Source organism: Buttiauxella gaviniae, from assembly GCF_040786275.1.
GTDB classification, from domain to species: domain Bacteria; phylum Pseudomonadota; class Gammaproteobacteria; order Enterobacterales; family Enterobacteriaceae; genus Buttiauxella; species Buttiauxella gaviniae_A.
Window position 1 is genome coordinate 1 of sequence record NZ_JBFMVT010000002.1, and the last position, 922,746, is coordinate 922,746.

The 922,746-nt window shown below is 51.1% G+C and carries 833 protein-coding genes, 25 tRNA genes, 3 rRNA genes, 4 other RNA genes, 4 pseudogenes, 2 CRISPR repeat arrays and 2 other annotated features; of the genes and pseudogenes, 330 read left to right on the forward strand and 539 right to left on the reverse strand.

Annotated features, from left to right (window positions below):
- Nucleotides 1–138: 138 nt before the first annotated feature.
- The 4 genes from AB1E22_RS00655 to AB1E22_RS00670 all read right to left on the reverse strand — a co-directional run bounded on the left by AB1E22_RS00655 (nucleotide 139) and on the right by AB1E22_RS00670 (nucleotide 3,020).
- A complete protein-coding gene (locus AB1E22_RS00655; protein ID WP_367593603.1) occupies nucleotides 139–300 on the reverse strand; it encodes a hypothetical protein in 162 nt (53 codons plus the stop codon).
- 181 nt (nucleotides 301–481) lie between these two features.
- Nucleotides 482–982: a GlcG/HbpS family heme-binding protein gene (locus tag AB1E22_RS00660; protein WP_367593604.1), complete on the reverse strand. Its 501-nt coding sequence runs from the start codon at nucleotides 980–982 to the stop codon at nucleotides 482–484.
- Between the two features lie 101 nt (nucleotides 983–1,083).
- On the reverse strand, nucleotides 1,084–1,698 hold the full coding sequence (locus AB1E22_RS00665; RefSeq protein ID WP_367593605.1) for a response regulator transcription factor: 615 nt from the start codon (nucleotides 1,696–1,698) through the stop codon (nucleotides 1,084–1,086).
- On the reverse strand, nucleotides 1,698–3,020 hold the full coding sequence (locus AB1E22_RS00670; RefSeq protein WP_367593606.1) for a sensor histidine kinase: 1,323 nt from the start codon (nucleotides 3,018–3,020) through the stop codon (nucleotides 1,698–1,700). The genes AB1E22_RS00665 and AB1E22_RS00670 overlap by 1 nt, the downstream gene beginning before the upstream one ends.
- 313 nt (nucleotides 3,021–3,333) lie before the next feature.
- Between AB1E22_RS00670 and AB1E22_RS00675 the strand changes: the two genes are divergently transcribed.
- From AB1E22_RS00675 to AB1E22_RS00685, 3 genes are all read left to right on the forward strand, one after another.
- Nucleotides 3,334–3,699 carry a type II toxin-antitoxin system RelE/ParE family toxin gene (locus tag AB1E22_RS00675; protein ID WP_367597291.1) on the forward strand — a complete coding sequence of 122 codons (366 nt, stop codon included), beginning with the start codon at nucleotides 3,334–3,336 and terminating at the stop codon, nucleotides 3,697–3,699.
- Nucleotides 3,699–3,989, forward strand: coding sequence for a NadS family protein (nadS, locus tag AB1E22_RS00680; RefSeq protein ID WP_367593607.1), 291 nt, complete (start codon nucleotides 3,699–3,701; stop codon nucleotides 3,987–3,989). Before AB1E22_RS00675 ends, nadS begins: the two co-directional genes overlap by 1 nt.
- 424 nt (nucleotides 3,990–4,413) lie before the next feature.
- Nucleotides 4,414–4,845 (forward strand): hypothetical protein, encoded by a 432-nt coding sequence (locus AB1E22_RS00685; protein WP_367593608.1) that lies wholly within the window; start codon nucleotides 4,414–4,416, stop codon nucleotides 4,843–4,845.
- A 49-nt stretch (nucleotides 4,846–4,894) separates the two neighbouring features.
- On the opposite strand, the gene AB1E22_RS00690 is transcribed toward AB1E22_RS00685, so the two are convergent.
- From AB1E22_RS00690 to ydiJ, 5 genes are all read right to left on the reverse strand, one after another.
- Nucleotides 4,895–6,319, reverse strand: a complete 1,425-nt coding sequence (locus AB1E22_RS00690; RefSeq protein ID WP_367593609.1) for a restriction endonuclease subunit S — start codon at nucleotides 6,317–6,319, stop codon at nucleotides 4,895–4,897.
- On the reverse strand, nucleotides 6,319–7,923 hold the full coding sequence (locus AB1E22_RS00695; RefSeq protein WP_367593610.1) for an N-6 DNA methylase: 1,605 nt from the start codon (nucleotides 7,921–7,923) through the stop codon (nucleotides 6,319–6,321). The genes AB1E22_RS00690 and AB1E22_RS00695 overlap by 1 nt, the downstream gene beginning before the upstream one ends.
- A gap of 78 nt (nucleotides 7,924–8,001) precedes the next feature.
- Entirely contained in the window at nucleotides 8,002–11,526 is a 3,525-nt protein-coding gene (hsdR, locus tag AB1E22_RS00700) for a type I restriction-modification system endonuclease (RefSeq protein WP_367593611.1), read from the reverse strand.
- A gap of 161 nt (nucleotides 11,527–11,687) precedes the next feature.
- Entirely contained in the window at nucleotides 11,688–12,098 is a 411-nt protein-coding gene (menI, locus tag AB1E22_RS00705) for a 1,4-dihydroxy-2-naphthoyl-CoA hydrolase (protein WP_367593612.1), read from the reverse strand.
- Nucleotides 12,095–15,151 carry a D-2-hydroxyglutarate dehydrogenase YdiJ gene (ydiJ, locus tag AB1E22_RS00710; protein WP_367593613.1) on the reverse strand — a complete coding sequence of 1,019 codons (3,057 nt, stop codon included), beginning with the start codon at nucleotides 15,149–15,151 and terminating at the stop codon, nucleotides 12,095–12,097. The genes menI and ydiJ overlap by 4 nt, the downstream gene beginning before the upstream one ends.
- A gap of 266 nt (nucleotides 15,152–15,417) precedes the next feature.
- Here ydiJ and ydiK point away from each other — a divergent pair, with 266 nt between their 5' ends.
- Nucleotides 15,418–16,518, forward strand: coding sequence for an AI-2E family transporter YdiK (gene ydiK / locus AB1E22_RS00715; RefSeq protein ID WP_367593614.1), 1,101 nt, complete (start codon nucleotides 15,418–15,420; stop codon nucleotides 16,516–16,518).
- A gap of 199 nt (nucleotides 16,519–16,717) precedes the next feature.
- Nucleotides 16,718–16,822, forward strand: an RNA gene (rprA, locus tag AB1E22_RS00720) — antisense sRNA RprA.
- Between the two features lie 67 nt (nucleotides 16,823–16,889).
- On the opposite strand, the gene AB1E22_RS00725 is transcribed toward rprA, so the two are convergent.
- Entirely contained in the window at nucleotides 16,890–19,268 is a 2,379-nt protein-coding gene (locus tag AB1E22_RS00725) for a glycoside hydrolase family 3 N-terminal domain-containing protein (protein ID WP_367593615.1), read from the reverse strand.
- Nucleotides 19,269–19,589: 321 nt separating this feature from the next.
- On the opposite strand from AB1E22_RS00725, the gene AB1E22_RS00730 reads away from it, so the two are divergent.
- The gene (locus AB1E22_RS00730; RefSeq protein WP_367593616.1) at nucleotides 19,590–20,990 is read left to right on the forward strand and encodes a glycoside-pentoside-hexuronide (GPH):cation symporter; all 1,401 of its coding nucleotides are present in this window, start codon (nucleotides 19,590–19,592) and stop codon (nucleotides 20,988–20,990) included.
- A gap of 85 nt (nucleotides 20,991–21,075) precedes the next feature.
- On the opposite strand, the gene ppsA is transcribed toward AB1E22_RS00730, so the two are convergent.
- A complete protein-coding gene (ppsA, locus tag AB1E22_RS00735; RefSeq protein ID WP_367593617.1) occupies nucleotides 21,076–23,487 on the reverse strand; it encodes a phosphoenolpyruvate synthase in 2,412 nt (803 codons plus the stop codon).
- Nucleotides 23,488–23,772: 285 nt separating this feature from the next.
- On the opposite strand from ppsA, the gene ppsR reads away from it, so the two are divergent.
- The 8 genes from ppsR to AB1E22_RS00775 all read left to right on the forward strand — a co-directional run bounded on the left by ppsR (nucleotide 23,773) and on the right by AB1E22_RS00775 (nucleotide 31,915).
- A complete protein-coding gene (gene ppsR / locus AB1E22_RS00740; protein ID WP_367593618.1) occupies nucleotides 23,773–24,606 on the forward strand; it encodes a posphoenolpyruvate synthetase regulatory kinase/phosphorylase PpsR in 834 nt (277 codons plus the stop codon).
- Between the two features lie 159 nt (nucleotides 24,607–24,765).
- Nucleotides 24,766–25,812, forward strand: a complete 1,047-nt coding sequence (gene aroH, locus AB1E22_RS00745) for a 3-deoxy-7-phosphoheptulonate synthase AroH (protein WP_367593619.1) — start codon at nucleotides 24,766–24,768, stop codon at nucleotides 25,810–25,812.
- A 180-nt stretch (nucleotides 25,813–25,992) separates the two neighbouring features.
- Complete coding sequence (hemP, locus tag AB1E22_RS00750) at nucleotides 25,993–26,157, forward strand: hemin uptake protein HemP (RefSeq protein WP_367593620.1); 165 nt, start codon at nucleotides 25,993–25,995, stop codon at nucleotides 26,155–26,157.
- 158 nt (nucleotides 26,158–26,315) lie between these two features.
- A complete protein-coding gene (locus AB1E22_RS00755) occupies nucleotides 26,316–28,292 on the forward strand; it encodes a TonB-dependent hemoglobin/transferrin/lactoferrin family receptor (protein WP_367593621.1) in 1,977 nt (658 codons plus the stop codon).
- A 9-nt stretch (nucleotides 28,293–28,301) separates the two neighbouring features.
- Nucleotides 28,302–29,333, forward strand: coding sequence for a hemin-degrading factor (locus tag AB1E22_RS00760; RefSeq protein ID WP_367593622.1), 1,032 nt, complete (start codon nucleotides 28,302–28,304; stop codon nucleotides 29,331–29,333).
- Nucleotides 29,330–30,145, forward strand: coding sequence for a heme/hemin ABC transporter substrate-binding protein (locus tag AB1E22_RS00765; RefSeq protein WP_367593623.1), 816 nt, complete (start codon nucleotides 29,330–29,332; stop codon nucleotides 30,143–30,145). The genes AB1E22_RS00760 and AB1E22_RS00765 overlap by 4 nt, the downstream gene beginning before the upstream one ends.
- A 35-nt stretch (nucleotides 30,146–30,180) precedes the next feature.
- Nucleotides 30,181–31,143, forward strand: a complete 963-nt coding sequence (locus AB1E22_RS00770) for a FecCD family ABC transporter permease (protein WP_437178401.1) — start codon at nucleotides 30,181–30,183, stop codon at nucleotides 31,141–31,143.
- Complete coding sequence (locus tag AB1E22_RS00775) at nucleotides 31,136–31,915, forward strand: heme ABC transporter ATP-binding protein (protein ID WP_367593624.1); 780 nt, start codon at nucleotides 31,136–31,138, stop codon at nucleotides 31,913–31,915. Before AB1E22_RS00770 ends, AB1E22_RS00775 begins: the two co-directional genes overlap by 8 nt.
- Before the next feature lie 30 nt (nucleotides 31,916–31,945).
- Here the strand turns inward: AB1E22_RS00775 and selO are convergent, their stop codons facing one another.
- The 15 genes from selO to thrS all read right to left on the reverse strand — a co-directional run bounded on the left by selO (nucleotide 31,946) and on the right by thrS (nucleotide 45,605).
- On the reverse strand, nucleotides 31,946–33,391 hold the full coding sequence (selO, locus tag AB1E22_RS00780) for a protein adenylyltransferase SelO (protein ID WP_367593625.1): 1,446 nt from the start codon (nucleotides 33,389–33,391) through the stop codon (nucleotides 31,946–31,948).
- Nucleotides 33,392–33,455: 64 nt separating this feature from the next.
- Nucleotides 33,456–34,187: an EAL domain-containing protein gene (locus AB1E22_RS00785; protein WP_367593626.1), complete on the reverse strand. Its 732-nt coding sequence runs from the start codon at nucleotides 34,185–34,187 to the stop codon at nucleotides 33,456–33,458.
- A 167-nt stretch (nucleotides 34,188–34,354) separates the two neighbouring features.
- Nucleotides 34,355–35,329, reverse strand: coding sequence for a LacI family DNA-binding transcriptional regulator (locus AB1E22_RS00790; protein ID WP_367593627.1), 975 nt, complete (start codon nucleotides 35,327–35,329; stop codon nucleotides 34,355–34,357).
- A 139-nt stretch (nucleotides 35,330–35,468) separates the two neighbouring features.
- Entirely contained in the window at nucleotides 35,469–35,930 is a 462-nt protein-coding gene (locus tag AB1E22_RS00795) for an NlpC/P60 family protein (RefSeq protein ID WP_367593628.1), read from the reverse strand.
- An 81-nt stretch (nucleotides 35,931–36,011) separates the two neighbouring features.
- Nucleotides 36,012–36,761: a vitamin B12 ABC transporter ATP-binding protein BtuD gene (gene btuD, locus AB1E22_RS00800; protein WP_367597293.1), complete on the reverse strand. Its 750-nt coding sequence runs from the start codon at nucleotides 36,759–36,761 to the stop codon at nucleotides 36,012–36,014.
- Nucleotides 36,758–37,306, reverse strand: a complete 549-nt coding sequence (locus AB1E22_RS00805) for a glutathione peroxidase (protein WP_367593629.1) — start codon at nucleotides 37,304–37,306, stop codon at nucleotides 36,758–36,760. Before AB1E22_RS00805 ends, btuD begins: the two co-directional genes overlap by 4 nt.
- 28 nt (nucleotides 37,307–37,334) lie before the next feature.
- Nucleotides 37,335–38,315, reverse strand: coding sequence for a vitamin B12 ABC transporter permease BtuC (gene btuC, locus AB1E22_RS00810; RefSeq protein ID WP_367593630.1), 981 nt, complete (start codon nucleotides 38,313–38,315; stop codon nucleotides 37,335–37,337).
- Between the two features lie 118 nt (nucleotides 38,316–38,433).
- Nucleotides 38,434–38,733, reverse strand: a complete 300-nt coding sequence (gene ihfA / locus AB1E22_RS00815) for an integration host factor subunit alpha (protein WP_001229265.1) — start codon at nucleotides 38,731–38,733, stop codon at nucleotides 38,434–38,436.
- A gap of 4 nt (nucleotides 38,734–38,737) precedes the next feature.
- Nucleotides 38,738–41,125 carry a phenylalanine--tRNA ligase subunit beta gene (gene pheT / locus AB1E22_RS00820; RefSeq protein ID WP_367593631.1) on the reverse strand — a complete coding sequence of 796 codons (2,388 nt, stop codon included), beginning with the start codon at nucleotides 41,123–41,125 and terminating at the stop codon, nucleotides 38,738–38,740.
- Between the two features lie 14 nt (nucleotides 41,126–41,139).
- Nucleotides 41,140–42,123 carry a phenylalanine--tRNA ligase subunit alpha gene (gene pheS / locus AB1E22_RS00825; RefSeq protein ID WP_367593632.1) on the reverse strand — a complete coding sequence of 328 codons (984 nt, stop codon included), beginning with the start codon at nucleotides 42,121–42,123 and terminating at the stop codon, nucleotides 41,140–41,142.
- Between the two features lie 69 nt (nucleotides 42,124–42,192).
- Nucleotides 42,193–42,316: a sequence feature (Phe leader region), on the reverse strand.
- Nucleotides 42,267–42,311 carry a pheST operon leader peptide PheM gene (gene pheM / locus AB1E22_RS00830; RefSeq protein WP_106120997.1) on the reverse strand — a complete coding sequence of 15 codons (45 nt, stop codon included), beginning with the start codon at nucleotides 42,309–42,311 and terminating at the stop codon, nucleotides 42,267–42,269. It overlaps the preceding feature by 45 nt.
- A gap of 117 nt (nucleotides 42,317–42,433) precedes the next feature.
- On the reverse strand, nucleotides 42,434–42,790 hold the full coding sequence (rplT, locus tag AB1E22_RS00835; RefSeq protein ID WP_000124850.1) for a 50S ribosomal protein L20: 357 nt from the start codon (nucleotides 42,788–42,790) through the stop codon (nucleotides 42,434–42,436).
- A 45-nt stretch (nucleotides 42,791–42,835) separates the two neighbouring features.
- A complete protein-coding gene (gene rpmI, locus AB1E22_RS00840; protein WP_004263702.1) occupies nucleotides 42,836–43,033 on the reverse strand; it encodes a 50S ribosomal protein L35 in 198 nt (65 codons plus the stop codon).
- Nucleotides 43,034–43,129: 96 nt separating this feature from the next.
- The gene (gene infC, locus AB1E22_RS00845) at nucleotides 43,130–43,672 is read right to left on the reverse strand and encodes a translation initiation factor IF-3 (RefSeq protein ID WP_139877844.1); all 543 of its coding nucleotides are present in this window, start codon (nucleotides 43,670–43,672) and stop codon (nucleotides 43,130–43,132) included.
- 4 nt (nucleotides 43,673–43,676) lie between these two features.
- Nucleotides 43,677–45,605: a threonine--tRNA ligase gene (thrS, locus tag AB1E22_RS00850; protein ID WP_367593633.1), complete on the reverse strand. Its 1,929-nt coding sequence runs from the start codon at nucleotides 45,603–45,605 to the stop codon at nucleotides 43,677–43,679.
- A 358-nt stretch (nucleotides 45,606–45,963) separates the two neighbouring features.
- On the opposite strand from thrS, the gene AB1E22_RS00855 reads away from it, so the two are divergent.
- On the forward strand, nucleotides 45,964–46,119 hold the full coding sequence (locus AB1E22_RS00855; protein WP_367593634.1) for a hypothetical protein: 156 nt from the start codon (nucleotides 45,964–45,966) through the stop codon (nucleotides 46,117–46,119).
- A gap of 83 nt (nucleotides 46,120–46,202) precedes the next feature.
- Complete coding sequence (locus tag AB1E22_RS00860; protein ID WP_367593635.1) at nucleotides 46,203–47,126, forward strand: LysR family transcriptional regulator; 924 nt, start codon at nucleotides 46,203–46,205, stop codon at nucleotides 47,124–47,126.
- 9 nt (nucleotides 47,127–47,135) lie between these two features.
- On the opposite strand, the gene AB1E22_RS00865 is transcribed toward AB1E22_RS00860, so the two are convergent.
- The 3 genes from AB1E22_RS00865 to AB1E22_RS00875 all read right to left on the reverse strand — a co-directional run bounded on the left by AB1E22_RS00865 (nucleotide 47,136) and on the right by AB1E22_RS00875 (nucleotide 49,863).
- The gene (locus AB1E22_RS00865; protein WP_367593636.1) at nucleotides 47,136–48,236 is read right to left on the reverse strand and encodes an MFS transporter; all 1,101 of its coding nucleotides are present in this window, start codon (nucleotides 48,234–48,236) and stop codon (nucleotides 47,136–47,138) included.
- Between the two features lie 370 nt (nucleotides 48,237–48,606).
- Nucleotides 48,607–48,837: a hypothetical protein gene (locus tag AB1E22_RS00870; RefSeq protein WP_367593637.1), complete on the reverse strand. Its 231-nt coding sequence runs from the start codon at nucleotides 48,835–48,837 to the stop codon at nucleotides 48,607–48,609.
- Between the two features lie 267 nt (nucleotides 48,838–49,104).
- Nucleotides 49,105–49,863: a DUF481 domain-containing protein gene (locus AB1E22_RS00875; RefSeq protein ID WP_367593638.1), complete on the reverse strand. Its 759-nt coding sequence runs from the start codon at nucleotides 49,861–49,863 to the stop codon at nucleotides 49,105–49,107.
- A 446-nt stretch (nucleotides 49,864–50,309) separates the two neighbouring features.
- Here AB1E22_RS00875 and ghoS point away from each other — a divergent pair, with 446 nt between their 5' ends.
- Nucleotides 50,310–50,600: a type V toxin-antitoxin system endoribonuclease antitoxin GhoS gene (gene ghoS / locus AB1E22_RS00880; RefSeq protein ID WP_367593639.1), complete on the forward strand. Its 291-nt coding sequence runs from the start codon at nucleotides 50,310–50,312 to the stop codon at nucleotides 50,598–50,600.
- Nucleotides 50,601–50,704: 104 nt separating this feature from the next.
- Nucleotides 50,705–51,565, forward strand: coding sequence for a fructosamine kinase family protein (locus tag AB1E22_RS00885; protein WP_367593640.1), 861 nt, complete (start codon nucleotides 50,705–50,707; stop codon nucleotides 51,563–51,565).
- Between the two features lie 34 nt (nucleotides 51,566–51,599).
- Here the strand turns inward: AB1E22_RS00885 and AB1E22_RS00890 are convergent, their stop codons facing one another.
- Nucleotides 51,600–52,136 carry a YniB family protein gene (locus AB1E22_RS00890; RefSeq protein WP_367593641.1) on the reverse strand — a complete coding sequence of 179 codons (537 nt, stop codon included), beginning with the start codon at nucleotides 52,134–52,136 and terminating at the stop codon, nucleotides 51,600–51,602.
- Nucleotides 52,137–52,329: 193 nt separating this feature from the next.
- Between AB1E22_RS00890 and hxpB the strand changes: the two genes are divergently transcribed.
- The 5 genes from hxpB to AB1E22_RS00915 all read left to right on the forward strand — a co-directional run bounded on the left by hxpB (nucleotide 52,330) and on the right by AB1E22_RS00915 (nucleotide 56,962).
- On the forward strand, nucleotides 52,330–52,998 hold the full coding sequence (hxpB, locus tag AB1E22_RS00895) for a hexitol phosphatase HxpB (RefSeq protein WP_367593642.1): 669 nt from the start codon (nucleotides 52,330–52,332) through the stop codon (nucleotides 52,996–52,998).
- A gap of 153 nt (nucleotides 52,999–53,151) precedes the next feature.
- Nucleotides 53,152–53,913 carry a 2-dehydro-3-deoxy-D-gluconate 5-dehydrogenase KduD gene (gene kduD, locus AB1E22_RS00900; protein WP_367593643.1) on the forward strand — a complete coding sequence of 254 codons (762 nt, stop codon included), beginning with the start codon at nucleotides 53,152–53,154 and terminating at the stop codon, nucleotides 53,911–53,913.
- A 113-nt stretch (nucleotides 53,914–54,026) separates the two neighbouring features.
- On the forward strand, nucleotides 54,027–54,617 hold the full coding sequence (locus AB1E22_RS00905; protein WP_367593644.1) for a metal-dependent hydrolase: 591 nt from the start codon (nucleotides 54,027–54,029) through the stop codon (nucleotides 54,615–54,617).
- A gap of 133 nt (nucleotides 54,618–54,750) precedes the next feature.
- The gene (locus AB1E22_RS00910; protein WP_367593645.1) at nucleotides 54,751–56,142 is read left to right on the forward strand and encodes an L-cystine transporter; all 1,392 of its coding nucleotides are present in this window, start codon (nucleotides 54,751–54,753) and stop codon (nucleotides 56,140–56,142) included.
- A gap of 166 nt (nucleotides 56,143–56,308) precedes the next feature.
- Nucleotides 56,309–56,962: a tetratricopeptide repeat protein gene (locus AB1E22_RS00915; protein WP_437178402.1), complete on the forward strand. Its 654-nt coding sequence runs from the start codon at nucleotides 56,309–56,311 to the stop codon at nucleotides 56,960–56,962.
- Nucleotides 56,963–57,013: 51 nt separating this feature from the next.
- Here the strand turns inward: AB1E22_RS00915 and cedA are convergent, their stop codons facing one another.
- The gene (cedA, locus tag AB1E22_RS00920) at nucleotides 57,014–57,250 is read right to left on the reverse strand and encodes a cell division activator CedA (RefSeq protein ID WP_367593647.1); all 237 of its coding nucleotides are present in this window, start codon (nucleotides 57,248–57,250) and stop codon (nucleotides 57,014–57,016) included.
- Nucleotides 57,251–57,406: 156 nt separating this feature from the next.
- Here cedA and katE point away from each other — a divergent pair, with 156 nt between their 5' ends.
- Nucleotides 57,407–59,665 (forward strand): catalase HPII, encoded by a 2,259-nt coding sequence (gene katE, locus AB1E22_RS00925; protein ID WP_367593648.1) that lies wholly within the window; start codon nucleotides 57,407–57,409, stop codon nucleotides 59,663–59,665.
- A gap of 50 nt (nucleotides 59,666–59,715) precedes the next feature.
- On the opposite strand, the gene osmE is transcribed toward katE, so the two are convergent.
- Nucleotides 59,716–60,057, reverse strand: coding sequence for an osmotically-inducible lipoprotein OsmE (gene osmE, locus AB1E22_RS00930; RefSeq protein ID WP_367593649.1), 342 nt, complete (start codon nucleotides 60,055–60,057; stop codon nucleotides 59,716–59,718).
- Nucleotides 60,058–60,321: 264 nt separating this feature from the next.
- Here osmE and nadE point away from each other — a divergent pair, with 264 nt between their 5' ends.
- The gene (gene nadE, locus AB1E22_RS00935; protein ID WP_367593650.1) at nucleotides 60,322–61,149 is read left to right on the forward strand and encodes an ammonia-dependent NAD(+) synthetase; all 828 of its coding nucleotides are present in this window, start codon (nucleotides 60,322–60,324) and stop codon (nucleotides 61,147–61,149) included.
- A 118-nt stretch (nucleotides 61,150–61,267) separates the two neighbouring features.
- Entirely contained in the window at nucleotides 61,268–62,158 is an 891-nt protein-coding gene (gene yddG / locus AB1E22_RS00940) for an aromatic amino acid DMT transporter YddG (RefSeq protein ID WP_367593651.1), read from the forward strand.
- Nucleotides 62,159–62,162: 4 nt separating this feature from the next.
- Here the strand turns inward: yddG and hutU are convergent, their stop codons facing one another.
- Both hutU and hutH read right to left on the reverse strand, forming a co-directional pair.
- Entirely contained in the window at nucleotides 62,163–63,848 is a 1,686-nt protein-coding gene (gene hutU, locus AB1E22_RS00945) for a urocanate hydratase (protein WP_367593652.1), read from the reverse strand.
- A gap of 17 nt (nucleotides 63,849–63,865) precedes the next feature.
- Nucleotides 63,866–65,410 carry a histidine ammonia-lyase gene (hutH, locus tag AB1E22_RS00950; protein WP_367593653.1) on the reverse strand — a complete coding sequence of 515 codons (1,545 nt, stop codon included), beginning with the start codon at nucleotides 65,408–65,410 and terminating at the stop codon, nucleotides 63,866–63,868.
- 156 nt (nucleotides 65,411–65,566) lie between these two features.
- Between hutH and hutC the strand changes: the two genes are divergently transcribed.
- The gene (gene hutC, locus AB1E22_RS00955) at nucleotides 65,567–66,319 is read left to right on the forward strand and encodes a histidine utilization repressor (protein WP_367593654.1); all 753 of its coding nucleotides are present in this window, start codon (nucleotides 65,567–65,569) and stop codon (nucleotides 66,317–66,319) included.
- Here hutC and ves read toward each other — a convergent pair.
- Both ves and AB1E22_RS00965 read right to left on the reverse strand, forming a co-directional pair.
- Entirely contained in the window at nucleotides 66,314–66,859 is a 546-nt protein-coding gene (ves, locus tag AB1E22_RS00960) for an environmental stress-induced protein Ves (RefSeq protein ID WP_367593655.1), read from the reverse strand. The genes hutC and ves overlap by 6 nt on opposite strands.
- Nucleotides 66,859–68,223, reverse strand: a complete 1,365-nt coding sequence (locus tag AB1E22_RS00965; RefSeq protein WP_367593656.1) for a formimidoylglutamate deiminase — start codon at nucleotides 68,221–68,223, stop codon at nucleotides 66,859–66,861. The genes ves and AB1E22_RS00965 overlap by 1 nt, the downstream gene beginning before the upstream one ends.
- A gap of 144 nt (nucleotides 68,224–68,367) precedes the next feature.
- Between AB1E22_RS00965 and hutI the strand changes: the two genes are divergently transcribed.
- A complete protein-coding gene (gene hutI, locus AB1E22_RS00970) occupies nucleotides 68,368–69,597 on the forward strand; it encodes an imidazolonepropionase (protein WP_367593657.1) in 1,230 nt (409 codons plus the stop codon).
- Nucleotides 69,581–70,378: an N-formylglutamate deformylase gene (hutG, locus tag AB1E22_RS00975; RefSeq protein WP_367593658.1), complete on the forward strand. Its 798-nt coding sequence runs from the start codon at nucleotides 69,581–69,583 to the stop codon at nucleotides 70,376–70,378. The genes hutI and hutG overlap by 17 nt, the downstream gene beginning before the upstream one ends.
- A gap of 104 nt (nucleotides 70,379–70,482) precedes the next feature.
- Here hutG and spy read toward each other — a convergent pair whose 3' ends face one another.
- The 9 genes from spy to astC form a co-directional block, all read right to left on the reverse strand.
- The gene (gene spy / locus AB1E22_RS00980; protein ID WP_367593659.1) at nucleotides 70,483–70,965 is read right to left on the reverse strand and encodes an ATP-independent periplasmic protein-refolding chaperone Spy; all 483 of its coding nucleotides are present in this window, start codon (nucleotides 70,963–70,965) and stop codon (nucleotides 70,483–70,485) included.
- Nucleotides 70,966–71,310: 345 nt separating this feature from the next.
- On the reverse strand, nucleotides 71,311–71,643 hold the full coding sequence (locus tag AB1E22_RS00985) for a DUF2645 family protein (protein ID WP_367593660.1): 333 nt from the start codon (nucleotides 71,641–71,643) through the stop codon (nucleotides 71,311–71,313).
- The gene (locus AB1E22_RS00990; protein WP_367593661.1) at nucleotides 71,643–72,350 is read right to left on the reverse strand and encodes a hypothetical protein; all 708 of its coding nucleotides are present in this window, start codon (nucleotides 72,348–72,350) and stop codon (nucleotides 71,643–71,645) included. Before AB1E22_RS00990 ends, AB1E22_RS00985 begins: the two co-directional genes overlap by 1 nt.
- A gap of 43 nt (nucleotides 72,351–72,393) precedes the next feature.
- Nucleotides 72,394–72,873, reverse strand: coding sequence for an Hcp family type VI secretion system effector (locus AB1E22_RS00995; RefSeq protein WP_367593662.1), 480 nt, complete (start codon nucleotides 72,871–72,873; stop codon nucleotides 72,394–72,396).
- A gap of 297 nt (nucleotides 72,874–73,170) precedes the next feature.
- Entirely contained in the window at nucleotides 73,171–74,136 is a 966-nt protein-coding gene (gene astE / locus AB1E22_RS01000) for a succinylglutamate desuccinylase (protein WP_367593663.1), read from the reverse strand.
- Nucleotides 74,137–74,170: 34 nt separating this feature from the next.
- Entirely contained in the window at nucleotides 74,171–75,499 is a 1,329-nt protein-coding gene (gene astB / locus AB1E22_RS01005) for an N-succinylarginine dihydrolase (protein ID WP_367593664.1), read from the reverse strand.
- Entirely contained in the window at nucleotides 75,496–76,974 is a 1,479-nt protein-coding gene (gene astD / locus AB1E22_RS01010; RefSeq protein WP_367593665.1) for a succinylglutamate-semialdehyde dehydrogenase, read from the reverse strand. The genes astB and astD overlap by 4 nt, the downstream gene beginning before the upstream one ends.
- Nucleotides 76,971–78,005 (reverse strand): arginine N-succinyltransferase, encoded by a 1,035-nt coding sequence (gene astA, locus AB1E22_RS01015; RefSeq protein ID WP_367593666.1) that lies wholly within the window; start codon nucleotides 78,003–78,005, stop codon nucleotides 76,971–76,973. Before astA ends, astD begins: the two co-directional genes overlap by 4 nt.
- Nucleotides 78,002–79,222 (reverse strand): succinylornithine/acetylornithine transaminase, encoded by a 1,221-nt coding sequence (astC, locus tag AB1E22_RS01020; RefSeq protein WP_367593667.1) that lies wholly within the window; start codon nucleotides 79,220–79,222, stop codon nucleotides 78,002–78,004. Before astC ends, astA begins: the two co-directional genes overlap by 4 nt.
- 263 nt (nucleotides 79,223–79,485) lie before the next feature.
- On the opposite strand from astC, the gene AB1E22_RS21790 reads away from it, so the two are divergent.
- From AB1E22_RS21790 to AB1E22_RS01050, 7 genes are all read left to right on the forward strand, one after another.
- Nucleotides 79,486–79,641: a 4Fe-4S binding protein gene (locus AB1E22_RS21790; RefSeq protein ID WP_437178403.1), complete on the forward strand. Its 156-nt coding sequence runs from the start codon at nucleotides 79,486–79,488 to the stop codon at nucleotides 79,639–79,641.
- A 15-nt stretch (nucleotides 79,642–79,656) separates the two neighbouring features.
- The gene (xthA, locus tag AB1E22_RS01025; RefSeq protein ID WP_367593668.1) at nucleotides 79,657–80,463 is read left to right on the forward strand and encodes an exodeoxyribonuclease III; all 807 of its coding nucleotides are present in this window, start codon (nucleotides 79,657–79,659) and stop codon (nucleotides 80,461–80,463) included.
- A gap of 20 nt (nucleotides 80,464–80,483) precedes the next feature.
- Nucleotides 80,484–81,143, forward strand: a complete 660-nt coding sequence (locus AB1E22_RS01030) for a TVP38/TMEM64 family protein (protein WP_367593669.1) — start codon at nucleotides 80,484–80,486, stop codon at nucleotides 81,141–81,143.
- Between the two features lie 36 nt (nucleotides 81,144–81,179).
- Nucleotides 81,180–82,349 (forward strand): ABC transporter substrate-binding protein, encoded by a 1,170-nt coding sequence (locus tag AB1E22_RS01035; protein WP_367597294.1) that lies wholly within the window; start codon nucleotides 81,180–81,182, stop codon nucleotides 82,347–82,349.
- 77 nt (nucleotides 82,350–82,426) lie between these two features.
- The gene (locus tag AB1E22_RS01040) at nucleotides 82,427–83,926 is read left to right on the forward strand and encodes an ABC transporter permease (protein ID WP_367593670.1); all 1,500 of its coding nucleotides are present in this window, start codon (nucleotides 82,427–82,429) and stop codon (nucleotides 83,924–83,926) included.
- The gene (locus AB1E22_RS01045; RefSeq protein WP_367593671.1) at nucleotides 83,926–84,564 is read left to right on the forward strand and encodes an ATP-binding cassette domain-containing protein; all 639 of its coding nucleotides are present in this window, start codon (nucleotides 83,926–83,928) and stop codon (nucleotides 84,562–84,564) included. The genes AB1E22_RS01040 and AB1E22_RS01045 overlap by 1 nt, the downstream gene beginning before the upstream one ends.
- A gap of 92 nt (nucleotides 84,565–84,656) precedes the next feature.
- Nucleotides 84,657–85,952 (forward strand): rhodanese-like domain-containing protein, encoded by a 1,296-nt coding sequence (locus AB1E22_RS01050; RefSeq protein WP_367593672.1) that lies wholly within the window; start codon nucleotides 84,657–84,659, stop codon nucleotides 85,950–85,952.
- Between the two features lie 86 nt (nucleotides 85,953–86,038).
- Here the strand turns inward: AB1E22_RS01050 and AB1E22_RS01055 are convergent, their stop codons facing one another.
- Nucleotides 86,039–86,665 carry a CDP-alcohol phosphatidyltransferase family protein gene (locus AB1E22_RS01055; protein ID WP_367593673.1) on the reverse strand — a complete coding sequence of 209 codons (627 nt, stop codon included), beginning with the start codon at nucleotides 86,663–86,665 and terminating at the stop codon, nucleotides 86,039–86,041.
- The gene (locus AB1E22_RS01060; protein WP_367593674.1) at nucleotides 86,658–87,236 is read right to left on the reverse strand and encodes a carboxymuconolactone decarboxylase family protein; all 579 of its coding nucleotides are present in this window, start codon (nucleotides 87,234–87,236) and stop codon (nucleotides 86,658–86,660) included. Before AB1E22_RS01060 ends, AB1E22_RS01055 begins: the two co-directional genes overlap by 8 nt.
- A gap of 73 nt (nucleotides 87,237–87,309) precedes the next feature.
- Here AB1E22_RS01060 and AB1E22_RS01065 point away from each other — a divergent pair, with 73 nt between their 5' ends.
- Nucleotides 87,310–87,723, forward strand: a complete 414-nt coding sequence (locus tag AB1E22_RS01065) for a pyrimidine (deoxy)nucleoside triphosphate diphosphatase (RefSeq protein ID WP_367593675.1) — start codon at nucleotides 87,310–87,312, stop codon at nucleotides 87,721–87,723.
- Here the strand turns inward: AB1E22_RS01065 and AB1E22_RS01070 are convergent.
- The 4 genes from AB1E22_RS01070 to AB1E22_RS01085 form a co-directional block, all read right to left on the reverse strand.
- A complete protein-coding gene (locus tag AB1E22_RS01070) occupies nucleotides 87,683–87,925 on the reverse strand; it encodes a DUF1496 domain-containing protein (protein WP_367593676.1) in 243 nt (80 codons plus the stop codon). The genes AB1E22_RS01065 and AB1E22_RS01070 overlap by 41 nt on opposite strands.
- Complete coding sequence (locus AB1E22_RS01075; protein WP_367597295.1) at nucleotides 87,891–89,882, reverse strand: DNA topoisomerase III; 1,992 nt, start codon at nucleotides 89,880–89,882, stop codon at nucleotides 87,891–87,893. Before AB1E22_RS01075 ends, AB1E22_RS01070 begins: the two co-directional genes overlap by 35 nt.
- Nucleotides 89,883–89,886: 4 nt before the next feature.
- Nucleotides 89,887–90,930, reverse strand: a complete 1,044-nt coding sequence (gene selD / locus AB1E22_RS01080) for a selenide, water dikinase SelD (protein ID WP_367593677.1) — start codon at nucleotides 90,928–90,930, stop codon at nucleotides 89,887–89,889.
- A 118-nt stretch (nucleotides 90,931–91,048) separates the two neighbouring features.
- Complete coding sequence (locus AB1E22_RS01085; RefSeq protein WP_367593678.1) at nucleotides 91,049–91,600, reverse strand: NAD(P)H nitroreductase; 552 nt, start codon at nucleotides 91,598–91,600, stop codon at nucleotides 91,049–91,051.
- 170 nt (nucleotides 91,601–91,770) lie between these two features.
- Here AB1E22_RS01085 and sppA point away from each other — a divergent pair, with 170 nt between their 5' ends.
- The 4 genes from sppA (at nucleotide 91,771) to AB1E22_RS01105 (ending at nucleotide 96,795) form a co-directional block, all read left to right on the forward strand.
- Nucleotides 91,771–93,621: a signal peptide peptidase SppA gene (gene sppA / locus AB1E22_RS01090; RefSeq protein ID WP_367593679.1), complete on the forward strand. Its 1,851-nt coding sequence runs from the start codon at nucleotides 91,771–91,773 to the stop codon at nucleotides 93,619–93,621.
- A 90-nt stretch (nucleotides 93,622–93,711) separates the two neighbouring features.
- Nucleotides 93,712–94,728, forward strand: coding sequence for an asparaginase (gene ansA / locus AB1E22_RS01095; RefSeq protein ID WP_367593680.1), 1,017 nt, complete (start codon nucleotides 93,712–93,714; stop codon nucleotides 94,726–94,728).
- Between the two features lie 9 nt (nucleotides 94,729–94,737).
- A complete protein-coding gene (pncA, locus tag AB1E22_RS01100; RefSeq protein WP_367593681.1) occupies nucleotides 94,738–95,367 on the forward strand; it encodes a bifunctional nicotinamidase/pyrazinamidase in 630 nt (209 codons plus the stop codon).
- Between the two features lie 156 nt (nucleotides 95,368–95,523).
- Nucleotides 95,524–96,795 (forward strand): glycoside hydrolase family 18 protein, encoded by a 1,272-nt coding sequence (locus AB1E22_RS01105; RefSeq protein WP_367593682.1) that lies wholly within the window; start codon nucleotides 95,524–95,526, stop codon nucleotides 96,793–96,795.
- Between the two features lie 47 nt (nucleotides 96,796–96,842).
- Here the strand turns inward: AB1E22_RS01105 and AB1E22_RS01110 are convergent, their stop codons facing one another.
- Together AB1E22_RS01110 and msrB are read right to left on the reverse strand one after the other, a co-directional pair.
- Nucleotides 96,843–97,118, reverse strand: a complete 276-nt coding sequence (locus tag AB1E22_RS01110; protein ID WP_367597296.1) for a YeaC family protein — start codon at nucleotides 97,116–97,118, stop codon at nucleotides 96,843–96,845.
- Between the two features lie 42 nt (nucleotides 97,119–97,160).
- A complete protein-coding gene (msrB, locus tag AB1E22_RS01115; protein ID WP_367593683.1) occupies nucleotides 97,161–97,574 on the reverse strand; it encodes a peptide-methionine (R)-S-oxide reductase MsrB in 414 nt (137 codons plus the stop codon).
- A 346-nt stretch (nucleotides 97,575–97,920) separates the two neighbouring features.
- Here msrB and gapA point away from each other — a divergent pair, with 346 nt between their 5' ends.
- Together gapA and AB1E22_RS01125 are read left to right on the forward strand one after the other, a co-directional pair.
- Nucleotides 97,921–98,916 carry a glyceraldehyde-3-phosphate dehydrogenase gene (gene gapA, locus AB1E22_RS01120; RefSeq protein ID WP_367593684.1) on the forward strand — a complete coding sequence of 332 codons (996 nt, stop codon included), beginning with the start codon at nucleotides 97,921–97,923 and terminating at the stop codon, nucleotides 98,914–98,916.
- A gap of 78 nt (nucleotides 98,917–98,994) precedes the next feature.
- Complete coding sequence (locus AB1E22_RS01125; RefSeq protein ID WP_367593685.1) at nucleotides 98,995–99,882, forward strand: D-hexose-6-phosphate mutarotase; 888 nt, start codon at nucleotides 98,995–98,997, stop codon at nucleotides 99,880–99,882.
- A gap of 302 nt (nucleotides 99,883–100,184) precedes the next feature.
- Here AB1E22_RS01125 and AB1E22_RS01130 read toward each other — a convergent pair whose 3' ends face one another.
- From AB1E22_RS01130 to AB1E22_RS01150, 5 genes are all read right to left on the reverse strand, one after another.
- Nucleotides 100,185–100,559, reverse strand: coding sequence for a hypothetical protein (locus tag AB1E22_RS01130; protein ID WP_367593686.1), 375 nt, complete (start codon nucleotides 100,557–100,559; stop codon nucleotides 100,185–100,187).
- On the reverse strand, nucleotides 100,559–101,791 hold the full coding sequence (locus AB1E22_RS01135) for a polymorphic toxin type 30 domain-containing protein (protein WP_367593687.1): 1,233 nt from the start codon (nucleotides 101,789–101,791) through the stop codon (nucleotides 100,559–100,561). Before AB1E22_RS01135 ends, AB1E22_RS01130 begins: the two co-directional genes overlap by 1 nt.
- Entirely contained in the window at nucleotides 101,784–102,716 is a 933-nt protein-coding gene (locus AB1E22_RS01140; protein WP_367593688.1) for a DUF2169 family type VI secretion system accessory protein, read from the reverse strand. Before AB1E22_RS01140 ends, AB1E22_RS01135 begins: the two co-directional genes overlap by 8 nt.
- Nucleotides 102,717–102,731: 15 nt before the next feature.
- On the reverse strand, nucleotides 102,732–104,744 hold the full coding sequence (tssI, locus tag AB1E22_RS01145; RefSeq protein ID WP_367593689.1) for a type VI secretion system Vgr family protein: 2,013 nt from the start codon (nucleotides 104,742–104,744) through the stop codon (nucleotides 102,732–102,734).
- A gap of 68 nt (nucleotides 104,745–104,812) precedes the next feature.
- On the reverse strand, nucleotides 104,813–105,331 hold the full coding sequence (locus AB1E22_RS01150) for an Hcp family type VI secretion system effector (protein WP_367593690.1): 519 nt from the start codon (nucleotides 105,329–105,331) through the stop codon (nucleotides 104,813–104,815).
- Between the two features lie 508 nt (nucleotides 105,332–105,839).
- On the opposite strand from AB1E22_RS01150, the gene tssB reads away from it, so the two are divergent.
- From tssB to AB1E22_RS01225, 15 genes are read left to right on the forward strand one after another with little or no spacing between them, the layout of a single operon-like run.
- Nucleotides 105,840–106,337, forward strand: coding sequence for a type VI secretion system contractile sheath small subunit (tssB, locus tag AB1E22_RS01155; protein WP_367593691.1), 498 nt, complete (start codon nucleotides 105,840–105,842; stop codon nucleotides 106,335–106,337).
- Nucleotides 106,338–106,358: 21 nt separating this feature from the next.
- The gene (tssC, locus tag AB1E22_RS01160; protein WP_367593692.1) at nucleotides 106,359–107,843 is read left to right on the forward strand and encodes a type VI secretion system contractile sheath large subunit; all 1,485 of its coding nucleotides are present in this window, start codon (nucleotides 106,359–106,361) and stop codon (nucleotides 107,841–107,843) included.
- 2 nt (nucleotides 107,844–107,845) lie between these two features.
- Complete coding sequence (gene tssE, locus AB1E22_RS01165) at nucleotides 107,846–108,277, forward strand: type VI secretion system baseplate subunit TssE (protein ID WP_367593693.1); 432 nt, start codon at nucleotides 107,846–107,848, stop codon at nucleotides 108,275–108,277.
- A 5-nt stretch (nucleotides 108,278–108,282) separates the two neighbouring features.
- Nucleotides 108,283–110,121 carry a type VI secretion system baseplate subunit TssF gene (gene tssF / locus AB1E22_RS01170; RefSeq protein WP_367593694.1) on the forward strand — a complete coding sequence of 613 codons (1,839 nt, stop codon included), beginning with the start codon at nucleotides 108,283–108,285 and terminating at the stop codon, nucleotides 110,119–110,121.
- Entirely contained in the window at nucleotides 110,085–111,122 is a 1,038-nt protein-coding gene (gene tssG / locus AB1E22_RS01175) for a type VI secretion system baseplate subunit TssG (protein WP_367593695.1), read from the forward strand. The genes tssF and tssG overlap by 37 nt, the downstream gene beginning before the upstream one ends.
- A 27-nt stretch (nucleotides 111,123–111,149) precedes the next feature.
- A complete protein-coding gene (gene tagH, locus AB1E22_RS01180) occupies nucleotides 111,150–112,478 on the forward strand; it encodes a type VI secretion system-associated FHA domain protein TagH (protein WP_367593696.1) in 1,329 nt (442 codons plus the stop codon).
- Nucleotides 112,475–113,008, forward strand: coding sequence for a type VI secretion system lipoprotein TssJ (gene tssJ / locus AB1E22_RS01185; protein ID WP_367593697.1), 534 nt, complete (start codon nucleotides 112,475–112,477; stop codon nucleotides 113,006–113,008). Before tagH ends, tssJ begins: the two co-directional genes overlap by 4 nt.
- A gap of 2 nt (nucleotides 113,009–113,010) precedes the next feature.
- On the forward strand, nucleotides 113,011–114,354 hold the full coding sequence (gene tssK, locus AB1E22_RS01190; RefSeq protein WP_367597297.1) for a type VI secretion system baseplate subunit TssK: 1,344 nt from the start codon (nucleotides 113,011–113,013) through the stop codon (nucleotides 114,352–114,354).
- A 3-nt stretch (nucleotides 114,355–114,357) separates the two neighbouring features.
- Nucleotides 114,358–115,113 (forward strand): type IVB secretion system protein IcmH/DotU, encoded by a 756-nt coding sequence (gene icmH / locus AB1E22_RS01195; RefSeq protein ID WP_367593698.1) that lies wholly within the window; start codon nucleotides 114,358–114,360, stop codon nucleotides 115,111–115,113.
- Between the two features lie 16 nt (nucleotides 115,114–115,129).
- Complete coding sequence (gene tssH / locus AB1E22_RS01200) at nucleotides 115,130–117,772, forward strand: type VI secretion system ATPase TssH (RefSeq protein ID WP_367593699.1); 2,643 nt, start codon at nucleotides 115,130–115,132, stop codon at nucleotides 117,770–117,772.
- Complete coding sequence (gene vasI / locus AB1E22_RS01205; protein ID WP_367593700.1) at nucleotides 117,772–118,446, forward strand: type VI secretion system-associated protein VasI; 675 nt, start codon at nucleotides 117,772–117,774, stop codon at nucleotides 118,444–118,446. Before tssH ends, vasI begins: the two co-directional genes overlap by 1 nt.
- 10 nt (nucleotides 118,447–118,456) lie before the next feature.
- On the forward strand, nucleotides 118,457–119,869 hold the full coding sequence (gene tssA, locus AB1E22_RS01210; protein ID WP_367593701.1) for a type VI secretion system protein TssA: 1,413 nt from the start codon (nucleotides 118,457–118,459) through the stop codon (nucleotides 119,867–119,869).
- A 20-nt stretch (nucleotides 119,870–119,889) separates the two neighbouring features.
- Nucleotides 119,890–123,432: a type VI secretion system membrane subunit TssM gene (gene tssM / locus AB1E22_RS01215; RefSeq protein WP_367593702.1), complete on the forward strand. Its 3,543-nt coding sequence runs from the start codon at nucleotides 119,890–119,892 to the stop codon at nucleotides 123,430–123,432.
- Between the two features lie 46 nt (nucleotides 123,433–123,478).
- On the forward strand, nucleotides 123,479–124,837 hold the full coding sequence (locus tag AB1E22_RS01220; RefSeq protein ID WP_367593703.1) for a VasL domain-containing protein: 1,359 nt from the start codon (nucleotides 123,479–123,481) through the stop codon (nucleotides 124,835–124,837).
- Nucleotides 124,838–124,849: 12 nt separating this feature from the next.
- Nucleotides 124,850–125,329, forward strand: coding sequence for an Hcp family type VI secretion system effector (locus tag AB1E22_RS01225; protein WP_367593704.1), 480 nt, complete (start codon nucleotides 124,850–124,852; stop codon nucleotides 125,327–125,329).
- A 55-nt stretch (nucleotides 125,330–125,384) separates the two neighbouring features.
- On the opposite strand, the gene AB1E22_RS01230 is transcribed toward AB1E22_RS01225, so the two are convergent.
- From AB1E22_RS01230 to AB1E22_RS01250, 5 genes are all read right to left on the reverse strand, one after another.
- On the reverse strand, nucleotides 125,385–125,825 hold the full coding sequence (locus AB1E22_RS01230) for a DUF1240 domain-containing protein (protein ID WP_367593705.1): 441 nt from the start codon (nucleotides 125,823–125,825) through the stop codon (nucleotides 125,385–125,387).
- Between the two features lies 1 nt (nucleotide 125,826).
- Nucleotides 125,827–126,717: a hypothetical protein gene (locus AB1E22_RS01235; RefSeq protein ID WP_367593706.1), complete on the reverse strand. Its 891-nt coding sequence runs from the start codon at nucleotides 126,715–126,717 to the stop codon at nucleotides 125,827–125,829.
- Between the two features lie 693 nt (nucleotides 126,718–127,410).
- Nucleotides 127,411–127,851: a hypothetical protein gene (locus tag AB1E22_RS01240; protein ID WP_367593707.1), complete on the reverse strand. Its 441-nt coding sequence runs from the start codon at nucleotides 127,849–127,851 to the stop codon at nucleotides 127,411–127,413.
- Between the two features lie 1,439 nt (nucleotides 127,852–129,290).
- Nucleotides 129,291–129,539 carry a hypothetical protein gene (locus AB1E22_RS01245; RefSeq protein ID WP_367593708.1) on the reverse strand — a complete coding sequence of 83 codons (249 nt, stop codon included), beginning with the start codon at nucleotides 129,537–129,539 and terminating at the stop codon, nucleotides 129,291–129,293.
- Between the two features lie 1,218 nt (nucleotides 129,540–130,757).
- Nucleotides 130,758–131,504: a MipA/OmpV family protein gene (locus tag AB1E22_RS01250; protein WP_367593709.1), complete on the reverse strand. Its 747-nt coding sequence runs from the start codon at nucleotides 131,502–131,504 to the stop codon at nucleotides 130,758–130,760.
- A gap of 441 nt (nucleotides 131,505–131,945) precedes the next feature.
- On the opposite strand from AB1E22_RS01250, the gene yeaG reads away from it, so the two are divergent.
- Both yeaG and AB1E22_RS01260 read left to right on the forward strand, forming a co-directional pair.
- Complete coding sequence (yeaG, locus tag AB1E22_RS01255; protein WP_367593710.1) at nucleotides 131,946–133,880, forward strand: protein kinase YeaG; 1,935 nt, start codon at nucleotides 131,946–131,948, stop codon at nucleotides 133,878–133,880.
- Nucleotides 133,881–133,952: 72 nt separating this feature from the next.
- Nucleotides 133,953–135,236: a YeaH/YhbH family protein gene (locus AB1E22_RS01260; protein ID WP_367593711.1), complete on the forward strand. Its 1,284-nt coding sequence runs from the start codon at nucleotides 133,953–133,955 to the stop codon at nucleotides 135,234–135,236.
- A 34-nt stretch (nucleotides 135,237–135,270) separates the two neighbouring features.
- Here AB1E22_RS01260 and AB1E22_RS01265 read toward each other — a convergent pair whose 3' ends face one another.
- Nucleotides 135,271–135,627 (reverse strand): D-Ala-D-Ala carboxypeptidase family metallohydrolase, encoded by a 357-nt coding sequence (locus AB1E22_RS01265; RefSeq protein ID WP_367593712.1) that lies wholly within the window; start codon nucleotides 135,625–135,627, stop codon nucleotides 135,271–135,273.
- Nucleotides 135,628–135,935: 308 nt separating this feature from the next.
- Between AB1E22_RS01265 and AB1E22_RS01270 the strand changes: the two genes are divergently transcribed.
- On the forward strand, nucleotides 135,936–136,382 hold the full coding sequence (locus tag AB1E22_RS01270) for a DUF441 domain-containing protein (protein ID WP_367597298.1): 447 nt from the start codon (nucleotides 135,936–135,938) through the stop codon (nucleotides 136,380–136,382).
- A 5-nt stretch (nucleotides 136,383–136,387) separates the two neighbouring features.
- Here the strand turns inward: AB1E22_RS01270 and AB1E22_RS01275 are convergent, their stop codons facing one another.
- A complete protein-coding gene (locus tag AB1E22_RS01275; protein WP_367593713.1) occupies nucleotides 136,388–137,170 on the reverse strand; it encodes an AraC family transcriptional regulator in 783 nt (260 codons plus the stop codon).
- Nucleotides 137,171–137,268: 98 nt separating this feature from the next.
- On the opposite strand from AB1E22_RS01275, the gene AB1E22_RS01280 reads away from it, so the two are divergent.
- Nucleotides 137,269–138,465: a CynX/NimT family MFS transporter gene (locus tag AB1E22_RS01280; protein ID WP_367593714.1), complete on the forward strand. Its 1,197-nt coding sequence runs from the start codon at nucleotides 137,269–137,271 to the stop codon at nucleotides 138,463–138,465.
- A gap of 43 nt (nucleotides 138,466–138,508) precedes the next feature.
- Here AB1E22_RS01280 and AB1E22_RS01285 read toward each other — a convergent pair whose 3' ends face one another.
- A complete protein-coding gene (locus tag AB1E22_RS01285) occupies nucleotides 138,509–139,213 on the reverse strand; it encodes a CTP synthase C-terminal region-related (seleno)protein (RefSeq protein ID WP_367593715.1) in 705 nt (234 codons plus the stop codon).
- Nucleotides 139,214–139,367: 154 nt separating this feature from the next.
- Between AB1E22_RS01285 and AB1E22_RS01290 the strand changes: the two genes are divergently transcribed.
- Nucleotides 139,368–139,862 (forward strand): DUF523 domain-containing protein, encoded by a 495-nt coding sequence (locus tag AB1E22_RS01290; protein WP_367593716.1) that lies wholly within the window; start codon nucleotides 139,368–139,370, stop codon nucleotides 139,860–139,862.
- Nucleotides 139,863–139,890: 28 nt separating this feature from the next.
- Here AB1E22_RS01290 and AB1E22_RS01295 read toward each other — a convergent pair whose 3' ends face one another.
- From AB1E22_RS01295 to cspE, 3 genes are all read right to left on the reverse strand, one after another.
- Nucleotides 139,891–140,196, reverse strand: coding sequence for a hypothetical protein (locus AB1E22_RS01295; RefSeq protein ID WP_367593717.1), 306 nt, complete (start codon nucleotides 140,194–140,196; stop codon nucleotides 139,891–139,893).
- A gap of 180 nt (nucleotides 140,197–140,376) precedes the next feature.
- Entirely contained in the window at nucleotides 140,377–140,535 is a 159-nt protein-coding gene (locus AB1E22_RS01300; protein WP_367593718.1) for a YqaE/Pmp3 family membrane protein, read from the reverse strand.
- A 281-nt stretch (nucleotides 140,536–140,816) separates the two neighbouring features.
- On the reverse strand, nucleotides 140,817–141,026 hold the full coding sequence (gene cspE / locus AB1E22_RS01305; RefSeq protein WP_034456078.1) for a transcription antiterminator/RNA stability regulator CspE: 210 nt from the start codon (nucleotides 141,024–141,026) through the stop codon (nucleotides 140,817–140,819).
- A 333-nt stretch (nucleotides 141,027–141,359) separates the two neighbouring features.
- Here cspE and AB1E22_RS01310 point away from each other — a divergent pair, with 333 nt between their 5' ends.
- Nucleotides 141,360–142,802 (forward strand): transporter substrate-binding domain-containing protein, encoded by a 1,443-nt coding sequence (locus AB1E22_RS01310; protein ID WP_367593719.1) that lies wholly within the window; start codon nucleotides 141,360–141,362, stop codon nucleotides 142,800–142,802.
- An 82-nt stretch (nucleotides 142,803–142,884) separates the two neighbouring features.
- On the opposite strand, the gene AB1E22_RS01315 is transcribed toward AB1E22_RS01310, so the two are convergent.
- A tRNA-Thr gene (locus tag AB1E22_RS01315) sits at nucleotides 142,885–142,960 on the reverse strand.
- Nucleotides 142,961–143,182: 222 nt separating this feature from the next.
- On the opposite strand from AB1E22_RS01315, the gene AB1E22_RS01320 reads away from it, so the two are divergent.
- On the forward strand, nucleotides 143,183–143,425 hold the full coding sequence (locus AB1E22_RS01320) for a DinI family protein (protein WP_367593720.1): 243 nt from the start codon (nucleotides 143,183–143,185) through the stop codon (nucleotides 143,423–143,425).
- Nucleotides 143,426–143,668: 243 nt separating this feature from the next.
- On the opposite strand, the gene AB1E22_RS01325 is transcribed toward AB1E22_RS01320, so the two are convergent.
- Together AB1E22_RS01325 and icd are read right to left on the reverse strand one after the other, a co-directional pair.
- Complete coding sequence (locus tag AB1E22_RS01325; RefSeq protein ID WP_367593721.1) at nucleotides 143,669–143,806, reverse strand: hypothetical protein; 138 nt, start codon at nucleotides 143,804–143,806, stop codon at nucleotides 143,669–143,671.
- A gap of 311 nt (nucleotides 143,807–144,117) precedes the next feature.
- A complete protein-coding gene (icd, locus tag AB1E22_RS01330) occupies nucleotides 144,118–145,368 on the reverse strand; it encodes an NADP-dependent isocitrate dehydrogenase (protein ID WP_367593722.1) in 1,251 nt (416 codons plus the stop codon).
- A gap of 108 nt (nucleotides 145,369–145,476) precedes the next feature.
- On the opposite strand from icd, the gene rluE reads away from it, so the two are divergent.
- Nucleotides 145,477–146,139 (forward strand): 23S rRNA pseudouridine(2457) synthase RluE, encoded by a 663-nt coding sequence (rluE, locus tag AB1E22_RS01335; protein ID WP_367593723.1) that lies wholly within the window; start codon nucleotides 145,477–145,479, stop codon nucleotides 146,137–146,139.
- Here the strand turns inward: rluE and AB1E22_RS01340 are convergent.
- Entirely contained in the window at nucleotides 146,134–146,631 is a 498-nt protein-coding gene (locus AB1E22_RS01340) for a methylglyoxal synthase (protein ID WP_367593724.1), read from the reverse strand. The two genes, rluE and AB1E22_RS01340, sit on opposite strands and share 6 nt — an antisense overlap.
- Nucleotides 146,632–146,748: 117 nt before the next feature.
- Between AB1E22_RS01340 and AB1E22_RS01345 the strand changes: the two genes are divergently transcribed.
- The 8 genes from AB1E22_RS01345 to AB1E22_RS01380 all read left to right on the forward strand — a co-directional run bounded on the left by AB1E22_RS01345 (nucleotide 146,749) and on the right by AB1E22_RS01380 (nucleotide 154,720).
- Nucleotides 146,749–147,198, forward strand: coding sequence for an NUDIX hydrolase (locus AB1E22_RS01345; RefSeq protein WP_367593725.1), 450 nt, complete (start codon nucleotides 146,749–146,751; stop codon nucleotides 147,196–147,198).
- Between the two features lie 67 nt (nucleotides 147,199–147,265).
- On the forward strand, nucleotides 147,266–148,372 hold the full coding sequence (gene mnmA, locus AB1E22_RS01350; protein WP_367593726.1) for a tRNA 2-thiouridine(34) synthase MnmA: 1,107 nt from the start codon (nucleotides 147,266–147,268) through the stop codon (nucleotides 148,370–148,372).
- A 23-nt stretch (nucleotides 148,373–148,395) separates the two neighbouring features.
- The gene (hflD, locus tag AB1E22_RS01355) at nucleotides 148,396–149,025 is read left to right on the forward strand and encodes a high frequency lysogenization protein HflD (RefSeq protein ID WP_367593727.1); all 630 of its coding nucleotides are present in this window, start codon (nucleotides 148,396–148,398) and stop codon (nucleotides 149,023–149,025) included.
- 20 nt (nucleotides 149,026–149,045) lie between these two features.
- The gene (gene purB, locus AB1E22_RS01360) at nucleotides 149,046–150,416 is read left to right on the forward strand and encodes an adenylosuccinate lyase (protein ID WP_367593728.1); all 1,371 of its coding nucleotides are present in this window, start codon (nucleotides 149,046–149,048) and stop codon (nucleotides 150,414–150,416) included.
- A gap of 118 nt (nucleotides 150,417–150,534) precedes the next feature.
- On the forward strand, nucleotides 150,535–151,206 hold the full coding sequence (gene phoP, locus AB1E22_RS01365; protein WP_367593729.1) for a two-component system response regulator PhoP: 672 nt from the start codon (nucleotides 150,535–150,537) through the stop codon (nucleotides 151,204–151,206).
- A 2-nt stretch (nucleotides 151,207–151,208) separates the two neighbouring features.
- Complete coding sequence (gene phoQ / locus AB1E22_RS01370) at nucleotides 151,209–152,669, forward strand: two-component system sensor histidine kinase PhoQ (RefSeq protein ID WP_437178364.1); 1,461 nt, start codon at nucleotides 151,209–151,211, stop codon at nucleotides 152,667–152,669.
- 71 nt (nucleotides 152,670–152,740) lie between these two features.
- On the forward strand, nucleotides 152,741–153,862 hold the full coding sequence (locus tag AB1E22_RS01375; protein ID WP_367593731.1) for a ribosomal protein uL16 3-hydroxylase: 1,122 nt from the start codon (nucleotides 152,741–152,743) through the stop codon (nucleotides 153,860–153,862).
- Between the two features lie 66 nt (nucleotides 153,863–153,928).
- On the forward strand, nucleotides 153,929–154,720 hold the full coding sequence (locus AB1E22_RS01380; protein WP_367593732.1) for an MBL fold metallo-hydrolase: 792 nt from the start codon (nucleotides 153,929–153,931) through the stop codon (nucleotides 154,718–154,720).
- Between the two features lie 122 nt (nucleotides 154,721–154,842).
- Here the strand turns inward: AB1E22_RS01380 and AB1E22_RS01385 are convergent, their stop codons facing one another.
- The 3 genes from AB1E22_RS01385 to pepT all read right to left on the reverse strand — a co-directional run bounded on the left by AB1E22_RS01385 (nucleotide 154,843) and on the right by pepT (nucleotide 159,135).
- The gene (locus tag AB1E22_RS01385; RefSeq protein WP_367593733.1) at nucleotides 154,843–156,396 is read right to left on the reverse strand and encodes a peptide MFS transporter; all 1,554 of its coding nucleotides are present in this window, start codon (nucleotides 156,394–156,396) and stop codon (nucleotides 154,843–154,845) included.
- Nucleotides 156,397–156,805: 409 nt separating this feature from the next.
- Nucleotides 156,806–157,336: a hypothetical protein gene (locus AB1E22_RS01390; RefSeq protein ID WP_367593734.1), complete on the reverse strand. Its 531-nt coding sequence runs from the start codon at nucleotides 157,334–157,336 to the stop codon at nucleotides 156,806–156,808.
- Nucleotides 157,337–157,908: 572 nt separating this feature from the next.
- Entirely contained in the window at nucleotides 157,909–159,135 is a 1,227-nt protein-coding gene (gene pepT, locus AB1E22_RS01395; protein ID WP_367593735.1) for a peptidase T, read from the reverse strand.
- Nucleotides 159,136–159,423: 288 nt separating this feature from the next.
- Here pepT and potA point away from each other — a divergent pair, with 288 nt between their 5' ends.
- Genes potA through potD form a run of 4 tightly spaced genes read left to right on the forward strand, consistent with a single transcriptional unit; the run spans nucleotide 159,424 to nucleotide 163,247 of the window.
- Nucleotides 159,424–160,560 (forward strand): spermidine/putrescine ABC transporter ATP-binding protein PotA, encoded by a 1,137-nt coding sequence (gene potA / locus AB1E22_RS01400; protein WP_367597299.1) that lies wholly within the window; start codon nucleotides 159,424–159,426, stop codon nucleotides 160,558–160,560.
- The gene (gene potB, locus AB1E22_RS01405) at nucleotides 160,544–161,401 is read left to right on the forward strand and encodes a spermidine/putrescine ABC transporter permease PotB (protein ID WP_367593736.1); all 858 of its coding nucleotides are present in this window, start codon (nucleotides 160,544–160,546) and stop codon (nucleotides 161,399–161,401) included. Before potA ends, potB begins: the two co-directional genes overlap by 17 nt.
- Nucleotides 161,398–162,189 carry a spermidine/putrescine ABC transporter permease PotC gene (potC, locus tag AB1E22_RS01410; RefSeq protein WP_367593737.1) on the forward strand — a complete coding sequence of 264 codons (792 nt, stop codon included), beginning with the start codon at nucleotides 161,398–161,400 and terminating at the stop codon, nucleotides 162,187–162,189. Before potB ends, potC begins: the two co-directional genes overlap by 4 nt.
- On the forward strand, nucleotides 162,186–163,247 hold the full coding sequence (potD, locus tag AB1E22_RS01415; RefSeq protein WP_367593738.1) for a spermidine/putrescine ABC transporter substrate-binding protein PotD: 1,062 nt from the start codon (nucleotides 162,186–162,188) through the stop codon (nucleotides 163,245–163,247). The genes potC and potD overlap by 4 nt, the downstream gene beginning before the upstream one ends.
- 128 nt (nucleotides 163,248–163,375) lie before the next feature.
- On the opposite strand, the gene cobB is transcribed toward potD, so the two are convergent.
- The 5 genes from cobB to lolC all read right to left on the reverse strand — a co-directional run bounded on the left by cobB (nucleotide 163,376) and on the right by lolC (nucleotide 168,335).
- The gene (cobB, locus tag AB1E22_RS01420; RefSeq protein ID WP_367593739.1) at nucleotides 163,376–164,200 is read right to left on the reverse strand and encodes a Sir2 family NAD+-dependent deacetylase; all 825 of its coding nucleotides are present in this window, start codon (nucleotides 164,198–164,200) and stop codon (nucleotides 163,376–163,378) included.
- Between the two features lie 3 nt (nucleotides 164,201–164,203).
- Complete coding sequence (gene nagK, locus AB1E22_RS01425; protein WP_367593740.1) at nucleotides 164,204–165,115, reverse strand: N-acetylglucosamine kinase; 912 nt, start codon at nucleotides 165,113–165,115, stop codon at nucleotides 164,204–164,206.
- Between the two features lie 79 nt (nucleotides 165,116–165,194).
- The gene (gene lolE / locus AB1E22_RS01430) at nucleotides 165,195–166,439 is read right to left on the reverse strand and encodes a lipoprotein-releasing ABC transporter permease subunit LolE (RefSeq protein WP_367593741.1); all 1,245 of its coding nucleotides are present in this window, start codon (nucleotides 166,437–166,439) and stop codon (nucleotides 165,195–165,197) included.
- Entirely contained in the window at nucleotides 166,439–167,143 is a 705-nt protein-coding gene (gene lolD, locus AB1E22_RS01435; RefSeq protein WP_367593742.1) for a lipoprotein-releasing ABC transporter ATP-binding protein LolD, read from the reverse strand. The genes lolE and lolD overlap by 1 nt, the downstream gene beginning before the upstream one ends.
- Nucleotides 167,136–168,335 carry a lipoprotein-releasing ABC transporter permease subunit LolC gene (lolC, locus tag AB1E22_RS01440; RefSeq protein WP_367593743.1) on the reverse strand — a complete coding sequence of 400 codons (1,200 nt, stop codon included), beginning with the start codon at nucleotides 168,333–168,335 and terminating at the stop codon, nucleotides 167,136–167,138. The genes lolD and lolC overlap by 8 nt, the downstream gene beginning before the upstream one ends.
- A 301-nt stretch (nucleotides 168,336–168,636) precedes the next feature.
- Between lolC and AB1E22_RS01445 the strand changes: the two genes are divergently transcribed.
- From AB1E22_RS01445 to ldtC, 3 genes are all read left to right on the forward strand, one after another.
- Nucleotides 168,637–169,743 carry an acyltransferase family protein gene (locus AB1E22_RS01445; protein ID WP_367593744.1) on the forward strand — a complete coding sequence of 369 codons (1,107 nt, stop codon included), beginning with the start codon at nucleotides 168,637–168,639 and terminating at the stop codon, nucleotides 169,741–169,743.
- A gap of 139 nt (nucleotides 169,744–169,882) precedes the next feature.
- Nucleotides 169,883–173,329, forward strand: coding sequence for a transcription-repair coupling factor (gene mfd, locus AB1E22_RS01450; RefSeq protein WP_367593745.1), 3,447 nt, complete (start codon nucleotides 169,883–169,885; stop codon nucleotides 173,327–173,329).
- Nucleotides 173,330–173,537: 208 nt separating this feature from the next.
- Nucleotides 173,538–174,458: a L,D-transpeptidase LdtC gene (ldtC, locus tag AB1E22_RS01455; protein WP_367597300.1), complete on the forward strand. Its 921-nt coding sequence runs from the start codon at nucleotides 173,538–173,540 to the stop codon at nucleotides 174,456–174,458.
- A gap of 94 nt (nucleotides 174,459–174,552) precedes the next feature.
- Here ldtC and bhsA read toward each other — a convergent pair whose 3' ends face one another.
- Complete coding sequence (gene bhsA, locus AB1E22_RS01460) at nucleotides 174,553–174,810, reverse strand: multiple stress resistance protein BhsA (protein WP_367593746.1); 258 nt, start codon at nucleotides 174,808–174,810, stop codon at nucleotides 174,553–174,555.
- A gap of 247 nt (nucleotides 174,811–175,057) precedes the next feature.
- On the opposite strand from bhsA, the gene AB1E22_RS01465 reads away from it, so the two are divergent.
- On the forward strand, nucleotides 175,058–175,690 hold the full coding sequence (locus AB1E22_RS01465; protein WP_367593747.1) for a TetR/AcrR family transcriptional regulator: 633 nt from the start codon (nucleotides 175,058–175,060) through the stop codon (nucleotides 175,688–175,690).
- A 223-nt stretch (nucleotides 175,691–175,913) separates the two neighbouring features.
- Here AB1E22_RS01465 and AB1E22_RS01470 read toward each other — a convergent pair.
- Both AB1E22_RS01470 and AB1E22_RS01475 read right to left on the reverse strand, forming a co-directional pair.
- Nucleotides 175,914–177,050, reverse strand: a pseudogene (locus tag AB1E22_RS01470) (IS481 family transposase); the annotation flags it as partial.
- A gap of 127 nt (nucleotides 177,051–177,177) precedes the next feature.
- Complete coding sequence (locus AB1E22_RS01475; protein WP_367593748.1) at nucleotides 177,178–178,071, reverse strand: siderophore-interacting protein; 894 nt, start codon at nucleotides 178,069–178,071, stop codon at nucleotides 177,178–177,180.
- Between the two features lie 192 nt (nucleotides 178,072–178,263).
- Between AB1E22_RS01475 and AB1E22_RS01480 the strand changes: the two genes are divergently transcribed.
- Nucleotides 178,264–180,456, forward strand: a complete 2,193-nt coding sequence (locus tag AB1E22_RS01480; protein WP_367593749.1) for a TonB-dependent siderophore receptor — start codon at nucleotides 178,264–178,266, stop codon at nucleotides 180,454–180,456.
- Between the two features lie 140 nt (nucleotides 180,457–180,596).
- The gene (locus AB1E22_RS01485; RefSeq protein WP_367593750.1) at nucleotides 180,597–181,625 is read left to right on the forward strand and encodes a Gfo/Idh/MocA family oxidoreductase; all 1,029 of its coding nucleotides are present in this window, start codon (nucleotides 180,597–180,599) and stop codon (nucleotides 181,623–181,625) included.
- Nucleotides 181,626–181,678: 53 nt separating this feature from the next.
- Here the strand turns inward: AB1E22_RS01485 and AB1E22_RS01490 are convergent, their stop codons facing one another.
- The 8 genes from AB1E22_RS01490 to hinT form a co-directional block, all read right to left on the reverse strand.
- The gene (locus tag AB1E22_RS01490; RefSeq protein WP_367593751.1) at nucleotides 181,679–182,215 is read right to left on the reverse strand and encodes a glycine zipper 2TM domain-containing protein; all 537 of its coding nucleotides are present in this window, start codon (nucleotides 182,213–182,215) and stop codon (nucleotides 181,679–181,681) included.
- A 175-nt stretch (nucleotides 182,216–182,390) separates the two neighbouring features.
- Nucleotides 182,391–183,695: an NAD(P)/FAD-dependent oxidoreductase gene (locus AB1E22_RS01495; RefSeq protein WP_367593752.1), complete on the reverse strand. Its 1,305-nt coding sequence runs from the start codon at nucleotides 183,693–183,695 to the stop codon at nucleotides 182,391–182,393.
- A gap of 224 nt (nucleotides 183,696–183,919) precedes the next feature.
- A complete protein-coding gene (gene ycfP, locus AB1E22_RS01500; RefSeq protein WP_367593753.1) occupies nucleotides 183,920–184,462 on the reverse strand; it encodes an alpha/beta hydrolase YcfP in 543 nt (180 codons plus the stop codon).
- A 42-nt stretch (nucleotides 184,463–184,504) separates the two neighbouring features.
- Complete coding sequence (gene nagZ, locus AB1E22_RS01505; protein WP_367597301.1) at nucleotides 184,505–185,530, reverse strand: beta-N-acetylhexosaminidase; 1,026 nt, start codon at nucleotides 185,528–185,530, stop codon at nucleotides 184,505–184,507.
- Between the two features lie 11 nt (nucleotides 185,531–185,541).
- Nucleotides 185,542–186,399 carry a thiamine kinase gene (gene thiK / locus AB1E22_RS01510; protein ID WP_367593754.1) on the reverse strand — a complete coding sequence of 286 codons (858 nt, stop codon included), beginning with the start codon at nucleotides 186,397–186,399 and terminating at the stop codon, nucleotides 185,542–185,544.
- Nucleotides 186,353–186,949, reverse strand: a complete 597-nt coding sequence (gene lpoB / locus AB1E22_RS01515; protein WP_437178404.1) for a penicillin-binding protein activator LpoB — start codon at nucleotides 186,947–186,949, stop codon at nucleotides 186,353–186,355. The genes thiK and lpoB overlap by 47 nt, the downstream gene beginning before the upstream one ends.
- A 55-nt stretch (nucleotides 186,950–187,004) precedes the next feature.
- Entirely contained in the window at nucleotides 187,005–187,379 is a 375-nt protein-coding gene (locus AB1E22_RS01520) for a YcfL family protein (RefSeq protein WP_367593756.1), read from the reverse strand.
- A gap of 4 nt (nucleotides 187,380–187,383) precedes the next feature.
- Nucleotides 187,384–187,740 (reverse strand): purine nucleoside phosphoramidase, encoded by a 357-nt coding sequence (gene hinT / locus AB1E22_RS01525; RefSeq protein ID WP_367593757.1) that lies wholly within the window; start codon nucleotides 187,738–187,740, stop codon nucleotides 187,384–187,386.
- 362 nt (nucleotides 187,741–188,102) lie between these two features.
- On the opposite strand from hinT, the gene fhuE reads away from it, so the two are divergent.
- Nucleotides 188,103–190,292, forward strand: a complete 2,190-nt coding sequence (gene fhuE, locus AB1E22_RS01530; protein ID WP_367593758.1) for a ferric-rhodotorulic acid/ferric-coprogen receptor FhuE — start codon at nucleotides 188,103–188,105, stop codon at nucleotides 190,290–190,292.
- Between the two features lie 114 nt (nucleotides 190,293–190,406).
- Here the strand turns inward: fhuE and ptsG are convergent, their stop codons facing one another.
- From ptsG to yceD, 14 genes are all read right to left on the reverse strand, one after another.
- Nucleotides 190,407–191,840: a PTS glucose transporter subunit IIBC gene (ptsG, locus tag AB1E22_RS01535; protein ID WP_367593759.1), complete on the reverse strand. Its 1,434-nt coding sequence runs from the start codon at nucleotides 191,838–191,840 to the stop codon at nucleotides 190,407–190,409.
- A gap of 301 nt (nucleotides 191,841–192,141) precedes the next feature.
- Nucleotides 192,142–192,936 carry a metal-dependent hydrolase gene (locus AB1E22_RS01540; protein WP_367593760.1) on the reverse strand — a complete coding sequence of 265 codons (795 nt, stop codon included), beginning with the start codon at nucleotides 192,934–192,936 and terminating at the stop codon, nucleotides 192,142–192,144.
- A 10-nt stretch (nucleotides 192,937–192,946) separates the two neighbouring features.
- Nucleotides 192,947–193,954, reverse strand: coding sequence for a DNA polymerase III subunit delta' (gene holB / locus AB1E22_RS01545; protein WP_367593761.1), 1,008 nt, complete (start codon nucleotides 193,952–193,954; stop codon nucleotides 192,947–192,949).
- Complete coding sequence (gene tmk / locus AB1E22_RS01550; protein WP_367593762.1) at nucleotides 193,954–194,592, reverse strand: dTMP kinase; 639 nt, start codon at nucleotides 194,590–194,592, stop codon at nucleotides 193,954–193,956. The genes holB and tmk overlap by 1 nt, the downstream gene beginning before the upstream one ends.
- Nucleotides 194,582–195,604, reverse strand: a complete 1,023-nt coding sequence (gene yceG / locus AB1E22_RS01555; protein WP_367593763.1) for a cell division protein YceG — start codon at nucleotides 195,602–195,604, stop codon at nucleotides 194,582–194,584. The genes tmk and yceG overlap by 11 nt, the downstream gene beginning before the upstream one ends.
- A 10-nt stretch (nucleotides 195,605–195,614) precedes the next feature.
- On the reverse strand, nucleotides 195,615–196,415 hold the full coding sequence (pabC, locus tag AB1E22_RS01560) for an aminodeoxychorismate lyase (protein ID WP_367593764.1): 801 nt from the start codon (nucleotides 196,413–196,415) through the stop codon (nucleotides 195,615–195,617).
- A gap of 115 nt (nucleotides 196,416–196,530) precedes the next feature.
- Complete coding sequence (gene fabF, locus AB1E22_RS01565) at nucleotides 196,531–197,772, reverse strand: beta-ketoacyl-ACP synthase II (RefSeq protein ID WP_367593765.1); 1,242 nt, start codon at nucleotides 197,770–197,772, stop codon at nucleotides 196,531–196,533.
- Nucleotides 197,773–197,859: 87 nt separating this feature from the next.
- Nucleotides 197,860–198,096, reverse strand: a complete 237-nt coding sequence (acpP, locus tag AB1E22_RS01570; RefSeq protein WP_034456161.1) for an acyl carrier protein — start codon at nucleotides 198,094–198,096, stop codon at nucleotides 197,860–197,862.
- Between the two features lie 155 nt (nucleotides 198,097–198,251).
- Nucleotides 198,252–198,986: a 3-oxoacyl-ACP reductase FabG gene (gene fabG / locus AB1E22_RS01575; RefSeq protein ID WP_367593766.1), complete on the reverse strand. Its 735-nt coding sequence runs from the start codon at nucleotides 198,984–198,986 to the stop codon at nucleotides 198,252–198,254.
- Nucleotides 198,987–199,000: 14 nt separating this feature from the next.
- Nucleotides 199,001–199,930 carry an ACP S-malonyltransferase gene (gene fabD, locus AB1E22_RS01580; RefSeq protein WP_367593767.1) on the reverse strand — a complete coding sequence of 310 codons (930 nt, stop codon included), beginning with the start codon at nucleotides 199,928–199,930 and terminating at the stop codon, nucleotides 199,001–199,003.
- Nucleotides 199,931–199,947: 17 nt separating this feature from the next.
- Complete coding sequence (locus AB1E22_RS01585; RefSeq protein ID WP_367593768.1) at nucleotides 199,948–200,901, reverse strand: beta-ketoacyl-ACP synthase III; 954 nt, start codon at nucleotides 200,899–200,901, stop codon at nucleotides 199,948–199,950.
- Nucleotides 200,902–200,906: 5 nt separating this feature from the next.
- On the reverse strand, nucleotides 200,907–201,941 hold the full coding sequence (gene plsX, locus AB1E22_RS01590; RefSeq protein ID WP_367593769.1) for a phosphate acyltransferase PlsX: 1,035 nt from the start codon (nucleotides 201,939–201,941) through the stop codon (nucleotides 200,907–200,909).
- Nucleotides 201,942–201,953: 12 nt separating this feature from the next.
- Nucleotides 201,954–202,124 carry a 50S ribosomal protein L32 gene (rpmF, locus tag AB1E22_RS01595; protein WP_073980962.1) on the reverse strand — a complete coding sequence of 57 codons (171 nt, stop codon included), beginning with the start codon at nucleotides 202,122–202,124 and terminating at the stop codon, nucleotides 201,954–201,956.
- Between the two features lie 16 nt (nucleotides 202,125–202,140).
- Nucleotides 202,141–202,662, reverse strand: a complete 522-nt coding sequence (gene yceD, locus AB1E22_RS01600; protein WP_367593770.1) for a 23S rRNA accumulation protein YceD — start codon at nucleotides 202,660–202,662, stop codon at nucleotides 202,141–202,143.
- A gap of 140 nt (nucleotides 202,663–202,802) precedes the next feature.
- Between yceD and AB1E22_RS01605 the strand changes: the two genes are divergently transcribed.
- Entirely contained in the window at nucleotides 202,803–203,435 is a 633-nt protein-coding gene (locus AB1E22_RS01605) for a Maf family protein (protein ID WP_367593771.1), read from the forward strand.
- Between the two features lie 51 nt (nucleotides 203,436–203,486).
- Here AB1E22_RS01605 and rluC read toward each other — a convergent pair whose 3' ends face one another.
- Nucleotides 203,487–204,440, reverse strand: coding sequence for a 23S rRNA pseudouridine(955/2504/2580) synthase RluC (rluC, locus tag AB1E22_RS01610; protein WP_367593772.1), 954 nt, complete (start codon nucleotides 204,438–204,440; stop codon nucleotides 203,487–203,489).
- 571 nt (nucleotides 204,441–205,011) lie between these two features.
- Between rluC and rne the strand changes: the two genes are divergently transcribed.
- A complete protein-coding gene (gene rne / locus AB1E22_RS01615) occupies nucleotides 205,012–208,362 on the forward strand; it encodes a ribonuclease E (RefSeq protein WP_367593773.1) in 3,351 nt (1,116 codons plus the stop codon).
- Between the two features lie 160 nt (nucleotides 208,363–208,522).
- On the opposite strand, the gene flgL (AB1E22_RS01620) is transcribed toward rne, so the two are convergent.
- The 11 genes from flgL (AB1E22_RS01620) to flgB (AB1E22_RS01670) form a co-directional block, all read right to left on the reverse strand.
- Nucleotides 208,523–209,473 (reverse strand): flagellar hook-associated protein FlgL, encoded by a 951-nt coding sequence (gene flgL, locus AB1E22_RS01620; RefSeq protein ID WP_367593774.1) that lies wholly within the window; start codon nucleotides 209,471–209,473, stop codon nucleotides 208,523–208,525.
- Nucleotides 209,474–209,489: 16 nt separating this feature from the next.
- Nucleotides 209,490–211,157: a flagellar hook-associated protein FlgK gene (gene flgK / locus AB1E22_RS01625; protein ID WP_367593775.1), complete on the reverse strand. Its 1,668-nt coding sequence runs from the start codon at nucleotides 211,155–211,157 to the stop codon at nucleotides 209,490–209,492.
- A gap of 180 nt (nucleotides 211,158–211,337) precedes the next feature.
- Complete coding sequence (gene flgJ / locus AB1E22_RS01630; RefSeq protein WP_367593776.1) at nucleotides 211,338–212,279, reverse strand: flagellar assembly peptidoglycan hydrolase FlgJ; 942 nt, start codon at nucleotides 212,277–212,279, stop codon at nucleotides 211,338–211,340.
- The gene (locus AB1E22_RS01635) at nucleotides 212,279–213,373 is read right to left on the reverse strand and encodes a flagellar basal body P-ring protein FlgI (protein ID WP_367593777.1); all 1,095 of its coding nucleotides are present in this window, start codon (nucleotides 213,371–213,373) and stop codon (nucleotides 212,279–212,281) included. Before AB1E22_RS01635 ends, flgJ begins: the two co-directional genes overlap by 1 nt.
- Nucleotides 213,374–213,384: 11 nt before the next feature.
- Nucleotides 213,385–214,080 (reverse strand): flagellar basal body L-ring protein FlgH, encoded by a 696-nt coding sequence (flgH, locus tag AB1E22_RS01640; protein WP_367593778.1) that lies wholly within the window; start codon nucleotides 214,078–214,080, stop codon nucleotides 213,385–213,387.
- A gap of 63 nt (nucleotides 214,081–214,143) precedes the next feature.
- A complete protein-coding gene (gene flgG / locus AB1E22_RS01645; RefSeq protein WP_064517889.1) occupies nucleotides 214,144–214,926 on the reverse strand; it encodes a flagellar basal-body rod protein FlgG in 783 nt (260 codons plus the stop codon).
- A 135-nt stretch (nucleotides 214,927–215,061) separates the two neighbouring features.
- On the reverse strand, nucleotides 215,062–215,817 hold the full coding sequence (locus tag AB1E22_RS01650) for a flagellar basal body rod protein FlgF (protein ID WP_367593779.1): 756 nt from the start codon (nucleotides 215,815–215,817) through the stop codon (nucleotides 215,062–215,064).
- 19 nt (nucleotides 215,818–215,836) lie between these two features.
- On the reverse strand, nucleotides 215,837–217,099 hold the full coding sequence (gene flgE, locus AB1E22_RS01655) for a flagellar hook protein FlgE (protein WP_367593780.1): 1,263 nt from the start codon (nucleotides 217,097–217,099) through the stop codon (nucleotides 215,837–215,839).
- 27 nt (nucleotides 217,100–217,126) lie between these two features.
- Nucleotides 217,127–217,804, reverse strand: coding sequence for a flagellar hook assembly protein FlgD (gene flgD, locus AB1E22_RS01660; protein WP_367593781.1), 678 nt, complete (start codon nucleotides 217,802–217,804; stop codon nucleotides 217,127–217,129).
- Nucleotides 217,805–217,815: 11 nt separating this feature from the next.
- Entirely contained in the window at nucleotides 217,816–218,220 is a 405-nt protein-coding gene (gene flgC, locus AB1E22_RS01665; RefSeq protein ID WP_367593782.1) for a flagellar basal body rod protein FlgC, read from the reverse strand.
- Between the two features lie 3 nt (nucleotides 218,221–218,223).
- On the reverse strand, nucleotides 218,224–218,640 hold the full coding sequence (gene flgB, locus AB1E22_RS01670) for a flagellar basal body rod protein FlgB (protein WP_064557739.1): 417 nt from the start codon (nucleotides 218,638–218,640) through the stop codon (nucleotides 218,224–218,226).
- Between the two features lie 152 nt (nucleotides 218,641–218,792).
- Here flgB (AB1E22_RS01670) and flgA (AB1E22_RS01675) point away from each other — a divergent pair, with 152 nt between their 5' ends.
- The 3 genes from flgA (AB1E22_RS01675) (at nucleotide 218,793) to flgN (AB1E22_RS01685) (ending at nucleotide 220,393) form a co-directional block, all read left to right on the forward strand.
- Nucleotides 218,793–219,452, forward strand: coding sequence for a flagellar basal body P-ring formation chaperone FlgA (flgA, locus tag AB1E22_RS01675; protein ID WP_367593783.1), 660 nt, complete (start codon nucleotides 218,793–218,795; stop codon nucleotides 219,450–219,452).
- A 97-nt stretch (nucleotides 219,453–219,549) separates the two neighbouring features.
- Nucleotides 219,550–219,855: a flagellar biosynthesis anti-sigma factor FlgM gene (gene flgM, locus AB1E22_RS01680; RefSeq protein ID WP_367593784.1), complete on the forward strand. Its 306-nt coding sequence runs from the start codon at nucleotides 219,550–219,552 to the stop codon at nucleotides 219,853–219,855.
- Between the two features lie 115 nt (nucleotides 219,856–219,970).
- Entirely contained in the window at nucleotides 219,971–220,393 is a 423-nt protein-coding gene (gene flgN, locus AB1E22_RS01685) for a flagella biosynthesis chaperone FlgN (protein ID WP_367593785.1), read from the forward strand.
- Nucleotides 220,394–220,452: 59 nt separating this feature from the next.
- On the opposite strand, the gene AB1E22_RS01690 is transcribed toward flgN (AB1E22_RS01685), so the two are convergent.
- From AB1E22_RS01690 to rimJ, 5 genes are all read right to left on the reverse strand, one after another.
- On the reverse strand, nucleotides 220,453–220,938 hold the full coding sequence (locus tag AB1E22_RS01690; protein WP_367597302.1) for a cold shock domain-containing protein: 486 nt from the start codon (nucleotides 220,936–220,938) through the stop codon (nucleotides 220,453–220,455).
- An 84-nt stretch (nucleotides 220,939–221,022) separates the two neighbouring features.
- Nucleotides 221,023–222,558, reverse strand: coding sequence for a murein biosynthesis integral membrane protein MurJ (gene murJ, locus AB1E22_RS01695; RefSeq protein ID WP_367593786.1), 1,536 nt, complete (start codon nucleotides 222,556–222,558; stop codon nucleotides 221,023–221,025).
- 238 nt (nucleotides 222,559–222,796) lie between these two features.
- On the reverse strand, nucleotides 222,797–223,720 hold the full coding sequence (locus tag AB1E22_RS01700) for a Gfo/Idh/MocA family protein (protein WP_367593787.1): 924 nt from the start codon (nucleotides 223,718–223,720) through the stop codon (nucleotides 222,797–222,799).
- A 3-nt stretch (nucleotides 223,721–223,723) separates the two neighbouring features.
- On the reverse strand, nucleotides 223,724–224,374 hold the full coding sequence (locus AB1E22_RS01705) for a YceH family protein (RefSeq protein WP_367593788.1): 651 nt from the start codon (nucleotides 224,372–224,374) through the stop codon (nucleotides 223,724–223,726).
- A 9-nt stretch (nucleotides 224,375–224,383) separates the two neighbouring features.
- Entirely contained in the window at nucleotides 224,384–224,968 is a 585-nt protein-coding gene (gene rimJ, locus AB1E22_RS01710; RefSeq protein WP_367593789.1) for a ribosomal protein S5-alanine N-acetyltransferase, read from the reverse strand.
- Between the two features lie 241 nt (nucleotides 224,969–225,209).
- On the opposite strand from rimJ, the gene mdtH reads away from it, so the two are divergent.
- The 7 genes from mdtH (at nucleotide 225,210) to solA (ending at nucleotide 231,199) form a co-directional block, all read left to right on the forward strand.
- Entirely contained in the window at nucleotides 225,210–226,418 is a 1,209-nt protein-coding gene (mdtH, locus tag AB1E22_RS01715; protein ID WP_367593790.1) for a multidrug efflux MFS transporter MdtH, read from the forward strand.
- Nucleotides 226,419–226,496: 78 nt separating this feature from the next.
- Nucleotides 226,497–227,144 (forward strand): glutaredoxin 2, encoded by a 648-nt coding sequence (gene grxB / locus AB1E22_RS01720; protein ID WP_367593791.1) that lies wholly within the window; start codon nucleotides 226,497–226,499, stop codon nucleotides 227,142–227,144.
- Between the two features lie 154 nt (nucleotides 227,145–227,298).
- Nucleotides 227,299–227,859: a lipoprotein gene (locus AB1E22_RS01725; protein WP_367593792.1), complete on the forward strand. Its 561-nt coding sequence runs from the start codon at nucleotides 227,299–227,301 to the stop codon at nucleotides 227,857–227,859.
- Between the two features lie 101 nt (nucleotides 227,860–227,960).
- Nucleotides 227,961–229,004, forward strand: a complete 1,044-nt coding sequence (gene pyrC / locus AB1E22_RS01730) for a dihydroorotase (RefSeq protein ID WP_367593793.1) — start codon at nucleotides 227,961–227,963, stop codon at nucleotides 229,002–229,004.
- 76 nt (nucleotides 229,005–229,080) lie between these two features.
- A complete protein-coding gene (gene dinI, locus AB1E22_RS01735) occupies nucleotides 229,081–229,326 on the forward strand; it encodes a DNA damage-inducible protein I (RefSeq protein ID WP_367593794.1) in 246 nt (81 codons plus the stop codon).
- A gap of 360 nt (nucleotides 229,327–229,686) precedes the next feature.
- Nucleotides 229,687–229,941 carry a biofilm formation regulator BssS gene (bssS, locus tag AB1E22_RS01740; RefSeq protein WP_034456211.1) on the forward strand — a complete coding sequence of 85 codons (255 nt, stop codon included), beginning with the start codon at nucleotides 229,687–229,689 and terminating at the stop codon, nucleotides 229,939–229,941.
- 139 nt (nucleotides 229,942–230,080) lie between these two features.
- The gene (gene solA, locus AB1E22_RS01745) at nucleotides 230,081–231,199 is read left to right on the forward strand and encodes an N-methyl-L-tryptophan oxidase (RefSeq protein ID WP_367593795.1); all 1,119 of its coding nucleotides are present in this window, start codon (nucleotides 230,081–230,083) and stop codon (nucleotides 231,197–231,199) included.
- A 113-nt stretch (nucleotides 231,200–231,312) separates the two neighbouring features.
- Here solA and trhO read toward each other — a convergent pair whose 3' ends face one another.
- Nucleotides 231,313–232,362 (reverse strand): oxygen-dependent tRNA uridine(34) hydroxylase TrhO, encoded by a 1,050-nt coding sequence (gene trhO / locus AB1E22_RS01750; protein ID WP_367593796.1) that lies wholly within the window; start codon nucleotides 232,360–232,362, stop codon nucleotides 231,313–231,315.
- Nucleotides 232,363–232,594: 232 nt separating this feature from the next.
- Between trhO and AB1E22_RS01755 the strand changes: the two genes are divergently transcribed.
- From AB1E22_RS01755 to AB1E22_RS01765, 3 genes are all read left to right on the forward strand, one after another.
- Complete coding sequence (locus AB1E22_RS01755) at nucleotides 232,595–233,515, forward strand: Kdo(2)-lipid IV(A) acyltransferase (RefSeq protein WP_367593797.1); 921 nt, start codon at nucleotides 232,595–232,597, stop codon at nucleotides 233,513–233,515.
- A gap of 154 nt (nucleotides 233,516–233,669) precedes the next feature.
- Nucleotides 233,670–234,896: a multidrug efflux MFS transporter MdtG gene (gene mdtG, locus AB1E22_RS01760; RefSeq protein WP_367593798.1), complete on the forward strand. Its 1,227-nt coding sequence runs from the start codon at nucleotides 233,670–233,672 to the stop codon at nucleotides 234,894–234,896.
- Between the two features lie 92 nt (nucleotides 234,897–234,988).
- Entirely contained in the window at nucleotides 234,989–235,363 is a 375-nt protein-coding gene (locus AB1E22_RS01765) for a MysB family protein (protein ID WP_367593799.1), read from the forward strand.
- 3 nt (nucleotides 235,364–235,366) lie between these two features.
- On the opposite strand, the gene AB1E22_RS01770 is transcribed toward AB1E22_RS01765, so the two are convergent.
- The 3 genes from AB1E22_RS01770 to mdoG all read right to left on the reverse strand — a co-directional run bounded on the left by AB1E22_RS01770 (nucleotide 235,367) and on the right by mdoG (nucleotide 239,825).
- Nucleotides 235,367–235,585, reverse strand: a complete 219-nt coding sequence (locus AB1E22_RS01770) for a YceK/YidQ family lipoprotein (RefSeq protein ID WP_437178405.1) — start codon at nucleotides 235,583–235,585, stop codon at nucleotides 235,367–235,369.
- A 174-nt stretch (nucleotides 235,586–235,759) separates the two neighbouring features.
- Nucleotides 235,760–238,297, reverse strand: coding sequence for a glucans biosynthesis glucosyltransferase MdoH (gene mdoH, locus AB1E22_RS01775; protein ID WP_367593801.1), 2,538 nt, complete (start codon nucleotides 238,295–238,297; stop codon nucleotides 235,760–235,762).
- Nucleotides 238,290–239,825 (reverse strand): glucans biosynthesis protein MdoG, encoded by a 1,536-nt coding sequence (gene mdoG / locus AB1E22_RS01780; protein WP_367597303.1) that lies wholly within the window; start codon nucleotides 239,823–239,825, stop codon nucleotides 238,290–238,292. The genes mdoH and mdoG overlap by 8 nt, the downstream gene beginning before the upstream one ends.
- A 294-nt stretch (nucleotides 239,826–240,119) precedes the next feature.
- Here mdoG and mdoC point away from each other — a divergent pair, with 294 nt between their 5' ends.
- The gene (gene mdoC, locus AB1E22_RS01785) at nucleotides 240,120–241,271 is read left to right on the forward strand and encodes a glucans biosynthesis protein MdoC (RefSeq protein WP_367593802.1); all 1,152 of its coding nucleotides are present in this window, start codon (nucleotides 240,120–240,122) and stop codon (nucleotides 241,269–241,271) included.
- 96 nt (nucleotides 241,272–241,367) lie between these two features.
- Here the strand turns inward: mdoC and AB1E22_RS01790 are convergent, their stop codons facing one another.
- On the reverse strand, nucleotides 241,368–242,852 hold the full coding sequence (locus tag AB1E22_RS01790; RefSeq protein WP_367593803.1) for a phospholipase D family protein: 1,485 nt from the start codon (nucleotides 242,850–242,852) through the stop codon (nucleotides 241,368–241,370).
- Nucleotides 242,806–243,330: an O-acetyl-ADP-ribose deacetylase gene (ymdB, locus tag AB1E22_RS01795; RefSeq protein WP_367593804.1), complete on the reverse strand. Its 525-nt coding sequence runs from the start codon at nucleotides 243,328–243,330 to the stop codon at nucleotides 242,806–242,808. The genes AB1E22_RS01790 and ymdB overlap by 47 nt, the downstream gene beginning before the upstream one ends.
- A gap of 249 nt (nucleotides 243,331–243,579) precedes the next feature.
- Between ymdB and adiC the strand changes: the two genes are divergently transcribed.
- Together adiC and AB1E22_RS01805 are read left to right on the forward strand one after the other, a co-directional pair.
- Nucleotides 243,580–244,911 carry an arginine/agmatine antiporter gene (gene adiC, locus AB1E22_RS01800; RefSeq protein WP_367593805.1) on the forward strand — a complete coding sequence of 444 codons (1,332 nt, stop codon included), beginning with the start codon at nucleotides 243,580–243,582 and terminating at the stop codon, nucleotides 244,909–244,911.
- A gap of 12 nt (nucleotides 244,912–244,923) precedes the next feature.
- The gene (locus AB1E22_RS01805) at nucleotides 244,924–247,227 is read left to right on the forward strand and encodes an Orn/Lys/Arg decarboxylase N-terminal domain-containing protein (RefSeq protein WP_367593806.1); all 2,304 of its coding nucleotides are present in this window, start codon (nucleotides 244,924–244,926) and stop codon (nucleotides 247,225–247,227) included.
- Between the two features lie 97 nt (nucleotides 247,228–247,324).
- On the opposite strand, the gene AB1E22_RS01810 is transcribed toward AB1E22_RS01805, so the two are convergent.
- The 21 genes from AB1E22_RS01810 to csgB all read right to left on the reverse strand — a co-directional run bounded on the left by AB1E22_RS01810 (nucleotide 247,325) and on the right by csgB (nucleotide 263,392).
- Nucleotides 247,325–247,930, reverse strand: coding sequence for a 4'-phosphopantetheinyl transferase superfamily protein (locus tag AB1E22_RS01810; RefSeq protein WP_367593807.1), 606 nt, complete (start codon nucleotides 247,928–247,930; stop codon nucleotides 247,325–247,327).
- Nucleotides 247,930–249,159 carry a beta-ketoacyl-ACP synthase gene (locus AB1E22_RS01815; RefSeq protein WP_367593808.1) on the reverse strand — a complete coding sequence of 410 codons (1,230 nt, stop codon included), beginning with the start codon at nucleotides 249,157–249,159 and terminating at the stop codon, nucleotides 247,930–247,932. Before AB1E22_RS01815 ends, AB1E22_RS01810 begins: the two co-directional genes overlap by 1 nt.
- A complete protein-coding gene (locus AB1E22_RS01820; RefSeq protein ID WP_367593809.1) occupies nucleotides 249,156–249,887 on the reverse strand; it encodes a 3-ketoacyl-ACP reductase FabG2 in 732 nt (243 codons plus the stop codon). Before AB1E22_RS01820 ends, AB1E22_RS01815 begins: the two co-directional genes overlap by 4 nt.
- Before the next feature lie 15 nt (nucleotides 249,888–249,902).
- Nucleotides 249,903–250,361, reverse strand: a complete 459-nt coding sequence (locus AB1E22_RS01825; protein ID WP_367593810.1) for an ApeP family dehydratase — start codon at nucleotides 250,359–250,361, stop codon at nucleotides 249,903–249,905.
- Nucleotides 250,354–251,526, reverse strand: coding sequence for a beta-ketoacyl-[acyl-carrier-protein] synthase family protein (locus tag AB1E22_RS01830; RefSeq protein ID WP_367593811.1), 1,173 nt, complete (start codon nucleotides 251,524–251,526; stop codon nucleotides 250,354–250,356). The genes AB1E22_RS01825 and AB1E22_RS01830 overlap by 8 nt, the downstream gene beginning before the upstream one ends.
- 2 nt (nucleotides 251,527–251,528) lie before the next feature.
- Nucleotides 251,529–252,104, reverse strand: a complete 576-nt coding sequence (locus AB1E22_RS01835; RefSeq protein WP_367593812.1) for a DUF3261 domain-containing protein — start codon at nucleotides 252,102–252,104, stop codon at nucleotides 251,529–251,531.
- Nucleotides 252,101–254,434, reverse strand: a complete 2,334-nt coding sequence (locus tag AB1E22_RS01840; protein ID WP_367593813.1) for an MMPL family transporter — start codon at nucleotides 254,432–254,434, stop codon at nucleotides 252,101–252,103. Before AB1E22_RS01840 ends, AB1E22_RS01835 begins: the two co-directional genes overlap by 4 nt.
- Nucleotides 254,406–255,011: an outer membrane lipoprotein carrier protein LolA gene (locus tag AB1E22_RS01845; protein ID WP_367593814.1), complete on the reverse strand. Its 606-nt coding sequence runs from the start codon at nucleotides 255,009–255,011 to the stop codon at nucleotides 254,406–254,408. The genes AB1E22_RS01840 and AB1E22_RS01845 overlap by 29 nt, the downstream gene beginning before the upstream one ends.
- Nucleotides 255,004–255,429, reverse strand: coding sequence for an acyl-CoA thioesterase (locus AB1E22_RS01850; RefSeq protein ID WP_367593815.1), 426 nt, complete (start codon nucleotides 255,427–255,429; stop codon nucleotides 255,004–255,006). The genes AB1E22_RS01845 and AB1E22_RS01850 overlap by 8 nt, the downstream gene beginning before the upstream one ends.
- On the reverse strand, nucleotides 255,423–257,117 hold the full coding sequence (locus AB1E22_RS01855; protein WP_367593816.1) for a glycosyltransferase family 2 protein: 1,695 nt from the start codon (nucleotides 257,115–257,117) through the stop codon (nucleotides 255,423–255,425). Before AB1E22_RS01855 ends, AB1E22_RS01850 begins: the two co-directional genes overlap by 7 nt.
- On the reverse strand, nucleotides 257,108–257,458 hold the full coding sequence (locus AB1E22_RS01860; RefSeq protein WP_367593817.1) for an ApeI family dehydratase: 351 nt from the start codon (nucleotides 257,456–257,458) through the stop codon (nucleotides 257,108–257,110). Before AB1E22_RS01860 ends, AB1E22_RS01855 begins: the two co-directional genes overlap by 10 nt.
- Nucleotides 257,445–258,767 (reverse strand): AMP-binding protein, encoded by a 1,323-nt coding sequence (locus tag AB1E22_RS01865; protein WP_367593818.1) that lies wholly within the window; start codon nucleotides 258,765–258,767, stop codon nucleotides 257,445–257,447. The genes AB1E22_RS01860 and AB1E22_RS01865 overlap by 14 nt, the downstream gene beginning before the upstream one ends.
- Nucleotides 258,760–259,329 carry a hypothetical protein gene (locus tag AB1E22_RS01870; protein WP_367593819.1) on the reverse strand — a complete coding sequence of 190 codons (570 nt, stop codon included), beginning with the start codon at nucleotides 259,327–259,329 and terminating at the stop codon, nucleotides 258,760–258,762. The genes AB1E22_RS01865 and AB1E22_RS01870 overlap by 8 nt, the downstream gene beginning before the upstream one ends.
- A 3-nt stretch (nucleotides 259,330–259,332) precedes the next feature.
- Nucleotides 259,333–259,581, reverse strand: a complete 249-nt coding sequence (locus AB1E22_RS01875) for an acyl carrier protein (protein WP_367593820.1) — start codon at nucleotides 259,579–259,581, stop codon at nucleotides 259,333–259,335.
- Nucleotides 259,582–259,600: 19 nt separating this feature from the next.
- Nucleotides 259,601–259,873, reverse strand: a complete 273-nt coding sequence (locus AB1E22_RS01880) for a phosphopantetheine-binding protein (protein WP_367593821.1) — start codon at nucleotides 259,871–259,873, stop codon at nucleotides 259,601–259,603.
- Between the two features lie 15 nt (nucleotides 259,874–259,888).
- Nucleotides 259,889–260,659: a lysophospholipid acyltransferase family protein gene (locus AB1E22_RS01885; RefSeq protein WP_367593822.1), complete on the reverse strand. Its 771-nt coding sequence runs from the start codon at nucleotides 260,657–260,659 to the stop codon at nucleotides 259,889–259,891.
- Complete coding sequence (locus tag AB1E22_RS01890) at nucleotides 260,659–261,381, reverse strand: beta-ketoacyl synthase chain length factor (RefSeq protein WP_367593823.1); 723 nt, start codon at nucleotides 261,379–261,381, stop codon at nucleotides 260,659–260,661. The genes AB1E22_RS01885 and AB1E22_RS01890 overlap by 1 nt, the downstream gene beginning before the upstream one ends.
- 214 nt (nucleotides 261,382–261,595) lie before the next feature.
- Entirely contained in the window at nucleotides 261,596–261,907 is a 312-nt protein-coding gene (locus AB1E22_RS01895; RefSeq protein WP_367593824.1) for a hypothetical protein, read from the reverse strand.
- Between the two features lie 111 nt (nucleotides 261,908–262,018).
- On the reverse strand, nucleotides 262,019–262,348 hold the full coding sequence (gene csgC, locus AB1E22_RS01900) for a curli assembly chaperone CsgC (RefSeq protein WP_367593825.1): 330 nt from the start codon (nucleotides 262,346–262,348) through the stop codon (nucleotides 262,019–262,021).
- Between the two features lie 73 nt (nucleotides 262,349–262,421).
- On the reverse strand, nucleotides 262,422–262,889 hold the full coding sequence (gene csgA / locus AB1E22_RS01905) for a curli major subunit CsgA (protein WP_367593826.1): 468 nt from the start codon (nucleotides 262,887–262,889) through the stop codon (nucleotides 262,422–262,424).
- Between the two features lie 47 nt (nucleotides 262,890–262,936).
- Nucleotides 262,937–263,392 (reverse strand): curli minor subunit CsgB, encoded by a 456-nt coding sequence (gene csgB / locus AB1E22_RS01910; RefSeq protein WP_367593827.1) that lies wholly within the window; start codon nucleotides 263,390–263,392, stop codon nucleotides 262,937–262,939.
- Between the two features lie 869 nt (nucleotides 263,393–264,261).
- On the opposite strand from csgB, the gene csgD reads away from it, so the two are divergent.
- From csgD to csgG, 4 genes are read left to right on the forward strand one after another with little or no spacing between them, the layout of a single operon-like run.
- Entirely contained in the window at nucleotides 264,262–264,927 is a 666-nt protein-coding gene (gene csgD, locus AB1E22_RS01915) for a biofilm master transcriptional regulator CsgD (RefSeq protein WP_367593828.1), read from the forward strand.
- A gap of 4 nt (nucleotides 264,928–264,931) precedes the next feature.
- A complete protein-coding gene (gene csgE / locus AB1E22_RS01920; RefSeq protein ID WP_367593829.1) occupies nucleotides 264,932–265,321 on the forward strand; it encodes a curli production assembly/transport protein CsgE in 390 nt (129 codons plus the stop codon).
- 9 nt (nucleotides 265,322–265,330) lie between these two features.
- On the forward strand, nucleotides 265,331–265,747 hold the full coding sequence (gene csgF, locus AB1E22_RS01925) for a curli production assembly/transport protein CsgF (protein ID WP_367593830.1): 417 nt from the start codon (nucleotides 265,331–265,333) through the stop codon (nucleotides 265,745–265,747).
- A gap of 40 nt (nucleotides 265,748–265,787) precedes the next feature.
- Nucleotides 265,788–266,621, forward strand: a complete 834-nt coding sequence (gene csgG / locus AB1E22_RS01930) for a curli production assembly/transport protein CsgG (RefSeq protein ID WP_367593831.1) — start codon at nucleotides 265,788–265,790, stop codon at nucleotides 266,619–266,621.
- 52 nt (nucleotides 266,622–266,673) lie between these two features.
- Here csgG and AB1E22_RS01935 read toward each other — a convergent pair whose 3' ends face one another.
- The 4 genes from AB1E22_RS01935 to ghrA all read right to left on the reverse strand — a co-directional run bounded on the left by AB1E22_RS01935 (nucleotide 266,674) and on the right by ghrA (nucleotide 269,612).
- On the reverse strand, nucleotides 266,674–267,168 hold the full coding sequence (locus AB1E22_RS01935; RefSeq protein ID WP_367593832.1) for a DUF1097 domain-containing protein: 495 nt from the start codon (nucleotides 267,166–267,168) through the stop codon (nucleotides 266,674–266,676).
- Between the two features lie 102 nt (nucleotides 267,169–267,270).
- A complete protein-coding gene (locus tag AB1E22_RS01940) occupies nucleotides 267,271–267,825 on the reverse strand; it encodes a TorD/DmsD family molecular chaperone (protein WP_367593833.1) in 555 nt (184 codons plus the stop codon).
- A 26-nt stretch (nucleotides 267,826–267,851) separates the two neighbouring features.
- Nucleotides 267,852–268,589, reverse strand: a complete 738-nt coding sequence (locus AB1E22_RS01945) for a phosphatase (protein WP_367593834.1) — start codon at nucleotides 268,587–268,589, stop codon at nucleotides 267,852–267,854.
- 81 nt (nucleotides 268,590–268,670) lie between these two features.
- Entirely contained in the window at nucleotides 268,671–269,612 is a 942-nt protein-coding gene (gene ghrA, locus AB1E22_RS01950; protein WP_367593835.1) for a glyoxylate/hydroxypyruvate reductase GhrA, read from the reverse strand.
- A 206-nt stretch (nucleotides 269,613–269,818) separates the two neighbouring features.
- On the opposite strand from ghrA, the gene AB1E22_RS01955 reads away from it, so the two are divergent.
- Together AB1E22_RS01955 and AB1E22_RS01960 are read left to right on the forward strand one after the other, a co-directional pair.
- Nucleotides 269,819–269,906: transfer RNA gene (locus tag AB1E22_RS01955), tRNA-Ser, on the forward strand.
- 535 nt (nucleotides 269,907–270,441) lie between these two features.
- Nucleotides 270,442–270,529, forward strand: a tRNA-Ser gene (locus tag AB1E22_RS01960).
- 291 nt (nucleotides 270,530–270,820) lie between these two features.
- Here AB1E22_RS01960 and AB1E22_RS01965 read toward each other — a convergent pair.
- From AB1E22_RS01965 to AB1E22_RS01975, 3 genes are all read right to left on the reverse strand, one after another.
- Nucleotides 270,821–273,934: an efflux RND transporter permease subunit gene (locus AB1E22_RS01965; protein ID WP_367593836.1), complete on the reverse strand. Its 3,114-nt coding sequence runs from the start codon at nucleotides 273,932–273,934 to the stop codon at nucleotides 270,821–270,823.
- An 11-nt stretch (nucleotides 273,935–273,945) separates the two neighbouring features.
- Complete coding sequence (locus AB1E22_RS01970) at nucleotides 273,946–275,100, reverse strand: efflux RND transporter periplasmic adaptor subunit (protein ID WP_367593837.1); 1,155 nt, start codon at nucleotides 275,098–275,100, stop codon at nucleotides 273,946–273,948.
- An 81-nt stretch (nucleotides 275,101–275,181) separates the two neighbouring features.
- On the reverse strand, nucleotides 275,182–278,292 hold the full coding sequence (locus AB1E22_RS01975) for an efflux RND transporter permease subunit (RefSeq protein ID WP_367593838.1): 3,111 nt from the start codon (nucleotides 278,290–278,292) through the stop codon (nucleotides 275,182–275,184).
- A 240-nt stretch (nucleotides 278,293–278,532) separates the two neighbouring features.
- On the opposite strand from AB1E22_RS01975, the gene envR reads away from it, so the two are divergent.
- Nucleotides 278,533–279,150: an acrEF/envCD operon transcriptional regulator gene (gene envR, locus AB1E22_RS01980; RefSeq protein ID WP_367593839.1), complete on the forward strand. Its 618-nt coding sequence runs from the start codon at nucleotides 278,533–278,535 to the stop codon at nucleotides 279,148–279,150.
- 52 nt (nucleotides 279,151–279,202) lie between these two features.
- Here envR and chbG read toward each other — a convergent pair whose 3' ends face one another.
- The 7 genes from chbG to phoH all read right to left on the reverse strand — a co-directional run bounded on the left by chbG (nucleotide 279,203) and on the right by phoH (nucleotide 285,622).
- The gene (gene chbG / locus AB1E22_RS01985; protein WP_367593840.1) at nucleotides 279,203–279,964 is read right to left on the reverse strand and encodes a chitin disaccharide deacetylase; all 762 of its coding nucleotides are present in this window, start codon (nucleotides 279,962–279,964) and stop codon (nucleotides 279,203–279,205) included.
- Nucleotides 279,965–280,009: 45 nt separating this feature from the next.
- Nucleotides 280,010–281,353, reverse strand: a complete 1,344-nt coding sequence (locus tag AB1E22_RS01990) for a 6-phospho-beta-glucosidase (RefSeq protein ID WP_367593841.1) — start codon at nucleotides 281,351–281,353, stop codon at nucleotides 280,010–280,012.
- A 177-nt stretch (nucleotides 281,354–281,530) separates the two neighbouring features.
- The gene (gene chbR, locus AB1E22_RS01995; RefSeq protein WP_367593842.1) at nucleotides 281,531–282,367 is read right to left on the reverse strand and encodes a transcriptional regulator ChbR; all 837 of its coding nucleotides are present in this window, start codon (nucleotides 282,365–282,367) and stop codon (nucleotides 281,531–281,533) included.
- 14 nt (nucleotides 282,368–282,381) lie between these two features.
- Nucleotides 282,382–282,729, reverse strand: coding sequence for a PTS N,N'-diacetylchitobiose transporter subunit IIA (gene chbA / locus AB1E22_RS02000; protein WP_367593843.1), 348 nt, complete (start codon nucleotides 282,727–282,729; stop codon nucleotides 282,382–282,384).
- Nucleotides 282,730–282,786: 57 nt separating this feature from the next.
- Nucleotides 282,787–284,145, reverse strand: coding sequence for a PTS N,N'-diacetylchitobiose transporter subunit IIC (gene chbC, locus AB1E22_RS02005; RefSeq protein ID WP_367593844.1), 1,359 nt, complete (start codon nucleotides 284,143–284,145; stop codon nucleotides 282,787–282,789).
- A gap of 100 nt (nucleotides 284,146–284,245) precedes the next feature.
- Nucleotides 284,246–284,569, reverse strand: coding sequence for a PTS sugar transporter subunit IIB (locus AB1E22_RS02010; protein WP_367593845.1), 324 nt, complete (start codon nucleotides 284,567–284,569; stop codon nucleotides 284,246–284,248).
- A gap of 264 nt (nucleotides 284,570–284,833) precedes the next feature.
- Nucleotides 284,834–285,622, reverse strand: a complete 789-nt coding sequence (gene phoH, locus AB1E22_RS02015; protein WP_367593846.1) for a phosphate starvation-inducible protein PhoH — start codon at nucleotides 285,620–285,622, stop codon at nucleotides 284,834–284,836.
- 796 nt (nucleotides 285,623–286,418) lie between these two features.
- On the opposite strand from phoH, the gene tssI (AB1E22_RS02020) reads away from it, so the two are divergent.
- The 4 genes from tssI (AB1E22_RS02020) to AB1E22_RS02035 are packed head-to-tail and all read left to right on the forward strand — an operon-like array spanning nucleotide 286,419 to nucleotide 291,462.
- A complete protein-coding gene (gene tssI, locus AB1E22_RS02020; RefSeq protein WP_367593847.1) occupies nucleotides 286,419–288,665 on the forward strand; it encodes a type VI secretion system Vgr family protein in 2,247 nt (748 codons plus the stop codon).
- Between the two features lie 12 nt (nucleotides 288,666–288,677).
- Nucleotides 288,678–290,309, forward strand: a complete 1,632-nt coding sequence (locus tag AB1E22_RS02025; RefSeq protein WP_367593848.1) for a LysM peptidoglycan-binding domain-containing protein — start codon at nucleotides 288,678–288,680, stop codon at nucleotides 290,307–290,309.
- A 14-nt stretch (nucleotides 290,310–290,323) separates the two neighbouring features.
- Nucleotides 290,324–290,866, forward strand: coding sequence for a hypothetical protein (locus AB1E22_RS02030; RefSeq protein ID WP_367593849.1), 543 nt, complete (start codon nucleotides 290,324–290,326; stop codon nucleotides 290,864–290,866).
- Between the two features lie 50 nt (nucleotides 290,867–290,916).
- Nucleotides 290,917–291,462 (forward strand): hypothetical protein, encoded by a 546-nt coding sequence (locus AB1E22_RS02035; RefSeq protein ID WP_367593850.1) that lies wholly within the window; start codon nucleotides 290,917–290,919, stop codon nucleotides 291,460–291,462.
- 158 nt (nucleotides 291,463–291,620) lie between these two features.
- Here the strand turns inward: AB1E22_RS02035 and efeB are convergent, their stop codons facing one another.
- The 4 genes from efeB to putP all read right to left on the reverse strand — a co-directional run bounded on the left by efeB (nucleotide 291,621) and on the right by putP (nucleotide 296,612).
- Nucleotides 291,621–292,904 (reverse strand): iron uptake transporter deferrochelatase/peroxidase subunit, encoded by a 1,284-nt coding sequence (efeB, locus tag AB1E22_RS02040; RefSeq protein WP_367593851.1) that lies wholly within the window; start codon nucleotides 292,902–292,904, stop codon nucleotides 291,621–291,623.
- Between the two features lie 5 nt (nucleotides 292,905–292,909).
- A complete protein-coding gene (gene efeO, locus AB1E22_RS02045; RefSeq protein ID WP_367593852.1) occupies nucleotides 292,910–294,034 on the reverse strand; it encodes an iron uptake system protein EfeO in 1,125 nt (374 codons plus the stop codon).
- Between the two features lie 62 nt (nucleotides 294,035–294,096).
- Nucleotides 294,097–294,930, reverse strand: coding sequence for an iron uptake transporter permease EfeU (gene efeU, locus AB1E22_RS02050; RefSeq protein ID WP_367593853.1), 834 nt, complete (start codon nucleotides 294,928–294,930; stop codon nucleotides 294,097–294,099).
- Between the two features lie 173 nt (nucleotides 294,931–295,103).
- Nucleotides 295,104–296,612, reverse strand: a complete 1,509-nt coding sequence (putP, locus tag AB1E22_RS02055) for a sodium/proline symporter PutP (RefSeq protein ID WP_367593854.1) — start codon at nucleotides 296,610–296,612, stop codon at nucleotides 295,104–295,106.
- 416 nt (nucleotides 296,613–297,028) lie between these two features.
- Between putP and putA the strand changes: the two genes are divergently transcribed.
- Both putA and AB1E22_RS02065 read left to right on the forward strand, forming a co-directional pair.
- Nucleotides 297,029–300,988, forward strand: coding sequence for a trifunctional transcriptional regulator/proline dehydrogenase/L-glutamate gamma-semialdehyde dehydrogenase (gene putA, locus AB1E22_RS02060; RefSeq protein ID WP_367593855.1), 3,960 nt, complete (start codon nucleotides 297,029–297,031; stop codon nucleotides 300,986–300,988).
- A gap of 110 nt (nucleotides 300,989–301,098) precedes the next feature.
- The gene (locus tag AB1E22_RS02065; protein ID WP_367593856.1) at nucleotides 301,099–301,491 is read left to right on the forward strand and encodes a lysozyme inhibitor LprI family protein; all 393 of its coding nucleotides are present in this window, start codon (nucleotides 301,099–301,101) and stop codon (nucleotides 301,489–301,491) included.
- On the opposite strand, the gene rutR is transcribed toward AB1E22_RS02065, so the two are convergent.
- The 3 genes from rutR to AB1E22_RS02080 all read right to left on the reverse strand — a co-directional run bounded on the left by rutR (nucleotide 301,488) and on the right by AB1E22_RS02080 (nucleotide 303,481).
- Nucleotides 301,488–302,132: an HTH-type transcriptional regulator RutR gene (gene rutR, locus AB1E22_RS02070; protein WP_367593857.1), complete on the reverse strand. Its 645-nt coding sequence runs from the start codon at nucleotides 302,130–302,132 to the stop codon at nucleotides 301,488–301,490. The genes AB1E22_RS02065 and rutR overlap by 4 nt on opposite strands.
- 71 nt (nucleotides 302,133–302,203) lie before the next feature.
- Entirely contained in the window at nucleotides 302,204–303,133 is a 930-nt protein-coding gene (locus tag AB1E22_RS02075) for a DMT family transporter (protein WP_367593858.1), read from the reverse strand.
- 171 nt (nucleotides 303,134–303,304) lie between these two features.
- Nucleotides 303,305–303,481, reverse strand: a complete 177-nt coding sequence (locus AB1E22_RS02080) for a general stress protein (RefSeq protein ID WP_034456279.1) — start codon at nucleotides 303,479–303,481, stop codon at nucleotides 303,305–303,307.
- 463 nt (nucleotides 303,482–303,944) lie between these two features.
- Here AB1E22_RS02080 and wrbA point away from each other — a divergent pair, with 463 nt between their 5' ends.
- Nucleotides 303,945–304,541, forward strand: coding sequence for an NAD(P)H:quinone oxidoreductase (wrbA, locus tag AB1E22_RS02085; protein WP_367593859.1), 597 nt, complete (start codon nucleotides 303,945–303,947; stop codon nucleotides 304,539–304,541).
- Between the two features lie 20 nt (nucleotides 304,542–304,561).
- Nucleotides 304,562–304,789, forward strand: a complete 228-nt coding sequence (locus tag AB1E22_RS02090; RefSeq protein WP_367593860.1) for a YccJ family protein — start codon at nucleotides 304,562–304,564, stop codon at nucleotides 304,787–304,789.
- Nucleotides 304,790–304,851: 62 nt separating this feature from the next.
- Here the strand turns inward: AB1E22_RS02090 and agp are convergent, their stop codons facing one another.
- The 15 genes from agp to AB1E22_RS02165 all read right to left on the reverse strand — a co-directional run bounded on the left by agp (nucleotide 304,852) and on the right by AB1E22_RS02165 (nucleotide 318,835).
- Entirely contained in the window at nucleotides 304,852–306,093 is a 1,242-nt protein-coding gene (gene agp, locus AB1E22_RS02095) for a bifunctional glucose-1-phosphatase/inositol phosphatase (RefSeq protein WP_367593861.1), read from the reverse strand.
- 172 nt (nucleotides 306,094–306,265) lie between these two features.
- Nucleotides 306,266–307,402, reverse strand: a complete 1,137-nt coding sequence (locus tag AB1E22_RS02100; RefSeq protein ID WP_367593862.1) for a hypothetical protein — start codon at nucleotides 307,400–307,402, stop codon at nucleotides 306,266–306,268.
- Between the two features lie 65 nt (nucleotides 307,403–307,467).
- Nucleotides 307,468–308,394: a putative lateral flagellar export/assembly protein LafU gene (gene lafU, locus AB1E22_RS02105; RefSeq protein ID WP_367593863.1), complete on the reverse strand. Its 927-nt coding sequence runs from the start codon at nucleotides 308,392–308,394 to the stop codon at nucleotides 307,468–307,470.
- Entirely contained in the window at nucleotides 308,394–309,257 is an 864-nt protein-coding gene (motA, locus tag AB1E22_RS02110; RefSeq protein WP_367593864.1) for a flagellar motor stator protein MotA, read from the reverse strand. Before motA ends, lafU begins: the two co-directional genes overlap by 1 nt.
- A 7-nt stretch (nucleotides 309,258–309,264) precedes the next feature.
- On the reverse strand, nucleotides 309,265–309,963 hold the full coding sequence (locus AB1E22_RS02115) for a FliA/WhiG family RNA polymerase sigma factor (protein WP_367593865.1): 699 nt from the start codon (nucleotides 309,961–309,963) through the stop codon (nucleotides 309,265–309,267).
- Nucleotides 309,964–309,983: 20 nt separating this feature from the next.
- Nucleotides 309,984–310,475, reverse strand: coding sequence for a flagellar basal body-associated FliL family protein (locus AB1E22_RS02120; protein ID WP_367593866.1), 492 nt, complete (start codon nucleotides 310,473–310,475; stop codon nucleotides 309,984–309,986).
- A 16-nt stretch (nucleotides 310,476–310,491) separates the two neighbouring features.
- The gene (locus AB1E22_RS02125) at nucleotides 310,492–311,550 is read right to left on the reverse strand and encodes a flagellar hook-length control protein FliK (protein WP_367593867.1); all 1,059 of its coding nucleotides are present in this window, start codon (nucleotides 311,548–311,550) and stop codon (nucleotides 310,492–310,494) included.
- On the reverse strand, nucleotides 311,543–311,860 hold the full coding sequence (locus tag AB1E22_RS02130; protein WP_367593868.1) for a hypothetical protein: 318 nt from the start codon (nucleotides 311,858–311,860) through the stop codon (nucleotides 311,543–311,545). Before AB1E22_RS02130 ends, AB1E22_RS02125 begins: the two co-directional genes overlap by 8 nt.
- On the reverse strand, nucleotides 311,853–312,248 hold the full coding sequence (gene fliS, locus AB1E22_RS02135; RefSeq protein ID WP_367593869.1) for a flagellar export chaperone FliS: 396 nt from the start codon (nucleotides 312,246–312,248) through the stop codon (nucleotides 311,853–311,855). Before fliS ends, AB1E22_RS02130 begins: the two co-directional genes overlap by 8 nt.
- A gap of 13 nt (nucleotides 312,249–312,261) precedes the next feature.
- Nucleotides 312,262–313,563: a flagellar filament capping protein FliD gene (gene fliD / locus AB1E22_RS02140; protein ID WP_367593870.1), complete on the reverse strand. Its 1,302-nt coding sequence runs from the start codon at nucleotides 313,561–313,563 to the stop codon at nucleotides 312,262–312,264.
- 160 nt (nucleotides 313,564–313,723) lie between these two features.
- The gene (locus AB1E22_RS02145; RefSeq protein ID WP_367593871.1) at nucleotides 313,724–314,632 is read right to left on the reverse strand and encodes a flagellin; all 909 of its coding nucleotides are present in this window, start codon (nucleotides 314,630–314,632) and stop codon (nucleotides 313,724–313,726) included.
- A gap of 168 nt (nucleotides 314,633–314,800) precedes the next feature.
- Nucleotides 314,801–315,682 carry a flagellin gene (locus AB1E22_RS02150; RefSeq protein ID WP_367593872.1) on the reverse strand — a complete coding sequence of 294 codons (882 nt, stop codon included), beginning with the start codon at nucleotides 315,680–315,682 and terminating at the stop codon, nucleotides 314,801–314,803.
- A 168-nt stretch (nucleotides 315,683–315,850) separates the two neighbouring features.
- Nucleotides 315,851–316,729, reverse strand: a complete 879-nt coding sequence (locus tag AB1E22_RS02155; protein WP_367593873.1) for a flagellin — start codon at nucleotides 316,727–316,729, stop codon at nucleotides 315,851–315,853.
- A 168-nt stretch (nucleotides 316,730–316,897) separates the two neighbouring features.
- A complete protein-coding gene (locus AB1E22_RS02160) occupies nucleotides 316,898–317,785 on the reverse strand; it encodes a flagellin (protein WP_367593874.1) in 888 nt (295 codons plus the stop codon).
- Between the two features lie 168 nt (nucleotides 317,786–317,953).
- Nucleotides 317,954–318,835, reverse strand: coding sequence for a flagellin (locus tag AB1E22_RS02165; RefSeq protein WP_367593875.1), 882 nt, complete (start codon nucleotides 318,833–318,835; stop codon nucleotides 317,954–317,956).
- A 542-nt stretch (nucleotides 318,836–319,377) separates the two neighbouring features.
- On the opposite strand from AB1E22_RS02165, the gene AB1E22_RS02170 reads away from it, so the two are divergent.
- Both AB1E22_RS02170 and AB1E22_RS02175 read left to right on the forward strand, forming a co-directional pair.
- Nucleotides 319,378–320,292 (forward strand): transcriptional regulator, encoded by a 915-nt coding sequence (locus AB1E22_RS02170; RefSeq protein ID WP_367593876.1) that lies wholly within the window; start codon nucleotides 319,378–319,380, stop codon nucleotides 320,290–320,292.
- Nucleotides 320,264–320,725 carry a hypothetical protein gene (locus AB1E22_RS02175; RefSeq protein ID WP_367593877.1) on the forward strand — a complete coding sequence of 154 codons (462 nt, stop codon included), beginning with the start codon at nucleotides 320,264–320,266 and terminating at the stop codon, nucleotides 320,723–320,725. The genes AB1E22_RS02170 and AB1E22_RS02175 overlap by 29 nt, the downstream gene beginning before the upstream one ends.
- 6 nt (nucleotides 320,726–320,731) lie before the next feature.
- Here AB1E22_RS02175 and AB1E22_RS02180 read toward each other — a convergent pair whose 3' ends face one another.
- From AB1E22_RS02180 to flgB (AB1E22_RS02235), 12 genes and pseudogenes are all read right to left on the reverse strand, one after another.
- Nucleotides 320,732–321,694, reverse strand: coding sequence for a hypothetical protein (locus tag AB1E22_RS02180; protein ID WP_367593878.1), 963 nt, complete (start codon nucleotides 321,692–321,694; stop codon nucleotides 320,732–320,734).
- A gap of 65 nt (nucleotides 321,695–321,759) precedes the next feature.
- Nucleotides 321,760–322,668 carry a flagellar hook-associated protein FlgL gene (gene flgL, locus AB1E22_RS02185; protein ID WP_367593879.1) on the reverse strand — a complete coding sequence of 303 codons (909 nt, stop codon included), beginning with the start codon at nucleotides 322,666–322,668 and terminating at the stop codon, nucleotides 321,760–321,762.
- 21 nt (nucleotides 322,669–322,689) lie between these two features.
- A complete protein-coding gene (flgK, locus tag AB1E22_RS02190; protein WP_367593880.1) occupies nucleotides 322,690–324,057 on the reverse strand; it encodes a flagellar hook-associated protein FlgK in 1,368 nt (455 codons plus the stop codon).
- Nucleotides 324,058–324,171: 114 nt separating this feature from the next.
- Nucleotides 324,172–324,456: pseudogene (locus tag AB1E22_RS02195) on the reverse strand (rod-binding protein); the annotation flags it as partial.
- Between the two features lie 9 nt (nucleotides 324,457–324,465).
- The gene (locus tag AB1E22_RS02200) at nucleotides 324,466–325,560 is read right to left on the reverse strand and encodes a flagellar basal body P-ring protein FlgI (protein WP_367593881.1); all 1,095 of its coding nucleotides are present in this window, start codon (nucleotides 325,558–325,560) and stop codon (nucleotides 324,466–324,468) included.
- A gap of 13 nt (nucleotides 325,561–325,573) precedes the next feature.
- The gene (gene flgH, locus AB1E22_RS02205) at nucleotides 325,574–326,239 is read right to left on the reverse strand and encodes a flagellar basal body L-ring protein FlgH (RefSeq protein ID WP_367597304.1); all 666 of its coding nucleotides are present in this window, start codon (nucleotides 326,237–326,239) and stop codon (nucleotides 325,574–325,576) included.
- Nucleotides 326,240–326,272: 33 nt separating this feature from the next.
- Nucleotides 326,273–327,058 carry a flagellar basal-body rod protein FlgG gene (gene flgG, locus AB1E22_RS02210; protein WP_367593882.1) on the reverse strand — a complete coding sequence of 262 codons (786 nt, stop codon included), beginning with the start codon at nucleotides 327,056–327,058 and terminating at the stop codon, nucleotides 326,273–326,275.
- 23 nt (nucleotides 327,059–327,081) lie between these two features.
- Nucleotides 327,082–327,813, reverse strand: coding sequence for a flagellar basal body rod protein FlgF (locus tag AB1E22_RS02215; RefSeq protein WP_367593883.1), 732 nt, complete (start codon nucleotides 327,811–327,813; stop codon nucleotides 327,082–327,084).
- Nucleotides 327,813–329,033, reverse strand: coding sequence for a flagellar hook protein FlgE (flgE, locus tag AB1E22_RS02220; protein WP_367593884.1), 1,221 nt, complete (start codon nucleotides 329,031–329,033; stop codon nucleotides 327,813–327,815). The genes AB1E22_RS02215 and flgE (AB1E22_RS02220) overlap by 1 nt, the downstream gene beginning before the upstream one ends.
- 25 nt (nucleotides 329,034–329,058) lie before the next feature.
- Nucleotides 329,059–329,739, reverse strand: coding sequence for a flagellar hook assembly protein FlgD (gene flgD / locus AB1E22_RS02225; RefSeq protein WP_367593885.1), 681 nt, complete (start codon nucleotides 329,737–329,739; stop codon nucleotides 329,059–329,061).
- A gap of 3 nt (nucleotides 329,740–329,742) precedes the next feature.
- Nucleotides 329,743–330,168, reverse strand: coding sequence for a flagellar basal body rod protein FlgC (gene flgC / locus AB1E22_RS02230; protein WP_367593886.1), 426 nt, complete (start codon nucleotides 330,166–330,168; stop codon nucleotides 329,743–329,745).
- An 18-nt stretch (nucleotides 330,169–330,186) separates the two neighbouring features.
- Entirely contained in the window at nucleotides 330,187–330,537 is a 351-nt protein-coding gene (flgB, locus tag AB1E22_RS02235) for a flagellar basal body rod protein FlgB (protein WP_367593887.1), read from the reverse strand.
- A gap of 149 nt (nucleotides 330,538–330,686) precedes the next feature.
- Here flgB (AB1E22_RS02235) and flgA (AB1E22_RS02240) point away from each other — a divergent pair, with 149 nt between their 5' ends.
- From flgA (AB1E22_RS02240) to flgN (AB1E22_RS02250), 3 genes are all read left to right on the forward strand, one after another.
- Complete coding sequence (gene flgA / locus AB1E22_RS02240; protein WP_367593888.1) at nucleotides 330,687–331,418, forward strand: flagellar basal body P-ring formation chaperone FlgA; 732 nt, start codon at nucleotides 330,687–330,689, stop codon at nucleotides 331,416–331,418.
- A 92-nt stretch (nucleotides 331,419–331,510) separates the two neighbouring features.
- A complete protein-coding gene (gene flgM, locus AB1E22_RS02245) occupies nucleotides 331,511–331,786 on the forward strand; it encodes a flagellar biosynthesis anti-sigma factor FlgM (protein WP_367593889.1) in 276 nt (91 codons plus the stop codon).
- A gap of 5 nt (nucleotides 331,787–331,791) precedes the next feature.
- A complete protein-coding gene (gene flgN / locus AB1E22_RS02250) occupies nucleotides 331,792–332,220 on the forward strand; it encodes a flagellar export chaperone FlgN (RefSeq protein ID WP_367593890.1) in 429 nt (142 codons plus the stop codon).
- 2 nt (nucleotides 332,221–332,222) lie between these two features.
- Here the strand turns inward: flgN (AB1E22_RS02250) and fliJ are convergent, their stop codons facing one another.
- Genes fliJ through AB1E22_RS02285 form a run of 7 tightly spaced genes read right to left on the reverse strand, consistent with a single transcriptional unit; the run spans nucleotide 332,223 to nucleotide 338,884 of the window.
- Entirely contained in the window at nucleotides 332,223–332,657 is a 435-nt protein-coding gene (gene fliJ / locus AB1E22_RS02255) for a flagellar export protein FliJ (RefSeq protein WP_367593891.1), read from the reverse strand.
- 17 nt (nucleotides 332,658–332,674) lie between these two features.
- On the reverse strand, nucleotides 332,675–333,991 hold the full coding sequence (fliI, locus tag AB1E22_RS02260; RefSeq protein WP_367593892.1) for a flagellar protein export ATPase FliI: 1,317 nt from the start codon (nucleotides 333,989–333,991) through the stop codon (nucleotides 332,675–332,677).
- Nucleotides 333,984–334,739, reverse strand: coding sequence for a flagellar assembly protein FliH (fliH, locus tag AB1E22_RS02265; protein ID WP_367593893.1), 756 nt, complete (start codon nucleotides 334,737–334,739; stop codon nucleotides 333,984–333,986). The genes fliI and fliH overlap by 8 nt, the downstream gene beginning before the upstream one ends.
- 3 nt (nucleotides 334,740–334,742) lie before the next feature.
- Entirely contained in the window at nucleotides 334,743–335,801 is a 1,059-nt protein-coding gene (locus AB1E22_RS02270) for a flagellar motor switch protein FliG (RefSeq protein WP_367593894.1), read from the reverse strand.
- Nucleotides 335,758–337,452, reverse strand: a complete 1,695-nt coding sequence (gene fliF / locus AB1E22_RS02275; RefSeq protein ID WP_367593895.1) for a flagellar basal-body MS-ring/collar protein FliF — start codon at nucleotides 337,450–337,452, stop codon at nucleotides 335,758–335,760. Before fliF ends, AB1E22_RS02270 begins: the two co-directional genes overlap by 44 nt.
- A gap of 9 nt (nucleotides 337,453–337,461) precedes the next feature.
- Complete coding sequence (locus AB1E22_RS02280; RefSeq protein WP_367593896.1) at nucleotides 337,462–337,824, reverse strand: flagellar hook-basal body complex protein FliE; 363 nt, start codon at nucleotides 337,822–337,824, stop codon at nucleotides 337,462–337,464.
- 31 nt (nucleotides 337,825–337,855) lie between these two features.
- A complete protein-coding gene (locus tag AB1E22_RS02285; protein ID WP_367593897.1) occupies nucleotides 337,856–338,884 on the reverse strand; it encodes a sigma-54 interaction domain-containing protein in 1,029 nt (342 codons plus the stop codon).
- 471 nt (nucleotides 338,885–339,355) lie between these two features.
- Here AB1E22_RS02285 and AB1E22_RS02290 point away from each other — a divergent pair, with 471 nt between their 5' ends.
- From AB1E22_RS02290 to AB1E22_RS02320, 7 genes are read left to right on the forward strand one after another with little or no spacing between them, the layout of a single operon-like run.
- Complete coding sequence (locus tag AB1E22_RS02290) at nucleotides 339,356–340,234, forward strand: flagellar motor switch protein FliM (protein WP_367593898.1); 879 nt, start codon at nucleotides 339,356–339,358, stop codon at nucleotides 340,232–340,234.
- Nucleotides 340,227–340,619 (forward strand): FliM/FliN family flagellar motor switch protein, encoded by a 393-nt coding sequence (locus AB1E22_RS02295; RefSeq protein ID WP_367593899.1) that lies wholly within the window; start codon nucleotides 340,227–340,229, stop codon nucleotides 340,617–340,619. Before AB1E22_RS02290 ends, AB1E22_RS02295 begins: the two co-directional genes overlap by 8 nt.
- Nucleotides 340,616–341,377: a flagellar type III secretion system pore protein FliP gene (gene fliP, locus AB1E22_RS02300; protein ID WP_367593900.1), complete on the forward strand. Its 762-nt coding sequence runs from the start codon at nucleotides 340,616–340,618 to the stop codon at nucleotides 341,375–341,377. Before AB1E22_RS02295 ends, fliP begins: the two co-directional genes overlap by 4 nt.
- The gene (gene fliQ / locus AB1E22_RS02305) at nucleotides 341,374–341,646 is read left to right on the forward strand and encodes a flagellar biosynthesis protein FliQ (protein ID WP_367593901.1); all 273 of its coding nucleotides are present in this window, start codon (nucleotides 341,374–341,376) and stop codon (nucleotides 341,644–341,646) included. The genes fliP and fliQ overlap by 4 nt, the downstream gene beginning before the upstream one ends.
- 5 nt (nucleotides 341,647–341,651) lie before the next feature.
- A complete protein-coding gene (fliR, locus tag AB1E22_RS02310; RefSeq protein WP_367593902.1) occupies nucleotides 341,652–342,425 on the forward strand; it encodes a flagellar biosynthetic protein FliR in 774 nt (257 codons plus the stop codon).
- Nucleotides 342,422–343,558, forward strand: coding sequence for a flagellar biosynthesis protein FlhB (gene flhB / locus AB1E22_RS02315; RefSeq protein WP_367597305.1), 1,137 nt, complete (start codon nucleotides 342,422–342,424; stop codon nucleotides 343,556–343,558). The genes fliR and flhB overlap by 4 nt, the downstream gene beginning before the upstream one ends.
- Nucleotides 343,545–345,641 (forward strand): flagellar biosynthesis protein FlhA, encoded by a 2,097-nt coding sequence (locus AB1E22_RS02320; protein ID WP_367593903.1) that lies wholly within the window; start codon nucleotides 343,545–343,547, stop codon nucleotides 345,639–345,641. The genes flhB and AB1E22_RS02320 overlap by 14 nt, the downstream gene beginning before the upstream one ends.
- A gap of 39 nt (nucleotides 345,642–345,680) precedes the next feature.
- Here the strand turns inward: AB1E22_RS02320 and AB1E22_RS02325 are convergent, their stop codons facing one another.
- From AB1E22_RS02325 to AB1E22_RS02335, 3 genes are all read right to left on the reverse strand, one after another.
- Entirely contained in the window at nucleotides 345,681–346,427 is a 747-nt protein-coding gene (locus AB1E22_RS02325; RefSeq protein WP_367593904.1) for an EAL domain-containing protein, read from the reverse strand.
- Nucleotides 346,428–346,486: 59 nt separating this feature from the next.
- On the reverse strand, nucleotides 346,487–347,269 hold the full coding sequence (locus AB1E22_RS02330; RefSeq protein ID WP_367593905.1) for an EAL domain-containing protein: 783 nt from the start codon (nucleotides 347,267–347,269) through the stop codon (nucleotides 346,487–346,489).
- A 64-nt stretch (nucleotides 347,270–347,333) separates the two neighbouring features.
- Nucleotides 347,334–348,875 carry a sensor domain-containing diguanylate cyclase gene (locus tag AB1E22_RS02335; RefSeq protein ID WP_367593906.1) on the reverse strand — a complete coding sequence of 514 codons (1,542 nt, stop codon included), beginning with the start codon at nucleotides 348,873–348,875 and terminating at the stop codon, nucleotides 347,334–347,336.
- 397 nt (nucleotides 348,876–349,272) lie between these two features.
- Here AB1E22_RS02335 and AB1E22_RS02340 point away from each other — a divergent pair, with 397 nt between their 5' ends.
- Nucleotides 349,273–350,550: a PTS ascorbate transporter subunit IIC gene (locus AB1E22_RS02340; protein WP_367593907.1), complete on the forward strand. Its 1,278-nt coding sequence runs from the start codon at nucleotides 349,273–349,275 to the stop codon at nucleotides 350,548–350,550.
- A gap of 212 nt (nucleotides 350,551–350,762) precedes the next feature.
- On the opposite strand, the gene AB1E22_RS02345 is transcribed toward AB1E22_RS02340, so the two are convergent.
- The 3 genes from AB1E22_RS02345 to AB1E22_RS02355 form a co-directional block, all read right to left on the reverse strand.
- Nucleotides 350,763–350,850 (reverse strand) — tRNA-Ser (locus AB1E22_RS02345).
- 153 nt (nucleotides 350,851–351,003) lie between these two features.
- Nucleotides 351,004–351,091, reverse strand: a tRNA-Ser gene (locus tag AB1E22_RS02350).
- 161 nt (nucleotides 351,092–351,252) lie between these two features.
- Complete coding sequence (locus AB1E22_RS02355) at nucleotides 351,253–352,881, reverse strand: ABC transporter substrate-binding protein (protein WP_367593908.1); 1,629 nt, start codon at nucleotides 352,879–352,881, stop codon at nucleotides 351,253–351,255.
- Between the two features lie 228 nt (nucleotides 352,882–353,109).
- Here AB1E22_RS02355 and yccA point away from each other — a divergent pair, with 228 nt between their 5' ends.
- The gene (gene yccA / locus AB1E22_RS02360) at nucleotides 353,110–353,769 is read left to right on the forward strand and encodes an FtsH protease modulator YccA (RefSeq protein ID WP_367593909.1); all 660 of its coding nucleotides are present in this window, start codon (nucleotides 353,110–353,112) and stop codon (nucleotides 353,767–353,769) included.
- 108 nt (nucleotides 353,770–353,877) lie between these two features.
- Complete coding sequence (tusE, locus tag AB1E22_RS02365; protein ID WP_367597306.1) at nucleotides 353,878–354,207, forward strand: sulfurtransferase TusE; 330 nt, start codon at nucleotides 353,878–353,880, stop codon at nucleotides 354,205–354,207.
- Here tusE and yccX read toward each other — a convergent pair.
- The gene (yccX, locus tag AB1E22_RS02370; RefSeq protein ID WP_367593910.1) at nucleotides 354,204–354,485 is read right to left on the reverse strand and encodes an acylphosphatase; all 282 of its coding nucleotides are present in this window, start codon (nucleotides 354,483–354,485) and stop codon (nucleotides 354,204–354,206) included. The two genes, tusE and yccX, sit on opposite strands and share 4 nt — an antisense overlap.
- A gap of 90 nt (nucleotides 354,486–354,575) precedes the next feature.
- Here yccX and rlmI point away from each other — a divergent pair, with 90 nt between their 5' ends.
- Nucleotides 354,576–355,766 carry a 23S rRNA (cytosine(1962)-C(5))-methyltransferase RlmI gene (gene rlmI, locus AB1E22_RS02375; protein ID WP_367593911.1) on the forward strand — a complete coding sequence of 397 codons (1,191 nt, stop codon included), beginning with the start codon at nucleotides 354,576–354,578 and terminating at the stop codon, nucleotides 355,764–355,766.
- A 59-nt stretch (nucleotides 355,767–355,825) separates the two neighbouring features.
- Nucleotides 355,826–356,143 carry a heat shock protein HspQ gene (gene hspQ, locus AB1E22_RS02380; protein ID WP_367593912.1) on the forward strand — a complete coding sequence of 106 codons (318 nt, stop codon included), beginning with the start codon at nucleotides 355,826–355,828 and terminating at the stop codon, nucleotides 356,141–356,143.
- 28 nt (nucleotides 356,144–356,171) lie between these two features.
- Here the strand turns inward: hspQ and AB1E22_RS02385 are convergent, their stop codons facing one another.
- Nucleotides 356,172–356,585 carry a CoA-binding protein gene (locus AB1E22_RS02385; protein WP_367593913.1) on the reverse strand — a complete coding sequence of 138 codons (414 nt, stop codon included), beginning with the start codon at nucleotides 356,583–356,585 and terminating at the stop codon, nucleotides 356,172–356,174.
- Nucleotides 356,586–356,771: 186 nt separating this feature from the next.
- Between AB1E22_RS02385 and csgI the strand changes: the two genes are divergently transcribed.
- Nucleotides 356,772–357,437 (forward strand): curli synthesis inhibitor, encoded by a 666-nt coding sequence (gene csgI, locus AB1E22_RS02390; RefSeq protein WP_367593914.1) that lies wholly within the window; start codon nucleotides 356,772–356,774, stop codon nucleotides 357,435–357,437.
- Nucleotides 357,438–357,532: 95 nt separating this feature from the next.
- A complete protein-coding gene (mgsA, locus tag AB1E22_RS02395; RefSeq protein ID WP_367593915.1) occupies nucleotides 357,533–357,991 on the forward strand; it encodes a methylglyoxal synthase in 459 nt (152 codons plus the stop codon).
- Here mgsA and helD read toward each other — a convergent pair whose 3' ends face one another.
- Nucleotides 357,992–360,046, reverse strand: coding sequence for a DNA helicase IV (helD, locus tag AB1E22_RS02400; protein WP_367593916.1), 2,055 nt, complete (start codon nucleotides 360,044–360,046; stop codon nucleotides 357,992–357,994). It abuts the gene before it with no gap.
- A gap of 132 nt (nucleotides 360,047–360,178) precedes the next feature.
- Between helD and AB1E22_RS02405 the strand changes: the two genes are divergently transcribed.
- Entirely contained in the window at nucleotides 360,179–360,625 is a 447-nt protein-coding gene (locus tag AB1E22_RS02405) for a YccF domain-containing protein (protein WP_367593917.1), read from the forward strand.
- 24 nt (nucleotides 360,626–360,649) lie between these two features.
- Complete coding sequence (gene yccS / locus AB1E22_RS02410; protein ID WP_367593918.1) at nucleotides 360,650–362,785, forward strand: YccS family putative transporter; 2,136 nt, start codon at nucleotides 360,650–360,652, stop codon at nucleotides 362,783–362,785.
- Here yccS and AB1E22_RS02415 read toward each other — a convergent pair.
- Nucleotides 362,782–363,396, reverse strand: a complete 615-nt coding sequence (locus tag AB1E22_RS02415) for a TfoX/Sxy family DNA transformation protein (RefSeq protein ID WP_367593919.1) — start codon at nucleotides 363,394–363,396, stop codon at nucleotides 362,782–362,784. The two genes, yccS and AB1E22_RS02415, sit on opposite strands and share 4 nt — an antisense overlap.
- A 220-nt stretch (nucleotides 363,397–363,616) precedes the next feature.
- Here AB1E22_RS02415 and sulA point away from each other — a divergent pair, with 220 nt between their 5' ends.
- Nucleotides 363,617–364,117, forward strand: coding sequence for an SOS-induced cell division inhibitor SulA (sulA, locus tag AB1E22_RS02420; RefSeq protein ID WP_367593920.1), 501 nt, complete (start codon nucleotides 363,617–363,619; stop codon nucleotides 364,115–364,117).
- 360 nt (nucleotides 364,118–364,477) lie between these two features.
- A complete protein-coding gene (gene ompA, locus AB1E22_RS02425; protein WP_367593921.1) occupies nucleotides 364,478–365,557 on the forward strand; it encodes a porin OmpA in 1,080 nt (359 codons plus the stop codon).
- A 91-nt stretch (nucleotides 365,558–365,648) separates the two neighbouring features.
- On the opposite strand, the gene matP is transcribed toward ompA, so the two are convergent.
- Nucleotides 365,649–366,101 carry a macrodomain Ter protein MatP gene (gene matP, locus AB1E22_RS02430; RefSeq protein WP_367593922.1) on the reverse strand — a complete coding sequence of 151 codons (453 nt, stop codon included), beginning with the start codon at nucleotides 366,099–366,101 and terminating at the stop codon, nucleotides 365,649–365,651.
- Nucleotides 366,102–366,276: 175 nt separating this feature from the next.
- Between matP and AB1E22_RS02435 the strand changes: the two genes are divergently transcribed.
- Both AB1E22_RS02435 and fabA read left to right on the forward strand, forming a co-directional pair.
- Entirely contained in the window at nucleotides 366,277–368,031 is a 1,755-nt protein-coding gene (locus AB1E22_RS02435; protein WP_367593923.1) for an AAA family ATPase, read from the forward strand.
- 68 nt (nucleotides 368,032–368,099) lie between these two features.
- Nucleotides 368,100–368,618, forward strand: coding sequence for a bifunctional 3-hydroxydecanoyl-ACP dehydratase/trans-2-decenoyl-ACP isomerase (fabA, locus tag AB1E22_RS02440; protein WP_367593924.1), 519 nt, complete (start codon nucleotides 368,100–368,102; stop codon nucleotides 368,616–368,618).
- Nucleotides 368,619–368,676: 58 nt separating this feature from the next.
- Here fabA and rmf read toward each other — a convergent pair whose 3' ends face one another.
- The 6 genes from rmf to rlmKL form a co-directional block, all read right to left on the reverse strand.
- Nucleotides 368,677–368,844, reverse strand: a complete 168-nt coding sequence (gene rmf, locus AB1E22_RS02445; protein ID WP_034456319.1) for a ribosome modulation factor — start codon at nucleotides 368,842–368,844, stop codon at nucleotides 368,677–368,679.
- Nucleotides 368,845–369,112: 268 nt separating this feature from the next.
- Nucleotides 369,113–369,679, reverse strand: coding sequence for a membrane integrity-associated transporter subunit PqiC (gene pqiC / locus AB1E22_RS02450; RefSeq protein ID WP_367593925.1), 567 nt, complete (start codon nucleotides 369,677–369,679; stop codon nucleotides 369,113–369,115).
- On the reverse strand, nucleotides 369,676–371,316 hold the full coding sequence (gene pqiB, locus AB1E22_RS02455; protein ID WP_367593926.1) for an intermembrane transport protein PqiB: 1,641 nt from the start codon (nucleotides 371,314–371,316) through the stop codon (nucleotides 369,676–369,678). Before pqiB ends, pqiC begins: the two co-directional genes overlap by 4 nt.
- Nucleotides 371,306–372,574, reverse strand: a complete 1,269-nt coding sequence (gene pqiA, locus AB1E22_RS02460; protein WP_367593927.1) for a membrane integrity-associated transporter subunit PqiA — start codon at nucleotides 372,572–372,574, stop codon at nucleotides 371,306–371,308. Before pqiA ends, pqiB begins: the two co-directional genes overlap by 11 nt.
- Nucleotides 372,575–372,590: 16 nt before the next feature.
- Nucleotides 372,591–374,498, reverse strand: coding sequence for an ABC transporter ATP-binding protein (locus AB1E22_RS02465; RefSeq protein WP_367593928.1), 1,908 nt, complete (start codon nucleotides 374,496–374,498; stop codon nucleotides 372,591–372,593).
- Between the two features lie 4 nt (nucleotides 374,499–374,502).
- Nucleotides 374,503–376,620 (reverse strand): bifunctional 23S rRNA (guanine(2069)-N(7))-methyltransferase RlmK/23S rRNA (guanine(2445)-N(2))-methyltransferase RlmL, encoded by a 2,118-nt coding sequence (rlmKL, locus tag AB1E22_RS02470; protein ID WP_367593929.1) that lies wholly within the window; start codon nucleotides 376,618–376,620, stop codon nucleotides 374,503–374,505.
- 111 nt (nucleotides 376,621–376,731) lie between these two features.
- Between rlmKL and AB1E22_RS02475 the strand changes: the two genes are divergently transcribed.
- Nucleotides 376,732–377,844 carry a YcbX family protein gene (locus tag AB1E22_RS02475; RefSeq protein ID WP_367593930.1) on the forward strand — a complete coding sequence of 371 codons (1,113 nt, stop codon included), beginning with the start codon at nucleotides 376,732–376,734 and terminating at the stop codon, nucleotides 377,842–377,844.
- Here the strand turns inward: AB1E22_RS02475 and zapC are convergent.
- Complete coding sequence (gene zapC / locus AB1E22_RS02480; protein WP_367593931.1) at nucleotides 377,841–378,383, reverse strand: cell division protein ZapC; 543 nt, start codon at nucleotides 378,381–378,383, stop codon at nucleotides 377,841–377,843. The genes AB1E22_RS02475 and zapC overlap by 4 nt on opposite strands.
- Nucleotides 378,384–378,546: 163 nt before the next feature.
- Entirely contained in the window at nucleotides 378,547–379,557 is a 1,011-nt protein-coding gene (gene pyrD / locus AB1E22_RS02485) for a quinone-dependent dihydroorotate dehydrogenase (protein WP_367593932.1), read from the reverse strand.
- A gap of 269 nt (nucleotides 379,558–379,826) precedes the next feature.
- Here pyrD and ssuE point away from each other — a divergent pair, with 269 nt between their 5' ends.
- The 5 genes from ssuE to ssuB are packed head-to-tail and all read left to right on the forward strand — an operon-like array spanning nucleotide 379,827 to nucleotide 384,077.
- Nucleotides 379,827–380,402: an NADPH-dependent FMN reductase gene (gene ssuE / locus AB1E22_RS02490; RefSeq protein WP_367593933.1), complete on the forward strand. Its 576-nt coding sequence runs from the start codon at nucleotides 379,827–379,829 to the stop codon at nucleotides 380,400–380,402.
- A complete protein-coding gene (locus AB1E22_RS02495) occupies nucleotides 380,395–381,363 on the forward strand; it encodes a sulfonate ABC transporter substrate-binding protein (protein ID WP_367593934.1) in 969 nt (322 codons plus the stop codon). Before ssuE ends, AB1E22_RS02495 begins: the two co-directional genes overlap by 8 nt.
- Nucleotides 381,360–382,505 carry an FMNH2-dependent alkanesulfonate monooxygenase gene (ssuD, locus tag AB1E22_RS02500; protein ID WP_367593935.1) on the forward strand — a complete coding sequence of 382 codons (1,146 nt, stop codon included), beginning with the start codon at nucleotides 381,360–381,362 and terminating at the stop codon, nucleotides 382,503–382,505. The genes AB1E22_RS02495 and ssuD overlap by 4 nt, the downstream gene beginning before the upstream one ends.
- A gap of 10 nt (nucleotides 382,506–382,515) precedes the next feature.
- Complete coding sequence (gene ssuC, locus AB1E22_RS02505; RefSeq protein WP_367593936.1) at nucleotides 382,516–383,307, forward strand: aliphatic sulfonate ABC transporter permease SsuC; 792 nt, start codon at nucleotides 382,516–382,518, stop codon at nucleotides 383,305–383,307.
- On the forward strand, nucleotides 383,304–384,077 hold the full coding sequence (gene ssuB, locus AB1E22_RS02510) for an aliphatic sulfonates ABC transporter ATP-binding protein (RefSeq protein WP_367593937.1): 774 nt from the start codon (nucleotides 383,304–383,306) through the stop codon (nucleotides 384,075–384,077). Before ssuC ends, ssuB begins: the two co-directional genes overlap by 4 nt.
- 89 nt (nucleotides 384,078–384,166) lie before the next feature.
- Here ssuB and pepN read toward each other — a convergent pair whose 3' ends face one another.
- Nucleotides 384,167–386,779 (reverse strand): aminopeptidase N, encoded by a 2,613-nt coding sequence (gene pepN / locus AB1E22_RS02515; RefSeq protein ID WP_367593938.1) that lies wholly within the window; start codon nucleotides 386,777–386,779, stop codon nucleotides 384,167–384,169.
- Nucleotides 386,780–387,128: 349 nt separating this feature from the next.
- Between pepN and pncB the strand changes: the two genes are divergently transcribed.
- The 4 genes from pncB (at nucleotide 387,129) to AB1E22_RS02535 (ending at nucleotide 393,041) form a co-directional block, all read left to right on the forward strand.
- Entirely contained in the window at nucleotides 387,129–388,331 is a 1,203-nt protein-coding gene (gene pncB / locus AB1E22_RS02520) for a nicotinate phosphoribosyltransferase (RefSeq protein ID WP_367593939.1), read from the forward strand.
- Between the two features lie 174 nt (nucleotides 388,332–388,505).
- On the forward strand, nucleotides 388,506–389,906 hold the full coding sequence (asnS, locus tag AB1E22_RS02525; RefSeq protein WP_367593940.1) for an asparagine--tRNA ligase: 1,401 nt from the start codon (nucleotides 388,506–388,508) through the stop codon (nucleotides 389,904–389,906).
- Nucleotides 389,907–390,501: 595 nt separating this feature from the next.
- Complete coding sequence (locus tag AB1E22_RS02530; RefSeq protein WP_367593941.1) at nucleotides 390,502–391,662, forward strand: porin; 1,161 nt, start codon at nucleotides 390,502–390,504, stop codon at nucleotides 391,660–391,662.
- Between the two features lie 188 nt (nucleotides 391,663–391,850).
- Nucleotides 391,851–393,041 (forward strand): amino acid aminotransferase, encoded by a 1,191-nt coding sequence (locus AB1E22_RS02535; protein ID WP_367593942.1) that lies wholly within the window; start codon nucleotides 391,851–391,853, stop codon nucleotides 393,039–393,041.
- A gap of 81 nt (nucleotides 393,042–393,122) precedes the next feature.
- On the opposite strand, the gene AB1E22_RS02540 is transcribed toward AB1E22_RS02535, so the two are convergent.
- The 4 genes from AB1E22_RS02540 to AB1E22_RS02555 form a co-directional block, all read right to left on the reverse strand.
- The gene (locus AB1E22_RS02540; RefSeq protein ID WP_367593943.1) at nucleotides 393,123–393,770 is read right to left on the reverse strand and encodes an MBL fold metallo-hydrolase; all 648 of its coding nucleotides are present in this window, start codon (nucleotides 393,768–393,770) and stop codon (nucleotides 393,123–393,125) included.
- A 40-nt stretch (nucleotides 393,771–393,810) separates the two neighbouring features.
- The gene (locus tag AB1E22_RS02545; RefSeq protein ID WP_367593944.1) at nucleotides 393,811–394,359 is read right to left on the reverse strand and encodes a DUF882 domain-containing protein; all 549 of its coding nucleotides are present in this window, start codon (nucleotides 394,357–394,359) and stop codon (nucleotides 393,811–393,813) included.
- A 181-nt stretch (nucleotides 394,360–394,540) separates the two neighbouring features.
- Nucleotides 394,541–396,421: a L,D-transpeptidase gene (ldtD, locus tag AB1E22_RS02550; RefSeq protein WP_367593945.1), complete on the reverse strand. Its 1,881-nt coding sequence runs from the start codon at nucleotides 396,419–396,421 to the stop codon at nucleotides 394,541–394,543.
- Between the two features lie 211 nt (nucleotides 396,422–396,632).
- Nucleotides 396,633–397,853 (reverse strand): MFS transporter, encoded by a 1,221-nt coding sequence (locus AB1E22_RS02555; RefSeq protein WP_367593946.1) that lies wholly within the window; start codon nucleotides 397,851–397,853, stop codon nucleotides 396,633–396,635.
- A 163-nt stretch (nucleotides 397,854–398,016) separates the two neighbouring features.
- On the opposite strand from AB1E22_RS02555, the gene AB1E22_RS02560 reads away from it, so the two are divergent.
- From AB1E22_RS02560 to deoR, 3 genes are all read left to right on the forward strand, one after another.
- Nucleotides 398,017–398,718: a phosphatase PAP2 family protein gene (locus tag AB1E22_RS02560; RefSeq protein ID WP_367593947.1), complete on the forward strand. Its 702-nt coding sequence runs from the start codon at nucleotides 398,017–398,019 to the stop codon at nucleotides 398,716–398,718.
- On the forward strand, nucleotides 398,715–399,323 hold the full coding sequence (gene ybjG, locus AB1E22_RS02565; protein WP_367593948.1) for an undecaprenyl-diphosphate phosphatase: 609 nt from the start codon (nucleotides 398,715–398,717) through the stop codon (nucleotides 399,321–399,323). Before AB1E22_RS02560 ends, ybjG begins: the two co-directional genes overlap by 4 nt.
- Before the next feature lie 89 nt (nucleotides 399,324–399,412).
- Complete coding sequence (gene deoR, locus AB1E22_RS02570) at nucleotides 399,413–400,177, forward strand: DNA-binding transcriptional repressor DeoR (RefSeq protein WP_367593949.1); 765 nt, start codon at nucleotides 399,413–399,415, stop codon at nucleotides 400,175–400,177.
- Nucleotides 400,178–400,180: 3 nt separating this feature from the next.
- Here deoR and dacC read toward each other — a convergent pair whose 3' ends face one another.
- Complete coding sequence (gene dacC / locus AB1E22_RS02575; protein ID WP_367593950.1) at nucleotides 400,181–401,383, reverse strand: serine-type D-Ala-D-Ala carboxypeptidase; 1,203 nt, start codon at nucleotides 401,381–401,383, stop codon at nucleotides 400,181–400,183.
- 249 nt (nucleotides 401,384–401,632) lie between these two features.
- On the opposite strand from dacC, the gene AB1E22_RS02580 reads away from it, so the two are divergent.
- Nucleotides 401,633–402,259, forward strand: coding sequence for a glutathione S-transferase family protein (locus AB1E22_RS02580; protein ID WP_367593951.1), 627 nt, complete (start codon nucleotides 401,633–401,635; stop codon nucleotides 402,257–402,259).
- Between the two features lie 129 nt (nucleotides 402,260–402,388).
- On the opposite strand, the gene AB1E22_RS02585 is transcribed toward AB1E22_RS02580, so the two are convergent.
- From AB1E22_RS02585 to AB1E22_RS02600, 4 genes are all read right to left on the reverse strand, one after another.
- A complete protein-coding gene (locus AB1E22_RS02585) occupies nucleotides 402,389–403,507 on the reverse strand; it encodes a PQQ-dependent sugar dehydrogenase (RefSeq protein WP_367593952.1) in 1,119 nt (372 codons plus the stop codon).
- Between the two features lie 106 nt (nucleotides 403,508–403,613).
- On the reverse strand, nucleotides 403,614–403,997 hold the full coding sequence (locus AB1E22_RS02590) for a biofilm formation regulator BssR (protein ID WP_367593953.1): 384 nt from the start codon (nucleotides 403,995–403,997) through the stop codon (nucleotides 403,614–403,616).
- A 142-nt stretch (nucleotides 403,998–404,139) separates the two neighbouring features.
- Nucleotides 404,140–405,357 (reverse strand): serine hydrolase domain-containing protein, encoded by a 1,218-nt coding sequence (locus AB1E22_RS02595; protein ID WP_367593954.1) that lies wholly within the window; start codon nucleotides 405,355–405,357, stop codon nucleotides 404,140–404,142.
- 3 nt (nucleotides 405,358–405,360) lie between these two features.
- Nucleotides 405,361–405,669, reverse strand: coding sequence for a hypothetical protein (locus AB1E22_RS02600; protein WP_367593955.1), 309 nt, complete (start codon nucleotides 405,667–405,669; stop codon nucleotides 405,361–405,363).
- 209 nt (nucleotides 405,670–405,878) lie between these two features.
- Between AB1E22_RS02600 and rimO the strand changes: the two genes are divergently transcribed.
- Nucleotides 405,879–407,192 carry a 30S ribosomal protein S12 methylthiotransferase RimO gene (gene rimO / locus AB1E22_RS02605; RefSeq protein ID WP_367593956.1) on the forward strand — a complete coding sequence of 438 codons (1,314 nt, stop codon included), beginning with the start codon at nucleotides 405,879–405,881 and terminating at the stop codon, nucleotides 407,190–407,192.
- Between the two features lie 138 nt (nucleotides 407,193–407,330).
- On the opposite strand, the gene gsiD is transcribed toward rimO, so the two are convergent.
- The 5 genes from gsiD to AB1E22_RS02630 form a co-directional block, all read right to left on the reverse strand.
- Nucleotides 407,331–408,242: a glutathione ABC transporter permease GsiD gene (gene gsiD, locus AB1E22_RS02610; RefSeq protein WP_367593957.1), complete on the reverse strand. Its 912-nt coding sequence runs from the start codon at nucleotides 408,240–408,242 to the stop codon at nucleotides 407,331–407,333.
- A gap of 2 nt (nucleotides 408,243–408,244) precedes the next feature.
- On the reverse strand, nucleotides 408,245–409,165 hold the full coding sequence (gene gsiC, locus AB1E22_RS02615; RefSeq protein ID WP_367593958.1) for a glutathione ABC transporter permease GsiC: 921 nt from the start codon (nucleotides 409,163–409,165) through the stop codon (nucleotides 408,245–408,247).
- A gap of 101 nt (nucleotides 409,166–409,266) precedes the next feature.
- On the reverse strand, nucleotides 409,267–410,805 hold the full coding sequence (gene gsiB / locus AB1E22_RS02620; RefSeq protein ID WP_367593959.1) for a glutathione ABC transporter substrate-binding protein GsiB: 1,539 nt from the start codon (nucleotides 410,803–410,805) through the stop codon (nucleotides 409,267–409,269).
- Nucleotides 410,806–410,821: 16 nt separating this feature from the next.
- On the reverse strand, nucleotides 410,822–412,672 hold the full coding sequence (gsiA, locus tag AB1E22_RS02625; protein ID WP_367593960.1) for a glutathione ABC transporter ATP-binding protein GsiA: 1,851 nt from the start codon (nucleotides 412,670–412,672) through the stop codon (nucleotides 410,822–410,824).
- Nucleotides 412,672–413,625 carry an isoaspartyl peptidase/L-asparaginase gene (locus AB1E22_RS02630; RefSeq protein WP_367593961.1) on the reverse strand — a complete coding sequence of 318 codons (954 nt, stop codon included), beginning with the start codon at nucleotides 413,623–413,625 and terminating at the stop codon, nucleotides 412,672–412,674. Before AB1E22_RS02630 ends, gsiA begins: the two co-directional genes overlap by 1 nt.
- A 210-nt stretch (nucleotides 413,626–413,835) precedes the next feature.
- On the opposite strand from AB1E22_RS02630, the gene moeA reads away from it, so the two are divergent.
- Both moeA and moeB read left to right on the forward strand, forming a co-directional pair.
- Nucleotides 413,836–415,068 (forward strand): molybdopterin molybdotransferase MoeA, encoded by a 1,233-nt coding sequence (gene moeA / locus AB1E22_RS02635; protein ID WP_367593962.1) that lies wholly within the window; start codon nucleotides 413,836–413,838, stop codon nucleotides 415,066–415,068.
- Between the two features lie 2 nt (nucleotides 415,069–415,070).
- Complete coding sequence (gene moeB / locus AB1E22_RS02640) at nucleotides 415,071–415,823, forward strand: molybdopterin-synthase adenylyltransferase MoeB (RefSeq protein WP_367593963.1); 753 nt, start codon at nucleotides 415,071–415,073, stop codon at nucleotides 415,821–415,823.
- 156 nt (nucleotides 415,824–415,979) lie between these two features.
- Here the strand turns inward: moeB and AB1E22_RS02645 are convergent, their stop codons facing one another.
- The 3 genes from AB1E22_RS02645 to AB1E22_RS02655 form a co-directional block, all read right to left on the reverse strand.
- Nucleotides 415,980–416,660, reverse strand: coding sequence for a DUF2931 family protein (locus AB1E22_RS02645; RefSeq protein ID WP_367593964.1), 681 nt, complete (start codon nucleotides 416,658–416,660; stop codon nucleotides 415,980–415,982).
- A complete protein-coding gene (locus AB1E22_RS02650) occupies nucleotides 416,657–418,585 on the reverse strand; it encodes a PAAR domain-containing protein (RefSeq protein WP_367593965.1) in 1,929 nt (642 codons plus the stop codon). Before AB1E22_RS02650 ends, AB1E22_RS02645 begins: the two co-directional genes overlap by 4 nt.
- A 105-nt stretch (nucleotides 418,586–418,690) precedes the next feature.
- A complete protein-coding gene (locus AB1E22_RS02655; RefSeq protein ID WP_367593966.1) occupies nucleotides 418,691–419,764 on the reverse strand; it encodes a LacI family DNA-binding transcriptional regulator in 1,074 nt (357 codons plus the stop codon).
- 296 nt (nucleotides 419,765–420,060) lie between these two features.
- Between AB1E22_RS02655 and AB1E22_RS02660 the strand changes: the two genes are divergently transcribed.
- Together AB1E22_RS02660 and AB1E22_RS02665 are read left to right on the forward strand one after the other, a co-directional pair.
- Nucleotides 420,061–421,362 (forward strand): MFS transporter, encoded by a 1,302-nt coding sequence (locus tag AB1E22_RS02660; protein WP_367593967.1) that lies wholly within the window; start codon nucleotides 420,061–420,063, stop codon nucleotides 421,360–421,362.
- A 15-nt stretch (nucleotides 421,363–421,377) separates the two neighbouring features.
- Nucleotides 421,378–423,741 carry a glycoside hydrolase family 31 protein gene (locus AB1E22_RS02665; RefSeq protein WP_367593968.1) on the forward strand — a complete coding sequence of 788 codons (2,364 nt, stop codon included), beginning with the start codon at nucleotides 421,378–421,380 and terminating at the stop codon, nucleotides 423,739–423,741.
- Nucleotides 423,742–423,858: 117 nt separating this feature from the next.
- On the opposite strand, the gene AB1E22_RS02670 is transcribed toward AB1E22_RS02665, so the two are convergent.
- Nucleotides 423,859–425,454, reverse strand: coding sequence for an ABC-F family ATPase (locus tag AB1E22_RS02670; RefSeq protein WP_367593969.1), 1,596 nt, complete (start codon nucleotides 425,452–425,454; stop codon nucleotides 423,859–423,861).
- A gap of 229 nt (nucleotides 425,455–425,683) precedes the next feature.
- Here AB1E22_RS02670 and ldtB point away from each other — a divergent pair, with 229 nt between their 5' ends.
- The 5 genes from ldtB to sanA all read left to right on the forward strand — a co-directional run bounded on the left by ldtB (nucleotide 425,684) and on the right by sanA (nucleotide 429,774).
- The gene (ldtB, locus tag AB1E22_RS02675; protein ID WP_367597307.1) at nucleotides 425,684–426,604 is read left to right on the forward strand and encodes a L,D-transpeptidase; all 921 of its coding nucleotides are present in this window, start codon (nucleotides 425,684–425,686) and stop codon (nucleotides 426,602–426,604) included.
- Nucleotides 426,605–426,812: 208 nt separating this feature from the next.
- Nucleotides 426,813–427,214, forward strand: a complete 402-nt coding sequence (locus AB1E22_RS02680) for a CidA/LrgA family protein (protein ID WP_367593970.1) — start codon at nucleotides 426,813–426,815, stop codon at nucleotides 427,212–427,214.
- The gene (locus tag AB1E22_RS02685; protein WP_367593971.1) at nucleotides 427,211–427,906 is read left to right on the forward strand and encodes a CidB/LrgB family autolysis modulator; all 696 of its coding nucleotides are present in this window, start codon (nucleotides 427,211–427,213) and stop codon (nucleotides 427,904–427,906) included. Before AB1E22_RS02680 ends, AB1E22_RS02685 begins: the two co-directional genes overlap by 4 nt.
- Nucleotides 427,907–428,036: 130 nt before the next feature.
- A complete protein-coding gene (cdd, locus tag AB1E22_RS02690) occupies nucleotides 428,037–428,921 on the forward strand; it encodes a cytidine deaminase (protein ID WP_367593972.1) in 885 nt (294 codons plus the stop codon).
- Between the two features lie 133 nt (nucleotides 428,922–429,054).
- Nucleotides 429,055–429,774 carry an outer membrane permeability protein SanA gene (sanA, locus tag AB1E22_RS02695; RefSeq protein WP_367593973.1) on the forward strand — a complete coding sequence of 240 codons (720 nt, stop codon included), beginning with the start codon at nucleotides 429,055–429,057 and terminating at the stop codon, nucleotides 429,772–429,774.
- A gap of 56 nt (nucleotides 429,775–429,830) precedes the next feature.
- On the opposite strand, the gene mglC is transcribed toward sanA, so the two are convergent.
- The 7 genes from mglC to AB1E22_RS02730 form a co-directional block, all read right to left on the reverse strand.
- Complete coding sequence (mglC, locus tag AB1E22_RS02700; protein ID WP_367593974.1) at nucleotides 429,831–430,841, reverse strand: galactose/methyl galactoside ABC transporter permease MglC; 1,011 nt, start codon at nucleotides 430,839–430,841, stop codon at nucleotides 429,831–429,833.
- 19 nt (nucleotides 430,842–430,860) lie between these two features.
- Nucleotides 430,861–432,381 (reverse strand): galactose/methyl galactoside ABC transporter ATP-binding protein MglA, encoded by a 1,521-nt coding sequence (mglA, locus tag AB1E22_RS02705; RefSeq protein WP_367593975.1) that lies wholly within the window; start codon nucleotides 432,379–432,381, stop codon nucleotides 430,861–430,863.
- 80 nt (nucleotides 432,382–432,461) lie between these two features.
- On the reverse strand, nucleotides 432,462–433,460 hold the full coding sequence (gene mglB, locus AB1E22_RS02710; RefSeq protein ID WP_367593976.1) for a galactose/glucose ABC transporter substrate-binding protein MglB: 999 nt from the start codon (nucleotides 433,458–433,460) through the stop codon (nucleotides 432,462–432,464).
- A gap of 287 nt (nucleotides 433,461–433,747) precedes the next feature.
- Nucleotides 433,748–434,770, reverse strand: coding sequence for an HTH-type transcriptional regulator GalS (galS, locus tag AB1E22_RS02715; protein ID WP_367593977.1), 1,023 nt, complete (start codon nucleotides 434,768–434,770; stop codon nucleotides 433,748–433,750).
- A gap of 155 nt (nucleotides 434,771–434,925) precedes the next feature.
- Complete coding sequence (yeiB, locus tag AB1E22_RS02720) at nucleotides 434,926–436,083, reverse strand: DUF418 domain-containing protein YeiB (RefSeq protein WP_367593978.1); 1,158 nt, start codon at nucleotides 436,081–436,083, stop codon at nucleotides 434,926–434,928.
- Between the two features lie 20 nt (nucleotides 436,084–436,103).
- Nucleotides 436,104–436,769, reverse strand: coding sequence for a GTP cyclohydrolase I FolE (gene folE, locus AB1E22_RS02725; protein ID WP_367593979.1), 666 nt, complete (start codon nucleotides 436,767–436,769; stop codon nucleotides 436,104–436,106).
- 128 nt (nucleotides 436,770–436,897) lie between these two features.
- Nucleotides 436,898–438,019, reverse strand: a complete 1,122-nt coding sequence (locus AB1E22_RS02730; RefSeq protein WP_367593980.1) for a YbfB/YjiJ family MFS transporter — start codon at nucleotides 438,017–438,019, stop codon at nucleotides 436,898–436,900.
- Nucleotides 438,020–438,126: 107 nt separating this feature from the next.
- Here AB1E22_RS02730 and fghA point away from each other — a divergent pair, with 107 nt between their 5' ends.
- The gene (fghA, locus tag AB1E22_RS02735) at nucleotides 438,127–438,957 is read left to right on the forward strand and encodes an S-formylglutathione hydrolase (RefSeq protein WP_367593981.1); all 831 of its coding nucleotides are present in this window, start codon (nucleotides 438,127–438,129) and stop codon (nucleotides 438,955–438,957) included.
- A gap of 179 nt (nucleotides 438,958–439,136) precedes the next feature.
- On the opposite strand, the gene cirA is transcribed toward fghA, so the two are convergent.
- From cirA to yieE, 3 genes are all read right to left on the reverse strand, one after another.
- Nucleotides 439,137–441,107, reverse strand: a complete 1,971-nt coding sequence (cirA, locus tag AB1E22_RS02740; protein WP_367593982.1) for a catecholate siderophore receptor CirA — start codon at nucleotides 441,105–441,107, stop codon at nucleotides 439,137–439,139.
- Between the two features lie 360 nt (nucleotides 441,108–441,467).
- On the reverse strand, nucleotides 441,468–442,937 hold the full coding sequence (locus AB1E22_RS02745) for an amino acid permease (protein ID WP_367593983.1): 1,470 nt from the start codon (nucleotides 442,935–442,937) through the stop codon (nucleotides 441,468–441,470).
- 152 nt (nucleotides 442,938–443,089) lie between these two features.
- Entirely contained in the window at nucleotides 443,090–443,956 is an 867-nt protein-coding gene (gene yieE, locus AB1E22_RS02750; protein WP_367593984.1) for a DNA-binding transcriptional regulator YeiE, read from the reverse strand.
- Nucleotides 443,957–444,060: 104 nt separating this feature from the next.
- On the opposite strand from yieE, the gene AB1E22_RS02755 reads away from it, so the two are divergent.
- Nucleotides 444,061–445,110 (forward strand): YeiH family protein, encoded by a 1,050-nt coding sequence (locus AB1E22_RS02755; protein ID WP_367593985.1) that lies wholly within the window; start codon nucleotides 444,061–444,063, stop codon nucleotides 445,108–445,110.
- Between the two features lie 66 nt (nucleotides 445,111–445,176).
- Complete coding sequence (nfo, locus tag AB1E22_RS02760; protein ID WP_367593986.1) at nucleotides 445,177–446,034, forward strand: deoxyribonuclease IV; 858 nt, start codon at nucleotides 445,177–445,179, stop codon at nucleotides 446,032–446,034.
- A 60-nt stretch (nucleotides 446,035–446,094) separates the two neighbouring features.
- Here nfo and fruA read toward each other — a convergent pair whose 3' ends face one another.
- The 3 genes from fruA to fruB are packed head-to-tail and all read right to left on the reverse strand — an operon-like array spanning nucleotide 446,095 to nucleotide 449,871.
- On the reverse strand, nucleotides 446,095–447,786 hold the full coding sequence (fruA, locus tag AB1E22_RS02765; RefSeq protein WP_367593987.1) for a PTS fructose transporter subunit IIBC: 1,692 nt from the start codon (nucleotides 447,784–447,786) through the stop codon (nucleotides 446,095–446,097).
- Between the two features lie 16 nt (nucleotides 447,787–447,802).
- Nucleotides 447,803–448,741 (reverse strand): 1-phosphofructokinase, encoded by a 939-nt coding sequence (gene fruK / locus AB1E22_RS02770; RefSeq protein WP_367593988.1) that lies wholly within the window; start codon nucleotides 448,739–448,741, stop codon nucleotides 447,803–447,805.
- Nucleotides 448,738–449,871 carry a fused PTS fructose transporter subunit IIA/HPr protein gene (gene fruB / locus AB1E22_RS02775; RefSeq protein ID WP_367593989.1) on the reverse strand — a complete coding sequence of 378 codons (1,134 nt, stop codon included), beginning with the start codon at nucleotides 449,869–449,871 and terminating at the stop codon, nucleotides 448,738–448,740. Before fruB ends, fruK begins: the two co-directional genes overlap by 4 nt.
- A gap of 370 nt (nucleotides 449,872–450,241) precedes the next feature.
- Between fruB and setB the strand changes: the two genes are divergently transcribed.
- Entirely contained in the window at nucleotides 450,242–451,423 is a 1,182-nt protein-coding gene (gene setB, locus AB1E22_RS02780; RefSeq protein ID WP_367593990.1) for a sugar efflux transporter SetB, read from the forward strand.
- On the opposite strand, the gene AB1E22_RS02785 is transcribed toward setB, so the two are convergent.
- Entirely contained in the window at nucleotides 451,420–451,674 is a 255-nt protein-coding gene (locus tag AB1E22_RS02785) for a YkgJ family cysteine cluster protein (protein ID WP_367597308.1), read from the reverse strand. The genes setB and AB1E22_RS02785 overlap by 4 nt on opposite strands.
- A 157-nt stretch (nucleotides 451,675–451,831) precedes the next feature.
- On the opposite strand from AB1E22_RS02785, the gene yeiP reads away from it, so the two are divergent.
- On the forward strand, nucleotides 451,832–452,404 hold the full coding sequence (gene yeiP, locus AB1E22_RS02790) for an elongation factor P-like protein YeiP (protein WP_367593991.1): 573 nt from the start codon (nucleotides 451,832–451,834) through the stop codon (nucleotides 452,402–452,404).
- A gap of 395 nt (nucleotides 452,405–452,799) precedes the next feature.
- A complete protein-coding gene (locus AB1E22_RS02795; RefSeq protein WP_367593992.1) occupies nucleotides 452,800–453,480 on the forward strand; it encodes an oligogalacturonate-specific porin KdgM family protein in 681 nt (226 codons plus the stop codon).
- 81 nt (nucleotides 453,481–453,561) lie between these two features.
- Here the strand turns inward: AB1E22_RS02795 and uxuA are convergent, their stop codons facing one another.
- On the reverse strand, nucleotides 453,562–454,755 hold the full coding sequence (gene uxuA, locus AB1E22_RS02800; protein WP_367593993.1) for a mannonate dehydratase: 1,194 nt from the start codon (nucleotides 454,753–454,755) through the stop codon (nucleotides 453,562–453,564).
- Between the two features lie 209 nt (nucleotides 454,756–454,964).
- On the opposite strand from uxuA, the gene AB1E22_RS02805 reads away from it, so the two are divergent.
- The 9 genes from AB1E22_RS02805 to yejF all read left to right on the forward strand — a co-directional run bounded on the left by AB1E22_RS02805 (nucleotide 454,965) and on the right by yejF (nucleotide 466,715).
- Complete coding sequence (locus AB1E22_RS02805) at nucleotides 454,965–456,428, forward strand: mannitol dehydrogenase family protein (RefSeq protein ID WP_367593994.1); 1,464 nt, start codon at nucleotides 454,965–454,967, stop codon at nucleotides 456,426–456,428.
- A gap of 124 nt (nucleotides 456,429–456,552) precedes the next feature.
- Nucleotides 456,553–457,533: a CobW family GTP-binding protein gene (locus AB1E22_RS02810; protein ID WP_367593995.1), complete on the forward strand. Its 981-nt coding sequence runs from the start codon at nucleotides 456,553–456,555 to the stop codon at nucleotides 457,531–457,533.
- A 41-nt stretch (nucleotides 457,534–457,574) separates the two neighbouring features.
- The gene (locus AB1E22_RS02815) at nucleotides 457,575–458,291 is read left to right on the forward strand and encodes a phosphatase PAP2 family protein (RefSeq protein ID WP_367593996.1); all 717 of its coding nucleotides are present in this window, start codon (nucleotides 457,575–457,577) and stop codon (nucleotides 458,289–458,291) included.
- Between the two features lie 412 nt (nucleotides 458,292–458,703).
- Nucleotides 458,704–459,270 carry a bifunctional murein DD-endopeptidase/murein LD-carboxypeptidase gene (mepS, locus tag AB1E22_RS02820; RefSeq protein WP_367593997.1) on the forward strand — a complete coding sequence of 189 codons (567 nt, stop codon included), beginning with the start codon at nucleotides 458,704–458,706 and terminating at the stop codon, nucleotides 459,268–459,270.
- Nucleotides 459,271–459,513: 243 nt separating this feature from the next.
- Nucleotides 459,514–461,112, forward strand: a complete 1,599-nt coding sequence (locus tag AB1E22_RS02825) for a cyclic di-GMP phosphodiesterase (RefSeq protein ID WP_367593998.1) — start codon at nucleotides 459,514–459,516, stop codon at nucleotides 461,110–461,112.
- A 75-nt stretch (nucleotides 461,113–461,187) separates the two neighbouring features.
- Complete coding sequence (locus AB1E22_RS02830) at nucleotides 461,188–462,996, forward strand: extracellular solute-binding protein (RefSeq protein WP_367597309.1); 1,809 nt, start codon at nucleotides 461,188–461,190, stop codon at nucleotides 462,994–462,996.
- An 8-nt stretch (nucleotides 462,997–463,004) separates the two neighbouring features.
- Entirely contained in the window at nucleotides 463,005–464,102 is a 1,098-nt protein-coding gene (locus tag AB1E22_RS02835; protein ID WP_367593999.1) for a microcin C ABC transporter permease YejB, read from the forward strand.
- Nucleotides 464,099–465,124 (forward strand): microcin C ABC transporter permease, encoded by a 1,026-nt coding sequence (locus AB1E22_RS02840; RefSeq protein ID WP_367594000.1) that lies wholly within the window; start codon nucleotides 464,099–464,101, stop codon nucleotides 465,122–465,124. Before AB1E22_RS02835 ends, AB1E22_RS02840 begins: the two co-directional genes overlap by 4 nt.
- A 1-nt stretch (nucleotide 465,125) precedes the next feature.
- A complete protein-coding gene (gene yejF, locus AB1E22_RS02845; protein WP_367594001.1) occupies nucleotides 465,126–466,715 on the forward strand; it encodes a microcin C ABC transporter ATP-binding protein YejF in 1,590 nt (529 codons plus the stop codon).
- A gap of 31 nt (nucleotides 466,716–466,746) precedes the next feature.
- Here the strand turns inward: yejF and AB1E22_RS02850 are convergent, their stop codons facing one another.
- From AB1E22_RS02850 to rsuA, 3 genes are all read right to left on the reverse strand, one after another.
- Complete coding sequence (locus AB1E22_RS02850) at nucleotides 466,747–467,094, reverse strand: YejG family protein (RefSeq protein ID WP_367594002.1); 348 nt, start codon at nucleotides 467,092–467,094, stop codon at nucleotides 466,747–466,749.
- A gap of 338 nt (nucleotides 467,095–467,432) precedes the next feature.
- Nucleotides 467,433–468,632 carry a Bcr/CflA family multidrug efflux MFS transporter gene (locus tag AB1E22_RS02855; protein ID WP_367594003.1) on the reverse strand — a complete coding sequence of 400 codons (1,200 nt, stop codon included), beginning with the start codon at nucleotides 468,630–468,632 and terminating at the stop codon, nucleotides 467,433–467,435.
- 14 nt (nucleotides 468,633–468,646) lie between these two features.
- The gene (rsuA, locus tag AB1E22_RS02860) at nucleotides 468,647–469,354 is read right to left on the reverse strand and encodes a 16S rRNA pseudouridine(516) synthase RsuA (protein ID WP_367594004.1); all 708 of its coding nucleotides are present in this window, start codon (nucleotides 469,352–469,354) and stop codon (nucleotides 468,647–468,649) included.
- Nucleotides 469,355–469,668: 314 nt separating this feature from the next.
- On the opposite strand from rsuA, the gene AB1E22_RS02865 reads away from it, so the two are divergent.
- Both AB1E22_RS02865 and rplY read left to right on the forward strand, forming a co-directional pair.
- A complete protein-coding gene (locus tag AB1E22_RS02865; protein ID WP_367594005.1) occupies nucleotides 469,669–471,429 on the forward strand; it encodes a DEAD/DEAH box helicase in 1,761 nt (586 codons plus the stop codon).
- Nucleotides 471,430–471,556: 127 nt separating this feature from the next.
- Nucleotides 471,557–471,841, forward strand: coding sequence for a 50S ribosomal protein L25 (gene rplY / locus AB1E22_RS02870; RefSeq protein WP_367594006.1), 285 nt, complete (start codon nucleotides 471,557–471,559; stop codon nucleotides 471,839–471,841).
- Between the two features lie 126 nt (nucleotides 471,842–471,967).
- Here rplY and yejK read toward each other — a convergent pair whose 3' ends face one another.
- On the reverse strand, nucleotides 471,968–472,975 hold the full coding sequence (gene yejK, locus AB1E22_RS02875; RefSeq protein ID WP_367594007.1) for a nucleoid-associated protein YejK: 1,008 nt from the start codon (nucleotides 472,973–472,975) through the stop codon (nucleotides 471,968–471,970).
- 187 nt (nucleotides 472,976–473,162) lie between these two features.
- On the opposite strand from yejK, the gene AB1E22_RS02880 reads away from it, so the two are divergent.
- The 3 genes from AB1E22_RS02880 (at nucleotide 473,163) to AB1E22_RS02890 (ending at nucleotide 475,327) form a co-directional block, all read left to right on the forward strand.
- Nucleotides 473,163–473,390 carry a YejL family protein gene (locus tag AB1E22_RS02880; RefSeq protein WP_154154966.1) on the forward strand — a complete coding sequence of 76 codons (228 nt, stop codon included), beginning with the start codon at nucleotides 473,163–473,165 and terminating at the stop codon, nucleotides 473,388–473,390.
- A gap of 19 nt (nucleotides 473,391–473,409) precedes the next feature.
- Nucleotides 473,410–475,173, forward strand: coding sequence for an LPS biosynthesis-modulating metalloenzyme YejM (yejM, locus tag AB1E22_RS02885; protein ID WP_367594008.1), 1,764 nt, complete (start codon nucleotides 473,410–473,412; stop codon nucleotides 475,171–475,173).
- A gap of 77 nt (nucleotides 475,174–475,250) precedes the next feature.
- Nucleotides 475,251–475,327, forward strand: a tRNA-Pro gene (locus tag AB1E22_RS02890).
- A 51-nt stretch (nucleotides 475,328–475,378) separates the two neighbouring features.
- Here AB1E22_RS02890 and AB1E22_RS02895 read toward each other — a convergent pair.
- Together AB1E22_RS02895 and umuD are read right to left on the reverse strand one after the other, a co-directional pair.
- Complete coding sequence (locus AB1E22_RS02895; protein ID WP_367594009.1) at nucleotides 475,379–476,677, reverse strand: Y-family DNA polymerase; 1,299 nt, start codon at nucleotides 476,675–476,677, stop codon at nucleotides 475,379–475,381.
- 2 nt (nucleotides 476,678–476,679) lie between these two features.
- The gene (gene umuD / locus AB1E22_RS02900; protein ID WP_437178365.1) at nucleotides 476,680–477,039 is read right to left on the reverse strand and encodes a translesion error-prone DNA polymerase V autoproteolytic subunit; all 360 of its coding nucleotides are present in this window, start codon (nucleotides 477,037–477,039) and stop codon (nucleotides 476,680–476,682) included.
- 212 nt (nucleotides 477,040–477,251) lie between these two features.
- On the opposite strand from umuD, the gene AB1E22_RS02905 reads away from it, so the two are divergent.
- Complete coding sequence (locus AB1E22_RS02905) at nucleotides 477,252–478,529, forward strand: DUF445 domain-containing protein (RefSeq protein ID WP_367594010.1); 1,278 nt, start codon at nucleotides 477,252–477,254, stop codon at nucleotides 478,527–478,529.
- Nucleotides 478,530–478,697: 168 nt separating this feature from the next.
- On the opposite strand, the gene AB1E22_RS02910 is transcribed toward AB1E22_RS02905, so the two are convergent.
- Nucleotides 478,698–478,847, reverse strand: a complete 150-nt coding sequence (locus tag AB1E22_RS02910; protein WP_367594011.1) for an AcrZ family multidrug efflux pump-associated protein — start codon at nucleotides 478,845–478,847, stop codon at nucleotides 478,698–478,700.
- Nucleotides 478,848–478,975: 128 nt separating this feature from the next.
- On the opposite strand from AB1E22_RS02910, the gene modE reads away from it, so the two are divergent.
- The 7 genes from modE to gpmA all read left to right on the forward strand — a co-directional run bounded on the left by modE (nucleotide 478,976) and on the right by gpmA (nucleotide 486,777).
- Nucleotides 478,976–479,767: a molybdenum-dependent transcriptional regulator gene (gene modE / locus AB1E22_RS02915; protein WP_367594012.1), complete on the forward strand. Its 792-nt coding sequence runs from the start codon at nucleotides 478,976–478,978 to the stop codon at nucleotides 479,765–479,767.
- A gap of 76 nt (nucleotides 479,768–479,843) precedes the next feature.
- Complete coding sequence (modF, locus tag AB1E22_RS02920; protein ID WP_367594013.1) at nucleotides 479,844–481,313, forward strand: molybdate ABC transporter ATP-binding protein ModF; 1,470 nt, start codon at nucleotides 479,844–479,846, stop codon at nucleotides 481,311–481,313.
- 245 nt (nucleotides 481,314–481,558) lie between these two features.
- A complete protein-coding gene (gene galE / locus AB1E22_RS02925) occupies nucleotides 481,559–482,575 on the forward strand; it encodes a UDP-glucose 4-epimerase GalE (protein WP_183269972.1) in 1,017 nt (338 codons plus the stop codon).
- Nucleotides 482,576–482,584: 9 nt separating this feature from the next.
- Complete coding sequence (gene galT, locus AB1E22_RS02930; protein WP_367594014.1) at nucleotides 482,585–483,631, forward strand: galactose-1-phosphate uridylyltransferase; 1,047 nt, start codon at nucleotides 482,585–482,587, stop codon at nucleotides 483,629–483,631.
- A 2-nt stretch (nucleotides 483,632–483,633) separates the two neighbouring features.
- The gene (galK, locus tag AB1E22_RS02935; protein WP_367594015.1) at nucleotides 483,634–484,782 is read left to right on the forward strand and encodes a galactokinase; all 1,149 of its coding nucleotides are present in this window, start codon (nucleotides 483,634–483,636) and stop codon (nucleotides 484,780–484,782) included.
- Complete coding sequence (gene galM / locus AB1E22_RS02940; RefSeq protein ID WP_367594016.1) at nucleotides 484,776–485,816, forward strand: galactose-1-epimerase; 1,041 nt, start codon at nucleotides 484,776–484,778, stop codon at nucleotides 485,814–485,816. The genes galK and galM overlap by 7 nt, the downstream gene beginning before the upstream one ends.
- Nucleotides 485,817–486,024: 208 nt before the next feature.
- On the forward strand, nucleotides 486,025–486,777 hold the full coding sequence (gene gpmA, locus AB1E22_RS02945) for a 2,3-diphosphoglycerate-dependent phosphoglycerate mutase (RefSeq protein WP_064512586.1): 753 nt from the start codon (nucleotides 486,025–486,027) through the stop codon (nucleotides 486,775–486,777).
- Nucleotides 486,778–486,838: 61 nt separating this feature from the next.
- On the opposite strand, the gene aroG is transcribed toward gpmA, so the two are convergent.
- Entirely contained in the window at nucleotides 486,839–487,891 is a 1,053-nt protein-coding gene (gene aroG / locus AB1E22_RS02950; protein ID WP_367594017.1) for a 3-deoxy-7-phosphoheptulonate synthase AroG, read from the reverse strand.
- A 319-nt stretch (nucleotides 487,892–488,210) separates the two neighbouring features.
- On the opposite strand from aroG, the gene AB1E22_RS02955 reads away from it, so the two are divergent.
- A complete protein-coding gene (locus AB1E22_RS02955; RefSeq protein WP_367597310.1) occupies nucleotides 488,211–488,588 on the forward strand; it encodes a YbgS-like family protein in 378 nt (125 codons plus the stop codon).
- A 118-nt stretch (nucleotides 488,589–488,706) separates the two neighbouring features.
- On the forward strand, nucleotides 488,707–489,639 hold the full coding sequence (zitB, locus tag AB1E22_RS02960; RefSeq protein WP_367594018.1) for a CDF family zinc transporter ZitB: 933 nt from the start codon (nucleotides 488,707–488,709) through the stop codon (nucleotides 489,637–489,639).
- Here the strand turns inward: zitB and pnuC are convergent, their stop codons facing one another.
- The 22 genes from pnuC to mngA form a co-directional block, all read right to left on the reverse strand.
- The gene (pnuC, locus tag AB1E22_RS02965; protein ID WP_367594019.1) at nucleotides 489,640–490,356 is read right to left on the reverse strand and encodes a nicotinamide riboside transporter PnuC; all 717 of its coding nucleotides are present in this window, start codon (nucleotides 490,354–490,356) and stop codon (nucleotides 489,640–489,642) included.
- Nucleotides 490,357–490,379: 23 nt separating this feature from the next.
- Nucleotides 490,380–491,441 carry a quinolinate synthase NadA gene (nadA, locus tag AB1E22_RS02970; protein WP_367594020.1) on the reverse strand — a complete coding sequence of 354 codons (1,062 nt, stop codon included), beginning with the start codon at nucleotides 491,439–491,441 and terminating at the stop codon, nucleotides 490,380–490,382.
- Between the two features lie 247 nt (nucleotides 491,442–491,688).
- A non-coding RNA gene (locus tag AB1E22_RS02975) (RtT sRNA) lies at nucleotides 491,689–491,814 on the reverse strand.
- A gap of 15 nt (nucleotides 491,815–491,829) precedes the next feature.
- Nucleotides 491,830–491,905 (reverse strand) — tRNA-Lys (locus tag AB1E22_RS02980).
- A 51-nt stretch (nucleotides 491,906–491,956) separates the two neighbouring features.
- Nucleotides 491,957–492,032: transfer RNA gene (locus AB1E22_RS02985), tRNA-Lys, on the reverse strand.
- Nucleotides 492,033–492,127: 95 nt separating this feature from the next.
- Nucleotides 492,128–492,203: transfer RNA gene (locus tag AB1E22_RS02990), tRNA-Lys, on the reverse strand.
- A gap of 2 nt (nucleotides 492,204–492,205) precedes the next feature.
- A tRNA-Val gene (locus AB1E22_RS02995) sits at nucleotides 492,206–492,281 on the reverse strand.
- A 27-nt stretch (nucleotides 492,282–492,308) separates the two neighbouring features.
- Nucleotides 492,309–492,434: non-coding RNA, RtT sRNA (locus tag AB1E22_RS03000), on the reverse strand.
- Between the two features lie 15 nt (nucleotides 492,435–492,449).
- A tRNA-Lys gene (locus AB1E22_RS03005) sits at nucleotides 492,450–492,525 on the reverse strand.
- 164 nt (nucleotides 492,526–492,689) lie between these two features.
- On the reverse strand, nucleotides 492,690–493,487 hold the full coding sequence (gene cpoB, locus AB1E22_RS03010) for a cell division protein CpoB (protein ID WP_367594021.1): 798 nt from the start codon (nucleotides 493,485–493,487) through the stop codon (nucleotides 492,690–492,692).
- Nucleotides 493,488–493,496: 9 nt separating this feature from the next.
- Nucleotides 493,497–494,018 (reverse strand): peptidoglycan-associated lipoprotein Pal, encoded by a 522-nt coding sequence (gene pal / locus AB1E22_RS03015; RefSeq protein ID WP_367594022.1) that lies wholly within the window; start codon nucleotides 494,016–494,018, stop codon nucleotides 493,497–493,499.
- 26 nt (nucleotides 494,019–494,044) lie between these two features.
- On the reverse strand, nucleotides 494,045–495,337 hold the full coding sequence (tolB, locus tag AB1E22_RS03020; protein WP_367594023.1) for a Tol-Pal system beta propeller repeat protein TolB: 1,293 nt from the start codon (nucleotides 495,335–495,337) through the stop codon (nucleotides 494,045–494,047).
- 130 nt (nucleotides 495,338–495,467) lie between these two features.
- Nucleotides 495,468–496,742, reverse strand: coding sequence for a cell envelope integrity protein TolA (gene tolA / locus AB1E22_RS03025; protein ID WP_367594024.1), 1,275 nt, complete (start codon nucleotides 496,740–496,742; stop codon nucleotides 495,468–495,470).
- Nucleotides 496,743–496,770: 28 nt separating this feature from the next.
- The gene (gene tolR, locus AB1E22_RS03030; protein WP_034458750.1) at nucleotides 496,771–497,196 is read right to left on the reverse strand and encodes a colicin uptake protein TolR; all 426 of its coding nucleotides are present in this window, start codon (nucleotides 497,194–497,196) and stop codon (nucleotides 496,771–496,773) included.
- Between the two features lie 10 nt (nucleotides 497,197–497,206).
- Nucleotides 497,207–497,893: a Tol-Pal system protein TolQ gene (tolQ, locus tag AB1E22_RS03035; RefSeq protein ID WP_367594025.1), complete on the reverse strand. Its 687-nt coding sequence runs from the start codon at nucleotides 497,891–497,893 to the stop codon at nucleotides 497,207–497,209.
- Entirely contained in the window at nucleotides 497,890–498,294 is a 405-nt protein-coding gene (ybgC, locus tag AB1E22_RS03040) for a tol-pal system-associated acyl-CoA thioesterase (protein WP_367594026.1), read from the reverse strand. The genes tolQ and ybgC overlap by 4 nt, the downstream gene beginning before the upstream one ends.
- A gap of 147 nt (nucleotides 498,295–498,441) precedes the next feature.
- Entirely contained in the window at nucleotides 498,442–498,735 is a 294-nt protein-coding gene (ybgE, locus tag AB1E22_RS03045; RefSeq protein WP_367594027.1) for a cyd operon protein YbgE, read from the reverse strand.
- Complete coding sequence (cydX, locus tag AB1E22_RS03050; protein WP_367594028.1) at nucleotides 498,735–498,848, reverse strand: cytochrome bd-I oxidase subunit CydX; 114 nt, start codon at nucleotides 498,846–498,848, stop codon at nucleotides 498,735–498,737. Before cydX ends, ybgE begins: the two co-directional genes overlap by 1 nt.
- Before the next feature lie 14 nt (nucleotides 498,849–498,862).
- Complete coding sequence (gene cydB / locus AB1E22_RS03055; RefSeq protein ID WP_367594029.1) at nucleotides 498,863–500,002, reverse strand: cytochrome d ubiquinol oxidase subunit II; 1,140 nt, start codon at nucleotides 500,000–500,002, stop codon at nucleotides 498,863–498,865.
- 15 nt (nucleotides 500,003–500,017) lie between these two features.
- Entirely contained in the window at nucleotides 500,018–501,586 is a 1,569-nt protein-coding gene (gene cydA, locus AB1E22_RS03060; RefSeq protein WP_367594030.1) for a cytochrome ubiquinol oxidase subunit I, read from the reverse strand.
- Nucleotides 501,587–502,295: 709 nt separating this feature from the next.
- Nucleotides 502,296–504,938, reverse strand: a complete 2,643-nt coding sequence (gene mngB, locus AB1E22_RS03065) for a mannosylglycerate hydrolase (RefSeq protein ID WP_367594031.1) — start codon at nucleotides 504,936–504,938, stop codon at nucleotides 502,296–502,298.
- 16 nt (nucleotides 504,939–504,954) lie between these two features.
- Nucleotides 504,955–506,916 carry a PTS 2-O-a-mannosyl-D-glycerate transporter subunit IIABC gene (gene mngA, locus AB1E22_RS03070; protein WP_437178366.1) on the reverse strand — a complete coding sequence of 654 codons (1,962 nt, stop codon included), beginning with the start codon at nucleotides 506,914–506,916 and terminating at the stop codon, nucleotides 504,955–504,957.
- A gap of 151 nt (nucleotides 506,917–507,067) precedes the next feature.
- Between mngA and AB1E22_RS03075 the strand changes: the two genes are divergently transcribed.
- Nucleotides 507,068–507,784 carry a GntR family transcriptional regulator gene (locus tag AB1E22_RS03075; RefSeq protein ID WP_367597312.1) on the forward strand — a complete coding sequence of 239 codons (717 nt, stop codon included), beginning with the start codon at nucleotides 507,068–507,070 and terminating at the stop codon, nucleotides 507,782–507,784.
- Nucleotides 507,785–507,924: 140 nt separating this feature from the next.
- Here AB1E22_RS03075 and sucD read toward each other — a convergent pair whose 3' ends face one another.
- From sucD to sdhC, 8 genes are all read right to left on the reverse strand, one after another.
- Complete coding sequence (gene sucD, locus AB1E22_RS03080) at nucleotides 507,925–508,797, reverse strand: succinate--CoA ligase subunit alpha (RefSeq protein WP_367594032.1); 873 nt, start codon at nucleotides 508,795–508,797, stop codon at nucleotides 507,925–507,927.
- Nucleotides 508,797–509,963: an ADP-forming succinate--CoA ligase subunit beta gene (gene sucC / locus AB1E22_RS03085; RefSeq protein ID WP_367594033.1), complete on the reverse strand. Its 1,167-nt coding sequence runs from the start codon at nucleotides 509,961–509,963 to the stop codon at nucleotides 508,797–508,799. Before sucC ends, sucD begins: the two co-directional genes overlap by 1 nt.
- Before the next feature lie 142 nt (nucleotides 509,964–510,105).
- Nucleotides 510,106–511,332, reverse strand: a complete 1,227-nt coding sequence (gene odhB / locus AB1E22_RS03090) for a 2-oxoglutarate dehydrogenase complex dihydrolipoyllysine-residue succinyltransferase (RefSeq protein ID WP_367594034.1) — start codon at nucleotides 511,330–511,332, stop codon at nucleotides 510,106–510,108.
- 14 nt (nucleotides 511,333–511,346) lie between these two features.
- Nucleotides 511,347–514,154 carry a 2-oxoglutarate dehydrogenase E1 component gene (gene sucA, locus AB1E22_RS03095; RefSeq protein ID WP_367594035.1) on the reverse strand — a complete coding sequence of 936 codons (2,808 nt, stop codon included), beginning with the start codon at nucleotides 514,152–514,154 and terminating at the stop codon, nucleotides 511,347–511,349.
- A 273-nt stretch (nucleotides 514,155–514,427) separates the two neighbouring features.
- Nucleotides 514,428–515,144 carry a succinate dehydrogenase iron-sulfur subunit gene (locus AB1E22_RS03100; RefSeq protein WP_367594036.1) on the reverse strand — a complete coding sequence of 239 codons (717 nt, stop codon included), beginning with the start codon at nucleotides 515,142–515,144 and terminating at the stop codon, nucleotides 514,428–514,430.
- Between the two features lie 15 nt (nucleotides 515,145–515,159).
- On the reverse strand, nucleotides 515,160–516,926 hold the full coding sequence (sdhA, locus tag AB1E22_RS03105) for a succinate dehydrogenase flavoprotein subunit (RefSeq protein WP_367594037.1): 1,767 nt from the start codon (nucleotides 516,924–516,926) through the stop codon (nucleotides 515,160–515,162).
- Nucleotides 516,926–517,273 (reverse strand): succinate dehydrogenase membrane anchor subunit, encoded by a 348-nt coding sequence (gene sdhD / locus AB1E22_RS03110; protein WP_367594038.1) that lies wholly within the window; start codon nucleotides 517,271–517,273, stop codon nucleotides 516,926–516,928. Before sdhD ends, sdhA begins: the two co-directional genes overlap by 1 nt.
- Nucleotides 517,267–517,671 (reverse strand): succinate dehydrogenase cytochrome b556 subunit, encoded by a 405-nt coding sequence (sdhC, locus tag AB1E22_RS03115; protein WP_367594039.1) that lies wholly within the window; start codon nucleotides 517,669–517,671, stop codon nucleotides 517,267–517,269. The genes sdhD and sdhC overlap by 7 nt, the downstream gene beginning before the upstream one ends.
- Nucleotides 517,672–517,949: 278 nt before the next feature.
- Between sdhC and AB1E22_RS21795 the strand changes: the two genes are divergently transcribed.
- Both AB1E22_RS21795 and AB1E22_RS03120 read left to right on the forward strand, forming a co-directional pair.
- On the forward strand, nucleotides 517,950–518,108 hold the full coding sequence (locus tag AB1E22_RS21795) for a hypothetical protein (protein WP_437178367.1): 159 nt from the start codon (nucleotides 517,950–517,952) through the stop codon (nucleotides 518,106–518,108).
- 341 nt (nucleotides 518,109–518,449) lie between these two features.
- Nucleotides 518,450–519,736: a citrate synthase gene (locus AB1E22_RS03120; protein WP_367594040.1), complete on the forward strand. Its 1,287-nt coding sequence runs from the start codon at nucleotides 518,450–518,452 to the stop codon at nucleotides 519,734–519,736.
- Between the two features lie 129 nt (nucleotides 519,737–519,865).
- Here the strand turns inward: AB1E22_RS03120 and AB1E22_RS03125 are convergent, their stop codons facing one another.
- The 21 genes from AB1E22_RS03125 to lrhA form a co-directional block, all read right to left on the reverse strand.
- Entirely contained in the window at nucleotides 519,866–520,495 is a 630-nt protein-coding gene (locus AB1E22_RS03125) for a hypothetical protein (protein WP_367594041.1), read from the reverse strand.
- A gap of 127 nt (nucleotides 520,496–520,622) precedes the next feature.
- Complete coding sequence (gene nei, locus AB1E22_RS03130) at nucleotides 520,623–521,414, reverse strand: endonuclease VIII (RefSeq protein WP_367594042.1); 792 nt, start codon at nucleotides 521,412–521,414, stop codon at nucleotides 520,623–520,625.
- An 18-nt stretch (nucleotides 521,415–521,432) separates the two neighbouring features.
- The gene (gene pxpC, locus AB1E22_RS03135) at nucleotides 521,433–522,365 is read right to left on the reverse strand and encodes a 5-oxoprolinase subunit PxpC (protein WP_367594043.1); all 933 of its coding nucleotides are present in this window, start codon (nucleotides 522,363–522,365) and stop codon (nucleotides 521,433–521,435) included.
- Nucleotides 522,359–523,015: a 5-oxoprolinase subunit PxpB gene (gene pxpB / locus AB1E22_RS03140; protein ID WP_367594044.1), complete on the reverse strand. Its 657-nt coding sequence runs from the start codon at nucleotides 523,013–523,015 to the stop codon at nucleotides 522,359–522,361. The genes pxpC and pxpB overlap by 7 nt, the downstream gene beginning before the upstream one ends.
- Before the next feature lie 20 nt (nucleotides 523,016–523,035).
- Complete coding sequence (locus AB1E22_RS03145) at nucleotides 523,036–523,779, reverse strand: type 2 GTP cyclohydrolase I (protein ID WP_367594045.1); 744 nt, start codon at nucleotides 523,777–523,779, stop codon at nucleotides 523,036–523,038.
- The gene (gene phrB / locus AB1E22_RS03150) at nucleotides 523,776–525,206 is read right to left on the reverse strand and encodes a deoxyribodipyrimidine photo-lyase (protein WP_367594046.1); all 1,431 of its coding nucleotides are present in this window, start codon (nucleotides 525,204–525,206) and stop codon (nucleotides 523,776–523,778) included. Before phrB ends, AB1E22_RS03145 begins: the two co-directional genes overlap by 4 nt.
- Before the next feature lie 12 nt (nucleotides 525,207–525,218).
- Nucleotides 525,219–526,175: a YbgA family protein gene (locus AB1E22_RS03155; protein WP_367594047.1), complete on the reverse strand. Its 957-nt coding sequence runs from the start codon at nucleotides 526,173–526,175 to the stop codon at nucleotides 525,219–525,221.
- Between the two features lie 99 nt (nucleotides 526,176–526,274).
- Complete coding sequence (nuoN, locus tag AB1E22_RS03160; RefSeq protein WP_367594048.1) at nucleotides 526,275–527,732, reverse strand: NADH-quinone oxidoreductase subunit NuoN; 1,458 nt, start codon at nucleotides 527,730–527,732, stop codon at nucleotides 526,275–526,277.
- A gap of 6 nt (nucleotides 527,733–527,738) precedes the next feature.
- Nucleotides 527,739–529,268 (reverse strand): NADH-quinone oxidoreductase subunit M, encoded by a 1,530-nt coding sequence (gene nuoM, locus AB1E22_RS03165; protein ID WP_367594049.1) that lies wholly within the window; start codon nucleotides 529,266–529,268, stop codon nucleotides 527,739–527,741.
- 140 nt (nucleotides 529,269–529,408) lie between these two features.
- Complete coding sequence (nuoL, locus tag AB1E22_RS03170) at nucleotides 529,409–531,250, reverse strand: NADH-quinone oxidoreductase subunit L (RefSeq protein WP_367594050.1); 1,842 nt, start codon at nucleotides 531,248–531,250, stop codon at nucleotides 529,409–529,411.
- Entirely contained in the window at nucleotides 531,247–531,549 is a 303-nt protein-coding gene (nuoK, locus tag AB1E22_RS03175; RefSeq protein ID WP_139881795.1) for an NADH-quinone oxidoreductase subunit NuoK, read from the reverse strand. The genes nuoL and nuoK overlap by 4 nt, the downstream gene beginning before the upstream one ends.
- The gene (gene nuoJ / locus AB1E22_RS03180) at nucleotides 531,546–532,103 is read right to left on the reverse strand and encodes an NADH-quinone oxidoreductase subunit J (protein ID WP_367594051.1); all 558 of its coding nucleotides are present in this window, start codon (nucleotides 532,101–532,103) and stop codon (nucleotides 531,546–531,548) included. Before nuoJ ends, nuoK begins: the two co-directional genes overlap by 4 nt.
- Before the next feature lie 12 nt (nucleotides 532,104–532,115).
- Nucleotides 532,116–532,658 (reverse strand): NADH-quinone oxidoreductase subunit NuoI, encoded by a 543-nt coding sequence (gene nuoI, locus AB1E22_RS03185; protein WP_367594052.1) that lies wholly within the window; start codon nucleotides 532,656–532,658, stop codon nucleotides 532,116–532,118.
- Nucleotides 532,659–532,672: 14 nt separating this feature from the next.
- On the reverse strand, nucleotides 532,673–533,650 hold the full coding sequence (gene nuoH / locus AB1E22_RS03190) for an NADH-quinone oxidoreductase subunit NuoH (RefSeq protein WP_367594053.1): 978 nt from the start codon (nucleotides 533,648–533,650) through the stop codon (nucleotides 532,673–532,675).
- Nucleotides 533,647–536,370 (reverse strand): NADH-quinone oxidoreductase subunit NuoG, encoded by a 2,724-nt coding sequence (gene nuoG / locus AB1E22_RS03195; protein ID WP_367594054.1) that lies wholly within the window; start codon nucleotides 536,368–536,370, stop codon nucleotides 533,647–533,649. The genes nuoH and nuoG overlap by 4 nt, the downstream gene beginning before the upstream one ends.
- Before the next feature lie 59 nt (nucleotides 536,371–536,429).
- Nucleotides 536,430–537,770 carry an NADH-quinone oxidoreductase subunit NuoF gene (nuoF, locus tag AB1E22_RS03200; protein WP_367594055.1) on the reverse strand — a complete coding sequence of 447 codons (1,341 nt, stop codon included), beginning with the start codon at nucleotides 537,768–537,770 and terminating at the stop codon, nucleotides 536,430–536,432.
- Complete coding sequence (gene nuoE / locus AB1E22_RS03205) at nucleotides 537,767–538,267, reverse strand: NADH-quinone oxidoreductase subunit NuoE (RefSeq protein WP_367594056.1); 501 nt, start codon at nucleotides 538,265–538,267, stop codon at nucleotides 537,767–537,769. The genes nuoF and nuoE overlap by 4 nt, the downstream gene beginning before the upstream one ends.
- A 2-nt stretch (nucleotides 538,268–538,269) precedes the next feature.
- On the reverse strand, nucleotides 538,270–540,081 hold the full coding sequence (nuoC, locus tag AB1E22_RS03210; protein ID WP_367594057.1) for an NADH-quinone oxidoreductase subunit C/D: 1,812 nt from the start codon (nucleotides 540,079–540,081) through the stop codon (nucleotides 538,270–538,272).
- 89 nt (nucleotides 540,082–540,170) lie between these two features.
- Nucleotides 540,171–540,845, reverse strand: coding sequence for an NADH-quinone oxidoreductase subunit NuoB (gene nuoB / locus AB1E22_RS03215; RefSeq protein WP_124022690.1), 675 nt, complete (start codon nucleotides 540,843–540,845; stop codon nucleotides 540,171–540,173).
- A gap of 15 nt (nucleotides 540,846–540,860) precedes the next feature.
- Nucleotides 540,861–541,307 carry an NADH-quinone oxidoreductase subunit NuoA gene (gene nuoA / locus AB1E22_RS03220; protein ID WP_367594058.1) on the reverse strand — a complete coding sequence of 149 codons (447 nt, stop codon included), beginning with the start codon at nucleotides 541,305–541,307 and terminating at the stop codon, nucleotides 540,861–540,863.
- A 628-nt stretch (nucleotides 541,308–541,935) separates the two neighbouring features.
- Complete coding sequence (lrhA, locus tag AB1E22_RS03225; protein WP_367594059.1) at nucleotides 541,936–542,871, reverse strand: transcriptional regulator LrhA; 936 nt, start codon at nucleotides 542,869–542,871, stop codon at nucleotides 541,936–541,938.
- A gap of 1,013 nt (nucleotides 542,872–543,884) precedes the next feature.
- Here lrhA and alaA point away from each other — a divergent pair.
- The gene (gene alaA, locus AB1E22_RS03230; protein ID WP_367594060.1) at nucleotides 543,885–545,099 is read left to right on the forward strand and encodes an alanine transaminase AlaA; all 1,215 of its coding nucleotides are present in this window, start codon (nucleotides 543,885–543,887) and stop codon (nucleotides 545,097–545,099) included.
- Nucleotides 545,100–545,176: 77 nt separating this feature from the next.
- Nucleotides 545,177–545,776: a 5'-deoxynucleotidase gene (yfbR, locus tag AB1E22_RS03235; protein ID WP_367594061.1), complete on the forward strand. Its 600-nt coding sequence runs from the start codon at nucleotides 545,177–545,179 to the stop codon at nucleotides 545,774–545,776.
- Nucleotides 545,777–545,858: 82 nt separating this feature from the next.
- Here the strand turns inward: yfbR and AB1E22_RS03240 are convergent, their stop codons facing one another.
- The 5 genes from AB1E22_RS03240 to AB1E22_RS03260 all read right to left on the reverse strand — a co-directional run bounded on the left by AB1E22_RS03240 (nucleotide 545,859) and on the right by AB1E22_RS03260 (nucleotide 549,742).
- Entirely contained in the window at nucleotides 545,859–547,691 is a 1,833-nt protein-coding gene (locus AB1E22_RS03240; RefSeq protein WP_367594062.1) for an SLC13 family permease, read from the reverse strand.
- Nucleotides 547,692–547,771: 80 nt separating this feature from the next.
- Entirely contained in the window at nucleotides 547,772–548,452 is a 681-nt protein-coding gene (locus AB1E22_RS03245) for a sugar phosphatase (RefSeq protein WP_367594063.1), read from the reverse strand.
- Nucleotides 548,445–548,939, reverse strand: a complete 495-nt coding sequence (locus tag AB1E22_RS03250) for a YfbU family protein (protein WP_034458818.1) — start codon at nucleotides 548,937–548,939, stop codon at nucleotides 548,445–548,447. Before AB1E22_RS03250 ends, AB1E22_RS03245 begins: the two co-directional genes overlap by 8 nt.
- A gap of 71 nt (nucleotides 548,940–549,010) precedes the next feature.
- Entirely contained in the window at nucleotides 549,011–549,466 is a 456-nt protein-coding gene (yfbV, locus tag AB1E22_RS03255) for a terminus macrodomain insulation protein YfbV (RefSeq protein ID WP_367594064.1), read from the reverse strand.
- A gap of 69 nt (nucleotides 549,467–549,535) precedes the next feature.
- Nucleotides 549,536–549,742, reverse strand: coding sequence for a hypothetical protein (locus tag AB1E22_RS03260; protein ID WP_367594065.1), 207 nt, complete (start codon nucleotides 549,740–549,742; stop codon nucleotides 549,536–549,538).
- A 59-nt stretch (nucleotides 549,743–549,801) separates the two neighbouring features.
- Between AB1E22_RS03260 and ackA the strand changes: the two genes are divergently transcribed.
- Together ackA and pta are read left to right on the forward strand one after the other, a co-directional pair.
- A complete protein-coding gene (gene ackA / locus AB1E22_RS03265) occupies nucleotides 549,802–551,004 on the forward strand; it encodes an acetate kinase (protein WP_367594066.1) in 1,203 nt (400 codons plus the stop codon).
- An 80-nt stretch (nucleotides 551,005–551,084) separates the two neighbouring features.
- A complete protein-coding gene (gene pta / locus AB1E22_RS03270; protein ID WP_367594067.1) occupies nucleotides 551,085–553,226 on the forward strand; it encodes a phosphate acetyltransferase in 2,142 nt (713 codons plus the stop codon).
- Nucleotides 553,227–553,319: 93 nt separating this feature from the next.
- On the opposite strand, the gene yfcD is transcribed toward pta, so the two are convergent.
- Genes yfcD through yfcF form a run of 3 tightly spaced genes read right to left on the reverse strand, consistent with a single transcriptional unit; the run spans nucleotide 553,320 to nucleotide 555,176 of the window.
- On the reverse strand, nucleotides 553,320–553,865 hold the full coding sequence (yfcD, locus tag AB1E22_RS03275) for an NUDIX hydrolase YfcD (RefSeq protein ID WP_367594068.1): 546 nt from the start codon (nucleotides 553,863–553,865) through the stop codon (nucleotides 553,320–553,322).
- 58 nt (nucleotides 553,866–553,923) lie between these two features.
- Complete coding sequence (gene yfcE, locus AB1E22_RS03280; RefSeq protein ID WP_367594069.1) at nucleotides 553,924–554,475, reverse strand: phosphodiesterase; 552 nt, start codon at nucleotides 554,473–554,475, stop codon at nucleotides 553,924–553,926.
- 56 nt (nucleotides 554,476–554,531) lie between these two features.
- Nucleotides 554,532–555,176, reverse strand: a complete 645-nt coding sequence (yfcF, locus tag AB1E22_RS03285) for a glutathione transferase (RefSeq protein ID WP_367594070.1) — start codon at nucleotides 555,174–555,176, stop codon at nucleotides 554,532–554,534.
- 141 nt (nucleotides 555,177–555,317) lie between these two features.
- On the opposite strand from yfcF, the gene yfcG reads away from it, so the two are divergent.
- The 3 genes from yfcG (at nucleotide 555,318) to AB1E22_RS03300 (ending at nucleotide 557,322) form a co-directional block, all read left to right on the forward strand.
- Entirely contained in the window at nucleotides 555,318–555,947 is a 630-nt protein-coding gene (gene yfcG / locus AB1E22_RS03290) for a GSH-dependent disulfide bond oxidoreductase (RefSeq protein WP_367594071.1), read from the forward strand.
- A 93-nt stretch (nucleotides 555,948–556,040) separates the two neighbouring features.
- The gene (gene folX / locus AB1E22_RS03295) at nucleotides 556,041–556,409 is read left to right on the forward strand and encodes a dihydroneopterin triphosphate 2'-epimerase (protein ID WP_367594072.1); all 369 of its coding nucleotides are present in this window, start codon (nucleotides 556,041–556,043) and stop codon (nucleotides 556,407–556,409) included.
- A 19-nt stretch (nucleotides 556,410–556,428) separates the two neighbouring features.
- Nucleotides 556,429–557,322 (forward strand): TIGR01777 family oxidoreductase, encoded by an 894-nt coding sequence (locus AB1E22_RS03300; RefSeq protein WP_367594073.1) that lies wholly within the window; start codon nucleotides 556,429–556,431, stop codon nucleotides 557,320–557,322.
- Nucleotides 557,323–557,501: 179 nt separating this feature from the next.
- Here the strand turns inward: AB1E22_RS03300 and hisP are convergent, their stop codons facing one another.
- The 15 genes from hisP to pdxB form a co-directional block, all read right to left on the reverse strand.
- Nucleotides 557,502–558,275, reverse strand: a complete 774-nt coding sequence (hisP, locus tag AB1E22_RS03305) for a histidine ABC transporter ATP-binding protein HisP (protein ID WP_367597313.1) — start codon at nucleotides 558,273–558,275, stop codon at nucleotides 557,502–557,504.
- 10 nt (nucleotides 558,276–558,285) lie between these two features.
- Nucleotides 558,286–559,002, reverse strand: a complete 717-nt coding sequence (locus AB1E22_RS03310) for an ABC transporter permease (RefSeq protein WP_367594074.1) — start codon at nucleotides 559,000–559,002, stop codon at nucleotides 558,286–558,288.
- Complete coding sequence (locus AB1E22_RS03315; protein WP_367597314.1) at nucleotides 558,999–559,685, reverse strand: histidine ABC transporter permease HisQ; 687 nt, start codon at nucleotides 559,683–559,685, stop codon at nucleotides 558,999–559,001. The genes AB1E22_RS03310 and AB1E22_RS03315 overlap by 4 nt, the downstream gene beginning before the upstream one ends.
- Nucleotides 559,686–559,809: 124 nt before the next feature.
- Nucleotides 559,810–560,592 (reverse strand): histidine ABC transporter substrate-binding protein HisJ, encoded by a 783-nt coding sequence (gene hisJ / locus AB1E22_RS03320; protein ID WP_367594075.1) that lies wholly within the window; start codon nucleotides 560,590–560,592, stop codon nucleotides 559,810–559,812.
- 295 nt (nucleotides 560,593–560,887) lie between these two features.
- Complete coding sequence (gene argT / locus AB1E22_RS03325; RefSeq protein WP_367594076.1) at nucleotides 560,888–561,664, reverse strand: lysine/arginine/ornithine ABC transporter substrate-binding protein ArgT; 777 nt, start codon at nucleotides 561,662–561,664, stop codon at nucleotides 560,888–560,890.
- A gap of 296 nt (nucleotides 561,665–561,960) precedes the next feature.
- Nucleotides 561,961–562,530: a UbiX family flavin prenyltransferase gene (locus tag AB1E22_RS03330; RefSeq protein WP_367594077.1), complete on the reverse strand. Its 570-nt coding sequence runs from the start codon at nucleotides 562,528–562,530 to the stop codon at nucleotides 561,961–561,963.
- Nucleotides 562,531–562,711: 181 nt separating this feature from the next.
- Nucleotides 562,712–564,229, reverse strand: coding sequence for an amidophosphoribosyltransferase (purF, locus tag AB1E22_RS03335; RefSeq protein WP_367594078.1), 1,518 nt, complete (start codon nucleotides 564,227–564,229; stop codon nucleotides 562,712–562,714).
- Between the two features lie 35 nt (nucleotides 564,230–564,264).
- Nucleotides 564,265–564,753, reverse strand: a complete 489-nt coding sequence (gene cvpA / locus AB1E22_RS03340; protein WP_034458856.1) for a colicin V production protein — start codon at nucleotides 564,751–564,753, stop codon at nucleotides 564,265–564,267.
- A gap of 268 nt (nucleotides 564,754–565,021) precedes the next feature.
- A complete protein-coding gene (gene dedD, locus AB1E22_RS03345) occupies nucleotides 565,022–565,750 on the reverse strand; it encodes a cell division protein DedD (RefSeq protein WP_367594079.1) in 729 nt (242 codons plus the stop codon).
- Nucleotides 565,740–567,008: a bifunctional tetrahydrofolate synthase/dihydrofolate synthase gene (folC, locus tag AB1E22_RS03350; protein WP_367594080.1), complete on the reverse strand. Its 1,269-nt coding sequence runs from the start codon at nucleotides 567,006–567,008 to the stop codon at nucleotides 565,740–565,742. Before folC ends, dedD begins: the two co-directional genes overlap by 11 nt.
- Nucleotides 567,009–567,085: 77 nt before the next feature.
- A complete protein-coding gene (gene accD, locus AB1E22_RS03355) occupies nucleotides 567,086–568,006 on the reverse strand; it encodes an acetyl-CoA carboxylase, carboxyltransferase subunit beta (RefSeq protein ID WP_367594081.1) in 921 nt (306 codons plus the stop codon).
- 138 nt (nucleotides 568,007–568,144) lie between these two features.
- A complete protein-coding gene (locus tag AB1E22_RS03360; protein WP_139881865.1) occupies nucleotides 568,145–568,804 on the reverse strand; it encodes a DedA family protein in 660 nt (219 codons plus the stop codon).
- A gap of 25 nt (nucleotides 568,805–568,829) precedes the next feature.
- Nucleotides 568,830–569,645 carry a tRNA pseudouridine(38-40) synthase TruA gene (gene truA, locus AB1E22_RS03365; RefSeq protein ID WP_367594082.1) on the reverse strand — a complete coding sequence of 272 codons (816 nt, stop codon included), beginning with the start codon at nucleotides 569,643–569,645 and terminating at the stop codon, nucleotides 568,830–568,832.
- On the reverse strand, nucleotides 569,645–570,658 hold the full coding sequence (locus AB1E22_RS03370; RefSeq protein WP_367594083.1) for an aspartate-semialdehyde dehydrogenase: 1,014 nt from the start codon (nucleotides 570,656–570,658) through the stop codon (nucleotides 569,645–569,647). The genes truA and AB1E22_RS03370 overlap by 1 nt, the downstream gene beginning before the upstream one ends.
- A gap of 68 nt (nucleotides 570,659–570,726) precedes the next feature.
- Nucleotides 570,727–571,863: a 4-phosphoerythronate dehydrogenase PdxB gene (gene pdxB / locus AB1E22_RS03375; protein ID WP_367597315.1), complete on the reverse strand. Its 1,137-nt coding sequence runs from the start codon at nucleotides 571,861–571,863 to the stop codon at nucleotides 570,727–570,729.
- Nucleotides 571,864–571,966: 103 nt separating this feature from the next.
- On the opposite strand from pdxB, the gene flk reads away from it, so the two are divergent.
- Complete coding sequence (gene flk / locus AB1E22_RS03380) at nucleotides 571,967–572,971, forward strand: flagella biosynthesis regulator Flk (protein WP_367594084.1); 1,005 nt, start codon at nucleotides 571,967–571,969, stop codon at nucleotides 572,969–572,971.
- A 31-nt stretch (nucleotides 572,972–573,002) separates the two neighbouring features.
- On the opposite strand, the gene AB1E22_RS03385 is transcribed toward flk, so the two are convergent.
- Both AB1E22_RS03385 and fabB read right to left on the reverse strand, forming a co-directional pair.
- Nucleotides 573,003–574,184, reverse strand: coding sequence for an MFS transporter (locus AB1E22_RS03385; RefSeq protein ID WP_367594085.1), 1,182 nt, complete (start codon nucleotides 574,182–574,184; stop codon nucleotides 573,003–573,005).
- A gap of 232 nt (nucleotides 574,185–574,416) precedes the next feature.
- Entirely contained in the window at nucleotides 574,417–575,634 is a 1,218-nt protein-coding gene (fabB, locus tag AB1E22_RS03390; RefSeq protein WP_367594086.1) for a beta-ketoacyl-ACP synthase I, read from the reverse strand.
- Nucleotides 575,635–575,791: 157 nt separating this feature from the next.
- Between fabB and mnmC the strand changes: the two genes are divergently transcribed.
- Nucleotides 575,792–577,792 (forward strand): bifunctional tRNA (5-methylaminomethyl-2-thiouridine)(34)-methyltransferase MnmD/FAD-dependent 5-carboxymethylaminomethyl-2-thiouridine(34) oxidoreductase MnmC, encoded by a 2,001-nt coding sequence (gene mnmC / locus AB1E22_RS03395; protein ID WP_367594087.1) that lies wholly within the window; start codon nucleotides 575,792–575,794, stop codon nucleotides 577,790–577,792.
- A gap of 148 nt (nucleotides 577,793–577,940) precedes the next feature.
- Here the strand turns inward: mnmC and AB1E22_RS03400 are convergent, their stop codons facing one another.
- From AB1E22_RS03400 to prmB, 6 genes are all read right to left on the reverse strand, one after another.
- On the reverse strand, nucleotides 577,941–578,219 hold the full coding sequence (locus tag AB1E22_RS03400; RefSeq protein ID WP_367594088.1) for a YfcL family protein: 279 nt from the start codon (nucleotides 578,217–578,219) through the stop codon (nucleotides 577,941–577,943).
- A gap of 26 nt (nucleotides 578,220–578,245) precedes the next feature.
- Complete coding sequence (locus tag AB1E22_RS03405; RefSeq protein WP_367597316.1) at nucleotides 578,246–578,794, reverse strand: elongation factor P hydroxylase; 549 nt, start codon at nucleotides 578,792–578,794, stop codon at nucleotides 578,246–578,248.
- 16 nt (nucleotides 578,795–578,810) lie between these two features.
- Nucleotides 578,811–579,608 carry a sulfite exporter TauE/SafE family protein gene (locus AB1E22_RS03410; protein ID WP_367594089.1) on the reverse strand — a complete coding sequence of 266 codons (798 nt, stop codon included), beginning with the start codon at nucleotides 579,606–579,608 and terminating at the stop codon, nucleotides 578,811–578,813.
- A gap of 11 nt (nucleotides 579,609–579,619) precedes the next feature.
- Nucleotides 579,620–580,444: a penicillin-insensitive murein endopeptidase gene (mepA, locus tag AB1E22_RS03415; RefSeq protein ID WP_367594090.1), complete on the reverse strand. Its 825-nt coding sequence runs from the start codon at nucleotides 580,442–580,444 to the stop codon at nucleotides 579,620–579,622.
- Nucleotides 580,445–580,448: 4 nt separating this feature from the next.
- Nucleotides 580,449–581,534, reverse strand: a complete 1,086-nt coding sequence (gene aroC / locus AB1E22_RS03420) for a chorismate synthase (RefSeq protein ID WP_367594091.1) — start codon at nucleotides 581,532–581,534, stop codon at nucleotides 580,449–580,451.
- 83 nt (nucleotides 581,535–581,617) lie between these two features.
- Entirely contained in the window at nucleotides 581,618–582,550 is a 933-nt protein-coding gene (prmB, locus tag AB1E22_RS03425; RefSeq protein WP_367594092.1) for a 50S ribosomal protein L3 N(5)-glutamine methyltransferase, read from the reverse strand.
- A gap of 171 nt (nucleotides 582,551–582,721) precedes the next feature.
- Here prmB and smrB point away from each other — a divergent pair, with 171 nt between their 5' ends.
- Nucleotides 582,722–583,273, forward strand: coding sequence for an endonuclease SmrB (smrB, locus tag AB1E22_RS03430; protein ID WP_367594093.1), 552 nt, complete (start codon nucleotides 582,722–582,724; stop codon nucleotides 583,271–583,273).
- Between the two features lie 262 nt (nucleotides 583,274–583,535).
- Here smrB and sixA read toward each other — a convergent pair whose 3' ends face one another.
- The 4 genes from sixA to AB1E22_RS03450 all read right to left on the reverse strand — a co-directional run bounded on the left by sixA (nucleotide 583,536) and on the right by AB1E22_RS03450 (nucleotide 588,254).
- Nucleotides 583,536–584,024, reverse strand: a complete 489-nt coding sequence (gene sixA / locus AB1E22_RS03435) for a phosphohistidine phosphatase SixA (protein ID WP_367594094.1) — start codon at nucleotides 584,022–584,024, stop codon at nucleotides 583,536–583,538.
- 222 nt (nucleotides 584,025–584,246) lie between these two features.
- Nucleotides 584,247–586,370 (reverse strand): fatty acid oxidation complex subunit alpha FadJ, encoded by a 2,124-nt coding sequence (fadJ, locus tag AB1E22_RS03440; protein WP_367594095.1) that lies wholly within the window; start codon nucleotides 586,368–586,370, stop codon nucleotides 584,247–584,249.
- The gene (gene fadI / locus AB1E22_RS03445; RefSeq protein WP_367594096.1) at nucleotides 586,370–587,680 is read right to left on the reverse strand and encodes an acetyl-CoA C-acyltransferase FadI; all 1,311 of its coding nucleotides are present in this window, start codon (nucleotides 587,678–587,680) and stop codon (nucleotides 586,370–586,372) included. The genes fadJ and fadI overlap by 1 nt, the downstream gene beginning before the upstream one ends.
- 289 nt (nucleotides 587,681–587,969) lie before the next feature.
- Nucleotides 587,970–588,254 carry a YfcZ/YiiS family protein gene (locus AB1E22_RS03450; RefSeq protein ID WP_367594097.1) on the reverse strand — a complete coding sequence of 95 codons (285 nt, stop codon included), beginning with the start codon at nucleotides 588,252–588,254 and terminating at the stop codon, nucleotides 587,970–587,972.
- A 374-nt stretch (nucleotides 588,255–588,628) separates the two neighbouring features.
- On the opposite strand from AB1E22_RS03450, the gene fadL reads away from it, so the two are divergent.
- Nucleotides 588,629–589,957 (forward strand): long-chain fatty acid transporter FadL, encoded by a 1,329-nt coding sequence (gene fadL, locus AB1E22_RS03455; protein WP_367594098.1) that lies wholly within the window; start codon nucleotides 588,629–588,631, stop codon nucleotides 589,955–589,957.
- Nucleotides 589,958–590,019: 62 nt separating this feature from the next.
- Here the strand turns inward: fadL and mlaA are convergent, their stop codons facing one another.
- From mlaA to ccmA, 9 genes are all read right to left on the reverse strand, one after another.
- On the reverse strand, nucleotides 590,020–590,778 hold the full coding sequence (gene mlaA, locus AB1E22_RS03460) for a phospholipid-binding lipoprotein MlaA (RefSeq protein WP_367594099.1): 759 nt from the start codon (nucleotides 590,776–590,778) through the stop codon (nucleotides 590,020–590,022).
- A 16-nt stretch (nucleotides 590,779–590,794) separates the two neighbouring features.
- Nucleotides 590,795–591,877, reverse strand: coding sequence for a cytochrome c-type biogenesis protein CcmH (locus tag AB1E22_RS03465; RefSeq protein WP_367594100.1), 1,083 nt, complete (start codon nucleotides 591,875–591,877; stop codon nucleotides 590,795–590,797).
- On the reverse strand, nucleotides 591,874–592,431 hold the full coding sequence (gene dsbE / locus AB1E22_RS03470; RefSeq protein ID WP_367594101.1) for a thiol:disulfide interchange protein DsbE: 558 nt from the start codon (nucleotides 592,429–592,431) through the stop codon (nucleotides 591,874–591,876). The genes AB1E22_RS03465 and dsbE overlap by 4 nt, the downstream gene beginning before the upstream one ends.
- A complete protein-coding gene (locus AB1E22_RS03475) occupies nucleotides 592,428–594,380 on the reverse strand; it encodes a heme lyase CcmF/NrfE family subunit (RefSeq protein ID WP_367594102.1) in 1,953 nt (650 codons plus the stop codon). Before AB1E22_RS03475 ends, dsbE begins: the two co-directional genes overlap by 4 nt.
- Nucleotides 594,377–594,856 carry a cytochrome c maturation protein CcmE gene (gene ccmE, locus AB1E22_RS03480; RefSeq protein WP_367594103.1) on the reverse strand — a complete coding sequence of 160 codons (480 nt, stop codon included), beginning with the start codon at nucleotides 594,854–594,856 and terminating at the stop codon, nucleotides 594,377–594,379. The genes AB1E22_RS03475 and ccmE overlap by 4 nt, the downstream gene beginning before the upstream one ends.
- Nucleotides 594,853–595,065 (reverse strand): heme exporter protein CcmD, encoded by a 213-nt coding sequence (gene ccmD / locus AB1E22_RS03485; protein WP_367594104.1) that lies wholly within the window; start codon nucleotides 595,063–595,065, stop codon nucleotides 594,853–594,855. The genes ccmE and ccmD overlap by 4 nt, the downstream gene beginning before the upstream one ends.
- The gene (locus AB1E22_RS03490) at nucleotides 595,062–595,799 is read right to left on the reverse strand and encodes a heme ABC transporter permease (protein WP_367594105.1); all 738 of its coding nucleotides are present in this window, start codon (nucleotides 595,797–595,799) and stop codon (nucleotides 595,062–595,064) included. The genes ccmD and AB1E22_RS03490 overlap by 4 nt, the downstream gene beginning before the upstream one ends.
- A 124-nt stretch (nucleotides 595,800–595,923) precedes the next feature.
- Nucleotides 595,924–596,583, reverse strand: a complete 660-nt coding sequence (gene ccmB, locus AB1E22_RS03495; RefSeq protein ID WP_367594106.1) for a heme exporter protein CcmB — start codon at nucleotides 596,581–596,583, stop codon at nucleotides 595,924–595,926.
- Nucleotides 596,580–597,188, reverse strand: coding sequence for a cytochrome c biogenesis heme-transporting ATPase CcmA (gene ccmA / locus AB1E22_RS03500; protein ID WP_367594107.1), 609 nt, complete (start codon nucleotides 597,186–597,188; stop codon nucleotides 596,580–596,582). Before ccmA ends, ccmB begins: the two co-directional genes overlap by 4 nt.
- Before the next feature lie 205 nt (nucleotides 597,189–597,393).
- Here ccmA and AB1E22_RS03505 point away from each other — a divergent pair, with 205 nt between their 5' ends.
- From AB1E22_RS03505 to AB1E22_RS03525, 5 genes are all read left to right on the forward strand, one after another.
- Entirely contained in the window at nucleotides 597,394–598,359 is a 966-nt protein-coding gene (locus tag AB1E22_RS03505) for a formate/nitrite transporter family protein (RefSeq protein ID WP_367594108.1), read from the forward strand.
- Between the two features lie 106 nt (nucleotides 598,360–598,465).
- A tRNA-Arg gene (locus tag AB1E22_RS03510) sits at nucleotides 598,466–598,540 on the forward strand.
- A 470-nt stretch (nucleotides 598,541–599,010) separates the two neighbouring features.
- The gene (locus AB1E22_RS03515; RefSeq protein ID WP_367594109.1) at nucleotides 599,011–599,442 is read left to right on the forward strand and encodes a hypothetical protein; all 432 of its coding nucleotides are present in this window, start codon (nucleotides 599,011–599,013) and stop codon (nucleotides 599,440–599,442) included.
- Between the two features lie 111 nt (nucleotides 599,443–599,553).
- Entirely contained in the window at nucleotides 599,554–600,093 is a 540-nt protein-coding gene (locus tag AB1E22_RS03520; protein ID WP_367594110.1) for a DUF2058 domain-containing protein, read from the forward strand.
- A gap of 137 nt (nucleotides 600,094–600,230) precedes the next feature.
- Nucleotides 600,231–601,295 carry an FUSC family protein gene (locus tag AB1E22_RS03525; RefSeq protein WP_437178406.1) on the forward strand — a complete coding sequence of 355 codons (1,065 nt, stop codon included), beginning with the start codon at nucleotides 600,231–600,233 and terminating at the stop codon, nucleotides 601,293–601,295.
- Between the two features lie 78 nt (nucleotides 601,296–601,373).
- Here the strand turns inward: AB1E22_RS03525 and AB1E22_RS03530 are convergent, their stop codons facing one another.
- The 3 genes from AB1E22_RS03530 to AB1E22_RS03540 all read right to left on the reverse strand — a co-directional run bounded on the left by AB1E22_RS03530 (nucleotide 601,374) and on the right by AB1E22_RS03540 (nucleotide 606,917).
- Entirely contained in the window at nucleotides 601,374–604,043 is a 2,670-nt protein-coding gene (locus AB1E22_RS03530; RefSeq protein ID WP_367594112.1) for an autotransporter domain-containing protein, read from the reverse strand.
- A gap of 160 nt (nucleotides 604,044–604,203) precedes the next feature.
- Nucleotides 604,204–605,589 carry a GGDEF domain-containing protein gene (locus tag AB1E22_RS03535; protein WP_367594113.1) on the reverse strand — a complete coding sequence of 462 codons (1,386 nt, stop codon included), beginning with the start codon at nucleotides 605,587–605,589 and terminating at the stop codon, nucleotides 604,204–604,206.
- 119 nt (nucleotides 605,590–605,708) lie between these two features.
- A complete protein-coding gene (locus AB1E22_RS03540; RefSeq protein ID WP_367594114.1) occupies nucleotides 605,709–606,917 on the reverse strand; it encodes a multidrug effflux MFS transporter in 1,209 nt (402 codons plus the stop codon).
- Nucleotides 606,918–607,080: 163 nt separating this feature from the next.
- Between AB1E22_RS03540 and AB1E22_RS03545 the strand changes: the two genes are divergently transcribed.
- The gene (locus AB1E22_RS03545; protein WP_367594115.1) at nucleotides 607,081–607,989 is read left to right on the forward strand and encodes an SDR family oxidoreductase; all 909 of its coding nucleotides are present in this window, start codon (nucleotides 607,081–607,083) and stop codon (nucleotides 607,987–607,989) included.
- A 35-nt stretch (nucleotides 607,990–608,024) separates the two neighbouring features.
- Here the strand turns inward: AB1E22_RS03545 and AB1E22_RS03550 are convergent, their stop codons facing one another.
- From AB1E22_RS03550 to AB1E22_RS03560, 3 genes are all read right to left on the reverse strand, one after another.
- Entirely contained in the window at nucleotides 608,025–608,471 is a 447-nt protein-coding gene (locus AB1E22_RS03550; RefSeq protein WP_367594116.1) for a DUF421 domain-containing protein, read from the reverse strand.
- Nucleotides 608,472–608,483: 12 nt separating this feature from the next.
- Nucleotides 608,484–608,990, reverse strand: coding sequence for a hypothetical protein (locus tag AB1E22_RS03555; protein ID WP_367594117.1), 507 nt, complete (start codon nucleotides 608,988–608,990; stop codon nucleotides 608,484–608,486).
- Between the two features lie 120 nt (nucleotides 608,991–609,110).
- A complete protein-coding gene (locus AB1E22_RS03560; RefSeq protein ID WP_367594118.1) occupies nucleotides 609,111–609,878 on the reverse strand; it encodes a LamB/YcsF family protein in 768 nt (255 codons plus the stop codon).
- A 202-nt stretch (nucleotides 609,879–610,080) separates the two neighbouring features.
- Here AB1E22_RS03560 and AB1E22_RS03565 point away from each other — a divergent pair.
- Together AB1E22_RS03565 and ypdK are read left to right on the forward strand one after the other, a co-directional pair.
- Nucleotides 610,081–610,260 (forward strand): annotated as a pseudogene (locus AB1E22_RS03565) (hypothetical protein); the annotation flags it as partial.
- Between the two features lie 293 nt (nucleotides 610,261–610,553).
- Nucleotides 610,554–610,658, forward strand: coding sequence for a membrane protein YpdK (gene ypdK / locus AB1E22_RS03570; RefSeq protein WP_367594120.1), 105 nt, complete (start codon nucleotides 610,554–610,556; stop codon nucleotides 610,656–610,658).
- Between the two features lie 57 nt (nucleotides 610,659–610,715).
- Here the strand turns inward: ypdK and alaC are convergent, their stop codons facing one another.
- Complete coding sequence (alaC, locus tag AB1E22_RS03575; protein WP_367594121.1) at nucleotides 610,716–611,954, reverse strand: alanine transaminase; 1,239 nt, start codon at nucleotides 611,952–611,954, stop codon at nucleotides 610,716–610,718.
- Between the two features lie 241 nt (nucleotides 611,955–612,195).
- Here alaC and AB1E22_RS03580 point away from each other — a divergent pair, with 241 nt between their 5' ends.
- The 3 genes from AB1E22_RS03580 to AB1E22_RS03590 all read left to right on the forward strand — a co-directional run bounded on the left by AB1E22_RS03580 (nucleotide 612,196) and on the right by AB1E22_RS03590 (nucleotide 616,049).
- Complete coding sequence (locus AB1E22_RS03580) at nucleotides 612,196–613,437, forward strand: DUF1479 domain-containing protein (RefSeq protein ID WP_367594122.1); 1,242 nt, start codon at nucleotides 612,196–612,198, stop codon at nucleotides 613,435–613,437.
- Between the two features lie 177 nt (nucleotides 613,438–613,614).
- Complete coding sequence (locus AB1E22_RS03585; protein WP_367594123.1) at nucleotides 613,615–615,321, forward strand: LytS/YhcK type 5TM receptor domain-containing protein; 1,707 nt, start codon at nucleotides 613,615–613,617, stop codon at nucleotides 615,319–615,321.
- On the forward strand, nucleotides 615,318–616,049 hold the full coding sequence (locus AB1E22_RS03590) for a LytR/AlgR family response regulator transcription factor (protein WP_367597317.1): 732 nt from the start codon (nucleotides 615,318–615,320) through the stop codon (nucleotides 616,047–616,049). The genes AB1E22_RS03585 and AB1E22_RS03590 overlap by 4 nt, the downstream gene beginning before the upstream one ends.
- Nucleotides 616,050–616,115: 66 nt before the next feature.
- Here AB1E22_RS03590 and glk read toward each other — a convergent pair whose 3' ends face one another.
- Nucleotides 616,116–617,081 (reverse strand): glucokinase, encoded by a 966-nt coding sequence (gene glk, locus AB1E22_RS03595; protein ID WP_367594124.1) that lies wholly within the window; start codon nucleotides 617,079–617,081, stop codon nucleotides 616,116–616,118.
- Nucleotides 617,082–617,302: 221 nt separating this feature from the next.
- On the opposite strand from glk, the gene AB1E22_RS03600 reads away from it, so the two are divergent.
- The gene (locus AB1E22_RS03600; RefSeq protein WP_367594125.1) at nucleotides 617,303–618,538 is read left to right on the forward strand and encodes an ion channel protein; all 1,236 of its coding nucleotides are present in this window, start codon (nucleotides 617,303–617,305) and stop codon (nucleotides 618,536–618,538) included.
- Here AB1E22_RS03600 and AB1E22_RS03605 read toward each other — a convergent pair.
- On the reverse strand, nucleotides 618,535–620,193 hold the full coding sequence (locus tag AB1E22_RS03605) for an alpha-keto acid decarboxylase family protein (protein ID WP_367594126.1): 1,659 nt from the start codon (nucleotides 620,191–620,193) through the stop codon (nucleotides 618,535–618,537). The genes AB1E22_RS03600 and AB1E22_RS03605 overlap by 4 nt on opposite strands.
- Before the next feature lie 183 nt (nucleotides 620,194–620,376).
- Here AB1E22_RS03605 and mgrA point away from each other — a divergent pair, with 183 nt between their 5' ends.
- Together mgrA and AB1E22_RS03615 are read left to right on the forward strand one after the other, a co-directional pair.
- On the forward strand, nucleotides 620,377–621,366 hold the full coding sequence (gene mgrA / locus AB1E22_RS03610) for an L-glyceraldehyde 3-phosphate reductase (protein WP_367594127.1): 990 nt from the start codon (nucleotides 620,377–620,379) through the stop codon (nucleotides 621,364–621,366).
- A gap of 152 nt (nucleotides 621,367–621,518) precedes the next feature.
- Nucleotides 621,519–621,869 carry a DUF2502 domain-containing protein gene (locus AB1E22_RS03615; protein ID WP_367594128.1) on the forward strand — a complete coding sequence of 117 codons (351 nt, stop codon included), beginning with the start codon at nucleotides 621,519–621,521 and terminating at the stop codon, nucleotides 621,867–621,869.
- 60 nt (nucleotides 621,870–621,929) lie between these two features.
- Here AB1E22_RS03615 and AB1E22_RS03620 read toward each other — a convergent pair whose 3' ends face one another.
- From AB1E22_RS03620 to AB1E22_RS21800, 5 genes are all read right to left on the reverse strand, one after another.
- On the reverse strand, nucleotides 621,930–622,829 hold the full coding sequence (locus AB1E22_RS03620; protein WP_367594129.1) for a bestrophin family protein: 900 nt from the start codon (nucleotides 622,827–622,829) through the stop codon (nucleotides 621,930–621,932).
- Entirely contained in the window at nucleotides 622,829–623,245 is a 417-nt protein-coding gene (locus AB1E22_RS03625; RefSeq protein WP_367594130.1) for a hypothetical protein, read from the reverse strand. Before AB1E22_RS03625 ends, AB1E22_RS03620 begins: the two co-directional genes overlap by 1 nt.
- 66 nt (nucleotides 623,246–623,311) lie before the next feature.
- Nucleotides 623,312–624,217: a LysR family transcriptional regulator gene (locus tag AB1E22_RS03630; protein WP_367594131.1), complete on the reverse strand. Its 906-nt coding sequence runs from the start codon at nucleotides 624,215–624,217 to the stop codon at nucleotides 623,312–623,314.
- Between the two features lie 421 nt (nucleotides 624,218–624,638).
- A complete protein-coding gene (locus AB1E22_RS03635) occupies nucleotides 624,639–625,877 on the reverse strand; it encodes an Nramp family divalent metal transporter (protein ID WP_367594132.1) in 1,239 nt (412 codons plus the stop codon).
- Nucleotides 625,858–625,947 (reverse strand): hypothetical protein, encoded by a 90-nt coding sequence (locus tag AB1E22_RS21800; protein WP_437178368.1) that lies wholly within the window; start codon nucleotides 625,945–625,947, stop codon nucleotides 625,858–625,860. Before AB1E22_RS21800 ends, AB1E22_RS03635 begins: the two co-directional genes overlap by 20 nt.
- A gap of 288 nt (nucleotides 625,948–626,235) precedes the next feature.
- Here AB1E22_RS21800 and AB1E22_RS03640 point away from each other — a divergent pair, with 288 nt between their 5' ends.
- Nucleotides 626,236–627,423 carry a NupC/NupG family nucleoside CNT transporter gene (locus AB1E22_RS03640; protein WP_367594133.1) on the forward strand — a complete coding sequence of 396 codons (1,188 nt, stop codon included), beginning with the start codon at nucleotides 626,236–626,238 and terminating at the stop codon, nucleotides 627,421–627,423.
- Between the two features lie 39 nt (nucleotides 627,424–627,462).
- Here the strand turns inward: AB1E22_RS03640 and AB1E22_RS03645 are convergent, their stop codons facing one another.
- From AB1E22_RS03645 to AB1E22_RS03660, 4 genes are all read right to left on the reverse strand, one after another.
- Nucleotides 627,463–629,100 (reverse strand): diguanylate cyclase, encoded by a 1,638-nt coding sequence (locus AB1E22_RS03645; protein WP_367594134.1) that lies wholly within the window; start codon nucleotides 629,098–629,100, stop codon nucleotides 627,463–627,465.
- Nucleotides 629,101–629,136: 36 nt separating this feature from the next.
- Nucleotides 629,137–631,332, reverse strand: a complete 2,196-nt coding sequence (locus tag AB1E22_RS03650; RefSeq protein ID WP_367594135.1) for an EAL domain-containing protein — start codon at nucleotides 631,330–631,332, stop codon at nucleotides 629,137–629,139.
- 247 nt (nucleotides 631,333–631,579) lie between these two features.
- A tRNA-Ala gene (locus AB1E22_RS03655) sits at nucleotides 631,580–631,655 on the reverse strand.
- A 46-nt stretch (nucleotides 631,656–631,701) separates the two neighbouring features.
- Nucleotides 631,702–631,777: transfer RNA gene (locus tag AB1E22_RS03660), tRNA-Ala, on the reverse strand.
- 222 nt (nucleotides 631,778–631,999) lie between these two features.
- Here AB1E22_RS03660 and AB1E22_RS03665 point away from each other — a divergent pair.
- Complete coding sequence (locus AB1E22_RS03665) at nucleotides 632,000–632,353, forward strand: YfeC-like transcriptional regulator (protein WP_367594136.1); 354 nt, start codon at nucleotides 632,000–632,002, stop codon at nucleotides 632,351–632,353.
- Between the two features lie 66 nt (nucleotides 632,354–632,419).
- On the opposite strand, the gene gltX is transcribed toward AB1E22_RS03665, so the two are convergent.
- Nucleotides 632,420–633,835, reverse strand: coding sequence for a glutamate--tRNA ligase (gene gltX / locus AB1E22_RS03670; RefSeq protein WP_367594137.1), 1,416 nt, complete (start codon nucleotides 633,833–633,835; stop codon nucleotides 632,420–632,422).
- Between the two features lie 260 nt (nucleotides 633,836–634,095).
- On the opposite strand from gltX, the gene AB1E22_RS03675 reads away from it, so the two are divergent.
- From AB1E22_RS03675 to AB1E22_RS03695, 5 genes are all read left to right on the forward strand, one after another.
- A tRNA-Val gene (locus AB1E22_RS03675) sits at nucleotides 634,096–634,171 on the forward strand.
- Nucleotides 634,172–634,214: 43 nt separating this feature from the next.
- A tRNA-Val gene (locus AB1E22_RS03680) sits at nucleotides 634,215–634,290 on the forward strand.
- Nucleotides 634,291–634,323: 33 nt separating this feature from the next.
- Nucleotides 634,324–634,399 (forward strand) — tRNA-Val (locus tag AB1E22_RS03685).
- A 3-nt stretch (nucleotides 634,400–634,402) separates the two neighbouring features.
- Nucleotides 634,403–634,478 (forward strand) — tRNA-Lys (locus AB1E22_RS03690).
- 118 nt (nucleotides 634,479–634,596) lie between these two features.
- Nucleotides 634,597–634,941: a FlxA-like family protein gene (locus AB1E22_RS03695; protein WP_367594138.1), complete on the forward strand. Its 345-nt coding sequence runs from the start codon at nucleotides 634,597–634,599 to the stop codon at nucleotides 634,939–634,941.
- On the opposite strand, the gene AB1E22_RS03700 is transcribed toward AB1E22_RS03695, so the two are convergent.
- On the reverse strand, nucleotides 634,932–635,867 hold the full coding sequence (locus AB1E22_RS03700; RefSeq protein ID WP_367594139.1) for a LysR family transcriptional regulator: 936 nt from the start codon (nucleotides 635,865–635,867) through the stop codon (nucleotides 634,932–634,934). The genes AB1E22_RS03695 and AB1E22_RS03700 overlap by 10 nt on opposite strands.
- 90 nt (nucleotides 635,868–635,957) lie before the next feature.
- On the opposite strand from AB1E22_RS03700, the gene AB1E22_RS03705 reads away from it, so the two are divergent.
- A complete protein-coding gene (locus AB1E22_RS03705) occupies nucleotides 635,958–636,947 on the forward strand; it encodes a bile acid:sodium symporter family protein (RefSeq protein WP_367594140.1) in 990 nt (329 codons plus the stop codon).
- A 7-nt stretch (nucleotides 636,948–636,954) separates the two neighbouring features.
- On the opposite strand, the gene AB1E22_RS03710 is transcribed toward AB1E22_RS03705, so the two are convergent.
- From AB1E22_RS03710 to zipA, 3 genes are all read right to left on the reverse strand, one after another.
- Nucleotides 636,955–637,170, reverse strand: coding sequence for a DUF3820 family protein (locus tag AB1E22_RS03710; RefSeq protein WP_034459012.1), 216 nt, complete (start codon nucleotides 637,168–637,170; stop codon nucleotides 636,955–636,957).
- A 1-nt stretch (nucleotide 637,171) separates the two neighbouring features.
- On the reverse strand, nucleotides 637,172–639,190 hold the full coding sequence (gene ligA / locus AB1E22_RS03715) for an NAD-dependent DNA ligase LigA (RefSeq protein ID WP_367594141.1): 2,019 nt from the start codon (nucleotides 639,188–639,190) through the stop codon (nucleotides 637,172–637,174).
- Between the two features lie 68 nt (nucleotides 639,191–639,258).
- Complete coding sequence (zipA, locus tag AB1E22_RS03720) at nucleotides 639,259–640,290, reverse strand: cell division protein ZipA (protein WP_367594142.1); 1,032 nt, start codon at nucleotides 640,288–640,290, stop codon at nucleotides 639,259–639,261.
- 230 nt (nucleotides 640,291–640,520) lie between these two features.
- On the opposite strand from zipA, the gene cysZ reads away from it, so the two are divergent.
- The 5 genes from cysZ (at nucleotide 640,521) to crr (ending at nucleotide 645,381) form a co-directional block, all read left to right on the forward strand.
- Complete coding sequence (gene cysZ / locus AB1E22_RS03725; RefSeq protein ID WP_367594143.1) at nucleotides 640,521–641,282, forward strand: sulfate transporter CysZ; 762 nt, start codon at nucleotides 640,521–640,523, stop codon at nucleotides 641,280–641,282.
- 153 nt (nucleotides 641,283–641,435) lie between these two features.
- Entirely contained in the window at nucleotides 641,436–642,407 is a 972-nt protein-coding gene (gene cysK, locus AB1E22_RS03730) for a cysteine synthase A (RefSeq protein WP_367594144.1), read from the forward strand.
- Between the two features lie 394 nt (nucleotides 642,408–642,801).
- Nucleotides 642,802–643,059, forward strand: a complete 258-nt coding sequence (gene ptsH, locus AB1E22_RS03735; RefSeq protein ID WP_034459025.1) for a phosphocarrier protein Hpr — start codon at nucleotides 642,802–642,804, stop codon at nucleotides 643,057–643,059.
- Between the two features lie 44 nt (nucleotides 643,060–643,103).
- The gene (gene ptsI, locus AB1E22_RS03740) at nucleotides 643,104–644,831 is read left to right on the forward strand and encodes a phosphoenolpyruvate-protein phosphotransferase PtsI (protein WP_367594145.1); all 1,728 of its coding nucleotides are present in this window, start codon (nucleotides 643,104–643,106) and stop codon (nucleotides 644,829–644,831) included.
- A gap of 40 nt (nucleotides 644,832–644,871) precedes the next feature.
- A complete protein-coding gene (gene crr, locus AB1E22_RS03745) occupies nucleotides 644,872–645,381 on the forward strand; it encodes a PTS glucose transporter subunit IIA (RefSeq protein ID WP_367594146.1) in 510 nt (169 codons plus the stop codon).
- 62 nt (nucleotides 645,382–645,443) lie between these two features.
- Here crr and cysM read toward each other — a convergent pair whose 3' ends face one another.
- The 9 genes from cysM to AB1E22_RS03790 form a co-directional block, all read right to left on the reverse strand.
- Complete coding sequence (gene cysM / locus AB1E22_RS03750) at nucleotides 645,444–646,355, reverse strand: cysteine synthase CysM (protein WP_367594147.1); 912 nt, start codon at nucleotides 646,353–646,355, stop codon at nucleotides 645,444–645,446.
- Between the two features lie 117 nt (nucleotides 646,356–646,472).
- Nucleotides 646,473–647,573, reverse strand: coding sequence for a sulfate/thiosulfate ABC transporter ATP-binding protein CysA (gene cysA, locus AB1E22_RS03755; RefSeq protein WP_367594148.1), 1,101 nt, complete (start codon nucleotides 647,571–647,573; stop codon nucleotides 646,473–646,475).
- Entirely contained in the window at nucleotides 647,563–648,438 is an 876-nt protein-coding gene (gene cysW / locus AB1E22_RS03760) for a sulfate/thiosulfate ABC transporter permease CysW (RefSeq protein ID WP_367594149.1), read from the reverse strand. The genes cysA and cysW overlap by 11 nt, the downstream gene beginning before the upstream one ends.
- On the reverse strand, nucleotides 648,438–649,271 hold the full coding sequence (gene cysT / locus AB1E22_RS03765) for a sulfate/thiosulfate ABC transporter permease CysT (protein WP_367594150.1): 834 nt from the start codon (nucleotides 649,269–649,271) through the stop codon (nucleotides 648,438–648,440). Before cysT ends, cysW begins: the two co-directional genes overlap by 1 nt.
- Nucleotides 649,272–650,288, reverse strand: a complete 1,017-nt coding sequence (locus AB1E22_RS03770) for a sulfate ABC transporter substrate-binding protein (protein ID WP_367594151.1) — start codon at nucleotides 650,286–650,288, stop codon at nucleotides 649,272–649,274.
- A gap of 234 nt (nucleotides 650,289–650,522) precedes the next feature.
- Entirely contained in the window at nucleotides 650,523–651,422 is a 900-nt protein-coding gene (locus tag AB1E22_RS03775; RefSeq protein WP_367594152.1) for a Dyp-type peroxidase, read from the reverse strand.
- A 105-nt stretch (nucleotides 651,423–651,527) separates the two neighbouring features.
- On the reverse strand, nucleotides 651,528–652,103 hold the full coding sequence (locus AB1E22_RS03780) for an RpoE-regulated lipoprotein (protein ID WP_367594153.1): 576 nt from the start codon (nucleotides 652,101–652,103) through the stop codon (nucleotides 651,528–651,530).
- 64 nt (nucleotides 652,104–652,167) lie between these two features.
- A complete protein-coding gene (locus tag AB1E22_RS03785) occupies nucleotides 652,168–652,605 on the reverse strand; it encodes a DUF2919 domain-containing protein (protein WP_367597318.1) in 438 nt (145 codons plus the stop codon).
- Nucleotides 652,606–652,613: 8 nt separating this feature from the next.
- Entirely contained in the window at nucleotides 652,614–653,039 is a 426-nt protein-coding gene (locus tag AB1E22_RS03790; protein WP_367594154.1) for a GNAT family acetyltransferase, read from the reverse strand.
- Between the two features lie 205 nt (nucleotides 653,040–653,244).
- Between AB1E22_RS03790 and amiA the strand changes: the two genes are divergently transcribed.
- Both amiA and hemF read left to right on the forward strand, forming a co-directional pair.
- On the forward strand, nucleotides 653,245–654,117 hold the full coding sequence (amiA, locus tag AB1E22_RS03795; protein ID WP_367594155.1) for an N-acetylmuramoyl-L-alanine amidase AmiA: 873 nt from the start codon (nucleotides 653,245–653,247) through the stop codon (nucleotides 654,115–654,117).
- Between the two features lie 5 nt (nucleotides 654,118–654,122).
- Nucleotides 654,123–655,028: an oxygen-dependent coproporphyrinogen oxidase gene (gene hemF, locus AB1E22_RS03800; protein WP_367597319.1), complete on the forward strand. Its 906-nt coding sequence runs from the start codon at nucleotides 654,123–654,125 to the stop codon at nucleotides 655,026–655,028.
- Nucleotides 655,029–655,156: 128 nt separating this feature from the next.
- On the opposite strand, the gene maeB is transcribed toward hemF, so the two are convergent.
- Nucleotides 655,157–657,436 (reverse strand): NADP-dependent oxaloacetate-decarboxylating malate dehydrogenase, encoded by a 2,280-nt coding sequence (maeB, locus tag AB1E22_RS03805; protein ID WP_367594156.1) that lies wholly within the window; start codon nucleotides 657,434–657,436, stop codon nucleotides 655,157–655,159.
- A gap of 252 nt (nucleotides 657,437–657,688) precedes the next feature.
- On the opposite strand from maeB, the gene tal reads away from it, so the two are divergent.
- Both tal and tkt read left to right on the forward strand, forming a co-directional pair.
- Complete coding sequence (gene tal, locus AB1E22_RS03810; RefSeq protein WP_367594157.1) at nucleotides 657,689–658,639, forward strand: transaldolase; 951 nt, start codon at nucleotides 657,689–657,691, stop codon at nucleotides 658,637–658,639.
- A 21-nt stretch (nucleotides 658,640–658,660) separates the two neighbouring features.
- A complete protein-coding gene (gene tkt, locus AB1E22_RS03815) occupies nucleotides 658,661–660,658 on the forward strand; it encodes a transketolase (protein ID WP_367594158.1) in 1,998 nt (665 codons plus the stop codon).
- A 142-nt stretch (nucleotides 660,659–660,800) separates the two neighbouring features.
- Here tkt and AB1E22_RS03820 read toward each other — a convergent pair whose 3' ends face one another.
- The 8 genes from AB1E22_RS03820 to aegA all read right to left on the reverse strand — a co-directional run bounded on the left by AB1E22_RS03820 (nucleotide 660,801) and on the right by aegA (nucleotide 669,301).
- Nucleotides 660,801–661,844, reverse strand: coding sequence for a DUF1176 domain-containing protein (locus AB1E22_RS03820; RefSeq protein WP_367594159.1), 1,044 nt, complete (start codon nucleotides 661,842–661,844; stop codon nucleotides 660,801–660,803).
- A 188-nt stretch (nucleotides 661,845–662,032) separates the two neighbouring features.
- Complete coding sequence (gene nudK, locus AB1E22_RS03825) at nucleotides 662,033–662,608, reverse strand: GDP-mannose pyrophosphatase NudK (protein ID WP_367594160.1); 576 nt, start codon at nucleotides 662,606–662,608, stop codon at nucleotides 662,033–662,035.
- A 174-nt stretch (nucleotides 662,609–662,782) separates the two neighbouring features.
- Nucleotides 662,783–663,385 (reverse strand): cytochrome c-type protein NapC, encoded by a 603-nt coding sequence (gene napC, locus AB1E22_RS03830; protein WP_124025555.1) that lies wholly within the window; start codon nucleotides 663,383–663,385, stop codon nucleotides 662,783–662,785.
- Between the two features lie 8 nt (nucleotides 663,386–663,393).
- A complete protein-coding gene (gene napB / locus AB1E22_RS03835) occupies nucleotides 663,394–663,834 on the reverse strand; it encodes a nitrate reductase cytochrome c-type subunit (protein WP_367594161.1) in 441 nt (146 codons plus the stop codon).
- Nucleotides 663,835–663,846: 12 nt separating this feature from the next.
- Nucleotides 663,847–666,333: a nitrate reductase catalytic subunit NapA gene (gene napA, locus AB1E22_RS03840; protein WP_367594162.1), complete on the reverse strand. Its 2,487-nt coding sequence runs from the start codon at nucleotides 666,331–666,333 to the stop codon at nucleotides 663,847–663,849.
- Nucleotides 666,330–666,593, reverse strand: a complete 264-nt coding sequence (gene napD / locus AB1E22_RS03845; RefSeq protein ID WP_367594163.1) for a chaperone NapD — start codon at nucleotides 666,591–666,593, stop codon at nucleotides 666,330–666,332. The genes napA and napD overlap by 4 nt, the downstream gene beginning before the upstream one ends.
- The gene (gene napF, locus AB1E22_RS03850; RefSeq protein ID WP_367594164.1) at nucleotides 666,583–667,074 is read right to left on the reverse strand and encodes a ferredoxin-type protein NapF; all 492 of its coding nucleotides are present in this window, start codon (nucleotides 667,072–667,074) and stop codon (nucleotides 666,583–666,585) included. Before napF ends, napD begins: the two co-directional genes overlap by 11 nt.
- A 229-nt stretch (nucleotides 667,075–667,303) precedes the next feature.
- A complete protein-coding gene (gene aegA, locus AB1E22_RS03855) occupies nucleotides 667,304–669,301 on the reverse strand; it encodes a formate-dependent uric acid utilization protein AegA (protein WP_367597320.1) in 1,998 nt (665 codons plus the stop codon).
- Nucleotides 669,302–669,498: 197 nt separating this feature from the next.
- Between aegA and narQ the strand changes: the two genes are divergently transcribed.
- The 3 genes from narQ to acrD all read left to right on the forward strand — a co-directional run bounded on the left by narQ (nucleotide 669,499) and on the right by acrD (nucleotide 675,154).
- Nucleotides 669,499–671,214, forward strand: a complete 1,716-nt coding sequence (gene narQ / locus AB1E22_RS03860) for a nitrate/nitrite two-component system sensor histidine kinase NarQ (protein ID WP_367594165.1) — start codon at nucleotides 669,499–669,501, stop codon at nucleotides 671,212–671,214.
- Between the two features lie 27 nt (nucleotides 671,215–671,241).
- The gene (gene narP / locus AB1E22_RS03865; RefSeq protein ID WP_367594166.1) at nucleotides 671,242–671,886 is read left to right on the forward strand and encodes a nitrate/nitrite response regulator protein NarP; all 645 of its coding nucleotides are present in this window, start codon (nucleotides 671,242–671,244) and stop codon (nucleotides 671,884–671,886) included.
- 151 nt (nucleotides 671,887–672,037) lie between these two features.
- Nucleotides 672,038–675,154 (forward strand): multidrug efflux RND transporter permease AcrD, encoded by a 3,117-nt coding sequence (gene acrD, locus AB1E22_RS03870; RefSeq protein WP_367594167.1) that lies wholly within the window; start codon nucleotides 672,038–672,040, stop codon nucleotides 675,152–675,154.
- 102 nt (nucleotides 675,155–675,256) lie between these two features.
- Here acrD and ypfM read toward each other — a convergent pair whose 3' ends face one another.
- Nucleotides 675,257–675,316 (reverse strand): protein YpfM, encoded by a 60-nt coding sequence (gene ypfM / locus AB1E22_RS03875; protein WP_154159664.1) that lies wholly within the window; start codon nucleotides 675,314–675,316, stop codon nucleotides 675,257–675,259.
- A 409-nt stretch (nucleotides 675,317–675,725) separates the two neighbouring features.
- Between ypfM and AB1E22_RS03880 the strand changes: the two genes are divergently transcribed.
- The 3 genes from AB1E22_RS03880 (at nucleotide 675,726) to AB1E22_RS03890 (ending at nucleotide 677,470) form a co-directional block, all read left to right on the forward strand.
- Complete coding sequence (locus AB1E22_RS03880) at nucleotides 675,726–676,082, forward strand: ArsC family reductase (protein WP_367594168.1); 357 nt, start codon at nucleotides 675,726–675,728, stop codon at nucleotides 676,080–676,082.
- A gap of 4 nt (nucleotides 676,083–676,086) precedes the next feature.
- A complete protein-coding gene (gene dapE, locus AB1E22_RS03885) occupies nucleotides 676,087–677,214 on the forward strand; it encodes a succinyl-diaminopimelate desuccinylase (RefSeq protein WP_367594169.1) in 1,128 nt (375 codons plus the stop codon).
- Nucleotides 677,215–677,278: 64 nt separating this feature from the next.
- A complete protein-coding gene (locus tag AB1E22_RS03890; RefSeq protein WP_367594170.1) occupies nucleotides 677,279–677,470 on the forward strand; it encodes a YpfN family protein in 192 nt (63 codons plus the stop codon).
- Between the two features lie 808 nt (nucleotides 677,471–678,278).
- On the opposite strand, the gene ypfH is transcribed toward AB1E22_RS03890, so the two are convergent.
- The 6 genes from ypfH to dapA all read right to left on the reverse strand — a co-directional run bounded on the left by ypfH (nucleotide 678,279) and on the right by dapA (nucleotide 684,849).
- Nucleotides 678,279–678,977 carry an esterase gene (gene ypfH, locus AB1E22_RS03895; RefSeq protein ID WP_367594171.1) on the reverse strand — a complete coding sequence of 233 codons (699 nt, stop codon included), beginning with the start codon at nucleotides 678,975–678,977 and terminating at the stop codon, nucleotides 678,279–678,281.
- Nucleotides 678,978–679,051: 74 nt separating this feature from the next.
- Nucleotides 679,052–681,067 carry a tRNA(Met) cytidine acetyltransferase TmcA gene (locus tag AB1E22_RS03900; RefSeq protein ID WP_367594172.1) on the reverse strand — a complete coding sequence of 672 codons (2,016 nt, stop codon included), beginning with the start codon at nucleotides 681,065–681,067 and terminating at the stop codon, nucleotides 679,052–679,054.
- A 24-nt stretch (nucleotides 681,068–681,091) separates the two neighbouring features.
- Nucleotides 681,092–681,967: a KPN_02809 family neutral zinc metallopeptidase gene (gene ypfJ, locus AB1E22_RS03905; RefSeq protein ID WP_367594173.1), complete on the reverse strand. Its 876-nt coding sequence runs from the start codon at nucleotides 681,965–681,967 to the stop codon at nucleotides 681,092–681,094.
- 132 nt (nucleotides 681,968–682,099) lie between these two features.
- Entirely contained in the window at nucleotides 682,100–682,813 is a 714-nt protein-coding gene (purC, locus tag AB1E22_RS03910; protein WP_367594174.1) for a phosphoribosylaminoimidazolesuccinocarboxamide synthase, read from the reverse strand.
- A gap of 106 nt (nucleotides 682,814–682,919) precedes the next feature.
- Entirely contained in the window at nucleotides 682,920–683,954 is a 1,035-nt protein-coding gene (gene bamC / locus AB1E22_RS03915) for an outer membrane protein assembly factor BamC (RefSeq protein WP_367594175.1), read from the reverse strand.
- Between the two features lie 16 nt (nucleotides 683,955–683,970).
- A complete protein-coding gene (gene dapA, locus AB1E22_RS03920; protein ID WP_367594176.1) occupies nucleotides 683,971–684,849 on the reverse strand; it encodes a 4-hydroxy-tetrahydrodipicolinate synthase in 879 nt (292 codons plus the stop codon).
- A gap of 145 nt (nucleotides 684,850–684,994) precedes the next feature.
- Here dapA and AB1E22_RS03925 point away from each other — a divergent pair, with 145 nt between their 5' ends.
- Entirely contained in the window at nucleotides 684,995–685,552 is a 558-nt protein-coding gene (locus AB1E22_RS03925) for a glycine cleavage system transcriptional repressor (protein ID WP_367594177.1), read from the forward strand.
- 14 nt (nucleotides 685,553–685,566) lie between these two features.
- On the forward strand, nucleotides 685,567–686,037 hold the full coding sequence (gene bcp, locus AB1E22_RS03930) for a thioredoxin-dependent thiol peroxidase (protein ID WP_367594178.1): 471 nt from the start codon (nucleotides 685,567–685,569) through the stop codon (nucleotides 686,035–686,037).
- 70 nt (nucleotides 686,038–686,107) lie between these two features.
- Here bcp and AB1E22_RS03935 read toward each other — a convergent pair whose 3' ends face one another.
- Complete coding sequence (locus tag AB1E22_RS03935; protein ID WP_367594179.1) at nucleotides 686,108–687,172, reverse strand: AI-2E family transporter; 1,065 nt, start codon at nucleotides 687,170–687,172, stop codon at nucleotides 686,108–686,110.
- 211 nt (nucleotides 687,173–687,383) lie between these two features.
- Between AB1E22_RS03935 and bepA the strand changes: the two genes are divergently transcribed.
- Nucleotides 687,384–688,847, forward strand: a complete 1,464-nt coding sequence (gene bepA, locus AB1E22_RS03940) for a beta-barrel assembly-enhancing protease (protein ID WP_367594180.1) — start codon at nucleotides 687,384–687,386, stop codon at nucleotides 688,845–688,847.
- Nucleotides 688,848–688,864: 17 nt separating this feature from the next.
- On the forward strand, nucleotides 688,865–689,215 hold the full coding sequence (gene arsC, locus AB1E22_RS03945) for an arsenate reductase (glutaredoxin) (protein ID WP_367594181.1): 351 nt from the start codon (nucleotides 688,865–688,867) through the stop codon (nucleotides 689,213–689,215).
- Between the two features lie 96 nt (nucleotides 689,216–689,311).
- Here arsC and AB1E22_RS03950 read toward each other — a convergent pair whose 3' ends face one another.
- The 3 genes from AB1E22_RS03950 to upp all read right to left on the reverse strand — a co-directional run bounded on the left by AB1E22_RS03950 (nucleotide 689,312) and on the right by upp (nucleotide 692,110).
- Entirely contained in the window at nucleotides 689,312–690,013 is a 702-nt protein-coding gene (locus tag AB1E22_RS03950) for a DnaA inactivator Hda (protein ID WP_367597321.1), read from the reverse strand.
- A gap of 99 nt (nucleotides 690,014–690,112) precedes the next feature.
- Nucleotides 690,113–691,399, reverse strand: a complete 1,287-nt coding sequence (gene uraA / locus AB1E22_RS03955; RefSeq protein ID WP_367594182.1) for a uracil permease — start codon at nucleotides 691,397–691,399, stop codon at nucleotides 690,113–690,115.
- Nucleotides 691,400–691,483: 84 nt separating this feature from the next.
- On the reverse strand, nucleotides 691,484–692,110 hold the full coding sequence (gene upp / locus AB1E22_RS03960) for a uracil phosphoribosyltransferase (protein WP_034459132.1): 627 nt from the start codon (nucleotides 692,108–692,110) through the stop codon (nucleotides 691,484–691,486).
- 213 nt (nucleotides 692,111–692,323) lie between these two features.
- On the opposite strand from upp, the gene purM reads away from it, so the two are divergent.
- From purM to ppx, 4 genes are all read left to right on the forward strand, one after another.
- Nucleotides 692,324–693,361: a phosphoribosylformylglycinamidine cyclo-ligase gene (gene purM / locus AB1E22_RS03965; protein WP_367594183.1), complete on the forward strand. Its 1,038-nt coding sequence runs from the start codon at nucleotides 692,324–692,326 to the stop codon at nucleotides 693,359–693,361.
- Nucleotides 693,361–694,002 (forward strand): phosphoribosylglycinamide formyltransferase, encoded by a 642-nt coding sequence (gene purN / locus AB1E22_RS03970; RefSeq protein WP_367597322.1) that lies wholly within the window; start codon nucleotides 693,361–693,363, stop codon nucleotides 694,000–694,002. The genes purM and purN overlap by 1 nt, the downstream gene beginning before the upstream one ends.
- Before the next feature lie 170 nt (nucleotides 694,003–694,172).
- The gene (gene ppk1 / locus AB1E22_RS03975; RefSeq protein ID WP_367594184.1) at nucleotides 694,173–696,233 is read left to right on the forward strand and encodes a polyphosphate kinase 1; all 2,061 of its coding nucleotides are present in this window, start codon (nucleotides 694,173–694,175) and stop codon (nucleotides 696,231–696,233) included.
- A 4-nt stretch (nucleotides 696,234–696,237) separates the two neighbouring features.
- Nucleotides 696,238–697,779, forward strand: a complete 1,542-nt coding sequence (gene ppx / locus AB1E22_RS03980; protein ID WP_367594185.1) for an exopolyphosphatase — start codon at nucleotides 696,238–696,240, stop codon at nucleotides 697,777–697,779.
- 66 nt (nucleotides 697,780–697,845) lie between these two features.
- Here the strand turns inward: ppx and AB1E22_RS03985 are convergent, their stop codons facing one another.
- A complete protein-coding gene (locus tag AB1E22_RS03985) occupies nucleotides 697,846–700,071 on the reverse strand; it encodes a sensor domain-containing phosphodiesterase (RefSeq protein ID WP_367594186.1) in 2,226 nt (741 codons plus the stop codon).
- Nucleotides 700,072–700,419: 348 nt separating this feature from the next.
- On the opposite strand from AB1E22_RS03985, the gene AB1E22_RS03990 reads away from it, so the two are divergent.
- A complete protein-coding gene (locus tag AB1E22_RS03990) occupies nucleotides 700,420–700,608 on the forward strand; it encodes a YfgG family protein (protein ID WP_072011191.1) in 189 nt (62 codons plus the stop codon).
- A 65-nt stretch (nucleotides 700,609–700,673) separates the two neighbouring features.
- Here the strand turns inward: AB1E22_RS03990 and AB1E22_RS03995 are convergent, their stop codons facing one another.
- A complete protein-coding gene (locus AB1E22_RS03995) occupies nucleotides 700,674–701,585 on the reverse strand; it encodes a LysR family transcriptional regulator (RefSeq protein ID WP_367594187.1) in 912 nt (303 codons plus the stop codon).
- Between the two features lie 101 nt (nucleotides 701,586–701,686).
- Between AB1E22_RS03995 and AB1E22_RS04000 the strand changes: the two genes are divergently transcribed.
- Both AB1E22_RS04000 and AB1E22_RS04005 read left to right on the forward strand, forming a co-directional pair.
- Entirely contained in the window at nucleotides 701,687–702,796 is a 1,110-nt protein-coding gene (locus AB1E22_RS04000) for an alkene reductase (RefSeq protein ID WP_367594188.1), read from the forward strand.
- 96 nt (nucleotides 702,797–702,892) lie between these two features.
- Nucleotides 702,893–703,453 (forward strand): DsbA family protein, encoded by a 561-nt coding sequence (locus tag AB1E22_RS04005; RefSeq protein ID WP_367594189.1) that lies wholly within the window; start codon nucleotides 702,893–702,895, stop codon nucleotides 703,451–703,453.
- Nucleotides 703,454–703,520: 67 nt separating this feature from the next.
- Here AB1E22_RS04005 and guaA read toward each other — a convergent pair whose 3' ends face one another.
- Together guaA and guaB are read right to left on the reverse strand one after the other, a co-directional pair.
- Nucleotides 703,521–705,098 carry a glutamine-hydrolyzing GMP synthase gene (gene guaA, locus AB1E22_RS04010; protein WP_367594190.1) on the reverse strand — a complete coding sequence of 526 codons (1,578 nt, stop codon included), beginning with the start codon at nucleotides 705,096–705,098 and terminating at the stop codon, nucleotides 703,521–703,523.
- A gap of 68 nt (nucleotides 705,099–705,166) precedes the next feature.
- Complete coding sequence (gene guaB, locus AB1E22_RS04015) at nucleotides 705,167–706,633, reverse strand: IMP dehydrogenase (RefSeq protein ID WP_367594191.1); 1,467 nt, start codon at nucleotides 706,631–706,633, stop codon at nucleotides 705,167–705,169.
- Between the two features lie 169 nt (nucleotides 706,634–706,802).
- On the opposite strand from guaB, the gene xseA reads away from it, so the two are divergent.
- A complete protein-coding gene (gene xseA, locus AB1E22_RS04020; RefSeq protein WP_367594192.1) occupies nucleotides 706,803–708,185 on the forward strand; it encodes an exodeoxyribonuclease VII large subunit in 1,383 nt (460 codons plus the stop codon).
- Nucleotides 708,186–708,188: 3 nt separating this feature from the next.
- On the opposite strand, the gene AB1E22_RS04025 is transcribed toward xseA, so the two are convergent.
- A complete protein-coding gene (locus tag AB1E22_RS04025; protein WP_367594193.1) occupies nucleotides 708,189–708,410 on the reverse strand; it encodes a zinc ribbon domain-containing protein in 222 nt (73 codons plus the stop codon).
- An 88-nt stretch (nucleotides 708,411–708,498) separates the two neighbouring features.
- On the opposite strand from AB1E22_RS04025, the gene AB1E22_RS04030 reads away from it, so the two are divergent.
- The gene (locus AB1E22_RS04030) at nucleotides 708,499–709,107 is read left to right on the forward strand and encodes a lysozyme inhibitor LprI family protein (RefSeq protein WP_367594194.1); all 609 of its coding nucleotides are present in this window, start codon (nucleotides 708,499–708,501) and stop codon (nucleotides 709,105–709,107) included.
- A 70-nt stretch (nucleotides 709,108–709,177) separates the two neighbouring features.
- Here AB1E22_RS04030 and der read toward each other — a convergent pair whose 3' ends face one another.
- From der to AB1E22_RS04080, 10 genes are all read right to left on the reverse strand, one after another.
- Nucleotides 709,178–710,683 carry a ribosome biogenesis GTPase Der gene (gene der, locus AB1E22_RS04035; RefSeq protein WP_367594195.1) on the reverse strand — a complete coding sequence of 502 codons (1,506 nt, stop codon included), beginning with the start codon at nucleotides 710,681–710,683 and terminating at the stop codon, nucleotides 709,178–709,180.
- Nucleotides 710,684–710,805: 122 nt separating this feature from the next.
- A complete protein-coding gene (gene bamB / locus AB1E22_RS04040) occupies nucleotides 710,806–711,987 on the reverse strand; it encodes an outer membrane protein assembly factor BamB (RefSeq protein ID WP_367594196.1) in 1,182 nt (393 codons plus the stop codon).
- Nucleotides 711,988–711,997: 10 nt separating this feature from the next.
- On the reverse strand, nucleotides 711,998–712,618 hold the full coding sequence (locus tag AB1E22_RS04045; RefSeq protein WP_367594197.1) for a YfgM family protein: 621 nt from the start codon (nucleotides 712,616–712,618) through the stop codon (nucleotides 711,998–712,000).
- Nucleotides 712,619–712,655: 37 nt separating this feature from the next.
- Entirely contained in the window at nucleotides 712,656–713,930 is a 1,275-nt protein-coding gene (gene hisS / locus AB1E22_RS04050; RefSeq protein WP_367594198.1) for a histidine--tRNA ligase, read from the reverse strand.
- A 117-nt stretch (nucleotides 713,931–714,047) separates the two neighbouring features.
- Entirely contained in the window at nucleotides 714,048–715,169 is a 1,122-nt protein-coding gene (ispG, locus tag AB1E22_RS04055; RefSeq protein ID WP_367594199.1) for a flavodoxin-dependent (E)-4-hydroxy-3-methylbut-2-enyl-diphosphate synthase, read from the reverse strand.
- Nucleotides 715,170–715,206: 37 nt separating this feature from the next.
- On the reverse strand, nucleotides 715,207–716,214 hold the full coding sequence (gene rodZ / locus AB1E22_RS04060) for a cytoskeleton protein RodZ (protein ID WP_367594200.1): 1,008 nt from the start codon (nucleotides 716,212–716,214) through the stop codon (nucleotides 715,207–715,209).
- A 439-nt stretch (nucleotides 716,215–716,653) separates the two neighbouring features.
- Nucleotides 716,654–717,820 carry a bifunctional tRNA (adenosine(37)-C2)-methyltransferase TrmG/ribosomal RNA large subunit methyltransferase RlmN gene (locus tag AB1E22_RS04065; protein ID WP_367594201.1) on the reverse strand — a complete coding sequence of 389 codons (1,167 nt, stop codon included), beginning with the start codon at nucleotides 717,818–717,820 and terminating at the stop codon, nucleotides 716,654–716,656.
- 234 nt (nucleotides 717,821–718,054) lie between these two features.
- Nucleotides 718,055–718,486 carry a nucleoside-diphosphate kinase gene (ndk, locus tag AB1E22_RS04070; RefSeq protein ID WP_034459186.1) on the reverse strand — a complete coding sequence of 144 codons (432 nt, stop codon included), beginning with the start codon at nucleotides 718,484–718,486 and terminating at the stop codon, nucleotides 718,055–718,057.
- Between the two features lie 167 nt (nucleotides 718,487–718,653).
- Nucleotides 718,654–720,957 carry a peptidoglycan glycosyltransferase PbpC gene (pbpC, locus tag AB1E22_RS04075; RefSeq protein ID WP_367597323.1) on the reverse strand — a complete coding sequence of 768 codons (2,304 nt, stop codon included), beginning with the start codon at nucleotides 720,955–720,957 and terminating at the stop codon, nucleotides 718,654–718,656.
- A 31-nt stretch (nucleotides 720,958–720,988) separates the two neighbouring features.
- Nucleotides 720,989–725,956, reverse strand: a complete 4,968-nt coding sequence (locus tag AB1E22_RS04080; RefSeq protein WP_367594202.1) for an alpha-2-macroglobulin family protein — start codon at nucleotides 725,954–725,956, stop codon at nucleotides 720,989–720,991.
- 324 nt (nucleotides 725,957–726,280) lie between these two features.
- Here AB1E22_RS04080 and AB1E22_RS04085 point away from each other — a divergent pair, with 324 nt between their 5' ends.
- From AB1E22_RS04085 to AB1E22_RS04100, 4 genes are all read left to right on the forward strand, one after another.
- Nucleotides 726,281–727,825, forward strand: a complete 1,545-nt coding sequence (locus AB1E22_RS04085; protein ID WP_367594203.1) for a PTS transporter subunit EIIC — start codon at nucleotides 726,281–726,283, stop codon at nucleotides 727,823–727,825.
- Nucleotides 727,826–727,836: 11 nt separating this feature from the next.
- Nucleotides 727,837–729,201, forward strand: a complete 1,365-nt coding sequence (locus tag AB1E22_RS04090; RefSeq protein WP_367594204.1) for a 6-phospho-alpha-glucosidase — start codon at nucleotides 727,837–727,839, stop codon at nucleotides 729,199–729,201.
- 109 nt (nucleotides 729,202–729,310) lie between these two features.
- Nucleotides 729,311–730,159, forward strand: coding sequence for a 3-mercaptopyruvate sulfurtransferase (gene sseA, locus AB1E22_RS04095; protein ID WP_367594205.1), 849 nt, complete (start codon nucleotides 729,311–729,313; stop codon nucleotides 730,157–730,159).
- Complete coding sequence (locus AB1E22_RS04100) at nucleotides 730,159–730,932, forward strand: MurR/RpiR family transcriptional regulator (RefSeq protein WP_367594206.1); 774 nt, start codon at nucleotides 730,159–730,161, stop codon at nucleotides 730,930–730,932. Before sseA ends, AB1E22_RS04100 begins: the two co-directional genes overlap by 1 nt.
- A 21-nt stretch (nucleotides 730,933–730,953) precedes the next feature.
- Here the strand turns inward: AB1E22_RS04100 and sseB are convergent, their stop codons facing one another.
- From sseB to trmJ, 11 genes are all read right to left on the reverse strand, one after another.
- Nucleotides 730,954–731,730 carry an enhanced serine sensitivity protein SseB gene (gene sseB / locus AB1E22_RS04105; RefSeq protein WP_367594207.1) on the reverse strand — a complete coding sequence of 259 codons (777 nt, stop codon included), beginning with the start codon at nucleotides 731,728–731,730 and terminating at the stop codon, nucleotides 730,954–730,956.
- Nucleotides 731,731–731,969: 239 nt separating this feature from the next.
- On the reverse strand, nucleotides 731,970–733,256 hold the full coding sequence (pepB, locus tag AB1E22_RS04110) for an aminopeptidase PepB (RefSeq protein ID WP_367594208.1): 1,287 nt from the start codon (nucleotides 733,254–733,256) through the stop codon (nucleotides 731,970–731,972).
- 58 nt (nucleotides 733,257–733,314) lie between these two features.
- A complete protein-coding gene (gene iscX / locus AB1E22_RS04115) occupies nucleotides 733,315–733,515 on the reverse strand; it encodes a Fe-S cluster assembly protein IscX (protein ID WP_367594209.1) in 201 nt (66 codons plus the stop codon).
- 11 nt (nucleotides 733,516–733,526) lie between these two features.
- A complete protein-coding gene (gene fdx / locus AB1E22_RS04120) occupies nucleotides 733,527–733,862 on the reverse strand; it encodes an ISC system 2Fe-2S type ferredoxin (protein ID WP_120065264.1) in 336 nt (111 codons plus the stop codon).
- A 1-nt stretch (nucleotide 733,863) separates the two neighbouring features.
- The gene (hscA, locus tag AB1E22_RS04125; RefSeq protein WP_367594210.1) at nucleotides 733,864–735,714 is read right to left on the reverse strand and encodes a Fe-S protein assembly chaperone HscA; all 1,851 of its coding nucleotides are present in this window, start codon (nucleotides 735,712–735,714) and stop codon (nucleotides 733,864–733,866) included.
- Between the two features lie 13 nt (nucleotides 735,715–735,727).
- Entirely contained in the window at nucleotides 735,728–736,243 is a 516-nt protein-coding gene (hscB, locus tag AB1E22_RS04130) for a co-chaperone HscB (protein WP_367594211.1), read from the reverse strand.
- Between the two features lie 66 nt (nucleotides 736,244–736,309).
- Entirely contained in the window at nucleotides 736,310–736,633 is a 324-nt protein-coding gene (gene iscA, locus AB1E22_RS04135; RefSeq protein ID WP_367594212.1) for an iron-sulfur cluster assembly protein IscA, read from the reverse strand.
- 79 nt (nucleotides 736,634–736,712) lie between these two features.
- The gene (iscU, locus tag AB1E22_RS04140; RefSeq protein WP_367594213.1) at nucleotides 736,713–737,102 is read right to left on the reverse strand and encodes a Fe-S cluster assembly scaffold IscU; all 390 of its coding nucleotides are present in this window, start codon (nucleotides 737,100–737,102) and stop codon (nucleotides 736,713–736,715) included.
- 27 nt (nucleotides 737,103–737,129) lie between these two features.
- Entirely contained in the window at nucleotides 737,130–738,344 is a 1,215-nt protein-coding gene (gene iscS, locus AB1E22_RS04145; RefSeq protein WP_367594214.1) for a cysteine desulfurase, read from the reverse strand.
- 240 nt (nucleotides 738,345–738,584) lie between these two features.
- On the reverse strand, nucleotides 738,585–739,088 hold the full coding sequence (iscR, locus tag AB1E22_RS04150; protein ID WP_367594215.1) for a Fe-S cluster assembly transcriptional regulator IscR: 504 nt from the start codon (nucleotides 739,086–739,088) through the stop codon (nucleotides 738,585–738,587).
- A 131-nt stretch (nucleotides 739,089–739,219) separates the two neighbouring features.
- Nucleotides 739,220–739,960: a tRNA (cytosine(32)/uridine(32)-2'-O)-methyltransferase TrmJ gene (gene trmJ, locus AB1E22_RS04155; protein WP_367594216.1), complete on the reverse strand. Its 741-nt coding sequence runs from the start codon at nucleotides 739,958–739,960 to the stop codon at nucleotides 739,220–739,222.
- A gap of 118 nt (nucleotides 739,961–740,078) precedes the next feature.
- Between trmJ and suhB the strand changes: the two genes are divergently transcribed.
- Nucleotides 740,079–740,882 (forward strand): inositol-1-monophosphatase, encoded by an 804-nt coding sequence (suhB, locus tag AB1E22_RS04160; protein ID WP_367594217.1) that lies wholly within the window; start codon nucleotides 740,079–740,081, stop codon nucleotides 740,880–740,882.
- Between the two features lie 103 nt (nucleotides 740,883–740,985).
- Here suhB and AB1E22_RS04165 read toward each other — a convergent pair whose 3' ends face one another.
- Nucleotides 740,986–741,969: a nickel/cobalt transporter gene (locus AB1E22_RS04165; protein ID WP_367594218.1), complete on the reverse strand. Its 984-nt coding sequence runs from the start codon at nucleotides 741,967–741,969 to the stop codon at nucleotides 740,986–740,988.
- Nucleotides 741,960–742,595 (reverse strand): DUF1007 family protein, encoded by a 636-nt coding sequence (locus AB1E22_RS04170; protein WP_367594219.1) that lies wholly within the window; start codon nucleotides 742,593–742,595, stop codon nucleotides 741,960–741,962. Before AB1E22_RS04170 ends, AB1E22_RS04165 begins: the two co-directional genes overlap by 10 nt.
- A 138-nt stretch (nucleotides 742,596–742,733) precedes the next feature.
- On the opposite strand from AB1E22_RS04170, the gene csiE reads away from it, so the two are divergent.
- Nucleotides 742,734–744,014: a stationary phase inducible protein CsiE gene (gene csiE / locus AB1E22_RS04175; RefSeq protein ID WP_367594220.1), complete on the forward strand. Its 1,281-nt coding sequence runs from the start codon at nucleotides 742,734–742,736 to the stop codon at nucleotides 744,012–744,014.
- Here csiE and AB1E22_RS04180 read toward each other — a convergent pair.
- The 4 genes from AB1E22_RS04180 to AB1E22_RS04195 all read right to left on the reverse strand — a co-directional run bounded on the left by AB1E22_RS04180 (nucleotide 744,001) and on the right by AB1E22_RS04195 (nucleotide 750,948).
- Complete coding sequence (locus AB1E22_RS04180) at nucleotides 744,001–745,152, reverse strand: 3-phenylpropionate MFS transporter (RefSeq protein ID WP_367594221.1); 1,152 nt, start codon at nucleotides 745,150–745,152, stop codon at nucleotides 744,001–744,003. The genes csiE and AB1E22_RS04180 overlap by 14 nt on opposite strands.
- Before the next feature lie 169 nt (nucleotides 745,153–745,321).
- Nucleotides 745,322–746,146: an aldose 1-epimerase gene (locus tag AB1E22_RS04185; RefSeq protein WP_367594222.1), complete on the reverse strand. Its 825-nt coding sequence runs from the start codon at nucleotides 746,144–746,146 to the stop codon at nucleotides 745,322–745,324.
- A complete protein-coding gene (locus AB1E22_RS04190; protein ID WP_367594223.1) occupies nucleotides 746,147–747,586 on the reverse strand; it encodes a sugar porter family MFS transporter in 1,440 nt (479 codons plus the stop codon).
- A gap of 86 nt (nucleotides 747,587–747,672) precedes the next feature.
- Nucleotides 747,673–750,948, reverse strand: a complete 3,276-nt coding sequence (locus tag AB1E22_RS04195; protein ID WP_367594224.1) for a DUF5107 domain-containing protein — start codon at nucleotides 750,946–750,948, stop codon at nucleotides 747,673–747,675.
- A gap of 115 nt (nucleotides 750,949–751,063) precedes the next feature.
- Here AB1E22_RS04195 and AB1E22_RS04200 point away from each other — a divergent pair, with 115 nt between their 5' ends.
- Entirely contained in the window at nucleotides 751,064–752,260 is a 1,197-nt protein-coding gene (locus AB1E22_RS04200; RefSeq protein ID WP_367594225.1) for an ROK family protein, read from the forward strand.
- A 60-nt stretch (nucleotides 752,261–752,320) separates the two neighbouring features.
- Here the strand turns inward: AB1E22_RS04200 and glyA are convergent, their stop codons facing one another.
- The gene (gene glyA, locus AB1E22_RS04205; RefSeq protein ID WP_367594226.1) at nucleotides 752,321–753,574 is read right to left on the reverse strand and encodes a serine hydroxymethyltransferase; all 1,254 of its coding nucleotides are present in this window, start codon (nucleotides 753,572–753,574) and stop codon (nucleotides 752,321–752,323) included.
- Between the two features lie 472 nt (nucleotides 753,575–754,046).
- Between glyA and hmpA the strand changes: the two genes are divergently transcribed.
- Complete coding sequence (gene hmpA / locus AB1E22_RS04210) at nucleotides 754,047–755,237, forward strand: NO-inducible flavohemoprotein (protein WP_367594227.1); 1,191 nt, start codon at nucleotides 754,047–754,049, stop codon at nucleotides 755,235–755,237.
- 195 nt (nucleotides 755,238–755,432) lie between these two features.
- On the opposite strand, the gene glnB is transcribed toward hmpA, so the two are convergent.
- The 5 genes from glnB to purL all read right to left on the reverse strand — a co-directional run bounded on the left by glnB (nucleotide 755,433) and on the right by purL (nucleotide 763,763).
- Nucleotides 755,433–755,771, reverse strand: a complete 339-nt coding sequence (glnB, locus tag AB1E22_RS04215) for a nitrogen regulatory protein P-II (RefSeq protein WP_367594228.1) — start codon at nucleotides 755,769–755,771, stop codon at nucleotides 755,433–755,435.
- A gap of 49 nt (nucleotides 755,772–755,820) precedes the next feature.
- Nucleotides 755,821–757,158 carry a two-component system response regulator GlrR gene (gene glrR / locus AB1E22_RS04220; RefSeq protein ID WP_367594229.1) on the reverse strand — a complete coding sequence of 446 codons (1,338 nt, stop codon included), beginning with the start codon at nucleotides 757,156–757,158 and terminating at the stop codon, nucleotides 755,821–755,823.
- On the reverse strand, nucleotides 757,155–757,823 hold the full coding sequence (gene qseG / locus AB1E22_RS04225) for a two-component system QseEF-associated lipoprotein QseG (RefSeq protein ID WP_367594230.1): 669 nt from the start codon (nucleotides 757,821–757,823) through the stop codon (nucleotides 757,155–757,157). Before qseG ends, glrR begins: the two co-directional genes overlap by 4 nt.
- A gap of 3 nt (nucleotides 757,824–757,826) precedes the next feature.
- Nucleotides 757,827–759,209, reverse strand: a complete 1,383-nt coding sequence (locus tag AB1E22_RS04230; RefSeq protein WP_437178369.1) for a sensor histidine kinase — start codon at nucleotides 759,207–759,209, stop codon at nucleotides 757,827–757,829.
- Nucleotides 759,210–759,872: 663 nt separating this feature from the next.
- Nucleotides 759,873–763,763 carry a phosphoribosylformylglycinamidine synthase gene (gene purL, locus AB1E22_RS04235; protein WP_367594232.1) on the reverse strand — a complete coding sequence of 1,297 codons (3,891 nt, stop codon included), beginning with the start codon at nucleotides 763,761–763,763 and terminating at the stop codon, nucleotides 759,873–759,875.
- 270 nt (nucleotides 763,764–764,033) lie between these two features.
- On the opposite strand from purL, the gene mltF reads away from it, so the two are divergent.
- Nucleotides 764,034–765,590, forward strand: coding sequence for a membrane-bound lytic murein transglycosylase MltF (gene mltF, locus AB1E22_RS04240; protein WP_367594233.1), 1,557 nt, complete (start codon nucleotides 764,034–764,036; stop codon nucleotides 765,588–765,590).
- Here the strand turns inward: mltF and tadA are convergent.
- The 4 genes from tadA to murQ are packed head-to-tail and all read right to left on the reverse strand — an operon-like array spanning nucleotide 765,475 to nucleotide 768,963.
- On the reverse strand, nucleotides 765,475–766,011 hold the full coding sequence (tadA, locus tag AB1E22_RS04245) for a tRNA adenosine(34) deaminase TadA (protein ID WP_437178370.1): 537 nt from the start codon (nucleotides 766,009–766,011) through the stop codon (nucleotides 765,475–765,477). The genes mltF and tadA overlap by 116 nt on opposite strands.
- Nucleotides 766,012–766,044: 33 nt before the next feature.
- Nucleotides 766,045–766,683 (reverse strand): phosphatidylglycerophosphatase C, encoded by a 639-nt coding sequence (yfhb, locus tag AB1E22_RS04250; RefSeq protein ID WP_367594234.1) that lies wholly within the window; start codon nucleotides 766,681–766,683, stop codon nucleotides 766,045–766,047.
- A 3-nt stretch (nucleotides 766,684–766,686) separates the two neighbouring features.
- The gene (locus tag AB1E22_RS04255; protein ID WP_367594235.1) at nucleotides 766,687–768,054 is read right to left on the reverse strand and encodes a PTS transporter subunit EIIC; all 1,368 of its coding nucleotides are present in this window, start codon (nucleotides 768,052–768,054) and stop codon (nucleotides 766,687–766,689) included.
- A 15-nt stretch (nucleotides 768,055–768,069) separates the two neighbouring features.
- Nucleotides 768,070–768,963, reverse strand: a complete 894-nt coding sequence (gene murQ, locus AB1E22_RS04260; RefSeq protein WP_367594236.1) for an N-acetylmuramic acid 6-phosphate etherase — start codon at nucleotides 768,961–768,963, stop codon at nucleotides 768,070–768,072.
- Between the two features lie 126 nt (nucleotides 768,964–769,089).
- Here murQ and AB1E22_RS04265 point away from each other — a divergent pair, with 126 nt between their 5' ends.
- Nucleotides 769,090–769,938, forward strand: coding sequence for a MurR/RpiR family transcriptional regulator (locus AB1E22_RS04265; protein ID WP_367594237.1), 849 nt, complete (start codon nucleotides 769,090–769,092; stop codon nucleotides 769,936–769,938).
- 55 nt (nucleotides 769,939–769,993) lie between these two features.
- Nucleotides 769,994–770,254, forward strand: a complete 261-nt coding sequence (locus tag AB1E22_RS04270) for a YfhL family 4Fe-4S dicluster ferredoxin (RefSeq protein ID WP_367594238.1) — start codon at nucleotides 769,994–769,996, stop codon at nucleotides 770,252–770,254.
- On the opposite strand, the gene acpS is transcribed toward AB1E22_RS04270, so the two are convergent.
- The 11 genes from acpS to rpoE form a co-directional block, all read right to left on the reverse strand.
- Nucleotides 770,251–770,631, reverse strand: a complete 381-nt coding sequence (acpS, locus tag AB1E22_RS04275; protein ID WP_367594239.1) for a holo-ACP synthase — start codon at nucleotides 770,629–770,631, stop codon at nucleotides 770,251–770,253. The two genes, AB1E22_RS04270 and acpS, sit on opposite strands and share 4 nt — an antisense overlap.
- Entirely contained in the window at nucleotides 770,631–771,362 is a 732-nt protein-coding gene (gene pdxJ / locus AB1E22_RS04280; RefSeq protein WP_367594240.1) for a pyridoxine 5'-phosphate synthase, read from the reverse strand. Before pdxJ ends, acpS begins: the two co-directional genes overlap by 1 nt.
- Nucleotides 771,363–771,438: 76 nt before the next feature.
- Nucleotides 771,439–772,176, reverse strand: a complete 738-nt coding sequence (recO, locus tag AB1E22_RS04285) for a DNA repair protein RecO (protein ID WP_367594241.1) — start codon at nucleotides 772,174–772,176, stop codon at nucleotides 771,439–771,441.
- Nucleotides 772,177–772,180: 4 nt separating this feature from the next.
- Nucleotides 772,181–773,089 carry a GTPase Era gene (gene era, locus AB1E22_RS04290; protein ID WP_367594242.1) on the reverse strand — a complete coding sequence of 303 codons (909 nt, stop codon included), beginning with the start codon at nucleotides 773,087–773,089 and terminating at the stop codon, nucleotides 772,181–772,183.
- A complete protein-coding gene (gene rnc / locus AB1E22_RS04295; RefSeq protein ID WP_034459305.1) occupies nucleotides 773,089–773,769 on the reverse strand; it encodes a ribonuclease III in 681 nt (226 codons plus the stop codon). The genes era and rnc overlap by 1 nt, the downstream gene beginning before the upstream one ends.
- 170 nt (nucleotides 773,770–773,939) lie before the next feature.
- Entirely contained in the window at nucleotides 773,940–774,914 is a 975-nt protein-coding gene (gene lepB / locus AB1E22_RS04300) for a signal peptidase I (protein ID WP_367594243.1), read from the reverse strand.
- A gap of 14 nt (nucleotides 774,915–774,928) precedes the next feature.
- Nucleotides 774,929–776,728 carry a translation elongation factor 4 gene (gene lepA / locus AB1E22_RS04305; protein ID WP_367594244.1) on the reverse strand — a complete coding sequence of 600 codons (1,800 nt, stop codon included), beginning with the start codon at nucleotides 776,726–776,728 and terminating at the stop codon, nucleotides 774,929–774,931.
- A gap of 205 nt (nucleotides 776,729–776,933) precedes the next feature.
- Nucleotides 776,934–777,413 (reverse strand): SoxR-reducing system protein RseC, encoded by a 480-nt coding sequence (rseC, locus tag AB1E22_RS04310; RefSeq protein WP_367594245.1) that lies wholly within the window; start codon nucleotides 777,411–777,413, stop codon nucleotides 776,934–776,936.
- Nucleotides 777,410–778,366, reverse strand: a complete 957-nt coding sequence (gene rseB, locus AB1E22_RS04315; protein ID WP_367594246.1) for a sigma-E factor regulatory protein RseB — start codon at nucleotides 778,364–778,366, stop codon at nucleotides 777,410–777,412. The genes rseC and rseB overlap by 4 nt, the downstream gene beginning before the upstream one ends.
- Entirely contained in the window at nucleotides 778,366–779,013 is a 648-nt protein-coding gene (rseA, locus tag AB1E22_RS04320) for an anti-sigma-E factor RseA (protein WP_367594247.1), read from the reverse strand. The genes rseB and rseA overlap by 1 nt, the downstream gene beginning before the upstream one ends.
- Nucleotides 779,014–779,044: 31 nt before the next feature.
- Nucleotides 779,045–779,620: an RNA polymerase sigma factor RpoE gene (rpoE, locus tag AB1E22_RS04325; RefSeq protein WP_016537822.1), complete on the reverse strand. Its 576-nt coding sequence runs from the start codon at nucleotides 779,618–779,620 to the stop codon at nucleotides 779,045–779,047.
- Between the two features lie 435 nt (nucleotides 779,621–780,055).
- Between rpoE and nadB the strand changes: the two genes are divergently transcribed.
- Nucleotides 780,056–781,672: an L-aspartate oxidase gene (gene nadB / locus AB1E22_RS04330; protein WP_367594248.1), complete on the forward strand. Its 1,617-nt coding sequence runs from the start codon at nucleotides 780,056–780,058 to the stop codon at nucleotides 781,670–781,672.
- Here nadB and trmN read toward each other — a convergent pair.
- Nucleotides 781,657–782,394 (reverse strand): tRNA(1)(Val) (adenine(37)-N(6))-methyltransferase TrmN, encoded by a 738-nt coding sequence (trmN, locus tag AB1E22_RS04335; protein WP_367594249.1) that lies wholly within the window; start codon nucleotides 782,392–782,394, stop codon nucleotides 781,657–781,659. The two genes, nadB and trmN, sit on opposite strands and share 16 nt — an antisense overlap.
- Nucleotides 782,395–782,527: 133 nt before the next feature.
- Between trmN and srmB the strand changes: the two genes are divergently transcribed.
- Nucleotides 782,528–783,850: an ATP-dependent RNA helicase SrmB gene (gene srmB / locus AB1E22_RS04340; RefSeq protein ID WP_367594250.1), complete on the forward strand. Its 1,323-nt coding sequence runs from the start codon at nucleotides 782,528–782,530 to the stop codon at nucleotides 783,848–783,850.
- 145 nt (nucleotides 783,851–783,995) lie between these two features.
- Here srmB and grcA read toward each other — a convergent pair whose 3' ends face one another.
- Nucleotides 783,996–784,379, reverse strand: coding sequence for an autonomous glycyl radical cofactor GrcA (gene grcA / locus AB1E22_RS04345; RefSeq protein ID WP_367594251.1), 384 nt, complete (start codon nucleotides 784,377–784,379; stop codon nucleotides 783,996–783,998).
- Between the two features lie 320 nt (nucleotides 784,380–784,699).
- On the opposite strand from grcA, the gene ung reads away from it, so the two are divergent.
- Entirely contained in the window at nucleotides 784,700–785,380 is a 681-nt protein-coding gene (gene ung, locus AB1E22_RS04350) for a uracil-DNA glycosylase (protein WP_367594252.1), read from the forward strand.
- Nucleotides 785,381–785,435: 55 nt separating this feature from the next.
- Here the strand turns inward: ung and AB1E22_RS04355 are convergent, their stop codons facing one another.
- The gene (locus tag AB1E22_RS04355) at nucleotides 785,436–786,497 is read right to left on the reverse strand and encodes a tRNA/rRNA methyltransferase (protein WP_367594253.1); all 1,062 of its coding nucleotides are present in this window, start codon (nucleotides 786,495–786,497) and stop codon (nucleotides 785,436–785,438) included.
- A gap of 211 nt (nucleotides 786,498–786,708) precedes the next feature.
- Here AB1E22_RS04355 and trxC point away from each other — a divergent pair, with 211 nt between their 5' ends.
- From trxC to AB1E22_RS04380, 5 genes are all read left to right on the forward strand, one after another.
- Nucleotides 786,709–787,128, forward strand: coding sequence for a thioredoxin TrxC (gene trxC / locus AB1E22_RS04360; RefSeq protein ID WP_367594254.1), 420 nt, complete (start codon nucleotides 786,709–786,711; stop codon nucleotides 787,126–787,128).
- A 73-nt stretch (nucleotides 787,129–787,201) separates the two neighbouring features.
- Nucleotides 787,202–787,903, forward strand: a complete 702-nt coding sequence (locus tag AB1E22_RS04365) for a tRNA-uridine aminocarboxypropyltransferase (protein ID WP_367594255.1) — start codon at nucleotides 787,202–787,204, stop codon at nucleotides 787,901–787,903.
- 32 nt (nucleotides 787,904–787,935) lie between these two features.
- Nucleotides 787,936–790,596 carry a bifunctional acetate--CoA ligase family protein/GNAT family N-acetyltransferase gene (locus tag AB1E22_RS04370; protein WP_367594256.1) on the forward strand — a complete coding sequence of 887 codons (2,661 nt, stop codon included), beginning with the start codon at nucleotides 787,936–787,938 and terminating at the stop codon, nucleotides 790,594–790,596.
- A 114-nt stretch (nucleotides 790,597–790,710) separates the two neighbouring features.
- Nucleotides 790,711–792,066 (forward strand): CDP-diacylglycerol--serine O-phosphatidyltransferase, encoded by a 1,356-nt coding sequence (gene pssA / locus AB1E22_RS04375; protein WP_367594257.1) that lies wholly within the window; start codon nucleotides 790,711–790,713, stop codon nucleotides 792,064–792,066.
- 60 nt (nucleotides 792,067–792,126) lie between these two features.
- Nucleotides 792,127–792,450 carry a YfiM family lipoprotein gene (locus AB1E22_RS04380; RefSeq protein WP_367594258.1) on the forward strand — a complete coding sequence of 108 codons (324 nt, stop codon included), beginning with the start codon at nucleotides 792,127–792,129 and terminating at the stop codon, nucleotides 792,448–792,450.
- A gap of 59 nt (nucleotides 792,451–792,509) precedes the next feature.
- Here AB1E22_RS04380 and rrf read toward each other — a convergent pair.
- The 8 genes from rrf to rluD form a co-directional block, all read right to left on the reverse strand.
- A 5S ribosomal RNA gene (gene rrf, locus AB1E22_RS04385) occupies nucleotides 792,510–792,625 on the reverse strand.
- A gap of 109 nt (nucleotides 792,626–792,734) precedes the next feature.
- Nucleotides 792,735–795,643, reverse strand: a 23S ribosomal RNA gene (locus tag AB1E22_RS04390).
- Between the two features lie 203 nt (nucleotides 795,644–795,846).
- Nucleotides 795,847–795,922 (reverse strand) — tRNA-Ala (locus AB1E22_RS04395).
- 114 nt (nucleotides 795,923–796,036) lie between these two features.
- A tRNA-Ile gene (locus AB1E22_RS04400) sits at nucleotides 796,037–796,113 on the reverse strand.
- A 69-nt stretch (nucleotides 796,114–796,182) separates the two neighbouring features.
- Nucleotides 796,183–797,724 (reverse strand): 16S ribosomal RNA (locus tag AB1E22_RS04405).
- Together the 16S, 23S and 5S rRNA genes with 2 tRNA genes alongside form the textbook arrangement of a ribosomal RNA operon.
- A gap of 472 nt (nucleotides 797,725–798,196) precedes the next feature.
- Entirely contained in the window at nucleotides 798,197–800,770 is a 2,574-nt protein-coding gene (gene clpB, locus AB1E22_RS04410) for an ATP-dependent chaperone ClpB (RefSeq protein WP_367594259.1), read from the reverse strand.
- 130 nt (nucleotides 800,771–800,900) lie between these two features.
- The gene (gene yfiH / locus AB1E22_RS04415) at nucleotides 800,901–801,632 is read right to left on the reverse strand and encodes a purine nucleoside phosphorylase YfiH (RefSeq protein ID WP_367594260.1); all 732 of its coding nucleotides are present in this window, start codon (nucleotides 801,630–801,632) and stop codon (nucleotides 800,901–800,903) included.
- Nucleotides 801,629–802,609 carry a 23S rRNA pseudouridine(1911/1915/1917) synthase RluD gene (gene rluD, locus AB1E22_RS04420; protein WP_367594261.1) on the reverse strand — a complete coding sequence of 327 codons (981 nt, stop codon included), beginning with the start codon at nucleotides 802,607–802,609 and terminating at the stop codon, nucleotides 801,629–801,631. Before rluD ends, yfiH begins: the two co-directional genes overlap by 4 nt.
- Before the next feature lie 130 nt (nucleotides 802,610–802,739).
- Between rluD and bamD the strand changes: the two genes are divergently transcribed.
- From bamD to pheA, 4 genes are all read left to right on the forward strand, one after another.
- Nucleotides 802,740–803,477 carry an outer membrane protein assembly factor BamD gene (bamD, locus tag AB1E22_RS04425; RefSeq protein ID WP_367594262.1) on the forward strand — a complete coding sequence of 246 codons (738 nt, stop codon included), beginning with the start codon at nucleotides 802,740–802,742 and terminating at the stop codon, nucleotides 803,475–803,477.
- 271 nt (nucleotides 803,478–803,748) lie between these two features.
- Nucleotides 803,749–804,087 carry a ribosome-associated translation inhibitor RaiA gene (gene raiA / locus AB1E22_RS04430; protein ID WP_367594263.1) on the forward strand — a complete coding sequence of 113 codons (339 nt, stop codon included), beginning with the start codon at nucleotides 803,749–803,751 and terminating at the stop codon, nucleotides 804,085–804,087.
- A gap of 105 nt (nucleotides 804,088–804,192) precedes the next feature.
- Nucleotides 804,193–804,319 (forward strand) — a sequence feature (Phe leader region).
- On the forward strand, nucleotides 804,194–804,241 hold the full coding sequence (pheL, locus tag AB1E22_RS04435) for a pheA operon leader peptide PheL (protein WP_121497579.1): 48 nt from the start codon (nucleotides 804,194–804,196) through the stop codon (nucleotides 804,239–804,241). (Overlaps the previous feature by 48 nt.)
- Nucleotides 804,320–804,340: 21 nt before the next feature.
- Nucleotides 804,341–805,501 (forward strand): bifunctional chorismate mutase/prephenate dehydratase, encoded by a 1,161-nt coding sequence (gene pheA, locus AB1E22_RS04440; RefSeq protein ID WP_367594264.1) that lies wholly within the window; start codon nucleotides 804,341–804,343, stop codon nucleotides 805,499–805,501.
- A gap of 29 nt (nucleotides 805,502–805,530) precedes the next feature.
- Here the strand turns inward: pheA and AB1E22_RS04445 are convergent, their stop codons facing one another.
- From AB1E22_RS04445 to aroF, 3 genes are all read right to left on the reverse strand, one after another.
- Nucleotides 805,531–806,406 (reverse strand): SMP-30/gluconolactonase/LRE family protein, encoded by an 876-nt coding sequence (locus AB1E22_RS04445; RefSeq protein WP_367594265.1) that lies wholly within the window; start codon nucleotides 806,404–806,406, stop codon nucleotides 805,531–805,533.
- A 75-nt stretch (nucleotides 806,407–806,481) separates the two neighbouring features.
- Nucleotides 806,482–807,603, reverse strand: coding sequence for a bifunctional chorismate mutase/prephenate dehydrogenase (tyrA, locus tag AB1E22_RS04450; protein WP_367594266.1), 1,122 nt, complete (start codon nucleotides 807,601–807,603; stop codon nucleotides 806,482–806,484).
- Nucleotides 807,604–807,614: 11 nt separating this feature from the next.
- Nucleotides 807,615–808,685, reverse strand: a complete 1,071-nt coding sequence (aroF, locus tag AB1E22_RS04455) for a 3-deoxy-7-phosphoheptulonate synthase AroF (RefSeq protein ID WP_367594267.1) — start codon at nucleotides 808,683–808,685, stop codon at nucleotides 807,615–807,617.
- A gap of 289 nt (nucleotides 808,686–808,974) precedes the next feature.
- Between aroF and AB1E22_RS04460 the strand changes: the two genes are divergently transcribed.
- Entirely contained in the window at nucleotides 808,975–809,346 is a 372-nt protein-coding gene (locus AB1E22_RS04460; protein ID WP_367594268.1) for a DUF2799 domain-containing protein, read from the forward strand.
- A gap of 57 nt (nucleotides 809,347–809,403) precedes the next feature.
- Here AB1E22_RS04460 and rplS read toward each other — a convergent pair whose 3' ends face one another.
- From rplS to ffh, 5 genes and pseudogenes are all read right to left on the reverse strand, one after another.
- A complete protein-coding gene (gene rplS / locus AB1E22_RS04465; RefSeq protein ID WP_064513203.1) occupies nucleotides 809,404–809,754 on the reverse strand; it encodes a 50S ribosomal protein L19 in 351 nt (116 codons plus the stop codon).
- Nucleotides 809,738–810,563: pseudogene (gene trmD, locus AB1E22_RS04470) on the reverse strand (tRNA (guanosine(37)-N1)-methyltransferase TrmD). The gene rplS and the pseudogene trmD overlap by 17 nt, the downstream one beginning before the upstream one ends.
- Before the next feature lie 46 nt (nucleotides 810,564–810,609).
- Nucleotides 810,610–811,158, reverse strand: a complete 549-nt coding sequence (gene rimM, locus AB1E22_RS04475) for a ribosome maturation factor RimM (protein WP_367594269.1) — start codon at nucleotides 811,156–811,158, stop codon at nucleotides 810,610–810,612.
- Nucleotides 811,159–811,176: 18 nt separating this feature from the next.
- Nucleotides 811,177–811,425, reverse strand: a complete 249-nt coding sequence (gene rpsP / locus AB1E22_RS04480; protein ID WP_064560612.1) for a 30S ribosomal protein S16 — start codon at nucleotides 811,423–811,425, stop codon at nucleotides 811,177–811,179.
- Nucleotides 811,426–811,538: 113 nt separating this feature from the next.
- Entirely contained in the window at nucleotides 811,539–812,900 is a 1,362-nt protein-coding gene (ffh, locus tag AB1E22_RS04485) for a signal recognition particle protein (RefSeq protein WP_367594270.1), read from the reverse strand.
- A 166-nt stretch (nucleotides 812,901–813,066) separates the two neighbouring features.
- Between ffh and AB1E22_RS04490 the strand changes: the two genes are divergently transcribed.
- Both AB1E22_RS04490 and AB1E22_RS04495 read left to right on the forward strand, forming a co-directional pair.
- Nucleotides 813,067–813,855, forward strand: coding sequence for a cytochrome C assembly family protein (locus tag AB1E22_RS04490; protein ID WP_367594271.1), 789 nt, complete (start codon nucleotides 813,067–813,069; stop codon nucleotides 813,853–813,855).
- Between the two features lie 26 nt (nucleotides 813,856–813,881).
- Nucleotides 813,882–815,168 (forward strand): HlyC/CorC family transporter, encoded by a 1,287-nt coding sequence (locus AB1E22_RS04495; RefSeq protein WP_367594272.1) that lies wholly within the window; start codon nucleotides 813,882–813,884, stop codon nucleotides 815,166–815,168.
- Between the two features lie 101 nt (nucleotides 815,169–815,269).
- Here AB1E22_RS04495 and grpE read toward each other — a convergent pair whose 3' ends face one another.
- Nucleotides 815,270–815,851, reverse strand: coding sequence for a nucleotide exchange factor GrpE (grpE, locus tag AB1E22_RS04500; protein ID WP_367594273.1), 582 nt, complete (start codon nucleotides 815,849–815,851; stop codon nucleotides 815,270–815,272).
- Nucleotides 815,852–815,980: 129 nt separating this feature from the next.
- Between grpE and nadK the strand changes: the two genes are divergently transcribed.
- The 3 genes from nadK (at nucleotide 815,981) to bamE (ending at nucleotide 819,171) form a co-directional block, all read left to right on the forward strand.
- Nucleotides 815,981–816,859 (forward strand): NAD(+) kinase, encoded by an 879-nt coding sequence (gene nadK, locus AB1E22_RS04505; RefSeq protein WP_367594274.1) that lies wholly within the window; start codon nucleotides 815,981–815,983, stop codon nucleotides 816,857–816,859.
- An 86-nt stretch (nucleotides 816,860–816,945) separates the two neighbouring features.
- Nucleotides 816,946–818,607, forward strand: coding sequence for a DNA repair protein RecN (gene recN, locus AB1E22_RS04510; protein ID WP_367594275.1), 1,662 nt, complete (start codon nucleotides 816,946–816,948; stop codon nucleotides 818,605–818,607).
- 222 nt (nucleotides 818,608–818,829) lie between these two features.
- Nucleotides 818,830–819,171, forward strand: a complete 342-nt coding sequence (gene bamE, locus AB1E22_RS04515; protein ID WP_367594276.1) for an outer membrane protein assembly factor BamE — start codon at nucleotides 818,830–818,832, stop codon at nucleotides 819,169–819,171.
- A 35-nt stretch (nucleotides 819,172–819,206) separates the two neighbouring features.
- Here the strand turns inward: bamE and AB1E22_RS04520 are convergent, their stop codons facing one another.
- Together AB1E22_RS04520 and AB1E22_RS04525 are read right to left on the reverse strand one after the other, a co-directional pair.
- A complete protein-coding gene (locus tag AB1E22_RS04520) occupies nucleotides 819,207–819,497 on the reverse strand; it encodes an RnfH family protein (RefSeq protein WP_367594277.1) in 291 nt (96 codons plus the stop codon).
- Nucleotides 819,487–819,924: a type II toxin-antitoxin system RatA family toxin gene (locus AB1E22_RS04525; RefSeq protein WP_367594278.1), complete on the reverse strand. Its 438-nt coding sequence runs from the start codon at nucleotides 819,922–819,924 to the stop codon at nucleotides 819,487–819,489. The genes AB1E22_RS04520 and AB1E22_RS04525 overlap by 11 nt, the downstream gene beginning before the upstream one ends.
- A 154-nt stretch (nucleotides 819,925–820,078) precedes the next feature.
- On the opposite strand from AB1E22_RS04525, the gene smpB reads away from it, so the two are divergent.
- The 7 genes from smpB to AB1E22_RS04560 all read left to right on the forward strand — a co-directional run bounded on the left by smpB (nucleotide 820,079) and on the right by AB1E22_RS04560 (nucleotide 839,334).
- Nucleotides 820,079–820,561 (forward strand): SsrA-binding protein SmpB, encoded by a 483-nt coding sequence (smpB, locus tag AB1E22_RS04530; protein WP_367594279.1) that lies wholly within the window; start codon nucleotides 820,079–820,081, stop codon nucleotides 820,559–820,561.
- A 778-nt stretch (nucleotides 820,562–821,339) separates the two neighbouring features.
- Nucleotides 821,340–832,556 carry a BapA/Bap/LapF family large adhesin gene (locus AB1E22_RS04535; protein ID WP_367594280.1) on the forward strand — a complete coding sequence of 3,739 codons (11,217 nt, stop codon included), beginning with the start codon at nucleotides 821,340–821,342 and terminating at the stop codon, nucleotides 832,554–832,556.
- 154 nt (nucleotides 832,557–832,710) lie between these two features.
- The gene (locus AB1E22_RS04540) at nucleotides 832,711–834,117 is read left to right on the forward strand and encodes a TolC family outer membrane protein (RefSeq protein WP_367594281.1); all 1,407 of its coding nucleotides are present in this window, start codon (nucleotides 832,711–832,713) and stop codon (nucleotides 834,115–834,117) included.
- The gene (locus tag AB1E22_RS04545; protein WP_367594282.1) at nucleotides 834,114–836,297 is read left to right on the forward strand and encodes a type I secretion system permease/ATPase; all 2,184 of its coding nucleotides are present in this window, start codon (nucleotides 834,114–834,116) and stop codon (nucleotides 836,295–836,297) included. Before AB1E22_RS04540 ends, AB1E22_RS04545 begins: the two co-directional genes overlap by 4 nt.
- Before the next feature lie 7 nt (nucleotides 836,298–836,304).
- Nucleotides 836,305–837,468, forward strand: a complete 1,164-nt coding sequence (locus AB1E22_RS04550) for an HlyD family type I secretion periplasmic adaptor subunit (RefSeq protein ID WP_367597325.1) — start codon at nucleotides 836,305–836,307, stop codon at nucleotides 837,466–837,468.
- Between the two features lie 57 nt (nucleotides 837,469–837,525).
- Nucleotides 837,526–837,889: a transfer-messenger RNA gene (gene ssrA / locus AB1E22_RS04555) on the forward strand.
- A gap of 203 nt (nucleotides 837,890–838,092) precedes the next feature.
- Nucleotides 838,093–839,334, forward strand: coding sequence for an integrase (locus AB1E22_RS04560; RefSeq protein ID WP_264924771.1), 1,242 nt, complete (start codon nucleotides 838,093–838,095; stop codon nucleotides 839,332–839,334).
- 168 nt (nucleotides 839,335–839,502) lie between these two features.
- On the opposite strand, the gene AB1E22_RS04565 is transcribed toward AB1E22_RS04560, so the two are convergent.
- The 3 genes from AB1E22_RS04565 to AB1E22_RS04575 form a co-directional block, all read right to left on the reverse strand.
- Nucleotides 839,503–842,616 (reverse strand): DEAD/DEAH box helicase, encoded by a 3,114-nt coding sequence (locus AB1E22_RS04565; protein ID WP_367594283.1) that lies wholly within the window; start codon nucleotides 842,614–842,616, stop codon nucleotides 839,503–839,505.
- Complete coding sequence (locus AB1E22_RS04570; RefSeq protein ID WP_016233465.1) at nucleotides 842,606–843,415, reverse strand: Hachiman antiphage defense system protein HamA; 810 nt, start codon at nucleotides 843,413–843,415, stop codon at nucleotides 842,606–842,608. Before AB1E22_RS04570 ends, AB1E22_RS04565 begins: the two co-directional genes overlap by 11 nt.
- A gap of 420 nt (nucleotides 843,416–843,835) precedes the next feature.
- Nucleotides 843,836–844,723, reverse strand: a complete 888-nt coding sequence (locus AB1E22_RS04575; protein WP_367594284.1) for a hypothetical protein — start codon at nucleotides 844,721–844,723, stop codon at nucleotides 843,836–843,838.
- Nucleotides 844,724–844,836: 113 nt separating this feature from the next.
- On the opposite strand from AB1E22_RS04575, the gene AB1E22_RS04580 reads away from it, so the two are divergent.
- The 5 genes from AB1E22_RS04580 (at nucleotide 844,837) to AB1E22_RS04600 (ending at nucleotide 848,405) form a co-directional block, all read left to right on the forward strand.
- Entirely contained in the window at nucleotides 844,837–845,076 is a 240-nt protein-coding gene (locus AB1E22_RS04580) for a helix-turn-helix transcriptional regulator (protein WP_103769300.1), read from the forward strand.
- 162 nt (nucleotides 845,077–845,238) lie between these two features.
- Complete coding sequence (locus AB1E22_RS04585) at nucleotides 845,239–846,123, forward strand: GTPase family protein (RefSeq protein ID WP_103769299.1); 885 nt, start codon at nucleotides 845,239–845,241, stop codon at nucleotides 846,121–846,123.
- 221 nt (nucleotides 846,124–846,344) lie between these two features.
- Nucleotides 846,345–847,076: a helix-turn-helix transcriptional regulator gene (locus tag AB1E22_RS04590; protein WP_264923689.1), complete on the forward strand. Its 732-nt coding sequence runs from the start codon at nucleotides 846,345–846,347 to the stop codon at nucleotides 847,074–847,076.
- A 62-nt stretch (nucleotides 847,077–847,138) separates the two neighbouring features.
- Nucleotides 847,139–847,609: a hypothetical protein gene (locus tag AB1E22_RS04595; RefSeq protein WP_103769298.1), complete on the forward strand. Its 471-nt coding sequence runs from the start codon at nucleotides 847,139–847,141 to the stop codon at nucleotides 847,607–847,609.
- Nucleotides 847,610–847,685: 76 nt separating this feature from the next.
- Nucleotides 847,686–848,405, forward strand: coding sequence for a hypothetical protein (locus AB1E22_RS04600; protein WP_264923691.1), 720 nt, complete (start codon nucleotides 847,686–847,688; stop codon nucleotides 848,403–848,405).
- Between the two features lie 96 nt (nucleotides 848,406–848,501).
- On the opposite strand, the gene AB1E22_RS04605 is transcribed toward AB1E22_RS04600, so the two are convergent.
- The 3 genes from AB1E22_RS04605 to AB1E22_RS04615 form a co-directional block, all read right to left on the reverse strand.
- Nucleotides 848,502–848,780: a helix-turn-helix domain-containing protein gene (locus AB1E22_RS04605; RefSeq protein ID WP_103769296.1), complete on the reverse strand. Its 279-nt coding sequence runs from the start codon at nucleotides 848,778–848,780 to the stop codon at nucleotides 848,502–848,504.
- A 262-nt stretch (nucleotides 848,781–849,042) separates the two neighbouring features.
- Entirely contained in the window at nucleotides 849,043–850,455 is a 1,413-nt protein-coding gene (locus AB1E22_RS04610; RefSeq protein ID WP_103769295.1) for a YfjI family protein, read from the reverse strand.
- A 319-nt stretch (nucleotides 850,456–850,774) separates the two neighbouring features.
- Entirely contained in the window at nucleotides 850,775–851,446 is a 672-nt protein-coding gene (locus AB1E22_RS04615; RefSeq protein WP_103769294.1) for an inovirus Gp2 family protein, read from the reverse strand.
- A gap of 406 nt (nucleotides 851,447–851,852) precedes the next feature.
- Here AB1E22_RS04615 and AB1E22_RS04620 point away from each other — a divergent pair, with 406 nt between their 5' ends.
- The 8 genes from AB1E22_RS04620 to AB1E22_RS04655 all read left to right on the forward strand — a co-directional run bounded on the left by AB1E22_RS04620 (nucleotide 851,853) and on the right by AB1E22_RS04655 (nucleotide 858,686).
- Entirely contained in the window at nucleotides 851,853–852,671 is an 819-nt protein-coding gene (locus tag AB1E22_RS04620; RefSeq protein WP_367594285.1) for a DUF932 domain-containing protein, read from the forward strand.
- A gap of 70 nt (nucleotides 852,672–852,741) precedes the next feature.
- Entirely contained in the window at nucleotides 852,742–853,212 is a 471-nt protein-coding gene (gene radC, locus AB1E22_RS04625; RefSeq protein ID WP_029989648.1) for a RadC family protein, read from the forward strand.
- Nucleotides 853,213–853,224: 12 nt separating this feature from the next.
- Nucleotides 853,225–853,548, forward strand: coding sequence for a type IV toxin-antitoxin system YeeU family antitoxin (locus tag AB1E22_RS04630; protein WP_103769292.1), 324 nt, complete (start codon nucleotides 853,225–853,227; stop codon nucleotides 853,546–853,548).
- A gap of 36 nt (nucleotides 853,549–853,584) precedes the next feature.
- Nucleotides 853,585–853,914, forward strand: a complete 330-nt coding sequence (locus tag AB1E22_RS04635) for a TA system toxin CbtA family protein (RefSeq protein WP_103769291.1) — start codon at nucleotides 853,585–853,587, stop codon at nucleotides 853,912–853,914.
- 616 nt (nucleotides 853,915–854,530) lie between these two features.
- The gene (locus tag AB1E22_RS04640; RefSeq protein WP_367597326.1) at nucleotides 854,531–854,602 is read left to right on the forward strand and encodes an ash family protein; all 72 of its coding nucleotides are present in this window, start codon (nucleotides 854,531–854,533) and stop codon (nucleotides 854,600–854,602) included.
- A gap of 65 nt (nucleotides 854,603–854,667) precedes the next feature.
- Nucleotides 854,668–854,964 carry a helix-turn-helix domain-containing protein gene (locus AB1E22_RS04645; RefSeq protein WP_367594286.1) on the forward strand — a complete coding sequence of 99 codons (297 nt, stop codon included), beginning with the start codon at nucleotides 854,668–854,670 and terminating at the stop codon, nucleotides 854,962–854,964.
- A gap of 394 nt (nucleotides 854,965–855,358) precedes the next feature.
- Complete coding sequence (locus AB1E22_RS04650) at nucleotides 855,359–857,584, forward strand: EAL domain-containing protein (RefSeq protein WP_367594287.1); 2,226 nt, start codon at nucleotides 855,359–855,361, stop codon at nucleotides 857,582–857,584.
- Between the two features lie 241 nt (nucleotides 857,585–857,825).
- Nucleotides 857,826–858,686: a PA4780 family RIO1-like protein kinase gene (locus AB1E22_RS04655; RefSeq protein ID WP_367594288.1), complete on the forward strand. Its 861-nt coding sequence runs from the start codon at nucleotides 857,826–857,828 to the stop codon at nucleotides 858,684–858,686.
- A gap of 50 nt (nucleotides 858,687–858,736) precedes the next feature.
- Here the strand turns inward: AB1E22_RS04655 and AB1E22_RS04660 are convergent, their stop codons facing one another.
- Nucleotides 858,737–859,351, reverse strand: coding sequence for a histidine phosphatase family protein (locus AB1E22_RS04660; RefSeq protein WP_367594289.1), 615 nt, complete (start codon nucleotides 859,349–859,351; stop codon nucleotides 858,737–858,739).
- A 99-nt stretch (nucleotides 859,352–859,450) separates the two neighbouring features.
- On the opposite strand from AB1E22_RS04660, the gene AB1E22_RS04665 reads away from it, so the two are divergent.
- Complete coding sequence (locus tag AB1E22_RS04665; RefSeq protein WP_367594290.1) at nucleotides 859,451–859,975, forward strand: rhodanese family protein; 525 nt, start codon at nucleotides 859,451–859,453, stop codon at nucleotides 859,973–859,975.
- 69 nt (nucleotides 859,976–860,044) lie between these two features.
- Nucleotides 860,045–860,224, forward strand: a complete 180-nt coding sequence (locus AB1E22_RS04670) for a hypothetical protein (protein ID WP_134184349.1) — start codon at nucleotides 860,045–860,047, stop codon at nucleotides 860,222–860,224.
- 47 nt (nucleotides 860,225–860,271) lie between these two features.
- On the opposite strand, the gene AB1E22_RS04675 is transcribed toward AB1E22_RS04670, so the two are convergent.
- Complete coding sequence (locus AB1E22_RS04675; protein WP_367594291.1) at nucleotides 860,272–860,559, reverse strand: DUF2623 family protein; 288 nt, start codon at nucleotides 860,557–860,559, stop codon at nucleotides 860,272–860,274.
- 334 nt (nucleotides 860,560–860,893) lie between these two features.
- Between AB1E22_RS04675 and alaE the strand changes: the two genes are divergently transcribed.
- The gene (gene alaE, locus AB1E22_RS04680; protein ID WP_367594292.1) at nucleotides 860,894–861,349 is read left to right on the forward strand and encodes an L-alanine exporter AlaE; all 456 of its coding nucleotides are present in this window, start codon (nucleotides 860,894–860,896) and stop codon (nucleotides 861,347–861,349) included.
- A gap of 37 nt (nucleotides 861,350–861,386) precedes the next feature.
- Here the strand turns inward: alaE and AB1E22_RS04685 are convergent, their stop codons facing one another.
- Nucleotides 861,387–861,728, reverse strand: a complete 342-nt coding sequence (locus tag AB1E22_RS04685) for a DUF2002 family protein (protein WP_367594293.1) — start codon at nucleotides 861,726–861,728, stop codon at nucleotides 861,387–861,389.
- A 160-nt stretch (nucleotides 861,729–861,888) separates the two neighbouring features.
- Here AB1E22_RS04685 and AB1E22_RS04690 point away from each other — a divergent pair, with 160 nt between their 5' ends.
- On the forward strand, nucleotides 861,889–862,215 hold the full coding sequence (locus tag AB1E22_RS04690; protein ID WP_367594294.1) for a DUF883 family protein: 327 nt from the start codon (nucleotides 861,889–861,891) through the stop codon (nucleotides 862,213–862,215).
- A gap of 93 nt (nucleotides 862,216–862,308) precedes the next feature.
- Here AB1E22_RS04690 and AB1E22_RS04695 read toward each other — a convergent pair whose 3' ends face one another.
- Nucleotides 862,309–863,640, reverse strand: coding sequence for a PLP-dependent aminotransferase family protein (locus tag AB1E22_RS04695; protein WP_367597327.1), 1,332 nt, complete (start codon nucleotides 863,638–863,640; stop codon nucleotides 862,309–862,311).
- 131 nt (nucleotides 863,641–863,771) lie between these two features.
- On the opposite strand from AB1E22_RS04695, the gene AB1E22_RS04700 reads away from it, so the two are divergent.
- The 14 genes from AB1E22_RS04700 to emrB all read left to right on the forward strand — a co-directional run bounded on the left by AB1E22_RS04700 (nucleotide 863,772) and on the right by emrB (nucleotide 877,916).
- Nucleotides 863,772–864,200: a carboxymuconolactone decarboxylase family protein gene (locus tag AB1E22_RS04700; protein WP_367594295.1), complete on the forward strand. Its 429-nt coding sequence runs from the start codon at nucleotides 863,772–863,774 to the stop codon at nucleotides 864,198–864,200.
- Nucleotides 864,201–864,478: 278 nt separating this feature from the next.
- A complete protein-coding gene (gene nrdH, locus AB1E22_RS04705; protein ID WP_367594296.1) occupies nucleotides 864,479–864,715 on the forward strand; it encodes a glutaredoxin-like protein NrdH in 237 nt (78 codons plus the stop codon).
- A complete protein-coding gene (gene nrdI, locus AB1E22_RS04710) occupies nucleotides 864,712–865,122 on the forward strand; it encodes a class Ib ribonucleoside-diphosphate reductase assembly flavoprotein NrdI (protein WP_367594297.1) in 411 nt (136 codons plus the stop codon). Before nrdH ends, nrdI begins: the two co-directional genes overlap by 4 nt.
- A 38-nt stretch (nucleotides 865,123–865,160) precedes the next feature.
- On the forward strand, nucleotides 865,161–867,242 hold the full coding sequence (gene nrdE, locus AB1E22_RS04715; RefSeq protein WP_437178407.1) for a class 1b ribonucleoside-diphosphate reductase subunit alpha: 2,082 nt from the start codon (nucleotides 865,161–865,163) through the stop codon (nucleotides 867,240–867,242).
- A 9-nt stretch (nucleotides 867,243–867,251) separates the two neighbouring features.
- Nucleotides 867,252–868,214, forward strand: coding sequence for a class 1b ribonucleoside-diphosphate reductase subunit beta (nrdF, locus tag AB1E22_RS04720; RefSeq protein WP_367594298.1), 963 nt, complete (start codon nucleotides 867,252–867,254; stop codon nucleotides 868,212–868,214).
- A gap of 321 nt (nucleotides 868,215–868,535) precedes the next feature.
- A complete protein-coding gene (proV, locus tag AB1E22_RS04725) occupies nucleotides 868,536–869,735 on the forward strand; it encodes a glycine betaine/L-proline ABC transporter ATP-binding protein ProV (protein ID WP_367594299.1) in 1,200 nt (399 codons plus the stop codon).
- On the forward strand, nucleotides 869,732–870,805 hold the full coding sequence (gene proW / locus AB1E22_RS04730) for a glycine betaine/L-proline ABC transporter permease ProW (RefSeq protein WP_367594300.1): 1,074 nt from the start codon (nucleotides 869,732–869,734) through the stop codon (nucleotides 870,803–870,805). The genes proV and proW overlap by 4 nt, the downstream gene beginning before the upstream one ends.
- Nucleotides 870,806–870,865: 60 nt before the next feature.
- On the forward strand, nucleotides 870,866–871,858 hold the full coding sequence (proX, locus tag AB1E22_RS04735; RefSeq protein WP_367594301.1) for a glycine betaine/L-proline ABC transporter substrate-binding protein ProX: 993 nt from the start codon (nucleotides 870,866–870,868) through the stop codon (nucleotides 871,856–871,858).
- Between the two features lie 195 nt (nucleotides 871,859–872,053).
- Nucleotides 872,054–873,229 carry an MFS transporter gene (locus tag AB1E22_RS04740; RefSeq protein WP_367594302.1) on the forward strand — a complete coding sequence of 392 codons (1,176 nt, stop codon included), beginning with the start codon at nucleotides 872,054–872,056 and terminating at the stop codon, nucleotides 873,227–873,229.
- A gap of 124 nt (nucleotides 873,230–873,353) precedes the next feature.
- Entirely contained in the window at nucleotides 873,354–874,094 is a 741-nt protein-coding gene (locus AB1E22_RS04745) for an AzlC family ABC transporter permease (RefSeq protein WP_367594303.1), read from the forward strand.
- Nucleotides 874,091–874,432: an L-valine transporter subunit YgaH gene (gene ygaH / locus AB1E22_RS04750; protein WP_367594304.1), complete on the forward strand. Its 342-nt coding sequence runs from the start codon at nucleotides 874,091–874,093 to the stop codon at nucleotides 874,430–874,432. The genes AB1E22_RS04745 and ygaH overlap by 4 nt, the downstream gene beginning before the upstream one ends.
- An 84-nt stretch (nucleotides 874,433–874,516) precedes the next feature.
- Complete coding sequence (gene mprA, locus AB1E22_RS04755; protein ID WP_367594305.1) at nucleotides 874,517–875,047, forward strand: transcriptional repressor MprA; 531 nt, start codon at nucleotides 874,517–874,519, stop codon at nucleotides 875,045–875,047.
- Nucleotides 875,048–875,180: 133 nt separating this feature from the next.
- Complete coding sequence (gene emrA / locus AB1E22_RS04760) at nucleotides 875,181–876,353, forward strand: multidrug efflux MFS transporter periplasmic adaptor subunit EmrA (RefSeq protein WP_367594306.1); 1,173 nt, start codon at nucleotides 875,181–875,183, stop codon at nucleotides 876,351–876,353.
- A 15-nt stretch (nucleotides 876,354–876,368) separates the two neighbouring features.
- On the forward strand, nucleotides 876,369–877,916 hold the full coding sequence (gene emrB, locus AB1E22_RS04765) for a multidrug efflux MFS transporter permease subunit EmrB (RefSeq protein WP_367594307.1): 1,548 nt from the start codon (nucleotides 876,369–876,371) through the stop codon (nucleotides 877,914–877,916).
- 65 nt (nucleotides 877,917–877,981) lie between these two features.
- On the opposite strand, the gene luxS is transcribed toward emrB, so the two are convergent.
- The 18 genes from luxS to mltB form a co-directional block, all read right to left on the reverse strand.
- Entirely contained in the window at nucleotides 877,982–878,497 is a 516-nt protein-coding gene (luxS, locus tag AB1E22_RS04770) for an S-ribosylhomocysteine lyase (protein ID WP_367594308.1), read from the reverse strand.
- Nucleotides 878,498–878,651: 154 nt separating this feature from the next.
- Entirely contained in the window at nucleotides 878,652–880,208 is a 1,557-nt protein-coding gene (gene gshA, locus AB1E22_RS04775; RefSeq protein ID WP_367594309.1) for a glutamate--cysteine ligase, read from the reverse strand.
- Between the two features lie 73 nt (nucleotides 880,209–880,281).
- Entirely contained in the window at nucleotides 880,282–880,710 is a 429-nt protein-coding gene (locus AB1E22_RS04780; RefSeq protein WP_367594310.1) for a YqaA family protein, read from the reverse strand.
- On the reverse strand, nucleotides 880,707–881,273 hold the full coding sequence (yqaB, locus tag AB1E22_RS04785; RefSeq protein WP_367594311.1) for a fructose-1-phosphate/6-phosphogluconate phosphatase: 567 nt from the start codon (nucleotides 881,271–881,273) through the stop codon (nucleotides 880,707–880,709). Before yqaB ends, AB1E22_RS04780 begins: the two co-directional genes overlap by 4 nt.
- A gap of 337 nt (nucleotides 881,274–881,610) precedes the next feature.
- Nucleotides 881,611–881,687 (reverse strand) — tRNA-Arg (locus AB1E22_RS04790).
- 61 nt (nucleotides 881,688–881,748) lie between these two features.
- A tRNA-Arg gene (locus AB1E22_RS04795) sits at nucleotides 881,749–881,825 on the reverse strand.
- 60 nt (nucleotides 881,826–881,885) lie between these two features.
- Nucleotides 881,886–881,962 (reverse strand) — tRNA-Arg (locus AB1E22_RS04800).
- A gap of 201 nt (nucleotides 881,963–882,163) precedes the next feature.
- Nucleotides 882,164–882,240 (reverse strand) — tRNA-Arg (locus AB1E22_RS04805).
- Between the two features lie 4 nt (nucleotides 882,241–882,244).
- Nucleotides 882,245–882,337, reverse strand: a tRNA-Ser gene (locus AB1E22_RS04810).
- 325 nt (nucleotides 882,338–882,662) lie between these two features.
- A complete protein-coding gene (gene csrA, locus AB1E22_RS04815) occupies nucleotides 882,663–882,848 on the reverse strand; it encodes a carbon storage regulator CsrA (RefSeq protein WP_013574027.1) in 186 nt (61 codons plus the stop codon).
- 249 nt (nucleotides 882,849–883,097) lie between these two features.
- Nucleotides 883,098–885,725: an alanine--tRNA ligase gene (alaS, locus tag AB1E22_RS04820; protein ID WP_367594312.1), complete on the reverse strand. Its 2,628-nt coding sequence runs from the start codon at nucleotides 885,723–885,725 to the stop codon at nucleotides 883,098–883,100.
- A gap of 138 nt (nucleotides 885,726–885,863) precedes the next feature.
- On the reverse strand, nucleotides 885,864–886,370 hold the full coding sequence (gene recX / locus AB1E22_RS04825; protein ID WP_367594313.1) for a recombination regulator RecX: 507 nt from the start codon (nucleotides 886,368–886,370) through the stop codon (nucleotides 885,864–885,866).
- 74 nt (nucleotides 886,371–886,444) lie between these two features.
- Nucleotides 886,445–887,509: a recombinase RecA gene (gene recA, locus AB1E22_RS04830; protein ID WP_367594314.1), complete on the reverse strand. Its 1,065-nt coding sequence runs from the start codon at nucleotides 887,507–887,509 to the stop codon at nucleotides 886,445–886,447.
- A gap of 83 nt (nucleotides 887,510–887,592) precedes the next feature.
- Nucleotides 887,593–888,102, reverse strand: a complete 510-nt coding sequence (gene pncC, locus AB1E22_RS04835; protein WP_367594315.1) for a nicotinamide-nucleotide amidase — start codon at nucleotides 888,100–888,102, stop codon at nucleotides 887,593–887,595.
- Between the two features lie 132 nt (nucleotides 888,103–888,234).
- Complete coding sequence (locus AB1E22_RS04840; RefSeq protein WP_367594316.1) at nucleotides 888,235–889,113, reverse strand: metal ABC transporter substrate-binding protein; 879 nt, start codon at nucleotides 889,111–889,113, stop codon at nucleotides 888,235–888,237.
- Nucleotides 889,110–889,994: a metal ABC transporter permease gene (locus tag AB1E22_RS04845; RefSeq protein WP_367594317.1), complete on the reverse strand. Its 885-nt coding sequence runs from the start codon at nucleotides 889,992–889,994 to the stop codon at nucleotides 889,110–889,112. Before AB1E22_RS04845 ends, AB1E22_RS04840 begins: the two co-directional genes overlap by 4 nt.
- On the reverse strand, nucleotides 889,991–890,686 hold the full coding sequence (locus AB1E22_RS04850; RefSeq protein ID WP_367597329.1) for a metal ABC transporter ATP-binding protein: 696 nt from the start codon (nucleotides 890,684–890,686) through the stop codon (nucleotides 889,991–889,993). Before AB1E22_RS04850 ends, AB1E22_RS04845 begins: the two co-directional genes overlap by 4 nt.
- 269 nt (nucleotides 890,687–890,955) lie before the next feature.
- Nucleotides 890,956–892,029: a lytic murein transglycosylase B gene (mltB, locus tag AB1E22_RS04855; protein WP_367594318.1), complete on the reverse strand. Its 1,074-nt coding sequence runs from the start codon at nucleotides 892,027–892,029 to the stop codon at nucleotides 890,956–890,958.
- A 250-nt stretch (nucleotides 892,030–892,279) separates the two neighbouring features.
- Between mltB and mutS the strand changes: the two genes are divergently transcribed.
- On the forward strand, nucleotides 892,280–894,841 hold the full coding sequence (mutS, locus tag AB1E22_RS04860) for a DNA mismatch repair protein MutS (RefSeq protein ID WP_367594319.1): 2,562 nt from the start codon (nucleotides 892,280–892,282) through the stop codon (nucleotides 894,839–894,841).
- A 107-nt stretch (nucleotides 894,842–894,948) separates the two neighbouring features.
- Here mutS and rpoS read toward each other — a convergent pair whose 3' ends face one another.
- The 12 genes from rpoS to cysD all read right to left on the reverse strand — a co-directional run bounded on the left by rpoS (nucleotide 894,949) and on the right by cysD (nucleotide 904,930).
- The gene (rpoS, locus tag AB1E22_RS04865) at nucleotides 894,949–895,941 is read right to left on the reverse strand and encodes an RNA polymerase sigma factor RpoS (protein ID WP_064543919.1); all 993 of its coding nucleotides are present in this window, start codon (nucleotides 895,939–895,941) and stop codon (nucleotides 894,949–894,951) included.
- A 123-nt stretch (nucleotides 895,942–896,064) separates the two neighbouring features.
- A complete protein-coding gene (gene nlpD, locus AB1E22_RS04870) occupies nucleotides 896,065–897,201 on the reverse strand; it encodes a murein hydrolase activator NlpD (protein WP_367594320.1) in 1,137 nt (378 codons plus the stop codon).
- 126 nt (nucleotides 897,202–897,327) lie between these two features.
- A complete protein-coding gene (locus tag AB1E22_RS04875) occupies nucleotides 897,328–897,954 on the reverse strand; it encodes a protein-L-isoaspartate(D-aspartate) O-methyltransferase (protein ID WP_367594321.1) in 627 nt (208 codons plus the stop codon).
- Nucleotides 897,948–898,709 carry a 5'/3'-nucleotidase SurE gene (gene surE / locus AB1E22_RS04880; RefSeq protein WP_367594322.1) on the reverse strand — a complete coding sequence of 254 codons (762 nt, stop codon included), beginning with the start codon at nucleotides 898,707–898,709 and terminating at the stop codon, nucleotides 897,948–897,950. Before surE ends, AB1E22_RS04875 begins: the two co-directional genes overlap by 7 nt.
- Nucleotides 898,710–898,847: 138 nt before the next feature.
- The gene (truD, locus tag AB1E22_RS04885; RefSeq protein ID WP_437178372.1) at nucleotides 898,848–899,894 is read right to left on the reverse strand and encodes a tRNA pseudouridine(13) synthase TruD; all 1,047 of its coding nucleotides are present in this window, start codon (nucleotides 899,892–899,894) and stop codon (nucleotides 898,848–898,850) included.
- Nucleotides 899,894–900,373 carry a 2-C-methyl-D-erythritol 2,4-cyclodiphosphate synthase gene (ispF, locus tag AB1E22_RS04890; RefSeq protein WP_367594323.1) on the reverse strand — a complete coding sequence of 160 codons (480 nt, stop codon included), beginning with the start codon at nucleotides 900,371–900,373 and terminating at the stop codon, nucleotides 899,894–899,896. Before ispF ends, truD begins: the two co-directional genes overlap by 1 nt.
- Nucleotides 900,373–901,083: a 2-C-methyl-D-erythritol 4-phosphate cytidylyltransferase gene (ispD, locus tag AB1E22_RS04895; protein ID WP_367594324.1), complete on the reverse strand. Its 711-nt coding sequence runs from the start codon at nucleotides 901,081–901,083 to the stop codon at nucleotides 900,373–900,375. The genes ispF and ispD overlap by 1 nt, the downstream gene beginning before the upstream one ends.
- Before the next feature lie 20 nt (nucleotides 901,084–901,103).
- The gene (gene ftsB, locus AB1E22_RS04900; RefSeq protein WP_367594325.1) at nucleotides 901,104–901,418 is read right to left on the reverse strand and encodes a cell division protein FtsB; all 315 of its coding nucleotides are present in this window, start codon (nucleotides 901,416–901,418) and stop codon (nucleotides 901,104–901,106) included.
- Between the two features lie 184 nt (nucleotides 901,419–901,602).
- On the reverse strand, nucleotides 901,603–901,926 hold the full coding sequence (locus AB1E22_RS04905; protein ID WP_367594326.1) for a DUF3561 family protein: 324 nt from the start codon (nucleotides 901,924–901,926) through the stop codon (nucleotides 901,603–901,605).
- Between the two features lie 51 nt (nucleotides 901,927–901,977).
- Complete coding sequence (gene cysC / locus AB1E22_RS04910; RefSeq protein WP_367594327.1) at nucleotides 901,978–902,583, reverse strand: adenylyl-sulfate kinase; 606 nt, start codon at nucleotides 902,581–902,583, stop codon at nucleotides 901,978–901,980.
- Nucleotides 902,583–904,010 (reverse strand): sulfate adenylyltransferase subunit CysN, encoded by a 1,428-nt coding sequence (gene cysN, locus AB1E22_RS04915; RefSeq protein WP_367594328.1) that lies wholly within the window; start codon nucleotides 904,008–904,010, stop codon nucleotides 902,583–902,585. Before cysN ends, cysC begins: the two co-directional genes overlap by 1 nt.
- Nucleotides 904,011–904,021: 11 nt before the next feature.
- A complete protein-coding gene (gene cysD / locus AB1E22_RS04920) occupies nucleotides 904,022–904,930 on the reverse strand; it encodes a sulfate adenylyltransferase subunit CysD (RefSeq protein WP_367594329.1) in 909 nt (302 codons plus the stop codon).
- Between the two features lie 412 nt (nucleotides 904,931–905,342).
- On the opposite strand from cysD, the gene AB1E22_RS04925 reads away from it, so the two are divergent.
- Entirely contained in the window at nucleotides 905,343–906,386 is a 1,044-nt protein-coding gene (locus AB1E22_RS04925; protein WP_367594330.1) for an aminopeptidase, read from the forward strand.
- Between the two features lie 158 nt (nucleotides 906,387–906,544).
- A CRISPR array of direct repeats spans nucleotides 906,545–907,732; the repeat unit is 29 nt; unit sequence CGGTTTATCCCCGCTGGCGCGGGGAACAC.
- Between the two features lie 84 nt (nucleotides 907,733–907,816).
- On the opposite strand, the gene cas2e is transcribed toward AB1E22_RS04925, so the two are convergent.
- From cas2e to cysJ, 11 genes are all read right to left on the reverse strand, one after another.
- On the reverse strand, nucleotides 907,817–908,110 hold the full coding sequence (cas2e, locus tag AB1E22_RS04930) for a type I-E CRISPR-associated endoribonuclease Cas2e (protein WP_367594331.1): 294 nt from the start codon (nucleotides 908,108–908,110) through the stop codon (nucleotides 907,817–907,819).
- Between the two features lie 3 nt (nucleotides 908,111–908,113).
- Nucleotides 908,114–909,028, reverse strand: coding sequence for a type I-E CRISPR-associated endonuclease Cas1e (gene cas1e, locus AB1E22_RS04935; RefSeq protein ID WP_367594332.1), 915 nt, complete (start codon nucleotides 909,026–909,028; stop codon nucleotides 908,114–908,116).
- A 2-nt stretch (nucleotides 909,029–909,030) separates the two neighbouring features.
- Entirely contained in the window at nucleotides 909,031–909,684 is a 654-nt protein-coding gene (gene cas6e / locus AB1E22_RS04940) for a type I-E CRISPR-associated protein Cas6/Cse3/CasE (RefSeq protein WP_367594333.1), read from the reverse strand.
- Complete coding sequence (gene cas5e / locus AB1E22_RS04945) at nucleotides 909,684–910,418, reverse strand: type I-E CRISPR-associated protein Cas5/CasD (protein ID WP_367594334.1); 735 nt, start codon at nucleotides 910,416–910,418, stop codon at nucleotides 909,684–909,686. The genes cas6e and cas5e overlap by 1 nt, the downstream gene beginning before the upstream one ends.
- Before the next feature lie 9 nt (nucleotides 910,419–910,427).
- A complete protein-coding gene (cas7e, locus tag AB1E22_RS04950; protein WP_367594335.1) occupies nucleotides 910,428–911,483 on the reverse strand; it encodes a type I-E CRISPR-associated protein Cas7/Cse4/CasC in 1,056 nt (351 codons plus the stop codon).
- Nucleotides 911,484–911,509: 26 nt separating this feature from the next.
- Nucleotides 911,510–912,109 carry a type I-E CRISPR-associated protein Cse2/CasB gene (gene casB, locus AB1E22_RS04955; RefSeq protein ID WP_367594336.1) on the reverse strand — a complete coding sequence of 200 codons (600 nt, stop codon included), beginning with the start codon at nucleotides 912,107–912,109 and terminating at the stop codon, nucleotides 911,510–911,512.
- Nucleotides 912,102–913,664 carry a type I-E CRISPR-associated protein Cse1/CasA gene (gene casA / locus AB1E22_RS04960; protein WP_367594337.1) on the reverse strand — a complete coding sequence of 521 codons (1,563 nt, stop codon included), beginning with the start codon at nucleotides 913,662–913,664 and terminating at the stop codon, nucleotides 912,102–912,104. Before casA ends, casB begins: the two co-directional genes overlap by 8 nt.
- 400 nt (nucleotides 913,665–914,064) lie before the next feature.
- Nucleotides 914,065–916,716 carry a CRISPR-associated helicase Cas3' gene (cas3, locus tag AB1E22_RS04965; RefSeq protein ID WP_367594338.1) on the reverse strand — a complete coding sequence of 884 codons (2,652 nt, stop codon included), beginning with the start codon at nucleotides 916,714–916,716 and terminating at the stop codon, nucleotides 914,065–914,067.
- Between the two features lie 179 nt (nucleotides 916,717–916,895).
- Nucleotides 916,896–918,023: direct repeats of the CRISPR family, unit length 29 nt; unit sequence CGGTTTATCCCCACTCGCGTGGGGAACAC.
- A 340-nt stretch (nucleotides 918,024–918,363) separates the two neighbouring features.
- The gene (gene cysH / locus AB1E22_RS04970) at nucleotides 918,364–919,098 is read right to left on the reverse strand and encodes a phosphoadenosine phosphosulfate reductase (protein WP_367594339.1); all 735 of its coding nucleotides are present in this window, start codon (nucleotides 919,096–919,098) and stop codon (nucleotides 918,364–918,366) included.
- Between the two features lie 106 nt (nucleotides 919,099–919,204).
- Nucleotides 919,205–920,917, reverse strand: coding sequence for an assimilatory sulfite reductase (NADPH) hemoprotein subunit (cysI, locus tag AB1E22_RS04975; protein WP_367594340.1), 1,713 nt, complete (start codon nucleotides 920,915–920,917; stop codon nucleotides 919,205–919,207).
- Entirely contained in the window at nucleotides 920,917–922,722 is a 1,806-nt protein-coding gene (cysJ, locus tag AB1E22_RS04980; RefSeq protein ID WP_367594341.1) for an NADPH-dependent assimilatory sulfite reductase flavoprotein subunit, read from the reverse strand. Before cysJ ends, cysI begins: the two co-directional genes overlap by 1 nt.
- Nucleotides 922,723–922,746 lie beyond the last annotated feature (24 nt).

The following is a 922,746-nucleotide window of genomic DNA, read 5'->3' on the forward strand; positions in this document are numbered from 1 at the left end:
TGGCTGAGTAAGTTTAGGTGTAAATATCTGAGGCATGAAAATATCTGGTAAGGCATGCCCACAGTTCATTGAATTTAATTTCGCCAATAACCATATACAAATGAAGGATATTTAATTCACCATTGCAGTTGGTAAGCCTTAATACCCTGCAGCTTTGTTAGCCGCTTTTATACGATTATCTCTGGCGTCTTTTTGGTTTTTATCAGTCGCCTGCATGATTCCACCAGCGGCCTCCACCCAGTCACTCGCTGTACACCCGGATAATATCAGGCTCAACATAAGCGCGAAAATAGACTTCATTTTAATTCCCTAATTTCCCATCAATGTATAAAAAACGTCCGTGTAATACTCAGAGTATTTGACGCTCAATATTTTATTTTGACAAAAAATTTTAACATGGGCAAAGGGGAATATTTTCACTGTTGCTTTTAGCCGTCACGTTGCAGGTGAAAATATGCCTGCAACGTGACGAAAATCTTTATCAGGATGCGTTGAGGACTGCTTTATTCGCCTCAAGAGCATCAACCGCACATTGCTGATCCAAATGACCGCCCGGCGCACCGCCAATACCAATTGCGCCGATAGTCTGATTATCGACTTTAACCGGTACCCCACCCCCTAATAGCAGGAAGCCTGGAATGTCACGCATATTCTGCGCACCGGCGTTATCCTGCGCACTCTTCATAACGTCGCCAGTGGCATTTCTGGTGGTCAGAGCGGTATACGCTTTCATACGGCTGGCTTCAACGGTATGAGGGCCTGCGTTATCCATGCGTTTTACTATTTTCACAACGCCTGCACGGTCCACAACGGTTACCGCAACATTGTAGTTTTTGGCGCTACAAGCCTGAATGGCGCTTTGAGCGAGCTTATCGGCAAACTCCAGTGAGAGATTTTTTTCAGTCAACACGCTGCTGGCAAAAGCGGGCATTGCTACGGCGCTACTGAATAAGGCTGCCGCTAACAAGATGGATTTTTTCATGGTTTCTTCCCTCAACTCGGAGTGTTTAATTTACAGGAGTTACGGTAATCAACTATTGAAGACGAAACTATTCGGGCGAATACCTGGTAAACCAGGTAATTTTACGTAGTCCCTTTAAGACCGCCATAGATTTTAATCAGCTTAGCTAGCGAGTTAATTTCCAGCCTGGCAAATAAACTGGCGCGATGCGCTTCGACAGTTCGTGGCGACAACGAAAGATCTCGCGCCATCTCTTTGTTGGATTTTCCCTGAATAATCAGCGCCATGACTTCCTGTTCGCGGGCTGAAAGTGTTGCCAGTTTCGCCTGTAAATCAGCCTGGCTTTCCCGTTGTTGCTGGCTCTCTTTTTGCTGTTCCAGGGCGGCACCCACCGTTTCAAGCAGCAAATCGGCGTCGATGGGTTTGGTCAGAAACTCAAAGGCTCCGTTCTTAAATGCCCGACGGCAAAGATCGATACTACCGTGTCCCGTCATCATGATAACCGGCAAGGTACTGCCCATTTGCTGCCAGTTTTCCAGCAGCGTAATGCCCGATTTTCCCGGCATCCGAATATCCAGCAGCAAGCAGCCGTTCAGGCTTTGCAAATCAGGTTCAGATTCCTGAAAGCGTTGCACGCTATCGTAGGTTTGCGTCTCCCAGCCCATCGTTGCCAGCAGCGCACTTAACGAAAAGCGTATTGCTTCGTCATCGTCAATAAGATAGATACGTTGCCCCATTACGCCCCCTTTTGAGTAAGTGGGAAAATCACCGTAAAACATGCGCCTCCGGCGGCACTGTTTTCAGCCTGAATGCTGCCATTAAGCCGCTGAACTAAGGTTTCGGTCAGCGCCATTCCAAGCCCAAGCCCCTCTTTGCGGGTCGTGAAGAAAGGCATAAAAACTTGCTCCAGCGCCTGTTCGCTCAGCCCTGGGCCGCCATCCGTTACCGTCAAAATGATACTGTTTGCGGTTTCGCTAGCATTGATCTCGACCCAGGCTTTCCCCTGCGCTATTTGCTGCTGCGCCTGAATCGCATTATTGAGCAGGTTATGGAATATCTGCTCAATCCCCAACGGAGAGGCTATCAGCGGTGGCAGTGTTTCAGGAGTGTGATTAATCACTGTGACTTTACCGCGCTCAATTTCATTTCCTAAAAGTATCACCACACGGTCCCAAACCTCCCGCAGGTTAACTGGCTGTAAGGGCTGCTCCTCGCTATTCAATTTTTCCCGGAACGCCAGCAACAGCGCGCTGATTCGTTTTGTTTGCATAACTGAAGCATCAAGCAACGGTTGTGCTTTTTCGGCCTGCTGATGGGCAATAAGCCGTTGTGCCGTTTGTGAATAACTGAGAATAGCGGTGAGCGGCTGATTTAGCTCATGCACCATCCCCGCCGCTATCTCACCCATCGCATTCAGGCGCGCCAGCTCTGAAAAGTGAGCGCGTAAATCGGCGATATTGCGCTGGCGTTTGGTCATCTGATATTGAGTATAAAAGTAGATTGCCGCCGCCCAGAAGCCGCCCACCAGGACCAGCATTAACCAGGGCAAGCCTCGCCAGTCAGGATTATTGGTTACCGCAAGATTGAGTGGTTGAGAAGGACTTGCCACCTCTTTCTCCCAGCGCCACCAATCCCCTTTCCCTTCAGCGCCCTGAGTCAGAAGCGGTGTACCTCGCCAGCTTAAACTAAAGTGGCGAAATTTCTGCGTACGGACGAAATCAGCCAACAAGGTAGGTAAATCAATGAGTAAAGAACCTTGCGGTGAATTTATCCAGTACGTTCCGGCTCGTGCGGGATTAATGTCCGGGCGCGGCGGTTCATGAGGCTTAGTTTGCCAACGTAAAATATAGGGGAACTTTTGCTGCACAACCGCCGGGTCGCTGCTGTTAGAAAGCAGCGCGAGAATGACATCGTTTTGCGAAAGCTTAACCGTGATATCACGATACAGAATCCGAAACTCCGCGCTTTGTTCCTCATACTGCTGATTCAACGCGTAGAAAACCACACCGCCGCCAGACAGCACGGTAAGGGTCAGCCAGATGAGTACCTTTTTGAACATTGAGTCCCTATTCTTATCTTTCACCGCCAGGATTTACCCAGCCAGATTCACGCTTGTTTTCCAAACGTTAGCAGAAATGCCTTCGTTCGTCTCACCCGCCATGATGCATATAAAGATGAAAATGAATTATTTGCGAGGCGCTTTCCACAAACCTTTTAAGCACATTTTTTTACAGTGCCGATAAATTTAAAGTCACCCGTGCAAATTGATACGGTATCCAAATCAACACCAAACTTCGTACTGTGTACGAAAAAAAACGATTGACACTCGCACACAGTACGATTAAAAATAGACCGCAAGGACAACGCGCATGATGGAATATTTTGAGTTTGTCGAAACGCCAACATTTGTCAGGCAGCGCGAAGGTTTGCTGGATGATGACACCTTCCAACAGCTTCAGGAGTATTTGATCAGGCAACATGTGGTCGGCGACACAATAAGGAACACCGGGGGCTGCAAGAAACTCAGATGGAATCGCCCCGGTACAGGAAAACGTGGCGGCGTGCGGGTTATCTATTACGCAGTGACTTCCAAAGGCCGGCTTTATCTGCTGACGATTTACGCAAAAAACGTCAAGGACGATATGACGGAAGCGGAAAAAGCCGTATTCAAGCGGTTAACGGAACATCTGGATCAGGCATTATCAATTCTTCATCACGAAGATTTAAGGACAACATGATGGATAAGCAACTTTTCGAAGAACTTGTGCAAAGCATGGAAGAGATGGTGGCTATTGAAAAAGGCGAAATGCAGCCAGCACGAGTCCATCGCCACGCAATTCCCAATGTAAAAGCTTTACGTGAAACCAGCGGTTTAAAACAAGAAGAGTTCGCCCAGGCGGTTGGCGTGAGCCCCTCTCTGGTACAAAGCTGGGAACAAAAGCGTCGAATTCCTTCCGGGCCATCACTCAAAATATTACTGATGCTGGAGCATAATCCGGCGGTGATTAATGTGCTGCTGGCGCTTTAATGTATTTACCAATCATTCTTCATGATTATTATTCGGCGCACATTGATTAGTTCCAGACGGCTATTTTTCAGTAATTGCAATAATTGAAAGTATTTTGCGAGCGGCTTTCAAAGTGAAGAAAGCTACTCTTTTTTGGTAATGGGTTAGCAATATATTTTATACGCACCTGCAAAATCAGGTGCCAGGATTGGCGTCCTGAATCTTAGTAGAGACACATGCATTTAATTCTTATGCATGTTTAGCTCCATTACTTCATAGCGATCGGGTTATACTCGCGTTGCAAGTAGTAATGGTGAGCTGGATGGGGGCATCATGAGATGCGCCGATGTCTGCTAAGGTCGGTACGCCAACCCTATCCAGCCCACCACCAGCGAACTTGGCGTTTCCTGCGGTGGTTTTAAAACGCTTAGCAGAGAACATCCGTATGAAATCTTTATTTTCGAATCCAGTAGTAATCAGCACCAAAAATCTCGACATTATCGATCTCGCCGAACGCTGCGAATTATTAGCCGATATACTGATTGATAGCGAAACCCCAGCCGAATGCAAAGTGCTTTGCCAACATCTTTATGCCCATCTGGATGCGTTAAAAGAGAATCTTGATAAACCATTGTCTACCGCACTTATCGAGCAATTATCTGTCAATCATCCATCAGAATTCCCCGCTTCCCAGGTGTTTGCGGATTCCGATGATTTATGTGATTACAGCCAGGCGCTAACGCACGTGCTTATCTGCCATGCGTTATCACGACAAACGTCACAGCTAATCAGCGGGCTGTTGATGAGGCTGGTCAATACTCTGGTAGATGATTTGAAAACGCCGCGATTCTTGCGGACTCAGGTTCAAATGGCGTAGCAGTCACTCGAGCAAAGCTCTCTGCCAGGCAGAGAGCTTTCAGCCAAAGTCACACCTTCTTCTTAGGTTTCTTCGTTTGCGCCGCACGTTCCGCTTTGATTCTTTCCAGTAAAGCAGCGGCGCTGTTTTCCCCGCTGATTAAATCCGGATTGTCTTTGCGCCACTGTTCGGTCAATTCACCGCGAAACGCTTTAGCCAGAATCGACTGAGTAAGGTTATTGACGCGCTTTTGTGCTTCAGCCACCTGCTTTTCGATATTGTCGGCCCAGGCAAACAGTTTTTCGACTCGTCTAAGAATTTCTTTCTGCTCAAATTCACCTGGTAATACCACAATTAGATTTTTTAGATCTTTAGGAGATAAATTTGGCTGGAGCGTTTCTGACAACTTATCTGAAACTTGAACTTTGAAATAATCAGACTGGAATAGTACTTCAAAAAAATATTTCTCAGTAGAATTGGAGAAACTAAATTTACACACTCGTTGATTTAAAACCCCCACGGGTTGTCCCTCAGGGTATCTACATACTTTTAATGTATCATTAGTTATTGGTCGCGTCAGAGCCATTAAGACATCACCAGGTTTTATTTGATATCGTTCAAATTGCGTGAGATATGGCAACGGAAGGAACTGTTGATTTTTTATTTCAAAATCCCCATATTGTACATTCGATATTTTTATTACTGGCACGCCATCAGAGTCGTTAAACTCCGTACTTTTAAATGCATTCCCTGATATAATACTACATGAATCACTCAAGACTTTAACTTTCCAATTAGTAGAGAAACTCGTCGAAATATTATATTTTGAAAGATTGAGATTCACACTATGATAAGTATGACTACCCCTCCAGTCAGCAGTTAATCTGCCACTCACCGCAGCACTCAGCACCGCCTGACGGAAACGTTTTAGGCTTTGCGGGATTTGATCGAGACGGGTTTTGATACTGTCGACTAGGGCTATAATAACATCGAGCTTAGCCGTAATAACTTTCTGCTCCTCGTAAGGAGCGAAAGGGATAACCAGCGACTCAATTGCTTTACCAGATATATTTGGCTGCGCCCCACCATAAGCAATTTTTAATATATCACTTGATAAATATGATAATAAATAATTTCTGTATGTAATGTTTCCATATTTTTCAGCGCAGAACATCAGCTTACCGACACGTTGATTTTGAAGTGCAGGGATTTTGTCTATAAATAGACCAAGTTTTCCTGTCGTTGCACCTGACATTGCAATCAACAAATCACCCTTTATAATTTCGAACCCAACTGGTGCATTTTGGACATGGACAGCTTTTTCCGATGTTGCAACACTACCATCCAGATCTGATATTCTTATCACCGGATAGGTAGTGTCACTGGGCAGCACATAATCATTGCTTTTAAAAGCGAACCCGTTTTTCAAATACAAATATTCGCCTAAATCCGTAGCCACCCACCCATCAGGCAAATTCCCAAATGCCTCAGCCATCACTTCCCTTCCCCCAACAGCTCATCCAACAGCACTTTCTGCGCATCGGCTTCGTCGCCTGCGCCCAGCTCGCGCATTAGCGCGTCCAGCTCACCGATTGCCTGCACCAGCTCGCTCATCGCTTCTGCGGCTAAAACGCCCGGTTCTGGCAGGTTGGCGGCATCTACGCTGCTGTCATCTTTCAGCCAGGAGATATCCAGTGAATCGCCTTTAGTATCGCGGATCCAGTCGCGAGTAAACTTGCGCCAGCGGCTGGTGGCAAGTTTGTCGGTAACGTCTTTGTTTTCTTCGCTGTCTGGCGCTTCAATCTCTGCGGCGTTAAAGCTCCATTCGCCTTCTTCGCGCGGGCTTTTCTCATAGACGCTTTCAAACGGTTGCAGATGTTTTTCGGTAAACGGTGTGCGTTTACCAAAGCTCGGCATATTGGTACGCAGGTCGTAAACCCAGACGTTTTCGGTGCAGTTTTCGCTCTGTAATTTGTCGGTGGCGCTGCCTTTGGTGAAGAAGAGCACGTTGGTTTTCACGCCCTGGGCGTAAAAAATGCCGGTTGGCAAACGCAGGATGGTGTGCAGGTTGCATTTGTTCATCAAGTCGCGGCGCACGCTGGTGCCAACGCCCGCTTCAAACAGCACGTTATCCGGCAGCACGACGGCGGCGCGGCCACCCGGTTTCAGGTTGCGGTAAATGTGCTGTAGGAAAGCCAGTTGTTTGTTGCTGGTGGAATACGTCAGGTCGTCGCGCGTGATGCTCGCTTCCCCGCCTTTTGACGTACCGAACGGTGGGTTCGCGAGGATGATATCCGCGCGCGGTAAGCTGGTGCCCGCCATTCCCAACGCGTTGCCCTGGTGCACCACGCCTTCGTCGTCCCCTTCCATGCCGTGCAGTAAACAGTTCATCAGCGCAAGGCGGCGGGTAGATGGCACCAGTTCCACACCGACATAAGCTTTATTTTTCTGGAAGGCTTTGTCTTTGGCCGACAAATCATAAAGATCGTCGGTTTGTTCTTTGATGTACTGATCGGCAGCAATCAGGAAACCCGCCGTCCCGGCAGCCGGATCCTGAATCACTTCGCCAGGCTGTGGCTTAATGCAGCGCACCATGCTGTTGATTAACGCACGTGGGGTAAAGTACTGGCCCGCACCGGATTTCGTTTCCCCGGCGTTCTTCTCCAGCAGGCCTTCGTACAAATCACCCAGCCCGTCTTTCTGGGCGCTAAACCAGTCAATCTGGTCAAGGGTGCGGATCATTTGTTCCAGGTGGCGCGGCTCACGCAGGCGGGTTTGTGCATCGGCGTAAATGGCACTGATGAGCGGGTCGGCATGGACCCGATTATCTTCGGCGTCTTTGCCGGTTGAGAGGGCAAACAGAATTTTTTTGTAATCGTTCAGTAATGCTACGCCCGATTTGCCATTCAGATCGGTCCAACGGCAGCCTTCCGGCAGCGTGTGTTTATCCAGCGTTTCCGCTTCGGTATTTTCATGCACCATTTTGATAAACAGCAGCATGACCAGTTCGCCGACATAATCGCTGTAGTTGATGCCGTCGTCGCGCAGCACATCACACAGGTTCCAAAGCTTTTGTACGATATCGTTATTGTTGCTCATTTTTCGTCCTGAATTAGCCTTCTGCAAACGCAGAAGGCTAAATATGAATGGAAATCTTGGGGCGGGAGTTTAGCAGAATCAGGCGCTTTTTTGTGGCCAGATTGCCTCGTTTAGATCATCGAGTACGCTATCAAGCTGGTCTTCCAGAATTTTGTTCAATTGCTTCGCGCCGCCATCGTCGGCAAAGCACTGGTTGACGAACTGCTTGTCAATAATCACTTCGTGCACCAGTTGTTTTGCCAGCCGGTCTAACCATTTACGCTGTGGCTTTGTCCACGCGTGGCTGGCGTAAATTTCATTCATCGCCAGGGAAACGCGTTGTTCAAACGGCACCAGCGGTTCCCCCAGCGCAGCACGGCGGATATGGCCAATAATGCTGGCGGCGATATCCTGATTAGTCTGGTTGCGTACGGCAGTTTGCAGTTTCGCTTCGGAGTAGCCCGCTTCATCCAGTAGCAAACGAATTTCTTTAAGTTGCTCACGTGTCAGGTCACGCGGTTTATTCACCACGACCGATAAGGCAATTGACTGGTTTACCTGCTGGTGAATAAATTCGTTAAAGCTGTCCAGGTAATCTTCCGGGCGGCTATGCACGCCATAACTTTGGCTGCGTTCTTGCAACTCATCGTAATGGTTGGAGATAACCGGGCGATACAGGCTCCCCGCAATGTGTTTAACGTCTTCCAGTTGTGCCAGCAAGCCGCTGTGTTTACGCAAAAATTCAGAGGCCTGGCGTGGACCAATGGTATGCAGATGTTGGTGCAGGTTCTTCGGTTCAACGCCCCATAATTCGTGTAACTCTTCCAGCTTTTCTTGCAGCTCTGGATTGGTTTCTGCTTTCTTCTGCGCTTTACGCAACACGCGCATGAGCTTCTGGCTGAGTTCACTCAGCACTACGTCGGCCTGGCTGTCATCGCCATTTTCACCAGGGCTAACGAGTGCTTTTGCCAACAGTTCTGGGTCTGAAAGTTCCCCGACCAGTTGATCAAGGGTGATGTTGGGATCTTTAACCAGAGGCTGCATGGTGTTGACGTCACTCAACGCCTCGTAGATATCAACCGGATCGTAAATGCGGAAGACCGTTTTACCGATGTCATCGCAGCGGCGTGTAGCGCGGCCAATCATCTGTTCGTATAAAATGCGTGATTTCACGCGGCGCATAAACACCAGGTTGCAGATGGTGGGTACGTCTATACCAGTGCTGAGCAGGTCAACCGTAATGGCGATATTAGGGTAGCGTTCGTTTTTGTAGAGCTTGATTAGCGTGTCGACTTTATCGCTTTTACCGGTGATTTTTTCGACTGCGGCCTGGTTGTAGTTGTCATATGCTTGCTGGAATTCTTCGTCCAACAGGCGTTTTACCATGTCGGCATGCTTGTCGGTAGCACAGAAAATCAGCGTCTTTTCCTCACCAAACGGGTCAAGTTCTTTAACCAACTGCTGGCAAATGACGCGGTTGAAGTTTTCACTGATGACCTTGCGGTTAAAAGCATCAACTTCAAAATCCAGTTCATCTTCAAGTTCATCAACTTCAACTTCGCCGGTGTGAACGTTAATGGCGTGTACTTCGCTGCCTTTATCAAAATGAATGCCGTTTTGCGTCAACAAAGTTTGATAACGAATAGGCGGCTCATGGTCGATAAGCCAGTCGTCCGCAACGGCTTCGCGGTAGGAATAGACATAAACCGGCTTACCAAAAATTTCACTGGTGTGTTTAGCTGGGGTCGCCGTCAGGCCGATTTTTACCGCATCAAAATAGTCCAGCACACGGCGGTAGCTGGAAAGATATTGGCTGGCATCACGGGTGGCTAATTCGCCCTCTGTCATTTCCTGGTCAAGCGTATAACCCCGGTGCGCTTCATCAATAATTATGCAGTCGTACTGATCAACGGGCGGAGGGTTATCCGAAGCGAAAATGCGGCTAACCATGGCTTGTACCGTAGCAACCTGAACTCGGGTTTCTACTTCCGGAGCCATATCCCCCATTTCCGCAATGTTGTAGCTTTGCGCAAGCGTGAGGGTTTGCTCCAGCGGCGCTTCTTTAAATGCGTCAGTCGCCTGGTTGCCAAGTGATGTACGGTCAACAAGGAAAAGAATACGCTGGAAACGTTCAGTTTTAAGGAAGCGATAGATCAAGCCAATGATTGTTCGCGTTTTCCCTGTTCCCGTTGCCATTGCCAGAAGCGCGGTACGAATGTTACGAGAGAGCGTATTCTCCACCGCAATAATGGCTTTTTCCTGGTAATCACGCAGATGCAAATAGCCGAAAGCTTCTTGCTGGAGTTTTTGTTCAGCTTTTTCTTTGCTGCGTTTTAATTTGTCTAACAGACCGTCTGGCGTATGAAACTGCTGGAGTGCCCGGCGGATATTGTTGTGCTCACGGACATCGCGAAACCAAGTGCCGGATTGTTCAGCGAGTTGTGGTACATACGCCCTTCCGTTACAGGAATAAACAAACGGTACGTGATAATGGCCGTCTGATTCATCTGCCCAGGCCACACTTCGACCCGCCAGCTCCCATGCCCCTATAATCGGTGCGGCCAATTTAAAACCTTTGCTGTAGCGCTCTGCCTGGGGTATTTTCCCCGCAACATCTTCGTTTTCTTTTTTGGCTTCAACTACCGCCATTGGTGTCAGGCCACGGAATAACACGTAATCCGCTCGCCCTTTTTTACCTTTGTATTCCGTTGGCCATTCGGCAATCGCTTTATCAACGTTCTTTTCCGGGCGGGCACCTTTTGCCCATGTCGACTCTTTACTATCTGCGGTCCAGCCTGCTTCCGTAAGTTTTTGATCAATGAGCAGACGAGTTAATTCTTCGTTCAGGGAGATATATTTGCTGGCAAGCTGAGTTTTCTTCGAAACTTGCTGTTTCTGTTCGTTCGCCTGTTTCTCATCCTTGGCCGCTAGCTGCTCCTGAAGCACCTTCAGCTTCGCTTCGTATTCCTGCTGAAGCTGCAACAGTTGCTCTTCTTGCTGCTTAGATGCGGTTGCCAGCGTTTTAGACTCATTTTCCATCTCATAAGCCAGCGCTTCATAATCTGCTTTCTCTTTTGCTAACAGTTCCTGAAGTTGTTGGCTGGAATCTAACTGAACATTAGCTGTATTGAGTTCACTTTTTAAGTTGTCAATTTCGGTCTGAAGCTCTCTGAGCTGCATACTTGGATCGGCAGGAGGATTAAAGGGGCCAGGCTTAAAGGCTGTGCCTTGTTTACCAAAAGACTGGTGGAACCAGATAGCCAATGCGCGCGCAATTTTTAAACCTTCCAGCGCTTCTTTATGTTTTGTTCTGAACTGGTGTGTGGCTTTATTACCTTCAACCCGTAGCGTATGGAATAAATCCTTTACCATCGGCTCAAATTTTAATTCTCGTTGCAGGCGGAAAAGCAGATCCGCCTGAGAAAGCTGCTCATCAAATTCAATCCCCGCCAGAGCAGCAATATGTTGCGCTAGAGCTTCACCCAACTGACGTAGCTTGATTAACGTTGTATTTGGATCGCTGGGAAAGATGTTTTCTGCCGCAGAAGCTATTTGCACAAAAAGAGGATCATGCTCGGCAAGAAAATTGAAATTCGCCGAAACGGCATTAGGTATTGATTTCAAAGCACAACTCCCTTGATGAAAAACAAAGAAAATACGCTGCAACGGAAGGAAAGAATAGGTGAAGCAAAGGAAATCATACTGTTAAGCGAACGCATATCAAGTGATATGCGTCAACTCATTAGCTATTGATGATATGAATTATTGAATTGTGACGTTTACGGTTAAACCACCGCCGTCGTCAGCCGTGAAGTACAACAAAGCCTTCCCTGCTCGTCGCTGATTTCTATTTGCCACACCTGATGGCGACGGCCAACGTGCACCGCGGTACACACGCCACGCACGATGCCTTCGCGGGCTGAACGTAGATGGTTAGCGTTGACTTCAAGGCCGACAATTTTCTGCTCGCCTTCGGTACACAAATAGCCCGCTACCGAACCGAGTGTTTCCGCCAGCACGACGGACGCTCCGCCGTGCAACAGGCCAAACGGCTGACGAGTGCGATTATCCACCGGCATGGTGGCTTCGAGCTCATTGTCGCTAATGCGGGTAAACACAATCCCGACATGCTCGACCATATTGTCAGCGCCCATTTTATTGAGCGCTTCAAGACTCACTTCACGGCGCCAGATCATCCCAGAATCTCCAGTAGTGCCTGTAGCGGATGGCGAACACCGTTGCCTTCAACGCGTTTGACCTGGCTGCGGCAGGAATAACCGGTTGCGAGGCAGCGTTGACGTGGCAGGCGCTGCATTGCCTGATGCCATGAAAGCTCATATATCCCGAGCGAGTTCGCATGGTTTTTCACTTCATGCCCGTAGGTTCCCGCCATGCCGCAACAGCCGACGCTGACGTTTTCCAGTTTTGCGCCAAAGCGTGCAAAAATTGCGGCCCACTGGTTCGGTGCAGTCGGCAGCGCGGTCACTTCCGTACAGTGACCGAACAGATACCAGGATTCGCCGCCAACGGTTGCCGGTTCGTGTTTTTCCAGTACCGCAGGCAACCATTCATGCACCAGTTGCACGTGGAAATCACCGCGATCTTCACCCAGCGTTTGCTTGTACTCGTCGCGATAACAGAGCACCAGCGCCGGGTCGACGCCCACCATCGGCATGCCTAGTTTCGCGATACGGTTCAGGAACTCAGAAGTTTTACGCGCGGTGCGGGCAAACTTTTGCAGGAAGCCTTTGATGTGCTGCGCTTTGCCGTTCGGTGAGAATGGCAATACAACCGGATCCAGCCCAAGTTTTTCAACCAGTTTCACAAAATCAGCCACCACTTGCGCATCGTAGTAACTGGTAAACGGATCCTGCACCACCAGCACCGTTTTTGCCCGCTGTTCTGGGCTGTAACGCTCAAGCTGCTCAAGCGTGGTGTTCGCAGAAGTATGCCCGACCAACTGTTGCTGTAACGACGGCGTGGAAAGCATCGGCAGATCAATCATGCCGATATGTCTGGCAGAAAGATTGCGCACCCACGGCTGGCTCATAAAGAAGTTAAAGGTTTTTGGCGCGCGAGCCATTAACGGGGCGTAACTTTCGACGGTAGCCACCAGATGGTCGCGCATCGGGCGCAAATAACGCGTGTGATAGAGCTGTAAGAAGCGCGAGCGGAATTCCGGCACGTCGATTTTGATCGGGCATTGCGTGGAACAGGCTTTGCACGCCAGGCAACCGGACATCGCCTCTTTCACTTCATGTGAGAAATCGTACTCGCCTTTGCGGGCATGCCAGGAATTACGGCTACGTTCGATAAGCGTGCGTAAACTGGCACGTTTTTCAGGGAGCTGTTTTTCAAGCGCGTCCGGGTCAACGCCACGATCCGCCAGCAGACGCAGCCATTCACGTGTCAATGTCGCGCGCCCTTTCGGAGAATGAATGCGGTTGCTTGTGATTTTCATCGACGGGCACATCGGGCTTTTCACATCGAAGTTAAAGCACAAGCCGTTGCCATTACACTCCATCGCCCCGCGCCAGGATGTACGCACGGCAATCGGAATTTGGCGATCAAACGTGCCGCGCTTAACCGCATCGACCTGCATCATCGGGTCGTCAACGCCGAGCGGCGGGCAAATTTTGCCTGGGTTGAGACGGTTATCCGGGTCAAATACCGCTTTAATACGGCGCAGTTCTTCGTACAGCGTTTCGCCAAAGAATGCCGGGCTGTATTCGGCGCGGAAACCTTTCCCGTGCTCGCCCCACAGCAGGCCGCCGTATTTTGCGGTGAGCGCAACCACATCGTCAGAAATGCGTTTCATCAGCACTTCCTGATGAGGGTCGGTCATATCCAGCGCCGGGCGCACGTGCAATACGCCCGCATCAACGTGACCAAACATGCCGTAACTCAGGTTATGGCTATCAAGCAGAGCGCGGAATTCGGTGATGTAATCCGCCAGATGATGCGGGGGTACGCAGGTATCTTCTGCGAAGGGAATCGGCTTCGCCTGCCCTTTTGCATTGCCCAACAGGCCAACCGCTTTTTTACGCATATTATAGATGCGTTCAATGCCTGCCAGTTCGCTGCAAACCTGCCAGCCGATAACGCCTCCCTCTCCCTGAGCCATCAATGAATCCAGGCGTTCACACAGGTCAGCAACCTGGCCTTCGATAAGCTCTAGATCGTCACCCGCAAATTCCACGATGTTCAGGCCAAGCATCTCTTTGCCGGGCACATCGGTGATTAATTCACTCACTGAATGCCACACGATGTCTTCCCGCGCCAGGTTCAGGACTTTCGAATCAACGGTTTCAACCGAAAGCGCCCGCGCTTCCACCATAAATGGCGCGTTACGCAGCGCGGAGTCGAAAGAGTCATATTTGATGTTCACCAGGCGGCGCACTTTCGGCAGGCGCGTGATGTCCAGCTTCGCCTCGGTGATAAACGCCAGCGTGCCTTCTGAGCCACAAAGAATGCGCGTCAGGTCAAATTTTGAGAGGTCGTCATTAAAGACGTGGCGCAGATCGTAGCCGGTCAGGAAGCGGTTCAGTTTTGGGAATTTGTCGATAATCAGCGGGCGCTGTTCGCGGCAGCGCTCAAGCACAGTGTGATAAATTTTCCCGATTGGGCTTTCATCGCGCCCCAAATCTTCAGCGAGCATTGTCGCCATTGGGTGAGTGTCGAGAATATCCCCGCCAAGCAATACCGCGCGCACGCCCATCACATGATCAGACGTTTTACCGTAAACCAACGAGCCTTGCCCGGAGGCATCGGTGTTAATCATGCCGCCGAGCGTTGCGCGGTTGCTGGTGGAAAGTTCAGGCGCGAAGAAATAACCGTAAGGTTTCAGATATTGATTGAGCTGATCTTTAATCACGCCCGCTTCCACTCGCACCCATCCCTGCTCGGGATTGATTTCGATGATGCGGTTCATATAGCGTGACATGTCGACCACAATGCCTTTATTGAGCGACTGGCCGTTGGTGCCAGTGCCGCCGCCGCGCGGGGTAAAGACCAGCGATTTAAAGCGTTCTTCCGAGGCAAGCCGCGCAAGTAGCGCGACATCGGCTGTGGAACGTGGGAACAGCACTGCATCCGGCAACAGTTGATAAATACTATTGTCGGTGGCCATTGTCAGCCTGTCAGCGTAGCTGGTGGCGGTATCGCCGGTAAAACCCTGTTGTTCCAGTGCCTGCAAAAAATTGAGCACCAATTGAACAAGACCTGGTGCCTGAGAAATTTGTGGGATCATTGACTTTCCGACCCTGCCTGACGTTGTATACCCATTATCCTTCAGGCTGCAGAGGTGTTGGCTGCAACTCGAATGCTAAAGGGTAAAAGAGTTGTGAGTTATCGTTTGCGTTTGCTTCCATTTATTTTTTAACACATTTTATTCAGACATTCCTGCCTGTTTTGCACCTGTCAAAAATCAAGGAAATACATCATCATTAACACATCCGCTTCGCGGCTTTAACGCAGGCACTTTGCCCGTTATCTGTTATTAAGGTGATTTTATCTATGGTTAAAGTCAGTCAGCCAAAGGATCTACTGCAGATCCTGCTGTCAGTGTTGTTTATTTCGGTGATGATCATCGCCTGTTTGTGGATAGTTCGCCCATTTGTTCTCGGTTTTGCGTGGGCAGGAACGATTGTCATTGCCACATGGCCTCTCATGCTTAAAGTGCAGCGTTTATTGTGGGGGAAACGTTCGCTTGCCGTAATCGTAATGACGCTGTTGTTATTGATGTTGTTTGTTATTCCCGTCGCGCTGTTAGTGAATAGTCTGGTGGATAACAGCGGCCCGGTTATCGACTGGGCAACCAAAGGCAATATGGAGCTGCCGAAATTTGAGTGGCTGCATGCCGTGCCTCTAATTGGCGACAAACTTTATTCGGGCTGGAATACGCTGGTTGATAGCGGCGGCAGCGCGATTATGGCGAAGGTGCGTCCGTATATCGGCACCACAACAACCTGGTTCCTCGGCCAGGCGGTGCACGTCGGCAGCTTCCTGATGCATTGCGCCCTAATGCTGCTCTTTAGCGTGCTGCTCTATGCCAAAGGTGAAACGCTGGGCAACGGTATTCGTCACTTTGCATTCCGCCTGGCCGGCACGCGCGGCGATGCGGCAGTGCTACTGGCAGGCCAGGCCATTCGCGCCGTTGCGCTAGGTGTGGTTGTCACCGCGCTGGTTCAGTCGGTGCTGGGCGGTGTGGGTCTTGCCGTGGCAGGTATACCGAATGCAACGCTGCTCACCGTGGTGATGATGCTGTGCTGCCTGGTGCAAATCGGGCCATTGCTGGTTTTAGTGCCGTCAATTGTCTGGCTGTACTGGTCCGGGGACAACACCTGGGGCACCGTGCTGTTGGTGTGGAGTTGCGTCGTCGGCACCATGGATAACGTGATTCGCCCGGTGCTGATTCGTATGGGGGCGGATTTGCCGATGATCCTGATTCTTTCCGGTGTTATCGGGGGGTTAATCGCATTTGGCATGATTGGCTTGTTTATTGGGCCGGTTCTGCTCGCGGTGTCTTATCGTTTGATTTCAGTCTGGATGCATGAAGCCCCGCAGCCTCAAGAAGATCCCGACGAAGTCGTAGAAATTCTCGACGAACATCAGTAACGAAAAAACTGTTGCTCTCAGTAATGGGAGCAACAGAGCAAAACTATTTAACATCTCTTATCAATTCACACCGCTATCTCTTCTGTTCAAGCCTTTGATTCCACCACAACGCGTTATTATGAGCCTAACCGTTTACTTTCTATTAACTATTGAGACGAATCCGAGAGACGCTCCAGGACCAGATGCCTACTATTACTTCACGGCTATGAATCAACGCATTGATTTATAAGCATGGAAATCCCCTGAGTGAAACAACGAATTGCTGTGTGTAGTCTTTGCCCATCTAAGATGGGCTTTTTTTTATCCCTTTATCCCCGTCATACTTCAAGCTACAGCGGTGTTGGCTACACTCACAAACCCCAGTCATTTACTCAAAGATGTTCAATCTTGCAGTGACTCACCATTCGCCATTTACCATCGATTACCCTCGTGTCGCCACTCACCTTCACATATCCGGAACCTCTAATGTCCGCACTGGAAGCTCCAACGCGAATCTCAAATTCGCCGGGTTCCACAATGCGTTCCCCGCGACGTGAGGTGAAATTCAACATATCTGTTGGGACGGTAAAAGTGAGTCGTGCGCTGGCGCCTGGGTCGAGTTGCACCCGTTGGAACGCTTTTAATTCCTGAACAGGGCGCACCATTGAGGCGACTTTATCGTGTACGTAAAGCTGCACAACTTCACTCCCGGCCACCGTTCCGCTATTGCTGACTGTAATGTTCACTACCACTTCACCGTTTTCGTTTGCAACGGTATCACTGGCAACCTCAAGTGGGCCGTAATTGAATTCGGTCCAGGTTTTACCGTAACCAAACGGGTAACGTGAGCCAAAATGGAAGGCAAACGGTGTGCCACCGCTTTTCAGTTTGTGGTTGTAGTAATACGGTACCGCACCGGCACTTTTGGGAATGGAGACGACCAGTCGCCCGCCAGGTTCGGCGCGTCCGGTAAGCACATCCGCAATCGCGTATCCCCCTTCCTGCCCTGGTGCCCAGGCCATCAGCAACGCCGCAACGTTATCTTCCTGGCCGCCCAAATTGTAGGGACGCCCGCCCGTCATCACCACCACCACCGGTTTACCGGTCGCAATCAGTTCATCAAGCAATTGCTGCTGCACGCCCGGCAGCGTCAGGCTATCCGTATCGGAGCCTTCCCCTACGGTGCCGCTCTGGAATAAACCGGATAAATCCCCTACGCACAGCACCACAACATCGCTTTGCGACGCCGTTTTTACCGCTTCAGGAATGAGGGATGTGTCTTTCGAGACGGGCGATTCCTGCATCGGTTTGCCACCGCTATCGCCTGGGAAAACCGGCGCCCCCGCCATGCGTTTTTCGATAATGTGGCAGCCTTTGGCGTACGACACATTATCGCGACCCAATTGTTCACGCAGCGCTTCTAGCGGGGTGGTGACCTGCGAGGTTTGTTCGAGCATATCGCTGATAATAAGATGCACCGGAAAACTGTAGCCGCTTAACAACGCGAGCGGATCGTCAGCCGTTGGGCCAATCACCGCCACGCGCGGCGTGCCACGCAACGGCAAAACGCCATTATTTTCAAGCAGGGTGATTGAGCGGGTAGCCACTTCGCGGGCGATTTTTTTTGTCGATTCCGTTTGCAGCACCACGCCGTTTTCATCTCGATAGGGATGCTCAAACAGGCCGAGACGGAATTTTTCTTTCAGTACGCGGCCTACAATTTCATCGATCTTTTTCATGGAAATCAGACCGCGATCCACCGCTTCGGCAAGATGACGGGCGCAATCGTCTTTCGGCAACTCCACATCCAGCCCGGCGTTAAACGCCAGCGCCGCAGATTCCGCCGCATCATGGGAAACGCCGTGGTGTTGATGCAATAAACTCACGCCGCCGTAATCCGCCACAATAAGCCCATCGAAGCCCCACTGCTCACGCAAAACGGTGGTCATCAGGAATTCATCCGAATGGCCCGGCTGGTTATCAATATCGTGGTAAGCAGGCATGACTGAGCCCGCATCGGCGAGTTTTACCGCCATTTCAAAAGGCAGCAGGAAAGTGTCATTGAGTTCGCAAAAACCAAGGTGAACCGGCGCGTGGTTTCGTGCGCCTTCACTAAACGAATGGCCGACAAAATGTTTTAACGTTGCTAACAGGTCGCGATTTTTCCCCTGCAAACCTTTCACGTAATGGGTCGCCATCATGCCCACGAGCCACGGATCTTCGCCAAAAGTTTCCTCTGTTCTTCCCCAACGTACATCACGTGAAACATCCAGCACCGGAGCCAAACCCTGATGGCAGCCCGTGGAACGCGCCTCGTCACCAATCGCGTTGGCAGCACGCTCAATGAGATCTAAGTCCCAGGTGGAACCATAGTTGAGCGAGGAAGGGAACAACGTGGCATCTTTGCACAGCAGGCCGACCAAACATTCCTCATGAAACAGTGCGGGAATACCCAGTCGAGTCTCTTCTACGAGGGTTTTCTGCAAACGGTTGGCGGCGCGAACGCCCTCTTTCGCATCAACAATATGAGTGCCTAACGGCCTGGTAATTTGCCCGACGCCCAGTTTAAGCCGCTCTGCCAGCGCCTTCTGTTGGGTTGTTCCAGAAAATTCATCACTCAAATCTATACGTTCGCGGTGTTGACCATCGCTTTGCAAAATTAACCACTGGGCGTGCATTTGCGCGAATTTTTCTTCCGGCGTCATACGCGACAGCAGGTCGGCAACACGTTCATTTAAAGGGCGGTGAGCATCTTTATAAATGGCAGACATAATATTCCCCTTTCGATTTCAGCCATCCGCGTAACCGTTCGCGGAGATGATTTTAATCATCAATATGGGTGATGAATGGGGGCCCAAACAATTGTCAGAATAACCCGTAAGATTACGTTTTTTGGTTTTTAGCCGTAAGTGTGACGAGATTCAAAAATATATCGCGGTTTAAGATTATTCCTCTGAAACCTTAGGGGATAAGAGATAACTCCGTCACAATTGGAAAGAAACATAAAACACAAATGAAAAATTACAATACTCCTCTTCACATTCGCGACATATAACTACTGGCATATTCCGGCTTTAAATAAAGGTGAATGTATGTCGGTGTTAACGGAAAAGATTACTAACAGAGAAAAACTAGGTTTTGGGCTAGGCGATGCGGCAAGTCACATCGTTTTTGATTCATCAGTCGCCATTCTGGCTTATTTTTATACGAATATTTACGGTTTACCCCCGGCGGTCATGGGGACTCTATTTTTAGTCGTCAGGGTTCTGGATGCGATTACTGACCCTATTATGGGGGCGATTGCCGATCAGACGAAAAGCCGTTGGGGCCGTTTCCGCCCGTGGTTATTAATTATCTGTGTGCCCTTCGCGGTCAGTTGCGTACTGGTTTATTCCACTCCTGATTTTGACCAAACGGGTAAAATCGTTTACGCCGTGCTCGCTTATATATTTATGACGTTAATGTATACCGCGATAAATATCCCTTACTGCTCGTTAGGGGCGGCGATTACGTCCGACCCACAAGAAAATCTTTCATTGCAATCATGGCGTTTTGCCATTGCGCCAATCGGCGGTGCGATGGGAACTGCGTTGATTCTGCCGCTGGCTGATTTTATTGCCCCAGGGGACAGAGCATCAGGCATGCAGTGGGCAATGGGTATCTTCGGCGTTATTGGCTGCGTAATGTTCCTGGTCTGTTTTATTACCACTCGCGAGCGTATTACACCGGTAAAAGAAGAAAACCTGAATATTATGCGCGATGTGCGCGTGCTACTAAAAAATGACCAGTGGCGAATTCTTTCGGTTTATAACCTTGCCATGCTATGCGGTGTGGTTGTGCGTGGCAGTCTGTTGGTCTATTTCGTGCAATATATTCTGCATCAGGGCAGCGGCATTATTTCTATATTTATGCTGGCTACCACCGTTGCCGCCGTCTTTGGCAGTTTGTTTGCAAAACATCTCGGCGGTTGGATGTGTAAAATCCGTGCTTCCATTTGGGTTAACGTGCTCAGTGCGCTGATCGGGCTGTTATTCTTAGTGTTGCCTACGAATTACTGGATGCCTGCATTTATCGTCCATATTATGCTTAATATTTTGCAGGGCATTAACGCGCCGCTGCAATGGTCGATGATTACCGATGCGAATAATTATGGCGAGTGGAAAACCCAGCGTCGAATTACCGGCATGAACGTAGCCGCCAATATATTCATTATTAAGTTGGGTGTAGCCATCGGTGGGGCTTTAACAGGATGGGGCCTGGCATTGTTTGGCTACCAGTCAGGTGTTGAGCAGCAGTCCGCCGAAGCGGTTCGCGGTGTGTTGATTCTGTTTACTGTATTACCGGCTATTTTCTACTTAATTACTGCTATCTCGATTCGTTATTACAAATTAACGGAAGAGAGGATGAACAGTATTGTGAGCGACCTTCGTATTGGGAAGTTCCAGACAGAGAGTGATATTCCGGTAGCGTTAAGTCCTAAAGCACTATCGTAAAAACTGGCGGATGTCGCTTTCGCTAATCCGCCCTGCAATTACGGTTTCCCAGGTCGGATTAGCGAAAGCGACATCCGACTTTTATTTACTTATTAGCTTCTGCCAGACTCAGCCAGGTTTGCACCACGGTATCTGGGTTCAGAGAAAGACTGTCGATCCCCTCCTCCATCAGCCAGGCAGCAAAATCTTCATGGTCGGAAGGCCCCTGACCACAAATACCGACGTATTTTCCCTGTTTCTTCGCCGCTTTAATTGCCATCGACAGCAGCGCTTTTACTGCATCGTTGCGCTCGTCAAACAGTTCAGAAACCACGCCAGAATCGCGATCCAGACCCAAAGCCAACTGCGTCATATCGTTGGAACCAATCGAGAAACCATCAAAATATTGCAGGAACTCATCGGCCAGTAAGGCGTTCGATGGGATCTCACACATCATAATGATTTTCAGACCGTTCTCACCGCGCTTCAGCCCCTGACGCTCCAGCTCTTCAACAACCGCTTTAGCCTGAGCCACGGTACGCACAAACGGCACCATCACTTCGACGTTTGTCAGGCCCATATCGTTACGCACACGTTTCATCGCAGCGCATTCCAGGGCGAAACAATCGCGGAAGCTGTCAGCGACGTAGCGACCTGCGCCACGGAAGCCAAGCATCGGGTTTTCTTCTTCCGGTTCATAACGCTCGCCGCCCACCAGGTTGGCGTATTCGTTAGATTTGAAGTCCGAAAGACGGACGATCACGCGCTTCGGCCAGAATGCCGCACCCAACGTTGCAATGCCTTCCGTCAGGCGGCCAACGTAAAACTCAACCGGATCGTCATAGCCCTTCATCATTTCGCGGATTTCGTTTTGCAGCGCAGGTTCTTGCTGGTCGAACTCCAGTAGCGCACGCGGGTGCACGCCAATCATACGGTTGATGATAAATTCCAGACGCGCAAGCCCCACGCCTTCGTTCGGTAGGCAGGCAAAATCAAAGGCGCGGTCAGGGTTACCCACGTTCATCATTATTTTCAGCGGCAGATCCGGCATGGTATCGACCGTTGAGCTTTTCACGCTGAAATCCAATATTTCCTGATAAACATAACCGGTATCGCCTTCTGCGCATGAGACCGTCACGTTCTGGTCATCGGTCATGCGTTCGGTAGCATCACCGCAGCCTACGACCGCCGGGATCCCCAGCTCACGGGCGATAATCGCCGCGTGACAGGTACGCCCGCCGCGGTTGGTGACAATCGCCGCCGCTTTTTTCATGATCGGTTCCCAGTCAGGGTCGGTCATATCGGTGACCAATACATCGCCTGGCTGAATACGATTCATCTCGCTGATATCGTGGATCACTTTTACCGGACCCGCGCCAATGCGGTGGCCGATGGCGCGCCCTTCAGCAATAATTTTACCGTGGTCGTGCAGTTGATAGCGCTCCATCACCTGGCCTTGAGAACGCACGGTTTCCGGACGAGCCTGTACGATAAATAACTTACCGGTATGCCCATCTTTGGCCCATTCGATGTCCATTGGGCGACCATAGTGTTTCTCAATTTGCACTGCCTGTTTAGCCAGTTCCTGGACTTCTTCAGGTGTAATAGAGAATTTGTCGCGATCAATCTGGGGCACGTCTTCAATGCGAACCTGCTTGCCATGTTCCTGGCTTGCGGCATACACCATACGGATTTTTTTCGAACCCATATTACGGCGCACGATCGACGGTTTACCGGCTGCAAGGGTTGGCTTGTGAACGTAAAATTCATCCGGGTTAACCGCCCCCTGCACCACCATTTCACCAAGGCCATAGGCCGAGGTGATAAACACCACCTGGTCGAAACCGGATTCGGTGTCGATGGAGAACAGTACACCGGAAGAGGCGAGATCCGAACGGACCATACGCTGCACGCCCGCAGAGAGCGCGACGCCACGGTGGTCATAACCCTGGTGAACACGATATGAAATTGCGCGGTCGTTAAACAGCGACGCAAAGACATGCTTCACGGCAACCAGTACCGCGTCATAGCCCTGCACGTTGAGGAAAGTTTCTTGTTGTCCGGCAAACGAGGCATCCGGCATATCTTCTGCTGTGGCGGAAGATCGCACCGCGAAAGAAGCATCTGCATCGTCTGAGGAAAGTTGTTCGTAGGCGTCGTGAATCGCCTTTTCCAGCTCAGGCTGGAATGGTGTATCGATTATCCATTGGCGGATTTGCGCGCCCGCTTTGGCAAGCTGCGTCACATCATCAATATCCGTTTTATCCAGCAGCTCATAAATACGCTGGTTTACGCCACTTTGGTCAAGAAAAAGGTTAAACGCTTCGGCCGTGGTGGCAAAACCATTCGGCACGGAAACACCCATACCTGAAAGGTTAGTAATCATTTCACCCAGAGAGGCATTTTTGCCTCCGACCCTGTCTACATCATTCATGCCGAGTTGGTTGTACCAAAGCACCAGCGGTGACGAGTTGGACATCGAAACAATCCTTTTGTGATATATGAATGAGAAATACATTACATCCTTTTTAGATTGGCATAATTATATGAGGGAATAAAACAGGTGAATCGTTCAAGCAAAATAAAAATTTGAAATTTTCAGATATATTTACCTTCCGCATAACCTATTGATTATTAATTTAATCCCTATATTAATAAAGGGTTAATGATTTGATGAAATTGAACTGGGCATTTTATTAAAAATAAAAACTACGTTTCATTTTTAAAAATTGACTGCGATTGATCCAGGACGGATAGTTTTAATTTATGCTTCACCTAACGTCGTTACTTTCAGGATGAGAAAATGGACAACGCAGTCGACAGGCAGGTTTTTTATATTTCTGATGGCACCGCTATTACCGCCGAAGTGCTCGGCCATGCGGTGATGTCGCAATTCCCGGTGGCGATCAACAGCATTACTCTGCCGTTTGTTGAAAACGAAAGTCGCGCGAACGCCGTGAAAGAACAAATCAATGCGATTTATCAGCAATCTGGCGTGCGCCCTTTAGTGTTCTACTCCATCGTGTTACCGGAAATTCGCGACATCATTTTGCAAAGTGAAGGCTTTTGTCAGGATATTGTGCAGGCTCTCGTCGCGCCTTTGCAGCAAGAATTGAAACTCGATCCCACGCCTGTTGCGCACCGCACCCATGGTTTGAATCCGGGGAATTTAATTAAGTATGACGCCCGTATTGCCGCCATTGATTACACTTTGGCGCACGATGACGGCATTTCGATGCGTAACCTCGATCAGGCGCAAGTTATCCTGTTAGGCGTTTCGCGCTGCGGGAAAACACCGACCAGTTTGTATCTCGCCATGCAGTTCGGCATTCGGGCGGCGAACTATCCGTTTATTGCTGACGATATGGATAACATCCAACTGCCGGCGGTACTCAAACCGCTGCAGCACAAACTTTTTGGTCTGACAATTAACCCGGAGCGCCTTGCCGCCATTCGTGAAGAACGCCGTGAAAACAGCCGTTACGCGTCATTGCGCCAGTGCCGACTGGAAGTCGCAGAAGTCGAAGCGCTGTTCCGTAAGAACCAGATTCGTTATTTGAATAGTACTAATTATTCCGTTGAAGAGATGGCGACCAAAATCCTGGATATCATGGGATTGAATCGCCGCATGTACTAACAAGCTAGTGCAAAAGTGCAATTTTGTATGGTAGGGTGTACAGAATCTGGCGGTAACGATTCAGTTTTACGGTTGAATTCAACATAAATTGGTTTATCGTGACTGCCATCACTTCCCGGTACTCCTGCCGAGCTGAAGACAAAATTTCTGAGACACCCAATGAATAAAACAGATGAATTGCGCACCGCGCGCATCGACAGTCTGGTTACACCTGCGGAGCTGGCACAGCGTTTGGCTGTATCCCAGGAGGTTGCGCAAAACGTAACTGCCTCACGTCGTCGTATCGAAAAAATCCTTAACGGCGAAGACAACCGCCTGCTGGTTATTGTTGGCCCCTGCTCGATTCATGACCTTGATGCCGCGATGGACTATGCCTTGCGCCTGCAAGCCGCGCGTGAAAAACATCAGCATCGCCTTGAAATCGTGATGCGTACCTATTTTGAAAAACCACGCACCGTGGTGGGCTGGAAAGGTCTGATCTCCGATCCCGATTTAAACGGCAGCTACCGCGTAAACCACGGTATTGAGCAGGCACGCCGCTTGCTGTTGCAGGTTAATGAATTGGGTGTGCCGACCGCCACCGAATTCCTGGATATGGTGATCGGGCAGTATATTGCCGATTTAATCAGTTGGGGCGCGATTGGCGCTCGTACTACTGAGAGCCAAATCCACCGTGAAATGGCCTCTGCACTTTCTTGCCCGGTCGGCTTCAAAAACGGCACCGACGGCAATACGCGGATTGCCGTCGATGCAATTCGTGCGGCCAGAGCCAGCCATATGTTCCTCTCCCCTGATAAACACGGGCAGATGACCATTTACCAGACCAGCGGCAACCCGTATGGCCATATCATTATGCGTGGCGGCAAACAGCCAAACTACCACGCAGCCGACATCGCAGCCGCCTGTGACAGCCTGCATGAGTTTGATTTACCAGAACAATTGGTGATTGATTTCAGCCATGGTAACTGCCAGAAGCAGCATCGCCGCCAGTTGGAAGTGTGCGAAGACGTCTGCAATCAGATTCGCAACGGTTCGCGCGCCATTGCCGGCGTGATGGCCGAAAGTTTTATTCGCGAAGGCACTCAGAAAATCGTGGCCGGGCAACCGCTGGTTTACGGCCAGTCGATTACCGATCCTTGTCTGAACTGGGAAGATACTGAAACGCTGCTCGATATGCTGGCGGAAGCGACGAAGAGTCGTTTCTGATTACCCGATGGGTAGCGTCATGGCTGCCCATCAAACTTCTTGTTTACCCGCCTCTTTCCCCAAACGCCCAAAATTGATCCATTCACAAATTTCTTACAAATAGTGCTTGATGGTGAAACACAGTTTATTGATAATGATTATCATTGTTACATTGATTGGCATTTGTATACAGAGTGACACATGAATAAAACATTCACCGCTACGAATACGCAATCTGCGGCTATTCCCCGTCAGATCGACAGTAAGCAGTTGCTTGGCCCTGACGGGCGCGTGGTTATCATCCACGAAGGCCAACAATATCAATTACGTCAAACTCAGGCCGGGAAACTCATCCTGACTAAATAACCACCCAAAATAGCCCTCAAAATCATTCGCATTACATCGTGACGGCAAAAGAATGCAGCCAACAAAGATGTAACCCGAAGTATGAAGAGGGAAACGCAAGCCACCCAGGTCATCCCCAGGCAGCCAGCGAATAACATTTTTCCTATGGAGATTTGCGCATGCCTGCTTTACACACAGTCGGATTCCGCCTGTCATTACTGACTGTTGCGATTTTTACAGCCCTGCCCGCGAGTGCGAAAGACGATCAAGTTACCGTGGTGGCAACCGGGAATGAACGTAGTACGTTTGAAGCCCCCATGATGGTTACGGTGATTGACGCCAATACCCCTGAAAGCCAAACCTCTTCTTCTGCCGCAGACATGTTGCGCCGTGTGCCAGGAATCACCCTTTCCGGCACCGGCCGCACCAACGGCCAGGATGTCAGCATGCGCGGTTACGATCGTCGTGGTGTGTTGATGCTGGTCGATGGCGTTCGCCAGGGCACGGATACCGGGCATCTCAACAGCACATTTATTGATCCCGCGTTGATCAAGCGTATCGAGGTCGTACGTGGCCCCTCTGCCCTGCTTTATGGGAGTGGTGCGCTGGGCGGTGTGATTTCTTACGATACAGCAGATGCCAGCGACTTACTGTATGAAGGGCAAAATAGCGGTTACCGCGTGTTTGGAACCGGCGCGACGGGCGACCACAGTGTGGGTATGGGGGCCAGCGCCTTTGGGCGTACTGATAATCTTGATGGTGTGGTGGCGTGGTCCAGCCGTGACCGCGGCGACATTCGCCAAAGCGACGGTGAAACCGCCCCTAACGATGAAAACATCAGTAACTTCCTGACCAAAGGCACCTGGTATATCGACCCGGCGCAATCTCTGGCGGGTTCTTTGCGTTACTACAATAACGCCGCTCAGGAACCGAAAAACCCACAAACGACGAACGCCGATCCCAGCAATCCGATGGTGGATCGCTCAACCATCCAGCGTGATGCGCAACTCAAATACCATATTGGCCCCGATCAAAGCGACTGGCTGAACGCTGATGCCACAGCTTACTGGTCTGAAGCACGTATTAATGCCCAGGGCCAAACTGACGGAGGAGAATTCCGCAAGCAAACCACCAGCGGCGGCAAACTTGAAAACCGCAGCCGTTTGTTTACCGACAGCTTCGCCGCTCATTTACTGACTTACGGCGGGGAATACTATCGCCAGGATCAAAAGCCCGGCGGCAATACCACCGGTTTCCCTCAGGCGAAAATCAATTTCGGCTCGGGCTGGTTGCAAGATGAGATCACCCTGCGTGACCTGCCAGTGACAATTCTGGGCGGTACGCGTTATGACGATTATAGCGGTAGCAGCGATGGCTATGACGATGTGAATGCCGATAAGTGGTCGTCTCGCGGCGCACTTTCCGTTACGCCAACCGACTGGCTGATGTTTTTCGGCTCTTATGCACAAGCCTTCCGCGCACCGACCATGGGCGAGATGTACAACGACGCGAAGCACTTCTCCATCGGCACGCGTTACACCAACTATTGGGTGCCCAATCCCAATCTGCGTCCGGAAACCAATGAGACGCAAGAGTACGGTTTTGGCCTGCGATTTGACGATTTAATGCTGGCAGAAGATGGCCTCGAATTTAAAGCGAGCTACTTCGATACCAATGCGAAAGATTACATTTCCACCACTGTCGATTTCGCCAGAGCGACCACCATGTCCTACAACGTCCCTAACGCCAAAATCTGGGGTTGGGATATGACGGCAAAATACTCCAGCAGTTGGTTCAGTTTAGATCTGGCCTATAACCGTACTCGCGGTAAAGACACCGATACCGGCGACTGGATTGCAAGTCTCAATCCGGACACCGTCACCAGCATCCTCGATATTCCGGTAGCCCATAGCGGTTTCTCCGTGGGCTGGGTGGGGACTTTTGCTGAGCGCTCAACGCACATCAGCAGCAGCTACAGTGAGCAGGCCGGTTACGGCGTGAATGATTTCTATATCAGCTATAAAGGCCAACAGCAGTTGCGCGGGCTGACCACTTCCCTGGTGCTGGGTAACGCCTTTGATAAGGAATACTGGTCGCCACAGGGGCTCCCACAAGATGGCCGTAACGGCAAAATCTTCGTTAGTTATCAATGGTAAGGAAGCAAAATGACTCAGCGTTATGAAAACTGGTTGCAGTACAAACAACAGCATCCGAAAAAATATGCTCGCGACATCGCAAAACTGATGAATATCAGCGAAGCAGAACTGACTCATGCCCGCGTAGGGCACGATGCCTGGCGTTTAAAAGGCGAAATCCGCGACATGCTGACATCCCTTGAAAGCGTGGGTGAAATCAAGTCCATTTGCCGGAACGAATATGCGGTGCATGAACACATTGGGCGTTTTGAAAATCAGCAGCTTCACGGCCACGCCGGACTGGTTCTTAACCCGCGCGCGCTGGATTTACGGTTGTTCCTGAATCAATGGGCTTTCGCTTTCCACGTACGTGAAACAACCGCTCGCGGTGAGCGTCAGAGCATTCAGTTCTTTGATCATCAGGGCGATGCGCTGCTGAAGGTTTACACCACCGATAACACGGATTTCGCCGCCTGGGGCCAAATGTTGGCGACCTATATTTACGCGGATAATCCCGAGCTCGAGCTGCAAGCGGCGCAAGAAAGCGTGATGACACCCGCGGTCGACGGTCAGCAGGTGGAAGCCGAATGGCGCTCTATGCGCGACGTGCATCAATTCTTTGGTTTACTAAAGCGCCACCAGTTGACTCGCCAACAGGCGTTCCGCCTGGTGGCCGAAGATCTGGCCTGCCAGGTGGATAACAACGCGCTGACACAATTACTGGGACAAGCTAAACAAGATAAAAACGAAATTATGGTATTTGTGGGCAACCAGGGCTGCGTGCAGATATTCACCGGCGTCGTTGAAAAAGTCGTGCCGATGGATAACTGGATCAACATTTTCAACCCGCAATTCACGCTGCACTTGTTAGCCGACACCATCGCCGAAAGCTGGGTGACGCGTAAGCCAAGTGGCGATGGTTTCGTGACTAGCCTTGAACTGTTCGCGGCGGACGGCACGCAAATCGCGCAACTCTATGGCCAGCGCACCGAAGGCGAGCCGGAGCAACAGCAGTGGCGTACCCAGCTTGAAGCCCTGGTAAACAAAGGATTGGCTGCATGAAACGCTGGTTAATTGCCCTGCTCGCTTTGCCTGCGATTGCCGCCGCCAATGAACGCGTGGTGGCCATTGGCGGTGACGTAACAGAAATTGCTTACGCATTAGGATCGGGCGACCAGTTGGTCGCTCGTGATAGCACCAGTTTACATCCGGCGGCGGCCACTAAACTGCCTGACGTGGGCTATTTACGCCAGCTCAATGCGGAAGGGATTCTGGCGATGCGCCCTACGCTTGTGCTGGCCAGCGCTCAGGCAAAGCCTTCGTTAGCCCTTGAGCAGGTTGCGAGTAGCAAGGTTAACGTCGTAACTATTCCGGCGAATAATTCGCTGGAAGGCATTGATGAAAAAATTGATGCGGTCGCACAAGCGATGGGGAAAACGGTTCAAGGCGATGCTTTGCGCAAACAAGTGCATAGCAAGCTGGCGTCCATTCCTCAAAAACCTTTGCCGGTGAAAGTCTTGTTCATCATGAGTCATGGTGGCATGACGGCAATGGCTGCCGGGCAAGAAACGGCGGCGGATGCCGCTATTCATGCGGCAGGTTTGCAGAATGCGATGCAAGGCTTCAAACGTTATCAGCCTATGTCTCAGGAAGGGGTGATTGCGAGCCAACCGCAACTGGTGCTGATCACCTCAGACGGCGTGAAAACGCTGGGCGGCGAAGCTAATGTCTGGACGTTGCCGGGGCTTGCACAAACCCCTGCTGGGAAAAATCGCCAGTTGTTAGTGGTCGATGATATGGCGCTGCTCGGTTTTGGGCTGCAAACGCCGGATGCCATTCTTGCGTTACGCAATAAAGCGGAGCTTGTTCCTTGATACGCCGTTGCCTGCCTCAGCGCGCCCTGCTCGCCATGGTTATTTTGCTGCTGGCGCTCTCTTTAGTTGCCGCAAACTTAGGCGCAATGCGGCTTTCTATCGCCGTATTGTGGCAAGCCCAGGATGAAGCGTTGCGCCATATTTGGCTTAATATCCGCCTGCCGCGTGTCCTTTTAGCCACGCTGGTCGGCGGTGCGCTGGCGCTTTCAGGTTGTGTGATGCAGGGGCTGTTTCGGAACCCGCTCGCTGACCCTGGATTACTGGGGATCAGCAGCGGTGCCGCGCTGGCGGTGGGGTTTTCAGTCGTGCTGCCGCTGACGCTTCCGGTTGTTCTGGCGTTGTATGTTCCGATGCTGGCGGCTTTTCTTGGAAGTCTCGCCGTTACGCTGGTGATTTTCTTTCTCAGCCGCCAGGGCAATAACAGTCTTTCGCGCCTGTTGTTAGTGGGTATCGCCATTAATGCGCTGTGTGGCGCGGCGGTCGGCGTGTTGTCGTGGATTAGCAATGATGCTCAGCTACGCCAGTTATCCCTTTGGGGAATGGGGAGTCTCGGGCAGGCACAGTGGTCAACGTTACTTGCCACCGCCTCGTTGATTGTTCCGGCGTCAGTTGCCATCGCATTTTTATCTAACCGGCTCAATCTGTTGCAGCTTGGCGACGAAGAAGCCCATTACCTTGGCGTGGACGTTAAAAAAACGCAGCGGCAATTACTGATTTTAAGTGCGCTATTAGTGGCGGCCGCCGTTGCCATAAGCGGCGTGATCGGTTTTGTCGGCCTTGTCGTTCCACATTTAGTGCGAATGTGGCTTGGGGCCGATCATCGCTGGTTGATTCCCGGTTCGGTGCTGGCGGGCGCGATGTTATTGCTGGTAGCCGATACGCTGGCCCGCACATTGGTTGCCCCTGCGGAAATGCCCGTGGGTTTGCTGACCAGCCTGCTCGGCGGCCCGTGGTTTTTAGCACTAATATTCCGCTCCAGGAGGGAAACGGATGGCTGATTTACTTCAGGCGCAAAATGTTACGCTGCGCCTCGGCGCTCGGGCATTGCTTGACGACATTAATCTGACGCTTTCGGCGGGTGAAGTTGTGGCATTAATCGGCCCGAACGGTGCGGGCAAATCCACGCTTTTGCGCGTGCTGACGGGCTTTCAACCGCCTGATAGCGGTGAAATCACTCTGGCCGGGCGGGCGTTGAGGGAATGGTCGGGTGAAGCGTTATCACGTAAACGGGCGGTTATGCGCCAGCGCAGCGGGATGGCCTTTAGCTGGTCGGTCGAGGATGTCATCACCATGGGGCGAGCGCCGTGGGCCGAGAAAGAGACGCGAGCCATCGTCCAGGAAGTGATGGCGCTGACAGGCTGCGATGCGCTCGCCGGGCGTGATTTTTGCCAGCTTTCCGGGGGTGAACAGCAGCGCGTCCAGCTTGCTCGCGCGTTGGCGCAGTTATGGTTTGAAGGCCAGCCCCACGGCTGGCTGTTTTTGGATGAGCCGACGTCCGCCCTGGATTTGTATCATCAGCAGCATATTTTGCGCCTGCTGCGTCGTTTATCGCTGATGGGGACGTTGTCAGTTTGCGTTGTGCTGCATGACTTAAATCTGGCGGCGCTCTGGGCAGACCGAATTGTGTTGCTGCATGAAGGGCGCCTGGTGGCAAATGGTTCGCCGCAGCAGGTGCTGGATGAATCCACGCTGCAGCATTGGTATCAGGCGGATTTGCGGGTGTTCAGACATCCTGAACACCCGGTTCCACAGGTGTGGTTAAAGCAGTAACGATTTTTGTTGGATGTCGCTACGCTGCTCTCAACTTGAACAGCTCACTTCTAACCGTTTGCCCCAGTCCGGCGGGCGTTGTGTAAACTCGTCCGGGTGGTCGGCAAACGGTTGTTGCAGCGTTTCATGTAATTGCGCCAAAACACTCACATCGCCCTGCTCTGCGGCGTCAATCGCTCGTTGAGCCAGCCAGTTACGCAAAACTACGGATGGATTGGCGGCTTTCATCGCCTGTTGGCGCTGTTCATCATTTATCTGCTCGGTTTGCAGACGTGCGCGATAGCAGGTAAACCAACTGTCAAAAGCAGCGCGGTCAATAAATTCGTCGCGTAACGGCGAGCTGGCGGAGTTCTGCTCCGTCAGGCTCAACATTCTGAATGTCCGCGTGTAATCACTTCCCTCTTTTGCCATCAATCCGAACAGCTCGGTCAAAATTTCGTTATCCGCGGTTTGTTCGGTCAGTAACCCCAGCTTGCCACGCATCAGTTCTCCGAAGGCTTTCATCAGCGCAAACTGATAATGGTCGAGCAACTCATTGAGCCATTCCACCGAAATAAACGGGGACAGCGTTTGGGCGAGCCGCTGTAAATTCCAGAGCCCTACCGCAGGCTGATTATCAAAGGCATAACGCCCCTGATGATCGGAATGGTTGCAGATAAAATCGGGCTGATAATCGTCGAGGAAGCCATACGGGCCGTAATCCATGGTCAGACCGAGAATCGACATATTGTCGGTATTCATGACGCCATGCGCGAACCCTACGGTTTGCCAGTGAGCAATCATCTGCGCGGTACGTTCGACAACATCCCGGAACCAAAGCGTGTACTTTTCATCTTCATCAACCAAATGCGGCCAGTGATGGGCGATGACGTAATCTGCCAGGCGCTGAACCTTTTCCGGTTCGCGGCGATAATAGAAATGTTCAAAGTGACCAAAGCGGACGTGACTTTGCGCCACACGCATTAGCATGGCACCTTGTTCGGTGGTTTCGCGCTGCACGGGCGTATCGCTGGTGACAATAGTGAGCGCACGCGTGGTGGGAATACCCAATCCGTGCATGGCTTCACTGGCGAGAAACTCACGCACGGTTGAACGCAGCACCGCGCGGCCATCGCCCATGCGGGAATAAGGCGTCAGGCCAGCCCCTTTCAGGTGCCAGTCGAATTTACGACCATCCGCTAATTGTTGCTCACCGAGCAAAATTCCTCGCCCGTCGCCTAGCTGACCGGCCCAGACGCCGAACTGATGCCCGCTGTATACCTGAGCCAGCGGCTGCATACCTTGCAGCAGCGTTTCACCGCTCCAGATACCTGCGTGGGCTTCATCAAACAGGGAAGAATTAAGCTCAAGGTCGGCGGCAAGCGCCCGGTTATAGTAAAACAGCCGGGCGTTATGCAGCGGTGTTGGCTTCAGCGCCGTATAAAAACCGGGCAGTTCATCGTGCCAGCTATTGTTAAAAACAGGGTTATGGGTCATGGAACCTCCTGCCGATAGTGTAGTGCTTATATGGGGGTTTAAACACGGCACATTGGCAGGGGTATTAGTTCAAGGAGGAATCTTCCGATGAGAATCCGTCTTTCAGCGTTTGCGCGGAAACGCCTGGCCAGAGATTTCCCTGCATCGCATAGCCGGTTAACGCCTCTATTTGCCGACGTGAAACGTCATTATCAATACCGGTGACGACCAGAGTCTGGCAAAACGGTGAAAGCTGCGCACGCAGTGCCAACAAAAATGGCTCAAATGAACGTTGTTTCATTTGCTTATGAATAAATGATTTATCCAAAAATACACGTTTAAATAGCCCATCAAAGATAGGTTTAGTGGTCGCCATTCCTGCACCAAAATTGCCCAGCACTAATGGATAATTCTTACCTAGCGCCATTAAACGCGTATTTTGATTGCCAAGATTTAACTCAGGGAAGTTTTCATTGACTACAAATTCAATGAAGGAGAGACGCGCCAAACGGGCATGCAACTCTGGGCTGGCCAAAATTGCATCAACAATTGCCGCGCTTATATTTACCCATACCACCTTGTTTTGAGTCTTAAAAAACGCTTGATAGTTTTCGAGTAAATCTATTTGCTCATTGAATAATATTAATTGTTGTTCTGATTTAATAACCGCCGAAACTAATTCTGTTGGAATACGCACGGGCGCATCAACACCAACAAAATTCACTATTAATTCAAACCCTGGAACTTCACCATCCGCTAGATGAATAGGTTGGAAATAAAAATCTGAATGATATTGTGCATCGAGGGCGAGGATCATATTGCCAACCGTATAGAAATTGAGGTGGATGGCATCGTGACACGATGAACATCCAGCGTTAACTGGATTGATTTTATTAGAATTAAGTACAATTTCGTCCCTGAAAGTAGATCAGAATTATCTATGAATATGATTATATTATCCTGGTTATCCTGCCGTCGCCAGTTTTAACAAATACGACGAACGGAATCACGGTGGATTATCTCGGGTAAAAAAGATTCATTCTTACAATGATTATCCAATAATTTGCGGATAGCGAAGCGGGCCATTTCCGTTATCGGAAAATGGACGCTGGTTATTGCCGGGCGGACAAATGCGGCGCGTTCTCCGCTGTCATAACAAATAAGTGAGATATCCTGGGGAATGCGCAGCCCACGCTCGGTGACGGCAAGCATCGCACCAATGGCCAGTTCTTCGTTACAGCAATAAATTGCCGTTGGACGGATATTTTCTAAAAGCTGAGAAGCCAGTTGATAGCCCGCGGGCATATCATACTCCCCCCCTAACACCGCCGCAGGCACAAGTCCTGCGTTGCTCATGGCATCAAGAAACCCTTGTCGACGTAACAGACTCGATGAGCGGCTGCTGGGCCCGTGCAGGCAGACAATCGAGGTATGGCCTGCGTCAATAAAAACCTGGGTGGCAAGTGCGCTCGCCAAACGGTGATCAAAGACCACGCACCGATCTTCCAGGCCCTGCACTTCGCGGTCTAATACAATAAATTTGCGATCGAGCTCGGCCAACTGGAGAAGAGTTTCATCGGTAATGGCACGAACGTGTAATACCAGGCCATCGCAGCGCAAATTAAAAAGACGTTGAATCGCGCTCCGCTCTTTTTCGGCGGTGTCTCGCCCCTGGGTGACTAATAATTGCTGGCCCTGAAGTTCAGCTTCGCTTTGTACGGTATCCATGAGTGCGCCAAAGAAGCCACCGCGATAAGAGGTCGTGACGAGGCCAAGCGTATGGCTTTGGCTGGAGGCTAATGCACGGGCTGCCGGATTTGGGGAATAACCCAGTTCGGCAATTGCCGCTTCAACATTAATACGCGTTTGCGCTTTGACTTTAGTATCGCCATTGACCACGCGTGAAACGGTTGCCCGGGACACGCCTGCGCTGGCGGCAACATCTTCCAGAGTAACCATGTGCGACTATCCTTCAGGGGGAGCGAGATATTCCCGGATATTACCTGAAATTATAAGCGGGACATGGATTAACCGTGCAATTGCTGAAGGGAATCACGTTTAGGGCCATTGCTGGCCCTACGCAAGGAGAAGTAACGAACTAGATACGACGAGCCTGCCAGAATTTTTTACGCCAGTAGACGTTATCCAGCGAGGAACGCATCACGCCCCGGCTGGTCGAGGCATGAATAAATTGGTTGTCGGTGTCATAAATGCCGACATGCAGGCCACTTTCACCGGAACCGGTTTTAAAGAAAACCAAATCGCCGGGAAGCAAATCGTCTTTATCAATTTCAGTGCCGATTTTCGCCTGCTGGCGAGTTTCACGCGGCAATTGTAGCTCGAAGCGATCCCGGAAAGTGATTGAAACAAAGCCGGAGCAGTCGACACCGCGACGACTCATTCCGCCATAACGATAAGGCGCGCCACGCCAGCCGTTGAGCTGATCATTGAGCTTGGCAATCACCGTTATCGAATCTGACAAACGAGAATTCGGCGGGGGCGCATGATGGCTACACCCTGCGAGTACCAGACAGGCCACTACAATAATCCATACGCGCATTTTCAGGCTTGATCCTCACCCGTTTAAAATTTTCAGTAATTTAGCGCTTACCCATGATTTGATGCAAGTTTTTACCAGCAACTAAAGTGGGGCTATTAGCATACTGTGCCCTTCAATCTGCAATCGGCGGAAGTGCATGTTATAGGCTGTCGCTAAATGTTGCGGAGACAGCACTTCATCTCGACTACCCTGCGCAATCATTTTACCCGCCCGTAATAACCAGACGGTGTGCGCGTGTCGCAAACTGTGGTTTAAATCATGGCTACTCATCACCACCGCAATGCCCGCCTCGCAAAGCGCCACCAGAATTCGGTCAAGCGCCGTTTGCTGGGCCACATCCAGGCTGTTCATCGGCTCATCCAACAACAATAAACGCCCATGTGGATTGAGCTCGGGATGAATTTGCAGCACCACTGCCGCCAGGCGTACGCGCTGCCATTCGCCACCCGAAAGCTGATTGACCCCGCGGCTGAGTTTATCTGCCAGACCCAAATCATCGACCAGTTTCAGCATGACTGAATCTGTGTGACTAACGGGCTGGTGCAACTGCAAATAGTGCCAGACGGGCATGGAAAACGGCGGCATCTGCTGCTGGGAAAGATAAGCCCGATTGTGAGCCAATTGCGTAGGCTGCCAGTCGCTAAGATCACGCCCTTCAAAGATTATCTGCCCCGCACCCGCGCTTAACCCTGCAGCTCGCGTCAGCAGCGTACTTTTCCCCGCACCGTTTGGCCCCACCAAATGCACCAACTCGCCGGGTTGAACCGTAGCGGAAATCGGGCCAAGGCGCTCCGCTACAGCAACGTTACTCAGTTGCAACAATGACATTATCTCGCCAACGCCGATTTAATCGCATTCACAACTGTTGGGTCGTCAGGTGTCATATCCGGTGAAAAACGCGCTATCACCTGGCCATCACGGCCAATGAGGAATTTTTCGAAATTCCAGAGAATATCGCCCACGCGGGCAGGCGCACGGCCTTTACTGCTCATGCGTTCGAGGAATCCGCTGCCTTCTGGTGCCACGGCCTGCGGGGCGGCGGCAACCAGTTTTTGGTACAGCGGATGACGATTTTCGCCGTTCACTTCAAGCTTGCTGAACATTGGGAAGGTCACGCCGTAGGTGGTGCTGCAAAACGTTTTGATCTCTTCTTCGCTGCCCGGTTCCTGGCCCAGGAACTGATTGCATGGGAATCCCAGAACCGAGAACCCCTCGTGCTCAAACTCTTTTTGCAGATTTTCTAATTGCTCGTATTGCACCGTCAGGCCGCATTTTGAGGCAACGTTCACCAGCAGCAGCACTTTGCCCTTCCAGTTTTTGAGCGTTGTGGCTTCACCGTCAATAGTGTTGACTTCAGTGTTGAGAATGTCTTGCATTACGTCCCCTTAGTTTGACTGCGGTTCATTATTTTCCAGCTTTTAATAATAGCCAGATAAACACAGGTGCGCCTAACGTTGCGGTCACAACGCCAATCGGTAACTCTGCTGAAGCCAATGCCAGGCGCGCAATAATATCGGCCCCAAGCAGCACGGTTGCTCCGGCAAGCGCACTCGCCGGAAGTAAAATGCGGTGATCGTTCAACCCTTTCAGGCGCAGCATATGGGGAATGACGAGGCCAATAAAACCAATCGCCCCTGCCAGCGCAACGCTAACACCCACCAGCCAGCCGGTGGCGATTACCAGAATGTTTCGCCAGAGCCAGACCGGCAGCCCCAACTGGCGGGCCGACATTTCGCCCAGCACCATCAGATTCAGCGGCGCATAGTTACGACACAGCCACAGCATGACGGGTAATAGCGTCACCATCAGCCACCATTGCCGCCAGTCGATACCGCCAAACCCGCCCATCATCCAGTACATAAGCTGGCGTAAATCCAGACTGGTACTGAAATAGATAGCCCAGGTCATCAGTGCGCTACAGATGATCCCCAGAGCGACGCCCGCCAGTAATAAACGGCTATTCGATAGATGTCTTCTTGAAAAGCGCAGCAAGATAAACGTAATAACCAGCGCCCCCAGAATGGCACAGATACCTAACGCCCAGCCCGGAAGCATTCCTTGCCCAAGCAACACCGCCGCAACTAGCGCAACACCTGCTCCGTTAGAGACACCAAGCAAACCGGGCTCAGCCAGTGGGTTCTCAAACAGCGCCTGCATAATCGTGCCAGAAATCGCCAGCGCCGCGCCGACCAGCAGTACAGCCAATGTGCGAGGCATGCGAATTTGCCAGATAAACAGCCGCGCATCTTCGCGCATCCAGTGTAAGGGGGAATACCACCGATCTCCGGCGCATAAACTCAGCACCGCCATGCCCAACATTGCGCAAAGCAGAGTGAGTAGCCAGAAGCGTTCGAGACGATGCTGCCTTGCGACATAAGTATGCATCTGGTTGATGAGATCCGATTAGTAACAATTGATAAAGTTGATTTTACGGGGGATTTTCAGCGCAGGACAAGAAGAAAAGAAAAAGGCCGCTATAGGCGGCCTTTTTGGTTAATTCAGGTTACTCGTCTTTTGGCGACGCGTTTTCAACCCTACTTTTCAACTTCTGACCAGGTCGGAAGGTCACTACACGGCGTGCCGTGATAGGAATATCTTCACCGGTCTTCGGGTTACGCCCGGGACGTTGGTTTTTATCGCGTAAGTCAAAATTACCAAAGCCTGATAGTTTAACCTGCTCGCCGTTTTCCAGAGCGCGACGAATCTCTTCGAAAAACAGTTCTACCAACTCTTTAGCATCACGTTTGCTAAGCCCTAGCTTATCAAACAGATATTCTGACATTTCAGCTTTTGTAAGCGCCATACGTTCAATCCCTCAATGATGCCTGGAATCGCTCTTTTAATGCCTCTACACATTTTGCAACGGTAGCGGCAATCTCCTCTTCTTCGAGTGTACGGCCCGTATCCTGTAGGATAAGGCTAATGGCAAGGCTCTTATAACCTTCGGCTACACCTTTACCACGGTACACATCAAACAAGTTTACGCCAACTACCTGATTTGCGCCAACTTTCTTACATTCGACCAAAACATCTGCTGCGGGAACGTTTTCTGCGACCACAACAGCGACGTCACGACGGTTCGCCGGGAAACGAGAAATTTCTTTCGACTCAGGCACAGCGCGGTCTGCAAGCTTGTTCCATAACACTTCGAACACCAGCGTACGGCCATTCAGAGATAGCTTGCGCTCAAGCTCTGGATGCACAACACCAATGAAACCAATGTATTCACCGTGTAAATAAATGGCTGCGCTTTGGCCCGGATGCAACGCCGGATTGGTTGCTGCTTTAAATTCGATGTCTGAAAGTTTACCTGTCAGATCGAGAACCGCTTCGAGATCGCCCTTCAAATCATAGAAGTCGACGGTATTACGCGCCAGATCCCAATGCTCTTCATAGCGGTTGCCGCAGATTGCACCAGCCAGCATAAGATCCTGACGGATACCCAAGTCTGCCTGAGTATCAGGAACAAAGCGTAAGCCAGACTCAAAAATACGCACGCGTGCCTGCTGGCGGTTTTGGTTATAAACCACGGTATTGAGCAGACCTGTCAACAAAGACAAACGCATGGCTGACATTTCGCTGGAAATTGGGCTCGGCAGAATCAGATTTTCCTCACCCGGGTGCAGCAGTTGTTGAACTTTTGGGTCAACAAAGCTGTAGGTGATCACTTCCTGATAGCCTTTATCCACCAGCATGGTTTTCACACGCTTGAGAGAAAGGTCTGCTTCGCGATGGCTGCCCATGATAAGACCCGCTTGAACCGGCTCATCTGGAATGCTGTTATAGCCATAAACGCGGGCAACTTCTTCAACCAGATCTTCTTCAATCTGCATATCAAAGCGCCAGCTAGGGGCGACGGCTGTCCACTGGTTATCACCTTCAGTCACTTCACAACCCAGACGACGCAGAATGTCGCTAACCTGCGCATCTTCAATATGATGGCCAATCAGACGATCCAGTTTACTGCGACGCAGAGTAATTGTGGCAGCTTTTGGCAGATATGCTTCGTTAGTTACATCGATAACCGGGCCAGCCTCACCGCCGCAGATGTCAATCAGCAAACGAGTAGCACGTTCCATCGCTTTATATTGCAGCGCAGAATCCACGCCACGCTCATAACGATGAGAGGCATCAGTATGCAGACCGTGGCGACGCGCGCGGCCAGTGATAGATAGCGGGCTGAAGAATGCGCATTCCAGCAGTACGTTCTGGGTTTCATCATTAACGCCAGAGTGTTCGCCACCAAAGATACCGCCCATTGCCAGCGCTTTTTTATGGTCGGCAATGACCAGCGTATCGGCATTCAGCTTCGCTTCGTTGCCATCAAGCAGCGTCAGGGTTTCACCCTCTTCCGCCAGACGCACAACAATGCCGCCTTCGATGCGGTTCAGGTCGAACGCATGCATCGGTTGGCCAAGTTCCAGCAGCACGTAGTTAGTCACGTCAACAACGGCATCGATAGAACGAATACCGCAACGACGCAGTTTTTCTTTCATCCACAGCGGCGTTGGCGCTTTAACGTTGATACCTTTGACAACACGGCCCAGGTAGCGCGGGCAGGCTTCAGGCGCATCCACACGAATTGGCAGCGTATCGGCGATAGTTGCGGCCACGGTAGCCATTTCTGGTTCGTTTAATGGCAGCTTGTTCACCACCGCAACATCACGGGCCACACCGATGATACCGAGGCAGTCGGCACGGTTTGGCGTTACGCTGATTTCGATAGTGTTGTCGTCAAGTTTCAGGTATTCGCGGATATCAGTCCCGATTGGCGCATCCAAAGGCAGTTCGATAATCCCGTTATGGTCATCGGAAATACCCAGCTCGGAGAACGAGCACAGCATGCCTTCTGACGGCTCACCACGCAGTTTCGCCGCTTTAATTTTGAAATCGCCTGGCAGCAAAGCACCGACGGTTGCGACAGCAACTTTCAGGCCCTGACGGCAGTTTGGCGCACCACAAACGATGTCTAACAGACGCTCGCCACCGACGTTTACTTTTGTCACACGCAGTTTGTCAGCGTTTGGATGTTGGCCGCACTCCACCACTTCACCCACTACGACGCCATTAAATGCGCCGGCAACGGCATCAACACCATCAACTTCAAGACCAGCCATAGTGATTTGGCTAGAAAGCTCCTCACTGCGGTTGGCTGGATTTACCCATTCGCGTAACCAGAGTTCACTGAATTTCATTGGATATTCCGCCTTTATTTGAACTGTTTGAGGAAACGTAAATCATTTTCGAAGAATGCACGCAGATCGGTCACGCCATAGCGCAGCATGGTCAAACGTTCCATACCCATACCGAATGCAAAGCCTGAATAAACTTCTGGATCAATACCGACGTTACGCAGAACGTTCGGATGCACCATGCCGCAGCCTAAGACTTCTAACCATTTGCCGTTTTTACCCATAACGTCAACTTCCGCGGAAGGCTCAGTGAACGGGAAATAAGAAGGACGGAAACGGATCTGCAAATTTTCTTCAAAGAAATTATTCAGGAAGTCATGCAGCGTGCCTTTCAGATTGGTGAAGCTGATGTTGGTATCAACAATTAAGCCTTCCATCTGGTGGAACATTGGGGTGTGAGTCTGATCGTAGTCGTTACGGTATACGCGGCCTGGTGCGATAATACGAATCGGCGGCTGCTTATCTTTCATGGTACGAATCTGTACGCCAGAAGTCTGGGTACGCAGCAGGCGTGTTGCATCAAACCAGAAAGTATCGTGGTCTGCACGAGCCGGGTGATGGCCTGGAATGTTCAGCGCATCAAAGTTGTGATAGTCATCTTCGATTTCAGGGCCCGTGGCTACGGTGAAGCCCAGTTCGCCAAAGAAGCTTTCAATGCGGTCAATGGTACGTGTGACCGGGTGCAGGCCACCGTTTTCAATACGACGACCAGGCAGTGAAATATCAATGGTTTCTTCTGCCAGGCGAGCATTCAGCGCAGCACTTTCCAGCGCGTTTTTGCGGGCATTCAGCGCTTCCTGAACTTTCTCTTTGGCTTCATTGATTACCGCGCCAGCGGCTGGACGCTCTTCTGGTGGCAATTCACGCAGGGTAGTCATCTGAAGAGTCAGATGCCCTTTCTTCCCTAAATATTCGACGCGTACGTTGTCTAACGCGGCAACATCCTGGGCCTCGTTTATGGCGGCCGTTGCGTTGGCAACCAGCTCTGCGAGATGTGGCATGGTATTCCTCTTATGCCGGCACAGTTGCCGGAGTAGTTGATTCGTATACTAATAGAAAAATGAAATGCCAAAAAAAAAGCCTCCATTATGGAGGCTTTCGGCGCTATTTTTCGTTTCTTTTCTTACGCGCAAAGCCCCCTGATTCAGGCGCTAAAGTAAAAAAAGAAACGGAAAATAGCAGCGTTCATGCTTGCAGTTACCTTATTTGTCAATTTTAAACCGCACCAGACAGGAGGCGTGGCTAAAACAGTCAACAGATTAATTATGTTAGAAATTAAAAGAGGGAGACAAGCTCCCTCTAATAACCGGCTTACGCCAGAGCTGCTTTCGCTTTCTCAACCAGTGCAGTAAATGCCACTTTGTCAAATACGGCGATGTCAGCCAGGATCTTACGGTCGATTTCAACAGAAGCTTTTTTCAAGCCGTTGATGAATTTGCTGTAAGAGATCCCGTTCTGACGAGCTGCAGCGTTGATACGTGCAATCCACAGCTGACGGAATTGACGTTTACGTTGACGACGGTCACGGTAAGCGTATTGGCCAGCTTTGATAACAGCCTGGAAAGCAACGCGGTATACGCGTGAACGCGCACCGTAGTAGCCTTTGGCTTGTTTAAGGATTTTTTTGTGACGAGCACGTGCGATTACACCACGTTTTACGCGAGCCATATTAGCTCTCCTGTTCTATATTCTGAATTAATTAAAAAGTTCTGCTTATGCGTACGGCAGGCACGCGACTACCAGGCCCAGATCCCCTTTGGAGACCATGCCTTTCGGACGCAGATGACGTTTACGCTTAGTAGACTTTTTAGTCAGAATATGACGCAGGTTAGCGTGCTTACGCTTAAAACCACCACCGGCGGTCTTTTTGAAGCGCTTAGCGGCGCCGCGTACTGTTTTAATCTTTGGCATTTAATAACTTTCCACTTCGCATTGTTAATAAAACGAACCAGAAGGCGAACAAAACTCACGAGGCCGAAACCTCGCGAGAACTGTTACTTGATGGCCTTACTGTTTCTTCTTCGGAGCGAGCACCATGATCATCTGGCGGCCTTCGATCTTCGATGGGAAGGATTCGACGACTGCCAATTCACTCAGATCGTCACGGACGCGGTTAAGCACTTCCATACCAATCTGTTGGTGAGCCATTTCACGACCGCGGAAACGCAGTGTGATTTTAGCTTTATCACCCTCTTCCAGAAAGCGAACCAGGCTGCGGAGTTTTACCTGATAGTCGCCATCATCGGTACCAGGTCGGAATTTGATTTCCTTGACCTGAATAACTTTTTGCTTTTTCTTCTGTTCCTTAGAAGATTTGCTTTTTTCGTAGAGAAACTTGCCGTAGTCCATAATTCGGCAAACAGGCGGTTCAGCATTAGGGCTGATTTCGACTAAATCAACTCCTGCCTCTTCGGCTTTTTCCAAAGCTTCATTCAGACTGACAATACCAATAGGTTCGCCGTCTAAGCCTGTCAGACGAACTTCTGTGGCACGAATTTCTTTGTTTATGCGATTAGGACGCGCCGGTTGAACTCTTTTTCCGCCTTTAATAACTCTATTCCTCTAGTTGATTTAGATTGCGGCTGCGAATTTCGTTTTGCAGCTTTTCAATCAATTCGTTGACGTCCATGCTCCCCAGATCTTTGCCACGACGGGTACGAACGGCTACTTTGCCTGCTTCGACCTCTTTGTCGCCACAAACTAACATGTAAGGGACACGACGCAACGTGTGTTCACGGATTTTAAAGCCAATCTTCTCATTTCTCAAGTCTGCTTTTACACGAATGCCTGCATTTTGCAGTTTACGGGTCAATTCGTTAACGTAATCAGACTGTCCATCAGTGATATTCATGACCACTGCTTGTACCGGCGCAAGCCAGGTTGGGAAGAAGCCCGCGAACTCTTCGGTCAGGATACCAATAAAACGTTCCATTGACCCGAGAATTGCACGGTGAATCATTACCGGAACCAGGCGTTCGTTACTTTCGCCGATATAAGACGCGTTCAGGCGTGATGGTAAAGAGAAGTCTAACTGTACTGTACCGCACTGCCATGCACGATCCAGGCAGTCATACAGGGTAAATTCAATTTTAGGGCCATAGAATGCACCCTCACCCGGTTGATAATCAAACGGAATGTTATTTTCTTGCAAAGCTACAGCCAAATCCGCCTCTGCACGATCCCACATTTCGTCGGTACCGATGCGTTTTTCCGGGCGAGTAGATAGCTTCACAACGATTTTTTCGAAACCGAAGGTGCTGTACATGTCATAAACCATGCGGATGCAGCTATTTACTTCGTCACGAACCTGCTCTTCAGTACAGAATACGTGCGCATCGTCCTGAGTAAAACCGCGAACACGCATCAGGCCATGCAACGCACCTGATGGCTCGTTACGGTGGCAGCTACCAAACTCAGCCATACGTAATGGCAGGTCACGGTAGGATTTCAGACCCTGGTTGAAGATCTGCACGTGACCTGGGCAGTTCATTGGCTTGATGCAGTATTCACGGTTCTCGGAAGAGGTCGTAAACATCGCATCTTTATAGTTGTCCCAGTGGCCGGTTTTTTCCCACAGCACACGGTCCATCATGAACGGGCCTTTCACTTCCTGATACTGATACTCTTTAAGCTTGGAGCGAACAAACACTTCCAGCTCACGGAAAATAGTCCAGCCGTCGTTGTGCCAGAACACCATACCTGGCGCTTCTTCCTGCATATGATACAGGTCGAGTTGCTTACCAATTTTACGGTGGTCGCGCTTAGACGCTTCTTCCAGGCGTTGCAGGTAGGCATTCAGTTGCTTTTTATCTGCCCATGCGGTGCCATAAATACGTTGCAACATTTTGTTGTTGCTGTCGCCACGCCAGTAAGCACCGGAGGTTTTCTGCAATTTGAAGTGATGACAGAAACGCATATTCGGTACGTGCGGACCGCGGCACATATCAACGTATTCTTCATGATGATACAAACCAGGGTTATCGTCATGGCTGATGTTTTCATCAAGAATCGCAACTTTGTAGCTTTCACCACGGTTGACGAAGGTTTCGCGGGCTTCATGCCAGCTCACTTTCTTCTTGATAACATCGTAATCTTTCTCAGCCAGCTCGTGCATACGCTTTTCGAGCAGCTCAAGATCTTCCTGCGTCAGCGTGTGGTCAATATCAACATCGTAGTAAAAACCGTTGTCGATAACCGGGCCAATCGCCATTTTAGTGTGCGGCCACAGCTGTTTGATGGCATGACCCAATAAGTGGGCGCATGAGTGGCGGAGAATCTCCAGGCCAGCTTCATCTTTAACGGTGATAATCGCGAGTTTTGCATCGTGCTCGATAAGATCGGATGCATCAACCAGTTCGCCGTCTACACGGCCAGCGATACATGCTTTTGCAAGGCCAGGACCGATGTCCAGGGCCACATCCAGCGGGCTAACAGCGTGGTCATAATGGCGTTGGCTGCCATCAGGAAGAGTAATAACAGGCATTATAAGTCCTTATTCGCAGTGGTGACCCATACGCAAGATCACGTGCAACATAAAATGTTATTTAAATTCATCTAGTTGCGTAGCCATCTGACCAACAATTGTCGGATTGGTACACAATCATGTACACAAATGAAGTTTCACAACGCTTCAATATTCACTTGATGCCGCCGATGGTAACATTAAAAAAACGGGGAATACATAAATGTGGTCATTTAGACCGTTATCAGAAAAGTCTATCGTGGAAATTTACCCCCACTCTTCTCATTTGATAGCCATTAGTTGATGTGACATACCCCCCTAAGAATGGTAACTTCACCCTCATTATTAGCATTGTTATTGAAACTATCAGGAAACGTGAATGGACCTTTTTGATGAGTCTTATGAGCAGCATAAGCAATCTGTAGGTAATCAGGAAGCACACTGGAATGCTTGGCTTGCGCGTCATCCGTTGGTGCTTGTCGCTGTAGCTGCAGTTACCATCTGTATTATTTTGTTGGCCATGTATTTATCGTAACGCCCCCTTTCTTTGAGATTTAACCCACCGGCACGGATCGCCTTTATCGACTTTTCCATCACTAAGGTAGCACTGAGGTTGATATGGCCTGGAATATGAACGATCTGTCTGTTTTTGTCGCCGTGATAAGCAATAAAAGCATTACGGCTGCGGCCAATAAACTCGGAATACAAAAATCAACTATCAGTCGCTCACTTGAAAGGTTAGAAAGTCATCTTCATGTCAGATTAATTGAAAGAAATAACCGAAACATTCGCCCAACATCAGACGGCCAGCGCCTATATGAAGAGTTATTACCCACATTAGATAAGCTGGATAGTATTTATCGCGAATTTATGGGTGGCGGAGCGAGTGGAAATATCAACATTTCAACAACAATAGCATTTTCCCGGGAAATTATTTCCCCTGCACTTTTTAACTTCACTGATGAAAATCCAAATATCACCTTAAATATAAAATCAACAACCGGGTATATGGATTTTTATCATGACAATATCGATATTGCCATTAAATTAGGTGCCTCTTCGCCTTCTGACTGCTATGCCAAAAAGTTGTTCACCGTCCAACTATGCTGGTATTGCTCACCAGCCTATCTGGAAAAACATCCTGAAGTGGCTGATGCCTCTTATTCTGAATTAACCAGGCACATTCGATTTGTTCACTCCCAGGAAAATTACCCTGATAAATTCAAACTTAAAGAGTCCGATGCCGCCCTTGATTTAAATACTTTACCCGGCGTAAACGTTTTAGAAGATGTGCTTATGATCAGAGATGCCATTATTAGCGGTAGCGGTGTCGGGTTATTGCCTGATGTTTATTGTAATACCCACGTGAGTAAAGGCCGTCTAATTAAAATAGCCCCACAACTGTTGGTATCGCCTCATGTAGACGTGCTTGCTATTTACCCGGGTAACTCTCGTTTATCGTCTAAGCTCGCGTTAGTATTATCATTTTTAGAAAAAGCCGTTGCCGCCTATCTGGCCCATTCTAGTGGAGAAACCAAATAATAATATCAATCAGTCACCATGAGATTGGTTGGTTTTTATCCAGCTGACATAAATCCCAGCCAAAATTCCTGTAGCCGCGATAAATATAAAAAAGCCCTGCTGGATATTGACAGAAACTAATTTGAGCATAGGCGCGCTCAACGCCTGGCCTAAAAAATAGGCCATCACAAACCCACTCAATAATCCCGGGCGATGTCTGGCGGGGCTGATATCAATCACCATATGAGTAAGCGTAGGTAACAGTAAACCAAAACCTATTCCAGCACACAGTAATGTTCCCATTAACCAAAACGTTGGTGTTACAACGGCGAAGGGCATGATTGCCAGGCTTAGAAAAATGAAGCAGATAACCAACAATCTTGTTTGTCCAAATCGATGTTTAAGCCGCTGATAAAACCCTGCGCACGTTGCCGAGATAAGGCTCATTAATGCCATAAGAATACCGATATTTCCTGCACTCAGCCCAAAGTTTGTGCTTAGGTCAAACGGAATATGGATAAGCACCAGGTAATAAATGAACATGCCCAACCCACCAAGAAAATACAAAGGCATCACCGAGCGTAACAGGCCATAATTAAACTTTTCACAGATGGGATGTTTAGGCAAAGACTTAACTGAAAACAAGGCTAAAAAGAATACCGGAAGCGATAATAAATAAAGACTAAAAGGTAGTCGCCATGAGACCTGCGCCAGAGCTCCGCTGGCAAGAACAAAGATTACCCCTCCAAGATTAACCGCTATTGATTGTTGCGCGACAAAGCGTGTGCGCCTCTCTCCCTGAAAGAGCGAACCAATCAAATGATTGATAAGCGTCATACAAATTGCAATTGCTACACCGAGCAGTAAACGTCCCACCCAAAGTACTGCCAGGGAATGGCTCCAAAGTCCGCAACTTCCTGCTGATGCGTAAAGCAATAATCCCGATAACAGAACTCGTCGCTCGCCATAGCGCTGAATTAAGCGATTAACAAAAGGAGAAAAAAGCACCACTGCGACCGCCGGTAAACTCATTAACAATGAAACACCGAACGATGATTTAAATACCTGCCCAAGAGTTGCTAAAGAAGGGGCGATCGCAGCATTTGCCATTACCAACAAACTACTGCCCATCAGTAAGCATGCCCTTAATATATTCAAACTGTTAGATGTAGACAGGTTTTTGGCCGGATGTTGAAAAGTGGAAGGAGAGTTCATTTTATCCGTAATAAGTAAATTAACTGTCTTATTACTATCTCTTTTTCTATCTTATTTTTATAGTCGCATATCGGCAACGCAGTGTTGCGTAATTCATTCATCTTATTTCTTGCCGATTTAAATCCTCGCAAAATGGCTATCTGATATTTAAGTGGCAAATTTTAGATATAAAAAAACCGGGCATCATGCTCCGGTTTTTATTTCATGCTATACCCGTCATGCTTCAAGTTGCATGTGCGTTGGCTTTCCTGCAACTCGAATTATTTTGGGTAAGCATGAACAATTATTACGACCAATCACCTGCCACCAACGTATGCACATTAAAGGCGTCATCCATTGATTGACCGGTGGACTGCGCGCCAGGCTGGATATTAGAGCCGGCTTCAATGTCGCTCGCATGCCAGGTGGCCGTTGGTGCAGTTTGTGTTGTAGTGGTCGATGCAGGAACTGCTGCAAATGCGCCAAATGAAAGCACGGAAAGTGCAACGGCGACAGTGGCATATTTAATAGATTTCATAATCATTTTTCTCTTATTTAGTGGGCCAGCAAGTTTTTTGCTTGCTACCAAACAAGAGTAGATCCAGATCACACTTTTCACAAGGCTGTTTATTTATCAAATTGTGCAGAATATACAGGAATTATGACGAAACGGCAAATTAAGGAGAGATTGTGAAGAAAGTTAACTTAAATTCATTTTATTTAAAATAAAACTCTGGACCAAAATAATAATAGCACGCATTGATAAAATAAAACAATAAAGCCGGGAATAACCCGGCTTCACTCATTACATCTTATAACCCAGCGTCACAGCGGTACGTCTGTCGGTGTGTTCTGGCGCTGAATCTGGCGGATTCGAGTTCCAGGTGACGTTATAGCCAACACGCAAACCAAAGTGCTCATTGATTGCCACTTCCAGTGCAGTCTCAGAGTTTACCGTTGTGTCATCACTACCCAAGACGGAAACACCCTGGATAAATTTGGCATTATCGGTCAACTGCCAATTATAGATACCGGATGCATAACCTAATGGCTGAGTCTTGTGACCGCCATCGGCGTACTCGTCATAACGAACACCAGGACCAAATTCCACACGCAGGCTGTGTACCGGACCATTCAAGAACTGGCGACCGTAACCCGCAGTGAGCACATCCCTTGCCTGATAACCGTTGTAGCGGTCAGTTAACCAGCTCGCCTGACCAAACAGGTAATCGTTGTCAGTCACGTTATAACGGCTACGACCCCCTACAGAATAAGTCTCAGAAGATCGCTCATTGTTTGAGGATGTGTTGTTTGCATTGCCCCACAGTGACCAGGCAGTAGAGGTTTGATACCAGGTCATATTGGAGTTCGCGGTCAGCGATGAGCTCGTGCTGTTGCCTGATTGCGCAAGATAGCCCGCATTCAGATTTCCTTCGAACGGTTTCTTCGCGGTCGAAGGGTCATCCATGACAGTGAAAACCGAATTATCTGCAATTGCAAAGTGACTCAATAGCGCACTTCCGGTCAGCAAAATTGCAGCCGGTACTGTCTTAACAAAATTCATTTAGTTATCCGCACAACATAAAAAGAAACCATCAAGGTTCCGGAATCTTTTCTCTGAATCAAATATTTATGAGCCAAGAAAGGTTACAAATTATAAAAAAGCCAGAATAACATAGCAATGAATTCTTCTTTCATTTTTTGAATAAGAGAGCTCTTAAAACGTCTTTATTTTCATAAACATAGTTCATCGTTGACTTTTACAAATCATTTGATAAATCAGGGTGTTAATTGACGTTCCTTCCCATGAATCAGTGCTACGCTTTATGCCGAAGCCAAATTAAGGAGGATATATGGCCCTGATTTTCTCACGGACACGGGTTTCGACTCTGGGCACCAGTATTCATTTATCCTCAAGCCCCCTGGCTCACAGCTTGTCGCTTCGGCAAAAGTCGCCATTTCTGGCAGAGCAGCTATGCTAAAACCTTCGGGATAACAATGAGGTGAACCATGAGTAGCGGAGACATTGAGCGCTATGTAGTGACATTAAAATTCCATGAACACAATCTGACAGATCTGAATGAGCTTAATAACCATCTGACACGCGGCGGTTTTTTACTCACTCTCTCCGATGATGACGGGAAAGTTCATGAACTTGGTATCAACACTTATGGATTGATAAGCCCTCTCAGCCAGACGGAGGTTGAAGAGTTAGCGCGCGGCCTTGGCAAACTGGCGCTGGGCGTCGAACCTGAAGTTTTGGTCACCACCTGGGATGAGTGGCTGCAACAGGGCCAATAGCCCTGTTTTGAAAATCCTGACCGGGGATGTGCGTTAGTTCGAAGTTTGACCCGGTGAAGAGCTGATAAGCTAATGATCGACCAGACAACCTGGGGAGAAGCATCATGTGGCAAGCCGTTAGTCGTCTGTTAAGTGAACAACTCGGCGCAGCAGAAATAGAACAACGCACAGAATTACCCGGCGGAGAAATCCATGCCGCCTGGCGCATTCACTATGCCGGTCACGAGATTTTTGTCAAAAGCGATGCGCGGGAGTTGTTACCCATTTTTACTGCCGAAGCCGATCAGCTTGAGTTACTCTCCCGCAGTAACACCGTACGAGTTCCCAAAGTCTGGGCCGTGGGTACTGACCGTGATTACAGTTTCCTGCTGCTGGAATATCTACCAGCGAAACCGCTCGATGCCCATAATGCCTTTTTGCTAGGGCAGCAGCTCGCTCGTTTACACCAATGGAGTGACCAGCCGCAGTTTGGGCTCGATTTTGATAACGATCTCTCTACCACACCACAGCCCAACGCCTGGCAGCGACGCTGGTCGACCTTTTTTGCGGAGCAACGCATCGGCTGGCAGTTAGAGCTCGCCGCTGAAAAAGGAATACAGTTTGGCGATATCGATCCTATCGTCGAATTTGTTCACCAGGCACTTGCCTCCCACCAGCCGCAGCCGTCATTACTGCATGGCGACTTGTGGTCGGGAAACTGTGCGATGGGGGCTGACGGGCCGTTTATCTATGATCCGGCCTGTTACTGGGGCGATAGAGAGTGCGATCTGGCGATGCTCCCTCTGCATCCGGATCAGCCACCGCAAATTTATGACGGCTACCAATCCGTTTCTCCTCTTCCCGCCGATTTCCTCGAACGCCAGCCCATCTATCAGCTTTATACCTTGTTTAACCGGGCGATTTTGTTTGGCGGCCAGCATTTAGTGGTCGCGCAAAAAGCCCTCGACAGAGTGCTGGCAGCTTAAAAGCCTCGCCACTCCCTTCAGGAGTGGCGTTTTTCTAGATGAAGCCCAATAAAGAAAAGAAGAAATAGCCGAGGACAATAATGATGACGGGTAAGATGTAGAGCGGGAAAATTTGCAGGAAAATAGTATGTCGCGGAACGACGATTTTTGCATCAATCTGGGCTTTCGTTAACCCTTCAGGGCCCTTGGCCTGCTCCAGAATCAACTGGTCCTGCACGCCTTCCCGAAGAAATTTCGCCTGGCGGCTCATGCGCGCGCCGGATGCCTGTAATGCAAGGCCAATAAAAATCAGCGCAAGGATTATCCAGAACAGGACGTTAGCCTGTTGGTGGAACTCCGGCTGCGGCGAGTTGTACCAGAAGAAATTTAAAAACGGCGTGTTAAAACGCATCATCTCAATCATCACATGCGCAAAATCAAGCATCACAGCGTTAATGCCTGCCTGTTTTTCGCTATGTTGATACATAAACTTCAAAATCGAAATCAGTGTCGAAATCACCGCCGGGATAAAAATTACCCAGCCAGCCACACGTTTGAGTACGGCAATGCGTCCAGCTTGTTGATACGTCATTCGTTCCCCTTGGTTAAGACGTAACTTGCACGCACAAAGTTTACCCTGTCCGGGGTAATTTCGCCTGAGCTTTACGGGCGATTTTCACAAAGCAGTGGCATGATGTGGTATTTCCAGCTATTGATAAGGGATCTTATCTCAATGCAATTCCCCTACGCGAAGCGTTGCGGGGCTAACTGACAGGAGTCGATAAATGGCTGTAACGCGCCAGATTTTAGCTGCGATTTTTGATATGGACGGTTTACTGGTTGATTCTGAACCATTATGGGATGAGGCCGAACTGGAGGTCATGGAAAGCATTGGTGTGGATATCTCCCGCCGTGACGAACTTCCAGACACTCTCGGTCTGCGTATCGATCTGGTTGTGGATCTATGGTTTGCCCATCAGCCATGGAATGGCCCGTCACGTGAAGAAGTGACCCACCGCATCATTACCCGCGCCATTACATTAGTTGAAGAGAAGCGCCCTCTTCTTCCCGGCGTACGTGAAGCCGTGGCTTTGTGTAAAGCACAAGGTCTGAAGGTGGGCCTGGCTTCAGCTTCTCCTCTGCATATGCTGGAGCGTGTGCTGGAAATGTTTGACCTACGTTCTCAGTTTGATGCGATTGCGTCAGCAGAACACCTGCCGTACAGCAAACCGCATCCGCAAGTCTATCTTGATGCCGCCGCTAAACTGGGCGTCGACCCTCTGGCCTGTGTGACGCTTGAGGACTCGGTGAATGGCATGATTGCCACCAAAGCGGCACGCATGCGCTCGATCGTCGTGCCTGCGGAAGAAAATCGTAGCGATGAACGCTGGATCCTGGCGAATGTAAAACTACCTTCGCTGGTTGAATTACGCGCCGAACATCTGATTGGCTAAATTTTGAGATGCGGGATCCCCCGCATCTTTCTCAAAATCATACCTGCGTCAAAATTATTAAAACGCCATTTCATATTCATTTGAATTTATTCCTCCCCCTATCTACTCTTAATCCACACGCGCAATAGCGCTTTTCCGGATATCGGGGTAACTATGATTCTCAATGCTTTTAATCTGCAAGGCAAAGTCGCCATTGTCACAGGATGTGATACGGGCTTGGGCCAGGGAATGGCGATCGGTCTTGCCGAAGCCGGGTGTGACATCGTCAGCGTTAGCCGAAAAGTCCCTCACGAAACGGCGCAAAAAGTACAGGATCTGGGCCGCCGCTTTATCGCAATTCAGGCCGATTTAAGCCAGCAAGACGCGATACCCGATATCATTGAGCAAGCCGTCGCCGGTATGGGAAAAATAGATATTCTGGTGAATAACGCCGGAACCATTCGCCGTGAAGATGCTCTGGAATTTAGCGAGAAAAACTGGGACGACGTGATGAATCTGAACATTAAATCGGTGTTCTTTCTCTCTCAGGCGGTGGCAAAACAGTTCATCAAGCAGGGAAACGGCGGCAAAATCATTAATATCGCCTCCATGCTCTCATTCCAGGGCGGGATCCGCGTCCCTTCTTATACCGCATCGAAAAGTGCCGTGCTCGGCGTTACGCGGCTGCTGGCAAACGAATGGGCGCAATACAATATCAATGTGAATGCCATCGCCCCGGGGTATATGGCCACGAACAATACGCAGCAACTGCGCGATGACGAAGCCAGAAGCCAGGAAATTCTCGACCGTATCCCTGCCGGTCGCTGGGGCGTTCCTTCCGATCTGCAAGGCCCGATTGTTTTCCTCGCCTCAAGCGCTTCGGATTATGTTAACGGCTACACCATTGCCGTCGACGGAGGGTGGCTAGCCCGCTAAACATGCCGCCGCCGAACAATCGGCGGTAGCAAAATGTTACGCCGTCACCTCTTCCGTCTACTGTATAAAATCCCTATACTGTATGAATCGACAGTTTTCATCCAGGTAGTATCATGACGGCGGAAGGCCATCTTCTTTTTTCTATAGCCTGCGCAGTATTCGCAAAAAACGCCGAACTCACGCCTGTGCTCGCCCAGGGAGACTGGTGGCACATTGTGCCTTCGGCCATTCTCACCTGCTTGCTGCCCGATATTGATCATCCCAAGTCATTTTTGGGGCAGCGTTTGCCCTGGATTGCAAAACCCATTGCGCGAGCCTGCGGCCATCGCGGTTTTACCCATAGCTTGTTTGCCGTCTTTGCAAGCCTTGCATTGTTCTACCTGAAAGTTCCGGAAACCTGGCTCATTCCTGCGGATGCGCTGCAAGGTATGGTGCTCGGTTATTTAAGCCACATTCTCGCCGATATGCTGACTCCTGCCGGCGTGCCGCTGCTCTGGCCGTGCCGCTGGCGTTTCCGCTTCCCCATCGTCAGACCACAAAAAGGCAACCAACTTGAGCGGGCTATATGTATGGCATTGTTTGGCCTTGCGGTGTGGATGCCGCAAAGTTTGCCCGATAACAGTGCAGTACGATGGTCATCCCATGTGATAATTTCCATGCAAATGACCTTTAATAGCCTTTTAAATAACCACCTGGAACGATAATTAAACGAAATCATTCAAAATGTAATAAACAATTCTTTTTGAATATAAGCGTCGTTATTCGCTTCTGGTACGATTTACAGAATAAAGATGGCAATCAGTCCATCTATCAATAATCCACTCAGGAGAAACGGGGATGAATTTTCCACTTATAGCGAACGTTATCGTGTTCGTTATTCTGCTGCTATTGCTGGCGCAAACTCGCCACAAGCAGTGGAGTCTGGCTAAAAAAGTACTGCTCGGTTTGGTTATCGGCGTCGTGTTTGGCCTTGCGCTGCACACTATCTATGGTGAAGACAGCCCGGTCCTCAAACAATCAATCCAATGGTTTAACGTCGTCGGTAACGGCTATGTACAACTGTTGCAGATGATCGTCATGCCTTTAGTGTTCGCCTCTATTTTGAGCGCGGTTGCACGCCTGCATAATGCCTCTTCATTAGGTAAAATCAGCGTTCTGACTATCGGGACGCTGCTATTTACCACGTTAATTTCTGCGCTTGTCGGTGTGCTGGTCACCAACCTGTTTGGTTTGACAGCGGAAGGTCTGGTTCAAGGTACCGCAGAAACGGCCCGTCTGAGCGCAATCGAAACCACTTACGTGGGTAAAGTTGCTGACCTGAGCGTTCCGCAATTGATTTTGTCCTTCGTGCCGAAAAACCCGTTTGCTGACCTGACCGGGGCTAACCCGACGTCAATCATTAGCGTCGTAATTTTCGCCGCCTTCCTGGGTGTTGCTGCCCTGAAATTGCTCAAAGACGACGCGCCGAAAGGCGAGCGTGTACTGGTTGCCATTGATACTCTGCAAAGCTGGGTGATGAAACTGGTGCGTCTGGTGATGCAACTGACGCCATACGGCGTGCTTGCCCTGATGACCAAAGTAGTTGCCGGTTCAAACCTGCAAGACATCATCAAACTCGGTAGCTTCGTGGTAGCGTCTTACCTGGGTCTGGCGATTATGTTCGGCGTACACGCGGTACTGCTGGCCGTTAACGGCGTCAGCCCGCTGAAATACTTCCGTAAAGTTTGGCCGGTACTGACATTCGCGTTCACCAGCCGCTCCAGTGCAGCAAGTATTCCATTGAACGTGGAAGCACAAACTCGCCGTCTGGGTGTGCCTGAATCTATCGCAAGCTTTGCGGCCTCCTTCGGGGCAACAATTGGCCAGAACGGCTGTGCGGGTCTGTACCCTGCTATGCTTGCCGTGATGGTTGCGCCAACCGTTGGTATTAACCCGCTTGATCCGGTATGGATTGCTACGCTTGTCGGTATCGTAACCGTAAGCTCCGCAGGTGTTGCAGGTGTCGGCGGCGGGGCAACATTCGCCGCGCTGATTGTTCTGCCAGCCATGGGCCTGCCGGTAACGCTGGTGGCCCTGCTGATTTCCGTTGAGCCGTTGATCGATATGGGTCGTACCGCTCTGAACGTCAGCGGGTCTATGACCGCCGGGACTATCACCAGCCAACTGATGAAACAGACCGATAAAGAATTACTGAACAGTGATGAAGAAGCTGAACTGGCGCATCGTTAACCAGTAGCAAAACAACTGTAGAATCTGCGACAATACAACGGCTCCTGTGAAAGGAGCCGTTTTTTTATCTATAACTTAGAGCCCCCGCATAGGGAGCCATAACTCTAGCGCCTTCTACGGACCCCTTTCCTCTATGAAACGACTCTGTATCCTGTTCTTCATTTGCATGTCTACGGCATGGGCAGAAATGCCTGACAACCCTTATCTGAAGCATGCGCAAGCCGGTGACAGCCGCGCCCAATTTTATCTGGCGGACACCCTATTCAGCGCAGGCGAATATCAGCAAGCAGAAAGCTGGGCGGCAAAATCGGCGGCTCAGGGCGATGCGGATGCTCTGGCGTTACTCGCGCAGCTAAAAATTCATAACCCCGCCACAGCGGATTTTAAGCAGGCTCAACCGCTAGCGGAGCAGGCCGTACAGCGCGGTAGCCTGGCAGGGAAAGTAACGCTTGCGCGTATTCTCGTTAACACTCAGGCGGCTAAAACGGATTACCCTGCCGCCATCAAGCTGCTGGAAAGTGCCTCGCAAGATATTGAAAGTGATTCAGCCGTCGACGCACAGATGTTCTTAGGTTTGCTTTACGCAAGCGGCGTCGGTGTTCCGCAAGACGATGAAAAAGCGACATTCTGGTTTAAGCGCAGCTCGGTGATTTCCCGTTCAGGTTATGCAGAATACTGGGCTGGAATGCTCTTTTTAAACGGAGAGAAAGGTTTTATCGCTGTCAATAAACAACGGGCGTTGCAGTGGCTGAACCTGAGCTGCACCGAAGGCAATGATACGGGATGTGAAGTGTTTGAACAGATCAGCAACGGCGGGTAAATCCACCGTTATTCGGAAACCAGGTTTCGCGTAGAAACCTCATCCCAGCCCTTAAATCTCATTCTCATGTCTAACCTGCGTCGCCCAGCGCTGTGCCGATTCCGGCAAGGTAAAAGGCGGCGACTGGCGAAATGCATCCCCCACCAGCACAAAAGCCACATAGCGATTGCGTAGCATCCACACATCTTTAAATCCTTCTACTCGCCATGCATGGGCTGGCGGCGCAGGTTCAACACGCGGTCGATACGTAATAACGGGACGAGTATTTGGTTGGCGCAACGGTTTCATAGGCTATGGAATCAAAACTAAATAGATGAACAACTTCACTATGATAGCGGAGAATGCCCCTCCTCGTCTCGCGTTGAGATGACCTTGTTCTATAGTTAAAGCTGTTTTGGCTCTTCAAAGCATCGTTATAACAAGACAAGAACAGGAGATGAGTTAATGTCGAAGCACGATAAACACCCGTTAAATCATAGTGCACCCATACACGACGCCGATGAATCCAGACCCGGTATGGACTCGCTGGCCCCAGAAGATGGATCTCACAAACCCACCACCGATCCTAGCCCACCGGGAGCTCAGCCTACCGCACCAGGCAGTTTTAAAAGCCCGGACACCTCTAACGAAAAACTAAAATCGCTTGATGTGCATCGTAAAGATGGGGAAAACTTCCCGCTCACCACCAATCAGGGCGTACGCATCGCCGACGATCAGAACTCATTGCGCGCGGGAACGCGTGGGCCTACGCTGCTTGAAGATTTTATCCTGCGGGAAAAAATCACCCATTTTGACCATGAGCGTATTCCCGAGCGTATCGTTCATGCGCGCGGTTCCGCGGCACACGGCTACTTCCAGCCCTACAAAAATATGGCGGACGTAACCAAAGCCGATTTCCTTTCTGACCCGGATAAAATCACCCCTGTTTTTGTCCGCTTTTCTACGGTACAAGGCGGCGCGGGTTCAGCCGATACCGTGCGTGATATTCGCGGATTTGCCACCAAGTTTTATACCGAAGAAGGTATTTTCGATTTAGTGGGCAATAACACCCCGGTATTTTTCATTCAGGACGCGCATAAATTTCCGGATTTCGTCCACGCCGTAAAACCCGAGCCACACTGGGCTATTCCGCAAGGTGGCAGCGCCCACGATACTTTCTGGGATTATGTCTCCCTGCAACCCGAAACGCTGCACAACGTCATCTGGGCGATGTCTGACCGTGGCCTGCCGCGCAGCTATCGCACCATGGAAGGTTTCGGCATCCATACTTTCCGTATGATCAATGCCGAAGGCAAAGCCACATTCGTTCGCTTCCACTGGAAACCTACGGCGGGTAAAGCCTCCCTGGTTTGGGACGAGTCACAAAAACTGACCGGGCGCGATCCCGATTTCCACCGCCGCGATCTTTGGGAATCTATTGAAGCAGGTGATTTCCCGGAATATGAACTGGGCCTGCAATTAATTCCTGAAGAAGATGAGTTTAAATACGACTTCGATTTGCTTGATCCGACCAAATTAATTCCGGAAGAGCTGGTCCCTGTTCATCTTGTTGGCAAAATGACGCTCAACCGTAATCCGGATAACTTTTTCGCGGAAAACGAACAGGCGGCGTTCCATCCCGGCCACATCGTTCCCGGCCTGGATTTCAGTAATGACCCGCTATTGCAGGGGCGTTTGTTCTCCTACACCGATACACAAATTAGCCGCCTCGGCGGCCCGAACTTCCATGAAATCCCGATTAACCGCCCTGTGTGCCCGTATCACAATTTCCAGCGTGACGGCATGCACCGCATGGATATCGACAGCAATCCAGCCAATTACGAACCAAACTCCATCAACGATAACTGGCCGCGCGAAACGCCTCCAGGCCCGAAACGCGGCGGCTTTGAAAGTTATCAGGAACGCGTCGAAGGGCATAAAGTTCGTGAGCGCAGCCCGTCGTTCGGGGAATACTATTCTCAGCCTCGTCTGTTCTGGCAAAGCCAGACGCCTGTCGAGCAGCAGCATATTATCAACGCGTTTAGCTTTGAGTTATCGAAGGTTGCAAGGCCTTATATCCGTGAAAGAGTGTTAGATCATCTGACCCATATTGATATTTCTCTCGCCCAACCGGTCGCGGAAAATCTGGGTATTGAGCTGTCCGATGAGCAGATGCACGTCGCACCACCAAAAGACGTGAACGGCCTGAAGAAAGATCCGAGTCTGAGTTTGTACGCAGTGCCGAGCGGCACAGTGAAAGGCCGTGTAGTGGCGATTTTACTCAATGAAACCACCAATGCTGCAGATGTCTTAGCCACCATGAAGGCATTAAAAGCGCAAGGCGTGCATACCAAACTACTCTTCTCGCGGATGGGCGAAATTAGCGCAGATGATGGTTCCCTGCTGCCTATCGCGGCCACCTTCACCGGTTCCCCGTCGGTGACGGTGGATGCGGTGATTGTGCCGGGGGGCGATTTGAAATCCATTCTGAATAACGGCGATGCGGCCTACTATCTGCTGGAGGCGTATAAGCATCTGAAAGTCATTGGCCTTGCCGGAGATGCGCGCCAGTTTAAAGCGAAACTGGGCATTGATGCCCAGGGAGAAGAAGGTGTCGTTGAAGGTGACACTGTCACTGCCAAATTCACCAGTGAATTCCTTAAACTTCTTGCCGCCCATCGGGTCTGGGCGCGCGACAGTAAAATCGCTCACCTGCCCGCGTAGCAAATAAAAAAGCCGTCACAAACGTGACGGCTTTTTTACTGAAGAGGGAATTACTTCTGTTTGGTCTGCGGATCGGTATCGTATTCCGCACAGGTCTGATAACCCGAATTCATAACATGACCGGTGTCATCAAGCGCTACGAAGTAAGTTTCGGTTTTGCCATCACGCTGGCCAAGAATATAAGTCTGGCAAGTACCACGTGCGTGAATCATTGTGACTTCAGAAGACGGTTTACCAGCCACCTGCTGGACTTGCTCACGGCTCATCCCTTTTTTCACATCTTTCACAACCGGCGTCGCCACCTGATCTTTGGTGCGGTCATAAGCGGTACAACCTGCAAGCATTGTCATAACTGCCGCAGCACTTAACATTCCCACTAATTTCTTGTTCATATTATATCCTCATTTTTCAGGGTATTGCTCATGCGTGTCAGGTAAGCCTGGAATACAAAACCGCATTTTTCAACTAATCGGACTAAATGAACGCATTTTAGGATTATTAGACAAAACACCAGGTTAGCTCTCAATCGTTCTAATTCGCGCCAAATGGTTCCAACGTAGCAGCATGAGTCTTGTCGTTTTAACCACAAACGGGTAGCTTTAACAAAAGATGACTTTGGCTGCCTGCGCGCAGGCATACCGTAACCGGAGGGTTAGATGGCACTGCAACAAGAAATCATTCAGGCGTTAGGGGTTAAACCGCAGGTCGATCCGCAACAAGAAATCCGTGTCAGCGTCGATTTCCTGAAGTCCTACCTGAAAAAATATTCCTTTATTAAGTCTCTGGTATTGGGTATCAGCGGCGGCCAGGACTCAACCCTGACCGGGAAACTGTGCCAGCTCGCCATCAACGAAATTCGCGAAGAAACCGGTGACGAAAGCTATCAATTTATCGCGGTACGTTTGCCGTTTGGCGTGCAGGCCGACGAGCAAGACTGCCAGGACGCCATCGCGTTTATCCAGCCCGACCGCGTTCTAACAGTGAATATCAAAGGCGCTGTGCTGGCCAGCGAACAGGCGCTGCGCGAAGCGGGCATTGAACTGAGCGATTTTATTCGCGGCAATGAAAAAGCGCGCGAACGTATGAAAGCCCAGTACAGCATCGCGGGCATGACCAAAGGCGTCGTTGTGGGTACGGATCACGGTGCCGAAGCGGTGACCGGTTTCTTCACCAAATACGGCGACGGCGGCACCGACATCAACCCGATTTTCCGTCTGAATAAACGCCAGGGGAAAGCACTGCTTAAAACCCTGGGCTGCCCTGAACATCTTTACCAGAAAGCGCCAACTGCGGATCTCGAAGACGATCGCCCTTCTCTGCCGGATGAAGCCGCCCTTGGCGTCACTTACGAGCAGATCGATGATTATCTGGAAGGTAAAACGCTGGACGAAGCCACCAGCAAAATCATCGAAGGCTGGTATCTGAAAACCGAACACAAACGTCGCCCGCCGATCACCGTGTTTGATGACTTCTGGAAAAAGTAAGCTGTTTTACCTGTGAAGCGGCGGATGGCGCAAGCTTATCCGCCCTACGTTAACGGTTATTCAATTCTTCCACGCAGGTCGGGTAAGCGCATCGCCACCCGACACATTTCGAGATCGCATGAACAGTGCTACCCAACGCGCCACCGTTTTCGGCCTCCTCGCCATTCTTCTCTGGAGCACGTCGGTTGGTTTACTGCGCAGTATTAGCGAACACTTTGGCCCGGTGGGCGGTGCAGCACTGATTTACACTGTCAGCGCGGTTTGCCTCTGTCTGGCGCGTGGTTTACCCAAAATCCGTGAAATCCCGCCCCGCTATTTGTGGATGGGTGGCGCATTGTTTGTCACCTACGAAATCAGCCTTGCGCTGGCAATCGGGCTTGCCCATAGCCGCGCTCAGTCGCTGGAACTGGGCATGATCAACTATTTGTGGCCCAGCCTGACGATTCTCCTGGCGCTGTTTATCAACCAACAACGCAGTAATTTATGGCTCTGGCCGGGGCTGGCACTTTCTCTGGCGGGAATTATTCAGGTGATGAAAGGCGATGGAGCATGGTCGCCATTGCAGATGTGGCACAACATTCTCGATAATCCGCTGGCGTACGGCCTGGCTTTTGCCGCCGCGCTAATCTGGGCGCTGTACTGCAATATTACGCGCCGCTGGAGCGAAGGCAAAAATGGCGTCTCGCTGTTTTTCTGCGCCACCGCCCTCGTGCTGTGGGCCAAGTTCACCTTCGTCAACGAAGCACCGATGCACTTTACGTGGCCTTCGTCGCTGCAACTGCTGTTTATGGGTATTTCAACGGCGGTCGCTTATTCGGCCTGGAATCATGGCATCCAGCGTGGAAATATGACGTTGCTGGCGACAGCCTCGTATTTTACCCCGGTACTTTCCGCGTTAATCGCCAGTTTATGGTTAGGACTACATCCCGGTTGGGCATTCTGGCAGGGTGTTGCGATGGTGGTTGGCGGGTCGCTTTTGTGTTGGCTGGCAACCCGCCGTTATGGCTAACGTATTATTCCACCATAGGAAGGTTTAAATCGTGCTGATGAGCGCATTCCACCGCGCGCTCATAACCCGCATCGGCGTGGCGCATCACGCCCGTTGCCGGGTCATTCCACAGCACTCGCCCTAATCGCACCGCGGCTTCTGGCGTGCCGTCTGCAACAATCACCACGCCCGCATGCTGCGAGAACCCCATCCCCACGCCGCCGCCGTGATGCAGACTCACCCACGTTGCGCCCCCTGCGGTATTTAACAGCGCGTTCAGTAACGGCCAGTCGGAAACCGCGTCTGAACCGTCTTTCATCGCCTCGGTTTCACGATTTGGCGAGGCCACTGAACCGCAGTCCAGATGGTCGCGGCCAATCACCACCGGCGCTTTCAGCTCGCCGTTGCGCACCATTTCGTTAAACGCTAACCCGGCGAGATGGCGTTCCCCCAGCCCTAACCAGCAAATACGCGCGGGTAAGCCCTGGAAGGCTATTCGCTCTTGCGCCATATCCAGCCAGCGGTGCAAATTTTGGTTATCCGGGAACAACGCTTTAAGTTTCGCATCCGTTTTAGCAATATCTTCCGGATCGCCAGAAAGCGCCACCCAGCGGAACGGCCCTTTGCCTTCGCAGAACAGCGGGCGAATATACGCCGGAACAAAGCCCGGGAAATCAAAGGCATTCTTAACACCTTCATCAAACGCTACCTGGCGAATATTGTTCCCATAATCCACGGTCGGGACGCCCATTTCCCAAAAATCAAGCATCGCCTGAACGTGAACAGCCATTGACGCACGAGCCGCTTTCTCAACCACTTTGGGCTGTGAGCTTCGCTCGCTCTGCCAGCGTTCAACCGTCCAACCCTGGGGTAAATAACCGTTGACCGGATCGTGCGCCGAGGTTTGATCGGTCACAATATCGGGCCTGATGCCGCCCGCTTTGGCACGTTTTACCAGTTCTGGCAGCAATTCAGCCGCGTTCCCCAGCAGTCCTACGGAAATAGCCTTTTTCTCCACGTTTGCCTGCTCAATCATCGCCAGGGCTTCATCAAGATTTGTCGCTTTATAATCGAGATAACGGGTGCGCAAGCGGAAATCAATGCGCGACTCCTGGCACTCAATGGTTAATACCGAAGCCCCTGCCAGCACACCGGCCAGTGGCTGTGCGCCACCCATTCCCCCCAGGCCTGCGGTCAAAATCCACTTGCCGCGCAAATCGCCGCCATAGTGCTGGCGCCCCGCTTCAGCAAAGGTTTCAAATGTCCCCTGCACGATGCCCTGCGCACCGATGTAAATCCATGAGCCCGCCGTCATTTGGCCGTACATCATCAAGCCGGCTTTATCGAGCTCATGGAAATGATCCCAGGTTGCCCAGTGCGGCACCAGGTTAGAGTTGGCGATCAATACGCGCGGCGCATCCGCATGCGTGCGGAAAATCCCGACGGGTTTACCTGATTGCACCAGCAGGGTTTCGTCGGCTTTAAGGTTCCGCAACGACGTGAGGATCTGCTCAAAACAGTCCCAGTTACGCGCGGCTTTGCCGATCCCGCCGTACACCACCAGATCTTCCGGGCGCTCCGCAACATCTGGATCAAGGTTATTTTGGATCATGCGATAAGCGGCTTCGATCAGCCAGTTTTCGCAATGCAGTGTGCTGCCATGTGGCGCGCGTACCGTGCGGGCTACCGCCTGTTTTACAGATTCAGTCATTGTGCTGGCTCCCGGCATCAGGCCGCTGTAGAAGGAAAGAGTTGAGTAATCACCGCAGGTAATTCGCCGCTGGCACCCCACTGGCGCATGCTTTCAATATCAGGGGCTAACAGGCGGTCTTTATCGAGGAAAGCGACACGCTCGCGAATAGCGCTAAAGACCTGCTCCATTAATGCCGAACTGCGCAGCGGGCGCGAAAATTCTATACCCTGAGCTGCGGCCATCGCTTCTATTCCTACGACGGCGGCGGTGTTAAAGCACATATCGCCGAGGCGGCGCGCGGCATAGGTTGCCATCGAAACGTGATCTTCCTGGTTTGCCGAGGTGGGTAAACTGTCCACGCTGCCAGGATGCGCCAGGGATTTATTTTCAGAGGCCAGTGCGGCGGCAGTGACCTGGGCAATCATAAACCCGGAGTTAATCCCGCCCTCTTTCACCAGGAACGGCGGCAGGCCAGAAAGCCCGGTGTCCAGCAGCAATGCCAGGCGGCGCTCGGAAATCGCACCGATTTCGGCCACCGCCAGGGCGATAATATCGGCGGCAAACGCCACCGGTTCGGCATGGAAATTACCGCCGGAAATCACTTCGCCGGTTTCGCTAAACACCAGTGGATTATCGGACGCGGCGTTGGCTTCGATTTGCAGCACGCGAGCGGCATGGCGCAGGTTATCCAGGCATGCGCCCATCACCTGCGGCACACAACGAATGGAATACGGATCCTGCACACGCCCGCAGTGCTGATGGGAGTCGACAATTTCGCTATCCGCCAGCAGCGCTCTGACCGCCACCGCAACGTCAATTTGCCCTGTTTGCCCACGTGCTTCATGAATGCGCGCATCAAACGGTTTCACCGAGCCTTTAATCGCCTCAAGAGACAGCGCCCCTGCAACCAACCCGGCACCAAAAACTTTTTCACCTTCAAACAAACCACGCAGCGCCAGCGCCGTAGAAACCTGAGTGCCGTTTAACAGGGCCAACCCTTCTTTTGGGCCCAACACCAATGGCTCTACACCCGCGATTTTTAACCCGTCAACGGCGGGAATTTCCTCGCCGTTAAGGCGCACATTGCCTTCACCCAGCAGCATCAACGAAAGATGCGCCAGCGGGGCGAGATCGCCCGACGCGCCAACCGATCCTTTTTCCGGAATCACTGGCATTACGCCCGCATTAAACAGACGCAGCAAACTCTCGATAACGCTCATACGGACGCCGGAATGCCCGCGCGCAAGACTGATAATTTTGCTCGCCATCACCAGGCGTACCACGTCATCCGGCAGCGGCTTTCCAAGCCCTACGCTATGGGAAAGCACCAGATTGCGCTGCAATTCCGCCAGATGGTCCTTGGCAATGGTGGTTTGCGCCAGTTTGCCAAACCCCGTATTAATGCCGTAAACCACATCCCCATGGTTGACGATAGCTTCCACGGTTTGTTGGGATTTCACGACCGCATCAATGGCCTGGGGATCAAGACTTAGCGTCACGCTTCCATGATAAATTTCACGCAGCGTGGCGAGCGTTACGCGCCCCGGAGTAAGAGAGCAAAGCTTTTTTTGCAGCGACATAGTGACATCCTGATGGCATCAATTCGTATGAACGTATAGAGTTGTATAGACAACCTATCTAATAAACCCAAATGGCCGCCAGCAGGTCATAGGAAATTTTTATTGAACAGTGAGCCGGATCGCGCTTTCGCTGCAAAATGAAATATGGAGTAGCCCATGACTGACGCTCTGACCCAGCTTCGCGCCGCCATCAGTGATTTACCCGCACCAATTTATCTGCGGGTTAAGCAGGGAATCATCAGCCAGATACGCAGCGGTAACTGGCTTGCCCACCAGCGGGTGCCGTCAGAAACAGAACTAGTGAATGCGCTTAATGTCAGCCGAATGACCATTAACCGTGCGCTACGGGAACTGACCGGAGAGGGCTGGCTGGTGCGGATGCAAGGCGTCGGGACATTCGTGGCGGAGCAAAAAGGCCATACGGCGATGCTGGAAGTGGGCAGTATTGCCGAGGAAATTACCGCGCGCGGTCATCATTATCGCAACCAGATCATCGCCCTTGAGCAAGTAAAAGCGGATGAACACCTGGCGCATGCGTTTTCGATTAACGTCGGTGACGCACTGTTTTACTCGCAACTGGTTCATTACGATAACGATATGGCGGTACAACTGGAAACACGCTATGTGAACCCGTCGCTGGCGACGGACTATCTGCGGCAAGACTTCCGCCTGTTCACGCCGCACCACTATCTCAGCGAAGTTGCGCCGCTGACCTCAGGGGAACACATCGTTGAAGCGGTGCTGGCGGATGAAACACAGCAAGGGCTGCTGGAAGTGACCGCCAGCCAGCCTTGCCTGTTGATTTCCCGCCGGACCTGGCACCATTCGCAGGTGGTAACGGTCGCCCGGCTGTTATATCCGGGCTCGCGTTATCAGTTGGTCGGCAGTTTTAATGGCAAAAATTTATAGGTAGGTGATTTCGCTAAACAACACCTTCCCTTCAGATTTCAATAACCGCAGAGTGTGGCGGCCATCTTGCCACCACGCGCCCTGCTCTGGCGTCAGCAGTTTGTCACCCAGTTGCCACGCGCCGCTCAGGACATAAACAATGCCGCCGCGAGGCGCAAACGTGGTAAAAGTGCGATCCGCCACACGCACTTTGGCGCGGCAACGATCGCGGTGCGTCATGATATTAAAATCCATCGACATACCCTGTTTCAGCTCGGCTTTCACCGTGTAATCACCGGCAAAGGCAAAGGGCTGAAAGTGTTTGAGGGTATGCCGAAACGCCTTTCCGGCATCCAGAACCACTTCACCTCCTTCGAGCAAGGTGATGACGCGGTCAACCTGAGGGAAAGCCGAGAACTCGCCACTGCTGGCGATGGAGGCGATACTGGCACGCCAGTTGAAATCCCGCGTTGCGGGCGGAAAGCAGCAAATCTCTCGGGTTTCTCCGGCCCCGTTACGCCATAAGCTGACGGGCACTTTCCGTATATCAAAAAATTCCATCACCACTCCTGAAGGGTGCGCATCACCTGCGCAAACTGTGCATCACTTTGTTCATCAAGCGGGTGCTGCCTGTCAGTTATCACCTGTTTTCCGGCAACCCACACGTCTCTAATTTGTTCGCTCTTTCCACCAAATAACCAGCGGTTGATAAGCGCGTAATCTTCAATATGTGCCAACCAGGGATCGGCTTCCAGCACCAGCCAGTCGGCGCGCTGCCCAAGGGCTATCATTCCCATCGTCACGCCGCAGGCCTGCGCCCCGCCCGCCGCCGCCTGCCGCCAGAGTACTTCCCCAACCTGCGGCAATTCCGGCAGCACAATGCGGTTGCGACGTTTATCACGCAGGCGCTGCGCGTACTCAAGCCAGCGTAATTCTTCGAGCGCGCTGACTGAAACATGGCTGTCAGAGCCAATACCCCAGTGCCCGCCCTGCGCGATAAAATGCGTCGCCGGGAAAATACCATCGCCTAGATTTGCCTCGGTCGTCGGGCATAATCCCGCCACCGCGCGGCTTTCGACAATTTGGGTCAACTCTTCAGCCGACAAATGCGTGGCGTGAACCAGGCACCAGCGATCGTCCACGGCAAAGCGGTTATATAACCACTCCACCGGGCGTTCGCCGCTCCAGGCTACGCAGTCGTTAACCTCTTTTTCCTGCTCGGCAATATGGATATGTACCGGTAAGCGGTAATCACTCGCCTCCAGCACGTCTTCCATTTGCTCCTGCGTCACCGCTCGTAAGGAGTGGAAACACAGGCCATGATTTATGCGCGGATAGCGGCGCAACGCGCTCGCCAGGGCTTGCTGCTGACGCAGGTAACGGTCGACATCCTGAATAAATCTTTTTTGCCCGGCCTGCGGCGTCTGTGCCCCAAAGCCCGCATGGCTGTAGAGCACCGGCAACAACGTTTGCCCTATTCCGCTGTTATCGGCAGCCATCACCAATTGCTGTAGCATCAAATCACCTGACGCATACGGTTTTCCGTTAACGTCATGATGTAAATAATGAAATTCAGCGACCTGGGTGTAGCCGCCTTTGAGCATATCGATATACAAACGGGTCGCGATGGCACCTACTTGCTCCGGGGATAATTTTTGCACCATGCGATACATCACATCGCGCCACGTCCAGAAGCTGTCTTGCGGATCGCCTGCGACCTCAGTTAGGCCCGCCATCACCCGCTGAAACGCATGAGAATGTAAGTTCGGGATTGAAGGAATCACAATGCCGGAAAGCAGCGTCGCATTCTCAGCACTTGCGCCAGCCTCAATATGAGTGATCGTCCCGTGCTCATTGACGGTAATACGCACATTGTGTCCCCAACCCTGCGGGAGCATCACAACGGGAGCAAAAAATGCTGGCATAGATTTGATTCCTTCTTTTGCGGTGCCAATGATTTAGCGATTAATGAGGAGTAACGCAAACCTAATTTCAATCCAGGTTGATGGAAAGTGTATGCTGCGCTAGCTTGTAGTCAATTGTCTATACAACCTGATGTGGAGAATGTCATGACTTATCCTCGCAGCATCGACAGCCTGTGGAGCGGCGCAACGCTTGTCACGATGAAGGAAGGCCAGTACCACCTGATTGACGAGGGCGTTATTGCGGTGCATCAGGGGAAAATCGTCTGGATTGGCCCGCGCGATGAACTGCCCGATATTAGCGCCCGTGCGCACCATCATTTTGACGGCGGCATCGTTACGCCGGGCTTTATCGATTGCCATACTCATCTGGTTTTTGGTGGCGATCGTAGCGCCGAATTTGAGATGCGTTTGAATGGGGTAAGTTATGCGGAGATTGCCGCCCAGGGCGGTGGAATTCTCTCAACCGTTCGCCACACGCGAGAAGCCCACGAGGATAATCTGCTCCATTCCGCCCGCCTCCGCCTTGAGCATTTATTGAAAGAGGGCGTGACGACGGTGGAAATCAAATCCGGTTACGGGCTGGATATCGAAAACGAAATCAAAATGCTGCGCGTGATTCGTAAACTCGCAGAAATTATGCCGGTGGACGTCTTCGCCACCTGTCTTGCGGCACACGCCATTCCCCCGGAATTTAGCGGCAATGGTGACAAATGGGTGGATGTAGTCTGCGAACAGTTATTGCCGCGCGTCGCGCAAGAAAAACTTGCCGATGCGGTGGATGCGTTTTGCGAGCACCTCGCTTTCAGCCCTGCACAAACTGAAAAAGTTTTTGCCGCCGCACGCGATTTGGGTTTGCCGGTAAAACTCCATGCCGAACAACTCTCCCCCCTGGGGGGCAGCAGCCTTGCCGCTCGTTTCCAGGCTCTGTCTGCCGACCATCTCGAATACGCTACGGATGCCGATGCGCAAGCGATGGCGGCGGAGAATACCGTCGCCGTTCTGCTCCCCGGCGCGTTTTACCTGTTACGTGAAAAACAGCAGCCTCCGGTGGCAGCATTGCGTAAACATGGCGTGCCGATGGCGGTGGCAAGCGATTCAAACCCCGGAACGTCGCCCGCGCTCTCGCTGCGTTTGATGCTGAATATGGCGTGTACATTGTTTGGCTTAACGCCGGAAGAAGCGCTCGCGGGGGTGACGTTACACGCGGCGCAGGCCCTCGGTATCCGCGAAAGCCACGGCAGCCTCGAATGCGGAAAAGTTGCCAACTTTGTGCACTGGCCCGTGGCGCGTCCGGCAGAACTGGTCTATTGGTTAGGGGGGCAATTGCCCTGCACTGTTATTTATCAGGGAGAGAAACGTGACAACACCTTTTGATTTCAGCCGCGGTAAATTGCCATTACTGGTCAGTATCCCTCATGCAGGTACGGCGCTGACGCCGGAAGTGGAATCAGCGCTAAGCGATGCTGCAAAGCCGCTGCCGGATACCGACTGGCATATCCCCAAACTGTATGATTTTGTTGATGCCCTGAGTGCCAGCGTGATAGTCGGGAACTATTCGCGCATGGTTATCGATTTAAACCGCCCCGCAGATGACAAACCGCTTTATACCACGGCGACCACCGGGCTTTATCCGGAAACGTTATTTGATGGCAGGCCGGTTTTTGTGGCGGGTAAAGAACCCAGCCCGGAACAGCGCAAAGCCGCGCTGGACAACATCTGGCAGCCCTACCATCAGCAATTGCAAAGCGAACTGGAAAGACTGAAAGCGGAGCACGGTTACGCGTTGCTGTTTGATGCGCATTCCATCGCCAGCCATATTCCGCGCCTGTTTGATGGCAAATTGCCGGATCTTAATTTCGGCACCAACAGCGGTAAAAGCTGTGATGAATTAATTGAAGAGCATCTGGTCGCGTGCGCCGCTTCGCAAAAGCACTTTAGCTGGGTGGCGAACGGGCGTTTTAAAGGCGGCTATATTACCCGCGCCTACGGCCAACCGGCCCAAGGTGTTCACGCGGTTCAACTGGAACTGGCGCAGTGCAATTATATGGATGAAGAGCCGCCGTTCGCCTGGCGTGCCGAACGGGCAGCACAGTTGCAACCGCTTCTCGAGCAGTTGATTCGTTCGATGTTAAGTAGCGCCCAGCAGATTGCATAGTTTCCTGCTGCTGGCGCCACCCTACAAAAAAGAAAACCGCCGGTCCTGTCCACAGCGATATCGCTATTATGGACAGGACCGGCGGTCTTGAGTCAGTCGATCGGTTATTCCTGATCAGCAGGCATTTTACCTTCATGTTGAGGACGTTCTGTCAGACGCTTCTCAAAATTGGCATTAAATTGTTTTTTCTGCTCAGGCGTCAGAATGTTGTAGATCTTATTCTGCGTTTCCATATGCGCCATCATGCGCGCTTTATTCTGCTCGGCCATTTTATCGACCTGAGCCTGCGCCTTGGCTTTATCGAAGCTGTCGCTGGCGATGATGCTATGCGCCGCACGACGCTCTTCTACGGAAGGACGTTCCATTTTACCGCGCTGGTCTTTCATGATGTCGCGCACCTGCTGTTTCTGCGCATCAGTCAGGTTCAGGTCTTTAAACATCATATCGTGATGACCGCCGCGCATACCTTTGTGGTGCATCGTTTGTGCATCGGTTTTTGCAGCCGTAGTGGTGTCAGCTGCATGCGCCAGGTTCGCCGCGCCCAGAGCCAGAGTTGAAGCAACAAAGAGAGCTGTTAATTTACGCATATTATTATCCTTCATCATAATTTGGATTTTTCTGCGACGAGTGTGCCGCGTTGACGAAATTAAGTTTACGGGGTTGTGCGTCAAGTAATAGCCAACCCAGGTAAAGCATTGAAAGGGTAAAAAACAAAATTGCAGCAATTATGAAGAGAATAAGGATAAAGCGTAGAGAAATTGAAACAGAATATAACAAGATGATGATTTTAAAGGAATTGTGTAGAGAGTGTATAATAGTTTGAGCGCTGAAAAAAGCATCTTCTAAGATTTATCTGTATCAATCATTAACGAGCGATAGTTTTATAAAAGTGGGTGATGTTATTTTCACCCACTTTGTAGCATTCGTTGATTTTAACAAGACAAGTAAATACCAAAGAAAGACCACCACCAGTAGAGAAATAGCAATACGGTGAATACTGGCCAAACGTATTCTTTCCTTCTGAGAGAGAAAAACAGCTTCAAAAATAATGGCAACATTAACAAAAGAGTCACAGGGACAGACAGCGCCCTGCTATCGTCCCCACTCTCCAGCATTTCACATAGCGTGTAGGTAGCGTCATCAGCACTGAGTTGAGGAGAGTCTATATAGGAGAACAGAAAAATTACGGCTACGCAAAACACATAGTACGCAGGAGCAAAGGGTTTTATCATTGCCAGTATAGATACAGGTAGGATCTTACTCATTAGCTTATCCCCAGAAGTTTCTTTATATGTTCCCTTCGCTTTAATATTGCCAACCCATATGAAATATAATTGCGCCTCGGGTCTTTAGCATCTAACGATATTGCTTGTATAAAATCATCTTTTTTCCTCTCAACTCCACGGTTATAACGAGCGCCAACTAAGATAAGTTGCTCATCCGTTAAATTTAAAGTGTCGGCATTTGGATAGTCATGCTTAATTAAGTTATATAAGTGCATCGCAACTATTTTTAAATTGAAACTATCCGTTTGCAAACATTGGCTAATTTGTAGCTGTTGGGTAGTGGATAACGTTCTGGGATCTATTCCTAGCGTTTCGGCTACCACTCTTATTTGCATTGCTACCACACCAATAGACACTTTGTTAGAATAATCATTATTTTTATGAAAATAATCTATTAGTTGCCTGAATAGCAAGACTTGAGGTTTTAAATCATCAGGCTTTCCACCAGCCTCTTGCCAGGCAACACTAGCTAGTAGTAACGCTGGTATTTTTGCCTGTTGGGCATAGGTAAAGATTAACGTTTTGTGGAATTTTATAAAGGAATCTTTATAAAGATAGAGATAAGGCTGGCCCCAATAATTCTCTGCATCATCCGAATGTAATTTCCATATCGAAACATCTATCATGTCCCATCGCTGAAAATTTCTTCCTTGAGGGTTGCAAAATTTTCCATCCATTTCATTCATGAAATTTTATCCTTTTCTTTCATATCATTAGTATTTTAACGCTCTAAAAAACGCGATCTTCCCATATACTATAACCTGAAGTACCCGCAGCATGATGTTCCCATGTAATCGTTTCATAATTTAGGGAGATCATTTCTTCTGGCTGGTTACCAGAGTGATCAATCGTATGTGGGTATATTATGCTAACTCCATTCAAATACGCTTTTCTTACTGTTATTGAATAATAGAGTTCTTGAGAACCAGATGATGATGCTCTATACATATCAAACTTAAGTTCGAGCTCTTCATTATTTGATATTGCCACACCTAAAAGAGGTGAGGACTTATCAATAAACTTAACAAATGAAAGTGGCCCATGATTAACGTTTTTCACTCTGTTTATTGAGTGTTCCATGGAAATAACCATTATTTGATTTAAATGATTTTCCTGAAATTTATTACCGATAGAATCATAGGAAGAGCAACCAGCAGATAATACACCTTGTTGCTTACCGGTAATTGTTACATAAATCAGATTACTCATAGCTAACTACCTTTTTGTCAGAATTAAAAATTAATGCTGACATTGATAGCTATCGTTATCAACTCATTTTCTAAACTAGCCCTAATTCACACTAACAGAATCATTTTTTAAATTTATAATTAGGCTTGAGAAATAAGTTATTTATATATTCTATTTTTATTATCTTTCAAATAGCAATACTCTCAGCATTTCAATGCCGAGAGTATGCTATTGATAACTAAACTTAATAATACATACCACTAAAAAGATCATGAGAGGTAAATGATGCAGCTACCACTCTTACATTTTGGTATGTATCTATATCTCCCTCAACATCAAGCCCGCGCGCAACCCGGTCGCGACATTCGGATTAGGGAATAATACAAACTCGATATCTTCCTTCACGACATAGCGCGTGTCGCCATCTTCCGCGAGTAATGTGCCTTTCGGGAAGGCGGTGAAGTTTTGCGTCTGCGCTGACATATGCAACACGAAAGCGTCCGTGTGGCGCGTAATCTGCTGGGCCACTTTATAGCGCAGCGGTTCGCCTTCGCTCGCCGGTGCGGGTTGGCCGCTTAACAATGCCTGCAACGCCTGCTTTGTGACTTCAAACTGGCCGAGGTCGTTCTCACCGAACGGTTGCGCTTTGCCCAGCTCCAGAGTGCAGCTTAATGCGTTGAAATGCTCGCTGGTGAAGTGGGTGAACGTGCCGCCCGGCGCCTGATGGAACACCAGCGCCTGCAGCCCCGCACAGCCCAGCCAGGAGAGAAAAGCCTCGTCGTAAGGTAATGCGCGTGCCGGAAGCACCCCAAAGCGTGGATGATATGAGCTGCGGATCGCGGTGTGCATATCCAGGTGCCAGCAAACCGTCTCTTCGCTTTGGGCGAGGAACAATTCAAGGGCATTTTCAAGACGACCGGCGCGCTGAGTTTCAATGCTTTCCGGAAACTGCTGCCAGCGCCCGCCAAACATGCGGTTCATATCGCTGTGCTGAAAACGCTGATTGCTGCGTAGTGCCGCAGGATTACCCAAAATCACCAGCACGCGCCATTCCAGCGCCAGCTCACCCGCAAGCAGGCTATCCACCAGTTGGGCGAGTATTTCTACCGGTGCCGTCTCGTTACCGTGAATCCCAGCCGAGAGCACCAGCGTTTTTTGTGCGGTCTGGTGAGGAATGAGCGTCAAAATGCCCTCATCCCACCATTGCCACCGCAGATGGGCATTTTCCCCTTCGCCCTGTGTTGGCGCTTTGCCCGCGAGCGTTTGCGCCAGAAAATCCAGCATGTTGCCTCCAGATGAAGCCTGGTTTTCCAGGCTTTTATTGCTGAAACGGATAAACAGACCCTAAGTCTAGTATACGCGTCAGTTCATCGAGCGCTTCTCGCCCCTCCCGCAACAGTTGCGGGTCGGCTAAATCAGCCTGTGTAAGTTGGTCCCGATACCAGCGGTCCACCCAATTATTGAGCGTGATAAACAGGGTGTCGTTCATCATTACCGCCGGATTTAACGCTTTTTGTTCCGTTTCGTTTAATACCACTCGCAGGCGTAAACAGGCCGGCCCACCGCCATTTGCCATGCTTTCGCGCAGATCAAACACTTTCAGTTCGCTGACTGGGTTATCCGCCCCCAGCATTTCATTAAGATAACGCCACACGCCTTCGTGCTGGCGTGACTCTTCCGGTAACACCAGCGTCATACTGCCATCGTCGCGGCTTAATAGCTGGCTATTAAACAGATAAGTGCCGACCGCATCCGCCACCGACACTTTGTCAGCCGGGACTTCTATAGGCGTGAATCCTGGCACCTTATCACGCAACTGCGCATATAACGCCTGTTGATGCAGAAATGCCTGTTCATGGGCGAATAAAACCTGGCGGTTTGACACCGCAATAACATCATTGTGGAAAACACCCTGATCGATAACCGTCGGGTTTTGTTGGGCATAAACCAATAACTCCGGTTTAACCTGGTTGAGACGCGCCACCGCCTGGCTTGCCTCTAACGTCTGGCGAGCCGGATAACGCGCGGGCACCAGCCCCGCTTTGGCCTCTTCGCGCCCGTAAACAAACAGTTGGACGGACGGGTCACCATACGCCCCGCCGAGACGGTTATGGTTTGCCGCCCCTTCGTCACCAAACATGGCAACCTGCGGCAATGCGCTATGCACCGAGAAACAGTCCCGGTTGCGGAAGATGGCGCGCAGCAGATTCTCGGTAGTCGGCGCTTCACTGGCGCGGTGGAACTTATTATTCAGATTCGCCACGGTGAAGTGGACTTTACCGTCCAGGCTGTCTGCCGACGGGCAAACCGTCGCGGCATTCGCCACCCACATTGAAGAGGCTGAACTCACCGCTGACAACAATTGCGGTTCCTGCTTCGCCACGCGCTCAACGATTTGCGCATCCGTCCCGCTAAATCCCAACTGGCGTAACAGAGGAATATTTGGCCTTTCCTGCGGCGGAATCACCCCTTGTGCAAACCCCGCATCCGCCAGGGCTTTCATTTTCAGCAGGCCCTGTTTGGCAGCAAGTTTCGGATTAGAGACGCGGAACTGATGCCTGGTTGACGCTTCATTCCCGAAAGAGAGCCCGGCGTAATGGTGGGTGAGCCCCACCAGACCGTCAAAATTGACTTCACGCGTTTTCATTTTTCTTCCTCACGGCTGAAATCAAGCCCCGGGCTCAGGGTGGCAGGCAGCGGGAAGGACGGGCTTTCCAGCGTCGCCATCGGCCATGCGCAGTAATCCGCCGCATACCACGCGCTGGCGCGATGGTTGCCCGATGCGCCCACGCCACCGAAAGGTGCCGCGCTGGAGGCGCCCGTCAGCGGTTTATTCCAGTTCACAATCCCGGCGCGTGCTTCCAGTAATAGTTGGTCGAACTGCTCACGATGCGGGGAAATCAGCCCGCTTGCCAGGCCGTAGCGGGTATCGTTTGCCATGCCGATCGCGTCATCAAAATCGTCATAACGATAAACCGTCAGCAATGGGCCAAACACTTCTTCGTCCGGCACATTTGCCACGCCGGTTAATTCCACAATGCCTGGCGTTAAGAGTGAAGTTCCCGCTTTAAGCAGTTTCGGCTCAAGCAGCGGTTTGCCGCCGCGCGCGAGATGCTCCTGCCAGCCGGTCAGCACGCGTTCTGCGGCCTGCACTGAAATCAGGCCGCCAATAAACGGCTGCGGCTGCGCATCCCACGCGTCAGGGCGAATACGCCCCGCCACTTCTACCAGGCGATTTAAGAACACATCACCTTGCTGACCTTTTTTGACCAGCAAACGGCGCGCGCAGGTGCAACGTTGCCCCGCCGTGACAAACGCCGACTGAATCACCAGGTGCACGGCACCGTCGATGTCTTGAGGATCTTCCACAATCAGCGGATTGTTGCCGCCCATCTCTAAAGCCAGAATTTTCTCCGGCTGCCCGGCAAACTGGCGGTGAAGGTGATAACCAGTATTGGCGCTGCCGGTAAATAACAAACCGTCAATCGTAGGCTGTTGCGCAAGCAGTTGGCCGGTTTCACGCCCGCCTTGCACCAGGTTCAGCACGCCTTCGGGCACGCCCGCCTGCTGCCAAAGTTTCATGATCTGCTCGCCAATCAGCGGCGTTAGTTCGCTGGGTTTAAACACCAGCGTGTTGCCTGCCAACAAGCCCGGCACGATATGCCCGTTCGGCAAATGTCCCGGGAAGTTATAAGGGCCAAATATTGCTAACACACCGTGTGGACGGTGGCGCAACGTGGCGGCGCCGTCTGGCATGGCGGTGTGGGTTTCACCGGTACGCGTGTGGTAAGCCTTAATCGAGATGGCGATTTTATTGATCATCGCCGTGATTTCAGTCGCCGCTTCCCAGCGCGGTTTTCCGGTTTCCTGGGAAATGGTAACGGTCAGCGACTCTTTGTTGGCATCAAGCAGCGTGGCGAACTTCTCGACAATGGCCTGGCGGTCGGCAAACGGGCGTTTTGCCCATGCCGGAAATGCGGCACGTGCCGCAAGACACGCATTCTCTACCTGCTGCGCATCAGCCGCCGCGCCTTCCCACAGCAAATCACCGTTCACCGGATTGTGCTTTTGTAGCGACTCGCCTTGCCCAGAAAGCCACTGTCCATTAATCCACTGAGTCATACTTTTTTCTCCTCGGGGCACAAACGCACTAAACGGATTTTATCGCCCGCGCTGCATTTCAGGGCGTCAGCGGTTTTGGCATCAATAATCAGCCGATCGCTTTTTGGATTCGCCTTAATCAACATGGCGCGGAAATCACTGTATTTTTCATTGGCGACCAGGCACATCGGCAGCTCTTCCGTTGCCGGTTGCCCAATCACGACTTCTACGAGGCGGCTTTTACGAATCGCGCGCACGCGGTCGATATCGCATTCAAGCGTTGGGCCACCGTCGAAAATATCCACATAGTTGCGGTAGCGGAAACCTTCCGCCTCAAGCACCGCACGAGCCGGAGCCGTTTGCGGATGCACTTTACCGATCACCTCCTGCGCTTCCGGCGACAGGAAATCGGTATAAATCGGATGCTTCGGCATGAGTTCAGCGATAAACGCTTTCTGCCCGGTACCACAGAGATAATCTGCGCGGCTAAATTCCATAGAGAAAAAGCGGTTGCCGAGGCTTTCCCAGAACGGGGAATGACCGTGTTCGTCAATCACGCCGCGCATTTCGGCGACGACTTTTTCATTAAAGCGATCGCGAAACGCCGCCATAAAAAGGAAACGTGATTTGGAAAGCAGATAGCCGTTGCCCTCTTTGCGCCAGTCGGCATCGAGGAATAACGTGCAAAGTTCACTGCTACCGGTGTGATCGTGACTGAGGAAAAGTGTCGGCAACGCATTGTAAATATTTAGCTCTTTAGACGCATGAACGTGCGTGCCAACGTGGTAATTGTACCAGGGGTCGTTCAAACCGACCGCCACTTCGATGGCGCAAATCCCGACAATACGTTCAGATGTCGTATCTTCAAGAACGAAAACATAACCCTGATCGCCTTTAGGCAGGCCACCCTGCCAGGTGTGAATTGAGCGTTCGATGCGTTCCGACAGCGTTTTTTCATCCGCGGGCAGCGAGGTCAGCCCGCCGCCCGTTTTACCCGCCATATCCAGAAGCCCAGATAAATCACCGCGCTCAACCGGACGGATAATCATCATGATTGCTCTCCCGCTAAGAAGCGTTCACAGGCGCGCTCAAAACGATCCAACCCTTCCTGCACTTCGGCTTCGCTGACAATTAAAGCCGGTGCAAAACGAACGACGTTCGCACCGGCGATAAGCATCATCAAGCCCTCTTTCGCCGCGGCCTGTAAGATAAGTTTAGCTTTTCCGCTGTATTCTGGTTGCAGTACGCAGCCAATTAGCAGCCCCAGACCGCGCACTTCGCTGAACAGTTGATGCTTCTGGTTAATCTTGTTTAAACGCTCAACAAACCAGGCATGGCGCTGCTTCACCCCATTAAGAACTTCCGGGGTATTAATAATTTCCATTACGCGCCCCGCCACCGCACCCGCCAGCGGGTTACCGCCGTAAGTGGTGCCGTGCGTTCCCACCACCATCACTTTTGAGAACTTATCGGTGGTCAGCATCGCGCCAATCGGGAAGCCACCGCCTAACGCCTTCGCAGTAGAGAGCACATCCGGCGTGATGCCGTAATGCATATAGGCATACAGCTCGCCGGTGCGACCCACGCCGGTTTGTACTTCGTCAAAAATCAGCACCGCATTGTGGCGATCGCAGAGTTCTCGCAGGCCTTGCAGGAAAGTCGGATCCGCTGGCACCACGCCGCCTTCGCCCTGCATCGGCTCAACAATCACGGCACAGGTGTTTTCGTTAATCAGTTCGCTGGCGGATTGCAGATCGTTAAAAATCGCGTGGCTGATTTGCGGCGGCAGCGGTGCAAAATCTTGTGAATAGGCGGGCTGCCCGCCCGCTGAGACGGTAAACAGCGTGCGGCCATGAAACGCATTTTTAAATGCGACGATGCCACTTTTCTGTGGGCCAAAATTATCATGAGCGTATTTACGCGCCAGTTTCAGCGCCGCTTCGTTGGCTTCCGCCCCGGAGTTGCAGAAGAACACTTTGTCGGCAAAGGTGGCATCAATCAGTTGTTTTGCCAGACGCAGGATCGGCTCGTTGGTGTAGCCGTTACCGGTGTGCCAGAATTTTGCCGCCTGCTCTTCAAGCGCTTTGCGCAGTTCCGGGTTGGCGTGCCCCAGCGCGTTAACCGCAATCCCACCGGCAAAATCAATGTAATCGTTGCCCTGCTGGTCCCATAACGTCGACCCTTCACCACGTACCGGAATAAAAGAAGCAGGGGCATAAACGGGCATCATCCATTCGTCGAAATTCTGGCGGGTAATTGACTGCGACATAGCGACCTCTTCCGGTAAATAAAAAGTTATTTGAATGTTAAATAATTGGGTGTTTGCGCTGTAAATGTAGATTGCACGCTTCGTGCCAGCCAGCGATAAAAATGCATAGCGGAGGGGGATGAATAGAAAATCAATAACTTAGAAGTATTCACTATTCATGTATAGTGAATAATTAGTGCATAGTTTTATGGTTCCGCTTGATGCGCCGCATGAAAACCAGAAATATTATGCACTGGTAAAATTTAATACTGGATTTGTGATCGATAGCGGGGTTTGCACCGCGTTTATGCCCCAAAACGGGGCGAAGCGGTAGATTTTGGTGCAGTTTTTGCCCTGTAACATTCATTGATGCTGTCTATAACAGCGTTTTCAGCACGCGGATTCATTTTCTGCTAACATCCTGCAACATTGTTCAGTAACCACGGCAGCGACTTATGAAATTCGTCTCTTTTAATATCAACGGCCTGCGCGCCCGTCCTCACCAACTTGAAGCGATTGTTGAGCAGCATCAGCCTGATGTGATCGGCTTGCAGGAAACGAAAGTGCATGACGATATGTTCCCCCTCGAGGATGTTGCAAAACTGGGCTACAACGTCTTTTATCATGGCCAGAAAGGCCATTACGGCGTGGCGCTGCTGACAAAAGAAACCCCGATTTCAGTACGCCGTGGCTTCCCTGGCGACGATGAAGAAGCCCAACGCCGGCTAATTATGGCTGAAATTCCCTCGCCGTTAGGCAACCTGACGGTGATCAACGGTTACTTCCCGCAGGGTGAAAGCCGCGACCATCCAACAAAATTCCCGGCGAAAGCAAAGTTCTACCAGGATCTGCAAAACTACCTGAATACCGAGCTGAATAAAGACAATCCGGTGTTAATTATGGGCGATGTGAATATCAGCCCGACTGATCTGGATATCGGCATTGGGGAAGAGAACCGCAAGCGTTGGTTGCGTACCGGCAAATGCTCGTTCCTGCCGGAGGAACGTGAGTGGATGGACCGCCTGATTAGCTGGGGTCTGGTCGATACTTTCCGTCACGCGAACCCGGAAACACAAGACAAATTCTCATGGTTTGATTACCGCTCAAAAGGCTTTGATGATAACCGTGGGCTGCGCATTGACCTGCTGCTGGCGAGCAAGCCATTAGCCGAACGCTGCATTGCCACTGGTATTGATTACGATATTCGCAGCATGGAAAAGCCGTCGGATCACGCGCCTGTTTGGGCTGAATTTAAGCTTTAAGGAAAAACGCCACAACACACATGCGTAAGTTACTGTTTGCCACGCTGGCTGTGGTTTTTATTCTGCTGATTATCTTCCTGCCGCCGGGTAGCCTGGCGGCGCTGCAACACTATCAAGCGCAATTCTCCGCCTGGCACCAGCACCATCCGCTGGCAACGGCACTGGTATTATTTGCCATTTATGTGGTCGTCGCTACCCTTTCCATCCCCGGCGCTACGCTATTAACCCTGTTGGCGGGCTCGCAGTTTGGGCTGATTCAGGGAACGATTCTGGTGGCGCTCGCGGCAACCTTTGGCGCAACACTCGCCATGCTCATTAGCCGCTATTTGCTGCGCGACTGGGTGCAGAAACGTTTTACAGCGCCTATGTCCGCCATTAATCGCGGTATGGAACAGGAAGGGTTGTACTATCTTTTCGCGTTGCGTTTGACGCCGGTTTTCCCATTCTTTCTGATTAACTTGCTGATGGGGCTGACGCCCGTCACCACGCTGCGTTATTTTGCGGTGAGCCTTGTCGGCATGTTGCCTGCCATTGTGGTTTACCTGAATGCCGGACGTGAACTCAGCAAACTTCGCTCCCTGGGCGATATTCTCTCGCCGGGTATGATAGTGACGTTTATTTTGTTGGGGTTACTGCCGCTGGTTTCACGCCGGATTGTCGCCCGTTTTCGCACCCATTAATTTACTGAGGAATTCACCTTGCGCGGTTTTCTTTGCCTGGTTTACACCTTTTTATTCTCGCTCTTGCTGGCCACAACGGCATCTGCCAACGCCTCCGACTGGCAAACTTTGCGCCAGCAGGCAAATGGCCAGACCGTTTATTTTAACGCCTGGGGCGGCGACCCGGCGGTAAACAGTTATATCGACTGGGCGGCGGGCGAAATGAAAAAGCACTATGGCGTGACGGTAAAAGTAGTGCATCTTGCCGATGCCGCAGATGCGGTAAAGCGCATTCAGAGCGAAGCCGCCGCCGGGCGCAAAGAAAAAGGTTCGGTCGATTTGCTGTGGGTGAATGGTGAAAACTTCCATACGCTCAAACAGGCCGGATTACTGAAAGAAGGCTGGGCATGGGAATTACCCAACTGGCGCTATGTCGATCAGAAAAAACCGGTGCGCGAAGATTTCTCACAGCCAACTGACGGGGCCGAAGCGCCGTGGGGCAGCGCTCAGTTAATGTTGATTGGCAACGAACAGCCGAACGTCACCTTCCCACGCAGCGCCGATGAACTACTGGCGTTTGCTAAAGCGAATCCCGGCAAACTGAGCTACCCTCGCCCGCCAGATTTTACCGGTACCGCGTTTATCGAACAGATGTTAATCGTCCTGACGCGTGACCCGCAGGCGCTGCGTCTTCCGCCTGATCCCGCAACTTTTAAAAAGGTGACCGCCCCGCTGTGGGATTATCTCGATAAACTGCATCCGCTGTTGTGGCGCGAGGGTAAAACCTTCCCGCCAACGCCTGCGCGTATGGACAGAATGCTGGCTGACGGCGAACTGTTGCTGTCGATGACCTTTAACCCCGCGCACGTTGATAACTTAATTGAGCGCAAGCAGCTTCCTAAAACGGCGCAGGCGTTTGGCTTCGGGCAAGGTATGTTGGGCAACGTTCACTTTGTCACGATCCCCGCCAACGCAAGTGCTCAGGCCGGGGCGCAGGTGCTGGCAAATTTCCTGATGTCGCCTGAAGCGCAAATCCGAAAAGCCAATCCAGCGATTTGGGGAGATGCCACGGTGCTGGATAGCGCAGCCCTGCCGCCACCTTTCGCTGAGCAGCTTAACGCGCAAAAACCGGCTCATCTGCAAGCGGCGCCTTACCTTGCAGAGCCGCACGCCGCCTGGGTTAATACGCTGGAAAAAGAGTGGTTACAACGCTACGGAGCGATGTGAAAACCCGCAGCCTACAACGCGGTGTAGCCTGGTGTGCCATGGGGTGCGTTTTTGCGCCCCTGATCCCCGGCTTACTCATGATGTTAAAGCCCATGCTAATGCCAGAAATCTGGCAAGTGCTATGGGCTGATAACCAATTACCGGGCGCACTGCGGGCCACATTTAACTCGACGGTTATTAGCGTTACCGGTTCACTGATGTTGTGCCTGATGCTCCTTTGCGGCCTGTGGCCCGGCGTGCGCTGGCAGCGTTACGCATCCCACCTGCCCTTGTTATTAGCCCTTCCGCATGTCGCCTTTGCCAGCGGTTTTTTATTCTTATTTTCCGATAACGGCTGGCTGGCGCGGCTGTGCGGCCTGTCGTTTCATCTTGATGAAAATGGCGTTGGCCTGGGGATTTTGCTGGCGCTCAAAGAGAGCTGGTTTTTGCTGTGGATTGCCAGCACGCAGTTAAATCATCAGACGCTTTCTCAACAACTCACCGTGGCGCAAAGCCTGGGTTATGGCCCGCTGCAAAGCCGCGTTCGGGTGCTGGTTCCGCAACTATTACCGCGCCTGAAATGGGCGTTGTTGGCGGTGACGGCGTACAGCCTTTCGGTTGTTGATGTCGCGATGATTCTTGGGCCTGCAAACCCGCCCACGCTCGCGGTTCTGGCCTGGCAGTGGCTTAACGATGCCGACCCGCAACGTGTTTTGCTGGGGATGCTCACCTCGCTTTTAATGGTTGTGATGCTGGGGATTTTTATCGCGCTTGGATACGGACTATGGGCATTGTGGCGTCAGGCGTTAGGGCGGTTTTCCGGTACCCGGCATCATCTGAGTATCCATACGCTGGCGCGCGTGTCGGGCTCAGTCATGACTGTGACGGGCGTCGCCGCGATCGCGATGCTCATTATGTGGTCGCTGGCGGACGGTTGGTTTTATCCGTCGCTATGGCCCGATGCCTTAGCATTCTCGGGCTGGCAAAGCGCCGATCTTTCACCGTTGATCACCACCTTTTGGCTGGCGCTGGCGAGCAGTCTGGCAGGGTTATTGGTGGTGATTATCTGGCTGGAAGGGGGCGATTCGCGGTTTGATCGCGGGTTTGCGCTTCCACTTTTTTTACCCGCCCTGCCGCTGGTCGCCGGGCAATATCAACTATTACTGAGGCTGGATTTGGACGGTGGCTGGCTCGGGGTAATCTGGAGCCATTTGCTGTGGGTTGTGCCCTATATGCTGCTGGTGGCGCGGCCTGCATGGCAACAGTTTGATTCCCGCCTGGCGATCACCGCCCGCACGCTGGGCTGGTCATCATGGAAGATTTTATGCTGGGTTAAACTTCCTCTGCTGATGAGGCCGCTGCTGGCGGCGTTTGCAGTCGGTTTTGCGGTGAGCATCGCACAATATCTTCCGACGCTGTATGCCGGTGCCGGGCGATTTGCGACAGTCACCACGCAGGCCGTAACCCTCAGCAGCGGCGGCGATCCGCAACAACAGGCGATTCAGGCCTTATTGCAAATGCTCTTACCGGGCATGATATTTATCATCACGCTCCAGTTAAGCCGCCTGTTTGGTCGCTATCGACAAGGATTACGCTAATGCTGTCTGTTAAAGATTGCTCGATTTCACACGCTTCTCGCTCGTTGATTCACAAGATGAGTTTCACCGTGGGCGCGGGCGAAGTGCTGACACTCATGGGCCCGTCGGGGGCAGGGAAATCGACATTTTTAAACTGGATGATAGGTGCACTCCCCGAAGAATTTAGCGTAACAGGCGCGCTTTGGCTTAACGGGCAGCAGCGCGATACGTTGCCAACCGAGCGGCGAAACATCGGCATTTTATTTCAGGACGCGCTGTTATTTGCCCATCTGAACGTGGGGCAAAATCTGGCGATGGCGTTACCCGCTGCCATCAAGGGTCGCGAACAACGTAAACATTGCGTTGAACAGGCGCTGGCGAACGCGCAACTCCCGGATTATTACCGACGCGATCCGGCCACGCTTTCCGGCGGTGAGCGGGCGCGAGTCAGCGTATTACGGGCGTTGCTGGCGCAACCTGAAGCGCTGCTTCTTGATGAGCCCTTCTCCCGCCTCGATCAATCTTTGCGCGAGCAATTCCGCCAGTTTGTCTGGCAGCAGGTGGAGCAGCAGGCCATTCCGGTGGTGCTGGTGACGCACGACCCGCAGGATATTCCGCCGGGCGGGAAGATTATCCAGCTCAATGCATCACAGGGTTAATTCGTCATACATAACTATGCGTTATCGCAAAGAATAGCCGCCGTTATTCGAGCAGAATGACGGCTCTTTTTTTCCTCTTTTCAGGTTATAAGATGAAACGTGTTTCTCAACTAACCGCCGCCTTGATGTTATCCGGGTTGGCGCACATGGCTTACGCTGCCGAACTCCCTTCCTCGATGACTTTTAACACCCTTCAGGCGCAGCACGGCGTTGCGATTGATACGCGTCCAAGTGCATTTTATAACGGCTGGCCGCAAACCGTGCACGGCGTCGGCGGGCATGAACCGGCCGCGCTGAATTTGTCTGCCAGTTGGCTGGGCATGATGAACGATGAGCAACTGCAGCTTTGGGCAAAGCAGCACACCATTGCACCAGAAAGCGTGATTGCGCTGTACGGGAAAAGCGATGAGACAAAAGCGGTGAAAGCACGCCTGTCTCAACTGGGCTATAAGAATATCGCCCTGCTGTCCGACGCCCTGCAACAGCCTGCCCGCCTGCAGAAAATGGCACACTTCGAACAGCTTGTTTATCCGCAATGGTTGCATAACCTGATGCAGAACAAACCCGTCGCTGCCGCGCCTGCGGGCGAAGTGAAAATCATTGAAGCCGCATGGGGTGCGCCAAAACAGTATCTTCTGAGCCACATTCCAGGGGCGGACTACATCGACACCAATGAAGTCGAAAGCGAGCCGCTGTGGAATAAAGTCTCTGATGACAAGCTCAAAGAGATGTTGGCGAAACACGGTATTCGCCACGACACAACCGTCATTCTTTACGGGCGCGATGTGTATGCTGCGGCACGTGTCGCACAGATCATGCTTTATGCCGGTGTGAAAGATGTGCGTTTACTGGATGGCGGCTGGCAGAGTTGGGCTGACGCGAAACTCCCGGTTGAGCGCGGCCTGCCCAATGATGTGAAACCTGCCGCTGATTTCGGGGCACCGATCCCAGGCCAGCCACAGTTGATGCTTGATACGGAACAGGCTCGCGGGTTGCTGGGTCGTAAAGATGCTTCCCTGGTCAGTATTCGTTCATGGCCTGAGTTTATCGGCACCACCAGCGGGTACAGCTACATTAAGCCAAAAGGTGAAATTGCCGGTGCTCGTTGGGGTCATGCCGGTTCTGATTCCACGCATATGGAAGATTTCCATAATCCAGATGGCACCATGCGCTCACCTGGTGACATCGCCGCGATGTGGAAAAGCTGGAACATTACGCCAGATCAGCACGTTGCGTTCTATTGCGGTACCGGCTGGCGCGCGTCCGAAACCTTTATGTATGCCCGTGCGATGGGCTGGCAGAATGTTGGCGTCTATGACGGTGGCTGGTATGAGTGGAGCAGCAATCCTAAGAACCCGGTAGCCACGGGTGAGCGTAAACCGGATTAAGCGTTGCGATTAACGGTGGATGGCGCTGTCGCTTATCCACCCTACACAACGGCTGCAACTTCTTGTTTTCGTAGGTCGGATTAGCGTTAGCGACATCCGACATTAATGCGTTTTAACGTCTCGTAACCACTCCATACCCGCGTAAAAGTCGTCATCCAGCACAGCGCACCAAACACCCACGCAAACCAGACAAACCACTGCGGGAACAGGCAACTCAACACGAATAGCGCGATGGTTTCAGTGCCTTCCGTCAGTCCGCCGAGATAGTAAAACGACTTGTGCGCATAGCCAGGATTAGCAAGCTGATGCTTTTGCGCGACGGCGGCAAAGGCCAGAAAACTGCTGCCAGTACCGATAAACGCAAACAGTAACCACGCCCCCGCCAGCGCGTTCTGCTCAGGATTGGCGAGAATAAAGCCAAACGGCACCAGCGCGTAAAACAGGAAATCTAGGGCAATATCCAGAAATCCACCGGCATCACTCATACCGCGCCGCCTTGCGAGCGCGCCGTCTAATCCATCGAACAAACGGTTAAGTACAATGGCTGCCAGCGCCGCGCCATACCATTGCAGCGCCAGAAATGGCAGAGCAAGCACACCGATGGCAAACCCCAGCAGCGTGATGCCATCAGGGGTAATCTCGGGTTTATCCAGCTTATTAGCTACACGTTCCAGGGTGGGTTTTATACGCGGGTGAAGATAGCTATCAAACATGGGGCTGTTTCCCAGAAGAATTTACGCAGAGGCCTTGCGCAGGAATATCCAGCGCGGCATTAAAACGGGCTGAGAGGTTTTGAAACGCAATCAACGCGGTTAATTCCGTAATGGCTTTTTCATCATAGTGCTTTTTCAATTCGTCTTTCAGCTCGTCGCTAATCTGCGGCGGTGTGGCGGTCATCGCATCGGCATAGGCCAATGCCGCCTGTTCTTTAGCGCAAAACAGCGTTTCTTCCCGCCAGTTAGCTACTGCCAGCACTTTTTCCATTGAACCGCTGCGCTCGGCCAGACGTAAGCTATTGGCATCAATACAGAATTCACAGCAGCACTGCTGAGAAACGCGCGTCATAACGAGGGAGCGAACAACCGGGTCGATACCTGCACGTCGTCTTTCAAGAAATCCCACAAACAACGCGACCAACCAGAAGAGATACGGGAAACGCCCCCACCAGCGCGTCGGGTTTAAAACCGCACCGAAATGCTTTTCTTGCATGGTGACAATGGGCCGTAAACTGCCCGGCAATTTTTTAAGTGGCTTCACCCAGGGCGTTCTATTTTTGGTCGTCATTCGGGAAAATCTTCAGATAATCTTTTGTGGCGCGTATTATGCCACGCCCATAGATAAAGAATGGATTGGTATCATGAAAACCCTTGATGTCGTTGCGGCAATTATTGAGCAACGCGGTAAAATTTTGCTCGCACGTCGCCCGGAAAGCGGCGATCAGGCGGGTCTGTGGGAATTTCCGGGGGGCAAAGTGGACGCTTTTGAGTCACAGCCTGCGGCACTTGCGCGGGAACTTGAAGAAGAGCTAGCCATTAAAGCCGTGGTGGGAAGTTATGTTGCTAGCCATCAACGCGAGGTGTCCGGTCGAATAATTCACCTTCATGCCTGGCATGTGGCGGAATTTACCGGAGAGATGAAAGCGCTTTGCCACAGTGAGCTGGTCTGGTGTTTACCTGCCGAGGCGTTTAATTACCCACTTGCCCCGGCAGATATTCCCTTACTTGAAGCCTTTATGTCCTTACGCGACGCCACACCAAAGGATTCGTGCTGAGGGCTTTTTCATCACGCTGGCACTGGAGCAGTACGCCGCCATCGGCTTTAACCACTGCTCCTTCAGAGTAATTTTGATCCTGATAGATACAGCACTGATTACACGGCGCCGCACGCTGCCCTTGCGTGTTAAAGACTTCCGGCGGAACAACCACGTCCACCTGCGGATCAAGGCGTTGTGCCATCCCCGGCAGGCTGGTCATTATCAGTACTGCGCCGACGACGAACAGGTTTTTTAGTCGCATCATCACTTCCCTCTTTTTTTGCCCATTGCTTGCGTGGTTTTTTCTGCTCATCCGGGGCTTTAACCCCTTTGAAAGCGTGATGTACCGGCTTGGTTCGCGCCTGATGAATCAACTCATACAGCGTATGAACCAGCGGCTGCATAAAATCCTGATAACGGCACTGCTTTTCGCTGATTTGTGTCAACGTCGATTCCCACTGCGCCGTCATATCCGGCCTTGCTGCCAGTTCAGGAAGCGAGTGAATCAATGCTCGCCCCGCATCTGACGAATGGATATAACGCCCTTTTTTCACCAGGAACGTTCGCTTAAACAGCAGTTCGATGATCCCGGCGCGGGTCGCTTCTGTGCCCAGGCCGTCTGTAGCACGCAGGATCTTTTTCAGATCTTTGTCCTGCACAAAGCGGGCGATACCGGTCATGGCGGAGAGCAAAGTGGCATCGGTGAAATGGCGCGGCGGCTGGGTTTGGCGCTCAACCACTTCACCTTTTTCACACAGTAATTCATCACCTTTGGTGACCACCGGCAGCGGTGTACCATCGTTCTCTTCGTCGCGCTCTTTGCTGCCCAGCAGCGTACGCCACCCGGCTTCTGCCAGAAAACGTGCTTTAGCATTAAATTTCCCGCCCGCGATATCGAGATCGATAGTGCATTTGCGGAACACCGCATCGGGGCAGAACTGCATTAGGTATTGTCGGGCGATCAGGTTGTAAACTTTAGCTTCGTTTTCAGAAAGCGAGATCGACGAGCTGCGCGCGGTCGGGATAATCGCGTGGTGCGCATCCACTTTTTTATCATCCCAGCAGCGGTTACGCAGGTCGGTATTCACCGCGGGCTGCGGCAATAGCTCCGGCTGGTGAACGCTTATGGCATTCAGCACTGCATGACGCCCGGCAAAATGCTCTTCCGGCAAATAGCGGCAGTCAGAACGCGGATAGGTGATTAACTTATGCGTTTCATATAATTTCTGGCAAATATCCAGCACGTTTTGCGCACTCAGACCAAAACGTTTTGCCGCCTCAATTTGCAGGCTTGAGAGCGAAAACGGCAGCGGAGCCACTTCTGATTCCCGTTTATCATTATAAGCCGTGACAATCGCCGGTTGCCCGCCGATTCGGTTGACCACATGCTCCGCCAGCGGGCGATGCAGTAAACGCCCTTCTTCATCCTGGTACGGCTCGCATGATTCGCTCGGCTGCCATGTGGCAACAAAACGTTCATCCGCAGGCGTGACGATATGCGCTTTCACTTCGAAAAAGTCTTTCGCGACAAAATTCTCGATTTCTTCATCACGCCGCACCACCAGCCCCAGCACCGGCGTTTGCACACGCCCTACCGAAAGCACGCCCTGATAACCGGCATTGCGACCAAGGATCGTATAGGCACGCGTCATGTTGATGCCGTACAGCCAGTCAGCGCGGGCGCGGGCAAGGGCCGAGACGCAAAGCGGGATGAATTCGCTATTTGCACGCAGGCGTGTAATGGCGCGCTCTACGGCTTGCGGGTTGAGATCGTTAATTAAACAGCGTTGTACCTGCTGGCGCTTTTCAGGTGCCAGTTGCAGATAGTCGAGCACTTCATCCACCAGCAATTGCCCTTCGCGATCCGGGTCACCGGCGTGAACCACTTCGTCGGCCTGGGTGAGCAATTTTTTGATGGCATTAAGCTGTTTGGTCACCGAGGGGCGCGGTTGCAGTTGCCATTTTTCCGGCACAATCGGCAAATCAGCGAGGTTCCAGCGGGCATAGCGGGCGTCATAGGCATCCGGCTGAGCCTGTTCGAGCAGATGACCGATACACCAGGTCACAACTTGCCCATTACCACACTCGATGAAACCATCACCCCGCCGATGCGGCTTGGGCAGGACATCCGCAATCGCGCGAGCGAGGCTCGGTTTTTCGGCAATAAACAGACGCATTCGTTTAACGAATCTCAATCATCGGACGACCTGCACGCGCGGTTTTTAGCTCACCAATGGCGGTCAGTTTGATGCCATTTTTCTCGGCAACGGCGGCAACGTCCGCTTCTGCATCGGCTTCTACAGCTAACAGCAAACCGCCTGACGTTTGAGGGTCACACAATAAATCGCGTTGCGCCGGGGTCATTTCACCCATAAACGCGCCGTAGCTGGCAAAATTACGCGCGGTACCACCTGGCACACAACCTTGGGCGATATAGGCTTCAACATCAGGCAATTTCGGAACTTTATCAAACCATACTTCCGCCTGAACGCCTGCGCCCTGGCACATTTCACTCAGGTGCCCTAACAGGCCAAAACCGGTGACATCGGTCATGGCGGTGACGCCTGCGATGTCGGCAAATTCGGCACCCGGTTTGTTTAGCTGGCACATTACATCCGCCGCAAGGCCAACGTGTTCGGGTTTAAGTAGGGATTTTTTCTCAGCGGTGGTTAGCACACCAATACCGAGCGGTTTGGTGAGGAACAGTTTGCAACCCGGCGTTGCCGAGCTATTTTTCTTAACGCGATCGGTAGGCACGATGCCGGTAACCGCGAGGCCAAAAATCGGCTCTGGAGCATCGATGGAGTGGCCGCCCGCAAGGGAAATCCCCGCCTGCTGGCAAACAAAGCGCCCGCCTTCAATCACTCGACGCGCAATTTCAGGGGCCAGGGTATTGATAGGCCATCCCAGAATCGCAATCGCCATGATCGGTTTGCCGCCCATCGCATAAATATCGCTGATGGCGTTTGTGGCCGCGATGCGCCCAAAGTCGAACGGATCGTCGACGATAGGCATGAAGAAGTCTGTAGTGCTAATGACACAAGTGCCGTTGCCCAGATCGTAAACCGCCGCGTCATCACTGGTTTCGTTTCCGACCAGCAAGTTAGGATCGACAAATTTAGCCTGCTCGGATTGCAGAATAGTTTGCAGGACTTTCGGGGAAATTTTGCAGCCGCAACCAGCGCCGTGGCTGTACTGCGTCAAACGAACGGTTTGCTCACTCATGGACTACTCCTGTCATTGGCAATGTCGCTATGGTAACCGTTCAGCCGCGCAGTGGTAAGTCTGCGTGTCCGAATTGCGCCCTTCCTGGTCACAATCCAGACAGCTTTTGTTTGTTTGCTTAGAATTTACGCACAAACGGCGTGATGTCTGGCACGTTGACCGTGGTAGACGCTTTGAGTTGTGGTGTTCCCAGATAGAGGAAACCCACCACTTCATCTTGCTCACGGCAATGCAGCGCTTCGCGTACGGCTTCGCTTTCTGTCCAGATCCCGCTGCGCCAGATGCCGTTGTAGCCTTGGGCAACCGCCGCCATTTGCATAGCCATTACCGCACAGCCCGCAGAAACCACTTGCTCCCAAACCGGAACTTTATGGTTGTCATCACAATGGGCCACGACGGCGATAATCATGGGGGCACGGAACGGTGCAGTACGCGCCTTTTCGATGCCTTTTTCATCTTGCTCTTCAGCAATGGCGGCCTGTTCCATCACTTTACTGAAGCGCTCGCGGCCTTCGCCTTCAATCACAATGAAACGCCACGGCTGTAGTGTTCCGTGGTCTGGGGCACGCATACCGGCACGAATGATATTTTCCAGCGTTTCACCTGCAGGTGCGGGTTCTGCCAGACGAGAGGCGCTGCGGCGGTTGAGAAGTAGGTCAAGTGCATCCATTTGATAACTCCTGTAATGGTTTTGATCAGCAAAATTAACACAGGCGTAGATTTTGTTACAGCGCGGGGCAGATTTCCTACTGACTTTTGGCCGGGGGGTATTTAGGATAGCAATCACTTTAGCTGTCACCGCTTTGCGCGCGGCAGCTTGTTGAACGTTATGGAGTATACATGCGCACAATCGGGCGATTCGTTGCCGGTTTTTTTAAGTGGACCTGGCGTCTGCTTAACTTTATTCGAGAGTTTATTCTCAACCTCTTTTTAGTGCTTCTGGTGCTGGTTGGCGTGGGGATCTGGATGCAGATTAACAGTGCGCCAGCCGAACCTGCGCGCGGGGCGTTATTGCTTGATATCACCGGCGTGGTAGTGGATAAGCCTTCCGTCAGCAATAAACTGGGGGTGATTGGTCGCCAGTTGCTCGGTGCCGGTTCTGACCGCTTGCAGGAAAACTCGCTGTTTGATGTGGTGGACACCATTCGCCAGGCCAAAGATGACCGCAATATCACCGGCATCGTACTGGATTTAAAAGAGTTTGCCGGGGGCGATCAGCCGTCTATGCAATACATCGGTAAAGCGCTGCGTGAATTCCGCGACAGCGGTAAGCCGGTTTATGCCGTGGGCGATAGCTACAATCAGGGGCAATATTATCTGGCGAGCTTCGCCAATAAAATCTGGCTCTCCCCGCAAGGCATGGTGGATTTACACGGCTTTGCCACGAATTCGCTGTATTACAAAACATTGCTCGATAAGCTGAAAGTCTCCACGCATATCTTCCGCGTGGGCACCTACAAGTCTGCCGTCGAACCGTTTATTCGCGACGATATGTCTCCAGCCGCGCGTGAAGCGGATAGCCGTTGGATTGGCGAGCTGTGGCAGAACTACCTCGCAACGATTGCCGCTAACCGGCAGATTACGCCTCAGCAAGTCTTCCCAGGCGCTCAAGGTTTGCTCGATAATTTGCAAAAATTGGGCGGCGATACCGCGAAATACGCACTTGATAACAAACTGGTTGATGAACTGGGCAGCAGCGCCACGATTGATAAAGCGTTGGTTAAACAGTTTGGCTGGAATAAAGAAAATAAAGATTTCAGCTACACCAGCATGTATGACTACGTGGTGAAAAAACCGGCTGATAAAGGCGATGCGATTGCGGTCATTCTCGCAAACGGCGCCATTATGGACGGCGAAGAGACGCCAGGTCAGGTGGGCGGTGATACCACGGCCATGCAAATCCGCGAGGCGCGGCTTGATCCTAAAGTGAAAGCCATTGTGCTGCGCGTGAACAGTCCTGGCGGCAGCGTAACGGCATCCGAAGTGATTCGTGATGAACTGGAAGCCGCGCGGGCGGCGGGTAAACCTATCGTTGTTTCAATGGGCGGTATGGCGGCATCCGGGGGTTACTGGATTTCCACTCCGGCAAATTACATTGTCGCAAGCCCGAATACGCTGACCGGATCAATCGGTATCTTCGGGGTTATCAATACCGTTGAAAATAGTCTCGATTCGATTGGGGTTCACACCGATGGCGTGGCCACTTCACCGTTAGCTGACGTGGCTGTCACGAAGTCGTTGCCACCGGAAGTTCAGCAGATGATGCAGTTGACCATCGAAAACGGCTATAAGCGCTTTATCAATTTGGTTGCCGACTCGCGTAAGAAAACGCCGGAACAAATCGATTCTATTGCGCAGGGCCATGTCTGGACCGGTCAGGATGCGAAAGAGAACGGCCTGGTCGATAGCCTGGGTGATTTCGACGATGCCGTAGCGAAAGCCGCTGAACTTGCGAAACTTTCAAACTGGCATCTGGATTTCTGGCAGGATGATCCGAGCTTTATCGATATGGTGTTCGACAGCATGAGCGGTTCCGTCCGTGCCATGCTGCCGCAGGCATTGCAGGCCTGGCTGCCCGCTCCGCTGGCTGATGCCGCCCTTGCGGTAAAAGCGCAAAACGACAAGTTTGGCACCATGAACGATCCGCAAAATCGATACGCCTTCTGCCTCACCTGTGGAGATGTGCGTTAATTCAAATCCAGCCCGGTATTTACCGGGCTGATTTTTTTGCCCCGTCGCTCTATACTGCGCCCCATTACGTAAAAGCCTTCGAGCTCATCCATGCAAAAAAAATCCATTTACGTTGCTTATACCGGCGGTACCATCGGTATGCAGCGCTCAGAACACGGGTATATTCCGGTTTCCGGCCACCTACAGCGCCAGCTGGCTTTAATGCCTGAATTCCATCGCCAGGAGATGCCTGATTTCACCATTCATGAATATCAGCCGCTGATGGACTCCTCTGACATGACGCCCGAGGACTGGCAGCACATTGCCGACGACATTAAAGCCCATTACGACGACTACGACGGTTTCGTGATTTTGCACGGCACCGACACCATGGCCTTTACCGCCTCGGCGCTCTCGTTCATGCTGGAGAACCTCAGCAAACCGGTAATTGTGACCGGCTCGCAGATCCCTCTGGCCGAACTGCGCTCCGATGGGCAAATAAATCTGCTGAACTCTTTGTATATTGCGGCGAATTTCCCGATTAACGAAGTGACATTGTTCTTCAATAATCGCCTCTATCGCGGCAATCGCACGACTAAAGCGCATGCCGACGGTTTCGATGCTTTCGCTTCCCCTAACTTGGCTCCGTTACTTGAAGCGGGCATTCACATTCGCCGTCTGAATACGCCAGCCGCCCCGCACGGAGATGGCGAGCTGATTGTGCATCCGATTACCCCGCAGCCGATTGGCGTGGTGACTATCTATCCCGGTATTTCAGCGGATGTCGTCGGTAATTTCTTACGCCAGCCGGTAAAAGCGTTGATTTTACGCTCTTATGGCGTGGGGAATGCGCCTCAGCAAGGCGCGTTCATTGAAGAGTTACAGAAAGCCTGCTCGCGCGGCATTGTGGTGGTGAATCTAACGCAATGTATGTCCGGGAAAGTGAACATGGGCGGCTATGCCACGGGTAATGCGCTGGCACAGGCGGGTGTGATTAGCGGCTATGATATGACGGTAGAAGCGACGCTGACGAAACTGCACTATTTGCTCAGCCAGAATCTGGATGCGCAGACCATTCGCGAGGCGATGTCCCGCAATTTACGCGGCGAACTCACTCCAGACGAGTAAGGAAAAACCATGAAACGCGCTTTGTTACTTGTAGATTTACAAAATGATTTTTGCGCGGGCGGCGCGCTGGCCGTCCCTGAAGCCGATAGCACCGTTGATGTGGCAAATGCCTTAATAGGTTTTTGCAAAGCACGTGGAGATGCGGTCGTCGCTACCCAAGACTGGCATCCGGTTAACCATGGCAGCTTTGCCCGAGTACAGAGAACCGAGCCTTATTCCCAGGGAAAACTTGACGGTCTGAGACAAACCTGGTGGCCGGATCACTGCGTGCAAAACAGCGAAGGCGCGGAACTTCATCCGTTACTCAATACGCGTGATATTGATGCTGTTTTTCAAAAAGGTGAAAATCCGCTGATTGATAGCTATAGCGGATTTTTCGACAACGGGCATCGCCAGAAAACGCAGCTCGATGACTGGTTATTCCGTAACGGAATTAAACAGCTGATTGTTATGGGTCTGGCGACGGATTATTGCGTGAAGTTCACGGTACTCGACGCCCTGACGCTCGGTTATGAGGTGACGGTTATTACCGATGGTTGCCGTGGCGTTAATCTCCAACCGCAAGATGGTCTAAAGGCATTTCAGACGATGTCTGCGGCAGGCGCAACGCTAATGACGCTTGCTGATTTTACATACTAAATTTCCCTTGGGCGCATTCGCGCCCTTTTCTCGATTCCGCTCTCATTCTCAACTTTTATTGCTCGCTCATTTTTGAGAGCGCTCTCATAATCAGGTTGCTTATTTATACAGCACCTTAGCTGTATTTTTATTTTTCCGTCAAAGAGGAACACCCCAATGGTCTTCACGCGTAAGCTGCTGCCGTTGCTGGCAGTGATTCAAATCGCCTGTACCGGAGTGGCTCAGGCAAGCTCATATCTCTCGGTAGGTTATTTTAACGGAGGGGGCGATGTCACCGCCGGGCCTGGCGGCGATATTGACAAACTTGATGTACGCCAGATAACCCATCTTAACTATTCGTTTGGTCTGATTTATAACGATGAGAAAGATGAAACCAATCCCGCTCTGAAAGACGCATCAAAACTTCATCAAATCTGGCTTTCGCCCAAAGTCATGGCCGATCTCGAAAAGATCCCCGCGCTGCGTAAACAGAATCCAAATCTGAAAGTTCTGCTTTCGGTTGGCGGCTGGGGGGCTCGTGGGTTCTCCGGTGCCGCTGCGACACCTGAGAACCGTGCGGTATTTATACGTTCTGCGCAGGAAGTGATTAAAAAGTATGATTTGGATGGTATCGATCTGGACTGGGAATACCCGGTAAATGGTGCATGGGGGCTGGTAGCCAGCATGCCTGAAGATCGCGCCAACTTCACCGCGCTGCTCACTGAATTGCGTACCGCGCTGGGTAAGAAAAAACTGCTGACCATCGCAGTGGCTGCAAACGTGAAAGGCCCAACAGAATGGGTCGATATGAAAGCCATCGCCCCTACGCTTGATTATATCAACCTGATGGCCTACGACATGGCGTACGGCACTCAATATTTCAACTCAAATCTTTATGACTCGAAAGCCTGGCCGACGGTTGCGAAAGCGGATAAATACAGCGCGGACTATGTGGTGAATAATTACATTGCTGCGGGTATGAAGCCTGCGCAACTTAACCTCGGCATTGGTTTTTATGGTCGAGTGCCTAAGCGTGCAGTGGAGCCTGGTATTGACTGGGATAAACCCGACGCGGCCAAAAACCCGGTCACACAACCCTATTTCGGTGCATCAGAAAAAGCGGTATTTACGTCATTCGGGCTGGACCTTTCAAAAGACACTTATCTGAAATACAACGATATTGTGAGCAAAATGCTCAACGATCCGCAAAAACGATTTACTGAACATTGGGATAACGACGCGCAAGTGCCTTATCTGACAATGAAATCGGCCGATGGAAAAGATCTGTTTGCTATCTCATATGAGAACCCACGTTCAGTGGCCGCTAAAGCGGAGTACATCAAGGCGAAGGGATTGGGTGGCGCGATGTTCTGGGAGTATGGGGCTGACGATAACAATCAATTGGCAAAAGAGTTAGCCAAAGATTTGGGCATTAAAACCGAGCATTAATTTCGCAATCCGGGTGAGTGGCGTAAACACCACTCACCCGTTCAGATTTACAGCTTTACCGTCATAATCGGAGCAGGCTCAATGCCGAATTCAGCTTTGAGCTGCTGCTTACTTTTCATCACGATATTGCCATCTGTGCCGATGGTCATATGCTGCGGGTCAGTATTATGACGTGTCTGCCACATCATCACTAATTGCAGGCTGTTCTCTTTTTGATCGGGCGTCAGTGCCACACCGTCAGGCCATTTTCCCAGTTCAACGGCGGTTACCAGACGTTGATAAACTTCCGGTGTCATTGCGTCTAACATTTCGTCCAGGTTCATCATGCGGCAAGTTCCTGTGGAATAATTTGCTGAATCGATTTTTCAGCCTTCGATTTGCTCACCGTTTTTATCGTCGGTGAAGTTTAACGAAGCTGAGTTTACGCAGTAACGCTCGCCGGTTGGCTGCGGGCCGTCCGGGAAAACGTGGCCTAAATGGGCTTCACAGTTGCTGCAACGAATTTCAATCCGCTCCATACCGTGCGAGAAATCCTTGATATAGCGGATTGCGCCGTCAGTCACTGGTTCATAGAAGCTCGGCCAGCCGCAACCTGAGTCATATTTAGACTCCGATTTAAACAGTGGGGCATCACAAACCAGGCAGTGGTAAATACCTTCCCGCTTGTTATGCAGCAGACGCCCGGAAAACGGGGGTTCTGTTCCGTGTTTCTGGGTGACATAAAACTGCATCTCAGACAGGTTTTTTTTCGATAAATCAGGAGGTAATTGGTTAGCCATATGCGTACATCTCGGGCAGTGATTACTGTAACTGATAACAGCATGATTCTAACAAAAAATTAACAACGCCGTGCTCTTTTTTGTTCTAAACTTAGCCCTGAATTTCTGGCGTAGCGCCAATTGTGATCGTCATCACATTATTGATGGAATTGATCTTTAAAATTCCTCGCATCGTCCCCATTTGGATAAAGAGCCAAAAGGGAAGCGTGAGGCGGTTCAGTCGCTCAAATGATGTCCATAGGATTGATTTGTCGCAATGATTGACACGATTCCGCTTGACGCTGCGTAAGGTTTTTGTAATTTTACAGGCAACCTTTTATTCACTAACAAATAGCTGGTGGAATATATGACTATCAAAGTAGGTATCAACGGTTTTGGCCGTATCGGCCGTATTGTTTTCCGTGCTGCTCAGGAACGTTCTGACATCGAGATCGTTGCAATCAACGACCTGTTAGACGCTGAATACATGGCTTACATGCTGAAGTACGACTCAACTCACGGTCGTTTCAACGGCACTGTAGAAGTCAAAGACGGCCACCTGGTTGTTAACGGCAAAACTATCCGTGTTACCGCAGAACGTGACCCGGCTAACCTGAAATGGAACGAAGTAAACGTAGACGTAGTTGCTGAAGCAACTGGTCTGTTCCTGACAGACGAAACTGCTCGTAAGCACATCACTGCTGGCGCGAAAAAGGTTGTTCTGACTGGTCCTTCTAAAGACAGCACTCCTATGTTCGTTCGTGGTGCTAACTTCGAAAAATATGCTGGCCAGGATATCGTTTCTAACGCATCTTGCACCACTAACTGCCTGGCTCCACTGGCTAAAGTTATCAACGACAACTTCGGTATCGTTGAAGGCCTGATGACCACTGTTCACGCAACTACCGCTACTCAGAAAACTGTTGATGGCCCGTCTCACAAAGACTGGCGCGGCGGCCGCGGCGCAGCTCAGAACATCATCCCTTCTTCTACCGGTGCTGCTAAAGCTGTAGGCGTTGTACTGCCAGAGCTGAACGGTAAAATCACTGGTATGGCGTTCCGCGTTCCAACTCCAAACGTGTCTGTTGTTGACCTGACCGTTCGTCTGGAAAAAGCTGCGTCTTACGAAGAAATCAAGAAAGCAATCAAAGCGGCTTCTGAAGGCCCAATGAAAGGCGTTCTGGGTTACACCGAAGACGACGTTGTATCTACTGATTTCAACGGCGAAGTTTGCACTTCCGTGTTCGATGCTAAAGCGGGTATCGCACTGAACGACAAATTTGTGAAACTGGTTTCCTGGTACGACAACGAAACTGGCTACTCAAACAAAGTACTGGATCTGATTGCTCACATCTCCAAATAAGTTGAGATGAGTCATTAAATCCCGAGAGGCGACCCTATGTGGTCGCCTTTTTTACGTCTGGAACAATAGGTTGAGTCAATGATTAACAAAATTTTTGCCCTTCCCGTTATTGAACAAATCACCCCTTCCCTGTCTCGTCGTCAGAATGATGAGTTAGACGTTATCGTGATTGATCATCCACAAGCGCGCGGTTCCGTTGCTCTGCAAGGTGCACACCTGCTGACGTGGAAACCTACCGGCGAAGAAGAAGTTCTGTGGCTGAGCGACAACACGCCGTTCAAAAATGGGGTTGCCATTCGCGGCGGTGTACCAATTTGCTGGCCGTGGTTTGGCCCGGCGGCACAAGAAGGCCTGCCAGCACATGGTTTTGCTCGCAATCTGCCATGGACACTGACAGCGCACAACGAAGATGAAAGCGGCGTTTCATTGACCTTCGAATTGCAGAGCAGCGAAGCTTCACGCAAATACTGGCCACATGATTTTACCCTCTATGCTCGTTACAAACTGGGTAAAACCTGTGAGATGGAGCTGGAAGCACACGGCGAATTCGACGTTAACTCCGCTCTGCACACTTACTTCACCGTTGGCGATATCGCGGACGTTAAAGTAAGCGGTCTGGGTAACAAATATATTGATAAAGTGTTGAATGCGACTGAAGGCCAGTTAACCGACGGCGTGCAGACCTTCCCGGATCGCACAGACCGCGTTTATCTGGAACCTGAAGAATGCAGCGTTATCCATGATGCGAACCTGAATCGCGCTATTAATGTTGTTCACCACCATCACGTTAACGTGGTTGGCTGGAACCCAGGCCCAGCGCTTTCCGCGTCTATGGGCGATATGCCAGATGACGGTTATAAGACATTTGTGTGTGTGGAAACTGCATGTGCAAGCGCAACGCAAAAAGCAACGGCTGACAAACCTGCTCGTTTGGGCGCAACGCTGAGCGTTGTGAAAAAAGCTTAAAGTATATCTAAAGGCGTTTTCGGCCTGGTGCTGGGAACGCCTTTTCTATAAGCTCTTTTTATTGGAGGTCCTTCATACACTTAAGCACAGTGCTGTTACTTAAAGATGTAATTTTATTGAGAGTGTCATTGAATTTTTTACAGTTTTTCTTAATTTTTGAATTTCCCTCATACTCACAAATATTTCCTATACAGGACTCAACGTCTAAATGAGGTAAAATCGAACATGTTCAATTCAGAAAAATCCATAAATGTATATGCAGTTTCTTGCTGGCTGTGAAATATTTGGTCGTTTTTATATCACTACAGTAATATATCATCTATACATTCTAAAATTTCCACAGTTGTATCATTTTGACCATGTGCACTTCTCCATTCTTCCAATAATTCAAATCCAACTTTAACCCCTTGTTTTCTTGCATATATTGCGATATCACTCATCGTAAATATTGCCTCAAACTTATTATCATAAGATGAATCCGAGGAAAACACATTAAACAAGGCCCCCCATAACTCCTGTACAACCTCACAGTTTGCTACAGTACCAGTATTATATGGAGATGAAAATAAATCCTTGACCTCCCCTATTAGCTCAAACATATCACTCCCTTCAATTGTTAACGCAGTGTTTATTTCAATTATTTTGTTTTTTAAGAATACATTTTTATCTGAAAGCATTATTCGACTCCGGGGAAACTAATTGGTTCTGAGATAGGAATATGAACATCATTTATCAATGACTGGTCATAATGTGGGCTTGATTCATTAAATATACCCGGCGGATGGTAAACACCATTTGAATCCATACTTTTCTTACCATCAAATATCCTCACAACCCACCCTCGACTTGCATTTGAACCAGGGGGGGCTGAGGGATCTTTTCCATGAATACGCACGGTCATTGTTCCTCCTCCCGGTGCTGCCCATTTATATTCATATCCATATGCACCTAAATATCCATCTGGCGGCGTAAGCTTACGCACTTTAGCATTCTTGAAGATTTCAACAAGAATATTGCCATCAGAATTTCTGATTACCCCAGATGCTTCGAGTCTTGCTCCCAAACCTACAACAACCTTAACCCCTCCCACTCCCCTTCGGCCACGCAACCACTTTAGATATTTAAGCCCTCCTCCCGCCAATCCCTTGATGAGAAATGCCCACTCCAGCGCATTTTCCAGCTTTGCCCCCCTCTCCTGGGTCTCATTTTCCATTTCCAGAAGCGGTGGGCTGGCATCTATTTTTTCTATCGTCGCCTGGTTAAGCTCATTTGCTTTTTCCATGAGGCTGGGATCCGCCCCCATGAGTTTCAGTATGGCTATCCTCTCCTCAAACTCCATTGAACCATTTTTTATTCCACCGCCACCCAGTTGACGCCCCATTTCAAACAGATTGTTAACAAAATTCTTACCCATTCCCTCATACAAATCTGGCATCTGCTGCATAGCTTCCATTTGCAGCCTCTGTCTTTCCACTTCCTGCTCTGCTAACTTCTTCAGAAAGGATATTTCTTTGGCAACCGGAATTGGCCCGTTGGGTGGATTGACCTGGGTATATAATGTGCCAATGGTATTCCCATTGTTCATCATCACCAGCGAACCATGCCGGGCAACAGGCTTTCCCTTACATTTAATGTGCGGTACACCTGTAAGTATCTCGCAGTCACCGTTACTGAGGCTTGTACCGGAGCTCACCCCTTTTCCTGCATTACCTTGTGTTCCAGCAATCACACTACCTACTGTCAAAATAGGCTTGCCTCGCGCCCGTACATTGCTGACATAGCTTTTCTGATGTGATAAATCCTGATAACTGTCGAAGGGCACTGGCACAATACCAACTACACAAACATCCGGCGCGGTATTGAGTACCACGTATTGGGACTCCCTGATGCCCATATGTTTCTCAGCCATGAGATAACTCCTGCTCTGTTACCAGCACAAGATGTTCAGGTAAGGTTTGTGCTGGTAGCGTTAAACGCCAAACGAGTGTTATTTGTTCATCATCGGTATGGCAGGTCAGAGTGTCTGCCTGCAATGGCTGTCGTAGCAGGGAGTAATCAGAATGAGGATTTTTAGCAACAACCCGGAGGCCAGGTAAAAAACACGTTCGCGTGACAGCCGATCTCAACAAACCTTTCAGCACAATTTTCTCATTGCCCAGCAGATATCCGTCGTACTGCTGTTCCAGCGGGGCGCTGTTAAAGAAAGCCACATCAAATTCAGCAGGATAAAAGGGCATGACACTCTCTTTCCACGCCGTTGTAAATCCCTGCGCATAACGCAACCTGGAAGGCCAGCTCCGGCATACCGCCCCCGGAGAGGCTGACAACTGTGATGCCAGGATAGGTGATGTTTGATCTATAGAAGAGGGAACTTTTCTTCCAAAAGGATTGTATTGACTGCTGGAAGCCAGTTCATGGCGCAATAAGACATTGTTGACTCTCTCTGGATTGCTGAGTTGCCAGTCACCGTTTATAAATTGCCATTCACGTGGTCCGCAAACATCAATCGTCCGGCTAAGCTTCCCTACCTGAAATTCAGCCTGCCAGGCATTAACTCGCTCTCCAGCATACCAGGCTGAACCGGCCAGCAGGATATCTGCTCGTACTTTTCGCCAGATAAAATCGCTTACTGTACGCAGGCTACTGAATTCTGGCTCGCCAAACCATGTATCGGCCATAACCAGAGGACGCTGTTTGTCAGCTACTGGACAAACCCCGTCTAATTTCGGAATATCAAACGTCTGGCTAACCGCAATAACGGTAAACAGTTCACCATAGTGCCCAATCTTTTCGAACTGAAAATAAGGAAATCCAGTTTTATTAACCAAGTCCATTTATCATTTCCTTGATCAGTCCAGATCAATATCAGCGCCATAAATATTGATTTTGTCTTTCCCTTCCAGTTGGATACTCACCCCATTCAGTGTGATCGTTCCGTCTTTGCTCATTTTTAGCAGGCACTTGCCCACCTTGATGGTCAGACTTTCCTTTACCGTAAGTGAATAGTTTTCCCCAATATCGATATCCTGTGACTTAATGACCTTTTCGTGATCGTCACCCGCAACTTCACTATGCTGATCTGCACCAATTTTTTTCTTCCGATTCTGGGTAACGTCCAGTTGCTGATCGTTTTTGACATTCGTTATGTCGTCGTGTGTTACTGTGTGTTTCTGATCGTGCTCCACCATGATCGTGCGATCGTTATTGACCGTAACAGTCTGATCGTTCGCCACCGTTATCTTCTGGTCGTGCCCCGCCTCCTTTTTCTTCCCGACCGCTACCGTCTGACCTTTACCTACCGTTTCCGTATGGTCGACTTTCACCTCCGTGTCACGGTTGTTCAGCACCACCGTTTTCATGTCCTTCTGAGCATGCATCGACAGCAGCTCCTGATTGGTCTCATCCTCGAACATCAGCTCGTTGTAGCCGCTGCCCTTGTAGGTCTGCGAGCGGATTGCCATCTGCGTTCTGGTGCCCGGCAGGTCGCCCGGGGCGCGGTTACCGGCGTGGTAGGTGCGCCCGGTGATAATCGGCTGGTCCGGGTCGCCGTTGAGGAAATCGACAATCACTTCCTGGCCGACGCGCGGGATGGCGATATTGCCGAACCCGGCGCCCGCCCACGCCTGCGAGACGCGTATCCAGCACGAGCTTTTCGCATCGGCCTGGTTATAGCGGTCCCAGGCAAATTTCACCCGCACCCGCCCGTGTTCGTCGCAGAAGATTTCCTCCCCCGGCGGGCCGGTGACGATGGCGCTTTGCGGGCCGTCGACCCGCGGTTTTGGATACGGCGGTGAGCGCCAGGTCTGAATGGCGGGGATAACGCTGAAGCTGTTGATGAGCGTGGTGCCCTGGCCCTCGCTCCCGGTGAGCGCCTGCGGCTGGCTGCCGGTTAACTGACAGGACACCACCTGCCACAGGTCGTTGAGGTCCGCGCGCGGGTGGTCCGTCAGGCTGAAGCAGCGGCCCGGCTGGAGCCGGGGTGAGTTGCTGGTGCCGGTGGCGTAGTCCACGTCACTGCGCCAGCCTTCCACCTGATATTTCGCAAAATCCGCCCCGCGCTGCGCGTCCTTGAAGCGCCCCGGATAGTCAAAAATCTCATACACCGCGCGCTGGTTGGGCATCTCCGACGGGCGGTGGTTAAACTGCCCGGGCCAGAGCGGGGCTTTGAAGGTGTAGTCCTGCGTGGTGACCTGTGCGGGGCGGATTTGTGCGCGGCGGCAGAAGCTGTTGATGCAGTAGCGGCTGGACTCACTCGCACCGTTGGGGTTGTACGGCAGCGGGTCGAGCCTGCGCAGCACGCGGCTGTCATCGGCGAAGGTCAGTTTCTGCAGGTTGCGCTCCAGATATTCTTCCTCGCAGAAGAAAATCCCCTCTTCGGCGGCCAGCCGGGCGATGAAATCGAAGTCGGTTTCCTGGTACTGGACGCAGAACTCGCGGAAAGGGTGCGGGCGGCGGAACAGGGCGTCGTGGGTGAGCACGCCCGTCTCTTTAAGCAGCGTCTGAAAGATGGCGCGGATATCGACATTCTGGAAGCTGCGGCAGTTCTGCCGCTGGGAGCTGCGCCAGAGCTCCGGGCGCAGGGTTATGTGGTACAGCGTCTGGTGTCTGCCGGTGTCGCCCTGCTCGCAGAAGGTCACGATGCCGCGCAGGCGGCGCTTAATCTCCTCGCCCTGCCAAATAATCAGCGTCCCCGCCTGGTCGAGAACTTTACGGAATTCCAGGGCCGGGTTGCTGCTGGCGAGGGTCAGCTCAAGGCGAAACAGGGAGGAAAGGGACTGGGTGAGCTGGAAATCCACCACGGCAAAGGTGTCATCCGGGGTCCGCCCGGCGGTAAAGGTGAAGCGGGTGCCGTCTGAGGCCATTTTGTTATTCCTTCGAGCCGCAAAGAAATAACGTCCTGTAATCAGGACGTTTTATATTTAACCTAAGATTAAGCTTCTAGCGGAGCACGCCAGTCGTCTGCACCAGACGTACCAGCTGATGTGTGTTCCCACTCGATTTTGCGATATGCAAGAGAGACCTGGATGAGCTGGGTAAACTCACGCTTAGTCGCATCCTGGCAGTGCGGCATATGACAGTTGATATCGACGATAGTGGAGTCAGTCAGACGCGTAGTGAAGAAATGTTCCTGTTTGCCTTCAACTGAGGTACGGAACCATTTCAGTTCAGTGGTCGGCAGCATTTCACCGGAAGCCAGTGCGTTATAAAGCAGAGGGACCGCTTTATTCAGTGCCACGGTAAAAATAAATGGTTTGTGAGCACGCTGACCAGCAGGCTGACCTGACTGTGGATCCGTAGGCACGGTGACGATATGCTGGAATTCCTGCACCAGCATTTCATTTTCATGCCCCTGAACATAAATATTACCCACTGATTCTGCTGTAAATGCACCAGCGGTGATATTGCCCTGAGTCTGGCCCGTCATAGAAATATAACATGGGGTAGGCATGGAAAAACTCCTGTAAATAATAAAAAGCCATTAGTATTTAACAATAATTCCAACTATCTCTTCGAACTGCCCGGATTGTCTCTTCATAATCAATACAAGATAAACAAAAGTAAAAGCCCGATTTTAAATAGCTCATAAGGCAACTGAAAGAAGTGTGAAATCCGCGGTAAAATACCACCACAAAACAGACATACAAACCAAAATAAAGATAATGTCCGTAACCCTACATTCAAATATAAACCACACAAATGAATGCCATTAATTCATCACAAAATTAAATAAAAAACGCAAAAAATATAACTAAAAAAATAAAAGTAGCTTTCCGTACTAATTTTAAAATACAAAACCGACATCAGTAATGATAACGTAGCCGGGATTTAGTATCGCTAAAAAAACTCACTGACCTGATAAATACAAATAAAACAGAACATCACTCATCATTTATTAAAAACGTAAATCAACCAATGACTGGCATACCATTGAGTATGTAGCACAAGGGTAACAAAATATGAGCAATAGCAAAGACGGCAGTGTCGCGCCTAAAGAACGAATTAATATTCGCTATGTTCCCAAGGCCGATGGATTAGGTTCTGAAGTCGAGCTACCACTAAATTTATTAGTGGTTGGGGATATGAAAGGCCGAGCGGAAAACACACCGATTGATGAACGCCATGTCGTCTCCGTCAATAAGAACAATTTTAACGCTGTCATGAGCGAAACAGACATCAACCTCAGCTTTAGTGTTGAGAATGCCCTGAGCGAAAAGAAAGGCGAAGAACTGCTGGTTGAGCTTGACGTGAAGTCTTTAGAAGACTTCTCCCCGGACAATATTGCAAAACAGATTCCTGAGCTGAAAAAACTACTGGAATTGCGCGAAGCGCTGGTTGCATTAAAAGGGCCAATGGGCAATGTCCCGGCATTCCGCAGTCAGTTGCAGGCACTATTGGATCACGAAGAGTCACGTGCGCAACTTCTCAACGAGCTCAATATTGTCAATAAAGCATAATTTTTAAGAAGGATTTTGAATATGTCGTTACAGGAAGATCTTGCCGCGCCCGTTGCGGAATCCACTGCAAAGCAAACGTCATTACTTGATGAAATTATGGCGCAGACTCGTATTCAGCCTGAGTCCGACGGCTATAATATTGCGCGCCAGGGTATCGCCGCCTTCATAACCAGCATGCTACAGACCGGGAATCATCACGATCCCATTAACAAACTTGCTGTTGACCGCATGATTGCTGAGTTAGACAACAAACTCAGCGAACAGATGAATAATATCCTCCATGCAGAAGCTTTCCAGCAGGTAGAATCATTCTGGCGCTCCATGAAATTGTTGGTAGAGCGCACTGATTTTAAAGAAAATATTAAAATCAATATCCTACATGCCACCAAAGAAGAACTGCTGGAAGATTTTGAATTCGCGCCTGAAATTGTACAGTCCGGATTCTATAAACATGTCTATTCCTCCGGATACGGTCAGTTTGGCGGCGAGCCAATTGCCTCCGTTGTGGGCAGCTACGCATTTAATAATACCGCTCAGGACATGAAGCTGCTGAACTATGTCAGCGCGGTAGGCGCCATGGCTCACGCACCTTTCCTGACCTCCGTTTCACCTGATTTCTTTGGTCTAAAATCTTTCACCGAATTGCCAACCATCAAAGATGTTGCTTCCATTTTCGAAGGGCCGTCATACACAAAATGGCGCGCACTACGTGAATCGGAAGACGCCCGTTATCTGGGTCTGACAGCACCACGCTTCCTACTTCGCCTGCCCTACTCTCAAGTTGATAATCCCATTAAAAACTTTAATTATCAGGAAGATGTTAGCCATCATCACGAAGATTATTTATGGGGCAATACCGCATTCCTGTTAGCCAGTAGCCTGACTGATAGTTTTGCAAAATACCGCTGGTGTCCAAATATCATCGGCCCGCAGAGCGGTGGTGCGGTAAACGATTTGCCAGTACATCTGTTTGATGCACTAGGTCAAACTCAGGCGAAAATCCCAACTGAAATCCTTGTAACCGATCGCCGTGAATTTGAGTTGGCTGAAGAAGGTTTTATTACGCTAACCATGCGTAAGGGTAGTAACAATGCCGCCTTCTTCTCCGCAAACTCAGTACAAAAACCCAGGAAATTCCCTGGTACACCGGAAGGTAAAGTCGCCCAGACAAACTATAAGCTGGGTACGCAACTGCCTTATATGTTCATCATCAACCGCCTTGCCCACTACATCAAAGTCCTGCAGCGCGAGCAAATTGGTTCATGGAAAGTACGTAACGATCTGGAACGTGAACTGAATAACTGGATCAAACAATACATTGCTGACCAGGAAAACCCACCGGCGGATGTTCGCAGCCGTAAACCATTGCGTGCAGCCAAAATCGACGTATTGGATGTCGATGGCGATCCGGGTTGGTATCAGGTCGCTATTTCAGTGCGTCCTCATTTCAAATATATGGGAGCCAACTTCGAGTTATCTCTCGTTGGCCGGCTTGATAAGGAATAATCATGGCAATACCAGGTCGGAAAAGAGGTACATCTGCAAGTTTATTTGAGCGCATTGAGGGAGAATCAACGAGTTATTCCCGCTCATCGCAAATCGAAAGTTTACAGGTTTCGATTAAACGTAATTTGCGCAATATCCTGAATACCCGACCTGGTAGCTCTCAGAGTACTTTGCAATTAGGCGTTATCGATCTGAATGACGCAACGGCCTCGTCAGCCGATTTTCGTAAAACAATTGAAAATGCCATTCAGCACTGTATCGAACACTTTGAACCACGCGTGAAACACGCAGACGTTGAAGCGGTAAGTAGTGAGGGATATAACCCTATGGATCTTAATTTTCATATCGTGGCACATATTGACTTTAATGGCCTACGAGATGTCGTGGAATTTAATATGCAACTTGATAATCACCATCACTACAAGGTTAATTAAGTATTATGTCATTTGAGGAAAGATATTTTCGTGAAGAGCTGGATTATTTACGCCAGTCAGGGAAACTACTGGCGAAAGAAAAACCGCACCTAGCCCCCTTCCTGGCAGAAAAAGAAGCCGATCCGGACGTTGAACGTTTGTTAGAGGGGTTTGCTTTTTTATCTGGAAATCTACGATCCAGGATTGAAGATGAATTTCCTGAACTGACCCACAGTCTTTTAAATATGCTGTGGCCTAATTACTTGCGTCCAACACCAAGCATGACGGTAATTGAATATACCCCCAATACCAAGGCTGTTACGACTGCATTTTTAGTCGCCAGGGGCGAGCAGGTTATGAGCCCGTCAGGTGAAGTCACCGGAATCATGGTGGGTAAAGACTCTGCTGACCCCATCCCTTCGTGCCATTTCACTCTGAGCCGCGATGTCTGGTTATTACCTCTGAGTGTTGAGAATGTCACAACTAACAACAGCCATAAACACGGTATCGTCGAAGTTTCTTTTAATACCAATAAAAAACTGGATCTCAGCACGTTAGAGTTTGACAAGTTACGTTTATGGCTCGGTAATGACGATAATTATACCCGTTACCAACTTTACTTGTGGCTCTGTGAATATATGACCGAAGCCGAGCTCGTCGTTGGTGAAAAAAGTTTTAATTTACCCGATTTTAGGTTGGCACCGGTTGGTTTTGAAAAGCAGGATGCTTTGCTACCCTACCCTAAAAATGTTTATAGCGGCTATCGCATATTACAAGAATATCTTTGTTTTCTTGATAGTTTTTTCTTTTTCGATATTAAAGGCATTCATTCTCTCCCCGAACAAACATTTGCGGAGAAATTTACGCTTCGTCTGCATTTTTCTCGCCCATTACCACCCGATCTTAAACTACGTCAGGACTCTATCCGGCTATATTGCACACCCGCAGTTAACCTCTTTAAACAGGATGCAGAGACAATAGTACTCGACAATACTTCTACAGAATATTTGTTAGAAGCTAATCATCGTCTCTCCGAGTGTTACGATATTTTTTGCGTCAATCAAGTGGATAGTGGCTGGAATTTTGATGAAAATCGACGGGTTGGGGTCGAAGAAGCAATTACGCGTAACTATGTCTCCTTTGAAAGCTTCGAACATCAAGTGGAGTTTGCCCGGCAACGTGAAGCGCTTTATTACCGGGTAAAAGCAAAAACAGCCCTCACTTATAATGGGCTTGAGCATTATATTTCATTTGTCCATGGCGATGGTTCACTGCCTGAAAGGCACTATAATGGTAATGACAAAGAGGTTGTATCGGTTTCCTTAACGTGCACCAATCGGGAATTACCTGCGCAGCTAAAAACCGGAGATATTCATCTCGCGATGGGTACTGAACCTGCGGTGACTGCATTTCGCAATGTTACGCGCCCCTCATTGCCATTGTATCCCATTCTGGATGGCAGCCTGCATTGGTCATTGCTGTCAAATATGAGTCTTAATTATCTGTCCTTGCTCGATATCGAAGCACTTAAACAGGTATTAAGAACCTACGATCTACCTGGAATTCAGCATCCCCAATCAGCCCGTTTATCACAACAAAAACTGGATGCCATTGAGCAACTTGAAACACGACCAGTAGACCACTTGTTTAAAGGAGTGCCGGTCCGGGGATTGGCTACCACACTTTATATTCGACAGGGGCCTTTTGTTTGCGAAGGTGAACTTTATTTACTGGGAACAGTGCTTTCACACTTCTTTTCACTGTATGCCAGTGTAAATAGTTTTCACGAATTGAAAGTGATCAACATCGATAATCAGGAGTGCTATGAATGGCCGGAAAGAATAGGTCAGCACGCGCTGATTTAACGATGAATAATCCCTTTCACGATGTCTGCCGCTATAATTTTTATGCTCTTGTTGAAGCAATTTATAAGCAGACAGAAAATTATCAGGTTATTTCTCTACAAACTGAGCCGATTGATGAAGCGCTCCGTTTTGAGGCCGATGCCAGCATTGCTTTTCCCAAAAGCGATGTAAGTACCCTTGTAAAAAATAAAGCCGGTCAGTTCGTGATGACCACGACTTTTCTGGGTCTGCATGGCAGCCAGTCCCCCCTGCCAGGATACTACCTCGATAATCTGGCCTGGGGTGCCGCGCAAGGTGAAACAAAACTGGGCGATTTTCTCGATATGTTTACCCATCGCTGGACGCAGTTTATCTATCACATTTGGCGCAAATACCGTTATTACGTCTGTTTTCGTAACGGTGGTACTGATGCCTTTTCCCAGAGAATGTATTCCCTTGTGGGATTGGGCAGCGAAAGCATTCGCAGCCGACTGGTGATTAATCACAGCAAAATGCTGGCCTATGCGGGAGCGCTTGCTAATCCAGGCCGTTCTTCTGAAGTCATATGCAGTTTGGTTTCCCACTGCTTTGACCTTGAGGACGTCACGTTGCATGGCTGGCAACTTCGTAAAGTGGATATCGAATCCGAGCAGCAAAACCGTTTAGGCCAACGGGTGATGCGTGGCAGCAACAAATTTATCGAAAAATCGGTGCTGGGTGAAAATTTCTCAATCGGTAGCCGCATTCCTGATCGAAGCGGAAAATTCCTTTTATGCATCAATAACCTAACCAGAGATCGTTTTCTTTCTTTTTTACCTAACGGTATAAATTTCCTGCCGTTAACCCTCTTCGTTGCTTTTATTTTACGCGACCAATTTGCCTGGGATCTGCGGTTAGGAATAGCCCCCCAGCAGGTTGGCGGTATGACGCTGGGCAACGAACAAAATTCACTTCTGGGATGGACGAGCTTTCTCGGAAAACCGAATCAGTATCCTCACGTAACAATCACCGTGAGAACGTAATCAGAGTATTAAAAAACGGAGCGCAGTATGGCAGAGGATAAACAGCAGCAGCCATCACTCTCATTACAGATTATGAATGGTAATGAACTGGAAAGTGGCCGGGCAGCAAAATGCCTGTTTACGGAGGAAGGCGGGGACATTGGGCATGGCAATACATGCTATTGGTCTATCCAGGATAACCAGCAAAGCATAGAAGAAAAATCCTGTTCCATTGTCCTACAAGACGGTGCATTTTGCCTACAAAGTCATACCCGACATTTAGAGGTAAATCAGGCTCCCGTGGTGCTTAATTCGGGTTTTCTTCGCCTGCGCCAGGGAGACGAAATTAGTATCGGCTCTTTGCGTATCAAAGCACAGTTTCATCTCGGTGAGGCCGTGGATTATGAGCTGCAAAATGCCACCCCTGAAACCATAGTCATGAACCGCGACCGGCTAACAGAAACCTTGCTGACTACAGAAGGTCAACCGAGCTATCAGAACTCATTACCCTTTCAGAGCATTGCTCCGTCAGTGGTGAATAGCTTTTCCCAGGATCCTCTGGCAGCCCTACAAAAAGAGAGTCTGACCACTCATCACGCGTCATTTTCGGCCTTTGATGAACCCTCGCTGATGCAATACACCCATCGAGTTCAACCTGAAGCGCCTGATTCAGATGTAGTCGCCAAAGGTGGCATCGACAATCATTTTATGGATTTACCGGATATCCAGCAGCGTCATGGTGACCGTGACGAAAAGTCGTACCGCGAGCGCGAAGCCACATTTAAATACACGCATATTGCTGTATCGCCGCTGATGCGTGGCTTGGGCTGCGCCCTGCCATTACATAATTCGCAAGATGCTGATGATTTTCTTGAAGAAATCGGTCGCACATTACAGGCAACGGTAAAGGGCCTACTGGATCTGCAGTACCAACAAAATAGCCTGTCAGATAAGCATCTACGCCCATTAGAAGATAATCCGCTACGCCTGAATCTGAACTATGAAACAGCCCTAAGCGTGCTATTTGCCGATCAAAAAAGCCCGGTACATTTGTCAGCCCCTGCGGCGGTATCTGAAAGCCTACGCAATATGAAACTGCATAACCAGGCAAACGAAACCGCGATTATTGAGGCATTGCGCATGATGCTTGAGGCATTCTCTCCTGCCCAGTTAATGACGCGCTTTTCCCAGTATCGCCGCAGCAATGAACAGCGTCAGGAGATGGATGAGGCCTGGGCGTGGCGCATGTACTGCAACTATTACGACGAACTGGCCTCCAGCCGACAACTGGGCTTCGAGAAATTATTCAACGAAGTTTACGCCCAGGTTTATGACCGCGTATTACGCCAGTCGAATCTGGAGTTGGATGCACTATGACGTTGCGACTACTCCTCCCAATGGCGCTGGTATGCCTGATGGCTGGAACGCTTAGTGGATGCGAAATGGTCAAAAAAGTGGGCCAGGTGATCGCTAATCCGAGCATCAAAGTGGGCGATAGCGTTGATCAACCGTCGGAGATTGCCATCACGCTGTTAACTGAGCCGGATACTAACCCTAACGAAAGCGGTGACGCTTCGCCAGTTAGTATTCAGCTCATTTATATGAGCGAAGACTCAAAGCTGCGGAATGCGGATTTTGACCTTATTACCAGTACCAAACTCGATGAAGCCTTGGGTAAAAATTATATCGATCACCAGGATTTCACTCTACTGCCCGACACAATGAAAACACTGCCGCTGATAAAAATGGATCCTGCGATCCGTTATATCGGCGTGGTGGCTTATTTTTCTGACGATCAGACCACCGAATGGAAAGCAATAACGTCTGTTGAAAAAATCGGACATCACTATCGCCTGCTGGTACACGTTCGCGACAGCAGTATCGAATTAAAAAAAGAGGATCAATGATCGTGGCAACCATGAAAAATAAGGTTATCTGGCAGGAAGGTTTATTTATTAAACCTCAGCATTTCCAGCAGCTACAACGTCATAATGATTATGTGCTGCAGAATCGCTTGCAGGCGATGAGCAATATTAATTGGGGATTTACCGATCTGGATATTGATGAAACCCAGCTCGCGCATGGCAAAATCAGTATTAATAAAGCCATCGGCTGTTTATCCGATGGCACTGTTTTCAATATTCCCGATCAAGATGTCATTCCTGCCCCCTTGCTGGTAAACGATCTTAAAAATTCAGCCAGCCGGGATATTTACCTGGCCCTGCCTATTATCAGCGACGTTATTAATGAAGTCGAAGGTATGCACAGCGCCGGGCAAAGTTCAGGTCGCTACAGAATTAACTACAGCGATGTTCGTGATTTACACACCAACGAAGGGGATGCCAGTACGCTTGCTCTTGGGCAGTTGCTCCCCCGTCTGATGAGCGGCGCTGAAGATCTTAGCGCCTGGGTCACGATCCCCCTGTGCCGGATTAGAGAACGCCATGCAAACGGTATACTGGAACTGGATCCTGAATTTATCCCCAGCAGCATGACCATTCACGCAAGCCGTACCCTGGCCCGATACCTGAGCGAAGTCACCGCCGCCGTCGCCAACCGTGCACAGGAGCTGGCAAAACGAATTGGGGCCCCTTCTCAGCAAGGTATCGCTGACGTTGCCGAATTTATGATGTTGCAGATGTTTAACCGCAACCAGACAAAATTCACCCATCGCACATCGCTGGGCAGACTCCATCCCGAAACGTTTTATCTGGATTTAATCTCATTGTATGGCGAGCTGGTGACCTTTACTGAAGACAGCCGTCTGGTGGGAAAATTACCGCTTTATCAGCAGGAAAATCTTACCGAGACATTCAACCAGTTGATGCTTCCGTTGCGTAAAGCGTTGAGTACAGTACTGGCACCTCGGGCAATGAATCTGCCATTCAACTATATGGATGGGATTTATGTCGCCACACTCAGTGACAACTCACTGCTGCAAACCGCGACCTTTGTACTGGCGGTGAAATCGCAAATACCACACGAAATCCTGCATCGTCAGTTTATTCAGCAATCCAAAATCAGCTCTGTGGACAAAATCCGCAACGTGGTGAGCGTTCAAGTGCCGGGGGTACAGCTTATCCAGCTCTCCACCGCCCCGCGTCAGATCCCTTATCACGCCAACTATGTCTACTTCACGCTCGACAAAAATAGCCCTGCATGGGCAGAGATTGTCCGTCACAACGGCATCGCCTTGCACGTATCCGGCAATTTCCCGGAACTGGATCTCCAGCTTTGGGCAATCAGAGGATAACGCATGAGCGAGATCTCAACGACCTTTGTGGATGAGAGCCACGATGAAAGCCATCGCCAGTACAAACTGGCCCTGCGTGGCAACAGCCTGAACGTAATGATAGATGCGGCAACCCCCCTGCTGGGTATGGTGCTGCGCCTGAAAACCATGAGTAGCCGTGGACTGCCAGAGCACCTTTTTGGCCAGGTCGTGACCGACATCCGCGCTATCGAACAACTGCTTCAGAACCATGGCTACGAGCCCGGAACGATCATTTCCTTTCGTTATGTGCTTTGCACATTTATCGACGAAGCGGCGCTGGGTCAGGGCTGGTCGAACAAAAATGAATGGATAAAGCAGTCTCTGCTGGTGCATTTCCATAATGAAACCTGGGGCGGGGAAAAGATTTACATCCTGCTGGAAAGACTGATGGGTGAACCCAAGCGCTACCAGGATCTGCTGGAGTTTTTGTATTTGTGCTTCTCACTTGGTTTCCGGGGTCGCTACAAAGTCACTACCCAGAACAACGACGAGTTTGAACATATCTTCCGTCGCCTGCATCACGTCCTGAATAAGTTGCGTGGAGACGGTGAATTTCCGCTCCTGCACCAGGACAAGAAAAATCAGCATGGTTTTTACCGGCTGGCACAGCGTCTGACGATTAAACATCTGCTCACCGGCGGCCTCGCCATTCTACTGGCGACTTACTTGTTTTACGTGCTGCGGCTAAATGCGCAAACCCAGGACATTTTGCAGCAACTAAACAGCTTGCTGAGATAACAATAAGGATATTTCTATGATCCAGATTGACTTACCCACTCTGGTTAACCGCCTGAATATTTTGTCCAAACAGTCGCTTGAGATGGCTGCCGCAGAATGTATCAGCCAACAAGCTACAGAAATCACCGTGGCACATGTGCTGTTGCAGATGCTTGCGACGCCGCGTAGCGATGCACGCATTATCATCGAACAATCAGGGATTGATATCGGGCAATTGCGCGATGCATTAACGCTTGTGGATGAAAACAGAGTGCGCACGGTCGAAAGCTATCCGAGCTTCTCACCGCTGTTGGTCGAATGGCTCAAAGATGCCTGGCTGTTAGCTTCAGCGGAAATGCAACTGACGCAATTGCGCGGCGGCATTTTACTGCTGGCCCTGCTGCACACCCCATTACGTTATGTGTCCCCAGCCGCAGCGCAGTTACTGATGCAGATTAACCGCGATCTCCTGCGTCTGAATTTTGCCTCGGCGACCAAAGACTCTGCTGAATCCGTCACCTTGGATGAAAACAGCAAAGCGCCGACCTTGCATAATGGAGAAGAAAGCCTACTCGCCCGCTATTCCAGCAACGTGACGGAAGATGCCCGCAACGGAAAACTTGACCCCGTGCTATGCCGCGACAATGAAATCGACCTGATGATCGATATTCTTTGCCGCCGTCGTAAAAATAACCCCATTGTGGTGGGTGAAGCAGGCGTCGGGAAAAGTGCACTCATCGAAGGCCTGGCCTTGCGCATCGTTGCCGGTCAGGTGCCAGAAAAACTGCTGAATACCGAACTGGTCACGCTCGATTTAGGAGCCCTTCAGGCTGGTGCTTCCGTTAAAGGCGAATTCGAAAAGCGCTTTAAAGGGATCATGGAGGAAGTTCGCCAGTCTGCCACTCCGGTGATTTTGTTTATTGATGAAGCTCATACGCTGATAGGTGCAGGAAATCAGCAGGGAGGGCTGGACATTTCTAATCTGCTGAAACCTGCCCTTGCGCGCGGCGAGCTCAAAACCATTGCTGCTACTACGTGGAGCGAATACAAAAAGTATTTTGAAAAAGACGCCGCACTTTCCCGACGCTTCCAGCCGGTAAAAGTCACCGAGCCCACCGCCGCCGAGGCGACAATTATTCTGCGTGGCCTGGCAACCGTGTATGAATTAGCGCACGGCGTATTAATTGATGATGGAGCTTTACAGGCTGCCGCAACACTTAGCGACCGCTATCTTTCTGGCCGCCAGCTTCCCGATAAAGCCATTGACGTTCTTGATACCGCCTGTGCGCGCGTGGCCATTAATCTCTCTTCGCCACCTCGTCAAATCTCGGCGCTCACCACAGCCAGCCATCAGTATCAGGCAGAAATTCGCCAGCTTGAACGCGAATTACACATCGGCCTGCATCAAAATGATGCGCGCCTGCATGAACTGCATCAGTTGTATGAAGAAAACAGTGTAAAACTTAACGAACTCGACACCTGCTGGCACCACCAGCGTGAGCTGGTGCAAAAAATCATCGCCCTACGCCATGAAATGCTGGCTCAGGATGAAAACAATACCGCGCTAATACCCGAGCAGCGTGAAAAATTACGGGCACTAATGGATGAGCTGGAACTCTTGCATCAGACAAGAATGCTGGTTTCTCCGCACGTTGATAAGCGCCAGATAGCCTCGGTTATTGCGGAATGGACAGGCGTGCCCCTGAATCGTTTATCACAAAGTGAAATGGCGCTGATTACCGAGTTACCGGTCTGGCTGGGTGACAAAATTAAGGGCCAGGAACTGGCTATCGCCCATTTGCACAAACATTTGCTGACCGCGAGAGCGGATCTGCGCCGCCCTGGTCGACCGTTAGGCGCATTTTTATTGGCTGGCCCAAGCGGTGTGGGGAAAACAGAAACGGTACTTCAACTGGCCGAATTGCTATTTGGTGGCCGCCAGTATCTCACCACCATTAACATGTCTGAATTCCAGGAGAAGCACACTGTTTCTCGCCTGATCGGCTCACCGCCAGGCTATGTCGGTTACGGTGAAGGAGGGGTGCTGACTGAGGCCATTCGTCAAAAACCGTACTCTGTCGTGCTACTGGACGAAGTGGAAAAAGCTCACCCGGATGTGCTGAATCTGTTTTACCAGGCTTTCGATAAAGGCGAAATGGCGGATGGTGAAGGCCGACTGATCGACTGTAAAAACGTCGTGTTTTTCCTCACGTCTAACCTCGGTTATCAAGTCATCGTCGAGCAGGCGGAAAACCCGGAGCGCCTGCACGAAGAACTGTATCCAGTGCTGGCCGATTTCTTCAAACCTGCCCTGCTGGCACGCATGGAAATCATCCCTTTCCTGCCACTATCCAAAGAGACGCTGGTCACCATTATCGCCGCGAAACTGGCAAGACTCGTGACGTTACTGAAAAGTCGGTTTGGTGCCGAAACCGTTATTACGCCAGAAGTGAGCGACGAAATAATGCTCCGTGTAACGCGAGCTGAAAATGGCGCGCGCATGCTGGAATCGGTCATTGATGGCGAGGTTTTACCCCCGTTATCACTCCTGCTGCTGCAAAAAATGGCTGCCGGTGCCGAAATAAAACATGTGCATTTGAGCGTTGATGAGCATCGTTTCACAGCAGAGATTTCCTCTGATGAAGCAGAAATTGCACTCGCTAAGGCGCAGGACGCGTGATGAAGGGATCAATACTGGTCAGCATGGTGCTGACCTTATTACCGATGACGGCGCTCTGCGCCGCCAAACAACCCGATGCGGCAACGCTAAAGGCATTAATCAATTGCCGCACCGAGCCTGCATCACTGGTGCGTCTCGATTGCTATGACCACGTGCTGGCCCCGCAGTATCCGGGTTTTGCAGGTGCGTTAATCAAAGCCCAAAAACAGGGAGAAGCCTGGTTACGTGCTTTTAATCAGGAAGCTGAGCGTGACGATCACTCCACCAATTTTTTGATCAGGCGAACAGAAGGTGAACATCCGTCGGTGATCGTCACAACCCCCGCCTTGGGGAATGTCCCCCCTCGTCCGGTACTGATGATTAGCTGCATTGATAACATCACCAGGATGCAAATCGCCTTACCAGAGCCGCTAAAAAACGAGCCCGATCTGACGATTAGCACGGAAAAGACCCGTTTTAATGTCCGCTGGTTCCTGCGCGAAAACGACTCACTGTTGGAGTCCAGCCGCGGTTTAGCCGGCATAGACGAAATTAAACAACTCTTTGGTGCGAAAACACTGACGGTCAGCCTCAATTCGCCCACGGGTGCGCCTGGCAATTCACTGACGTTTGCCATTGACGCCCTGGAAAAAACGCTTGAGCCCATGCGGGTAGCTTGCCACTGGGCGGGCTAACGCTAAAGGAATGAACATGGATATTTCGACACCTGAGGCATGGTTCAGCCATGTCCTTGAACCCTTATCGGAAGAGAAAACGCATTCTGCGCTGAGCGATTCAAACAGTGACTGGGAGTACATCGACAGCGAAATGGTCAAGCTGGGTTCGCTCACTCACGCACAGCTTGATATTGCCGAAATTCAGAAGCGAACCCTGAAACTCTTAGCATGCGAAAGCAAAGATTTCCGGCTAATTGTGCACCTGCTGCGTACTTTGCAACATGCGGGGAAAGCAGAAGAATTGTTGTTGGCGGCAAAACTCCTGACCCAGTACCTCGAACATTACTGGACACGAGCGTGGCCACAAAAAGAGGCGCATAAAGTTCGTTTTGCGCAGCAAATTATTAAGCGTTTTGAGACTGCAGTCGTCAGCTTTACCAATGAGTCAAACCAGAGCGAACGCGATGCACTCCTGGGCGAATTTGCTCATCTTTCACAGGTTTGGTTGAAAAATGGCAGTGCGCAACTTGCCGCCGCCGTCGATGCATTATTCGCGCTTTATCAGCACCATTTTCTGGAACCCATTGCAGAACTGCCACCAGGTGCCCCACAAACTCCAGGCATAGCGGCATCAGACAAAGCCACAACATTGCCTTTCGTGCCAACTATAGCTGTGGAAAATCATGACGATAAAGCCTGGCGGCAGACGTTACTAAAAGTGGCTGAATTACTGTGTGAACTTCATCCGCAATCCACCATAGGGTTCCGACTTCGGCGCCATGCTGTGTGGCACACTATCACCACTGCACCTCAGGCTGAAACGGACGGCAGAACGCAGTTGGCCGCGTTTTCAGCCGATTTGCTGGAGGATTATCAGACCAGGTTTGCCAGTGCAAACGGCGAACTGTGGGAACAGGTCGAAAAAAGTATTTTACTGGCGCCCTACTGGTTTGATGGCCATCACCTTTCAGCACGAATTGCGCTGCAACTGGGGTATTCCGATAGCGCTGAAGCGATACGCGATGAACTTAACGCGTTTTTAAACCGCATTCCGGCGTTGAGAACCCTACTGTTTAACGACCACACCCCATATCTGTCAGAAACGACGCAACGCTGGCTGGACGTCAGCTCAGCAAAAAACGCGTCCAGCTCATCTCTCAATAGCGATAGTGATACGCAAAATATCTGGATGCACTTTAACGAACAGGGACTGGCCCCTGCGCTACAGCTACTGGACCAGTATCAGCAGCAGAACCGCGAACCACGACAACAATTTTACCGGCAATATTTCGGAGCCCAACTCCTTGAACAGGCTGGCATGACCGCTTTGGCACAAAGCCAATACAAAACGCTGCGACAGACAGCAAGCCAGATAACGTTGCCAGATTGGGAACCCGCCTTGCTTGAGCAATTAGAAGAAAAAATCACGACGGAACAGTGATGTAAAACAGGAGTTTTATTGTGTTCAAAGTAGCAAAACCTGGCTTTCTCAAAGCGCTAAAACCGACTCTCAGACCTGCAATGCCCCGCTTAAAAATCTCGGCTATCGTGATTGTTGTCATAGCATGGGTCTTATCTCTGGTGTGGATTTGGTGGAAAGGGCCAACGTGGTTGCTGGACGGTCAACATCCTCTGGCACCTATAGCAAACCGCTGGCTGGCGACTGCCGTCTGGATATTAATCGCTCTGGGGTGGCTGACCTTTCGCATCGTTAAACGGCTGCAATTTCTGGAAACCCTTCAGCAGCAGCAACGGCAACATGAAAAAGATCCTGTTAGCCTGGAGATCCATCAGCAACAGCGCCATCTCGATCGCTGGCTATTGCGGTTGCAACGCCATCTTGCTCGTCGAAATTTCCTCTACCATCTACCGTGGTATATGGTCATTGGCACGACAGGCAGCGGCAAAACTGCACTGTTACGTGAAGGGTATTCCACTGACACCATTTATGTTCCGGAGAAAACGCGCGGCGAAAACAACTCGGCCTGGCACATCGCGCCGCGCGTGGGCGCGCACGCTGTTATTTTTGATATTGACGGGGCGCTCATCGACCAGCCTGCGGGTGAACAGGAAGAAGCCAATGTCGCCAGCCGCCTGTGGAACCATTGGCTGGAGTGGCTGAATCAAAAACGCCCGCGTCAGCCGCTTAACGGTATTATCCTGACCATCGACCTGCCTGAATTGATTACAAATAATAAGCAACAACGCGAGCGCCAGCTCAGCGTATTGCGCCAGCGCCTTCAGGATATCCGCCAGCAACTGCACTGTGAGCTTCCCGTTTATATCGTGCTGACAAAACTTGATCTGCTGTACGGATTTGCCCCGCTCTTTCAGCCGCTGGATAAGCAAGCCCGCGACGCAACCTTAGGCGTCACGTTCACCGAAGGCGCACACGAAAGCGAACGCTGGCGCGATGAGCTTCAGTCTTTCTGGCATGAGTGGATGCAGCGTTTTAACCAGGCGTTACCGGATTTGTTACTCAACCATGTGGAAATCAGCCAGCGCAGCACATTGTTCAGTTTCAGCCGCCAAATGCAGGGGATTGTTGAACATCTGGATGCGCTAATCAGCGGCCTGCTGGCTGGGGATAACATGGCAGTAATGCTGCGTGGCGTGTATCTGACCTCCTCCCTACAACGTGGGCAAGTAGACGATATGTTTATTCAGTCTGCGGCCACCCAATATCGCCTGGGGGAAAACGCGTTAACCTCCTGGCCCGTGGGCGAAACTCAACCCTACTTTACCCGTACGTTGTTCCCTCAAACGCTGCTGGCCGAACCGAATCTGGCCAGTGAAAACGATGTCTGGCTGGGCAAAAGTCGCCGCCGCCTGGCGATATTTTCGGCTCTCGGGGCTGCCGCAACTCTCGCCTGTATCGCAGGTTGGCACCACTATTATCAGTCCAACTACCGCTCTGGTATCACCGTGCTGGCCCAGGCCAAATCCTTTATGGATATTCCACCGCCACAAGGGATTGATGAACAAGGTGACCTGCAACTGCCGCTGCTCAACCCGATGCGGGACGCCACGCTGGCTTATGGCGACTATCGTGAGCACGGCACATTCACTGATATGGCGCTCTACCAGGGCAGAAAAATCGGCCCGTATGTCGAGAGAACTTATCTGCAACTTCTTGAGCAGCGTTACCTCCCCGCGCTGCTCAACGGGCTGATTCGGGATCTGAACGAAGCGCCTGCGGGCAGTGAGAAAAAACTCACGGTGCTGCGTGTTATTCGTATGCTGGAAGATAAAAGCGGGCGCGACAATAACGTCGTTAAGCAGTATATGGCCCTGCGCTGGAGCGAACATTTCCACGGTCAGCGCGCAATCCAGGCGCAACTGATGGCGCATCTTGACTACGCTCTCGAACACACCGACTGGCAAGCACAGCGCCGGGCGGGGGATTCCGATGCCATCAACCGTTTTATCCCCTACGGTAAACCGATTGCCGCAGCGCAAAAAGAACTCAGTAAGCTGTCCATCTACCAGCGGGTTTATCAGAGCCTGCGCACTAAAGCCCTGGGCGTATTGCCTGCGGATTTGAATCTACGCGATCAGGTCGGCCCGAGCTTCGACAAAGTGTTTGTTGCCAACCGCGAAGAGAACCTGGCCGTGCCGCAGTTTCTCACACGCTACGGCCTGCAAAGCTATTTTGTTAAGCAGCGCGACAGCCTTGTCGACCTCACCGCACTGGACAGTTGGGTGCTCAGCATCACGAAAAATGTCACCTACAGCGAGGCTGACCGCGAAGATATTCAGCGCCATATCACTGAACAGTACATCAGCGACTACACTGCCACCTGGCAGGCCGCACTGAATAATCTCGACGTGCGTGATTATGATGATATGCAGCAAGTGACTGACGCACTCGAGCAGGTGATTAGTGGCGATCAGCCGTTCTACCGCATGCTCCAGACGCTACGCGACAACACTCAGTCGCCACCACCGCCTGCTAATTTGCCAGATAAAACCCGCGAAGCGATGATGTCGGCCCTGGACTTCCAGTTGCTTACCCGCCTGAGCCGCGAGTTTTCCCCGGAGAACAGTGTGCTGGCTGAAGGCAAAGATAAAGACAGCACGTTGCAGACGGTGTATCACCAGCTCACCGAACTGCACCGTTATTTGCTGGCTATTCAGAATTCTCCGGCGCCCGGTAAATCTGCCCTCAAGGCCGTGCAGCTTCGTCTCGACCAGAACAGCAGCGATCCCATTTTCGCTACCCGCCAGATGGCTAAAACGCTACCCGCCCCGCTCAACCGTTGGGTGGGCAAGCTCGCAGACCAGGCGTGGCATGTGGTCATGGTTGAGGCCGTGCATTACATGGAGGTGGAGTGGAACGAGAAAGTCGTCAAAGTTTTCAACGACACGCTGGCAGGCCGCTATCCCTTCGAGCCAGAGTCTAAGCAGGACGCCTCCCTCGACGCCTTCGACCGCTTCTTTAAACCTGGCGGGATCCTTGACAGCTTCTATCAGGAAAACCTGGAACTGTTTATTGACAACAAGCTCGCCTGGGGCGAAGACGGGCAAGTGCTGATCCGTCAGGACGTGCAGGAACAGCTCGAAACAGCGCAAAAAATTCGCGACACCTTCTTTACCCGGCAGAGCGGAATGGGAACACAGTACGCAGCAGAAACGGTCGAACTCTCATCCGGTAAACGCCGCAGCGTACTGAATATGGACGGTCAATTGCTCGACTACAGTCATGGGCGCAACTACACCGCGCATCTGGTCTGGCCGAATACCATGCGCGATGGCACCGAAAGCAAACTTACCCTTGTCGGCAACGGCGACGGCGCACCGCGCAGCATCAGCTTCAGCGGCCCATGGGCGCAGTTCCGTCTGATTGATGCGGGTACTCTCACCAGTGTGGATGACGGCGGGTTTAATGTCCGCTTTAACGTTGACGGTGGCTACATGATTTACCGCATTCATGTCGACACTCAGGACAATCCGTTCACCGGGGGATTGTTCAGCGACTTCTTCCTCCCGGACACCTTGTATTAATCACCTCATCCCGGCAGCAATGCCGGGATATTCAGGGACTGACATCATGAATGACACCACACATATCATCCGGGTTGGCGATGATCCGCGCAGCCTGCCAGAGTTCAGCGCCATCCGCGAAGAAGTGAACAAAGCTAATCATCCGTCACAACCGGAAGTGAACTGGCGACTGGTTGAATCTCTCGCCCTGACGTTGTTTAAAAGCAACGGCGTCGACCTGCATAGCGCTACCTACTATACGCTGGCCCGCACCCGTAATAACGGACTGGCTGGATTCTGCGAAGGCTGTGAACTGCTCGCCGGATTAATCACCGCTGAATGGGAAAACTTCTGGCCACAGAACTATCAGGCCCGTTCAGACATGCTGGAGTGGTTTAACACCCGGGTTGGCAACCTGCTGCGCCAGAATGCTTCCCTGATGAACGGAGAGGTGCAGCTGATGTACCGCACAGAAAGAACACTGCAGCTTATCTGCGACAAACTCCAGCAGGTGGAATTAAAACGCATCCCGCGCGTGGAAAACCTGCTCTATTTTGTGCAGAACATCCGCCGGCGCACTGAAACCGAACAGCAGATGATGAACACGCCCGGAAACCGCTACAGCACGCCGACGCTGGTATATATGCCATCCGCATCAGACAAGCCTGACCCGATGCTCTCTCCGCTCATCGGTATGGCACCAGAACCCCAGGCACCGAGAGTCGAAGTCCATTTTCCGGGTTCGGAAAATACACCACGCCCTCGTTCCTTACGCGGTGTTCTGATTTTTATGGCAGGAGTAGTCTGTACCGCGCTTGTCGGGCTGGGCATCTGGTGGTGGCAGATACATCCTCTGCAACAACAACTGGCACAGGTGAATGACACAGCCCAGGGCGGTGCCGCGTTATGGCTGACCGCACCCACGTTGGAGGACTATCCCACCCGCCTCACCCGGTTGCTGAACACCTCACCGTTGCAGTCGCTGGAAACCGGCGAACACCTGACCCGCTCCGCCGCGGCACTCTGGCCGGAAAACACCTCGCAACAGCAAGCCACCGCCCGCTGGGATACCACATTGGCACAACGGGCAGACAACAGCCCGGCGCTGCGTGGCTATATCCAGGTGCAGAAGGATTTACATAATTTTGCGGCACTGCTCGTGGAGCGGGAAAAAAATAAAGAAGGCCTGACGCTTTCGTATCTCAAAACAGTGGCCTACCAGGCTGAAACGCTGCTGAATCAGGAAACGCCAATTGAAGTGTTATTAACGCAATTAGAAGAAGCAAAAAAACAGCAGCAGAGCACACAAACCTTAGAGAAACAGATTAATGAGCGGATAGCCGCATTATCGAGCCGCTATCTGCTGCTCAAAAATATCGGTGAAGAAAATGCATCTTCACTATCTGTTGGTAATAAAAACCAGTAACGGAGAACCATCATGGCAAATTTAATTTATATGACGTTAAACGGAGTAAAACAGGGCCTGATGTCCGCAGGCTGTTGTTCTCTGGATTCAATTGGTAATAAGGCACAGATTGCCCATCTGGATCAGATTATGATTTATGAGTTGTTGCATACCATATCAAGAGAACAGAATGTCAATCACCACCCAGTCATTATTACCAAACCCGTGGATAAATCTTCACCATTATTGGGGGAGGCAATTTCAGAAAATGAAATACTGACTTGCGATTTTGATGTTTATCAAACAAACCGCTTTGGCATTAATGAACTTTATTATAAAATAAAACTTACTCAAGCAAGAATAACAGACATTCATCTAATCCTGCCAAACACTATTACAGATAACGACAGACAACCCCAGGAGAAGATATCTCTTTCTTACGAAACCATAACATGGGAACACATTGCTGCGGGAACCAGTGCTTATAGTTTGTGGAGTGAAAGGGTTTACTAGCCCATATTTATTCTTACAAGACCCATAGCCCTAAATTATGGGTCTTGTTATTACTTCATTCCCAGGCAACAGCACTGGTTAATTTTTCACACTGTCTTTTGTCTTTTACGTAATATACACCAGAAAATATTCCATCCGCGGGGCATGCATGATATGAAGAGAATGAAAAACCAATAGTTATTGCTGGTTGCAGGAGTGCAGTCAAAAAAAACAGAATACAACTAAACCCAGATATATGCGTCATATATTTTGATAGAAAAGGATGTGCCTTCCTGTCTCTGGTAAATAAACAACTAGCAATAGTGATTTCAAAATATAATATAAACGGCATCATGGATAATATTGGCATTGATCTCCAGTTAAAATAAATAACGTCACTTCTTGCTATTAAAGTCAATATTTCCCGACCACAAGACAAAATAAAAAAATACATTACAAATGGTAAACACACAATCGTTGCGATGAGAACAATGAAATTTTTACATTTACTTTTCATTTTAATATCCTGTACGAAGTGCATTAATGAATGGAGATGTGTTATTTAAATTCCACTCTTCAATTTCGCCTCTGCTTTTTATTCCCTGCTTAATAATTTCTTTTAATTTATCAGATAGATGATATTTTTTATCCAGAAAATCCAATGCATATGTAACCGCAAAACCGACTACAACAATGAGAAAAATAGTAGCTGTTAATGGTAGGGTTAAGCATGCAATAGCAGTAGCGCTGACAACTATTGAACTTATTATTTTTGAAACAAAAATTGTAACGATTATTTTGGCAATATCCATTGTAATATCCCCAATAAAATCAACAACTGCATAGTCATTTTTAAAAATTAGCTCTATAGCACGATAAGCTAAAGAAAACCAGACGCAGAAACGGGCTCCCCCTATAATACCCGCATTCACACCAGCTTTACCTATACCTAGCTCTAACACTTGAGGATTATTGATTGCATAGCGCGTGCCTTTTAAAATACGACGAACGCCTGCGTATCCAGTAATTTTTACATATTGAACACCTTTGACAGTTTGTACAATAGCCTTAATCCCTAACCCTCTTAGATTGTAAATAATCTTGTTTGCATCATTGTAATAAGAAACCAGTTTTTTGATATTCCTTGCCCCATCAGAGAGATCTTTTATATTGCCGGCATAGGTTGCCACGGGATCAACAAGATTTAACAATTGGTTAAGTACTGCATCCGCCTCTGAAAGAGTTAATAACATTATATGTGTAGTGTTTTTTTGTAACTCCTCCTCTAAATTTAAAGTATTTAATATATATTCATGCTGAGATATTAGCTGATTAATGGGAACTTCACCGCGTAAATAATCTCCCAGATAGTTTGCTGCAGTTGGTTGTTGCCTGAGTTCATCTTTCATTTTAGATCCTTATTTATTAAAAACATCCTAGCCAAATATATTCCATCATATAAGGATATGGCTTAATTTGTTCACCCTCAATTTATCAGATATTATTTACGAGAATAGTGCAATTTTAGCACTGAATGCTAAATGCATTTATAAAAGAAAAGTAAAACATTTACCCTACAAATCAATTATCCACATACATCACCAAGAAATATTTATCAGCTAAGCAATGCTAAATTAGGCATGCTAATAACAGAACCTTTACTACCTACTACTGCACGTTTCCAAAAACACCCTTACCCAGAGATAAAAATAACTTTGGGCATGAAATTTATAAATACATGACCTACAGACTTACTTCTGTGACCGCCTCTAATTTAGACATATAATTATCATTTTGGGAAAATTTTTAGTTCTACAATATTAGTCAATATCACTTATTTTATTTACTTCCAGAAGCCACACCTTTAGATGCTTTCTTATATATAATAACATTCCAACTATAAATGATCTCAACGCCTCCTGTTCGATAAATCCGATTCAGGGGTCAGACCACAGCACTTGCTGCACGCCTATGTCCAGGTGCAGGAGGATTTACATAATTTTGCGACACTGCTTGTGTAGTGAAAGGGTTTACTAAGAAATATATTAAAACATATTATTATAATAACACCCATAATAAGACATCATGGGTGTTATTATACTTCATTCCCAGACAACAGCACTGGTTAATTTCTCACAATGACTTTTATCTTTCACGTAATATACTCCAGAAAAAATTCCATCAGCGGAGCATGCATGATAAGAAGAGAAAGAAAATGCAACATTTATTATCGGACCACTTAAAAGAGCTAAAAAAAAGAGCGCGCTAGTAACAAGGCCGATATAATTTGTATACTTCATAAGCGTAGGTTGTATTTCTTGGTTTCTTGTAAAAAATGAACTTATAAAAAGCATCTCACCAAATGCAAGCCAAGGCATACATATCAAAACTGGGATATTTCTCCAGTTGAAATAGATAATATCTTTCATTCTAAGTAAGTCCATAACATCATTGCCAAATATTATAAAAACCCCATAAAAAACAAAAGGAATAATAGTAACAACAGCTATTCGTATGGCTAAATTACTATACACACTCGACATATTAACCCCCAAACTGACCTGAAAGCATAAAGGGGGATTGACTTTTTAAATTCCATTCCACTATTTTTTGTTGTTCTTGCATACCTTGTTTAATCACACCCTTTACTTTTTCTGAAATGTGTCACCACCTGTAACAGTAATCAAGGACACCTGCATACCCAGTGGTTTTTACATATTTAACGCATCTAACCGTATATACAATAGCCTTAATCCCTAATCCTCTTAGATTGTAAACAAGCTTGTTTGCCTTATTGTAATAACAAACCAACTTTCTGACATTCTTTACACCATCAGAGAGAGCTTTTATATCATTAGCATATGTTGCTATGGGATCAACTAGATTTAACAATTGATTAAGCTCTGCATCTGCCTCTGAAAGAGGCAAAAACATTATATGATTAGTGTTTTTCTGTAACTCTTCCTCTAGTTTCAAAGTATCTAATATATATTCATCCTAGGGGGGTTAACTGATTTATGGGTACTTCGCCACGTAAATAACCTTCCAGGTAATCTGTTGCAGTTGATTTTTTCCCGCGTTCATTTTACATTTCCTTTTTTATTAAATCTTTCTGCATATTTAATCATACAACCATATAAATTAACTTGCTCAAAATCGCTATTATTGTAAATTACTGGAGCATCATATAACATAGAACAAACTGTCAAGCATATTATGAATTAGAAGATTGAAAACATTCACTGTTTATATAATCCATCGCAAGACACCCCCAAAATTATTTATTAGTTATGTGACAACACATAATATAATTTTTTATTCAGCAATGACACGTACGGCCTGTAAAAATTCAAAACCTTTCTCAACCGCTACAAATAAAATGATCCGTTAAACTGGAAATAGTGAGTAAAATGTACCTTCACAATCTGTCGCTAATAAAATCAGTAATGGAGAACCACCATGGAAAATTTAATCTATGTAATGTTAAATGTAGTGAGACAGGGCCTTACGTCCTCAGGTTGTTGTTCTCTGGATTCAATTAGTAATAAGGCACAGATCGCCTATCTGGATCAGAATATGATTTATAAGCTATCACATTCGATTACTCGTCAACAAAATGCTAACGCTATTACTATTACTATTACTATTACTAAACCTATAAATAAATCTAGCGACCCTTTTGGTAATACTTACGGTGCGCAATACAAAATGGTATACAATATGAATATGCACAAGTCAGAGGTATTAATACCGATATAAGACTGCCATCGCTATTAATATAAATATTAATATCAAAAAGAAGAATATCTCCCGTTCGGAAAACGACAAAATGATACAGCGCACAAACACATGAAACCCCTACAGCCAAAACATTCAAGTAAACATTAGATGAATAAAGAAGATGACTGACAACATAATAAAATGGAAATAATGAAACTATAGTACAGATAATGTATACAGTCACAATTAGATATATGTTCATTTAATAATACCTATATTGTATATATGATGTATTAGTATCACCCCAAATCTTTGCTATCACCTCACTTATAAAGTGATCTTTTGCCATGCTCCATTGTATAAATTTATTGGCAACCTCATTCATTACCCTAAGTAAATCATTCTGTCTTGATACGAACACCTCAATATCTCTACGATCATCACTTGAGTTTTCGTCCATATACTTTCTGGCATCTGGGTTTCTATCCAAGTATTCTGTCCAGTTATCCATTAGAACCTCTTCCATCTCAAATTTAGATAATATTTTTATGCCTGAGTAAATATTCATTAAAAATGATGTCAAAATTTACATTTACTGGCATTAGTATTACATGAATAAGCATCCCGCTATTATCACAAGCTGCATGAAACTTACAGTTGATCTAAGCCAAAGTATTCACAAAGATTTCATGAAATTATAATGATGCTAAAGAGTATACTTACTGTATAAGACAATCATACCTATTCGTATTTTTTATACTATAAACACGCTAAATGGATATGGTTGTTATGATAAATATATAACCCCTATGCTACGTGAAAGAATCTATTCTCAGCAGATTGCTTCTACTCATGCTCGCAGAAAGAAGAAGGCTTAAGAAGAAATTTGACTCTGAGTAAAGATCTCATTCTTAATCAGAAATATTATAGAACAGGTTCAAATACTAATGAAAAACAAACAGTCATTTTGCATTGTATTTTTCAGCATGACACTATCATTTTCCAATGTGGCTTTTTTTAAGGGTCTTTTTTACGAACTAACAGAATGGTATTGCAATCATTTACATGAATATTTTCATGTTTTTAATAAAACTATGAATTTTCAACGCTAAGATGGCTTGTCTATTATAGTTACGGGATAATACTCACCCCGCCAACATTTTTTATTCTTAAAAGAGTAATAAAAACAATAGATAAAATCAAACATAGCACAAAATCAAACATAATTATCATCTTAACAAAGATCGCATACTGGATTACCATCTATTATATAAGCTTTAGCATTGTCTCATTTCTAATATTCATTATTGATGATTTATTCTCCTTAGAGGAACTCGCACATCACGGTTATAAGTATACTCATGATAATTTAGGCTGGTATACCGGTGAAGCTTATGACTTCGACCCATTTTTTGCTGATTTATTATTATTTACATTTATTGTCTTCCCGCTTATATCTTGCTACTTCACATCAAAATCAATAAAAAAATACACAGCAAATTGTATCGATACAGGCCTACAATAACGCCCTAAAATGATGCAAACAGTTCATTTCTTTGCCTTGTATTGAAGCAAGAACATTAGTAATAACGTGACAGCCAGTCTGCAGAACATCGATTTGATAAAGTGAAAAAATAAGAAGTGATCGTTCTATGCTTTATGGCGACATGCAACAAAAAGGGGCGCAAGCGCCCCTCGAAAGTGCATCAATTGCACTCTATTTGCATCATCAGAAACTATACGTTACGCCAGTCAGCAATACGCCCGTCCACTCTTTATCGATCATTGGACTGTCGGTTACTTCATCTGCCAGGCGAACATAGCGACCCATACCGTAAACGTTCCAGCTATCGTTCAGCTTGTAGTTAACAGAAAGCTCAACGTACGGAGTCCAGCTGCTTTCCGGGTCATAAGAGCTCATGCCGCTGTTGCGGGACTCTTTTTTGCTGACGCCATAATAGTATTCGTTCTGATTTTCACTATCCCAGTTCACACCAATCCCCGGCGTGAAGGTCCAGTCACCATTTGTATAGCGGTACAGCCAGGCGGTATCCCAGGTGATGCCGTTGCTGTTATCCAACGTATCGCCAGCTAATACCGTACGCAGGAAACCATACTGGGTGTAATGCACGTAAGAAAGCCCTGCCATCAGCGTGGATTTACGGGAATCCAGGTGGCGCATTTGCTTATTGTCGCTGTCTTTCGGTTTGAAATGCAGCGGAGAGTAGTATGCCGTTACCGACAATTTGTCAGTTTCGTCGTTCCATAAGTAGTAACCCGCGTTTAAGCCACGGAAGTAGAAGCTATCTCCTTCGTAGCCAATCATTGGTATCGGGTAAACACGATCCTGGTCGCCTTTATAAGGATTCGGCGTTACCAGCGCTGCGGCTCCAAGCGACCACGGGCTTTCTGCCCACGCAGAAGAAACAGATGAAGCCATCAATGCACTCAATGCGAGAAGTTTGAATTTGGTCACAATTCATTCAGTCCTTTAGTCAAATAATCAGCGGAAGGAAGTGTAACCTCCCTTGCCCTTCACCCCAAATTTTTTACGTACCCGAAACCTCAAACCAATTGACCAACATCTCGCAAACAGGTTTCACCTTGTTTTCACTTTTATGATGCGCATGTGATAGCGCGCCCTTCCCTTTACAACAAAAGGAGAAATAAATGGATGAGTTATTGATATGTCATTGAAATTGGTTTGTAGCCGTATGCAAGTTTTGCAAATGCCATCTACGCTTTATTTTAGGAAGATGAAATACGCTGAACGCAGCAATGAAATGCCACGCTACCCTGCCGGGTAAGACAAGTTGGCATAAGGGTTGCTCGAGATTCAGGAGACGTCTTCCGGGAGCCTCCATTACTCATACGAACGGCTCTCTAACCTGTGCTAAATACGAAAGGACGGCATGCCATGAATATATTCGATCACTATCGCCAGCGTTATGAAGCTGCCAAGGACGAAGAGTTCACACTGCAGGAATTTCTTGCAATCTGTAAGCAAGATCGCAGTGCCTATGCTAATGCGGCAGAACGGCTATTGATGGCCATTGGTGAGCCAGTGATGGTGGATACTGCCACAGAGCCACGGCTGTCCCGTCTCTTTTCGAACCGAGTGATTTCTCGTTATCCGGCGTTTGAAGAGTTCTATGGCATGGAAGAAGCCATCGAGCAGATTGTTGCGTATCTCAAACACGCAGCCCAGGGTCTTGAAGAGAAGAAACAGATCCTCTATTTATTAGGCCCGGTCGGTGGCGGTAAATCCTCACTCGCTGAACGCCTGAAAGCATTAATGCAGCGCGTGCCTATTTACACACTGAGCGCCAACGGTGAACGCAGCCCGGTGAATGACCACCCGCTATGCTTGTTCAATCCACAAGAAGATGCCTCTATTCTGGAAAAAGAGTATGGCGTCCCGAACCGCTACCTCGGCACGATTATGTCGCCGTGGGCGGCAAAACGTTTACACGAATTTGGTGGGGATATCACCAAATTCCGCGTGGTAAAAGTCTGGCCGTCGATACTGGCGCAGATTGCAATTGCCAAAACTGAGCCGGGCGACGAAAACAACCAGGATATTTCGGCGCTGGTCGGTAAAGTGGACATTCGTAAATTGGAGAACCACGCGCAAAACGACCCTGATGCTTATGGCTATTCCGGTGCGCTGTGCCGTGCAAACCAAGGCATCATGGAATTCGTTGAGATGTTTAAAGCACCGATTAAAGTGCTCCACCCGTTGCTGACCGCAACCCAGGAGGGGAACTATAACGGGACCGAAGGCATCTCCGCCCTACCGTTTAACGGCATTATTCTGGCGCACTCCAACGAATCAGAGTGGGTGACGTTCCGTAACAACAAGAATAACGAAGCGTTCCTTGACCGTGTTTACATTGTTAAGGTCCCGTACTGCCTGCGGATTTCCGAAGAGATTAAAATCTACGAAAAACTGCTTAATCATAGTGAACTGTCACACGCACCATGCGCCCCTGGCACGCTGGAAACGCTCTCCCGTTTCTCGATTCTTTCACGTTTGAAAGAGCCGGAAAACTCCAGCATCTACTCCAAAATGCGCGTGTATGACGGTGAAAGCCTGAAGGACACCGACCCGAAAGCGAAATCCTACCAGGAGTATCGCGACTACGCCGGTGTGGACGAAGGCATGAACGGGCTGTCCACACGTTTCGCATTCAAAATCCTCTCCCGCGTGTTCAACTTTGACCACGTCGAAGTGGCCGCTAACCCGGTGCACCTGTTCTACGTACTGGAACAGCAAATTGAGCGCGAGCAATTCCCGCAGGATCTGGCAGAGAAATATCTGGAGCATCTGAAAGGCTACCTGATCCCGAAATACGCCGAATTTATCGGGAAGGAAATTCAGACCGCGTATCTCGAATCTTATTCAGAGTACGGGCAAAACATTTTCGATCGTTATGTTACCTACGCTGACTTCTGGATTCAGGATCAGGAGTACCGCGACCCGGATACCGGCCAGTTGTTTGACCGTGAGTCCCTGAACGCGGAACTGGAAAAAATTGAAAAACCGGCCGGTATCAGCAACCCGAAAGATTTCCGTAATGAAATCGTCAATTTCGTGCTGCGTGCCCGTGCTAACAACAATGGTCGTAACCCTAACTGGACCAGCTACGAGAAGCTGCGCACGGTTATCGAGAAGAAAATGTTCTCGAATACCGAAGAGCTGCTGCCCGTTATCTCGTTCAATGCCAAAACCTCGACCGACGAGCAGAAGAAACACGACGACTTTGTCGATCGTATGATGGAGAAAGGCTATACCCGCAAACAAGTTCGCCTGCTATGTGAATGGTATCTGCGGGTTCGCAAATCATCATAAGGGAGTTTCCTGTGGGTCACACCGGGCGGTGTGGCCCCCTTTGCGCAGCAGGCATAAGCAGTTGGGGGAAATATGGCCTATTTTATTGACAGGCGACTGAACGGCAAAAATAAAAGCGCGGTCAATCGCCAGCGCTTTTTACGCCGTTATAAGGCACAGATTAAACAGTCGATTTCCGAGGCCATCAACAAGCGTTCGGTAACCGACGTGGACAGCGGCGAGTCCGTCTCAATCCCAAGTGAAGACATCAGCGAACCGATGTTTCATCAAGGACGTGGCGGTCTGCGGCATCGTGTGCATCCGGGTAACGATCACTTCGTGCAGAACGACCGTATCGAGCGCCCACAGGGCGGCGGTGGGGGTTCCGGTGGTGGCCAGGGCCAGGCGAGTCAGGATGGTGAAGGCCAGGATGAATTCGTCTTTCAAATTTCAAAGGACGAATATCTCGACTTACTGTTTGAAGACCTGGCCTTGCCGAATCTGAAGAAGAATCAGCATCGCCAGATAACCGAGTTTAAATCACATCGCGCGGGTTACACCTCGAATGGCGTACCGGCAAATATCAGCGTGGTTCGTTCCCTGCAAAACTCACTGGCACGTCGCACGGCAATGACCGCCGGAAAACGTCGCCAGTTGCATGAGCTGGAAGATAGCCTGGAAACGGTGAGTAACAGCGAACCTGCTCAGTTGCTTGAAGAAGAACGCTTGCGCAAAGAGATAGCTGAGCTGCGTGAGAAAATCGCCCGCGTGCCGTTTATCGATACCTTCGATTTGCGTTACAAAAATTATGAGAAACGCCCTGAGCCTTCAAGCCAGGCGGTGATGTTCTGCTTAATGGATGTTTCCGGCTCAATGGATCAGGCCACCAAGGACATGGCCAAACGCTTTTATATCCTGCTCTATCTATTCCTGAGCCGGACCTATAAAAACGTGGAAGTGGTTTATATTCGCCACCACACGCAGGCCAAAGAAGTGGATGAACACGAGTTCTTTTACTCGCAGGAAACGGGTGGCACGATTGTCTCAAGCGCCTTAAAACTGATGGATGAAGTAGTGAAAGAGCGTTATGACCCGGCGCTGTGGAATATCTACGCCGCACAGGCTTCGGATGGTGATAACTGGGCAGACGATTCGCCATTGTGTCATGAGCTGCTGGCGAAAAAATTGCTGCCAATGGTACGTTATTATAGCTATATAGAAATTACGCGCCGCGCTCATCAAACGTTATGGCGTGAGTATGAAGATTTGCAGTCGACGTTTGATAACTTTGCCATGCAGCATATTCGCGACCAGGATGATATTTATCCGGTATTCCGCGAGCTGTTCCAAAAACAGGCGAGCCATTCTCACAATTAACCTTTAGATTGGCCAGATTAACTCTGGCCATCTTCTATTCCCACCAACGAACCGCCGCAGCACGTACATCAATATGTGTATAAGTATTACTGCGCCCTATTCCATATTGCTGAGCATACTTTGCTTCCAGATAATCGGCTACTTTATCAGGCTCAATAGTGTCAACAATGAAATCTGCCGCCGTGCCTAATAAATGCTGGCTTGCATATTCATCAGCACAAATTTTGTTGTAATGCGTACAACTACACCCTTTCTTGATGAATACTGGCCGTTCAAAATACTGACGCACCCCCTCCAGAATCGCCACTAACTCAATGCTAACATCACTAAAACCGCAGCCACACGGACAGGAAAATTCATGGCGGAAAAAATGAGGGGAAAGAGCTTTCACGTAATGGTTTCGCTATTTATCAGAATAAAAGAGTGGCAAAGAAAGAATGTTTTAATAAAGTCAGGAACATTAAAACCACCTATGCGGGAGAAGGGTAAGGGTTAATAGCCATATAGTTCAAATAGTTTTTATAGATCAAAATCCATTAATTGATCGTCAAAAACGATTCCACTTCCAACGGGAATTATGCAATTGCACAAAAATACGGAACTTCACTTAAAAAGACTGACGAGGGAATAGGCGTGCGCCTAAAGTAAGATTAACAATAAAAATAGTTTTCTTTTTATATTTCGCAAGGAAAAATCATGATATTCGATTCAACACTATTGATTTTGCTAGCCCTTGCAGGCCTTGGTTTTGCCAGCCATAACACCACGGTTGCCGTCTCTATTCTGGTGCTGATCATTGTTCGGGTAACACCGCTTAGCCAGTTCTTCCCATGGATTGAAAAACAGGGGCTAACGGTGGGGATTATAATTCTGACCATTGGCGTTATGGCTCCCATCGCCAGCGGCACCTTACCTGCCAGCACCCTGCTGCACTCATTTACTCACTGGAAATCATTGGTGGCGGTTGCCGTGGGCGTGTTTGTCTCATGGCTAGGCGGGCGTGGCGTTACGTTGATGAGCAGCCAGCCGAGCTTAGTCGCGGGTCTGTTGGTTGGCACCGTTCTGGGCGTGGCGCTATTTCGCGGCGTACCAGTGGGGCCGCTGATTGCCGCAGGGCTTGTCTCGCTGGTAATAGGCAGACAGTGACGCCGTTAATGCGGATCCAGTGCCGTAAGATAGCGACCCGGCGTCGTCCCCAGCGCTTTTTTGAACATGGTGATAAACGCATTGGTTGAGTCGTATCCCAGTTCACTTGCCACCTGTTGTACCGTCGAACCATCGATCAGCAGTTGCAGAGCAATGATCAGCTGTAACTGCTGGCGCCAGCGGCGAAAATTAAGCCCTGTCTCCTTCACCACTAAGCGGGCTAAATTTCGCTCGCTCATCGCAAGTTGTGACGCCCACTGCGCCAGCGTCCGTCGCTCCTGCGGGTTTTGTGCCAGTTGCTCAGCAATAAGATGAATTTTCGGATGGCGGGACATAGGCAAACGCAGTTGTTCAACCGGCTGATGGGGAAGTTCATCAAATAACACCTGCACCATGCGCTGTTGTGCCGGAGTGTCATCATGCGGATGCTGCGCCAGATGCAAAATTAGCTCGCGGACTAGCGGGGAAATTTTCAATGTGCAGCATTGCTCCGGCATCCCAACGGCACCCGGTTCGATAAACAAAAAGCAGATGCGTGCATTAGTGGTAGCGCGGTTACTGTGGGGCATTGAGCCGGGGATCCACACTGCGTATTGCGTCGGCACCATCCACATCGCCTGTTCAACCTCGCAGGTAATCCCTCCATGCAGGGCGACGATCAGTTGCCCTTTGCGGTGCTGATGGAAAGGAATTTCTTTGACGCTTTCCGCCACGCGTATCCGAAATGCCTGAGCAGGCTGTGAGCTGCTATCCGGGTCAAATCCCTCTAAGGCTAAACCACGTTCCATTTTTCTGTCCGAATTTAGGGGTAAACTGGCATTTTACGTTGATTTAATCATCGACAGAAGCGTGTATCTTTAGGCCTCGATTTTAATGGATAAGAAAAATGACGACTTCCCCTTCAGCGAGCGTAAAAAAACCGGCTTTATTACTGCTCGGTATTCTGATGCTTGCCACCACGTTACGTGTCACTTTCACTGGCGCTGCGCCACTGCTGGACATGGTGCGCGAAACCTTCGCCTTAACCACCGCGCAGACGGGAGTGTTGACCACGCTTCCCCTGCTGGCTTTTGCCGTTGTCTCACCGATGGCTGCGGGTATCGCACATCGCTTCGGTATGGAACGCAGTTTATTTGGAGCGATGATCGTCATCTGCGCGGGGATTGCACTACGATCTTCCGGAAGCATCGCGTTGTTATACGTGGGCACGGCGATCATCGGGTGCGGTATTGCAATGGGTAACGTCCTGCTGCCTGGTTTGATCAAAAGAGATTTTCCGGGTCAGGTGGCACGCCTGACGGGAGCTTATTCACTGACAATGGGGGTTGCCGCAGCCATCGGATCGGTCATGGTTGTACCCATTGCGCTGCATGGCTACGGCTGGCAGGGTGCCCTGTTGGCGTTGATGATCTTCCCTCTTATGGCGCTGCTGCTGTGGCTGCCTCAGTTAGCAAACCATACTCCAGCAAACCTGAGTGCCAGCGGTGCGCTGCATAACCGAGGAATTTGGTCCTCCCCGCTTGCGTGGCAGGTGACGATGTATCTGGGGATTAATTCGTTCATTTACTACGTAATCATCGGCTGGCTTCCTTCCATTCTCATCAGCCACGGATATAGCGAAGCGCAGGCAGGTTCGCTGCACGGCCTGTTACAACTGGCGACGGCGATCCCTGGTTTATTTATTGGTTTAATGCTTAGTCGGCTGAAAGACCAGCGAGGCATTGCCGTTCTGATGGCGATGCTGTGGGGTTTGAGTACGCTCGGCCTGTGGCTGCTGCCTGACTATGCCAGCGTGTGGGTGTGCGTGGGAGGGTTTGGGTCAGGTGCCGCCATGATCCTTGGCCTGTCATTCATCGGGCTGCGCACCGGCTCCGCGCACCAGGCTGCTGCCCTTTCCGGCATGGCACAATGCGTGGGCTACCTGCTTGCCGCTTTCGGCCCGCCAGTGATGGGAAAAATTCATGATGTTTCAGGAAACTGGAGCCTACCGCTACTGGGATGCGCATTACTCTCGGTTTTTATGGCGATATTTGGCGTTAGAGCAGGACGCAACGTTGAAATTGGCGCGCCAGTGAAAAAGTGATTGCGTTTACCCTCTCACCTTTTGGCAAGAGGGTAACTGTTTACTATTGTGCTGCGCGAAGCAAAGCCTCAACCAAAGGTGCTGCCTGCTCTTTTAAAGCATTCCGTTCATGCTGGAATAGCGTGCCGACAAAGAAAGGGTGATCGGTCAGTTCTACGGCCCGGATTTCACCCTGAGCATCCCACCCCGTAGCCTGTAGAGGCGACTGCCTTAATTGCTCGGCGAACGTTTCGGCAATGCCATAGTTACAGTGGTAACCCTCTTCAATGTGCAACCGTCCATAAGCCGTTGCAATTAATGAACCCGGCTTGAGTTCAATGCCGTCCGATTTCTCCACCAGCGAACAGTTCAGCGGCCCAATGACCCACCTTCCCTCACGGGAGGTTTCAGCATGAGCGGCATCCTCCCACCCCATAACATTGCGTGCATACTCAATCACCGCATGCTGAAAACCACCGCATGTACCAAGAAAAGGTACCTGATTTTCACGGGCGAAGCGGATTGCCAGAAAAGCGCCATCAACATTTTGATAGGGGCTGGCCGGAACACACCAGATCGCGTCATAACCCACCATATCTTCCGGGCTCGTGACTTCCGTTGTCGGTAACCAATCATAATCAACGGTTACGCCAACATATTCAGCAGCGTTATCTAAAGCGAGGGGAATGGCCTGATGTGCAATAACCGCAGAATTATAGTCACCGACTAATGCAATTCTAAGCGTTTGTTTCAGAGGCAAGGGAGACATTTATTTGATTATCCTTATGTTTAATATTATCTGGAACATAAGGAATGATAGAGTATGCCGCTGCCGTTTACCTTGCAACGCCCAAAATTAGCGGGGTGGCGTAGAGACAATATCCTGTAGTAACGTGACCGCTTACCCATTTACGCGTGATGAAATGAAAACAAAAATTCTGGTCAGTGCCTGTCTGATGGGCTTTAAAGTTCGTTATAACGGGCAAAATAAACCATTCCTGGCCGAGATATTAGAGCTCTGGCAACGAGAACAGCGGTTGGTTATTCATTGCCCGGAATTAGCCGCAGGGCTTGAAACGCCTCGCCTGCCTGCGGAACTGGTCGGCGGGGGCGGCCTGGCCGCACTTACAGGCGATGCAAAAATTCAGGAAAGTGATGGTTCAGATGTAACTCAACGCTATTTATTAGCCGCATGGCTTGCGTTGAAAACCGCTCAAGATTCTGGATGCCGACTGGCATTGATGACCGATGGCAGCCCAACCTGCGGCAGTAAGAAGATTTATGACGGCAATTTTCAGGGGATAACGCAGTCTGGGATGGGTGTTGCGGCAGCGTTATTACGCGAGCATGGTATCGAGGTTTATGCAGAAGATGAACTCCCCGCGTTGATCGCTCGTATCGAGGAGTTAGAGCGTTAGCCGTCGGCTTTCATCATTTCTATTAATGCTAATGCGCAGCCTGAAGTTCTTCAGCTTCCGGCAATAATGTTTTATCGAGCGGCATCAGATATTCCGCACGCACAAAGGTGTACCCTTCGCGACCATCGAAAGCGACGACATTACCCGTCACCAACCACAATGGATGATTCGCATCGTGTGGAAGTTGTGTCACTACGCCGGTCACCGGATTCACAAAGCTTTCGCCCGGTTCGCACAGCCCAAAAAGCTCAACTGATTTACCCACATTCACACGCCCTGCGGCAGTACGGGAACCGATAATCATGGCCAGCATTCCCGGTTTTAACAGAAACATAAAATGACTCTATAGCTGATTAAAAAATTGGCTATATCAGAACATTCTTAGTGGAAAATGTAAACAGGTGGCGGTGAATGGCTCTGCAAATGAATATGGGGCGGGATCTTTCGAGGGGTGCGCTGCGCAAATTTAACGATTACGCAGCGCATTTTAAAACAGACAATCTGTTTTGTTTTATTAATCGCGGGATTGCACCCAGAACGCATGAATCAGACCTGGAATATAACCCAGCAGCGTCAAAACAATATTCAGAAGAAATGCCCAGCCGAATCCCTTACCCAGCAATACACCTAGCGGTGGTAAAATAATCGTAAAAACAATACGCCAAAAGCCCATAAAAAAACTCCAGTTATTGATGTTATCCATACTAAAAAAAGTATATTTCACTATAAGCATAGTCTACCTGGTGTAAACCAGGTGAAGGTGCAGCGTTAATTAATGTAAAGACGAAGATAACCCTGCGCGTTATATGCGTTTGATTGCAGGATAAAAAAGAGAGGTTTAATGGATTTGGGACAACAAAAAACCCGCACAGGGCGGGTTTATTCACTTTGACTTAACGGCTCGGGTTGTTCACCGTCTTCGCATACGTCAGTCGCAGTTATGCGTTAGCAGTCTTACAGAGCAACAACGTTAGTTGCTGATGGACCTTTAGCGCCGTTCTCAACAGAGAACTCAACTTTCTGGCCTTCGTCCAGAGTTTTGAAATCATTGCTCTGAATGGCAGAGAAGTGAACGAACACATCTTTGCTACCATTGTCAGGAGTAATGAAACCGAAACCTTTTTCTGGGTTAAACCATTTTACTAAACCAGTCATTTTAGACATAGATACTTCCTCGATATTTTTATAGCCATTTACTATGGCGAACGTGGTCTGTATTGCAGAACGTTTCTTATTTAGGCACTTAGGAGGAGACTCACGAAGAAGGGGTATCTGATGACTTGATAGCGCTTGAACTGAGGACTGCTTTACTAAAACTGCTTTCATAAGGTCTGTCTTCCAAACCGATGACGCATTTACTCATGTCTACGCATTGGAAGCAAGAATTATTTTCAAATAATAATTTTCTCATTTATATCGGCATCCGTTTTATAACGCCTCCCCTGCTCGCAGGCTATAGTTAAACGGTACCCGGTTGGTATGTATGAAGGTGTGAGAATGGCTCGCGCGTGGTTGGTACTGATCTTTATTTCGCTCTTTTTACCGATGACGCAAGCTGCCACCGACGACCCGCCATTGAAAATTGAAGCCGAAATGAATGTGGTTTTTGGTGATTATGATGTGATGAAGAGTCGCCGCGTCGTGCGCGTGTTAATTCCTTACAGCAAAACATTCTATTTTATTGATAACAGCGGCACACAGCGCGGCCTTATGATCGAATTGATGCAACAGTTTGATAAACAAATCAATAAAGGTCTAAATCCATCGCAAAAAACGCATCTCGTTTTTCTCCCCACCGCCCGGGATGAACTTATTCCGCAGCTTCTGGCCGGGCGAGGCGATATTATCGCGGCGAATTTGACGATAACCGCACAGAGAGAAAAGCTCGTCGACTTCAGCACGCCATTGGCAAAAAACATTCGCGAAGTCATTATCGCCAGCACTCAGGCACCTGCACTTGAAAGCGTTGAGTCTCTGTCGGGAAAGTCCTTGTTTGTGAACCCATCCACCAGCTACATCTCGAGTATTGAAACGCTAAATAAGACTCTGGCGGGCAAAAAACTCCCTCTTGCAACCGTCATTCAAGCGCCGGGCAATTTCGAACCGGAAGATATTCTCGAGATGGTGAATGCAAATCTTGCGCATTACACCGTAGTGGACCGATATCTGGCGCTGCTATGGAAACAGATTTATCCCAATATTGTGATTTATGAAAATATCACCCTTCGCGATGATGGTTCTATCGCGCTGGCAATGCGCAAAAACTCCCCTCTTCTGCGTGCCCAACTGGATGCGCTCTGCGCCCAACATAAAATTGGAACGTCTTTCGGCAATCAGCAAGTTTATAAATACTTACGTAATACCAAATGGGTGAAAAATGCCCGTTCACAAGAAGAGCTAGACAAGTTTTACCAGGTCACGGAAATCTTCCGCAAATACGGCGAGCAATATAACGTCGACTGGCTGCTGATGGCGGCACAAGGCTATCAGGAGTCGCGTCTGGACCAGACTGTGCGCAGTAAAAGCGGTGCGATCGGCGTAATGCAGGTATTGCCTGCCACCGGAAAAGAGCTAAAGGTGGGGGATATCAGGCTTCTCGACCCCAATATTAATGCCGGTGTTAAATATATTCGTTTTATGCGCGACCGTTACTTTGCGGGTGAACCGATGACCGATTTGAACAAAATGCTTTTTACCTTCGCCTCTTATAATGCAGGCCCCGCCAAAATAGCCCGCTTACGTAAAGAGGCGGCAGCAAACGGTTTTGATCCTAATATTTGGTTTAACAACGTTGAACGGATCGTTCAGTTGCGTATCGGGAATGAAACGGTGCAATACGTGAGCAATATTTTCAAATACTACGTGGTTTATCAATTGATCATGGAACAGATGAAAGCGCGTAACCTGCAATCGCCGTTGACCGCCAGCAAACCCCAGTAACTTTTAGAGAAGGTTTTAAGGTAGCATCTGAAAATTGGGCATAAAAAAAGCCACCCTTGTGAGGTGGCTGTTTTTATAAAGATGGTGCCGACTACCGGAATCGAACTGGTGACCTACTGATTACAAGTCAGTTGCTCTACCTACTGAGCTAAGTCGGCATGGGTGAGAATCCTATATAAACACGCGGTGATATGCAACCCCTGTTTTATATCGATCGTTTATTTTTCAAGCTATTGATACTGATTGCTTTTTTATTAAACAATTTACTTTCAAAAAATATCCATTCCGCCAGATTTTAAATCTCTTACCCGCTTTATTAGTTGCCCTGTACCCGCCAATTTATTACTGTACATAAATACAGCCCATAATGAGTGACAAGAATGTACGTTGAACTGGTTTACGACAAACGAAATGTTGCACAGCTTCCTGGCGCCAGAGAGAAAATCCTCGCGGAGTTAACCAAACGCGTTCATAACATTTTTCCAGCCGCTGAAGTGAAAGTTAAACCGATGCAGGTCAATGCCGTGAATAGCGACTGCACGAAGAGTGAAAAAGAGCGCATTAATCGCCTGGTCGAAGAGATGTTTGATGAAGCAGATTTTTGGCTGGTAGCGGAAGAGTAACCCCTGCGGGCAAAAATTTACTTTGCCGAACTCACTCTATATTCTGTTTTCTCTTCCAGACAGAGCAATGAAAGATGAGAAAAACAACCATAGTATTAATTGTGGTGGCAATCGTCGTTTGGTTTGCCAGCCAGAAGGGATGGCTTTAACACAGTAAAACGGGAGCACATGTGACTCCCGTTTTTGTTTCACGCGAAAGTACAAAAAAACCGCCCGTAGGCGGTTTAAATCGGGCTAGTTGAATTATCTTACCGGATCTTTAACCACATCAGGATCGTCTGGGTCAAGGGGATCAATGACATCAGGCGTCTCAGGTATGGTGTCTCCGGGAAGCGGTTCATCCACAGGAACCGGATCAACTAAAAGAGGACGTACAGACATAAAACCTCCAACGTACTATCACCAGGAACTGACAAAAGAAACAAAGCTTACTTTTGGTTTTGTTTTGGCTTTTTCTCGTCGTTCTTCGGCGCTTTATCAGGGTTTTTAGGTTGATCTTTCGAAACGTTCATTAAAATGGTTTTCATGGATTACTCCAGTAGGGTTGGCAGCAAAATGCTGCCTCTAGAGTATAGGCAGTGACCACTCATTAGACCAGCGAGGCGGGAGCGATTGCTGCTTTGCAGGATGTGGCGATAAAAATAAAAACGGGAGCACCAGGCTCCCGTTAAGGTATTTAGCAAAATCGCTAATTACATATGTTCGATCATCGCGTCGCCAAACTCTGAACATTTCAGCAGTTTAGCGCCTTCCATCAGGCGTTCGAAATCGTAAGTTACGGTTTTGGCGTTAATCGCGCCTTCCATACCTTTAACGATCAAGTCAGCCGCTTCGAACCATTCCATATGACGCAACATCATTTCCGCAGACAGGATGATAGAACCTGGGTTCACTTTGTCCTGACCTGCGTATTTTGGCGCAGTGCCGTGGGTGGCTTCGAATAGCGCACACTCGTCACCGATGTTAGCGCCTGGGGCGATACCGATCCCGCCAACCTGAGCTGCCAGGGCGTCGGAAATGTAGTCACCGTTCAGGTTCATACAGGCGATAACGTCGTATTCAGCAGGACGCAGCAGGATCTGTTGCAGGAACGCATCAGCAATCACGTCTTTAACCACGATCTCTTTGCCGGTATTAGGGTTTTTCAGTTTCACCCATGGGCCGCCGTCGATCAGCTCACCACCAAACTCTTCACGCGCTAACTGGTAACCCCAGTCTTTGAAAGCGCCTTCGGTGAATTTCATGATGTTGCCTTTGTGAACCAGGGTCACGGAATCACGGTCGTTGGTGATTGCGTATTCGATGGCTGCACGAACCAGGCGTTTAGTGCCTTCTTCGGAGCACGGCTTGATGCCGATACCGCAATGCTCCGGGAAACGAATTTTCGTCACGCCCATTTCATCGCGCAGGAATTTGATCACTTTTTCGGCTTCGGCGCTGTCGGCTTTCCACTCGATGCCCGCATAGATGTCTTCTGAGTTTTCACGGAAGATAACCATGTTGGTCAGCTCTGGGTGTTTCACCGGGCTTGGCGTGCCTGCGTAGTAGCGCACCGGGCGCAGACATACGTACAGGTCAAGCTGCTGACGCAGCGCAACGTTCAGAGAACGAATACCGCCGCCGACGGGAGTCGTCAGTGGGCCTTTAATGGCAACGCGGTAATCACGAATCAGGTCCAGAGTCTCTTCTGGCAGCCAGACGTCCTGGCCATAAAGTTGGGTAGATTTTTCGCCGGTGTAGATTTCCATCCAGGAAATTTTCCGCTCGCCTTTGTAGGCCTTCTGCACGGCGGCATCAACCACTTTGATCATAGCTGGCGTCACGTCCACACCGATACCATCACCTTCAATGAAAGGAATGATTGGGTTGTGAGGAATGTTCAGTTTGCCATTTTGCAGGGTGATCTTCTTACCTTCCGCCGGAACTACTACTTTGCTTTCCATTAACCTCTCCTTCGAGCGCTTCTGGTTTTTTGTTAATGATTTGTAATATGCGAGCTCATACTACTCGAATATCATGCCCGCGCCAATCACTCATGAATTTCCGTTATAATGCGTGAATCCACCCAGTCTGAAAACACTATGAATAAAACTTCTTTTAGAAATCACCAAGTTGAACGATTCAGCACGCGACGCCCTGCCAAAAAAAAGCCGGCTACCGGGCCAAAGCGACTCGTTATCTTTAATAAACCCTACGATGTGCTGCCGCAGTTTACCGACGAAGCGGGTCGCAGCACGCTGAAAGATTACATCCCGTTACAAGGAATTTACGCAGCAGGCCGCCTTGACCGGGATAGCGAGGGACTGTTGGTGTTAACCAACGATGGCGCTTTACAGGCGAAACTGACGCAGCCTGGCAAACGCACCGGGAAAATTTATTTTGTGCAGGTGGAAGGCGCCCCGACGGAAGAAGCGCTGGAATCACTGCGCAACGGCGTGACGCTCAACGACGGCCCTACTCTGCCCGCAGGCATTGAGTTAGTTAACGAACCGGAATGGTTATGGGGGCGCAATCCCCCCATTCGCGAGCGCAAAGCCATACCCACAAGCTGGCTAAAAATCACCTTATATGAAGGGCGCAACCGTCAGGTGCGACGAATGACGGCGCATGTGGGTTACCCAACGCTACGCCTGATTCGTTATGCCATGGGGCCGCTGGAGCTGGCAGATTTAGCGCCGGGTGAATGGCGTGAAGTTCCGATGGATGGACTATAAAAGATGCTGAGTGTGGACGCCGTTTTGCGTGACATGAGAAACGCGGCTGCTGAGAAAAGCATCCCCATCAGGAACGGTGATTTCCAGCGCTTGCTCAAATAGCGACGAGTGAATCAAGAAATTGGCGCTACAAGCATTGCTGGCAATGGGGATGTTCCACGCCGTTGCCAGCCGCATCAACGCTTTGACATCAGAGTGGTGAGGCACCGCACTCAATGGGTCCCAAAAGAAAATCAGGACATCAATTTGGCCTGACGCAATCAAATATCCGAGTTGTTGGTCGCCCCCTATCGAGCCACTCATCAGCGCCAGAACAGATAAACGGGTGTGGGCTTGCAAGAGGTTTCCGGTTGTGCCGGTCGCATAAATAATATGGTTGCTGAGCGCGGTCTGATTATCAACCGCCCAGTTAAGCAGGTCTGGTTTACAAGGATCGTGTGCCACTAAAGCGATACGTTTCTGTTGCGGCATAATACGCGTGGTAAGCTGCATGGTGGTACCCTCGTGGTGATTTAAAAAATCCCACTTAGTATAGGTCACGGCAAAAAAGTGTGATCCAGATCATTTATTGATAATGATATGTATCATTGAGCTAACCGAGGAAAAACGATGTTTAAACCGCACGTTACCGTTGCCTGCGTGGTTCAGTCGCAGGGAAAGTTTTTAGTCGTCGAAGAAACGATTAATGGCAAGGCGTTATGGAACCAGCCTGCGGGCCATCTGGAAGCTGATGAAACCTTGGTTGAAGCTGCTAAGCGTGAACTCTATGAAGAAACAGGGATTCAGGCTGAACCCCAAACGTTTATCCGCATGCACCAGTGGATAGCGCCAGATAACACGCCATTCCTGCGCTTCCTGTTCTCCATCGATCTGGAAGAACAGAGTCCAACGCATCCTCAGGACGCCGACATCGATCGCTGTTTATGGCTGAGTCCGCAACAAATTGTTAACGCTACAAATTTACGCTCACCGCTGGTCGCCGAAAGTATTCGCTGCTATCAACGTGCGGAACGTTATCCGCTCAGTATGTTAGGCGCATTTAACTGGCCGTTTAGTTAGGGGTGATAGCTGCGGGGATGCGTGATAGAATACGCCGCCTTATAAGTTCAATGTCGTGAGTACTCCAATGTCTGAAAGCCCAAAAAAAGTGATCGTCGGGATGTCCGGCGGTGTCGATTCCTCCGTTTCCGCATACCTGTTGCAACAACAAGGTTACAAAGTGGAAGGCCTGTTCATGAAGAACTGGGAAGAGGACGACGGCGAAGAGTATTGCACCGCAGCCGCTGACTTAGCCGATGCGCAAGCCGTTTGCGATAAGCTCGGCATTGAACTGCACACCGTAAACTTTGCCGCAGAATACTGGGATAACGTGTTTGAACACTTCCTGGAAGAGTACAAAGCCGGGCGCACGCCAAACCCGGATATTCTGTGCAACAAAGAGATCAAATTTAAAGCCTTCCTGGAATTTGCCGCCGAAGATTTAGGTGCCGATTACATCGCTACCGGTCACTACGTGCGCCGCGCTGACGTTAACGGCAAAAGCCAACTGCTGCGTGGCCTCGACGGCAATAAAGATCAGAGCTACTTCCTCTACACTCTCGGCCACGAGCAGATTGCACAAAGCCTGTTCCCGGTGGGCGAACTGGAAAAGCCAGAAGTACGCCGCATTGCTGAAGAGTTAGATTTGATCACCGCGAAGAAAAAAGACTCAACCGGTATCTGTTTTATCGGCGAGCGCAAATTCCGTGAATTCCTTGGCCGCTACCTGCCCGCTCAGCCGGGTAAAATTGTCACCGTCGATGGAGAAACCATTGGTGAGCATCAGGGGTTGATGTACCACACGCTGGGACAGCGTAAAGGTCTGGGCATCGGCGGCACCAAAGAAGGCAGCGAAGATCCGTGGTACGTGGTCGATAAAGACGTTGAAAACAATGTTCTGGTCGTTGCCCAGGGCCATGACCATCCGCGCTTAATGTCCGTGGGTTTGATTGCCCAGCAACTTCATTGGGTCGATCGCGAAACCCTGACCGAGCCGCTGAAATGCACCGTGAAAACCCGTTATCGCCAGACCGATCTTCCTTGCGTGATTACCCCGCTGGATGCAGATCGCATTGAAGTGCGTTTTGAAGAGCCGGTCGCCGCGGTAACGCCGGGTCAGTCTGCCGTATTTTATCTCGGCGAAATCTGCCTCGGCGGCGGTGTTATTGAGCAGCGTCTGCCGCTCGTCGTTTAATTGTAAACAAGGACGAAACCCTCGTGGCCAAAAATTACTATGACATCACTATCGCGCTGGCAGGGATCTGCCAGTCTGCTCGTCTGGTTCAGCAGTTGGCTCACCAGGGGCATTGCGATACCGAAGCGCTGCATGTTTCTTTAAACAGCGTTATCGATCAGAACCCGGGTTCCACGCTCGACGTGTTCGGCGGTAGCGAAGCGAACCTGAAACTTGGCCTCGAAACCTTGCTGGGCGTGTTGAATGCCAGCAATCGCCAGGGTTTAAATGCGGAATTAACGCGCTATACCCTGAGCCTGATGGTGCTAGAGCGTAAGCTTTACGGCAACAAAGGCGCGATGGATAAACTCGGCTCAAGCATCGCCGGTTTACAGCGTCAACTGGAACATTTTGACCTTGAATCCGACACCTTGCTCAGCGCAATGGCCGGGATTTATGTGGATGTGATCAGCCCGCTTGGCCCACGTATTCAGGTCACCGGCTCCCCTGCTGTGCTGCAAAGCCCGCAGGTGCAAAGCAAAGTCCGCGCCTCACTGCTGGCAGGTATTCGCGCCGCAGTGTTATGGCATCAGGTCGGCGGTGGCCGCCTGCAGTTAATGTTTTCTCGTAGTCGCCTGTGTGCTCAGGCCAAACAAATTCTTGCTCATTGTTAACCTCTCTGGAGTTGTAACTTATGGAATTATCCTCACTGACCGCCGTATCCCCCGTTGATGGACGTTACGGCGACAAAGTCAGCGCTCTGCGCGCTATTTTCAGCGAATTTGGTCTGCTGAAATTCCGCGTACAAGTCGAAGTACGTTGGCTGCAAAAACTGGCCGCGCACACAGCGATCAAGGAAGTTCCTGCTTTTGACGCAGACGCAAACGGTTACCTGGATAAAATTGTCGCTGAGTTTAATGAAGAAGATGCCGCGCGCATCAAGACCATTGAACGCACCACCAACCACGACGTAAAAGCGGTTGAATACTTCCTGAAAGAAAAAGTCGCGGCGATCCCTGCCCTGCACGCAGTATCGGAGTTCATTCACTTCGCCTGTACTTCAGAAGATATTAACAACCTGTCTCATGCGCTGATGTTGGAAACTGCGCGTAAAGACGTTGTTTTGCCGTACTGGCGCAAAGTTATCGACGCGGTGAAAGATCTTGCGCTTCAGTACCGTGATATTCCGCTGCTTTCTCGTACCCACGGCCAGCCTGCAACCCCATCAACCATGGGCAAAGAGATGGCGAACGTGGCATACCGTATGGAGCGCCAGTTCCGTCAGTTAGAGAAAGTGGACATTCTGGGCAAAATCAACGGTGCGGTCGGCAACTATAACGCGCACATCGTAGCCTACCCGGAAGTGGACTGGCACCAGTTCAGCGAGGAGTTCGTCACCTCCCTGGGCATTCAGTGGAACCCGTACACCACGCAGATCGAACCGCACGATTACATCGCTGAGCTGTTCGACTGCATCGCACGCTTTAACACTATTCTGATCGACTTTGACCGTGACGTTTGGGGTTATATCGCGCTGAACCACTTCAAGCAGAAAACCATCGCGGGCGAAATCGGCTCCTCCACTATGCCGCATAAAGTTAACCCAATCGACTTCGAAAACTCCGAAGGCAACCTGGGCCTGTCTAACGCGTTGCTGCAACACCTGGCGAGCAAACTGCCGGTTTCCCGCTGGCAGCGCGACCTGACAGACTCCACCGTGCTGCGTAACCTCGGCGTCGGTATTGGTTACGCGCTGATTGCATACCAGTCCACCCTCAAAGGCGTGAGCAAGCTGGAAGTGAACCGCGACCGCCTGCTGGCTGAACTGGACCTTAACTGGGAAGTGCTGGCGGAACCTATTCAAACCGTTATGCGTCGCTACGGTATTGAGAAGCCATATGAGAAGCTCAAAGAACTGACGCGCGGCAAACGCGTTGATGCCGAAGGCATGAAGCAGTTCATCGACAGCCTTGAGCTACCGGAAGAAGAAAAAACCCGTCTGAAAGAGATGACCCCGGCTAACTATATTGGCCGCGCCATCACGATGGTTGATGAACTGAAGTAATCTCCCCCGACTCCGCCGCCCGGCGGAGTCTATTTCTGGCTGTTTATCCGTTGTTTACTCCTCCTCGCCAATAATTAGCGTTAAACTATCAATGCCATTTATATCTCGGGGAAATACGATGCGTGTTCTGGTTGTGGAAGACAATGCTCTATTACGCCACCATCTTCAGGTGCAACTGCGTGAAGCAGGCCATCAGGTCGACGCCGCTGAAGATGCAAAAGAGGCAGATTACTTCTTAAATGAGCACACACCCGACATTGCTATCGTCGATTTAGGGCTGCCTGATGAAGACGGCATGAGCCTGATTCGCCGCTGGCGCAGCCATGACGTCACCATTCCTATTCTGGTGCTCACCGCGCGTGAAGGCTGGCAGGATAAAGTTGAAGTGCTGGGCGCGGGTGCCGACGATTACGTCACTAAGCCGTTTCATCTTGAAGAAGTCATCGCCCGCATGCAGGTGCTGATGCGCCGCAATAGCGGCCTGGCCTCGCAGGTGATTTCGCTTCCCCCGTTCCAGGTTGATCTATCCCGCCGAGAACTGCTGATCAATGAAAACCTGATCAAGCTGACGGCGTTTGAATACACCATCATGGAAACGTTGATTCGTAACAACGGCAAAGTGGTGAGTAAAGATTCGCTGATGCTTCAGCTCTACCCTGATGCAGAACTGCGCGAAAGCCACACCATTGACGTCTTAATGGGCCGCTTGCGTAAAAAAATCCTCGCTGAATATCCTCACGAAGCCATCACCACGGTGCGTGGTCAGGGCTATCGCTTCGATCTGCGTTGAACATGAAATTCTTCCAACACTTTTTACCGTTATCGCTGCGAGTTCGCTTTTTGCTGGCAACCGCCGCGGTGGTAATGGTGCTCTCGCTGGCTTACGGCGTCGTCGCGCTGGTGGGTTACAGCGTCAGTTTTGATAAAACCACATTCCGCCTGCTGCGCGGTGAGAGCAATCTTTTCTACACCCTCTCGAGCTATGAAAACGGCAAGATCAAAGTCGATCTTCCGGATAACCTTAATCTCAAAAGCCCCACCATGGCGCTTATCTACGATGCAAAAGGTCACCTGCTGTGGACCCAGCGCGATGTCCCACATATCGTCCAGCAAATCAAAAAAGAGTGGCTCGGCAGCAACGGTTTCCATGAGCTGGAGGCGAATATTGATACCAGCCGTGCGCTGCTCGGCGACGACGCGAAGCTCCAGGACCAGCTAAAAGATTTTCATGACGATGACGAGAGTTATGAAATGACCCATTCGGTTGCGGTAAATCAGTATCCGGCGATGGGCAACATGCCCGCTTTAACTATCGTTGTGGTGGACACCATCCCTATCGAATTAAAACGCTCCTACATGGTGTGGAGCTGGTTTATATATGTGGTGCTGGCGAATCTGCTTTTAGTTGTGCCGCTGCTTTGGCTTGCCGCACGCTGGAGTTTGCGCCCCATTGAAGCACTGGCAAAAGAGGTGCGTGAGCTGGAAAAACACGACCGCGACAGCCTGAATCCAGACACCACTCGCGAGCTGACAAGCCTTGTACGCAACCTTAATCGCCTGCTCCGTACAGAGCGCGACCGCTACGACAAATACCGCACCACGCTGACTGACTTAACGCACAGCCTGAAAACCCCGTTAGCGGTTTTGCAAAGCACACTGCGTTCACTGCGCACCGATAAGTTAACTATCGAAACCGCCGAACCGTTGATGCTCGAGCAAATCAGCCGGATTTCTCAGCAAATTGGGTATTATTTGCATCGCGCGAGCATGCGCGGTGACAGCGCGTTAATCAGCCGCGAGCTGCATCCTGTTGCGCCCCTGCTTGATAGCCTCTGCTCGGCGCTGAACAAGGTTTATCAGCGCAAAGGCGTCACGATCACTCTGGATATTTCTCCTGAAATCACCTTCGTGGGTGAGAAAAATGACTTTATGGAAGTGATGGGCAATGTGCTGGATAACGCCTGCAAATACTGCCTTGAATTTGTTGAAATTTCTGGCAGGCAACTGGATGACACCCTGCATTTAATCGTCGATGACGATGGGCCTGGGATCCCGGAAAGCAAACGCAGCATGGTATTTGATCGCGGACAGCGCGCCGACACCTTGCGTCCGGGCCAGGGCGTGGGGTTATCCGTCGCCCGCGAAATTGTCGAACAGTATGACGGGGAGATCCAAACCTCAGGCAGTGAACTGGGTGGCGCTCGCATGGAAGTGATTTTTGCGCGCCAGCGTCCAGACCGGGAAGAAGATTGAAAATACTCCCGTAAGGTAAGGCCCCATCCGTTATAATCCTCGGCAGGCTCCTTCACCTGCCGGATAATAATATGGACTATCAACTCGACCTAAACTGGCCCGATTTTATCGCTAACTACTGGCAAAAACGCCCGGTAGTTTTAAAACGCGGCTTTAAAAATTTCATCGACCCCATCTCACCGGATGAACTTGCAGGCCTTGCCATGGAAAACGAGGTGGACAGCCGCCTGGTCAGCCATAACAACGGCAAATGGCAGGTCAGCCACGGCCCTTTCCAGAGCTACGATCATCTTGGCGAAAACAACTGGTCGCTGCTGGTGCAAGCCGTAAATCACTGGCATGAGCAAAGCGCACGATTAATGCGCCCGTTCCGCGCCCTGCCGGACTGGCGAGTCGACGATCTTATGATCTCGTTTTCCGTGCCCGGCGGCGGCGTAGGCCCGCACTTCGATCAGTACGATGTTTTTATCATTCAGGGCGTTGGCCGCCGTCGCTGGCGCGTCGGGGAAAAAGTCGCCCTGAAACAGCACTGCCCGCATCCTGATTTGCTGCAAGTCGAACCGTTTGACGCCATCATCGACGAAGAGATGGAGCCGGGCGATATTCTCTATATTCCGCCAGGTTTCCCGCACGAAGGTTACTCGCTGGAAAACGCGATGAACTACTCCGTCGGTTTCCGCGCGCCAAGCGGGCGGGAATTAATCAGCGGCTTTGCCGATTATGTGCTGCAACGTGAATTGGGTAGCCAACGCTATACCGACCCTGACGTCGCTGCGCGTCAGCATCCTGCCGATGTACTGCCGCAGGAAGTGGATAAGCTGCGCGAAATGATGCTGGATTTGATTAATCAGCCAGAACATTTCAAAACCTGGTTCGGGGAGTTTGTTTCCCAGTCGCGCCATGAGCTTGACGTTGCACCGCCGGAGCCGCCTTATCAGCCAGACGAAATTTACGACGCGCTAAAACAGGGCGACGCCATTACTCGTTTAGGTGGATTACGCGTGCTGCGTATTGCCGATGAGATTTACGTCAACGGAGAGAAAATTGACAGCCCACACCGCCCGGCACTTGAAGCCCTGGCGAGCCATATCACGTTGAAAGCCGAGATGTTTGGCGATGCGCTGGAAGACCCTTCCTTCCTGGCGATGCTGGCAGCACTCGTGAACAGCGGGTACTGGTATTTCGAGGATTAAAACGCCTCTCCCGCTTTCTTAGCGACTTACTGGCTGAGAAGGCGGGAATATAACGAGGACGCCTTAATGATCGCATTATGCAAAGCCTGCGGCACATCTTTTGAAACCGCCGGTTCCCATCCGGAACACTGCAAGATCTGCGAAGATGAGCGCCAGTTCGTGCCCGTAACGGGGCAGGAATGGGTCGAGCTGGACGCGCTAGTCACGTCACACACCAATAAGTGGCAGCAGCATAATCCCGATCTATTCAGCATCCAGACGGTTCCTGATTTTGCCATTGGTCAGCGCGCTTTTATTCTGAGAACGCCAGAAGGTAATATTTTGTGGGACTGCATAGCCAATCTCGACGACGCCACCAAAATGCTGATTTCCTCGTTGGGTGGGCTTAAAGCTATCGCTATTTCACATCCTCATTACTACACCACTATGCAGGACTGGGCCGCTGAATTTGATGCCCCGATTTACCTGCATGCCCGCGATCGGCAGTGGGTCATGCGCGAGAGCCCATACATTAACTTTTGGGAAGGTGACACCCTTGAGTTGGCTGCGAGCGTCAGCCTGATACGTCTTGGCGGGCATTTCGCTGGTGGCAGCGTTCTTCATTGGGCAAAGGGCGAAGGCGTCCTGCTTACTGGAGACATCGTTCAGGTCACGCCAGGAGCGGACGCCGTCTCTTTTATGTGGAGCTATCCGAATATGCTCCCCCTGTCGGCTGCGACGGTCAGCGATATTACGCGCCGCCTGAGTACCGTGAAATTTAAAAGGCTCTACGGGGCGTTTAAAGGAAAAAACATCACGGAAAATGCCGATGAAATTGTGCGGCGCTCAGGCAAAAAGTATATTGCCTGCCTTGGCTAAACGATTTCCATTGCAGAGTTTTCGAGGTTATACCTGCAATTTTTGAGGCTGTTCCGGAGCATAAAAAAAGCCGATCTTTCGATCGGCTTTAGTGTTACTGAGCGATTATTTAAGCTTTCGCATCACGCATTGGTTACCGGTTTTTGCTCCGGCTTAGCCTGAGCGTTTTCCAGCATACGACGCACCGGGACAATCAGCACCAGCAGCACCGCGGCGCAGATCAGCAGTGCGATGGAGCAACGCGCAAAGAGATCCGGCAGCATATCTAACTGATCGGCTTTCACATGGCCGCCAATCAAACCAGCCGCCAGGTTACCCAACGCGCTTGCGCAGAACCACAGGCCCATCATCTGGCCGCGCATTCTTTCCGGCGCCAGCAGCGTCATGGTCGCAAGCCCTATCGGGCTCAGGCACAGCTCGCCCAGCGTCAGCATCAGAATGCTGCCCACCAGCCAGAATGGCGATACGCCTGCCCCGCCGTTGCTCAGCACGTTTTCTGCCGCCAGCATCATCAGCCCAAAGCCCGCAGCTGCACACAGAATACCGATAACAAACTTCGTGATGCTACTCGGACGCACACCTTTACGCGCAAGCATAGGCCACGCCCAGCTAAACACTGGGGCCAGCAGAATGATGAACAATGCATTGATAGACTGGAACCACACTGCAGGGATTTCAAAATCGCCGATCATGCGGTTGGTGTAGTCGTTAGCAAACAGGTTGAATGAGGTCGGTTTCTGCTCAAACGCAGACCAGAAAAAGGCCGCGGACACCAGCAGGATAAAGCAGACCAGCAGTCTTGCGCGCTCTTTGCGGTTCAGGCCAGCAAACATAAACAGATAAATGAAGTACAAAGCAACAGAAGCTGCGATCACGTACACCAGCACGCTGGCAACCGCGACAGGGTTAATCACAATCACACCCTGCGCTATCAGCACAACCACCGCAGCCACGCCAACCGCAAGCGCCAGCAGCCAGGCACCTACACCGTTTTTCTTCGCAACCGGGCTGTTCCACGTAGAGTCCAGACCCACTTCGCTGTCGTAACGCTTCATCGATGGAACAGCAAACACGCGGAAGATCACCAGCGCCACCAGCATCCCGATACCGCCGATGCCAAAGCCCCAGTGCCAGCCATGTGTTTTTATCAGCCAGCCGGAGATCAACGGCGCGATAAATGACCCCATGTTGATGCCCATATAGAACAGCGAGAAGCCGCCGTCGCGGCGCGCATCGCCTTTTTTATACAGCGTGCCGACCATCACCGAAATACAGGTTTTGAACAGACCGGAACCAAGCACGATAAACATCAGGCCGATGAAGAACAGGCTGTCGCCCATAAATGCGGAGAGCGCGATGGAGAGGTGACCGAGGGCGATAAGAATCGAACCGTACCAGACCGCCTTCTGCTGACCGAGCCAGTTATCCGCCAGCCAGCCGCCCGGCAGCGCGGCCAGATACATACTACCGGCAAAGATCCCGACGATAGCCGAGGCGTTTTCACGCGCAAGTCCCATGCCGCCGTCGTAAACCGTCGCCGCCATAAACAGGATCAGTAACGGACGAATACCGTAAAACGAGAACCGCTCCCACATTTCAGTGAAAAACAGCGAGCCTAGCGGGTAAGGATGGCCGAAGAAGGTCCGGCTTTCGTTTTTGTTAACAGAGGAATGCATAAAATCTCCATGAAGTGTGTCGACGTGCCTGTAAGCACCAGAATGCATGGCGGCTATTTGACTGACTGCCGCTTTTTTAACATCCAGCAATTATTATTTAACCATTTGATAACTGGTTACTGGTTTTGTCTAGTGCCAGATGCAGGACTTTAAGATGAAAAGTCGACGATTGTCTACTTTTTCAGATTTTTTATCCGGTACAGAAGGGGCGTTATTGACATTGTATGCCTGATAACAACACAAAATTTAAACCCTATTAAACAATTATTTATGCACAAATAATGTTGTTTTTGACACTTTCAGCGCTTATGAATTTTACCCATTCACATCATGAATTTAACGTTGATCATCCATAGCCGCCTTCTCAGCTAAAGCCACTTACTGGCTGAGAAGACGGAAAAACCGATTTTTAATGAATGCCTGGGACAGCCTCACCCTCTATCATTGCCAGCCCCATCGAGGTGCGGATAAAACGCGGCGCTGTTAAATCCTCAGCCAGCACGCTCAGCAATTCAAACAACAACCCGGTGATGTGTTCCTGCTGCTCGGGCGTAACCTGTTGGTTCAGCAACAGCATGGTTAATGAGGAACAATATTCGCAGATTGTTTCTGAATCAGTTGAAAGTGGACTGCGGTATTCATCAGCACTCCCCTCTTTCACCGTTAATTGTTTAATAAGATGTTTTGGCAGTGGCGTTTTTAAAACTACCTTCAGAACATTTAAGCCCGCCAGTAAACGCCCGCACAACGCTATATATTCAGCATGGTTATGAACTTCGATTAATTCATCAGTATAACGCTGGCAAATATCCAATACCTGAAATAAATCATGTGTGGCTCCCAACGGTATTTTTAATAAAGTTGCGATGTTGCCTGCAATAACGGATTGATTATCTGTGATTTCAGGGCGAACAGTTGTGTTACTATCGGCAATAGCCATAGCGTGACTCCTGTGAAGTTTACGTTGTGGTTAGCCCTCGTTTGGTGTTCCACCACCAGGCGGGGGCGATTCTTTTAATACCCCGCCACTCTCTGCTTGAGTACTGGTTAAGTCAACAGTGAAAGTTTGCTTAATTATTGGAAACCGAAATTCTTCGGCGTGGCTCACAATATTTGTGAAAACATGGGGGGGGGAAATTGCAGGGGGGTTAACGACTGCTTTAACTATTTTCATTTCATATAAAAATAGCGTTCATAAGATTTATATTTTTATCATATTCCGATAGTGCGAGCTTATATTTCTGGAGGGCGGTTATGGAGCATGCAATTATTTATTGTAATGAACAGGAATCATATCTTTAATATTACATCCATTAGGACGACTATTTACGTTGAACCATAGCGAGCTTTGAGCTTTGGTATGAATAAAGGATCCAACAAAATTGCTGTCTAGATTAAACTCCACAATGCCTGCTCCAGACACTAAACCGATAGTCATATTAACTATCAATAAATAAAACAAAGGAACACTTCGCCCCTTTGTTTTCTGCCAACCGCCAGAACCTTAATCTATCAACCCTGCTTAGCCGTCAACTCCGCAATCCGAACAATCACCGCCACGGCTTTTTCCATCCCTTCCAGGGTTACAAACTCATGTTTGCCGTGGTAGTTGTAGCCGCCGGTGAACAGGTTCGGGCATGGCAAGCCTTTGAACGACAACTGCGCACCATCTGTGCCGCCGCGGATCGGCTTCATGATCGGTTCGATGTCACAATCGCGCATCGCCTGCTGAGCCACTTCCACAATGTATGGGTGCTCGGCGACTTTCTCGCGCATGTTGTAATAGCTGTCGTCGATAATCAGTTCGATATAGCAATCCGGATGCAGGCCTTTACCGACTTTCTTCGCAATGTCCATCATCTTGCGTTTACGGGCTTCAAACTGCTCGCGGTCGAAATCACGGATGATGTAGTGCATCTCCGCTTTATCGACTGAACCTTTGATGCCGTGCAGATGGTAAAAACCTTCGTAGCCTTCGGTGCATTCCGGGCTTTCGTCGGCAGGAACTTCAGCGTGGATACGTGCGGCAAGCGACAGGGCATTCACCATCACGCCTTTTGCGGAGCCGGGGTGAACATTGTTGCCGACGATTTTGATCGTCACCGACGCGGCGTTGAAGTTTTCACACTCCAGTTCGCCCACGCCGCCGCCATCCACGGTGTACGCCCAACGTGCATCGAAGGCGTCGACGTCAAAGAACTTCGCGCCTTTGCCCACTTCTTCATCTGGTGTGAAGGCAACGCGAATATCGCCGTGCGGGATCTTTTTCTCTTTCAGAACTTCTAACGCCGTCATGATTTCAGCGATACCGGCTTTATCATCCGCGCCCAGCAGCGTTTTACCGTCGGTGGTAATGAGCGTTTGCCCAAGCAACTGGTGCAAAACCGGGAACATCACCGGCGAAAGCACTTCGTCGCCAATGCCCAGCGCAATATCACCGCCGCGATAGTTTTCAACAATCTGCGGATTGACGTTTTTACCCGATAAATCAGGTGCGGTATCCACATGGGAGATAAAACCGATGGCCGGGACTTTTTTATCGACGGTAGAGGGAAGTGTGCCCATGACGGTGCCGTGGTCGCCCAGCGTCACATTCACTAACCCCATCTCTTCCATTTGCTCTTTCAGCAACCGCAATAACTTCCACTGCCCTTCGGTACTGGGAACTTGTTTCACGCCAGATTTGGACTGTGTATCAAAAGAGACATAATGTAAGAAACGTTCTAGTAATTTATCCATGTCGCTACCCTCAATTTTTGTGACTTCATTATCAGTAAGCCACAAATGCAAATATTGCGTCAGGTCACTTTTAGTCCGGTAGAGATGAAAATAGTCACGAATGTAATGCAATGCGAGAGGATTTAGTGTTTGCTGATTAAACCGCAGCCAAAACCCAATCGCACAAAGGCATCAAGGATTGGCGATTTCAATGCTTTGCCGTAGAATGCGTGCCCTTACTCAACGTGCAGAAACCGCAAGGTGGTTAATCACAAACCCCGCATCAACCCGCTATTTGATGCGTCATTTATGGGACGGCGTAAAAAATTGAATAAACAGCTTCGTTCGCACTCTCCGCTGGTAGAACTTGCGGGAGTAGGTAAGAGCTTTGATGGTAAAACCGTTATTTCTGATTTATCTCTCACCATCAATCATGGTGAATTTCTCACACTCCTTGGCCCATCCGGCTGCGGCAAAACGACCGTGCTGCGCTTAATCGCTGGCCTCGAGGGCGTGAACACCGGCACGATTTCCCTGGAAAACCAGGACATCACGCACGTTCCGGCCGAACAACGCCACGTCAATACCGTCTTCCAAAGCTACGCGCTCTTCCCTCACATGACCGTTTTTGAAAACGTGGCTTTCGGTTTAAGAATGCAAAAAACGCCTGCCGCCGAGATTGCTCCGCGCGTGACAGACGCCTTAAAAATGGTGCAGCTAGAAGAATTTGCGCAGCGTAAACCGCACCAGCTCTCAGGCGGCCAGCAACAGCGCGTGGCGATTGCACGTGCGGTGGTGAACAAGCCCCGTCTACTCCTGCTTGATGAATCCCTCTCCGCACTTGATTACAAATTGCGCAAGCAGATGCAAAACGAATTAAAGGCGCTGCAACGCAAACTCGGCATCACTTTTGTGTTCGTCACACACGATCAGGAAGAAGCCCTCACCATGTCCGACAGGATCGTGGTAATGCGGGATGGTCGCATAGAACAAGACGGTACCCCACGCGAGATTTACGAAGAACCGAAAAACCTGTTCGTGGCGAGCTTTATCGGGGAGATCAATATTTTTGATGCCACCGTAATTGAGCGCGTGGATGAGCAGCGCGTGCTGGCTAACGTCGAAGGCCGTGAATGCCATATTTACGTGACGATCCCTGTCACCGTCGGGCAGCGTTTGAAAGTGCTCCTACGCCCTGAAGATCTGCGGGTCGAAGAGATCAACGATACTCATGTTGCTGATGGCTTAATTGGTTATGTGCGGGAGCGTAATTACAAAGGCATGACGCTGGAATCTAACGTTGAGCTAGAAAACGGCAAAATGGTGATGGTTAGCGAATTCTTCAATGAAGATGACCCTGATTTTGACCATACGTTAGACCAAAAAATGGCGATTAATTGGGTTGAAAGCTGGGAGGTAGTGCTGGCAGATGAAGAGCTCGCGTAAATTCCAGAATATGGTGATCGCCACCATCGTGGGTTGGCTGGTGCTGTTTGTCTTCCTGCCCAACCTGATGATTATCGGAACCAGTTTCCTGACGCGCGATGATGCAAATTTTGTCAGCATGGTTTTCACGCTGGATAACTATGCCCGCCTGGCCGATCCTTTGTATGCCCAGGTACTGCTGCACTCGCTAAATATGGCGGTGATAGCCACCCTTGCCTGCCTGGTGTTGGGTTATCCGTTTGCCTGGTTTCTCACACGCCTGCCGGAACGCGTGCGTCCGTTGCTGCTGTTTTTGCTGATTGTCCCGTTCTGGACTAACTCATTAATTCGTATTTACGGGCTGAAAATTTTCCTCAGCACCAAAGGCTATCTCAATACGTTTTTACTGTGGTTAGGCGTAATTGATACGCCGATTCGCATTATGTATACCGAAAGCGCGGTCATTCTGGGGCTGGTTTATATCTTGCTGCCGTTTATGGTGATGCCGCTCTATTCGAGTATAGAAAAACTGGATAAACCCCTGCTGGAAGCGGCGCGGGATTTGGGTGCCAATAAATTCCAGACCTTTATGCGCATTATTATTCCCCTCACTATGCCGGGCATTATTGCGGGTTGTCTGCTGGTGATGCTGCCTGCGATGGGGCTGTTTTACGTTTCCGATTTAATGGGCGGGGCAAAAAACCTGCTGATTGGGAACGTGATTAAGAGCCAGTTCCTGAATATTCGCGACTGGCCGTTTGGTGCCGCCACCAGCATTACGCTAACGTTAGTGATGGGCCTGATGTTGCTGATTTACTGGCGTACCGCCAGATTGCTGAATAAAAAGGTGGAATTAGAATGATGGGTCGCCTGTTCCGTGGCGGCTTTATGACCGCCATCTACGCGTATCTGTACATTCCGATCATTATTTTGATCGTCAATTCGTTTAACAGTTCGCGCTTCGGTATTAACTGGCAAGGCTTTACCGGGAAATGGTATAGCCTGCTGATGAACAACGACAGCCTGCTGCAAGCGGCGCAACACTCGCTGACGATGGCGGTGTTTTCCGCCACTGCGGCAACGGTCATCGGCTCGCTAACGGCGGTCGCACTATATCGCTATCGTTTTCGCGGCAAACCGTTTGTCAGCGGCATGCTATTTGTAGTGATGATGTCGCCCGATATTGTGATGGCGATTTCACTGCTGGTGCTGTTTATGCTGCTCGGCGTGTCCCTTGGCTTCTGGTCGCTGCTCTTTTCACACATCACCTTCTGCCTGCCGTTTGTGGTGGTCACGGTTTATTCCCGTCTGAAAGGGTTTGACGTGCGAATGCTGGAGGCAGCGAAAGATCTGGGCGCCAGTGAGATAACGATTCTGCGTAAGATCCTGCTGCCGCTGGCGATGCCTGCGGTAGCGGCGGGCTGGCTCCTGAGCTTTACGCTGTCGATGGACGATGTGGTGGTTTCGTCGTTCGTTACCGGGCCAAGTTATGAAATTTTACCGTTGAAGATTTACTCAATGGTGAAGGTCGGTGTTTCACCCGAGGTGAATGCCCTGGCTACCATCCTGTTAGTTCTCTCGCTGGTCCTGGTGGTTGCCAGTCAGCTTATTCTTCGTGATAAAACTAAAATTCAGGGGACGTTAAAATGAAAAAATGGTCACGCCACCTGCTCGCTGTTAGCGCTCTGGCTCTGGGTATGAGCGCTGCACATGCTGACGCCGCATCTGACAAAGACAGCAAGACAATCTACTTCTATAACTGGACCGAGTATGTGCCGCCTGGCCTGCTTGAACAGTTCACCAAAGAAACCGGCATTAAAGTGATTTATTCGACCTACGAGTCGAACGAAACCATGTATGCCAAGCTGAAAACCTATAAAGACGGCGCGTATGATTTGGTCGTGCCATCGACCTACTTTGTGGCGAAAATGCGCAAAGAAGGGATGATACAGAAGATAGACAAAAGCCAACTGAGCAACTTTAAAAACCTGGATCCAGAGGTGCTCAACAAGCCGTTCGACCCGAATAACGATTACTCCATTCCCTATATCTGGGGTGCCACAGCGATTGGCATAAACAGCGATTCCATTGATCCGAAAACCATCACCAGTTGGGCTGATTTGTGGAAACCTGAATACAAACAGAGCCTGCTGCTGACCGACGATGCCCGCGAAGTATTCCAGGTTGCGCTAATGAAACTCGGTTACTCCGGCAACACCACCAATCCAAAAGAGATTGAAGCGGCCTATCATGAGCTGCAAAAGCTGATGCCAAACGTGGCGGCATTCAACTCTGACAATCCGGCCAACCCGTATATGGAAGGGGAAGTGAATCTCGGCATGGTGTGGAACGGTTCTGCGTTTGTTGCGCGTCAGGCGGGTACGCCGCTGGAAATCGTCTGGCCGAAAGAAGGCGGAATTTTCTGGATGGATAACCTGGCGATTCCGGCAAACGCCAAAAACGTAGACGGTGCGTTGAAGCTGATTAACTTCCTGCTGCGCCCGGATGTGGCAAAACAGGTCGCTGAAACTATCGGTTACCCGACGCCAAACCTCGAAGCCCGTAAACTGCTGCCAAAAGAAATCTCGGGCGATAAGACCCTTTACCCGGATGAAGCGGTGCTAAAAAACGGTGAGTGGCAGAACGATGTGGGCGATGCCAGTGCGATTTATGAGAATTATTATCAGAAGTTGAAGGCTGGGCGTTAATTTTTAGTTCAGGTCGACCCCACCCCAACCCTCCCCTTACCAGGTGAGGGAGCTTTAACTCCTCCCCCTGACAAGGGGGAGGCTGGGTGGGGGTCATTTGTTTCCGGCACTGATCAACCCAGATAGTTTTAGGACAGCCCTTTCAGCAAGCGCTCAACATACTCCGGCACCACTTCGCTGGCTAAACCGTAGAACTTCTCTTCAAACTCGCTGCCAACCTGGCTCGGTTCAAGATTTAGCTCAACCGTGTGCGCGCCTTGCAAACGCGCTTCGTGGACAAAACCGGCGGCGGGATAAACATGGCCGGATGTACCGATGGCAATGAAATAATCCGCCGTCGCAATCGCCTGGTAAATCTCATCCATTCCGAGCGGCATTTCGCCAAACCATACAACGTGCGGGCGCAACGGGGCAGAAAGCTGGCAGCAGTGGCAACGGTCTTCGCGGGTAATATCCCCTTTCCACTCCAGCACTTGCCCGCTGCGCGCACAGCGAACTTTCAGCAGTTCACCGTGCATATGGATAATATTTTTATTCCCCGCCCGTTCATGGAGATTATCAATATTTTGCGTCACTAGCAGGAAGTGGTCACCCAACTCCTCTTCAAGCCGCGCCAGCGCCAGATGCGCGGCATTGGGCTGAATTTCTGACTGCTGAAGCTGCTGGCGGCGCGCATTATAAAATGCCTGCACCAGATCGGGGTCACGGGCGAAACCTTCCGGCGTCGCCACATCTTCTACACGGTGTTCTTCCCACAAACCATCGGTGGCGCGGAAAGTACGAATGCCAGACTCGGCGGAAATCCCCGCCCCGGTCAGCACTACGACTCTGGGTTTTTCCATCGCTTCGGGTCCCGGTATATCTCTGAAAAATGCACGCTGGCGCATGCGCTGCCTGAGAAGACGTTTGGTTTTTCTAAAACGGCTTAGCCGATGTTGACGACGCGATAGCATAATTTACTCCGTGAGATGGAGGAATGCCGCACCACGCATGCCTCCGGCATCCCCATGTCGTGCAGGCTCGATACGCGGTACTTTTGCAACCGGCAATAAATATTTTGGCAAACGTTCCGGCAACTGCCGATAAATCTCAGCGAAATTAGACAAGCCACCGCCGATAACGACCAGGTGCGCATCAACTGCGGTCAGTAAACTTCCGAGGCAACAGGCCAGTAATTCCATAAAGCGGTCGACGTGCTCCACGGCCTTTTTATCGCCAGCGTAGAAACGAGCGACAATCTCTTTAGATTCCAGCGTTTCAGAATAGAAGTGTTGATAGACCCATGCGAATCCGCGACCGGAAAGGTAGTTTTCAATGCAGCCATGCTGGCCGCAGCCGCAGCGCGTGAGAGGAAAATCACGCCCGACAATATTCAGGGCATCAACCGGCAGGCGTGTATGGCCGAACTCACCGGTAATGTAGTTGCGCCCGGTAATGGATTTCCCGTTAACGATAATGCCTCCGCCCACGCCGGTGCCGAGAATCAGCCCCATCACCACCGGATAATTGCGGAAGTCATCATCCCAGGCTTCCGATAGCGCGAAGCAGTTGGCATCGTTATCCAGACGCACATCGCGCTCAAGCCGTGCAGTAAGATCGGCTTTCAGCGGTTTACCGTTGGCTGCAGGCACGTTCGCCGCATACAGCGTACCGTCGTCGGTCACCGGCATACCAGGAATACCGATACCTACCGAACCCTTAATACCAAAACGGCTATCGGCCTCTTTTACGAGGGAGACGATAGCCGCTAAAAAATTCTCATAACTGTCATGCGGGGTGGGAACACGCGTTTCCCATTGCAGTCGACGCTCCGTGTCATAAACGCCGAGAGCCATTTTTGTGCCGCCAATGTCGAATCCGTAATACATTGTCCCCCCTTATTTCCGTCACAATTCAAGCTGCAGGTTTGCTGGCTGCAACTCGAATTATTTAGGGTATATAAATAAATTATTGTCCGCTTAATACGCGCGCAGGATCGATATTACTGGCACGGCGAGCCGGATACCAACTGGCAAGTAAACTCAATAACAACGCTGTGATCAAGACATAGAATACGTCCAGCCAATGAAGTTCAGAGGGCAGGAAGTCAATAAAGTAGATATCGCCGGACAGGAATTGATGGCCGATCAGTTTTTCAATGCCGCGGATGATATTAGTTAATTGCCAGGAGGCAATAACACCCACCACCACTCCGCTCACGCTACCCAGCAGCCCCGCCAGCAGCCCGTACCAGACGAAAATGGCGCGAATCAAACCGTCTTTCGCCCCAAGCGTTCGCAACACGGCAATATCGCTGCTCTTATCTTTCACCGCCATCACCAGCGTGGAAACGATGTTAAAGCAGGCCACGCCGATAACCAGTACCATCGCCAGATACATGATGGCGCGAATCATTTGAATGTCGCGATACATATAGCCGTAGGTGCCAATCCAGCTTTTGATATAGACGTAAGCGTTGGTCACTTCGCCCGCATCGCGCACCAGTTGGTTAGCGTTAAAGACATCATTCACTTTGATGGCAATGCCGGTGACACTGTCACCCATGTCTAAATAACCTTGCGCATCCGCCATTGGCACCATTGCAAAGCTGTGATCAAGCTGCCCGCTGAGAGCCAGAATGCCTTCAACTTGCAGACGCACGCGCTTAGGTTGCAGCAATTTATGGTCGGCGCTGCTGTTGGGGATCATGATTGAAATCCAATCGCCCTGCTTCACTTTCAGGGCATCGGCAACACCTTTCCCGATAATGATTTGCTGCTGACCCGCTTTGAAATTTTGCCACGCGTTGTTTTGCACATACTGCGGTAACGCGCTGAGGCGAACTTCCTGAGCAGGATCGACACCTTTCACCTGAATGGCGCGCAGGTTTGGCCCGCTTTCCACCAGCCCGGTAAAGTTGATATACGGTGCGGCGGCGGCAATACCTTTAACTTTTTCAACGCGCTGTAAAACGCCGCTCCAGTCATGAAAAGGCTGATTGACCGGTTCAATTTCGCCGTGGGGCACAACCGCCAGAATACGGTTATTAAGCTCACGCTCGAAACCGTTCATTGCGCTCAAGCCAACAATCAGCACCGCAACACCTAATGCGATACCCAGCGTGGAGATGATGGAAATCAGTGACACCATGCCGCTGCGACGACGCCCGCGGCTAAAACGCAAACCAATAAGCAGTGACAGAGGCGAAGCCATTAATGGGCTCCCATCAAAGTCAGTTCGTCAGTCAAACGGCCATCGCGCATTTCTAACTGACGAGACATGCGACGCGCCAGTTGCAGGTCGTGAGTGACCACCAGGAAGGCAGTTCCCTGACGCACGTTCAGCTCACCGAGCAGCTCAAAAATGCTATCTGCATTGCGCGCATCCAGGTTACCGGTGGGTTCATCCGCCAGCACCAGACGCGGGTTATTCACCAGCGCGCGAGCAATCGCCACACGCTGGCGCTCACCACCGGAAAGCTCAGACGGACGGTGATTGCTCCGGTGATCAAGCCCTACCGCTTTAAGCATTTCCAGCGCGCGCTGCCGGGTTTCATCGGTATTCTTTTTACCGATTAACAGCGGCATGGCGACGTTTTCCATCGCGGTAAAATCAGGCAGCAGGTGGTGGAACTGGTAGATAAAGCCCAGTTCGCGGTTACGCAATTCCGCTTTCGCGGAAGAGGACATCGTGCTCATCGCCTTGCCGTTGAAAATCACATCGCCAGAGGTCGGCGTATCCAGCCCGCCCAACAGATGCAGCAAGGTACTTTTACCGGAGCCGGAGCTGCCGACAATCGCCATTAATTCGCCGGTATTAATGCTGAAGCTGACATCATGCAACACGTCGGTTTGCACTTTGCCTTCCTGATAGCGTTTGCACAGCTTGTCACACTGCAACAGGATTGAATTACTCATAACGTAAAGCCTCAGCGGGAAGTGTCGCGGCTGCGCGCCACGATGGATAAAGCGTGGATAAGAGTGCGACCGCCATAGCGATAATCGCAATCACAATAACCTGAAGCGGGTCGATGGCGACGGGCAGCGCGGCCCCATCCAGCATCGCACCAATGATCGGCATTAAATTGTTTAACTGGCTGGCAAGTAACGCGCCTAAACAGGCCCCCAGGAGTGCGCCAATAACGCCTGCGCTCGCCCCTTGCACCATAAATACCGCCATGATTTGCCGACGCGTAAGCCCTTGCGTCTGGAGAATCGCAACTTCGCCCTGTTTTTCCATCACCAGCAGACCGAGCGAGGTAATGATGTTAAACGCGGCAACCGCCACAATCAGGCTCAACAGCAGCCCCATCATGTTTTTTTCCATGCGCACGGCCTGGAACAGTTCGCCTTTGCGCTCGCGCCAGTCTTTCCATTCGGTGCCTTGCGGCAGTTTTTGCTGACTCAGGACATCCACTTTCAGCGGTTCAGCCAGCCACAAACGCCAGCCGGTAATATTGCCCGCCGGGTAGCGCATCAGGCGTGAGGCATCTTGCTGGTTCACCAGCATTTGATAACCATCGACTTCGCTACTGGCGGCAAAGGTGCCAATCACCGTGAAGAGACGCTGGCTTGGCAAACGGCCCATCGGTGTGAACTGGCTTGCGGACGGCACCATCACACGGATGCTGTCGCCACGTTTGATACCCAGTTGCCCGGCAAGCTGTTCGCCGAGAATAATGTTGTACTTCCCGGCAACCAGATCGGTTTGCTTCACGTTCACAAGGAAAGGCGAAAGCGGATCTTTTTCTTCCGGCTTCACGCCCAACATTACGCCCACCGCCACGCTACGCGCGCTTTGCAGCACCACATCACCCGTGGTTACTGGCGCAATACGTGTCACACCTTCAAGCTTTAAGTCTTTGGCAGGCAGGGTTTCAGGGTTAATCGAACCGCCGGGCGAGGTAATGATTGCCTGTGGCATTAAACCAAGAATGTTGTTTTGCAGCTCACGCTCGAAGCCATTCATGACAGAAAGCACCGTCACCAGCGCCATTACGCCAAGCGTAATACCGATAGTTGACAGCCAGGAGACGAAGCGACCGAAGCGGTCAGCTGCTCGCCCACGCATATAACGCAGGCCTATAAATAACGCGACAGGTTGATACATGTATTCCGTCTTGTTGCAGTTGCAGATGCAAAGTTGGCGAGAAGTATATAAGCGATACCGTATCAAGTAAATGAAACATAACGTTTTTTTGATGTTTCAGAACATGGGAAATACCCATTAAATCAAACTCATAACATCTTGTTTTCGCAGCCAAAGCCCTGGCTTAACGGTTAAAAAACGTTCCTGCGGAATGTCTGAATTACGGCTGATTCTTACAAAAACAGACAATTCAGGTAAAAAAACGCCCGACAATCTTCCACCCTCATGGCAAACCCAGGCCAAAAGAAGATATTGCTCTCATATGAAAAACAAACAACTGTGGATAAACCATATTAAGGGACTGTGCATCTGCCTTGTCGTTATCTATCACTCGGTGATCACTTTTTATCCGCACCTGACACAATTGCAAAGCGGGCTCCCGGAATACCTCGCTAAAAGTTGGATCTACCTGAATCTGTATCTGGCACCGTTTCGCATGCCGGTCTTTTTCTTTATTTCCGGCTTCCTCATTACCCGTTACATCGAGTCGGTGAAATGGCGCGACTGCATTGATAAACGGCTCTGGAATATCTTTTATGTTCTGCTGCTGTGGGGAGTATTGCAGTGGCTGGGGATTTCGTTAATCAATGAGTGGCTTGCTCCCGAACTGACGCGAAACCCAACCTCTAACGCAGCGTACTCAGAAACTTTGCTGCAATTTGCCGTCAGCATGGCAAAAGCCAGCACCAGCCTTTGGTATCTCTACGCGCTGGTGCTCTATTTCCTGGTGTTCAAAAGCCTGCGCCAATACAAAGTACCGGTGATCGTCATGTTGCTGGCGGTGAATGTGGTAATAAGTTTTATGCCGCTACCGTGGTGGGGCATGAACAGCGTGGTGCGCAATATGTGTTACTACGGTTTGGGCGCGTGGTTTGGCCCGCAATTAATGAGTGCCATGAAAGCGTTTGACGTGCGCCAACACCCGCTGATTTGTGCGTTTGACGTGCGCCAACACCCGCTGATTTGTGCGTTTGCCGCCCTGCTCTCGGCGGCGCTGTATCTGGTCAATGTCCCGGTGGTCATTTCCGTGGTGTCGATTTTTGTCATCATGAAGCTGTTTTATCTGCTCGATAGCTGGCGCGAAAGCCGCTCCGATGCGTTTTTGAATATCGTAGGTTCCAACACGATTGCGATTTACACCACTCACCGCATTATCATCGAAGCATTGAGTTTGTTTATGATTAAGAAAATCAATCAGGGCGCCCTTTCTGACGAGCTGTTGCTGATTGTGCTGATGCTCTACCCGTTCGCGAGTCTCGCCATTTGTACGCTGGCAGGCCTGGGGTTCAGAAAATTATCCCGCGCGCTGTTTGGCGACGTGTTCTTTTCTCCTCCCGCCAAAATGGTGACGGCGACCGAGGCACATTGAGCGAGGTTGCCGATTGGGTTGCTAATACAAAACGATCGCGGATAATAAACAACATTGTTTTCGAGTGCTTATCTTGCCCCCTGCAACGTGAAAGAAACGGGGTACACAAGGTGCAACCTGAGAGATTCTGACCGCAACCATGCCTGAAAATTATCGCTATTCCTTACCTGTAAAAGCTGGCGATCAGCGCCAGCTTGGAGAACTCACCGGTTCTGCCTGTGCAACTGAAGTTGCCGAAATCGTAGAACGCCATAATGGCCCGGTGGTGCTGATTGCCCCGGATATGCAGAATGCATTGCGCCTGCATGACGAAATCAGCCAGTTTACGGAAAGCCTGGTGGTGAATCTCGCCGACTGGGAAACGCTGCCGTACGACAGCTTTTCCCCGCATCAGGAAATTATCTCTTCGCGTTTATCAACGTTATACCAGTTGCCTACGATGCAGCGCGGTGTGCTGATCCTGCCGGTTAACACGTTGATGCAGCGCGTTTGCCCGCACAGCTATTTACACGGTCATGCGCTGGTGATGAAAAAAGGCCAGCGTTTGTCGCGTGATAATTTGCGCAGCGAACTCGAACAGGCGGGTTATCGCAGCGTTGATCAAGTGATGGAACACGGCGAGTTTGCGACGCGCGGCGCATTATTGGATCTCTACCCAATGGGCAGCGACAGGCCTTACCGTATCGACTTCTTCGATGATGAAATTGACAGCCTGCGCGTGTTTGATGTCGATACACAGCGCACGCTCGAAGAAGTTGAGGCGATCAACTTGCTGCCCGCGCACGAATTTCCGACCGATAAAACCGCCATCGAACTGTTCCGCAGCCAATGGCGCGATAAGTTTGATGTGAAGCGTGAACCCGAGCATATTTATCAGCAAGTCAGCAAAGGCACGCTCCCCGCCGGGATTGAATACTGGCAGCCGCTCTTTTTTAGCGAGCCGTTACCGCCGCTGTTTAGCTATTTCCCGAAAAATACGTTGCTGGTCAATACCGGCGATATCGAAACCAGCGCCGAGCGTTTCTGGCAGGATACCTTTGCCCGTTTCGAAAATCGTGGCGTTGACCCGATGCGCCCGCTGCTGCCGCCGGAAAGCCTGTGGCTGCGCGTCGATGAACTCTTCAGCGAGTTAAAATCCTGGCCGCGCATCCAGCTCAAAACTGAAACGCTGGCGGATAAAACCGCGTTCACCAGTCTGGGTTATCGCCCGTTGCCGGACCTTGCGGTTCAGGCACAGCAGAAAGCGCCGCTCGATAGCCTGCGAAAATTCCTCGACGCTTTCGCGGGCCCGGTGGTGTTTTCGGTCGAAAGTGAAGGCCGCCGTGAAGCTCTTGGCGAGTTGCTCGCACGAATCAAAGTCGCGCCTAAACGTATCTATCGCCTTGATGAAGCGGAAGGTACGAGCCGCTATCTAATGTTGGGTTCGAGCGAACATGGCTTTATCGATACCCTACGCAATCGGGCATTAATTTGCGAAAGCGATCTGCTGGGGGAGCGCGTCAGCCGCCGTCGCCAGGATAGCCGCCGCACCATTAACCCGGACACGTTGATTCGCAACCTCGCCGAGCTGCATACCGGGCAACCGGTGGTGCACCTTGAGCATGGCGTCGGGCGTTACGCGGGCTTAACCACGCTTGAGGCTGGCGGTATTACCGCTGAATATCTGATGCTGACCTATGCGGGCGACGCGAAACTTTACGTGCCTGTTTCTTCGCTGCATTTAATTAGCCGTTATGCGGGGGGTGCCGAAGAAAATGCGCCCCTGCATAAGCTTGGCAGCGATGCCTGGTCACGCGCACGGCAGAAAGCGGCGGAGAAAGTTCGCGATGTGGCTGCTGAATTACTGGATATTTATGCGCAGCGTGCCGCAAAACAAGGTTTCGCGTTTAAGCATGACCGCGAACAGTATCAAATGTTCTGTGATGCCTTCCCGTTTGAAACCACGCCGGATCAGGCGCAGGCCATCAACGCCGTATTAAGTGACATGTGCCAGCCGCTGGCAATGGATCGCTTGGTGTGTGGCGATGTGGGCTTTGGTAAAACCGAAGTCGCAATGCGTGCCGCCTTCCTCGCCGTGGAAAATAATAAGCAAGTGGCCGTTCTGGTGCCTACGACTCTGCTTGCCCAGCAGCATCTGGATAACTTCCGCGACCGTTTTGCCAACTGGCCGGTGCGCATCGAAATGCTGTCACGTTTTCGTACCGCCAAAGAACAAACGCAAATTCTTGAAGAAGCGCGTGACGGCAAAGTCGACATTCTTATCGGCACGCACAAGCTGCTGCAAAATGATGTGAAGATGAAAGATCTCGGCCTGCTGATTGTCGATGAAGAACACCGCTTTGGCGTGCGCCATAAAGAGCGTATCAAGGCAATGCGTGCCGATGTCGATATTCTGACACTCACCGCAACGCCGATTCCGCGCACGCTGAATATGGCAATGAGTGGGATGCGCGATTTATCGATTATCGCCACGCCGCCAGCGCGGCGCCTGGCGGTGAAAACCTTCGTGCGCCAGTACGATGAACTGGTGGTGCGCGAAGCGATTCTGCGTGAGGTTCTGCGCGGCGGGCAGGTTTACTATCTTTACAACGATGTAGAAAACATCCAGAAAGCGGCTGACCGCCTGGCGGCATTAGTGCCTGAGGCACGTATCACTATTGGTCACGGGCAAATGCGCGAGCGTGAGCTGGAACGGGTGATGAACGACTTCCACCACCAGCGTTTTAACGTCCTGGTGTGTACGACCATCATCGAAACCGGGATCGATATTCCGACGGCTAACACCATTATTATTGAGCGCGCAGACCATTTCGGCCTTGCGCAATTACACCAGCTTCGTGGTCGCGTGGGGCGTTCGCACCATCAGGCTTATGCGTGGCTGCTCACACCACATCCAAAAGCGATGACCACCGATGCGCAAAAACGCCTCGAGGCTATCGCATCCCTTGAAGATTTGGGCGCGGGTTTCGCGCTGGCAACGCATGACCTGGAAATTCGTGGTGCCGGGGAGTTACTCGGCGAAGGCCAAAGCGGCTCGATGGAAACCATCGGTTTCTCGCTCTATATGGAGTTGCTGGAAAACGCCGTGGATGCGCTCAAAGAAGGTCGTGAACCGTCGCTGGAAGATTTGACCAGCAGCCAGACGGAAGTCGAACTGCGTATGCCTGCCCTGCTACCGGATGATTTTATCCCGGATGTGAATACTCGTCTGTCATTCTATAAACGCATTGCCAGCGCAAAAACAGGCCATGAACTTGATGAGCTGAAAGTTGAGTTAATCGACCGTTTTGGCCTGCTGCCGGATGCCGCGCGAAATTTGCTGGATATCGCCGCCCTTCGCCAACAGGCGCAGAAACTGGGCGTGCGTAAAATCGAAGGTAACGACAAAGGCGGCGTGATTGAGTTTGCCGAAAAGAACCATGTGAATCCGGTGTGGTTGATTGGTTTGCTGCAAAAACAGCCGCAGAACTATCGTCTGGATGGGCCAACACGACTCAAATTTATTGAAGACCTTGCCGATCGCAAAGTGCGTATGGAATGGGTGCGTAACTTTATGCATCAGCTTGCGCAGAACGCCGCGGCATAATTTTATGTAAGTCGGGTTAGCGCTTGCGACGCCCGACTCAAACCTTTACACATCCTTTCATTTCACCAGGACTTCCCGACATCTGTACCTGCCATAATTGTGGATTAACTTTTTAATAACATTAATTATGTTAAGGTTTATTGTGACTTCCTCTCTGAGCGTCTTATCATCTCGTAAGGCCCGCGTTGTGCGCTGGCTGGCGTCGATTATGCTGGTTAGCGCAGCGTTCGCCGCTTTTAACGCGAATGCCAACTCTTACCCTCTACCCGCTGATGGCAGCCGTTTAATCGGCCAGAACTTTTTCCATGTGGTGGAAAATGACGGCGGCTCGCTTGAAGCTATCGCTAAAAAATACAATGTCGGGTTCCTTGCCTTATTACAGGCAAATCCGGGCGTTGACCCGTATGTTCCCCGCGCGGGCAGCGTGCTGACGATTCCGCGCCAGATGCTATTGCCCGATGCGCCTCGCGAAGGCCTGGTGCTGAACCTTGCTGAACTGCGTGTGTATTACTATCCGAAAGGCAAAAACAGCGTAACCGTCTACCCGATTGGTATTGGCCAGCTTGGGGGCGACACGGTAACGCCTACGATGGTGACTAGCGTTTCGGATAAACGGGCCAACCCAACGTGGACACCAACCGCCAATATTCGTGCGCGTTATCTGGCTAACGGCATCAAACTGCCTGCCGTCGTGCCTGCCGGGCCGGATAATCCAATGGGCCACCACGCTATCCGCCTTGCCGCTCATGGCGGGGTTTATCTGCTCCACGGCACCAATGCGGATTTCGGCATTGGTATGCGCGTAAGTTCCGGCTGTATCCGTTTGCGTGATGACGATATTAAAGCACTCTACAAAGAGATGCCGGTTGGCACGCCAGTGCGCATCATAAATACCGCGATTAAAACGTCCATCGAGCCAGATGGGACGCGTTTAGTTGAAGTGCATCAGCCACTTTCTAAGCATATTGATGACGATCCGAAAGTATTGCCGATTGTGCTTACTGAGCCGATGAAACAGTTCCAGGCCGCGTCCGAAACGGATGCTACCGTGATGGAACAGGCGATGCAGCACCGCTCCGGAATGCCGGTTGTGGTGAATGCGCATGTTGTGGCGACGAACGAAATCTAATTTCTCCGAACCTTTCAGAAATGCAAAAGGCCTCGTTTTTCAACGAGGCCTTTTGCATGGCAGTTTTATAAATCAGCGCAATGAGGGTTAACGCTTATTTATAAATTACAGCGGTACCGTGCAGAGTGTTTGGGCCGGTTACTGAAGTGATGCGAAATGAGCTTGCGCCCATCTCTTCAGCTTTCTGCGCCAGTTGCGCTTCCAGTGAACCCAGGTTAGTCCCGGCAGTTGCTGCCACAGTACCGACTTTTTGTTGGCCTGCTGGAGTGGACTGCACTTGTACGGCAGCAAAACTTGCGAAAGAGAGTGAGCTAAGAACGGCAGCAGCGATAAGTGTTTTTACGTTTTTCATGATTTTTACCTTGGCAGATGTTTTGTAGGGTCATTAAGTTATTTACTTAACGATCGATAACTAAATCATAAACGTGATCTACATCACACGTCAAATTATTTTTATAATGACCGTTAATTATTTAATAAAAGCAATATTTTTCATCTACATAGAAGTAATTTATTTATAACCCACAGTCTCTGGCTACTCTGTGCTATTAATTTTATAATGATCGTTCACTAAACAGATAAAGGTTAAACGGCCCTCTATGTCCTCTGATACGAGTTGCATTAAAAAAAGCCGTGGCCGCCCTAAGGTGTTTGACAGGGAAGCAGCACTCGATAAGGCCATGGCGTTGTTCTGGCAGCACGGCTATGAAGCCACCTCTTTGGCACATCTGGTTGAAGCTACGGGTGCAAAAGCCCCGACGTTATACGCCGAGTTCACCAACAAAGAGGGGCTATTCCGGGCCGTGTTAGATCGCTACATGGCACGTTTCACAAAAATGCGTGAAGCGTGTTTGTCCTGCGAAGAGCGAACGCTCGAACAGGCGCTGGAAGATTATTTGTCGCTAATTGCGAAGCTCTATACCGAAAAAGATACCCCGCAGGGGTGTTTCATTGTCTGTACTTCATCAGTATTGGGGGCGTCGTCGGAAGACATTGCCGCAGTGATTAAGACCCGCCAGTCGATGCAGGAAGAGACGCTGGTGCGTTTCCTGACAAAACGCCAGGAAAAAGGTGAGATCCCTGCCACCAGTTGCGTTCGAAAACTGGCTAAGTATTTGTGCTGTATCATTCAGGGGATGTCCGTCAGCGCGCGGGAAAACGCAAGCTATGCGGATTTACTCAGCATTGTGCAGACCACGCTGCGCCTGTGGCCGGAGCTGAAGAAGATTTGATTTTTTGTCGGCTGGCGCTGTCCCTTAGCCGACCAACAAAAGTGGAGGGGTTAACTCTGTCTGTGCCGGGAACAAATGACCCCCTCCCAGCCTCCCCCTTGCCAGGGGGAGGTGCTAAATCCCGACTTTGCAGGTGGAAGGGTTAACTGCTCCCTCCCCTGGAAAGGTGTACAGTCCGGGGACATGGTAGACAGGTGTTCGGACACATGGTGAACACTTTTTAACATCCTTTACCCATCGTGATCGACCTGTTTTTCAGGTCGATCACGCCCACTCTTGTGCTGTACCACCACACTTCATATTGTCCCTCTCCTGTCTCCTTCAACCCGACATGCTCGCCGATAAACGCCTTGCCCGCCTTCAGTTGCATCCCCTTAATACTGAGTTTTCCGCTTATATCCACCTTCCTGACCATCATCCCGGCATCATACTCTGCCGCCGCCGGACGGGCCTGATACTGCCGCGATGAGGGCTGGTAGCGTGATGCCGGCACCTGCATTCCCAGGGCCTCATGAGGCCGTTCCAGGTTGTATCTGTCCCGCCAGCTGTCGAACGTCTGCTGCAGCTGCTCACTGCTGAGGAACCAGCGCCCCTGCAGCAGTTCAGCCTTCAGGCTGCGGTGAAACCGCTCCAGCTTGCCCTGGGTCTGCGGGTGATAAGGCCGTGAGTGCCCGACGCAGATACCCTGGCGCATCAGCCACAGCTCCAGCGCTGTCCACGTTCCGGTGGTATCTCCCCAGGGCGCGCCGTTGTCCATGGTCATCCGCTCCGGCAAACCGTAGCGTTCGAAGACCTGCCGCAACTGAGCCTGTACGGTCCCGCGGCGCTCGTCGGCACAATGGGCCAGGCACAGGGAGAAACGGGAGTGGTCATCGAGCAGGGTGAGTGGATGGCAGCGACCGGCGGCAAACGGAAAATGCCCTTTAAAATCCATCTGCCAGAGCTGGTTAGGGGCAGCATGTTCGAAACGCCCGGTGGCAGGAATGCCGGACGGGAGGCCGGGCAACAGCCCATGGCGTGCCATCAGGTTATGGACGGTGCTGAAGGCAGGCAGGGTGTGGCCCTGGCGCTCGAGTGCGACCTTTATCTTGCGGGCGCCCCATGCCGGATAGCGTGCGTGAGCCTGGCGTAACAGGTCGACAACAGCCTCAGGCGTGCAGTGGGGAGAATGACGGGGTGTTCGCGGGCGCTCAGTGAGGCCCGCGTGGCCTTCAGCCAGCCAGCGGCGCAGCCACTTGTAACCTGTGGCAGGCGCAATGTTAAAGCGACGACAGAGCGCCCGGATGTTGGCCCCGTCCTGCGAGGCAAAGTGAACGAACTCGGTACGTAATGACATGGTATCTCTCGCATCCCACGGCATAAGCGGCTCCTGAAAGAAGTACTCATGCCTTAGTTGTAAGTGTCTACCATGTCCCCGAACAAGTGTTCACGATGTCCCCGGACTGTACAAAGGGGAGGGCTGGGGTGGGGTCCAAACGGGGCAAAGATTAGCGTTCCCGCCCTTTACTCCAGTAGGCCATAAAGTTAATGGCATCATGATTTAGCCCGCGTTCACCAATCAAATAGCGGCGCAGCATCTTCACGACCGTTGATTCCGCTGCCACCCAACCGTAAAACGCCTGGTCATCGGTCGTCGCTTTATCCCACAGCAATTCGCCTTCGGCTTCTTCAGTAACGGCTTCAATCCTGCCCGCGGTTTCTGGCATTCGCGCCATTTGCCTGACGGCTTTAAGTAAACACTCGCCGTGCGTTGCGTTCGCCGGTTTACGCGCCAGCCAGTGAATTTCCGCAAAATTAAATTCACTTAAATCAACACAGTCCCCCTGCTCCGGCACCTCAAAAAATGCCTGAATCTGTGGCGGATTTTTCTGCGTCGATAGTTTTTCCAGGATACCCCGCGCCGCCGGAAGCGCGGTTTCATCGGCGATAATCAAACCCTGCCGTAACCCTACCGGCGGCGTCCATTCATACCCGCCGCTATCTTCCGGGTACTCTGCATTTGGGGCGACGATTTGTAATTTATCGCCAGGCTTTGAGGCAATCGCCCATGCCGACGCGGGCCCTTCCAAACCGTGGCTGACAAATTCGACTGTCACTTCCTGACGCTCACGGTCTACGTGACGCAACGTGTAAGTCCGAACAATCGGGCGTTTCTCCTTCGGCAACGCCAGAAGCAGTGGGTACCACTGGCCGTGCTCTGGCAACTCCGGCACTGAGCCATCTTCCGACGGAAACAACATTTTGATTCGCTGATCGGGTGAGTCGCATTTCATGTGTGCGACATCCGGACCACCAAACACCAGACTCAGCAGCGATGGCGAAACTGATGATTTATGCACCAGTTGCACGTTAAACATCCGATAACTTTGCACCTCTGCCATTCCGACTCCTTAGCCGTATCTGGTTCACGCCCAGAGAAAGTAAACCACAGAAATAATGTGATTATTCATAAGATTAATTTAAGAAATACTACCAATTGATATTGATAATGAGAACTGTTATCGGCAAAATTCAGCTCACTTTTATTTCAAAATATTTGCAAATGTTAATATTTTCCCATCCAAGGAATGATGATGACGCACAAAAACACGCGCTGGGTGCTTAACCCGCTGCTTCTGGCGATGATGGCACCGGCTTTCGCTCAGCAAACCTCCGAAGAAAACATTACGGTTTCAGCGAACCGCATGCACCGCACTGTGGCAGAAATGGCGCAGACGACCTGGGTTATTGAAGGCACTGAGCTTGAACAGCAGATTCAGGGGGGTAAGGAGCTGAAAGACGCCCTTGCACAATTAATCCCCGGCCTGGATGTGAGCAGCCAAAGCCGCACTAACTACGGCATGAATATGCGCGGTCGTTCTATTGTGGTGTTGGTGGATGGCGTGCGTTTGAACTCATCCCGAACCGATAGCCGCCAGCTCGATTCCATTGACCCGTTTAACATTGAGCACATTGAAGTGATCTCGGGTGCCACATCGCTTTACGGTGGCGGCAGTACCGGCGGGCTGATTAATATCGTCACGAAAAAAGGCCAGCCTGAAACGCAAATGGAGTTTGAAACCGGGATTAAATCCGGCTTCAACAGCAGCAAAGATCACGATGAACGCGTGGCAAGTGCGATTTCAGGCGGTAACGAAAATGCCTCCGGGCGCTTATCGGTGGCATACCAGAAATTTGGCGGCTGGTTTGACGGCAACGGCGATCAAACTCTGCTCGATAACACGCAGACCGGTTTGCAGTATTCCGATCGCCTTGATGTGATGGGTACCGGCACCATTCAAATTGATGAAACCCAGCAATTGCAGGTGGTGACGCAATATTATAAGAGCCAGGGTGATGATGATTACGGACTGAATTTAGGTGAAAACTTCTCCGCAGTAACCGGCAACGGTACGGCATTTGTCAGCGATAAACTAAACTCCGACCGCATTCCCGGCACCGAGCGCCATCTGATTAGCCTGCAATATTCCAACAGCGATTTCCTGGGCCAGGAAGTGGTCGGGCAAATTTATTATCGCGATGAATCGCTGACTTTCTATCCGTTCCCAACGCTGACGCGCAATACGGTGACCAGTTTCTCCGCCTCCCAACAGGATACCGATCAGTACGGCGCGAAGTTGGCGCTAACCAGTAAACCACTTGATGGCTGGCAGATGACTTACGGCCTGGATGCCGACCACGAGAGCTTTACCTCAAACCAGATGTTCTTTGATTTAGCGAAAGCCAACGCGTCGGGCGGGCTGAATAACCAAAGTATCTACACCACCGGGCGTTATCCTGGTTACACCATCACAAACTTTGCGCCGTTCCTGCAAAACAGCTATGACATCAACGATGTCTTTACCCTGAGCGGTGGCGTGCGCTACCAGTGGACTGAAAATAAAGTTGACGATTTTATCGGCTTTGCTCAACAGCAAGGCATTGCGAACGGGCTTGCCCGTTCGGCGGACTCCATTCCTGGCGGCAGCACCGATTACGACAATCTCTTGTTTAACGCGGGCATCCTGATGCACCTCACCGAACGCCAGCAAGCATGGTTTAATTTCTCGCAGGGTGTTGAGCTGCCAGACCCGGGCAAATATTACGGCAACGGCACTTATCGCCTGGTGAACGGCCATTACCAACTGGTAAACAGCGTTAACGTCGGGCAGTCAAAACTTCAGGGGATCAAGGTCGATTCTTATGAGTTAGGTTGGCGTTATACCGGCGATAGCCTGCGTAGCCAGGTTGCGGCCTACTATTCGTTGTCAGACAAATCGATCTCGATCAATCGAGCGGATATGACCATAAACGTCAAAGACGATAAGCGCCGAATTTATGGAGTTGAAGGTGCGTTGGATTACTTTATCCCGGATACCGTCTGGAGCACCGGCGTAAACTTTAACGTGCTGAAATCCGAAACCAAAGTCGATGGCAAATGGCAGAAGTGGGACGTGATTTACGCCAGTCCGTCGAAAGCCACCGCTTACGTTGGCTGGGCACCAGAGCCGTGGAGCCTGCGCGTCCAGAGCCAGCAAACTTTCGATTTAACCGATGCCAGCGACAACAAAATCAACGGTTATAACACCGTGGACTTTATCGGTAGCTACGCTCTGCCGCTTGGCAAACTCAGCTTTAGCATCGAAAACCTGCTGGATAAAGACTACACCACGGTCTGGGGCCAGCGTGCACCGCTACTGTATAGCCCAACCTACGGCAGCCCATCGCTTTATGAATATAAAGGCCGCGGACGCACCTATGGTGTGAACTACTCCTTACTGTTCTAAGATTTTTTCAGCAGGCTGATTAAAAACCAGCCTGCTTTTTACGCACGTACACATATTCTCACTCGACCGCAGCGCTATACTCATTTAAAACATAAGGACTCTAATGATAGATACGACTTATATTTCGTAGGATCTTAATTATGTTGGCAGGTTTTATTGGTTTAGGTTCGGTCATCGAAACGGCATATCTTCCGGCTTTACGCCGCCTCTCTTTCCCGGCTCTTGAATGTTACGGCTATGATGCCGATCCGGCTCGTCAGATTAATGGCATCTCGCGTTGTGAATCTCTTGAAACGCTGCTGGCTATGCCGCTCGACATTGTTCTGATCACCACCTCTTCGCTTCACCATCTTCCGGTGCTTGAAACCGTACTGCAAAGTCAGGTACCCGCGATTGTGGTTGAAAAACCGGTCGCCGCCACGCTTGAGCAGCTTGAGAAACTCCAGACACTACTCAAAGAACCGCAAATCGCCGCCCGTGTTCTGGCGTTAGATCACTGGATGGTTCGCACCCAGGCCTGCTCGCATATTCATAACATTAATGAAATAAGCCGTATTGAAGGTTTTTTACTTGAGCCAAGCGGCTTTAACACCGCGGGTGAAGCAATTGCCCTGAACTTTGCCACAGGAGAAGCGGATACTCGCCAACTGCGCCATCCGGATGGGGTGATTGCCGATATCGGCACCCATGTTCTCGCTATGATGCGTGAAACCGTTTATCAATCAGGTGGAAATGACAAATTAGTGGTTGAACTCAGCTACGCGCGAGACAGGCTCGGAAATGCGATTGCCAAAGGCGATTTCACCACCGCAGAAGGTGAAGCCCTATTAAGTGGCACGCTTGGTGATATTCCTTTTACGATTCACCTCAACAAGTACGCAGGGCCTGCGGGCGGGCAAAAAGGGATGCGTATTTATCTTAATGATGGGCAAATTATTAATATCGATCGTGAAGGCATGAATGAAGTGGTTGAGCGGATTTCCGCGGATAGAGTCGAGCGGCAGACGCTTGCTGGGCCGCTGTACGATCGTTGCCTGCATGACGTGGTGTTTGGCGAAAACCGACTTTTTTTGCAAGCCCCTGAAGAAGTCCCTGCGTACACCCAGAGACGAATTGCAGAGGTGACTGCATTGCTGGAATTGCAGCAGCAATTACGCGGCAGCCATTAAGCGGCCAATGAAAGTAAAAGCCCATCTTCCGGAGATGGGCTAAGTTCACACCGTTAAATTTTGTTCAAAACTAACTGGCCATTATCGTTGAGCGGGATCTGCGTGCCTGGGTCTTTATCCATGCGGATTTTGCCCTGTTGATCGCCGATACGATACGTTACGTCATACCCGAGCATTTTCTCTGATTTGTCGTATACGGTTTTACATTTCTGCTGAGTAGTGGTGTAGGTGTCACGCTCTTGCATGGTGCCTTGCACCTGATTCCCTGCGTACCCCCCGCCTAATGCACCCACAACGGTTGCCACATCTTTGCCTCGGCCACCGCCAAACTGGTGACCAATTACGCCACCGGCAACCGCACCGAGTGCAGAGCCGACGATACGGTTTTCATCCTGAACCGGACGACGATGAGTCACCGTTACGTTTCGGCATTCCTGACGTGGCGTTTTTACCGTTTCCTTGATTGGCGTCGCAGACACCACCTGTGCGTACTGAGGACCACGGTCAAACACATTCATGCTGGCAACCGCCGCCACACCCAGTGCTGCGGCCACACCGATACCTATACCCGCTAACATTGATTTATTCACAGGACATCCTCCTGATTGTGCAATTGCTTACAATTTTCAGCGGCAGAAGGGTTTTGACCAATCAGACAATGGATGAAAAATTCGAAGGCAAATGGGTAAAGCGGTTGTTTGAGAAAAATCCTACGCATTAAAAAACCCGGCACGTGGCCGGGTTTGGGGGTAACGCTAAAGGCGATTAGTGCAGTTTTAAACGCGGGCGAATAACGCGGTTAATACTACCCACCAGCATCATCAGACCGGTTTTGAAATAACCGTGCAGTGCCACCTGGTGCATACGATACAAAGAGATGTAGACGAAACGCGCCATGCGCCCTTCCACCATCATCGAACCCCGCATCAGGTTACCCATCAGGCTGCCCACGGTAGAGAATTTGGACAGCGAAACCAGAGAACCGTGATCTTTATAGATATAGGGTTTCTGCGGTTTATCTTTCATCTGCGCAAGAATATTGTTCAGCACCAGGGACGCCATCTGGTGAGCGGCCTGGGCACGAGGTGGCACGAAACCGCCTTCTGGACGCGCACAAGAAGCACAGTCGCCAATCGCGTAGATGTCCGGATCGCGTGTGGTTTGAAGCGTAGGCTCAGTGACTAACTGGTTGATACGGTTGGTTTCGAGGCCGCCGATATCTTTCATAAAGTCTGGTGCTTTAATGCCTGCCGCCCACACCATCAGGTCAGCCGCGATATATTCACCGTCTTTGGTATTCAGGCCACCCAAATCAGCAGAAGTCACCATAGTTTGCGTCAGAACGCGCACGCCCAGTTTGGTGAGCTCGCTATGCGCCGCCGCAGAAATTCGTGGTGGCAGCGCAGGCAGAATACGCTCACCCGCTTCAACCAGCGTCACATTCAGCGCTTCGTTAGTCAGGCCTTTGTAGCCATAGCTGTGCAACTGTTTCACCGCATTGTGCAGTTCCGCTGACAGCTCAACGCCGGTCGCCCCGCCGCCAACAATAGCAATATTCACTTTGCCGCTTGCGCCCAGGTTTGCGGAATACTTGAGGAACAGATTCAGCATTTCTGAGTGGAAACGACGCGCCTGATGCGGGTTATCCAGGAAGATACAGTTTTCTTTAACACCCGGCGTGTTGAAGTCGTTGGACGTACTGCCCAACGCCATTACCAGCGTGTCGTAAGGGATTTTGCGCTCAGGTACCAGCAATTCGCCTTTGTCATCGCGCAGCTCGCTTAACGTCAGGGTTTTGCTTTCGCGGTTAATATCAACCACGGAACCAAGCTGGAACTGGAAATGATGATTACGCGCGTGAGCCAGATAGCTCAGCGCATCCACGCCTTCGTCCAGAGATCCGGTTGCCACTTCGTGCAGCAGCGGTTTCCATAAATGGCTGTGGTTACGGTCGATCAGGGTAACCTTCGCTTTTTTGCCGCGGCCCAGTTTCTTCCCTAACTGAGTGGCCAGTTCAAGTCCGCCAGCACCACCACCGACAATGACAATTTTTCTTAATGGCGTAGTCAAAATGACCCCCTAAAATATTAACCAATTGTTAACTAAAGGTTATGAAAATAGCATTTAGTTAACAAAGAGTTAGCTGAACAAACTCACTAATGTGACCAAAGAATAACATGAATGGTGTATTGGTCATACCAAAATTGATGTGCATCAAATTTTATGCCGAAAAGATAAGCAAAAAAGGGCCAGCACATGGCTGACCCTTCTAATTATTGCGCCCTGCACCTGATCTAGCCGAGGGTTTTAAACGCTTTAATACGCTGTAAATGCGGAGAGATATTTTTGAATTTATGGGTCTGTTCCTGATCCCATACAATTTCATAGTAATGATGCAGCAATCCAGCGGCACGTACGTTATCCAGCGCTTCGTCATTGCGTGACAAAATCGCCAGGCAGCGATCGCGGTTTTTCTCGCGGAAGTTTTGCACACACTTGGTTGCAATATCGGTGTATTCCTCAGGGCGGTCTATTTTGCCTTCCATGTTCTCTTGTGGGAACAAATTCGGGTTAAAAATGACCTGACGAATATCACACAGAAAACCGATTCGCTCGGCCCAGAATCCCCCCAGCCCAACGCCGCAAATCAGCGGGCGTTCATCTGCACTGAGTTGCAACATCTTGTCGACTTCTTTGAGCAGATGCTGCATGTCGTGTTTCGGGTGCCGCGTGCTGTAGCTGATAAGCCGTACATCCGGATCGATAAACTGGAGTTGCAGCACCTTTTCATGGTTACCAGGACTGTTCGAATCGAAACCGTGTAAATAGATAATCATTGCATCCTCACCACACGAATTCAGGCCATTAGGCCCGAGGAGTTAAAGACCCGCCTTGTGGGCTTGCCACTGCTCATGCAGCGCCTCAAGTTGCTGGTTTGCTTCCTTCCAACGCGTAGAAGCCATCAGTTCCTGACGGGTAAATGAACCTTTATGATACAAACCTGTAACACGCTCTGCTTTGACCGGAGACAGGTTATCTAACACGCTAACCGCACCCTTACGATTATTGCAGACCAGGATCATATCGCAACCTGCATCCAGTGACGCCTGCCCACGTTCGGCATAACTGCCCATGATCGCCGCCCCTTCCATAGATAAATCATCAGAGAAGATGACCCCGTTAAAGCCAAGCTCAGCGCGCAAGACGGTTTTCAGCCAGTGCGGCGATCCGCTGGCGGGAAGTGGGTCTACATCGGTGTAGATAACGTGTGCGGGCATAATCGCATCAAGTTTGTTATCGGTAATTAACGAGCGGAATATCTGCATATCATGTTCACGAATCAGCGCTTCTTCGCGTGGGTCACGCGGCGTCTCTTTATGTGAATCGGCAGTAACTGCGCCATGCCCAGGGAAGTGTTTGCCGGTAGTTTTCATACCTGCGGCGTGCATGCCGTCGATAAAACGAGTCGCCATCGCCAGCGCTTTATGTGGATCTTCGTGATAGGAACGTTCGCCAATCGCGGCGCTGATGTGGCCAACATCCAGTACTGGCGCAAAGCTGATATCGATATCCATGGCAATCATTTCGCTCGCCATCAACCAGCCCGCTTCCACGGCAAGTTTACCGCCCTGCTCAAGACCATGTAATGCAGCGAAAGATTGCGCGGCAGGTAAACGCGTGAACCCGTCACGGAAACGCTGAACGCGCCCGCCTTCCTGGTCAACGGCAACCACCAGACGATGGCGAGATGCATCACGAATCTGGCGTACCAGCTCGCGCAGTTGCTCCGGGTCATGATAGTTGCGGGTGAACAGAATCAGCCCACCGACCAGGGGGTGTTTTAGAATTTCACGCTCTTCGGCATCCAGCTCAAAGCCTGCCACATCCAACATTACCGGGCCCACATCTACCTCTCTTATGGATTCGTTGCCCGCAGCAGGCACCAGGCCTCGTCTGCAAGGGTTAAAAATTGTTTGTCTTGGGTTTGTCGCCAGCGGCATTCATACCACGATGCCATCAACATAATCACCCAGGGTTGCCAGCGCCTGACCTGCTGGCTTAATACAGCCACTGGAATATGGCTTAGCTGCGCGTACGCACTGATTAACGGCTCAGGCTCTATATTGTTCGCCGCCACGATTGCCGCCAGCTCCAGCGCCACATCCCCATCCCCGGCATATTCCCAGTCGATAAGTTTTAAGCCTTCTGGCTGATGGACCAGATTACCAGCGTGAACATCCATATGCAGCGGAGCCAGGCGGAGCGGTTTTGGCTCGCCTCGCCTGCGCATATTTTTAAGCTGTTTTAACCAGGCCAAACTTCTTCGCTCGGCTGCCGCGCTCTGCCAGTAATATTCCAGCAGGGGTAACAGGCTGATTCGCCAGCCAAAACAGGGATGATGGTGCAAATCATACAACAATGATGTGAGCGTTTGCAGTGAGGGGAGTTCCGATTTCACCTCGCCATTTAACCATTCGACGATTAACCAACCTTTCGCCAGGCAAACGGGCCGAGGGCCAATCCCTTGCGTGATGTGTTTCAGCGCACGATGTTGACGCTTGAGTGATACACCGGGCATGGGCAATTCAAGCTGATGTCGGGCGACATATTCTTGAGTGCCGACGTTAAAATGCAGGCTGCCACCGCTCAATCCTTTAAGTTGCGAAAAGCAACCGGCGGCCTGAGCCGCCGGAAGGTATTGATCAATCACATTTTGCAGCGCTGAATTATTGCGTTTGTTGTACAGCACCGCTTCCTGACCAAATAATTTCACCGGTCTGCACCAGCATCAACTGCATTTTCAACGTCGGAGCATTTACGTTACCGCTTACATTGCTATAAAGCACATATTGCGCGCTAACGTTGCGGGCGATACCAATCGCTTTGCTGCGTGAACCCAGGCTGTCTTGCGGAGATAAACCCAGTTGCTGTTTGGCAATGGAGAGCTGCTGCGCAGAAACAAGGGTAAATTTGCTGTTATTGGCCAGCGCACCACGCAGTGCTTCTGTCGCTTTACCGGTTTGTAACGAACCATTGGTGTGGTTGTTGACGTTATCGACCAGCAGTACGCTACCGGCGGTTACACCGTCAGCTTGCAGCATTTTCCCGACCATCGGCTGCATGGCGCTGCCCCAGTCATAGCTACGTACTTTTGGCGTGGCAGGAATAGTGGGCTGCGGTTGCTCAATCGGGCCAGGCTGAGGCGGAACCGTCGGCACCGTTGGAACGGTCGGTTGCGGCTCAACGGGTTGTTGAGGCACAGGCTTCACTTCTTCCACAGGCGCAGGGGCTTCACTACGCTGAATACACCCGGTTAAAATCATCGCCGCAGCGAAAATGACCAGATATCGATGGATTCCCTTAATCAAAATTCACCCCTTATAAAGAGAGATAAAGACGGACTTTACGTGCGTCTGGATAACTGGCTATTGATGACACCGAAACGCTAGATTTCGCGGGTAGTGTAATCGTACGCGGTTTCTCAAGAGGATGGATTTCCAACCCTTTTGCGTCATACCAATAGAAACGATAGCTGATGTTCACAGGCTTTGACTGCTCATTATACAGTTGGGTATGTGAAACAGTGGCTCCGTTGTCAGTTGAAATTTCTGGTTTTTCAGCACTGATCCCCGCCGCCAGCACTGAGGCCTCCATAACCAATGCTTGCCCCTCGTTAACAGGAATAGCCGGTTTGGTACTGCATCCCACCATCAGTCCGACGGCAAGTAGCATTAACAGCGGGTTAGTTTTCATCAACTTATCCTTTATGCGCCAGCATCGGCCCAAGTACACGGCCACCCAGCAGGTGCATATGGATATGATAGACCTCCTGCCCGCCGTGGCGATTGCAATTCATAATCAAGCGATAGCCGTCTTCTGCAATCCCTTCTTGTTCCGCAATTTTTGCGGCAACAGTTACCATACGACCCAACGCAAGTTCATGGTCTGCGGTGACGTGGTTTACGGTTGGGATCAGGACATTAGGAATAATAAGGATGTGGGTAGGTGCCTGCGGCGATATGTCACGGAATGCAGTAACTAACTCATCTTGATAAACGATATCTGCCGGAATCTCGCGGCGAATAATTTTACTGAAAATAGTTTCTTCGGCCATGACGTTACCTTTGTTCATTAATTGCTGGCTATTTTTGTCTTATCAAACGGCGCCCAGAGCCGTCCTGAAAAGGCATAACGTAAGAGTATGAGCGAGTTAATCATACTCTTTCAACCTCAAGTCATTATTTCTTTATAGGACTTTTGTTTACGCGCCCTCTTCTCTTTATATAAGTCCGTGCAAAACACCTGATCAAAACGATATTTCATTTGCGGTGTAACATCTGTTTACACGCGATCGATGAATGAGTATATTTCTCATTTGCATTTTCATTAGCATACCATCTGCAAATGTAAGGTATTCAGCCACCGGACTTTTTTGGTGCTGAGACACAACTTCCAACAATGATTTAAGGGTTTAAGATGTCTTTAACCATTTCTACCAGGGATGGGCAGCGCACACCTGCCTGCGCTATTTCTATGCTGGCATCCTGTATTGCTTTTGCACTCATGCCATCAGCCGCGTTTTCTGCAACACAAAATACTGAAGAAACAATGGTCGTCGAGAATTCGGTCGCCAATACGGACAGCGCAGAAGATCACGATTACAGCGTTAAAACCACCACCAGCGGAACAAAAATGCTGCTGGTTCCACGCGATATTCCTCAGTCGGTCAGCATCATCAGCGAACAGCGAATGAAGGATCAAAAGCTGGAATCTCTGGGTGATGTGTTGAAAAATACCACCGGTATTTCTGAAAGCGTCGCTGACTCGGACCGCAGTTCTTTCTATTCGCGCGGCTTTTTGATCGACAACTATATGGTCGATGGCATTCCAACGCTGTTTGAATCACGCTGGAACCTGGGCGACGCGCTGACCGATACGGCAATGTATCAGCAAATTGAAGTGGTGCGCGGGGCTAATGGCCTGATGACCGGTACCGGCAACCCTTCCGCTGCGGTGAATATGGTGCGTAAACATGCCGATAGCCGTGAATTCCAGACCAATGTTTCTGCAGAGTATGGAAGCTGGAATAAACAGCGCTATGTGGCTGATATGTCTACTCCCCTGACAGACAACGGTAATATTCGTGGCCGCGTCGTGGCGGGTTATCAGGATAACGACAGCTGGCTTGACCGCTATAACCAAAAGAAAAAGTTCTTCTATGGCGTGCTGGATGCCGATCTCACCGAAGCCACTAGCCTCTCCGTTGGTTATGACTATCAGGAAACTAACGTCAATGATCCAACCTGGGGCGGGATCCCACGCTGGTATACCGATGGCAGCAAAACCAATCCGGATCGTAGCTATAGCACTGCGCCTGACTGGGCTTACAACGACAAAGAATCTCAACGCACTTTTGTTACGCTGAAACAAAAATTAAGCGACGACTGGCAGCTTACCGTCAACGGGACCCACACCGAAATGACGCTGGAAAGCAAGCAAATGTATCTGGATGGGCTGGTGGATAAGAACACCGGTTTGATGGTTAGCCCTTATGGCGCATCCTATCCATACGTGGGCGGCACCGGTTATAACACCGGGAAACGTAAAGTCGATGCACTTGATACGTTTGCCAATGGCTCTTATGAGCTGTTTGGTCGCCAGCATGAACTGATGGTCGGGACCAGCTATACCAAACAGAAAAATACCTATTTCAGCTCATGGGAAAACGTCAGCGATACGCAGCTCGGTAGTTTCAATGATTATGACGGTAACTTCCCGGAAACGGACTGGAGCCCACTGAGTCTCGCGCAGGAAGATACTGTTCATCAGAAATCTGCCTATATGGCGACACGTATCACCCTTGCCGACCCGCTACATGTCATCGTTGGGGCGCGTTATACCAAATACAATCTGCATACGTTAACGCAAGATCTGGAGAAAAATAACACCTCTCCTTATGCCGGTATTGTTTTTGATATCAATGACGATTGGTCAACCTATGCCAGCTATACCTCGGTGTTTAAACCGCAGACCGAACGCGATGTGCAAGGTAATTACCTGACCCCTATTACCGGGAATAACTACGAAGCGGGCTTAAAAGCAGACTGGCTGAATAGCCGTTTCACCACCTCACTGGCCGTGTTCCGTATTGAACAAGATAACCTCGCGCAATCTACCGGCGCGGTTATTCCTGGCAGCAATGGCGAAACAGCCTACCGTGAAGCTGACGGTACCGTGAGTAAAGGCGTTGAATTTGAAATTAACGGTGCGGTAACCGATGACTGGCAAATGACGCTGGGTGCCACCCGCTATATTGCAGAAGACAGCGAAGGCAATGCGGTTAACCCGAATCTGCCACGTACCTCGGTAAAACTCTTCAGCAGCTATCGTTTGCCAATGCTGCGCGAGCTGACTGTTGGCGGCGGTGTGAACTGGCAAAACCACGTGTGGTCTGACGTTTCAGTCCCGGGTGGCACCTTCCGTGCGGAGCAAGGCAGCTATGCGCTGGTTGATTTGTTCGCGCGTTATCAGGTGACCAAAGCCTTCTCCGTCCAGGCGAACCTCGATAATCTGTTCGACAAAACCTACGACACCAATATCGATAGCCGTTCAATCGTTTATGGCGCACCGCGTAACTTCTCGGTGAGTGCTAATTACGCTTTCTAACGTGCTCAATGGCGGATAACGCAAGCTTATCCGCCCAACAAAGAAGCAGTGTGAAGAATGAAGGCAATAAAAAAGGGAGGCCAATGGCCTCCCTTAGTTCTCCCCAACTTCTTCTTAGCTGTTACGGATCCACTCATCCATTTCAGTTTTCAGGTTATCGGATTTAGTACCGAAGATTGCCTGAACACCTGAACCAGCTACCACTACACCTGCTGCACCCAATTTCTTCAGGCCAGCCTGGTCGACTTTAGAGATGTCGGCCACGCTAACACGCAGACGGGTAATACACGCATCCAGGTTAGTGATGTTTTCTTTACCGCCGAAAGCGCTAACCAGAGCCGGTGCCATTTCGCTTGTGGAAGTAGCAGAGGTCTCGGAAGTTGCGTCTTCACGACCTGGGGTTTTCAGGTCCAGCGCTTTAATCAGCACACGGAACACGGTGTAGTAAATCGCCGCGTAGCACAGGCCAATGATTGGGAACAGCCACAGTTTGCTGCTGTTACCGCTCAGCACGATGAAGTCAATCAGACCGTGTGAGAAGGAAGTCCCGTCACGCATACCCAGCAGGATACAGATTGGGAACGCCAGGCCTGCCAGAATCGCGTGGATTACGTACAGGATTGGAGCAACGAACATGAAGGAGAACTCGATTGGCTCGGTAATACCGGTCAGGAACGAGGTCAACGCAGCGGAGATCATGATACCGCCGACTTTTGCACGGTTCTCAGGTTTAGCTGAGTGCCAGATTGCGATAGCCGCAGCAGGCAGACCGTACATTTTGAACAGGAAGCCACCAGACAGTTTGCCCGCAGTTGGGTCGCCTGCCATATAACGTGGGATATCACCGTGGAATACCTGGCCCGCCGCGTTGGTGTATTCACCAATTTGCATCTGGAATGGAACGTTCCAGATGTGGTGCAGACCAAATGGTACCAGGCAACGTTCTACGAAGCCGTAGATACCGAATGCCACAACCGGGTTCTGGTAAGCAGCCCACTGTGAGAAGGTCTGAATAGCCGTACCGATTGGAGGCCAGATGAAGGACAGCACAACGCCCATGAAGATCGCAGCCAGACCAGAGATGATCGGTACGAAACGTTTACCCGCGAAGAAGCCCAGGTATTCTGGCAGCTTGATGCGGTAGAAACGGTTAAACATGTACGCGGCAATGGCACCAGAGATAATACCGCCCAGAACACCGGTATCAGCCAGGTGTTTTGACGCGATTTCTTCAGCAGGCAGATGCAGAACCAGCGGTGCAACCACAGCCATGGTTTTCACCATGATGCCGTAAGCAACCACAGCGGCCAGCGCGGAAACGCCATCGTTGTTGGTGAAGCCCAGCGCGACACCGATTGCGAAGATCAGCGGCATGTTGGCGAAAACTGAACCGCCCGCTTCCGCCATAACATGAGAAACCACGGCTGGCAGCCAGCTGAAGTTTGCAGAACCGACGCCCAGCAGGATACCTGCGATAGGCAGTACGGATACTGGCAACATCAGCGATTTACCCACCTTTTGCAGGTTAGCAAATGCATTCTTAAACATAATTGAGAGTGCTCCTGAGTATTTGTGCTTTTTTTTACGCGTTATGCGCATCGGACCGTGGGGAGATCCGGTCCATAAACAGGCATCTAAGCGCCTTTTGATTTATTACGCAGAGTAAAATAAATCGACGAAAGTTTGTTTGACAGCCATCACGTTTCTCTAAAAGCCATATGAAAAACTTTCATAAATTTACAAAACGCGTTTCTAAATGTTACAAAATGAACGTGCACCGCCCTTTTTGTGGCGGTGCACTTTACTCGCTTCGATCATTAATTACGAGCTTTAAAATAAGTTAGATTTATCAGACGGATTGTAAGCGGGAGTCAGGAATATGGAACAACGTAGCGAAGTTTTTTGTCGTCGCAACGGCCAACTCCTCGAGTGAAACGCCTTTCAACACCGCCATATATTCCGCTACGTCGCGCGTCATTGCCGGTTGATTTTCCTTACCACGATGCGGCACTGGCGCAAGGTAAGGAGAATCTGTCTCCACCAGGATGCGATCCAGTGGCACATAACGCGCCGCTTCCCTGAGTTGTTCAGCATTGCGAAACGTGAGAATCCCAGAGAAAGAGATGTAAAAGCCCATATCGAGCAATTTTCCAGCAGTTTCTCTGTCTTCCGTAAAACAGTGTAGTACCCCACCGCAGTCTGTCACTTTCTCTTCGTGAAGAATGGCGAGCGTATCAGCGCGTGCATCTCGGGTGTGCACAATCACAGGCTTGTTAAGTTCCCGCCCGATCTGGATATGATGGCGGAAAGACTCCTGCTGGCGCGGCTTGGTTTCAGGCGTGTAAAAATAATCCAGGCCAGTCTCACCCAGCGCAACGACGCCCGGATCTGCAGCCAGACGGCGAAGCTCCTCAACATCATACGTTTCGTCCTGATTCAGCGGGTGCACACCACATGAATAAGCGACGTTGTGACGTTCGCCCACCAGTTTACGCATATCACGATAACCATTAAGCGTGGTTGCCACCGCGAGGCAAAACTTCACATCACGCGCGGCAGCTTTTTCCAGAACGTCATCAACGCTTTTATGCAGGGATTGGTAATCAAGACCATCGAGGTGGCAATGTGAATCAACCAGGAACATACAGATACTCTTAAAGATGGAAAGGAGGAAGGACCGCACCCGGTTGCATTAAACGCTCCCAGGTGAGCAATTGTTCAGTCAGCAATAATTCACGGTTTACGCCTACGACGGTGAGCAGCGCTTCACGACAGGTAAACCAGTTATGCAATATGGCTTGTAACATCGCAGGCGTCGCGCTGTTGGCAAGGTTCGCCACCAGAGGCTGCTGATCATCGTTGGTGAGCCAGGACGCGGCCCCTTGCTGCCATTTTAGTGCATCAACCAGCAGGGAGCATAACCAGTGAACGCGAACGGTCGCATCATCACTGTTTAATGCGGGCAGCAACGCTAACATATTTTTAGTCGCACAGGCTTCGTTAAGTTTTTCGCACAATAGCTGCCGCTGTTTCCACGACTCAGGTTGCAGCAAGGCCAGAGCACCAGCGGGAGCGCCAGAGCTTAAACGCAGTGCGGCACGTAAGTGAGCGCTATCTAATGATATTTCACGCGCAAGCCATGCCAGAGCAAAGGTTTCATCAGGCGGCGTTAAATACCAGTACAGGCAGCGGCTACGCAGCGTGGCGGGCAAACGAGCCGGTTCCCGGCAGCCAAGGAAAAACCAGGTATTCGCTGGCGGCTCTTCGAGAGTTTTTAGTAACGCGTTGGCCGCCGCTTCGGTAAGCAAGCCGGCATCTTCCAGCCATACGACTTTTGCCCCCCCCTGCTGAGCATGGCTATACAGCTTTTCGGTGATCTCGCGGATAGCGTCAATCCCGAGGCTCGATTTACCTTTCTCAGGGGCGACTACATAGCTATCGGGATGTGTTCCTGCCTGCATCAACTGACAACTGCGGCATTGACCGCAGCTTTTACTGCCCTGTGGCTTCTGGCACATCAGCCAGCGTGTGAGCGCGTAAATTAGCGCGTCATCACCCATGCCCGCAAGTGAATGAAGCAGTAACGCATGGTGACCACGCCCGGCCTGATACTGGCTGAGAATTTGCTCAAACGGCGCGCGTAACCATGGGTACCATTTCATTACGCCAGCCCCTTAGCCCACTCAAGCACGGCGTTACGCACGTCTTGTGAAACGTCATCCAGCGATTGGGTGGCATCAATGGTGCGAATACGGCTATCGTTCGCCGCAAGCTCCAGATAACGCGCACGGGTGCGGTTAAAGAAGTCGACAGACTCCTGCTCAATGCGATCGAGTTCGCCACGCGCTCGCGCTCGGGTCAGGCCAACTTCTGGCGTAACATCCAGATAAATCGTCAGGTCCGGGTAAAAATCACCGAGCACCGTATTGCGCAGCGCCATCAGTAACTCTTGATCGATACAGCGGCCGCCGCCCTGATAGGCCTGGGTTGAAAGATCATGACGGTCGCCAATCACCCATGCGCCGCGTGACAGCGCCGGCTTGATAACCGTTTCAACTAATTGCACACGCGCCGCGTAGAACATCAGCACTTCTGCTTTATCCGTCACGATTTCATCGCCGATGCCTTTGTTATTCAGCGTCAACTCGCGCAATCTTTCTGCAAGCGGCGTGCCGCCTGGCTCACGCGTGAATACCAGGTCAGTAACCCCCAGCTCTTTTAAGGTCGCAACCACCACGTTATGCGCGTTAGTTTTCCCTGCTCCTTCGAGCCCTTCGATGACGATAAATTTACTGACCATTCTTGTCCTTCAGTGCTTTGATATACGCCTGCACAGCCTGATTATGGCTTGCCAGGTTCGTATTAAATGTGTGACCGCCCTTTCCATCCGCAACAAAATAAAGGTAAGGCGTTTTCGCTGGGTGGGCCGCAGCCTGTAATGACGCATCCCCTGGAATAGCAATTGGCCCCGGCGGCATACCGCTAATGACATAGGTATTATACGGCGTCGGCGTTTCCAGATCTTTGCGCGTCAGTTTACCATTGTAACTTGCGCCCATACCGTAAATTACAGTGGGATCGGTTTGTAAACGCATGCCGATTCGTAGACGGTTAATGAACACCGATGCGACCTGATCGCGTTCCTGTGCGACTGCCGTTTCTTTCTCAATAATCGAGGCCATGGTGACCAAATCATTTTGAGATTTATACGGCAGCCCCTCTTTTTTACCGTCCCATGCAACCTGCACCGCTTTAACCATACGATCATGTGCACGCTTTAACAGTGCGGTATCCGTGGTATTGGCGGTATAAAGCCATGTATCCGGGAAGAACCAGCCCTCCACCCACTCAGGGTTTTCGAATTTTAAGGCTTCGGCAACGGTGGCATAGCTGTCATCTTTAAGCGTGTGCTGGATAAACGGCGCTTCGCGCAGCTGTTTTAGCCAGTCACTCAGGCGCGTGCCTTCCACAAAGCGAATCGGGAATTGGGCTTCTTTGCCGCTGGCTAACAATTTAAGCATATCCCGGACGGTCATTTGTGGAGTAAAACGGTAGGTTCCTGCTTTGAACTTCGCCAGATCTGGCTCCACTTTTAACAGCCACTGAAAGACTCGCGGGCGATTAAGCAGTTTCTCATCATATAACTGCTTACCTAACGCCAGGCGGCCCGTACCCGGTTTCAGGGTAAATATGGTTTCTTGCGTAATGGTCAGGTGGCTGTCAGCAAGCTTACGGACTTTGTATAAGCCCACGCCTGCCGCCACGCCGAACAGCACCAACAATAGCAGAAAGAAACGTAGCATCTTTTTCATGGGAAATCGGTTACTCACACAGTGGCGCTAAAAATTGATAAAGCTCGCGAGACTCAAATCGCCAGGATTGCGCCTGATTAACAGGGATCACTGGCATCAATGCGTTACAAATCAGTACCTCATCAGCCTGAGCCAAGGTGTCCAATTTTTCTCGCACTTCGGTTATCTGCCAGGATGAACCGGCAAGACAGGCGATAATATGCTGGCGCATGGTGCCATTTACACCAGATTTATCTATATTGGGCGTAAACACCTGAGATCCTTTACGCCAGAACAAATTAGCGGCACAGCATTCCGTAAGCCACCCATCGCTGTCAAGAACCAGGGCTTCTTGAGCTGACGTCTGTTCAAGATGCGTACGAATCAGCACCTGTTCGAGGCGATTAAGATGTTTAATACCTGCAAGATGGGGGTTGATGCCTAATTGAATCGGGCTTAATGCAAGGCTTATTCCCTGTTCACGCCATTGCGGATAAAAACCAGGATAAGCGGAAACGCTAAGCAGGCGAGCAGGATGCAGGCAATTTGCAGCGCTATAACCTCGCCCCCCCTGACCGCGCGTAATAACTACTTTCAGGACAGCTAATTGCTCGGCCGCCGCCATCTGCTGCATTTCAGTCTCAAGCAAAGACCATTCGACAAACGGGATCAGAAGTTTTTCACAGGCATGTTTTAACCGGTCGATATGCTGTTCTAAAAAACGAACCTTACCGTTAACAACACGCGCCGTAGTGAAACAGCCGTCACCAAACTGCACTGCGCGATCGTTTGCAGGTAAGTGTGCCGTTAACTCACCATTGATTAAATACATAACAACTCCCAAATGTTCTGTGAGTTAAGAGTGCCAGTGCAGGAAGGATGCAGCAAGAGAAGGGAGACGTGAGATGCATAAAGGGCCCGCAAGCGAGCCCTTTATGATTGGCTGATTAGACCTTTTTAAAGATCAATGAGCCGTTTGTACCACCAAACCCGAAGGAGTTACACAGAGTGTACTCCATTCCTTTCACCTGGCGCGCTTCATGAGGAACAAAGTCCAGATCGCAACCTTCGTCAGGATTATCGAGGTTAATTGTTGGTGGAATCGCCTGATCGCGCAGCGCGAGCACGGAGTAGATTGACTCTACCGCCCCCGCAGCACCTAACAGGTGACCGGTCATAGACTTGGTTGAGCTCACCAAAACACGGTAGGCGTCTTCACCAAAAATAGTCTTAACCGCCTGCGTTTCAGCTTTATCGCCAGCTGGCGTAGAGGTGCCATGGGCGTTCACATAACCCACCATGCCTGGAGTAATACCTGCATCACGCAAAGCATTTTCCATAGCCAGTGCAGCACCCGCCCCATTTTCTGGCGGAGAAGTCATGTGATAAGCATCGCTGCTCATACCAAAACCAACGACTTCTGCGTAGATTTTCGCGCCACGTTTTTTAGCATGTTCGTACTCTTCGAGTACCATCATGCCCGCGCCATCACCCAGCACAAAACCATCACGGTCTTTATCCCACGGACGGCTTGCCGCTTGCGGGTTTTCATTGCGAGTTGAGAGCGCACGCGCAGCACCAAAGCCACCCACGCCTAACGGTGTACTGGCTTTCTCTGCACCACCTGCCAGCATAGCGTCTGCATCGCCATAAGCGATCATACGCGCTGCCTGACCGATGTTATGCACACCAGAAGTACACGCTGTAGCGATGGAAATGCTTGGCCCACGCAGGCCGAACATAATGGTCAGGTGACCTGCCACCATATTTACGATAGTAGACGGTACAAAGAACGGGCTGATCTTACGTGGGCCACCGTTCACCAGAGAGGTGTGGTTCTCTTCGATAAGACCCAGACCACCAATACCAGAACCGATAGCGGCGCCGATACGGATTGCGTTCTCTTCCGTTACTTCCAGACCAGAATCCAGCATGGCCTGGTGGCCAGCAACAATTCCATATTGAATGAAGGCATCCATTTTGCGCTGTTCTTTGCGCGAAATGATGTCGTCACAGTTAAAATCCTTTACTAAGCCAGCAAATTTCGTTGCATAGGCGCTAGTATCGAAATGGTCGATTAGGCTGATGCCACTCTGACCGGCAAGGAGAGCTTTCCAGGTAGACTCTACGGTATTGCCGACAGGAGACAACATGCCCAGTCCGGTCACAACTACACGACGCTTAGACACGTTTGTCCTCCAGGGAGGGAAAAAATAGGACTTGTGGGACAATTAGATAAAACTCAGGCGGTCGAATGACCGCCTGGAGATGTTCACTTACGCCTGGTGACCGTTGATGTAATCAATGGCAGCCTGAACGGTGGTGATTTTCTCAGCTTCTTCGTCCGGAATCTCAGTATCAAACTCTTCTTCCAGAGCCATTACCAGCTCAACGGTGTCAAGAGAATCAGCGCCCAGGTCCTCTACGAAGGAAGCGGAGTTGATAACTTCTTCCTGCTTAACGCCCAGTTGTTCGCCAATAATTTTCTTAACGCGTTCTTCGATAGTGCTCATACTCTTAAATTTCCTATCAAAACTCGCTTTCGCGATGGTTTTCGTAGTGTATAAAATGTTGAAAAAGATGCAACTAAATCCCGGCAGGTCATACCACGATTTTACGCTATTTTGCGGGCATTCGCCCAAATAACGCAAATAGTTTTATATCGTGGTTAAACCATATACATTCCGCCATTGACGTGCAGGGTCTCACCAGAGATGTAACCCGCCTCGTCAGAGGCTAAAAATGCAACAGCACTGGCGATTTCTTTTGCGTCGCCTAAACGACCCGCTGGAACTTCCGCCAGTATACCCGCACGCTGTTCATCAGAAAGCGCACGCGTCATGTCCGTTTCAATAAAGCCCGGAGCAACAACGTTTACAGTAATACCACGTGACGCAACTTCGCGCGCCAGAGATTTACTGAAACCGATCAGACCTGCTTTCGCCGCAGCGTAGTTAGCCTGACCAGCATTTCCCATGGTACCAACCACAGAACCGATAGTGATAATACGACCATGACGCTTTTTCATCATAGCGCGCATTACCGCTTTTGACAGACGGAAAACTGATGACAGATTGGTTTCGATAATATCGTTCCATTCGTCATCTTTCATGCGCATTAACAGATTATCACGAGTGATACCGGCATTATTGACCAGAATGTCCACTTCGCCAAATTCTGCGCGAATATTTCCTAAAACAGCTTCGATAGACGCCGGATCGGTCACATTCAACATATAACCTTTACCGTTTTCGCCCAGATAATCACTGATCGCCTGCGCACCGCTTTCGCTGGTCGCAGTACCGATAACTTTCGCACCGCGGGCCACTAAGGTCTCCGCGATTGCGCGGCCGATACCGCGGCTTGCGCCGGTTACCAGCGCAATTTTTCCTTCAAAACTCATGGGTTTCCCTCGTCTTATTGCTCGAGCGCCGCTGACAGTGCGACCGGCTCGTTAATCGCCGAAGCAGTCAGTGTGTCAACAATACGTTTTGTCAGACCAGTCAATACTTTACCCGGCCCTACTTCCAGCAACTGGGTCACACCCTGCGCTGCCATAAATTCTACAGATTTAGTCCACTGTACTGGGCTGTAAAGCTGACGTACCAGAGCGCTACGGATAGCTTCTGGCGAAGTCTCACATTTCACGTCTACGTTATTCACAACCGGAACAGCAGGCGCGTTGAAAGTGATGTTTTCCAGAGCCACGGCCAGTTTATCTGCCGCAGGTTTCATCAGTGCGCAGTGCGAAGGCACGCTTACAGGCAGTGGCAAAGCGCGTTTTGCGCCGGCGGCTTTACAAGCAGCACCCGCACGCTCAACGGCGTCTTTGTTCCCCGCGATGACGACCTGGCCCGGAGAGTTAAAGTTCACCGGAGAAACCACTTCGCCCTGAGCGGATTCTTCACAGGCTTTAGCAATAGACGCATCATCAAGACCGATGATCGCATACATTGCGCCAGTGCCCGCAGGAACCGCTTCTTGCATCAATTTGCCGCGTAATTCGACCAGACGTACCGCATCTGCGAAATCAATCACGCCAGCACACACCAGCGCTGAATATTCACCCAGGCTATGCCCTGCCATCATTACAGGGGTTTTGCCACCCTGCTGCTGCCAGACGCGCCACAAAGCGACAGAAGCGGTCAGCAATGCAGGCTGTGTCTGCCAAGTTTTGTTCAGCTCTTCTGCTGGACCTTGTTGAGCCAGAGCCCACAGATCATAGCCCAACGCGTCAGAAGCTTCACGGAAGGTTGCTTCAACAACAGGGTTTTCTGCTGCGATTTCTGCCAGCATACCTACTGCTTGCGAACCTTGCCCAGGGAAAACAAAAGCAAATTGAGTCATGGTTAAATCCCTAATAATCAAAAACGAACCAGTGCTGAACCCCAGGTGAATCCGCCGCCGAACGCTTCCAGCAATATCAGTTGGCCACGTTGGATCCGTCCATCACGAACTGCTTCATCCAGTGCTGCCGGAACGGAAGCCGCTGAGGTGTTACCGTGGCGATCAAGGGTAACAACGACGTTATCCATCGACATCCCCAGCTTTTTCGCCGTCGCGCTGATAATGCGCAGGTTTGCCTGATGTGGCACTAACCAGTCGAGCGCAGAGCGGTCGAGATTATTAGCCGCCAGGGTTTCGTCAACGATGTGAGCAAGCTCAGTCACCGCAACTTTAAATACTTCATTGCCCGCCATGGTCAGGTGAATCGAATTTTCAGGATTCACGCGATCGGCATTTGGCAGCGCCAGCAGGTCACCGTAGCTACCATCGGCATGCAGGTGGGTGGAAATGATGCCCTGCTCTTCAGAAGCGCCAAGCACAACGGCACCGGCACCATCACCAAAAATAATAATCGTTCCACGATCGGTTGGATCACAGGTGCGAGCCAAAACGTCAGAACCAATAACCAGCGCGTGTTTTACCGCACCGGACTTAACGTACTGGTCAGCAATGCTTAACGCGTAGGTGAAACCCGCACAAGCGGCAGCGACATCAAACGCCGGGCAACCTTTAATTTCCAGCATCGCCTGAATCTGACAGGCAGCACTTGGGAAAGCGTGTGTCGAGGACGTTGTTGCAACAATGATTAAGCCAATGTCGGACTTATCAATACCGGCCATTTCCAGGGCGCGAGTTGCTGCCGTGAAACCCATCGTTGCCACGGTTTCGTTTGGCGCTGCAATATGGCGTTCACGAATACCTGTACGGGTGACAATCCACTCGTCAGAAGTATCCACCATTTTTTCCAGATCGGCGTTGGTGCGCACGTGTTCAGGCAGGAAGCTGCCCGTACCAATAATCTTCGTATACATGTACGTCAGTCACTCTTGGGTAATACAGATTCCAGGCGGGCAGCAATCCGCGAAGGGACTTGCCGCGCCACCGCCTGCACTGCCTGTTCAATCGCGACAACAAACGCTCGCTGATTGGCCGCACCATGACTCTTAATCACGGTGCCGCGCAATCCTAACAGACAGGCGCCATTATACTGGTCGGGGTTGAGGTGACTGAATCGCCTTGTCAGGCTTTTTTGTAACCAATGTTTCAATATAATCAGCCACCACGACCGTTTTTTCCCTTCGCCTTGTGATTTCAAAAGCGAGAGGAACATTCTCGCTACCCCTTCCATCGTCTTGAGAGTGACGTTTCCGACAAAGCCATCACATACCAGCACATCGGTTTTTCCCGTCAACAACTCGTTAGCTTCAAGATAACCAATATAGTTGATAGAAGGCATTGTTTTTAATAAGGCTGAGGCATCGCGAATACTGTCGAGACCTTTCGTCTCTTCTTCGCCAATGTTCAGCAATGCGACCCTAGGTGCAGAAATGCCGAGAACTTCCTCTGCCATTACCGAACCCATAATCGCGAATTGCACCAGCATATTGCTGTCACAATCGACATTCGCGCCGAGATCCAGCACGACTGTTTTGCCTTTTTGCTGATGCGGTAATACCGTCATCAGTGCCGGGCGCTCAATCCCTTCTATCGGTTTGAGCAATAATTTAGCCAGCCCCATTAGTGCACCGGTATTGCCTGCACTAACACAAGCTTGCGCTCGCCCTTCTTTCACTAACTCAAGAGCCACTCGCATTGAGGATCCGCGACTATTTCGGATCGCTTGCGAAGGTCTTGCATCACTGGCAATAACCGACTCCGCAGGCACAATCTGCGCACGTGAGCGTTTTTCAAAATCAGCTTTGGCAAGTAATGGCGTGATGGCGTCGGGATCGCCGACTAATAGAAGGTTTAACTCGGAGTTAGAGTCCAGTGCCTGCAATGCTGCAGGCACTGTCACGGAAGGACCGAAGTCCCCACCCATGGCATCTAACGCAAGGGTTAGACGTGTCAAGGTATCGCCAGATTACTTAGCGATAACCTTGCGGCCGCGGTAGTAACCGTCGGCGGTGATGTGGTGACGCAGATGAGTTTCGCCAGAAACTTTGTCCACGGACAGGGTAGCTGTGGTCAGCGCGTCATGGGAACGACGCATGCCACGTTTGGAACGGGTTGGTTTATTCTGTTGTACGGCCATGGACCTTACTCCTCAATTACTTACGCTTTAAACTGGCTAATACGGCAAATGGGTTTGGTTTCTCCGCCTCGGAAGGCAGTTTGCCAAAGACCATGTCCGCCTCGGACACTTCACAGTGTTCAGAATCATGCACCGGAACCACTGGCAAGGAGAGGATAATTTCATCTTCAACCAGAGCCAGAAGGTCGATTTCACCAAATTCGTTGACCTGAACTGGTTCATATCCTTCCGGGAGTGCTTCAGCCTGCTCGTCTTTGACGATCGGGCTAAAACAATACTGTGTGTAGACCTGATGAGCAAACGGCTTTCCGCAACGCTGACATTCCAATGTTACCGAAACCTTCGCATCACCGGTAAGAACCGCAAGGCGTTGGTTATCGATAGCAAATCGCATATCGCATTCCACATCACTGTCTACACTGACTACAAACTCGGCGACGCGCTCTACCTGAATAGGGGTGTAAACACCCTGGTAATCAAGGCGTTTTTGAGCCGTACGAACCGGATCGAGAGTCAGGGGTAATTTTACTTTTTGCATAGGGCGCGCATATTAACTTTGTAACGTCATAGAGTCAAAGAAAAAGCCTGTAAACAGTGCCTTTTCTACTTATTCGCACACATTGCGGTGGCATAGTTTAAAATGCCTTTTCATGGATCGCTATCATTAATGAAAAAAATATGACGCAAATTGTTCTGGCCTCAACCTCGCCATACCGTCGGGAACTGCTTGAAAAGCTCGGCATCCCCTTTACCGCTGCGGCTCCACAAGTCGATGAAACACCAATTCCGGGTGAAGATGCCCGCCAACTCGTCATGCGCCTGGCGCAAGCTAAAGCTCAGGTATTGAGCGCAAAGTATCCAAATCATCTGATTGTCGGCTCAGATCAGGTCTGCGTATTAGACGGGAAAATCGCCGGCAAACCGCATACCGAAGAAAAAGCGGTGGAACAATTGCTGATTGCTCGCAACAGCATTGTTACATTTTATACAGGTTTGGCGCTTTATAGCTCCGCATCCGGAAATTTACAGGTGATTTGCGAGCCGTTTGATGTCCATTTTCGCCATCTGAGTGAACAAGAGATCCGCAACTATGTCCGTAAAGAACAGCCGTTACAGTGTGCGGGCAGTTTTAAGAGCGAAGGGCTGGGGATTACGTTGTTTGAAAAGCTAGAGGGGCGCGATCCCAACACGCTTGTCGGATTACCGCTTATTGCCCTGTGTGAAATGTTGCGAAACGAAGGCGTTAATCCGCTTCTTATTAGAGCAGAGCATGTCGGATGGCCCAGCCGCTTATCCGACCTACAAAACTAATTCCGGGCGGATTAACAACGTGCCATCCGCCACAAAATACCGGGCTGTCACCTACCGGGCATTACGCAAAAAGTTAAGGCAACGCTTTAACTGCTCGTCCAGCGGCGCTTCAACGCGCATAATTTCACCGGTATTAGGATGGGTAAAACGTAACGCCGCGGCATGCAGGAACAAGCGGTTCAGCCCTGTCCCTACAAGTTGCTTGTCAAATTCACGGTCACCGTAACGATCGTCAAAAGCAATCGGGTGGCCTGCATGCAGCGTATGCACGCGAATCTGGTGGGTACGGCCTGTTACCGGGCTACAGCGCACAAGCGTTGCAAAAGCATAACGCTCTTCCACTTTAAAGCGTGTTTCAGAGGGTTTACCTTCGCTGTTTACCCGCACGATGCGCTCACCGCTTTGCAAAATATTTTTCAGCAATGGCGCCTGCACCACTTTCATGTGCGACTGCCACTGGCCTCTCACCAGCGCGAGATAATCCTTCTGCATCCCCTTTTCACGGAGTTGCTCATGCAAAGACCGCAATGCGGAACGTTTCTTGGCAACCAGTAAAATCCCGGAAGTATCGCGGTCAAGACGATGCACCAGCTCAAGGAATCGCGCTTCAGGGCGCAGAGCGCGTAAACCTTCAATAACGCCAAAACTTAAACCGCTGCCGCCATGAACGGCAGTGCCGGATGGCTTGTTAAGCACCAGAATATGATCATCTTCATACAAAATAGCATCGGTAAGCGCCGCTACTTTTTGCAGGTGCGGGGAGACAGCTTCCTCTTCGCGTTCCGCAACGCGAACCGGAGGAATACGAATTTCGTCGCCATCCTGGATTTTATATTCAGGCTTAATGCGTTTTTTATTCACGCGCACTTCGCCTTTACGCAAAATGCGATAAATCATGCTTTTCGGCACGCCTTTTAAACGAGCGAGCAAAAAGTTGTCGATACGTTGCCCGGCTTCATCGGCGGAAATGGCAACGATTTGTACTGAAGGAGTCTGAGTTTTCATGGTCGGCGATTCTAAATAGCGTGCGCGCATAGCGCCACTCATTTTTATGTGCTTAACTGAGAATCTGCCTAGTTTTGAGCCGTCTAACTCCCCTTTTTTTATTTTCTGCGACACGCAACGAAAAAGTGAGTTAAAAAACTGTAAGAAACGAGGCATCAAAGGCAAAAGTCATCTTGCTATAATAAGGTTAGCAATGGAATAATGTTGCGGTTTTCCGTGTGGATACTTGTTAGAACAAGGAATTTTGCGGAATTACCAGTTTTGCCTGAACGTCCATCCACGCAGCAATGGCGTAAGACGTATTGTACTTTCAGGCAGTTAGCGGGCTGCGGGTTGCAGCCTGACCGGTAAAATGGAATCAACTCTTAAGAAACATTCTAAGGTTATTCCCACGATAATTGCGCTGTATTTCCGTATGAAATACAGGCTACCGACACTTTGCGCCTCTCAGCAAGCGACAACCGTGAGGTTGGCGACTTAGCGTTTAGTCACGAGGCCATCGGTTCACTCCCGGTCAGCGTCACCATGCCCGTAGCTTTGTCACCAATGTAAGAATAATGAGTAAGTTACGATGAAAAGAATGCTAATAAACGCGACTCAGCAAGAAGAGTTGCGTGTCGCCCTTGTAGATGGGCAGCGCCTGTACGATCTGGATATTGAAAGTCCTGGACACGAACAGAAAAAAGCCAACATCTATAAAGGTAAAATCACCCGTATTGAACCAAGTCTGGAAGCGGCATTTGTAGATTACGGCGCGGAACGTCATGGTTTCCTCCCTCTTAAAGAAATTGCCCGCGAATACTTCCCGTCTAATTATTCATCACATGGTCGTCCGAACATTAAAGATGTTTTGCGCGAAGGCCAGGAAGTGATTGTTCAGATCGATAAAGAAGAACGTGGTAATAAAGGTGCAGCCTTGACCACCTTTATTAGTCTGGCAGGCAGTTATTTAGTACTGATGCCGAATAACCCACGTGCCGGTGGTATTTCACGCCGCATTGAGGGTGACGATCGCACTGAACTGAAAGAAGCTCTTTCCTCTCTGGAACTGCCAGACGGCATGGGTCTGATTGTACGTACCGCTGGCGTGGGTAAATCCGCTGAAGCACTGCAATGGGATTTAAGCTTCCGTCTGAAGCACTGGGAAGCGATTCAAAAAGCGGCGGAAAATCGCCCTGCTCCATTCCTTATCCATCAGGAAAGCAACGTTATCGTTCGTGCTTTCCGTGATTACCTGCGTCAGGATATCGGTGAAATTCTTATCGATAACCCGAAAGTACTCGAACTGGCTCGCCAGCATATCGGTGCTCTGGGTCGCCCTGATTTCAGCAGCAAAATTAAGCTCTACACCGGTGAAATCCCGCTGTTTAGCCACTACCAGATTGAATCGCAGATTGAATCCGCTTTCCAGCGTGAAGTCCGTCTGCCATCCGGCGGCTCGATTGTTATCGACTCCACCGAAGCGTTAACAGCCATCGACATCAACTCCGCGCGCGCAACTCGCGGTGGCGATATCGAAGAAACAGCCTTCAATACTAACCTTGAAGCGGCTGATGAAATCGCGCGCCAACTGCGTTTGCGTGACCTCGGCGGCCTGATTGTCATCGACTTCATCGACATGACACCAGTGCGCCACCAGCGTGCGGTAGAAAACCGTCTGCGTGAAGCGGTACGTCAGGATCGTGCGCGTATCCAGATTAGCCATATCTCGCGCTTCGGCCTGCTTGAAATGTCTCGTCAGCGTCTCTCCCCTTCTCTGGGCGAGTCCAGCCACCACGTCTGCCCGCGTTGTAGCGGAACAGGTACCGTGCGTGACAACGAATCCATGGCACTCTCCATTCTGCGTCTGATTGAAGAAGAAGCGCTGAAAGAGAACACCCAAGAAGTTCACGCGATTGTTCCTGTGCCCATTGCCTCTTACCTGCTGAACGAAAAACGTGATGCAGTCAGCGCGATTGAAACCCGTCAGGGCGGCGTGAAAGCCATCATTGTGCCAAACGATCAGATGGAAACTCCGCACTACTCCGTACTGCGCGTGCGCAAAGGCGAAGAGAGCAAAACCCTTAGCTACATGCTGCCGAAGCGTTACGAAGAAGAGATGGCGATGCCATCTGAAGAAGAGTACGCGGAACGTAAGCGTCCTGAACAACCCGCTCTTGCGACCTTTGTGATGCCAGAAGTGCCACCGGCTCCACAAGAATCAGCACCTGTTGCAACGCCAGCCCCAGCGGCAAAACCAGCTGTAGCAAAAGCAACTACGGTTGAACAACCGGGTCTGATCAGCCGTTTCTTCGGTGCGCTGAAAAAGCTGTTTGCAGGCGAAAGCACCACCGAAAACAAAGACGTTGAGGAAGCGAAACCTGCTGAGGCAGAAAGCCAGCGTCAAGGCCAGGAGCGCCGTAACAACCGTCGTCAGAATAACCGCCGTGACCGTAACGATCGTGGCGATCGCAATAACCGCGATCGTGATAATCGTGGTGACCGCGACAACCGCAACGAAAATCGTGACAACCGTGAGCCGCGTGAAAATCGCGATCGCGACGAAAACCGTCGCAACCGTCGCCAGGGTCAACAACAAAATGCAGAAGTGCGTGAAACTCGTCAGAACGTAGTGGAAGAAGCTGAAAAGCCAAAAGCCCGTGATGAGCAGCAACCACGCCGTGAACGTAACCGTCGCCGTAGCGATGATAAACGCCAGGCCCAGCAAGAAGTCAAAGTTCTGCAGCGTGAAGACGCGGTAGTAGAAGTTGAAGCTGAGCAGGAAGAACGCGTCCAGGTTATGCCGCGCCGTAAACAGCGCCAGCTAAACCAGAAAGTACGCTTCGAATCTGCACCAGATTCTGCGGCCGAGGTTACAGCAACGCCTGTTGTTTCTGAAGCACCAGCGGCACCTGTTGCACGTACCGAATTGGCAACTATCCCGTTACCAGCCGTTATTGAGAAAGCTGCTGTTGAGCAAGAAGACAACAGCGATTCTCGTAACGACGCCAACGGTATGCCGCGTCGTTCTCGTCGTTCCCCACGCCACCTGCGTGTGAGCGGCCAGCGTCGTCGTCGTTATCGTGATGAGCGTTACCCAACGCAGTCACCAATGCCGTTGATCGTTGCCTGTGCGTCACCTGAGTTAGCCTCCGGTAAAGCCTGGATTAGTTACCCGGTAGCTCGTTCGCAAGAAGAGTCGCAGTTCGAGAGCAATGTTGAACAGACCCCTGCGTTTGTTCCACATGAACAAGAAACGGCTTACGTGAACATTGAGCAGCCAGCGGTTCATCAGGTAGCGCAACACGTTGCTGAAGATAAAACGGTTGAAACTGCGCACATTGAAACTGCGCAAGTAGAAACGACGCATCCGGAAATTATTGCCACGCCAGTGACTGAACAGCCGCATTTGATTGCTGTTGAAGATGACGTTGTTGCTGAACAAGTGATCGACGAAGTCAAACCTGCACAAGATGAAGTCGCTGTGGAAAATCATCCGCAGCAGGCGGCAGAACTTGCTCAGGAAGCGCCGGTTGTTGTTGCACAAACGGCACCAGAGGCTCCGGTTGAAGAAGTTAAGCAACCAGAAGTGACTGTTGCTGCACAACCTGTGGTTCATGACGCTGTCGCTCAGGAAGCTGTAGTTGAAGCAACTGAAGTTGAAAAAACTGGCGTTGAAGAGACTGTTGCGAAAGAAACGGTCGTGGAAACCACACCAGTGGTGAAAGTCGTGCAGCCAGAAGTTCCGGTTGTTACGCATGTGGTTAAACATGCAACGGCTCCTATGACGCGTGCTCCAGCCCCTGAGTACACGCCAGAAGCGCCACGTCAGAGCGATTGGGTCCGCCCAACGTATGACTTCAGTGGCCGCGGTTCTGCTGGTGGTAGCAGTGCAACTCACCAGGCAACAGCGCCAGCAACACGCCCGCAAAGCACTGACTAATCGCTAAGCGTTGCTAAAAAGCCGATCGGGAAACCGGTCGGCTTTTTTATTTGCTGCGATTCCCCCTCTTTTTCGGGCAAAAAAAAGCCCACTCAGGGGTGCCAGAGCGGGCAGATAAAGCGTACCCAGTTTCATGGCACGCCCAAAAAGGTAATAACAATTATCGATTAAGCTGGAACAGGGACATCCCTTGCATATCGCTGAACGCTTTGTATGAAGCCTGAAGTGCCGCCTGCTGCATCACATAAGAAGAGATGGCAGAGTTCCAGTCTACATCCACTAAATCACTCATCTGCTGCGCCTGGCCTAAGCCACGGTCACTGCCTAATTCATCAAGCTTATCCAGTTCATTAAGCTGAGTACCCAACTCCGCACGTACCGTCAGCACGTTATTGAGTGAGTTTTTTAGCCCACGGTTGGTTTTATCTACCGCGCCCTGCTCTACGTCAGTCAAATCGGCAGCGGGCTTTTTCAGCGCGCTAATCGCGGAGTCCAGCATATTAAACAGATTACTTTCAGACGGCGAGCCATCCGGTTCAGGAACGGCATTGCTGGTCAGCGAATCAAAAATTTGCGTTCCGGTGTGGCCGATTGTCATCGTGCGGGATGCATCCACGGTTTGAGAAACCGGCGTACTGCCGCCGCTGTAAGTCACACTTCCCGTCCCACCGCTAAACGGGGCAGATTCCGTTTTGTATCCGGCAAAAATATAGCGCCCGTTGCCATCGGTACTGTTGGCAAGGTTTAAGATTTGATTACGAATACCTTCCAGATCGGTCGCCAGCGAAGCACGGTCATCGTCGCTCAGCGTGCCGTTACCGGCATAAACGATCTTCTCCTGCGCCGATTGAATCGCCGTGGTCACCTGGCCTAACACGTTTTCTTCCAGGGAGACTTTTTGCGTCGCAAAAGTCCGGGCTAAAGCATACTGGCTGTTTTGCGCCTGAGCCTGGGACAACACCACCGCCTGCGAAGCGGCAATAGGGTCATCAGAGGGCTTATTGACGCGTTTACCGGTAGACATTTGTTCACCGTAACGCAGCCACTCGCTTTGCGCGTCGGTTACGCCACGCATATTCTGCTGGTACATCATTGCGGTACTGATACGCATACGCCAGTTCCCTTAATTAACGGATGGACAGTAACGCATCAAACAGGGTTGATGCCGTCTGAAGAACCTGCGCATTCGCGAGGTAATATTGTTGGAAACGCTGCAAGTTACCGTACTCTTCGTCAAGGTTAACGCCAGAGATGGACTGCTGTTGGTTGCTGAGCTGCGTGACCACGTTATTCTGCGTCGTGCTGGTGACTTTCAGTGTGCTGGTTTTGTTACCCACATCGCTTACAAGACTGGCATAGGCATCGTTAAACGATTTGTTGCCGTTGACTATCTTGCCATTTTGCAAATCCAGCATCGCCTGAGCATTGCGGTTATCGCTTTCACCGTTGTCTGCTGCGCCAGCCAATGCCAGCTTACTTTCGTCAGTGATCAGCACGCCCATATTTACTACCGCATCTGACACCGGTTTTACGGTAAAGCTGTCATTTTTAGTCGGTGCAGCACCGCTAATATCGAGCTTCAGCCCGTCGAAGCTCATGCTCATTTTACCGGTGCCATCATCGGTAACCGCAGCCGTAAACTGCTTATTATCCGACAGACGCGTAACTTGCCAGTCCTTGCCGTCGTAAACCACTTTGTAGTCGCTGGCCTGTACCTGGGAGCTGTCCGTCATGCTTGCGGTAAGCGTGGTGGATTTAGACGCATTATTGCTATTGCTCAGAACCGCCGGGCCGCCGAATTTGAAAAAGTCACCGCCTGCCTTAGCCGGGTCGCCAGCATCAAACCCTTTACCATGCTGTTTGTTAATCGCATCAGCAAACGTCAGAGCCAGTTGCCCCAGACGGTTACGGGCGCTGTCGAGATCCTGCGAACGGAAAGTCAGCATCCCGCCAAGCGTGCCGCTTTTCAGTTGGCTTTCAGGGATTTCGGTGGTGCCTGAAACTGAATCAACATAGCCAACGGTAATACGGGAAGGATCCGCATCCGAACCTACCGCCGCCAGTTTGTTCGCTTTATCGCCCTGCACCAGAGATAAACCGTTGGCAATGGAAACGTTATACGTCCCACCATCCTGCACGCTCACCTCAACGCCCACAATCTGGTTAAGCTCGCTCACCAGTTGATCGCGCTGATCGAGAAGATCGTTCGGTGCCGCACCCGCTCCTACGCCGGTCATCCGTGAAATTTGGGTATTCAGATTGGCAATCTGGCTGGCGTAATTATTGATTTGTTCCACGCTGCTCTGAATAGCGGTATTCACCTGCTTATCCTGATCGCGAAGATATTGATCGGTCACCTTAAACTGATTTACCAGGCCGCTTGCATTACCCAGTAATGCCTGACGCGCAGCCGGGTCTTCAGAGTTACTGACCAGCGTTTGCAAGCCAGTGAAAAAACTCTGCATGGTGGTTGCGAGGCTGTTGGTGGTGCCAGACAGAATATTGTCAATTTTAGACATCTGCTGGTACTGGGTATTCAGACCGCTGCTTTGCGTTTGTGCCGCGCGCAACTGGTTAGTGATAAACGCATCATATTCACGTTGCACACCGCTGACTTGCACACCATTGCCAATCCAGCCACCGGCTCCCAGCGTGCTTTGCGACTGAGACAAAACGGTGGTCTGGCGGGTATAACCGGTAATGTTGTAGTTCGAAATATTGTTACTGACGGTATTCAGTGCCGCCTGAGCAGCACCCAGGCCACTCATGGCACTGTTAATCAGGCTACTGGACATGGGGGTTCCTTAATATATTCCTGACAAAGTCTTAATCGTTTTTGTAGGGTGGATAAGCGCCAGCGCCATCCACCTGTTATGTCGGATGGCACTACTGCTTATCCGACCTACAACAGAAGTTTGTCATTAGCCTCAAATCAATAAGTAATATCGGCAGGCTGATGCAGGACTTGAGTTTTTTCAGAACAAATTAGAGAGATCGTTGTTGTACGCTTTCGCCACTTTCTCACCCATCGCTTTCATCTGCTGAATCATGCCGGTTAGCTTGCGGGCATAATTCGGATCGGTGGCATAACCCGCATTTTGCAGGGCTTGCGCGCCCTGTTCTGCGGTATTCGCACTGGTCACTGCGGCGTAACGAGGGTTACGCGTCAGCAAACCGACGTAGTCAGACAGCGCTTCGAGATATGAGCTGTAGACACGGAATTTGGCCTTCACCTTTTTCGCTTCACCATTCTCATATTCGGTGGTAGTGATCTCCGTCACCGGCCCTTTCCAGTTGCTGCTGGCCTTCACACCGAACAGGTTAAAGCTCGGCTCGCCTTTTTCAGTGAGGATTTGCCGCTGGCCCCAACCTGACTCCAGCGCAGCCTGCGCCAGAATCAAGTGGTGCGGAATGCCGCTCTGCTCACTGGCAAGCCTTGCCGGTAACGAAAGCTGCGCCAGGAAGTCTTTACTGTCTCCCGTCAGCGGTTCTTCGTTAGACGGCACTTTCGGAATCGCCTGGCGTACCATCTGCGTTAATGTCTGATTCTGGAAACTGGTGGTGGTTTGCAGATCAAATTTCATCGGCACTTTACCGGCATCTTCAGACGGGTCGGCATTGCCGCCCATCTGCTCAACCATCATGTCTGCCAGCCCAAGCCCTTTGGCGCTGAGCTGCTGCGCGATTTGCTGATCATAGATGCTGGTATACATGCGCGTCTGCTCGCTGCTAAACAGGCCATCTTTTGGCAGCGCCTCACGCATGCTTTTTAACATCATCTGGACAAACATCCCTTCCACCTGGCGGGCAACCGACTTCATGTTGCCTTTTGGATCTTGCCCGGTTTTCGCTTTTAGCTCGTTAAGCGAGTTAGCATCCCATGCAGCATTCGCCAGTGACTGGGTATCGTTAAGCATCAGATGATTTCCACTTTGGCACGTAAACAGCCTGCGGTTTGCATCGACTGCAGAATCGACATCAGTTCCATCGGCGATGCACCTAACGTGTTTAGCGCCCGAACCACATTATTCAGATTGGCGCTGGCGTTAACCCGTTGCAGCGCCCCGCCATTTTGACGCAGGTCGATTTGCGTTTGCGGCGTCACCACGGTTTGCCCCCCACCAAATGGCGTATCAGGCTGGCTTACCTGCGCCTGGCGATTTACCGTGACAGACAAATTCCCCTGCGCGACGGCACAGGTATCGAGTGTGACTTCCTGGTTCATCACTACCGATCCGGTACGCGAGTTAATGATCACTTTCGCGTCCTGGGCTGGCATATTCACTTCCAGGTTCTGGATATCTGCCAACAGACGTACCTGCGAGCTGTTACCGCTCGGGACGCGAATCTGGATGGTGCGGGCATCAAGTGCCGAAGCGCTACCAAAACCACGCGAGCGGTTGATGGTATCGGTGATTTGCTGGGCAAGCGTAAAGTCGTCATTGTTCAATTGCAGGCTGATAATATTCCCGCTGCCAAAAGTGCCCGGTAATTCACGTTCAATTACCGCCCCGTTAGTAATACGCCCGCCGTTAAGCTGGTTGACCTGAACGCTGCTGCCACCGGCTGAAGCACCAGCGCCACCGACCAGAATGTTGCCTTGCGCCAGGGCATAAACCTGGTTATCAACCCCTTTAAGCGGCGTCATCAATAGTGTGCCGCCGCGCAGGCTTTTAGCATTACCCATCGAAGAAACCACGACGTCAATATTTTGTCCGGAACGCGCGAACGCCGGGTATTTCGCCGTCACCATCACCGCTGCGACGTTTTTGAGCTGCATATTGGTGCCCGCCGGAACGGTAATCCCCAACTGCGACAGCATGTTATTTAGCGTCTGGGTGGTGAAAGGCGTTTGCGTGGTCTGGTCACCCGTTCCATCAAGCCCTACCACCAGACCATAGCCAATCAGGGAGTTTTCACGCACGCCCTGAACGGTTGTCAGGTCGCGGATACGGTCGGCCTGAGCAAGCGTTGCCACCAGCATTAACAATCCGAATAGATATTTGGTCATGTGTCCCTCGCTTACATCGGCGATAAATTAAGGAAGAAGCGTTGCAACCAGCCCATGTTCTGCGCTTCGTTGATATAGCCGTTGCCAACATATTCGATACGCGCATCCGCCACTTGCGTGGATGACACGGTATTGGTGCCGCTGATGGTGCGAGGATTCACCACGCCGGAGAAACGAATAAATTCGGTACCCTGATTAATGGCTATCTGTTTTTCACCCACGACGTGCAGGTTGCCGTTAGCCAGCACCTGATCGACCGTCACGGTTAAGGTTCCGCTAAAGGTGTTGCTGGCATTCGCGCCACCTTTACCGTTAAAGCTATTGCCGCCAGAGGCATCCACTGACGCGCGATCGTTACCAAATAACCCCTCGAGATAACGAGGTGTTACGTCGAAACCAAAGTTTGTTTTGCCGTCGCGGCTGGCATTCGCCGAGGAGCTTTTACTCGCGCTGACATTTTCCTGGAGCACAATGGTCAAGGTATCGCCGACGTTACGCGGGCGGCGGTCTTCAAACAGGGGTTGATAACCATAGTTCACCGGTTGCGCCGTCTGGAAAATAGAACCGTTGATGACCGGTGCAGGCCCCGGCACCGGCTGGGCCGTCGTCGCCCCTTCCACCAGCGGTTTAGTAGGTATCAGCGCACAGCCACTTGTGGCGAGCACCAGGCATATCAAGCCAGGACGGAGAACCATGGGTTTTTTCATTGCTTTCATCTTCAGGTCATTCAGATAACGACAGCCGGTGCGACATGCACACCGGCAAACGCCTTACAGTTGCGTAAGTTTTTGCAGCATCTGATCGGTAGTAGAAACAGCTTTACTGTTGATTTCGTAAGCGCGCTGAACCTGGATCATATTCACCAGCTCTTCCGCAACATTGACGTTAGAGGTTTCAACGTACCCCTGATACAACAAACCTGCGCCATTAAGGCCAGGAGTGCTCTCGTTTGGCGTACCGGAAGATTGGGTTTCGGCGTACAGGTTTTCACCCAGACTTTCCAGACCGGTATCATTCATAAAGGTGGTCAAATTAAGCTGACCTACCTGAACAGGCTGCGCCTGCCCCTGCTGAGTCACGCTTACAATCCCATCGCGTCCAACGGTAATCGTCAGGGCGTTAGCCGGAATAGTGATAGCAGGCTGAACCTGGAAACCGCCCGCCGTCACCAACTGGCCGTTTTGGTCCACCTGGAAGGAACCGTCGCGGGTATAGGCGCTGGTGCCATCCGGCAACTGCACCTGGAAGAACCCCTGGCCTTTGATTGCCACATCTTTGCTATTATTGGTCTGAGACAGGTTGCCCTGGCTATGCAGACGTTCGGTGGCAACCGGACGTACGCCGGTACCAATCTGCAAACCTGACGGTAACGTGGTCTGCTCGGACGATTGCGCTCCCGGCTGGCGAATAGTTTGATAAAGCAAGTCTTCGAATACCGCACGCTGACGCTTAAAACCGTTGGTGGAGACGTTTGCCAGGTTGTTAGCAATCACATCCATATTGGTTTGTTGAGCATCAAGCCCGGTTTTGGCGATCCATAAAGAACTGATCATAATGAATTCCTGTTAGAACCTATGTTTCGTAGGTCAGGTGACGCAAATGGTGGATGTCGCTGACGCTAATCCCCCTACAAAATCGATGTTTCGTAGGTCGGGCGAGCGCAGCGACACCCGACAACAGCACGGATATCAGGTCATTGAGAGCAACTGATTGGCGCGCTGTTCGTTCTCATCAACGCTTGAGATAATTTTCATCTGCATCTCAAAACGGCGGGCGTTAGAAATCATGTCGGCCATCGCTTCCACCGGCTTAACGTTGCTGCCTTCCAGTACGCCAGGCATCACTTTGATGGTGGCATCAGCCTGCAAAGTCGCACCACGCGTAGCCTGCGCCGCAGCGCTGAGACGGAAGAATCCGTCATCCCCGCGCACCACTTCCTGGCCGCTGGCTTTCACCAGTTTCAGGCGGCCAATCGGTGCCACGGTATTGGGCGAATCCCCTGGATTGAGAGCCGAAATCGTGCCGTCAGCGGCGATAGTGAGCTGCGAGCCCTGAGGGACGGCAATCGGGCCGCCTTCCCCCATCACCGGCTGCCCGGCGATGGTAAGTTGCCCGGCAGGGCTGACCTGCATATTGCCGTTGCGGGTATAGGCTTCTGTACCATCAGCACTTTGTACCGCCAGCCAGCCATCTTGTTGCAGGGCAACATCCAGCGGACGTTGGGTGTAATCAAGCTGGCCCTGCGACATATCAGCGCCCGGCGTTGAAGCCGTCACCAGCGTGCGCGTTGGCAAAGAGAGCCCTTCTACCGGAACCGCTCGTAGCGCGGTGAGCTGAGCACGAAATCCCGGCGTTGAAGCATTTGCCAGGTTGCTGGCCGTCACCGCCTGTTGATTCAGCGTCTGACTGGCCGCCCCCATAGCGGTATAAATTGCGTGATCCATTAAGCTATCCCGTCAGTGATTAGCGCAGGTTAACCAGGGTGTTCAGGATCTGGTCCTGGGTTTTGATGGTCTGCGCATTCGACTGGTAGTTACGCTGCGCGACGATCATATTGACCAGCTCTTTACTCAGGTCGACGTTCGAGGATTCCAGCGCACCGTTGGTCAGCGTACCGAAGTTACCTGAACCTGCCGTACCCAACAGCGCAACCCCGGAGGAGTTAGTCGCCGCCCAGACGTTGTTCCCTTCGGAGGCCAGCCCTTCCGGATTCGCAAAGTTCGACAGCACTATCTGGCCTAACAGTTGGGTTTGCTCGTTGGAGTAGTTACCGACGATGCTGCCGTCTTCGTTAATCTGGTAACTCACCAGATCGCCTGGCTTATAGCCGTTTTGATTGGCAGCCACGATGTTGTTTGAGCCGGTGTTTTGCTGCATGGAGTTGAGCAGGCTGAAGTCAAATTTCACCGGCGTCGCGCCGTTCAGTGCGCCGGTTGTCACTGAAAATGTTGGCGTCGTACTGGTGGTGTCCTGAGTGGGATCGTTTGGATCGGTTGCACTGGCAACAGAAATGTCTGTAATGCTGCCGTTAGCGTTAAAGTTAATGGCCCCCGCGCGTACCGCTTTAGAGCCTACAACGCTGCTGTCCTGGGTATACATATCCCATTTGTTATCAGCCGTTTTCACATAAAACACGTTCATGTCATGGGAGTTACCCAGGGTGTCATAAACGGTGATAGAACCTTTTTTGTTGTAGCTTGCCGAGTTGGTTGGGTCGAAAGGTTTCACTTCAGGCAGGGGATCAGAGGAGTTGAGGTTGATCTGCATCGACGCCTGAGAAGTCAGTTTTGCCGCCATCAATGTATTAGGAACAGAAAGCCCAACCGGGTTTGCCCCTTCCTGAACGGTTGGCGGCGTACCGGTTGCCGGATAGCCGGTCAACTGCATACCCTGCATGTTGACCAGATTACGGTTTTCGTCCAGTTTGAATTGGCCGTTACGGCTGTAATAGACAGAACCGTTGGTATCCACCAGCCGGAAGAAACCATTCTGGCTAATCGCCACATCCAGACCACGTCCGGTATTGGTGGTGGTACCGTCGCCAAAGTCCTGGGTAATGCCTGCGACTTTCACGCCCAGGCCCACTTTGGAGCCCGCAAACATATCGGCAAAAGAAACGCTGCCGGATTTAAAGCCGTAGGTGGCGGAGTTGGCGATGTTGTTACCAATCACGTCCAGGTTGGTGGCCGCAGCATTCAGGCCGCTGACCGCTTGAGAAAAGGCCATGTCTTACTCCTGCAAAGGGTTGAAGGCTTAAATAATCTGCCTGATGTCGTCGAGGGTGGAGGTGCCGTAAGTACCGAGGTCGAGCAAGGTCTTGCCATTACTGAGTGTCACACCGTTAACCAACGCAAAATTAAGCGGTTGAGCGACCAACTGAGTACCGCCATTACTGGCGCTGATGGCGACGTTATAAGCCCCGTCCGGAGCGGTGGTGCCGTCCGTCATGCTGCCATCCCAGGTGAAGGTATGAACGCCTGCGCTCAGGGCTCCCACATCAAGTGTGCGCACCACTTTGCCGGTGTTATCGGTGATTGTTGCGGTAACTTTGTCAGCAGCTTGTTGCAGCTCAACGCCAAACGGCGTGGTAGCTTCGCTGCCGGCGAGAATTTTCGAACCGGGGATCATTACGCCGTGACCAATCAAGGCGCTGGCCTGTACCGACTGGTTATTGGTTAACTGGCCCGACACCGAACCCAACGTAGTGTTGAGTTTTTCAATGCCGCTCACGGTACTGATTTGCGCAAGCTGCGTGGTCAGTTCATTATTTTGCAGAGGGTTAGTCGGGTCCTGGTTTTTCAACTGCGCGACGAGCAGCGTTAAGAAGCTGCTCTGAAGATCGGAGGCGTTACTCCCGGTCAGGCTGCTATTACCCGATAACGTATTAACACCACTGGCTGTGGTGTCGTTGATATTAACGGCGATGGACATCAGTCACTCCTTTACTGACCAATAGTCAGGGTTTTCAACATCATGCTTTTCACGGTGTTGAGTACTTCCACGTTGGCCTGATAGCTGCGCGAGGCTGACATGCTGTTAACCATCTCACCCACCACATCCACATTCGGCATACGCACGTAACCTTTGGCATCCGCCAGCGGATTGCCCGGCTGAAACACCAGTTTGTCGGGTGCCTGGCTCTCTTCCACGCCAGTGACTTTTACGCCGCCAGTTTCAGCGCCTGGAGCGGCATCAACCTGGAAAATAACCTGCTTAGCGCGATACGGTTGGCCATCCGGGCCGGTAGCACTATCGGCGTTAGCCAGGTTACTCGCCGCCACGTTCATCCTTTTGGATTGCGCGGCCATCGCCGAGCCCGCGATATCAAAAATATTCAGTAAAGCCATCTATTAGCCCCCCTGTTGCAGCACTGACATCATGCCTTTGATTTGCCCGCCAAGAACCGTCAGGTCTGACTGGTATTTCAGGCTGTTATCCGCAAACTGCGTACGTTCGCGGTCCATATCGACGGTGTTGCCATCCATCGACGGCTGGTCAGGAATGCGGTAAAGGAGATCAAGCTGCGGGACCGTTTGGGTTTGCGCCGGAATATGGCGAGAAGAGGTTAAAGCGAGCGATACGCCGCTGCCTTCAACGCGTCCTCTGTCCATCACTTTTTTCATTTCACTGGCAAAATCAATATCGCGAGCCTGATAGCCTGGGGTATCGGCATTGGCGATATTCGCCGCCAGAATCTCCTGACGCTGGGCGCGCAAATTTATCGCTTCTTGCTGAAATCGCAGCGCGGCATCCAGTTTGTCTAGCATGTTCCCTCCGCATAATTAGGATTTGTCCGACAGCTTAAAGCGCCTTACGCGTGCGTTATCGTTGGAATAGACACAAAATGCGTCGCTATTTATCGCCTTGATCAATTCCGTATGCGGTTAAAATCACTGCAACCTGAACAAGGAGAAGCGTCATGAACGGTCTGAAAACCTGGAGCACTCTTGCCATTCTGCTGGCTTGCCCACCGGCATTAGCCAGTATTCTGGATGCGCCGTTGAGCCAGTTTTTTCAGCAGCGTCTGGCGGGAATTAGCGATGAAGTGTCGGTGATTGTGAAAACCCCTGATGCGCAATTGCCCCCCTGCCCGCTTCCCGATTTTTCGATGCCGGGTAATAGCCGTCTCTGGGGCAACGTGAGTGTTCTGGCACGTTGTGGAAGCGATAAGCGTTTCATTCAGGCTGAAGTCCAGGCGACAGGAAATTATGTGGTTGCCGCTCAGGCACTGCCGCGCGGAAGCGTGATAAATGAAAGCCAGGTGCAGCTCAAACGCGGAAGGCTGGATCAATTACCTCCGCGAGCCATGTTGGATATTCAGCAGGCAAATAGCGCGGTGACGCTGCGTGATATTGCGCCCAATCAGCCTATTATGCTGTCGATGGTGCGTCAGTCCTGGCGAGTTAAAGCCGGGCAGCGGGTGCAGGTCGTGGCGGCGGGGGAAGGATTTAGTGTGAACAGCGAAGGCAAAGCGCTGAACAATGCCGCCGTCGCTCAAAATGCACGTGTGCGGATGGATTCGGGGCAAATTGTGAGTGGCGTCGTCGGCACGGATGGGAATATTCTGATTAACTTGTAATATTCCATTGAAGCCCAAGAAGGCTTTAAAGGTTCCGTGAAAACTGCCGATAATATTTTAACAGATGATTGATATTGCCCCGCGATGAGGAAAGAAAATGAGCATTGATCGCACGTCTCCTTTGAAACCGGTAAGTACCGTACAACCGCGTGAGACGCCAGAAGCTCCGATTCAAAAGAGCCGCCTGGAAAAAAGCACCACGCCAAATAGCACTAACGTGACGCTGAGTGACGCGCAGGCGAAGTTAATTCAACCCGGCAGCGGTGATATCAATATGGAACGCGTTGAAGCACTCAAAACGGCGATCCGCAACGGTGAGCTTAAAATGGATACCGGCAAAATTGCCGACGCGTTAATCCAGCAAGCTCAAAGTGAAGCTCTAAATAATTCAGGTTCCAGGTAGGCGGCAAGAGAAATTATGCCGATGAGCTTACCTTAGTAAGAGATTCGGATAACCAGTGCGGCCAACGCCCCTGCAACTTGAAGTATGACGAGTAATTTATCGAGTAAATAATTGCATGAATCGTCTGTTAGAAGTGATGGATCAAATGACTGTGGTGCTCAACTCTCTTAAAGAGGTGATGGACGCCGAGCAGCAACAATTATCCGCAGGCCATGTGAATGGCAGTGCATTACAGCGCATTACCGAAGATAAAAGCTCACTGCTTGCAACACTTGATTATCTCGAGCAGCTTCGCCGTGCCGAACAGAATGCAGAAAACACAGGCAGCACGGATATTAGCCAGCGGTGGCAGACGATTACGCAAAAAACACAGCATTTACGTGAAATCAACCAACATAACGGTTGGTTACTCGAGGATCAGCTAGCGCGTAATGAACAAGCGTTAGCGGTGCTCAAGCCGCATCAGGAACCGAATCTTTACGGGGCCGATGGGCAAGCGACGACGGTCAGTCGCGGCGGGAAGAAAATCACCATTTAATAGCAGATTGGCTATCAGAATAAATAAGGGCGGTTTCAAAACACCGCCCCGGTAATGCGTTACAGATTTTTCAGAATCTTCATTGTGGCTTCCACATCAATTTCATCTTCCGAGAAAATTAACGTTGAACCCTGGAACGTGGTAACCGCCAGCTTTTTCAGCGTGCGCATTTCCCCGGGCTTAGGTTCTGATTTCGGGCGGATGCTGTTCATCAATGCGCCCACAGACAGCACGGCATTTTCTTTATCGATCTTCGTCTCGGCAGGCACTTCTTCGCTGTAAACCAGGAAGGACTTAATTGCCGTGATTTTGATGCGCTCACCGGCAATGTAGATGTACTTGCTTTCAGGTTCGACTTTTACGGCGAAGGCCGATAAGCCCTTATTGTTGGTCGTTGGCTCGAAAGTCACCGAAGCATCTTTCTTAATCAGCTCAGGGTTGGCGACCTTAATCACATGAAAATAACGATTGTCACCGTTTTCATCTTTGATAAAACCGAAACCTTTATCTTCAAACCAGGTTGTGATTGTTCCGTGCATCGCTATTACCGCCTAATTAATCTTTCAGTGTGCCAAATTTTGCCGCGCCCCAATTTTGGGACGCATAGTTTAATTCAGATTGCCCGTTTACTACAGCGTGCGGCGGGCGAAATCTTTCAGTCTGAACCCGAGTACCGTGAGCGTGGCGAAATAAGCTGCAATCCCTGCGACGACAACCGCCATTAAACGCAGCAAACGATACGGCATGGTGCCCAGATCCCAGGCTGGCATAATGTGCATCATGCCAAACAGCACTGCGGCCATCACAATCACACCGGCAAGTAGACGCCAGAGGAACGCGCCCCAGCCCGCCTGCGGCTGGAAAATGTCTTGTTTACGCAACTGCCAGTATAGCAGGCTGGCATTCAGACACGCCCCGAGGCCGATGGACAGCGACAGCCCCGCGTGCTTCAGCGGACCAATGAACGCAAGGTTCATTACCTGAGTCAAAATCAGTGTCACGATAGCAATTTTGACCGGCGTTTTGATGTCCTGGCGTGAATAGAATCCCGGAGCCAGAACCTTCACCACAATCAGCCCCATCAACCCGACGGAGTAAGCAATCAACGCACGCTGCGTCATCAGCGCATCAAAAGCGGTGAATTTACCGTACTGGAACAGGGAAACGGTCAGCGGTTTTGCCAGAATCCCCAGCGCAACCGCGCTCGGCAACGCAAGCAGGAAACATAAACGCAGGCCCCAATCCATCAGGCGGGAATATTCGTCGTGATTACCGCTGGCAAAACTTTTCGCCAGCGACGGCAGCAGAATCGTCCCCAATGCCACGCCTAATACGCCGGAAGGGAACTCCATTAAGCGGTCTGCGTAATACATCCAGGAAACCGAACCGGAAGTCAGGAACGAGGCAAAGATGGTGTTAATAATCAGCGAGATCTGGCTTACGGAAACGCCAAGAATCGCAGGCCCCATCTGTTTGATCACGCGCATCGCGCCCGCATCTTTCAGGTTCACACGCGGTAAAACCAGCATGCCAATCTTTTTCAGGTGCGGTAACTGATACGCCAGTTGCAGGATGCCACCAACGGTTACCGCCCAGGCCAGCGCCAGAATTGGCGGGTTAAAGTGCGGCGCGGCAAACAGCGCAAAACCAATCATGCTGAGGTTTAAGAAGGTCGGCGCAAACGCCGGAACCGAGAAACGGTTCCAGGTATTAAGAATCGCCCCGCATAGCGAAGCCAGCGAAATCAGGAAAATATACGGGAACGTGATTCGCAGCAGGCTGGAGGTCAGCGCGAATTTATCAGCGGTATCGGCAAAACCCGGAGCGGTGACCAGAATCACCCACGGCGCCGCAATCATCCCGAGAACCGTGACAAGCGCTAACGCAAGCGTCAATAACCCGGAAACATACGAGACAAAGACGCGCGTGGCATCTTCGCCCTGCTTACTTTTATACTCGGCCAGAATCGGGACAAACGCCTGCGAGAATGCGCCTTCGGCAAAAATACGGCGCAGTAAGTTCGGTAATTTGAATGCCACAAAAAAGGCATCCGTCGCCATCCCTGCCCCAAAAACCCTTGCCACAATGGCGTCACGTGCAAATCCGAGCACGCGAGAAAACATCGTCATCGAGCTGACGGCTGCCAGCGATTTTAAAAGATTCATTTATTATGTGGTTCCACAAACATCAACGCCTGCTGGGCAGGCGTTGTTATTAGCAGCAGTTGTCGCTACCGTCTTAAAGGTCACGTTAATGTCGGATGGCACTTCGTTAATCCGACCTACGAAAACCGTTGTTGTAGGGTGGATTAGCGTAAGCGACATCCACCGCGTGGCATGATTTATCGAGCGACGCTTAGTCTACCGATCCCCTGCCGAAATACTACTATCAGATGTTACCGGGTTATTCGCTCATCGCTTCGCGCCACAGCTTTTCCACGACGCGCTGCGCCATGAGAGCCTGTTCGCCAGAGGTTTCCGGAACCGTCTGATTTGCCACACAATCGAGGAAGTGACGAGCACAACCGGCAAAGCCGCGTTGCTCGAGCGTGGTCTGCCAGCCCGGGATTGGGCGATTCACCACGCCACTGCCACACTCTTCACGCCACTCGCGCATATCAGTTACATCGTACAAACCACCGTCAGTAACCGCCTGCACCCACTCGCGTTGACTACCCGCCCGGCGATGCATACTGGTGGTGATGTTCAGATTGCCGTTGGCAAAATGGTGTTCGGCATAGAGCATCTGCCCGTGATCGTTAGTCTGTAACGTCCCGCTTTGTAATTGCGCTTCGCCCCCGCCTAGCCACAGCGCGGTATCGACCACATGCAGATAATCATCCAGCAGCGTGAAACGCAGGTCGTTTGGCCCGACGCTGTCGGCACGGTGTTTATCCATGCGTACGGACGCCCCGTTTGCCAGCTTATCTTTCAAATCACGGTACAACGGCGAAAAACGGCGGTTAAAGCCAACCATCAACGTACGCTTTTGGCGCTGCGCCATCTCCACCAGACGTTCGGCATCGGCGAGATTTTCCGCCAGCGGCTTGTCCACGCACACGTTGACGCCCGCCTGCAACAGTTCGCTGACGACGGCGTAATGGCTGCTGGTGGCGCTATGGACAAATACCGCATCGCACTGCGCCGCCAGTTCAGAAATAGAAGAAACGTAAGGGATGCGGTAAGCATCGCAAACTTTTTGCGCTTTGGCCTGAGTGGGTGAGAAAGCGCCCTGAAGCGTCCAGTCGCTGGCCGCGGTTAACACTGGCAACCACGCCTTTTGTGCGATGCCGCCCAAACCGACTACGCCGACGCGAAGTTTAGTCATCAATTAATCCCCAAGATGAGCGAGCAGTGAATCAAGGCGTTGTTTGAGTTCAGCAACTTCATTTTCAAGCTGTTCGACACGCGCGGTTAAATCCTCCGCAGGCACCGCAGCACCTTCCGGCACAGAGGCGGATGTTGCCTCAACGTCACCGCTGAAAAGATGCATATAACGACTTTCGCGCTTGCCCGGCTCACGCGCCAGACGCACGACAAAAGGACCATCTTCGCGGTTCGCCAGATTTTCGAGGGTCTCCTCTACCTGAGCCATGTCGCTAAATTCAAACATTCGTCCGGCCCGAGTGCGTAATTCACCGGGCGTTTGCGCCCCGCGCAGCAAAAGAGTGGTCACTAAGGCGACTTCGGCAGCAGAAAGTTTAAGCGTGCCAAATTCAGAGTTGCAGAAACGCTGCTCGTATTTGGTTACGCGATTGCCAAACCCGCTGACGGTGCGCAAAAAATGGCGTTTGACCAGCGTGTCGAGCGTTTCTTGCACTTCATGCTCTTTCAAGTCCATCACCGGTTCACGGTTGGTTTTCTGATTACAGGCCGTCACCACGCCGTTGACCGACATAGGATACTGTTCTGGGGTGGTTACCTGTTTTTCCATCAGGCTGCCCACAACGCGCGCTTCAACCGCAGTTAACTGATATTTCATCTCTCGTCCTTAACGGCCAGGGGTCCATTCTTTTGAGGTCAACGCGGTCAGAACGTGATCGCGCCAGACACCATCAATCAGTAAATACTCTTTGGCATAGCCTTCTTTTTCAAACCCGAGGCGGGCCAGAAGATCGCCGCTACGCTGGTTGTGCGGCATATAGTTCGCCATGATGCGATGAATATGCTGGCTGCGCTGCATATAGCGGATAGCTGAAGTCAGCGCCTCAAACATCATCCCCTGCCCCTGCCATTTTTCACCAAGTGAGTACCCGAGATAGCACGCATGAAATGAGCCGCGCACCACGTTTGAAAAGTTGGCGACGCCGCGAATCTCTTTTTCTTCTGGATCGAGCAGAGCAAAGTAATAAGCGCTGCCGGTTTTATGCATTTCGCTAATCATGCCAAGCCGTGCCTGCCAGCCGGAAGGATAGCAATGGCTATCGTCGCGAATGGGCTCCCACGGCTTCAGGAACTGACGGTTTTCAGCGTAATAATCTGCCAGACGCCAGGCATCTCGCTCATATACCAGACGCACCACCAGGCGGTCGGTTGTTAAGCGTACTTTCGGCACGTTACTGCGGTAGCCAAACATGTTCACCCTACTCCTCACATCCCACATTTTTCTTAGGCAACTTTATTACTATACCTGCGGCTGACGGCGGAAGGAAAACAACAACATGCAGATTTTTCATCAGGCCATACTTTTTTCGATTAATGAGTTCAATCGAAGCCAAAGATTGATAAAAAAATATTGTCGCAAGCCGCCTGTCAAAAAACCGGAGAGCAGTAGAGAATAGACGTTTGTCACACTTTTAAAGTTCCCTGGAGGGGAGATGTCACGGGTAGCGCAGGCCAGGAGCCTGGGTAAATACTTCTTATTGCTCGATAACATGCTCGTTGTATTAGGCTTCTTCGTGGTTTTCCCTCTTATTTCCATACGCTTTGTCGACCAGATGGGCTGGGCGGCGCTAATGGTGGGTATCGCGCTGGGACTGCGGCAACTCACGCAGCAAGGCTTAGGCATCTTTGGCGGCGCCATTGCCGACCGTTTAGGGGCCAAACCGATGATCGTCACCGGGATGCTGCTGCGCGCGGTGGGATTTGCGCTGATGGGTATCGCCCATGAGCCGTGGGTGCTGTGGCTGTCGTGCTTTATCTCCGGTATCGGCGGCACGTTGTTCGACCCGCCTCGTGCCGCACTGGTGGTGAAACTGGTTCGCCCCCACCAGCGTGGGCGTTTCTTCTCGCTATTAATGATGCAAGACAGTGCCGGAGCGGTCATCGGCGCGCTGCTCGGCAGTTGGCTGCTGCAATATGATTTCCGCCTGGTTTGCGGGGCGGGGGCGGTGATGTTTGTGATTTGCGCCATCGTCAATGCCTGGCTGCTTCCGGCTTATAAACTGTCAACTATCCGCACACCGATGCTTGAAGGGATGGGGCGCGTGCTGCGTGACAAACGGTTTGTTACCTATGTGCTGACGCTCGCCGGGTATTACATGCTGGCGGTGCAAGTGATGTTGATGCTGCCCATTATGGTTAATGAAATCGCCGGAACGCCCGGCGCGGTGAAATGGATGTACGCCATCGAAGCCGCGCTGTCGTTAACCCTGCTCTACCCGATTGCCCGCTGGAGCGAGAAACGCTTCCGCCTTGAGCAACGCCTAATGGCTGGCTTGTTCCTGATGACGCTGGCAATGCTGCCTATCGGCCTGACGAGTAATCTCCAGCAACTTTTCACCCTGATATGCGTGTTTTATATCGGTTCAATTATTGCCGAACCTGCGCGTGAAACCCTGGGGGCATCGCTTGCCGATTCCCGTGCGCGCGGCAGTTATATGGGCTTTAGCCGTTTAGGTTTAGCCATTGGTGGTGCGTTAGGTTATGCCGGCGGCGGTTGGCTATATGATGCGGGGAAAAGCATTAACCAGCCGGAGCTTCCATGGGTTATGTTAGGGATTATCGGCGTGATTACGCTGCTGGCGTTATGGTGGCAATTTAGCGCCAAGCCGGTGGAGCCTTCAATGCTCGAACCGGGTAACTAGTTTGCGACCCTCACGGTTCTCTTCCATACTCAAACGTTAACGGATGTTGTCCGCTATTCAATAGTATGGAGGAGTAACGTGAAGCTTTATATCTACGATCACTGCCCTTTCTGCCTTAAAGCACGCATGATTTTTGGCTTAAAGAATATCCCCATTGAGCTTAACGTCCTGCTAAACGACGATGAAGCCACCCCGACGAAAATGATTGGCAAGAAAATGGCGCCAATCCTGCAAAAAGACGACAGCCGGTATCTACCTGAAAGTATGGATATTGTGCATTACGTCGATAAACTGGATGGCGAACCGCTGCTGACCGGCAGCACGAACGCGGCCATTAGCGAATGGCTTCGCCATGTTAATAGCTACGTGCAACACCTGTTGTTGCCCCGAATTGCAAAAGCGCCTTTTGATGAATTTGCCACACCGGCGGCGCGCGCCTATTTCACTCACAAGAAAGAGGCAATGATTGGCTCGTTTGCCGAGCATCTCACCCACTCGCCAGGCCTTATCAAAAAAATCAGCGATGATTTACGCAAGCTCGATAAACTCATCGTGCAGCCGAATGCCGTCAACGGTGAACTCTCAGAAGACGATATTCATCTCTTCCCGCTGCTGCGTAATCTGACTCTGGTGGCCGGCATTGAGTGGCCAAGCCGGGTTGCCGCCTACCGCGATAACATGGCGAAACAGACGCAAATTAACCTGCTTTCATCCCACGCAATTTGATACATAGCCCGTTTTACCTGAGTGATTTCAAGATGCGCCCTGCAGCTTGATGTCACTCAGGTATTTCGGCTTTTTCCTGTAGCACCGCCTGCGCTGGTACATCATGATGCTTTATGTCAGGATCTGTGACTAAAGCAGCATGTTAAGGAATTCCATGAAAAAGATAGTGTTAGCCGCAGCATTGATGCTCAGCGGGCTCGTTGTGGGCTGTAACCAACTGACGCAGTACACCGTCAGCGAACAGGAAATTAACCAGGCGCTGCAAAAGCGTAATAATTTCTCGAAAGATATTGGCCTGCCGGGCGTTGCCGATGCGCATATCGTTTTGACGAATTTAGCCAGCGCCATTGGCCGTGAAGAGCCGAATAAAATCACGCTGACCGGTGATGCGAAACTGGATATGACCTCCCTGTTCGGCAATCAGAAAGCCAATATCAAACTGAAGTTAAAAGCATTGCCGACTTTCAACAAAGAGCAAGGCGCTATCTATCTGCAAGAGATGGAAGTGGTTGATGCCACCGTTGAACCGGAAAAAATGCAGACGATTGTCCAGACGCTGATCCCTTATCTGAATCAGTCGCTTCGCAACTATTTTAATAAGCAGCCCGCTTATGTGTTGAGTGAAGACAACAGTTCCGGCGAAAAACTGGCGAAAAAATACGCCAAAGGGATTGAAGTTAAGCCGGGTGAAATCGTCATTCCTTTCACCGAATAAACCAAAATCTCAACGAAAATGGTGCAAAGCGAAACGTTTGCGCTTATCCTTAGTGCCCGGCATAAATCATCGTTATTTCCTTCCTACGCCGGAGCACTTTCATGACCGTATTACCTCAGGTATTAAAAATTCGCCGCCCAGACGACTGGCATGTTCACCTGCGTGATGGTGAGATGTTAAAAACGGTGGTGCCTTATACCAGCGAAATTTATGGTCGCGCGATTGTGATGCCAAACCTGGCACCGCCAGTAACCACTGTCGAAGCCGCCATTGCCTATCGCCAACGTATTCTTGATGCCGTACCGCAAGGGCACAATTTCGAACCGTTGATGACCTGCTACCTCACCGACTCTTTAGACCCCAATGAAGTGGAACGCGGGTTTAGTGAAGGGGTATTCACAGCGGCAAAACTTTATCCGGCCAACGCCACGACCAACTCAAGCCACGGCGTCACCAGCACCGCTGCGATTTTGCCGGTGCTTGAGCGCATGCAAAAAATTGGTATGCCGCTGCTTATTCACGGCGAAGTGACTCACGCAGACATTGATATTTTCGACCGCGAAGCACGCTTTATCGAAACGGTGATGGAGCCATTACGTCGCCAACTGCCAGAGCTGAAAGTGGTGTTTGAGCACATCACCACCAAAGACGCCGCGCAATATGTGAAGGAAGGCAACTCCCTGTTAGGCGCCACCATTACCCCACAGCATCTGATGTTTAACCGCAACCACATGTTGGTCGGCGGCATGCGCCCTCACCTGTATTGCCTGCCAATTTTGAAACGCAGCGTTCACCAGGAAGCGTTGCGTGAACTGGTTGCCAGCGGATGTGACCGCGTGTTCCTGGGGACTGATTCAGCCCCTCATGCGCGTCATCGTAAAGAAGCCAGTTGCGGTTGTGCAGGCTGCTTTAACGCCCCTTCAGCCCTTGGCGCGTATGCAACGGTATTTGAAGAGTTGAACGCCATGCAGCACTTTGAAGCGTTTACTTCTCTCAACGGCCCGCGTTTCTATGGTTTGCCTGTAAACGAAGAGACAATTGAGCTGGTCCGCACGCCGGTCACGATGCCGGAAACTATCGAGACCAGCGATGACAGCATCGTGCCGTTCCTTGCAGGTGAACAGGTAATCTGGTCAGTTCAATAACAATTTTTAGCGCCCCCTGTTGCATAGTCAACAAGATGACTGTATAAATATCCAGTATATTATACAGGGGGCTGTTATGCGTATTGAAGTCACTATTGCTAAAACTACATCTCTGCCACCAGGCGCAATTGACGCGCTTGCCAATGAACTTTCACGCCGAATTACTCAACACTATCCTGAAAATGATAACCACGTTCAGGTGCGTTATGCCGCTGCCAATAACCTGTCGGTATTAGGGGCCACTAAAGAAGATCGCGATCGAATTAGCGAGATACTCCAGGAGACCTGGGAAAGCGCTGACGACTGGTTTGCTGCAGATTAAAACATAATATGGAAGGTTATTGGCTCGTCATTTAGCCACGGATTATTCCAGATATATCTAACAATAATTCCCTTTTTGTTTCGTTTACGCCGGGTGTCGCCATCCGGTTTTTTTAGCTGTATAAAATTCACCCTCTAAGAATATTCCCCCTCGCGTTCATACTCAGAATCCACTGATTCAATAAAGAATAATTTGCCGTTTTATTGCACATTCCAACCCTTTAATGTAAAAAAAGTGTTGCCGGGTATTTATTTATCCGTCGAAATAGCTTAATCATTGATATACTTAACTGGCTTCACATTAAACAAGCATTAAACCTCGCAAACCGTTGTCTTAAACACACGTACAAAAGGGGTTATGATGGAAAAAAATAGTGATGTTATCCAGACCCATCCCCTTATTGGATGGGACATCAGTACCGTAGATAGCTACGATGCGCTGATGCTTCGCCTGCACTACCTGACCTCAAATACGCAAAAGCACGACGAAACCGAAATCGGTCAGACTTTATGGTTGACCACGGATGTTGCCCGGCAATTTATATCTATTCTTGAAGCCGGCATTGCTAAGATTGAATCCAGCGATTACCAGGTAAACGACTATCGTAAGCATTGATTGCCGATGCTATCCAAATAACGCAAGGCACCGTAAAGGTGCCTTTTTTATTATTCAGGTTTCCCTTGATTGCCAATCAGGCGAGTCTTAATTAACCTGCTAAAGAATTTATTTTTGCACGGGAGAAGAGAAAAGCATCATGCATTATGACCTTATCATCGTCGGTAGTGGCTCTGTAGGCGCAGCCGCCGGGTGCTATGCGACACACTCCGGCTTAAACGTGTTAATGATTGACAGTTGCCACCCTCCACACCAGCAAGGCAGCCATCACGGCGAAACACGCCTGATGCGTCACGCCTATGGCGAAGGGGAAAAATATGTCCCGCTGGTGCTCCGCGCTCAGGCGCTTTGGGATGCATTACAGGAAATCAGCGGCGAGAAGGTGTTTCATCGCACCGGCGTCATTAACCTCGGCCCGGCAGATTCTGCTTTTATCTCCACCGTGCAAAGCAGCGCGCATAACTGGTCATTACTGCTCGAAACGCTGAACGCGCAAGAGGTCATGACACGCTGGCCGCAGCTTACCGTACCGGAAAATTACCTCGGCCTGTTTGAACCCAATTCAGGCGTGCTGCAAAGCGAACTGGCGGTAAAAACCTATATTCGCCTGGCAAATCAGGGGGGCTGCGCACAACTGTTTAACTGCCCGGTCACGGACATTCGCCATACCGACGAAGGCGTAGTGGTGAGCACGTCAGAGGGTGATTTCAGCGCAGATAAACTTGTTGTTAGCGCGGGAACCTGGGTCAAGAAATTGTTACCCGAACTGCCTGTTACCCCGGTACGCAAAATCTTTAGCTGGCATCAGGCCGACGGGCGCTACAGTGAAAAGAATCATTTTCCCGCCTTCACCGCTGAACTGCCTGACGGCAGCCAGTATTACGGTTTCCCGGCGGGGGAAGATAACGAGCTAAAACTCGGCAAGCATAATGGCGGGCAAGTCATCAGCGAACCACAAGAGCGTAAACCGTTTGGTGCTATCGCCACTGATGGCAGCGAAGTTTTCAGCTTCTTACGCCAGATAATGCCGGGCGTTGGCGTTTGCTTGCATGGCGCAGCCTGCACCTATGATATGTCGCCGGATGAAGATTTTATCATTGATACCCTGCCGGGCCATGAGAATACCCTGGTGATAACCGGCCTTAGCGGGCATGGATTTAAATTTGCTTCGGTGCTTGGGGAAATCGCCTGCCAGTTCGCGCAAGGCAAAAAGGCAGCATTTGATCTCACGCCTTTCTCACTTTCACGCTTTAAATAGCTGACGTCTTGAGCGTCAAGTGCATGTCGGGTGGCGTTGCGCTTACCCGACCTACATCAAAGTCTCTTGCGTAAGGTGGATAAGCGACAGCTCCATCCACCGATTTAAAGTCGTCACTCAGGATCGGGGATGCGCAATGTAGTATTCAGTGCACCACGCGATTTGTTGAAAATCTTATTGCCATTTTCACGCCCCGCTCGGCGGCGACGCTGTTCCTCTGGGGAAAGCGCCAGCTCCTCACGGCAAATCTCACTGCAACAACCGGCAAATTTCTCAGCACAGCTCGGGCACTGAATAAACAGCAAATGGCAGCCGTCATTTTTGCAGTTGGTGTGGCTATCACACGCGCTACCGCACTGGTGACAATGAGCAATAACATCATCCGAAATGCGCTCGCCCATTCGCTCGTCAAAGACAAAATTCTTCCCGACAAAACGCACAGGAATGCCCTGCTCACGCGCACGTCTGGCGTACTCAATAATCCCGCCTTCAATGTGATAGACGTTCTTAAAACCGTTATGCAGCATCCAGGCACTGGCTTTTTCACAGCGAATACCGCCGGTGCAATACATAACAATTTTTTTGTCTTTGTCGTCCTGCAACATATCAACCGCTTTAGGTAGCTGTTCGCGGAAAGTATCTGCCGGGATCTCCATCGCATTCTGGAAATGGCCCACTTCATATTCGTAATGGTTACGCATGTCGATAAATACCGCTTCCGGGTCATCGAGCATGGCGTTGACGTCTGCCGCTTTCAGATAAGCGCCGACTTGACTGGCATCAAACGACGGGTCGTCAATACCATCCGCAACGATGCGGTCGCGAACTTTCATGCGTAGTACCCAGAACGACTTGCCGTCGTCTTCCAGGGCAATATTTAAACGCACGCCGTTTAGCGCAGAGTGGAAACCATAAAGCGTTTCGCGGAACGTGTCGACGCGGCTTTGCGGAACGCTGATTTGCGCGTTTATGCCTTCATGGGCGAGATAAACGCGGCCAAAGACATTCAGGGCGGTAAAAGCCTGATAAAGCGCATCACGGGTCGCTTGCGGTTCTTCAATAGTGAAATACTTATAGAATGAGATGGTAGTGCGCGGCTCAGTTTCAGCCAACATACGCGCACGCAGTTCCTCATTCGATATGCGGTTGTGTAACACTGGCATGGTGTTCGCTCGGCAATCGTGGACAAGAAAAAAGTGGGCTGCATCATAAAGCAATTAACGTTAATTTACATCCCCGCATTTTGCGCTACATTTCCATCATCTCTACGTACCATTAACAACAATCGATTGAATATCAGGCACTCTGCTACTGTTAACTTTGGATGACTACTAATTAATGTCACAATAGTCTTACTCAAGAAGATCCGGCATTTGCCGTCACAATAGGTTTTACATGACGAACTTACCGCAATTCTCGCGCGCGTTGCTTCATCCTCGCTATTGGGGAACCTGGTTTGGTATTGGCTTACTTTATTTGATTACCCTGCTCCCCTATCCCGTCATCTATCGAATCGGACGTGGCCTCGGTCAGCTAGCAATGCGGTTTATGAAGCGCCGCGTCAGAATTACTCGCCGCAATCTTGAACTTGCCTTTCCGCAAAAAACGGCTGCCGAGCGTGAAGAATACCTGGTGAAGAATTTTGAGTCCGTAGGCCTGGGGCTTATGGAAACCGGTATTGCATGGTTCTGGCCAACCCGGCGCATTCAACGCTGGTGTGATGTCTCAGGCGTCGATCAAATTCACGCCGTGCAGGCTGCAAATCGCGGTGTGTTGCTTATTGGGATTCACTTCCTGACGCTTGAATTAGGCGCACGCATGTTTGGCATGAATACACCGGGCATCGGCGTTTACCGCCCTAATGACAACCCCCTTCTCGACTGGCTGCAAACCTGGGGCCGCATGCGATCCAACAAAAGCATGATCGATCGTAAAGATCTCAAGGGCATGATACGCGCGCTTAAACAGGGCGAGATTATCTGGTATGCGCCAGACCACGATTACGGGCCACGCGGGAGCGTGTTTGTGCCGTTCTTCGGTGTTGATGAAGCGGCGACGACCACCGGGACCTACACCCTGGCGCGTATGTCTGGTGCGGCAATTGTTCCGATGGTGCCGCGCAGAAAACCTGACGGCAAAGGCTACGAGCTGATTATTCTGCCCGCCGAGTTTTCACCGCCGCTGGAAACGCCGGAAGGCACCGCGCTCTGGATGAATAAGATCATCGAGCAGTGCATTTTGATGGCGCCAGAGCAGTATATGTGGCTTCACCGCCGCTTTAAAACTCGCCCTGAAGGCGTTTCTTCACGCTATTAATAAGCAAGTTGATATAACGAAAGGTGGTACCGAGCCACCTTTTATCGTTTTAAAAGTCTGTTTCAGAAACATTGCCACCTCCGCTTAACAGGCGCATAATTAGCAAGGTAATAATTTCTAACCACCTCTATTTCCTGCACGAATTCGGAGCGTTATGACTCTCCCCGAGAGCACCATCAACTGGAAAAGAAATCTCACCTTTGCCTGGCTTGGGTGTTTTCTTACCGGCGCCGCATTTAGCCTTGTGATGCCTTTCTTGCCTTTGTATGTGGAACACTTAGGTGTGACCGGGCATAGCGCGTTAAACATGTGGTCCGGCATTGTTTTCAGTATCACCTTTTTGTTTTCCGCCATCGCCTCGCCGTTTTGGGGCGGGCTTGCCGACCGCAAAGGCCGCAAGATAATGCTGCTGCGCTCAGCGCTGGGCATGTCGATTGTGATGGTGCTGATGGGCTTTGCGAACAATATCTGGCAATTCCTGGCACTCCGCGCCCTGCTAGGTTTGCTGGGGGGATTTGTACCTAACGCTAACGCTTTAATTGCCACACAGGTCCCACGCCATAAAAGTGGCTGGGCGCTCGGGACTCTCTCGACCGGCGGGGTGAGCGGCGCGCTACTCGGGCCGATGATTGGCGGTTTTCTGGCGGATACTTACGGCCTGCGCCCGGTGTTTTTCATTACCGCTGGCGTGCTGTTTACCTGCTTTATTTTCACGCTATTTTATATCCGCGAGCAGTTCACCCCGATAAATAAAAAAGACATGTTGCATGCCCGCCAGGTCTTCACCTCGCTGAAAAACCCTCGCCTGGTGCTGAGCCTGTTTATCACCACGATGATTATTCAGGTCGCCACCGGTTCGATTGCCCCGATTCTTACGCTTTACGTGCGCGAGCTTGCGGGGAATGTCAGTAATCTTGCGTTTATCAGCGGGATGATTGCCTCCGTGCCAGGTGTAGCAGCGCTCATCAGCGCCCCACGGTTAGGTAAGCTGGGAGACAGAATTGGGCCGGAAAGAATTTTAATCTGTGCGCTGGTGGTTTCGGTGCTGCTGCTGATTCCCATGTCGATGGTGCAAACCCCTTGGCAATTAGGCGTATTACGATTCTTGCTAGGTGCTGCCGATGGCGCGTTGCTACCCGCGGTGCAAACCCTGCTGGTCTACAACTCCAGCAATCAAATTGCCGGACGAATCTTCAGTTACAACCAATCATTTCGCGATATTGGCAACGTCACCGGCCCGCTGGTGGGTGCTGCCGTTTCGGCCAGTTATGGCTTCCGCACGGTATTTTTAGTCACCGCCGGGGTCGTACTTTTTAACGCCCTCTACTCGTGGGTTAGCCTGCGTCGCCCCACGAAACGCGTCACTGTTTTGGAAGAGTAAATCTCATACTTGCAACTTTGCAAACAGCGTCAACAATTAACTTGAAATTGCGCCGTAGCGCGTTCCCTGACCTGTATCAAAAGGAGATTACTATGAGTCTGTACGCGACGCTGGAAGAGGCCATTGATGCCGCACGTGAGCTTTACCTTGTGGATAACCCAGAACTCGATGAAGAGAGTGCCAGTGTTCAGCAACTGAACATTCAAAAGTACATTCTTCAGGATGGGGACATCATGTGGCAGGCTGAGTTTTTTACTGACGACAGTGAAGACGGCGAATGTTTGCCGATGCTCAGCGGTGAGGCTGCGCAAAGCGTGTTTGACGGTGACTACGACGAAATCGAGCTACGCCAGGAATGGATTGAAGAAAATACGCTGCATGAATGGGACGAAGGTGAATTTCAACTTGAGCCTCCTCTGGATACCGAGGAAGGCCAGACCGCAGCGGATGAATGGGATGAACGGTAGTCTTTATTCGTAAGGCCCGTGACTGGCATCAATCGGCAGCAACAGCGTGTCGAAAACCAGTGAGAAAGGTAAATCGAGCACCGTGATATAACGCCACGCGCTGTCACGCACATCCCACTGCACACCGGGGTAATACTGATTACCATGTCCCTGCCCCGGAACAGCGCGGCTAATAATACTCCCGCAGCCACTCAGCAAGCATGCTACTACTATCACCACTATCGCTCTTAACAACGCTTCTCTCCTCTCTGAAGGGTAAAAAAATGCCGACCACTCGGCCGGCAGATTTCATACACTCCTGTCGGGTGGCGGCTTGCGCCTTACCCGACCTACAAATCCGCATGGTTTTTGTAGGGTGGATAAGCATTAAGCGCCATCCACCGAAGCCGTTTTCTATCAAATACCCTTGACCGGTAAAGCAGCCGGATTCAGCTCTACCGTTTTGTAGTTATCCACCCAAGAGGAGTAACGCTCCGGATTAGACCACACACGATAATGCAGACGGGACATGGTCACCGGGTCGCTCAACAGCACCAGACGGCGGTCACGGTTAAGTTTGTCCGGCGTTTCATTAAGCGCCTGCTCAACGTGACGATCGCGGGCAATCTCCAGCACCTGACTTGCACGGTGTCGCGCCGTTGCCATAGCAGTTGCCAGGGCGTTAAACGACGGATTAAACACCGCGTGCATAAAGCCATCATCCAGCGTACGGCTGCGGTTTAGCTTCAGGTAGTTATCGGTATCCACCAGCACCTGCGGAGGAGAATACTCTTCCGGGATCAGGAACAACTTCCAACGCTTAGTGCGTAAACCGACGGTTGCGCGGCTCGAAATAACTGACACAAACGGTGACAGAATCAGCGAGAACACGATTGGCGCGAGCCAGAACAGGAAGCGCAAATCCAGCCATGCCATCCCGACTGCCCATACCAGACCCAGCAGAAGCTGAGAACCGTGACGCATAAACGCTTCGCCCCAAGGGGTGGAGTCGTCATCACGCTGCGGTGAGTTCCATACCACTTCCCAGCCGAGGAACGCGCTGACCACAAACACCGTGTGGAACAGCATACGCACCGGTGCCAGCAGCACGGAGAACAGTACTTCCAGCAGCAAGGAGAGCGTTACGCGCAGGAAGCCGCCATACTCTTTCGAGCCTTTGCACCAAATCAAAATGATACTCAGCAGCTTAGGCAAGAACAGCAACACCATGGTGGAGGCGAACAGCATAATCGCCAGCTCCGGACGCCACTGCGGCCACACCGGGAATAGCTGGCGCGGTTGCAAGAAGTATTGCGGTTCAGTCAGGGCATGTACCACCTGCAATGCGGTGGATAACGCGAGGAACATGAACCACAGCGGCGCTGAGAGATAAGACATAACGCCCGTCAGGAACACCGCACGGTGTACCGGGTGCATGCCTTTTACCAGGAACAGACGGAAGTTCATCAAGTTACCGTGGCACCAGCGGCGGTCACGCTTGAGTTCATCCAGCAGGTTCGGCGGTAGCTCTTCATAAGAACCCGGCAGATCGTAGGCAATCCACACCCCCCAACCCGCACGACGCATCAGCGCAGCTTCTACGAAGTCGTGAGAAAGGATGGAACCGGCGAATGAACCTTCACCCGGCAGCGGCGCTAACGCACAGTGCTCGATGAACGGCTTAACGCGAATAATCGCATTGTGGCCCCAGTAGTGGGATTCACCCAACTGCCAGAAGTGCAGACCTGCGGTAAACAGCGGGCCGTAGACACGCGTTGCGAACTGCTGGCAACGAGCGTACAGCGTGTCCATACCCGATGCTTTTGGTGACGACTGAATAATGCCCGCATTCGGGTTAGCATTCATCAAACGCACCAGGTTAGTCAGGCAGTCACCGCTCATTACGGAGTCGGCATCCAGCACTACCATGTAGCTGTACTGATTACCCCAACGACGGCAGAAATCATCGATGTTGCCGCTTTTACGCTTCACACGACGACGACGGCGACGGTAGAAAATCTGCCCTTCGCCCTGCACTTCGTTAATCAGCTCCATCCACGCTTTTTGCTCAGCAACACAGATATCCGGGTTGTAGCTATCGCTCAGGATGTAAACGTCGAAGTGCTGCTGTTGTCCGGTTGCTTTTACCGACTCCCACGTCGCGCGCAGGCCAGCAAATACGCGGTCTACGTCTTCGTTACAGATCGGCATGATAAGCGCGGTACGGTTCGCCGGATCGATAGGTTCGTTGCCGACCGTGGACGCGGAAATACTGTATTTATCCTTGCCCATCAGCAGTTGCAGGAAGCCCATCAGCGCGGTCCAGAAACCAGCGGAGACCCAGCAGAACAGAATCGCAAACAGGATCAAGATGCCACTTTGCAACACATACGGCAGCAGTTGCATGAATGACACCCACAAATCCTGACCGAACATGTCAAAAGGATTGATCAGCGACCAGCCCTGGTAAGGAAGAATGGTCTTCATATACCAGGTCGCCACGACGGTCTGAGAAATGGTCAGCAGCAGCAAAATGTAACGTCGAATCGTCCCGACGGTACGCCATTTTTGCTCGGCTTCCGCCTCTTCCTTCGACATGTAGCGAGGATTCACTTCGCGCCCGCGTAAACGATCCCAGAAACGGCCAATCGGGTTGGTGCGCCACGGATCCGGGAACATGGAAGAGCGCGTTGCTTTAGGCATAGCCTGCAACTGGGTGCGCCCTTCCTCATCCTCGATCAGTTGTTCACCGCCCAACGATCCAGGCCAGCTCGCTTCGAGCCGGGCCTTTACCGAGGCTAATGGGGAATCATCGGCGCGGTCATAGTGGTGCTCTTTCGCGTCAAGCGCCTCGTGCACCGCTTGCAGTTCCGATGCAGGAAGAGCCGCCTTCTGCGAAGCAGAAAGCGGAAGTGCATCAATATAATCAGACGCAGTATCAGTAAACTTATTCATTGGCAGGTAGCTGGTAGCTCCAGGTTTCACTCAACGTTTGATCACCATTGACCAGCGCTGCACGCATTTCAGTCGGTTTCTTATCGTCTTTGACTTTCAGACGTACCGTCAAACGCCAGCCTTTAGTGACCGGGTTATAACGTACCTGGCTGTCAACGATTTCACCGTTGTCGCCAATGCTGGTTTGCGCGGTAACCGGGGTATCTTGCGGAAGTTTTTTCATCTCCGCACCGGTGTAATCCACAACAAATGCAATCGTGCCATCAGGCTGACGGATCAGATTAGACTGCTTCACATCACCGGTTGAGCGGCGAGTCTGCGCAACATACGCGTTGTCCGGCGCATGCATTTTGTCTTCATCACGGCTGAAAGTAATGGTGTACTTGAAGTTCATCTCTTTGCCTGGCTCCGGAAGCTGATCCGGTGTCCAGTAAGCAACGATGTTGTCGTTAGTTTCGTCGTTGGTTGGAATCTCAACCAGCTCAACGCGACCTTTGCCCCAGTCACCTTGCGGCGCAACCCAGGCACTAGGGCGCTGATCGTAACGATCGTCAAGGTCTTCAAAACGAGAGAACTGACGGCCACGTTGCAGCAAACCAAAGCCCACTGGATTTTCAGTAGCGAAAGAACTGACGGCAAGGTGTTTCGGGTTATTCAGCGGACGCCAGATCCACTCACCGTTACCGGCGTGAATAGACAGACCGTTGGAGTCATGCAGTTCAGGACGGAAATTGGTGCTTGGTGACGGCTGATTTGGCCCAAACAGGAACATACTGGTCAGCGGTGCAACACCCAGTTTGCCGACTTTATCGCGCAGGTAAACTTTCGACTGCACGTTAACCACGGTGTCACGCCCTGGCGTAATAATGAAGCGATACGCACCCGTTGCACGCGGGGAGTCGAGCAACGCAAAAATCGTCAGCGTTTTGTCATTGGCTTTCGGACGTTCAATCCAGTACTCACGGAAACGTGGGAACTCTTCGCCAGATGGCAATGCTGTATCAATCGCTAAACCACGAGCAGACAGGCCATAAACCTGGCCTGAGCCAATTACACGGAAATAACTCGCCCCGAGCATGCTGACAATTTCGTCGTTTTTATCTTTGCTATTGATCGGATAGAGCACTTTGAACCCGGCAAAGCCGAGATCTTTAACGGTGTCTTTATCGTGTTTTACATCACCGAAATTAAAGTAATCCGGGTTGTACTTAATTTTATGAACCGCAGTCGCCGTCACTTCGTTGATAGCAACCGGCGTATCGAAGTACATACCCTGATGATAAAATTCAAGCTTAAATGGGGTCTTTATCTTGCTCCAGTAGGCTTTGTCGTGATTGAACTGGATCTGCTGATAGTCCGCATATTTCATGTCGCGAAATTGCGAAGGCAGATTGCTTTTCGGTGCTTCGTAGCTTTTGCCCGCTAATGTTTTCGCTTGTTTTGCGACATCATCGATGGTGAAGGCCCAAACCGAGGTGGTATAAAGTGACAGCATTACAGCGGCACCGAGCCCACACATTTTCATCATTTTTAGTTTATGTTTCATATTAACCAGCACATCCCCCTTTGTGTGCTTAAATCAATCCAATCCATTTTAATGGAAACTTCTGCTTTCCGACAACCAAATACCCGCATTGTTCAGCACGCTGGCTCAGCCTTTAAGCAAAAAAAGACAACTGCTTACGCTTTCAGACGTCATCCTGGAGACAGGATGTCATGGTTAGTGTAGGGTTGCCACGAAATTGATACCGTTCGGGACTTCAAGCCTATTGGGATATGTTCTTAAGGATAAGGCGATTCGTCCGATAATGTCTGGAGTATTATGAGTAAAGCACCACAGCAACGCGAGTTTTTCCTGGATTCTATTCGGGCCTGGTTGATGCTTTTAGGCATCCCGTTCCATATCTCGCTCATCTATTCAAGCCATCAGTGGCATGTCAACAGCGCCGAAGCCTCCTGGGGATTAACCCTTTTTAATGACTTTATCCACGCCTTCCGGATGCAGGTGTTTTTTGTCATTTCAGGGTATTTTTCCTACATGCTGTTTTTACGCTACCCGCTAAAACGCTGGTGGAAAGTCCGTGTGGAGCGGGTCGGCATCCCGATGCTCACCGCCATCCCTCTTCTGACGCTGCCGCAATTCCTGATGCTGCAACACGTCAATGACAAAGCAAAAAATTGGCCGGGCCTTACCCCTTACGAGAAATACAACACGCTGGTGTGGGAACTGGTTTCCCATTTGTGGTTCTTGTTAGTGATGGTGGTGCTTACCACGGTCTGCCTGTTTTTGTTTCAAAAAATGAAAGCGCGTATTGCTGAACACCCAGAAAATAATGCCTCTCCAATAAATTTAGGAATGCTCTCAATTATCTTTCTGGGGTGCGGGATTTTATATGGCGTCATTCGCCGCACTATTTTTATTGTTTATTCCCCGATATTAAGTGATGGCTTATTTAACTTTGTGGTGATGCAAGCCTTGTTTTATCTGCCGTTCTTTATGCTTGGTGCCTTAGTGTTCGTACGCCCGCAGCTTAAAGCGCTGTTTACCACCCCCTCACCGTGGTGCGCGGTGGGTGCGGCCCTGGCATTTTGCGCCTACCTGCTAAACCAGCGTTATGGCAGCGGCGATGCCTGGATGTATGAAACCGAAAGCGTGATCACTATGGTAATGGGCCTGTGGATGGTCAACATAGTGTTTTCGCTTGGCTATAAGCTGTTGAACTTCCAGTCGAAACGCGTCACCTATTTTGTTAATGCGTCGCTGTTTATTTATCTGGTGCACCATCCTCTGACGCTGTTTTTTGGCGCGTATATCACGCCGCATATTGCATCTAATACGATAGGTTTTATCAGCGGTTTGATCTTTGTGGTGGGGATTGCGGTGATTCTTTATGAGATCCATTTGCGCATTCCACTATTACGCTTCCTGTTCTCCGGCAAGCCGCAGAATGTTGCTGTTAAAGTAACGAGTTAAATAACGCAAAAAAGGTGGATGACGCTGGCGCTTATCCACCCTACAAATACACTCAGGCGTAGGTCGGGTAAGCGTCAGCGCCACCCGACATATTTTTTAAAGCAGCCACTCAATAGGCAAGCGATACACCAACCGCACCAACACCCGTTGCCAGAAACGGGTGTGCGGCTCTTTCTTCCAGACGGTCTCTTTGCCCTCACTACTTTCCACCCAATTCACCCGCCCCCAACGATCCAAACGCAGCGCCCACGCGGCCTCTTTCTGACTTTGGGTAAAACGTTGATGGATATCCTGCGCAAGCGTCTCGCTCTCAATCACAAAACCCATTTCGGTATTTAGCATGGCGGAACGCGGGTCAAAATTGAATGAGCCAATAAACACTTTTTGTTTATCCACGCTGAATGTTTTGGCGTGCAGGCTAGAACCTGAATTCCCGGTTAAGCCCCTGTCACGCGGCACACGCGAGCCTTCCTGCTGCGGTTTCAATTCATATAATTCAACGCCGTGACGCAGCAGTTTTTTGCGCCAGCGGGCATATCCGGCGTGAACCACCGCCACATCATTTGCCGCCAGTGAATTAGTCAGAATCGCAATTTTCACTCCTTTTCGCACCAGGCCCAGGATCTGCGCGATACCTGCGCGAGTCGGCACGAAATAAGCGGAAATAATATCTATCTCCCGTTCGGGCATCCCAATCACATTCATCAGGCGCTGCGGCAAGAGCGTATGACTTCGCGCTCTCCCCTGCCCTTTTCGCGGATCGTCGCTGAGCAAACGCGTTTTCGCCCAGTACATATCTAGCGTACGGGCCACAAGATGGGTGGCAAACTGGCTGGTGGTTAATCGGTCAAGATAACGACGCGCCATCGGGTCATCGCGCCAGTCTTCCGGGAGTTGCACACGCTCCTGTAAAACATCGGCGTCTACGTCCAGCACCTTCTCAAGCGTTGATACGCACTGGCTGTTCCAGTAACGCTCAAAATCCTCGCAAACATCGCTGACCACCGGGCCAATCGCTAAGACATCCAAATCCGAGAACAGGGGTTGTTTACCGACGCCAAAATAGGCATCGCCCACATTGCGCCCGCCGATAATGGTAGTTTCACCATCAACGGTAAATGACTTGTTGTGCATACGGCGGTTGAGCCGGGCGAAATCGGTCAGGTAACCCAGGGCGCGAAACAGGCGGAATGAGAAGGGATTGAACAGCCGGACTTCAACCTGCGGATGAGCATTGAGCAGCTCTAAAATATTATCCATGCCGTTGGTGTTGTTGTCGTCGAGCAACAAACGGACTTTGACGCCGCGCTCGGCCGCCGCCAGTAACGCACTAAATAACAGCCGCCCGGACATATCGTCCTGCCAGATGTAGTACTGCACATCGAGCGTTTTCTCCGCCATGCCACACAGCAAATACCGCGCCGCAAACGCATCCAGACTATCCGCAAGCGGATGAATACCGCTCAAGCCGGGGTGCTCGGCAAGCGTCGGGGTAATCGCCCTTCCGAGGCGAGTCGCGTGAGGATTATTCACGTTAGAGTTGAGCAAGTAATTGCTGGTAAATGCGGGTATTTTCGTCATCGAAGCAAACAAAAATCACCTTCTCAGGTAAAGGGCGCAGGCCGATATATCGCCAGGCCGTATCGACGGCTATTTTCGCCGCCTGCTCTTTCGGATAACCGTACGCTCCGGTACTGATCGCCGGGAACGCAATGGTGCGATAGCCGTTGGCAGCCGCCAAATCGAGGCTGTTGCGGTAGGTTTGTTCGAGCAGTTCAGCCTCATGTTTTTCACCGCCGTGCCAAATGGGGCCGACGGCATGAATCACGGCCTTAACCGGAATGTTTCCGGCTTCGGTAATCACGGCATGCCCAGGCGCACATTCGCCCTGCTGGCGAATAATCATTTTACAGGCATCAAGCAGTGCCGTTCCGGCTGCACGATGAATCGCGCCATCCACACCACCGCCTCCCATCAGGGATGAATTTGCCGCATTGACGATGACATCAACCTCAACGCGGGTGATATCACCTTGTATCACCGACATTCTTTCACTCATTGGGAAACCCCCTATTAGTCTTTGATAGTAGTCTAAACTTACCGAACAGCAGACGTATATCACTTCATAAGGATTTCTCCACATCACCTAAGTTCTGATTTTTTCTCATTTACTACAAAAAAGTTCCAATACACCTGAAGCACTTTTTATTTGCAGGCGCACCTGAGCAAGGCGCTTTTGCCGCAAAAATGAGATCTGGAATGTACATGTAAACATTCCAGTAGCTACTTCATTTTCAGGAGAGGTTCTATGGCTAGTGAAGCGCAAAAAGTCGGGCTGGTCCCGGTTATGTTGATGGTTGCAGGCAATATCATGGGTTCCGGGGTGTTCCTGCTTCCGGCAAACCTTGCCGCCACCGGAGGAATCGCCATCTTTGGCTGGATGGTGACGATTATCGGGGCGCTCTCGTTATCAATGGTGTACGCAAAAATGTCGTCTCTGGATGACAGCCCCGGCGGTTCCTACGCCTATGCCAGGCGGGCATTTGGCCCGTTCCTTGGCTACCAAACTAATCTGCTTTACTGGCTGGCTTGTTGGATTGGTAACGTTGCGATGGTCGTTATTGGCGTCGGTTATCTGAGTTATTTCTTCCCGATGTTAAACCAGCCCTGGCCGCTTACCGTCACCTGTATCGCCATTCTGTGGCTGTTCGTTGGGCTGAATATTATCGGCCCGAAAATGATCACCCGCGTGCAGGCCGTCGCCACTATTCTGGCGCTGATCCCGATTGTCGCCGTCGCCGTGTTGGGCTGGTTCTGGTTTAAAAGCGACACCTACATGGAAGCGTGGAACGTCAGCGGCAAAGGCACGTTTGGCGCGATTCAAAGCACATTGAGCGTAACGCTTTGGTCGTTTATCGGCGTTGAAAGTGCGTCGGTTGCCGCCGCGGTGGTGAAGAACCCGAAACGCAACGTCCCCATCGCCACAATCGGCGGCGTGTTGATTGCCGCGATTTGTTACGTGCTTTCCAGCACCGCGATCATGGGCATGATCCCCAATGTCGATCTAAAAGCGTCTGCCTCACCGTTTGGTGACGCGGCACGTATGGCTTTGGGGCCAATGGCAGGGGCGATCGTTTCGTTTTGTGCCGCAGCCGGTTGTTTAGGCAGCCTCGGCGGGTGGACGCTGCTTGCGGGCCAGACGGCAAAAGCCGCCGCCGACGACGGGCTATTCCCGCCTATTTTCGCCAAAGTGAATAAAGACCAAACGCCGGTTGCCGGTCTGCTGATAGTTGGCGTACTGATGACCCTCTTCCAGCTCGCCAGTATCTCACCTGATGCAACCTCGCAGTTCGCCGTTGTCTCATCGGTGTCGGTCATCTTTACGCTGGTGCCTTACATCTACACCTGCGCGGCGTTAATGCTGGTCGGTCAAGGGCATATGGGCAACCAGCGCCTGCCGTTCCTGTTCATCACGCTTATCGCCTTTGTCTACTGTATTTGGGCCGTCGTCGGTTCAGGTGCGACGGAAGTGATGTGGTCGTTCGTTGCCATCATGGTGATTACCGCGATGTACACCATTAACTACAACCGCCGTCATAAAAACCCCTACCCGCTGGATAAACCCGTGGCTAACGACTAACAGGAGCAAGCTATGCTTGATCTCGGCACGCATCAAAAACGCAAAATTCTGGTGGTCGACAGCAGTATTCAGGACGTTAACACCGCCAATGGACGAGCAGTGGCGGAGCTGATAGAGGCTCTGGAAGAGAATAATTTCGCGGTGATTTCGGCAGCGACATTTGAGGACGGTATCGCCACCGTCACCTCCGATGCCTCGCTGTGCTGTATTTTCGTTGACTGGACTTCCGGCGGCAACGACGATGCCTCGCACAGCCAGGCTTTTGCCTTGCTGCAAACCATTCGCCGCCGCAATAAGAGTATTCCCGTGCTGCTCATGGCTGAACACTCTTGTGTGGATACGCTGACGCTTGACTCCATGCGACTGGTGAATGAGTTTGTCTGGATGCACGAAGATACCGCCGAATTTATAGCGGCCCGCGCACGCTCCCTTATTCAGCGCTATTACGAACAGTTATTGCCGCCTTTCACCCGCGCCTTATTTAATTACACGCTGGAAAATCCCGAATACTCCTGGGCGGCACCGGGCCACCAGGGCGGAGTGGCGTTTACCAAATCCGCCGTTGGCCGCGAGTTTCTCGATTTCTTTGGCGAGAATCTCTTTCGCACCGATACCGGGATTGAACGCGCCGCCATGGGTTCGCTACTTGACCATAGCGGGCCGATTAAAGCCTCGGAAACCTACGCCGCCGAAGTGTTTGGCGCCCATCGGAGTTACTCCGTGTTAAACGGCACCTCCGGCTCAAACCGCGCCATTATGCAGGCGGTAGTCGGCGAGCAAGAAATCGCGTTATGCGACCGCAACTGCCATAAATCCATCGAGCAGGGTTTAGTGATGACCGGTGCACTGCCGGTTTATTTTGTGCCAACGCGCAACCGCTTCGGGATTATTGGCCCAATCCCCAAACGGCAATTCACGGCGGAAAGCATCCGGGCGGCGATTGACGCTAACCCACTTAAACATGAGGTGGTCAGCGATAAACCGGTGTATGCGGTCGTCACCAACTGCACCTATGACGGGATGTGTTATCACGCCGAAGCGGCACAGGAACTGCTGGCGGAAAGTGTCGATCAGATTCATTTCGACGAAGCCTGGTACGCGTATGCCCGCTTCAACCCCATGTACAAAGGCCGCTTTGCAATGCGCGGCGATCCGAAAGATTTCGACAGCAACGGCCCGACGATTTTTGCCACCCACTCCACGCACAAACTATTGGCCGCGCTTTCGCAATCTTCTTACATCCATATCCGCAACGGCAAAAAACCGGTCGAACATTCTCGCTTTAACGAGTCGTACATGTTGCAGGCCACCACTTCCCCGCTGTATGCGATTATCGCCTCCAACGAAATTGGCGCGGCGATGATGGACGGCGGTCAAGGGCAGGCCTTAACGCAGGAAGTGATTGTTGAAGCGGTCGATTTTCGTCTCGCGCTGGCAAAAGTCCATGCCGCGTTTGCCAAAAAAGGGGAATGGTTCTTCTCGCCGTGGAATGCGCCAACGGTCACCAACGCCGCAGGCGTTGAAGTTCCGTTTGCTAAAGCGTCGCGGGAACAGCTCACCACAGACCCTGCCTGCTGGACGCTCAAACCCGGCGAGAAATGGCACGGATTTGAGCAGCTCGAAGATGACTGGTGCCTGCTCGACCCCATCAAAGCAGGGATTCTCGCCCCCGGTATGGGAGATGACGGCAACCTGCTGGAGTCCGGCATTCCGGCGGCAATGGTCACCGCGTACCTCGGCGAGCGCGGGATTGTGCCGTCACGTACCACCGATTTTATGGTGCTGTGCCTGTTTTCTATCGGCGTAACAAAAGGGAAATGGGGCACGCTGATTAACGTGTTGCTGGAGTTTAAAGATGACTACGACAACAACACCGCGCTCAAACGCTGCCTGCCGGATCTTATCAGCGCCGATGCCGCACGCTACGCGGGCATGGGGCTTAAAGATCTGTGTGATGAAATGTTTAACTACATGAAAACCAGCCAGATGGACAAGCTCCAGGCGGAGGCTTTCGGCAACATTCCGGTTCCGGTTACACGCCCGCGCATTGCCTTCCAGCAGCATATGGCGGGCAAGGCGGATCATCTACCCATCGATCAACTGCCCAACCGTATTTCTGCCGTCGGTGTGATCCCTTACCCACCGGGCATTCCAATTGTCATGCCGGGTGAAAGTTTCGGTGCCGCCGACGATCCGTGGTTGAAATACATCCGCAGCATCGCGCAGTGGGGCGAGAAATTCCCCGGTTTTGAGAAAGAGCTGGAAGGGGCCGAATTGATAGACGGGGTGTATCACATCTGGGCATTGAAGCAGTAAAAGAACGCTGGATGTTTAGCGTTGGATGGCGCTTCGCTTATCCACCCTACGGGAACTGAGCTGTAGATCGGGTAAGCGCCAGCGCCACCCGACAAAATCAGATAACAATGAGTTCCGGCGCAATAACCTCCGGAAACTTATCTTCACCGCAACACGCAATGAGCGTGTTGTGAACCCTAAGATGAAGCAGATGGCGGCCCGGTGGGCAGAGCGTTTCCAGCGGCAGTTTCAGCGCTGTGATTTGCCACACCGTCCCGCCCTGCTGTTTCACCACGGCTTCATGAGCTGTCCATAATTTCCAGAAAGCAGGTAGCTGTTCATCTTCGGGCAAGTTGGCCAGCCAGGCGTAAAGTTCCGGCGCAAAACTGTGCTGCGCCACGCCCATAAAACGCTTTCTCGGCCGCAGCAGCTCTAAATCACAGCCTACCGCATTGTCCCCCAGCAGCACCGCAACATAAGCCGCACTATTGCTGATGTTAAAATGCGGTAGTTCAGGGTGTTGCGGTTTGCCATTTAAGCCTGTTTCCAGCAGCGGAAGCGCTTTATTTTCTGCCAGCATCGCCAGCAGAACTCTTCCCGCAAGCCAGACAGGGCGACGGTTTCCGGCTGGTGCCGCCGCCACTAACTCTGGCGACAGCCAATATTTGACCAGCGCATCCTCAGATAAACGCGCCACATCGCCAAACCCCAGCCGGTAACCCATTACGCCCAACGACGCAGGATCAGCGAGGTGTTAATTCCCCCAAAGGCGAAGTTATTGCTTTGCACAAATTCCGTCTCGATTTTGCGCGCGTCACCCATGATGTAATCCAACTCGCCACACGCTTCGTCCGGCTCGGTCAAATTCAGCGTTTGGGCAAACCAGCCTTCGCGCATCATTTCGATACTCATCCAGGCTTCCAGCGCCCCGCAGGCACCTAACGTATGGCCGAAGTAACTTTTCAGAGAAGAGATGGGCGTTCGGGTACCGAAAATAGCCGCTGTTGCGTGGCTTTCGGCAATGTCGCCGCGATCGGTTGCGGTGCCGTGAGCGTTGATATAGCCGATATCACTGGCTGCAAGCCCCGCCGAACGCAGGCCGCGCTCGATACAAATCTGCATGGTTTCTTTCTGCGGCTGGGTGATATGCGCCGCATCGCAGTTGGTATGGAAGCCGACGATCTCAGCAAAGATCGTCGCCCCACGCGCTAATGCGTGGTCAAGATCTTCGAGGATCAACGTCCCTGCCCCTTCGCCAATCACTAGCCCATCGCGCTGCTTATCAAACGGCGACGGCGTGCTGTGCGGCTGGTCGTTACGCTGGCTGGTGGCAAATAAAGTATCAAATACTGCCGCTTCAGACGGGCACAACTCCTCTGCGCCACCGGCAACCATCACCGTCTGGTAGCCATGACGAATCGCTTCCCAGGCATAACCAATCGCCTGGCTGCCGGATGTGCACGCACTGGACGTCGGGATCACGCGCCCGCGCAAACCAAAGAATAATCCGGTATTGACCGCCGCCGTGTGCGGCATCATCTGCACATAAGTGGTGCCGGTGATATTACGGGTATGTTTCTCGGTGAGCATGGTGGCAAATTCGCTCACCGGCCCGGTGCTGCCGGTGGAGGAACCGTAGGCAATACCGGTTTCGCCGCTGGTTAAAATTGCGTCATCGAGCAAACCGGCCTGGGTCAACGCCAGTTCCGTTGCACGCGTGGCAAGCAGCGAAACTCGCCCCATCGCCCGAATGCGCTTGCGGGTGTAATGTTCCGGCAGGGTAAAATTATCGACGGGCGCACCGAGCAGGGTGTTTAACCCGTCGTAGATTTGCCATTCCGGCATATGACGCACGGCGTTTTTGCCAGATTTCAAACCCGCAGCAATATCCTGCCAGTTGTCGCCAAACGCCGTCACGCCGCCCATTCCAGTCACTACCACACGGCGAATCACAGCATGCCTCCGTTAATGGAGATAACCTGGCGCGTAACATAGCCCGCAACCGGCGACATCAAATAACGCGCAAGCCCCGCCACTTCTTCAGGCTGGCCCATACGTTGCAGGGGGATCAGGCGCATCGCTTCATTGAGCGCCGCCTCTTCCATTTCAATCATGCCGGTGTCAATAAGCCCCGGCGCAATGCAGTTCACGGTGATTTTGCGCTTCGCCAGCTCAATCGCCAGCGCTTTGGTGGCCCCGATAATCCCCGCTTTTGCCGCGCTGTAGTTGACTTGCCCACGGTTGCCCATCAGGCCCGATACCGACGAAAGGGTAATAATGCGCCCGCCTTTGCGCAGGCCGATCATTGGCATGACGCATGGCTGAATCACGTTGTAAAAACTGTCGAGATTGGTACGGAGAACGTCATCCCAGTCATCCTCGCTCAATGCCGGAAACGCACCGTCGCGGGTGATGCCCGCGTTGTTCACCACGCCCCAATAAGCGCCGTGAGTTTCGATGTCAGCTTCAATGACGCTGCGGCACTGGCTGCGGTCGGCACTATCAAACTGCATCACGCGACCGGTTCCGCCCTGAGCAGTAATTTGCTCAAGCGTTTGTTGTGCGCCCGCTTCGTCACGATGGTAATGCACCACCACGGCAAATCCGTCGGCGGCGAGCCCCAGGGCAATCGCCTTGCCGATTCCCTTGCTGGCACCGGTTACTAATACCGTCTGTGTCATCTTGCTGCTATCCCATTAAAATAGTTGTTTTAATTCATTATTATCAGGTTGATAAGTATTTACCCGCCCGCTCGCCAGGACGTTACCATCCGCGAGAATTTGTCCTTCAAAACTGCCAATTTTTTCATCACGCATCAGGAGCGTGACGTGACAATCCAGCACCGCGCCCTGCGGCATCACCCCTGCCGGGCAGCGCAAACCTCGTCCGCCCAACAGCATGCCAATCCGGCTGGCCTCTTCGCCATTCTCTAAGGCATGCCAGCCAGACCACACGCCTACCGTCTGGGCAATCAGTTCGATGGCAAACCAGCCCGGCAAATTTCCCTCGGCATTGAGAAACGGCGCAAGTACGCCCTGATGGCTCACCGTCACCCGGCAATGCGCGCTTTCCTGTTCAACCGCCACCACCGACTCAAGCAGACACATCGGCGCTTCGTGCGGCAAATAATGGTCGGGGGCAAGAAAATCAGTCATGAGCAACTCCCAAAATCAGGCTGGTATTATTGCCGCCAAAAGCAAATGAGTTCGAAAGCATGGTTGGCCGGGTCTGTGGCTGCGGCGCGGAGAGTAAACCACAAGCCGCAAGGCTCGGGTCTTGATGCGTATCAGTGAAATCTTGTGCAGGCAGGGGCAAGTTACGCGACAGGAGTAAATAACAGAGCACCGCTTCGCAGGCTCCGGCGGCACCTAACGTGTGGCCGGTCAGGTGTTTTGTCGAGCTGGAAGGAACGTTTTCACCGAACAGTTGATTCACCACTTTCGCCTCGATTTCGTCATTCAGACGCGTGGCGGTGCCGTGCATATTAATATAGCCAATCTCCGTGGCGTCGAGTTTTGCCTCGCGCAGCGCCATTTCTATCGCACGAATCGCCCCCATGCCTTCAGGATGCGGAGCCGACATATGCCAGGCATCGGAAGATTCCCCCACGCCCAGCAAACGCACTGTTCCCGGCTCTTTAGTCAGCAATATCAACGCGCCCGCTTCGCCGATGGTAATCCCGTTGCGCCCGGCGCTAAACGGTTTGCAGCGCACATTGCTTAATGATTCAAGGCTATTAAAGCCATTGATGGGCATGCGGCTTAACGTATCGGCTCCGCCAACGATCGCCGCATCCACCATCCCGGATTCAATCAACCGTTTGCCGGTAATAATCGCTCGTGCGCTGGAGGAACAGGCGGTGGAAATCGTCAGCGCCGGGCCAAACAGTTGCAGATAGTCGCTAAGGAAACGCGACGGGTCGCCGAGTTCCTGCTGACCGTAACGATAGGACGCAGGCGCATGACCCGCGTGACTGCCGCTAACCATGCGGTCGCCTTCATCCAACCCGGAAGTGCTGGTCCCTAACACCACCGCCACACGTTCGTTGCCGTAGCGGGCAATCACCTCATTAACCTGCGGGCGGATTTGTGCCAGCGCCGCCAGCAATAAACGGTTGTTACGGCTGTTGTATTGCGGTGTTTCTGGCGCAATTTCAGGCAGTTCGCCAGTGACGCGCCCAACCCAACATTCGCCCTGCTGCAACCAGGCGTTGCTATCCGGCCCCATGCCTGGCGCTATGTTGGCCTGTAGATTCGCCGCAGTTTCGTCAAGGTTGTTGCCCAACGCGCTGACCATTCCGGCGGCAGAAAAAGTAATCATGATTAGCTTTCCAGGTGCTGAATGGTGATGACATACCCGAAACGATGATGCTGGACGCTTACCGGCTGGCGGCTGCCATTACGCATCAGATAGTGAATGGTTTCGATTAATTCGCCCTGGTCATCACGCAAATCACGACGGGAATCGCTATCTTTGAGCGTCCATCCGGCAGGGAGTTGCGGCTGCCAGGCGCTGACTGGCCAGTAGCTCAACATAATATCCGCCAGAACCTGACTGGCTGGCGGTAATTCTGGCAGCGTAATGGATTGCTCGGTTTTCACCCCTTCGTCGGAATAGGTCAGGCGGAATAAGCGGATCCCCAGCGGCGAAAGCCCCGCCAACATAATTTTTTGCGAATCAGCATTAAGCAGCACCATCAGCGATTGGGTTTTGCCCTTCACCTGCGCGGTTAATAATTGCTGTTCAGTGATTGAGGGGGAAATTCCCGGCGCGGGCAGCGTCACCAACGTGCCCGGTTTTAGCCAGGCCTGCGGGCGGGTGTTGTCGGGTTTTGGCGTGCTGCACGCGCTAAGTAATAAGCTGCCAAGCAGTAAAATCAGTTTCGGTAATGTTTTCATTTTTCTCTCTTTCCCTTTCCGTGGGTGGATGTGGGTAACACTAAAGGTGCGGTCAGAAATGCGCAGAAGATCCCGCAGCTCAGCACAATGCCAAAACTTGCAATGGCCTGGGTCTGGCTAAAGACCAGCATTCCCAATGTAAAGAGCGTGGTCAGCAACGCCACGGTGATAGCTAAAAGCGAGGTCAACGGTGTGCCGCGCGGGTTGCTAAAGAACAGGGTGTAATTGATGCCAATCCCGAGCACCAGCACTAACGCCAGCAGCGAGAACAGATTCAAGGGATGGCCGCTAAAGGCGAGTGCCGCGAGTCCACCGCCAAGGGATAACAGCGACGGAACCACGCTTAGCAAGCCGCGTTTCACGCCAAGCCGCAGCACGAAGCTGAGTGCTATCGCCCCTACGGCCAGCGCCAGCAATCCCGCCAGCAAACTGCGGAAATGGCTGAACAACGCATTGAACATCACTTTTCTGTCAACCCAACTGACGCCCGGTAGTGTTGCCGCAATATTTGCCAAAGCTGCGCTGTCGTGAACGCCGCTTACCGGCACCAGCGCCCCGCTTTTGCCATCCGGTAACGAGAGCCACAGCAAACGCCAGCCGCTGCTGATCACACTCTTTTGCCAGAGATCCGGCGTGACCGCCATCTGCTGTAGATTCGGGGCGTTCACGGGAACCCCGCTTTCCGCCAGCCGTTTTTGCAAAGTTGGTGCGGCGTCACGCAGTAACTGCAAATCGGCCTGCTGCTGTTTAAGTGACGCGAGCGGAATCAGGCGGTAACTGTCGATAGCTTTATTGCCGCGCGCCGCCGCGAGAACAGGAGCCAGTTTTTCCAGCCGCTGCAGAGTTTGCTCGGCCGTATCGCCGTAAACCACGAACCATTTCTGATCCATTCCCTGCCCGGTCAGCGCAGTAATCGCCTGCTCTTCACGCACCAGATCCTGCGGCAGCGCCTGGAAGCTGGCGATGTCATCATTAATTTTCAGGGACGCTATGCCCGCGAGGCTCACCACCAGTAATGCCAGCGGCAGGCCGAAGCGAACGGCTTTGTTGTTCTGCCATGCATTCAGCCAGCCGTTGAGTAACCGCTTGAATGGCACCGGTCTGACAGGCAAACCGCGCACAGCAAACGGATACCAGCACACCACCGTCAGGCAGGAAGCAATGAGCCCGCTGGCGGCAAACACTGCGAGCTGGCGAATACCGGGGAACGGCGCGAGGATCATAATCAGGTACGCAATAGCGGTGGTCGCCAGCGCCAGCAACAACGCAGGAAGCACTTTACGCAGGCTTGCGATGGGGGAGTTTTGCTCGCCGTGGACCATTCTTTCGGTGAGATAATAGAGCGTGTAATCCGCCGAAACGCCGACGATGCTCATGCTCATCACCAGGGTTATCAGATGCAGCTCGCCAAAACAGAGCAGCGTGATAGCGACTCCCGCGAGTGCGCCAATACCCACCGAGATGATACACAGCAGTAAAGGCCGCACCGAGCGAAACACCAGCAACACCAACAGCAGCACGCCAATTACCGTCGCCAGCCCGAGCGTTGAAACGTCATGTTTTGCCTGCTGGCTCGCATAATCGCTATAGAAAAGCGTACCGCGTGACATTACCTCTGCCTGCGGGAAATGCTGTTTGAGGTTTTGCGCTAACCCATGCAGGCGCTCAACCGCCGCCCGCCCTTGCTGCATATCAAACGAAGATCCATTTAGCTCGCCATGCAGTAAATACCAGTAACGCCCCTGTTTATCTCGCGCCACCAGCCAGCCGTTTTGCAAGCGCAGTTGGCTGGCGGTTTGTTGCAGCGCCAGTTGCGAGCCGCGCACAAGCATCAGCGGATCGTTCTTCAGCTCTTTACCGCTGACGCCCGAAAAAGCGGAGTAAAGCTGCGACAATACCCATTGCGCCTGCGCTTCACCGCCGTTTTGCAACCGGCTGCGGGTCTGGTTATCCACCAGGCCATTGCGGTGCTCGAAGTAGAATTTCCCCCACTCCTGCTGGCCTTTTGCATCCATCGGGCCCTGCACATTTTGCAGGAAAGGCTGCTGTTGCAGTTGCGCTTGCCACCAGAGTGCGGCGGCGCTGTCCGGCTTATCTCCAGGGCTTACCATCCACATCATTTGCCGGTCGAGACGTTGCAAAAACCCGTTCTCAATGTCCGGAGGGATTTTCCCGAGGCTACTTGCAGGCAGCAGCGACAATACGCTGCTGTCGAGCCGCGCCTTCGGCAATAGCGCGCAGAGTAACACGACCAGCAGGGCGACTACCGCCAGCCAGCCCCAGGCAAGACGGCGATGCACGTCAGAAAGCGAAGCGCTGTTGCTCTTCATGGGTCAATTTCTGCGGTTCCGGTCGGTGGTCACTGAAGGTGATTTCGGTGAAATCCCCCTGTAAATCGTCAAGCGCAATGCGGTTCAGATACTTATCGCCCTCTAACGTAATGGTACTGAACAGCTTATCGAGAGGCGTGGTGGTTGGGGTTAAGACCAGTTGCCACTGGCCGTTGCCCTGGTCGGTAAAGACGCTGGAAAAGTTTTCATCCAACACTTTGCGATCGGCCTGGAACAGAGCGCGTAACAAATGGTTGAACTGGAACATTTGCGGATTGCTGTCGGCGGTGATGATTTGCGGTGCCTGGCTGCCCATCACCTGCACCATATGGCTGTCATCAAGCACCAGCGTCATCGGGAACGGGTGCTGTTGCTGCCACCACAGACCTTTGCTTTTCGCGATCAGCACTTCACCGCTGGAGTGCAGCGGCTGCGCCATCCCGCTAATTTGCCTGTCCTGCTGGAATTTAGCCCGCACCACCTGCTGAGAGGCGAAGCGGTGCTGGACGTCATCGAGGGTGATTGCGCTCGCCGTAAAGCTGATACACAGCAAGGCCATCAAAATAATCTTATTCATGACTCAAGCCCATGCGTTCAAAAAGTATTTGAGGAGAGACAAAACAGAGCTCTCCGCTTGTTGCCTCAACGGCAACCTGAATGGTGTAACCCGTGGTGGTGCGTTTACCGCTTTCGGCGTCGACAATTTCATAGCCGATTTTCAGGCGGTTTTCGTACTCCAGTACCGTCGCCCGCACCAGAATTTGCTGCTCAAATTTGACGACATCACGGTATTTGACGCGGGTATCAACAACCGGCCAGACATAACCGGATTCACTCATGGCGCGGTAGCCATAATTAAACTGGCCCAGCAACGCTTCACGCGCCACCTCAAAGTAGCGAAAATAGTTACCGTGCCACACAACACCCATCGCATCGACATCATGGAACGGGACTTTGATGCTGACCTCTACAGAAAAACGGGGGTCATTTAACATCCGGACTCCTTTTCTGGCGGCAGTTGCCAGAAATCATAAAAATTAAACCAGTCGAGCGGCGAACGCAGGGCATAGTACTCAAGTCGCCGCGCATAGTTATCAATATTTTCTTGTAGTGCCTGCGCCCGCGTGCTGCGCGGGAGCAGCAGCGGGTCGGCAAAGTTTTCCGCATGAATGCGTAATTTGCCCTGCTCACGCAAAACCATCATCAGAATGACCGGGCATCGTAATGCCGCCGCAAGGATAAATGGCCCTTGGGCAAACGGTGCGGGGCTCCCCATAAACGGGCTCCAGCACACTCGCCGTTCGCCGCCGCGCTGCGGGTTAACGGCGAGGCGATCCCCGACGATCGCCACCCACTCCCCTGCTTCCAATTTTTCTTGTAACAGCATGGCGGTTTCGGGCCCGATATGGCTCACAGGCAATAAATTCACCCCGGCCTGCGGGGCAATTTCTTCGATTATCTTACGAAAACGCTGGGCGTTATCGGTAAAGACCAGGGCATTAATAATTAGCCCGGCTTCAACCTGCGCCAGCGCGCGGCTGGCTTCAATGTCGCCTAAATGCGCAGCGAGGATTAGCTTCCCCTGCCCCACCTGCGGGCGTAAAACGTCGCGGCTGCCGGGGGCAAATTCAATATCTCGCCCCCAAAGAATATCGCCCCGCCAGGCGGCAATTTTATTCAGCATCGCATCGCCAAAGCGTAAAAAATGACGATAGCTGTTTAGGCCCGCTGGCAGTTGAATATTTTGCCGCAGCGCCTGTTCACGCACACGCGTAAGCCACTGCTGCGAAGCCTTGCGCTGCGGCCCGCCGGTCAGCCACATCCACGCCACCACCGGATAAAGCAGAGCGTTAAAGGTGCGACGGCCAAAACGCTGATAGATAGCGAGCATTAAGCGCATGCCTGCCAGCCCTTTGCGCTCCGGCACCTGCGCCCAGTGCGCGGTTTTACGACGGCGAGAAAGCAGCGCCGGAATGCGCGGTAGCATGCCGAAAAACAGCCGGGTGTGCATCCATGAGATGCGCAGGTTATCGCGCAGCGCATCAAAGTGCGACAGGCCGTCAGGTGGGTAAATCACTCTGGTACCCAAAAAATGGCTGTCGGTGCCAGCCCAGTACAAACGCACCATAATTTCGGTATCAAAATCCATGCGTTTACCGGGGCGATATTTCTCAATCACCGCAAGCGTTGCCGCCAGCGGGTAGACGCGGAATCCGCACATGCTGTCTTTCAGTGACAGGGATAAGGTTTCGATCCACACCCAAACGTGCGTGACATAGCGCCCGTAAAGCCGTGATTTTGGCACTGAGTCATCGTAAATCGGCGTGCCGGAGATCAGGCTTTCAGGATGTGTGCGGGCTTCATCTAAAAAACGCGGCACATCTTCAATACAGTGTTGACCATCGGCATCTAACTGAATGGCGTGCGTAAAACTGGCCTTGAGCGCGGCGTTCAGGCCGGTTATCACCGCGGCACCTTTTCCCTGGTTGGTTTTAAGCTCAATCAGGGTAACGCCGGTTAATTGCGCCAGACACTGCTTCGTCTCAGGCTCGCTGCCGTCATCAACAATAATGCACGGCAGCTCAAACGGTTGCAGACGCGCTAATACGCCCGCCATCGTAGCGCCGTGGTTATAACAGGGGATCACCACGCACGGGCGAAAAGCCGCCGCGGTTACGGACATAATTTGATTTTCCCGCTGCTTGCCGGAACGTCGCCCTGTTCGCTCAACAAAGTGTAGCTAAAACTTAAAATGCTCCGTTCGGCGTCCCATTGCAGATTCAGCTCAAGCTGGCTTTCAGGCACAATCGGGCGCTGGAATTTAACGTTTTCAATGGAATGAAAACGCATGCCCGGTGCGAGTTCGGCCCCAAAAGCCATCACCCAATCGAGTTGCGCCACGCCGGGCAACAACGGTTGTACGGGAAAATGGCCGGCAAACCAGCCTAATGTGGCAGGAACGGCTAAACGCAGACTGAGTTTGCCCGCGTCAGGGTGTGAGCGCTGTAACTCAACGGGTTTCATCAAATAACTCCTGTAATTGCGCCCACGCACGTTTGCTTTGGCTGTTGAGCGGAATGCGCTCCACAAACCGCCAGTAACGTGGAATGGCTATCGGCTCAAGCCAGGCGCGGAGCGCTTCTCGCCAGAGCGATGTGCTGCTGCGATCGGCATCTGACGCCACAATCACCGCACCGAGTGCAATACGATGACCACGCGTAATCGGAATGACCGCCGCCTCTTCAACGCCCGGCAAGGCCAATAAACGGCGTTCAACTTCGCTGAGCGAGATACGTTTTTCTTCAATTTTAACAATGCGGTCACGGCGCCCCAGCAGGCGGAATGTTCCCTGCGGTGTAAACTCGAGCAAATCATCGAGCGGCCTGCATCTGTGGGAAATTAAAGGGGATTCAACCTGCCACCCTTCATCCTGCGAAATAAAACGCACAGCAGGAAATGGCTGCCATTCAGGTGCCGGTTGTGAGTGCTGCCGCCATGCAAGCACCCCGGTTTCGGTGGTGCCATAAATTTCTGATACCGGCGTTTTCAGCCATGCCAGCACCCGTTCTGCGGTGTCGTCATCCAGTTTTCCGGCAGCAGAAACCACACGGGTCACCGCCGGTGGCGTAAGGTTCATATCCAGGCGCTTTAAAAATGCCGGGCTGCTGATAAACAACAAGGGGGGCCCCGAGTGTGCGCCCAGTTGTTCAGGGAAATGAATCATCGCCGCATCCGTCGGCAAGCCCAGCGCCATCGGCAACATTATCCGGAAAGTAAAACCATACAGATGCTGATGCGACACCGACCCCACCACCCGGCAATCGCCCAGGCTTTCGCCCCAAAGCTCCGCCAGCCAGGCAATCTCTTCATCAAGCGCACGCACTGATTTAAATATTTGGGCCGGTTCACCGGTTGAGCCGGAGGTAAAGAGCACCACGCCTGCATTCGCTGGAACAGGTGCAAACGGCTCAATAGCCGTATACGCCAGGCGTTGCGGGTTAATGACCGGACAAGTGAGATTCAGCGCGGAGTCGCTTATCACGCCATAAAAATGGTGTTGTTGTTCGCGCAACTGAGCTTCCCGGCTGTGACCAGGCATCACCGGCGTTTTGCCCGCGTGCAGCGTTGCCAGAAGTGCCGCAATGAACGTATATCCGTTGTCAAAACAGAGCGCCCAACGCTCGCCAGGCTGCACCTTTAGCCAGGCATAAATTCGCTGCACGTCATTAATTAAATCAGCCTGCGTAAATTCATGCCCACCGTTAAACGCCACAACCTGTTGCGGATGGCGGCTGGCGGTAAGCCAGAGTGCGAGGGGTAAACGTTTATTCATAGCGACGCCTTACCCGCTGCCTGACAAGCCATTCGCAGGCAAACAGTAATCCCATTAATAAATAGCTCACCATCCCGTTCCACAGCGTCCACCAGTGAATGTTGCCCGCAAGGCAGGTAAACAAGGATACGGAGCCGTTAAAGAGGAAGAAAAAACACCAGATTTGAGTGACTTTGCGCGTGTAACGCACACCCTCAGGGGGGAGTTCGCCTTCACGCCAACGCGCCAGACGTTCAACAATCGTCATCCGGCTAAACAGCGACGAGCCAAATAACGTCAGCATGACGGCATTAACCACCACCGGGTACCAGAGCAGTAATTGCGCCTCACGCATCCAGATACTGGCGATGCACAATACCGCCCCTGCAAGCGCCAGCCCTTTGAATGCGCGGCTTAATGCGCCGGTTTTACCGCGCAGCGCACAAAGACGCAGCACAAAACAGAGGGCGAGGATCGGCAATAAAATGTGTAATTCTGGATATGTGAGGGCTAACCAGACGGCAAAGGGCCAGCCGAGTACGGCTAGCCCTCCTGCGATACTGAGTGCGCGTTTTGCCAGCACGCTTTACGACTCGCTTTGTAAACGCTCAACCGCGTCTACGACATCCTGTACGGTGCGAACCGTTTTAAAATCTTCCGGTTTGATTTTTTTACCGGTGCGTTTTTGCAGATGAACAACCATATCTACCGCATCAATGCTATCAAGGTCTAAATCTTCATAGAGACGAGATTGCGGGGTGATTTGTTCAGGAGAAAGTTCAAATAACTTAACCAGTAACCCAGTGACTTCCTGATAAATAGCTTCTTTATTCATAACGTACTCGTGGTTTCAATCAGGCGCTGTGCGCAGGGTTTTGACTTTTAATAAATGTGGCCAGATTCGCGACCGAGTAAAAATGTTCGCGCATCGCTTCGTTTTCAGCGGATAACACCACACCATAACGTTTTTTAACCGCCAGGCCCAATTCCAGTGCATCAATAGAATCGAGTCCAAGACCGTCATTGCCAAATAACGCGGCCTCACTTTCAATCTCATCAACGCTTATCTCTTCAAGATTTAGCGTGTCAATAATGAGTTGTTTAATATCGGTCTCTAAGGATTCCATATATCCATCCAGGTCTTAACGAGAACCAGGAACCAATTCCTGGCATAAATATTGGCTAAGACGACGCGCGGCTAACGCGGGCGCATCGTCGTGACTGGCTATAAAGCATTGGCTGTCGATCCGCTGTTTTACACTGACGGTAATCATCGGTTTGCGCTTCGGGATCTGGTACCAACGGCTCTGTTTATCCAGAAAACGCTGGTCACAGTGAATGTGCACCAGCCGCAGTTCACACCCGCTGCGCACGGCAATATTCGCCGCGCCACGCTGGATCACCAGCGGTTCCCCAGGGCGCGTGCGCGTGCCCTCCGGAAAAATAAGTATCGCCTCCCCTGCCGCCATTCTGCGCTGGCTTTCAGGCAGTAGCGTTTCCCCCTGGCTATTGACCAGATAATCCGCCGCGCGAATCACGCCGCGAAAACAGGGATTGTTCACAAGGCTTGCTTTCACCAGGCAGCCAATATGCGGTGCCTGCGAAGCAATAAATACATAGTCCAGCAGCGTCGGGTGGTTGGCGACAATTAAACACCCGCGATCGGCGCGGAGCTGTTCGCTATTCTCAAAGCGGTAATCGAATACCCCAATGCCACGCCCGATGCGTAAAAATAGCCGGAAACTGGCGGCGATACTACGGCGCGCCATGTCCCGCCGTTGGTTATTATCCCGAACGAACAGTAACAGTAAGTTAAACCACACCAGCGAGAGCGCTAAGCCGCCGCTGCCAAACAGAATAAACATCCCGCCCGTCATCAACACACGCCAACACCACTTGATGCGCGCGCCCATCAGTGGCGACTCCAGCGCCAGACCAGACGCTCGCCCGGCAAGGTAAACGTCTGCGCCCCACTGCACCAACCGTGCAGAAATGCCAGGCTCTGCGGTAGCGCTTGCGCGGCGTGAATTGCATGCGGCGCCGTTTCACACTGCATCTGCGTGCCCGCTTCCAGCAATAACCCCACCGCAAACGGAATATTCACCGCCTCGCCGGGAAGATGCGGATGGTAAAATTCCGGTATCAGGCCATCGAAATCTACCAATAGTACGCGCTGATACCCGGCGTGATGCAAAGACGCCACTTCTATTAGCGCCTGCGCAAAGGTGTCATATCCGGCAGAAACGGAAGATGAAACTAGCGCCTGCTTCGCCGCAATGGTGGTGTTGCCCACGGCTGAATTGTGTACCGACATCGCAAAATCCGTAGGTGAAAGGCTTTCACCTTCCGCAAGCGCGGTTAATATCCGGAAATTTCGTTCCAGTTCGCCGTGGCGGCTGGCAAAAACCAGGGCATCCACTTGATGGCGAGAGAAAACCGCTAAGGCACAATCCACCGCAAGACGGCTGCCTGACGCCAGGCGACGCGCGGTCATCATCGGTAGATGGGTGCTTTTGGCAAGCGGGGCTGAAATATCAATCTCAGCGGGGCTTTTACTCCATGCTTGCCAGTCATCGCTTGCAGATAAACCAGGGGCACTGGCTTGCCAGTCGATAATGTTAAACGCTAACTTCATGCTAAGTACCCGTACTCATCTGCGACGCCCCGTCAGATATATCCTTTGGGATACACCCCGACTATAAAATAAGTCTTAATTTTGTGAGATTTTTCTAACGTTGCTTATATTTCATGCGTGTTGAATTTGCCCCGGCGCGGAATAGTAACAAAAAAGGGTAAGAAATAAATGCATGAGATAATTTCAAAGGCCTGCTATTCGCAGGCCCCGGATGCTAGCGGTATGTTACTTCGACGATAGCCAGTTTATGTTGGGCATCGAGATAACGAATTTGGGTAGTTTCTACGGCATTACTATGAGGTACGAAATTATTCAGCTTGTTGTAGGAAACGGTTTGTACAACGGGTTGGCCGTTTTGCGAGCATGAGAATTTAACTGACTGTTCCTGCGGCGATAAATGGCATCCCTCTTCAACTATCGCCCCCTGAAAATGAATCACACCGCTGCTGGCCTGCGCGTTCAGTAAAGGCAACATCAGAGTGAAAACGGGCAAAAGTATTGAACGTCTTAAACTTAATCTCTTCACGCCATGAACTCCTCAACAAAATGGTACAGGGGTTATCGGCACATTGACTTCGGAACCACAGTTAAACTCTGGTAGAGAGAAGAAATAAAATCCACATCCCGATTACATTAATTAAACATGCCCCGGTGATGCCCACTGTTTTTCAAGATGAATATCTTTCCCGTCGGTTACGGTAACGCTGATGGTCACCGTATCACCCGGCGAAAGCGTAAGGCTCATCCGGGATAATGTGGTGGGTTCATTCGCCTTAATCAGCACGCGATTACTCTGGCTACTGTTACTTTGCCCGGAAATGCCGGAACTCAGCGCGGTGAGTTTCACTCTGCACTGGCAGTCCTGGGTAAGTGTCGCAACGGGTACGATGGTCCAGGTGTTTCCTTGCTGCTGGGTATCAAAGGTGAGCTGATTACCGAGAGCCGCAAGCAATAATAAAGTATGCATATTCTTTCCTCCCGATGAAAAAAAGAAAAACAGGGCAGCAAAGGCCCTGTTTTTATATAGTGCAGAATCTTGATTAGTGCTGTTGAAGATTCGCCTGGTTGCCGAAACCAATTTGAGTCAGCTCAACAGAAGAGTCAGCAGCGGTCTGGTTAACAGTGGCATTGTTGCGGTAGCCGTATTGGCTAACATCAATGGTTGAATCTTTAGCTTCCCATTGATCAAGCGTCGCGCTGTTGGAGACGCCTTTTTGCACCAGAGTAATATCAGCGTTATCCGCGCCCTGGCCTACATCGGCAAAGTTACCACTACCATATTGTTTAATATCAGTAGTTGATTTTCTGGCATCGGCTTGCAGCGCGGTTGCCTGGTTATTAGCACCATTTTGGTACACTTTCAGAGTTGATTCTGGGGCACTATTATTGCCGCCGTTGTTGCCGCCGCCATTACCGCCACCACCACCCCAATTAAATTGAAGATCGGATGCCATTGCACTGCTTGAAACCACCACTACTGCGATTGCTGCCATTTTGAAAAAGTTCATGGTGAAACCCCCATTGTATTGAGAATGTTAGTCCAAATAGTCACGTATTAACGTTGAATAACGCGTACCGCCATTTGAGACTGTTTCTGTACAACAACTGCTGTTTTCTGCGTGCCTTGTTGAATAATGCTTGCCTTATTAGCCGAGCCGTGCTGGATAATAAGTGCAGCATTACCAAACGAGTCCTGCTTAATATCTGCGTCATTGCCGTAGCCTGACTGCGAAACATAAGCAACGTTATAACTCCCTGATTGTTCGACGTTCGCACGGTTACCAGAGCCTGTCTGATTAACAACCGCTAATTGCCGGGTTCCATTTTGATCAACATTAGCACTATTGCTTTTGCCATATTGACCGACTATTGCTGCCTGATTAAATGACGCTTTGCTTAATTCATTTGTAGCAAAGTTATATTCCGACTTTGCGAGATCAGGATTATTCGCAAATACATAACCAGGCGCACCCAGCAATGCTAACATCATAAATAACGATCTGTTTTTCATGTTGTCACCCTAGACCTGGATGCAGCCATTGAAATAACTCTTCCAATTTAAACTGCCTGCAAATGTTAACGCTAGCGATGAAAGGTTATTGCTGCGTTACGGAAATGAGTATGTCTGGCGAAACATTTAAAATATCTCACCCGCACGTTGTATTTTTATATTTCCACTCATTACAAAGCATGAGAATAATAAAAAAACTCAAATACAACAAAGGGTTCAGAATTGAGCATTTTAAAGTGAGTGGCATTTTTTAAAATCCTGACGTTAATCAAGCGTGATTTTGCCGTTTGGTTGGATTGAAAGAGTCTCCAGAGCCAATTTTTAGCGGGTGTTTGTCACGAAGATGAGTTTTCTTAAGAGAGTTGACCAGCGAGAATGTAACGGGCGTTATTTACATATGTTAAGTTTAAAACCACACTTAACAAAAAACATAAAAACCATTAAAATCAATAAAATAAAATGATTTGTATGATTTTTAAAATTGTGCAAATTATAATTCGTGTACAACTTTCGTATTAAAACTAAATAGCCAAAAACCAATGCTGCAACATTTTAATATCTACAGTTACATTATGTAACATCTTTAACACTTGCTTTAAGATTAGTAACCGCTAGATTGAAATCAGCAGTAACATTTTGTTTAACACATTAAGTCAAAGCGCGACTTTGCGTTATTTGACATTGATATATCCAATAGAATTTTGAATGCAGAATGAGGATAGTGATGAATCGCTACGCTATCTGCAAACAGAAATTTTATGGGTATAAAATATTCCAAACACAGCAGTGCAGCATCTATCAGTACCTCTGGTGAATTAACTTTATGTTAGTTCAGCTGTTTGATGCGCAAACTCGGATGGGGTTTCATCATGTTTAATGAAGTCCACACAATGAATAGCCAGGCGTTAAATGCTCAGACTTTATTGTTGATCACTAAACCCTCGCTACAGGCTACTGCGTTATTACAGCATTTAAAGTCTTCTCTTTCTATCAATGGGAAACTCCATAATATTCAACGTTCTCTAGAAGAAGTCGTTGGTAATGTCGTGGTGCTTTTCGATATGGTAGAAGCAGATAAAAAGCTGATTAACTACTGGCAAGATAATTTGAGCCGTAAACATAACAGCATTAAGTTGTTGTTATTAAACACCCCAGAAGAGTATCAATTCCGTGATATTGAAAACTGGCCACATATAAATGGCGTGTTTTACATGTCTGAGGAAGAACCGCGTGTGGTTGAAGGGATTCGCGGCGTGATGGCAGGTGAATGCTACTTCTCACAAAAGTTAGCCAGCTACCTGATTAATCACTCAGGGAATTATCGCTTCAATAATGTTGAGTCATCCCTTCTGACTCACCGTGAGAAGGAAATACTTAATAAATTGCGTATTGGCGCTTCGAATATCGAAATCGCTCAGTCGTTATTTATAAGTGAAAACACGGTAAAAACGCATCTCTATAATCTTTTCAAGAAAATATCCGTCAAAAACCGCACTCAGGCGGTTTCCTGGGCTAACGATAACCTCAGGCGATAACGTGATGAAACTAAAAGCTGCTTTACTGCTGGCGTCGGTTTTAGTCTGCGCCTCCGGGGGCGTACGCGCCGTTGAAGTGGAAGTCCCCGGATTATTAACGGATCACACCGTTTCTTCCGTGGGGCATGACTTCTATCGCGCCTTTAGTGACAGGTGGGAAAGCAGCTTTACCGGGAATTTAACTATAAATGAGCGACCCAGTGCTCGTTGGGGAAGCTGGATCACCATCACTGTCGATCAGGATGTCATATTTCAGGCTTTTTTATTCCCCTCTAAACGCGATTTTGACCGCAACGTCAATATTGCACTGGCTCAAACCGAAGAAGCGATCAATCGTCGGCAAATTAACAAGGCATTGTTGAGCACCGGCGATTTAACAAGCGACGAATTTTAGGAGGCTGTCATGCGTATCACTCATGCAGTTTTGTCTTTGCTGCTCATTTCGCCCCTTTCCTGGGGTGGAAATATGACGTTTCAGTTTGTGAACCCGAATTTTGGGGGAAACCCCAATAACGGCTCTTTTTTACTTAACTCTGCACAAGCACAAAACTCGTATACCGACCCAAGCTTTGATGATGATTTCGGCATTGAAACACCAACCGCACTGGATAACTTCACTCAGGCAATTCAGTCGCAACTTCTTGGTGGCTTGCTAAGTAATATTAATACTGGCAAACCAGGCCGCATGGTAACCAATGATTTTATTGTCGATATCGCTAACTCTGACGGGCAGTTGCAATTAAATGTCACTGACCGAAAAACAGGGAAAACATCCACCATCCAGGTCGCTGGCTTACAAAATAATTCCACTGATTTCTAGTGGGAATTAAATAATCAAAAAGTATTTAAGGATAAACATCATGCAGCGTTTATTTCTCATCGTAGCGGTGTGTTTATTGAGTGGATGTTTGACAGCACCACCAAAAGAAGCAGCGAAACCCACACTGATGCCTCGGGCGCAAAGTTATCGTGATTTAACCCATTTGCCGGAATCAAAAGGTAAGCTGTTTGTCTCGGTTTATAATATTCAGGATGAAACCGGGCAATTTAAACCTTATCCAGCAAGTAACTTCTCAACGGCGGTACCGCAGAGTGCGACCGCAATGTTAGTAACCGCTTTAAAAGATTCACGCTGGTTTGTTCCGCTAGAGCGTCAGGGCCTGCAAAACCTGTTGAACGAACGTAAAATTATTCGTGCCGCACAGGAGAATGGTACCGTTGCCGAGAACAACCGCAGACCGCTTGAATCTTTAGTCGCGGCAAACGTCATGGTTGAAGGTTCGATTATTGGTTATGAAAGTAATGTGAAATCGGGTGGTGTGGGTGCGCGGTATTTTGGTATCGGCGGCGAAACCCAGTATCAGCTTGATCAAATTGCCGTGAACCTGCGTGTGGTTAACGTTAGTACCGGTGAAATATTGTCATCCGTAAATACCAGTAAAACCATTTTGTCTTATGAAGTGCAGGCCGGGGTATTCCGTTTCATTGATTACCAACGACTGCTGGAAGGCGAAATTGGCTATACCACCAATGAACCGGTAATGATGTGTTTAATGTCAGCCATTGAGACCGGGGTTATTTATCTGGTTAACGATGGTATTACGCGCGGCCTGTGGGATCTGCAAAATCCAAAAGATATTAATAACCCGATTCTGGCGAAATACAGAGAGATGTCCGTCCCTCCAGAGTCCTGATAACTATCAGATAATAAAAAACCAGCCTAGGCTGGTTTTTTCATTTATTTCGCTATTCCGCGATCTCTTTCTTCGCAAGAACCTGAGTTTCAGATTTCGTTTTTCGCGCCGCAAGCCACAGCCCACTGTTTTTCATCGCAAAACCAAACACCAGGCCCAGCAATAATGACGGAACCACCATTCGCCATTCGCCCTGGTTGGCAAAAGTCGCGCAGGCGCCGATAAACGTGCCGGGTACAAATGACAACAAGATATGTTTGGCCTGAACGCACATCAGGAATGCCACGACGCCCGTCACCACATAGCCCAGAATCTCCAGGTGCGGTGCCATTGCGCTGCCATGAATAATCACTTGCGCCCACAGCACGCCGCTACAGAGCGTGCATGCAGAAATGAAAAGCCCCTTGATACCGCCCTGCGGACACGCAAAATACGCGGTACACCCGAGAAAGCCTGCCCAACTGATAAGGCCGAGACTCACCGCAACCCAACCCCAGAGGCCGGAGAGGATGCCAGTCGTCAATGCCAGAGAAATAAGTATGTTCATAGCGGCATATCATAGCAGAGCCTTTTCGCTCGACTAGGATCTACCGCACATTTTTTGTAAATTGAAAATCAGCGTTACATTTTAAATGTGATTTAAATCACATTACTCGTCATCTGACTCTTCCAGCTCATCGCGCATCGCCTGAATGGCCTCGCGGCTGATAGACGCAAGCGTGCGGTAGAATGCCGTCGTCGAATGCGCTTCGACTTTACCGAGGAATGTACCCGCCCACGGCATAAGATAGTCGTCAAACAAGCGAACCTGCGCTTCGAACTCATCTTCCTGGGACTGATCTTCCAGCCAAGAAGCCGCCAGCAGCAAAGTACCAAAATGGTCGGCTGGCGTTTCGGCCAGCGGCATACCGCGTTGCTTCAGAAACTCACGCACGTCACCTTCGTTGCTCCCCTCTTCCCAGGCTGAACGGTATGGCGGCACGCTGCACTCTTCGCCAACGAACAGCGCGTTAAAATCCGCAGCGAGTTGTTGAGGATCGCAACTTTGTTGCAGGCGAGCCAGTTGCTCGTCTTGTTCGAGCGGCCAGTGCTGCGCCAGTTTGCCTTCGCGGATCATCGTCAGCAGCGGAACTAACAGCGGGTCCTGAGGCTGGCGGTAAAAGAGCGATCCTAAAACGCGGCAAATAATTGAAAATTCATTCATGCTTATGGCTATCCATTGAGTAGAAATTAAAGTGTGGCAAATTCGTTGATGGGTTCCATGCCCCGGGATTCAAGGAAACCGAGCAGGCGATCAACTGAAACGTTCAAAATACGATCTTCCGGGAACTCCACTTCTGCCAGAATTTTGCGGCATTCGTCGAAATCCCCAAGAGTAAATGCGGTATGGGAATCCGATCCCAATGCTAACCAACCGCCAGCATCACGTACCGCTGCGGCAATTGTGCGGCAGTTTGGGCCGCTGCCCTTGCGTGAGTGCGTAAACGACGAGTTATTGAGCTCCAGGGCGACATTATACTTTGCTGCAGCCTCGGCAATAGCAGGAATATCGACCGGGAATTTTGGGTTGCCCGGGTGGCTAATAATATGGACATTGCCGCTCGCCATGGTGGCAATCATCGCCTCTGTGTGCGTGGCACTGTCCTGCGGCGGGAAAACCGGTTCATGGAAGCCCGCAATAATCAGATCAAGAGCATCCAGCATGGGGCCGGTGCAGTCGATTTCCCCGGCAGTATTTTTAATATTGGCCTCAATGCCACGTAAAATCCCGACGCCATCGACCATGCGGGGCCAAATGCGCATATTCACAAAATGCCAGTAATGCGGGGCGTCAGCCATGTCTGGGCCGTGATCGGTAATGGCAAAAAGTTTTATGCCTTTGCTTTTAGCGATCGCGATGTAGTCATGAAGGGTGCTGTAGGCGTGGGTACTGGCGACGGTGTGCATATGCAGGTCAACGGGATACATGGCTTTCTCCTTTTATCTCTTTCAGGCAAGGATAGCAGTTATCGCCACGGTTTTTTAGCCCGGCTCAGGCCGGGCACACTATTAGTAGCCGTGATGCAAAGAGACCTGGCCGCCTGGGTTTTCACCGTTTTCGATTTGGCGGATCGTTTTCGCAATGTATTCCATCGCTTCTTGCGGACGCGTAACCGCTGCCAGATGCGGCGTTATGGCGATGCGAGGATGCTTCCATAACGGACTATTCGACGGGAGAGGTTCCTGGGCAAACACATCGAGCATCGCGCCTTTCACTTTGCCGCTCTCAAGGGCTGCCAGCAGATCGCTTTCCACCAGATGCACACCACGGGCGAGGTTCATAACAAAGGCTTCATCTGCCAGTTGATTCAGCAGGCGGCTATTAATAATCCCCACGGTTTGCGGCGTATTCGGCAGCAGATTGATTAACACGCGTGTGCCGCTGAGAAAATCACTCAGTTGTTCATCACCGGCAAAGCTGGTTATGCCCGGGTAATCTTTTTTGCTTCGGCTCCAGCAGCGCACCGGGAAACCCCATGCCGCGAGGCTTTCAGCCACTTTACCGCCCAACACGCCCGCGCCGAGGACACCAATCGTAAAATCTTCCCGGCGATAATCTTCCAGCGGCTGCCATTTTGCCTGCTGTTTTAGTGCCTGGTAATCATCAAAGCGGCGGAACCAGTGGAGCACCTGGCTTACGGCGTATTCCTGCATTTGCAGCGCCATGCCGGTATCTTCAAGACGAAACAGCGGGACACCGTTTGGCAGCATATCGGGATGAGCCTGAAGTTTGCTGAGGATAGAATCCACACCTGCTCCTAAAGCAAAGACCCCTTTTAGCGTCTGACGCCCGCTAAGCATTTCGACCGGAGGATGCCAAACCAGCGCGTAGTCGGCAGGTTGGTTGTCTCCAGGATGCCACTGGCGAACGTTGGCACCGGGAAGTTGCTGCTGCATACCCTCCAGCCAGGTTTGCGTGTCAAAGGTGGGGTGGTGAAAAATAATCTCCATGCTTTCTCCTTTTTTTCTTAGGCTTACGCGCAGTCCTTAACAATACATGAGATGAATCTAATTAAAAATCAGCGCGTGCTGCTGTTTTAAAAAGCAAGTTGTTTGAAGTTTGGCTAAACGCACGGAATTTATTAAAAAGTGAATTGACGCCGCCCACACTTTTCCCTACATTAGCGCCCGTTCCAGAAGTAAAGGAACAACAAAACGGTGAGGTGTCCGAGTGGCTGAAGGAGCACGCCTGGAAAGTGTGTATACGGCAACGTATCGAGGGTTCGAACCCCTCTCTCACCGCCACATTTTAAGAAGAGCTCGTATGCAAATACGGGCTTTTTTTTCGCCCGTAACCCGTGGAGAGACGGGTGAGAACCCTCGACCCGAGGTTCGACAAATGCTTTAGCATTTGGACGTCAGGGGCGCTTGCGTCCATGACGCCCGCAGGGCAAGCGCAGCGCAGTCAGCCCCTCTCTCACCGCCACATTTCAAGAGAAAGTCTGAATTCACGTTCAGACTTTTTTTTCGCCCGAAACCCGCGGAGAGACGGGTGAGAACCCTCGACCCGAGGTTCGACAAATGCTTTAGCATTTGGACGTCAGGGGCGCCTGCGACCATGACGCCCGCAGGGCAAGCGCAGCGCAGTCAGCCCCTCTCTCACCGCCACATTTCAAGAGAAAGTCTGAATTCACGTTCAGACTTTTTTTTCGCCCGTAACCCTGCATCGTTCATACCTTAACCGAACGGTACACAAACAGAAGATTAAACTTGACCGAATGCGGTCGTATCCCTATAGTAGCGCCCCGTTGCCCCCAGATGTTGGCAGCAGAAACAAAACGGTGAGGTGTCCGAGTGGCTGAAGGAGCACGCCTGGAAAGTGTGTATACGGCAACGTATCGAGGGTTCGAACCCCTCTCTCACCGCCACATTTAAAGAAGAGCTCGCATATCAATGCGGGCTTTTTTTTCGCCCGAAACCCGTGGAGAGACGGGTGAGAACCCTCGACCCGAGGTTCGACAAATGCTTTAGCATTTGGACGTCAGGGGCGCTTGCGTCCATGACGCCCGCAGGGCAAGCGCAGCGCAGTCAGCCCCTCTCTCACCGCCACATTCCTAGAGAAAGTCTGAATTCACGTTCAGGCTTTTTTTCGCCCAAAATTCATCAACCGCCCCCGCAAAGCATAAAAAAACCCGAACCTAAGTCCGGGTTGATGAGTGTTAATCCGATTTACGCTTACTAAATCGCTCTCGTATCACGACAAAGAACACCGGTACAAAGAAGATAGCCAGCAATGTCGCTGACAACATCCCGCCCATGACCCCCGTCCCGACAGCGTTTTGCGCCCCGCTCCCGGCCCCACGGCTTAATACCAGCGGCATTACCCCCAGAATAAACGCCAGCGATGTCATCAGAATTGGCCGCAGACGCATGCGCACCGCATCGAGCGTGGCTTCAATTAAGCCTTTGCCCTCTTTTTCCATCAGATCCTTCGCGAATTCCACAATCAAAATTGCGTTTTTCGCCGACAGGCCAATCGTCGTCAGCAGCCCGACCTGGAAATAGACGTCATTATTCAAACCGCGCATCGCAGCGGCGACTAATGCCCCAACCACGCCCAGCGGCACCACCAGCATCACCGAGAACGGTATCGACCAGCTCTCATAAAGAGCCGCCAGACACAGGAACACCACCACTAACGAGATAGCGTATAGCGCCGGGGCCTGGTTTCCAGAAAGCCTTTCCTGATACGACATGCCCGTCCAGTCATAGCCAATCCCGGACGGCAGCTTAGACGCCAGTTGCTCCATAAGCACCATCGCCTCACCGGTACTTTTCCCCGGAGCCGCCTCGCCCAGCAGTTCCATGGATGGCAAACCGTTGTAGCGCTCAAGGCGCGGCGATCCGTACATCCAATGGGAGGAAGAGAAAGCCGAGAGCGGCGCCATCTGCCCGTTACTGCTGCGCACATACAGATTATTAATATCCTGCGGCAACATGCGAAAACGCGCATCCGCCTGCACATACACCTTTTTCACACGCCCGTGATCGATAAAGTCGTTCACATAGGTGCCGCCCAACGCGCTGGCAATGGTCTGGTTGATATCCGCAAGGCTAATCCCCAGGGACTGCGCTTTTTCCTGATCGATTTCCAGCTTGTATTGAGGGGTGTCCTCAAGCCCATTCGGGCGCACACGCGTCAACATATCAGGATGTTTTGCCACCATGCCCATCAGCTCATTACGCGCACTGGTTAGCTGCTGATGGCCGAGGTTTGCCTGGTCGATCAGTTCAAAGTCAAAACCGGTGGCTGTACCCAGCTCCATAATGGCGGGTAAGTTAAACGGGAAGACCAGGCCATCACGAATTTTGCTGAAGGCTTTGGTGGCGCGTTCAACGATGGCACCCACAGCGTTCTCCTTGCCGGAGCGTTCATCCCAGGGTTTCAGGCTAATAAACGCAATCCCGGAGTTTTGCCCCTGCCCGCTGAAGCTAAAACCGTTAACGGTAAACACCGATTCAACGTTGGCCTTTTCGGTATCCAGATAATAATGCGTTACCTGGTCGAGCACTTTTTGCGTTCTTTCCTGGGTCGCACCCGCAGGAAGTTGCACCATGGTCATAAACACGCCCTGGTCCTCTTCGGGCAGGAATGAGGTAGGCAGACGCAAAAATAACACCGCCATCCCAACGACAATAATCAGGTACAGCAGCAGATAGCGCCCGGTACTGCCTAAAATATTGCTGACGCTGTCGGTGTAGTGATGAGCGCTTTGGTTAAATTTATTGTTAAACCAGCCGAAGAAACCGGTTTTTTCATGGGTTTGGGAATCGATTGGTTTAAGCAACGTCGCGCACAGGGCAGGCGTCAGAATCAACGCCACCAACACGGAGAGCGCCATCGCCGAAACAATAGTTATTGAGAATTGACGGTATATTGCCCCGGTTGAACCGCCAAAGAAGGCCATCGGAATAAATACCGCCGACAGCACCATGGCAATCCCCACCAGCGCGCCCTGAATCTGCTCCATCGATTTTTTGGTGGCTTCTTTCGGGGAAAGATGATCTTCGACCATCACGCGCTCGACGTTTTCTACCACCACAATTGCATCGTCGACCAGCAGGCCAATCGCCAGCACCATACCAAACATGGTGAGGGTATTGATCGAATAACCAAACGCAGAAAGAACGGCGAATGTCCCCAGTAAAACAACCGGCACCGCAATGGTGGGAATTAATGTCGCACGCAGATTTTGCAGGAAGAGATACATCACCAGGAAGACCAGGATGATGGCCTCAAACAGCGTTTTCACCACTTCATGGATGGATATCTTCACAAAGGGGGTGGTGTCGTACGGGTAAACGATTTTCATCCCTTGCGGGAAGTAAGGCTGTAACGAGGCCAGTTTTGCTTTTATACCGGCAGCGGTATCCAGCGCATTCGCCCCTGTAGCAAGCTTAATACCTAGGCCTGCTGCGGCCTGCCCGTTAATCTTCGCCACCGTATTGTAGTTTTCACCGCCCAACTCAATACGTGCCACGTCGCTTAAATGCACCACCGAGCCATCCGGGTTCACTTTCAGCGTCACTTTGCCAAACTCAATCGGGTCGCGTAAACGTGTCTGGGCAATGATAGATGCGTTAAGCTGCTGATTTTTAACCGCAGGCGTGCCACCTAATTGCCCGGCGGCAACCTGGTCGTTTTGCAATTTCAGTTGATTAACCACATCACCGGGGTTGAGCTGGTATTTATTCAACGCATCCGCATTAAGCCAGATACGCATCGCATACTGCGCACCAAATAGCTGAACATCCCCTACCCCGTTGGTTCGGCTAATCGCATCTTTAATGTTGGATGCCACATAGTCGGAAATATCATCCTGGGTAAGGTTGGGGTTATCAGAAATAAACCCGGCCACCAGCAAGAAACTGTTCGATGATTTCTCAACGCTAATCCCCTGCTGCTGGACTTCTTGCGGCAGCAACGGCATCGCCAACTGCAATTTATTCTGCACCTGAACCTGAGCGATATCCGGGCTGGTGCCTGATTTAAAGGTCAGAGTGATCGTCACGCCACCCGCAGAATCACTGGTGGAAGACATGTACATCAGGTTATCGATGCCGTTCATATTCTGTTCGATAACCTGGGTTACGGTGTCCTGCACCGTTTGAGCGTCCGCGCCTGGGTAGGTCGCCGTCACCGCAACAGCCGGAGGCGCAATCGTCGGATACTGGGCGACAGGCAACTGGAGGATCGCAAGTGCACCGGCAATCATCAAAATGATCGCCAGTACCCAGGCAAAAATTGGTCGTTCAATGAAAAACTTAGCCATTTCCCGAAACCTTAGTGTTTTTGCACAGGAGCGCTATCCGGCACGACCTGCACTGCAACACCAGGGCGAACGCGTTGCAGCCCGCTGACGATCACTTTATCGCCGGGCTTAACGCCTTTCGTAATCAGCCATTGATCGCCAATTGCCTGCGGGGCCATGACTTCACGGACTTCTGCTTTATTGTCCTGACCTACCAGCATCACAGTGGCATCACCGCGTGGGTTACGCGTTACCCCCTGTTGCGGCACTAAAATCGCCTGCGGCTGAATGCCTTCATCAATTTTTGCCCGCACATACATACCAGGCAGTAACTGATGCTGTGGGTTTGGGAACACGGCACGTAAAGTAATGGAGCCGGTGCTTTGATCAACGGTCACATCTGAAAACTCCAGCTCGCCGCTTAACGGATACGGCTGACCATCTTCCATCATCAGTTGTACCGCAGTTTTGCCGTTTGCTTTTTTCAGGCTGCCCTGCTCAACCGACTGTTTCAACTGCATAAAATCATTGCTCGATTGGGTGACATCCACATAGATCGGGTCGAGCTGCTGCACGGTTGCCATAGATGACGCCTGGCCGTTAGTGACCAGCGCCCCTTCGGTAACATTGGATTTGCCGATGCGCCCATCAATCGGCGAACTGACTTTGGTGTAAGCGAGGTTAATGCGCGCATTTTCCACCTCCGCCTTCGCCGCCGTGACTTCTGCATCTGCCTGCTGAGCGGTGGCGACGGCCTGATCATATTCCTGATGACTGATATATTTTGTCCCCAGCAATGGCAGGTAACGTTTAACGGTCAGATGCGCGATATTCGCTGCTGCCTGCGCCTTGGCAAGCGCGCCTTGCGCACTATTCCATGCGGCCTGGTAAGGGGCTGGATCGATTTGATAGAGAGAATTTCCCGCAACGATATCACTCCCTTCGACGAAATTACGTTTCAGGATAATACCGCTCACCTGCGGGCGAACTTCCGCTACACGAAAGGCGTCAGTACGTCCGGGAAGTTCAGTTGTCACAGCCAGCGGGGCTGCTTTAACGGTATACACATTGACTTGCGGCGTAGGCAACTGTGCCTTTTCGTCGCCTTTATCATTACAACCCGTTAATACTCCCGCCGCGATCAAAAGCACAGAAGGCAGGATGATGAACTCGCCATATTTCTTCATTACTATTCCTTAAAGCATGATTCTTGAATTAAAACTTTCAGCCGTCGGGTGATTGCGAAACCCGTCGGCCATGAATATCTGTTATTTGGCTTTACCAAAACGGCGGCTTATCACCACAAAGAAGACCGGGACAAAAAAGACTGCCAGCAGCGTGGCGGAAACCATTCCCCCCATCACCCCGGTACCCACGGCGTTTTGCGCACCACTCCCCGCCCCGCTGCTGATAACCAGCGGCAGTACGCCGAGAATAAAGGCCAGCGAAGTCATGAGAATCGGGCGCAGGCGCATCCGCACCGCGTCGAGCGTTGCCTCAATAAGCCCTTTGCCTTCTTTATCCATCAGGTCTTTTGCAAACTCGACGATAAGAATGGCGTTTTTGGCCGACAAGCCGATGGTGGTCAGGAGCCCGACCTGGAAATAGACGTCGTTATTCATCCCGCGTAGCGTGGCGGCAAGCAGCGCCCCCACGACCCCAAGCGGCACCACCAGCATGACGGAGAAGGGAATGGACCAGCTCTCATAGAGTGCGGCCAGACATAAAAAGACGACCAATAAAGAGATGGCGTACAGCGCCGGGGCCTGGTTGCCGGACAACCGTTCCTGATACGACATGCCGGTCCAGTCAAAGCCGATACCGGTCGGTAATTTCGCCGCCAAATCTTCCATCAGTAACATCGCTTCGCCGGTACTTTTGCCCGGCGTCGCTTCCCCAAGAATTTCCATGGAAGGCAGGCCATTGTAACGTTCAAGGCGCGGCGAGCCGTAAATCCAGTGCGCGCTGGCAAAAGCGGAAAAAGGCACCATTTGCCCGCTGCTGCCGCGCACATACCAGCTATTGATGTCTTGCGGCAGCATGCGGCTCGATGGCCGCCCCTGGAGGTAAACCTTTTTCACACGACCATGGTCGATAAAGTCATTCACGTAAGTACTGCCCAGACCGGTGGCAATCGTCTGGTTAATATCAGAAATACTGACGCCCAGCGCCTGCGCCTTCTCCTGATCGATTTCCAGCTTAAACTGCGGCGTATCTTCCAGGCCGTTCGGGCGCACGCGTACTAACATATCCGGATGCTTCGAAATCATGCCCAGCAGTTGGTTGCGCGCCTGCGTGAGGGCGTTATGCCCGAGGCTTGCCTGGTCGATTAATTCAAAGTCAAAACCGGTGGCGGTGCCCAGCTCGGTGATAGCCGGTAAGTTAAAGGCGAAAACCATTCCGTCGTGAATCTGGCTAAACGCCCGCGTTGCTCGCCCCACGATGGCGGTCACTTCATTTTCTTTGCCCGGGCGCTTATCCCAGTCTTTTAGTCGCACAAAGGCCAGGCCGTTATTCTGGCCTTTACCGCTGAAGCTAAAGCCGTTAACGGTAAATACTGATTCGACATTGGCGGACTCTTTGGTCAGATAGTAATGGGTTATCTGATCCATGATTTTCTCGGTTCTGGCCTGCGTGGCTCCTGCAGGTAACGTCACCATGGTGAGGAAAACACCCTGATCTTCTTCGGGTAAAAATGAGGTCGGTAAATGAAGGAACAGCGCCGCCATTCCCGCCACGATCAGCACATAAAGCGCCATGTAGCGGCCGGTTCGGCGCAATATCTGCTTCACGCTGTCGGTGTAATGATGGGTGCTTTGCTCAAAGCGGGCGTTAAACCAGCCAAACAAACCGGTGGTTTTACCGTGGCTGCCTTTAGCAACCGGTTTAAGCAATGTGGCGCACAGCGCGGGGGTTAAAATCAGCGCAACCAATACGGACAGCGCCATCGCCGAAACAATGGTGATTGAGAACTGGCGGTAGATAATGCCGGTCGAACCGCCAAAAAATGCCATCGGAATGAATACCGCCGACAGCACCATCGCAATCCCTACCAGCGCGCCCTGTATTTGCCCCATCGATTTTTGGGTGGCCTCTTTCGGAGGCAAGCCCTCTTCCACCATCACGCGTTCAACGTTTTCCACCACCACAATGGCGTCATCCACCAGCAAACCTATCGCCAGCACCATGCCGAACATCGTTAAGGTATTGATGGAGTAACCGAACGCCGCAAGAACTGAGAAAGTGCCCAGCAGCACAACCGGCACGGCTATAGTAGGGATCAGCGTGGCGCGGATGTTCTGTAAAAACAGATACATCACCAGGAACACCAGCACGATGGCTTCGAGCAGCGTTTTGAATACTTCGCGAATAGAGATTTTGACAAACGGTGTCGTATCGTAGGTGTAGACGACGCTCAACCCGTGCGGGAAATAGGGCTGTAAGTGGGCCATTTGTGTCTGCACCGCTTTGGCGGTATCGAGCGCGTTCGCGCCGGTGGCAAGTTTAATTCCCAGACCAGCGGCGGGTTTTCCGTTGTAACGGGCAATAACGTTGTAGTTTTCCCCCCCCAACTCAATGCGCCCGACATCGCGCAATTCAACTTTGGAACCGTCTGGCTGCACCTTCAGCAGGACATGCCCAAATTGCTCCGGATCGCGTAAACGCGTCTGGGCAATAATAGATGCGTTGAGCTGTTGGCCCGGCATAGCAGGCGTTCCCCCCAGTTGCCCGGCGGCTACCTGCGCATTCTGGGTTCTAATCTGGTTGATCACATCAAGTGTAGTGAGCTGATATTTATTGAGTTGGTTGGGGTCGAGCCAGATACGCATCGCATACTGCGCGCCGAATAACTGCACATCACCGACCCCTGCCGTACGACTAATGGGATCTTTAATATTCGAGGAAATATAGTCTGCAATATCATCCTGACTCATGCTGCCGTCTTGAGAGATAAAACCAGCCACCATCAGGAAACTACTGGAAGATTTCTTAACGCTTATCCCCTGCTGCTGCACTTCTTGCGGCAATAAAGGCATGGCGAGTTGCAGTTTATTTTGCACCTGAACCTGAGCAATATCCGGGTCGGTACCTGATTTAAACGTCAGCGTCACGGTCACGCTGCCCGAGGCATCGCTTGTGGAAGACATGTACATCAGGTTGTCCAGGCCGTTCATATTCTGTTCAATGACTTGCGTCACCGTATCCTGAACGGTACTGGCATCAGCGCCTGGATAAGTTGCGTTAATAGCCACCGCAGGAGGGGCTATTGTCGGGTACTGCGCCACCGGCAAATTGATAATGGACAGCACACCGGCCAGCATCAAAATGATCGCCAGCACCCAGGCAAATATGGGGCGCTCGATAAAAAACTTAGCCATGTAGAAAAATTCCCTGTTAAAGGTCTAGCTCTGTAATGGATATAGAGAAGAGGAGTTTAACAGAGGCTTTATCAATTAATTATTCGTTCGTGTATGTATAACGCGCCATTTCGCCACTGGACATAGAAAAATTTAAAGCCCACAATAATTCGTTTTTTAATTAGATGAATAACCAATAAGAAGAACAATATTTAAATCTGTTAATTCTTGTAACCAACCTACACGAAGGGTTTATTTATCATGGCAAGAAAAACAAAAGCAGATGCGCTAAAAACGCGTCAGCATCTGATTGATGTTGCTATCACACTATTTGCTAAAAAAGGCGTCTCAACCACCACTCTTGCGGATATTGCAGACGCGGCGGGCATGACTCGCGGTGCTATCTACTGGCATTTTGATAGCAAAATTTCTCTTTTCAATGAAATATGGAATATTCAGCCCTGCATCTCTCAGGAAATAAGAAGAAAACTGAAACCTAAATTTCAGGATGATGATTTACAGTTATTACGAGAGGTAACCATTGAAACATTAAAAGTTATCTCCACAGACCGCCGCCAGCATGAGTTATTACAAATTCTTTACCATTCATGCGAATTTACAGGTGAAATGTATTCTGAGAGAGAAATTAGAGAACGATATTGGTTTAATCGCGAGAGAGTGAAAAAAATATTGCGGAATTGTATTTCGAAAGGGCAGATTCCGGTTAATACCAATATTGAACTGACTATAACCCTTATCCAGGGTTACTTCAGCGGTATCATCAAGAACTGGTTGATGCAGCCGGAAAATTTAAATCTTTATGAGCAGGCACCCGACGTGGTCGATAACCTGCTGGTGATGCTGAAAAAATCTTCATGACAGCCGTTAATGGCAAAAAGGGCAATTGGCATGAGCCATCGCCCTTGCGCCCTCAGAGATCTTTAAACGTTGCCAGGCGATAACCGCGCTCGGCTATTGCATATTTCAGCGAGGCCGCCGTTAACACATCAAGCTCCGCGAGGCGCGGGTAGCAGTACTTGCTCGCCAGAATAGTGTTATCGATAAAGGAAGGGTGGCACATGATCTCTAACGATTGCTCGTCGCGAGCCATAGCACGGTCCAAAATCTCAAGGAACAGCGCTTCCGATATCGCATCCCCATAAAAACCACTGTCAAAACCCTGAGTGGTTTTGACATCGTGCAGCTCAATGCCACATGCCCGAGCCGCGTCATAATCGAAACGCACGGGTATGCCCTTCTCTTTTGCAAAGGCCGCAACGATGGGGTAAATCTGGGGAATCATATGAACATGGTGGTGGCTATCAATATGCGTTGGCGCACGGCCAAACAATTCGATAAACCGCGCGAACTGGCATTCCAGCTCATGCTCGATCTCTGACAGCGGCAGCGCGTTCTCTTCTGCTCGCTGCCAAATCCATTTGCCCAGCTCACCCTTCTCATCCACAAGCCCAGGCATGGCAGACAGAGGCCGCCCCAGCGTCAGCACAAAGTGCATCCCCACCCCAAGCCCTGGATGTTTTGCACTCAGTTCAACCGCGTGTTTAATACCGGCGGCATTCACCATTGCGGTAGTCGATGTCACGACGCCGTGGGTAAATGCCTCGATAATTCCGTAATTTTGCGCTTTGCAGAGCCCAAAATCGTCCGCATTAACAATTAATAACTTATCCATTGTCGCCTCGCCAGGCAGCCCTCCCTTTACAGGGAAGGCTTCCGGTTATTTAAGTGCAGCAATTGCCTGCGCAAAGTTTGGCAGATTCGCTTCATGTGCAAGCAGCATATCCCGGGCAATTTTCTCAGCGTCTTTATCCGAGTGGATCAGCGGGCTTAAATTCAGCGCCAGCAGAACATCATTAAAGTTGCCGCTCAGAGCAGCTTCGCTTGCCGCCACTTCGAAGCCTTTGATGGTATAGATAAGGCCCAGCACTTTTTCATCAAAATGGGTGATGCGCGGTGAAGGTGTTGCCCCATCACGGCCAATGGTACAGGTCATTTCAACCGCCCAGTCCGCAGGAATGTTATCAACATGACCGTGGTGCGGCACGTTAACGTAGTGCTCACTTTGCTTGTCATTGTAGATATCGCTGATCACTTCACAGGCCGCATCGGAATAATAGGCCCCGCCGCGCAGCTCCAGCTCTTTCGGCTTCACGTTCAAAGCCGGATCTTTGTAAAGCTCGAACAGTTGTTTCTCAACTTTCTGCACAACCGTTGCGCGGGCGCCGCCTTTGTAGAATTCGCCCATTTCGATGGCGAGCATCTCTTTTTGCTTGAAGTAGTAGAGCAAATAAGAGCATGGCAGCAGGCGCAGAGAGCGGATCAGCCCTTCGCTAAACGGCAAGTCAAAAATGTTTTTCACCGAACCGGCGGTCAGCGTACCCGACGCCACGCCATCAAGCAGTTCATCAAAGCGAGAGGTTCCGTTAACCAGCACATCTTTGATGAACACCATATGGTTCAGGCCGAACAGGTCGATATTGAGCTCATCGGTTGGGGCGAGTTTTAAAACATCTTTGATGAACATTTTCATGCCCACCGGGATGTTACATACGCCGATGAACTTCTTGAAATCTGTGTGGCGATAGACGGCTTCCGTCACCATACCGGCCGGGTTGGTGAAGTTAATAACCCAGGCATTCGGGCAAATTTCTTGCACGTCTTTAATGATGTCGAAAATCACTGGAATGGTTCGCAGACCTTTAAAGAGACCGCCTGCACCGTTGGTTTCCTGGCCTAAATAGCCGTAGCTGAGCGGAATACGCTCATCAAGCTCACGGGCTTTAAGCTGCCCTACACGCAATTGGGTAGTGACAAAATCGGCATTGACCAACGCTTCACGGCGATCGAGTGTTTTATACAGTGCAATCGGTACACCCGCGCGTTCGATCATACGCAAACAAAGATCAAAGATAATATCTTGTTTCTCTTTGCCCGCCTCAACATCAACCAGCCATAATTCGCTGATCGGCAATTCTTCGTAACGTTTAATAAAACCTTCGAGTAATTCAGGGGTATAGCTGCTGCCCCCACCGATAGTGACGACTTTCAATTTTTTACTCATGAGGACTCCGGTACAAGTTTATTGCAATATACCCTTCATCTTTCAAATTGGAGGTGCGTTGGCTGCTCTCGTTCACCCGAATAACTTATTTTAGTAAGCTCATCGGGATTCTCTCATTTGCCGTCTTCCTGCACTTTGAAATCTATTGGGTATATATAATTAAAATGGGCATACAGATTATTTAATACTGTATAATTGCTTCCGATAATGCTGCGGTGTAAACGACGTTAACTTTTTAAAGTTTTTAATAAACATACTGGCGCTGCTGTAACCTGATTCGAAAGCAATATCGGTCACAGAATAGTTGGTAATTTCCAGCTGTTTTTTAGCAAAGTCGATTCTTATCTCATTGATAATTTGCATCGGTGTTTTGCTGTAATGGCGCTGTGTGGCGCGGGTTAAATATTCCTGCGACTTTCCAGACAGCTCAACCATATTCACTAAAGCTTTATCACCAAACATCGCTTTGCCATGCATCTGCTCAACGGTGTTTTTTAGCCAGACCGGAATATCACCGCCTGACTCAGATTCTTTATGATGACGCAGGCGGTTAACCACATAAAACGTCACCATTTCGAGAAACTCATTAAACTCGCCCTGACGGAAGTTTAATGATGCGGTCACAGATTCAATATAAGCCAGAAATTCATTTTTAATCTGATAAACCTGTGAAGCAATAAAACATGCCGGAAATAACGGTAAGTAATGCTGTTCAAAAAAAGCTTTGCTGATACCGACATTCAGAATTCGCGTTGCGCCAAAGTCATAAAAACTTTGATGGTAGGAACCGAGCGGAATGAAAACAAAACTCCCTCTTTCCAGCAGCACACGTTTACCGTTTATTTCCTGATAATAACGTCCTGTCAACACCACCGTAAATTCATAATAATCATGCTGATGCAACCCGGAAACACTCTCAACTTTATTGTGGATGAACATGTGGAAATGTTGACCATCAAAAAGCTGACTCTCGTGTGCCGTGTTGATTTCCATACTGACTACCGGTGGCTGCATTAGAACTCCTTAACTTATTTTATTTTCTCATGAAGCTCAATAAGTTCTGTGACCAGTTCACGTGCAAGCATGGAGGTCATCAGGTGGTCTTGTGCATGAACCAACACCAGGCTCACTTTGGTTTTGCCTTCGCCCTGGTCCGCTTCAATCAATTTGGTTTGCACCAAATGCGCTTCGTTAACGGCCAGACGAGATTGATCCATTAATTCCCACGCTTTCTCAAAGTCGCCGGTTTTCGCGATTTTCAGTGCCGTATAAGCAAGGCTGCGAGCCTGGCCGGAGTTAACAATTAACCCCATCACCACTTCTTCTAAATCGTTAATTTCGGCTTCGTTTTCTACTACGCTATCCAGATCGAACATCATTCTCTCCCGGTATTTTAAAGCGGTTGGGGATTGTGCATCCCCAACCAAAGCTACTTAAAATTTCAGTGCGTTAGCGATATCTTCTTCGCTTTCTTCTTCTTCAATAACCGCCTGCGCTTTGTTAGAGAGAAGAACGAATGGCATGTACACGAGCGTTGCGACACCGAGGTTAAACAAGGCGACCAACAGGGCTGCGATACTGCCGTTACTGTTAAAGAAGGCACCCAAACCGGTAGGCATGGTCCACGGAGCCAGGTTAGTGACCGGTGGAATAATCCCCATCGAGTAAGCCGCGAGCGTGATGGCTGCCAGAATCGGCTGCACCAGGACGAACGGGATAAACATCACCGGGTTCATGATAATTGGCAGACCGAACAGGATAGGTTCGTTAATCTGGAAGATGCCTGATGGCAGTGCCAGTTTTGCTACCTGACGGTGATCCGCACGGCGTGAAGCGATAAAGATAGCGATAATCAGACCCAACGTTGCCCCAGAACCACCCAACAGGATGTAGGAGTCGAGCATTGGTTTCGCCCAGAAGTGGAACTGTTTACCCGCCGCAATCGCCGCATCAACAGAACCGTACTGGTTATACAGCGCGATGTTTTCCAGTGCCCATGGAGTCATAATGCCGTTGTCCAGAGCGGTAAGCGCCAGAGAACCGTGTACACCAAAGAACCACAGTAGGGAGTTGAACACCACATAGGCCCAGCCTACTACGCCACCCATTGAAGCCAGCGGTGTAGAAATTGAGTCCATTATAATCTGGTGGAAGTTACTACCGTGATTCGCCAGCAGCCAGGAAATAATCCCGAAAATAGACAGGATAATAAAACCTGGAATTAATGCTGAGAATGAACGCGATACCGAAGTCGGCACGCTATCCGGCAGCGTAATAACCCAATTTCGACGAATAACAAAAGTAAATAACTCAGCAACGACCAGACCGATAATAATACCGGAAATAATATTTTGACCACCTAACCAGTTTGCACCAACCGCATAGGCTTCACCTACGCTATAAGGTGTAACCGTCATAAATGCTGCGACGGATAATAAACCTGCGGCGAGTGGATCGACTTTTCTCTCTTCGGCTAACGCCATACCAATGAAAAAAGGAGCCATCAGCGACATAATACCTAGTGTACCGTTGTACACATTGCCGCCGATAGCTTTGAACCCATTTAGGGTTTCAATGGTCGAGGGGTCTAAACGGATGCCTAACGAGTAAAAAAATGAACCTGCGCCAAAACTCAGAAATACGTTGTTAATCAGAACAAACATTGCCCCAGCCAGGGTTAATGGCATTAATTTAATAAAACCATTTTTAATGGCATTAACGTGCGGCTGCTTTCCTATTTTTACAGCAAAAGGCAGGAGTACCTTTTCAAGCGAATCAATGACTTTACTCATATTATTAATATCCTTGAAAGCCGTAATTGCTATTACGGCTGTAGGTGTAAGGTCGCTCTTTGACGGAAAATAAAATAATTACAACAATAAAATATACGTACTATTGTGCTGCCGCCGCTTTCTTAATTGCTGCCACGGCCGCTTTTAACACACCCAACCCATCAATTTTACCGTACATCACAGAGTCAATAACTTCGACAGGTTTGGTGGGCAACAATCTTTGAATATCCGGAAGTTTGTAGGCAATTTGTGGGCCCAATAAAACAACATCTGCTTCCTTGCCCTTCTCACCTGCCAGTGATTCCGAAAAAGCTTCAATCTCTACCGGCACTTCATACTTTTCGGCCTGCGCTTTCATCTTTGAGACTAACAGCGAGGTTGACATACCAGCGGAGCAGAACAGGTAAATTTTCTTCTTTTGCATAAGTTCTTCCTCAAGTAGCAATACGCTGTAACGGACTTCCGCTGCGCATTGTTGCCCTTCCAAAGCGGGTTTACGAAGAGAGACTGTCGTCTCTGATTGAAGAAAGTATACGGCATGCATTGGGCAGGAGGATAATTCTGATTCTCTACAAATTGTCTCTCCTTGACCATTCGTTTTGATACCCTTCACATTTTGGGCAAATAATTCGCGCAAAGAAAAAAGCCCAAACGCTGTTTGGGCTTTACAATTCTATTACACCAGAAATCAGTCGTAGGCATTCAACGTGCGCTGGCAAAGGGCTGAGCGCACACAATCTTGTTTGCCAAAACGAACGATACCGACCATTTCATCCTCTTCAAAACGCGCCAGAGCGTCGCTCAGACCGGACTGTACGCCGCGTGGCAAATCACATTGCGTGATATCGCCATTGACGATGACCGTTACGTTTTCCCCGAGACGAGTTAAGAACATCTTCATTTGCGCGGCGGTGACATTCTGCGCCTCGTCAAGAATAACCACCGCATTTTCGAAGGTACGTCCGCGCATATAGGCGAACGGCGCAATCTCTACTTTGCCAATTTCGGGACGCAGACAATACTGCATAAAAGACGACCCTAAACGACGCACCAGGATGTCATACACTGGGCGGAAATAAGGGGCGAATTTTTCCGAAATATCCCCGGGTAAGAAGCCGAGATCTTCGTCAGCTTGCAGGACCGGTCGGGTCACAATTATCCTGTCGACATCCTTATGTATCAGGGCCTCTGCGGCTTTCGCCGCGCTGATATAGGTTTTGCCGCATCCAGCTTCACCGGTGGCGAATATCAGCTGCTTTTTCTCGATGGCATTAAGATAGTGCTCCTGAGCCTCATTTCGCGCAGCTATTGGGGAGTTATCACGGCAATCTCTTGCCATACCGATAGATTCTACGCCGCTCATCTGCACAAGCGTGGTGACCGATTCCTCTTCGCGTTGCCGATGGCTGCGCGAATCCCGTCTCAGCACACGTTTTGCTTCACGACGAGCTTTGATCACTGCTTTCTGTCTTCCCATGGATGGCACCTTACAGTTGGTTTCATTTCCCGCGTCACTACATAGGGCGCGATTATGCTTACTAACGGATGAGGTTTGGCTTCCTTTTAAGCCAGTAACTGCCGGTTGAGAGGATGCACCAGTCAGGCGATAGCCGCCGCTTAGCGCATCGTTGACACGTTGGTTAGTTGTGGAATCAGGAAATTTAGCGGTGAAGATAGCAAAGCCGGAGGAGAGGCCTCCGCGCTGGTTGGTGCGGGTAAGATGTTTTTTCAATCGTCCAGTACAGGACCCTACCATTCGCGATCTCCAATGTGATTAAATTCACAGCCGGGAACTACCGCTAGTGCTTTAAGTACATCAAATTTTATCTTAATTGCAACTTTTATTTCACTTTAATTCAACATTTACGCTTCGCCATGCGCCTCACTCTGTTATGGCATAAAACTATTACAGTTTTATATCAAAGATATAGCCATAGAGAAATCAGGTGAATATCAGGCAGGCAAATTGTTAGCAAATGAAAAATTAGCAGGGAAAGGATTTGGGTATTGGTGGGCATGCCCCCCCTTTTTCAGGGGGACATATTTGCGCCTCCACCTGGGAAGCAGACACATAGTCATTCCATGTCCGATTCCCTATTTTTAAATCTTTTGTTTTGTGATGGAAGTCGAGGTTTTCATCTCAATCTAGCCCTATTTTTACACGCCAAATTAACTGCCTATCAATTTGATTTTATTATATTTACCCGAGTTATGATTAATAAAAAACATCATGGCCTGGTCAATACATCCACGGACAGGAAAGGAATAACAAAATGGCCAGTGACGGCACCCGCTTTACCTTTACCGCCGGGCGGACCCCGGATGACACCTTTGCCGTGGTGGGCTTTCAGCTCACCCAGTCCCTCTCCTCCCTGTTTCGCCTTGAGCTGACCCTCGCCAGTAGCAACCCGGCCCTGGAATTCCGTAAAGTCCTCGACCAGGGGGGGACGCTGATTATCCGGCAGGGCGAGGAGATTAAGCGCCGCCTGCGCGGTATCGTGACCTTCTGCGAGCAGGGCAACACCGGCAGACACCAGACGCTGTATCACATAACCATGCGCCCGGAGCTCTGGCGCAGCTCCCAGCGGCAGAACTGCCGCAGCTTCCAGAATGTCGATATCCGCGCCATCTTTCAGACGCTGCTCAAGGAGACGGGCGTGCTCACCCACGACGCGCTGTTCCGCCGCCCGCACCCTTTCCGTGAGTTCTGCGTCCAGTATCAGGAAACCGACTTCGACTTCATCGCCCGGCTGGCCGCCGAAGAGGGGATTTTCTTCTGCGAGGAAGAATATCTGGAGCGCAACCTGCAGAAACTGACCTTCGCCGATGACAGCCGCGTGCTGCGCAGACTCGACCCGCTGCCGTATAACCCCAACGGCGCGAATGAATCCAGCCGCTACTGCATCAACAGCTTCTGCCGCCGCGCACAAATCCGCCCGGCGCAGGTCACCACCCGGGACTACACCTTCAAAGCCCCGCTCTGGCCCGGGCAGTTTAATCACCGCCCGTCGGAGATGCCCAACCAGCGGGCGGTGTACGAGATTTTTGACTATCCAGGGCGCTTCAAGGACGCGCAGCGCGGGGCGGATTTTGCGAAATATCAGGTGGAGGGCTGGCGCAGCGACGTGGACTACGCCACCGGCACCAGCAACTCACCCCGGCTCCAGCCGGGGCGCTGCTTCAGCCTGACGGACCACCCGCGCGCAGACCTCAACGACCTGTGGCAGGTGGTGTCCTGTACGTTAACCGGCAGCCAGCCGCAGGCGCTCACCGGGAGCGAAGGCCAGGGCACCACGCTCACCAACAGCTTCAGCGTCATCCCCGCCGTTCAGACCTGGCGCGCACAGCCCCCTCTCAAACCGCGGGTCGACGGCCCGCAAAGCGCCATCGTCACCGGCCCGCCGGGGGAGGAAATCTTCTGCGACGAGCACGGGCGGGTGCGGGTGAAATTCGCCTGGGACCGCTACAACCAGGCCGATGCGAAAAGCTCGTGCTGGATACGCGTCTCGCAGGCGTGGGCGGGCGCCGGATTCGGCAACATCGCCATCCCGCGCGTCGGCCAGGAAGTGATTGTCGATTTCCTCAACGGCGACCCGGACCAGCCGATTATCACCGGGCGCACCTACCACGCCGGCAACCGCGCCCCGGGCGACCTGCCGGGCACCCGAACGCAGATGGCTATCCGCTCCCAGACCTACAAAGGCAGCGGCTACAACGAGCTGATGTTCGAGGATGAGACCAATCAGGAGCTGCTGTCGATGCATGCCCAGAAGGACATGAAGACGGTGGTGCTGAACAACCGTGACACGGAGGTGAAAGCCGACCACACCGAAACCATCGGCAACAACCAGAGCATCACCGTCGGGCTGGGGCAGACGGTAACGGTGGGCAAAGAAAATGCCGCCGGACACGACACAACCCTCAGCGTCGCGCATGACCGGAAGACAAACGTCGGTAATGACCAGACGCTGAGGGTGGCACACGACCGCACAGAAAATGTTGGTCACGATGACGCGCTGTACGTGGCGAACGACAGAAAAATCACGGTAAAAGGAAAGCAGGCGCACACCACCACCGGAGACCACGTCAGCCTGGTGAAAGGGAAATACAGCCTGGAGGTGAAAGACGACCTGGCGCAGAAGATTGCCGGGGCGCTGGGCATTGACGTTCAGGGCGATATTGCCCTGAAAAGCCAAAGCAAAATCACCCTGCAGGTGGGCGCCTCGTTTATCGTCATTCACCCTGCGGGCATCGATATCACGGGGCCGAAAATCAACCTCAACGGCGGCGGCAGTCCGGGGACACCGGTCCCGACGCTGCAACCGGCGATGCTGAGTCCGCTGGAGGATGATGATGGTGGGTTGTCCGGGTCACAGCAAGATGAAAACCAAGAGCCACAACAAAACCATGCAGGATCTGAATCATCCGAACCTGAACCTGACTTGAATCATATGTTTGCATCGCTGAAAGGGCTTGATGGTATTCAGAGCAATGAGCTTGTGTATAAACCATTTATGTAAGGTAATAAGAGTATGAATTCTCAACCAACACCAATTTTTGATAAACCACATAATAAGCCAAAAGAATACGATGGTTTGCTGGGATGGTCAGCAGCCTGGAAATGCTATATTGATCAGGAAAACAAACCTGTCCCCCTCGACGATATAGAGTCATTATCACCTGAACAAGAAAGCGTTATTGTTCATAAGGGTGATACGCTTGGGAAAATTGCTAAGGAAAATTATTGTTCCGTCGAAGCCCTGACTTCTTTTAATGGATTGAAGAACCCCTCATTAATTTATCCAGGGCAGATAATAAAGATCCCACCGCAGCACTACTCTTACCCAAGTAGTGGAGATGAACAAATTGACGATCAATGCACTTTGTCATTTTCTTTTGAAGATTTAATTGAGCAACCCATTGCAGGTTTGAAAATTAAAATTGTATCAGGGCTGGGTGATGTGTATGAATCCATTACTGATGGAATGGGTAAAATAGAAGATCTCACCACTAAAGCTGAGGCTGAGTTGAAGGTTTTTGTTTCCAGTGCAGCCGGAAAGATAAAAGAGGTGGCCAGTTTTACCTCATCATATGGAAAGTTCGACATTATCCTGTCCAGTCCCAAAGTCCGGGTGAAAGGCAAAAGCATAGCCTTAACAGGATCGGCTGGAAGTGTAGGTAATTCAAGTAAAGATATTAACAAAGTGGATGCAGGTCGAGATCCACTGGGAGGCCCAAGAATTCATATAACTCATGTCTGCCCGAACAGTTATGACTTATTTTTAAGCAAAAATATTATTTACTGGAACCAAATTATTGCCGCATCCGAGAGAAGCGGAATTATTCCACAAAGCATTGCAGCAGTGATCAGTGCAGAAGCGGCAAAATATACAGGAGGAGTCTGGAACCCGAACTCCATTTGTATTGACTCGAAGAACACCACGAACGAAATCACTTTATATAAAAGTTCTGCTGCTGGCATGACGCAGTTTTTAAATGGATCATGGATGTCAGAAACCTTCAGAGAGGGAACTTATCTCTATGAAAAAGCCTATGAAAAAGGATTTTTAGCAGATAAACCTATGCTGGATAAAAATGGAGTGGAAATAAAAAACAAAAAAGGCGAAATTAAATACACTAAAAAATTTGAAGCCTCTCCTGATGTCTGGAAAACTTTAGATGAACTCAAAACAGAACGTTTTATTACAGGAAAAACACCTTATCCACGCAAAGCGTCATATGCTGTACAGCAATGGCTGGATCTCAGATTTAAACCAGAATATGCAATTATGGCCGCAGTGGATTACGGAATAGCCAATTTAGCATCACTGAAAAATGCAGGTTATAATATTGACGAACTGAGCGACGCCGAGAAAGCTAAATTAATCTATCTGACTCATCATCTCGGATTAAGTGATGCAAAATTATTTATCAAAAACAAGATAACCGAAGATAAAGCAGAGAGATTACTGAAAGCTCAGATTGGGGTTAAATCCGCGGCTAAAAACTGTAAAACTCATGGGGGTTATATTAAGGCCCATAGATCATGGTTGACAGAATATATAAACAACAATATTAATCTCGGTATCTATTTTTGCTCTGAGTTAATTAACCCGCCCAAACAAGAAGATACAAAACTGATTGATATATTGAGTAAAATTTAGCCAAAAGGTTACTTATGAACAAAAAAATATTAAGTACGCTACTATTTCTAGCTCTTCCTGCCATTAGCTTTTCTGATTGCCGTCTTGCTAATTCAGACTGTGAGATCACAACATTAGGCATTATTGAACTAACGTCAAAGGTTAATTCTGGAGACGGCTATTCTCATATAACCCTGAATGGTAAAGATATATATAAGGCAAAAACCAGTTATATGGTTTTAAATACAAGCAATGCGGATTATTCTTTAAAAGAGAAAAAATATCTGATAACGAAAGCCATTATTTCGTATGTTTCAGATGCCCCGTGTAATCCAGATAAATCTACATCATATTGTAGTATGAATGTTATTCTGGATTTAACGAGCGGAAAACCTGTATTTTCTAATGAATTTTTTTCTGAATCAGGAGGAGGCTCACAGATTACATGGGTATCATGGGGAAAGGCCAATTCAATTATCGTAATCGATAATGAATTGCGGTTTAAATATTCAAATGGACATATTGAGAGAGTTACTAAAGTGAAAGATGCTACTGGCAATAGTAGTGATGTAAAATAGCAGTTACCTGATCTATTAAAAATCCAAAAAAATTACAGGGTGATATAATTGTGAATAACAAATCATTAAGCCTACTACTATTCTTAGTCAACCCTACAATGAGTTTTGCTGACTGTCACCCTGCGACTTCAGACTGTATAAATACAACTCTAGGCCCTCTCGAACAGAGAACACGGTATCATTCTGATGATGGATACTCTCACCTTACGCTTAATGGCAAAGAAATATATAAAGCAAAAGATGATTACATAGTTATAGATACAGAAAACGCTGATTACATCGTAAAGGAAAAGAAATATCTCATATCAAAAGCCACTATTTCGTATGTTTCAGATGACCCGTGTTATCCAGATAAACCAGGCTCACGATGTGCTATGAATGTCATTCTTGACCTGACAAGTGGTAAACCTTTAATTTCTAACTGGTTTTCCTCAGGTCATGCCGGAGGCTCACAGATTACATGGGTCTCATGGGGAAAAGCCAATTCAATTATCGTAATCGATAATGAATTGCGCTTTAAATATTCAAATGGACATGTTGAACGGGTTAATCAAGGGCAAAATTATGCTGGTGATAACAATGAAAGGAAACAGTAAATAATAGGCGAAGGGGACGGGATATATGAGTTCAGGACGACCTCACCCCGCCCCTCTCCCCCAGTAGTGGGAGAAAACTACCCACAGCTTCCTCTCGGAACTATCCCTTCTCCCGAAAGGGAGAAGGTTAGGATGACGGTGATATCAGTATTACCAGATCAGGCTTCTATCAGCCCCTGCCCTAAATAATGCTCCCTGTCTTTAACACCCGGCATTACGAAGAAATACCCGCCGCCAATCGGCTTCACATACTCCTCCAACGCTTCACCGTTAAGACGCTGCTGCACCGCCAGAAAACCTTTTTCAAGATCGTGCTGGAAGCAGACAAACAGCAGCCCCATATCCAGCTGCCCGGATTTGGACACACCCAATGAATAGCTATAACCACGGCGCATCATCAGATTTGATTGCGTCTCTTTCGTGCGCGGGTTGGCCAGGCGAATATGCGCATCCAGCGCAATCACATTTCCATTGGGATCGGCTGCATAATCCGGCTCATCGTGCTCGTTTTTCATGCCGAGCGGTGCACCACTGTGTTTATCGCGGCCAAAAATTGTCTGCTGCTCTTTAAGCGGCGTTCGATCCCAGGACTCAACGTGGAACTGTATAATGCGCACGGCCTGATAACTGCCGCTGACCGCCCACGCGGGCTCCTGCTGGTCTGGCGTCACCCACACAATATTATCCATCAGCGGTTTATCTTCGCTATTTGGATTCGCCGTTCCGTCTTTGAACCCTAACAGGTTGATAGGCGTCTCTTTGCCTCGGCTGCGCGCGGCGTGGTTAGAGATAAACCCTTCCCGTTTCCAGCGCACACTCAGCAAATCCGGCGTGTGTTTGATGATGTCGCGCAGGGCGTGGATAACTGTGTCGGCGGTATTGGCGCAAATCTGGAGCAATAAATCACCGTGGCACAGACTGGCATCCAGCGAGTCATTGGCAAAACGCTCCATCTTTTGCAGCTTTTTCGGCTTTTGCCCTTGCAGGCCAAAACGTTCGTCAAACAGCGACGTCCCCGCAGACAGCGTGATAGTCAGGTTATCCGGGTAAATTTGCGCCCCAAGAATACCTGAGTCCATTGGCGGCATACGTGGATTTGGCGTATCCGGCGCCGGGCCACCGGTGGTGAGGAAATCGAAGCGTGCGGTCAGCAATTTGAACAAACGCTCGAGATCGGTTTTATCGCTGGCCAACACGTCGAAGGCAACCAGCATCATCGAGGCCTGCTGCGGAGTTAGCACGCCTGCCTGATGTACACCGTAAAACGGCTGCTTTTCCATGCGAGCGTCAGGCGGCAAAGTGCCAGGCGACGTTTCTTGTTTAGCGGCATGCGCCACGGGGCAACCACCGGTGAAGGCAAGGGCGCCACCCAGCGCGCCCAAACTTTTCAGTAACTGACGGCGCCCCGGTTGGTGGCCGCCGTGTTTAGTTTTTTCTTCCATCGAACTTAGTCCAGACCCAGTACGCCACGCAGTTGCGACAAATCTTCAGCCAGGGCGGTTACCGGCCCTTTCAACGCATTACGGTCCGCGTCAGTCAGTTTGTCATACGTCTCGTAACCGTCTTTGGTTTTGTACTTAGCGAGAATCGTGTCCACTTTCTTGAAATTGGCATCCACTTTTGCCAGCAGCGGTGCATTATCTTTGGTCAATAACGGACGCAGCAGATTAACGATTTTCTGCGCACCATCAACGTTAGCCTGGAAATCCCACAGGTCGGTGTGGCTGTAGCGATCTTCTTCCCCGCTGATTTTGCTGGCCGCGACTTCTTCAATCAGGCCTGCAGCGCCACCAACCACTTTACTCGGCGGGAAGGCCAGCTCTGAAATGCGCGTTTGCAGATCCAGCACATCGCTATTTAGCTGGTCGGCATATTTTTCCATGCCTTTGGTGGAGTTATCACCAAACAGCGCTTTTTCCAGACGGTGGAAACCGGTGAATTTCGGATCGTTAGCTTTCTGCTCGTAGTCATCCTCACGGGCATCAATACTGCCGTCGAGGTCCGAGAACAGCTCTGCGATAGGCTCGATGCGCTCGTAATGCTGACGAGTTGGCGCGTACAAAGATTTCGCTTTTTCGATATCGCCCGCTTTCACGGCATCGGTAAAGGCTTTGGTACCTTTAACTAACTCGGCCACTTCCGCCGTGACATACGTTTTGTATTCGGTGATTGGCCCGGTCAATGCCAGCAGATCGTTTTTCGGTGCGGCCTGGTCGCCCACCGCTTTCACAATCAGTTTGCCTTTCGGGTTACTCAGCAGGCCACAGGTCATGTCGTACTCACCTGCTTGCAGGTTAGCCGTCATTTTCTGAGAGAAACCAGGAGCGATGTTTTCACGCTCTTCAACCACCATCACGCCTTTGAGGATCTCCCACTCCAGCGCTTTCTGGCTGTTGTTCTGAATAATAAACTGTGTTTTACCGGCGTTAACCGTAATGTTCATCGGTTCGCACTGTTTATCGGTCACAGAAACTTTTACCTGAGGAACATCAGCCGCCTGCACGGCAAAGGCAGAAGAAGCCAGCGCAAACAGAGCAGCATGCAACGCGTTACGACGAAAATGTGTAGTCATGACCCATCCCTAAAAACAAGAGTATGTTGTAACTAAGCGGCGATGTGCTCGCCGCAAGATGATTAACGAACGTTATTTGTCGCCTGACTGCTAACGCGCGGGGGAATGAAAAACAGCACCAGCGCGGGGATCAGGTAAATAAAGTACATTCCCACTTCGCTTACCGTCGGCGCTTCCTGGTAACCAAAAATACCTTCGAGCAGCGTGCCGGTGAGAGAATGGGTAGAGAGAACATTACTGAGGTCAAAGGCGATGTCCTGGAAGTGGTTCCAGAGCCCGGCTTCGTGGAAGGCGCGAACCGCCCCCGCCGCAAGCCCTGCCGCCACCAGCAAAATAAACAGGCTGGTCCATTTGAAAAACACACCGAGGTTCAGGCGAATACCGCCCCAATACAGCAGGAAACCCAGCACGATTGCGGTGCCAAGGCCAAGCATCGCGCCCAGCGGCGGCATAATGCCCACATCCTGCTGGAATGCCGCCAGCAGGAAGAAGACCGACTCCAGGCCTTCACGGGCGACGGCGAAAAACACCATTAAGATCAGCGCCCAGCCGTGGTTGCCTTTGCTGTGTAGCGCGTTGTCGACCGCTTGTTCGAGCTGGACTTTCACGTTGCGCGACACTTTGCGCATCCAGAACACCATCCAGGTCAGAATAAAGACGGCGATCACCGCAACGATGCCTTCGAAAAGCTCCTGCTCTTTTTGCGGAAATTCACCTGTCGTTTCGTTGATGAAAATCCCCAAGGCCAGGCAGAGCGCTGCCGCAGCCACAACCCCAATCCACATCACGCCAATCCACTGGCCGCGTTGAGTACGCTTCAGGTAGCTCGCAATGAGGCTAACAATCAGCGCGGCTTCCAGCCCTTCGCGTAACATAATGAGAAACGGAACAAACATTCCTGACACCCCAACTGTGAACTCAGGTCAAAAGACGTAAAGAAAAGTAAAACCAAACGATTGTGATTATCATTACGCAAAAAATAAACACAAGCGGAGAATATAGTTATTTATGAACACTTGTAAAAAAGGCCGCACAAGGCGGCCTTAGAGGGAGTTTATGGGTACCGGGATTACTCAGGCTGCAACTTTGTTGGCGGTGCGCTGTGGTAAATTTCATCGGCGTCGGCAAAGCGTTTTTGCATCGACGCACTCGGCGCTTTGCCCAGCAGGCTGACCACCACAATACCGACGCTACCGAACACGAAGCCCGGGATGATTTCATACAGGCCCAACCAACCGAACTGTTTCCAGACGATAACGGTCAGCGCACCGATAATCATACCCGCCAGCGCGCCGTTGCGCGTCATGCGTGACCACATGACCGAGAACAGAACCACCGGGCCGAAGGCTGCACCGAAGCCTGCCCAGGCGTAGCTCACCAGACCCAGCACGCGGTTTTCAGGATTAGCGGCCAGCGCAATAGCGATAAGCGCCACCAGCAACACCATGAAGCGCCCGACCCAAACCAGTTCGCTCTGCCCCGCATTTTTACGGAAGAACGCTTTATACAGATCTTCAGTAATCGCGCTGGAGCACACCAGCAATTGGCAGCTCAGGGTTGACATCACCGCCGCCAAAATCGCAGACAGCAACACGCCCGCAATCCATGGGTTAAACAGCAGTTGTGCCAGTTCGATAAACACACGCTCACTATTCTGGTTAACCGCTCCCGCAAGCGATGGGTTATTAGAGAAGTAAGCAATACCGAAGAAGCCCACGGCGCACGCACCGCCCAGGCACAGCACCATCCACGTCATACTGATGCGGCGTGCATTAACGATGGTGTGGTGGGAATCTGCCGCCATAAAACGCGCCAGAATATGCGGCTGACCAAAGTAGCCCAGTCCCCAGCCCATCAGCGAGATGATCGCCACAAAGTTCAGGCCTTTCAGCATATCAATGTTTTCAATGCTTTTTTGCTTGATAACCGCCAGTGAATCATCAAAACCGCCGACCGCAATCACCACCATCACCGGCGTTAAGATCAGCGCGAAAATCATCAGGCTCGCCTGCACGGTGTCCGTCCAGCTTACCGCCAGGAATCCACCGACAAAGGTATAAATGATGGTTGCCGCAGCGCCCGCCCAGAGTGCGGTTTCATAGCTCATGCCGAAGGTGCTTTCAAACAGACGCGCCCCGGCCACGATGCCAGAGGCACAGTAGATGGTGAAGAACAGCAGAATAACTAACGCGGAGATAATCCGCAGGATGCGACTTTTATCTTCGAAACGTCCGGTGAAATAATCTGGCAGCGTCAGCGCATTATTGTTCACTTCGGTGTGAACACGTAGACGCCCGGCAACCAGTTTCCAGTTAATGTACGCGCCGACCGTCAGGCCAATGGCAATCCAGCTTTCAGAGATACCGGACAGGAAAATCGCCCCCGGCAGCCCCATCAGCAACCAGCCGCTCATATCTGACGCGCCTGCGGATAATGCAGTGACCACGCTACCCAGGCTGCGACCGCCCAGGATGTAATCATCAAAGTTTTTGGTAGAACGCCAGGCGATAAACCCAATTAATATCATGCCAAAGATATAAATGAAGAAGGTCACCAGCATTGGTGTACTCATGGTCATGCAAGTTCTCCAGATTATAGTTTTATCCCGTCACACGTTGAGCTGGCACCGTGATAGCTGCCATTCGAATTATTCAGGGAGTTTAGTAATTTCACTTCGCAACTGTTTTAACACATCATTCACAATAAATTCACTGTACAAAAAATAGCTTTTTCCTGGAGGTTGCACTCGCTCACGTTTTTGAGGGTTGCACCCACAAAGAGTGTTAACCAGGTCAATAATTCGACTTATCAGGCGTCGTGCATCCAGTCGTTTTTCTTATTGATGATTTAACAATTCACTCTTTTTTCACCTTGCTATCTGGCTCACATTTAACAAGGTTGCACAAAGTTGCAACATGATAGATATTGCTGCGTAACTTCACTCAACCTCTTAATGTTTATCCGCCTGCTTACGGATAAAAAGGAGTCATCAGCATGGCCACCACCATGGGCGTAAAACTCGACGACGCAACCCGCGAGCGCATTAAACACGCCGCTTCACGCATTGACCGCACACCACACTGGCTCATCAAACAGGCTATTTTTAACTATCTCGAACGCCTGGAAAATAACGACGAATTGCCAGAACTCCCTGCCCTGCTGGCGGGTGCGGCGAACGAAAGCGAAGAAGCCCCTGCGCACGTTGAAGAGCCTCACCAGCCCTTCCTTGATTTTGCTGAGCAAATTCTGCCCCAGTCCGTAACTCGCGCGGCCATCACCGCCGCCTGGCGTCGCCCGGAAACGGACGCCGTGCCGATGATTCTTGAGCAGGCGCGTCTTTCCCCTGTTATCGCCGAACAAACCCATAAACTGGCTTATCAACTCGCCGACAAACTGCGCAACCAAAAGAGCGCAACCGGCCGGGCAGGCATGGTACAGGGTTTATTGCAGGAATTTTCACTTTCTTCACAAGAAGGTGTGGCCCTGATGTGTCTCGCCGAAGCACTACTGCGCATTCCTGATAAAGCGACGCGCGATGCGCTAATCCGCGACAAAATCAGCAACGGTAACTGGCACTCGCACATTGGCCGCAGCCCATCGCTCTTTGTTAATGCGGCCACCTGGGGGCTGTTATTTACCGGTCGCCTGGTTTCCACGCATAACGAAGCCAGCCTGTCTCACTCCCTGAATCGAATTATCAGCAAAAGCGGTGAGCCATTAATCCGCAAAGGCGTGGATATGGCGATGCGCCTGATGGGCGAGCAGTTCGTGACCGGTGAAACCATCGCCGAAGCGCTGGCAAACGCCCGCAAGCTGGAAGAAAAAGGCTTCCGCTACTCCTACGATATGCTGGGCGAAGCGGCGCTGACCGCCGCCGATGCGCAGGCTTACATGGTCTCTTATCAGCAGGCCATCCACGCCATTGGCAAAGCCTCTAACGGGCGCGGAATCTACGAAGGCCCGGGGATTTCCATCAAACTTTCCGCGCTGCATCCGCGCTACAGCCGCGCACAGTACGATCGCGTCATGGAAGAGTTATATCCGCGCCTGAAATCCCTGACGCTGCTGGCACGCCAGTATGACATCGGGATTAATATCGACGCCGAAGAGGCGGATCGTCTGGAGATCTCCCTCGATCTGCTGGAAAAACTCTGCTTCGAGCCGGAACTTGCAGGCTGGAACGGCATTGGCTTCGTGATCCAGGCGTATCAAAAACGCTGCCCGTTCGTGATTGATTACCTGGTTGATTTAGCCTCGCGCAGCCGTCGCCGCCTGATGATCCGCCTGGTTAAAGGTGCATATTGGGACAGCGAAATCAAACGCGCCCAGATGGACGGCCTGGAAGGTTACCCGGTTTACACGCGTAAGGTTTATACCGACATCTCTTACCTGGCCTGCGCGAAAAAACTGCTGGCGGTACCGAATCTGATTTACCCGCAGTTTGCCACCCACAACGCTCATACGCTGGCGGCAATCTACAACCTGGCGGGGCAAAACTACTACCCAGGGCAGTATGAATTCCAGTGCCTGCACGGCATGGGTGAGCCGCTTTACGATCAAGTGGTCGGCAAAATAGCGGACGGCAAACTCAACCGCCCTTGCCGCATTTATGCCCCTGTCGGCACACACGAAACGCTGCTCGCCTATCTGGTGCGTCGCCTGCTGGAAAACGGGGCGAACACGTCGTTTGTTAACCGCATTGCCGACAATACGCTACCGCTCGACGAACTGGTTGCCGATCCGGTCACCGCCATCGAAGGTATTGCGGGCAAAGAGGGCCAGCTCGGCCTGCCGCATCCAAAAATTCCGTTGCCAAAAGAGTTGTACGGTGCCAATCGCACCAACTCCAGCGGTCTGGATTTGGCGAACGAACATCGCCTGGCGTCCCTCTCCTCTGCCCTGCTTAATAGCGCAGCACAAAAATGGCAGGCGCTGCCGATTCTGGAAAACGCCGTTGTCGCGGGCGATTTGGTCGCGGTGAAAAACCCGGCAGAGCCGAATGACGTGGTAGGTTTCACCCGCGAAGCAACAGCCGAAGAAGTTTCCCGGGCGCTGGAAAGCGCGGTGAACAACGCGCCAATCTGGTTCGCCACTCCGCCGCAGGAACGCGCCGCGATCCTTGAACGCGCGGCGATCATTATGGAAGGCCAGATGCAGCAGCTCATTGGCATTCTGGTGCGCGAAGCTGGTAAAACCTTCAGCAATGCCATTGCAGAAGTGCGCGAGGCGGTGGATTTCCTGCATTACTACGCAGGCCAGGTGCACGATGATTTCGATAACGAAACGCACCGCCCGCTCGGGCCGGTAGTATGTATCAGCCCGTGGAACTTCCCGCTGGCGATCTTCACCGGCCAGATTGCCGCCGCCCTTGCGGCAGGCAATAGCGTGCTGGCAAAACCGGCTGAACAAACCCCGCTGATCGCCGCTCAAGGTATCGCCATATTGCTGGAAGCCGGTGTGCCCGCAGGCGTCGTGCAACTCCTGCCTGGCCGGGGTGAAACCGTCGGGGCACAACTGACCGGCGACAAACGCGTGCGCGGCGTGATGTTTACCGGCTCCACCGAAGTCGCCACGCTGCTGCAACGTAACATTGCTGACCGCCTTGATCCCCAGGGTCGCCCGACGCCGCTGATTGCCGAAACCGGCGGTCTGAACGCGATGATCGTGGATTCCTCGGCATTGACCGAACAAGTGGTGGTCGATGTTGTGGCGTCGGCATTTGATAGCGCCGGGCAACGCTGTTCTGCCCTGCGCGTGCTGTGTATTCAGGAAGATGTCGCCGAGCACACGCTGCAAATGCTGCGCGGGGCCATGGCGGAATGCCGCATGGGCAACCCAGGCCGCCTGACTACCGACATCGGCCCGGTTATTGACGCGCAAGCGAAAGAGAATATTGAGCAACACATCCAGACGCTGCGCAGCAAAGGCCGCAAAGTGTTCCAGGCCGCACGCGATAACAGCGTGGATGCCAAAGAGTGGCAGAGCGGGACGTTTGTCGCGCCAACGCTGATTGAGCTGGAAAGTTTCGATGAGATGCAAAAAGAGGTGTTTGGCCCGGTGCTGCACGTGGTTCGTTACAACCGCAGCAATCTGGACGCGCTGATCAACCAAATCAACGCCGCCGGATACGGCCTGACGCTCGGCGTGCACACCCGTATTGATGAAACTATCGCGCAGGTGACCGGCTCCGCCCACGTCGGCAACATGTATGTGAACCGCAATATGGTGGGCGCAGTTGTTGGGGTTCAGCCGTTTGGCGGCGAAGGGTTATCCGGCACCGGCCCGAAAGCGGGTGGCCCGCTGTATCTGTATCGCCTGCTGGCAAACCGCCCGGACAGCGCCCTGCAAACCACGCTCAATCGCCAGGATGCTGAATTGCCGGTAGATACCACGCTTAAAGCAAGCCTTCAGGAAGCCCACCAGGCGTTGGCACAATGGTCAGCGAATAAAGGCGAGCTGAAAGCGGTGTGCGAACGTTTCGCCCAACTGGCACAAAGCGGCACCCTGCGTCAGTTACCGGGGCCAACCGGGGAGCGTAACACCTACGCGTTAATGCCGCGGGAGCGAGTGTTGTGTATCGCGGATAACGAGCAAGATGCGCTGGTGCAACTGGCCGCCGTCACAAGCGTTGGCAGCCGTGCGTTGTGGGCTGATGACAAACTGCATCGTGATCTGGTCAAAGCCCTTCCGTCACGGGTGCAAAAGCAGATCGATTTTGCCAAAGAAGATGCGCTGCTAAGCACATCGTTTGATGCGGGGATGTATCACGGTGATTCCGACCAGCTACGCGTGTTATGTGAAAAAGTCGCAGCCCGTGATGGCGCGATTGTTTCGGTGCAAGGTTTTGCACGGGGTGAAACGAATCTGTTGCTGGAGCGTTTGTACGTTGAGCGTTCGCTGAGTGTGAATACTGCGGCGGCAGGCGGTAACGCCAGTCTGATGACAATCGGCTAAACTCATGTAGATTAAACACTATCTGGTGGATGGCGCTTATCCGCTCTACAAAGGCCTTTTGTAGGCCGGGTAAGCGCAGCGCCACCCGACATTAAGGGGAGTTCTCTGACATGAAACGCGTGTGTTTACTGCTTTCCGGCTTGTTGTTATCCGCAGGTGCGCTGGCCGATAGCTGTGACTCAGCCACTTCGCAGGCAAGTCTTAATGAGTGCTACGGCAACGAATATAAAAAGCAGGATGTTTTGCTTAATCAGACCTACCAGCAAGCGATGAAACTCGCCACTGACACCCAGAAAACTCAGTTAAAAGCGGCGCAAAATGCATGGATTGCTTTTCGCGACGCCGACTGTGCTTTTTTAACTTCCGGGGCTGACGGGGCGTCCGTCGCGCCGATGGTTCACGCGCAATGCATGGCCGATAAAACCCGCGAGCGCAACGAGTTATTGAAAAGCACGATGCATTGTGAAGAAGGGGATGTGAGCTGCGTTTTCCCTCCGCGTTAGCGAACCCGAATCCCTTCGATAATCATCCGCTGCACGTTTTCCACCGTGCGGCGGAAAAATTCTTCATCGTTTAAATTACTCCCGGTCACCGCTTCCACCTGGCTTGCAAAGTCGGCGTAGTGCTGCGTGGTTGCCCACAGCATGAAGATCAAATGGTGCGGATCCACTTCCGCCAGTTTGCCGCTCTCAACCCAACCGGCAATGATCGCCGATTTTTCGTCGATCAATGATTTCAAATCACCCGTCAGTTCAGCTTTCAGGAGCGGTGCGCCCTGCAACATTTCCAGGCAGAATAACCGCGAGGCCTGCGGGTAATCGCGGGAAACCTCAAGTTTCAGGCGGATATATTCGCTTATTGCCACCAGCGGCTGTAAATCTTCACGGAACGCTCGCAGCGGCGCGAGCCAGATATCCAGAATTTGTTTGAGCACCGCAATATAGAGCGCTTCTTTGGACGGGTAATAATAGAGAAGATTGGTTTTAGACAGTTGCGCGCGCTCGGCTATCTGTTCAATCGTGGTGCCGTGGATGCCAAACTGGGAGAAAAACTCCAGCCCGGCGGATAAAATAGCCTGCTTTTTCGCCGCAACGGCGCGAACACGCCGCCCGGTCTCTTTTGATGCTGCCACACCTTGTGCCATGCGCCCTCTCTTTATTCTATTTTGCCGCTCAGGATAGCAAAACCGCCCGACGACAACGATCGGTTTGCCATTCAGGTGCGCACTTCTTCATCAGGTAGCGACGATAGCGCCGCTTTTTTGCGCTTACGTTTAAGTTTTAGCTCGCTTACCAGAACACCAAGCACAATTAGCGCCCCGCCTAGCAACGCCAGGGCGGGTAACCGCTCCCCGGCGATACGGCCAAAAACGCCTGCCCAGACGGGTTCGCCGGTGTAAATCACCGTCGCCCGCGTCGGCGAAACGCTGCGCTGCGCCCAGTTCATTGTCACCTGAATAATGGCGCTAAAAATCCCCAGCCCCAGGGCAATGCCCAGTAAACCTGGGGTAAAAGCCGGTACGCTTTCACCTGCGGGGATCATAGTTGCAAAAGCGACGATTGAGGCGGTGGCAAGCTGCACGATGGTGACGCGCTTAATATCCACTTTGCCTGCCCAGCGGCTTATCAGAATAATTTCTGCGGCAATCGCAAGAGCGCTAATCAGCGTGATGATTTCACCTGCGCCCAGAGTGAGCGATGTGCCGTTCGGCCCGGCAAGGAAGATCAGGCCGACAAAAGCCAGCAACACGCCCACCCAGGACATAATCCCCGGCATTTTACCGAGGCAAACCCACTGCAACACCGGCACCAGCGGGACGTACATCGCAGTAATAAACGCCGATTTACTGCTCGGAATGCTCTGCAATCCCCAGGTCTGCATGCTGTAACCGATGGCAATCGAGATGCCAATCAATACGCCCGCTTTCACTTCCAGCCACGTCAGGCCGCGCAGCGATTTTACCGACAACAGCCCAACCGCCAGCGCCGCCGTAGCAAAACGCAACCCGACGAAGAAAAAAGGCCCGCTCAGGGTCATGGCGTATTGCACCGCAAGGAATGTTCCACCCCAAAACATGGTGATCAAAATAAGAATGGCTTCTTGAGGTTTTACGGCAAGTTGATAACGGCGCAATAAAGCAAACATGAAAATACCAGAACAAACGGGAATAAAGAGAGGGGTACTAGTTTGCGGGTTGGCGTGAAACGCTGCAATGGGAGGGGCAAAATAAAACCGCCGGTACAGACCGGCGGTTGGGAGTTGCAATTAGCTATCTAAGATGATTCACCGATACTCAGCGAATTGCGGGTCACCAGGTTATTTGCTGCTACCTTTACCGTGGCTATTTTTACCCCCTTTTTGGCCTGCTTCTGAGGCACGTTGCGGGTCATTTTTGAAGTTCCCGCCACTGTGCTGGCCACCTTTACGACCTGCTTCTGATGCTCTTTCACGGTCTTCAGCGAAATTACCTGACCCACCACGATGGTTTGCCATTTCTAACCTCCAGATTGGTGAAATAGTTAAGTCATCATATTGCATTCAGTCAAAGAAAATTCTTTCACTGCGCGGCTTTTACTGACTCTAAATCATTAGATTCGCAGGTATATGGCAAATGAATGCAGCCAATAACTCTGCGGCTTCAAATATCAAGAGCATTAACGTTGCCGCGTGGAACTAAGCTTAGTGCAGACAGGGTAATTGACCAGTTAATCGTAATATTTTGCAACATGTAATCGCGAGAATGGGTGATTTTTTTGCCGCTCAATCCATAAGATATTCTTATTTTTACTGAAATAATCCCTGAAAGAAAATGTGACGTAATGCAACAAAATTGCCAAATGCTCTCCGCGCTTGTGGAGGATCAAGGAATTGGCACTCCAGGTTGCAGTTAGCGCCACAGCACATATCTTTAAAGGAGTGCAGCATAACGCTGCGTCATTGGAAGGAGTGAAGCGAGATGGCTAAAGTTCTGGTGCTTTATTACTCAATGTACGGACACATCGAAACCATGGCACACGCTGTGGCAGAGGGTGCGCAGAAGGTTGACGGGGCTGAAGTGACGGTGAAACGCGTGCCGGAAACCATGCCTGCAGACGCTTTCTTAAAAGCCGGGGGGAAAACGCAAAACGCCCCGCAAGCCACACCGCAAGAGCTCGCCGATTACGACGCCATTATTTTTGGCACACCTACCCGCTTTGGCAATATGTCCGGGCAGATGCGTACCTTCCTCGACCAGACCGGCGGCCTTTGGGCATCAGGCGGTTTATACGGCAAACTGGCCAGCGTGTTCAGCTCCACCGGCACCGGTGGCGGGCAAGAGCACACCATCTCATCGACATGGACCACGCTTGCTCATCACGGAATGGTGATTGTCCCTATCGGTTACGCCGCGCAAGAATTGTTTGATGTCTCTCAGGTTCGCGGCGGCACACCATACGGCGCAACAACGATTGCCGGAGCCGACGGCTCACGTCAGCCAAGCCCGGAAGAACTTTCTATCGCCCGCTACCAGGGTGAATACGTGGCGGGTCTGGCAGTTAAACTCAACGGTTAAATGACGTTCTGGAGGAGTACATGCAGAATCAACAATCAAAAACTCATCACGTAGGTGAGTGGGCGAGTTTGAGAAACACGTCTCCTGAAATAGCCGAGGCTATTTTTGAAGTGGCGAAGTACGACGAAAAAATGGCTGAAAAAATTTGGGAAAATGGTAGCGATGAAGTGCTGTCGTTGGCTTTTGAAAAAACCGACAAAGATTCGCTGTTTTGGGGGGAGCAAACCATCGAGCGGAAAAACGTCTAGTTGGCCCCCAAACGCCTCCCCCTCGCAAGGGGGAGGTCGGGAGCGGGTCATCAACCCCGCCCCTATTTCACCGTCTGCCCCAACACCTCGGTAAATTTATCCCACGGGCAAAAACCATCCACATCCGTCGGGCAACCGTTGAGCTGAAGCGTCACACGTTGCGGCGGCTGTTGCAGGCTTAGTACATCCGCCCGGCGCAACTGTTCAGTGCTTTGATACACATATTCCACCTTCATCAAATCACGATTCGTGTTGGCGTCATGCCAGCGCTGGAACATAATTTTGCCGCCGATTGGCGTACGCTCGTATTGCTCCGGCAACTGATAAGGTTTGAAATCCAGCGCGGTGAGCAACGATGCGATGTTGGAATCATGCCCTACCAGCAGGGTGATTTTCGGCCCCCGGGTATCACTTCCCGCCAGCGCTTTCTGAATGTATTTAATCAGCGGCGCGGCAACGTTGCGAGCCACCTCCGGCGAAGTAAATAACGTATCCTGATAACTATTCTTCAACTGGGATAACACGCGCCATTGCTGATCGGTTTTGATCTGCCCCCAGGCGACGTTATCGAGCGGGAATCCTTCGTAATACTGCAACGTAAACGCATCCACCAGCGAGTTACCCACTTTTAGCGGGCCGCTTACGCCGGGCTCTTCCGTCGCGTTGGCGCTGAATTTATCGTGCTCTGCCGTTAAATCGCACTGCTGTTTTTCTTTGCAACTGGGCGAATCATTGAACGCCACGATCTGCTCAAGAAGTTTGTAGCTGTCATCGAGTTTGAAGTGCTCGCGCTGGGTTTCCATCGCCTTCAGCGCTTCTTGCTTAAACTCTGGCGAATCATTGGTGATAACCGGGTTAAACGTGGGATCCATAGTGCCCATTTTTTCCTGGTGATGGACAGGCACATCACAGCCGGGGAACGCACCGGTGATAAAGAACTGCGCCGTTGCAACGGTGCGCTGCAAACTGTTGGCGTAGGCATAGACACTTTGCGGCGTCGGGCATTCACCGCTTTTCACCAGCCCCTGTTGAGCAAGCCATTCGCGCAGATAATGCCCCATATAGACTTCCAGCACGCCGCCTTTGGTGGTGAGCTGGCCGCCGGGGACATCCCACTCCGGCCAGGATTGCGCGGTAGACTGTTCCAGGACGCTGCCGTTGTTGGCAAGCGGCGCGCGCAAGTTATGGCGACTCATTAAGAGAACTTGTTGAAGCTGATAACCCTGTGGCGTCGTGTCGGCCTGCGTCATCGCCGGGGCGAGAAAAGCCATTGCCAGTAATGCCGCGATCGTTTTTTTATTCATCCCTTCATCCTCAAGATGTTAGTGCATAGCGTAATAACCGCCTAAGACGCATTCAGTGTGGCAGAAAAATCAGCCTTCACCTTTTGAGCCGATCGCAAAACCGCATGATGATGAAAGAAGCGCTGCGCACAAATAAACGGGCAGCGCGTTATAAAAAAACAGTAAACCGGTATTAGCTGTGTGAAGTGCGATTGATCGCGGTTTTAAGCTCTTCAAAGCGGCGCGAGCCTTCCGTGTATCCCCACGCGGCCACTAACTCGGCTTTGCTGGGGATATTTGTCGCCTCACCGCCGCCCTGAATAACCGCTTTCGCCGCCTGCACTTGTTTGCTCAGGCTCTGGCGCAACGCTTTTAACTCCAGCGGATTCATGGCGCTGGCCTGTAACCCAAAGACCGAGCTTCCTTTCACCGCCTGGGCAATCGTTTGTGCCGTCTGTTTCGCGCCTGGCAGATGCTGAAGCCCAAGAGCCGAAAAAACGCCGCTGCTAATCACGCTGTCGTCGAAAGGAATCGAACCATTTTCGTGGCGAATAATCGCTTTGCTTAACGCGCTCAGTACGGAGGGCGCGGTGAGATCAAGCCGTTCATGGGGAGAAACGCCCAGCGCCTGGCTCACCTTGCGAATGTAGGCCGAGGTGTCGTTATTGTCCTGTGCGGGTGCCCAGCGTGAAATCACTTTGCTGATGGTATCCAGGCCACGGCGATGATAGGAAAGCAGGTTCATGCCCAACGCACGAATCCCGTGTTCCGGCGATGAAAATGTCGCAAAACGCCCGTCATTACCCGTTTGCCCCTGCCACTCAAAAAGCTCGCTGGCTTCCAGATTGCCGGGATTGTTATTCCGGATGCCGCGAATATTGCCCGCATCGGCGGCGCGCGCGGTCAAACCGTGCTCGCGAACCTGCTGGGTTGCAGGGCGCGACGTCGTCTGGACACTTTCATTCCACGGCTTACCGGTGCGGCTATTTTTACGCAGCGACAGGCGCTTCATCAGCGCGATCTGTTTTTCGCTCCAGCCCTGGCTTCTGGCGAATTTAACCAGTTGTTCGAGCGTGGGTGTGGTGGAGGCTGGAGCCGCCTGACGTGTGGTTTCCGAGCGAGGCGCAGGCGCGGCCAGTTTGACCTCTTCGGTCTGCTGCTTTTGTGAAGCCGAAAGCGCCTGCTGAAAAGAGGCGCTATTTGCGGGCGCGTTACTGGCAGTTTTCACCGCGTCTGCGGTACTCGCCTGCGCGGTCGCCACCGGTTTTTCCGTGACTGCCTGGCCGACGTTTTTATGCTGACGGTAATAATACTGGGCAATAACCGACATGAGTTCCTCTCAAAATACACCGGCGGCTCCTTGATGCCGCCGGAAAAGCAAAATGCACGCGCGCTTTACGGAGCAGGCGTAGCCGGAGCCACAGGTTTCACCACGTCCACACCGTGCGTACCAAAGAATTGATACAGCGAATCGGCGGCGGCGTGGGTCAGCACCATAATTTCAATGCGCCGGTTAGCGGCACTGAGCGGTTGATCGGGCTTGAGCAACATGCGGTCAGCCATCGCGTTGACCTGGATAACTTTGTCTTTCATCATTCCGCCCTGCTCTAACGCAATACGTGCCGCTAAGGCGCGGTCGCCGGATAAGTTCCAGTTGTTATAGCGCGTCTGATCCCGATACATGGACGAATCCGTGTGGCCGGTAATAATGACTTTGTTATTAATTTTGTTGAACACGGGGGCTAACTGCGTCAGTAAACGCTGGAAGAACGGCGTCAAAATCGCGCTACTGCGCTGGAACATTTCCCGCTTCTGATCGTCCTGAATCAGGATGCGTAACCCCTGGGGCACAATTTCCATCTCAAGGTTGGACTGCGCATCAAAGGCTTTGGTGATTTCCATAATCACCCGCGCCAGTTCAACCATCTCCTGCTGCGAGCGTTTATTTACATCTTCCAGCGTTTGCGCCGACTGGCTCGCCTGGTCCAGTTGTTCAAGCTGGCGGGTTAGATCTTCCGTGCTCTGCTCGCCCCCCTGCATGCCGGGCATAATCATATTCGGGCCGTTAATCGCTTTCCCGCCGGATGAGAGCGGCGAGACGACCATGCCATCAAAAATAGATTCGCCCGTAAGCCTTGCGACCACCTCTTTACGCTCTTCTTCAGTCACCGAACTCATGATCCACAGCACCATAAACAGCGCCATCATCGCGAGCGTGAAATCGGCAAACGCCACTTTCCACGCCCCACCGTGGGGCGCGTGATGCTCGCGGCGTGAAGCCCGCTTAATAATGGTGGTATGCGCTTGTTTCTTGCTACGCATCAACCTTCACCAATCAGTTCGTTTACCCAGCCATCAAGCGTGGCGAAGGTCGGTTTGGTATCCATCGGCAGCATTTTGCGCCCGGCATCTACCGCCAGCAGCGTCGGCTTTCCAGCGACCTGATTCACCAGCACGGTACGCACGCACTCAAGCCCGGCCATCTGCTTTTTCGTCTGCTGCTCCATGGCGTTAGCGAGTGGGTCAAGCAGGCAGTAACAGATAAAGACCCCGAGGAAGGTTCCCACCAGCGCCGCCGCCACTTTCACGCCGACAATCGCAATGGAGCCGTCGATAGATTGCATGGTGATGATGATGCCAAGCACCGCCGCACAGATACCAAACCCAGGCATCGCTTCCGCCGTACGCTGCATAGAACGGGACGGACGCAGCAGTTCTTCTTCCATCGCGCCCAGCTCCTGCTCCAGAATACCTTCCAGTTCGTGCTCGTTAATCTTGCCCATCGCCATTAAACGGAAGTTATCGGAGATAAATGTAATCAGCGCGTGGTCTTCCAGCACCAGCGGGTATTTGAGGAACAAATCGCTCTTTTCCGGGACTTCGATATGTTCATCCAGCACTTTCAGACCGCCGTCCTGAACCAGCTCCAGCAGTTCATAAAGCAGCATCAGCAACTGACGCTGATATTCAGCGGTATAGCTATTTTTGCGCATGGCGCTTTTGACTTGTCGCCACATCTCGATTAATACCGGCTTCGGGTTCGCCAGCACCAGCGCCCCGACCCCGGCACCAATAATAATCAACAGTTCGCCCGGCACCCAAAATGCGGCCAGCCGTCCACCAGACTCCAGAAAGCCGCCCACTACACAGCCAAAAATGATCAATAGTCCTAGTAATTTTTGCATTGCTGTCTCACTGCGCTATGGCATCTTTAATTTTTTGGGTGATTTTCTTATTCAACTGGCAAATCCTGGCCTCGGTGAGATCCAGCACCAGGGCAATCTCTTTGAGGCTCATTTCATGCTGATAGTAGAGGCTCAGGATAATTTGCTCGCGTTCATCCAGCCCGGCGAGTGCCGCGCGCAATGAATCGCTGATAATGATTTCGTCTTCCAGATTGCGGCTGTTAAAGCTGAAATCTGAATCCGTGGTGAGAAGATCGTCAAGGCTATGCAGCGCACTTGCGCTGTCGAGCAGCAGATACTCCTGATACTCTTCGGCGGTGATCGCAAGATGTTGTTTTATCTCTTCGAAATCCACATCTTTGCCCAGTTTGCGGCTGAGTTCTCGAATGGCATCATTGAGCTTGTGCGCTTTCTGGCGCAGCCGGCGCGGACGCCAGTCCAGCACGCGCAATTCATCAAGAATCGAGCCGCGGATCCTTTGCGCTGCAAACGCGGCGAACTGTTCATCCGGCTTGCCGTAACGGCGAAGCGAGCTAAGCAGACCCATCAGGGCGATCTGCTGCATATCTTCGCTGTCGATAACGCTCTGCGCCTGCCAGGCGAGCTGTTTTACAACCCGCTTAACCAGCGGGAGATATTGTGAAACGTAGCGCGACTCTTCCGCAGGCGTTAACGTTTCACTGGAGATAAAGGTGCTGCATTCCATTGTGCGTTCCTTTCCGATCGTTACTGCAACAACATTTTGCTAATGATCACATCGTTAAATGGCATCTCGTTTTTGAGCTGTTTAAAGCGCTCGCGATAGGCATTCATCAATTCATCGTGTAAATCATTCACGCTCAGGGTACGAACCAGGGCGTAATCCTTTTCGGTTAATAGTGCGACGGTGGCCCCGCGAATCGCCGGGATCATCATCTCAGTTTGTTTTACCGCGTCCTCGGTGGCAGCCGTTAAGGCCAGTTCGAGCAACATGTAGCGCTCTTTGCCACCGTCATTTTTCAGGGTGATCATGATGTTGTTAATTTCAACAAACAGCACCTGAGTCTCTTCTTCTGACGAAGAAAACATCTCTTTGACTTTTTGCCAGGATGACGGCGCGGGTACCGCTTCAGGTTCAGCGGCTTGCGTCGGTTGTGCAAAGTGCATCGTTCCCATCACGGCCAGCACAGAAGAGATAAGGGCGATTGCCAAAGCCATCGAAAAGGTTTTAATCGTCATAGTGTTAGTCAACTTCTTATACTGTCATCAAAATAGATTTATCATCCCGCGAGCGCGTATCGCGCGCGGTGTCCTGCTGTTCATTCGCCAGAATCATTTCACTTTCGCGGCCGGATTGTTGCTGGCGCTGGCCCGGCTGTTGCTGCTGCGTTTGGTTTGATAAATGGACATCCACATCAACAAAATGCTGCTCGGTTAACGCCTGGCGCAGTTCGTTGCTCACCTGCTGTAACGCGCGGTAAACATCCCCCTGCCCGGCATTGATTTGTACCTGGATTTTCCCGGCTTCGATCTGCACGGCAATTTCAATGCGCCCCATATCAGGTGGATCAAGACGGATCGTCGCGTGTTGAATTTGGTTATTGATCTGCAAATTCAGGCGCTCGCCGAGTGCGTGTTGAAGCTGAGTGGAAAGCTCCTGCCCGCTGCGGTCTGCACGAATCGGGGCGTTGACCTGAACATGTGGCTGCCCGGCCGAGATCACCGGCACATTTCCCGCGGGCGTGGCGTTTATCCCGGCGATGCGCAGTGAATCTGCCGTAGCCGGTTTCAGCGTTGTTTTCGGGAGCGCTAACTCAGCGTGTTCAGGCGCAGGCGCCTCAGTATGCCGATTCGCCACCACTGACGGCGGCACCACGCCTGATGTTTCAGGCGCAGAACGTTCCGCTTTTTCCGTCAAAGCAAGGGCATGTGCCTTATGGGATACAGGCACTTCAACGGCAACCGCTTCAACCGCAACGGGCGCTGCAGAACTTATCAGCACCGGGACATCTCTGTTTACCAGGGAAGCCAAAAATTGCTGTGCCATCTGTTGCACCTGCTCTTCGGGCAGCTCAGGCAACAGCGCTTCAAATGCGCTCTCTTCTTGCGCGATATCCACCGGTTCTTGCGGCGTGAGAGACGCAGACCCGGTGGCTACCAGCAGTTCTTCAAACAGCATTTCGCTGGTATTTGCACCCGCCGTTTCATCGACAACCTGCAACGTAGCCGTCGCCGGAGCCACCAGCGTATGCAACTGCGTTGACTGCGGTAAATTGCCCGAATCCGAGGCGGAAAAAGCGAGGAAGTCACTCATTAACCACCTGCCCCTCTTCCTGGTCCATAAACACGGCATAGGAGAGTGCCCCTTCGCGCTGATTGCGCTGCTGGAGCATCTCTTTGCTTAATTCATCCCGTTTATGGCGCACCATTTGATGGACGTAGCTATGAACTTGCTGAAGCGTTCTCATCGCTTCACGCTTTTGATCAGAGATCTCACGTCCATGCATGCTGACCAGCGAGGCGGCAATGTCGCTATCCAACTGTTGGATTCTTTCCCAGTCTTGACGCTTGCCCGCCGCGGCGAGCGCCCGCGTCTGCCAGTCAAGTAACTGCAAATCATCCATGGCGTTTACCCATTTCGTCCCAGCCTTCGCGCAGTTCGGTCAGAATGGTTTCCACTTCTTCAATGGCGGCGACGGACAAATTATTGCTGCCGTCATACAGGCGATAGACGCAGTAGTCGTACAAATTGGCGAGATTTTTTGCCAGTTCGCCGCCTTTTTCGTAGTCCAGCGCGCTGGTCAAGGCATTGAGAATATCGATGCACTTATTGATGCTTTGCGCCTTGCGCTCATAGCGTTTCGCTTCGATATGGCTTTTGGCTCGTACCAGTTCGTCGGTTAAGCCGTTGAACAGCATAAGCACCAACTGATGCGGCGTTGCTGCCGCCACCTGCGCTGCCATATCTGACTCATAAAAGTCGCCGAACCCTTCCTGGGTGTTTCCGTACATAGAGATTTCTTCCTTAAACTAAGCCAAACATACTGGCGGTGTTGTTCATCTGCTGTAATACGCTCTGCATGCGGGTGAACTGCTGCAAATAGCGGTTGTAAGCCGTGTCATAGCGGGTACTGATTTTGTCGCTGCGATCGCTTAATTCCGTTTCGCGGCGGCGGTTGGTTTCTTCGCGGCTTTTGATTTCCCCGTTGAGTCCCACATACTTATCCAGAGATTTGTCCATTTTGCGCAACAATCCATTACTGCCATTGAACAGCGTGTTCAGCTTGCCCGGATCCTCAGTAAGCTTCTCTTTAAGCTTGTCATTATCAAGCTTTAGCTTGCCGTCTTTATCCGCGCTAACGCCGAATTGCGTAATATCCAACCCTTCAATAGATGTACGTAACATTTCGTTGAGTTCACGACGCAATGAGCTAATTCCTGCATCACCAGCAAAGGCTCCGCGATCGCTACTGCTAGAACCTGAAGCAGTCAGTTCATTTAATGAACTCAACATTGTGTTATAGGCTTCAACAAAGCTATTAACCTGGGATGTCGTCTCACTGACATCGATCCCAATATTAATACGCAACGGGCTATCGCCTGCTTTGTGAGTCTGATTAAGGTCAATCGTGACCCCATCGATCAAATCTTTTAGGGTGTTTGTGGTGCCAGTTATACGCAGGCCACTACCCGATTCACCTAACCAGACTACAGAATCCTGTGCCTGAGTAAGCGTGCTGACTCCCCCTTGCGTAATCTCTGGCGGGGCAGTCAACTTAATTTCATTCTCAGCTCCGCTGTTATCACTGCTCAGCATAAGGCGAACTTCACCTCCGCTACGCACTAATGACGCAGTCACACCAGGATTATCATCTGAACCATTAATGGCCTTTGCCAGGCTGGAGAGGCTATCAACCTTATCCATATCAATGGTCAGCGTTTTATTATTAATTGTGATATCTAGATTGCCGGTGGCGCTTGCGATTGTGCTGTCATCTAGTTTGTCGAATGCAACCTGATGCGCAGACGCAAGTTGCTCAATAAAAAGGTTATAAGTGCCTTTACGTGCATCGGAAGTGGTCGTCGCAGAGACCATATTTTCCACACTCATCGTGGCGCTGGTTTTCAGCATTCCGGCATTGGTTTTATTTAAATTGCTCAGTGCCGTGCGAAACGTACTTAATCCACTTTTGAGCGATTTAAGTGCTGTTTGTTGAGCGGTTAATCTCGCCTGCTGTGTTTTTAACTGACTTTTTAGCGCCTGCACGTCATAGCCAGCTAACTGTGTAGCCATTGACTGAGGGTCAATACTGCTGAAATCGCTCATCCATTCTCCCTGGCGCTGTGCTAATCCTTTTTATGAATTAGCAATATTCATGCCAAAATTAAATTTTAAGTATTTCAAGTGGTTAGAAACCATAAGGAAGGATTATTTCCGCCCACCGGAAATAAAGAGGAAAACACCGCCGGAGCGGTGTTATGAGACGTTAACCTAGCAGGGACATCACCATGCCTGACATGCTGTTGGCTTGTTTCAGCATCGACATGCTGGTCTGCGCCAGCATCTGGTTACGGGTCATGTTGGTTGCTTCGGAAGCAAAGTCAGCATCACGAATATTGCCCAGGGCCAGGGTAGTGTTATCTTTCATATTCGCGAGGTTAGCGGAGGTATGGCCCAGGCGGTTGATATTGGCACCTAATGTTGAGCGAACTGTGCCGACAGTATCCAGAGCTGTGGTAATAGTATCAATAGCAGCCCCACTCCCTGTACTGAGATTGATTGCAGCAACCCCCGCTGTTGTTGTTGTAAATCCAAATGCCTTATCAAGTTTATCCATAAGGTCAGTGGTACCACCTGTACCCTGTTTTGTGAGATCTAATTTGAGTGATTCAGATTTATCAGCACCAATCTGAAAAGCCATTTCTTTACCTAGCTTTCCGCCATCTACAGTGAATGTTGTACCATTCGTCCCCATTGAAAAAATCAGACTTTCTCCACCAAATTTGGTTTGCGTCAGAATGTTTTTCAATTCTTTATTCAGCTCATCTGACTCTGCCTGCAATGCATCGCGCTCGTTAGTACCGTTAGTATCGTTTGCCGCCTGAGTAGCCAGATCCTTCATGCGGTACAGGATGTTGGTGACTTCATCAAAAGCGCCTTCTGCACTCTGCAACATCGCAGTCGCATCAGAGACGTTACGCTGGGCAACACCCATGCCATTAACCTGGCCCTGTAAACGAGTCGCAATCTGCAGGCCTGCCGCATCATCAGCCGCAGAGTTAATACGCTTGCCCGTTCCCAGACGCTCCATGGCTGTAGACAGAATTGAGTTGGACTTATTCAGCGCATTGGTGGAAGACATCGCTGCACCGCTGGTGAAAATAGATAAAGCCATATACTGCTCCTTGTGATTTCGGGTAACGCCTGTGCGCCCTGTACCTCCTTAAAGCGACATTGCCCACGATAAAATTAAACCCTGATTTGTATTTCATCGCCCGGAAAACAAAAAAAGCCCCCGTACAACGGGAGCTTTTGCGTAATACAACAGAACGTGCCGGCGAAATTAGCCCAGCAGGGACATCACCATGCCTGACATGCTGTTGGCCTGTTTCAGCATCGACATACTGGTCTGCGCCAGCATCTGGTTACGGGTCATGTTGGTTGCTTCGGAAGCAAAGTCAGCATCACGAATATTGCCCAGGGCCAGGGTGGTGTTGTCTTTCATATTCGCGAGGTTAGCGGAGGTATGACCCAGACGGTTGATGTTGGCACCTAATGCAGAACGAACACCACCTACATTATCGAGTGCAGTCTGTACATTATCCATGAGCGTGGTTATCTTACCGAGATCGGCAGTTCCCGTACCGGTAGCAATATCCAGGTCAAAACCAGTTAAAGAAGTAACTGTTGTTTCCAATGCTTTTCCAGCACCAGCATTTAGATCCAATTCTAATTTTTCGCTTGCCCCTGCACCAATCTGAAAATTTAATTTCCCAGCTAATCTTCCACCTGTCGCTGCAGTACCATCTCCAAATAACACATCACCAGCATATTTAGTATTGGTCATAATATTGGTTAACTCGGCCTGCAACTCGGTCAACTCAGCTTTGACCGCTGTACGATCATTTTTGCTGTTAGTGTCATTCGCTGCCTGAGTAGCAAGGTCTTTCATGCGGTATAGAACATTGGTGACTTCATCAAAGGCGCCTTCCGCCGTCTGCAACATCGCAGTCGCATCAGAGACGTTACGCTGCGCGACACCCATACCATTAACCTGACCCTGTAAACGAGTCGCAATCTGCAGACCTGCCGCATCATCAGCCGCAGAGTTAATACGCTTGCCCGTTCCCAGACGCTCCATGGCTGTAGACAGAATTGAGTTGGACTTATTCAGCGCATTGGTGGAAGACATCGCTGCACCGCTGGTGAAAATAGATAAAGCCATATACTGCTCCTTGTGATTTCGGGTAACGCCTGTGCGCCCTGTACCTCCTTAAAGCGACATTGCCCACGATAAAATTAAACCCTGATTTGTATTTCATCGCCCGGAAAACAAAAAAAGCCCCCGTACAACGGGAGCTTTTGCGTAATACAACAGAACGTGCCGGCGAAATTAGCCCAGCAGGGACATCACCATGCCTGACATGCTGTTGGCCTGTTTCAGCATCGACATACTGGTCTGCGCCAGCATCTGGTTACGGGTCATGTTGGTTGCTTCGGAAGCAAAGTCAGCATCACGAATATTGCCCAGGGCCAGGGTGGTGTTGTCTTTCATATTCGCGAGGTTAGCGGAGGTATGACCCAGACGGTTGATGTTGGCACCCAGCGATGAGCGCATAGTCCCTACCTTATCAAGAGCAGTGCCTACGTTTGTTATCAATGTTCCGGCATCAGCAGCATTGGTTAAGGCAACCGCAGGTGTCGAAGCTGTACCAAACTTTACAAGTTCAGTCATCACAGCACCTTGAGCAGTAGAAAGATCTAATGCCAGTTTCTCATCTTTGCCCGCACCAATTTGGAAATTGATAGCGGCGCCAAGCTTACCTCCGCTTGCAAAAGTGGTCGCAGCTGCATCAGTAAACAGCGTTTCCCCGGCATAACTGGTTTTAGTCATTATGTTACCCAGTTCTTTAACCAGTTCATTAACTTCCGCACCAATGGCCGTACGTTCATTGGTCCCATTGGTATCGTTCGCTGCCTGAGTCGCCAGATCCTTCATGCGGTACAAAATGTTGGTGACTTCATCAAAGGCACCTTCCGCCGTCTGCAACATGGCTGTCGCATCAGAGACGTTACGCTGGGCAACGCCCATACCGTTAACCTGGCCCTGCAGACGCGTAGCGATTTGCAGACCTGCTGCATCATCGGCCGCGGAATTGATACGCTTACCCGTTCCCAGACGCTCCATGGCGGTGGACAGGATGCTGTTAGATTTGTTCAGCGCATTGGTGGAAGACATTGCCGCACCGCTGGTGAAAATAGATAAAGCCATATACTGCTCCTTGTGATTTTGGGTAACGCCTTTGCGCCCTGTACTTCCTTAAAGCGACACCACCGAAAATAAAATTAAATCCTTTTTTGGAATTATCCATCTGATATATACAAAGAGCGCCCGTATAAATGGAACTCTTTCGTAACACAAACGAACGATTTGTTGAGATTAGCCCAGTAGGGACATCACCATGCCTGACATACTGTTAGCCTGCTTCAGCATCGACATACTGGTCTGCGCCAGCATCTGGTTACGGGTCATGTTGGTGGCTTCGGAAGCAAAGTCAGCATCACGAATATTGCCCAGGGCCAGGGTGGTGTTGTCTTTCATATTCGCGAGGTTGGCGGAGGTGTGACCCAGGCGGTTGATATTTGCACCTAAGGCGGATCGAATACTTCCAACATTATCCAATGCAGTTTGTACATCACCCATTAATTTCTGCGTAGCTGTCACATCTGTAGCCGCAACACCAGTATCAATTCCCAACTCGAGAGCAGTGCCTGTGAAAGAAGACACGGCTGTACTTAATTTATTACCCGTATTCAATGCAAGTGTCAGAGTTTCTGATGAGGCTGAACCAATCTGAAAATTCAATGAACCGCCTAATTTTCCTCCAGTTGTTGCATTGTTTGTCCCATCACCAAATAGCGTTTCACCAGCATATTTTGTATTTGTCATAATGTTGGTTAATTCTGACTTTAGCTCAGTCAGTTCGGCTTTTACTGCCGTACGATCATCTTTACCATTAGTATCATTCGATGCTTGGGTCGCCAAGTCCTTCATGCGGTACAGGATGTTGGTGACTTCATCAAAGGCGCCTTCCGCCGTCTGCAGCATAGCGGTCGCATCAGAGACGTTACGCTGGGCAACACCCATGCCATTAACCTGGCCCTGTAAACGAGTCGCAATCTGCAGGCCTGCCGCATCATCAGCCGCAGAGTTAATACGCTTGCCCGTTCCCAGACGCTCCATGGCTGTAGACAGAATTGAGTTGGACTTATTCAGCGCATTGGTGGAAGACATCGCTGCACCGCTGGTGAAAATAGATAAAGCCATATACTGCTCCTTGTGATTTCGGGTAACGCCTGTGCGCCCTGTACCTCCTTAAAGCGACATTGCCCACGATAAAATTAAACCCTGATTTGTATTTCATCGCCCGGAAAACAAAAAAAGCCCCCGAACAACGGGAGCTTTTGCGTAATACAACAGAACGTGCCGGCGAAATTAGCCCAGCAGGGACATCACCATGCCTGACATGCTGTTGGCCTGTTTCAGCATCGACATACTGGTCTGCGCCAGCATCTGGTTACGGGTCATGTTGGTTGCTTCGGAAGCAAAGTCAGCATCACGAATATTGCCCAGCGCCAGGGTGGTGTTATCTTTCATATTCGCGAGGTTAGCGGAGGTATGACCCAGACGGTTGATGTTGGCACCCAGCGATGAGCGCATAGTCCCTACACTATCAAGAGCAGCCCCAACGTTTGTCAGTAATGTTCCTGCTTTAGTCGCATCAGTAACATCTGTAGCTGGAGTTCCCGGGTTACCAACCGCTGAAAGTTTAGTCATTACGTCGCCCAATTGGGTCGCTACGTTTAGAGTCAGTTTCTCATCTTTACTCGCACCGATCTGGAAGTTCATCCCTGCTGCAACTGAAAATTTTCCAGCTGCGGTAAAAGCAGTGCCATTAGCCGCAAAAAGATTTTCTCCCGCATAGCTGGTGTTACCCATGATATTTCCGAGCTCTTTAACCAGCTCATTAACTTCCGCACCGATGGCCGTACGTTCATTAGTACCATTGGTATCGTTCGCCGCCTGAGTCGCCAAGTCTTTCACACGATAAAGAATATTGGTCACTTCATCAAAAGCCCCTTCCGCCGTCTGCAACATCGCGGTCGCATCTGAAACGTTACGCTGGGCAACACTCATGCCATTAACCTGGCCCTGTAAACGAGTCGCAATCTGTAGACCAGCCGCATCATCAGCCGCAGAGTTAATGCGTTTCCCGGTACCCAGGCGCTCCATCGCGGTGGACAGGATACTGTTAGATTTGTTGAGAGCGTTAGTGGAAGACATTGCCGCGCCGCTGGTAAAAATTGAAAGTGCCATTTGTTCTCTCCTTGAGAATTATGCTGTGAGACAGGGTTTGCCTATGTACTAAGCAAAAACGACACTATTGATAAAAAAATTAAGTACTGATGAAAAAAATACTCACCTGTAAATAATTCTCTTTCAACCAAAAAATCTAAATCATTGGCACGATTAATTTCCACAAAAATGGACATTGTTAATCAATGAGCATTAAAAATAACAATGCGACAATTTATTTCACCAACTTAAATCCCAATTAATAAAAAATTTGTACAAAATAATATAAAAGCTATCATATCAATTAACCGTAAGTGCCCATGCAATTAAAATCATTTAATTATTTGATTTTATTGTATTTTTTATTTTGATGCATATTTTTAGCGCATCCAATATAATAACCAAATAAAAATAAACCCATTCTCAATGGTTGAAGAATTTTACCATCATAAAATTAAACACTTTCGTTACACTCGCCTTGTACAACCTTAACCTGAAGCAGTGAAATCTGTTTTTCCCATTTTTTTGTGATTGATTCAATACACCTTTAATTTTGAAATATTATGAACAAATCGCGTTGTTCTGTTAATAATTGGTTGCTGGATTATGCCTCCGGCGCCATCGTTCATCGTCACTCCGGGGAAGTTCGCCGGCTGGGTGAATACCAACTCAAACTGCTGGATTGTCTTATTCAGCACGCAGGTCAAACGTTATCCCGGAATGAACTAACGAGCCTTGTGTGGGAGCGCCGGGTCATTGGCGATAACAGCCTGTCGAATGCGATTCATGCCCTGCGTTCGGCGCTGGAAGATGACGGTAAGCAGCAGCGGGTGATCAAAACCATTCCCAAAAAAGGTTACCTGCTCGACCCTGAGTTTTGCCAGCCCATTGAGCCTGAAGAGGTAACCGCGCCGGAACCCGCGCCCGCGGTGCAGGCTGTACAGGTTTCTTTGCCCGCGCTGGAATTACCCGAACCCATGCCGACTCAGCACAAACCCGCCGAGCAAATCAACGATCCCCCAACTCCACGCAGGTCATTTGCCATTTTTGGTTGGCCGATGCTGGCCACGTTACTGCTAACGTGTTTGATTCTATCCTCTGGCTGGTTTTTCCTGTTCCATACCGCTTGTGATGAGATGCGTGCACAGGAGCAGGTGAAAAATCAGTACAGCAATATTCGTGTTTTCCGCATTGCCGCCGCCGTGGATGAGATAAACGATGAGGACATCGTGAAATTGAAATCCCTTCTCAAGACGTTAAATCAAGAACTTATCGCTCATGATGCCTGGATGACGGTGTATTACCGCACCGACGAACAGGTGCTGAATTACACCTTTTCCATCGAAACCGCCTGCGCAAGCCAGCAGTTGGCAATGACGCTTTATCACTGGCGGGTTGATAACCAGAAGCTCACTAAAATCATTAATGACGAGACCGAGAGAAAATTAAATGAACTGGCTCAGTGTAAGAAATCTTAATATTAGCCTTACTGCCATTCTGGTTGTTTTTCTTGGCGTGATGCATCTGCACACCTCTTCGGCAAATGCCAAAAGCGGGCCGATCAAGGGCAGAATGGAGATTGGGTTTTACGATTTAATGTCCGATCAGCGGGAAGTTTATAATGCGCAGATTATGGATATGGATGAGGCATTGCTGTTTACGCTCACACGCACTGAGGACCCCATGTTTGTGCTGCGTGGCAGGCTTGATGAAACTCGCCGCAAGCATGGGCGCGTGTTTTATGACTATGTGCCGATTCGTTATAGCAACCCGGAAAACTACAAACTGGTGTTCAGTTTTATCGATTTCCTGCGCCACAACACGGTGTGGGTCTACCCAATGACCGTCAATAAAAAACCCCTGGTCATTGGGCAGAGCGGAATGATGTTTTTATTTCCGCTGAACGCGTAACCGCCCTTAGCGCAGCAGGTTACTCACCGTGCCCTGCTGCAAATTCGCCTGGCCGCCTAATGCACGGGCGGTGGCCGCATAATCCTGATGGCTATTTTGCAGATGCGTTCTGAGCGCTCGGGCGTGTTCCAGCGCCTGCTCAGGCTGATACTGGGTCGCCATTTCATTGATTCGACGACGAACATTATCCTGGTGGCTGTATAGCTGACCGCGCTGTTGGGTCAGTTGCTCCAGGGCTTGCTGAACCTCGCCCTGAAATTCGCGGATCATCCCCGGCTGCTGTGCCAGTTGGCTGAGCGTATCAGTCACCGCAGGCTCCGGGCGCGCCAACAGAGCGGTAAATTCATTCCCGGAAAAACGCTTTCCTTCCCCACGCACGCTAAGCTGGCTGCTGACCTGCGGCCAGTTGGCTTCATCCACGCTAAATACCAGCCCCTGCTGTTTATCCACACTGGCATGCACGCCAAAACGCCCTAACCCCTGATTCAGGCGCATCACGTCCTGGCGCGGCGTGGCTCCGGCCTCGAACGATACCGCTACCATTTCGCGTCGCGGTCCCGCCAGGGAAAAAATCAGCGTTTCGCTTTCATCGTTTTGCAGTAAACGCTGTGCGGCGGGAAGCGTAAAATGCACCTGCGCGGTTTGTTCAGGATCGACCGACAAATGCCGGTCTACCGTGCCCGCGCTCAACTGTGGGCGCTGATTTAACAGCGTTGAAAGAGAACGCGCCGCATCCTGAGTCAGTTCGCCGCGTCGTGCGCCATGATTTGCGGCATAGCGCAGTTGCAAAAGCTGGCTTTCAACCTGGGATAAATAGTTATCCGCCTGCTGGACCGAGGTAAGCTGCTGATTCAACTGAACGTTGTAGCGCAGCGGGCGCGTGGAGATGAGCGGCGATTCCGGGAAGCGGTTATCGCCCTGACGAATGCGCGGAGCCTCCGGCTGGCGCACCGCTTGTGTATTCTTCACTCCCCCGCTATTGAGAGGAGTGGTTAAGGAGAGTCCTGCCTGGTTTAATCCAACCTGCATAATGATTACATCTGATTAAAGAGAGAGAGTTGGCTTATCATCATGAACGATTTGTTCGATGCCTGAACCGCCTGCGTGTAGAGCTGGATATTCACGTAACTGGTCGCGGCATCCACGGCGGAAAGTTCCTGAACCACCTGGTCGTGGGAGATTTTAATATCCTCATGAGCATCGCTGATTAACGACAGGCGATTTTGTTTGCCGCCCAGTTCGGTATAGACCGAGGCGATTTTATCGCTGGAGGTTTTCACTTCGCCGAGCAGTTGTTTGAGGTCATCGCGGTAATCCCCGCCCGGCGTCGCCATTTTGTCGCTGACGCTTTTCAGCAAATTCAGCATGCTCAGGTCGTTATTGCTGCCGGAAAACGCCTGGCTAATCGCGGTGTTTTCCGCAATCTCAATGCCGTTTGCCACGGTCGTTAACCGTGATGCATCGTTCCCCGCGTAGCTGTATGTTCCGGTGGTTTTATCAAACGTTACCGGCTGAGTGTTGGTTTTGGTACCGGAAAAAATGTAGTGCCCATCTTCGTTTTTCGCATTCATCGATGAGACCAGCGATTCCAGCATCTGGGAGATTTCCGCTGAGAATCCGGCCATATCTTTTTCGCTGTGCGTGTCATTGCTGGCGGCGAGAAGTTTGTCGCTCAGCGCCAGGAGTTGGTCGCTCATGGCGGTGACGTGAGATTCCTGGATCGACAGGTTGCCGGAGAGCCGCGTAATGTTGCTTTGATACTGAGCGATTGCCGATTGTTCGCGGTTTAACTGCACCAGGCGGCTGCTGGCAACCGGATCATCAGAAGGCACGTTAACGCGTTTTTGCGTTGCCATCTGCTCCATCAGTTTGCTCAGGCGCCCACCATTCTGGTTCATCTGGTGGAGCATGGCGGAAGAGTGATACAGGCTACTGATACGCATGATAAATTCCTTTTTCCGTTATCAGAAGAGAGTCAGCAGATCGCTGAAAATTTGGTTGCCGGTGGCGATCACTTTCAGGTTGGACTGATAAGCCTGCATATAGACCTGGAGGTTCATCGCCTCCTCGTCCTGGTTCACCGCACTCAAGTTATCGCGCTGGGTTTGCGCTTCATAACGCACCGCCTCGGCGGCATCCAATTCAGTTTTGTTCTGGCGGCTGGCGATCCCGACGCTGCTGATAATCGCGGCGGCGGCTTCGTTCACGCTCATGTTGCCCATATTGCCGATGGCGAGGTCTTTGTTTTTAAGCTCGATAAGCGCCTTCAGGTTGGTGCCGTTGCCGCTCTCATCGGCTTTATCGGAGAGCGCAAGTTCATCGGGCTTCAGATCGGTCACCTGCAACATCCCTTTGCCGCTGGTGAGATCGAAAACAAACAGCGGCTTACCCGGCTGGCCGTTAAGATCAAAACCTTTCGCCAACTGGTCGTTGAACTCTTTTGCAAACTGCTCGGCCATATCGCGCACCGTGCTTTGCATGGTTTTCAGGGTGCCCTGCTCGTAATCATTGAGCGCGCCCATCTGCCCGCCAATCGCCGATGAAACGCCGAAAGTGGTGTTGTGGAACTCAAGGGAAATATCCTGCTCGCCCTGCTGATTCATGCTGGATTTGAGCTGACCAAAATGGCGACCGTTCACCAGAGGTTGGCCGTCACTTAAAGAGACGTTATAGCGCCCGGAAGCATCTTCCGAGACTTTCACGCTCACCATGCTACTGAGCTGTTTAACCAGCTCGTCGCGCTGATCGCGCAGCACGCTGGCATTGCCGCCGGTCGCTTCCTGGTCGGCAATTTGCTGGTTATAGCTGGCGATATTGCTGCTGATAACATTGACGTTGCTGACTAACGCCTCGCGCTGGGTGTTAATCGACACTTTCTGGCTGCTGATAAAGCTGTCAACGTTGTTAAAGCGGGTCGCCATCGACTGCCCTTCGTTGAGCAACTGCTGGCGCAGCGCGGGAGAATCCGGCTGGGTGGTCAACGCATTGAGTGCGGCGAAGAATTTATCCAGCCCGCCGCCGAGGCTTGTGCTGTCGGTGCCGATGACGCTTTCCAGCGCGCCGAGGTATTTTTGCCCGGCGGAGTAATATTCAGCCCGCGTATTGCTGTGCCAGACCTGGTTGACCAGGTACTGATCGGAAATACGGCGAATGCTGTCCACCCGCACGCCATTGCCCGCAGAAAAGCTATCGCCGTTGGTGCCGATAGCGCTCTGAATAATCCCCTGACGGCTATAGCCCGGCGTGAGGTAGTTGGCCACGTTCATTGACGTGGTACTCATTCCCTGTCGCGCAGCCTGCGCGCCGGTAAAAGCGATATTAATTATGTTCATTACAACAATCCTTGCACATGCGCGTCATGGGAGTGTTTACCCGGCTTCTTTATCAGCTAAAGCGACCGGATTTCCCGTTAACTTAACCGCGCGTTCCATGCCCTCGACCTGGGGCCCAAGTTGCTTGATGATGAGCGAGGCAATGCCGCTGCTGCGCTGAGAGGCGAGCATCGAAGCGAGCTTATCGTCATAAAAGTCGCGCATCATCGTCTCCTGCTTGCTGGAAAAGGGATTATCCCCGTCAGACAACGCATCGGCGGCTTTGCGCATCTGTTGTAGCATCGAGCGCAAAAACATCCCTTCGAACTGCTCTGCCGCCTGCTCAAGATTTTGCGCTTTTTGTGTCCCGGTGAAATCTCCTGGAACGACGTTGGAGCGCCTGCTCAGCGAATCAATCATGCTCTCTCCTTAAATGACGACCAGCTCGGCATCCATTGCACCGGCTTCGCTCAGCGCCTGTAAAATCGCCATCGTGTCATCCGGCGAGGCACCCAGGCTATTTAACGTGTTGACGATATTTCTCAGGCTGGTTCCCGCAGGCACCATCACCATCTGTCCGCGCTCACGATTCACGTTGATATTGGAATTTGGCGTCACGGTGGTGTTTCCCTGGCCGAATGGCGCAGGCTGGCTAACCTGTGGCGTCTCCTGAATGGTGACCGTCAGGTTGCCGTGTGAAACGGCGGCGGCACGCACTACCACGCCATCACCAATCACGATCGTCCCGGTGCGAGCGTTAAACACCACGCGTGGCTGCTGCCTGCCGCTGGTGATCTGCAAATCCTCAAGGCTCGACATAAACGCCACGCGCGCGCCCGGCTGTTCCGGGGCACGCACCATCACGTTAGTCGCACTTTGCGCGGTGGCAATCGAGCCGAACGCCTGATTAATCGCCATCGCTACGTTGTTGGCGGTTTTAAAACTAGGCCGTTTCAGGTTGAGAACCACCTGGCTGTTGGCCTGAAAATCGGTAGGGATTTCGCGCTCAACGGTGGCGCCGTTTGGCACTCGCCCGACGGTTGGGGTGTTCATGGTGATGCTTGAGCCGCTGTCGCCCTCGGCTTTAAAGCCGCCCACCACCACATTCCCCTGCGCCAGGGCATACACTTCGCCGTCTGCCCCGCGAAGCTGCGTCAGTAGCAAGGTACCGCCGCGCAGGCTTTTCGCATCGCCAATGGATGAAACCGTAATATCGATGGACTGCCCGCGGGCGTACATCGGTGGCAGAGTGGCGCTGATCGCCACCGCCGCCACGTTTTTCACTTTGGGATCGATTTTGGCAGGCATCTGCACGCCAAACTGACGCAGCATATTGGTCACCGACTGGCTGGTGAATTTGACCTGGTTTTTATCCCCGGTGCCGTCAAGGCCCACCACCAGGCTGTAGCCCACCAGTTGGTTGCCGCGCACGCCCTGAATATCAACGATATTGCCTAACCGCTCCGCACTGGCCTGTCCGATAACGGCCAGCAGGAGCAAAAAACCTGACATCAGGTTACGCATGAGATTCTCCTGCTTAAATCGGGAACAGTGGATGGTTAAAGAAACGCGTGAGCCACCCAGCCGCGTTCGAGTCGCTCAGGGCTCCGCGTCCGGCGTACGAAATGCGCGCGTTGGCGATTCGCTGGGAGGAAACCGTGTTGCCCAGGGAAATATCTTCCGGCCTGACTAACCCCGTCACGCGCATATATTCGTCGCCCTGGTTGAGCGTCAGCCACTTCTCGCCGCGAATTTCCATCACGCCGTTAGGCAGAACTTTATGCACCGCAACGGTAATCGACCCGCGCAACATATTTTGCTGGGCGGAGTTAGCGGCCCCTTTGAAGTTACGATCGCCGCTGATCGACGCGCTGGCTTTATCCAGCGTTTTGCCGAACACCTCCGGCACGCCAATCGTCACGTCGTTCTCTTTGCCGAAGTTGGTGGTGGCCTGTTTACTGGACTGCGTGGACTCATCCAGGTTGACGGTCAAAATATCCCCTACGCGATAGGCGCGGCGATCCTGAACTAAAGACCAGCTATAGCTGTTGCTGTACAACCCGCCGCCGGAGACAGCAGGCGTTGCCGCCGCCAGATCTTCCGGTGGCGCGTAGGCGGCATCATCTTTTTTGACAAACAGCGTCTGGCTTTCACAGCCGGTCAACGCCAGGGCCAGCAGCCCCATGAGCATTTTCTTTTTCATATCCATTTACTTCTCAAGCGCAATCCCTGCGTTTTACAGCGTTTGTGTGATGAACTTCAGCATGTCATCGGCTGCGGAAACCATTTTGGCGTTCATTTCGTAAGCACGCTGAACGGTGATCATATCGACCATCTCTTCCACCACCTGCACGTTGGAACCTTCCAGTGTTCCCTGCTCCAGTTGGCCCAGCGCCTCTTCACCCGGCACGCCTTCCACCGGCGCACCGCTGGCTGCGGTTTCACGGTAAACGTTGCCGCCCACCGCCGACAGACCGGCTGGATTGACAAAGTTCACCAGCGTGATTTGCCCCAGTTCGACGGGATCCACTTCATCCGCCACCAGCGCAGAAACGGTGCCATCTTTGGCGATGTTCAGCTCTTTGGTATTGCCCGGTAGTTCAATCTGCGGGACCAGCGGTTGGCCCTGTGCCGTGGTGACCACCCCTTCGCTGTTCACTTGCAGGTTGCCAGAGCGCGTATAGCCCACGGTGCCGTCGGGCATTTCAATCTGGAAGAAACCTTGTCCGGCAATCGCCACATCCATTTTCTGGTTAGTGACCTGCATGCTGCCCACGGTGAACGCTTTCTGCGTGCCGACCACTTTTACGCCGCTGCCGTACTGCATGCCGCCAGGTGTGGCGTTATTCTGGTTCGCCTGCACGCCAGGGGCGCGCATGTTCTGATAGAACAGATCTTCAAAGACCACGCGGTCGCGTTTAAACCCGGTGGTATTTACGTTCGCGAGGTTATTGGAAACCGCGTTCATTTTGGCATCCTGCGCCGCAAGACCGGTTTTACTGATCCATAATGCTGGATTCATACTTTATTCCCTTAATAGTCAAATCAGGTATTGCGGATCACGCGGTTACCGGCCTGAGCGAGATCTTCCGCCACTTTCATCATCTTAATCTGCGCTTCAAAGCTGCGATTAAGAGAGAGGCTGGAGACCATTTCGCTGATGGCAGAAACGTTGCTGCTTTCCAGATGTTTGCTGGCAAGCGTTATCTCTTCGCTGCGCGGTTCGGTGCGGTTATTGGTCACCAGAAAACCGTTGTTATCTTTGTTTAGTTGGCTGGTTGCCACGTCCACCAGCTTGATGCGATCGACATCCATCAGGGCGTTAATATCGCCATCCTGGGGAACGATGGAGATCGTGCCGTCATTGGCGATAGAGACCTGGGAAAACGGCGGCAGCACGATAGGCCCGCCCTCGCCCATCACCGGCTGGCCGCTGATGGTCAGGTCGCCGTCTTCGCTGACGTTGATATGCCCGTTACGGGTGTAGACTTCTTTCCCGCCCATTTGCAGGGCAATCAGGCCGCTGCCGATTATCCCCACGTCCAGGTCACGCCCGGTTTCTTCCAGCGAGCCCGGCGTCATATCCACGCCGCCGGTGGCGTTTTGCACCATGTAACGGGAGTCGTAGCCGCTGCCCTGCACCTGGGTTGAGAGCGCTTTATCCAGGTCACCACGAAAACCGCTGGTGTTCACGTTGGAGAGGTTATTGGAGTGAACCTGCTGCTGCATCAGGCTGCGGCTGGCTCCGCTCATGGCGGTATAAATTAAGTGGTCCATTACACAGCCTGCATCAACGCGTTCATCATGTTGTCGTTGGTGCTAATCACTTTGGTGTTAGCCTGGTAGTTACGCTGGGCGCTCATTAAGCCTACAAGTTCGGAGGTTAAATCCACGTTGGACTCTTCAAGCGCGTTGGATTTGATATAGCCCAGCAGGCCGCTGCCTGGCGCGCCGATCAATGGCGCACCGGATGAACCGGTTTGTGCCCAGGTGGTGCCATCTTGTGATTGCAGGCCGTTCGGGTTCGCAAAGTTTGCGATGATCAACTGGCCCTGCAACATGCGCTCGCCGTTGGAGAAGGTGGCATAGACGTTGCCTTTTTCATCAACCTGCTGGCCGGTGCGCTCACCGGAGGCGTAACCGTCGCCCTGGTTGCGGCTGACGGAGAAGTCAGAGCCATACTGTGTTGAGCCTGTATAGCTCATCTCAATCTTCAATGGATCCGCGCCATTAATATCAACGCTGAGATCGGTCATCCCACCAGGAACGGCAAGAATCCCTGAATTACTAAATTGGACTGCTATTTTTGAATCTGCTGGATCCGTAAGTTTCTGCCCATCGAGACGCAGATGTACCGTCCAGTTATTATCACTATCTTTAACGAAATATTGCGTCAGGGTATGTTCCCGGCCTAACGAATCAAAAATTTGAGTGGTGTAAGTATTGTTGTAGGTCGAATCATCTTTCTCATTGAAATCGATTGGATTATTGTTTCCATCAACTTTAGGAATAGCTTTGGCATTGGCGTCAAAGTTAGCGGTGAACCCGACATTGGTTGTCGCTTTCGCGGGAATAGAACCACTCTTAATACTCAAATTCGATACCGTACCCACCTGCAAATTACCCTTGGAATCTACAGGATAACCCTGCATGTTCATGCCGAGGTTATTGACCAGGTTGCCGTCTTTGTCGGTACCGAAATAACCGGCGCGGGTATAAGAGGTGGTGCCGGTGGTATCGCGTACCACAAAAAAGCCGTTGCCGGAAATCGCCAGATCCAGCGAGTTGCTGGAGCTAATAATATTGCCCCCGCGCGTAATGCTTTGTGTTACCCCGGTGACGCCCACGCCCAAAGGCTGAGACTGTGCATACAGGGCAGAAAACTCCGCGCGACCGGATTTGTATCCTACGGTTCCGGTGTTGGCGATATTGTTACTGATGGCCCCCAGCTGCTGGCTGATAGCGTTAAGACCTGAGGTTGCGATACTAAAACTCATGATTTCATCCTGATTACAAAAGTTGTTACGTCCGACGCGTGCCGGAAGCCTGTCCACCAAATTGACTAATACTGCTGTAAGGCACTTCCCCGAGCCCGGCGATTTTGAGCATCGTGACGCCGCCTTTTAGCGGAATGCGCACATTGCTGACGGTGCCGCCAATTTCCACGGGAATCGACTGCTCGGCGGTGTCCGTCACCACGCTCAGCGTGTATTTACCTTCCGGTAATCCCATTTTTTTCGCATCGAGGGTGAAGTCCACCAGACCCGCCTGCTGACGGCCCAGATCGATCTTATGTTCGTTGCCGACCGCATCTTTCACGTGAACCGTTACCGATGACGCCGGGTGTTCCAGGGTTAAACGGCCATTGAGCACCGAATCGTCCTGCACTTCCACGCGGTCGGTTTGTACCATCACGTTTTGGCCGACCAGATTTGCCGTGGTCAGCGTCTGGAGGTTATCCATCATGATGCTGCTGTTTTGCATCAGACTTGCGACGCGTTCCATAGACTGCACCTGGGAAAGCTGCGCCAGTTGGCCCACGTATTCCGTGCCATCGGTCGGGTTCAGCGGGTCCTGGTTTTGCACCTGCGCCACCAGCAATTTCAGGAACATATCGTTCATGCCTGAAACGGACTGCCCGTTTGCGGAAACAGAACTTCCGCCGGTCTCCTGGGTGTATTTAGCCGTATCTGTCACATTCATAAATTACACCTCGCCCAGGCGCAGCAGGCTTTGCTGCATACTTTTGACGCTGCTCAGCACTTCCGCGCTGGTTTCAAACCCGCGAGAGGCAGACATCATGTCGGCCATCTCTTCCACGACGTTAATATCCGGGTAATAGACATAACCCTGATTGTTGGCCATCGGATGGTTGGGTTCATAGCGTTGGGTTGCCTGGCCGGTTTCTACCACGTCCATAATCTGTACGCGGGCACCCGCCATAGCGTTGTTCCCGGCCAGTTGGCTGTTCTGGTAGATGGAGGCGAAAACCGGACGGCGCGCTTTATACACCGTCTCTTCGCTTGCCGATGCGGCATCGGCGTTGGCCATATTACTGGCGATGGTGTTCAGCCTGACGGTTTGCGCCGTCATTGCAGAACTGGAAACTCGATAGATGTCCGTAAAAGCCATACTTTCTTCCTGAACGAATTATTTGCCTTCGATGGCAGCCCGTAATCCTGAAAATTTCATTTTCAGAAATGTCAGGCTCATTTGGTAATCCATGCTGTTCTTTGCGAATGCGGCTTGCTCCACATCCAGCGCCACCGTATTGCCATCCGTAGACGGTTGATACGGCAGGCGATATTTCACTTCTGCCCCGCTGTTTTGAAACAACGCCTGCTTCGAACGTTGCATCTGCGCGGCAAAATCAATATCTTTAGCCTTGAAATTAGGGGTATCCACGTTGGCGAGGTTGGTGGATAACAGCTCTGCCCTGGTCAGTCTGAGCTGCAACGCCTGTGGATGAACGCCTAATGCCTTGTCAAAACTAATGCTCACTGTCTCTCCTTACAGTCTTGCGTCCTCTCTGGCGCACCTTGCTTCGATTTCTCTCACAAGACGCTTGCCATCAACAACGACTAAAGCAATTTTTATGCCAGGTTTATAAAACTATGATTTTCAAACGAATAGAGAGAAACCGCCCCCTGATGCGGAAAAACATCTTCCGCCTGATTTTTGTCGGGCTGAGTATGGCTTGCGTTAGCGCACAGGCTACGGTGGATTCCAGTAAGCAGATTGACACCGGGGTGCGAAAAGCCGCTCAGAAAGAGATTAGCGAAATAGCGCAGCATCAGGGCTTCGGGAAATACGCCCTGCAACTGGACGTGGTGATCCCCCCGGAAGCCGCATCGCTCGCGCCTTGCCCTAAAACCCCTGCCGTTGCACCTGGCGCTAACAGCAAACGCACGCTGTACCGCCTGCGGTATGAAGTCACCTGCCCCGGCGTTCAGGACTGGAAGCTCAACGTCGCGGTCAAAACGGCGATTACCCTGCCGGTGATTACCGCTGTAAATGCTCTGGAACGCGGGCGGGTGATTGATGCTCAGGATGTGGTGTTACGCCCGCAGGATATTGCCCCGCTTAACGGGCAGTTTTTCACCGCGCCGCAAGAGGTCATCGGCCAAATCGTCAAGCGCCGAGTCTCTGAATCGCAAATTATTACCGGCAGCCTGTTAGAACAGCCGGTGATGGTAGAGCGCGGGCAAAGTGTGCTGATGGTTGCCAGCCATCAGGGCATTGAGGCCAGTACTACGGGAGAGGCGATGAAACAGGGGCGCAAAGGGGAAGTGATTCGCGTGCGTAATATCAGCAGCCAGCGTACCGTCGACGCCATTGTCGTCGCCCCTGGCGAAGTGCGGATTCTGACGCCAACCCGCTGATTGGCATTTTTGCGACGGGAATTAAAGTTTTCCCCCGTTCACGTCGCTTTATACAGACAGCAGACGAATTTGGGTTTATCTCGGGAGAGAATATGAAAATTAACCAAAACCATTACGCGCCGATCCAGTCGACTCAGGCAAGCCAGGCCACCAAAGAGCTTTCTGAAACCAAAGCCTCTGCGCCGTTGCGTAGCGCGCCGATTGCCGCGGTAGATCCGGTGCTGGGCGATGCGCAAAAAGCGCTGCAAAACCTGCCAGAAATCGACATGGATCGTGTCGCCGAAATGAAACAGGCGCTCAGCAACGGGCAGTTGCACGTCAATCTTGATGACCTGACGCTCTCCATTCAAAAATATTTTCAACGGTAAACATAATGATGACAGCAGGCCAACGGATGACCGCTTTGTTACAGGATATGGTGCAGGACAGGCAGCGCTATATCACGCTGAAAAACTTGCTCGAAGAGCAACGCACGCTATTACTGGAGCGTAATAGTGAGCAACTAAGCCGCGTAAATCTGGAGTTAATGGAAATTTATCAGCAACTGACGGATTGCGCTGCAACGCGCCAACAATCTTTGCAAACGCTGGGATTTAGCGCAGATAAAGCCGGTTTACAGCAGTTTATTGAGCGCCTGCCCCAGCAGCATCAAGGGAAAATCAGCGCGCTTTGGGAAGATTTGCAGCGCAATGCAGAACTGTGCCAACAATTAAATGAACGTAACGGCATGGTTCTGCATATGCAGCGGCAGATTATGGAAAACGTCAGCCAGGCGAGTGAGCCGGCTGACTGGATATACTGAGATTACCCGCCGCGCCTGTTACGCATCCAGCTTTGAGCGGACATCGCGTCGGTGGTTTTCTGATCTTTTCTCGCCTCTTCCACGGCAAATTTATCTTGCCGCTGCTCCAGCACCAGTTGATACCCCCGTTCACGCCGCGCTTCATGCAATAAATTCTGTTGCAGCTCCTGCATTTTCATATCCGCAAGCGCCTGCTCCTGCTTTTGCCAGTTGATGATGCGCTGAATATTTTTCTTGTAGTGCGCCTGGTTGGTCATCATCGCCGCGTGGGTATTTCCGCTACCGCCAGGGGCAATCGCCAGGTTATTGAGCGCCTGAATGTTATTTTCATAGCGCTGGCAGAGCTGGCGTTGAGTTGAGACTTTCCCGGTGAGATCTTTCACCGTGCGGGCGCGCATCTGGACCAGTTGTTCAAGCGTTCTGATGGTTTTTGGCATCCTTTACCTCATCTTTTTTACCGGGCGACAAGCGTCTGCAAATCCTCGAGGGTATTTTCAAGCGTTGCCGCGAGGCTAACTTCCTGTTGTAAAAAATGGTGGATGGCGGGCGCCATTCCTACGGCACGATCCACCAGCGGATCGCTTCCGGCGACGTAGCCCCCAAGGGGTAACATCGGCTTAATATTCATATATTCGCCGTAGAGCTGTTTTAGGGTGCGGGCATCACGCTGGTGATCGCGGCTGGTTACCAGCGACATACAGCGGCTAATCGACTGGGAAATATCGATGGCCGGATAGTGCCCCGCTTCTGCAAGATGCCGGGACAACACAATGTGCCCGTCCAGCACCGCACGCGCGCAGTCAACGATCGGATCTTGTTGATCGTCACCTTCAGCCAGAACGGTATAAATGGCCGTCATCGTGCCCTGCCCTTCGCTATTTCCCGCGCTTTCCACAAGCTTTGGGATCAGCCCGAACGCAGAAGGCGGATAGCCTTTGGTGGCCGGAGGTTCGCCGAGGGAGAGCGCAATTTCACGCTGCGCCATCGCGTAACGCGTCAGGGAATCGACCAGGAGCAAAACATCTAATCCCCGGTCACGGTAATAGCTGGCAATCGCGTGGCACAGTTCGGTGGCTTTCAGGCGCATCAGCGGAGATTCATCCGCCGGAGCGGCAACAATCACCGATTTCGCCAGGCCGCTTTCGCCCAGCGAGTGTTCGATAAACTCTTTTACTTCGCGGCCACGCTCGCCGATAAGCCCGACCACAACCACATCGGCGCGGGTATAGCGAGTGACCATGCCGAGCAGGACGCTTTTCCCGACGCCGCTGCCCGCCATCAGCCCCACGCGCTGGCCTTTGCCGATGGTGAGCAAGCCGTTAATGGCGCGCACGCCAACGTCTAAAGGTTCGTCAACGGAGCGTCGGGTCAGCGGGTGAATCTGGGCGATATTGCGGGCAAGGGGTGTGTCGCCCTGCAGTTTGCCTTTTTGATCGAGCGGTTCGCCCAGGCCGTTAACCACCCGCCCCAGCCACTGCATACCGATCAGCACCGACTCTTCTTTTTCCACCGGATAAACTTTCGCTCCGGCGATTAAACCCACGGGGTGCTTAAACGGCATCAGGCAGGTAATTTCGCGATCAAAACCCACCACCTGAGCATCCATCAGGCTGCCGTCAACGCTCTCTATCTGGCAATACTGGCCGATAGCCAACACGCAGCCGACGCATTCCAGCAGCAGGCCGTTGACCCGCACCAGGCGCCCGGCGACACGCGCGAGGTTAATATTGTCAATGGATTTAAGGGCTTGTTCAAAATCGAGCTTATGCATCCTGCGCGTCCGGCAACAGCGTCTCTTTCAGAACATCTACGCACTGTTGCAGGCGATGCTGGCAACCGATGTCCATTTCCGTGGTTTCCGTTATCACGCGGCATTCACCCGGCAGCATCTGCGGGTCGGCGCTCAGACCCCATTCACGGGCACGTTCGGGTTCCGCCTCGCTGATGCGACGAAACTCTTCTGCATTCAGGCAGACTTTTATCTGTTCCGGCGTTTTCGCAAGGCTGCCGATCGCCTCTTCTACCAGCGTCAGCAATTGCGTTGGGTGCAGCGTCAGTTCGCAGCGAATCACCTGGCGGGAGACTTTTTCCACCAGTTGAAGCAGCTCATCGCGCCGACGGGTTTCATAGTCGGCGAGGTACTGTTTAAGCTCGCCGGTCACGCCGTCCAGCGGTTGCGCGGCATCAATAAACAATTGCCGCCCCGCCAGTTTGCCTTCGTCGTGGCCTTTGCGTAGCCCTTCATCAAAACCTAAACGCACGCCTTCCTGGTACCCTTCGCCGCGCCCTTCTTCCAGCCCCTGCTCAAACCCCTGTTTCATGCCTTCCTGAAAACCATCAGCAAGCTGTTGTTGCAGGCTGGCGTTATCCATAAACGGCGCGGCAAAACCGGCATCGCCCTGCCCACCGTCAAGCATGTGGCGGTTGCGATGAAGCGGCGGGAATTTATGCACCCGTGGGCGTGCCGTGGCGTTTGCGGCAAGCGGTTTGGCAAAAAGTGATTTGCTCTGCTGACTCATGGGTTACTCCATCGTCAGTTCAGAGAAGAGACGCACCTGAATCTCACCCTCTTCGGCCAGTTCACGCACGGTCGCCATAATCTCTTTGCGCACCTGCTCGACGCGGCTTGCAGGCACCGGGCCTAAACGCGTGCCGGTGCTTTGCAGCAGTTGAACCTGGCGTTTTGGCATCGCGCTGTAAATCGCCTGGCGCAGAACCGGCTCGGTGCCTTTCAGCGCCACCGCCCAGTCCTCGATAGGGATTTCGTCCATCAGACGTTGCAGCACCGCTGGCGTCTGGCGGCTCAGAATAAAGAATTCGTACATCTGATCTTTGAGTTCGTTTACCACGTCTTCATCGCGAATGCGCAGTTGCTCAAGCAGTTCCTGCTGATTGGATGGAATGCGGTTCACGATGTCCGCCGCGTGTTTAATTCCCACCAGTTTGGAACCGTGCTCGGAAAGCACCGCCACGCCGCGTTCGATAATGCGATCCAGCTCGTCAATCACGTCGCGGTTCACATCATCCAGACGCGCGATGCGGTAGATGATTTCATCCCGGCGGGACGCTTCCAGGCAGCTTAATACGCCCGCCGCCACGTCAGGCGGCAGGAACGCCAGGAAAACGGCCTGAAGCTGTAAGTGCTCCTGGTCAATCAGGCTTGCGAGCTGCGGGGTATCGACCCATTGCAGCCGCGCCATGCGGTAACGCACTTCGTCCCCATAAATACCGTTGATCACGCTGCGGGAGATTTCGCTCCCCAGCGCTTTATCGAGGATATTTTTCAGGTAATTACGTGACGCGCCGTTAATGCCGCTCTGCTCACGGTAATCCTGAAAGAAATTATTCATGGCATTACGGGCGTGGGTGACTTTAATCCCGTGCAGGCGCGCCATGGTTTCACTGACGCGCACCACTTCTTCGCGGCTTAATTTCGCCATCACCGTTGCCGCCGCTTCTTCGCCCACGCTCAGCAGTAAAATCGCGGCCTGCTCGAGACGGCTGCGCCCGCTGTTAGCCCCATTTGCCGGGCTGCGATTAGTCTTGTTTGGTTGCGGCTGTGGCTGCGTTATTTCGCTCATTGCTGTTTATCCATTGTTTTAACACTTCAGCCACGCGCTCGGTTTCGCTTTGCGCCAGCGTCTGTAAGAATTCCACTTTCGTTTCAAGCCCTGAACTTTGCGGCGGGAGATTATCCTCAACCTGGAAGGAGGACTTCGGCAATGCCTGCACCAGAGAGTCGTCGTCGCTGGAGGTATCGCCTTCCAGTAATACGCCGCTGTTTTCTGCTTCCAGAGCGGAAATCTGCCGCTCCGGGGAGGTGCTGTAACGACGCGCCAGAGGGCGCACGCCGAGCAGCAATAACAGCAGCGCCAGGAAGCCGATCCCGCCCATCTGACCCCAATCGCGAATATCCGGGTCCTGCCACCATTTGATTAACGGCGTATCCAGGGCATTCGTTGGGGTAAAGACCATCCGATCAATGGTCAGGGAGTCCCCACGTTTCGCGTCCACTCCGGCGGCATCGGCAATCAATTTATTCAGCGCGGTAAATTGTTCCGGCGTCCACTTCGCAAGCGCCGGGGCATCCTGGTTTAGCACCACGGCGATGCTCATTTTTTCAAGCGTGTAAGACGGATGGCGGATATGGCGAACGTCGCGATCGTAAGCGTATTTACGCTGCGTCTGGCTGCGGCTGGAGAGCGCTTGCGGGTTCGTTGTGGAGGTTGTCGATGCGGCTGGCGCTGCCCCAGGCTGGCCCGCAGCAGCAGGCGCAGCGGTTGGCGCGCGGTTGCTCAGCGAACCCGGAATGCCCATCGCCATTTCGTCGGTGGTGTTTTCCTGATTCACGCTTTCGTCGCTAATGCGCGGATCGCCTGCATAGCGCTCCTGCGTCTCTTCGATGGCGCTAAAATCTACCTTCGGCACAACACTTGTGCGGAAATTACCCTGCCCGACTAACGAGTTGAGCAGGTTAGCAATGTTCTTTTCGGTTTCGCCTTTGATCTGCTGGCTGATGTCGCGAACTTTGCTGATACCCGCAATCTGGCTGCTGCCGGTTTCAACCCCTTCGGACAAGAGATTGCCGTTTTGATCGACAACGCGCACTTCGCCTGCATTCAGGCCCGGCACGCTTCCGGCGACCAGTTGCACAATCGCCAGCACCTGCTGGTCGTTAAGCTGTTTGCCAGGACGCAGGCGCACCATAACCGAGCCGCTGCTTTCCGGTTGGTTGGTCAGCACGAATGAGCTGGACTCCATCAGCCCCAAATGCACCCGCGCGGATTCCACCGGGTCGAGCCCCATGATGCTTTGCGCCAGTTCGCCTTCGATGCTGCGTTTGTAACGTACGTTCTGGATGAACTGGCTGCTGCCGAGAAGCTCGTCTTTATCCATAAGCTCATAGCCGCCAGGCATGATCGCGGTCACGCCCTGCTCCGCCAGCGCCATGCGCGCTTTCGCCAGTTTGCCGTTGTCCACCATGATGATGCCGCTGGCAGGGTCGATTCGATAATCAATCGCCTGGCTGCCGAGCACATCAACAACTTGTTTTACCGGAATATTTTCCTGAGAACCAAACAGAGCGACATAGTTGTGGTTGGTCATCCACAACGAGGTGACGATGGCGCTGGCGAGGACCAGCCCCGCCGCCCCCAGGAGCATGTTTTTTTTATTTCCCGTTAACCCTGTTTCGAAGTTCATCGGGAATTTTTGTTTTAATTTATCAATCACATTGCAACCTTACACAGCCATGTTCAGCACTTCGTCGAGGGCAGAAGTGAGCTTATTGCGCACCTGCACCATCGCCGAAAAAGCAACGCCGGCTTTTTGGCTTTCCACCATCGCACCGGTTAAATCATCGCTGTAGCCCATTTCGACCGCGGTCTGTTTCGCCGCAGCCGTATGCTGCATGGCATCCACACCGTTTACGGCTTCATTCATCATTTGGCTAAAAGAACCCGATGCGGAGGAGACAGACATTGCGCCCCCGAGGTGTTGCGCGGGCGCAATGATCCCTTGTGAGGCCACCATGGCGCTTTGCTGCAGTTGTTGCAGCATCGAAAGTTGTGCAGGGGAAACGGCAAGCGCCTGAATTTTATCCATTTAGTCTTTCTTCCTTTGAAACTTTATGAGGTCAGGCGTAGCAGCCCATATCAATTCCATCGCCGCGCATGGAGGCCAGGCGATAACGCAATGCCCGTGGCGTGATGCCCAGCGATTGCGCGGTTTGTGATTTATTGCCGTTGTGTTGTTTAAGTAAATCAATGATGTACTGATATTCAGCCAATCGACCGTGGACTTTCACGCCGCGAATGGCATCCGTCACGGGAGTCACAGGTTTGACATTCTCGACCCATGAATTAAGCGCAGGCGGTTCAATATGATTCACCGTCAGGGCTAAATCACAGGCGTGAATGACTTCCCCGCCGCTCAGAATAAGCCCGCGCTGGATGACGTTTTCCAGTTCTCGGATATTTCCCGGCCATGAATATTTTAATAATGCAAAGCGTGCATCGTCGCTGAGCGTTTTATTGACAGCATGCCCCGCCTGGTATTTCTTTATAAAATTCAAAGCCAGCGGGATGATATCTTCTGGTCGCTCGCGCAGGGGGGAAACATGAATAGGCACCACGGCCAGACGATAGTATAAATCCTGGCGAAAACGGCCTTCCGCAATTTCGGTAAGCAAGTCTTTATTGGTAGAGGCGATAATACGAATATCGAGAGGGATTTTTTTATGGCTTCCCAGGCGTTCCACTTCTTGCTCTTGCAATACGCGCAGTAATTTAGCCTGCAGGCTAAGCGGCATATCGCCAATTTCATCAAGCAATAATACGCCGTTATTTGCCAGCTCAAATTTACCCGGCATGCTGCTCACGGCCCCGGTAAAAGCGCCTTTAACGTGGCCGAATAAAATAGATTCCAGCATCGTCTCAGGAATTGCCGCGCAGTTTACCGCAACATAGGGCGCATTTTTACCCACGCTATAATGATGAATGGTGCGGGCAATACACTCTTTACCGGTTCCTGTTTCACCGGTAATAATCGTCGCAACATTAAATTCGGCAACGCGCCGCGCCAGATTAAAGGCATTTACACTCGCAGGCGCATGGGCGATAAAGCTGTGGTTATCTGAGAAGTTATCCTGAGTGACGCTATCCATATCTGTGCCCACAAGTATTTCGTCGTATTAATGAAGACCTGAATAACCGGTCGACCTTCCTGGTCACTTAATACGCAAGTAATCAAAAGAATGTTGGATTCAAAATCCTGATAAGAATTTTCCTGACTGAAGTATACCCATTTGCTTAAACTTGTATCCTCATTAATCCACATTAAAGAACAATTAACAAAACCAAGAATAAATACATTACAAATCATCAAGTTAACAATTAATTTACCAAGATTAATCAACAAAAAACTTAAATAATTAATGCATTAATAAGCCCCTTTCACTTGAACTCAACATACGCTAACGACATACTTTACGACCGTAATATTATGCTCAATACGTAAACTGGCGACGGTGTCACACGCTAATCATGATGCCCGGAATGCACTATTTAATTGCCAGAAGAACACCAAATTTTAACGAAGTGTTTACGTAAGCACACTGAATGATAATGGATAGATCATGCAGAATGCATCGCAAAGAATTCGTGTTTATCAGGCAAATGATTGCCCTGAACTCACGCGACTGGACGTCAGCAAACTAGGCCGGGCTTATCATAAGATACCCAAAATTATCAGCGCTCAATTTGATAACATTGAAGCCAGGCTGGGTATTTTCTTTCTAAAGAAATACCGCCTCAATGCCCTGCTGCATAACATGACATTTGATATTGATTGTCATTGCAAAAATGCACAAATTTTTTCCACGCCGCATGGCAGTATTGGCTTCGATATTAATCGAAAGTTTTTACTGAGCATTCTGCATACCTATTACGGGCTGAGCAAAGAAGGCAATCCTGTCTCTTTAGATCTCACTCAATCGGTAACCAAAACAGAAGAGCGTTTAAAAATAAAACTTGGCCATGAGCTGTTACAGCTAATCATGGTAAAGGAGATATTAAATGAAACGCTGGAGCTGAAAAACGATTATACCTCCGTCATTCATCAGTGGCCTTATACGGTTCGCTTTTGGCTGGAAGGTTATGATGAATATTGTTTTTCAATTTTGTTGGATGCCCATCATGTTGATTTGCTGCTCGCCAGTTCGCGTGCAGAAAATGAAAGCAATGAGCCGCAGGTAAAAAACCTCTCTTCTGAACAGATTGAGCATATGTTTACCAATATGCCGTTGACCTTAACGGGCCGCCTGGTATCCATCAACCTGACCGTTGCTCAACTTTTAAATATCGGACCGGGGGACATTATTCCCGTTTCGCTAAATGAACCGTTGCCGGTTTTTATTGAAAATGAACAGATTTTTAGCTCAGTCGTCGCTGAAGAACGAGGACGGTTATATCTATCTGAATTTAATGATAAGACGCCAGAGATGAAGTATGAGTAATCAAAATGACCTGTCCATTGATTTTAATCTGGACGAAATCGATTTACCGGAAGCTGCGGGACAAGAAGCTGAAGTTGCCGCCCCCAAACCTGCTGAACAGGCGGCGACCGAAAGCCGCAGCGAACAACTGCGCAAAATGGCGCTGTTTAGCCGCATTCCTGTCAATCTGACGCTGGAAGTGGCGTCGGTCAGTATTTCATTGGCTGAGCTGATGACCATCACCAACGATAGCGTGATTGAGCTGGATAAAATGGCGGGTGAGCCGCTGGATCTCAAGGTCAACGGCATTCAGTTCGGTAAAGCCGAAGTGGTGGTGCTTAACGATAAGTACGGCCTGCGTATTATTGAATTTAGCAACCATGATTTAGGCAAACTGACGCAATGAGCCGTATTTTTCGCGGTGGTAGCCTGGGGTTACTGCTATTAACCGGGCTGCTTATTTCACCGCACCTGCTGGCGGCAAACGGGGATATTACCCTGCTGAGCACCACCAGCAACGGCACGGGCCAGGATTACAGCGTCAAGATTGAGATTTTGATTCTGATGACCCTGCTCGGCTTGCTGCCGATCATGGTGCTGATGATGACCTGCTTTACCCGCTTTATTATTGTGCTGGCGATTTTGCGCCAGGCGCTGGGTTTACAGCAGAGTCCGCCGAACAAAATCCTCACGGGTATTGCGCTGGCGCTCACCATGCTGGTTATGCGCCCGGTCTGGACCACGGTTTATGACCAGGCCATTGTGCCGTATCAGAATGATGCTATTACGCTAAAACAAGCGCTGAGCACCGCCGAGCAGCCGCTGAAGAAATATATGCTCGCCCAGACCAGCAAGACCTCGATGGCGCAAATCATGACTATCGCGGGGGAGAAAGGCGATCCGAATGAAATGGATCTCAGCATTGTGGTTCCCGCTTTTGTGCTGAGCGAGCTGAAAACGGCGTTCCAGATTGGCTTTATGATTTATATCCCGTTCCTGATTATTGACCTTATCGTGGCCAGTATTCTGATGGCGATGGGGATGATGATGCTTTCGCCGCTGATCGTTTCGCTGCCGTTCAAGCTGATGCTCTTTGTGCTGTGCGACGGCTGGAATCTGATTGTTAGTACGCTCACAACCAGCGTACAGGGAGTGTCAGGATGATGACCATGGATACCGCCGGCGAAATTATGTCCGGCGCGATTATGCTGGTGCTGGTCATCTCCGTGGTGGCGATTATCCCTAGCCTGTTGGTCGGGTTGGTGGTGAGTATTTTCCAGGCAACCACGCAAATTAACGAACAAACGCTGAGTTTTTTGCCGCGCCTGGTGGTCACACTGTTGGTTCTGGTGGTGGCGGGAAAATGGATGTTAGTGAAACTGTCTGATTTCACGATTGAGATTTTTCACCAGGCCGCGCGGTTGGTTGGCTAAACCCTATGGGCTTTGACATTCCGACGTTGATCGCTCCATTGATGGCTGCTTTCCTGCCGTTTGTGCGCATTCTTTCATTTATCCATTTCAGCCCGGTATTCGATCAACGTTCCATTTCGCGACGGATAAAGATTGGTCTTGCCCTCGTGCTGACGATGGTGATCTCCCCGATGCTGCACAATCCTGTGGTGCTAACGGAGCTGCTTTCCATGCGCAGCCTGTTGCTTATCGGGGAGCAGATCCTGTGGGGCTTTCTGTTTGGCGCGATGCTGCAACTGGTGTTTGTCGCGTTGCAGACCGCGGGACATATTCTTTCGATGAATATGGGGCTGGGGATGGCGGTGATGAATGACCCGAGCAACGGCAACTCCACAACGGTGATTTCACAAATTATCTTTGTTTACAGCGTGCTGCTGTTCTTCACCATGGATGGGCATTTGCTGCTGGTGACAATCCTGTTTAAAAGTTTTACCTACTGGCCGATGGGCCAGGCGATCACCACGCTTACGCTACAAACCCTGGTGCAAAGTCTGGGCTGGCTTATCTCTTCGGCGGTGTTAATCGCGCTGCCAACCGGCTTTGTGATGCTCATGGTGCAAGGTTCGTTTGGCTTGCTTAACCGCATCTCCCCTACTCTTAACCTGTTTTCATTAGGCTTTCCCATCAGCATGTTATTCGGCCTGCTGTGTCTTGGATTGATGGTAAGCAATATTCCCGATCACTATCTCAGCCTGACGAATTATATTCTCGGCAAACTTGATGCCATACGGATTTACTGATGTCTGGCTCAGGAGATAAAAGCGAAAAGGCCACGCAGGGGAAACTGCGCAAAGCCCGTGAAAAAGGCGATATTCCCCGTTCGAAAGATCTCACCATGGCGGCAGGGTTAATCACCTCCCTGATTGTCCTGATGATGTTTTTCCCGTTCTATCGCAGCCTGGTGCAGGACTCTTTTGTCTCCGTCACTATCGTTGCGGGCAAACTGAATGACGATGCTGCGCTCGAGCATTTTCTGATGCACCACGTCTGGCTGCTGCTGAAGTTTATTTTGACGCTGGTCCCTATTCCGGTGGTCTGCATCATCTCAACCTTCGTGCCGGGCGGGTGGATCTTTACGCCAAACAAACTGCTGCCCGATTTCAAAAAGATAAGCCCAATTAGCGGCCTGAAACGCATGTTCTCCAGCAGCCACTATGTTGATGTCCTGAAAATGCTGTTGAAATGCAGCGTGTTAATGGCGGTTTTATGGTCGCTCATTCAGGACAATTTGACCTCATTATTGGCTTTGCAACATCTGTGGCTGGTGCAAGGGATTGAAGAAGGGCTGGTGATTTTACGCCAGTCATTCTGGTGGCTGTTGGGCGTTATCGTGGTTTTCGCTTTTATAGATGTGCCGTTATCCATTTTTATGTTTATGAAAAAGATGCGTATGACCAAGCAGGAAGTGCGCGATGAGCATAAAAACAACGACGGTAACCCGCAGATCAAAGGGCGTATCCGCCAGTTACAACGGCAAATGGCGCAGGGGCAGATTAATAAAGTCGTGCCTACTGCAGACGTGATTCTGGTTAACCCGACCCATTACGCCGTGGCGCTGAAATATGACCCCAATAAAGCGCAAGCGCCTTTTATTATCGCCAAAGGTATCGATGATATTGCGCTTTATATTCGTGAAGTCGCCGCCCAGCATCAAATTGAAGTGGTGGAGTTCCCGCCGCTCGCCCGCGCAATTTATTACAGCACGCGTGTTAACCAGCAAATTCCTTCCCAGTTATTTCGCGCCATCGCTCACGTCCTCACCTACGTGATGCAGATTAAAGAGTGGCGTAATGGACGCAGCGATTATAAGCCGCAACTGAATAAGCATATGGACATCCCAAAAGAGGTAATCAAAACAGATGGCAAACGGTAAATTTATGGGTTATTTCAACCTGATACGGCGAAGCAATGTGGGGATTCCTCTGCTATTGCTGTGCGTGCTGGCGATGGTGATGTTGCCGTTATCTCCGCTGATCCTGGATATTTTATTCACCTTTAATATCGTGCTGGCGGTCATTGTTTTACTGGTTTCGGTGAACAGTAAGCGCCCGCTCGATTTCGCTATTTTCCCGACCATCTTGCTTATTACTACGCTGATGCGCCTGACGCTAAACGTGGCATCGACCCGCGTAGTGTTACTTCACGGTCACGAAGGTGAAGGCGCCGCCGGTAAAGTTATCGAAGCGTTTGGCCAGGTGGTGATTGGCGGTAACTTTGTGGTGGGCTTCGTGGTGTTCGTCATCCTGATGATCATCAACTTTGTGGTGGTCACCAAAGGTGCGGAGCGTATTTCTGAAGTTTCCGCGCGCTTCACCCTTGATGCACTGCCTGGCAAGCAGATGGCCATTGATGCCGACTTGAATGCCGGTTTGATAAACCAGGAACAGGCGCGTATCCGGCGTAAAGATGTGTCCGGCGAAGCGGATTTTTATGGCGCGATGGACGGTGCCTCGAAATTTGTGCGCGGCGATGCGATTGCCGGGATCATGATCCTGATAATCAACATTATTGGCGGGATTTGCATCGGCATCTTTGCGCATAATCTTGACGTTGGCCACGCGTTTGAGCAGTACGTTTTACTGTCAATCGGTGACGGCCTGGTCGCGCAAATTCCTTCCCTGCTACTCTCTACCGCCGCGGCTATCATCGTGACGCGCGTGGGCGATGGCAACGACATCAGCACAGAAATTAACACCCAACTGCTGGCGCGCCCGTCTATTCTCTACACCGCCGCCTTCGTGATGTTTGTGCTGGCTATCGTGCCAGGAATGCCGCACATCGCTTTCCTGAGCTTTACCGCCCTGTTGATTTTTGCTGCCTGGAAGCAGAGTAAACGGGTAGCAGCCCCGCAGCCGGAAGTTGAAATTGAAGCCATCAATGAGGCAATTTCCCACGATAACCCGCCGGTTATCGACTGGGATAGCATTCCGCAGGTGGAACCGATTGGCCTGAACCTCGGCTATAAACTGGTGACGCTGGTCGATGCGACTCGTGGGAGCCCGCTATCACAGCGTATTCGCGGCGTGCGGCAGGTGATCTCTGAGACGTGCGGCGTGCTGTTACCGGAAATTCGTATTCGGGAAAACTTCCGCCTGAAACCTTCGCAATATGCCATTCATATCAACGGGATTCGCATTGCCACCGGTGAAGTGCATGCGGATAAATTAATGGCGATTCCGGGGGCGGAGCTGTATGGGGAAATCGACGGCGTGCTGGATACCGACCCCGCGTATGGCATGGCTATCACGTGGATTTTACCGGAACAGAAAGCGAAGGCGCTAAATCTGGGCTATCAGGTGGTGGATTGCGCGAGCGTCGTTGCCACTCATGTGAATAAAATCGCCCGTAATTATTTACCCGAACTGTTTAATTACGATGACATCACTCACCTGCACCATCGTCTGGGCCAGCAGGCACCCAAGCTGGCAGAAGATTTAATCGGGCAACTTAATTACAGCCTGCTGCTGCGTGTTTATCGCCAGTTATTGCTTGAGCAGATTTCCCTGAAAGATATTAATACGATTGCGGCCACGCTGCTGGAAAGCGCCGCCCTCACTAAAGACCCGATTCTGTTAACCTCAGATGTGCGTTTCGCCCTGCGCCGTGCCATTATTCACAATATTAATGGCGAGAAGCGAAGCCTCCAGGCGTATACCCTGGATAACGAGCTGGAAAATCTCCTGCTAACTGCGCTCAACCATGCGCAGCAAAGCGGTAAAGTCGGCCTGGATAATTTCCCGGTGGACCCGAACATTCTGACGCAATTACAAAATACTATGCCGATGATTCAGGAGCATATGAAAGCCCAGGGAATGGCGCCGTTATTATTAGTCACACCGCAGCTACGCCCGTTGATTTCCCGCTACGGACGCCTGTTTGCTGCCGGTTTGCATGTGCTTTCGTATAACGAAGTGCCGGATGAAGCAGATTTGAATATTGTGGGAACGTTAGCCTGATAAACCGCCCAACGTCTGGCATCATCAGGCGTTGGGCTTTTAGTGAATGTAGTTTTGCAGGAAATCTAATTTTTTAATCGGACGTGAAAACAGGAACCCCTGAGCCAGCACGACATTATGCTTTAATAGCATTGACGTTTGCCCCATGGTTTCCACCCCTTCGGCAATAATGGCAGCATTACTTTTCTGCGCTTCGCAGATAATCTCATACGTTTTCTCGCTATTACCGTTTCTCAGGCATTCGCGATCGAGTTTGATAAATTCACATTCGGCCTGCGCCATCTTATTTTGCACATCATCAAGAGTGCCAATGTCATCCCAGGCAAAAGAGAAACCGGCATTTCGCAGCCGCTGAATATTCTCCTCGCCGCTCTGCGCTAATTCTTCCGCCGAACGCGTAATTTCAAAAATGACGGATGCAGCCGGAATGCCATATTCGCTCTGGAGTTGGATGATGTATTCAGAAAAGCTTTCGTCGTTTAGCTGATGAGGCGCAAGATTGATGGTTAAGAAGAAGTCGGGTTTCTTCGGCAAGACATCGTGCTGCATAAACTCAAAGGCTTTCCCGACAATGTATTTTCCTACATTGATAATTCCTTCATTTTCCTCAAGCTGTTGTAAAAATTCCGTCGGCTTTATGATGCTGTGACGGTGCACGCCCCGTAACAGCACTTCGGCCCCAACACACTGAAAGGTCGATAAATTAAAAATGGGTTGCACGAAGAAATCGACCACCGAAGAAAAATTAAGGTGGGTGATTTTTTTTAGAATAATAGTTGAACTCATATCGCTCACGTTGCTCATTCCTTATAACGCTAACTCTTTTCCACTGCGAAAAGCGGGGATTAATGACTGGTTTCTTCGGAAGAATACCGATAACGTTGTGCGAAAGTGCGGGACTCAACCGGGGGAGAATAAAAATACCCCTGGCAGGTGGTGACATCCTGCTCAAGCAGCCATTCTCGCTGCCAGAGATATTCAACCCCTTCGGCAACCAGTTGTAATTTATTGCGCTTGCACGCCTGGATAATCTCTTTTGCCAGCGGCAAACTCTCTTTATTGAGCAGGCTACGGTCGAGTTTAATCACGTTGCTGCAAAATTCGTGACCGTTTTTATTTAAATCATCAGGGTGACTAATATCATCCCACGCCAGCACAAAGCCATTTTGTTGTAACCAACGGGCATTTTCCCGGCCTTGTGCACTCAGAGGGATTTTTGTTTCAGTAATTTCAATCGTGATTTTATTGACTGGATAACCGCATGCCTCGGCAACCTTTTTTATTTTCTCAACCGTAGTGCGGTCGTTTATTTCGACCGGGGAGAAATTACTGCTGAGCATAAAATGCCGCTCCTGATGAAGCCCGTGCTCTTTAGCAAAAAGGAGCGCGCTTTGCAGAACATAAACGCCCACCTTGCAAATATCGCTGTTTTGCTCAAGTTCTGCGATAAAGCGATCCGGTGGGATCACTTTACCTTCCACAAGGCCGCGTACCAGGGCCTCGGCCCCCAGGCAGCGGCCATTCGTCATGTCCATAATCGGCTGCAAATAGACCGTGAGGACGCGCTCCGGGTAACCCGCAGAGATGTGTTCTACTATTTTTCTGGCATCCTCATGTTTAGTCGTCATTTTTTTCCCTTTTGTGATTAATGTAAAATACGAAACTGTTGCTGTGCATCACTCATTCCATTGCTTAATCACAAGAACTTAAAATCACATTTTTACCGGACTGTTTAGCCGCGTATAAAGTCTTATCCGCTTTTATTATGACGTCCTGGGCTGTCTCGCCCTCTTTCCATTTGGCAATGCCGCAACTGAATGTGACGCTCAGGGTTGTCTCGCGCCATTGACGTTGAGAGATGACCTGTCGCCAGGTTTCCATCAGATTAAAATACTCCTCGTAGTCGTTACCCGGGAATAAAGCCACCAGTTCTTCACCGCCAAAGCGATAAATATGATATTTCGGCTCAAGAATCGCCTTCCCGGCATTGCTTACATATTTCAGCACAGAGTCACCGACAACATGACCGAAGGCATCGTTAATACTTTTAAAGTTATCCAGATCCAAAATCGCCAGATAAAACGGTTCATTATGAGCAATTAACTCATCGAGTCTTGTATCGAAATTGCGGCGTGAGCCAACGCCGGTTAACGCATCTTCCCCTGAAATTTTTCGCGCTTCCTCAAGCTCAAGGTGGCTCTTTTTAATGTTGTTATAAACCCGCTCCAGGTTGTGTTCTTGCTCTTCAACATTAATGCCATTAACCCCCATATAGAGTCGGCTGATAATACTTTTTATATAGACACGGCACAGGCATACCAGAACGGTATAAATCACCAGACACAGGGAAATAATAATAATTAATGTTTGTGGCGCTTTACCAATATAATCATCATACATTTCTTTATCGACGATGGTAAAAGCGACCCAATAGGGATCGGAAAACGAGTGATAAAATATAAATTTTTCTGTTTCGGCATCATAAAAATTGCCTTCTAAATCTATCGCTTTATCAATCCATCTTTGGGGTATTTTCTGATGGAAAATCTCGCGGAAATTAGAATGCATAATGACGGTACCGTCTTGTGCGGCAACCAGGAATTTCCCTTCAAACGGCGTAACGATATCTTGTAGAGGTGTACTCATGGAGTACAGATCAAGATCGAAAGCGATATTCCCGTACTTCAAAAGCTCTTCATCAAAAAGATCCATACTGACCGTAATCGTAACGGAATGGTTATTCGAGTTATGCAGGTCGGGTAACAGATCGTTGTAAGGCTCTGAATAATGGATTCCATTCTTTTGTTTTACCCCTGGGTACCAGGGACGTTGGCTTGGTACGAACCCCTTTAATTGTATTTTGGGGTAGATGCGATAGTGGTCATGGATGTCAGAGATTATCGCTGCATCAAAAAATGTTAGCGTATTGACAATCGATGCCAAAATAGCGTTAAGCGTATCATGATCTTCCTCAATAAAACCCTTGGCACCATTCGGCGTAATTCGGCTATTGAGAATCTGAAATACAATGCCAATCTCTTCCAGTTGGCGATTAACACTTTCCATTGCGGTGTTATGCGTAAAGCGGGAAAGATTATTTTCAAAGGTGTTTATATTGTCTTTTTGAATATAATCAAATGACCATAGCGACACTAACATAAACGGCAACAGCATGACAAAAAACAACAGACTTAATAGCCTGTTAACCGTGAATACTTTTTTGCTTCCTTTCATTTCCTGATTCCATTCTGAATATGGCGTTACGTGAAACTGATGCCCTCGACGCCAGATCTTCACACTTCATCACAGTAGAGCGACCTGCACACAACCATTCTTAAATCGTGAGAGGTAAATCTGTTCAGCAAATCTGTCCCAGGGTTGCCGTCGTGGGGACATTTCTTCCGGATAGCCGCTCATTAATCGAGCAAGCCAAAACAACATCATTACATCTGACCAACAAAAATAAAACAATCATTTTGAAACAACATTTCACAATTTGAATAACGTTGTTTCTTTTGTGATGCGCGTATCAGATAACTCTAAAGTGTGAGTGATAACATGATGTCGCTTTAATCTTTATCATTAATAACCCCCTTATTGCGAAATAATATAGAGACGACAGGGTAAACAAATGGACATCTTATTAGGGTTAGTAAAAACGCCCGCAGTAATCATTGCGATCGTGGCATTTCTGGGTTTACTATTTCAAAAAGCATCAGTTTCCAGATTAATAACAGGCACGGCACTTTCTTTTATCGGCTTTACGATGATAAAAGTGGGTGGAAGTATTTTAATGAAAGTGCTTACGGCGTTTAGTTCTCTCTTCTCCAAAGCATTTGATATTATCGGGGTGGTGCCAAGCAACGAAGCCATTATGGCGGCAACCATCGATAAACTGGGGGCTACAGCGGCACTAATCCTGCTGTTTTCGATGATTTTGAACATTCTGATTGCACGTTTTACCCGTTTCAAATTCATCTACCTGTCTTTGCATCTGGTGTTATTTATGGCCTTTGCGCTAACAGCCGTTCTGATGCAGTTCGGATTTAGCAATTACCAGATGGTCATTATATGCTCCATTCTTATTGGTTCGTATATGGCAGTCTCGCCTTACATTCTTAACCGCTTTAGCCGTGAAATTATTGGTTCGAATGAATATGCGATTTCTCACGCCGCCATCTCCTCATATATTATTGGTTCCTATATGGGTAAATGGTTCGGTAATAAAAATACCGATACTGAGCATCTGAATATCAGCAGTAAATTTGATTTTATCCGAGAACCTAACATTGCGACGCTTTTAACCATGCTGGTTCTGTTGCTTATCTCTTGTATCTTTGCCACGCAGCCGCAGGTTAAAGATGCTATGACCATGGTATACGGTGCAGGTGCCGGTGATAAAAACGTAGTGATTTTCGTTCTTGAACAGTCAGCCATTTTTGCCTGTGGCCTGTATCTTGCGAAAGCTGGCGTTAACCTGTTTACGGCTGAAATCGTGCCCGCGTTTAAAGGTTTTGCTCGTGTGTTTGCCCCAGGTGCGGTGCCCGCTGTGGACGTTATGGTGCTGTTTACCAAGGCGCCTAATGCAACCTTAATCGGCTTCCTGGTGAGTTTCGCCGTTGAGTTGGTGTGTATCTTAATCTTCCCGTTTATTGGCTTACCGATTATTGTCCCGGGGATCATGGCAAGCTTTATTACCGGCGGTGCGGCAGCCATCTTTGGTAATGCGACCGGTGGTTTCCGCGGAGCGATTATCGCCAGTGGTATTAACGGGTTGTTGTTGTGCGTTCTGCCTGCTCTGACCTTGCCGATTTTCTCCCAGCTCGGCGCACAAGGCGTAACCTTTGCAGACCCTGACTTTACTATTCCGTCGTTGATTCTCGACTATATTCTGCGAATCTTCTATTAACCGACTCTAAAGCAAGGTACTCGCCAGGATTTACGAGAAGTTAAACAAGAGTACTGCGAAGATTTATTCGGGAATGCCGTAGAAGTTTAGGAAACCAGCCCCTGTAGAGCTACAGGGGCTGGGATATCGAACAGATTCTTGCTTAAACGATAGATAGACCAACGATAGAAACGAAAAAGCCCCAGCCTATTTCTAAGCTGGGGCTTAAATGTTGGCGGAAGCGCAGAGATTCGAACTCTGGAACCCTTTCGGGTCGCCGGTTTTCAAGACCGGTGCCTTCAACCGCTCGGCCACACTTCCAACGAGGCGAACTATAAACATCCCCCCACTTCATGTAAAGCCTGTTTAGGTTCGTTCGCCTGAAAAATCATCAAATTTGTGTTATTTGAGTGAAACGTCAACAAACTAAAACGAAAAAGCCCCAGCTTATTTCTAAGCTGGGGCTTCAAATGTTGGCGGAAGCGTAGAGATTCGAACTCTAGAACCCTTTCGGGTCGCCGGTTTTCAAGACCGGTGCCTTCAACCACTCGGCCACACTTCCAACGAGGCGAACTATAAACATACCCATACTTCATGTAAAGCCTGTTTTTGTTCGTTCGCCTGATAAATCATCAAATCTGCGCTAATTGAGTGAAACACCAACAATTTGATTGGTTTAACAACAGGATCCGTTGCAAGTTTTTGCCTGCAACGGATTTAGCATCAATGTTTTTTGATGAACATATCTTTGGTGAAGTAGAAACCGAGGTTGTTAGGCGCATATCCCCCAACATAAGGTTTCACTAACTGGACTAAAACATAGTGATAAACCGGGATGGCTGGTACGTCTTCCGCCAGTTTATCTTCAGCCTGCTGGTAGAACTTACCGCGTTCGGCAACATTGTCAGCTTTGGCCGCATTTTTTAGGGCCTCATCAAAAGCCGTGCTGCTGTATTTCGACGTGTTTTCACTATCGCCGGTGCGGAAGTTATTCAGGAAAGTGGCAGCATCATCGTAATCGGCAATCCATGCATAGCGCACCACATCAAATGTGCCGTTGTGCATGGTATCAAGCATCGTTTTCCATTCCTGGTTTTGCAGCTTCGCTTCAACGCCCAGATTTTTCTTCCACATTGAGCTGGCGGCAATCGCGATACGTTGATGTGATTCAGATGTGTTGTACAAAAGATTAAAGCTCAAAGGATGCGAAGCGTTATATCCCGCAGCTTCAAGTAATTTTTTCGCCTCTGCTACGCGCTTTTCATGACTCCAGCTTGCGTAATCAGGGGATTTTATTTCTACACCACCAATAGTCTTTTGGCTAATAACCCAGGCTGGGATCTGCCCCTGCCCTAACACTTTCTCTGCAATAATGTCTTTATCCAACGCCATATTCAGCGCTCGGCGAACACGAGCATCGTTGAACGGTGCTTTGGTGGTATTGAACTGATAGTAGTAGGTCGCAAGTTTTGGTGTGACATGAACCTGGTCCGGGATAGATTTTTTTAACGACGCAAACTGCGTCTGCGGGACCGTTAAAACAATATCAATTTCACCGGCTTTATAACGATTGATATCTGCGGTCTCAGAAGCAATTGGGAGATAAGTCACTTTATTAATGACCGTATGGCTATCGTCCCAGTACTGCTTATTGCGTACGCCAACTAACTTTTCATTCACCACCCATTCTGAAAGCGTATAAGCCCCGCTGCTGACGAAATTACCCGGCTGCGTCCACTTGTCTCCAAGTTTCTCAATCACCGCTTTATCTACCGGCACTAAAGAGGTGTGCGCCAACATTGAGAGGAACGCGGCGGTTGGCTGCGTGAGCGTAATCTGGAGTGTCTTATCATCCAACGCTTTTACACCAAGTGTATCGGGGGCTTTTTTGCCATCAGCTATTTCCGCAGCATTTTCTACATGCATATTGCCGAGGTAGCTGGCATAGGGAGAAACTGTTTTAGGATCAACTAAACGTTGCCAACTCCAGACCACGTCTTCGGCTGTTATCGGTTCTCCATTTGACCATTTAATGCCAGGACGAAGATGGAATATCCAGACAGTATTGTTTTTTTCTTCCCATTTTTCAGCAAGCCTTGGTTCAATTGAGCCATCGTTGCGAACCTCTACCAACCCTTCAAAAAAGTCACTGATAATGCTCGACTCCACACTACTTTCGACTTTATGAGGATCAAGAGAAGCAGGCTCGCTGCCATTATTCCGTACCAGCTCTTGTTTCGCGGCCAGCTCTGTTCCTGCGGGGACGTTAGCCGCCCAGGCGCCAGAAATAGCGCTTGCCAGGCCAATAGCGATAAACGATTTAATAAATGTGTTGTGGTTGGTTACTTTCATTACATACGCCTTATTTGAATTATTAATGACGGTACGACAACCACTCTTAACGTTGGTATATGAATAACGCAATAATTTTCAGCCACATATAAGTCGTTTTTATGACACGGCTCAGGTCTGTTATTAAAATGTGAGCAAGGTAAAGATGGGTAAAAAGGCTTCCTTGCAATAAAGGAGGCCATTATTCTCAGTCACCATATACACCTGCAATTAAGAGAGAGTTGCTGAATGGATCGCATAATTACTTCCTCGCGTGACCGTTCGTCACTGCTAAGTACCCACAAGGTACTGCGTAATACCTATTTCCTGCTCAGCCTTACGCTGGCGTTTTCTGCGATAACCGCAACCGCCAGCACCGTGTTGATGCTGCCATCTCCGGGGCTGATTCTGACGCTGGTCGGCATGTATGGCCTGATGTTTTTGACCTACCGTCTGGCAGATAAACCTACCGGTATTCTTGCTGCTTTTGCTTTCACCGGTTTCCTGGGGTATATCCTGGGCCCAATGCTAAATTCCTATATCTCAGCGGGTATGGGCGATGTGATTGGCATGGCGTTGGGCGGCACCGCGCTGGTGTTCTTTAGCTGCTCCGCTTACGTGCTGACGACCCGCAAGGACATGTCCTTCCTGGGCGGTATGCTGATGGCAGGTGTGGTGGTCGTGCTGATTGGTATGGTCGCGAACATCTTCCTACAGTTGCCTGCTTTGCATCTGGCAATCAGCGCCGTGTTTATTCTTATTTCCTCCGGTGCCATTTTGTTTGAAACCAGCAACATCATCCGTGGCGGTGAAACCAACTACATCCGCGCGACGGTGAGCTTGTACGTTTCTCTGTACAATATCTTCATCAGCCTGTTGAGCATTCTGGGCTTCGCAAGCCGCGATTAATCGCTTGCCAGTAAACGCATCAAAGCCTCGCATCCGCGGGGCTTTGTTTTTTATGACACGGTAAAATTTGCTACACTGCGGCCAGTTTGTCTGGAGCAAAGAATAATGATGTTGATGTTTGAAGGCCGAGAAATAGAAACCGATGCCGATGGTTATCTGAAAAATAGCCAGGAGTGGAGCGAGCCACTTGCGGAAATTATTGCTGAAAAAGAAGGAATTACGCTCGCCGTTGAGCACTGGGAAGTGGTGAAGTTCGTGCGCGAATTTTATCTGGAATTTAATACTTCCCCGGCAATTCGTATGTTGGTCAAAGCAATGGCAAACAAATTCGGTGAAGAAAAAGGCAATAGCCGCTATCTGTACCGCTTATTTCCAAAAGGGCCGGCCAAGCAGGCAACAAAAATTGCAGGTCTGCCAAAGCCGGTTAAGTGCATTTAGTAGCGAATACTAAAATCTGACCAGTTATGATCGGGTTGATGAGGTTCAGTCAGCACTTTATCAACCCGAGCACTGCGCGGCCCGCCTGCTTTTAACCAGGCAATAAGCTTTTCAACCTGCTGCGCTTCACCGCAGGCCAATACTTCAACGCTACCATCATCCATGTTACGGGCATAACCGGTTAAACCCAGTTTTAACCCCTCACGCTGGGTGCTGTAGCGAAACCCAACCCCCTGAACCAGGCCGTGGACCCAGGCGAGTGTACATACTGTGGCCATAACTTCCTCCGTTTCGAGTTCTTGCGTTGCATTTAGCCGGTGTTAACCGGAAAATGACGCCCAATTCTTAGCAAGAAAGCATAGCAAATTATGAGTGTACGTTTAGTGTTAACCAAAGGGCGCGAAAAATCGTTACTGCGCCGTCATCCGTGGGTGTTTTCTGGTGCCGTTGCACGCATGGAAGGCAAAGCCAATCTCGGCGAAACTATTGATGTTGTCGACAGCCAGGGTAAATGGTTGGCACGCGCAGCTTATTCCCCGTCGTCTCAAATCCGTGCACGCGTCTGGACTTTCGATGCCAATGAAAGCATCGATATCGCCTTTTTCACTCGTCGTTTGCAGCAGGCACAACAGTGGCGCGAATGGCTGGCGAAGCGTGATGGCCTGGACAGCTACCGCCTGATTGCAGGGGAATCTGATGGCTTGCCTGGTGTAACGATTGACCGCTTCGGCAATTTCCTGGTGCTGCAACTGCTTTCTGCGGGTGCAGAATATCAACGCCCTGCTCTGGTTGCCGCGCTGCAAAACCTCTATCCGGAATGCGCGATTTACGATCGTTCTGATGTCGCGGTACGTAAGAAAGAAGGCATGGAACTGACGCAAGGCCCGGTCAGCGGTGAACTGCCTCCAGATTTATTGCCAATCGAAGAGCACGGCATGAAGCTGCTCGTCGATATTAAAGGCGGCCATAAAACCGGTTACTATCTCGATCAGCGCGACAGCCGCTTTGCGACTCGTCAGTATGTGAACGATAAGCGGGTTTTGAACTGCTTCTCCTATACCGGTGGCTTTGCCGTTTCCGCGCTGATGGGCGGTTGCCGTCAGGTGGTTAGCGTTGATACCTCTCAGGATGCGCTTGATGTTGCGAAGCAAAACGTTGAGCTGAATAAACTTGATTTGAGCAAAGCCGAGTTCCTGCGTGACGACGTATTCAAACTGTTGCGTAAATACCGCGATCAGGGTGAGAAATTTGACGTTATCGTGATGGACCCTCCGAAATTCGTCGAAAACAAGAACCAGCTTATGGGCGCGTGTCGTGGCTATAAAGACATCAATATGCTGGCGATTCAGCTGTTGAACCCGGGCGGCATTCTGATGACGTTCTCATGCTCAGGGCTGATGACGACGGATTTATTCCAGAAAATCATTGCTGATGCCGCCGTAGATGCCGGGCGTGATGTACAATTTATAGAGCAGTTCCGTCAGGCCGCCGATCACCCGGTGATCGCCACCTACCCGGAAGGGCTGTATTTGAAAGGGTTTGCCTGTCGCGTCATGTAACTTGAAAAGTAGAAACTTGCCCGCACATTAGTTGCAGTAACGTTTCTCAGGAGGTGACTATGATTGCCAGCAAATTCGGCATTGGCCAGCAGGTTCGACATTCGCTGTTGGGGTATCTGGGAGTGGTGGTCGATATCGATCCGGAATACTCGCTCGATGAGCCCGCAGACGATGAACTGGCCGACAACGATGCCCTCCGTCGTGCGCCCTGGTATCATGTAGTGATGGAAGATGATGATGGCCAGGCTGTTCACACCTATCTTGCTGAAGCCCAGTTAAGTGGGGAGTCACAAGACGAGCATCCCGAACAACCGTCGATGGATGAATTGGCGGCTTCGATACGGCAACAGCTTCAGGCACCTCGCCTGCGTAATTAGCAAAAACCCCGCGCTGCGGGGTTTTTTATTATTTAGCCAGGCCTAAGCGGGGAATTTCAATCGCCGGGCATTTATCCATCACCACGTTTAAACCGGCATCCTGCGCAAGCACAGCGGCTTGTTCATTGATAACGCCTAACTGCATCCACAGCGTTTTTGCGCCGATAGCAATCGCTTCACGCGCCACTTCCCATGCTGCTTCTGAATTTCTGAATACGTCGACCATATCGACTTTTTTGGGAATATCAGCAAGCGAGCCATAGCCTTGCTGCCCCAACAACGTTTTGCCGGCCACTTTAGGTGATACAGGTATCACTTCGTACCCTTGATCCAGCAAATATGCCATCACCCGATAGCTTGGGCGATCGGGCTTATCACTGGCTCCCACCAGCGCAATAGTTTTGGTGCTTTTTAGAATAGTTTCGATATCTGCCTGTTTCATCACATTCTCCGCCGGGACTCAGTAATCAAAAGTGTATGCCATACGTTACTGACTCACCATCTTTCCCATACGCAGGTAGTAGAGCAATTTCCGAGAATATGTCTATATGTTAATGAACCGCTTGACTGAAAAATTTTGATACATTCAGCAAGGAATGGTTCCACTTACCCAAGGCAGGAGAAATTGATGAGAACTGCGTTCTTAATCGCAATATGTTGGCTCCTTCTTTTGCCGCACAATTCGTGGGCGACGACCTTGCGTCTGTCCACAGATATAGATTTATTGATACTCGACGGAAAAAAAGTTTCCAGTTCTTTATTAAGAGGCGCAGATAGCCTGGAGTTGGATAACGGCCCGCATCAGTTGGTGTTTCGCGTAGAAAAAAATATTCGCACCAGCACACGTGAACAGCGTCTATATATCTCCCCACCTTTGATTGTGAGTTTCGATACCAAAGATGTCAGTCAGGTCAATTTTAATTTGCCACGAATTGACAGCGATAAAGAGAGCGATGAGTTTGATCATGCCCCTCATCTTCAGTTGCTGGATGGTGACTCGGTCGTCATTCCGCTGAAAATGGATATTTTGCCGGTCAAAGCAACGCCTCAGGGAATAAATTACGAGCAGGATACTCAGAACTACAACAAATCGGGGAAAACGGCGTCAATTCTGAAATTCGCGACGAAGATAGCAGATGACAGCGCGTTACTGTCGAATGTTTCTGAGCTTGACGCCCCACCCCGCCAGTCTGAAACCTTAACGGAGCAACGTTTACGTTACTGGTTTCTACAGGCTGATAAACCGACCCGCGAGCGCTTCTTACAATGGGTGAAAGAAAACCCTGCACAATAATTGCCTTTCAAAGCGCGTATTTTTGACTCCCTTCTCTTGCAGCAACAATCACTTCCAGTAAGCTGTAGCCAAGACAAATCAATCAGGATTAACCGATGGAATTAACCACCCGCACCCTGGCGGAACAAAAGCATATTGCGCTGGTTGCGCATGACCACTGCAAAGACGCGCTATTGAAATGGGTCGAGCGTCATAAAGCTATTCTCGCCCATCATGTGTTGTATGCCACCGGCACCACCGGAAATCTCATTCATCGCGGCAGCGGCCTTGAGGTCAATGCCATGCTGAGCGGCCCAATGGGCGGCGATCAACAAGTTGGCGCATTGATTTCTGAAGGGAAAATAGATGTGCTGATTTTCTTCTGGGATCCGCTTAACGCTGTTCCACACGATCCGGACGTCAAAGCATTGCTACGCCTGGCAACGGTGTGGAACATTCCTGTAGCCACAAACTTATCGACCGCTGATTTTATTATTCAGTCTCCGGGCTTTGATCGCCCGGTCGAAATATTGATCCCCGATTACGCACGTTATATGGCGGATCGCCTGAAGTAATTACGGTCGATTTGCCGCGGGCACGCCAAGCTGTTTCAGTATCTCGACAAAACTGGACGGTTCCTGTTTATTAAACAATAACCAGACACGATGACGGGCCCGCGTCATTGCCACATAGAGTAATCGCCGCTCCTCGGCATCCGGAAATGCTTCCGGCTGCGGCAACAATGCCTCTTCCATGACCGACTCCCTCGCCACCGCCGGGAAACCCTCTTTACCCTGCTGTAGCCCGAGCACGATCACGTAATCGGCCTGCTGGCCTTTGCTGGCATGAATGGTCATAAAATCGATCGCCAGTTTCGGCCAGCGCGTTGCGGCTTTTTCCAGAATCGCGGGGCCTAAATGATGATACCGAGCGAGAACCAGAATGCTTTGCTCCGGCTTTACATATCCGCTCATTTTATCTAGCAACGCTTCTAACTGATCGTCAGCCAGTAAGGTCACCGATTTTTTGTCGCCTTTAGACAGGCTGTTCAATGGCTTAGCAAGCTGATGTGGATTCTGCTGCACAAAGCGGTTGGCAATTTCACCAATGCGATCGTTAAACCGGTAGGTTGTATCTAACGCGCACTGATCTGCATCGCCAAAGTGATGAGCAAACGCGGTGGTGAGCGTCATTTCAGCGCCGCTGAAACGATAAATTGCCTGCCAGTCGTCTCCGACCGCATAGAGCGAGGTGCGCGAGTTTTGTTTTCTTAATGCCGCCAGCAGAGCTGCACGCTGCGGTGAAATGTCCTGAAACTCATCCACCAGAATATGCTTCCACGGGCTGATAAATCGCCCCTTTTCCAGCACATTAATGGCCTGATGAATTAACCCTGAAAAATCGACAGCTTCTTCGGCTTTCAGGGCTGTTTTCCAGCTTTTTAACAGCGGAGCCATTAACTTGACGCGTTTCGCAAAGAGGTCGCGAACGTCAGGCGGTGCAGAAGCGATCATTTCAGCCTGCGAGCCACCCTGCATGCGCATCAGTCCCAGCCATCTGTCTAACCGGCTTGCCAGGCGTTTGGCTAAACGCTCATCTTTCCAGTATTCGCCTTCGGGAACATCCCATTGTAGTTCGTCACTTAACCATTCACGCCAGCCTTTTGCCTGCGCTTTTTTCTCGCGGCACTGTTGTTGCCAGCTTTCAATGAGCAACTGGTGGCGGGCGCGGGTATCGGATTCCAGATCGCTTACACGCGGTACTTTTTTGCTCCCTTGCTGAATAATATGCAGGGCAAGCGCGTGAAACGTACGGGCTGAAATAGCGTCGGTATGTAAGCGTTCAGCGATGCGCTGATCCATCTCCTGTGCGGCTTTACGCCCGAATGCCAGCAATAAAATTTGATCTTCACTGGCCTCGCCGCGTTGCAGAAGCCAACCCGCACGCGCCACCAGAACAGATGTTTTACCGCTCCCCGCCCCCGCCAGCACCAGCAGCGAATCTTCACCATTGACGACGGCACGAGCCTGGGAGATGTTTAGCGGGGAGCTCTCAATTTGCTGGAAGAAATCCGCATATTTATCAAGCATGTGATTGGTGAAAGCCGTATTGCGTTGGTGGCGACGCTGTTCACCCTGCTCAAGCCAGGCTTTACAGTGCAACCAGACTTCACGGCAATTATCAAAATCTTCGAGTCGAGCCTGCGGCAGAGGTAAAGCCGAAAACGCAGCGCGCACGTCTTGCTGCAAGGCCTGCATATCACTGCGTTTGAACCATTTTTCTTGCTGAACGCGGCGCATTATCTCTGCATATTGCTGGTGCAGCACTTGTGCCGCTACCTCACTCATTTCCGCACTCCAGCGCTGCCATAAATCATTCAAGTGATGATAAAAGCGCTGCGTTTCGCCCCATTCAGTGCCGTGTAGACGGACCACTTTATTATCGGGCAGGACAAATTCCAGCTCCCCCCAAACCAGACCGCGCTTGCAATTAATGGCTATTAACTGATTGAATGGAATAAGGTATTCATGGCGTTCTCCCTTTACTTCTACCCCCGCAGTCAGCAGTTTCACACGATTGTAGGGATGTTGCGCCAAATGTTTACCCAGGGAGGTCGCTTTCAGTTCCATTACGCTTTGCCCGATCCAAAATAGTGGTTGTGGTTAAGTTTACCCGCCGAAGGAATGACGCTCCAGAGTAAAAACGCGTTACAATTGCTGCGGTTATTCATTTGTCCAAACTCAAGCCAACGAAGAGTGATTATGCGTACAGTCCTTAATATTTTGAACTTTGTACTGGGCGGGTTTCTTACCACCCTCTCCTGGCTGCTGGCCACTCTTGTCAGTATCATTTTTATTTTCACGCTCCCGCTGACTCGTTCCTGCTGGGAAATTACCAAACTCTCGTTCGTGCCTTATGGTAACGAAGCTATTCATGTGGACGAGCTAAATCCGCAGGGCAAAAGCGCCATTATGAATACGGGTGGAACGCTGCTGAACATTGTGTGGCTGGTCTTTTTTGGCTGGTGGCTTTGTGTGCTGCACATCTTCACCGGTATCGCCCAGTGCATTACGATTATCGGCATTCCTGTGGGCATCGCTAACTTCAAAATTGCCGCGATTGCGCTTTGGCCCGTAGGCCGTCGTGTCGTTTCTGTTGAAACCGCGCAGGCTGCTCGTGTTGCCAATGCAAGCCGACGTTTCCAGTAAATCTGACAAGAGTAGTGAGAATTAATGCTTAGTCCAATTCTGCGGCGCTATACCTGGAACAGTACCTGGCTCTATAACTTACGCATTTTCATTGCGCTTACGGGAACCGCAGCGTTCCCATGGTGGTTGGGTGAAGTCAAACTGACCATTCCCTTAACGCTCGGTGTGGTTGCCGCAGCGCTTGCAGATTTAGATGACAGACTCGCCGGGCGTTTACGCAACTTACTGATTACGCTGATTAGCTTTTTTATCGCTTCAGCTTCAGTAGAGTTGTTGTTCCCCTGGCCCGTGCTGTTTGGCATTGGGCTTATGGTCTCCACCAGCGGGTTTATTCTTCTTGGCGGATTAGGCCAGCGTTACGCCACTATCGCCTTTGGTGCGCTGCTTATTGCTATCTATACCATGCTCGGTATTTCTCTGTACGATCACTGGTATCAGCAGCCTATTCTCCTGCTGGCAGGCGCCATCTGGTACAACTTATTGACGCTTGCCGGGCATCTCATTTTCCCGATTCGCCCGCTGCAAGATAACCTGGCTCGCTGTTACGAGAGCCTTGCACGCTATCTGGAAATCAAAGCCACGCTGTTCGATCCTGATATTGAAGACGAAAGTCAGGCACCAATGCTTGAACTTGCGATGGCCAATAGCCAGCTTGTGACAATGCTGAACCAAACTAAAGGTTCATTACTCACACGCTTACGCGGGGATCGTGGTCAGCGCGGCACGCGCCGTACGCTGCATTACTACTTTGTTGCGCAGGATATTCACGAACGCGCCAGCTCCTCACACATTCAGTACCAGGCCCTGCGTGATAAATTCCGCTACAGCGATATCATGTTCCGCTTTCAACGTCTGTTAACTATGCAGTCCCAGGCCTGTTTGCAGCTTTCGCGCTCCGTGCTATTGCGTGAAAAATATCAGCACGATCCCCGTTTTGAGCGCGCGTTTACGCATCTTGAAGCCGCCATTGAAAGGCTGAAAGCCGACCCGACGCAGGACGTCGAATTAAAAGCACTTGGCTTCCTGGTGAGCAATTTGCGCGCTATAGATGCCCAATTAGCAACCATTGAATCTGAACAGGCCCTTGCTGCTCCTGAGCGTGATATTGAAAACCGTCTGGCCGATGACCGCTTAACGGGCCTGGATGATATTTGGCTGCGTCTGAAACGCAACCTTACACCGGAATCTGCACTGTTTCGCCATGCGGTGCGTATGTCCGTTGTGTTATGCATCGGCTATGCATTTATCCAGTTTACCGGGCTAAAACACGGCTACTGGATATTGCTGACCAGCCTTTTCGTATGCCAACCAAACTATAGCGCCACTCGCCGCCGCCTGGCTTTGCGAATTATCGGCACACTGGTGGGCGTGGCGATCGGGCTACCCGTTCTGTACTTCGTTCCCTCGCTTGAAGGGCAGTTGGTTTTAATCGTTATTACCGGTGTGCTCTTTTTTGCTTTCCGGAATGTGCAATATGCGCATGCCACGATGTTTATCACCTTGCTGGTATTGCTTTGCTTTAACCTGTTGGGCGAAGGGTTTGAAGTCGCGATGCCGCGAATTTTCGATACCTTGTTAGGGTGTGCGATTGCCTGGGCTGCGGTGAGCTTTATTTGGCCTGACTGGCGTTTCCGGCGATTACCGCTGGTTGTTGAGCGGGCATTTAACGCGAACTGCCGCTATTTAGATGCCATTCTTGAGCAGTACCACCAGGGCCGGGATAACCGGCTCGAGTACCGTATTGCACGTCGGGATGCGCATAACAAAGATGCTGAACTGGCATCTGTGGTCTCAAATATGTCATCTGAACCGCGTGTTTCATCTGAGATGCAAGAAACCGCATTTCGCTTACTGTGCCTGAACCACACCTTTAACAGTTATATCTCGGCCTTAGGTGCACACCGCGAAAAACTCACTAACGACGATATTTTGCTGCTGCTTGATGATGCAGTGTGTTACGTCGATGATGCGTTACATCATTTGCCCGCAGATGAAATTCGCGTTCAAAAAGCTTTGCAGGGGTTGTCCCAGCGAATAACTTCTCTTGAGCCGCAACCAGACACCAAAGAGCCATTAGTCCTTCAGCAAGTTGGTTTGCTGGTTGCGCTACTGCCGGAAATATCGCGTCTCCAGCAACTTATGTCACAGCAGCACGATTAACGAGTGTGACGTCGCTGGTAAAGATGCCCCCACTCCACCAACTCCCGGCGTGTTGCTGCCGGGAGAGCCGCTTCATGAATACCGCAAATCGCCCCCTCTAAAGCCAATAGCACTCTGACACCAAGCGCTTTGTTCACATTCCTTAGCTTTATCCATGAACGTTTCGCTCCATAAGCATGAAGGGCGCGCACATCCGCAATACCAGCCTCCCAAAGCATCATTTCCAGGCTGTGCGTTAAATTAGGCAAATCTTTAAGCCGTTGTTGTGTTTTCTGGCGAGACTTTTCACGCCGGGCGCTAAACAAAGCATCCGTTGAAAGCTGCAATAACTTTTCTCTATCGCACCATAACCCCTCATCGACATGATAATAATTCAGCGCAATAGCTCGACCCCGTTTGTTATAAACCAGCGATTCTGCCGCTTTTTTGACAAAGTAAACTTCTGATTGTTCGCATGCGCGCAGGTAGAGTTCCCCCTCAGAAACCATTGCAAAAACGACATTATCAATTGTTAAGCTATACCCGCCAAACAGTGAGCGGTAGTTAATTTCACCCAGTGAAGATAGACATTCTTTTGATTGATGAATCCTTGCATATGACCGCTTTTTCATGAATATATCCTTAAATATCATGCCATAACATAATAAAACGGCTTATTACCGTTTCTAGTTACGTGAAAATAATTAACCCAAGGGCTGGCGGCAATCACATTCTCTCTTTCCGCAGAATTACGTGATGAAATTGCGATATGCTTTCCGAAATTTAGATTGATCTTTGGCCTGACAGGCATTACTGTATATTCATACAGTAACCCATCAGGCGGGATTAACTATGCATTCACATAACGTTCTAACTCACGTTGCCACTGTTCCAGGTTCTACGGCTCAGCCATCAGCAGGTAACAACATAAAAGGGTTGATCAGTGAAGTGATCTACAGCGAAGATCAGCCATGGATTACGCAGTTGGTGTTATTGCCATTACTTCAGCAGCTTGGTCAGCAATCACGCTGGCAGTTGTGGTTAACGCCGCAGCAGAAATTGAGTCGTCAGTGGGTGCAATCGGCGGGGCTTCCATTAGCGAAAGTGATGCAAGTGAGTCAACTCGATCCACTTTTTACCGTTGATGCTATGGTAAAAGCGTTGCAGACAGGAAATTACAGTGTTGTTATCGGTTGGTTACCAGAAGAATTGACTGATGAAGAACATTTGCAGCTATCCTCTGCCGCAGAAATGGGTAATGCTCTTGGCTTCATTATGCGTCCAATGCGCACCTCGGAAACAGGTCGTCGACCACGAAGTGGGCTAAAAATTCATTCTAGTTTGTATCATTAAGTAAATTTAAGAGAAATCCTGGAACTTTTTCTTAGTTCTGTACAATTGATTGTGAATTATCAAGAATCCGCGTCTCAAGCCGCTCCAGACGGCCTTCTACCGAATTTTGAGCGAGTGAATTTCAGGCAAACTTGTTAGAAAATGTGTACACAAGTCGTTTTTTTTCATATGCCTGACGGACTTCACACTTGTAAGTTTTCAACTACGTTGTAGACTTTAGCTCGCCAGGGTTGCTCTTCCATAACACCGACTAATCGGTAGAGTAACAAGTGAGCATAAACTCGGGCGAAGGATTTAACCCTGGGCTTTAGAGCGATTTTAAAGCTCATGGCCTTTTTGGATGATAATGAGGCGCAAAAAATGAAAAAGACAGCTATCGCGATTGCAGTGGCACTGGCTGGCTTCGCTACCGTAGCGCAGGCCGCACCGAAAGATAACACCTGGTATGCAGGTGGCAAACTGGGTTGGTCCCAGTTCCATGATACCGGTTTCTCTGACCAGAACGGCTATGATAGCGGCATCGGTAATGGCCCAACTCATGAAAGCCAGCTGGGTGCAGGTGCTTTCGGTGGTTACCAGGTTAACCCGTATGTTGGTTTTGAAATGGGTTACGACTGGTTAGGTCGTATGCCATACAAAGGCAGCGTTGAAAACGGTGCTTTCAAAGCGCAAGGCGTTCAACTGACTACCAAACTGAGCTACCCAATCAATGACGACCTGGACATCTATACTCGTCTGGGTGGTATGGTATGGCGTGCAGACTCTACAGCTCTGAATGCTGCTGGTAACCGTGTAAGCGATCACGACACTGGCGTATCTCCTCTGGCAGCTGGTGGTATCGAGTGGGCTGTTACCCGCGATATCGCTACTCGCCTGGAATACCAGTGGACCAACAACATCGGTGACGCTGCTACCGTTGGTACTCGTCCAGACAACGGCATGCTGAGTGTTGGTGTTTCTTACCGTTTCGGTCAGTACGATGCTCCAGCTCCAGTTGTAGCTCCGGCTCCAGCTCCAGCTCCAGAAGTACAGACCAAGCACTTCACTCTGAAGTCTGACGTTCTGTTCAACTTCAACAAAGCGACTCTGAAACCAGAAGGTCAGCAGGCACTGGATCAACTGTATACTCAGTTGAGCAACCTGGATCCTAAAGACGGTTCAGTTGTCGTTCTGGGCTTCACAGACCGTATCGGTTCTGACGAATACAACCAGAAACTGTCTGAAAAACGTGCACAGTCTGTTGTTGATTACCTGATCTCTAAAGGTATCCCAGCTAACAAGATCTCCCCACGCGGTATGGGCGAATCTAACCCAGTTACTGGCAACACCTGTGATAACGTAGCTCCTAAAGCTAAACTGATTGATTGCCTGGCTCCAGATCGTCGCGTAGAGATCGAAGTTAAAGGTATCAAAGACGTTGTAACTCAGCCTGCTGCATAAGCTAACTAAGTTACCGTTATAAAAAACCCCGCTTCGGCGGGGTTTTTGTTTTTCTGTTCTCTGAAGGGAAAGCAACAGCTCTGCTTAAGCATTACTTTTTGCCAAGCATGGCCTGGAGATCTTGTTTTAGAGTAGACATCTGATTCGCGTATTGCTCTTTACGTTCTGCATCTTCAATCAGTTGCACAATAGTTTCTGAGAGTGTGCACCCTCGACGATGAGCAAGCCCCGCTAACCGCTGCCAGACCAGATATTCAAGGTCAATGGACTTCTTACGCGTATGCTGATGTTCAGCATTAAAATGCCGTTTACGCCGAGCACGGATAGTTTGCTTCATGCGGTTATGGAGTTCTGGATTCATATGCTGCTCTATCCAGCTCAACACATGCACAGGCTCATTCTCAAAACGCAGCAGTTCATCAACGGCTTCTTGTGCCGCGCTGGTTTCGATATAACGTGTGATTAACTCGCCTTCGCGGTGCTTTTTAACCAGATACGTCCACTTCCAGCCGCTCTCGAGATTTTCCAACTGTTGGTATTTCATTGTGATCTCAGTGTGACCGTGTAACTCATTTCAGAATAACAGTTTTTTTTATTTTCGCTTACCTGAAAAATGAAAGCTGTGAGCTAAGTAAACCTACCGGTCCGCATAATCCGTGTGCTGCCCTGCCTATTCTTGTATAATCGCGCCTTTGACATCTAATTAATAAATAGCGACTTTGACGACTAATCGACTTGAATGGCGTGCTCTTGTACCTGATACCGAAAGCTATCAGGAAATTTTCGCACAGCCTTATGATTCCGAAACTGCCCCTTTCTCCGCTGTGCAACCGCGTCTGTCGTACGGACTGGTACAACTCAGCCAACCGGTAGCCTCGGCCGATCTGATGCTGGTAAAAGCCGCTGAAGAAGCCGAATACCTTAATCTTATTGCTAACGCCGCACGTGAATGCTGGTCGCAAGACAGCGCTCTGACCGGCGGGCATTATCAAATCGAAGGTCAACGCGTCACGCTACGCCCGGCAGAATCCGCTGCAGACAATTTTGCAGGGCTGTCCGAGGTCGTTGCGGCTGACTGGATTGAAGCAGAACAGTTATTTGGCTGTGTTCGTCAGTTTGCCGGGGAAATCACCCTGACTCCTGGCCTGGTTCATCGTGCGAACGGCGGCATTCTGGTTCTGTCATTGCGCAGTGTCTTAGCCCAGCCGCTATTATGGCTGCGTCTCAAACAAATGGTGATTCAGGGCCGCTTCGATTGGATTTCCCCTGATGAAACGCGCCCGTTACCGGTAAGCATTCCTTCACTACCATTGAACCTGAAACTGGTTCTGGTGGGTGAACGTGAATCGCTGGCAGATTTCCAGGAAATGGAGCCGGAGCTTGCAACATCCGCCATTTACAGCGAATTCGAAGACAATCTGCAAATCGCCTCTGCCGATGATATGGCGCTATGGTGCCAGTGGATTTACGCAGTAGCAAAATCTAAAACACTTCCAGCGCCTGCAACGGACGCGTGGCAGGTATTGATTCGTGAAGCAGTACGTTATACCGGCGATCAAGAAACACTGCCGCTCTGCCCTTCATGGATTGGCCGTCAGCTTCGCGAAGTCGCCGCCTTTACCGAAGAGGAAACCTTTGGGGCCGAAGAGCTGACGCAAATGCTGACGCAGCGTGAATGGCGCGAAGGCTATCTCGCAGAACGTATGCAGGATGAAATTCTGCTTGAGCAGATTCTGATTGAAACTGAAGGTGAAATGGTCGGCCAGATCAATGCCCTGTCAGTGATTGAATTCCCGGGCCACCCACGCGCTTTTGGAGAACCTTCGCGAATCAGTTGCGTGGTGCACGTAGGCGACGGTGAATTTACCGACGTTGAACGTAAGGCAGAGCTGGGCGGCAATATTCATGCGAAAGGCATGATGATCATGCAGGCATTTTTGATGTCTGAATTGCAGCTTGATCAACAAATTCCCTTCTCCGCATCGCTGACATTTGAACAATCTTATAGCGAAGTGGATGGCGATAGCGCCTCAATGGCCGAACTTTGCGCATTAATCAGTGCCCTGGCAAATGTGCCGATTTATCAGCACATCGCGGTGACGGGTTCTGTCGACCAGTTTGGTCGGGTGCAACCGGTTGGCGGCCTGAATGAGAAGATTGAAGGTTTCTTCCGTATTTGCCAGCAGCGCGAATTTACCGGCAAGCAAGGCGTTATTATCCCGGTGGCTAACGTACGTCACCTGTGCCTGCATCAGGATGTTCTGGATGCGGTAGAACAAGGGCAGTTCACCATTTGGGCGATCGACGATGTCACGGATGCGCTACCCTTATTGACGAATCTGCCATGGGATGGCGAAGGGCAAAATACACTCATGCGTGCGGTACAAGAGCGAATCGCTCAGGCATCCGCACAAGATATTCGGCACCGTTATCCTTGGCCACTACGTTGGCTCAGCTGGTTCACACCGAACTGATCGGACTTGTTGAGCGTACACGTGTTAGCTAACATGCGTGCTTCATTATAAAAAGGCTTACTGTAAACATGGTAGATAAACGCGAATCCTATACAAAAGAAGATCTTCTTGCCTCTGGTCGTGGCGAACTGTTTGGTGCTGAAGGCCCACGTTTGCCTGCACCATCCATGCTGATGATGGACCGCGTGGTCAAAATGACCGAAGACGGTGGCAACTTCGATAAAGGTTACGTTGAAGCAGAGTTGGATATTAATCCTGATCTGTGGTTCTTCGGTTGCCACTTTATCGGCGATCCAGTGATGCCTGGTTGTCTGGGTCTGGATGCAATGTGGCAGTTAGTCGGCTTCTACCTCGGCTGGTTAGGCGGTGAAGGTAAAGGCCGTGCGCTGGGCGTGGGTGAAGTTAAGCTCGCGGGTCAGATCCTGCCTACAGCGAAAAAAGTAACCTACCGTATTCACTTCAAACGCGTTATCAATCGCCGCCTGATTATGGGCCTGGCAGATGGTGAAGTGCTGGTTGATGGCCGTGTTATCTACACCGCTACTGACCTGAAAGTAGGTCTTTTCAAAGACACCTCTGCTTTCTAATCCTCTGAAACGCGAAACCTCCGCTAGCGGAGGTTTCTTTTATCTAAAGAGACAGTGATTACGCGGTAACCGCCCTGTCTTCCATGGCTTCTCGCCAGCCTCCCATCCAGTACGACCTTTGATTCAGTGTCTGATAAGGACACATCTCTTTGGAGCGTCCGACGATACCTGCTTGATAACCACGTTGATGAGCCCGTTCCAGGCGATCTCGTTTTTGTCTCTTCATGCCTCGTTTCCCTCATTTCTTGATCAATCAAATGGATCTGGTGGAAAGAAAACAGTGGCTACAAAACGTGCAACCACATATAACGAATACCCTCAAAAACAGTTATCGTCAATGCGCAAAATTCACGCCAATGTCATAAAGATGAGCTACGAAAAAGATATTTTCTGTAAAAAATGAGAGATTAGACGGGTAACGAACTAATGGAAAAAGAAAAGCTGCGCTCCGCTTTGATGACAGATGACGCAGCTTTTTTGTGCTAATGAGAAGATTAATTAATGCGTGTTAGCTGGCTTGCGATGCTTTGCGCTTCTTGCTGCCACGCCTGAGCTAAGGTTTTCACCATAGCATCATAGCCATCGGCTTCCTGCTTCAGCTCAACATGAAACGGACGTTTAATCAATTGACCCTGGTGATTAAGAAGCCATTCACCACTGACAATGACCTTCCCGTCATAACGTCCATGGAAGCCCGTCACATTAACATTCAGAGTATCCTGAGTACTGCCGAGCGGTTGCGACGCCACAACCCAGCCCGGTAATGCGCTACTCAAATTGCTCACCAGTGTATTACGCAACTGCTGATCCAACGGGCTTGCCCACAAATTACTGTTGGCAATAACGTACTGCACATCGCTGGTCTGATAAACCACGCCGTTTCCAGCGAGGTAATCAGGAACAGCAACCTGCTCTACCCATAACAAATGGGTGCCAGGCTGGCTCACAGCCTGCATAGCAGGCGCTGTGCTTTGAGGCAGCTGGTAATACGTTTTTCCATCCTCGCTGCTGCTACAGGCCGTTAGCGCTAAGGCAGCAAATATCAGGAGCCATTTTTTCATTCTTTTGCCCTCTTCGGCTGGGGATCTTTTTTATCCTTCGCTTCAAAGATCAGCGAATTGCTCTTATCGTTCAACGTTCGCAGCACAGGCTGCAGTTCACGCAGAACCTGATCAAGACGCTGCATATCGGCCACCATCTTGTTGTACGCCGCAGATCCCGGCTGGAAGCCCTGCATACTGCGATTCAGTTCACGCAATGTGGATTGCATATCATCTGGCAAAGATTGCATCGACTTGTTCGACGTAATTTTGTTCAGATTATCGATCGTCTGCTGCAAGTGCTTCATCGTACGCTGACTTTCGGCAAGCGAATTGGTCGCCTGGTCAATCATCGGATTGAGCGGCAGGTTATTAATTTTATCCAGCGTTTCCAGCAGGCGTTGCTGAATTTGCGCAAGGCCACCGCTCATGGTTGGAATAATTGGATAACCACCGAACGTTGTCATACCCGTCACCGGCGGCGCTTTAGGATAGAAATCGAGATCGACATACAGCGCACCCGTCACCAGGTTGCCGGTTTTCATCGATGCTCGTAAACCGCGCTTGAGCAGGGAATCCATGTTCCCCTCAACGTCGGTATCATCCCCGATGATATTTTGTAAACGCTCAGGTTCTATCCGAATCAGAACCGGAATACGGAAATCATCGTTTAATGCCTGGCGCATACCCGGCGTAAAGAAAGGCACGCGAGCCACGGTTCCTAAACGAATCCCGCGGAATTCTATAGGTGCGCCCGGCTGCAAACCACGCACCGAATCTTTGAAGAACATCAGATAATCGATGTGCCTGGTATAGAGCGAGTCCTGAATACTTTTTTGATCATCGAAAAGTTTGAACTCGCTACCGGCCTGAACCGGCTGGCCGATATCCAGACTTTCAGGAACGTCGAAACTGACGCCACCGCTGAACAACGTGGTCAGCGAGCCCATCTCCACACGCATGCCCTGCGATGACAAATCGACCGCAACACCGCTATCTTTCCAGAAGCGTACATTACTGGTGACCAGACGATCGTTTGGTGCACTGATAAAGAGCTGATAGCTGATACTACGTTTAGTCGCATCAAAGCTGCTGGTTTCAACCGAACCGACGCGATACCCACGGAACAACACCGGGTCCCCTGGAGAGAGCTGCCCCGCTTTGTTGCTGTCCAACGTGATGCGAATCCCCTTGGCATCCGGTGGCGCTAAAGGCGGGGCATCCAGCAAATCGTAACGCTCGGGTTGCGCCCCCTTCGTCCCCGGTTGCAATTCAATATAAGCCCCGGATAACAACGTTCCCAGGCCCGAAATACCTTCCCGACCAACTTGCGGTTTCACTACCCAAAACACCGAGTCTTTATGCAGTAATTTCTCCATGCCGGAGTGCATACGGGCGGTAATTTCCACATGGTGCAAGTCATCGGAAAGCACAGCACTCTCAACGACACCCACATCAACACTGCGGCTTTTTATCGTGGTTTTGCCACCTTCAATACCTTCAGCATTGGTTGTGATGAGCGTGACTTCCGGCCCTTGATGGCTGTAGTGGTAAAAAAGGATCCATGCCCCGATAAGCACGGTAACGATAGGGAAAATCCATACCGGGGACCAGTTTTTTACCTTTGCTACTTTTGCTTCCCCGCTTTTATTTTCCATGCTCAGACGACTCCTCATGAGTTGAATCCGGTGCGCGATCCCAGGACAAGCGAGGGTCAAAGGTCATCGCCGCAAACATTGTCAAAATAACCACTAATGCAAACATAACGGCACCGATAGCGGGATAGATACTCATCAATCCACCCATGCGCACCAGCGCCGATAAAACCGCAATCACAAATACATCAATCATCGACCAGCGCCCGACAAACTCGACCACTTCGTAGATCAAATGCATTCTTTCACTGTCACGACGTCCGTGGCCGTTTGCATCCCAACACAGCCAGGCAATCGCCAACATTTTAAGCGTCGGCACCAGAATACTGGCGACGAAGATCACCATCGCAACCGGATAGGAGCCTTCGCTCCATAGCAAGATAACCCCGGCAAGAATCGTCGAGGGAATTTTACTGCCCAGGACTTCGGTTATCATGATAGGCAAGATGTTCGCTGGTAGATAAAGCATAATGGACGTCAGCAACAGCGCGAGCGTCCATTGCAAACTGTGACGACGGCGGGCATAGCCTTTGGTTTCACAGCGCGGGCAGATTTCCGTGCCTGAAGGCACGATAGCCGTACAGCACGAACAAGACCGCAGCCCCTGGCGAATACCGGACACACCGACTTTTAGAGGGGCGTTAATAACCGGTTCGGGGGCAATATCATCCCAGAGCCAGCGGCGGTCAACGCACTGAAACGCGCGCAGTTGTAGCACGCAAAACAGGCACCACGGAATAAAGCTGCTGCCTACTCCAATGTCGCCATAAGCCATCAATTTGACAAAACTGACCAGCACACCGGCGAGAAAAATCTCTGCCATCCCCCAGGAACGCAGTTGAAAGAGGATCCGCGCTAAACGCTTTTTCAGCAATAACGGCATCGACGCCTGATTAACCAGTAATAAAATCGTGATTAAACAAAACGCGGGAACGGCCTGCACAAATGCCATGAAAAAGGTGCCGAGGCTTGCGTAGTCTTCGCTAAAAAGCACGCCTGGAATTTCAAGCAGCGTAACCTCGCTGTTGATACCCGCGACATTCATATTGATAAAAGGGAAAAGGTTGGCCAGCAGGAGCATAAATAGCGCGGCCAACGCATAAGCGGTAGGACGTTGCCGTGGCAACGCCCACTGGGTCAGAAGGGTTGTTCCACAACGTGGACAGACGGCCTTGTGGCCGTCTTCTAAGTCTGGCAGAGCAACCAGTAAATCACATTGTGAACACAATATGTGTGAACGATGTTGATGCGTGGCACACATATCGTATCTCCTTGCGTTACGCGCCGTTTTTCAGAGCTTCCAGATATTCCCAGCGCTCAAAAGCCTCTTCCAGTGCTTTTTCTGCTGTACTCAGGTCGCTCAATGTTTTTTGCGTGACATCGTGAGGCTGGTTAAAGAACTCAGCATCGCCGACTTTGGCCTGTAGCGCTTCAAGCTCCGCCTCAAGTTGTTCAAGACGTTGTGGTAATTGCTCTAATTCGCGTTGCAAGTTATAGCTTAGCTTGCTACTTGCGCGTTTAACAACTTCCGCTTTTGCTGCAGGGGTGTTTTGCGCTTTATCTGCTACAGGCTGGCGCAAAGATTGAACTGATGCCTGCTGGCCTTTGGCATCGTGGTAGCCGCCCACGTAGCGACCAATTTTACCTTCGCCTTCAAAAATCCAGCATTCGGTAACCGTGTTATCCACAAATTGACGATCGTGGCTCACCAACATTACGGTGCCCTGGTAGCCGTCAATCAGCTCTTCAAGCAGTTCGAGCGTTTCGACATCCAGGTCGTTGGTCGGTTCATCGAGAATCATTAAGTTACTTGGTTTCAGGAACAAACGCGCTAACAGCAGACGGTTTCGTTCCCCACCTGACAGCGCACGCACCGGCGTCATCGCACGTTTTGGATGGAACAAGAAGTCCTGCAGATAACCCAGCACATGGCGCGGCTTACCGTTTACCATCACTTCCTGTTTACCTTCAGCCAGGTTGTCCATTACCGTACGGTCTGGGTCAAGCTCTGCACGGTGCTGGTCAAAGTACGCCACTTCCAGTTTTGTGCCGCAATGGACGCGCCCGCTATCCGCTTTCAACTGATCTAGCATCAGTTTCAGCAGCGTCGTTTTGCCACAGCCGTTTGGCCCTACCAACGCAATTTTGTCGCTGCGTTGAACCTGGGCTGAGAAGTCTTTCACCAGCGCACGTTGGCCGATGCTGTAGCAAACATCTTCCATTTCAAAGACAATTTTACCTGAGCGAGCCGCTTCTTCGACCTGCATTTTGGCGCTGCCCAACACTTCACGGCGTGCGCTACGCTCGTTACGCATCGCTTTTAACGCACGCACGCGGCCTTCATTACGCGTACGGCGAGCCTTGATGCCCTGGCGAATCCAGACTTCTTCCTGCGCCAGCTTGCGATCGAACTCGGCGTTTTGCAGGTCTTCAACGCGCAGCGCTTCTTCTTTTGCCAGCAAATACTGATCGTAATCGCCCGGATAAGAAACCAGTTTGCCACGGTCAAGATCGACAATACGGGTCGCCATATTGCGGATGAATGAACGGTCGTGGGAAATAAAGACGATGCTGCCCTGGAACTCCTTCAGGAAGCCTTCCAGCCAGTCAATCGCTTCAATATCCAGGTGGTTCGTCGGTTCATCAAGCAGCAGTACGCGCGGCGAACTGACCAGCGCGCGGCCCAGCGCGGCTTTACGTAGCCAGCCGCCGGAGAGCGCAGACAGCTCGGTGTCAGCATCCAGGCCCAGTTGCAGCAGCACTTCATTGATGCGGCTTTCTAACTGCCAGAGATTCTGGTTATCCAGGATTTCCTGAATACGCGCCATCTCGTTGAGATTTTTATCGCTCGGGTCGGTCATCACTTTATGGGAAATATCGTGATACGCCTTGAGGTGCTCAGCCTGTTCTTCAACGCCTTCAGCCACGAAATCGTAAACGGTTCCCGCCACGTTACGCGGTGGATCCTGCTGCAAACGCGCAACGATCAGATCCTGTTCGTAGATCATGCGCCCGTCATCTAACGGCACTTCACGATTGAGGATCTTCATTAGCGTGGATTTACCCGCGCCGTTACGGCCAACTAAACAGACACGTTCGTTTTCTTCGATATGGAGTTCGGTGTTATCTAATAACGGTGCATCGCTAAACGACAACCAGGCACCGTGCATACTAATTAATGACATGAAATTAATCCTTGGCTACGTGAGTCACGAGCCAGCAGTTATGAATTTGGCGATTACGGGCAAAGTCCTGAGACAGGGTTTTCTGCGTGATTTCCTGCGCGTTTAAGCCCAGGTTAGCCAGCCCGTCAAAGTCCATTTTGAAACCGCGTTTGTTGTTGGAGAACATAATGGTGCCGCCGTGGCGCAACAGGCGTTTGAGGTCTTTCATCAACACCAGGTGGTCGCGCTGGACATCAAAAGATTCTTCCATACGTTTTGAGTTTGAGAACGTCGGTGGATCGATAAAAATCAGATCGAACTGTTCATCGGTTTCACGCAGCCAGCCCAGGCAGTCGGCCTGAATCAGACGGTGAGCACGGCCACTCAAGCCGTTAAGACGCAAGTTACGCTCAGCCCATTCCAGATAAGTACGGGACATATCCACGGTGGTGGTCGTTTTCGCGCCGCCAAGACCTGCGTGAACGGTTGCACTCCCGGTATAAGCAAACAGGTTAAGGAAGTCTTTCCCTTTACTCATTTTGCCCAGCATATGGCGCGCAATACGGTGGTCGAGGAACAAACCGGTATCAAGATAATCTGTCAGGTTAACCCACAGGCGAGCGTTATATTCGCTAACCTCCATGAAGTCGCCCTTCTCGTCCATTTTCTGATACTGACTTTTCCCTTTCTGACGCTCACGGGTTTTCAGAATTAAACGGTTAGACGGCAATTCCAGAACGGAAAGCGTGGCAGCAATCACATCGAACAAACGCTGACGCGCTTTATTGGCATCAACGGTTTTCGGTGGCGCATATTCCTGAACCACAACCCATTCGCCGTAGCGATCAACCGCAACGTTATATTCTGGCAGGTCTGCATCGTAAATTCGGTAGCATTCGATACCTTCCTGACGCGCCCATTTATCCAGTTTTTTGATATTTTTGCGCAGACGGTTAGCGTAATCATCAGCAATCTGACCCGATGCCGCACTGGTGCTGTTTTCTGCCAGTTGATAATTCTTCTGCACACAATCCAGCGGGCCGTTTTTCGCTTTAAACTGGCGCTCCGCGCGCAATTGCAGGCAGCTCAGCAAATCCGGTGACGCGCTAAACAGGGAGAGATTCCAGCCGCCAAAATGGTTCTTCATATTGCGGCCTAACAAACTGTGCAGGGCGATCAATGCAGGTTCGCTATCCAGACGTTCGCCGTATGGTGGGTTGCTGATAACCGTCCCCACTGGCCCTTCCGGCAGTGGATTGCTCAGCTTAGCGACGTCTTTCACATCATAGCTGATGATATCGGCCAGGCCCGCACGGCGGGTGTTGGCGCGAGCGCGTTCAATAACGCGTGAATCGTTATCAGAACCATAGAAACGAGAGGTGTAGTCGCCCAGGCCTTTACGGGCGCGAACCTGTGCTTCGGTGGTGATCTCTTTCCACAACTCCACATCGTGATTTGCCCAGCCCAGGAAACCCCAGTGCTTACGGTGCAGACCCGGTGCGCGATCGGTTGCAATCATCGCCGCTTCAATCAACAGCGTGCCGGAGCCACACATTGGGTCGAGCAACGGTGTACCCGTCTGCCAGCCTGAACGCATCACAATAGCAGAAGCCAGCGTCTCTTTAATCGGTGCCGCACCGGTGCTGTCACGGTAACCACGCTGATGCAGGCCTTCGCCGCTCAGATCCAGCGCAATACTTGCGGTGTCTTTATTCAGCCAGACGTTAATGCGCAGATCGGGCTGTTCACGCTCAACGTTTGGACGCGGCAGATTTTTACGTGTAAAGGAGTCAACAATCGCATCTTTTACTTTTAGCGCGCCGTACTGGCTGTTACGGATCACTTCGTTCAGGCCGCTGAAATGTACAGCGAAGGTGGCATCTGGCCCAAACAGCGCAGGCCAGTCGATGGTTTGCACACCGAGGTACAAATCCAGGTCGCTGTAAACTTTACATTCGTTTAATGGCAGCAGAATGCGGGACGCAAGGCGGCTCCACATCAGGCTTTGATAGAGCAGACGTGAGTCCCCCTGGTAATGTACGCCGCCCTGAACCACCTGGCATGCTTGCGCCCCAAGGCCCTCCAGTTCAGTTTTTAATAGCTCTTCAAGCCCACGCGCCGTACTGGCAAACAGAGAATTCATATCGTCACTTATCAGGTGTAAAAAGAAAATTGTGGCGCATTATAGCCAATCCGCCACGCATGTCATAAAGTTGGCCTCTTTATTCTTCTTTATTTAACCACGGAGGGCGCAATGATCACCTTATCCCAACTTTATATTCATCCGGTGAAATCAATGCGTGGGCTTGCGCTCTCACACGCTCAGGCTTCCACCAGCGGTTTAGCTTTTGATCGCATTTTTATGGTGACAGAGCCAGACGGCACTTTTATTACCGCACGGCAGTTTCCGCAGATGGTGCTGTTTACCCCCGCCATCACGCATGATGGTTTATTCCTCAGCGCCCCGGACGGCAGCTCCGCCACCGTTCGCTTTGCCGATTTCCAGTCAGAAGCCGAGCCCACTGAAGTTTGGGGTAATCACTTCACCGCACAAATAGCGCCGGATGAAATTAACCAATGGCTTAGTGGCTTCTTTTCACGCCCTGTTCAGCTTCGTTGGCTGGGGGAAATTTTAACCCGCCGCGTTAAACGTCATGAAGACGTGCCGCTCTCCTTTGCCGACGGTTTTCCTTTCTTGCTGGCTAATGAAGCCTCGCTGCGCGATTTGCAAAACCGCTGCCCGGCAAGCGTGAAGATGACGCAGTTTCGCCCAAATATCGTGATAACCGGCGCGCAGGCGTGGGATGAAGACACCTGGCAGGTGGTGCGCATTGGTGATGTGACCTTTGATGTCGCCAAACCCTGCAGCCGCTGTATTTTCACCACCGTGAGTCCGGAAAAAGGCCGCAAACATCCTTCCGGCGAGCCGCTAGCAACCCTGCAACGTTTCCGTACCGCGCTGGATAATGGTGATGTAGATTTCGGGCAAAATCTGATCGCCCGTAACAGCGGCATTATTCGCGTGGGTGATGAGCTTGAAGTGCTGAAAACAAAACCCGCCAGAGTCTACGGCGCGGGAGCCGTGGCTGAAGATCTTGAGCCCTTCGAGCAGCTAGAAAGTAGCGTAGCTATCGACTGGCAGGGCCAACCCTTTCGCGGCAACAATCAACAAGTTTTGCTTGAGCAGCTTGAACAACAAGGCATCCGGGTGCCCTATTCTTGCCGGGCCGGGATCTGCGGCAGTTGCAGAATTAAACTCGTTAGCGGCGAAGTGAAAGCGTTAAAGAAAAGCGCTATCAGCGATGACGGCACTATCTTATGTTGTAGCTGTATTCCGGCGGGTGATTTGGAATTAGCGGGGAATTAAACGGCTTTATCCAGACTGAGGTCGTGGCTTACGGGTTGTGGCCTTAATCTGTCGTTCATTACTTTAATGGCATCACCAAGCTGCATGGTTCGGCCAGCGAGTTGTAAACCGGGCTGAGCCAGTAAACAGAGCGCTGCGTTATCGCCGGTTTCCACCACCAGCAAATTCACCTGCTGCATATCATCGCTTAGCCACACGCAGGCGGCATCGCCTGGAATTGGCTGCCAGCAATCACCATGAGAAATAAAGTGCCAGCTTTTTGGCATTTGCGGTTTGAGATAGCGGATCGCGACGAGCGCATTTAATACCAGCTCGGCACGCTGCTCTTTACTTAAAATAAGATCGCGACATTTTTCTTCAAAGGAGAAGTACAGAGCGGCATCATCAACACAAAAACCCGTGTTTTCAAAGGCATCGGGGGTCAACATTTTACGCGGGAAACGTGAACGAAATAGCATGCCATTGGCTAAATCGAGCATCATACGATCGTGCTCTTCGTCGTAATACCAACGCCAATTATCGTCCGGTTTTATCCGCATAACTATTTGCCCTTTCGTTTATTCCTACGATTTAAAACATCCTTAACGCCGCTTCGTTAATGAACACATTAATAAAAGACTAATATGTATAAATAAGCAACAGTCGTGGAATATAAAACAACCAGGGCGGAAAATAAAGCCCTGGTTGTCTGAAAAGATACCGTTAGAGATGAGTAACGATTTCTTTAATCAGCGGTGGGCCTTTAAAAATGAAACCGGAATATATTTGCACTAATGATGCACCCGCAGCCATCTTCTCGCGTGCAGCAATCACCGAATCAATACCGCCCACGCCAATAATCGGCAAGCGGCCATTTAATTCCTGCGACAGGCGACGGATAATTTCTGTGCTCTTCAATTGCACCGGACGGCCACTTAATCCCCCCGTTTCATCGCAATATTTCATGCCCTGAACCAGGCTGCGATCCAATGTTGTATTGGTCGCAATTACGCCGTCAATATTATGGCGAACTAAACTGTCAGCAACCTGGATCAATTCTTCTTCGGAAAGATCCGGCGCGATCTTCACCGCTACAGGCACATATTTGTGATGCAATTCCTGAAGCGCCTGCTGCTTATTTTTGATTGCTGATAACAGATCGTCTAACGCTTCACCGTATTGTAGCGAGCGTAATCCTGGCGTATTTGGCGAAGAAATATTGATCGCGATATAACCCGCATAAGGATAAATTTTATCCATGCAGATCAAATAGTCATCTTTGCCTTGCTCAACCGGCGTGTCTTTATTCTTGCCGATATTAATGCCTAATACCCCATCAAAATGGGATTTTTTAACATTCTCAACCAGGTTATCAACGCCGTGGTTATTGAAGCCCATTCGGTTGATCAGACCTTCCGCCTCAACCAGACGGAAAATACGTGGCTTATCATTACCGGGCTGAGGGCGCGGCGTTACGGTCCCAATTTCAATGGAACCAAAACCCATTGCACCCAGCGCATCAATGCACTCACCGTTTTTATCCAGACCTGCGGCAAGGCCTAACGGGTTCTTAAAGGTCAGCCCCATGCAGGTGACAGGTTTAGACGGCACATTTTGCCGCACCAGCCACTCGAGAGGTGTACCTGTTACACGACGCAATTGCTGAAATGTCACTTCATGAGCGCGCTCAGGATCGAGCTGGAAAAGGGCTTTACGAACGAAGGGGTAGTACATGAACACTCCAGAATTCCCAGTATGCAAACTGGGGCGATATTATTAACGATAACGCCTCTCAATGGAATTGACCTGCAACAAAAAAGCCCGAATCAGCGCAAACGTTTTCTTCCCTTCTCTTTATGCCGCCCAAAAAAGTCCTCTATTTGCGTTTTCTGGCAATGGATTACCGGATAAATCATTTAATGGAAAAGCACTTCTGCGCGAATATCACACTCAATTGTTATCAATGTTACCTAAAAGCAAACATTTAGTTATAAGGAAACAATATGCGTGTGATAACCCTTGCAGGAAGCCCCCGCTTCCCATCCCGTTCCAGTGCGCTGCTGGAATATGCCCGCGAAAAATTAAGCGCTCTGGATATTGAGGTGTGTCACTGGCATCTACAAAACTTCGCCCCCGAAGATTTGCTGTACGCCCGTTTTGATAGCCCGGCGTTATTAGCCTTAATAGAACAATTAGAACAGGCTGACGGCGTGATCATTGCGACCCCTGTTTATAAAGCGTCGTTTTCCGGTGCGCTGAAAACGCTGCTCGACCTACTGCCTGAACGTGCGCTGGATAAGAAAGTGGTGCTCCCTTTAGCCACTGGCGGCACCGTGGCGCATATGCTCGCGGTGGATTACGCACTAAAACCTGTGCTTAACGCCCTGAAAGCTCAAGAAATTCTGCACGGCGTATTTGCCGACGACAGCCAGGTTTCTGATTACCAGCACAAACCCGTATTCAGTAACAACTTACAACAACGCCTCGATAACGCGCTGGAAACCTTCTGGCAAGCGCTGCATCGCCGCGATTTTATTGTCACGTCCCCTTTTAATACTCAAGGAGCTGTCCATGTTTAATCTCTTAAAACGCACGGCTCCGTGGCTGATGCTCACGGGAGCCCTGAGCCTGAGCGCAACGATTCATGCCGCCGAAACAGGCCCCGATCAGTTACGCATCGGCTATCAAAAAGGGTCGGTGAGTATGGTGCTGGCAAAAAGCCACCAACTGCTGGAAAAAGAGTATCCGCAGACCAAATTTCAGTGGATTGAATTCCCGGCCGGCCCACAAATGCTCGAGGCGCTGAATATCGGCAGTATCGATCTGGGCAGCACAGGCGATATTCCGCCAATCTTCGCTCAGGCGGCGGGGGCGGATCTGGTATACATCGGCTCTGAACCAGCCAAACCGAAAGCCGAAGTCATTCTGGTGCCGGAGAACAGCCCGCTGAAAAGCGTCGCCGACCTTAAAGGGCATAAGATTGCCTTTCAGAAAGGCTCCAGTTCACATAACCTGGTATTAAGAGCGCTGCAAAAAGCAGGGCTGAAATTTACCGACGTTCAGCCCGCTTATTTAACCCCTGCCGATGCCCGCGCCGCCTTCCAACAAGGCAACGTTGATGCTTGGGCGATTTGGGACCCGTACTACTCCGCAGCTTTGTTGAACGGCGGCGTTCGCGTGTTAACCGATGGCAGCGAACTGAATCAGACCGGATCGTTCTATCTCGCCTCTCGCCCATACGCGGAAAAAAATGGGCCATTCCTGCAAAACGTTCTGAAAGCATTTAGTGATGCCGATGCGTTAACCCGCAGCCAGCGCGATGCAAGCGTGGCGCTGTTAGCAAAAACCATGGGATTGCCGGAAAACGTTATCGCCACCTATTTCGACCACCGTCCACCAACGGTCATTACTCCTGTCAGCGCTGAGACAGCCGCCAAACAACAGCAAACGGCAGATCTGTTTTATGACAACCATTTAGTGCCAAAGAAAATCGATATTCGCACCAGAATCTGGCAACCCACTGAAGGAAACAAATCATGAGCTTAAATTTATTCTGGTTTTTACCTACTCATGGCGATGGCCACTACTTAGGCAGCAACGATTCTGCCCGCCCGGTTGACCACGGTTACCTGCAACAAATTGCTCAGGCAGTAGACAGATTAGGCTTTACCGGCGTGCTCATCCCAACGGGCCGCTCATGCGAAGATGCCTGGCTGGTTGCAGCATCCATGATTCCTGTGACGCAGCGTTTGAAATTCCTTGTGGCGCTGCGCCCAAGCGTAACGTCCCCAACGGTTGCAGCGCGTCAGGCAGCCACCCTTGACCGTCTTTCAAACGGACGGGCTTTGTTTAACCTGGTGACGGGCAGCGACCCGGAAGAGTTAGCCGCTGATGGCGTATTCCTCAATCATCAGGAGCGTTACGAAGCATCGGCCGAATTTACCCATATCTGGCGACGCCTGCTGGAAGGCGAAACGGTGAATCACGAAGGCAAACATATTCAGGTGAAAGGGGCGAAATTACTGTTCCTTCCTGTTCAGCAACCGCGTCCGCCGCTCTATTTTGGCGGCTCATCAGATGTCGCGCAGGATCTGGCAGCCGAACAGGTGGATTTATATCTGACCTGGGGCGAACCCCCGCATTTAGTCAAAGAGAAAATCGAGCAAGTGCGTGCGAAAGCCGCAGCCCACGGGCGCACCGTCCGGTTCGGTATTCGCCTGCATGTGATTGTGCGCGAAACCAATGAAGAAGCCTGGGATGCCGCTAATCGCCTTATTTCTCAGCTTGACGATGAAACCATCGCCAAAGCCCAGGCAGCCTTTGCCCGCACCGATTCCGTCGGCCAGCACCGTATGGCGGCGCTGCACGGCGGCAAGCGTGACAATCTGGAAATCAGCCCGAATCTGTGGGCGGGTGTGGGTCTGGTGCGCGGAGGCGCCGGTACGGCACTGGTAGGCGATGGACCAACGGTCGCGGAACGCATTAACGAATATGCAGCGCTGGGGATCGACAGCTTTATTCTCTCTGGCTACCCGCATCTGGAAGAGGCTTATCGCGTGGGCGAACTGCTGTTCCCGCACCTTGACGTTTCTATTCCGCAAATCCCGCAACCGCGCCAGATTCAGGAAAAAGGCGAAGTCGTGGCAAATGATTTTATCCCACGCAAAGTGGCACAAAGCTAAGGAATCGCCCATGACACCTTCAACGCACAAATTGTTGTTGAGACTGGCCCCGTGGGCACTGCCGGTTGCGGTTATCGCAATCTGGCAGCTCTCCTCAAGCGCGGGTTGGCTTTCGACCCGCATCCTCCCTTCTCCGGAAGGGGTGGTCATCGCGTTCTGGAATCTTTCAGCCAGCGGTGAATTGTGGCAGCACCTGGCTATCAGCTCATGGCGTGCGGTGATTGGTTTCAGCATTGGCGGCTCTTTGGGGTTAACCCTGGGCCTGATTAGCGGCCTGTCACGCTGGGGCGAGCGCCTGCTGGATAGCTCGATTCAGATGCTGCGCAACGTTCCACACCTGGCGCTTATCCCACTGGTCATTCTCTGGTTCGGCATTGATGAATCAGCAAAAATTTTCCTGGTGGCCCTCGGCACGCTATTCCCGATCTACATCAACACCTGGCACGGCATCCGCAATATCGACCAGGGATTGCTGGAGATGGCGCGCAGTTATGGTTTATCCGGCTTCAGCCTGTTCGCGCAGGTGATACTCCCGGGCGCGTTGCCTTCGATAATGGTCGGGATCCGCTTCGCTCTGGGGCTGATGTGGCTGACCTTAATCGTGGCAGAAACCATTTCTGCTAACTCCGGGATTGGCTACCTGGCGATGAACGCACGTGAATTCTTGCAAACCGATGTTGTGGTGGTCGCCATTATTCTGTACGCCCTGCTCGGCAAACTCGCTGATATCAGCGCGCAATTACTCGAACGTGTCTGGCTGCGCTGGCACCCGGCGTACCAGTTACAGGAGGAGAACGCATGAATACCGCTCGTTTAAACCAGGGGACTCCCCTACTCCTTAACAGCGTGACTAAACGCTACGGCAATAAAACGATTCTCGATGAACTTGAGCTCCATATTCCTGCCGGGCAATTTGTTGCGGTAGTTGGGCGCAGCGGCGGGGGCAAAAGTACATTGCTGCGTTTGCTGGCCGGGTTGGAAAACCCCAATGGCGGCTCACTTATTGCCGGAAATGCGCCCTTGCGCGAAAGCCAGGACGAAACGCGTTTAATGTTTCAGGACGCCCGTTTGTTGCCATGGAAATCGGTGATTAACAATGTTGGCCTGGGGCTTAAAGGCAACTGGAAAGAGGCGGCGACCAGGGCGCTGGAAGCGGTAGGCCTTGCGAATCGCGCAACAGAATGGCCAGCGGCACTTTCCGGCGGCCAGAAGCAGCGTGTGGCACTCGCTCGCGCCCTGATTCATCGCCCGCGTCTTTTACTGCTCGATGAACCTCTGGGTGCGCTGGATGCGCTGACGCGTATCGAAATGCAGGAGTTAATTGTTTCGCTGTGGCAGGAGCACGGTTTTACGGTGTTGCTGGTGACGCACGATGTGAGCGAAGCCGTCGCTATGGCGGATCGGGTTTTACTGATTGAAGAAGGGAAGATTGGCCTCGACCTGACCGTTGATTTACCTCGCCCACGTAAGCTCGGCTCTGTCCGGCTGGCTGAACTGGAAGCGCAGGTATTGGAACGCGTGATGAAGCGGCAGGTGGTGGAAGAACCGGAGCGCGTGGTGCGCACCGGTTAAGAGAGCGTCGGGTGACGCTGTCGCTTACCCGACCTACATCGGGTTCGTAGGGTGGATAAGCGATAGCGCCATCCACCTTACAAGTCCTTTTACGCCAATGCCTTAGTGATTTTCTCGAACAGATCGCCCGACAAATTCTCCAGCCCTTTTAGTTGCTCCAGCGCCGCACGCATCATCTCCTGACGTTTCACGTCGTAGCGTTTGAGGCGAATCAATGGCTCAATCAGACGCGACGCCACCTGCGGGTTACGGTGGTTCAACTCACTGAGCATTTCCACCATAAATTGATACCCGCTGCCATCAAGTGCATGGAATGCAGACGGGTTACCCGCAGCAAACGCGCCAATCAGCGAACGAACGCGGTTTGGGTTGCTGATGCTAAATGAACGGTGGTTCAACAATTCACGCACTTTGCTCAGCGTATCTGCGGCCGGGCTGGTGGCTTGCAAGACAAACCATTTATCCATGACCAGACCGTCCTGATGCCATTTCTCATCAAACGCGGCCAGCAGTTCTGCACGACATGGCAATTGTGCGGCAACAGATGCAGACAAGGCGGCAATAGAGTCCGTCATGTTATCTGCACTTTCATACTGCTTACGCACCAGTTGCTCCGCAAGCTGTTGCTCGCCGAAAGCCAGATAACGCAGGCAAGTATTGCGCAGCGCACGTTTGCCGATATCCGCATGTTCAACGCGATAAGCATCGAGTTTGTTGGCGTTGTAAACCGCGAGGAATTCGTCAGCCAGTTCGTTTGCCAGCGTGCGGGTCAATGCTTCATGCACGGCAGCGATCGCCTGCGGATCGATTTTCTGGAACAGCTCGGCAATTTCATTTTGCGACGGCAGCGTCAGAATTTCTGCCGCCAGCGCCGGATCGATTTTCTCATCAAGCAGAATGGCGCGGAACGCATCGGCAACGTGCAGCGGCAGCGATAACGGCTGACCCTGCTGGCTACGGTTTACATTCAGTTTGATGTAGGTTGCCAGCAGACTTTGCGCGGCGTCCCAACGGGAGAAATCGTTACGCGCATGGCGCATCAGGAATGTCAGTTGCTGATCGCTCCATTTGTACTCCAGTCTCACCGGCGCTGAGAACTCACGCAGTAAAGACGGAACCGGCTGGAAATAGACATTATCAAAGACAAATGTCTGTTCGGCCTGGGTCACATTCAGCACATGGTGAATCGGGTGACCATTTTTTTGCAGCGGAATGACTTTGCCTTCGTTGTCATACAGTTCGATATCGAACGGAATATGCAGCGGCTGCTTTTCTTGCTGCTCAGCGGTTGGCGGCGTCGTCTGGCTGATGGTCAGCGTGTACAGCTCTTTTTCCGGATCGTAGTCATCACGAACGGTGACTACTGGCGTACCGGCCTGGCTGTACCAACGGCGGAAGTGTGACAGGTCAACATTCGACGCATCTTCCATCGCCTGAACGAAATCATCGCAGGTCGCAGCACTACCGTCATGGCGCTCAAAATAGAGCTGCATGCCTTTCTGGAAATTCTCTTCGCCAAGCAAGGTATGCAGCATGCGGATAACTTCAGACCCCTTCTCATACACCGTCAGAGTATAGAAGTTATTCATTTCAATAACTTTATCCGGGCGAATTGGGTGCGCCATCGGGCTTGCATCTTCAGCAAACTGCATCGCACGCATGGTGCGCACGTTTTGAATGCGGTTAACCGCGCGAGAACCCAGGTCAGAGCTAAATTCTTGATCGCGGAAAACAGTCAGCCCTTCTTTCAGGCTTAGCTGGAACCAGTCGCGGCACGTTACGCGGTTGCCGGTCCAGTTATGGAAATATTCGTGACCGATAACACGCTCAATATCGAGATAATCTTTATCCGTCGCCGTTTCCGCTCGCGCCAGCACATATTTAGAGTTAAAGACGTTCAGGCCTTTGTTCTCCATCGCGCCCATATTGAAGAAGTCCACGGCGACAATCATGTAGATGTCGAGGTCGTATTCCAGGCCGAAACGGGTTTCATCCCATTTCATCGAGGCTTTCAGAGAGGTCATCGCCCAGCTTGCGCGATCTAAATTGCCGCGGTCGACAAACAGTTCCAGCGCCACGTCACGGCCTGAACGCGTTTTGAAGGAATCGCGCAGCACGTCGAAATCACCCGCTACCAGCGCAAACAGATAGCAAGGTTTCGGGAATGGATCTTGCCACTGCACCCAGTGGCGGCCATTATCCAGCTCGCCTTCGGCAATGCGGTTACCGTTAGATAAAAGGAAAGGATATTGTTTTTTATCGGCGATGATTTTGGTGGTGAAGCGCGCCAGAACGTCTGGTCGATCAAGATACCAGGTAATGTGGCGGAAACCTTCGGCCTCACACTGAGTACAAAGCGCATCGCCAGAAAGGTAAAGACCTTCCAGCGCGGTATTCGTTGCAGGGCTGATTTCATTCACGATGGTCAGCGTGAAGGTTTCCGGCAGTGATTCAATGATCAGTGCACCCTCTTCCTGGTGATAATTTTCCCAGGCGGCACCGTTAACATCGATTGAAACCAGCGTCAGATCCTCACCGTCAAGACGCAAAGGCGCATCTGCCGCGCCCAGGCGGTTAATTTGACTAACGGCGGTGACCAGGGTTTTTGTGGCATCAAGGTCAAAGGTCAAATCGATATCGGTAATCGTGTAATCCGGCGCACGGTAGTCGTGGCGATATTTGGCTTGTGGCTGTTGTGTCATAAAAAACCTTATACATCATCGGTAAGTTTGCGGAGTTCAGTCTATTCCTGTTGCCCTGATGTTGCCACGCAGAATCATCATCTTTTCTGGGCTTCTCACATGAATTTCAACATTGTTATAACAAGCGGCACGAATTGCCATCGACCATCACGAAATGTTCGTTATAACCTAAATAATTCGAGTTGTGGTTAGACGGTAAGTGAGTGCAGCCAACACCCCCACAGCTCGAAGTATGACGGTTATATTGTGATCCGGGTTTAATAAACAGATAATCAGGGTATACTCCTGCGTCTTTTATCTGCTTAGCCCTTGATGGAAACGCTCCTGTGAGAGGATGCTGCAACGCGCCATGACACGACACGCTTCCCCGATTTTGCAAACGCTTCTGGATACTGACGCCTATAAGCTTCATATGCAGCAGGCGGTATTCCACCGTTATCACGACGTGAGCGTCGCGGCCGAGTTCCGTTGCCGCGGTGACGATCTGCTGGGTATTTATGCAGATGCCATCCGTGAACAGGTTGATTTAATGCAGCACCTCGCGCTTACCGACGAGGAGTTTGTTTTCCTGAACACTCTGCCTTTCTTTAAAGCAGATTATCTCACGTGGCTGCGTACTTTCCGCTACGACCCCACTCAGGTGCATATCAGCAATAACAACGGTCACTTAGACATCCGTCTGACCGGTTCATGGCTGGAAGTGATTATGTGGGAAGTACCTTTGTTGGCGGTGATAAGCGAAGTGGTGCATCAACACCGCTCGCCTGGCGTCACCCCGCAAATGGCGCTGGAACACCTGGAAAGCAAACTAGTTGAGTTCAAAGAACTGACGGCAGATATCGATCTGAGCGCATTCCGCCTGATGGATTTCGGCACGCGCCGCCGTTTCTCTCGTGAAGTGCAGGAGGCTATTGCGAGCCGTCTGCAACAAGAAACGTGGTTTGTGGGTACCAGCAACTACGATTTAGCGCACCGCTTGAATTTAACCCCAATGGGCACTCAGGCGCACGAATGGTTCCAGGCGCATCAACAAATTAGCCCGGTTCTGGCGAATAGCCAACGCGCGGCGCTTCAGGCCTGGCTTGATGAATATCCTGATAAACTCGGCATCGCGCTGACCGACTGCATCACCATGGATGCTTTCTTACGCGACTTTGACCTGTCGTTCGCAAGCCTTTATCAAGGGCTGCGTCATGATTCCGGGGATCCGGTTGAATGGGGCGAAAAAGCAATCGCTCACTACGAAGCGCTGGGCATTGACCCGAAAACCAAAGTGCTGGTGTTTTCCGATAATCTCGATTTACCGAAAGCCATTGAGCTTTATCGCCATTTCTGCACGCTTGTAAATCTGAGTTTTGGCATTGGTACCCGTCTGACGTGCGATATTCCGCAGGTTAAGCCACTGAATATTGTTATCAAGCTGGTGGAGTGTAACGGCAAGCCGGTCGCCAAACTTTCTGACAGCCCCGGCAAAACCATTTGCCACGATAAAGCCTTCGTACGCGCACTGCGTAAAGCCTTCGATTTACCGCAGGTTAAAAAAGCCAGCTGATTCAAATAAAACCCATAAACCGAAACTATCCGGTTTATGGGCCTCTTCTGCCTCTTTATTTCATATCCGGATGCGATTTCTGCTTGTCTGATTGCTCGCGACAGGTAACATAGATAACCCCCGATTGTGGGTAATTATTTTTTTTGTCACTGACTAATTAATAGAGAGAAAAATATGAGCGTTGTGCCTGTAGCCGACGTACTCCAGGGCCGCGTAGCCGTTGACCAAGAAGTCACCGTGCGCGGATGGGTGCGTACTCGTAGAGATTCAAAAGCTGGTATCTCCTTCCTCGCCGTCTATGACGGTTCCTGCTTCTCTCCTGTACAGGCCGTCATTAATAATTCTCTACCTAATTACAATGATGACGTACTGCGCCTGACCACCGGCTGCTCCGTTGTGGTCACCGGTAAAGTTGTAGAGTCTCTCGGTCAGGGCCAGAGCTTTGAAATCCAGGCCACCGACGTGGAAGTCACCGGTTGGGTTGACGATCCGGATACTTACCCAATGGCGGCAAAACGCCACAGCATTGAATATCTGCGTGAAGTTGCCCACTTGCGTCCGCGCACCAACATGATTGGCGCTGTCGCTCGCGTGCGTCATACCCTTGCGCAAGCATTGCACCGGTTCTTCCATGAGCAGGGTTATTTCTGGGTTTCTACTCCGCTGATTACCGCCTCTGATACCGAAGGCGCAGGCGAGATGTTCCGCGTTTCTACGCTCGACCTCGAAAACCTGCCGCGCACCGATGCAGGTAAAATTGATTTCGATAAAGACTTCTTTGGTAAAGAAGCGTTCCTGACCGTATCCGGCCAGTTGAACGGCGAAACCTATGCGTGTGCGTTGTCCAAGGTTTATACCTTCGGCCCAACTTTCCGCGCAGAAAACTCCAACACCAGCCGCCACCTGGCGGAGTTCTGGATGCTCGAGCCAGAAGTGGCTTTTGCTGACCTGAACGACGTAGCAGGCCTGGCTGAAGCGATGCTGAAGTATGTCTTTAAAGCCGTACTGGACGAGCGCATGGATGATATGCAGTTCTTCGCCGAGCGCGTTGACAAAGATGCAGTGGAACGTTTACAGCGCTTCATCGAAGCTGACTTTGCCCAGGTTGATTACACCGACGCGGTTACAATTCTTGAAAACTGTGGTCAGAAATTCGAGAACCCCGTTTACTGGGGCGTAGATCTCTCCTCCGAGCATGAACGTTATCTTGCTGAGCAGCACTTCAAAGCGCCAGTGGTAGTGAAAAACTATCCGAAAGATATTAAGGCGTTCTATATGCGCCTTAACGAAGACGGTAAAACCGTTGCCGCAATGGACGTATTAGCGCCGGGTATCGGTGAAATCATCGGGGGTTCTCAGCGTGAAGAGCGTCTGGATGTGCTGGATGCGCGTATGGCTGAGATGGGTCTGAATAAAGAAGACTACTGGTGGTACCGCGATCTGCGTCGTTACGGCACTGTTCCGCACTCCGGTTTCGGTCTTGGTTTTGAGCGTCTGATTGCCTATGTGACCGGCGTTCAGAACGTTCGTGATGTGATTCCATTCCCACGCACACCACGCAACGCGAACTTCTAAGCCGTCAGATTTATTAAGGCCAGCCTCGCTGGCCTTTTTTGTACCTGTTACCGCAACGTCTTTTTTCTTCAACGAACGTTAAACAAACGTCAATTTCAACCCTATTCCGCAACTCCCCCGTTACCAATTGTGTCTGTGAAACAGACAAACACAAAATAACCTTACTTTTCGCTGGCGCACGCATTTTATTAGCGGGCTTAGCATATTTGCGTCATTTTTGCACAGATGTCTGGACATCTAAAAATGACTCAAAGAATGTACAAATGTTAATGAAAAGTATGACCACTTTTCAGTTATGCGAATTAAACATAAGTAATTCATATATATATGTTAAGGAAGTTGGTTTTTTATACGAAGCGGCGAAGAAGTTTGAGGTGGTTCACAAAGTTCCATAAAATACATATTTAGTTACATATACTTTCTTTTTGTAACTCACTCTCGATGTTTGTAGCACTTTCTGGCTAGCGAAACGGTTTCATGGATGGAAAGATGCCTGACAGATACAGAAAGACACCAAACTCTCATCAATAGTTCCGTACAGAATTATTGACGGCAGTGGCAGGTGTCACAAAAAAACTAATGAGGGTAATAAATAATGATGAAGCGCAATATTCTGGCAGTGGTTATCCCTGCTCTGCTGGTAGCCGGTGCAGCTAACGCTGCAGAAATCTATAACAAAAACGGCAACAAACTGGACTTCTACGGTAAAGCTGTAGGTGAGCATCAGTGGACAACTGAAGGCAAAAGCAATAACAACGACAGCACCTATGCCCGTGTTGGCTTCAAAGGTGAAACCCAGATCAATGACCAGATGACTGGTTACGGTCAGTGGGAATACAACATGAACGCTTCCAATGCGGAAGGCGCTCAAAGCACTGCAACCCGTCTGGCATTTGCTGGTCTGAAATTTGGTGATGCAGGCTCCCTGGATTACGGCCGTAACTACGGTGCAATCTACGATGTAGCTGCTTACACTGATATGCTGGTTGTATGGGGCGGCGACTCTTGGGCTGCTACCGACAACTTCATGAACGGCCGTACTACTGGCGTTCTGACCTATCGTAACAGCAACTTCTTCGGTCTGGTTGATGGTCTGGCATTTGCAGTTCAATACCAAGGCAAAAACGAGCGTAGCAACCCAATTGCAGCTACCTATAACGAAGATGGTTCCGTTAAAACTATCGGTTACGGCGGCAACGGCGCTAAAGCGAACGGCGAAGGCGTAAGCACCGCGGTAACTTATGACTTGGGCGAAGGCTTCAGCGTTGCAGCTGGTTATGAAAATGCTGACCGTACTGATGAGCAAGTTGCTGCTGGCAACAGCGCTAACTGGGCAAGCGCTAACGGTAGCCGTGCTGAAGCATGGTCAACCGCTGCTAAATACGATGCAAACAACGTATACGCTGCAGTTATGTATGCTGAAACTCAGAACATGACTCGTGAAGCTGACAACAACTTCGCAAACAAAACTCAGAACATCGAAGCTGTGGTTCAATACCAATTCGACTTCGGCCTGCGTCCATCTGTAGGTTACGTGCAGTCTAAAGGTAAAGACCTGAAAGCACGCGGTGGCTTCGGCGGCGGCGATGCTGACCTGGTTAAATACGTAGAAGTGGGTGCATGGTACTACTTCAACAAAAACATGAACGTATACGCTGCATACCAGTTCAACCTGCTGGACGACAACAGCTACACTGCTCAGTCTGATGTTAATACTAACGATCTGGCAACTGTTGGTATCGTTTACCAGTTCTAATTATCCAGCAACGTTGGTTGCAGGATGGTTTAAAAACAGGGCTTCGGCCCTGTTTTTTTATGCCTGAAAAGCAGGAAAAATTAACTTGTGACGAGCCCTGTCTCTTTTTGTTGCAAACGGTTGGCATTTGCTAAAACAGCAGTTAACCTGAGAGCGTTACTCCCTCGATATCAAAATGGAAACTCGTCATGTTTGAGAACATTACCGCTGCCCCAGCCGATCCCATTCTGGGTTTGGCCGATCTGTTTCGCGCCGATGACCGTCCGACAAAAATTAACCTCGGCATTGGTGTTTATAAAGATGAAACGGGTAAAACGCCGGTTTTGACCAGCGTTAAAAAAGCAGAGCTTTATCTGCTGGAAAATGAGAACACCAAGAACTATCTCGGTATTGACGGTATCCCAGAATTTGGCCGTTGCACCCAGGAATTACTGTTCGGGAAAGGTAACGCGCTGAGTGCATCCAAACGCGCTCGCACTGCACAAACGCCAGGCGGCACCGGTGCCCTGCGTGTGGCTGCAGATTTCCTCGCTAAAAACACCACCACGCAACGTGTTTGGGTGAGCAATCCTAGCTGGCCGAACCATAAGAGTGTCTTTAACTCTGCCGGTTTAGAAGTGTGCGAATATGATTATTATGACGCCCAGAACCACTCTCTGAATTTCGAGGGTCTGATCAACAGCCTGCAAGCTGCCCAGGCGGGCGACGTGGTGCTGTTCCACGGATGCTGCCATAACCCAACCGGTATCGATCCAACGGCTGAACAGTGGAAAGTGTTGGCAGAAATGTCACAGGCTAAGGGTTGGCTGCCGCTGTTCGACTTCGCCTATCAGGGCTTTGCTCGCGGTCTGGAAGAAGATGCCGAAGGTCTGCGTATCTTTGCCGCAAGCCATCAAGAGCTGATTGTTGCCAGTTCCTATTCTAAGAACTTTGGCCTCTACAATGAGCGCGTAGGCGCCTGTACGCTGGTTGCTGCGGATGCCAATACCGTCGACCGTGCGTTCAGCCAAATGAAATCTGTGATTCGTGCAAACTACTCTAACCCACCAGCCCACGGTGCTTCCGTTGTTGCCACAATCCTGAGCAACGAGGCCCTGCGTACTATCTGGGAGCAAGAGCTGTCCGACATGCGTCAGCGCATTCACCGTATGCGTCAGCTGTTCGTGAATACTCTGCAAGAGAAAGGGGCGAACCGTGACTTTAGCTTTATCATCAACCAGAACGGCATGTTCTCGTTCAGCGGCCTAACCAAAGAGCAGGTGCTGCGTTTACGTGAAGAGTTTGGTGTATATGCCGTAGCATCCGGGCGCGTCAACGTTGCAGGCATGACGCCTGACAATATGGCCCCGCTGTGTGAAGCGATTGTCGCTGTACTGTAAAATGAACGAGAGTTGCCGGATGTCACTACGCGAATCCGAGCGACAAAATTAAAAAGAGCCGCACTAGCGGCTCTTCTCGTTTTACCAGACCGGTAATTCGTCCTGCAGGAACGGATTGTGCAGTCGCTCGTAGCCAAGCGTAGACAACGGCCCGTGACCTGGAATAAACGTCACATCATCGCCCAGCGGCAGCAGCTTACGTTTAATAGAATCGATTAACGCCGCGTGGTCACCCCGTGGGAAATCGCTACGCCCCACTCCGCCTTTGAAAATCACATCACCGGAAATCAGTAACTGGGATTGCGCGTCAAAGAAAACGACGTGGCCTGGCGTGTGGCCCGGGCAATGCAACACCTGTAAAGTGACATTCCCTACTGAAACCGTCTCACCCTCATTTAGCCAACGGTCAGGCGTCAACGGCAAGCACTCTTCAAGGCCAAACATCTGGCTCTGCGCAGGTAGACCCTGCAACCAAAATTCGTCTTCTTTTTCCGGCCCAACCACGGGTACGCCGTAATGCTCAGCCAGTTCAGCCGCCGCACCTACGTGGTCAAGATGACCATGCGTTAACAGGATCTGCGTTAGCGTTACGCCTTTCGCCGCAACCTGCTGCTTGATCTTTTCAGCTTCACCGCCTGGGTCAACCAGCGCTGCCTGTTGAGTTTCTTCACACCAAATCAGCGAACAGTTTTGGCCGAAAGCGGTGACCGGAATAATGTGATAGTTCATGATGCTCCAATACCGGCAGCACTCGCCGGATTCCGTTGTTTTACCAGTGCCTTAGTGGCCCGGTATCAATATGCACAAAGTTGCTGCTTGGGTAGTATCCTACACCACCCGCGCGCATAGATAATGCTGCTTTGCGAACATTGCTTAACGAAATCCCTTCAATATGGAAATCCATCGCCTGGCCTTTGGTGTGATAGCTCTTTTTCGCTACACCTCGACTATGGGCGCGGAGTTCATTGTTCGTATCCAGGGAACGATAGCCGGATACCAACTGCACCGGTTTATTGGTTCCTAATAAACCCTGCAGGCGGTAAAGCTGGTCGAATAATTTCGGGTCGATGGATTTAATCTTATTCGCGCGAAAATCACGGAAGAAATGATTGAGCCTTGCTAATTCGTCCTGAATATAGCCTTTACCATCGAAAAATTCGGCTTTCAGTGACTCGCCTGTATGCAGGTTATTAAGAGTCAGAATGCGCGGGCGCGGTGTTGAGAGTGTGGCAAACGCTTGCTTTGGGAGCAGAGCGGCACCTAAAGCCACGCCACCCAACGCCAGCAGCTTGCGGCGGTTTGCGTCAAATTTGTCCATGATGTCCAGGTTTACAGGTAAAAACGATCAAATAATATGCACTTCAGGCGCACAGCTCCGCACCTTAACTGCCAAAACAAAGTGAGTCAAGGCGTGCAAAACCCAGTAAAACTGGGCCCTGTAGAGGGCCCGGAGGTGTTTTACAATTATTACGACCGCTAATTCATTAGAATTACTGCATTTACCGGATCAATAGTTCAGCTTTTGAAAGGATTTGTGCGCCGGATCGCGCGGTGAGATCGTAATTGTAAATATCTGTACGGTACTGCGTGCGCCCATCGTCACCGACGAACGCCGTGAGGTAGTAAAGGTTCACCGGAATGGTCTGGCGAATATTCACATATTTGGTGCTACCGTCTTTGAGCTGGCTCGAAATCCGGGCATCGTTCCAGCCCGCATCTTGCAAGAGCATGTTTGCAAGCTCGGAGGCTTTGTTAACCCTGACACAGCCCGAACTTAGCGCTCGCGCATCTTTCTGGAACAGGTTGTGATTCGGCGTATCATGCAGATAGATCGCATCCGAACTTGGCATATTAAATTTGTAACGCCCTAACGAGTTCTGCGCCCCTGGTTTTTGCTGGAAGCGGAAAGGTAGATTGCTGGCAGTAATGGTGCCCCAGTCAACGCGCCACGGGTCTATCGCTTCTGCATTATTGCTCCAGCCCCGCAGAACGCTATAACCATGGCGATCCAGATAGCCCGGGTCCTGGTGAACTTTCGGCAAAATGTCGTTACGCGCAAGCGTCGGCGGCACATTCCACGGCGGGTTAACCACCACGTTATTAAGTGCACTGCTCATCATTGGCGTTTTACGGTCCGGGCGCCCAACGATGACGCGCGAAGCCAACACTTCATTCCCATTCAGGTAATAGCTCAGCGAATAGTTGGGGATGTTAACCATAATGCCGGTATCGAGTTTTTTCGGCAGCAGGCGCAGGCGCTGGATATTTAATGCCACAAGCGAAGCGCGCTGCTGCGGCGTCACATTCAGCCAGTTGCGGGTTAACTGCCCAATAGAGCCATCAACACCTAATCCCTGCCATTTCTGGAAACGTTTCACACCCTCGACCAGCTCTTTGCTGTAAGCGCTGCGCACGGCTGGGGTTGATTTCTTTTTCTTACCGGCGACGGCGTCGGGAGTCTTTTGAACCACCTGTTCGCTATCAACCTGAATGGCTGATGGACTGACCGCCACGCTTGCCGTCGATGCCCCCTCTCGTTCTGGCAACGGAATCGCAGGCTCCGCTTGCAGCATGCCGGTGCGGGCGAGAATTTCGCGCAGGGCTGGAACGTCATTGCTCCACTGACCGGGACGCAATGTTTCGCTCCCGGTCAACTGCGGCCACGGACGAGAATCGCTTAACAAATGCACCAGCGACTGATGCAGTTTGGCGTATTGCGGATGCTGCGGGGCCAATGTCTCAACAAAGCTGACTAATGTTCCCTGATCGACCGCCACCTGCCATTGGTTAATCACAGAGATGGGTGGGGTCTGCATTTTGTAAGGTCTGGAGCTGTACAGCCAGCGGTTGCCTTCGGTCGGGATACCATAGACAAATTGCAGATAACCCATCATCGCGTCGGATAAAACGACATCACGCGCTAAACCGGTAACAGAAGGATCGGTAAGCAGCTCAACCCAGGTGGTAAACTGCGGCTGGATACCTGAAATAGCCACTTCAGCGAGCTGTTGCTGGAAAGCCTTAACCGCGTCGCGGTTCTCCCACATCGGTTTCATTTCGCGAGCAGCATAGAATGCCGAGAGCGCATTGAGATAAACGGGCGTGTATCCCGCAGGCAAATGGGCAACCAGTTGAGAGCGGCTTTGTGCAGCAGACATGCCGGTGGAGTCCAGCGGCAAAGCGCCCACCATACTGGCGGTCGCCGCTGATTGTGGTAATGGCTGCTCAGGCGAGCTACCAGGTTCAATGCTTACCGCAGAACTGTCAGATGGAACCACCGCGGGTTCATCTGCCTGCGCCATAAACAGTGGAGCGAAACTGAGTGCCAGCCCAAACGTCAGCGCTGACAGTCGAAAACCGTGCAATTTTTTAAGCAACATCCCTTGCCCCCTGTTTATACCCGTCACTCTTCACCCAGATTTTCGCGCTGGGCTTTACTACCAGTATATAAACAGCAAATATTATTTGCCCGCAAAAATGTAAATAAAATTAAAGATTAAGAGCTTTTAGGAAAACGTCTAATGCAGGCAGGTCAGGGGGAAAGCTAAAAAAAGACCCCGAAAATTCGAGGTCTTTTTTACGACAATACATTTAAATATCTGTTCGATTGCCCACGCTCTTATCTTTTAAGAACATAAACATCAAACCTAGCCAGATAACACCGCCCAGCAAATTAAACAGGCTGAACAGTCCATTGCCGCCAAACAGATAAGCGTGCTTGCTCACTTCGATACCCACGGTGAAGATAAACATCTGTAACATCCCCATCGCTGCCGATACTGTCCCTTTACTCATATCGCTTGCGAACAATGTCAGGCGCACCAGCCCTGCGTTCGCCAGGCCAATACCAAACGCATAGAGACTCAGCCCTGCAGTCATCCACAAATAGGCATGTGTTGACACAACGGTTGCGACGGCAGCAACCACGAGCCCCGGAACAATCCACCAGCCGCCAAGAATGATCAGCGAACGCACGCTCCGACGCGACGTTAAACGCGCCAGCACCAGGTTACCGATAATCAATGCCCCAAAGATAGGGACTTGTAACAGGCCATACTCATAGGTCGAAAGCTTTTCACCACTGATGATAATAATCGGGGATTGCGCAATCCACGCCAGCAGCGGCAAGCTAACAAAACCAATCGCCAGCGCCCCCGCGACAAAACGACCATTTTTGAGCACCAGTTTGTAGTCGTGGCCTAAATCGCGCAGCGAGAGTTTTTCCCCCAGCCGCGTCGCCGTTTCCGGCATCGCGCGGTGTAGCCCGAAGAATGAAAACGCCGCCAGCGCCGCAAACAGCACAAACATGGTTTCCCACGGCGCGTAATGAATCCAGGCGGCCCCAACCAGCGGGCCAAGTAGCGGCGCAATTAACGCCACATTCGCCATCAGCGCGGTAATTTTAATGCACACCGCTTCTTCGAAAGATTCCTGAATCGCCGCGTATCCCACCGAGCCGATGAAGCACAGGCTCACCCCCTGCAAGAACCGCAGAATGGTGAATTGTTCAATATTTTGCGCCAGCAACGTTGCGAGGCAGGTGACGATAAACCACACCACGCCGGTGAGCATCACTGGACGGCGGCCAATACGGTCGGAAAGCGGGCCCAGCAGCCACTGTAAAAACATGCCGCCTGCCAGATACGCCGTCATAGAGGTCGGCACCCATTCGATTCCCGCGTTGTATTGTTCGACAACCGCCAGCATGCCGGGCTGGATCATATCATTGCCGATATACGTAGAAAATTCATAGAGTACCAGGCACAGCGGGAACAGCAGTGCCTGGCGACCCAGTCGTTTGTTATTTTGCATGAGAAACTCAAAAGGGAAGAAAAACGCTCAAAGTGTAATAAATTGCCTGTGCAGTAGATAGTGAATTATTGACGATACTGCGCCGATTGTTCTGTTGTTTAAGGTTTTCTTAATATCCTCTACGTATGCTTCCCGCCTGGCCTGGACTTAAACACCCAATGACATGACAAATAAGACAAACCTGCTTTACCGTCTGCCGCTGCGCTTTTACCTTTATCAGTTCTTGAGCCTGTTTTTGCTCGCATTGGTGTTCACCTGGCTTTCACGGGATGAAGGTTTAGACCATCTGCTGACGGGTTACTGGTTTGACGCGGCAACGCACAGTTTCCCGCTGCAAAAAGATAGGCTGCTGGATTTGATAAACCACCGCCTGATCAAACAAATCGTTATTGCTGCGGGAGTTATCTGTTTGTTGTATGGCATTATTCGCCGCCAGCCGCGCCCCGTATTAGTGGCGGTGCTGTTTGGGCTTGGCGCGTTAACCGTTGGCATCCTGAAAGCCACCAGCCATCACTCTTGCCCGTGGGATTTGGTGGAGTACGGCGGGAAAGCGATTTCCTACCCGCTGTTTAGCACAGTGCCTGACGGCAGCGGGCCCGGGCGATGCTTCCCTGGGGGGCACTCCTCCAGTGGTTTCGGCGTCATGGCGCTGTTTTTCCTGTTTTATCGCGAACGTCCTCGCCTCGCGTGGGGAAGCCTGGTTTTCGGCATCGTACTGGGTCTGGTGATGGGTTATGGCCAGGTGATGCGCGGGGCTCATTTTTTCAGCCACAACCTGTGGGCAGGTTGGTGGGTCTGGTTAACACAAGTGGTGGTGTACGGCATCGTCTCCACAGGGTTGGTTAAGGAACCAAAATCGTTATGATCGAACAACTCAATCAGACTCTTTTCCTGCTGATTAATGCAACACCTGCGTCACCTGAGTGGCTGATTAAGCTCGCCATTTTTATCGCCAATGAGTTGATTAACATCGTACCGATGCTGATTGCCATTCTCTGGCTGTGGGGGCAACCCCGCCTGATGACCGCTCAGCGTGCGGTAGTGATTAAGACGGCGATGGCGATTCTCATTAGCGTGTCGCTATCATGGATTATCGGCCATGCTTTCCCGCACGACCGGCCCTTTGTCACCGGTTTTGGCTATAACTTCCTGCACCATGCGCCGGACGACTCATTCCCAAGCGATCACGGCACCGTGATTTTCACCTTCGCGCTGGCATTTTGGTGCTGGCATCGCGTGTGGTCAGGCGTTGTGCTCTTTGCCATCGGCTGCGCGATTGCCTGGTCGCGAGTTTATCTTGGCGTGCACTGGCCGTTGGACATGCTTGGCGGTTTGCTGGTGGGGTTATGTTCTTGCCTGTTGGCGCAAATGCTTTGGAACGGTTTTGGTGCGCGGATTTACGCGCGGTTACACCAGGTTTACCGTTTCTGTTTTGCCCTGCTCATCCGTAAAGGTTGGGTGCGTGACTAAGCCTTTGAGCAAAGGTAAGATGCGGTAATTAACGCCCTCACCCTAACCCTCTCCCAAAAGAGAAGGAACAAAAAGGTTTAGTTGCTCATATGGAAACCCGGCGCGACGAACGCATCAACCGCCTGATTCAGGCGCTTAAACGCAGCGACAAAATTCATCTTAAAGAAGCGTCCGCTTTACTGGGCGTTTCTGAAATGACCATTCGCCGAGATCTCAGCAGTGAACCCGGCCCCGTCGTGTTATTGGGGGGGTATGTTGTTCTTGAACCCCGCAGCGTCACCGCCAACCACTATCTGTTAAGCGATCAAAAAACCCGCCGTATCGAAGAAAAACGCCATGCTGCGCGCCTTGCCGCAGCACGGGTGCGCCGCCATCAGACAGTATTTTTTGATTGCGGCACCACCACGCCTTACATCATTGAAGCCCTGGATGATGAGCTGGAATTTACCGGCGTGTGTTATTCGTTAAATACTTTTCTGGCGTTGCAGGATAAACCCGGCTGCCGGGTGATTTTAAGCGGGGGCGAATTTCACGCCAGTAATGCGATTTTCAAACCGATTAACTTCCAGGAATGCCTGAACAACTTTTGCCCGGACATCGCTTTTTTCTCGGCGGCAGGCGTCCACACTCGCCACGGAGCCACCTGTTTTAATCTGGATGAATTGCCGGTAAAACACTGGGCATTATCGATGGCGCAGCAGCGTATTCTGGTGGTGGACAGCAGCAAATTCGGCAAAGTACGCGCCGCATGCATGGGGCCACTGTCTGCTTTTGATCTGATTATCAGCGATGAAAAACCCGACGCAGCATTTGTTGCGCATGCCGCGTCGCAGAATATTCAACTCGAGTGGTAACGGTTAGAACCAGCTTCCAAACCAGCTATGGAACTTCATCAACACGAAGTCCCACATACGGCTAAAGAAACCACCTTCTTCCACCGCCTGCATCACCATCAGCGGGCGCTGTTCGATAGATTTACCGTTAAGCTGGAAATCGATAGTGCCAACAACCTGGCCTTTTTTCAGCGGTGCGGTCAACTGCGGCTGGTTCAGGGTGAAGCTCGCTTTCAGGTTTTTCAACTGACCGCGCGGGATGGTGACCGAGCCGCCTTCGCCTGCGCCAAGGTTAACTTCGCTGCTGTCGCCAAACCACACGCGCTGCGTCACAAAGGTCGCATCCGGTTTAATCGGCGTCACGGTTTCGAAGAAGCGGAAGCCCCACGTCAGCAGTTTTTCACTTTCATTAAAACGAATACGGTCGGTTTTGGTGCCTAATACCACGGAAATCAGGCGCATGTCGCCGGAGGTTGCCGATGCGACCAGGTTATAACCGGCCCCCGTGGTGGTCCCGGTTTTCATACCATCAACGTTGAGGTTAGAGCTCCACAGCAGGCGGTTACGGTTCGGCTGCTTGATGTTATTGAAGGTGAACTCTTTCTCTTTGTGGATGGCGTACTCTTCCGGCACATCATGAATCAGGGCTTTGCCAAGCAGCGCCATGTCACGTGCGGTACTGAACTGCCCCGGCGCATCCAGGCCGTGAACGGTTTTAAACGTGGTGTTGGTGAGATTGAGCTTTTGCGCGTAGTTGTTCATCAGGCTGACAAATGAATCCTGGCTGCCCGCCACATAATCTGCAATCGCGATACTGGCATCGTTGCCTGACTGAATGATCACGCCTTTATTCAAATCTTCAACCGAGACTTTATCGCCCGGTTTGAGGAACATCAGCGAAGAACCACGCAGCGCCGGGTTACCGGTTGCCCAGGCATCTTTCCCGATGGTCACCATATCCGTCAGCTTAATTTTATCAGCCTTCAGCGCCTGGCCTACGACGTAGCTGGTCATCAGTTTCGTCAGACTCGCCGGATCCAGTTGCATATCGGCGCTGCCTTCTGCCAACACTTTACCGCTGGCGTAATCCATTAAAATCCAGGCTTTAGCATCAACTTGCGGCGCATCCGCAGTTTGTTCTGCGCTTATCGCAGGTGCGGCCACCAAAAGCAGGGTCGTTCCTGCCAGTAATGCTCGTAAGGAAGCAGGTATTTGCAAAGTTTTCATAACACCACCCAGTATCCATTCTAAAAAAGTCACGACGCACGCCGTTACTCAATCGTTCAAGTTGCCAGTAAGCTAACGTGTGAATCCGCTTAAAGAAACATAGCGTTGGTAAAGTTTTTTAAGTTTATTCGATAACTGTATCACTTGCCGCCACGTTAATGAGTTTTTTAGCTGCCGTTAAGCTTACGTGCTGTTTTCTTCGCCAGCGCACGGCATACTGAGGAGCAAACCAACGAATGAGGAAACAAAATGATCACTGTTTGGGGCAGAAACAATTCTACAAATGTTAAAAAAGTGTTGTGGTGTCTGGAAGAGTTAGGCGTGGCGTATGACTCAATTCCTGCTGGCGGGAAATTTGGCAAAACGCAGGATGCAGAATACCTGGCGATGAACCCCAATGCGCTGGTGCCGTGTCTTCATGATGACACCGCGAATCTGACGCTTTGGGAATCCAATACCATCGTGCGTTATCTGGCGGCCCAATACGGCAAAGAGACGTTGTGGATTGCAGAACCCGCCGCCCGCGCAGCCGGTGAAAAATGGATGGATTGGGTAGGCACAACGCTCGCAGGCCCGCATCGCGGCGTATTTTTCAGCCTGGTGCGTACCGCACCCGAATTGCGCGATGAAAAGCTGATTGCCGATAGCATCGCTCAGTGCAATACGCTGTTTGCCATTATCGACGCCGAACTCGCCAAACAGACGTGGTTAGGCGGTGAGGCGTTTAGTGTGGCCGATATTGCCCTGGGTCCAACCCTCTACAATCTGCTTAACCTGGATGTGGAGTGGAATGCGTTCCCCCACCTGCAACGCTGGTATCAGCAACTGACCCAGCGCCCAGCGTTCAAGAAAATCGTGATGATTCCGCTGAGCTAGAAATGCTAACGGAATGAGTCTGCTGATATAGCTTTTTCCCAGGTCGGATTAGCGTAGCGACATCCGACAACCCTGTGTAAACGGTGGATGGCGCTATCGCTTATCCACCTTACAAAATCGAGCCAGGTTTTAACTCGCAGGGCTAATTTTCAGCAATTGCCCGTCAGACTCGTCGGTCAGGACATAAAGATAGCCGTCCGGGCCGACGCGCACATCGCGAATTCGTTCGCCACGCTCATCCAACAGCCGTTTTTGCTCAGTGACTTTATCGCCCGAAAGCGTCAACTCAATCAGGTTTTTCTCTTTTAGCGCACCAATAAACAGCTTCCCTTTCCATTGCGGGAATTTATCGGCGTTATAAAACGCCATACCGCTCACCGCAGGCGAAACTTTCCAGTAATAAATCGGTTGTTCGGTACCGGCCACGATCTCACCCTTTGCTTCAGGAATCGGTAATCCGCTGTAATTGATGCCCCACGTCGCAAGCGGCCAGCCGTAGTTTTTGCCTGGCTGCGCCACATTGATTTCATCCCCACCCCGCGGGCCATGCTCGTTAAGCCATAGTTCGCCGTTAGCGGGATTAAACGCCATACCCTGCGGATTACGGTGCCCGTATGACCAGATTTCACTGCGCGCGCCCTGTTTACCGGCGAACGGGTTATCCGGAGGGACTTCGCCATCTTGCGTCAGGCGCACCAGTTTGCCCTGCAGCTTATCGAGATCCTGCGCCGTGGGCCGCTGGTTGTTTTCGCCGAGCGCGATAAACAGATAGCCCTTGCCATCAAACGCCATGCGCCCGCCAAAGTGATTGCCGGTTGAGAGTTTTGGCGTCTGGCGGAAGACCACTTTGAAGTTTTCCAGCCGCTGCAAATTGCTGCTCAACGTGCCGTAACCCACGGCGGTTCCCGCTTTGTCATCATTATCCGCTTCAGAGAAGCTCAGCCATACGCGGCGGCTTTTTTCAAAATCAGGGGCCAGCACCACATCCAGCAAGCCGCCTTGCCCATGCGCCCAGACTTTTGGTACGCCAACGATCGGGTCGCCTAAGCCTTCGCCAGGCTGCCAGCGGCGTAGTTGACCATCGCGCAGCGTGATGAGCATGCCCTGATTACCAGGTAAAAAAGCTAAAGACCAGGGGTGATCGAGCTTACTTTGTAGCACGTCCACCTTAACCTCTTCGGCCCAGGTGACGGTTGCAGAAAGTAGTAATGTCGCAGCGAGTAATGTTCGAAATGACGACCGGGGCATAGCCTTCTCCTTATCGTATCTACCCGATAAGGTTAGTCATTGAGGAATTGCGGGGCGGTAATTTTACAAAAACTTAAATTGGGGGAGTCTCCTCCCCCAAATATCATCAGGTTTCAACAGCCAGTTGGTGGCCCATAATATCTTTCAGGCTACGGGAAAGCTGCATCAAACAGCCTTCGAGTTTATCGGCATCGATAGCGATATATTGCGGGCAATCATGGCGCCCGGTCATCAGGCAAACAGCGGCCGAACAGACTGCATTAATCCCCTGGTTCATGCTCTCCATTTCCTGAACCGACAGATAGGCGGTGAGACGTAACGTCTTTTCACGGTATTCATTAGACAAATCGAATAAGTTATCGCGTAGATGCTCTGTTTCACTAACAGACATGTAACCTTTCGCTTTTCGCAGAGCGAGATAAGCGGCAACGTCTATTTTTGCGATGATCATCTTTTTCAAGAGATCGCGTTTGAGTGGCTCCCCAGTCATGCATTTACCCTCCGTGTGGTTTGAATCAATAACACACACTTATATTATGGATAAATTTTGAGCAATTTTATGGCTAATGCCGAGTTTTTTGATCCCGGGCAAACAGCTTTACAATTGCCAGCACAACAGGAGAAACAAGAGTTTACGCAGCGGTGGCGAGATGGCAAGTGGCGTAATGTCGCTGCTCTTCAAGCATTTGACGTAACACACTGTGCCCAAGATTATTTTGCCAGGTGAAGCTGTTTTGCAGCACCACGACGGCGAAATGATTCTTCCGGTCAATACCAATGTAGCTGGAGTAACCGCCAATATACCCCACCTGATAAGTGATGGACTGCTCGCCGTAGGTGTCCGTCACCCAGGCAATATTGGCCGCTTCTTTCTCGCGGGGATAATAGATTTGCATCGTATCGTGAATCGCTTTATCCAGCGCAGCATCGCCGCTACCCCCCAAATGCGCGGCGGCAAAAGTCAGCAGATCGGCAGCGTCGGTGTACAACCCTCCCGCACCGATCATATTGCCGGTGAACTGCCAGTCAGGCACCACTTGACCACGCGGGATAAATTTGGGCTGGCTACCCGCATGGCCGATGGCGCGCAGCGGATAGCTTTTCAACTTTTGCGGGGTAAAACTGCTGTTGGGCATACCCAGGGGAGCAAAGATTAACGACTCAACCAGGTGATCCGCACGCAGCCCGGTTTGATAACGCAGAATATAATCCAGCACCGCATAACCCAGATTCGAATAGCGCGGCTCATCGCTTGCGGGTTTCGAAAAATCAGCCAGGTCGGCAACCACATTGTCGCTGTCGAGATGAGCGTAGAAATTCTCACCGTTACCCAGATAGCGCACAAACGCGGTCAGCATCGGCAAATCCATATTCTGCCGGGGTAAACCAGAAGTGTGCGTCACCAACTGGAGCAAGGTGATTTTTTTCGCATCCTCGCTCAACGCCACCGACGGCGGCAGCAAGGTTTCGAGGGTATCTGACCAATGCAAACGCCCTTGCGCCACTAGCACCGCCGTTGCTTCTGCGGTCATGCCTTTACTGAGCGACCCCACGGCAAACAGAGTATGTTCGTTCACCGGATAATTATGTTCGGCATCGGTCACACCAAACTGCCAGTAGTGACGTTTGTTTTTAGCGTCAATAACCCCAACTACCATCGCGGGCGACTGCTGTTCAACCATGCCCGGCAGCCATTGATCAATATGACGACTTGCCGGGTCACCGCACACGCGTTGCGCCTTTTGTGGCACTTCGGCTTCAGGCGCAACGTTCGACAGCGTTCCACATCCCGCCAGCATAAAACCGAGCAGCAAGGTACTCAGGCGAGTGAGGCGCCGGGGCGATTTCATGTTTTATTGCACCGCTTTGCAAGGCTTCGCATCCAACCCCATCAGCAACGTGCGGTTTTCGCCCACTTTCTTGAGCCCGAAATTGCTGCTGTGGTAGCGGTAAAATGCCTGCCCGCCGGTCATATTCTGGTAGGAGTAACGGTTGCCGTTTAACCAGGCATAATCGCCATCGATCGCGAGCTTGTCGCTGGCCCCGCAGACAAACTTTTGCGCCGTCGCAGGTGGTGTGTTCAGTGGCGTAGGAATAACATTACAGGCTGACACCAACAGGACACCCGTCAGCATCCCGGAAAGGGCTAAAATCTTGCGCATAGTGCAGTCTCTCTTTGAACGGGAGGTAGGATTAAACAAAGCGGGAACGATAATAGAGCCTGCTTACCCGGTAAGCAAAAGCTAAGGCACTTCAATGATTCTGAAATTTCTTCTGCCGCGTCGGAATAAACAACAAGTAGAGCCTCAATCAAAACCCGTGTAGAATCGCCCGGTTTTTATTTTCTGTTTACTTTGTGAGCGTGACCTGTATGCAACAACCCCGTATTGGCTTTGTCTCCCTCGGCTGCCCAAAAAACCTCGTTGATTCTGAACGGATCCTGACTGAGCTGCGCACCGAAGGTTACGATGTAGTGCCTAGCTATGATGATGCCGATATGGTTATCGTTAACACCTGTGGCTTTATCGACAGCGCCGTACAAGAGTCGCTCGAAGCGATCGGCGAAGCGCTGAACGAAAATGGCAAAGTGATTGTGACCGGCTGCTTAGGGGCCAAAGAAGATCAAATCCGCGAAGTGCACCCTAAAGTTCTGGAAATCACCGGCCCGCATAGCTATGAGCAAGTTTTGCAGCACGTTCACCACTATGTGCCGAAACCAAAACATAATCCGTTCCTGAGCCTGGTACCTGAGCAAGGCGTGAAGCTGACTCCACGTCACTACGCCTACCTGAAAATTTCCGAAGGCTGTAACCACCGCTGCACCTTCTGCATCATCCCTTCAATGCGTGGCGATCTCGACAGCCGCCCGATTGGCGATGTGCTGTCTGAAGCGAAACGTCTGGTGGATGCGGGCGTAAAAGAGCTGCTGGTTATCTCGCAGGATACCTCCGCTTACGGCGTTGATGTTAAACACCGCACCGGTTTCTTCAACGGCGAGCCGGTAAAAACCAGCATGGTCAGCCTGTGCGAGCAGTTGTCTAAACTCGGCGTGTGGACGCGTCTGCATTACGTTTACCCGTACCCGCACGTTGATGATGTGATTCCTTTGATGGCCGAAGGCAAAATCCTGCCGTACCTGGATATTCCATTGCAGCACGCCAGCCCGCGCATTCTGAAGTTGATGAAGCGCCCAGGCAGCGTTGACCGCCAGTTGCAGCGCATCAAGCAATGGCGTGAGATCTGCCCGGATCTGACGTTGCGTTCCACCTTCATCGTTGGCTTCCCTGGCGAAACCGAAGAAGACTTCCAGATGCTGCTCGACTTCCTGAAAGAAGCGCGTCTGGATCGCGTCGGCTGCTTTAAATTCAGCCCGGTTGAAGGCGCAACCGCCAACGAACTGGCAGACCCAGTGCCGGAAGAAGTGAAAGAAGAGCGCTGGAACCGTTTCATGCAGTTACAACAGCAGATTTCTGCTGAACGTCTGCAAGAAAAAGTGGGCCGCGAAATTCTGGTTATCGTCGATGAAGTTGACGAAGAAGGCGCGATTGGCCGCAGCATGGCTGATGCACCAGAAATCGACGGCGCGGTGTATTTGAACGGCGAAACCAAACTGAAAGCGGGTGATGTGGTGCGCGTGAAAGTAGAAAACGCGGACGAGTATGACCTGTGGGGTACGGTGGTTTAACAGGCTTTGCGGCGGGTGGCGCTAACGCTTACCCGCCCTACTAAACTGAATGTCGGATGGCGCTTGCGCTTATCCGACCTACCAGAAAGCAAGTGTAGGGCGGATAAGCGCAAGCGCCATCCGCTTTTTTTCTCCGCATTACCCCTTTATCTTCGGATCCAACGCATCCCGCAATCCATCCCCCAGCAAATTAAACGCCAGTACCGTCAGGAAAATCGCCAGACTTGGGAAGATAGCCACATGCGGCGCAATCACCATATCGGCTCGCGCTTCGTTAAGCATCGCGCCCCACTCCGGCGTCGGAGGCTGCGCTCCCAATCCCAAAAATGACAGGCTTGCCGCTGAGATTATCGACGTGCCAATTCGCATGGTGAAATAGACCACAATCGACGAAACCGTGCCCGGCAGGATATGGCGGAAGATAATGGTCGCGTCCGAGGCACCGATACTGCGGGCCGATTCGATAAAAGTCTGGTGTTTCAGCACCAACGTATTGCCGCGCACCAGGCGGGCAAAAGCCGGAATGCTGAATATAGCGACGGCGATAATCACGTTCGACATGCCGCTGCCCATCACCGCCACCACGGCAATCGCCAGCAAAATCCCCGGGAAGGCGAATAACACATCGCAAATGCGCATAATCACGCGGTCCCACCAGCCTTCGTAGTAACCCGCCAGCAGGCCAAAGAACGTGCCGATCATCGCGCCAATGAATACCGAAAACACCCCAGCCGCCAGCGAGATTTGCGCCCCGACCAGCACGCGGCTGAAAATATCGCGCCCCAGGGAATCAACACCAAACCAGTGCAGCATCGACGGGCCATCGTTGAGGCGGTCGTAATCAAAATAGTTTTCCGCATCAAACGGTGAAATCCACGGCGCAATCAGCGCGATGGCTATCAGAAACAGAACAAACGCCCCGGCGGTCATCGCCACCGGTTGTTTGCGTAAACGGCGCAGAAATTCATGCCACGGGGTGCGCACCTGGTCTGGCCGAACAATCGGCATCGCGTTCAGTACCGCCTGGCGTCGCCAGTTAAAAAGTCGCATCCTTACTTGTACCTGATAGCCGGGTTAATGGCGGCGTAAAGCAAATCCACCACTAAGTTGATAACAATAAATTCCAGCGAGAACAGCAACACTTCCGCCTGAATCACCGGGTAGTCACGCATTTCAACTGAATCCACCAGCAGACGCCCAAGCCCCGGCCAGTTAAAGACTTTCTCGACGACAATTGAGCCCCCGAGCAAAAAGCCGAACTGTAACCCCATCATGGTGACCACCGGGATCATCGCATTGCGCAGCCCGTGCTTGATCACGATCAGCGTTTCGCTCACCCCTTTAGCTCGCGCGGTACGCATGTAATCTTCTTGCAGCACGTCAACGAACGAGGCGCGCGTAAACCGCGCCATCACCGCCGCTACGGCAGCCCCCAGAGTAATCGACGGTAAAACATAGTGCTGCCAGGTGTCCGCACCTACGGTCGGTAGCCAGCCTAGTTCCACAGAGAAAACCTGCATTAGCAACATCCCCAGCGCGAACGCCGGGAAAGAGATGCCGGAGACGGCAATCGTCATGCTGAGTCTGTCCGGCCAGCGGTTGCGCCACACGGCGGAAATAATCCCGGTGAACAGGCCAAAGATCACCGCCCAAATCATGCTGGTGAGCGTCAACCACAGCGTAGGCATAAACCGGCTGGCGATCTCTTCAGAAACCGGCCGACGCGAAACCATCGAGGTGCCAAAATCGCCCTGCACGATATTGGTGATGAAATGCAAAAACTGCTGCCACAGCGGTAAATCCAGGCCCAGTTGCTGGCGCACCATGTTGATAACGGTGGAATCAGCTTCCGGCCCGGCAATCAACCGTGCCGGGTCGCCGGGCAGCATATGCACGAACAGGAACACCAACACTGCCACAATCAGCAGCGTGGGGATCAGGCCCAGCAGGCGTTTGAGGAAGTAATTAAACAAATTCACTCCGTTAACGTAGGGCGGGTAAACGCACGCGCCACCCGCCATATTCCCGGTGGATAGCGCGTGCGCTTATCCACCCTACAACCAAAGACCTGCTGCTATTTCAAATCTGCATCATCAAAACTAAACCCGGTATCCGGCATCACATAGAAACCGCTGAGGTTTTTGCTGTGCGCGGAAACCAGTTTTTCCACCACTAACGGCACCCACGGAGATTCCTTCCAGATGGTGTCCTGGGCGTCTTTGTAGAGTTTCGCTTTCTCATCACGATTCGTGGTTTTCAGCGCTTCGACCAGGTCTTTATCCACCTGTGGATTGCTGTAGAACGCGGTGTTAAACAGCGTTGGCGGCCAGTTAGATGAAGCAAACAGCGGCGACAGCGCCCAATCTGCTTCACCGGTCGATGCCGACCAGCCGGTGTAGAACATTCTCACACCGCTCTCTTTTTGGCCTTTGGCTTCCACTTCTGCGGCACGCTGCCCGGCATCCATCGCCGTCACTTTCACTTTAATCCCGACCTGCGCCAGTTGCTGCTGGGTGAACTGCAACACTTTCTGCGCGGTACTGTGGTTATGCGACGACCACAATGTGGTTTCAAAACCGTTCGGGAAGCCCGCTTCTTTTAACAGTTCGCGCGCTTTTGCCGGATCGTACGGCCACGGTTTATATTTTTGCGCGAAGTCGATAGACGGCGGCACAACCCCTTCCGCAGGTGTTGCGTAACCCGCAAAGGCCACTTTCACCAGCGCCTGGCGGTTAATCGCGTAGTTAATGGCTTCCCGCACTTTTGGGTTATCAAACGGCTTTTGCGTAACGTTCATGCTGAGGTAACGCTGCATAATGGAGGGTGACGCCACCAGCTCCAGCTTGTCGTTTTTCTCAAGCACACCCGCCTGCTCGTAAGGAATGGGGAACGCAAACTGAGCTTCGCCCGTTTGCAGCATGGCGGCACGCGTATTGTTATCAACCACTGGACGCCAGGTGATGGTGTCCAGTTTCGGCAAGCCCTGTTTCCAGTAACCGTCGAATTTCTTCACTTTCACAAAGTCGGTCTGGTTCCAGGTTTCCAATTGATACGGGCCGGTACCCACCGGATGGAAACCAATCTCTTTGCCATATTTTTTCAGCGCCGCCGGGGAAATCATCGCCGTTGCCGGGTGGGCAAGGATATTGATAAACGCGGAGAACGGCTGTTTCAGGGTAATTTTTACCGTGTTGGCATCCACCGCTTCGGTTTTAGCAATCGCCTTGTAGAGGTTGTAGCGCTTGAGATGATTATCCGGATTGCTGGCGCGATCGAGGTTCACTTTTACCGCGTCGGCGTTGAAATCGGTGCCGTCCTGGAATTTAACGCCGGGGTGCAATTTGATGGTGTAAACCAGCCCGTCGTCTGAAACGGTATAGCTTTCTGCCAGAACATTTTGCAGTTTCATCTCTTTATCAAGGCCAAACAGCCCCTGATAAAACGACTTTGCCACCGCCTGGGAAAGCGTGTCGTTAGCGTCATACGGGTCAAGCGTAGTGAAATTAGATGCCACCGCGACAACCACATCTTTAGCCGCAAATGCCGGGACGCTAATGACGCTGGCCGCAAGACCCGCAGCCATCAGCCACTTTTTACTTTTTAATGCTGTCATTGTGTTCTCCTGATTATTATTGTGGCCGGGCAACAAAGTGCCCTGGCCCGACATTCACAAGCGTTGCAACGTGCGGTTCATGCCCCAGTTTGTGCGTGGTACTGGGGATTTCATCAGAAAGCAAAACGGGTTTAGGGCGACGATGGGATGGGTCGGCCACCGGTACCGCCGCCATTAATTTGCGGGTATACGGATGCTGCGGATTTTCAAACACCGCGCGACGCGGGCCAATTTCAACGATTTGCCCGAGGTACATCACCGCAACGCGGTGACAAATGCGTTCGACCACCGCCATATCGTGGGAAATAAACAAAAATGCGATGCCAAACTCGCGCTGCAGATCGAGAAGCAAATTGATGATTTGCGCGCGAATCGAAACGTCTAACGCCGAGACAGACTCATCGGCAATCACCACTTTAGGGTTGAGCGCCAGGGCGCGGGCGATGCAAATACGCTGGCGTTGCCCGCCAGAAAACTCATGGGGATAGCGCCAGGCATGCTCGGGCAGCAGCCCCACGCGCTCTAGCAACCAGGCTACGCGCTGTTGCGCCTGCTCTTTGGGCATCACGTTGTGCACCAGCAGCGGCTCCATAATCGAATAGCCAACGGTCAGACGCGGGTCGAGAGAGGCATACGGGTCCTGGAAAATAAATTGAATGTCTTTGCGCACATGCTGCATATCCGCATTGGAGAGCGTGTCGATGCGCTGGCCGTTGAAATAAATACTGCCGCCCTGCGTTTCTACCAGGCGCAGCAGCGCACGCCCGGTGGTGGATTTTCCGCTACCCGACTCGCCCACCAGCCCCAGCGTTTCGCCAGGCCACAAATCAAAACTGATTTTTTCAACCGCATGCACGCGGCTGGTGACGCGATTAAAAATCCCGCTGCGAATATCAAACCGCGTCACTAAGTCATGAACCTGCAGCACAGGCGCAGAACCCGGCGCGATAGTGTCTTGCTCGGTTTCAGGCTCTGCCAGGTTTGGATAGTCAGGATTCATCAGAGGAAATTTACACGGCAAATCACGACCGTTCATCGCGCCAAGGCGCGGCACCGCCGCCAGCAATGTTTTGGTATAGGAGTGAACGGGGGCGTTAAAAATCTGCTCTACGGTTCCCGTCTCAACCGCTTCGCCGCGATACATAACTAACACGCGGTCGGCAATATCCGCCACCACGCCCATATCATGGGTGATAAAAATCACGCCCATTTGCATCTCATCTTGCAAGACGCGGATAAGCTGAAGGATTTGCGCCTGAATGGTGACGTCCAGCGCGGTTGTGGGTTCATCGGCAATTAAAACCGCCGGGCGGCACGAGAGCGCCATCGCAATCATTACCCGTTGGCGCATACCGCCCGAAAGCTGATGCGGATAGCGCCCTAAGATGGCTTTTGCTTCCGGAATGCGCACCCGTTCAAGCATACGCTTTGCTTCGTCCATAGCCGCCTGCTTGCCTAATCCCTGATGCAAACGGATAGATTCAGCGATTTGCTCGCCAATAGGAAACACCGGATTGAGCGAGGTCATCGGCTCCTGGAAGATCATCGCAATATCCGCCCCGCGTACACGGCGCATTTGCGACGAACTCAGCGTTGCCGGTTCAATCACCTGCCCGTTGCGGCGGCGCAGCAGGATTTTATCGCTCTCGACCCGGCTCGCAGACGTTTCCAGCAGACGCATTAATGCCAGCGAGGTGACCGATTTCCCCGACCCCGACTCCCCGACAATCGCCAGCGTTTCGCCGCGTTTTAGCGTAAACGACACATCCAACACCGCCTGGGTATCGACTTTCTCCTGGCGAAAACGAACGCTGAGTCGGCTCACCGACAGCACTTCGTCCTCGGGCAATGCGTGACTGTGGGGCATCAATGCTCCTGGCTGTGATAAATTCCAACGCTTGGGGCATCCCCGACATAACCGTAGCCGCGGTACATCCCTTCGCTATTAAAAGGCAACGCCACATTGCCCTGATTATCGATAGCAATCACCCCACCGCTGCCTTGCAGCGCCGGAAGTTTTTCCATCACCACACGTTCTGTTGCCTGGTGCAGGCTAAGCCCTGCGTACTCCATTAAGGCTGCGATATCGTAGGCTGCGAGGGTTTTCATAAAGACTTCACCGGTTCCCGTACAGGAAACCGCGACGTTGGCATTATTGGCATAACAACCCGCCCCAATAATCGGGGAATCCCCCACGCGGCCCGCCAGTTTGTTGGTCATGCCGCCCGTGGAGGTGGCCGCCGCGAGGTTGCCATATTGGTCGAGTGCCACGGCGCCGACGGTGCCAAATTTCGTATCCGGGTCGATGGGTTCAGCCCCGTCATGATCCAGGACGGTTTGTTGATTTTCTCGGGCGCGCTCTAGCTGATCCCAACGCGCCTGAGTGAAAAAGATCTCCGGTGTTACCGGCTCAAGCCCGTGCTGTGCGGCGAAGTTTTCCGCACCCTGCCCAATTAACAGCACATGGGGGCTGGATTCCAGGACATGGCGAGCGGCAAGAATCGGATTGCGGATATGGCTCACGCCTGCCACGGCACCGGCCTCAAGCGTATTGCCGTCCATGACACAGGCATCAAGTTCGTGCGTGCCATCATGAGTAAAGACCGCGCCAATTCCGGCGTTAAACAGCGGGCACTCTTCAAGAAGACGCACCGCTTCGGTGACAGCATCGAGCGCACTGCCCCCGTCTGCCAGCAACGCCTGGCCTGCCTCAACGATTCCCGATAGCGCCTTGATATAGAGCCGCTCTTTTTCAGGGCTAAGTTGCGCGCGAGTGATAGCGCCTGCGCCACCGTGGATAGCGATAACTGCTTTATTCATGTCGACACACCCTGTCACGTTTGTCCGATTTTATTTTCTCTATAAATATCAGAATCGTTACTGTTAACTAATACGATTTTTGAATATAGAAAGATGTAAATGTGATGTAAAGGAAAATGGGGTGACGCATTACCCATAATGGGACATTCAGCCGACGCCGTTTCTCTGCCATAATGTGCGACATATTTTTCCCGCGCCGCTGGAGCTTTCATGGAATTTAACGCCGGGCTTATCCCCCTTGAAACCGCAATGGAACAGATGCTTTCACGCATTGTTTCTGTCACCGAATCTGAATCTATTCCTTTGTTACAGGCTGCCGGACGCATTACGTCTCACCCTGTCACTTCTCCGATAGATGTGCCGGGGTTTGATAATTCAGCGATGGATGGTTACGCGGTTCGCCTGAAAGACATCGCATTGGGCACAGCCTTGCCGGTGGCGGGAAAAGCCTTTGCCGGGCAGCCTTTTGCCGGGGAATGGCCAGAAGGCACCTGCATTCGCATTATGACGGGCGCACCGGTGCCGCCAGAAACTAACGCGGTAGTGATGCAAGAAGAAGCGACCGTCACCGAAAGCGGCGTGCGTTTTAACGCGGAAGTGAAAAATGGGCAAAACGTCCGTCTGCGTGGGGAAGATATCCGCCAGGGGGCAAGCGTATTGCCTGCAGGCAAGAAACTGAGCGCTGCCGAACTGCCGCTGATTGCTTCTCTGGGTATCGCTGATGTCGCGGTTTTGCGCAAAGTGCGTGCCGCCGTGTTCTCAACCGGCGATGAACTGCAACTTCCTGGCACGCCGCTGGGCGAAGGCCAAATCTATGACACCAACCGCCTTGCGGTACATGTCATGCTCGAACAACTGGGCTGCGACGTTATCGATTTAGGGATTATCCGTGATGACCCGGAAGCGCTGCGCGCCGCGTTTATCGAGGCTGACAGCAAGGCCGATGTAGTCATCAGCAGCGGTGGCGTCTCCGTGGGCGAAGCGGATTACACCAAACAACTGCTCGAAGAGTTAGGCGAAGTCGGTTTCTGGAAGCTGGCAATCAAACCGGGCAAACCGTTTGCCTTTGGCCGCCTGAAAAATAGCTGGTTCTGCGGCCTGCCGGGTAACCCGGTTTCTGCGGCACTGACCTTCTATCAACTGGTTCAGCCGCTGTTAGCCAAACTGAGCGGCCAGCACAGCAGCGCCCTTCCGCCTCGCCTGCGTGCGCGTACCATTGGTCGGCTGAAAAAATCTCCGGGTCGCCTGGATTTCCAGCGTGGAATTATGCGCACCGCGGAAGACGGGCAACTGGAAGTGTTAAGCACTGGCCACCAGGGTTCACATATCTTTAGCTCATTTAGCCAGGCGAACTGTTTTATTGTGCTTGAGCGCGAGCGCGGCAACGTTGAAGCGGGCGACTGGGTTGAAGTCGAACCGTTCAATCATCTGTTTGGAGGCTAACGATGGGTGCTGAACTTAACGATCGGGAGATGCTGCGCTACAACCGCCAGATTATTCTGCGCGGTTTTGATTTTGACGGCCAGGAAGCGTTAAAAGCCGCACGCGTTTTGATTGTTGGGCTCGGCGGCCTCGGGTGTGCAGCCGCGCCGTATCTGGCGGCAGCGGGTGTAGGCCATCTCACCTTGTTAGATTTTGACACCGTGGCGCTCTCTAATTTGCAGCGCCAGACGCTGCATCGTGACACCACTATTGGTCAGCCAAAAGTCGATTCTGCTCGCGATGCGCTTGCGGCGATCAATCCTCATATTCAGTTGGAAACGATCAATGCGCTGTTAGACGAAGCGCAACTCCTGGAGCTGATTGCCCGCCACGATCTGGTAATGGACTGTACCGATAATGTGACCGTTCGCAATCAGCTCAATCAGTGCTGTTTCACGCTGAAAAAACCACTGGTCAGCGGCGCGGCAATTCGTATGGAAGGGCAAATCAGCGTCTTTACTTATCAGGATGGCGAGCCGTGTTATCGCTGCCTGAGCCGCTTGTTTGGTGAAAATGCGCTGACGTGTGTAGAAGCAGGCGTAATGGCCCCGTTGGTTGGCGTGATTGGGTCGCTACAGGCGATGGAGGCGATTAAGTTACTGGCGCATTACGGCACGCCCGCCGCCGGAAAAATCGTGATGTATGATGCCATGACCTGCCAGTTTCGCGAGATGAAGCTGCCGCGTAATGGGCAGTGTGAAGTGTGTGGCGGATAAGTATTAGCGCGCATTGTTTCATGTTGAGTTAACAATTCTTTCGTAAGTCGGGCTAGTGTGAACGACGCCCGATATAAGCAACAATACGTCCCCAAAGAAAGTTTAGTCCGCGTGGATCCGAGTATAAAGCTAATCTACGAAGTTACTCTTTTCCACTCACCAGGCGCCGTATGGGTAGGTTTTTCCTTTAATGAAGTCAGGTGTTTCCCCGTAATATTCATAGCCTTCAGGATGCTTACTCATTCCCTTGCAGACGGTCATCCGATCGCCGGACACCGTTTTTAACTTCTCCACGGGAACCGGGTAATTTTCACCTCCGGCACTGTTCTGCAACCACACTCTGACCTTACCTTCAGGTGCCAGACCAAACAGCATCGTGTCATACCACGCTATATTGCCGAACATATCTTTACCTGTGGAAACCCTCATTTTTCTCCACACCGACTCCGGGAAAAACAGACTCGTTTCATAGCTTTTTTTATCGATGATCGAATCCCAGCAGAAAATCATATATTGCGGCGGCTGCTTAGCTTTGTTGAAGTGTATAGAGCTTCTTCTGACGGTTTCACTCCACTTTCCAACGCTGTACGGGTTATCCTGAGTACTGTCCAGGGTATTGAAAGTGTACAGGTAACCGGCTGTATCAATAATGCGAGCATGGGTAACTAACGCGGGTAGGAGCTTCGGTGTGAAAAATGCAAACTCCCACTCCCCATAAGGCAGCGTCCAGTCCCCCTTCGCTGCAAGGGATGAACAACAGTCTTGCGATGTTTTTTCTGCCTGACACCCCGCCAGTGCCAACAGTAACGACAGAGCTAATATTTTTTTAATGTTCATACTTTTTTACCGTCCATGTTGTATACCGTACGTCGCCCTTCTTCATCGGGACGATCGGTGAAAATAATTTCCGCACCTGAAGTTCCACCGCTTATTTGGCCTTTCTCATCCACCTCGACCGCATTCCAGTTTGCCGAACAGTGAATGTAGTCTTTCGCTATCAGGTCTATTTCATCGGTGGTAAAACCGGACATGGTTTTCCCTGTACGAGCGCGTTTTCCGATGAAGAGTGCTTGGCTGCAATAGGGGAGAAGTTCTGGTGGGAGTTTTAGATCTGGATTTTTTGGATCAATAGGATCAAACAATACCCCTGCCTCCTGCGCAGCATCCAGCATCACCCGCAGCACAACCCTCGACCAGTCATTCTTCACTATGCGCTTGCGCATAACCAGGGCTGCAAAACTGCGCTTCTGAAAGTTACCATAGCGATCCTGTGGCATTCTGTCGTCGTACCAGGTTTCGCCAGTAACTTTATTGGTGCGCACGACTGGAGCAATAGCCGATGTATTTGCAAGTTGTGCCTGTTGCGCCATTGCCTGGCGATAAACCCGAGTTTCCTGGCCGGGTTGATTGAACGGGACGGTTTCGACCTTCGGACGTGTCAAATAGAGGTTTTCCTGCTCCAGAGGCAGATACCCCCCACCAATATCGGAATGAGCGCCGGGCAGCGCCAGTTCTGGCCATGCAGGCTGAACGCTATTAAGGGCGAAATTAAAGCGGCACTCATTTTGTGCGGTGATGTGGAAGACTTTTTCCGCAATACCCGGACGCAAAATGATATTAACATCCCCGGTATCTGCGCTATGGGGGTTGAGGCCGTTTGCTGGCGTGCCGATAGCCGCAACGGTATCGAAGATACCAATAAAGCGAATTTTTCCTGACGGTGCGCCTCGATATTCTATTTCCCCCATTCCCTGACGGATGGCCTCAATCACCGCATTGTCTTCAGATTGTATGCGATTCGCGAAATGGCGGGCCGCCGCCGCCCCACGGCTGAAGCCGAAAATATCGAACTGAAGGGATTTAATAATTAACAAAGTGTCATTTAAATTTTGCTTTATCTCCAGTAAAGCTTGCTGTATCTCTTTTCCGAGAAAAGAGACCGCCTTATCAGTCCTGGCAATCACTCCTGTATCGGAGATACCGAGTCCTTTACCCACCATGCTGTCAGCTTTTCCAGCATCAGTCCCAATACCTTCAATATAAACAGCTTGTTGTGCCAATCCGGTTTCAACAGGAATATCTGTCTTATACAAAGTATTCAACCAGTGAATATTCGTGTAATACCCAATATAGCTACCCAAACCGATACCGGAAACGCCCATATTTCTTTCGGCACTTTTAGCCAGAATAGACTGCGCATCCGCACTGTTCAGGTTGAAATGTTCGCCGGAACAAGCCTTCAACATATTCTGCACGTTAATTGAGTTATTCCCCGTGCCATCAAAGAACACGCCAATTGTCAGGGTAATTTCTCGTTTCTTTTTACCGGGTGTTGGGGATTGTGGAGCAACGTTATCTTCGCTGGCGGGTTGTTCTGAATTCTGTGATTGTTTATGACGTCTGGCTGATTGGGCATATTGTTCAGGCTCGTCATCACTAACTGTACTCTCCCCAAATAATGCGTCTGTGTCCTGAAGAATAACCGCCCGCTTTTCGTAACCATTTTCAATCGAGGGAATAAATGTTGCCCGGCAAGGGCAGGAACTTACACTGTGTAATGTTCCGGCTAATAGTTGCCCGCCATTACGTCTCTTTGGTAACCCTCCCACAATTTCAAATTTGCCAGGAAATTTACCGCAGGTAACAATATCTCCTGCTCGTGCAGCACCCATACCCTGAAAATGTAATGTCGCGCTGCCCGTGCAAATTTCTCCCCCGCACGTGGTTTTATCCCCAATATGAAGAAAGTATCCTTTAGCCATATTAAATCCGTTTAATTTATGTGGTTAATGAGGTGCTCATATTAACCACATATCTGACTTAACTTAAATCATCGTTTCAGGACATTTTATGCTGTATACAAAAAATCACTCATCATAAAGCCCGACGCTACTGACCGCCGTGTGGCTTTTGTTCGAACGAATACGGCGCACTGAATCACGCACCACCAGCATTCCGTTAAGCAGCAAATTCCCCACGGGTGCCTGGGGGCGAATCAGACGCTGCTGCAAAATATGCACCGCCTCTTCACCCAGTTCGTCACGCGGGACGTGTACTGATGTAAGTGGCACATCGTGAATGGCCGCGAGATTAAAACCGTCGATACTCATGACGGACATATCCTGCGGTACCCGCAGCCCTGCATTTTGCAGCGCGCTTACCGCTCCCGCCGCCATAAAATCCCCCCCGACCAGTAGAGCCGTCGGCAAGTGCTGGCGCGGCGTTTTTTCCAGAAACTCGCTAATCAGCTTTTCACTCTCTTTGGCGCTAAAACTTTGCGCGGCGATCAGATTGTGCGAATCATCAAACTGGAGATTGTGCTTATCCCAGGCATCGCGGATCCCCGCAAGGCGCAACTCCATGGTGTAGCGCCGCAGGCAGAGCAAATTCACCACCGCTTTATGGCCCTGTTCGAAGAGATAGCTCGCCGCGAAATCACCTATCAATTGGTGATCCGGCGCGACGCCGGGCAAGCGCATTTTGCGATCGCGGCAGTTGATCAGCACGCAGGGTTTACCGAGATCCACCGCCAGATCGTGAATATGCGGATCGTCAATGCCGAGTAAGATCGCCGCCTCAGTTTCTGCCTCGTTCATTTTGCTCAGGAACATATTGGCATCGCTGTCATTTTCTTCAAGGGCGCAGTAGCGCAGCCGTACTTCGTGGGGCGCCAGGGCCTGACTCAACCCTTGCGTGACGCGATAATAAAAAACGTCAGACCGTTCATCAAAAGCTCGCTGTGGCGCAAAAACAACCAGGCTATTAAGCAACATGCGCCCCGCCGCCATTCCGGCAAGCACCCCTTTTTGCCCGGCACACTGCAACACCTGCTGACGCGCCTGTTCACTGGTATTCGATTTTCCCGCCAGCACGCGTGAGACGGTGCTGATTGAAAGCCCGGTTTCCGCAGCAATTTCGGTGATTTTTAGCTTTTTACTCATTTTGTGATCTGCGCCCATTTCGGCCATGAAAATTTTTTCACAATCAAGTTTATGGCTTATTTACTGCTCTTTTCGTTAGCGAGCGCACGTATTTATCTTTCATATGAAAATTTTTGCATAAAAGTTGCTATTGAGCATTTTCTAACTGTTTTACGCTCTCTCCACTGCCGTAGCTGAACCTGCCATTGCGCGGCAAGCAGTCCATAAAATAATTATTAATCAATTAGATATAAAATTACTCAGCCCTGTGGTTTGAGAAAATATTCGATAGAAGATGCTTCTACGTGGAGAACAACATGAGTCATGGCATAAATCCAGGCGTCACCGCCGTTAAGGCTAAACGCACCATTCGTAACCTGCGCTGGTGGGTTCTGGTGCTGTTTTTATTGGGCGTCACCGTTAACTACATCACCCGCAACTCTCTCGGTATTTTGGCGCCAGAGCTAAAAAGCAGCCTGGGAATTACCACAGAACAGTACTCGTGGATTGTCGCCTCATTCCAGCTCGCCTATACCCTTTTCCAACCGATTTGCGGCTGGTTGATTGATGTCATCGGCCTGAAACTCGGCTTCCTGATTTGTGCAGGGATTTGGGCGGTGGTGTGTGTTATGCATGCGGGAGCCGGTAGCTGGCTGCATCTGGCCATTTTGCGCTTCTTTATGGGGGGTGCAGAAGCGGCGGCAACGCCTGCTAACGCGAAAACCATTGGCGAATGGTTCCCGAAAAAAGAACGCCCGATTGCGGCGGGTTGGGCCGGGGTGGGTTTCTCCATTGGTGCGATGCTGGCACCGCCTATCGTCTATTTTGCTCATGCCTCTTTCGGCTGGCAGGGCGCGTTTATGTTTACCGGCGTGCTGGCGATGTTATGGGTAATTTTGTGGTGGGTGTTCTATCACAATCCGGAACAGCACCCGAATCTTGGCAAAGAAGAGTTGGAGTTCATCAAGCAGGATAACGAACCTGCTGCGGTGAAGCTGCCTTTCCTGACCGCATTAAAAACCGTAGGTAAGAACAAACGTTTCTACGGTATCGCCATTCCAGCCTTTATGGCTGAGCCTGCCTGGGCGGTGTTGAGTTTCTGGGTGCCGCTGTATCTGGCAAACGAACGCGGAATGGATCTTAAACAAATCGCCATGTTCGCCTGGCTGCCGTTCCTCGCCGCCGATCTCGGCAGTGTGGCAAGCGGCTATCTGACGAAGGTTTACACCCGCTGGTTCGGTTGCTCTCGTACCAACTCTATCGTGGCGAGTTCGGTAACCGGCGCGTTCCTGATGATTTCGCTGGCGCTGGTCGCCATCACGAAAGATCCCTACGTCACTATCGCCCTGATCTCCATCGGCGGCTTTGGGCATCAGATTATTTCCTGCATGTTGAGTGCCCTGGTAGTGGACTCCTTCGATAAAGGCCAAATGGCAACGGTCAACGGGATGCGTGGCTCTGCCGCCTGGATTGCCAGCTTCCTGTTCTCGCTGCTGATTGGCGTAACCGCCGACAAAATTGGCTACAACCCGCTGTTTATCGCCATGGGCTTCTTTGACCTGATTGGCGCTGTATTCCTGGTTTCTTTTATTGCTGAACGCCGCACCAAGCGCGCCTGATAGAGATTGTGAACGATGAAAACATTGAAGAATTGGACACTGGTAAAATTTGATGCCAGCCACGTTGAGTTAACCGTGGATGGAAAACATAGCCTGAATCTGTTTGTGCTTGAACAAGGGATGTTCCGCGTGTTGATTAAACGCGAGAACAAGCTGGCGCTCAATCGCACCTGGAGCATCGCGCCAGAAAACGATGTGCCGTGGGAAGGCCGTAACCGCGAAAGTCTGGAGGGTTTTTCATTACCGGGCTTCACGGTGGAAGAGCTGAGCGAAACGCTGCGCATCAGCACGGATAAACTGCGCGTAACGGTTCACCAGCCGCTGTGGCTTGAGTGGGAATATAAGAACGACAGCGGCGAGTGGCAGATGCTGGCAAGCGACCGCCCGACCAGCGCCTATCTACTCAATGCGCATGGCGACGGCGTGGCACATTACCAGCGCCGCTATAAAGGAGAGCGTTATTACGGCCTTGGCGAAAAAGCTGGCCCGCTTCAGCGTACCGGTAAGCGATATGAAATGCGCAATCTGGACGCCATGGGCTATAACGCTGAATCTACCGATCCGCTGTACAAGCATATTCCCTTTACGATTACGCGCCGCCCGGACGTAAGTTTCGGGATGTTTTACGACAACCTGAGCAGTTGCTGGCTGGATTTGGGCAACGAGATCGACAATTACCACCTGCCCTACCGCCGCTGGCAGGCTGAATCGGGCGATGTGGATTATTACCTCTTCCTCGGCCCGCAGGTTTTGGATGTCACCAAAGCGTTTGTACGCCTGACGGGTAAAACATTGTTTGGCCCGAAATGGAGCCTCGGCTACAGCGGTTCCACCATGCATTACACCGATGCGCCGGACGCACAAAACCAACTGATGAGCTTTATCCGTCTTTGTAACGAACATGCGATTCCGTGCGATTCGTTCCAGCTTTCGTCGGGTTACACTTCCATAAACAACAAGCGCTACGTGTTCAACTGGAACTACGACAAAGTGCCGCAGCCAAAAGTGATGAGCCAGGCGTTCCACGACGCGGGCATTAAACTGGCGGCGAACATCAAACCGTGCCTGTTGCAGGATCACCCGCGCTACCAGGAAGTGGTTGAGCAAGGCCTGTTTATTAAAGATTCCGAGCAGGATAGCCCGGAGAGATCGATCTTTTGGGACGATGAAGGTTCGCACCTCGATTTCACCAACCCGGCGACGGTTAAATGGTGGCAGACCGGCGTCACCACGCAGCTTCTGGAGATGGGTATCGATTCCACCTGGAACGATAACAACGAATACGAAGTATGGGACGGCGAAGCCCGCTGCCACGGCTTTGGCGAAGAGATCGCCATCAAAAATATCCGCCCGGTGATGCCGCTTTTGATGATGCGTGCGTCGCTTGAAGCACAGCAGAAATTTGCACCTGAAAAACGCCCATATTTGATCTCGCGTTCCGGCTGCGCAGGTATGCAGCGTTATGTGCAAACCTGGAGCGGCGATAACCGCACTAACTGGAATACGCTGCGTTATAACACCCGCATGGGTGTGGGCATGAGCCTTTCTGGTCTGTATAACGTGGGTCACGATGTCGGCGGTTTCTCCGGGGATAAACCAGAAGCCGAGCTGTTTGTGCGCTGGGTACAAAATGGCGTGATGCATCCGCGTTTCACTATCCATTCGTGGAACGACGACCAGACGGTGAATGAGCCGTGGATGTACGCAAATGTCACGCCCGCCATTCGCAGCGCAATCGAAACACGTTACCGCCTGCTGCCGTACTTCTACACCCTGCTGTGGCAGGCCCATGCGGACGATGAGCCAATGCTGCGCCCGACATTCCTCGACCACGAGCATGACGCGAAAACCTTCGAAGAGTGCGACGATTTTATGTTGGGCCGCAATGTGCTGGTGGCAAGCGTAGTGGAAGAAGGCCAACGCGAGCGTGAAGTCTGGCTGCCAGAAAACGGCGCAGGCTGGTACGACTATTACACCGGTCAGTGGTACAGCGGCGGACAGACGATCGTCCTTGATGCCCCGCTGGAACGCCTGCCGCTGCTGGTTCGTGCTGGGGCTGCGCTGCCGCACTCCGTGCGTATTAGCCACGTTGATGCCCGGGCTGATGATGTGCGCGAACTGAAGGTGTACCCGCTGCAAGGAGCCGGAGTTTCTCACGGTAGTTTGTTTGAAGATGACGGTGAATCATGGGGCTATCAGCAAGGCAATGCGCTGTGGCTGAGCTGGGAAATTCGCTGCACCGCCAAGGAAATTCATGTGAACTTTAGCCGCAAAGGTGATTATCAACCGGCGTGGAAAGAGTTGAAGCTGACGCTGCCTGCAGGTGAGACAAGGCGTTTAGTGGTGGATGGTGTTGCGCAGGAGAGCTGGGCGCTGTAGTTAACGGTGAATGGCGTTTATCCCCCTACAACAGCATTTGGTAGGCCGGGTAAGCGCAAGCGCCACCCGACATATCCAGAGATCAAAAAAAACCGCCGAATCCGGCGGTTTTCTCTTTTAACCATCAATCCCTTTACTGCGCAGGTAATCTTCATACCCGCCGGTAAAGTCAATCACGCGCTCTGGCGTAATCTCAATCACTCGTGTTGCCAGCGAGCTTACGAACTCACGGTCGTGAGAAACGAAGATCAGCGTGCCAGGATACATTTCCAGCGCCATGTTCAGCGATTCAATAGATTCCATATCCAGGTGGTTAGTCGGTTCATCCATGATCAGAACGTTCGGACGCTCCATCATTAACTTACCAAACAACATACGGCCTTTTTCACCACCGGACAGCACCTTCGCAGGCTTTTTGATATCGTCCTGGCTGAACAGCAGACGGCCCAGGATGCTGCGCACCGCTTGCTCGTCGTCGCCTTCTTGCATCCACTGGCTCATCCAGTCGAACACGGTGAGATTGTTTTCAAATTCGTATTCGTGATCCTGCGCGTAGTAGCCGAGCTGCGCATTCTCAGACCATTTCACCACGCCCGCTTCCGGAGTCAGTTCGCCCACCAGGGTTTTCAGCAAGGTTGATTTACCTACGCCGTTGGTACCCAGAATGGCGAGTTTTTCCCCCACTTCCAGCAGCAGATTAACACCTTTAAACAGCGGGCCTTCATCAAAACCTTTCGCCAGCCCTTCAACTTCCAGCGCATTACGGAACAGTTTTTTGTCCTGCTCGAAGCGAATGAACGGGTTCTGACGGCTGGAGGCTTTCACTTCGTCGAGTTTGATTTTATCAATCTGACGCGCACGAGAAGTCGCCTGGCGCGATTTCGATGCGTTAGCGCTAAAGCGGCTTACGAACGATTGGAGGTCAGCAATCTGTGCTTTTTTCTTCGCGTTATCAGACAGCAGACGTTCACGCGCCTGCGTTGCCGCCGTCATGTATTCGTCGTAGTTGCCCGGGTAAACACGCAGCTCGCCGTAATCCAGATCCGCCATGTGCGTACAGACCATGTTCAGAAAGTGACGGTCGTGCGAGATAATGATCATGGTGCTGTTGCGCTCGTTGAGCACGGTTTCCAGCCAACGAATGGTGTCGATGTCCAGGTTGTTCGTCGGTTCATCGAGCAGCAGGATGTCTGGATTTGAGAACAGTGCCTGCGCCAGCAACACACGCAGTTTCCAGCCTGGAGCGACTTCGCTCATTGGGCCGTAATGCTGTTCTAAAGGAATGCCGACGCCCAGGAGCAGTTCGCCCGCGCGCGCTTCCGCGGTGTAACCGTCCATTTCGCCGTACAGCACTTCCAGATCGGCAACTTTATAGCCGTCTTCTTCGCTCATCTCTGGCAGCGCATAAATACGGTCGCGCTCTTCTTTTACTTCCCAGAGTTCGGCATGGCCCATAATGACCGTGTCGAGAACAGTGAACTTTTCAAAGGCAAATTGATCCTGGCGCAGCTTACCGATGCGCTCGTTAGGATCGAGCGAAACGTTACCCAGCGTTGGCTCTAAATCGCCACCGAGGATCTTCATAAAGGTAGATTTGCCGCTACCGTTAGCGCCGATCAAGCCGTAACGGTTGCCGCCGCCAAATTTGACAGAAATATTTTCAAACAGCGGCTTACTGCCGAACTGCATTGTGACGTTACTGGAAACTAGCACAGAGATGTCCTGGTAAATTATTTAATATGTGAGATCGGGCACATTATGCCATAACTCAACGTGCAGATCGCTCTGCTTGTGCGCTGGTGATAAAATAATCAATCTACAAAAAAATGTGATTTAATCCACATCTGATTTCCCAGGCTGAGGGAATGCACATATAATGCGCGCTCAAACCGCTCCGTTTCTTCACTAACTAGCCTGCATGGCCATAAATACTTCGCACAAGATGAATATGAAACTACGCACAATTTTACTGGCATTTGTGGCTGTTGTGTCTTTTAGCAAAACAGCTTCTGCCGTGACCTATCCTCTGCCAACTGATGGCAGCCGTTTGATTGGTCAAAACCAAGTCGTCACTATTCCTGAAGGCAGTACTGCTCCGCTCGAAGAGTTCGCCGCGCGTTATCAGATGGGACTTTCCAACATGTTGGAAGCAAACCCAGGCGTTGACCCTTATCTGCCTAAGCCAGGCACCATACTGAACATTCCTCAGCAGTTAATTTTGCCGGACACCGTTCATGAAGGCATCGTGGTTAACAGTGCTGAAATGCGCCTTTATTACTACCCGGCTGGCACCAATACCGTTATCGTGCTGCCAATCGGTATCGGCCAGTTGGGGAAAGATACTCCGCTGAACTGGACGACTAAAGTAGAACGTAAGAAAGCAGGCCCAACCTGGACGCCAACGGCGAAAATGCACGCAGAATATATTGCTGCGGGTACCCCACTTCCAGCGGTGGTTCCAGCAGGCCCGGACAACCCTATGGGTCTGTACGCGCTCTATATTGGCCGCCTGTATGCGATTCACGGCACCAATGCAAACTTTGGTATCGGCCTGCGTGTGAGCCACGGTTGTGTGCGTCTGCGTAACGAAGACATCAAATTCCTGTTCGAGAAAGTGCCGGTCGGTACCCGTGTTCAGTTCATTAATGAACCAGTGAAAGCCACCGTTGAGCCAGACGGCACGCGCTACATCGAAGTGCACAACCCGCTGTCTACTACTGAAGAGCAGTTTAACTCCACTGAGATTGTACCGATCACGCTGAAAAGCAACGTGACCGCGATTACCGCTCAACCGGATGTGGATAGCACCGTGTTGGATCAGGCTATTCAGGGCCGTTCCGGTATGCCGGTACGTCTGAACTAATCCCAGTTTCAAACCGAATAAAGCGACTCCATTGTGAGTCGCTTTTTTTATGCCTGATTTCTGTATTTGCCACCAGCGGCTCTCACCGTACGGAGAACACCAGCGTTCCAAACAGGAATATTTGGTATGCTCATAATTCATGATGTGATCGGTAGCACATTTTCAACTTTAATTGTATGATGAATGCGTTTCTTAAAGGGTCATCACCATGCGTAACACACTCACCGTCATCTGGCAGTACCTGCGCTCTTTTGTATTAATTTACATATGCTTATATGCGGGCATTGCTATTGCATCACTGCTTCCTATCACTATTCCCGGCAGTATTATTGGGATGCTCATTCTGTTTATTTTGCTCTCTTTGCAAATCCTGCCAGCCAAATGGGTTAAGCCAAGTTGCCATTTAATGATCCGCTATATGGCGTTGCTATTTGTGCCGATTGGCGTGGGCGTGATGCAGTATGTCGATGTGATAAAGCAGCAGTTCGGCCCGGTGGTGGTGTCATGTTTTATCAGTACGCTGGTGGTGCTGGTCGTGGTGAGCTGGAGCTCCCATTTAGTGCATGGCGAACGTAAAATCGTTGGTGAAAACGAGGGCGAATCAAAATGATTCACTATATCTGGTGGTCTTTACCCTTAACGCTGGTGACCTTTTTCCTCGCCCGTAAAATCGGCGCACGGTTTAAAACGCCTCTACTTAATCCGCTGCTGGTTTCAATGGTGGTTATTATTCCTGTTCTGGTCTTTACCGGCACACCTTATGACCACTATTTCCAGGGCAGCAAAGTATTAAATGATTTGCTGCAACCGGCGGTTGTTGCCCTCGCCTTCCCGCTCTACGAGCAGCTTCACCAGATTCGGGCTCGCTGGAAATCCATCATCACTATCTGCTTTATCGGCAGCATGGTGGCGATGATTACCGGTACCTCGATTGCCTTGTTGATGGGCGCAACGCCGCAAATTGCCGCATCGGTTTTACCGAAATCGGTGACCACGCCAATCGCCATGGCAGTCGGCGGCAGTATCGGCGGTATTCCGGCAATTAGCGCCGTTTGCGTGATTTTTGTAGGTATTCTTGGGGCTGTTTTTGGTCACTCGATGCTGAATTTAATGCGCATAAAAACCAAAGCCTCCCGTGGCCTGTCGATGGGGGCCGCCTCTCACGCCCTGGGAACCGCGCGTTGTGCCGAACTGGATTTCCAGGAAGGGGCGTTTAGCTCCCTGGCGCTGGTAATTTGCGGGATCATCACTTCGTTGATCGCGCCGTTCCTGTTCCCGGTTATTTTGGCCGTGTTTGGTTAAAACTTGCGAGAGATCGCGCATTTTCATTTTTTATTTCATATGTTGCATATGTAATTAGAGAAAGATCACATATAAAGCCCATACAGAACCGTAAACTACGATTCATTCACTTGTTATGAGGCTAAATTCTATGCGCTCACGTTTTCAGGCTGCACTCGCACAACTCCCGGCTTCACTGCAAGCCGCTTTGCAAACATTGATTGCTGACTCTCACTTCCCGGCGATGTTTTTGGCATCAGAAGTTGAATCACTGAAAGCCCAAACCGGCATGGATGACGACGCGCTGGCATTTGCCTTATTACCGCTCGCTGCATCTTGCGCACGCGCGGATTTATCGCAGTTTTACGTCGGAGCGGTGGCGCGTGGCGTCAGCGGCAATCTCTATTTCGGCGGCAATATGGAGTTTCTTGGCTCCACGATGCAGCAAACCGTTCATGCCGAGCAGAGCGCAATTACCCATGCGTGGATGCGCGGTGAAAAAGCCCTCGCCGCGATTACGGTTAACTACACACCGTGCGGGCATTGCCGCCAGTTTATGAACGAACTGAACAGCGGCGTGGCACTGCGCATTAATCTGCCGGGCCGCAAACCCGCAACGCTGGGCGATTATCTCCCCGATGCCTTTGGCCCCCGCGATTTAGAAATCAAAACGTTACTGCTGGATGAAATGGATCACGGCTTTGAGCTGCAAGGCGATGACCTGAGCCAGGCGGCGATAACGGCGGCAAACCGTAGCCATGCGCCTTACAGCAATGCCCCATCAGGGGTTGCACTGGAAATGCGTGACGGGACGATTTTTAAAGGAAGTTATGCTGAAAATGCAGCGTTTAACCCTTCCCTGCCGCCGCTGCAGGCGGCGCTGAATCTGCTCAGCCTGTCGGGTTATGACTACAATGAAATCCAGCGGGCGGTTCTGGCAGAAAAAGCCGAAGCGCCATTGACGCAGTGGGATGCCACCGCAGCGACCCTGAAAGCGTTAGGCTGCATGAATATCGACCGCACTTTATTGAATTGATGTTCACTTTGGGGATGCGTGAGCGCATCCCCATTGATGAAATTTAATTCAACCAATCCCGCGATTCTTGCTCTTCACCCCCAGGTAAAGTAGCCTTGGATAAAATTCCATCCCTTTATTGAGCTGCAAGTCCATGTTGAAGCGCATGTTTTATAGCCTGTTGGTTATCATCGGCTTGGCTGTGATAGCTGCGCTGTGTCTTGACCGCTGGATAAGTTGGAAAACAGCGCCTTACGTCTATGACGAGCTGCAAGATTTACCCTACCGCCAGGTCGGTGTGGTGTTGGGTACTGCAAAGTATTACCGCACCGGGGTAATCAATCAGTATTACCAGTTTCGTATTCAGGGGGCGTTAAACGCTTATAACAGCGGCAAGGTGAATTACCTGTTGCTGAGTGGCGATAACGCCCAGCAAAGCTATAACGAACCGATGACTATGCGCAAAGACCTGATTGCCGGTGGCGTAGATCCTGCCGATATCGTGCTGGATTACGCAGGTTTCAGGACTCTGGACTCAATTGTTCGCACCCGCAAGGTTTTCGATACTAACGATTTTATTATTATCACTCAGCGCTTCCATTGTGAACGCGCGCTGTTTATCGCGCTGCATATGGGAATTCAAGCGCAGTGTTATGCCGTGCCATCGCCAAAAAATATGATGACGGTGCGTATCAGGGAATTTGGTGCTCGCCTGGGTGCGTTGGCCGATCTCTATATCTTTAAACGCGAACCGCGTTTTCTTGGGCCACTCGTTCCCATTCCTGCAATGTACGAAGTACCAGAGGATGCGCAAGCCTATCCCGCAGTAACACCTGAACAGGTACTGGAATTACAGAAGAAAGATAAAAAATAGTTCCCATAAAAAAGCCCGCAACAAGAAATTGTGCGGGCTTTTTCACAACGGGTGGATTACTTCTTACGAGCGTATTTCAGGGAATCCAGGGCAACGGCGAAGATAATAATCGCGCCCTTAATGATGTACTGCCAGTAAGGGTTAACCCCGATATACGTCAGGCCGTAGTTGATAACGGTAAAGATGATAACCCCGGTCACTACGCCAATAACTGTCCCCACGCCGCCGCTGAATGACACGCCACCCACAACACACGCAGCAATGGCATCAAGTTCGTACATAAAGCCCAGGTTGTTAGTTGCAGAACCGATACGACCTGCTTCCAGCATCCCGCCGAAGGCGTAGAACACCCCAGACAGCGCATAAATCATAATCAGGTTCAGGGCAACGTTAACGCCCGAGACTTTCGCCGCTTCCGGGTTACCGCCGATGGCGAAAATATTCTTACCGAAACGGGTTTTGTTCCACAGGATCCAGACAAAGCCAATCGCAATCAACGCATAGAATGTGATGTACGAAAGCTTGAAATTACCCATTTTGATAAAACCCTGGGTAAAGGTCGAGAATCCGCTATCGAACCCAGCGATTGGCGATGCGCCAACAAAGTCGTAATACAGGGAGTTGATACCGTAAACGATAATCATGGTACCCAGGGTGGTGATAAACGGCGTTACATTCAGGTAAGCAATGATAATACCGTTAACCAGGCCGATGATTGCGCCGATAGCACAGACGATCAGGATAACCACAGGAATCGGCATGGTGCTCATCTCAGGGAAAACTTTGTTCACGTTTTCCATCGATTGCAGAAGCGTTGCCGCAACTACCGCAGCCAGACCAACCTGGCGCCCTGCTGAAAGGTCAGTACCTTGCGTTACAATCAGCCCCGCCACGCCCAGTGCAATAATAATACGCACGGAAGACTGGGTCAGAATGTTACTCAGGTTCATCAAACTTAAAAACGTTGGGTCCTGGAAAATAATAATCGCCAGCAATACCAGCAATACGACATAAATGCCGCCTTCTTTCAGATAAGTTAGAAAACTTTTCTTATTTAACGCACTCATTTTAATAGCCCCTAAATTATCAAAGGTGCACAGACGCAAGACGTAAAATTTCGTTCTGCGTGGTTGTTTTAGTGTCTACAATTCCGGCAACAAGACCATTGCTCATGACCAGAATACGATCTGTAATCCCTAACAACTCCGGCATTTCGGACGAAATAATAATGATTCCTTTCCCTTTTTTGGCAAGCTCAGCAATAAGCTGATAAATTTCAAACTTAGCGCCGACGTCAATCCCACGGGTTGGCTCATCCAGCATTAATATTTCTGGCTGGGTTAATAACCAACGACCAATGATGACTTTCTGTTGGTTTCCGCCTGACAGCGAACCGATAGAGGTACGGTGACCTGGAGTTTTTACACGCATCGAGTCAATAACCCATTGGGTATCGCTCTTCATGCGCGTGTTATCCAGCAAACCGATTTTGTTTTTATAATTGTGAATATTAGAAATGAGCGAGTTAAAACCAATATCAAGATAAGCGTAAATCCCCGTCGAGCGGCGCTCTTCGGTCACTAACGCAAAACCATGGTTGATCGCTTCATTCGCGGTATGGTTATTAATCTTTTTGCCGTGTAGCGTAATGGTTCCGTCTGATTTCTCGCGGATACCAAAAAGCGTTTCAACAATATCGGTACGTTTCGCCCCGACCAGCCCCGCGATACCGAGAATTTCCCCTTTGTGCAAATCAAAGGAAACATCACGGATTGACGGCTGGCGCAGAGACGTCAGATTGCGGACTTCCATGATCACTTCGCCCGGCACGTTTTCTTTTGTCGGGAAGCGCTGGTTGAGAGAACGGCCAACCATCATGGCGATAATTTTATCCATATCCAGCCCTTCTAATGGCTGGGTAGCAATCCATTGTCCGTCACGCAGAATGGTAATTTCATCGCACAATTGGAAGATCTCTTCCATTTTGTGGGAGATATAAACGATGCCGCAACCGCGTTCTTTTAATTTACGAATGATTTTGAAAAGGTGGTTAACTTCCTTTTCTGTCAGAGAGGATGTGGGCTCATCCATAATGACAATTTTGGCATTGTAAGAAAACGCTTTTGCGATTTCGATCATCTGCATTTGTGAAACTGACAGCGTGCCGACGCGGGCGCGCGGGTCAATATCAATATCCAGCTCATCGAAAATATGTTTGGTATCACGGTACATTTTGTCCTGATCGACAAATATACCTTTGGTTGGGTAACGCCCCAGCCACATGTTATCCATGACGGTACGTTGTAAGACCAGGTTTAATTCCTGGTGTACCATGGAAATACCATTTTCCAGCGCCTCTTTAGTGCTGGAGAAATTAACTTCTTTTCCCTGAAAAAGAATACTGCCGGAATCTTTACTGTAGATCCCAAATAGGCATTTTAATAATGTTGATTTACCCGCACCGTTCTCACCCATTAATGCGTGAATGGAATGAGGACGCACTTTTAAATTAACATTATCCAGTGCCTTAACGCCGGGGAATGATTTATTTATGTTGGTCATTTCCAACAAATATTCCGACGACGGATTTGTAATATTGTCGACCATAGTTATACCTGTGTCGCTGAGTAGCTGGCCTGAAACCGGGCGCAGAATTCCGCGCCCGGATAAAAGGGTATTACGGGTATTTATTTACCAACGAACTCGGACAGATTGTCTTTATCAACACCGACGTAAGGAACACGTACGATTTTTTCTTCAATCTTCCAGTTAGTGCCTTCAGCCGCTGGTTTGCCTGCTGCCAGGTTTTTCACCAGATCGAAGGTCGCTTTTGCCTGGTTGTTGGCATCGTTCAGAACGGTACCGGCCATTGCGCCAGATTTAACCATTGCCAACGCTTCTGGCAGGGCATCTACACCAAACACCGGGATTGAGGATTTGTTGTGTGCTTTCAGCGCTTCTACCGCACCCATTGCCATCGCATCGTTGTTCGCAATAACCACTTCGATTTTGTTAGCGTTCGGGCCAGACAGCCACGCGTCCATCTTATCTTTAGCCTGAGCGGTATCCCACATTGCGGTATCTAATTGCAGCTGTTGGGTTTTCAGACCTTTGGTATTCAGCTCTTTAATAACGTAAGTAGTACGTGCTTCAGCATCCGGGTGGCCTGGCTCGCCTTTCAGCAGTACGAACTGAACCTGACCATCTTTGTTCAGATCCCATGCCGGGTTTGCCGCCCAGTGTTTAGCAATCAGGTCACCCTGAATGATGCCGGATTCTTTAGAGTCAGTACCTACGTAGTACGCTTTTTCGTAGCTATCCAGCGCCTTACGAGAAGGTTCTTTGTTGAAGAACACGACTGGAATATCCTGACCGCGTGCTTTTTCAATCACGGTCCCAGCGGCTGCCGGGTCAACCAGGTTGATTGCCAGACCCTTCACACCTTTTGCCAACAGGACGTCAATCTGATCGTTCTGCTTGGATTGGTCGTTCTGGGAGTCATTCATCAGCAACTGCACATCTGGAGAAGCTTTTGCGTCTTTTTCGATTGCCTTGCGCACGACCGACATAAAGTTATCGTCGTATTTATAAATGGTCACACCAATACGGGTATCAGCTGCATGAGCGGCTGCGCCAAACAACATGCAAGACATTACGGCGGACAGGGTCAAAACCTTCTTATTCATGGTATCTCCGGTTTTTGCAGGGTAGTTCCAGGGGGTTCAGGCAGGCAGCATTGTTATAAAAACGTTACTGAATGCCGAAAATTTTCTCTATTAAAAAAACTCTTCCGTGTTCAGTACCAATCCATAACTGCTTTTATTGATCTTTTTTGCTGAATACCTATCGGTAAACTGATTAATCACCGTTACATATAGTTTCAGCTGATAAAACGCTGACATAATAGTCATCGCGATGTTAATTAACTGTGAATTTACTCACAAATTGAAACCGGTTACATCAAAGACTTTTTTCAGAGAGTGATCGGGGCCGCAATTTGTCGCGGAGCCACCGAATGGCGTCGGACTAAAGTTGGCATAAAACAGTGTGTTGCACCAATATCGAGCGTTCCCGCAGCGCCCTGTAACGCCAATTCAGTCGCCAGGCGTGCCATGGAAACAATAGGGTAGCGCACGGTAGTGAGCTGTGGATCGGTATAGCGGGCGATAGGAATGTCATCAAAACCAATCACCGAGACATGGTGTGGAACGACAATACCGTTATCTTTCAGAGCGGTTAACGCCCCGGCCGCCATGCTGTCGTTATAGGCAAACACCGCACTAAGCTGTAAATTGCGCCCCAGCAATTCCACCATTGCCGCTTCGCCGCCCTGCATATCCGGCGACCCCACGCCTGTCCAGCTTTCCGGCGGGGTTATCCCCTGCTCGGTCATGCCGCGCATCCACCCTTCACGGCGCTGGGCGTTATCTTCAATAGCGTGGCTGGATGCCAGGTATCCGATGCGTTGATGGCCCTGATTGAACAGCATTCGGGTGGCCATCAATGCGCCGCTGACGTTATCAAGCCCAACGCAGCGATGCTCAAAGCCCGGCACAATGCGGTTGACCAACACCATACCCGGAATCTGTTCGAGAAATTCGCCCAACTCCTGGTCGCTCAACGCCTTTGCATGAACAATCAAGGCGTTGCAGCGCTGACGAATCAGCACTTCAATCGCATGGCGCTCTTTTTCTTCCTGATGATAACTATTGCCGATGAGAACATATTTGTTGTGCTGCTGCGCCACGACATCCACCGCTTTGACCAGCGCGCCAAAAAACGGATCGGAGACATCCATCACGACCACGCCAATGGTATCGCTGACCTGGGTCGCCAGCGCCTGCGCGTTCGCATTCGGTCGATAGCCCAGTTGCGCCACGGCCTGCATCACACTTTCGCGGGTGTCAGCGCTGACTAACGCACTGTTATTGAGAACACGGGAGACTGTCGCCACGGAGACGCCAGCGATGCGGGCTACGTCACGAATGGTGATCATGTTTATCACCAGACGGAAGAGGAATTGATCTCATGAGTGCACCCTGTATTTGGCAAGGTGGCTATTCTCGCAGCGACGGAGAATTGACTACGTGAGGAGGATCACAGTCATGAAAACGGTTACATACAAATCATTAACATTTGTGATGTGTATCATTATCTTGCTGTATGTTTCAGAGAGACGCCTGCGGCGCGTGCGGTGAGCTGCCGCCAGAGCCACTCAACCGGCCCCTGGCGGAAGTAACGCAGCCAGACCAGAGAGAACAGAATGTTGATTGCCCAAACCACAGGCACCAGCGCCAGCAGTGAGAGGCGATCGAATTTCATCATCCAGCCCATGCGGAAGAAGAATGTGGTGCAAATCAGCGTTTGCAGCAAATAGTTCGACAGCGCCATACGCCCGACATGCGCCACCGCATTCACAATGCGCATCCGCGAAAGCTGCGGCCAGTAACCATAAATCAGTGCGGCATAACCTATTGTCTGAAACGGTGCGCTCAATTCTCGCGGGGCTTGCAGCAAAAATGCGCACCAGCGGTACATCCAACCCACGTGCCATTGGGCATAAATAGCCGGAATATTGATGAGCATGCCGACCGCAATCAGGCACAAACCGGTGCGCCGGTAATGATGCAAACTAAACTCGCCTCGCAGCCAGCCGCTGCGCATTAACGACGCGCCAATCAGCATCATTCCCGCCAGTTGCCAGCCATACTGAGCCCCCAGCGCGACTAAATTCGAGGAGAGTAAATCGATCCGATTGCTGATGGCCTCTGTACCGCCCTGAAGTTTCCACCACTGCTCATACTGCAGGTTAGCCGCGTCAGGAACCCAGGAACGGTTCGGCGCATCACCGGAGATAAAGCCCAGCAAGAGCAGCACACCGATACCTGTCAGATAAAGCATAACGCCGGTGTTAAACAGCGAACGAATCCCCGGCGCATCACGAATCAAGCGCCAGCAAACCAGCCCGACTAAGCCATAGGCCAGCAAAATATCACCATCCCATAAGAAGATAGCGTGCATGAAACCCAGCAGAACTAATAACGTCAGACGTGACTGGATCCAGCGCTTGCCGCGATGTAACAACATCTGCAAACCCGCACCGAACAACAGAGCAAACAAAGTAAGGAATTTTACCTGCGCGAAAAGATCTAAAATCGCCCAGGTCCAGGCGTCGTGGTCGGTAACGGAACCGGACCAGGCTGGATTGAGGTACGCCGCCTTCGGCAAACCGAAGGCCACGATATTAAGCAGCAGGATACCGAGAATAGCGACGCCACGGACAAAATCCAGCGTTACGTTTCTCTCCATACACCCTGCCTGCTTATAAGTTAGTTATGACGGACTGCGCGCAGAAATTCCTGGCGAGTATTTTGGCTGGATTTGAATAATCCGCCCAGCGATGTCGTAGTTGTCGCACTGGTTGCATCCTGCACGCCACGCGCTTTCACACAATAATGGACTGCATCAATAGATACCGCCACATTGTTGGTGCCCAGCAGGGTTTGCAGCGCAATCAGAATTTGCTGCGTTAAGCGTTCCTGAACCTGCGGACGCTGCGCAAAGAATTGCACAATGCGGTTAATTTTCGACAGGCCAATCACGGTATCTTTCGGCAGATAAGAGACGGTCGCTTTGCCATCAATGGTGACGAAATGGTGTTCACAGGTACTGGTGAGCGTGATATTGCGCACGGTGACCATTTCATCCACCTTCATCTTATTCTCGATGACGGTGATTTTTGGGAAATTGGCATAATCGAGGCCGGAGAAAATCTCATCGACATACATTTTTGCAATGCGATGCGGCGTTTCCATCAGGCTATCGTCGCTGAGATCGAGATTGAGCAACTGCATGATTTCCGTCATATGTTCGGCAATCTGGCGTTTGCGGGTTTCATTATCCAGCTCACGCAAAGGTGGGCGCAGCGGCGTTTCTAAACCGCGAGCAACCAGTGCTTCGTGAACCATTGCGGCTTCTGGACTTAGTGATGACATACTGTTTTCTCCTGCAGGTGTGACTGACCTCGGCCCTGCGTGGGGCAAAGTGTGCGCTCATTGTGCGGGAGCGCGTCCGCATAATCCAGTGGTGCGAACGATAATTATTGAAATCATCAATACCTTTGCTACCTGCGCCAAACCAAACCGCCGCCGATCAATAATGCAAATCCGGCGACATATAATGCCGGCTCAAGTTGCCCGGTAAACGACGTCGATACTGCCGATAGCATCGGCCCGACCAACTGCCCTATCGCATAACCGGTGGTCAGCAATCCCGCCATGTAGCGAGTGTGGAGCGGTGCAAGTTCACGTCCATACAGCAGCGATAACTGCACCGCGCATAAAAATCCTCCCCCCACCAGGACAGACCCCAGAATCAGCCCCGTGATGTCGGGAATCATATCTGAGGCGAATACCCCGAAGGCCTGTAGCCAGAGTACCAGCGCCAGGCGTTGATGACTTTGCAAACATTGCCTTGCGGCAATGCCGAGCAAAATCCCGCATACCGCCGCCCCTCCGAATACCGGCCAGATGAACTGGGCGAATGCGCTTCCGGGGAAGCGCGCGCTGGCCATCTGCGACAAAAACGTGGCAGGCAGAATATAGCCAAACCCCGCCAGGCTGTAACTCAGCACCAGGCGTTTAAGCTGGGGGGTTAACACCAGCGGCTCCGGTGCCGTTTCCGGGCGATGTAACTCCCCTTTGCGCGGTAAATTCCGGGCAATTAAGAGAATAAACAACAGCGCCAAAGCACCATAAACCAGCCAGGCATGGCTTGCCGATAAACCATAGCGATGAATTAAAACCGCCAGCAGCCCGCTGATAAAGATCCCGGCACCCGGCCCGGCGAACACCGCAGCACTTAAACCCGGTTTGCCAAAATGTGCCAGCTTCTCGTTACTCCAGGCGGCAACCAATACCATTGCCCAACCGCTTGCTACGCCAATCAGAAAACGAATCAACGCATGCCAAAGGGCTGAATCTACGGTGGCGGAAAGCAGCGTTAAAATAACCGCGCCCCAGACGCCAGCCTGTAACCGTAATTCAACGCGTCGATGCGCACGCATGGCATCCCACGCGCCAACCAGATAACCGAGGTAGTTAATCGCCGCTACCAAACCCGCACTGGTTAAGGTAAGTTGCCCTTCCGTTATCATCAGCGGGACCTGTGGGGTGAACGCAAAACGGCCAATGCCCATTGCCACCACCAACACCAGAAATCCCGTTATCGCGATACGTGCCGCCACGCAGCCCCCGGTTGTTACGATTACGTTGCCAGCATGATGCAGCATGACTAGACTTGGGTGAAGTGAAACTTATTCATTGATATTGAATATAAATAAGGACCGTTTTAATGGAACTTCTCGAAGAACACCGATGTTTTGAAGGTTGGCAGCAGCGTTGGCGCCATGATTCCGCGGTACTGAAATGCCCGATGACGTTCAGTATTTTTCTTCCAACTCCGCGCACCACCCCGCCTCCGGTTTTGTACTGGTTATCCGGTTTGACGTGTAACGATGAGAATTTCACCACCAAAGCGGGCGCACAGCGTGTTGCGTCTGAATTAGGTATCGTGTTGGTGATGCCTGACACCAGCCCGCGCGGTGAAAACGTGCCAAACAATGAAAGCTACGATCTCGGCCAGGGTGCAGGTTTTTACCTTAACGCCACTGAACAGCCGTGGGCAGACCATTTCCGCATGTACGATTACATCAACGACGAATTACCCGCCCTTATCGCCGACAACTTTAGCATCAGCGACAAAGCGTCTATCTTCGGGCATTCGATGGGCGGCCACGGTGCACTAAGCATCGCATTGAAGAATCCGGGCCGTTACTGTTCAGTTTCCGCTTTTGCGCCCATTGTGAATCCAACGCGCGTGCCGTGGGGGCAAAAAGCCTTCGCCGCCTATTTAGGTCATGATGAAGAAAAATGGCGCGAGTGGGATAGCTGCTGCTTATTGATGCAGGCAGATAGCGCGCATCCATTGCCGATACTTATCGATCAAGGTGATGCCGATCAGTTCCTTGCGGATCAACTGCAACCGGCGCAATTTGCTGAAGTTGCACGCCAAAAGAACTGGCCGCTTACCCTGCGGGTGCAGCCAGGTTACGATCACAGCTATTACTTTATTGCGTCGTTTGTGGAGGATCATTTGCGATTCCACGCGGAGCATCTGGCGTAACAAGAATGTCGGATGGCGCTTCGCTTATCCGACCTACGCCCTCATGGACCCCACCCCAGCCCTCCCCTGGCAAGGGGAGGGAGTTTTAGCTCCTCCCCCTGGCAAGGGGGAGGCTGGGAGGGGGTCATTTTGTCCCTGGTCTAAACACGAAGGTCGGGGTGAGGATAAAAATCACTTCATCAGAATGAGTAATCCACCGCCATAAAGTAACGACGGCCATCTTCGTTATAACTGTAATCGTCACGACTCAGATCTTTATCACCCAGGTTCATCACGCCCGCACGCAATTTGACGTTTTTCGTCGCCTTCCATGCCGCGCCGGTATTCCACACCACATAACCACCAGGCGTTGCAGAGCCGTCGGTTGTGGCACGCTGTTCGCCGGTATAGTTTGCGGAAACGTAGAAGGACCAGTCATCCAGCGGCGCCCAGTCTACGGTCCCGTTTGCGGTGTGGAATGGCAGCGAGGCGAGAGGTTTATTCCCGCCGCCGCTCAGATCGCGACCGTCGTTATAGGTGTAGTTCAGCGTCAGTTTCCACTGTTCGTTAAACGGCACTTTCAGCTCGGTTTCCACGCCACGCACACGTGCCTTGTTAACGTTGTAGTATTTGAAGATTGGGCGACCCGCGCTGTCAAAGCCAACAAAGTTAGAGTAAGACGGGGCTTCGGTGCGACTGGAGGTTCGATTAATATCAATCATATCGTCGAGATTGTTCTGGAACGTGGTGATGCTTCCCGTCACACCGTCCAGCACGCCTTCATCACCTGCAAAGTACAGGCCGAGTTCAAAACTTTCGCTGGTTTCTGGTTTCAGATCCGGGCTACCGACAATCTTACAAGACCCACGGCAAGAGTTACTGGTCCAGTCAGGGCTCAGTTGCAACAATGAAGGAGCTTTAAACGCCGTCGCCCAGCCGCCTTTCATGGTGATGGTATCTGTTGCGCTATAGACCAGATAAGCACGCGGGCTCCAGTGGTCGCCGTAGGTTTCGTGATCGTCCATACGCACGCCGGTCGTCAGCGCCAGCGGTTCGAAAATCCGCCATTCATCTTCTACAAACAGCGCGTACTGGCTGGCAGAGGTATCGGAGCTATTGCCGCCGGTGAGATTAACCGGGTCAGTCAGCTTGTCGTGTCGCCATTCGCCACCAAACGTCAGCAACTGGTTAATCTCACCCAGTGGCAGAACCAGTTTGCCGTCGAGGCTGTTATTGCGTGAGGTGATTGGCGAGCTGTTGCCTGGATTGAGGTTATCAATCTTATCGCCGTAGAAACGCAGCTCGGTGTTGCCATAATCCCAACGACCATTGTGGGAAATGGAGTAATCCTGGCGCTCCATGCGGTTTTGGTTCAGGGAGTCAGAATCGCGGTCCTGACGGTCAAAACCATAGCCGAAGCTCATATCCTGGTTTTCCGTTGGCGTCAGGGCAAACTCAGCGCTACCGCTGCGTGTGGTAAAGCCTTCGATACGCGGTGTTTCACCGGTTGCACTGGTGCTGGAAGGTTCTTGCTTATCTTTTTCGCGCTTACCGAGGTTGCCGTAAACTTTTACCCCAAGCAAATCGTCAATGATTGGCCCGCTGGCGAAGAAGTTACTGTTATATGAATCCCCGCGATCGCGTTTTTCCTGGATAGTGGTATCCGCCGTCACGGTGCCGTGCCAGGCTTTGCCCACTTTACGCGTAATAATGTTGACCACGCCGCCTAACGCATCGGAACCGTACAGGGATGACATCGGCCCGCGCACCACTTCGATACGCTCAATGGCATCAACCGGAATCCAGTTGAGGTCAAAATCGTTATGACGGAATACGGCATTACGTGAGTTAACACGCTTGCCATCAACAAGAATCAGCGTGTAGCTACTGCTCAGACCACGAATACTGACGCCCTGACGGTTATCCCCTTCGTTGGTCAGTTGCACACCCGGAACTTCCTGCAAAACATCTTTCAGGTTCTGAATGGGCTTTTTCTTGAGATCTTCTTGAGTGATAACGCTGATACTGGCAGGGGCATCTTTGAGGTTTTGCTCGGTAGCAGAAGCAGTGACAACCATAGTGTCTTCACGTTCTTCAGCAATGACCGGAAACGCAACACTGATTATTGACGCGCAAAGTCCTCCCCGGACGATGGGATTCAACCTTAACATTCCTTTCTCCATGAGGTGAATAGCAAACTTAAAGGCTCACATTCCTTAATGCGTCGTTTGCTACGTTGGCAAACGACTGCGCGCTTTACTCATCGACATCCAGCCGCGGTAAAGAGTGGCGACACCTTAAATTAAACGAGAATGGTTATCAATCAAATTGTTAAAATTTGTAATGTATACCTGAAATAATTCGCGTTGCGGGAACGTGGCAAGAAAGCGAGTCCCGATGAACTTACTTGAGTAAGAGATTCGGGTGAGTGAGCGCCGCCAGGGCAACAACTGCTTGAAGTATGACGGGTATATGAAGGGCATTACGGGGGCGAAAATAAATAAGGGCGCGATAATCGCGCCCTTATGATGTTACTTTTTAAATGTGTTTGGGAAAGTCATTTCGCTGTATTTCACAAAACGTGTCCCTTTGGTTATCCGGTAACCGAACCAAATCGCCAGGAACAACGGAATACCAATGTAGGTCGCCGTTACGCCTGCCCAGTCAATCTTATCGGCCAGGAAGGCTTCATAGTTCTGGCCCAGAGTAATGATAAGGCACAGTACGAAGGCAAAGATTGGCCCTAGCGGGAAGAAGCCGGAAACATACGGTAAGTCTTTAAGATCACGCCCTTGTTTCACATAGCCGCGACGGAAACGGTAGTGGCTAACGGCAATCCCCAACCAGGCGATAAAGCCCGTCATACCTGAGGTATTCAGCAGCCACAGGTAAACCGTTTGGTTACCAAACATCGAAGTGAGGAAGCACAGGCCAGCAATCACAGTGGTTGCATACAGCGCGTTACGCGGTACACCACCTTTTGACAGCTTAGAGAAGATGTGCGGCGCTTTGCCATCGCAGGCCAGGGTGTAAAGCATACGGGTAGAGGCGTACATACCGGAGTTACCCGCAGACAGCACCGCCGTCAGGATAACTGCGTTCATTACCGCTGCCGCAGACAGCAGACCCGCATGTTCAAATACCAGTGTGAACGGGCTCACGCCGATGTCTTTCACATCATTGCGCAGCAGGCTCGGGTCGGTATAAGGAATGATCAGGCTGATAATCAGAATCGCGAACACATAGAACAGCAGGATACGCCAGAACACCTGACGCACCGCACGTGGAATGTTCTTGCCTGGATCTTCAGACTCGCCCGCCGCAACACCGATAAGCTCAGTCCCCTGGAAGGAGAAGCCGACTATCATTGCCACGCCTATCATGGCGGAGAATCCACCGGCAAACGGCGCATCGCCAATCGCCCAGTTGCTCCAGCCCGCAGGTTGCGCGCCTTTAAAGATGCCAAGAATCATCATCACGCCGACAATGATAAAAATGACTACCGTGACAACTTTAATCAGGGAGAACCAATATTCTGCTTCACCAAAACCTTTAACGGAGATGTAGTTAAGCAAGAACATGATGCCAAGGAACAATGCACTCCAGATCCAGCCTGGGGTATCAGGGAACCAATAGTTCATCACTAACTGTGATGCAACCAGGTCAACGGCGATGGTGACTGCCCAGTTGTACCAGTAGTTCCAGCCCAGCGCGAAGCCAAAGCCTTCTTCAACGTATTGTTGCCCGTAGGTCGCAAAAGAGCCAGAAACCGGCATATAAGCCGCAAGCTCACCCAGGCTTGTCATCAGGAAGTACACCATCAGACCAATCAGTATGTAGGAAAGTAATGCGCCGCCAGGGCCCGCTTGTGAAATGGTTGCACCTGAGGCAACAAACAGCCCGGTACCGATCGAACCGCCAATGGCGATCATCGTCAAGTGGCGCGCTTTTAGCTCACGACGTAAGCCAGGCGCTTGTGTGGTTTTATCTTGAGAAACCATAGAAAATTGCGGTCCTTCCAAAAAATGAGGCGCGATTGTAACAAATCATCCTCATTCATCCAGGATAAATACCCTGTTATAAGAGAGCTTCATGATCGACGGCGGATTATAAGCAAAGCACTTATAATCGGCTGGAATTCCAGGGATAAATCCTACTCTTCGCAATATTTCAAAAAACGCTGCAAAGCGTTAGAGATATGCTTTTGACGATGATGGATACGATAAAGCGTGCGTACAAGGCGTGGCAGCGGCACAGATACTTCCACCAGCGAGCCTGACTCAAGCTGCTCAGCAATCACTCTGCGCGACAGGCAACTGATACCCAGCCCATGACGCACCGCATGTTTAATCGCCTCTGAATTTCCAAGCTCCATCCCAAGATGAAACTGCGGCAAATGAGAAAGCAGCAGGTAATCGACAATTTCGCGCGTGCCGGAGCCTTTTTCACGCAGGATCCACTGCTGTTGAGCGAGGCTTTCCAGTGTGACCGGTTGCTTTAATAGCGGTGCGTCTGGTGAGGAAAATACCACCAGTTCGTCTTCAAGCCACGGTTCCGTGACCAGCTCAGTCATGTGGCTTGGGCCTTCAATCAGGCCGATATCAACCCGAAAATCCGCCACCGCATTGATTACGTCCTGGCTATTACCCACGCTCATCTCCAGCGGCAGCGAGGGGAAATCACGGCGATAGTGAGCAATCATTTCCGGCAGAATATAGTTGCCAATAGTGCTGCTGGCGTAAACACGAATGGCGCCGTTATCTTCTTTAAACAGTTGCTCGACTTCGGTTGCCTGCTCCAGCAACCCCACAACGCGAGGATATAACAAGCGCCCGTGTTCGTTGACCACCAGGCGTTTCCCTACCCTGTCAAACAACTGCACGCCCAACTGCCCTTCGAGATCTGACAGCGCCGCGCTCACCGCCGATTGCGACAGCGCCAGCATTTGAGAAGCCTGGGTGGTGGAACCGCTTTTAAGGACTTCGGCGAAGACTTCGAGTTGCCGTAGGGTGATATGCATGGTTGAGACGCCTTAACACTTATTCAGATTAATTATAAATATATAATCAATTTTATTTTTAAACCAGTAACCCTTACTCTTTTGCCAACACAAAGGAGAAGGTTATGGCTACGTTATCAATTCCCACTCATCGTCATACATTGTGGCATTTCCTGCCGGGACTTGCGTTGGCAGGCGCTATTACGGCGCTGGCGCTTTGGTTGGGCAATATTCCTTCCGTAGCGGGTCTTGGCCTCGGGGCATTAACACTCGCGATTTTGTGCGGGATGGTAATTGGCAACACGGTTTACCCGAAAATCTGGCAGCACTGCGACGGCGGAGTGCTGTTCGCCAAACAGCATTTACTGCGCCTTGGGATCATACTTTATGGCTTTCGACTGACGTTTTCACAAATTGCCGATGTCGGCGCCAGCGGCGTCATTATCGATATTCTGACGTTAACCAGTACTTTCGCCCTCGCCTGCTGGCTGGGTCAAAAAGTGTTTGGGCTGGATAAACAAACTAGCTGGTTGATTGGTGCCGGGAGCAGTATTTGCGGAGCAGCCGCCATTCTTGCAACCGAACCAGTCGTGAAAGCCGAAGCCAGTAAAGTGACGGTAGCGGTCGCAACGGTCGTGATTTTCGGTACCCTTGCCATCTTCATTTATCCCATGATTTATCCGTACGTAACACAGTGGTTCACACCGGAAACATTTGGGATTTACACCGGTTCAACCATGCATGAAGTGGCGCAAGTCGTTGCGGCGGGCCATGCGATTAGTCCTGAAACAGAGAACGCTGCGGTCATTGCAAAAATGCTGCGCGTCATGATGCTGGCCCCGTTCCTGATTTTCCTGGCGGCTCGGGTTAAACAGCTTGCTCCGGCAGGTCAGGCGCAAAAAAGTAAAATCACTATTCCTTGGTTTGCAGTGCTGTTTATTGTGGTGGCAATGTTTAACTCGTTCCACCTGCTGCCCGCCTCGGTTGTAAACGCCTTGATAACGCTGGATACTTTCTTGTTAGCCATGGCGATGGCGGCATTGGGTTTGACCACACACTTCAGCGCGCTGAAAAAAGCCGGTGTCCGCCCGCTGTTAATGGCGCTGGTGCTATTTATCTGGCTCATTGTCGGTGGCGGTGCGATTAACCTCGGTATCCACCATTTTATGGCCTGATATTTCTTCGCTAACCCGCTATCATTAGCCGTTTCCCGATAGCGGGTTTTGACAGGAGAAAGAATAATGAAATTTATTGGCGCACACGTCAGTGCCGCAGGTGGCCTGGAAAATGCCGCGATTCGCGCACACGAACTGGAAGCCACCGCTTTTGCCCTGTTCACCAAAAACCAGCGCCAGTGGCGTGCAGCCCCGCTGACCGAAGAAGTTATCACTCATTTCAAACGCGCCTGCGAAAAATATAACTACGGCCCGGGCCAAATCCTCCCTCACGACAGCTACCTGATTAACCTGGGTCATCCGGTTGAAGAAGCGCTGGAAAAATCCCGCGACGCTTTTATTGATGAGATGGAACGCTGCATGCAGTTGGGTTTGACGCTGCTGAATTTCCACCCGGGCAGCCACCTTATGCAGATCCCAGAAGAAGAGTGCCTGGCGCGCATCGCCCAGTCGATAAACATTGCGCTGGATAAAACCGAAGGGGTAACGGCGGTGATTGAAAACACCGCAGGCCAGGGGAGTAATCTTGGCTTCCGCTTCGAGCATCTGGCCGCAATTATTGACGGCGTGGAAGATAAATCTCGCGTGGGTGTTTGCATTGATACTTGCCACGCGTTTGCCGCAGGTTATGACCTGCGAACTGAAACTGACTGCGAGAAAACCTTCGCTGAGTTTGAACGCATTGTTGGTTTCAAATATTTGCGCGGCATGCATCTTAATGACGCAAAAAGCGCCTTTGGTAGCCGTGTTGACCGCCATAACAGCCTTGGCGAAGGTAACATCGGCCATACGCCATTCAGTTGGATTATGCGCGACAACCGTTTCGACGGTATTCCACTGATTCTGGAAACCACGAATCCAGATATTTGGGCCGAAGAGATTGCCTGGCTGAAGGCACAGCAGCACGAAGAAGCGGCTGCATAAGTAAAAAAGCTCCCTGCCAATGGCAGGGAGCTTAAAGGTATGGCGCTAACTGATTTGAAATTAAGCTGCTTTTACCGCTAACTCAGTTTCTGAACGTTTCAGGAAGGCATAAGACAGACCCGCCAGCAATGTTCCCGCTACTATCGCAATCAGGTAACCCAGAACCGGGGTAATCGCCCCAGGGATCAGCAGTACAAACAAGCCGCCATGCGGAGCCATCAGTTTCGCGCCCACCGCCATGGAAATTGCGCCGGTCACCGCGCCACCAACGATACAGCACGGCAGAACACGCATCGGATCACGCGCTGCGAAAGGAATTGCCCCTTCGGTGATAAAGCAAAGACCCAGTACCATTGCCGCTTTACCGCCTTCTTGCTGTGCTTTGTCGAATTTACGACGCGCAACCAGCGTTGCCAGACCCATCGCTAACGGTGGCACCATGCCTGCGGCCATAATCGCGGCCATCGGGGCATAAGTTTGCGTACTCAGTAAACCGACACCGAATGCGTACGCTGCTTTGTTCACCGGCCCGCCCATATCGGTACACATCATGCCGCCGAGGATTGCGCCCAGTAGTACTGCATTCGCGGTGCCCATGGTTTGCAGCCAGTGAGTCAAACCTTCGAGGATTTTCGCAACCGGCGTACCGATCAGGTAAATCATCGCCAGGCCAACCACCAGGCTTGAGAACAGTGGAATGATAAGGATCGGTTTCAACGCTTCCATACTGGCTGGCAATTTCAGCTTAGTGCTGATCATCTTCGCAATGTAGCCTGCGAGGAAGCCCGCAATAATACCGCCGATAAAACCAGACCCCGTGCTTACCGCCAGCATACCGCCGATAAGACCCGGCGTCAGACCCGGACGGTCAGCAATCGAGAAGGCAATGTAGCCCGCCAGAACCGGCACCATCAACGCAAAGGCTGAGCCCCCACCGATTTGCATCAGTGCGGCAGCAAGCGTACCCGGTTCTTTAAACGCTTCGATACCAAAAGCGAAGGAAAGTGCGATACACAAACCGCCCGCAACAACCATCGGCAACATGTAAGACACGCCGGTCAGCAGGTGGCGATAAGCGCCAGCGGACTCTTTTTTCCCTTCTTTGACAGCCGCAGTGCTCTGCCCTGCCGCTTCAAAAGGTGTTGCCTCAACTACCGCTTTATCCAGCTCCTGGGCGGTTTTCTTCAGCGCCAGACCGGTTGAAGTACGGTACATCGGCTTGCCAGCAAATTTCGCCAGATCCACTTCGATGTCCGCCGCCACAATCACCAGATCGGCTTCGGCAACCTCTTCCGGGGTAATCGCGTTACCCGCCCCCACTGAACCACGGGTTTCAACTTTCACCCACCAGCCACGTTTTTTGGCTTCGGTTTCAATAGCTTCCGCCGCCATAAAGGTATGCGCAACCCCCGTTGGGCATGCGGTTACCGCGACAACGCGTTTAGGCCCTTTTGCCTGCGCAACAGGCGTCGCACTGACCGGAGCGGTATACGGTTTCGCTTTGTCTTTCGCTTCACCTAAAAACAGTTCCGGATGCTGAACTGCACGGTCAATATCACCCAGATAGACCTTTTTGCCATTCAGCGAGCTATCTGCCGGAATAGCGTTGCCCACAACGATAGCCATATCGGCATCATTTGGGTTGTCGATAATCTGCATATGCGCTTTAAGCGCGACGGCACCGAGCAGCGTTTTCGCGAGGTAAGCGCGAGCCTGGCCGAGTCCCGGTTCGATAATCAGCAGCGTTTTCATTGTTCCTCTCCTGCTGTCAGTTAAAAGGTTTCAAATCAACACGGGCCATCATGGCCGCCAGTTGAGTGCGATCGGTGATCCCGACGTTGCTCTGACTTACCGCCAGCGCCGCGACTGCGGTTGCAAGGCGTAAGGTATGTTCGCTGGATTCACGCATTAACAGGCCGTAGATAAGCCCGCCCACCATGGAGTCGCCTGCACCCACGGTGCTGACAACTTCACACGCCGGTGGTTTCGCAATCCATTCGCCGGAAGCGTTAACCCACAGCGCACCTTCTGCGCCCAGAGAAATCACTACATGAGCAATCCCCTGTTCACGCAGCGCGTGCGCAGCCTCGATTATGTCTTTCATATCTGGAAGCTTGCGGCCCGCCCAGATTTCCAGCTCTCGGCGGTTTGGTTTCACTAACCACGGTGCAGCTTTCAAGCCAGCGACTAACGCTTCGCGGCTGCTGTCGAAAATAATGCAAGGGCACTGGCTGCGCAGACGGGTCATCCAGTCGGTGAACGCTTCTGGTGAAACGCCTGCCGGTAAACTGCCGCTCACGCAGACCATATCAAACTGGCCAAGCCAGCTTAGGGAGTCGGCAACAAAACGGTCCCAGTCGGACTGTGTGACTTCGAAACCGGAGAAATTGAAATCGGTCACTTCCCCGTCTTTCTCGGTCAGTTTTACATTGATACGTGTGCGGCCCTGCACCACCTGGAAGCGGTTGGCGATACCTAATTCGCTGAACAGTTGTTGAAAACCGTCCTGGTTATCTTTACCGAGGAAACCACCCACGGTGACGTCAATACCTAAATCTTTCAGGACTTTTGCAACGTTGATACCCTTACCCGCAGCATGCAGGCCAGTGGTGCGGACCAGGTTTACTTCACCCCGTTCAACTTCTGGCGTGTAACCGACGAGATCGTAAGCCGGGTTTAAGGTAATGGTTGCGACGCGACGACTCATGCTGCCCCCTCGCCAAGACCGGCTGCAACAGCTTCACCAATGGCTTTCAGCGCAAGTTCAGCGTCATCACCTTGTGCGGTAAAGCGCAGGTGGTGGCCTTTCTTCACGCCCAGCGCCACGACTTTCATCAGGCTGCGCCCATTGGCCGGTTTGCCGGTGCCATCAAGGTTTGTCACGGTAATCTCACTATTAAATTGTTTGATGGTGTTAACCAGCACAGTCCCGGGACGTGCGTGTAAACCATGTTCATTGCGGATCTGGAACTCAGCGCTCAGGGTATTTTGTGCGGGAGCCACATCGCTGGTCAGCAACGTCAGCAGCGCTGGCGCATCGGCGTTCAGCAAGCTTTCAGCCGTCTTGTTAATCAACATATCGCTCAGGCGATTAAGCACCTGTAGAGGTTGGTCGTCGGCCACAGCAACCGTCATCAACAGTGATACCGGTTGGCCTTCAGTCTCAAAGGTCGCAGCGGGACGGCTGATAGCCACTGCGCTTGCGAGGTTGCCTTCAGGGCTGTCATTGAGCCAGATACCCTGCCCAAGATAGAGCGGCTTGCTGGAAACGACATTGCTGACAAAGGCCGCATCTGCCGCCCCCGCCTGTTTGATACGCCCGGCATTCAATGCCTGCAACGTCATCAGGTCAGTAGCGGTAACATCCAGCGCCAGTAACGAGTTATCAAACAGCAAGGAGGCGGATTGTTTCTCCCCCATCAATAGCGCGCGAAGCTCTTCTGCTGATGTTGCCGTTTTGAGTTGTTCAGCGACGTTGTCGTCACTGAGCACATGCGTCAGCTGACGCAGCAAACCAAGGTGCTCATCGGAACTTGCTGCAATACCGATTGCCACATAGGCGGTTTGGCCTTCGCCCCACTCGATGCCCTGCGGAAACTGGAACACCTGAACGCCAGTTTTCAGCACTAAATCGCGGGTATCGGTGGTGCCGTGTGGAATCGCAATACCGTTGCCAAGATAAGTCGAAGTTTGCAGCTCACGCGCCAGCATACCTTCAACGTAGCCAATGCTGACGTTCCCAGCCTGCGCGAGTGCAGCGGCAACCTGACGTATGGCTTCTTCTTTATTTCCGGCGCTTGCCCCCGGATGAATGTCCTGCACAGATAACTGGAACATGGATCTCCTCTCTTGCTGAATTGAAACGATTCAGCCGCTATGAGAAAAAATGCGCCATCCCACTCCTGATACTAAATAAGACGACGCTGAAACGTTTCAATCAGTGTGGAGATTCCCCACGATTCAGGCAAGAGATGTTGTGATTTCGTTATCGGAATTTAGAGGTTACGCACATTTTCAGCGCTAATCACGTGGAAAAAGTTAGCAACATCACTGTACCTTCAGCACCCCATTTATTAACTTCAGCTTTTGCTGAACAACATAAGGAACGGCGTTTTAGCTTTCCGTGTCGCTTTTGATTTGAACAACTATTTATTTACGAACAAGGCGCGTAAACTCCGCGCGTTCATTGATTAGCGACGCAGAGAGCATGCAAAACTCCCCCATAGCAGCAACCCGTAAGCCCCTTGATTTAACATCTTCTGCCTTTTTGATTGTAGCTTTTTTAACCGGAATTGCGGGCGCATTACAAACGCCCACGCTGAGCCTGTTTCTGACAGAAGAAGTTCATGCCCGCCCCGCGATGGTTGGCTTCTTTTTCACCGGCAGCGCAATCATCGGGATTTTGGTTAGCCAGTTTCTTGCGGGCCGTTCAGATCGCAAAGGCGATCGCAAATCGCTTATTTTTGTATGCTGCTTATTGGGCGCTTTAGCCTGCGTGCTGTTCGCCTGGAACCGTAACTATTTTGTGTTGCTGTTCGTCGGCGTTTTCCTCAGCAGCTTCGGCTCCACCGCTAACCCGCAAATGTTTGCTCTGGCGCGCGAACACGCTGACCGCACGGGCCGTGAAGCGGTGATGTTCAGCTCAATTTTGCGTGCTCAGGTTTCGCTTGCCTGGGTCATTGGGCCACCTATCGCCTATGCCCTGGCTCTGGGTTTTGGCTTTACCACCATGTATCTCAGCGCCGCTTTTGCGTTTGTGGTTTGCAGCGTCATGGTGCGAATGCTGTTGCCGTCCATGCGTAAAGAGGTGGTGACGAAAACGACCACGCTTGAAGCGCCACGACGCAACCGCCGCGACGCGCTGCTGCTGTTTGTCGCCTGCACCATGATGTGGGGATGCAATAGCCTCTACATCATTAATATGCCGCTTTACATCATCAATGAGTTACATCTGCCTGAGAAACTGGCGGGCGTGATGATGGGAACGGCTGCCGGCCTTGAAATCCCAACGATGCTCATCGCGGGCTATTACGCTAAACGCTTTGGGAAACGTTTTCTGATGCGGATCGCGGCGGTAGCGGGTTTGCTGTTCTACATTGGGATGCTGACGCTGCATAACGAATTCATGCTGCTAGGTCTGCAACTGCTGAACGCAATTTTCATCGGCATTCTGGCAGGTATCGGCATGTTATATTTTCAGGATTTAATGCCGGGTCAGGCGGGGGCGGCGACCACGCTGTATACTAATACCACGCGTGTTGGCTGGATTATTGCCGGGTCAATGGCTGGTGTGGTGGCTGAAATCTGGAACTACCACACCGTGTTTTATATCGCGCTGGGCATGATTGCCATCACGGCTTATTGCATGGCGCGCATTAAAGATATTTAAGGCGCTGTCGCGGCCTCAAGATAAATAAGGTAATCCATGGCCTGCTGGCGATTTGTGCCACACATTTCGCGGCTGGCCTGTAAGCTCGCGCAAACCTTCGGGCGCAACGGTGAAGTGAAAATCTTGCACATGAAGTCATCAGCAAGTTGAACGCATCGCGTATTCGCCGGTTTGCCATTGGGCATGCCAGGGATCGGGCTTGATACAGAAGGCGCGGTGCAACACGCGCCGCAATCGGGACGGCAGTCCATCAGCAATGCTCCGGTGGGCTGACAAGGATCTGGACTGTAGCAGTAGCGACGCGGCTTTACCATGTCGATTTACCCATTAAATCCGCTTGCCTGAACTGCGCCTCGCGAGTAATTTGTCGCAATATTTTCGCTCCTCAATTTTTTACAGGAAACATCGATGGCAAGAGCTAACGAAGTCAAAAAAGGTATGGTACTGAATTACAATGGCAAACTGCTGATTGTTAAAGATATTGATATTCAGGCACCGAGCGCTCGCGGCGCTGCAACGCTTTATAAAATGCGTTTTTCTGATGTCCGTACCGGCCAGAAAGTTGAAGAGCGCTTTAAAGGTGACGATATTGTCGACACCATTACTCTGACCCGCCGTTACGTTGACTTCTCGTACATCGATGGCAACGAATACGTGTTCATGGATAAAGAAGATTACACCCCGTATATCTTCACCAAAGATCAGATTGAAGAAGAGCTGCAATTCATTCCTGAAGGCGGCATGCCAGACATGCAGGTTCTGACCTGGGATGGCCAACTGCTGGCGCTTGAATTGCCGCAGACGGTAGATCTGGAAATTATTGAAACGGCTCCAGGCATTAAAGGTGCTTCTGCAAGCTCCCGTACTAAGCCTGCAACCCTTTCCACAGGTCTGGTGATTCAGGTTCCAGAATATATGGTTAGCGGTGAGAAGATCCGTATCCATATCGCTGAAAAGCGTTCTATGGGTCGTGCCGACTAAGAAACCTAAACGTACCTATACGGTACGTTGCAAATGGGTACCGAACCTCACGCTTTTGTGGGGTTCTTTTTTATCTATACCTTCCTGAATATTCTTTTATTTCTGCATTAATCCTTCTGCAAAATATTCATATTATGTATGTATTTCTTTAATATATAAATAAAAACACTTTATCTCATTTCTTGAAAAAACCGACACAGTGATCCTTGTCTATTTATTCTTCTTTTTTTTGCCACAAGTTTCATTCCATGGCAAAACTAAAAAGGTTTCAATCTTCGCGCTTAAATAAAATCAGCAGCGTCACCAGGGAACCACACCTTATTTAACCCCACCATTATTTTGAATGATGGAGGTTAGATTGGATTTTATCCGATTTTTTCTTTAAAGGGATTACCATGAAATATGGATATGCTTTATTACTCGTTCCATTATTAACAGCAACCGCTCACGCGGGATATGTTGATTATCGACATGAGTATTATGATGATGGCCGAAATTATGACCGTGTTTATATGTCTCACCGCTTCGGTACAGGGTTTGGTGTGGCGGTGGAGGCGGTCTCACGCTCCAACGACGCACAATCTAATGATGCCCTCAATAACATGGAGAGTAACAGCAATGAGTACACAGCGAGTTACCAGTTTGAGTGGCAGAGCCTCATCTGGCAGCCCGGTATCGCCGTAGAGACGGGGGATGATATGACCCTCTACAAACCTTATATTCGGGTGCAATATAATATAGATGACAGTTGGTGGACCGCCTTCCGTTACCGCTTTGAGTATGCACGGCGCAATAGCGATGGTAAAGATGACCGCATGGTTTACCGTCCGGAAGTATGGCTAGGTTATAATATCAGTGACTGGATGTTTGAACTGAATGGGATTTATAAAATTGCCGATAACGAGGATTTGTACAATAACAAAAAAGAAGACTATGAATATAATTTCCGTATCGCCTATAAAATAGGTTCCTGGGTTCCTTTTGTTGAAGTGGGAAATGTTTCCTCTGGTTATAACACGGCGACAACATCAGATCGTCAAACCCGTTATCGTATAGGGCTAGGCTATAACTTCTGAGCGTAAATTATAATAATTAAAACACGAATGTACCGATAATAAAAACGCGCCATGAGGCGCGTTTTTAAATGAATATTCAGCTTACTTCAGCAGATCCGGGAACATCGTCTGTTTCAGAGCCAGTTCCACACCGCGCACTTCTGCCAGCCCTTTCAGGCGGCCAATCGCAGAATAACCCGGGTTGGTTTTCTTGTGCAGATCGTCAAGCATTTGATGACCGTGGTCCGGACGCATCGGAATCGGACGCAAATCACCACTGTTTTTACGGCGCTGCTCTTCGGTCAGAATCGCTTTCACCACCGAAACCATGTCTACGTCACCCTGCAGGTGAGCGCCTTCATGGAAGGTTTTCGGGTTATCTTCACGGCAAGTTGCACGCAAATGGGTGAAGTGAATACGGTCGCCGAACGTTTCAATCATACGAACCAGATCGTTATCCGCGCGAACGCCGTAAGAACCGGTGCACATGGTAAAGCCGTTATAGATACTATCGACGGTTTCTTTCAGCCATTGCATATCTTCGATGGTTGAAACAATACGCGGCAAGCCGAGGATTGGGCGCGGTGGATCGTCCGGGTGAACCGCCAGGCGAACGCCGACTTCTTCCGCCACCGCAACAATTGCGCGCAGGAAGTATGCCATGTTTTCGCGCAACTGGTCTTTGCTGATGCCGTCATATTCAGCCAGGCGTGCGTGGAATTGCTCAAGGGTATAACCCTCTTCTGCACCCGGTAAACCCGCGATGATGTTACGCGTCAGCTTCTCTTTTTCAGCATCGGACATCGCGTTGAAGTAGCTCTGCGCCTGGCGCTGCTCTTCTTCACTGTAATCTGCCTCAGCGCCTTTACGCTTGAGGATATGCAGCTCGAATGCCGCAAAGGCAATCTGATCGAAACGCAGCGCTTTGGAACCATCTGGCAACTCATATTCCAGGTCTGTACGCGTCCAGTCCAGAATCGGCATAAAGTTGTAGCACACGGTGTCGATGCCACACGCGGCCAGGTTACGAATGCTTTGCTGGTAGTTTGCAATATGCTTATCGTAATCACCGGTGTGAGTTTTAATTTCTTCGTGCACCGGAATACTTTCTACTACCGACCAGGTCAGGCCTTTTGCGGCCAGTACGGCCTGGCGCTCTTTAATATCAGCGACCGGCCAGACTTCACCATTTGGGATGTGATGCAGAGCAGTAACGACACCGGTCGCGCCCGCCTGACGCACATCATCCAGAGATACCGGGTCTTTCGGGCCGTACCAACGCCATGTTTGTTCCATCGACAGTTCCTCAGTTAAGTTGTCATACCAATTTTACAATGCTGTATTGACTACTACCATACCGGATTCTTCTTTATGGTCAAATTCTGCGGTAATTTTGGTTGATCCAGCTCACATTAAAGGGATAAAGCCAGCACACCAATTTAATTTGTTGTCATATAACTTTAGACTGCGCAATGTTACTAATTCGTTAACCAGGATTTGCATTTATGAATACAATTGCTTCGGTCACGCTCCCTGCCAGTGTCCAACAACCGCGCTATGACCGTCGGGCGTTAAAAACCCGTATCGTCCATTTCGGCTTTGGTGCGTTTCACCGTGCGCATCAGGCATTGTTGACCGACCGCGTGCTTAATAAGTTGGGCGGCGACTGGGGCATTTGTGAAATCAGCCTGTTTAGCGGCGATAAGCTGATGAGCGCGCTGCGGGCGCAGGATCATTTATACACCGTGCTGGAAAAAGGGCGCGACGGTAATCAGGCGATTGTTGTCGGGGCGGTTAACGAATGTCTGAATGCGAAACTGGATGGGCTCGATGCGATTATCGAGAAATTCTGCGAGCCGCAGGTCGCCATTGTCTCCCTTACCGTCACGGAAAAAGGCTATTGCATCGATCCGGCAACCGGCAAACTCGACGGCAATAACGAACGTATTATTCACGATCTGCAAAACCCAACGGAGCCACATTCTGCGCCGGGGATTCTGGTGGAAGCGCTTAATCGCCGCCGCGAACGTGGGCTTCGTCCATTTACGGTGCTGTCTTGTGACAATATTCCCGATAACGGCCATGTTGTGCGTAACGCAGTGATTGGCATGGCAGAAACACGCAGTCAGGAATTAGCCGACTGGATTCGTGAACATGTGACATTCCCAAGCACTATGGTGGACAGAATCGTCCCTGCGGCCACGCCTGAATCCTTGCAAGAAATCACCGATACCCTGGGCGTTGAAGATCCGTGCGCGATTTCGGGTGAACCGTTTATCCAGTGGGTTATTGAAGATAATTTCGTTGCGGGCCGCCCGGCGTGGGAAGAGGTCGGCGTGGAAATGGTTGACGATGTCATGCCCTGGGAACAGATGAAGCTGCGCATGCTCAACGGTAGCCACTCGTTCCTCGCTTATCTCGGGTACCTTGCGGGCTATCAGCATATTAATGAATGCATGGCCGATGAAAATTTCCGCCAGGCCGCACTCCGATTAATGATGCAGGAACAAGCGCCAACGCTGCGCGTGACCGGAGTGAATTTGCAGCAGTATGCGCATAATTTACTTGAGCGTTTTGATAATCCGGCACTTAAACACCGCACCTGGCAAATTGCCATGGACGGTAGCCAAAAATTGCCGCAGCGTATGCTGGAAAGCGTGCGCTGGCATCTGCAACAAGGCGATGCGTGGCCATGCCTTGCGCTGGGAGTCGCTGGCTGGATGCGTTATGTCAGCGGCATCGACGATGCCGGGAACGAAATTGATATTCGCGATCCGCTATCCGCGAAAATAAAAACCCTGGTTGATAACAGCTCCGGGGCAGAACGCGTAGCCGCCCTGCTCACTCTGCATGAAATTTTTGGCAGCGATCTGCCCGCTGATGAACAATTTGTTGAACACGTCACCGCGGCGTGGAATGAGCTTGAGAATAAAGGTGCACGCGCGGCCGTTGCTAATTTAGCCAAATAATTTATCACCCAATGCTTTAATTCAATTTCACAAGGATGTGAGGCACTCTTGGGCTTCAAATTTTGGCAAATGTTGTTCAGGATAGGGGGTATTAAGCCCTCACGTTAATCTGTCCGGAGCAACTGTGACGAAAACGAACCTGATTACCGGTTTCCTTGGTAGCGGAAAAACCACCACTATTTTGCATTTACTGGCCAACAAACCCGAACATGAAAAATGGGCGGTGCTGGTCAATGAATTTGGTGAAGTTGGCATCGACGGTGCACTGCTCGCCGACAGCGGCGCATTATTAAAAGAGATTCCCGGCGGCTGCATGTGCTGCGTAAATGGCCTGCCAATGCAGGTGGGGCTGAATACGTTGCTGCGCCAGGGCAAACCTGACCGTCTGCTCATTGAGCCCACAGGCTTAGGCCATCCCAAACAAATCCTCGATATGCTTACCGCCGAAGTCTACCAGCCGTGGCTTGAGCTCAACGCAACGCTTTGTTTACTTGACCCGCGCCAGTTGCTGGATGAACGAGCGGTGAGTAATGACAATTTCCGCGACCAGCTAGCCTGCGCCGACATCATCATCGCGAATAAAGAAGACCGGGCAAGCGAAGAAAGCCGCAATGCACTTAATACGTGGGTAGAGCAGGATGGTGCCGGGCGGGAAATCGTCGCTGCGAGTAACGGTAAAATCGACATTAGCCTGCTTGATAAACCCCGGAAAAATCTGCGCGAATTACCGTCCAGCCCCGATCATAATCACAGCCACGCCGCAAATCGCGGTCTTGCAGCGTTAAGCTTGCCTGAGCATCAGCGCTGGCGGCGCAGCATCAATAGCGGACAGGGTTATGTCGGTTGCGGTTGGATTTTTGATGCCGACACTATTTTTGACACCGTGGGTATTCTGGAATGGGCGAGACTCGCACCGGTCGATCGCGTAAAAGGTGTTTTACGAATTGCCGAGGGTTTAGTGCGAATTAATCGACAGGGCCTTGATTTTCATATTGAAACGCAAAACGTAGCACCACCGGACAGCCGCATAGAGCTTATTCACAGTGATGAAGTTGACTGGAATGCGTTGCAAAGTTCGCTGTTGAAGCTACGTTTAAGTTTGTAAGTCTACCCTTTCGCCTTTGTTAAGATATTTAGTGATTTTGCATGAATAATATTCGACTGCCACGCATTCTGCTGCTAAACGCACTGGGATTAGCATTATTTTTCAGTTGGTATCTGCCCGAGGGGCATGGCTACTGGTTTACCCTGGATTCCAACATTTTCCATTTCTTTAATCGTGAATTGGTTAAGAGTCACGCCTTTTTGGTGCTGGTCGCCGTGACCAATAACCGGGTGTTTGACGGCATTTCACTCCTGGCGATGGGTTCCCTGTTTTTCTTCTACTGGAGAAAAGAGGACGCTACAGGCCGCCGCCGCATGTTCATCATGGGCATTGTGATGCTATTAAGCGCGGTGATTATCAATCAGTTCGGCCATTTGATTCCGGAGTCACACGTCAGCCCTACGCTTTATTTCACCGATATCCATCGTGTAAGCGAACTGCTGCATTTTCCGACTAAGGATGCTTCTAAAGACAGTTTCCCTGGCGATCATGGATTAATGCTGCTGATTTTCACCGGCTTCGTACTGCGCTATTTCGGCAAAAAAGCGTTCGGTATTGCGGTTATTATTTTCCTGATTTTCATCATGCCGCGCATGATGATTGGCGCACACTGGTTTACAGATATCTTCGTGGGTTCATTATCCATCGCTATTGTTTGCCTGCCATGGGTGCTATTAACCCCATTAAGCGACGGGTTAATTAATGTTCTGGATCGTTACTTACCCGGCAAGAAAAAACAATTTATCAACACAAAATAAACATTGCTTACCGCGAGTCATCAGGGATCGGAAACGATCTCTGATATTTTTCCCGCCCGCCTTCAAAACTGTCTACTATTTAACCTTGCCAAATTTTCACAAAAATGAAGCACCTGCACAGAAAACCACCAGTTACGATTAACAAATGCGCAATATCACTTTTCATCTATTAACATCACAATTTCTTATAAAATTTTGGACAAAAGCGCTCGCCATGCCCTGGTTGATAAGGTATCTTCGGATACGTTTTGCGCTAACCGTCGATTCATTTGTTATATGAATAATTTTGTGCGTCAAACCACAGTTTTGTTCATTAGCGTTTGTTTAGAAGCGCACAGGTAATTAGTCTCGTCACGTTGGTAATTTGTATAACGATATTTATCGTTAAGGACATCAAGGGATAATAAACATAATGGTCAGATCTCAGCCGATTTTGAGATATATCTTGCGGGCTATCCCCGCGATTGCTGTGGCAGTAATGCTGTCAGCATGTAGTTCGACAAACACCGCAAATATGCATTCTGAGACGCATGCAGTCAGCAATAAAGATGGTTTTTTACTGCAAGCCTCTCAGGATGAATTCGAAGAGATGGTCCGTAATGTAGATGTGAAATCACGTCTCATGGATCAATATGCAAGTTGGAAAGGCGTGCGTTATCGCCTCGGTGGCAGTAATAAAAGCGGCATTGATTGCTCTGCATTTGTGCAGCGTACATTCCGCGAACAATTTGGTTTAGAGTTGCCTCGTTCAACGTCTGAACAGCAGGATTCAGGTAAATCGATTTCACGTAGTAAATTACGTACCGGCGATTTAGTTCTGTTCCGCGCAGGTTCAACGGGTCGACATGTTGGTATCTATATTGGTAATAACCAATTTGTACATGCTTCCACCAGCAGTGGTGTGACGATTTCAAGCATGGACGAACCGTACTGGAAGAAGCGCTACAACGAAGCGCGACGCGTACTGAGCCGCAGTTAATGCGCATTTTGCTGGCAGTTACTCCCTTGGCTGCTCAGCAAGAAATCAATATGACGAGACAAGAAACGCTGCCTGTGCAGCGTTTTTTATTGCCTGAAATCCAACACGTTTAAATTTTAAACAATTATGAAAGGGTGATAGTTTTCGTTCGAAACTTTATGACGTCATGACAGTTTTTGCGTTATAGTCCAAAAAAAGACAAATAAACAATATGTCTCTTGCGCTTGCAGGAACCTGCCATCCATGTTTTCGAAAAATATATTTTCACGCTACTTCACCTCTGTCCGGCAAATTGCCGTATTCAGTATTTTAGCGGGTGTGCTCGCCGGGTTGCTGATAGGCGGAATAACCAGTCTGACGCTACACAGCAAGCGTGAGGCAGGCTATGACACGCTCACCCAGGATATACGCGAATACCTCGACTCTTTTTTCCAGGACCTCCAGTCCACCATCACCAGCATTCAATCGTTAACGCTTTCTGATTGCCACCAGGTCTCTGGCGAACTGACTTCACGCGCCGCCTTTAATGCCAACGTGCGCGCTTTTATCCTGGTACGTAATGGCCAGGCCTATTGCTCCTCCGCTACCGGCAGCATGCTGATGGACATGCATCAGTTTGTCCCGGATATCAATATTAATGAAAATATCGACGTGGCTATCATGGAAGGCACGACGATGATGCCGGGCAAACCGACGATAGCCGCCTGGTTTAAAAACCCGGTCATCGAAGGACGAGGGGTATTTGCCACTCTGAATGTGAATCTCACGCCATATTTATTATTCACCACCAACCAGAACGATGTGGTGTCGATGGCAATTATCGCGAGCGATAAAGCTTTAACCACCATATCCAGCAACGTGATGAATGTCTCCGAGCTTCCCGCGCACCCAACCCGCGTGATAGCCATTCAGGATTACCCGATAAAAATAGCGCTCTATGGCGAAACCTGGCCGCTCGAAGATATTCAAATTTCTGTTCTTACCGGCCTGGTATTTGGCATTCTTAGCGGCGCTCTGTGTGCCTATTTACTGACCATGCGCTTGCGTTCGGGCAAAGAGATTTTGACCGGTATTAAACGCGGCCAGTTTTACGTGGTGTACCAACCGGTGGTGGATGCCACACAATTAAAAATGACCGGCGTGGAAGTATTAATGCGCTGGAATCACCCAATTGCGGGTTCGATTCCTCCCGATGCGTTTATCGCTTTTGCAGAAGCGCAGCAATTGATCGTTCCTTTGACGCGCCATTTATTTGAACTGATTGCGCGTGATGCCAAAAAGCTCCAGCATGTTTTACCTCCGGGGGCTCGGCTCGGTGTGAATCTTGCGCCCAGCCATTTGCACTCTCCTACCTTCAAAGAGGATATTCAAGCCTTTGCGGCCTCCATGCCTCCCCACCATTTTCAGCTAATATTTGAAATTACCGAGCGCGATATGGTGAAGGAAAATGAGGCTAGCTGCCTGTTTACTTGGATGCATGAGCAAGGTTTTGAAATTGCTGTCGATGATTTTGGTACCGGGCACAGCGCGCTTATTTATCTCGAACGCTTCAATCTGGACTATCTCAAAATTGACCGCGGCTTTGTGAACTCCATTGGCCTGGAAACCGTGACATCGCCGGTTCTTGATGCGGTGCTTACGCTTGCGCGTAAACTCAGCATGACCACCGTTGCAGAAGGCGTAGAAACCCCTGAGCAAGCCAAATGGTTGATAGAAAAAGGGGTGAACTACTTACAAGGCTTCTACTTCGCCCGCCCACTCACCATTGAGCAATTACAAGAATGGGAAGGCCAGCAAAAAGAGTACGATGCGTTGCCTGGCGCACGGCGAATCACGCAGTAACAAAGATGCAGCTTGAAGTATGGCGGGTATAACTTATGATTTACCATCATGATGTTACAAGGATTGACCCATACGATGCTTGCTCGCGCCTTCGCACTGCTAAGCCTTTGCCTGTTTGCCGCCGCTAGCCAGGCTGAAAACATCAAGGAAAGTTACGCCTTCGCCGTTTTAGGGGAACCTAAATACGCCATCAATTTCACTCAGTTTGATTATGTTAACCCTGCGGCTCCCAAGGGCGGAAACATCACGCTGTCCGCGATTGGCACCTTTGATAACTTTAACCGTTATGCCTTGCGCGGCAATCCCGGTGTGCGAACAGAAGCGCTATATGACACGCTATTTACCACCTCGGATGATGAACCAGGGAGTTACTACCCGCTGATCGGGGAGATGGCGCGTTACCCCAGCAATTTTGCCTGGGCTGAAGTCGAGCTTAACCCACGAGCACGTTTTCATGATGGAACGCCCATCAAAGCCCGCGATGTCGAGTTCACTTTCAATAAATTTATGACCGAAGGCGTGCCGCAGTTTCGTCTGGCCTACAAAGGCGCAAAAGTGAGAGCTATCGCGCCTTTGACGGTGCGAATCGAACTGGCTGAGCCCAGCAAAGAACGAATGTTAGGTTTATTCTCGCTGCCGGTATTTCCCGAAGCATTCTGGAAAAGCCATAAACTCAGCGATCCCCTTTCAGCGCCTCCACCAGCCAGCGGCCCCTACAAAATCACCGCATGGCGCATGGGCCAGTACATCACCTATTCTCGCGTGAAAGATTACTGGGCAGCCAATTTGCCGGTAAACCGTGGCCGCTGGAATTTTGACTCCATTCGTTATGATTATTATCTCGATGACAACGTCGCCTTTGAAGCCTTCAAGGCGGGCGCATTCGATTTTCGTAACGAGGCTTCTGCCAAGAACTGGGCAACGCGTTATGTCGGAAAGAACTTTGCTAACCATTTCATCATAAAAGAAGAACAGCCTAACGATGCAGCCCAGGATACGCGCTGGCTGGCGTTCAATATTCAGCGCCCAATCTTTGAAGACAGAAAAGTCCGTGAAGCTATTGCGCTTGCCTTTGATTTTGAATGGATGAATAAAGCATTGTTTTATAAGGCATACAGTAGGGCAAACAGCTATTTCCAGAATACAGAGTATGCCGCACGCGATTATCCAGATGCCGATGAACTGACGATCCTGGCGCCGATGAAAAAGGATTTGCCGCCGGAGGTCTTTACCACCATCTACACCCCACCCAAATCCAGTGGAAATGGCTTTGACCGGGGCAATTTGCTCAAAGCACTCACGTTATTGAAAGAAGCCGGATGGGAACTAAAAGACCAGAAACTCGTCAATATAAAAACGGGTAAGCCGTTCACTTTTGAATTGTTAACGGGCTCCACTGGCAACACGCAATGGATTTTGCCGTTCCAGCATAATCTGCAACGGCTTGGCATCACCATGCAGGTTCGCCAGGTTGATAACTCACAGCTCACCAACCGGCTGCGCACCCGCGACTACGACATGATGCCGACGCTCTACAGCGCCATGCCTTATCCGAGTAGCGATGTGCAACTCTCATGGGCTTCGGAATATATCGATTCCACGTATAATGCGGCTGGCGTGAAAAGCCCGGTGGTCGACAAGCTGGTTTCTCAGATTGTTGCTCATCAAGGCGATAAACAAAAACTGTTGCCGTTGGGACGCGCGTTAGACCGCGTGCTGACATGGAATAATTATATGATTCCGATGTGGTACATGGCCGCAGACCGCTTCGCCTGGTGGAATAAATTCTCCAAACCAGCGATTCACCCGTTGTACTCCACCGGATTTGATACCTGGTGGTATGACGTAAACAAAGCCGCTCAATTACCGGAAAACCGGCGTTAAGGGAACACATGGGAAGTTATCTGTTACGTCGTTTGCTGCTGATAATCCCTACGCTTTGGGCCATTATCACCATCAATTTTTTCATCGTACAGATAGCACCTGGCGGGCCCGTCGATCAGGCTATTGCGGCGATTCAATTTGGTCATGGCTCAGGCGTTCCGGGCGTGGCATCGGATTCGATGGGGAGCGGCCATGCGCGTGTCGGCATCGGTAACGTGGGTGATAGCCAGTACCGTGGCGCTCGCGGGCTTGACCCGGAAGTGATCGCTGAAATCACCCACCGCTACGGTTTTGATAAACCCATCCATGAACGTTATTTCAAAATGCTCGGCGACTATGTGCGTTTTGATTTTGGCGACAGCCTGTTTCGCAGCTCATCGGTACTGCACCTGATCAAAGAAAGTCTGCCGGTTTCTATTTCCATTGGCCTGTGGAGCACGTTAATTATCTATATCGTGTCGATTCCCCTCGGCATACGAAAAGCCGTCAGCAACGGCAGCAGCTTAGATATCTGGAGCAGCACGTTTATTATCATTGGCTATGCCATCCCCGCCTTCCTGTTCGCAATCTTACTGATTGTGTTATTTGCGGGCGGCAGTTATCTGGACTGGTTCCCGCTACGCGGTCTGGTTTCGACCAATTTCGACACCCTGCCGTGGTACGGCAAAATCATAGATTACCTTTGGCACATCACTTTACCGGTGCTGGCAACCGTCGTCGGCGGTTTTGCAACGCTGACCATGCTGACGAAAAACACCTTTCTTGATGAGATTCGCAAGCAGTATGTGGTTACCGCGCGAGCCAAAGGGCTTGATGAGAAGAAGATCCTTTATCGGCATGTGTTCCGCAACGCCATGCTGCTGGTGATTGCCGGTTTTCCTGCCACATTCATCAGTATGTTTTTTACCGGTTCGCTGCTTATCGAAGTGATGTTTTCCCTTAACGGACTGGGCCTGCTGGGCTATAACTCAACCCTTTCACGGGACTATCCGGTCATGTTTGGAACGTTATATATCTTCACGCTCATTGGCCTGTTGCTGAATATTTTGAGCGATATCACTTATACGCTGGTGGACCCGCGTATCGATTTTGAGGGCCGAGGATGAGCCATTTAAGCCCGGTTAACCAGGCCCGTTGGGCGCGGTTTCAGCACAACAAACGCGGCTACTGGTCGCTATGGGTTTTTGCCGTTCTGTTTTTGTTAAGCCTCGGTTCAGAGCTTATCGCCAACGATCGCCCGCTGATCGTGCATTATCAGGAACGCCTCTATTTCCCCTTTATTGCCAACTACAGCGAGAGCGATTTTGGTGGCCCGCTTGCGACACCGGCTGATTACCAGGATCCGTGGCTTGCGGAGCGTCTGAAGCAAAAAGGTTGGGTGCTGTGGGCACCGATTCGCTTTGGCTCCAGTGCAATAAATTTTGCCACCACCGTTCCCTTCCCTTCCCCACCGAGCAGCCAGAACTGGCTCGGGACAGATGCCAATGGCGGCGACGTGCTGGCGAGAATCCTCTACGGAACACGCATTTCTATTTTGTTCGGCCTGATGCTGACGCTATTTTCCAGCGTTATCGGGATACTCGCAGGTGCGGTGCAAGGGTATTACGGCGGGCGGGTGGATTTGTGGGGCCAGCGATTTATTGAGGTCTGGTCAGGGATGCCGACGCTGTTCCTGATAATTTTACTCTCAAGCGTGATTCAGCCTGATTTCTGGTGGTTGCTCGGTATTACGGTGCTGTTTGGCTGGATGAGCCTGGTGGGCGTGGTGCGCGCTGAGTTCCTTCGCACCCGCAACTTCGACTACATTCGCGCCGCACAGGCGATGGGCGTTAACGACTGGTCGATTATCACCCGCCATATGCTGCCCAATGCGATGGTCGCGACGCTAACATTCTTACCTTTTATTCTTTGCGGGTCGATTACTACGCTCACCTCACTGGATTTTCTCGGCTTTGGATTACCGCTGGGTTCCCCGTCACTGGGTGAACTGTTGTTGCAGGGAAAAAATAACCTCCAGGCTCCGTGGCTTGGCATTACAGCATTTCTGTCGCTGGCGATATTACTGACGCTACTCATTTTTATTGGCGAAGCAGTGCGCGACGCCTTCGACCCCAGCAAGGCGCACTGATATGACAACTCCCCTGCTTTCGATTAACAATTTATCCGTCGCTTTTCGCAGCGGTGATACCGTCCGGCAAGTCGTGGACGATTTATCGCTGGAGGTGAATGCTGGAGAAACACTGGCGCTGGTCGGTGAATCGGGCTCGGGTAAAAGTGTCACCGCGCTATCGGTGCTGCGCCTGCTACCCGCGCCTCCGGTTGTTTATCCGGCTGGCGAAATTTTCTTTAAAGGTCAGGAATTATTACATGCGCCGGAACGCACGCTTCGTAACGTGCGCGGGAATAAAATCGCCATGATTTTTCAGGAACCAATGGTTTCGCTAAACCCGTTGCATAATATCGAAAAACAGTTGTATGAAGTGCTGTCGCTCCATCGGGGGATGCGTCGTGAAGCGGCGCGCGCTGAAATGCTCACTTGCCTGGACAGAGTCGGTATCCGTAATGCCGCCAGCCGTTTAACGGATTTCCCACATCAGCTTTCCGGTGGCGAACGCCAGCGAGTCATGATCGCCATGGCACTGCTGACGCGCCCGGAATTGCTGATTGCTGATGAGCCGACGACGGCTCTGGATGTCACGGTACAGGCGCAAATTCTGCAATTGCTTAAAGAACTGAAGCAAGAGCTGAATATGGGGCTGCTGTTCATCACCCATAACTTGAATATTGTCAAAAAGCTGGCGGATAACGTGGCGGTGATGAGAAACGGAAAATGCGTGGAGCAGAACTCAGCCGCGGTTTTACTCTCGTCACCTCAGCATCCTTATACCCAACAATTGCTGGCAGCCGAACCTACGGGCAGCCCACGCCCGGTTGAAGAATCAATCGCGCCGCTATTAAACGTTCAGGGATTGCAGGTCGCCTTCCCGATTCGCCGTGGATTGCTCAAGAAAACCGTCGGCTATCACTATGGAATCAAAGATCTGAGTTTTTCGCTACGCGCCGGAGAAAGCATCGGGCTGGTTGGGGAGTCAGGCTCGGGGAAAAGCACCACTGGCCTTGCGCTACTGCGCCTGATTCATTCCAGAGGTGAGATTTGGTTCGATGGAAAACCTTTACATACATTTAGCCGCAAACAGCTATTGCCGCTGCGCCGCCGGATTCAGGTAGTATTCCAGGATCCGAATTCGTCACTTAACCCGCGTCTGGATGTCTTACAGATAATCGAAGAAGGGTTACGCGTTCATCAGCCTGCGTTGAGTGCTGCAGAGCGTGAGCAAAAAGTGATTGTGGCTATGCAGGAAGTGGGATTAGATCCGCAAACTATGCACCGTTATCCGGCGGAGTTTTCTGGCGGACAAAGGCAGCGCATCGCCATTGCCAGGGCGCTGATATTGCAGCCCGAATTGATTATTCTTGATGAACCCACTTCGTCACTTGACCGCTCCGTACAGGCACAAATTCTCGCCTTGTTGAAATCACTTCAAGAGAAGCACCAACTGGCCTACATTTTTATCAGCCATGATTTGCGGGTAGTAAAATCATTATGCCATCAGGTGGTTGTGTTGAAACAAGGAGAAGTGGTTGAGCAAGGGTCGTGCCAGCAGATTTTTGCAGCACCTCAGGCGGAATACACACGCCAGCTACTTGCGCTTGCCTGACGAATCAATCTGAACGCTAAGAACTGAACGCTCAGAAAGGATTCGCGCTGGTGAAAGACTCCGCAATAGCGACGCCAAAATTCTTCAGTCGGCAGGTAGCCGCAAGCTCATCCTGGCGATTCACAAACAGGCACGGCTCCCCTTCACATTCCACCACCGAAGAATCGACTTCGATATCTCTTAACGCCAGGCTTAGCTTGTGCATGGTCGGCCAGGCTGAATCGCTGTTGTTGTCACTCAATAGCTTCAGACCTATTAAGCAATTTTCAGCGCTTTGCCCGTTTTGCGGAATCGGTTCAACTCGGGAACCTGCAAAACCTGCCAGCCAGCGATAGCAAAGTGGTAAGCGATGAACGATGGAAAGTTGTAACGTATTCACTGTGGTATCCCCAAAAAAATCCAAAAATTTTTCACAAACAGTTTACATAAAGGTTAACACAATGTTGATGTTTTGTGTGTAAACAACATGGAAACCGCTTACATCCGTTGTAATTATTTGTCTACCATTTCATATTTAACGTTTTATTTTTGTGGTGCTGCACACGTTTCGGCGCTATATGTAACGCTTTCTACGATCTAACTCAACCTTTTTAACCACAAAGATATGACTTTTTGTTGTTGATGCGTTTACATTTGAGAAACAAATTGTAGGCATTCGCGGGGGGTTTTCGTTGATTTGGATTAAAGAACGGGCATCTGGCGATGCCCTTTTTGAAACTATTTCTTTGTCGCGAGTCGAGGACGGCTGGCGTATAGATAGAAAAAGATCGAACACGTTGCACATATCGCAATGGACCAGATCATCGGCCACGCAGTGGTAAAGGTCGCAATGGACAGCAACGCGCCGGTTAATGCGCCGATACCAAAGCGGAAGGTGCCCGCCAGTGAGGACGCGGTTCCTGCCATATGCGGAAACTCATCGAGAATGACCGCCATCGCGTTGGAAGACACCATCGACACACAGCCCACGAACGCCGCTACGCCCAACACCATTGACCAGAAACCAAAGCCCAGCCCGGTACTGATAACCAACCAAATCGCCATCGCAAACTGCACGAATAACCCGAAACGGAACATCGCAAGCGGGCCAAAACGGCGTACAAAACGGCTGTTGATGAGCGTCATAACAATTAAGAACACAATGTTAAGCGCGAAGTAGTAACCGAAGTGCTGGGGCGCAACGTGGTTAAGCTCAATATAGACAAACGGCCCGGCGCTCAAAAATGAGAACATCGCCGCAAAGCTAAAACCGCTCGCCAGCATGTAACTCAGCACACGCTTATGGCGGAACAGCGTCGCAAAGTTCCCTATCGTGGTTCGCAGATGAAACTTCTGACGACGTTCAACCGGCAACGTTTCATGGATCAGGAAGAAAATCATCGCCGAGGCCAGCAATGCGGCCAGCGCCAGAATCCAGAAAATCGCATGCCAGCTAAACCACACCAGCACGGCCCCACCCACCATCGGCGCAATCAGCGGCGCAATCGTTGTGATCAGCATGACAAACGACATCATGCGCGAGAACTCTTCTTTCGGATAAATATCGCGCATCAGGGCATTAATCACCACGCTTGCGGCAGCGGCGGCAAGGCCGTGCAGAAAACGCATCGCAATCAGATGATCAATTGTTTGTGAGAGTGCGCAAGCAATCGCGGCCCCGGCAAAAATAAGCGTACCCCCGAGCACAACGGGCTTACGGCCAATGCTGTCAGCCATTGGGCCATAAAATAGCTGGCCAATTGCGAAACCCAAAATGTAGGTACTGAGTGTCATTTGCGCGCTGCCTGCTGGCACGCCAAATTCCGAGGCAATAACCGGCAGGGCCGGTAAATACATATCTATTGATAGCGGCATTAACATGGCCAACAGGCCAAGAATTACCACAATACCAACAGACGAGTTTTGCTTACTGCTCAACGCTTCCTCCTGAATTAACGTGGTGGCATGCCTACGCTTGCAATTTCTTCTTCGGTTAATGGGCGATATTCGCCCGGCGCAAGATCCGCATCCATGGCAATGGCGCCAATACGTTCACGGTGCAAGCCAACCACATGGTTGCCCACGGCCGCGAACATGCGTTTTACCTGATGGTAACGCCCTTCGCTGATGGTCAGGCGCACTTCCAGCGGCGTAATCACTTCCATGACCGCAGGCAACGTCAGATCTTTTTCATTATGGAGTTGAACCCCGGCGGCGAATTGTTCTGCCGTATCATCGGAGACCGGATTCTCAAGCGTCACCAGATAGGTTTTTTCACAATGATGGCGCGGGGAGGTAATGCGATGTGACCATTGCCCGTCGTCGGTCATCAGCACCAGGCCGGTCGTGTCGATATCCAGGCGACCTGCAGCATGCAGTTTATGCGCCATAGGTTCGTCAAGGAAATAGAGCACTGTTGGGTGATCCGGATCTTCGGTGGAACAGACGTAACCCTGCGGTTTATTCAACATAAAGTAGCGAGGGCCGTTTTGTTGCGTCAACGAACGTCCATCAAACTCAATTTGATGTTCAGGGTTAAGTTTAAAAGAGGCGTCACGCACTACTTCGCCATCAATAGTGACGCGCTGTGCGCGGATTTCACGGCCAGCGATAGCACGGCTCACGCCAAGCTGCTGAGAGATAAATTTATCGAGTCGCATTAAATATATTGCCTGTTTCTTAGAGGTGCCAGCACGAAACGGCTGACGGGGCATTCAGCCCGCTTTTTTTGTCAACGTAAACCCTAAATAATTCGAGTTGCAGATAGGCGGCAAGGGAGCAAATCTCCAGGAGCTTACTAAAGTAAGTGACTGGAGTTTGTGAGTGCAGCCAACACCCCTGCAGCTCGAAGTATGACGGGTAAATCATTTGCCTGTTAATTAGTTTGCCAGTATAGCTGGATAGAAAAGTCTCTCAAGCTAAAACCCTGTTTCATGGCATAATTGAACGCGTTATTCCCCGAATCTGAGTGCCAATGTCTTTTACATTACGCCCCTACCAACAAGAAGCAGTGGACGCGACCCTGCACTACTTCCGCAAACACATCACCCCTGCAGTGATTGTGCTGCCAACGGGTGCGGGAAAAAGCCTGGTGATCGCTGAACTTGCCCGCGTTGCACGTGGAAGAGTGTTGGTACTGGCACACGTCAAAGAATTAGTCGCGCAAAACCATGCCAAATATTGTGCACTTGGGCTTGAAGCCGACATTTTCGCCGCTGGCCTGCAACGCAAAGAGAGCCATGGTAAAGTGGTTTTCGGTAGTGTGCAGTCCGTTGCGCGTAATCTTGAACAGTTCCACGGCGAGTTTTCGTTGCTGATTGTTGATGAATGCCATCGCATCGGTGATGCCGACGACAGTCAATATCAGCAAATCCTCGCCCATTTACGCACTGCTAATCCCAAACTTCGCCTGCTGGGGCTCACGGCGACGCCTTATCGCCTTGGCAAAGGCTGGATTTACCATTTTCACTATCATGGAATGGTACGTGGCAACGAAAACGCCCTCTTCCGGGATTGTATTTACGAACTCCCACTGCGTTACATGATCAAGCACGGCTATTTAACCCCGCCCGAGCGGCTGGATATGCCGGTAGTGCAGTATGATTTCAGCCGCTTGCAGGCACAATCTAACGGCTTGTTCAGCGAAGCAGATCTTAACCGCGAGCTGAAACAACAAAAGCGAATTACCCCGCATATCATCAGCCAGATTGTCGAGTTTGCCGCTGAGCGGCGAGGCGTGATGATCTTTGCCGCAACCGTTGAGCACGCGAAAGAAGTTACCGCCTTGCTGCCAGCAAACGATGCGGCGCTAATCACCGCAGACACACCCGGCCCCGCACGCGATACATTAATAGAAGCGTTCAAAAATCAGCAGTTCCGTTTCCTGGTGAATGTGTCAGTGCTCACTACCGGCTTCGATGCGCCTCACGTCGACTTGATTGCGATTTTACGCCCGACGGAGTCCGTCAGCCTGTATCAGCAAATTGTTGGCCGCGGTTTACGCCTGGCGCCAGGTAAAAAAGATTGCCTGATTCTGGATTACGCCGGAAATCCACATGATTTGTTCACGCCTGAAGTCGGGGCGGCAAAAGGCAAAAGCGATAATGTACCGGTACAAGTGTTTTGCCCGTCATGCGGTTTCGCCAACACGTTCTGGGGAAAAACCACCAGCGATGGCACGTTGATCGAACATTTTGGTCGGCGCTGCCAGGGCTGGTTTGAAGATGACGATGGCACCCGCGAGCAGTGCGATTACCGCTTCCGCTTTAAAAACTGCCCGCAATGTAACGCTGAAAACGATATCGCTGCACGTCGCTGCCATCAATGCGATCATGTGCTGGTCGACCCCGACGATATGTTAAAAGCAGCGCTGAAATTAAAAGATGCGTTAGTGCTGCGCTGCGGCGGTATGACGCTCCAGCACGGCGGCGATGAAAAAGGCGACTGGCTGAAGATTACCTATTTTGATGAAGATGGCGCGGATGTTAGCGAACGGTTTCGCCTACAAACGCCAGCCCAGCGGATGGCCTTCGAACAGTTGTTTATCCGGCCCCATAGCCGTGCGCCAGGTGTGCCGCTGCGCTGGATAAACGCCGCCGATGTCGTAGCCCAACAATCAGCGCTTCGTCATCCAGATTTTGTCGTCGCACGTAAAAATGGCAACTTCTGGAACGTGCGGGAAAAGGTATTTGACTACGAAGGCCGCTTCCGCCGAGCAAATGAATTGCGCGGTTAAAGGTTCTTTTGATTGAAGCGCAAGTCAGATATGGCTATAATCCCGCCCGCTTTTGCATCCGCAAAGCAGATAACTTTGCCTGTTGCTGGGTCGCCTGTAGCAGGATTATTTAAGAGAGAAACAGTTAATGTTTACTATCAATGCAGTAGAACGCAAAGAGCAGGGCAAGGGTGCGAGCCGCCGCCTGCGTGCAGCTAACAAATTCCCGGCAATCATCTATGGTGGTTCCGAAGCTGCGATCTCTATCGAACTGGATCACGACTACGTAATGAACCTGCAAGCTAAAGAAGGTTTCTACGAAGAAGTTCTGACTCTGGTTGTAGACGGTAAAGAAGTTAAAGCTAAAGTTCAGGCTGTTCAACGTCACCCGTTCAAGCCAAAACTGACTCACATCGACTTCGTTCGCGCTTAATCGCGAATTTAGCTCGAAAAAAACCCGCTTCGGCGGGTTTTTTGTTTTTGCAGCTTGCTCAATGCCGGGTGGCGCTTACGCTGACCCGAAGTACGCCTTCAGCTAACACGCCCCACCACAACACTATTACTTACCTGAGCTACGGCGCTGTAACTGGTCGCGCAAATTCGGCGGCGTACCTTTAATGGTCAGCGTGTCGGTCGCCGGATCCCAGTAAATACGCTCGCCTAACAACATTGCATCAAAGTTAATCGTTAAACCACCGCCGCTACCGGCAAATTTGGTTAACTGGCGTAATGTGCTTCGGTCAGCCGGGAAACTCTCTTCCAGCTCGTAGCCTTTATCGGCGGTGAACTGCTGGAAGTTTTTGTCATCAACGGCCCACGGCAACTCATCGGCAAGTGAAGAAAGCTCAATTTCTTCCCCCGCCTGCAACTGCTCGTTGCAGTAAGCGTAAACCTGCTGACGCGCAGCCTGACGTTCGTTTTTGTCCAGTTGCGCTTCATTAGTGAAATCATCAAGCGCCTGCAACAAACCTTTGTTTTGTGCTTTGGCGTTTAAACCTTCGCTGGCACCGAGGAAATCCATAAAGAAATCAGAAACTTTACGCCCTACTCGCCCTTTAAGGAATGTCAGGTAGCGCGTCGATTCAGGATTGGTTTCCCATTCGGTGAGATCGATACGCGCTACGATATCCGCATGGTTGATATCCAGATGGTGCGTAGAGCTGATATCCAGCTCTTCGTTGACGCGCATGCTGCTTAAATTATTCAGCACAGCGACCAGTAAATATTCCACCGCCAGGTAGCGATACTGGCAAAACAGTACGATGCCGCCATCTGCGAAAGGATATTTCGCCAGCTCATCACGTAAACGCCCAGTAGCGGCACGGCTGAATGCCAGAAAATCCTCGTCGCCTTTGCGCTGCGAGCGCAAAGCTTCTGCCAGTTCACTCTCTTCGCTGAACAGACCATATGCTTTATTTTTTGCACTATAAACGCGGTGCAATTCTGCCATCATTTCTTCTACGGCGCCGTTCGTTGCCAACAGAGAATCACGCAGCACCACTTCAAGTGTCTGTTCGCCGCGTTTAATCAACTGGTGTAAGGCAATCTGGTTGATATCCAGACTCATGATAAACTCTCCTTTTAATCCTGGCGGTATTCAACCATTGCATGAAGGCTTGTGCAACATTCCCTAAATAATTCGGGCGGCAAGACCAGGCAGCCTGAAGTCGGACGGAAGAAGATAAAAAAGCAGAAAAACAGGTCCTTCTACGGTAAGATAACGCCCTTTCCTGAATTTAATTGATTGTTAATTTATGCCACAAATTTCCCGTTATAGTGACGAACGCGTCGAAGAACTGTTGAGTGAACTGGCGAATGTGCTGGAAAAGCACCAAACGCCTACCGATCTTTCCCTGATGGTGCTGGGAAATATGGTCACCAACCTGATTAATACCAGCGTAGCTTCTGCTCAACGTCGCTCGCTGGCTCGCTCTTTCGCTGAGGCGCTGCAAGCCTCCGTGAGCGAAGACAAAGCTCATTAAGGGATTGTAGTTACACGTTATGGTGACTAACCGTCAGCGCTACCGCGAAAAAGTTTCCCAGATGGTCAGCTGGGGGCATTGGTTCGCCCTGTTCAATATCCTGCTGGCAACGCTGCTGGGTAGCCGCTATCTGTTTGTCGCCGACTGGCCGACAACGCTCACGGGTCGAATTTATTCCTGGCTGAGTGTTATCGGCCATTTCAGCTTTGTGGTTTTTGCCACCTATTTGCTGATCCTCTTCCCGCTGACGTTCGTCGTCATGTCGCAGCGCCTGATGCGCTTTGTTTCGGCAGCGCTCGCCACTGCGGGCATGACGCTTCTGCTAATCGACAGCGAAGTCTTTACTCGCTTCCATCTCCACCTTAATCCGATTGTCTGGGAACTGGTGATCAACCCCGACCAGAGCGAGATGGCGCGAGACTGGCAACTGATGTTTATCAGCGTGCCGGTCATTCTCTTAATTGAAATGCTGTTTGCGACCTGGAGCTGGCAGAAACTGCGCAGCCTCGGGAGGCGCAAACACTATGCAAAACCCGTCGTCGTGCTGTTCTTCGTCGCGTTTTTCAGCAGCCATATTATGTATATCTGGGCGGATGCGAATTTCTACCGCCCAATTACCATGCAGCGCGCAAACCTGCCGCTCTCCTATCCAATGACGGCCCGTCGTTTCCTTGAAAAACATGGCCTGTTGGATGCGAAAGAGTACCAGCGCCGCCTTGTCGAGCAGGGGAATCCTGAAGCGGTATCGGTGCAGTACCCGCTGAGCGATCTGCAATTCCGCGATATGGGCACCGGTCATAATGTGTTGCTGATTACGGTTGATGGCCTGAACGCTGAACGCACACAGAAAGATTTACCAAACCTAAGCCAGTTTGCCGCCGGTAATATTAATTTCACGCAGCATATGAGCGCGGGTAATGGCACCGATAACGGCATCTTTGGGCTGTTCTACGGTATCTCACCTGCCTATATGGATGGCGTTTTATCTGCCCGCATTCCTGCGGCGTTAATCACCGCATTGAACCAGCAAGGCTATCAATTGGGGCTGTTCGCCTCCGATGGTTTTGACTCATCAATGTACCGCCAGGCTCTGCTGTCTGACTTCTCTTTGCCTTCGGCACAAAGCCAGTCTGATACGCAAACGGCTTCGCAGTGGATTAACTGGCTGACGCAGTACGCCTCTGACGACAACCGCTGGTTCTCTTGGGTTGCCTTTAATGGCACCAGCATTCCGGAAGACAGTAATCAGCAAGCCTTCACTCGCCGTTATGCTCGTGCAGCAGGCAATGTTGATGAACAAATTAAGCGCGTATTGGATGCGCTGAACGCATCCGGCAAGCTTGAGAACACCGTTGTAATTATTACCGGGGGCCACGGTGTGCCGCTGGGTAAAGAGCAGGATTCTTTTGCCTGGTCACGCGCACGTATTCAGGTACCGCTGGTGATTCATTGGCCTGGCACCCCTGCGCAAACTATTTCCAAACTGACCGATCATCAGGATGTGATGACAACCCTGATGCAGCGCCTGCTGCACGTTAAAAATCCGGCCAACGAATATTCGCAGGGTGAAGATCTGTTTGCCGCAACGCGTCGCAATAACTGGGTGGTAGGTGCAGATAACAACAGTCTGGCAATTACTCTGCCAGCAATGACGCTGGTACTGGATAATAACGGCAACTATCGGATGTACGACCTGCTGGGCGAAAACATTAAAGAAACCAAACCGCAGTTAGGATTGCTCCTGCAAGTCCTGACCGACGAGAAGCGTTTCATCGCCAACTGATTGTTTATTTATGAAGCAGTTAGCAAAAAACCGTCTTGCAAACGATCGCGGAATAGGTAGTATTATTTGCACGGTGTCGGCACGTAGCGCAGCCTGGTAGCGCATCGTCATGGGGTGGCGAGGGTCGAGAGTTCAAATCTCTCCGTGCCGACCAGAACCCCTTTTTAAAGCAGCCATTTACGGCTGCTTTTTTATTATCTGTACTTTATGCAGGCGAACCCCAGTCGCTATTGCTAGCTTTCATCACCAGCAAATCCGACCATCTTGTCGTGTAGCGTGGCGATAGCATTGCCCTTTTCATTTGCCACGGCTGTTGAATCCCCTGTCCTGCAAAATATAACGTTCCTTTGCCTTTCTTTTTATTGATTTTGTCTAAGGTTTGCATCAGCGCTTCGCTGTTAATTCTTGGTGGGTTTTCATCAAAAAGATTGAGCTGAGCAACGCCCTGGCTAAAGAAATCGCCGAGCATCACCCCGGCTTTTTGATAATGGTGCCCGTTTCTCCAGATAGTATTCAGGCAGCGCGTCGCCGCGGCGATAATATCCCGCGTATCCTGCGTCGGGGTCAGTAATTTCACCATCGCCTGATTGCCATAGTAAGGTTCATAGACGGTGAAAGGGGATGTTTTCACGAAAACAGAAATATGGCGGCAATACTGATGTTCTTTTCTGAGCTTCTCTGCGGCGCGCGCCGCATAAGTACAAATAGCCTGGCGCATGTGTTCATATTCGGTAAGCCGCTCTCCAAATGAGCGCGAGCAGAGGATTTCCTGTTTCGTTGGGGCAAACTCTTCAACGCCCAGGCAAGGTTCACCGCGCAGTTCACGAACCGTGCGCTCAAGCACAACGCTAAAGTGCTTTCTGATAAACCTGATGTCTGCGTCAGCGAGTTGTAATACGGTCTTAATTCCCATTTCTTCAAGCCTTTTAGCAATACGCCGCCCCACCCCCCAGGTCTCATTAACGTGTAAAGCCGCCATCAGTTTTCGCTGATTTTCGATGTCCGACAAATCAACCACGCCCCTGGTTTTGTGCGGCCATTTCTTCGCGGCTAAATTGGCGAGTTTTGCCAGAGTCTTAGTCTGCGCAATCCCCACGCCTACCGTCAGGTGCGTACGCTGCAACAGCGTGGCGCGTATTTCCCGGCCAAACTCTTCCAGATTCCGACAATTTTGCACACCGCTAATATCGCAAAACGCCTCGTCAATGCTGTAAATTTCACAATATGGCGACATCTCTTCCAGTGTTCTCATCACCCGATCTGACATGTCGGCATACAGCTCGTAATTGCTGCTGAAAGCCACAACCCCCGCTCGCCGGAAGAGCTCTTTCTGCTTGAAATAGGGCCCTCCCATTTTTACACCACACTCCTTCGCCTCGGTGTTACATGCCACCACACAACCATCGTTATTGCTAAGAACAATCACGGGCCTCCCCTTCAGATCTGGCCTGAAGATGGTTTCGCAGCTCGCATAGAAACTATTGACATCTACTAAGGCAAACATAGTCACCTCGTCGATTTAATGATGTAAGTGACTACGCCGAATATATCGAGATTATCCTCGGAGCCAGGGCGAATAGATTTATAGGCGCTGTTGAGCGGGATTAACTGAATAAAAGGTCTGAGTTGTAATTGCCTGACGATAAATTCGCCGTTAATCGCGGCAATCACAATACTGCCATGCTGTGCCGTTATGGCGCTGTCGACAACCAACAAGTCGCTATCGCCGATGCCTCCGTCAATCATCGAATTGTCAGAAGAGCGAACGTAGTATGTAGCAGTGGGATGGATAACGACGAAATCAGAAAGATTCATCCTCTGTTCTGCATAGTCCTGAGCGGGTGATGGAAATGCCCCCATGGTCATGCTCCATACATCGTTGATTGGCAAAAAATAAAATAAGTTAACGGCATCATAAGTTCCTCTCCATGAATAACTGTATATACATACAGTATCGCTAAATAAATCTGCCGATCAAGCCGCTGGCAGGAAGATTTTTATAACGAGTTGAAGAGGCGAAAAATTTAGTTGCCAAATTTGTCCTACCGATTCAGCCCGCTGCGTTCTATGCTTACCGAATGGAGAAAATGACTGAACTTAAACGCGCCAAGCGCCTTGCGCTCTCTTTATTACTGATTGCGGCCGCAATCTTCGTGACCACCCTCTTTTTACCACCGAGCTTCTGGGTAAGCGGTTTAAAAGCTATCGCCGAAGCCGCCATGGTGGGCGCACTCGCCGACTGGTTTGCGGTAGTCGCCCTGTTTCGCCGCGTGCCGATTCCTTTTATTGCCCGCCATACGGCGATTATTCCGCGCAACAAAGACAGAATTGGGGAAAATCTCGGCATCTTCGTGCAAGAGAAGTTTCTGGATACACAATCGCTTATTGCCCTCATCCGCCGCCACGAACCGGCGCACATGATTGGCCTGTGGTTCAGCAAACCTGATAATGCGCAGCGGGTCGGTCAGCATCTGTTGCAAGTGATGAGCGCTTTTTTAGATCTCACCGACGATGCGCGAATTCAGCGCTTAATTCGCCAGGCGGTTCATAAAGCTATCGATAAAGTCGATCTGACGCACTCAAGCGCCCTGCTGCTGGAAAGCCTGACCAAAAATAACCGTCATCAGGAGTTGCTCGACGCAGTAATCGCCCAAATGTTGACGTTCATTAAGCGCGACAGCACGCGCGCTTTTATTGCCCAACAGATTGTGCGCTGGCTGGAAACTGAGCATCCTCGCAAAGCCAAAATATTGCCTACAGAATGGCTAGGGGAACACAGTGCAGAATGGGTTTCTAATGCGGTTAATTCGTTTCTGGATGATGTCAGCCACGATCAAGGGCACCAAATCCGCCAGGCTTTTGATCGCGCAACGTTAAAGCTTATCGAGAATCTGAAACACTCCCCGCAAATGGCTGAAAAGGCCGACAGCATTAAAAGCTATTTGAAAGAGGATGAGGCGTTTAACCGCTATCTCGGTGAGTTATGGGGTGATTTACGTCAGTGGCTGAAAACCGATATCAGTTCAGAGGATTCGCGTTTGAAGCAGCGCATTGCCGAAGCCGGGCTTTGGTTGGGAGAAACGCTGGTCGCCGATAGCGCACTGCGCGCCTCGCTAAACGAGCATCTGGAACAAGCAGTACAAAAAATGGCGCCAGAGTTTGCAACCTTCCTCACCCGCCATATCAGCGATACCGTAAAAAGCTGGGATGCAAAGGATATGTCGCAGCAAATTGAATTGAATATCGGGAAAGATTTACAGTTTATCCGCATTAACGGCACGCTGGTGGGCGGCTCGATTGGGCTGATACTTTACTTGCTATCGCAGATCCCCGTGGCATTGCAGTTCTTAAAATAAGCAAGATCGATATCCCTAAATAATTCGAGTTATATCGCGGCGGCAAGGGAGCGAGTCCCGATGAGCTTACATAAGTAAGTGATTCAGGTGAGGGAGTGTGGCCAACAATGAGACAACGTGAAGTATGACGGGGATAAAACAACGCCCGCATAAGCGGGCGTTAGAGAATCAATGATTTTTCTTTGGCTGGTCGCGATGACCGACTTTTGAGAAGACGTTAAAGACTTCACCCAATCCATAGATAAGACCGAGGATCACCGCCATAACGATTGGCACCATGATCACGGCAAACACCAAGCTTTTCAATAACTCTAACATGGATGCCTCCAACAAAAGTGAGAGCGGCTATTCTAACCGCCTGACAGAAAAACGCACTCTCCTTTTGTGCCATTTGCCCTGCCCGTCGCAATAGAGGAAAATGGCGTTTTCATTATTGCGGAGAGGTTATGCAAGCTGAAATTTTACTGACGCTGAAACTCCAGCAGCGGCTGTTCGCCGATCCACGTCGTATCGCGCTACTTAAACAAATACAACATACCGGCTCAATTAGCCAGGGAGCTAAGCTCGCAGGTATCAGTTACAAGAGCGCCTGGGATGCCATCAATGAGATGAATCAGCTAAGCGATGAGACGTTAGTTGACCGGGCGACCGGCGGCAAAGGTGGTGGCGGCGCGGTGATTACCCGTTACGGCGAACGTCTGATTCAGCTCTATGAATTACTGGCGCAAATTCAGCAAAAAGCCTTCAACGTCCTGCGCGATGACGCGTTGCCGCTCGACAGCCTGCTCGCCGCGATTTCCCGTTTTTCGCTGCAAACCAGCGCCCGTAACCAGCTTTTCGGCACGGTGCTGCATCGCGACAGCGAACACGTTCAGCAGCATGTGGATATTTTACTGGCCGACGGCTCAACCCGTTTGCAAGCCGCTATTACCCGCCAGAGCGCCGAACGTTTAGGGTTAAGCGAAGGCAAAGAAGTACTGGTGCTGATTAAAGCCCCGTGGGTGGAAGTCACCAGCGACGCTCAGCGCGCCAGGGGTGCAGATAACCAACTCAGCGGTATTATCAGCAATATTCAGCAAGGCGCCGAACAAAGTGAAGTGCTGGTGAAGCTGCCGGACGGGCAAACATTGTGCGCCACAGTGCCAAATAGCACGGTTGAAATTCAGAAACTGGTAGAAGGTGCTGAAGTCATAGCATTTTTTAATGCCGATCGGGTGATTATCGCCACGCTGTGCTAAAACAGCGCGACCAATTGACAACAACACAGACAATCCGTAAATCTGGCGTTAATCACTGCAAAAAATGGGATGAACTATGTCTGTGTTGCACATTTCGCAAGGTATTTTTCACCTGAGCGATACCCGAACGCTTAACCTGAATGATTTAACGATTAACGCAGGTGAAAGCTGGGCGTTTGTGGGAGCCAACGGCAGCGGGAAATCAGCACTGGCCCGCGCTCTCGCCGGTACACTTCCACTACAAAAAGGCGCACGCCAGAGCACATTTTCACGTATTGCCCATCTCTCATTTGAACAACTGCAAAAGCTGGTCAGAGATGAATGGGAGCGCAATAACACCGATTTATTAAGCCCTGACGAAGACGATACCGGCCGTACCACGGCGGAAATTATTCAGGATGAAGTAAAAGATGAGGCTCGTTGCCAAAAGCTGGCGGCACTTTTCGGCATTACTTCTCTCCTCACCCGCCGCTTTAAATATCTTTCTACCGGCGAAACCCGCAAAACCCTGCTCTGCCAGGCACTGATGCCAAAGCCTGATTTGCTGATACTCGATGAGCCGTTTGACGGGCTGGATGTAAAATCCCGCGAGCAGCTTGCAGGCTTGTTAGGCGAGCTGAACGCACACGGCTACACCGTAGTACTGGTTCTTAACCGTTTCGATGAAATTCCTGATTTCGTCCAACACGCTGGCGTGCTGGCAGATTGTGCGCTGATTGAAGTCGGCGAAAAGCAAAAACTCCTCGAACAGGCGCTGATTGCCCAACTCGCGCACAGTGAAAAACTGGCGGGCGTTGCTCTACCCGAAGCGGACGATCCGAGCGCACGCTACACGCTGCCAGAAGATCAGCCGCGTATTATTCTGCGCGATGGCGTAGTGGAATATAACGACAGGCCAATCCTGCATAAACTCTCCTGGACGGTAAACGCCGGTGAGCACTGGCAAATCGTCGGCCCCAACGGCGCGGGTAAATCGACATTGCTGAGTCTGGTCACCGGCGATCATCCGCAAGGCTACAGCAACGATTTAACGCTGTTTGGTCGCCGTCGCGGCAGCGGGGAAACCATCTGGGATATTAAAAAGCATATCGGATATGTCAGCAGCAATTTGCATCTCGATTACCGGGTCAGTACCACGGTGCGCAACGTCGTCCTGTCGGGTTATTTTGATTCGATTGGGATTTATCAGGCCGTTTCTGACCGCCAGCATAAGCTCGCCCGCCAATGGTTACATATGCTCGGCATGGATAATGCTATTGCCGACGCCCCCTTCCACAGCCTTTCCTGGGGCCAACAGCGGCTGGCTTTGATTGCGCGTGCGCTCGTGAAGCACCCTACGCTGTTGATTCTGGATGAACCCCTGCAAGGGCTGGATCCGCTAAATCGCCAACTGGTGCGCCGCTTCATTGATATTTTGATTGGCGAAGGTGAAACCCAATTGCTGTTTGTTTCACACCACGCCGAAGATGCGCCCGAGTGCATCACCAAACGGCTGACCTTTGTGGCCGATGGCGAGGCTTATCGTTATCACTTTGAGGACTTATAACTTCTTTTTCCACGTCGGACTAGCGTGAGCGACGTCCGACATTGCCTTGATCTTCATGGCATTTGCCACTTTCAGACAACCCGCAACATCATCGCCACGACCCTTTGTTTTATAATCATTTTTCGCAAGAATAATTCGCTATGAAATATCAGTGTAAACGATTCCACTAATTTAGCGCATGTCACACTTTTCGCATCTCTGTTATGCTATGTTTATTACATACCATACGCGCAATGGAGCGAAAAATGAGAGTATTGGTAACAGGTGGTAGCGGTTACATTGGCAGTCATACCTGCGTACAACTGCTGCAAAATGGCCACGACGTTGTGATTCTAGATAATCTGTGCAACAGCAAACGTAGCGTGCTGCCAGTTATTGAACGTCTTGGCGGTAAACATCCTCTGTTCATTGACGGCGATATCCGTGATGAAGCGCTTTTGGCCGAGATCTTCCACGATCACCAGATTGACGCCGTGATTCACTTCGCAGGCCTCAAAGCCGTGGGCGAGTCCGTCAGCAAACCGCTGGAATATTACGACAACAATGTTACTGGCACATTGCGCCTGATTTCCGCCATGCGCGCCGCCAATGTCACCAACTTCATCTTTAGCTCTTCTGCCACCGTTTATGGCGACCAGCCGCAAATCCCTTACGTTGAAAGCTTCCCAACCGGAACGCCTGCAAGCCCCTACGGGCGCAGTAAGCTGATGGTGGAACAGATTCTGGCTGACCTGCAAAAGGCCCAGCCGAACTGGAGCGTGGCGCTGCTGCGTTACTTCAACCCGGTCGGCGCACATCCGTCAGGCGATATGGGTGAAGACCCGCAAGGTATTCCTAACAACCTGATGCCGTACATCGCGCAGGTTGCCGTAGGGCGTCGCGATTCACTGGCTGTTTTTGGCAATGATTACCCAACCGAAGACGGCACCGGCGTACGCGACTATATCCATGTAATGGATCTCGCCGATGGCCACGTAGCAGCAATGCAAACGCTGCAAGGCAAACCTGGCGTGCACATCTACAACCTCGGCGCAGGCATCGGCAGCAGCGTACTGGACGTGATCAACGCCTTCAGCACCGCGTGCGGTAAGCCGGTGAATTACCACTTCGCCCCGCGTCGTGATGGCGATCTCCCCGCTTATTGGGCTGACGCCACCAAAGCTGACCAGGAACTTAACTGGCGTGTCAGCCGGACTCTGCAAGAAATGGCAGATGATACCTGGCGCTGGCAGTCCCGCCACCCTCAAGGTTATCCAGATTAAGGAAATGTGATGGAGCAGTTTAACCCGGTGGATCATCCACATCGCCGTTATAACCCACTGACCGGACAATGGATTCTGGTGTCCCCGCATCGCGCCAAGCGCCCATGGCAAGGGGCTCAGGAGACGCCGTCAAAAGAAACATTACCGGTTCACGATCCGGATTGTTTCTTGTGTCCTGGCAATACACGTGTAACCGGCGATAAAAATCCGCAATACACCGGCACATTTGTTTTTACGAATGATTTTGCTGCATTGATGACGAACACCCCGGACGCGCCAGCAAGCGGCGATCCTTTAATGCGTTGCGAAAGCGCGCGCGGCACCAGCCGGGTTATCTGTTTTTCACCCGATCACAGTAAAACGCTGCCGCAGCTTTCCGTTCCGGCGCTGGAAGAAGTGGTCAAAACCTGGCAAGAGCAGACCGCAGATTTAGGGCAAACCTATCCGTGGGTGCAGGTATTTGAGAATAAAGGTGCGGCAATGGGCTGCTCCAACCCGCATCCGCACGGCCAGGTTTGGGCCAACAGCTTCCTGCCAAACGAAGTGGCACGAGAAGATGTACTTCAGCGTGAATACTTTGCTGAAAACGGTTCGCCGATGCTGGTGGATTACGCCCAGCGCGAATTAAAAGATGGCAGCCGTACGGTGGTCGAAACCGAACACTGGATTGCCGTCGTGCCTTACTGGGCGGCGTGGCCGTTCGAAACGCTATTGCTGCCAAAAACGCACATCCTGCGTATTACCGATTTGAGCGCCGAGCAAAGCCGTGATTTGGCGCTGGCACTGAAAAAACTGACCAGCCGCTATGACAACCTTTTCCAGTGCTCATTCCCATACTCAATGGGTTGGCACGGCGCACCGTTTAACGGCGAGGAAAACAGCCACTGGCAATTACACGCCCACTTCTATCCCCCGCTGCTGCGCAGTGCCACGGTGCGTAAATTTATGGTCGGCTATGAAATGCTGGCCGAAACCCAACGTGATTTAACCGCAGAGCAAGCCGCAGAACGCTTGCGTGCCGTATCCGATATCCATTTTCACGAGGCAGGAGTTTAAAAATGAGTCTGAAAGATAAAACCCAACACATTTTTGCCGAACAGTTTGGCTACCCAGCGACGCATACCATTCAAGCTCCGGGCCGCGTGAACCTGATTGGTGAACATACGGATTACAATGACGGTTTTGTACTGCCGTGTGCTATCGACTACCAGACAGTCATTAGCTGCGCAAAGCGTGATGACCGCATGGTGCGCGTGATTGCGGCGGATTACGACAATCAAGTGGATGAATTTTCGCTGGATAAACCCATCCTGAGCCACGATACGCAGCAATGGTCGAACTATGTTCGCGGCGTGGTTAAGCATCTGCAAAAACGTGATAAAAACTTTGGCGGCGCAGATTTAGTGATTAGCGGTAACGTGCCACAAGGTGCGGGTCTGAGTTCATCGGCCTCGCTGGAAGTCGCAGTAGGTACCGTGTTCCAGAAACTTTATCACCTGTCGCTTGATGGTTCGCAAATCGCCCTGAACGGCCAGGAAGCAGAGAACCAGTTTGTTGGCTGTAACTGCGGGATCATGGATCAGTTGATTTCAGCGTTAGGTAAAAAAGATCACGCTTTGCTGATTGATTGCCGTTCGCTCGGAACTAAAGCGGTTTCGATGCCAAAAGGCGTGGCCGTTGTCATTATCAACAGTAACTTCAAACGTACGCTGGTGGGGAGCGAATATAATACCCGTCGCCAGCAATGTGAAACCGGCGCGCGTTTCTTCTCCCAAAAAGCGCTGCGTGACGTTGAACTGTCGAAATTTAATGCGGTGGCGCATGAACTTGATCCGATTGTCGCCAAACGTGTTCGTCACGTTTTAACTGAAAACATCCGCACCGTTGAAGCCGCTGATGCGCTGGCAAAAGGCGACCTGCAGCGTATGGGCGAATTGATGGCTGAATCTCACGCGTCCATGCGTGACGATTTCGAAATCACCGTGCCGCAAATCGACACCCTGGTTGATATCGTTAAAGCGACTATAGGCGATAAAGGCGGCGTACGTATGACCGGCGGCGGCTTTGGCGGTTGCATCGTCGCGCTGATTCCTGAAGCGCTGGTTCCGGCAGTGAAGCAAGCGGTTGAAGAGCAGTACGAAGCGAAAACCGGCATCAAAGAAACGTTCTATGTGTGCAAAGCATCGGAGGGCGCGGGTCAATGCTAAAAGAAACACCTCAACTCGCTCCGGACGGGCAACCGTTCCGCATCTCTACCCTGCGTAACAGCGCGGGGTTGGTAGTGACAATGATGGACTGGGGCGCAACGCTGCTGTCGTGCCGCGTGCCGATGAAAGACGGAACCGTGCGCGAAACGCTGCTCGGCTGCGAAACGCCGGAAGATTATTTGAATCAGTCGGCATATCTGGGGGCAACGGTTGGACGCTATGCCAACAGGATTGCCAACAGCCAGTTTACGCGCGATGGCATCACCGTGAATGTCACCGCCAATCAGGGGGCGCATCAATTGCACGGCGGCCCGGATGGGTTCGATAAACGCCGCTGGCGTATTGTGCGTCAGAATGAACACGAAGTGTTGTACACGCTGGACTCTCAGGATGGCGATCAGGGTTTCCCTGGCGAGCTGCGCGCCACCGCGCGTTATGCGCTAAATGACGATAACTGCATCACCGTCGAATTCCGCGCCAAAACCAGCAAACCGTGCCCGGTGAATCTGACTAATCATGCTTATTTCAATCTCGACGGTAAACAAAACGATATTCGCCAGCACAAACTGCAACTGCTGGCCGATAGTTATTTGCCGGTGGACAGCAACGGTATACCGCAGGCCGGTCTTGCCGATGTGACAAATACCGGGTTTGATTTCCGCACGCCAAAAACTATCGCTGAGGATTTCCTGAAAGATAACGATCAGGTATTGGTGAAAGGCTATGACCACGCTTTCTTGCTGCAGGTGCAGGGCGATGCCAGCCAACCTGCGGCACATGTCTGGTCGAGCGACAATAAACTGCAAATGACGGTTTATACCACCGCACCGGCGTTGCAGTTTTATAGCGGCAACTATCTGGACGGAACAGCAGCCCGAGAGCAAGGCACTTATAATGCTTATCAAGGTCTGGCGCTTGAAAGTGAATTTTTGCCCGACAGCCCCAATCACCCGGAATGGCCGCAGCCCGACTGTTGGCTACAGCCAGGTGATGAGTATTTGAGCGTTACGGAGTATGAATTTATTCCGCTGTAAGGTTAGCGCCCTCTTTCGGGAGGGCGAATCTTATTCGATTCGCTGGATTTCCCGCCATTTAACAGCAAAAATATAACAACCGTTCACATCCACCTTACACTCCACACTCTTTTTCGCTATGTTAAACGTTTAGCATTGCCGCTGGCCCCTTTGCGGCAATATAATGATAATCGTTATCATTAATCGCAGGCTTATTAAGGAGTAAACTATGGCTGTTACTAAGCTGGTTCTGGTTCGTCACGGTGAAAGCCAGTGGAACAACGAAAACCGCTTCACCGGTTGGTATGACGTTGATCTGTCTGAGAAAGGTAAAACTGAAGCGAAAGCAGCAGGTAAGTTGTTGAAAGATGAAGGCTACTCCTTCGACTTTGCTTATACTTCTGTGCTGAAACGTGCCATCCACACTCTGTGGAACATCCTCGATGAACTGGATCAGGCCTGGCTGCCAGTTGAGAAGTCCTGGAAGCTGAATGAACGTCACTACGGCGCACTGCAAGGGCTGAACAAAGCTGAAACCGCAGAAAAATATGGTGACGAGCAAGTTAAACAATGGCGTCGCGGCTTTGCGATCACGCCTCCAGAACTGACGCGTGATGACGAACGTTTCCCGGGCCATGATCCACGTTATGCAAGCCTGAGCGATAAAGAGCTGCCGGTAACCGAAAGCCTGGCGCTGACTATCGATCGCGTTATTCCTTACTGGAATGAAACCATTCTTCCACGCATGAAAAGCGGCGAGCGCGTGATTGTTGCCGCTCACGGTAACTCCCTGCGTGCGCTGGTTAAATTCCTGGACAACCTGAGCGAAGATGAAATTCTTGAGCTGAATATCCCAACTGGCGTGCCGTTGGTGTATGAGTTCGACGAGAACTTCAAACCGCTGAAACGCTACTATCTGGGTAATGCTGATGAAATCGCAGCAAAAGCCGCAGCGGTAGCAAATCAAGGTAAAGCGAAGTAATTCGTTAGATGTGAACAAGGCGTGGTGAGATCCACGCCTTTCTTATACTGCCGCGAAAGAGTTATCCGCGACGGGTTTTCACAGCCGCTGCCAGTTGGCGCAGAACAGTTTCAGTATCTTCCCAGCCAATGCACGCATCAGTCACACTCTTGCCGTACACCAATGGCTCGCCGCTCTCGAGGTTCTGATTGCCTTCAACCAGATGGCTTTCAATCATGACGCCTGTGATCGCGCTATCACCGCCTGCAATCTGTTGGCAAACGTCCGTAGCCACTTCCATCTGCTTCTTAAATTGTTTGCTACTGTTGGCGTGGCTGAAATCAATCATCACCTGAGCAGGCAAGCCCGCTTTCTGCAAATCAGCCTTAACCTGAGCAACGTGCGCCGCACTGTAGTTTGGCTCTTTACCGCCACGCAGAATGATATGGCAGTCGCCGTTTCCGCTGGTATTAACGATGGCTGAATGGCCCCATTTGGTGACAGACAGGAAGCAGTGTGGCGCACCCGCCGCATTGATGGCGTCGATGGCTACTTTCATGGTGCCGTCGGTACCATTTTTAAAGCCAACCGGGCATGACAGACCAGATGCCAGTTCGCGGTGAACCTGAGATTCTGTAGTACGTGCGCCAATGGCACCCCAGCTCATCAGATCCGCCAGGTACTGCGGGGTGATCATATCTAAAAACTCACCCGCGGCTGGCAGGCCTGAGTCGTTGATGTCTAGCAGCAGTTTGCGAGCGATACGCAGACCATCGTTAATTTGGTAGCTGCTGTCCATGTGCGGATCGTTAATCAGCCCTTTCCAGCCAACCGTGGTGCGTGGTTTTTCGAAGTAAACACGCATAACGATTTCCAGCTCGCCCTGCAGTTCTTCACGCAGTGTCAGCAGGCGCGCGCCGTACTCTTTCGCCGCTTTAACATCGTGAATCGAGCATGGGCCGATAACAACAAGCAGGCGATCGTCATTTCCTTTAAGAATTTTATGGATCGCTTTGCGAGCGCCGGATACCGTCGCAGCCGCTTTTTCAGTGGCGGGGAATTTTTCGAGCAGCGCTACTGGAGGCAAAAGTTCGTTGATTTCTTTGATGCGTAAGTCGTCGTTCTGATAATTCATGAGATTTCCGGGGATGGCCTTGAGTTTTAGCTTAGTTGCAATCCCTTCAATCTATCGCTTCAAGCCGGAAGTGTAAACGGGCTTTTACACTTCAGACGGAATATTCCTGGAAACGACCTAAAAAGCGTCAAAAAATGGTAAAACGCCGGTTTACCGCTACAATTTTTAATTGTTAACACTAAAAAGTTCTCTTTTAGCAAAATTGTATTCTGATAAGGCTTTTATTAGTGACATGTTTATCGGATAAAAGTCAAAAGCTCAGAATAAATCCAGTGCCTGTTGGAAGAAGTTATCCAGCAATAACAACCAGAACAGGAGCATTAAGATGAATAAACTCACTGCACTTTTCTTAACAGCAACCCTTTCAGTCGCAAGCGGCATGGCAATGGCTGCTGAAACCAGCGGCAGTAATAACGGCCAGGCAAATGCTAGCGCCGAGGCAGGCCAGGTGGCACCTGATGCGAATCAGAACATCGCGCCTAAAGGCGTTGATAACAGCAATATCAACAATGGCGGCACAATGCTTCATCCTAATGGCTCAACCAGTTCCAGCGGTATGACCACCGATGGAATGAGCAAAGATGAAATCCATAAAAATTCGATGTGTAAAGACGGTAAATGCCCGGATACCAATGAGAAGGTTGGAACCGGCAGCGGGGATGACGTGAACACGAAAGTAGACGGCACCACGCAGTAATTTAAATCCGTGAAATCAGGAGAGCCCCGGCTCTCCTTTTTTTATGAGTTTTATTCAATGAGTTAATCAGTGTAGTGGTTATAATTAGCGCATTATTGTTTCCGGATATAGAGAAACCATGGCGCATTCACATCAACACTCCTCGGGTAATTCCAACTCCAGACGCCTGTTCTGGGCATTTACCGTCACCGCCCTTTTTATGGTTGCAGAGGTCGTCGGCGGGTTAATTTCCGGGTCGCTTGCGCTGCTTGCTGATGCCGGTCATATGCTGACGGATGCGGCGGCGTTATTGGTTGCATTATTGGCGGTACAGTTCGCTCGACGCCCTCCCAATGCTCGTCATACTTTCGGTTGGCTGAGGCTGACCACGCTCGCAGCGTTTGTTAATGCGATTGCTTTGGTGGTGATTACGGTTCTGATTGTCTGGGAAGCGGTAATCCGTTTTTATCATCCGCAGCCTATCGCCGGTTGGACGATGCTGGTTATTGCCTTTGCCGGATTACTGGCAAATCTGTTTTCGTTCTGGATTTTGCATCGAGGAAATGAAGAAAAGAATATTAACGTTCGCGCCGCTGCCCTGCATGTTCTGGGGGATCTATTAGGTTCGGTGGGAGCTATAGCTGCCGCATTGATTATTTTGTGGACCGGATGGACGCCCATTGACCCGATTCTTTCGGTGCTGGTGTCGTGTTTAGTTCTGCGTAGCGCATGGAGTTTGCTTAAAGAAAGCGTCAACGAACTTCTCGAAGGTGCACCGCATGCCATTGATATTCCCGTCCTGAAACGCAAATTAGCCAGAACTATTCCGGAAGTGCGTAATGTCCATCATGTGCATATCTGGTTAGTAGGTGAGAAACCGCTTATGACGCTGCATGTTCAGGTGGTTCCACCGCACGACCATGACGCTTTGCTGGAACGCATTCACCATTTCCTGAAAGATGAATATCAGATTGAGCACGCCACGGTGCAAATGGAGTATCAGCTTTGCCACGGCCAGGATTGTGATTTAAATGAGCATGACCACCACGGTCATGCTCACCATCATCACTGATCAGGAAAATGCGCGTGAGCCACGTTCGCGCGCGCTGTTGATCCACATGCGACTGCCGTTGAGCGCAATAAATGTCAGGATCAAATATTCCAGGGACATGGCGTAAACGCCCTGCAAAGCAAAGATAACGACGCTAATTACGTTGATGATCACCCACAGTATCCAGTTTTCGACATACTTACGGGTCATGAGAATCATCGCGACAATCGACAGTACCATCATGCAGGAATCCCAGAACGGGAAGGCGTCAGGCTGGAGTTCAGGCATGGTGACATTCAGGCCCAGCGCCTGCATCACAGAAACCGCCGTGTGGGTCAGGAATGCAAACACCGGATCGATAAACACGGTCATCAACCCAATAGCGCCGACGCACACCGCTATCCACGCAAGCGCTTTAGGCAACGGTAACCAGCGAATATGGAGGGCAGCCTGATTGTCGTTCGTCTGTCTCGACCAGGCATACCAGCCATAAATATTAGCCGCAAAAAAGAACAACTGTAACAGCAGGCTCGCATACAGTTGGATTTGAAAGAAAATAACTGCAAATAGCGTGACGTTAATTAAACCGAAAGCATAATTGCTAATTTTCTCAAGACTTGCCAACCAGATGCACAGTAAGCCCGCCACGGTTCCGATCGCTTCAATCCACGATAAATCATACCCGCCTGTTCCGATGGGGATGTGAACCAAAATATTCTGCGTACTGAAAAAATCCATATTCGCTCCTGAAGGTAGAATCCTTACGCGTTACCTTTAATGTTGCGTCGCAATTCCGCGGCAAAATCTAACATTCGATTTAATGGCACCAGCGCGCCCTCACGCAGTGCAGCATCAACATGAATCTCGTGCGCCGCTCCGCCCTGCTCCAGTCCCTCTGCGATAGCTTTGAGGCCGTTCATTGCCATCCACGGGCAATGAGCACAAGTACGACACGTTGCTCCTTCGCCTGCGGTCGGTGCTTCAAACAACTCTTTATCCGGGCATGCCTGCTGCATTTTGTAAAAAATACCGCGGTCAGTCGCCACGATAAGCTTCTTGTGCGGCAACGTTTGGGCCGCCGCGATAAGCTGGCTGGTCGAGCCCACTGCATCGGCCAAATCTACCACCGCCTGCGGGGATTCTGGATGAACAAGAACCGCAGCATCTGGATACAGCGCTTTCATGCGCGTTAATGCCTGGGTTTTAAACTCGTCATGCACGATGCAAGCACCCTGCCAGCACAGCACATCCGCTCCGGTCTGCTTTTGAACATAGCTTCCAAGGTGGCGATCCGGCGCCCAAATAATTTTCTCGCCGAGGCTGTCGAGATGTTCAATTAATTCAACAGCAATGCTTGAGGTCACAACCCAATCCGCGCGCGCTTTCACCGCAGCGGAAGTATTAGCATAGACCACCACGGTGCGATCAGGATGTTGATCGCAAAAGGCATTGAACTCTTCGATTGGGCAGCCGAGATCCAGAGAACACTCTGCATTGAGCGTTGGCATCAGGACTGTTTTTTCCGGGCTGAGGATTTTCGAGGTTTCGCCCATAAAGCGCACCCCGGCAACCAGTAGCGTGGTTGCCGGATGATTCGCCCCAAAACGTGCCATCTCAAGGGAATCGGAAATACAACCGCCCGTTTCTTCAGCCAGGGCCTGAATCTCAGGGTCAGTGTAGTAATGAGCCACCATCACTGCGTTGCGCTCTTTGAGCAGGCGCTTGATTTTTTCGCGGTAAAATTGCTTTTCATCCGAACTCAGAGGTTGTGGTTTCGGAGGGAAAGGATAAATAGCCGTTTCTGGATCGAACATTATGCTCATAGTGCTTTCTCGTTTGACTGGCTTAACCAAATTAGCACTATTCTGGTGGAGACCAACCAGAAATGGCCAAGGTTGTTTTGTATGCTAAACAAGATAGCGAATTACGGCAGGATTGTCGTGAGGAATTTGGTGAAGCAGACAGGATGATTGAACATTTCGTTATGCGCAAACTACAAATAGCAAAAAGGCGCCTTTAGGGCGCCTTTTTACACTGGTGTGTCGTACAAACTCAATACAACATCAAAGGTGGTGGGTCGTGCAGGATGATTCGGCCTTTGGCCTCACCCTTCAGGTCGTTGCTAAAGCAACGCTGTTTCGCTTTCGCTCAACTCGAACCTGCTAAGGTTCAAACCCTTCACGATTCACTTACTTAATACAACATCAAAAGTGGTGGGTCGTGCAGGATTCGAACCTGCGACCAATTGATTAAAAGTCAACTGCTCTACCAACTGAGCTAACGACCCCTTTCGGGACTTGCAATGTTCATTCAGGCTTCTTACCACCAGTATCTAAATTGGTGGGTCGTGCAGGATTCGAACCTGCGACCAATTGATTAAAAGTCAACTGCTCTACCAACTGAGCTAACGACCCATACGGGTGTTGCCTGAATTTTGTAGTATTGTTTGATTGCGCAGGATAATTCGGCCTTTGACCTCACCCTTCGCTTACTCAATACCATTTTAAAGTGGTGGGTCGTGCAGGATTCGAACCTGCGACCAATTGATTAAAAGTCAACTGCTCTACCAACTGAGCTAACGACCCGATGGTGGGTGATGACGGGCTCGAACCGCCGACCCCCTCCGTGTAAAGGAGGTGCTCTACCAACTGAGCTAATCACCCAACGTCGTACTACTACAACTTCAAAAGTGGTGGGTCGTGCAGGATGATTCGGCCTTTGGCCTCACCCTTCGGGTCGTTGCTAAAGCAACGCTGTTTCGCTTTCGCTCAACTCGAACCTGCTAAGGTTCAAACCCTTCACGATTCACTTACTTAATACAACATCAAAAGTGGTGGGTCGTGCAGGATTCGAACCTGCGACCAATTGATTAAAAGTCAACTGCTCTACCAACTGAGCTAACGACCCACTTTTGCGCGGCTTTCGGGCTATTCGATATCCCTTGGCAACGGCGGCATATATTACTGATTTAAGATTTTGACGCAACAAGAATTTCGATCAAGATCACCTAATGGCTCGCGTTTCGTTCGGCTTGACCAGAAAAACAGCAAAATCTGGTCATGCCGTACACATTACATCGCATTCAGACGTTTTTGAGCCTGCTTTGCGCCTTCGGTATTGGGGAACTGTTTGATGACTTGTTGATATACAGCTTTCGCTTTTGCGGTATCACCTTTGTCTTGCATGATCACACCGACTTTAAACATGGCATCTGGGGCCTTAGGCGATTTAGGGTAATTTTTCACCACGGAGGCAAAATAAAACGCCGCATCGTCTTTTTTCCCTTTGTTGTAATTCAACTGTCCCAACCAATAATTGGCATTGGGCTGATAAGTTGAATCAGGGTACTTCTTCACAAAACTCTGAAATGCCGCAATGGCTTCGTCCTGGCGGGACTTATCCTGCACCATGGCAATAGCGGCATTGTAGTCGCTATTAGCATCGCCACCTTGCACCGGAGCTGCTGCTGCCGGTGCGTTAGCCGCTGCACCCGCATCAGGCGTTGCGGTAGCCGCAGCGCCTTGATCGGTTGTACCCGCCGCTTGCCCTGCTGCAGCACCGCTGCCAAGGCTGTCTATCTGCAATAAAATTTGCTTCTGACGTTCAACAACCTGATTCAACTGGTACTGACTTTCCTGAATTTGACCACGCAGGGAATCAATATCATTTTGATTATCAGAGAGTTGTTGTTGGAGTTGGGTTAAAAGTTGACTGTGAGCGTTAGAGATACGCTCGAGTTGAGTGACACGGTCTTCGACCGAGCCTGAGCCGACACTACTGATTGGCGCCTGAGCAGTAGCGGCCCAGGGGGCCGCTATGCCAACCAGTAACGACAGACTCAACAAGTGATGTCTGAGGTTACTGTTCATGCAGTTCTCTTAGTAAACCAGTACGGCACGACGGTTTTTAGCGTAAGCCGCTTCGTCATGACCCAGTACTGCTGGTTTTTCTTTACCGTAAGAAACGATGGAGATCTGGTCTGCAGAAACGCCTTTACCTTGCAGGTACATCTTAACAGCGGTAGCACGACGCTCGCCCAGGGAGATGTTGTATTCCGGGGTACCACGTTCATCCGCGTGACCTTCTACAGTCACTTTGTAAGATGGGTTGCTACGCAGGAAGTTTGCGTGCGCATCCAGCATTGCAGCAAATTCAGAGCTCACATCGTACTTGTCCAGACCGAAGTATACGATGTTGTTCTGTTGCAGCTGTTGCATCTGCAGGCGAGCCTGTTCTTCAGATGACATGTTGCCATTGCCACCGTTAGCGTCCATACCAGTGCCGGCGCCCAGCATACCTTCGCCGCTCTCGTTGTTGGCGCTCTTGTTAGAACTACACGCAGCGATTGCCATAACAGGCAGTGCCAGCATCAGCCCTTTCAGCACTTTGTTCAGTTGCATTTCTTTGATCCTTTAATATTTTATTATCACAGATACGGCGACCAGGCAGGGAATTTAACCTGACCATCGGTTGCCGGAAGACGCGCTTTGAAACGCCCATCTGTTGAGACCAGATTCAGCACAGATCCCATCCCCTGAGAAGAGCTGTAGATAACCATCGTGCCGTTCGGTGCCAGACTTGGCGTTTCATCCAGGAACGTTGACGATAAAGTTTGTACGCCACCCGCTACCAGATCCTGTTTGGCAATGTGTTGTTGCCCACCGTTGGAGCTCACCATCACCATAAACTTACCGTCGGAACTCACGTCCGCATCCTGGTTTTGAGAACCTTCCCAGGAGATACGTTGCGGAGCACCGCCATTAACATTTACTTTATAAATCTGTGGACGACCTGCCTGATCGGAGGTGTAAGCCAGGTTCTGGCTATCCGGGAACCAGGTTGGCTCAGTATTGTTACTGCGACCATCAGTCACCTGACGAATCTGACCAGAACCAATGTCCATGACATACAGGTTCAGACTACCGGTTTTCGACAGAGCGAAAGCCAGTTTGCTGCCGTCTGGAGAGAAGGTTGGCGCGCCATTATGACGTGGGAATGAAGCCACCTGACGCACTGCGCCATTCGCCAGAGTCTGGATAACCAGCGCTGAACGACCGCTTTCAAACGTTACGTACGCCACTTTGCTACCATCCGGAGACCAGGCTGGTGACATTAACGGCTGCGGTGAACGGTGAACCACAAACTGGTTGTAGCCATCGTAATCAGACACGCGCAGTTCATACGGGAATTGGCCGCCATTGGTCTGTACAACGTACGCAATACGAGTACGGAATGCGCCTTTGATACCGGTCAGCTTCTCAAACACTTCATCGCTGGCGGTATGACCGGCATAGCGAAGCCATTGTTTGTTCACTTTGTAGGAGTTCTGAGCCAGAACGGTGCCCGGTGCGCCAGAAGTATCAACCAACTGGTAAGCAACGGTATAGCTACCATCACCGTTTGGTGTTACCTGGCCTACAACAACAGCATCAATACCCAGCGCGGTCCACGCGGCCGGTTGCACTTCCTGAGCGGAGCCAGGCTGCTGCGGTAAACGTGAACGATCCAATGGATTGAATTTGCCACTGTTACGTAAATCAGCGGCAACGATGCCACCAATATCTTCTGGTGCGGCACCAGGGCCTGCCCATTTGAACGGAGCTACACCAATAGGACGTGCTGAATCCACCCCTTGGGTGATTTCAATACGAACTTCTGCGTGCAGCACTGCTGCCCACAGCATTAAGAAACTTAACGCTACTCGAAATGCCTGCTTCATCATATCTCCCTTATCTGAGCCCATAGCCCACGATAATTTAGCAGAATGTTAACAAACTCAAATACACAAAACTACCAAAACCCTGTGACTGTTCTTAGTTGAAAGAACAACTTTATAAGAGCATCTCTCATTAAGGCTTAAAGTCTAATGGAACATTTCTGAAAACCTCATAAACAGCTTTTGTTGGTGGTTTCGGAAACTTAGACATACGATTCGTAGCCGACAACATTGCCTGACAAAACGTAGGATCGCCACCTTCCTGTGTAACACCAAGAAGAGTTCCGTCCTGACCAATCTTCACACGCAACGTACAAGTTTTACCTTTATAAGTATCCCAGTCATAAAGATGGCCTTTAATCGCAGCCTGCACCAGGGCGGAATAAGCTGCAATGTCACTTTGCGAAGCTCCGCTAGCGCCGGCATTCGACCCTGCAGTGCTTCCGGAGCCAGTCTTGCCAGAAGCACCTTTCGGTGCATTCTTACCTGAACTCAGGTCGCCAAAGAGATCGTCAACGCCCTCGGCTGCTGCTTTATCGGCAGCGGCTTTCTCAGCTGCAGCCTTTTTCTTAGCATCCGCAGCCGCTTTCTTATCTGCGGCAGCTTTTGCAGCAGCAGCCTTATCCGCTGCGGCTTTTTCTGAAGCAGCTTTTTCCGCAGCAGCGGCTTCAGCAGCTTCTTTTTTGGCAGCTTCTGCAGCAGCTTTTTTCTCAGCATCTTGCTGAGCTTTCTTAGCGGCAGCATCTGCGGCTTTCTTCTCGGCGTCTTGCTGAGCTTTTTTCGCAGCTGCAGCGGCATCAGCAGCGGCTTTTTTCTGCGCATCCGCAGCTTTTTTAGCCGCTTCATCAGCTGCTTTCTTCTGGGCGTCCGCTTGCGCTTTCTTCGCTGCTTCTTCCGCAGCTTTAGCCTGGGCATCAGCCTGAGATTTTGCCTGAGCATCCGCTTGAGCTTTAGCATCTGCTTTAGCTTTCGCCGCAGCGGCTTCAGCTTGCTTTTGCTGCTCCTGCGCTTCTTTAGCCGCTTCTTGCGCTTGTTTCTGCTGATCTGCTTGCTGCTTCGCTTGTTCCTGCGCTTCGAGGCGTTCTTTCTCCAGTTGCTTCAGACGCTGTTGTTCAGCAGCCTGTTTTTCCTGAAGTTCTTCAGCCTGTTGTTGCGCTTGTTTCTCGCGTTGCTGCGCGGCACGTTTACTGCTCGCCTGCTGTTGTTGCTGACGATTGTACTGCTGCACAACAGCACCTGGGTCGACCATGACCGCGTCAATAGCCGAGCCCCCACCGCCACCAGCACTGGCGTCGATGTGCTCGTCAAACGAACTCCAAATCAGGATTGCAATCAAGATGATATGCAAAATCACTGAGACGATTATCGCGCGCTTGAGCTTATCGTTTTCTATGGTTGCCTTTGACACTATCGGTTCCCAAATATAGCGAGATGGATCAGATTGGCTGCGTCATCAGACCGACGGATTTCACACCTGCACTATGCAGCATGTTAAGTGCTTTGATGATTTCCTCATAAGGAACATCTTTAGCACCACCGATCAAAAAGACCGTTTTCGGATTTGCCTGCAAACGGCGCTGCGCTTCCGCAATAACCTGTTCAGAAGGCAACTGGTCCATACGATCCTTCTCAACCACCACGCTGTACTGCCCTACCCCGGACACTTCAATAATGACCGGTGGCTCATCGTTACTGCTTACCGTCTGCGAATCAGTTGCATCCGGTAAATCCACCTCAACGCTTTGCGTGATGATGGGTGCCGTTGCCATAAAAATAAGCAACAGTACCAACAGCACGTCCAGCAAAGGCACGATGTTAATTTCTGACTTTAGTTCACGACGACCACGTGTACGTCTGGCCATGACTTACCCCTTACTGCTTATCGCTGCTGGTAAAAGCCTGACGGTGCAGGATAGCCGTGAACTCTTCCATGAAGTTGTCGTAATTCAATTCCAGTTTGTTCACGCGTTGGTTCAGGCGGTTGTACGCCATAACCGCAGGGATTGCAGCGAACAGGCCGATTGCGGTTGCAATCAATGCTTCTGCGATACCTGGCGCAACCATCTGCAACGTCGCTTGTTTTACCGCACCGAGTGCGATAAAGGCGTGCATGATCCCCCAAACCGTACCAAACAGACCGATATATGGGCTGATGGAACCGACTGTTCCGAGGAAAGGAATATGCGTTTCAAGCGTTTCCAGCTCGCGGCTCATAGAGATACGCATAGCACGGGATGCGCCATCAACGACGGCCTCCGGCGCATGCGTATTAGCGCGGTGCAAGCGGGCAAACTCTTTAAAACCTGAATAGAAAATTTGTTCAGAGCCACCAAGATTGTCACGACGGCCCTGGCTTTCCTGATAGAGACGGGACAGTTCGATGCCCGACCAGAACTTATCTTCAAATGCTTCTGCTTCACGAGTAGCAGCATTGAGGATTCGCGTACGCTGAATAATGATTGCCCATGATGCAATGGAAAAACCAATCAAAATCAACATGATAAATTTGACCAGAAGGCTTGCCTTCAGGAACAAATCAAGGATATTCATGTCAGTCACTGCTTGAACTCCGCGACAATAGACTTGGGAAGCGCACGAGGCTTCATTGAGAGAAGATCAACACAAACGATCAGGACCTCAGCTTCATTGAGTACCCGCCCATCGGCATTGACTATTCGCTGCGTAAATACCATAGAGGTGCCACGCATTGATGTAATTTCACTTTGGATTTCGAGTAAATCGTCGAGTCGGGCAGGCGCAAGATAATCCACGGTCATCCTGCGTACGACAAAGGCGATGCGCTCAGCCAACAAATCTTGTTGGTTAAAGTGGTGCTGGCGCAGCATCTCAGTGCGTGCTCTTTCATAGAAAGCAACATAACTGGCGTGGTATACCACACCACCGGCATCGGTATCTTCGTAGTAGACACGAACCGGCCATCGAAACAGCGTTGTACTCACTTTACATCCCGGTAATGCAATTAAACGTTGCTACTATACGCAAGAGGATGGGGGTTGGGAATGGGTTGCATTAAACGTTAGGTAAATATTTATGGGCTTGTTAAAGCCCATAAAACGTGTGTAAAAAGCTTTAAGGTGAAAGAAGCATCAAAAGAAGAAAATAGCCAGTCCTGCCAGCAGAACTAATTGTGCGGGTAATGGGCTAAAAACCCCCTGCCACAGCATTTTACGAGGGCGGAAGCCCACGCCATGAATGACACCAGTACACACTGCCCACATCAGCAAAAAACCATGCCAGATTGCCAGGTCACTGGTTTTTGCTGCAAAGCGTGACGGGTCCCAAAACATACACCCGGCCAGGATCAATGCCATTATCAAGGAAAGAGCCCTTAAAGGGCTCTTATCCATTACCGCATAAAGCTTTGCGATAATTACTTCCATTACAGTTCTTCTTTACCCGCTTTACTCGCTTCAACATGCTCAAGCGCCAGGGCGGTAATAATGCCGAAAGCACAGGCAAGAAGCGTTCCCAGAATCCATGCAAAGTACCACATAATCAGCTCCTTACTTAGTACAGAGAGTGGGTGTTGCTTTCGATATGCTCTTTGGTGATTCGACCGAACATTTTCCAGTAACACCAGGTGGTGTAGATAAGAATGATCGGTACAAACACCGCGGCAACATACGTCATCACATTCAGCGTCAGTTGGCTGGATGTTGCATCCCACATTGTCAGGCTAGCATTCAGCATGGTGCTGGAAGGCATCACGAACGGGAACATCGCAATACCAGCGGTCAGAATCACACAAGCCAGCGTCAGAGAGGAGAACACAAAGGCCATCGCCCCTTTCTCCAGACGTGACATCAACACTGTCAGCAACGGCAGTACTACACCCAACGCAGGGATGAGCCACAGAATCGGCATATTATTGAAGTTCACCATCCAGGCACCTGCCTGACGCGCCACTTCTTTAGTTAACGGATTCGATGCCGCATGATGATTAAGCTCGGAGGTCACAACGTAACCATCGATACCGTAAATCACCCAAACACCTGCCAGTGCGAAGCACACCATCATCACCAGGGCTGCGATTTGCGCCGCAGCTTTGGAACGCAGGTGAAGTTCACCCACGGTGCGCATTTGCAGGTAAGTTGCACCCTGCGCAATGATCATGGAGACGCTCACAACCCCCGCCAGTAAACCGAACGGGTTCAGCAACTGGAAGAAGTTACCGGTATAGTACAGGCGCAGATACTCATCAACATTGAACGGTACGCCCTGCAACAGGTTGCCGAATGCCACGCCGATAACCAACGGTGGTACAAAGCTACCGACGAAAATGCCCCAGTCCCACATGTTGCGCCAGCGCATGTCTTCAATCTTCGAGCGGTAGTCAAAGCCTACCGGACGGAAGAACAACGAAGCCAGCACCAGAATCATTGCCACATAGAAGCCAGAGAAGGCAGCCGCATAAACCATTGGCCAGGCAGCAAAGAGCGCACCACCCGCGGTGATGAGCCACACCTGGTTACCATCCCAGTGAGGGGCGATGGAGTTCACCATAATGCGGCGTTCAACGTCAGTGCGGCCAATGATGCGTGACAGCATGCCCACGCCCATATCGAAGCCATCGGTGACTGCAAAACCAATCAGCAGAATGCCAATCAGCAGCCACCAGATAAAACGCAATACTTCATAATCGATCATTTGACGACTCCTGTCTTAGCGTGCCGGCTGAGAAGCCACATTGGACTGCTCAAAGTGATAGCGCCCTGTTTTCAGACTGCTCGGCCCAAGGCGAGCAAATTTGAACATCAGGAACAGCTCCGCCACCATAAACAGCGTGTAAAGGCCGCAAATCAGTACCATCGAGAAAATCAGATCGCCCACGGCAAGAGATGAGTTAGCGACGGCCGTTGGCAGCACCTCACCCACAGCCCACGGTTGACGACCATATTCAGCAACAAACCAACCGGACTCAATCGCAATCCACGGCAACGGAATGCCATAAAGTGCCGCACGCAACAGCCATTTTTTCGAGCCGATAGCGTTACGAGTCACGGTCCAGAACGAAACAGCGATGATAAACAGCATCAAGAAGCCACAGCCAACCATGATACGGAATGCAAAGTACAGCGGCGCAACGCGTGGAATCGAATCTTTGGTTGCTTGCTGAATTTGTGCTTCTGTCGCGTCAGCCACATTCGGGGTATAGCGTTTCAGCAGCAAACCATAACCCAGGTCTTTCTTGACGGACTCAAAGTTATCGCGAACAGCCTGGTCTTTAGAACCTGCACGCAGTTGTTCCAGCAGGCTATAAGCCTTCATGCCGTTACGAATACGCTCTTCGTGCTGCACCATCAAATCTTTAAGACCGGTCACTTGCTTATCCACAGAGCGTGTGGCGATGATGCCCAGCGCGTAAGGAATTTGAATCGCAAAGTGGTTTTCTTGCTTATCCTGGTCAGGAATACCAAACAGCGTAAAGGCTGCCGGAGCCGGTTGAGTCTCCCACTCGGCTTCAATCGCGGCCAGTTTGGTTTTCTGCACGTCACCCATTTCGTATCCGGATTCATCACCTAATACGATTACAGACAGGATTGCCGCCATACCAAAGCTTGCTGCAATAGCAAAAGAGCGCTTCGCAAACGCAACGTCACGGCCTTTAAGCAAGTAGTAAGAACTGACACCGAGGATAAACATCGCGCCGCACACATAGCCAGAAGCCACAGTGTGAACGAATTTAACCTGAGCAACAGGGTTAAGTACCAGCTCGGAGAAGCTCACCATCTCCATACGCATGGTTTCAAAGTTGAAGTCGGAAGCAATCGGGTTCTGCATCCAGCCGTTCGCAACCAGAATCCACAGAGCAGAGAGGTTCGAACCAAGCGCCACCAGCCAGGTCACCGCCATGTGCTGAACTTTGCCGAGGCGATCCCAACCGAAGAAGAACAGACCGACGAAGGTGGACTCAAGGAAGAATGCCATCAGGCCTTCAATGGCCAGAGGGGCACCAAAAATATCACCCACGTAGTGTGAATAGTAAGACCAGTTTGTCCCGAACTGGAACTCCATGGTTAAACCGGTAGCCACGCCCAAAGCAAAGTTGATACCAAACAACTTGCCCCAGAACTTGGTCATATCTTTATAAATTTGCTTACCTGACAGAACGTATACGGTTTCCATAATGGCCAGTAAAAACGCCATACCCAGCGTTAGTGGCACAAAAAGGAAGTGGTACATCGCGGTCAAGGCAAACTGTAAGCGCGACAGTTCGACAATATCAAACATCTTGACTCCTTGCTCTTCGCATGAAGACTCCGACCGTGGTTCACCCAGAGGTTCGCCACAACGCATGCCCTAATACAAAAACATTCGCTTCCAAACTTCATCCGCTTATTTACATGTAAATAAAAAGAATGAAAGGTTACAAACACGTTAATAAAAACCAAAATTATCCGTAAATATATTACCCTGCAATTCCCTTACGATAAATAGGTAATTGCTTAGTGTTATTTACGTTTCTCGACAGTGATCAATTTATAGCGAAAATGTCCACTAACAGCCAGTTTGATCTGCAACAATTTAAGCGTTTTTGAGTATGAGTTGCTAGTTTTAGATATTGATCTAGCGCAATTTATTCTCTAATTGTTAATTTAGTTTTTCACTGCGGTGAATGGTAAAGCCATTGTTAATGATATGTTTTACAAAATGCAGCTACGTTAATGCAGAAATGATAGCTATAAACAAAATTTATTTATTTGAAGCCAGATTCGAAAATTAAACTCTTACCCATTTATGGCAGCTAATTTTAATCACCCTGCGGTATTTTCTTCGTTCGGCATCTATTTTTGAATGTATTTAACAAACACCCCACATTTAAAGATGAATAATTTAACAAATCATTACTTATGATAGGGTTAGACGTGTGGTGTGTGAGATGCAAAAACAGAAAGGCCACGCAAAAACGTGGCCTCAAAAAAAGAAGAATGCTCTAACGTTATCTCGAACGATCGACCGCCAGGCTAAAGGTGCGCGACTGGCAAGGACGAACCACAGCAAACTCCCCTGCCCTTTCTGATTGTTGCGGCAAGAGATTTTCATCCATTCCCGTTTCACGCCAACTGACAACAGGCATTGAGCAGGCAATCATGCCTTCAACGTTTTGCTGTTCATCCGGGTTGTAGACGCGAACAATCAGTTCATCACGATCTTCGGCTTTTTTGAGCACGCTGAGCATACATCCCACTGAAGGCATGGTAAGCAGACTAAATGTGCCCGGCGTTTCAAAATTTGCGCGATTAAGCTTCATCGCATCAAACGGGATTTTGTTGTAACTCTGAATCGGTGTCAGCCAGGCACGCGCATGTTGCGCGACTCCCGCCGTCGTTGGCGAACCGCTAAACGCCATCAGGCTAAAGCGACAATGCAATTTTCCCCGAAGCTGTGAATTGGGCGTTGGCAGTTTGATGCCTGATGGCCGCCCAGGGCGCAGCAGTAGCTCTTCTTTGCCTAACACACCGATAGAGCGGAACAGCGTCAGCGCGAAAGTCTCTTTTTTCTCACCGATGATTTCAAACTCACGCAGCCCGTCAGTAAACAGTGCCATGCCGTTTTTACCGTCATGTAACGCCGCGTAATTTAGCAAATTCCATACAGGAATAGGGGCTTCCTTCCAGCCGTCCTCCTGCCAGTTTTGCATCGCCGTATCCTCAACGGGACGCGTAATCGTGCCAAACTGGTTATCTGCCAGCACCGTGGTTGAAGCAAAGGGCGTTGGAATGAATACGCGTAACCGATGATCGTCCGCCTGGTTATCAAGCTGCATTTCAATATCAATACGGCGGCTATGATGAGCAAGCGTAATGTGGCATTCAACATCCAGATAACCGCTCGTCTTACGCTCAGCCCGTTGTTGCAGATGTGCTGGTAGCGCCATACGCAGTTTCAGCGTCGCCGTACTTTGCCATGCCTCATGCTTCACCTCACACATATGGGCGCTGGCGGTCGAGTAAATCAACCACTCCGCTTTGGCAGGAGAATAATCGTATTCGTCACCATCATCTGACCCATCCTCCAGCTGTAATACCTGGTCATAGTTCAGGCCGCTTTGCTTATCACTGATGCGCAGTGTGCCGTTGGAATTCAGATCGATACGGTAAAATGCATTTTCCAGCAGGGCATCGGTGCGTTCAGGGATCGCACGCTGCCGCCCCGGTTTCTTTCCTTCAACATAGAGCGTGCAGTAGCCCATCGCCGGTAGCACTTGATTGAGCTGAATGTCATATTCCATAAACGGGTCGTAGTTACCGTAATGGACGATCTGCCGATCAACCAGGCCCGGGTCAATTTCACGCGCGTCGCGGATGAAATACTCCACTTCATTGCCCTGTGCATCTTTGAGCGAAAACTCACGGGCACGAATACGAAGGGTCGTGTTAAGCACCTCTTCACGCGGATAAGGCATCATATTGAAGAACGTCAGCTTATCGGCTTCGGTGGCGGGCATATTGTCGACAATCTTACGCATGTAAAAACGAATCAGGTTTTCTGCCATATCGTCTGCCAGAACAAACCGGTTCATCACCTCCTGGTGAACCTTATCGCTACAGCAGCACCCGATGCTGTCATGCGCATGGTTTTTCAGAATCTCTTTCCACATTTTTTCCAGCAGGCCGTGGTGATATTCAAAGCCTAACGACCACGCAATGGACGCCAGCGGCTCAAGAATATTGACGATTTTGTTTTCAATTTGCGCATGCGCGATTTTGATATCCATGCGCGTTGAGCCAATGGTGCGGTGCACACGCATGTATTTCCCGTCAATAAACTCACCTTTCAACGTGGCGAGCTTTCCGCGCAAGGCTTCAATCTTTTCGAACACCTCCTCATACCGGCTTATAACAAATTCACGCTGCGAATAAATCTCGCGCAGTTTGTCGATAACCGCGAAGATGTTTTGTTGGAGCGGCATCTGGTCATGGCCATTAGGCAGTAGAATCTCCTGCGTTGCGGACGCGTTTTCCAGCACCTCGAAATAACTATCAAGGCGCTTACGCAGCCCGGCTTCATCTTCCGGCAAATATTTACCGATGGCATAACCCAATGGCAGCACCTGCGCGACGACTTCACTCCCGTCATTGCTCTGCCATAAAAATTCAGTTCTATCGGTACCGTGGCGCTCTGAACAGCCGCGCCAGAACATCGCTCGCTTGATACCAAAACCATTAAAAATATGCGGGAGCTGCGCGGACATGCCAAAAGAATCCGGCAGATAACCAATTTTCATCGGCTCACCAAACGCCAGGCAATCACGCATGCCGTACATCAGGTTGCGCACGATAGATTCGCCAGAAACAACGGTGGTGTCGGTTTGGGTGTACCACGGCCCGATGATTAATTTTCCCGCCTCCACCAGCGCTTTTACCCGCGGTTTATTTTCTGGCTTAATGGCGAAGTAATCTTCCAGCACTGCCGTCTGCCCATCGAGCACGTAATATTTATATTCAGCATCACACTCAAGGCGCGCCAGAATCTCTTCCATATTGTTAATCAATAGGATGCGCGACTCTTCCGTCGTGAAATACCATTCACGATCCCAATGCATATGGGGAGTTATATGAACACGAGATACAGCTTTCATTCTTGTTTGCCTTACTTCAGAGTGATGACGATAAAACGCTTTCGGTGGAGTATTTGCCCTGCTTAACCGCATGCCGCCGCCACATGATCAAAACAAAAGTTGAGATAAGCGAACCGATTAGTGCCGCGCCGAACCAGCCTGCGGCCGCTGCCATGCTGCTATGGTCGCCTGGGTGAAGCAGGAAGAGAGAGAAAATACCGGCGCCGGGGGTCGATAAACCAATATGCATCGCACCGACCATCGCGCCCGTTACGACCGACCCCACCAGGAAAGAACCAATCACCCGCACCGGATCTTCAATTGCCATGGGGATTGCCCCTTCCGTAATTCCCGCAAGCCCTAACAGCCAGGTTGATTTGCCGGTTTCAATCTCAAAATCTTTGAAAAGGCGAGGTGCTATCAGGGTCGAAGCGGTGACCGTAAAGGCCGATACCATTTTGACGGAGGCAAATATGGCGTAGGGCCCGTACACCCCGTTTGCCATTGCGCCAAGGCAAAATGCGTAGGAGGCTTTATTCACCGGCCCGCCGAGGTCAAACGAACACATAAATCCCAGAATCGCCCCTAACAATAGAGCGTTGCTGCCCGATAACCCATTGAGCCAGCGCGTCAAAGAGGTGTTAATCCACGCCACCGGCTCGCCGATCACAAACAGCATCAGACTGCCCGCAACCAGCGTGCCAATCACCGGATAAAGATAGAAAGTCAGAAAGCCGTTGAAGTTAGGGCTCAGGCGCACATGCTTTTTCACCCAGCGCATCAGATAGCCCGCAATTAAGCCCCCGACTACCCCGCCAAGGAAACCGGAGCCAATCATGTTTGCGGCAAGACCCGCCGCAAAACCAGGGCCGAGTGCTGGCTTATCCGCTAATGAATAGGCCGTGTAAGCCGCCAGAACCGGCACCATCAGCGTACCGAGCATGCCACCGCCGAGTTTGCGGTACATCCATAGCCATGAGTTTTCCAGATCGAACAAATGCTGAAGACCAAAAATCTGCGCCAGCAAAACCGCAACGGCTAAAACCGTCCCACCCGCGACAATCAACGGAACGGCAAACGAGATTCCGCTCAGTAATGCCTGCTTTAATTCTGTTTTAAAGCCCGGCCCAGATTGCACTTCATCTTGCTGGTGAACGCGTTTAGCTGAAACAGGTTTTAATGCCAGAGCCTGCTGCAAAATACGCTCGGCATGTTTGATGGGCTCCGCAACCGGCGTGGTGATGGCAGGAATACCGTTGAAACGCTCAACTTCTTTAATCGCGACTTCAGCGGCAAACACACAGGCCTGCGCCTGATTAATCTGCTTCGCGGTTAACCGCCCTTCAACGCCATTTGCGCCCTGCTTTTCGACATAAACATTGATGCCTAGTTTACGCCCTGCTTTTTCCAGATATTCAGCCGCCATATACGTGTGCGCGATGCCTGCCGGACAGGCGGTCACGCAAACCACCGTAGGCCGCGCGGCATCTTCTTGTACCACCGCACTTTCCGGCTCGCTGTTTAATAGAGACATAAATTCGTCAAAGGAGCTGGCCTGCATCGCTTTTGCGCGAACATCATCATCCACCAGCACAGTGGTAAGCGACGTCAGAAGCTGCATATGTGTAGATCCCGCCTCCCCTTTCGGGATCGCCAGCAAGAAGATCATCTCTACGGCTTCCGGCCCGTCGATCCCTTCCCACTCGATCGGCATTTTCAGCGTTGCGGCGGCAAAAGCAGCCTCTTTTACCGCATTGGTTTTACCGTGCGGAACCGCCAGCCCTTCCCCGAGCGCCGTTGGCCCTTGCGCTTCCCGGGCAAAAACTTCCGTAAGAAATTGTTCAAGATCGTTGAGTTTGCCAAGGGCAGAAAGTTGCTCTGCCAGCCCGCGAATGGCGGCATCCCGGCTTTCAAAAGTCGTTTGCAAACGGATTAAAGCCGGATGCGTTAACGGCGTCAGGTTCATCGTTTCCTCGCAAGGAGTGGGTTCCAATGCCATGCAGTCTACGGGGAAAAACAATACCTTTATGTGATCAATCTAACCTTATGCATTATTTGTATTAAATTTGTATTAATACTTATCGATTAACAGGAATGACGAATAGCGCTATTATCCATGGTGATTTCTAATGTTCTCAGGGGACTACGTGGTGGGTAAGAAACCGATGTACCGTCAAATTGCCGATGCTATCCGCCAGCAAGTCGAAAATGGCGAGCTGAAACCAGGCGATGCACTGCCAACCGAATCTGCGCTTCAAACAGAGTTTGCGGTTAGCCGGGTCACCGTTCGTCAGGCGCTTAAACAGCTTACCGAGCAGCAAATTATTGAGAGCATTCAAGGCAGCGGGTCATACGTTAAAGAAGAAAAGGTCAATTACGATATTTACCAACTGACCAGCTTTTACGAAAAACTGGCTGACCGGAACGTAGAAACGCATAGTGAAGTGCAGATTTTTGAAGTCACCAAAGCCGATGAATTTTTAGCCACGCGCCTGCAACTTGCCGGCGATGAGAAAGTCTGGCACGTAAAACGCGTGCGCTTTATCAAGCAAAAGCCCGTGACGCTTGAGGAAACGTGGATGCCGCTGTCGCTGTTCCCGGATCTCACCTGGGAGGTGATGGAAAACTCGAAATATCACTTTATCGAGAACGTGAAGAAGATGGTTATCGACCGTAGCGAGCAAGAGATCATTCCGGTGATGCCGTCAGAAGAGGTGGTGAAAGCGCTGGGCATTGACGCCAACAAACCGATCCTGGAAAAAGTCTCCTGTGGTTATCTGAAGGATGGACGTGTATTCGAATTCAGCCGCAACCTATTTAAAAGCGACGATTATAAATTTACGTTGGTGGCGCGGCGTAAGCACTAGCCATAAAAAAAGGCCGCTCATTGAGCGGCCAACCATGTCGAACATTATTATTAGTTCTATACCCTTTAGCATTCAAGTTGCAGGTAGGTGGCTAGTGAGTGCAGCCAACACCCCTGCAGCTTGAAGGATGACGGGTATACTTACTGAGGCAAAATAGACTTCAGTGCTTCACCGATGTCAGCCAGGCTGCGCACGGTTTTCACGCCTGCGGCTTCCAGCGCTGCGAATTTTTCATCCGCAGTACCTTTACCTCCAGCGATGATGGCGCCTGCGTGGCCCATACGTTTGCCTTTCGGTGCAGTCACACCGGCGATGTAGCCCACAACCGGCTTGGTCACATGATCTTTGATGTAAGCCGCAGCTTCTTCTTCAGCGCTACCACCGATCTCACCGATCATAACAATCGCTTCGGTTTTCGGATCTTCCTGGAACATCTTCAGGATGTCGATGAAGTTAGAGCCAGGGATCGGGTCACCGCCGATGCCTACGCAAGTAGATTGGCCCAGACCGATATCTGTAGTCTGTTTAACAGCTTCATAAGTCAGCGTACCGGAGCGGGAAACGATGCCCACTTTGCCCGGCAGGTGAATATGACCCGGCATGATGCCGATTTTGCACTCGCCTGGAGTGATAACGCCCGGGCAGTTTGGCCCGATCATGCGCACGCCCGCTTCATCCAGTTTCACTTTCACAGTCAGCATATCCAGCGTCGGGATGCCTTCGGTGATAGTGATGATCAGTTTGATGCCTGCATCGATAGCTTCCAGAATGGAGTCTTTGCAGAACGGGGCCGGAACATAGATAACAGACGCGGTTGCGCCCGTCGCTTCTACCGCTTCGCGCACGGTGTTAAATACTGGCAGACCCAGATGCTCGGTGCCGCCTTTGCCTGGCGTTACACCGCCAACCATTTGCGTACCGTAGGCAATCGCCTGCTCGGAGTGGAAAGTCCCCTGGCTGCCGGTGAAACCCTGGCAAATCACCTTGGTGTTTTTATCGATCAAAATGGACATTATTTCCCCTCCACGGCAGCAACAACCTGCTGTGCTGCATCCGTCAGACTTTTCGCTGCAATAATATTCAGGCCACTATCTGCCAATTTTTTCGCGCCCAATTCGGCGTTGTTACCTTCCAGACGAACGACCACTGGAACGTTAACACCCACTTCTTCAACCGCACCGATGATACCGTCTGCAATCAGGTCGCAACGCACGATACCGCCGAAGATGTTTACCAGAACCGCTTTCACTTTGTCGTCAGACAGAATGATTTTGAAGGCTTCGGTCACACGCTCTTTGGTTGCGCCGCCGCCAACGTCCAGGAAGTTTGCTGGTTCGCCGCCGTGCAGTTTAACGATGTCCATGGTGCCCATTGCCAGGCCCGCACCGTTAACCATGCAGCCGATGTTGCCATCAAGCGCAACGTAATTCAGTTCCCACTGTGCAGCCTGAGATTCACGCGCATCTTCCTGGCTTGGGTCACGCATTTCGCGCAGCTCAGGCTGGCGGAACAGTGCGTTGCCATCAGCGCCCAGTTTGCCATCCAGGCACACCAGGTCGCCCTGCTTAGTGATAACCAGCGGGTTGATTTCGATCAGCGCCAGGTCGCGCTCAAGGAAGATGTTCGCCAGACCCATAAAGATTTTGGTGAATTGCTGAACTTGTTTACCTTCCAGGCCCAGTTTGAACGCCAGCTCACGGCCTTGATAAGGCATTGGGCCTGCCAGCGGATCCAAGGCAATTTTGTGGATCAGGTGCGGGGTTTCTTCCGCCACTTTTTCGATTTCCACGCCGCCTTCGGTAGATGCCATGAACACAACGCGACGGGAGCTACGGTCTACTACCGCGCCCAGATACAGCTCTTTATCAATATCAGTCGCTGCTTCTACCAGAATCTGGTGAACCGGCTGACCATTGGCGTCTGTCTGGTAGGTTACCAGGCGTTTGCCCAGCCAGTGTTCAGCGAAAGCACGGATATCTTCTTTGCTGTTAACCACTTTCACACCGCCCGCTTTACCGCGGCCACCGGCATGAACCTGACATTTTACCACCCACGGACCTGCGCCAATTTTGGAGGCAGCTTCTTCCGCTTCACGCGGTGTGGTACAGGCGTAACCGACTGGAGCCGGCAGGCCATATCGAGCAAACAATTGTTTCGCCTGATACTCGTGTAAGTTCATGAGTTCTATCCATCCTTCAAAGTAATCATTATCTTTTACCCGTAGGTCTGATAAGACGCCGCAGCGTCGCCATCAGACATTACGTCGGATGGCGGCGTGAACGCCTTATCCGACCTACGGGGCAGGTGATATTTAAAAATTACTACACGTCCAGCAGCAGACGAGTTGGGTCTTCCAGCAGCTCTTTAATCGCGACCAGATAGCCCACAGATTCACGACCATCGATCAGACGGTGATCGTAAGAGAGTGCCAGATACATCATTGGCAGGATCTCAACTTTACCGTCAACCGCCATTGGACGATCTTTAATAGCGTGCATACCCAGGATCGCGCTCTGCGGCGGGTTAATGATCGGGGTAGACATCAGGGAACCAAACACACCACCGTTGGTGATAGTGAAGTTACCGCCGGTCAAGTCTTCAACGGTCAGTTTGCCGTCGCGACCTTTCACAGCCAGCTCTTTGATGCGTTTTTCGATGTCAGCCATACCGAGGGTATCTACATCACGCAGCACCGGTGTTACCAGGCCACGCGGCGTGGAAACCGCGATGCTAACGTCGAAGTAGTTGTGGTAAACCACGTCTTCGCCATCAATAGAAGCGTTCACTTCCGGATAGCGTTTCAGCGCTTCTACTACCGCTTTGATGTAGAAGGACATGAAGCCCAGACGCACACCGTGGCGTTTTTCGAAGGATTCGCCGTACTGTTTACGCAGCTCCATGATTGGCTTCATGTTCACTTCGTTAAACGTGGTGAGCATGGCGGTGGAGTTTTTCGCTTCCAGCAGACGCTCGGCAACACGTTTACGCAGACGCGTCATCGGTACGCGTTTTTCACTGCGACCAGCCAACGGTGCGACAGGGGCTTTGGTTTCTTCAGCCGCTTTAGCCTGAGCGGGTTGCGCCGCTTTAGCCTGAGTCAGATGCTTATCAACATCTTCACGGGTAATACGACCGCCAACACCGCTGCCTTTAATTGCGCTGGCATCCAGAGAATGCTCGGCAATCAGGCGACGAATCGCCGGGCTCAGCGCGTCATTGCTCTGCTCTTCCAAAGAAGCCTGCTGGCGCTGCGCCGGAGTAGACTCTTTGCTTTCGACTTTCGCTGATGTCTCTTTACCAGAGCTGTTGCCTTCACGCAGGCGGCCGAGGATTTGACGAGAAGTGACGGTGGTCCCTTCATCTTCCAGTACAGCATCCAGAACACCATCTGCCGACGCCGGTACTTCCAGTACCACTTTGTCAGTTTCGATTTCTACCAGCACTTCGTCACGGGTTACGGTGTCGCCCGGTTTTTTATGCCAGGTGGCAACAGTCGCATCGGCAACGGACTCAGGCAGGTCAGGAACGAGAATATCTACGCTACTCATTTTTTATCCTTTAATTAATCGACGTTCAGCGCGTCATTAACCAGATCTTGCTGCTGTTTCTGGTGAACGGACAAGTACCCTACCGCAGGTGATGCGGAGGCTGGACGACCTGCATAACGCAGACCTGATCCAAATGGAACTACTTCACGGAAATGGTGCTGGCTGCAATACCATGCGCCCTGGTTAAGCGGCTCTTCCTGGCACCAGACAAAATCATGTACGTGAGCAAAAGGTTTTAATGCTTCCTGCACCGCCTGGTGCGGGAATGGATAAAGCTGTTCGATGCGCACAATCGCGACATCTTTTTGGTCGTTCTTACGACGCTGTTCCAGCAAATCGTAATAGACCTTACCAGAACACATTACCACGCGTTTCACGCCGGCTGGATCAAGCTCGTCAACTTCGCCAATAGCAGGCAGGAAGGTGCCGTTCGCCAGTTCATCCATGGTGGAAACCGCCAGCGGATGACGCAGCAGGGATTTCGGTGACATCACCACCAGCGGGCGACGCATACCGCGCAGCGCCTGACGACGCAGCATGTGGTAAACCTGCGCCGGAGTAGAAGGCACGCAAACCTGCATGTTCTGCTCAGCACAAAGTTGGAGATAACGTTCAAGACGCGCAGAGGAGTGCTCCGGGCCCTGGCCTTCATAACCGTGCGGCAGCAACATCACCAGGCCACACATACGGCCCCATTTCTGCTCGCCGGAACTGATGAACTGGTCGATAACTACCTGAGCGCCGTTGGCGAAGTCGCCGAACTGCGCTTCCCAGATGGTCAGAGTGCGCGGTTCAGCCGTGGCATAACCGTATTCGAAAGCAAGCACCGCTTCTTCAGACAGCACGGAGTCCCAGACTTTGAACTGCCCCTGGCTGTTGTGCACATGCTGCAGCGGCGTGTAAGTCGAACCGTTAGTCTGGTTATGAATGACAGCGTGACGGTGGAAGAACGTCCCGCGTCCCACATCTTCACCAGACAGACGCACAGAAACGCCTTCATCCACCAGCGTGGCGTACGCCAGGTTCTCTGCTGCACCCCAGTCAAATTTCTTGCTGCCGTTCGCCATTTCCTGACGGTCACTGTAGATTTTCGCCACGCGTGACTGCATTTCAACGGTTTCAGGCGCGGTGCTGATGCGTTTTGCCAGCTCCTGTAAACGCTTCATTTCTACCTTATTCGGGTAGCTCTCATCCCATTCGTGGTTGAGATATGGCGACCAGGTAAATGAATGCATGTTCATCGGGCGGTATTCTTTCACCACGCATTCACCGGCATCCAGCGCATCGCGGTAAAGGTTCACCATTTCGGTGGCGTCTTCAAGCGTGGCCAGTTTTTCCTGCTCCAGACGGTCGGCGTAAATCTTACGCGGCGTCGGGTGCTTTTTGATTTTCTGGTACATCACCGGCTGCGTTGCACTTGGCTCATCAGCTTCGTTATGACCATGGCGACGGTAGCAAACCAGGTCGATAAACACGTCGCGCTTAAAGGTATTACGGAAATCCAGCGCCAGGCGGGTAACAAACGCAACAGCTTCCGGATCATCTGCATTGACGTGGAAAATCGGCGCCATCACCATCTTACCGATATCGGTGCAGTACGGCGTGGAACGCGCATCCAGCGGGTTAGAGGTGGTGAAACCGATCTGGTTGTTGATAACGATGCGAACGGTACCGCCCACTTCGTAACCACGTGCTTTGGACATGTTCAGGGTTTCCTGAACCACGCCCTGCCCAGCTACCGCTGCGTCCCCGTGAATGGTGATTGGCAGAACCTGGTTAATGCCTGGCTTTTCGAGCCTGTCCAGACGCGCACGCACAGAACCGATAACTACAGGGCTTACGATTTCGAGGTGCGACGGGTTAAACGCCAGCGCCAGGTGAACCAGGCCACCTTCGGTTTCAACATCAGATGAGAAGCCCATGTGGTACTTCACGTCACCCGTGCCGAGGTGTTCTTTATGTTTACCGGCAAACTCGTCGAACAGTTCCTGCGGCTTTTTACCCAGTACGTTGATCAGTACGTTCAGGCGGCCACGGTGTGCCATCCCCAGAACCACTTCACGGGTGCCGCTCTTGCCCGCATGGCGGATCATCTCTTTGAGCATTGGCACCAGCGCATCACCGCCTTCCAGCGAGAAGCGTTTCGCACCAGGGAATTTCGCCCCCAGATAACGCTCAAGGCCTTCAGCTGCGGTCAGTTCGCTCAGGAAGCGTTTCTTTTCCTCAACGCTAAACGTCGAGTGTCCCACTACCGATTCAATGCGCTGCTGAATCCAGCGTTTTTCTTCGGTGTTGGTGATGTGCATATATTCCGCGCCGATCGAACCGCCGTAAGTCTGCTTCAACGCATCAATCAAATCAGCAAGCTTCATGGTCTCTTTGCCGCCGGCAAAAGAACCTACGTTGAAGGTTTCCTGAAGATCGTCGTCGGTCAGATTATGGAATGACGGGGAGAGATCGGGAACCGCATCCTGCTTCCACAGGCCAAGCGGATCAAGGTTTGCTGCCTGATGCCCACGGAAACGCCAGGCGTTGATGAGCTGCAACACTTTGACTTGCTTGACGTCAGTGTCAGGGTCGGTAATTGCGGTGGAGTAACGTGAGGCATCCTTCGCCAGACGACGGAAATAATCACGTGTTTTGGAATGGAATTGATCCGGTCTGGCCCCGGTTCCAGGTAATTGCTGGAACATTGAGCGCCAGTGCGCATCAACAGAGTCAGGATCGGTTAAGAAGTCTTCATAGAGCTGCTCTATCCAGGACTGGTTTGCACCTGCCAGGTAAGAGGAATCCAGCCAGGCTTTCATTTCGCCGTTCTGCATCGTGATCCCTTAAGCATTTTTATGCTTATTTCGCCGTGAATAACTATTGCGTACACGTGTGGTACGCATTACCGGGGTTCACAACTACGAGCCATTTATCTTTACCGTTGACTCGCGAAGGAACCTTTAAAAACCGCCTGCTCGGCAGCTTTTAAAGATTTCCTGCACGGCTCCCATCCGGGAGCCTTTCGGTGGCTGACACTTCGTATATCCACCCTACATGTTGCATCGTAGGGCGGATAAGTCTGTGCCATCCGCCATTTGTTTGACTTACTAAGCACTTCTTTGCAGCAGCATCGACTTAATATGGCCGATGGCTTTGGTCGGGTTCAGCCCCTTAGGACAAACACTGACGCAATTCATAATGCTATGGCAGCGGAATACGCTGAAAGCATCGCTGATACCATCAAGACGGCTTGCGGTTTCCGTATCACGGCTGTCAATCAGGAAGCGGTACGCAGCCAGCAAACCTGCCGGGCCGATAAACTTGTCCGGGTTCCACCAGAATGACGGGCAGGACGTCGAGCAACACGCGCACAGAATACACTCGTACAGACCGTCCAGTTTTTCACGTTGCTCGGGGGATTGTAAATGCTCACGAGCGGGTGGATTTTGCCCATTATTCAACAAGTAAGGCTTAATCTTCTCATATTGAGCATAGAATTGCCCCATGTCTACCACCAGATCGCGCACAACCGGCAATCCAGGCAGCGGGCGGATAACAATCTTCTGCTTTCCGTTTCCCAGAGCCGAGATAGGCGTGATACACGCCAGGCCGTTTTTACCGTTCATGTTTACGCCGTCGGAGCCACAAACCCCTTCCCGGCATGAACGACGAAACGACAGCGTAGGATCTTTTTCTTTCAGTTGCATTAGCGCGTCAAGCAACATCATGTCGCGCCCTTCTTCCCCTTCCAGGGTGTACTCCTGCATACGCGGAGCATCGTCAACATCCGGGTTGTAGCGATAAATTGAGAATTCGAGTTTCATCACTTTGCTCCGCTATTAATAAGTACGCACTTTCGGCGGGAATGCCGGACGCAGTTTCGGCTGCATGTTCACCTCACGGCGCGTCATGCTTTCCGATTCTGGCAGATACAGGCTGTGGCACAGCCAGTTTGCATCGTCACGTTCCGGATAGTCGAAGCGGCTATGCGCGCCACGGCTTTCGGTGCGGAAGTTAGCGGAAACGGCGGTAGCAAAAGCGGTTTCCATCAGGTTATCAAGCTCCAGGCACTCAACACGCTGGGTGTTAAATTCGCTGGAAGTATCATCCAGACGGGCATTTTTCAGGCGTTCACGGATCTGTTTCAGTTGCTCAAGGCCCTTCGCCATGGCGTCACCTTCACGGAATACCGAGAAGTTGTGCTGCATACATTCCTGAAGCGCTTTGCGGATTTGTACTGGGTCTTCGCCGTTGCGGTTGCCGTTCCAGCGATTCAGACGTTCCAGCGCAACGTTAATTTCATCTTCGCTGGCATCACGCAGTTCGCCTTGTTCCTGGATAGACTCCAGCAGATGCAGGCCCGCAGCGCGGCCAAATACCACCAGGTCAAGCAGCGAGTTGCCGCCCAGGCGGTTTGCGCCGTGAACCGATACGCAGGCAATTTCACCCACGGCAAACAGGCCTGGAATAACAATATCTTCACCCTGCTCGTTCACCGTCAGCGCCTGGCCGGTTACTTTGGTCGGAATACCGCCCATCATGTAGTGGCAGGTTGGGATAACCGGAATTGGCTCTTTAACCGGGTCAACGTGTGCAAAGGTCCGAGACAACTCAAGAATACCCGGCAGACGTGACTCCAGAACCTCTTTGCCCAGATGGTCGAGTTTCAGTTTAGCGTGCGGACCCCATGGGCCATCGCAGCCACGTCCTTCGCGGATTTCAATCATGATGGAACGCGCCACCACGTCACGGCCCGCCAGATCTTTGGCGTTCGGCGCATAACGCTCCATGAAACGCTCGCCGTGTTTATTCAGCAGATAACCGCCTTCACCGCGGCAACCTTCGGTGACCAGTACCCCTGCGCCAGCAATGCCGGTTGGGTGGAACTGCCACATTTCCATATCCTGCACCGGAACACCGGCACGCAGGGCCATACCTACACCGTCACCGGTATTAATATGTGCGTTAGTGGTGGACTGATAAATACGGCCTGCACCACCGGTTGCCAGAATGGTCGCTTTCGCTTTGAAGTAAACCACTTCCCCGGTTTCGATACACAGCGCGGTACAGCCTACAACGGCGCCATCTGCGTTTTTCACCAGATCAAGGGCGTACCACTCAGAGAAAATCGTGGTTTTGTTTTTCAGGTTTTGTTGATACAGGGTGTGCAACAGGGCGTGGCCGGTACGGTCAGCCGCAGCCGCAGTACGTGCCGCTTGCTCGCCGCCGAAGTTCTTCGACTGGCCGCCAAACGGGCGCTGATAAATTGAACCATCATCAAGACGGGAGAACGGCAGCCCCATGTGTTCCAGCTCCAGAATCGCTTCAGGGCCGGTTTTACACATATATTCAATGGCGTCCTGGTCACCGATATAGTCGGAACCTTTTACCGTGTCGTACATGTGCCATTCCCAGTTATCTTCGTGGGTATTACCCAGCGCTACGGTAATGCCGCCCTGCGCAGACACGGTATGGGAACGGGTTGGGAAAACTTTAGACAGCAAGGCGCACGTCTGGCCACCTTGTGAAATTTGCAGTGCGGCACGCATACCTGCACCACCAGCACCGATAACAACGGCATCAAACTCTCTGACTGGTAAACTCATTACACACCCCACACCACAACGAATCCATAAATGACGTAAACCAGCAGGGCCACAACAATGATCAGTTGCAGGCCAAGGCGAATCGCCACTGGTTTAACGTAGTCGGTCAACACCTGCCACATGCCAATCCAGGCATGGATCAAAATCGAAAACAGAGTCAGCAGGGTAAACACTTTGGTGAAAGCGGAGGCAAAGAACCCACTCCAGACCGGATAGGTTAATTCACCGGCCATGGCGATAAAGCCAATCATATAAATGATGTACAGGGTTATAACGATAGCGGTGGCACGAACCAGCAAAAAGTCATGCACGCCATTGCGACCTAATGCGGAGGCATTGCTTACCATACGAGGACTCCTGCGAGAATTGAAAGCACGACAGTTAACACAAATGAAATCATTGCGGATCGTTTGCCCGCTATCAGGGTCTCTTCCAGTAAACCGGTGTCCATCATGATGTGGCGAATGCCCACAACAACGTGATAAGCCAGCGCGGTAAGGATGCCCCACATAATGAATTTAACGAAGAAGCTGTCCATGATTGCCGACGCAACGAGGAAGCCTTCCGGAGACGAGAGTGACTGGCCGAGTAACCAAAGTAGTATGCCAACAGCCACAAAGGTGATCACGCCGGATACACGATGGAGGATGGAAGCGATTGCAGTGACGGGGAACTTGATCGTTGTGAGATCAAGATTTACAGGTCGTTGTTTTTTCGCATTTTTTATCATGAATAGCGCCCACATGCTGTTCTTATTGTTTCCTTCCTCCGGGTCTGCAGGCGGGGTCAGACAGCGTGAACTTTCTATAACTGTGCGTCATGCAAAAACAGCTACGTCCAGATGCCAAAAAACTGGCTACAACGCTGGGTGGCTCCCGGTGGCAGGGTATTCCGGAGACCTGGCGGCAGTATAGGCGCTTCACAAATTCATTACAATTAACCTACATATAGTTTGAAGGGTTTTGGTCGGAACAGTGAGCAGGATCACGATAACAACATTATTTTAAATTTTAATCATCTGATTTGACAAAAGTTAAACATTATTGTTACAAACAGAGCCAGAAAAGCCGTATAATTCGCAAAAGTTATAGGGTCAGCCTTTCACCTGAGAATAAGTTATGTAACAGTGTGTCGGTATTGACCCACGTTATCAGGACAGCTATTAGTGGTACTTTCCCCTAAATAATGGGAGTTGTATCAAGGCGGCAAGCTCAAGAATGTCCAGGCACTTACTTTAATAAGTGAATGGTCTGTGTGAGTGCAGTCAACGCAGATACACCTTCCAGTACGACGGGGAAACAGGTTTGAATGAGTTTGAATGATAGGGACTGCTTACACCCTGATTTGCTGATTTTCGCCTGTGTGGCATAAGTTACCTGCAAGCGCCCATCGCTCTGTACCCGGGCTTACATAATCAAAACAGAGCAGCGAGCCAAATAACAAAACGGGTAATGGTCACGGTTGGTTTGTATGCAAATCAGGCATCCGGCAGTCTTATGAATAAGGCGCTAAGGAGACCGTAAATGTCTGATAAAAAAGCAACTCTCACCTACAACGGTGATGATGCTCTGGAACTGGATGTGCTAAAAGGCACACTCGGTCAGGATGTAATTGATATCCGTAGTCTTGGTTCTAAAGGTGTGTTTACTTTTGACCCGGGTTTTACCTCTACCGCATCATGTGAATCAAAAATCACCTTTATCGACGGTGATGAAGGCATCTTGTTGCACCGTGGTTTCCCGATCGATCAACTGGCGACCCATTCCAACTATCTTGAAGTCTGCTATATCCTGCTCAACGGCGAAAAACCGACCCAGGAACAATACGAAGAATTTAAAACCACCGTCACTCGTCACACCATGATCCATGAACAAATCACCCGTTTGTTCCACGGTTTCCGTCGTGACTCCCATCCGATGGCGGTGATGTGCGGTGTGACCGGTGCGCTGGCAGCGTTTTATCATGACTCTATGGACGTGAATAACCCACGCCATCGCGAGATTGCCGCCTTCCGCCTGCTGTCCAAAATGCCAACCATGGCCGCAATGTGTTACAAGTACTCCATTGGCCAACCGTTTGTTTATCCGCGTAATGACCTCTCCTACTCAGGTAACTTCCTGAATATGATGTTCTCTACGCCATGCGAAGAGTACGTGGTAAACCCAATTCTTGAACGTGCGATGGACAGAATTCTGATTCTGCACGCCGACCACGAGCAAAATGCATCTACTTCAACCGTTCGTACCGCAGGCTCAAGCGGCGCAAACCCATTTGCCTGTATCGCAGCCGGTATCGCATCCCTGTGGGGGCCTGCGCACGGTGGTGCTAACGAAGCCGCGCTGAAAATGCTCGAAGAAATTAATAGCGTCGAACACATTCCTGAATTCATCCGTCGTGCGAAAGACAAGAATGACTCTTTCCGCCTGATGGGCTTTGGTCACCGCGTGTACAAAAACTACGACCCGCGTGCCACGGTAATGCGTGAAACCTGTCATGAAGTGTTGAAAGAGCTGAACCTGAAAGACAATAACCTGCTGGAAGTAGCGATGGAGCTGGAACACATCGCATTGAACGACCCGTACTTCATCGAGAAGAAACTTTACCCGAACGTGGACTTCTACTCCGGTATCATCCTGAAAGCGATGGGTATTCCGTCTTCCATGTTTACCGTTATCTTCGCGATGGCGCGTACCGTGGGCTGGATTGCACACTGGAACGAAATGCACGACGACGGCATCAAAATTGCCCGTCCACGCCAGTTGTATACCGGTTACGAACAGCGTGATTTCAAATCTGATTTGAAAAAATAGGTTCGACGCTGGAAATAAAAAACGCGCTCAAGGGCGCGTTTTTTTATGTCGGATGGCGCTTGCTTGCGCTTATCCGACCTACGAATCGGGTTTTATAGGGTGGATAAGGCGCAAGCCGCCATCCACCCTTTATGCCTGCGGGATATCATCCAGATTAGTGATGCTCACACCCTGCGGGGTCGTTGTTTGCGTCTCAGCCTGCGGCTGATTTGTTGGCGTCAGCTCGGTGACTTCCGGGGTCTGCGTTTCCGGCGTCACTACTGGCGCGGCAGGTGTTACAGTCTGCGTCTGTTCGGTTGCGGCAGGCTCTTCAATTTGATTCGGCATCACCGGAACGGGTTCTGCAGGAATCGATTCTGATTTTGGTTTCGGCACCGGGGTTGACGCACGCACGATAAATGACGGTTTGCGGTTCACAACCGAATAGGTCACATGGCTGATAACATCGCGCGATGTCGCCACTTCCACAGGCGATATGGTCACGCGCCCAATCAGCGTGCGAGCATAGCCACCGACTTTATGTTTGCCCTCTGGCAGTTGGACTTCAATGCTCTCACCTGTCCCCAGCACGCCGGCATCTTTGTCGTCAACGGTCACATATATTTTAGTACCATCGTCGGTTTTGGTCGGGATATGCGTCACGGTCACCCGCGAAGAGCCGAAATCGAAAGCCGGTTCCTGATCGGCGGTATTCGATTTTGCGCATCCTGTCAGGGATAAAACGGCTGCCAGGATAGTCAGGGTGAAACGATAACTCATAGTTTGGGGTCTTCCATTAAGGGATTTTTGTGATCTGCGCTGCAATATATCCGATCTCCGGTGAGAGATGAATACTCACTCAGGGGACTCGGAAGAGTCTGTTATCAGCGTTTATCCGCTCAATGATTCAAAACTGACACCCAGGGCACCAATAAAATGGCCGTGATGAGATCATCGCTTTTTCAATCGTGCCACCGCACCGCTCACACACCTTCCCTGCACGATGGAAAACCTTAAAGCTGAAAATAGCCCCGTGATGCTTGTTTTCATCCACATTTCCCCGCGTGTTGTAGGACAAACGCGGAATTTCCAGCAGCGCATGAGCGAGTTTATCGAGCTGCTCTGGGGTTAAATCCTGCGCTTTATGGTGCGCCAGCAGCCCAACATCCCAAAGAATTTCCACCCGCAGATAGTTGCCCAGGCCCGCGAGAAAAGCCTGATCTAACAGCAGTCCACCGAACTGCCGTTTACGAAATTTTGGCGACAGCAAACGCTCTTTGACCTGCTCAACCGTCACCGTCATATCCAGCACATCTGGCCCCACACGGAGCAAAAACGGGTGCTGCGACAGCTTTTCTGCATCCAGCATTTCAATGTCAGACGCGCTGTAGAGCAGAATAGACTTATCCGCCGCCTGCAATTTGACGCGCAAAACGCGCGTTGTCTGCTGAACTTCACCGGTGTTCACCACGCGCCACACGCCGTAAAGCTGGTTGTGGCTGTAGAGCGTTAGCCCGTTGGAAAAATAGGTCAACAGCGCTTTGCCACGCGTCTCTATGCGCTCAACTTTTTGCCCTATTAACGCTTGCTCAAACGCTTTTAACTCAGGGAAAGCAAACCAGACATCGGTTAACGGTTTATCTAAAACGGCGGCTTCGAGTTTATCTGCCGCTCGTCTAATTTCTGGGCCTTCAGGCATTGCATTATCCTAAAAAAATTATGCTTCGTGATTCAGCCGCCAGGCTAATTGATCGATATAAACCTGCCGTTCGCGGCGCGCTTTAAGCGCCTCTTCCAGCGTGCACTGCACGAAATGAATCGGCTCGCCCAAACGCAACTGCGCAAGGTGGAACATATCGGCCTCAATGACGCAGGCAATACGCGGATAGCCGCCGGTGGTTTGGGCATCATTCATCAACACAATCGGCTGCCCGTTATGCGGGACTTGTATCACGCCGGGTAGCAACCCGTGGGAGAGTAATTCGCGATCGGTTGTCCGCTCAAGCCGTTGCCCCTGCAAGCGATAACCCATACGGTTACTTTGCGGGCTTAACTGCCATGGTAAACGCCAGAACGCCTCTTGCGAGGCCTGAGTGAACTCGTGATATTCAGGCCCTGCCAGCGCGCGAATGCGGTTTCCCCACAGCAATTGCTTCACGCCACGCGCTTCGTAAAATTGTCGGGTCGTTGGCAGGAGAGGAATTTCATCCCCATCTTTCAGTAAACGCCCTTCCACACCCCCCATTTGTGCTTTCAGATCGGTACTGTAAGAGCCCAATATTTCAGGAACGTCTAACCCACCCGCCACGGCAAGATAACTTCTCATGCCACGTTCCGGCGCTTTAAGATGTAACTGCTGCCCCGCTTTCACCGGCAAGCGCCAGCCCGTCCAGACGGCGCGGCCATCTAACTGGGCATGGCATCCGGCCCCGGTTAATGCAAACCAGCCGTCTTGAGTAAATTCAATAACGCAATGCCCAAGCGTAATTTCCAGCGCCGCGCTGTCAGGAGCATTTCCCACCAGCAAGTTAGCGGTTTGTAGCGCAGGCGTATCGAGCGCTCCGCAGCGGCTAATGCCTGACTGCCGATAGCCGTAGCGCCCCGTGTCCTGCACCGACATATGCATTCCGGCACGAATTATTTTCAGCACACGCCCTCCTTTTGAGGCACAAAACGCACGGTATCACCTGGAGCCAACAGCGTTGGCATTTCATCCGCCGGATTGAATAACTTCACAGGAGTGTGACCAATAAGCTGCCAGCCGCCCGGCGTTGCCAGCGGATAAATGCCCGTCTGGCTGCCGCCGATGCCCACAGAACCTGCGGGAACCATCAAGCGAGGCTCGGCCCGTCGCGGCGTAACAAGTTCAGTCGCAAGCCCTGCAAGATAGGCAAAGCCCGGCTGGAAGCCGAGAAAATAGACCACGTAATCAACGCAAGAGTGCTGTTCGACCACCTGGCGTGCCGATAGCCCGCAATGTGCGGCGACTTCCGCTAAATCTGGGCCGAACGCGCCGCCGTAAGTCACCGGAATTTCAATGCGGCGGGATTCGGGCACCATCGCCTCGCTCTCCTCCCACCAGCGCTGAATGCGTTCGATGCCATCCAGCGCCAGGTTTTGCGGTTCACGGAGCACCACGGTGATGTTATTCATCCCCGGAATCACTTCCGAAACGGCAGGCGCGTCGAGTAACCGTTGGGTTAATCCCCAAATTCGTTGCTGACTTTCCAGCGATAAAGGCGGTTCCAGTTCAAGAACCACCGCACTTTCGCCTAACAGATAACACCGCGCTCTTTGCACTTTTGCTCCTCGGTCTTGCGTTATGCCGGGTTCGGAATATCGATGAAGGTTACGTCGAGATCGGTTTCGCTGTTCAACCAGTCGCTTAATGCCTGGATGCCGCCGCGCTCGGTGGCATGATGCCCCGCCGCATAAAAGTGCAGCCCCTGCTCGCGCGCCGAGTGAATAGTTTGCTCGGAAACTTCACCGGTAATAAATGCATCCACGCCAAAACGCGCCGCGCTGTCGATAAAACTCTGCCCGCCGCCGGTACACCAGGCGACGCGGCGAATCTGCTCGGGGCCGGTTTCCCCACTCCACAGCGGTGTACGCCCCAGGCGCATCTCAATCCACGACGCCAGTTCGACACCCGAAAGTGGCGTTGGAAACTCGCCCCATGGCACCAGAGGTTCAATTTCACCTTTGGTTTCAATCCCCAGCAACGCGCCCAACTGCGCGTTGTTACCCAGGTGCGGATGCGCATCCAGCGGCAAATGCCAGCCATAAAGATTGATGTCATTGCTGAGCAGGGCTTTAAGGCGATTGCGTTTCATGCCGCGAATCACCGGGGATTCGCCCTTCCAGAAATAGCCGTGGTGAACAATCATCGCATCCGCCTGAAGTCGCACCGCTTCGTCGATCAGCGCCTGGCTTGCGGTCACACCGGTAACGATTTTGCGGACTTCTTCGCGCCCTTCGACCTGCAAACCATTTGGCGCATAATCGCTTATCGCTGCGCTGTTGAGTTTTTCGTTAATCAGGCGTTCCAGTTCGCTATTTTTCATTGTTGTTTCTCTTCAGATTTACGGGCCGCTTCATAGGCGGCGAGTGTCGCGATACGTGCTTGTTTATGGTCAACAATTGGCTGCGGATAGTCCAGCGTCAGTTGTTCTTTCTGGGCCCAAAGCCAGGGCGTGTGAATGAATTTATCGGGTACATCATTGAGCTCTGGTAGCCACTGGCGAATAAACGCCCCTTTTGCATCAAAACGTTCACCCTGCGTAGTCGGGTTAAAGATACGAAAATAAGGTGCTGCATCGGTACCGGTCGACGCGGCCCACTGCCAGCCGCCGTTGTTCGCCGCCAGATCCCCGTCAATGAGCTGCGACATAAAATAGCGCTCGCCCAATCGCCAGTCGATCAACAAGTCTTTGACCAAAAAACTCGCCGTCACCATGCGTAAACGGTTGTGCATCCAGCCGGTTGCGTTGAGCTGGCGCATCGCCGCATCGACAATGGGAAAACCGGTTTGCCCTTGCTGCCAGGCGATGAACTGCGCCTCATCTTGTTGCCAGACGACGTTATCTGTCCATGAGATAAACGGCTGATGGCGACACAGTTTCGGGTAAGCCACCAACAAGTGGCGGTAAAATTCACGCCAGATAAGCTCGTTTAACCATACCGCACCTGCTCCCCCCTCAAGTGCCTGAGGGTGCTCTTTCAGCAAACGGTGCAAACACTGGCGCGGGGAAAGCACGCCTATCGCCAGATAAGCCGATAGACGGCTGGTACCGTCATTAGCAGGAAAATCACGCTGCTGCTGATAATCCGCCACCGGCTGGCGACAAAACTGGCGTAACTGATTAATCGCCTGCTGCTCCCCCACCGGAAATAGCGTGGAGTCAACGGCCTTACGCGGGTAATCAAAGGCGTTGAGTTTTTGTGTCTCCAGCGCCGCCCCCCGCGCTTTCGGGGCAGAAACGCATTCGGGTAATCCTTCGTGCAGCTGTTTAATAAACGCTCTGCTAAACGGCGTAAACACTTTGTACATCTCGTGATTGCCGGTGGTGACGCTGCCGGGCGGGAGTAACACGCTGTCGTCAAATCCCTGGCAAATCACTTCGCACCCCAGCATCTTTTCAACGGCTGCGTCACGCTGGCGTTCATTCAGTTCGTATTGATAGTTGTAAAAGAGCGCGTCAACGTTGTGACTTGTGCAGAACGTTTTCAGATGTGCGAGGGAATCATCAAAGTTATCCACCTCGTGGATGACCAGATTAATGCCACGCTGCGCAAGGGCGGCATGCAGGCTTTGCACATGCTGCCAGATAAACTCCGCCTGACGAGGCGACATATCATGTTGCCGCCATTGCCCAGGCGTGGCGATAAAAATGCCCATGACGCGGGCATCGGGATCCCGACACGCCGCGCTCAACGCCAGGTTGTCATTAACCCGTAAATCATTGCGAAACCAGACCAGATGCGTGGCCATACAACTCCATGTTTAATTGCCGTAGCGCAAACGCAACGCTTCGGGATAAGGCTCGAAATAGCGCTGTTGCGCCAGGTAAGCGTCAGGATATTCCGCCATATAATGTTTTAACAAGGTAATAGGCGCCAGTAACGGCTGCGTTCCCTGGCGGTATCTGTCGATTAGCCCTGAGAGCTCCTGACGTTGGCGCGGATTAAGCTGGCGGCGGAAATACCCCTGAACATGCATCAGCACGTTGGTGTGATTGCGGCGTGTCGCCTGCTGCTCAAGCAACGTCATTAGCCGCTGGCGGTATTCAATGAAAAAGGCTTCCAGCGAATCCCAGTTTTCAATATCTGCCACAAAGCGCCCCAGCTCGCGATACTGCGGCTGCGAATGAGCAAGCAGCAGTAACTTATAGCGGCTATGAAAACCAATCAGCCCGCCGCGCGTGAGGCCCGATTTATGCAATTTGTTGAGTTCATAAAGCGTGTAGATCCGCTCGACGAAATTCTCACGAATGGCCGGATCGTATAAGCGTCCGTCTTCTTCGACGGGTAGCCACGGCATCTGGCGCTTCAATTCAGCGGTAAATATTCCGGTGCCGCTTTTACGATTGTTATTCCCTTCCGCTTCGTAAACCCGTACCCGCTCCATGCCGCAGCTCGGTGATTTTGCACACACGATATAGCCGCAAAGGTGCTCCAGCCCGGCGATGCGCCGCGAGGAAAATTGTTGCATCGCCTGGGTTAAATCCCCTTCGCTATGGTTACTAAAACGCAGCGCGATTTCGCCATCATCCTGTTTCACCAGGCGCAGCGCAGGCCGGGGCGTTGGCAGACCAATCGCCATTTCCGGGCAAACCGGCTCAAAACGCACCCATGGAGCCAATTCGTTAACGGCAAACGCCAGCCGTTTATGCCCGCCGTCAAAACGGACATTTTCCCCGAGTAAGCAAGCGCTGATGCCGATGGGAATTTTGTCGCTCATAACTTACTCCTTTTAAAGTATTCAAATCTAAGTGTAGCAAGCTCTTAAAACAAAAAGGGCTACCCGATTGGGTAGCCCTTTTGCTTAATACTAATGCGGTTACATCATCGGTGTTGCCATACGCACTAGCGTGATGAGCGGTTGCGGGTAAACACCCAGCAGCAGAACCAGCACGGCAGAGATCAGCACCACAACGCCGCCTGCGGTGAACGCCCAGTTGGTTGGCGCATCACGGCCAGGCTGTTGCGGCGCATTCAGATACAAACTGACCGTCACACGCAGGTAGTAGTACAAACCAATCGCACTACCCAACACCACGGCACCGGTCAGCCACCACAGGTGAGACTGCACACCCACGGCAATAATGTAGAACTTGCCGATGAAGCCCAGCGTCATTGGGATACCCGCCAGGGAGAGCATCATCACGGTCATGACCGCAGACAAAATCGGCTTGTGCCAGAACAGACCACGGTAGGAGTACAGAGAATCTGCATCCGGGCCACGGTATGGGCTGGACATCAGGCTAACCACGCCGAACGCCCCGAGGCTGCTGAACAGATAACCGGCCAGATAGACGCCTACGGATTCCATCGACATATCGCCGCTTTGCAGCGCAATCAACGCCACCAGCAAATAACCGAGGTGCGAGATAGACGAATAACCCAGCAGACGCTTGATATTAGTCTGGCTCAACGCCATCAGGTTACCGAAGATGATGGACATGAAGGCGATAATGCCCAGCACCATGCGAACCGCTTCGCTATCGCCGACTGGCGCATAGAGGAACAGGCGCATCACCACACCAAAGATGGCGATTTTGCTGGCGGTTGCCAGGAAGGTGGAAACCGGAGCCGGAGCGCCCTGGTAAACATCTGGCGTCCACAGGTGGAACGGAACCAGCGACAGTTTAAAGCCAAGGCCAACGATCATCATACCCAAGCCTGCCAGCAGCAGCGGCTCGTGTAGCATGTTGTCTGCCAGGCTCTTACCGAGGCTAACAAACGACAGGTCGCCAGATTCCGCGTACACCAGCGCCATACCGAACAGCAGGAATGAAGAGGCTGCGGCAGACAAAATGGTGTATTTGATACTGGCTTCCAACGAACGTTTCTGACGGAAAGCGTAACCAATCAAGCCAAACAGCGGCAGAGAAATCAGTTCGATACCGAGGAACAACGCCGCCAGGTGGTTTGCGTTTGCCAGCAGAATACCGCCCAGCGCTGCAATCAGCACCAGCAGGTAAAACTCTTCGCGGTTGTCGGTGTAACCCTGCAGCCACGGATAAGCAAACGTACAGGTCGCAAGGCTCGCCAGCAGAACCAGCCCGGTGTAGAGCATCGCATAGCCATCGACGCGCATCAGCGGCGTGACGTCCATCGCGCCAACCTGGCCAACAAACCACAGTGAAACCAGCGCGGCATTAAGGCCGATTACAGCCAGTGTTGCATTGACAAAATGGTCGCGTCGCCACGCTATGGAGAGCATCACAACCACCACCGTCAATCCGACGACGAGCAGCGGTAGCAGCGCGATCAATTGTTGAGGAGTTATAGTCATGGCGAATTACGGCCTTGTAGTTGGAATTGAACTGGTAAACCACTGCTGAATATTGCTCATCGCGGAATGCGAAGTATCCAGAATTGGCTGCGGGTAGAAGCCCAACAGGACTAACAACACCACCAGCAACAGGATGATAAAGAACTCGCGCAGCGACATGCCTGCCAGTTGTTTATCACTGATTTCGCTTTTTGCTTTACCGAAGTAAGCACGATGAATCATCGCCAGAGAATAAACAGAGGCAAAGACCAAACCAAACGTTGAGATGATGGTAATCACCGGCACCACATGGAAGCTGCCGAAGAGAATCATGAACTCACCTACGAAGTTACCGGTGCCCGGCATACCCAGCGTTGCGACCGCAAAGAACAGTGACAGACCTGGCAGCCATTTAATCTTATTCCACAGGCCGCCCATCAGGCGCATATCACGCGTGTGCAGACGCTCGTAAATCTGACCACAGATGATGAACATACCGGCTGCAGACAGACCGTGAGCAATCATCTGAATAACCGCGCCCTGATAAGCCAGTTGGCTGCCGGTATAAATGGCAATCAACACAAAGCCCATATGGGAAACAGAGGTGTAGGCAATCAGGCGTTTAATGTCGGTTTGTGCGAAGGCCATCCACGCACCGTAGAAGATGCCGATGACACCCAACCACATCGCAATAGGTGCAAATTCAGCGGAGGCTTCCGGGAACAGCGGCAGCGCAAAACGCAGTAAGCCGTACGCTGCGGTTTTCAGCAAGATACCAGCAAGGTCAACGGAACCCGCCGTTGGTGCCTGGGAGTGCGCATCTGGCAGCCAACCGTGCAATGGCACCACTGGCATTTTCACCGCAAACGCGATAAAGAAGCCCAGCATCAACAGCCACTGTACGCCGTGGGACATTTCGGTATGCAGCAGTTGCTCGTAGTTAAACGTCCATACGCCCGTAGTGTTGTAGTGAACAAACACCAGACCAAGAATCGCAATCAACATGACCAGGCCGCTTGCCTGGGTGTAGATGAAGAACTTGGTTGCAGCGTTGATACGCGTCTTCCCGTCGGAGGCTTTATGGCCCCACAGCGCAATCAGGAAGTACATCGGCACCAGCATCATTTCCCAGAAGAAGAAGAACAGGAACATGTCGATGGCAAGGAACACGCCGATAACGCCACCGAGGATCCACATCAGGTTGAGGTGGAAGAAGCCCTGATATTTTTCGATTTCATTCCAGGAACAGAGCACCGCCAGCACACCGAGCAGACCGGTCAGAACGACCATCAGCAGCGAAAGGCCATCCAGTGCCAGGTGGATTTCAATCCCGAAACGTGGGATCCACGGCAAAACAAATTCAGACTGCCACTGCGGCAAACCTGCGGCTTGCGTCAGAGTGTAGCCACCCTGCAGCCAGAGTTGCAGCGAGAGCGCCAGTGTCAGTCCCATCGTTACCAGCGCAATCCAACGCGGCACTTTTACGCCGAAGCGCTCAGTTTGCCAGCAGAAGAAGCCGCCAATAAAGGGGATAAGTATCAGCCAGGGTAATAGCATGGCATTTGTGTCCCTAAGTCAAAATAAACCAAAACATCACTCGTTTGCCCTTTCCGCGTAGGGGGGATAAGCGTTAGCGTCATCCACCAAAATGGCGGGTGGCACCCGTTTATCCGCCCTACGAGAGGGGGAAAGCGGAGTTAGCGCAAGACCAGCAGCAAGCCCAGAACCACGACCGCACCGATACTCATTGATGCGACATACCAGCGTAAGTAACCGTTCTCGCTCACTACCAGGCCGCGGCCTGCAAAGCGTGAAAGAACTGCCGGAATATTCATCAGTGAATTCAGCGGATCGCGTTTGATAAGCCAGGCAATACCCAGGAATGGCTTAACAAAGACTTTGTCGTACAACCAGTCGAAGCCCCAGGCATGGAACCACCAGGTACCGAAGAAGCGGCCCGGCGCGCTGTTTGCAATGGCAGTAACCAAAGTCCGTTTGCCAAGCCACAGCCATGCGGCAATCAGGATCCCGGCGATAGCAACGACACCTGAAGTAATCTCAAGCGTCAGCACGCTACCGTGCGCAAGCTCTGTCGTTTCTGGCAGTACGCCTTGCAGTGGCGGAACAATCATTGCGCCAACGAAAGTAGACAGCACCAGCAGCACAATCAGCGGCAGATGGTGCGTAATGCCTTTAACCGCGTGAGCATGAATTTGCTCTTTACCGTGGAAGACGATGAAGATCATACGGAAGGTGTACAGTGAGGTCATAAAGGCCCCGACCAGACCCGCAATCATCAGATTGATATGACCGTTCGCCATCGCACCGGCGAGAATCTCATCCTTACTGAAGAAGCCCGCTGTAATGAGCGGCAGCGCAGACAACGCGGCCCCACCGACCAGGAAGCAGACATACACCAGCGGAATGGACTTACGCAGGCCACCCATTTTGAAGATGTTTTGTTCGTGGTGACAGGCAAGAATCACCGAACCCGACGACAGGAACAGCAGCGCTTTGAAGAAAGCGTGCGTCATCAGGTGGAAAATCGCCGCATCCCATGCTTGCACACCCAGCGCCAGGAACATGTAGCCAATCTGGCTCATAGTCGAGTACGCCAGCACACGTTTGATATCGGTTTGCACCAGGGCAGCAAAGCCCGCCATCACCAGCGTTACCGCACCGACAATGCCGACTAAATGCAGCACTTCAGGCGTCAGCAGGAACAGACCATGGGTACGCGCAATCAGGTAGACGCCCGCTGTTACCATGGTGGCCGCGTGGATCAGCGCTGAAACTGGCGTTGGGCCAGCCATCGCATCCGCAAGCCAGGTCTGCAACGGCAACTGGGCGGATTTACCGACCGCACCGCCTAACAGCATCAGGGTTGCCCACATCAGCATCTGGTTACCGGCCGCAAAGTGCTGCGGTGCCAGCTCAACCATTTCGCGGAAGTTCAGCGTGCCCAGTTCGTTGTAGAGAATGAACAGTGCGAAAGCGAGGAACACGTCACCCACACGGGTCACGACAAACGCTTTCATTGCCGCAGCGCCGTTCTTCGGATCGGTATAGTAGAAACCAATCAGCAGATACGAGCACAGGCCCACGCCTTCCCAACCGAGGTACATCAGCAGCAGGTTATCGCCAAGCACCAGGACGACCATACTGGCAATAAACAGGTTGGTGTAGGCGAAGAAGCGGGAGTAGCCCTCTTCCCCACGCATATACCAGGAGGCATACATGTGGATCAGGAAGCCAACGCCTGTGACCACAGACAACATGGTCAGCGACAGGCCGTCGAGGATCAGGTTGAAGCCGATGTTGAAATCACCGACTGACATCCACGTCCATAGCGGTTGAGTAAACGCTTGCTGCCCATTGTTGAAGAAATCAACGCCGACAATCGCGGTGACTAACGCCGCCAGACCAATCGAGCCGACCCCAACCGTTGCAGAAAGATTTTCTGACCAACGACCACGAGAGAACGCCAACAATAAAAAGCCAATAAAAGGCAAAAGAATGGTTAACCAGAGAAGGTTCATCCACGCATCTCACTTACTGAATCGATATTCAGGCTCTGGCGACGACGATGGAGCTGCAATAACAGAGCGAGGCCAATACTGGCTTCGGCGGCAGCTAAGCTAATCGCGAGTATATACATCACCTGGCCATCAGGCTGGCCCCAATAACTGCCAGCGACCACAAATGCAAGGGCCGCGGCGTTAATCATCACTTCCAGGCTTATCAGCATGAAAAGCAGGTTGCGACGAATCACCAGCCCCGTCAGCCCCAGGACGAACAAAATGGCAGCGAGGATAAGTCCATGTTGCAGCGGAATCATACGTGCTCCTCCGTTTTTCTTTTCGCAGCCTGATCGGCCTGGCGGTTACTCAGCACTTCACCTGGACGGTCTTCACGACCGAGGTGGAAGGCAACAACCAGACCCGCCAGCAGCAGCATCGAAGCCAATTCCACCGCCAGAACGTACGGCCCAAACAGCGCAATACCTACCTGTTTAGCGCTGACAGATGTGCCGTCGATACCCTGGTCATTCAGACCGATAATCGCGTACACCAGCACCGCCAGCAGGAGTGCTGACAAAACGCCCGGGCCAATCCATAGCTGAGGTTTCAGCCACTGGCGCTCTTGTTCAATAACCGAACCGCCGAGGTTTAGCATCATCACCACAAAGACGAACAACACCATGATGGCGCCCGCGTAAACGATAATCTCCAGCGCGGCGGCAAAGTACGCCCCCAGCGAGAAGAACACCCCGGAGATCGCCAGCAAAGAGATGATCAGATACAGCAAGGCATGCACCGGGTTGGTGTGCGTGATCACCCGCAGGGTGGTCCCAACCGCGATGATTGCGCAAATATAAAAAGCGAATTCCATTGCCTTGCTCCTTTAAGGTAATAGGCCTTTGACGTCGATAGGCTTGGCTTCGTTTTCCGCTTCGCCCTTATCTTTGCCGTCGATTGCCATACCTGCCATCCGGTAGAAATTATATTCCGGGTATTTGCCCGGACCGGAGATCAACAGGTCCTCTTTTTCGTACACCAAATCCTGACGCTTAAACTCACCCAGTTCGAAGTCTGGCGTAAGCTGAATCGCCGTGGTCGGGCACGCTTCTTCGCACAAGCCGCAGAAAATGCAGCGCGAGAAGTTGATACGGAAAAACTCGGGATACCAGCGACCGTCTTTTGTTTCTGCTTTTTGCAAAGAGATACAGCCGACAGGACAGGCTACCGCACACAGGTTACAGGCAACGCAGCGCTCGGAACCGTCCGGATCGCGCGTTAACACGATGCGGCCACGGTAGCGCGGCGGTAAATAAACTGGCTCTTCCGGATACATCTGCGTTTCGCGTTTCGCAAACGCGTGCAGACCGATCATCCAGATACTGCGTACCTGGGTGCCGAAACCAACCACTAACTCTTTCAATGTCATGGTTTTTTCACCCCTTATGGTGCCTGATAAAGAATGACCGCGGCGGTCACCAGCAAATTGACCAGTGTCAACGGCAGGCAGATTTTCCAGCCAAACGACATCACCTGGTCATAACGCGGACGAGGCAATGATGCACGGATCAAAATGAACATCATCATGAAGAACGCGGTTTTCAGCGCGAACCAGATGAACGGAGGTAACCACGGGCCATGCCAGCCACCAAAGAACAGGGTCACAATCAGCGCGGAAACCGTCACGATACCGATGTATTCACCCACGAAGAACAGGCCAAACTTCATGCCTGAATATTCGATGTGATAACCATCGGCCAGCTCTTGCTCAGCTTCTGGTTGGTCAAACGGGTGACGGTGGCAAACCGCAACGCCTGCGATTGCGAAAGTAATGAAACCGAAGAACTGCGGGATCACGTTCCACAAATGCGCCTGGTTATCCACGATATCGCTCATATTGAACGAACCGGCCTGCGCCACCACGCCCATCATCGAAAGACCGATGAACACTTCGTAGCTCAGGGTTTGCGCGGAAGCACGCATCGCACCCAACAGTGAGTATTTGTTGTTACTGGACCAGCCAGCAAACAGTACGGCGTATACCGCAAGGCCTGCCAGCATCAGGAAGAACAAAATACCGATGTTCAGATCCGCAACCACCCAACCTGGACCGACTGGCACAATCGCAAAGGCCAGCAGCATGGAGGTGAAGGCAATCATTGGCGCAAGCGTAAAGATGACGCGGTCCGCAAAACGCGGGGTCCAGTCTTCTTTAAAGAACATTTTGATCATGTCCGCGACGAGCTGGAGCGAACCGCCCCAGCCTACACGGTTTGGCCCATAGCGGTTCTGGAACAGACCCAGCAAACGGCGCTCACCAAAACTCATGAACGCGCCGCATGTCACCACGACCAGCAGGATAACTATCGCTTTGAGAATGCTCAGCAGAATGTCGATAACATCCGGTGTTAACCAACTCATTGGCCAGCCTCCTGGAGATTTTCAAGACGCGCACCCGCCAGTACCGGAGCAATGCCTGGCATACCCATCGGCAAACCAACCTGCCCTGCTGCCAGCCCTTCGGAAAGTTGCAGCGGAAGACTCAGCGTCTGGCCTTCGTAACTGAACGAAATCAGGCTTCCGGCGTTAACACCCAGTTTTGCCGCATCGGCAGGGTTCAGCTTAATGTACGGCTCAGCCATGCGGCTTTGGAAGACAGGTGAACGCTGTGACATTTCATCGCTGCCAAACAGATGGTAATAAGGCGCAATACGCCATTTCCCTTCTTCTGCCTGGAAGTTTTCCGGCACGTCGGTGAAGTAATCGATGCCCGTTTCAGAGGCTTCAATCAGACGCACACCCGGATCGCCATGGCGCAGTTTGCCGCCCACTTCAGCCTGGAATTTGTTCCATGCCTGCGGTGAGTTCCAGCCTGGCGCCCAGGCAAATGGAATTTGCTGGCGGTCGGCTAACGGGCTGTTGTTCCCTTCCATAGAGAAGGCAAACATGGTGTCTTTATCCTGCGGCTGACGCGGCTCATGAACGCTGATATTTGCGCGCATCGCCGTACGACCACTTGAGCGGATTGGAGAACGTGACAGTTTCTGACCACGAATACGGAAGCTGGCATCCGGTGCCGCATCTTTAATTCCGGCCAACTGCGGCAACGCTTTCACGCACGCATCAATGACATCGTCAAGCTGTGTCCAGTCCACTTCGCGGCTTTGAACCGTGCTGTGCAGAGAGTGCAGCCAGCGCCAGCTTTCCAGCATCACAACAGATTTGTCGTAGTAAGACGGGTCATAAACCTGGAAGAAACGCTGTGCGCGGCCTTCGTTGTTGATAACCGTGCCGTCGCTTTCAGCAAAACTTGCGGTGGAAAGCACCAGATGGGCTTTGTCCATAATCGCTGTGCGCTGATGATCGATAACCATTACCAACGGCGCTTTGGAAAGTGCCGCATCCACGCGGGCGGCGCTTGCGTGGCGATGCAGATCGTTTTCCAGCACCACTACCGCATCGGCAGCACCGCTTTCCAGCTCACTCAACGCTTCTTCAAGCGAACCGCCGCCAATCATACCGAGGCCAACGCTGTTTACCGCACGAGCCACCATCGTAATACCGACATCTGCCCCACGGCCTTTCAGCGCTTTAGCCACGTTAGCTGCCGCCTGAATCACCGCTTCGCTACCGGCGTTAGTACCGGATACGATCAGTGGTTTCTTCGCACCTGCCAGAGCCTGCACAATAACGTCGACTTTGTTTTTCAGGTCACGATCGAGTTCAACCGCCGGGGAGTTGCTGTCCAGCGCATTAGCAATCGCAAAGCCCAGACGCGCCTGATCTTCAACCGGTGCACGGTAAGTCCACGCGGCGATGTCATCCAGACGAGTGCTGTCAATGTTAGTGACGAACAACGGGTGTTTTGCGTGTTGACCGATGTTCAGAATGGCGGCAATCTGCCAGTCAGCCACTTTCTGGGCTGCTGCCATTTCACGCGCTTTACCTTTCACCGCCTGACGTACCGCAAGTGCTACGCGCGCACCGGTTTGAGTAATGTCTTCGCCGAGCACTAAAACCGCATCATAAGATTCGATTTCACGCAGTGCTGGGGTATGAACGCCGCTCTCTTGCAGCACTTTCAGCATCAGTTGCAGACGGGCTTGCTCACCGGTTGCGATACCAGTGTAGAAGTTATCAGCCCCCACCAACTCACGCAGCGCGAAGTTGCTTTCTACGCTTGCGCGTGGGGATCCGATCCCGATCACTTTCTTCGACTGACGCAGAATGTCTGCCGCGCCCTGCATTGCCTGATCGGCATTCAGGGTGATCAGATCGTCGCCACGACGTTGGATCGGCTGGCGCGGCCTGTCTTTCAGGTTCACGTAGCCATAACCAAAGCGGCCACGGTCACACAGGAAGTAGTGGTTCACGGTGCCGTTGTAACGGTTTTCGATACGACGCAATTCACCGTAGCGCTCACCAGGACTGGTGTTACAGCCGATGCTGCACTGCTGGCAAATGCTTGGTGCGAACTGCATATCCCATTTACGGTTGTAACGCTCTGAGTGCGTTTTATCAGTGAATACGCCGGTCGGGCAGATTTCTACCAGGTTACCGGAAAATTCGCTCTCAAGCGTGCCGTCTTCAGGGCGACCGAAGTAGACGTTGTCGTGAGCGCCGTACACGCCCAAGTCTGTGCCGTCCGCATAGTCTTTGTAGTAACGCACGCAGCGATAACAGGCGATACAGCGGTTCATTTCGTGAGAGATGAACGGGCCGAGATCCTGATTGCGGTGAGTACGTTTGGTAAAGCGATAGCGGCGGAAGCTATGACCGGTCATGACCGTCATATCTTGCAGGTGGCAGTTGCCGCCCTCTTCACACACCGGGCAGTCGTGTGGGTGGTTAGTCATCAACCATTCCACCACGCTTTCGCGGAATTCTTTTGCTTCACCGTCTTCAATTGAGATAAACGTTCCGTCTGCGGCAGGTGTCATACAAGACATCACCAGGCGGCCACGAAGATCTTCTGCGTTCTGATATTGCTTCACCGCGCACTGGCGGCAAGCACCGACGCTTCCTAGCGCCGGATGCCAGCAAAAATAAGGAATATCGAGGCCGAGAGACAGACATGCTTGCAGCAGGTTGTCTGACCCGTTTACCTCATATTCTTTGCCGTCTACATGAATCGTAGCCATAGTCAGCATGCTTCCAGTTAATTATAAAATTTTTCTTATCCGCACATGTGTGCCAGATATCACCAGCGCGCTTTTAACAAGTTCGGTTGAATGCCACTAATGGCACGGGTGTTACCGAAATCTTGTTTGGCAATTCCTGCTTCAAATTCTTCGCGGAAATATTTAATCGCACTCTGCAATGGCTCAACCGCACCCGGCGCATGCGCGCAGAAGGTTTTACCCGGCCCAAGGAAACGACACAGTTGCTCAAGTGTCTCGATATCCCCAGGCTGGCCTTCGCCACGCTCCAGCGCACGTAGAATTTTTACGCTCCACGGCAGGCCGTCACGGCACGGTGTACACCAGCCGCAAGACTCACGTGCAAAAAACTCTTCCAGGTTGCGGACTAGCGGAACCATGCCAATTTCGTGGTCAACCGCCATGGCCAGCGCGGTACCTAAACGGCTCCCCGCTTTACCAATGCTTTCGAATTCCATCGGCAGATCAAGGTGTGATTCGGTCAGGAAGTCAGTCCCTGCCCCACCCGGCTGCCAGGCTTTGAATTTCAGACCGTCGCGCATGCCACCCGCGTAATCTTCCAGGATTTCACGTGCGGTGGTACCGAACGGTAATTCCCAAACGCCAGGGTTTTTAACACGACCGGAGAAGCCCATCAGCTTCGTACCAGCGTCTTTGCTGGTAGAGATGCCCTGGTACCACTCCACGCCGTTCGCCAGAATCGCCGGAACGTTACACAGCGTTTCCACGTTGTTTACGCAGGTTGGTTTGCCCCACACGCCGCTTGACGCCGGGAAAGGGGGTTTTGAACGAGGGTTAGCACGGCGGCCTTCCAGGGAGTTAATCAGCGCGGTTTCTTCACCGCAGATGTAACGCCCGGCACCGGTGTGCACAATCAGCTCAAAATCAAAACCAGAACCGAGAATATTTTTACCCAGCAAACCCGCTTCGGTGGCTTCAGCAATCGCTCGGCGCAAATTCACTGCCGCTTCGATGTATTCGCCACGCAGGAAGATGTAGCCGCGATACGCTTTCAGCGCGAAGGCTGAAATCAACATGCCTTCCACCAGCAGGTGCGGCAGTTGTTCCATCAGCAGGCGGTCTTTATAGGTGCCAGGTTCCATTTCATCGGCGTTACACAGCAGGTAACGGATGTTCATGGATTCGTCTTTCGGCATCAGGCTCCACTTCAGACCGGTGGAGAAGCCTGCACCGCCGCGCCCTTTCAGGCCCGCATCTTTAACCCGATTAACAACGTCATCAGGTGCCAGACCCGTAAGCGCAAGACGTGCACCTTCATAGCCGTTTTTGCTGCGATATTCATCCAGCCAGACCGGTTGTTTGTCATCACGCAACCGCCATGTCAGCGGATGGGTTTCGGCAGCACGAATAATGGTTTTCATTTGTACTGCTCCAGCAAATCAGGGATCGCTTCCGGCGTCAGATGGCTATGAGTGTCCTCATCAATCATCATGGTCGGCCCTTTGTCGCAGTTGCCCAGGCAGCAAGTTGGCAGCAGGGTGAAGCGACCATCAAACGTGGTTTGACCCGGTTTGATGTTCAGTTTTGCTTCGATAGCAGATTGAATGCCCTGATAACCGGTGATGTGGCAAACCACGCTATCGCAATAGCGAATAACGTGGCGACCTACCGGCTGGCGGAAAATCTGGCTATAGAATGTGGCCACGCCTTCTACGTCGCTGGCTGGAATACCCAGAACGTCGGCGATAGCGTAAATCGCGCCGTCCGGTACCCAGCCACGCTGTTTCTGAACGATTTTCAGCGCTTCAATAGACGCCGCGCGAGCATCTTCGTAATGGTGTTTTTCGTGCTCAATCGCATCACGCTCGGCTTGAGTCAGCTCAAAGGCTTCAGCCTGGGGTTGTTGTTTATCGTGCATAGTTAGCGATCCACATCAGACATTACAAAATCGATACTACCCAGATAGACAATCAGGTCAGAAACCAGGCTGCCACGGATCGCCGACGGGATTTGCTGCAGGTGCGCAAAGCTCGGAGTACGAATACGGGTGCGGTAGCTCATGGTGCTACCATCGCTGGTCAGGTAGTAACTGTTAATCCCTTTCGTCGCCTCAATCATCTGGAAGGATTCGTTAGCCGGCATGACCGGGCCCCACGAAACTTGCAGGAAGTGAGTGATCAGGGTTTCGATATGTTGCAGCGTGCGCTCTTTTGGCGGCGGCGTTGTCAGCGGATGATCGGCTTTGAACGGGCCAGCAGGCATGTTTTTCAGGCACTGGTCAAGAATACGCAGGCTCTGGCGCAGCTCTTCGACTTTCAGCATCACGCGGGTGTAGCAGTCACTGATACCGCCGCCAACCGGGATTTCGAAGTCGAAGTTTTCATAACCAGAATAAGGACGCGCTTTACGGATATCAAAATCGATACCGGTGGCACGCAGGCCAGCACCGGTGGTGCCCCACTCCAGCGCTTCTTTTTTACCGTACGCCGCAACGCCCTGAGAACGCCCCTTCAGGATAGTGTTGCGGAGTGCTGCTTTCTCGTAGGAATCCAGACGTTTTGGCATCCAGTCGAGGAACTCTTTAAGCAGACGCTCCCAACCGTTCGGCAAGTCATGTGCCACGCCACCGATACGGAACCAGGCCGGGTGCATACGGAAACCGGTAATCGCTTCCACCAGATCGTAGATTTTCTGACGGTCAGTAAAGGCGAAGAACACCGGTGTCATCGCGCCTACGTCTTGAATAAACGTCGAGATGTACAGCAGGTGACTGTTAATACGGAACAGTTCAGACAGCATGACGCGGATAACGTCCACGCGCTCTGGAACCTTGATACCCGCCAGTTTTTCAACCGCCAGCACGTATGGCATTTCGTTTACGCAGCCGCCGAGGTACTCGATACGGTCGGTGTAAGGAATGTAGCTGTGCCAGGACTGACGCTCGCCCATTTTTTCAGCACCACGGTGGTGGTAACCGATGTCCGGAACGCAGTCGACAATCTCTTCGCCGTCAAGCTGCAGAACAATACGGAACGCACCGTGCGCGGATGGGTGGTTTGGACCGAGGTTCAGGAACATGAAATCTTCATGCTCGCTGCTGCGCTTCATGCCCCACTCTTCAGGCTTGAAGGTCAGCGCTTCCATCTCGAGGTCTTCTTTCTGTTTGGTCAATTCAAACGGATCGAACTCGGTGGCACGCGCCGGGTAGTCTTTACGCAGCGGATGGCCTTCCCACGTTGGCGGCATCATGATGCGCGTCAGGTGCGGGTGCCCATTAAAGGTAATACCGAACATTTCCCAGGTTTCGCGCTCATACCAGTTCGCGTTCGGGAAGAGTTTGGTTACCGTTGGCACGTTCAGATCGTTTTCAGACAGCGCCACCTTGAGCATGATGTCGCGGTTGCGGTCGATAGAAATCAGGTGGTAGAAAACGGAAAAATCCGCGGCCGGTAAACCGTCGCGGTGGGTACGAAGACGCTCATCCATACCATGCAGGTCAAACAGCATGACGTAAGGCTTTGGCAATCTTTTCAGGAAATCGACAACTTCCAGTAATTGTTCACGCTTAACCCAGACCACCGGGACGCCGGTACGGGTTGGCTGGACAGTAAAGGCATCCGGCCCAAAACGGTTACGCAGTTCACCAATTACCGGATCATCGAGATGGTCACGGGTTTGCCAGGCTTCCTGGTTGGCATCATGCGCAGTTAAATCGGTCATAATTCTCACCATTGCAAATGGTACTGTGGTGACTGTCAGCAGTGGCTCCGCGCTAGTATTATTAATATGCGAAGTAAACTCACACTGCCTACAGGCGCAAATTAAATCTCGTCTGGTGTCCGCAAGTTGGTGACAGCAATACGCTCGCCACGTTTACGCTCGCGCTCTGATTGCATATTGGCGCGATATACACCCTGATCGCCAACCACCCAAGACAGCGGACGACGTTCTTTACCAATAGATTCTTGCAGCAGCATCAGAGCCTGCATGTAAGCTTCAGGACGCGGTGGGCAACCAGGAATATAAACGTCTACCGGCAGGAATTTATCCACACCTTGCACCACGGAGTAGATGTCGTACATGCCGCCTGAGTTGGCGCAGGCGCCCATCGAGATCACCCATTTTGGCTCAAGCATTTGGTCATAAAGACGCTGAATTACGGGAGCCATTTTGGTAAAGCAGGTCCCTGCAATCACCATTAAGTCGGCCTGACGCGGAGAAGCACGCAGTACTTCGGCACCAAAACGTGCCACGTCATGTACGGCGGTAAACGAGGTCACCATCTCAACGTAGCAGCAAGAAAGGCCAAAGTTATAAGGCCAAATTGAGTTTTTACGCCCCCAGTTCACCATATCGTGCATGGCATGTTCGAGCTTGCCCATGTACACACTACGGTTGATTTCTTGATCAAGAGGATCGGTTACGATCTCCTGTTTTTGCAGGGGGTAACGGTCATTCTCACCGTTGGGGTCTATGCGGGTGAGCGTATAGTCCATCTTATTGCCTCGCTGTTACTGCGTATGACGGTTAGTGAGACTGTCGGTTTCCGGGTTGATTTGGGCGCGGCGCGAACGCGCTGGAGTCCAATCAAGCGCGCCAATACGCACCAGATACACCAGGCCTGCCAGTAACACTAAAATGAAAATTGCGGCCTCGACGAAGCCTATCCAACCGCTTTCACGGATAGAAACTGACCACGCGTAGAGATACAAGGCTTCCACATCGAAGATAACGAAGAACATGGCGACCAGGTAAAACTTGGCGGATAGACGTAAGCGCGCTGTACCAACTGAGTCGATACCTGACTCGAAGGGAGTGTTTTTGTGCCGACCCTTGGCTCTCCCGCCAAGGAACCAGGCCCCGAGAAGCATTACGCAACACAGGCCAATGGCAACAATAAGAAAGACTGCGAACGCCCAGTGATGAGCGATAACTTCAGTGGATGTTGACATACTCATTGCTTACTCATCAAAAGTGGCGCCAGAGTCTCTGCTCTTGCTGGCAGATGAACACCACATCGATTCATGGGGAGGAACAATAAACCTTACAATAACTGCTGGAATCAAAACTTTACCAGCAAATTGATGGGGTTTTTTACTCCTTTCTATAACCTTTTGTCAACTTTAACAAAAGTATCCACACATTAATTTACATGAGCGCATCTTCATTAACATTTAATGCGTTAAAAGCTTGTAACGTCACGTTACTAACTCATTTTAATGAAGATGAATCGTGTCCGTTAAGGAGGAAAAATTTAACTGCCCCTCTATTTTGGCAGGAAATCTCAACTATTCATCCCCCCTTGAGGGAGTATTTTCTTGATCTGAGACACGCTTTTGTTAATTCATATCAAAAACCAACAACATTGCGGCCTGTTTTTTAACAATTACACAGGAGTTAATTCTAAATGAGTAGATGAAAGGCAGGTAAAACGCGATGCGGGCAATTATTTGTTTTAAAACACTTTTTTACAAACTAGCAATAAAAAAGGCTTTCAGTGATTAAAAAACAAGCCATTGGGAGAAAAAAGCCTCTCAATCGCCTGTTTTTAAATTTCATATTTTGTTACTAACAATCGGGAATACGTTACTCGAAATCACGTTCCATCAACACGGTATCATCATCTTCATCAGACGAAGCCAGGTAGCGGTACGGATTTGGGTTAGTTTCCAAAGCACTGAAGATAGCCTGTGCTAAATCGTTCGTGGTTTGCAGATTACGACATAACATGTATTGGGTATCTGGCATAACCGGTAGACCATCGGCACTTCCCAACACACGAAGCTCCGGGCTCATCATTTCAACGGGACGCGCAGTGATACCTAAACCCGCTTTCACGGCGGCACGTACCGCAGAGAGCGTGGAGGCCACATAGGCAATACGCCACGGAATACGTTCCGCATTCAAATGCTCAAGCATCATATCCCGGTAAGGGCTCGGATCATCAAGCATAACTAAAGGTACGGTTTCACCTTTCTGGAATACATAATCTGACGCGCAGTACCACATGGTAGGAGACGTGCGTAAAACGATGGACTCAAAATGCGCGGGCTTGGTGGTGGTTACCACTAAATCAACTTCTTGCTGATTGAGCATTTCAACCATAAACGGATTACGTTTAACACGCACATCCAACGCAAGTTTAGGGTAGACCGAGCTTATACGGTTAAGCAGAAACGGCAGAATAGTATCCGCAGTTTCATCAGAGGCACCAATCGTCAGCACACCCTGCAAATTACTGAACATGAGCGAAGTACACGCTTCATCATTAAAGCGCAGAATTTTGCGTGCATAACCCAGAAGCTGGATGCCATGTTCTGTCAGCAGCTTATTACGGCCATGACGGGCAAAAAGCTCTTTACCTACTAATTGTTCCAGTCGTTGCATCTGCTGGCTAACAGCCGATTGAGTACGGCAGACCGCAACGGCCGCCGCCGCAAAAGTATTTAGATCCGCTACGGCAACAAAAGTCCTGAGCAGATCGAGGTCGAGATTAAGTATCGGACGATTTGCGTTAATCATATTTTTTTCACTAGTAGGTTGCTCTTACGAGTCTGCCTTAGTTCTATTGCTGTGATTTATCAAAAAGATAAAGCAATTCCCTTTTACAGAACGTCTCCCGAGGGTCATACCGTCATCCTGACAGTCGTTCTGACATTTTTATTTTTCATGCACTCTGGGTGACGCGAATCAATAATGCGATCCACGATTACCAGGAGATATTATACTGACGTAAACAACATACAAACATTCGGCTTAACGTACTAGCCACTTAAATTAAAACTGAGTAATTATTGTAAATCCGCTTCAACACTGAGCTTTATTTATTCAGATTACAGCAACAACATACGCATATGAGATGAAAATCGTCTAAAAACCGCCATGCAGAACCGGCAATTTAATCACCGGGAAGATTTCATACCAACATACAATAAAACATAGAGTTGCGTAATTTTTAGCTAGGAACGCCTACCATTTTCAGTAGTGTATCTTACCTCAAATCACCCTATGCCATAACCTTTGTTACGAATAATCTGATCTCATTCTCTTTTTTAATTCCGGCATGAAGTCCATTTATTAACAAAAATGATTAAATTTTTGCACGGTAAAAGAGAAGCATCTTAACTCTATCTTTTACTTATATTAATCACATGCTGAGTTATTTTTATATACATATTATTAACTCACGCAAATGCACTTCATTTAATCTTGAGCATGAATATTCAATTTTTCTTAACTATTACTCAATTTGCTTTTCATTTTTCTCAGTATTACCCGCTATAAGAGTGCTGTTTCTTTAGCTAATGAAATTGCCACAACCTCACAAGATAGAATTTACGACCAGAAAATATAATAAAATCAAAACATAATTCCAATAAAATATTAATTGTCCATTTTTACCACTTTCACTCATCACTGAAAGATAAATTACGTTTCAGCGCTTCGACAACCTTCAAATCTGCGCGTGTCAGGAGTACATTGTTGCCTGGTCGCTTCCACGGCAGGAAGTGGCGCTAACATTTAAGGTCAGGTTCATGTCCCCTATCGAAAAATCCAGCAAACTTGATAACGTCTGTTATGACATCCGTGGCCCCGTGCTCAAAGAGGCGAAACGCCTTGAAGAAGAAGGGAATAAAGTCCTCAAGCTAAATATTGGCAACCCTGCGCCATTCGGCTTTGATGCGCCGGATGAAATTCTTGTTGATGTCATTCGTAATTTGCCTACCGCTCAGGGCTACTGCGACTCGAAAGGACTCTATTCCGCACGTAAAGCCATTATGCAGCATTATCAGGCGCGTGAGATGCGGGATGTGACGGTTGAAGATATCTACATTGGTAATGGGGTATCTGAGCTGATTGTTCAGTCGATGCAGGCGCTGCTCAATAGCGGCGATGAGATGCTGGTTCCAGCTCCAGATTATCCGTTGTGGACTGCGGCAGTTTCTCTTTCCAGCGGCAAAGCGGTTCACTATTTATGTGATGAATCTTCCGACTGGTTCCCTGACCTTGATGATATCCGCGCAAAGATTACCCCTCGCACGCGCGGCATCGTCATCATTAACCCAAACAACCCAACCGGTGCGGTTTACTCCAAAGAACTGCTGATGGAAGTTGTTGAAATCGCGCGCCAGCATAATTTGATCATTTTTGCTGATGAGATTTACGACAAGATTCTGTATGACGAAGCCGAACACCATTCAATTGCTGCCCTCGCCCCGGACTTGCTGACGGTAACCTTTAATGGTTTATCGAAAACTTACCGTGTCGCAGGCTTCCGCCAGGGTTGGATGGTACTGAACGGGCCGAAAAAACACGCTAAAGGGTATATTGAAGGGCTGGAAATGCTGGCTTCAATGCGCCTGTGTGCCAACGTGCCTGCGCAGCATGCGATTCAGACAGCGCTCGGCGGTTATCAAAGTATCAGCGAATTTATCGCACCTGGCGGGCGTCTATATGAGCAGCGTAACCGTGCCTGGGAGCTGATAAACGATATCCCCGGCGTCTCATGCGTGAAACCTCGTGGCGCGCTGTATATGTTCCCGAAAATTGACGCCAAACGCTTTAATATTCACGACGACCAAAAAATGGTCCTGGATTTCTTGCTGCAAGAAAAAGTGCTGTTGGTTCAAGGAACTGCATTTAACTGGCCGTGGCCGGATCACGTACGTATCGTGACCTTACCGCGTGTTGATGAGCTGGAGATGGCTATCAATAAATTTGGCCGTTTCCTCGGTCATTACCACCAGTAATCCTCGTGGGGGAGATGTTTGCATCTTCCCCCGACTCCCCGCACAATGGTTTTCTTTGCTAAGCCCCGAGTGCACCTATGAGCCAAAGCCACTTTTTTGCCCATCTTTCACGTCTAAAACTGATCAATCGTTGGCCGCTGATGCGCAATGTGCGCACCGAAAATGTTTCGGAGCACAGCCTGCAAGTTGCGATGGTCGCTCACGCACTCGCCGTCATTAAGAACCGCAAATTTAACGGGCAGATTAATGCCGAACGTGTCGCACTGCTGGCCATGTATCACGACGCAAGTGAAGTATTAACGGGGGATTTACCTACGCCGGTGAAATATTTCAACTCGCAAATCGCTCACGAATACAAAGCCATCGAGAAGATTGCCCAGCAGAAACTCATTGATATGGTGCCCGAAGAGCTGCGCGATATTTGGGCGCCACTTATCGATGAACATCAAAGCAGTGATGAAGAGAGAGCCATCGTTAAACAGGCTGACGCTCTGTGCGCCTATCTGAAATGTCTGGAAGAACTCTCTGCCGGGAATAATGAATTTTCGCTGGCAAAAAGCCGACTTGAGAAGACCCTGGCCGATCGCCACAGCGAAGAGATGGATTACTTCATGACGGTATTCGTGCCGAGTTTCCAGCTCTCGCTCGATGAAATTAGCCAGGACTCACCGCTTTAATCTGGCGGATGGCGCTTCGCTTATTCGCTCTATATCGTCCTTTGGTGGTCGGATAAGCGAAGCACCATACAACGTTTAAACACTAAAACGGAAAGAGCATCGGCACCATCACCACACTCACCACCATCACGATGACGGTAAAGGGTACGCCCAGCTTTACAAAGTCGCTGAACCTGTAGTTCCCCGGCCCTAGAACCAGCGTATTTACCGGCGAAGAGACAGGCGTCATAAACGCCGCAGAGGCCGCTAACGCAACGATCATCGCAAAGGGATAAGGTGAAACCCCCATTGATTTTGCCGCTGCCAACGCAATCGGTGCCATTAACACGGCGGTCGCCGTATTTGAGATAAACAGCCCAATCGCCGCGCACATCACAAACAGGCATACCAGCATCAGATGCGGGCCATAGCCGCCGCCCATATTCATCAACCCATGAACAATCAAATCCACACCGCCGGTTTTCTGCAGCGCAAGAGCAAATGGCATCATGCCAACAATCAAAATAATACTTGGCCAGTGCACGGCTTTGTAGGCGCTTTCCATATCGATACAGCGGAATTTACCCATCAGTAAACAGGCAATGATCGCCGCAATAGGATTGGGGATTTCATCGGTCAACATTAATGCGACCATCAGCGCCAGGCAAAAAATAGCATGCGGAGCCTGACTGTGGGCCGGAGACGCTTCGCCCTCTTCCACCGGTAAATTCAGCACCAGGAAGTCCCGGTCTTTTTTCTGCAACTGACTAATGAGTTTCCAGTTGCCCACCACCAGCAAAATATCCCCAAGCTGTAAGGCTTCATCCACCAGCAGACCTTCCAGCGCTTCACCGTTACGCTTAATCCCCACGACGTTCAGGCCATAACGGGTACGAAAACCGATTTCACGAAGGGTTTGCCCAAAGAGTTCTGAATCGGGAATTAACGACACTTCCGCCATACCCACATCCAGCGCCTGGTCGGAAAAGTACTCGCCGCGTAGCACCATCGGCTCAAGCATCTGTTCGCTACAAAACTCACGCAGATCGATATCGGAAGCCGACATATCAATCAGTAAAACGTCACGCGCACGAAATTCGGTAACGCCGGTGACATTGACAATCACCCGGCGAAATTTACGCCAGCGCTCAAGGCCAATCACGTTTGCACCGTAGCGTTCACGCAGTTTCAAATCATCAAGACGGCGGCCCACCATGGGCGAACCCGCACGAATAGCAAGACGACGCGCGCGCCCCGTCAGACGGTATTCTTTAATCAGATCGCGGAAAGTCCGGCGCCGCCAGTCATGCTTGCCGTCCTCTTTACCCTGCCCTTTTAGCGCAAAACGCGTAATCAGCATGTAGCCAATGCCAAGCAGCAAAATGACCAGGCCGATCGGCGTGACGCTGAAGAACTGGAATCCTTGTAAGCCTTCACGCAGCAGCTCGCTGTTCACCACCAGGTTTGGCGGCGTGGCGACCAGCGTCATCATGCCGCTGATTAATCCGGCAAAGCTGAGTGGCATCATTAAACGTGACGGGGAGATTTTCATGCGCATTGACACGCTGAGGACTACCGGGATAAATATCGCAACCACACCTGTCGAGCTCATAAACGCACCCAGACCGGCAACGGTGAGCATCAGCAAAACAAGCATTTTGGTTTCACTGCTGCCTGCCACATCCACCAGCCAGGAGCCCATTTTTGAGGCAACGCCGGTGCGCACAAGGCCATCGCCAATAATAAACAGGGCCGCAATGAGGATAACGTTAGGATCACTAAAGCCTGAAAAGGCTTCGTTAAGGGTGAGCGTACCGCTGAGGACAAAAGCAACGATGACGAGTAAAGCGACCGCATCCATACGCACTTTCCCGGTGGCAAACAGGAGGACGGCAATCGCCAGCAATGACAAAACCCAAATTAATTCCGAGTTCAAAACAAATCCTTGTGAGTTGTCTCAGGGGATAAAAAGCATGCCATAAAAAAGCCCCACTATCGCGGGGCTATATCATATGTTTAGTGTTTTCTAAGCACTTCGACGGTGCCGTCTGGCATCTTCTGCACCAGCAATTCAGTCAATGAATGCAGCGCATAATCAACATGCTCAAGTCGCGGTGTGTCCGCCGGAGCGTTAACGGCAATCACATGGCAACCGGCAGCAAGACCAGACAGTACACCCGCAGGCGCATCTTCCACGACTACGCACTCTTCAGGTTCCAGCCCTAACAACTGGGCACCCAAAAGGTAAGCATCAGGCTCAGGCTTCCCGCGAGCAACGCGTTCAGCGGTGACAAGCACTTCTGGTTCTGGCAATCCACCTGCTGCCCGGCGAGCCGAAGCGACAGGCAATGAACCCGAAGTGACAATTGCCCACGGAATGCCCGCTTCATTCAAATGCGTCAGCAACTCAACGGCACCAGGCAATGCAATAATCCCGTCGGTGTCTTCAGACTCGATTTTTTCGAGACGGAAAAACTCCTGCTGAATCTCTTCTTCAGACGCACCCGCCATAAAGTGGCGTAGCGAAGTGATCGCCTGCTTGCCATGAATGAAGCCCAGTACTTCCTGCGGCGAAATATCGAATCGTTTTGCCCAGTTAATCCATGCGCGCTCAACGGCTGGCAGGGAATCAACCAGCGTCCCATCCAAATCAAACAAGAAACCTTTGCACTTCACTCCGCGTCTCCCCTCAGGCATTAATAATTTGTGCGATTTCGTTCACGCTTAAATGGTACTGACGTGGGCAAGACTGCCACACTTTCAACATACGCTGATATTTCTCCCACATTGGAGTCTGCGCGTTGAAGCCGTGAGTGCCCGCATCGAAATGCGCGTAGCGGCCTTCAATGTTCACCATAAAGCGAACGTAGCCCAGGAAGCGCGCCTCTGTTGCCGCATCAAAGCCAAGGAATGTCACACGGCGTTCGTCGATTTCCTGGTTGTCTTTCAGGTTGGTCCAGGAGACGTGCAGCGCGTGGTACATCTCCATGATGTCAATAACCGTGCGGCAGGTCTCTTCCGTCAGCTCGCCGAACTCACGATCCAACTCGCGCATTTGCAGGCCGTAACCGCGCTCGATAATTGTTTGCAGGCGACGATAACGTTCGGCATTGTCGGGGTCGAGCATCGTCATCATTTTGTACTGATTTGATAAAATCAGACGCTGGGCGTTAGTCATTTCCATTTCTTAGCTCCTGTTGCGCAGGTTTTAGCCTGCGAAAAATATCCTTCTATATATGCGCAGCGGCAGTGGCATTACAAATCATCAAGAAAAGTTTTGTCCAACTGCTTAAACGCACGCTTGAGCACTTCTGCCAGCGCCTGATAATCAGGCTTGCCTTCTATCGGCGCTAACGCCTGCCCCGCGTCCTGCAATTTGCTACGCACTTCGTAAAACCAGCTCAGTAGTGTGGGCGGCAGTGGCGTTACAGAACGTTTACCCAACCACCATAGCCCCTGCATTGGCAGGCTACAGGCAAAGAGCGCGGTTGCGACGGCTGGGCCAAGTTGGCCACCTAAGGCAATTTGCCAGGTCAGCGTGAATACAGCGAGTGGGGGCATAAAGCGAATGGCAAAACGCGTGGCGCGAATAACGCGGTTTTCTACAAAGACAGGCGCAAGTCGTTTATCGATAGGCCACGTCTTCGAATAATGCTGCCCGCGGCTGAACATACTGAACCAGCTTGCGTGGCTATTTTGGGGTGTCGACATGGCTTTACCTCAACTTCACATATAAAAAATAAAATTTTTGTGCAATATAACAACTCTAAATGACATGGTTCAAAATCTTTTGTCTTTAAGAGCCGCAATCAGGTATCCTGTGCCGGCCTTGATGGCCGTAGAAGGGAAACCGCAGGTTGTCAATTTTTTGCTCAGTCCGCAATTGCCGGAAAATCGCGCAATTTGGCGTAAACTCAAGAGTATTTCTTCGCCATGCCAAAAAAACGCTTCTGGCATGACGTTAATCATAAATGTCAGGCTCATCATGCGCTACGCTGAGAGACTAACTGACGTTTTTTTAGCCACGAATAAAAGTAGGTACTTCCATGTCGAGTAAGCTAGTACTGGTTCTGAACTGCGGTAGCTCTTCACTGAAATTCGCAATTATCGATGCTGTAAACGGTGATGAATACCTCTCTGGTTTAGCCGAATGTTTCCATCTTCCTGAAGCACGTATCAAGTGGAAAATGGATGGCGGTAAACAAGAAGCGGCTTTGGGCGCAGGTGCCGCTCACAGCGAAGCTCTTAACTATATGGTTAATACCATTCTGGCACAAAAACCTGAATTGTCCGAGCAACTGACCGCTATCGGCCACCGTATTGTTCACGGCGGCGAGAAGTACACCAGCTCCGTTGTTATCGATGACTCCGTAATTCAGGGTATCAAAGATTCTGCTGCTTTTGCACCGCTGCATAACCCAGCTCACCTGATCGGTATCGCAGAAGCGCTGAAATCCTTCCCTAAACTGGCTGACAAAAACGTTGCTGTGTTTGACACTGCGTTCCATCAGACCATGCCAGAAGAATCTTATCTCTACGCTCTGCCGTACAAACTGTACAAAGAGCACGGCATCCGTCGTTACGGTTTCCACGGCACCAGCCACTACTATGTGACTCAAGAAGCCGCGAAAATGCTGAACATCCCTGTAGATGAACTGAACATCATCACTTGCCACCTGGGCAACGGTGGTTCTGTTTCTGCTATCCGTAACGGTAAATGCGTTGACACCTCTATGGGTCTGACGCCGCTGGAAGGTCTGGTAATGGGCACCCGTTCTGGTGACATCGACCCGGCAATCATCTTCCACCTGCATGACTCTCTGGGCATGAGCGTAGACGAAATCAACAAACTGCTGACTAAAGAATCTGGCCTGCAAGGTTTGACCGAAGTTACCAGCGATTGCCGTTATGTTGAAGACAACTACGAAACTAAAGAAGACGCTAAGCGTGCAATGGACGTGTTCTGCCACCGTCTGGCTAAATACATCGGTTCTTACACTGCGCTGATGGACGGTCGTCTGGATGCAGTTGTGTTCACCGGTGGTATCGGTGAAAACGCCGCGATGGTACGTGAACTGTCTCTGGCTAAACTGGGTGTTCTGGGCTTCGAAGTTGACCACGAACGCAACCTGGCGGCACGTTTCGGTAAATCAGGCTTCATCAACAAAGAAGGTACCCGCCCTGCGGTTATCATTCCGACCAATGAAGAACTGGTTATCGCTCAGGATGCAGCGCGCCTGACCGCTTAATTCTCTAGCCGCCAGCCTTAGCTGGCGGTGTTGTTTTCTGAGTCTCACAAGCCCCGCTTGTGCAACAAAGAGGTTTTATCGTGTCCAGAATTATTATGTTGATCCCTACCGGAACCAGCGTCGGCCTGACCAGCGTCAGCCTCGGTGTTATCCGTGCTATGGAACAAAAAGGCGTTCGCCTGAGCGTATTCAAACCTATCGCTCAACCACGTACCGGTGGCGATACTCCAGATCAAACCACCAGCATCGTGCGCGCAAACTCCAGCATTCCAGCTGCAGAGCCATTGCACATGAGCCACGTTGAGTCGCTGCTGTCCAGCAACCAACAAGACGTGCTGATGGAAGAGATCATCGCTAACTTCCACGCCACCAGCAAAGACGCTGAAGTGGTTCTGGTTGAAGGCCTGGTTCCGACTCGTAAGCATCAGTTTGCGCAGTCCCTGAACTACGAAATCGCTAAAACGCTGAACGCTGAAATCGTCTTCGTTATGTCCCTGGGCAACAACTCCCCAGAGCAGATGAAAGAGCGTATTGAACTGGCTCGTAGCAGCTTTGGCGGCAGCAAGAACACCAACATCACTGGCGTTATCATTAACAAACTGAATGCCCCGGTTGATGAACAAGGTCGTACGCGTCCTGACCTGTCTGAAATTTTCGATGACTCTACTAAAGCAAGCATCGCAAATATCGATCCTAAAGCACTGTTTGCTGACAGCCCGCTGCCAGTTCTGGGCTGCGTACCGTGGAGTTTCGATCTGATCGCAACACGCGCAATTGATATGGCGCGTCACCTGAACGCAACCATCATCAACGAAGGCGACATCAAAACGCGTCGCGTGAAGTCTGTTACCTTCTGTGCGCGTAGCATTCCGCACATGCTGGAACACTTCCGCCCGGGCTCTCTGCTGGTCACTTCCGCAGACCGTCCAGACGTATTAGTGGCCGCGTGTCTGGCTGCAATGAACGGCGTTGAAATCGGTGCCGTTCTGCTGACCGGTGGTTACGAAATGGACCCACGCGTAAGCAAACTGTGTGAGCGTGCATTCTCAACCGGTCTGCCGCTGTTCATGGTTGATACCAACACCTGGCAGACGTCTCTGAGCCTGCAAAGCTTCAACCTGGAAGTCCCAACTGACGACCATCAGCGTATCGAGAAAGTGCAGGAATATGTGGCAAGCCACATTGATGCAGACTGGATCGAATCCCTGACTGCAACCTCTGAGCGCAGCCGTCGTCTGTCTCCTCCAGCATTCCGTTACCAGTTGACTGAACTGGCTCGCAAAGCCGGTAAACGTGTTGTGCTGCCAGAAGGTGACGAGCCGCGTACTGTTAAAGCAGCCGCGATTTGTGCTGAACGTGGTATCGCAACCTGCGTCCTGTTGGGTAACCCGGATGAAATCACCCGTGTTGCCGCAGCGCAAGGCGTTGAATTAAGCGCTGGCATCGAAATCGTTGATCCAGAAGTGGTTCGCGAAAGCTACGTTGCACGTCTGGTTGAGCTGCGTAAGAGCAAAGGCATGACCGAAGCCGTTGCGCGTGAGCAACTGGAAGACAACGTTGTGCTGGGTACCTTGATGCTTGAGCAAGACGAAGTTGACGGTCTGGTTTCCGGTGCTGTTCACACCACCGCAAACACCATTCGTCCTCCGTTGCAGCTGATCAAAACCGCACCGGGCAGCTCTCTGGTTTCTTCTGTGTTCTTCATGCTGCTGCCAGAACAGGTTTATGTTTACGGCGACTGCGCGATCAACCCGGATCCAACTGCTGAGCAACTGGCAGAAATCGCAATTCAGTCTGCGGATTCCGCTGCTGCATTCGGTATCGATCCACGCGTAGCAATGCTCTCCTACTCTACCGGTACTTCTGGTGCAGGTAGCGACGTTGAGAAAGTGCGTGAAGCCACCCGTATCGCTCAGGAAAAACGTCCTGACCTGGTTATCGACGGTCCGTTGCAGTATGACGCCGCGGTAATGGCTGACGTTGCTAAATCCAAAGCGCCAAACTCACCGGTTGCGGGTCGCGCTACCGTGTTCATCTTCCCGGATCTGAACACTGGTAACACCACTTACAAAGCGGTACAGCGCTCAGCAGACCTGATCTCCATCGGGCCAATGCTGCAAGGTATGCGTAAGCCAGTTAACGACCTGTCTCGTGGCGCACTGGTAGACGATATCGTTTACACCATCGCTCTGACGGCGATTCAGTCTTCTCAACAAGACTAACGCTTTCTGAGATGCAAAAAGGCCGCATTGCTATGCGGCCTTTTTTTATGGGCTGACCCGTAAACTCGTTCCAGAACAGGAAATTAAAATGAATTATTCAGCGGCAGTAGTGTGCTGAGATTCATTTTTGGCGTTGCGGGTCATCCACAGCGCCAGCGCTTTCAACGAGTCTGGTGTGAAGTCGTCACAGCGCGCGGTAATTTCTTCGGGTGACATCCAGCATACGTCACTCACTTCCTCTTCCTGCAAGGCAAACGGGCCATGTGACACGCAGCTAAACAGGCTTCCCCAAACCCGGCAATGAGGGTCTTCAAAATAGAACTGCCCGTGTTCGGCAAACGGCACACCGGCAATCCCCAACTCTTCTTCAGCCTCACGGCGCGCAGAGTCCAGCAATTGCTCATCAGCCTGAACCACACCACCCGCAGTAGCATCCAACATACCCGGCATAAAATCTTTGGTTTCAGTACGATGCTGCACCAAAATTTTACCCATGCCATCATGCACAACGATATACGTGGCGCGATGCCTTAAACGCTGCGCGCGCATTTGCTCGCGGCTTGCTTGCGCGATGACTTCATTGTCTTCATTGACAATGTCTACCCATTCCATACCAACAAAATGACTCTGTTCCGCCATTGGGGGAAACCTTATTCAGGGCGCTCTTTGGCGCGTTATCGGTCTAACTCACGGTAAGTTACGGGGTAATTTCAACCTGTGCAATAACCCCATCGTTATTCAGTGCGTGAATGCTCAGAACACCGTCGTTTAGCATGCCGTAGCTCGCTTCAAAGCCCCCTTTTGGGATACTTACCGAACCGGGGTTAAACAAATAAACCGCGTCCTGCTTTTCAGCCAGGGGAAGATGAGTATGACCAAAAACCAACACGTCATTTTCTGCAAGAGGAGGCAATTTGTCGGGGTTATATAAATGACCATGCGTGACAAATAAACGCTGCTCCGCCAACAGTATCTGTTGCCACGGGGCGGTAATTGGAAAATGGAGCAGCATCTGGTCAACTTCGCTGTCGCAGTTTCCGCGTACTGCAATAATTTTATCGGCAATAGTATTAAACCGCTCCGCTACGGCTCCGGGGTTATAACCCGCAGGTAACGCATTACGCGGCCCATGATTCAGCACATCACCCAGCAAAATGAGCCACTTTGCGCCACTGCGCGCAAAGTGCGCCAACACTTGTTCTGTCGCGGGTAGCGAACCATGAATGTCCGAGACAAACATCAGCTTCATAAAACCCTGGTCCTGTTAATGATAAGCGTAATTATCATAACGAATTATGGGGTATATCAGCCAGAATGCTTTGCAGAAAGAGCAAGAAAACGCTGTACCGATGCACGCTGCCACTGGAAATCCGCATATTCCTGTAACCGCTCAGGCACGTCGTCCCCGTTGAGCACCAAACGATTAAGCATCAGGGCAAGATCGGTATCCGCAATGGACCACTCACCAAAGAGATTCTGCTGCCCGACGGGTAACAAACTTTCCACTGTACTCACGAGTTTTTGAGCCGCCGCCTGCCCTCGTTCCGTCAGCGCAGGTTTCTTTGCCCCCGCGAAAACCACATCGGTAGAACGCTCTTCGCGAATCGGCATTAAATCGCTGCGTAGCCATGCCTGAATTTGCCGGGCTCGGGCTCGCTTCTCCATATCATGCGGATAAATTCGCTCCCAGGTTGGCGGGGCAAAACGATCTTCAAGATATTCGTCGATCGCGGAAGACTCGCTGAGTAAAAAATTATCAACGGCTAAAACGGGTACCCGGCGCGTAAGATCGTAGCCTTTCCAGCCCGGCTGCAGATTTTGCCCGCTGTTCAGGTCAATGGTTTGTAAGGTAAAGCTCAGGCCTTTCTCTTTCAGAGCAACATAAACGGACATCACATACGGGCTAAAAAAGTTTGAATCGGACCAAAGTGTTATTGTCGGCTGGCTCATAATATCCCCATGATTTTGTTATCCAGGCTATTGAACATATAGCGGAAAATGGCGCCTGTCACCTGAACAAAACTCATCCAGAAAGCAACTTTTCCAAAGCGTCTATACTCCATAGGTTTACGAAAAATTCTGGGGAAAGAGATGATTGACCTCTATTACGCACCTACGCCAAACGGCCATAAAATCACGCTGTTTCTGGAAGAAGCGGAGCTGGACTACACCCTTCATCGTATTGATATTGGCAAAGGCGATCAGTTTCAGCCTGCGTTTTTAGCCATTTCTCCCAACAATAAAATTCCGGCAATTATTGACCACACGCCGGCCGACGGTGGCGGCCCGCTGAGTTTGTTTGAGTCCGGTGGAATTTTGTTGTATCTGGCAGAAAAGACCAACACATTGCTGAGCAAAGATCTGCGCGATCGCGCCCACACGCTGCAATGGTTATTCTGGCAGGTCAGTGGATTTGGGCCGATGCTCGGCCAGAATCACCACTTTAATCACTTCGCGCCTCAGCCCGTTCCTTACGCGATTGAACGATATCAGGTGGAAACTCAGCGATTGTATGGCGTACTTAATAAGCAACTCGAAAAGACTCCGTGGCTGGGCGGAAACGAGTACAGTATTGCCGACATTGCGACGTATCCGTGGACGGTTTCCCATGATCGCCAGCGTATAAATCTGGCAAACTTCCCTGCGGTTCAAAACTGGTTTGAGCGCATTCACTCGCGTCCGGCAACCGAACGCGCCTATGAGCAGGCGCAAAAAAGCTGATAGCCGCGCCCCAGGATGGGCGCAATTTTTTTCCTCATGTAATTTGGGTATAGTCAGAGCCTGGAAAAAATGAATACATGGAGGAAACCTGCAATGTCGTCCCCACAACCCGATGCAATTATTCGAATCAAAAACTTACGTCTGCGCACTTTTATTGGCATCAAAGAAGAAGAGATCGCCAATCGCCAGGATATTGTCATTAACGTCGCCATTCATTATCCCGCAGATAAAGCGCGCGCCAGTGAAGATATCAACGATGCGCTAAACTACCGCACCATCACTAAACAAATCATCCAGTTGGTTGAGAACCATCGCTTCTCACTGTTGGAAAAATTAACTCAGGATGTGCTCGACATCGCATGCGACCATCCGTGGGTGTCTTATGCTGAAGTAGAGATCGATAAACTTCACGCGCTGCGTTATGCCGATTCAGTCTCTATGACCATGAGCTGGCGCAGATAGCAAACTGCAGGAGACGAGCATGCAGATACTGATGACCGGTGGAACCGGCTTGATTGGCAGCCATCTGGTGCCACGCCTGTTAGAGTTAGGGCACGATGTGACTGTCGTCACCCGAAATCCAGATAAAGCCCGCTCGCACTTTGACCCGAAAGTTACGCTATGGAAAGGGTTGAACGAACATCAAAATCTTGACGGCATTGATGCGGTCATCAATCTGGCGGGTGAACCCATTGCCGATAAACGCTGGACGGAGTCGCAAAAACAGCGCCTTTGCCAGAGCCGCTGGCAAATCACCGAGCGGCTGGTCGAGATGTTCAAAGCAAGCCAGACGCCACCTTCCGTGCTCATCTCCGGTTCCGCCGCCGGTTATTACGGCGATCTCGGCGAAGTCGTGGTGAACGAAGATGAACCACCGCACAATGAATTTACCCATAAGCTGTGCGCCCGCTGGGAACAAATCGCCTGCGGAGCGCAAAGTGAACAGACGCGTGTGTGCCTGCTGCGTACCGGCGTCGTGCTTGCCCCAAAAGGGGGGATTCTGGCGAAGCTGCTGCCAATCTTCCGCTTAGGGCTCGGCGGGCCAATGGGCTCAGGCCGCCAGTATCTGGCCTGGATTCATATCGACGATATGGTTAACGGTATTTTGTGGCTGCTCAATAACGACCTGCGCGGGCCATTTAACATGGTTTCGCCCTACCCCGTCCGCAACGAACAGTTTTCTCATGCGCTGGGCCACGTGCTGAATCGCCCGGCGTTTATGCGCGCGCCAACGAGCGCAATCAAGTTAATGATGGGCGAATCCTCGGTGCTGGTTCTGGGCGGGCAGCGAGCGCTGCCGAAACGGCTTGAAGAGTCTGGGTTTGGCTTTCGCTATTTCGATCTGGAAGAAGCGCTGGGGGATGTTGTGCGGTAGAAACGACCCCCGCCCAACCTCCCCCTTGCCAGGTGGAGGAGTTAACTGCTCCCTCCCCTGGAAAAGGGGAGGATTGGGGTGGGGTCCGAACCTGATGCGAGTGCCTTAATTTGTCCCCACCCTACTCGAATGCCTAAGTAAGATCTGTATAAGAGACAGCCCCCGAGGATCAGGGCAAATTACTTCAACGACCCCGAAAGGAACTGCTGCAAACGAGCGCTTTTCGGATTGCCGAACAATTCATCCGGCGTGCCTTCTTCTTCAATTAAACCCTGGTGCAAGAAAATCACATGGTTTGAAACATGGCGCGCAAAATCCATCTCGTGCGTCACTACCACCATGGTTTTTCCTTCTTCGGCGAGTTTCTGCATGATACGCAGTACTTCGCCCACAAGCTCCGGGTCTAGCGCGGAAGTCGGTTCATCAAACAGCAATACCTCAGGTTCCATCGCCAGGGCGCGAGCAATCGAGACACGCTGCTGCTGGCCACCTGAAAGATGCACCGGGTATTTCACCTGCTGGCGCTCATCAATACCCACTTTCGCCAGATATTTAATCGCACGCTCTTTGGCTTCCTGTTTGCTCAAACCTAAAACCTGAATCGGGGCTTCCATGACGTTTTCCAGCACCGTCATGTGGCTCCAGAGGTTAAAGTGCTGGAATACCATCGTCAGGCGGGTGCGCAGCAAACGGAGCTGATTTTTATCGGCAACTTTCAATTGCCCATCGGTATCGCGCACCAGATTAATGTTCTGGTTATTAACGACAATCGTCCCTTCACTCGGTTTTTCAAGGAAGTTGATGCAGCGCAGGAAAGTACTTTTCCCGGAGCCTGACGAACCGATAATACTGATCACATCGCCAGCGTTGGCTTGTAAAGAGACGCCCTTCAGGACTTCATGTTGGCCGTAGCGCTTATGCAGGTCGGTAACGCTTAATTTTTTATCAGTCATCATTGAACACTCAATGCGTTGAGCTTGGTTTAATATGCTGCAACCAGCGTTGCTCCGCCTTGCGGAACAATCTAATCAGCACATAAGAAATACACAGGTATAACACCGCAGCGATACCAAACGCGGTAAATGGCTGGTAGGTCGCGGAGTTAATATCGCGGGCGATTTTCAGCAGATCCGGCACGGTGGCGGTAAAGGCCAGCGCGGTAGAGTGCAGCATTAAAATCACTTCATTGCTGTACGCTGGCAGCGCAATACGCAGCGCCGAAGGCAAAATAATGCAGCGATACATTTTAACGCGTGAGAACCCATAGGCGCGCGCGGCTTCAATTTCGCCATGTGGGACTGAACGAATCGCCCCGGCAAAAATTTCGGTGGTATAGGCGCAGGTGTTTAGCGTCAACGCCAACACGGTGCAGTTCAGGCCGCTGCGGAAAAACTCATTTAGCAGAACCGTGCCTTTAACCACTTCCAGCGTATACATGCCGGAGTAGAACACCAGCAACTGCACATACAGCGGCGTACCACGGAAAATGTAGGTAAAGAGCCAGATAGGAAACGCGATAAATTTGTTGCTCGACACGCGGCCAATAGCCAGAAACAGCGCCAGAATCCCGCCCATCACCACCGATGAAATCAGCAGCCACAGCGTGATAGCCACGCCGGTAAAGCGATAGCCGTCAGTCCACAGCAACGCTTTCCAGTATTCCTGAACGATATCAATCATAGCTCGGCCCTCTTCACGCCTACGGAATAGCGACGTTCAAGCCAAAGCAGTACCCCGTTCGATACCGTGGTAAAGAACAGATAAATAATCCCTGCAACAATCGCGAAGTAGAATGGCTGCCAGGTGCTTTTCCCGGCCAACTGCGTGGCTTTCACCACATCTTCAAGACCTAACAAAGAAACGAGCGCCGTGGCTTTTAAAATAACCTGCCAGTTATTACCAATCCCCGGGAGCGCGAAACGCATCATTGCAGGAAAGAGAATGCGGCGGAAGGTTTGCGAGCCCGTAAAGCCAAAAGCGGTAGCCGCTTCAATATGCCCTTTCGGCACAGTGAGAAACGCGCCGCGGAAGGTTTCGGTAAAGTAGGCACCGTAGATAAAACCGAGCGTGATGATACCCGCAACCATCGGGTCGATATCAAACTGCGCCATTCCCAGCGAATCCGTTAACACGTTGAGCGCCATTTGCAGACCATAAAAAATCAGCAGCATCAGCACGAGATCCGGCACGCCACGAATCAGCGTGGTGTAACCTTCAAACAGCATCGCTAGCGGGCGATTTTTGGATAGCTTTGCGCCAGCGCCTGCCAGGCCAATAATCACCGAGAGGATAACGGAGCTTAACGCCAGTTCCAGCGTGACGAGCGCCCCTTTAAAAATCACTTCAGAAAAACCGTACAGCATGGTGCGTATCCTGTCGTCAGTGTCTGCACAAACGGTATCAACGTAGGGCGGGTAAGCACGTGTCACCCGCCATCGTTTGTATTATCAGTGGATGGCGCTTACGCTTATCCACCCTACAACACTGTTAACCACCGTAAACATCAAAGTCGAAGTACTTCTTCGCTAACTTCTCGTAAGTTCCGTCTTTGCGCATTTCAGCAAACGCTTTATTCAGCGCTTCACGCAGCTCATTGTCATCTTTACGCAGCCCCATTCCGGTGCCGACGCCAAACAATTTGTCATCTTTAATGGATGGGCCGCCGAACTGATAATCTTTGCCGACAGGTTGTTTCAGGAAACCTTCGCTGGCCGCGACTTCATCCTGGAATGCAGCGTCAATACGGCCAGCCGTCAGGTCAGCGTAGATTGAGTCCTGACCCTGATAAGAGACAATTTCAATGCCTTTAGGCGCCCAATGCTCATTACCATAAGTCTCTTGCGTGGTGCCCTGCAGAACGCCGATACGCTTACCTTTCAGAGATTGAAGGGTGGGCTCAATCGTTGAGCCTTTGGCGACCACTAAACGAGAATCGGCTGCGTACAGTTTGTCGGTGAAGGCGATCTCTTGCTGACGTTTTTCAGTGATGGAAAGAGACGACATAATTGCGTCGATTTTTTTCGCTTTCAGGGAAGGGATCAGCGCATCCAGTGGGTTTTCCACAAACGTACAGTTTGTTTCGATGCGTTTGCAGAGTTCTTTTGCCAGATCGATGTCAAAACCCACTAATTCCCCTTGGGCATTTTTCGACTCAAACGGGGCGTAAGTAGGATCGGTACCGATACGTAAATTTTTAGGAATAGCGGCGAAAGCTGTAGAAACGCTGGAAAATGCCAGCACCAAAGAAAGAGCGATGATCTGCTTGTTCATAATTACCCTCGAAAAGACTGTTTTTATGCGCGATTGCTTTTTAACCGGATAAAATTGCACTTTCCATGCCAATTTATGCATGTGTTGATAACGTTTTTCAGTACGTTGGCGCGCTAAAAATGCGCATCAGTTTCATTCAAAAACACGCTGCACCAACGAGATGCAAACGATACACTTTTTTTGTGCATCAGCAAAAAATTGCACCATTAAAGTGCGTAATGACCTGGGTTAGTTTGCAATTCTATTCAGCCCGGCGGCACTAAAGTGCAGCCGGGCTACAGACTAAGGGATAATGTTATTCACCGTAAACATTAAAATCGAAGTACTTCTTAGCAAATTTGTCGTAAGTGCCGTCTTTACGCATTTCTGCCAGTGCTTTGTCGAAGGCCGCTTTCAGCTCAGCATCGTCTTTACGCATGCCAATCCCGGTGCCATCGCCAAAATACTGTTTGTTTTTTACAGAAGGTCCCGCAAAGGCAAACTCTTTTCCGGCAGGTTGTTTCAGGAACCCTTCGCTCGCGGCAACTTCGTCCTGAAATGCAGCGTCAAGGCGGCCCGCAGCCAGGTCAGAATAAATCAGATCCTGGTTAGCATAAGCCACAACGTCGATCCCTTTTGGATGCCATTGCGCGTTAGCAAAGGCTTCCTGAGTCGATCCCTGCAAAACACCCACATGTTTGCCTTTCAGGGAATCAATTGTTGGCTGAATCGGTGAGCCTTTGCTGGCGATCAGACGGGAATCAGCCGCATAAAGTTTTTCTGAGAAAGCAATTTCCTGCTGGCGTTTTTCGGTGATAGAGAGGGAGGAGATGATCGCGTCGATTTTCTTCGCTTTCAAAGAAGGGATCAGTGAGTCAAAGTCGAGCCCAACCCACGTACACTTGGTGTTAATGCGCTTACAAAGTTCATTCCCGATATCGATATCAAAACCGACAAAGTCCCCTTTCGCATCTTTAGAAGAGAAAGGCGCATAGGTGGCGTCCGTACCAATACGAACGGTCTGCGGGATTGCTGCATAAACGGTGCTGGATAACCCGAGCAGCAATGACAGAGCGAGAACCTGCTTCTTCATAGATAACCCTCAAGTTTACTGATCTTATTATGTGTAATGTCGTGTTGTGTTTGTTTAGTGCTGCGAAGCAGAGTTGCAGTTCCCATGCCACTTTTTCCTGCGTGAAAGAAAGTGCATGGTTTCATGTTAAAAAAAAGTTACAACACTGTCGCAGAATTGAAAGATAGCAGGTCTGGTGTGAGGGAAAAACATTAATGGTGGAAAATAGGGGATAAATGTTCTGGAAGTGATCGAGGTTACAAAATCGCCCCATTATGAGGCGAAAGGTTTTGTGATGCACCACACTGGCGCAACGGCTATGCCCCGTTCCAGCGCGTGAACAAGTCTTCCGGCAGCTCAATATCAAACTGATCGAGCACGCGGTTTACCGTCTGGTCGATAATATCCTGCACGCTTTGCGGGCGATGATAAAACGCAGGCATTGGCGGCATGATTACCGCCCCAAGTTCAGCCGCCTGCGTCATCAGGCGCAAATGCCCGAGATGCAGCGGCGTTTCACGCACACAAAGCACCAGCGGACGACGCTCTTTGAGTACCACATCTGCCGCACGCGTGAGCAGGCCGTCTGTATAGCTGTGAACAATGCCAGAGAGCGTTTTGATTGAGCAGGGCAATATGACCATGCCATGCGTCTTAAAAGAGCCTGAGGAGAGGCTGGCGGCGATATCACGGGCATCGTGAACCACATCCGCCAGAGCTTGCACTTCACGCAGGGAAAAATCTGTTTCCAACCCAAGGGTCTGGCGAGCCGCGTTGCTCATGATGAGATGCGTTTCGACATCGGGTAATTGTTGCAGCACCTGAAGCAGTCGCACGCCATAAATTGCGCCACTGGCACCTGAAATCCCAACAATTAACCGTTTCATATTGACGTTCGCCCAAGGAGTTTATCTGGGCTGACTTTGCCGCAAGATGGGCGGGGATGCAAGGAGTGGACGCCCTCATCTCACGGTTAAGGGAGAAAACCCGGACACCACCCCAGCCCTCCCCTTTCCAGGGGAGGATCTGGTAAGGGGGAGGCTGGGAGGGGGTCGCGCGAGGATAGTTTTACCCCTCGTTATGCATCTCTAAATTTTCCACTTCGTTTTGACGCTGAATCGCTTTCGAATCGTCATTACGCAGGGATTCAAGATACTCAAGGTATTCGTGATCCACATCTTTGGTGACATACACGCCGTTAAACACCGAGCACTCAAACTGCGTAATGTCCGGATTCTCAACGCGCACCGCTTCAATCAGATCGTCCAGATTCTGGAAGATCAAACCGTCGGCACCGATTAACTGGCGGATCTCGTCAACTTCACGACCGTGAGCAATCAGTTCGTTAGCGCTTGGCATATCAATGCCATACACGTTCGGGAAACGGATTTCTGGTGCCGCAGATGCGAGATATACTTTTTTCGCTCCGGCTTCACGCGCCATCTCAATAATCTGCTCGGACGTGGTGCCGCGTACGATGGAGTCATCCACCAGCAGAACGTTTTTATCGCGGAACTCAGCGCGGTTCGCATTGAGCTTACGGCGCACAGACTTACGACGCAGTTGCTGGCCTGGCATGATAAAGGTACGACCAACGTAGCGGTTCTTCACGAAGCCCTGACGATAAGGCTTATCAAGAATACGGGCGATTTCCAGCGCGATATCGCAGGAGGTTTCTGGAATCGGGATAACCACGTCAATATCCAAATCTTCCCACTCGCGAGCAATTTTCTCACCGAGCTTTTTACCCATCTCAACGCGCGCGCTGTAAACGGAAATTTTGTCGATGAAAGAGTCCGGGCGTGCAAAGTAGACATACTCAAACAGGCAAGGATTGCTGGTTGGGTTATCAGCACACTGGCGGGTGAACAACTGCCCTTTTTCGGTGATGTACACCGCTTCGCCTGGTGCGATATCACGCAGGAATTCAAAGCCCAGCGTATCAAGAGCAACACTTTCGGAAGCGACCATATATTCGGTACGGCCATCACCTAAATCGCGTTTCCCCATCACCAGCGGACGGATGCCGTTCGGGTCGCGGAAGGCCACCATACCGTGACCGATAATCATGGCCACGCAGGCATATGCACCACGAATTTGACGGTTGGTTGCAGCGATAGCGGCAAAAATGTTGTCGGCTTCCAGCGGATAGTTGCGGAAGTTATCCAGCTCGCTGGCGAAAATATTGAGCAGGATTTCAGAGTCGGAGGTGGTGTTAATGTGACGACGTTTTTCTTCGAACAGCTTCTGGCGCAGCTCGTGAGCGTTCGTCAGGTTACCGTTGTGTGCAAGGGTAATGCCGTATGGGGAGTTAACATAGAAAGGCTGGGCTTCAGAAGCACTGGAACTTCCTGCTGTAGGGTAACGCACATGGCCGATACCCATATTTCCCTGCAAGCGCTGCATGTGAATGGCACCAAATACATCGCTCACCAGCCCATTGGCTTTACGCAGACGAAAACAATTTAAAGCATCAATGGTGACGATGCCCGCGGCATCCTGCCCACGATGCTGAAGCACCGTTAACGCGTCATAGATAGACTGGTTTACCGGCATAAAACCGGCGATACCGACAATACCGCACATGTTGTCTTTTCCTCATTAAGCCACGAGCCCCCGCCTTATGGCCGGGGTAAGAAACTTGACGAGCTTTGCAGATAGTCAAAGAACCATCTGATGATGAAACTGAATTGTGGGATAAGCTGCGACTTTTGCCAGTCGTCACTCTTCGAAAAACCAGTGAACGTATCAAGAAAGAACAGAATGGCGGCGACGATCAGCGCTCCACGTAAAGCACCAAAACAGATCCCCAACACCCTGTCTGTACCCGACAGGCCGGTTTTCTCCACCAGCGCGCTAATCACATAATTGACAATCGCACCGACGATGAGTGTCGCGATAAACAGTATCGCGATAGCTATTCCATTACGTACCAGTTCGTCTTCAAAGCCAGTGAACCAGACTGACAGGTAAGTGTAGTAATGACTGGCGACAAAGAAAGCACAGCCCCAGGTTACCAGCGATAACGCTTCACGCACAAACCCACGAATAACACTAATCAGAGCCGAAAAGCCGATGACTGCAATAATGGCGTAATCTATCCAGACCATGAACAAATCCCACGACAAATCGCCCTGACGTCCAGTTCGGGGCGCATTCTAACAGAAAAAGAAAACGTTTGCGTAGGGATTTCCTTCCCTCGCGTAAATAAATAATGGCGTTGAAAAAATGCTCAACGCCATTAAAAAATTGCCTGTTGTTACCGGCTTTTGCTGGAAGTTGTAAGGTGGTTAAGCCCACGTGCCGCCCACCAAATTACCGCTTTATGGCAGATGACGCTTCGCTTATCCGCCCTACAAAAACCACTACGAACACGCTTTAGCGCGCCGTATAATTCATCACCACACCATTCAGACCGGAAATCGAATTCAGCTCGCTAAGAGATGATTTGAGTTTGTCTTTTGAAGCATCCGGCCCGACCAGAATGCGGGTAATTTTCCCCTGCACAGGTGTCGACGGTGACGTGTAAGCCCGGAACCCGGAAGCGCGAAGTTTACCAACAATTTCATTCACTTTGTCGGCATTTTTCAACGCACCGAGTTGCACAACGTAGGCTTGCCCGGTCGGGGCTTTGTCTGGCGTATCCTGCTTCACCGGTTTTTCTGGCTCAGGCGGTTCTTCGTTCATCATCGCCAGGCGTTCTTCGGTTTGATCCCTTTCTGCTTTGCTCAGCGGCTTTTCAGCAGGCTTCGGCTTTGCCTTCTCAACGACCGGTTTAGGCTTAGGCTGATCGCGGGTGACCGGAACTTCATCAATACCTGCCCCGCCGTCACTCGGTAGCGAAGCGATATCAAGCCCTGGCGCTGCGGCCGCACCTGCTCTCACCTCTTCGGCGGCCCCTTCCGGCGGCTGCGAAGGCAGCGCCTGCGTCGCCGCAGGCAGCATATCCGGTTCATCGGTATCACCCGGCTTAGGCACCAGAGGAATGGCGGCAAATTCATCCTGATAATGCTTTTTCTGACCATCAAGGATGCCTGGCAGGATAATGACCCCCAGAGCGACCAGAATAATGGTTCCGACTAATCGATTTTGAAACTTACTCGCCACCTGCTCTCTCCGCGTCCAGCGCTTCCATTACGTGGGCTACTGTGTGAAATGAACCACATACCAGCACGGTATCATTGTCTGTTGCTGCCTGCATTGCGCCAGCCCAAGCCTGGGCCACACTGTCGTAGACTTCACCCTGCCCCAGATGTTCAATCAACTGTTCAGCAGTGGCTCCACGCGGCCCTTCCAGAGGGGCACAATACCAGCTATCAACCTGAGGCGACAAACAGGCCAGCGTACCGGCGATATCTTTGTCATGCAGCATGCCGATAACCGCCAGCACGCGCCCACGTTTCGGTAACTGCGCCAGGCGCCCCGCCAGGTAGGCCGCCGCATGCGGGTTATGGGCTACATCAAGAATCACCAGTGGAGCCTGCGAAATAACCTGGAATCGGCCCGGCAGCGTTGCCTCTTTAATCCCTTGAATAATAGCGCCATTGCTGACATTTAGCTGGCTTGCACGCAGTGCGGCCAGAGCCGTCGCGGCATTTGGCTGGGGCACTAACGGCAGTGGAAGCCCCTTGAGTTCGCCCTGAGCATCTTTAAAACTCCAGCTAGTCTCATCGGCGTGCCAGGACCAGTCGACATCACGGCGCAGCAGTTGAGCGCCTTTTTCAGCCGCCACATCCGCAATGGTCTGTGGCATATCAGGCTCGCCCACCACGGCTGGTTTTCCGCCACGGAATACGCCCGCTTTCTCACGCCCGATGCTTTCGCGGTCAGGCCCGAGCCAGTCGGTGTGGTCAAGTGCAATGCTGGTTACAACTGCGACATCTGCATCAACAATATTGGTTGCGTCCAGTCGCCCGCCTAAACCCACTTCAAGGATAACCACATCTACTGCCAGTTGCTTAAACAGCAGCAAAGCCGAAAGCGTACTGTATTCGAAATAGGTCAGTGAGGTTTCGCCCCGCGCGGCTTCAATCTGAGCGAAAGCGGCTGTGTGGTACGCTTCATCCAGCTCTTCACCCTGCACGCGCACGCGCTCGGTGTAGCGCAGTAAATGGGGGGAGCTGTAAACACCCACGCTGTAACCCGCCGCCATCAACACCATTTCCAACGTGCGGCACGTCGTGCCTTTACCGTTGGTTCCCGCAACGGTAAACACCGTCGGCGCAGGTTTCAGCACATCAAGCGTGGCGGCAACTTTTTTCACGCGCTCAAGACCAAGCTCGATGGTTTTAGAATGGAGATTTTCCAGATAACAAAGCCACGTGGCCAGGGGCGACGTGGCTTGAGGGATTTGCGTTTTTTCCATGATGCCCGCTCTATCTACTTTTCAAGCTACGGTTCAAGAAAAAGGGCAGGACCTGTTCGGCCTGCCCTTGTTAACAATCAGGCCTCGTGACCTTCTTCCGGTGCTGCCGGAACCACAATCGGTTCACGCGGCGCTTCCGGATTCGGCGCTGGCTGATTTGTCAGTTTTGCCAGAACGCTTGCCAGTTTCAGGCGCATTTCTGGACGGCGAACGATCATGTCGATCGCGCCTTTTTCGATCAAGAATTCACTGCGCTGGAAGCCCGGCGGCAGTTTTTCACGAACGGTCTGTTCAATAACACGCGGGCCCGCAAAGCCGATCAACGCTTTTGGCTCAGCAATGTTCAGATCGCCAAGCATCGCGAAACTTGCAGAAACGCCGCCCATGGTTGGGTCAGTCAGAACTGAAATGTATGGCAGACCGCGTTCTTGCATTTTTGCCAGCGCCGCACTGGTTTTCGCCATCTGCATCAGCGACATCAGCGCTTCTTGCATACGTGCGCCACCGGAAGCGGAGAAGCAGATCAGCGGGCAGTTATCTTCCAGAGCCTGCTCAACGGCACGAACAAAACGCGCGCCGACAACAGAACCCATAGAACCGCCCATAAAGGCAAACTCAAAGGCAACTGCAACAACAGGCATGTTATAGAGCGTGCCTTTCATTACCACCAGCGCGTCTTTCTCACCGGTTTCTTTCTGGGCCGTTGCCAGACGATCTTTGTATTTTTTGGAGTCTTTAAACTTGAGAATATCTTTTGGCTCAAGCTCACTACCCAGCTCAAACAGCGAGCCTTCATCTAACAGGCTGTGCAGGCGATCGCGCGCGGACATGCGCATGTGGTGATCGCATTTTGGGCAGACTTCAAGATTGCGTTCCAGTTCGGCGCGGTACAGAACCTGGCCGCAGCTATCGCATTTAGTCCAAACCCCTTCAGGGATGCTCGCCTTACGGGTAGGGGTAATATTGCTCTTATTGAGAATTCGTTCAATCCAGCTCATTGATGACCTTTCTGCTTGAACCTGGTCGATGCCAGTTTTTCTGTGGCAGTGTGACCTGCCCCAGACCATAAATGGTGCTCATTAAAACATAACGGCCCGCGACTTTGGATAAAAAAGTGGTCGAACCGCGCGATGGGGTTACTTTTGCAGGCGTTTGGCTGCACGTTTGTGGCGAATAATCTCAACCACGCCCGGCAATACCGACAGCACAATAATCGCCACAATCAGTAATTTCAGGTTTTCCTGCACGATCGGTAAATCGCCGAACAGATAACCTGCGTAGGTGAACAACAACACCCACAGCAACGCACCGGCAACGTTATACATCGCAAAATGACGATAGGACATGTGCCCCATCCCTGCGACAAACGGTGCGAAGGTTCGCACAATCGGTACGAAGCGCGCGAGGATAATCGTTTTTCCACCGTGACGCTCGTAAAAAGCGTGGGTTTTATCAAGATAACTGCGACGGAAGATTTTTGAGTTCGGGTTGCTGAACAGTTTCTCGCCGAATAACCGCCCAATAGTGTAGTTCACCGCGTCGCCGACAATCGCGGCGATCACCATTAAAATAACCATGGTATGAACATTCAGATCGTTAGTTGGCAACGCGGCAAGCGCGCCCGCAACGAACAGCAATGAATCACCCGGCAGGAACGGCGTCACCACCAGGCCTGTTTCGCAAAACAGAATCAAAAACAGAATGGCATAAACCCAGACACCATACTGCGCGACCAACTCCGCTAAATGCACATCAATGTGCAGAATAAAATCAATAATAAAGCGGATAAATTCCATAGTTATCTACCTTTCTCGACTGGCGTCAGTCTGCCAAAAAAAGAGGCCCCATCGGGGGTTTAGGCAACGCAAAATGTTCAGGGTAATCGACGGAGACTAAATACAAGCCTTCTGCTTTCCCGGTCGCGGCGGCAAGCTTACGATCTTTCGCCGCCAGCAGCTCAGCCATCCAGTTTTCAGCCTGATTGCCACAGCCGATTTCCATCAGGCTGCCAACAATATTTCGAACCATGTGGTGCACAAACGCATTGGCTTTAATATCCACCACCACATAAGCCCCGTAACGCGTAACGTTGATGTGCATCAGGTTACGCCACGGCGTGCGTGACTGGCATTGCACGGCGCGGAACGAGGTAAAATCGTTCTCGCCCAGCAAGCATTGCGCAGCGCGGTGCATACGGTCGGCATCCAGTGGATGATAAAAATGCGTGACGCCTTGGGACATCACCGCCGGGCGCAGGCGCTGGTTATAAATGACATAACGGTAGCGGCGCGCCGTCGCGCTAAAGCGGGCGTGAAAATCATCCGGCACATTTTTAACCCAACGCACAGCGATGTCGCCAGGTAAATTCGCATTTACGCCAAGCGTCCAGGCCGCATCTTTACGATCCATGCGCGTTTCGAAATGCACGACCTGGCCTGTAGCGTGAACGCCTGCGTCGGTACGCCCGGCGCAGAACACGTTGATTGGCTCATCTGCTACTTTAGAGAGCGCTTTTTCAAGCTTCTCCTGCACGCTACGGACTTCGTTCTGGCGCTGCCAGCCGTAATATTTACTGCCGTCGTATTCAATGCCCAGAGCAATCTTGTGGATCGGGGTTTGAAGCAACTCGTCGGACATTAGTACATATACTCCTGCACTAATTTTTCTGCGGTTTTCACAGCCATCAGCGCGCCGCCGAAACGAACGTTATCGGCAACAGACCAGAATTGAATCTGCTCCGGCATACCATAGTCATTGTGGATACAGCCGATAGAAAGATGTGCGCTGCCGGAGGCATCAGAAACCTGCGTCGGGAACTGCCCTTCTTCTGAAAGCTCAATATCTTCAAACTGACCAAATGCGTCGCGGGCTTCTTCTGCCGCCAGCGGGCGCATCGCTTCGAAGTTAACCATTTGCGCGTGCCCGTAGAACACCGGAGCCTGAACCATGCTTGCAGAAATCATCACACCTTCATCCTGCAATACTTTACGCACTTCGTTCACCAGGCGGCGTGCAGCAGGAATGCTACCTTCCGCATCCGGCACCAGCGGCAGCATGTTGAACGCTAACTGGCGGCCAAACAGGTCTTCTTCTTCGATAGGCAAACCGTTAAGCAAACGCGCGCTCTGCCCGGCCAATGCATCTACTGCACTTTTGCCACGGCCAGAAGCGGCCAGTAAATTGGTGACCTGAATACGCGATAAACCACCTTGCTCGATCAGCGGCTTCAACGCGGTTAACAACTGGCTTGTCAGGCTGTCAGCAACGGCAACCAGATTGCGATTGCGGTATTCGCCCAGCACGAATGGATTCACATCCGGTACGACGAGCGGTACATCGTGTTCCATGGCGAACAGGCCGCTGGAGTCGATAACCAGGCAACCGGCGTTGGTCGCTTCTTCAACATAACGCGCTGAGGCCTCAACGCCTGCCACGAAGAAGGCGAGCTGAACCTGAGTCCAGTCGAATGATTCAGCATCCTGAACCATCACCGTTTTGCCTTCATAACGAATATTTTCACCCGCGCTCTCATTACGCGCCAGGGCATACAATTCACCAACCGGGAACTGGCGCTCGGCAAGCAGTTCAATCACAGCTGCGCCAACGGCACCCGTGGCACCTAAAACGGCAATATTCCAGCCTTCAGACATGTTGGTTTACTCCAGACTTAAATAGCAGTATCTCCCCGGCAGCACGCCGGAGAGATGAGAAGGATTGTTTAACGCACCGCGTGGAAGATGGCGCCAAAGCCTAGCTTTTGCAGCATAGTCGCCGCCGCTTCATCATCACACTGGATATACAAAGATGACCATTCGCGACGTTCCTGATAATTTTTACGTAATTTATCAAACTCACCGGGAATCCCCGCCACTTTACGCAGCGGCGCATCGTCGCGGCGCACATCATACACCAGATGCACTAGTCTTTTGAGTGTCGGCTGATCGAGCGGGCCATGCAGAGTAATGCGGCCAAATTCTGGAATAGGCAGCAAAGTGTCTAATGCCACCTGTTGGCGTTGCCCAATAAACTCGCTAAAGGCTTCAAACACTTGCGTGGTGCCACGCGCTTTGCCTTCCAGCGTGTAACCGGCGATGTGAGGGGTGCCAATATCGACTCTATCGAGCAGCGCAACGTTGAGCTCTGGCTCTGGCTCCCAAACGTCCAGCACGACGCTCAAGTCCTGACCGTTTTCCAGGCATTTCAACAACGCGGCGTTGTCGACAACCGGGCCACGGCAGGCATTAATCAGAATAGTGCCAGGCTTCAGGGCAGAAATCAGTTTCTCATCAGCAAGATGCAGGGATTTATACGGGCCGTCTTTAAACAGTGGCGTATGGAAGGTCAGCACATCGGCTTCGCGAACCAGTTGCTCAAGCGAAACGAAATCCCCTTCGTCACCGCGATCGGCACGCGGAGGATCGCAAAGCAGCGTACGAATGCCGAAGGCTTCGAGACGCGCCTGTAAGCGAGCGCCAACATTACCCACGCCGACAATGCCTACCGTGCGGTCAGTCAGCCTGAAGCCATCGCGTTCAGCTAACATCAACAGCGAGGAAAAGACGTACTCGACAACGGCGATAGCGTTACAACCGGGGGCGGCTGAAAAAGCAATGCCCGCGGCCTCAAGATAGTTTTCGTCAACGTGGTCAGTGCCCGCCGTTGCCGTACCCACAAATTTGATCCCTTTGCCGTCAAGCAAATCGGCATTCACTTTGGTGACCGAGCGCACCATTAATGCCTCAGCATCGGCAAGCTCAGATACCGGAATTGGACGCCCTGGCACTGCGGTAACATCGCCTAAGCGGCTAAACAATTCACGTGCATAGGGCATATTTTCGTCAACGAGGATTTTCACGTTAGCTACCTGTTCGGTTAATCGTCGAGAATAAGCCCGATAGTGTGCCATAATCTGGCGGCCTGGCATACTTGAGCCTGGGATCGACAAAGGATTTAACATTATGCAACCCATTCAGGGGGCAAGCGCTCGCCCTCCGGGGGAACCACCCTCCACTCCATCTGCGGCCGGCGAATTTCCGCTTTCGACTCAGCAACGTACCGTTCTGGAACGTTTGATCACGCGTATTATTGCGCTTAACCAGCAGCAAAGCGCTGAGGTGTGGGCGGGATTAAAACACGATCTGGGGCTAAAAAGTGAAGCGCCGCTATTATCGCGCCACTTCCCGGCGGCTGAACAAAACCTTAGCCAGCGCCTGACTGCCGCCCAAAATACACACGCCACGCGCCAGGTTGTTCAGCAACTTAGCGAGCTTCTGCCACAGGGGAATAATCGCCAGGCGGTGAGCGATTACATCCGCCAGCAGTTCGGCCAGACGGCGCTTAGCCAACTCACGCCCCAGCAATTAAAAAGCGTTCTGACGTTATTGCAAAACAACCAGTTGGCGATCCCGCAGCCGCAGCAACGCCCGGCAACCGACCGCCCGCTGCTGCCTGCGGAACATAACGCTTTAAATAAACAGGTTGCGAAACTGACCGCCGCTACGGGTGAGTCCGGGAAATTAATCTGGCAATCAATGCTTGAGCTTTCTGGGGTAAAAACCGGCGAGCTGATTCCGGCGAAGCATTTCACTTTGCTGACCACCTGGCTACAAGCGCGTCAAACGTTGAGCCAGCAGAGTACGCCGACTCTTCACACCCTCCAGGCTGCGCTAAAACAGCCGCTTGAGCCCGCAGAGTGGAAAGAGATTACGGATTATTCACAGCAGCGTTTCCAGGCTACGCCACAAACGCTGCTGACCACAGCGCAGGTGCAGGATATTCTGAATCAGGTCTTTTTGCGCCGGGCCGAGCGTCAGCCCGCAACGCTTGAAGTGCAGAATATTCAGCCGATCGTCAATCCACTTTGGGCGCCCTTCATCGAACCGATGAAGATGATCAGCGCCCGCCCAGGAATGGCGCTTATCGCGCTGATTGTGGTGATGATTTTGTTGTGGATAGTCATTTAGCAAAAAGCCACCCGACTACGGGTGGCTGCTGTTATTTCCGGAAAGCTACAAGCGTTACAACAATACCCACGCCCGCAGAAATCGCCCCCGCCAGGAAAACCGAAGGGTAACCCATTGAAGTGGCTAACAGCCCGGTCAGCGGGCCTGCAACGCCGTAAGAGATATCCTGAAATGCCGCATAGCCGCCCAGCGCCGTGCCGCGTACCTGGGCCGGAACACGTTTAACGACTTCTACACCCAGCGCCGGGAAGATCAGCGAACAGCCGCAGCCGGTTAACGCCGCGCCGATCAAAGCAACGCCCGCACTCGGAGCCTGCCACAGCAAAACCAGCCCGACCGTTTCAATTGCCAGTGACACAAGCGCCACGCGAACACCGCCGAACCTGTCAGGCATCCAGCCAAACAGCACGCGCATCAGCACAAACGCACCACCAAAGGCGGTAAGCGTGAAGCCTGCCCAGGCCCATCCGTTAGAGACAAAATAGAGCGAAACAAAAGTGCCAATCACCGCAAAGCCAACCCCCTGTAACGCCAGGCCAAGACCTGGTTTCCAGATAAGGCCAATCACAGCAAACAGCGACGGGCGCTCGCCTTTATGCGCAGGCACGGCACGAATCCCGCCGTTAAACGCCCACGCCACCACCGGGAGCGCAATCGTCGAAACACCCAGCGCGACAAATCCCCAGTGGCTATTAAGCAGTAGACCTAGCGGCGCGCCCGCGGCTAAAGCGCCATAAATAGCCATCCCCGTCCAGGACATCACTTTGCCGGAACGCGCAGGGCCAACTAAACCCAGACCCCAGGTAAGATTTCCGGTCAACAGTTGGCTTTCACCAAAACCCAGAATTAAACGCCCGACAATTAACAGGCCGAATTTCGCCATGGCATCAACAGGTAGTAAGGCCGCCAACAGATAGGCGACACCCGCAAATGCGCAGGCGCACATTCCCTGTAGCGTCGAGCGCTTAGCCCCCTGTTGGTCGGCAAGCCGCCCTGCGTAACCGCGCGTTAAAACAGTGGCGAGGAACTGAATCCCGACTGCAACCCCTACCATGGTGTTCCCGAAGCCGAGTTGCTGGTGAACAAATAGCGGAATAACCGGCAGCGGCAGGCCCACGGTCATATAGGTGAGGAACACCGCGAAGGTAATTCTGAATAAAGATTTATTTTCTGATTTGCTATTTTTGAGCTGAGAATCAATCAGTGCAGACATGCTGCTTACTCCATTTTCTTGCAGAGTAAGGCGAGGAAACCACCACGCCCTTCCCTCTGAACGTTCAGATTAAGGGTGCGTTGGTTGACGTTGAACGCTTACGCATTATCAGAAAGATAATGTTGAGGCGAGAATAGTGCCTTCAGGGATAGATGCTGTCAATCATTGCGGCCAGCAAAAAAAACGGGGCGCCTAAGGCACCCCGTTCGAAATAATCATGCGTATTAAAGAATTACGCTTTAACTTTACGCATTACCAGCGTGGCGTTAGTCCCACCGAAACCGAAGCTGTTAGACATAACAGTGTTCAGTTGACGCTCGGTCGTTTCAGTCACGATGTTCAGACCTGCAGCCTGCTCATCCAGCTCTTCAATGTTAATGCTTGGCGCGATAAAACCGTGCTCTAGCATCAGCAGAGAGTAGATAGCTTCCTGAACGCCAGCGGCACCCAGAGAGTGACCGGTCATCGCTTTAGTCGCAGACATTGCCGGTGAGTTATCACCAAACACTTCTTTGATTGCGCCCAGTTCTTTCACATCGCCAACCGGCGTAGACGTCCCGTGGGTGTTCAGGTAGTCGATTGGGGTATCAACGCCGTGCATTGCCATCTTCATGCAACGGACTGCGCCTTCGCCTGATGGCGCAACCATGTCTGCGCCATCGGACGTTGCGCCGTAGCCAACGATTTCAGCGTAGATGTGTGCGCCACGAGCCAGAGCGTGCTCCAGTTCTTCAACCACAACCATACCGCCGCCACCTGCGATAACAAAACCATCACGGCTTGCGTCATAGGTACGGGACGCTTTGTCCGGGGTTTCGTTGTATTTGGTAGACAGTGCGCCCATTGCGTCGAACTCACAGGCCATTTCCCAGCACAGCTCTTCGCCGCCGCCAGCAAATACGATGTCCTGTTTGCCCAGTTGAATTTGCTCAACAGCGTTACCGATACAGTGCGCAGAAGTCGCACAGGCGGAGCTGATAGAGTAGTTCACACCGTGAATTTTGAACGGCGTTGCGAGGCATGCGGAAACCGCTGAACCCATCGCTTTGGTCACAACATAAGGACCGACCGCTTTCAGGCCGCGCGGGCTACGCATTGCGTCCGCACCAAACACCTGAGATTTAGAAGAACCACCGGAACCTGCAATCAGGCCCACGCGAGGGTTGCTTTGATAAACTTCTTCTTTCAATCCAGCATCTTCAATCGCTTGCTGCATTGACAGGTAAGCATAGACAGAGGCATCGTTCATGAAACGGACCACTTTACGGTCAATCAGGCCGGTGGTGTCCAGTTTAACGTTACCCCACACGTGGCTGCGCATTCCAGAATCTTTGAATTCTTGAGAGAAAGTGATCCCCGGGCGACCTTCACGCAGAGATGCCAGGACTTCCTGCTGGTTGTTACCGATGCTGGAAACAATGCCCAGACCAGTAATCACTGCACGTTTCATTCAATACCTCTTCCACTGCACTATTTAGGATTTCGACAGGCACAATAGCGTACAGTTGTACGCCGAACAAGTCCGATCAGCCAAAATGGACTGAAATTTGCGCCGCTTCGCACACATCGTTATGATCCTTTCACCGCCTGCCAGACGAGTAACTTACGTGAAACACACCCCTATACAATCTGCCAACCTGGACTTCAATGAAGAGGGTACACCTGTATCCCGAGAGTTCGATGACGTGTACTTCTCTAATGATAATGGACTGGAGGAAACTCGTTATGTCTTTCTTGGGGGAAATCGTCTGTCAGAGCGTTTCGCAACCCACGAACGGGCGTTATTTGTCGTCGGAGAAAGCGGCTTCGGTACCGGCCTTAACTTTTTGACTTTATGGCAGGCCTTTGATGATTTTTGCAAAAATCAGCCGCAGGCCACGCTCAAACGCCTGCATTTTATTAGTTTTGAAAAATTCCCACTGACTGCAAAAGATTTAAGTGCCGCACATGCACACTGGCCGGAACTCGCAGAATTTGCAGCACAATTGCAGCAGCAATGGCCGCTGCCGATGGCTGGTTGTCATCGTCTTTTGCTGGCCGATGGACGCATCACGCTCGATCTCTGGTTCGGGGATATTAACGAACTGATACCGCAGTTAGATGACACTTTAAATAATCAGGTCGATGCCTGGTTCCTTGATGGTTTCGCCCCATCAAAAAACCCGGACATGTGGACGCCACAACTGTTTAGTGCAATGGCAAAACTGGCCCGTACCGGCGGCACTCTGGCGACATTTACCTGCGCCGGGTTTGTGCGCCGTGGCCTGATTGACGCTGGTTTCACAATGACTAAAAGCAAAGGCTTTGGGCGTAAGCGGGAAATGCTAACGGGCGTGATGGAAAAAGCGCTGGAAACGCCGGCACGCACACCGTGGTACGCCCGCAGTGGCGCGCAAGAAAAAGAGGTTGCCATTGTGGGCGGCGGCGTTGCCAGCGCCCTGCTTTCACTCGCTTTACTGCGTCGTGGCTGGCAAGTTACGCTTTACTGCGAAGACAGCGCCCCTGCCCTTGGCGCTTCCGGCAACCGTCAGGGCGCGCTTTACCCATTGCTCAATACCCACAGCACCACGTTAACAAACTTTTTCAGCACCGCATTTACTTTCGCCCGTCGCGTATACGACACATTGCCCGTGGAGTTTGATCATGACTGGTGCGGGGTGACGCAGTTGGGCTGGGATGAAAAGAGCCAACATAAAATCGATCAAATGCTGAGCCTTGAATTCCCTGAGCTACTCGCTCACGCCGTAAATGCCGAAACGGTTGCGGAACAATGCGGCGTAGAAACGGGTCACGGAGGTGCAACTTACCCCCTCGGTGGCTGGCTGTGTCCGGCGCAACTGACTGCGGGCGCTTTAGCGCTTGCGGAGAAAATGGGGCTAAAAACGCATTATCAACATTGTGTGGAAACGCTCATCCAGACGCCGCAGGCGTGGGAATTATCGTTTACTGAACACGCTCCGAAACAACACGCGGCGGTGGTTTTAGCCAACGGCTATAAAATTAATAAATTCACGCAAACAGAGAAATTACCGGTGTCTGCGGTGGGCGGTCAGGTCAGCCATATCCCAACCAGCCCCTCTCTTGCAAAACTGCGCCAGGTCCTGTGTTACGACGGTTATTTGACGCCGCAAAACCCCAATAATCAGCATCATTGTATCGGGGCAAGTTACCAGCGTGGCGTCGAAAATATGCGTTATAACGATGAGGATCAGCACTACAACCGTCAGCGTTTAATTAACTGCCTGCCGGAAATGTCCTGGCCGCACGAGGTGGACGTGTCAGCAGGTGAAGCACGTTGTGGCGTACGCTGTGCAACACGCGACCACTTGCCAATTATCGGGAGTGTCCCCCGCTATGAGGCAACGCTTGAAACTTACGCTACGCTTGTAGAAAACCACGATAACGCCCAAACCGCACCGGTTTATCCGAATCTGTTTATGCTTGCAGGGCTGGGTTCACGAGGTTTGTGCAGCGCCCCATTGGCGGCGGAGATTCTGGCGGCACAAATGAGCGATGAGCCGATTCCAATGGATAGTGAAACGCTGGCTGCGTTGAGTCCAAATCGGTTCTGGGTGCGGAAGTTATTGAAAGGGAGAGAAGTGAAATAGTCCGGCTCCGGACGCACTGACCCCCTCCCAACCTCCCCCTTGCCAGGGGGAGGAGTTTACGGCTCCCTCCCCTTGCCAGGGGAGGGTTGGGGTGGGGTCCGGACTCCGATCAATCCCTCACCCTACAGAGCGAGGGTGAAAATTAGCGCTACTTAAACTGCGCCTGCTGATACAAATTATCCCACATACCCAGCACTAAAGACTGGTCGCGTGGGGAAAGCTCACCGGCCTGAATCGCTTTTTCAAGGCCATTTGACACCGCAGTATGCAGCGCATCTGGACTATGATCTTCACCGTGCTCCAGCTCCGCTACCGCCAGAGTCAGATGGCCGCGCAGATAACCGCTGGCAAACAGTTCATCATCACTGGCCGTCTCAACCATTCCATCAATTAGCGCCAGAATGCGTGTTTCAAATTCCGCGATCATCGTACTTCCTCTTCATATGCAGGTGTTTAGTTTAAATCTTCCGGCCACGGGAACAGGTCTGCTGTTAACGGCGGCGTTTTATAAAAATCACGTAGCGCGGCAATTAAGCGCGCCGGGCGTGGAGGAATCCCCTGCTCCAGGTAAATCATCACCTGGGCGTGAACGCGGCGCTGGAACACAACTCTGTCTGGTTCAAAATCACCGCTCAGGTTGTCACAGCTAACGTTGAACGGAAAATTCGCCGCCACGCAGAACAGCCAGTCCAGCGCCTGAGGTTTCACTTCCACATCTTCGAACTGGCACTGCGTTTGCGCATCGCGCCCGTCCGGGCAATACCAGTAACCGAAGTCCACCAGCTTGCGGCGTTCAGCCCCGGCGATGCACCAGTGGGAAATCTCATGAATTCCGCTGGCATAAAAACCATGAGCGAAAACGATACGGTTATACGGCAGCTCTTCGTCTGCTGGAAGATAGATCGGTTCGTCGTCGCCTTTAATCAGACGTGTATTAAATTCGTCTTTAAAGCAGTTATCGAAAATATCGATAAGGTCTTGATAATGGTGTTCTGTCGTCATCGTCGCTGTAGTCATATTAAGCTACCCCCAACCAATGGAGGATCTCCGTTCCGTGGCTATCAAATATGAGTTTGGCACTCATCACCGCCGACACGATTACAATCATCGGACGGATCAGTTTTTGCCCTTTACTCAACACAAGGCGCGAGCCCATTCGCGCCCCTAAAAACTGCCCGGCCATCATCACAAAGCCGGTTCCCCAAATCACTTTCCCGCCAATAATAAACAGCAGTAAACCGCCCAGGTTAGACGTGGCGTTTAAGACTTTGGCGTGCGCGGTCGATTTGGCGAGGTTAAAGCCGCAAAGCGTAACAAACGCCAGCGCATAAAAAGAACCGGCACCTGGGCCAAAGAAGCCGTCGTAAAAACCAACACAGCCACCGGCCACCAGGGCAAAAGGCAAGCCATATAAACGACGCTGCCGATCCTCTTCACCCAGTTTTGGCATCAATAAAAAGTACAGCCCAATACAGATCACCAGCAGCGGCAGGATTTGGCGCAATACGTCTGATTTTACAAACTGAACCAGCAAAGCCCCGCTCGTTGAGCCAATAAACGTCATCAGAATATTCAGTTTCTGATCTTTCAGGCTCACCACTTTTCGGCGAATAAAATAGAGCGAGGAGGAGACCGAGCCACCACATGCCTGAAGTTTATTGGTTGCTAAAGCATGCGCAGGTGACATTCCCGTCGCTAATAACGCGGGTATGGTGATCAAACCACCGCCACCCGCCAGTGAATCAATAAATCCCGCAAGCAGAGCGACAAAAAACAGCGCCACCAGCATCAGGGGTGAAACCATAAACCATTCCATGAACTTATCCGTCAGAGTTCGTGATTATCCAACAATGCCTGACAAGAGGCGGGTAAAGGCGGTGGCGTTTTCTTTTTCGGCGCGCTACTTCCCGGCGGTGGCGGCGCAAACCAACTTTGCAATTCGGCACCACAGCCATCGCCTGGCGGCGGTAAAGGCTGATCTTCGCACTCAAGGCTATCTGCCGGGCAACGCAGGCGAACATGCATATGCGCCCGATGGGCAAACCACGGGCGAACTTTACGCAGCCAGTCGCGGTCAGCCCCGGCATCCAGACAAAGCTGTTGCTTAATCGCCGGATTGACGAAGATGCGCGTTACATCGTTGTCTTTCGCCGCGAGTTTAATCAGGCTGCTGATTTCCGGTTGCCACAGGCGCGGAACCACATGCTGATTGTCGCTGGCGACTAAATCCAGCGCTTGCGGTTTAAGCAACTGCGCCGAGGTCCAGCGCGCTTTAGGAAGTTGCAGGAAAATATCAACGTCCAGACCGCTTTGGTGGCTGGCGTGGCCTGAGTTAAAACGCCCGCCGGCCGCCATCCCCATATCGCCAATCAGCAATGTTCCCAAACCGAGCTGCGTTGTCTGGTTGCTCAAGCGCTGGATAAACATCACTAAATCCGGATGACCGAAATAGCGACGTTGATCCTGACGCATGACTTGATAGCGAGGATCGTTGAGCGGTAACGCATGGGCTCCCACAATGCAGCCGTTAGAAAATGCGCCGATGGATTGCGGGCTACCGGCAATCGGATGGCTAATTTTCTGCCACGGCGTTGCCGCAAAAGTTGTGGCGCTGACCAGCAGTGCCAGCAGCCCCACGAGCATTTTTTTCATCGCATTACCAGCGCGGCAAAGAACAATTAACGTCAGCATTTTGAGCACGCTGGCGCAGCATGTGATCCATCAAAACAATCGCTAACATGGCTTCGGCGATCGGTACCGCACGAATACCCACGCAAGGATCGTGGCGACCACGGGTCACCATCTCCACTTCTTCGCCTTCGCGATTGATGGTGCGCCCCGGAACCATAATGCTGGATGTCGGTTTCAGCGCCATATTCGCCACAATTTGCTGGCCGCTACTGATGCCGCCCAAAATGCCGCCTGCGTGATTGCTCTGGAAACCCTCTTTGGTGATTTCGTCACGGTTTTGGCTGCCGCGCAGGTTAACCACACCAAAGCCTTCGCCGATTTCCACCCCTTTCACCGCATTGATGCTCATCAGCGCGTGGGCGATATCCGCATCTAAGCGGTCAAACACCGGCTCGCCAAGACCCGGCGGGACGTTATCTGCCACCACGGTCACTTTCGCCCCGATGGAGTCGCCCTCTTTTTTCAGCGCGCGCATCAGTTCATCAAGCGTTTCGATTTTGTCCGGATCCGGGCAGAAGAACGGGTTCTGTTCAACCTGATCCCAATCTTTGATTTCCAGCGGCACATCGCCCATCTGCGTCAGGCAACCACGGATGGTAATACCGTATTTATGCGCCAGATATTTTTTAGCGATGGCACCTGCGGCAACGCGCATAGCGGTTTCACGCGCCGAAGAACGGCCACCGCCACGATAATCGCGCACGCCGTATTTTTGTTCATAGGTGTAATCCGCATGCCCCGGACGGAACACGTCTTTGATAGCGCTGTAATCCTGCGAACGCTGATCGGTATTTTCAATCAGTAAACCAATGCTGGTTCCCGTCGTCACTCCTTCAAAGACACCGGAGAGAATTTTCACCTGATCCGGCTCACGACGTTGCGTGGTGTAACGGGAAGTCCCTGGGCGGCGGCGATCGAGATCGTGTTGCAAATCAGCTTCGGTGAGGGGAATGCCCGGCGGCACGCCGTCAACAATACAGCCCAACGCGATACCGTGAGATTCACCAAACGTTGTTACGCGAAATACCTGTCCAATTGAGTTTCCTGCCATCTTCTGTCACGGCTCCTTACCGTTGTCATTTTTCGTTGTGTTGTGAACAAAAGAAGACGGGCCATAAGGCCCGCCAGCACAGATTAATCTTTGTAGATGCTGAAATGTTCACGCGCGTCGATCAGCTGCGATTTGGTCAGCATAAAGACGCCGTCACCGCCGTTGTCGAACTCAAGCCATGTGAACGGCACATCAGGGTACTGCTCCATCAGATGTACCATGCTGTTTCCGACTTCACAAATCAGCACACCGCCATCGGCGAGGTAATCCGGGGCGCATGCCAGAATGCGACGCGCCAGCTTCAGGCCATCGCTGCCTGCAGCCAAACCTAATTCAGGCTCGAAACGGAATTCACCCGGCAGGTCAGACATATCTTCCGCATCCACATACGGCGGATTGGTGACGATAACGTCGTACTGCACTTTTGGCAGGTCACGGAACAAGTCTGAACGAATTGGCGTGACCTGGTTTTCCAGACCGTGCTCAGCGATGTTCTGCTCGGCAACCGCCAGCGCATCGAGAGAAATATCGACCGCATCCACTTCTGCATTCTGGAATTCATAAGCACAGGCGATAGCGATACAGCCGCTACCGGTGCACATATCCAGAATATGCTGAGGTTCGTTATCAAACAGCCCTGCAAAACGGTTGGTGATCAGCTCACCAATCGGTGAACGCGGCACCAGCACACGCTCATCAACATAAAATTCGTGGCCGCAGAACCAGGCTTTGTTGGTCAGATAAGCGACCGGGATGCGCTCATTGACGCGGCGAATCACGCGCTCAACAATACGGTGACGTTCGCTTGGGGTCAGACGCGCGGTGCGCATGTCTTCAGGAATATCCAGCGGCAGATAGAGGCTTGGCAGCACTAACTGAACGGCTTCGTCCCACGGGTTATCGGTGCCGTGGCCATACCAGATGTTGGCGGCGCTAAAACGACTGACTGCCCAGCGCAGCATATCTTGAATGGTGTGCAGCTCATTTACTGCCTCATCGACGAAAATTTTATCCACGTTGCCCTCCGCAGGCCGTTCGCGCTAATTCAATAATCGATTAGTTTGCCATGAAGGCCGCGACAAATCAGCATTTCAATCACTGCCATTGTGGGGAAAATTGCGTTTTATTTAGTGATGGACGGCAAACCAGGTAAACTGGTGAGATAGCGAATGCGAGACGAGAAACAAATGAAAAAGAAAACTCCGCTCAGCGTAGATGACAGGAATCTTTTCCGTGATTTGATGAGTGGCACAAAAAAATTGGCCCAGGACACCATTGTGCACCGCCCCCTGCGCAAGAAAGTCCAGGAAGTTCCGGTAAAACGACTGTTACAAGAACAGGCCGACGCGAGCCACTATTTTTCCGATGAATTCCAGCCCCGCCTGGCAACGGAAGGCCCGACGCGCTATGTGCGCGAAGACGTCAGCCATTTTGAGCTTAAAAAAATTCGTCGCGGGGATTACTCGCCCGAACTGTTCCTCGATTTGCATGGCCTGACGCAGCTACAAGCGAAACAGGAATTAGGGGCGCTGATTGCAGCCTGCCGTCGTGAACATGTCTTTTGCGCCTGCGTGATGCACGGGCATGGCAAACACGTTCTGAAGCAGCAGACGCCGCTTTGGCTGGCGCAACACCCACATGTGATGGCGTTTCATCAGGCGCCTAAAGAGTACGGCGGAGATGCGGCCTTGCTGGTGTTGATTGAAATTGAAGAGTGGCTGCCGCCGGAGTTGCCTTAGTTTTGAGTGTTCACCATGTCTCCGAACAAGTGTTCAGTTCCCGTGCGTTCGGCTTTTCCATGCAATTACAGCTAACGATGAACGTATCAAGGGCGTTGCTGCAAAATCTGAAGCGATACTGTGTCAGAGAAGGGGCAGTTAGCTCCTCCACCTGGCAAGGGGGAGGCTGGGTGGGGGTCATTTATTTCTGACACTGACTAGCCAACACCATAAATACAAAAAGAGCCGCATTGTGCGGCTCTTTTGTTCATGCTTACGGCTTTCAGATAGCTTTAGCGACCTTCAAATTGCACGGGCTCATTTGCCAGTTGAACACCCCTTTCCCAGTTTCAGGATCAAGAGTGACATTAGCAATGGCCGAGGTACTGAACATCGGCGGTGTCTCTTCTGGGCAGAGCTCAGACACCAGATAGCCGACCAACGGCAAGTGAGAAATCACCAGTGCCGATTCAACCCCTTCATTGGCGAGCGCTTGTAAATAGCAGCCCACCAGGCCCACATCGCCGCACGGCGTCAATTCCGGCAGAATGTCTTCTTTACCTGGAAGAGGCAGTGCTTCCCGCACAACATCCAGGGTTTGTTCGGCTCGCAGGTAAGGGCTCACCAGAACACGTTCGATATCCACAACCTGATCTTTCAACCAGGTCGCCATAACACGGGATTCATCACAGCCACACTGGGTGAGTGGACGTACCGAGTCGCTGGCGGCATCGAGTGCTGCGTCGCCGTGACGCATGATAAAAACTTGCATATTGCACCGCTTTTGTTAACCAGGAATGCTTGAATCCCCCTAAAACCTGAGAGGAGAAATTCAGCAGCCGGGCATTGTGCCTTATCCGTACATCGAATGAAACGCTGTTTTTTACCTCAATGGTGCAAGTATAGTCAATCACTGTTTACTAAATGACCGACCAGCATCCATTCACCGAGTCATAAACTCATGTTTCTTTGACTACAACTTCCTCTCTGGGGTTCACTCTTCCCGGAACTTTCGTTGACCTTCCACCATTTGTAAAAGTCCATCGCAGGGGGCAAAACGCTCCCCGTACTGACTGGCCAGGCGTTGCAATTGCGCGACGACTTCACTCGCGCCCAGAGTATCCATATAACGGAACGGGCCACCGAGGAACGGTGGGAAACCAATGCCGAACACGCCACCGATATCACCATCGCGAGCGTTGCGAACCACACCTTCGTCAAGACAGCGAGCAGCTTCATTAAGCATCATCATGACACAACGTTGTGCGATCTCTTTTTCTGCCAGTTGCCCTTTGGGCGAAACGCCTAACAGAGTATAAATTGCAGGGTCTACCTGCTTTTTGCTTCTACTCCCTTTCGCAGGGTAAAGATAGAAACCTCGCCCATTTTTTCTACCTTTGCGATCGTCGTTCAGTATTGCTGCAATATTTTGCGGGGCGGCAAAACGATCGCCATAAGCATGCTGAAGTATAGGACCAATTTTAGTTCCCACATCGATTCCTACCTCATCCAAAAGTTGGATTGGGCCGACGGGAAAACCAAACGCTACCAGCGCATTATCAATTTTATCGACAGGTTCCCCCTCCACCAGGCAACGCATCGCTTCGTTAACGTAAGGAGCCAGAATACGGTTGACGTAAAACCCAGCGCTGTCGCCAACCACAATCGGCGTTTTGCCCTGCTTTTTAGCCAGCGAAACCGTTGTGGAAATTGTTTCTGCGCTGGTTCCTGCGTGGGGAATAACTTCCACCAATGGCATTTTATCCACCGGGCTAAAGTAGTGCAGGCCAATTATCTGTTCTGGCCGCGCGGCGTTTGCCGCTATATCGGCGATAGGCAGTGAAGAGGTATTTGAGGCAAAAATCGTATGCGGCGCGGCATTTTGTTCAATTTCCGCCACCATCTTTTGCTTGAGAGCGAGATCCTCAAAAACGGCTTCCACCATAATGTCACGGTTATGGAAACCCTGGTAATCCGTTCCGCCGGAGATGCGCGCCATTTCGCGCTGGCGCTCCGCCGCTTTCATATGGCGATGACGCACTTTTTTATCCAGCAGATCCCAACTGTATTTCAGGGCGTGATTAATGCCGTCATCATTAATATCTTTAATACGCACCGGCAGCTTGCCTTTCGTGGCGGTGACAAATGCGATACCGCCGCCCATCAATCCGCCGCCTAATACACCCACCGCGTTTATCGGGCGCGGTTGGGCATCGGCCCCGTGCTCTTTTTTGAGTTCGGTACTGGCAAAGAATAGGCCGCGTAATGCCGAGGATTGAGGCGTCATTGCCAGTTCGCCAAAGGCTTTCGCTTCCGCCTCGTAGCCGCTAAAACTCCCCTGCCCCAGGCCCGTTTTTATCACATCAATAATGCGTTGGGTGGCAGGATAATTTCCGCGCGTTTTCTGCTCGGTTTTTTTACTGACAACATTAAATAATAGGGTACGGCCAAGCGGCCCGGCCAGAATCCGCTCACGAACCGGCAATGTGCGCGATGGCTGGCGCCCTTTTAAGACGCGCTCAACGGCCGCAGCCAACAAAATCGATTGCGGCACCACTTCATCCACCAGCCCCAATTTTAGCGCCTGGCGCGGGCGTAGCTGCTTGCCCGTCAGAATGATATCCAACGCATTGCTGACACCAATCAAACGCGGCAGGCGCTGCGTGCCGCCGGAACCGGGCAGCAAACCCAGTTGCACTTCAGGCAGCCCGAGTTTGGTTTTTTCATCATCAGTACAAATACGTGAATGGCATGCCAGCGCTAGCTCTAGCCCGCCGCCGAGGCACGCGCCGTGAATAGCCGCGACAACCGGAATGGGCAGGGCCGCAATTTCCGCCATGATTTGCTGGCCTTGATGCGCCAGTTTCTGTGCCTCAAGCGCCGTCTTACACTGGGCGATCATGTTGATATCTGCGCCCGCAATAAAATTATCTGGCTTACCTGAGATAAAAATCAGGCCTTGCAGCGCCGAATTGTCGCGAATTTGTTTGATGATATTGTGCACTTCAGGCCCGAAAGAGGCTTTCAGCGTGTTCATCTTTTCGCCCGGCACATCAATAGTCACCACGGCAATGTTATCGAGGCGAATATGTAAGTTGAAAGCAGAAGTCTGTTCCATTATTCAGCCTCCAGAACCATTGCGGCACCCAAACCACCTGCGGCACAGGCGGTCACTAATCCAAATCCACCGCCACGGCGGCGCAGTTCATGCAGCGTTTGCGTAATCATGCGTGCCCCCGTTGCTGCAAACGGATGCCCGTAAGCAATTGAGCCGCCGAGTACGTTGAATTTGGCATCGTCCACCTCACCCGTCGCATGAGTGCGGCCTAATACATCCCGAGCAAAGCGTTCGCTGGCCAGCATTTTCAAATTGGCAAGTGTTTGAGCGGCAAAGGCTTCGTGCATATCAAAGAGGGTGAGATCGTTGAGCGTGATACCTGCCCGCTCCAGCGCCAACGGTGTTGCCCACGCCGGGCCGAGCAGCATGTCTTGCCAGACATCTACGGCGGTAAAAGCATAGCTGCGCAAATAGCCGAGCGGCTTTAAACCTAACTCTTTGGCGCGCGATTCCGTCATCAGAATCACCGCAGCGGCACCGTCAGTTAACGGTGTGCTGTTGGCCGCCGTAACCGTGCCGTGTTTTCGGTCAAACGCCGGGCGCAGCTTTGCGTAATCGGCAATCGACGAATTTTGGCGAACGTTATTATCTTCACTGAAAGGCTGGCGATAAGGAGGAATAAAGGCGGTCATGACTTCTTCAGCCAATTTACCTTCTTTCCAGGCCATTGCCGCTTTAGTGTGAGACCGGTGCGCCAGCGCATCTTGTTGTTCCCGGGTAATGCCATGCGTTTTCGCCATTTGTTCGGCGGTATCGCCCATTCGCAACCCGGTGGAATATTCAGCCACCGCAGGCGGAACGGGGAGGAAATCACGCGGGCGCAGGCGCGAGAAAAGTTTTAGCTTCTGCCCAAGCGTACGAGCCTTGTTCGCATCAACCAGTGTGCGCCCAAGTTTTTTACTGACGCCAATCGGCAAGACGGATGAAGAATCTGCTCCACCGGCAATTCCGGCGCGAATAGTGCCCGCCATTAGACTTTCGGCGACGTTCGCCACCGCCTGGAAACTGGTCGCGCAGGCGCGGCTCACACTGTAGGCGTCGGTATGTACGCTCATGCCCGTGCCGAGGACGATTTCACGTGCAATGTTAGGCGCTTCCGGCATCTGAACAACCTGGCCGAAGACCAGTTGTTCAATAATTTCAGGGGGGATTTCGCTGCGTGCCAGCAATTCGCTGACCACCATATTACCGAGATCGACTGCGGGAATGCCGTGAAATGCCGTCGCCTGGCGGGCAAACGGTGTGCGTAAACCACTGATGATGGCAATGCGGTCGCCCTGACGGGTGACCAGCGGAAGTGCCTGACTCATAACGCTCCCCTGTTCTACCCGGCATACTTCAAATTGTGGGGGTGTTGGCTACACTCACAAACCCCAGTCACTTACTTTAGTAAGCTCCTGGGGATTTGCGCCCTCGCAGCCTACACACAATCTGAACTATTTGGGTATAAAATTTGTAAATGACCATTAGTGGTCTGACCTGATCACAGTTTTAACTAAAAAGTTACAATCAGCCAACTGGGGGAGTAAAAATTTGGGAGGGGGAACACGCTTTGAGAAGAGATAAATGACGCTCTCAGAATAAGAGCGTCGATAGAAATTAACGTAGGCCGAGCTGGAAGATCATGGTTTCAGCCTGGCAGCTGAAAGTGAAGTCGATATCCAGACGCACGCCGTCAGCTTCTTCGGTATAACGCGGAACAATCTGGCAAGGCTCAGATTCCGCAGCGCGGGCTTTCTCGCTCAGCGCAGCCAGGGTTTCGTCTGCTTCTGCACGGGTAGCGAAAACACGGCTATATGTGGCTGTGCAGTCAGTGTTGTCGATGATAGAACCGACATCAATACAGCAGCAAACCGGGGTTTCATCAGCACTGTTCTTACTCATTTATGATTTCCTCTGTATTTCGCGTTGACCAGGATTAAACAATTCCTGCCTATTTTACGCTCCCCGTTGAAGCGACTCCAGCCGTTAATCTTGTTGAAATCTGTAAGTGACGCAAATCACACTTAAAAATGATCCAGAACAAGATTCACTGATTTGGGTATGTGACCCATCAGGCGATTTTGCCAAACAGATCTCGTTTCGACGATCAAGTTCGAAAAATGTTCGAAACATACTTGCAACAAACTATCTGGTCAGACCTATACTCTCGCCACTGGTCTGCTTTCTCTGTAACAGATCAGCCCCTACTATTCGCGCTCCTGTTACGGTATGTAACATTGTTTGTATAAAAATAAATCTATTATGAGGTTTTGGTCATGAGCCAGAAAAACCTGTTTACAAAGTCAGCCCTCGCGGTTGCAGTGGCAATAGTCTCATCGCAGGCGTACTCAGCCGGCTTTCAATTAAACGAGTTCTCTTCCTCTGGCCTTGGCCGAGCTTACTCTGGGGAAGGTGCAGTCGCAGATAATGCGGGCTCCGCCAGCCGTAACCCCGCAACGATTATGATGTTCGACCGCCCTTCATTCTCTGGCGGTGCAGTATTTGTTGATCCGGACGTTAATATTTCTGGTACTTCTCCTTCAGGCCGTAGCACCGATGCGGATAACATCGCACCGACGGCCTGGGTTCCAAACCTCCACTTTGTTGCGCCTATTAACGAACAATTTGGTTGGGGCGCTTCAGTTACCTCTAACTATGGTTTGGCAACAGAATTTAATAACGATTACACCGCAGGTTCTATGGGCGGTAAAACCGACCTGACGACGCTGAACCTGAATCTGAGCGGCGCATACCGTTTAAACAATAACTGGAGCTTCGGCCTTGGTTTTGATGCGGTTTACGCTAAGGCGAAAATCGAGCGTTATGCAGGTGATTTACCACAGTTGATTGCGGGTAACCCATCGTCACCTCTGACACCAGCACAGCGTCGCGCCATCGGCTCTCTGCCTGGCGACACCCAAATCGCGCACCTGAAAGGTGATGAATGGGGCTACGGTTGGAACGCCGGTATTCTTTATGAAATCGATAAAGACAACCGCTACGGTTTCACCTACCGTTCAGAAATTAAAATCGACTTCGACGGCGACTATAAGAGCAACCTGCCTTCTGCCTATAACCCGCTGTTGTCTAACTTCGGCTTACCGGCTGGTACCAACGGACAAACTGTCCCTGGTTCTCTGACCCTTAACTTGCCTGAAATGTGGGAGCTGTCTGGTTATAACAAAGTGGCACCGCAGTGGGCCATTCACTACAGCCTGACTTACACAAGCTGGAGCCAGTTCCAGGAGCTCAAAGCCACCGGCAACAACGGCCAGACGCTGTTCTATAAAGATGAGAGCTTCAAAGATGCGTACCGTATCGCTTTAGGTACCACTTACTTTATGGATAAAAACTGGACCTTCCGCACCGGTATCGCATTTGACGATAGCCCGGTTCCGGCAGATAACCGTTCCATCTCCATCCCGGATCAGGACCGTTTCTGGATCAGCGCCGGTACCACCTACGCGTTTAACGATGATGCATCTGTAGACCTGGGCGTTTCCTACATGCACGGTCAGCACGTTGAAATCAACGAAGGCCCTTATACCTTCCAGTCTGAAGGTAAAGCCTGGCTGTACGGCATGAACTTTAACTACGCATTCTAATCGTTAACAGTGACAAAAAAGGCGAAACCTCGGTTTCGCCTTTTTTATATCTCGCTTATTGATTACTGCGAGTCGATATCTTTTAAATCATCCTGAATCACTGCGGCATTCGGGTTGACCTGCGGTGACAGTTTACCGCCGTTAGCGATAAAATCATGACGCTGGAAGTACGCCTCGCGCACCAAAATGTACGGATCGCTCGACTGTTTCAGCAAGCCGTCAGAATCCAGTAACTGGGCACGGGTTTCAATCCCTTCGACCGTCCATTTACCGATAGACATCGGCCATGTCAGCCAGGAGAGCAGCGGATACAGCGTATCGGCGTAATCACCACCTTCCTCGCGCAGCGTGAAACTGCCGTAGAAAGGCAACTGCACATAAGGCCCGTAACCCACGCCGTAATGCCCCAACGTCGAACCAAAGCGGTGCGGTTCTTCACGCTGCAGTTTCGGGTTCGCCATGCCAGCCACGTCGATAAAACCGCCCATGCCCAGAAGCGTGTTCAGGAAGAAGCGCGTAAAGTGCACCATCCCCTGATAAGGGTTGCCCTGAATGAAGAAGTTAACCATGGTCGCGGGTTCTTCCAGGTTGCTGGTGAAGTTACTCAGCCCATTACGTGCCGGTTGCGGCACATAATCACGCCATGCAACAGCCACCGGGCGCACGACATACGGATCCAACACATTAAAGTTGAAGTTGTACATTGTGCGGTTGAACCCTTCTAAGGGATCCGAACGCCCTTGTGGTTGTGTCTCGGCCGAACTCGCACACCCTACTAAAACGGTCGTCGCCAGTGCCAGCCCGGTCAGGCGGAAATTCATATGTCTCTCCCTGTGATTATTGCTCTGCGTTCTCAACTTTTTTGGTGTCATCCTGACCCGCCTGTGCAGCTTTGGCCTGTTCGATGCTTCTTTGCACCACAGCCCGACGCTGATCGTTTGCGGGTAAGACTTGCAACATGATTTGCCATGCACCAATAGCTTCGCGGTAATGCTGTTGTTCAAAAGCGTTGAATGCCAGCAGGCTTAATACACGAACATTTGTATGGTCCGCTTGTAGCAATTCTCGCAAAAGATCCCCACCCAGTTGGTTATCTTGCGGATCGCCACTGCGGGTCAGTACTTCAGCATAGCCCAGCTTTACATTACTGTTAGTGGGCGACAGTTTATACGCATGGGCAAAGGCTTGTGTAGCAGTAGATGCATTATTCAGAACCATAGCAATTCGCCCGAGCATCATCCACCCCTCAATATTGTCAGGTTCATGCTGCAAACGGGTGCGCAATCCAAGGCCGAGATTAGCCATTTCAGGCATGTTCAGCGGTTCAGCTTCAGGATCCAGTGCGCGCTGTAGCAATTGCGGAGTCTGATTTGAGACTTGCTTCCAGGCTCGCACCTGCTGCCAGTCGGAAGTGTTGAGATAAACGCCCACGCTCACCACAATCAACATCACCGCTCCGGGAGCAAAAAACCAGAAGTGCGCTTTTTTGGAGATAACAGGACGTTCTTCGTTTTCCGCGTCGTCACTGAAATAGACCCGCCGCTTACGGCTTCGCATCACAATCACACCCGCGCCACCGAGAACAAACAGCAGCGGAAGCACCCACAAAATAACGGTGGCAGGCGTTAACGGGGGCTCATACGTGACGAAATGGCCATAACGCTCGACCATATAATCAATAATCTGCTGCTTCGTTTTGCCCTGCTGCATCAGCTCATAGACTTTCAGACGCATGTCAGAGGCAATCATCGCGTTGGAATCGGCAATGCTGTTGTTCTGGCATTTTGGGCAGCGTAATTGCTCGGTCAACTGGCGGAACTGCTGCTCCTGCGCTTCATCTTTAAACTGAAAAGTGTCTATGGCCGCCAATACATGAAATGAGAACAGGAATGCGACGATGAATAACCCGATGCGTTTCATGCGCCTGCCTCTTTATTGTATTTGTCCCACAGCGGCTTCAGCTCCTGCTGCCAGACGCGATCGTTCAGATCTCCCGCATGGCGATAGCGAATGATCCCTTTCCCGTCGATCAAAAACGTTTCCGGCGCGCCGTAAACACCGAGATCCAAGCCTAACATGCCATTGCCATCAAACAGGCTCAGCGCATAAGGGTTGCCTAACTCATTCAGCCAGTTAATGGCTTTACGGCGGTCGTCTTTATAGTTCATCCCTACTACGCGAACGCCCTGCGCTTTGAGACCGTTAAGATACTGATGTTCAGCGCGGCAGGTCGGACACCAGGTTGCCCAAACGTTTAACAGCAGCGGTTTTCCATCGGTCAGCACCGCCTGGTCGTAGGTTTTTCCTGGGTTTTCCAGGGACTCAAGACGGAATACCGGCACCGATTTCCCAACTAATGCCGATTCAAGATTCGTCGGGTCATCGCCCTGCGCATTACGCGCCAGTTGCCAGAGCAACATGGCCGCCAGCAGCAAAAACAGCACCAGCGGGATAAATAATATTTTGCGATTCATGCGGCCTCCGGCTCGTTTTTACGCTGGCGATAACGCGGGTCGAATAAGCAGAACAGCCCGCCGAGCGCCATCAAAATCCCGCCCGTCCAAATCCAGCGCACAAAAGGTTTGTAATAGAGGCGAACCGCCCAGCTTCCGTCATCTAATTCTTCACCGAGTGCGGCGTAAAGATCACGCGTGACGCCGCCGTCAATGGCAGCTTCGGTCATCATCGCCCGGTTGCTGTTATAGAAGCGCTTCTCCGCATGCAGCGTGGCTTCGGGTTTACCGTTGCGCGTCACATCGATAATGCCGACGCCGCCCCGGTAGTTCGGGCCAACCAGCTCATGCACATCGCGGAACACAAAGTGGTACTGATGAATATCGATACTGTCGCCCGCTTTCATGCGCACATCGCGTTCAATGCTGTAATTCTGGCTAAAGGCGATACCGACAACCGTCACCGCCAACCCCAGGTGACCCAACACCATGCCCCAATGGCTGCGCGGAAGTTTCCATAAACCTTTGAGTAGGCCATGGCGATGTGTCGCGCGCTCATACACTTCCATCAGCGCCAGCACAAACACCCACACCGCCATCAACAAACCGACTGCCGTCATCGCCTCAATGCGGTCTTGCATCAGCCACGGCAGGATAAGGGAAAGCGCGATGGTCATCGCCACCGCAATCACCAGCCTTTTAACCAGTTTTTGCGGTTCATCACGACGCCAGCGCACCAACGGGCCGATGCCAAGCAGCAGCGCAAACGGGGCCATCAGCGCGGTAAACATGGTGTTGAAGAACGGCTCGCCGATAGAAATACTGCCCAGGCCAAGCTGTTTATGAACCAGCGGCAAGAGCGTCCCCAGCAACACCACTAACATGGCGGCAATCAACAGCACGTTATTCCCCAGCAAAAAGGATTCCCGCGACCACAAACTATTGCCCACGCGCGACCGGACTTTGCTGCCTTTCACCGCATACAGCAGCAGCGAGCCGCCAATCACAATCACCAGGAATGCGAGGATAAACATGCCCCGCGCCGGGTCGGAAGCAAAAGAGTGCACCGAAACCAACACGCCGGAACGCACCAGGAAAGTCCCCAGCAAACACAGCGAAAACGCCGTAATCGCCAGCAGCACCGTCCAGGCTTTAAAGCTGCCGCGTTTTTCTGTCACCGAAAGTGAGTGGATGAGCGCGGTCCCCGCAAGCCACGGCATAAACGAAGCGTTTTCAACCGGATCCCAGAACCACCAGCCGCCCCAGCCTAATTCGTAATAGGCCCAGGCCGACCCCAAAACAATGCCGACGGTCAAAAATGACCAGGCGGCTAACGTCCAGGGACGCGTCCAACGCGCCCAGGCAGAATCCAGTTTTCCCGCCATCAGAGCGGCAATAGAAAACGCAAAAGCCACGGAGAAACCGACATACCCCATATACAACAACGGCGGGTGGAAAATCAGGCCAATATCCTGCAACAGCGGGTTCAGGTCGCGCCCTTCAATCGGGTAATCCGGCAGCGTGCGGGTGAAAGGATTCGAGGTGAAAATGATAAACAGCAGGAAACCAAAGTTAATCATCCCCATCACCGCCAGCACGCGAGCCACCGCGTCTTGCGGCATACTGCGGCTAAACAGCGCCACGGCAAAGGTCCAGGCACTCAGCAACAACACCCACAGCAGCAATGAGCCTTCATGAGCGCCCCAGGTCGCAGCCACGCGATACCAGACCGGCAACTCGGTATTTGAGTTATTGGCGACATACAGCACCGTGAAATCATTCACAACGAAGGCGTTGACCAGCACCAGGAAACTGGCGCACAGCGTGATAAACAGCGCCCATGCCAAAGGACGGGCGGAAGCCATTAATCGCGAGTCACTTCGCTTCACGCCCCACAACGGGTAAACACTGAGTAACAATGACCAGCCAAGCGCCAGACAAAGCAAAAAACTGCCTGTTTCAGGCATCATGAGGCGTTATCCTTATAGACCTGCGGCGCACGTTTATGGTTTTTATCCATCGCCTCTTTTACTTCCGGCGGGGTGTAATTTTCATCATGCTTCGCCAGTACTTCTTTGGCTTCAATCTTATTCCCCTCTTCAAATACGCCTTGCGCCACCACGCCCTGCCCCTCGCGGAACAGGTCAGGCAAAATACCGACGTAGCTGACATCAACCACGCCGCTGGCGTCGTAAATTCTGAAGGTCACTTTCAGGGTTTGGTTATCACGCTTCACGCTGCCCGGTTGAACCATGCCGCCGACGCGTAAACGCTGGCCGGGTTCCGGCAATTGGTGGCTTTCCCCTTTGCCATACAGGATTTCACTCGGGGTATAGAACAGGTCGATATTGCTGCGCAGCGCATACAACACCAGAGTGAGGGTTAACCCCAGACCCACCAGCACCGCCAGCGCCAGATACAGCCGATTTTTACGACGAGTATTCATTCAGTTCCCTCTGCTTGTCGTGCCGCCTGAATACGTCTTTCCCGCGCTTTTTGACGCGTGACCGCGTGTAAAATGGCGCGGCGTTGCCAACGGGTGTACAACACCAGGGCCAGCAAGGGAATGAAGGTCAGCGCAACGGCCAGCCAAACGTAAAACGCATAGCCGCCCATGGCAAAAAAATCATTCCAGTTTAAAAATGCGCGCGTCATGCCTCTCTCCCTTTATTGGCAAGCTCCATCACCCACGGGCGACGCTGTTCCTGAAGAAGAATAAGATTGCGCAGCCGCATCAGCGTCAGCGTGGCAAACAGCATCAGAAAACCGAAGATAGTCAGACGCAGCGGGGTGCGCATTGAAGGGTCGATGCTTTGCTGCATATTGGTGGAACCCTGATGCAGCGTATTCCACCACTCCACGGAGAAATGGATAATCGGTAAATTCACCACGCCCACCAGCACCAGAATGCCCGCCGCACGACCGGCCAGGCGTTTGTCATCAAAAGCGTTGTACAGCGCAATCACGCCGATATAGAGAAACAGCAGCACCAGCTCGGACGTCAGACGCGCGTCCCACACCCACCAGGTTCCCCACATCGGTTTGCCCCACGCCGACCCGGTAACCAGCGCGATAAAGGTAAACACCGCCCCGACAGGAGCCATCGCCGCCACGGCGAGATCAGACATTTTCATCTGCCACACCAGGCCAATAAATGCCGCGACCGCCATCGAACCGTAGATCCCCATCGACCAGATAGCCGCAGGAACGTGCAGATACATAATGCGATAGCTCTGCCCCTGTTGATAATCTGCGGGCGCAAAACCAAACCCCCAGACACAGCCAGCCACTAACAGCCCGGCGCTAATTAGCGCGAACCACGGCACAAAAAGCCCGCATATCTGGTAAAGCCGCTCGGGTTTAGCGAGCTGATGTAACCATTTCCACATAATTATTTGCTCACGAAATCATAACAATGGTGGATGACGCTTCGCTTATCCACCCTACAAGATATTGATAGATCTTATTTTATGTAGGTCGGGTAAGGCGCAAGCCGCCACCCGACATAATTCTTTATTGCACACTTACGCGCAGTGCCGCCGCCGTCGCAAACGGGCTTAACGTGGCGCTCCCCGCGAGCAGCGCCCCAAGAATCGCCAGATAACCATCAACAGGAAGATGCATCGATGCCGCGTCCATTGCCGCGGTAGCAAAGATTAGCAGCGGAATGGTTAACGGCAAGACCAGCAAACTCAAGAGCACACCATTGCGCCGCAGGCCGACCGTAAGCCCCACGCCGGGTGCGCCTAAAAAACTCAGCGTTGGCGTTCCCAATAGCAGCGTCAGCGCCATGACCTGCCAGCCGTAAAAATCCAGACCCAGCAACAAAGCGGCGAGCGGCGAGAGAATCAGCAGCGGCAAACCTGTCACCACCCAGTGAGCGGTCACTTTCGCTAACACCACCGCGGGCAAAGGGATGGGCAACAGCATGAGCTGCTCAAGGGAGCCATCCTGAAAATCATCGCGGAACAGTCGGTCCATCGCTAACAATGAGGCCAGCAGCGCCGCCACCCAAATCACGCCCGGCGCAATGCGCGCCAGGAGCTGCGATTCAGGGCCAATCCCCAAGGGAAACAACGTGATAACGATCAGAAAGAACCATAGCGGGTTAGCGATTTCCGCCCCTTTGCGGAACACCACGTGCAGTTCTTGCAGGAAAATGCGGCGCATCATGCAAATCTCTCCTGCAAGTGAATCTGGCGAACATTGTCCACGGCAAGCGGCTGGTGGGTGGTGAGTATCACCATGCCGCCATTTTCGGTATGGCGCTTGAGCTGCCGGGTGAGTTTTTCCACGCCCGCAACGTCAATGGCGGTAAAAGGCTCGTCGAGGATCCAGAGTTTGTGCGCACTCAGCCACAAACGCGCCAGCGCAACACGGCGCTGCTGCCCGGCAGAAAGTTGGTTTACCGGAACATCCTCGAACCCCGCCAGGCCCACTTCAGTAAGCGCTTGCCAACGTAGATTTTCCGCACCTTCAGCGTGGTAAAAGCTGAGATTTTCAAAGGCGGTGAGAACGGTTTTGATGCCGGGCTGATGCCCAAGCCAGAGTAGATCCTGATGATACTGATAGCGGTTGCGCGACAACGTTTCCCCTTGCCACTTCACCTCGCCCTCCTCGGCCTGCGCAAGCCCCGCCAAAATCCGCAGTAACGACGTTTTGCCTGCGCCATTTTTCCCAGCGATTTGCACCATTTCCCCCGGACGGACGCTAAACGACAACTCGCTAAATAACACGCGGTCATCACGTACGCAGGTCAGGTTAATCGCATCAAGCATTTGGGGAGCCACTCCTTGTCTCGGGATGCAAAATCATAACACATCATAGTCTTTGCTCCAGATTGGCTACCGCAGATGCGGTACTCCAAAAGAGGTAATCCTCACACATAAGATCAAAATAAAGTCGAATTCCCGCGCCTGGCAGGGAATCGCGTAAAAAGCCGCTACGCTTAATGGAACAAGTCACGCATGAGTAACCTAAAAAATGGATGAATTAAAAGAAGAGAAAATCGACAAATCAACCGATGAGATTGAAGTCGAAAGTGACGAGAAAGATCACGGAGAAAAAATAGAAGTTGATGAAGAGCAGCTCCCCTCCCGGGCAATGGCCATCCACGAACATATCCGCCAGGACGGTGAAAAAGAGCTGGAACGTGACGCAATGGCATTGCTCTGGTCAGCCATTGCCGCAGGCTTATCAATGGGCGCATCGCTGCTGGCAAAAGGGGTCTTTCACGTCAATCTGGATGGCGTTCCCGGCGGTTTTCTGCTGGAAAACCTTGGCTACACATTCGGGTTTATCATCGTCATTATGGCGCGTCAGCAACTGTTCACCGAGAACACCGTCACCGCCGTACTCCCCGTGATGCATAAACCCAGCGGGATAAATTTCCTGCTGCTGTTACGTTTATGGGGCGTGGTTCTGCTGGGTAACCTCATCGGCACCGGTCTTGCGGCGTATGCGTTTGAATATATGCCCATATTTGACGAGCAGACGCGTGATGCGTTCGTTACCATCGGCATGGAAGTGATGCACAACACGCCGGGAGAAATGTTCGCCAATGCGATTATTTCCGGCTGGATAATCGCCACCATGGTGTGGATGTTCCCGGCAGCGGGATCGGCAAAAATCGTGGTGATTATCATCATGACATGGCTGGTTGGGCTGGGGGATTTAACCCACATTGTGGTCGGCTCCATCGAAGTGCTCTACCTGGTCTTTAACGGTACCATTCACTGGAGTGATTTCTTCTGGCCGTTCGCCATCCCCACGCTTGCGGGCAACATTTGCGGCGGTACCTTCATCTTCGCGCTGATTAGCCATGCCCAAATTCGTAACGATATGAGCACTAAGAAAAAAGCCGAGGAAAAAGCCAAAGCGAAACGTAAACAAGACGTCGAGGGTGGCAAAGAGAGCGACAAAGGCGAAAAGCAGGCGCGACGGGCATAAAACTGGTTACGTTTCAGGCAAACAACCTGCAAGCCCCTTAACGCGGCCCTAAAAGCGGGTATACTAGCGCCCTCATTACCCGCCCGCACTGCCCGGCGGGTATTACGTCCTCTTAGTTAAATGGATATAACAAGCCCCTCCTAAGGGCTAATTGCAGGTTCGATTCCTGCAGGGGACACCATAATCCTTTTTAAAAACAATTACTTACATCCATTTTTTGTAGGTCGGAAAAGCGCAGCGCCTTCCGACGATACGGTGCAAATCGTGGATAACGCTGTCGTTTACCCCTCCACAAATTCTGCCTTTATCTCAATTTTGCGAGTTCCTTCGCACCTCAAAAATGCAACGTTGTAATCGCTATTATTCTACTTGTCACCTGCAAACCCGCAGGCGTATTCTTTCTGTGCACCAGCAAAATCTGGTGCCGGGCGTAGGAACCTGGTTTTCTCAAAGGCGATATCAAAGCGTTAGCATCTTTTTGATTGTCGCGGCACCAACACACCTTTATCCTTATCAACGGTGGCGCTGGTGGGGCAACCTTCGGGTTGGCCGATATCCTTTGAGGTCGGTTTCCTACCCTCATTAGCGCCGCCACTCCGAGCGTAGGAACTCCGGTGGTGACGATGTTCACACTCATTGGAGATTACTAAGATGATGTCAGCTCAACACATTTCTCAGACGCAGTTTAATAACGCCCTGCTTTCCCCGATCACCGCCAGCATGGATCTGTTCCAGCTTCTCGACGTCTGCGAATCACTTGCCGATGAACTGATCGAGTGCAAAACCGACACCGAACAGCAAGCGTTGTGTGGCCGCCTCGCCCACTGCCTGGACGTAATGAAAACCACGTTTAACCAGCCGCTACCGGCGTATCTGGTGGAGCGTCTCACCGTCGAAAAAGAAGTCAAAATACAGGTGAATCACGACTCAGAAATACAGCGCCAGTATTGCTACGCGCTCACCCAAACACTCTTGAGCCGCGCTCACACCGTTGAGGTGAATCGCGCATTAACCGGCATGTTGTTTGAGCTGATTAACGAACTGGTCGAGGATTTACAGGCCCCGCGCTTTTTACGCGGTTAGGTAAGATTTTGTTGGCGGGCAGCAATTTGCGGCCCGATCTCACAATCTGGCACAGCCTCGCCTGTTAAGGGTATAATTCTGACTATTATTCCATTGGTTTCAGAAACGAATATGACAAAGCTAACGTTACAAGAGCAGATGCTTAAAGCTGGATTAGTCAGCAGTAAGAAACTCGAGAAAGTACAAAGAACGGCTAAAAAATCTCGCGTTCAGGCCCGCGAGGCAAGAGAGGCTGTTGAAGAGAATAAAAAAGCGCAAATGGAACGTGATAAGCAGTTGAGCGAGCAGCAAAAACAAGCCGCCTTAGCCAAAGAATATAAGGCTCAGGTCAAGCAGCTTATTGAAATGAACAGGATCGTTATTGCCAAAGGCGATATTGGGTATAACTTCACAGACGGTAATGTGATTAAAAAAATCTATGTGGATAAAACGACGCAAACTCAGTTGATCAATGGCCGTCTCGCTATTGCACGCCTGGTTGCGGAAAATGGCCGTGATAGCGAATACGCCATTATCCCCGCAAGCGTTGCCGATAAAATTGCCCAGCGCGATGCAAGCAGCATTGTATTAAACAGCGAGCTGAGCAAAGAAGCACTGGACGAAGATGATCCGTATGCTGATTTTAAAGTGCCAGATGATTTGATGTGGTAAGAAAAATTTCTCTACGCTTAACCAGGGGCGATGGACTGTAACCATTGCCCTGACCTCCAAAAGCCGTATAGCTGGCGGCCTTTATCGTTTTTCGCTCCATCCAAAGTAAACCTTAAATGAAGAGATCTTTTTTCGCCGTGCGCTGTGATAAGCCATTGAGCCCGCTGGAAGTGAGTATTTATCGCAACTATCGGTTTATCCACGCCGCCCGTATTGCTATCGCGTTTGTGCTGACATTCCTGTTTATCAGGATGTTGAATTTACCCGATCACTCCTGGCCGCTGATTACCCTTGTGGTGGTGATGGGGCCGATTAGCTATCTGGGGAACGTTATCCCACGCGCCTTTGAGCGAATGGCGGGAACCCTGACCGGTGCCGTTTTGGGCTTAATCGCTTTGCGCATCGAAATGTATTCCTTGCCTTTGATGATGGTGTGGTGCGGGTGCGCGGCGTTTTTATGCGGTTATTTAACCATGAGCAAGCGCCCGTACGCCTCGTTGTTGATTGGGATAACTCTCGCGGTGGTGAGCAGTGCCCCCGCCGGGGATATGCAAACCGCATTGTGGCGCAGCGCCAATATTATTCTTGGCTGTGTTCTGGCGATGTGTTTTACCAGCATTTATCCGCAGCGGGCGTTTATCCACTGGCGTATTCAGCTCGCTGCGTTTTTAAATGATTTTTCAAAAATTAGCGCAACGGGCTCCTCACATAATGTGATTACCCGCCCTGACCTGACGAAGCTCCATACCAAAATTTTGAGCCACGTGGTCAAGATGCGCAGTTTGATTACGCCGGTCAGCAAAGAAGTGGGGATCCCTAAATCTACGCTGGAAGAAATTCAGTTAATCATCCGCGATATGGTCGCCGTGCAGCGCTTCCAGATTGATGCGCACTGGGCAACACGCGGAAGCCGTTTTCTGCTGGTGAATTCACGCACGCTGGCGGATGTGCAGGAGATGACGCAAAAAACCCTGAAAGCACTGGCGCTGGCGTTGCATGAAGGCAATCCAACCCCTATCGCGGCTAACAGCGAACGCCTGAATGAAATCACAGAAGAATTACACGACTTGCTGAACGCCCATGAAGGCAATGAGGTGGTGGAGAGCGCCATTCACGGGTATGTATGGCTGAGTATTCAGTTGGCGGTGCAGCTTGAAAAGCTCTCGGTGTTAATCACCAATGCGCTGATAGAAAAGAAATAAGTTTCGACTCTATTTTTCCGCAGGCCCTGTTAAAAAGAGCCTGCGGGAAGTGCATTATTTGTGGATTTCGAACGATTATTACCAGTAATACTTGAGCCCGGCGCTGGCAGAAAGCGCCTGCTCGTTAGCGGTGCTGCTCTGCATTCCGGCAAAAATCTGAACGCTATTGAGCAATATATAGTTAATATTCAAACCGTAATCGAAACTGTTGCGGTCAAATTCAGGTGAATCAAGGGAAATATCTTGCCCGCTCAGATTGGTCGCCAGGGTCATATCACTGATATTACGCGAAACCACTTTGCTGACCTGCGCCCAGGCCCCGACGCGTAGCGCATCGCTCACCAGATAGTTAACCCGCGAGCCCAGAGCGACACTGCTCTGCTCCCCCTTCATGCCGCTGACATTCACCCCATGAAGATTATCTTCATCCACGCCATCGGTGCGCGAGCGGTCATATTCCACGCTGGCATAAGGTGTCACATCCACTTCATGCGGCAACTCGAAAGTGTAACCTGACTCGAGATAGAGGGTCGAACTGCTGATGTCGGTATTCGATTTCTCGGTGCTCTGCGAGCCATTACTCATTACCGGGCGCTTAATGTCGGCATTCCCACGCTGGTAAATCGCAAGGCCATTGATATAAAACGATGCGGCGTCGTACTGGGCGTAAGCGCCAAATCCGTCCTGTTTGCCTTTCAGGCTGCCACCGTTTCTGTCGAGCGTAACGTTCATCTCATTTTTATTGATGAACCCACCCAGCAATAAGGCATGACTGACACGACCATCCATTCCCAGAGAGGTGTTGTTGGTTGTACTGGTGACCTTATTCCACCCGTCCGGATGGTACTGGTTTTTCATGTAGTCATGGGAGGTCCACACGCCTGGCGTGGCCTCCTCCATTCCGTCCATCGCGCTTAAACGGTTGGCGACGGTTTGCGTCAGGCGGTTTTGCTCCGCCAGCAATACGGAAGGCAGTTCGGCATAAATCACTGCGGAATGGCTGTCCACAATGTGCTGCACGGCGTCACCTGAAGTGGATGACTGAAGATTAGCCGTGTAATCCAGCAGTTGCTGTTCATTCGCGGTTAACACCGCGCCATTTTGTTGTCTTTGCGCAACGGCATTTGCCGCGGCGAACATGCTGTCTACCACTTTGGCCCCGGCTTGCGACAACGCATCGCCCGCCCCTACGGCATCCTGAGCAGAAATTTGTGTCACATCAAAGTTAACGTTGTCCGCCGCGTAAGTGACGCGATCCACCGCCAAAAATTTGCTGCCGTTGACCTGGCTGAATTGCCCCTGCACTCGCTGAGCATGGAGGATGTCGTAATTACCGCCGGTGACGAAATTCTTGTTCACCAGATTTACGGTGCCGTCCAGTTCAGCATTGCCGTTAATCTCAAGCTGATGGCTAATATAGGCATTTAACACGCCGTCGTGGCTTTGTGTGTAATCCCCATTGACGGTCAGCGAGCCCTGAGATAAATCTACCGTCCCGTTATTGTGGGTTGAGCTCACCGCACCTGAACCGGATAATATGCCCTGCGGAGCAATAGTAACGCCTCCCCCGTTGATGCTGCCGGAAACCAGAAGCGTGCCCTGATTTACCGTGGTGTTGCCGGTGTAACTTTCGTTACCTGCAAGTTCCAGCACACCGTTGCCACTTTTAATCAGGCCCGCGTTCCCTGAAATATCATTCCCAAAGACATACTGTGAATCAGGCACCTGCGCATTGAAATCCCCAAACAGGGAAGAAAAAAGTGCCGGGCCGTTCTCGGCGCGGGATGCGTTTAATTCACCCCAGCCAAAAGTGTCATTGTAAGGTAAACCTGAATATGAGCCATCTGGCAGGTAGTCGGCGGTGGTTAATAAGGTTTGTTTCACCTGACTTGCTGTCATCCAGGGGTATTTATGCCATACCTCTGCGGCGGCAGCCGTAACCTGCGGTGCAGCGCCTGACGTCCCGTAGAAATTGATATAACCGTTATTATTAAATTCACGAAGCGGCCCGGTCACGTATTGGCCCGCCAGGCACCAGGCTGCGGCGCGTCCACAGGCGTTACTGCCTTTAATCTGGCCATTCTCATCAAGGCCACGATAGAGTTGTTTATTATCATCAATCCCCACCGCCGTAAGCAGCCCATTGGCTATCGTGTTATCCACTAACGGCGTCAGGCTTTCCGCCGCGGGATCTAAGCGCGCATCATTCCCGGCAGAAAAGACAATTAAGCCGTTGGTCGCAGCCAGGTAACGTAATACATGTGTGGCATTTGAGTTCGCCTCATAATGATTATCACTCCCCCATGAGGCATTAAATAAATTCACCCCATAGTGGTTATGCAAATCAAGAATTGCGGCCATTTGATCGTTAATTGCTGAATGGCCCTGATGATCGTTAGAGGTTTGGGCTTCATATAAATCAACGTTCTGGCTACCGGTATAAGTTCCCTCATCCCCGTTGCTGGCAAGAATTTGCGAAACATAGCTCCCGTGCCCGGCAACGTCCGTCGTCGCGACTGACGGCGAGTGGGTAATATCATCAGGGGTATATACGCCGGAGCCAAGGTTATTTCCTTGCCCCACATAACGTAAAATATGGCTGACTTTTCCCGCAAGGTTACTCAGGCTTTGATTAACACCCGAATCCAGCACGCCGACTTTAACGTTATTATCTGCTGATGCGGGCGTCTGAGCCTCAGGTGTTTTAAGCGGAACATTATCTGGCGGTATATTAACTGGCGCATTCACTGCCTGAGAAGAACTCCCCCCGCCACCTCCTCCACCGCCACATGCAGTTAACACAAATAAAACAAATAGAGAAAGATTTTTGCGTCTGAATATTTTAATCATCATTATTAATGTATATTTTTGGATATTGTTTTAGGGTTATAAAAAGACGGCATCGCGTTTAAATAAAATAACTGACGACGCGATTGCGGCCATTATGCTTCGCTTCATACAGCATTTTATCGGCTTTATTGATAAGCCGTTGGTAGTCAGGGTGGTTATCAAATTCCACCAGGCCTGCGCTGATAGTCACCTGGAATGAGGTATTCACATCCACTTCAATAAGCTGGCTACTGATAAAATTACGCAATCTTTCCATTAGAATTTCTCCCTGAGAAAGATTGGTTTCCACCAGTAGCATCATAAATTCTTCGCCACCGTAGCGGAACACATAATCGCTGCTGCGGGTATGTTCATGTAACCAAACCGCGATGCTTTTTAATGTATTATCGCCGACGCTATGCCCGTAATTGTCATTAATTTTTTTGAAGTGATCGACATCCAGCAGTGCCACGGTGAATGGCTTACCTGAGCTGACTGATAAGGCAATTTCGCGGCGCATGATGGTAGGAATAAAGCGGCGAGTGAGCAGCTTCGTCATCGGATCTTTGCCGTTTTCACTCTTCACCAGGTCTTCAAAAATTGAGCTTAGGATCATGCTCAACTGCTCTACGTCCTGCCGTAACAGGCGCAGCAACTGGATGCGATGCAAAGGTTCCGGGGTTTGAGCGGCAAATTCGGTGGTAATTAATCTGTCGATTTTCTGCATCAACAACTCAATCTTTTTAATTAATTCCGGCTGCCTGAAAATATGCTGGCCTTTATGAGAGAACCACAAGCCAAACTCAGAATCGCCCAGTAACACGCGCTCTTCGAAAGGAAGCTCGGTCGCAATATTATAGATAAACTGATTTTCCCAGTTTTTCAGGGCACCGACCTGGCGCTCACGTTCCACGCTGACATCATCGTAAACCGTCAGCAGGCGGAAATGCTCCTGATCGTGCATCATTTTCTGGTGCGACGGGGTATAGGCGATGGTCATGACTTCAATCGCAGCATCAATAGCCATTCCGCTAAAAAAGACCGCGTCATTAATTTCTTCTGCGCTGATGTGTTGCTTGTTCAGCAATAACTGGAAAAGATCGTGTTTAAGTTTTCGCGCGCCGCGCGCAACCAAATCAATAGGCAGACCGATGCGCGCATGCACCTGGCCCACTTCCCGTTGGTGAGTAATTAATTCCGATAAATCTTCACGCGAGCTTCCAAGAACTTTTCTCAGCCATTTTCCCATGCTGAGGCTCAGTCGCTCTTCGACCTGAGCCGTATTCAGAAATAACTTCGCCTGTTCATCCAACAGCATATATTGATAATATGCGTTAACCAGTTGTTTAATTTCCTCATCGCTCAGCGAGATAAGGATCTGGTGCGTAGCATTGTTTGTATTATCAATTAACAATTGCCACTCATTTTTAATGATGTCGTAATTAAGCGGTTGGATATTTTTCATAGGCGTAACATTTAATTTCACGAATATTATTTTTATTTGAAAGCAGTATGCTCGAGCCAAATAATATATCACGCCTGTTTTTTATATAATATTACCGCCGTACTTATGTCTTTAAAATTTCATTCCTCTTTTGATTTAGATTGGCGCATTGCCATTGCCGCACTCGCCACGGAAAACAGAGCAATGATCCAGGCCATTGTCCAGGGGGTGCCATCGCTAAGCCATGCCAGCAGCAAAGATGAAATAATTCCGCTGCCATATTGTAGCGAGCCCATCAACGCGGAGGCGGAACCCGCCACATTCGGTACCGCGTCAAGTGCGGCGGCGGTGGATGTCGCGGCAATAATGCCGTTCATTGAGAAGAAGACAAAAATGGCCGCCAAAATCAAAATCAGCCCCCCAATCTCTAAGCGAGTAACCAGAGCCAAAAACAGCGCCGCACAGGCCGCCGCAAGTGTCGCTACTTTAAGTAAGGCTTCCAAAGAATAATGTTGAACCAGGCGGCGGTTCACCATGCTCATGCCCATCAGCCCAACGATATTCAGTGCAAATATCCAGCCGTAATGCTGAGGCTCTACGCCAAAATAGGTGATGTAGACGAACGGTGAACCGGTAATAAAGGCGTATGCCGCAACATAATAAAACATCAGACATAAGGTAAAGCGCATGAATTGGGTGTTAGACAGCAGCGTACGGTAATTCCGGAACGCGCCGGGCAGAGAAGCCTTAACCCGCCTATCTTCAGGTAATGTTTCGGGCAGCCAGAATAAAGAGATCAGCATCACTATGCCGATCGTTCCCAGCAGCCAAAAGATAGCGTGCCACGAGGTGATTTTAATCATTTGACCGCCAAGCAGCGGGCCGGCAATGGGCGCAATCGCCATGATAATCATCAGCGTGGAAAGCATTTGCGCTGCACGAGTACGGCTAAACAGGTCACGAATCATAGCCCGCGCAAGCATTGGCCCGGTACACGCCCCTAAAGCCTGAAACACGCGCCAGAAAACAATCTGCGAAATTTCCTGAGAAAGTGCGCAGCCCACGGAGCCGATAATAAATAAAGCCATTCCTATAAACAGCGGTTTACGGCGGCCAAAATGGTCGCTTAATGGCCCCCAAATCAGTTGGGCAATACAAAAGCCGATTAAAAAACCGGTGATGGTTAGTTCCGCATCACCGTGAAGATCTTTCGCCATTACGGGCATGGCGGGTAAATAAATATCGGTCGATAACGATGTGAATGCCATCAAAGCACTCAGAATAATCACAAAAGAGAGGCTGGCCGTTTTGCCAGAAACGGTCTGCACGCGAGGTTGGGAATCAGTCATAAAAATCCAGTGAACATAAGGAGATAAGCCTATGTTAGCGGGTGGCGATTAAAAGATAATGAGGCATAAAAGGATAGCCATCATGAATGATATTCATAAATGCGTTCGTGAAAGTTTGTTCTATGCTTTATGTCTGAGTAAAAAACGGCAACAGGAGCCCAGTATGAGCGATCAGAAAAACCACCCTGCCACAGGTAACACACCCCATTCTGATGAGTACCCTTCACCGCCGTTCGAGCATCAAAAGCAGCCTTTCCCAGGTCTTGCCGGGAAGATGATCCCCCGCCCTGACCACGGTGAAACCTCCTATAAAGGCAGCGGCCGCCTTGCCGGTAAAAAAGCGCTGATCACCGGCGGTGACTCAGGGATTGGCCGCGCGGTGGCCATAGCATTCGCCCGTGAAGGGGCCGATGTGGCGATTAACTATCTTCCTGCGGAAGAAGAAGATGCCAGAGAAGTTATCGACCTTATTCGCGCCGAAGGACGCAAAGCGGTGGCGATTCCCGGCGATATTCGTGATGAGTCGTTTTGCCAGAAGCTGGTTAAACAAACCGCGCATGAATTAGAGGGGCTGGATTTGCTGGTCAATAATGCAGGCCGCCAGCAGTTCTGCGAGTCCATTCTCGACCTGACTACCGAAGAATTTGATGCGACGTTTAAAACCAACGTGTACGCCATGTTCTGGATAACCAAAGCGGCGCTAGAACACCTGCCGCGCGGGGCATCCATTATTAATACGTCCTCTGTTCAGGCTTATCTTCCGAGCGAAATTTTGCTGGATTATGCCCAGACCAAAGCGGCGATTGTGGCGTTCACCAAGTCGCTCGCCAAACAATTGGGGCCAAAAGGCATCCGGGTTAACGCTGTAGCTCCCGGCCCGTACTGGACTGTTTTGCAATGTTCCGGCGGCCAGCCTCAGGAAAAAATCGAGAAGTTCGGCGCATCTGCACCGCTTGGCCGCCCAGGGCAGCCTGCGGAAATTGCGGCAATGTATGTGACGTTAGCGTCTCCTGAGTCGAGCTTTACGTCAGGCCAGGTATGGTGTTCTGACGGCGGGACCGGCACGCTGTAATTGATTCGCGCCAGAGCGGACTGCTCTGGCGTTAATTATTTGGCCTCAGGAATAATTGAGATATGGCCGTTGCGCTCGAGTATGGCAAATTTGATTTCATCCAGACGCGTTATACCGTGGTCAATTCGCGCCATCAGTAAAATATCATCACAGGAAATATCCGCCTTTTTCATTTTTTCCTGAAAGAGATACCCCTTTTCCACCAGAATCACCGGGGTGCCATCCAGTAAATCATCCGCACCGGGCAGATATTTTTTAATCATGCCAAACAGCATATCCACCACGATGAGTGTGACAATCGTCAGCATGGCGCCGGTGACGGAAAAGTCATTGCCCAATAGCGCCTGTTGCGTGGCCTCACTGATAATCAGCAATAATATCAAATCAAAAGAGGTCATTTGCAGGAGCGCACGCCTGCCGGCAATTTTAAACACCACCATCAGGATCAGATAAATCGCAATCGCCCTTAATACCATATCCATTGTTAAGCCACCTCAGGGATAGATGAATTGCTGGAAGGTTATTTCCGGCCCGTTATCGATAGCAATGGTGCTTTTAATGGCCCCGATTTTCATCGGCGTCAGGCTTAACCACAATGTTTGCTCAGACCCCACGGCAGGCTGCGGATATTCAAGAATCATTTTCCCATTCAGGCTGTACATTTTATCCGGCTGCGGTTGCAGCGTATCGATGCGATAGCCCTCCATAAAATCCCCGGCAAGCACAATACGGTTACGCTTTCCTGCGGCGGTGACCGAGGTGATTTTCATGTCCATATCGCTCATCAGGCGATTGAATTTTTCGTAATGGAGAGTCAGAGAGCGATCGTCATTTGCAAGGGTGGATTCGCTCAGGTAGCCACGGGAGAAAGCCCCGACGAGGGCGGCAACCACGATCAGTAACAGAAAGGCAAAGCCAATGCGCCGCAGCAGAAATTCGAAATTCAGCCAACGCGGTTTTTCTACTACGGGTGAAGATTTATTGGCGGGCGTCGTTTTCATTTTTAAATCCGGCCAGAGAAGGGAGTGAAGCTACAACGTGCGCGATAGGCGCTAAGTTGCTGTTTTGAAGTCTAGTCAACAGCCGAAACGTCCGCCACCGTGTCGGTTGAACTCAGTCACTTACGGTTCAGCGAAAGGCCGCACCGTGATCCCCTGCTCTTCCAGTAATTTACGAATTTGATACGCCATTTCGATAGCCCCCGGGCTGTCACCATGTACGCAGATTGACTCAGCTTTTATCGCCGTGAATGAGCCGTCAATAGAGGTGACGCCCCCTTCAGTAATCAATTGCAGCATGCGCTTTGCCACAAGCTGCGCATCATGTAAAACGGCCCCCGCTTCACGGCGTGAAACCAGGGTGCCATCGGCATAATAGGCGCGGTCGGCAAAGGCTTCGGAAATGGTACGCAGCCCTTTTTCCTGCGCCAGCTCCAGCACGCGAGAACCCGCCAGGCCGACCAACGGCAAACGAGGATTAATTGCCAGAATGGCATCAATAACCGCCAGCGCCTGCCGTTCGTCATGAGCAATAGTGTTATAGAGCGCACCATGCGGTTTTACGTAACGAACTTCCGTCCCCGCCGCCTGCGCAAGGCCTTGCAAGGCACCCATCTGATAAATCACATCGGCGGTTAATTCGTCGCTCGCCACGTCCATATTGCGGCGGCCAAATCCGACCAAATCAGGGTAAGAGACGTGCGCGCCGATGGAAACGCCTGACTGTTTAGCCAAACGCAACGTAGATAATAGACCCGCAGGGGAGCCCGCATGAAAACCGCAGGCGACGTTAGCGCTGCTGACAAGTTTCAAAATGGCGGCGTCATCGCCCATCGTCCACGCGCCAAAACTCTCGCCTAAATCGCTGTTTAAATCTATTGCCATACCCATCGCAGCCCCTGTCCTACCCACTTAGAGGTGTTAATTATAAGTGACTTACATCGTGTTACCTCTTTTATCTGTCGAATCATAATCCACGTCAATGATTAGGTTTTTTCTTAGTTCCTCCCTATATAAAATGGCGGATTATGCACGCGCCTGATACAGGCATTTCGCTTCGGCGATGACTTCTACACTTTTAGGTTGAACAGCAATGAAAAAAATAATGTTGATGATGGTGATGGCTGGCGCACTGGCGGGTTGTAGCTCTCCTGCTCAACGCATGGCTGAATGCCAGGCTCAGGGCGTAAGCAAAGATACCTGTTATCTTGCCGAGCAAAATCGCCAAAACTCCATCAATAACGCTGCAATGAAGCAGGCGATGGAAAACGCGCACGACGCGGTTAAGTAAGTTAAACAAACCTGCCGTGACTCAGGCCCGCACGGGCCTGTTCTTCTCTCAATCTCTTTCTAACTCTATTTCTCAAAATCACCTCATAATACGTTGAATTTTGGCTGCTTTTTCAGCAAGGCGTCATGCGAAATGTAAAGTTTAAAAAAGATCATTCTGCCGATTTGTAGACGCTTGTATTTGGCCTGAAATGGAGAGTACATTAGCGCCGACTTTTAACGATTCAGTTGATGAATTTTAGAGATATACCTGCGCTTTAATGGGGGCGGGTATAAATGTGCGCGGATACGCACGGAGCGAGAAACGTGAAATATTTCATGATGGGCATGTCGGTCATTTTGTTATTGTGGGTCGGTACGTTTGTGATGATGATCGAATAGAAGAACTCATAGCAAGCAGATAAGAGAAACAGGAGCCCCGAGGCTCCTGTTTTCGTTTTAGTCGACAATATCTGTAGAGGATTTCTGCGACGTTGGCAGCAAACCATCGGCACGGAACATCGATTTAATCCCGCGCACGGCCTGGCGAATACGATCCCGGTTTTCAATTAAGGCGAAACGCACATGCGTATCGCCGTAATCACCGAACCCAACGCCGGGCGAAACACAGACCTTCGCCTCCTGAAGCAGTTTTTTGGCAAACTCCAGCGACCCCATTGCCGCGTACTGCTCGGGGATTTTCGCCCACACATACATCGAGGCTTTCGGGCACTCCACCATCCAGCCCGCCTCATGCAGGCCTTTGACTAAAACATCGCGGCGGCGTTTGTACTGTTCAGCAATATCCCGGACGCATTCTTGCGGCCCTTCCAGGGCGGCAATCGCCGCAACCTGTAACGGCGTAAATGTGCCGTAGTCATGGTAGCTTTTGATTCTGGCGAGCGCGCTAACTAACTCTTTGTTGCCCACCATAAAACCAATGCGCCAGCCTGCCATATTGTAACTTTTCGACAGGGTAAAGAATTCAACGGCGACGTCGCGTGCGCCAGGCACTTCCATAATCGACGGCGCTTTCCAGCCGTCATAAACGATGTCGGCGTACGCCAGGTCATGCACCACCAGCACGTCGTAACGTTTTGCCAGGGCGACCACTTTTTCAAAAAATTCCAGCTCCACACACTGCGCGGTGGGGTTCGACGGGAAACCGAGAATCATCATTTTCGGTTTCGGATAGCTTTCGCGAATCGCACGTTCCAGCTCGGCAAAAAAGTCGACGCCTTCCACCAGCGGCACCGAACGCACCTGCGCTCCAGCGATGACCGCACCGTAAATATGAATGGGATAACTTGGGTTGGGTACCAGCACCGTATCGCCATGGTCGAGCGTTGCCAGCATCAGGTGCGCCAGCCCCTCTTTCGAACCAATGGTCACGATGGCTTCGCTTTCCGGATCGATTTCAACGTCGTAGCGATCTTTGTACCAGCGTGAAATCGCGCGGCGTAAGCGGGGAATGCCTCGTGATGTGGAGTACCCGTGCGTATCTTCGCGCTGCGCGACCGTGCAAAGTTTTTCGACGATATGCGGCGGCGTGGGGCCATCTGGGTTGCCCATACTGAAATCAATAATATCTTCGCCACGACGGCGCGCCGCCATTTTTAGCTCAGCGGTGATATTGAACACATACGGAGGGAGACGATCGATACGCGAAAAACGACGCTTTGGACTGGAGTCAGCCATAAATTCCTCTGATTAACGTGAGCGCCCGGACCGTCCGAGCGACGCTGCCACACGGTGTGGCCTTTTCAAAATAGCCTGAATAAAAATCACCCGTCCAGAGGCGAAGAGAAATATTTTTTAAACATCATAAAAGAGGATGCTTCATTTGAAGCCAACCCCTATTTTATTTGATAGGACTGACTTATATTAACCATGTAGCAACAACCCCATAACTTAAATACCGATGACGTGGAGCCTTGCCATGACCCTACAAATTGATGACTTACCGCGTGCAATCCGTGAGATAAAACAAAAACTTCGTCATGACTTGCCTGATTACAAAGCCGTTTTTGAACAACTCGAAGGCGATATGCGCCGCCAGATCGACGCCATACGCGACGAACTCGCGCGGGGTGAAAATCCTGTTCCACAAATCAACGCCGATGACATCGTTAACCATCGCGTAAGCGAGCAACAAAAAGCGCTGATTCGCCAGCGTGGCTGCTGCACCATCAAAGGCGTGTTCCCTCAGTCTCAGGCACAAGCCTGGAATGACGAAGTGGGAAATTATCTCGAACGGAATAATTTTGTAGAGAAGCTCAAGAACGCGGCAGAAGATAACTACTTCGGCACACTTGCCGAAAGTAAGCCGCAGATTTACGGCATTTACTGGTCTAAGCCGCAGGTGGAAGCGCGTCAGCATGCGCGGATGAAAGCGGTGCAGGTTTTTCTGAATAATTTATGGGAAACCGAAAGCAACGATAAACAGCATTTCGACCCAAATCGCGTGGTCAGTTACGCCGACCGTACTCGCCGTCGCCCGCCGCGCTCCAACTCTTTAGGGCTTTCTCCGCATGTAGATGGAGGCTCCGTTGAACGCTGGCTGGATGAGAATTTCCGCCATGTGTATCGCCATGTTTTTTCAGGTGAATGGAAAAATTACAACCCGTTTGCGGCAGAAGGTCGCACCGAAGTGCGGGAGTTTCCATCCCCTGCGGTCTGTTCCATGTTCCGAACTTTCCAGGGCTGGACGGCGCTTAGCCCGCAGCGTAAGCACGGCGGTACACTGACTTTGCTGCCGGTTGCCAACGCGATGGCCTATATTTTACTGCGTGCTTTGCAAGATGACGTGCCGGAAGAGTCACTGTGCGAAGCGAAGCCGGGGCGTGCGCTTTCAATTAACGAGCAGTGGCATCCCCTTTTATTAACTGGGATTTCCTCAATTCCCCATATGGAAGCGGGAGACACCGTTTTCTGGCACTGCGATGTGATCCATGCCGTAGAAAATGAACACCTTGGCGAGTTCGACAGCAACGTTATGTATATCGCCGCCGCGCCGTGGTGCGAGAAGAACGCAGCGTACCTCGAGCGTCAGTGGCCTGCCTTTGTGGAAGGTAAATCACCACCAGATTTTGCGGCCGATGACTTTGAGGTTGATTTTAATGGGCGTGCGATGCCCGATGATTTAACACCTGCCGGACGTGAGCAACTGGGCGGGAAGTAGTTAGGTTTGGACCCCACCCCAGCCCTCCCCTTACCAGGGGAGGGAGCAGATTTTTAGCTCCTCCCCCTGGTAAGGGGGAGGCTGGGTGGGGGTCTTTGCCGAATCTGGCGCATTTCTGGTAACCGCTCAGTAATTTCCTTATCATGCCCGTTCCATTCTTTGTCACGCGAGTTACCCGTGCACGAAATATTTAATATGCTGCTGGCGGTATTTGACCGTGCGGCGCTGATGCTTATTTGCTTGTTCTTTTTAATTCGCATCCGCCTGTTCCGCGAGCTGTTGCATAAAAATGCCCACACGCCCAAAGAGTTATTAGCGGTCACCGCTATCTTTTCCATGTTTGCGCTATTCAGTACCTGGTCTGGGGTGCATGTTGAAGGTTCACTGGTTAACGTGCGCATTATCGCGGTAATGGCGGGCGGGATTTTATTTGGCCCGTGGGTCGGCGCTATTACCGGGATTATTGCGGGACTTCATCGGTATTTGATTGATATAGACGGCCTCACCGCGGTCCCTTGTCTGATCACCAGTATTGTTGCCGGGGTTATTTCCGGGGTGATTAATCGCAAAATACCGAAAGAACAGCACTGGCGCGTGGGGATTATGGCTGGAATGCTGTGTGAAACCATGACCATGATTCTGGTGGTGCTGTGGGCCCCTACCGTGTCGCTTGGCATCGATATTGTGTCGAAAATCGGTATTCCGATGATCCTCGGCACCGTTTCCATCGGTTTTATTGTGCTGCTGGTGCAAAGTGTGGAAGGCGAAAAAGAGGCCAGCGCCGCGCGTCAGGCTAAACTGGCGCTGGATATTGCCAATAAAACGCTGCCGTTATTTCGTAATGTGAATAGCGAATCGCTGCGCCAGGTCTGCAATATTATTCGCGAAGATATTAAAGCCGATGCCGTAGCGATCACCGATATCGATAAGGTTTTGGCCTATGTCGGTTTTGGGGAAAATAACTATAAGCAGAATGACGCCGATATCAGCCCGCGTACCCAACTGGCGATTCGCGAAGGGAAAATCATCATTCGCAATGACGATGAAGCCTATCGCACCCCTGAAATTCACTCGCTGATTATTATTCCTTTATGGGAAAAAGGGGTCGTCACCGGTACGCTAAAAATCTATTACCGCCATGCGCACCAAATTACCTCTACGTTGCAGGAGATGGCGGTCGGCCTTTCGCAGATTATTTCCACTCAACTGGAAGTGTCTCGCGCCGAGCAGTTGCGGGAAATGGCGAATAAAGCGGAACTGCGCGCGCTGCAAAGCAAAATTAACCCGCATTTTCTATTCAACGCCCTGAACGCCATCTCCTCTTCTATCCGCATGAATCCCGATACCGCTCGCCAGTTGATTTATAATTTATCGCGCTATCTGCGCTATAACATTGAATTAAAAGACGATGAGCAGATCGATATTAAGCAGGAGCTGTATCAGATTAAGGATTACATCGCCATTGAGCAGGCACGATTTGGTGACAAACTCACGGTGATTTATCACATTGATGAAGAGGTGAATTGCCTGATTCCAAGCCTGCTGATTCAGCCCCTGGTAGAGAACGCCATTGTTCATGGGGTTCAGCAGTGTAAAGGCAAAGGCGTGGTCACTATTAGCGTCGAAGAGAGTGGCAACCGGGTGCGCATCTCGGTGCGCGACACCGGGCATGGGATCGATCCGCAAGTCATTGAGCGTGTGGAAAACAACGAAATGCCGGGCAATAAAATTGGTCTGCTGAACGTGCATCACCGGGTAAAATTACTCTATGGCGAAGGGTTACATATTCGTCGACTTGAGCCGGGTACCGAGATCGCGTTTTACGTTCCTCACGCGGCCACTGCCGTTCCGCCGCTATTGTCGCAACAAGGAGGAAATCCATAAAAGTTATCATCGTAGAAGATGAAGTTCTGGCGCAGCAGGAGCTGAACTGGCTGATTAAAGAACACAGCCAGATGGAAGTAGTCGGCACGTTTGATGACGGCATGGATGTCCTGAAATATCTTCAACATCATGAAGTTGACGCCATTTTTCTCGACATCAATATCCCTTCATTAGATGGCGTTTTGCTGGCGCAAAACATCAGCAAGTTTGCCCATAAGCCGTTTATTGTGTTTATCACCGCCTGGAAAGAGCACGCGGTGGAGGCGTTTGAACTGGAAGCGTTCGACTATATTCTGAAACCGTATCAGGAATCGCGCATTATTGGCATGCTGCAAAAACTGGAAGCAGCCCACCAGCAGCAGAATGTTCCCGCATCGGGAAACACGACGAACCGCGAAGCGCTGACGATTAATCTGGTGAAAGATGAGCGAATTATCGTTACGGATATTAACGATATTTATTACGCCGAAGCGCACGAGAAAATGACGTTTGTCTATACGCGGCGCGAAGCCTATGTGATGTCGATGAATATCACCGAGTTTTGCAACAGGTTGCCGGAAAGCCACTTCTTCCGCTGTCACCGGTCGTATTGCGTGAACCTGAGTAAGATCCGCGAAATAGAGCCGTGGTTTAACAATACCTATATTTTGCGCCTGCGGGATTTGGATTTTCAGGTGCCGGTGAGTCGCAGCAAAGTAAAAGAGTTTCGCCAGTTGATGCGGCTGTAGAACGTAATGTCGGATGTCGCTACGCTAATCCGACCTACGAAAACCACTGCAAATTTGCTTAACGTGTTACAGAATCTGCCCGAGCGTTTGACGCAAATGCGCGCCCGCGCCCAACAGACCCGGCTGATCGTGAATAATCAGGTATACCGGGATGCTTTGGACATACTCTTTGAAGCGCCCTTTGTCCTCAAAACCGCCGCGGAAACCGGAGGCTTTAAAGAACTCAAGGAAACGCGGCACGATACCGCCCGCAATGTACACCCCACCAAAGGTGCCCAGCGTCAGCGCCAGGTTGCCACCAAAACGCCCCATAATCACGCAGAACAGCGACAGCGCACGACGGCAGTCGGTGCAGCTATCTTCCAGCGCTCGCTCGGTAATATCCTTAGGTTTGTAGTTTTCCGGCACGCGCCCATCGGACTTAACAATGGCGCGATAGAGATTGACCAGACCCGGCCCCGAAAGCACGCGTTCAGCAGAAACGTGGCCGATTTCAGTGCGCAGCTCTTCGAGGATAATCCCCTCTTCTTCACTGTTTGGCGCAAAATCGACGTGACCGCCTTCTCCCGGCAAACTTACCCAGCGTTTATCAACGTGCACAAGATGTGACACGCCAAGCCCGGTGCCCGCGCCGTAAACCGCGACCGGTTTACCTGCAACTGGCTCACCACCGCCAAATTTGATCAGATGCTCATCCTTAATCATCGGGATGGCCATCGAAACCGCCGTAAAATCGTTGATGATTTCCAGATGTTCAAAACCGAGGTTTTTTTTCATCTCGGCAGTTGAGAATGCCCAGGTATGGTTGGTCATCGCCACCCAATCACCGGTAATTGGGCAAGCTATGGCGATACAACCGTCGGTCACGCTGACATTGTGCTCTTTGAGATAATGCACCACGACCGCTTCCAGACTTGGAAAATCAAGACCCGAATAGGTTTTTGCCTGGGTGATGTCACCATTTTCAACATTGCACAGTGCCAGACGCGCATTGGTGCCGCCTACATCTCCCACCAAAGCATATTTTGTCATTCTTCCATGGCTCCGCTAAAGTCAAAATAAGTACCGGCATCACTGTAAAATTAGCCAGCCTAAACAACAACGACCAGATGAGGCTCGCCTTGGGATTATAGATCTACATCACAGATTAACTTGAACGTTTCAGCGTTGTTTGCAAAGCGGCAGGATAATTTATCTGGCAGACTGTTTTGCGCGGCGATTTGCGCGATAAAAATTTTGAGTAAGGAATAATCATGCTCCATCCGCGAGCCAGAACCATGCTGGTGCTTTCTCTCCCGGCACTGGTCATTGGGATCTTTTCTAGCCTTGTATTGATTGTGGTGATGAAAGTCGCCGCCGTTTTACAAAATTATTTATGGGTGTCACTGCCCGCCCGTTTTGATCTCGATATGAATTCCCCGATGTGGATTTTATTGATGCTCACGGCTACCGGGATTGCGGTTGGGCTGGTGATTCGCTATATGCCAGGCCATGCGGGGCCCGATCCGGCAACCGAGCCGTTGATTGGCGCACCGGTTTCCGTCATGGCGCTTCCAGGCCTGATTATCGCGCTGGTGTTGGGGCTTGCAGGTGGCGTTAGCCTCGGGCCGGAACATCCCATTATGGCGGTGAATATCGCGTTGGCCGTGGCTATTGGCGCACGTCTGTTGCCACGCGTTGGCGCACTCGACTGGACGATTCTCGCCGCTGCGGGAACCATTGGCGCTCTGTTTGGTACACCTGTCGCCGCAGCCCTGGTCTTTTCCCAGACGCTGAACGGCAGCAATGACGTGCCGCTGTGGGACCGGCTTTTTGCTCCGCTCATGGCCGCCGCCGCAGGGGCTCTCACCACGGATTTATTCTTTCATCCGGACTTTTCCTTACCGGTGCTGCAATACCCGGAGATGCGCCTGGTCGATATCTTTAGCGGCGCGGTGGTCACCGCTATCGCTATTGCGCTCGGCATGGTGGCCGTCTGGTGTTTGCCGCGCGCGCATCGCTTAGTCCACCAGCTAAAACATCCGGTGCTCATTTTGGGCCTGGGGGTTTTTTTGCTGGGAGTATTAGGCCTGATTGGCGGGGAAGTGACCCTGTTCAAGGGGCTGGATGAAATGCGTCAGTTGGTTGCGGGGCAACATTATTCTGTCGCTACGCTTTTCATGTTTGCGGTAGTCAAACTGGCTGCGTTAGTGATTGCCTCAGCCTGTGGTTTTCGCGGCGGGCGTATCTTCCCGGTGGTCTTCGTGGGTGTGGCGCTTGGGATGATGCTTCATCAGCATGTCGAAGCGGTTCCGGCAGCGATTACCCTCTCCTGCGCCATCCTTGGCCTGGTGTTGGTGGTCACGCGCGATGGCTGGCTAAGCCTGTTTATGGCGATGGCCGTGGTGCCGGACATCAAACTGATGCCGCTGCTGTGCATCGTGATGCTTCCCGCGTGGCTGCTGCTCGCCGGTAAACCGGTGATGATGGCCGAAAAGCCAAAACCTTAGTTTTTGGCGGCGTTGCGTCTGGCAAGCGCCGCCGTTACTGCCTGCAATAACTCCGGTATATCCTGTTTAGGCAGAACGACCTCCACAAGCGAGAATCGTTCTGCTTTTGCCACTTTCTGCATCACCTCTTCAAGCTGTATTTGCTCTGTCACCCGCCAGCACTGCGCCGGGTTATGGATATTTAACGCCTGCGGGATCTGCGTCCAGTTCCACGGCGCGATGTCGTTATAGCGCTGTTCCGCACCATGAATCGCGCGTTCAACGGTATAACCGTCGTTGTTGAGTAAGAAAATCACAGGCCGTTGTCCATCCCGTAACATCGAGCCCATTTCCTGAATCGTGAGCTGCGCCGACCCATCTCCTACCAGCAAAATGACACGGCGATTTGGGCAGGCGGTTTGCGCCCCAAAGGCCGCAGGCAGGGTGAAACCAATCGAGCCCCAGAGCGGTTGCGAGATAAACGTCGCCCCTGCGGGTAGCGTCAACGTAGCCGCACCAAACGCAGCAGTGCCCTGGTCCGCAAGAATGATGTCCCCCGCCCGGAGGAAGTTTTGGATTGCCTGCCAGAATGCGTGCTGATCCAGTTTTCCAGGCGTAGCAGCGGGCAGCACAGGCGGTTTTTGTTGCGGCACTGACCATCCCGAAACCTGGTGTTTGCATAGCTGGTGAAGCACGTCTACCGCATCCGCCATCGTGATACCGCTGAACCAGCGATCACCGATTCGGGTCGCGTGCGGTTGGATATCAATTGTCTGCTCAAGGGTGAAGTGCTGGGTGAATCCGGCAGTAATCGTGTCGGTGAATTTCACGCCCACGCAGACAACCAGTTCGGCTTTTTCAATCGCCTGAATCACGGAAGCATCACTGGCCGCCGCGCTGTAAGTTCCTACAAATCCCTGCTGCCCTTCATCAAATAAGCCTTTTCCCATCAGCAACGTGGCATGAGGCATTGGCGTGTCATCCATCCACTGTTGCAGCGCTTTTTGTTGCCCAAAACGCAGCGCCAGAAAATCAGCTAATAACGCTACGCTGCGGCTTTCCGCCAGGCGCTCTTGTACACAGGCACGGAAATCCGCCAGTAACTCGGGGTCTGAGCGAGCGGGCGTCGTCAAAAGTGGCTGGGTGGGACGCGTTGCGCAAGCCTGAGAAACATCGCTGGGCAGAAGCAAATAACCCGGACGGCGTTGGGTTATCGCCTGCTGTAAAACGCGGTCGATTTCGTAACAGGCATTTTCCACGGTGAGTGAAGCCTGGGCCACCGTCACTTCTTGCGCCATGCGGGCAAAATGGTTGAAATCGCCGTCGCCTAATGTGTGGTGCATCAGTTCCCCGCGTAGCTGGGCCCCCAAACACGGGGCGCCAACCACATGGATAACCGGTAAGTATTCGGCGTAGCTTCCGGCAATGCCGTTTATCGCGCTGAGCTCCCCCACACCAAAGGTGGTGAGTAAAGCCGCGGCACCGTTGCAACGGGCGTAGCCATCGGCAGCGTAGGCCGCATTAAGTTCGTTGGCACATCCAACCCAGGCGAGGGTTGGGTTATCAATCACATGGTCGAGAAACTGCAAGTTGTAGTCACCGGGAACGCCAAACAGATGGTTGATCCCGGCTTCGGTGAATCGGTCCAGAAGATAGTCCGCGACACAGTAAGACATGACTCATTCCTTCTCAGAGGGCTTACAGTGAGTATTGGGCATATGTGATCGCTGTCGAGGAACGGGGAGAATAAGACCGTGGAAAGAGGGATTTACACTTAACTGGGGTGTAGTCTGATAGCCAGAAATGTTGTGAAAACGTATACACTAAGTTGAGCATTATTCACTTAACGGGAATCGAAAATGGTCTATCAGGCAAATCCTGCACGTTATGAATCAATGGAATATCGTCGTTGCGGACGCAGCGGCCTCAAACTCCCCGCTATTTCGCTGGGTTTATGGCACAACTTCGGTGATGCGACGCTGCTCGACAACAGCCGTCAGCTTTTACACCGCGCATTTGATTCGGGCATTACGCATCTTGATCTCGCCAATAATTACGGGCCACCTCCGGGTTCTGCTGAAGAAAACTTTGGGCGGATCCTGCGTGAAGATTTCCTTCCGTACCGCGATGAGCTGATTATTTCGTCGAAAGCGGGCTACACCATGTGGGATGGACCGTATGGGGATTGGGGTTCGCGCAAGTATTTAATTGCAAGCCTTAATCAAAGCCTCAAGCGCATGGGACTTGAGTATGTAGACATCTTTTATCATCACCGCCCGGACCCGGAAACGCCGCTTGAAGAAACCATGCAAGCGCTCGACACCGTGGTGCGCCAGGGCAAAGCGTTGTACGTAGGGATCTCAAACTACCCCGCAGAACTAGCCGCGCAGGCAATTGATATTCTTAACGATTTAGGCACACCATGCCTTATTCATCAGCCACGTTATTCCATGTTTGAGCGCTGGGTTGAAGGCGGGTTGCTGGATGTGCTGCAAGATAAAGGCGTGGGCAGTATCGCGTTTTCCCCGCTGGCGGGCGGCCAGCTTACGGATCGCTATCTGGACGGGATCCCAGCCGATTCTCGCGCAGCCAGCGGGAGTAAATTCCTCAACGCCGAACAACTCACCGAGCAGAAGCTGGATAAAGTTCGCAAGCTGAATGCGCTGGCACAACGCCGTGGCCAGAAACTTTCCCAAATGGCACTGGCGTGGGTGCTGCGTGATGACAAAGTGACGTCGGTATTAATCGGCGCCAGTAAAACCAGCCAGATTGATGATGCGGTTGGCATGTTAGCTAATCGTCATTTCACGGCGGCTGAACGGGCAGAAATCGAAGAAATATTAGTGTAACCGCTAACACTTAGCTGATGTAAAAGTCAGCTAAATTAGCAAAAAGTGCTCTCCTTCGTGATTTAGGAGTTGTGGCGATGAAACACTTATTTACCACACCTTAATATTACGCTAACAGACCGCCTGGCGGTTACCGTGTTTAAGGAGAGAGTATGTTCAGGTCACTGATTCTTGCGATTGCATTACTGGCATCGGTACCGCTGGTGGCCAATGCGGGCGAAATCACCCTGCTGCCGTCGGTTAAGCTTCAAATAGGCGATCAGGATTATCGCGGTAATTACTGGGATGGTGGCGGCTGGCGCGACCGGGATTATTGGCGTCGTCACTATGAGTGGCGCGAAAACCGCTGGCACCGCCATGATAATGGCTACCACCGTGGATGGTACAAAGACCGTGGCCGTAGCAGTTTCGAAAAAGGCTATCGCGCGGGCTGGAACGATCGTGACGATCATCGGGGTCGGGGTCGTGGCGGTCACGGACATGGCGGCGGCCATCGCCATTAATGACGCGATAAATGATTTTAAAGTGGGAGCTCAGGCTCCCACTTTTTATTTGATGAAGGGTTAGAGCAGCCGGTAGTTTTTATCCGGAGTGATTTTTTCAGGCACCCGCCCCTCATGAATCATCTCCAGCAAATCAATTTCAATGGTATTGCAGATAGCATTTAAAGGCAGGTCGTTGTCTTCACGTCCAAAAGGGTCTTCTAATTCGGTAGCAATGGCATCCAGCGCCAGTAAGGCATACGTCGTAAACAGTGAAAACAACAGCGAAAGAAACCCAAAGCTATCAATGATCAGCAGCGGATAAATCGTACAATAAATATAAACGGTGCGATGCAAAATCAGTGAATAAGCAAAAGGAATTGGCGTATTACTGATGCGCTCACACCCGCCCTGAATGGTGCTGATATTATTCAGGTAGTGATTAAAGTTTTGATAGTCTAAAGCGTTTCTCTTGTGACGAAAAAGCCAGGTACCAATCTCTTGCAGTAACGCATTACAGGGAGTGGCGACATTCAATTTCTCATACATATAGGGCGTTTGTGTTGTCACCTCAACCGGGATCCGCTCATGCCTCAGCATGGATTTTAATACATTGCAGTAACAGACAATAAAGTTGAGCAGCACTTTCATCTCTTCCTGATTCGCCTGCGTCGTGCTTTTAATTTCCCGCATCAGCGAGCGCGCGGTAATTAACAAATCGCCCCAAAGTTTTCTCGCTTCGGAATAACGAATCCATGCGGCATTATTGCGAAAGCCGAGGAAAATAGAGATAGAAATCCCAATGAATCCAACCGGACTCTCTTTCGCATCAATGCCATGCATATGCAGGAGCGGAAGCACAAAGAGATAAACAATATTAAGCATAAAGAAAAAGAGTAACTGGTAAGAGATTTTCCTCATGATTGAGCCGCGCCATGAGAACAACCGCCTAAACCAATGCTGCTCAGGTCTGACGATCATTATTTATCCTTTGAGCATAAATTCGCCATGTATGCGTATACCGGTAGCAATTTATTTAAGTAATGCTCAAAAACCTGTTTTTTATCAGAAATTAAAATCTCTCCGTCCAGGAGACCCTGTTGATTAATGTATGAGGAGGGAATTTTCATCACGTTATCACCCTGGGTAAGCGGCTGATAATCAATTGTAATTGGCCCTAAAAAACCGGTGCGCACAATGTTCAGCTTGATTGTGCCAAAAAGACTGATCGTTAATTTATTGCTTTGACACTCTGCCACCTGATGGTGATACAGGCGCTCAGTTAATGTGATATTTTTCAGCAGAACCAGAGTATAATTATTCCATAAATTATCCATATGATTTTTTTGATTGTGAATATTACTGGCGTACTCTTTTAAAGATAAATATTGTGACATAGCGTTGGGGCTCCCACCTCAGGTTGGATAATATAATGTCGATAAAATAGAATGGTAATAAATTAACTAGTCGGTGCGCCCACTTTTGGTTAGCGCTTTGATAGTGTCACTCTGGAGAATGAAATCAATATAATTGCGTAGCGTCAGCGTATTGTTTTTATTGCTGGGGTAGATCATCCAAAGCTCAATTCTCTGCACGCTCCACGACGGGAGAATCACATTAAGCTGGCCGCTTTTCAGATACGGCTCAACAATATACTCCGGCAAAATCGCTAAGCCTGTACCCTGCAAAGCCTGCTGTAAAATATAGGTCAGGTTATCGCTGGTATGGCGCAGCGTCATAACCAATTTATAATTACTGCTATCTTGCGAGAGCGTTACGCTTCGCCAGGTTTTATGCGTAATTAAATCACATGAATGTAATTCATCCGGGGAACTCACTTGATGCTTGTGTGCGTATTCAGGCGTGCCGACAATAAATCGATTAAACGTCCCGAGAAAACGCCCGATAAAAGAGTCATCCGAAGGCTTACCGATGCGGTAAGCCACATCAAACGTATCGTTAACCGAACCATAGAATGAGTCAGCAGTGACCAGCTCCAGTTCAACTTGAGGATGCGCTTTTAGAAAATCATGATGTGGCGCAGGCAATGCACTGTACATGAAGCCCGGCGGGGCAATTATTCTCAATTTTCCATTGGGGCTTTCGCGTAATAACTGAATGTGTTCGTCTGCCCGGCAGGCAACATCCATTATTTCATGGCAGTACCGCAAATAACTTTCGCCCGCATAGGTCAGCGAGATTTTTCGCGTAGTGCGATTAAGCAAACGCAGACCAAGATATTCCTCAAGCTCACTTATTTGCTGACTGACGCGAGATTTCGTCATATTCAACTCTTCAGCGGTCCTGGTAAAATTGCCATTTTTTACCAGCGTGGCAAAAAGCGCCATATGGTTAAAGTGTTTGAACATGATAAAGCCCTGGTGTTTCTAAACATCAGTAGAAATCATACATAACCTGGCTGAGGTTGCACAGAGCTGATTGTTCAATAAATCATGCCTGGTTGTTCTGGAAGTAATGACTAATCGAGAGAGGTTAACCGGATATAATCGGCGAAATTGAAAGATAAATAATACTTAATATGGGGTATGAAAGTGACGTTTAATAGTAAAATATTGAGTATACCCTTACTTTTAATATTGCTACTCAATGCTTTTATTGATGTTTTTTTAGGTTCTATTGCTCTGGCAAATCACAATTTTATGATTGTGGGTATTCTGGCTACCGCTTTCGCTATTCAGGGAATGTTTATGACAAGCGTCGCGAAGGGTAAATTTTGCTGACCCCCAATTAATGCGGCCACGAAAACCGTAGCCGCAAAAACTTGCCACTTTAGAGCCCAAGTACTGTGCCGATCAGCAGCCATAAATTCAGGGCCACGACGATCGCAACAATCACCCATCCTACCAGCTTCACCATTCGGGTATTAACCAGATCGCCCATCAATTTGTCATTGCTGGTGAAAATCAGTAGCGGCACCAGCGCCAGCGCAATACCGAAACTTAACAAGACCTGACTCATAACCAGAATACGGGTTGGATCAAGCCCCATCAGAATCACAATAAATGAGGGAGCCATGGTGACCGAGCGACGCACCCAGAGTGGAATATAGAAACGGACAAACCCTTGCATAACGACCTGCCCTGCCAGCGTCCCCACAACGGTGGATGACAACCCTGCCGCAACAAGGCTTAAACCAAAGATGGTGGCAGCGGAGTGGCTCAGCAACGGCTCGAGTGTCAGGTACGCTTCATCAAGATCGGCAACGCCCGTGTGGCCAGAGAAATGGAACGCAGCGGCGGCGGTTGCCATCATCGCCAGGTTCACAAACCCGGCAATCGTCATCGCAATGGCAACGTCCCATTTAGTAGCTGAATACCGTTCCGCACGATTACCACCGTGTAGATGCTGCGTGAGCGACGAGTGGAGATAAATTACGTGCGGCATAATGGTTGCGCCCAGCACACCGGCTGCCAGGAATACCGCCTCGCTGGTTGGCAAACTTGGGATCAACATCCCTTTCCCCAACTCAACCAGTTTTGGCTGGGAGAAAATCAGCTCCACGATGTAAGCCGCCGCCACGAATAGCAATAATCCGCCGATCACTTTTTCAAGCGGCTTTTGCCCGCGCCGTTGCAGCATCAATATCAGGAACGTGGCGATACCCGTTAGCACCGCACCTTGTAATAACGAGACGCCAAGAATCAGTTTAAAACCAATAGCCGCGCCGATGAACTCGGCGAGGTCCGTCGCCATGGCGATAATTTCGGCTTGTATCCAGTACAACCACACCACCGGACGCGGGTAATGGTCACGAATTTGTTCGGCGAGATTTTTGCCGGTGGCGATCCCAAGTTTTGCCGACAGGATTTGGATAAGCATCGCCATCAGGTTGGCCCATACCACCACCCACAGCAATTTATAGCCGAAGCTGGCACCGGCCTGAATGTTGGTCGCAAAGTTACCGGGGTCGATATACCCGATGGCAGCAATAAATGCGGGGCCCATTAGCGCGAGGCGTAATCGGCGCGCTGTGCGGGTACCACTGTTTTCAACGCGACTGTTTGTCATCATCTGCCTCTGAGATATAGCCTTTGCTATGTTTCAAACTATCAAAAGTGAGAATGATTATCAAATTCATTTAGAATGCATAAACTGATTATTTTGATAGACAGAAACAATGAGGGATTACAGGAGCGATTTTATACGCCAGTTAACGTTCTTACGCAGCGTCAAGCGTTATGTTAAGAATCTAAGCATTGACGCAACTTTTACCTTCTTTACTTAACATAGCAGAAATGTATGGTTGATCACTAATTTTGAGATTGGTCACATGACATAACTATAGTGTGCGATTGCTCTCGTTTTCTTATTGCTTGTTTCATAGAATGTGCAACGAAATTAAACCTGCCTCATGTTTGGAGCAATTATGTCCCGCGTTCTTCACTTTGTTTTAGCGCTTGCTGTGGTTGCGCTGCTTGCATTGCTTGTAAGCAGTAACCGTAAGCAGATCCGCATTCGCTTTATTGTTCAGCTATTGGTGATTGAACTTATCCTGGCCTGGTTCTTCCTGAACTCTGAAGTAGGTCTGGGCTTTGTAAGAGGTTTCTCGGAGATGTTTGAGAAACTGCTGTCCTTCGCGAATGAAGGCACAAACTTTGTATTCGGTAAGATGAATGACCAGGGACTCGCATTCTTCTTCCTGAAAGTACTTTGCCCAATCGTCTTTATCTCAGCATTGATCGGGATTTTGCAGCATATCCGCATCCTGCCGATTGTTATCCGCTTTATCGGTACTCTTCTGTCAAAAGTGAACGGTATGGGTAAACTGGAATCCTTTAACGCCGTAAGCTCGCTGATTTTGGGACAATCAGAAAACTTCATCGCCTATAAGGATATTCTTGGCAAGATGTCGCGCAACCGCATGTACACCATGGCCGCAACCGCCATGTCTACCGTGTCCATGTCGATTGTTGGCGCTTACATGACGATGCTGGAACCTAAATATGTGGTCGCAGCGCTGGTATTGAACATGTTCAGTACGTTCATCGTGTTATCTCTTATCAACCCATACCGTGTTGATGAAAGCGAAGAAAACCTGCAAATGTCTAATTTGCACGAAGGTCAAAGTTTCTTCGAAATGCTCGGCGAATACATTCTGGCAGGTTTTAAAGTTGCGATTATCGTTGCAGCGATGCTGATTGGTTTCATCGCCTTGATTTCTGGCCTGAACGCACTGTTTGCAGCGGTTCTGGGTATCTCCTTCCAGGGCATTCTGGGCTACATCTTCTACCCTGTTGCCTGGGTGATGGGTGTGCCTTCTCATGAAGCGTTGCAGGTTGGCAGTATCATGGCTACCAAACTGGTTTCCAACGAATTCGTGGCGATGCTGGATCTGCAAAAACTGGCGGGCACACTTTCCCCACGTGCGGAAGGTATCCTGTCTGTGTTCCTGGTTTCCTTCGCTAACTTCTCTTCTATCGGGATTATCGCGGGTGCGATTAAAGGCCTGAACGAAGAACAAGGTAACGTGGTTTCTCGCTTCGGCCTGAAACTGGTTTACGGTTCTACCCTGGTGAGTATTCTGTCTGCGTCTATCGCAGCACTGTTCCTGTAATTCTCACATTAAAAAACCGGGGTTTTTACCCCGGTTTTTTTACGCCTGAATTTCGTCGTCCTGCCAGCACACCTGATTTCTGCCGCGCGCTTTCGCGGTGTACATTCGCATATCTGCCACTGACTGGACCTGTTCAAGCGTGTATTGCGGATGTTCGCTGGAAGACGCCACGCCCAACGAAGCGGTAACCGGTAGCGCGGTGCCGTCCTCGAGAATCAACGCTGATGCCTCAAGCTCCCACTTAATTCTGGTTGCCACCATAATGCCCGCTTTGAGATCGGAGTCAGGCAGGTAAATGCAAAATTCTTCCCCGCCGATGCGCCCCAGAATATCCTGGCTACGTATCGCCCGTTGTATACGTCGGGTTGCATGAATCAGCACGTTATCCCCGACCAAATGCCCATAGACATCATTCACTTTTTTGAAGTGGTCGAGATCCAATTGCACGAGGGTGTAATCCACATAATTGGGGCTAATTTGCGAGGTCTTCGCAAAGAAACCGCGCCGGTTGAGCGCCCCGGTCAAATCGTCGTGAAGCGCGTGATGCTGCATTTCGCGCTGCAAACTTCCCATGTTCCGCACCAGGCGACAAATCATGCGATGCGCGCCCCACAGGAAAAGCACGAATATCACCCACATGGTGATGAGCAAAATGCTGAAGCGCCCAAAGTCCTCATGTAGCCCCTGGCTAAGGGTTTGGGTACTAATCAATACCGATTGCGTGCCGACAATTTTGCCAAAAGTAATAAATACCGTGCCTGAACGCATCGTGCCACGGGACGTACTTTCCAGCGTTTGGCGTATCGTCTGGAGCTGTTCCGCACTCAGTTGAACGTTATTTACCGCCCCCACGACGCCGGTTAAGGGCTGTAATTGTTCATCAAACAGTTGATAAGCGCTCTGCGTGCTTTCTGGCAATGAATCCGCAAGAAATTCCTGAACCGCCTGGTTATCAAAAGCAATGCCTAACAGCCCAATCCACTCCCCGCCAAAATCAACAGGAATAGAGCCATTGATAAGGGTTTTATTGTCTGTCGCAATATTTTGCCGCGTCCAGAACGGTTCCCGGTGTGGGTTTAGCAGCGGAGAAGCCAGGACAAAACTCCCTTGCTTCTCATGGGGGTTGTAGCTCCTGATTAATAGAGAGTTCACCTCTTGCGATAGAGAGACAATAAATTCACCGTCGCGCGAGATGTAGTACAAATCAGCTGACAATTCGTTTTCCGCCGAGGCCAACGGGAAAAGCCCCTGAATTTTACGTAGGGCATAAAGCTCCTGGCGCACTTCCATTGTTTCTTCCCCACGAGCCACCAGGTCTTCAGCGATAATATCGGGTAAGGGTAATTCGCCTATCCATAGCGGCGAACTGTCGGAATCGCCTTTAATTTCTGACGGAACAATAGCCGCGCCGGGGAAAATAGGGTCATCCATCGCTTCTATAAAGATACGTTTCAGGAAGCGCAGATTATCAATTTTGTAATGGGCTTTGCTCTCAATCCGCGCCACCACGCTTTCAAGATGGCTAAGTTGGCTGGTGCGATACCCGTGGCTAAACAATTTCCCCTGCTGCCAGAATAAAAAAGTTGTCAGCACAAAGACTGAGATAAAAACCAGATGTATCACACGGAGTGTTTTTGCCAACGGCAAGCGAAATCTATTCGCTAAAGAAGTGCTCACAAATAAGCCCTTTCGTCATATACATCTAACATCCTCTTACCTCTCAGCAGCAAGCAGGGGAAGAGGTTCTGGTTTGCCAATCAGATATCCTTGTAAATACTGCACGCCTAACTCATTCAAAAGCGTACGCTGTTCTTCCGTTTCTACAAACTCAGCGACGACAATTAACTGTTTCGCCCGGGCCATATCGCAGATGGATTTAACAATGAGAGGGTCGAGCGAGTCAGAGGTTATGTCTTTGATAAAACAGCCATCAATTTTAATAATATCCGCCTGAAGCCGTTTGAGACGTTCGTAATTCGCATACCCGGTGCCGAAATCGTCAATGGCAATCTTGAAGCCGTGATCACGCAGCAGCGTAATATTCTGCAGCGGAGTTTCTGAGTTTGAAAAAGCCTGTTCTTCGGTCACTTCAATAATGACACTGCAGGTAGGCACCTGATATTGACTAAACAGAGAAACAATTTTCTGGGCAATATCCTTTTGCATTAACGTCAACGGCATAAGATTAACAGAAAAGCGAGGATGCTGGCTGGTATTGGGATGAAGAGATAAAAACTCTACCAGTTTATTTATCACTAACATATCGAAGCGCGTGCTGAGGTTGAACTCAGCAATGACAGGAATAAACTTATCCGGCGTAATAATTTCATCGTCAAAAATGATGCGACTAAGTATTTCGTGATACCCACAACCCGCTGCATTTTTTATCGGCTGCGCATAGAGTGCGACAGGATCCTCTTCATTTAGTGCGTGCTTAATTTTTTGCAGAAGCAACACGCGCTCTGTTGTTTTATCCGATACATAGTCGATTCGGGTATTAAGGCTCAGTACGCGCATTGAAGCGCTCGCCTGATCGGAGAGATAACTTAATTGCCCTAAGGTCCGGTGTAATTCATCAAGATTATTGTCGATAACGCTATATGCAGCGCCGTACTCAATTTCCAGCATCGTGTTGTGCCAGTTTATTTTTTTGCTATTGAGTAAATCAACAATGTGCTCAAGGCGAGCATCGGTTTCCTGGCCAAGGAGAAAAATTAATAACTCACTTCCGGGTAATTGAAAGACTTGTTCATCTTCATGAAGATAAGGGGTTATTTGGTTGGTGATAACGCGTTTGCAATGAATACGCATCATCATGCCGTAATGTCGGCTTAGAAACTCCAGGTTAGACATGCGCAGACAGCAAAGCGTCCCGCCTGGATGGCACTGCACATGATGTTCGAGAGCGCGTAAATTGGGTAACTGCGTGAGCGGGTCAGTAAATGCCTGGGAACGGAAGATGCGTTTCATCCACTCGTTTTTCTTGAACATCATCGTCAAATACAACATACAGACGGAAAACGAGATAAAAACCGAAAGGATAAACGACAGGGAAAATTCGGTATTCACACCGTAGAGAAAACCGTCGTTATAAGTCAGCAGTAGCCACGCAGAAATGGCCCATAGCAGCGCCATTAGACGCGGGCCAAAGTGACGGATACCCAGCGTGAACAATACGAAGATAACCGGCACCAGGTAGCCTGAAACCTGCAACATTCCCCATGATGAACAGAGCACGGCGAGAAGCGCAATCAGGCAAAAACCCCAGGTGAGAGAGTAAAGACGGCGTGGCCCACTAAAATCACGCAACACACAACGCCGCCAGAATGCCCGGGCGTAATTGGGATTTAACATCATTCTTAGCGGATAATAAAATAACACGGTAAAAATGAGTGATGCGGCAATTAAGTTTTGTACATCCACTACCATAAAGATAAGGGAGTTCCCGCCAAAATAGGCAGCCACGTTATCGGGGAAATGAATATAGTGCCCCGCGATATACATTAGCGCTTTAATACTGAGTGGAGCAATAAAGCCTAGCCAGAAGATTCTAATCCCCATGCCTTTATCGGCCAGGGAGTGACGCCACCGGACACCCAAATAATAACGTGCCATAAAACTACAAAATGTTATTGGGAATATCAGGCAAAACACAAATACCATTAACGGCATAAATGAGAAATGAAGGCATAAAGAAAATGCCGCCGCTGAGGCTAAAATCAGAGGAAGGATTGCCACGCGCCCGTAGATAAACACCATCGCAATCATCAAACTCAATGGAAGATAAGCGAGATAAATCTGCTTGCCATCAATAGTGGTGGAAGGTGAAATGTAGCGAGAAAGTGGAACAAGTAAGAGGCATAAAACCAGTGCTGTGACGGATTTTTTGATTGTTGTATTTAAAATCATAAGCTCTGGTGTGAGTATTCTGTCATTGTTTGGCAGCATTATTCGGTGATAAATAATACGTTTATTTATTGCACAAATCAAGTTGACAGAATATTACATCTCTTTCAATTCATTCATTTTTAATACATTTCTACAAAGCGAAATAGTTTGATATACCCTCCTGAATAATTCCTGAATACTGTTTTTCGTAAAAATGCAGAGGTCTGAAACGAAAAAACCCCCGCCATCAGGCGAGGGTTTTAAATTTTGGTGGAGCTAAGCGGGATCGAACCGCTGACCTCTTGCATGCCATGCAAGCGCTCTCCCAGCTGAGCTATAGCCCCACGAATGGGTTTGGTTTTAACGATTCAAATCTTGCTGGTAAAGATTTGGTGGAGCTAAGCGGGATCGAACCGCTGACCTCTTGCATGCCATGCAAGCGCTCTCCCAGCTGAGCTATAGCCCCGTAACCGTGAAACCGTGTCGTATCGACGGGCGGCATCATATGAAACCCATTCCATAGTGTCAACGGCAAATTCTTCTTCTGCGATCAATCGTCGAAAAAGCAAGCAATCCAGGCAAACCTAATTGCATCTCGTCTTGCTGTAGTTAATCCTGTCACAGTTTCCAGTAAAATGTTCCTCTAAAATGAACCTCTAATAACCCTTTTGAAATTAAGGAAAATCTTGTGCTCAAGGAACGTATGACCCCGGAAGAGCTGGCGGTGATCACTGGTTATAGCCGCCAAACAATTAACAAATGGGTACGAAAGGAATGTTGGCTCACTTCGCAGAAGCCCGGTGTTCAGGGTGGGAAAGCTCGCCTGATTCATGTGGATGAACGTGTTCGCGAATTTATTAATAACGCAAAACGCGTTTCTGAGAAGTTAGGCAGTTACCACGTCAATGACACCTCACTCGAAGCCATTCTGATGAACTCGTTGAAACAGATGTCGATTTCAGAACAAGAAAAGATGTCAGCTTTGCTTTTGCGGGAAGGGATTGCGGGCGTGCTAAAACGTTTAGGTATTCGCGATGACTAACGCGAGTACTATAAAGCCGGCATAAGCCGGCTTTATAGTAAGTACGCTCAGTTACTGATTTTTGCGTTATTGCTGTGCTTCGCGCGCGGCAATATATTCCAGAGCCTTATTGATACGGGCAATAGAACGTTGTTTACCAATCGCATGAACGGTAACGTCAAGACCCGGTGACTGGCCTGCGCCAGTTACCGCAACGCGCAGCGGCATACCCACTTTACCCATTCCCACTTCCAGCTCATCAGCCGTTGCCTGAATGGCGTTATGGACATTTTCCGCCGTCCAGTCGCTTAAAGCTGCCAGTTTGTCGCGCACGACTTCCAGCGGCTGGCGCGCAACCGGGCGTAAATGTTTCTTCGCCGCATCCGCATCAAATTCGCTGAAGTCTTCATAGAAGTAGCGGCAAGTTTCCGCCATCTCTTTCAGAGTCTTACAGCGATCGCCCAACAGTTTCACCAGTTCAGCAAGCTCAGGGCCGGTACGGGTGTCGATGTTTTGCTGCTCGATGTGCCATTGCAGATGAGTCGCAACGTATTCCGGCGCCAGATGATTAATGTAGTGGTGGTTGAGCCACTGCAATTTTTCAGTGTTAAACGCGCTGGCGGATTTGCTCACTGAATCTAGCGTGAACAGTTTGATCATCTCTTCACGCGTGAAGATCTCTTGATCGCCATGGGACCAGCCCAAGCGCACCAAGTAGTTCAGCAGCGCTTCTGGCAGATAGCCGTCATCACGGTACTGCATAACGCTGACCGCACCGTGGCGTTTAGACAGTTTTTTACCATCGTCGCCGTTAATCATGGAAACGTGGGCATAAAGTGGAACCGGGGCATTCAACGCTTTCAGGATGTTGATCTGACGCGGCGTGTTGTTGATGTGGTCTTCACCACGCACAACGTGGGTAATTTCCATATCCCAGTCATCTACCACCACGCAGAAGTTATAGGTTGGAGAACCATCGGTGCGGCGAATGATCAGATCGTCCAGCTCCAGATTGCTGAATTCGATCGGCCCACGGATTTGGTCATCAAAAATAACAGACCCTTCTTGCGGGTTGGCAAAACGCACAACGCAAGGTTCGTCGGTTGCGTGATGCTCATGACCGTGACGGCAGCGACCGTCGTAGCGTGGTTTGTCGCCATTCGCCATTTGTTCTTCGCGCAGCGCTTCAAGGCGTTCTTTAGAGCAGTAGCATTTATACGCGGTGCCCGCCTCTAACATTTCATCGATAACGGCGTTGTAGCGATCAAAGCGTTTGGTCTGGTAGTACGGGCCTTCGTCCCATTCCAGGCTCAACCAATTCATGCCATCCATAATAGCTTCGATAGCTTCAGGCGTTGAACGCTCAAGGTCAGTGTCTTCTATACGCAGCACAAACTCGCCGCCGTGGTTACGAGCAAAAAGCCATGAGTAAAGAGCAGTACGAGCACCACCAACGTGCAGATAGCCCGTTGGGCTTGGCGCAAAGCGAGTTTTGATTTTCATTGAACGGCCTTAATTACGCAAAAGTACCGGGAAACCGGCAAATGCCAGGGAATATTTAGTCGACAACATTCTACCACTCCAGTCTGATTCCTCAATGTCGATACCTTTCAATGTCAGCAATCCCTCTATTCTGGTGGCAAATCAATCGACAATGGGTATTTGTTGATCGCATTGATTATTTTTACGACGAACGAACAAAATCTTTAGAAAAGGCGTTGACTCATTTTCAACTCTCCCTATAATGCGACTCCACACAGCGGGGGTGATTAGCTCAGTTGGTAGAGCACCTCCTTTACACGGAGGGGGTCGGCGGTTCGAGCCCGTCATCACCCACCATTCATCAGTGAGTGATACCGCAGTGTAGCAAGAGATAAGATTTGGGTGATTAGCTCAGTTGGTAGAGCACCTCCTTTACACGGAGGGGGTCGGCGGTTCGAGCCCGTCATCACCCACCATTATCTTTTCTTGCAATAGCAGTACCGAAGTTTGGGTGATTAGCTCAGTTGGTAGAGCACCTCCTTTACACGGAGGGGGTCGGCGGTTCGAGCCCGTCATCACCCACCATTCGGGGCGTTAGCTCAGTTGGTAGAGCAGTTGACTTTTAATCAATTGGTCGCAGGTTCGAATCCTGCACGCCCCACCAATGTAGAAAGGCGCCCTAAAGGCGCCTTTTTGCTATGTGCGATTTACTCCACTCTTTCCCTCAAGTTTTCCCCTCTTCAGGCCGATACCTCTTCTACTCAGTCTTTCAGGGAAACATCATGAGCAATACCATTACCACATCTACCCCTTCGCTACAGTCCAATGCTTCCAACTCAGCAAGTTCTGGTGGAAATGACCTTGCTTCACAAATCAGCCGTATCACTCTGCAAATCACCAAACTGACGCAACAAGCGAAAGATATTGCTAACGGCAGTGGCTCCGTTGATGAAAAACAAAAGCAGCAAGAGCTGATTCAGGCGCAAATTAAAATGCTACAGGCTCAACTGGCACAGTTACAACGCCAGCAGGTTGAAGAAGCGCAGCAAAAACAACAGCAGCAGCAACCCAAAGTGGAAGGTGTGAACAAACCTTCTGAAGCACACCAGATTGATATCTACATCTGATCGTGATTAAAAAGCGGATCGCCCTTGCGCGCAGCGGTTAATTGCTGCGCCTGCTGGCGAACAGCCTGCCAGATAGCCTCCGCCGCGCGGGAAAGAGAACGGTTCTTGCGGCGCACCAACATTAATTGCCGATCCACAACCGGGATCAGAGGCCGTACAACCAGCGAGCGTTCCTGAGGTAATGGCAGCGCCAACGCGGGAAGCACGCTAATACCAATCCCCGCTTCCACCATTGGGAAGAGTGTCGCAGGGTGGCCAATCTGTTGAACGATATTTGCTTCAATGCCCTGGCGCATCAACGCATCATCAATCAGTGGTCGACTGCCTGAGGCGTAATCCTGCAATACCAAATTTGCCCCTTGTAGCGCTTGCCAGGGCACCTGCGCCTGCGCCGCAAGCGGATGATCATTGCGGCAAAGTAATAGAAAGGGTTCAGAGAGAACCCCTTCACAATCCAAATCGCCAGCCTGAATGGGGTCGATAACCATGCCAAAATCAACTTCACCCTGGCGAATACTTTGCAGCACCCATTGTTGTGGGCGGTCATGCAGCACAAAGCGAATGGCTGGAAACTCGAGTGCGGCGGCGGCAATAGACTGCGGCATCAAATGAGCCGAGATAGTCTGGCTTGCAGCGACTCGAACGGTTCCGCTTAACTGATGGCCGACGCTTCGTGTATCCAAAAGCGTCGCGGTAAGTTCTTCCAACAGGCGTTCAAGGCGCGCCGCGAGTTGCTGCCCGGCATCCGTCAGCACCACTTCACGCGTGGTGCGATCCAGCAGTTTGACGCCTAACTCACTTTCCAGCTCTTTTACACTGTGGCTCACAGCCGATTGGCTGAGGCCAATTTGCTCCCCTGCCCGGCTAAAACTGCCAGCATGCGCGACTGCAACAAAAACTTTTAACTGACGTAGGGAATAATTCATCTAATAAATTCATTAATGCATTCAATAAATCAATTTTATTTCTAAAATCGTTAAAAGCACAATAGCGCTACACCAGTTTGAGGAATGATGATGAAACTCTTTCGCGTACTCGACCCTTTTACCCTGACGCTCATTTTTGTCGTCCTGGTAGCGTCTTTCTTTCCCGCTCAGGGAAGTTACGTTGGTTTTTTTGAAGGACTGACAACCGCCGCCATTGCACTGCTCTTTTTTATGCACGGCGCAAAACTTTCTCGTGAAGCGATTATCGCGGGCAGCAGCCACTGGCGTTTACACCTGTGGGTGATGTGCAGCACGTTTGTTCTTTTTCCGGTACTGGGCGTGCTCTTTGCCTGGTGGGCTCCGGTAAACGTCAGCCCTGAAATTTACACGGGCTTTCTTTATCTGTGCATTTTGCCTGCCACGGTTCAATCGGCCATTGCCTTTACCTCTCTTGCCGGTGGTAACGTGGCCGCCGCAGTATGTGCCGCTTCAGCTTCAAGCCTGCTCGGTATCTTCCTTTCGCCGGTATTAGTTGGCATGGTCATGCATGTGCATGGCGCTAGCGGCAGTTTGCAGCAGGTTGGCAGCATCATGTTGCAGCTATTAGTTCCATTTGTGGCGGGCCACCTTTCTCGACCGCTGATTGGCGATTGGGTCGCGCGTCATAAAAAATGGATTGGTAAAACCGACCAGACGTCAATTCTACTCGTTATCTATACGGCATTTAGTGAGGCGGTAAGGCACGGGATCTGGCACAAAGTCGGCCTGGGTTCGCTGCTGTTTATTGTTGTCGTGAGCCTGGTTTTACTGGCCATTGTCATCGCCATCAATACGTTTGTCGCAAGACGCATGGGCTTTAGTAAAGCAGATGAGATCACTATCGTATTTTGCGGTTCGAAAAAGAGCCTGGCGAACGGTATTCCAATGGCGAACATTTTGTTCCCGGTGGCTACTGTCGGAATGATGGTATTGCCGCTTATGATCTTCCATCAACTGCAATTAATGATTTGCGCAGTGCTTGCCCGGCGTTATCAGAAAGAGACACAGATGGCGACCAAAGCCGCCACCGATAATAGCTGATAAGCGTTTAGTGCCGCTTGAGGGGCTTTACCAGCCCCTCTAATCCTTCCGTTTTAATCAATAATGTGAGTCGCATCAGCTCGCCAAGATGCCCCTGAGGAAACTCGTCTTTGCGAGCAAACCACAGCAGATACTCTTCTGGCACGTCAATCAACACGCGGCCTTTATACTTGCCGAAGGGCATCACGGTATTGGCTATCTCAATAAGCTGTTCTTTATCCATCTCACTCACCTAATAAGCGAATCATTTCAGCTTCATCAATCACATCGATGCCAAGCTCCTGTGCTTTGGCAAGTTTTGAGCCCGCCGCTTCACCGGCAATGACCAGATCCGTTTTCTTCGACACGCTACCCGCAACTTTAGCCCCCAACGCGACCAGTCGCGCTTTTGCATCGTCACGCGACATAATGCTTAGCGAACCGGTTAGCACCACCGTTTTACCGGCAAATGGGCTGTCAATCTCTTCTGCTTTGATAACAACCGGGGCGGGCCAGTGAACGCCTGCTTCTTCCGTCAACTGGCGGATAACTTCCCGATTGCTCTCTTCTGCGAAGAAGTTGAAAGTATGGGTGGCGACGACAATGCCCACATCAGGTACTTTTTGCAGATCGTCAACAGTTGCCGCAATCAGCGCCTCAAGCGTACCAAAGTGCGCCGCTAAACCCGCCGCTGTCGCCTCGCCGACTTCACGAATACCCAGCGCATAGAGGAATCGCGCAAAGGTCGTTTCTTTAGATTTCGCAAGTGCTTCGACCACATTTTGCGCGGATTTCGGCCCCATACGGTCCAGGCCGGTCAGTTTGCCTGCCGTCAGGCGAAAAAGATCTGCAGGCGTATGGACGTACTCTTTTTCGACCAATTGATCGATGATCTTATCGCCCATACCGTCGACATCTAATGCGCGGCGAGAGACAAAATGTTTGAGCGATTCTTTGCGCTGCGCGCCGCAAATCAGGCCGCCCGTACAGCGCGCCACCGCTTCGCCCTCCACGCGCTCTACGTCTGAGCCACATACTGGGCAGTGGGTCGGGAAAACAATCTCCGTGGTATGTTCCGGGCGCTCAGACTCCACGACACCAACAACCTGGGGGATAACGTCTCCGGCACGGCGAATAACCACACGGTCGCCAATTCTCAAACCCAAACGGTCGATTTCATCGGCATTATGCAGCGTGGCATTGCTGACCAGCACACCTGCAACCTGAACCGGCTCCAGACGTGCAACCGGCGTAATCGCCCCGGTACGCCCGACCTGGAACTCAACATCACGAACAAAGGTCATTTGCTCTTGGGCCGGGAATTTGAACGCTACGGCCCAACGCGGCGCACGGGCAACAAAGCCCAGCGTTTCTTGCAGCGCAAGGGAATCAACTTTAATGACCACGCCGTCAATATCAAAACCTAACGTCGGGCGGTCAGCCTCCACCTGGTGGTAAAACGCCAGCACTTCTTCTGGCGTTTTGCACAGACGAATGCGATCGCTAACCGGTAAACCCCACTCTTTAAACTGCTGTAAACGACCGTGATGGCTGGAGGGTAATTCGCCACCTTCCAGAAGGCCGACGCCGTAGCAGAAGAATGTCAGCGGACGTTTAGCAGTAATTCGTGGATCGAGCTGGCGCAACGATCCCGCCGCCGCATTACGCGGGTTAGCAAAGATTTTCCCACCGGTGCGACGTGCCTCTTCATTTATCTTTTCAAAACCCGCCTGCGGGAGGAACACTTCACCGCGCACTTCGAGGCGACGAGGAATATTCTCCCCGCGGAGTTTCAGTGGAATCGCGCGGATAGTGCGCACATTGGCGGTAATATTTTCCCCGGTCGTTCCGTCGCCACGCGTGGCAGCGCGAATCAGGACACCCTCTTCATACAATAGGCTCACCGCCAGGCCATCCAGCTTCAGCTCGCAGCAAAAAGTGACGGCTTCAGCACTTTTCAGGCGATCTTGCACTCGTTTGTTAAAGGCCAGATAGCTGGTTTCATCGAAGACGTTATCCAGCGAAAGCATCGGGACTTCGTGGCGGACCTGGGTAAATTCGCTGAGCGGAGCCGCCCCAACGCGCTGCGTAGGGGAATCAGGGGTGATGAGGTCTGGATGCGCCTCTTCCAGAGCGCGCAACTCTGCCATCAGGCGATCGTATTCCGCATCCGGGACTTCTGGGTTATCAAGCACATGATAAAGATATTCATGATGGCGAAGCGTGGTTCGCAGTTGGGTAATTTGTTGTTCGATTGTGTCCATATCGCACCATCAATATAAAAAACCCCCGACATGCGGGGGTTTGGGAAGAAACATGTTCAGGACGGCTATTAGTGGCTGGCGTTGGCTTCAACCACTTCGCGGATACGATCCTGATACTCACGCATTTTTTGCGGTGTCATCATGCGACGTTGATCATCCAACACGACGCCACCGACTTCATCAGCAATGTGCTGAGCAGACTGGAGCATCAACTTAAAGTTCTGCGCTGGATCGCCATAAGACGGCACTTGCATGAAGATTGTTACGCCAGGCGTTGCAAAGTTCGTCATGCCTTCGGGGTCAAATGAGCCAGGCTTAACCATATTCGCGAGACTGAACAGAACCGGACCGCTGCCATCAGGGCTGAGGTGACGATGGAAAATGTTCATTTCACCAAAGATAAAGCCTGCTTGCTGAATACTGTTTAACAGCACATCGCCATTAATCATGCTGCCCGCATGCGCAGAAACGTTCAGAACAATCACCGTCTCTTTACGACGAACCGGAGCTTCCGATGCCGGAGCAGGTTGCGCCGCTACAGGTTCAGGTGCCAGTTCAACATGCTGAGCAGGTGGAACCGCAGGCTGCTGAATGGTTGGCTGTTGAACCGGCGCTTGCGGTGCCACTGGCTGCGGTTGCTGTACCGGCTGTTGGTAGGCCGGTTGCTGATGAACAGCAGGCTGCACATGTTGCTGAGGTACCGGCTGGTGAATCGGCGCAACAGGCACTTCCTGACGCGGCGCAACCGGTTCAGGTTGACGCACGGGTGCACTCTGACGTGGCTCAGCCGAAGCGTATGGCGGTTCGTACTGGTGTTGAGGCACCTGCGGCTGACGAGGCATTTCTGACTCGCGAGTCGTTGTTTCCGGCGCAGGGTTAACCCGACGCACGCGCACCTCACCTACTCCATCATCTTGCTCATCGTCAGCCTCGTCGTCATCCGACTCGTATTCGTCACGCTTAGATTTCAGGCGCTTCATTGGACGATCACGAAAAATGGATGAACGTTCCTTACGACTCGTCCACAGACCGTGAACCAGTAAGGCTATTATGGCGATCGCGCCAACAATGATTAATATCAGACGCAAATCCTGCATCATTATATTCTCTGTTGTTCTAACACCTTGCCACCGCGGCAAACATTTACTCACTAAGAGTATTTGCCCATCTGCTCAAGTGCAAGTGCGCACACGGTTTTCTCAGCATAAAGATGTATCGAAATCGGTTTTTTGCTGATTTTTCGACCATTTCCTAATAAGTTTTTCTCCTGACACTCAGTTATGATAGGTCTGCATGTCAAAGTAATGACTAAAAAGGAGTTCGTTCAAATATGGTTTCACCATCAGGAACCGTGCCACGCAGTGGCGTTTATTATTTTTCGCAGGGCTGGAAGCTCGTCCATCAGCCTGGGATCAAACGTTTTGTGCTCCTGCCGCTGCTGGTTAACATTTTATTAATGGGAGGCGCCTTCTGGTGGTTATTCACCCGCCTGGATGTGTGGGTTCCTACGCTTCTTTCTTATGTACCTGACTGGTTACAGTGGCTGAGCTACCTCATATGGCCCCTGGCGGTCATCTCCATTCTGTTGGTGTTTGGTTATTTATTCTCAACGCTTGCAAACTGGATTGCCGCGCCTTTTAACGGATTACTGGCCGAACAGCTCGAAGCACGCCTGACGGGAGCAATGCCACCCGATACCGGTATCTTTGGCATCATGAAAGATATTCCGCGCATCATGAAACGCGAATGGCAAAAACTTGCCTGGTACCTGCCGCGTGCGCTTCTATTGTTGGTTCTCTATTTTATTCCGGGTATCGGTCAAACCGTTGCTCCGGTTTTATGGTTCTTATTTAGCGCATGGATGTTGGCTATACAGTATTGCGACTATCCGTTTGATAACCATAAAGTGCCCTTCAAAGAAATGCGTATTTCGCTGCGCGAGAAGAAACTCATTAACATGCAGTTTGGCTCCCTCGTCAGTCTGTTTACGCTTATCCCCTTCCTTAATTTAGTGATCATGCCGGTCGCCGTCTGCGGTGCCACCGCAATGTGGGTCGATTGTTATCGCCAGAAACATGCCATGTGGAAGTAATTTTTTCAGGAGCGGCTTATGTCGCTCCTTATTCCTTCTTGCTTCTCCTTATTTCCCTTCATCATATAGATATGCGATTTCTTTACTTCCCCATAACGTCTAAGCAGGTATGCTGATGAGGTTTCCCAAATTTCATACAGTTAAGGACGGGCTATGAGCAAGATCTATGAAGACAACTCTCTGACAATCGGCCATACGCCGCTGGTTCGACTGAACCGCATCGGTAATGGACGCATCCTGGCGAAGGTCGAGTCCCGCAACCCAAGCTTTAGCGTCAAATGCCGTATCGGAGCCAATATGATTTGGGATGCCGAAAAACGCGGTGTGCTCAAGGCCGGCGTCGAGTTAGTCGAACCAACCAGCGGTAATACCGGTATTGCCCTGGCCTATGTTGCCGCCGCGCGTGGCTACAAGCTGACGCTGACCATGCCTGAAACCATGAGTATTGAACGCCGTAAATTGCTCAAAGCACTGGGTGCCAATCTGGTCCTGACGGAAGGCGCGAAAGGCATGAAAGGCGCCATTCAGAAAGCTGAAGAAATCGTTGCCAGCAATCCAGAAAAATTCCTTTTGCTCCAGCAATTTAGTAACCCAGCAAACCCAGAAATCCACGAAAAAACCACCGGCCCAGAAATCTGGGAAGATACCGACGGCGAAGTGGACGTCTTTATTTCTGGCGTAGGGACTGGCGGTACGCTGACAGGTGTGAGTCGTTACATCAAAAATACCAAAGGCAAAACGGATCTGATTACCGTTGCCGTAGAGCCTACAGATTCCCCGGTCATTGCTCAGGCCCTGGCGGGTGAAGAACTGAAACCAGGCCCTCATAAAATTCAGGGTATCGGGGCCGGTTTTATTCCTGGTAACCTCGATCTGAAGCTTATTGACAAAGTGATTGCCATCACTAATGAAGAAGCGATTTCAACGGCACGGCAGTTGATGGAAGAAGAAGGTATTCTTGCCGGTATTTCTTCCGGCGCAGCCGTCGCTGCTGCACTAAAACTTCAGGAAGATGAAGCATTTGCCAACAAGAACATTGTGGTTATACTGCCATCGTCTGGCGAACGCTACTTGAGTACCGCTCTCTTTGCCGATCTTTTCACGGAAAAAGAACTGCAACAATGATGCCTTGCTCGTAAATATGAGTAAAAAAGCACCCGTCAGGGTGCTTTTTTGTGGCATGCGTCAAACTTTTGGTTACCCTACCATTGCGTCACTCTGTCAGGTCTGGTATCTATCCAGCAAATTATTTCGATGCGCGAAATTAATCAGAATGTGAGATACCTCTGCTGAATCGATTTAACGATTTGGTGCTAAATCACATTTCACGGCATAATGATTAATGACGAGCGAGCCGCGAAGCGCATGGATCTTGCCAGAGCACATTTCGCGGTTCCCGAAAGCATCCTATGTCGCGTACAGTTACAGTTCACGTTGACGCTAACTATACAGGCTAAAGTTTTGCCACCAGGCTAGACTTTAGTTCCACAACACTAAACCTATAAGTTGGGGAAATACAATGTTCCAGCAAGAAGTTACCATTACCGCTCCTAACGGTCTGCATACCCGCCCTGCTGCTCAGTTTGTTAAAGAAGCTAAAGGCTTCACTTCTGAGATCACTGTGACCTCCAACGGCAAAAGCGCTAGCGCAAAAAGCCTGTTCAAACTGCAAACTCTGGGCCTGACTCAAGGTACCGTTGTGACCATCTCCGCTGAAGGTGAAGATGATCAGAAAGCAGTTGAGCATCTGGTAAAACTGATGGCTGAACTCGAGTAAGTTCTGGGTTCTTCGTAAATATCAGTCACAAGTAAGGTAGGGTTATGATTTCAGGCATTTTAGCATCCCCGGGTATCGCTTTCGGCAAGGCACTTTTGCTGAAGGAAGATGAGATTGTCATCGACCGGAAGAAAATTTCTGCCGACAAAGTTGAGCAGGAAGTTGAGCGTTTCATTAGCGGACGCGCAAAGGCGTCTTCGCAGTTAGAAGCGATCAAAATTAAAGCTGGCGAGACCTTCGGTGAAGAAAAGGAAGCTATCTTCGAAGGCCACATCATGTTGCTGGAAGACGAAGAGCTTGAGCAGGAAATCATAGCCCTTATCAAAGATAAGTTAGTGACTGCTGATGCAGCGGCTCACGAAATTATCGAAGGCCAGGCAGTGGCGCTGGAAGAGTTAGACGATGAATACCTGAAAGAACGTGCGGCTGACGTACGTGACATCGGTAAGCGTCTGCTGCGCAACATTCTTGGTCTGGCAATTATCGACCTTAGCGCTATTCAGGATGAAGTTATCCTGGTCGCTAAAGATTTGACCCCGTCAGAAACCGCACAGCTTAACCTGCAAAAGGTTCTGGGTTTCATCACTGATATCGGTGGCCGTACTTCCCATACCTCTATCATGGCGCGTTCTCTTGAACTGCCTGCGATTGTGGGTACCGGTAGCGTGACCAACCAGGTGAAAAATGGCGATTACCTGATCCTCGATGCTGTTAACAATAAAGTTTACGTTAACCCAACCAACGACGAGATCGAAGCGCTGCGTGCTGTACAGCAGCAGGTTGCTTCCGAGAAAGCTGAACTGGCAAAACTGAAAGATCTGCCAGCAATCACTCTCGATGGTCATCAGGTAGAAGTATGCGCCAACATCGGTACCGTTCGTGATATCGACGGTGCAGAGCGCAATGGTGCAGAAGGTGTAGGTCTGTACCGTACAGAATTCCTGTTCATGGACCGTGATTCACTGCCAACTGAAGATGAGCAGTTCGCGGCGTACAAAGCTGTTGCTGAAGCCTGTGGCTCACAAGCCGTTATCGTACGTACCATGGATATCGGTGGCGATAAAGAGCTGCCTTACATGAACTTCCCGAAAGAAGAGAACCCGTTCCTGGGCTGGCGTGCAGTGCGTATCGCTATGGATCGTAAAGAGATCCTGCATGACCAGGTTCGCGCGATTCTGCGTGCATCCGCTTTCGGTAAATTACGCATTATGTTCCCAATGATTATCTCTGTTGAAGAGGTTCGCGCTCTGAAGAAAGAGATCGAAATCATGAAGGCGCAGCTGCGTGAAGAAGGCAAAGCGTTTGACGAAACTATCGAAGTTGGCGTGATGGTTGAGACTCCGGCTGCGGCCACCATTGCTCGCCATCTGGCAAAAGAAGTCGACTTCTTTAGTATCGGTACCAACGATCTGACGCAGTACACCCTGGCCGTTGACCGTGGTAATGATATGATTTCACATCTTTACCAGCCAATGTCACCGTCCGTACTGACTCTGATTAAGCAAGTTATTGATGCTTCTCATGCAGAAGGTAAATGGACCGGTATGTGTGGTGAGCTTGCAGGCGACGAACGTGCTACACTTCTGTTGCTGGGTATGGGTCTGGACGAATTTAGTATGAGTGCCATTTCTATCCCGCGCATTAAGAAGATTATTCGTAACACGAACTTCGAAGATGCGAAGGTGTTAGCAGAGCAAGCTCTTGCTCAACCGACAACGGACGAGTTAATGACGCTGGTTAACAAGTTCATTGAAGAAAAAACAATCTGCTAATCCACCGGATGCGGCCCAATTTACTGCTTAGGAGAAGATCATGGGTTTGTTTGATAAACTGAAATCTCTGGTTTCTGATGATAAAAAAGACACCGGAACCATTGAGATTGTTGCTCCACTTTCTGGCGAAATCGTCAATATTGAAGATGTTCCAGATGTGGTGTTCGCCGAGAAGATCGTTGGTGATGGCATTGCAATTAAACCGACTGGCAACAAAATGGTTGCTCCGGTTGACGGCACCATCGGCAAAATTTTCGAAACTAACCATGCTTTCTCTATCGAATCCGATAGCGGCATTGAGCTGTTCGTTCACTTCGGTATCGACACTGTTGAACTGAAAGGCGAAGGCTTCAAACGCATCGCAGAAGAAGGCCAGCGTGTTAAGAAAGGCGACGTAGTTATCGAGTTCGATTTGGCCCTGCTGGAAGAGAAAGCGAAGTCTACCTTGACTCCGGTCGTTATCTCCAACATGGACGAAATCAAAGAGCTGATCAAACTGTCTGGTAGCGTGACCGTGGGTGAAACCCCAGTAATCCGCATCAAGAAGTAAGCTATCCGCACAATAGAAAACGGCACCCTTGCGGTGCCGTTTTTGTTTCTAAAACGCGTGAGTTAAATTCCTGAACCCTGAGAGTAACTCTCTTCGCCAAATACCCCAGTCGATAAATAACGATCGCCTCTGTCGCAAATAATCGCAACAACAACAGAACCAGGGTTAGCCTGCGCCACGCGTAATGCACCGGCAACCGCGCCGCCTGAACTCACGCCACAGAAAATGCCCTCTTCGCGCGCAAGTTTGCGCATGGTTCTCTCAGCTTCCACCTGCGACATATCCATCACCTCGTCAACAAGGCTCGGGTCGAAAATCTTCGGCAGCCACTCTTCGGGCCAACGACGAATGCCCGGAATGCTACTGCCATCCTCAGGCTGTAAGCCGACAATTTTCACCGCTTTTTGTTGCTCGCGCATGAACTGACTTACGCCGGTTACCGTGCCGGTTGTGCCCATACTGGAGACAAAGTGCGTGATGCGCCCCTGAGTTTGCTTCCAGATTTCAGGCCCGGTAGTGCTGTAGTGTGCGTAGGGGTTATCCGGATTATTAAACTGATCGAGGACTTTACCCTCACCGCGCTCATCCATCAAACGCGCCATTTCGCGTGCGCCTTCCATCCCCTGCTCTTTGGACACCAGAATCAGCTCAGCGCCATAAGCCTGCATCGCGGCTTTGCGCTCAAGGCTCATATTGTCAGGCATGAGCAGCCGCATCCGATAACCTTTCAGCGCCGCAATCATTGCCAGAGCAATCCCGGTGTTGCCACTGGTTGCCTCTATAAGCGTATCACCCGGGGAGATTTCACCGCGCTCTTGGGCACGCACAATCATCGAAAGCGCCGCTCTGTCTTTTACCGAACCCGCAGGATTATTCCCTTCGAGTTTGACCCAAATTTCACTGCCGTTATCAAGGCCGGTGCGCTGTAATTTAACCAGAGGCGTATTGCCAATCGTGCTTTCTAAGGTCGTCACATCTCAGTCCTGAATATTAAATCTTCGTAGGTCGGGTAGGCATCAGCGCCAACCGACATCCAAAAAAAAGCGGCCACAGAGGGCCGCCAGAGCGATTCGTGTAGTGAGCTAAACTTATCAGGCCGTCTGCGCCAGGTCTAGCTGACCATTATAAGTACGCTGAATTCGATTATTGCCTTCATACAAACGCGCATGTTGCAGGCCAACGAACAGGCGCTCGCCACGAACCGGAACATGATTTTCACGCAATACCACGGTCAACGGTTCGTCATACCAGCCCAGCGGCTGCACCACCAATTGCATGTAATGCCCGCGAGGGCTGATCTCAAGCACCTGCACCGGTAGTGGGGAATCCAGATTAGTACGGCGGCTAACATCCACTTCCCATGGGCGCAGGAATAAATCTACCGCGCCCTGATAAGCAGGGGTAAAGCCCAGTGGCCAGCGGTGTGCGCCAACATGGAACTGGCTACCGCGAATGGTGCCTTTCATACGGTTAACTTCGCCGAGGAACTCCAGCACAAAGCGAGTCGCTGGTTCACGCCATACCGCTTCAGGCGTGTCCACCTGTTCGATATTCCCCTGGCTCATCACCACAACCCTGTCCGCGACTTCCATCGCCTCTTCCTGGTCGTGGGTCACGAACACGCTGGTGAATTTTAACTCTTCATGCAACTGACGCAGCCAGCGGCGCAGCTCTTTACGCACCTGCGCATCCAGCGCGCCAAACGGCTCATCCAGCAGCAGAATTTGCGGCTCAACCGCCAGGGCTCGCGCCAGGGCCACACGCTGTTTCTGCCCGCCTGAAAGCTGAGCGGGGAAACGATCCGCCAGATGGGAAAGCTGCACCATCTCCAGCAAACGCGTCACTTTCTGTTTGATAGCGGCAGAAGATGGGCGCTCACGACGCGGTAAAACCGTCAGACCAAATGCGATATTGTCGAACACCGTCATATGGCGGAACAGCGCGTAATGCTGGAATACAAATCCGACTTTACGGTCACGCGCGTGAATGCGGCTCACATCCGTGCCGTGGAAACTAATCCGCCCGCTATTCTGATGTTCAAGCCCCGCAATAATGCGCAGCAGCGTAGTTTTACCGGAACCCGACGGCCCCAATAACGCTACCATTTGACCCGAAGGGATATCCAGAGAGATATCATTCAGCACCTGGGTGCGACCAAAAGATTTCTTAATATTGGTAATATCAATGCTCATGATTTCCCTCCTGTTGCAGACGTTTTTCCTGACTGTTCAGACGCCATTGCAACGCACTCTTTAAGAACAACGTAACGATTGCCATCAGGGTCAGGAGTGCAGCGGCGGTAAATGAGCCGACGGTATTGTAATCCTGTTGAAGCAATTCAATCTGTAACGGCAGCGAGAATGTCTCGCCGCGAATCGAACCGGAAACCACCGACACGGCACCGAACTCACCGATAGCACGGGCGTTAGTTAACACCACGCCGTAGAGGAGCGCCCAGCGGATATTTGGCAAGGTAACACGGCGGAACATCTGCCAGCCGGATGCGCCCAGCAGAATCGCCGCTTCGTCCTCCTGGCTGCCCTGGCTTAACATCACCGGCACCAGCTCGCGCACCACAAACGGACAGGTCACAAAAATCGTCACCAGCACCATGCCCGGCCAGGCGAACATAATCTGAATATTATGGGCATCCATAAAGCCGGCTAACGGGCCGTTCGAGCCATAAAACAGCAGGTAAACCAGACCGGCCACCACTGGCGATACGGCAAATGGAATATCCAGCAGCGTCAGCAATAACTGACGGCCAGGAAAATCAAAACGCGTCACCAGCCAGGCGAGCAAGATCCCGAACACCAGATTCACCGGCACTGTAATCAGCGCAATCATCACCGTTAACCAGATGGCATGCAGCATATCCGGGTCAACAATATTATTGAGTGCGGGCATTAACCCTTTCGAAAACGCTTCGGCAAAAATTGAGGCCACCGGCACTACCAGCAGCAAAAACGAAATCAGCACGCCGATGCCAATCAGCGTCCATTTACCCCAGTTAAAACCGGTGCGACGATAGCTTTTCAATTCAGTTACGTCCGTCATCAGTGACCTACCACGCGCCGACCAAAGCGACTTTGCAACGTATTAATGGAAAACAGCAGCAGCAGCGAAGCGGCAAGGATCACCGAGGCAATCGCACTCGCCGCCGGGTAATCGAACTCCTGCAGGCGCACGAAAATCATCAAAGAGGTCACTTCGGTTTTCCAGGCGATGTTACCGGCGATAAAAATCACCGCGCCAAACTCCCCCAGGCTACGGGTAAACGAGAGCGCAACGCCTGCCATCAATGCAGGGGAAAGCTCAGGCAAAATCACACGGCGAAAACTCTGCCAGCGCGTCGCACCCAGCGTTTCTGCGGCCTCTTCATATTCCGGCCCTAACTCTTCAAGCACCGGCTGAATAGTACGGACTACAAACGGGATACTGGTAAACGCCATCGCAACGGCGATACCAAGCCAGGTGTACGTCACCTTAATACCAAACTGCGCCAGCCATTCGCCGTACCAGCCGTTGACTGAAAACAGCCCAGCAAGCGTCAAGCCTGCCACCGCCGTTGGCAGGGCAAACGGCAAGTCCATCAGCGCATCAAGCAGGCTGCGGCCCGGAAACTGATAGCGCGTTAAAATCCACGCCATCAACATGCCAAACGCGCCATTAAAAATGGAAGCCACCGCCGCAGATAACAGCGTGACTTTATATGCCGCCACAACCTGCGGGTTGGTGATGACTTCCCAGTATTGAGCCAGCGTCATCTCGGAAAGCTGCATCACCAGCGCGCTGAGCGGCAGCAGTAAAATCAGGCAAACAAACAGCAAACTGGTGCCGAGGCTTAACGTAAAGCCCGGCAGCACACGTTTGGAGGAAACAGCAAACATTTACTTATGCCCCGCCGCTACAAGCTTGTCGAACTCACCGCCGCTTGCGAAATGGGTTTTCATCACCTCAGGCCAGCCGCCAAATTCATCTTCCACGCGGAACAGTTCCGTTTGCGGGAATTTATCCTTCAGCTTTTCCATGACCTGCGGGTTATTCACGCGATAGTAATAATCGGTGATGATGGTTTGCGCCGCCGGGGTATACAGGAAGTTCAGGTACTCTTTTGCCGCTTTTTCTGTTCCGTTGGCTTTGACGTTTTTATCCACCCACGCAACCGGGAATTCAGCCAGAATATTGACCTTCGGTACCACAACTTCGTAGCCATCTTTTTCGTACTGCTTACTAATGTTGTTAACTTCGGACTCGAAGCTAATCAGTACGTCGCCCAGGCCACGCTCAACAAAGGTGGTGGTCGCGCCACGGCCACCGGTATCAAACACTTCAACGTTTTTCAGGAACTGCGTCATGAACTGTTCGGTTTTGGCTTTATCACCACCGTCAGCTTTGTTTGCCGCACCCCACGCGCCTAAATAGGTGTAACGCGCGTTACCGGAGGTTTTGGGATTAGGGAAAATCAGTTTCACGTCCGGGCGAACCAAATCGCTCCAGTCGTGGATATTTTTCGGGTTACCTTTACGCACCAGGAATGCCATGGTGGAGTAAAACGGCGAGCTGTTGTTTGGCAGGCGGGTTTGCCAGTCGGCAGGAATCAGGTTGCCTTTATCATGCAATATCTGCACATCGGACACCTGGTTATAAGTTACAACGTCAGCTTTTAACCCCTGCAAAATCGCCAGAGCCTGTTTGGATGACCCGGCATGAGATTGTTTTATCACCAATTTGTCACCGCTATTTTCCTGCGCCCACTGTTTCTGGAAGGCAGGATTCAGGGCCGCAAACAGCTCACGAGACACATCATAAGAGCTGTTCAGCAGTTCTGTAGCTTGAGCTGAGCCTGCCAATAACGCAGAGACAACGAGCGCACTCCAGAGTTTTTTTACCGACGTTTTAGCCATTGGGCACCCTTATAAATGTGATAACCACCGAACTTCATGGTTACCAGTGTATTTATAACGAGTGTCAAAGCTGTAACGGTTTTATATATCGTTTGGTGATTTGCAATAAGAAAGGGGTATAAGACGCGGGAAGTTTTTGACGGGGGAAATGTCGGATGGCGCTGACGCTTATCGACATGGCTCATCTGATCTTTTGTAGGGCGGGTAAGCGCCAGCGCCACCCGCCATCCAATGCTACAGGCTTAATAACTTATCTAACGACGGCGCGAAGTAATACCCGCCTGTCACCGGCTTAGTGAAACGCAACATGCCGTCACGCTTACCGTCGGTTTCGCCAAACATGCTCAACAACTGCTGTTCGATATTGTGCAAACGTGCGCAATAAGCGATGAAGTACAGGCCGTGCGTACCACTGGCGGTGCCGTATGGCAGACTCTGGCGCACAATCTTCAGGCCCTTACCGTTCTCTTTTAAATCGACACGGCTCAGGTGAGATGTTTCCGGGCGCTCGTCGCCGTCAATCTCTTCGTTAACCTCTTTGGTACGGCCGATGATCATCTCCTGATCGTTAACGCTCATGCGGTTTAGCTGCTTGAGATTGTGCTCCCAGCGCTGGACGAACACGTAGCTACCGCCTGCATCCACACCGTCATTGATAACCGCTACGCCACGGCGCGTCTCTTCGCCCTGCGGGTTTTCGGTGCCATCGACAAAACCGCTCAGGTCGCGATCTTCAACCCAACGGAAACCATGAACTTCTTCTTCGATTTTCAGCGCATCGCCAAACGCAGCAAGTGCCGCTTGCGCGACAGAGAAATTCACATCATGGCGTAAAGAGAGAATGTGGATCATCACATCGTGCTGAGTCGCCGGAGCAAGCCCTTTGCCCAGAGGCGCAAAGTTTTTCAGCTCTTCGGCACCCACGCCACCGCTTAAATCGCGCCACAGGTCGTGGCCAAATGCCACTACCGCGCCTAAATTCGCATCAGGAAATTTATTCTGAAGCGCCGTTAGGGATTGATTAAAGGTTTTGCAGCCCTGGCGAATTGCATCGAAATCACCCTGAATACTCGCTTCCAGCCAGACGGCGGCGCGACAATGTTCTGGCAGGATGCCAGTTTGAACACGAGACATGAATCCTCCTGAAAAAAAACACGCCACTCTACGTGGCGTTGATTCCCTTATGATACCGAATTACAGGTGCGCCTTGTTGAGGAGACGCAAACCCGCGGCGAATTTTTATCGACGCCAGATAATTTTGCTGATTTTCCAGCTTTTGAGGGCATCGTCAGAGGGCATCAACTCTTCCGGGCCGCGCCACTCGCCGGTGAAGAGATAGCTAATATGCTGGCTGTCAGGTGCCTTGCACTCCACGCTTGCGCTGTCGTCGCCCGTGGCTTTAACACATGTGCCAAATGCTTTGCCATAGAGATCGCTAAACGGCGTGCCGATTTTCACACCGCTGTCGGTTTTAATATCGCTGTCCATCACGTCAACGCGGCTTACCGTGCCTTTTTCGCCATTGACGATAATCATCACCGTTTTGTCGTCCATCGCTTCATAAAAACGAACGATTTCACCGTTATCGGTTTTCATGCCGCTGCGCAGGCGATAATTATCGTTGAGCGCGCTGCTGACGGCTTTTTCATCCATCGGTGTGCTGGCGTTTAATTCCCCTACCCCCTGCTCACTCACCTCAAGCGACGAACCAAACCAGTTCCAGGGATTTGCCGCCGACCAGTTAACGGATGACAGCGTGGAGCAGCCGCTCAAAACCAGGGGCAAACCCAACATCATCAGGCGCAGTGTTTTCATCAGACATTCCTTTATTAAGCATGGGTACGCGCTTTGGAGTGCAAACTTTCCCAAAAGTGCCAGGTTATTCCCGGCTGAGGGTAAAGTAATCGCGTAATCGGCGGCTGGTACACAGCCACCATAAAGCAAAAATATCGGCAATTAACAGCGTAAGGGTAATGCCGGTCAACTCTTCACCCAGCCAAAGCAACACGATTTGCCAGGCTAAAACGCCCCCTTGCGCGGCATTCAATAACCAGCGCCAGGCTGACCATAAGCGGGGATATAAATGACGGCGGCCGCTTATCATAAATGCCAGCGCCGCAGGGACGCCGGGCAGCAGCCCAAACCAGAAGTTATCGCGATCGGGATAAAATACGCCGAGGATAGCATCACCCTGTTGACGGGACGCCGCCGCTAACACCAGCACAAACCAGGTTCGCGCCTGCAACAGGAGGATGCACCAGAACAAAAAAGGCGTTTTCAGATTACCGTGAGTGTCGTAATCCGAAGGTGGATACATAGGAGACATTAATATTCTTGGTCTTCAATCAGCCGCTTGCCAAGCATCACCACTTCCTGCTGCTCATACTCGAGGCGCTCATACATTCCAATCACCAGGTCGTTTTCTTCACGCACCATGATATGAATCTTCGGGCAGCCACGAGCGATCAGTTTTTTTTCAAAGCGGCTAAGCAGAGCATTGGCGATACCACGGCCACGATATTCCGGATGAACACCGAGATAATAGGCCGAACCACGGTGGCCGTCATAACCGCCCATCAGCGAGCCCACGACTTCCCCACCCACTTCGGCCACTAAAAACAGATCCGCATCGTGATTGAGTTTGCGCTCAATATCCATTTCAGGATCGTTCCATGGACGCAGTAAGTCGCAACGTTCCCAAAGCGTAATGACTTCTTCGAAATCATCCTGGCGAAAAACACGTATTTCCATGGTATTAGCCACCTGAAAAGTCTAAAACGCTGATTATGGCGGGAACTGACAATTAACGCAAAAGCAGGTAAAAAATGGCATACTTATGCCTCATTCATTTCTTGAAATGAAAAGATAATCATTTCAAGAAAATGCCTGTCGTTAAGCTACTGCCGATAAGCTATAAATGCCTATCGAGAATTTTTAAGATAAAAAAATTAGCCGCATGAGCAAAATTAAATCACTGACGCATCTGACTACCCGCCGCCAGTTACTGCTTACTGGATTGGCTGCCTTAACGTTAACGGGCGTAAATAAGGCTTTGGCCTCCCCGGAGACTAAACCCCTCAAAACCACCACTAATCACAGTAAACCGGCCAAAAAATCCGGTGCACGCCGAGTCGTAATGCTCGACCCAGGACACGGCGGGATTGATACCGGCGCGATTGGTCACAACGGTTCTAAAGAGAAACATGTGGTCCTCGCCATTGCTAAAAATGTCCGCAATATCCTGAAAAGCAACGGCATAGAGGCCAAACTCACACGTACCAGTGACGAATTTATTCCCCTGTACGATCGCGTCGAAATCGCGCATAAGCACGGTGCTGACCTGTTTATGTCGATTCACGCCGATGGTTTCACCAGCCCAACGGCTGCCGGTGCGTCGGTGTTTGCCCTTTCCAATCGCGGCGCAAGTAGTGCGATGGCAAAATATCTTTCTGATAAAGAAAACGCCGCCGATGATGTCGCGGGCAGCAAAGTGAAGCACAAAGATCAGTACCTCCAACAGGTTCTGTTCGATTTGGTGCAAACCGACACCATCAAAAACAGCCTGACGCTTGGCTCGCATATCCTCAAGCAGATAAAACCGGTGCACAAACTGCACAGCCGCAACACAGAACAAGCGGCGTTTGTGGTTTTGAAATCACCGTCGATTCCGTCCGTGCTGGTTGAAACCTCCTTTATCACCAACCCCGGCGAAGAGAAACTGCTTGGTACCGCCGCGTTTCGCCAGAAAATCGCTAATGCGATCGCCTCTGGTATCATTAGCTACTTCCATTGGTTTGATAACCAAAAAGCGCACAGTAAAAAACGTTGATGCCTATGAACTCGCCTGATATTCACGCTGTAAAACAATTCCTGCTGCAATTGCAGGAGACCATCTGCCAGCAGCTCAGCGCCATTGACGGTGCCGCGTTTGAAGAAGAGTGCTGGCAGCGCGAAGGTGGCGGCGGCGGGCGCAGCCGGGTTTTACGCAGCGGGAATATTTTTGAACAGGCGGGCGTTAATTTCTCCCACGTTCATGGCGATGCTATGCCAGCCTCTGCCACCGCGCATCGTCCGGAACTTGCCGGGCGCAGTTTTGAAGCGATGGGTGTCTCTCTGGTGGTGCATCCCCTGAATCCTTACGTGCCAACCAGCCACGCTAACGTGCGTTTTTTCATTGCGGAAAAACCAGGCTGTGAGCCCGTATGGTGGTTTGGCGGCGGCTTTGATTTAACCCCGTTTTACGGTTTTGAAGAAGATGCCATTCACTGGCATAAAACGGCGCGCGAGCTGTGCCAGCCATTTGGTGAGGATGTTTTCCCGCGATATAAAAAATGGTGCGACGACTATTTCTTCATTAAGCACCGCAACGAGCAGCGCGGCATTGGCGGGCTGTTCTTCGACGATCTCAATACGCCTGATTTTGACCACTGCTTTAGCTTTATGCAGGCGGTGGGTAATGGTTATCTGGATGCCTATTTGCCGATTGTCGAACGCCGCAAAGCCTTGCCGTGGGGCGAACGTGAGCGCGATTTCCAGCTTTATCGCCGGGGCCGTTATGTCGAGTTTAATCTGGTGTGGGACCGCGGAACATTGTTTGGCTTGCAGACCGGCGGGCGCACAGAGTCGATTTTAATGTCGATGCCGCCGCTGGTGCGTTGGGAATATAACTATCAGCCAGAAGAAGGCAGCCCGGAGGCTGCCTTGTATCGTGATTTCTTGCCGGTTAAGGATTGGGTTTAGGTCTTAACAGATGACCCCCTCCCAGCCTCCCCCTTGTCAGGTGGAGGAGTTAACGGCTCCCTCCCCTGGCAAGGGGAGGATTGGGGTGGGGTCCGAACCCGGCTCTTGATGGAGAAGGAATAAATCAATTAAAGCGGAACGGTCTGCGCTTCAACAACCGCCAACGCCACCATATTCACAATACGACGAACAGAGGCAATCGGGGTTAACACATGCACCGGTTTCGCCACGCCCATCAATACTGGCCCTACGGTCACGCCCTCTGAACTGGAAACGCGCAGCAGGTTATAGCTGATTCGCGCCGCTTCCACGTTCGGCATGATCAGGATATTGGCCGAGCCTTTCAGCGGGCTATCTGGCATACGCTCATGGCGAATACTCTCCACCAGCGCCGCATCACCGTGCATCTCACCGTCGATCTCCAGATCTGGCGCACGCTCACGAACCATCTCCAGCGTTTTACGCATTTTGCAGGCGGCTTTGGAATCTGAAGAACCGTAGTTGGAGTGCGACAGCAGCGCGACCTTAGGCTCAATACCGAAACGACGCACCGTTTCAGCAGCCAGCAGTGTAATCTCCGTTAACTCTTCAGGCGTTGGATCGTCATTAACGTAAGTATCCGCGATAAAGGTGTTGCCGCTTGGCAGCAACAGCGCATTCATCGCCCCCGCAGCTTTCACGCCTTCGCGATAACCAAACAGTTTTTCCAGTACGCTAAAGTGTTCGTGATACTCACCGATTGTGCCGCAAATCATCGCATCCGCTTCACCACGATGCACCATGATGGCACCGATAACCGTGGTGTTGCTGATAACCGCACGCTGCGCTTGTTCCTGGGTAATGCCGCGACGTTTCATGATGTTGTAGTACTCGTTCCAGTACTCTTTGAAACGTGGGTCGGATTCGTTGTTCACGATTTCAAAATCAACGCCAGCGCGCATTTGCAGACCCAATTTCTTGAGGCGCATTTCGATAACCGCCGGGCGGCCAATAAGAATCGGTTTCGCCAGGCCCAGCGTAATCAGCTCCTGAGTAGCATGCAGCACGCGCGCTTCTTCGCCTTCGGCCAACACAACGCGTTTCGGATCTTTACGCGCCTGAGAGAAAATCGGCTTCATAAACAGGTTTGTTTTGTAGACGAACTCGGTCAGTTTCTCTCGGTAAGCGTCGAAATCCTGTATTGGGCGCGTGGCCACACCGGTATCCATCGCCGCTTTCGCCACCGCAGGGGCAATCTGCACAATCAGGCGCGGGTCGAAAGGTTTAGGAATCAGGTAATCCGGGCCGAACGTCAGCTCTTCTTCACCGTAAGCCGAAGCCACCACGTCGCTTTGCTCGGCGTGCGCCAGCTCTGCAATAGCATGAACCGCAGCCAGTTTCATCTCTTCGTTAATCGCCGTTGCGCCCACATCCAGCGCACCACGGAAAATGAACGGGAAGCACAGCACGTTGTTAACCTGATTTGGGAAGTCAGAGCGACCGGTACAGATAATGGCATCCGGGCGTACTTCTTTTGCCAGCGGTGGCAGAATTTCCGGCTCAGGGTTTGCCAGCGCCAGAATCAGCGGCGAGCGCGCCATTTTCTTCACCATCTCCTGGCTCATCGCTTTCGGGCCAGAACAGCCGAGGAAAATATCCGCCCCTTCAATCACTTCATCAAGTGTGCGCTTGCCGTTGTCGTCCACCGCATAGGCCGCTTTGGTTTCCGCCATGTTCTCTTCGCGACCTTTGTAGATAACGCCTTTTGAGTCGCAAACCACGATGTTGTGTTTCTGAACGCCCAACTGCACCAGCAGGTTCATACAGGCGATGGCAGATGCGCCCGCACCGGACACCACCAGACGCACATCGGAGATATTCTTCTCAACGACGCGCAGGCCGTTAAGCACGGCAGCGGTACAGATAATTGCTGTCCCGTGTTGATCGTCATGGAACACAGGAATATTCATGCGCTCGCGCAGTTTTTTCTCGATGTAGAAACACTCTGGCGCTTTGATATCTTCAAGGTTAATGCCGCCAAACGTTGGCTCAAGGGCAGCAATGACATCAATGAGTTTGTCCGGGTCCATCTCATCAACTTCGATATCGAACACGTCAATACCGGCAAATTTCTTGAACAGAACGCCCTTGCCTTCCATCACTGGCTTGCCCGCCAGCGCACCGATATTACCCAACCCGAGCACGGCGGTGCCGTTAGAAACGACGCCAACCAGGTTGCCGCGTGCGGTGTATTTGTATGCCGCCAGGGGGTCCTTTTCTATCTCAAGACAAGGTGCCGCCACGCCCGGAGAGTATGCCAATGCCAGGTCACGCTGGGTGGCCAGAGGTTTGGTTGGGGAGACCTGAATTTTTCCGGGAATGGGAAATTCGTGAAAATCGAGGGCACTTTGCTTTAGCTGTTCATCCATTTCTTCGTACCTTTTTTTATAACTCTCAAGGGGGCGGTAAGTATCACGCTTGTGCGCGCGATAAACTTTGAACATCGCCATACTATCAGCAACATCTGACAAAAATGTTAGTGAAACCGCATTACTATGTTACCAGGCATTAACAACATTGCTATGCCTATCTGCTATGCTTTTTAGTTATGCCAACGATGAATTTTCGTCGCGAGTGACATGGAACACTCGAGTAACATTATGTTTATAAAGGAAAGAGTCATGAGCCAGTTAGACAGTATTAAGAAGTTCACCACGGTTGTCGCCGACAGCGGTGACATCGAATCTATCCGTCACTACCAGCCCATCGATGCGACCACTAACCCTTCGCTGTTACTTAAAGCGGCCGGTTTAGCGCATTATCAAACGCTTATTGATGATGCTATTGCTTACGGTAAACAGCGTGGGGGCACCAAGGAAGAGCAAGTCGTGCAGGCCTGCGACAAGCTAGCGGTTAATTTCGGCGCGGAAATTCTGAAAAGCATCCCAGGCCGCGTCTCGACAGAAGTGGACGCCCGCCTCTCTTTCGATAAAGAAAAGAGCATTGCAAAAGCCCGCCAGTTGATTGCGCTGTATGAAGAGTTGGGCATTGATAAATCCCGGGTGCTCATCAAACTTGCGTCCACATGGGAAGGTATTCGCGCCGCAGAAGAGCTGCAAAAAGAGGGTATCGACTGCAACCTGACGCTGCTGTTCTCCTTTGCCCAGGCCCGCGCCTGCGCGGAAGCGGGCGTGTTCCTGATTTCACCGTTTGTTGGGCGCATCTACGACTGGTATCAGGCACGCAAACCGATGGACCCGTATGTGGTTGAAGAAGATCCGGGCGTCAAATCGGTGCGCAATATCTATGATTACTTTAAGCAGTATAACTACAGCACCATCGTGATGGGCGCGAGCTTCCGTCGTACCGAGCAGATTCTGGCGCTGGTCGGCTGTGACCGTTTAACCATTGCCCCTAACCTGCTGCAACAGCTTCAGGAAAGCGAAGAGCCGGTCATTCGCAAATTAATCCCAGGCTCACAGGGCTTCCGCCGCCCGGAACCTATTAGTGAAGCTGATTTCCGTTGGGAACATAACCAGGACCCAATGGCCGTAGAAAAACTGGCTGAAGGTATCCGCCTGTTCGCCATTGACCAACGCAAACTGGAAGATTTACTCGCCGCCAAACTTTGAACGACAACTACGGAGTGAAACATGTCATCTCGTAAAGAGCTTGCAAATGCCATTCGTGCCCTAAGTATGGACGCGGTACAAAAAGCGAATTCGGGCCACCCAGGCGCACCAATGGGGATGGCAGATATTGCCGAAGTGTTATGGAATGACTTTATGCACCATAACCCGACGAATCCCACCTGGGCCGATCGGGACCGATTCATCCTCTCTAACGGCCATGCTTCAATGCTGCTGTACAGTTTGCTGCACCTGAGCGGGTATGACTTGCCGATTGAAGAATTAAAAAACTTCCGTCAACTTCACTCCAAAACCCCGGGCCATCCGGAAATTGGTTACACGCCGGGTGTGGAAACCACCACCGGCCCGCTTGGCCAGGGGTTAGCCAACGCAGTGGGTTTAGCCATTGCAGAACGCACATTAGGGGCGCAATTCAACCGCCCTGACCATGAAATTGTCGATCATTTTACCTATGTGTTTATGGGGGATGGCTGCCTGATGGAAGGCATCTCCCATGAAGTTTGCTCGCTGGCGGGAACGTTGGGCCTGGGCAAACTTATCGGCTTCTATGACCACAACGGCATTTCCATTGATGGGGAAACCGACGGCTGGTTTACCGACGACACCGCCAAACGCTTCGAGGCGTATCACTGGCATGTGGTGCATGAAATCGACGGTCACGATCCTGAGGCGGTGAAAAAAGCGATTCAGGAAGCGCAAAGTGTGAAAGATAAACCGTCGCTGATTATCTGCCGCACCATTATTGGTTTTGGCTCGCCTAACAAAGCGGGTAAAGAAGAGGCGCACGGCGCGGCACTCGGTGAGCAGGAAGTGGCGCTCGCCCGCAAGCAACTCGGCTGGAACCATCCGGCATTTGAAATCCCAAAAGAGATTTATCACGCCTGGGACGCTAAACAGAAAGGCGAAAAAGCAGAAGCCGCATGGAATGAAAAATTTGCCGCTTATGCCAAAGCCCATCCTGAATTGAGCGCTGAGTTTAACCGCCGTATGCACGGCGAAATGCCAGAAAGCTGGCAGGAAACCACGCAGCAATACATCGAAAAACTCCAGGCCAATCCAGAAAAAATTGCTACCCGTAAGGCGTCACAAAACGCCTTAAACGCTTACGGCCCGAGCCTTCCCGAATTACTTGGCGGTTCGGCTGACTTAGCGCCAAGCAACCTGACAATCTGGAAAGAGTCCAAATCCATCAAAGAGGACATCGCCGGGAACTACATTCATTACGGCGTGCGTGAATTTGGTATGACGGCTATCGCCAACGGCATTGCGCACCACGGTGGATTTGTTCCTTACACCGCCACCTTCCTGATGTTTGTGGAGTATGCCCGTAACGCGGCGCGTATGGCGGCGTTGATGAAAGCGCGGCAAATCATGGTCTATACCCATGACTCAATCGGGCTTGGCGAAGATGGCCCCACGCACCAGGCAGTCGAGCAGCTTGCCAGCCTGCGTCTGACGCCAAACTTCAGCACCTGGCGTCCGTGCGATCAGGTAGAAGCGGCTGTAGCCTGGAAAGCAGCCATCGAGCGGCACAACGGCCCTACCGCGCTGATTCTTTCGCGCCAGAACCTCGCACAAATGGAACGCACGTCTGAGCAGGTCAAGGCTATCAGCCGAGGCGGTTATATTTTGAAAGACAGCGACGGTACGCCAGACGTGATTCTGATTGCGACCGGTTCGGAGATAGAAATTACCGTGCTGGCGGCGAATAAGCTCAGTGAAGAGGGTCACAAGGTGCGCGTGGTTTCGCTCCCGTCTACGGATATTTTTGATGCGCAAGATGAAGCGTACCGCGAATCCGTTCTACCTTCGGATGTCACCGCGCGGGTGGCGGTAGAGGCAAGTATTGCTGACTACTGGTACAAATACGTGGGGCTGAAAGGGGCGATTGTCGGGATGACGACCTACGGGGAATCAGCTCCCGCCGACAAGCTGTTCCCGTTCTTTGGTTTTACTACGGAGAATGTGGTGGCGAAAGCTAAGAAGGTTTTGGGCGTTTAGTCAGGTTCTGTTTGCCCCGACCCCACCCCAACCCTCCCCTTTCCAGGGGAGGGAGCAGTAAATTCCTCCACCGGGTAAGAGGGAGGGAGCGGTTAGCTCCTCCCCCTGGCAAGGGGGAGGCTGGGTGGGGGTCATTATAAAATCACTTCGTCACCCACAAAGTCGGCCACGACGCACTCCCATTCCACTCATCACACGTCGGCTCTTCGGCATAACGCACCAGACGGAAACGTTGCCCGTCAAAACGCCAGCGCGTCGAAACACCGCAATCGCCAATTCCACGCCCTTTGGCAAGCGTCACAAGCTCTTTATTGGTTTCGTCATAACCGGCATTCATCAGTTCAAGTTCGGTATTCCCACTTCCTGGCGTAAACGGCAGTTTTAAACGGATTTCTCGGGCAGCAAACGGTTTCTGGCGCGACACCACCCAGGCGAGATCGACCACGTTATACGCCCCAGCTTCACACCCCGTCATTAGCAACGCTTTATCGTCACTCAGGGCAAAAACGCGCACTTCACGGCGGGCGGGATCTAAAGAACACTGGCTGTTATTCATGCGCCAGGTGCCGTAATCCATCAGGTCGCTTTGCTCAATTTGCGTCAGGGGCGTGGGGGTTGGGTTGGTTAGCGTGACCTCTTTTAGCGCGGGCGCAGGCGGTACGCTAAGCGGGGGATCGTCCCCTTTTTTGATCCACGCGGTTTCGCTCCCCACACGCTGCTGTTGGCTGTCGATAAACAGGAGTGACGCTTTCAGGCCAGCAAGCGAGATATTTCCCGTCCCGTTTTGCAGCGTGATGGCATCCGCGTTAACGACTTTTTCGAGGAAGCTGTTAATCGCATCAGCATCGCCGGTTTTGAGATGGTGTGCAGTTTCCTGCCATTTGGCGCTCTCCAGCACCAGCGGTTGGCCGTCGACCACCAGGTGCTGAGCAATCGCTGGCGCTTTATTTTCTGCGGCGGTCATATTGCCTAAATCGATTCGCAGCGTCGCATCCGTATGCGCCCCGGCGCTACGAGTAAGCGTCATCACCAGGCCCTGATGCGACCCGGTGTTACGTGCGGTACAAAAATTTTGGTTATTACAGGTGACTTGCCAGTCGGAGAAAGATTTCTGCGCAGGTGCCGCGAAAACGGAGCTCGCTATAAAGAATAAAAAAATAAACAGCGATTTAATCCGGAGACACATTGGCGGCACACATCCTGGAGATGACGAAGATAAAAGACGGTCGAAAAGTGGCGATATCTTCGTCTGGTTGAGGTTTGCGCTCAATCGGATTTATCGGATACCCTTCATACTTCACGCTGTGGCGTTGTTAGCCACAACTTGAAGTATTTTGGGTATAGCAAAATAGAACCAACTGAATCTAAATTCGTTTAATCCATAATCCCGCGTAACTGCAGTTGTTGTAACAGAATGACCGTCTTTCCATCACGAATTTCACCGGACGCAACCATTTCCAGGGCTTGCTTAAAGGGAAGTTCCAGCACATCAATATCTTCATCCTCAATGCCGCCCCCGGCATTTTCGCGGTGCGTATCGTTGTATTCAGCCATGTAGAAATAGATAAGCTCCGTTACACCGCCGGGCGACATATACAGTTCGAATAATTTTTCGACTTCCCCAACCTGATAACCGGTTTCTTCCATGGCCTCTTTACGGGCACACACTTCCGGTTCGTCGGCGTCTAACAAACCCGCGCAGGTTTCAATCAACATGCCATCGGGATTACCGTTAACCCACGTTGCCACACGGAACTGGCGCGTCAGCACTACGGTTTTTTTGTCTCGGTTGTACAGCAGCATCGTTGCGCCATTACCACGGTCATAGACTTCTCGTTTGTGGCGGATAGCTTCGGCTTCGTTACGGTATAGATCGTAGGTGATATTGCGCAGGATGAAGTAATTATCTGAGAGGATTTTATCTTTGATGACTTCGATTTTGATCGACATACCGTCTCCACAAGGCGTTAGGGGAGTCGATAATCATAGGCTGGTAAGCAGTATATCTGCAACGGGGATTATCCTGAATAATTCAAGATGCGGGCGTAGGGTGGATTATTGTTAGCGACATCCACCCTACGCCCGCTGTGTCGGATGTCGCTAACGCTAATCCGACCTACGAAATTAAAAACCGTTCTTAACTTCGCTCATATCTGGCAGCTTATGCGCAATCCCTTTGTGGCAATCCACACAGGTTTGGCCATCTTTCACCGCTTTATCATGCATTTTTGCCGCGACCGTTTTCTGGGCGGTGAAATCCATGTAATCAAAGTTATGACAGTTGCGGCACTCTTGCGAATTGTTGTTTTTCATCCTTCGCCACTCGTTTTGCGCCATCGCCAGGCGATGATCATCAAACTTCTGCGGCGTATCGATTAAGCCAAACGCTTTGGCATACAACTCTTTGCTGGCCTGAATTTTACGTAAGATTTTCGGGCCCCACTCATGCGGAACGTGGCAGTCCGGGCAGGTGGCCCGCACGCCGCTGCGGTTATTGTAATGCACGGTCTGCATATACTCTTCGTAGACGTTAGCGCGCATTTCATGGCAGCCGATACAAAACTCTTCGCGGTTTGTCATCTCCATGCCGGTGTTAAAACCGCCCCAGAAAATAATCCCACCAGCGAAACCAATCAGCAGTAACGTGCCCAGCGCAAGGCGGCTCGGACGACGCCACCACTGCCATATGCGTCGGATGATGCCGGGTTTACGGGTTGATTTATCCATAATGGCCTCTAGTTTCCAAAGCCTTTAGACGGCGTGAAGGTGTTTTCGACAATCGGCGCCGCATCGGTTTGTGGAACGTGGCATTGCAGGCAGAAATAGCGGCGCGGTGCGACGTTAGAAAGCACCTTACCCTCGCTATCCATAAAATGCGTCGGGCTGACGCGTGGCGCGCCTGTCGTGCGGTAATGCTCAACGCCGTGGCATTGCAGGCAACGGTTGGTGTTTTTAGATACCTGGTAGCCGTCCACGCTGTGCGGAATCATTGGCGGCTGGTTGACGTAATTGAGCGCCATACGCCCCTGCTGCTTAGGCATATGTATCGCCCCTTCCGGCGTGCCAGAAACCTCTGGAGACTGGGTCAGATCGACGCCGTTTGCCGCCCACAGTGCGCCACTCACCAGCACAGCAAACGCCGCAACCCATTGAAATAATGTCCTGGTCTTTTTCATGATGTTATCCCCTTACACCTTCGCCAGTTTTACGGCACATTTCTTATAATCCGTCTCTTTAGAAAGCGGATCGGTCGCATCCAGCGTCAGGTTATTCACCAGTTGCGCAGCATCGAAGAACGGCATGTAGACCAGACCCTGCGGCGGCTTGTTGCGGCCACGAGTTTCGACAATCGACATCACCTCTCCGCGACGCGACATCACTTTCACTTTGTCGCCCCGGCGTAGATCGCGTGCTTTAGCATCCAGAGGATGGATGAATAAAACTGCTTCCGGGAAGGCGCGATGCAGCTCCGGGACGCGACGAGTCATACTGCCGGTATGCCAGTGTTCCAGCACACGTCCGGTGGAGAGCCACAGGTCATATTCCTGGTCAGGAGATTCAGCCGCAGGCTCATAGGGGAGCGCGAAAATCACCGCTTTGCCGTCTGGTTTGCCGTAAAACTTGAAGCCCTCACCCGCTTTCACATACGGATCGTGGCCTTCGCTGTAGCGCCAGAGCGTCTCTTTGCCGTCAACCACCGGCCAGCGCAAACCGCGCGCTTTGTGGTAGTCATCGAACGGGGCAAGATCGTGCCCGTGGCCACGCCCGAACGCGGCGTACTCTTCGAACAACCCTTTTTGCAGGTAGAAACCCAGCTCGCGGGATTCGTCATTAAGCTGATCTTCAGCCAGTTCAGTCACAGGGAATTTGCTGACGTTAGCGTTCGCAAACAGCACGTCGAACAGCGTTTTGCCGCGATATCCCGTTTTCTGATCCACTAACTCAGCAGGCCAGACGTCTTCCACTTTGAAGCGTTTGGCAAATTGCACTAACTGCCAGAGATCGGATTTTGCCTCGCCCGGCGCTTTAACTTGCTGACGCCAGAACTGAGTGCGGCGTTCGGCATTGCCGTAAGCCCCCTCTTTTTCCACCCACATCGCCGTCGGAAGGATCAGATCCGCGCTTAATGCGCTGATCGTCGGATAAGGATCGGAGACAATCACGAAGTTGCGCGGATCGCGCCAGCCCGGCATACGCTCTTCGGTAATATTCGGCCCCGCCTGCATGTTGTTGTTACACATCACCCAGTAAACATTGAGCTTGCCATCTTTTAGCGCGCGGTCTTGCGCCACGGCATGCAGGCCCACTTTCGCAGGGATCGTGCCCGAAGGCAGTTGCCACATGTTTTCGGCGATTTGACGGTGTTTCTCGTTGGTCACCACCATGTCTGCGGGCAGGCGATGGGAGAAAGTACCGACTTCACGCGCCGTGCCACAAGCTGATGGCTGGCCGGTCAAAGAGAACGGCCCGCAGCCAGGCTGAGAAATTTTGCCGGTAAGCAAATGGATGTTGTAGACGAGGTTATTCGCCCAGACACCACGGGAATGCTGGTTAAAGCCCATCGTCCAGTAGGAGATCACTTTCTTGCCGGGGTCTGCGTACAACTTCGCCAGCGCTTCAAGTTGGTCTTGTGGCACGCCGCTCATTTGCGCCGTTTTTTCCAGCGTGTACTCCGCCACAAACGCTTTGTAATCTTCAAAGCTCATCGGTTCCGAAGCATCAGACCCTGGGTTTTTGGCGGCCTTTTCCAGCGGATGCGTTGGGCGCAAACCATAGCCGATATCCGTCACGCCTTTACGCAGATTCACATGCTGCTTAAAGAACGACTCGTTGATGGCGTTATTCTGAATAATGTAATTGGCGATGTAGTTAAGAATCGCCAGATCGGTTTGCGGAGTGAACACCATACCGTTATCGGCCAGCTCAAAGCTCCGATGTTGGAAGGTTGAGAGCACCGCGACATTTACGTTTTCATTCGACAGGCGGCGGTTGGTGATGCGCGACCATAAAACCGGGTGCATCTCCGCCATGTTCGAGCCCCAGAGCACGAAGGCGTCGGCCTGCTCGATATCGTCGTAGCAGCCCATCGGTTCATCCATACCGAAGGTGCGCATAAAGCCCACTACGGCAGAGGCCATGCAGTGGCGTGCATTCGGATCGAGGTTGTTGGAGCGGAAGCCCGCTTTAAATAATTTGGACGCGGCGTAACCTTCCCAGACCGTCCATTGGCCGGAGCCAAACATACCGACCGCTTCCGGCCCTTTCTCTTTCAGGCTGATTTTGAATTTCTGTTCCATGATGTCGAAGGCCTGCTCCCAGGTGATGGGAGCGAACTCGCCTTCTTTATCGTACTGGCCGTCTTTCATCCGCAGCAGCGGCTGGGTCAGCCGGTCTTTTCCATACATGATTTTTGGCAGGAAATAGCCTTTGATACAGTTCAGGCCACGGTTAACCGGCGCATCCGGGTCGCCCTGGCTTGCGACAACACGTCCATCCTGAGTGCCGACTAATACGCCACAACCGGTACCACAAAAACGGCACGGGGCTTTATCCCATTTGATGGCATCCTGTTTCCCGACGACCGCACGGGCCACGCTCGGGACGCTAAGACCAGCGGCGGCCGCCGCGGCTGCAATAGCGTTCGCTTTCATAAAGCTACGACGACTGAGTTTCATGGTGTTTCCTCACCTTGCTCATCCTGCTGGTGATAAACCAGCGACACCGCCAGCACACCCGCAATATTGCGTGCCGACTCAATTTGATTCAGCAGCACGTCACTGCGCGCCGCTTCCATTACCACGACCAATTTGCCGTGTTCGGCATCGCTCACGGCCACTTCGCAGCCGGAGAGCGCGTTCAGTGCGTTGCTGATGTCGAGAATATTGTGTGGTTGCGCTTGAACCACCAGGCCACAGACGTGCCAGTTAGCTTGCATTTGCGTGCCTCATGGTGATGGCTGAAACCGGGCAGCCGGCGATACACGCGCCACAGGCGGTGCAATCGGTATGGTTCAAAGAAGGTTGTGCAATACCTGAAATCGAAGGACGAAAGGCAATGGCCTGCGTTTCACAGGTGTCCTGGCAGCTACGGCATTCCACGTTATTTTTTGCCAGGCAGTTATCACCAATGGACAGCGTATGCTCCCAGGGAGAAAGCTCACGCGTTAAAAAGAGTTGTTCCGGGCAGGCTTGCGCGCAGGCGTAGCAAAAAGTGCATTCGCCATGGCTAAAATTGACTTCGGGGTAACCCCCCTGGCCACGTTTTAGGACACGGGTTTCACAGGCGGATAGGCAGACATTGCAGCGGGTGCAATCAAGCAGAAAATGGTGTTCGTCTCCGCTCCAGGGCGGGCGGAACACCGTCGCGGAGCGTTGAAAGCTCCCGGTTAATAATCCACGTCGGGAAAAATCAGCCATAAGGCACATCCTTGCATCACAAATGCCAGATTTCGCAGCGCTGAAACTGGCAAACACATCTGTGTTATTTCCGTAGTTTTTACGGGTCTTTTTATTGAGTGTTACGGTATGTGACAAAGAGGAGTAGAGGCATCACCCTTTAGGGGTAAATGCAGGGGTAAGATCAAAAAGGAATTCGGTTTGTAAAACAAACACTCACCCCGGCATGGAACCGGGGTGAAATTGTCGATTAATTCACGCGTTGAGGCGCAACGTTCAGATACTCCATAATCCCTGCGGCAGCATGACGGCCTTCGGCCATTGCGGTCACAACCAGGTCGGCACCGCGCACGGCATCACCGCCGGCAAAAATCTTCGGATTACTGGTCTGGTAGCGTAGTTTATCTTCCACGCTTGCAATGATTCGCCCCCAGCTATCAAGCCTCACGTTATGTTCTTCCAGCCACGGCATACCGTGTGGATGGAAGCCAAACGCCATAATCACCGCATCGGCTGGCATGACAAATTCAGAGCCTTCAATCGGTTCCGGACGGCGGCGACCCTGCCCGTCAGGTTCGCCCATTTGAGTGCGCAGCATGCGAATGCCCATCACCTGCCCGCTTTCATCGAGCTCGATATTTAGCGGCTGGACGTTGAATTCAAACATCGCCCCTTCTTCGCGAGCGTTTTTGACCTCTTTTTTAGAGCCGGGCATGTTGGCTTCATCGCGACGGTACGCGCATGTGACCGACCCCGCGCCGTGGCGAATTGAGGTACGCACACAGTCCATCGCCGTATCGCCCCCGCCCAGCACCACCACTTTTTTGCCCGCCATGTTGATATAGGGTTCATCAGCTAATTCCGGCAGCCCCATCACCTGTTTCGTATTGGCGATAAGGAACGGTAGCGCATCGTAAACGCCCGGCGCGTCTTCATTCGGCAGACCCGCTTTCATTGAGCGGTACGTCCCTACACCGACAAATACCGCGTCAAATTCATCAAGAATATTTTGCAGAGAGATATCGCGCCCCACTTCAGTATTGAGCTTAAATTCAATCCCCATGGCACTGAAGATTTCGCGTCGGCGACTTAACAGGGATTTATCCAGTTTGAACGCCGGAATACCAAATGTGAGCAGCCCGCCGATCTCCGGATGGCGGTCAAATACGATGGCCTGAACGCCGTTACGCGCCAGAATATCCGCACAGGCAAGCCCGGCAGGCCCTGCACCAATCACCGCCACGCGGCGTTGAGTGGGTTTGACATAAGAGAGATCGGGAGTCCAGCCGCTGGCAAACGCATTATCGGAAATATAGCGTTCAATGTTGCCGATAGTGACAGCGCCATATTCGTCTTTCAGGGTGCAGGCGCTTTCGCATAAACGGTCCTGAGGGCAGACGCGGCCCGTCACTTCCGGCAGGCAGTTCGTGCGGTGCGAAAGTTCTACAGCCTCCAGAATACGCCCCGCTTTAACCAGCTCAATCCACTGTGGAATATGGTTGTGCAGCGGGCAAGTCCATTCACAAATGCTGTTATTGCCACATTTCAGGCAGCGGTCGGCCTGGTTTTCCGCCTGAGATTTATCAAAGGTGCAATAAATTTCTGCAAAGCCTGATTTACGTAATGCCAGGTCAATTTTGTTCGGGTCCTGACGCGCAGGCGTTGCGCGCATTTTATTCACTTTACTTAAATCCGCACCCGGTGACGGCTGGTGTGTCGCTTGTTGTGCAGTGCAGTGCCACGGCTGAGATTCCTGCATCGCCGCACGTAAACGCCGGTTTTTAGCAAGAGTGGCCAGTGTTTCACTACTAATAAGTTTCAGGGCTTTGCCCGGGCAATTTTCTACACAGGCCGGGCCATTTTCACGTGTAAGGCATAAATCGCATTTATGGGCATTCGCCTTCACGGATCGCCCATCATTCATCGGCGTGGTGACGATTTGCATCGCCCCAAAAGGACACGCCACAACGCAGGATTTACAGCCGATACATTTCTGCTGATTCACTTGTACGCTGTCGTTTAAGCGCGAGATCGCATCATTTGGGCAACTGCTGGCACACGGGGCATCTTCGCAATGGCGGCAGGTCACCGCATTACGCCGCCCATCGTGCTTAATCACCGTAATTCGTGGCTGAAATTTTTCTGGTGTGAGGACATGCTGCTCACCGTTGTGAGCCATAACGCAGGCGACTTCACAGGCATGGCATCCGATACAGAGCTGAGCATTGGCAAGAACAAAACGATTCATCATTACCCTTTACCCGTTTTCACAAACAGGAGGCTTATTTTTTATGGGGTGATGTTATTACCCGGCGAGGGTTTTGCTGGCAATGGTCATTTGCCCAGTTTATGGCGAAATCTGCTAATAACCTGGTACGGATCAATTTTTTTTCGTGTCTAATGAAACATCGTTTTGCGGCATGAATTTTTAGAGGTAGTTCCAAAGTGGTAGTAAAACGTTCGGTGTCCACAAGCCTTGCTCGCGCATTTTTTTACATCGTTCTACTGTCGCTGCTTTCCACTGGCATTGCGATGCTCACACTCGCCAGTAGTTTACGTGATGCCGAAGCGGTCAACGTTGCCGGTTCATTGCGTATGCAGAGTTATCGCCTGGGCTACGATTTGCAGGGCGACGGTGCGCACATAGATAAATATCTTGAACAATACAACCAATCGCTGCGCTCGCCTGCGCTGCTTAAAATCGAGAAATTCTGGGTTCCAGCCGAAGTCCGGAACCGTTTTGCGGCAATAAATCATGCCTGGGCGGAGATGGAAAATCATGTTCGCAAAGGCGATTTATCATGGTATCAGGCCAATATCACCGGCTATGTCGCCCAAATAGACTTGTTTGTGTTGGCTCTTCAGCATTACGCCGAACGCAAAATGATGCAGGTCGTTCTCGCGTCGGTCGTCGGGTTTATTGCCATTTTCACGCTGGTCTTTTTCACGTTACGCCGCTTTCGCCATCAGGTGGTCGCCCCGCTAAATAAGCTGATGGAAGCCAGCGCATCCATTCAGCGTGGCGAGTTTGAATACCCGCCATTAAATACCCAGTTACCAAATGAACTGGGTTTGCTGGCGCAGACTTTTACGCGCATGTCGGGTGAATTGCATAAGCTCTATCGCTCACTTGAAGAGAGCGTGCAGGAAAAAACCCTGAATTTGCAGGAGGCGAACCGCACGCTGGAGGTGCTTTATGCCTGCTCGCAAGCGCTGACGGTCAGCACTATCGATCAGCACTGTTTTACCCGCGTTTTGCAGCAGGTGCGCCATAAAACACCGGTCAATTATCTTGAAATGAAAACCAGTGATAACTGGAAAGTTCAGGATGGTATTCAACGCGAGAATGTCGAATGGCAAACATTGCCGATTGTTCTTGAGGATAAAGCGTTAGGTTTACTCCGCTGGCAGGCGCCCGCTGGCGTTCCACCGCTCCCACTGATGCAAAGCCTGGCGAATATGCTGGGTCGTGGCCTGTATTTCAACCAGGCACAAAAACATTATCAGCAGTTATTGTTGATGGAAGAGCGAGCGACTATCGCCCGCGAATTACACGATTCTCTGGCGCAGGTGCTCTCTTATTTACGTATTCAACTGGCACTATTAAAACGTGCTGTCCCGGCAGAAAATCAGCCCGCGCAGCGCATTATCGATGATTTTTCCCAGGCGCTGAATGATGCTTATCGCCAGTTACGGGAGCTATTAACGACCTTCCGCCTGACGCTTCAGCAGGCCGACTTACCGTCGGCGTTGCAGGAGATGATCGCTCCGCTGCGTAATCAGACTGATGCCACCATTTCCCTTGATTGCCATATCCCGACTCAGGCGCTGGATGCCTCGCAGCAGGTGCATTTATTGCAAATTATCCGCGAAGGCGTGTTGAATGCGATAAAACATGCCCAAGCACGTACAATATCGGTAAATTGTCTGACATCACCTTCCGGTATTCACACGGTGAATATTCTTGATGACGGCAACGGAATTGCAAGCCTGACCGAACCGGAAGGCCATTACGGACTTAATATTATGCATGAACGCGCTGCCCGCTTAGGTGGCGAGTTGACTATTTCTCGGCCTTCGCAGGGCGGGACGTTGATTACGATGAATTTTCGTTCGCCGCCGTCAGAACCGGCGACGCATGAAACACCCGTCAATCTATAACGATAATAAGCTGAAAAAGGGGGCCTTATGAGTGAGAAAACTGTCTGCCAAGTGTTGATTGTTGATGATCATCCGTTGATGCGTCGCGGCATTCGCCAGTTGCTGGAAATAGATGACACCTTTTGTGTCGTTGGGGAAGCGAGCAGCGGGACCGAAGCCATCAGCCTGGCAAATCGCCTTGCGCCCGACCTCATTTTGCTTGATTTGAATATGAAAGGGCTGAGCGGGTTGGATACCCTGAACGCGTTGCGCCGTGACGGAGTGAATGCGCGTATTGTGGTGCTAACCGTTTCAGATTCACGCAGCGATGTTTTCACGCTGATTGACGCCGGGGCCGATGGCTATTTGCTCAAAGACAGCGACCCGGATGTGCTGCTCGAAGATATTCGCCGTGGCGCGAGCGAAGGTGAAGCGTACAGCGAACAAGTTGCAGAGTATCTGCGCACGCGCAGCACTGACAAACGCAGTGACGACCCTTTCGCCGTGTTGACCGAGCGTGAGCTGGATGTTTTACAGGAAGTGGCGCGGGGTTTATCCAATAAACAAATTGCCTCTGGTTTGCACATTTCGGAAGAGACAGTGAAGGTCCATATTCGTAATTTATTACGCAAACTCCAGGTACGCTCGCGGGTCGCGGCAACGGTGCTATTCCTTGAAAGCCGTGGGTTTTAACAGCGTTTGAGATTGCGCCCGCGCCGCTACAGAGCGCTAAAATAATTTACATTATCTCCTCATTTTCTCCACGTTTGGACTTGCGGTTAAGGCTACAGTGACGACTGATACTTATAATCACAATCTGAAGTACTAACGAGGTCCTGACTGAATGGCGAATTTCTTTATTAATCGCCCCATTTTTGCCTGGGTGTTGGCCATTATTTTGTGCCTGACCGGGTTACTTGCGATTTTCTCGCTCCCTATTGAGCAATATCCTGACCTCGCACCGCCCAACGTGCGTATCACCGCCAACTATCCTGGCGCATCGGCACAGACGCTGGAAAACACCGTTACGCAGGTTATCGAGCAGAATATGACCGGGCTGGACAACATGATGTACATGTCCTCCCAAAGTAGCAGCACCGGCCAGGCGAGTATTACGCTGAGTTTTAAAGCCGGAACCGATCCAGATGAAGCGGTGCAACAGGTGCAAAACCAGTTGCAGTCAGCGATGCGTAAATTACCGCAGGCGGTGCAAACGCAGGGCGTAACGGTCAGGAAAACGGGCGATACCAACATCCTGATGATTGCCTTCGTTTCGACCGACGGCAGTATGGATAAGCAAGATATTGCCGACTACGTTGCCAGTAATATTCAGGACCCCATCAGCCGTATTAACGGCGTGGGCGACGTTGATGCCTACGGTTCGCAATATTCGATGCGTATCTGGCTCGACCCGACCAAACTCACCAGTTTCCAGATGACGACGCAAGATGTGGTTGATGCGATTGAATCGCAGAATGCGCAAATCGCCGTCGGCCAGTTAGGGGGCACACCTTCCGTCGACAGGCAAGCGCTCAATGCCACGATTAACTCTCAATCATTGCTGCAAACGCCGCAGCAATTTAAAGATATTACGCTGCGCGTAAATCAGGACGGTTCAGTCGTCACGCTCGGTGATGTGGCAGAGGTCGAACTGGGGGCAGAAAAGTATGATTTCCTGAGTCGTTATAACGGGCAGCCTGCGTCCGGCCTGGGAATTAAACTCGCGTCCGGCGCGAATGAAATGGAGACCGATAAACTCGCCCGCGCCAAAATTGAAGAACTGTCACAATATTTTCCTCACGGCCTGGAAGCGAAAATTGCCTACGAAACCACGCCGTTTGTTAAAGCTTCGATTATTGATGTAGTAAAAACCCTGCTGGAAGCTATCGCGCTGGTTTTCCTCGTCATGTATCTGTTTTTACAAAACTTCCGTGCAACGCTGATTCCCACTATCGCGGTACCGGTGGTGCTTCTGGGAACCTTCTCAGTGCTTTACGCCTTCGGCTACAGCATTAATACCCTGACGATGTTTGCTATGGTGCTGGCCATCGGTTTGCTGGTGGACGATGCCATTGTGGTGGTGGAAAACGTCGAGCGCATCATGAGCGAGGAAGGATTATCGCCCAAAGAAGCCACGCGTAAATCAATGGGCCAGATTCAAGGCGCGCTGGTCGGCATCGCGATGGTGTTGTCAGCGGTATTCGTTCCGATGGCCTTTTTCGGCGGCACGACAGGGGCGATTTATCGCCAGTTTTCGATAACTATCGTTTCCGCGATGGTGCTGTCGGTGCTGGTGGCGATGATCCTCACACCTGCTTTGTGCGCCACGATTCTCAAACCGCTGCATAAAGGGGAACATCACGGTCAGAAAGGCTTCTTCGGCTGGTTCAACCGCATGTTTAACCGCAATGCGAACCGCTATGAAACGCGCGTGGGAAAAATACTGACCCACAGTCTACGTTGGATGCTTATTTACGTGCTGCTGATTGGCGGCATGGTGTTCCTGTTCCTGCGGCTACCGACCTCTTTCCTGCCGCTTGAAGATCAGGGCGTATTTACCACATCCATTCAGCTCCCGAGCGGTGCAACGCAGCAGCAAACCACCAAAGTGGTTGAGAAGCTCGAGCAATATTATCTGACCAAAGAGAAAGATAACGTGCTGTCGGTATTCTCCACTATCGGCTCCGGACCTGGCGGAAACGGGCAAAACGTGGCGCGTATGTTTGTTCGCTTAAAAGATTGGGACGTGCGCGATCCCGACACCGCCAGTTCGTTCGCCATTATCGAACGAGCGACCAAAGCCTTCCGCGGCATCAAAGAAGCCCGCGTTATTGCCAGCAGCCCACCCGCGATTAGCGGCTTAGGGAACGCAGCCGGTTTCGATATGGAATTGCAGGACCACGCCGGGGCTGGGCACGATGCGCTGATGCAGGCGCGTGACCAACTCCTGGAAATGGCAGGCAATGAAACGTTACTCACCCGCGTTCGCCATAACGGCCTGGACGACAGCCCGCAAATGCAGATTGATATCGATCAGCGTAAAGCGCAGGCGCTGGGGGTTTCCATTGATGACATTAATAACACCCTGCAAACCGCATGGGGCTCCAGCTACGTGAATGATTTTATGGACAGAGGGCGTGTAAAAAAGGTGTACGTGCAGGCCGCCGCTAAGTACCGCATGCTTCCGGAAGATATTAACCAGTGGTATGTGCGCAACAAAGACGGTGGAATGGTGCCCTTCTCCGCGTTTGCCAGCTCACACTGGGAAACCGGCTCCCCTCGCCTTGAACGGTATAATGGTTATTCCTCGCTGGAAATCGTCGGTGAAGCCGCTCCCGGCGTGAGTACCGGGACGGCCATGGAGATTATGGAAAATCTGGTACAAAAATTACCGAGCGGTTTTGGTCTGGAATGGACGGGCATGTCTTACCAGGAACGACTTTCTGGCGCCCAGGCCCCGGCGCTGTACGCCATTTCACTACTCGTCGTGTTCCTGTGCCTTGCCGCCCTTTATGAAAGCTGGTCGGTGCCCTTCTCGGTAATGCTGGTGGTGCCACTCGGCGTGATTGGTGCGCTGCTTGCCACCTGGATGCGCGGCCTTGAAAATGATGTTTATTTCCAGGTGGGGCTGCTCACCGTTATTGGGCTATCGGCTAAAAATGCCATTCTTATCGTCGAATTTGCCAACGATATGAATGCCCAAGGCCGTGAACTGGTCGCCGCAACGCTTGATGCCTGCCGCCAGCGCTTACGCCCGATATTAATGACGTCTCTGGCGTTTATCTTCGGCGTGCTGCCGATGGCCACCAGCAGCGGTGCAGGTTCTGGCAGCCAGCACGCGGTAGGTACTGGCGTGATGGGCGGGATGATTTCAGCCACGGTACTGGCGATATTCTTCGTGCCACTCTTCTTTGTGCTGGTCCGCAGGCGATTCCCGCTCAAGGAACATTCAGAAAACTGAGTATTCTGAAAAGCAGGCAACAAAAAAGCGACCTGACCGGGTCGCTTTTTTTATGGCTCAAAGGATATTGAGAATAAGAACATCATGTTCTTGCTGTTTGTTTCATTTACGAAGCATATCTTCGATGAAATCTTTCCAGTTCCCTACTTCGTGTTCGATCATAACCGCCTCTCTTATAATTGCTCTAATTATACGTAATCCCTTCCCTGGAGTGAAGTGACGTTACTTTGCCCTTTCACTGGCTATCAACAAATATTGAGAGTCGACTGCGTATTGCGTTAATTATCAGCTCAGCAGGTAATTTAAAATGTGACGATGCACCAGAAATAAAATGAATCGCTCACTTTCGGATTTTAGCCTACAAGCCACGTAAAATCTGACTTGTCGCCACTATCCGCAGATCGGTAATATTTTTTATTGCGGTGAAAAATCAATCAACCCTGGAAAAGAAATGCTATTACCTAACTTTTAGATTAGCAATTGAGATATATTCTTCCTTGCGACTTTTTTATCATTTTAATTATTCTCATTACCTGCATAAATAATCATTGCCAAAAATAAGGAATTGCCCGTGATAATTCTCTACGGTATTAAAAACTGCGACACAATCAAGAAAGCACGCCGTTGGCTGGAGACTCAGGGCGTGGAATACAAGTTTCATGACTATCGCGTCGACGGTTTAAATGCTGAACTATTGAATAGTTTCATCACGGAACTAGGTTGGGAGGCGCTGCTTAATACTCGCGGAACCACCTGGCGCAAACTCGATGAAGCACACCGAGCCAGCATTATTGACGCCCGCACGGCGGCAGAGCTGATGCTTTCCATGCCAGCAATCATCAAACGCCCATTGCTCTACGCGCCAGGGCAGCCTATGCTGCTGGGTTTCAATGAATCGAACTATCAGCAGTTTATCAACGAGGTATAGTCCTATGTCTTGCCCAGTTATTGAGCTGACGCAACAGCTTATTCGCCGCCCTTCCCTGAGCCCTGATGACGCTGGCTGCCAGGCGCTGATGATTGAGCGGCTGCGAGCCATCGGTTTTACCATTGAACATATGGATTTTGGCGACACCCAAAACTTCTGGGCATGGCGTGGGAAAGGTGAAACGTTAGCGTTTGCCGGGCATACCGACGTCGTGCCTTCTGGCGATGCCGATCGCTGGATTAATCCACCCTTTGAGCCAACCATCCGCGATGGCATGCTGTTTGGCCGCGGTGCCGCAGACATGAAAGGCTCCCTGGCAGCGATGGTAGTTGCCGCCGAACGTTTTGTCGCGCAGAACCCAAATCATAAAGGCCGCCTGGCGTTTCTTATTACGTCTGACGAAGAAGCCAGTGCTAAAAATGGCACGGTGAAAGTGGTAGAAGCACTAATGGCACGTCGTGAAAGACTCGACTACTGCCTGGTCGGCGAACCTTCAAGCACCGAAGTCGTGGGCGACGTTGTGAAAAATGGCCGTCGTGGTTCACTGACCTGTAATCTCACGGTGCATGGCGTGCAGGGTCACGTTGCTTATCCGCATCTGGCTGATAATCCGGTTCATCGCGCAGCGCCTATGCTGAATGAGCTGGTCACTATTGAGTGGGATAAGGGCAATGAATTTTTCCCGGCGACCAGCATGCAAATTGCCAACGTTCAGGCTGGCACCGGCAGCAACAACGTCATTCCAGGCGATCTGTTTGTGCAGTTCAACTTCCGCTTTAGCACCGAAGTGACTGACGAAGACATCAAACAGCGCGTGATTGCCCTGCTCGATAAATACCAATTGCGTTATACCCTCGACTGGTGGCTTTCAGGCCAACCGTTCCTGACATCACGCGGGAAACTGGTTGATGCGGTGGTAAATGCCGTTGAGCACTATAATGAAATTAGACCGCAGCTGTTAACCACCGGCGGCACATCCGACGGGCGTTTTATTGCCCGCATGGGTGCTCAAGTGGTGGAACTGGGGCCGGTGAACGCAACCATTCACAAAATAAATGAATGTGTTAATGCCGCTGACCTGCAACTTCTTGCCCGGATGTATCAACGTATTATGGAACAGCTCGTCGCTTGATGGGCTTCATTCAATCATCGCCAGGTAAATTGGCGTTGTCGCAAGGCGAAAGAGAGGTATTGGCATGGAATGGCTATCGCACTACTGGTGGGTTATCGTACTGGTGCTTCTGCTCGGTATCTTCCTTAATGTAATTAAGGATTTGAAGCGTATTGACCCGAAAAAGTATATGGCAAATAAACCGGATCTTCCCCCGCATCGTGACTTCAATCATAAGTGGGATGACGAAGACGATTTTCCTAAGAAAAAGCCTTAGTTTTCCCTCGTCCCTCTTCAGTGGGAGAGGGCAAATAGTTGATCTGGCTCTATCTCTCCAGGAGAGGGCTCTTATATCGATCTCGCTCTGACAATCTTTCAGGGTGAGATCTATAAGTTGCTGAGGTTTCCGTTCACCCAAGCGTTTGGTTTTTCCATGTAATAACGGCTTACGGTGAACGTGCCATGGGAATTACGCCATTCCCCTGGCGACCCCGGCGCCCGGCAAGTAAATCGCCGCTAAAGCGGTAAACCCCAGTTTTTCCCCAACATTCAGGGTCGTTCGCGACTCGTTCCTGACGATCGCTCTCTCACGTGGTTCCCGACCACGTGACCCTGACTGTTGGGGAAAAACTGGGGCGATTTAAGCCGGGAACAAGAGCGTTGCTGTAAGTTTCAGGAATATTGTAGCGTTGGCTTTGCTGAAAAATATAAAGCAATGCCGTGCAAAAGTAATAATACAGAGTGGAAGCAAGGGTTTTGGGTCCGGCTTAAATCGCCTCCCTTTTTCCTGATTTTTAGGGTCGAGCCGTCGGGAACGGCGAGAGGTTGTGATCCGTCGGGAACGAGTCACAACCGGCCCTAAAAATCAGGAAAAAGGGAGGTTTACCGCTTGCGGCGATTTATTGCCGGGAGCCGGGATTCGAAAGGGTGTGGCGGCGAACACCCTTTCGACGTTCACCAGTTCGGTTACTGCATAGAACACTGGGCATCGGGTGAACGGAAACTCCCGAAACTGACAGAGTGAATATCATCTGCACTCAACTGAAATTTATGACTAAGAGGCAACCCCTGCACGGGATTCCCCTCTACAGAAATTCAACAATATCGTCGTCTTTTGGCGTACTGCCGCTCAGTGCCTCATCAAAATAGTGCTTCGGCACCGTATAACGCAGATGATCCAGGGCAATCTGAATACTACGGTCATCAATCGCATGCCCTAAATCGTCAATCACATCCAGCGTCACATCGCCACCCGCCTGCGTTAATGCTTCCGACGCATCAAAAGCGTGTTTAACGTCCACAACCTTATCGTCATCGCCATGAATTAAATGGATGGTGGTTAAGGTTGAAGCGGTTTTTGGCAACTGCGCATAACGTCCGTTAAACGCCACGACGCGCGAAGCGAGCCCTGGCTCGGCTTTTACTCCCTCAAGCGCCATGATTGCCCCTTGCGAAAAACCAATCAACGCCGTCGCATTCGCCGTAATACCGCTCTGTTTTTGCCAGTGGCGCACCACTTCAATAAACGTCGGCATAATGGCGTCTACTCGCTGCTGGCGATTTTCTTCGCTAACACCCGCCACGGAAAACCATTCGCGCCCCTGATACGGGCCGCTTGGAGCGGGGCCGCCAATACTGACCACCAGCGCATCAGGAAAATGCGGCGCAAACCAGCTCCCGATTTCACCCATTGCAACGGGGTTATCACCAACGCCATGAAACAAAAGCAGCAGTTGTTTTGCAGGTGCCGCAGGGCTTTGGACAACAAAATGATCATGTTTCATGGTTTTCTCCTCACGTTTATGGCGTTGACTATACGCTGGCTATCCGTGATGACCATGGCATTTGATTGAACGACTTAGTGGAAAAATTGCAATTGCAAAAGCCGGTTTTTCAGGGCAATGCTTTGTTGCTCATCGCATTTTTCCAGCGCCTTTTGGGCTTCCTGGCGCATCACCGCCAACAAAGCCTTGCGCCCGGAAATCCGCCATTGCTGGCAAAGCACATCCACGCTCAGGCGTTGTTGTACCCGCCCGCGCAAAGCATTGAGCGGCAGATCGCAGGCCAGTAATAAACGATTTAGCGAACCTAAACATGCCTCCAGCGGGCGATGCCCGAAGGCGAAACCTGCGAGTTCCAGCCAGTCATCACTGTTTAGCGTAGCCTCTTCGCAAGAAATAACCGGTAATGGATGGTCAATCCACGGCTGTAACCAGTGAATATCCCGCTTTAAGCGCTGTTGTTCGTGGCGGGTTAGCGCCTTCCCACGCTCAGTTAGCGGGAGTAACGCCATCGCCGCATAACACCCGCTGCTGGCCTCACGATGGCTGCCGACACGCACCAGTACGAAGCCACAACTTTCCCAAAAGCGCCAGAGTTCATCGGTGAAACCAAAGCTGACCGAGAGATAATCGGCGGCGAACTGCGCCTGCGTTTTCACATAAGCGATCATCTGCTGGCCAATTTGCTGACGCTGACGTAACGGATGCACCGCAATTCGGCTGACGCGCAACCCTTTAAGCGTTGCGGCTAGCGGGCTACCGCCGTGTGCCGCCAGCGATTGTGCAACTAAATTCCCCCGAGGGCGCCTGAACCCCGCCCACACTGCCTGGCTCAGATTTTCATCAAGGCCCCCCTCTTCCACAAGCCAGGTTGCACCGAGAGTCTCTTCCTTGCTGATAGCGGCGATAAAATGCTGGCCTGGTGCATCAAGCATCCGCCGCCAGTCCAGCGGAGTCGTACGGTAATGTGCCCCCGAAAGGAGACGATACATCTGTTGCAGTTGAGCCGAGGGCTGCAATTCATTGCTACGTTCAATGGTTTGCAGGGAAACCGTGCCTGAGGCCGCCGTGGAAATATCCGGTTCATCAAACAGCAAAATGGCGTCGATGAGCTTTTCCAGCGGATCGTTCACCGCCCAGCGAATCGGCGTGGAGAGTGTGTAGCGCGTTAAGGTTTCAAGGCTTGCACAAAACTTCAGAACAAATCCGCGCCCGGTGCCTTCGTAGCCCTGAACGGTGGTTGTGAGTAACACTCGTGGGAAATGGGAAATAAGCCTGCGCAACTGCGGCGCGGGAATAGCAGCGGCTTCGTCAACGATCAGCCAGTCCGCCTGATAAGCGTCGGTATTAGCAAGCAGCGCATCCGGTGCGACAAAGTTAAAGTGCTCGCCAGCGTGCCCGGCAAGCACATCAGTGGCGGCTTTTCCCGGCGCGGTAACCAATCCCTTGCCTGCAATCTGGCGCAACAACATGCCCGCCAACGCAGATTTCCCACGGCCTCGTGGAGCGGTAACAACGGCTACTCCCGCAGGCATCTCTAAGAGCGCATCCAGAATGGCGGCTTGTTCGTCAAACGGCGCACCGCTCGCGGCATGCCATAAAGGGCGCGGTGTGAACACAGGAATGGATAACGGTTGATGCTGCAACCATCGCACACATTCGCTATCGGCGCGGATGCAGTGCTGCAAATGGGCGATGAAATGAGGTGTTGGGATAGCTTCAGATTGCTCGCTCCAGCGGTTCGAGTCGCAATCCGGCTGCATCAGCCAGTCGTCCCACGAGGGAGCAAGAACTACCAGCCAGCTTCCGGCTTTTAACGTGCCCGCAAGGGCTGCCAGCGCCTCAGCATCAAGCCCGTCTCGCGCATCAAAAACCGCGTGCAGAAACTCACGCCCCAGCAAAGTGCGCATAGCAGAGGTGGCGCAGTGAAGAGGTAATTCAGGCGCAGCCCCAACCCAGAGCCAGTCTCCCGGCAGTTGACGGGTAAGAGCGTGAACTTGCTGACTGCTCCACGCCCTTTCGCCCGCCATGACTATCATCCGGCGAATGCCCACATTGGCCATGCTGGCGGTGGCTTGCCTGAGCTGTTCCATGGCTTAAATCCTTGTTACATCAAGTTATTTGGTGGTGTTAGCAAAGGTGTTGCATTGCGCCGGATCGCCACTGTCAAACCCACGTTTAAACCAGGTATAACGCTGCTCTGAGGTGCCGTGAGTGAAGCTGTCGGGCACAATATGGCCTTGCCCCTTCTGTTGAAGACGATCATCACCAATCGCTTCGGCGGCGTTCAAGGCTTCCTGTAAATCTCCGGTATCCAACACTTCTTGTTTTTGCATGCTGTTACCCCACACGCCCGCGAAGCAGTCTGCCTGCAGTTCCATTTTTACGGAAAGGCGATTTCCTTCGGCTTCGCTTGCCCCCTGCTGGAGTTGACGAACTTTTGGCTCGATGCCTAAAAGCCGCTGGACATGATGCCCCACTTCATGAGCGATGACGTAGCCCTGAGCAAAATCGCCGTCTGCGCCCAGTTTGCTTTTCATTTCATCGTAGAAGGAGAGATCTATGTACACGGTGCTGTCAGCCGGGCAGTAAAACGGGCCCATAATCGACTGGCCGGTGCCGCAGCCGGTGCGTGTGACGCCCCGATACATCACCAGTTTTGGCTGCTGATAAGTACGGCCCATTTTCTGGAAAATTTCACCCCAGGTGTCTTCCGTTGTCGCGAGAATAACCTTCGTGAATTTCGCCGCTTCGTCATCATTCGGGCTGACAGAGCGCTGGGAAGATTGCGGTTGAACAGGCTGCCCGCCTGACAACATGGAAGTGAGGTCAACGCCGTAATAGCCCGCTACGACGACGACAATTAACAGGATGATGCCGCCTTTGCCACCCGGTAAGCGAAACCCGCCACCTCCCCCGCCGAAACTTGGGCCGGAAGAGCTGTTTCGTCTGTCTTCTACATTGTCGCTTTCACGACGACCTTGCCAACGCATAGCCGACCCCTTTATACACAACTTGTAATCAGTAGATCGTAGGTGGTTAACTTCAGAATTACCATAAGAAACAAGATGTGAAAAAGCCGAATGTGAAAACACATCCGGCTTTAGGGGAATACGGATGAGGAATTAGTCTAATTTAACGCCAAGACGGTGCGCAACTTCTTCATACGCTTCAATCAGGCCACCCAGGCTCTGGCGGAAACGGTCTTTGTCCATTTTATCGAGCGTTTCTTTATCCCACAGGCGGCTACCGTCTGGAGAGAACTCATCACCGAGGACAACTTCGCCGTTGAATAAACCAAACTCCAGTTTGAAATCAACCAGGATAAGACCTGCGTCATCAAACAGTTTGCTCAGAACATCGTTAGCTTTGTAGCTCAATTCACGCATGCGAGCCAGATTCTCTTTGTTCACCCAGCCAAAGGTTTCACAGTAAGATTCGTTGACCATTGGGTCATGCATCGCGTCATTTTTTAAGAACAGATCAAATAGCGGGGGATTAAGTTCAATGCCTTCTTCAATGCCCAGGCGTTTAACCAAAGAACCCGCCGCACGGTTGCGGATAACACACTCAACCGGCACCATATCAAGCTTCTTAACCAGCACTTCGTTATCGGACAACAGCGCTTCCATTTGAGTGGGAATACCCGCCTCTTCAAGTTTGGTCATAATGAAATGGTTAAACTTGTTGTTTACCATCCCTTTGCGATCAAACTGCTCAATGCGCGCGCCGTCTCCTGCTGACGTATCATTGCGGAACTCGAGCACCAACAGATCCGGATTTTCCGTGCTGTATACGGTCTTCGCTTTGCCACGATACAACTCAGCTTGCTTTTGCATCTTTCTTACTCCAGGTGTGATTTAACTAAAAATTCCGCTATTTTTTGCTACGCACACGTTTGCGTAGCCTGGTAGAAAAAAGGCCAGAAAGATCTGGCCTTAAAAATTACTTACTGAATGCAGCCTGGAATACGGCGACCAGAGCATCGTTCTGAGACTGCGTCAGCGTGTGACCTTTCGGATCGATGAACTGCAAGCTGCTGCGGTTATCGAGGTCGCCCACTTGCAGCTTATAGTCGCCGCTCACAAGGCCTGGGTCTTTCGCCCCCAAATCTTGCCAGTTGCTGTCAGACAATGGTTTGTAGGTTACCGCCATGCTGCCTGTAGAACGCGTGGAATCGGTGACTTTCATGCCCACTTTTTCAAGCGTTGCAGGTAAGCGACTCCAGACTACGTTGAACGGGCCGCGCACAACGAGCATCGGCAAGCCAGTGTCATCAGCGGCGCTTTGAACATCAAGCTGCGTCGCTGTACGGTTGTCTTTGGCGTTCTGCTGGTCGGTCTGGGTTTTATCCAGGCTTGCGCTGATGCTGTTGAGCATTTCTGCGCTGTAACGCTGCATAGATGCTGCGTCAGCAACCGGTTTACCCGCCTGCTCCAGATTCAGCAGCTTAACCACCACGGCTTGTTGATAGCCCTGCGGTTTCACACTGATTTGATAGCGCCCACGGAACTGTTGATCTTCATCAGCACGGTTCCATTGTACCCAGTCGGTGGTCAGGGTTTGGCTTGCGTCATCGCGTTTATCAATGCCGTAGTTTTTCGACTGAACGGCACTGACAACCTGCGGCCACAATGCTGCGTTGCGTGCGCTTTCAACCATCAGCGTTGCGGTATCCCCGGTAAACTGAGTGCGTGCGCCGCTGACCAATGCCAGAGGTTGAGCTGGCGGACGAATATCCAACTCTTTGCCTACTACGCCGCTGCCGTTGGTGACCGGAATATTATAATCACCATTCTGCACCGGCAGGATCATCCCCGCCGGGGAGTGGATTTCCGCGAGGGGTGCTGCATCCAGATAGGATTCGTCACCGCTAACCTGGCGCTTATAACGCTGGTCGGTGCTACATGCTGCTAACAGCATGGCTAACGAAACCACTGCAACTTTCGCCACCATCGACTTCTGTACTGAGTAAGCCATCAAATCTCCCTAAACTTTACAGCAAACCGGCGTGCTTGAGCGCGCTAATAATCACCGGGCGACTGGCTTCAGTCAGCGGCGTCATTGGCAGGCGCAAGGTATCGGTTGCCACAAGTCCCAACTCCCGACAAGCCCATTTAACTGGGATAGGATTGGGTTCTACAAATAATTTATTATGCAGCGGCATCAAACGTTTGTTGATATCGCGCGCTTGTGCATATTGCCCGTTGGCGGCCAGTTTACACACTTCTGCCATTTCACGCGCGGCTACGTTTGCCGTCACAGAAATGACACCGTGGCCCCCCAATTGCATGAAGTCCAGCGCACTGGCGTCATCGCCGCTCACCAGGATGAAGTCATCTTCAACCAGCTCTTTGATCTGGTTTACTCGTGTTAAGTTCCCGGTCGCTTCTTTGATACCAATAATATTTTTGATTTGCGCCAGGCGGCCTACGGTTTCAGGCAGCATGTCACAACCGGTACGAGACGGCACATTGTACAGCATCTGTGGCAGGTCTGTGCTTCCGGCGATAGCTTTGAAGTGTTGATACAGCCCTTCCTGGGTAGGACGGTTGTAGTATGGCGTAACGGTCAGACAGCCGACAATACCGCTGTTTTCGAAACGCTTAGTCAGGGAGATAGCTTCAGAAGTGGCATTGGCGCCAGTCCCTGCGATAACCGGAATGCGACCGTCGGCCAGTTCCAGAGTCATCAGTACCACATCACCGTGCTCTTCATGGCTCAACGTTGCAGACTCTCCGGTAGTACCTACCGAGACAATCGCCGACGTACCGCTGGCAACATGGTAATCAATCAGTTTTTTAAGGCTTGACCGGCAGACATTACCTTTCTCATCCATCGGCGTCACAAGCGCGACAATACTTCCAGTGAACATTGGCCATCCTCTGTGCTAACAAGTGTCTCAATGGTACGTTTGGTGCATGATCAAAAGCAAGTGACCAAGTGATGCCGTACGGTTGTACGCAAGTTTTTTTTATGCTTTCCTTATGTTAACTCACCGATTCACAGGAAGAATACGTTTGACTCCCTCACCACACCATTATTTGGTCATCACGGCCCTAGGGGCAGACCGGCCTGGTATTGTTAATACCATTACCCGCCATGTGAGCAGTTGCGGCTGTAACATTGAAGACAGCCGCCTCGCTATGCTCGGTGAAGAGTTCACGTTTATTATGCTGCTCTCAGGCACCTGGAATGCGATAACCCTGATTGAATCGACGCTTCCGCTTAAAGGTGCTGAGCTGGATTTGCTGATTGTGATGAAGCGCACCACCGCGCAAGAACGCCCGGCAATGCCCGCTACAGTCTGGGTGCAGGTGGAAGTCACCGATTCACCCCATTTAATCGAGCGCTTCACCAATCTGTTTGATATTCACCATATGAATATCGCCGAACTGAGTTCACGGACCCAACCCGCTCAGGATGGTAACCCCGCGCAGCTATATATTCAGATCACAGCGCACAGCCCTGCCTCTCAGGATGCGAGCGTGATTGAAGATGAGTTCAAGGCCCTCTGTACAGAACTCAACGCACAGGGCAGTATTAACGTTGTGAATTATCCACAGCAAGATGATTAAGACGGAGAGTTGTAATGAGCCCACTGAAAGCCGGTGATAGCGCACCGAAATTTAGCTTGCCCGATCAAGACGGCGAGCAAGTAAATTTGACCGACTTCCAGGGACAGCGCGTTCTGGTTTACTTCTACCCGAAAGCGATGACGCCAGGCTGTACCGTGCAAGCGTGCGGTTTGCGCGACAACATGGACGAGTTGAAAAAGAGCGGTGTAGAAGTGCTGGGTATCAGCACTGACAAACCAGAAAAACTGTCACGTTTTGCCGAAAAAGAGTTACTTAACTTCACGCTACTTTCTGACGAAGACCATCAAGTTTGTGAACAATTTGGGGTTTGGGGCGAGAAATCATTCATGGGGAAAACTTACGATGGTATCCATCGCATTAGCTTCCTGCTGGATGGCGAAGGGAAAGTTGAGAAAGTCTTTGATGATTTCAAAACCAGCAACCACCACGACATCGTAGTGAACTGGCTGAAAGAAAACGCTTAATTGCGCTGAACGTAAAAAAGCCGACTTTACGTCGGCTTTTTTGTGTCGGATGGCGCTACGCTTATCCGACCTACGGCTCTTCGGTAATCAGCCCGTCAGGCCAGGCATGTACCACCGCTTTAATCAGCGTGGCGAGCGGTATGGCAAAGAATACCCCCCAGAATCCCCACAGGCCGCCAAAAATCACTACCGAGAGAATAATCACTAACGGGTGCAGGTTTACCGCTTCAGAAAAGAGCACCGGCACCAGCAAGTTACCGTCCAGCGCCTGAATGATTAAGTAAACTGCAAACAGCGTCCAGAATTCAGGGCCAAGACCAAACTGGAATAACGCCACACAGACCACCGGAATGGTAACCACAAACGCGCCGATATAGGGGATCAGCACCGAGAACCCCACAAGCACCGCCAGCAGCAACGAGTAGTTCAGGCCAAACACCACAAAACCGATATAAGTCACCACGCCCACAACCAGCATTTCCAGGACTTTGCCACGGATATAATTGGTAATTTGCTGGTTCATCTCAACCCAGACCTGGCCCGCAAGCCCTCGATTTCGGGGTAAAACGCGGCGCACAGCATTCAGCATTTGCTCTTTGTCTTTCACGAGGAAGAACACCATCAGCGGAACGAGCACCAGATAAATCGCGAGCGTTAGCAGCCCGACTAATGAAGCGAGCGAGTATTTTACGACCTGGTCACCCATCCCCATCATGCGACCACGCATATTTTCGGCCATAGCATCAATGATGCCGGCATCCACCAGCGCCGGGTAACGCTTCGGAAGTGTGGCTGCAAAATCAGACAGTTTGTTGAGCATTCCAGGCATATCGCGAATCAGGTAAATACCCTGCTGCCAGGCGACCGGAGCAACGACCAGTACCATCAAAAGTAAAATACCGACGAATAGCACCAGAACAATGATGGCCGCCCAGGTTCGCGAGCAACCGATACGCTGGAGGCGCGCGGTGGGCCACTCCAGCAAATATGCCAGCACAATCGCCACCAACAGCGGCGCTAACAGTCCGTGGAAGAAGAACAGGATAACAAACCCTGCGACCAGAATAACCAACAGCGCGATAGCCTCCGGGTCACTAAACCGTCGTCGATACCACTGCAACAACATCTCAAGCATACATCCCTTCCCTGACTGCATTGTGCGATGAGAGATTGTAGCGAAATGTCACTATAAAGACTTCGCTTTTTAACTCTGTTCCATGGCGGTTTAAAATTGTCGCAGATAAGATAGGTTTCACTTATCTCATGGGCTACAGTTCATCTTTGTGTGCGAACAAAACCATGTAATACATGTCAAAGATTAACTTTGATTAAACAGGACAGGACGTATGTTCAAGCAGTTGAAAAAATCGCTGGTTGCAACACTGATGGCAGCTTTGCTCGCGGGCCCTGCAGCTCCCGCCTTTGCGGATGTTACCGATCAACTGCCTGATATGGGAACGTCAGCAGGAAGTACCTTGTCGATAGGCCAGGAATTGCAGATGGGCGACTATTATGTTCGTCAGCTGCGAGGCAGTGCCCCATTAATCAATGACCCCTTACTTGTGCAGTACATCAACAAACTCGGTATGCGGCTGGTCAGCCACGCAAACTCAGTCAAGACACCGTTCCATTTCTATTTGATCAACAATGACGAAATCAACGCTTTCGCCTTCTTTGGCGGCAACGTGGTGCTGCACTCTGCATTATTCCGCTACGCCGATAACGAAAGCCAGCTCGCCTCGGTTATGGCGCACGAAATTTCGCACGTCACGCAGCGTCACCTGGCGCGCGCAATGGAAGATCAAAAAAAGAATGCGCCCCTCACCTGGGTTGGGGCATTAGGTTCTATCTTGTTGGCGATGGCCAGCCCGCAGGCGGGTATGGCGGCATTGAGTGGTACGCTCGCGGGAACGCAGCAGGGCATGATCAGCTTTACGCAGCAAAACGAACAGGAAGCCGATCGCATCGGGATTCAAGTGTTGCAGCGCTCCGGTTTTGACCCTCAAGCGATGCCCACTTTCCTTGAGAAACTGCTCGATCAGGCGCGTTATTCCTCGCGTCCGCCAGAAATTCTGCTGACTCACCCGTTACCGGAAAGCCGTTTGTCAGATACACGTAACCGCGCCAATCAAATGCGTTCGGTGGTGGTGCAATCTTCCGAAGACTTTTACATGGCAAAAGCGCGAACGCTGGGCATGTATAATTCAGGCCGTAATCAGCTCACCAGCGATTTGTTGGATAGCTGGTCGAAAGGCAACATTCGCGAACAGCGCGCAGCCTCTTACGGGCGTGCACTTCAGGCGATGGGGGAGGATAAATGGGATGAAGCCCGTAAACTTTTACAACCGCTGCTTACCGAACAACCGGCTAATTCATGGTATCTGGATTTAGCCACCGATATTGACCTTGGGCAGAAGAAAACCGCCGACGCCATTAACCGGCTGAAAAATGCGCCAGGCCTGAAACAAGATCCCGTCTTGCAGCTTAACCTTGCCAACGCCTATGTTCAGGCAGGCCAGCCTAATCAGGCGGCAACCATTCTGAATCGTTACACGTTTGCACATCCGGATGACAGTAATGCCTGGGATTTGCTGGCGCAAACCGAATCCGCACTGGGTAACCGTGACCAGGAACTCGCCGCACGCGCCGAAGTTATGGCGTTAGTTGGCCGTCTCGATCAGGCCATTTCACTCCTCAGCAGTGCCAGCGCACAGGTGAAACTGGGCAGTTTGCAGCAGGCTCGCTATGATGCGCGAATCGATCAGTTCCGCGAACTGCAAAAACGCTTCCTTCAGTATTCGAAGATGTAACAGGAGTAATAAGAGTCATGACCGTTTCTATTTATCACAATCCACGCTGCTCAAAGAGCCGTGAAACGTTGAGCCTGCTGAAAGCCAATGGCGTAGAACCCGAAGTGGTGTTGTATCTGGACACCCCACCGGATGCGGCCACCATCAAATCCTTACTGAGCCAGTTAGATTTTGCCAGCGCACGCGAACTGATGCGTCAGAAAGAGGATTTATATAAAGAGTTAAATCTGGCGGATGATTCGTTAAGCGAAGAGCAATTGATTCAGGCGATGATCGACAATCCAAAGCTGATTGAGCGCCCGATTGTGCTGGCGAATGGCAAAGCAAGGATTGGCCGCCCGCCGGAATCAGTGCTGGAAATTTTGTAATGCGCAAAGAATGTCGGATGTCGCTACGCTAATCCGACCTACAAGAAAGCCGTTGTGGGTGGATTAGCACAAGTAACATCCACCAACGGCTGCAATTTAAAGCCCTAAAATCTCTTTCACAAACGGGATTGTCAGTTTACGTTGCGCGGTGATAGAGGCGAGATCGAGTTGATCGAGCGTCATAAATAACGTGCGCATTTCGCGGTCCAAACGCTTTAGCAGAAAACGACCCACGTCTTCTGGAAGCTCAAATCCGCGCAGCCGGGAACGCAGTTGCAGCGCCTGGAGTTTGTCATCATCAGACAAAGGTTGCAGCTTATAGATTTGGCCCCAATCAAGACGCGATGCCAGATCGGGCAATTGCAAATTAAGCTGACGTGGGGGACGATCGCCGGTGATCAGCAAGCGTGTTTTCCCTGATTCCAGAATGCGGTTGTAGAGATTAAAAATCGCCATCTCCCACATTTCGTCGCCCGCGACACATTCGATATTGTCGATGCATACCAGCGAAAGTTGTTCCATGCCGTCGAGCACTTCAGGCACAAACCAGGTGCGTTTATCCAGCGGCACATAGCCGACCGCTTCGCCCCGTTGCGACAGTTCCGCACAGGCGGCGTGCAGCAAATGGCTGCGCCCTCCTCCTTCCCGCGACCAGAAATAGATATAGCCGCTGTGATCCTGGCGGAGCACAGACTGGAGGGCTGCGAGTAAAGAAGGGTTATCACCCGGCCAGAAACTTGCAAAAGTTTCGTCATCAGGCAAATAGAGTGGCAGTGAGAGCTGTGCCGGCGTATTCAGAATTACCTCAACCATAACAGGCAGAAAAACGCAGAGATTCTATCACAGAATTGGAAGCCAGGAGAACCGGGCGATCGTGCCGCCCGGCTTAACGCTAAACTACGATTTTACTTCGTCTTCTTGCGCATCCAGCACCACTTCTTCCGGGCGCAGGATACTGATAAGTTTGAAGATAAGGCTCAGGCCAACACCTACGATAGTCGCCAGCGCCATCCCTTTCAGTTCAGCAGCGCCGATGTGCACTTTCGCGCCACTCACGCCGATGATCAAGATAACGGAGGTTAGGATCAGGTTTTGCGTTTTGTTGTAATCAACTTTTGATTCGATTAGTACGCGAATACCGGATGCACCAATCACGCCGTACAGCAGCAGAGAAACGCCACCGATCACCGGGACGGGGATGATCTGGATCGCCGCCGCCAGTTTGCCTACGCATGAAAGCAGAATCGCCAGAATCGCGGCGCCGCCAATAACCCAGGTAGAATAAACTCGGGTAATCGCCATGACGCCGATATTCTCACCGTAAGTGGTATTTGGCGTAGAACCGAAGAAACCGGAGAAGATGGTAGAAATGCCGTTGGCGAACATCGAACGATGCAGGCCTGGGTCACGAATCAAATCCTTCTTCACGATATTCGCCGTCACCACCAGGTGACCAACGTGCTCGGCAATAACCACCAGCGCTGCAGGCAGGATGGTGAAAATCGCAAACCATTCAAAACGCGGCGTGTAGAACGTTGGCAGAGCGAACCAGTGCGCTTCAATAATTGGCTTCACATCCACCACACCCATTGCAAACGACAGCGCATAACCCGCCAGCACACCGATAAGAATCGGGATAATCGCCAGGAAGCCACGGAACAGCACGGAACCGAAGATGGTGACCGCCAGCGTGACCAGCGAAATAATAATGGTGGTGGAATCAGGAGAGGTGCCATCAGCAGGCAGCAGCCCCGCCATGTTTGCCGCAACACCTGCCAGTTCAAGGCCGATGACTGCAACAATCGCGCCCATTGCCGCCGGAGGGAACATCACATCCAGCCAGCCGGTACCCGCTTTTTTGACAATCAGCGCAACGATACAGAACAACACGCCGCACATAATAAACCCGCCCAACGCCACTTCATAACCTAACGGCAACAGCAACAGCACTGGTGAAATAAACGCGAAGCTCGAACCCAAATACGCCGGGATTTTGCCTTTGCAGATAAAGAGATACAGCAGCGTTCCGATCCCGTTAAACAGCAGCACCGTCGCCGGGTTAATGTGGAACAGGATTGGCACCAGAACGGTGGCACCAAACATGGCGAACAGGTGTTGCAGACTTAACGGTATCGTTTGCAACAGGGGCGGTCTTTCACTCACCCCAATAGCGCGGCGTGTCATGTTGTTTTCCTCAGAGTCTATTTTTTAGAAATAACGGGTCGAACAAATCAAAAAAAAGCCGACTATCGAAGTCGGCTCATTTTATTATTTAGTACCAAATATCTTATCACCGGCATCGCCGAGGCCCGGAATAATGTATCCGTGCTCGTTCAGGCCCTGATCGATAGAAGCAGTGAACAGCTCTACGTCCGGGTGCGCTTTTTCCAGCGCGGCGATACCTTCAGGTGCTGCCACCAGAACCAGCACCTTGATACTGGTACAACCGGCGTTTTTCAGCAGGTCGATGGTAGCAATCATAGAGCCACCGGTTGCCAGCATTGGGTCAACCACCAGCGCCATACGTTCTTCAATGTTAGAAACCAGTTTCTGGAAATAAGGGACTGGCTCCAGGGTTTCTTCATTACGATAGATACCCACAACGCTAATACGTGCGCTTGGAACGTTTTCCAGAACGCCTTCCATCATGCCCAGACCGGCACGCAGAATTGGCACAACGGTAATTTTCTTGCCTTTGATCTGATCAATTTCTACCGGGCCATTCCAGCCTTCGATAGTTACTTTTTCAGTTTCCAGATCCGCCGTTGCTTCGTAAGTTAGCAAGCTGCCAACTTCTGAGGCGAGTTCACGAAAGCGTTTGGTGCTAATGTCGTTCTCACGCATCAGGCCCAGCTTGTGTTTGACGAGTGGGTGTTTGACTTCCACGATCTTCATACTCTTTCTCCCCGAGATAGTTGGCCACCACAAAAAAAATCGCCGGATTATACCGCTTTTTTGCCATGAAGCCACCGCTTCGAGATCAACCTGGTGGGATTGAGTATATACAACAATAATTCATTCCCGCTGAATAAGGGGCTCGCAAACGTTTGCCTGCACTGTTAGAATTGCGGCGTTTTTTATTTCTAACCCATACACGGGGACTTAGCAGTGACCGACAAAACCTCTCTTAGCTATAAAGATGCCGGTGTTGATATTGATGCTGGTAACGCTCTGGTCGATAAAATCAAAGGCGTAGTGAAAAAAACCCGCCGCCCGGAAGTCATGGGTGGATTGGGCGGTTTTGGTGCGCTGTGCGCGTTACCTCAAAAGTATCGTGAGCCCGTGCTGGTTTCCGGCACCGACGGTGTGGGGACGAAACTGCGTCTGGCGATGGATTTAAAACGTCACGACACTATCGGCATCGATCTGGTCGCCATGTGTGTGAACGACCTGGTGGTACAGGGCGCTGAGCCGTTGTTCTTCCTCGATTATTACGCCACCGGCAAACTTGACGTCGAAACAGCATCAAGCGTGATTACCGGTATCGCCGAAGGCTGTCTGCAATCGGGCTGCTCATTAGTCGGCGGGGAAACCGCTGAAATGCCGGGCATGTACCACGGTGATGATTATGATGTTGCTGGTTTTTGCGTAGGCGTGGTCGAAAAATCTGAAATCATTGACGGCTCTAAAGTCGCCGATGGCGATGTGCTCATTGCACTGGCCTCAAGCGGCCCACACTCCAACGGTTATTCTCTGGTGCGTAAAGTGCTGGAAGTTAGCGGTGCAGATCCTCTGACGACCGAGCTTGAAGGCAAACCGCTGGCCGATCATCTGCTCGAGCCAACGCGCATCTACGTGAAATCCATTCTGGAATTGATTGAGCAAAATGATGTTCACGCCATTGCTCACCTGACCGGCGGCGGCTTCTGGGAAAACATCCCGCGCGTTCTGCCAGATAACACTCAGGCTGTCATCGACGAATCTTCATGGCGCTGGCCTGCGGTATTCAACTGGCTGCAACAGGCAGGGAATATCAGCCGTCACGAAATGTACCGCACCTTTAACTGCGGCGTCGGCATGCTGATTGCTCTGCCTGCGGCCCAAGCGGATAAGGCGGTTGAATTCTTGAACGCCAAAGGTGAAAACGCGTGGAAAATCGGTAGTATCAAAGCTTCTGATTCCTCTGAGCGTGTGGTTATTGAGTGATGAAACGCATTGTGGTGCTAATTTCCGGTAACGGAAGCAACCTTCAGGCCATTATTGACGCCTGCAAGATTAAAAAGATTAACGCCACTATGGCGGCGGTGTTCAGCAATAAGGCCGATGCTTTCGGCCTTGAACGCGCCCGCGAGGCCGGTATTCCGGCCCACGCACTCACCGCCAGCCAGTTTGCCGATCGCGCCGCTTTCGACCGCGAATTGATGCATGAAATCGACGCCTACGCGCCCGATCTGGTTGTTCTGGCGGGATACATGCGCATTCTGAGTCCGGATTTTGTCGCACATTATTCTGGTCGTCTGATCAATATCCACCCTTCCCTGTTGCCGAAATATCCCGGCTTAAAAACGCATCGTCAGGCGCTGGATAACGGCGATGAAGAGCACGGTACCTCGGTGCATTTCGTTACGGATGAACTCGACGGCGGGCCGGTTATTTTGCAGGCGAAAGTCCCGGTGTTTGAAGGTGACGACGAAGAGGAGATAACGGCGCGGGTGCAGCATCAGGAGCATGCTATTTATCCGCTGGTCGTCAGTTGGTTTATGGAAGGCCGTCTTGAAATGCGCGGCAACGCCGCCTGGCTTGACGGCAAAGCATTGCCACCGCAGGGGTATGCGGCAGAAGAGTAATTTAAGGGGCTACGGCCCCTTTTTTAATGCCCACGTCAGGCGATGCACCAGCTTCAGAGCGGCCAAACGCGACACTTTGCGTTGCGTCGTTGGACATTCCCCGCCAAAGCTCGCCATAATGTCAGACGTGACGGCATTTTTACGTCCACGAAAACGGAGTGTGAGGGCTAATGGGTCAGGATAAGCTGTATATCGAAAAAGAACTGAGCTGGTTGTCTTTTAACGAACGTGTGCTCCAGGAAGCAGCGGACAAAATTAATCCGCTGATTGAGAGAATGCGTTTTCTCGGCATCTATTCGAATAACCTTGATGAATTCTACAAGGTCCGTTTCGCTGAACTTAAACGGCGCATTCTGATCAGTGAAGAACAAGGTACGGCTCCAAATTCGCGTCATTTACTCAATAAAATTCAGGCGCGGGTACTGAAGGCCGATCAAGAGTTTGATGGTCTGTATAACGATCTGCTGCTGGAAATGGCGCGCAATCAGATCTTCTTGATCAACGAACGCCAGCTTTCTCCCAATCAGCAAAACTGGCTACGCCACTATTTCAAACACTATTTGCGCCAGCACATCACGCCAATTCTGATTAACCGTGATACCGATCTGGTGCAGTTCCTCAAAGATGATTACACCTATCTGGCGGTGGAGATTATCCAGGGGAGCGATATTCGCTATGCGCTGTTAGAAATCCCGTCAGATAAAGTCCCGCGCTTTGTGAATCTGCCGCCGGAAGCACCACGCCGCCGCAAGCCGATGATCCTGCTGGACAACATCCTGCGCTACTGCCTGGACGATATTTTCAAAGGTTTCTTCGATTACGATTCGTTGAATGCCTATTCCATGAAAATGACCCGCGACGCAGAATATGATCTGGTGACTGAAATGGAATCCAGTTTGCTGGAATTGATGTCATCAAGCCTGAAACAGCGCCTGACGGCGGAGCCGGTGCGCTTTGTTTATCAGCGCGATATGCCTGATGCGATGGTAGAAATGCTGCGTAACAAGCTGACCATCACCAATTACGATTCCATCGTGCCCGGTGGTCGCTACCATAACTTCAAAGATTTCATTAGCTTCCCGAACGTTGGCAAAGCGAATTTAGTCAACAAACCGCTGCCGCGTCTGCGTCATATTTGGTTCGACAAATTCCGTAACGGCTTTGATGCAATCCGTAATCGTGACGTGCTGCTTTATTACCCCTATCACACCTTTGAGCACGTGCTGGAATTGCTGCGCCAGGCCTCATTCGACCCAAGCGTACTGGCGATTAAAATCAATATTTACCGCGTAGCGAAAGACTCGCGCATTATTGAATCGATGATTCATGCGGCACACAACGGTAAGAAAGTTACCGTCGTTGTGGAGCTGCAGGCGCGCTTTGACGAAGAGGCCAATATCCACTGGGCGAAGCGCCTGACGGAAGCGGGTGTACACGTCATCTTCTCCGCGCCCGGCCTGAAAATTCACGCAAAACTGTTCCTGATTTCCCGTAAAGAAGGTGAAGAAGTGGTGCGCTACGCCCACATCGGCACCGGTAACTTTAACGAGAAAACCGCGCGTCTTTATACCGACTATTCGCTGCTGACCTGCGATGCGCGCATCACCAATGAAGTGCGTCGGGTATTTAACTTTATCGAAAATCCCTATCGCCCGGTGACCTTTGAGCACTTGATGGTTTCCCCGCAAAACTCACGCCGCCTGCTCTACGATTTGGTCGATAAAGAAATTGCTAATGCACAAAATGGCGAGCCGTCTGGCATTACGTTGAAACTGAATAACCTGGTCGATAAAGGCCTGGTTGACCGGCTATATGCGGCCTCAAGTTCCGGTGTGAAAGTGAATCTGCTGGTGCGCGGCATGTGTTCGCTGATCCCTAATCTGGAAGGCATTAGCGATAATATTCGTGTCATTAGCATTGTTGACCGTTACCTGGAACACGACCGTGTGTATGTGTTTGAAAACGGCGGCGATAAGAAAGTTTACCTCTCTTCTGCCGATTGGATGACGCGCAATATTGATTATCGAATTGAAGTTGCCGTCGCCATTCTAGACCCGCGCCTGAAACAACGGGTGCTGGATATCATTGAAATACTGTTCAGTGATACGGTCAAAGCACGCTACATCGACAAAGAACTGAGTAATCGCTATGTGCCACGCGGCAATCGCCGCAAGGTGCGCTCGCAACTGGCGATTTACGATTACATTAAATCTCTGGAACAACCTGAATAACGCTATGCCGATAAAAAAACATGCACCCCGACCTCAGGAGTTTGCTGCGGTTGATCTCGGCTCGAACAGTTTCCACATGGTTATTGCCCGTGTGGTAGATGGCGCGATGCAAATCATTGGGCGCTTAAAGCAACGCGTCCATCTGGCTGATGGACTTAATGCTGAGAACGAGCTTAGCGAAGAAGCGATGGAGCGTGGCCTGTCGTGCCTTGCGTTATTTGCCGAACGCCTTCAGGGATTCTCTGCGGACAACGTGTGTATCGTCGGTACCCACAGTTTGCGCCAGGCGGTAAACGCCGAAGAGTTCCTTAAACGCGCCGAGCAGGTTATCCCCTACCCGATTGAAATTATTTCCGGTAACGAAGAAGCGCGCCTGATTTTCATGGGCGTAGAACATACTCAGCCCGAGAAAGGCCGTAAGCTGGTGATTGATATCGGGGGTGGTTCAACCGAGCTGGTTATCGGTGAGGATTTCGAGCCGATGCTGGTCGAAAGCCGCCGCATGGGGTGTGTCAGCTTCGCACAAAACTTTTTCCCGAAAGGGAATATCACTCCCGAAAACTTCAAACGTGCGCGTCTTGCCGCCGTGCAAAAACTGGAAAATCTCTCGTGGCAGTTCCGTTTGCAAGGCTGGAATGTGGCGATGGGCGCATCTGGCACCATCAAAGCCGCTCATGAAGTGCTGGTCAATATGGGCGAAAAGGACGGGGTTATTACGCCTGAGCGCCTGGAAATGCTGCGCGATGAAGTGCTGAAGTATAAGAGCTTCAATTCGATGAGCCTGCCGGGGTTATCGGAAGAGCGTAAAGCGGTGTTTGTGCCGGGGCTTGCGATTCTCTGTGGCGTGTTTGATTCGCTGGCAATCCGTGAGCTGCGCCTGTCTGACGGGGCGCTGCGCGAGGGCGTGCTGTATGAAATGGAAGGTCGTTTCCGCCATCAGGACATTCGCATCCGCACCGCGCAAAGCCTGGCGGATCAGTATCATATCGATAGCGATCAGGCCAAACGCGTGCTGACAACCACCGAGCATATTTATCAGCAGTGGGAAGTTCAGAATCCAAAACAGGCCAATCCGCAAATGGCCGCGCTACTGAAATGGTCAGCGATGCTGCACGAAGTGGGGCTGAATATTAATCACAGCGGGCTACATCGCCACTCGGCTTATATTCTGCAACACAGTAATTTGCCGGGCTTTAATCAGGAACAACAGATGTTAATTGCTTCGCTTGTGCGCTATCACCGCAAAGCGATAAAAATTGATGATCTGCCACGATTTACGCTGTTTAAGAAGAAGCAGTTCCTGCCGTTAATTCAGATTCTGCGCTTAGGTGTGTTGCTAAATAATCAACGCCAGGCAACAACTACCCCGCCTACGCTGGTGCTGGAAACGGACGAAAAACAGTGGACGTTGCGTTTCCCACATGACTGGTTTAGCCAGAATACGTTGGTTCTGTTGGACTTAGAACGGGAACAGCAATACTGGGATAACACCCCTGGCTGGAAGCTTAAAATCGAAGAAGAAGCCAGCCCGACCATTGCGGCCTGACCGAGAACGTCAACAAACGCCCTTTATCAGGGCGTTTTTTTATCTCCCCGAACTTACTTACCGAACTTACTTACGAAGCAGCGTTTCCAGCAATCGTGGGCGTCCGACTAAATAACCCTGTATGTAATCGATACCCAAATTTTGCACGGCGGCTTTAACTTCATTACTTTCCACATACTCAGCCACTAGCTGCATTTTCTTCATGCGGGCAAGCTGACAGATAGAGTCCACAATCTGGTAGTCGAGACTGCTGGTCAGGACGTTACGGATAAAACTGCCGTCAATTTTCAGAATGTCTGCGCTGATATCTTTCAGGCGCGCATAGCTGGCATAACCCGTGCCGAAATCGTCAATCGCAATCCGACAGCCCATATTTTGTAGGGCAGTCAGGGTGGCATTAGCCTGTTCCAGGTTCGTTAATGAATTGCTTTCGGTAACTTCAAAAATAAGCTGCCAGGGCTCAATACCGTAGCGTTGCAGCAGGCGTTTCACTTCGCTTGCGAACTGTAAGCGCCCCACAGAAGCCGGTGTCAGGTTGATGGAAAAACGGCTGCCCGGAAGCTGGCTGCGGTGAGTATCCATAAATTTCAGCGTGGTTTCTAACACCCATTTATCGATTTTAGACGACAGGCCGAATTCATGGGCTACCGGCAAAAAATCATCCGGCATGAACAGGCAATCCCCTTCATTATCCCCTTTCATGCGCAGCAAGATTTCATGGTATGAATCGCCACGAATCCCTTCGATGCGCTGAACCATCAGCACAAAATTGCCGGAATCAATGGCTATCTGCACACGGTTCATCATCGCCACTTTCTTTTTTACAGCATTCTGCACATGGTTGGTTCCTTGCTGCTGCAAACTCTCAGGTTTTGATGTCGTCAGCGACAAATCCGCCATGGTGCTGAGTTCACCGAGCAAGAAATAAATATGGGTAACTGGCTGGCGTATATAGCAATAACTGATGCCTACCTGCGGCTGCAATGACATGCCGTCCCACATAAAGCGGAACTGTTTTACGCGGTGGTCGAGCGCTTCAATGCGCTCAAGATAGGAATCATAATTTAAGCGCACCGCCACTTCATGGCCCGACAGATGATAAACCTGCTCATTCGTGCTTAAAATTGGCTGGAGGTAATCATTGAGCTGCTGCTTATATTGAATACGAAGTTGTACGCCGTAGTTACGCCCTAGCAGTTCCAGCTCTGGTACGCGCAAAAAAGCTAATGCCGACCATGAATGCCTGGATAAATCACGGTTAAGCGCACGGAGATTCGGCATTTGCAGGATAGGGTCAATAAACGCGACACGGCGTGCTTTGCGATGTAAAAAACGCTGACGCGTGGTGACAACCGCCATCAAGTAGATGGTTATTGAGAAAACGGCGTAACACGATGAGGCAATGGCCAGATGAAGCTGAAAGCCCATGTAGGGCGGCAAATAGTTATGAAAACCGCTGCACAGAATAACTAATATCACCGTCCAGGAGGTGGTAATAAACAGAAATCCAAAGCGCATTGCTCCCCATAACATCAGGGGCAGGATCAGCGTTAATGTGTAATCCGTGGTGAAAATGGAGCCGAAATCATTCGAAGGCGCTAGCAGCAGGCTGACCAGAATGACCACTATCGTGGCCCACAGCGTAATCTCGCTCTTGCTCACGCCTGTTTGCATCTGCGCTTTCAGTTGTGACCAAAATGAGTAGATAAAGTTTGGGTTGCGGAACATGCGAATCACGAAATAGAAGAAAGGCATTCCGGTTACGCAGCCAATAAGCACAGCCTGAAAATTGATTAACGTTCTTGTGTGAAGCGGGTTTTCTGCAACAGCGTGACCTTCGGCGTTGTACCAGCCAAAGAAGATCCCCATCTGGTAGATGACCAAAAATATCACCGAGTTAACTAACACCAGCCACAGCATGCGTTGAGACGTTAATTTTATCGCCCCGAACATCACCGAGCTGCGCTGAGGGACGAAAATACGGTAGCCTCCCCAGCTAATGGTAATGGGGATTAAAAAGTGAATGGCTGCGAGAACCCCGGTCAACTCCCCAGTAAATGAGCCGTAATAGAGCAATAGCGCAAGCGTCATTCCCGGTAGGGCTGCCCATCCAAAAACCAACATAAACGCGGTCATCAGACCAAGTGGCATATAGACGAGGAAGACAGGACCGCCGTCCATAGTGGTGTTTGCGTTACACCAGGCGGCAATGGGAAGCAGCAGGCTGGGCAGCACCAAAGGAAGCGCCCACCATCTGTTTTTATATTTTTTATACCAACTTGCCAGATACATTCGTCATCGCCAAAAACCCTGTCATCCAGCTCGGGTACGTTTCGGGCGGGTATCCATCCCAACCGATAAAACCATATCGCTATGGAATAGAGTGCAGATTCTAGTTAGGGATCGGCTTATTAATTTGATTTAAATCAATTTTCCGCAGAAGTTTCGGCTTCTCTGATTAATAATTCAAAAAACTAACTGGATATATACTAATCACCTAATAATAAGAAATGTTTATATAACAAGCTCAAATGTTTCAGAAATCAATTTACAGATGTTCAGGAATTGACCTTATGCCATCACTATGTATAAATACTCCTGTCGCCCGCGGTTGACGGGTAAATATCAAGGATCATTTGCGTGACACAGGTTACGAGTATGCGAAGACGACATAAGTTTAACAATCGTATGACCCGCATTATTCTACTCATCAGTTTTCTCTTCCTTTTTGGCCGTTTTGTCTATTCTGCCATCGGTGCCTGGTACCATCATCAGGACAAAGTAGAAGCGCAGCAAAGCAGCCTTTCCGTGGATAACACCAGCCGGTAACGCCTTCTTTTAATTAAAAATAATAACACTGACTGATAGCCAGTGAGATTCGTCACGCCTTTTACTTATTCATTTTCCAGCCAGTTGATGAAAAACTCGCTAAACATGGAAACTTGCAAAGGCTGAAAACGGCGCTGCGGATAGACAAACTGGAGCCCAACCTGTTTTTTATCGAGACGGCTAAACCCGATAAAACTATCGGCCAGCAGCACTTTTAAACGCCCCTGCTCCACATCGCGTTTCACATCCCACCAGGATTTACTGGCAATGCCTGCCCCCGCGAGCACCCACTGACGCAGCAGCGCGCCGTCGTCACACACCATAGCCGGCGCCACGCGTACGCTGTGAGTTTCTCCCGCCACGTCAAAACGCCACTCATTCATTAGCGTTCCGCGGCGTTCCATCACCAGGCAACGGTGGTTCGCAAGGCAATCCTCGGAATGAGGTTCCCCGTGGGCGGCAAGATAAGCCGGAGACGCCACCAGCACGCGATAGTTTTGCCGGATTACTTTAGTCACCAGATTGCTATCCGGCAGATTCCCGAAGCGAATACTCATATCGAGCCGCAGGCTGATTAAATCCACCACATCTTCACTGAGATACAGGAAAGTTTTCACCTCCGGATGCAGGCGAGAGAAATCAAGCAATGCGGGAGATAAATACTGTCGCCCAAAATCGGACGGAGCAGCAATTCTCAGCGTACCGCTAAGTACGCCCTCTTTTTGCCTCAGTTTCCCTTCCGCCTGCTCCATCTCTTCGAGCACGCGAAGTGCCGCGTGGTAAAACTCTTCTCCCACGCGCGTCAATGCAATAGCGCGGGTGGAGCGATTAAAAAAGCGTGTTTGATAACGTTCTTCCAATGCTTTCAGCCGCGCAGTCATCGTCGCCGGGGACAAATTCATCCTCCGCCCTGCTGCCGCCAGGCCCCCTGCTTCCACCACAGCCACCAGCAAAGCCATATCTTCGAGCTTACCCATTATTCAGGTTTCCAGAATAGACAATCAGATTTCAATGCCATTATCAAAGCGACAAGCACAACGTAAAGTCAAGGCATCGTTCATTCAGCCAGAGTCTAAAAATGAAACCACATCATCTGTTTGAAGCCACCCAGGTTGGGTCAAATAAAATTCGTAACCGTATTGTTATGGCGCCGATGACGCGCTCTCGCTCCGCGCAGCCGGGTAATATTCCCACCGCTATGATGGCGGAGTATTACCAGCAGCGAGCCTCTGCGGGGCTTATCATCACCGAAGCAACGCAGATTTCTCCTCAGGGTCAGGGCTATTCCTGGACGCCGGGCATTCACTCGCCGGAACAGGTTGCAGGCTGGCGTTTGGTTACCGATGCGGTTCATCAGGCTGGCGGCAAAATTTTCTCTCAGCTATGGCATGTCGGGCGCATGTCCCATGAAAGCTTCCACGCGGATGGCAAACCAGTAGGTCCTTCAGCGTTATCTCCAGACGCGCAGGTTTGGGTTGTCGGCGACGACGGCGTTGGCCGTATGGTTGATTGCCCGGTGCCGCGTGAATTAACGCGGGATGATATTCAACACGTCATTGCGGATTATCGTAAGGCCGCACTGAACGCCATAGAAGCGGGTTTTGATGGTGTGGAAGTTCACGGCGGCAACGGCTATTTAATCGATCAGTTCTTGCGCCGAACCTCTAACAAACGCACTGACGAATACGGCGGCAGTCTGGCAAATCGCGTACGTTTCGCACAAGAAGTGCTGGAAGCGATCGGCGATGCGATTGGCGCGGACAAAACCGGGATTCGTTTAGCTCCGTTTATTACCCAGCGCGGCATGGACGACCCCCAGGCGATTGAAGCGATTTTGGCCCTCGCCGCCTGGTGTGAACAAAAAGGCATCACCTTTATCCATCTGGCAGAAGCCGATTGGGACGACGCGCCGCAGGTTCCGTACGAATTTAGAGAAACACTGCGAGCCACATTCAGCGGCACGATTATCGTTGCCGGGAATTACACCAAAGAAAAAGCGGAGAAACTGCTCGCTGCGGGCGTCGTAGATTTGGTTGCTTTTGGGCGCCCGTTTGTTGCGAACCCAGATTTCCCGCGCCGCCTGGCAGAAAACTTGCCGTTAGCACCGATCAGCAATCCAGCCGCGCTGTTTGGTGGCAAAGAAGCGGGCTATACCGATTACCCTGCCTGGTCAGCAAGCGAGGTATAAATCCTCGTATTATCTGATAAGTTAATTCAGACATCGTGCCCAATCCCAAAACCATGGATTGGGTCATTACTCAGCTTTTCTTATCAAGGGATTACTATGAGTCATAACGATAAACCTAATGCCCAGCCACTCGTCTGGGGTCACGGCCCTCGCACGTTTGAAGTCTTTCTTGAACCAACCTGCCCGTTTTCTGTTCGTGCTTTCAATAAACTCAGCGCACTGCTGGAAAAAGTTGGCGAAGATAAAGTCACGGTGAAAATTCGCCTGCAATCGCAGCCCTGGCATCTCTTTTCGGGTGTGATTGTGCGCTGTATTTTAGCGGCATCAACGCTGCCAAAGGGTAGAGAAGCGGCGCATAAAGTCATGCAGGCCGTCGCCGATCATCGTGAAGAATTCGAGTTTACCGATCACTGTAGCGGCCCGAACATGGACGCAACGCCTCAGCAAATCATTGATCGTATCGAGAACTATAGCGGAGTGAAGTTAGCGCAGGCATTTGCCCACCCGGCCTTACAGAATGATATTAAATGGCACTGCAAATATGCGCGTCAGAATGGCATTCATGTTTCGCCAACGTTTATGGTGAATGGTCTTGTGCAGGCGGATCTCGGCAGCGGTGATGACATCAGCGTGTGGGCTGAGCGGATTTTAGCCTGAGCCAGAAAACAAAAACCCTCTAAACAGAGGGTTTTTTCATTACATCACACTATCAATGCGCGGAAGATTATTCCCACTCGATAGTTGCCGGCGGTTTACCAGAGATGTCGTAAACCACACGGGAAATACCGTTAACTTCATTGATGATGCGGTTGGATACGCGGCCAAGGAAATCGTATGGCAGGTGCGCCCAATGTGCGGTCATAAAGTCGATGGTTTCAACGGCACGCAGGGAAACAACCCAATCGTATTTACGGCCATCGCCCATCACGCCCACAGAACGTACCGGCAGGAACACGGTGAACGCCTGGCTGACTTTGTTGTAAAGATCGGCTTTATGCAGCTCTTCAATGAAGATAGCATCGGCACGACGCAGCAGATCGCAATACTCTTTCTTCACTTCGCCCAGCACGCGCACGCCAAGACCTGGACCCGGGAACGGGTGGCGGTAGAGCATGTCGTACGGCAGGCCGAGCTCCAGGCCAATTTTACGCACTTCATCTTTGAACAGCTCACGCAGCGGCTCAACCAGGCCCATCTTCATCTCTTTCGGCAGGCCGCCCACATTGTGGTGAGATTTGATGACGTGTGCTTTACCGGTTGCTGAAGCCGCAGATTCGATAACGTCAGGGTAAATCGTCCCCTGCGCCAGCCACTTCACATCTTGCAGTTTCAGGGCTTCTTCATCGAATACTTCAACGAACACGCGACCAATGATTTTACGTTTGGCTTCTGGATCGTTTTCACCCGCCAGCGCGGAGAGGAAACGCTCCTCGCCTTCAACATGAATAATGTTCAGGCCGAAATGGTCGCCGAACATATCCATAACTTGCTGAGCTTCGTTCAGACGCAGCAGACCGTTATCAACAAAGACACAGGTCAGGTTTTTACCAATCGCGCGGTGCAACAGCATAGCGGTAACGGATGAATCCACGCCGCCGGACAGGCCGAGAATCACTTTGTCATCGCCGACTTGCTCACGCAGGCGCACAATCGCATCTTCGATAATTTTTGCTGGGGTCCACAGCGCTTCGCAGCCGCAGATCTCCAGAACAAAACGCTCCAGCAGACGCTGGCCCTGGCGGGTATGGGTCACTTCCGGGTGGAACTGCACGCCATAAAAACGTTTTTCTTCGTTTGCCATAATGGCGAACGGGCAGGTTTCGGTGCTGGCAACGGTCACGAAGTCAGAAGGAATCGCCGTAACTTTATCGCCGTGACTCATCCAGACATCCAGCAGCGGTTTGCCTTCTGCACTTAGAGAGTCTTCAATCCCGCGAACCAGGGCGCTATCGGTCAAAACTTCAACCTGCGCGTAACCAAACTCACGTTCAGTAGAGGATTCGACGTGGCCGCCAAGCTGCATCGCCATGGTCTGCATGCCGTAGCACACACCAAATACCGGGACACCTGCGGTAAAGACATATTCTGGTGCACGCGGGCTGTTCTGCTCTGTGGTGCTTTCCGGGCCACCGGAGAGAATAATACCGCTTGGATTAAATTCACGAATCTGGGCTTCAGTGACATCCCATGCCCACAGCTCACAGTAAACGCCAAGCTCACGCACGCGGCGCGCAACCAGTTGAGTGTACTGAGAACCGAAATCAAGGATAAGTATGCGATGTTTATGGATATTTTCCGTCATTGACGCTTATTCCGAGGCAAGTGAAACAGATAAAGAAAACGCCCGGCATAAAGCCGGGCGCAGAAATCTTAAGAACCCATACGGTAGTTCGGGGACTCTTTAGTAATCGTCACATCGTGGACGTGACTTTCCTGAATGCCCGCACCGCTGATACGTACAAATTCCGCTTTAGTACGCAGCGCATCGATAGTACCACAGCCGGTCAGACCCATGCATGAACGCAGGCCCCCCATTTGCTGGTGAACGATCTCTTTCAGACGGCCTTTGTAAGCCACGCGACCTTCGATACCTTCCGGTACCAGTTTGTCGGCTGCGTTATCGGTCTGGAAGTAACGGTCAGAAGAGCCTTTGGACATCGCGCCCAGAGAGCCCATACCACGGTAGGATTTGAAAGAACGGCCCTGGTAGAGTTCGATTTCACCCGGAGATTCTTCAGTCCCTGCCAGCATGCCGCCAACCATTACCGCCGATGCGCCAGCCGCGATAGCTTTCGCGATGTCACCAGAGAAACGGATACCGCCGTCAGCAATAACAGGAATGCCGGTACCTTCCAGCGCTTCAACCGCATCCGCCACCGCAGTGATTTGCGGAACGCCCACGCCAGTGACGATACGTGTAGTACAGATTGAACCAGGGCCGATACCGACTTTTACCGCGCTTACGCCAGCTTCAGCCAGTGCACGTGCGCCAGCAGCCGTAGCTACGTTGCCGCCGATGATTTGCAGGTCAGGATATTTAGCGCGGGTTTCACGAATACGTTGCAGAACGCCTTCGGAATGGCCATGAGAGGAGTCAATCAGCAAAACGTCGACACCAGCAGCGACCAGAGCATCGATACGCTCTTCGTTGCCCGCACCTGCGCCAACGGCAGCCCCAACGCGCAGACGGCCCTGGTCGTCTTTACAGGCGTTAGGTTTACGTTCTGCTTTCTGGAAATCTTTTACGGTGATCATGCCGTGCAGATGGAAGTTGCTGTCTACAACCAGCGCTTTCTCAACACGTTTTTCGTGCATTTTTGAGAGCACAACATCACGCGCCTCACCTTCTTTCACGGTTACCAGACGCTCTTTCGGCGTCATGTACACGCTAACAGGCTGGTTCAGGTCAGTCACAAAACGAACGTCACGACCGGTGATAATACCCACCAGCTCGTTTTGTTCGGTCACAACCGGGTAACCGGCGAAACCGTTGCGGGCGGTAAGTTCTTTCACTTCGTGCAGAGTGGTGGTCGGCAGCACAGTCTGTGGGTCAGTCACAACGCCACTTTCGTGTTTTTTCACGCGTTTGACTTCTTCAGCCTGGCGCTCAATCGACATGTTTTTGTGAATGAAACCAAGTCCACCTTCCTGAGCCAATGCGATGGCCAGACGGGCTTCCGTTACGGTATCCATGGCTGCGGACAGCATAGGGATATTCAAACGAATGGTTTTGGTCAGTTGGGTGCTGAGATCGGCCGTGTTAGGCAGAACTGTAGAGTGAGCTGGAACGAGGAGAACGTCATCAAACGTCAGTGCTTCTTTAGCGATTCGTAGCATGGCAATATCTCAACCTGGGGTGAATGAGAACAGATAAAATATTGCCGCGGCATTATACAGAGCGGAATCGATTGCATCCACACTTTTTTGAGAAAACTCCTTGCCTGAAGTGATACGAAAGGTATTATCGACCGAATAACTTGCTGATTTAGAGTTTGATCCAGGTCACATGTCAACGATGAATACCCCTTCAATTTTTACCGTCAGCCGTCTCAATCAGACGGTCCGTATGCTGCTGGAACAAGAGATGGGGCAAGTCTGGATCAGCGGTGAAATTTCCAACTTTACCCAACCGGCCTCCGGCCATTGGTACTTCACCCTCAAGGACGATACCGCGCAAATTCGCGGGGCAATGTTCCGCAACAGTAATCGACGCGTCACCTTCCGTCCGCAACATGGCCAACAGGTTTTGGTTCGCGCAACCCTGACGTTGTACGAGCCGCGCGGCGATTACCAAATTATTGTGGAAAGCATGCAACCGGCAGGTGAAGGCTTGCTGCAACAACAATACGAAGAGCTGAAACAACGTCTGACCGCAGAAGGTTTGTTTGAGCAAATTCATAAACAACCGCTGCCAGCACCTGCCCATCAGGTTGGCGTCATTACGTCGAAAACCGGCGCGGCGCTGCACGATATTTTGCACGTGCTTAAACGCCGCGATCCGTCATTGCCGGTCATCATTTACCCCACCGCTGTGCAAGGCGCTGATGCACCGATGCAAATTGTGCGCGCCATTGAATTAGCTAACCTTCGAAAAGAGTGTGATGTGCTGATTGTGGGGCGCGGCGGCGGTTCGCTGGAAGACTTATGGAGCTTTAACGACGAGCGTGTAGCTCGTGCCATTTTTGCAAGCAAGATCCCGATCGTTAGCGCCGTAGGGCATGAAACTGACGTCACGATCGCCGATTTTGTGGCTGATGTTCGTGCTCCAACGCCGTCCGCCGCCGCAGAAATCGTCAGCCGTAATCAGCTCGAATTATTGCGCCAGCTACAGTCACAGCAACAGCGTATGGAAATGGCGATGGATTATTATCTCGCCCAGCGCGCACAGCGTTTCACACGCTTGCACCATCGCTTACAGCAGCAACATCCTCAGCTACGCTTAGCACGTCAGCAAACCACTCTTGAACGTTTACAGCAGCGTTTGACCGTGGCGATGGATGCAAAACTGCGCCGCAGTTCACAGCAGCAACAGCGCCTGATGCTGCGTTTGAATCAGCAGCAACCGCAGCCGCGCATTCATCGCGCACAGACTCGCCTGCAACAGCTGGAGTTCCGCCTTTCGCAGTTAGTCAGCGCTCAGCTTAGCCAGACTAAACAACGGTTCGGTACAGCGTTGGCGCAGCTTGAAGCCGTTAGCCCACTGGCAACACTTGCACGCGGTTATAGCGTCACAACGGCGACAGACGGCAAAGTGCTGAAGAAAACTAAACAGGTTCATTCCGGGGATACGTTAACGACGCGTCTTGAAGATGGCTGGGTGGAAAGCCAGGTCACCGGTGTTACACCGGTGAAACCCAAACTCACGCGCAAAACGGCGGCAAAAAGCTAAAATTTATTGCACAACGGGTGTGAACTCGACACGTTTTTTAGAGATTAACCCGTGACCATTCTGGCAAAAATAGTCGACGGCACCGCAGGCCTTTAAGACTTCCAGCGGCTTGTGGCAATCCGGGCAACGGGCTTCAAGACGAAAATCTTGCTCGCAGGTTTCGCAGTAAGCACCCGAGTCCGTTTGCGTTAGCGGGTTTTCACACGTAGGACATTTAATTTCCATAAAGGCTCCTGATAACAACTCACTGGCAGACACGCGTCTGCGGCACACTATTGCTCATTCGATGATAGAGATAATCCGGGGATTGATCATGAAAAAATTAATGTTGATTGCACTGACTCTTGTTCCACTGGCTTCATTTGCCGCTCCTCCGCAGGCGTTTAACTTTAGCTGTGGAAAAACCGGCGGTGTTTATAGCGACGGCAAAGGTAGCGTGTGGCTCAATGGTAAGAAAGCAACGGTAAAACAGAGCAGCCCTACCTATTGGGAAGCCGCGAGCGAAAAAAACGTCATCAGTATTATGCGTGAGCAAGATGGTAACCCCAGCATCTCCTTCACGGGTCCAAACCGTATTCACGGCGTCTGTTTACCAGAAGATGAAGTCAGTTTCGCCCCCGCCTCTCAGAAAAAAGCTGAGGCAAAATCAGGTCCATCGTTTTCTTGTGCCGCGGTAAGAAAAGGCAGTATGGAAGAGCTTATTTGCCAGAGCGAAACGTTATCCGCTCTGGATCTGAAACTGACGGAAACCTATAAGCAAGCCCTGGTAAAATCCAACAACAATTCAACGCTTAAAGCCGAGCAGCGCGGATGGATTAAGGGACGAGATGACTGCTGGAAGGCCGATGATAAAAATGCCTGCCTGAGTGATTCCTATCAACAACGGATGAGTGAACTGCAAAGTAAGTATGACGTTAAGTAACATCATAAATATAAAAACCCGGTAAAGACCGGGTTTTTTATTTTTAGCGAACGGATTAGGCCCGAACGAATTACTTGCTTTTCTTGATGTGTTTAATCAAACGCTTACGTTTACGCATCTGGTTCGGCGTCAGGGTGTTACGTTTGTTAGCAAACGGGTTTTCCCCTTCTTTGAACTGAATACGAATTGGCGTACCCATTACATCCAGCGATTTGCGGAAGTAGTTCATCAGGTAGCGTTTGTAAGAGTCCGGCAGGTCTTTCACCTGGTTGCCATGAATCACAACGATTGGCGGGTTATAACCACCGGCGTGGGCATATTTCAGCTTAACGCGGCGACCACGAACCAACGGCGGCTGGTGATCTTCCGCAGCCATGGACATGATACGCGTCAGCAACGCAGTGCTTACGCGGCGCGTGGAGCTGTCATATGCTTCACGAACGGACTCAAACAGGTTGCCTACACCGCTGCCGTGCAGGGCGGAAATAAAGTGCACGCGCGCAAAGTCGATAAAGCCCAGACGGAAATCCAGGGTTTCTTTGACTTGCTCTCTGACTTCGTTGCTCAGGCCATCCCACTTGTTGACCACAATAACCAGTGAGCGCCCACTGTTCAGAATAAAGCCGAGCAGAGAGAGATCCTGGTCAGAGATGCCTTCACGCGCATCAATCACCAGCATTACGACGTTAGCGTCTTCAATCGCTTGCAGCGTTTTGATTACCGAGAATTTCTCAACGGTTTCAGTGATTTTGCCACGCTTACGAACACCCGCGGTATCGATGAGAACGTATTCACGCTCATCACGCTCCATTGGGATATAAATGCTATCACGCGTAGTGCCCGGCATGTCATAAACCACGACACGATCTTCACCAAGAATGCGGTTGGTGAGCGTTGACTTACCTACGTTCGGACGACCAACAATCGCCAGTTTGATTGGCAGATCCTGAGGATTAAAAGCTTCTTCTTCCTCTTCAATTTCTTCTTCGTCGTCTTCAGACACAATGCCATTCTTAGCATTGAACGCCGCCCAATAGGCTGCATCTTCATCGATCTCTTCTTCCGGTTCACGCGGATTGACTTCATCGATAAATGGCATCAGAACGTGTTCAAGGAGCGTGGTAACACCACGGCCATGAGACGCGGCAATCGGGTGAATTTCACCTAAGCCTAAAGAGTAGAAATCAATAACGGCCTGATCAGGGTCCATACCATCAGTTTTGTTTGCAACCAGGAAGGTAGGCTTTTGACGAGAACGCAGATGTTTAGCGATAGCTTCATCAGCAGGCATCAGGCCCGCACGCGCATCCACCATAAACAGCACTACATCTGCTTCTTCGATTGCCAGAAGCGACTGGGCCGCCATATGCGTTTCTACGCCATCTTCCGTACCATCAATACCACCGGTATCAATAGCAATAAATTCGCGACCTTCCACTTCAGCACGACCATACTTGCGGTCGCGAGTCAGCCCCGGGAAATCCGCGACCAGCGCATCTCGGGTACGCGTCAAGCGGTTAAACAACGTGGATTTTCCGACATTAGGGCGCCCGACAAGCGCAACCACAGGTACCATGATAAAAGCCTCATTACTCAAAATTCATCATCAAACGACGCCAAAACGCGTCGCTCTCAAAAACAGGAAACGGCTCCCAGGAATCAGGAACCGTTTCGTACTCACTGCTTACACAGGAAAGTTTAGCGCTTGATAGCGTATAACGTACCGTCTTTCGCCTGAATCAGCAGCTTGTCGCTGGCGACAACCGGCTCAGTCTGGAAGCCAGAGCTGTCCACTTTTTGCTGGGCAACAAAGCGACCATCGTCGGCGTTGATCCAGTGCATGTAACCTTCGCTGTCAGCCACAACCAGATAACCGTTGTAGAGAACAGGAGAAGTCAGATTACGGTGTAGCAGATCGCTTTGCGTCCACAGCGTAACGCCGCCATCCGCATTCAGAGCCACAACACGGTCATTCTGATCGACGAGGAAAATACGGTTGGCATCAACGATAAAGTCGTTTACAGAACCCAGTTCACGTTTCCACATCACCTGGCCTGAACGCAAGTCCAGCGCCGTCAGGTTGCCGTTGTATGCCAGGGCATACACCACACCATTTACGATAACCGGCGTGGTATCGACATCGCTCAGACGGTCAATTTCGGTTGCACCGGTTGCCTGAGAGATACGTTGTTGCCAAATAAGCTGGCCTTGTTTTAACAGAACCGCGCTCACGCGACCATTATCACCACCCACAATGGCCGCACCAAACGCAACCGACGGGGCAGATTCGCCACGCAGGGAAAGCGCTGGCATATCCAGGTTTACGGTCCATTTTGCCGCACCGTCAGCTTCATCAAATGCCTGAAGCTGGCCGTTGCTGGTATGAACCAGAACTAAACCGTCGCTAACCACCGGGCGAGAAAGCACTTCGCCTGCCGCTTTGCTTTGCCATGCAATACTACCATCAGAGGTGTTAAGCGCATAAACCTGTGCTTTCTCACTCCCAACGTAAACATGTGCCCCCTCAACCGTTACACCACCAGAAAGCAGTGCTGGCAGGTTGCTGGAGTAGAAATTCGTCTTTTCAGAGAGATCAACAGACCAGACTTCTTTCCCATCGTCAGCATTTACGGCTTTGACGGTACCACGGCGGTCAGCAGCATAAATATTGCCGTCCTGCCACGCTGGATGCAGATTGGAATAGAAATCACCAATACCGCTACCCACGGAAGTGCTCCATGATTTTTCAGGTTCGAACTGGTTTTCAACTGTCGGCAGTGGAGACATCTTTACCACGTCTTCTTCACCGCTAAACAGTGAACAACCGCTGAGCAGCGTCAGAGAAATCAGCCCTGGTACAAGTAGTTTATGCAATTGCATCGGGTCCCTCTTAGCTCGACAAATTATTAATTTTCATCTGCATCATTTCGCGCAGGGCTGGAGAAGCGTCGGTTTGTGAGCCTTTGCTCCACGCATCGCGTGCACCTTGCTTGTCCCCTTTGCTGAGCAGCGCTTCACCGCGCAAATCAGCAATAATCGCTACCCAACCTTCGCCTTTAATGCTGTCGAGGGTTTTCAGCGCCGCATCAGATTGCTTCTGTTGGATTTGGATACGTGCCAGACGCAGATTAATAAGCGCCTGCAAATTTTCATCGCTGGTGCTACTCAGCCCCTGCTGCAATTGTGCTGCCGCTTTTGCGAGGTCGTTCTTGTCTGCGTATTTCTGTGCCACTTCCAATGACGCAAGCGCGCCATAGGTATTCTTGGTGCTGGCAGCAAATTTCTCTGCGGCGCTTAGCGTCGCGGGTTGATCGGCACGCACAGCGTCTGTCACAGTTTGATATTCCAGAGAAGAAGCCATTGAGCTCTCGGCTTGATGGCTGTTCCAGTAACGCCAGCCAACCAGTGCGCCAATACCCAGTACAACCCCAACTACCAGCGCTTTGCCGTTTTCAGCAAAGAAGCGTTTTACCGCATCAACCTGTTCGTTATCGTTTTCGTAAATTTCCACGCAGTCCTTCTCCTTAACGATTAATTACTGGGGAAAATTAACCCAGCAGCGCCTGCAAATGAGCCACCGCGTTTGCTTGTTCAACGGTTGTTTGCTCACCTGTGCGCAGATCCTTAACGACGACCTGACCATTTGCGACTTCAGTTTCGCCCAGCACCAGTGCGACACGCGCACCCCGCTTATCGGCACGACCAATCTGTTTCTTGAAGTTGCCACCGCCGTAGTTGGTCATCAGCTTGATAGCCGGGACCTGGTCACGTAACTGCTCAGCTAACAGCATTGCCGCAGCTTGCGTTCCCTGACCTGACGATATCAGGTAAATATCGACAACAGATTCTGCTTTAAATTCCGGATTGATAGCCTGGACCAGTAAAACAAGACGTTCCAGACCCATTGCGAAACCGACTGCTGGCGCTGCGCGGCCACCCAGTTGCTCAACTAAACCGTCGTAACGGCCGCCTGCACAAACGGTGCCCTGAGAACCCAGGCTGCTGGTAACCCATTCGAAAACGGTACGATTGTAATAATCCAGGCCGCGCACCAGGCGCTGATTGACGGTATACGCGATACCGGCAGCGTCCAGATACTGGCACAAGCCCGCGAAATGCTCACGAGACTCTTCATCCAGGTAGTCGCCAAGCGTTGGGGCGTCATCCAGCAGAGCCTGAACTTCTGGGTTTTTAGAATCCAGAACGCGCAGTGGGTTGCTGTACATGCGACGCTGGCAATCTTCGTCGAGTTTTTCTTTATGCTGTTCCAGGAACGCAACCAGCGCATCACGATAGTTAGCGCGAGCTTCCAGTGAACCAATAGAGTTCAGCTCAAGGCTAACGTGCTGGTCGATGCCGAGCGCACGCCACCAGCGAGCAGTCAGCATGATAAGTTCGGCGTCAATATCTGGCCCTTGCAGACCGAAGACTTCAACACCCAACTGATTGAACTGGCGATAGCGCCCTTTTTGCGGGCGCTCGTGGCGGAACATCGGCCCGATGTACCACAAGCGCTGTTCCTGATTGTACAGAAGACCATGTTCGATACCGGCACGCACGCAGCCCGCGGTGCCTTCAGGACGCAGAGTCAGGCTATCGCCGTTGCGGTCCTCAAAGGTATACATCTCTTTTTCAACCACGTCGGTCACTTCACCGATAGCGCGTTTGAATAACGGGGTCTGCTCTACAATCGGCAAACGGATTTCACTGTAACCGTAGCTGCCGAGCACCTGTTTCAGAATGCCTTCAATGCGCTGCCAAATGGCGGTTTCGCCAGGCAGGTAATCGTTCATGCCGCGGATGGCTTGAATGTTTTTTGCCACGTTTATTCTCTACCGAATTTATACAAAAAATGAACCCGAAATCAGACTGTTTGCTCTCGCAAAACGTCTGGCGGGTTCAATCATACACGGGAAGCCGAGCGCTTCCCATGTTTCGCACTATTTTTCCAACTGCTGGATACTAATCCGCTGCGATTCATCAAGCATGGAAGCCTTGGCACGAATACGCGCTTCAAGCTGCGCAATCATGTTTTCGTTATCCATTCGCTCTTTCTGACGCACACCGTCTTCGTAGAAGCCGCTTTTCTTATTACCGCCGGTGACACCCAGCGTTGAAACTAACGCTTCACCCGGGCCATTCACAACACAACCGATAATAGAAACATCCATTGGTGTGATGATATCTTCCAGGCGCTCTTCGAGAGCGTTCACCGTACCGATAACATCAAACTCCTGACGCGAACAGGTTGGGCAGGCGATAAAGTTAATACCGCGAGCACGAATGCGCAAAGATTTCAGGATGTCGAAACCGACCTTGATCTCTTCGACCGGATCGGCTGCCAGTGAAACGCGTAACGTATCACCAATGCCTTCTGACAGCAGTAAACCCAGACCAATCGCCGATTTCACCGAGCCACTGCGCATACCGCCCGCTTCGGTGATCCCAAGGTGCAAAGGTTGATCAATCTGCTTAGCCAATAAACGATATGATTCTACGGCAAGGAAAACATCGGACGCTTTCACACTGACTTTGAATTGATCAAAGTTCAGACGATCAAGATGATCCACGTGGCGCATCGCTGACTCTAACAGCGCCTGAGGCGTTGGTTCGCCGTATTTTTCCTGAAGATCTTTTTCCAGCGATCCGGCGTTAACACCGATGCGGATAGGAATGTTTTTATCCCGCGCACAATCAACGACGGTGCGAATGCGTTCTTCGCTACCGATATTGCCGGGGTTAATTCGCAGACAATCCACGCCATACTCAGCAACTTTGAGGGCGATACGATAGTCAAAATGGATATCAGCGACCAACGGAACATTGACCTGCTGCTTAATGAGCTTGAACGCTTCTGCCGCATCCATAGTTGGCACAGAGACACGCACGATATCAGCGCCAACTCTTTCTAACGCTCTGATCTGATTAACAGTAGCTTCAACGTCCGTGGTACGGGTGTTGGTCATTGACTGGACGGCGATCGGTGCCCCGTCGCCGATTGGCACATTCCCGACGTAGATCCGTTTGGATTTTCTACGTTGAATTGGGGCTTCATTATGCATTACAAATCTCCACAATTACGCGTCATGCTGGCTGTGATTATTCAGCACTTACTGTCAGACGTGCAACCTGGCTAGTTCTGATAAAACGACTCAGATCGACAGGTTTACCCTGGAACTGAATCTGTACTGCCGCCGGTGCACCAATTTTTAACTTATACGGTGCCTGACCGGCTAAATTTAAATTGCCATCTTTACGCTGCATGCCGCTGAACAATTTTTTACCGGTTGCGTCGGTCACTTCAAGCCAGCAATCGGCGTTGAAATTCATGACTAACGCATTCGGATCGGCCGCTGGAGTTGATACAGCCGCCTGGTCGGTTGGAAGTGCTGCGTTCGGTGCCACCGGAGCAGGCGTTGTTGCCTGAGCGTTATCAACCGGTGCCTGGCTTGGTGCTACTACAGCGGAAGAATCCGCTGGCGCAGTTTGCTGAGCCGTTACGGCAGCCGCCTGATTTTGTGTGGCTGGCGTTGCAGAAGCCGATTGCTCGGCGGGAGTCTGAGCAGGCTGCTGTGCTGAAGTATCAGCTGCAGCAGAATCACCTGTATTCAATGGAACGGACTGAGAATTGCTGTTGCTGGCTGAAAGTTCAGCTGAAGATTGATCTGCCATAGTTGAGATCTCTTCCTGCTGCGCTTTGTGGTTCTGCCACCACCATGCTCCGGTCAGGCCGACAACCACAAACAGGATGAGCCAGGTAAAGCTCATCAACCAACCGTCACGTTTTTTACGACGTTTGCCCAGAGAGAAACTCTGCATTGGAGCAACTTTGGCAGCCCTAATCGGCGCCTGTTTTTCCATCATTGGCAATAATTCTTCTTCCGGGATATGCACCAGGCGTGCATAAGAGCGGATATAACCACGCAGGAACGTAGACGCTAATTCAGCAGGCGCCTTGTCATCTTCAATATCCCGAACGGTGGAAACCTTCAGGCACAGGCGTTCTGCCACGGCTTGTTGGCTAAGACCGAGTTCTTCACGGGCAGTACGTAGACGTTCACCCGTGGTTTTTGCTGCATTTGATTCGTGAGTGGCTTCAGTATTCATTAGCTACAACTGCTGGTACTGTTCGATTGAGGAATTAGGCAGGAGCCCTGTCGCACAGCATTTCCGCTACGCCACACACTCCCGCTCCGCGAAACAAATTTGTTTTCTGAAGGCCGAACCTCCAGACAATATTGCGTTTAGATCACACTACTTGCTCACATAAACCTAATGCTTTACATGAACGATTCATCACCGATGAGTTAACCATAGACACCATTTTGAATGTTGTCAGTGGATTGCGTCCTACGGCGGCTTAGATAGATGTGCCTAAACTATTGTTGTACCGCTACATACTGCCTTAAAGTGCAGGGAAACGCACCGTAATTATTAATCTTAAAGATACTTGCTGAACTTGCATAACCAGAAGATATAACTATGTGTTTTTCAAGCCATGCAGCAATACGGCTGCATGGCTCAAGCCTAACAAGCCAAACGCTTATCAGACTGCTTTAACATCAATAGGTTCACCTTGCATACGCTTACGCAACGTACGTTTAGTACGGTCAATCACCTCACCTGCCAACTGACCACAAGCCGCATCAATGTCATCACCGCGAGTCTTACGCACGATAGTCGTGAAGCCATAACTCATCAGTACTTTTGAGAAACGGTCAATACGGCTATTGGAGCTACGACCATATGGCGCGCCCGGGAACGGGTTCCATGGGATCAGGTTGATTTTGCATGGCGTATCTTTAAGGCATTCCGCCAGCTGATGCGCATGCTCAGTACCGTCGTTGATGTGATCCAACAGAACATATTCCACGGTTACGCGGCCTTGGTTAGCGTTGGATTTTTCCAGATAACGACGTACCGCAGACAGGAAAGTCTCGATATTGTACTTTTTGTTAATCGGCATGATCTGGTCACGAATTTCATCGGTCGGAGCATGCAGTGAAATGGCCAGTGCCACGTCAATCATGTCGCCCAATTTATCCAGAGCCGGAACCACACCAGAAGTAGAAAGCGTAACGCGGCGTTTAGAAAGCCCGAAACCGAAATCATCCAGCATGATTTCCATCGCTGGAACCACGTTGTTGAGGTTCAGCAGTGGCTCACCCATGCCCATCATCACCACGTTGGTGATAGGACGAACGCCGGTTTTCTTTTGCGCGCCAATAATTTTCGCCGCACGCCATACCTGGCCGATAATTTCAGAAACGCGAAGGTTACGGTTAAAACCTTGCTGAGCGGTAGAACAGAATTTGCATTCCAGAGCGCAGCCTACCTGAGAAGAGACGCACAGTGTGGCGCGATCTTCTTCCGGGATGTATACCGTTTCCACCAGTTGATCGGCAATTTTGATGGCCCATTTGATGGTGCCATCAGCAGAACGCTGCTCTTCAGCAACCTCTGGAGCACGGATTTCAGCAACTTCTTTAAGTTTGTTGCGCAGAACTTTGTTGATGTCGGTCATTTCATCGAAGTCATCACTGCAATAGTGATACATCCATTTCATGACTTGATCAGCGCGGAACGGTTTTTCGCCCATTTCAGCGAAGAACTCACGCAGTTGCTGGCGGTTAAGATCCAACAGGTTAATTTTTTCTGACTTGCTGGAAACGACTGAAACAGGCGTCTCAGAATTGACAATTTGCTCTGACATAATTTCTTCCGGCCTCGTTGTTACACGTTACGGCCCCAGGTGGGTTAAAAAAGATACGCCCCGGAGAGTATGCTCGTCCGGGGCGCAACATTGTACAAATTCTATGGCACAGAAGCCACGACTGAAAGCAGTGTCAGACAAATAAAATGTAAACAGCACTTAACAGTAAATAACGTTACCCAACATCCCTTGAGTTACAGCCAACACCCAGCAGCTCAAAGAATGACAGCTATTTTAGCGAGTGCGCGGGCACACTTCGCCTTCAGCGAAGAAATACGCAATTTCACGGGCGGCAGATTCAACAGAATCAGAACCGTGAGTCCCATTCTCGGTAAAGCTGTCAGCGTAATCAGCACGCAGAGTACCCGCCAAAGCATTAGCAGGGTTAGTGGCTCCCAGAATATCACGATGACGCTGAACGGCATTTTCGCCTTCCAGAACGCTAACCATGATTGGACCTGAAGTCATGAATGCAACCAGACCGTCGAAGAAAGGTTTGCCTTCGTGCTCAGCGTAGAAACCCTGAGCCTGCTCAGAGGTCAAGTGCAGCATTTTTGCGCCTACAATTTTAAACCCTGCGGATTCAAAACGAGCATAAATATTACCAATAACGTTTTTTGCCACCGCGTTTGGTTTGATGATGGAAAAAGTACGTTCAATAGCCATGATTACCTCTGTGTCTGTTCTGTTTGCACCGGCCAGCCGGTTATGATTTGGCGCCGATTATAATGAGCAAGTCTCGCGTTGCCTATGGATGTGGATAACATTTTTTTAAAATAAGATGAACATCAGCAACATTTTCAGCTTAACTGCCTAAAAATCACACTACGCTTCTACTGCAACGTGAAGTGTGCAGCCGCAACCTGCCCGCCTTCATCAAGCACTAAAACCTGATACGCGCCCGGTTTATCCAGATTGAGCGCGATTCCCTTTCCGCTTTCACTGACGGGTTCCCCGTTTAAAAACCACCAGCGATCTCCTTGCCCACCCTGCACACTAAGACGAAGCGCTAAGCGCAATTCGCCAGGTAGACGCTTCAAAATAGCGCCCTCACGAACGCCTAACAACAATAAAGGCGTAACTTCATCTTTCTGCGGGGGAGGACAAAGCGCTGAGACTTCAGGCAAACGCGCCGATCGTCTTTCACTCGCGGGCAGCCATGGCTCAAGGGGCAGAGGCCAGAGAGAGACAATATGTTGCGTAGCTTTCGGACAATCCGCCGCGACACGCTTACCCTTGTTATCAAGCCAGATGAGCATTCTTGACCCCTGAATCCCCTCCTGCCCCAGTGCTTCAAGCGTTGGCGGTTGGCTATTATCCAACAACCAACTGGCTAATCTGCGTCGGCAATTGCTATCGCCAGCCGCCAGATTCTGCCCGCCAGGCCAGCAAATTTCCCCTGTAGAAACTGATGCAGGGCGCGGGTCAACAGGCAGCCGCACTTGCTGTACAGCGGAGCTGGCTTGCAGCAAATTATTCACTTGATTTAACAGCGGTACCGCACTGCCCAAACCAAACTGTCCCGCAACTGGTGTGCTATCAGGCCGCCCGGTCCAGATGCCAATGAGATACCGGGGATTGATACCTACTGCCCATGCATCACGGTAGCCATAGCTAGTTCCCGTTTTCCACGCTAGAGGAACGACAGCGGGCAACGTGGCATCCGACTGTGGCTGGGCTTCCCCCGCCAGAATGCGGCGAATAATCCAGGCCGCTCCTTCAGACATCAAAGGTCGTTCCATTAGAGGTTGTTCTGGTAGCAAGCGTAACTGCGCAGCTCGGCCGCGGCGGGCAAAAGCGCTGTAAGCTGCAACAATCTGATCAAGACGCGCCCCACCACCGCCTAAAATCAATGAAAGATTGGGTTCACTACCCGCAGGGAAACGGAGATCTAAGCCCACATTACGTAACTTTGCAGCAAAGCGTTTTGGGCCGTAAGCTTCCAGAACTTGTACCGCAGGAAGATTAAGCGAACGCACCAGCGCGTCACTCATGCTGACCGGGCCATGAAAACCAGTATCGAAATTTCCAGGACGGTAATCACCAAAGCGGCGCGGCACATCCTGCAATAACGATGTGGGATGAATAAGCCCATCATCCAGCGCAAGACCGTAAACGAAAGGTTTAAGCACCGATCCGGGCGAACGGATCGCCGTGACCATATCAACATGCCCGAAACGGCTTTGATCGTTGATATCGACAGAACCAACCCAACCGCGCACCTCCATAGTAGTATGATCCACAACCAGCATCGCCAGGGATGAACGCGGCGGTAATTGTGCTTTCCAGTTCAGCGCAAGCTCCTCCAGTTGCCGCTGCAACGAAGCATCAAGAGTGGTTGTTATTTTCTGTGCATTTGTCCGGCTCACCAGATAACGCGAAAGCAACGGCGCTAACTGCGGCATTTGTCGGGGAGCAAGCCAGACAGGCTCTTCAAGAGATTCCTTTACCTGCTGCGGTTCCCAGACTGCTTGCTCGGCCATACGGATAAGAACTTTATTGCGCGCGACCTGTGCGCGTTCAGGCCAACGGTCCGGTCGAAGGCGGCTTGGTGCCTGGGGTAGAACGGCTAATAGCGCGGCTTCTGCGTAACTGAGGTGTTTTGGGGATTTTCCCAGATAGACCCAACTTGCTGCCCCTATCCCCTGTAACGTGCCGCCAAAGGGTGCCCGATTGAGGTACAGCGTGAGAATCTGTTCTTTTGAGAGATGCCATTCCAGCTGTAGCGCTCGCCACACCTGGCGAATTTTGCCACCAAAGGTGCGGGGGTGTGGATCGAGCAATCTCGCTACCTGCATCGTCAATGTACTGCCACCCGAAATCACTTTACCGCTCAGCAGATCCTGCCCTGCCGCACGAAGGATCGAGAGCGGGTTAACCCCAGGGTGATCCCAAAACCAGCGATCTTCATAGTTGATCAAGGCATCAAGATAACGCGGCGAAACGTCATCGATCGTAACCGGATAGCGCCAGATCCCATTTTCATCAGCAAAACGCCACAGCGGTGTGCCATCCGCAGCCACTACCACTCGCGCAGGGTTTACCTGAAAAAGCGGCAGAGGCCAAATCCGGTCCGCAAGCCAAACTCCCGCAAGTAAGATAAGAGGCAGCACCACAATTAAATAGCGGTGCCACAAGCGTAAAAGTTTTAGCACTTTGCCTGGCCTGCTACGGCTGAACAGTCAGCATGCCGGGGCTGGTACCTGTTGCCCGCCATTGAGGTATATACATAGATTCCACTTGTGAAACGGGCACATGATAAGTTCCTGGTGTGACTGCTCTCGCCAGGTAAATCAACGTCGCATGCTGGCTCTCATTGAGCGGCAATGCAGCAACAAAGCGGTCATCACGGAATTCCATATGCTGAATATCGGCCTGTTGCATCTGGCTCAATAACCCCTGAATCTGATTATCACTTTCGTTCAGACTGGCGCTGCTTTCAGAAAGATTCTGATTTTCCAGTTCAATCCCGGCGGGGAGTAAATCGACCACCAACGCATCTGGCACGTTTTTATCCGCCCACACATCCAGCCAAACCAAAATCAACTCGCCGCTTTTTAGATCTGAAAGCGATTTACGGTTGCCTTGCGCATCCAGGAAATGGCGATCAATATGCAGCACATTGCTGGAAGGGGCTGGAGCCTGAAGCGGATAGCCCACGCTGTCGACGCGAAGATAAAGATTGCTGGTACCAGTATTAGTGACTTGCAAACCTGCGAGTTGTTCAACGGTTAAATTGCGAGTCACAGATTGCGTACCGGTTAATGGTTCTGCAGCAAACGAGACTTGCGACTGCCAATCCCCTTTTGCCGTTTGCCAGTTACGGCCAGCAAGGAATAGAGCATTGCTTTCCTGAGTGGAGAGCCAGCGCTGGCTATAAGCAAGGTTTGAGAGATCCATCAGCAATTGATTCTGTTGTTCCCCAAACCACTTATTCTCTTCCAGGAGATTCAGCATCATCGCTTTGTCACGCAATTCGCTGCCGTAGTCAGCCAGCCAAATTCGCTCATCACTGCGAGGGGTTTGCAAACCTGATTGAATAGCCTTATCGCCGCGCGGCGCATCACCCATCAGTTTTAATGCCGCCCCCAATTGTACTAAAGGCAGGCCTGCTCGGGCTGTGTTATGGCGTGCCCACACTTCACGCAACGCCCCCAACGGGGCTTTTTGCTGACGAGCCAAAACCTGGCCTGCGTATGCCTGAATCGCAAATTTACTGGCTGCGGCATCATCGCTATAACGCAGCGCGATAAGCCCTGAATCCTGAAGATAACGCAGCAACCGCTGATTCGCTTTATTAAGAGAATCCGTATTTACGCTATAGCCCTGCTCACTCGCTCGCACCAGGAAATCAGTGACGTAGGCCGTTAGCCAGTACTCTTCCGGCCCTTCTTTATCCCACAGCCCAAAGCTTCCGTTATCGCGCTGCATATCCAACAGGCGAGAAATCCCCAGATCGATTGCAGCCCGACGCTGCTCATCTGTGGTTCCGCTTATTCCAAGCGCGGCGAGCTGAGCCTGATTGATATAAAGCGACGGGAATAACCCGCTTGTAGTTTGTTCAAGGCAACCATACGGATAGGCTTTAAGCTCACGAATATAGCGCGCAAGATTAAGCGGCGGGCGTCCACTTAACAGCATCTGACCTTCTAGCGTTGATGGGGCTAAGCCAGAAATATGCTGCGGTGGAATATCCCAAACTTCACCTGCAGCAAGCACCGCGCCACTGTTGATGTTTTGCGCAGGGAATGGAGGACGTACGCCTAATTTCCATTGTTTTTGAAGAGGCGTGAATATTTCCCCTGGCAAGTTCACACCGCTAATTTGTGCATTTAGCTGACCATCACCAAAGCCTTCCAGTGCACTCACAGAAATAAACACCGTTTTACGTGCGCCTGGCGCTAATTGCAGCGTTTGCGAATCAGGGGAACCAAGGGTAATTAAACCGCTGGTATTCAGGTTTAACGTAAGGTTTTGAGGAGTGTCAGTAAGGTTTGTGAGATCCATGGCTAAACGGCTGGTATCGCCACTTGCCATAAAACGCGGAGCCGCCAGTTCAGTGACCAGGGGCGCTGCGACGACAACTTTTTGTTCGCTGTTACCATAACGCTCTTCCGTCCATGCCTGCGCCATTACACGCAGTTCACCGTTAAAATCACCGATAGGTAGCGTGACGGTACCTTCACCATTTTCATTCAGTTGTACCGGCAGGGCTTGTTCAGCGATGATAGTGACATGGTTAACCGGTTTTTTACCGCCGCGACTTAGCTCATCCCCTTCATCGCCATCACCACCAAAGCGTAATGCGGCTAAACGCCCTTCGCCTTCGATGACCTGACCGTAAATATCGTATAAATCTGCACCATAACGTTTACGACCAAAGAAGGACTCCCATGGGTCTGGGGTTTTGTAGTCAGTAATATTCAATACGCCGCTATCAACAGCAGAAACCAGGACGTTAATTTGCTTCGGCATAGTCCCGTTAATAGCCTTGGTTTTTACTTTCACCGTGAGGTTTTGATTCGGACGCATTTTGGCCGGAGTTTCTAACTCAAGGGCCAGCCGACGGCTTTCATCACCGAGCGGTAAATGCAGCAGACCAACAGCGCGTTTTGGCGTGGCGGCACGGCTCTTATCACCAGGGCGAATAACCAATGTGCTCAGGTAAAGGTCATGGCGCTGCCAGCTTTTATCAACGGGAATGGCGATATCCAGCCCCTTCGCTGGCACATCAATTTCTTTCCACCACAGTGGCCCATCGCTGGATTCAACCATCGCGTAGCCTTTGCCTGCGGCCGGGGCAGAAATATGCAGATTGATAGTGTCACCGGGTTTGTAGCTCGGCTTATCAATTTTTAGCGTCACGCGATCGGGGCGTACCGCACCTTCTCCATCACTATTATCTTGCCAGCTATAACCTGCCCAGAAACGAAGGCTGCTGACGATGTCAGTATGCGCGTCACGGACTTCGAGGCGATAAGACCCCCACTCTACGGGGAAGGCAACTTTGCCCGTTTCACCCGCCGCCAAATCCAGCTTTTCTTCCGCTTCTACCAAATCTTTTTGGTCATATTGCGACTGCCAACCTTGCCCCTCTTCCCAACTCCAGAAGTAATCCCGGCGTTCACGAATCAGGCGAACATCAAGCCCTGTAACCGCCAGTTTTTCTCCTTTTGCATTGGCGTACACAACGTCAAAACCGGCGCTACTGTCTTCATCGACGATGGGCTGAGTACGGGTACTGTCAGTGCGATAGTCATAGACTTGCTTGCTGGCGAATTGCGGGCGGATGCCCGGCAACGCCTCTGCTGGCCAGATAGCTTGTTCCGCACGACGCGTTACCGGGCGGCCCCCTGACTCCAGCAAACTGGCTTGCAACACCAGTCGTAAAGGCGATAGAACATCAGACCATTGGCTGTCGGTGCTGACCGTTGTTTTGCCTTGTTCATCTAGCTGGAGCTGAACTTCATCCAGATTACGCGTGAGATTATCTTCATTAATGTTGCCAAACTGGAACCCTGGCAAAGCCGTAACGGCTTCACGCAGTGGGCGCAAGAAGAGTTGCCCTTGCAAACTGTTACCGGATGCAGGCGCACCGTACAGGTAGCGCCCAGAAATTTCGAAGCTAACAGCATCATCAGGGGAGACGGGTTGTGGGTCGCCGGTGATGTTAAGTGCCATACGCTCTGGCATGAAGTCTTCGACTTTAAATGACCATACACGCGGCTGGTTATCACCCGTATTGACACGTACCTGCCAAGTGCCAGTTTGTACATCCTGGTTCAATGGATAACTAAACTGGTATAAGCCTTTTTCAGGTTGCCAGACTTGTGTTCGGGCTACCTGGCCGTCAGGTTTTACTACTTCAAGTTTTACCGGTTGGGCAGGCAAGGCTTTACCGTCGCTATCGCGTAATAACGCATTTACCAGAACGGTTTCACCTGGGCGATACAGATCCCGTGGGCCAAACATAAAGAATTGCTTACTGTATCCGACATCTCCGGCAATATTAAACTCAGCCAGGTCCAGAGCCGGACGATTCAAATCCAGCAGAGTGGTTTGCTCGGTGGTACGTGCCAGCAGTAATGTGCCTTTGTCTATTTTCTCAAGCGTTGTATGGCCATCGCTGTCACTCCTGGCCTGTGCCAGCGTTTGGCCTTTCTCATTAAGTAGAGTGATATCTACGCCGGATTGAGCCGACCCATTTTCAAGACTTTGAGTAAAGACATCCAGGCGATCATGGTAACGGTGCGCAGACACGCCAATATCGCTCAGAGTAAACAGCGTCGCGGCGTTACTGTAACTGTAATGGCCCGCCTGATTCATAATGGCAATGTAAACGCCAGGCTGCTGTAGCGGCTTAATTTCACCTAACGGTAGCAACAACTTCTCACGCGTATTACGAGCAGGATTCAGATCAAACCGCCCGCTGTACACCAGATCCGCTAGTTGTAATAAGTTGTCAGACTCCCAGTTAGAAACGGAGTTCCGATATTGCCACTGGCTGATGAACGAGCTTAACGATTCACTTTTTATGCGGTAGAAGTTGACGTCAATTTTATCGACGTTAAGTGCCATCACCGGCAAACCGGCAATCACTTTCGTAGGCAACAACGAGCCCCGGCTGGCAAAGCCCACGCTCGGTTGAATATCGCGGGTCGAAATTTGTTTTTCAAAATGAAGGCCAAAAGTCGCTTTGTTCAGTGCCAGTAGCCCGTTATCAACGGTCACTATCAATTCACGTTTGGGCTCAAGATGGCGTAAACGCAGCTCTTTGAGTGAGTCTGAAAGTTCCCACGCACCGTCAACTTTGCCACTCGTTTTATCAACCAAATGCGCCACGCGTGAAAAATCCTGGTTGGGATCTAAGGGGATTGAGAATGTGAGAACGAGTGTACTCGCGCCATCCAGTTGGACTTCAGAAGCATCAAGCAACTTCAGCGGTTTGCCCGCAGATTCCTTCGCAAGTTTTTCAAGCTGCGATGCGTTTGGCTTTGCCGCAGCAGGTGCAGCATTTTGCTGAGCCGCACTGTCGCTTTTCTCTACTGGCTGAGGTTTATCGTTATTGTCACACCCTGCAAGTGCCAATGCAGCGACCAGCGTGGCTGCCAGCGCCCCCAAACGTATTGCTCTCATGTTTTATCCCTGGCCTCGAAGGCCTATTAGCCCACCATGTAGTGGAAAGTATTATGCGGATTAGTAAGAAAAGCGAAAGTATGGAAACAGTACATTGCGTAGCTTCTCGCAAAGAAAAAACGCAGTGATGCAACTGTTTCAAGAAGAATAAAGATTCAAAATGGAAGCACGATCACACCCTGAAAGGTTACATGTTACCTTATGAGTCATTTGTTTTTAAAACAATAAGATAAGTGGATCAACAGCCGCTGCCCTTGCTACATTTTGAGCTGAGTCGCTGCCTCAAAGCGGTGTTTAGCCAAAGTGATAATAAGAGACTGCTAAATGAAAAGTGCCGTTAACGCCCTACAAAATTTCGGAAAATCACTCTATGGCCCGGTGCTTATTTTACCCATCGTCGGTTTATTTATCGCGTTTGGTAATGTATTGGGCAATGGTAACCTCTCGGAATACCTACCGTTTCTCGACCACCCTTCAATTCAGCATACGGGAGTATTGATCTCAAAGTCTGCCGTTTCGGTCCTGGCAAACCTCGCGCTAGTGTTTGGCGTTGGGATTCCCATCGGTCTTGCTGCGAAAGATAAAGGCTACGCGGCACTCATTGGCCTGGTCACTTTTATTGTCTTTATTAACGCAATGAATGTGACATTACAGCTCCAGGGTGAGCTGGCACCTGCCGACCAAATGAGAGCCGCCGGGCAAAGCATGGTTTTAGGCGTGCAGGTGCTTGAGATGGGTGTCTTCGCAGGGATTCTTACCGGCGCGCTATCGGGTTATTTGTACAACCGTTACTCCAGCGTACAGTTTTCTGGCGCGATGGCGATTTACTCTGGGCACTGTTTTGTCGCCATTATCATGCTGCCGGTTTCGATGTTACTCGGTGTGGTGATGAGTGAAATTTGGCCATTTGCTCAGCACGGAATTAGCGCCCTTGCGTTAGCGATTAAAGGTGCCGGGGCCTTTGGCGTGGCTATCTACGGTTTCCTGGAACGTATTCTTGTGCCAACCGGCCTTCATCACCTGGTTTACACCCCCTTCTTGTACACCGAATTAGGGGGGACTGCGGATGTATGCGGCAACATTTACCAGGGCGCGCGCAATATTTACTTCGCCGAAATGGCATGCCCGAGCGTTCATCAACTCAGCAGCACCGTGGTGTGGGATGCGCGTGGTATCAGTAAAATGTTCGGCCTTCCCGCTGCCGCACTCGCCATGTATATGACGGCAAAACCTGAGCGCAAAGCCGCCGCCAAAGCCATCCTTATTCCTGCAGCGCTGACCTCCATGCTGGTTGGCGTCACTGAGCCGCTGGAGTTTTCCTTCCTGTTCGTCGCCCCGCTGCTGTTTGGCGTCCATGCGGTTCTGACGGGTCTTGGCATGATGTTGTTCTATCTGCTGAGCGTTCACGCCATCGGTGCCAACGGCATTATCGATTTCATTCTTTATAACCTGCCGCTGGGCACCGAGAAATCCAACTGGCCGATGTATATCGCGGTTGGCCTGACGATGTCTGTCATCTACTTCCTGGTCTTCCGCTTCCTGATTCGTCGCTTCGATATGAAAACACCAGGACGTGAAACGGATGACCAGGAGACAAAACTGTATAGCAAACAAGAGTATCAGGCCAAAGGCAGCAACGATGGGCTTGGCGAAGCCATTATCGAAGGGCTGGGTGGTCGAGCCAATATTGAAGTGGTTGATAACTGCTATACCCGCCTGCGGGTCACCGTACGCGACGTGTCTGTTATCGACGAACCCCGCCTGAAATCGACCGGCGCGAAAGGGGTGATTAAACAAGGTAATAACGTTCAGGTGGTCTACGGGCTGCATGTCAAAAAAATGCGTGAAGCAGTAGAGACGTTTCTCTAAAGGAGTCAATGATGTTTAAACCCCCATTTATTTTGTCCATTGCCGGTGGCGGTAGCACATACACACCGGGCATTGTTAAGAGCCTGATGGTGCGTCTGGCCGATTTCCCACTCGCTGAAATTCGCCTCTACGATATTGATGGCGAGCGCCAGGCGGTGATTGCTCCGGTGGTTGAGAAAGTGATCCGGGACCATAGCCAGAGCATCAAATTTACCGTGACCACCGATCCAGAAGTCGCCTTTAGCGGTGCCCATTTCGTGTTCGCACAGATGCGCGTTGGGCAGTATAAAATGCGCGAGCAGGATGAAAAAATTCCACTACGTCACGGCGTCGTCGGGCAAGAAACCTGCGGCCCTGGCGGCCTGGCGTATGGTCTGCGCACCATTTTGCCAATGGTAGAACTGTGTGATTTTGTTGAACGTTATGCCCATCAAAAAGCGTGGATTGTGAATTATTCCAATCCGGCGGCCATCGTGGCGGAAGGCGTGCGCCGCTTGCGTCCAAACGCTCGCGTACTGAATATTTGTGATATGCCGGTAGCAGCGATGCGCAATATGGGAGCTATTCTTGGCGTTGACCGCCATAAGCTGGAAGTCGATTACTTTGGCCTCAACCACTTTGGCTGGTTTACCCGTGTGCTGGTGGATGGGGAAGATCGCTTGCCGGAGCTGCGCCGCCATATCGCTAAATTTGGCCTGCTGACAGAGGACGCCGCGCAAACCGATCCCCAGCACTCCGATCCATCGTGGGTGAAAACCTGGCGTCACATTAAGCCGATTATGGATCATTTCCCGGAATACCTACCGAACCCATATCTGCAATATTATCTGATGCCGAACGACATCGTTGAGCATCAAAACCCGGACTACACCCGCGCCAATGAAGTCATGGACGGGCGCGAGAAGAAGCTGTTTGCCGCCGCCGACGAGTATAAAAAAACCGGAATTCTGCCGGATGCATTCCATGTCGGCGTTCACGGGGCCTTTATTGTTGATGTCGCCTGCTCGCTGGCTTTTGATTTACGCCAGCGCCACCTGGTGATTGTAGAAAACAAAGGGGCTATCGCTAACCTGCCGTATGACGCGATGGTTGAAGTGCCTGCCTACATTACTTCAGAAGGGCCGGAGCCGGTGCGCATGGGCGCGGTTCCTCTCTTCCACCAGACGCTGTTAATGCAGCAGTTAGCTTCGGAACAATTGCTGGTAGAAGCAACGATTGAAGGGAGCTATGAGAAAGCCTTGCAGGCATTTACGTTGAACAGGACAGTGCCGACCATGCAGCACGCGAAGGCAATTCTCGACGATATGATTGAAGCTAACCGTGATTATTGGCCGCAGCTTCAACAGGCCTGGAAAGACGGCGAAGCGGTGAAATAGCGCTTTTATTCAATAAATTCGAGCTACCTCGCGCACCAGGATATGGTTGCTTGTCGGTTTAGTAAAAAACACCGACAATCCGTTATTGATTGACGATTCGGAGGCAACCATGTCCACCACTTTCTTCGTTGCGGGCGACTGGCTCGCAGAACATGTTAATGATGCGAATATCCAGATTATTGATGCTCGCATGGCTCCTCCCGGCCAGGAACATCGTGATATGGCTGGCGAGTATCGTGCAGGCCATCTGCCAGGAGCGGTCTTTTTCGATATCGAAGCCCTTTCCGATCACACAAGCCCCCTGCCGCATATGATGCCGCGGGCGGAAGCCTTTGCTGTCGCTATGCGTGAATTGGGCATTAGTCACGATAAACATCTGATTGTTTATGATGAAGGTAATCTTTTCTCTGCACCGCGTGCGTGGTGGATGCTGCGTACTTTCGGCGTTGAAAATGTGTCGATTCTGGCCGGTGGCTTGGCCGACTGGCAGCGCGAAGAATTACCGCTCCAGCAAGGTGATGTGGAATTACCGGAAGGGGAGTTCGAAGTAAATTTCGACCCGATGGTAATCAAGCGCCTGACGGATGTTCTGCTAGTAAGCCATGAAGGCACCGCGCAAATTGTTGACGCTCGCCCTGCTCCGCGCTTTAACGCTCAGGTAGACGAACCGCGTCCGGGTTTACGGCGCGGGCATATTCCCGGTGCGTTAAACGTTCCCTGGAACGATCTGGTGGAAAACGGTCAGTTGAAAACAACCGATGACCTGAATGAAATTTTCACCCGTCAGGGCGTTGAGTTTGATAAACCTATCATCGCAAGCTGTGGTTCCGGTGTAACAGCGGCGGTCGTGGTACTTGCGTTAACCACGCTTGGCGTTAGCGGCGTTTCGCTGTATGACGGTTCATGGAGCGAATGGGGTGCACGCGCAGATTTACCCGTCGAGCCCGCTTCTCAATAATGGATAACCGCCTGGTAGGGTTACTGGAGCGTGGGGAGTCTTTAACCCGCGCTGAGTATCGCGTGCTCTCGCACCTGACTAATCATCCGCTGTTGGTGGGGAATATCACGGTGCGGGAACTGGCCCACGCGACGTTTGTCTCAAGTGCCACAATTATGCGGCTGTGCCATAAACTCGGATTTAGCGGCTACAGCGAATTTATCTGGCACTGCAAGCAACTGCTTTCCAGCACGCCGCACATTACTAATCAGGCCGCGCAGTCTTCTGCCACATTGCCCGTTTTGTTCGATCAGTTTGTGGCGAATTACCAGCAAACGTTCCGCTGGGTCACGCCAGAGCTAATGGCAGAGTTTGCTAAGCTGCTGCGTGAAAAGGAGAGCTTCTTTTTATACGGCGCGGGTTTTTCCTATCTGTTTGCCGAATACCTGACGAAAAAACTCCAGGTGTTAGGCAAAACGGCGTTTATTTCCGGGCCTGGCGACAGCCGGGGAATATTTCTAAGTAATGCATCGAAGTATCAGGTGTTTATCGCTATTTCACGCAGCGGCGAAACCGAGCAGGTGCTGGATAAAGCGCGAATCGCGCAGAATGTGGGTATGTCGATCGTGGCATTTACGCGGGCGTCACCAAACAGTTTGTCCGAACTGGCTAATGTGCATTTTCCGCTTTATGACGAGGCTGTCCACTATGCAGCAGAAGCTGCGGGGATCACCTCGTTTGAATCTAATCTGGTGATGCTTATCGATCTGTTGCTGTTGCAGGCGACCAGCTAACGGGTTGCCTGCAATCACAAATCAGATAATTCGATTAGTTTTAAAATCGCGCAGGAAGCTGCCCCACCGGCGTTCATAGAATGGCGTAATGTGCGCCATCATGAAGTGGCTGATGCCCTTTTCACCTTCGACAACCAGACAAATATCGACGGGCTCGTCGCCCGGTAGCGTATCCGTTGCCACACTTCCGGCCTGGCGGATAATCGCGTCGATATCGCCGTCGGCTTCGATACCAATCAGCAGATTGGGTTGTTCGTCAGCCTGCTCTTTAATGGAGCACAGAAATGCGCGTTTTACGGTTTTCAGGCTTTTAAACAGCGTTGTAAGGGAATCGACCATTTGCGCAGGCGGCTCAGCCACTTCGGACAGCAGCAGTGAAGCCCCGCCCTCCAGCACTTCTTGCTGAGTTAAAGGATCGCTTTCGCTGCTGATCAAATGGGTAATTTCCCGCGGCGTAAATTCTTTGCCTGTCGGCAATTTAGCATTCAGGAAAAGGGTTGCGCCCTGTGTCATTTCAAATAGCGTGCGCACCGGCATCACGACAAATGCCTGCTCGTGGCTAATCGCCTGCTGTAGAGCTTCAAGGGAGGTAAAGAACGGAATGACCGAGCTGCCATCGTCTTTTTCCCAGTGCTGTAGCTCAACCGCGCTGTCGGCGTCAATCGCCTCGCCTTCCGCCGCTTCGCCGGGCACCCAAACGGTGGATTCCAGCAGCACGCGGAAGAATGCCGGACGATGAGCGGGTTCAGTCGCCGCCTGTTCCAGCAGGGTTTCTAGTTCGTTTTTTGGTTCTGACATTGTGATTCCAGGATAATAATTTTGTCCCCTCTCCCTCAGGCTGTCTCTTAGTCACATCTTTGAGCACAAGTGCTGGTGACTCTGTTAATTTCGGGAACAGGTGACCCCACCCCAACCCTCCCCTTTCCAGGGGAGGGAGCACTTTTGCTCCTCCACCTGGCAAGGGGGAGGCTGGGAGGGGGTCCGAGCCCGATTCAAATGCCAGATTGAGACAGCCCCAGGAGAGGGGGGAAAACGGGTTACTTACCAGTCAACAGATTTGCAATAGCACGCACGCCAATACCGGTTGCGCCCGCAGACCACTGCTCAACCGCACCTTTACGGTAGGTAGCAGAACAGTCGATGTGCAACCAACCCTGATGGTAGTTTTCTACGAAGTGGGACAAGAAGCCCGCCGCCGTGCTGGCACCCGCAGGGAAAGACGCGTTAGAGGTGTTGTTCAATTCAGCAAAGTTTGATGGCAACTGGTTGCGGTGGAACTCTGCCAGCGGCAAGCGCCAGAATGGTTCGTTTTCTGCCGTAGCGCTCACCATCAGGCGGTTGACCAGTTCATCGTCAAAGCTGAACAGCGCATGGTAATCGTTCCCCAGCGCCGTTTTTGCCGCACCAGTTAACGTGGCGCAGTCGATGATAAGCTCTGGTTTTTGTGCACAAGCGTCAATCAGGCCATCGGCCAGAACCAGACGGCCTTCTGCGTCGGTGTTCATAACCTCAACGGTTTTGCCGTTGCGATATTTGATGATGTCGCCCAGTTTAAAGGCGTTGCCGCTGACCAGGTTGTCTGCGCAGCACAAGAACAGCTTCACGCGCTTATCCAGACCGCGAGTGATAGCGAATGCCAGCGCACCGGTAATGGTTGCCGCGCCGCCCATGTCGGACTTCATCGAGTCCATGAACGCGCTTTGCTTCATACTGTAGCCGCCGGAATCAAAGGTAATGCCTTTGCCCACCAGACAGGCGTAAACCGGTGCGTCCGGGTTACCCGTTGGGTTGTAATCCAGCGCCAGCAGGACTGGAGGACGCTCAGAACCACGGCCAACTGTGTGAATCCCCATGTAGTTCTGCTCGCGCAGATCTTCACCTTTGGTGATGCGGTAGGAAACGTTGTCGCAGGCGACGTCACACAGCAGGTCAACCGCGCGGGAAGCAAGCTGTTCCGGGCCTAATTCTTCGGCTGGGGTGTTGATGGTGTGGCGTACCCAGTCGATAATTTTCAGGCGATTATTCAGCTCTTTTTGCTCTGCTTCACCCAACTGCGCCCAGTCAACTTTGCGCGTGCCTTTTGGTGCGCGATAACCCTGCCAGAATGCCCAGCTTTTCTCGACATCCCAACCTTCACCCGCTAGCTGAACGTGCTTCAAGCCCTGGCCGTCAATTTTACGCGCGGCACGTTGGATTAGCCCCAGGTCATCTTTGCCTGTCAGGTGCAGCGTAATTCCTTCGTCGTTAATGCTATAAGCGGCTTTTTCGCCCCAACGCGCATCGGCAGGCGCGGTGGACAAGTTGATTTTCATGGCTTCTGTCATTTTATTTTCCTTTATCTCGCACATGTAAAAAAGGCTGCCTCAGGCAGCCCCTTTGTCACTATTCTGCTTCATCTAACCAGACTAACAGAATCGCTTCCAGAATTTTTTCATTGGAAGCGTTTGGATCGTCATCAAACTCTTCCAGCTCACAGATCCACTGGTGCAGATCGGTAAAACGAACCGTTTTCGGATCGAGATCCGGACGGCTGTCATACAGAGCCTCACCAATTTCGCGGCTGTCGGTCCATTTCAGTCCCATTGAGTCCCCTGTTAGTGCTCGCGCGCATGGTTGATGGTGTAGCGCGGCATTTCGACGACCAGGTCTTCGTCGGTGACGCGGGCCTGGCAGCTTAAACGGCTCTCAGGCTCCAGCCCCCAGGCTTTGTCCAGCATGTCGTCTTCGTCTTCTGTGCTTTCAGCCAGAGAGTCGAAACCTTCACGCACGACACAGTGGCAGGTCGTGCAGGCACAGGATTTCTCACAGGCGTGTTCAATCTCGATACCGTTGCGCAGGGCAACATCAAGAATCGTTTCACCGACATTCGCTTCCAAAACTGCACCCTCTGGACACAGGTCCTGATGAGGCAGAAAAACAATCTTTGGCATGTTAAACCTCGTCCACGGAATGGCCTTTCAGCGCCTTACGGATTGATTCATCCATACGACGAGCGGCAAATTCCTGGGTTTGTTTGTCTACGTTTTTAATGGCTTGTTCAATTGCATCGGTGTCATCGCCTGCAGCAGCGGCGCTTAAAGCAGCCATCGCTGAGTCAATTTCCGCACGCTCTGTCGCGCTTAACAGCGCAGCATCGCTGGTTAATGCACCCTGCAGGCTTTCCAGCACACGGGCCGCATCGACTTTTTGTTCCGCAAGCATACGCGCTTTCACATCATGCTCGGCATAGCTCATGGAGTCCTGAATCATGGTGGCAATTTCACCATCGCTCAGGCCATAAGAAGGTTTCACCTGAATGGATGCTTCCACACCGGTAGATTTTTCCATGGCGGTGACGCTCAACAGGCCATCAGCATCAACCTGGAAAGTGACGCGGATATGCGCCCCGCCCGCAGGCATCGCCGGAATACCACGCAGCGCAAAACGAGCCAGGGAACGGCAATCTTGCACCAGTTCGCGCTCGCCCTGCATGACATGAATCGCCATCGCAGTTTGACCGTCTTTAAAGGTAGTAAAGTCTTGCGCACGCGCTACCGGAATAGTGGTATTACGCGGAATGACTTTTTCTACCAGGCCGCCCATGGTTTCAAGGCCGAGCGACAGCGGGATAACATCCAGCAGCAACATTTCGCTGTCCGGTTTGTTGCCCACCAGAATATCCGCCTGAATGGCCGCGCCAATAGCGACAACTTTGTCCGGGTCGATAGACGTCAACGGCGTGCGACCAAAGAATTCGCCCACGCGCTCGCGCACCAATGGCACACGCGTTGAACCGCCCACCATCACGACTTCGAGCACTTCACTCGCTTCGACAGTGGCATCTTTCAGCGCACGGCGGCAGGCAAGCAACGTCTTTTTAACCAACGCAGCAATCAGTTCGTTGAACTGGTCGCGAGTGACTGTGCCTTTCCAGCCCGCCACTTCCACATCTACGATTTGTGCGTCGCTCAATGCGATTTTCGCAGCGATGGCCGCATCAAGTAACTGACGTTGAACGCGATCGTCGCTACGATCGGCAACGCCTGCTTGCTCACGCAGCCAGTCTGCCAGCAGATGGTCGAAGTCATCGCCGCCCAATGCAGAATCACCGCCGGTCGCAAGAACTTCAAACACACCGCGGCTCAGGCGCAGAATGGAAATATCGAAGGTACCGCCGCCCAGATCGTAAACGGCGATAACGCCTTCTTTGCCTGAATCCAGGCCGTAAGCGATGGCCGCAGCGGTCGGTTCATTCAGCAGGCGCAAAACGTGGAGACCAGCCAGACGCGCTGCGTCTTTGGTACCCTGGCGCTGTGCGTCATCGAAATAAGCAGGAACGGTAATCACAACACCGTCAAGCTGGCCTTCCAGCGCTTCGGTTGCGCGCGTGCAAAGTGCTTTGAGGATGTCGGATGAAATACGAATAGGGTTCAGCAGCCCTGCCGGGGTGTCGATCATCGGCAGGCCATTTTCACTCGCTTTGAGTGAATAAGGCAGATGCGGGTAACGCGCCTGGATGTCGGCAAGAGAGCGTCCCATCAGACGTTTTACCGAACTGACGGTGTTTGCCGGGTCTTTTGCTGCTTGCGCTCGCGCATCCCAACCCACGCTCAGGCCATCTTGCTGATAATGCACCACAGAAGGTAACAGGTGACGCCCTTCATGGTCAGGCAGCGTTTCAGCTTGCCCGCTACGAACCGTTGCAACCAGTGAATTGGTGGTCCCCAGGTCAATGCCCGCCGCCAGCTTGCGCTGGTGTGGGGCCGCACTTAGGCCCGGCTCACTAATTTGTAATAACGCCATATTGAGCTTCCAGTTAAAAATCGAGCAGCTTTTCTTCGAGTTGTTCTATTTGGCTGCGCAGTTTATCGAGAAAACGAAGTTTACGAACGGTATCCGCCGCCTGCGTCCACTCCTGATTATCCAGCTCTTTCACCATCAATGCCATGCGGGTTTTCACCATCGCATTTACGTTGGCGCTAAAGGATTCCAGGCGATCGCTATCTTTAGCATGCTCGATGTTATCAAGCTCTTCACGAAGTTCGAGCTGTTCCATCAAGAACGCCGTATCACGCACGGTGTGCTGTTCGTTCGCCAGGTCAAAGCCGTTTAGAGAGAGAATATACTCGGCGCGCAGCAACGGATGACGCAGCGTTTGCCAGGCCTGGTTGATGGTCGCAGATTGTTGGACCGCCAGCAGTTGTTCCGCCTGAGGGCGACTGGTGTATTTATCCGGGTGGAACTGGCGTTGCAGCTCCTGATAACGGGTAGCCAACAGCTCAGTGTTGAGGGCGAAGCCTACCGGTAACCCAAAGAGGGTGAAGTAATCCATAACAGACTCGGGGTTAGTAAAGCTTGATACCCCGCGAAGCATTACTGCGCGGGGTATTGGCGAGAATCAGACGTGGAAGCTTTCACCGCAGCCACACTCATCTTTCACGTTAGGGTTAGTAAATTTAAACCCTTCGTTAAGACCTTCTTTGACGAAGTCGAGCTGGGTACCGTCCAAAAATTGCAGGCTTTTACCATCGATGACCACTTTCACGCCTTTGTCTTCGAACACGGTGTCTTCCGCCATCGGTTCATCAACAAATTCCAGAACATAAGCCATACCAGAGCAGCCGGAAGTGCGAACACCTAACCGCAAACCAAAGCCTTTTCCGCGATTGGTCAGGAACGCATTCACGCGTGCGGCAGCACTGTCGCTAAGGGTAATCGACATACAACAACCTCAATCAAAAATTAAACTCGTCATGCTTCGAGTTGCAGGTGTGTTGCCTGCAAGCTCGAATTATTTAGAGTTACTTAGTAATGTCACGTTTGCTTTTGTAATCTGCAATTGCCGCTTTAATAGCGTCTTCTGCAAGGATTGAGCAGTGAATCTTCACCGGCGGCAGTTCAAGTTCTTCTGCAATATCGGTATTTTTGATAGCCTGCGCTTCATCCAGAGATTTACCTTTAACCCACTCGGTTACCAGCGAGCTGGAAGCGATGGCGGAGCCACAGCCGTAGGTTTTGAAACGCGCGTCTTCAATAATACCGTCATTGTTGACCTTGATCTGCAACTTCATCACGTCACCACAAGCAGGCGCACCTACCATGCCGGAACCGACGCTAGCATCGCCGTTATCAAAAGAACCAACGTTGCGTGGGTTTTCGTAGTGATCGATTACTTTTTCGCTATAAGCCATTTTTAATTCTCCTGAATTCGATACCGATTAGTGATGAGCCCATTCGATGGAATTAAGATCCACGCCCTGTTTGAACATTTCCCACAGCGGAGAAAGGTCGCGCAGACGGCCAATGGACTTACGTACCAGTTCGATGGTGTAGTCGATCTCTTCTTCAGTAGTAAAACGACCCAAAGAGAAACGGATAGAGCTATGTGCCAGCTCATCAGTCATGCCCAGCGCACGCAGTACGTAGGATGGCTCGAGGCTTGCTGAAGTACAGGCAGAACCGGAGGAAACCGCGAGGTCTTTAAGCGCCATGATCAGGGACTCGCCTTCAACGTAGTTAAAGCTCACGTTCAGGATAGTCGGAACCCCATTTTCCAGGTCGCCGTTCAGATAGACTTCTTCCATATCTTTCACGCCGTTCCACAGGCGGTTACGCAGACCGCGCAGACGGGACATTTCTGTTTCCATCTCTTCTTTCGCGATACGGTAAGCTTCGCCCATGCCGACGATCTGGTGAACAGGCAGAGTACCTGAACGCATGCCGCGCTCGTGGCCGCCACCGTGTACCTGAGCTTCGATACGGATACGTGGTTTACGGCGAACATACAGCGCGCCGATCCCTTTCGGGCCATAGATTTTGTGACCGGAGAAAGACATCAGGTCAACTTTGAGGGTGCTCAAGTCGATAGGCATTTTGCCTACGCTCTGAGTCGCATCAACGTGATAGATAATGCCACGCGCACGGCACATTTCGCCGATTGCCGCGATATCTTGCACCACGCCGATTTCGTTATTCACGTGCATGATGGAAACCAGAATGGTGTCGTCACGCATTGCCGCTTCCAGCACGTTCAGGTCAACGATACCGTTGCTCTGCGGTGCCAGATAGGTCACCTCAAAACCTTCACGCTCAAGCTGGCGACAGGTGTCCAGCACAGCTTTGTGTTCGGTTTTCACGGTGATGATGTGCTTGCCTTTCTTCTGATAGAAGTTAGCCGCACCTTTAATTGCGAGGTTATCAGATTCAGTTGCGCCGGAGGTAAAGACGATTTCACGCGGGTCTGCACCAACCAGTTCAGCGATTTGATTACGGGCGATATCTACTGCTTCTTCCGCCTGCCAGCCGAAACGGTGGGAACGAGAAGCCGGGTTACCGAAGGTTCCGTCCATAGTCAAAAACTGCATCATTTTCTGCGCAACACGCGGGTCAACCGGCGTAGTCGCAGAGTAGTCGAGATAAATCGGTAATTTCATTGCTCTTAAACTCCGTACATCACTCAATGCAATGAATCAGGCAACTGGCTGAATGAACGACCTGGTTGACGGAGCATGGCGCCCCGGCCTAATTCTGAAATCAATTTTTATTTTTACCCTAAATAGTTCGTGTTGCAGCAAGGCGGCAAACTTGAGAGTCCCCAGGAGCTTACATCAGGTAAGTGACTGGGGCGAGCAAGTGCGGCCAACGCAGTTGCAACCCGAAATATGACGGGTAAATTAGGCGCGCAGTTTGACGTCGATTGCGTCTTGAGAGCGCGTGCTGCGATGGTTTTCATTGTGCTGGCGACCAGAAACGTCCAACACTTCCTGGTTATTCACCAGTTCACCCAAAGTGATGTTATTCAGAAAACCGGTCAGACGGTCGCTCAGGTCGCGCCACAGCGCGTGAGTCAGGCATTTATCGCCGCCCTGACAACCACCTTTACCGTCGCCACCTTTACCCTGGCAACGGGTCGCATCGACAGATTCATCTACAGCGCTGATGACTTCACCAACCGCGATGCTATTTGCTTCTTTGCCTAACAGATAACCACCGCCAGGACCACGTACGCTGGCAACCAGGCCATTTTTACGCAGACGAGAGAATAACTGCTCCAGATAGGAGAGAGAGATTCCCTGACGTTCAGAAATATCAGCCAACGGCACCGGACCTGATTCGGAGTTCAACGCAACGTCGAGCATTGCGGTCACGGCATAACGTCCTTTCGATGTCAGTCTCATGTCTTACTTAACCTCAGATAGCCCCTCGAACCGGGGGTTTTTTATAAATGTGTTTATCCACATAGCAGGCCGCAAGTCTGACATTCCTGAGTAAATTGGTCAACTATTTAACCCACCAATTTACTCAAGTATTATTTGCCGGATTTTTTCTCGTTATCAATAGAAGAAAGCATCCCGCGCAGGATGTTAAGTTCTTGAGTTTCCGGGCGTGCGCGATTATATAAGCGGCGTAGTTTGCTCATAATTTGGCCGGGGTGACTGGTGCGAATAAAGCCGGTTTTCAGCAATACCTGTTCCAGGTGACCATAAAAACGCTCAAGATCGTCGGCCGTTGGATACTGAGTCAGGTCTTCGACCACTACCGTTTCTTTGCCCTCTTCTTGCGTGGCAAGCCAGGCGATTCGCACTTCATAGGCGAGGATTTGCACCGCCATCGCAAGGTTTAGCGAGCTGTATTCTGGATTGGCCTGAATAGCGACGTGGTAATGGCATTTCTGCAATTCGTCGTTGGTTAAACCCACACGTTCGCGGCCAAAAACAATCGCCACAGGGGCTTCTTGCGCTTCAGAAATTGTCTTCAAACCGCATTCGCGCGGATCGAGCATCGGCCATGGCAGCGTGCGTGAACGTGCGCTGGTACCAACTACCAGACTGCAACCTGCCAACGCTTCATCCAGCGTATCGACAATTTTTGCATCACCAATAACATCACTGGCACCCGCGGCAAGCGCGATAGCCTGAGAGTCAGGTTTCACCAGCGGATTCACCAGCCACAGATTTGTTAGCCCCATGGTTTTCATCGCACGAGCTACAGAGCCCATGTTGCCGGTATGAGAGGTTTCGACCAGCACTATACGTACGTTTTGCAGCATTATTGACTCATAGCCTGAAAAGATTATCGCGATATCCTATCATAACCCTGGGACATATTCCGAACGCTCTGCTATACTCCGCCGCGTTTTCCGTTCTTTAACATCCAGAGAGAGACCGATGCATCCGATGCTCAACATCGCCGTGCGCGCTGCGCGCAAGGCGGGCAATTTAATTGCCAAGAACTACGAAACCCCTGACGCTGTAGAAGCGAGCCAGAAAGGTAGCAACGATTTTGTGACTAACGTTGATAGAGACGCCGAGCGTCTGATTATCGAAGTTATCCGCAAATCCTACCCGCAACACACCATTATCGCTGAAGAATCAGGCGAGCTGGCGGGTACCGAGCAGGATGTGCAATGGGTTATCGATCCTCTGGATGGCACTTCAAACTTCATCAAACGTTTGCCGCACTTCGCGGTATCTATCGCTGTTCGCGTTAAAGGCCGCACCGAAGTTGCTGTGGTTTATGACCCAATGCGTAACGAGCTGTTCACGGCTGTTCGCGGTCAAGGTGCACAGTTGAACGGTTACCGTCTGCGCGGCAGCAATGCACGTGACCTCGACGGCACCATTCTGGCAACGGGCTTCCCGTTCAAGCTGAAGCAGCACGCAACTCCTTATATCAACATCGTTGGCAAACTGTTCACCCAGTGTGCAGACTTCCGTCGTACCGGTTCAGCAGCGCTGGATCTGGCTTACGTTGCGGCTGGCCGCGTTGATGGTTTCTTCGAGATTGGCCTGAAGCCGTGGGATTTTGCTGCGGGCGAGCTGATTGCACGTGAATCTGGTAGCCTGGTGTGTGATTTCACCGGCGGCCACAACTACCTGACCAGCGGCAACATCGTTGCAGGTAACCCACGCGTCGTGAAAGCGATGCTGGCTACCATGCGTGATGAATTAAGCGAAGCGCTGAAGCGTTAATTTCAGGCATTCGTTGACCCCACCCCAGCCCTCCCCTTTCCAGGGGAGGGAGTTAACGCTCCTCCACCTGGCAAGGGGGAGGTCGGGAGGGGTCATTCTAAAGCTAAAAAGGCCGTATTCCCTGCATAGTCGGTTGAGCACTCAGCCACATCACCACCGCCGCTAAGACCAAAATCCCGCCCCCCGCAAGCGCTAACGTCGCCCAGGCAATTTGCCGCCATAAAACCGGGGCTTTATTTCCGCTCATCCGCACCGCGAGCTGACGAAAACCATGCACTAAAAACGCCAGCCCGGAGATGGTGATAGAGGTGCCACCCGCCATCGTCAGTGCCGACAACATACCCCAGCTATAAACGCCAATCACTTTACTAAACAGCAGCACCATGATTGCCCCGGAACACGGGCGCATTCCCATCGACAAAACGATCATCGCCCGCGCGCGCCAGTCGTCTCCGGCATCAAGCTGTTGCTGCGTCGGCAAATGCTGATGGCCGCAACCACAGTTATCAGAATGGACGTGATGGGGGGTAAAAGAGGTAAAACGCCCAGGTTTACGCAGCGCACTTTTCAGATTGCGTAAAGCACGCCCGCACAGCATTAACCCCAGAACCCCCACCAGCAGATAACTGCCCTTCTCCAGCCAGAAACTGCTCTGATGCAGCTGCCGTGACGGCAGAGCCAACACGCCCAGCACGACCGTTACCAGCCCAATCGCAACTCCCCCCTGTAACAGTGAAGCAGCAAAAGTCAGCTTGAGGCTGCTTTTCAGGCGGGAAGGATGCGTCGCAAGCCAGGTGGTGATCACCACTTTCCCATGCCCCGGCCCTAACGCATGAAGAACGCCGTAGAGAAAACTGAATGACAGCAACGACCAACCGGTACGCGCCGGATTTTCAGCAACATCACGCAACAGGGCGCTCATCTGCTGGTTGATAGATTTCTGCCACATCGCGCTATTAAGGATAATTTGCGGCCAGTAGTACCACAGGCCACAAAGCACCACGGCGCAGACAAACAGGAAAAGCGCCAGCGGCCAAAAATGCAGCCAGCGGCGTGAAGGCGTTCTGGCTGAAGGGATTACGGACATTGCAACGTCACCTGTTGAGCAAATTGTTTACCCAGCTCCATATCTTCTGGCGGCGCATCGGCTTTATCGAGCGACAGCGCAAACGCCTGCATATCTTCGGTTGGCTTGGGTGTTTTCACCGAAATTTTGCATTGCTCCGCTAACGCTTTTGGCAATTTCGCATCGCTATCGTGGTCGTAACTCATATCCACAAAATAGGTCGGATCGAATGTGGCGAACCGGTAGGTTTGCCCTTTTAACGGCTGAGGATGGGCAAGCGGTAACACAAAGGTCAACACCGCTTTGTGCCCGACGCGCGCGAGGCCGTACTCAGGCGGCAAATTATTAAACGTCACTTTTTTACCGTCATGCCAGAACTCGGTGAAGTAATGCTGCCCCAGCACGTTCGCCATCACTTCGGCGGCGAGCTTCTTCCAGACTGGCGAATCGGGTTTCGCGTTCCCGGCGTCATACAGTAGATCCGCTGAAGTGATTTCATCCATCGTCCACTGCATTTTTAGGCCGGTCAGTTGGTCATTTTCCGCCACTACCGTCGTTACCAGAGTAATAAAACTGTGCGGATGAGCCGATGCAAGCGGGCTAAAAAGCGCCGAACTCAAGGCGAAAACCGCAATTCTGTTACACATTTTCCTGCTCATTATTCTCTCTGGTTTAAAATTCTGTGAGCCAGTCAGAATTCCGTAATTAAAAAGCTCAACTGAGACGCACTACGACAAAAGGTTTAGCTACTCTTAGCATTAATAAACGTTGACTTGGTTATGCGGATGATGACACTGCTCTCGCCACCACCATCTGTACTCTCTAGTCCGCAGCGTCGCTGCCACCTGCTTTTGTTGCTTTACTTACCGGGCCAAACTGTCACTCCAGAGATCCTCGCGAGACTCAACGGGGTTGATGACACCAAAGCCCTGCAAGATATAGCCGACACGGGCGATGAAATCCAGCGCTATCACCGGCTGAGGCTCATTACCCAACAGGACGGCAGCTACCGGATTGAGGGCACGCCACTGGATCGTCGCCTGTGCTTGTTGCACTGGTTGCGGCGTGCATTGCGGCTCTGCCCGCACTTTGTGCAGCAGCATTTTACCCCTCAGCTCAAAACTCAGCTTAAACAGCAAGGTATTTTGACCGCATTGTATGATGAAAAGAATCTGCAGGCGTTGATTGGCCTGTGCGCCCGGCGTTTGCAGCGGCAGTTTGATTCCCGCGACATGCAGTTTTTAACGCTGTTTTTGCAGTACTGCCTGCATCAGCATCATGCGGGAATCACGCCAGAATTTACCGAGCAGCAACGAGCATGGACGCAAATGCGCCCGGAGTTTTTAGTCGCCCTTGAGATTGCCCGCCACTGGAAGCGCCGGGTGATGCAATCAGCCAATGAAAACGAGCAGCTATTCTTAGCGCTTTTATTCCAGCTCATGCGCACCCCCGACCCCATTCGTGACAACCATGAGCAGGACTTACGCTTACGTTCCGCTATTTCGGGCATGATTGCGCGTTTCCGTGAGCTGGCGGGGATGTCATTTAGTGACGAACAGGGCCTGGGCGATCAGCTCTATATTCATCTCGCCCAGGCGCTGGACCGCTGCCAGTTCGGGATTGGAATTGATAACAGTTTGCCCGAGGAAATTACGCGACTGTATCCGCGTCTGATGCGAACCACGCGCGAAGCATTCAACGATTTCGAAAGTCATTTCGCGATGCGTTTTTCTGACGAAGAAGTGGGTCTGGTGGCGGTGATTTTTGGCGCGTGGCTGATGCAGGAAAATGATTTACATGAAAAGCAGGTGTTGTTGCTCACGGGCAACAACATGGAGCTTGAGCAAAGCATTGAACAGCAGTTGCGTGAGTTAACCCTGCTCCCGCTCAATATTAAACATCTGACGATTCACAGCTATCAAAAAGAGGGCGCACCGAAGGAGGTGGTGCTGGTGATTACTCCCTACTCCACCACGCTGCCGCTTTACTCTCCGCCGCTGATTCACGTTACGCTGCCGCTGGGCGATCACCAGCAGCAGCAAATTCGTAAAATTATTGAGTGTTAACGCAGTATGAAACCGGGCGTGGCCGAATGAATAACGCAGGTACGGCCACCAGCGCCATAACCCAGAACACATTGCCCTGCATGTGCTGGTAAAGATAGCCAGAGAACATGGTCATCACGGCAATACCTCCGCCCATCGCCACTGCGGAATAGACCGCCTGCAGGCGAATGACTTCATTGCCTTCCCGGGCTGAGATATAGCGCATCGCTGCAAGATGGCAAACCGTGAAGCTACCACAATGCAGGATTTGCGCAGCAATCAGCCACGGTAATTCGGTGGTGGATGCCATTAAACCCCAGCGCACAATTCCCGTCACGCCGGAAAGCAGCAGCAAATCACGAGCGCCCCAGTTGCGGAACAGTTTATTGCTCAGGGCGAAGATCACAATTTCCGCCACCACGCCCAGCGACCACAAATACCCGACAACCGAGGCGGAATAGCCTGCGCCCTGCCAGTAAATAGCGCTGAATCCATAGTACGCAGCATGTGCACCTTGCAACAAAGTTACGCAGGCAAGGAAGCGCCACGAACCGAGCACCAGTTTCTTCCACGCCTGCCAGCCTGCACCTTCGGTGTGTCGCGTTTCCCCCTGCGGCATCACGGAGGGGCGCAGCATCATGCCGATTAACATCGATGCGACACCTATGCTCAGCAGCACCAAAATCGCCTGATAGCTATACAGACTAACCAGTTTTCCAGTCATCGCCGACCCGATGACAAATGCCAGCGAACCCCACAGGCGCACGCGCCCGTAATCCATCGTAATTTGTCTTTGCCAGGTGCCAGCCAGCGCATCGGTGAGCGGCACCAGCGGAGAGAAAAACAGGTTAAACCCGACCATCACCACCAACAGCCAGGTGGCGGTTTGCCCGAACCAGAAAGCAACGGCAAACAACAAAGTGAGTAGGGCGAGCAGACGCAGCGCAAAGACCAGTCGGGAAGGATCGGTAACACGTGGGGCGAGGAGCAAACTCCCCAGGAAACGGGCAATTAACCCTGCACCTAATAACAGCCCGATGGTTTCAGGCGGTAAACCGACTCCGGCGAGCCAGACACTCCAGAACGGCAGGAAAATCCCGTAGCTAAAGAAGTAGGTAAAATAACTGAGCGCAAGCCAGCGCGTAGAATGCAAAACCATGATCCCTCCCGTTTCGGAGGCGATAGTGTGGCGGAGCATTGACCAGCTTGCAAGTCATCATTAACAGACTAATAACACGCAATAATTAAATGGCTTTATTGCTTTGCCAGGGTGGACAAACGAAGCGCCATCCACCGGAAGTGTCTGATGGCACTGACGTTTATCCGACCTACATAACCATCATTTCCATTGCTAGCCGTGTCGTTTCCCCATGCCCCAAAAACACCAGCCCCGGTTGCCCCGTCATATTATGGGCGTTAACCGGATGGCTTTGCGGTTCAAGGCAAATAAACGGCTCATTTTCCATACGGAACACCATCAGATACGGCGTGTCGCATTTCATCTGCACGCGCATGGTTTCGCTTTCAATCAACGCGGTGCCATTCCAGCCGGAATAGCCCACGTTCAGCCACTGGTTATCCGGAATTTTCGATGCGATAAAGTTTGTTTGCGGCGTCAGCTCACCGCACCACGCCAGCGGCAAATGGTGTTCACCTTCCGGCCAGAAGCCTGTCGCGCCAAACTGCATGCGCGTTGCAGGCGTAAGCTGGAAAAAGGGATGGAACCCAAGCCCGTAAACCATCGGCTTACCGCCCTGATGCGTTAATTCCAGCTCAGCAATAAAACGATTTTCCTCCAGCCGATAAATCAGCCGAGCCTGGTAATCAAATCCACAGACATGCTGGCTTCGAAGCGTCAGGGCAATATATTGTGCATCGTGCTTTTCCACCCGCCAGGTTTTCAGCCAGCCGTCGCCGTGCAAAAAGAATTGCTCGTCCACCGGGCTCTTCGGAAGTTGGACGTTTTCCCCGTGCAACAAAAAGGCATTACCCGCGACGCGATTTGCCACGGGTAACATCGGGAACAGCGCTTTTTCGCCGGCATAAAGCACCGGTTGGTGATATATGAGTGAATCAAGGCTGAGAATTGCCGCCCCCTGCGGGGCGACGGTTAAACGCAAATAGTCATTCTCAAGTAACAGGCTTTTCATCACTTAATGCGCCGCTCGTTCTGCGCGTGCTTTCGCTGCTGCGCCATGTTGTTCCGCCATGCGTTTTTCGAGCGCCTCCAGGCTAACCCCTTTTGTTTCTGGCACATAACGGCGTACATAGATAAAACCAGCCGCACAAATCACGCCATACAGCAGGAAGCTGCCCGCCGCACCCAGGCCGGCGTTTAAAAGCGGGAAAGTGTAGGTCAGCAGGAAACACGCCACCCACAGCGCAAGTGTAGCCAAAGACATCGCAAGGCCACGCACACGGTTCGGGAAAATCTCCGAAAGCAGAACCCAGGTCACCGGAGCCAGCGTCAGGGCGTAAATCGCAATTGCTGCCAGAACCAATAACAACACCGGCAGCCCCATAATCCCCAGGCCATACGCCGCGCCGATTAACGCGTAGATAACCGTTAACCCGGCGGCACCAAACAGCATCAGTTTGCGACGGCCGATTTTGTCCACCAGCGGCAGCGCTATGATGGTAAAAATCAGGTTGATTAAGCCGGTCGCGACGATCGATTTCAGCGTGCTGTTAATATCAAACCCGGCGGAAGCGAAGATCTCCTGCGCGTAGTTGAATATTACGTTGATCCCACACCACTGCTGGAACACCGCCAGTACCATACCGATGATAATGATCGGCTTAACCTGCGGCTGCCATAACGCGCTCCATGACACTTTTTGCGTGTCGTTACTCAGCGTTTGCTGAATGTCGTAGAGAGTATCATCGGCGTATTTCTGGTTGCCGATACGTCTAAGCATTTGATGTGCGCGTTCGCTTTTACCGGCGCGTGCCAGCCAGCGCGGGGATTCAGGCACAAAGAACATCAGCCCTAAAAACGCCAGCGCCGGAATCAGCTCCGCACCAAACATCCAACGCCAGCCAACCTGCCCGTTCCAGCTCTCGGTGATTTGTTGCATTGTTGCGGTGCTGGCAACCGGTTCGGCAATCATCAGATTGATAAGCTGCGCGGCCAAAACGCCAATCACAATCGTAAGCTGGTTAATCGCGACAAACTTGCCGCGTTTTTCTGCGGGGCTCACTTCCGCGATATACATCGGGCTTAACGCCGAAGCCAGACCAATCCCCACGCCGCCGACGATGCGATACACCACAAACATGTCAAAGTTGCTGGCCATGGCGGTACCCCATGCCGAGGCGCTGAACAGTATTGCCGAGAGGATTAGCGGCAGCTTGCGTCCAAATCGGTCCGCGCACCAGCCGGAAATCAACGCCCCAAACACACAGCCCGCCAGGGCAGAACTCATCGCCCAGCCGGATTGCGCAGGATCGGTAATCGAAAAATAGGCTTCATAAAACGGTTTCGCACCGCCAATCACCACCCAGTCGTAACCGAACAACAAGCCTCCGCATGCGGCAACCAGACAAATAGTCCAGACGTACCCCATGCGTAATTGTGTCTGCACAGTGTTCATTGTGATTCCTCGTTTGTACTTGTAGAGATACAGAGGGGCGGGTGTACAACCGTATTGGCACCCGCCATTTATCGTTATTTAAATACTCAGGCAAACACTCCACGCTGCACGGCCAAAAGCAGCAGATGCGCTTTGTCATGAGCCGGGTTTTGCGCTGTTAACGCTTTCAGAGCTGCTTCAAACTCGGGGTATTCCCCCAGGCCCAAATGCCCAAGGGCGGCGACAAACAAGCAATGCTGCTGATGCGCAGATTGACGGTTAGCGTCGAGCGCCACTAAATCAGGCAGCGATACCGCAAAGAAATCGGGTTCTGACCGGTCGTTAAAGTGCTCATCAGCCCAGGAGATAAAGCTGCGGAATTGCTGCTGCGCCTGGGATTTTTCACCGATACGCGCAAGCGCCATCGCCTGGTAGAACAGGTAATCCACTGGCTGATCGTTGTAGTAGCGCCCGGCTTCAAGCGTGGAACCGCCTTCAAGAGCGCGTTCAAAATAGCGCTGCGCACGCTCCGGCTGTTGAAGCTGTTGCGCGCACCAGCCAAGCAGATACCAGATGTCGTTATCGCTCTGGCCTACTAAACGCCCTTCGCCGAGATTTTCCGGGTAACTCAGCGCCTGCTGAAGCAGCTCCTCGGCTTTACCAAATTGTTTTTCGGCGATGCAATCCAGAGCACGACGTTGCAGATTAATCAGATACTGCCCGGTGACTTTGCCCTCCCCGCCTTCCCACGGGTGGAACTTGCGTTGCGCCAGCACCTGCGCCGCCGCATCTGTTTCGCCGTGAATGTTCCACAGACTCAGCAGTTCAGCAGTGAGATCGTCACGTTTAAGCACCACATCGCGGCGGGCAGCAAGATGCGCCAGGCGATCTTCGGTCCCCCGACCGTTGAGTTTCTGCAAATAATCGAGTTCAAACAGGAAGCGGGCATTGTCGGGTTCGAGCTCAACCGCACGCCGGAGATACCCTTCCGCCAGCGGCGCATCGTGCAATTTATTCCAGGCATGAATCCCCAGAACACGCTGCACCGCGCCAGACTCAGGAAGCTGCCCGGCGGCAAAGTGCCAGCAATCTACCGCTTCGTGGTAACGGCGTTTGCTGTACCAGAAGCAGCCGAGTAGATACTGCGCAAACCCATCGTGCGGCAAACGTTGCAGCATTTGCACTTCATCAAGCGTGTTCGGGAAGCGAACTTTACGGGCAAAATTCTCCTGCGCCTGTTGCACAAAACGGTGCTGCTGCGCATGGTCGGTTTCCAGCGCCGCACGCCACAGCAGCGGCATCGCCTCTTGCGAATCCAGAACAGTGAGCATCGCTTTGGCCGCGTCTTCCTGCCCAAGACTCACCAGCCATCCCGCCAAAACGCTGGCATTCACGCCGCGCTTGCCGGTCACTCGCAAGAGTTCTGTGCGATCAGCTTCCGTTTGCGTTATCGCCCAGCGGGCGTAATGCAGAACGTAACTGAGCGGGTATTCTTCAAGCTGCTGCGCAATCCAGGTTTGCGCCTGTTGTGATGCCCCCGTTTGATGCAGCGCCAGCGCTTTCAGCCCCATCGCCAGATTGTTGCTGGCGTTAAATTTCAGGCTTTGATTCACAAACGCCAGCGCCTGAGCCGCGTCTCCTTTGCGCAGTGACAGGCGAGCGAGGGCATAAAAAGCCGCATCACGGCAGTTGCCACTCCAGCTCGCTTTGAAGTAATCATCAAAGGCGCCGTCGCAGTCATTCTGTTTCTCTTTTGCCGCCCCGCGCAGCATGCTGCCGTCACCGTTTTGTGGATTCTTATTCAGGCGATGGGCGCGTTTGAGTGCGGCATCCGCATACTGCTCGGCCAGAATCCAGTTACCGCGATTAAGCTCCAGCGTTCCCAGCGCCACATTACAGCGATAATCTTCGGGGTCGAGCGCCAGCGCACGCTGGTAGTAGTCGAATGCCGAACGGCTGGCGTGCAGATATTGCTCAAGGTGCTGGCCGATAAAATACAGCTCGTCGCAGTTGGTCATGTCGTGGGGGTTAGCGGGCACGCTGGCAGGCTGCGGCAGAGGTAAATCTTCTGGAACGTGTTCGCAATAACTGAGAATCAGATTGCCCTGCGCATCACGCAGATTGAGCGTCAGCCGCTGCGGCCATTTGTCGCTGAGGGTTTCTTGCCACGCTTGCGCCGGTTGTAGTGTCAGCGTGTTTTTCCAAAGAATACTTCCCGCCGATTCAAGCTCAAACGTCACGCCAGATAAGGGCGCGATGGCGTACACACCAAGATGTAATTCTCCGTTGTGGCGCTCGAGTTTTATCGCCGCCTGGGTGTTGGCATTTTGCAGAGTCCCGAGCTGGCTGTACGGCAGGAAGTTCTGCACAAAGACTTTTTCTTCGTATGGCGCAATCCATGTGAAGTCCGGCTGGTTATCGGTAAACACGCCGGTCATCAGTTCGATATACGGCCCGTTTTCATCAGTCAGATTGCGGTCCCACGCCTGGCCGAAATCGCAGTTTCCCCACGTCCACTGTTTCTTGCCGGGGGAAACATGGTGATCGGCAATGTGCAGTAAACCGCCCTGCTCGCCGTGATGGTAAGCGCCGACAAAATCGTAATCTGATTTATCCGCCATGTAAGAGGTCGGCACCGGAATATTTTTGTAGCGCGAGATGTCAACGCCCGCAGAATAGTCGACTTTGTAGTAGGTGCCGTGGGCAATCGGGAAGGCCGAAACATCGCGTTTGCCGTGGTCAAACACCGCCGTGACATCCGGTGGGAAGACGCACTGGTGTTCATCGCCTCCTTTCACAGCCGGATTCGCCCACCACAGGAAATGGCGCGGCGTCGCATTGCCGTTAAAAACTTTGCCGGTAATTTCGATTAGCGCTTTTTCTGGGTAAAGCGTGAATCCGGTCATCACCTGCAAGCCGCGCATCGGTTCCACTTCACCCAGCCAGACGGTTTGCGCCCCTTTGTCATGTTTCTGGAACGTCACATCAACCGGCATAAACGTGGTTGGGCGATGGTGCTGCGGCCAGTTAAATTCAATCCCGCCGGAAATCCACGGCCCGACTAACCCCACCAGCGCAGGTTTCACCACTTCGTTGTAGTAAACGAAATCGCGCTCCATCACTTTGTCATAAGCACGATGAATACGACCACCCAGCTCAGGCAGCAGCATCACGCGAATAAAATCGTTTTCAATCCATACCGCGTTGTACTCGCGCATCTCACGCTTGCCGGTGAGCGTGTCGATAACACCGTAGGGATAAACGGCACCGGACGACCCCTGATAAACGCGGTTTTCCAGAAACATTGGGTTCGGATCTTCCGCACCGGTAGTCCAGGTGGGCAAAGCAATCGTCTCTTGCCAGACGTTAACGGCTCCGTACATTTCGCCTCTCCAGTAAACAAACAACAGTGAAATACGTTATGTTTGCAGTGTAGAGAACTCATTCCGGCTTAGAGCGCTTAATGCTCACACAATAAAGTTAACGGAGTTTAGTGAAATGTATGATTCAGGGCTGAATAACCAACGCGTGCGGCAGATAAATCGCCAGACGATCATGAAACTGGTGTGGCAGCATAAGCGCCTGAGTAAATCGCAGTTTTCGCAACACACGGGACTGTCGATTCCGGCGGTCAGCAAGATTCTTGATGAGCTGGTGGCAGACGGAAAACTGAGTCACTCCAGTGAAAATCTTAGTAATCGAGGCATCAACAGCGGCAGTTATCAGATCCCGGCCGACGGTGCGTTTATTCTTTGTATGAATGTGACTCCCACCAGCATTGAGAGCCAACTGTGCGACGCGCAGCTTTCGCCATTGGGGGGATTTGAACGCATTCAGGTTAACCCCACCACGCCGCAGTCATTATTAGCCGCTATCGAAAATATCTGGCGTAACCAACGCAAAAGCTGGCCGAAAAAAACGATCAATCTTGCGCTCGGCATTCACGGGCAGGTCGATCCGATAACCGGCGTATCGCAAACCATGCCCCAGGCACCGTGGCGCGAGCCGTTAGAAATCAAATATTTGCTGGAAGAAAAGCTCGGTATAACGGTGCGGGTGGATAACGACTGCGTGATGCTGGCGCTGGCGGAGAAATGGCAGAATCCGGCCAATCGCCAGGATTTTTGCGTGATTAACGTCGATTACGGCATCGGTTCGTCGTTTGTGATTAACGGGCAAATTTATCGCGGCAGTTTGTACGGCAGCGGGCAAATCGGCCACACGATTGTCAACCCCGATGGCATGGCCTGTGATTGCGGGAGATACGGCTGTCTGGAAACCGTCGCCTCGCTGACAGCCCTGAAAAAACAGGCGCGTATCTGGCTAAAATCGCAGCCTATTTCTCCAAAGCTCGACCCGGAAACGATTACATCGACGCAGCTTATCGCCGCCTGGCATGACGGAAACGAGCAGGTTCGCCGGTGGGTTGAAAATGCAGCCAATGCAATTGGCCTGAGCCTGTACAACTTCCTTAATATTTTGAATATCAACCAAATTTTATTCTACGGTAGAAGCTGCGGGTTCGGAGAAAGCTGGCTTGCGACAATCGACCGGCAAATTGGATTTAACCCGTTTGACCATGGCGATGCGCTAAAAATGAATGCGACGCAGATTAGTTTTGGGCAGTTAACCCGGCCCCAACAAGTGATGGGAATTGGCTATTTGTACGCAGAAGTGGCGTTGAATGAAGTGTAATAACAGGCGTAAAAAACCCCGGCGAACCGGGGTTTGAGAGCAACATAAAGTAGGACGGGATTATGCGTAAACCGGCAGGCGGGCGCAGATATCCAGAACTTTTTGTTTAGTGCGTTCGATTACCGCTTCGTCGTTGATGCTGTCTAACACATCACACATCCAGCCAGCCAGTTCGCGAACGTCTGCTTCAGTGAAACCACGGCGAGTCACGGCTGGGGTACCGATACGGATACCGGAGGTCACAAACGGGCTCTTCGGATCGTTTGGCACGCTGTTTTTGTTCACGGTGATGTTCGCGCGACCCAGAGCAGCATCCGCTTCTTTACCGGTCAGGTTTTTATCAACCAGATCCAGCAAGAACAGGTGGTTGTCAGTACCGCCAGAAACCACTTTGTAGCCGCGTTCCAGGAACACAGCGACCATCGCTTTCGCGTTCTTAGCCACTTGCTGCTGGTAAGTTTTGAACTCAGGTTCCATCGCTTCTTTCAGCGCAACCGCTTTGCCCGCAATCACGTGCATCAGTGGGCCGCCCTGCGCGCCCGGGAATACCGCGGAGTTCAGTTTTTTGTACAGCTCTTCGCTGCCGCCGTTGGCGAGGATTAAACCACCGCGCGGGCCTGCCAGCGTTTTATGCGTAGTCGTCGTAACAACGTGCGCATGTGGAACCGGGTTCGGGTAAACGCCTGCGGCGATAAGGCCGGCAACGTGCGCCATATCAACAAACAGGTAAGCGCCAACCATGTCTGCGATTTCACGCATTTTTGCCCAGTCAACCACGCCAGAATAAGCAGAGAAGCCACCGATGATCATTTTCGGTTTGTGTTCTTTGGCTTGTTTTTCCAGGTCTGCGTAGTCGATGTGACCGGATTCATCGATACCGTAAGGCACGATGTTGTACAGCTTACCGGAGAAGTTTACCGGGGAGCCATGAGTCAGGTGGCCGCCGTGTGCCAGGTTCATCCCCAGAACGGTGTCGCCTGGTTCCAGCAGCGTGGTGTATACCGCGAAGTTTGCCTGAGAACCTGAGTGCGGCTGCACGTTAGCGTAATCAGCGCCAAACAGCTCTTTTGCACGGTCGATAGCCAGTTGTTCAACCACATCAACGTATTCGCAACCGCCGTAGTAACGTTTGCCTGGGTAGCCTTCAGCATATTTGTTAGTTAACTGAGAACCCTGAGCCTGCATCACGCGAGGGCTGGTGTAGTTTTCGGAGGCGATCAGTTCAATGTGCTCTTCCTGACGTACTTTTTCTTGCTCCATGGCCTGCCATAAATCGGCATCGTAATCGGCAATGTTCATTTCACGTTTTAACATTCGCATCTCCTAAACTCAGCTAACAGCAAAAATTTGCACAGCTTTATGGCCGTAATAAATATACCCGTTAGCATTCGAGTTGCAGGTAGGCGGCAAGGGAGCTTATCCCGATGAGCTTACTAAGGTAAGTGATTCGGGTAAGTGATTGCAGCCAACATCCCTGCAGCTTGAAGGATGACGGATATACAACGGGCAACAGTGTAAACTGAATCTTAATCGTGTGATAGGTCTTGACAGAGGTTTTTACGCAAACGATTGGCTTGGCGTCCTGCAAGGGTTTGAAGGCAAAAGTTGTCAGCGATTTCAACGGATATTAATTCATCATCAACATGCAGAAATTTCACGTTATGTGAACCGCATCGACACAATGGGTCACCCTTTACAATGTAGTGCTTTTTTTTACGACAATATTTTTATAAGATGCATTTAAAATACAACATTAACTATTATTGATAACAATATGGAGCTTTAAATGCTTGATGCACAAACCATCGCCGTTGTGAAATCCACTATTCCTCTTCTCGCTGCTACAGGGCCAAAGCTGACCGCGCATTTTTACGATCGCATGTTCAGCCATAACCCTGAGCTGAAAGAGATCTTTAACATGAGCAATCAGCGCAATGGTGACCAGCGCGAAGCGCTGTTCAACGCTATCTGCGCGTACGCGACCAATATTGAAAATCTGGCGGTGCTGCTGCCCGCGGTTGAAAAAATCGCGCAAAAGCACACCAGTTTTCAAATTAAACCTGAGCAGTACGATATTGTCGGCGGCCACCTGTTAGCCACTCTGGATGAAATGTTCAGCCCAGGCCAGGAAGTGCTGGATGCGTGGGGCAAGGCATACGGCGTGTTAGCGGGCGTGTTTATCCATCGCGAAGCTGAAATTTACCAAAGCAATGCGGAGAAAAATGGCGGCTGGGAAGGAACTCGTGCCTTCCGTATTGTGGCAAAAGAGCCACAAAGCGCGCTTATCACCAGCTTTGAATTTGAGCCGGTGGATGGCAAACCTGTCGCTGATTATCAGCCGGGCCAATATCTTGGCGTGTGGTTGAAGCCAGAAGGTTTCCCTCATCAGGAAATTCGCCAGTATTCACTGACCCGCAAGCCTGACGGCAAGCGCTACCGCATTGCGGTTAAACGTGAAGAGTTGGGGCAGGTTTCAAGCTGGCTGCACAACCACGCGCAGCCAGGCGATGAAGTGCATCTTGCAGCCCCGGCGGGTGATTTCTTTATGGATGTTAGCGCCAATACTCCCGTTACGCTGATTTCAGCGGGCGTCGGCCAAACGCCGATGTTGGCAATGCTTGATACGCTGGCGAAGAATGGCCATTCAGCCCAGGTTAACTGGCTCCATGCGGCGGAGCACGGCGACGTGCACGCGTTTGCCGATGAAGTGAATCAGTTGGGCGAGCAGTTGCCACGCTTTGAGCGCCACGTCTGGTATCGCATTCCGAGTGAAAACTGCCGTGCGCAGGCGAAATTTGATAGCGAAGGCGTGATGGATTTAGTCACGCTGGAGAGCAAAATCAGTGCGCCAGAGATGCAGTTTTATTTGTGTGGCCCGGTGAGCTTTATGCGTTTTGCGGCGGAGCAGTTAGTGAAGCTGGGCGTTGAGCAAGACAGGATTCATTACGAGTGCTTTGGGCCGCACAAGGTGATGTGATTTTCTTCTGCCCCTTACGGACCCCACCCCAACCCTCCCCTTTCCAGGGGAGGGAGCAGAGAAGACTGGCGCTTTTAGCTTCTCCACTTTCCAGGGGAGGGAGCAGAGGAGACTGGCATTTTTAGCTTCTCCCCTGCAGTTAGCCCCTCCACCTGGCAAGGGGGAGGTCGGGAGGGGGTCCGCTAGGCGCAAAAATTAAATCGCCGCGTCGTCTTCTTCGCCGGTACGAATACGCACCACACGCGCTACATCAAAGACGAAAATTTTACCATCGCCGATTTTACCGGTTTGCGCGGTACGGACAATGGTGTCCACGCAGGTGTCAACGATGTCATCGGTGACGACGATTTCGATTTTCACTTTTGGCAGGAAATCCACCATGTATTCAGCGCCACGGTACAGCTCGGTGTGGCCTTTCTGACGACCAAAACCTTTTACTTCAGTGACCGTCATGCCGGTGATGCCCACTTCAGCCAGCGCTTCGCGCACGTCATCCAGTTTGAACGGTTTAATAATCGCATCAATTTTTTTCATGGTTTTCTCTATATTCCCGCACTTCATCAATAGTTCAACCTACCACAGACTACTCTTTAAAGTCATTGGCATCGAGCTCATGCCGGGAGAGTAATTTATAGAATTCTGTACGATTGCGCCCCGCCACACGCGCCGCCTGAGTGACATTCCCTTTGGTCATTTGCAGCAATTTGCGCAAATAGTTCAGCTCAAATTGATTACGCGCTTCAACAAACGTAGGCAGCGCGGTGTTTTCCCCTTCCAGCGCCTGCTGAACCAGCGCTTCGCTGATGACCGGGGCAGACGTCAGGGCAACACACTGTTCAATGACGTTAACCAACTGGCGCACGTTGCCCGGCCAGCTTGCCGCCATCAGACGTTTCATGGCGTCGGTTGAGAAACTGCGCACAAACGGTTTATGCCTGTCGGCTGACTGGCGAAGGAGATGATTCGCCAGTAAAGGCACATCTTCGGCACGTTCATGTAACGCCGGAATTTTAAGGCTCACCACGTTCAGGCGATAAAACAGATCTTCACGAAACTCGCCGCGCTCCATGGCTTTCGGCAAATCGCGGTGGGTAGCCGAGAGAATGCGCACATCGATGTCGAGATCGCGGTTGCTGCCTAATGGGCGCACTTTGCGCTCCTGCAACACGCGCAATAATTTGACCTGCAAAGGAATAGGCATATCGCCAATTTCATCGAGGAATAGCGTCCCGCCTTCTGCGGCCTGGAACAGCCCTTCCCGGCTGCTGACCGCGCCGGTGAAGGCCCCGCGCGAGTGACCAAAGAGTTCAGACTCCAGCAACTGCTCCGGCAATGCGCCGCAGTTGATGGCGATAAACGCTTTTTTGCTGCGCGGGCTGGCGTTGTGAATCGCCTGCGCAAGGATCTCTTTCCCGGTACCGCTTTGCCCGTTAATCAGCACACTCACGTCGGACTGGGCAACCATGCGCGCTTGTTCCAGTAAACGCTGCATGATTGGGCTGCGCGTAACAATAGTGTCCCGCCACATGTCATCACCGGCGATAACCGAATGTGCCAGCGCATCGTCGATAGCTTTATAGAGCGCGTCTTTATCCACCGGCTTAGTGAGGAAGCTGAAAACGCCCTGTTGCGTGGCGGCAACCGCATCAGGAATTGAACCGTGCGCGGTCAGAATGATCACCGGCATGCCGGGCTGCACTTTCTGGATTTCAGCAAACAGCGCCATGCCGTCCATTTCATCCATCCGCAGGTCGCTTATCACCAGGTCGATTTTTTCTCGCCCCAATAGACGCAGCCCTTCCGCGCCACTTTCCGCCGTCGAGACGGTGTAACCTTCACTGGTGAGACGCATACCCAGCAACTTGAGCAGGCCGGGATCGTCATCAACGAGCAGTAATCGGGCCGGTTTGCGTTGCGTCATGGTTTCGCCTCCTGCGTGGGTTTGGTGTTGTCCGGTAATTCGGTGCTGGCCGGTTTACGGCTGGAAAGCTGGCGCTCAATGTCCGTGAGATTTTCCAGTTTTCGCGTGGTCAAACTGAGCTGGCTTCTGAGCCGCTGCTGCTGTTCACGCAGCGTATCAAGCTCGCTGTCTGACGACTGCTGTAATTTGCTGTAGCGCGAACGTTCGTCGGAAAGCGCCAGCAGGGAAGCCTGCCCGTCGCGCCATACCTGGAACAGAGATCGCACCTGCGAAGGCACTTCAGCCGTCATCGCATCGAGTTTGGTCATGTAACGACGACGCTCGGTGGGCGTGATTTTGGCATTCGCCAGCAGAATGCCGCGCTTGAAGGTATCGCGCCAGGTATCAGACGGCCAGCGACGCGCCTCTGCACGTGCCTGCGCCGGGGCTAAACGTTCGGCGCAATCCATCGCCCGCAGCCAATACAGCGGGTTGGTCATGGAGTCGTGGTTCTGGTTTTGCCAGATGTCCTGACAATCTGTCGATAAATAATCAGCCAACTGTTGTTCCGGCTCGGCTATCGGCTGCGGATGTTTTACGTCCTGGGGCACACTGTTTTGCACACAACTCGCCAGCAACAAAGGCACAAGCAATGCTGATAGCGGGCGAAATATAGTCACTTTCATTTTTTATTTGTTCTCGGGAAAAACAGGCAACTCGATACGGAAGCATACATCCGCCGTTTCATCGTCAATCAGGTACAGTTCGCCACGCATACGGCGGATACAGTCCTGGGCAATACTCAGCCCTAATCCACTCCCTTTAACCGCACCTTTGCGCTGGTGGCTTCCCTGGTAAAAAGGTTCAAAAATCATCTCTCGTTCTGCGACCGGAATGGGATCGCCAGTATTGGCGACATCAATATAAAGTGTATTACCCATTTGGGTGCTGCGTAGATAAAGGGTACCGGATTCAGCCCCATAGTGCACCGCATTGGAATAGAGATTATCCAGCACGCTCATTAACATCATCGGTTCGGCAAGACACGCCACCGGGCTAAAGTGACACTCGGTACGCATCATTTTAGCCCGTGCTGGCAAACTGTGAGCGGCAATAATCACCTCAACCAGCGGGGCCAGCTCAACTTTTTCCATTTCGACTGGAACATCGGCGAGCTTGCGGTTGTAATCCAATAATTGTTCAATCAATTTTTGCAGATGGCGGCTGCTGTTATCGAGTATTTCCACCACCTCTTTTTGGTCGTTGGTTAGCGGGCCGACGACCTGATCGGCAAGCAATTCGGTGCCTTCGCGCATACTGGCAAGCGGGGTTTTTAACTCATGAGAGATGTGACGCAAAAACTCATGGCGCTGGGATTCAAGCCAGGCGAGGCGCTCGCTTAACCAGACGATTCGTTGCCCCACGGAACGTAGCTCTCGTGGCCCTTTAAATAACGCCGTTTTGCCCAGCGAATGCCCTTCGCCAAGCAGGTTAATCATCCGTTCGATACCTTTTACCGGGCCGATAATCATGCGCGTAAAGACAATCACCAGGGCAAAGCTCAACAGGAATAACACCAGCGCCTGCCAGCCAAAGAACTGCCCGCGCTCGGCAATTTCCTGCTGGAGTTGCTGCCCCCGGGAAAACACCACGGCGCGGGTGGCCTGCACCATTTCAGCATTGGCCGTAGCGAACGCTTCAAGATGTTCAGCGGCGGCAGTATCCGGGCCACTATTTTTACATTGGATTTCAGCGAGATCGTTCAGGGACTGCTTCAAGGCCTGGTATAGACGGTTGTCGGGCAGAACATCGGCATGGCTTTCAAGCATCTGGGCATAGCGCTTGCGCTGCCCCTGGTAGAGCGTTGCCAGCGTGGCATCGTCCAGCACGCAATACTGGCGGTAGCTACGTTCCATTTCGAGCGCAACGTTCGTCATTGCTTCGCTGCGGCGTGCATCCACAAGCGTGGTGCGGTTGGTCAACGCCGCCTGATCGCTAAGCGCATTAAGGCTTTGCCAGGCTTGCCATGCCAGAACCAACAAGGGTACCAACACCAGCAGAAAAGCCATCATGACAAGCTGACGCAAGGAACGTGGGAAAAAGTGCCACTGGTTCAATCGTTTTATCTCGCTAACGCTATCTATGAATGGATGCTAGCGGGGATCGGCGGGAGTTTAAAGTCTGAAGGTTGAGAAAGGGCGATTCAGAAACAACAAAGGCAGAGATTCATCTCTGCCTTTGTTCTGGAATTAGGCGGCGCCTTACTCAACGTTTCGTCCGGAGCATGATAAAGCAGTACGAGACTGACAATAATCAAAAGGTGGACGGCAGGCACCTGTAGTGCGTCATTCTATGATTTATGTAGCACGACCCTTGCGGGGGCTGACATAGGAAGGTGAATGAGCCACTGCGTAGTATTATGCATTATATGTGCCATGTTTGCTATACATTCCGCACATCAATGTTTCTATTATGTTTATTTGACGTATGAAGCATTTCACAAGCTGGTTATTTTTTGCACCCACTGTCGCTAATTAGCAACGGTGAAAAAGGGATATTTTCATCACTTTTAAAATCAACAATTTAAGTGTCACCAATTAGCGACACAAAGAAATATCTGACGTCGGGGAAAAGAGACAAAAAAATCCCCTCGGTTTAGCGAAGGGATTTTTTGTTAGTACGGACGCCCTCACCCGGCCCACTCTCTTGAGAGAGGGTTAGGTGAGGGGGAAAACTTAACCGAGTTGCTTACGCGCATTGCGGAAAATACGCATCCACGGGCTATCTTCACCCCACTCGGATGGGTGCCATGAGTTGCTCACGGTACGGAACACACGTTCCGGGTGCGGCATCATAATCGTGACGCGCCCGCTTTCGTTAGTCACCGCCGTAATCCCGTTTGGTGAGCCGTTCGGGTTCGCCGGGTAGTTTTCCGTTACCTTGCCGAAGTTATCGATAAAGCGCAGCGCCACCAGCCCCTTGGTTTCAAGCGCCGCGAGATGTGTCGCATCGCGGACTTCCACATGCCCTTCACCGTGAGAAACAGCGATTGGCATATGCGAGCCAACCATACCTTGCAGTAACAGCGATGGGCTGGAGGTCACTTCTACCAGGCTGAAACGCGCTTCAAAGCGGTCAGAGTGGTTGCGCACAAAGCGTGGCCACAGATCGCTGCCCGGAATCAGTTCACGCAGATTGGACATCATCTGGCAGCCGTTACACACGCCCAACGCCAGAGTTTGCGGGCGATGGAAGAAGGTTTCGAACTCGTCACGCGCGCGCGAGTTAAAGAGGATAGATTTCGCCCAGCCCTCACCCGCACCCAGCACGTCGCCATAGGAGAAACCGCCGCACGCCACCAGCGCCTGGAAATCTTCCAGACCACGGCGACCCGCCAGCAAATCGCTCATATGAACGTCAATGGCATCGAAACCCGCGCGGTGGAATGCCGCCGCCATTTCAACGTGGGAGTTAACGCCCTGCTCGCGCAGCACGGCAACTTTCGGACGCGCACCGGTAGCGATAAACGGTGCCGCGATGTCCTCTTTAATATCGAAGTTCAACTTCACGTTCAGGCCAGGATCGTTGTCATTAGCTTTCGCTTCATGCTCTTGATCCGCACAGGCTGGATTGTCACGCAGGCGCTGCATCTGCCAGGTGGTTTCTGCCCACCACATGCGCAGGGTCGTGCGGCTTTCGCTAAACACCGGATGGCCGTCAGCGGCAAGCGTGAAACGGTCGCCGGTAACCGCTTTGCCGAGGAAGTGAACGCAATTTTCCAGACCATGGTCTGCGAGGGTTTTCTCAACCGCTGCGCGATCCGCCGCTTTAACCTGAATCACCGCGCCCAGCTCTTCATTGAACAGTGCGGCCAGATGATCTTTACCCAAAGTGGCGATGTCCGCTTCAACACCGCAGTGGCCCGCAAAGGCCATCTCCGCAAGCGTCACCAACAGACCACCGTCAGAACGGTCGTGGTAGGCCAGCAGTTTTTGCTCGGCAACCAGCGCCTGAATCGCATTGAAGAAGCCTTTAAGCTGCTCAGCGCTGCGGACGTCAGCAGGTTTGTCACCCAGTTGACGATAAACCTGGGAGAGTGCGGTTGCGCCTAGTGCGTTGTGGCCCGCCCCCAAATCGATAAGCAACAGGGCGTTATCTTCTTCAGTGCGCAGTTGTGGCGTAACGGTGCGGCGAACGTCTTCAACACGCGCAAAGGCGGTGATCACCAGCGACAGTGGCGAGGTCATTTCGCGCTGCTCGTTACCTTCCTGCCAACGGGTTTTCATCGACATAGAGTCTTTGCCAACCGGAATGGTCAGGCCAAGCGTCGGGCAAAGTTCTTCGCCAACCGCTTTCACCGCTTCGTAAAGGCCAGCATCTTCACCTGGGTGACCGGCTGCGGACATCCAGTTAGCCGAGAGTTTGATGCGATTGAGCGCCCCGATTTGCGTTGCGGCAATGTTTGTCAGCGCTTCGCCAACGGCCAGACGACCGGATGCTGCGAAGTCCAGCAGCGCGACAGGCGCACGCTCGCCGAGGGACATCGCTTCGCCGTAGTAGCTATCCAGGCTTGCAGTGGTGACCGCGCAGTTAGCAACCGGGATCTGCCACGGGCCAACCATCTGGTCACGGGCGACCATGCCGGTAACCGAACGGTCGCCGATGGTCACAAGGAACGTTTTCTCTGCGACGGTCGGCAAATGCAGCACGCGGTTTACCGCATCAGCGAGGGTGATGTTGCGGCAATCCAGCGCATCGCCCTTCGCTTTCAGGGTTTCCACGTTACGTTCCATTTTCGGCGTTTTACCGAGCAGAACGTCCAGCGGCATATCAATCGGCTGGTTGTCGAAATGGCTATCGTTAAGCGTTAAATGCTTTTCTTCAGTCGCTTCGCCAATAACGGCGTACGGCGCACGTTCGCGGCGGCAGAGTTCATCGAACAACGGCAACTGGTCTGGCGCAACCGCCAGAACATACCGTTCCTGAGATTCGTTACACCACACTTCCAGCGGGCTCATGCCCGGCTCATCGTTGAGAATATCGCGCAGCTCGAAACGCCCGCCGCGGCCACCGTCGCTCACCAGCTCCGGCATGGCGTTGGAAAGACCACCCGCGCCCACATCGTGAATAAACAGGATTGGGTTGGCATCGCCCAACTGCCAGCAGCGGTCGATAACTTCCTGGCAGCGGCGCTCCATTTCTGGGTTGTCGCGCTGAACGGAAGCAAAATCGAGATCCGCATCGGATTGACCGGAGGTCATAGAAGAAGCCGCTCCGCCGCCCAAACCGATGTTCATGGACGGGCCGCCGAGCACGATCAGTTTCGCGCCGACGGTGATTTCACCTTTCTGAACGTGGTCAGCACGGATGTTACCGATGCCGCCCGCCAGCATAATAGGCTTGTGGTAGCCGCGCAGTTCAACGCCGTTGTGGCTGTTAACTTGCTCTTCGTAGGTACGGAAGTAGCCGGTCAGCGCCGGGCGACCAAATTCGTTGTTAAATGCCGCACCGCCCAGAGGGCCGTCAGTCATGATATCCAGCGCGGTGACGATGCGATCCGGCTTACCGAAATCTTCTTCCCACGGCTGTTCAAAGCCTGGGATACGTAAGTTTGAAACGGAGAAACCGACCAGACCCGCCTTAGGTTTTGCACCACGGCCTGTTGCGCCTTCGTCACGGATTTCGCCGCCGGAACCGGTCGCTGCACCCGGCCACGGAGAGATTGCCGTTGGGTGGTTGTGCGTTTCGACTTTCATCAGGATATGCGCATCTTCCTGGTGGTAGTCATAGCGGCCAGCCTCGTGATCGGCGAAGAAGCGCCCCACCGTGGAACCTTCCATCACGGCGGCGTTATCTTTATAAGCTGATAACACGTAATCCGGGGTTTTCTCGAAGGTGTTCTTAATCATTTTGAACAGCGATTTTGGCTGCTCTACGCCGTCAATAATCCAGTCGGCATTAAAAATTTTGTGGCGGCAATGTTCGGAGTTTGCCTGCGCGAACATATACAGCTCGATGTCGTTCGGATTGCGCCCCAGTTTGGTGAACGCATCCTGCAAATAATCGATTTCATCTTCTGCCAGAGCCAGGCCCAGGCGAATGTTCGCCTCAACCAGGGCTTCGCGCCCTTGCGAGAGCAGGTCAACGCTTTGCACCGGCGCAGGCGTGTGATGAGAGAACAATTGCTGGGCGTCCTCAAGCGAGTCAAAAACGCTTTCCATCATGCGGTCATGCAGCAATGCGGCGACTTGCAGGCGCTGTTCATCCGTCAATTGGCTGGCAGTAACGTAATACGCCACACCGCGCTCAAGGCGCTTAATTTTGGCTAAATCGCAGTTGTGGGCAATGTCGGTAGCTTTTGAGGACCAGGGTGAGATGGTACCAGGACGCGGCGTAACCAGAATCAGGTGGCCGGTCGGGGCGTGGTCAGCAAGGGTTGGACCATATTTCAGCAACCTTTGCAGACGGGCGTGCTCATCAGAGTCGAGCTGCGCGTCGAGATCGGCAAAGTGAATATACTCGGCATAAATGTCGCTGACCGGAAGGTTGGCGTCATTAAAGCGGGCCAGTAATTTGTTAATACGAAATGCCGATAAAGCGGGCGAACCACGCAGAATTTCCATCATCAAAGATCTCTCGTCTTCGAAACGCCAGGGGGACGTTTCAGTGGGCGCAAGGGGAAAACGGGCGCCATTATAGTTAATCCGCCGCCGTGACGAAACCGTTTGCGTATAAATAAACGGATTAGTTTTCATTGATGAAGATTTCGCCAGAAATGTTGAATAAGTTGCACAGTGGCGTTTTGTTAAGCAAAATGCGCCACTCTATTTAACCGTTTCTCCTTTTTTGAAGCCTGTTGTTAGCGAAACCCCGACGCATCTACGCAGATTAACCATTTGAAAAGATTTAAGATTAATTATCTGCTCATCGGTGCCGTAACCGTGTTGCTGGCAGTGGCGCTATGGCCCTCCATTCCCTGGTTCGGCAAGGCCGAAAACCGCATCGCCGCCATTCAAGCGCGGGGAGTTTTGCGCGTCAGTACTATTGAATCCCCTTTAACGTGGAAGCTTTATCAAGGCAAAGAAATTGGCCTGGATTACGAGTTAGCGGAGCAGTTTGCCCGTTACCTTGGTGTGAGGCTTGCTATCACTGTGCGCCCAAATATCAAAGAGCTGTTTGATGATATTGATAATGACGATGCCGACCTGATTGCGGCAGGCCTGGTCTACAATACGCAGCGCAGCCAGCAATACCAGGCGGGGCCGGCCTATTATTCCGTCTCTCAACAGATGGTTTATCGCATCGGCAGCCCGCGGCCTAAAACGCTGGCAGGAGTAAAAGAAAATCAGTTGGTGCTCTCGCCTGGTGTCACCTCGCTCAATGCGTTGAAGAATCTTAAAGAACAAAAATTCCCGGATTTAAGCTGGCAAATCGATGAAGAGCACAGCAGCACTGAGTTGATGCAGCAGGTGGTGGACGGGAAAATAGCCTTTACTATTGCGGACTCCGTGGCGATCAGCACCTTCCAGCGCGTGCACCCGCAGTTAGCCGTCGCCCTCGATGTGACTGACGAACAGCCGGTGACATGGTTTAGCGCGTTAGACGGCGACGATAGCCTTTCCGCCGCCCTGCTCGACTTTTACAACCGTCTTAATAGCGACGGTACTTTTGCCCGCCTGGAAGAAAAGTATCTCGGCCACGTCGGGGATTTTGATTATGTCGATACGCGCACGTTCCTTAACGCGGTGGATACCGTGCTGCCAGAGCTTCAGCCGCTGTTTGAGAAATATGCCACCGAGATAGACTGGCGTTTACTGGCGGCTATTTCGTATCAGGAATCACACTGGGATAACCAGGCAACGTCGCCAACGGGCGTTCGCGGGCTGATGATGCTCACCAAAAATACCGCGCAAAGTCTTGGGGTGACCGACCGCTTAGATGCGGAGCAAAGCATTGAAGGCGGGAGTCGTTATCTGAAAGATATGATGGCAAAAGTGCCGGAGAGCGTACCTGAAGAAGAGCGGATTTGGTTTGCACTGATCGCCTACAACATGGGATACGCCCATATGCTGGATGCCCGTCAGTTGACGGCGAAGTTAAAGGGCAACCCGGATAGTTGGGCCGACGTTAAAACCCGTCTGCCGCTCCTGAGCCAAAAACAGTATTACAGCAAAACCACTTACGGCTACGCCCGCGGCCATGAGGCGTATGCGTATGTGGAGAACATCCGTAAGTATCACCTGAGTCTGGCGGGCTATTTACTCGAAAAAGAGAAGATGGCAGCCCAGGAGGAAAAATATGCAGAGGCGTACCCGGTAGTCGCTCCTGTAGAACTCACTACTCCGCGTTACGGGCCTTTTCCTTTAGGGCCTTTTTCTCAAGACGGCGGGCTCGAAAGAAATCACTCAGCATTGCCGAGCACTCTTCTGCCAGTACGCCCTCAGTCACATTAACCTGGTGATTCATACCAGGGTGCCCGAGCACATCCATTAACGAGCCGATAGCGCCCGTTTTGGCATCGCGCGCGCCAAAGACCAGATTGCCAATACGGCTGTGCACCATCGCCCCCGCGCACATGACGCAAGGTTCGAGGGTGACATAAAGCGTGGTGTCCAGTAGACGGTAGTTTTGCAGCACCATTCCACCCTGGCGCAGCGCCATAATTTCCGCATGAGCCGTGGGATCGTGTCGTCCAATCGGGCGGTTCCAGCCTTCGCCAATCACCTGATTGTTATGCACCAGGACCGCACCAACCGGAACTTCACCTTCTTCCCATGCTCTACGTGCGAGGGTTAATGCATGGCGCATCCAGTATTCGTGGGTAAATTCGCTCTCTGACAAGGGGCTCTCCGGGGCAAGATTAGGGCGGCGCATTATACACACCCCCGTCTCTTATGCGAAATGGCACTATTCAAGCTGCTGTAACTGCCCCTGCGGGGTAACACGCCAGCGATGCTGGCAGAAATAGAGCAATGGGTTGTCCTGATTACTGTCGCTGTATCCGCTATAAAGCTGCAACGGGGTGCCGATTTGCTGTTCCAGTTGAGAGACTTTTTCATGCCCAAGGCAGCGCATGGTGAGCACCCATCCACCATGTGAACGCTTGATTTGACTGGCGATAAGTTTAACTTTCGGCAACCACGGCGTGTCGAAATAGACTTGTTGAACGAGCGGTTGCGGGGAACCGGTGATAAGCCAGACATCGGCATCTGAACTGGTCAGGTAATCGGTCAGGCGTTGCTGTACCACAGGAAAAGCGGTGACTTGCCCGCGGAACCACGCGACGAAGTTCGCTTCAAGCTGCTTGAGGCGCACTTCGCTGTGACCAAAGGTCGCCCCCCACAACAACACGCTCATTGGCCAGCGAGCGGCGCGCCCTTTAATCAGCAACACGCCACCTATCACCGGCAAAAGCGGAATGACAAGTAACAGATTGAGGGGTTGATGGCGCAGCAGGTAGCGCAAGAAGCTGCCAAACATATCCTGCTGATGCAACGTACCATCCAAATCGAAAAATACTACCCGACGCTCACTCTGAGTTGTCAAACGTTACTCCTCTGGATCGTTAAAGCCCATAAACCACGTAAATAAGAATCCGGCGATGACCGCTATCAGAAAGCCTAACAGATAGAGCATCACTTTTCCGGTAACAATGGTTAATGCCAGCGGTAAACCTGAAATTCCAAAGGTAATTACCGTTGCCACTTTCCAGTAACTGATTAACGCCCCGCCAACGGCACCACCTAAACAGGCACCGATAAACGGCTTACCGAGCGGGAGTGTCACCCCAAAAATCAGCGGTTCGCCAATGCCTAAGAGCCCAACAGGTAACGCGCCTTTAATCAGCTTTTTCAGGCGTTGATTACGCGTTTTCAGCAATACCGCAAGCGCAGCACCCACTTGCCCAACGCCCGCCATCGCCAGTATTGGCAGCAAAGCATTCTGACCGTGAGTCTGAATTAGCTCGACGTGAATCGGTACCAAACCCTGATGCAAACCTGACAGCACCAACGGCAGGAATGCACCGGAGAGCACCGCCCCCACCACCAGCCCACCTTTATCAATAGCTAACGTTGCGCCGTGGGCAATCGCATCCGAAATCAGGCCACCCAATGGCTGCAAGGCAACAATCGCAATCGATGCGGTAATTAATGTCGTCAGCAGCGGGTTGAGAATCAGCTCAATGGAGCCCGGCAGCAAACGGCGTAAGCGTTTTTCAATCCAGCACATCAATGCGACAACCAGCAGAACGGCAATCACCCCACCCCGTCCGGGCTGGAGGTTTTCACCAAACAGGTGGATTTGCGCCAACTGCGGGCTGGAGAGAATCCCCGCCATCACGCCGCCCATTGCCATCGAGCCACCAAATACTTTAGCGGCATTAACGCCCACCAGAATATTCATAATAGCAAACACCGCGCTGCCGAAGATGGCGAGCAGGCCGAGAATGTTCGGGTATTGCGTAGCAAGGTCGCCAACAATGTCGGGGCGTTTGAGAATATTGATAATGCCGGTAATCAACCCGGATGCGATAAAAGCCGGAATCAATGGAATAAAGACGTTCGCCAGTTTACGCAGCGCTTCGCTCATCGGCGCCTGATAACGCGCCTTCGCCTGAGCTTTGTTCTGCGCAATATCATCTGCGCTGGAGATTGTCTGGCCGCCACTTTGCAACAGCTCGCGCATCGCATCAACCACCTGCGCGGCACGCCCCGGCCCGACAATCAGTTGATGTTGCGAACCTTGCTTCACGTAGCCGCTCACGCCCGGCAGTTTTTTCAGGCGAGCAATATCAAGCAGGCTATCGTCCTTCAGTTCAACCCGCACACGTGTCATGCAGTTTTCAAGACGGATGATATTTTCCTGCCCGCCGATTCCAGGCAAAATTTCACGGGCCAAAGTCGCTGTATTATCCATGATTCAGTGCCTGTTTTAGTCGTTCAATGCGGAACGTAAATACCCACTGCGGTTTGCCAGACGCGCGTAAGCAGTCTGGGCATCAACACCGGTGAGAATCATCAAAATGGCGGGTTTCACTTCATAATCCGTTTGCTTGAGGGCATGTTCTGCATCACTGCGAGATGCGCCAGTTGCCTCAACGACGATACGGCAGGCACGGTCTACAAGCTTAACGTTGGTGGCTTTCATATCCACCATCAGGTTTTGATACACCTTACCCAGTTTGACCATCGCGCCGGTGGAAATCATATTCAGCACCAGTTTTTGTGCGGTTCCTGATTTCAAGCGCGTAGAACCGGTCAGGGCTTCGGGCCCTACAACTGGAGAGATCGCAATCTCTGCCTCCTGCGCAATAGCGGAACCTGGATTGCAGGAAATCGCGGCGGTGCGGCATCCCAGATTCCGGGCATAACGCAGGCCGCCAATTACATACGGTGTGCGCCCCGACGCCGCAAGCCCTACCACCATATCGTTTGGCGTCAGTTCAAGTGCTTTGAGATCGTCCTCACCCAACTGTTGATTATCTTCCGCACCTTCAACTGCTTTCAGTAAAGCGCCCGGGCCACCGGCAATAAGGCCAATCACCAGGCCATGCGGCACACCAAACGTTGGCGGGCATTCAGAGGCATCCAGCACGCCGAGGCGCCCGCTGGTACCCGCGCCCATGTAAATCAAACGCCCGCCAGCCTGAAGTGACGCCGCGGCGGCATCTACAGCCAGGGCCACTTCCGGCAGCGTTTTTTCTACCGCCCCCGCCACCAGCGCATCTTGCTGATTAAAACGCTCAACCATGGCGAGAGTTGAGAGGCAATCGAGATCCATAGTTTGTGGATTACGAGTTTCAGAAACGAGTGAGCCGAGATTCATCATGCACCTTTGAATATTTAATTCCTTAACGACTCCTCATAATGGAATATAAAATTCATTCAGGCGAGCGTAATTTACGTTATTATGTGGCGGCTCACATTATTGACCCGGCAGACTGGAGAAAAGATGAACTGTTTACTGCGTATTCGAAGCCGCTATACCACCCTGGCACAGAGTGACCGTAAACTGGCCGACTTTCTGTTGGAAAAACCCGACTACGCGCGTCATTTAAGTTCTCAGCAGCTTGCCGCAGAAGCCGGAGTCAGTCAGTCCAGCGTGGTGAAATTTTCCCAAAAGCTGGGCTTCAAGGGCTTTCCGGCGTTAAAACTTGCCATCAGCGAAGCGCTAGCCAGCGGGCAGGAACCGCAATCCGTACCGGTGCATAACCTGATTTTGGGAGACGATCCACTGCGCCTGGTGGGCGAAAAGTTGATTAAAGATAATCTCTCAGCAATGCATGCCACCCTTGATGTTAATAGTGAAGAGAAGCTGCTGGCGAGTGTGAACATGTTGCGTAATGCGCGCCGTGTGCTGCTGGTGGGTATTGGTGCATCTGGCCTGGTCGCTAAGAATTTTGCCTGGAAGCTGATGAAAATTGGCATTAACGCGGTGGCTGAGCAGGATATGCATGCCTTGCTCGCGACGGCGCAAGCCTCAAGCAGCGACGATGTTTTGCTGGCGATTTCCTATTCTGGTGAACGGCGTGAGATAAATCTTGCCGCCGATGAAACGCTACGTACCGGCGCGAAGATCCTCGCCATTACCGGCTTTACCCCCAACGCATTACAGCAACGCGCCACCCTTTGCCTGTACACCATCGCCGAAGAACAAGCGACGCGCAGCGCGGCCATTTCTTCTACCAGTGCGCAAATGATGCTGACGGATTTACTGTTTATGGCGCTGGTGCAGCGGGATCTAGAACATGCTCCGAAGCGTATCCGGCACAGCGAGGCATTAGTAAAAAAACTGGTGTGATCGGGGATTGAGCGTATAATGCGCGGCCTGTTTCTGATGTTATCGAGATTTACCCATGGCACTGCTCATCACTAAAAAATGTATTAACTGCGATATGTGCGAGCCGGAGTGCCCGAACGAAGCCATTACCATGGGCGATAGCATTTATGAGATCAATACCGATCGCTGCACCGAATGTATTGGTCACTACGAAACGCCAACCTGCCAGAAAGTTTGCCCGATCCCTAATACCATCATTAAAGATCCTGCGCGCGCTGAAAACGAAGAGCAACTTTGGGATAAGTTTGTCCAGTTACATCACGCCGACAAACTTTAGTTTTCTATAATGACCGTTGCACAGGCATAGTGCCGTTCATCGGCTAGCGTAACATGCACTGAACGCACGCCCATTCTTTCCGAAAGCCGCAGCGCTTCTTCCCAAAAACGTAGCTGCGGTTTGCCTAATGGATCGTTAAACACTTCAAACTGATTAAACGCCAGGCCGTTACGAATCCCGGTACCGAAGGCCTTAGCCGCCGCTTCTTTTACCGCAAAACGTTTAGCCAGAAAGCGCACCGGTTGCTGGTGCGCCTGGTATTGCAGCCATTCGTTGGCACTCAGCACCCGCTTTGCCAGTCGGTCGCCCGAACGCGAGATAACGCTTTCAATACGCGCTATCTCAACGATATCAGTGCCAAGGCCGAGAATCGCCATTAGCTGCGGGCTTCCAGCATCAGGCGTTTCATCTCAGCTACCGCCTCTTTCAAACCGCTCATCACCGCACGACCAATAATAGCGTGGCCGATATTCAGCTCATGCATTTCTGGCAGGCGGGCGATAGCTTTAACGTTGTGGTAAGTCAGACCGTGACCGGCGTTAACCTTCAGGCCTTTTCCAGCAGCGTAAGTGGCGGCTTCTGCAATACGCGCCAACTCTTTTGCCTGAGTCGCTTCGTCTTCGGCATCAGCGTAACAGCCAGTGTGAATTTCGATATACGGCGCGCCCACGGCTACGGCCGCATCAATTTGCGCATGGTCTGCGTCAATAAACAGGGAAACCATAATTCCGGCATCCGCGAGGCGTTTGCAGGCATCGCGCATTTTATCCAGTTGGCCCGCCACGTCCAGACCGCCTTCGGTGGTCACTTCCTGGCGTTTTTCCGGCACCAGGCAACAGAAATGCGGTTTGGTTTCGCAGGCAATGCCAATCATCTCTTCGGTGACGGCCATTTCCAGATTCATGCGTGTGTCGAGGGTCTGGCGCAGAATGCGCACATCGCGATCGGTGATATGGCGACGATCTTCACGCAGGTGAACCGTAATACCATCGGCACCCGCCTGCTCGCAGATAAACGCAGCCTGGACAGGATCAGGATATGCCGTGCCGCGCGCGTTACGCAAAGTTGCGATGTGATCGATATTTACGCCTAACAGTAATTCAGCCATGACAATCCTCGAGGTAAAAGCGGTTTGAGTTCAGGCAGTTTACACCGGGGACGGAAAGCATGGCTACGACCAGGCGTTATTGCGGGTCTTCAGATGATTTGAGTGGTGCTTTTTTGGGCACGAACTGACGAAATAACTCACGGCTTTTAAGCGGTTTGCCGCCTAAATAAGGCTTCAAAGCCATTCGCGTGAAGCGTTTAGCCGCACGCAGCGTTGCGATATCAGGGAATTCGCGATTGGCGAGCGCTTTTAATTCGTGGCCGGTGAAACTGCGGTTATCGACGACAAGGCTTGCGATAAAGCCTTTTTCTTCACGATAGCGGTAGGTCATGGTGTCGCTGACTTCTTCTCCGCTCCCGGCGCAGTGCAGGAAATCCACTCCGTAGCCAAGGTGACCAAGCAGCGCGAGTTCAAAACGGCGCAGCGCCGGTTCCGGTGAGCCGCTGGTTCCCGCGAGGGCCTGAATACAGTGGAGATAATCGAAGAAAAGTTCTGAGAAGCGTGTTTCATCTTCCAGTACGCGTGAAACCAGTTCATTCACGTACAGGCCGCTGTAAAGCGTGATACCACTCAGAGGAAGTGCCAGTGAAACAGCTTCGGCGCTACGCAGTGTTTTCACTTCACCACGCCCGCCCCAACGAACCAGCAAAGGGGTAAAGGGTTGTAGAGTCCCTTTGAGATTAGAGCGGCGAGAGCGAGCGCCTTTCGCAATTAAGCGAACGCGCCCAGATTCTTCAGAAAAGAGGTCAAGCAGAAGGCTGGTTTCACTCCAGGGGCGACTATGCAGGACAAACGCCCGTTGCCAGCCTTCCATGCTCTTATTTCAGATCGTCGGTGTAACCAAGGCTGCGCAGGGCGCGTTCGTCATCTGCCCAACCGGATTTCACCTTCACCCATAGCTCCAGGTGAATTTTGGCTTCGAACATCTCTTCCATGTCTTTACGCGCTTCAATACCGATGGTTTTGATTTTGGCCCCTTTGTTGCCAATCACCATCTTCTTCTGGCCTTCGCGCTCAACCAGAATCAAACCGTTGATGTCGAAACCGCCACGGGCGTTTGACACGAACTGTTCGATTTCAACGGTGACGGAATATGGCAACTCCGCGCCCAGGAAACGCATCAGTTTTTCACGAATGATTTCTGAGGCCATGAAACGCTGCGAGCGGTCCGTGATGTACTCTTCCGGGAAGTGATGAATCGCTTCCGGCAGACGTTTACGCACGATACTGGCGATGGTGTCCACATTCATGCCGTTTTCAGCAGAGATAGGTACGATGTCGAGGAAGTTCATCTGGCTGCCGAGGAATTGCAGATGCGGTAGCAGGACGCCTTTGTCCTGTACGTTATCGACTTTATTCACAGCCAAAATAACGGGCGCGCGTGCATCACGCAGTTTGTTCAGCACCATCTCGTCGTCTGCGGTCCATTTCGTCCCTTCAACAACAAAGATAACCAGTTCCACATCGCCGATAGAGCTGCTGGCAGCTTTGTTCATCAGGCGGTTGATGGCGCGCTTTTCTTCCATATGCAGCCCTGGGGTATCGACGTAAATCGCCTGATACGGACCTTCAGTATGGATACCCATAATGCGGTGACGGGTTGTCTGCGCTTTACGGGAAGTGATAGAGATTTTTTGCCCAAGCAACTGGTTTAGCAGCGTGGATTTGCCGACATTCGGGCGACCAACGATGGCCACGAATCCGCAAAAGGTTTGTTCTTCGCTCATTATTCCAGCTCCAGCTTGATAAGCGCCTGCTCAGCTGCAGCCTGTTCCGCTTTACGGCGGCTTGAACCGGTACCAATAACCGGCTCAGGCAGGCCACTCACCTGACAGTGAATGGTAAATTCCTGATCGTGCGCTTCACCACGGACCTGCACCACCAGATAAGATGGCAGCGGCAAGTGGCGACCCTGCAAATACTCTTGCAGGCGCGTCTTAGGGTCTTTTTGCTTATCGCCTGGGCTAATTTCATCCAGACGAGATTGATACCAGGAAAGAATTAAACGCTCAACATTCTGGATATCGCTGTCGAGGAAAACACCACCAATTAAGGCTTCGACGGTATCGGCCAGAATAGATTCGCGGCGGAAACCACCACTTTTCAGCTCACCTGGCCCAAGGCGCAGGCATTCACCTAATTCAAATTCGCGAGCAATCTCTGCCAGCGTATTTCCGCGTACCAACGTTGCACGCATACGGCTCATATCACCTTCGTCTACCCGAGGGAAACGATGGTAAAGCGCATTTGCAATAACGTAGCTAAGAATGGAGTCACCCAGAAATTCAAGGCGCTCATTGTGCTTGCTGCTGGCACTGCGGTGCGTTAATGCCTGTTGCAACAGATCCTGATGTACAAAAGTGTAGCCCAGCTTACGCTGCAGCCTATTAATTACGATGGGGTTCATGCGATACCAATTAATGAATGCGTCAATTATTCAGCACACGGAACAGACCTGAAAAAGAGAACCAACGCTGTTTCGTTTGCCGTGGCTCCCTTACGGGAGCCAACCTTAATACGGGGGGATATTCTATAGATAACGACATAGAAAGTCGTTATCTGAATAGATTTAATTGATCAATGAATTCCGCCAATACGGCTTAAACGGACACCTGTCGGCCATTCACCCTCTTGTTTCTCAAAACTCATCCAGATTGCGGTGGCTTTGCCGACCAGATTTGCCTCAGGAACAAAGCCCCAATAACGGCTATCGGCGCTGTTATCGCGGTTATCACCCATCATAAAATAATGGCCCGGCGGCACAATCCAGGTCGCCAGTTGTTGCCCTGGCTGCTGGTAGTACATCCCCAGTTGGTCTTGAGCAATGGGCACAGTCAGAATACGGTGAGTCACGTCGCCCAGCGTCTCTTTACGCTCAGACAGACGGATACCGTCTTCTTTGGTTTGGTTCAGCGGCAACTGGAAGAAACCAGAATTTGCTTCACTGCCGTTACGACGGGCAAAAGTCTGCACAAAATCGCTTGGCTCAACGTTGCTGTATGTAATTGGCAGCGCGTTATCGCAGGCTTGACCGGAACTGCAGTTTGGCTGGATCGTTACTTCTTTCGCGACAGGATCGTAACTGACGCGATCGCCCGGTAAACCAACAGCACGCTTGATGTAATCCAGTCGCGGGTCTTGCGGGTATTTAAACACCACGATATCACCACGTTTTGGATGACCTGTTTCAATGAGCGTATTCTGGTAAATCGGATCTTTGATGCCGTAAGCAAATTTCTCCACCAGGATAAAATCGCCAATTAATAGCGTTGGCATCATCGACCCTGATGGGATTTGGAACGGCTCATAAATAAACGAACGCACAATTAAAACAATAGCGAGCACAGGGAATACGGATGCCCCCGTTTCTAACCAACCTGGCTTCGGTGCGACTTTCTTTAGCGTATGACTATCAAGCGCATCGCCAGTGGCAGCCTGCGCTGCCGCCTGTTTTTCCCGACGCTTTGGCGCAAAGATAAATTTATCGATACACCATAAAAGGCCCGTTACCAGCGTCGCTATCACGAGGATTAGCGCAAACATATTCGCCATGCCAACTCCTTAATTTATTTGCTGTCTTTGCCGACATGCAGAATGGCGAGGAACGCTTCCTGAGGCAGTTCGACGTTACCGACTTGCTTCATACGCTTCTTACCGTCTTTCTGTTTCTGTAACAGCTTTTTCTTACGGCTTACGTCACCGCCGTAGCATTTCGCCAGGACGTTTTTACGCAGCTGTTTAACGGTTGAACGCGCAATAATATGTGCGCCGATTGCCGCCTGAATCGCGATGTCGAATTGCTGACGTGGGATGAGCTCTTGCATCTTCTCGACCAACTGACGGCCACGGAACTGCGAGTTGCCACGGTGAGTGATCAGCGCGAGGGCATCAACACGATCGCCGTTAATCAGAACGTCAACGCGCACCATGTCAGAAGCCTGGAAGCGTTTGAAGTTGTAGTCCAAGGAAGCATAACCACGGGACGTTGATTTCAGACGGTCAAAGAAGTCGAGCACCACTTCAGCCATTGGAATTTCATAGGTCAGTGCGACCTGGTTACCGTGGTAAACCATGTTGGTCTGCACGCCACGTTTCTCGATACACAGCGTGATTACGCTACCCAGGTATTCCTGCGGCATCAGCATGTGACACTCAGCAATCGGCTCACGCAATTCAGCAATGTTGTTCAGCGCAGGCAGTTTGGACGGGCTATCGACGTAGATAACTTCGCCGTTGGTGGTTTCTACTTCGTAAACTACCGTTGGCGCAGTGGTGATCAGGTCAAGATCGTATTCACGTTCCAGACGTTCCTGAATGATTTCCATGTGCAGCAGGCCGAGGAAGCCACAGCGGAAACCGAAGCCCAACGCGGTGGAGCTTTCTGGTTCGTAGAACAGGGAAGCATCATTCAGGCTCAGTTTGCCCAGCGCATCACGGAAGTTTTCGTAATCGTCAGAGCTTACCGGGAACAGCCCGGCATAAACCTGCGGCTTCACTTTTTTGAAGCCTGGCAGCGCTTTTTCTGCCGGATTACGGGAAAGGGTCAAGGTATCGCCGACCGGTGCGCCAAGAATGTCTTTGATCGCACAGACTAACCAGCCCACTTCGCCGCAGCCCAGAACATCACGATCGACACGTTTTGGTGTGAAGATACCCAGACGGTCGGCGTTGTATACCTGACCGGTACTCATCACCTTGATTTTGTCGCCTTTTTTCATGGTGCCGTTTTTAATACGTACCAGAGAGACAACGCCAAGATAGTTATCGAACCAGGAGTCGATGATCAGCGCCTGCAGTGGTGCGTCCGGATCGCCTTGTGGCCCCGGAATATCGCGCACTAAACGCTCAAGAACATCCGTTACACCCAAGCCAGTTTTTGCCGAGCAACGCACAGCATCAGTCGCATCGATACCAACGATATCTTCGATTTCTTGCGCAGCGCGTTCAGGGTCGGCTGCTGGCAGGTCAATTTTGTTCAGAACGGGAACAACTTCCAGATCCATTTCCATCGCGGTGTAGCAGTTTGCCAGGGTCTGAGCTTCTACGCCCTGACCGGCATCCACCACCAGCAATGCGCCTTCACAAGCCGCAAGAGAACGAGAAACTTCATAAGAGAAGTCAACGTGACCTGGGGTGTCAATGAAGTTCAAGTGATAGGTTTCACCATCACTTGCTTTGTAATCCAACGTAACGCTCTGCGCTTTGATAGTAATTCCGCGCTCGCGCTCCAGATCCATGGAATCGAGGACCTGAGCCTCCATTTCACGATCCGACAGGCCACCGCAAATTTGGATAATACGGTCAGACAGCGTCGATTTGCCGTGGTCGATGTGGGCAATAATAGAAAAGTTACGTATATTCTTCATAGTTAGAGGTTTTTATGCCTTACAAATCCGGGAAAGCTCGGCGCAATGCGCTGTACAGAGCATGATGTCAATGGCTGTCTTTTGCCTGAAACGCCGCATTCTACACTACAACGAGAAAGCGAGGAAACAGGTCATCATGCAAGCGTAGTTGAGCGATGGAAAGCCAAGATAAAGTGTGTCAAACGGATAGCGGATAATGAGAACTTCACTGGCTATCCGCTGAAGTTGTGGTTTCGACTCTGATTGCGTCAGGAGGCAGTGCGACGCTAAGAATAACAGGTTGCCAGTTTTCACGGCGACTAAGCTTTAATGAGAATCCGCGCGCGATAAGAAAACCGCCGACACCACCCAATACCGCCCCGCAGAACGCAGCAAGATTGGTTCCAAACAGCGCCTGGAAAAGTGCAGAAACTAGAAACAGCCCCACCAGCGGCGACATATACACTAATAGCGCAGAGCCAATCAGGCTACCTTCAGCGATACCCAATTCAACTTTTTGCCCGACAACCAGCGGTGTGTCACAAGGAACCGTTAGGGTATGGCTGTTTTGCGGGCCAAGTTTATTAAGAATTCGAGTACCGCAGCCCGCACGCGAAGCGCAGCTGTTACAGGACGTTTTTACGTCGCAGCTCACCAATGCTTCGCCTTTGTGCCAGGAGACGACGGTTGCCCACTCCTTGATCATTGTGCAGTCCTGAATTTAATGCTGTCAGCAATACGCTTTGCTGTCTGTGGCGGGAGTTCACCGACAATCGTAATTTCTGTTTTATCACGGATTTCAGAGCTTACGGTGCGGCGGCCGGTGCGAAGAATTTGATCAGTGCTGTTGCTCGCGGCACGGCTAATGTTTACAGAGAAGCTAAACAAGCCATCGGAATAGAGGCGTGATTCAATCGGAACATCGACGGTCGGCAACGGACGACGGCTGCTCGAAACTTCACTAAAACCTTGCGGAAGCCAGGTTGGCGCCCAGGCAAAATTAACTTTTTCCGCACCGGGGACAGACAGCAGCGGCGGAAGATTCGCTTTTGCTAAACTCTGCATCATGCCGTTAGCTTCTTTGCTCACGTTGAAAGAGATTACGCGGAACTGCTCCAGCGTTTCGCCGTCACGATCCAGCAAATCAACCCGTAAAGGTAGCTTAGACTCGGAATCCATCCAGACCATATAGCTGTAGCGTGTGCCGTCTCGCGCTACGACGCGAATAACTTCGCAGAGCCTGTCGGCGATACGGGTACGCCCGACAGAAATAAAGTCGTAATAAGGCGTAAGACGTTTGAAGTCTGTATAGACAATTGACGGTAGCGAATCAACGATGTAATCCCCGGTGAGCGTAAATGGCTCAAGCCCAGGTTCAAAATAGCTGATTTCACTGCCACGCTGAACCACTTCTCGGCGTGGGCCATCCATTTGAAGCAATTGAGCAAGCGGACGATTATCAAGCCGTGCATGGCGATAGCGTAACGACTCTATGCCTTGCTTATTGATGCTGATAAATGCCAACTCATAATTGAGTGACTGACTCGCCTGGTTCATTTGCTGCAACAATGCCCCGGACGAAACAGTGTCCGCCGAGGCATGTGAGCTGAACAACAGGCTGCTTGTCATAAGAGACAGGGCATACCAAAGTTGCTTCATTACTGCGATTGAGTTCCTAAAGTTTGGTTTCCTGGCACTTGCACAGCGGCTTGCTGGGTTTGTGCCTGTTCAAACTGGAGTTGCTCGGCGTGTAAACGGCGCTGCAATTCGTAATCTTGCAGCATCGCATTGATACGTCGACGCTGTTCCTGTACCTGCTGCTGACCGGTGCTGGCTGTAGAGTCAGACGGCACACCCAAGCTCACTGGGCTCGCCTTACCCATCATAGGTAAGGTGTTAAATACGGGTGCTTCAGGTTGAGCAGGGTTGTCAGACTGGCCATTATAGTGCTGCACACCGACAATTACCGCAAGCGATACACAGGCTGCTACACCTACCTGGGTAAGTTGGCTGGCCCACGGACGTACCTTTTTCCAGAATGACATTTTCTGCCATTGCTGAGGTTCAGGTTGCTGTTCAGTGATAAGTGGCGTGACATGACGCACTGGCTCATTTTCGATCGCAGCCATAACATTGGCGGCAATATCAAAATGCAGTATTTCACTGGTATCGCCGCGCATAGTATCGCGGATTAGGTGGTAGCTCTCCCAGCTTTGCTGCAATGATTTGTCTCGTGACAAGACACTCAGCAGCTCGCTATCCAGAGTTTCCCCATCCATTAAAGCGGAAAGCTTTTCTTTCTGCATGCCTAATTACCCTTCCAGTAAACCGCTAGCGTCAACGCCTGATAAGCGGTTGAACTTTATTATCAATAGCTTCCCGCGCACGGAAAATACGAGAACGTACAGTCCCTACTGGGCAATCCATGATGGCGGCTATTTCTTCATAGCTCAAACCATCCAGCTCCCGCAACGTAATTGCCATGCGTAAATCTTCCGGGAGTGACTCAATAGTACGGAAAACTATTTGTCTCAGTTCTTCAGACAACATTAAGTTCTCAGGGTTCGAAATTTCTTTTAATGCACTGCCACTTTCGTAGTTTTCCGCATCAATTGCGTCCACATCACTTGATGGAGGACGACGACCCTGAGCAACCAGATAATTTTTTGCCGTGTTGACCGCGATGCGATACAACCATGTATAAAACGCGCTATCGCCACGGAATGAATCCAGTGCACGATAAGCTTTAATGAAAGACTCCTGCACCACGTCAGGGACATCCCCTGAAGGTACATAGCGGGAAACCAGACTCGCCACTTTGTGCTGATAGCGCACCACCAGCAAATTGAATGACTTCTGATCTCCCTTCTGGACCCGTTCGACGAGGACTTGATCCGTTAACTGCTCGCTCATCCGAGGTAATGTCTCCCCAAACCTATTTCCACGCGTAATTGAAAAGCCACCCGAACTCAGCATAAATGAGCAAGTTCACGGTTGGAGCGCTCGATTTGAGCAAAGTTCACTTACGCCTTTGTTTTCCTGATCTGTTCCACGAATTATCTCTTCTTGATTATAAGTTTCATGGCGCAAACGGTGACACCTTTTTTATCCTAAAAGGTGAGTGCAAAACTTCATGGAGAGTATCGCATGAATCATGATTTTTCATCAGAAAATCTGTCACTAACGGCGGCCTACCGCTAAATATAGTGCCATTCGAGAGTTTATTCGGACAAAACTGAGATTTACCGCTCTCTTGTTTAGTTCATATAACACAAGCCTAAAAAAAGCGTGTTACAGGCCACATCGGGTGATATGCTGGCCCAACCTTTGTTTAGTAAATTAAACACAATGAACGCAAATTCCGAACTCGCTTGTGATGTCTTAATCGTCGGTAGCGGAGCTGCTGGCCTCTCTCTTGCTTTACGCCTTGCCGAAAACTGCAAAGTTATTGTTCTGAGTAAAGGGCCGATTAATGAAGGCTCAACGTTCTATGCTCAGGGCGGCATCGCCGCCGTGTTCGATGAAACGGATAGCATCGATTCACATGTAGAAGATACGTTAGTGGCCGGGGCCGGGATTTGCGATCGCGAGGCGGTGGAGTTTGTCGCCAGTAATGCACGTCATTGTGTGCAATGGTTAATTGACCAGGGCGTGCTGTTTGATACTGAAATCCAGGCAAACGGGGCTGAAAGTTACCATCTGACACGTGAGGGCGGACATAGCCATCGCCGCATTCTTCATGCTGCCGATGCGACCGGTAAAGAAGTTGAGACAACTCTCGTCGGCAAAGCGCTAAACCATCCTAACATTCGCGTCATTGAGCGGAGTAACGCCGTCGACCTTATTGTGTCGGATAAAATCGGCCTACCGGGTACCCGTCGTGTGGTGGGGGCCTGGATCTGGAACCGTAATCGCGAAAAGGTTGAAACTTGCCGTACAAAAGCGGTGGTGTTAGCGACCGGCGGTGCATCAAAAGTTTATCAGTACACCACAAACCCGGACATCTCTTCCGGCGATGGTATTGCTATGGCCTGGCGTGCTGGCTGTCGCGTAGCTAATCTGGAGTTTAATCAGTTCCATCCAACCGCCCTCTTCCATCCACAGGCGCGGAATTTCCTGTTGACCGAAGCGCTGCGCGGCGAAGGCGCTTATCTCAAGCGCCCGGATGGCAGCCGCTTTATGCCGGACTTTGATGAGCGCGGTGAACTTGCACCTCGGGATATTGTGGCTCGCGCTATCGATCATGAGATGAAGCGTCTGGGCGCAGATTGCATGTATCTGGATATTAGCCACAAGCCTGCGGAATTTGTACGTCATCACTTCCCGACTATTTATGAAAAACTGATGGGACTGGGAATCGATCTCACCAAAGAGCCAGTGCCGGTCGTGCCTGCAGCGCACTATACCTGCGGTGGCGTGATGGTCGATGAAAATGGGCGTACTGATGTTGACGGTTTATACGCTATTGGTGAAGTGACCTATACCGGTCTGCATGGTGCAAACCGTATGGCATCAAATTCATTGCTGGAATGCCTGGTTTATGGTTGGTCTGCAGCAGAGGATATTATTAAGCGAATGCCTTACGCGCGCATTTCCAGGTCGTTACCGGACTGGGATGATAGCCGCGTTGATAACCCGGATGAGCAAGTTGTTATCCAGCACAACTGGCATGAGCTTCGTCTATTTATGTGGGATTACGTCGGTATTGTACGTTCAACTCGTCGCCTGGAACGGGCATTGCGCCGCATCACCATGTTGCAGCAGGAGATCGACGAGTACTACGCCAACTTCCGTGTCTCAAATAATCTGCTGGAACTGCGCAACCTGGTGCAGGTTGCAGAGTTGATTGTTCGCTGCGCCATGATGCGTAAAGAAAGCCGGGGCCTGCACTATACGCTGGATTACCCGGATTTAGCGGAAAACTCCGGGCCAAGCATTCTTTCACCGCTTTACATAAATAAGTAGAAATCCTGGGTCAGGCCGCAGTAGCCTTCGGAATATTGTTGGTCTGGCCCGCGAATGGTTAACCGTTCAGTAAAGTACTCCCCATCCGAAGGCGAAAGTGCCAGCATCACACGATGCGGCAGACGCGTTTCGTTATCAGCGATATCCGTACGATAACGCACAAACCACCCCTGATTTTTCGCCATCTCGGTAAATACCGTTCCTGAAGTTTCCGGCATGATCACACAGAAAAAACCATCTTCGGTAATAAGCTGCGCCGCACTGCTTAACAATGCGTTGTGATCAAGCGTAGTGGTGTAACGAGCCTGAGCACGTTCAGGTGACGCGCAATCACTGCCCTGCGTAAAAAACGGTGGATTGCTGACAATCAGCGAGTAGCGTTGTGTCGCCTTCTGTGCCCATTCACGAATATCTGCGCAATGCACTGTAATACGCGATGCCCACTGGCAGCCTCTGGCATTTTCCGCAGCCTGTTCAGCGGCAATAGGGTCCAGCTCCACGGCGTCAATTGTGACATTGTCTGGGGTACGCTGTGCCAGCATTAACGCCAGCAAACCGCTTCCGGTACCAATATCTAATACGCTGGTCACATTCGATACAGGCACCCAGGCGCCCAGCAATGTACCATCGGTACCGACTTTCATTGCGCAACGATCGTGCGCGACAAAGAACTGTTTAAAGGTGAATCCATCGCGACGCAATACTGCTTTTTGACTGCACATCTTAGCTACCCTGTAGAGAAACGGGTGTAGCATAGGGGAAACTTGCTGCCAGGAAAAGCGTCAGTTATCCACACAAACAGATGAAGATCGCAGCCATAACGTCTATAATCGGCGCCCTACATAGAGGAAGACCATGACTGTAACCACTTTTTCCGAACTGGAACTTGACGAGAGCCTGTTGCTCGCGCTCCAGGACAAGGGCTTTACCCGCCCGACAGCTATTCAGGCTGCCGCCATTCCACCTGCACTTGAAGGGCGTGATGTCCTCGGTTCCGCTCCAACCGGTACCGGTAAAACAGCCGCTTATTTGCTGCCTGTGTTACAGCATTTGGTCGATTTCCCGCGTAAGAAATCTGGCCCACCACGTATTTTGATCGTCACGCCAACGCGTGAACTGGCAATGCAAGTGGCCGATCATGCTCGTGAACTGGCAAAACATACTCATCTTGATATCGCAACGATCACCGGTGGCGTGGCTTACATGAACCACGCGGAAGTGTTTAGCGAGAATCAGGATATCGTTGTTGCAACGACAGGTCGCCTGCTGCAATACATCAAAGAAGAAAACTTTGATTGCCGTGCGGTAGAGACACTGATTCTTGATGAAGCCGATCGTATGCTGGATCTGGGCTTTGCGCAGGATATCGAAACCATTGCTGCTGAAACGCGCTGGCGCAAACAAACGATGCTGTTCTCAGCAACGCTTGAAGGCGATGCGATTAAAGATTTCGCAGAGCGTTTGTTAGAAGATCCGGTAGAGGTTTCTGCAACGTCTTCAACTCGCGAGCGCAAGAAAATCCATCAATGGTACTACCGCGCAGATAACGTTGAGCACAAAACCGCGCTGCTGGTGCATTTGCTCCAACAACCAGAAACCACGCGTTCCATCGTCTTTGTGCGTAAACGTGACCGTGTGCATGAGCTGGTTGCATGGCTGCGTGAAGCGGGTATCAATACCTGCTATCTCGAAGGCGAAATGGTGCAAATGAAGCGCACCGAAGCGATCAAACGTTTGACGGATGGCCGCGTAAACGTGCTGATTGCGACCGACGTTGCCGCTCGTGGGATTGATATTCCTGAAGTGAGCCATGTATTCAACTTCGATATGCCGCGTACAGCGGATACCTATCTGCACCGTATTGGGCGTACCGGCCGCGCTGGCCTCAAAGGTACCGCGATTTCTTTGGTTGAAGCACATGACCATTTGCTGCTTGGCAAAGTCACTCGCTACATGAAAGAGCCAATGAAATCACGTGTTATTGATGAGCTGCGCCCAACAACGCGTGCGCCAAGTGAGAAACTTACTGGTAAGCCGTCGAAGAAAGTGCTCGCTAAACGCGAAGAGAAGAAAAAAGAAGATAAAGAAAAACCGCGCGTGAAAGTCCGTCTGCGCGATAAGAAGAATGTGGGTAAACGCCGCAAACCAAGCAGCGCAAAAACCGACTCAGCTGAATAATTCATCAGCACTTCAAAAAACCGTTTCCACTGAGGCGGTTTTTTTATGTGTAAAGCCTGACTTTTAACGCTTTCATAACAGTTACTTACTCTAAGCCATAAAAAAAGCCGGTGCATATAGCACCGGCTTTTAAATATTTTATAAATTAAAGGCTTGCAGTGAAAGTACGTGCGATAACATCACGCTGTTGTTCAGCAGTCAGTGAGTTGAAACGTACCGCATAGCCAGACACACGAATGGTCAGCTGTGGGTATTTTTCTGGATGTTTAACAGCATCTTCCAGCGTTTCGCGACGCAAAACGTTCACGTTCAGGTGCTGACCGCCCTCCACACGAACTTCAGGTTTTGCTTCTACCGCGATTTCGCGATATTCGAACTCACCTAATTTGCTCACTTCTACCACTTCATCTTCAGCAAAATCAGCTTTAGCACAAACACAACGCGCTTCGCCTTTTTCGTTGTCCAGCAACCAGATTGAGTTCAGAAGTGAATCATTTGCAGCTTTAGTAATTTGGATACCAGTAATCATTTTATTTCTCCCTATGGGCTAATTTTGTGATTCTATTTCGGGCCATAAACTGGCTCATTGGTAAAACCATTGTTGCGTTGCTGATCTATATACCAGCCAAACAGTCGCCAAACTTTGATTTAAATCAATTAAAACCCTTCACCTAATGTGGCTATGATATCATTTATTTGTTTTACATCAACTTAGCCAATCTAGTTAAAATTAAAAATTATGTAAATTTTCAAATTTTTTTAAACATTCCCTCTCACCGTGACGCATCCATTTTGCTTAGTAGAAAGAAGTGGTTAAGCTAGTGCCATCCCGAATCGCAGGAGAGCGAGATGACTACCCCCCTCACCTGGCACGATGTGCTGGCGCAAGAAAAGCAACAACCCTATTTCATCAGCACACTGACAACGGTTGCTGAACGACGCGCTGCTGGCGTGACGGTTTATCCACCGCAAAAAGATGTTTTCAATGCTTTTCGTTTCACTGAATTAAGTGACGTGAAAGTAGTGATCCTTGGGCAAGACCCTTATCACGGCCCCGGGCAAGCTCATGGGCTGGCTTTTTCTGTCCTGCCTGGTGTGGCAGTGCCTCCTTCATTAGCGAATATGTATAAAGAGTTGCAGAGCGACATCGCTGATTTTGCGCGACCAAACCACGGTTATCTCGAAAGCTGGGCGCGTCAGGGCGTTCTGCTGCTAAATACCGTATTAACCGTCGAAGCGGGTAATGCACATTCGCATGCGAAATTGGGCTGGGAGACATTCACCGATAAAGTGATTGCTCTGATAAACGAACATTGTGAAGGCGTGGTCTTTTTGCTGTGGGGTTCACATGCACAGAAGAAAGGCAGCATTATCGACAGGCAACGTCATCACGTTTTACAGGCGCCTCACCCTTCACCGTTATCCGCACACCGCGGTTTTCTGGGCTGCGGGCACTTCTCCAAAACCAATCAGTATTTGACCGAACGCAACCAGCCAGTAATTGACTGGACGCCAGTATTGCCTGAGTAATAGAGACAAAAAAGCCAGCTTTCGCTGGCTTTTTAGCACGGTCATTCACAAAGCATTACGCTTTATTTTGACGCCACCATTCAGCCAGCAACACACCTGTTGCCACTGATACGTTCAGGCTTTCGACATTCCCGGTGCCACTAATCGCAACGCTCATATCTGCGTTTTCAAAGGTCGCATCGGAAACGCCTTCACGTTCTTGCCCTAACACCAGAACCATTTTCTTTGGCAACTCAGCGTTGAAAAGCGGAGTACCTTTATGACTTGATGTCGTGACAATCGCGTAACCGGCTTTACGGAATTGCTCCAGGCCGTCTTCGAACGTCTCACCGCTGATCGCTTCAACGTGTTCCGCACCACCTTCAGCAGTACGAATCGCAGCACCCGACTCCAGCATTGCCGCATCTTCCACCAGCAAACCTTTCACACCGAAATGTGCACAGCTGCGCATAATGCCGCCGAGGTTGTGCGGGTTAGCCACGTTTTCCAGCGCCAACACACAATCTTCTTCACCGGCTTTAGATAACCAGCCAGGAACAGTGATGCCGCGACGCTTTTTGATGATGAAGCAAACGCCACCGTGGTGTTCTGTGCCTGATGCTTTAACCAACTCAGCATCATCAACCACATGATAGGCTTTACGGTTTGCAGCCATCCAACGCAGAGCTTCTTTGAAGCGCGGCGTGACGCTCTGGATGAACCAGGCGCGTACGATGCAATCAGGGCGGCTCAAGAACAGCGCCTGACAAGCATTCTCGCCGTACACACGTGTCTCTTCCGCTCGTTGGCGGCGAATCACTTCCGGGTCAACAATTGGTCTGCCATTGGCACCCATTTGTTCGCCCGTTTCTGCTACTTCTTCTCTTGGTGGACGGGAAACCGTACGCCACGGGTTATCACCGCGATCGTCACGATCGTCACCACGATTCCGCTCGCGCCCAGCGCCAGGTTTATCATCGCGACGTGGGCCACGTCGGCCCTCACCCCGTGACGGTGCTGCAGGACGCCCACCACCTTTACCTGTGCGCGGGTTTTGGCTGCGTTTATCGCTGTCATCGTCACCGCGGACATACATCACTTTGACCTTGCCGCTTTTACCTTTAAATTCGTCGTTCATTCTTCTCTCCACCTGGCTGAGCGCGTGGCGCGCAGATTACCCGATGTGGCACTGGTTAGCCATTAACTTCGGTCAAAAGCCCCTAACTATTGTATTCATCGAATAAATCACTTTGCTGACGCTCGATTATTCGCTGATAATATTTAACATATTAGAAACACCAGCTCTTTATTTGAACATTTTTGGACAACATATCCTTTAGAGGTTAGTTATGAATACCGTTTGTGCCGCCTGCCAGGCGACTAATCGCATTCCTGATGAGCGCATCGATGACGGTGCGAAATGTGGCCGTTGTGGTCATGACCTGTTTGATGGCGAAGTGATCAATGCCACCAGCGAAACTCTGGATAAATTGCTGCAAGACGATTTACCCGTCGTTATCGATTTCTGGGCACCGTGGTGCGGACCTTGCGTTAACTTTGCCCCTATCTTTGAAGATGTGGCAGAAGAGCGCAGTGGCAAAGTACGTTTCGTTAAGGTCAATACTGAAGCTGAGCCTGCACTAAGTGCTCGTTTCCATATTCGCAGTATTCCGACCATTATGGTGTTCAAGAAAGGTGAAATGGTCGATATGCTTAATGGCGCGATGCCGAAAGCCCCCTTTGATAGCTGGCTGAACGAAAATCTCTAAGTTCACGGGTACGTTTCTTTGTACCCGCGCACTTCATCTACGTTAGAATGGCGTTTTTAGACTTGTTTATCTGATGACTGAAAACGCCGTCCTACGTCTTCGTGCCGAACGCCTGGCGCGTGCAACTCGCCCTTTTCTTGCTCGTGGTAACCGCATTCGCCGCTGCCAGCGCTGCCTATTGCCCCTTAAACAGTGCTTATGCGAAACGCTAACACCGCAGAAAGCACGTAGCCGTTTCTGTTTGGTCATGTTTGACACCGAGCCTATGAAACCCAGCAACACGGGCAGACTTATCGCAGATATTCTACCGGATACCGAAGCGTTCCAATGGTCGCGAACTGAGCCACCGCAGGCGCTGCTCGATTTGGTCAGCTCACCGGACTATCAACCCATGGTGGTCTTCCCCGCCTCGTACGCAAGTCCTGGGCGCGAAGTGCTGACCACGCCGCCAAAAAGTGGCAAGCCACCGCTATTTATTATGCTGGACGGCACATGGACCGAAGCTCGTAAGATGTTTCGCAAAAGCCCGTATCTTGACGGGCTCCCGGTTATTTCTGTGGATTTAAGTATTGTTTCTGCCTATCGGCTACGTGAAGCGCATGCCGATGGGCAATATTGCACTGCAGAAGTTGCCGCTGCACTCCTTGCACTCGCAGATGATGAACATGCAGCCAGAGGTTTGACGGAACATTTCACGCTATTTCGTGAGCGATATCTGGCAGGCAAACCCCATCATCAATCCAGCGTCACAGCAGCAGAGCCAGAAAGCGTTTAAACTCACTGAGTTAATTCTCAGGGGAGTGAGCAATGAGTCAACGTGGGCTGGAGGCGCTACTGCGCCCCAAATCAATTGCTGTGATCGGCGCTTCTGCGAAAACAGATCGCGCAGGCTATTTAATGATGCGCAATCTGCTTGCCGGGGGTTTTAATGGCCCGGTAATGCCTGTGACTCCAAGCCATAAAGCGGTTTGTGGGGTTCTTGCCTGGCCTGATATCGAAAATCTCCCCTTCCCTCCGGATCTCGGCATCATTTGTACTCATTCCAAACGTAACCTCGAATTGCTGCAATCGCTTGGTCAAAAAGGTTGTAAAGCCTGCATTATCCTTTCTGCTCCCCCCGATCAATTACCAGAATTGTTAGCGTGTGCCACTCAATGGCAGATGCGTTTGCTAGGGCCAAATAGCCTTGGTCTGCTTGTACCGTGGCAAGGGCTAAACGCGAGCTTTTCCCCCGTCCCCATTCAGAAGGGCAAACTGGCATTTATTTCGCAATCAGCAGCAGTTTCCAACACTATTCTGGATTGGGCTCAGCAACGGGAAATGGGATTCTCATGGTTTATCGCACTCGGTGACAGCCTTGATATAGATGTTGATGAGCTGTTGGATTACCTGGCACGCGATACCAAAACCAGCGCTATTTTGCTTTACCTTGAGCATTTAAGTGATGCACGGCGTTTTGTTTCAGCGGCTCGAAGCGCTTCGCGGAATAAACCCATTTTGGTGATTAAAAGTGGCAGGAGCGCTAAAGCACAAGAGCTGCTTAAAACACATCTCGGGCTTGATGCTGCGTGGGATGCGGCCATTCAGCGCGCAGGTCTATTACGCGTTCAGGATACGCATGAACTTTTTTCAGCAGTAGAAACGTTAAGCCACATGCGCCCCCTACGCGGCGAGCGCTTAATGATTGTCAGCAATGGTGCTGCACCGGCGGCGCTGGCGCTGGATGAGTTATGGCTACGAAACGGAAAACTAGCCACTCTAAGTGAAGAAATTCTTAATACGCTCAAGAGTAAGCTGCCGATCGGCGTGGAAAGTGGCAATCCGTTGGATTTACGCGATGATGCTACTCCGGAGCGATATATCCATGCGGTTGAAACATTGTTGGATAGCCAGGATTTTGATGCGCTGATGATTATTCACGCTCCAAGCGCTGCAGCACCCGGAACGGTAAGCGCAGTGGCACTAATTGACCTTATTCGACGACATCCGCGCGGCAAGTACATCACATTAATTACCAACTGGTGCGGCGAATTTTCATCTCAGGAAGCCAGACGTTTATTCAGCGATGCGAGTATTCCCACTTATCGCACACCTGAAGGCGCGGTTACCGCCTTTATGCATATGGTTGAATATCGCCGTAACCAGAAACAGTTGCGTGAAACACCCGCTCTGCCAGCCAATCTAAAAGCCAATGCCAGCGAGGCTCATCATCTCCTCCAACAAGCACTTGGTGAAGGCGCAACTTCCCTCGATACTCATGAAGTGCGCCCCATTTTACAGGCTTATGGTCTTAACACTCTGCCAACCTGGATTGCCGGAGATAGTGCAGAAGCCGTGCATATTGCCGAGCAAATCGGTTACCCCGTTGCGCTGAAACTGCGTTCTCCAGACATTCCTCATAAGTCGGAAGTTCAGGGGGTAATGCTGTATTTGAGAACAGCTTCAGAGGTTCAGCAAGCCGCCGATGCCATCATCGATCGTGTAAAAATGACCTGGCCGCAGGCACGTATTCACGGTCTATTAGTTCAAAGTATGGCAAACCGTGCAGGCGCTCAGGAATTGCGGATTGTGGTCGAACATGACCCGGTCTTTGGGCCATTGATTATGCTTGGCGAAGGAGGGGTTGAATGGCGGCCAGACCAACAAGCGGTGGTCGCTTTGCCTCCACTGAACATGAATCTTGCCCGCTATCTTGTCATTCAGGCGATAAAAAGCGGCAAGATTCGGGGGCGAAGCGCATTACGTCCGCTGGATGTTCCAGGAATTAGCCAGGTTTTAGTGCAGGTTTCAAATCTGATTGTCGATTGCCCGGAAATACGTCGTCTGGATATTCACCCCCTCTTGGCCTCAGGTAATGAATTCACTCTTTTGGATGTGACGTTGCAGCTTGAGAAATTCGAAGGCAATCCAGAAACTCGTCTGGCAATCCGCCCTTATCCTTATCAGCTTGAAGAAAAAGTGACACTCAAGAACGGCGAACATTGTCTGTTCCGCCCGATCCTTCCAGAAGATGAACCTTTGCTCCAGCAGTTTATTTCTCTGGTCACCAAAGAGGATCTTTACTACCGATATTTTAGTGAGATCAACGAATTTACCCACGAAGATTTAGCCAACATGACGCAAATCGACTACGATCGAGAAATGGCTTTTGTGGCTGTTCGCCAACAAAAAGGTACCAGCGAGATTATTGGCGTCACGCGGGCAATTTCAGACCCAGACAACATTGATGCGGAATTTGCCGTTCTTGTGCGCTCTGATTTGAAAGGTTTAGGGTTAGGGCGCCGTCTACTGGAAAAGTTGATTGCCTATACCCGTGAACATGGGCTTCAAAGACTGAACGGCATTACGATGCCTAACAACCGCGGTATGGTCTCTCTGGCGCGCAAACTCGGATTTGATGTCGATATACAACTGGAAGATGGCATCGTTAGCCTGACTCTTCCATTGATGCAAAGCATAGATTCGTGAGTAAGGTATTGGAAAACTTACTCACTTTGTAGGTCAGTAGTGGTATTATCAGCAAGTTCTGACGTCTGGATTTTGCAGAAGGCCATCCAATGAATAGAGAAGATACGCACTGTGATGTTGTCTAAATTTAAACGAAATAAACATCAACAACACCTTGCCCAATTGCCGAAGCTTTCTCAGTCAGTTGATGATGTAGAAACCCTTTTCTCCCCAGCGGATTTCCGTGAAGTCCTGCTGCAAAAAATTGCTAGTGCCACTCATCGCATCTGTATTGTTGCACTTTATCTTGAACAAGATGACGCCGGTAAAGCTGTGTTAACGGCACTCTACCAGGCAAAACAGCAACGCCCGGAACTTGAAGTGACGGTCCTGGTGGACTGGCATCGCGCCCAACGAGGCCGAATTGGCGCTGCAGCAACAAACACTAATGCAGACTGGTATCACCGTATGACCGAGGAATATCCCGGCGTTGATATTCCCGTATTTGGTGTACCGGTAAATACGCGTGAAGCTTTAGGCGTTCTGCATTTTAAAGGTTTTATTGTTGATGACTGCGTCATCTATAGCGGCGCCAGCGTGAATGATGTTTATCTTCATCAGCATGATAAGTATCGTTATGACCGTTATCAGGTTATCTGTAATACGCAGCTTTCTGATGTCATGTATAACTGGATGCAAGAAAATCTGGTGGGCGGTCGCGCTGTACATCGTCTGGATAGACAACATCGACCTAAAAGCCCAGAGATTAAAAATGACATTCGTTTGTTCCGCCAAGAACTACGTGACGCCAGTTTTCATTTTCAGGGCAATGCCGATAACGAGCAGTTAGCCGTTACGCCTTTAGTTGGGCTGGGTAAAACAAGCCTGCTGAATAAAACTATCTACCACTTAATGCCATGCACCGAAAATAAGCTGGTTATTTGCACACCTTATTTTAATCTGCCTGCGGTACTGGTTCGCAATATTATTCAGCTGTTGCGTGAAGGAAAAAGCGTCGAGATTATTGTCGGTGATAAAACGGCGAATGATTTTTATATTCCAGAAGATCAACCGTTTAAGATAATCGGTGCGTTACCTTACCTTTATGAAATTAACCTTCGTCGTTTCCTGAGCCGCCTACAATATTATGTAAATAGTGGGCAATTGATTGTTCGACTATGGAAAGACGACGATAACAGCTACCACCTGAAAGGCATGTGGGTTGATAACGAGTGGATGCTGTTGACGGGTAATAACCTTAACCCGAGAGCATGGCGCCTGGATCTGGAGAACGCAATTCTAATTCATGATCCTAAACAGGAACTGACTGCTCAGCGTGATCATGAATTAGATTTAATCCGTACTCACACCACCGTAGTTAAACACTACCGTGATTTGCAGAGTATTGCGGAATATCCCATCAAAGTACGTAAGCTTATTCGGCGTTTACGCCGTATCCGTATCGACCGGTTGATTAGTCGTATTCTGTAATTCATTAGTTATACTAAATAGCCCTGCTTGCAGGGCTTTTTTATACTCTGAGGATAATGAATGCTCCGTTTTTTGCTCCCCTCAATATTTCTGCTTAGTGGTTGCAGCCATATGGCGCAAGACCAGTGGTATGGTCAGGATAAAGCACAGCACTTTATCGCCTCCGCTATTTTATCCGCAGCGGGCAATGAGTATGGGCAACGTCAGGGCTGGAGTGATGCCCGTAGCGCTAACTTCGGTTTCTTATTTTCAGTGAGTCTGGGAGCGACAAAAGAACTATGGGATAGCCGTCAAGCAGGAAGCGGATGGAGCTGGAAAGATTTCACTTGGGACATAGCCGGTGCAGCTACCGGCTACACAATATGGCAACTTGCCAAATATTAGATTTATCGCAGACGGCAAAAAGCCCTGCACGTCAGTGCAGGGCTTCTTACTTGATTGGAGCCTGGCAGTTCCCTACTCTCGCATGGGGAGACCCCACACTACCATCGGCGCTACGGCGTTTCACTTCTGAGTTCGGCATGGGGTCAGGTGGGACCACCGCGCTAGTGCCGCCAGGCATATTCTGTTTCATTAACCGTCACCTCCCGGGTGACCGTTAACCTAAATCCGGAATTCAGCTGAAAATTAAAATCAAATCTCTCTCACCAAAACACCTTCGGTGTTGTAAGGTTAAGCCTCACGGATCATTAGTACTGGTTAGCTCAACGTATCGCTACGCTTACACACCCAGCCTATCAACGTCGTCGTCTTCAACGTTCCTTCAGGAGCCTTAAAGGCTCAGGGAGAACTCATCTCGGGGCAAGTTTCGCGCTTAGATGCTTTCAGCGCTTATCTTTTCCGCATTTAGCTACCGGGCAATGCCATTGGCATGACAACCCGAACACCAGTGATGCGTCCACTCCGGTCCTCTCGTACTAGGAGCAGCCCCCCTCAATTCTCCAGCGCCCACGGCAGATAGGGACCGAACTGTCTCACGACGTTCTAAACCCAGCTCGCGTACCACTTTAAATGGCGAACAGCCATACCCTTGGGACCTACTTCAGCCCCAGGATGTGATGAGCCGACATCGAGGTGCCAAACACCGCCGTCGATATGAACTCTTGGGCGGTATCAGCCTGTTATCCCCGGAGTACCTTTTATCCGTTGAGCGATGGCCCTTCCATTCAGAACCACCGGATCACTAAGACCTGCTTTCGCACCTGCTCGAGCCGTCACTCTCGCAGTCAAGCTAGCTTATGCCTTTGCACTAACCTCACGATGTCCGACCGTGATTAGCTAACCTTCGTGCTCCTCCGTTACGCTTTAGGAGGAGACCGCCCCAGTCAAACTACCCACCAGACACTGTCCGCAACCCGGATCACGGGTCTACGTTAGAACACCAGCCATTAAAGGGTGGTATTTCAAGGTTGGCTCCACAAGAACTGGCGTCCTCGCTTCAAAGCCTCCCACCTATCCTACACATCAAGGACCAGTGTTCAGTGTCAAGCTATAGTAAAGGTTCACGGGGTCTTTCCGTCTTGCCGCGGGTACACTGCATCTTCACAGCGATTTCAATTTCACTGAGTCTCGGGTGGAGACAGCCTGGCCATCATTACGCCATTCGTGCAGGTCGGAACTTACCCGACAAGGAATTTCGCTACCTTAGGACCGTTATAGTTACGGCCGCCGTTTACCGGGGCTTCGATCAAGAGCTTCAGCTTGCGCTTAACCCCATCAATTAACCTTCCGGCACCGGGCAGGCGTCACACCGTATACGTCCACTTTCGTGTTTGCACAGTGCTGTGTTTTTAATAAACAGTTGCAGCCAGCTGGTATCTTCGACTGCCTTCAGCTCCACCCGCGAGGGGTTTCACTTACCGACAGCGTGCCTTCTCCCGAAGTTACGGCACCATTTTGCCTAGTTCCTTCACCCGAGTTCTCTCAAGCGCCTTGGTATTCTCTACCTGACCACCTGTGTCGGTTTGGGGTACGATTTGATGTTACCTGATGCTTAGAGGCTTTTCCTGGAAGCAGGGCATTTGTCACTTCAGCACCGTAGTGCCTCGTCGTCACACCTCAGCGTTATACAGAAGTCCGGATTTACCTAAACTTCCCGCCTACATGCTTAAACCGGGACAACCGTCGCCCGGCCAACATAGCCTTCTCCGTCCCCCCTTCGCAGTAACACCGAGTACAGGAATATTAACCTGTTTCCCATCGACTACGCCTTTCGGCCTCGCCTTAGGGGTCGACTCACCCTGCCCCGATTAACGTTGGACAGGAACCCTTGGTCTTCCGGCGAGCGGGCTTTTCACCCGCTTTATCGTTACTTATGTCAGCATTCGCACTTCTGATACCTCCAGCAGCCCTCACAGGCCACCTTCGACGGCTTACAGAACGCTCCCCTACCCAACAACGCATAAGCGTCGCTGCCGCAGCTTCGGTGCATGGTTTAGCCCCGTTACATCTTCCGCGCAGGCCGACTCGACCAGTGAGCTATTACGCTTTCTTTAAATGATGGCTGCTTCTAAGCCAACATCCTGGCTGTCTGTGCCTTCCCACATCGTTTCCCACTTAACCATGACTTTGGGACCTTAGCTGGCGGTCTGGGTTGTTTCCCTCTTCACGACGGACGTTAGCACCCGCCGTGTGTCTCCCGTGATAACATTCTTCGGTATTCGTAGTTTGCATCGGGTTGGTAAGCCGGGATGGCCCCCTAGCCGAAACAGTGCTCTACCCCCGAAGATGAGTTCACGAGGCGCTACCTAAATAGCTTTCGGGGAGAACCAGCTATCTCCCGGTTTGATTGGCCTTTCACCCCCAGCCACAAGTCATCCGCTAATTTTTCAACATTAGTCGGTTCGGTCCTCCAGTTAGTGTTACCCAACCTTCAACCTGCCCATGGCTAGATCACCGGGTTTCGGGTCTATACCCTGCAACTTAACGCCCAGTTAAGACTCGGTTTCCCTGCGGCTCCCCTATACGGTTAACCTTGCTACAGAATATAAGTCGCTGACCCATTATACAAAAGGTACGCAGTCACCCCATTAAAGAGGCTCCCACTGCTTGTACGTACACGGTTTCAGGTTCTGTTTCACTCCCCTCGCCGGGGTTCTTTTCGCCTTTCCCTCACGGTACTGGTTCACTATCGGTCAGTCAGGAGTATTTAGCCTTGGAGGATGGTCCCCCCATATTCAGACAGGATACCACGTGTCCCGCCCTACTCTTCGAGTTCACAGAAGGTGTATTTTTGTGTACGGGAGTATCACCCTGTACCCTGCGACTTTCCAGACGCTTCCACTAATACACAAACTGATTCAGACTCTGGGCTGCTCCCCGTTCGCTCGCCGCTACTGGGGGAATCTCGGTTGATTTCTTTTCCTCGGGGTACTTAGATGTTTCAGTTCCCCCGGTTCGCTTCGTTAAGCTATGTATTCACTTAACGATAGTGCAACGGATTGCACTGGGTTTCCCCATTCGGAAATCGTCGGTTATAACGGTTCATATCACCTTACCGACGCTTATCGCAGATTAGCACGTCCTTCATCGCCTCTGACTGCCAGGGCATCCACCGTGTACGCTTAGTCGCTTAACCTCACAACCCGAAGGTGTCTCGTGAGACAACAGTCGGTGTCGTGAAAATTTGAGAGACTCGAACACACCTCACTTCCTTTCTTATTACGGAGAAAGGAAACAGTGTGTCGTTTCAATTTTCAGCTTGTTCCGGATTTTTAAAGAGCAAATATCTCAAACATGACTGATAAGTCAGTTTTGAGATATTGAATGAGCGTGAAATAATGGTGGAGCTAAGCGGGATCGAACCGCTGACCTCCTGCGTGCAAGGCAGGCGCTCTCCCAGCTGAGCTATAGCCCCATCGATTTCGTAAAACCTTTGATTTACCAATAATTCATGGCTGGCCAAAGCGCAGCGTCACGTAGCATACTTAAAGTATGTGAGTGATGCTGTAATGCAGGACAGGCGAGAATTTGGTAGGCCTGAGTGGACTTGAACCACCGACCTCACCCTTATCAGGGGTGCGCTCTAACCACCTGAGCTACAAGCCTATAAGGTTTTACTGCTCGTTTTCTATCAGACAATCTGTGTGAGCACTACGCAAGTTCGTATCTTTCAGGTAAGGAGGTGATCCAACCGCAGGTTCCCCTACGGTTACCTTGTTACGACTTCACCCCAGTCATGAATCACAAAGTGGTAAGCGCCCTCCCGAAGGTTAAGCTACCTACTTCTTTTGCAACCCACTCCCATGGTGTGACGGGCGGTGTGTACAAGGCCCGGGAACGTATTCACCGTAGCATTCTGATCTACGATTACTAGCGATTCCGACTTCACGGAGTCGAGTTGCAGACTCCGATCCGGACTACGACGCACTTTATGAGGTCCGCTTGCTCTCGCGAGGTCGCTTCTCTTTGTATGCGCCATTGTAGCACGTGTGTAGCCCTACTCGTAAGGGCCATGATGACTTGACGTCATCCCCACCTTCCTCCAGTTTATCACTGGCAGTCTCCTTTGAGTTCCCGGCCGGACCGCTGGCAACAAAGGATAAGGGTTGCGCTCGTTGCGGGACTTAACCCAACATTTCACAACACGAGCTGACGACAGCCATGCAGCACCTGTCTCACAGTTCCCGAAGGCACTAAGGCATCTCTGCCGAATTCTGTGGATGTCAAGAGTAGGTAAGGTTCTTCGCGTTGCATCGAATTAAACCACATGCTCCACCGCTTGTGCGGGCCCCCGTCAATTCATTTGAGTTTTAACCTTGCGGCCGTACTCCCCAGGCGGTCGACTTAACGCGTTAGCTCCGGAAGCCACTCCTCAAGGGAACAACCTCCAAGTCGACATCGTTTACGGCGTGGACTACCAGGGTATCTAATCCTGTTTGCTCCCCACGCTTTCGCACCTGAGCGTCAGTCTTTGTCCAGGGGGCCGCCTTCGCCACCGGTATTCCTCCAGATCTCTACGCATTTCACCGCTACACCTGGAATTCTACCCCCCTCTACAAGACTCAAGCTTGCCAGTTTCAAATGCAGTTCCCAGGTTGAGCCCGGGGATTTCACATCTGACTTAACAAACCGCCTGCGTGCGCTTTACGCCCAGTAATTCCGATTAACGCTTGCACCCTCCGTATTACCGCGGCTGCTGGCACGGAGTTAGCCGGTGCTTCTTCTGCGAGTAACGTCAATCACTGCGGTTATTAACCACAATGCCTTCCTCCTCGCTGAAAGTACTTTACAACCCGAAGGCCTTCTTCATACACGCGGCATGGCTGCATCAGGCTTGCGCCCATTGTGCAATATTCCCCACTGCTGCCTCCCGTAGGAGTCTGGACCGTGTCTCAGTTCCAGTGTGGCTGGTCATCCTCTCAGACCAGCTAGGGATCGTCGCCTAGGTGAGCCATTACCTCACCTACTAGCTAATCCCATCTGGGCACATCTGATGGCAAGAGGCCCGAAGGTCCCCCTCTTTGGTCCGAAGACGTTATGCGGTATTAGCTACCGTTTCCAGTAGTTATCCCCCTCCATCAGGCAGTTTCCCAGACATTACTCACCCGTCCGCCGCTCGCCGGCAAAGTAGCAAGCTACTTCCCGCTGCCGCTCGACTTGCATGTGTTAGGCCTGCCGCCAGCGTTCAATCTGAGCCATGATCAAACTCTTCAATTAAAAGCTTGATTTGCTTACAATGAGTAAGCGGTGCTCAAAAATTAACTTTCGTAATAATTCAACTAAATGAATTACTGCTTGGTCACTCTTCAAGACTTGATATTTTTTTGATACCCGGAGGTATCTGAGATATCAATCCTGCGAGTGCCCACACAGATTGTCTGATAAATTGTTAAAGAGCAGTGAGTTACGCGCTTTCGCTTGCTAACTCGAGGTGGCGTATATTACGCTTTCCTCTTTCAGAGTCAAGCGTTTATTTTGCGCTTCACTCCAACTAACGGGCCGGTTTGTAAGCCGTTGTGCCGTGTCAGTGGAGGCGCAGTATAGGGATTTTCTGGAAGCTGACAAGTATAAAATGCAAAATTCTTATCGTTCGCCTATTTTCCAGGCAAACCACCACTAAGAAGTCTAATATCGCCTGTTTTTTAAACAAAAACGAGCCCCGTAGGGCTCGTTTTATCTTTTTTGTGACTTACTGCACTGCAACTATATGGTCATCTTTAACTTCCAGATGCACCATTTTTCCTGGAATCAGCTCTCCGGACAAGATTTGCTGAGCCAGCGGGTTCTCAATTTGTTGCTGGATAGCACGTTTCAAAGGCCGAGCACCATATACCGGGTCGTAACCATTCTCGCTAAGCAGCTTCAATGCATCATCAGAGATAGTGACTTCGTAGCCACGCTCTTCAAGACGTTTATACAGACGTTGCAACTGAATCTGTGCAATTGAAGCAATGTGCTGCTCACCCAGCGGGTGGAATACCACAACTTCATCAATACGGTTCACGAACTCTGGACGGAAGTTCTGGCTGACAACACCAAGAACCAGATCCTTCATATGGCTATAATCCAGCGCACCGAAACGCTCCTGAATCAAATCAGAACCAAGGTTAGAGGTCATGATCACCACCGTATTTCGGAAGTCGACCGTTCTCCCCTGCCCGTCAGTCAAACGCCCATCGTCCAACACCTGCAATAAGATATTGAACACATCTGGGTGCGCCTTCTCTACTTCATCTAACAGAATGACAGAGTAAGGGCGACGACGGACCGCTTCTGTCAGATAACCACCTTCTTCATAACCTACATACCCTGGAGGCGCACCAACCAAACGCGAGACGGAATGTTTTTCCATAAACTCGGACATATCGATACGCACCATCGCATCGTCGCTATCAAACATAAAGTTTGCCAGCGTTTTGCACAGTTCGGTTTTACCTACTCCGGTTGGCCCAAGGAACAGGAATGACCCAATTGGGCGATTCGGGTCAGACAAACCGGCACGACTGCGACGAATCGCATTCGATACAGCCTCTACCGCCTCATTCTGACCGATAACGCGGGTATGAAGTTGTTGCTCCATACGCAATAATTTCTCTCGCTCACCTTCAAGCATGCGCGCCACCGGAATACCCGTCCAACGCGCCAGGACTTCCGCAATTTCCGCGTCAGTAACTTTATTACGTAGCAGGCGCATGGTTTTGCCTTCGCTCTGCGTTGCAGCGGCAAGCTGTTTCTCCAGCTCAGGTATCTTGCCGTATTGCAGCTCAGACATGCGCGCCAGGTCACCAACACGACGAGCTTGCTCAATGGCGATTTTTGCCTGTTCCAACTCAGCTTTAATCGTCTGGGTACCAGAAAGTGACGCTTTCTCCGCTTTCCACTCTTCTTCCAGAACAGAATATTCGCGCTCTTTCTGATCTAACTCTTCCTCAAGCATGCTCAAGCGCTTCTGGCTCGCTTCATCAGACTCTTTCTTCAATGCCTGCTGTTCCAGTTTGAGCTGGATGATTCGGCGGTCAAGACGATCGAGCTCTTCCGGTTTTGAGTCAATCTGCATACGAATGCTGGATGCGGCTTCATCGATAAGGTCGATGGCTTTATCCGGCAACTGACGGTCGGCTATATAGCGATGCGATAAGGTCGCAGCCGCAACGATTGCCGGGTCAGTAATTTGCACATGGTGGTGCAATTCGTAGCGCTCTTTCAGCCCACGCAAAATAGCAATGGTGTCTTCAACAGAAGGTTCAGCAACGAACACTTTCTGGAAACGACGCTCAAGAGCCGCATCCTTCTCTATATACTGACGATATTCATCAAGGGTTGTCGCACCTACGCAGTGCAATTCACCCCGTGCAAGCGCAGGTTTGAGCATATTACCCGCGTCCATGGCCCCGTCTGCTTTACCCGCACCAACCATTGTGTGCAATTCGTCAATAAATAGGATGACATTACCTTCCTGTTTAGAAAGGTCATTCAGAACACCTTTCAGGCGCTCTTCAAACTCACCCCGGTATTTCGCACCGGCCACCAGCGCGCCCATATCCAATGCCAGCACCCGACGCCCTTTCAGACCTTCCGGTACTTCACCATTGATAATGCGCTGTGCCAAACCTTCAACGATGGCTGTTTTACCCACACCCGGTTCACCGATAAGCACCGGGTTGTTTTTGGTACGACGTTGTAATACCTGAATGGTGCGACGAATTTCTTCATCACGACCAATGACCGGGTCTAATTTGCCAAGCTCAGCACGCTCGGTTAGATCGACAGTATATTTTTTCAATGCCTGACGCTGGTCTTCGGCACCTTGATCATTCACGTTTTCGCCTCCACGCATTTGCTCAATTGCAGTGGTCACATTTGCGGTGGTCGCACCCGCTGATTTCAATAAATCAGTTAAGGTTCCACGAGATTCAAGCACGGCCAGAACAAATAACTCTGAAGAAATAAAGTTGTCATTTCGTTTTTGTGCCAGCTTGTCACACAGATTTAATGCACGGACTAAATCCTGTGAAGGCTGAATGTCGCCGCCCGTTCCTTCAACTTGTGGCAAACGGCTTAAAGCTTGCTCTATCGCAGTACGCAACTGTCCTGCATTTACACCCGCAGATGTCAGTAAAGGACGCACGGATCCGCCTTCCTGATTGAGCAGTGCGCTCATCAAGTGAAGGGGTTCGATAAATTGGTTGTCGTGCCCGAGAGCTAAGGATTGGGCATCGGCGAGAGCAAGCTGGAATTTATTAGTAAGACGATCCAGACGCATAACTCCTCCCATAAACAGGTCAATTTTGCTACTGGAGATTAAATGAGGTCATCCCTCAATTATTCAAGGTTAATGACCTGAAATATTTGAAGCGTTAGTTACCCGCACTGGATCGTCTTGATTCAATAGGTTATATCAGCCAAATGAAACTTGCCATACGGCCTGTGGTTCTGTCGCGTCGATACGAGAAAAAATCATTCGTTTCGCTGTAAGTACAGCGGTCACCGCCATAAATATCGGTAACGCCTATAGCAGACAAACGCTGGCGGGCCAGGGTGTAGATGTCCGCGATGTATTTTTCCCCGGACGGGCGAAACGCACTATCTGCTTGAATATCTTTAGCCATAAACGCTTCACGCACTTCCGGACCGACTTCAAATACTTCGGGGCCGATAGCAGGGCCAAGCCATGCAATGATGTTTTCTGGCGCATCGCTAAAGCAAGCCACCGTCTCTTCAAGAACGCCTTCGCATAGACCACGCCAGCCAGCATGCGCTGCGGCAACTTCCGTTCCTGCTTTATTACAGAATAGCACTGGCAGGCAATCTGCTGTCATTACAGCACAAACGGTACCTGGCGTTGAACTGTAAGAAGCATCGGCGCGCTTAGACAGGTAGGGCTCGCCGGTAAGCTTTAGTACATCTTTACCATGTACCTGCTCTAACCAAACGGGTTTCGAAGGTAAAGCGGCTGCGGAATAAAACAGACGACGGTTTTCTTCGACATCATCCAGGTTATCACCACAGTGAGCGCCCAGATTAAGCGAGTCGTAAGGCGGTTTACTTACACCGCCAATACGTGTCGAACTGCACGCAGCCACTCCCGAAGGAAGCGGCCAATGCGGGACGATCAGTTTGCTCATAGCCAGTCCAGTTGGTCCTTATGGATTTCTGTATCAACGCGCAGCGCTTCAATCAGCTCAACCATATCCTGAGGGATTGGCGCATGCCATTCCATCAACATACCGCTGATCGGATGATGAAGACGCAGCATGGTTGCATGCAGTGCCTGACGGTCAAACTTACGCAGTACGTTGACGAACTCTTCCGACGCACCTTTTGGCGGGCGCGGACGGCCACCGTAAAGCTGATCGCCTACCAATGGATGAGTAATATGCGCCATATGGACGCGGATCTGGTGAGTACGGCCCGTTTCCAGACGCAAACGCAAACGCGTGTGCACACGGAAATGCTCCATAATACGGTAATGCGTCACCGCAGGTTTACCCATCGGATGCACGGCCATATGCGTACGTTTGGTTGAATGTCGGCTGATTGGTTCTTCTACCGTACCGCCTGCTGTCATATGACCGATTGCGACCGCTTCATATTCACGTGTGATTTCGCGCAATTGCAAAGCTTCAACCAGGTGAGTTTGCGCAGGAACAGTTTTCGCCACTACCATCAAACCGGTAGTGTCTTTATCCAGGCGATGAACAATACCTGCACGTGGAACATCGACAATCGGCGGATAATAATGCAGTAATGCATTCAGCACGGTCCCGTCAGGGTTACCCGCACCAGGATGCACAACGAAATCACGCGGTTTATTAATCACCAGAATATCGTCATCTTCGTAGACAATATTGAGCGGGATATCTTGTGGTTCCCAGCGCACATCTTCCTCAATTTCCGCATTGATAGTAACGTTTTCGCCACCCAACACTTTTTCTTTCGGTTTGTCGCTGATAGTGCCATTGACCAGCACGCGCTGATCAAGAATCCATTCTTTTATACGCGAACGTGAATAATCAGGGAACAATTCGGCCAAAGCTTGATCTAAGCGTTGACCGAGTTGAGATTCGGACACTGTTGCGTTGAGTTGTACTAGTTGTGCCATAGACAGCTTCTTCGTTAACGTTGGGTTTTACGGCAATGCCGTTTAATATAGTGTGCTATTGTAGCTGGTCTTTATCGGGAGCTGGAACTGAGAGCCTCCCGGATAACATTCTGAGGAAAGTCAAAACGTCATGACGCGTATGAAATATCTGGTGGCAGCAGCCACGTTGAGCCTGGCTTTGGCTGGTTGCTCCAGTTCCAAGGATGAGGTTCCTGATAATCCACCTTCTGAGATCTATGCGACTGCCCAGCAAAAGTTGCAGGACGGTAACTTTAAAGCGGCGATAACGCAACTGGAAGCGCTGGATAACCGTTATCCGTTCGGGCCTTACTCGCAGCAAGTGCAGTTAGATCTTATTTACGCTTACTACAAGAATGCTGACTTGCCGCTGGCTCAGGCAGCTATCGATCGCTTTTTGCGCCTAAATCCTACCCATCCAAACGTTGACTACGTACTTTACATGCGCGGTCTGACGGATATGGCGTTAGATGATAGCGCATTACAAGGTTTCTTTGGCGTAGATCGTTCAGACCGAGATCCACAGCATGCGCGCGATGCATTCAACGATTTCTCTAAGCTGGTGCGCGGTTACCCGAACAGCCAGTATGTCACCGATGCCACTAAGCGTTTGGTGTTCCTGAAAGATCGTTTAGCAAAATATGAGCTTTCCGTGGCGCAATACTACACTAAACGCGGCGCGTGGGTTGCAGTAGTTAATCGTGTCGAAGGAATGTTGCGTGATTTCCCTGATACTCAAGCCACCCGTGATGGTCTGAAGCTGATGGAACAAGCTTACCGTGAAATGCAAATGCCAGCTCAGGCTGAAAAAGTTGCAAAAATTATTGCGGCAAACAGCAGCAACACCTGATTTATCGTGTTAGAAAAACAAAATGGCAGCCATTGGCTGCCATTTTTATTGCCTGAAAACGTCTTACTGAAACGGTTTAGCGTCAGGTCATCCTATCAAATATGGACGCTATTTTGCCGTTCCACAAGCTTTAAAAACAGAGATCCTGTTCTGCCTCACAAAAAGGGTTTACTGACAAAAAGTGACAAAATTGTGTGATTTACATCACGCAATTTGACATTCAGAAAGGTATGCTGGAGTTACCAAGACGGGAAAGACAAGAGGTAACTTTATGACAATGAACATTACCAGCAAGCAAATGGAAATCACCCCAGCTATTCGTCAACACGTCGCAGACCGTCTAAGTAAACTGGACAAGTGGCAAACTCATCTAATTAATCCACACATTGTCCTGTCCAAAGAACCGAAAGGCTTTGTGGCTGATGCCACAATTAACACACCTAATGGCCAGCTCGTAGCGAGCGCCAAACACGATGATATGTATACGGCTATCAACGATTTGATTAACAAACTGGAGCGGCAGTTGAATAAAGTGCAACACAAGGGTGAAGCACGTCGCACAGCAGGCTCAGTGAAAGACGTTGCTATCGCGGAAACTGAAGAAGAGTAATGAGTTAGCTTTATCATTCATGACAACGCGCCTCCGGGCGCGTTTTTTATTGACAGAGCGAAAACAGACCGAGTACCTTACTTATCTGACTTATCAGGAACCAACCATGAAATTACTCCCGTTTTTCTTCGCATTCTTTTTTACCTTCCCCTAAATGGGAGGCAATTCGTCGTGTGATAAAGAATGCGAAGACGAACAAACAGGCCTCCCCCAAACGGGAGGCCTTTTTTATGGCTTTCGAAAAGGTAGCGTTATGAGTGAGACAAACCCCTTGCTGGCACTGCGCGATAAAATCAGCGCCCTGGATGTAAAATTGCTGGCGCTGCTGTCAGAGCGTCGCTTATTGGCTGTTGAAGTCGGGAAAGCCAAACTCGCGACTCACCGCCCGGTACGCGATATCGATCGTGAACGGGATTTGCTGGAGCGCCTGATTACTCTGGGTAAAACGCATAATCTTGATGCCCATTACATTACTCGCCTGTTCCAGCTCATCATTGAAGATTCGGTTCTGACACAACAAACGCTCTTACAGCAGCATCTTAATAAAACTAATCCTCAGTCAGCGCGTATTGCATTTCTTGGCCCGAAAGGTTCTTACTCACACCTGGCTGCACGTCAGTATGCCGCGCGTCATTTTGAACAATTTATTGAAAGTGGCTGCGCCAAATTCCATGACATTTTCAATCAGGTCGAAACCGGACAAGCTGATTACGCCGTCGTGCCGTTAGAAAACACTAGCTCAGGCGCAATTAACGATGTCTATGATTTATTGCAGCACACCAGTTTGTCCATCGTGGCGGAAATGACGGTTCCCATCGATCACTGCGTATTAGTAAAAGGCACCACAGATTTAGAGACTATTCACACGGTCTACAGCCATCCGCAACCTTTCCAGCAATGCAGCCAGTTCATTAACCGCTATCCGAACTGGAAAATTGAATATTGCGAAAGCACTTCTGCGGCAATGGAGAAAGTCGCTCAGGCTGACTCACCACATGTGGCTGCGCTGGGCAGCGAAGCCGGTGGCGCGCTGTACGGTCTACAGGTGCTGGAACGTAACCTCGCAAACCAGACGCAAAACATCACTCGTTTCATCGTGCTGGCTCGTAAAGCAGTTGAAGTGACTGACCAGGTTCCGGCGAAAACAACATTATTGATGGCAACAGGCCAACAAGCCGGTGCGCTGGTAGAAGCATTGCTGGTTCTGAGAAACCACAATCTCATTATGACGAAACTGGAGTCGCGCCCGATTAACGGCAATCCGTGGGAAGAGATGTTTTATCTGGATGTTCAGGCAAACCTGAACGATGAAGGCATGCGCAAAGCACTTCGTGAACTGAGTGAAACCACGCGTTCAATGAAAGTGCTCGGCTGCTACCCAAGTGAAAACGTGGTTCCCGTCGATCCGGTATAATACTGGTAGTAAGCCAGCGTTATGCTGGCTTACTGTATCTCTTTGAATTTCAGCTTTGGCATTCCTGCAACCGCCACATTAAGCGTAAAAATCGCACCTGAAAGCGGCCTTTCTGCAATTTCAACATCATCCATATTTTCACGTGTCGTGGTAATAAATAACGTTTTCATATCATTGCCGCCAAAACAGACCATCGTCGGGCAACGCACTGGTAGCTCGTACTCTTCCAGAATTTCACCCTTCGGAGATAAGCGCGCAATACGAAATCCATCAAAGAGCGCGGTCCAGTAGCACCCTTCCACATCCATTGCTGCACCGTCAGGAATGCCCTGCCCTGGCCCAAACCGTTTAAACACTTCACGCTTGCCCGGTTCACCTTGCTCATCCAAACGGGTTCGGTAAATTACGCGGTTTGGCGTATCTGAGGTATACATCCATTTTTTATCTTCACTGAAAGCCAAACCGTTGGCGCCATGAATATCATGCTGGATAACATGTGGAGTCAGATCGTTATCTACCCGGCACAACAATGCACCGTTGTAATCTCCCGGCCCCCAAAATGTGCCTGCATAAAAACGCCCATCTCGATCGGTTCCACCGTCATTGAAACGGGCCAGTGCAGGATTATTCGGATTGTCGCAAACTTTTCGCGTAATCAGCCCAGTATGATTCGTGAGATAAATTCCGCTGCGCAGCGCGACAATAAAGCCGCCCGTTTCACATAGCGCAAAACAACCCACTTCTTCGGAAAACTGAATCACATCATGTTTTTTGTTAATGACGTTATAACGATGAATTTCGTTTTCGAGAATGTCCGTCCAATAGAGGCTATTTTCCTCAGCACTCCACGTAGGGCATTCAGGTAGATGACCGGTGTAATCGAACAGAACTTGCGGCTGCGCCATTTCTCTATCCTTTTCGCCAATAAAAAAAGCCAACAGGTTTCCCTGATGGCTTTTGATTATAAAACCTTTTCGCGATTACGGGCGGCTATCATTTGCCTGGCGTAATAAAGTTCGGCTTTCACTCTGGAAGCGCTGCGCGTAATCGCCAAACCAGTGTTCAACTTTACGGAAACTGTCGATAAACGCCTGCTTATCGCCATGCTCCAGCAAACCAATCGCCTCGCCAAACCGTTTGTAATAGCGCTTAATCAGATCAAGATTGCTTTCTGAAGACATAATAATATCCGCGTAAAGCTGTGGATCTTGTGCGAATAAACGCCCGACCATCGCCAACTCAAGGCGATAAATCGGTGAAGAAAGTGCTAACAACTGTTCAAGTTGAACATTTTCTTCTGCCAGATGCAGGCCATATGCGAAGGTTGCAAAGTGACGCAATGCCTGAATAAACGCCATATTCTGATCGTGTTCAACGGCTGTGGAACGGTGTAAACGCGCGCCCCAAACCTGAATCTGTTCCAGGAACCACTGATAGGCTTCAGGCTGGCGACCGTCGCAATAAACAACGACTTGCTTCGCAAGGCTCCCGCTATCTGGTCCAAACATCGGGTGCAGCCCCAGAACAGGGCCCTGGTGCGCCGCTAACATAGCTTGTAGTGGGCCATTTTTCACAGATGCCAGATCAACCAGAATACAATCCTCAGGCAACCGCGGTAACTGAGTGATAACTTGCTCAGTGAGATGAATAGGCACACTCACGATGACCATGCCCGCATCAGCCATTAACTCAGGTGCTTTAGCCCAATCTTCTTTCTCAAGGATCCGCACCTGGTAGCCAGATAACGTGAGCATTTTTTCGAACAAACGCCCCATTTGACCGCCGCCACCGACGATAACCACTGGTCGCAATGCAGGATAGAGCGTTTTAAAGCCTTTATCATTTTCGCTTGAGTACGACTCACGCATTACACGGCGCAAAACGTCTTCAATCAGATCCGGCGGAACGCCCAACGTTTCAGCTTCTTTGCGGCGTGAAGCCAGCATAGCCGCTTCACGTTCAGGGACATAAATAGGTAAACCATACTGGCTTTTGACTTCGCCAACTTCCGCTACCAGTTCCAGGCGGCGTGCCAGTAGTCCCAGCAACGCCTTATCCACTTCGTCAATTTGATCGCGCAGCGCGGTCAATTCAGCCACCATAATAAAACCTCTTATGCCTGACGCGCCGCAAGCGTACCGTTCAGATCCAGGTGAATCTCACGCAATAAATTTTCAGTGGTTTCCCAGTCGATGCATGCATCAGTGACGGAGACACCGTATTTCATTGTGCTGCGTGGTTGCTCTGAAGATTGATTACCCTCGTGGATATTACTTTCAATCATCAGGCCAATAATCGAACGGTTACCGTCTTTGATCTGAGCGACTGCTGATTCAGCAACGCCCGGTTGGCGGCGGTAGTCTTTGTTTGAATTGCCATGGCTGCAATCTATCATCAAGGCCGGACGGAGTCCCGCTTGGGTCATCTCTTTTTCACACTGTGCGACATCTGCAGGGCTGTAGTTGGGCGCTTTGCCACCACGTAAAATCACATGACCATCAGGGTTACCCTGCGTTTGCAGCAAACAAACCTGACCTGCCTGGTTGATACCCACAAAACGGTGCGGCATAGATGCAGCACGCATCGCATTAATCGCGGTACCCAAGCTGCCGTCCGTACCATTTTTAAAACCAACCGGCATAGAAAGGCCGGACGCCATTTCACGGTGAGTCTGGGACTCAGTGGTACGTGCACCGATTGCTGACCAACTGAACAAATCACCAAGATATTGCGGGCTGTTTGGATCAAGCGCTTCTGTCGCCAGGGGCAGCCCCATGCTTACTAACTCAACCAGCAAGTGACGGGCGATTTTCAGACCCGCTTCAACATCAAATGAACCATCCATATGCGGATCGTTAATCAGCCCTTTCCAGCCCACGGTCGTACGAGGCTTTTCAAAATAGACGCGCATCACGAGGTACAGACTATCGCTAACTTGTTCCGACAATGTTTTAAAACGACGAGCATATTCAATCGCAGCTTCTGGGTCATGGATCGAGCAAGGTCCACACACCACTAACAGACGAGGATCGCTGCCAGCGATAATATTGGAAATAGTCTGGCGAGATTGTTCGATCTGCGCTTCTTGATCGGCCGTGAGCGGGAATTCCGCTTTCAGTTGATCAGGTGTGATTAATACTTGTTCGTCAGAAATATGAACGTTGTTCAGCGCGTCTTTTTGCATGATGGCGATCCTGTTAGCTCGTTTGCGATAGTCGTTTCCTCAGTGAGGATGGCCTTACATTACCAGCTTTAGTAAAGATTGCAATCCATTTTACGTAAACAATACGTTACACCACTAAAATAATTGCCGCTTAAAGCGCAAAATGAAGTAATAGTTGTAAATATAAATATACACTCATGCATGCCAATCCATTTTTTCAGCGCAATCATGCATTCTTTAAAAATAGCGGAGTACAAATTCATAAGCGCTCTATGCTCAGAGAGTACTCTTTGAAATGGATATCCCTCTCATGCGCTGCATAGCACTTATTCCCGTCTTATTCCTGTCAGCTTGTTATGTTGATCCCTACACCCATGCTCCGACACCCGCCCCAACAGACTGGTACCAGGCGGGCTGGGATGACGCGATGTCCGGCCAACCTATAAGAAGTAATCTGGTGATTGCGCATATGCATAATGACGAGAAGGTGGATCGCCAGGAATGGTTAAAGGGATATGCACAAGGCCAGCAGCGGATATGCGATCCAAAATTCTTAGTGATTCAGGGGCAAAGTGGGAAATCATTTCCGGCAAGCTGCGAAACTCTGCCAGACGCTGAAATCCGCCGCGCAGAGTGGCAAAAAGGTGAGCGTGCAGGATTTCAGGAATCGTTTATGCGTTAGATAAAAAAAGGGCTGCCAAATGGCAGCCCTTGATATGGATGTCGCGCTAGCGAAATCTTACTTAGTAAGACGCTCTTTGATACGAGCAGATTTACCAGTACGCTCACGCAGGTAGTACAGTTTAGCTTTACGAACGGCACCACGACGTTTAACAGCAATGCTGTCGATTACTGGGGAGTGAGTCTGGAATACACGCTCAACACCTTCGCCGTTGGAAATTTTGCGAACAGTGAATGCAGAGTGCAGACCGCGGTTACGGATAGCGATAACCACGCCCTCAAATGCCTGCAGACGTTTTTTAGAACCTTCAACGACCCATACTTTCACTTCCACGGAATCACCCGGACGGAATGAAGGTACATCCTGTTTCATCTGTTCTTGTTCAATTTGCTTAATAATGTTGCTCATAATTTAATCTCTTATCCTGGGTAAACTGATATTTAGGGGCTTTCGCCATCCCATCATGTTTATGTTGCTGTATTTGCGTGTTCTCGTTGGAACTCCGCCAGCAACTTTGCTTGCTCTTCAGTCAGAGCCAGGTTTTCCAGAAGTTCAGGTCTTCTAAGCCAGGTACGGCCCAGCGACTGCTTCAGACGCCAACGGCGTATCTCTGCATGGTTTCCCGACAGTAAAACTGGCGGAACCTCCATGCCTTCTAACACTTCAGGGCGAGTATAGTGTGGGCAATCCAACAATCCATCGGCAAACGAATCTTCGATTGCTGATGCCTGATGCCCCAGAACTCCCGGAATAAACCGTGACACTGAGTCAATCAGAACCATTGCTGGCAATTCACCACCGCTGAGAACGTAATCGCCGATTGACCATTCTTCATCAATTTCGGTTTGGATTACACGCTCATCTATCCCTTCGTACCGACCACAAACCAGAATTAACTTCTCATTTGTTGCCAGTTCGCTGACGCCTTCTTGATCAAGCTTGCGCCCCTGAGGTGAAAGATAGATAACCTTAGCACCTTCCCCTGCCGCTGCTTTCGCTGCGTGGATGGCTTCCCTTAGCGGGTTTACCATCATGAGCATACCCGGTCCGCCGCCGTAAGGACGATCGTCCACGGTACGGTGCCGGTCATAAGTGAAGTCTCGAGGACTCCAACTTTGGATGCTCAGCAGGCCATTTTTTACTGCCCGGCCAGTTACCCCGAAATCGGTAATTGCGCGGAACATCTCTGGAAACAGGCTAACTACACCAATAAACACAAGCCAATCCCCATGTACGCCGTCTTTTACCGTTTATCCGGAGGTTTTAAAAACCAGGATCCCAATCTACTTCAATGGTTTGAGTAGCGAGATCGACTTTCTTGATAACCTGCCCATCGAGGAACGGAACTAACCGCTCCTTGATACCGAACGCATCTTTCAGGTTTGCCTTAATGACGAGAACGTCATTTGAGCCGGTTTCCATCATGTCGATGACTTTACCGAGCTGGTAACCCTGAGTAGTCACTACCTGGCAACCCATAAGGTCTTTCCAGTAATAGTCACCCTCTTCGAGACCTGGCAATTGCGTGGAATCAATCACAATTTCGCAATTAGTGAGAAGATTCGCCGCATCCCGATCGTCAACGCCTTTCAGCTTGATGATCAGATCCTGATTGTGGTGCTTCCAGCTTTCCAGCTGTACTTGCTGCCACTGACCCGCCTTCTGGATAAACCAGGGCTGATAGTCAAAAATGCTATCGGCGTCTTCGGTGGAAGAAAACACTCTGAGCCAACCACGAATCCCATAGCAGGAGCCCATCTTGCCCAATACGATTGGGTTAACAGGTGCCTTTGCAGCGAGTTGATTGCTCATCATGACCACCGTGACAGATTAAGCTGCTTTTTTTGCTGCTTTGATCAGCGCAGATACGCGATCAGAAACGGTTGCACCCTGGCCAACCCAATGCTCGATACGATCCAGATCCAGGCGAGTAGCCTCATCTTTTTCAGAAGCGATAGGGTTGAAGAAACCAACGCGCTCAATGAAGCGACCGTTACGTGCATTACGGCTGTCAGTAACAACAACCTGGTAGAACGGACGCTTTTTAGCGCCGTGACGTGCTAAACGAATAGTTACCATAACATCCTCTTTAGTGAATAAAACACCGGGCCCCATCGAGGGACGGAGCCCGGTGTCATATTAAAAGCCCGAAAATTTTACTCATTTCGGCGCAAAATGCAATCTAAATGAACTTAGCGACCTGGGAAACCTGGCGGCATCATACCTTTCATGCCGCGCATCATTTTCGCCATTCCGCCTTTCTTCATCTTCTTCATCATGCGTTGCATGTCGTCGAACTGCTTGAGCAGACGGTTGACATCCTGCACCTGCATACCCGCCCCCATCGCGATACGACGTTTACGTGAACCTTTGATAATTTCTGGCTGCGCACGCTCTTTGAGCGTCATGGAGTTAATAATGGCTTCCATACGCACCAGAACTTTGTCATCCATTTGCGACTTAACGTTATCCGGCAACTGCCCCATACCAGGCAATTTGCTCATCATGCTCGCCATGCCGCCCATGTTTTTCATCTGCTTGAGTTGCTCAAGGAAGTCGTTCAGGTCGAAACCGTCGCCTTTCTTCAGCTTACTGGCCAGTTTTTCAGCCTGAGCGCGGTCAACTTTACTTTCAATATCTTCGATAAGCGACAGAACATCGCCCATTCCCAGAATACGGGAAGCAATACGATCCGGATGGAAAGGCTCCAGGGCTTCGGTTTTTTCACCGACACCGAGGAATTTAATCGGCTTACCGGTGATGTGACGAATAGAAAGAGCGGCACCGCCACGCGCATCACCGTCGACTTTCGTCAGCACGACGCCCGTCAGGGGTAACGCTTCGTTAAAGGCTTTTGCGGTATTCGCCGCATCCTGGCCCGTCATGGCGTCAACAACAAACAGGGTTTCAACCGGGTTAATCGCAGCATGAACCTGTTTGATTTCGTCCATCATCGCTTCATCAACGTGCAAGCGACCAGCGGTATCCACCAGCAGCACGTCAAAGAATTTCAGCTTCGCTTCTTTCAGCGCCGCATTAACGATATCGACCGGCTTTTGGCCTGCGTCAGACGGGAAGAAATCAACACCGACTTGTTCAGCCAGCGTTTCCAACTGTTTGATCGCCGCAGGGCGATAAACGTCGGCAGAAACCACCAGCACTTTTTTCTTGTGCTTTTCGCGCAGGAATTTACCTAACTTACCGACGCTTGTGGTTTTACCCGCACCTTGCAGACCGGCCATCAGCACAACGGCTGGCGGCTGTGCTGCAAGATTCAGGCTCGCATTCTCTTCGCCCATCGCCGCAACCAATTCGGCGCGAACGATTTTGACGAACTCCTGACCTGGGGTCAGGCTTTTGTTAACTTCATGGCCAACCGCTTTTTCTTTAACACGGCTGATAAAGTCACGCACGACAGGTAGCGCAACATCCGCTTCCAACAGCGCCATGCGCACTTCGCGCAGGGTTTCTTTTACGTTCTCTTCAGTCAGCCGCCCGCGGCCGCTGATATTGCGCAGAGTGCGCGACAGACGGTCAGTTAAATTATCAAACATTGTCTTTAGCCTAACGTGGTAACTTAGGGCCGCAGCTTGCGACACAAAACAGAATTTTGCGGATTATAACATGAAGCCGCCTTTGATGTGATGCAACGGTTGGAGCAGGCGGCAGGTAACGTTATACTGCTTTTTTTCATCTCTGGCTAATTGACCGACACTTTATATGCCTGTTTTCGCAATCCTTGCGCTTGTAGCCTATTCCTGCAGCCTCGCGCTGATCATCCCGGCCCTGCTGACAAAAAACAGCGGATGGCGCCGTTTCGCTATTATATCGGCCGTTGTCGCGCTTATAAGCCACGGTCTGGCGCTTGAAGCGCGTATATTTACCCCTGACGGGGGTCAGAACCTCAGCTTGCTTAACGTCGGCTCGCTTGTCAGCTTGATGATATGCACCGTGATGACGATTGTCGCCTCGCGAAACCGCGGCTGGCTGCTGTTACCGATAGTTTACGCTTTTGCGTTAATTAATCTGGCGCTCGCTACCTTTATGCCTAACGAATTCATCACTCACCTGGAAGCAACGCCGGGCATGATGGTGCATATTGGTTTATCTCTCTTTGCCTACGCCACGCTGATTATTGCCGCACTTTACGCGCTACAACTGGCCTGGATTGATTATCAGCTCAAAAATAAAAAACTCGCCTTCCGCGCTGAAATGCCACCGTTGATGAGCATTGAGCGTAAAATGTTTCACATCACTCAAGTCGGTGTTGTTCTGCTGACGTTAACCCTTTGCACCGGTCTGTTTTATCTGAAAAATCTTTTCAGCCTGGAAAACGTCGACAAAGCGGTATTGTCGATTCTCGCATGGTTTGTCTACATCGTATTGCTGTGGGGACACTATCATGAGGGGTGGCGAGGCCGCCGTGTAGTGTGGTTTAACGTTGCGGGTGCAGCCATTCTGACCCTCGCTTATTTTGGAAGCCGCGTCCTGCAACAATTCGCCGGCTAACATTGTATTTATAAAGGAACACCCTTTTGGAACATATCTCAACGACTACGCTGATTGTCACACTGATCATCATGGTAGTCGTTTCAGCGTACTTCTCCGGCTCTGAAACCGGCATGATGACGCTTAACCGCTATAAATTGCGCCATCTTGCTAAACAGGGTAACCGCGCAGCTAAACGGGTCGAAAAACTTCTTCGTAAACCAGACCGTCTGATCAGCCTGGTGCTCATCGGTAATAACCTCGTCAACATTCTCGCCTCAGCCATCGGCACCATCGTTGGTATGCGGTTGTACGGCGATGCGGGCGTGGCGATTGCAACCGGAATCCTCACCTTTGTGGTATTGGTTTTCGCCGAAGTTTTGCCAAAAACGATTGCCGCCCTGTACCCGGAAAAAGTCGCCTTCCCAAGCAGCTTCCTGCTAGGACCGCTGCAGATACTGATGATGCCATTAGTTTGGTTGCTTAACGTCATCACCCGCATGCTGATGCGTCTAATGGGCATCAAAAACGTCAGCACCGTCAGCAGTGCACTTAACAAAGACGAGTTACGCACTCTGGTACATGAGTCACATTCAAAGATTTCTCGCCGCAACCAGGACATGCTGCTCTCGGTGCTGGATCTAGAAAAAATCAGCGTTGACGACATCATGGTGCCGCGAAATGAAATTGTCGGCATCGATATTAACGACGACTGGAAATCCATCGTTCGCCAACTGACGCACTCTCCGCACGGCCGCATTGTGCTGTATCGGGACACCCTCGATGACGCCATCAGCATGCTGCGCGTGCGTGAAGCCTATCGTCTAATGACGGAAAAGCAGGAGTTCACCAAAGAAACCTTGCTGCGCGCTTCGGATGAAATTTACTTCGTACCGGAGGGAACGCCACTTAACGTTCAGTTGGTCAAATTCCAGCGCAATAAGAAAAAAGTCGGTCTGGTCGTCGATGAATACGGTGATATTCAGGGGCTGGTGACAGTTGAAGATATTCTCGAAGAGATTGTCGGTGATTTCACCACCTCAATGTCTCCGACGCTTGCCGAAGAAGTCACGCCACAAAATGACGGCTCCGTAATTATTGAAGGCGGTGCAAACGTGCGTGAAATCAACAAAGCGTTCAACTGGACGCTCCCGGAAGACGAAGCGCGAACGGTAAACGGCATGCTGCTCGAAGAGCTACAAGAAATTCCGGCAATCGACACCCGCGTGCGTTTAAGCCACTACGACATCGATATTCTCGACGTTCAGGACAATATGATTAAGCAAGTGCGCGTAACGCCAGTTACACCGCTTCGCCAAAGCGTTGAAGAATAACAGGCAAAAAAAAGCCAGCCGCTAAGGGGCTGGCTTTGATATAGGAAGAACCTATTTGTAAGGCTGATAAATAAAATACTATCCGTCTTACTTAGAGCAACTTACTTCGCTTTCGCAACAGAAACCATCGCGGCACGAAGGGTGCGGCCATTCAGGGTATAACCCTTTTGCATCACCATCAGCACGTGGTTTGGTGCCACATCTTCAGATTCAACCATCGCAATCGCCTGGTGCACATCCGGGTTGAAAGGCACGTTTGTGTCGCCAATCACTTCCACACCGAACTTACGCACTACATCCAGCATCGATTTCTGAGTTAACTCGATACCTTCGATCATGGCGGCTAAATCGGCGTTGGACTTATCTGCCACTTCCAGAGCACGGTCCAGGCTGTCGATAACCGGCAGCAGCTCGTTGACAAACTTGTCCAGCGCGAACTTGTGCGCTTTCTCAATATCCAGTTCGGTACGACGGCGAAGGTTTTCCATTTCCGCTTTATTGCGTAACACGCTGTCACGCTCGCGCTGCTGAACTTCTTCCAGTTGCGCTGTTAAATCGGCAATTTGTTCATCGCGCGGATCAACCACTTCGGCACCTTCTACGGCCTCGACTTCTTCGTGGCTTTCCATTGCAATTTCGTCCGAGACTTGCTCGTCTGGTGTTTTCTGATCTTTACTACTCATGAATTTCTCCGCGTTTTTAGCATTCATCTCGCTGGTTCGCTTATTATGGGGATCAGTTTCCGGGATTCAAGGGAACGTGACATATTGTCATAAACGTCACTCTATCTGCGCATAAGGACCATCAGCATAATGAACAAACATTTCAACTGCATTGGTATTGTCGGGCATCCTCGTCACCCTACAGCCCTCACCACGCATGAAATGCTGTATCGCTGGCTCTGCACCAAAGGCTACGAGGTGATTGTTGAGCAGCAAATTGCTCAGGAACTTAACCTAAAAAACGTTAAAACCGGCACGCTGGCAGAAATTGGCCAACAGGCCGATCTTGCCGTGGTGGTCGGCGGCGATGGCAATATGCTCGGTGCGGCCCGCGTTCTTGCTCGTTATGATATCAAAGTCATCGGCATCAACCGCGGCAATCTCGGTTTTCTCACCGACCTTGACCCGGATAATGCCCAGCAGCAACTCGCGGATGTCCTTGAAGGCCATTACATTGCTGAACGCCGATTTTTACTTGAAGCCCAGGTTTGCCAGCAGGATACACCGACGCGCCTGAGTACGGCTATCAACGAAGTGGTTTTGCACCCTGGCAAAGTCGCGCATATGATTGAATTCGAAGTTTATATCGATGAAGTCTTTGCTTTCTCGCAGCGTTCAGACGGCCTGATTATCTCAACACCTACCGGCTCAACCGCCTATTCACTTTCTGCCGGCGGGCCTATTCTCACTCCGTCGCTGGATGCCATCACACTGGTGCCGATGTTCCCGCACACCCTTTCGGCGCGCCCGCTGGTGATCAACAGCAGCAGTACAATTCGCCTGCGTTTTTCACATATGCGTAGCGACCTGGAAATTAGCTGTGATAGCCAGATTGCGCTTCCAATTCAGGAAGGTGAAGATGTGCTGATTCGCCGCTGCGATTATCACCTCAATCTCATCCATCCTAAAGATTACAGCTATTTCAATACCCTAAGCTCAAAACTGGGTTGGTCGAAAAAATTGTTCTAAAAAATGCACCAGACTCTTTACTGTATATAAAACCAGTTTATACTGTATGAAAACACAGTTATGTCTTTTCATACAGGAAAGCAATTATGCTGGCACAACTCACCATCAGTAACTTCGCCATCGTTCGTGAACTGGAAATCGATTTTCACCATGGCATGACCGCCATTACCGGTGAAACCGGCGCCGGTAAATCTATTGCGATTGATGCTTTAGGATTGTGCCTCGGCGGTCGTGCTGAAGCCGATATGGTGCGTCAGGGTGCCAGCCGGGCCGACCTCTGCGCACGCTTTTCTTTGAAAGACACGCCTGCCGCTCTACGCTGGCTTGAAGAAAACCAGCTTGATGATGGGCGCGAATGTTTACTCCGCCGCGTTATCAGCAGTGACGGCCGTTCACGGGGTTTTATTAACGGAACGGCAGTTCCCCTATCGCAACTACGCGATCTCGGCCAGATGCTGATCCAAATTCACGGTCAGCACGCCCACCAGTTGTTATTGAAACCTGAACATCAAAAAAACCTGCTGGATGGTTATGCGGGTGAATCCGCGCTGCTCGAAAAAATGGCAGAAAGCTACCGCAAATGGCATCAAAGCTGCCGCACTCTGGCCCAACATCAGCAACTCGCTCAGGAACGCGCCGCTCGCGCAGAACTGCTTCAGTATCAACTAAAAGAGCTGAATGAATTTTCCCCGGTTACGGGTGAATTTGAACGAATTGATGAAGAGTACAAACGCCTTGCCAACAGCGGGCAATTAATTTCCGTGAGCCAACAAGCGCTGGCGATTCTTGCCGATGGCGAAGACAACAACTTGCAAAGCCAGTTGTATTCCGTGCGTCATTTGATGGAAGAGTTAGTGGGAATGGATGGAAAGCTTTCAGGCGTATTGAACATGCTTGAAGAAGCGACTATTCAGGTATCAGAAGCCAGCGATGAGCTACGCCATTATTGCGACCGTTTAGATCTCGACCCTAATCGCTTATATGAACTGGAACAACGCATCTCCAGGCAAATCACGCTGGCGCGAAAACACCATATTTCACCCGAAGAGTTACCTGCATTTCATCAGCGGCTGCTCGATGAACTGCAACAGCTTGACGACCAGGCCAGTTCTCAAGATGAGCTTATGCAAGCGGTGGCTTTCCATCACCAGCAAGCACTTAGCTTTGCACACGAATTGCATCAGCGCCGTGCGCACTATGCAGCAGAACTTTGCCAGCTTATTACCGAAAGCATGCACTCGTTATCCATGCCGCATGGCAAACTGGCTATCGACGTAGAATTCAATGAAAACCACCTGACCGCCGAAGGTGCAGACCGTATTGATTTCCGCGTCAGTACTAACCCAGGTCAGCCATTGCAGCCGCTGGCGAAAGTGGCGTCCGGCGGTGAGCTTTCACGCATCGCCCTTGCAATTCAGGTCATCACAGCGCGTAAAATGGAAACGCCTGCCCTTATCTTTGATGAAGTGGATGTCGGGATCAGTGGCCCAACGGCCGCGGTCGTCGGTAAATTACTTCGTCAGTTAGGCGAATCTACGCAAGTCATGTGTGTTACGCACCTTCCGCAGGTAGCGGGTTGCGGCCATCATCACTTCTATGTAAGTAAACAAACCGATGGTGAAATGACGGAAACTCATATGCAACCACTGGATAAACGTGCCCGCTTACAAGAATTGGCCCGCCTGCTGGGCGGCAGTGAAGTCACGCGTAATACACTCGCTAATGCAAAAGAATTGCTGGCGGCGTAAAGCAAAGAAGCTAAATCTGAATAAATCTGAAGAAGTTGAGTGTTTAAAAAACAACCAATCAGCAAACATATTGTTAATTGTGCAGGTTTTAAGCCAACTTTTTTGCCGTACCAGGGTCAGAGTTAAGCGCCTTAATGTTTTAAACTGCGTAAAGGTTTATTATCATCGGCATATTATGAATGAGCCATGTGCTGCTCGGGCCCGAAAAGGAATCAAATCACTATGCGCTGTAAAACGCTGACTGCTGCCGCAGCGGTTCTTCTTATGCTGACCGCAGGCTGTTCCACTCTGGAGCGAGTGGTTTACCGCCCCGACATTAACCAGGGGAACTACCTGACACAAAACGATGTGTCAAAGATCCGTACTGGCATGACTCAACAGCAGGTTGCGTATGCTCTGGGTACGCCAATGATGACTGATCCATTCGGCACCAATACCTGGTTCTACGTCTTCCGCCAGCAGCCAGGGCATGAAGGTGTCACTCAACAAACGCTAACGTTAACCTTTAACAGCAGCGGCGTGCTGACCAACATCGACAATAAGCCGAAGCTGGAAAAAGAATAACCCACAAAAAAGGTGCCTAAGGCACCTTTTTTTGGCTACTTCTGAGCGGATTTTTCTGCTCGCTGGCGTCTGAGTTCTTTCGGGTCAGCGATGAGCGGACGATAAATTTCCACTCTGTCACCCTCACTCACCATATCGGTCAATTTCACCGGACGACTAAAAATCCCCACCTTGTTCTTTGATAAATCAATATCCGTGCGCAGTTCAAGAATACCGGAGGCGATAATTGCCTGCTCAACGGTGCTGCCCTGCCCCAGTCGGACTTTCAGCAAATACTGCTTTTCTGGCAGCGCATAAACCACTTCGACCTTAATATCAGGCGACACTGTAAACCTCTTTGGCGCGAACGGTAAAAGCCTGAACCATGTTACCCGCCAGCTCTTTGAAGATGCGGCCAAACGCCAGTTCGATCAGCTTATTCGTAAATTCAAAATCAAGCTGGAACTCGATACGGCATGCTTCAGCGCTCAACGGCGTAAACTTCCAGCCCCCCATCAATGACTTAAAGGGCCCATCGACAAGGTGCATCAAAATACTTTGATTACTGGTCAGCGTATTGCGTGTCGTGAAGGTTTTGCTGATACCCGCTTTGGAAACATCTACCGCCGCCGTCATCTGATCGGGCGTTACGTCAAGAACCCGGCTGCCAGTGCAACCCGGTAAAAAATCTGGGTAGGATTTCACATCGTTCACTAATTGATACATCTGCTCCGCGCTGTAAGGCACTAGCGCAGTACGGGTAATCTGAGGCATAGCATTTCCTGTGAGTCTTGCAACGGACAAATAATAACATTTATCACCACGCAAAGAAAAACTCTTAGCCCAGAGCCGTGCTAAGATATGCCTTCATCCCCGCAGCGAAGCGGGGTGTATTTGAACTCCTGGATTACATATACTGAGCAGCACTATGACAAAGAAAAAAGCATACAAACCAGGCTCAGCCACCATTGCGCAAAACAAACGCGCCCGCCATGAATACTTTATCGAAGATGAGTTTGAAGCGGGGCTCGTGCTGCAAGGCTGGGAAGTAAAATCACTGCGCGCCGGGAAAGCCAACATCGGTGATAGCTACGTTATTCTGATCGATGGCGAAGCATTTTTGTTTGGCGCTAACTTCACCCCGTTAAACGTGGCATCAAGTCACGTAGTTTGCGACCCTACGCGTACCCGTAAACTCCTGCTTAATCAACGCGAGTTGGATACCCTTTATGGCCGAATCAACCGCGATGGTTATACGGTTGTCGCCTTGTCGATGTACTGGAAAAATGCCTGGTGCAAAGTAAAAATCGGCGTCGCGAAAGGTAAAAAACTGCACGATAAACGCACCGACCTGAAAGACAAAGAGTGGGCGCTGGATAAAGCGCGCATTATGAAACATGCGGGCCGTTAACTCCTGTTCTAAAACTTTCAATATCACTACTGGTTCTTATCATAAGAGCCAGTATTAAACTCCTGTGCTTATGTTTTATTCACACCTGACAACGCTTTTATTTGTTAATAATTCAAACTGGTAATCAATTAACAATAAAATATACCTCACACTATTATTAAACTTATGCTACACAGTAATGCCGATTAATAATCCTATTATTTTCTACATTATTTCGTTAAAAAAATGACTGAAAAATAGGATTTTTCCCGCTCCGCTTTTGTTTAATTTAATTGAAGCAAGTGATAAGCATCACACCAAAAACCTTACTTTTACCAGGTTAATCATGTTATAAAGCGATGCAAGCGTCAGAGATAAAGGAAAGCAAAACAAGGAATAATTTTCATATATAACAATTCATTAAATCACAAAACCACATCCAAAGCCTAACCCCTTCACCATCACTTCTCATCTCTTTACAGAACACAACCCCCTCGAATTGCTTAACATTTAGTTAAGCACCACTGAATTTGCGCTTTCATCTTTTCCTGTCTATATCTTCAATAACCCTGAAATGAAATGATAAGAAAGTATGAACTTTTCATTTATATAAACTAACACGCCGGTAGAAAACAAATATTAGCTTATAACGCTTGCCGTCAATATTTTGATGTCCGGATTCGCTCGTTTTAAATTTATAGATGAATAAGATCGTTCTATCACGTTGTTCCGGGTAAATAACTTTTCTATTTAGGTCATGCCGAAGCCCCTCACGTTCACATTGAATGGAGTGATAACCATGCGTTCAATATCCCTGATCTCAAAGCTCACTGGCGTAACAAATAATATTGAAGCCTCTGAAATTACGCTGAATTCTCCTTCTATTGTTGAACTCAAAGCCGAACGCGCTGATATCGCAAGTATCGTTCGCACAAACAACGATATGGTCATTACGCTGCGTGATGGCGAGGTCGTCACGGTTAAAAATTTCTACGCTTTCGCAGACCAGGGCGGCAACCAGCTCGTGCTTGAAGACAGCAAAGGCGCGTTATGGTGGGTGCAGGATACCGACACCGCTTTTCACTTCGAGCCGCTTAACAATATCGATGACCTCATGGTGGCTACCGGGGCAGAAAACCATGGCGGCGCAGCTATCTGGCCGTGGGTATTAGGCGGCGTAGCCCTGGCGGGTGGCATTGCGCTCGCTGCGGGTGGCGGCGGCGGAGGTGGTGGTGGCGGGGATGACAATTCAAACAATGGGGGCAGCACCGGCGAGCCCAATCCTGCCCCTCCAGGCAGTGACATCACACCACCAGCCGCACCGACAAATCTTAACGTATCCGCTGACGGCCAAACCATCACCGGTCGTGCCGAGCCGGGCAGCACGGTCACCATCACCGATGCTAACGGCCAGATCATCGGGCAAGGCACCGCAGGCAGTGACGGGAGTTTTTCTATCCCGCTGACCACGCCACAAATCAATGGCGAAGACATAACGGTTCATGCCACCGACCCTTCAGGTAATACCGGCCCAGAAGCCACCGTAACGACCCCTTTCATTCCGGAGCCACTCGAACCGATTCTCACCAGCGTTACGGATGACACAGCCCCGGCGACCGGCCTGATTCTGAGCGGTCAACCAACCAACGATAAAACGCCAACCATTGAAGGTTTTGCCCTGGAGGGCTCCACCGTTCATATCTTTGACAATGGGGTAGAGATCGGAACCGCCGTTGCGGATGCAAATGGTAGCTGGAGCTTTACGCCAGGTACGCCGCTGGCTGATGGAGAACATGAGTTTACCGCCACCGCCACCAACCCAAAAGGCGAAAGCGGTTTATCAGGTAGCTATACGGTAGTTATCGACACCATAGCGCCAGATGCCCCCACCGTTAGCCCGCTGAATGATACGGTCGGCAGCATCACCGGTTTAATACAAAACACCGGTGTCACCGACGACACAAAACCGACGTTAAGCGGCGTGGGTGAACCAGGTGATATCGTCACGATCAGTGACAACGGTAAACCATTCGCAATGGTCACGGTAGGCAGCGACGGCAAGTGGAGCTACACCCCTACACAACCGCTGGGGGAAGGCTCTCACACAATCACGTTACAGCAGACCGATGCGGCGGGAAACGTCAGCGCTGTTACCACATTGCCAACCTTTACCGTCGACTTAACGCCACCCACGCCTGCAACCATCACTAACGTGAGCCTGGACGGCACCACCGTTAGCGGCCTCGCAGAAGCCGGAAGCCGCGTGACTATTGTGGGCACCAATAATGTCTTACTCGGTGAGACAGTTACCGGAGCCGATGGCAAATTTGCCATTACCATCATCCCCGCCCAAACGCATGGGGAATCGCTCACGGCGCACATTCAGGACGCCGCAGGAAACGTTGGCCTTGATACCGGTTTTACCGCGTCCAATTCCCAGTTCCCAATCGTACCGGTCCTGGATTCCGTGGACGACAATGCCGGAGCGACAACCGGAACGCTAACCAACGGCCAGGCAACCGACGACACCACGCCAACGCTCAACGGCACGGCAGAGGCCGGAAGCACGGTAACGTTCTTTATCAACGGTGCGACGCTGGGAACGGCTTTGGTCGACGGAACGGGTCACTGGACGTTTACCCCAGCGCAGCCGCTACCGGAGGGCCCGCAAAACCTCACCTTTACCGCCACCAATATCTACGGCACCAGCGGTACGTCATATGCATTTACGGTGAATGTCGACACTACCCCGCCACCTGCCCCAACCGACTTGTTAGTGACAGCAGATGGCCTGCACGTCACCGGTTCTGCCGAAGCGGGAAGTAAAATCACCGTTTATGATGGCGATGGAAACATTTTGGCAACCGGCGTCACGGGCAGCGACGGCAAATTTGACGTCACACCCCTGACCTCAGCGCAGCTCAATGGCGAAACCCTTCTGGTTACCGCAACCGACGTGGCTGGCAACCAAAGCAGCAACGCCTCCGTTCCTGCGCCAGACACTACCGCCCCTGCGGCACCGACAGATGTAGACATCAATGACGAAGGGTCGATCGTCACCGGTAATGCGGAAGCCGGGAGCACGGTCAAAGTGACCGATCCCGACGGAACAGTTCTGGGAGAGGGCAAGGCCGCAGACGATGGCAGCTTTAGTATTCCCATCGCCCCGCCACAAACCAACGGTGAAAAACTGGACGTTTCGGCCACCGATGGCGCAGGTAACAAAGGTCCAGAAACACCGATTGACGCCCCGGACACCACCGCCCCCGACCTCCCCATTATCACCACGGCCGTGGATGACGTCGCTCTTTTGACGGGCAATCTGGCAAATGGCGATACCACTAACGACGATAGACCCGAACTCCAGGGTACGGCAGAAGCCAATGCTATCGTGACGATTTATGACAACGGCACATTGTTGGGTAGCACTCCCGCAGACGAAAACGGCAACTGGAGCTACACCCCAACCAGCGCACTCGGCCAGGGCCTGCATAATCTGACCGCCACCGCGACGGATGCGAAAGGAAACACTAGCGGTGAATCGCTGTTTACCCTGACCGTTGATTCCATCGCCCCGCTCACGCCTGCCATTACTCTGGTCAGCGATAACGTCGGCACGATTACCGGCCCGGTTGCGAACAACGGCGTCACCAACGATACGACGCCAACCCTTAGCGGCACTGGCGAACCGGGTTCACAAATTATTCTCTCTGAGGGCGCAAATTCCTACCCTGCCATCACCGTCGACTCGTCGGGCTCCTGGAGTTTTACCCCGACCGAACCGCTTGAAAATCGCGAATATCATTTTACCGTTACCTCCACAGATGCTGCGGGCAACGTCACCGAGCCGTCCGCCGAATTTGTTATTACGGTCGTCACCGCTTTGCCAGACGCGCCAACCATTGATAACGCTGACGATAACATTGGCACTGTAACGGCTCCGCTTACCAACAATTCTGCGACCGATGATACCAGGCCGCAGTTTAACGGCTCCGGGCCTGCGGGAACGACCGTCACTCTTTACGACGGAGCTAACCCAATCGGCACCGCCACCGTGGATGACGATGGCAAATGGAGCATTACCCCTGCGCAGCCGCTGAGCGAAGGGCCTCACGCGTTGAGCGCCATCGCGACAGATGCCGCAGGAAACGCAAGTCCCGCAGCCAACTTTAACCTGACAGTAGATACCACTCCGCCTGCGGCTCCTCAGATTATTAACGCAGCCGGCCTCGTCGGTGATGCTCCGGCAACGCTTATCAACGGCGGCAGTACGCAGAGCAACACACCTGAGTTTTCCGGGAAAGGCGAAGCAGGCGCAACCATCGAAATTTTCGATAACGGTTTATCTATCGGCACAGCCATTGTGGATGAAAATGGCGACTGGACGCTGACACCTGATTCCCCGCTGAGTGAAACAACCCATTCATTAACCGCTGTAGCAACAGATCCGGCGGGCAATGTCGGCCAACCTTCACCCGCTTTCACGCTGACCGTGGACAATACGCCTCCGGTGCAACCGGGCATCCCAGGCGTTGTTGACGATCGGGCACCGGGGCTGGGCAATGTTCCGGCTGACGGATTCACGAACGACACCACGCCAACCATTACCGGAACAGGTGTCGCGGGTGACACCATTTCCATCCGTCATGACGGCGCGGAAATCGGCACGGCCACCGTGCTTGCAGATGGCTCCTGGAGCTACACCCTGCCCACCGTCACGCCGCCTGCAACCTACAACATTACCGTGGTAGAAACCGATCCCGCCGGTAACAGCAGCGATCCGTCGGAAAATATTACCTTTACCGTCGATACCGCCGCCTCTGACGCCCCCGTCATTAACCTGGCGCTGGATGATGTCGGCAACATTGAGGGTGAAGTCTTCACTACGCAAACCACCGATGACAGTACGCCTGAATTCCTGGGAACGGGTGTGGCGGGTGACACGATTACGCTGTACGAAGGCACTACGGTTCTTGGGCGTGCAGTGGTTGATGAAAATGGAGAGTGGCGGTTAACCCTGGATTCAACGTTGCCTGATGGCATCCACAACCTGATCGCAACCGCCACCGACCCGGCAGGTAATATCAGCGCCCCTTCGAACACTTTCACGATTACGGTCGATACCACGCCGGTAACCGCTCCGTCCGTGACAGAAATTATTGATGACGATGTCCCCGCCGCGCCGATTCTGTTAACGGAAGGCAGCGCCACAAACGACACCACGCCGACCCTTCGCGGAACCGGCACGCCGGGCAGCACGGTTTCCGTGTTCGACAACGGTTCCGATACCGCACTGGCTACCGCCGTTGTTGCTCCCGATGGTACATGGAGTGTGACTACCCCTGCGTTAGATGCGGGCTCTCACGAGTTCACCTTTAGCGCCACCAATCCAGCGGGTGAGACGGCTACCGCAGCGGATTCCATCACCCTTACGGTTGACCTCACACCGCCGCCGGAGCCCGTGATCACCCTGCCGCTGGAAGATACCGGGACGCTGGTAAGCGGAACCTCTGAACCGGGTAGTACGGTGATTATCAGCAATGCAGGGGGCGTCGAAATCGGCCGAGGCGTTGCCGATAGCACAACCGGGGCATTTACCGTCACCGTTTCTCCTGCACAAACCGGCGGCCAATCGCTATCCGCCATTGCGCAGGATCCTGCGGGCAACCAAAGCGCAGAAGTGGACTTTACCGCCTCCAACTCTGGCCTCCCGCAGCCACCAATTATTAGCGAAGTGGTGGACGATGTACTCCCTGGAACGGCTGATGTGGCTTCCGGGCAAAGCACCAACGACACCTTGCCGACGCTCAACGGAACGGCGACAGCATTTGCCACGGTCACGCTTTATGTGGACGGTGTGCCCATTTCCCCCCCTATCTCTGCGAACAATTTAGGAAACTGGAGCTATCAGTTCACTACGCCACTGGGCGACGGGCCGCACACTTTCGCGGTGAGCCAGACAACAACCGACTTCCAGACCAGCGGTAAATCTCCAGATTTCGTTATCAACATCGATACCCTCGCTCCGACGGCACCGGCTATCACCACCGTTACCGATGATGTCACGCCGGGAACCGGAATCATCACCAGCGGCCTGGCGACCAACGATCCGCGTCCGACGCTCACCGGCTCAGGGGAAATTGGCTCGACGATTACCGTGCTGGATAACGGCAGTCCAATCGGCACCGCCGTGGTAAATGCCAGCGGCACATGGACATTCACACCAACAGCCAATCTCACTTTCGGCGTGCATCCGATCACCGTTACCTCGACGGACGCAGCCGGAAACGTCAGCGCACCTTCAGCTATTTTTGCGGTAAACGTCGATAACGATGCACCACTGGCCCCAGTCGTTACGGCGGTAACAGATGATGGAGCAACCCCTGGCGCCGTGATTTCCGGCCAGCCGACCAACGACAACACGCCAACGCTAACCGGAACAGTGGAGCCAAATACCACGCTGACAATTAGCGATAACGGCACCGCGATCGCCACGATCCCGGTTGATGGCACCGGCAACTGGTCATTCACCCCAAATCCACCGTTTGCCGATGGCAGCCACAATATTACCCTCACCGCCACCGATGCCGCGGGCAACGTTAGCCCGCCGTCTGCAGGCTTTAACGTGGTGGTTGATACCTCAGCGCCCATCGTGCCTGCGATCACGTTGGTTGTGGACGATCAAACTCAGGTTGGCGGGGTGACACTCACCAACGGGCAGCTAACCAAAGACACTCTGCCTACGTTGAGCGGTACCAGTGAAGTGAACGCGATTATCACGCTTAGAGATGGCAATACCGTTATTGGTACTACCCTCGCTGATGGGGAGGGTAAGTGGTCGCTGGATCCGACCACGGCGCTCGGCCAGGGGAGCCATACTCTGACCGTCACCGCCACAGACGCCGCAGGGAATATCAGTAATCCATCGTCGGCCTTCACCGTCGTGGTGGATTCCGCCGCACCAAACGCGCCGGTAATTGTGACCGTGACGGATAACACCGCGCCTGTTCTTGGGCCTATCACCAACGGCCAGGCCACGAACGAAACGCGCCCTGCTCTAACCGGTACAGGTGAAATCGGTTCAACCATCTCCGTATACGACGGCAATAATCCGATTCCGATTGGCACAACCACCGTTGGCGCGGGTGGAAACTGGAGCTTTACGCCAGGAACACCGCTCAGCAGCGGCTCGCACGACCTGACCGTTACCGCCACGGATAGCGCCGGAAACACCAGCGCACCGTCAGCCATTTTTAATGTGCTGGTAGATATTTCAGCCCCGGTCGCTCCGGCTATTACCACGGTCGCCGATGATGCGGGCTCAGTCCTGGGGAATTTAACGAGCGGGCAAACAACTGACGACACCCTGCCTGCCCTTAGCGGAACCGCGGAGGCGGGTTCCACGGTCACAATTTACGATAACGGCACGGCCATCGGCACCGCCGTAGCAACTGGCGGAGCGTGGAACTTCACGCCAACCACAGCGCTGACTAACGGTAGCCACGCCTTGACGGTCACCGCCACCGATACGGCGGGCAACGTCAGCGCACCATCAGGGGCGTTCAATATTGTGGTGGATACCACCGCCCCAACGGCACCGATTGTTATTCAGGCATTTGATGATGTCGGCCCGGTGACCGGGGCGCTGGTCAACGGGCAGTCAACCAACGACAACCAGCCGTTGCTCAGTGGTACCGCGGAAGCCAACTCAATAGTGAGTATTTCCGACAACGGCGTATTTCTCGCAACGGTCACTGCCAGCCCGACCGGCACCTGGAGTTATACACCCCCAGCCCGCCTCGATGGTGTGCATACCTTTACGGCAACATCTACCGATGCCGCAGGGAACCTCGGCGCGGTATCTGGCAGCTTTACGCTCAATATCGACACCTTAACGCCAAATACGCCGGTGCTGACATCGGTCACAGACGATATAGCGGGCGGCGTATTTAACGCTCAACTGACCAACGGGCAAGTCACCAACGATGCGCGCCCAACCCTGAATGGCACAGCAGAAGCGGGTACTACCCTCGCCATTTTCGATGGGGCAACGCAGATTGGCACCGTCACGGTTCCTGTGGGCGGCAACTGGACGTTCACCCCAACCACGCCGCTTACCACCGGCTTACACACCCTCACCGTGACCGCAACTGATGCAGCGGGGAACGCCAGCGGCGCGACAGCCGGGTTTGCGATAACGGTTGATACCACCGCGCCAACGCAGCCCGTAATCACCTCGATTGTTGATGATGCGGGGCCAATTACCGGCCCGATAACCAATCTGCCGACTAACGATAATCTGCCAACGCTGAACGGCACAGCAGAAGCCAATTCGACGGTAAATATTTACGATAACGGCGCGCTTTACGCCACGGTCAGCGCCAACGGCAGCGGCAACTGGAACTACACACCAACGGTTGGGTTAGCCGACGGAAGCCACTCCTTTACCGTTACCGCAACGGATCTGGCGGGAAATATCAGCGTAAGCTCGGTACCTTCGGCGATTATTGTTGATACCACCCCGCCAGGGCTACCGACCGGCATGGCCGTAAACGCAACCGGGACAATCGTCACGGGGACTGCCGAAGTGGGCAGCACCGTGACCATCACCACCAGCACAGGAACCGTGCTCGGCAGCGCAACGGCTGACGGCACCGGTAAGTTCAGCGTGGCTATTACGCCTGCACAAACCAATGCCCAGGCTCTGCTCGCCTATGCGGTGGATGTCGCAGGTAACACCGGTCTTTCAGCCGGATTTACCGCGCCAAACACTGCGTTGCCGGGCGTGCCTGTCATCACAAGCGTGGTGGATGATTTCGCCGCCGTGACCGGAACCGTGGCGAACGGGCAAAGCACCAACGATGCCACGCCGACCATTAACGGCACCGCGGACATCGGGGCAACCGTCAACGTCTATAACAACGGCGTGCTGATGGGAACCACCACAGCAAACGGGAGCGGCAACTGGACGTATACGCCGGGTTCCGCCCTGGGCGAAGGCTCGCACGCATTTACCGCCACCGCGACGAACGCCAACGGCACCGGTAGCCCTTCTGCGGCCGCCACCGTCATTGTCGACACTCTTGCGCCGCTGGCACCAAGCGCAACGGTCAGCGCCGACGGCACCACAATCAGCGGCTCTGCCGAAGCGAATAGCATCGTCACCGTTACCCTGCCTGGCGGTGGAACAGTGACCGCAACCACCAATGGTAGCGGGGCCTGGAGCGCAACCTTGCCAACCCGTGAAATTGGCGGGGAAAGTTTATCGGTCATCGCAACGGATGCGGCGGGCAACGCATCGCCATCCATCTCAGCCATTGCGCCAAACCTGCCGCTTGCCGCCGACAGCAACGTCGTGAATCTGGCGCTCACCAGCACGGCAACGGTTTCACCCCCGGTTCATTACAGCGATTACGGCACGTTACTGGTTGGCGCGCTGGGTAATACGGCCTCCGTGCTCGGGAATGACACGGCACAGGTAACCTTTAATATCGCTGCGGGCGGAACGGGGAATATTACGATCGATGCTGCCGCCACGGGCATTGTGCTTACGCTACTCAATAACCTGGAAGTTGCGGTTCAGCGCTTTGAAAATGGCGCCTGGACCACCGTTTACGACTCGTCACAGCCACAGTTTGCCAACCTGCTCACGCTCGGTTCAAGCGGCGTCACGATGAACATTAACGGGCTGACGGAAGGTAACTACCGGGTGCTGAGTTACAACACCAGCCTGGTTACAGCGGGGTCGTTTACCAGCCTGGATGTGAGCGTCCAGCAGATCAGCGCGGGCACCATCACCGGCGGCACGATGCAGCCGGGGAACGTGATTACTGATGTCGACCCGAACAGCGGCCAGGACACCGCGCCAGCAGGCACGGTTGTCAGTTCCGTAACCAACGCGCAAGGCGCAATTACGGCGGTCGGGGCTGGCGGGGCGGATATCCAGGGCCAGTACGGCACCCTGCATATTAATCAGGACGGAAGCTACACCTACACCCTGACCAACACCTCGGCGTCGGTGATTGGGCGCACGGAAAACTTCACCTATACCATCACCCACAACGGGGCGACCGCCTCGGCCCAACTGGTGGTCACGCTGGGTAATCCTGCTCCTGCCAGCACCGTTACGGCGACAGATAACACGGCGGCGCTGACCTACAGCACAGACGTCGAAGCGGTAAACCACGGTGCTTCATCGCAAAGTGGGTTGTCCGTTCTCAGCGTTGGCGTAGGCAATGTGTTGAATGCGAATTTACTCGCCAACATGTCCAATCCAATCATCTTTGATGTGGATGACGGTTCAACCCGCACCATGACGGTCCAGGCCAGCGTCGGTGGCGTCGCCCTGATTTCAACTTTCGATCTGTATATCTACAAATTCAACGAAATAACCCAGCAGTTCGAGCAATATCAGGTACAAAAAACTTGGCTTACCGCGCCGTTATTGGGCGGCACTTCCGGGCAATTAACCTTAACTCTGCCGGGTGGCGAGTATCTGTTCCTACTCAATAACGCCAGCGGCGTGAGCGTGCTGACGGGCTACACGCTCAATATCCTGCAGGATCATACTTATGCCGTGGAAAGCGTCAGCGCCACGACAACCGGCAATGTGCTGCAGGATGACGTTGTCACGGGCGGAGCCGGGCATGTCACCCAGGTGAACGGCGTTTCTGTTGCCGCCACGGGCACCACAAATATTAATGGCGAATACGGCGTACTGACCATTGATGCCAACGGCAGCTATACCTACAAGCTGAATGCTGGTGTGGGCGCGGATAGCATCAAAACGCCGGACAGCTTCGTGTATACCGTGACCGCGCCAAACGGCGATACCGGCACCGCCTCGCTGAATATTACCGCCACGCCGCGCACGGTGGATGCGATTGATGACGTAAGCCTGCTTATGCCGGTTAGCACCGCGCAAACCACTGCGGTTTACTCGGATACCAGCATGGGGCAAGCGTCGTGGACGGCGAAATTGCTTTCCGCGACATCAGGAAGCGGGGACGGATTTTTCACCGTGGCGAACAACGATGTGCTGCATAACCCGGTCCTGCATTTTACCGTGCAATCGTTGCTCTCCCTTGGCGGGTTAAATGTTACCTGGGAGATCATCAACAGTGCCGGAACGGTGGTAAGAAGCAGTTCATTCAATGGTGGCCTGCTGCTTGGCGGCGTGGCGAACATTGATTTAAGCGGGCTGGATCTCCCGGCGGGCAATTACACCCTGCACTACACCGGGAGCATGGGTGCGCTGGGGGCGGGGCTGATAACCATCACCCCAACCATCACCGGCACAACCATTGATTTGGATAATTACTCAACGCTTGCGGGCAGTACCGTGCAAGGCAATATCTACGACGGTCACGATGCCGCCGGAGCCGTGGATCAGTTGGGAACCGTTCACACCCTGCTGAGCATTACGGGTTATAACGGCGTTACCACCACGCTTAATCCGCTGACCAGCAGCAATTCCAGCGCCACGATTCAAGGGCATTACGGCACGCTGGTCATGGGTATTGATGGCTCATACACCTACACGTTAAACAGCGGTATTTCTCCTGCGGCGATCGCCAGCAAGGAAACGTTTAACTATACGCTCAATGACCAGAACGGCCATTCCGATAGCGCCACGCTCACCATCAACATGAACCCGCAGTTTGTCAGCACCGCACTTGGCGATGTGATTAACGGCTCGGCTTATGGCGATACCCTGGTCTATCACCTGCTTAATTCGGCAAGCGCCACAGGCGGCAACGGGGCGGATACCTGGAGCAACTTCTCGCTGGCGCAGGGCGACAAAATTGATATTCACGATCTGCTCACCGGCTGGAACCCGGCGACATCCAACATCGCCAACTACCTGAACGTCACCACCAACGGCAATAACACGGTTATTTCCATAGACCGTGACGGCACAGGCACCACTTACAGCGCCCCAACCACCCTTGTCACTCTGGAGAACGTTCACACCACGCTCGATGAGCTGGTACAGCAGAACCATATTGTTACCTGATAGTCAGCAAAAAAATCCCCGGGTGCAAAGACGCCCGGGGAAACAAAAACATAATCGGTGGATGGCGCTGCGCTTATCCCCAACAACACCGATTACGTAGGTCGGGTAAGGTGTAAGCCGCCACCCGACATTAAACATTTATTAGGGATAAATAATGGGAAAATTACAGCCTATAGCTTTATGGCTGGCGTATAGCCTGTGTGTGGCCCAGGCCTATGCCGATGACACTCCACAATTTATTTCGACTGAGGGGATTGCTCAACAACAAGACCTGCCTTCGCTGGATGGATCTTCTTCTTTACCGCTCAACGCCCCAGCGCCGGGAACACTGACGCTGAACGACGCGGTAAATCGGGCGGTGACCTGGCATCCCGCCATTCGCGAAGCGATTGGCAAACTGTCCGGCCAGGCTGAGCAGGTCAACGTGGCGAAATCAAAGTACTACCCGCAGATTAGCGCCGGAATGAACAACGGCTACAGCAACAGCTACACCGATAGCGGCTTTAGCCCGTCGCTGGTGCTCTCTCTTTCCCAGATGCTGTATGACTTCGGCAAAGTCTCAAGCCAAGTGCGGGCCGAAAGCGCAGGCGTCGCGCAGGAACAGGCAAACGTCCTGGTCAGTATTGATAACGTGGGGCACGACACCTCCATCGCCATGATTCAGGTGCAGATGTGGCAGCAAATGGTGGCGATAGCAAAAGAGCAACTGGACGCATTAAGCAACATTGGCCGCCTGACGCAGCAGCGCAACGATGAAGGTGCCACGTCGATGTCTGATGTGGTGCAAACTAACGCCCGTATTGAATCCGCCCGTTCGCAGCTCATTCAATATCAGGCCAATCTGGACAGCGCCCAGGCAACACTGATGAGCTGGTTGGGCTGGAATAACCTCAACGGCATCAGCAACGATTTCCCCAATAAACTCGGCAAAAGCTGCGATGTTGCGACCCCGGACGACCGGCTGGTGCCTGCTGTTCTGGCCTCGTGGGCGCAGGCGGGCGTTGCGCAGGCCAATCTTGATTACGCCAATGCGCAGATGACGCCGACCATCTCCCTTGAACCGCAGGTGCAGCACTACCTGAACGACAAATACGCCAGCCACGAAGTTCTGGACCGTACGCAATATTCCGCTTTTATCAAAGTCGAAATGCCGATTTACCAGGGCGGCGGCCTGACGGCACGACGCAACGCGGCCTCGCACGCGGTTGAAGCGGCGCAGTCTGGCGTTCAGCGCGCGCGTTTAGATGTGCGCCAAAAACTGATGGAAGCCCGCGCCCAGGCACTCAGCCTCTTTGGCGCAATTCAGGTGCTGAAACGCCAGGAAGAACTCAGCGCCCGCACCCGCGAACTCTATCAGCAGCAGTATCTCGACCTGGGCTCCAGGCCGCTTCTGGATGTTCTGAATGCAGAACAGGAAGTTTTTCAGGCGCGTTTCGCCCAGCAGCAAACTCTCAGCCAGCTTCATCAATTGCAGCTCAATTGCCTGTATAACACCGGCAAATTGCGTAATGCATTTGGTCTGGAAAATCGCACCATCCAGTCACTGGAGATTCAGCCATGAGCAAAACGCCTCCGCTCGACGCACGACTGAACGAAAAAGATCTCCATCACTGGGCGCAGGCGATAAGCCACGTCGCGGCGCATTACCGCGTGGTCTGCTCCCCCGGCAGCATTCAGGCAAACGCCCCCTGGTTTAAAGACAAAGAGATGATTTCCGCGCTGACGCAGTTATCGCGCCAGGCGGGGCTCTCTTTTCATCTGTTGAGCACGCCTGAGCTGGCTATTTCGCAGTGGCGGCTCCCGGTGGTGGTGGATTTAAATAGCGGGCAACTGGCGGTTATCGAGCATTTTGACGGGGAAGATACCGTTGAGGTTTACTTTATTGATGGCGACCGCCAGACCAACCGAATCTCGCTCAGCAAACTGCTGCCGGAAATCCGTTTTATTGCCGCGCTGCGCCCGCTTTCGGCGCTCAAAGATAGCCGCGTCGATAGCTATATTTCACGCTTTAGCCCTGACTGGCTAAAAGAGCTGGTGATGCAGGATCTCCGCCCTTACGGGCCGGTGATGCTGGCGGCTTTTCTGGTTAATGTGCTCTCCCTTGCCGGGATCCTTTTTTCAATGCAGGTCTATGACCGTGTGATCCCCGCGCAGTCTTACCCCACGCTGTATGTGCTTGCCACGGGCGTAATGCTGGCGGTGATCTTTGGGTTCCTGCTGCGCGTGGCTCGCGGCCATATTATGGATGTACTCGGCAAGCGGGCGGATATGCGCGTTTCGGATCGCGTATTCAGCCATGCTTTACGGCTGCGAAACAGCGCCGTCCCCCGCTCCACCGGCAGCTTTATTTCGCAACTGCGTGAGCTGGAGCAGATCCGCGAAATGATCACCTCGTCCACGATCTCGACGATCGTCGACCTGCCGTTCTTTTTCCTGTTTATCATCGTGCTGGCGATCATCGCTCCCCAACTGGCGTGGATCGCCCCGGTCGCCGCCGTGTTGATGATCTTGCCCGGCATTCTGCTGCAAAAGAAACTGGCGATACTTGCCAATCAATCCGCGCACGAAGCAACGTTACGCAACGCGGTGCTGGTGGAGAGCGTGCAAGGCCTGGAAGACATTAAATTGATGCAGGCGGAAAACCGCTTTTTGCAGCAGTGGAACAGTTACATCCGTATTACCGCCGAATCCGGACTGCGCACCCGTCAGTTATCCCAGGGGTTAATTAGCTGGGGGATTACCATTCAAAGCCTGGTTTACGCGGCGGTGATTTTGTTCGGCGCGCCGCTGGTTATTGAAGGCGAAATGACCACCGGGGCGATGGTTGCCGCATCTATGCTGGCCTCTCGCATGATCGCCCCGATGGCAAACCTGTGCGGCGTGCTGGCTCGCTGGCAACAGGTCAAAGCCGCAAAACAAGGGCTGGACAGCATTATGCAACTGCCCGTCGAAACCCAGCGCGACGAAAGCCTGGTGCATCAGGATATTTTCCACGGCCATTATTTGTTTGAGAACGCGCAGTTTCGTTATCACAACGACGATCAGCGTATTCCGTTGCGCATCACCCGGCTTGAGATCCAGCAAGGCGAGCGCGTGGCGGTGCTGGGGCGCAACGGAGCGGGGAAATCCACCTTGCTGCAAGCTCTGGCGGGTGGCGTTGAATTAATCAGCGGCGATGTGCGCCTTGATAACCTGAGCATGTCACAAATTGATATGGCGGATTTGCGGCGTAACATCGGTTTTCTGAGTCAGAACGCACGCCTGTTTTACGGCACGCTGCGCGAAAACCTCACGCTCGGCGCCCCTCACGCCAGCGATGAAGCGATCTTTGAAGTGCTTGAGATAAGCGGCGCAGGCAATTTTGTTAAGCATCTCCCGAAAGGGCTCGATCACGGCATTATGGAAGGCGGCGCGGGGCTTTCGGGCGGGCAGCGTCAGTCGATCCTGCTGGCGCGTATGCTGTTACGTTCCCCCAATATTGTGCTGCTTGATGAACCCACCGCCTCGCTCGATGACCACACCGAACGGGAATTTATTCAGCGCCTGGGTCTTTGGCTCGGCAACCGCACGTTGATTGTGGCGACTCACCGGGTACCGGTGCTTGAGTTGGTGGAACGCGTAGTGGTGCTTAAAGAAGGACAACTGGTGATGGACGCACCGAAAGCTCAGGCGCTGAGTAACAGCCGCGCCACCGTACAGGCAAACGGACGGGAGTGGAAAAATGAAAACCAATCAGCGTGATGTCGCCATGGACGACCCGGATATTCGCCGCGAAAGCGAGTTCTCCGGCGCCAGCCGCATTATCATAATAAGCGTGATTCTGTTTATTTTGCTCGGAGTCTGGGCGTGGTTTGGCAAACTCGATGAAGTCTCGACCGGCACCGGGAAAGTGGTTCCCAGCTCACGAGAGCAAGTGCTTCAGTCGCTCGACGGCGGCATTCTTACCGAAATGTTGGTGCATGAAGGCGACAAAGTACAGGCCGGGCAAATCGTCGCCAAACTAGACCCAACGCGCTCCCAATCCAACGTTGGCGAAAGCGCAGCACGCTACCGCGCATCGCTCGCCTCCAGCGTGCGGCTCAACGCGGAAGTTAACGATCTCCCGCTGGTTTTCCCTGATTCGTTAAAAGCCTGGCCGGATTTAATCGCCTCTGAAACGCGGCTGTATAAAAGCCGCCGGGCACAACTCAATGACTCCGCCTCTGACATCAAAGACGCGCTGGTGTCGGTCAACAAAGAGCTGGCGATAACCCAGCGGCTGGCGAAAAGCGGTGCGGCAAGTCACGTTGAAGTGTTGCGGCTGCAACGGCAAAGGAGCGACCTCGAGCTAAAAATTACCGATCTGCGCTCGCAATATTACGTCCAGGCGCGAGAAGCACTTTCCAAAGCCAACGCCGAAGTGGACATGCTTTCGGCGATAATTAAAGGCCGCGAAGATTCCGTCACGCGCATGACCGTGCGCTCGCCGATGCGCGGCATCGTGAAAAATATCCAGGTGACGACCATCGGCGGCGTGATCCCCCCCAACGGCGAAATGATGGAAATCGTGCCGGTGGATGACCATTTGCTGATTGAAGCCCGCCTCTCCCCACGCGACATCGCTTTTATCCACCCAGGGCAGCGCGCGCTGGTGAAAGTCACCGCCTACGATTACGCCATTTACGGCGGCCTGGAAGGTGAAGTGGAAACCATTTCACCCGACACCATTCAGGACAAAGTGAAACCGGAAATCGTCTATTACCGGGTGTTTATCCGCACCCATCAGGATTACCTGGAAAACAAAGTGGGGCATCATTTCTCTATTTCGCCGGGCATGATTGCCACCGTGGACATCAAAACCGGGCAAAAAACCATCGTCGATTACCTGATAAAACCGTTCAACCGCGCCCGTGAAGCGCTGCGCGAGCGTTAACGGATTTGAGGGGTGGTAAGTGATGCTACAACTCTGTTATACTTACAAAACACTTGTGGGGCTGATTCTGGATTCGACGGGATTCGCGAAACCCAAGGTGCATGCCGAGGGGCGGTTTGCCTCGTAAAAAGCCGCAAAAAAATAGTCGCAAACGACGAAAACTACGCACTAGCAGCTTAATAACCTGCTTAGAGCCTTCTCTCCCTAGCTTCCGCTCTTAAGACGGGGATCAAGAGAAGTCAAACCCAAAAGAGATCGTGTGTAAACCTTGCCTGGGGTTGAAGCACTAAAACTAATCAGGATAGTTTGGTAATGGCGTGTCTATCCGCAGTTGCCCGGCGAATGTAAAGATATGACTAAGCATGTAGTACCGACGGCGTAGTAATTTCGGACGGGGGTTCAACTCCCCCCAGCTCCACCAAAATTCTCCATCGGTGATTACCAGAGTCATCCGATGAAGTCCTAAGAGCCCGCACGGCGCAAGCCCTGCGGGCTTTTTTGTGCCTTGAATTTGTCCCGCGAAGTCTGAAGAGAACTAATTAAATCCGAACCTTTTAGGCCCATTGATAGGCCCAACGAAAAGCTCTATTGTTTTCGTTGGGCCTAAACGCATGGAGACTCCCCATGGCAAGAAAAACCAAGCCGTTAACCGATACGGAAATCAAAGCCGCCAAACCTAAAGATGCCGATTACCAGCTGTATGATGGTGATGGGTTGACGCTCTTAATCAAATCCAGTGGAAGCAAACTCTGGCAATTCCGTTACCATCGACCTCTAACTAAGCTGAGAACTAAGCAAAGCTTTGGTGCCTACCCTGCCGTCTCGCTTTCCGATGCACGTAAACTCAGAGCTGAATCTCGAGCCTTACTAGCAAAAGATATCGACCCTCAAGAACATCACAAGGAGCTGTCAAGAAGCACTCAGGAGGCCAAAACCAATACGTTCATGTTGATAGCCGAGCGTTGGTGGAACGTCAAGAAAACCAGCGTCACAGAGGACTACGCTCATGATATTTGGCGCTCACTTGAAAGAGACGTTTTCCCCGCAATTGGCAAGATCAATATTACGGACATTAAAGCTCATACACTGGTTCAGGCAGTCCAACCGGTTCAAGCCAGAGGTGCATTAGAGACTGTTCGCCGCCTTTGTCAGCGTATTAATGAAATCATGATTTATGCGCAGAACACGGGCCTGATTGATGCAGTTCCTAGTGTCAATATTGGCAAAGCCTTTGAGAAACCTCAGAAAAAGAACATGCCGAGCATCCGCCCAGATCAGTTACCACAAGTGATGCAAACAATGAGAAATGCCAACATTATTTTGCCTACTCGATGTTTATTCATGTGGCAACTTCTGACTATCTCACGGCCAGCTGAAGCGGCGGAAGCTCGGTGGGATGAAATCGATTTTGATGCTAAAGAATGGAAAATCCCAGCAGCTCGAATGAAGATGAACCGAGATCATACGGTTCCATTATCAGATGAGGCAATAGCTATTCTGGAGATGATGAAGCCACTAAGTGGTAATCGAGAATTCATTTTTCCAAGCCGTATTAAGCCGAACCAGTCTATGAATAGCCAAACAGTAAACGCTGCACTTAAACGTGCTGGTTTTGGCGGTGTGCTCGTCTCTCATGGCTTGCGATCTATTGCTAGTACTGCCCTTAATGAGCAGGGTTTCCTACCTGACGTTATTGAAGCGGCATTAGCCCATGTGGATAAGAATGAGGTTCGCCGTGCTTATAACCGTACAGATTATCTTGAGCAGAGACGACCAATGATGCAGTGGTGGGCTGATTTTGTGATAGCAGCAGATAATAAAGCTACCATAAATAGGGAAAACAGAGGGTTACGATTAGCCGGATAATTGTTTTAGTTTAGATTCTCAAATTATTCATGAAGAACTTTGTTCAATATAAAAAGCCCAACTTCAGTTAGGCTTTTTATATTTTTTAATAGACTAATGATTTATAAACCAACATTATTTTTATAAGGGTAACTTCAAGACCAAACATCTTTAACAATTAGTATCATCTTATTCTCCGCCATAGAGCGAAGCTGTGAAAACGGTTGGATACTTGATCAGCTCAGGCATAATAATGTGTCGATGTGAGAAAGCCATCTCCTTACTATATGAATCTATATCTAAACCAGAGTCTCTAAGTACCTTCGCTACACCTGATGCTACTGCTCTATCCGTCAATCCAATACCATAAAGATCCAATGATAAACCATCTGATAATCCAATACGTAAAGCCATTTGTAATTGTCTAACCATTTCTATTTCCGGCTTGTCTCTAAACATATTCTCTAATAAATCAGCACACGCTCCTACAACTAGCATCGCATCATAGCCCAAGCTACTATCGCAAATATCAATGATATTTTCTATTTTCAAATTACGTTCTTGGCTACCAGCTCTAAATTTAAAGTTATTACGGTTAGCTTGTGATAAGATCTCATTGTATGAAATCTCAGAACACCAAAGATTTGCAATTCTTAAACCTGCTCCCTCTCCTATCAATTTACCTAAACTATTATCTGTCGCTAGGCTTTCAATCATTGGCCACAATACAGTTATCATGCCAGCTACATTTTGCACAGTAGATAGTAACTCGACATTTGTTTTAATCCAATTTTCGATATATTCTAACTCGTGAATACCCAGTAATGCTCTACCATAGTAAGAACGTTTTTCTTCATCAATTTGCTTAACCTTTTCGGCAACAACTGTGAACACTTCTGCGAGTTTTTGTTTCTCATTATCATTAGCTAGAGAGAATGCAAAAGTCTTTTTATACACTTCCACTAATGCTTGATCTTCAAGCATTTCATCTCTATTAAAATTAGCTAGCAGAAAACTTTCAAGACTTTCTAGATAGTTAACTCTCTGGCTCATTTGCTTCAAAAGATCCGTAACATCGATTTGTTGTAGATGACCATCTCTAATAACGGATTGTTGATAATTTTCTGGGGATTGTAGAAAATCTATAGGATCAATGGCAAAAGGATCTTCGTAAAAAGGCTTTACTAGAGTTAAAAGGCTACTTAAACACTCCTCAGACTTAGAAGGGTCTAATAAATTACTCATCTGGGACCACTGCCACCTTTTACTTGTATATCGTTGATCAAATAATTCCGTATCAGCGAATATAATACTCCCCTCTGTATGTTTCCCAGCCCTGCCAGCCCGTCCTAAAAGATTATGGAAATCACGTGTTGAAATTTGTTTTTCACCTTGAAACACACCTGATACAACTAAATATTTAATAGGAAGATTGACACCTTGAGCTAATGTAGATGTGCATACCACACAACGCCCTAATCCATTCTCCATGGCATATTCAACCGATATTCTCAAACCATTTGGAATGTTCGCACTGTGGGGAAGAATCCCTCTTTTAATGGCTTTCGTAATAACTGAACTACTTCCTAAATGGACTTCGGATAATTTACCTATTTTTTTTATCTCATCCTGATCGCTATGAACTATAGGAGCATTTAGCGAGTCAATACGTTCTAATGGTTTGATAACTTCTCGGCAAATTTTTATGACGGAGCTTTTTTGTCCACAGAATACAGCTACCGGACCATGTTCACAGAGCTTGATACCCAAGTACGCAGCAATTAATGATTTATCATCACGTGGAGGAAAGAATCTTTCTGCAGTCTCTCTTCCTTGCCTAGGAATTTCTAATGATTCCATTACTCTAGGCACGAAAAACTCTTCTGTATTAATATCGAAAGGATCTATATAATGAAATTGTCCCATCCCCCTTTTCCAACTTGAAAATGCTATACTACGTTCAGTAGATAAACATTCTGCTCCGTTGACTACCTTTCCCTCACCGTCATATAACCAATTTCCAATCGATTCTGCATTTGATAAAACGGCAGAGATTAAAACATGCTGAGTGTTTTTTTCAAGTTCGCGTTTCAAGCTGGTTAGGAGTAACTCATATGTAACTCCACGCGATCCAGTATCAAATTGATGTCCTTCATCATAAATTACGAGTGATATACTTTCCGACAACTCTGGTTTGTGGCGCAATAAATAGATTAGTTTTTCAGGAGTCGCTACAATTACTGTAAGGGGTGTAACATCACTTTCTTCTATTTCAATTATTTCTGTAAATAATGCATCGTCAAATTCATCTATTTGTGGAATGTCATTGAGTTGATTAATTTTGACGTCTTCATTACCAAACGCTGCGGCTAAAGAAGTACTTATTTCCCGACATAAAGAACGAAAAGGAGCTATAATCACCGCTACAGAAGCCCTGCCAGATAAAAAAGCGGAGCGTATAATCAGCTCGGCTGACTTTGTTTTCCCGGCACTTGTAGGCAGCTGAATTACTGCGGAAGTCCCACTAAATACTCCAGCATCACCGAGTAGTTTTTGGGCCGGCCAAAACTCCCTGATAAATGTTGGCTTTGATAAGGCAGGTTTCCATGCTTCAATAGATAATCCTGTATATTGCGGGAGTAAATTAAATGAAGAGTTACTTATTTTATGTTTAATAACCGAGGCGACGATATCGGCTAACAATAACTCTCTATCACTTCCTCTTTCATGACAAAAATCTCTCAACGATTTTGTCACTTCTAACACATCAGTAGTTACATCAATATTTTCATTAAAGAAAACACAAACCATACTTGTTAATGAACAAATTAATTTGGAAATTTGTTTTTCATTATCAAATATCATCGGCTCATTATATTTCGCTTTTAACAACCACTCCAAAAGTAATTCTATACGAGATTCCGTTAAACCATTATTTAAATTTTCTAGCTTATTAGATAGAACAATTGCACTACCCGGCATATCAGCAAGATAATATGAGGCTGCTCCTAATAAGCAAAGATAATAATCATATGTTATTTCTTGCCTTGAACCCATTAAAGCATCAAAATATCTTGCTACATTTCTTAACTCTAGTTTCCTTTGCTCGAAAAGAACATGATTCCTTTCAACTGATAACTCTTCACGACACACATCACCCAATATGCCAATAGTCATTAATAATAAATTACTTGGCGATTCAGTTAAACGAATATGGTGCACTTCATCCAAGCCAAATTCATACATCTTAGCTTTTGATTTAGTAATCGAAAGTAGCTTTGCTGATTGATTCTCAAATCTCATTAGCTGCTCTCTCGTATAATGCATGAGCAAGTTCCATCAGTTCGCTCCCATGGATTGCTAAAAGTTCTAGATCTTGATTAAAAGGATGCGCTTCAGAATTGGCACCAGCAAGTATTGCAGCGTCATAAGCGCTATCAGAACATACTGCAGCTGCACCAAATCTCAATTTGTAGGGTTGATTAACCGAGTCTTGAAATCTATTGATTACTCCCACGCTCCCTAGTTCATTACGATCAATCATACGCTGTTTTATCCCATTCAGAGATTCAGCCAAACGTAAATGATCTTTAGCAGAGTGATCTATAGCCTCTTGAAGCATTGATTTTGTGCCGGCACTTAATTTTGCTTTGACTTCATAAACTAATAATTCATCATCCCTTGGATTAGCCTGTACTTGTTTAAAAGCCAATACATCAGAACCTTTGGTAGATTCATTAGGTACACCTTTACGATCATAACGAGTCCTAGGTACAAGATAATTCCGTAAATATGTCAAATAATCAGCAATTAATATTTCTGCAAAATCACCTGCTCGAATACTTGGCCCTGGTGCTGTAGTAGCATTTGGGAACTTCATCGTAAGTAAATAATCTGATCTTGTTTGCCCAGGGGCTTTAATCAAATCAATCTGATTATCATTACAATAATGGTTTCTAAAATGTTTGGCCCATGCAGTCATTTTTGCTTGATCATTAATATCATGACGAAAGCAGAAAACTTTTGCTTCCCTACCACATGCTAACGTCAGGACATTTCCAGTATCTTGGAGCCACTGAATATGCTCATTAGTCCATGGCATTCTTCTCTCCTGCTGATTTTCAGTAAAAAAGCTGTGATTTTGTTCACAAGATAAACATCTCATTAAGCAAGTAACTTAGTTTACATTGCTTTTACCAGAGTCCGGCTTGCGCATGTAACGTGAATGATGATGATTATAATATGATTTGATACCAATAAACATTACTGTTTTTGACACTAAGCAGGGATCTCGCGACGATAAACCAGTTGCCTTGAGTTAGATAAAACTTCATTAATTTCAGATACTTGCCATGGCACTGGGCCAACCAAAACCCTGACATTTGAGAATAACGCTTCAAACACTTAAACGACTAAAACACTACATCTTATAATGCTAAAAACCCTAGACGCTCAATGTGGAATAGTTAGCATTGATTTCAACCTTAGCCTTAAACGTCGAAACTCAGCTTTAATAATCATTTTAAACCTTATCTTTCGACTTATCATTTATATAATTATTAAAAGAGACTTTAAGGTCAGTTTTAGCCCACTTACTAACTCGGTTTCTGATAGTATTTTCTCTTTCTCCCTTATCATCATCCCATTTGTTAGGATTCTTTTTTTGGTCATACTGACAAAGATGAATAGTTACTTTTTCAAGCGCTTCGCTTTTATATTTGTATCTACAAATAGGTGCGACACCTTTAAGAAAGGTAGCCATAACTTCTTTTAAATAGTCAAGGTCTTTCAGTTTGTTCCTTCCTCCAATACTCGAATTCATTTTTTTACATGCTTTATCAAAATCAACTCTGAATCTATGATACTCCGGCGATTCTGTACTATCATAATGTGAAACACAGCTATTAATATAAGAAAAGGCATCAAGCAGGAATTCACAGCTCTCTTTTTTATTACCTGATTCATATTGAAATTGTGCCCAATAAAAATCTTCAACAGCCATAGATATATATAAAGATTCATATTGTGCACCATATAGTCTCGCAAGCCCTGTCAGTTTATGACCAAACATGTCGCTACGATTTTCTCCCCGAACTTCTACATAAGTTTTCTTATAAACAAAAGGCTTCTCAACCATTACCCCATGAATATTTATAAACTCCTGTGAGTACCGAATATTATCATCACAAGCCATATCCAAGTCTGGTTGACCCTGTTTTTTTTTCAATTCAATAATTTTAAATTCTTCAATTTTTTGGTGGGCACTTTGGCTATACGTACGCAGAATGTCCTGGCATTTCCCTTTCTTTTCAGCTTCAAGTTGCCTTCCCAACCCTAGAAACTTGTCTTCAAAGGCAGCACAAAGCTTAAGATAAAAATCATCAAAAAAACCCTCACCCACACCTTTCACAAAAAGTAAACCCCTCAAGTAAATTTATTCGCATTTAACTTCGAGTGTATTACGAATTCGGCTATGTCGGCAACATGAACCCACCCGAACAAACGCATACTAAGGAAGCCTAAATGTTACAAAACGACCTCTCCTCACATACATCCAGTTACGTAAACATTCCTGATTCACCGAGGATCTTGAGGCTAAAAGATGTCATGAAAAAAATGGGAATTTCACGCTCAACCATATACGACTGGCTTAACCCAAAATCACCACGCTACGACGAAACGTTCCCAAAACAAAAACGCCTAGGAAGGAAATCCGTTGGCTGGCTGGAGTCGGACCTGAACAAATGGTTAAGCCCACGTTAGATACCACTTACATCAACGATCCGGGGGCAATACCCCCGGATTGCTTCACAAAATCACATTCCTCCCCGTAATTCGAGTGCAAAAAAAAACAGACCTGTATTACCGCAATGAATACAAAGCAGCGATGTTGCTGTATCGAATTTTTTTCATTCCGGAGGCTACATGTCTGATTCCACTGAACGGGGCATTAATGTCCTGAAGCAACATTTATCCATTCTTCCTGGGCATATAACCAGTATGGTGCTGGAACATATACGCCAGAGCATTCATTACGAACCGGTGATTGGCATCATGGGCAAAACAGGGAGCGGAAAATCCTCTCTATGCAATGCCCTTTTTGAACATCCTCTCAGCCCGGTCAGCCATGCAGAAGGCTGCACACGTAGACCTTTGCACTTTACCCTAAACGCGGAAGGACGCAGCCTGACGCTGGTCGATCTGCCTGGTGCAGGTGAATCGCTGAAGCATGATGAGATATACCGCCAGATGTACCATGAACAGCTGCCGAAGCTGGATCTCATCCTCTGGGTGATGAAAGCTGATGACCGGGCGTGTGCCACAGACGAAGAGTTCCATCGTTTTCTACTGGATTGTGGCGTATCGACAGACAGCATTGTTTTTGTTATCAACCAGGCTGACAAAGCCGAGCCATCACTGGAATGGGATCGTGAAAAAGGATCTCCTTCAGTGGAGCAACTCATGACGCTCACAGCCAGAAGTGCTGCCGTTTCCCGCCAGTTCTTTACCCCTTACCCGGTGCATGCTGTTTCAGCAAAAACCGGTTACAACATGTCTCGCATGGTAGAAACAATGATTTTTGCCCTGCCACCAGAGGCTACTAGTGGCGTCTTTCGCCAGATTAGGGAAGAACATCGCACTAAAGAATCAGAGACAAAGGCCAGAAAGGATTTCGCGGATTTGCTGGGAGAATTATTGAGTAGGATTCTGGAGGCCATCCCTCTCCCCAGTGTAATACGCAACGGGCTGGGAGTTCTCAGAGAAGGGCTGGAGAATGCAGCTACCGCAATATGGCATTGGTTTTTCTAATACACCGGTCCACTGAGTTAAGCCGCCTGAGAATTATGAATTTCAGCGACAGGATATGTCGCGACCTACTTCAGTTCTGTCTCTGAAAAAAATAGTTATTGTTAATCAGGATATTACTTAATTATTTGTCCGGACGTTTTTTCTCTACTCCTCCCGTTATTACGACATATCCTGTCATGCTCATGATTCATAATAACATCATGAAAAACAGTAAGTTACCCATGGATATTTTTCTGATGAACAATACATCGACTCGTTATGACCGGTTTGCCATCAGGCTGACACAGATTATCAGCCGATTACTGTCAGGAGAGTCTCTTGACCTTAAAACCCTGGCAGAAGAGTTCGGAGTATCTGAACGAACGCTGCAGCGAGATTTCCACCAGCGACTACTCCACCTTAATATCGTCAGTGAGAATGGACGCTGGCGGCTTGACGGAAAACGCTTTACAGATAGTTCGTTAGATGTTTTGGCATTTATGCGCAACACCGGTATCACTCAATTATTTCCGTCGCCTGACCGCAGGTTGATGCATTACCTCACTGGTGAAACGTCATATTCCCCCTGCCTTATCTGGCCTTCATCGCATTCTGACTCGGTTGTGTCATCAGAATGCTTTCAGCGGCTGATACAGGCGATCTGTCAGCAAAACTGTATTCATTTGCTGACTGGCGGTGATTCTCAAGCGGTCTTTGAACCTTATCGTCTTATTCACACGGAAGGTAATTGGTATTTAGTTGCCTGTCAGGCCGAAATAATCAGGGTTATTCCAGTGGCCAGCATCAACCAAGTGAAGTTAACCACAGAGAGTTTTGTGCGCAGAGATGACATCTGTCATCTCACTGCGGGTAAACGGTTCATCGCCTCCTTACCTCATTTCCCTTATATCCATGATGTAATGAACCCGGCTAATCATCGTTCATATAAGAAATATTGCTCATCAGATAAATAGTAGTGAAAGAGGAGCAAATTCATCAATTAACAATAGCGCCCCCCACTTAATCAGTAGGTTATATGAATATTATAAAAACGAAAGCATCTTTATATCTGCTCATATTGTTGAGCAGTTCTTCGCAGGCCGGTCAGGAAAACTGGGATTTAAAATGCACAATTGATACGGGTGAGGTTATGACCATGAGTCATAAAAAGGACACCGTATATATTGCCTTTGAATCTCAGGATAAGAGTTCAGATAAAGGTCGCACAGTTATCAAACTGGATACAAATTCAGGTGAAGCGCAACAGTCCATCACAGTAAATGATGTTACTGACAGCAGAGTCTTTGTATTGCGAGGAACGGGAGAAGATATAGAAGGCGCTATGGCTTTCGTTTATGAAGAGTACAAAGGTCAGCCTGACGCTCATATCAGTGTCATGAACTCTATGGGTAAAGAAACTGAAAGTCACGCCTGTCTGCCCGGTACGATTACTACCAGGAGTGATTTACTTTATACAGGTATCGAACATGTGCCCTTCATTCATTAAAACCAGATTAACCGTCTTATCAGGCCTGATTTAGTCAAGGCCACGTAATTTACCAAAACTTCAAAAGGAATTACTCATGTCTAAACGAAAAATACTTACTGGATTGTTTATCAGCTGCTCAATATTTATTGTTGCTGGCTGTGATAATGTATCCGCTTCAGACAATCAGGAAATTATAAAATCACAGGTATTATCAAATATCGATTCAACCAGAACACTGGGGACTGCATTAGAGCATCGCCAGCGATGTGAATCGTTTAAATGGGAAGATGGAGCCGATGAGCAAGGACGCCTAACCGTAACTTATACGTGTGATATGTCGGTATCTGCAACTAATGATATCTGGAAAAGGGAAATGACTCGGTTTACTAATGGATACGCCAGTTTGATAGAAAGCGCAAAGCGCTCTATAGATCAATACAATGAGGCCTGTGTCGCCAATGGAAGTGATCCTTATTGCTTTAAGAAAGAACCAGACAATTCAAAATTGAAAGAAGGTTTAAGTGCTGCTAAAAAACTGGCTGAAAAGGAAATCATCAAAGTTAAGCAAATTATTATCTGGAGCGTTTTGCCAGATACAGAGCAATCCGTCCAACTGCTCTCAGCAAAATATTATTTTGATTTTAATAACGGCTCTCAGAGCTGGGCTAGCCAACAAGGAGATAACCTTCTAAAAGATATTTACAACAACAATGAGAACAATAACCCCATTATAGGTTTAATCGGCTACGATGTAGCCAAAATAAACTGTTCATATAGAGCAGACACTGCTGCTTGCAATTATTTAAAATGGTAGCCATGAATAAACAAGATTTTGGCGAAAAACAACAAACCTAAAATTAATAATGACAAAATCATTAGCATTAAAATACATCCCACTAATGATTTTGTCTTATTTACGCATAAACCAGACACGAGGTGATAAATTATTTAAACCCTTCCCTGGACGAGATAATTCAACGTGATTTTCATCCGAAGTAAATTCCAGTAACTCACTGACATCACAATTAAAATAATGACAGAGAATGCTTAGCACTGGCAGATCAATCCGGGTGGCATTATCTTTCCAGAGCGCTGTGACAGTACTACGGGGAAGACCGGTATCGCGTACCACATCGGCAACCTTTAATCTGCGTTCACCCATCAGTCTGTTCAGGTGGCACCTAATCATCAATCACTCCTGTCATACAGAAAATCAAAATGTCATGCAGCAAAGCATTTTGCTTCACAGATAATAAAAACGTTAGCATGTGTCTGTCAGACGTCTGACCTGAGTTAAGCATTAACTGTAAATTTACACAGCTCTCGTCTGTTTTTTCAAATGCGGGTACAGAGTGTGCTTTTCATTAAGGATAATTTTTCTGGAAATTCCCCCCTGCGATTTCTGCTCTTCGGAGCAGGAAAAGCAGAGGAGTAGTTGTGCATATCTTACATTAACGATTGATACCCACCATTTGGCTGACCGAACCGTTGCCATTTTTGAATTTACTTATAGATACCAGACCAGCCTCCTCAAGATATTTTAACGCTTTGTTAAAGCGGGCTACATCACGCAGCTGATAGGGCGCATAACGTCTTATCTCTGACTTCGCGACAGAGGTATTATTCCAGAATGAACCTGTCATTAACCACTCCCAGAGCTTTTTGGCATCCTCCTCATCGGAACTCAGGCTGCTAGTTAATATATTCACTGCTTGTTGGTAATAATATTCCATAATCAGAAAAATATAGTTTAGCGTTTCTACATTAATCTCATCACCCTCAAACTCATAAAAAAAGTGCATTAATGCTGCTAGCCTTACCGCATTCTCAGGAAGCTTTGATAAAATTCCCGGAAGTGCATCATGCTTTCCTTTCTCGGTTAATATCCTTTGCTCAATTTCATTTTGATACCGTGCAAAGCGACTCTCCGCGTCAGCAGAAAAATGCAGAACATAAGGAGTTGTTCCAGCAAGCGTTTGTTCAAGTAACTCCTCAACTCGTTTGTTAAATTTATCCAGAACGCTGGTATCGACCTGCACATCAGGTTGATGAGTTCTTATACCCTGTGTTGATGTAGTTACAGACCACAGACAACGGGCAAAAAAACCATTCCCCTGAACACGTGCACCATGTTTCTTCCTGAACAGGACTAACTCATTTCTCTGAGTGATTATAAGCGCCATAAGTCTGGCACTATCAATGGTCAGACGATGCCCTTTACGCTCCACATCAACACTTCCACCATCCCATAGTTGATTAAAAAGAGGTGTATTACCCATCGCCCGCCCATTAAAAATCACACCTCCCTCATCGGAGATTAAACCTGACGTACCTATGCTTTCAACCAGTCCCTGGACAATAGCCTCAGGTGTCGCATCACTATAGAGTAGCTTGGGGCGCTTTGGCTTTTTAGGTTGATGGGTAAAGTGCTCTCTCAATTGTTCCTGCTCAAATGTGCTGTCCTCACCTATGTCTGTTTTTTTTCTGATTTGGCGAAGTATGGTCTTTCTGATGGAGCACCATGACTGTGAGTCCGCTTCATAAATATTCATTTCCTCCTCATAGTCCTTCAACTTTTTTTTCTGAAAGTCTTGTATCGGTTTCTGCAGCAGATTGAACACTGCCGTTTTCCTTTCCCCTGATTCAGCCAGAACAATGCTGTAAAGAGACACAGGACTTCTTCTTCCATCACTATGTTCAAACACAACCACAGCCTGAGCGGCGAGTGACATTACCGACAACTGTACTCCTGCGATCAACTCTGCCGGTGCATGCGTTAAGGCTTGTGCGGTCTGTGTTACCTTCTCGAAAAGTGGTGGAAAATTAAGTTTCGAGAAATTCGTATTACTCTGGTTCGTGTTCATTTTTATCTCCTGTGAATCCTTTGAATGAAGAGCAGGAGAGCAACTTAAACGTTAAAATTTATGCTGTGAAGCCACCTCAGTGTAATTAGATTGCATCGGACTGAATTAGTTTAAAACATCAATCCGCAAGCATCGTATAAATTATAAATAATTAGAGCTCGCGACTCCCAACAATTATTTATCAATATCTTTTATTTATAGCTGAGACGCCTCTTACAAAGTGATGACTGATATTCGCCAGCCACCGGAAATATAGTTGATATTTTTTTGATTTATTTAAAAATCCTTAGTTAACCAGCCTTATAATTCACCTACCACTTCACTTAATACTACAACCAAAGTTTCGCTCCCCATCTGTAAAACATTTACTTTTCTCTTTAGCAAGATAACTTGAGCGAAATATCAGTTCTCTGTAAGCTTCACTTTGCTTACCGTCTTTTGCACTTATGTAATAGCATGGATTGTCAGGTATCTGTACCAGTTCTTTATTTTTAGGATAAATCAAATTAATAGCGCTCATCCATGCTTCACGGATAAGACGAAGAAGTATTCCATTGTCACTCTCAAACGAACCAAGACTATTAAAAGCATCCCGATTGAGCAGAAGTAAAACATGATAGTGTTTTTTATAGCTTGTAGGACAGAACTCCCTTGCCCACACAATACGAGATGAAGTTTCACGTACCCGCTTACCTGCGTTTTTCTGTTTAAGCTCATAGTGCTTTATCTTCGCATTAAGTGAAGCATTGAACCGTGAGATTGCAGCGGCATCTGTTCTGGCATAATCATCTGCAATGAGCATATCGCAGAGCGGCCTACGTACTGGCATATGAAGCTCCACTCTTACTGCCAGTACCCTGGGGTACTCATCCAGCGCTTTATCAATTGTCTGCTCTATCCGTTTTAGCTGATATTTATTTAGGGGCCCATGGGATTTGATATGTTTATACTGAATAGTTTTCGGAACCAAGTCTGTTATATTACAATACATAATCTACTCTCACTACTGATTACATCATCTAAATCTTCAATTTACATTACCAACATAAAGCAACTACGTCATGATATTTACTTAGAGTGAGTCCTTTTATAACTAACCTATTATCACTTAACAATGACTCTTACATGATCCCTACATAGACAAACGCCATTAGCTATCCATAAATTTCAAAAATGACAATAAAAGAGGAAAGCTATTATTTTTGACAAACTCAAACCAAAGAATATTAAATTTTGGTCTGGAGTTATCACATATAATGGATAGTAAAAAACTCAGATAGAATTTAAATCACATCTATATTACCCAACCGAATACAACGTTATTTTATCATCAAAAACACTCAACTCTTGCTCCATCATGAACAAGGGATTTATTGTGATTAATAAGGAGTTATTCCATGCGATTAGCAAGCCGCTTTGGTGCAGTCAATCTCGTTCGCCGTGATCGTCCATTAACCCGAGATGAACTAGCGCACTGTGTTCCGAGTGTGTTCAGCGAAGAAAAACATGAATCTCGTAGTGAGCGATACACCTACATCCCGACCATTACCCTGCTTGATAATCTGCAGCGTGAAGGCTTTCAACCATTCTTTGCCTGCCAGACCCGAGTGCGCGACCAGTGCAAGCGTGAGCACACCAAGCACATGCTACGCCTGCGTCGCGAAGGCCAGATCACTGGCAAACAGGTACCGGAAATCATTCTGCTCAACAGCCATGACGGCTCCAGCTCATACCAGATGTTGCCGGGGCTATTTCGTGCAGTCTGCCAGAACGGGCTGATTTGCGGTGAGAGCTTTGGTGAGGTACGTGTGCCGCATAAAGGCAACGTGGTGGAGAAAGTCATTGAAGGGGCTTACGAAGTGCTCGGGATTTTTGACCGGGTAGAAGAGAAGCGCGATGCCATGCAGTCGCTTTTGTTACCGCCACCAGCACAGCAGGCGATGGCGAAAGCAGCATTAACTTATCGCTTTGGTGAAGAGCATCAACCGGTGACGGAATCGCAGATCCTTTCCCCGCGCCGCTGGCAGGATGAGAGCAATGACCTGTGGACGACTTACCAGCGCATTCAGGAGAACCTGATTAAAGGCGGGTTGTCGGGACGAACGACTAAAGGCAAACGTGCACATACCCGTGCTGTAAAAGGTATCGATGGTGATGTGAAGCTCAATCGCGCCCTGTGGGTGATGGCCGAGAATATGCTGCAGCTTGTCTCATGAACCTTTTTATTATCCCTTCCCTCAGGCCTTGCCAATAAACCGGCGAGGCTTTTTGTTTTAAGGAACAAATATGTCTGTATTTAATTTATCCCCGGTATTTCCTGCAAACGAGCAACGCGTCATTCGTCGGGCATTACGCCTGCTGGAGAAATATCAGCGTCAACCGAGTGAGCCATTTACCTCCACCAGCTTCACTAAGACCTGGCTGCAATTACAGATGGCTCATCAGGAGCGTGAAGTTTTTATCGTGATGTATCTCGACAATCAGCACTGCCTACTGGGATGCGAAACGCTATTTACCGGCACACTCAGCCATACCGAAGTGCATCCCCGCGAAGTGGTTAAATTGGCTCTGAAACACAATGCCGCTGCGGTAATTCTGGCGCATAACCATCCGTCAGGTACGACAGAGATCAGTCAGCAGGACAAACACATCACTCAGCGGATAGTGAAAGCGTTAGCACTGGTAGAAGTGCGAGTGCTGGATCATTTGGTTGTTGGGAACGAAGTGGTGTCTTTTGCTGAGCAGGGTTTGCTTTAAACGGAGGTTTTCATGTCAATCACACCACCCCATGAATGGGGGCTACAAAGCGATATCACCCCTCGATTTGGCGCAAGATTAGTTCAGGAAGGCAACCGGCTGTATTACCTGGCTGACAGGGCTGGTTTGACGGGAAGCTTTAGCCCAGAGCAGCTACAGAGCCTGGAACAGGCTTTCCCACTGTTTATAGAGCAGTTAGAAAATATGTTGCATTCCGGTGAGCTAAATCCACAGCAGCAACATCAGGTGACCATTCAACTTGCGAGTTTAACCTGCATAGCTGATACCTGTGGTAGCTGCGGCTACGTTTACATTTCTATCTATCCAACCCAGTAACACCTTCTCTCTTCTTCTTTTCTCAGGATTCTATCCATGCACATTTCAACTGTACCGGCCAAGGTGCCGGTTTCGTCACGTCTGTCGCCCGTAATGGTGTGGCAGCAGCTTTTAACGTATCTGCTGGAGCACCATTACGGCCTGACACTTAATGACACGCCATTCCACGACGACGCGACTATTGAGGAACATATTGACGCGGGAATAACGCTTGCCGATGCGGTGAATTTTCTGGTGGAAAAGTACGAACTGGTTCGTATCGACCAGAAGGGATTTTCATGGCAAGAACAAACCCCGTATATTTCCGTAGTAGATATTCTGCGAGCAAGGCGCTCTACCGGCTTGCTAAAAACTAACGTGAAATAAACGCTTAAATACAGAGCAGACTAAAGGAAAGCAAAATGCTAATCTCACAGACGAAGAGACTCCTGCTGTAACCTCCCCTCCCCTGCAAAAAACCTGACATTTTCTTTTAGGACCAACAATGGGACCAAAATGAAAATTGAATTGATTATTAGCACATATAAAACAAATAGTTATAAAACCAATTCAGACTCCCCCAGCCCACCAAAATCTCCGTCAGTGGTTACCAGAGCCACCTGATGAAGTCGAAAGCCCGCTTAACGAAAGTTACGCGGGCTTTTTTGTGCCTGTTGTTTGCGTTTATTGTTTCGTAGGGCAGGTAAGCATTTGAACTACCTGCCACAAATGTTGGATGGCGCTACACTTATCCAACCTACCTTCTCCCACCACTGCAACACCTGCAACTCAAGAAAATTCTTTGGAAAACAACTCGCATTCCGGTCAGTAGCGGGTTGGTTAACATCTTCGATTTACGATATAGTTTGCCGGCTGCGGCAAAATCCGCAGCCGGGATTTGCACCCCGGATCTCACAACGTCGATTTATAAACTTAGTTTATATATTGAGGCATGCGCACACCTGTTGCCTGTTACACTTCCATGTAATAACGCAATATATCAATGGTGGCTCAGGCGGGGCAGTCTTCAGACTGGCCGGAATCCGTTGTGACCGGTAGTGCAAACTCCGTCTGAGCTACCACCTAAGAGATTTGCACCTCCAGTGGTAGCTATCATCGCTAGCAACGGAGAATGCGAGAATGAAATTACCACACAGCCCCACCTTCCTACCCTTTCAACAAGACTGGCATCCAGCGGACATTATCGCGGCGCTGCATAAAAAAGGCACTTCACTGGCAGCGGAATCACGCGCTGCGGGTTTGAGTTCCTCAACGCTCACCAATGCGCTAAATCGCCCATGGGCAAAAGGGGAAATGCTGATTAGCAAAGCGATTGGCGTGCCCGCCGAAACCATCTGGCCGAGCCGCTATTTTGATGAAAAGACCCATAAGCCTATCGTTCGGCTAATGCGCGCAAGCCGCCAGAAACGAGATTGAAGTTTGTAGGGAAAATAGGCAGTGGTGCCATCCGTCAACGATCCCTTGCGGATGGCGCTACTGTTATTGGAAACAGGGAAATCAACATTCAGAGATAGCAAAACTTATCCTAAGATCAATCTCAGGGATTTATTGATCGCTTTCGGTAATCACTTATATAATACAAAAGCTTTTCTCTTACATTGTTTCCATCTTTTGGGATAACTGATTAAGGTTTTTAATGTTATGAACACGATTTAGACTCGTGTATTTGATAACAAATCCTTCCATTCAAATAACGGCAAAGCAATATAAAAGAAACATTCTGCGGTTGTGACAGTATTAATGTGTATTTTTACACATTCCAGTCTATTCACCTGCAAAAAAATAAACTCATTACACAGAGATGATAATCATGTTATTGGCAGCAGCCAAAGATGATGTTTTACTGAAAAGAACAAAAATTCCTTTCTTCGCCGGAGTCGCATTTTTCCTCTTCCAGTTTCTGGCTGAATCCCTCACCGCTCTGGAGCAAATCGCAGGCGCAACGATACGATTTTATGATCTTACACTGCCGCTAATTTCTGCTTTGCTGGTGTTATACCGAATGAAGGCGCTTCCCATTCTGGGAGTATTTTTTCTTTATTCATACTTTTATCATCCATTACCAGATACGCTGACACTCTCTTCCCAGTTACTGGCAGCGCTCATCAGCCAGCTATTATATTACTTGAGTACAGGAAAACGCGGTGCGGTTAGCTTTGGGCGAAGCCAGTTAACGGCCCAGCGTATAGGCTGGCTAGTATGCTGCAACTCCGTATTATATGCGCTGTTTCATCACTGTTTGCAGGCTAATTTCGACCCTGAATCCGTCGCTGAAATCTTTACAGTACAGAGACTTATCAACGTTCAGTGGATGATGAACTCCTGCATTACAGGTATCCCTTTTTGTTATCTTTTACTCCGCATCTGCCATAAACCTGCGTGGGGGCTTATGTATTTCAGGCAGGTAAAAGAGTCGGTAAAATCAGGCCCTTCTATTTTCTTTCAGGTCGCCTGGTGGCTTTTACTGCTGATTATTACTTATTGCCTGATTTCAAAAAACCTGAATACTTTGCTGTTTACTGATTATTCTTTATTGTGGCTGTTGCCCGTGATGTTATGGGGAACGGTGCGTATTGGGCACGCCCTGGTTGCACCTGTCTGGGTCATCATACTTATATTGCTGGGAAACTATATCGACGGATATATTTCAATAGCTAATACCCTTACAGACGCCAACCATTTACATAGCCTGATTATCTCTTCTACGACGATTTTTATTTTCTCACTTACCATTGTTGCTACTGGTGTTATCTCCTCGCGTAGCAAAAAATACTCCCAGCACGTTAGCCGACTTTACCGTGCCGAACCCAATACAGGGCTATTAAACTTCCAGGCTCTGAGCATGGATATGGATAAACATTCAGCGGAAGCGTTATGCCTGATCCGTTGTCCTGAGCTGAATGAACTTGAACAAACTTATGGCGTAGAGTTTCGTTTTGAATTTGTGAAAGCATTAAGCGCATATATCGCAAATTTACTGTCATGCTGTGACCGGATTTATTATAGCCCTGGTCATGGGCTGATCATCAGGCTGAACAATTCACCCGATATTCCTGCGTTTTACCGGTCACTCAGGGCTTTTCGTTTCCAGTGGAAAACGTCAATTCTGGGGCTGAATTGCGGGGTGGCATACACCAGCGAAAAAAGAATAATCCGCAATTTGTCTGAAGCAATAAAGCAGTTAAATATAAACAGTTATATTTCGTTATTGCATGGCAGACCGTTATCCCTGAGCCCGACGGTTCCCGGAGATAATATTGTGGAATCAGGCATGATTCGTGATGTTCTACAGCAAGCCATTGATAAGCAATCATTGATGCTGATGGCGCAGCCTATTGTGTCCACGATGCTGACAGCGCAGCCCGTTATCTCTGTAAAAGGGAAGTTCCGCTATCATGAGATCCTTATCCGTCTCAAAACAGCCGATGAAAAATTAATTTTCCCTGATACGTTTCTCCCTCTGGCCCGAAAGGGTGGCCTGTTGCCTGCGCTGGATATTACAGTGATTGAACAGACTTTCCGGTTTATGCAGACCCGTAAAGGCTCAGATCCTGATTGTTATTTTTCAATTAACCTGACGCCAGAGTCGCTGCACCAGACTGATTTTCTGGATAATGTTTCCACATTATTCAAAAAATACAGCATAGCGCCTTACCGTATTATCTTTGAAATTATTGAATCTGAAATTCTGGATAATGATAATGTTTCGGAGATTCTGAGGAGTCTACGAAACGCAGGTTGTAAGATTGCTATCGATGATTTTGGCACGGGCTCCTCAAGCTATGAACGGTTACGCATGCTGAATGCTGATATTTTAAAAATTGATGGTTCATTTATTAAAAATATTATTAATGACCCATTCAGCTATTGCGCTGTTAAATCATTTTGCGAGATGGCGAAGTTAAAAAATATGGAAATTGTCGCTGAATTCGTGGAAAACGAAGAGATAGCGCAGATGCTAACGAGTATGGGTATCGATTGGTTGCAGGGCTACCATATCGGGAAACCTGTTCCCGTTGAGTTAGCTGAGCTGTAGTTTTGTTCCCTGTGGCGGGTGGCACTTCGTTTACCCGCCACAGGGTTTTCGATACTCATTTCAGATGGGTTCACCATGCGGCTTTACCTCCGCAGGGGTTGTGTCACGCGTCCTGCACTCCCAATTAAATACATGCGGTTACGTTATTGCCCCCATCTTCTTCTGCGTTTTTCCCTCTTTTTCGCATCTCTCCCACTGCTTTTTGGGTACGAAAATCGGCTGAAATAAGGTATAAAGCCGCATGAAAATTCCAAATAGACTCCAGCCGCTGGTCGATGATGGCCTGATCGACGATGTGCTCCAACGACTGAAAAGCGGCAAAGAAGCCGATGTTTACACCGTTTTGTGCGGTGGCAATATCCAGTGCGCGAAGGTGTACAAAGAGGCGACGCAACGCAGCTTTAAGCAGGCCGTGCAGTATCAGGAAGGGCGTAAGGTCCGGAATTCTCGTAATTCCCGCGCAATGCAAAAAGGCTCAAAATTCGGGCGCAAGCAGCAAGAAGAGTCCTGGCAAACTGCCGAGGTCGATGCGTTGTTCCGTCTGGCTAACGCCGGGGTACGCGTCCCGCAGCCCTATATGTGTATTGACGGCGTGTTACTGATGGAGCTGGTCACCGATGGCGACGGAACCGTTGCGCCACGTCTGAGCGATGTAGTTTTGTCTGAAGAAAATGCCGTTGCTGATTTCGATACGATGATCCGCAATATCGTGCGCATGTTGTGTGCAGGCATTGTGCACGGGGATTTATCGGAGTTTAACGTGCTGCTCGACGATAATGGCCCGGTCATTATCGATTTGCCGCAGGCCGTCGACGCTGCCGCAAACAATCATGCAGAATCCATGTTTGAACGTGATGTGAATAACATCACCGCATATTATGGCCAGTTCGCGCCGCAACTGCTGCAAACCCGTTATGCAAAAGAGATCTGGAAACTGTTTGAAGACGGAAAGTTAACGCCGGAAACTCCGCTGACAGGCCTGTTCGTCGAAGAAGTTCACGACGTGGATATGGATTCTTTGATTGATGAAATCATTGCAGCGGAAGATGAGTTTTACGATCGCCAGCGTGCTGCTAAAGAACGCAACGATCAATACGAATAATAAGGCTGCATGACGAAAGTGGCGGGCTTGTTATTCGTGCCGTGAAGGCGCTAACTAAGCCCCAAAAGATGCGTCCCCATTCCCCAGTTAACCAGCTCGCAGCCTTTGTCGGTGATGGCAAGCGTTGCATAGCCGCAGTTGTTATGACTGTAGCGGCGCAGATTATCCTCCATCGCGCCACCTTTTAGTTTCCAGACCAGCGCTTCAAGAAGATCGCCGTGGGTGACGACGGCAACTGTTTCATCTGAGTGGTTGTCATAGAGATCCGCAAGGCTTCTCTGGAGCCGCGCAACCACGTCATGCACCGTTTCCCCCTGTGGAATGGTCGCTTTTGGCTCACCCGAAAATAACGGCGTCGTAATAGCCGGAAACTCGCGGCGAGCCTGCTCGTAGGTCATGCCCTGCAACACGCCGTAATCGCGCTCATATAAGCGCTCATCTTTCACCAGCGGGCATTGAAACTGTTGCGCCAGGGTGGTTGCCGTGGCGAGGGCGCGGGTGGCCGGAGAAGTGACAACTCGCGTTATAGCCATCTCTGCCAGCGCCGTGCACAGTGCCGCCGCCTGCCTGTAACCACGTTCGGTCAGCGCGCTGTCTTGCCGCCCCTGAATTTTGCCCTGCCGGTTCCACTCGCTTTCCCCGTGGCGAATCACTACGACCTTCATTCTCTTCCTTTCTTTCGTCGCTAGACTTAGCATTATCGGCAATGCGGTGCGAGAAGTCATTTCCGCCCTCGAAACTCTTTATTGTGCGTAAGGAACAGCATGACTATTCAAACGATTACCCCCGCCGAGGCTAAAGTGCTGGTCGCCCAGGGAGCGGCGCTGATTGATATCCGTGAACGTGATGAATATGCGCGGGAAAATATCCCTGAAGCCCATTTGCTTTCTCTTTCTGCCATCGAAAGCGGCGAGCGACTGGGGCCGTTCGATCCCTTCGATACGGTGATTTTTCATTGCCAGTCCGGCACGCGTACCGCGCAAAATGCACAAAAACTGGCGGATTCCGTCGCGCCCGCGAAGGTGTTTTTGCTGGAGGGCGGATTAACGGCCTGGAAGAAAGACGCGCAGGAGATACTGGCCGATAAATCACAGCCGCTGCCACTGATGCGCCAGGTGCAAATTGCTGCAGGTTCTCTGGTGCTTGCGGGCGTAGGATTAGGCTTTGGCGTCCATCAGGGTTTCTTTTTACTGGCGGGTTTTGTTGGTGCCGGTTTGCTGTTCGCGGGTATCAGCGGTTTTTGCGGCATGGCTCGCTTACTGGCAATTATGCCGTGGAATAAGCCGTAAAGTTGGCGTTCTTTGGGCTATGTTTAAAGGTATACGTTATTCATTTCTCTTCATTAAATGAGGCTAACTATGTTCAAAGCAGGCGATCTCGTGCAACCCAAAAAGGGTGGCCCAAAGTATGAAGTTCTGGATGTCCAGGGAGATACGCTGTTCTGTACGCCTAGAAGTATTTTGACGGGCGAGACGGTGACGCTGAAAGCGGAAGATGTGGCGTTGTATAAAGAAGACGATGATTTCGGCGTTTGCTGAATTTATTGATTCAGGCGGGCCAGGCTTTACCCGCCTGAGCGCGGCTATTAATAACCTCTTTCATAGCCCGCAAAAAAACATTTCACGGCGGTATCGGCGTTCACTTCTTTAAAAAAATCGGCGACCAATTCTTTATCAAGATTGTACCGACGCGTTAAGACGCCTGCCTCCCATGCCGCCCGCTGGCGATCCCCCGTTTGCTCTGAGATCCGGTGCGTAAACCCCAGCACAAAGCCGCGTTTATAGTCCGGGCAAAACCGTGTCACTTTGGTGACACTATCGACTTCACGGGCTTTTAGCCCCGCCATTAATCCCTTTCCAAAATGGTTATCCACTAGCGTGCTCCTGTTGATTTAATCGCCATATAAATAATTATATAACGACTTTTCAACAGTGGGTAGCCTAAAAATCAGGCTCGGTTCACCAAAAAATTAACCAACTGATTTTTAATATAAATTTAATCAAGGAACGACAAAATCAGGAAACGCTGCCTGTTATGTCTCATTTAGCGGATTTTATTGACCAAACGTCTTTAAATAAAAATTTATCACTAATTGTTTAATTACAGGCAGGGATATAATCTAGCCACCTCAAACAAGCCATCTATTAGCACTGCTGCTAACGCTTAATCGCAGTGTATATCTCTAATTATCAGCCGGAGTCGGAATAATGTTTTCTCCTGAGTCACGCCTGCGCCATGCAGTCGCAGATACTTTTGCGATGGTAGTGTATTGCTCGGTGGTGAACATGATGATTGAGATCTTTCTCTCTGGCATGACGTTTGAGCAGTCCCTCTCTTCGCGTCTGGTTGCCGTGCCCGTCAATATTCTTATTGCCTGGCCGTACGGGTTTTATCGTGACGCCTTCATGCGTTTTACTAAACGCTACAGCCACGCTAACTGGGCAAAAAACCTTGCTGATGTGCTGGCGTACGTGACTTTCCAGTCACCGGTGTACGTCGTCATTTTGTGGTCGGTAGGTGCAGACTGGAATCAAATCGTCGCCGCCGTCAGCTCGAACATTCTCGTTTCCATGCTGATGGGCGCTGTTTACGGCTATTTTCTTGATTATTGCCGCCGCTTATTCCGCATCAGCGGTTATCGGGATGCAAAAGTCCAGGCTTGATAGCGTTGAGGCACACGCACAACAACGCCTGTGGAAATCAATGTTCGCCAAACAATCCCGATAAGTATCTTTCCAGCGCAATGCGCGAACTAAAGCCGTGCGGAATGCCGTAATGCTGATGGGTTTCACCCGCCAGATAGAGTGGAAATTGCTGGTAGTGATCGCAGGTTTTAACGTCCGACGCGGGGTCTGCCAAAGTCTGGCTGCGTTCTTTTAATGTTGGGTGAATAATCAGCGCCGTTCGCCCCATCCGCGCTTCACGGTTCACATATACGTAATTTTCACCACGGCGGTATCCGTACGTTTTCGGTGTCACTATATCCATGGTAAAACCGGCTTTTTCAAGAACGCGGGCCACCTCATCGGGTCGTAGATACATAATTTTTCCTCGTCATCTTCAATTGCTGCGCAACCTTACAATAACCAGCATTAGCAACGCTTTCAGATTAGTCCATAAAGACCGTGAAAGAGCGTGAACTCCCTCATTACCAAAATTTATGGTCTACACTGAGTAGTACATCGCAAAAAGGGAGAAAACAATGTTTAACCGCGTAAATCGAAATGATGTAGACGAAGGCGTTGATGATATTAACCGTGACGTGAACCAACTGGCCGACACGCTGGAAGAGGTTCTGAAATCGTTCGGTAGCGATGTTAAAGAGGAAGGGGAAGCCGCCCGCAAAAAAGCGGAGTCTCTATTGAAAGAGACGCGTGCTCGCCTTCAGGGTCGCACCCGAGTTAAACAGGCAGCATGTGATGCTATCAGTTGTGCCGATACGTATGTGCGTGACAAACCGTGGCAGAGCGTTGGTATTAGCGCCGCCGTCGGCATTTTCATCGGGGCGTTATTAGCTTCCCGTCGATAGTGAGTCACCGCTCTTTAGTGATAACCCAGTGTCGTGATAATAAATATGCGTCTCAACCCCGAGCCAGTGGCCCGGGGTTTTTCGTTTTATGGATCAGGTAATCGCCTCGCGCAACTGTTTGGCAACCTGCTGCGCCATGCCCTGTGAAGTGAGATTAGTAAAACTCATCAATATTCCCCCTTCCCCTTGCGAAACCATACGCCAGTCGCTGAGCGCCTGCACCGCAAGCCCTGCCGCACGCGCTTTCGCCACCAGCCCACGGTCATCGCCTCTGACGCGCATCACCAGTTGGATACCTCCCGCCTGCGGGACGACATCAAACCCTTGCTGTTGCAGCGCCTGCTCCAGCCACACACGCCGTTGGCTGTAGCACAGACGCATTTTTTTTAGATGACGCCAGAAATGGCCCTCCCGCAGAAAATCGGCAATGGTTTGCTGAATCAGTAGCGGCGCGGTGCAGGGCAATAAATGCGTGTGCCGGGAAAACGCCTCAACCTGCTGCTGGGGAACCACCAGCCAGGCCACGCGCAGCGCCGGGAAGAGTGATTTGCTGAACGTTCCGGCGTAAATCACACGCTGCGGGCCATCGAGGCTTTTTATCGGCGGCAGCGGTTTTCCGTGGTAGCGAAATTCGCTGTCATAATCGTCTTCAATTAACCAGCTTTGATTCGACACCGCCCAATCAAGCAACTGGCGGCGACGCGGCAGAGAAAGCGCCACGCCAAGCGGGCTTTGGTGCGCGGGCGTCAGCAGGGCAAAACGCGCGTTCGGGAAATGGCGAATGCCGTACTCAATTTGCATGCCTTCGTCATCAACCGGCACGGGGTGCAATGCCATTTTTGCATCGTCAAAAACCGGGCGCACATAACGGTAGCCGGGATCTTCAAGCCAGATCCCGTCCCCCGGTTTTGCCAGCGTATGGGTCACCAGACGCATGGCCGCCTGAAATCCTGGGGTGATAAAAATCTGCTCCGGTTGGCAGTCGATGCTGCGTGAAAAACGTAAATACTCCGCGATGGCCTGGCGTAATGTCGATTCCCCCTGAGCTTCCGGCATGACCAAATCGTAACGCGTTTGCAGGCGTAAGCGCCGCCCCATAATCCGCGCCCAGAGTGCACGCGGAAAGGCATCAAGCGCGGGTAATCCCATTTGAAACGGGCGCGGTGCGCCTTGCGGGTGGCTGGCAACAGAAGCTGGATTATTCGCCCCTGTAGTGGCTGATGGACTAATGAAAGTTCCCGCCTGACCGCGCCGATCCAGCCAGCCTTGCGCCACCAGTTCACCGTAGGCGTTTTCGACTGTGGCTCTCGCCACACCGAGCTCAAGCGCCATCGTCCGGCTTGATGGCAGACGGCTTCCGGCCGCCAGTTCGCCGTCGCTTATCGCCTGTTTAAGCTGCCTGGCGATTTGCTGATAACGCGGGATCGCGTGGTGAGCACTTACTATGGGATCGATAGGCTTTGCCATTATGGTCTGCTTTATTTGTTAACTTATGGCTCTCTTTAGTAGTCCATCATAGTGGTAAATTGCTCTCACACCAACATGAGGAATGACACATGATCGAATTGCGCCAACCCTACTTTGACCTTTCCCCTGCCGTTTTTAAGCCAATGCTACAGGCGCTGAAAGGTCTGGAATCCAGCTCGCTCGGTTCCACGCTGATCGAACTGGTTTTCCTGCGCGTGTCGCAAATTAACGGCTGCGCCTATTGCCTGGAGATGCACTCTAAAGCCCTACGTAAAGACGGCATAGAGCAGACCAAGCTGGATGCGCTGGCAGGCTGGAAAGTGAGTAACCACTTCAGTGAAAAAGAGCGTGCCGCGTTGGCCTGGGCTGAAGCCATCACATTAATTACCGACGGCGCAGATGATGCGGTCTATCAGCCGCTGCTGCAATTCTTTCCCGCGCAGGAGATCAGCGATTTGACGTTCACCGCAAGCCTGATGAACGCGTTTAACCGCCTGGCGATTAGTATGCGTATGTAGTTCGGTTCCCTCTCCTTTAAGTCACATCTTTGAGCACAAGTGCTGGTGACTTTGTCAGTATCGGAACAAATGACCCCCTCCCAGCCTCCCCCTTACCAGGGGGAGGAGTTAAAGCTCCCTCCCCTGGCAAGGGGAGGGTTGGGGTGGGGTTGTTTAAGTACAGTTCACTCTCATCACCACTTCTCCCCCTTATCTAAAAATACTATATCTTGTATGGTTGATAATTTACTCACCCACATCTAGTATTCATATTCTCAACCATAGAGAGAATAAGAATCATGCGCATTACCATCTATACGCGAAATGACTGCGTTCAGTGCCACGCCACCAAACGTGCAATGGAGAGCCGCGGCTTCACGTTTGAACTGATCAATCTCGATTTAAACCCTGAAGCGGCGGACGATTTGCGGGCACAGGGGTATCGCCAGTTGCCGGTGGTGGTTACCGAAAGTGAAAGCTGGAGCGGATTTCGCCCGGACATGATTAACCGCCTGCGTAATCTGGCTCACGCATGAGTAACCTCGTCTACTTCTCAAGCACATCGGAAAATACGCTGCGTTTTGTGGAGCGCTTAGGGCTGCCCGCTTTACGCATTCCGTTGGAAGTTAAACAGCGCTTAGAGGTGACGGAACCCTACATTTTGATTGTGCCGAGTTACGGCGGCGGCGGGATTGCCGGTGCCGTTCCCGCCCAGGTCATTCGATTTTTAAATAACGCGACCAATCGGGCGTTGCTGCGCGGCGTCATCGCCAGCGGGAATCGTAACTTCGGCGAAGGATTTTGCCGGGCGGGTGACGTAATAGCCCAAAAATGCCAGGTGCCGTATCTCTATCGTTTTGAGCTGCTCGGCACTGACCAGGACCTTGAAAACGTGCGTAAGGGAGTCGAAAAATTTTGGCAACAGCAGAAGCAATCCGCGTAAACGCGACAGACAGCGCGGATTATCACGCGCTTAACGCCATGTTGAATCTCTATGATTCCGCAGGCCGCATCCAGTTTGAGAAAGACAAACTGGCGGTGGAGCAATTCCATAAGCAGCATGTGCTGCCCCGTTCGCGCCATTTTCCACACCATCAGGCACGTCTCGACGCCCTTGTCGCTGAAGGCTATTACGACGCGGCTATTTTGCAACGTTACCCGCGCCGTTTTGTGGTTGAGCTGTTTGAAAAAGCACATGCACACGGTTTCCAGTTCCAGACGTTTCTTGGCGCCTGGAAGTATTACACCAGCTACACGCTGAAATCTTACGATGGCAAAACATATCTGGAACACTTCCCGGATCGCGTCTGCATGGTGGCGTTAACACTGGCGCAAGGCGATGAAAAACTGGCAACACAGTTGACGGAAGAGATGCTTAGCGGTCGCTTCCAGCCTGCTACCCCCACGTTCCTCAACTGCGGAAAAATGCAGCGCGGTGAGCTGGTTTCCTGTTTCCTGCTGCGTATTGAAGACAATATGGAATCTATTGGGCGCGCAGTGAATTCGGCCCTGCAACTCTCAAAGCGTGGCGGCGGCGTAGCTTTTTTGCTTTCGAATTTACGTGAGGTCGGCGCACCCATTAAGCGTATTGAGAATCAGTCTTCAGGCGTCATTCCCGTTATGAAAATGCTGGAAGATGCCTTTTCTTACGCTAACCAGCTTGGCGCACGCCAGGGCGCAGGCGCGGTTTATCTGCACGCCCACCATCCCGATATTTTGCGTTTCCTCGATACCAAGCGCGAAAACGCCGATGAAAAGATCCGTATTAAATCGCTTTCCCTTGGCGTGGTGATCCCGGATGTCACTTTCCAACTTGCAAAAGATAATCAGCCGATGGCGCTCTTCTCGCCTTATGACGTGGAACGTATTTACGCTAAGCCGTTCGGGGATATTGCCGTCAGTGAACTTTATGACGAAATGCTGGCAGACGAGCGCATCCGTAAAACCTTTATTAATGCGCGCGATTTCTTCCAGACGCTGGCGGAAATTCAGTTTGAGTCCGGCTATCCGTACATCATGTTTGAAGATACCGTAAACCGCACAAACCCGATTGCCGGGCGCATCAATATGAGCAATCTATGCTCGGAAATTTTGCAGGTTAATAGCCCCTCAACCTATGACGAAAACCTCGATTATGCGCAGGTAGGCAAAGATATTTCCTGCAATCTCGGCTCGCTGAATATTGCCCACGCCATGGATTCTGATGATTTCGGCCAGACCATCGAAACGGCGATTCGCGGGCTGACGGCCGTTTCCGATATGAGCCACATTCGTTCGGTGCCGTCCATTGAAGCAGGCAACGCCGCCTCCCACGCAATCGGCCTTGGGCAGATGAACTTGCACGGTTATCTGGCTCGGGAAGGCATTGCTTACGGTTCTCCCGAAGGGCTGGATTTCACCAATTTCTATTTCTACACCGTGACCTGGCATGCGCTGCGCGCCTCGAATCTTCTGGCTCGTGAACGTAAACAGCGCTTCGCTGGCTTCGAACAATCGCGCTATGCCAGCGGGGAGTATTTCCAACAGTATCTGCAAGAAAACTGGCAGCCGGAAACGCAGAAAGTACGCGAGTTATTTGCCAATGCGGGCGTAACTATCCCGACACGTGAACAGTGGCAGCAGCTTCGCGACGATGTGATGGAGTTCGGCCTGTTTAACCAGAATTTACAGGCGATTCCCCCGACCGGCTCAATCTCATATATCAACCACGCGACCTCAAGCATTCATCCGATTGTGTCGCGCATTGAGATCCGTAAAGAGGGAAAAACCGGACGCGTTTATTATCCTGCACCCTTTATGACCAACGACAATCTGGATTATTACCAGGATGCCTACGACATCGGCCCGGAAAAAATTATCGACACTTATGCGCAAGCCACCCGCCATGTCGATCAGGGCTTATCGCTAACGCTATTTTTCCGCGATACCGCGACCACACGCGATATTAATAAGGCGCAGATTTACGCCTGGAAGAAAGGCATTAAAACGCTCTATTACATTCGCCTGCGTCAGATGGCGCTGGAAGGCACGGAAGTCCAGGGCTGTGTGTCCTGCGCTTTATAAGGAGAGAAGATGACACAGTTAACCCGCGTCAGCGCCATCAACTGGAATAAAATCGAGGATGAGAAAGATCTTGAGGTCTGGAATCGCCTGACCAGTAATTTCTGGCTGCCTGAGAAGGTGCTGCTGTCGAATGATATTCCGGCATGGCAGTCGCTCACTCCCGACGAACAGCAGCTCACTATCCGCGTATTTACCGGACTGACGTTGCTCGACACCATCCAGAATACGGTGGGTGCGCCGGTGTTAATGGCTGATGCAATTACGCCCCATGAGGAAGCGGTGTTGTCGAATATTAGCTTTATGGAAGCGGTGCATGCGCGCTCTTATAGCTCAATATTCTCAACGCTTTGCCAGAGCAAAGATGTTGATGCGGCTTATGCGTGGAGTGAAGAAAATGCCCCGCTTCAACGCAAGGCGCACATTATTCTCGCCCATTATCACGCTGATGACCCGTTGAAGAAGAAAATCGCCAGCGTATTTCTGGAATCATTCCTCTTCTATTCCGGCTTTTATTTGCCAATGTATTGGTCAAGCCGCGGCAAGCTGACGAATACAGCCGATTTGATTCGCCTGATTATTCGGGATGAAGCGGTGCATGGTTATTATATCGGCTATAAATTTCAGAAAGTTCTGAGCCAGCAACGTGCGGAGCGGCAAAATGAATTGCAAAATTTTGCCCTCGATTTATTGATGGAACTTTACGATAACGAAGTGGCTTATACCGATGCGCTTTACGGCGATGTGGGCTGGCAGGAAGAAGTAAAAGCCTTTCTTTGTTATAACGCCAACAAAGCCTTGATGAACCTGGGTTACAACGCGCTTTTCCCGGCGGAAATGGCTGAAGTCAACCCGGCTATTCTGGCCGCGCTTTCACCCAACGCGGATGAAAACCATGACTTTTTCTCCGGCTCTGGTTCGTCTTATGTAATGGGAAAAGCGGTGGAAACTCAGGACGAAGATTGGGACTTTTAATCCCGAAAATTAATCCGGATATTTCGTCTGTTTTACGCAATGATATTTCCCGCCCATAATCCAATATAACCGCTTACATTTTTGCCTGAATATCACCCTGGTCAGGCAAAATTCATCTTCCATTTACAAAAAATATCATCTTCCTCCGAATTGCCCTCAGCCCTTTATTCATGGGAAATGCCGCCCACACTGGGCGCGCGGATATTGGATATAGAGAAAATCGAGGGTTGTCTCAGATTCTGAGTATGCTAGGGTATATGCAGTGAATATTTCCATCAGGAATTGTGTATAAATATATAATCACAGGAACAACTTTATTGCATGGCAATTAAACTCGAAGTAAAGAACTTATATAAAGTATTTGGTGAGCATCCACAGCGCGCATTCAAATATATAGAGAAAGGTATTTCCAAAGCTGAATTACTGGAAAAAACAGGGCTGTCGCTTGGCGTAAAAGACGCCAGTCTGGCCATTGAAGAAGGCGAGATTTTTGTCATCATGGGGTTATCGGGTTCCGGTAAATCCACCATGGTTCGCCTTCTCAATCGCCTGATTGAACCAACCCGTGGGCAGGTGCTGATTGATGGCGTAGATATTGCCAAAATATCAGACGCGCAGCTTCGTGAAGTGCGTAAAAATAAGATCTCCATGGTATTCCAGTCGTTTGCTTTAATGCCTCATATGACGGTGCTAAATAACACCGCCTTTGGTATGGAATTAGCTGGTATTCCATTGAAAGGACGCCAGGAAAAAGCGCTTGATGCTCTACGTCAGGTGGGGCTTGAAAATTATGCCCATGCTTATCCTGATGAGCTTTCAGGAGGAATGCGGCAGCGTGTGGGTTTGGCCCGCGCCCTGGCCATTAATCCAGATATATTATTGATGGATGAAGCCTTCTCCGCTCTCGATCCATTAATTCGTACTGAAATGCAGGACGAGTTAATTAAATTGCAGGCGAGACACCAGCGTACCATCGTATTTATTTCCCACGATTTGGATGAAGCCATGCGTATTGGCGACCGCATTGCCATTATGCAAGGCGGCGAAGTTGTGCAAGTCGGTACACCGGATGAAATACTGAATAATCCTGCAAATGATTATGTGCGCACCTTCTTCCGTGGCGTGGATATTAGCCAGGTGTTTAGCGCGAAAGATATTGCTCGCCGTAGCCCGGCAGGTTTACTGCGTAAAACTGCCGGATTTGGCCCTCGCTCTGCGCTGAAATTGTTGCAGGATGAGGACCGTGAATACGGGTATGTGATTGAACGCGGGCAAAAATTCCTCGGTATTGTCTCGACCGATTCGCTGAAAGCGGCGCTGGCTGCGGGCCAGGGTCTGGACAACGCTTATCTCGAATCTCCTGCGGCGGTTTCCGCTGATACGTCTCTGAGCGATCTGCTTACCCATGTAGGCCAGGCACCGTGCGCGGTTCCGGTTATTGGGGAAGAGTGTCAGTACGTAGGCATCATCTCAAAAGGGGTGCTGCTTCAGGCGTTAGATCGTGAGGGGGTAAGTCAATGAGTGCAGCAAATCCATGGGATACCGGCAGTGCAACTGCCGATACAACTAATCAGGCCGCTTCAACCGCCGATGCGTGGGGTGGCCCGGCGTCAACCCCCGCTTCGAGCAACGGCGCAGACTGGCTGAATTCAGCCCCTGCCCCGCAGGTTGAACATTTTAATATTCTCGATCCGTTCCATAAAACACTGATCCCTCTTGATAGCTGGGTAACGCACGGTATCGATTGGGTCGTTACGCATTTCCGCCCGGTGTTCCAGGGGATCCGCGTGCCAGTGGATTATATCCTCAGTGGTTTCCAGCACTTCTTGCTGGGTATGCCTGCGCCGGTGGCGATCATTCTGTTTGCGCTGATTGCGTGGCAGATGTCCAGCCTGGGAATGGGGATTGCAACGCTGATTTCGCTGGTGGCGATTGGCGCGATTGGCGCCTGGTCGCAAGCGATGGTGACGTTGGCGCTGGTGCTGACCGCCCTGCTGTTCTGTATGGTTATCGGCCTGCCGCTTGGCATATGGCTCGCCCGCAGCGAACGTGCAGCGAAGATAATCCGCCCGCTGCTTGATGCGATGCAGACCACGCCGGCGTTTGTGTATCTGGTGCCTATCGTCATGCTGTTCGGTATCGGTAACGTGCCGGGTGTGGTGGTGACGATTATCTTCGCCCTGCCGCCGATTGTGCGCCTGACGATCCTCGGCATTAAGCAGGTTCCGGAAGATTTGATTGAAGCCTCGCGCTCGTTTGGCGCAAGCCCGCGTCAGATGCTGTTCAAGGTTCAGTTACCGCTGGCAATGCCAACCATTATGGCGGGTGTAAACCAGACGTTAATGCTGGCACTTTCAATGGTAGTTATCGCTTCCATGATTGCCGTGGGAGGCCTTGGCCAGATGGTGCTGCGTGGAATTGGCCGCCTCGACATGGGTCTTGCGACCGTCGGCGGCGTCGGGATTGTGATTCTTGCTATTATTCTCGACCGTTTAACACAGTCCATTGGCCGCGATTCGCGCAGCCGTGGCAACCGCCACTGGTTTAACACCGGCCCAATTGGTCTTTTGACCCGTCCCTTCATCAAATAAGCCTGCTGGCGGTGTTTTCGAATGCCGCCTCACGCCCCATCACGAAAAAAAGGAATAACGATGCGACATACGACAATTATCGCTACCGCTCTTGCCACACTCGTTTCCACCAGCGCTTTTGCCGCAGACCTGCCGGGTAAAGGTGTTACTGTTCAGCCCGCGCAAAGCACCATCTCAGAAGAGTCATTTCAAACATTATTAGTCAGCCGCGGCCTGGAAAAACTGGGTTATACGGTCAATAAGCCAAGCGAAGTAGATTACAACGTGGCTTACACCTCAATGGCCGCGGGCGACACCACGTTTATCGCCACTAACTGGAAGCCGCTGCACGACGATATGTATGAAGCCGCAGGCGGCGACAAAAAGTTTTACCGTGAAGGAACCTACGTTCAGGGGGCCGCTCAGGGTTATCTGATTGATAAGAAAACGGCCGAGCAATACAAAATCACTAATATCGCGCAGTTAAAAGATCCCAAAATCGCCAAACTGTTTGATACCAATGGCGACGGCAAAGCAGACCTGACCGGTTGTACGCCAGGCTGGGGCTGTGAAGCGGTGATTAACCACCAGATTGGTGCTTATGGCCTGAGCAATACCGTGGAACATAACCAAGGGAATTATTCGGCGATGATTGCCGACACGATTACGCGTCATAAAGAAGGCAAACCGATTCTGTACTACACCTGGACGCCATATTGGGTGAGTGATGTGATGGTGCCGGGTAAAGACGTGGTGTGGTTGCAGGTGCCGTTCTCTTCAATGCCAGGCGCGCAGAAAGACGTTGAGACTAAATTGCCGAATGGGGCGAATTATGGCTTCCCTGTGAACACCATGCACATTGTGGCAAACAAAGCCTGGTCTGAGAAAAACCCGCAGGCCGCAAAACTGTTCAGCCTGATGAAACTCCCGCTGGCGGATATCAACGCCGAGAATGCGATGATGCATAACGGTAAAGCGTCAGAAGCCGATATTCAGGGTCACGTTGACGGCTGGATTAAAGCGCACCAGGTTGAGTTTGATGGCTGGGTGAAAGAGGCTTTGGCTGTTAAGTAGTTAGTTCTGAATGACCCCCTCCCAGCCTCCCCCTTTCCAGGGGGAGGAGCAAAAGATATAAGGAGTTAACTTCTCCCTCCCCAGGAAAGGGAGGGTTGGGGTGGGGTCATTACAAACAAATCGCACATTCCGCCCCCCTCCTACATCAATCTTCGCTATTATTCCCGCTCTACCATCACAAACTGAAGAATAAGAATGAAAACAACCTCACCGGGACTGAGCCCCGCGCTTATCATCCTGATGTCTATTGCGACGGGCCTGGCTGTAGCAAGCAACTACTACGCCCAACCGCTGCTCGATACCATCGCTAACGCGTTTTCCCTATCGATTAACCAGGCTGGATTTATCGTTACCGCCGCACAACTTGGCTATGCCGCAGGTTTGCTGCTGCTGGTGCCGCTTGGGGATATGTTTGAGCGCCGTGGGCTGATTGTGTTTATGACGCTACTGGCGGCGGGTGGCATGGTCATTACCGCGTTAAGCCAAACATTATGGGTGATGATTCTCGGCACCGCGCTGACGGGTTTATTCTCCGTCGTCGCACAGATTCTGGTGCCGCTGGCTGCTACGCTTGCCGAACCGGAAAAGCGCGGTAAAGTCGTCGGGACGATTATGAGCGGGCTTCTGCTCGGCATTTTACTTGCACGAACCGTGGCGGGTTTACTGGCAAACCTGGGCGGGTGGCGCACTGTTTATTGGGTCGCCAGTGTATTAATGGTGTTTATGGCTTTGGCTCTGTGGCGCGGTTTGCCGAAAGTGAAATCAGAAACGCACCTGAACTATCCGCAACTGCTCTCCTCGGTTTTTGGCCTGTTTATTAAAAACCCGCTACTGCGCACTCGTGCCCTGTTGGGCTGCCTGACGTTTGCAAACTTCAGCATTCTCTGGACATCAATGGCGTTTCTGCTGGCGTCTGCGCCGTTTAACTTTTCAGACGGTATGATCGGTCTGTTTGGGCTGGCGGGTGCCGCAGGTGCACTGGGCGCTCGTCCGGCGGGCGGTTTTGCCGATAAAGGCAAAGCGCATCTGACGACCACCATCGGGCTGGTATTGCTGTTGGCTTCATGGATTGCGACGGCGATGGGGCAGTATTCGGTTATCGCGCTGATTGTCGGGATTCTGGTGCTCGATTTAACCGTTCAGGGCGTGCACATCACTAACCAAACGGTTATCTATCGCATGATGCCGGAAGCACGAAATCGCCTGACCGCCGGTTACATGACCAGCTACTTTATTGGCGGTGCGGCGGGCTCTGTTATTTCAGCCAGCGCTTATCAACATGCTGGATGGAACGGCGTGTGTGCTGCGGGCGCGCTCATTGCCCTACTAAATTTAGTAGTGTGGTGGCGCGGCTATCACCGTCAGCCGTGATGGCACTATTCCTTTACAATCCCTGTCGATAATTTGGGGTATTAAGGGTCGTACCAGTCTGTTAAGGTTATCCCTGTTTATTCATTCGAGTGACATTAACGTCAGAAATAGATAAATAGTTAATATGGATAGTCCTGCAACAGTTCCGCTAAATAACAATCAAAATGATGCTACCTGGGCTGAAGGGCTGAAAGACAGTTTACCTATTGTCATCAGTTATATCCCGGTAGCATTCGCGTTTGGGCTAAATGCCACCAAGCTGGGATTTACCCCGCTCGAAAGTCTGTTTTTCTCCTGCGTTATTTATGCTGGCGCCAGTCAGTTTGTTATTACCGCCTTGCTGGCAGCGGGCAGCTCATTGTGGGTCGCCGCCTTAACGGTTATGGCAATGGATGTGCGCCACGTTCTGTATGGCCCTTCCCTGCGTCAGCGCATTACACGTCAGTTGAGTAAACCTAAAACCGCAATTTGGGCGTTTGGCCTGACCGATGAAGTTTTTGCCGCCGCCACGGCGAAATTAGTGCGCGATAACCGCCGCTGGAGTGAAAACTGGATGATCGGTATCGCCTTCAGCTCGTGGTTTTCATGGGTTTTAGGCACCGCGCTCGGTTCGTGGTCCGGGAATGGCTTATTAGATAATTTCCCGGCGGTGGAAGCGGCGTTAGGCTTTATGTTGCCCGCTCTTTTCCTGAGCTTCTTACTGGCGTCGTTCCAGCGTAAACAATCCTGGATAGTTACCGCATCTCTGACTGGCGCACTTTTAGGTGTGACGCTGGTTTCAATCCCTGCGGCTATTCTCGCGGGGATTGTCTGTGGCTGTCTGGCGGCACTGGTGCAGGCGTTTTACCAGGGAGGACCAGAATGAGTACACAAGTTATTTTACTGGGCCTGCTGGTCGGGTTTGCCAACTATATGTTTCGTTATTTGCCTTTGCGTATCAGGGCAAATTCGTCTCGCCCGGCTAAACGCGGGGCGACCGGGGTGCTGCTCGACAGCATCGGGATCGCATCAATTTGTGCGCTGCTGGTGGTTTCGTGCGTGCCTGAAATCATGCATGACGCGCAGCGTCTGGTCCCGACGCTGATGGGCTTTATCATTCTAGGACTGAGCTTTTATAAGACCCGCAGCATTATTATCCCCACGCTATTAAGTGCTCTGGGTTATGGATTAACCTGGAAACTCATGATGGTGATCTCAATTTGATGATAAAAAACGTATAAACAATACATTTACTTTATTTGTCACCATCGTTATTATATCGACCGCAACTAATGAGGTTATGCCAAAATGGATAGTTCGTTTACGCCCATTGAACAAATGCTAAAGTTTCGCGCCAAACGCTATGAGGATTTCCCATACCAGGAAATTCTGCTGACGCGCCTGTGTATGCACATGCAGGGCAAGCTTTTGGAAAACCGCAATAAAATGCTGAAAGCTCAAGGGATTAACGAGACGCTATTTATGGCGTTGATCACTCTTGAATCTCAGGAAAACCATAGCATCCAGCCTTCTGAATTAAGCTGTGCTTTAGGTTCTTCTCGTACGAATGCAACCCGCATTGCCGATGAGCTGGAAAAGCGTGGCTGGATTGAGCGTCGCGAAAGCGATAACGACCGCCGTTGCCTGCATCTGCATTTGACCGAAAAAGGTCAGGAATTCTTACGTCAGGTGTTACCGCCGCAGCACAACTGCTTGCATGAGTTGTGGTCTTCGCTGAGTGGTTCGGAAAAAGAGCAACTGGAACAGATTACCCGCAAACTGCTCACCCGCCTTGATGAAATGGATGAAAACCAGACCGTACTGGAAGCCGTGCGCTAAGTACCGTCGCTGCGTTCCATCGTAGTGCCCCAAAGAAATGAATACTGACAGGCCAGCAACTTATCTTGCTGGCCCGTTGGGTCTAACAGGTCGGCTCAGCCGATCACTATAATAAAAAAGTGTGGAGATAAGCATGAGCGCACATGCGGAGACTCAAACCCCGCAACAGCCGGGTAACAAGAAAGGCAAACGTAAAGGTGCCTTGCTTGCATTGACCCTGCTGTTTGTCATTATTGGTGTGGCATATGGGATCTATTGGTTTTTAGTATTACGTCACTACGAAAATACGGATGATGCGTATGTAGCCGGTAATCAGGTGCAGATCATGGCCCAGGTTTCCGGAAGCGTAACCAAGGTTTGGGCCGACAATACCGACTTTGTAAAACAGGGTGATGTACTGGTGACGCTGGACCAGGCAGACGCTGAGCAGGCATTTGAGAAAGCACAAACCGTGCTGGCCTCGAATGTGCGCCAGACCCGTCAGCAAATGATTAACAGTAAGCAGTATCAGGCTAATATTGAACTGCAAAAAACGTCGCTGGCTCAGGCGCAAAGCGATCTGAATCGCCGTGTGCCGTTGGGTAATGCAAACCTGATTGGCCGCGAAGAGCTACAACATGCCCGAGATGCCGTCGCGACGGCTCAAGCGCAACTGGATGTTGCCATTCAACAATTCAATGCCAATCAGGCCATGATTCTCGGCAGCAAACTCGAAGACCAACCCAGCGTTAAACAAGCGGCGGCTGAGTTGCGTAACGCCTGGATGGCCCTGCAACGGACGAAAATCGTCAGTCCAATGACCGGCTATGTTTCACGCCGCACGGTGCAGGTTGGCGCGCAAATTAGCCCAACCACGCCTCTGATGGCTATCGTGCCAGCAAGCGGTCTGTGGATTGATGCCAACTTTAAAGAAACACAGCTTGCGCATATGCGTATCGGCCAACCGGCGACCGTTGTCAGTGATATTTATGGCGACAAAATTGAGTACACCGGTAAAGTTGTCGGCCTGGATATGGGCACCGGTAGCGCGTTCTCACTGCTTCCGGCACAAAACGCCACCGGCAACTGGATTAAAGTCGTTCAGCGTCTGCCTGTGCGTATTGAACTCGATGCAAAACAGTTGGAGCAACATCCGCTGCGCATTGGTTTGTCTACGCTCGCAACGGTGGATACCAGTAATCGCGAAGGCAGCATGCTGGCTAATGAGGGTCGCCACTCTCCGGTGTATGAAAGCAATGCGCGCGAGCTGAACCTTGCGCCAGTGAACGAGCTTATCACCAACATCATTCAGGCCAATGCGGGTTAACAAGGCGGAGCTTGTATGAAACAGCAACAACCGCAGAAACCGCTGGAAGGTGCGCCACTGGTCATTATGACCATTGCTTTATCTCTGGCGACCTTTATGCAGGTGCTGGACTCCACCATCGCCAACGTGGCCATTCCGACCATCGCAGGTAACCTTGGCTCATCTCTGAGCCAGGGGACTTGGGTTATCACTTCATTTGGGGTGGCAAACGCCATCTCCATCCCCCTCACCGGCTGGCTTGCAAAACGCCTCGGTGAAGTGAAGTTGTTTATGTGGTCAACGATTTTGTTTGTGCTGGCTTCCTGGGCTTGTGGTGTCTCCAACAGCCTGGAAATGCTGATCTTCTTCCGCGTTATCCAGGGGATCGTTGCCGGGCCGCTGATTCCTCTTTCACAAAGCCTGCTGCTGAATAACTACCCGCCAGCGAAACGAAGCGTTGCTCTGGCGCTGTGGTCGATGACGGTAATCGTCGCCCCGATTTGTGGGCCGATTCTCGGCGGATTTATCAGCGATAACTACCACTGGGGTTGGATCTTCTTTATCAACGTGCCCATCGGTGCCGTGGTGGTCTTGTTGACGCTGCAAACGCTGCGTGGACGCGAGACGAAGACCGAGCACCGTCGCATTGATGCCATCGGTCTTGCGCTATTAGTGGTCGGCATTGGTAGCCTGCAAATCATGCTCGACCGCGGGAAAGAGCTCGACTGGTTTAACTCAACGGAAGTGATTGTGCTGACTGTCGTCGCGGTGGTGTCGATTAGCTTCTTGATTGTCTGGGAGCTGACGGACGATAACCCGATAGTCGATCTTTCGTTGTTTAAGTCACGAAACTTTACCATCGGCTGCCTGTGTATCAGCCTCGCCTACATGCTTTACTTCGGTGCGATCGTTTTGCTGCCGCAGCTATTGCAGGAGGTATATGGCTATACCGCAACCTGGGCGGGTCTGGCATCGGCCCCGGTCGGGGTGATCCCTGTGCTGTTATCCCCGATAATCGGGCGCTTTGCCCATAAGCTTGATATGCGCCGGTTGGTGACGTTCAGCTTTATTATGTACGCCGTCTGTTTCTACTGGCGCGCATACACTTTCGAACCGGGAATGGATTTCGGTGCGTCGGCCTGGCCGCAGTTTATTCAGGGCTTTGCCGTGGCATGCTTCTTTATGCCACTAACCACCATTACGCTTTCCGGGCTGCCGCCAGAGCGTATGGCTGCGGCGTCAAGCCTGTCGAACTTTACGCGTACGCTTGCGGGTTCGATTGGTACGTCGATCACCACAACGCTTTGGACTAACCGCGAGGCGATGCACCATTCACAGTTAACGGAGTCCGTTTCACCGTTTAACCCGAATGCACAGCAAATGTACTCTCAGCTGGAAAGCATGGGGATGTCCACGCAGCAGGCCTCCGGTTATATTGCGCAGCAGATTACCAATCAGGGGCTAATTATTTCCGCCAATGAGATTTTCTGGATTTCAGCGGGAATATTTATTTTGCTGTTAGGTCTGGTGTGGTTTGCTAAACCTCCGTTTGGCGCGGGTGGTGGTGGCGGTGGAGCGCACTAAATCAGAAACACGAAAGGGGCCGATTGGCCCCTTTTTGCTATTCGCGGTTAACCGCTATGCAGAAACTAGATGTGCAGCTCTTTGAGCGTCTCTTTTGGCAGAGCCAACTCTTCGTTGCTGTTCACACTGACACCATGCTCCATGATGTGACGCGCAATATCCTGCGCTTCCTCCAGCGAGTGCATGTGGTACGTGCCACACTGGTAAACATTCAGCTCAGGGATCTGGTTTTGCTCTTTCACCTTCAGTACATCTTCCATTGCCGCTTTCCATGCATCGGCAACGCGAGACTCTTCCGGCACGCCAATCAGGCTCATGTAGAAGCCCGTGCGGCAACCCATTGGTGAAATATCAATAATCTCTACGCCATTCCCATTAAGGTGGTCACGCATAAAACCAGCAAACAGGTGCTCAAGAGTATGAATTCCTTTTTCTGGCATCACTTCCTTGTTCGGGATACAAAAGCGCAGATCAAATACAGTGATAGTATCGCCATGAGGCGTATGCATCGTCTTCGCCACACGCACTGCGGGTGCGCCCATGCGGGTATGGTCAACTGTGAAGCTATCCAACAACGGCATCTGATCACCTCCGATAAGTGATTTTTTTAAAAATAAAATGAACCATTCTTTCCCACACTACTCTGAGTATATGAAAGACGCGCATTTGTTATCATCATCCCTGATTCAGAGATGTATATTTTGGCCACATTGATTGTGGCCTTTTTCTTTTGTGTCAGGCGTGCTTTGCAAGCCAAACATCAAACGGTTCAGTATCGCTGGCTTCGATATCACGCTGGCGCTGCCATGAAGCATCATGTTCTTTCTGCAACACGTCTTCAGTCAAAATCTCCAGCGGCTCTTGCACCAACATCTGACGGTACTGTTCAGCCAGAGCAAGTCCTGTTCCACCAATACCATTATCAATCATAGACCGCAGAATGCGTGCCGAGTATGTTAATTCCGGATCGTCAAAACACGCGACCAGTTGATCACACACATCCTGGTAATCCGTATTACCCGCCTCACCATCCAACGTTTCCGCGACACGACGTAGATCGGTGAACAGATCTTTACCCACTTTCGCCAACGGGTGCTGTGCAGTTTCACAACCTATACCTAGCGTCAGGCCGGGTTTACGCCCTTCCAGAATCACACGATTCCAGTTTTTACGGGTGCAGAGCAATTCATCGCTGCTCATTTCAGGCGCATCAGCCAGCACACACCAGATCATGAACAGATCGAGGAAGCGAACTTGCTGTTCATCAACACCAATCGGTGAGAACGGGTTGATATCCAGCGAACGCACTTCGATATATTCAATGCCGCCGCGCATCAGAGCGTCAGAAGGCGACTCCCCTTCCGCTGTAACGCGTTTAGGGCGGATAGGTGCATAGAGTTCATTTTCAATTTGCAGCACGTTGGTGTTGATTTGAAGGCGCTTGCCGTCCTTCTCAACGCCCATCTTCGCGTACTCTTCTGAAGGTGTTTTGATAGCGCGTTTTAACCCGGCGACGTAGGTCTCCAGATCGTTAAACGTAATACCGAGATTACTTTGAGATTTATTGGTGTATCCCAGGTCGCTCAAACGCAGCGATGTTGCGTACGGCAGGTAATTCATGCCGCATTCGGTTTTTTCAAAGGGCAGCAAACTTTCTTTCCCTTGCAGGAAAGAGGAACAGATTGCTGGCGACGCACCGAACAAATACGGAATAACCCAACCAAAACGGTAGTAGTTACGAATCAGGCGGAAGTAACCGGCGGAAATCTCTTCTTTGCCACTTTGTGCATCTTTGACACCCAGACGCGCCTGCCAGAACTCAAGCGGCAGAGAAAAGTTATAGTGCACGCCAGAAATGGTCTGCATCAACGCGCCGTAACGATTTTTCAAACCTTCACGGTATAACGTCTTTAAACGCCCGGTATTAGAAGAACCGTACTGTGCCAGTTCAATGTTCTGACCATCGTTGATGTAACACGGCATGCTCAGAGGCCACATGCGTTCGTCACCCAGCTCACGGGCTGTATGACGATGGATATCGCGCATGAACGTCAGCATGTGGTCAATGTCGCCATCAACCGGAGTAATAAACTCCAGCAGCGCTTCCGCGAAATCCGTTGTGATCCATTTATGTGCCAGCGCTGAGCCAAGGCTTTCCGGGTGGCCGGTTGTTGCCAACTGACCATCTGGCGTGACTCGCAGCGTTTCACGCTCAAGACCACGACGAATACCTTTTACTGCCTGAGGATGCTGTTCCAGCCAGGCCAGCGCCTGTGATACGTTCGGGATCAAATTGACCTCCCGCCTGTCGAATTCATTTTTATTAAGCATAAGAGATGGCGATGATAATTATCAAACCACGCAATTAGTGCCACCACGCGATGCCTTGTACCGTTGCAGCCGCCACAACGATATAGCGAAGCGCTTTACCAAGGCATAAAAAAAAGATTACCGGTCCCCAGCTCATGCGTAATAAGCCAGCTAACAGACACAGCAGATCGCCCACTAAAGGCATCCAACTGAGTAATAATGTTGCCGGACCGAACCGTACCAGCCAGGTCGTTGCCTTCCCCTGCCAGCGCGATTGTTCCCGCATTGGAAAAAAACGCCCCAGAATAACGTTAGTTAAGCCACCAAGGCTATTACCCATTGTTGCTATTAAAACGAGTAGCCATGTTGGGCCGGAGCCTGCAACCAGTAATGCTATGAGCACTGCTTCAGAACTGCCGGGCAGTAAAGTCGCGCTCAGGAAGCTACTGGTAAATAAAGATATGAGTGATAACGCCTCACTCACAGCAAACGGACATCCACACCATCCATTCCGGCAGCACGAGCGGCTTCAAGTCCAAAATCTGCATCCTCAAATACCACGCATTTTTGCGGAGCAACGCCCATTAATTCAGCGCACAGCAAAAAGGTATCAGGAGCCGGTTTGTGGTTTTTAACATGATCGGCCGCAACTACAGCGGAGAAATATTGACGTAAGCCCAAATGATTAAGCAGGGCCTCTGCGATATCACTCTCACTTCCTGTACCGACCGCCATTGGGCGGCGGCCGTGCCAGGACTTCACTACATCAATAAGAGGAAGCGGACGCACGGTATCAAGCAACATCGCTCTTACAGCCTGCGTTTTTTCCTGTGCCAGACGATGGGGGTCAAGATCTGCGCCATTAAGCTCAATAATCGCCTGCGCAATGCGCCAGGTTGGGGAGCCATTCAACGCAACCATAGCGTGTTCGTCAAATTGCATACCGTAGCCTGCTAACGTCTCACGCCACGCCTTACGATGTGTTGGTTCGGTATCGAGGATGGTTCCGTCCATATCGAAAATCAGACCTTCGTAACGTTCGTACATCTCATCCCTCACATCACTCAATATTGAAGTGTTACTTTATCGTAAAGCAATAATATTGTCGCTTATTGTAATAGAGATAGTTCAGAAGGTGACTAATTGGTAAATATGAAGTTATTGGGATCGATTGGGGTGATTTTACTGAGCGGTGGGGTAATTTGCTAATAAGAACTTGGGGGAGGAGTTACTGATAATTGTGAATAATATGGTGCATCCGGGAGGATTACTCGCTAAGGCTCGCCCTAAAGGGCCGTTGCTAAAGCAACGTTATCTTCCCTGGTGCTTGCTGAGAAACTTACTTTCTCTGGCACATTATCGTCGCTGATAATTGGGAATAATATGGTGCATCCGGGAGGATTCGAACCTCCGACCGCTCGGTTCGTAGCCGAGTACTCTATCCAGCTGAGCTACGGATGCATCAGGATAATACTTTTATTGCGGTTCTCACAATTATCACTAACGACAATCAGAGAAAATATGGTGCATCCGGGAGGATTCGAACCTCCGACCGCTCGGTTCGTAGCCGAGTACTCTATCCAGCTGAGCTACGGATGCATCAGGATAATACTTTTACTGCGGTTCTCATAATTATCACTAACGACAATCAGAGAAATATGGTGCATCCGGGAGGATTCGAACCTCCGACCGCTCGGTTCGTAGCCGAGTACTCTATCCAGCTGAGCTACGGATGCATCAGGGGGTACTGCTTTTACTGCTGATTTAATGTCACTCAACGTGCCGCAACATTAAAGAAGATGGTGCATCCGGGAGGATTACTCGCCGAAGGCTCGCCCTAAAGGGCCGTTGCTAAGGCAACGTTATTCTCCCTGCTGCTCGCTAAGAAATTATCTTTCTTTGGAGCACTACCGTTGCTAAATGGTAGTTAGTGAGAATGGTGCATCCGGGAGGATTCGAACCTCCGACCGCTCGGTTCGTAGCCGAGTACTCTATCCAGCTGAGCTACGGATGCAAAATGGCGGTGAGGCGGGGATTCGAACCCCGGATGCAGCTTTTGACCGCATACTCCCTTAGCAGGGGAGCGCCTTCAGCCTCTCGGCCACCTCACCACACGCCTCTTTCGAGTCGCACCGCTGAACTTGTTTCTGCTCATCGGCACTGCGTGGCGCACATATTACTTTCCCGCACTTATAAGTCAAACATTTTTTCCCAACTCATAATCAATTGCACACTTCACACACAAATCGGGCAAATTGACGGCAAAAAGAGTGTTTTATCAACAAGCAAGATAAGGATAATCAGCAAAAGAAAGTATTCAGGATGCGTAAGAAATTACGGTCACGGTAGAAGATACAGGAAGGATTGAGGGGTAAAGCGAAGAAAATGGGGCGCTAAAGGAAGCGTCTCGCTAGTGATTAGCGAGACGCAGTAACTTTAGTAACTCGTTTGTTGCGATTTTTCAGCCTGGATACGTTGGTAGATCTCTTCACGGTGTACAGAAACTTCCTTAGGGGCGTTAACACCAATACGAACTTGGTTACCTTTTACCCCAAGAACTGTCACAGTCACCTCATCCCCAATCATGAGGGTCTCACCAACTCGACGAGTTAGAATCAGCATTCTTTGCTCCTTGAAAGATTAAAAGAGTCGGGTCTCTCTGTATCCCGGCATTCTCCATCATATACGCCAAAAAGTAAGTGGTGACAAACACATAAAGTGTCAGTGACCGCGACATTACCTTCTGATATGACTAAGTCTAGCCGATATACGCAACTTTAACCTGACTTTATCATTATTGAGTGTGTGCAGATTAAGAAGACGCCATAACCTGAATGAGTTATGGCGTCTGCCTGCATTTTATTTTTTTACTTAGAGCTTCGCCGATACCCAGGCTTCAACACCGGCCAGAGCGCCCGGCAGCGCTGCCGTGTCTGTACCACCGGCCTGAGCCATATCCGGACGACCGCCCCCTTTGCCTCCGACTTGCTGAGCGATAACACCAATCAGTTCCCCCGCCTTCACGCGGTCGGTCACATCTTTGGAAACACCCACAATCAGAGAAACTTTACCTTCTGCTACCGTCGCCAGAACAATGATTGCCGAACCCAGCTGATTTTTTAGATCATCAACCATAGTACGCAACATCTTCGGTTCAACGTTGGCGAGCTCGCTCACGAGGAGTTTCACGCCTTTTACATCGACAGCTTTGCTGGAAAGGTTTGCACTCTCCTGCACAGCCTGCTGTTCTTTCAACTGCTGCAACTCTTTCTCAAGCTGACGAGTACGCTCCAGCACCGAACGCACTTTCTCGTTCAGGTTCTGGCTGTCACCTTTAAGCAGTTGAGCGATGTCATGAAGCTGTTCGCTTTGCGCATGCAGACTTGCCAGCGCGCCTTCGCCGGTAACAGCTTCAATACGACGTACGCCCGCAGCCGTACCAGACTCAGCAACGATGCGGAACAGACCGATATCACCCGTGCGGCTCGCGTGAATACCACCGCACAGTTCGGTTGAGAAATCACCCATGCTCAGAACACGCACGTGGTCATCATATTTCTCACCAAACAACGCCATTGCACCTTTAGCTTTAGCCGCTTCCAGATCCATGACATTCGTTTCGATTGGCAGGTTACGACGAATCTGTGCGTTAACGATATCTTCTACAGCGCGTACTTCAGCCGGTTTCATCGCTTCAAAATGGGAGAAGTCGAAACGCAGGCCTTTATCGTTAACCAGTGAACCTTTCTGCGCAACGTGCGTACCCAGAACCTGGCGCAATGCCGCATGCAGCAAGTGGGTCGCGGAGTGGTTCAGACGAATACGTGAACGACGAGTTTCGTCCACTTCAGCTTTCACGCTGTCGCCCACTTTTACCACGCCAGAAACGAGCTTACCGAGATGGCCGATAGCCTGGCCGTATTTCTGCGTATCGTTAACGGCAAAGTCCACGCCGTTGCCTTTGATTACGCCTTTATCGCCAACCTGGCCGCCAGACTCTGCATAGAATGGTGTCTCGTTGAGCACCACAACAGCATCTTGCCCTGCGGTAATTTGTTCGACCGCTTTCCCATCAACAAACAGCGCGGTGACTTTTGCAGTCAAATCAGCGTGATCATAACCTTTAAACTCTGAAGCAGAATCTACACGAATCATGCTGTTGTAGTCAGCGCCAAAACCGCTGGACTCACGCGCACGACGGCGTTGCTCTTCCATCGCGGCTTCGAAACCGGCTTCATCCACTTTCAAGTTACGCTCACGGCAAACGTCCGCCGTCAGGTCAACCGGGAAGCCATAGGTGTCATACAGACGGAATGCGGTTTCACCATCCAGCGTATCGCCAGTCAGATTAGCCAGCTCTTCATCCAGTAGCGCCAGGCCACGCTCGAGTGTACGGGCAAACTGTTCTTCCTCGGTTTTCAGAACCTGCTCAACCAGCGCCTGCTGACGTTGCAGCTCTTCACCTGCTGCACCCATTACTTCAACCAATGGGCCAACCAGTTTGTAGAAGAAGGTTTCTTTTGCACCAAGCATATTGCCATGACGAATAGCACGACGAATGATGCGGCGCAGCACATAGCCACGGCCTTCGTTGGACGGCGTAACACCATCGGCAACCAGGAATGCACAAGAACGAATATGGTCAGCGATAACACGCAGCGATTTGCTGGTCAGATCGGTCGCACCAGTGACACTGGCAACAGACTGGATAAGTTTACTGAACAGATCGATTTCATAGTTGGAGTTAACGTGTTGCAGAACCGCAGCAATACGCTCCAGACCCATACCCGTATCAACAGACGGCTTAGGCAATGGCAGCATAGTGCCATCCTGCTGACGGTTGAACTGCATGAATACGATGTTCCAGATTTCGATATAGCGGTCGCCATCTTCTTCAGCGCTACCCGGAGGGCCGCCCCAAATGTGGTCGCCGTGGTCGAAGAAGATTTCGGTACATGGGCCGCAAGGGCCAGTATCGCCCATCTGCCAGAAGTTGTCAGACGCGTATGCCGCACCTTTGTTATCGCCAATGCGAATAATGCGTTCGCGCGGAACACCAACTTCTTTTTCCCAGATTTCAAACGCTTCGTCGTCAGTCTCGTAAACCGTGACCCACAGACGATCTTTTGGCAGATTAAACCACTGTTCGCCGGTCAATAATTCCCATGCAAAGTTGATGGCATCGTGTTTGAAGTAATCACCGAAGCTGAAGTTACCCAGCATTTCAAAGAAAGTGTGGTGACGTGCGGTGTAACCGACGTTTTCCAGATCATTGTGCTTACCACCTGCGCGAACACAACGTTGAGACGTTGTTGCACGGGAATAATTACGTTTGTCGAGACCAAGGAAAACATCCTTGAACTGGTTCATCCCGGCATTGGTAAACAGCAAAGTAGGATCGTTATTTGGAACCAGGGAGCTACTCGCTACAACCTGGTGACCTTTACTATGGAAAAAATCGAGAAACGCCTGACGGATCTCAGCGGTGCTCTTGCTCATAATTATCCTGAAATCAAGCTAACGAGGAGTTGTAAACCGGGCATCGCCAATTTTGATACTTTGGTCGTAACCGGTTTACCTGGAAAAAGTGGGAATAAGATAAGTTTTCTTATCAGGGAAGTAAAATCTCTCTTGAGGCTAATCGGCAAAATTTCGATATATATCCTGGATATCTTCCATAAAGAAACCACGATACAGAAGAAAACGCTGCACTTTAGCCCGCTCTTTCCATTCAGTAGGCAGCGGCTCACCAAATTTTCGCTCGGCGATTTCTCGCGCCATTGCCTGCCAGTCTATTTCACAATTAAGCATCGCAGCTTCGCCCGTTGCGCGAGCAATCCCTTTACTCTGCAATTCCTGACGAATACGTTGTGGGCCATAACCCTTGCGGCCACGGCTGGCGATAAACCGTGAAGCAAACTGTTCATCATCTAGCCAACGATGTTCATAACACCAGGCGATGACTTTTTCGATATCTTCAGGCGTAAAAGGATTTTCTTCCGGTTTCGGTTTTCCCGGAAAAGTAGGTTGGGCGGAAAGTTTACGACGGAGTTCTTGTTCACTGTGATCGCGCATCGCAAGTATGCGAGTGGCTTTATCTAATAAGCGGGAGTAAGCACTGCGGCGGGGAGTGGATTCAGGCATAGCAAATAACTTCTTGAAGAGAATACGCTAACGCAGAAATAAACAAGGGCTGCCGTAGCAGCCCTTGATGGGATTTAGAAATCTTCGTTGGTTTCAGCAACATCTTTATCGTGGTCATCAACCACGAAATCTGGCGTGCCATCCTGATTATTCAGCAGCATCTCGCGGAGTTTCTTTTCAATTTCCACGGACATTGGCTTATTTTCTTTCAGGAAGTTGCTGGCATTTGATTTGCCCTGGCCAATCTTCTCACCGTTGTAGCTGTACCATGCACCCGCTTTTTCAATCAGCTTGTGTTTAACACCCAAGTCAACCAGTTCACCGTAGAAGTTGATACCTTCGCCGTACATGATCTGGAATTCAGCCTGTTTAAACGGTGCAGCAATTTTGTTCTTAACTACTTTAACGCGGGTTTCACTGCCCACCACGTTATCCCCCTCTTTCACCGCACCAATGCGACGGATGTCGAGACGGACAGAAGCGTAGAACTTCAGTGCGTTACCACCGGTAGTGGTTTCTGGGTTACCGAACATCACACCAATTTTCATACGAATCTGGTTGATGAAGATAAGCAATGTGTTGGACTGCTTCAGGTTACCGGCCAGTTTACGCATTGCCTGGCTCATCATACGTGCCGCAAGGCCCATATGAGAGTCACCGATTTCACCTTCGATTTCAGCTTTCGGTGTCAGAGCAGCAACGGAGTCAACAACGATAACGTCAACGGCACCTGAACGCGCCAGTGCGTCACAGATTTCCAGTGCTTGTTCGCCAGTATCAGGCTGGGAACACAGCAGGTTGTCGATATCTACACCCAGTTTTTTCGCATAAATCGGATCCAGCGCGTGCTCGGCATCGATAAATGCACACGTTTTACCTTCACGTTGAGCGGCGGCGATAACTTGTAAAGTCAGCGTCGTTTTACCAGAAGATTCTGGCCCGTAGATTTCAACGATACGGCCCATTGGTAGGCCACCGGCCCCCAGAGCGATATCCAGTGAAAGTGAACCGGTAGAGATCGTTTCCACATCCATGGTACGGTCTTCACCCAGACGCATGATGGAGCCTTTACCGAATTGCTTTTCAATTTGGCCAAGTGCTGCCGCTAACGCCTTCTGTTTGTTTTCGTCGATAGCCATTTTTACTCCTGTCATGCAGGGTGAAACACGAATGCGCCACGCTGCTTACTATGCTGTTTTGTTGTGCCAATTATACTGTATGGTCATACAGTATCAAGCTTATTTTTGAGAAATTCTTCCCATAGGGTTTGCAGGGCATATTCAGTGGCCTGGCGTCGAATGGCGTCGCGGTCACCTGCAAAGATCTGGTGGCGGGCGACAGTGCCATCAAACTTTGAGGCAAAGCCAAACCAGACTGTGCCGACCGGTTTTTCATCACTGCCACCATTTGGCCCAGCGATGCCACTGACCGCAACTGCGTACTCCGCAGCAGCAGCGTAGAGCGCACCCTGCGCCATTTCGCGAACAACCGCTTCACTCACTGCACCATGCGTTTCAAGCGTGCCGCTATCAACACCAATCATTTGATGCTTGGCTTCATTACTGTAAGTAACAAAACCACGTTCAAACCAGGCAGAACTGCCTGAAATGTCGGTAATCACTTTTGCAATCCAGCCGCCGGTACAGGATTCAGCTGTTGTGACTGTCGCGCCGAGTTGACCCAACGCTTCACCAACTTTGTGGCTTAATTGGCGTAATGTTTTCTCTGTCATGGCTTGCTCCGATTGTAGACATATCGCAGGGTTACACGATAGCACTTAACAACACTTTCAGAGGATTACATTAGATAACGCGAGGGACTTCCAGAAAAAAATAGAACGGCCAGCGAGCGCTGGCCGATTAAATCATTTCATACTGTTGGCAATGGTTTCCACATTGTGTTTAAACGCCATCTCATAAGTGCTGGCGGGTCCACCAGCGGTAGAAAGCGCCTCTGGATAAAGTTCGCCTCCCGGTTGCGCCCCGCTGGCGGTTGCAATCTGTTTAACCAGGCGAGGGTCTGTCTGGTTCTCAATAAAGTAGGTTTTGATGTGCTGGCTTTTCAGTTGTTTTATCAACGCAGCAACATCACTGGCATTTGCTTCAGCTTCGGTTGAGAAACCCACTGGAGCAAGGAAAGTGACCCCATAAGCCAGGCCAAAATAGCCAAACGCATCATGGCTGGTCAGCACTTTACGATGTGATTTAGGGATCGCTTCAAAGCGAGTTTTTGCCCAGCTATCCAGCAATTTCAGACGCGTGACGTATTCACTAGCACTTTCACTTATTGCCGCAGCATCTTCCGGGTCAGCGGCAATCAGCGCTTTCATAATATTTTGTGCGTAGAGGGCACCATTTTCAGCACTGTTCCAGGCGTGTGGGTCGGTAATTTGTTTGCCTTCATCAACCATGCTACGTGTGGAAATGCCTTCAGAAGCGACAATCACTTTGCCCTTATAGCCTGACGCGCTTACCAGGCGGTCCATCCAACCTTCCATGCCGAGCCCGCTAACGATAACCACATCCGCTTTGCTTAACGCCACGCTGTCTTGCGGCGACGGCTCAAAACTATGCGGATCGCCATCTGGCCCCACCAGGCTTTTCACCGTGACATGTTCACCGCCGACTTGTTTTGCCATATCAGCCAGTACGGTAAAACTGGCGACTACATTAAGGTTTTTTGCCAATGCTGCCTGGCTGGAACACGCCAGTACGAGTGACATTATCATCCCAAAACGTTTCATTTAATCCCCTTGCTTGTTGTTATCCAGCCTCGACAAAGGCTACGAACCAGCCCGCTGCGCGAACCAAAAAGTATCGAAATAAAGAAACCTACGCTTGCCGTCAAAACGATAGCTGGACCTGCAGGCAATGCTGCGGCGAAAGACCAGGCAAGCCCAAGCCAGGCCGATACCAATCCAAAAACAACGGCGATGATCATCGCGCCCGGTAGTGTTTTCGCCCAGCAACGCGCTGAAACCGCCGGGAGCATCATCAGCCCAACGGACATCAGCGTGCCGAGGATCTGAAATCCAGCGACGAGATTAAGCACCAGCAGCGCGAGAAATACGCCGTGAATAAAGTGGGGAGCCAGGCGGTTATTGACCTGTAAAAAGCTGCGATCAAACGTTTCCATCACCAGACCGCGATATAAACCGGCAAGAATGAGCAGCGTCACGCTTGCAATAACGCCCACGAAGATCGTCGCCTGGCTGTCGACTGCCAGAATCGAGCCGAATAGCAGATGTAAAAGATCAACGCTGGAGCCACGAAGAGAAATAAGCGTGACGCCTAGTGCCAGCGAGCCAAGATAAAATCCAGCAAAGCTGGCGTCTTCTTTAAGATTGGTACGAGAACTCACCAGCCCCGAAATTAACGCCACCAGAACGCCCGCCACAAAACCGCCAATGCCCATGGCGACAAGCGACATACCCGCCAGCAAATAGCCCACAGCCACACCCGGTAAAATGGCATGCGAAAGCGCATCTCCCACCAGGCTCATACGTCGTAGTAAAAGAAAAATCCCCAACGGAGCGGTACTAATAGAGAGTGCCAGGCACGCTACGAGCGCGCGGCGCATAAAGCCGTAAGCGATAAACGGTTCAAAGAAAAAATGATAAATCATGCAGATAACGCCAGATGGGTGCCGGTTTGTGAATAGCGAGGTAATACAACAGCTGCATCCCCCCAATGGAAATGGTCTTGCGTCAGCAATAAAACGTGTGGGAAGTGCTGATTAACGCGTTCGTTATCATGCAGCACCGCCATCACGGTTTGCCCCGCCTGATGCATCTGGCAAATTAACGACATCAGAAAATCACTGGTTTGCGAATCGACACCGGTAAAAGGTTCATCAAGCAAAACCAGCGGGGCGTCTTGCACCAATAAACGTGCGAAGAGCATTCTCTGAAACTGGCCGCCCGAGAGTGTTTCAATCGGTTGTTTACTAAATGCGCTCAGGCCGACCCGCTCAATCGCGTCGGCCACTCGCAGGCGATTTTGACGATTCAGCGAAGAAAATAGCCCTCGCGCAGGCCAGGCCCCCATGCAAACCACATCATAAACAGTGGCGGGAAACTGCCGATCCATTTCAGCAAGCTGAGGCAACCAGGCAATACGCGGTGCACTCCCGTCAGTAAAAGACAACTGCCCCGATACCGGCGACTGTAGTTTCAGTAGCGTTTTTAATAAGGTCGATTTCCCTGTGCCGTTGGCACCGATGATGGCCGTCATACTGCCTTTCGCAATATGCCCGGTTAGCGGAGGTGTCACAGCCTTTCCTTGATATCCCAACACCAGGTGATTTAGCGAGATCATGGCAAAGCAATCGCCCATCGAATAGCCAGCCATAAACCGGCGAGCAGAATGAGGACTGCGCAAAATCGAACGGGTGCAGCCGCAGTGAAAAGTGTCCGTAAAGGAAGCATGACGAGATAAACCGCTTAATTTGATTTGTTATAACGTAACATAAATCAAATTGAATACGATGTAAATTCCTGATCGACGATCAGGAAAAACCTTCATAAAAAAGTCAGGAATAAAAAGACAGGGGAATAACCCCGCCTCAGAACAAGGCGGGGAAAAAATTACTGAACGCGAGCCAACGCAACTGCCTGGCCTAGCTGCCAGACGGCCATCGCATAATGCGTGCTGTGGTTATAGCGGGTGATGGTGTAGAAATTCGGCAGACCGTACCAGTATTGATAACTGTCGCCCATATCCAGACGCAGCAGGCTTGCTTCCTTATGATTACCCAACGAAGCGGTCGGTGTTAAACCCGATTGCTCAAGCGCGGAAACGGAATATTTGGTGTTAAAGCCGTTCGCCAGCCCCGGCACCTGCCCGTTGGCAGGCACAGCAACTACATCACCTTTCACCCAGCCGTGAGCTTTAAAGTAATTCGCCACGCTACCGATAGCATCTTCCGGATCCCACAGATTCACATGGCCATCGCCGTTGAAATCAACCGCATAATCTTTGAATGCGGAAGGCATAAACTGGCCGTATCCCATCGCACCGGCAAACGAACCTTTCAGCGCCAGCGGGTCGTCACCTTCGTTACGCGCCATCAGCAGGAAGGTTTCAAGTTCACCAGAGAAGTATTTGGCCCGACGAGGATAGGCAAAGGAGAGCGTGGCGAGCGCATCAATAATACGCGTTTTGCCCATCACCCTGCCCCAGCGCGTTTCTACGCCAATAATCCCGACGATAATTTCAGGCGGTACGCCATACACCTGCCATGCGCGTTTTAAGACGTCATCATGTTGGTTCCAGAAATTCACACCATTTTGTACGTTGTCGGGTGTAATGAATTGCTTGCGATAACGCAGCCATGCCCCGTTAGGGCCTGCAGGGGGCTGAGTGGTCGGCGCCTGCTTGTCCATTAAACGCAGCACATAATCCAGCCTTTTGGCCTGAGAGAGCACTTCATGCAATTGCTGGCGGTCAAAGCCATGCTCGCTCACCATTTTATTGATGAATTTTTCGGCTTCCGGATTATTGGCAAAATCCCCCGTCTGCATAAACACATCATGCTGCGGCTGCAACAGGAAACCACCCGAAGGCGTGCCGGTTTGCTGAGGCTGAGTTTCAGTTTTCGGTTTGCTGCTACACGCGGCCAGTAAAACAATAAGCGGAAGTAACGCGACGGAGTAACGCATGTGATGGGATATCCATATGACTAACGACGAAAGTGTACCCCTTATGGTAAATCAAAATCAGGGCTTGAGTAACAGACTCTGCGAGAAGGTACGAAGTTTTCCTTCCCTTTGACGATATGTCATCGCGCCGTTCTGTGGTGTAATAGCGAAGCTTTTCACGCTAATTTAGCTTCATGAGACAATGTGAGCATTAACGATAATAAGAAATCACAATTAACTTTTAATTCAATGGATTAAAAAGAAAAACACTATGAGTACAACGGAAAATTTTGACGCCCATACCCCGATGATGCAGCAGTATCTGCGTCTGAAAGCAGAACATCGTGACATCTTGTTGTTCTATCGCATGGGCGACTTTTACGAGTTGTTTTATGACGATGCAAAACGTGCGTCGCAGTTGCTCGATATTTCCCTGACCAAGCGCGGCGCATCCGCCGGCGAACCCATTCCCATGGCTGGCGTACCGCATCACGCCATCGAAAACTATTTAGCAAAACTGGTGAATCTGGGCGAATCTGCCGCGATTTGCGAACAGATTGGCGACCCGGCAACCAGCAAAGGGCCTGTCGAGCGCAAAGTCGTGCGCATTGTGACGCCTGGCACCATCAGTGATGAAGCGTTGCTTCAGGAGCGCCAGGACAACCTGCTCGCCGCTATCTGGCAAGACGGCAAAGGTTTTGGGTATGCCACTCTCGACATCAGTTCCGGGCGTTTTCGCCTGTCCGAGCCAGAAGATGTTGAAACCATGGCTGCCGAGCTTCAGCGCACCAATCCAGCAGAACTACTGTATGCCGAAGATTTTGCAGAAACCCGTTTAATTGAAGGCCGCCGTGGCCTGCGTCGTCGCCCGCTTTGGGAGTTTGAGATTTCTACCGCGCGCCAGCAACTCAATATGCAGTTTGGCACGCGTGACCTCACCGGTTTTGGCGTAGAAAATGCTCATCATGCCTTGTGTGCTGCGGGATGCCTGCTGCAATACGTAAAAGATACGCAGCGCACCTCTTTGCCGCATATTCGTTCCGTCACCATGGACCGCCAGCAAGACAGCATCATTATGGATGCGGCTACGCGCCGTAACCTTGAGATTACCCAGAACCTGTCCGGTGGCTTCGAAAATACGCTGGCGTCGGTGCTGGATTGCACCGTCACGCCGATGGGTAGCCGCATGCTGAAACGCTGGCTGCACATGCCGATTCGTAATGTTGCCGTGCTGGAAAAACGCCAGCAGACAATTGCCGCTCTGCAAGAGCGTACCGCTGATATTCAGCCGGTGCTACGACAGGTAGGCGATCTGGAACGTATTCTGGCGCGTCTGGCGTTACGCACCGCTCGCCCACGCGATTTAGCGCGTATGCGGCACACTTTCCAGCAACTGCCTGAGCTGCGCGAATTACTGGCCGATGTGCCAACGGATTATGTGCAAACGCTGCGTGAAAACATGGGCGAATTCACCGAGCTGCGCGAATTGCTCGAACGCGCCGTGGTTGAAACCCCGCCAGTACTGGTTCGCGATGGCGGCGTGATTGCTCCGGGTTATAACGAAGAGCTGGACGAATGGCGCAGCCTGGCCGATGGGGCAACAGATTACCTCGATAAGCTGGAAATCCGCGAACGTGAAAAACTGGGCCTCGACACGCTGAAAGTCGGTTTCAACGGCGTGCATGGCTATTACATCCAGATTAGCCGCAGCCAAAGCCACCACGCACCGATTCACTATGTGCGCCGCCAGACGTTGAAAAACGCCGAGCGCTACATTATCCCTGAGCTAAAAGAGTACGAAGACAAAGTACTGACCTCCAAAGGGAAAGCTTTAGCCCTGGAAAAACAGCTTTACGATCAACTGTTTGATACCTTGCTTCCACACCTTGAAGCCTTGCAGCAAAGTGCGACCGCGCTTGCGGAACTGGACGTGTTAGTTAACCTGGCCGAACGCGCTTACAGCCTGAATTATATCTGCCCGCAGTTAAGCGAAAAGCCGGGAATTAAAGTGGTTGGCGGTCGTCATCCGGTGGTTGAACAGGTGCTGAGTGAGCCGTTTATCGCAAACCCTCTCAGTCTTGCGCCACAGCGGCGGATGCTGATTATTACCGGCCCGAATATGGGCGGTAAAAGTACCTATATGCGCCAGTCGGCACTGATCGTGCTGCTCGCTTACATCGGCAGTTTCGTTCCCGCGCAGCAGGCTGAAATCGGCCCGATTGACCGAATTTTCACACGCGTTGGTGCGGCTGACGATCTCGCTTCCGGGCGTTCAACCTTTATGGTGGAAATGACCGAGACGGCAAATATTCTGCATAACGCAACCGAGCATAGCCTGGTGCTGATGGATGAAATTGGCCGCGGGACATCAACGTATGATGGCTTGTCGCTTGCCTGGGCTTGCGCCGAAAGTCTCGCAAACCGCATTAAAGCGCTCACTCTGTTCGCCACGCATTACTTTGAGCTGACGACACTGCCTGAAAAAATGGAAGGTGTGGCAAACGTGCATCTTGATGCAATTGAACACGGCGATACCATCGCGTTTATGCACAGCGTGCAGGATGGTGCTGCGAGCAAAAGTTACGGCCTGGCCGTCGCGGCGTTAGCGGGAGTGCCGAAAGAAGTGATTAAGCGTGCGCGTCAAAAACTGCGTGAACTGGAGACGGTGTCCAATAACACAGCCGCCACTCAGGTAGATGGCACGCAAATGTCACTGCTATCGGTTGCAGAAGAGACATCCCCTGCGGTAGAAGCGCTGGAGGCGTTAGATCCAGATTCTCTCTCGCCACGTCAGGCGCTGGAGTGGATTTACCGTTTGAAGAGTTTGGTTTAGAAGTGTCGGATGTCGTTTGTGTTAATCCGACCTACTGATCGATTGTGCTGAAAAAAGATAAAAAAAAGCGGTGACATAAGTCACCGCTTTTTTATTTGAAGAGACGCTTATTCGCGGAACAACGCTTCGATATTCAATCCTTGTGTCTGCAAAATTTCACGCAGACGACGCAGACCTTCAACCTGAATCTGACGAACACGTTCACGAGTCAGGCCAATTTCACGACCTACATCTTCCAGTGTTGCAGCTTCATAGCCTAACAGACCAAAACGACGAGCCAGGACTTCACGCTGTTTAGCGTTCAGTTCAAACAACCACTTAACGATGCTCTGTTTCATATCATCGTCTTGCGTGGTGTCTTCCGGACCGTTGTCTTTCTCGTCAGCCAGAATGTCCAGCAGCGCTTTTTCAGAGTCACCGCCCAATGGGGTGTCTACTGAGGTAATGCGCTCGTTGAGACGCAGCATACGGCTGACATCATCAACAGGTTTATCCAGTTGCTCGGCAATCTCTTCAGCACTCGGCTCATGGTCGAGTTTATGAGAGAGTTCACGAGCAGTACGCAGATAAACGTTCAGCTCTTTCACGATATGAATCGGCAAGCGAATCGTACGGGTTTGGTTCATGATTGCCCGTTCGATGGTCTGACGAATCCACCATGTCGCGTATGTTGAAAAACGGAACCCACGTTCTGGGTCAAACTTCTCAACAGCACGAATGAGCCCCAGATTTCCCTCTTCAATCAGGTCCAGCAGAGCCAGACCACGATTGCTATAACGACGGGCAATCTTAACCACCAGACGCAGGTTACTTTCAATCATGCGACGGCGGGAGGCAACATCACCACGCAGTGCGCGGCGGGCAAAATAGACCTCTTCTTCGGCTGTTAATAGTGGGGAGTAACCAATCTCCCCAAGATAAAGCTGAGTCGCGTCAAGCACTCGCTGCGTGGCGCCCTGTGACAACAGCTCTTCTTCGGCAATGTCGTTATCACTGGGTTCCTCTTCTACAAGGGCTTTTTCGTCAAAGACCTCAACTCCATTCTCATCATATTCCGCGTCTTCATTTAACTCGTTAACTTTCAGCGTATTCTGACTCATAAGGTGGCTCCTACCCGTGATCCCAAGGTAAAGCACCTTACACTTCATCTTTTAAGTGGCGGTATCAGCGTTGACCGCCTGGCACCACTTAAACGACTTTGTGCGTAAAAGTACTTCACCGGTTTATCGCTGCGGCAAATAACGCAGCGGGTTGACGGATTTCCCCTTGTAACGAATTTCAAAATGTAAACGTGTCGAACTGGTTCCGGTGCTACCCATGGTAGCTATCTTCTGCCCCGCCTTGATTTCTTCTTGTTCCCGGACCAGCATTGTATCGTTATGGGCGTAGGCACTCAGGTAATCATCATTGTGTTTAATGATGATCAGATTACCGTAACCTCGCAGCGCGTTACCGGCATACACTACTCGCCCGGAAGCGGTAGCAACAACAGCCTGGCCTTTGCTGCCTGCGATATCGATCCCTTTATTGCCACCGTCTGTAGCAGAGAAGTTCTCGATAATTTTGCCATCAGTTGGCCAACGCCACGTCGAAATCGGCGCGCTGTCGGATGTACTGCTGGCAGTAGGTACGGTAGTAGAGCTAACCACAGGAGCCGTTACGGGTGCTGTGACAACAGTCGCATTACCCTTATTGTTCGGCAACATTTTGTTAGCACTCTGTTCACCTGAATCCTCAGAATACGTAATTACTGGCTTGGAAGCAACCACCGTGGTGGTATTTTGCGCAGCCGGAGGGGTTACGCCCTGCGCGGTCGCATCCGCCGTGGTTACCGCGTTGCCACCGGTGATTGGCGTACCGGAAGCATTACCCACTTGTAGAGTTTGTCCGACATTCAAGCCATACGGTGCCGGTACGTTGTTACGCTGGGCTAAGTCACGGAAATCGTTGCCGGTAATCCAGGCAATATAGAACAGGGTGTCGCCACGTTTAACCGTATAAGTACTGCCACCGGTATAGCTCCCTTTCGGAATATCGCCATATTTGCGGTTGTAGACGATATGGCCGTTTTCCGTTTGTACAGGCGTTGAGATAACAGGCTGCGTTTGCTGCGTTTGCATCGGTTGAATCATCGGCTGCTGAGGCACGGGCTGAATTTGCGGAGCCTGACTTTGGGTGGACATTTTCGGTGGCTGGGTTATCAGCATGCCGCCGGAAGAGTTGCTGCTGGCATTGCTGTTACCGCCCACCGAACTGATCGGAGCCTGGGTATTACTGCTGGTGCATCCCGCTAACCACAGGCTAACCAACGACAGCGCTGCAATACGGCGTAAAGTAAAAGTTGGGCTTCCCGCGCTCATTTATCCCCCAAAAACAATCATATGCTTATGAAAATACGGCAGAACTGGCAAGTAAGGCCAGTTACCAAAATTTGCTGCCCGTTACGTTACGCCAAAATCCTTAGAAAAAAACAAGATATTTCCAGGTTATGCCAATTCACCCTTCACTAAGGGTACAAAACGCACGGCTTCTACCGTATCAATGACAAATTCCCCACTCAAGCGGCGAATACGTTTAAGAAATTGCCGTTCTTCGCCAACCGGGAGAACTAAAATTCCGCCTTCATCGAGCTGTGACAACAGTTCGCTGGGGATCTCCGGTGGAGCCGCCGTAACAATGATAGCGTCAAATGGGCTGCGCGCATGCCAGCCCTGCCAACCATCACCGTGACGGGTTGAGATATTATGTAGATCGAGCTGCTTTAAACGCCGCCTTGCATGCCACTGCAGGCCTTTAATGCGTTCGACGGAACAAACATGATGCACCAAATGAGCAAGGATAGCAGTTTGATAGCCAGAGCCAGTGCCAATTTCCAGCACGCGTGATTCAGGCGTGAGTTCAAGCAACTCGGTCATTCTTGCAACCATATAAGGCTGCGAAATGGTTTGGCCGGAGCCAATCGGTAATGCCGTGTTTTCCCAGGCTTTGTGCTCAAACGCTTCATCGACAAATTTTTCTCGCGGCACCAGCGCAATCGCCTCAAGGACTTTTTCATCCTTGATGCCCTGATTGCGTAGCTGTTCGAGAAGGGTTTGTACGCGTTTGCTTACCATTGCTCGTCCACTCCTGATTTGTCTAACCAGTGGCTGACCACCTCACGAGCGCTGTGAGCGGTGAGGTCAACGTGCAAGGGTGTTATCGAAACATAACCTTCATCAACGGCGGCAAAATCGGTTTCAGGGCCGGCATCAAATTTGTCGCCCGGAGGCCCAATCCAGTACAGCGTATTCCCGCGCGGATCTTCTTGCGGAATCACTTTATCTGCCGGATGGCGACTGCCGCAGCGCGTGACTTTAATGCCCTTGATTTCATCAAGCGGCAAATCTGGCACGTTAATATTTAAGATGCGCCCGGTACGCAGCGGTTCACGCGATAACGCACGCAGAATAGAGCAGGTCACTGCCGCCGCTGTTTCATAATGTTCATGCCCATTGAGCGAAACAGCCAGCGCCGGGATACCTAAATGCCGCCCCTCCATCGCTGCAGCAACGGTACCGGAATAGATGACGTCATCACCCAAATTGGGCCCGGCGTTAATTCCAGAAACGACCACATCAGGCGCAGGGCGCATCAAGGCGTTGACGCCAAGATAAACGCAGTCCGTTGGCGTGCCCATCTGCACTGAAATATCGCCGTTTGCGAGGGTGAAAGTACGCAATGAAGATTCGAGCGTCAGTGAGTTTGATGCCCCACTGCGATTACGGTCGGGGGCTACCACTTGCACGTCAGCAAATTCCCTTAGTCGGGCCGCCAGAACCTGAATGCCCGGCGCATTGACCCCGTCATCGTTACTCAAAAGTATTCTCATATCGGATTTACATAGATTCTTTTTGTTGTTTTATTCCATTCTGCTGATTTTAGTGCAGCTGTCATGAAATTGTTGCAGTTTTTGTAACATTCACGATAACGACTTGTCCAGGCAAAGCGACAAACCAACTCACCGCTGTTACTCAGCGATATCCGCATAACCGCCCGGAGCATTCATTAACTCACGCACTACGCTTGTGGCAAAACTCCCGGCAGGCAGCCAGAAATTTAACTCAACGGTGACGTCATCCCACCAGTTCCAGCTCAGCTCTTTAGGCATTACCAGCATTGCACGACGCGCCGCTTCAACACGCTCACGCACCAGCAGCCCCAGCAAGTCCGTTTCCTGCTCGACACAGCGCTGTTCAAACTCCAGGGCAGCATTTTGCGTGCCCCAGGCACCGTCACCGGGCAGAGGAGCGGTAATCAGCAATTCGCCGTCATCGACACGCTGTTGCAATTCCGGCAACTCTTCCGGTTTTGCCACAAACCAACTTCCGCGCCCGGCTAACTGCAACGCATCGCCGTCGATAACCTGGTTAAAGTCCGGCTTTTTCAGCCTTTCGCTGACAACCTGGTTAAACATGGCGCTACGGGCTGCGGAGAGATAAAAGCTGCGTTTGTTACGATCGCGGATCGGCGCATTGCTTTGCGCCCAGCGAAGAGCCTGATGCAAGTTATTACCCGCGATACCGAAGCGTTGGCTACCAAAGTAATTGGGTACGCCGCGGTGCAAAATGGCATTGAGCCGCTGTTCGAGCTCATCGCGATCGCTTACATCACGCAGCACCAGCGTAAAACTGTTCCCTTTTAACGCACCTAAACGCAATTTACGGCGATGGCGGGCATATTCCAGCACCTGACAGCCTTCGAGCTGGAAAGCGCCCATATCAGGCATCTCTTTGCCCGGCAGGCGCACGCAGAACCATTGTTCGGTCACCGCATGCTTATCTTTCTGACCGGCAAAGCTAACTTCACGGGCATGCACTTTGAGAAACTTCGCCAGCGCATCAGCGACAAAGCGCGTGTTACAGCCGTTTTTCAGGATGCGCAACAGCAAGTGTTCGCCATCGCCATCAGGCCCAAAACCCAAATCTTCGATAACCACGAAGTCTTCTGGATTGGCTTTAATGAGCCCTGTGCCTTGCGGTTTACCATGCAGCCAGGTGAGATTCTGCATATCCATTATTTACGAGCCTTATGCAACAGCGCCACCGCCTCACAAGCGATACCTTCGCCGCGCCCGGTAAAACCCAGTTTTTCCGTTGTGGTCGCTTTGACATTCACATCATCCATATGGCAACCCAAATCTTCGGCGATAAACACGCGCATCTGCGGAATGTGCGGAGCCATTTTCGGAGCCTGCGCAATAATCGTCACATCGACATTACCTAACGTGTAGCCTTTCGCCTGAATACGTCGCCAGGCTTCACGCAGCAATTCTCGGCTGTCAGCACCTTTAAACGCGGGGTCGGTATCAGGGAACAGTTTGCCAATATCACCTAAGGCAGCAGCACCCAGCAGAGCATCGGTTAATGCGTGCAGAGCGACATCGCCATCAGAGTGTGCGAGCAGCCCCTTTTCGAACGGTACGCGCACGCCACCGATGATAATTGGGCCTTCGCCACCAAAGGCGTGTACATCAAAACCATGTCCAATACGCATTATTCATTCTCCGTTTGGGTTAACCGCGTGAGGTAAAACTCCGCCAACGCCAGGTCTTCAGGACGAGTCACTTTTATATTATCGGCGCGGGCGCTAATTAATTCGGGATGGAAACCACAATATTCGAGCGCTGAGGCTTCATCGGTAATCGAGGCGTGTTCATCGAGTGCACGCTGCAGGCAGCTACGCAGCAATTCCAGAGGAAACAGTTGCGGTGTCAGGGCGTGCCAAAGATCTTCCCGGTCAACCGTATGGGCTATCAAGTTTTTGCCAGGCTCCCCGCGTTTCATTGTGTCACGCACGGGTGCGGCCAGAATGCCGCCAATTTTGCTGGTTTCGGTAATCGCCAGCAAACGGGCTAAATCATCCTGATGTAAACAAGGACGCGCCGCGTCATGCACCAATACCCATTGCGCGTCGTGCACTACGTTTAAACCGGCAAGCACCGAATCTGCACGCTGTGCACCACCGTTGATGACCGTAACATGAGGATTTGAAGCAAGAGGTAAAGAGGAAAACCAGCTATCGGTAGGGCTAATGGCGATAACGACATGCGCCACGCGCGGGTGGGCCATCAGGCTTGCCACCGCGTGTTCAAGAATAGTTTTATCGCCGATTGTAAGATATTGCTTAGGACATTCCGTTTGCATGCGGCTGCCGATACCTGCTGCCGGCACCACGGCAATTACGTCCGGGGAGGAGTCTGCCATGTAGATTCACTTACGCTTGATTATCGATTGTTCTGCCCGGCACCACTGCTTAATCGCTTAGAGCTATCGGGTACCAGGCGGTAGAAGGTTTCACCCGGTTTGGTCATGCTGAGTTCATTACGTGCACGCTCTTCAATAGCTTCCTGACCGCCATTAAGATCGTCAATTTCCGCAAAAAGCTGATCGTTACGCGCTTTGAGTTTAGCGTTCGTCGCCTGCTGCGCAGTAACGTCGTCATTGACTCGCGTGTAATCGTGTACGCCGTTTTTTCCAAACCACAGCGAATACTGCAGCCAGACCAACAAGGCCAGCAATAGCAGCGTTAGTTTACCCATCCCGCCCCCTGAAAAACGGCAAAATCATCGCACAAAATTTTATCTGGCTGCGCTCTGGGTACAAAGCGAGCCTTCCTATTTGCGGCAGAATTTATCACAGATAGCGACAACATGCGCGTTTGCAGGTGAGTTAGCCGATTTGTAATCATAAATAGTCTGTTACGGTTTGCTGAATATTTTACGATTAGCCCATCAGCCACAAAAATAGGATGCCGAACATGAGCGCCACAGCCAGCACGGTCGTCGCACAGCTATAGAGCAGGCGGCCATGTAACAGTGAGTGCAGAGCAATGCCCACAACCACGGCGACAGGCAGCAACGCGAGGAAGAATGGCCAGGTATACAGGAAGAAAAACAGCGTATTCGGGCCGTAGATTAGAAAGGGAATGCCCAGCGCCAATAGCCACGACAAAAAACCGATGAGCGCCCCGGCCAATGACCAGGTCGTCTCTTCGGTGCCGTGGCCTGCTTCAGCCGATGTCATAGCCATATTGGTGCCATTGCGCATAACGAATCCGTAAACCCTGCAGACCAGGCGCGTTACGCCCCTGGCAATGTCTTAGGTTTTGATAATAACGTCACGACGCAACAGGTCTAATAATTGGGCTATCAAATTTGTTACTAATTGTTCGCCGTCTAAGTGTATTTCCGGGCGCTCTGGGGCTTCATAAACCGAGTCAATTCCGGTGAAATTACGCAGCTCACCCGCTCGCGCTTTTTTGTATAAACCTTTAGGGTCGCGTGCTTCGCAGATAGAAAGTGGCGTATCAACAAATACTTCGATAAAACGCCCCTCGCCTACCCGGTCACGCACCATCTGGCGCTCAACACGATGTGGCGAAATAAAAGCGCTCAATACTACGAGCCCGGCATCGGCCATTAAATTAGCCACTTCACCGACACGGCGGATATTTTCCTTACGATCCGCATCGCTAAAACCCAGGTCGCTACACAGACCGTGGCGCACATTGTCGCCATCAAGTAAGTAGGTGCTTACCCCAAGCTGATGCAGCGCTTCTTCAAGCGCTCCTGCTACGGTGGATTTACCCGAGCCCGAAAGCCCGGTAAACCACAGCACCGCGCCCCGGTGCTGATGAAGTTTTTCACGCTGTTCGACCGTGACCGGATGCGCATGCCAGACGACGTTTTCGTCGTGCTCAGCCATTATTTGCCTCCCAGCAAATCACGAGCGCCCCAGTGCGGGAAGTGACGACGTACCAGCGCATTCAGTTCCAGCTCAAAGGCGCTGAAAGCAGACGGTTCCTGGAACACCTCTTGTTGCGGTTCACGCACCATTCCGGCCCCCACCGTCACGTTAGTCAGGCGATCGATGAAAATCAGCCCGCCGGTGACCGGATTTTCCTGGTATTTATCCAGCACCAGCGGTTCGTCAAAGGTTAAATCCACCAGCCCGATACCGTTAAGTGGCAGGCTTTCGACGATCCGCTGCGTCAGGCTGTTGATTTCGACCTGGTAATGAATGTTGTCCACGCGCGCGCGCGTTTTCTTCCCGGCAACTTTGATATCGTAGCTTTGACCCGGCACCAGCGGTTGCTCCGCCATCCATACCACGTCCACTTTCGCAGTTTGCACCGCAGGCTGCGCGTCACCGGCATCAACCAGCAAATCACCACGGCTAATATCAATTTCATCTTTCAGCACCAGCGTGATGGCTTCCCCCGCCGCAGCTTGTTGCAAATCTCCATCAAAAGTGACGATTCGCGCAACGGCGGACTCAACGCCTGACGGAAGGACTTTAACGCGCTGCCCGACATTCACCACGCCGGATGCCAGCGTACCGGCATAGCCACGGAAATCCAGATTCGGGCGGTTCACATACTGAACCGGGAAACGCATGGGCTGCTGCTCGACCAGGCGTTTCACTTCGACCGTTTCCAGAAGTTCCAGCAACGTCGGGCCGGTATACCACGGCATACTTGCGCTTTGAGTCGCCACGTTATCGCCTTCAAGGGCAGACAGCGGCACGAAGCGAATATCCAGATCCGATGGAAGCTGTTCCGCGAAGCTCAGGTAATCCTGTTTAATCTGCTCAAACGTCTCTTCGCTGTAGTCCACGAGATCCATTTTATTGACCGCAACCACCAGGTGTTTGATCCCCAGCAGCGTGGAGATAAAACTGTGGCGACGCGTTTGATCCAGCACGCTTTTACGCGCGTCGATCAACAGGATCGCCAGTTCACACGTTGATGCCCCGGTCGCCATGTTGCGTGTGTACTGCTCGTGCCCTGGGGTATCCGCAATGATAAATTTACGTTTTTCAGTCGAGAAGTAACGATAGGCCACATCGATGGTAATCCCCTGCTCGCGCTCGGCTTGTAAACCGTCCACCAGCAAAGCCAGGTCCAGTTTTTCACCTTGCGTACCATGGCGTTTGCTGTCGGTATGCAGGGAGGAAAGCTGATCTTCATAGATTTGACGCGTGTCGTGCAGCAGGCGGCCAATCAGGGTGCTTTTGCCATCATCGACGCTGCCGCAGGTCAGAAAACGCAGCAGGCTTTTATGTTGTTGAGCATGCAGATAGGCTTCAACGCCGCCTTCATCAGCAATTTGTTGTGCAATCGTGGTATTCATCTGGCGGCTCCTTAGAAATAACCCTGGCGTTTTTTAAGCTCCATGGAGCCTGCCTGGTCGCGGTCAATTGCCCGCCCTTGACGTTCGCTGGTGGTCGAAACCAGCATCTCTTCGATGATTTCCGGCAGCGTCTGCGCTTCGGATTCAACGGCGCCGGTCAGCGGCCAGCAGCCCAGGGTACGGAAGCGCACCATTTTCTGCTCGATCACTTCACCCGGCTGTAAATCGATACGGTCATCGTCAACCATCAACAGCATGCCGTCACGCTCAAGCACCGGGCGCAGGGCGGCCAGATACAACGGAACGATTTCGATATTTTCCAGGAAGATGTACTGCCAGATGTCCAGCTCGGTCCAGTTAGAAAGCGGGAACACGCGAATGCTTTCGCCTTTGTTAATCTGGCCGTTGTAGTTATGCCACAGTTCCGGACGCTGGTTTTTCGGGTCCCAACGGTGGAAACGGTCGCGGAAGGAGTAGATACGCTCTTTGGCTCGCGATTTTTCTTCATCACGGCGCGCACCGCCGAAAGCCGCATCAAAGCCGTATTTGCTCAAGGCCTGTTTCAGCCCTTCGGTTTTCATGATGTCCGTGTGTTTGGCGCTACCGTGCACAAACGGGTTGATGCCCATCGCCACGCCTTCCGGGTTTTTATGCACCAGCAGCTCAAAACCGTAGTTCTTCGCCGTACGGTCACGGAACTCGTACATCTCGCGGAATTTCCAGCCGGTATCAACATGCAGCAGCGGGAAAGGAAGTGTGCCTGGGTAGAAGGCTTTACGGGCCAAATGCAACATCACCGATGAGTCTTTACCGATGGAATACATCATAACCGGATTGGAAAATTCAGCGGCAACCTCACGGATAATATGGATGCTTTCTGCCTCCAGTTGCCGTAAGTGTGTGAGTCGTTTTTGATCCATAACCTTCCCTTAACCGAGGTTTAGTACGGAGAGTCATAGAACCTGCCAGTAGGTGTGATTGTGGGAGCCAGTTTGGACACGGACAGCGCGGAGCAACCGCAACGTACACGTAGTACGTGAGGTTTATGAGCACTGCCCTGGTTCAAAATGGCAAATAAAATCGCCCTGATGGATAGGTTCTTAGCCCGCCGTTTAAAAATTCATTAGGGGACTATACGACCGAGGTTTATTTGTTATGAAATTACGAATTGGAATGAGTAGTTCCACAAAGGAATAACGGCCTGGCAATGCAAATCACAAAATGTGCTTAACCCACGATTTAACGAGGCTTTCAGAGCAATTGAAATTGTGTAACGCCCATCACAGTTTCATACTAGGCGGGCAAAAATTTCCCATTTAAAAAGGACCCACTATGTTTTCCGCATTGCGCCAAACGCTTACCTGCGTGGCGTTAGGAATTTGCTGTACTTTGCCTGCTCTTGCAAGCACCACATCACCTGGCAAAATTGCCGACCAACAAACGCGTCATATTGCCACTGTCTTTCCAGGGCGAATGACAGGCAGTCCAGCGGAAATGTTGGCAGCGGATTACCTTCAGCAGCAATTTAGCCAGCTTGGCTACCAAAGCGATATTCGCCGCTTTAATACTCGCTACCTTTACACCACCAAAGATGGTCATCAGAGCTGGCATAACGTCAGCGCCAGTTCCGTCGTTGCGGCGCGCGAAGGCACTAAACCCCAGCAAATCATTATCATGGCGCATCTCGATACCTACTCACCGCTTAATGATAACGATGTGAATAACAACCTCGGCGGTTTAACTCTGCAAGGCGTGGATGACAACGCTTCCGGCCTCGGGGTGATGCTTGAACTTGCCACGCGCCTGAAAGATATCCCAACGCGCTATGGCATTCGGTTTATTGCCACCAGCGGAGAAGAAATTGGCGCTCTGGGTGCGGAAGATATTTTGAAACGCATGAGCGAGAGTGAGAAGAAAAACACGCTGCTGGTGATTAATCTCGATAATTTGATTGTGGGTGACAAACTCTATTTCAACAGCGGCAAATCAACGCCTACCGCCGTCAGCAAACTGACACGCGACCGGGGATTGGCGCTGGCGCACCGTCTGAATATCAACGCCACCACTAATCCGGGCCTGAATGCCAAATATCTGAAAGGAACCGGCTGCTGTAACGATGCAGAAGTGTTTGATAAAGCGGGGATTCCAGTGCTTTCGGTAGAAGCCACCAACTGGTCATTGGGTCAGAAAGATGGCTATCAGCAACGCGCAAAAAGCAAAGCCTTTCCCGAGGGAACTAGCTGGCATAACGCATTGATTGATAACCAGCAGTATCTGGATAAATGGTTACCACAGCGCATTGAAAAACGCAGTCATGATGTGGTGCGCGTGATGCTGCCTTTGGTGAAAGAGCTGGCGAAGGCTGAAAGAAAGTAAAAAATAAGATGCAATACCCCCATGTATCCTCAAAGGGCTTTATTTCATGCCGATTACAGTTTTCCTCTGCGTTAATGCATCCTGAATCCGATGAGTTCGTTATCACTTCCTTGATGTATGGCACACACTGAAATGCTTACTTCATTGCGTTTACGATCCTGTTTATCCCCGCTGGCGCGGGGAACACTGTTTTAAAAACATTCAACCATGCAACATGTACGGTTTATCCCCGCTGGCGCGGGGAACACATAGTTAATCCGCCCGTCATTGTGTCCCCTGACGGTTTATCCCCGCTGGCGCGGGGAACACTACACAACAATCCCCCATGACGCGCTGTAACGCGGTTTATCCCCGCTGGCGCGGGGAACACCTGCACGGGCCATTTGATCCCGGACGTATTCCCGGTTTATCCCCGCTGGCGCGGGGAACACTGAAACACCGAGCGAACGGCTGTCCGTCCAAGCGGTTTATCCCCGCTGGCGCGGGGAACACTGTGACGTAGTATTCAATCCATTGATTGGCCTCGGTTTATCCCCGCTGGCGCGGGGAACACGATTGCTACATGGGCATTGACCAGATGGGTAACGGTTTATCCCCGCTGGCGCGGGGAACACAACACGACCGTCAGATTCAATAAGACGGCGACCGGTTTATCCCCGCTGGCGCGGGGAACACTTTCAATATATTCGGATAGTCTGCCTGGCACACGGTTTATCCCCGCTGGCGCGGGGAACACCGTCGTGTTAATGCTGCTCTCTGGACCTGTGTCGGTTTATCCCCGCTGGCGCGGGGAACACCCACGTTGCGTGCGCGTGCAACATGCTGAATCCGGTTTATCCCCGCTGGCGCGGGGAACACATCCATCACCGTCGAAAGCATATGATAATGCCCGGTTTATCCCCGCTGGCGCGGGGAACACATTGGCACGCTTCCACAATTCTTTCTCGATACCGGTTTATCCCCGCTGGCGCGGGGAACACTGGACGTGGGGCAATACTTGATTACCGGTGTGCGGTTTATCCCCGCTGGCGCGGGGAACACACCGGTGTTGCGGCACTCGCTCCCGCCGTGCGCGGTTTATCCCCGCTGGCGCGGGGAACACGCGATAATGATCAGGTGCCGATGCTCAGTATCCGGTTTATCCCCGCTGGCGCGGGGAACACCCCGTAAGCAAGCTGAAGACGATGCAACGGCCCGGTTTATCCCCGCTGGCGCGGGGAACACGTGGTACGCAACCAGAACAGGTGCGCCCGCCGCGGTTTATCCCCGCTGGCGCGGGGAACACCCATCGATCTGCAATTCGCCCGTGATATGCGTCGGTTTATCCCCGCTGGCGCGGGGAACACTCTAAAACTATATCATTGTTCTAAAAGGAATTCTTTAGACACAAAAATTCCACCAACTTTTCTTAATTTTTAAAGAACGCTAACTTATTGATTCTCAACGGGGTAAAATGAAACTAACCTTAGCCCATCAAGATCCACCGGCATCCTTCTATTTTCTCCCCATGTCTGAAAATCAAAGCCGGACTCATTATTAACTGCCCATGCCATTACGACATTTCCTTCATCAGCCAGAGTTATGATCTGCTGCCATATCATTTCGCGCACCTTGCGGGAGGTATCTCCCACGTACACACCAGCTCGAACTTCCAGTAACCATACCGCAAGCCGTCCGCGCAAACGTGGAGGAACATTTTCCGTGACGATCATTAACATACTCATACGTCACCCACGGTGCCCAATATCGCCTATTGATGAAGGTTCTGGGATAGCTGGAGGTTGTGAATCTGCAAAAGGAGCTGGAACATCGATTTCGCCCGCTGCCAACACTTCTTCTATTAGTGGGATTAGCCGCGCCAGTGTTTTTTGGCTCCGGAAAACATCACGGCAAGCAAGGCGGACTTCCTTATCCGGGCTATGAGGTGTTTTTGCCGCAATCTCAAAGGCTACAGGAACCACACCCTCAAACTTCACGATGTCTGCAATATCATAAACAAATGAAAGAGGTTTACCTGAATGAACAAAGCCGATAGCCGGGGCGTAACCCGCAGCTAGAATGGCCGCTTCAGTTATTCCATACAAACAGGAAGTAGCGGCGCTGATACATTGATTTACCACATCACCTTTTTCCCAGTCTTTAGGATCGTAACGTCGGCCATTCCATTTCACACCATAACGTTTAGCCAATAACGAATAGGTCTGACGAACTCGGGCACCTTCAATGCCCCGTAACTGTTCGACGGATCGCCGACCAGGAGCCGGTTCTCCAAACCGAAGTTCAAACATCTTACGTACGACTTTAAGGCGAAGATCCTCATCCAGTGCCAGTTTTGCCTGATATAGCAATCGATCCGACCGAGCACCACCCGGTTGGCCACTGGCATACATACGCACCCCGGCTTCCCCCACCCAGACGAGCAAAGTGCCAGTGGTAGCGGCCAGGCGAACCGCGGCATGAGAAATACGAGTCCCGGGCTCCAGCATGATGCAGGCTATCGATCCCACCGGGATGTGCGTACGTATCCCGGTTTTGTCGATCAGAACGAAAGCGCCATCCACAACATCTATTTGCCCATATTGCAAAAAGATCATTGAGGTACGGTCTTTCAGAGGGATGGGTGACAAGGGGATGTAACTCATATTTATCTCCGGCGAATCAACATCAGTCCGCAGCCCAGCGCTTTGCTTTTACCCAATCCATTCTTGAGCGTCTGCATAAAGAGTGGAATATTCATCACCGTCAGGCTTCCTGCAAAGTCCACCGTTGTGAACGTAATGGGATGCTCGCCAGACTTACGCACAAAACGTTGGCGCTGCTGGCCGACAACTTGTATTTCCTGCGCTTCAACAGCAAAACCTCCTCTTTCGCCCTGTGCTTTTAGCCACGTAAATGCGGCCTTCTCCTGTAACTCAGCGATTTCACCCGGGCCAGCACCTTGCAATTTAGCCTGGTATTTTGCATCCATTAATACGTCGCTTCGTTTACCGTTGCGCGTCACTACTGGATTGGCCCGCAGGGCAAATGTGAGTTCCATCCCCTCCACTAATTGCGGATCGAATGGCTTACTGCTGATGGAAAACAATGAGTCTTTGGCAAAAGGGGCAACATCCGAAAGCAGATAAAAACTCTCCCCTTGCGGGGTTGCCTCATGGCGGAATAAAAACGATCTTTCATCCTGTTGAGTGAAAAGCTGCCATAGCCATTGATGGCTGGCATAGGGTTGAGCAACCTGCCATTTTTGCCACATGGCAGGAGTCAATTTCGTTAAATCAAGTGATACACGGGAAAGAAACATCAGCACTCCTCCGTGAGATAACCGGAATGCTGTAAGCGAGTCGTAAATTGCCAACGATTCCGGCTGACGGGCTGATCGCCGCGTTGTTGTGTGGCGAATCCAGATACGCCCTGTTGTTCGCCTTCCCAGACGCAAAATAACTGCGCTGAGCTAATCGCTGCCAGCTCTTCACAATTAAAACCGTAACTGCTGTCTGCATACGCTTTATGAAATGCTTCGCCCAACGTTCCATCGATAATCTGCGGGTTTAATGGCAAAGCGGGCGGGCAAGATTTTCTTCCCAGATATAGCGGAAATACAGGCGCGATTAATGCGCAAGCCAGCTCATCAAGCGTGAACGGGGCATCCGATGTTTCCTGCACTGCTACGTGATAACAGGCATCGCAGCGGTACTCTCGCGAAGTCAGCATCGTGCCGGGCTCTTCCAATGAGAGGATCAGTTCATCGCGCCGGGTGTAATAGCGGCGTTTGCGATTCTCTTTAGGCATCTGCACCGTGTGGTAATCACGCAACCATTGCTCACGCGGAGAAAGTGGCCTGATGGCAAAATGGTAGTGTTGATTCATAAGCTGGAGCTGCTGCTCATTTTCGCGCTTAATACCCAGCGCCGCTGCCAGCAAGCCAAGCAAAGCAGAACGGCTGGGGATTGTTGCTGTGTGGCGAACTTCACCCACCGCAACCTCACCCCAGGACACCAGCGACGCATAGAGTTGAAAGATCAGATATCGGGACATCATCACTCCTTACTGGCTAACAAAGTTCAGCAATTCCTGAAGTGTGCCGTCACCAGATTCCACATTCATTTCATACCGCTGTTCTTCAGTACGCTGCCCGTAAGCGCGAGTGAATTTCTGCTGTTGTTGCTGCAAACGCGTTATTGCCTGAGCATGCTGATCTTCACCTCGCACCGGGCTGAAAAATGCGACAGATAATGCACGCGGCTGCTGCGTACCCTTTTCAGCCATGACATACGAAGCCCAGGCGCGGGAAGCAAAACTGTTTTGCTTACCACCAGGTGAAACGGTTAACGCCGTTTCGGTCAATGCTCGCAAGGTACGCTGGACCAGTTCTTCATTACCGTTAAGGTTTTCCAGCAGTAAATCGCGGCTAATGCAGATATAGCTATAGAACAGCGCCGAAGCGAACCCCTGCTCCCCCATATGGGCAGAACCTGAATCCTTTTTGCCGTTAAGGTCATCCACAGCGGTAAAGAAATCCTCTTCAACCGTTACTGCGCTGACTCCCAACGCATGTGCCACTTGGCAGGCCGCCTCTACGTTGAATTCAGGTTTTGAAGCTAACATACGGCCAAAGAGTGCAATATCCACCGCCTGCGCATTCGCGCGCAGCAGGTTAAGCTCTTCAGGATTTGCTTCGCGGTTGTCAGTAATCAGCGTTGCCAGTAATTTTTGAATTTGCTGCTGTTCTTCTGGGCTGGCATGAACCAACTGTTCAATTTCAAGGTTTTCTTCTGCGCTGGCACCTTTATCACTTTTCAATTTGCCGAACTGTTCAGCAATTTTCCCGGCGATCGAAAGCGCCATTTTTTCCGCAACACCTTTATCACGTAACTGTTTATAGATTTCAGGCCCCAGGCGACGGGTACGGGTACCGATATGGCCATTTAACGCATCTTCAAAAACATCTGAAGTACGCCAGGCGCGTTTCAGGCTTTGCGACGAAACGCGCAGACGCTCCACTCCACCCATGATGGCGGTTTTTGGGCGACCGGTATCGTCCCGATTTAAATTAGATGGGGCATAAGCGGTAAGGATGTGAAGCTGAATAAACGTTGTCATGATTATTATTCCATTAATTTCAAAGATTATTTTTCGGTTGCCAGCAAATACTCGCTGGCCCAGCGCACACTGAAACGGTTAAAGGGATTACTGTCGACAGGCTGGTTTTCTTCCCGCTGCTGCCATTCACGCATCCAGAGGAAAATCCCGTCGGCTAACGAAACGATATTGATCCCCTTTTCGCCCCTTAGCTTCACGGCTCGGGTGAGTTGGCTGCACAATTCAGCCGGTGTTCTGACGGCAAGCAGACGATCAAAGCGCAAACGCGAAAGGCATGGAGTTGAACCATTTATCTTTTCGCCGAGCTGACGAGCGAAACTTACTTTTGGCTCATCAGAACGTGCATGGGCTACAACATAAGCAATAATTGCCAGGGCGAAGGTATCGCTCTGCTTCAGACTTGCGCTTGTAGAAAGTGACTGATTGAGTTGAAAAAATGCAGTCGTGGTTAACGCTCCAAAAGGCTGAGCACAGCGGCGTAATTCTGCGCGCCAGGCGCGGCCATTCGTCGCAACACCCAGACGCTGATTATTGCGCTCCTGCAAAAAATCAAACCAACGGCGCAGCACCTTAGCGGCATCCGGATCGGTGAGTACCACCGGTTTTGCGGTATCAATGTCAAACATCCTGTTTCTCCTTGTGCTCTTGCGTTAACTGGAGCAACTCTTTTAAACACTTCTGTTTAATGAAATTTTTATTAAGATTGAGTCGAGCACGCAGAATACGCGTGAGATCGGCCACCTCGTCAGGATTGGTGAATGCACGCTCATCGAATGCGTGGAACAGATAATCGCGCAACGAAACCTGCCAAAGACGCAAAGCATGACGTGCTTCCGGGAATGTAGCTGACGGGTATTGATTAAGGGTTTTCCACAACTTGCTAAAATCGGCTTCGGTTTGCTGCCAGAACGCAATATCGATGAAGCTAAAATCCCCTTTTGCTTCTTTTGGCGTCGTGAACCACGCCTCTTTTAGCGCATAGCGCAGCAGCGGCAGACTGCTGGTTGCAAGTTCAACAGCCGTTTGCAGCAGTTCCTTCAATTCATCCTGATGAGCTTTTGGCAAGGTGGATAACGTCAGACGGTGCTCATACCAGCAACGCGCTTTGGCATTATCCATGTCATATCCGAAACACCATAAATTGGTCAGATGTGGCACGGTATTCATACGAATAACTTTTGCCGGAAACGTGCAGTTGAGCTTCTCCTCCGACTCTACAACCAAACCCAGCCAGTCTTTGTACGCAAGCCCGCCGGGCTGCCCTTTCAAAGGGATCATTGGCGCACTGGCGTCTTTCGCAGCTCGCCGATAAGGTGAAAGAGGATGAATCCATGTGTCGTACTGCACGCCATAGTTTTTACTGCGCATTCTGGTCAGCAAGGCTTCGTGCATTTCCCCACATAAATCGCATTTCCCCGACGTCGATTGGCTGAAATCAATCTCAAGACGGCGTGGCATGCCCCAGTAAGCCTGAAGAGGGTGGGCATTTTCTGGAGTCACAATGTTTTTGGGGGTTTCGCTGCTGCGGGTCGCAGCCAGCCATGGGAAAATCAGAGGCAATTGCTCTTTTTCCCACTTATCACGAGCGGGAAAAACATTTAGCCAAAGCTTTCTCCATAAAGCTTCATCCGTTTTTTGCGGAACCAATAGCGTAGTCATTGGCCCCCCGCCACGCATGCTGGTGCGGAACCCGGCTCCGGCAGCAGGAGAGTTGGTCTGTACTGTATACAAGGCCATTGCGGCACAGTGCGGGCAAAATTGCTGGTAAACACTTCGCTTCACGAAATGATCTTTATTGAGCTTTAGCGTATTTCCGCCCGGCGCATCCACCAACAACCCTGCAATCGATGAAGACTCAACGGGTAAGGTATCTAAATCCTGCAAAAAGGCGGGCTTTTGTGGGCCGAAATTAAATGCCTCAGCAATCCCTTCCAGTGCGTTATGCCAGTCTGACGGTTTAATCCCCTCTTCCCAGACTTCATCCCACTCTTCCTCATCTCGTGGTGGCGTCACGGTCTGCATCAGGCCAATCAGCAGTTGATAAGCGGCCCCCTGAAAATCCGCACGTGGCCACACCAACTCAACAATGTCATTATCAAAGAGCTGCTGTGGCGATATTTTCCTGCGCTGCCCAGAGCGGTCGATAACGGGTAGCCAACGTTCTGTGATAAGGCAAAACATGGAATCTCCTTTAAAATAGCCCCCACCCTAGGGGCATTGAGCAATCCTTACAAACCAAACCATAAGAATGAAATGATTAATTCCCACTCACCATGCTGGCGACGTTTAAAGATTATTTTCATTTACATCCATTTTGTTATTTGACTCCTCACAGAACGCTACTGTTATACAGGCTCGGCAACGATATGTAGTGTCCACCTTATTTGGCGTTCTAATGTTTGCCGCCAACACAGATTACGCTCAAGCAAAGTCAATATCAATAAGTGTATAGTTAGAAAAGGATTAATATTTAAAAGTTAATAGAAGATAATTGGAAACATTGTTAATCTTTTATGGCTAGTATTCCCCGCAACTGCGGGGATAAACCGTGTATTGTTAGAAAAGCTATTCGTTCCCCACGTCAGTGGGGACTTCCCTCAAGACCTGATTCTTTACTGTAAAACTCTGCAACCTTATCCCGCTCCAGAAGAGCTACCTGGGCTGCGGGATTGCGGATAGTTAACCGCATTTTTTCTAGCGCCTCGCCTTCCAGATGCGGGATTTTCTGAGCCAGCGTTTTCCACAACGAAGGCCGGATGGACAAGCGACTTTGTTCCCAGGGGTACGCATCCCCTTCAGCATAAGGTTCGCCATCTTGCCAGGTGAGATAGAGATCAACCGTGTCTGCATTCAAACGAGTCGCCAGATCAAGATTATCCCAGGGATAATCACTGGCTTTACGTGCATAACCCTCGTCGCGCCGCAGCAGCGTTTGAGCGGCAATTCCACTGGCGCTGAAGCTTTTCCCCATTGCCAGATCGCTTGCAGGCTGTAGATCAGATGGCGCGGCAATCCATTCCGCATACACACTTTCGACTAGTTCACGGGCATCTTCCGGCATCCGAATTGCCCCTTTCTCACGGAGAATTTGCTGTGTGCGCCAGAGGCAAGCGTGATCGGCATAGACAAAACCCGTTCCCGGGATAGATTCCTTTAACCAGTCAGATTCAGGGTCGGTCTGCCAGGCGGGTGCCAAAATATGGAGTACCGGAGGGATTCGCGTTCCACGTTGATGCCGTTGCAGGCGACCTGCACGTTGAATAAGTAAGTCGATAGGGGCCAAGTCACTAATCATCACGTCCAGATCAATATCCAGACTTTGTTCAATAACCTGTGTGGCGATAAGAACCTTGCTACGCCGACCAGCGGCGGTGCTTTCTTTACCAAATTGGTCCAGAGCCTGGGTTTCGACCTTCATCCGGTCAACAAAAGCAAAGCGGCTATGGAACAGCAGTAAATCCTCTTCAGGAAGGGTTCCGCACTCCTTCAGTTGGCGATAAACCTCAATCGCTTCATCCACAGTATTTCGAATCCAGCAGATGCATTGCCCGAGACTTACTGCCTGTTTGATTAGATCAACAGCCTGTTGCGTTTCTGTGAGCCACGCTACCCCCACCTCACGGGAAACTTCAGGACGTGTGGAAGTAAAGCTTTCATGAAGCGTTTCGGTAGTCAGCAGAGAAAACCAGGGGTATTGCGCATCCGGAGTCGGGTTGGGTAATTTGCCCCCCGTTCCTTTCTGGAATGCGCGCAGAAGTTTGTTACGCAATGAGTAAGGCAATGTGGCGCTGAGGATGATCGCACTCCCGCCCTGGGCCGCATGGAAGGTGAGCAAACCTTCCAGAAGACGAACCATATAGCTGTCATAAGCATGGACTTCATCTAAAATCAGTAACTTGCCAAAAAGGCCAAGTAACCGCAGTGACTGGTGTTTAAAAGGCATCACCGCCATCAATACCTGATCGAGCGTACCGACACCGACTTCAGCCAGTAGCGATTTTTTCCGTGAATCCGCAAACCAGGCATTGCAGGCGCTGCTGGCGGAACTTTCACCAGCCTCATAGTTAAGCTGCCCGCGATTCTCATCCCCCCATAATGAGTGGTTAAAATCATCAGACATATGGCGCGCACCATGCGCCAGAACCAGCGAAGGCAAACTGCTTTGCGTAAACAAAGCCCGATACGCCAGAGAGAGGCGACGGAACATGGCGTTTGAAGTCGCCATCGTAGGAAGCCCGACATACAGGCTATCGCTCTTTCCGGCTGACATCAGGCGGTGGGCCAGAATCAGTGCAGCTTCCGTTTTCCCGGCCCCAGTAACATCTTCGAGAACCAGCAACTGCGGGCCCGGGGCAGAAATATCGACTTCTAACGCTTTTTGCTGAAGCGGTGTCAAATGTTCAATAAAGGGAAATAACGCCTGATAAGAATGAAAAGTCTGTGTTGTGGAAGGATTTGGTAATTGCTGCAATGCTCGTTGCGCCAGGATTTGGGCTTTTTGCCAGTACTCAGCGAGAGGCAAAATATCACTCACCAGGGGAAAGTAAGACTGGTTTGAACCTAGCCAATCAGCCAGCACCGTCAACCCAGCCAGCAGCCAACTACTCTGCTTCAACTTATCTCGCCAGTCTTTGTCAGCAAAGAATCCAGGTATGGCATCAACGTCTAGTAATAACGAAAGGTCGGAAAGCCAATTCTCCGCAGCGATTTTATCCTCTTCAGTAAATGCCTGAGTTCCTTTGACTTCAGTTTCTGGCGGTTTTCCATGGTGCCCCGTTGCGATGCTAAACCAGCAATCAAGCGCATAACGGGATTTCTTTTTTTGTTCACAAATAGGAATGGCGCTGCAAAGACCTTCTTGCCAGCGCAGTGAAATATAGTCTTTCCACAGCCAGTAACCCAATGAATCATGGCGGGCGCAGTATGCTTTGCCGCTCACGGCTGGAACTAATAATGGATGTGCCCCGCGAAATAACTGCTGGAAGCCGCGAGCAAATTTTCCGAGATCATGAGCGCCGAGAATCCATGCAAACCAGCGAGCGGCTTCATCGCGATTAAATCCAAGCTCAGCAAAAATATCTGCTGCATGAAAGTGGTTACTCATCACCATCTGCCAGCCACACGCGGCAACATCCAGACTGTGCCAGGGCAATAAATGATAAGCCGAACTATCAGGGTCGTCTTTTCGACTCGTTTTTCCCCAATAGTGGAAATAATCGGATTGCTGATTCATGTTCAGTCGTCAAATATATATGCATACGACTACTAGAGCGTAAGTAGGATTTTTTATTTTTGATATCAATCAGATCATTTTGTATTTAACGGGGTTTTGTTCTGATAAATGGATATTTCTTTTCTCCCCCACAAGTGTGGGGAACACAGATAGTCGATGTAGTCAGCGTTGTGGAAGTCCGGTTTATCCCCACTCGCGTGGGGAACACGTCCGCCGCAGTGATTGGGTCAGCCATGGTTACGGTTTATCCCCACTCGCGTGGGGAACACACAACCTGACTCTTCAGCTCGTCACGCTCTGCCGGTTTATCCCCACTCGCGTGGGGAACACCCGACGCTGTTTCGCTGCACGTCGCTCTGCTGCGGTTTATCCCCACTCGCGTGGGGAACACTTCGGTCATTTCGATAGTTCCCTCTGTTGTTGCGGTTTATCCCCACTCGCGTGGGGAACACTCATGGATGCTGCCCAATTTAACGAATCGCAACGGTTTATCCCCACTCGCGTGGGGAACACTATGCGTCATTTCAGGACAGATGGCGTATATGCGGTTTATCCCCACTCGCGTGGGGAACACCAAAGCCATTTTCGGTCACACAGAAACGGATGCGGTTTATCCCCACTCGCGTGGGGAACACGCTGGTAGAGGCGCAGGATGATGATGATATAACGGTTTATCCCCACTCGCGTGGGGAACACATAAACTTACTCAGCATGGTTTCATATATGGTCGGTTTATCCCCACTCGCGTGGGGAACACTGAGCCATTTTCTCCAGGCTTATCAGCAGACTCGGTTTATCCCCACTCGCGTGGGGAACACCCTCTGGATAATTTCAACCAATCGCCTGACATCGGTTTATCCCCACTCGCGTGGGGAACACGGGAAATCACTAGCTGGAGAGGCTGGCTATGGTCGGTTTATCCCCACTCGCGTGGGGAACACACCATTCGGCATTGTTCGGCAATCAGCGCCGCCGGTTTATCCCCACTCGCGTGGGGAACACTTGCGGCAGTAACAAAAGCTGTGGTTGCGATGCGGTTTATCCCCACTCGCGTGGGGAACACTTCCTCTCCCGCCAGCAGCTGGCCTTTTTCATCGGTTTATCCCCACTCGCGTGGGGAACACATGTCGGCCGGAAGGTAACTGACAGCCATATCCGGTTTATCCCCACTCGCGTGGGGAACACGTTTAGCACGGTAATCGCCGCACCTGATGCGCCGGTTTATCCCCACTCGCGTGGGGAACACGCTCTTGTCACCGCGTGGCAAGTTGTAGAACGCGGTTTATCCCCACTCGCGTGGGGAACACTCTAAAAATATCTTACTGATCTATAAATATTTTTTTAACTTTAAAAATCCACCGGTTTTTTCTAATTTTTAAAGTGCACAACTCTTTGAATTTAAAATGATAAAAGATCACTCATACGGTGAATGACAAAATTCCCCGGCGGCTTCATGCTTATCTGGATGACTAAACAATCTTTACTGTCTTGAGGGGATTAATTAACCATTAATTATTCAAGCAGTTATTGATTAACGTCAGGTAGTCTTTAAGGGAGAAACATTCAGGAGGGAATAACTTAATTACAGCAATAAATATAAAATAACGCCGACCCTCTCTTTAAGGAGAGAAAGTCGGCGTTCAGCAATCAACCTTCGTGAAGACCACATTCACGCTTCAAACCAAAGAAACGGGTTTCTTCTTCTGCCATACCCTCTTCCCATTTGCGCGTGGTGTGGGTATCGCCGACGGAAAGATAGCCCTGATCCCACAGCGGGTGGTATTTCAGGCCGTTGGCGGTCAGGTACTGGTAAACCTGGCGGTTGTCCCAGTCGATGATCGGCAGAATTTTGAATACTTCGCGCTGAATCGCCAGCACCGGCAAATTCGCCCGGCTGCCGGATTGCTCACGGCGTAAACCCGCAAACCAAGTTTGCCCGTTAAGCTCACGCAATGCGCGGTTCATCGGCTCGACTTTGTTGATGTCATTGTATTTTTCAATGCCCTCAACGCCCTGCTCCCACAGTTTTCCGTAGCGCGCTTCCTGCCAGGCGGCACTCTCTTTGGCGCTGAAGACTTTCAGGTTCAATTTCAGCTTGTCCGTCAGCTCATCGATAAACTGGTAAGTTTCCGGGAACAGGTAGCCCGTATCAGTGAGAATGACCGGAATATTGGGAAACTGCTGCGTAACCAAGTGCAGGCTTACCGCCGCCTGAATACCAAAACTTGAGGACAACACAAACTCGCCCGGAAGATTTTCCAGCGACCAGGTCACGCGCTGCTCGGCGCTAAGTTTTTCGAGCTGAGCGTTGACCTCAGCCAGCGCCATTACACGCTCGACTTTCGGTAATTCATTCAGTGCTTTTAGATCGAGTACGGACATACGTGCCTCGCTTGTTGGTGAACCAGTGGTGGATGGCGCTGACACTTATCCACCCTACAAGTCCGTCATAGGACGGGTAAGCAATGCGCCACCCGCCGTTAAACCGTTAATCCCACATATCCCGTGCCGGATCGAGAACCGGACGGATAATCCCGGCGCGAATGGTAAAGTCGCCAAAGCCTTCGTCAGCCTCGCGTTCTTTCGACCAGCGCCCAACCAGCTCATCAATGGAAGCCAGAATTTCCGGTTCGGTAATATTTTCACGATACATACGTGGAATACGCGTCCCGATACGGTTACCGCCAATGTGCAGGTTGTAGCGCCCCGGAGCTTTCCCCACCAGGCCTATTTCCGCCAGCATCGCACGGCCACAGCCGTTCGGGCAGCCGGTGACGCGCGTTACGATGTGCTCGTCCGGCACATGGTGTTTTTCCAGCACTTCTTCAACTTTAGTCACAAACTGCGGCAGGAAGCGTTCAGCTTCTGCCATCGCCAGCGGGCAAGTCGGAAATGCCACACAGGCCATTGAGTTTTCGCGCTGCGGTTTCACCGCGTGCATCAGCCCATGGTCTTTGGCAAGTTTCTCGATTTTTGCCTTTTCGCTTTCCGGCACACCCGCCACGATCAGGTTCTGGTTGGCGGTCAGGCGGAAATCACCTTTATGGATCTTCGCGATCTCAACCAGGCCCGTTTTCAGCGGCCTGCCTGGGTAATCCAGAATACGACCGTTCTCGATAAACAGCGTCAGGTGCCATTTGTCGTCGATGCCTTTTACCCAACCAATACGATCGCCGCGGCCAGTGAATTCATACGGACGGATCGGTTCGAATGTGATCCCCGCCCGGCGTTCAACTTCAGCTTTGAAAACGTCAACACCCACACGTTCAAGGGTGTATTTGGTTTTGGCATTTTTACGGTCGGTACGGTTGCCCCAGTCGCGCTGCGTGGTGACAACGGCCTCCGCTACCGCCAGCGTGTGCTCCAGCGGAATGTAGCCAAATTCGCTCGCGGTGCGTGCGTAAGTTGCTTTATTACCATGTTCGATGGACAAACCACCGCCCACCAGCAGGTTAAAGCCCACCAGCTTGCCGTCTTTGGCGATCGCAATAAAGTTCATGTCGTTGGCATGAAGATCGACATCGTTCTGCGGCGGTACCACAACGGTGGTTTTAAACTTACGCGGCAGATACGTTTCACCGAGGATCGGCTCTTCATCGGTGGTGGCGACTTTCTCTTGATCCCACCAGATCTCAGCATAAGCACGCGTGCGCGGCAGCAAATGCTCAGAAAGTTTCTTCGCCCATTCGTAGGCTTCCTGGTGTAGTTCAGACTCCACCGGGTTAGACGTACAAAGCACGTTACGGTTCACGTCATTGGCGGTTGCCAGCGCGTCCAGCCCAACTTCATGCAACATTTCATGCGCCGGTTTCACGTTCTTTTTCAGAATGCCGTGGAACTGGAAGGTCTGGCGGTTGGTCAGACGAATGCTGCCGTAAATGGTTTTATCTTCGGCAAATTTGTCGATGGCACGCCACTGCTCAGTGGTGATGATCCCGCCCGGCAGGCGGCAGCGCAGCATCATCGCATGGCGCGGTTCGAGTTTTTGTTCCGCACGTTCAGCGCGAATATCACGGTCGTCCTGCTGATACATGCCGTGGAAGCGGATCAGCAAAAAGTTGTCGCCTCTGAAGCCGCCGGTCAGGCCATCCTGCAAATCTTCTTTAATGGTGCCACGCAGGTAATTGCTTTCACGTTTCAGGCGCTCGGCATCGCTTAGTTTGCCTTCGACCACTAATGGTCCTGGGTGTTTTTCGCTCATTAGTAGACATCTCGCTGATAACGGCGCTCAACGCGCAGCTCACTTAAAAATTCATCTGCCGTTTCGATATCCATGCCACCGAACTCGGCCACCACTTCCAGTAACGCCTGCTCAACGTCTTTCGCCATGCGATTCGCATCGCCGCAGACGTAAATGTGGGCACCTTCATTAATCCAGTTCCACAGTTCCGCGCCTTTTTCACGCAGTTTATCTTGTACGTATATTTTGTGTTGCTGGTCGCGAGACCAGGCAAGATCGATGTTAGTCAGCAGGCCGTCTTTGACGTAACGCTGCCATTCCACCTGATAAAGGAAATCGTCGGTAAAGTGTGGGTTACCGAAGAACAGCCAGTTTTTGCCGCCTGCTCCGTCGTTTTCACGCTGCTGCATAAAGGCACGGAAGGGGGCAATGCCGGTGCCAGGGCCAATCATAATCACCGGTGTTTCCGGGTTAGCAGGCAGACGGAAGTTGTCGTTATGTTCGATAAACACGCGTACTTCACCATCTTCTTCAAGACGGTCAGCCAGGAAACCTGAAGCGCCACCGGTACGGGCACGGCCTTCGATGTCATAACGCACAACGCCTACCGTAATATGCACTTCGTTTTCAGCTTCTGCCTGGGATGAGGCGATGGAGTACAGGCGCGGCGTTAACGGGCGCAGCAGCTCAATCAGTTGCTCAGCCGTTAATTCAGCAGGCGCGTAACGCACCATGTCGACAATCGGCGTGCTTTGGGCAAAGTGTTGCAGCTTCGTTTTATCACCAACTAAATCCAGCAGCGCGGCGTTGCGAGTAGTCTGAGCATATTTCTCAACGATATTGGCGGTGTTAATTGTTAGCTCAAAATGCCACTCCAGCGCTTCGCTAAGGGGCAAGGTTTTGCCATCAACGGAGACGCTTTCGTCGCCCTTCAGCCACAATAATTCAACCAACTCTTTCACGAGTGCGGGATCGTTTTGATACCAGACGCCAAGCGCGTCGCCCGGCTGATAGCGCAGGCCGGAATCCCCCAGATCGATTTCGAAATGACGCACATCTTTCTCAGAATCACGGCCGGTGATTTTCTGGTTAACCGCAAGCGTTGCGGCTAATGGCGCTTCTTTGCTGTACGGGCTTGAGGAAACTTCGTTAACCACGCCGGTGGCAGTCACTGCCGCTTGCGCCGGTGTTTCTGCCGGAACGCGAGATTTCAAAACCTCGACAATTTTTGCACGCCATTCAGCGGCGGCAGGCTGGAACTCAACGTCGCTATCAACGCGATCCAGCAGGCGTTCACCGCCCAGCTCTGCAAGTTTGGAATCAAAATCTTTACCGGACTGGCAGAAGAATTCATAAGACGTATCGCCGAGGCTGAACACCGCAAACGCAGTGCCCGGGAGTTTTGGTGCTTTCTTCGAGAACAGGAACTTGTGCAACGCCACGGCTTCTTCAGGCGGTTCGCCTTCGCCTTGTGTGGATGTTACGACAACCAGCAGTTTTTCCTGGGCAATTTGTTTGAATTTATAGTCGCCCGCATTCACCAGGTTGACGTTTAATTTTGCTGCGAGTAAATCATCACGCAGCTGTTCGCTGACGCGGCGTGCGTTACCGGTCTGCGAAGCAGAGAGTAGAGTGATAACCGGAACCTCTGCCGCTGGAGGTTGTGGTGCCGCTACCGCGCCGGGTTGTTGGTTAATCATTCCCCAGAAATAGCCCGATAACCAGGCCAGTTGAGTCTGCGAGAAGTCGGTTGTCGCCGCCTGGAGGCGCGCAAGCTGCTCCGGAGTGAGCGGCAGCAAAGCTGTCGGTGGGGCCTGTGTTGTCATGCTTATTGGGTTCCAGTAGCAAAA

Excerpts from the sequence above, each read along its gene's own strand:
- AB1E22_RS00655 (WP_367593603.1), bottom strand. The coding sequence starts at position 300 with ATGAAGTCTATTTTCGCGCTTATGTTGAGCCTGATATTATCCGGGTGT.
- AB1E22_RS00660 (WP_367593604.1), bottom strand. The coding sequence starts at position 982 with ATGAAAAAATCCATCTTGTTAGCGGCAGCCTTATTCAGTAGCGCCGTA.
- AB1E22_RS00665 (WP_367593605.1), bottom strand. The coding sequence starts at position 1,698 with ATGGGGCAACGTATCTATCTTATTGACGATGACGAAGCAATACGCTTT.
- AB1E22_RS00670 (WP_367593606.1), bottom strand. The coding sequence starts at position 3,020 with ATGTTCAAAAAGGTACTCATCTGGCTGACCCTTACCGTGCTGTCTGGC.
- AB1E22_RS00675 (WP_367597291.1), top strand. The coding sequence starts at position 3,334 with ATGGAATATTTTGAGTTTGTCGAAACGCCAACATTTGTCAGGCAGCGC.
- nadS (WP_367593607.1), top strand. The coding sequence starts at position 3,699 with ATGGATAAGCAACTTTTCGAAGAACTTGTGCAAAGCATGGAAGAGATG.
- AB1E22_RS00685 (WP_367593608.1), top strand. The coding sequence starts at position 4,414 with ATGAAATCTTTATTTTCGAATCCAGTAGTAATCAGCACCAAAAATCTC.
- AB1E22_RS00690 (WP_367593609.1), bottom strand. The coding sequence starts at position 6,319 with ATGGCTGAGGCATTTGGGAATTTGCCTGATGGGTGGGTGGCTACGGAT.
- AB1E22_RS00695 (WP_367593610.1), bottom strand. The coding sequence starts at position 7,923 with ATGAGCAACAATAACGATATCGTACAAAAGCTTTGGAACCTGTGTGAT.
- menI (WP_367593612.1), bottom strand. The coding sequence starts at position 12,098 with ATGATCTGGCGCCGTGAAGTGAGTCTTGAAGCGCTCAATAAAATGGGC.
- ydiJ (WP_367593613.1), bottom strand. The coding sequence starts at position 15,151 with ATGATCCCACAAATTTCTCAGGCACCAGGTCTTGTTCAATTGGTGCTC.
- ydiK (WP_367593614.1), top strand. The coding sequence starts at position 15,418 with ATGGTTAAAGTCAGTCAGCCAAAGGATCTACTGCAGATCCTGCTGTCA.
- AB1E22_RS00725 (WP_367593615.1), bottom strand. The coding sequence starts at position 19,268 with ATGTCTGCCATTTATAAAGATGCTCACCGCCCTTTAAATGAACGTGTT.
- AB1E22_RS00730 (WP_367593616.1), top strand. The coding sequence starts at position 19,590 with ATGTCGGTGTTAACGGAAAAGATTACTAACAGAGAAAAACTAGGTTTT.
- ppsA (WP_367593617.1), bottom strand. The coding sequence starts at position 23,487 with ATGTATTTCTCATTCATATATCACAAAAGGATTGTTTCGATGTCCAAC.
- ppsR (WP_367593618.1), top strand. The coding sequence starts at position 23,773 with ATGGACAACGCAGTCGACAGGCAGGTTTTTTATATTTCTGATGGCACC.
- aroH (WP_367593619.1), top strand. The coding sequence starts at position 24,766 with ATGAATAAAACAGATGAATTGCGCACCGCGCGCATCGACAGTCTGGTT.
- hemP (WP_367593620.1), top strand. The coding sequence starts at position 25,993 with ATGAATAAAACATTCACCGCTACGAATACGCAATCTGCGGCTATTCCC.
- AB1E22_RS00755 (WP_367593621.1), top strand. The coding sequence starts at position 26,316 with ATGCCTGCTTTACACACAGTCGGATTCCGCCTGTCATTACTGACTGTT.
- AB1E22_RS00760 (WP_367593622.1), top strand. The coding sequence starts at position 28,302 with ATGACTCAGCGTTATGAAAACTGGTTGCAGTACAAACAACAGCATCCG.
- AB1E22_RS00765 (WP_367593623.1), top strand. The coding sequence starts at position 29,330 with ATGAAACGCTGGTTAATTGCCCTGCTCGCTTTGCCTGCGATTGCCGCC.
- AB1E22_RS00770 (WP_437178401.1), top strand. The coding sequence starts at position 30,181 with ATGGTTATTTTGCTGCTGGCGCTCTCTTTAGTTGCCGCAAACTTAGGC.
- AB1E22_RS00775 (WP_367593624.1), top strand. The coding sequence starts at position 31,136 with ATGGCTGATTTACTTCAGGCGCAAAATGTTACGCTGCGCCTCGGCGCT.
- selO (WP_367593625.1), bottom strand. The coding sequence starts at position 33,391 with ATGACCCATAACCCTGTTTTTAACAATAGCTGGCACGATGAACTGCCC.
- AB1E22_RS00785 (WP_367593626.1), bottom strand. The coding sequence starts at position 34,187 with ATGATCCTCGCCCTCGATGCACAATATCATTCAGATTTTTATTTCCAA.
- AB1E22_RS00790 (WP_367593627.1), bottom strand. The coding sequence starts at position 35,329 with ATGGTTACTCTGGAAGATGTTGCCGCCAGCGCAGGCGTGTCCCGGGCA.
- AB1E22_RS00795 (WP_367593628.1), bottom strand. The coding sequence starts at position 35,930 with ATGCGCGTATGGATTATTGTAGTGGCCTGTCTGGTACTCGCAGGGTGT.
- AB1E22_RS00805 (WP_367593629.1), bottom strand. The coding sequence starts at position 37,306 with ATGCAAGACATTCTCAACACTGAAGTCAACACTATTGACGGTGAAGCC.
- btuC (WP_367593630.1), bottom strand. The coding sequence starts at position 38,315 with ATGCATACTTATGTCGCAAGGCAGCATCGTCTCGAACGCTTCTGGCTA.
- ihfA (WP_001229265.1), bottom strand. The coding sequence starts at position 38,733 with ATGGCGCTTACAAAAGCTGAAATGTCAGAATATCTGTTTGATAAGCTA.
- pheT (WP_367593631.1), bottom strand. The coding sequence starts at position 41,125 with ATGAAATTCAGTGAACTCTGGTTACGCGAATGGGTAAATCCAGCCAAC.
- pheS (WP_367593632.1), bottom strand. The coding sequence starts at position 42,123 with ATGCCACATCTCGCAGAGCTGGTTGCCAACGCAACGGCCGCCATAAAC.
- rplT (WP_000124850.1), bottom strand. The coding sequence starts at position 42,790 with ATGGCTCGCGTAAAACGTGGTGTAATCGCACGTGCTCGTCACAAAAAA.
- rpmI (WP_004263702.1), bottom strand. The coding sequence starts at position 43,033 with ATGCCAAAGATTAAAACAGTACGCGGCGCCGCTAAGCGCTTCAAAAAG.
- thrS (WP_367593633.1), bottom strand. The coding sequence starts at position 45,605 with ATGCCTGTTATTACTCTTCCTGATGGCAGCCAACGCCATTATGACCAC.
- AB1E22_RS00855 (WP_367593634.1), top strand. The coding sequence starts at position 45,964 with ATGGACCTTTTTGATGAGTCTTATGAGCAGCATAAGCAATCTGTAGGT.
- AB1E22_RS00860 (WP_367593635.1), top strand. The coding sequence starts at position 46,203 with ATGGCCTGGAATATGAACGATCTGTCTGTTTTTGTCGCCGTGATAAGC.
- AB1E22_RS00865 (WP_367593636.1), bottom strand. The coding sequence starts at position 48,236 with ATGGGCAGTAGTTTGTTGGTAATGGCAAATGCTGCGATCGCCCCTTCT.
- AB1E22_RS00870 (WP_367593637.1), bottom strand. The coding sequence starts at position 48,837 with ATGAAATCTATTAAATATGCCACTGTCGCCGTTGCACTTTCCGTGCTT.
- AB1E22_RS00875 (WP_367593638.1), bottom strand. The coding sequence starts at position 49,863 with ATGAATTTTGTTAAGACAGTACCGGCTGCAATTTTGCTGACCGGAAGT.
- ghoS (WP_367593639.1), top strand. The coding sequence starts at position 50,310 with ATGAGTAGCGGAGACATTGAGCGCTATGTAGTGACATTAAAATTCCAT.
- AB1E22_RS00885 (WP_367593640.1), top strand. The coding sequence starts at position 50,705 with ATGTGGCAAGCCGTTAGTCGTCTGTTAAGTGAACAACTCGGCGCAGCA.
- AB1E22_RS00890 (WP_367593641.1), bottom strand. The coding sequence starts at position 52,136 with ATGACGTATCAACAAGCTGGACGCATTGCCGTACTCAAACGTGTGGCT.
- hxpB (WP_367593642.1), top strand. The coding sequence starts at position 52,330 with ATGGCTGTAACGCGCCAGATTTTAGCTGCGATTTTTGATATGGACGGT.
- kduD (WP_367593643.1), top strand. The coding sequence starts at position 53,152 with ATGATTCTCAATGCTTTTAATCTGCAAGGCAAAGTCGCCATTGTCACA.
- AB1E22_RS00905 (WP_367593644.1), top strand. The coding sequence starts at position 54,027 with ATGACGGCGGAAGGCCATCTTCTTTTTTCTATAGCCTGCGCAGTATTC.
- AB1E22_RS00910 (WP_367593645.1), top strand. The coding sequence starts at position 54,751 with ATGAATTTTCCACTTATAGCGAACGTTATCGTGTTCGTTATTCTGCTG.
- AB1E22_RS00915 (WP_437178402.1), top strand. The coding sequence starts at position 56,309 with ATGTCTACGGCATGGGCAGAAATGCCTGACAACCCTTATCTGAAGCAT.
- cedA (WP_367593647.1), bottom strand. The coding sequence starts at position 57,250 with ATGAAACCGTTGCGCCAACCAAATACTCGTCCCGTTATTACGTATCGA.
- katE (WP_367593648.1), top strand. The coding sequence starts at position 57,407 with ATGTCGAAGCACGATAAACACCCGTTAAATCATAGTGCACCCATACAC.
- osmE (WP_367593649.1), bottom strand. The coding sequence starts at position 60,057 with ATGAACAAGAAATTAGTGGGAATGTTAAGTGCTGCGGCAGTTATGACA.
- nadE (WP_367593650.1), top strand. The coding sequence starts at position 60,322 with ATGGCACTGCAACAAGAAATCATTCAGGCGTTAGGGGTTAAACCGCAG.
- yddG (WP_367593651.1), top strand. The coding sequence starts at position 61,268 with ATGAACAGTGCTACCCAACGCGCCACCGTTTTCGGCCTCCTCGCCATT.
- hutU (WP_367593652.1), bottom strand. The coding sequence starts at position 63,848 with ATGACTGAATCTGTAAAACAGGCGGTAGCCCGCACGGTACGCGCGCCA.
- hutH (WP_367593653.1), bottom strand. The coding sequence starts at position 65,410 with ATGTCGCTGCAAAAAAAGCTTTGCTCTCTTACTCCGGGGCGCGTAACG.
- hutC (WP_367593654.1), top strand. The coding sequence starts at position 65,567 with ATGACTGACGCTCTGACCCAGCTTCGCGCCGCCATCAGTGATTTACCC.
- ves (WP_367593655.1), bottom strand. The coding sequence starts at position 66,859 with ATGGAATTTTTTGATATACGGAAAGTGCCCGTCAGCTTATGGCGTAAC.
- AB1E22_RS00965 (WP_367593656.1), bottom strand. The coding sequence starts at position 68,223 with ATGCCAGCATTTTTTGCTCCCGTTGTGATGCTCCCGCAGGGTTGGGGA.
- hutI (WP_367593657.1), top strand. The coding sequence starts at position 68,368 with ATGACTTATCCTCGCAGCATCGACAGCCTGTGGAGCGGCGCAACGCTT.
- spy (WP_367593659.1), bottom strand. The coding sequence starts at position 70,965 with ATGCGTAAATTAACAGCTCTCTTTGTTGCTTCAACTCTGGCTCTGGGC.
- AB1E22_RS00985 (WP_367593660.1), bottom strand. The coding sequence starts at position 71,643 with ATGAGTAAGATCCTACCTGTATCTATACTGGCAATGATAAAACCCTTT.
- AB1E22_RS00990 (WP_367593661.1), bottom strand. The coding sequence starts at position 72,350 with ATGAATGAAATGGATGGAAAATTTTGCAACCCTCAAGGAAGAAATTTT.
- AB1E22_RS00995 (WP_367593662.1), bottom strand. The coding sequence starts at position 72,873 with ATGAGTAATCTGATTTATGTAACAATTACCGGTAAGCAACAAGGTGTA.
- astE (WP_367593663.1), bottom strand. The coding sequence starts at position 74,136 with ATGCTGGATTTTCTGGCGCAAACGCTCGCGGGCAAAGCGCCAACACAG.
- astB (WP_367593664.1), bottom strand. The coding sequence starts at position 75,499 with ATGAAAACGCGTGAAGTCAATTTTGACGGTCTGGTGGGGCTCACCCAC.
- astD (WP_367593665.1), bottom strand. The coding sequence starts at position 76,974 with ATGACTCAGTGGATTAATGGACAGTGGCTTTCTGGGCAAGGCGAGTCG.
- astA (WP_367593666.1), bottom strand. The coding sequence starts at position 78,005 with ATGATGATTATCCGTCCGGTTGAGCGCGGTGATTTATCTGGGCTTCTG.
- astC (WP_367593667.1), bottom strand. The coding sequence starts at position 79,222 with ATGTCGCAGTCAATTACCCGCCAGAATTTCGACGAATGGATGATGCCC.
- xthA (WP_367593668.1), top strand. The coding sequence starts at position 79,657 with ATGAAATTCGTCTCTTTTAATATCAACGGCCTGCGCGCCCGTCCTCAC.
- AB1E22_RS01030 (WP_367593669.1), top strand. The coding sequence starts at position 80,484 with ATGCGTAAGTTACTGTTTGCCACGCTGGCTGTGGTTTTTATTCTGCTG.
- AB1E22_RS01040 (WP_367593670.1), top strand. The coding sequence starts at position 82,427 with ATGATGTTAAAGCCCATGCTAATGCCAGAAATCTGGCAAGTGCTATGG.
- AB1E22_RS01045 (WP_367593671.1), top strand. The coding sequence starts at position 83,926 with ATGCTGTCTGTTAAAGATTGCTCGATTTCACACGCTTCTCGCTCGTTG.
- AB1E22_RS01050 (WP_367593672.1), top strand. The coding sequence starts at position 84,657 with ATGAAACGTGTTTCTCAACTAACCGCCGCCTTGATGTTATCCGGGTTG.
- AB1E22_RS01055 (WP_367593673.1), bottom strand. The coding sequence starts at position 86,665 with ATGTTTGATAGCTATCTTCACCCGCGTATAAAACCCACCCTGGAACGT.
- AB1E22_RS01060 (WP_367593674.1), bottom strand. The coding sequence starts at position 87,236 with ATGACGACCAAAAATAGAACGCCCTGGGTGAAGCCACTTAAAAAATTG.
- AB1E22_RS01065 (WP_367593675.1), top strand. The coding sequence starts at position 87,310 with ATGAAAACCCTTGATGTCGTTGCGGCAATTATTGAGCAACGCGGTAAA.
- AB1E22_RS01070 (WP_367593676.1), bottom strand. The coding sequence starts at position 87,925 with ATGACCAGCCTGCCGGGGATGGCACAACGCCTTGATCCGCAGGTGGAC.
- AB1E22_RS01075 (WP_367597295.1), bottom strand. The coding sequence starts at position 89,882 with ATGCGTCTGTTTATTGCCGAAAAACCGAGCCTCGCTCGCGCGATTGCG.
- selD (WP_367593677.1), bottom strand. The coding sequence starts at position 90,930 with ATGAGTGAGCAAACCGTTCGTTTGACGCAGTACAGCCACGGCGCTGGT.
- AB1E22_RS01085 (WP_367593678.1), bottom strand. The coding sequence starts at position 91,600 with ATGGATGCACTTGACCTACTTCTCAACCGCCGCAGCGCCTCTCGTCTG.
- sppA (WP_367593679.1), top strand. The coding sequence starts at position 91,771 with ATGCGCACAATCGGGCGATTCGTTGCCGGTTTTTTTAAGTGGACCTGG.
- ansA (WP_367593680.1), top strand. The coding sequence starts at position 93,712 with ATGCAAAAAAAATCCATTTACGTTGCTTATACCGGCGGTACCATCGGT.
- pncA (WP_367593681.1), top strand. The coding sequence starts at position 94,738 with ATGAAACGCGCTTTGTTACTTGTAGATTTACAAAATGATTTTTGCGCG.
- AB1E22_RS01105 (WP_367593682.1), top strand. The coding sequence starts at position 95,524 with ATGGTCTTCACGCGTAAGCTGCTGCCGTTGCTGGCAGTGATTCAAATC.
- AB1E22_RS01110 (WP_367597296.1), bottom strand. The coding sequence starts at position 97,118 with ATGAACCTGGACGAAATGTTAGACGCAATGACACCGGAAGTTTATCAA.
- msrB (WP_367593683.1), bottom strand. The coding sequence starts at position 97,574 with ATGGCTAACCAATTACCTCCTGATTTATCGAAAAAAAACCTGTCTGAG.
- gapA (WP_367593684.1), top strand. The coding sequence starts at position 97,921 with ATGACTATCAAAGTAGGTATCAACGGTTTTGGCCGTATCGGCCGTATT.
- AB1E22_RS01125 (WP_367593685.1), top strand. The coding sequence starts at position 98,995 with ATGATTAACAAAATTTTTGCCCTTCCCGTTATTGAACAAATCACCCCT.
- AB1E22_RS01130 (WP_367593686.1), bottom strand. The coding sequence starts at position 100,559 with ATGCTTTCAGATAAAAATGTATTCTTAAAAAACAAAATAATTGAAATA.
- AB1E22_RS01135 (WP_367593687.1), bottom strand. The coding sequence starts at position 101,791 with ATGGCTGAGAAACATATGGGCATCAGGGAGTCCCAATACGTGGTACTC.
- AB1E22_RS01140 (WP_367593688.1), bottom strand. The coding sequence starts at position 102,716 with ATGGACTTGGTTAATAAAACTGGATTTCCTTATTTTCAGTTCGAAAAG.
- tssI (WP_367593689.1), bottom strand. The coding sequence starts at position 104,744 with ATGGCCTCAGACGGCACCCGCTTCACCTTTACCGCCGGGCGGACCCCG.
- AB1E22_RS01150 (WP_367593690.1), bottom strand. The coding sequence starts at position 105,331 with ATGCCTACCCCATGTTATATTTCTATGACGGGCCAGACTCAGGGCAAT.
- tssB (WP_367593691.1), top strand. The coding sequence starts at position 105,840 with ATGAGCAATAGCAAAGACGGCAGTGTCGCGCCTAAAGAACGAATTAAT.
- tssC (WP_367593692.1), top strand. The coding sequence starts at position 106,359 with ATGTCGTTACAGGAAGATCTTGCCGCGCCCGTTGCGGAATCCACTGCA.
- tssE (WP_367593693.1), top strand. The coding sequence starts at position 107,846 with ATGGCAATACCAGGTCGGAAAAGAGGTACATCTGCAAGTTTATTTGAG.
- tssF (WP_367593694.1), top strand. The coding sequence starts at position 108,283 with ATGTCATTTGAGGAAAGATATTTTCGTGAAGAGCTGGATTATTTACGC.
- tssG (WP_367593695.1), top strand. The coding sequence starts at position 110,085 with ATGGCCGGAAAGAATAGGTCAGCACGCGCTGATTTAACGATGAATAAT.
- tagH (WP_367593696.1), top strand. The coding sequence starts at position 111,150 with ATGGCAGAGGATAAACAGCAGCAGCCATCACTCTCATTACAGATTATG.
- tssJ (WP_367593697.1), top strand. The coding sequence starts at position 112,475 with ATGACGTTGCGACTACTCCTCCCAATGGCGCTGGTATGCCTGATGGCT.
- icmH (WP_367593698.1), top strand. The coding sequence starts at position 114,358 with ATGAGCGAGATCTCAACGACCTTTGTGGATGAGAGCCACGATGAAAGC.
- tssH (WP_367593699.1), top strand. The coding sequence starts at position 115,130 with ATGATCCAGATTGACTTACCCACTCTGGTTAACCGCCTGAATATTTTG.
- vasI (WP_367593700.1), top strand. The coding sequence starts at position 117,772 with ATGAAGGGATCAATACTGGTCAGCATGGTGCTGACCTTATTACCGATG.
- tssA (WP_367593701.1), top strand. The coding sequence starts at position 118,457 with ATGAACATGGATATTTCGACACCTGAGGCATGGTTCAGCCATGTCCTT.
- AB1E22_RS01220 (WP_367593703.1), top strand. The coding sequence starts at position 123,479 with ATGAATGACACCACACATATCATCCGGGTTGGCGATGATCCGCGCAGC.
- AB1E22_RS01225 (WP_367593704.1), top strand. The coding sequence starts at position 124,850 with ATGGCAAATTTAATTTATATGACGTTAAACGGAGTAAAACAGGGCCTG.
- AB1E22_RS01230 (WP_367593705.1), bottom strand. The coding sequence starts at position 125,825 with ATGAAAAGTAAATGTAAAAATTTCATTGTTCTCATCGCAACGATTGTG.
- AB1E22_RS01235 (WP_367593706.1), bottom strand. The coding sequence starts at position 126,717 with ATGAAAGATGAACTCAGGCAACAACCAACTGCAGCAAACTATCTGGGA.
- AB1E22_RS01240 (WP_367593707.1), bottom strand. The coding sequence starts at position 127,851 with ATGTCGAGTGTGTATAGTAATTTAGCCATACGAATAGCTGTTGTTACT.
- AB1E22_RS01245 (WP_367593708.1), bottom strand. The coding sequence starts at position 129,539 with ATGGATAACTGGACAGAATACTTGGATAGAAACCCAGATGCCAGAAAG.
- yeaG (WP_367593710.1), top strand. The coding sequence starts at position 131,946 with ATGAATATATTCGATCACTATCGCCAGCGTTATGAAGCTGCCAAGGAC.
- AB1E22_RS01260 (WP_367593711.1), top strand. The coding sequence starts at position 133,953 with ATGGCCTATTTTATTGACAGGCGACTGAACGGCAAAAATAAAAGCGCG.
- AB1E22_RS01275 (WP_367593713.1), bottom strand. The coding sequence starts at position 137,170 with ATGGAACGTGGTTTAGCCTTAGAGGGATTTGACCCGGATAGCAGCTCA.
- AB1E22_RS01280 (WP_367593714.1), top strand. The coding sequence starts at position 137,269 with ATGACGACTTCCCCTTCAGCGAGCGTAAAAAAACCGGCTTTATTACTG.
- AB1E22_RS01285 (WP_367593715.1), bottom strand. The coding sequence starts at position 139,213 with ATGTCTCCCTTGCCTCTGAAACAAACGCTTAGAATTGCATTAGTCGGT.
- AB1E22_RS01290 (WP_367593716.1), top strand. The coding sequence starts at position 139,368 with ATGAAAACAAAAATTCTGGTCAGTGCCTGTCTGATGGGCTTTAAAGTT.
- AB1E22_RS01295 (WP_367593717.1), bottom strand. The coding sequence starts at position 140,196 with ATGTTTCTGTTAAAACCGGGAATGCTGGCCATGATTATCGGTTCCCGT.
- AB1E22_RS01300 (WP_367593718.1), bottom strand. The coding sequence starts at position 140,535 with ATGGGCTTTTGGCGTATTGTTTTTACGATTATTTTACCACCGCTAGGT.
- cspE (WP_034456078.1), bottom strand. The coding sequence starts at position 141,026 with ATGTCTAAAATGACTGGTTTAGTAAAATGGTTTAACCCAGAAAAAGGT.
- AB1E22_RS01310 (WP_367593719.1), top strand. The coding sequence starts at position 141,360 with ATGGCTCGCGCGTGGTTGGTACTGATCTTTATTTCGCTCTTTTTACCG.
- AB1E22_RS01320 (WP_367593720.1), top strand. The coding sequence starts at position 143,183 with ATGTACGTTGAACTGGTTTACGACAAACGAAATGTTGCACAGCTTCCT.
- AB1E22_RS01325 (WP_367593721.1), bottom strand. The coding sequence starts at position 143,806 with ATGTCTGTACGTCCTCTTTTAGTTGATCCGGTTCCTGTGGATGAACCG.
- icd (WP_367593722.1), bottom strand. The coding sequence starts at position 145,368 with ATGGAAAGCAAAGTAGTAGTTCCGGCGGAAGGTAAGAAGATCACCCTG.
- rluE (WP_367593723.1), top strand. The coding sequence starts at position 145,477 with ATGCGTGAATCCACCCAGTCTGAAAACACTATGAATAAAACTTCTTTT.
- AB1E22_RS01340 (WP_367593724.1), bottom strand. The coding sequence starts at position 146,631 with ATGCAGCTTACCACGCGTATTATGCCGCAACAGAAACGTATCGCTTTA.
- AB1E22_RS01345 (WP_367593725.1), top strand. The coding sequence starts at position 146,749 with ATGTTTAAACCGCACGTTACCGTTGCCTGCGTGGTTCAGTCGCAGGGA.
- mnmA (WP_367593726.1), top strand. The coding sequence starts at position 147,266 with ATGTCTGAAAGCCCAAAAAAAGTGATCGTCGGGATGTCCGGCGGTGTC.
- purB (WP_367593728.1), top strand. The coding sequence starts at position 149,046 with ATGGAATTATCCTCACTGACCGCCGTATCCCCCGTTGATGGACGTTAC.
- phoP (WP_367593729.1), top strand. The coding sequence starts at position 150,535 with ATGCGTGTTCTGGTTGTGGAAGACAATGCTCTATTACGCCACCATCTT.
- phoQ (WP_437178364.1), top strand. The coding sequence starts at position 151,209 with ATGAAATTCTTCCAACACTTTTTACCGTTATCGCTGCGAGTTCGCTTT.
- AB1E22_RS01375 (WP_367593731.1), top strand. The coding sequence starts at position 152,741 with ATGGACTATCAACTCGACCTAAACTGGCCCGATTTTATCGCTAACTAC.
- AB1E22_RS01380 (WP_367593732.1), top strand. The coding sequence starts at position 153,929 with ATGATCGCATTATGCAAAGCCTGCGGCACATCTTTTGAAACCGCCGGT.
- AB1E22_RS01385 (WP_367593733.1), bottom strand. The coding sequence starts at position 156,396 with ATGCATTCCTCTGTTAACAAAAACGAAAGCCGGACCTTCTTCGGCCAT.
- AB1E22_RS01390 (WP_367593734.1), bottom strand. The coding sequence starts at position 157,336 with ATGGCTATTGCCGATAGTAACACAACTGTTCGCCCTGAAATCACAGAT.
- pepT (WP_367593735.1), bottom strand. The coding sequence starts at position 159,135 with ATGGATAAATTACTAGAACGTTTCTTACATTATGTCTCTTTTGATACA.
- potA (WP_367597299.1), top strand. The coding sequence starts at position 159,424 with ATGGGACGGCGTAAAAAATTGAATAAACAGCTTCGTTCGCACTCTCCG.
- potB (WP_367593736.1), top strand. The coding sequence starts at position 160,544 with ATGAAGAGCTCGCGTAAATTCCAGAATATGGTGATCGCCACCATCGTG.
- potC (WP_367593737.1), top strand. The coding sequence starts at position 161,398 with ATGATGGGTCGCCTGTTCCGTGGCGGCTTTATGACCGCCATCTACGCG.
- potD (WP_367593738.1), top strand. The coding sequence starts at position 162,186 with ATGAAAAAATGGTCACGCCACCTGCTCGCTGTTAGCGCTCTGGCTCTG.
- cobB (WP_367593739.1), bottom strand. The coding sequence starts at position 164,200 with ATGCTATCGCGTCGTCAACATCGGCTAAGCCGTTTTAGAAAAACCAAA.
- nagK (WP_367593740.1), bottom strand. The coding sequence starts at position 165,115 with ATGTATTACGGATTCGACATTGGCGGCACAAAAATGGCTCTCGGCGTT.
- lolE (WP_367593741.1), bottom strand. The coding sequence starts at position 166,439 with ATGGCTTCGCCTCTGTCACTGCTTATTGGTTTGCGTTTTAGCCGCGGG.
- lolD (WP_367593742.1), bottom strand. The coding sequence starts at position 167,143 with ATGAGTAATTCAATCCTGTTGCAGTGTGACAAGCTGTGCAAACGCTAT.
- lolC (WP_367593743.1), bottom strand. The coding sequence starts at position 168,335 with ATGTATCAACCTGTCGCGTTATTTATAGGCCTGCGTTATATGCGTGGG.
- AB1E22_RS01445 (WP_367593744.1), top strand. The coding sequence starts at position 168,637 with ATGAAAAACAAACAACTGTGGATAAACCATATTAAGGGACTGTGCATC.
- mfd (WP_367593745.1), top strand. The coding sequence starts at position 169,883 with ATGCCTGAAAATTATCGCTATTCCTTACCTGTAAAAGCTGGCGATCAG.
- ldtC (WP_367597300.1), top strand. The coding sequence starts at position 173,538 with ATGCTGGTTAGCGCAGCGTTCGCCGCTTTTAACGCGAATGCCAACTCT.
- bhsA (WP_367593746.1), bottom strand. The coding sequence starts at position 174,810 with ATGAAAAACGTAAAAACACTTATCGCTGCTGCCGTTCTTAGCTCACTC.
- AB1E22_RS01465 (WP_367593747.1), top strand. The coding sequence starts at position 175,058 with ATGTCCTCTGATACGAGTTGCATTAAAAAAAGCCGTGGCCGCCCTAAG.
- AB1E22_RS01475 (WP_367593748.1), bottom strand. The coding sequence starts at position 178,071 with ATGGCAGAGGTGCAAAGTTATCGGATGTTTAACGTGCAACTGGTGCAT.
- AB1E22_RS01480 (WP_367593749.1), top strand. The coding sequence starts at position 178,264 with ATGACGCACAAAAACACGCGCTGGGTGCTTAACCCGCTGCTTCTGGCG.
- AB1E22_RS01485 (WP_367593750.1), top strand. The coding sequence starts at position 180,597 with ATGTTGGCAGGTTTTATTGGTTTAGGTTCGGTCATCGAAACGGCATAT.
- ycfP (WP_367593753.1), bottom strand. The coding sequence starts at position 184,462 with ATGATTATCTATTTACACGGTTTCGATTCGAACAGTCCTGGTAACCAT.
- lpoB (WP_437178404.1), bottom strand. The coding sequence starts at position 186,949 with ATGATTTTAACCGGGTGTATTCAGCGTAGTGAAGCCCCTGCGCCTGTG.
- AB1E22_RS01520 (WP_367593756.1), bottom strand. The coding sequence starts at position 187,379 with ATGAAAACTAACCCGCTGTTAATGCTACTTGCCGTCGGACTGATGGTG.
- hinT (WP_367593757.1), bottom strand. The coding sequence starts at position 187,740 with ATGGCCGAAGAAACTATTTTCAGTAAAATTATTCGCCGCGAGATTCCG.
- fhuE (WP_367593758.1), top strand. The coding sequence starts at position 188,103 with ATGTCTTTAACCATTTCTACCAGGGATGGGCAGCGCACACCTGCCTGC.
- ptsG (WP_367593759.1), bottom strand. The coding sequence starts at position 191,840 with ATGTTTAAGAATGCATTTGCTAACCTGCAAAAGGTGGGTAAATCGCTG.
- AB1E22_RS01540 (WP_367593760.1), bottom strand. The coding sequence starts at position 192,936 with ATGTTCCTGGTTGATTCACATTGCCACCTCGATGGTCTTGATTACCAA.
- holB (WP_367593761.1), bottom strand. The coding sequence starts at position 193,954 with ATGAAATGGTACCCATGGTTACGCGCGCCGTTTGAGCAAATTCTCAGC.
- tmk (WP_367593762.1), bottom strand. The coding sequence starts at position 194,592 with ATGGTCAGTAAATTTATCGTCATCGAAGGGCTCGAAGGAGCAGGGAAA.
- yceG (WP_367593763.1), bottom strand. The coding sequence starts at position 195,604 with ATGAAAAAGATGCTACGTTTCTTTCTGCTATTGTTGGTGCTGTTCGGC.
- pabC (WP_367593764.1), bottom strand. The coding sequence starts at position 196,415 with ATGTATTTAATCAATGGTGAGTTAACGGCACACTTACCTGCAAACGAT.
- acpP (WP_034456161.1), bottom strand. The coding sequence starts at position 198,096 with ATGAGCACTATCGAAGAACGCGTTAAGAAAATTATTGGCGAACAACTG.
- fabG (WP_367593766.1), bottom strand. The coding sequence starts at position 198,986 with ATGAGTTTTGAAGGAAAAATTGCGCTGGTAACCGGCGCAAGCCGCGGT.
- fabD (WP_367593767.1), bottom strand. The coding sequence starts at position 199,930 with ATGACTCAATTTGCTTTTGTTTTCCCTGGGCAAGGTTCGCAAGCAGTA.
- AB1E22_RS01585 (WP_367593768.1), bottom strand. The coding sequence starts at position 200,901 with ATGTATACGAAGATTATTGGTACGGGCAGCTTCCTGCCTGAACACGTG.
- rpmF (WP_073980962.1), bottom strand. The coding sequence starts at position 202,124 with ATGGCCGTACAACAGAATAAACCAACCCGTTCCAAACGTGGCATGCGT.
- yceD (WP_367593770.1), bottom strand. The coding sequence starts at position 202,662 with ATGCAAAAAGTAAAATTACCCCTGACTCTCGATCCGGTTCGTACGGCT.
- AB1E22_RS01605 (WP_367593771.1), top strand. The coding sequence starts at position 202,803 with ATGACGCAAATTGTTCTGGCCTCAACCTCGCCATACCGTCGGGAACTG.
- rluC (WP_367593772.1), bottom strand. The coding sequence starts at position 204,440 with ATGAAAACTCAGACTCCTTCAGTACAAATCGTTGCCATTTCCGCCGAT.
- rne (WP_367593773.1), top strand. The coding sequence starts at position 205,012 with ATGAAAAGAATGCTAATAAACGCGACTCAGCAAGAAGAGTTGCGTGTC.
- flgL (WP_367593774.1), bottom strand. The coding sequence starts at position 209,473 with ATGCGTATCAGTACCGCAATGATGTACCAGCAGAATATGCGTGGCGTA.
- flgK (WP_367593775.1), bottom strand. The coding sequence starts at position 211,157 with ATGTCCAGTAGCCTGATTAACAGTGCCATGAGTGGCCTGGGTGCTGCT.
- flgJ (WP_367593776.1), bottom strand. The coding sequence starts at position 212,279 with ATGCTTAACGATACCCAGTCACTGGCGAATGCTGCATGGGATGCTAAC.
- AB1E22_RS01635 (WP_367593777.1), bottom strand. The coding sequence starts at position 213,373 with ATGACCAAATATCTATTCGGATTGTTAATGCTGGTGGCAACGCTTGCT.
- flgH (WP_367593778.1), bottom strand. The coding sequence starts at position 214,080 with ATGAAAAAACCCATGGTTCTCCGTCCTGGCTTGATATGCCTGGTGCTC.
- flgG (WP_064517889.1), bottom strand. The coding sequence starts at position 214,926 with ATGATCAGTTCTTTATGGATCGCCAAAACCGGGCTTGATGCTCAACAA.
- AB1E22_RS01650 (WP_367593779.1), bottom strand. The coding sequence starts at position 215,817 with ATGGATCACGCAATTTATACCGCTATGGGGGCGGCCAGTCAGACGCTG.
- flgE (WP_367593780.1), bottom strand. The coding sequence starts at position 217,099 with ATGGCCTTTTCTCAAGCGGTCAGCGGCCTGAATGCTGCGGCCACCAAC.
- flgD (WP_367593781.1), bottom strand. The coding sequence starts at position 217,804 with ATGTCCATCGCCGTTAATATCAACGACACCACAGCCAGTGGTGTTAAT.
- flgC (WP_367593782.1), bottom strand. The coding sequence starts at position 218,220 with ATGGCTTTACTGAATATTTTTGATATCGCGGGCTCGGCGATGGCCGCG.
- flgB (WP_064557739.1), bottom strand. The coding sequence starts at position 218,640 with ATGCTAGACAAACTGGATGCCGCGCTGCGATTTCAGCAAGAAGCGATA.
- flgA (WP_367593783.1), top strand. The coding sequence starts at position 218,793 with ATGAACGGTCTGAAAACCTGGAGCACTCTTGCCATTCTGCTGGCTTGC.
- flgM (WP_367593784.1), top strand. The coding sequence starts at position 219,550 with ATGAGCATTGATCGCACGTCTCCTTTGAAACCGGTAAGTACCGTACAA.
- flgN (WP_367593785.1), top strand. The coding sequence starts at position 219,971 with ATGAATCGTCTGTTAGAAGTGATGGATCAAATGACTGTGGTGCTCAAC.
- murJ (WP_367593786.1), bottom strand. The coding sequence starts at position 222,558 with ATGAATCTTTTAAAATCGCTGGCAGCCGTCAGCTCGATGACGATGTTT.
- AB1E22_RS01700 (WP_367593787.1), bottom strand. The coding sequence starts at position 223,720 with ATGACTAAACTTCGCGTCGGCGTAGTCGGTTTGGGCGGCATCGCACAA.
- AB1E22_RS01705 (WP_367593788.1), bottom strand. The coding sequence starts at position 224,374 with ATGAAATATCAGTTAACTGCGGTTGAAGCGCGCGTTGTGGGCAGCCTG.
- rimJ (WP_367593789.1), bottom strand. The coding sequence starts at position 224,968 with ATGTTTGGCTACCGCAGTAACGTGCCGAAAGTACGCTTAACAACCGAC.
- mdtH (WP_367593790.1), top strand. The coding sequence starts at position 225,210 with ATGTCACGGGTAGCGCAGGCCAGGAGCCTGGGTAAATACTTCTTATTG.
- AB1E22_RS01725 (WP_367593792.1), top strand. The coding sequence starts at position 227,299 with ATGAAAAAGATAGTGTTAGCCGCAGCATTGATGCTCAGCGGGCTCGTT.
- pyrC (WP_367593793.1), top strand. The coding sequence starts at position 227,961 with ATGACCGTATTACCTCAGGTATTAAAAATTCGCCGCCCAGACGACTGG.
- dinI (WP_367593794.1), top strand. The coding sequence starts at position 229,081 with ATGCGTATTGAAGTCACTATTGCTAAAACTACATCTCTGCCACCAGGC.
- bssS (WP_034456211.1), top strand. The coding sequence starts at position 229,687 with ATGGAAAAAAATAGTGATGTTATCCAGACCCATCCCCTTATTGGATGG.
- solA (WP_367593795.1), top strand. The coding sequence starts at position 230,081 with ATGCATTATGACCTTATCATCGTCGGTAGTGGCTCTGTAGGCGCAGCC.
- trhO (WP_367593796.1), bottom strand. The coding sequence starts at position 232,362 with ATGCCAGTGTTACACAACCGCATATCGAATGAGGAACTGCGTGCGCGT.
- AB1E22_RS01755 (WP_367593797.1), top strand. The coding sequence starts at position 232,595 with ATGACGAACTTACCGCAATTCTCGCGCGCGTTGCTTCATCCTCGCTAT.
- mdtG (WP_367593798.1), top strand. The coding sequence starts at position 233,670 with ATGACTCTCCCCGAGAGCACCATCAACTGGAAAAGAAATCTCACCTTT.
- AB1E22_RS01765 (WP_367593799.1), top strand. The coding sequence starts at position 234,989 with ATGAGTCTGTACGCGACGCTGGAAGAGGCCATTGATGCCGCACGTGAG.
- mdoH (WP_367593801.1), bottom strand. The coding sequence starts at position 238,297 with ATGAATAAGTTTACTGATACTGCGTCTGATTATATTGATGCACTTCCG.
- mdoG (WP_367597303.1), bottom strand. The coding sequence starts at position 239,825 with ATGATGAAAATGTGTGGGCTCGGTGCCGCTGTAATGCTGTCACTTTAT.
- mdoC (WP_367593802.1), top strand. The coding sequence starts at position 240,120 with ATGAGTAAAGCACCACAGCAACGCGAGTTTTTCCTGGATTCTATTCGG.
- AB1E22_RS01790 (WP_367593803.1), bottom strand. The coding sequence starts at position 242,852 with ATGACGAAAATACCCGCATTTACCAGCAATTACTTGCTCAACTCTAAC.
- ymdB (WP_367593804.1), bottom strand. The coding sequence starts at position 243,330 with ATGAGTGAAAGAATGTCGGTGATACAAGGTGATATCACCCGCGTTGAG.
- adiC (WP_367593805.1), top strand. The coding sequence starts at position 243,580 with ATGGCTAGTGAAGCGCAAAAAGTCGGGCTGGTCCCGGTTATGTTGATG.
- AB1E22_RS01805 (WP_367593806.1), top strand. The coding sequence starts at position 244,924 with ATGCTTGATCTCGGCACGCATCAAAAACGCAAAATTCTGGTGGTCGAC.
- AB1E22_RS01810 (WP_367593807.1), bottom strand. The coding sequence starts at position 247,930 with ATGGGTTACCGGCTGGGGTTTGGCGATGTGGCGCGTTTATCTGAGGAT.
- AB1E22_RS01820 (WP_367593809.1), bottom strand. The coding sequence starts at position 249,887 with ATGACACAGACGGTATTAGTAACCGGTGCCAGCAAGGGAATCGGCAAG.
- AB1E22_RS01825 (WP_367593810.1), bottom strand. The coding sequence starts at position 250,361 with ATGACTGATTTTCTTGCCCCCGACCATTATTTGCCGCACGAAGCGCCG.
- AB1E22_RS01830 (WP_367593811.1), bottom strand. The coding sequence starts at position 251,526 with ATGATTACTTTTTCTGCCGCCGGAATGGTCAGCGCGTTGGGCAACAAC.
- AB1E22_RS01835 (WP_367593812.1), bottom strand. The coding sequence starts at position 252,104 with ATGAAAACATTACCGAAACTGATTTTACTGCTTGGCAGCTTATTACTT.
- AB1E22_RS01840 (WP_367593813.1), bottom strand. The coding sequence starts at position 254,434 with ATGAAGAGCAACAGCGCTTCGCTTTCTGACGTGCATCGCCGTCTTGCC.
- AB1E22_RS01845 (WP_367593814.1), bottom strand. The coding sequence starts at position 255,011 with ATGAATAAGATTATTTTGATGGCCTTGCTGTGTATCAGCTTTACGGCG.
- AB1E22_RS01850 (WP_367593815.1), bottom strand. The coding sequence starts at position 255,429 with ATGTTAAATGACCCCCGTTTTTCTGTAGAGGTCAGCATCAAAGTCCCG.
- AB1E22_RS01855 (WP_367593816.1), bottom strand. The coding sequence starts at position 257,117 with ATGTCCGTAACCGCGGCGGCTTTTCGCCCGTGCGTGGTGATCCCCTGT.
- AB1E22_RS01860 (WP_367593817.1), bottom strand. The coding sequence starts at position 257,458 with ATGAAACCCGTTGAGTTACAGCGCTCACACCCTGACGCGGGCAAACTC.
- AB1E22_RS01865 (WP_367593818.1), bottom strand. The coding sequence starts at position 258,767 with ATGAATAAACGTTTACCCCTCGCACTCTGGCTTACCGCCAGCCGCCAT.
- AB1E22_RS01875 (WP_367593820.1), bottom strand. The coding sequence starts at position 259,581 with ATGAATAAAGAAGCTATTTATCAGGAAGTCACTGGGTTACTGGTTAAG.
- AB1E22_RS01880 (WP_367593821.1), bottom strand. The coding sequence starts at position 259,873 with ATGGAATCCTTAGAGACCGATATTAAACAACTCATTATTGACACGCTA.
- AB1E22_RS01885 (WP_367593822.1), bottom strand. The coding sequence starts at position 260,659 with ATGGGCGCGCGCATCAAGTGGTGTTGGCGTGTGTTGATGACGGGCGGG.
- AB1E22_RS01890 (WP_367593823.1), bottom strand. The coding sequence starts at position 261,381 with ATGAAGTTAGCGTTTAACATTATCGACTGGCAAGCCAGTGCCCCTGGT.
- csgC (WP_367593825.1), bottom strand. The coding sequence starts at position 262,348 with ATGCATACTTTATTATTGCTTGCGGCTCTCGGTAATCAGCTCACCTTT.
- csgA (WP_367593826.1), bottom strand. The coding sequence starts at position 262,889 with ATGAACTTTTTCAAAATGGCAGCAATCGCAGTAGTGGTGGTTTCAAGC.
- csgB (WP_367593827.1), bottom strand. The coding sequence starts at position 263,392 with ATGAAAAACAGATCGTTATTTATGATGTTAGCATTGCTGGGTGCGCCT.
- csgD (WP_367593828.1), top strand. The coding sequence starts at position 264,262 with ATGTTTAATGAAGTCCACACAATGAATAGCCAGGCGTTAAATGCTCAG.
- csgE (WP_367593829.1), top strand. The coding sequence starts at position 264,932 with ATGAAACTAAAAGCTGCTTTACTGCTGGCGTCGGTTTTAGTCTGCGCC.
- csgF (WP_367593830.1), top strand. The coding sequence starts at position 265,331 with ATGCGTATCACTCATGCAGTTTTGTCTTTGCTGCTCATTTCGCCCCTT.
- csgG (WP_367593831.1), top strand. The coding sequence starts at position 265,788 with ATGCAGCGTTTATTTCTCATCGTAGCGGTGTGTTTATTGAGTGGATGT.
- AB1E22_RS01935 (WP_367593832.1), bottom strand. The coding sequence starts at position 267,168 with ATGAACATACTTATTTCTCTGGCATTGACGACTGGCATCCTCTCCGGC.
- AB1E22_RS01940 (WP_367593833.1), bottom strand. The coding sequence starts at position 267,825 with ATGAATGAATTTTCAATTATTTGCCGCGTTTTAGGATCGCTCTTTTAC.
- AB1E22_RS01945 (WP_367593834.1), bottom strand. The coding sequence starts at position 268,589 with ATGTATCCCGTTGACCTGCATATGCACACCGTCGCCAGTACCCACGCC.
- ghrA (WP_367593835.1), bottom strand. The coding sequence starts at position 269,612 with ATGGAGATTATTTTTCACCACCCCACCTTTGACACGCAAACCTGGCTG.
- AB1E22_RS01965 (WP_367593836.1), bottom strand. The coding sequence starts at position 273,934 with ATGGCTAAGTTTTTCATTGAACGACCAATTTTTGCCTGGGTACTGGCG.
- AB1E22_RS01970 (WP_367593837.1), bottom strand. The coding sequence starts at position 275,100 with ATGAAGAAATATGGCGAGTTCATCATCCTGCCTTCTGTGCTTTTGATC.
- AB1E22_RS01975 (WP_367593838.1), bottom strand. The coding sequence starts at position 278,292 with ATGGCTAAGTTTTTTATCGAGCGCCCCATATTTGCCTGGGTGCTGGCG.
- envR (WP_367593839.1), top strand. The coding sequence starts at position 278,533 with ATGGCAAGAAAAACAAAAGCAGATGCGCTAAAAACGCGTCAGCATCTG.
- chbG (WP_367593840.1), bottom strand. The coding sequence starts at position 279,964 with ATGGATAAGTTATTAATTGTTAATGCGGACGATTTTGGGCTCTGCAAA.
- AB1E22_RS01990 (WP_367593841.1), bottom strand. The coding sequence starts at position 281,353 with ATGAGTAAAAAATTGAAAGTCGTCACTATCGGTGGGGGCAGCAGCTAT.
- chbR (WP_367593842.1), bottom strand. The coding sequence starts at position 282,367 with ATGCAGCCACCGGTAGTCAGTATGGAAATCAACACGGCACACGAGAGT.
- chbA (WP_367593843.1), bottom strand. The coding sequence starts at position 282,729 with ATGTTCGATCTGGATAGCGTAGTAGAAAACGAAGCCGAAATTAACGAT.
- chbC (WP_367593844.1), bottom strand. The coding sequence starts at position 284,145 with ATGAGTAAAGTCATTGATTCGCTTGAAAAGGTACTCCTGCCTTTTGCT.
- AB1E22_RS02010 (WP_367593845.1), bottom strand. The coding sequence starts at position 284,569 with ATGCAAAAGAAGAAAATTTACCTGTTCTGCTCCGCTGGTATGTCAACC.
- phoH (WP_367593846.1), bottom strand. The coding sequence starts at position 285,622 with ATGGGAAGACAGAAAGCAGTGATCAAAGCTCGTCGTGAAGCAAAACGT.
- tssI (WP_367593847.1), top strand. The coding sequence starts at position 286,419 with ATGGCCAGTGACGGCACCCGCTTTACCTTTACCGCCGGGCGGACCCCG.
- AB1E22_RS02025 (WP_367593848.1), top strand. The coding sequence starts at position 288,678 with ATGAATTCTCAACCAACACCAATTTTTGATAAACCACATAATAAGCCA.
- AB1E22_RS02030 (WP_367593849.1), top strand. The coding sequence starts at position 290,324 with ATGAACAAAAAAATATTAAGTACGCTACTATTTCTAGCTCTTCCTGCC.
- efeB (WP_367593851.1), bottom strand. The coding sequence starts at position 292,904 with ATGGAAGAAAAAACTAAACACGGCGGCCACCAACCGGGGCGCCGTCAG.
- efeO (WP_367593852.1), bottom strand. The coding sequence starts at position 294,034 with ATGACTACACATTTTCGTCGTAACGCGTTGCATGCTGCTCTGTTTGCG.
- efeU (WP_367593853.1), bottom strand. The coding sequence starts at position 294,930 with ATGTTTGTTCCGTTTCTCATTATGTTACGCGAAGGGCTGGAAGCCGCG.
- putP (WP_367593854.1), bottom strand. The coding sequence starts at position 296,612 with ATGACCATGAGTACACCAATGCTGGTGACCTTCTTCATTTATATCTTT.
- putA (WP_367593855.1), top strand. The coding sequence starts at position 297,029 with ATGGCCACCACCATGGGCGTAAAACTCGACGACGCAACCCGCGAGCGC.
- AB1E22_RS02065 (WP_367593856.1), top strand. The coding sequence starts at position 301,099 with ATGAAACGCGTGTGTTTACTGCTTTCCGGCTTGTTGTTATCCGCAGGT.
- rutR (WP_367593857.1), bottom strand. The coding sequence starts at position 302,132 with ATGGCACAAGGTGTGGCAGCATCAAAAGAGACCGGGCGGCGTGTTCGC.
- AB1E22_RS02075 (WP_367593858.1), bottom strand. The coding sequence starts at position 303,133 with ATGTTTGCTTTATTGCGCCGTTATCAACTTGCCGTAAAACCTCAAGAA.
- AB1E22_RS02080 (WP_034456279.1), bottom strand. The coding sequence starts at position 303,481 with ATGGCAAACCATCGTGGTGGGTCAGGTAATTTCGCTGAAGACCGTGAA.
- wrbA (WP_367593859.1), top strand. The coding sequence starts at position 303,945 with ATGGCTAAAGTTCTGGTGCTTTATTACTCAATGTACGGACACATCGAA.
- AB1E22_RS02090 (WP_367593860.1), top strand. The coding sequence starts at position 304,562 with ATGCAGAATCAACAATCAAAAACTCATCACGTAGGTGAGTGGGCGAGT.
- agp (WP_367593861.1), bottom strand. The coding sequence starts at position 306,093 with ATGAATAAAAAAACGATCGCGGCATTACTGGCAATGGCTTTTCTCGCC.
- AB1E22_RS02100 (WP_367593862.1), bottom strand. The coding sequence starts at position 307,402 with ATGTCGGTTATTGCCCAGTATTATTACCGTCAGCATAAAAACGTCGGC.
- lafU (WP_367593863.1), bottom strand. The coding sequence starts at position 308,394 with ATGCGTAGCAAGAAACAAGCGCATACCACCATTATTAAGCGGGCTTCA.
- motA (WP_367593864.1), bottom strand. The coding sequence starts at position 309,257 with ATGCAAAAATTACTAGGACTATTGATCATTTTTGGCTGTGTAGTGGGC.
- AB1E22_RS02115 (WP_367593865.1), bottom strand. The coding sequence starts at position 309,963 with ATGGAATGCAGCACCTTTATCTCCAGTGAAACGTTAACGCCTGCGGAA.
- AB1E22_RS02120 (WP_367593866.1), bottom strand. The coding sequence starts at position 310,475 with ATGACGATTAAAACCTTTTCGATGGCTTTGGCAATCGCCCTTATCTCT.
- AB1E22_RS02125 (WP_367593867.1), bottom strand. The coding sequence starts at position 311,550 with ATGAGTGACTTCCTCGCTTTTTCCGCCTCGGATTCGGGCAATTTACCG.
- AB1E22_RS02130 (WP_367593868.1), bottom strand. The coding sequence starts at position 311,860 with ATGGATGATTTGCAGTTACTTGACTGGCAGACGCGGGCGCTCGCCGCG.
- fliS (WP_367593869.1), bottom strand. The coding sequence starts at position 312,248 with ATGTACGGAAACACCCAGGAAGGGTTCGGCGACTTTTATGAGTCAGAT.
- fliD (WP_367593870.1), bottom strand. The coding sequence starts at position 313,563 with ATGAGCGATTTCAGCAGTATTGACCCTCAGTCAATGGCTACACAGTTA.
- AB1E22_RS02145 (WP_367593871.1), bottom strand. The coding sequence starts at position 314,632 with ATGGCTTTATCTATTTTCACCAGCGGTGCAGCGATGTCTTCCACCAAT.
- AB1E22_RS02150 (WP_367593872.1), bottom strand. The coding sequence starts at position 315,682 with ATGGCTTTATCTATTTTCACCAGCGGTGCAGCGATGTCTTCCACCAAT.
- AB1E22_RS02155 (WP_367593873.1), bottom strand. The coding sequence starts at position 316,729 with ATGGCTTTATCTATTTTCACCAGCGGTGCGGCAATGTCTTCCACCAAT.
- AB1E22_RS02160 (WP_367593874.1), bottom strand. The coding sequence starts at position 317,785 with ATGGCTTTATCTATTTTCACCAGCGGTGCAGCGATGTCTTCCACCAAT.
- AB1E22_RS02165 (WP_367593875.1), bottom strand. The coding sequence starts at position 318,835 with ATGGCACTTTCAATTTTTACCAGCGGCGCGGCAATGTCTTCCACTAAC.
- AB1E22_RS02170 (WP_367593876.1), top strand. The coding sequence starts at position 319,378 with ATGAACAAATCGCGTTGTTCTGTTAATAATTGGTTGCTGGATTATGCC.
- AB1E22_RS02175 (WP_367593877.1), top strand. The coding sequence starts at position 320,264 with ATGAACTGGCTCAGTGTAAGAAATCTTAATATTAGCCTTACTGCCATT.
- flgL (WP_367593879.1), bottom strand. The coding sequence starts at position 322,668 with ATGCGTATCAGTAGCCTGTATCACTCTTCCGCCATGCTCCACCAGATG.
- flgK (WP_367593880.1), bottom strand. The coding sequence starts at position 324,057 with ATGAACATAATTAATATCGCTTTTACCGGCGCGCAGGCTGCGCGACAG.
- AB1E22_RS02200 (WP_367593881.1), bottom strand. The coding sequence starts at position 325,560 with ATGCGTAACCTGATGTCAGGTTTTTTGCTCCTGCTGGCCGTTATCGGA.
- flgH (WP_367597304.1), bottom strand. The coding sequence starts at position 326,239 with ATGAAAAAGAAAATGCTCATGGGGCTGCTGGCCCTGGCGTTGACCGGC.
- flgG (WP_367593882.1), bottom strand. The coding sequence starts at position 327,058 with ATGAATCCAGCATTATGGATCAGTAAAACCGGTCTTGCGGCGCAGGAT.
- AB1E22_RS02215 (WP_367593883.1), bottom strand. The coding sequence starts at position 327,813 with ATGGACCACTTAATTTATACCGCCATGAGCGGAGCCAGCCGCAGCCTG.
- flgE (WP_367593884.1), bottom strand. The coding sequence starts at position 329,033 with ATGAGTTTTAGTATCGCAACCTCAGGTCTTAACGCTATCAGCCAGCAG.
- flgD (WP_367593885.1), bottom strand. The coding sequence starts at position 329,739 with ATGAATGTGACAGATACGGCTAAATACACCCAGGAGACCGGCGGAAGT.
- flgC (WP_367593886.1), bottom strand. The coding sequence starts at position 330,168 with ATGGCTTTTACGGACATCTATCGAGTTTCCAGTTCTGCAATGACGGCG.
- flgA (WP_367593888.1), top strand. The coding sequence starts at position 330,687 with ATGCGGAAAAACATCTTCCGCCTGATTTTTGTCGGGCTGAGTATGGCT.
- flgM (WP_367593889.1), top strand. The coding sequence starts at position 331,511 with ATGAAAATTAACCAAAACCATTACGCGCCGATCCAGTCGACTCAGGCA.
- flgN (WP_367593890.1), top strand. The coding sequence starts at position 331,792 with ATGATGACAGCAGGCCAACGGATGACCGCTTTGTTACAGGATATGGTG.
- fliJ (WP_367593891.1), bottom strand. The coding sequence starts at position 332,657 with ATGCCAAAAACCATCAGAACGCTTGAACAACTGGTCCAGATGCGCGCC.
- fliI (WP_367593892.1), bottom strand. The coding sequence starts at position 333,991 with ATGCATAAGCTCGATTTTGAACAAGCCCTTAAATCCATTGACAATATT.
- fliH (WP_367593893.1), bottom strand. The coding sequence starts at position 334,739 with ATGAGTCAGCAGAGCAAATCACTTTTTGCCAAACCGCTTGCCGCAAAC.
- AB1E22_RS02270 (WP_367593894.1), bottom strand. The coding sequence starts at position 335,801 with ATGAGCGAAATAACGCAGCCACAGCCGCAACCAAACAAGACTAATCGC.
- AB1E22_RS02280 (WP_367593896.1), bottom strand. The coding sequence starts at position 337,824 with ATGGATAAAATTCAGGCGCTTGCCGTTTCCCCTGCACAACTTTCGATG.
- AB1E22_RS02285 (WP_367593897.1), bottom strand. The coding sequence starts at position 338,884 with ATGGATAGCGTCACTCAGGATAACTTCTCAGATAACCACAGCTTTATC.
- AB1E22_RS02290 (WP_367593898.1), top strand. The coding sequence starts at position 339,356 with ATGCAGAATGCATCGCAAAGAATTCGTGTTTATCAGGCAAATGATTGC.
- AB1E22_RS02295 (WP_367593899.1), top strand. The coding sequence starts at position 340,227 with ATGAGTAATCAAAATGACCTGTCCATTGATTTTAATCTGGACGAAATC.
- fliP (WP_367593900.1), top strand. The coding sequence starts at position 340,616 with ATGAGCCGTATTTTTCGCGGTGGTAGCCTGGGGTTACTGCTATTAACC.
- fliQ (WP_367593901.1), top strand. The coding sequence starts at position 341,374 with ATGATGACCATGGATACCGCCGGCGAAATTATGTCCGGCGCGATTATG.
- fliR (WP_367593902.1), top strand. The coding sequence starts at position 341,652 with ATGGGCTTTGACATTCCGACGTTGATCGCTCCATTGATGGCTGCTTTC.
- AB1E22_RS02320 (WP_367593903.1), top strand. The coding sequence starts at position 343,545 with ATGGCAAACGGTAAATTTATGGGTTATTTCAACCTGATACGGCGAAGC.
- AB1E22_RS02325 (WP_367593904.1), bottom strand. The coding sequence starts at position 346,427 with ATGAGTTCAACTATTATTCTAAAAAAAATCACCCACCTTAATTTTTCT.
- AB1E22_RS02330 (WP_367593905.1), bottom strand. The coding sequence starts at position 347,269 with ATGACGACTAAACATGAGGATGCCAGAAAAATAGTAGAACACATCTCT.
- AB1E22_RS02335 (WP_367593906.1), bottom strand. The coding sequence starts at position 348,875 with ATGAAAGGAAGCAAAAAAGTATTCACGGTTAACAGGCTATTAAGTCTG.
- AB1E22_RS02340 (WP_367593907.1), top strand. The coding sequence starts at position 349,273 with ATGGACATCTTATTAGGGTTAGTAAAAACGCCCGCAGTAATCATTGCG.
- AB1E22_RS02355 (WP_367593908.1), bottom strand. The coding sequence starts at position 352,881 with ATGAAAGTAACCAACCACAACACATTTATTAAATCGTTTATCGCTATT.
- yccA (WP_367593909.1), top strand. The coding sequence starts at position 353,110 with ATGGATCGCATAATTACTTCCTCGCGTGACCGTTCGTCACTGCTAAGT.
- tusE (WP_367597306.1), top strand. The coding sequence starts at position 353,878 with ATGTTGATGTTTGAAGGCCGAGAAATAGAAACCGATGCCGATGGTTAT.
- yccX (WP_367593910.1), bottom strand. The coding sequence starts at position 354,485 with ATGGCCACAGTATGTACACTCGCCTGGGTCCACGGCCTGGTTCAGGGG.
- rlmI (WP_367593911.1), top strand. The coding sequence starts at position 354,576 with ATGAGTGTACGTTTAGTGTTAACCAAAGGGCGCGAAAAATCGTTACTG.
- hspQ (WP_367593912.1), top strand. The coding sequence starts at position 355,826 with ATGATTGCCAGCAAATTCGGCATTGGCCAGCAGGTTCGACATTCGCTG.
- AB1E22_RS02385 (WP_367593913.1), bottom strand. The coding sequence starts at position 356,585 with ATGAAACAGGCAGATATCGAAACTATTCTAAAAAGCACCAAAACTATT.
- csgI (WP_367593914.1), top strand. The coding sequence starts at position 356,772 with ATGAGAACTGCGTTCTTAATCGCAATATGTTGGCTCCTTCTTTTGCCG.
- mgsA (WP_367593915.1), top strand. The coding sequence starts at position 357,533 with ATGGAATTAACCACCCGCACCCTGGCGGAACAAAAGCATATTGCGCTG.
- helD (WP_367593916.1), bottom strand. The coding sequence starts at position 360,046 with ATGGAACTGAAAGCGACCTCCCTGGGTAAACATTTGGCGCAACATCCC.
- AB1E22_RS02405 (WP_367593917.1), top strand. The coding sequence starts at position 360,179 with ATGCGTACAGTCCTTAATATTTTGAACTTTGTACTGGGCGGGTTTCTT.
- yccS (WP_367593918.1), top strand. The coding sequence starts at position 360,650 with ATGCTTAGTCCAATTCTGCGGCGCTATACCTGGAACAGTACCTGGCTC.
- AB1E22_RS02415 (WP_367593919.1), bottom strand. The coding sequence starts at position 363,396 with ATGAAAAAGCGGTCATATGCAAGGATTCATCAATCAAAAGAATGTCTA.
- sulA (WP_367593920.1), top strand. The coding sequence starts at position 363,617 with ATGCATTCACATAACGTTCTAACTCACGTTGCCACTGTTCCAGGTTCT.
- ompA (WP_367593921.1), top strand. The coding sequence starts at position 364,478 with ATGAAAAAGACAGCTATCGCGATTGCAGTGGCACTGGCTGGCTTCGCT.
- matP (WP_367593922.1), bottom strand. The coding sequence starts at position 366,101 with ATGAAATACCAACAGTTGGAAAATCTCGAGAGCGGCTGGAAGTGGACG.
- fabA (WP_367593924.1), top strand. The coding sequence starts at position 368,100 with ATGGTAGATAAACGCGAATCCTATACAAAAGAAGATCTTCTTGCCTCT.
- rmf (WP_034456319.1), bottom strand. The coding sequence starts at position 368,844 with ATGAAGAGACAAAAACGAGATCGCCTGGAACGGGCTCATCAACGTGGT.
- pqiC (WP_367593925.1), bottom strand. The coding sequence starts at position 369,679 with ATGAAAAAATGGCTCCTGATATTTGCTGCCTTAGCGCTAACGGCCTGT.
- pqiB (WP_367593926.1), bottom strand. The coding sequence starts at position 371,316 with ATGGAAAATAAAAGCGGGGAAGCAAAAGTAGCAAAGGTAAAAAACTGG.
- pqiA (WP_367593927.1), bottom strand. The coding sequence starts at position 372,574 with ATGTGTGCCACGCATCAACATCGTTCACACATATTGTGTTCACAATGT.
- AB1E22_RS02465 (WP_367593928.1), bottom strand. The coding sequence starts at position 374,498 with ATGTCATTAATTAGTATGCACGGTGCCTGGTTGTCGTTTAGCGATGCA.
- rlmKL (WP_367593929.1), bottom strand. The coding sequence starts at position 376,620 with ATGAATTCTCTGTTTGCCAGTACGGCGCGTGGGCTTGAAGAGCTATTA.
- AB1E22_RS02475 (WP_367593930.1), top strand. The coding sequence starts at position 376,732 with ATGATCACCTTATCCCAACTTTATATTCATCCGGTGAAATCAATGCGT.
- zapC (WP_367593931.1), bottom strand. The coding sequence starts at position 378,383 with ATGCGGATAAAACCGGACGATAATTGGCGTTGGTATTACGACGAAGAG.
- pyrD (WP_367593932.1), bottom strand. The coding sequence starts at position 379,557 with ATGTACTACCCCTTCGTTCGTAAAGCCCTTTTCCAGCTCGATCCTGAG.
- ssuE (WP_367593933.1), top strand. The coding sequence starts at position 379,827 with ATGCGTGTGATAACCCTTGCAGGAAGCCCCCGCTTCCCATCCCGTTCC.
- AB1E22_RS02495 (WP_367593934.1), top strand. The coding sequence starts at position 380,395 with ATGTTTAATCTCTTAAAACGCACGGCTCCGTGGCTGATGCTCACGGGA.
- ssuD (WP_367593935.1), top strand. The coding sequence starts at position 381,360 with ATGAGCTTAAATTTATTCTGGTTTTTACCTACTCATGGCGATGGCCAC.
- ssuC (WP_367593936.1), top strand. The coding sequence starts at position 382,516 with ATGACACCTTCAACGCACAAATTGTTGTTGAGACTGGCCCCGTGGGCA.
- ssuB (WP_367593937.1), top strand. The coding sequence starts at position 383,304 with ATGAATACCGCTCGTTTAAACCAGGGGACTCCCCTACTCCTTAACAGC.
- pepN (WP_367593938.1), bottom strand. The coding sequence starts at position 386,779 with ATGACACAACAGCCACAAGCCAAATATCGCCACGACTACCGTGCGCCG.
- pncB (WP_367593939.1), top strand. The coding sequence starts at position 387,129 with ATGACACGACACGCTTCCCCGATTTTGCAAACGCTTCTGGATACTGAC.
- asnS (WP_367593940.1), top strand. The coding sequence starts at position 388,506 with ATGAGCGTTGTGCCTGTAGCCGACGTACTCCAGGGCCGCGTAGCCGTT.
- AB1E22_RS02530 (WP_367593941.1), top strand. The coding sequence starts at position 390,502 with ATGATGAAGCGCAATATTCTGGCAGTGGTTATCCCTGCTCTGCTGGTA.
- AB1E22_RS02535 (WP_367593942.1), top strand. The coding sequence starts at position 391,851 with ATGTTTGAGAACATTACCGCTGCCCCAGCCGATCCCATTCTGGGTTTG.
- AB1E22_RS02540 (WP_367593943.1), bottom strand. The coding sequence starts at position 393,770 with ATGAACTATCACATTATTCCGGTCACCGCTTTCGGCCAAAACTGTTCG.
- AB1E22_RS02545 (WP_367593944.1), bottom strand. The coding sequence starts at position 394,359 with ATGGACAAATTTGACGCAAACCGCCGCAAGCTGCTGGCGTTGGGTGGC.
- ldtD (WP_367593945.1), bottom strand. The coding sequence starts at position 396,421 with ATGTTGCTTAAAAAATTGCACGGTTTTCGACTGTCAGCGCTGACGTTT.
- AB1E22_RS02555 (WP_367593946.1), bottom strand. The coding sequence starts at position 397,853 with ATGCAAAATAACAAACGACTGGGTCGCCAGGCACTGCTGTTCCCGCTG.
- AB1E22_RS02560 (WP_367593947.1), top strand. The coding sequence starts at position 398,017 with ATGACAAATAAGACAAACCTGCTTTACCGTCTGCCGCTGCGCTTTTAC.
- ybjG (WP_367593948.1), top strand. The coding sequence starts at position 398,715 with ATGATCGAACAACTCAATCAGACTCTTTTCCTGCTGATTAATGCAACA.
- deoR (WP_367593949.1), top strand. The coding sequence starts at position 399,413 with ATGGAAACCCGGCGCGACGAACGCATCAACCGCCTGATTCAGGCGCTT.
- dacC (WP_367593950.1), bottom strand. The coding sequence starts at position 401,383 with ATGAAAACTTTGCAAATACCTGCTTCCTTACGAGCATTACTGGCAGGA.
- AB1E22_RS02580 (WP_367593951.1), top strand. The coding sequence starts at position 401,633 with ATGATCACTGTTTGGGGCAGAAACAATTCTACAAATGTTAAAAAAGTG.
- AB1E22_RS02585 (WP_367593952.1), bottom strand. The coding sequence starts at position 403,507 with ATGCCCCGGTCGTCATTTCGAACATTACTCGCTGCGACATTACTACTT.
- AB1E22_RS02590 (WP_367593953.1), bottom strand. The coding sequence starts at position 403,997 with ATGACTGGGGAGCCACTCAAACGCGATCTCTTGAAAAAGATGATCATC.
- AB1E22_RS02595 (WP_367593954.1), bottom strand. The coding sequence starts at position 405,357 with ATGAAATCGCCCCGGCGCCTCACTCGCCTGAGTACCTTGCTGCTCGGT.
- AB1E22_RS02600 (WP_367593955.1), bottom strand. The coding sequence starts at position 405,669 with ATGCGCAAGATTTTAGCCCTTTCCGGGATGCTGACGGGTGTCCTGTTG.
- rimO (WP_367593956.1), top strand. The coding sequence starts at position 405,879 with ATGCAACAACCCCGTATTGGCTTTGTCTCCCTCGGCTGCCCAAAAAAC.
- gsiD (WP_367593957.1), bottom strand. The coding sequence starts at position 408,242 with ATGCGACTTTTTAACTGGCGACGCCAGGCGGTACTGAACGCGATGCCG.
- gsiB (WP_367593959.1), bottom strand. The coding sequence starts at position 410,805 with ATGACAGCATTAAAAAGTAAAAAGTGGCTGATGGCTGCGGGTCTTGCG.
- gsiA (WP_367593960.1), bottom strand. The coding sequence starts at position 412,672 with ATGCCCCACAGTCACGCATTGCCCGAGGACGAAGTGCTGTCGGTGAGC.
- AB1E22_RS02630 (WP_367593961.1), bottom strand. The coding sequence starts at position 413,625 with ATGAATAAAGCAGTTATCGCTATCCACGGTGGCGCAGGCGCTATCACT.
- moeA (WP_367593962.1), top strand. The coding sequence starts at position 413,836 with ATGGAATTTAACGCCGGGCTTATCCCCCTTGAAACCGCAATGGAACAG.
- moeB (WP_367593963.1), top strand. The coding sequence starts at position 415,071 with ATGGGTGCTGAACTTAACGATCGGGAGATGCTGCGCTACAACCGCCAG.
- AB1E22_RS02645 (WP_367593964.1), bottom strand. The coding sequence starts at position 416,660 with ATGAACATTAAAAAAATATTAGCTCTGTCGTTACTGTTGGCACTGGCG.
- AB1E22_RS02650 (WP_367593965.1), bottom strand. The coding sequence starts at position 418,585 with ATGGCTAAAGGATACTTTCTTCATATTGGGGATAAAACCACGTGCGGG.
- AB1E22_RS02655 (WP_367593966.1), bottom strand. The coding sequence starts at position 419,764 with ATGAGTAAAAAGCTAAAAATCACCGAAATTGCTGCGGAAACCGGGCTT.
- AB1E22_RS02660 (WP_367593967.1), top strand. The coding sequence starts at position 420,061 with ATGAGTCATGGCATAAATCCAGGCGTCACCGCCGTTAAGGCTAAACGC.
- AB1E22_RS02665 (WP_367593968.1), top strand. The coding sequence starts at position 421,378 with ATGAAAACATTGAAGAATTGGACACTGGTAAAATTTGATGCCAGCCAC.
- ldtB (WP_367597307.1), top strand. The coding sequence starts at position 425,684 with ATGAATATGAAACTACGCACAATTTTACTGGCATTTGTGGCTGTTGTG.
- AB1E22_RS02680 (WP_367593970.1), top strand. The coding sequence starts at position 426,813 with ATGCGTAACACACTCACCGTCATCTGGCAGTACCTGCGCTCTTTTGTA.
- AB1E22_RS02685 (WP_367593971.1), top strand. The coding sequence starts at position 427,211 with ATGATTCACTATATCTGGTGGTCTTTACCCTTAACGCTGGTGACCTTT.
- cdd (WP_367593972.1), top strand. The coding sequence starts at position 428,037 with ATGCGCTCACGTTTTCAGGCTGCACTCGCACAACTCCCGGCTTCACTG.
- sanA (WP_367593973.1), top strand. The coding sequence starts at position 429,055 with ATGTTGAAGCGCATGTTTTATAGCCTGTTGGTTATCATCGGCTTGGCT.
- mglC (WP_367593974.1), bottom strand. The coding sequence starts at position 430,841 with ATGAGTGCGTTAAATAAGAAAAGTTTTCTAACTTATCTGAAAGAAGGC.
- mglA (WP_367593975.1), bottom strand. The coding sequence starts at position 432,381 with ATGGTCGACAATATTACAAATCCGTCGTCGGAATATTTGTTGGAAATG.
- mglB (WP_367593976.1), bottom strand. The coding sequence starts at position 433,460 with ATGAATAAGAAGGTTTTGACCCTGTCCGCCGTAATGTCTTGCATGTTG.
- galS (WP_367593977.1), bottom strand. The coding sequence starts at position 434,770 with ATGATCACCATTCGTGACGTAGCCCGCATCGCTGGCGTCTCCGTGGCG.
- yeiB (WP_367593978.1), bottom strand. The coding sequence starts at position 436,083 with ATGGAGAGAAACGTAACGCTGGATTTTGTCCGTGGCGTCGCTATTCTC.
- folE (WP_367593979.1), bottom strand. The coding sequence starts at position 436,769 with ATGTCATCACTAAGTCCAGAAGCCGCAATGGTTCACGAAGCACTGGTT.
- fghA (WP_367593981.1), top strand. The coding sequence starts at position 438,127 with ATGGAACTTCTCGAAGAACACCGATGTTTTGAAGGTTGGCAGCAGCGT.
- cirA (WP_367593982.1), bottom strand. The coding sequence starts at position 441,107 with ATGTTAAGGTTGAATCCCATCGTCCGGGGAGGACTTTGCGCGTCAATA.
- AB1E22_RS02745 (WP_367593983.1), bottom strand. The coding sequence starts at position 442,937 with ATGGTTTCTCAAGATAAAACCACACAAGCGCCTGGCTTACGTCGTGAG.
- yieE (WP_367593984.1), bottom strand. The coding sequence starts at position 443,956 with ATGCATATCACCCTACGGCAACTCGAAGTCTTCGCCGAAGTCCTTAAA.
- AB1E22_RS02755 (WP_367593985.1), top strand. The coding sequence starts at position 444,061 with ATGGCTACGTTATCAATTCCCACTCATCGTCATACATTGTGGCATTTC.
- nfo (WP_367593986.1), top strand. The coding sequence starts at position 445,177 with ATGAAATTTATTGGCGCACACGTCAGTGCCGCAGGTGGCCTGGAAAAT.
- fruA (WP_367593987.1), bottom strand. The coding sequence starts at position 447,786 with ATGAAAACGCTGCTGATTATCGAACCGGGACTCGGCCAGGCTCGCGCT.
- fruK (WP_367593988.1), bottom strand. The coding sequence starts at position 448,741 with ATGAGTCGTCGCGTCGCAACCATTACCTTAAACCCGGCTTACGATCTC.
- fruB (WP_367593989.1), bottom strand. The coding sequence starts at position 449,871 with ATGTTCCAGTTATCTGTGCAGGACATTCATCCGGGGGCAAGCGCCGGA.
- setB (WP_367593990.1), top strand. The coding sequence starts at position 450,242 with ATGCAAAACTCCCCCATAGCAGCAACCCGTAAGCCCCTTGATTTAACA.
- AB1E22_RS02785 (WP_367597308.1), bottom strand. The coding sequence starts at position 451,674 with ATGGACTGCCGTCCCGATTGCGGCGCGTGTTGCACCGCGCCTTCTGTA.
- yeiP (WP_367593991.1), top strand. The coding sequence starts at position 451,832 with ATGGCAAGAGCTAACGAAGTCAAAAAAGGTATGGTACTGAATTACAAT.
- AB1E22_RS02795 (WP_367593992.1), top strand. The coding sequence starts at position 452,800 with ATGAAATATGGATATGCTTTATTACTCGTTCCATTATTAACAGCAACC.
- uxuA (WP_367593993.1), bottom strand. The coding sequence starts at position 454,755 with ATGGAACAAACATGGCGTTGGTACGGCCCGAAAGACCCGGTATCTCTG.
- AB1E22_RS02805 (WP_367593994.1), top strand. The coding sequence starts at position 454,965 with ATGAATACAATTGCTTCGGTCACGCTCCCTGCCAGTGTCCAACAACCG.
- AB1E22_RS02815 (WP_367593996.1), top strand. The coding sequence starts at position 457,575 with ATGAATAATATTCGACTGCCACGCATTCTGCTGCTAAACGCACTGGGA.
- mepS (WP_367593997.1), top strand. The coding sequence starts at position 458,704 with ATGGTCAGATCTCAGCCGATTTTGAGATATATCTTGCGGGCTATCCCC.
- AB1E22_RS02825 (WP_367593998.1), top strand. The coding sequence starts at position 459,514 with ATGTTTTCGAAAAATATATTTTCACGCTACTTCACCTCTGTCCGGCAA.
- AB1E22_RS02830 (WP_367597309.1), top strand. The coding sequence starts at position 461,188 with ATGCTTGCTCGCGCCTTCGCACTGCTAAGCCTTTGCCTGTTTGCCGCC.
- AB1E22_RS02835 (WP_367593999.1), top strand. The coding sequence starts at position 463,005 with ATGGGAAGTTATCTGTTACGTCGTTTGCTGCTGATAATCCCTACGCTT.
- AB1E22_RS02840 (WP_367594000.1), top strand. The coding sequence starts at position 464,099 with ATGAGCCATTTAAGCCCGGTTAACCAGGCCCGTTGGGCGCGGTTTCAG.
- yejF (WP_367594001.1), top strand. The coding sequence starts at position 465,126 with ATGACAACTCCCCTGCTTTCGATTAACAATTTATCCGTCGCTTTTCGC.
- rsuA (WP_367594004.1), bottom strand. The coding sequence starts at position 469,354 with ATGCGACTCGATAAATTTATCTCTCAGCAGCTTGGCGTGAGCCGTGCT.
- AB1E22_RS02865 (WP_367594005.1), top strand. The coding sequence starts at position 469,669 with ATGTCTTTTACATTACGCCCCTACCAACAAGAAGCAGTGGACGCGACC.
- rplY (WP_367594006.1), top strand. The coding sequence starts at position 471,557 with ATGTTTACTATCAATGCAGTAGAACGCAAAGAGCAGGGCAAGGGTGCG.
- yejK (WP_367594007.1), bottom strand. The coding sequence starts at position 472,975 with ATGAGTCTGGATATCAACCAGATTGCCTTACACCAGTTGATTAAACGC.
- AB1E22_RS02880 (WP_154154966.1), top strand. The coding sequence starts at position 473,163 with ATGCCACAAATTTCCCGTTATAGTGACGAACGCGTCGAAGAACTGTTG.
- yejM (WP_367594008.1), top strand. The coding sequence starts at position 473,410 with ATGGTGACTAACCGTCAGCGCTACCGCGAAAAAGTTTCCCAGATGGTC.
- AB1E22_RS02895 (WP_367594009.1), bottom strand. The coding sequence starts at position 476,677 with ATGTTTGCCTTAGTAGATGTCAATAGTTTCTATGCGAGCTGCGAAACC.
- umuD (WP_437178365.1), bottom strand. The coding sequence starts at position 477,039 with ATGACCATGGGGGCATTTCCATCACCCGCTCAGGACTATGCAGAACAG.
- AB1E22_RS02905 (WP_367594010.1), top strand. The coding sequence starts at position 477,252 with ATGGAGAAAATGACTGAACTTAAACGCGCCAAGCGCCTTGCGCTCTCT.
- AB1E22_RS02910 (WP_367594011.1), bottom strand. The coding sequence starts at position 478,847 with ATGTTAGAGTTATTGAAAAGCTTGGTGTTTGCCGTGATCATGGTGCCA.
- modE (WP_367594012.1), top strand. The coding sequence starts at position 478,976 with ATGCAAGCTGAAATTTTACTGACGCTGAAACTCCAGCAGCGGCTGTTC.
- modF (WP_367594013.1), top strand. The coding sequence starts at position 479,844 with ATGTCTGTGTTGCACATTTCGCAAGGTATTTTTCACCTGAGCGATACC.
- galE (WP_183269972.1), top strand. The coding sequence starts at position 481,559 with ATGAGAGTATTGGTAACAGGTGGTAGCGGTTACATTGGCAGTCATACC.
- galT (WP_367594014.1), top strand. The coding sequence starts at position 482,585 with ATGGAGCAGTTTAACCCGGTGGATCATCCACATCGCCGTTATAACCCA.
- galK (WP_367594015.1), top strand. The coding sequence starts at position 483,634 with ATGAGTCTGAAAGATAAAACCCAACACATTTTTGCCGAACAGTTTGGC.
- galM (WP_367594016.1), top strand. The coding sequence starts at position 484,776 with ATGCTAAAAGAAACACCTCAACTCGCTCCGGACGGGCAACCGTTCCGC.
- gpmA (WP_064512586.1), top strand. The coding sequence starts at position 486,025 with ATGGCTGTTACTAAGCTGGTTCTGGTTCGTCACGGTGAAAGCCAGTGG.
- aroG (WP_367594017.1), bottom strand. The coding sequence starts at position 487,891 with ATGAATTATCAGAACGACGACTTACGCATCAAAGAAATCAACGAACTT.
- zitB (WP_367594018.1), top strand. The coding sequence starts at position 488,707 with ATGGCGCATTCACATCAACACTCCTCGGGTAATTCCAACTCCAGACGC.
- pnuC (WP_367594019.1), bottom strand. The coding sequence starts at position 490,356 with ATGGATTTTTTCAGTACGCAGAATATTTTGGTTCACATCCCCATCGGA.
- nadA (WP_367594020.1), bottom strand. The coding sequence starts at position 491,441 with ATGAGCATAATGTTCGATCCAGAAACGGCTATTTATCCTTTCCCTCCG.
- cpoB (WP_367594021.1), bottom strand. The coding sequence starts at position 493,487 with ATGAACAGTAACCTCAGACATCACTTGTTGAGTCTGTCGTTACTGGTT.
- pal (WP_367594022.1), bottom strand. The coding sequence starts at position 494,018 with ATGCAACTGAACAAAGTGCTGAAAGGGCTGATGCTGGCACTGCCTGTT.
- tolB (WP_367594023.1), bottom strand. The coding sequence starts at position 495,337 with ATGAAGCAGGCATTTCGAGTAGCGTTAAGTTTCTTAATGCTGTGGGCA.
- tolR (WP_034458750.1), bottom strand. The coding sequence starts at position 497,196 with ATGGCCAGACGTACACGTGGTCGTCGTGAACTAAAGTCAGAAATTAAC.
- ybgE (WP_367594027.1), bottom strand. The coding sequence starts at position 498,735 with ATGGAAGTAATTATCGCAAAGCTTTATGCGGTAATGGATAAGAGCCCT.
- cydX (WP_367594028.1), bottom strand. The coding sequence starts at position 498,848 with ATGTGGTACTTTGCATGGATTCTGGGAACGCTTCTTGCCTGTGCTTTC.
- cydB (WP_367594029.1), bottom strand. The coding sequence starts at position 500,002 with ATGATCGATTATGAAGTATTGCGTTTTATCTGGTGGCTGCTGATTGGC.
- cydA (WP_367594030.1), bottom strand. The coding sequence starts at position 501,586 with ATGTTTGATATTGTCGAACTGTCGCGCTTACAGTTTGCCTTGACCGCG.
- mngB (WP_367594031.1), bottom strand. The coding sequence starts at position 504,938 with ATGAAAGCTGTATCTCGTGTTCATATAACTCCCCATATGCATTGGGAT.
- mngA (WP_437178366.1), bottom strand. The coding sequence starts at position 506,916 with ATGGCATTGGAACCCACTCCTTGCGAGGAAACGATGAACCTGACGCCG.
- sucD (WP_367594032.1), bottom strand. The coding sequence starts at position 508,797 with ATGTCCATTTTGATCGATAAAAACACCAAGGTGATTTGCCAGGGTTTC.
- sucC (WP_367594033.1), bottom strand. The coding sequence starts at position 509,963 with ATGAACTTACACGAGTATCAGGCGAAACAATTGTTTGCTCGATATGGC.
- odhB (WP_367594034.1), bottom strand. The coding sequence starts at position 511,332 with ATGAGTAGCGTAGATATTCTCGTTCCTGACCTGCCTGAGTCCGTTGCC.
- sucA (WP_367594035.1), bottom strand. The coding sequence starts at position 514,154 with ATGCAGAACGGCGAAATGAAAGCCTGGCTGGATTCCTCTTACCTGGCA.
- AB1E22_RS03100 (WP_367594036.1), bottom strand. The coding sequence starts at position 515,144 with ATGAAACTCGAATTCTCAATTTATCGCTACAACCCGGATGTTGACGAT.
- sdhA (WP_367594037.1), bottom strand. The coding sequence starts at position 516,926 with ATGAGTTTACCAGTCAGAGAGTTTGATGCCGTTGTTATCGGTGCTGGT.
- sdhD (WP_367594038.1), bottom strand. The coding sequence starts at position 517,273 with ATGGTAAGCAATGCCTCCGCATTAGGTCGCAATGGCGTGCATGACTTT.
- sdhC (WP_367594039.1), bottom strand. The coding sequence starts at position 517,671 with ATGTGGGCGCTATTCATGATAAAAAATGCGAAAAAACAACGACCTGTA.
- AB1E22_RS03120 (WP_367594040.1), top strand. The coding sequence starts at position 518,450 with ATGTCTGATAAAAAAGCAACTCTCACCTACAACGGTGATGATGCTCTG.
- AB1E22_RS03125 (WP_367594041.1), bottom strand. The coding sequence starts at position 520,495 with ATGAGTTATCGTTTCACCCTGACTATCCTGGCAGCCGTTTTATCCCTG.
- nei (WP_367594042.1), bottom strand. The coding sequence starts at position 521,414 with ATGCCTGAAGGCCCAGAAATTAGACGAGCGGCAGATAAACTCGAAGCC.
- AB1E22_RS03145 (WP_367594045.1), bottom strand. The coding sequence starts at position 523,779 with ATGAAAAATAGCGAACTGGAACGCCTGATTAACGAAAAACTCAACAGC.
- phrB (WP_367594046.1), bottom strand. The coding sequence starts at position 525,206 with ATGGCCACGCATCTGGTCTGGTTTCGCAATGATTTACGGGTTAATGAC.
- AB1E22_RS03155 (WP_367594047.1), bottom strand. The coding sequence starts at position 526,175 with ATGAGCGACAAAATTCCCATCGGCATCAGCGCTTGCTTACTCGGGGAA.
- nuoN (WP_367594048.1), bottom strand. The coding sequence starts at position 527,732 with ATGACTATAACTCCTCAACAATTGATCGCGCTGCTACCGCTGCTCGTC.
- nuoM (WP_367594049.1), bottom strand. The coding sequence starts at position 529,268 with ATGCTATTACCCTGGCTGATACTTATCCCCTTTATTGGCGGCTTCTTC.
- nuoL (WP_367594050.1), bottom strand. The coding sequence starts at position 531,250 with ATGAACCTTCTCTGGTTAACCATTCTTTTGCCTTTTATTGGCTTTTTA.
- nuoK (WP_139881795.1), bottom strand. The coding sequence starts at position 531,549 with ATGATTCCGCTGCAACATGGACTTATCCTCGCTGCCATTTTGTTCGTC.
- nuoJ (WP_367594051.1), bottom strand. The coding sequence starts at position 532,103 with ATGGAATTCGCTTTTTATATTTGCGCAATCATCGCGGTTGGGACCACC.
- nuoI (WP_367594052.1), bottom strand. The coding sequence starts at position 532,658 with ATGACATTGAAAGAGTTAGTGGTTGGTTTCGGCACCCAGGTACGCAGT.
- nuoH (WP_367594053.1), bottom strand. The coding sequence starts at position 533,650 with ATGAGTTGGTTAACACCGGATGTTATCGACATTCTGCTGAGCATTCTC.
- nuoG (WP_367594054.1), bottom strand. The coding sequence starts at position 536,370 with ATGGCTACGATTCATGTAGACGGCAAAGAATATGAGGTAAACGGGTCA.
- nuoF (WP_367594055.1), bottom strand. The coding sequence starts at position 537,770 with ATGAAAACCATTATTCGTGCTGCCGAAACCCATCCGCTGACATGGCGG.
- nuoE (WP_367594056.1), bottom strand. The coding sequence starts at position 538,267 with ATGCACGATAAACAACAACCCCAGGCTGAAGCCTTTGAGCTGACTCAA.
- nuoC (WP_367594057.1), bottom strand. The coding sequence starts at position 540,081 with ATGGTGAGAATTATGACCGATTTAACTGCGCATGATGCCAACCAGGAA.
- nuoB (WP_124022690.1), bottom strand. The coding sequence starts at position 540,845 with ATGGACTATACGCTCACCCGCATAGACCCCAACGGTGAGAATGACCGT.
- nuoA (WP_367594058.1), bottom strand. The coding sequence starts at position 541,307 with ATGAGTATGTCAACATCCACTGAAGTTATCGCTCATCACTGGGCGTTC.
- lrhA (WP_367594059.1), bottom strand. The coding sequence starts at position 542,871 with ATGATTAACGCAAATCGTCCGATACTTAATCTCGACCTCGATCTGCTC.
- alaA (WP_367594060.1), top strand. The coding sequence starts at position 543,885 with ATGTCCCCTATCGAAAAATCCAGCAAACTTGATAACGTCTGTTATGAC.
- yfbR (WP_367594061.1), top strand. The coding sequence starts at position 545,177 with ATGAGCCAAAGCCACTTTTTTGCCCATCTTTCACGTCTAAAACTGATC.
- AB1E22_RS03245 (WP_367594063.1), bottom strand. The coding sequence starts at position 548,452 with ATGCCTGAGGGGAGACGCGGAGTGAAGTGCAAAGGTTTCTTGTTTGAT.
- AB1E22_RS03250 (WP_034458818.1), bottom strand. The coding sequence starts at position 548,939 with ATGGAAATGACTAACGCCCAGCGTCTGATTTTATCAAATCAGTACAAA.
- yfbV (WP_367594064.1), bottom strand. The coding sequence starts at position 549,466 with ATGTCGACACCCCAAAATAGCCACGCAAGCTGGTTCAGTATGTTCAGC.
- AB1E22_RS03260 (WP_367594065.1), bottom strand. The coding sequence starts at position 549,742 with ATGATGAGCCTGACATTTATGATTAACGTCATGCCAGAAGCGTTTTTT.
- ackA (WP_367594066.1), top strand. The coding sequence starts at position 549,802 with ATGTCGAGTAAGCTAGTACTGGTTCTGAACTGCGGTAGCTCTTCACTG.
- yfcD (WP_367594068.1), bottom strand. The coding sequence starts at position 553,865 with ATGGCGGAACAGAGTCATTTTGTTGGTATGGAATGGGTAGACATTGTC.
- yfcE (WP_367594069.1), bottom strand. The coding sequence starts at position 554,475 with ATGAAGCTGATGTTTGTCTCGGACATTCATGGTTCGCTACCCGCGACA.
- yfcF (WP_367594070.1), bottom strand. The coding sequence starts at position 555,176 with ATGAGCCAGCCGACAATAACACTTTGGTCCGATTCAAACTTTTTTAGC.
- yfcG (WP_367594071.1), top strand. The coding sequence starts at position 555,318 with ATGATTGACCTCTATTACGCACCTACGCCAAACGGCCATAAAATCACG.
- folX (WP_367594072.1), top strand. The coding sequence starts at position 556,041 with ATGTCGTCCCCACAACCCGATGCAATTATTCGAATCAAAAACTTACGT.
- AB1E22_RS03300 (WP_367594073.1), top strand. The coding sequence starts at position 556,429 with ATGCAGATACTGATGACCGGTGGAACCGGCTTGATTGGCAGCCATCTG.
- hisP (WP_367597313.1), bottom strand. The coding sequence starts at position 558,275 with ATGACTGATAAAAAATTAAGCGTTACCGACCTGCATAAGCGCTACGGC.
- AB1E22_RS03310 (WP_367594074.1), bottom strand. The coding sequence starts at position 559,002 with ATGATTGATATCGTTCAGGAATACTGGAAAGCGTTGCTGTGGACTGAC.
- AB1E22_RS03315 (WP_367597314.1), bottom strand. The coding sequence starts at position 559,685 with ATGCTGTACGGTTTTTCTGAAGTGATTTTTAAAGGGGCGCTCGTCACG.
- hisJ (WP_367594075.1), bottom strand. The coding sequence starts at position 560,592 with ATGAACAAGCAGATCATCGCTCTTTCTTTGGTGCTGGCATTTTCCAGC.
- argT (WP_367594076.1), bottom strand. The coding sequence starts at position 561,664 with ATGAAGAAGCAGGTTCTCGCTCTGTCATTGCTGCTCGGGTTATCCAGC.
- AB1E22_RS03330 (WP_367594077.1), bottom strand. The coding sequence starts at position 562,530 with ATGAAACGGTTAATTGTTGGGATTTCAGGTGCCAGTGGCGCAATTTAT.
- purF (WP_367594078.1), bottom strand. The coding sequence starts at position 564,229 with ATGTGCGGTATTGTCGGTATCGCCGGTTTTATGCCGGTAAACCAGTCT.
- cvpA (WP_034458856.1), bottom strand. The coding sequence starts at position 564,753 with ATGGTCTGGATAGATTACGCCATTATTGCAGTCATCGGCTTTTCGGCT.
- folC (WP_367594080.1), bottom strand. The coding sequence starts at position 567,008 with ATGGAAAAAACGCAAATCCCTCAAGCCACGTCGCCCCTGGCCACGTGG.
- accD (WP_367594081.1), bottom strand. The coding sequence starts at position 568,006 with ATGAGCTGGATTGAACGAATTCTCAATAAGAGCAATATTACCCCTACC.
- AB1E22_RS03360 (WP_139881865.1), bottom strand. The coding sequence starts at position 568,804 with ATGGAATTTATCCGCTTTATTATTGATTTTATTCTGCACATTGATGTG.
- truA (WP_367594082.1), bottom strand. The coding sequence starts at position 569,645 with ATGTCCGACGAGTTGCTTCAAACCCCGATCCACAAGATTGCTCTGGGC.
- AB1E22_RS03370 (WP_367594083.1), bottom strand. The coding sequence starts at position 570,658 with ATGTCTGAAGGCTGGAATATTGCCGTTTTAGGTGCCACGGGTGCCGTT.
- flk (WP_367594084.1), top strand. The coding sequence starts at position 571,967 with ATGCAACCCATTCAGGGGGCAAGCGCTCGCCCTCCGGGGGAACCACCC.
- AB1E22_RS03385 (WP_367594085.1), bottom strand. The coding sequence starts at position 574,184 with ATGTCTGCACTGATTGATTCTCAGCTCAAAAATAGCAAATCAGAAAAT.
- fabB (WP_367594086.1), bottom strand. The coding sequence starts at position 575,634 with ATGAAACGTGCAGTGATTACTGGTCTGGGCATTGTTTCCAGCATCGGT.
- AB1E22_RS03400 (WP_367594088.1), bottom strand. The coding sequence starts at position 578,219 with ATGATCGCGGAATTTGAAACACGCATTCTGGCGCTAATTGATGGAATG.
- AB1E22_RS03405 (WP_367597316.1), bottom strand. The coding sequence starts at position 578,794 with ATGACGACAGAACACCATTATCAAGACCTTATCGATATTTTCGATAAC.
- AB1E22_RS03410 (WP_367594089.1), bottom strand. The coding sequence starts at position 579,608 with ATGGAATGGTTTATGGTTTCACCCCTGATGCTGGTGGCGCTGTTTTTT.
- mepA (WP_367594090.1), bottom strand. The coding sequence starts at position 580,444 with ATGAAAAAAATGCTCGTGGGGCTGCTGGCACTGCTGGTCAGCGCCACA.
- aroC (WP_367594091.1), bottom strand. The coding sequence starts at position 581,534 with ATGGCAGGAAACTCAATTGGACAGGTATTTCGCGTAACAACGTTTGGT.
- smrB (WP_367594093.1), top strand. The coding sequence starts at position 582,722 with ATGAAAAAGAAAACTCCGCTCAGCGTAGATGACAGGAATCTTTTCCGT.
- sixA (WP_367594094.1), bottom strand. The coding sequence starts at position 584,024 with ATGCAAGTTTTTATCATGCGTCACGGCGACGCAGCACTCGATGCCGCC.
- fadJ (WP_367594095.1), bottom strand. The coding sequence starts at position 586,370 with ATGGAACAGACTTCTGCTTTCAACTTACATATTCGCCTCGATAACATT.
- fadI (WP_367594096.1), bottom strand. The coding sequence starts at position 587,680 with ATGAGTCAGGCACTTCCGCTGGTCACCCGTCAGGGCGACCGCATTGCC.
- AB1E22_RS03450 (WP_367594097.1), bottom strand. The coding sequence starts at position 588,254 with ATGAGTAAGAACAGTGCTGATGAAACCCCGGTTTGCTGCTGTATTGAT.
- fadL (WP_367594098.1), top strand. The coding sequence starts at position 588,629 with ATGAGCCAGAAAAACCTGTTTACAAAGTCAGCCCTCGCGGTTGCAGTG.
- mlaA (WP_367594099.1), bottom strand. The coding sequence starts at position 590,778 with ATGAATTTCCGCCTGACCGGGCTGGCACTGGCGACGACCGTTTTAGTA.
- AB1E22_RS03465 (WP_367594100.1), bottom strand. The coding sequence starts at position 591,877 with ATGAAACGCATCGGGTTATTCATCGTCGCATTCCTGTTCTCATTTCAT.
- dsbE (WP_367594101.1), bottom strand. The coding sequence starts at position 592,431 with ATGAATCGCAAAATATTATTTATCCCGCTGGTGCTGTTTTTGCTGCTG.
- AB1E22_RS03475 (WP_367594102.1), bottom strand. The coding sequence starts at position 594,380 with ATGATGCCTGAAACAGGCAGTTTTTTGCTTTGTCTGGCGCTTGGCTGG.
- ccmE (WP_367594103.1), bottom strand. The coding sequence starts at position 594,856 with ATGAATACTCGTCGTAAAAATCGGCTGTATCTGGCGCTGGCGGTGCTG.
- ccmD (WP_367594104.1), bottom strand. The coding sequence starts at position 595,065 with ATGACGCGCGCATTTTTAAACTGGAATGATTTTTTTGCCATGGGCGGC.
- AB1E22_RS03490 (WP_367594105.1), bottom strand. The coding sequence starts at position 595,799 with ATGTGGAAATGGTTACATCAGCTCGCTAAACCCGAGCGGCTTTACCAG.
- ccmB (WP_367594106.1), bottom strand. The coding sequence starts at position 596,583 with ATGATGCGCCGCATTTTCCTGCAAGAACTGCACGTGGTGTTCCGCAAA.
- ccmA (WP_367594107.1), bottom strand. The coding sequence starts at position 597,188 with ATGCTTGATGCGATTAACCTGACCTGCGTACGTGATGACCGCGTGTTA.
- AB1E22_RS03505 (WP_367594108.1), top strand. The coding sequence starts at position 597,394 with ATGGATGAATTAAAAGAAGAGAAAATCGACAAATCAACCGATGAGATT.
- AB1E22_RS03515 (WP_367594109.1), top strand. The coding sequence starts at position 599,011 with ATGATGTCAGCTCAACACATTTCTCAGACGCAGTTTAATAACGCCCTG.
- AB1E22_RS03520 (WP_367594110.1), top strand. The coding sequence starts at position 599,554 with ATGACAAAGCTAACGTTACAAGAGCAGATGCTTAAAGCTGGATTAGTC.
- AB1E22_RS03535 (WP_367594113.1), bottom strand. The coding sequence starts at position 605,589 with ATGAAAAATATCCAACCGCTTAATTACGACATCATTAAAAATGAGTGG.
- AB1E22_RS03540 (WP_367594114.1), bottom strand. The coding sequence starts at position 606,917 with ATGACTGATTCCCAACCTCGCGTGCAGACCGTTTCTGGCAAAACGGCC.
- AB1E22_RS03545 (WP_367594115.1), top strand. The coding sequence starts at position 607,081 with ATGAGCGATCAGAAAAACCACCCTGCCACAGGTAACACACCCCATTCT.
- AB1E22_RS03550 (WP_367594116.1), bottom strand. The coding sequence starts at position 608,471 with ATGGATATGGTATTAAGGGCGATTGCGATTTATCTGATCCTGATGGTG.
- AB1E22_RS03555 (WP_367594117.1), bottom strand. The coding sequence starts at position 608,990 with ATGAAAACGACGCCCGCCAATAAATCTTCACCCGTAGTAGAAAAACCG.
- AB1E22_RS03560 (WP_367594118.1), bottom strand. The coding sequence starts at position 609,878 with ATGGGTATGGCAATAGATTTAAACAGCGATTTAGGCGAGAGTTTTGGC.
- ypdK (WP_367594120.1), top strand. The coding sequence starts at position 610,554 with ATGTGCGCGGATACGCACGGAGCGAGAAACGTGAAATATTTCATGATG.
- alaC (WP_367594121.1), bottom strand. The coding sequence starts at position 611,954 with ATGGCTGACTCCAGTCCAAAGCGTCGTTTTTCGCGTATCGATCGTCTC.
- AB1E22_RS03580 (WP_367594122.1), top strand. The coding sequence starts at position 612,196 with ATGACCCTACAAATTGATGACTTACCGCGTGCAATCCGTGAGATAAAA.
- glk (WP_367594124.1), bottom strand. The coding sequence starts at position 617,081 with ATGACAAAATATGCTTTGGTGGGAGATGTAGGCGGCACCAATGCGCGT.
- AB1E22_RS03600 (WP_367594125.1), top strand. The coding sequence starts at position 617,303 with ATGCTCCATCCGCGAGCCAGAACCATGCTGGTGCTTTCTCTCCCGGCA.
- AB1E22_RS03605 (WP_367594126.1), bottom strand. The coding sequence starts at position 620,193 with ATGTCTTACTGTGTCGCGGACTATCTTCTGGACCGATTCACCGAAGCC.
- mgrA (WP_367594127.1), top strand. The coding sequence starts at position 620,377 with ATGGTCTATCAGGCAAATCCTGCACGTTATGAATCAATGGAATATCGT.
- AB1E22_RS03615 (WP_367594128.1), top strand. The coding sequence starts at position 621,519 with ATGTTCAGGTCACTGATTCTTGCGATTGCATTACTGGCATCGGTACCG.
- AB1E22_RS03620 (WP_367594129.1), bottom strand. The coding sequence starts at position 622,829 with ATGATCGTCAGACCTGAGCAGCATTGGTTTAGGCGGTTGTTCTCATGG.
- AB1E22_RS03625 (WP_367594130.1), bottom strand. The coding sequence starts at position 623,245 with ATGTCACAATATTTATCTTTAAAAGAGTACGCCAGTAATATTCACAAT.
- AB1E22_RS03630 (WP_367594131.1), bottom strand. The coding sequence starts at position 624,217 with ATGTTCAAACACTTTAACCATATGGCGCTTTTTGCCACGCTGGTAAAA.
- AB1E22_RS03635 (WP_367594132.1), bottom strand. The coding sequence starts at position 625,877 with ATGACAAACAGTCGCGTTGAAAACAGTGGTACCCGCACAGCGCGCCGA.
- AB1E22_RS21800 (WP_437178368.1), bottom strand. The coding sequence starts at position 625,947 with ATGAATTTGATAATCATTCTCACTTTTGATAGTTTGAAACATAGCAAA.
- AB1E22_RS03640 (WP_367594133.1), top strand. The coding sequence starts at position 626,236 with ATGTCCCGCGTTCTTCACTTTGTTTTAGCGCTTGCTGTGGTTGCGCTG.
- AB1E22_RS03650 (WP_367594135.1), bottom strand. The coding sequence starts at position 631,332 with ATGATTTTAAATACAACAATCAAAAAATCCGTCACAGCACTGGTTTTA.
- gltX (WP_367594137.1), bottom strand. The coding sequence starts at position 633,835 with ATGAAAATCAAAACTCGCTTTGCGCCAAGCCCAACGGGCTATCTGCAC.
- AB1E22_RS03695 (WP_367594138.1), top strand. The coding sequence starts at position 634,597 with ATGAGCAATACCATTACCACATCTACCCCTTCGCTACAGTCCAATGCT.
- AB1E22_RS03700 (WP_367594139.1), bottom strand. The coding sequence starts at position 635,867 with ATGAATTATTCCCTACGTCAGTTAAAAGTTTTTGTTGCAGTCGCGCAT.
- AB1E22_RS03705 (WP_367594140.1), top strand. The coding sequence starts at position 635,958 with ATGAAACTCTTTCGCGTACTCGACCCTTTTACCCTGACGCTCATTTTT.
- AB1E22_RS03710 (WP_034459012.1), bottom strand. The coding sequence starts at position 637,170 with ATGGATAAAGAACAGCTTATTGAGATAGCCAATACCGTGATGCCCTTC.
- ligA (WP_367594141.1), bottom strand. The coding sequence starts at position 639,190 with ATGGACACAATCGAACAACAAATTACCCAACTGCGAACCACGCTTCGC.
- zipA (WP_367594142.1), bottom strand. The coding sequence starts at position 640,290 with ATGATGCAGGATTTGCGTCTGATATTAATCATTGTTGGCGCGATCGCC.
- cysZ (WP_367594143.1), top strand. The coding sequence starts at position 640,521 with ATGGTTTCACCATCAGGAACCGTGCCACGCAGTGGCGTTTATTATTTT.
- cysK (WP_367594144.1), top strand. The coding sequence starts at position 641,436 with ATGAGCAAGATCTATGAAGACAACTCTCTGACAATCGGCCATACGCCG.
- ptsH (WP_034459025.1), top strand. The coding sequence starts at position 642,802 with ATGTTCCAGCAAGAAGTTACCATTACCGCTCCTAACGGTCTGCATACC.
- ptsI (WP_367594145.1), top strand. The coding sequence starts at position 643,104 with ATGATTTCAGGCATTTTAGCATCCCCGGGTATCGCTTTCGGCAAGGCA.
- crr (WP_367594146.1), top strand. The coding sequence starts at position 644,872 with ATGGGTTTGTTTGATAAACTGAAATCTCTGGTTTCTGATGATAAAAAA.
- cysA (WP_367594148.1), bottom strand. The coding sequence starts at position 647,573 with ATGAGCATTGATATTACCAATATTAAGAAATCTTTTGGTCGCACCCAG.
- cysW (WP_367594149.1), bottom strand. The coding sequence starts at position 648,438 with ATGACGGACGTAACTGAATTGAAAAGCTATCGTCGCACCGGTTTTAAC.
- cysT (WP_367594150.1), bottom strand. The coding sequence starts at position 649,271 with ATGTTTGCTGTTTCCTCCAAACGTGTGCTGCCGGGCTTTACGTTAAGC.
- AB1E22_RS03770 (WP_367594151.1), bottom strand. The coding sequence starts at position 650,288 with ATGGCTAAAACGTCGGTAAAAAAACTCTGGAGTGCGCTCGTTGTCTCT.
- AB1E22_RS03775 (WP_367594152.1), bottom strand. The coding sequence starts at position 651,422 with ATGTCTCGTGTTCAAACTGGCATCCTGCCAGAACATTGTCGCGCCGCC.
- AB1E22_RS03780 (WP_367594153.1), bottom strand. The coding sequence starts at position 652,103 with ATGAAAACACTGCGCCTGATGATGTTGGGTTTGCCCCTGGTTTTGAGC.
- AB1E22_RS03785 (WP_367597318.1), bottom strand. The coding sequence starts at position 652,605 with ATGTATCCACCTTCGGATTACGACACTCACGGTAATCTGAAAACGCCT.
- AB1E22_RS03790 (WP_367594154.1), bottom strand. The coding sequence starts at position 653,039 with ATGGAAATACGTGTTTTTCGCCAGGATGATTTCGAAGAAGTCATTACG.
- amiA (WP_367594155.1), top strand. The coding sequence starts at position 653,245 with ATGAGCAAAATTAAATCACTGACGCATCTGACTACCCGCCGCCAGTTA.
- hemF (WP_367597319.1), top strand. The coding sequence starts at position 654,123 with ATGAACTCGCCTGATATTCACGCTGTAAAACAATTCCTGCTGCAATTG.
- maeB (WP_367594156.1), bottom strand. The coding sequence starts at position 657,436 with ATGGATGAACAGCTAAAGCAAAGTGCCCTCGATTTTCACGAATTTCCC.
- tal (WP_367594157.1), top strand. The coding sequence starts at position 657,689 with ATGAGCCAGTTAGACAGTATTAAGAAGTTCACCACGGTTGTCGCCGAC.
- tkt (WP_367594158.1), top strand. The coding sequence starts at position 658,661 with ATGTCATCTCGTAAAGAGCTTGCAAATGCCATTCGTGCCCTAAGTATG.
- AB1E22_RS03820 (WP_367594159.1), bottom strand. The coding sequence starts at position 661,844 with ATGTGTCTCCGGATTAAATCGCTGTTTATTTTTTTATTCTTTATAGCG.
- nudK (WP_367594160.1), bottom strand. The coding sequence starts at position 662,608 with ATGTCGATCAAAATCGAAGTCATCAAAGATAAAATCCTCTCAGATAAT.
- napC (WP_124025555.1), bottom strand. The coding sequence starts at position 663,385 with ATGGATAAATCAACCCGTAAACCCGGCATCATCCGACGCATATGGCAG.
- napB (WP_367594161.1), bottom strand. The coding sequence starts at position 663,834 with ATGAAAAAGACCAGGACATTATTTCAATGGGTTGCGGCGTTTGCTGTG.
- napA (WP_367594162.1), bottom strand. The coding sequence starts at position 666,333 with ATGAAACTCAGTCGTCGTAGCTTTATGAAAGCGAACGCTATTGCAGCC.
- napD (WP_367594163.1), bottom strand. The coding sequence starts at position 666,593 with ATGCAAGCTAACTGGCACGTCTGTGGCCTGGTGGTTCAAGCGCAACCA.
- napF (WP_367594164.1), bottom strand. The coding sequence starts at position 667,074 with ATGGCTGATTTTTCCCGACGTGGATTATTAACCGGGAGCTTTCAACGC.
- aegA (WP_367597320.1), bottom strand. The coding sequence starts at position 669,301 with ATGAATCGTTTTGTTCTTGCCAATGCTCAGCTCTGTATCGGATGCCAT.
- narP (WP_367594166.1), top strand. The coding sequence starts at position 671,242 with ATGAGTGAGAAAACTGTCTGCCAAGTGTTGATTGTTGATGATCATCCG.
- acrD (WP_367594167.1), top strand. The coding sequence starts at position 672,038 with ATGGCGAATTTCTTTATTAATCGCCCCATTTTTGCCTGGGTGTTGGCC.
- dapE (WP_367594169.1), top strand. The coding sequence starts at position 676,087 with ATGTCTTGCCCAGTTATTGAGCTGACGCAACAGCTTATTCGCCGCCCT.
- AB1E22_RS03890 (WP_367594170.1), top strand. The coding sequence starts at position 677,279 with ATGGAATGGCTATCGCACTACTGGTGGGTTATCGTACTGGTGCTTCTG.
- ypfH (WP_367594171.1), bottom strand. The coding sequence starts at position 678,977 with ATGAAACATGATCATTTTGTTGTCCAAAGCCCTGCGGCACCTGCAAAA.
- AB1E22_RS03900 (WP_367594172.1), bottom strand. The coding sequence starts at position 681,067 with ATGGAACAGCTCAGGCAAGCCACCGCCAGCATGGCCAATGTGGGCATT.
- ypfJ (WP_367594173.1), bottom strand. The coding sequence starts at position 681,967 with ATGCGTTGGCAAGGTCGTCGTGAAAGCGACAATGTAGAAGACAGACGA.
- purC (WP_367594174.1), bottom strand. The coding sequence starts at position 682,813 with ATGCAAAAGCAAGCTGAGTTGTATCGTGGCAAAGCGAAGACCGTATAC.
- bamC (WP_367594175.1), bottom strand. The coding sequence starts at position 683,954 with ATGGCTTACTCAGTACAGAAGTCGATGGTGGCGAAAGTTGCAGTGGTT.
- dapA (WP_367594176.1), bottom strand. The coding sequence starts at position 684,849 with ATGTTCACTGGAAGTATTGTCGCGCTTGTGACGCCGATGGATGAGAAA.
- bcp (WP_367594178.1), top strand. The coding sequence starts at position 685,567 with ATGAGCCCACTGAAAGCCGGTGATAGCGCACCGAAATTTAGCTTGCCC.
- AB1E22_RS03935 (WP_367594179.1), bottom strand. The coding sequence starts at position 687,172 with ATGCTTGAGATGTTGTTGCAGTGGTATCGACGACGGTTTAGTGACCCG.
- bepA (WP_367594180.1), top strand. The coding sequence starts at position 687,384 with ATGTTCAAGCAGTTGAAAAAATCGCTGGTTGCAACACTGATGGCAGCT.
- arsC (WP_367594181.1), top strand. The coding sequence starts at position 688,865 with ATGACCGTTTCTATTTATCACAATCCACGCTGCTCAAAGAGCCGTGAA.
- uraA (WP_367594182.1), bottom strand. The coding sequence starts at position 691,399 with ATGACACGCCGCGCTATTGGGGTGAGTGAAAGACCGCCCCTGTTGCAA.
- upp (WP_034459132.1), bottom strand. The coding sequence starts at position 692,110 with ATGAAGATCGTGGAAGTCAAACACCCACTCGTCAAACACAAGCTGGGC.
- purN (WP_367597322.1), top strand. The coding sequence starts at position 693,361 with ATGAAACGCATTGTGGTGCTAATTTCCGGTAACGGAAGCAACCTTCAG.
- ppk1 (WP_367594184.1), top strand. The coding sequence starts at position 694,173 with ATGGGTCAGGATAAGCTGTATATCGAAAAAGAACTGAGCTGGTTGTCT.
- ppx (WP_367594185.1), top strand. The coding sequence starts at position 696,238 with ATGCCGATAAAAAAACATGCACCCCGACCTCAGGAGTTTGCTGCGGTT.
- AB1E22_RS03985 (WP_367594186.1), bottom strand. The coding sequence starts at position 700,071 with ATGTATCTGGCAAGTTGGTATAAAAAATATAAAAACAGATGGTGGGCG.
- AB1E22_RS03995 (WP_367594187.1), bottom strand. The coding sequence starts at position 701,585 with ATGGGTAAGCTCGAAGATATGGCTTTGCTGGTGGCTGTGGTGGAAGCA.
- AB1E22_RS04000 (WP_367594188.1), top strand. The coding sequence starts at position 701,687 with ATGAAACCACATCATCTGTTTGAAGCCACCCAGGTTGGGTCAAATAAA.
- AB1E22_RS04005 (WP_367594189.1), top strand. The coding sequence starts at position 702,893 with ATGAGTCATAACGATAAACCTAATGCCCAGCCACTCGTCTGGGGTCAC.
- guaA (WP_367594190.1), bottom strand. The coding sequence starts at position 705,098 with ATGACGGAAAATATCCATAAACATCGCATACTTATCCTTGATTTCGGT.
- guaB (WP_367594191.1), bottom strand. The coding sequence starts at position 706,633 with ATGCTACGAATCGCTAAAGAAGCACTGACGTTTGATGACGTTCTCCTC.
- xseA (WP_367594192.1), top strand. The coding sequence starts at position 706,803 with ATGTCAACGATGAATACCCCTTCAATTTTTACCGTCAGCCGTCTCAAT.
- AB1E22_RS04025 (WP_367594193.1), bottom strand. The coding sequence starts at position 708,410 with ATGGAAATTAAATGTCCTACGTGTGAAAACCCGCTAACGCAAACGGAC.
- AB1E22_RS04030 (WP_367594194.1), top strand. The coding sequence starts at position 708,499 with ATGAAAAAATTAATGTTGATTGCACTGACTCTTGTTCCACTGGCTTCA.
- der (WP_367594195.1), bottom strand. The coding sequence starts at position 710,683 with ATGGTACCTGTGGTTGCGCTTGTCGGGCGCCCTAATGTCGGAAAATCC.
- bamB (WP_367594196.1), bottom strand. The coding sequence starts at position 711,987 with ATGCAATTGCATAAACTACTTGTACCAGGGCTGATTTCTCTGACGCTG.
- ispG (WP_367594199.1), bottom strand. The coding sequence starts at position 715,169 with ATGCATAATGAAGCCCCAATTCAACGTAGAAAATCCAAACGGATCTAC.
- rodZ (WP_367594200.1), bottom strand. The coding sequence starts at position 716,214 with ATGAATACTGAAGCCACTCACGAATCAAATGCAGCAAAAACCACGGGT.
- AB1E22_RS04065 (WP_367594201.1), bottom strand. The coding sequence starts at position 717,820 with ATGTCAGAGCAAATTGTCAATTCTGAGACGCCTGTTTCAGTCGTTTCC.
- ndk (WP_034459186.1), bottom strand. The coding sequence starts at position 718,486 with ATGGCTATTGAACGTACTTTTTCCATCATCAAACCAAACGCGGTGGCA.
- AB1E22_RS04080 (WP_367594202.1), bottom strand. The coding sequence starts at position 725,956 with ATGAGAGCAATACGTTTGGGGGCGCTGGCAGCCACGCTGGTCGCTGCA.
- AB1E22_RS04085 (WP_367594203.1), top strand. The coding sequence starts at position 726,281 with ATGAAAAGTGCCGTTAACGCCCTACAAAATTTCGGAAAATCACTCTAT.
- AB1E22_RS04090 (WP_367594204.1), top strand. The coding sequence starts at position 727,837 with ATGTTTAAACCCCCATTTATTTTGTCCATTGCCGGTGGCGGTAGCACA.
- sseA (WP_367594205.1), top strand. The coding sequence starts at position 729,311 with ATGTCCACCACTTTCTTCGTTGCGGGCGACTGGCTCGCAGAACATGTT.
- AB1E22_RS04100 (WP_367594206.1), top strand. The coding sequence starts at position 730,159 with ATGGATAACCGCCTGGTAGGGTTACTGGAGCGTGGGGAGTCTTTAACC.
- sseB (WP_367594207.1), bottom strand. The coding sequence starts at position 731,730 with ATGTCAGAACCAAAAAACGAACTAGAAACCCTGCTGGAACAGGCGGCG.
- pepB (WP_367594208.1), bottom strand. The coding sequence starts at position 733,256 with ATGACAGAAGCCATGAAAATCAACTTGTCCACCGCGCCTGCCGATGCG.
- iscX (WP_367594209.1), bottom strand. The coding sequence starts at position 733,515 with ATGGGACTGAAATGGACCGACAGCCGCGAAATTGGTGAGGCTCTGTAT.
- fdx (WP_120065264.1), bottom strand. The coding sequence starts at position 733,862 with ATGCCAAAGATTGTTTTTCTGCCTCATCAGGACCTGTGTCCAGAGGGT.
- hscA (WP_367594210.1), bottom strand. The coding sequence starts at position 735,714 with ATGGCGTTATTACAAATTAGTGAGCCGGGCCTAAGTGCGGCCCCACAC.
- hscB (WP_367594211.1), bottom strand. The coding sequence starts at position 736,243 with ATGGATTACTTCACCCTCTTTGGGTTACCGGTAGGCTTCGCCCTCAAC.
- iscA (WP_367594212.1), bottom strand. The coding sequence starts at position 736,633 with ATGTCGATTACCCTTAGCGACAGTGCTGCCGCACGCGTGAATGCGTTC.
- iscU (WP_367594213.1), bottom strand. The coding sequence starts at position 737,102 with ATGGCTTATAGCGAAAAAGTAATCGATCACTACGAAAACCCACGCAAC.
- iscS (WP_367594214.1), bottom strand. The coding sequence starts at position 738,344 with ATGAAATTACCGATTTATCTCGACTACTCTGCGACTACGCCGGTTGAC.
- iscR (WP_367594215.1), bottom strand. The coding sequence starts at position 739,088 with ATGAGACTGACATCGAAAGGACGTTATGCCGTGACCGCAATGCTCGAC.
- trmJ (WP_367594216.1), bottom strand. The coding sequence starts at position 739,960 with ATGCTGCAAAACGTACGTATAGTGCTGGTCGAAACCTCTCATACCGGC.
- suhB (WP_367594217.1), top strand. The coding sequence starts at position 740,079 with ATGCATCCGATGCTCAACATCGCCGTGCGCGCTGCGCGCAAGGCGGGC.
- AB1E22_RS04165 (WP_367594218.1), bottom strand. The coding sequence starts at position 741,969 with ATGTCCGTAATCCCTTCAGCCAGAACGCCTTCACGCCGCTGGCTGCAT.
- AB1E22_RS04170 (WP_367594219.1), bottom strand. The coding sequence starts at position 742,595 with ATGTGTAACAGAATTGCGGTTTTCGCCTTGAGTTCGGCGCTTTTTAGC.
- csiE (WP_367594220.1), top strand. The coding sequence starts at position 742,734 with ATGATGACACTGCTCTCGCCACCACCATCTGTACTCTCTAGTCCGCAG.
- AB1E22_RS04180 (WP_367594221.1), bottom strand. The coding sequence starts at position 745,152 with ATGGTTTTGCATTCTACGCGCTGGCTTGCGCTCAGTTATTTTACCTAC.
- AB1E22_RS04190 (WP_367594223.1), bottom strand. The coding sequence starts at position 747,586 with ATGAACACTGTGCAGACACAATTACGCATGGGGTACGTCTGGACTATT.
- AB1E22_RS04195 (WP_367594224.1), bottom strand. The coding sequence starts at position 750,948 with ATGTACGGAGCCGTTAACGTCTGGCAAGAGACGATTGCTTTGCCCACC.
- AB1E22_RS04200 (WP_367594225.1), top strand. The coding sequence starts at position 751,064 with ATGTATGATTCAGGGCTGAATAACCAACGCGTGCGGCAGATAAATCGC.
- glyA (WP_367594226.1), bottom strand. The coding sequence starts at position 753,574 with ATGTTAAAACGTGAAATGAACATTGCCGATTACGATGCCGATTTATGG.
- hmpA (WP_367594227.1), top strand. The coding sequence starts at position 754,047 with ATGCTTGATGCACAAACCATCGCCGTTGTGAAATCCACTATTCCTCTT.
- glnB (WP_367594228.1), bottom strand. The coding sequence starts at position 755,771 with ATGAAAAAAATTGATGCGATTATTAAACCGTTCAAACTGGATGACGTG.
- glrR (WP_367594229.1), bottom strand. The coding sequence starts at position 757,158 with ATGACGCAACGCAAACCGGCCCGATTACTGCTCGTTGATGACGATCCC.
- qseG (WP_367594230.1), bottom strand. The coding sequence starts at position 757,823 with ATGAAAGTGACTATATTTCGCCCGCTATCAGCATTGCTTGTGCCTTTG.
- AB1E22_RS04230 (WP_437178369.1), bottom strand. The coding sequence starts at position 759,209 with ATGATGGCTTTTCTGCTGGTGTTGGTACCCTTGTTGGTTCTGGCATGG.
- purL (WP_367594232.1), bottom strand. The coding sequence starts at position 763,763 with ATGATGGAAATTCTGCGTGGTTCGCCCGCTTTATCGGCATTTCGTATT.
- tadA (WP_437178370.1), bottom strand. The coding sequence starts at position 766,011 with ATGCGCCGCCCTAATCTTGCCCCGGAGAGCCCCTTGTCAGAGAGCGAA.
- AB1E22_RS04255 (WP_367594235.1), bottom strand. The coding sequence starts at position 768,054 with ATGGATAATACAGCGACTTTGGCCCGTGAAATTTTGCCTGGAATCGGC.
- murQ (WP_367594236.1), bottom strand. The coding sequence starts at position 768,963 with ATGAATCTCGGCTCACTCGTTTCTGAAACTCGTAATCCACAAACTATG.
- AB1E22_RS04265 (WP_367594237.1), top strand. The coding sequence starts at position 769,090 with ATGAACTGTTTACTGCGTATTCGAAGCCGCTATACCACCCTGGCACAG.
- AB1E22_RS04270 (WP_367594238.1), top strand. The coding sequence starts at position 769,994 with ATGGCACTGCTCATCACTAAAAAATGTATTAACTGCGATATGTGCGAG.
- acpS (WP_367594239.1), bottom strand. The coding sequence starts at position 770,631 with ATGGCGATTCTCGGCCTTGGCACTGATATCGTTGAGATAGCGCGTATT.
- pdxJ (WP_367594240.1), bottom strand. The coding sequence starts at position 771,362 with ATGGCTGAATTACTGTTAGGCGTAAATATCGATCACATCGCAACTTTG.
- recO (WP_367594241.1), bottom strand. The coding sequence starts at position 772,176 with ATGGAAGGCTGGCAACGGGCGTTTGTCCTGCATAGTCGCCCCTGGAGT.
- era (WP_367594242.1), bottom strand. The coding sequence starts at position 773,089 with ATGAGCGAAGAACAAACCTTTTGCGGATTCGTGGCCATCGTTGGTCGC.
- rnc (WP_034459305.1), bottom strand. The coding sequence starts at position 773,769 with ATGAACCCCATCGTAATTAATAGGCTGCAGCGTAAGCTGGGCTACACT.
- lepB (WP_367594243.1), bottom strand. The coding sequence starts at position 774,914 with ATGGCGAATATGTTTGCGCTAATCCTCGTGATAGCGACGCTGGTAACG.
- lepA (WP_367594244.1), bottom strand. The coding sequence starts at position 776,728 with ATGAAGAATATACGTAACTTTTCTATTATTGCCCACATCGACCACGGC.
- rseC (WP_367594245.1), bottom strand. The coding sequence starts at position 777,413 with ATGATCAAGGAGTGGGCAACCGTCGTCTCCTGGCACAAAGGCGAAGCA.
- rseB (WP_367594246.1), bottom strand. The coding sequence starts at position 778,366 with ATGAAGCAACTTTGGTATGCCCTGTCTCTTATGACAAGCAGCCTGTTG.
- rseA (WP_367594247.1), bottom strand. The coding sequence starts at position 779,013 with ATGCAGAAAGAAAAGCTTTCCGCTTTAATGGATGGGGAAACTCTGGAT.
- rpoE (WP_016537822.1), bottom strand. The coding sequence starts at position 779,620 with ATGAGCGAGCAGTTAACGGATCAAGTCCTCGTCGAACGGGTCCAGAAG.
- nadB (WP_367594248.1), top strand. The coding sequence starts at position 780,056 with ATGAACGCAAATTCCGAACTCGCTTGTGATGTCTTAATCGTCGGTAGC.
- trmN (WP_367594249.1), bottom strand. The coding sequence starts at position 782,394 with ATGTGCAGTCAAAAAGCAGTATTGCGTCGCGATGGATTCACCTTTAAA.
- srmB (WP_367594250.1), top strand. The coding sequence starts at position 782,528 with ATGACTGTAACCACTTTTTCCGAACTGGAACTTGACGAGAGCCTGTTG.
- grcA (WP_367594251.1), bottom strand. The coding sequence starts at position 784,379 with ATGATTACTGGTATCCAAATTACTAAAGCTGCAAATGATTCACTTCTG.
- ung (WP_367594252.1), top strand. The coding sequence starts at position 784,700 with ATGACTACCCCCCTCACCTGGCACGATGTGCTGGCGCAAGAAAAGCAA.
- AB1E22_RS04355 (WP_367594253.1), bottom strand. The coding sequence starts at position 786,497 with ATGAACGACGAATTTAAAGGTAAAAGCGGCAAGGTCAAAGTGATGTAT.
- trxC (WP_367594254.1), top strand. The coding sequence starts at position 786,709 with ATGAATACCGTTTGTGCCGCCTGCCAGGCGACTAATCGCATTCCTGAT.
- AB1E22_RS04365 (WP_367594255.1), top strand. The coding sequence starts at position 787,202 with ATGACTGAAAACGCCGTCCTACGTCTTCGTGCCGAACGCCTGGCGCGT.
- AB1E22_RS04370 (WP_367594256.1), top strand. The coding sequence starts at position 787,936 with ATGAGTCAACGTGGGCTGGAGGCGCTACTGCGCCCCAAATCAATTGCT.
- pssA (WP_367594257.1), top strand. The coding sequence starts at position 790,711 with ATGTTGTCTAAATTTAAACGAAATAAACATCAACAACACCTTGCCCAA.
- AB1E22_RS04380 (WP_367594258.1), top strand. The coding sequence starts at position 792,127 with ATGCTCCGTTTTTTGCTCCCCTCAATATTTCTGCTTAGTGGTTGCAGC.
- clpB (WP_367594259.1), bottom strand. The coding sequence starts at position 800,770 with ATGCGTCTGGATCGTCTTACTAATAAATTCCAGCTTGCTCTCGCCGAT.
- yfiH (WP_367594260.1), bottom strand. The coding sequence starts at position 801,632 with ATGAGCAAACTGATCGTCCCGCATTGGCCGCTTCCTTCGGGAGTGGCT.
- rluD (WP_367594261.1), bottom strand. The coding sequence starts at position 802,609 with ATGGCACAACTAGTACAACTCAACGCAACAGTGTCCGAATCTCAACTC.
- bamD (WP_367594262.1), top strand. The coding sequence starts at position 802,740 with ATGACGCGTATGAAATATCTGGTGGCAGCAGCCACGTTGAGCCTGGCT.
- raiA (WP_367594263.1), top strand. The coding sequence starts at position 803,749 with ATGACAATGAACATTACCAGCAAGCAAATGGAAATCACCCCAGCTATT.
- pheA (WP_367594264.1), top strand. The coding sequence starts at position 804,341 with ATGAGTGAGACAAACCCCTTGCTGGCACTGCGCGATAAAATCAGCGCC.
- AB1E22_RS04445 (WP_367594265.1), bottom strand. The coding sequence starts at position 806,406 with ATGGCGCAGCCGCAAGTTCTGTTCGATTACACCGGTCATCTACCTGAA.
- tyrA (WP_367594266.1), bottom strand. The coding sequence starts at position 807,603 with ATGGTGGCTGAATTGACCGCGCTGCGCGATCAAATTGACGAAGTGGAT.
- aroF (WP_367594267.1), bottom strand. The coding sequence starts at position 808,685 with ATGCAAAAAGACGCGCTGAACAACGTTCATATTTCTGACGAACAAGTA.
- AB1E22_RS04460 (WP_367594268.1), top strand. The coding sequence starts at position 808,975 with ATGCGCTGCATAGCACTTATTCCCGTCTTATTCCTGTCAGCTTGTTAT.
- rplS (WP_064513203.1), bottom strand. The coding sequence starts at position 809,754 with ATGAGCAACATTATTAAGCAAATTGAACAAGAACAGATGAAACAGGAT.
- rimM (WP_367594269.1), bottom strand. The coding sequence starts at position 811,158 with ATGAGCAATCAACTCGCTGCAAAGGCACCTGTTAACCCAATCGTATTG.
- rpsP (WP_064560612.1), bottom strand. The coding sequence starts at position 811,425 with ATGGTAACTATTCGTTTAGCACGTCACGGCGCTAAAAAGCGTCCGTTC.
- ffh (WP_367594270.1), bottom strand. The coding sequence starts at position 812,900 with ATGTTTGATAATTTAACTGACCGTCTGTCGCGCACTCTGCGCAATATC.
- AB1E22_RS04490 (WP_367594271.1), top strand. The coding sequence starts at position 813,067 with ATGCCTGTTTTCGCAATCCTTGCGCTTGTAGCCTATTCCTGCAGCCTC.
- grpE (WP_367594273.1), bottom strand. The coding sequence starts at position 815,851 with ATGAGTAGTAAAGATCAGAAAACACCAGACGAGCAAGTCTCGGACGAA.
- nadK (WP_367594274.1), top strand. The coding sequence starts at position 815,981 with ATGAACAAACATTTCAACTGCATTGGTATTGTCGGGCATCCTCGTCAC.
- recN (WP_367594275.1), top strand. The coding sequence starts at position 816,946 with ATGCTGGCACAACTCACCATCAGTAACTTCGCCATCGTTCGTGAACTG.
- bamE (WP_367594276.1), top strand. The coding sequence starts at position 818,830 with ATGCGCTGTAAAACGCTGACTGCTGCCGCAGCGGTTCTTCTTATGCTG.
- AB1E22_RS04525 (WP_367594278.1), bottom strand. The coding sequence starts at position 819,924 with ATGCCTCAGATTACCCGTACTGCGCTAGTGCCTTACAGCGCGGAGCAG.
- smpB (WP_367594279.1), top strand. The coding sequence starts at position 820,079 with ATGACAAAGAAAAAAGCATACAAACCAGGCTCAGCCACCATTGCGCAA.
- AB1E22_RS04535 (WP_367594280.1), top strand. The coding sequence starts at position 821,340 with ATGCGTTCAATATCCCTGATCTCAAAGCTCACTGGCGTAACAAATAAT.
- AB1E22_RS04540 (WP_367594281.1), top strand. The coding sequence starts at position 832,711 with ATGGGAAAATTACAGCCTATAGCTTTATGGCTGGCGTATAGCCTGTGT.
- AB1E22_RS04545 (WP_367594282.1), top strand. The coding sequence starts at position 834,114 with ATGAGCAAAACGCCTCCGCTCGACGCACGACTGAACGAAAAAGATCTC.
- AB1E22_RS04550 (WP_367597325.1), top strand. The coding sequence starts at position 836,305 with ATGGACGACCCGGATATTCGCCGCGAAAGCGAGTTCTCCGGCGCCAGC.
- AB1E22_RS04560 (WP_264924771.1), top strand. The coding sequence starts at position 838,093 with ATGGCAAGAAAAACCAAGCCGTTAACCGATACGGAAATCAAAGCCGCC.
- AB1E22_RS04565 (WP_367594283.1), bottom strand. The coding sequence starts at position 842,616 with ATGAGATTTGAGAATCAATCAGCAAAGCTACTTTCGATTACTAAATCA.
- AB1E22_RS04570 (WP_016233465.1), bottom strand. The coding sequence starts at position 843,415 with ATGCCATGGACTAATGAGCATATTCAGTGGCTCCAAGATACTGGAAAT.
- AB1E22_RS04580 (WP_103769300.1), top strand. The coding sequence starts at position 844,837 with ATGTTACAAAACGACCTCTCCTCACATACATCCAGTTACGTAAACATT.
- AB1E22_RS04585 (WP_103769299.1), top strand. The coding sequence starts at position 845,239 with ATGTCTGATTCCACTGAACGGGGCATTAATGTCCTGAAGCAACATTTA.
- AB1E22_RS04590 (WP_264923689.1), top strand. The coding sequence starts at position 846,345 with ATGGATATTTTTCTGATGAACAATACATCGACTCGTTATGACCGGTTT.
- AB1E22_RS04595 (WP_103769298.1), top strand. The coding sequence starts at position 847,139 with ATGAATATTATAAAAACGAAAGCATCTTTATATCTGCTCATATTGTTG.
- AB1E22_RS04600 (WP_264923691.1), top strand. The coding sequence starts at position 847,686 with ATGTCTAAACGAAAAATACTTACTGGATTGTTTATCAGCTGCTCAATA.
- AB1E22_RS04605 (WP_103769296.1), bottom strand. The coding sequence starts at position 848,780 with ATGATTAGGTGCCACCTGAACAGACTGATGGGTGAACGCAGATTAAAG.
- AB1E22_RS04610 (WP_103769295.1), bottom strand. The coding sequence starts at position 850,455 with ATGAACACGAACCAGAGTAATACGAATTTCTCGAAACTTAATTTTCCA.
- AB1E22_RS04615 (WP_103769294.1), bottom strand. The coding sequence starts at position 851,446 with ATGTATTGTAATATAACAGACTTGGTTCCGAAAACTATTCAGTATAAA.
- AB1E22_RS04620 (WP_367594285.1), top strand. The coding sequence starts at position 851,853 with ATGCGATTAGCAAGCCGCTTTGGTGCAGTCAATCTCGTTCGCCGTGAT.
- radC (WP_029989648.1), top strand. The coding sequence starts at position 852,742 with ATGTCTGTATTTAATTTATCCCCGGTATTTCCTGCAAACGAGCAACGC.
- AB1E22_RS04630 (WP_103769292.1), top strand. The coding sequence starts at position 853,225 with ATGTCAATCACACCACCCCATGAATGGGGGCTACAAAGCGATATCACC.
- AB1E22_RS04635 (WP_103769291.1), top strand. The coding sequence starts at position 853,585 with ATGCACATTTCAACTGTACCGGCCAAGGTGCCGGTTTCGTCACGTCTG.
- AB1E22_RS04645 (WP_367594286.1), top strand. The coding sequence starts at position 854,668 with ATGAAATTACCACACAGCCCCACCTTCCTACCCTTTCAACAAGACTGG.
- AB1E22_RS04650 (WP_367594287.1), top strand. The coding sequence starts at position 855,359 with ATGTTATTGGCAGCAGCCAAAGATGATGTTTTACTGAAAAGAACAAAA.
- AB1E22_RS04655 (WP_367594288.1), top strand. The coding sequence starts at position 857,826 with ATGAAAATTCCAAATAGACTCCAGCCGCTGGTCGATGATGGCCTGATC.
- AB1E22_RS04660 (WP_367594289.1), bottom strand. The coding sequence starts at position 859,351 with ATGAAGGTCGTAGTGATTCGCCACGGGGAAAGCGAGTGGAACCGGCAG.
- AB1E22_RS04665 (WP_367594290.1), top strand. The coding sequence starts at position 859,451 with ATGACTATTCAAACGATTACCCCCGCCGAGGCTAAAGTGCTGGTCGCC.
- AB1E22_RS04670 (WP_134184349.1), top strand. The coding sequence starts at position 860,045 with ATGTTCAAAGCAGGCGATCTCGTGCAACCCAAAAAGGGTGGCCCAAAG.
- alaE (WP_367594292.1), top strand. The coding sequence starts at position 860,894 with ATGTTTTCTCCTGAGTCACGCCTGCGCCATGCAGTCGCAGATACTTTT.
- AB1E22_RS04685 (WP_367594293.1), bottom strand. The coding sequence starts at position 861,728 with ATGTATCTACGACCCGATGAGGTGGCCCGCGTTCTTGAAAAAGCCGGT.
- AB1E22_RS04690 (WP_367594294.1), top strand. The coding sequence starts at position 861,889 with ATGTTTAACCGCGTAAATCGAAATGATGTAGACGAAGGCGTTGATGAT.
- AB1E22_RS04700 (WP_367594295.1), top strand. The coding sequence starts at position 863,772 with ATGATCGAATTGCGCCAACCCTACTTTGACCTTTCCCCTGCCGTTTTT.
- nrdH (WP_367594296.1), top strand. The coding sequence starts at position 864,479 with ATGCGCATTACCATCTATACGCGAAATGACTGCGTTCAGTGCCACGCC.
- nrdI (WP_367594297.1), top strand. The coding sequence starts at position 864,712 with ATGAGTAACCTCGTCTACTTCTCAAGCACATCGGAAAATACGCTGCGT.
- nrdE (WP_437178407.1), top strand. The coding sequence starts at position 865,161 with ATGTTGAATCTCTATGATTCCGCAGGCCGCATCCAGTTTGAGAAAGAC.
- nrdF (WP_367594298.1), top strand. The coding sequence starts at position 867,252 with ATGACACAGTTAACCCGCGTCAGCGCCATCAACTGGAATAAAATCGAG.
- proV (WP_367594299.1), top strand. The coding sequence starts at position 868,536 with ATGGCAATTAAACTCGAAGTAAAGAACTTATATAAAGTATTTGGTGAG.
- proW (WP_367594300.1), top strand. The coding sequence starts at position 869,732 with ATGAGTGCAGCAAATCCATGGGATACCGGCAGTGCAACTGCCGATACA.
- proX (WP_367594301.1), top strand. The coding sequence starts at position 870,866 with ATGCGACATACGACAATTATCGCTACCGCTCTTGCCACACTCGTTTCC.
- AB1E22_RS04740 (WP_367594302.1), top strand. The coding sequence starts at position 872,054 with ATGAAAACAACCTCACCGGGACTGAGCCCCGCGCTTATCATCCTGATG.
- AB1E22_RS04745 (WP_367594303.1), top strand. The coding sequence starts at position 873,354 with ATGGATAGTCCTGCAACAGTTCCGCTAAATAACAATCAAAATGATGCT.
- ygaH (WP_367594304.1), top strand. The coding sequence starts at position 874,091 with ATGAGTACACAAGTTATTTTACTGGGCCTGCTGGTCGGGTTTGCCAAC.
- mprA (WP_367594305.1), top strand. The coding sequence starts at position 874,517 with ATGGATAGTTCGTTTACGCCCATTGAACAAATGCTAAAGTTTCGCGCC.
- emrA (WP_367594306.1), top strand. The coding sequence starts at position 875,181 with ATGAGCGCACATGCGGAGACTCAAACCCCGCAACAGCCGGGTAACAAG.
- emrB (WP_367594307.1), top strand. The coding sequence starts at position 876,369 with ATGAAACAGCAACAACCGCAGAAACCGCTGGAAGGTGCGCCACTGGTC.
- luxS (WP_367594308.1), bottom strand. The coding sequence starts at position 878,497 with ATGCCGTTGTTGGATAGCTTCACAGTTGACCATACCCGCATGGGCGCA.
- yqaB (WP_367594311.1), bottom strand. The coding sequence starts at position 881,273 with ATGTACGAACGTTACGAAGGTCTGATTTTCGATATGGACGGAACCATC.
- csrA (WP_013574027.1), bottom strand. The coding sequence starts at position 882,848 with ATGCTGATTCTAACTCGTCGAGTTGGTGAGACCCTCATGATTGGGGAT.
- alaS (WP_367594312.1), bottom strand. The coding sequence starts at position 885,725 with ATGAGCAAGAGCACCGCTGAGATCCGTCAGGCGTTTCTCGATTTTTTC.
- recX (WP_367594313.1), bottom strand. The coding sequence starts at position 886,370 with ATGCCTGAATCCACTCCCCGCCGCAGTGCTTACTCCCGCTTATTAGAT.
- recA (WP_367594314.1), bottom strand. The coding sequence starts at position 887,509 with ATGGCTATCGACGAAAACAAACAGAAGGCGTTAGCGGCAGCACTTGGC.
- pncC (WP_367594315.1), bottom strand. The coding sequence starts at position 888,102 with ATGACAGAGAAAACATTACGCCAATTAAGCCACAAAGTTGGTGAAGCG.
- AB1E22_RS04840 (WP_367594316.1), bottom strand. The coding sequence starts at position 889,113 with ATGAAACGTTTTGGGATGATAATGTCACTCGTACTGGCGTGTTCCAGC.
- AB1E22_RS04845 (WP_367594317.1), bottom strand. The coding sequence starts at position 889,994 with ATGATTTATCATTTTTTCTTTGAACCGTTTATCGCTTACGGCTTTATG.
- AB1E22_RS04850 (WP_367597329.1), bottom strand. The coding sequence starts at position 890,686 with ATGATCTCGCTAAATCACCTGGTGTTGGGATATCAAGGAAAGGCTGTG.
- mltB (WP_367594318.1), bottom strand. The coding sequence starts at position 892,029 with ATGCGTTACTCCGTCGCGTTACTTCCGCTTATTGTTTTACTGGCCGCG.
- mutS (WP_367594319.1), top strand. The coding sequence starts at position 892,280 with ATGAGTACAACGGAAAATTTTGACGCCCATACCCCGATGATGCAGCAG.
- rpoS (WP_064543919.1), bottom strand. The coding sequence starts at position 895,941 with ATGAGTCAGAATACGCTGAAAGTTAACGAGTTAAATGAAGACGCGGAA.
- nlpD (WP_367594320.1), bottom strand. The coding sequence starts at position 897,201 with ATGAGCGCGGGAAGCCCAACTTTTACTTTACGCCGTATTGCAGCGCTG.
- AB1E22_RS04875 (WP_367594321.1), bottom strand. The coding sequence starts at position 897,954 with ATGGTAAGCAAACGCGTACAAACCCTTCTCGAACAGCTACGCAATCAG.
- surE (WP_367594322.1), bottom strand. The coding sequence starts at position 898,709 with ATGAGAATACTTTTGAGTAACGATGACGGGGTCAATGCGCCGGGCATT.
- truD (WP_437178372.1), bottom strand. The coding sequence starts at position 899,894 with ATGGATATGCAGAATCTCACCTGGCTGCATGGTAAACCGCAAGGCACA.
- ispF (WP_367594323.1), bottom strand. The coding sequence starts at position 900,373 with ATGCGTATTGGACATGGTTTTGATGTACACGCCTTTGGTGGCGAAGGC.
- ispD (WP_367594324.1), bottom strand. The coding sequence starts at position 901,083 with ATGGCAGACTCCTCCCCGGACGTAATTGCCGTGGTGCCGGCAGCAGGT.
- ftsB (WP_367594325.1), bottom strand. The coding sequence starts at position 901,418 with ATGGGTAAACTAACGCTGCTATTGCTGGCCTTGTTGGTCTGGCTGCAG.
- AB1E22_RS04905 (WP_367594326.1), bottom strand. The coding sequence starts at position 901,926 with ATGCGCAATGGCACCAATATGGCTATGACATCGGCTGAAGCAGGCCAC.
- cysC (WP_367594327.1), bottom strand. The coding sequence starts at position 902,583 with ATGGCTGAGCACGACGAAAACGTCGTCTGGCATGCGCATCCGGTCACG.
- cysN (WP_367594328.1), bottom strand. The coding sequence starts at position 904,010 with ATGAATACCACGATTGCACAACAAATTGCTGATGAAGGCGGCGTTGAA.
- cysD (WP_367594329.1), bottom strand. The coding sequence starts at position 904,930 with ATGGATCAAAAACGACTCACACACTTACGGCAACTGGAGGCAGAAAGC.
- AB1E22_RS04925 (WP_367594330.1), top strand. The coding sequence starts at position 905,343 with ATGTTTTCCGCATTGCGCCAAACGCTTACCTGCGTGGCGTTAGGAATT.
- cas2e (WP_367594331.1), bottom strand. The coding sequence starts at position 908,110 with ATGAGTATGTTAATGATCGTCACGGAAAATGTTCCTCCACGTTTGCGC.
- cas1e (WP_367594332.1), bottom strand. The coding sequence starts at position 909,028 with ATGAGTTACATCCCCTTGTCACCCATCCCTCTGAAAGACCGTACCTCA.
- cas6e (WP_367594333.1), bottom strand. The coding sequence starts at position 909,684 with ATGTTTCTTTCCCGTGTATCACTTGATTTAACGAAATTGACTCCTGCC.
- cas5e (WP_367594334.1), bottom strand. The coding sequence starts at position 910,418 with ATGTCCCGATATCTGATCTTTCAACTCTATGCGTCGCTGGTGTCCTGG.
- cas7e (WP_367594335.1), bottom strand. The coding sequence starts at position 911,483 with ATGACAACGTTTATTCAGCTTCACATCCTTACCGCTTATGCCCCATCT.
- casB (WP_367594336.1), bottom strand. The coding sequence starts at position 912,109 with ATGTTTGACATTGATACCGCAAAACCGGTGGTACTCACCGATCCGGAT.
- casA (WP_367594337.1), bottom strand. The coding sequence starts at position 913,664 with ATGTTTTGCCTTATCACAGAACGTTGGCTACCCGTTATCGACCGCTCT.
- cas3 (WP_367594338.1), bottom strand. The coding sequence starts at position 916,716 with ATGAATCAGCAATCCGATTATTTCCACTATTGGGGAAAAACGAGTCGA.
- cysH (WP_367594339.1), bottom strand. The coding sequence starts at position 919,098 with ATGTCCGTACTCGATCTAAAAGCACTGAATGAATTACCGAAAGTCGAG.
- cysI (WP_367594340.1), bottom strand. The coding sequence starts at position 920,917 with ATGAGCGAAAAACACCCAGGACCATTAGTGGTCGAAGGCAAACTAAGC.
- cysJ (WP_367594341.1), bottom strand. The coding sequence starts at position 922,722 with ATGACAACACAGGCCCCACCGACAGCTTTGCTGCCGCTCACTCCGGAG.